Raw genomic sequence first — 922,746 nt, forward strand, 5'->3', positions numbered from 1 at the left:
TCCTTCGTGGTTCATGGCGCGGAACGGGGTTCCCGGCGGGGTCAGGAGGCGCGGCTCAGCCGGTACAGCACGTGCGGTCGCAGCGCGTGGCCGGGCGGCAGCGCGGGGTGCTCGAAGTCGTCGGCGGGGTCGTGCGTCATGCCGAGGCGGCGCATCACGCGGCCGGACGGTTCGTTGACCGCCGCCGTGAAGCTGATCAGGCCGGGCAGGTCGGCACCGGACGGATCGAACGCGAACCGGACCACCTCACGGGCGGCCTCGGTGGCGAAGCCCTGACCCCAGGCCTCGCGGGCGAGGCGCCAGCCGATCTCGACCTGCCCGACGAGCGCCGGATCGAAGGTCGGGCGGGACAGCCCGACGAAGCCGACGAAGGTCGCCGAGTCGCGACGTTCGACGGCCCACAGCCCGAAGCCGTCCGCCTCGATCGCGGCGTCGAGCCGGTCGACCATGGCGTCGCTCTCGGCGCGCGTACGGGTCGCGGGGAAGTACCGCATCACCTCGGGGTCGGCGTTGAGGGCCGCGAACGGCTCGCGGTCGGACTCGCGCCAGCGACGCAGCAGCAGGCGGTCGGTGGTGAGCACCCCGCGACGCTAGCAGCGGGGCCGGACCCGCATCGAGAGCGCCGCCGCGACGAAGAACCCCGTTTCGAACGATGAACCCGGAAGAAACGGGGTGCATCGTTCGAAACGGGGTTCGAGGGGGAGGCGCGGTGCGGCGCGGCGCCTCAGCCGCGGTCGCGCGGGCGACGCAGCCGCAGGGCGACCCCGAGCGCCACGATGAGGAACGCCGCGACGGCGATGCCGATCCACTCGCCCGAGCCGGTCCACGCGAGCCCGGCCGGCGACGCCACGACGGTGCCGCCCGAGCCGGAACCCGAGCCCGAGCCGCTGCCCGGCCCGCCACCACCCGGCGTGCCGGGCGTCCCGCCACCCGGCGTCCCCGGGTCACCCGGCACCGTCGCGGCGAGCACGGTCAGCGTGGCACGGGCGATCTGCCCGGGCCCCTCGAGTTCGACGACGTGCGTCCCGGGCTCGAGGTCGGCCGGCACGACGAACCGCAGCACGCCGACCCCGGCCGCCGTGGCCGTGGTCCCGCCGATCGACTGCGGCTCGGAGAACACGGTGCCCGCGAGGTCCTCGCCGGCGCCGAAGCCGGTCGCCGTGATCGACACCGTGTCGCCCGGGCGGGCGGTGGAGGGGTCGAGCGTGCCGGGCACGACGTCCTTGGTCGGCTCGGCGACGCCCAGGTCGATGCCGAGCGCCGAGGCGAACCGCGCGAGCGCCACGTCGGGCAGCCCGCGCTGCAGCGCGTTCTCGGCGTCGGCCGTCAGGGCCGCCGATCCGTCGGCCGCCGTGCCGTCGACCATCGCCTGCTGGGCGAGGTCGCGGGCGACCGACACGAGGTCGTCCGCCGTGGCCATCGTGCCGAGGTCGGTGCCGGCGAACGGGGTGACCGCGGCGAGCAGGAGGCGCAGCGCGGCGGCAGCGTCCGTCGCCGCACCGTCGCCGTCCCACACGTCGGCGTCGAGCACGGCCTGCACCGCGGTACGGGACGCACCCTCGGGCAGGGAGGCGACCAGCGCCTCCAGCCGCTCGCGGGCACCGTCGGTGCGCAGACCCCAGCCGTACGGGTAGAGCGGCTCGTAGTCGGCGTCGCCGACGTTGATCGGCACCTGGTCGGCGCGGGCCGCCCAGGTCACGGGCAGCCGCCCGGTGAAGGGCCGGTCGCCGAACAGCACGTCGGCGACGCCGGCGCCCTCGGAGCCGGGCAGCGACGAGGCGACGACCGCGTCGGCCACGCTCACGACGTCGCCGAGCAGCTGCGGGCGGCCCGAGACCACGAGCACCACGCACGACGCGGTGGCGGCGCAGACCTCGTCGACGATCGCCTGGTCGGACGCCGTCAGCGACAGGCTCGAGCCGTTGTTGGGCACGTCGCCCTGGCCCTCGGCGTACGGACGTTCGCCGACCACGACGACACCGGTCTGGCCGGCCCCGATCGGGGCCGAGGCGTCGGGGCTCAGCGTGACCGACGCACCGGGCGCCACCTCGCGGATGCCCTCCGCGATGCTCGTGCCGGTCGTCGTGTCGCCCGATCCGCCCTGCCAGCTGATCGTCCAGCCACCCATCTGGCGGCCGAGGTCGTCCGCGCTCGAGCCGGCGACGTACAGGTCGGCGTCCGCGGCCAACGGCAGCGCGCCTCCGGCGTTCTTCAGCAGCACCTGCGACTCGCCTGCGGCCTGACGGGCCACGGCGCGGTTCTCGGCCGAACCGACGCCGTCGACGTTGGTCCGGTCGGCGAAGGGCTGCTCGAACAGGTTCAGGTCGAACTTCTGCGTGAGGATGCGCCGTACGGCGTCGTCGACCCGCGACTCGGAGACGTCGCCCGAGCGGACGGCGGCCACGATCGCGTCGATGAACGCCCCGTAGTTGTAGGGCGCCATCGCCATGTCGAGACCGGCGTTCACCGAGCGCACGGCCTTGTCGGCGTAGTCGCCGCCGGGCAGCTTGTCGATGCCCTCCCAGTCGCTGATGAGGAAGCCCTGGAAGCCCAGGTCGCCCTTCAGCAGGTCGTTGTTCAGCGCGGCGTTCTCGTGCATGCGCACGGGCCCGTCGCCCAGGTCGACCGCCGAGTACGACGGCATGATCGTGCCCACGCCCGCCTCGAGGGCCGGCAGGTAGGGGTCGACGTGCAGTCGGGTGAAGTCCTCGAGCGAGTCGGCGCTCGTGACGCCCTGGTCGATCGGGTACGCACCCGTGCCTGCCACGGACTCGTCGTAGCTCGTGCCGCCGTCGCCGGCCCAGTGCTTGGCCGTGGCGAGCACCTCGTCGGCGCCGCCGATGTCGGTCGGGTCGTCGCCCTGCAGGCCGATCACCGACGGGGCCGCGAACGTGCGCACCAGGTCGGGGTCCTCGCCGAAGGACTCGTAGCTGCGACCCCATCGCTCGTCGCGCGAGACGCAGAGGCAGGGGGCGAAGGTCCACGGCACACCGGTCGCCCGCACCTCGGTCGCGGTGACCTCGGCGATGCGCTCGACCAGGGCCGGGTCACGGGTCGCGCCGAGGCCCGTGTTGTGCGGGAAGATCGTCGCGCCCACCACGTTGCTGTGGCCGTGCACGGCGTCCACGCCGTAGACCATCGGGATCTGCAACCGCGTCGAGAGTGCCTCGCGCTGGTACGCGTCGACCATGTCGGCCCACGCCACCGCGGTGTTGCCCTCGGGCACCGAGCCGCCACCGCTCAGCAGCGAGCCGAGCGCGCGTCCGCTGACGTCCTGCGGCGACGACAGGCCGAGCCGCTCGGCCTGTGCCATCTGCCCCACCTTCTCGTCGAGCGTCATGCGGCCGAGCAGGTCGGCCACACGGTCGGCCGTCGGTAGCGCCGGGTCGAGGTACGGCAGGTCGTGCGCGCCGATCACGACGCGCGGACCGTCGCCGACCTTCGCCGTGGTCGACGCCAGCGAGACCGCGAACTCCTTCGACTCGGCGGCCCCCGAGGAGGCGCGGGTCGACACGGTCACGGACTGCGCCGTCCCCGAGGCGGTCCCCGCCGCGAAGGTCACCGTGCCGGACGCCGCCTCGTAGTCGGTGCCTTCGACGGCCGTGCCGTCCGCGGTCGACCAGTCGACCGACACGTCCGACGCCAGGGGCTCGTCACCGGCCGTCGTCACCGTCAGCGGGATCTCGACCGAGCCGCCCGCGTCGACCAGGTAGACGTCCTGCGACGGGTCCACCGTGACGGACGCGGCGCTCGCCGGGGTGCCGTAGAGCTGCGTGTCGTCGATCGCGAACCCGACCGGGGCGGGCGTGCCCGGGGTGAAGGTGAACGAGTAGCCGAACGCGCTCGTCAGGTCGAGCGTGCCGTTCGTCGTCGCCGCGTCGCCCGGCTGGTAGCCCGACGGGGTGAACGCCGAGAAGGGCAGTTCGACGAGCTTCCAGCGGCTGGTGCTGCTGCCCCAGTTGTCCTTGAACGTGGTGGCCCAGAGTTCGCTGGTCTCGGCCGTGTCGCCGCCGGCCGGGTCACCGTCCTTGATCTCGACCTTGATGTCGGCCCCCGCCGTCGGCGAGGCCGGGTTGTTCGCCTGCGAGGCGTACCACCAGAAGCGCAGGCCCTGGTAGCTCGACCAGTCCTGGCTGTCGGCCAGGTTGTGGCTGAGCCCGCCGTAGCCGCCCGCGGGGATCGACGAGGTGCCGCTCAGCACGTGGTTGTCGGCGCGGCCGTCGCGCTCCTGCACGGTGACGTCGCGGCTGATCGTGGGCTCGAGCGGGGCAGGGGAGCCCCAGGTGAAGAAACCGACCGGGTCGGCGGTCGTGCCGAGCGGGACGTCGCCCTCGAAGTCCTCGATCATCGTCGCGCGCTCGAACAGGGCGACGTCGTCGAACTGCCAGGTGCCGGCGCCGAGGGGGGTCAGGGTGACGGCGAAGCCGGTCGATGCCGACGGGTCGAAGCGCAGGTCGCTCGACGGCTGGTCCTTCTGCCGCAGGTCGGCGAACAGCACGCTGACCTGCTTCCAGTCGGCGCTGTCGTCGACGACGGTCTGCTCGAAGAGGGCGCCGTCGCCGTTCTTCAGCTCGTAGCGCAGGGACAGGCCCGAGGCGGTGCCCTTGAACCAGAACGAGAAGCCGTCGTGGTCGCTCCAGTCGGTGGCGGGGACGTCGTGTGAGAACCCGAACCAGCTCTCGGCGGTGGTCGGGCCGGCGACGGTGGCACGCAGGGCCCGGACGCCCGTCGCTCCCTCGCGCTGCGCCTCCACGGTGTCGAGCGCCGGGGTGACGGCGGGGCTCTGGCCCCAGCCGAAGTAGCCGGTCGGCACGCCGCCCTCGAAGTCGTCGAGCACGGTCGTCGCGCCGACGTTCGGCAGGGCGCCCGTCGGGGTGAGCGTCACGGTGAGGGTGGCGCGCGTGCCGACGACGGTCGGGTCGCTCGGCTCGGACGCGGTCAGTTCGATGGTCCTGCGCGGGCTGAGGGCGCCCGTCGAGGTCGTGACGAGGGCGACGGAGGCGCTGGTCTCGCCGGGCGCGAAGGTCACGGTCTCGTCGAGGGCCGCGTAGTCGGTGCCCGCCGTGGCCGTGCCGCCGGTCGAGCGCACACGGACGGTGACCGGCTCGTCGCTCGGACCGGTGAGGCTGAGTCCCGCGGTCAGGGTCTGGCCGGCCGCGACGGTCGCGGTCGACCGGTCGAAGGTGACCGAGCGGGTCTGCGCCTCGCCGAAGACCTGCAGGCCGAAGGCCGAGTAGCCGTAGAAGTGGGGGCGGGCCGGGTCCCAGGTCGCCGCCGAGCGCTGCAGCATGCTGACCCGGACGTAGCGGGCGTCGGTCGGGGTCGACAGGGTGACGTCGTCGCGCCCGCCGTCGCTCGTGACGGTCTGCGCGGTGGTCCAGCTCGCGGGCAGGGTCGGGTCGCCCGACGTGACGTCGACCGTGTAGTCGGTCGCGTACGAGGCCTCCCAGTCGAGGCCGATCGCGTCGACGCGCGCGGTGCCGCCGAGGTCGACGATCACCGACGCGGTGAACTCGACGTCCTCGTCGGGGCCGTTGCCGCTGGCCCAGCGGGTCGCCGGGTCGCCGTCGATCAGGGCGTCGGCGGGGAACGTGCCGTCGCCGTCGGCCTGGCTCGCCGAGGCGGTGACCGTGCCGAAACGGGCGAGGTCGACCGGGGCGGCCTGCGCGGCGATCGTGGGCAGGCCGCTGAGCAGCAGGGCCGCGGCGGCGGTGGCGGCGGCGAGCGCGAGGCCGCGGCGCGGACGGCGCGCGGGCCGAACGGGCCGCGATCGGGGCGTCGAGGAAGGGCGGGCAGGGGCAGCGGACACGATTACTCCCTTGTAATCACGGCTGTCTCACGACAGAGCTGGAGCCACCCCCGAACGAGGGCGGCTCACGTCTGGCTCATCGTAGGGTCACAGGCGGCTCAGGGCAATGGGTGCTGTAGGGCCCCGTGCGGCCGACCGATCCACAGCGCACCGCGTTCCGTGCACGGCTCCTCGTCTAGACCGGGTGCGGTGCACGAAACGCGGTGCGGTGACCGGCGCGGCCCGGCCCGGCCCGGGGCGGCCGGGCTGGGCGGGGCGGTGGGGCGGCGCGCGGCGTCAGGCCGACGCGGCGCCGGGGGTCCGGCCGCTCGCGGCCCGGGCCCGTGCGGTGTCGCTCCGCGGACCGACCGGCACCGACCGGGTCGCCTTGGCCAGCCCCGACGGCGCCATGCCCACGTACAGGCTCTCGGCCCGCTCGACCACGAAGGTCTCGTGCCAGATGCCGACGGCTCCCGGGGCCTTGCGCGCCCGGCGGTTGAACGCCGTCCAGGCCGGTCGGTGGGCCTGCTGGGGCGAACTCGCGTACGCGTAGAGCTTCTCGAGCGAGGTCCAGTACTGCACGAGCACGGGGCCGCCGTGGCCGATCGTCAGGCGCGTGTTGGCGAGTCCGCTCTCGGGGTCGCGCATCAGCTCGGTCAACATCGGGGTCATCGCGCCGAACACGGGCAGCCACAGGTCGGGTCGCCACCAGCGGTTGATCGTCATGCCGATCAGGAAGACGACGAGCTCGCCGTCGTGCTCGTGCGTGGTGCGGCCCGGGTTGACTCGCGGCATGATGTCTCCTTAGATGGATAGTGGCGCTCTCCAATATTGGAGAGTCACGCTATCCAATGTCAAGGGGTAATCCGTGCGCATCTCCCAGCTCGCCGAGACGACCGGGGTGCCCGTCGCCACGATCAAGTACTACCTGCGCGAGGGGCTGCTGCCCGAGGGCGAGCGCACCAGCGCGACGCAGGCGCGCTACGGCGACGAGCACGTGCGTCGGCTGCGGCTCGTGCGGGCCCTGCTCGGTGCGGGCGGGCTGAGCGTCGCCGGGGTCCGAGCCGTCCTCGGGCAACTCGACGGTGAGCACGAGAGCGTCGCCGAGGTCCTCGGCGTCGCACAGACCGCGGTCACCGCGACGGCCCCCGAGGGCGTCGACCTCGGGCGTGCCGAGGCGCTCGTGGCCGGCTGGGGGTGGACGATCGACCCGGGGTCGGTCGACGTGCTCGCCGCGCTCGAGGCCGCGGTCGACGGGCTCGACGCCGCGGGGTTCGAGCTGCCCGACGGAGCCCTCGACGGCTACGCGCGGTCGATGGCCGAGGTCGCCGAGGCCGAGATCGCGGGCATCCCGGTCGACTCCGTGGACGCCGCGGTGCAGTACGTCGTGCTCGGCACCGTGCTCGTCGAGCCGCTGCTGCTGGCCCTGCGTCGCCTGGCCCAGCAGGACGCCTCCTGGCGCCGCTTCGGGGGCTGACACCGCGCCTCCTGCCGGTCGCCTGCGCTCGGCGAGCTCAGGAGGCGCGGGTGCGGTCGCGCAGACCGACGAACGACACCAGCGCGCTCACCCCGAGCAGCACGGCGACCACGATGACGACGCGGTGGAACCCGCCCACCGTGAGCGCGCCTCCGGCGATCACGCCCAGGAACGCGACCGCGACGAGCCCGGCCACCCGTGAGATCGCGTTGTTGACCGCGGAGGCGATGCCCGACTGCGCCGCCGGGATCTGCGAGAGCACCGTCGAGGTGAGCGGAGCCACGGTCACCGAGAGGCCGAAGCCGAACAGGACCACTCCGGGCACGACCTGCCACCAGACGTCGATCGGATCGCGCACGAGCAGCATCCAGAGGAACCCGCTCGCGGTGATCAGGGGCCCGACGGTCATGAACAGACGCGGGCCGTGGGTGGCGGCGAGCGTGCCGAACAGGGTCGAGAACAGCAGCGACACGATCGTCGTCGGCAGGGTGACGAGCCCGGCCAGGGTCGCCGTCAGACCCGCCAGCTCTTGCACCACCAGCGGGATGGTCAGGGTGCCGAGGCTGAGGGCCGCGTAGATGCCGACCGTGGCCAGGTTGCCGACCGTGAAGGTGCGGGTGCGGAACAGCGTGAGGGGCATCATCGGGGCGGGCGTGCGGCGCTCCCACCAGACGAAGGCGGCGAGCGCGGCGAGGCCGACCACGAGCGGCAGGACGACGAACCACGCGCCGAACCCGACCCGCTGCCCCTCGATCAGCGCGAAGACCGGCCCGGCGAGGCCGACCGCGGCCAGCACGGCGCCCACGGCGTCGACCCGCGGGGGAGCGCCGTCGCTCCCCCGGTGGGCGTCGCCGGGCAGGCGGGTCATCAACACGAGGGTGAGGACGACCGGCACGACCACGACGGCGAACACCCAGCGCCAGCCGAGCGTGTCGACCAGTGCGCCGCCGGTCAGCGGGCCGATCAGGAACGCGACGCCGGTCCAGGCCGTCCAGCTGCCGATGGCCTTGCCCTGCGCCGGTCCGCTGAAGGTCGAGGTGATCAGGGCGAGGCTGCTCGGCACGAGGAGGGCCGCGGTGACGCCCTGCAGGGCCCGGGCGGCGACCAGCAGGCCCGGGTCGGGCGCGAGGGCGGCGAGCACGCTGGTCACGGCGAACCCGATCAGCCCCGCGCGCAGCACCCGCACGCGGCCGAACGTGTCGCTGAGCGAGCCCGCCACGAGCATGAGCGACCCGAGCGTCAGCAGGTACGCGTCGACCACCCACTGCTGCAGGGCGAGACCGGCACCTCCGTCGCCGGTCGCCGCGGCGTCGCCGGACGTGCCGCCGCCGAGCTCGCGGGCGATCGCGGGCAGGGCCACCGTGACGATCGACCCGTCGAGGAACGCCACGAACGAGGCCAGCACGGCGACGACGAGCACGATCCGCCGCCCGCGCAGGGTCGCGGCATCGCTCGGGGCCGGGGGAGGTGTGCTCATGCTGCACTCAACACCCGACGGGAGCAGACCGATACCCCGCTGTCCCCACGTCCAGCCACGAGATGAACACGCCGCCACGCAATCGGGTGGCGGCGTGTTTACTTCGTGGCGGTGTGGCGGCATGGCGGCAGGAGGCGCGGGCCGGGTCTCGCAGGCCGCCCGCCGCCCGACGGCGCGCCCTCACCCCTCGCGGACGACGTCGTCCGGCGACTTGTCGGGCCGCCACCCCCGCCAGCTCGGCTGCCGCAGTCGCCCGGTCGAGGTCCACTCGGCGATCGACACCTCGCCCACTCGCGAGGGAGTGACCCAGTGCGCGTCCCGTGCGTCGACCGCCGGGACGCCCACCAGCGGGCTGGTCTTCCGCTCGGCCGCCCGCAGCGACGGCAGCAGCTCGTCGAGCTCGCGGTCGGTGAACCCCGTGCCGACCCGGCCGACGTACTGCAGCCCTTCGTCGCCCGGCACGCCCATCAGCAGCGAGCCAACGCCGTCCGCCCGCCGTCCGGCACCGGGGCGCCAGCCGGCGATCACGACCTCCTGCGTCTGGTGGTGCTTCATCTTGATCCAGGCCCGGGAGCGGCGGCCGGCGCTGTAGGTCGCGTCACGTCGCTTGGCGACCACGCCCTCGAGCCGGAGGCGCTTCGAGGTCGCGACCGCCGCCTCCAGGTCGCCGTCGAACGCCGGGGGCACGTCGACGGCCCCGCCGCTCTCGACGATCCGTTCGAGCACGTCGCGCCGGTCGTCGTACCCGTCCTTCACGAGCGAGCGCCCCTCGGCCCGCATGACGTCGAACAACAGCAGCTTCACCGGCGCGCCCTTGGCGGCCCGGGCCACGTCGCGGGGCCGTGTCAGCCCCATGCGCGTCTGGAGCAGCCCGAAGTCGGGGCGCCCCTTCTCGTCGACGGCGACGATCTCGCCGTCGAGCACCGCGCCTCCGTCGCCGTCGACCCGCTCGGCCAGCACCTGCAGCTCGGGGTAGGCCGGGGTCAGGTCGTTGCCGTTGCGGCTGGTCAGCGTGACGGCGCCGTCGTGGACGACCGCCACGGCACGGATGCCGTCCCACTTCATCTCGAACGCCCACCCGCCCTCGGACACGTCGTGCGCGTCGCCGGTCGTCGCCAGCATCGGCGCGACCGGGTCGGGTGCGGGGAACTCCTGCTTCCTGTCGCGAGCCGAGGAGGCGCGGCCCGACTTCTCGGGGGAGCCGCCGGTCGCGGACGACGTGCGTGAGGAGTTGCCGACCCGCGACCTCGCACCGTGGCCGCCCGCGCCGTTCCCGCCCGCGCCGTGCGCGCCGTCGTCGGCGTCGTCCTTCATGCGGTGGATGAGCCAGTTCGACTCGGCCCGCCCGCCGCCGTGCCCGGTGTGGATCAGAGCGACGCGTCGGGTGCCGCGCTGCTCGCCGTGCAGCACGACGATGACCTCCTTCCCGTCGCGCCACTTCTCGAGGTCGTACTCGCCCGAGTCCCAGATCGTGACCTCGCCGGCCCCGTACTCGCCCTTGGCGATGGTGCCCTCGAACGTGCCGTACTCGAGCGGGTGGTCCTCGGTCTGCACGGCGAGGTGGTTCGTGTCGGGGTCATCGGGCTCGCCCTTCGGCAGCGCCCAGCTCACGAGCACGCCGTCGTGCTCGAGCCGGAAGTCCCAGTGCAGCGAGCTGGCGTGGTGCTCCTGGATGACGAAGCTCGTGCCGTCGGTCGAGGCGGGCGCGTCGGCGGGCACGGGCTCGGCGGTCTTCGTCGCGTCGCGTTTGGAGCGGTAGACCTCGAGGCGGTCGCGCGTCTTCTCGGCGGGGTCGTGGTCGGTGGACTCGGTGTTGCGGAAGTCCTCGCCCAGTTCGCCCGACGGCACCGGCACGTGCGCCGAGACGTCGGCCAGGGGGTCGCCCCGCCGCTTCAGCCGCGAGAGCACGTCGGTGTACTCGAGCTGCACCAGCGTCTTCGAGGCGAGCTCACGCCAGGTGCGCGGCATGGCCACGGTCGGTCGGGAGCGGCCGCGCAGCGAGTACGGCGCGACGGTCGTCTTGTTCCCGTTGTTCTGCGACCAGTCGAGCAGCACCTTGCCCCGACGGTCGGCCTTGCCCATGGTGCTCAGGACGAGGTCGGGGTGGTCGGCCTCCATCGCGCGGGCCAGCTCGTGGGCCACCTCGCCGACCTGGGCGCTGGTCTGCTTCCCGTCGAGCCGGGCGTAGAGGTGCACGCCCTTGCTGCCGCTCGTGACGGGCATCAGCTCGAGGCCCATGCCCTCGACGATCGGCTTCAGCAGCTGCGCCACCGCGACGCACTCGGCGAGGCCGACGCCCTCGCCCGGGTCGAGGTCGAGCACCAGCCGGTCGGGGTTGCGCTGCGCCCCCTTCGGGCCGAACCGCCACTGCGGCACGTGCACCTCGAGCGCGGCGACCTGCGCCAGCCAGGTGAGCGTCGCCACGTCGTTGACCATCGGGTAGACGTTCGCGTGGTCCTTGTGCTCGATGCTGTGCCGGGCGACCCAGTCGGGTGCGGAGTCGGGCAGATTCTTCTCGAAGAACACCTCGCCGTCGACGCCGTTCACCCAGCGCTTGCGGGTCGCCGGGCGGCCCTCGACGTGCGGCAGCATCCACTCGGCGACGGCGGCGTAGTAGCCCAGCACGTCGGCCTTGGTCGTGCCCGCGTCGGGGTAGAGCACCTTGTCGAGGTTCGTCAGCTGCAGCCGGTGCCCGCCGACCTCGACGGTCTCGCCGCGTCCCTTGCCCGCCATCGCGCGCCTCCTCGTGTCGTCTGCTTCTCGTTCTACCCGGCTGCGGCGGGTCCGTGTCGTCGCCGGTGGGTCGGCGCCGGCCCGCCGCCACCGACGGGAACCCGCCGCATCGACCGCGGCCCGCCGCCCCGCGCGAGCGGGACGACGGGCCGTGGTGTCGTCGGGACGACGGAGCCGAGGAGGCGCGGGTCAGACCGCGGGCATCGCTCCGGCGATCGTGATGGTCGCGCCCGAGGTGTAGCTCGACTCGGGGCTCACCAGGTGTACGTAGGCGGCGGCGAGCTCGGCGGGCTGACCGGGACGGCCGAACGGCGCCTGGCCGCCGAACTCCGACACCGTCTCGGCGTCGTCGGAGCCGGGCTGCAGGGGAGTCCAGACCGGGCCGGGCGAGACCTGGTTGACGCGGATGCCCTTGGGGGCGAGCTGCTGCGCGAGGCCCGAGGTGAAGACGCCGATCGCACCCTTGGTCAGGGCGTAGTCGATCTTGTCGGGGCTGGGCTGCGTGCCCTGCACCGAACCGGTCGTCACGATCGACGAGCCGGGCTCGAGGTGGGGGATCGCGGCCTGGGTCAGCCAGAACAGCGAGTAGACGTTGGTCTTGATGGTCGAGTCGATGTCCTCGGTGGTGAGCGTGAGGATGTCGTCGTTGCTCTTCATGCGACCGGCCACCATGACGAGGGTGTCGAGCCCGCCGAGCTCGTCGACCGCCTTCTGCACGAGGTCCTTGCAGTACTGCTCGTCCGAGATGTCACCGGGAACGAGGACGGCCTTGCGCCCCTCGCCCTCGAGCAGGTCGCGCACCTCTTCGGCGTCCTTCTGCTCGCTCGGCAGGTAGCTGAGCACGAGGTCGGCGCCCTCACGGCTGAGCGCGATCGCGGCGGCGCGACCGATGCCCGAGTCGCCGCCGGTGACGATGCCGCGGAAGCCGGTGAGGCGCTCCTTGCCGACGTAGCTGGTCTCGCCGTGGTCGGGCTTCGGGTCCATCTTCCAGGCCTCGCCCGGCAACGACTGCTCCTGCTTCGGGAACGGCGGTGCGGGGTAGAGGTCGACCGGGTTCTTCTTGTCGTATTGGCTCATGAGCCCACGCTGCCCGCGCCGCGCCTCCTGCGGTCGGGGCGTGTACCCCATGGGCGGTCATTCGGAGCGCACGCGGAGAAAGATGAGCGTCATGCGATCGATCTGGAAGGGCGCGATCACGTTCGGGCTCGTCAACGTGCCCGTCAAGCTGTACAGCGCCACCGAGGACCACGACGTGTCCCTGCACCAGGTGCACGACGCGGACGGCGGGCGCATCCGGTACCAGCGGAAGTGCGAGATCTGCGGCAAGGTCGTCGACTACGAGCACATCGACAAGGCGTACGACGACGGCGACCGCACCGTGGTGATCACCGGTGACGATCTCAAGTCGTTGCCCGAGGAACGCTCGCGCGAGATCGACGTGCTCGAGTTCGTGCCGAGCGACCAGGTCGACCCGATCATGCTCGACCGCAGCTACTTCCTTGAGCCGGACGGCACCTCGCCCAAGGCCTACGTCCTGCTGCGCCGCACCCTGGAGGAGACCGACCGCACCGCGATCGTGCACTTCTCGCTGCGGCAGAAGACGCGGCTCGCCGCCCTGCGCGTGAGGGGCGACGTGCTCATGCTGCAGACCCTGCTCTGGGACGACGAGGTGCGCGAGGCGCGGTTCCCGGCGCTCGAGAAGCAGACGCGCATCAGCGACAAGGAGCTCGACATGTCGTCGTCGCTCGTCGACTCGCTGAGCGACGATTTCGAGCCCGCCGACTTCAGCGACGACTACCAGGAAGAGCTGCGCCAGCTGATCGACGCCAAGCTCGAAGAGGGCGAGTCGCTCGACACCGACGCCACCTTCGGCGAGAAGCCCGACGACGACGGCGAGGGCGGCGAGGTCATCGACCTGATGGAGGCGCTACGCCGGTCGGTGGAGACGAACCGGTCGGGCGGACATCGCAAGCCGACCAAGAAGGCGGCAGCATTGACGTCGGCATCGTCGACCTCGTCGGCGGCCGCGACGAAACCGGCCGCGACAAAACCGGCCGCGAAGAAGCCGGCCGCGAAGAAGCCGGCCGCGAAGAAGCCTGCCGCGAAGAAGCCGACCGCAGAAAAGCCTGCTGCGAAGAAGCCTGCCACGAGGAAACCGGCTGCGAAGAAGAAGGCCAGCTGACCCACCACCGAGGGGCCTTGCATCGCCGAGACCCCAGGAACCCATCGAGACCCTACGGCGCGCGCTGGGGTCTCGGCGGGTTCTTGGGGTGTGAACCGCGTGCTCGCACCGGTCAGGCGCCGAACTGCCAGCCGGTCACGTCGGGGTGGTCCTCGCCGTGTTCGTAGGCGTACGCCCGGGCGGCCTCGCGTCGTGACTCGAAGTCCGCGATCAACTCGGGGTGCTCGTCGGCCAGGCCCGGCACACGGTGCAGCACGTCGAGCACGAGCCGGTACCGGTCGATGTCGTTCAGCATCGCCATGTCGAACGGCGTCGTGGTGGTGCCCTTCTCCTGGAAGCCGCGCACGTGGAGGTTCTCGTGGTTCGTGCGCCGGTAGGTGAGCCGGTGCACGAGCGACGGGTAGCCGTGGAAGTCGAACACGACCGGTTTCGACGTCGTGAAGAGAGTGTCGAAGTCGTCGTTCGTGAGGCCGTGCGAGTGCTCCTCCGCGTCTTTGCAGTCGCATGAGGTCGACCACGTTGACCACGCGGGTGCTCAGCGAGGGCAGCACCTGGCGCAGCAGGTCGGCGGCCGCCACGGTCTCGAGGGTCGGCACGTCGCCGGCACAGGCCAGCACCACGTCGGGGTCGACGCCGTCGACGGGGGTGCCCTCGGTACCGGCCCACTCCCAGATGCCGACTCCACGCCGGACGTGCTCCTCGGCCTCGGGCAGCGACAGCCAGGCCGGTGACTCCTGCTTGCCGGCGACGATCACGTTGACCGTGTCGGTCGTGCGGAACGCGTGGTCGGCCACGGCGAGCAGCGTGTTGGCGTCGGGGGCGAGGTAGATGCGCACGAGGTGCGCCTGCTTGTTGACGACGACGTCGAGGAAGCCCGGGTCCTGGTGGGAGAACCCGTTGTGGTCCTGCCGCCAGACGTGCGACGACAGCAGGTACGTGAAGGACGAGATGGGCGCGCGCCAGTCGATCTCGTCGGCGCTCTCGAGCCACTTGGCGTGCTGGTTGAACATCGAGTCGACGATGTGCACGAAGGCCTCGTAGGTGTTGAGCAGCCCGTGGCGCCCGGTCAGCAGGTAGCCCTCCATGAGGCCCTGCAGGAGGTGCTCGCTCAGCACCTCCATCACGCGGCCGCTGCGGGCCACGTGCTCGTCCTCGGGCCAGATGTCGGCGGCCCACACCCGCTCGGTGACGTCGAACACCGGATCGAGTCGGTTCGAGACGGTCTCGTCGGGGCCGAAGAGACGGAAGGTCGTCGGGTTGTCGCGGACGATCTCGGCGAGCCACCGACCGAGCACCCGGGTGGCCTCGGCCTGCGTGCGCCGGTCGTCCGAGGTCTCGACCGCGTGCGTGCGGTAGTCGGTGAGGGTGAGGTCGCGACGCACGAGACCGCCGTTGGACGCCGGGATGGCGCTCATGCGCTTCGCGCCCCGAGGCCGGAGCCCGTCGAGCCAGGCCACCGGTCGACCCGTCTCGTCGAAGAGCTCGTCCGCACCGTAGGACCGCATCCACTCGTCGAGCTGTGCCCGGTGTCCGCCGTCCTCGCGGACCCCGCCGAGCGGTACCTGGTGTGCGCGCCAGGTGCCCTCGATGCGCTCGCCGTCGACGACCTTCGGGCCGGTCCAGCCCTTCGGGGTGCGCAGCACGATCATGGGCCACCGCGGGCGTTCGGTGCCGTCGCCGTCGCGGGCCTCGCGCTGCAGCTCGTCGATGCGGGCGAAGGCGTGGTCGAGGGCGGCGGCCATGCGCTCGTGCACCCCTATCGGGTCCTCGCCGTCGAAACCGCCCGCGACGACGAGGGGCTCGTACCCGTAGCCCCGCATCAGCTCGAGGAGCTCGCCCTCGGGGATGCGCGAGAGCACCGTCGGGTTCGCGATCTTGTAGCCGTTGAGGTTGAGGATCGGCAGCACGGCCCCGTCGAGCCGGGCGTCGAGCAGCTTGTTCGCGTGCCAGCTCGTCGCCAACGGGCCGGTCTCGGCCTCGCCGTCGCCGATGACGCAGACGGCCACGAGGTCGGGGTCGTCGAGCACCGCGCCGTAGGCGTGGCTCAGCGAATACCCGAGCTCGCCGCCCTCGTTGATCGACCCCGGGGTCTCGGGGGCCGCGTGCGACGGGATGCCCCCCGGGAACGAGAACTGCTTGAAGAGCCTCTGCAACCCCGCGGCGTCCTGCGACACCTCGGGGAACAACTCGCTGTAGGTGCCCTCGAGGTACGTGTTGGCGACCATGGCAGGCCCGCCGTGGCCCGGGCCGCAGACGTACAAGAGGTCGCGGTCGTCGCGGCGGATCACGCGGTTGAGGTGCGCGTAGACGAAGCTCAGCGCCGGCGACGTGCCCCAGTGGCCGAGGAGGCGCGGCTTGATGTCGTCGCGCGCGATCGGCCGGGTGAGCAGCGCGTTCTCCATCAGGTAGATCTGCCCGACGGTCAGGTAGTTGGCGGCCCGCCACCACGCGTCGACGAGAGCGAGGTCGTCGGGGGTCGCCGACGGCATCGGCGTCGAGTCGTCGTTCGTCACTGGCCCTCCATGTCGTCGGTGGTGCCCTCACGGCTCATCTCGTCGATGGTGATCGCGGCGTTGACGAGGGCGAGGTGGCTGAGGCCCTGGGGCACGTTGCCGAGGAACTGCCCGTCGTCGGCGCTGATCATCTCGGTCAGCAGGCCGACGTCGTTCGGCTGCTGCACGAGCTGGTCCATCAGCTCGACCGCTTCGCCTTGCCGGCCGACGCAGGCGAGGGCGCTGGCGAGCCAGAAGGCACAGGCCACGAACGTGCCTTCCTCTTGGTCGACCTCGCTGTAGCGGAACACGAGGGGACCGGCGGAGAGCTCACGCTGCATCGCGTCGATCGTGCGGGACATGCGCTCGCCGCGGTCGAAACCGCTGGGGGCGTGCAGCAGCACCGAGGCGTCGAGCTTCTCGCTGCCCGGGTACATGACGTACGAGCCGATCTTCTCGTTCCAGCCGTGCTCGGCGACCCAGTCCTTGATCTGCTCGCGGTTCTTCCGCCAGAAGACGACGTCCTCGGGGTCGGGATGCATCTGGCCGACCTCGGTGAGGTGCAGGGCGGCGTCGATGGCCTGCCAGCAGCCCATCTTGCTGCTGACGTAGTGCTGCTCGTCGGGGAGCTCCCACATGCCCGAGTCCTTCTCCTGCCAGCGGCGGCAGGCGTCGTCGGCGAAGCCGGCGAGCAGGTCGCCGGTGGACTCGTCGAGGATGTTGCCGTCGGCCGCGTACTGGCTCATGATCGCCAGGATGTCGGCGTAGGTGCCGAGTTGCAGCTGCTCGCCCGCCGGGTTGCCCTTGTAGACGGGGCCGATGCCGCGCCAGCCCTCGGAGCCGGTCTCGTGGGTGCCGTCGGGCACCGAGCCGTCGAGGTTGAGGAAGATGTGCATCGTGCGGCCGTTGGCCTTGAGCGCCGAGAGCAACCACGAGACCGCCGCCTGGGTCTCTTCGCGCAGACCGAAGCGGACCAGCGCGTTGACCGTGTACGCCAGGTCGCGCACCCACGCGAAGCGGTAGTCCCAGTTCTTGTCGCCGGTGAAGTTCTCGGGCAGGGCCGCCGTGGCGGCGGCCGCGATCGCACCGGTGGGGCTGAAGATCAGCAGCTTGAGCGCCAGGGCGCTGCGCTGCACGGCGCCCGACCACGGGCCGTCCCAGTTGAACTCGTTCGACCAGGTCTGCCAGTTGCGCACCGTGCGGTCGATGCCCTGGTCGACCACGTGCGGGTCGGGCAGGTGCAGGGGTTCGTCCTCGACGCCGCAGAGGCAGATCAACGAGCGCGACCCCTCGTGGGTGGTGAACTCGCCCCAGAACCGGTGAGGGCCGCCGTGGGCCTCGCCGTCGCCAGGCTCGACCGAGTCGAGGCGGCCGTGCTCGAAGCCGACCAGGGCCAAGTTGATGTCGGCGGCCCGCAGGACCGGCCCGTGCAACGTGTCGACGCGGCGGATCGGGTGCGTGCCGAACGTGTTGCCCGGGATCACCGCCCAGCGCATGTCGACCGACCCCGAGACGCCCTCGATGCGACGGGCGAGTTCGGCCCAGGGCAGGCGCCCCGCGATGCCGGTGACCAGCGCGTCGGTGATCTGGACGACACCCGTGGAGGTGCGGAAGCGGGTCACGAGGACGTTCGTGTTCTCGACGTACTCGCGCTGCACCTCGAAGTCGTCGTCGACGGGGCGCAACTCGATGCGCCCGCCCTTGCCGGCGTCGACGATGCCGGAGAACACCGGGTCGCTGTTCATGTCGGGCATCGGCAGCCAGTCGATCTGGCCGTCGCGGGCGATGAGGGCGACGGTCCGACCGTCGCCGATCGCCCCGTAGGAGCGCAGCGGCACGTAGCCGTCGTCGCGGGGATCGGGGCGGTGCCATTCGCCGGCGGCGGCCGTCGTCGCGCCGAAGTGCTCGGCCTGGGTGTCGTCGGTGGTCTCGAGGGTGTCCGTCACCCCTCCTACGGTGGCCCGGCGCGCCTCCTCGTGCCCGTCCCTCGCAGTGTTCTGTGTGCAAGACACGGCCTCCGTACCCCTGGGGGCGAGAAACGGAGCCGGTGGACATGTCGGGCGGGTAGACCGGTCGGATGCCCCTTCCGACCGGTACCACGTCCGAACCCCGCCTGTTCTTCGACGCGAGGGCCACGCTCGGTGAGAGCCCCGTCTGGGACGTCGACGCCCACGAGCTGGTCTGGACCGACATCACGAACGGCCTCCTGCACCGCACCTCGGCCGACGGCACGCGCGACACGACGGTCGTCGTCGACCCGCCCCTGCCGAGCTTCCAGCGTCGTCGCGGCGGCGGCCTGATCGCCGCACTCGACGACACGGTCATCGTCATGCGCGACGACGGGACCGAGCAGCGGACCATCGCGTCGGTCGACCACGCCGACGAGCGCCTCCGCCTGAACGAGGGCAAGTGCGACCCGTTCGGCGCCTTCGTCGTCGGTGCGACCGACCCCGAGGGCAGCCCCGTGGCCGGCCTCTACCGCGTCGCTCCGGACGGCACGCTCACCCAGCTGCGCGACGACTTCGCCACGACCAACGGCTTCGAGTGGAACGACGACGGCAGCGAGATCTACCTCACCGACACCGGCGACGACACGATCTACCGGGCGTCCTGGGATGCCGACGGCACCCTGGGCGAGCTCGTCCCGTTCTCGTCGCAGGGTGCCCACGACGGCCTGGCCCGCGACGAGCGCGGCGAGTTCTGGGGTGCCATCTACGGCGAGGGCAAGGTGGTGCACCTCGACGCCGACGGCGATCTCGTCGACGAGATCACCTTCCCGGTGCCGAACCTCACCGGCATCGGCTTCGGCGGCGACGACCTGCGCACGCTGTTCGTCCTGTCGGCCCGCGAGGGGCTGAGCGACGACCAACTCGACGCGTTCCCGCTGAGCGGCGGCATCTTCGCCCTCGAACTCGACCGGGCGGCCCGCCCGCCGTTCCTGTTCGGCTGACTCAGGAGTCCACGCGAGCCCACGCGCCCACACGCACCCGCACGGGCTCTCCGACGCGACGACGCCCGCCCAATTACGTGATCGGGCGGGCGTCGTCGCGTCCTGGTCGGCAGCGCGTCAGATGCGCCCCACCAGCTCGTCCCGCGGCACGACCCCGGCGGCGATGACGGACCGGGCGGCGTCGCGGGCCTCCTCGACGTTCCAGAGCAGCACCCCCTCGACCGCGCCGTCGTCGCCGATGTAGTACGCCACTGCCGTGCCGTCGCCCTTGTCGTCGACGACGGTCTCGAGCGACGAGTCGAGCGTGCCGACGGCCTCGTACGAGATGTCGAAGACCTTCGAGTAGTAGTACGGCGTGTGGTCGTAGACCTCGTCGGCGCCGGTCATGTTGCGACCGACGACGGGGCCCTGCGACTTGGCGTTGTCGACGTGCTCGACGCGGCGGCGCCCGAGGATCGCGTCCGGGTACGAGGCCACGTCACCGGCGGCGAACACGTTCGGGTCGCTCGTCCGCAGGTGCTCGTCGACCACGATGCCGTCGTCGACGGTCAGGCCCGCGTCGGCCGCGAGCTGGTCGTCGACCGAGATGCCGAGCCCGACGACGACCGCGTCGGCGTCGAGGGTCGAGCCGTCGTCGAGCCGCAGGTGGACGCCGGCGTCGTCGGCCGTGCCGCTCTCGACGCGCCGTCCGCGGGCCAGCTCGACCCGCGCCTCCTCGAAGGCCCCCTCGAACGTCGAGGCGATCGACGCGGGGAACACCGAGCCGCCGAGCACGTCGTCGGGGAAGACCAACGTCACGCGGGTGTCGTTCTGCACGAGGGCCGCGGCGAGCTCGGTGCCGATGTAGCTGCCACCCACGACGACGACGTGGCGGCCGCCACCCGAGAGCGAGCGCAGTCGGCGGTAGTCCTCGGCGGTCCGGAAGTAGACGACGCGGTCGTCGTCCGGCAGGTCGAGTGCGGTGGGGCTGCCGCCCGTGGCGAGCAGCAGGGCGCCGTAGCCGACGACGTCGCCGGCGCTGGTGGTCACGGTGCGGGCGTCGCGGTCGATCGACTCGACGAGCGTGCGCAGTCGGATCTCGGCACCCGAGTCGGCGACGGTGCCGAGGTCGTTGTCGGCCTCGGTGTAGTCGGGGTCGGTCCAGAGCTTCTTGGACAGCGCCGGACGCGTGTAGGGCGCGTCGACGTCGGCGCTGACGATCAGCACCGACGCGTCGGGCGTGGCCTCGTGGATGGCCTTCGCGGCGGCGTCGGCGGTCATGCCGCCGCCCACGATGACGTGGTCGAACGATTCGGTCATGGGGTCGTCCTCTCGACGAGAGAGGGCACCGCCCGGGAGGCGCGGGTCGCGCGCGTCCGGACGGTGCCCTCGTGAGGTGGTCGGGTCAGTTGGCGACGGCGCCGACGCGGTCGAGGCCCTCGGCCGCGGCGTCCTCGTCACGCCGACGGGTGTCGTCCTGGCGGGCGTCCTTCTCGGGGTGGCGGTTCTCGGCACCGGTCATCCAGGCGAGCTGCTCGAGGCGCTCGAGGATGCTGTGCAGCACGTCGGCCGTCGTGGGGTCCTCGTCGTCGACGTCGTCGTGGACCGTGCGCATCGTGCCGGTGACGGCGTACATGCGGTCGACGATCAGGTCGACCACCGCGGTGGTCTCGACGGGGCCGGCGGGGAACTCGGGCAGGCTCGTGCCGCGGGTGACGGTCGAGGTGCGGCCGTCGGGGATCAGGTAGACGGCGCGCATGCGCTCGGCCACCTCGTCGCTGAACTCGCGGGCGGCGTCGACGATCTCGTCGAGCTGCAGGTGGAGGTCGCGGAAGTTCGAGCCGAGCAGGTTCCAGTGCGCCTGCTTGCCCTGGACGTGCAGTTCGATGAGGTCGACGAGGACCTTCTGCATGTTGTCGCGGAGTTGGTCGGATCCCTGGAACATGATGTCTCCCGTTCGTCGTGGGTTCGTGCGGAGTCGTCGCACCGGTGGGTGCGTGGTGGACGGTAGACCGCGGCCCTCGGCGTCGACTCAGTCTTCGGGGGACAGGTGAGCAGGACGGCCCGACCGGAGCAGCGGACCATGCCCCGGGGACGCGCCGACGGGGCGCTGCCGGCCGTGATCGACTCGTGATCCACGGCCCTGGAGACCGGACCGTACCGGATGGTATGTTCGCCTGCATCGGCACCGAAGCCGACGCCCGGCCGTGGGTACCCGATCCTCGGCCCATGCTCTGAGGGGGGCTGACATGGCACGAGCGGTACCCGGACGCGCCGACCGTCCTGGATTCGACGCGATCGAGATCACCCGGCTGCGACGTGAGATCGAGAGTGCCTGGGGCGCGTTCGACGACATCGAGCAGATGGACTTCGCCCACCGGGTGAGGGTCGTCCACGGTCTCGCCGACGCCCTGCCCGACGCGGCGAGCGCGGCGGCCCGAGCCGGGCTCGGCGGTCTCGCTCTCGCCCTGCTCGACGACGCGGTGTCCTTCCCGCCCCCGTGGGCCTCGATCTGCGGCCGCTGGGACCTCACGCTCGAGATGGCCCGGGCCGCGGTCGAGTCGATCGCCTGGCCCGAGGGCGAGCCCTGGGGCGAGCTGCCGCTGGTGGGCACGGCCGCCTGACGTCGCCTAGCGTGGCGGCATGAGCTCCACACCGTCGCGCGGCCACGGACGCCGTCGCGTCGGCCTCCGGCGGTTCCTCCGCACGGTCGTGCTCGACTACCGGTACGTGTGGTGGGTGCATCTCGTGCCGCGGTCCGGTCGGATGGTGCCGAGGCGCTACCGCGACGGCGATCGCGAGCCGGTGCTGCTGCTGCCGGGCGTCTACGAGACCTGGCGGTTCCTCCGCCCGGTGGCCGACCGGCTGAACGACCTGGGCCACCCGATCGTCGTCGTGCCGGGGCTGGGGCACAACCGTCGTCCGATCGCGGCGACCGCCGAGGTCGCTCAGCGCATCCTCGACGCCCACGACCTGCGGGACGTCGTGGTGCTGGCGCACAGCAAGGGCGGACTGGTGGGCAAGACGATGATGGTCTCGACCGACACCGATCGACGCATCGCCCGTATGGTGACGGTGAACAGTCCGTTCTCGGGGTCACGCTGGGCGACGGTGCTGCCCGTCAGGGCGCTGCGGCCCTTCTCACCCCGTGATGCCGACCTGCTGCGGCTCGCCGAGCAGCGTGAGGCGAACCGCACCATCACCTCGATGGCGTCCCGGTTCGACGCCCACGTGACCGAGGGCAGCGTGCTGCCGGGGGCGGTCAACCTCGAGTTCCCGGTCGACGGGCACTTCCGCCCGCTGGGCCACGCGCGGTGCGTCGCGATGATCGTGCGCGAGGTCGAGGCCGGGCCTGGCACGGGGCCGACGGCCGAGGCGTCCTAGCCCTCGACCCAGCCCAGGGCCCGCATCGTCTCATGGGGCCGTTCGACGTGGGCGAAGTGCCCGCAGTCGGCGAGCAGGGTCGTCCGGGCGTGCCGCACGACCTCGCCCAGGCGGTCGAGGTCGGACGACCGGGCGAAGACGTCGTCGGCGCCGCTCACGGCGGCCACGTCGCAGTCGATCGCGTGCCATCGGGAGGCGTCGTACCCCTGCCCCGACCGCGAGGCCGCGAGGAACCCCCGGGGCCGCAGCTCGGCGACGAACGCCTGCAGGACCGAGCGTGGGACGCGGTCGACGTGGCGGAACACGGGTGACGACAGCGCACGCAGCAGCCCGATCCGGGCCGCACCGCGCAGGAGGGACGCGGAGGCGCGGGGCAGCACCCCGAACACCGCGCGCAGCAGCGTGAAGGCCGGCAGCCGCACGAGACCGCGCACCGGGTGCGTGACGGCGTCGATCGCCGAGAAGGACGTGGCCGACACGACCGAGACGCTGAGCACGAGGTCGGGTCGGACGGCGGCCAGGTGCAGGGCGACGAAGGCGCCCATCGAGTGGCCCACGAGGTCGAACTCGGTGACCCCCAGCGCCTCGGCGACCTCGACCACCACGGCGGCGGCCGACTCGACGTCGAGGCCCGGGTCGGGCTCGGGCGAGTCGCCCCAGCCGGGCAGGTCGATCAGCACCGGACGGGAGACGACCGCGTCCACCTCGCGGGCGGCCTGAAGCAGAGGGGTCCAGGTCGTCCACGAGCCGGCCGCGCCGTGCAGCATGACGGTCGCCCGGCGCCGTGCGGACCGGTCGGTCGGCGAGGCCGCGTGGTGCACGACCGTGCGGCCGTGCGCCGTGTCGATCGTCTGGCGGGCGAGCCCGAGGGCCAGGGGATCGGTGACCAGGTCGAACGGGGCGTACGCGTCGACGGTCGGACGGACCACCCCTGTCGCCCGGCCCCGTCGCATCGTCGGATGCTACCCGATGATCTCTTCCCGCACGCGTCTCAGATCCTCGAGCAGCGACCCGACCAGCACCCAGTTGTCCGGATCGGGTCGCAGCACGCTCACCGGCGAGGTGAGGGCCGGGCCGTCGTCGTGCCCGAGACCCGTCCCGTGTCCGCCGGCGGTGTCGGGGACGCGGGAGGCGCGCCCGGGAGGCAGCGCCTCCTCGGTGGTCCGCGCCAACAGGCGCACGTCGTGCGCGGCACGTCGCAGGTCTTCGGCGATGCTCTGCACCACGGGGTCGTCGGCCAACCCCGGGTCGTAGTTGTCGTGGACCGACCGCACCATGCCCACGACGCGGTTGACGAGCACGGTCAGCCGCCGGAGCAGCGCCGCGTCGGCCTCGAGCACGCTGCGGTTGCGGCTCGCGCGGGGGTTGAGCTGCAGGCTCTCCTCGCCCGCGGTGACGGCGTCGACCGCCCGGGCCTGGGCCACCCGCAGCTCGCGGGCCTTCGTCAGGCCCGCGGCGAGCCGTGACCCGTCGACCGGCTCGTCGAGCACGGCGGCGGTCTCGTCGAGCACGGACGCGATGTCGCGCGCCAGCCGGCCCACGGCGAGGTGTGCCGGCGCGAGCGCGACGGGAGGCACGATCAACGCGTTGATCGCCAGGGCGATGGCCGCGCCGATGATCGTCTCGAGCACCCGGTCGAGCGCGTAGTCGGGGGTCTGGGCGCCGATCGCCAGCACGAGCATCGCCGAGATCGGCACCTGGTTCGCCGAGCTCGGCGTCAGCCGGAACGCCCACGCCACGAGCAGGCTCACCACGACGATCGCCAGCACGATCCAGGTCGCGTCACCGAACAGCTGGCCGGCCGCGAACGCGATGAGCACGCCGGCGATGACGCCCACGCTGCGCTCGAGCCCCCGGACGAACGACTGGTTGACGCTCGGCAGCACCACGAGCAGGGCCGCGATCGCCGCGAAGATCGGCAGCGGCTGCTGCAACAGGGCCACCGAGGCGAACCAGGCCGCCATCACCGCGACGCTGGTCTTCACCACCTGCAACAGGGGAGTGCGCTTCGTCTGGCGGATGCGCGAGACGATCTTCACGACCCCAGGGTAGACGGAGGCGCGGCCCGCGTCGCGAGGCCGCGTCAGGTCACGAATCGGTCACCCCGCCCGCGCCTCCCCGCCGATCGGGTCGGGTGCTGGTTGACTGCCTCCCCGTGTGGCCCAACTCCGCCGAGGTGCTCCCCGCCGCGTTCGCGAACTCGGGGCTGACCGTCGTCGCCTTCCGACCCCACTCGGTCGAGCCCTCGGGCGCCGGGTTCCTCTACGGCTACGAGGTCGACACGGTCGACCCCGCCGGCGCGACCTCGACCGTGCTCACCTTCATCGACACCGACACCCGGGCCGCCGACGCGTCCTCGGTGCTCACCCGCGACCCGACCACCGGTCAGCCGCTCGCCGTCTGGGCCTACCCGGCCGACCCCATGCTGCCGGCGCTCGCCGGGGCCACCTACCCCGACCGGGTGGCCGACGCGCTCGCGGCCCTCGGCGTCGTCGTCACCGAACCCCGGCTGAGCGTCGCGGCGTACCGCCCCGGCAAGCGGGCCGTGATCCGTCTCGACGCCGCCGAGACGACCGTCTTCCTCAAGGTGGTCCGGCCCGACCGGGTGGGGCCGATCGTCGCCCTGCACGAGGCGTTCCGGGCGCAGGGGCTGCCGGTGCCCGCCGTGCTCGCGTCGCGACCGGACGGCCTGCTCGTCCTCGAGCGCGTCCCCGGGGTGCCGGCCGGGCAGCGCGTCGTCGAGCTCGCCGACGACCCCCGGTTCGTCGAGCAGATGGTCGACCTCGGCACGCGCATCGCCCGGGTCGAGGTGACCGCCCGGGCGCAGTCCGACGCCCTCGACCACGGGGCCTGGCACCGCTCGACGCTGCGAGCCGGGCTGCCCGACCGGGCGAGCGAGATCGACGGCCTCTATGACGAGATCGACCGGCGCCGCGCCTCCTCCGCCTCGGACGCCCTGGCCGTGATCCACGGCGACCTGCACCTCGAGCAGCTGTTCGTGCACCCGTCCGAGCCGTGGCGGGTCACCGGTCTGCTCGACGTCGACACCGCGGGGCTCGGGCACCCGGCCCGCGACGCCGCGGCCCTCGTCGCCCACCTGGTCGTGACCGGGCAGTGGCACCGGGGCAACGGCGACGAGGCCGAGGCCCGGGCCTGCGAGGGCCTCGCCGACGACGTGACGCGCACCTGGGTCGACCGCATGCCCGGCCTCGCCGACCGGCTCGCGCCCGGCGTCGCGTCGCAGCTGCTCGCCCACGCCGGCGGCCAGGCCACGCTCGGCACCGACACCGGCCGCCGCAAGGCCGTCCAGCTGATCGGTGCCGCCGCCGGCACCCTCGCCCGCCCCGCCTGACCCCCGGTCTCTCCGTCGGGCACACACGGACGGGCCGACGGGCCTACCGTGGCGCGCAGCACCCACCCGCGCACCTGGAGGCCCCATGCCGTCACCCTGGCTCGACGCCGCGCACGACGTCACGACCGACAGGATCGACCCCGAGACCGTCTACGACGACGTGATCGTCGGCGGCGGCCTGACCGGCCTGGTCACCGCCCTGCTGTTCGCACGGCGCGGCCATCGCGTCGCCGTCCTGGAGGCGCGCTCGGTGGGCAGCGTCGCGAGCGGCAGCGGCTCGGCGTCGATGTCGCTGCTGCAGGGCAAGCAGCTCCAGCGAATTCGCACGAACACCTACCAGCGCGTCGTCGACGCCTACGTCGCGGGCAACCGGGCGGGCTTCGACTGGATGGTCGACTACCTGGACGAGGCCGGCGTCGAGGTCGAGCGCCGGGACGCGTTCAGCTACGCGACGACCCGCGGCGGCATCGCCACGGTGGACGACGAGTACCTCGTCGCGCGGAAGGCCGGTCTGCCCGTCGTCAAGGAGTTCGGCCTCGACCTGCCCTTCGGCACCACGGGCGGACTCCGGCTGCCCGACCAGGCCCAGTTCGACCCGATGCAGGCGATCGCCGCGCTCGTGGCGGACGTCCGGGCCCTCGGCGGCGTCGTCGTCGAGGGGGTGCGCGTGACCGGCGTCGACGCGTCCAGTCCGACGGTGACCCACAGCGACGGCCCCGACGTCCGCGGCCACCGGGTCCACGTCACGACCGGCAGCCCCGTGCTCGACCGCGGCCTCTACTTCGCGAAACTCCGTAGCGAGCGCTCCTACGGACTCGCCTTCGAGGGTGCCGACGACCTGCCCGACGGCATGTACCAGGCGGTCGACGGGCCGACGCGGTCGTTCTCCGCGGTGGGCGACCGCCTCGTGACCGGGGGCAACCGGCACCCGGTGGGCCGCGCCTCCTCGACGAGCGCACTGGTCGACGACCTCGCCGACTGGACGACGCACCACTGGCCCGGTGCCCGGCTGACCCACTCGTGGAGCGGCCAGGACTACGGCACGCCGCACCACGTGCCGTTCGTCGGCTGGCTGCCGCGCGGTCGCGGGCGGATCTACCTCGCGACCGGGTACGAGCACTGGGGGCTGACGAATGCGGTCCAGGCGGCGATGACCCTCGTCTCTGACGTGCTCGGCGATCCGCAGCCGTGGATGACCACGCTGCACAAGCGGGTCACCACGCCGATCGCGATTGCCTCCGGAATCGGCATCAACGCGGCCGACGCCTGGTGGGCGGCCAAGGGCTGGGCCGGGGCGATGACACGCCGTCTGGTCGCCGTCGCCCCCGCCGAGGGACAGGGCGAGGTCGGACGCTCGGGCGGCTTCGCCCCGGTCGCGCGCTCGACCGTGGACGGCGAGGTGTGCACCGTGTCGGCGATCTGCCCGCACCTCGTCGGCATCGTCACCTGGAACGACTCGGAACGGTCGTGGGACTGTCCGCTGCACGGTTCGCGGTTCGCCGCCGACGGCAGCGTGCTCGAGGGGCCCGCGACCCGCGGCCTGCGTCGCCGCGGCTGACGGGGCCACTGCGACCGACCCGACCCGACGGGCCCGCGGCGCCCGGCCCACGCGACACGAGGAGGCGCTGGTGGCGTACGGGTGCGTCGTACGCGTAAACTGTCCCCAGCTTCACCGCCCGGGTGTTCTCCGGTCCGCGCCTCCTCCGGTGCGAGTCGACACCTCGGCGTGACGGGGCTTCGGGGCACGCGCCGTCGTCGGACTGCCCGCCACGAAGGTCGCCCGTCGCGAAGCCGGTACAGCTGTCCACCGCGCGGCACCCCGCCCCGCACGCATCCGGCGCGACCGTCACGGTCGCCGTCCGTCCGGGTCGCCGAGCCTCTCGGTGCCCCGCGCAGCACCCACCGCCGACATGGCGGCACAGCACCGTCGACGCCCCGCGTCGACCACGAGGAGGAGCCTTGGCTCGACCAGGCCAGCGTCAATCGGGTGGAACCCGCACCGCCCAGCGTCCGAACCGTCGCCGCGAGGTCGACAACGACGGGCTGATCCCCGTCCTCGCCCGCGCGGTGCGCGAGGTCGAGGCCGCCGCGCAACGCGGTCAGGTCAAGCCCTCGAGCCGCACCAAGTTCCAGGTCATCGCCCTGCTCATGCGCGAGGAACGCGCCCGGGTCAAGGTCGACAAGGCCATCAGCGAGTCCGAGCGCGCCGAGCAGATGAAGCGACTCGACGGCGTCGCCCAGATCCTCGCCAAGACCGCCGCCCGCGACACGTCGCTGATCACCCTGCTGGGTGATGCGGCGACGGTCAGCGAGGCGGCCAAGACCCTCAAGCGCGACATGCAGATGTCGGCCGGGCTCGAACTCGAGCCCGAGCAGCAGATCATCGTCACCGAGGCCGCGCCGGTGGCGCCGACCTCCGAGCGACAGGTCGTCCCGCAGTCGGTCATCTCGCGACAGCTGGCGAACCCGTTCCTGCCGCCCGACTTCGCCCTCGCCGAGGTCGCCCGCGAGGCACACCCGCGTCGCCTCGCGAACTGGGAGCTCTTCGGCCCCCTGTTCAAGTCCTTCGAGTACGGCGCCGGCGGCGGCTCGGCCTGCATGCCGCTGCCCGAACCCACGACGGTCGACGCTCCCGCGGGTGCGACCCTGATGCACCACCAGGCTCAGCTCGTCGAGTCCGCCCGCCAGGGCCACCGCACCTACCTGCTCGCCGACGAGCCGGGCCTCGGCAAGACCGCCCAGGCCCTGCTGGCCGCCCAGGCGGCCGCCGCGTACCCGCTGCTCGTCGTCGTGCCGAACGTCGTCAAGACGAACTGGGCCCGCGAGGTCCAGCTGTGGACGCCGACGCGCACGGCGACCGTCATCCACGGCGACGGCGAGAAGCTCGACGCCTTCGCCGACGTGGTCATCGTGAACTACGAGGTGCTCGACCGTCACGTCGGCTGGCTCGGCGATCTCGGCTTCAAGGGCATGATCGTCGACGAGGCCCACTTCATCAAGAACAAAGAATCGCAGCGGTCGCGCCACGTGCTGCAGCTCGCCCAGCGCATCCGGTCGCGCACGGCGCACCCCCTGCTCATGGCGCTGACCGGCACCCCGCTGATCAACGACATCGAGGACTTCCGCGCCATCTGGGAGTTCCTGGGCTGGATCGGCGACAAGAAGCCCGCCGCCGAGTTGATGGAGCGCCTCGAAGAGGTGGGTCTGACCCCTGCCGATCCCGGGTTCTTCTCGTCGGCACGCGAGATCGTGATAGATCTCGGCATCGTCCGCCGCAAGAAGGTCGACGTCGCGTCCGACATCCCCGCCCGTCGCATCGCCGACCTGCCGGTCGAACTCGACGACGAGGTGGGCCGTTCCATCCGCGACGCCGAGCGCGAGCTGGCCCGCCGCATGGTGCAGAAGTACCGCACCGCGCTCACCACCCGCACGTCGGGCGTCCGCGTCGAGGGCATCGACCACGACCTCGTCCGCCAGGTCGCCAAGTGGGAGCTCGAGGACGCCAGCGCGTCGAGCACCGGCGAGAACGTCTTCAGCATGGTGCGCCGCATCGGTCAGGCCAAGGCGGGCCTCGCCGCCGACTACACGGCCCAGCTCGCCCGCAACGTCGGCAAGGTGGTGTTCTTCGCCAAGCACATCGACGTCATGGACGTCGCCGAGGCCACCTTCGCCAAACGCGGCATCAAGTACTCGTCGATCCGCGGCGACCAGACCCCGGCCGTCCGTCAGCGTCAGATCGATGCCTTCGTGAACGACCCCGAGGTCGAGGTCGTCGTCTGTTCGCTGACCGCGGCCGGCGTCGGGCTCAACCTGCAGGTCGCCTCGAACGTCGTGCTGGCCGAGTTGTCGTGGACGGACGCCGAGCAGACGCAGGCCATCGACCGCGTGCACCGCATCGGCCAGGCCGAGCCGGTCACGGCCTGGCGCGTCATCGCGGCGCAGACGATCGACACGAAGATCGCCGAACTGATCGACAGCAAGGCCGGCCTCGCCGCCCGCGCTCTCGACGGCGACGACTCCGAGGTCGTCGACTCCGTCGACGTGCAGCTCTCGGCCCTGGTCGCCCTGCTCACGGACGCCCTCGAGGCCTGACCCGGCTCCACCCCGCCGCCTCGCAACGCACCGCGTTTCGTGCACGGCACCGCGACTAGTCACGGTGCCGTGCACGATTCGCGGTGTGGACGCGGGGGACGCCCGCTCGTTCGAGCCGCGTGACGATCCGCTGTGGACGTGCGAGATCGCGCCAGATGGTGCGTGTCACCCGGTTCACGTAGGGCAGGCCCCTCAGCCGGTCTTCACGGACCTTCGCGAGGACTACGATCTCCTCCGCCGTCAGCCCGTGCCGCATCTCGCGGTCGAGGTACTTCACGAATCCGTCGAACTCGTCGTACACGCCGTACGCCTCCCACCCGAAGTCGGTGAAGCCGATGAGCCCCTCGTCGTCGACGTGCCGTTCCTGCAGGCGGGGTGCCGGGAATCCGAGACCGTCGAGGGCGACCCGGTAGACCGACTCGCCGGCGGAACCGGCCAGGGGGCTGGCGAAGTCGGCGACCCAGGAGGCGCGGGTCGATCCCCGGACACGGTCCCGTCCCAGCAGGCACGCCTGGTACTCGGCCAGCGTGCACAACCGGCGTCGCAGGCGATGGTCGAGGACGGCCACGGCCTGGCTGCGTGTCCCGGTCAGAGCGACGTCCACGGCGGTCCGGGCCGGCGTGGTCACGACGAGACCCCGATGACGGGTGATCTCATCCGACGGCAGCCGTGCCGCATGCCTCGTCACGTGTGCACCCGTGTGGGTCCGCACGCGCTCCGGGTCGGTCGTCGAGACGCGGGCCAGCGGCGGGCCGAGGACCGGCATGCCCCACACCGCGGCCGCCGAGGTGTGAGACACGACGACCTCGTCACGCATCCGGCCGACCGCGGCCACCGTTCGGAGGGCGTGGCGCTCCTCGCGACGCAGGCCGCGCCAGGCCGCCGCCTCGACGTAGCGTCCCGGCGCGACACGCACGAGTTCGCCACGTGCGTGGGCACGGCGTTCCGCCGGATCGTCGAACCGTGATCGGATGAGGAAGGACTGGAGGTCTCGTTCGTCGGTGGTCACGCATCGATCGTCTCGGGCGCCGACGGGCTCCGACGTCGGATCTCGCCGCCCTGTGGACGGATTCGGGGGACGACCGAGCGGGGGACGAGAGGCCCTTCTCAGTCGAGGCGAGTTCGGTGGTCGCAGACCACCCGACCACCGAAGGAGCACTCCATGCCCGAACTGTCCGGCTACGCCCACGTCGCCATCACCGTCTCCGACCTCGACGCGAGCCTCGCCTTCTACGAGAAGCTGCTCGGTGCGGGCCCGGTCGGCCGCATCGAGCTCGACGGCCTCGATCGCCGCATCTTCTCCGTCGGCAACGGCCAGATCCTCGGGGTGACGGCCTACACCGACGGTTCGTCCGCGGCCTCCGACCCGACCGTCCCCGGTCTCGACCACATCGGTCTCGCCGTGACCGACCGCGCCGGCGTCGTCGCCTGGCAGGAGCACGCCACGTCGGTCGGCATCGAGTCCGACCTGCAGGACGTCGACTTCGGCCACGCCCTGATGATCAAGGACCCCGACGGCAACCAGATCGAGTTCTTCGCTCCGCCGGCACAGAGCTGACACGGGCCGCCTGCCGGGATCGCACCGCGTTTCGTGCACCGCACCGCGACTAGATCGGGTGTGCTGCACGAAACGCGGTGCAGTGGATGGCGGGTGCGGCGAGCGGCGTCGCGCGTGCGTGTGCGGCGTGCGACCTCAGCGGGCGCGGGCCGCAGCGAGCAGGTCGCGTTCGTCGTCGGGATCGAGCCCCGCGCCGTGGGGGCCGCCCGCGCCGGGACGCGAGAGTTCCCACGCGAGGACGTCGCGCAGCGTCTCGTCGACGGGGCGCGGCACGAAGCCCGCGGCCCGACCCGCGCCTCCTGACCGGGCACCGAAACCCGCATGCGTGGCGACGGGCACCCAGAGGGGCATCGACCGGGGCCCTGCCCACGGCCCGACCTCGTGCGTCTCGAGCCAGGACTCGCCGACGGGGACGACCTCACCCGTGTGACCGGCGACCCGGCGGGCCAACGCGAGGTGGTCGGCCAGCGACTGCCGCTCGCCCACCGCGTCGACCGTCCCCGAGAGCCCGCGCTCGGCGGCCAGGACGATCCAGTTCGCCAGATCGCGCACGTCGACGGGCTGCACGTCGAGACCGGGGACGTCCGGCACGAGCACCGGATCGGGCTCGATCGACGCGGCAGCTCGGGCGAAGCGGAGCGGCCACCACCCCGTGCGACCCGTGTGGTCGCCCGGTCCGCCGATCAGCCCTGCCCGGACGATCAGCGACCGATCGGCACCGAAGGCGTCGACGACGGCTCGTTCGGCGGCGACCTTGGACCCGCCGTAGTCCGACTCGTCGGCGTCGACGAGGGCTGCCGACTCGTCGGCCCCGGTGGTCGCGGTGTCTACGTAGACGCTGACGCTCGACACGAAGACGAAGGAGGCGCTGGCAGGCTCGAGCACCGCCACGGCGTCCCGGACGTGCGCTGCGTCGCGACCCAGGTCGACGACCGCGTCCCAGCGTCGCCCGCCCTCGATCACGGGGTCGTACGCCCCGGACGTACCCCGGTCGGCCCGGACGAACGCCGCGCCCTCGGGTACGACGCCCGACGAGCCGCGCGCGAGACACGTGACGTCGTGACCACGCCCGACGGCCGCCTCGACGATCGTCCGGCCGAGCCAGGCGGTGCCGCCCAGCACCAGGACGCGAAGCGGACGCGCCGGGGCCGAGCCCGCGCCGGTCGGACCCATGGTCGCTACGTCAGAGACCGAGCTTGGCCTGCACGTCGGCGAGCGACGGGTTCGTGGCCGTCGAGCCGTCGGGGTAGACGATCGTCGGCACGGTCTGGTTGCCGCCGTTGGCCTTCTCGACGATCTCGGCCGTGCCCGGCACCTCTTCGATGTTGACCTCGGTGAAGGCGATGCCCTGCTTGCCGAGCTGCTGCTTGAGTCGGGCGCAGTAGCCGCACCACGAGGTGCTGAACATGGTGATGCTGCCGGACTCGGGGACGTACGTGCTCGCGATGTCGCTCATCGCCCCAGGCTAAGCCCGGTCGGCGGTGAGCGCCGGGGGAGTTGGCTGGGAGGCGTACCAGCACGCACCACGAAGGGAACACCATGGCAGACACGGTCGCCGACCAGATCATCGCCCAGCTCGTCACCGCCGGGGTCCGGCGCATCTACGGCATCGTCGGCGACAGCCTGAACCCGATCGTCGACGCCGTGCGTCGCACCGGTGGGTCGGCGAAGGGCGGGATCGACTGGATCCACGTCCGCAACGAGGAGGCCGCGGCGTTCATGGCCTCTGGCGACGCGCAGATGAGCGGCGAGCTCGCCGTCTGCGCCGGGTCGTGCGGGCCGGGCAACCTGCACCTGATCAACGGCCTGTACGACGCCAACCGCAGCCGTGCCAAGGTCCTGGCCATCGCGAGCCACATCCCGAGCACGATGATCGGCTCGGACTACTTCCAGGAGACCCATCCCGACCGCCTCTTCGTCGAGTGCTCGGGCTACAGCGAGATGATCTCGACGGCAGAGCAGTCGCCGATGGTCGTCGCCAGCGCGATCCGGCACACCCTGGCGGGCGAGGGCGTCAGCGTCATCACGCTGCCCGGCGACATCGCCGAGCTCGACGCGGGCGGCAAGGTGCCCGCGTACGTCAGCGTCCGCCCGCCCGAGCTCGTCCCCGACCGGCACGACGTGCAGGCCCTGGCCGACGCCATCAACCAGGCCGACACCGTCGCGTTCTTCGTCGGCGAGGGCGGCCGCGGGTCGCACGACGAGATCATCGCGCTGGCCGACCTCGTGGCCGCCCCGATCGGGCACAGCCTGCGCGGCAAGGACGTCATCCAGTACGACAACCCGTTCGACGTCGGCATGACCGGGCTGCTCGGCTACGGCGCCGCCCACGCCGGCATCCACGACGCCGACCTGCTCGTGCTGCTCGGGACCGACTTCCCGTATCCGCAGTTCCTGCCCGACGCCTCGAAGGTGACCATCGCCCAGGTCGACGTCGACGCCGCCGTCATCGGCCGTCGCGCCGACGTGCAGGTTCCCGTGCACGGTGCGATCGCCCCGACCCTCCGGGCGCTCATGCCGCTGGTGACCCGCAAGAAGAACCGGAAGTTCCTCGACAAGACGCTCAAGAAGCACGACAAGTTGATGACCGGTGCGGTCGGGGCCTACACGAAGAACGTCGAGAAGATGCGGCCCATCCACCCCGAGTACGCGGCCTCGCTGCTCGACGAGGTCGCCGCCGACAACGCGATCTTCACCGCCGACACGGGCATGGGCAACGTCTGGGCCGCCCGCTACGTCACACCGACCCCGCGCCGCCGGATCTTCGGTTCGTACCTGCACGGCTCGATGGCCAACGCCCTGCCGCACGCGCTCGGTGCGCAGATGGCCTACCCCGACCGCCAGGTCGTCTCGATCTCGGGCGACGGTGGGCTGTCGATGCTGATGGGCGAGCTCGTGACGGCGCAGATGTACCAGCTGCCGGTCAAGATCGTGGTCTTCAACAACTCGACGCTCGGCCTCGTGAAGCTCGAGATGCTCGTCGACGGGTTCCCCGACTTCGGCGTCGACGTGCCCTACACGGACTACGCCGCCGTGGCGCGGGCGATCGGCATCCACGCCGTCCACGTCGACGACCCTCGCGACCTGCGGGCCGCTTACGAGGCCGCCTTCGAGCACGACGGTCCGGCGCTCGTCGACATCGCGACCGACCCCAAGGCGCTGTCGCTGCCGCCGACGATCACGGGCGCCCAGGTGAAGGGCTTCTCGCTTGCCATGTCGAAGATCGTCATGAACGGCGGGGCCGGCGAGGCGGTGGCCATGGCGCGGTCGAACCTGCGCAACGTGCCCCGTCCCTGAGGCCGTCGCCGCGCCTCCTGCACTCTCGCTCTCGAGCGGTCAGGAGGCGCGGTGCGTCACCCGCAGGACGCCTAGCGGTCCTGCCCGCCCGGCTCAGCCGGCGGCGGGGGCGCTGCGTGCGGCAAGGCGTCCGACGGCCGCGAGCGGGATGTCGATCCAGTCGGGCCGGTTGCGGCTCTCGTAGATCGCCTCGTACACGGCCTTGTCGATCTCGAACGCGTCGAGCAGGGCGCGGGCGGCCCGGACGTCGACTCCGGACGAGGCGACGTATCCGTCGACGAACGCGCGACGGGCGTCGTGCGCCCAGGCCCTGGCGTCCACCGGCACGTCCTCTTGCGCGAGCGAGCCGGCGACGTAGTCGAAGGACCGCAGCATGCCGGCGATGTCACGGATCGGCAGGTCCGGCCGCGAGCGCTCGGGCATCGGCCGCAGGGGCTCGCCCTCGAAGTCGATCAGCATCCAGCCGCGCTCGGGCGAGAGCAGGGCCTGGCCGAGGTGCAGGTCGCCGTGGATGCGCTGCAGGTCGGGCCAGTGCAGGTGCTCGGCCGCGTCGTAGACGGCTCCGATCGCGTCGGCGTGCTCGGCGATCTGCGGCACCTCGCGCGCCGCGGTGGTGATGCGGCGACGCATGCTCGTCAGGGCTCCGGCGATCTCGTCGTCGCCGGCGGGCACGGTGCCGAGGTCGGTGGCGAGGGTCGCGTGCACCTCGGCGACGGCCACGCCGAGCGCGTGGGCCTCGGCGGTGAAGTCGGTGCCGTCGGCCGCGGCGGTCAGGGCGACGCGCCAGGCGTCCTCGAGGCCGGGCAGGAACTCCTGGGAGAAGGCGAGGTGGCCGGTGGCGGTGCCGCCCTCGCGTCCGACGTCGGGCCAGGTCGCCCGCAGGGAGCCGAACGACGAGGGGACGTGCGTCGATCCGCCCCGGGTCAGGGCGGCCTGGGTGGTGACGTCGGGGTTGTCGCCGTGGTGCAGCACGCGGAAGACCTTCGCGATGACCTGGTCGACGGGGCCGCCCTCGACGTCGTAGACGATCGACGTGTTCGACTGCTCACCCGAGAGGACGCGCGAGCGGCGCACCTGCCCGGGGTCGACGATGCGCGTGCCGTCGACCGTGACGTCCGCACCGACCACGTGCGCCTCGGCGGACATCGAGCGCAGCAGCTCACGGGTGTAGGCCGGGTCGTGCGGCCCGTCGTAGAGGTAGCGTCCGTCGGCGGAGCCGATGAATGCCGCGTCGCCGCCGGGCAGGGGAGTCGCGCGGCTGACGAGGGGCACCTGGTACAGGACGGGGACGTCGGCCGCCTCGTCGATGATCAGCAGCGTCATGGCGAGGGCGTCGTCCACCTCGGCCTCGAACGAGCCGATCACGCGCAGGGCAGGCGTCCGTCCCTTCGTCGCGTACCAGCGCTGTCGCGCCATCCATCCGGCAAGGCTCGGGGCCACATCGCTCATGCGACGACCCTACGCCGGGGCACCCTGTCGGGTCCGGGAGGCGGCCGGCCAGGCGCCTCGACTAGAACGGAGGGCATGAGCACCGCATCCCCGCGCCGCACGGAACAGACCGAGATCGAGCGCAAGTACGACGTCCACGAGAGCGCCGGGGTGCCCGACCTGGCCGGGGTGGGGGGAGGCACCGACGCCGATGCGCTGGTCGTCGACGGCGTCGGGCACGACGACCCCGTCGAGCTCGCCGCGACCTACTGGGACACCGTCGACCACACGCTGCTCGGGGCCCGGACGACCCTCAGGAGGCGCGAGGGCGGTGGCGACGCCGGCTGGCACCTCAAGCTGCCGCCCTCGGCCGGCACGTCCGGGCGCCGCGAGGTGCACTGGCCGCTCGGCGACCCCGACGAGCCCGTGCCGGACGCCCTGCGGCGGCTCGTCGAGGCGCGGCTTCGGGGTCGGCCCGTGCACCCCGTGCTGCGACTCGAGACGACGCGCACCGTGACCCGCCTGCTCGACGGCTCGGGCCGCGAGTTGGGCGAACTCGCCGACGACGTCGTAAGGGCGTCGAACCCCGACACGGGCCTGCTGCGCACCTGGCGCGAGTGGGAGGTCGAGCTGGCCCCGGGGGTCGACGGCGCCGAGGGCGAGCGGCTGCTCGACGCCGTCGCCGAACGGCTCGAGTCGGCCGGGGCGTCGGTGTCGTCGTCGAAGTCGAAGCTCGCCCGCGGGCTGGGCTCCGAGCCGGCCGTGTCGGGGGCGGACTCCGGCGACGGCACGAGCGGGGCGGATGTCTCGACGGCCCCGGCTGCCCCGGCCCCGAAGAAGAAGTCGGCCGCGGCCTTCGTCACGTCCGCCGCGGCGGGCCTGCGCGACGAGTTGCTCGCTGTCGACGTCGCCGTGCGCGACGACGAGCCGGACGCGGTCCACCGGCTCCGGACGACGACGCGGCGGCTGCGCGTCCTCCTGACGGTGTGGGACGGCGTCCTCGACCCCGGGCTGGCCGCGACCGTCGTGGCGGGTGCGGCCCACGTCGGTCACGTGACGGGGGCCGCGCGCGACGTCGAGGTGGCCCGGGGCCGGGTGGCGACCCGCGCCTCCTCGGCTCCGGCGGGGTTCGTGGCCGCCCAGGCCACGGGCCGGCTCGACGCCCGGCTCGGCGAACGACTCGTCGAGGCCGTCGGTGACGTGCGACGCCTGCTCGACTCGGGCGCCTGGTTCGACCTGCTGGACGCGGTGGACGCGCTCGTGACGGCTCCGGCGACGGGGGACCACGCGGCGGAGCCGGCGGCCGAGCTCTCAGCCGCGCGGCTGCGGGCCGAGCGGAAGCGGGCGAAGCGGGCCGTCCGGGCGGGGCTCACGGCCCTGGAGGCGTCGGACGGCGAGAGCGGAGCGGAGGCGGCCCCGGCCCTGCACGCGGGGCGGAAGGCCGCCCGGCGGCTGCGGTACGCCCTCGAGGCCGATCGGCCCCGCAGCGGGTCGGGTCGCGGCCGTGCCCGCCGGGCCGAGGCCGTGCAGGACGCCCTCGGCGAGCACCGGGACGCCCTGGCCGCGGTGCGGACGGTGCGCGAGGTCGCGGCGTTCGCCCACCGGTCCGGCGAGGACGCCTTCGGCTACGGCGTGCTGGCGACCCTCGAGGTGCGGCAGGCCGAGGACGCCCTCCGCGGCTTCCGCCGCGCTGCCCGACGACTCTGACCACGGAGGCCGGAGGCCGGAGGGTGTGCCGATGCCGACCGCGCCGGAGGCCGAACGCGGGCGTGTTCGTGGCGGACGGTCGAGCGCGCCCGCCCGCATCCGTCGGACTCGCCCGTCCTCGGTCGGGCCCGCCGACGCCGGTCGGGTCAGGACGGTCAGGTCAGGCCGGTCGGGTCGCGCTTCCCTCGGGCGGCGGGCCTGACCTGACCGTGCGTCCCTCGGGCGGCGGGCCGAACCCGACCGTGCGTCCCTCCGACGGCGGGCCGAACCCGACATCGGCCGCCCGACACGCCGCACCCAAGGAGACATGAGCGGCGTGTCGTCGCCCGATGGTCGCGATGTGCACGGCACGGCACAGCACAGCACAGGACAGGCAGGCGGGGCCGGGTAGGGCGAAGCAGAAACGGGGTCAGCGGGCGCGGCGCGCGAGCAGGGCCTCGAGTCTGCGGACGGTGGCGTCGTTGCGGGCCGTGACCGAGGTCGGCAGTCCGCGCCACCAGGCGGCGGGCACCCGCGAGGCGAGGACGCCCGCCGGCAGCCACTGGTAGACGGCGTCGGGCGAGACGACGATCTCTTCGTCGCCCAGGTCGACGTCAGGAGGCGCGACCCCGTCGAGCGCGCCCGGCACCTCGGCGAACGCCACCGACAACAGCTTCGGCTCGCGCCCCTCGCGCCCCTCGTGCCCGTCGTCGCGGAGCGGGTTCGCCACGGCCAGCCGGCCGAACCGTTCGGCGTCGAGCAACACGAGGTCGGCGTCGACACCGGTGGCCCGGGCGATCGCCGCCCGCAGCCCCGTCGCGTCGTCGGCACCGAGCACCGACGACGCGCCGAAGACCAGGTTGCCGCTGTTGAGCAGCGTCTCGGGGTGCTCGAAGCCGAGGTCGGCGGCCACGCGGCGCAGGTCGGCCATGGCCACCCGTTTCGCGGTGCCGACGTTGACGCCCCGCAGCAGGGCGACGTGGTCCACGACGGTCAGGCTCGCCCGAGAACGTCGAGGATCCACGCGATCTCGAACGCCCGTTCGCGCCACGACTCGTACCGGCCGCTGACGCCGCCGTGCCCGGCCGACATCTCGGTCTTCAGCAGCACCGGTGCGTCGACCTCGCGCAGCCGCGCCACCCACTTCGCGGGTTCGACGTAGAGCACCCGGGTGTCGTTGATCGAGGTCACGGCGAGGATGCGCGGGTACGTGACGTCGTCCCGGACGTTCTCGTACGGGCTGTAGCCGCGCATGTACTCGTAGACCTCGGGGTCGTGCAGCGGGTCGCCCCACTCGTCCCACTCGATCACGGTGAGCGGCAGGTCGGGGTCGAGGATACTCGTCAGCGCGTCGACGAACGGGACGGCCGCGACGATGCCGGCGAACCGGTCGGGCGCGATGTTCGCCACCGCGCCCATCAGCAGGCCGCCGGCGCTGCCGCCCTCGGCCACCATCAGCTCGGGGGTCGTTCGTCCCTCGGCGATCAGGTGGTCGGCGACGGCGACGAAGTCGGTGAAGGTGTTCTTCTTGGTCAGGGTCTTGCCGTCCTCGTACCACGAGCGTCCCAGCTCGCCGCCGCCGCGGACGTGTGCCACGGCGAACACGACGCCGCGGTCGAGCAACGACAGGCGAGCGACGCTGAAGCCCGGGTCGATGCTGTGCTCGTACGAGCCGTAGCCGTAGAGGTGCACCGGCGAGGGGCCCTCGGCGGGGACGGCGTCACGGCGCCAGACGAGCGACACGGGCACGCGGGTGCCGTCGGCCGCCGTGGCCCACTCGCGGGCCTGATCGTAGTCGGCCGGGTCGTAGCCGCCGAGGACGTTCTGGCGCTTGAGCAGGTGACGCTCGCCCGTGCGGACGTCGAGGTCGTAGACCGTCGACGGGGTGACGAACGAGGTGTAGCCGAAGCGGACGGTCGGCTGGTGGAACTCGGGGTTGCCGCCCGCGCCGGCGGCGAACAGCGGCTCGTCAAAGCCGACCTCGGCGACCTCGCCGTAGCCGTCGGGGCCGAGCGGCACGACGGCGAAGCGCGGCAGCGCGTCGCGCCGGTACTCGACCACGAGGTGCCCGGCGAACGCGTCGACCGACTCGAGCCGGACGGAGGCGCGGTGCTCGACGATCACGCGGCGGTCGGTCGTCGAGGTGGGGTCGTCGGCCGGCACGTCGACCAGCTCGAAGTTCTCGGCGCCGTCGTTGTGGACGATCAGCAGGCGGTCGCTGCCCGCGACGATCGCGTGCTCGACGTCGTACTCGACGCCCTCGCGACGCGGCCACACGACCCGGAACTCGCCGGTCGGATCGGCCGCGTCGAGCAACCAGGTCTCGCTGGTGATCTTCGAGCCGACGTCGACGACGAGGTACTGGCGGCTGCGGGTGAGGCCCACCCCGATCCAGTAGCGGTCGTCGGTCTCGGTGAACACCGTGACGTCGTCGCCGGGCTGCCCGACCTCGTGCCGCCAGATGGTGTCGGGACGCCAGGACTCGTCGACGGTGGGGTAGAAGACGAAGCGGCCGGTGGCGTCGAAGAGGGCGCCGGCGGCCGTGCCGGTGACCACGTCGTCGAGGTCGTGACCGGTCGCCAGGTCGCGGATGCGCAGCGTGTAGCGCTCGTCGCCCTCGACGTCGACCGCGTAGGCGAGCAACGATCCGTCGGGCGAGACGTCGAAGCTGCCGATCGAGAAGAAGTCGTGCCCGTCGGCCTCGACGTTGCCGTCGAGCAGTACCTGCTCGCCCTCGGCGGCCTCGCCCGCCTCGATCGACGGGGGCGTCCAGTCGTCGGGCCCGGCGATCGGCGCGCGGCAGTGGATGCCGTACTGCTGCCCCTCGGCCGTGCGCGAGTAGTACCACCACGAGCCCTCACGGACGGGGACGCCCAGGTCGGTCTCTTGCACCCGGCCCTTGATCTCGTCGAAGACCGTCTGCCGCAGGTCGGCGAGGTGGGCCGTCTCGGCCTCGGTGTGCGCGTTCTCGGCCTCGAGGTGCGCGACGACCTCGGGGTCGTCCTTCGCGCGGAGCCACTCGTAGTCGTCGACGAAGTCGTGACCGTGGTGCGAGCGGGTGACGGGCTTCTGGGGGGCGCGGGGAGCAGGAACGGAGGCCATCACCCGAGCCTAACGGCGGCTCAGATCGAGCGGTCGCTCGCCGTGATGCCGCCGAAGGCCGGCACCTCGGGGTACTCGTCCGAGGCGACGTGGACGTCGGCCGGGTCGGGGGCCTCGCCTTCGCGTGCCTCGTCGATCGCCTGCTCGGGGGTGCCGGCCTTCTCGGCCGCCGACTCGGAATGCGTTCCGGGGACGGTGTACGTCGCGTCGACGTCGTGCCCGGCGGGGTCGGGCGCGGCCGACGCGCCGTCGCGGGGTGCCGTGGTGTCGGGAGTCGTGGTCTCGTCGCGGTCGCTCATCTCGGGGACGGTACCCGCGCCTCCTCGGCGACGACCGGCCGGGCCGTAGTCCGGCCCCGCCGTGGGTCGGTCCCGCCGTGGGTCGCCGTCCGACGCGGCGGGTCAGTCGTCGACCGGCAAGGCCGTGGTCGGCGCGGTCAACCCCTGGACGGTGGGGCCGAGGTGCGCCTCGCCGGGTTCGAGGTCGGAGATCGAGCGGCGGTCGGACCTGAGCCGTCGGACCGAGGCGTTGAGCCGGGCGTGCAGCTGCATGAGGTGCAGCCGGTAGCGCTCGGGGGCGTCGTCGCTGTCGTCGAGGAAGGTGTTGCAGGCGAGCGTCATCTCGTTGAGCACGGGCAGGGCCGACGAGCGGGGGCGGAGCGCTCGCCGAGCCCGCCGGATCTCGCCCCGGAGGGCCGAGATCGAATGACGCGCCTGCTCGTAGACGGGGTCGAGGGCGCGGGGGTTGGGGCTGAGCCTCGGCGCCACCCGGCGCAGCACGCGCCGGAAGTGGATCTCGGTGATCAGCTCGTTGAGGGCGGAGGCCTCGCGCCGCCGCGACTCGATCAGTCGCACGAGCAGGTTCGACGCGAACGCCGCCCCGGCGCCCACGAACGCACCCACGGTCACCGTCACGACGTCCCACCAGCTCATGCGCACACGCTACGGCGCACCACCGACAGACGGGCCGGGGGATCGACGGTCAGCGAGAGGCGTCGTCGAGCCGACCCATGAGCGACCAGACGGCGCGCGACAACTCGGGGTGCCAGAGGGCGATGGTGCGCAGGTAGCCGAGTTCGTCGGCGAGGCCGAGCCCCGTCGCGGTCGGTACGCCGTCGGTGCCGAGGGCGTCGGCCCGCAGCGAGATGACGACCTGTTCGTCGACGGTGGGCAGACCGGGGATGACGTCCCAGGGGTCCTCGCCGTTGCGGCAGCGCAGCTCGATGAGGGCGGAGAGCTCGTCGTGGGCCTCGGCTCGCAGCACCTCGAGGCTGCGACCGGCACCGCGGAACTCCGGCCCGGGGCGTCGCCTCCCGCTCGATCGTGCTTCGGACATGCCGACGAGCCTACGCGCGAGCCGCCGAGCCGTTCCCGGGGACGCGCCCCGCGCCTCCTGCCGTCGGTCCTCCGGGCGGGACGGCAGCCGATAGCCTGCCGTCATGCCGGTCTACCGCGTCTGCGTCGCCTACCTGTTGCGTGAACACGAGGGCCGCACGCAGGTGCTGCTGGGTCGCAAGAAGCGCGGACTCGGCACGGGGCGCTGGGTCGGCCTCGGCGGCAAGCTCGAGCCGGGCGAGGGGGTCGAGGAGGCGGTGGTCCGCGAGATCGCGGAGGAGAGCGGCGTCGAGGTGGTCGCGTCCGACCTCGACCGGCGGGGTGACCTGCTCTACCTCTTCCCGCACCGCGAGAGCTGGAGCCAGCGGTCGACGGTCTTCGTCGTCACCACGTGGCGCGGCGAACCGGCCGAGAGCGACGAGCTGGTGCCGCGGTGGTTCGACCTCGACGACCTGCCCCTGGACGAGATGTGGGACGACGCGTCGCACTGGCTGCCCGGCGTGCTCGCCGGGGGACAGGTCGCCCGGACGTTCGTGTTCGCGGCCGACCTCGCGACGGTGGCCTCCGACGCCCCTCTTCCTGCCGGACACGCCGGTCCCTGAGGCGTTCCGGCCGGGACGCGTGGCCCTCGCAGAGGGGGGCGCGGCGGCGGCGCGCCCCGCTTAGGGTCGGACCCGAGACGGATCTCGGGGGACACCCCCGCCGTCGGACGGATCTCACGGGGAGCGACATGACCAGCTACGACGGCCTCACCACCACCACGATGCGGCCCCTGGCCGGCACCGCCGGGGCGGCCCGTCACCTGACGCTGCCGCTGTGGCTGCCCGCGGTCGCCTGGGCCCTCGGCCTCGTCGCCGTCGTGGTCGGAGCGGCGTTCGGCGGCATCCTGCTGGCGCTCTCGAGCCTCGGCGTGGTCGCCCTCGTCGCGGGCATGGCCGCAACGGCCGCGCGGTGGCACCGCATCGAACGCTTCGCGGCGATCGAGCTGGCCGAGAGGCGTGCGTCGGCCGCCGAGGCCCGACTCGTCTGAGATCGGCACGTCACCGGCGCGGGGTCAGCGCCCGCGTCGAGTCCTGGTGCGGGACAGGCCCGCCCGCACGAAGAAGTCGACGACGCCCGTGAGCACGGCACCGACGACCGCGATCCAGGCGTAGCCGACGAAGCGCGCCGCGACGTCGGGACCACCCTGTGGTGCCAGCGTGACCGAGAGCACGTAGAGGGTTCCGGCCGCGACGAGCAGCAGGACGACGAGGGCGACGAGCAGACGGTGCAGGGTGTTCGTGGTCACGAGCGTCGAGGGTACCGCCTCAGCGCGCCGCGCCGCCGTCATGCCCGGGGTGCGCCGACCCGGCCCGGTCGCTCGGCACGACCCGCACGGGTCGCGTCGAGAGTTCGTCGTTCTCGAGCCCCCCGGGTGCGCCGAGGAACATGTCGCCCCGCTCGCCGGCATCGCCGAGATCGCCGCGTTCGTCCTCCGGGATCGTGTTGATCGTGCCCGTGTCCGTCGCCACGAGGCCGTGGCGGGCGAGCACCTCGTCGCGCTCGGCGATGAGGAACTCGCGGTTCGCGTTCTGGGCGTCGGCGAACATCGTGGTGCGCCCCGACACGATGCGGGCGATGCGGCGGTTCTCCCACCAGCGCTTGCCGACGATCATCAGCACGATGCCGAGTGCGGCGTAGCAGAGCATCATCGTCACGCCGCGGCCGTAGCCGGGGCCCACGCCGTAGAGCACGCGCTTGAGCATCTCGGTGATGCCGCTGCCGACCACGACGGCGTTGAGCCACGCGAACGGTTGGGGCATGAACCACGCGGGGTAGGCGGCGCCGGACGACGGCATGGACAGGAAGACGAAGACGATCATGGCGGGCAGGGCGACGAACCGTCCGACGAAGTAGCTGATGCCGTTGACCGCGAGGCCGATCGCGATGATCCAGGCCCAGGCGATGAAGAAGAGCGGCACGAAGTGCCCGTCGACGGCCCCGATCACCGGCCCCGCGAGCACGTTCGTCACGAGCGAGATCACGCCGCCCCCGACGCCGATCACCGTCATCCGGGTGCGGTGGCGCAGCGGGGCGCCCATCAGCCCGATGAACATCGCGACCATGTAGCCGCCGATGCACCACGAGAGCATCAGGTACATCGACACGGTGCCGTACTCGTCGTTCGCGGGCAGGGGGGCCAGGTCGGTGACGGTGGGCGTGACCCCCTGGGCCTCGAGCACGGGGGTGATCGTCGCCGGGATGAGGGCGGCGACCTGGTACTGGTGGGCGCTCGCGGTGTAGATCGTGGTGTCGGCCGGGTCGTAGGCCACGGCGACGTGACCGGCGAGCACGGCCTGCTCGGCCTCGTCGACGGAACCGTAGGCCCGGACGTCGATCACGCCGGGGCGGGCCTCGTCGAGCCCCGTCTGGAGGTCGGCGGCGGCCGACGACGATCCGACGACGGCCACGGGGACGTCGTGCGGATGGGGCGCGTGGAAGGCTGCGATGTAGCAGAGGCAGAAGCCGACGATGAAGAACAGCGGCAGCCAGAGCTGCAGGCCGATCAGCTGCAACGACGGGTGGAGGGTCGAGTACCAGCGGCGGTAACGACCGGGCTCGGGCTTCGCCGGGCCGCCCTCGGCGTCCGTGGTCGTCTGGTTCGTCGTGGTCGCCACGGTGCCGCGCCCTCCTGGTCTCTGTCGTCTTCTCGTCTCGCCGCCGGTGCCGCTCACGATACGCCGCGCGGGAGTCACGACCTCGTGCTCGTGAAGGCCGAGGTGTCCATGGCGAGCTCCTCGGCGTCGAGTCCGAGCAGCACCCGCCTCATGACCTCTTCGTCGAGGGCGCCGGCGTCCCGCTCGCGCAGCACCACCTCGCGTCGTTTGGCGAGCAGCTCGCGCCGGATGGAGCCGAGCGCCTGGGGCGCCGCACGACGGCGGGCGCGCTGGGCGGCGGTCGCCCCCGAGACGTCCCGTTCGTCGGCGTCGTCGAGGGCCGTGCGTTGCAGCGCCTCGTTCTGCCGCAGCAGTCGGGTCGTCGAGAGCTGCACGGCGCGCTCCGTGAGCTCGGGCCCCCACCGCTTCTCCCACTCGGCACGACGCTCGGCGACGTAGGCCATGGTCTCGTCGGTGCTGGTCGCGAACACCGCCAGCTCGGCGGCGAGGTCGCGGTCGCGTTGCGTGTCGTCGCGGACGCCGAGCGCCCGGATGACGACCGGCAGCGTGAGCCCCTGCAGCAGCAGGGTGCCGACCGTGACGATGAACGCGATGAGGAACATCGTGTCGCGCGCCGGCACGGGGATGGTCGACTCGGTGACCGCCGGGATCGACACGGCCGCGGCGAGGGTGACCACACCTCTCATGCCGGTCCACGAGATGACGCTCAGCTGTCGCCAGTCCATGCGGGGTTGCGGGTGGTAACGCACCGTCCGCAGCGCCGGAGCTCGCCGCAGCCGGCGGAGCGCGGGCACCCGGCGGAGCTTCCGCAGCACCGTCGAGAGGAAGAGGTACCGGCCGGCGCGGGCTGCGTAGTAGGTGCCGAACACGAAGACCGGTCGCACGAGGACGACCACGGCCAGGACGGCGAGCGCGACGCCGACGCTCTGTCCGAGGCCACGCTCGCTCTCACTGACGTCGATCACGACGGCCCGCAGCTGGAGGCCGATCAGCGCGAAGACGAAGCCCTCGAGCACGACGTCGGCGGCCGACCAGAACGGGCGCTCCTGCAGACGGGTCGCGTAGCCCGTGCGGGGTGAGTTGAAGCCCACGTAGAGCCCCGCGGCCACGACCGCGAGCACGCCCGAGCCGCTCAGCTCCTCGGCGGCGATGTAGGCGACGAACGGCAACAGCAGGCCGATGACGTTCTCGACCACGGGGTCGTCGATGCGCATCCGCACCCGGTGGGCGACGAAGCCGAGCGCGAGGCCCACCGCCACGCCCACGCCGATGGCGAGGCCGAAGATGCCGAGGTCGTCCCACAGCGTGAGGCTCGCACCGCCCACGATCGCCAGGAACACCTTCACCAGGGTGAGCGACGCGGCGTCGTTGATCAGGCTCTCGCCCGACAGCACGGTCATCACCTTGCGGGGCAGCCCGAGCTTGCGACCGATGGCGGCCGCCGACACGGCGTCGGGAGGCGCGACCACGGCCCCGACGAGGAGTGCGGCGGGCAGGGTCATGTCGGGGATCATCACGTAGGCGACGCCCCCGACGGCGAACGCCGTCACGATCACGGCGCCCACGCCCAGTCGGGCGATCTGCACCCGGCTCTCGCGGAAGTTCAGCAGGCTGACGTCGAGCGCGGCCGAGTAGAGCAGCGGCGGCAGGACCACGGTCAGGATGACCTCGGAGTCGATCTCGATGTCGGGCACGCCGGGGATCAGCGACACGAGCAGAGCGATGCCCACGGTGAGGAGCGGTGCGGGCAGACCCCGCCAGCGGGCGAAGGCGGTCACGACGAGCGACCCGGTCAAGATGATCAGCAGCTCGCCGAGTTCCATGTGAGCCGGGCTCCGTCCAGTCGTCGAGGGCAGCCATGCGATGTGCACCGACTGCAAAGTCCGATCCATCCTCCCAGGCACCCCCTAGGAGAACGTCGGGTGAACGGCCCCGGTCGGCCGTCCGACGGCCCGTAACATCGCTGCGTGACCGCACAGCCCCGGGCGACCGTCCCGGCCCCCGACCTCGTCCGCACCACCCGCTCGGGCGAGGTCCGCGGCGTGCGGGAGCGCGGCGTTCTCGCCTGGCGCGGCATCCCCTTCGCGGCACCACCCGTGGGGCGCCTCCGGTTCCGGGCCCCCGAGCCGCCCGCGGCGTGGACGGGCGTCCGCGACGCCGGCCGGTTCGGCCCCGCCGCCCCACAGGACCGCGTGCAGTTCGTCGGCGTCGACGCCACCACGCCCCTCAGCGAGGACTGCCTGACGGTCAACGTGATCACGCCGGACGGCACCGCGCCGGGTGACGCGCTGCCCGTGCTCGTGTTCGTCCACGGAGGCGCGTACAGCGTCGGGTCGTCGCGCGAGTTCCCGAGACAGGGCGAGACGCTCGTCCGCGAGGGCGGCATCGTCTACGTCAGCCTCAACTACCGGCTGGGCGCCTTCGGCTACCTCGACTTCAGCCACTGGGCGACCCCGGAGCGCCCGTTCGACAGCAACCTCGGGCTGCGCGACCAGGTCGCCGCCCTCGAATGGGTCCGCGACAACGTCGCCGCGTTCGGCGGCGACCCCGACCGCGTGACCGTGTCGGGCGAGAGCTCGGGTGGCAACGCCGTGACGACCCTCATGACGGTGCCGCGCGCTCGCGGACTCTTCCGCGGGGTCGTCGCGCAGAGCGCACCGCCGAACGCGATCTACCCGCCGGACGTGACGCAGCGCTGGGCGGGGGAGTTCCTCGAGCTGCTGGCGCACGACCTGGACGACGACGACCTCGAGGCCACGAGCGTCGACGACGCGGCGACGATGCTCGCCGAGGCGCCGACGACCGCGATCGTCCGGGCGGCCAGTCGACTGCAGCTGCGCATCCCCGACGAGGACCCCGGCACGATCTGCTTCAGCCCGGTCATCGACGGCGACTTCCTGCCCGAACGCCCGCTCGACGCCTTCAAGGCGGGACGCGCCCACCCGGTGCCGTTGATCATCGGCACGAACGACCGCGAGGGGTCGGTGTTCACCGGGCGCCGAGACATCCTCGCCACGACCAAGCCGCGCATCCGGGCCATCTTCGCCGCGACCGAGAAGAAGGCGCGGAAGGCGATCAAGAAGCACTACCCGGGGCTTCCCGCCCGCCCTGCCGCCCTCGACTTCGGCGGCGACTACGCGTTCTGGTTCCCGAGCGTCAAGGTCGCCGAGCGGCACGCGCTGCACCAGCCGGTCCGGTTCTACCGGTTCGACGCGACGACCCGCATCCTGCGCACGGCCGGGGTCGACGCGTTCCACGGTCTCGAGCTCTGGGCGATCTACGACCGCATGGGCTCCGCGTTCGGGTGGGCGATGAGCCTTCTGGGCGGCCGCCGGGCCTTCCTGCGCACGGCCGCGCGGACGCGCTCGCGTTGGCTCGAGTTCGTCCGCACGGGGGCGGTCGCCGACTGGCCGACCTACGACCCGCACCGGAGGCGCACCCTCATCATCGACGCCCGCGACCGTGTCGAGCACGACCCGCGGGGCGAACGGCGACGGGCCTGGCAGGACTTCGTGCCGCACGTCTGAGGCGTGCCCACGGCCGTGCGACAGCCTGCGTCACCCACCGTTCACCGGGATGTACCCCGCAGGTCACCGCCGAGTTGACCCGCGTCCACCCAGCTGTGACACTCAGGCCGGTGGACATCACACTCATCGTCGTCCTGGTCATCGCACTGGCACTCTTCTTCGACTTCACGAACGGGTTCCACGACACGGCCAACGCCATGGCGACCCCGATCGCGACCGGAGCGATGAAGCCCAAGGTCGCCGTCACGGTGGCCGCGATCCTCAACCTGGTCGGGGCCTTCCTCAGCACCGAGGTCGCCAAGACCGTCTCGGGCGGCATCATCCGCGAAGGCGACGGCGGGGTGCAGATCACCCCCGAGATGATCTTCGCCGGCCTCATCGGCGCCGTCGTCTGGAACATGTTCACGTGGCTGCGCGGATTGCCGTCGAGCTCGTCGCACGCCCTGTTCGGCGGGTTGATCGGTGCGGCGATCGTCGGTGCCGGCATGGGGTCGGTGGACTTCGGCGTCGTGCTGTCGAAGGTCGTGCTGCCCGCCCTGCTCGCCCCGTTGATCGCCGGCGTCGTCGGGTACACCGCCACGCGCCTCGCCTACACGATCACCCGACGCCGTGACGACAAGAGCGAGCGGGGCGGCTTCCGCTACGGCCAGATCTTCACGTCGTCGTTGGTCGCCCTGGCGCACGGAACGAACGACGCGCAGAAGACCATGGGCGTCATCACGCTCACGCTCATCGCCGGCGGGCTGCTCACGCCCGACTCCGGCCCGCCCTTCTGGGTCGTCGTGGTCTGCGCCTTCGCCATCGCGCTGGGCACGTACACGGGCGGCTGGCGCATCATCCAGACCATGGGCGGCGGCCTCACCGAGGTCAAGCCCACGCAGGGCTTCTCGGCCGAGGCGTCGACGACCGCGACCGTTCTGGCCTCGAGCCACCTGGGCTTCGCGCTGTCGACGACGCAGGTCGCGAGCGGGTCGATCATCGGAGCCGGCCTCGGACGCCGCGGCTCGAAGATCCAGTGGGGCACGGCCGGCAAGATCGTCATCGCCTGGTTCATCACGCTCCCCGCCTCGGCGGCCGTCGGTGCCGTCGCGGCCCTCATCGCCACCCTCGGCGTCACGGGACTCGTGATCGACGCGGCCGTCGGCGCCGTCGTCATCGCCGGCATCTTCGTCCTCTCCCGCCGTCGGCCGCACGACCAGGGCTCGGCCATCGAGGTCGACGTCGCAGCCACCTCGGTGCTCTCGCGTCGCCGGGCCCGGCGGGCCGTCCGCAAGGGCCGCGTCGACACCCCGGCGTCCGGCGTCGAGGCCCCCTTCGTCCGCATGGACGACCCACCCGAGCCCGTCGCCGCCCCGCGCAGCACGGTGCCGACCGACGACGAGGTGCGCTGATGATCGACTGGTCCGCCTTCGTCGTGGTGGCGCTCGTCGCGCTCTTCTCCGCCGCCGCGCTCGTGTCGCTCTACTCGTTCGGCCTGCGCCTCCTGACGGTCGAGGGCCGGACCCCCGTGCGCACCGCCGCCGGCTACGCCTGCTTCGTGGTCTGCGCCCTCGGCGTGCTGTACGGCATCTACCTGATCGTCCCGGGCTTCCACCGCTGACCCGGCACCCCTCGGGTCGCCTCGTCCCCAGGGGCGGGATCGTCCCGGGCGGCCGAGCCGCGCCTCCCCGGGAGGGACCCGTCCGCCGTCCCGCCGGTAGGGTCGACGGAAGCGTCCGGTCGACGACGACCGGGCCCCGACTGACGACGGAGGCTCACCACACGTGACGACCGAGACAGCAGCACCGACCCGCACCGAGACCGATTCGCTGGGCAGCCGAGAGGTCCCCGCCGACGTCTACTGGGGCATCCACACCGCCCGGGCGCTCGAGAACTTCCCGATCTCGCAGCGGCCGATCTCGGTCTACCCCGACCTCGTCACGGCCCTCGCGCTGGTGAAGCAGGCGGCGGCCCGCGCCAACGTCGAGATCGGCGTGCTCGACCCGGTCAAGGCCGAGGCCATCGAACGCGCCTGCGAAGAGATCCGCGGGGGCGCCCTGCACGACCAGTTCGCCGTGGGGGTCATCCAGGGCGGCGCCGGCACGTCGACGAACATGAACAGCAACGAGGTCATCGCCAACCGCGCCCTCGAGCTGCTCGGCCACGCCAAGGGCGACTACCGCCACCTCCACCCGATCGACGACGTCAACCGCAGCCAGAGCACCAACGACACCTATCCCACCTCGATCAAGATCGCGATGGTGCTCACCCTGCGCCGCCTCCTCGTCGAACTCGACCTGCTCGCCGACTCGTTCGCCGCCAAGGGCGCCGAGTTCCACGACGTGCTCAAGGTCGGCCGCACCCAGCTGCAGGACGCCGTGCCGATGACCCTCGGCCAGGAGTTCACGGGCTTCGCGCACACCCTGGCCGAAGACGTCCAGCGACTGCGCGACGTGGTGCCGCTGCTCGGCGAGATCAACCTCGGTGCCACGGCCATCGGCACGGGAATCACGGCCGACCCGCTCTACGCCGACGCCGTCCGCCGCCACCTCAGCACGCTCTCGGGCATGGACCTCGTCACGGCCCCCGACCTCATCGAGGCGACGAGCGACACGGGCGTCTTCATGACGTTGAGCGGCGCCCTGAAACGCAGCGCGATCAAGCTGTCCAAGATCTGCAACGACCTGCGACTGCTGTCGTCGGGCCCGCAGGCGGGCATCAGCGAGATCACGCTGCCGCCGCGCCAGGCCGGGTCGTCGATCATGCCGGGCAAGGTGAACCCGGTGATCCCCGAGGTGGTCAACCAGGTCGCGTTCTCGGTGGCCGGGGCCGACGTGACGGTCACGATGGCCGCCGAGGCCGGGCAGCTGCAGCTCAACGCGTTCGAGCCCGTCATCACCCACTCGGTCATGCAGAGCCTGCAGTGGATGACCTACGCCTGCCAGACGTTGCGGATCAACTGCGTCGACGGCATCGAGGCGAACCGCGCCCGCCTGACCCAGCAGGTCGAGACGAACGTCGGCAGCGTCACGGCGCTCACGCCCTACATCGGTTACACGGCGGCCGCGGCGATCGCGCACACCGCGCTGACGACGAACGCGGCGATCGCGCCGCTCGTCGTCGCGGCCGGCCTGATGACCGACGAGCAGGTGCGTAAGGTGCTGTCGCCCGCCCGCCTCTCGGGACTCGCGCCGATCACCAGCGCGATCACCGTCATCGACGTCGAGGACCCCGCCGCGGCGGTGGCCCGGGCCGCCAACACGACGGGCGCGCGCAACCCGGGCGACGAGACCGCCGGCTGACGCGACCACGGGCAGGAGGCGCGGCGCCGGTCGACCGGCACCGCGCCTCCTGAGGGTCCGCGCCTCTAAGGCGTCGACGGGGCGTGGGTGCTCGGGTCGACCTGGTCGGCTCGCTGCGCGGCCTGGGGCCGCTCGTCGGCCGGCCGGTCTCGGTCGCCCCGCAGGTGGACGCGCCGCAGTTCGTCCGGCTCGAGCACGCCGCCGTTCTCGCGCAGGGCTCGCTCGCGGATCGCCCGGCCCACCCGGACGTCCCAGGCGAGGTTCCGCGCCAGGATGTGGTTGCGCGCGGTGTCACGGAGCGGCAGGGGGATGACCTCCTCGGCCTGCACCCCCCGACGCAGCTGGCGCATGCGCAGGATCTCGCTGTCGAGCTCGCCGCCGATCACGAGCACGAAGTTGCTGATGTACGCGTAGAGCAACACGACCACGACACCGCCCACCCAGCCGTAGAAGCGGTCGTAGTTCGACACCGTCGCGACGTAGACCGCGAAGCCCACCGTCGCGATCGCCCAGCCGCCGAGGGCGACCATGGCTCCGTACGACACCCAGCGCAGGCGCGGTGGTCGCACGTTGGGCGTGAAGAAATAGAGCATCGCGACCGAGAGGACGGCCAGGACCACGAGCACGGGCCACTTGACGACGTTGTAGAGGTCGGTCCACGGTCGGCCGATGCCGAAGCGGGCGGCGACCGCGTCGCTCAGCGTGGGCGTCACGAGCAGGATGACCGCGATGACGGCGAATGACACCATCAGCACGAGCGTGACGATCATCATGTGGCCGCGGAACTTCCAGATGCGGCGCCCCTCCTCGACCTCGTAGGCGGTGTTCATCGCCCGACCGAACGCCGTCGTGTAGGCCGACAACGACCACAGGGTGAGCCAGAGGCCGATGCCGAACGCGACGCCGGGGTTCGACAGGCTGAGCATCTGCTCGAGCGGCCAGCGCAGGGTCTCGATCGCGTCGGGGCTCAGGACGTACCGGGCCACCGAGAGGATCTCGTCCACGGCGTCGCCGTCGTCGACGAACAGGGCGACCCCCGAGACGAGCGCGAGCGCGCCGGGCACCAGGGCGAGCATCGAGAAGAAGGTGAGCGACCCGGCGGCGTCGATGGTGCGGTGGCGCAGGAAATCGTGCCAGACCCGCATGATCACGTACCGGAACAGCGACGGGTCCTCGGGCAGGGAACGCGTCGGGGCCATCCTGCGAGATTACCGGGCGGTCCGGGACGTCGCGGCCCGTCACGCGGTCCGTCCCGCCCCCCGTCCCGCACCCCGCGCCGACCCCGGCGTCAGCCCGTAGGGTCGGGGGATGACCTGGTCCGATCCCCGCGGCGTCGGACACGACGCGTACGGACGCCCGCTGACGCCCTACGCCGATCCCTCCGCCGTCACCCCGGCGGCGGGCCCCACCTGGTCGGTCCAGGGTCCGGCGGCCAACCCCGAGCCGGTCTGGTACCCCGTGCAGCCGGTCTTCGTGCAGCCGACCCCGCACCGCCGGGTCGCGAGTGCCGTGGCGCTCGCCGTGGGGTTCACGGTGATCGGCACGTTCGCCCTGGCCGTCGGCCTGTACTTCCTGGTCTTCGTGCAGCCCGGGGTGCTGTTGGCCGGCAGCCTGCTCGCCTTCGTCCCGTTGACGATCGTGCTGCTCGGCATCTGGTTGGTCGACCGGTGGGAGCCCGAACCACGGGTGGCCCTGCTGTTCGCGTTCCTCTGGGGCGCGGCGGTCGCCGTGGGAACGGCGCTGATCGTCGACTACGCCCTCGAGACGGCTCGGGCCGTGCTCGGCGTCAGGTCCGGCGAGCTGGGGGACGTCCTCGGGGCGGTCGTCCAGGCGCCGCTCGTCGAGGAGGGGGCGAAGGGGCTCGGGGTGCTGCTCGTCCTGTGGATCTTCCGACGGCACTTCGACGGCCCGGTCGACGGGATCGTCTACGCGGCCACGGTGGCGGCGGGCTTCGCCTTCGTCGAGAACATTCAGTACTTCGCCCTGCAGGTCGGAGAAGACCTCGCGACGGGCAGCCAGGGTCTCGCCTACGTCTTCTTCGTGCGCGCCCTGATGTCGCCGTTCGCGCACGTGATGTACACGGCCTGCACCGGCTTCGCCCTCGGTCTCGCGGCACGTCGGACCGGCCCCTACGGCGCGATCGGCTGGTTCTTCGTCGGCCTCGTCCCCGCGGCGGGACTGCACGCGCTGTGGAACGGTGCCCTGTTCGTGGTCGGCGACGGCTTCTTCGTCTACTACCTGCTCGTGCAGGTGCCGATCTTCGTGGCCATGGTGCTGCTCGTGGTGTTCCTGCGCCGCAACGAGCGGAGGGTCACCCACGACCGGCTCGCCGAGTACGCCGCGGTGGGTTGGTTCAGCGCCGACGAGGTCGGCATGCTCTCGTCGAGCGCCGGTCGTCGCCGCGCGAGGTCGTGGGCCGCGTCCCGGGGTATCCGACCCGCCATGAAGGTCTTCATCTCGAACGCCACGCGCCTGGCCTTCACCCGCCAGCGACTGGTGAAGGGCCGCCGCGCGCTCGACGAGGCGGTGCAGCGCGACGAGGCCGAACTGCTCTCCGCCCTCACCGCGAGCCGTGTCGCCCTGCAGGCTCCGCCCACGGCCTTCGTCGGGTACCCGCAGCACCCGGGGTGGCCGCCGCAGGTGCCGCAGCATCCCGGGTCGCCGCAGTCCGGCCCCGGCTGGTGACGCGCGCCGCCGCGAAGCCTCCCACCTCGGGTGCGGTCGCCGCGACGACTGCCATCGCCGACTCGGGTCAGGGAGTCGGCGCCTCGGCGTCGTAGCGTCCGAAGGCAGGGGTCAGCCGGGCCACGAGCGCGACGAGCGCCACGACGAGCAGCCCGCCGAGCAGGGGCGGCCAGAAGACGGCGATGCCCGCGACGAGTCCGACGAACAGGTCGCCCACCCGGGGCCCGCCCGTGACGACCACGATGAAGATGCCCTGCAGGCGGCCCCGCATGGCGTCGGGCGCGGCCGACTGCAGGATGGTCGACCGGAAGATCGAGCTGACGTTGTCGCTCGCACCCGCTCCGGCCAGCGCGATCGCCGCCCCGCCGAGGGCGGCCAGGTTCGCCTGGTCGAGTCCCGCCGTGACGTCGCCGCCGTGGGCCGGTGTCACGAGCAACACGACGCCGAACGAGGCGATGCAGAGCCCGTAGGCGGTGATCGCCCATCGCACGGCCACGCCCTGACGGCGCACGTGGCCGAGGCGTCCCGAGAAGACGCTGCTCAGCAGTGCCCCCACCGCGAACGAGGCGGAGAGGACGCCGACCGTCACCGCGCCTCCTCCGATCACGAGCGTGCCGACCACCGGGTAGAGCACGCGGGGCATGCCGAAGGTCATCGCCACGATGTCCATGACGAAGGTCGTCCGGATGTTCGGCGACCGTTTCAGGAACGCCAGACCGAAGCGCAGCGACTCGAGCCCCGGGCGCTGGGTCTCGCCCTCGGGTCGGATCGGGGGCAGTGTGACGATCCCGAGGAACGCCGTCGAGAACAGCACGACGTCGACCGTGTACGTCAGCGGGAACCCCACGCCCGCGACCAGCACGCCGGCCAGCGCGGGCCCGACGGTCAGCATCAGGCCCATGCTGATGCCGCTCAGAGCGGAGGCGGCCGGCAACAGCTCGCGGGGCAGGAGGCGCGGCACGATCGAGGCGCGCGAGGTCGCGATCATCGTGCCCGCCACGGCGTTGACCGTGGTCAGCAGATAGAGCAGCCACACCTCGTGCAGTCCGAGGTAGGCGTGCAGCGCGATGGCCGCGGTCGAGAGCCAGGCGAAGACGGCGGCGACCAGCGCGACCTTCCGCCGGTCGAAGGCGTCGGCGAGCATGCCGCCGTAGAGACCGGCCAGGATCATCGGCACGAGCGAGACGACGCCGACCAGGGCGACCGCGAAGGTCGAGCGGGTGATCTCGAAGATCTCGAGGCCGACGGCGACGAGCGTGAGCTGCGTCCCGATGCCGCTGATGGCGCTGCCCGCGAACAGCCGGGCGAAGGCGGGGCTGGTGCGGAGCGGGGTGACGTCGACGAACAACGGGCGACGGGCCGGCGGCGCAGAGCGGGGCGACGGCGGTGACGGAGGCGGGGTGGCGGACAAGCTGCCATTCTTGCCGATCGTGCAGATTCCCGCAGGCCCGGGTGGCGCGGCCCGTGCGGCGCGACCCGCGCGACCGGCGCGACCCGGTCCGGGCCGGCTCTCGGCCGATTTGGCGGCGCGACACCACGGGAGTAGCGTCCATGTGTTCGCATCGATGACTTGTTCTCGGTGCGAACGTGGGTCGGCTTCTCGAGCCTCGCAGGGAGGACGCGAGCGGCCGACCCGCCCCTCGGCGGGGTGGTTGGATGGTCGGCATGACTCACGACCCCCAGACCAAGCCCGAGATCGACGCCCCCACCGGCCCCGCCCCCACCGAGCTGAAGATCACCGACGTCACCGTCGGCGACGGAGCCGAGGCGCAGTCCGGCTCGACCGTAAACGTCCACTACCTCGGCGTCGAGCACGACTCCGGCGAAGAGTTCGACTCGTCGTGGAGCCGCGGCGAGGCCATCAACTTCCCGCTGCAGGCCCTGGTCCGCGGCTGGCAGGAGGGCATCCCCGGCATGAAGGTCGGCGGACGCCGCGAGCTCGTCGTGCCGCCCCACCTGGCCTACGGCCCCGCCGGTGGCGGCCACCCGCTCTCGGGCAAGACGCTGATCTTCGTCATCGACCTGCTCGGCGTCAGCTGATGACGGTCGCCCCCTCGGTCGGCCTCAACGACGGGCGCACGCTGCCCCAGCTCGGCCTCGGCACCTACGGACTGAACGGCGACGAGGGCACGGCACAGGTCGTCACGGCGATCTCGTCGGGCTACCGTCTGCTCGACACGGCGCTGAACTACGGCAACGAGGCGGCCGTCGGGGCGGCGATCCGTCAGAGCGACGTGTCCCGCGACGACCTGGTCGTCACGACGAAGCTGCCCGGTCGGCACCACGGGTACGACGAGACCCTGGCGAGCTTCGACGAGAGCCGGGCGAACCTCGGCCTCGACTTCGTCGACCTGTACCTGATCCACTGGCCGCTGCCGCGGATCGACAAGTACGTCGAGACGTTCAAGGCCTTCGTCCGGCTGCAGGAGGACGGGCTCGTCGGCTCGATCGGCGTCTCGAACTTCACGGCCGAGCATCTGCAGCGCGTCGCCGACGAGACGGGCGTGGTGCCCGCGGTCAACCAGATCGAGCTGCACCCGTACTTCCCGCAGGCCGAGTTGCGCGCCGTGCACGAGAGCATGGGCATCGTCACCGAGAGCTGGAGCCCACTCGCGAAGCAGAGCGAAATCCTGAGCGAGGCACGCGTCACCGCGATCGCGGAGGCCCACGGCAAGACGCCCACCCAGGTCGTCCTCCGCTGGCACGTGCAGCTCGGCGCGGTCCCCGTGCCGAAGTCGGCCGACGCCGGTCGTCAGCGCGAGAACCTCGACGTCTTCGACTTCGAGCTCACGCCCGACGAGGTCGAGTCGATCAGCGGCCTCGAGCGCGGTCGGCTGTGGGACGGCGACCCGCTGACACACGAGGAGTTCTAGGCCCGGCTCCGACGCGACCACCCCAGGAGGCGCGCTCGTCCCCTCGAGGACGGGCGCGCCTCCTGCGTCCTCGGACCGATTCCGGGCTCGCCGTCGGTGGCCGGAAGCTAGACTGGCGTGCCGACTTTTCCCGAAGGGTACGAACACCTGTTGTCATCCGAGATCGACCGCGAACGCGCCTATGTGGGCACCCTCTACGAACGCCTCGACGAGCTGAAGGCCGACGCCCGCGTCCGCCTCGAGCGGACCCGCCGCGAGACCGTCGGCGGCAACCACCAGAGCCGCAGCGAGCGCGACGCCTACGCGCGGCTGTACGAAGACACCATCGTCCAGCTGGGCTCGGTCGACGAGCGGCTCGCGTTCGGTCGCCTCGAACTCGAGACGCCCGACCTGCTCGGTCAGACCGGCGACGTCGACCGTCCGGCCGAGCCCGGCGAGGGCGGACGCTACCGCTACATCGGCCGCATCGGCCTGCGTGACGAGGCCCACCACCCGATCCTGCTCGACTGGCGCGTGCCCGGGGCCAGCGCCTTCTACCAGGCGACCGCCGCGACGCCCATGGGGGCCCGCGCCCGTCGCCACCTGACCCTCGAGGGTCGCACCGTCACCCGTCTCGAGGACGAGGTGTTCGACCCCGACCTGCTCGACCGCGACGACGTGCAGTTGCAGGGCGAGGGGGCGCTCATGGCCGCGCTGACCGCGCAGCGCACCGGCCGCATGACCGACATCGTCGCCACGATCCAGGGCGAACAAGACCGCATCATCCGTTCGCAGCTCGACGGCGTGCTCGTCGTCCAGGGCGGCCCCGGCACGGGCAAGACGGCCGTGGCTCTGCACCGGGCCGCGTACCTGCTCTACTCGCACCGCGACCGGCTGAAGGGCTCGGGCGTGCTCGTCGTCGGGCCGTCGCGGTCGTTCCTGCGCTACATCGAACAGGTGCTGCCCTCGCTCGGCGAGAGCGGCGTCGTCCTGTCGAGTCTCGGCGGCCTGTACCCGGGCGTCGAGGCCCAGACCGACGACGCGCCCGACGTCGCCGCGCTCAAGGGGTCCGCCGAGATGGCCGAGCTGATGCGTCGCGCGGTCCGGTCGCGGCAGATCCGCCCGGCCGAGCCGACGACCATCGACATCAACGGCGAACGCCTCGTGGTGCGCCCCGAGCTCGTCGGCGAGGCCATGCGCAAGGCCCAAGAGCGCGGCAAACCCCACAACGTGGCCCGGGTCACCTTCAACAAGGCGGCCCTCTCGGCCCTGACGCGCCAGCTGGTCGACCAGATGCGCGAGCACGGCACGACGGTCGACGAGTCCGACGAGGCCGTCCTGCGAGAAGACATCCGGCAGTCCTACGACGTGCGCGTGCTGCTCAACACCGCCTGGCTGCCGCTCAGCGCCGAGAAGCTCGTCGAAGACCTGTACGCCCGGCCGAACTGGCTCGCCTCGATCACCCCGCGCTGGACGCCCGAGCAACGCGCCCTCCTGCGGCGCGAACGCGGGGCGGGCTTCACGGTCTCCGACGTGCCGCTGCTCGACGAGGCCGCCGAGTTGCTCGGCGAGTTCCAGTCCGGCGTCGACCCCGAGCGCCTGGCCCGCAAGGCCCAGCGCAAGCGCGACATCGAGAACGCCGAGCGCGCCATCGAGAACATGGGCGTCGAGGGCATGGTCAGCGCCGAGCAGATCGCCGGGGGCTTCGCCGAGCGCGCGGCGTCGATGACGACCGCCGAGCGGGCCGCGGGGGACCGCACCTGGGCCTTCGGCCACGTGGTGGTCGACGAGGCACAAGAACTGTCGCCCATGCAGTGGCGCCTGCTGTCACGGCGCTGCCCGCTGCGGTCGTTCACCGTCGTCGGCGACATCGCCCAGGCGTCGAGCCCGGCGTCGGCGACCTCGTGGGACCGCGCCCTCCAGGCCCTGCTCGGCCGTCGTCGAGGCGGCGGCGCACAGGGCACTTCGGCTCCGTGGCGGCTCGAAGAGCTCACCGTCAACTACCGGACGCCGGCGCAGATCGTGACCTACGCCGAGGACGTCGCGACGGCGACCGGGCTGCGGATCACCCCGAGCCGGTCGGTGCGGTCGAGCGAGTGGCCGGTGCGCGAGGTGACCGGCGCCTCCTCGAAGGACGACTTCGTGCGCGCCACCGTCGAGGCCGTCCGTGCCGACCGGGAGATCGACTCCGAGGGCACGCTCGCGGTGATCGCCCCCGAGCAGGCCGTCCAGGCGCTGGTCGAGGTGCTGTCGGCCGAGTTCGACGGCCTCGTGGCTGCCGGCACGGCGTCGTTGACCAAGCCGATCTCGGTGCTGAGCCCGACGACGTCGAAGGGGCTCGAGTTCGACTCGGTCGTCGTGGTCGACCCCGAGCGGGTGCGACAGTCCAGCCGACGCGGCAACGCCAGCCTCTACGTGGCGATGACCCGGCCCACGCAACGCCTCACGGTCGTCTCGTAGGCCGGGTCGCGGGGTCGGGTCGGCCGGGTCGGCCCGACGCCGGCTCGCCCGACGCCGGCTCGCCCCGCGCCGGCTCTTCCCCGCAGCGGCTCGCCCCGAGCCGGCATCAGACCCCGGCCACCCCGAACTCGAGGTCGAGGGCCGCCAGCTCGCGGTCGAACCGCGCCCGCAGCGCCTCCTTCTCGGCGCCGGGCAGCCAGCTGGCGTCGACGCCGGCGTAGGCCATCGAGCGCACCTGGTCGGCGGTGGCCCCGATCTGCTCGTGCACGATGCGGTACTCGGCGGCGAGGCTCGTCGGGAACATCCCCGGGTCGTCGGACGCGGGCACGACGTTCAGGCCCGCGTCGAGCATGGCCTCGATGGAGGCGCGGCGCCAGGGACGCCACGACCGTCGCGAGGTCGTCGACACGACGGTGAACGCCACCTGCTCGTCGCGCACGCGCGCGACGACCTCGTCGTCCTCGAGCACGTAGTACCCGTGGTCGATGCGGTCGCAGCCGAGCTGGTCGAGGCAGGTGATCGTGTTGACCGCCGTGGGGGAGTGCTCGGACGAGTGGGCTGTGCGGCCGAGCCCGGCCTCGCCGGCCAGGCGGTAGGCGTCCACGAACCGCTCGGGCGGGCCCGAGGTCTCGAGGTTGTCGAGGCCGATGCCCGCGACGTACTCGTGAGGGTGCTCGACGACCTGCTGCACGAGGGCGAGCGCGTGCTCGCCCGACTTGCTGCGGTCGATGCCCTGGATCATCCGGCCGGTCATGCCGAAGTCGCGCTCCGCCATCCGGATGCCCTCGGCGTACGCCTCGACGGACCCGGCGTAGCCGAGCGACTCGAGGTGCGGCGGCACGGCGTCGAAGAACAGCTCGAGGTGACGGGTCCCGCTGGTGCGGTGCGCCTCCTCGAAGGCCTCGTAGACGATCCGCGTGAGGTCGTCCGCGTCGCGCAGCACCTCGACGACCCAGTTCGACGCCTGGAACAGCGAGTACGACACCTCGGGCTCGTCGGTGCTGCGCCCCTGCGGCACGGGGATGCGCGTGTCGCGGTAGAGCGCCGGGTCGGGCGGCAGCGAGTTGATGTCGGCGAAGATCCGCTCGGGCTCGTCGGGCAGCTCGAGCCCCTCGCGGCGGGCGAGCTCGGCGAAGGTGCTCGCCCGGACGGTGCCGATCAGGTGGCAGTGCAGGTCGACCTTGGGCATGCGGTCCAGGTAGGCCGGGGGCAGGGTGGTGCTCATCAGCGCGAGGTCACCTCACGGGCGAAGCGGTCGACCCAGTCCGAGCGGGTGGGGACGAGTTCGGTCGGGTCGAGGGTCGAGTAGCCCGCGGCGACCGGGTCGGCGGCGATGTCACCCACGACGGCCTCGATCGTGTCGGGCACCGTGGCGCCCGGGTTGACGGGCAGGTCGCCGACGATCTCGGCGGACGAGGTCTGCGCCTCGACCGAGAGCAGGTAGTCGACGAACTGGTTCGCGCCGTCGACGTTCTCGGCACCGGTCGGGATCATCGCGCGGTTGGTGGCCATGTAACGGCCCATGGCCGGCGCCGTCCAGGCGATCGGCTCGCCGGACTCGACGAGGTCGGTCGCGAATCCGCTCAGCGAGTCGGCGGCGACGATCTCGCCCTGCGTCAGCAGGTTGGTCACCTCGGTGGACGAGCTGTAGAACTGCAGCACGCCGGGGGCCCACTCGCCGAGCTGGTCGAGGGCCGCGTCGATGTCGTAGGGGCCGTCGCCGTACTCGTCGGCGACGCCCGAGACCATCAGCTGGCCGGCCGTCACCGAGATGTCCGGCAGGGCGACCTTGCCCGAGACGCCCTTCTCGCCGTAGAGGCTCCACTGCGCGGCCTCGTCGGCGGTCAGTTCGTCGGTGGAGTACATCGTGCCGTTGAGCTGGTAGCTGTAGGCCGGGCCGAGGTAGGAGTCCTCTTTGGCGAAGTCGGCGATCTCGTCGAGCGACGGCACGGCCGAGGCGTCCACCTGCTGGAAGAGGTCGTCCTCCTGGCCGAGGGCCGCGTAGTAGTCCGAGATCAGCATGACGTCGACGTCGGGCTGCCCGCCCGCGACCTGCAGCTGCGACAGGCGGTCCGAGTTCGAGCCGGTGTCGACGACGACCTCGATGCCGGTCTTCTCGGTGAATGGGTCGATGACGGCTTCCTGGAACTCCTCGACGCCGAACGGGAACGTGCTCACGGTGATCGTGTCGGCGTCGGGCTCGCCGCCGCCGTCGGCCGAGCAGCCGGCGAGCACGAGGGTCGTCGCGGCGACGCCGGCGACGATCGCCAGGCGGGTGCGGAGGGTGGGGGTCATGGTCGTGTCCTTTCGGGGCGGTCTCGGCGAGACCGGGCGGTGTGGAACGCGGGTGGGTGGGTCCGGTGGAGGCGGGTCACGAGGAGGCGCGCGCGGCTCCGCGCACCGGGCGGATCAGTCGGCGAGGGCCACGAGCCGCGAGGCCGGCGCCGTGACGGTCACCCGGTCGCCGATCGCGACCGTCTCGGAGCCCGTGCTGCGGACGTCCGACAGCAGTCGCACCTCCGCCCCCGCGGCGTCGACGGCGTTCACGGTGACGAGCAGGTCGACCCCGCGGTACGCGACGTCGCTGACGACCCCGGCGAGGTGCAGGCCGTCGTGCGCCGCGCCTCCTGCGGAGGTCTCGGGCGTGACCCCGAGGTGCTCGGGGCGGATCGCGAGCAGGGTGCCGTCGGTTGCCGTGACGAAGTTCTCGTAGCCGAGGAAGTCGGCGACGAAGCGGTTCGCCGGGTTCGGGAACACGTGCTGCGGCGAACCCTGCTGCATGATCCGCCCGGCGCGCATGAGCACCATGTCGTCGCTCATCTCGAGTGCTTCGTCCTGGTCGTGCGTGACGAGCACGACGGTGAGGCCCGTCTCTCCCTGGATGCGGCGGATCTCGGCGCGCATCTGTACGCGCAGGCGAGCATCGAGGTTCGACAGCGGCTCGTCGAGCAGCAGCAGCTTCGGGCGGATGGCGATGGCGCGGGCCAGGGCGACGCGTTGTTGTTGGCCGCCCGAGAGCTTCTTCGGCTTGCTGCCGGCGAGGTGGGCCAGACCGACCAGGTCGAGGGTCTCCATCACGCGACGGCGGCGCTCGGCGGTGTCGACGCCGCGCAGCTTCAGGCCGTAGCCGACGTTGTCGGCGACGCTGAGGTGCGGGAAGAGCGCGTACGACTGGAACACCATGCCCAGGTCGCGCTTCTCGGGCGGCGTGCGCGTGCTGTCGACGCCGGCGATGCGGATCGTGCCCGACGTCGGGGCGGCGTAGCCGGCGAGCATGCGCAGGCTCGTCGTCTTGCCGCAGCCGCTCGGGCCGAGCAGCGTGGTGAGCTTGCCCTCGGCGATGGACAGGTCGATCGAGTCGACGGCGGTGAAGTCCCCGAAGACCTGGCTGACGGCGACGAATTCTGCTGCGGTGCTCATCTGTTGATGCCTCCGAAGATCTTGGCGAAGCCGACGGTGCGTTCGGCGATGACGGCGATGACGACGGTCCCCGCGAGGATGAGCGTGGCCATCGCCGCGACCATGGGGTCGTAGCTCTGCTGCACGTAGTCGAGCATCGTGACGGGCAGGGTGCGGAAGTCGCGGCTCTGCAGCAGCAGCGACAAGGGGACGTTGTTGAACGAGGTGACGAAGCTGAGCAGCGCCGCCGAGAAGATGCCGGGGCGCAACAGGGGCAGGGTCACCGTGAAGAAGGCCCGGAGGGGCGAGGCGCCGAGCCCGCGGGCGGCCTCCTCGAGGGCGGGGTCGGCCAGGGCCAGGGAGGCGCCGGTCACCCGGACCGCGTAGGGCAGCATCAAGACGGTGTGCCCGATCAACAGCACGGGGAAGTTGTCGAGCCGGAACCCGATGACGAGCTGCTGGTAGAGCGCGAGCCCCACCACGAGCTCGGGGACGATCAGCGGCGACAGGAACAGCGCCTCGACGAGCCCTTTGCCCGGCAACCTGCCTCGATGGATCGCCAGCGTCGCGGGGATGCCGACGAGCAGGGCGAGCACCGTGGCGATCAGGGCGAGCTGGAGGCTCGAGACGAGGGCCTGGGTGAACGGGTCGTAGCCGAGCGCGGCCTCGAACCAGCGCAGCGAGAACCCCTGGGGCGGGAAGCGCAGGGTGCGTTCGCTCGTGAACGCGGTGGCGACGACGAACAGGATCGGGACGATCATCACGACGTAGCCGGCGACGGCGAGCGTGCCGGCGATCGGGCGGCGGGTGGTCACGAGGTGGCTCCCTTCCGGGCGACGAGGGACGACAGACCCGACACGACGAAGACCAGCACGGTCATGATCAGGGCGGTGGCCGAGGCCCCGGCCCAGTCGATCGTCACGCTCGAGTACGAGAAGAGCTGCGTGGCGAGCATGCGCTGGCCCGAGCCGCCGAGGAGGTACGGGGTCGTGTAGGCGGTGACCGAGCCGGCGAAGACGAGGGTCGCGGCGACGACGACGCCGGGCAGCGAGAGGGGGACGACGATGCTCCAGAAGGTGCGGGTGCGGCTCGCGCCGAGCCCGCGGGCGGCGTCGTCGAGGCCCGGGTCGACCTGGGCCACCGCCGAGTAGCACGAGATGATCGCGAGCGGCAGGAACAACTGCGTCAGGCCCAGCACGATCGCCAGCTCGGTGTAGAGCAGCTGCGGGGCCTCGTCGACCAGGCCGAGCGTCGTGAGCAGTTGACCGATGGCGCCGTTCTTGCCGAGCACCACGAGCCACCCGAAGGTGCGGACGACGTTGCTGAGCAGCAGCGGGAAGATCGCCAGGGCGAGCAGGACGCCCGACCAGCGCGAGGTCGAGCGGGCGAGCAGGTAGGCGATGGGGAAGCCGAGGGCCACGCAGATCACGGTCACGACGAGGCCGAGCCCGACGGTGCGTCCGATGATGCGCAGGTCGAAGGGATCGGTGAGCATCTGGCCGAGGCGGCCGACGATCTCGCCGGCGGTCACGCCGGGCGGGGCGAAGAGCATCGCGAGCGACGGCACCGCGAAACCGATCAGCAGGAAGGCGAGGCCCGGCAGCAGCAACAGCAGCGCGGGTTTGCGGGACGTCACGGGTTTCCTCCGATGGGTTCTGCCTCAGGGGGGATGTCGGCTCCACGTCGGGTGAAACCGGTTACATCGACCCTAAGGGCGTGGATCGCTCGCGCCGGTCCTGCCGTGTAAACAGCTTGTTACAAGCGTCAGGACGTCGTGCGGGACCGGTTTCAACGAGGCTCTAGGGTGGGGGCATGACTGGGGCAGGGCGGCTCGCGACGCTGGCGGACGTGGCGACGCTCGCGGGTGTCTCGAAGGCGACCGCCTCGCGGGTTCTGAGCCGCCCCGAGTTGGTGTCGCCCGACACGGCCGGTCGTGTGCTCGCCGCCGCCGCGAAGCTCGGCTTCGTGCCCAACCGTGCGGCTCGCCAGTTGGCCCGTGGGCGGACGGGCGTCGTCGCCCTCGTCGTGCCGACCCTCGACAACGCGTTCTTCACGCCGATCATCGCCGGGGCCCAGGCCGCGGCGGGCGAGGCCGACCTGCAGCTGACGGTCGCGGTCCACCCGTTGGCCGAGGCGGGCGAGCTGGCCGCGTTCGAGCGGCTGTCACACCAGGTCGACGGGTTCATCGTCGTGGCCCCGCGGGGGGCCGACGACGTCGTGCGGGCCGCGACGGGCCACAAGCCGACCGTGCTCGTCGACCGCGAGGTGGCCGGGGTGTCGTCGGTCGTGGCCGACACGGCGACCGCGTTCGGTTCGCTCGTGTCGCGCTTCGTCGCCGAGGGGCACGAGCGCGTCGCCTACCTCGGCGGGCCCGACGGCTCGTGGCAGAACGTCCAGCGCACGGCCGCGGTGGTCGAGGCCGCCGCCGGCCGGGCCGAGCTCACGGTGCTGGGGCCCTACCCGTCCACCTTCGAGGCCGGGGTCCGGGCGAGCGACGACGTCCTCGCCTCCGGGGCGACGGCCGTCGTTCCCTACGCCACGGCGATCGGGCTCGGCCTGATGTTCGTCCTCCGGGCCGACGAGCACCGCGAACGTTCCGTCACGGTCAGCTCGGAACGCATGGTCGTCGACGCCCTCGGGCTGGTGGGGGTCCCGGCGATCGACGTCGACGGCGAGCACCTGGGGCGGGTCGCGGCCGGTCGACTGCTCGAGCTGTGGGCACCGGGCGGGCCGTCCGAGCCGACGACCACGCGCCTCCCCGTCCCGGTCCGCTGGCCCTGACCTCGTCGGCGGGCTCCGACGACCTGCGCTGAGCGTCCGGCGCGGCTCAGCGGTAGTCGGCGGGCCAGGCGAAGGCCGGAGGCGCGGTGACCGTCTCGCCGATCGGCGCGAGCACGAGGTCGATGCGCTCGAAGTCCCGCAGCGGGATGCCGGCCGGATCGGCCGTGTAGGGGCTGCCCCCGACGAAGGTGTGCAGCTCGAGTCCGTCGTTGTGCCCGAGCGACCCCACGCCCTGTCCGTCGAGTGCGACGTCCCACTCGCTGAAGAGCTGCCCCAGGACGAACGTCTCGCGCGTGGGCGACTCGACGTGCACGATGCCGCTCGTGTCGTGCGTGTGGATCTCGGCGGCGAACTTCGCGTCGGAGTCGTGCCCGATGTCACCGGGCACGGTGACTGCCTGCCCGTCGACGGTGATCGAGAGGTGCGTGTGCACGTGCATGGCGAGGTCCTGGCCCCAGACGTTCTCGAGGCCGGCGGCGGCCGCCCGGGTCTCGAGCTGGTCGGTCGCCGGGCGACCCCAAGGAGGCGCGGTGGCGGCCCCGCGGACGTTCAGCGGGTTGCCGCTCTGCACCACGGCCACACCGACCCCGCCCGCCACGAGGACGACGAGGGCGAGCAGCCCGGCCAGCACCTCGCCCGAGAGTCGTCGGCGATGTCGGCGAGGTCGGCGAGGTCGGCGCGCCCGGTCGCTCATCGCGTCGGACCGGCCTTCGCCTCGGCCTCGGAGGTGCTGCGGACACGGTCCACGAGCTCGCGCCACGGCCCGGTGACCTGCTGCTCGGGCAGCTTGGCCTTGCGGGTCGGGCGGGTCTCGGCCGTGATGACCCACACGAACCGATCGGGTTGCACCGCCTGGGCGGACGCCGGGGCCTGCGACCAGGGGACCTGGTCGATGAGGACGAGCCACGACTCGGTGTCGGGCTCGGAGTCGACGTCGACCGACCAGCTGCGGGTGAGGCCGGCGAAACCACCGGAGCGCGACACGGTGACCTTCATGGGCGCGATGCTACCCCCGCGGCGTCCGGGGCAGCAGGGTCTCGCGACGAGCGTCCTCAGGCCGCCGGGGTGACCCCGACGCCCTCCCACCCGGCCGTGGTCGCCCGGGTCTCGTCGGAGTCCGCTCCGTACCGTGCCGTGGCGGCCTCGACCGTCGCCGCGGCGAATTGGGCGAAGGTGGCCTCGGTCGACAGGGTGCCGCCGGTGAGCGTGTCGTACCAGACCTGACCGGCGCGCAGCCAGGCCTCGCCGCCGAGGGCTTCGGCGACCAGGAAGAAGGCGCGGTTGGGGATGCCCGAGTTGAGGTGCACCCCGCCGTTGTCGTCGGTGGTCTCGACGTAGTCGTCCAGGTGGCCGGGTTGCGGGTCCTTGCCGAGGACGTCGTCATCGTAGGCGGTGCCCGGAGCCTTCATCGACCGCAGCGCCCGACCCTGCACCTCGGGGGTGAAGAGTCCTTCGCCGATGAGCCAGGTCGCCTCGTCGGCGGTCTGGCCGAACAGGTGCTGCTCGACGAGCGCCCCGAACACGTCGCTGACCGACTCGTTGAGCGCACCCGACTGCCCCTGGTAGGTGAGGTTCGCGGTGTACTGGGTCACGCCGTGGGTGAGTTCGTGCCCGATGACGCTGACCGATGCCGTGAAGCGCTCGAACACCTCGCCGTCGCCGTCGCCGAACACCATGCGCTCGCCGTTCCAGAAGGCGTTGTCGTAGTCCTGGCCGTAGTGGACGGTCGCGTCGAGGGGCAGCCCGGCGCCGTCGATCGACGACCGCCCGTACACCTCGCGGAACAGGGCGTAGGTGGCGCCGAGCGCGTCGTACGCCTCGGTGGCGGCGACGTCGTCGGTGGCGGGTTCGCCCTCGCCGCGCACGCGCAGGCCCGGCAACTCTTCGGTGCCCTGCGCGTCGAAGATCGTGCGCTCGAGCACGGCCTCGCCGCCGAGTGCCCCCTGCACCACCGGGGGAGTCGCGTTGCGGTCGACGGCCTCCATCGCGAGCAGGCCGTTGCGCGCGGCCTGCGGTGCCCGGTGCAGGCGGGGCGAGTCGGCCTCGGCGAGGTGGGCGAGCAGGTACGGGGGGACGATGAACCGCGACATGCGTGCACTCTTGCACGGGCCTCCGACATCGGACCGGCCGTTGACACGATCGTGACGTACCGGTCGGTCGCGCGTCGCCGGTCTGACGACCGGTGCCGCGAGGGCAGGGGACGCCCTCCGTCCGGCTACCGTTGACGGCATGACCGTCACCGATGCCTCCTCGTTCGTCGACAGCAAGATCGCCGTCGTCCCCGACTTCCCCAAGCCCGGCATCCTCTTCCGCGACGTCACCCCGCTCTTCTCCGACGCCGACGCCTTCGCCACGGTGACCACGGCGCTCTCCGAGCCGTTCGACGGCGGGTTCGTCGCGGTCGCCGGCATCGAGGCGCGGGGCTTCGCGCTCGCCGGGGCCATCGCGATCGAGCAGGGCGTCGGGGTGCTCACCGTGCGCAAGGCGGGCAAGCTGCCCGGCGAGGTGCTCAGCGAGAGCTACGCCCTCGAGTACGGCGAGGCCACGCTCGAACTGCGCCCGAACCAGATCCCCGCCGGGTCGAGCGTCCTGATCGTCGACGACGTGCTCGCGACCGGCGGCACGGTCGAGGCGACCGTCACCCTGCTCGAACGGGCGGGCTACGTCGTGGCCGGCGTCGCCGTGCTGCTCGAGCTCGACGGTCTCGGCGGCCGGGCCCGCCTCGAGGGGCACGTCCCCGTGCACGCCCTCTCGTCCGCGCCCGCCTGACGCCTTGCGCCTGACGCCCGGCGCCTCGCACCCGACGACTCGCACCTGACGCCTCGCGCCGGGTGCCGGGTGCCGACCGGCCTCAGGCGAACGAGCGCGCGGCCTCGAGCGCCCCGGGGAAGAGCAGCCCCGCCCCGCCGAGCAGGCAGGCGAGGGCGACGAGCACGAACACCCCGACCCACACGACGCCCGGCACCCGGGTCAACCCGGCGAGCTGGTCGGCGTCCGACGCGGTCGACCGCGAGCGACGTCGGCTGCGCTGCAACTCGAGCGACGCCCGCAGCGCCCCGAAGCCCAGCACCGACGTCACGACCAGCCCGAACACGGCCTGCCAGGTCGGTGAGGCGAAGAACGTCACGACGACGACGAGGGCGGCGCCCAGCAGCACCACCCAGAGCCCGAACCAGTTGCGGATCTGCACGAGCATCAGCGCGAGCAGCACCAGCAACGCCCAGAGCAGTCCGGCCGCGTAGCCCGCCGACAGCAGCCAGGCGGCGCCCAGGGCGGCGATCGCAGGGGCGGTGTAGCCGGCGAGGAGCGTGATGATCATGCCCGGCCCGGTCCGCGGCCCCTTCGACACGGTCAGGCCCGAGGTGTCCGAGTGCAGCCGGATGCCCGTCAGTCGCCGCCCGGTCAGCACCGCGGCGAGCCCGTGTCCGCCCTCGTGCACGACGGTGACGGCGTGCCGGACGGTGTGCCAGGTGCCCGGCAGAAGCACCAGCAGCAGGCCGGCGGCGACGCTGCCGAGCAGCCACGAGCCGGGCAGCGGGGCGGCGAGCTGGCTGATCCGGGCCCAGAGATCGGTGAGTGCGTCCACGCGACGAGCCTAGGAGGCGCGGTGCGCGCGGTCGGACACCGCGCCTCCTCGGCCCTGCCGCGGTCGCCCCCGGGGCGGGTCGTCCTCCAGGCTGATCTTCGCCCGTTCCCGGCCTTCTCCCACGGGGCGGTGCCGCACCATGGGGGGATGCGTCGCGCCGTCCTGCTCCTGCTCACCCTCGTCTACCTGGCCGGGGTGGCCTGGATGACCCTGCGCCCGAGCGTCTACGACGCGAACACGAGTGCGCTGCTCTGGCGGGCGCTCGACGTGTTCGCCCGGCACGACGAGACGTCGTGGATCACCTTCGCCCGGGTCGAGGCCGCCGCGAACGTGGCGATGTTCGTGCCGATGGGCATGTTCCCGGCGCTGCTGGTGCCCAAGCGGTTCTGGTGGGTCGGCATCGTGGTGGGCTTCGCCGCGACGGTGGGCATCGAGACCGTCCAGGCGACGTACCTGTCGGCGACCCGCTTCTCCGACCCGCAGGACCTCGTGATGAACACCCTCGGGGCGGCGATCGGTGCGGCGTTCGTCGGACTCGTGTTGCCCCGTCGGCGTCGGGGTCGGAGCCGACCGCGACAGAGAGCGGCGTCACCCGTCTGGTAAGCTCCTCAGGTTGCCGTCTGAACGGCCGCGGAGAAAGAGAGCTCGCACATCCGGTGACGAGCACCGCGCAACGAACTGAAAGGGGATCCATCAATGGCACTCGCACCTGACGTCAAGACCCGGATCATCGAAGAATACGCGACCCACCCCGGCGACACCGGATCCCCCGAGGTCCAGGTCGCCGTGATGACGCAGCGCATCCTCGACCTCACCGAGCACCTCAAAGAGCACAAGCACGACCACCACTCGCGTCGTGGTCTGCTGCTGCTCGTCGGCCAGCGCCGTCGCCTCCTGGGCTACCTGTCCAAGGTCGACATCGAGCGCTACCGTACGCTCATCGGTCGTCTCGGCCTGCGCCGCTAGTCTTCGCGCTCCGAACGTCTCGACGACGGCCCTCTCGGCACGCAGCTCCGGCTGCAGCCCGAGGGGGCCGTTCTCTCGTCCCCGGGCAGGACGGACGTTGCGCCCGGCGGCCGGGTCCGACTCCTCAGTACCAGTTGTTCGCGACCGAGTGCGCCCACGCGGCGCACATCGTGCCGTAACTGCTCTGGATGTACGAGACGCCCCAATTGACCTGGGTTCGGTAGTTCGTCTGCCAGTCCAGCCCGAACGAGGCCATCTTGTTGCCCGGCAGCGACTGGGGGATGCCGTAGGCCCCGCTGGACGGGTTGGACGCGTTTGTGCGCCAGCCGGACTCCTTGTTCCACAGCTGCACGAGGCAGGTGTACTCGGCTCCGCTGCCGACCTTCGTGGCGGCGTAGGCCTTCGCACCGGCCGGATCGTTGACGGCACCGACCGGGGGAGCCGTGCCGCCGCCGCCCAAACCTCCGCCGCCCGTGCCGGGTGCCGTGCCTCCGGACGATGCGCCGCCTCCTGACGATGCGCCGCCGCCTCCCGACGAGCCCGACGGCGCCTTCGCTCCCGAGGCGGCCTGGGTCTTCGCCGCCGCCTGTTGAGCTGCGAACGCCTGCTGCGCCGCGACCCCGGTCCGGTACTGCTGTTCGAGCTCGGCAGTCGAGTCCTTGAGCGCGGCGAGCTGGGCGTAGAGGTCGGCGGACCGCTGGGTGGCGTCGGCGACCTCGGTGTCCGCGGTCGCCTGCGCCGCGCTGGCCTGGTCGGCCGTGGCCTGCGCGTCACGGGCGAGGGCGTCGCGGCGATCGGCCGCGGTCGTCGCCTGCTGGCTCAGCGAGGACACCGTGTTGCTCGCCGTGGTCGCATCGGCCAGCACCGTCTGCCACCTGTCGCCGAGCTGCGTCAGCGAGCCCAGCTGGTAGAGGGCGGCCCCGGGGTCGGGCGACGTGAAGAGGTCGGTGCCCATGGTCTGCGTGCCGCCGGTGCGGAACAGGCTGCCGGCCAGCTGGCCGGCCTCCTGCTTCGCGGTGTCGGCGGTGGCCCGCGCACGCTCGGCGTCCGCGGCGAGCTCGTCCGCCCGTTGCGCGGCGGCCGCGAGGTCGGCCTGCGCCGTCGCGTTCGCCTGGTCGGCGAGGACGGCCTCGTCGCTGCGGTCGGACGCGGCCTTCTCGAGGCTGTCCAGCGACGCGTCGATCAGGTCGACCTGCGCCTGGGTCGCCGCGGCGTTCCCCTTCGCGGCCTCGACCTGGGCCCAGGTCGGGTACCCCGCGGCGGACGCGGCGGACGGTGCCACGAGCGTCGTCAGGACGAGAGCCAAGGAGGCGCCGGTCGCCACCGCGAGACGGCTCGCGCGACGATCCCGGCCGGACCTGTCGTGAGCACGCATGGAGACGACCCTAACGCCGTCCCCCCGGCACCGCGCCTCCCCGTCCGGGCGACACCCGCCGTCCGCACCCCAGCCGGAAGGGTGCGAGTGCTACCATCGCCCTCGGAGCAGGCCGGTACGGCTGCTGGTCACCGGTGGTGACAGGCGGAATGCCCCGACCGACGCCGAGCGTCCCGGTCGGGTGCGGGGTCCGACCGTTTCTACTGTTGGCCAGACGTGCCACCGCCTCCGTCGCGTTGTTGCACGTGCATGTCGCCATGCCGTCCACGCCGCCCGCTCCCGGTACACATCGATGCCCACACGGGGCCTCGATGCAAAACAAAGAGGAGTAGCCCCCACATGGAGGGTCCAGAGATCAAGTTCGGCGAAGCCGTCCTCGACAACGGCAAGTTCGGCAAGCGCACCATCCGATTCGAGACCGGTCGTCTCGCCCAGCAGGCTCAGGGAGCCGTCGCTGCCTACCTCGACGAAGACACCATGCTTCTGTCGGCCACGAGCGCCAGCAAGAAGCCGAAGGACAACTTCGACTTCTTCCCGCTCACCATCGACGTCGAAGAGCGTTCGTACGCCGCGGGCAAGATCCCCGGCTCGTTCTTCCGTCGCGAGGGTCGCCCCTCGACCGAGGCCATCCTGGTCTGCCGCCTCATCGACCGGCCGCTGCGTCCCTCGTTCGTCGAGGGTCTGCGCAACGAGGTCCAGGTCGTCATCACGGTCCTGAGCATCGCTCCCGACGAGTTCTACGACGCTCTCGCGATCAACGCGGCCAGCGCCTCCACCCAGATCTCTGGTCTGCCGTTCTCCGGGCCGATCGCCGGTGTGCGTCTCGCCCTGATCGGTGACCAGTGGGTCGCCTTCCCCAAGGCCAGCCAGCTCGCCGACGCCGTCTTCGACCTGACCGTCGCGGGCCGTGTCGTCACCGACGCCGCCGGCAACGAGGACGTCGCGATCATGATGGTCGAGGCCGAGGCCACCGAGCACGCCTGGGGTCTCATCCAGGGCGGCGCCACGAAGCCCGACGAGGCCATCGTGGCCCAGGGTCTCGAGGCCGCCAAGCCCTTCCTCAAGCAGCTCGTCGACGCCCAGGCCACGATGGCCGCCCAGGCCGCGAAAGAGATCGCCGACTACCCGGTCTTCCTCCCCTACACCGACGAGGTGCTCGAGGCCGTCACGGCCGCGGCCGGCACCGAGCTCGCCGAGGTCTACAAGATCGCCGGCAAGATCGAGCGCCAGGACGCCGACGACGCCCTCAAGTCGCGCGTCAAGGACGCCGTCGCCGCCAAGGTCGACGCGGGCGAGCTGCCCGACACGGCCCTCGGCCAGGTCGGTGCCGCCTATAAGTCGGCCACGAAGAAGGTCGTCCGCGACCGCATCCTCACCGAGCAGATCCGCATGGACGGCCGCGGCCTCGCCGACATCCGTCCGCTCGACGCCGAGGTCCAGGTCATCCCGCGCGTCCACGGCTCCGCCATCTTCCAGCGCGGCGAGACCCAGATCATGGGCGTCACCACGCTGAACATGCTCAAGATGGAGCAGCAGATCGACTCGCTGAGCCCGGTCACCAAGAAGCGCTACCTGCACCACTACAACTTCCCGCCCTACTCGACCGGTGAGACCGGCCGCGTGGGTTCGCCGAAGCGTCGCGAGATCGGGCACGGCTTCCTCGCCGAGCGCGCCCTCGTCCCGGTGCTGCCCAGCCGCGAAGAGTTCCCCTACGCCATCCGTCAGGTGTCCGAGGCCCTCGGCTCCAACGGCTCGACGTCGATGGGCTCGGTCTGCGCGTCGACCCTGTCGCTGCTCAACGCCGGTGTGCCCCTCAAGGCTCCGGTCGCCGGCATCGCCATGGGCCTCGTCTCCGACACGGTCGACGGTCAGACCCGCTACGCGGCCCTGACCGACATCCTCGGAGCCGAAGACGCCCTGGGCGACATGGACTTCAAGGTGGCCGGCACGAGCGAGTTCGTCACGGCGATCCAGCTCGACACCAAGCTCGACGGTCTGCCGACCGCCGTGCTCGATGCCGCCCTCAAGCAGGCGAAAGAGGCTCGTACCGCGATCCTCGGCGTGCTCAACTCGGCGATCGACGCCCCCGACGAGATGGCCCCGACCGCGCCCCGCGTGATCTCGGTCCAGATCCCGCAGGACAAGATCGGCGAGCTGATCGGCCCCAAGGGCAAGACGATCAACGCCATCCAGGACGAGACCGGCGCCGACATCAGCATCGAAGAAGACGGAACCGTCTACATCGGTGCCGTCGACGGTCCGTCGGCCGAGGCCGCCCGTGCCCAGGTCAACGCGATCGCCAACCCGACCAACCCCGAGATCGGCGAGCAGTTCCTCGGGACGGTCGTCAAGATCGCGTCGTTCGGTGCGTTCGTCTCGCTCCTCCCCGGCAAGGACGGCCTGCTGCACATCAGCGAGGTCCGCAAGCTCGCCGGCGGCAAGCGTGTCGAGAACGTCGAGGACGTCCTCGGCGTCGGCCAGAAGATCCTCGTCGAGATCACCAAGATCGACGACCGCGGCAAGCTCTCGCTCGCCCCGGTCGTGGCCGACGAGGCCGACACCGACTCGAGCGGAGCGACCGAGCAGTCGACCGACGAGTCCGTCGACGCGTAGTCAGCACGCCACGAAGGGCCCGTTCCGACCTCGGTCGGGGCGGGCCCTTCGCCGTCGGTGCAGCGCTCCCGGCTGTGGTCCGACCAGGAGGCGCGTCCCCCGGACCGGGGCGGCGACACGGCGTAACGATTGGGTGCGGCGGCGGCGGAAACGGGGCGTGTGGTCGTATTCTTGATGGCGGAGGGCGAACCATACCCCATGCGATCGCACAGAGTCGCATCGGGGGTTCGCGACGAGAAGGGGACGGCGTGACCGAGACGACGGCCGAGCTCGCCCGTTCAGCCACGTCCGACTTCGCTGCCGCTGCTGCCGTCGCGGCTGCCGCGGCTCGGGCCTCGGCCGCCCAGCCCACCGTTCCGGTCGATCTCGGCATCATCCAGCCGCGCCGGCGTCTCGGTCTCTCCGACCTCAAGGTCTTCCCCTTGGCCCTCGGTGGCAACGTCTTCGGCTGGACGGCCGACCAGGCCGAGACGACCTCCGTGCTCGACGCCTACTTCGACCTCGGCGGCAACTTCGTCGACACGGCCGACTCCTACGCAGGCGGTCGCAGCGAGATCATGATCGGGTCGTGGATGCGCTCCCGCCGATCCCGTGACGACATGGTCGTCTCCACCAAGGTGGGCAAGAGCGCCGACAACCCCGGGTTGACCCCGCGGGCGGTCGAGCGAGCCGTCGACGCCTCCCTCGAGCGGCTCGGCACCGATCGCATCGACCTGCTCTACCTGCACGTGGACGACACCGAGGTGGCCTTCGAGCGCACGCTGCTGGCCGTCGACCACCTCATCCGGGTGGGCAAGGTCCGATGGTTCGGTGGTTCCCACCACTCGGGCAACCGCCTCTACGAGGCCCGCATCGCGGCGGGGATGCTCGGCATCGCCCCGATGGTGGCCCTGCAGAACCAGTACAACCTCCTCGACCGGACCGAGTACGAGAAGGGCCTGGCTCACGTCGCTGCGCAGCAGCGTCTCGCCGTGATGCCGCGCTTCGCCCTCGCGAGCGGTTTCCTCACCGGCAAGTACCGTTCCCGTTCCGACGTGGCGCACAGTCCTCGTCGACGCGTGCTCGCGAAATACCTCTCCAAGAGAGGGCTCAAGGTCGTCCACGAGCTCGATCGCATCGCGTCCGTCCACGAGGTCTCGAGTGCGGCCATCGCGCTCGCCTGGCTGCTGGCCAAGCCGAACGTCGTGGCACCGGTCGCGAGTGCGACGAACGCCAAGCAGGTCTACGAGCTCGCACAGGCCGCTCGGGTCCAGCTCACGCGCAACCAGGTGCTCGACCTCGACCGCGCTTCCGCCTGACCGTCAGGTGACGCGGTCGACCGGGGCCCGGGGTCCTGCGGGTGCCCGCCGACACCGACCGCGGCCACGCAGGCGCCCGATGTGGTCGGCCGGTGGCCTAAGGGGTGAAAAGGCGCTCCGCCGTGCGGCGCAGCGCTGCTGCCGCCGCGATGGCGTCGCCGGCGTAGGCGCCCACCTGGGCGCCGTCGAGGGCGAGGACCAGATCGTCGGCAGCATCGCCCGGCAGGGGGTGGCCCGCCGCCTTGAAGAGGGAGACCATCTCGCCCGTCAGCCACTCGCGGTGCTCGGCGATGGCGAGGCGCACGGGGTGGGTCGGGTCGCTGAACTCCGAGGCCGCGTTGGCGAAGGCCGAGCCGCGGAACGACACGGCCTGGAGCCGGGCGACGACCGCGTCGAGGTAGGCCTCGAGGGTCGCGCGGCCCCCGTCATGGGCCTCGACCAGGGCCGACAACTCGGCTGCCTCGAGGTCGTGGCGACCGGCGAGGTACTCGAGCACGAGCGTGTCCTTCGCGCCGAAGTGCTTGTAGAACGTGGCCTTGGTCACCGAGGACTCGGCGATGAGACGGTCGACGCCCACGACGCGGACGCCCTCGTCGTAGAAGAGGCGGTCGGCGGTCGTGAGGACGCGGGCCCGAGCGCCGGGGACGGGGGAGTCGGCGCGAGGGCGACCAGGGAGACGCTGGACGGCCGGTTGGGGGGAATCGACCGTCACAGCGTGGCTCCTTGGGACGTCTCGGCTTGAAGCCGCGTGGGGGACGCGCGCTCCGGACCTTCTGACGACGTCCGACCAGCCGCCGGCGGCGACCATCAGGGGGGATGTGGTCGTCGTCGGTGGATCGACTATAACACCGATGAGGACAAACAGAGTCGTCTGTTTGTCCCCAGGATCGTCCCCCAATTCGGGTGCCAGCCGTTCCGAGCCGCTCACGGACGACTGCAGGGGAGGTCGCCTAGGCTCGACATGATGAACGGCCCTGTCTCCTTCCCACTCGACGAGGTCGAGATCTCCTTCCGCGCCACGGGCGACGCGCTCGTGAGGCGCACCGTGCTGCCCTCCGGGGTCCGCGTGCTCAGCGAGCGCATGCCCGGGGCTCGCAGTACGACCATCGGCCTGTGGGTGGCGGTCGGTTCCCGCGACGAGTCCGACGCCGAACGGGGGTCGACGCACTTCCTCGAGCACCTCCTCTTCAAAGGCACGCCGACTCGGTCGGCCCTCGACATCGCGGTGTCGTTCGAGTCGGTGGGCGGCGAGCACAACGCTGCGACCGCCAAGGAGTACACCTGCTACTACGCCCGGGTGCGCGACGTCGACCTCGACGACGCCATCGACGTGCTGAGCGACATGGTGACCTCGTCGACCCTCGATCCGGGCGAGTTCGAGACCGAGCGCGGGGTGATCCTCGAAGAACTCGCGATGGCGGACGACGATCCCGCCGACATGGCCGGTGAACGGCTCTTCGAGTCGGTCTTCGGCGACCATCCGCTCGGGCGTCCGATCGGAGGGTCACCCGAGAGCATCCGTGCCGCGGCACGTGACGACGTCGACCGGCACTACCGCGAGAACTACCGTCCCCAGGACCTCGTGGTGTCGATCGCCGGTGCCGTCGACCACGACCGCGCCCTCGACCGGTTGACGGCTGCGCTCGACCGGGCCGGGTGGCCCACCGACGCGGCGTCGCCCGTGCCCCGTCGCGACGACGCGCCCGTCGGACTCGTCGCCGGCGAACCGCTTCAGGTGATCCGGCGTCCCCTCGAGCAGGCCACCGTCCTGCTGGGCCTGCCGGGCATCTCCGTCGGGGACGACCGCCGTCCCACGTTGGCCGTGTTGAACTCGGTGCTGGGCGGGGGCATGTCGTCCCGTCTGTTCCAAGAGATCCGTGAGCGCCGTGGCCTCGCCTACTCGGTCTACTCGTTCGCCCCGAGCTACTCGGACGCCGGTCTGTTCGGGCTCTACGCCGGGTGCACCCCCGCCAACGCGGGCGACGTGGCCCGCCTCATGCTCGACGAACTCGCCGGACTCGCGACCGACGGCATCACCGACGACGAGCGTCGTCGGGCCCTCGGCCAGTTGGGAGGGGCTGCAGCCCTCGCCCTCGAGGACAGCGACACCCGCATGAACCGCCTCGGTCGAGCCGAGATCTCGACGGGCGAGTTCGTCGATCTCGACACCTCCCTCGCTCGCGTCGAGGCCGTGACCTCCGACGACGTCCGGTCGTTGGCGGCCCGGCTCCTCTCCGGGCCCCTGTCGACCGTCGTGGTCGGCGAGGTCGACGAGACGTCCTTCCCTGTCCCGACGACGACGTCGGGATCGACCCCTCGATGAACCAGGAGACGACGGTGTCCCACTACCTCTACCTCGTCCGGCACGGCGAACAGCAAGATGCCGAGCACGGCCTGCCCGACGGTCCCCTCAGTGAACGGGGCAAGCGCCAGGTGCGCCTGCTCGCCGAACGCCTCGGCGGCGTCCCCTTCGACGCGGCGTGGCACTCGCCGCTCGAGCGCGCCGAAGAGACGGCCGCCATCATGACCGAGCGCATGCCGGCACTCGAGTCGCAGCCGTCGACCCTCCTCTTCGACTGCGTGCCGTCCGGCCCGACGCCCGACATGCCGTCGTCCTACAAGCCCTTCTTCGGCGGGGTCACGGACGAGCAGATCGAGGCCGGGCAGGCCCAGATGGCCGACGCCGTCGCCGAGTGGCTCACCCCTGCCCGAGAGGATCGCCACGACCTGCTCATCACGCACAACTTCGTGATCGGCTGGTTCGTCCGCGAGGTGTTCGGGGCACCCGACTGGCGATGGATGGGCGTCAACCAGGCCAATGCGGGGTTGACGATCATCCGGGTGCGATCGGCCAAGCCGCCCGAACTCGTGACGCACAACGACCTGGGTCACCTGCCGGTCGAGCTGCGCACCGGCCTGCCGGTCGAACAGCCTTTCTGACCCCGTCGTCCGCCGGGGCCACCCACCGTCAGGCGCCGTCCGGGGTCTCTGCCCGGACGGTCTTGCCGTACCAGGTCGTCGCGTTCGGGTTCGCGTTGTAGGGCTCGATCGTCACGTAGCCCGCGCTGCGGTACAGCCCGCCGGCAGCCGCCAGGCTGTCGTTGGTGTCGAGCACGATCTCGTGGGCACCGAACGCGGAGGCCCGACGCTCGAGCTCGTCGAGCAGTGCCCGCCCGAGGCCCTGCCCCCGACCCGTGGGACGCACGTAGAGGTGCTTGACCTCGTACCGCACGGCCCCCGACGCCGAGGGCGCGATGAGTCGGATGCCTCCGCACGCGGAGGGCTCGGCGGTCCGGCCGGGGTCCGAGCCCGCCGGTTCGCCGTCGACGACGACGAACACGCCGCCCGGGGGCACGAAGGCCGTGGCGTCGGGCAGGCTCGTCGTGTAGCTGCCCTGTGCCGAGGGGAAGGTGTTCTCGCGCTCGGTGAAGTATTCCGTCAGGAGGGCGGCGGCATCGGGGGAGGAGACGCTCGTCTCGCGGAACCGGGGCATGTCCTCCATGCTAGGTCGAGGCACGGCCCCCGTCCGTCCGGGTGCCCCCGGTAGGTTGGACGGCATGACTTCGCGCATCGCCGTGGTGGGAGCCACCGGCACCCTCGGCTCGTTCATCGTCGACCTCGTCAAGCGCACCCCGGGCCTCGAACTCCACGCCGGTCTCTCGTCCCGCGACGATCTGGACGACGTCCTCGGGGCCGACCTCGTCATCGACGTCACGCACCCGGCCGTCAGCCCGGGCATCGTCGAACACGTCGTCCGCGCGGGCATCCCGGTGCTCGTCGGCACCTCGGGCTACAACGCCGAACGGCTGGCCCGACTCACGACGGTCGTCGCCGACGCGGGTGGTCCCGGCGTCCTGGTCGTGCCGAACTTCTCGATCGGTTCGGTCCTCGCGACACGGTTCGCGACCCTCGCGGCGCGCTTCTACGAGTCCGTCGAGATCGTCGAGGCCCATCACCAGGGCAAGGTCGACTCGCCCTCGGGCACGGCCGTCCGCACGGCCGAACTCATCGCCGCGGCCCGTCGCGACCTCGGCCCCGTGTCGGCGCCGCACGCCGACCAGCGGGCCAGGGGGCAGCAGGTGGCGAGCGTGCCGGTGCACAGCATGCGTCTGCGCGGCGTCGTGGCGAAGCAGGAGGTCGTCTTCGGTGGAGAGGGCGAGACCCTCACGCTCACGCACGACACGCTCTCGCAGCGTGCCTACGAGCAGGGGCTCCGCGTCGCCATCGAGGCCGCCCCCGGCGTCACCGGAGTCGTGGTGGGCCTCGACGCCGTCCTGCCCCTCGAGTCGTGAAGGGGCGTACCGCAGCGCTCCTCATGGCGCTGCTCCTGCTGCTCTACGTCGTTCTGGTCGGTCAACGGGCCGTGCTGTTCCTGTCGACCGGCGAGCCGGTGGCGATCGCGCTCGGTGTCGCCCTGCTCGTCCTTCCCCTCCTGGGGCTCTTCGCCCTCGTGGTCGAACTGCGCTTCGGTCTCCGCACGCAGCAGATCGTCCGACAACTCGCGGACGAGGGCGCGCTGCCGGTCGACGACCTGCCGCGCCGCACCTCTGGTCGATACGAGCGACAGGCGGCGGACGCCGCGTTCCCGGCCTACAAGGCGGCCGTCGAGGCGGCCCCCGACGACTGGCGCTCGTGGTTCCGGCTCGGCCTGGCCTACGACGCCTGCGGCGACCGCCGCCGGGCCAGACAAGCCTTGCGCTGGGCCATCAAGCTCCGGCGCGAGACGGCCGGCTGATCTCGCCGGTTCGGGTCGGTCGAGTGGTCAGAGCGCGTCGACGAACGCCGTCAGTGCGTCCTCGACCGTGCGGTGCTCGAACACGAAACCGTCGCGCTCGAGCGCCTCGGGCACGACCTGCTGGCTGGGCAGCAGCATCTCGCGCCCGGCCTCCTGCATGGCGGTCGAGATGACGACCTCGGGCACGCCCAGCAGGTAGGGGCGGTGCAGGTCGGCCGCCAGGGTCCGCGTGATCAGGTCACTCGTCGCCGGCGTGGGTCCGACCAGGTTCACGGGCCCTGACACGGACGACGTGAGCAGGTGCACGATCGCGGCGGCCTCGTCGTGCAGGCTGATCCAGGGCCAGAACTGGTCGCCGGTGCCCAGTCGCGAGCCGAGGCCCAGCTTGGTGAGCGGCAGCAGGGGCTTGAGCGCGCCTCCTCCGGGTCCGATCACGATGCCGGTCCGCAGCGTCACGACGCGTGTGGCCTCGGGGGCCTTCTCGGCGGCGGCCTCCCAGGCGACGACGACGTCGCTGAGGAACCCCTCACCCCGGCCGCTCGACTCGGTCAGTCGTTCGCCCGGACGGTCGCCGTAGACGCCGACGGCCGAGCCGCTGAGGAACGTCGCGGGGGGTGTCGAGGCCGCAGCCATTCCGTCCACCAGCGTCGACGTCGCGGCCAGGCGCGACTCGAGGATGTCGCGCTTGTACCCGGCAGTCCAGGGCAGACGACCCAAGGAGGCGCCGGCCAGGTTCACGACGGCGTCCGCGCGGGCGATCAGGTCGTGGTCGACGATGCCGGCACTCGGCACCCAGGTGTACTCGTCCTCGGCTCGGGGTTCGTGACGCACCAACGAGAGCGGACGGTGGCCTGCCTCGCGCAGCTGGCGGGTGAGTTCGGTGCCGATCATGCCGCTGGCGCCGGAGATCAGGACGGTGAGTGCGTCGGTCATGGGGCCACCGTAATCCGGCCCGCTGGGGGAGCGTCCGCCGGTGCCCGAGGTGCTTCCCGTCGGGAGGGTCCTGCGAGGTAGAGTCGACGCCGTGCCCGAGACCGAAGCCACCCCCGCCGTGCCCTCCGCCAAGACTCCCGAGTTCCGCTCCGACGTCACCGTCGAGCTGGTCCGCTCGAGCGCCCACGACTCCGACGTGCTGTTCGCGGCCCGGGTCTCCACCATGGGCGAGCTGACCCTCGACGGCGCTCAGGCCTCCGCCGACGGCGCCCAGGCGACCAAGGGCGCCGGCCTCATCAACTACCTGATGCGCGACCGCCACGGCTCGCCGTTCGAGCACAACTCGATGACCTTCTACGTGCAGGCGCCGATCTTCGTCTTCCGCGAGTTCATGCGTCACCGCATGGCGAGCTACAACGAAGAGAGCGGTCGTTACCGCGAGCTCAACCCCGTCTTCTACGTGCCCGCCCCGACCCGCAACCTGCAGCAGGTCGGCAAGCCCGGCGCCTACGACTTCCTGCCCGGCACGCCCGAGCAGTCCGCCCTGGTCGACGAGGCCACCCGCGCCGCGTCGGTCCAGGCGTTCGAGGCGTACCAGCGCATGCTCGACGCCGGCATCGCCCGCGAGGTCGCGCGCATCGTGCTGCCGTTGAACATCTACTCGTCGATGTACGTGACCGTGAACGCCCGGTCCCTGATGAACTTCCTCAGCCTGCGGACCAAGCGCGAGGGCACCCACTTCCCGTCCTTCCCGCAGCGTGAGATCGAGATGTGCGCCGAGAAGATGGAAGACCTCTGGGCCGAGCTCATGCCCCTCACCTACGCGGCGTTCGGGGCGAACGGGCGCGTCGCTCCCTGACGGCCGTCCTCGCCGACGCGACCCGCGCCTCCTGACCGGGGGTGTCGGACGCGGCGCGGGGGAGGTCGGGCCCGATGCGAGCCAGTACGCTGGAGGGCGTGTCGAACATCAGCAACCCCTTCGGTCAGGTCCTCGTCGCCCTCGTGACGCCGTTCACCGCTGACGGCGAGGTCGACTGGCCGGCCGTCGAGAAACACATCGACGACTGCATCACCGCCGGGGCCGACGGCATCGTCGTCACCGGCACCACGGGCGAGACCAGCACCCTGACCGACCCCGAGAAGCTCCGTCTCGTCGAGGTGGGCAAGTCGGTGGCCGCCGGTCGGGCCAAGATCATCACGGGTGGCGGTTCGAACGAGACCGCGCACGCCATCCAGCTCTACAAGGCCAGCGAGAAGGCCGGCGCCGACGGCGTCATGATCGTCACGCCGTACTACAACAAGCCCACGCAGGCCGGTGTCCTGACGCACTTCCGCATGATCGCCGACGCGACCGACCTGCCGGTCATCCTGTACGACATCCCCGGCCGCACCGGCATCCCCATCAAGTACGAGACCCTGCTCCGGGCCGCCAAGCACCCCAACATCGTCGCGGTGAAGGACGCCAAGGGCGACTTCGCCGAGGTCAGCCGGGTCCTGAACCAGACCGACCTGCTCTACTTCTCGGGCGACGACGCGAACGTGCTGCCGCACCTCGCCATCGGCGCCTCGGGCCTCATCGGCGTCACCGCGAACATCGCGGCAGCCCCGTACCGCACCATCGTCGACGCCGTGAACGCCGGCGACCTGCACACGGCGACCGAGGCGCACCAGATGCTCGAGCCCCTCGTCCGCGCCGTCATGACCCACGTGCCGGGCACCGTCGCGGCGAAGTACATCCTGCACGGCCTCGGTCGCATCTCGAGCCCCCGGGTGCGTCTGCCCCTGGTCGGCCCGGAAGACAGCGAGGCCGCCCTGATCGAGGACGAGCTGTCGCACGTCGGGTCGATCCCCGGCCTCGACCTCAGCCGCTTCCGGCCCGACCGCAACGCGGCCGCCGGCGGTGCGCTGCCCAAGGTGCACGGCACCACACGCTGACCTCCTGATCCCCGCCGACGACGACGTCGGCCGCAGACCTCCCGCACACCGGGGCACGAGCCCCACACCTACCGAAGGAACAGATGCCCACGACAATCCACGCTCCCCGAGAACTCGCCCAGGGCACGCTCCGCGTGATCCCCGTCGGCGGCCTCGGCGAGATCGGCCGCAACATGACGGTCTACGAGATCGACGGCAAGCTGCTGATCGTCGACTGCGGCGTGCTCTTCCCCGAAGAGCACCAGCCCGGAGTCGACCTGATCCTGCCCGACTTCTCGCCCATCCGCGATCGCCTCGACGACATCCTGGCCGTCGTGCTCACGCACGGGCACGAGGACCACATCGGTGCCGTGCCCTACCTGTTGCGCCTCCGCAAGGACATCCCGCTGATCGGCTCGCAGCTGACGCTCGCGCTGATCGAGGCGAAGCTCAAAGAGCACCGCATCACGCCCTACACCCTCGCCGTCAAAGAGGGCGGGCGTGAGTCGCTCGGGCCGTACGACCTCGAGTTCATCGCGGTCAACCACTCGATCCCGGACGCCCTCGCGGTCGCCATCCGCACCTCGGCGGGGACCGTGCTGCACACCGGCGACTTCAAGATGGACCAGCTGCCGCTCGACGACCGCATCACCGACCTGCGGGCGTTCGCCCGCCTCGGTGAAGAGGGCGTCGACCTGTTCCTGCCCGACTCGACGAACGCCGACGTGCCCGGGTTCACCGCGCTCGAGCGGGACATCGGGCCCGTGCTCGACGACGTGATCCGCCGTGCTCCCCGCCGCGTGGTCGTCGCGAGCTTCTCGAGCCACGTGCACCGCGTCCAGCAGGTGCTCGACGCGGCCCACGCCAACGGTCGCCGCGTCGCCTTCATGGGACGCTCGATGGTGCGCAACATGGGCATCGCCGCCGACCTGGGGTACCTCAAGGTGCCGGACGGCGTCCTGATCGACGCCAAGAAGGCGAAAGACCTGCCCGACGACCGCATCGTCTACATGAGCACCGGGTCGCAGGGCGAGCCCATGGCCGTCCTCGCCCGCATGGCGAACCTCGAGCACCAGATCGAGATCGGCGCGGACGACACGATCATCCTCGCGTCGAGCCTGATCCCCGGCAACGAGAACGCGGTCTACCGGGTCATCGACGGCCTCACGAAACTCGGGGCCAAGGTCGTCCACAAGGGCAACGCCAAGGTGCACGTCTCGGGGCACGCCTCGGCCGGCGAGCTGCTGTACTGCTACAACATCCTGCGGCCGAAGAACGTCATGCCGGTCCATGGCGAGCACCGCCACCTCTACGCCAACGCGGCGCTGGCGGTCCGGACCGGTGTGCCGCAGAAGAACACCATCCTCGGCGAAGACGGCATCGTCGTCGACCTGCGCGACGGCGTCGCCAAGGTCGTCGGCCAGCTCGACATCGGCTACGTCTACGTCGACGGCTCGACCGTCGGTGAGATCACCGACGCCGATCTGAAGGACCGTCGCATCCTGAGCGAAGAGGGCTTCATCTCGGTCTTCATCGCCATGGACGCGTCGACGGGCCGTGTCGTGGTCGGGCCCGAGATCCAGTCGCGCGGCTTCGCCGAAGACGAGCGGGTGTTCGACGACGTCAAGCCGAAGATCATCGCGGCCCTCACCGAGGCCGCCGAGAACGGCACGCGCGACACGCACGCCTTCAGCCAGGTCGTGCGTCGCACGGTCGGCCGGTGGGTGAACACGCAGCACCGTCGTCGTCCGATGATCGTGCCGGTGGTCATCAGCGCCTGAGCCACGCGTTCACGACGACGGCCCGCGGGGGAGACCCCGCGGGCCGTCGTAGTCCCCGGGACGGTCGACCGCCCCCGGTCCTCGAAGAAGAGATCTCAGGCTCCTGGTCATCCTCAGGGGTGAGGCGGCAAGGTCTCGGGCCTCGCTACGGTGACGTCTGACACGTCAGCACATCGACCGGGGGTAGCCGTGCGCATCGCCAAAGTCTGGGTCTTACCGATCCTGCGCATCCTGATCTTCGTCGCCATCGCGGCGGCACTCGTCAAGCTCGCGTTCTTCGCGGCCCCGGCCGCCGGTGACGACACCGTGGCCGTCCCCACCGGCGAGCTCGTCGAACCGCAGATCGCGGTGGCCGTCGGCACCATCACCAACGACGTGGTGGTCGACGGGACCGTGGTCGCCGACCCGGCGGCCCCTGTGCCCGCGACGCTCGCGGGCACGGTCACCGGCGTCGACGTCGTGAAGGGGCAGGCGGTCGCCGCGGGCGACCGGCTCGCCACGCTCCGGTCCGAGACGCCGCAAGAGCCCCTCGTGGCCGCCGACGGCACCGTGACCGAGCGCAAGCCGATCGTCAAGACGGCCGTCATCACGGCTCCGGTGGCCGGGACGATCACGTCGGTCGCCGTGATCAAGGACCAGACGGTCGTCGTGGGTGACGCGGTCGCGCAGGTCGCGCCTCCCACGTTCCACGTGACGGGGTCCCTCGCCGCGGACCAGCTGTACCGTCTCGTCAGTCGGCCGGCCGAGGGGTCCGTCGCCATCACCGGGGGGCCAGCGCCGTTCCCGTGTACGGCGCTCACCGTCGGGGGGAGCACCTCGTCGTCCACCGGGTCGGACGACGGCGGTGACGCCTCCACGTCGACTGGGGACTCGTCGGGCCAGAGCGTCTCCTGCGTCGTCCCGGGCGACGTCACCGTCTTCGGCGGGCTCGCCGCCGAGCTGACCATCCCGGCCGGCGTCGCCACCGACGTCCTCACCGTGCCCCTCACGGCCGTCGAGGGCGCGGCCGGGAAGGGCGTCGTCTCGGTCGTCGGGGCGGACGGCTCCGCCGAGAAGCGCGACGTCACGCTCGGCATCAACGACGGCACGATCGTCGAGGTCACCGGTGGCCTGGCCGAGGGCGACCTGGTGCTCGAGTTCGTCCCGGGCGCCGCTGCCGCGCCGCAGGACGACTGCGTCGATCCCGCCACGGGCGCGGACCTCTGCAGCTGATGGCCCTCATCAGGCTCGAGGCGGTCACCAAGACGGTGCCCCTCGCCGACGACCGGACCCTGGACATCCTCACGGGCGTCGACCTCGAGGTGGACGCGGGCGAGCACGTCAGCATCGTGGGGCGCTCGGGGTCGGGCAAGTCGACGTTGCTCAACATCCTCGGGCTCATCGACGAGCCCACGACGGGGACGCACTGGTTCGACGACGTCGACGTGCGCTCGATCCGGCGCGGTCGGCGCGATCGGCTGAGAGGCGCCCAGGTCGGGTTCATCTTCCAGCAGTTCAACCTGCTGCAGGGGCGCACGGCGCTCGAGAACGTCATGACCCCGCTGCTCTACTCGTCGGGTGCCGAGTTCTGGCGTCGCCGGTCCATCGCGGGCGAGATGCTCGAGCGCGTCGGCCTCGGCCACCGGGCCGACTCGATGCCCCACCGCCTGTCGGGCGGCGAACAGCAGCGCGTGGCGATCGCCCGATCGCTCGTCCGCCGGCCGCGCGTCATCCTCGCCGACGAACCCACCGGTGCGCTCGACGTCGAGACCGGCGCAGGCGTGATGACGCTGCTCGACGGCATCGCGACCGAGAACGAGGCCGCCCTGGTGACGATCACCCACGACCTCGCGGTCGCCGCCCGGGCCTCGAGGCACTACCAGCTCGACACCGGCGTCCTCTCGGCGTCGGTCGACGGGGCCCTCGGGACGCCGAGACCGATGTCGTCACCTGCCGCGTCGACGTCGCCCCTCCGGGACGAGGTCGACGCGTGAAGCGCGCGGTTGCCGACGTGGTGGGGGCCTTCGCCGAGGCCTGGGCCGAACTCCGCGTCAACAAGCTGCGCGTGCTGCTCAGCCTGATCGGGGTGGCCGTCGCCGTCGCGGCCCTGACCGGCGTGGTCGCCCTCGGTGGGCTCGCCGAGCAGTCGTCGCGCGAGAGCGCCGAGCGGTTCGGGGGGCGCCCCGCGAACTACTACGTCAACGCGTATTCGAACGGCACCACCTCACCGAGCACCGAGGCGATCGAGGACGCGTTCGCCACGACGACGGCACGCTACGGGATCGAGCAGACCAGTCGCGTCGTCTACGGCAACCGCGCCGTCCAGTTGCCGGACGGGGTCACGGAGGTGGCGGCCGTCACCGTCGACGTCCCCTACGGCGAGATGCACCGGGTCGTCATGACCGACGGTTCGTGGTTCACCGACGCCGACGCGTCCCGTCTCGCGCCGCCCGTCATCGTCAACGAGGTGCTCTGGCGGCAGCTGGGCTCCCCGCCGTTGTCGTCCCATCCGACCTTGCTCGTCCGGGGGGCCGACTCCGTCACGCTCGTCGTCACCGGCGTCTCGGCCTCGTCCGAGTACGACGGCCCGCAGATGTACCTGCTGCCGATACCCGACTACGACCTCGCCCTGGCGAGCTACGGCGTCGAGACCCCCAGTACGAGATGTGGCTGCCACCCGAGACCAGCGACGCGCTGAGCGCCCAGGTGGCGTCCGACCTGGGGGCCACCCTCGGCGACGACGTGCAGGTCGACGTCTCGCGGCAGGACTACGCCGCGGGCGGCGACGCCGACCCGTTCGGTCCGATCAAGTCGATCATCACGGGGGTCGGCGTGCTGGTGTTGCTGCTCGGCGGTCTCGGCCTCGTCAACATCGCGCTCGTGACCGTCCGGCAGCGCATCCGCGAGATCGGCGTGCGTCGGTCCTTCGGCGCCACGGCTCCCCGGGTCTTCTTCTCGGTCATGCTCGAGAGCGTCGTCGGCACGGTCGTGGCTGGCGTCGTGGGCGTGATGCTGGCCGTCCTCGTCGTCGAGAACCCGACGGTGCAGGGCTTCATCGCCCAGGGCGCAGTCAGCGACCTCCCCCCGTTCCCCGTCGAGGCGGCCCTGATCGGTCTGGCGTCGGCCACGGCGATCGGGGCGGTGGCCGGTCTGCTCCCGGCTCTCGTGGCGATCCGTGTGAAGGTCATCGACGCCATCCGCTACTGACACACACCGGAGCACCTCCGGCCGCTGTCGGTGCTGAGAGGTACCTTTGAGCCCATGGCCACGCCCACCAAGTCGACTGCGCGCGCGCGTTCGTCGTCGCGAGCGTCGCAGACCTCCGGCGCCACGAAGGCGACCAAGAAGCTGCCCGCACCCCACCAGCCCGACCCGGTCCGCGAGGGCCCCGGGCCGCTCGTGGCGGCGTGGATGGGGCTCGCGCACCTGACCGGCGGCGCGTTCCGGCTCCTCGGCAAGGAGTCCTTGGCGAAAGACGAGCGACGAGACGGCGTGCCGTTCCTGCTCGTCCTGCTCGCGATCGCCGGGGCGGTCGTCGAGTGGCTGAACCCGACCAGCCCCGTCGCGATCGGATTCGACGCGTACACGTTCGGCGGGCTCGTGGGACGCGTCGCCTACGCCCTGCCGGTCATCATGATCCTCTTCGCGGGTTGGCTCTTCCGGCACCCGGCGTCCGTGCACGACAACACCCGCATCGGCATCGGGCTCGGCCTCTCGATCGTCTCGATCAGCGCGCTGTGTCACATCTTCGGCGGGCAACCCGAAGCCGCGGCAGGGCTCCGCGCCCTCGCCACGGGTGGAGGCGTGCTGGGCTGGGTCGTCGCGTCGTGGCTCGTCGCTCTCGCCACCGAATGGGTCGCGGTTCCTCTGGTCGTCATCCTGCTGGCGTTCTCGCTGCTCATCATCACCAAGACCCCGCCGAACCGCATCCACCGTCGTCTCGGCGAGCTGTACTCCTACCTCTTCGGTGAGACGACCTCGGGGGCGGCCGGGGCCGACGGTGATGCCGACCTCGTCGACCTGGCCGAGTCCGAGTCGCTGCCCTGGTGGCGGCGCAACAAGGACCAGCGCGAGGACGACCCGGCGTACGACACCCCGCTCGTGAAAGCGGAAGAGACCTCTGCCACCGAGACGCTCGGGCGGCGTCGTCGCAAGAAGCCGGCGTTCGAACCGAGCCCCGACGAGGCGGGCGGTGCGGCGGCGGCCGGTACCGCCGGGGCCGCCGCCCCACCGACGGCTCCGACCGACGTCTTCTCGGCCGACCTCCTCGGTGACCTCGATCGAGCCGAGGACGCCGTCCGCGCCCAGGGGTTCGACGTCCCGCCCGTCCAGGCGACCGCGTCGACGACGGTCCTCCCGGTGGTGCCGACCGAACCCGTCGGCGAGAGCGACGCCGCCGCCGATTTCCTCGCGGTCGATCCCGACGAGGCAGCCCCGCCCTCGCTCGACGAGGTGGACGACGGTGCCGAGAGCGCCCCCTACCGTCTCCCCGCCGCCTCGAGCCTGTCGGTCGGTGAGCCCGCCAAGGCGCGCAGCGAGGCCAACGACGCGATCGTGGCCGCCATCAGCCAGGTGCTCGACCAGTTCAACGTCGACGCCAAGGTAACCGGCCTCAAGCGCGGTCCGACCGTCACGCGCTACGAGATCGAACTCGGCCCCGGCGTCAAGGTCGAGCGGGTCACCGCCCTGACCAAGAACCTGGCCTACGCGGTGGCCTCCAACGAGGTCCGCATCCTGTCGCCCATCCCCGGCAAGAGCGCCATCGGCGTCGAGATCCCCAACACCGACAAAGAGATCGTCGCGCTCGGCGACGTCCTGCGGTCCTCAGCGGCGAGCAAGAGCGTCCACCCGCTGACCATCGGCGTCGGCAAAGACGTCGAGGGCGGCTACGTCGTGGCCAACCTGGCCAAGATGCCCCACCTCCTCGTCGCCGGAGCCACCGGTTCGGGCAAGTCGAGCTTCATCAACTCGATGATCACGTCGCTGCTGATGCGGGCCAAGCCGACCGACGTGCGCATGGTGTTGATCGACCCGAAGCGGGTCGAACTCTCGATCTACGCCGGCGTACCGCATCTGATCACGCCCATCATCACGAACCCCAAGAAGGCCGCCGAGGCCCTGCAGTGGGTGGTCAAAGAGATGGACATGAGGTACGACGACCTGGCCAGCTTCGGCTTCCGCCACATCGACGACTTCAACCGTGCCGTCGTCGGCGGAGAGATAGTCCTCCCGGCCGGCAGTCAACGCAAGCTCAAGCCCTATCCCTACCTCCTCGTGGTGGTCGACGAGTTGGCCGACCTCATGATGGTCGCTCCGCGCGACGTCGAGGACAGCATCGTCCGCATCACCCAGCTCGCGCGCGCCTCGGGAATCCACCTGGTCCTCGCGACACAACGTCCTTCGGTCGACGTCGTGACCGGTCTCATCAAGGCCAACGTCCCCTCGCGTTTCGCCTTCGCCGTCTCGAGCGTCACCGACTCGCGGGTCATCCTCGACCAGCCCGGAGCCGACAAGCTCATCGGTCAGGGCGACGGGCTGTTCCTGCCCATGGGTGCCTCCAAGGCCATGCGCGTGCAGGGCGCCTGGGTGCAAGAGAACGAGATCGCCCAGGTCGTCGCCCACGTCACCCGCCAAGCTCGTCCCGACTACCGCCCCGACGTCGCCGCGGTGGTCGAGAAGCGCGAGATCGACGGCGACATCGGTGACGACCTCGAGCTGCTCCTCGCGGCCGCCGAACTCGTCGTCAGCACGCAGTTCGGTTCGACCTCGATGCTCCAGCGCAAGCTCCGGGTCGGCTTCGCCAAGGCCGGCCGTCTCATGGACCTCATGGAATCGCGGGACATCGTCGGGCCGTCCGAAGGGTCGAAGGCTCGCGACGTGCTCGTCACGACCGAGCAGCTTCCTGGTGTGCTGGCGAAGCTGCGCGGCGGAGACACGGTCTCCGAGACCGGCGCCGGTCGCGCCTCCTCGGGTTCCGCCTCCGCGACGCGGGCCGACGCCGGTGACTACGACGGCGACCCCGTCGAGGCCATGACCCGTGGGTACGCGGAAGACGACGACGCCGGAAGCGAAGACGCCTGGCACCTGACGGGCAGGGAGTAGACCATGAGCCACGACGACGGCTCCCGCCCGACCTCCCCGCGCTCGGCCTTCTCGTTCCGCGGACGCGTGGCGTCGAAAGGGCCCGGGCCGGCCAGCACCGGCAACATCGCCAACGTCATCACGGTCGTCCGCATCCTCATGGCCCCGTTGTTCATCGCGTGGTTGCTGATCGACGACGGGGCGGACGGTTCGCTCCGTGTCTGGGCCGCTGCGTTGTTCGTCGTGGCGATCCTGACCGACAGCCTCGACGGCATGCTGGCCCGTGGCCTCGACCTCGTGACCGACTTCGGCAAGATCGTCGATCCGATCGCCGACAAGGTGCTGATCGGCGGAGCGCTCGTCTCGCTCACCATCCTCGGCGAGCTGCCGTGGTGGGTCACCGCACTCATCCTCGTCCGTGAGATCGGCATCACCGTCTACCGCTTCGCCGTCCTGCGTGATCGGGTGATCCCGGCGTCCCGCGGCGGCAAGATCAAGACGGTGCTGCAAGCGGTCGCGGTGACCCTGGCGCTCTTCCCCCTCTGGAACGTCGTCGGCGAGGGGATGCACTGGGTCAACGGCGTGCTCATGACAGCGGCCACGGTCGCCACCCTCGTCTCCGGGGCCGACTACATGCGCGTGGCGCTCAAGCACGGCAAGGCGGGCGCGTGACGCTGGCCGCCGACCTCGTCGCCGCGCTGACGCGCAGGCGTCTGACGGTCGCCGTCGCCGAGTCCCTCACCGGCGGTGCCCTGGTCTCCGAACTCGTGTCCGTGCCCGGTGCCTCGGCCGTCGTCCGTGGTGGGGTGGTCGCCTACCAGACCGAGCTCAAGCACACGTTGCTCGGGGTCGACGCTGAACTGCTGGCGCGACACGGGCCCGTGCATCCCGACGTCGCCGCCTCCATGGCCACCGGGATCCGTGACCGACTGGCGATCGACGGGCACCCGGCCGACATCGGCCTCGCGACCACCGGCGTCGCCGGCCCCGATCCCCAGGGCGGGCACGAACTCGGTACGGTCTTCGTCGGTCTGGCCGTGCCCGGCGACGTCCGCGTCTTCTCGCTCTCGCTCACGGGCGACCGACAGGCCATCCGAAACGCCACGGTCTCCGAATCCCTGGCAGTACTCGACCGATGGCTGGTCGAGACGAGGGAATAGCGGGCGTTTCGGTCTCGTTACATCTCCAGAGTTCACAACAGGTGCACAGTCCCCGATGGCTACAGTCGTGGTCAGTCGGTCCGAGCACCACCCGTCGTCCCCCATCTGAAACCATCCCGTCAGATGGGTCGTCCCCGAAGGAGGGTCCCCATGGTCCTGGTACGTCAAGAAATCGGCGACGTCCTTCGCGACTTCCGTCTGCAGAAGGGCCGCACGCTCCGCCAGGTCGCGAGCAAGGCCAGCGTCGCCCTCGGTTACCTCAGCGAGGTCGAGCGGGGTCAGAAAGAGGCGAGCTCAGAGATCCTCGCCTCCGTGGCCGACGCCCTCGAGACCCCCATCTCGGTGATCATGCGCGAGGTCGGCGACCGCATGGCGGTCATCGAGGGGCTCAACCCGATCCCCGACACCCTGCCGGACGACCTCGTCGCCGAGTTCGATTCCGACCTCGCGGTCCGCTGACCGCCCGACGTCTCTCCGAACGCCCCCGGCTCACGCCGGGGGCGTTCGTCGTCGGGGGTACGCTCGTCTGATGCGCAAGAGCGAGTTCGCCCGAGCCGTCGAGGACGAGTTCGGAGACGCCTACGGACGAGTGATCACCCGGGATCTCGTCATCCAGTCGCTCGGTGACCGGACCGCCGATGAGGCGATCGCCCAGGGAGAATCGCCCCGCGACGTGTGGCTCGCGCTCTGCGAGGCCGAGGGCGTCCCGGTGTCCCGTCGGTACGGTGTCGGGTTGCCCGAACCGACCAGCTGAGGTGCTGCTCTCTCGGGCGTGTGTTCGACACGCCGGGAGTGATGGGTCGAACACGTGTTCGGACGGATGGTAGCGTCCTCCACAAGGACGTCGACGAACGAGTTCTGCACGTCGGGCCGTCACCGCCACCGCGATGTCGGGGGTGGCCCGTAGCGTTTCTCGCATCGACGTCCCGCGTCACCGGCACATGCCGGCGACACCAGCCTTGTCGTAGCGACGACGACCCTGCACCACCGGTCGACGTCGACGCGACAGCCTACAGGCGCACGGACGACCACCACGAAGGAGAACGACATGCCCTCAGCCGAAAACCGCGAGAAGGCCCTCGAGACGGCTCTCGCCCAGATCGACCGACAGTTCGGCAAGGGCGCCGTCATGCGCCTCGGCAGCGACGAGCGTGCTCCCGTGGCGGTGATCCCGACCGGCTCGATCGCCCTCGACGTCGCTCTCGGCATCGGTGGCATCCCCCGCGGCCGCATCGTCGAGATCTACGGTCCCGAGTCGTCGGGTAAGACGACCCTGACCCTGCACGCCATCGCCAACGCCCAGCGCAACGGCGGCATCGCGGCCTTCATCGACGCCGAGCACGCTCTCGACCCCGAGTACGCCAAGAAGCTCGGCGTCGACATCGACGCCCTGCTGGTGTCGCAGCCCGACACCGGCGAGCAGGCGCTCGAGATCGCCGACATGCTCGTCCGCTCGGGGTCGATCGACCTCGTCGTCATCGACTCGGTCGCCGCCCTCGTTCCGCGTGCCGAGATCGAGGGCGAGATGGGTGACTCGCACGTCGGCCTGCAGGCTCGACTCATGTCTCAGGCGCTGCGCAAGTTGACCGGTGGGCTCAGCCAGACCGGCACCACCATGATCTTCATCAACCAGCTGCGCGAGAAGATCGGTGTCTTCTTCGGCAGCCCCGAGACGACGGCAGGTGGCAAGGCGCTCAAGTTCTATGCGTCCGTCCGCCTCGACATCCGGCGCATCGAGACGCTGAAAGACGGTACCGACGCGGTCGGCAACCGCACCCGCGTCAAGGTCGTCAAGAACAAGATGGCGCCGCCCTTCAAGCAGGCCGAGTTCGACATCCTCTACGGCGTGGGCATCTCGCGCGAGGGCAGCCTGATCGACTTCGGTGTCGAGCACGGCATCGTCCGCAAGTCGGGTGCCTGGTACACCTACGACGGCGACCAACTCGGCCAGGGCAAAGAGAACTCGCGCAACTTCCTCATCAAGAACGCCGCCATCGCGCAAGAGATCGAGCAGAAGATCCTCGCCAAGCTCGGAGTCGGTGGTGCCAAGCCCGTCGAGGCACCCGTCGAATCGATCGAGGCGAAGATCGCCGCTCGAAAGGGCGCATGACCTCGCGCGACGACGACGCCCCGGTGTCGGGTCCGTCTGATGACGGTGTCGACACCGGGCGGCTCGCCCCCGTCACGCCTCTCTTCGGCGCGATGAGCGGTTCCTCGGTTCCCGAGGCGACGACCGATGGCCAGGCTTCCCATCAGACGAACGATGCCGAGGCCGTCCTGACGGCCATCAGTTCTCATTGGGCTGGCGGTGCGACATCCACGGCCTCAGAGGGCGACCATCCGTCCGCCCGAGGTTCTCGCGCGGGGGCAGCCGGCCGGCCCAAGGCGACCGGATTCGACGACCAACCCGACGACGGGCCCGAAGACCTCGAAGCGCAGCAGCGACGCGCCGAGAACGTCAGCCTGCACGCCCTCTCGCGCCGGGGAGTGTCGTCTCACGAGATGGAGAAGCTGCTCCTCTCCCGTGACCTCGACGAATCGGTCGTGGCCGACGAGATCGCCCGTCTCGAGCGGGTCGGTCTCCTCGACGACACCGAACTGGCCGCCACCCTGATCAGGTCCAAGCAAGAGCGCAAGGGTCTCGGCCGGGGCGCTGTCACGTCGGAACTCCGCGCCCGGGGCATCGACCCGTCCATCATCGACGAGGCCCTGTCCGACACGGACGACGACGAAGAGCAAGAGCGTGCCGACGAGTGGGCCCGCAAACGCGCAGGGTCGTTGCGCGGCCTCGACCGCGAGACGGCCGAACGTCGTCTCAACGGTTACCTGATGCGCCGGGGGTATCGCTCCGAGGTCGTCCGACGTGCGATCGAGAAGGCCCTGCCCCGTGGTGGCAGCGGCCGCGGCGGCGTCCGCTTCGAGTGACCGTCCCGGGGGTGGCGGCGATCTACACTGAGTCACCATGACGACGGTCGCCACCACCCCCATCCCCTCGCCCGTCGACGGCCCGGCCCGTACGTACGAGGTCCGCACCTTCGGGTGCCAGATGAACGTCCACGACTCCGAGCGTCTCAGCGGCTCGCTCGAGGCGGCCGGTTACGTACCGGCGGACGGAGCCGAGGCCGACATCGTCGTCATCAACACCTGTGCGGTGCGCGAGAACGCCGACAAGAAGCTCTACGGGACGCTGGGGACGCTCGCCGGTCAGAAGAAGAAGCACGAGGGCATGCAGATCGCCGTCGGCGGGTGTCTCGCCCAGAAAGACAAGGACGTCATCCTCGACAAGGCGCCGTGGGTCGACGTGGTCTTCGGTACGCACAACATGGGCGCCCTGCCCACGCTCCTCGAGCGCGCGCGTCACAACGACGAGGCCCAGCTCGAGATCCTCGAGGCACTCGACGTGTTCCCCTCGACGCTGCCGACCAAGCGCGACTCCACCCACAGCGGCTGGGTCTCGATCTCGGTCGGCTGCAACAACACCTGCACCTTCTGCATCGTGCCGTCGCTCCGCGGCAAGGAGAAAGACCGCCGCCCCGGTGACGTCCTGGCCGAGGTGCAGGCGCTCGTCGACGACGGTGCCGTCGAGGTGACGCTGCTCGGGCAGAACGTCAACTCGTACGGCGTCGAGTTCGGTGATCGGCTCGCCTTCGGCAAGCTGCTGCGTGCCGTCGGTGCGATCCCCGGGCTCGAGCGGGTGCGCTTCACCAGCCCGCATCCGGCGTCCTTCACCGACGACGTGATCGCCGCGATGGCCGAGACGCCCGCTGTCATGCCTCAGTTGCACATGCCCCTGCAGTCGGGTTCCGACCGGGTGTTGAGAGCCATGCGGCGCAGCTACCGCAGCGAGAAGTTCCTCGGCATCATCGACCGTGTGCGCGTGGCCATGCCCGAGGCCGCGATCAGCACCGACATCATCGTCGGTTTCCCGGGCGAGACCGAGGAGGACTTCGCCGAGACCCTCCGGGTCGTCGAGCGGTCCCGGTTCGCGTCGGCGTTCACCTTCCAGTACTCCGTGCGCCCCGGGACTCCGGCGGGCGAGATGGCCGACCAGATCCCGAAGGCCGTCGTGCAAGAACGGTTCGAGCGGCTGACCGCCCTGCAGGACCGCATCTCGGCCGAAGAGAACCGTCGTCAGGTCGGTCGGACCGTCGACGTCCTCGTGGCCACCGACGAGGGGCGAAAAGACGCCTCCACCCACCGTCTGTCGGGGCGTGCGGAGGACAGTCGCCTCGTCCACTTCGAAGTGCCGTCGGGACGCACCGTTCCGCGCCCCGGCGACGTGGTCAGCGTGCGGGTCACCGACGCTGCACCGTTCTACCTGTTGGCCGATGCGGTCGACGGGCCCGGGGCCCTCTACGAGGTCCGTCGCACCCGCGCGGGCGATGCCTGGGACGCCGCGCAGGCCGCCTCGTGCGGGGTGCCGTCCGCCGGTGACGCGACCCGCGCCTCCTCGGCTCGGCCGGTGAGGGTGAGCCTCGGGCTGCCCACGCTGCGGGTGGCGACCACACCGATCTACAGCACGACCGACGACCTCCGCTGACGTGCTGGTCGCGATCGTCGGGGCGACCGGCACGGGCAAGTCGGCGTTCTCGCTCGACCTCGCCGAGGCGCTGGCCGCCCGGGGCGAGGCCGTCGAGATCGTCAACGCGGACGCCATGCAGCTCTACCGCGGCATGGATGTCGGCACGGCGAAACTGCCCGCCGCCGAACGACGAGGCATCCCACACCATCTCCTCGACGTCCTCGACGTCACCGACGAGGCGAGCGTCGAGTGGTACCAGCGCGAGGCTCGGGCCCTGATCGACGGCATCGTGGCCCGCGGGGCGGTGGCGGTCCTCGTCGGCGGGTCCGGCCTCTACGTCTCGAGCGTGTTGTTCGACTTCCGTTTCCCCGGAACCGACCCCGTGATCCGGCGTCGATACGAGGCGATCGCCGACGAGCGGGGGCCCGGGGCCCTGTACGACCTGTTGAGCGAGCGTGATCCGGCGTCGGCCGCCTCGATCGGTCGTTCCAACGCTCGGCGTCTCGTCCGGGCGCTCGAGGTCGGCGACCTCACCGGGCGCCCTCTCTCGGGAACCCTGCCCGAGAAGTCGTCGCCGTGGCGCCCGTCGAGCGTCTTCGGTGTCGCGGAAGAACGCCCCGTGCTCGTCGAACGTCTCGACCGACGCGTCGACCAGATGTGGCGAGACGGTCTCGTCGACGAGGTGCGGGGTCTGCTTCCTCTCGGGCTCGAGCGGGGGGTCACGGCGGGCCGGGCGATCGGCTACGCGCAGGCGGTCGCCCAGATCCGGGGGGAACTCGCCGAGACCGAGGCGATCGAGGCCACGGCGGCCCTCACCCGTCGCTACGCCCGCCGTCAGGCGAGCTGGTTCCGGCGATACAACGACGTCGAGTGGTCTCGCTCGGGCGACGCCCAGGCCGTCGACCAGGCCGTGGCTAGACTCCTCGGGTGACCACCACGCTGCAGTTCACCAAGGGGCAGGGCACCGGCAACGACTTCGTCCTGTTCACCGATCCCGACGCCGGCACCGACCTGACGCCCGCCATGATCCGGGCCCTGGCCGATCGGCGCTTCGGGGTGGGCGGCGACGGCGTCATCCGTGCGGTCCGTACGGCAGCGTTGTCCACCGAGGCGGCCCTGCTCGAGGCCGAGCCCCGCGCCGAGTGGTTCATGGACTACCACAACGCCGACGGCAGTCCGGCCGAGATGTGTGGCAACGGCATCCGCGTCTTCGCGCGTTACCTCCTCGAGCGGGGGTTGGTCCAGCTGGGCGAGGACGACGTGCTCGTCGTCGGCACGCGGGCCGGCGCTCGCGAGGTGCGTCGCGACGGCACGGGCTTCCGCGTCGACCTGGGGCCCTGGCGACTCGGCGACGACGACCCGGTCGTCCGGGCGCGCGCACTGCACGCCGCCCGTCCGGGCCTGCCGATCTCGGTCGGCAACCCCCACGTGGTGGTGGCCCTCGCCGGCGACGACGAACTGGACGGCCTCGACCTGACCTACGTGCCGATCATCGACCCGGCGCCGGCCGGCGGGGCCAACGTCGAGTTCGTGGTTCCCGCCGATCCGCTCGTGGTCGACGGGCTCGGGCGCATCCGCATGCGGGTCCACGAGCGCGGCAGCGGCGAGACGCTCTCGTGCGGCACCGGTGCGGCAGCGGCGGCCCTGGCCACGCGGTACTGGGCTGGGGCCTCGGCGCCCGAGGGCTGGTTGGTCGACGTTCCCGGAGGGGTCGTGGGCGTCTCGATCAGCCACCACGACGACGGCGAGCACGTCTCGCTCAGCGGGCCGGCCGAACTCGTCTTCACCGGCGCGCTCGACCTCTGAGGCCGGCGTGCTCGACCTCTGAGGTCGACCGGCGACCGGGGCTACGGCGAGGCCTGCACAGGGCGTCGGGTCAGTCGGCGTCGGTGAGGCGCTCGGCGCGCAAGATCCGGTACCCCTTGCTGGTGGAGGCGCGGGTCACGTCGACGACGTCGGCCATGGTCTCGTTCATCCAGCGCTGCAGGGAGTCGGCCCCCAGGTTCTTCTGCACGACCAGCCAGGCATCCGATCCCACGTCGAGTCGGGGGAGCCACCGTTCGAGCAGGGAGTGCAGCTCGGCCTTTCCGACCCGGATCGGCGGATTCGACCAGATCGTCGCGAAGCGCAGGTCGGCGGGAACATCGTCGGGGGTCACGGCGTTGACGTTCTCGAGGCCGATCGAGCGTGCGTTCGCGCGCACGAGGTCGAGCACTCTCTCGTTCACGTCGACGGCCCAGACCGTCGCGTCGGGTGACGACAACGCGAGGCTCAGTGTGATGGGGCCCCATCCGCACCCGACGTCCAGCAGATGGCCCGCCCTCGGCGGCGTCGGCGCGCCCGCCAGCAGCACCGACGTGCCCGGGTCGACGCGACCCGGGCTGAACACTCCCGCGGCCGTGGTCAACGTCAACTCACGGCCCGCGAGGACGACGTCGATCGTCCTGGGCTTGGCCGCGCTGCCGGGCTGGGGTGAGAAGTAGTGGTCGCTGGCCATGCTCGCCAACCTACCGAACATCAGCAGGGGGTTCGTTCCCTGCTCTCCGCACACCGAAAGGGTTAGTATCACCCCGATGACAGACCACACCACGACACCGCTTGACTCCGAGCGGAACGACCAGCCCGACGACGTCGTCGCGCGCGTCCTCGATCGTGCGGCCCAGAGGGCCTCCGGTTACACCGTCTTCTCGCCGGCCCAGGCCATCCAGACCCGATCGCTCCACGACGACGGCGGCTCCGACGGCGACCAGTCGGAGCGCGACGACCGCCAGGCCCTCCGCCGCGTGGCGGGCCTCTCGACCGAACTGCAGGACGTCACCGAGGTCGAGTACCGCCAACTGCGCCTCGAGAACGTCGTCCTCATCGGCGTGTACTCGCAGGGTTCGATGTCCGACGCCGAGAACTCCCTGCGTGAGCTCGCCGCCCTCGCCGAGACGGCGGGTGCCGTCGTCCTCGACGGGCTGCTGCAGAGACGACCGAATCCCGACCCGAGCACCTACCTGGGCAAGGGCAAAGCCGAAGAGCTCCGGGGGACGGTCGCCGCCCTCGGTGCCGACACCGTCATCGCCGACACCGAACTGGCCCCCAGCCAGCGGCGCGCCCTCGAAGACGTCGTCAAGGTGAAGGTCATCGACCGCACCGCCGTGATCCTCGACATCTTCAGCCAGCACGCCAAGAGCCGCGAGGGCAAGGCGCAGGTCGAACTCGCCCAGCTCGAGTACCTCCTGCCGCGCCTCCGCGGTTGGGGCGAGTCGATGTCGCGCCAGGCCGGTGGGCAAGTCGGAGGCGCGGGTGCCGGAATGGGCAGCCGCGGGCCTGGTGAAACCAAGATCGAGCTCGACCGGCGCCGCATCCACACCCGCATGGCCCGGCTCCGCAAACAGATCAAAGAGATGAAGCCGGCCCGCGACGCCAAGCGGGCCAACCGCGACCGCAACGAGGTGCCCACGGTCGCCATCGCGGGCTACACCAACGCGGGCAAATCCAGCCTGCTCAACCGGCTCACCAGCGCGGGCGTCCTGGTCGAGAACGCGTTGTTCGCCACCCTCGACGCGACGGTCCGCAAGAGCGTGACGGCGGACGGTCGTCCCTTCACGTACGCGGACACGGTCGGATTCGTGCGCAACTTGCCTCACCAGCTGGTCGAGGCGTTCCGGTCGACGCTCGAAGAGGTCGAGGCATCCGACGTCATCGTGCACGTCGTCGACGGGTCGCACCCCGACCCTGCCGCTCAGCTCGCGACCGTCCGGGACGTCATCGCCGAGGTCGACGGTCGCGACATCGCCGAGATCGTCGTCTTCAACAAGAGCGACCTCGTCGACGACGACCAGCGTCTCGTCCTGCTCGGTCTCGAACCGACGGCGGTCTTCGTCTCGGCTCGGACGGGTGAGGGCATCGACGACCTGCTCGCCCGCATCGCGGCCGTGCTGCCCGAACCCGAGATCGAGCTCGACCTGCTGGTGCCGTACGACCGCGGCGACGTGGTCTCGCACCTGCACGACTCCGGACGCATCGTCAGCACCGACTACGAAGAAGAAGGCACCCGGGTCCACGCCCGGGTCTACCCGAGTGACGTCGCCGGGCTCACGCCCTATGTCGCACCCGTGGGCGTCGGTCGCTGACGCCGAGCCCCGGGTCGTCACACGACGAAGCGCCGACCACCTCGAGGTGGTCGGCGCTTCGTCGTGTGCCGGGTGGCGCGTAAGTGGGTGGTGCGTTCGTCAGACCGACCGCAGGACGGCGACGACCTTGCCGACGATCTGTGCGTGGTCGCCGACGATGGGCTCGAACGCGCTGTTCCGGGGAAGCAGCCAGGTGTGGCCGTCTCGCTGGCGGAACACCTTGACGGTCGCCTCGTCGTCGAGCATGGCCGCGACGATGTCACCGTTCTCGGCGTCCTGCTGCTGCCGCACGACGACCCAGTCCCCGTCGCAGATCGCCGCGTCGATCATCGAGTCTCCGACCACCCGCAGCATGAACAGTTCACCCTTGCCGACGAGTTGTCGTGGCAGCGGCATCACGTCCTCGATCTGCTGCTCGGCCGTGATGGGGATGCCGGCCGCGATCCGTCCCACCATGGGGACGTGAGCCGTGTCGCCGTCGTCACTCGTCGTGAAGACGGTCGACGGGGGAGCCGTCGGCGCCGTGGCATCCACGAGGACCTCGAGGGCTCGGGGTCGGTTCGGGTCACGGCGGATCTTGCCGGCGAGTTCGAGCTGGTTGAGCTGGTGCGTGACGCTCGACAGGGACTTGAGGCCGACGGCGTCGCCGATCTCGCGCATGCTCGGGGGATACCCGCGGTGACCGATGCTCTCGGTGATCGCGGCGAGGATCGACGCTTGCTTCGCCGTCAACTCCTTGCGGGGGAGGACGCCGGGATCGAGCTGACGGGGGGCGTCGGGGGCCGCCTGCGGGGTGCGCTTCGGGTCGCTCATGGGTCTCCTGCCGTCGATGTCGGTGGTCCCTGTTTGACTCCTACCACCGATCGAAACCGTATCCGATCAGGCGGTGTCGACAAAACACATGTTCGAGTGTGTCGCGTTCTTCCTCTCTGATCCGGATCGATTTCGACCTGGATTACCCATCGCAGGGGTTGAAAGCGTCAGCAATCGAATGTATGTTCGGAACACGTCTTCGTGTCCGGCATTCCCGGCCGAGTGCCGGGCACGAACTCGTCCCCTGTCTTCCAAGGTGAAAGGACCACCTCATGAGCGTCACCTCAGCATCAGCAGTTGCGTCCCCCGTCGACTCGACCCGAGTCGTGCGCACGCGCCTGCGCATCACCCGGCGGGGTCGTGCGGTCGTCGCCGCGCTCGTGGCGGTCCCGCTCGTCGTCGTGGCAGGCGCGCTCGTCCTCAACGGAGGCGGCGCCGTCGCGTCCGACACGACGGGTCGCACCGAGTTCCAGCACGTGACCGTCGACGGTGGCGAGACGCTCTGGCAGGTCGCGTCAGAGATCGACCCCGATGCCGATCCGCGCGACGTCATCGCCGACCTCGTCTCGCTCAACAACCTTCCGAGCGCCGAGGTCTCCGCCGGTCAGAGCCTCGCCGTCCCCGCTCAGTACGCTCGCTGAAGCACCGTCGCCGGCGAGGTGGGCGGTCCGGCCCGTCGGCGTTGCGTCTGCGCGACGGCGAACGACCCGACACACCGTCGGCCCGCCCGTACGATGGTGGGGTGTCCTTCAGTCTCGACGACCTACCCATCCGTGACGATCTCCGGGGACTGACGCCGTACGGCGCTCCCCAGAAGAAGGTCCCGGTCGCTCTCAACGTCAACGAGAACACGCATCCCATTCCCGAAGACGTCGCTCGCGACATCGTCGAATCGGTGGCCCGGGCGGTCCTCGACGTCAACCGGTATCCCGATCGCGAGTTCACGACGCTGCGTGATTCGCTGGCGGCTTACCTCGGGCACGGTCTCACCCGAGACAACATCTGGGCGGCGAACGGCTCCAACGAGGTCATCCAGCAGCTCCTCCAGGCCTTCGGCGGCCCGGGCCGCTCCGTCCTGGGGTTCCCTCCCACCTACTCGATGCACTCGATCATCGCCACGGGCACCGGCAGTCGATGGGTCGAGGGTCGCCGTGACGAGGGGTTCCGCATCTCACCCGAGACCGCGGTCTCCGAGATCGAACGCTCCCGTCCCGACATCGTCTTCTTCTGCGGACCGAACAACCCCACGGGCACCCCCCTCGATCTCGCCACGATCCAGGCTGCCTACGACGCCACGGACGGCATCGTCTTCGTCGACGAGGCCTACGCCGAGTTCATGCCGGCCGATCAGCCGACGGCACTGACCCTGCTGGCAGGTCGCGAACGGCTGGTCGTGTCCCGCACGATGAGCAAGGCGTTCGCGTTCGCCGGTGCCCGGGTCGGCTACCTGGCCGCGCACCCGGCCGTGGCCGACGCGCTGCGTCTCGTGCGCCTCCCGTACCACCTCTCGTCCCTGACGCAGGCGGCGGCCGTCGCGGCGCTCTCGCACGCGAGCGAGATGCTCGCCATGGTCGACGACATCAAGGCCCAGCGTGACCGCATCGTGCACGAGTTGACCGAACTCGGGTACGAGCCGTGGCCCACCTGGTCGAACTTCGTCCTCTTCGGAGGGGTCGACGACCCGACCGACGTCTTCGAGCGCCTGCTCGAGCGGGGTGTCATCGTCCGCAACCTCGGCATTCCGAACCACCTGAGGGTCAGTGCGGGCACCGAGGCCGAGACCACCGCGTTCCTTAAGGCGCTCCGCGACATTAGGCTCTCTTCGTGACCGACGTGACCGAGACGACCAGTGCCGCCCGTACCGCCTCCCTCTCGCGTGCCACGAGCGAGTCGAGCATCACGCTCGCCCTCGACCTCGACGGTTCGGGCCGATCGACGATCGACTCGTCGGTCCCGTTCTTCGACCACCTCCTGACGGCGCTCTCGAAGCACTCGTTGATCGACCTCGACGTCGCGGCGACGGGCGACACACACATCGACGTGCACCACACGGTCGAAGACATCGGCATCACGTTCGGCACCGCGCTGAAGCAGGCGCTCGGCGACAAGTCCGGCATCTCGCGCTACGGTGACGCGCTCGTCCCGCTCGACGAGGCCCTCGTGCAGGCTGTCGTCGACGTGTCGGGGCGTCCGTACCTCGTGCACACGGGTGAGCCCGAGGGGTTCGAGTACCACCTCATCGGCGGGCACTTCACCGGCTCGATGGTCCGTCACGTCTTCGAGGCGATCACCTTCCACGCCGGCATCACCGTGCACGTCCGCGTGCTGGGCGGGCGCGATCCGCACCACATCGCCGAGGCCGAGTTCAAGGCGTTCGCCCGGGCGCTCCGTCAGGCCGTCCAGCCCGACCCGCGCGTCAGCGGCATCCCGTCGACGAAGGGTGCCCTGTGACCGGCGCCCGTCCTTCAGTCGTCGTCCTCGACTACGGCAGCGGCAACGTCCACTCCGCGGTCAAGGCACTCGAGCTCGCGGGCGCCGACGTCGAGTTGACTGCCGACCGTGCCCGGGTGCAGGCGGCCGACGGCCTCTTCGTCCCCGGTGTCGGGGCGTTCTCGGCCGTCATGAGTCAGCTCGAGTCCGTGCGCGGTGGCGAGTTGATCGACCGGCGGCTGGCCGGCGGGCGTCCGGTCATGGGCATCTGCGTGGGCATGCAGGTCTTCTTCGAGGGCGGCGTCGAACGCGGCAACAGCACGGGTGGCCTCGGGGCGTGGCCCGGTGTGGTCGACGAGCTGCAGGCCGACGTGCTGCCCCACATGGGCTGGAACACCGTCGACGTGCCCGAGGGCAGCGTGCTGTTCGACGGAGTCGCCGACGAGCGGTTCTACTTCGTCCACTCGTACGCCGCGCAAGAGTGGTCGCTCGACGTGATCCGTCCCTTCACCGAGCCGCACGTGACCTGGGCCGACCACGGCGGCCGCTTCGTCGCCGCCGTCGAGAACGGCCCGCTCTGGGCGACGCAGTTCCACCCCGAGAAGTCGGGGCAGCCGGGCATCCGGTTGCTCTCGAACTGGCTCGGCACCCTCTGACCCCGACGCGACCGACCCGATCGCGCCTCCTGACCCTGCGGTGCCCCGGCGCCGTGAGAGAGACGACATGAGCGAGTTCTGCACCACCCCCGCCCTGACCCTGTTCCCCGCCGTCGACGTGGCGGGTGGTCAGGCCGTGCGCCTGACCCAGGGTGAGGCCGGCAGCGAGACGAACTACGGCGACCCGGTCTCGGCAGCCGACGACTGGGCCAGCCAGGGCGCCGAATGGCTGCACCTGGTCGACCTCGACGCCGCCTTCGGGCGCGGTGACAACCGTGCCGTGATCAAGAAGGTCATCAAGCAGGTCAAGGGCGTCAACGTCGAGCTCAGCGGTGGCATCCGCGACGACAAGTCCCTCGAGGACGCGCTGAGCACCGGCGTGAAGCGCATCAACCTGGGCACGGCGGCCCTCGAGAACCCCGAGTGGGCAGCCCACGTCATCGCCGAGTACGGCGAGGCGGTGGCCGTCGGGCTCGACGTCCGTGGCACGACGCTGGCGGCGCGCGGCTGGACCGAAGAGGGCGGCGACCTCTGGACGGTCCTCGCGCGGCTGGAAGAGGCCGGTTGTGCGCGGTACGTCGTCACCGACGTGACGAAGGACGGCACGCTCCAGGGGCCCAACGTCGACCTGCTGCGGCAGGTGATGGAACACACCGAGCGTCCGGTGATCGCGTCGGGCGGCATCTCGAGCCTCGACGACCTCGCGGCCCTCCGCGAGCTCGTGCCCCAGGGGCTCGAGGGCGCCATCGTCGGCAAGGCGCTCTACTCGGGGGCGTTCACGCTCGCCGCTGCCCTCGACGTCGCGTCGAACTGATGACGACCGCGCCGGACGGACCGGGGCACGCCCCCGACTATCCCGGCCACGGCGCCGACAGCGCCGGGCGACCCTGGGTGGGGCGCACCTTCGACCACCACGACACGGCGCACGCGGGCGACGACGGGTCCGCGGACCCGAGGCTGCTCGACGCCCTCCTGGGGTTCCGCGAGGGGCGGCTCGGCGAGAGCGAGGTCGTCGACGCCCTGCGTGCGGCTCGTCTGCTCGTGCCCCTGGTCGCGGTGGCAGGTGACGAGGGTCTCGACGACCACGGTCGCCGCGTCGACAAGACGCAAGAGCTCTCCATCGTCACGGTCTCGGGTCCTGACGGCCGCGACGTGTTGCCGGCCTTCACCTCGGTCGAGACCCTGACGCGCTGGCGTCCTGCGGCCCGACCGGTGCCGGTGGAGGCCCGGCGCGTGGCTCTCGCGGCCGCCTCGGAGTCGACCGACCGCATCGTGATCGACCCCGGATCGATCACCGAGTTCGGTCTGCGTCGTCCGGCCGTCTGGGCGGTCGCTCAAGACCTGCCGTGGATGCCGAGTCACCACGACGAGGACGTCCTGCGTGCGTTCCTCGACGCGTCACGCGACGAGGAGGCGCTGGTCAGCCTGGTCGTCGCGCCCGGTTATCGAGACGCCCGGCTCGGTGCCCCCGAGATCGTCGTCCAGCTGGGCGTGACGTCCGGCCTCGACCGGGACGCCCTGCAGTCGCTGCTGCAGCGACTGCAGGCGGCCTGGGCGGCCGACCCGGTGATCGTCGACCGGGTCGACAGCATGTCGGTCAAGGTCGTCCCGGGCTGACGAGATCGCCGCTCGAGAAGCCGCGGAGTGCCCGAGGTGCCGGTCGTCGTGGACGCGCTGCGCGGTTGACCGGACCCGTGGCACGCGACGTGTCGGTCAGTTGACGGGTCCGGTGTACTTCTCGCCGGGGCCCTGACCGATGGCATCGGGGATGGCCGACGCCTCACGGAAGGCTAGTTGCAGCGATCGCAGGCCGTCGCGCAGCGCACGGGCGTGCTGGTCGCCGATCTCGGGTGCGCTGGCCGTCACGAGCCCGGCGAGCGAGGTGATGAGCTTGCGGGCCTCGTCGAGGTCGGTCTGCCGCTGCGGGTCGTCGGCCAGGCCGACCTTCACCGCGGCCGCGCTCATCAGGTGGACGCAGACCGTGTTGATCACCTCGACCGCGTTGACGTCGGCGATGTCGCGTGCGGCGTCGTCACCGAACCGCAGGTCGTCCTCGAACCGCGCCGTCGCGGGGGAGGCTTCGGGCGACGTGGCCTGTGCCGGATCGCCGAAGCGGGCGTCGGGAATGGGTGCGTCGTCGGGGGAGTGGCTCACGAACTGATCCTCTGCTAAACTCGTCCAGGCTCGGAGCGTCTGCTCCGTGCGAAAGTGGAGATTCTCCCACCCGCGCTTGACCGTTAGACAAGGTTACCGGGTTGTTGGCACCCCGTTCGATCAGCATCACCGTTCCGCCTCGCTCCTCGTCAGAGGGGCGCTGCAGACGGCGATCGAGCAGCCAGGGTGCAGTGTGATGCGTTCCCAGATGACGCCCGCACGAAACTCCTCTTTCTCTGGCGAGGCCGTCCGGTCCCGTCAGATGCAGAAGAAACGACAGAGGAGTTCCGCATCAGCGATCCCCGTACGAACGACCGTATCCGCGTCCCCGAGGTCCGCCTCGTCGGGCCCGCAGGTGAGCAGATCGGCGTCGTTCCCATCGCCATGGCCCTGCGTCTCGCCGCAGAGGCCGAGCTCGACCTGGTCGAGGTGGCCCCCAACTCGAAGCCTCCCGTGGCCAAGATCATGGATCACGGAAAGTTCAAGTACGAGGCTGCGCAGAAGGCGAAAGAAGCCCGTCGCAACCAGGCGAACACGATCCTCAAAGAGGTCCGTTTCCGCCTGAAGATCGACAAGCACGACTACGAGACGAAGCGCAAGCGCGCCGAGGGCTTCCTCCAGGGCGGCGACAAGGTCAAGGCCATGATCCTGTTCCGTGGCCGCGAGCAGTCGCGCCCCGACCAGGGTGTCCGCCTCCTCCAGCGTTTCGCCGAAGACGTCTCCGAGTGGGGCAGCGTCGAGTCGACGCCCACCATCGACGGCCGCAACATGGTCATGGTCATCGGCCCGCACAAGAACAAGTCCGAGGCCAAGGCCGAGGCAGAAGCTCGCAAGGCGGCCAACAAGCCGCCGAAGCACCCGACGTCCGACGAGGTCCCGGCCGATGCACCGGCCGACCGACCGACAGAAGAAAGTAAGTAAGACATGCCCAAGCAGAAGACCCACTCCGGCGCCAAGAAGCGCTTCAAGGTCACCGGTTCCGGCAAGATCATGAAGCAGCAGGCCGGCATGCGCCACAACCTCGAGGTGAAGAGCGCCAAGCGCAAGGCTCGCCTGAACCAGGACCAGGTGCTCGCGCCCGCTGACGCCAAGGTCGCCAAGAAGCTTCTCGGTCACTGACCGCTGACACGAACGTAGAGGAACAAGAAAATGGCAAGAGTCAAGAGAGCGGTCAACGCCGCCAAGAAGCGTCGCGTCATCCTCGAGCGTGCCGAGGGTTACCGCGGTCAGCGTTCGCGCCTGTACCGCAAGGCCAAAGAGCAGGTCACGCACTCGCTCGTCTACTCGTACCGTGACCGTCGTGCACGCAAGGGCGAGTTCCGCCGCCTGTGGATCCAGCGCATCAACGCCGCGTCGCGTGCGAACGGCCTGACTTACAACCGCCTCATCCAGGGTCTGTCCCTGGCCGGCGTCGAGGTCGACCGCCGCATCCTGGCCGAGCTGGCCGTCAACGAGCCCGCCACGTTCGCGTCGCTCGTCGCCACCGCCAAGGCCGCGCTGCCCGCCGACACCTCGGCCCCCAAGGTCGCCGCGTAGTCGCACCCGCACCACCCTCGAGGCCCGACGGCCCGACACCTGCACCGGTGTCGCCGTCGGGTCTCGTGCGTCTGCGGCAGGCGTCCGTCCTCGTGCGGCATCATGGACGGGTGCCCCACGACTCCCTGCTCGACAATCCCCGTTCACCCCGAGTCCGGGCGGTGGCCAAGCTCTCGAAGCGCGACGCCCGCACCGAGACCCGCACGTTCCTGCTCGAGGGGCCGCAGTCGGTCGGTGAGGCCCTGGCCTTCCGGCCCGAGCTGATCGTCGAGCTCTTCGGCACCCCGACCGCGCTCGAGCGCTACCCCGAGGTGGCGGCCGCCGCCGACGCCGAGGGCATCGACGTCCAGTTCGTCACCGAACCGGTGCTCGAGGCCATGGCCGACACGGTCACGCCGCAGGGCATCGTCGCCGTCTGCCGGCAGTTCCCCACGTCGGTGAAGGACGTCTTCGCTGCCGAGCCGAAGCTCATCGTGATCCTCGAAGAGGTCCGCGACCCCGGCAACGCGGGCACCATCATCCGGGCCGCGGACGCCGCGGGCGCCGACGCGGTCATCATGACCGGCCGCAGCGTCGACCTCTACAACCCCAAGGTCGTGCGGTCCACGACGGGCTCGCTGTTCCACGTGCCGGTGGCCGTGGGCGTCGAGCTGCCGGCGATCGTCGACCGGTGCCGTGAGGTCGGCCTGCAGGTGCTCGCCGCCGACGTCAAGGGAGACGACCTGCTCGCCGCCCGCACCGAGGGCGTGCTCGCCGAACCGACCGCCTGGCTCTTCGGCAACGAGGCCCGGGGGCTCACCGACATGGACCTCGCGCGTGCCGACCGTGCCCTGGTGGTGCCCATCTACGGTCACGCCGAATCGATGAACCTGGCGACGGCGGCCTCGGTGTGCCTCTACGAAAGCGCCTTCGCCCACCGCAGCTAGCGCCTCCTCGTCCACCAGGAGGCGCGGGTCGGCTCCCACGGGCACGTCGCTTCCGAACACGTCGTTTCGTTTTCATTAAGAATCCACTGTGAATTTGACCCCGACCTGGGGGTCTGTTTGTGTGGGCGCATGGAACCCCTCGTCGTGGTCGATCACGTCAACAAGCACTTCGGTGACCTGCACGTCCTGAAGGACATCACCACGACGGTGGGCAAGGGCGAGGTGGTCGTCGTGATCGGCCCGAGCGGTTCGGGCAAGTCGACCCTCTGCCGGGCCATCAACCGTCTCGAGACCATCGACGACGGCGTCATCACGATCGACGGAACGCGTCTGCCCGAAGAGGGTGCGGCGCTCGCCCGTCTGCGTGCCGACGTCGGCATGGTGTTCCAGAGCTTCAACCTGTTCTCGCACAAGACGATCCTCGAGAACGTCATGCTGGGCCAGCTCAAGGTGCGCAAGCGCACCAAGGCCGAGGCGCGCGAGCGGGCGATGCAGCTGCTCGAGCGCGTCGGCGTCGCGAACCAGGCCGACAAGATGCCGTCCCAGCTCTCGGGCGGCCAGCAGCAGCGCGTCGCGATCGCCCGGGCTCTGGCGATGGACCCCAAGGTGATGCTCCTCGACGAGCCCACCAGCGCGCTCGACCCCGAGATGATCACCGAGGTCCTCGACGTCATGGTGCAGCTCGCGAAGGACGGCATGACCATGATCGTCGTCACCCACGAGATGGGGTTCGCCCGCAAGGCCGCCGATCGTGTCGTCTTCATGGCCGACGGTCAGATCGTCGAAGAGGCGACGCCCGAGCAGTTCTTCACCGACCCGCAGTCGACCCGCGCCCAGGACTTCCTCGCCAAGATCCTCACGCACTGAGCAGGCGCGGCCGAGTCCGCGCCCGCCGCCCGGCACCCGAACCGCCGGCCCACGACACCCGATCGCCGCCCGGCGTCCGGGTCACCCAGCAAGGAGATCAGAATGCGACTCAGCAAGGGATTCGTCGCCGTAGCCGCAGCAGCCGCCGTGGTCCTCGGCCTCACGGCCTGCACCGACTCGTCGGCCCCGGCCGTCGACGTCGAGACGCCGGCCGACTTCGCCGAAGGCAGCACCATGGCCCGCCTCGCCGACGCCGGTGAGATCACCATCGGCACCAAGTTCGACCAGCCGCTGTTCGGGCTGGCCAACCCCGACGGCGTGCCCGAGGGCTTCGACGCCGAGATCGGCAAGCTCGTCGCCGCCAAGCTCGGCATCGAGGCCGACAAGATCACGTGGGTCGAGACCGTCTCGGCCAACCGCGAGCCGTTCATCCAGAACGGCCAGGTCGACCTCGTCATCGCGACCTACACGATCAACGACGATCGCAAGAAGGTCGTCTCGTTCGCCGGCCCGTACTACACGGCTGGTCAAGACCTGCTCGTGCTCGACGGCAACCCCGAGGGAATCGAGTCCGCCGACGACCTGGCCGGCAAGAAGGTCTGCACCGTCAGCGGCTCGACCAGCGAGAAGAACGTGGCCGAGTACACGACCGACATCCTCGCCACCGACACGTACTCGAACTGCCTCGAGCCCCTCCGCACCGGTGCGGTCTCGGCCGTGACGACCGACAACGTGATCCTGGCCGGCCTCGCCGACCAGAACGAGGGCGAGTTCGAGGTCGTCGGCGAGCCCTTCACCGAAGAGCCCTACGGCATCGGTCTGGCCCTCGACGACACCGACTTCCGCATGTTCGTCAACGACACGTTGCAGGACGCCGAGGACGACGGCACCTGGGACGAGCTGTGGGAGAAGACCGCGGGCAAGGTGCTCGACACCCCGACGCCGCCCACGATCGACCGCTACTGACACCACGCGGGCACCCGGGGCGACCAGCCCCGGGTGCCCGCGTCCTGCCCCGACCGAAGGACCCCGTTGAACCCCTTGGACGTCATCCCCGGCTTCGACGCCGTGACCGACAACTGGCCCCGCTTCTGGGGCGGCTTCGTCACGACGCTGCAGTTGCTCGTTCTCTCGGGCCTCGGAGCCCTCGTGATCGGCTTCTTCGTGGCCGCGCTGCGCATCTCGCCCGTGGCCTCCTTCCGGACCTTCGCGACGGTCTACACCGAGGCCCTGCGGAACATCCCCCTCACGCTCGTGCTCTTCTTCTGCGCCTTCGTCCTGCCGTACCTCGGAGTCGACTTCGGCACGTACTTCCCGTTGGCCGTCATCGGGCTGACGGCCTACACCTCGCCGTTCGTGGCCGAGGCCATCCGTTCGGGCATCAACGGCGTCCCGGTCGGGCAGGCCGAGGCCGCGCGTAGCATCGGCCTCGGGTTCGGCCAGACGCTCGGCCACGTGATCCTGCCGCAGGCCATGCGCATGGTCGTGCCGCCGCTGATCAACGTCTTCATCGCCCTCACCAAGAACACCTCGGTGGCGGGCGGGTTCTTCGTCGCCGAGCTGTTCGCCGCCGGACGATACATCGCCAACGACCGCGGTGACGCCGTCATCACGACGCTGCTCGCCGTGGCGTTCTTCTACCTGGTCGTCACCATCACGCTCGGCCGTCTCGCGGCCGTGGTCGAGAAGAAGGTCGCAGTCCTCCGATGAGCACCTCCGTCCTCTACGACGCCCCGGGGCCGAAGGCCCGTCGCACGTCGCGGATCATCTCGGTGGTCGGCGTCGTGCTCGTCCTGGCTCTGATCGCCTACCTCGTGTACCTCCTCGGCCGCCCCCGCATCAGCGCGAACGGTGCCGAGAGCCCCGGCGTGCTCGACGCATCGCGGTGGGACATCCTCGGTGACCTCGCGCTCTGGCGGGCGATCGGCCGAGGCTGGCTGGCCACCGTCCAGGCCGCGGCCGTCGCGTCCGTCCTCGCGGTGGTCATCGGCGTCCTGTTCTCGTTCCTGCGGACGGCACGATCCGCCTGGGTGCGGGTTCCCACGACGGTGGTGCTCGAGTTCTTCCGCGGAATGCCCGTCCTGCTGATGATGCTGTTCATCCTGCTGGTCTTCTCGACCGGGGCCTTCTGGGCCGTGGTCGCAGCACTGGCGGTCTACAACGGGGCGCTCATCGGCGAAGCGCTGCGCGCGGGCATCGCCTCGCTGCCGAGGGGACAGCGTGAGGCCGGCCTCGCGATCGGGCTCACCCCCGTCCGCACGCGGTTCGCCATCGAGTTCCCGCAGGCCTTCCGCCAGATGCTGCCGATCATCCTGGCGCAGCTCGTCGTCCTGCTGAAGGACACGTCGCTCGGTTACATCGTCGGCTACGTCGAACTGACCCGAAGCGGTCTCACCCGCTTGGGCACGTACTACGGCAGCACCTACACGTTCACCCTCTTCGCCGTCGTGCTCGTCGTCTACCTCGCGACGAACCTCCTGCTCTCGTGGGTCGTCCGCATCGTCGACCGTCGTACCGGTCGTCGCGCGGTCGTCGCCAAGCGCCGTGGCACGCCGAAGGACCCGGGCATGTTCGCCCGCGGTGGCCGCTACGAGTCCGACCACGTGTCGGGCCGCGCGACCTGACCCGGCCCGTCCGCTCGTCCCCAGCCCGCGCCTCCTCGTCGACCTCGACCAGGAGGCGCGGGTCGCCTCCCAACGATCGCTAAGCTTGGTTCTCGTGTCAGACTCCGCCCCCCTCTCCGAAGACGCCGTCGCGTCGGCGGTCGACGCCGCTCTCGCGGCGATCGCCACGGCTGCCACCGTCGCCGAGCTCAAGACCGCCCGTGCGCAGCACGTCGGCGAGGCGTCGGTGCTGGCCCGGCTGAACGCCGGTCTGCGCGACCTGCCGAACGACCAGAAGGCCGCGGCGGGCAAGCTCGTCGGCCAGGCCCGCGGGCGCGTCGGCCAAGCCGTCGCCACGCGCGAGGCCGAGCTGGCCGTGATCGAAGAGACCGCCCGGCTCGAGGCCGAGACGGTCGACGTCACGGCCCTGCCGTCCCGTCGTCGCCCCGGGGCCCGTCACCCCCTGACGCTGCTGCAAGAGCGGATGGCCGACCTGTTCGTCGGCATGGGGTGGGAGGTCAACGAGGGCCCCGAGCTCGAGCACGAGTGGTTCAACTTCGACGCCCTGAACTTCGACGCCGACCACCCGGCGCGCGCCATGCAAGACACGTTCTTCGTCGACCCCGTCGACCGTCACCTGGTTCTTCGCACGCACACGTCGCCGGTGCAGATCCGCACCCTGCTGTCCAGAGAGCTTCCCGTCTACAACGTCGCCGTCGGCCGCGTGTTCCGTACCGACGAGCTCGACGCGACGCACACGCCCGTCTTCACGCAGCTCGAGGGCATCGCCGTCGACGAAGGCTTGACGATGGCCCACCTGCGCGGCACGCTCGAGCACCTCGCGCGCTCGATGTTCGGCGCCGAGGCGCAGATCCGCCTGCGCCCCAACTACTTCCCCTTCACCGAGCCCAGTGCCGAGATGGACGTCTGGCAGCCGAACGCCAAGGGCGGCGCGCGGTGGGTCGAATGGGGCGGCTGCGGCATGGTCAACCCCAACGTGTTGCGCGCGGCGGGCATCGATCCCGAGCGCTACCAGGGCTTCGCCTTCGGCATGGGCATCGAGCGGACCCTGCAGTTCCGCAACGACCTCAACGACATGCGCGACATGGTCGAGGGCGACGTCAGGTTCAGCGAGCAGTTCGGGATGGTGGTCTGATGCGGGTTCCGCTGAGTTGGCTCGGCGAGTTCGTCGAGCTGCCGGGCGACGTGTCGCTCGAGAGCGTCCACGCCGCCCTCGTGTCGGTCGGCTTCGAAGAAGAAGACGTGCACGTCGGCGACGTGACCGGGCCCCTCGTGGTCGGTCAGGTCCTCGAGTTCACACCCGAGCCGCAGAAGAACGGCAAGACGATCAACTGGTGCCAGGTCGCCGTGGGTCCGAACGCGGCCACCGACCCGGACGACGTCCGCGGCATCGTCTGCGGCGCCCACAACTTCGTCGTCGGCGACAAGGTCGTCGTGTCCTTGCCCGGTGCCGTGCTGCCCGGGCCCTTCCCGATCGCCGCCCGCAAGACCTACGGGCACGTCTCCGACGGCATGATCGCCTCGACCCGCGAGCTGGGCCTCGGCGACGAGCACGACGGCATCCTCGTCCTCTCGTCGCTGGGTCTCGACCCCGAGGTCGGCACCGACGCGATCGCGCTGTTGGGCCTCGACGAGGCGGCGGTCGAGATTAACGTCACGCCCGACCGGGGCTACGCCTTCAGCATCCGGGGGGTGGCCCGCGAGTACTCGCACGCCACGGGGGCATCCTTCCGCGACCCCGCGTCGCTCGTCTCGCCGAACCCGTCCTCGGGCTTCTCGGTCGTCGTGGACGACCAGGCGCCCGTGCGCGACCGCGTCGGCGTCCAGACCTTCACCACCAAGGTGGTCCGCGGCATCGACGCGACCCGTCCCACCCCTCCGTGGCTCGCGTCGCGCTTGCGGCTGGCGGGGGTCCGCAGCATCTCGCTCCCGGTCGACGTCACCAACTACGTCATGTTCGAGCTCGGTCAACCGATCCACGGCTACGACCTCGACAAGGTCAGCGGCGGTCTCTCGGTCCGCCGGGCCGCACCGGGCGAGCGCCTCGAGACCCTCGACGGCCAGGTCCGCGACCTGCACGCCGAAGACCTCGTGATCGCCGACGAGTCGGGTGCCGTGGGCCTGGCCGGCGTCATGGGCGGCGCCTCGACCGAGATCGGTGCGACCACGACCGACGTCCTCGTCGAGGCCGCGACCTTCGACCCCACGTCGATCGCGCGGACCGCCCGCCGTCACAAGCTGCCGAGCGAGGCGTCCAAGCGATTCGAGCGCGGTGTCGACCCGCAGGTGGCCGAGGCGGCCGCCCAGCGCGTGGTCGACCTGCTCGTCGAGCTCGCCGGTGGCACGGCCGACACGCTCGGGTCACGGTGGGACGCGTCCACCCCTCCCGACACGATCACCCTGCCGGCCGACCGCGCTGCGCGCCTCATGGGCGTCGACTACACCGACGACGAGGTCTCCGGTGCTCTCTCGGCCATCGGGGCGAGCGTCGAGCGGTCCGGTCACGACTGGCTCGTGACCCCGCCGACCTGGCGCAGTGATCTGGTCGACTCCGCATCGCTCGTCGAGGAGGTCGCCCGCATCACGGGTTACGACCGCATTCCCTCGGTGCTGCCCGTCGCCCCGGCCGGTCGTGGACTGTCTCGTGAGCAGCAGCTGCGCCGGCAGGTGTCGAACGGCCTCGCCGCGGCCGGCTCGACCGAGGTCGCCGCGTACCCGTTCGTCTCGTCGGCCCAGAACCTCGCCTTCGGATCGGCCGACGGCACGTCGTCGCCGGTCGTCCGGCTCGCGAACCCCCTCGACTCGGCAGCGCCCGAACTCCGTCGGTCGCTGGTGCCGGGGCTGCTCGAGGTCGCCCGCCGCAACCTCGGTCGGGGTCTCGTCGATCTCTCGGTGTTCGAGGTGGGCACCGTCTTCCTGCCTTCCGACGGCGTCACCTACGGCAGCGACGACGTCCCGTTCGGGGCCGCCCGCCCCGACGATGCGACGTTGCGCTCCCTCGCCGAGGCCTTGCCGCCCCAGCCACGGCACCTCGGTCTCCTCACGGTCGGCACGGTCGTCGACCGCGCCCCGGGGCAATCCGCCGTCCCCGCGTCCCTCGCCGACGTGCTCGACGCCGTGCGCGTCGCTGCGTCGGCCGTTGCTGCCGAAGTCACCTTCCGGCAGGCCCGTCACGTCTCGCTGCACCCCGGCCGCACGGCCGAGGTGCTCGTCGGTGACGAGGTCGTGGGCATCGCGGGTGAACTGCTGCCGAGCGTGGCAGCCGAGCTCGACCTGCCCCGGGTGGTCGCCGTGGCCGAGGTCGACCTCGACCGTCTGATCGCCCTCGCCGTCGTCGAACCGGCCACCTCGGCCCTGTCGTCCTACCCCGCGGCCACGCAAGACCTGTCCCTCGTGGTGGGCGTCGACGTCCCCGCGGGCGACGTGCTCGCCACCGTGCGCGAGGGCGCGGGCCCCCTGCTCGAGACCGTCCGGCTGGTCGACGACTACCGTGGCGCCGGACTGCCCGACGCCTCGAAGTCGCTCACCTTCGCCCTTCGCTTCCGGGCCGACGACCGCACCCTCACCGCGGCCGAGGCCTCCGAGGCCAAGTCCGGCTCCGTCCGCCTGGCCGGCGAGCGATTCGGGGCGGCGCTCCGCGACTGACACTCGCCCGGCGCCGCCGCCCCTGATCCCAGGCCGATTTCGAACATTAGGGTGGACGCATGCCTTTCTCCGTTGCCGTGGCCGGCGCGAGTGGTTACGCCGGTGGTGAGCTCCTGCGCTTGCTGGCCGAGCATCCCGACTTCGAGGTGCAGACCGTCACCGCGTTCCATAACGCCGGTCAGCGACTCCTCTCGGTGCAGCCGCACCTGCGCTCCTTGGCGCACCTGACCCTGGTCGAGACGACGCCCGAGGCCCTCGCGGGCCACGACGTCGTGTTCCTCGCCCTGCCCCACGGCAAGTCGGGGGCGATCACCGCCCAGCTGCCCGACGACACTCTCGTCGTCGACTGCGGTGCCGACCACCGACTGACCGACGAGTCCGCCTGGCAGGCGTTCTACGGTGGCGAGTTCTACGGAGCGTGGTCGTACGGCCTGCCCGAGCTCGTCCTCGGCGACACCCCGGGCCGCCAGCGCGACGTCCTGGTGGGGGCCAAGCGCATCGCGGTTCCGGGCTGCAACGTCACCGCGGTCACCCTGGGCCTGGCACCCGGCGTGCAGGCGGGCGTCGTCGAGACCGCCGACATCGTGACCGTCTTGGCCGTGGGACCGTCCGGGGCGGGCAAAGCGCTGAAGACGCACCTGCTGGCGAGCGAGCTCATGGGGTCGGCGTCGGCCTACGGCGTGGGCGGCAGCCACCGACACATCCCCGAGATCCAGCAGAACCTGCGCGTGGCCGGTGCGACCGAGGTGAACGTCTCGTTCACCCCGGTGCTCGTCCCGATGGCGCGCGGCATCCTCGCCACGACGACCGCTCGTCTCGCGCCGGGCGTCACCGCCCACGACGTGCGATCGGCCTGGCAGCAGGCCTATGCGAACGAGCCCTTCGTGCACCTCCTGCCCGACGGTGAGTTCCCCCGCACGGCCGACACGATCGGGGCCAACACCGCTCTGATCGGGCTCGCCGTCGACGAGGCCGCGGATCGCGTCGTCGTGGTCACGGCCCTCGACAACCTCGTGAAGGGCACGGCCGGTGCCGCCGTCCAGTCCGCCAACATCGCTCTCGGCCTGCCCGAGACCACCGGCCTCGGCCAGAACGGAGTCGCCCCGTGAGCGTCACCGCAGCAGCCGGTTTCGAGGCCTCCGGCGTCGTCGCCGGCCTCAAGAGCTCGGGTGCGCCCGACGTCGCCCTGGTCGTCAACCGGGGTCGCAGCACGGCCGCGGCGGCCGTCTTCACCAGCAACCGGGCCAAGGCCAACCCCGTCCTCTGGTCGCAGCAGGTGATCGCCGACGGTCGCGTGGACGCCGTCGTCCTCAATTCCGGAGGCGCGAACTGCTTCACGGGAGCGTTCGGCTTCCAGACGACCCACTCCACGGCCGAGACCGTGGCCGCCGCCCTCGAGCTGTCTGCGACGGACGTCGTCGTCTGCTCGACGGGCCTCATCGGAGTCGGCGACCAGATCTTCCGTGACAAGGTGCTGAGCGGTTCCACCGCGGCGGCCGGCGCCCTGTCGGCCGACGGCGGCCTCGACGCCGCCACGGCCATCATGACGACCGACACCACGCCCAAGCAGGCCGTCGTCTCGGGCGACGGATGGGTCGTCGGCGGAATGGCCAAGGGTGCGGGCATGCTGGCCCCAGGCCTCGCCACGATGCTCGTCGTGCTCACGACGGACGCCGACGTCGACGCGTCGGGTCTCGACTCCGCGCTCCGCGAGGCGACCCGGGTCACCTTCGACCGTCTCGACTCGGACGGCTGCATGTCGACGAACGACACCGTCGTGTTGCTGGCCAGCGCCGAGTCCGGTGTCGCGCCTCCTGCCGATGTCTTCTCGGCGGCGGTCACGGCGCTCTGCGCCGACCTCGCCGAGCAGCTGCAGGCCGATGCCGAGGGCGCCTCGCACGACATCCGCATCGAGATCGTGGGGGCGGCGTCCGATGACGACGCCGTCGAGGTGGGTCGTTCGATCGCACGAAACAACCTGTTCAAGGCGGCCGTCTTCGGCAACGATCCCAACTGGGGTCGCGTGCTCGCGGCCATCGGCACCACGTCGGCCGAGTTCGACCCGTACGACGTCGACGTGACCATCAACGGCATCCGCGTCTGCCACGCCGGGGCACCCGATCGGCCGAGCGACGAGGTCGATCTGACCCCGCGAGCGGTTCACGTGCTCGTCGACCTGAAGACGGGCCCGGCCGAGGCGACCATCCTGACGAACGACCTCACGCACGACTACGTGCACGAGAACAGCGCGTACTCCAGCTGATGGGCGTCCACACGAGCACCGGCGCCACCGCGGCCGACGAACAAGAGCTGGCCGCGGTCAAGGCCTCGACGCTGATCGAGTCGCTGCCCTGGCTGAAACGCTTCTCGGGCAAGGTCGTCGTCGTCAAGTTCGGCGGCAACGCCATGGTCGACGACGCCCTCAAGCAGGCGTTCGCCGAGGACATGGTCTACCTGCGCTACGCCGGGTTGCACCCGGTGGTCGTCCACGGCGGGGGGCCTCAGATCTCGGCCGCCCTCGACGCGGCCGGCATCGAGAGCGAGTTCCGGGGCGGCTACCGCTACACGTCGACCGAGGCGATCTCGGTCGTGCGCGACGTCCTGGCCGGCGAGGTCAACCGCGAGATCGTCGAGCTGATCAACGAGCACGGCGACCTGGCCCGCGGTGTCTCGGGCGAGGGGTCGACCTTGTTCGAGGGGCGCAAGCGCGGTGTGGTGGTCGACGGCGAGACCTTCGACCTGGGCCACGTGGGTGACGTGACCCGCGTCGACCCGTCGTCGGTGCTGGCCGAGATCGAGGCGGGGCGCATCCCCGTGGTGTCGTCCATCGCGACGAACACCACCGACCCCGAGCACGCCCTCAACGTCAACGCCGACGCCGCCGCGGGTGCGCTGGCGATCGCCCTCGGGGCGGCCAAGCTCGTCGTCCTGACCGACGTGGCGGGGCTCTACGCCGACTGGCCGAACCGCGACTCGCTCGTCGAGGCCATCACGGTCTCGGCCCTCACCGACATGCTCCCGACCCTCGAGTCGGGCATGATCCCCAAGATGCGCGCCTGCCTCGACTCGGTCGTGGGCGGCGTGGGCGGGGCGACCATCATCGACGGTCGCATCCCGCACTCGATCCTCCTCGAGGTGTTCACCCAGCGCGGGTCGGGCACCGAGGTGGTCCCCGACGACCGGGCGGCGTCGACCGGCGCCCCCGTCGTCACCTCGTTCGGCACCCCCGCCGGCGAGATCGTCACCACCGGGGGCACCGCCCCGGGTGGCCCTGCCGCGAGCGGCACCGACACGAAAGGACAGTCGTGACCATGATCCAGACCCAAGGCGGTACCTGGCAGCGCCGATTCGGCGACTCGATGATGCGCTCGCTGTCCACTCCGAAGGTGATGCTCGACCGCGGCGAGGGCTGCCAGGTCTGGGACGTCGACGGCAAGCGCTACCTCGACTTCCTGGCGGGCATCGCCGTGAACGCCCTCGGGCACGCCCACCCGGTGCTCGTCGAGGCGCTCACCGAGCAGGCGAGCAAGCTGATCCACGTCTCCAACTACTTCGCGACGGCCCCGCAGGTCGAGCTCGCCGAACGGCTGACCCGCATCAGCGGCGCCGGCGAGCGTGGGCGCGTCTACTTCGGCAACAGCGGAGCCGAGGCCAACGAGGCCGCGGTCAAACTGGCTCGACTCAACCGGGGTGACGGCTCACGTACCCGCATCCTCGCCCTGCAGAACTCGTTCCACGGGCGAACCATGGGCTCGCTCGCGCTGACCGGCAAGCCGGCGTTGCGTGAGCCGTTCGAGCCGATGATGCCCGGGGTCGAGCACATCGACACGACCGTCGAAGCCCTCGAGGCGGCCCTCGACGGTACGGTGGCCGCCCTGTTCGTCGAGCCGATCAAGGGTGAGGCCGGCGTCGTCGACCTGCCCGACGGCTACCTCGAGCGCGCCCGCGAGCTCACCACGAAGCACGGGGCACTGCTGATCCTCGACGAGATCCAGACCGGCATCGGTCGGACCGGCTCGTGGTTCGCCTTCCAGCAGCACGACATCGTCCCCGACGCCATCACCGTCGCCAAGGGCATCGCCGGGGGAGTCCCCATCGGTGCGCTCATCACCTTCGGCGACACGTCCGACCTGTTCGAGGCCGGGCAGCACGGCAGCACCTTCGGCGGCAACCCGCTCGCCACCGCGGCGGCCAACGCCGTGCTCGGCGAGATCGAGGCCAGCCAGCTCGTGCTCAACGCGATCGTCCGCGGTGACCAGCTGCGTGCGGCGATCGCATCCATCGGTTCGCCCCTCGTCCGCGAGGTCCGGGGCAACGGCCTCCTCATCGGCTTGGGGCTGGCGCAGCCCGTCGCGGCCCAGGTCGCCGCCGATGCCCTCGAAGCCGGCCTCATCGTCAACGCGCCGAACGACTCGAGCATCCGCCTCGCGCCTCCTCTGATCGTCGGCGACGACGAGATCGCCGAGTTCACCCAGATCATGACCACCGTCCTGAAAGGCCTCGAATGACCCGCCACTTCCTCCGGGACGACGACCTGACCACGGCCGAACAGCTCGAGGTGCTCGACCTCGCCGACGAGCTCAAGCGCGACCGCTGGTCGCAGCGGCCGCTGGCCGGTCCGCAGACCGTCGCCGTCATCTTCGACAAGTCCTCGACGCGTACCCGGGTGTCGTTCGCGGTCGGCATCGCCGACCTCGGCGGCAGCCCGTTGATCATCGCCACGGCGAACAGCCAGCTGGGCGGCAAAGAGACCCCGTCCGACACGGCGCGCGTCCTCGAGCGCATGGTGTCCGCCATCGTCTGGCGCACCTACGCGCAGTCCGGCCTCGAAGAGATGGCGGCGGGCACGACCGTGCCCGTCGTCAACGCGCTGAGCGACGACTTCCACCCGTGCCAGCTGCTCGCCGACCTGCAGACCATCCGCGAGAAGAAGGGCACGCTCGCCGGGCTCTCGGTGGCGTTCGTCGGTGACGGACGCTGCAACATGGGCCAGTCGTACCTGCTGGCCTGCGCGACCGCGGGAATGCACGTCCGCATCGGCGCCCCCGAGGGCTTCCTGCCCGACCCGACCGTCGTCACCGATGCCGAGGCGATCGCCGCCCGGACGGGCGGCTCCGTCCTGGTCACCACCGACGCGACCGAGGCCGTCGCCGGAGTCGACGTCGTCGTGACCGACACCTGGGTCTCGATGGGCAAGGAAGACGAGAAAGACGAACGAGTCGCCGTCTTCGGATCGTTCAAGGTCGACCAGGCGTTGATGGCCCAGGCCGATGACGACGCGATCTTCCTGCACTGCCTCCCCGCCGACCGCGGGTACGAGGTCACGGCCGACGTCATCGACGGCCCGACGAGCGTCATCTGGGACGAGGCCGAGAACCGGCTGCACGCTCAGAAGGCGCTGCTCACCTGGCTGCTGGCCCGCTGAGCACCCCCACCACCTCACACACGTAGACACACCCACACCACACAAGGAGAACCATGGCGGAACGCGTCGTCCTCGCATACTCAGGAGGCCTCGACACCTCGGTCGGCATCGGCTGGTTGGCCGATGCCACCGGTAAAGAGGTGGTCGCCCTCGCCGTCGACGTCGGACAGGGCGGCGAGGACATGGAAGACATCCGGCAGCGCGCCCTCGACTGCGGAGCGGTCGAGTCGGTCGTCGTGGACGCCAAAGAGGAATTCGGCACCGACTACCTGATGCCGGCCCTTAAGGCCAACGCGCTGTACCAGAAGACCTACCCGTTGGTCTCCGCCCTCAGCCGCCCGTTGATCGCCCGCCACCTGGCGTCGGTCGCGAAAGAGCTGGGCGCGAACAGCGTCGCCCACGGCTGCACCGGCAAGGGCAACGACCAGGTCCGCTTCGAGGCGGCCGTCGCGGCGCTCGCTCCCGACCTGACGAGCATCGCCCCGGTCCGCGACCTGGCCCTCACCCGGGACAAGGCGATCGTGTACGCGGAAGAGCACAACCTGCCCATCCGCCAGAGCGCCAAGAACCCCTACTCGATCGACAAGAACGTCTGGGGCCGCGCGGTCGAGACCGGATTTCTCGAGGACCCCTGGAACGCCCCGATCGAGGACCTGTACGAGTACACGCAAGACCCGGCGATCGTCAAGGACGCCGACGAGGTCGTCATCACGTTCGAGGCCGGCGTCCCGACCGCGATCGACGGCGTGGCGTTCACCCCGCTGGGCATCGTCGAGCGCATGAACGAGCTCGCCGGCAAGCACGGCGTCGGGCGCATCGACGTCGTCGAGGACCGCCTCGTCGGCATCAAGAGCCGCGAGGTCTACGAGGCACCCGGCGCGATGGCCCTCATCGCCGCGCACGAGGCGCTCGAGGCCCTGACCATCGAGCGCGACCTCGGTCGATACAAGCGCGGGGTCGAGGCCGAATGGTCGAACCTGGTCTACGACGGCCTGTGGTTCTCTGGTCTCAAGCGCTCGCTCGACGTCTTCATCGACGACACGCAGAAGTACGTGTCGGGCGAGATCCGTCTCAAGCTGCAGGGCGGACGCGCGGTCGTCACCGGGCAGAAGAGCGACGCGAGCCTCTACGACTTCGACCTCGCGACCTACGACACGGGCGACACCTTCGATCAGTCCCTGTCGAAGGGCTTCATCGAGATCTGGTCGCTGCCCAGCAAGATCTCGGCTCGTCGCGACCTGGCCCACGGGGCGTGACCGACGCCACCGGGTCGGGCGACGGGCCCGGCAAGAACGAGCGCGCCGGCGAGGCGGGTGCCCTCTGGGGCGGCCGCTTCGCCTCCGGGCCGTCCGCCGAGCTCGCGGCGCTGAGCAAGTCCACGCAGTTCGACTGGCAGCTGGCCTCGTACGACATCGCCGGGTCCCGGGCGCATGCCCGTGCCCTGGCGTCGGCGGGTTACCTCGACGCGTCAGAGCTCGAGGCCATGCTGTCGGCTCTCGACCGGCTCGAGTCGGACGTGCTCGACGGGACGTTCACCGCGGCCGAGTCCGACGAGGACGTCCACTCCGCGCTCGAGCGAGGGCTCATCGGCATCGCCGGTGTCGAGCTCGGCGGCAAGCTCCGGGCGGGGCGCAGCCGGAACGACCAGATCGCGACGCTCGTGCGCTTGTACCTACGCGACCACGCCCGCGTCATCGGTCGGCAGGTCGTCGACCTGGTCGACGCCATCGCGGGTCAGGCGACGACTCACCCGACGGCTGTCATGCCCGGCCGCACGCACCTCCAGCACGCCCAGCCGGTCCTGCTGGCGCACCACCTGCTGGCGCACGCCTGGCCCCTGGTCCGCGACCTCGAGCGCCTGCGCGACTGGTCGCGTCGGGCCGGGGCCTCGCCCTACGGGGCGGGCGCCCTCGCCGGCAGCTCGCTGGGGCTCGACCCGCTTCTCGTGGCGACCGATCTCGGGTTCGACCGCACGACCGAGAACTCGATCGACGCGACGGCCAGTCGCGACGTGGTGTCCGAGTTCGCGTTCGTCACGGCGTCGATCGGCATCGACCTCTCCCGGCTCGCCGAAGAGATCATCCTCTGGAACACTCGCGAGTTCGGCTTCGTCCGACTGCACGACGCGTTCTCGACCGGGTCGAGCATCATGCCGCAGAAGAAGAACCCCGACATCGCCGAGCTCGCGCGCGGCAAGTCGGGCCGACTCATCGGCAACCTGACCGGTCTGCTCGCGACGCTCAAGGGGTTGCCGCTGGCGTACAACCGAGATCTGCAAGAAGACAAAGAACCGGTGTTCGACTCGGTCGGCCAGCTCGAAGTCCTGCTCCCGGCGTTCACGGGCATGGTCGCGACCCTCGACTTCGACGAGCAGCGCATGGCCGAGCTCGCCCCGCAGGGCTTCTCGCTCGCGACCGACGTCGCCGAGTGGCTCGTCCGTCAGGGGGTCACGTTCCGTGACGCGCACGAGATCAGCGGCGAACTGGTCCGGTTCTGCGAGCAGCACGACCTCGAGCTGCACGAGCCATCCGACGAGCAGTACCGGTCGATCTCGGTACACCTCACGCCCGAGATCCGTCCGGTCCTGACGGTCGAGGGCTCCATCGCGAGCCGTCGCGGTGCCGGCGGCACGGCTCCCGAGCGGGTCGCCGAGCAGCTCGCGCAGCTCACCGAGCAGATGCGACACCTCGTCCAGGCCCTCGCACCGGCGGCGGCGTGAGTCGTCGACGACCGGGGTCTCGAGACGATCGGCCGGTCCGTGCCTGGGTCGTGCCGGTCGTCGTCGCGATCGCCGTGGCGGTGCTCGTCGCCGTCGCGGTGATCGCGGTCGCCAGCGGCCAGCGCTTCTTCTGACCGCGATGATCGCTGTGGACACGGGGGAGCGGTGACGACCACACCGGTCGACGACGTCCTGGCGACGTTGCTGGCCGAGCCGGCGCTGGTCGTCGCGCCGCGCCTCCTCGGTTCGATCTTCTGGTCGGGTGGTGTGGGGGTGCGCCTGACCGAGGTCGAGGCGTACCACGGTCAGGGGCAGGACCCCGGCTCGCATGCACACCGGGGCCCGTCGGCCCGCAACGGCAGCATGTTCGAGGGCGGCGGGACGCTCTACGTATACCTGTCGTACGGCATCCACCGCTGCGTCAACGTCGTGTGCGGTCCCGAGGGCTACGCGTCCGGTGTCCTGTTGCGCTCGGGTGAGGTGGTGGCCGGCGTCGACGAGGCACGAGCCCGCCGGTCGACGTCGCGGACCCCGGACGACCTGGCTCGCGGTCCCGGCCGACTCGGTTCCGCGCTCGGCATCGAGCTCGACGACGACGGCTCGCACCTCGTCGCCGACACCCCGGGTCAGGAGGCGCGGTTCCGGTTGCGCCTCCCGTCCGCACCGGTCGGCCCGGTCGCCGCCGGCCCGCGTGTCGGTGTGTCGGGTCACGCCGGTGGCGACGCCTTCCCGTGGCGGTTCTCGCTCGAGGGCGATCCGACGGTCTCGCCGTACCGTGCAGCCGTCTCACGAAGGCGCGGTGGGGCGTGACGGAGCAGACGGTGGCCGCTGGTAGCGTTTCGAGGGTGACCAGTGAAACGACCGCAGACGTCCTGGCCGCCCAGAGCAACGACCCCTCGTTCGACGACGTGTGGGACGAGATGCAGTGGCGCGGCCTGGTGCACGTCTCGACCGACGCCGACGACCTGAAGACCCTGCTCGCCGGCCCGCCGATCACCTACTACTGCGGCTTCGACCCGACGGCCCCCAGCCTGCACCTCGGCAATCTCGTGCAGTTGCTCACCATGCGTCGCCTCCAGCTCGCCGGTCACCGGCCCCTGGGTCTCGTGGGTGGGTCGACCGGCCTCATCGGTGATCCGCGTCCGACCGCCGAGCGGGTGCTCAAGACTCCCGAGCAGACGGCCGAGTGGGTCGACCGCATCCGCGTGCACGTCGAGAAGTTTCTCTCGCCCGACGGTGACAACGGTCTCCGTGTGGTGAACAACCTCGACTGGACGTCACCGCTCAGCGCCATCGAGTTCCTGCGCGACATCGGCAAGAACTTCCGCGTCAACACGATGCTCAAGAAAGACGCCGTGGCCGCGCGTCTGAACTCCGACGCCGGCATCAGCTACACCGAGTTCAGCTACCAGATCCTCCAAGGCCTCGACTTCCGTGAGCTCTACCGCAGCTACGACTGCGTCCTGCAGACCGGCGGCAGCGACCAGTGGGGCAACCTCACCAGCGGCACCGAGCTGATCCGCCGCACCGAGGGCGTCTCGGTGCACGCGATCGGCACGCCGCTGATCACCAACACCGACGGCACCAAGTTCGGCAAGAGCGAGGGCAACGCGGTCTGGCTCGACGCCGAGCTCACCAGTCCGTACGCGATGTACCAGTTCTGGCTCAACACCGACGACGCCGACGTCGTCCCGCGGCTCAAGGTGTTCACGTTCCTCTCGCGTGCCGAGATCGAACGGCTCGAGAAGGCCGTCGCCGACGAACCCTTCCGACGGGAGGCGCAGCGGGCGTTGGCCTGGCACGTCACGTCCCTGGTCCACGGCACCTCGGCGACCCAGTCGGCCATCGATGCCGCCGCAGCCCTTTTCGGCCAGGGCGATCTCGCCGTCCTCGATCAGCAGACGCTCGCCAGTGCGATCGCCGAGTTGCCGGCGGCAACGGCCGACGCGTCGACCACCATCGCCCAGGCTTTGGTCGACACCGGACTCGTCGCCTCGTTGGGGGCGGCTCGCCGGGCCACGGCCGAGGGTGGGGTCTACGTGAACAACGCCCGGGTCGAGAACGGTGAAGCCCTCGTTGCGGACTCTCGACTGGACGGGGGAGTCGTCGTACTCCGGCGGGGCAAGAAGACGCTGGCCGGCGTGACCGTGAAGGTCTGACACACGTCGACATGCTGCATCCGAGAAGCCCGCTTCCTCCCCGAGGAAGCGGGCTTCTGTCGTCCCGGGCCGCGCTCGGCGCTTCGATCCCCATGTTTCCCGGCCTGTCCACGGCGACACGCCCGGGATGCAGGGAGTTTGGGGGTGGGGGCGGGGGTCTGTGTAAAGTAATCCGAGTCAGCCCAAAGGTGCGGCGGAGCGGCTAGGACAGCGATCAGAGATGGTCCCGATCCGGAGCTTGCCGGCCTCAAGTGGTGACATCCTCCCCGAGATCGAGTCGTTTGCGGCTTGAGATTCGTGTGGTAGGGTTTCAAATCCATCCTCTGGTTCAGGCCAGGTGCTGGTCTTCACGTGGTGGGGATCGGAAATCGAGTCGTTTTGGCTTGGTCCAACGGGGTGGTACGGTTCCACAGCAGCTTCGAGCGATGGTCTTATGGGCCGGGACTCGGGTGCGTTTGGTCCTTGAGAACTCAACAGCGTGCACATTGTCAAATGCCAAATTATACCCTGGCATTGCTTGTGGTCTCATCTTTTGGTGGGTTTGTGAGTGGTGTTTAGGTTTCTTTGAGATTGATGGACAACAACAATCGTCAGATTGTTTTGTTCTTTAGTCAGCATCAAATTCAGCAGTCATGGCCTATTCCGGTTGTGCTGTTTTTTCTTTTACGGAGAGTTTGATCCTGGCTCAGGACGAACGCTGGCGGCGTGCTTAACACATGCAAGTCGAACGATGAACTGGAGCTTGCTCCAGGGATTAGTGGCGAACGGGTGAGTAACACGTGAGTAACCTGCCCTTGACTCTGGGATAAGCGCTAGAAATGGCGTCTAATACCGGATACGAGCTTCAGCCGCATGGCTAGGAGTTGGAAAGAATTTTGGTCAAGGATGGACTCGCGGCCTATCAGCTAGTTGGTGAGGTAATGGCTCACCAAGGCGACGACGGGTAGCCGGCCTGAGAGGGTGACCGGCCACACTGGGACTGAGACACGGCCCAGACTCCTACGGGAGGCAGCAGTGGGGAATATTGCACAATGGGCGAAAGCCTGATGCAGCAACGCCGCGTGAGGGATGACGGCCTTCGGGTTGTAAACCTCTTTTAGTAGGGAAGAAGCGAAAGTGACGGTACCTGCAGAAAAAGCACCGGCTAACTACGTGCCAGCAGCCGCGGTAATACGTAGGGTGCAAGCGTTGTCCGGAATTATTGGGCGTAAAGAGCTCGTAGGCGGTTTGTCGCGTCTGCTGTGAAATCTGGGGGCTCAACCCCCAGCCTGCAGTGGGTACGGGCAGACTAGAGTGCGGTAGGGGAGATTGGAATTCCTGGTGTAGCGGTGGAATGCGCAGATATCAGGAGGAACACCGATGGCGAAGGCAGATCTCTGGGCCGTAACTGACGCTGAGGAGCGAAAGCATGGGGAGCGAACAGGATTAGATACCCTGGTAGTCCATGCCGTAAACGTTGGGAACTAGATGTGGGGGCCATTCCACGGTCTCCGTGTCGCAGCTAACGCATTAAGTTCCCCGCCTGGGGAGTACGGCCGCAAGGCTAAAACTCAAAGGAATTGACGGGGGCCCGCACAAGCGGCGGAGCATGCGGATTAATTCGATGCAACGCGAAGAACCTTACCAAGGCTTGACATATACCGGAAACGTCCAGAGATGGTCGCCCCGCAAGGTCGGTATACAGGTGGTGCATGGTTGTCGTCAGCTCGTGTCGTGAGATGTTGGGTTAAGTCCCGCAACGAGCGCAACCCTCGTTCTATGTTGCCAGCACGTTATGGTGGGAACTCATAGGAGACTGCCGGGGTCAACTCGGAGGAAGGTGGGGATGACGTCAAATCATCATGCCCCTTATGTCTTGGGCTTCACGCATGCTACAATGGCCGGTACAAAGGGCTGCGATACCGTAAGGTGGAGCGAATCCCAAAAAGCCGGTCTCAGTTCGGATTGAGGTCTGCAACTCGACCTCATGAAGTCGGAGTCGCTAGTAATCGCAGATCAGCAACGCTGCGGTGAATACGTTCCCGGGCCTTGTACACACCGCCCGTCAAGTCATGAAAGTCGGTAACACCCGAAGCCAGTGGCCTAACCCTTGTGGATGGAGCTGTCGAAGGTGGGATCGGTGATTAGGACTAAGTCGTAACAAGGTAGCCGTACCGGAAGGTGCGGCTGGATCACCTCCTTTCTAAGGAGCATGTACTCGCCCCGCGGTATACACGGGGGTCAACGAGTCAAGTCGGTTTCGAAGCGAATGTCTTCGGCCGGCGCTCATGGGTGGAACATTGACAATGGCTCTTCATGAAGAGCATCAGCGCTAGTACGGCATCTTCGGGTGTTTGGAAGGTGAGGGTGTTCGGGGTGAGGGGTGTGCACGCTGTTGGGTCCTGAGGGACCAAGCTTCCGCACTTTGTGTGGTTGTTTTTCCTCTGGGCCATGAGGTTCTGCATCACTTGCAGGGTGTTCATGGTGCCGCCCGTATTTTGAGAACTACACAGTGGACGCGAGCATCTTAGTCGCAAGCAGGGCCGGCCTTCGGGTTGGTTGTTGTTTGTGATACTAAGTGCAATTTCTTAGACCAATCCGCCCTTTGGGGTGTGGTTGGCGAATGAGATAACACTGAGCTGTCAGTCTTTGGCTGGCAGCAACTTTGTGGTCAAGTTTCTAAGAGCAAACGGTGGATGCCTTGGCATCTGGAGCCGAAGAAGGACGTAGAAATCTGCGATAAGCCTCGGGGAGCTGATAATCGAGCCCTGATCCGAGGATTTCCGAATGGGGAAACCCCGCCAGGCGTTATGTCTGGTGACTCCCGCCTGAATATATAGGGCGGGTAGAGGGAACGTGGGGAAGTGAAACATCTCAGTACCCACAGGAAGAGAAAACAACAGTGATTCCGTCAGTAGTGGCGAGCGAAATCGGAAGAGGCTAAACCGGTCATGTGTGATAGACGGCGGTCGTTGCATGGTCGGGGTTGTGGGACCCGTTGTCCTGTTCTGCCGGACAGGGACAGTTACAGCGCAGTATAGGCGAACAGCTTTGAATGGCTGGTCATAGAGGGTGCGAACCCCGTAGCCGAAATGCTGGCGCTGGCTGAATGGGGATCCCAAGTAGCTCGGGGCCCGAGAAATCCCGTGTGAATCTGTCAGGACCACCTGATAAGCCTAAATACTCCCAGATGACCGATAGCGGACAAGTACCGTGAGGGAAAGGTGAAAAGTACCCCGGGAGGGGAGTGAAATAGTACCTGAAACCGTTTGCTTACAAACCGTTGGAGCCTCCTTGTAGGGGTGACAGCGTGCCTTTTGAAGAATGAGCCTGCGAGTTAGCGATATGTGGCGAGGTTAACCCGTGTGGGGTAGCCGTAGCGAAAGCGAGTCTTAATAGGGCGATCCAGTCGCATGTCCTAGACCCGAAGCGAAGTGATCTATCCATGGCCAGGTTGAAGCGACGGTAAGACGTCGTGGAGGACCGAACCCACTTAGGTTGAAAACTGAGGGGATGAGCTGTGGATAGGGGTGAAAGGCCAATCAAACTTCGTGATAGCTGGTTCTCTCCGAAATGCATTTAGGTGCAGCGTTGCGTGTTTCTTGCCGGAGGTAGAGCTACTGGATGGCCGATGGGGCCCAAAAGCTTACTGACGTCAGCCAAACTCCGAATGCCGGTAAGTGAGAGCGCAGCAGTGAGACGGTGGGGGATAAGCTTCATCGTCGAGAGGGAAACAACCCAGACTACCAACTAAGGTCCCTAAGCGTGTGCTAAGTGGGAAAGGATGTGGAGTTGCATAGACAACCAGGAGGTTGGCTTAGAAGCAGCCACCCTTGAAAGAGTGCGTAATAGCTCACTGGTCAAGTGATTCCGCGCCGACAATGTAACGGGGCTCAAGCACACCACCGAAGTTGTAGATTTCGTATTATAGACAAGCCTTCGTGGTTCAGTCGTACGGAGTGGTAGGAGAGCGTCGTGTGGCCAGTGAAGCGGCGGTGTAAACCAGCCGTGGAGGCCACACGAGTGAGAATGCAGGCATGAGTAGCGAAAGACGGGTGAGAAACCCGTCCTCCGAAAGACCAAGGGTTCCAGGGCCAGGTTAATCCGCCCTGGGTAAGTCGGGACCTAAGGCGAGGCCGACAGGCGTAGTCGATGGACAACGGGTTGATATTCCCGTACCGGCGAAGAACCGCCCAAGCTAATCCAGTGGTGCTAAGAGTCCTAACCCGGCTGAGTGGATCCCTTCGGGGTGATGCCGGCCGGTCTAACGCTCGACCCCATGCTGGTGCGGTTAACGTATTAACAGGTGTGACGCAGGAAGGTAGCTGAGCCAGGCGATGGTATCCGTAAGGTGAACCTGGTGTAAGGATGTAGGGCTGACGATAGGCAAATCCGTCGTCAATGCGCCTGAGATCCGATGCGTACCCCGATTGGGGGAAATCAGTGATCCTATGCTGCCGAGAAAAGCATCGACGTGAGGTTCAAGCCGCCCGTACCCCAAACCGACTCAGGTGGTCAGGTAGAGAATACCAAGGAGATCGAGAGAATCGTGGTTAAGGAACTCGGCAAAATGCCCCCGTAACTTCGGGAGAAGGGGGGCCGGAACCGTGATGGGATTTACTCCCGGAGCGGGAAAGGCCGCAGAGACCAGTGGGAAGCGACTGTTTACTAAAAACACAGGTCCGTGCCAAGTCGCAAGACGATGTATACGGACTGACGCCTGCCCGGTGCTGGAAGGTTAAGAGGAACGGTTAGCGCAAGCGAAGCTGAGAATTTAAGCCCCAGTAAACGGCGGTGGTAACTATAACCATCCTAAGGTAGCGAAATTCCTTGTCGGGTAAGTTCCGACCTGCACGAATGGCGTAACGACTTCCCAGCTGTCTCAACCGCGAACTCGGCGAAATTGCACTACGAGTAAAGATGCTCGTTACGCGCAGCAGGACGGAAAGACCCCGTGACCTTTACTACAGCTTGGTATTGGTGTTCGGAGTGGCTTGTGTAGGATAGGTGGGAGACTGTGAAGCTTGGACGCTAGTTCAGGTGGAGTCATTGTTGAAATACCACTCTGGTCACTTTGGATATCTAACTACGAACCGTGATCCGGTTCTGGGACAGTGCCTGGTGGGTAGTTTAACTGGGGCGGTTGCCTCCCAAAAAGTAACGGAGGCGCCCAAAGGTTCCCTCAACCTGGTTGGCAATCAGGTGTCGAGTGTAAGTGCACAAGGGAGCTTGACTGTGAGACTGACAAGTCGAGCAGGGACGAAAGTCGGGACTAGTGATCCGGCAGTGGCTTGTGGAAGCGCTGTCGCTCAACGGATAAAAGGTACCTCGGGGATAACAGGCTGATCTTGCCCAAGAGTCCATATCGACGGCATGGTTTGGCACCTCGATGTCGGCTCGTCGCATCCTGGGGCTGGAGTAGGTCCCAAGGGTTGGGCTGTTCGCCCATTAAAGCGGTACGCGAGCTGGGTTTAGAACGTCGTGAGACAGTTCGGTCCCTATCCGCTGCGCGCGTAGGAAATTTGAGAAGATCTATCCCTAGTACGAGAGGACCGGGATGGACGAACCTCTGGTGTGTCAGTTGTCCTGCCAAGGGCACCGCTGATTAGCTACGTTCGGAACGGATAACCGCTGAAAGCATCTAAGCGGGAAGCCGGCTTCGAGATGAGATTTCCATACCCTTAGGGGTGAGAGGCTCCCAGCTAGACTACTGGGTTGATAGGCCGGATGTGGAAGTGGGGACTAACGACCCATGGAGCTGACCGGTACTAATAAGCCGATAACTTGACAACACTCCCTCCCTGTAGAGGTGGGGGAAAGCTGCTTGCGTCCACTATGTGGTTCCCGAAATACGGTCGGGAACAACTCAACAGAACACTCATCCGTCCTCCGGGGCGGGTGCATGGTCTAAAAACAGACTTCACCACCAGTAATGGTGTGTGGTAAATGTTTCGGCGGCCATAGCGAGAGGGAAACGCCCGGTCACATTCCGAACCCGGAAGCTAAGACTCTCAGCGCCGATGGTACTGCAAGGGGGACCTTGTGGGAGAGTAGGACACCGCCGGACTCCTTTTAGAAACACCAGAAAAGCCGCCCCAGTTGGGGCGGCTTTTCTGCGTTACGGGACGAACGTCGAGTACTCGCACCGCGCCTCCTGCGCCTGCGGTCACTTTGGTAGAGTCGTCCTTTCACAACTCGACAGCTGGCAGAGAACGACAGAGGAGCACTTCGGTGACTGATCGCGATGACGACGACCGTAAGGACGGCCCGCGCCGCCCCTCCTCGGGCTCTGGCAGCGGGGGCCCTCACCGCGGTGGTGGCAGTGGCCGGCCGTCTTCCGGCGATCGAGGGCGTCCTTCAGGGGATCGTCCCACCGGTGGTCGCCCTCAGCAGGGCGGCCGTTCGGCCGAGGGCCGTCCTTCCGGTGGACGACCGACCGGAGGGCGCCCGTCGAACGATCGTCCTCAGCGTGGGAATCACCCCTCGTCGGGTGATCGTCCTCAGCGGGGGGACCGTCCCTCGTACGGCGATCGCCCTCAGCGTGGGGATCGCCCCTCGTCGGGTGACCGTCCTCAGCGGCGAGACCGGCCCTCTTACGGTGATCGTCCGCAGCGTGGGGACCGTCCGTCTTACGGTGATCGTCCTCAGCGCGGTAGTCGCCCGGGCGGCGATGATCGTCGCGGAGCGGGGCCTCGTGCCGGCTCGACCGGACGTGGTGATCGCCGAGAGGCCTGGAAGCCGCGTGAGACCCCGGAAGACCGCGATCCGTTCGGCATCAAGTCGGTCCGACCGGCTCAAGAGGTCGCGCACGTGCCCGACGACGTCGAGCCCCGTGACCTCGACAAGGTGGCGCGCGGTGAACTCAAGACGCTCAGCAAGGAGAATGCGGACTGGGTCGCCAAGCACCTGGTCATGGCCGGTCGGCTGATCGACGAGGACCCGGAAGAAGCCCACAAGCACGCCCTGTCGGCAGGTCGCCGGGCCGGCCGCATCTCGGTCGTCCGCGAGACGATCGCCATCACCGCCTACCAGGTGGGGGACTACGCACTGACGTTGCGGGAGCTCCGCACCTACCGTCGCATCTCGGGCCGCGACGACCAGTTGCCCCTGATGGTCGACAGTGAACGCGGTCTCGGTCGCCCTGAGCGGGCGCTCGAGCTCGGGCGGTCCGTCGACGTGTCGACCCTCGACGCGCAGGTGCGCGTCTCGCTGGCCATCGCGATGTCGGGTGCGCGACTGGACCTCGGCCAACCCCAGGCGGCCCTGGGTGAGCTCGAGATCCCCCAGCTGGACCGCACGAAGGCCTTCAGCTACAGCCCCGCCCTCTTCGCGGCTTACGGCACGGTCCTCGAAGATCTCGGCCGTCCCGACGAAGGGGAGAAGTGGCTCGAACTCGCCGACCGCGCCGAGGACGCTCTCGCGGCCCTCGAAAATGGTGGCGCCGACGGTGAGACCGTCGAGATCGTCGAGGAGGACGTCGACTTCGTGGACGACCTGCCCGTCACGCTCGACGAGTCCGACGAGTCCGATGAGTCCGACGAGTCCGATGAAGCCGACGTGGACGGTGACGAGAACGTGCCCGAGGAGGGCCCGGACGGCGACGCCGTCGGCGTGGTCGACCCCGAGACCGAGCCGCATGACGACTCCGACGAGAAGCACGACGAGGAGCACGGACAGCGCGATGAGACTGCCGATCCCGAGACGACTCCGTCGCTCGCGGACGACGTCGACGGCCACCGTGGCTGACGCGGCGACGCCGCTCGACGGTGTCGACACCGTCCTCGCCGATCTGGACGGGGTGGTGTACCGGGGGCGACACGCCATCGACCACGCGGTCGACAGCTTGACAGACGTGGCTCGCACCCGTCGCGTCGGGTACATCACGAACAACGCGTCCCGGACGGCCGAGACGGTGGCCGGTCAGCTGGCCGGCTACGGGCTCGAGGTGCGTGCCGACGACGTGGTGACGTCCCCGCAGGCCGCGGTGCGCCTCCTCGGTGATGCCGTGCCCCGCGGCTCGACGGTCCTGGTGGTCGGCGGAGAGGGCTTGACGTCGGTGCTCGAGGCAGAAGGGTTCGTCGTGACCCGTTCAGCCGACGACGCCCCCGCCGCGGTCGTCCAGGGATTCAGCCCCGATGTCGGGTGGGCGCAGCTGGCCGAGGCATCCTTCGCCCTGCACACGGGCATCCCGTGGATCGCGACGAACACGGACTGGACGATCCCGCAGGAGCGTGGCGTCGCACCGGGCAACGGCACGCTCGTGTCCGCGGTGCACACGGCCGTGGGGCGCCTGCCCGTGACCGCAGGCAAGCCCGAGACCCCGATCTTCACCGCTGCCGTCGAGCGGTTCGGGGCGACGAAGGCCGCGTTCATCGGCGACCGGCTCGACACCGACATCGTGGGTGCGAACGCGGCGGGGCTCGTCTCCATCCTCGTGCTGACCGGCATCGACGGTGCGAAGCAGGTGCTCGCCGCGGACGCCAAGTCGCGGCCGGACTTCATCGTCGGCGACCTCCGCGAGCTGGACCAGCCGTACCCCGAGACCGTCGAGCACGACGAAGAGGACGTGCACGTCGTCACCGTCCGCGGTGCGAGCGTCGCCGTCCGTGGTCACGTCGTGCGCGTGTTGGCCGAGGGGGACGACCCCGTGGACCTGCTGCGCGCCGGGGCCATCGCCGTGTGGGGGACCGGCAAGGCGATCTACGGGCTCGACGTCGATCCCAAGCTGCACGCCGACAGCTGAACGCGCCCGCCCCGACCGTCAGGGGCGGCGGCTAGTCTGGACGGCACCATGAGCGACCATCCCGACGCCACCGTCCGCGGCGACAACGACCTCGACGTCGTCGATGCCGCAGATCGTCAGGAGGCGCGGGTCGCGTCCGCCACCCGCCTGGCCGACATCGAGTCCCTGCCCCTGGCTTCCCGGGCCCAGGCCTTCGGCGAGGTCCACGACGAACTCCGCGCGGTGCTCGAGGGCACGACGGGCGACACCGGTCAGGGCGGTCGATGACGGCCTCCGAGGCGCCGGGGGAGCGACTCGACTCCGTGCTCGCCCGGCGCGGCCTCGCCCGGTCGCGGACGCATGCCGCCCGGTTGCTGTCGGACGGGCTGGTGACCGTCAACGGCGTCGGGGTCGTGAAAGCCTCCGCCCGGGTGGCCGAGTCGGACGACGTCGCCGTCGCCGGGCTCGATCACTACGTCAGTCGTGCGGCACACAAGCTGCTGGGCGCCCTCGACGCGTTCGGTGTCGACCCGACGGGCCGCACGGCCCTCGATGTCGGCGCGTCCACGGGCGGGTTCACACAGGTCCTTCTCGAGCGCGGTGCCGACCACGTCGTCGCCCTCGACGTCGGCCACGGTCAGCTGGCCAACCCGGTGCGCTTCGACCCGCGGGTCACGATCGTCGAGGGCGAGAACGCGAGGTACCTGACGGCCGAGCGGTTCGCGGCGTTGACGACCCGCGCCTCCTCGGTGTCGCTCGTCGTGGCCGACGTGTCCTTCATCTCCCTGACGATGGTGCTGCCCGCGCTCGTGGCGAGCGTGGGTGTGGACAACGACTTCGTCCTGCTCATCAAGCCGCAGTTCGAGGTCGGCCGGCAGGGGGTCCGTGAGGGCCTCGTGCTGGACCCCGTGTTGCGGAACGAGGCCGTCACGACCGTGTTGTGGGCCGCCCACGACCTGGGGCTCGGCACGGCCGGGCTCATCTCGTCCCCGATCGTCGGTGGCTCGGGCAACCGCGAGTACTGTGTGCACTTCTCGGCCTGGGCCGGGACGAATCCGACAGAATGGCTCAGCACGGCCGACAGCTTGACGAGAGGGTGAACGACATCTCTTCGACACGACACATCCTGGTCGTCTCGCACACGGGGCGCCCCGACTCGATCGACGCCGCCCTCGAGGTCTGCGGGCTGCTGGGCGACGCCGGCGTGGTTCCCGTGCTGCCCCGTGACGAGTGGGACGACATCCGTCGGGCCCAGCCCGCGGCCGCCATCGACGACGTCGAGATCCTGTTCGACGGCGTGGCCTGCGACGACCTCGAATGCGTCATCGTCCTCGGCGGCGACGGCACGATCTTGCGTGCCGCCGAGTTGATCCGCGGCACCCGGGCGCCCATCGTCGGCGTCAACCTCGGGCACGTCGGGTTCCTGGCCGAGAGCGAGCGCGACGAGATGGCCGACACCGTCGCTCGCGTGCTCGCCGCCGACTACGAGGTCGAGGAGCGTTTCGCGCTTGACGTCAAGGTCACCAACCGTGACGAGGTCGTCTACGAGACCTGGGCCATGAACGAGGCGACGGTCGAGAAGGCCTCGCGCGAACGCATGCTCGAGGTCGTCATCGAGGTCGACGGTCGCCCCCTGTCGTCGTTCGGCTGCGACGGCGTGGTCATGTCGACGCCGACGGGCTCGACGGCCTACTCGTTCTCGGCCGGCGGTCCCGTGGTGTGGCCTGCCGTGCAGGCGCTCCTGCTCGTACCGCTCAGTGCCCACGCCCTCTTCGCCCGCCCACTCGTCGTCGGGCCCGACTCGGTGCTCGCCGTCGAGGTGCTGAGCCGCACCGACGCCCGCGGCATCCTGTGGTGTGACGGTCGTCGCGAGCACGACCTGCCCCCGGGGGCCCGGGTCGAGTGCAGCCGCTCCGACCAGCCCGTGCGACTCGCCCGCCTGCGGACGGGCCCGTTCACCGACCGTCTCGTGGCCAAGTTCCAGCTGCCGGTCACCGGCTGGCGCGGTCCGGCCCCCGTCGAGGACGTCCCTGCCGGGGACGCGCCCGTCGCCGCGGCGCCCGTCGTGTCGGGCACCTCGTCGTCACCGACCGCAGCGCCCGAGGGCGACCGATGATCGAAGAGATCTCGATCCGCGACCTCGGTGTGATCGGTCGTGCCACGCTGCCTCTCGGTCCCGGCTTCACGGCCGTCACGGGCGAGACCGGTGCGGGCAAGACCATGGTCGTGTCGGCTCTCGGCCTGCTGCTCGGCCAGCGTGCCGAGAGCGGGGTCGTCCGATCGGGCAGCCCCCAGGCCGTGGTGGACGGCCGCTGGCTGGTCCCGGCCGAGGGGGCCATCGTCGAGCGGGTCCGTGACGCGGGCGGCGACGTCGACGACGGCGAACTCTTCCTCAGTCGTGTCGTCTCGGCCGAGGGGCGCAGCCGCGCGGTCGTCGGCGGGCGAACGGCTCCCATCGGCGTGCTCGGTGACCTCGCCGACCATCTCGTGGTGGTGCACGGCCAGTCCGAGCAGATCCGCCTCAAGTCCGCCGCGGCCCAGCGTGCGGCCGTCGACGCGCACGGCGGGGCCGCTCTGGCCCAGGCCGCCGCACACTACCGCGGGGCCTACGACGCCTGGCTGGCCGCCCGCGCCGAGCTCGACGAGATCACCCGGGACCGCGACGCCCGGCGCGCCGAGGCCGAGAGCCTCCGCGCCGCGATCGACGAGATCGAGGGGCTCGCCCCCGTGGCCGGCGAACTCGACGAACTCGATGCCACGGCCGAACGACTGAGCAACGCCGAAGACCTGCGGCTGGCGGCCGGGCTCGCCCACGAGGTGCTCTCGACCGACGCGGTCGACGGCACCCGCGACGTCGTCTCCCTCGTCGAGGAGGCCCGGCGTCAGATCGAACGCGTCGCGCCTCACGATCCGGCACTCGAGCCGATCGCCGACCTGCTGGCCGAGGTCAGCGTCCAGGTCGGTGAATCCGCCTCACGTCTGTCGAGCTACCTCGGCACCCTCGACGCCGACGTCGCCGTCGAGCTCGAGTTGGTGCAAACGCGTCGCGCCGACCTGGCCGGGCTCGTCCGCAAGTACGGCCCCACACTCGACGACGTCATCCGGCTGCTCGACGACGGCAGCCGACGCCTGGTCGAACTCGACGGCGACGACGACCGACTCGCGCACCTCGACGACGACGTGGCCGAGCTGCGGGCCGAGGCCGAGCGGCGGGCCGGCGTCCTGGGCGAGCTGCGGCGCGAAGCCGGGGCCGACCTCTCGACGCGTGTCAGCGCCGAGTTGAGCGCCCTGGCCATGACCGGTGCCGAGATCGTCGTCGAGGTCTCACCACGCGACGAGCTCGGGACGAGCGGCGGGGACGTCGTGTCCCTGCTGTTGAGGCCGCACCCCGGCAGCGAACCCCGGCCGCTCGGCAAGGGCGCATCCGGCGGCGAGCTGTCGCGCGTGATGCTCGCGCTCGAGGTCGTCATGGCCGGGTCGAGCGATGTGCCCACGTTCGTGTTCGACGAGGTCGACGCGGGCGTCGGCGGGTCGGCCGCGATCGAGATCGGTCGACGGCTGGCAGCGCTCTCCGAACGGGCGCAGGTCATCGTGGTGACGCACCTGGCCCAGGTCGCCGCGTTCGCCACGAACCACCTCCGCGTCGTGAAGGACGCCTCGGGCGAGGTGACCGCCAGCAGCGTGCACCAGCTCGACGGCGACGAACGGGTCGCCGAGATGGCCCGTCTCCTCTCGGGATTGCCCGACAGCTCCAGTGGGCTCGAACACGCGCGCGAGCTGCTCGAGCTCGCCTCGTCGGCCCGACGACCGGCGACGGCCGACACACGTTCGTAACAGGCGTGGTCTGTCGGAACGGCTCGGTGTGACATAGGATGGAATCCCGTGGTGAACGTTGAGAACTCGGGTCCAGATGCCAGCACGACGAAGCACATCTTCGTCACCGGAGGCGTCGTCTCCTCCCTCGGAAAAGGCCTGACGGCCGCCAGCCTGGGCAATCTGCTCACGGCCCGCGGGCTGCGGGTGGTCATGCAGAAGCTCGATCCGTACCTGAACGTCGATCCGGGCACGATGAACCCGTTCCAGCACGGCGAGGTCTTCGTCACTGACGACGGTGCCGAGACCGACCTCGACATCGGGCACTACGAGCGATTCCTCGACATCGATCTCGGTCAGTCGGCGAACGTCACGACCGGCCAGATCTACTCGACCGTCATCGCGAAAGAGCGACGCGGCGAGTACCTCGGTGACACCGTGCAGGTCATCCCGCACATCACCGACGAGATCAAGCGGCGCATGCGCCAGCAGGCCGACGACGACCCGAAGCCCGACGTGATCATTACCGAGGTCGGCGGCACGGTCGGCGACATCGAGAGCCAGCCGTTCATCGAGGCCGCCCGTCAGGTGCGCCACGAGCTCGGTCGCAAGAACGTGTTCTTCGTGCACGTCTCGCTCGTGCCTTACATGGGTGCGTCCGGCGAACAGAAGACCAAGCCGACGCAGCACAGCGTCGCCGCCCTGCGGTCGATCGGCATCCAGCCGGACGCTCTCGTGCTGCGCAGCGACCGCCCCGTCAGCGAGAGCAACAAGAAGAAGATCGCCCTGATGTGCGACGTCGACGAAGACGCGGTCGTCAACGCGAAGGACGTCGCGAGCATCTACGACATCCCGGCCATGCTGAACGACCAGGGGCTCGACGCGTACATCATCGACCACCTGGGTCTCGGCGAGAAGGCCGGCGACGTCGACTGGTCGGGCTGGCAGCCCGTGCTGACCGCGGTGCACGAGCCGAAGCACGAGGTCACGATCGGCCTGGTCGGCAAGTACATCGACCTGCCCGACGCCTACCTGTCGGTCACCGAGGCGCTCAAGGCGGGCGGGTTCGCGCACCAGACCAAGGTGTCGCTGACCTGGATTCCCTCCGACGACTGCGAGACCCCCGAGGGTGCCGCGAAGGCGCTCCGTGGCGTCGACGGCATCTGCGTGCCCGGCGGCTTCGGCATCCGCGGCATCGAGGGCAAGCTCGGCGCGCTCCGCTACGCCCGCGAGAACGGTCTGCCGGCGCTCGGCCTCTGCCTGGGCCTGCAGTGCATGGTCATCGAGTACGCACGCAACGAGGCAGGCCTGACCGGCGCCTCCTCGTCCGAGTTCGATCCCGACACCGAGTACGCGGTCGTCGCGACCATGGCCGAGCAGGTCGACATCATCGCCGACGGCGACCTGGGCGGCACCATGCGCCTCGGCCTCTACCCGGCCGCCCTCACGCCGGGCTCGCTCGCCGCCGACCTGTACGGTTCCGAGCTGGTGTCCGAGCGTCACCGCCACCGCTACGAGGTCTCGAACCAGTACCGCCAGCAGATCGCCGACGCGGGCCTCCGCTTCTCGGGCACCTCGCCCGACGGCACGCTCGTCGAGTACGTCGAGCTCGACCGCGACGTCCACCCGTTCTACATCGGCACGCAGGCACACCCCGAGCTGCGGTCGCGCCCCAACGACGCCCACCCGTTGTTCGCCGGGCTCGTCGCCGCATCCCTCGAGCGCCACGACGCGAGCAAGCTGTTCGCCGACGAGGCCGACGCCGCGCAGGTCGTCGCGTGACCGACGCGTTCGCTGCGGGCACCGGCCCGCTCGCCGACGAGCCGGCCTCGCCGACGGTCACGAAGACCGAGGTCGTCTTCGAAGGCGCCGTCTGGAACGTCAAGCGCGACACCGTCGACTACAACGGCTCCCCGATGGTGCGCGAGTACGTCGCGCACACCGGGGCCGTCGCCGTCCTGGCCGTCGACGAGGAGCAGCGCGTGCTCGTCATCAAGCAGTACCGGCACCCGATCCGCACCCGCGACTGGGAGCTGCCCGCGGGCCTGCTCGACGCCGAGGGCGAGAGCAAGCTCGACGCCGCCAAGCGCGAGCTCGCCGAAGAGGCCGACCTGCAGGCGACGACCTGGGACGAACTCGTCTCGTTCCACACCACGCCCGGCGGCAACGACGAGATGGTCACGGTCTACCGTGCCACCGGCGTCAGCGCCACGGAGGGGGCGTTCGAGCGCAGCGACGAAGAGGCCGACATCGAGAAGCGCTGGGTCTCGCTCGACGAGATCGTCGACGGCGTGCTCGCCGGACGCCTGCACAACTCGATCCTCAGCATCGCGGCGCTCGCCGCGGTCGCGTCCCGCTGAGCTGCGCGTCGCCCCGTCGGCGCAGGGGCTCCGGCCGTAGCCTGGCCTGGTGACGATCGAGGAGGCGCTGGACCGGTACCTGAGACACGTCTCGGTCGAGCGCGGCCTCAGCCCGAACACGGCCGCGGCGTACCGCCGCGACCTCGTCCTCTGGCGGGCTCACCTGGCGGAGGCCGGTCGTCTCACCCTCGACGAGGTCGAGCCCGGCGACGTCGCGACGTTCCCGGCGGCGCTGGCGACCCGCGCCGAGAAGCCGCTGGGCGCCTCCTCGGTGGCCCGGGTGCTGTCGTCGGTGCGGGGCTTCCACCGCTTCGCCCTCGAGGAGGGGCTGGTCGCGGTGGACGTGGCCGCCACCACCCGGCCTCCCAAGCTGCCGAGCCGCCTCCCGAAGGCCATTTCGGTCGGCCAGGTCGAGGCGCTGCTCGCCGCCACCGACGGCGACGAGCCGACCCGACTGCGCGACAAGGCCCTGCTCGAGCTGCTCTACGCGACGGGTGCGCGGGTGAGCGAGGCGGTGTCGCTCAACGTCGACGACGTGGTCGAGGGGGACGTCGTGCGCCTGTTCGGCAAGGGGAACAAGCAGCGCATCGTGCCGCTCGGCAGCTACGCGCGACGGGCGCTGGACGCGTACCTCGTGCGTGCCCGACCGGTGTTCTCGCCGCGGGGAGAACCGACGCCCGCGTTGTTCCTCGGCACGCGCGGAGCCAGGGTGTCGCGGCAGAACGCGTGGCTCATCATCCAGGCGGCGGCCGAGCGGGCCCAGCTCGACCTCGAGGTGTCGCCGCACACGCTGCGGCACTCCTTCGCGACGCACCTGCTCGAGGGAGGGGCCGACGTCCGAGTCGTCCAAGAGCTGCTGGGGCACTCGTCCGTGGCGACGACGCAGATCTACACGCTGGTGACGGCGGACGCGCTGCGGGACGTCTACTCGACGGCGCACCCGCGGGCACGATGGGCGTCGTGACCGGTCGCCGACCCGGGCGACGACAAGGCGCCGACCGGGCCCGGACCCAGCGCCGATCCAGCGCTGACGGAACACTGACCCCGCGCTGACCAGGCAAAACCCTCAAGCAAGGCATGAGGCTTCCTGGTGACGGGCCGGGCGCGGCAGCCCGTGGGCGTCGGGGGTCGCCGGTACTCTCGTACCCGTGAGCACCAAGCCGACCTCGAGCACCCCCGCCCTCTTCGAGAGCGCTCCGGCGACCGTCCCCGCGAACGGCCCCACCGGGCGCCCGCGTACCGAGTTCCCGACTCCTGCGCCTCTGTCGAGCCACGGCCCGGCCCGCATCATCACCCTCTGCAACCAGAAGGGCGGCGTGGGCAAGACCACCACGACGATCAACCTCGGCGCCGCGTTCGCCGAGTACGGCCGTCGTGTGTTGGCCATCGACTTCGACCCGCAGGGCGCTCTGACCGCCGGCCTCGGCGTGCAGTCGCATGACCAGGCCACGATCTACGACCTCATGATCGGTGCCGTGAAGGACGCCCACGACGTCATCGTGCCCACGCGTGTCGAGAACCTCGACGTCATGCCGGCCAACATCGACCTCTCCGCCGCCGAGGTCCACCTCGTCAACGAGGTCGCTCGCGAGCAGATCCTCGCGCGCATCCTGCGCCAGGTCAGCGACGAGTACGACGTCGTCCTGATCGACTGCCAGCCCTCGCTCGGCCTGCTGACCGTCAACGCCCTCACCGCGGCGCACGGCGTGCTGATCCCGCTCGAGTGCGAGTTCTTCGCGCTCCGCGGCGTCGCCTTGCTCGTCGAGACCATCGAGAAGGTGCGCGACCGGCTGAACCCCGCGATCACCCTCGACGGCATCCTCCCGACCATGTTCGACTCGCGCACGCTGCACAGCCGCGAGGTGCTCGAGCGCGTCGTCGAGGCGTTCGACGACCAGGTGCTCGAGACCGTCATTGGTCGCACCGTCAAGTTCCCCGACGCGTCGGTCGCCGGCACACCGATCACCAAGTTCGCCCCCGAGCACCCGGCGGCGCAGGCCTACCGCCAGCTGGCCCGAGAGCTGATCGCGCGTGGTGCCGCGGCCTGAGTCGGCGACCGCCGAGGTCGGCCCCGACGAGACCGCCCTCGCGGGTCCCGAGGTCTCGCCCGGCTTCGAGGTGCGGCTCGAGAACTTCAGCGGCCCGTTCGACCTGCTGCTCTCGTTGATCACCAAGCGCGAGATGGACATCACCGAGGTCGCACTCAGTGCCGTGACCGACGAGTTCCTGTCGTTCCTCCGCCGCATCGACACCGACGAGAACCTCGACCAGGCCAGCGAGTTCATCGTCGTCGCAGCCACGCTGCTCGACCTCAAGGTGGCGGGGTTGCTGCCGCAGGGCGAGCTCGTCGACGCCGAGGACGTCGCACTGCTCGAGGCACGCGACCTGCTCTTCGCTCGGCTGCTGCAGTACCGGGCCTTCAAACAGGCCGCCGAGTGGTTCGCGCAGCACGGCGCCGCCGAGGCCGAGCGACACGCCCGCTCCGTGCGACTCGAGCAGAAGTACCGCGTCACGACCCCCGAGCTCGTCTGGACGCTCTCGCCCGACGACTTCGCCGCCCTCGCCACCCTGGCGCTGACGCCACGCGAGATCCCCACGGTCGGCCTCGACCACCTGCACGCCCCCCTGGTCAGCATCCGTGAGCAGGCGGCCATCGTCGTGTCGTTGCTGCGTCGCGGGGCGGTCCTCACCTTCCGCGAACTCGTCGCCGGCATCGATGAGAAGGGTGTCGTCGTCGCCCGGTTCCTGGCCCTGCTCGAGCTGTACCGTCACGCGTCCATCTCGTTCGAGCAGGTCGAGCCGCTCGGCGAGCTCAGTGTCCGCTGGGTGGCCGAGACCTGGACCGAAGAGAACCTGGCCGCGCTGGGGGCCGACTATGAAGGCTGACGTGACACGCGCCTCCTCGTCCCTCGAGACGCCCGAGGTCGAGGCGGCCGCCGGCCCCGCGAACGACACCACCGAGGCCGTCGCTCGCCAGCTCGAGGCGCTGCTGATGGTCGCCGACGAGCCGCAGACGCTCGTCGACCTGGCGACCGCCGTCGGCGCGCCGGTCGCCGCGGTGCAGCAGGCGATCACGGCGCTCGTGGCCGATTTCGACGGGGTCGGCGGCACCGTCCGGCGTGGTTTCGAGCTGCGTGAGGTCGGCGGCGGCTGGCGATTCTACGTGCGTGACGAGCACGATCCGGTCGTGCGCGATTTCGTGCTGACGCAGAACCCGACGAAACTGTCCTCAGCGGCTCTCGAGACGCTGGCGGTCATCGCCTACAAGCAACCCATCACCCGCAGCAGCATCGCCCAGATCCGGGCGGTCAACGTCGACTCGGTCGTCCGTACGCTGCTGGGTCGCGGCCTGATCACGGAGTCGTCCACCGACCCCGAGACAGGCGCCATCAACTACGAAACGACAGGCCTCCTCTTGACCCATCTCGGCATCAACTCGCTCGATGAGCTCCCGCTCATCTCGCCCCTCCTCTCGGACGGCCAAGGGGGGTTCGACGATGTCGCGTAGTCAGTCCTCCTCCGACGAGTCCGAGCTGGCCTCGGGCGAACGCCTGCAGAAGGTCATGGCGGCCGCGGGCGTGGCCTCGCGCCGCGTCAGCGAAGACATGATCGCCGCCGGTCGCGTGACGGTGAACGGCAAGGTCGTCACCGAGCCCGGCCGCCGCATCGACCCGGCGAAGGACAAGATCGTCGTCGACGGCAGCGCCGTGCAGCTCGACGCCACGCGTCGCTACGTCATGCTCAACAAGCCGGTCGGCATCGTCAGCACCCTGAGCGACGAGAACGGTCGCCCCGACCTGCGCCAGTTCACCGAGCAGTACGAAGAGCGCCTCTTCAACGTCGGCCGCCTCGACGTCGAGACGAGCGGCCTGCTCGTCCTGACCAACGATGGCGAGCTCGCGCACGTGCTCGCGCACCCGTCGTTCGGCGTGACCAAGACCTACATCGCGAAGGTCAAGGGCGTCGTCACGCCCTCGGTGCTCAACGAGCTCATGACCGGTGTCGAGCTCGACGACGGCCCGATCGCGGCCGACAAGGCGACGCTCGTCGCCGGTGGCGCGGGTCTCTCTCGCTCGTCCGACTCGTCGCTGATCGAGATCACGCTGCACTCGGGGCGCAACCGCATCGTCCGTCGCATGCTCGAGGCCGTCGGCCACCCGGTCATCGACCTCGTCCGCCGCTCGTTCGGCCCGCTCCACCTCGGCACGCTCAAGGTCGGCCACATGCGGTCGCTGACCAAGGTCGAGCTCGGGGCGATCCTCACGATCTCGCGCGACGCCACGGCGGACTCGACGGTCGACGCCGCCCCGATCACCGAGAGCCCCGACGCCCCCGTCGACGAGGCCGACGTCGTCGAGCTGGCCCTCGCCGACGACGAGGTCGAGAAGGACTACTACGACGAGGACGACGAAGAGTACGACCCCGCCACCGACGCCCGTGCCGAGCGCCGTCGGGCGGCGGCCCGCGACCAGGCCGAGTCGACCTCGCGCCGTGCGCAGGTCCGCCGAGAGCAGGAGGCGCGGCGCGGGCAACGCGACGAGCGACCGACCCGAGCTGGCTACCAGGGCAACCGGAACGACGGACGTTCCGGTGACGAGCGCCCCGTTCGTGGGTACCAGGGCAACAACGACGACGGACGAGGGCGCGAGGGGCGCCCGGCTCGCACCGGTTACCACGGGAGCGACGACCGTCCGGCTCGTGGTGGCTACCAGGGCCGGGACGGCCGTGGTGAGTCGCGCGGTGGCTACCAGGGTCGCAACGACGACGGTCGCGGTGAGTCGCGCGGTGGGTACCAGGGTCGCAACGACGACGGCCGGGGCCGCGATGAGCGCCCGGCCCGTGGTGGCTACCAGGGTCGGGACGGCCGCGGTGGGTCACGTCCCGGCTACCAGGGCCGCAACGACGACGGCCGCGGACGCGACGATCGCGGCGGCTTCGTGTCGCGCGACGACCGTGGTTCGCGTGGCGGGTTCGTCTCGCGCGACGACCGTGCTCCGCGGGGTGGCGGCGACCGTCCGCTGACCCCGGGTGAAGAGCGCGCGGCGGGCTACCCGAACCGCGACGCCAACCGTGACCCGCGCACCGGACGCCCCTCCGGCATCCGTGCCGGCGGCAAGGCGACCAACCGAGGCTGGGTCGACCGCGGCGCGGCCGAGCGCGGCGAAGACGAACGAGGCGGTCGTGACGACCGCCGTACCGACGGCGGCTACCAGGGCGGGCGCGACTCGCGCGACGACCGTGGGAGCTCGCGTGGCGGGTACCAGGGCCGGGACGACCGTGGCGGTCGTGACGACCGTGGTGGTTCGCGTGGCGGCTACCAGGGCCGGGACGAGCGCGGCGGTCGTGACGACCGTGGCTCGGCGCGTGGCGGCTACCAGGGCCGTGAGCAGCGTGACGACCGTGGAGAGCGTGGTGACTCTCGCGGCGGCTACCAAGGTCGCGACGACCGAGGTGGCTCGCGCAGCGGCGGGTACCAGGGTCGCGACGATCGTGCAGGACGCGACGGATCGCGGAGCGGCGGCTACCAGGGCCGTGAGCAACGCGACGACCGTGGCGGTTCGCGCGGCGGTCCCGCGCGCGGCCCGCGAGACGACCGCGGCGGCCGTGACGAGCGTGGCGGCCGTGACGAGCGCGGCGGCGATCGTCCGTACCGTGGCCGACCCGACGCCGGGGGACGTGGTCCTCGAGGGGGCGGCCGGTCATGACCGACGCGCACCGCGCCTCCTCGGCTGACGATGCCGCCACGCTCGACGCGCCGATCGACGACGCGCAGACGGCTGGCGCGCTGACCGCTGACGCGCTGACGTCCGGCAGCCGGCGGCTGGCAGGCCAGGTGCGCATCGTCGGTTCGGGTCTGCTCGGTGCCAGCATCGGTCTGCGACTGCGTCAGCACGGGGTCGACGTCATCCTCGACGACGTGTCGCCGGCCGCGCGCAGCCTCGCCGTCGACTACGGCGCCGGGCGGGCACCCGCTGACGGCGACGACCCCGTGCTCGTCGTCGTCGCCGTGCCGCCCGACGTCACCAGCGACATCGTCGCCCGCGAACTCGACGCCTGGCCCGAGGCGCTCGTGACCGACGTCGCGTCGGTCAAGGTCGCCCCGCTCGCCGAACTGCGGGCGCGCGGCGCCGACGTCTCGCGCTACATCGGCTCGCACCCCATGGCCGGGCGCGAACGCGGGGGAGCCGTCTCGGCTCGCGCCGACCTCTTCGTCGGTCGGCCCTGGGTCATCGCCGGGCACGACGACATCACGTACCGACGCGCCGCCGCCGTCGAGGACCTGGCGCTCGACCTGGGCGCGACCCCGGTCGAGATGACGCCGGAAGAGCACGACGCCGGCGTCGCCCTCGTGAGCCACGCACCGCAGGTCGTCGCCTCGCTGATGGCGACCCGGTTGCGCGACGCGCCCGACGCCTCGCTCGGTCTCGCGGGCCAGGGCGTCCGGGACGTCACGCGCATCGCGAGCAGCGACCCGGTGCTCTGGACGCAGATCCTCGGGGCGAACGCCTCACGAGTGGCCGACGTGCTGCGCGACCTTCGCGCCGACCTCGACCGGGTCGTCGGCGCCCTCGAGGCCCCGGACGCTCCCGGCAGCCGGCGCACCGTGGCCGAGAGCATCGGCGCGGGCAACGGCGGCGTCGCCCGTCTGCCCGGCAAGCACGGACAACGGACCCAGTTCAGCTCGGTGATCGTCATGGTCGACGACACCCCCGGGCAGCTGGCCCGCCTGCTCACCGAGATCGGTGAGATCGGCGTCAACCTGGAAGACCTGCGGCTCGAGCACTCGCCGGGTGCGCAGGTAGGACTCGCGGAGGTATCGATCGTGCCCGAACAAGAAGACCGACTCGTGACCGAGCTCGAAGCCCGGGGCTGGACCGTCGCGGGGGCGTTCGCATGAGCGGCGACCCCCGGGCCACCGGCCCCGTCGGCTCGGCCGACGTCGACCCCGAGCGTTCGCCGGGGGAGCACGGCGTCGGCGGTCCCGCCGGCGAGGCCCACGTCGAAGAGCTGCGCGCCGAGACCGCCGAGGCCGTGCACCGCCACGTCGTGGTGGCCGTCGACGGACCGGCCGGAAGCGGCAAGTCCAGCGTCAGCCGCGCCTCCGCTGCTTCCCTCGGCTTCGACTACCAAGACACGGGGGCGGCCTACCGGGCTTTCGCCCTGCACGCCCTCGACAGCGGCGTCGACCTCGACGACGCCGAGGCCGTCATCGCGGTCTTGCCGACGTTCCACTACGCGATCGGGATCGACCCGGCCCGCGCCTCCTCGGTGACGATCGGTGGTCGCGACGTGACGGACGAGATCCGTACGCCGCGCGTGACGACCGCCGTCAGCCACGTGGCCAAGGTGCCCGAGGTCCGCCGGTTCATGGTCGACCTCTTCCGCCGCATCATCGCGTCGACCGACAAGCCGGGCATCGTCACCGAGGGGCGCGACATCACGACCGTCGTCGCACCGGATGCCCAGGTCAGAATCCTGTTGACCGCCAGCGAAGCCGCTAGAATGGCCAGGCGTTCGGCCGAGGTGACCGGGCAGAGTGCCGAAGAGACAGCTCGGCAGCTCTCGACCCGCGACCGGCTCGACAGCAAGGTCGTCGACTTCATGACCGCCGCACCCGGCGTCTCCACCGTCGACTCCACCCAACTCGACTTCGACCAGACCGTGCAGGCCGTGGTCGAGCTCGTGCGAGCGAGCACCCCCATTTCTTAAGGAAGTCCCCATGGCAGACGACGACAAGTACCCCGAGCTCGACGAGCAGATGGTCGACCGCATCCAGACGATGCCCGACGAGGACGCCGACCAGCGCGCCCGGGCCCTGCGTGCCGGCCTGACCGACTACGACCTCGACGAGGGCGACATCGACGTCCTCGAGGGCGCCGAGTGGGACCCTGACGCACTGACCTACGCCCCGGCGCTGCCGGTGCTGGCCATCGTCGGCCGACCGAACGTCGGCAAGAGCGCCATGGTCAACCGCATCCTCGGGAGGCGCGAGGCCGTCGTCGAGGACAAGCCCGGTGTCACGCGCGACCGCGTCTCGTACAAGGCCGAGTGGGGCGGACGCCGCTTCACCCTCGTCGACACCGGCGGGTGGGAGCCCGACGCGATCGGCATCGACCGCTCGGTCGCCATGCAGGCCGAGATCGCGGTCGACCTGGCCGACGCCGTGCTGTTCGTCGTGGACGTCAACGTCGGGGCGACCGCCACCGACGAAGCCGTCGTGCGCATGCTGCGGGCCTCGCACAAGCCCGTCATCCTCGTCGCCAACAAGAGCGACGACGCCCGCAAAGACCTCGAGGCCGCGTCGCTGTGGTCGCTGGGGCTCGGCGAGCCGTTCCCCGCGTCGGCCCTGCACGGCCGCAACGTCGCCGACCTGCTCGACCTCTGCATGACCAAGCTGCCCGCGGTGTCGACCGTGGCCAAGCAAGAGATCGGCGGCCCGCGTCGCGTCGCGATCCTCGGTCGACCGAACGTCGGCAAGAGCTCGCTCCTCAACAGGGCTGCGGGCGAAGAGCGCGTCGTCGTCAACGAGCTGGCCGGCACGACCCGCGACCCCGTCGACGAGCAGGTCGAGATCGCCGGTCGTGTGTGGACCTTCGTCGACACCGCCGGAATCCGCAAGCGCGTCCACCTGCAGCAGGGCGCCGACTTCTACGCGTCGCTCCGCACCTCGGCAGCGCTCGAGAAGGCCGAGGTCGCCGTCGTCGTGATCGACGTCACCGAGCAGATCTCGACGCAAGACCTGCGCATCATCGACCTGGTGCTCGAGTCGGGCCGTGCGCTCGTGCTCGCGTTCAACAAGTGGGACCTCTTGGACGACGACCGTCGCCGCTACCTCGAGCGTGAGATCGAGCAGGACCTCGACCATGTGTCGTGGGCCCCGCGCGTCAACATCTCGGCCCGCACGGGTCGTCACCTCGAGAAGCTCGTCCCCGCCCTCGAGCTCGCCCTCGAGTCGTGGGACACCCGCATCCCGACCGGCAAGTTCAACGCCCTGCTCGCCGAGCTCGTCGCCGAGCACCCGCACCCGCTGCGGTCCGGCAAGCAGCCGCGCATCCTGTTCGGCACCCAGGCCGCGAACCGCCCGCCGACCTTCGTGCTCTTCACGACCGGGTTCCTGGACCCGCAGTACCGCCGGTTCATCACGCGGCGACTGCGCGAGATCTTCGGTTTCGAGGGCACGCCGATCACGGTGAACATGCGCGTGCGCGAGAAGCGCAAGCGCCCGTAGTCCCTCTCTCGTGCCTGTCCCGTCGACGGATCGGCACCGCCCGCAGGCTCGCCTGTGGACTGAACGCCCGGTTGTGGATCGTTTCCACACCGGGCGTTCTGCATTGCTAGGGTGGCTCCCATTGGCCGCGATATTTGAATGTCGCATGATGGAGGGCGAGGGTGCATGGCAGACCTGGTGGTGGACGAGAAGACGTTGACGTCCGTTGCGTGGCGGGTGTCGACGGCGGCCGTCGACGCCGAGGTGTCGGCGACGCTGACACTCAGGACGGCGGCCGACGTCGGCTCACCGACCGTGGCGGGGGTCCTCGACGAGGCGACGGGGCAGTTGGTGAGACGGGCGGGGTTGGCCGTCGAGGCCATCCAGGCGGTGGGTGACTTCACGACGACGTTCGTGCGCGAGTTCGAGCAGGTCGAGTCCCGGCTCGCTGCCGGCCTGCCGGCGGACGACCTGGCAGGGGCGGGGTCGAAGTGAGCACCGACGACGACCCGGGCGTGGGCTCGGTGGAGGGCATCAGGCAACTCGCCAAGACGAGGCGAACCGAGGTCGACGACCTCGAGGTGGCTGCCTACCGGTTGGCCGAGGCAGCGAGTTGGGGTGCCGAGTGCTGGCGGGGTCGGTCGGGCGAGCAGTTCGTCGCGTCGATGACCGACGTGTCCACCGAGGTGAGTGCTGTGGCTCGGGGCCTCGAACACCATGCGGCGGCGCTCGAGGCGTATGCGGTCGACGTGTCGTTGATCCAGGGGTCTCAGCAGACCCTGGAGGCGCGGCGTGCGATGGCCGAGCAGAACATCCTCTCGACGGGGGTCGCTCTGAAGACGATCATGCGCGAGGCGCAGGACGCGGCGCGGGACGACCTGATCGGCATCGTCGTGGAGTCCGAGTACCGCTCGGGTGAACGGTCGACCTTGCAGCGTCGCATCGACGACGAGCAACGAGAACTCGAGGTCGTGGCGGGTTTGTGGGCCGACCTGGTCGAAGAGCGGGCTGCGGCTGATCGCCGGTGCATCGCTGCGCTGCAGAGCCCCGAGGCGATGGGGGCGTTGCCGCAGGTGACCGGGGAGGCCCTGGCCGCGGGGGCGTCCGAGGAATTGCTGGCGTTGCTGGCAGGGCTCTCGGCCGCCGAGCTGACGATGCTGCTCGAGCAGCACCCCGAACTCGTCGACAAGGCGTTCCTGGCCGATCCCGAGCGGGTGCGGGCCTGGTGGGACGAGCTCGGGCAGCAGGGTGCACGGAACGCCGACGACTTGACGGCGGTGCAGGTGGCGCTGGTGCGAGGGGCGCCGGCGATCATCGGAGCGCTCGACGGTCTGCCGCCGTCGGTGCGGGTCGCGGCGAACGTGTTCAACGCGAAGCGTCGGATGGCCGAGATCGACGAGATGGTGGGGCCGATCAAGCGGCGGGGGCTGGAAGGCGACGATGAGCTGCTGGCCGCGCTGGCGCGCGAGCGCGCGTACCTCGGGCGAGCGGTGGCGGAACCGCCGACGGTTCAGCTGTACCTCTTCGATCCGTCGAAGAGTCGCATCATCGAGATGATCGGGGACTGGAACGAATCGACCAGGACGGTGCTGACCTACGTGCCGGGGACGCTGACGAAAATGGATTCGTTCTACCGCGAGCCCGGAACGGTGCAGCAGATGGCATGGTGGCTGCACGACAGCGACGCAAGCAAGACCACCGTCGCGTTCGTCTTCAAGGACGGATTCTTTCCTGGAGGGGCGGAGGGCGGGAAGAACCCCGCCGAGTTCGTCGGCGCCTTCGCCGAGGCGAACGACCCCGAGTTCGCTCGTAAGGCGAGCAAGACCCTGTATGACTTCCAACGAGGATTGGCGGTCGACCCGGTCTCGCTCAAGCCCGGCCATCGAGAGATCGCCATCGGCCACAGCTGGGGGCTCGCGAACATCACCTCGGCCGAGGTGCGGGGTGCCACCTACGACAAGGTGATCTCGCTCGCCGGTGCGGGCATGCCGCCCGAGTGGCAGGCGCGTCCCGGGACGACTTACACCGACTACAGCTACTGGGACTTCCTTCAGGCGGCCCAGCGCACGGGTGGTGTCTGGGAAGGTCGTAACCCGAACCGGTCGGATGAGTTCGATTCCAAGGGGTACTACCTGGGCCCCGAAGACCTCAAGCTCGGTGACTCTGGATGGACGATCGTCCCGCCGTCGAGGATCGACGACAACCATGCTCTCGTCGCCGAGACGGGGGCAGACAATGATCAGGTCCTGACTGACCTGTGGGAGGAACTGTACGGCCATGACCAGTAGGCGGTCGTCACCTGTAATAGCGCTGTCCGCAACGATCGCACTGGGTCTCGCAGGATGTTCTGCTCATGTCTCATCTTCACGAGAGGGAAGTCTCATGTCCGAAGGGGCGACCGCCGTCGACCTGCCAGCACTTCGCGAGGGCATTCGTGCATCGCAGCGGGCGCTGGCGCAGTTCGTGCCCGAAAATCACGTGCTGAGCGTGGACGAGTCTCCGAATGGCGTTTTGATGTCATGCCCTGGTCAAACACATCGATGGACTGGCGTAACCACGGTCGAGTATTCGGCCGGCTTCGACATCGATTCCCTGTACGCAACTATGGAGGAAGGCCTGGCCGAGTCGTCGGAGTTCTCGACGAAACGGGAAGAGAGTCGATGGGGCGGTGATCGGCTCGTCGTGGAGGATGCTGCCGGAACGCGCTACACGATTCGCCACGTGCCCCAAGCGTCAAAGGTTCAGATCGCCGCGAGTTCATGGTGCTTCACGGTTCAGCCCGGGCAGACGAACGGTGGTCAGTTCTGAGGGTGGGGTAGTGCGTCATTGGCGTTCTGCAGGCTCTCGTATCTCCTGATGTAGGCGCAGCCGACCGGTGGTGTCTGGGGCGGGCGGAACCCGAACCGGTCGGGAAAGCTCGAAAGGCGTGGTTGCTTTGTGAGTCCCCTTGACGTGGAACTGGAAGAAACCAGGCCAGCTACAGCCCGGTCTGGAAGCTAGACGACAACCATGCGGTCCTCGCGCATTGAGGCAATGACAATGCGGTCGCGACAGCTGCCCTGAAAGAAGAAATTCACCTCAATGATTCGAAATGATGTGGGGCGCATCTCGGTACGGTGTGCAGCCTTGTTCGTAGTGGTGTCCTGCCTCGTCGTGGGTTGCGCAAGGGAAACCCCGGAAGGGCTCGAGCAGATGAAATACATAGACGAGGAGACCGACCGAGTGGATCTTCCGGCCCTGAAACGCGACATCATGGTGACTCAACGAGAACTGGCATCCATGGGGGATGCGGAGAGCATCGTGGGCATTCTGGAGCCAGCCGAAGGGGTCCTGATGTCGTGTTCCGGGGGGCGACACCAATGGACGGGGTCGACGACGATCGAGTACGCCGAAGCCCCAGAACAAGAGGCGTACTTCTCCCTGGTGGAATCGCAACTGGCTGACTCCGCGGACTTCCGTACCGAACGGGTGTTCACGCCTGACGGCAGAGACGAATGGCTCGTTGTGTGGAGCAGAGATGGAACCCGATATTCCATCACGGTCTACACGGGGCGCTCGAAGGTGCAGGTGTCGTCGAGTTCGTGGTGCTTCACGGTTCAGCCCGGGCAGACAGAGGGTGGTGAGTTCTGAGGGTGGGATAGGGCACCATTGGTGTTCGTGAGACGAGCGGACGGGGTGCGAGGGTGACGGGCGCTGGGCTGTGGCACCGCGCCTCCTCGGGGGTGGGGTTGTCGGCCGCGGCCGACCGGGTGTGGCAGCGGCTGCAGCTCGACCGGCTCGCCGGCGGGCGGCACTCGGGATACGTGATCCACGAAGACATGCGGCAGCACCCGCGGACCGTCCGCAGCTTCGTCGGCATCCGGTGGTTGCTGTTCGGCGAGACCGTCGTCGGACTGACCGCCATCTTCATCGCCGCCGTCCTCACCAGCCGCGGAGAACACGTGCCGTGGGCGGTGTGGTTCCGGTCCACCGTCGTCCTCTTCATCACCGCCTCGCTCTACGTCTTCGCCTGGCGGGCACAGCTCGGCTACTACTGGGCCTACTCACGCCTCCGCCTGTTCAGTCGCATCTTTCCAATCGTGACGCTGATCGTCGCTACCATCCCCGGGCTCTACCCCGGATGGATGGTCGTCGAGCAGATCGTCTTCTCGCTGCTGATGATCGGCATCGGCGACCTGCTCACCAGTGACCACATGCGCGCGGCGTTCCCGCGGCCGGCCAAGCCCGGCGTCGCCGACAGCGCGAGCTGAGAGCCCGCTCGCCCCGCATCACGCCACGAGGTAAACAACCCGCCATGCGATTCCGTGGCGGGTTGTTTATTTCGTGGCGGCCAGGCGGGCACGCGGGCAGGCGGGCAGGCGGGAAGGGAGGAAGGCGGGAAGGCGGGGAGGGAGGAAGGCGGGAAGGCGGGGAGGCGGGTACGCGGGCAGCCTGGCAACCGAGCTGGCGGGCGCGCAGGCGGGAAAGGCGGGTACGCGGGCGGCCTGGCAGCCGAGCTGGCGGGCGGGCGGGCAGGCGGGCAGTCGAGCAGCCGAGCTGGCGGGCAGGCGGGCAGTCGAGCTGGCGGGCGCGCTGGCGGGCTTGCTGGCGGGGCAGGCAGGCGGGCCAGCGGGGCGGCCGCAGGCCCGAGGAGGCCCGGTCTAGTCGCCCGCGCTCGGCGCCATCTCGACGTCGGCGGGCTCGACCACGTGCCCGTCGCCCGTGACGAACGCGACCCGCACGGGTTCGCCCGACCGGGCGACGCTGAACCGGCGTGCGGCGCCGTCGGGGTGCGGATCGTGCTCGTCGCCCCAGACGGCGAGGGCGGCCAGCACGGGAGCGAGGTCGCGGCCTGCGTCGGTGAGCAGGTACTCGACGCGCTCTCGGGCCCCGTCTTCTCGGTAGGTCGATCGCTCGAGCACGCCCGCAGCGACCAGCGAGTCGAGCCGCGCGGTCAGCACGTCGGGCGACAGGCCGAGCCGCGCCCGGAACTGCGAGAACCGCGTGTGCCCGAGCAGCGCCTCGCGCACGATGAGCAGTGCCCAACGCTCGCCGAGCAGGTCCAAGCTGCGCGCGATGCCGCAGCGCGGGTCGAGGGGTCCACGAGATGCCATGCCGACACCCTACCTCGATAGGCTTTTCGTATCCAGGGTGCTAGCGTCGCCGTCATGCCTCGTGATCTCGCTGCGTCCGTTCGTCCCACCGGGCCGGACCGGCTCGCGTTCTGGACCTGCGCCTCCGTCCTCGCCCTTGCCCTGTGGACGAGCGCCGCCGCGACGCCGGTCTACCCGCTCTACGCGACGGACTGGCAGCTGACGCCCTTCGTCACGACCGCGATCTTCGCCGTCTACCCGCTCGTCCTCGTCGTCGTGCTGCTCGTCTTCGGCAGCCTGAGCGACACGATCGGTCGGCGGGCGAGCATCCTGCTCGGCGTGAGCGCGTCGATCGTCGGCGTGCTGCTGTTCGCCCTCGCGTCCGACGTCGGCTGGGTGCTGGTCGGCCGCGCGTTCATGGGCCTCGGCGTCGGCCTGTCGCTCAGCCCCGCCACGGCCGCCATGATCGACATCGCCGGGCCCGTCAACTCGGCCCGCACCGGAGCCATCAGCACCGCCTCCACCGCCGTCGGCCTCGTCTTCGCGACGCTGCTCGGGGGAGCGCTCGTCCAGTACGCGCCCGAACCGCTGCACCTCACGTACTGGGTGCTGCTCGTCGTCGAGGTGGGCGTGCTCGTCCTCGTCTGGCGTCTGCCGCGGGACCGGGACGAGCAGGCCGGGCGCTGGAGGCCACGGTGGCCGAGCGTGCCACGCGCGCTCCTCGGGGCCGTGGGGGCCGCGGCCGTCTGTGTCAGCGCCTCCTACGCTCTCGGTGCGGTCGTGCTCTCGCTCGGAGCCGAGATCGGCGTGACCTTGATCGGCAGCGACAACGCGTTCGTCACCGGTGCGGTGATCGCCCTGTCGATGGTGGTCATCGCCGTGGTGGCGCTGGCGTCGCGACGGGTGCCGGTGGTGGTCGCCGTCGTCGTGGCGGCGGTGGCGACGGCGCTCAGCTTCACGGCGCTGGTGCTGGCCGCGGCACAGCAGTCGTTGGGATTGTTCCTGGCGTTCTGCGTGCTGTCGGGGGTCGGCTACAGCCTGTTCTTCGCGTCGGGGCTGGGGATCGTGTCGCGGTTCGCTCCGGAGCATCACCGGGCCGGGACGCTGTCGGCGGTCTACCTCGTCGCCTACCTGGTGCAGGGGGCGACCGCGCTGTGGCTCGGCGCGCAGGCGACCCGCGGAGGGCTCGAGAGCGCCGTCGACGTCGGCGCCCCGGCCATCGTCGGGCTGGCGCTCGCGGCGATGGTGGCCGTCGTGGTCGTGATGCGCGGGCGGGAGCGGCGCGGGCGGGTCGCGGCCTAGGGGCGGCCTGCGGCCGTCGGCACAGCCTGCGGCGGTCGGCAAGTCTGCTCGGGCAGGTCGCGGCGGAGGGCGGCCGGGAGAGCGCAGGAGGCGCGGGTTGGGCGGGAGGCGCGGCGTGCGGACGGTGCGTGCGCCGGAGGCGCGGGTCGGGCGGGAGGCGCGGCGTGCAGACGGTGCGAACGCAGGAGGCGCGGGTCGGGCGGGAGGCGCGGGGTGCGGACGACAGGGGGTCGGCTTGCATCCCGCCACGAGGTAAACACTCCGCCACGCGATCTCGTGGCGGCGTGTGTACCTCGTGGCGGGGTGGGGCAGACCACGACGCCAGGAAGTGGTCACCGCGCCAGGACTAGTCCTGGCGCTGTGACCACTTCCTGGCGTCGTACGCGGGCGGCGCGGCTGCCGGCCCGCCGCCTACCGCCAGCGCCGCAGCGCGACGCGCTGCACCACGTTCAGCACGGTGTCGCTCAGCGTCCCGAGCAGCGCCAGCAGCACGATGGCGAGGAAGATCCGGTCGACGCGTCCGTTCGACTGCGACTCGGTCAGCAGGAAGCCGAGGCCCATCGACGACGCGATCAGCTCGGCCGCGACCAGGAACAGCCACGCCTGCGCCAGCGCCAGCCGCAGTCCCGACACGAGCGACGGCAGCACGGCCGGCAGCTGCACCCGGGTGAAGAGCGAGACCCGCCGCAGGCCGTAGGCGCGTCCGGCCTCGACGAGCTGCGGGTCGACGTGCCGCAGCGACCCCGCGACCGTGGTGAACACCGGGAACGCCGCACCGATCGCGATCAACGTCACCTTCGAGTCCTCGCCGATGCCGAGGTACAGGATCAGCAGTGGCACCCAGGCCAGCGACGGCACCGCGCGCACTGCCGCGATCGACGGTGCGAGCAGCGCCTCGCCCACCCGCGACAACCCAACGACGGCGCCGACGACCAGCCCGATCACCGATCCGACCACGAACCCGATCAGCACCCTCTGCAGCGAGATGGCGACGTAGAGGCCGAGCTGACCCGTGGCGGCGAGGTCGACTCCTGCCCGCACCACGTCCGCGGGGGACGGCAGACGGTACGAGGGCACTCCGCCGACGGTGGTGGCGAGCACCCAGGCGGCCAGCACGGCGGCCGGCACGAGCACCCCGAGCAGTGCCAGGCGGCGGGGAGGGGGCGCGCCCGGAGTGGCCGGACGTCGCGGGGCGGGCGACCCGGACGAGGAGGCGCGGCGTCCGTTCTCGGCGACCCGCGCCTCCTGCGGTCCGGACGGGGAGGCGCGGTGCGCGTCGGAACCGACCCGCGCCTCCTCGAGGGGGGTGCCGGTCACGGCGTGGCTGACGTCGCCGCGCCAGGCTCCGTCGACGACGGTGCCGGAGCCGAGCGTCGCCTCAGAGCGGACGACCTGGCGGGCGTCCGCCTCGCGGCCGCTGAGGTTGTCACTCACGAGGTGGACGCGGCCTTGGCGTACGAGTCGTCGAAGAGCGAGTCGAGGGCGGAGTCGACGTCGTCCTGCGAGGGGACGTCGCCCGACTCGACCAGGATCGGGCCGACGGTCGAGAGCACGGCCTGCTGGTCGGCTCCGGGGGCGGGGTCGATGTCGAGGTGGGTGCGGTCGATCACCGTGGTGGCGACGGCGGGGTCGATCGCGGCGGCCTTGGCCAGGATCGCGGCGGTCTCGTCCGGGTTCTCGAGTGCCCAGGCGCGGGCCTTCTCGTACGAGTCGACGACGACCTGCGCGACGTCGGGTGACGCCTCGAGGAACGACTCGGTGGCGTTGAGGAACCCGTAGCTGAGGAAGTCCACGTTGCGGTAGAGCAGCTTGGTGCCCGACTCGGCCTCGCTGGCGGCCATGATCGGGTCGAGTCCGGACCAGGCGTCGACGCTGCCGTTCTCGAGGGCGGCGCGTCCGTCGGCGTGCTGCAGGTTCTGGATCGTCACGTCCGACGCGCTGAGCCCGGCCTGGTCGAGCGCCTGCAGCAGGAAGAAGTACGGGTCGGTGCCGCTGGTCGCGGCGATCGTCTTGCCGCGGAGGCCCTCGACGTCGGTGATGGTCGAGTCGCCCGGGACGACGAGCGCCGACCACTCGGGCTGCGAGTACACGTCGATCGTCTTGATGGGGGAGCCGTTCGAGCGGGCGAGCAGCGCGGCCGAGCCGGCGGTCGAGCCGACGTCGACCGCTCCGGCGCGCAGCAGCTCGTTGGCCTTGTTCGAGCCGGCCGACTGGGTCCAGTTGACGGTGACGTCGTCGCCGAGGGCGTCCTCGAGGTAGCCCTGGTCCTTCACGACGAGGCTGAGCGGGTTGTAGGTCGCGAAGTCGATGTCGAGGGTGTCGGTCGACCACTCGCCGTCGCTCGCGCCACCGGCGGCCTGGGCGGCGCCGGTGTCGGCGTCCTCGCCCGCGACGCAGCCGGTGAGGAGGAGGGCGCTCGCCGCAGCGAGGGCGAGACCGCCGGCCCAGGAGGCGCGGGTGCGGGTGGTGGGGAGGGTGCGGAAGGTCATCGGTTCGTCTCCGTGCTGTCGGGGGCGGTGCGGTGGTCTGTGGGTGCGGGTGCGGTCGTGGTGCCGGTGTGGCCGGTGCGTGTTGCCGCGGGTGACGGGTCGGGGGTGTTGGTCGCGGCGCTCGCGGTCAGCATGCTGGTGATCGAGTTGCCGGCGTGGACGCGGTGGACGCCGAGGTCGGCGAGCAGCTGGAGGCGCAGCTCGGCCAGGGCGGGGTCGTCGCGGTCGCGGGGTCGGACGCCGGGCACGGTGACGATGCGCTGGATGCTGGGAGCACCTCCTGCGGTGTCGGCGTGCGCCGCGCCTCCTGCGATGGGGTCGGCCGCGCCTGGGGCGCCGGCGGGTTTCTGCTGCGAGAGGTCGGCGAGGACGACGATGCGGTCGGCGAGGTAGAGGGCTTCGTCGACGTCGTGGGTGACGAGCAGGACGGTGGTGGGTTCGGCGCGGTGGATGTCGAGCAGCAGGTCATGCATGCGGAGGCGGGTGAGGGCGTCGAGGGCTCCGAACGGTTCGTCGAGCAGCAGCACCTTGGGGGCGCGGGCGAGGGCGCGGGCGAGGGAGGTGCGTTGGGCCATGCCTCCGGACACCTGGCGGGGGCGGAGGCCGGCCGAGCTGCCGAGTCCGACGAGGTCGAGCAGTTCGGTGATGCGGGCCCGGCCTGCGGCCTTGTCTGGTTTGCCGCCTCGCTCGCCCTTCGGCAGGCCGAGTTCGACGTTCTGGCGGAGGGTGCGCCAGGGCAGGAGGCGCGGCTCCTGGAACGCGATGGCGCAGCGTTGGTCGGTGGGCCGGGTGGGGGAGTCGTCGATGTCGACGGTGCCGGCGTCGGGTTGGTCGAGGCCGCCCACCTGGCGCAGCAGCGTCGACTTGCCGCAGCCCGAGGGGCCGACGATGGCGATGATCTCGCCGGCCGTCACGTCCAGGTCGAGGGCGCTGAGGACGGGGCGCTCGCCGAAGCGCCTCCCGACGCCGCGCAGACGGATCGGCAGGGCCGAGGAGGCGCGGGTCGTCGAGGTGGGCATGTCACGACGCTAGGTGGGCGGGGTGCCTGCCGTCCCGTGCGCTGTAACGGGGCGAAACACTCCGTTCGGTCTAGGACCAGCTGGAGAAGGCCGCGACGGCGGCATCCGTTCGGTAGAACTTCCGGAGGGCTGAGGCCGAGGGTGCGGCAGGTAGGTGGAACAGATCGTCGCGGGTGACCTGCAAATCGGCCTTCGTGATGCCGGGGGCGTAGGTGATGCGGCTGCCGTCCGGCTCCAGGCGCAGGAGGAACGCGTCGAAGGCGACGTGGTGGTTGAGGCAGAGCGGCAAGCCGTTGACCGCTTCGTCGGCGCCGCCGATGCTCTTGGGGATGAGGTGCGCGCCCTGGATGAGTCGTGGGACGGCGATGTCGCACAGGGCGCAGGTCGAGCCGTAGCGGTTCAGGACGTCGATCTTGAAGCGGCGCTGTTGGGTGCGCTGCTGGACTAGGCGGAGCGTTTGTTCGGGGAGACCGCCGAACAAGTCGACCTGTTCCTCCGAAGCGGGGAGCTCGTCGTCAGATGGGAGGGGGAGGACGGACTCGACGAAGGAGAGGTAGAAGACGGCGGCATCGTCGTCGTAGGTGTCGACGTAGCCGAGTCGGACGTCCTTGAGGGTCGAGCGCAGGGCGTTGGGGGTCACGACGAAGAGGGGCAGGCCGAGGCTCTGGGCGCGCTTGACCGACTCGATCTCGTTCCGGTCGAACGAGGCATGCCGCTGTGTCGACGGGTAGTGGTAGTCGAGGTGCTCGTCGGTGAGGTCGTCGGCGTACGAGGTGCCAGTGTGCTGCAGGGTGAGGGCGACGCGGCCGGGGGAGCCGTGGGTCCAGTCGCCGGTGCCGTCGAAGAAGATTCCGGCCTGGCCTTTGTAGAGGCCGAGGTCGCGAATGGCGGACGGGGTGAGGCCGTCGGCGTTGCCGGCTTTGGCGAGCTCACTCCAGAGCGTGAGGCGTCGCTCATACTCGCCGCGCGTCCAGTCCGAGATCCCCACGAAAGAGATCATGACTCATGTATGCGGAATCCTGGGCAATCGTCACGTACCCAGTGCGAGGGGCCGGCTGCGTGTGGACTTTGGAGGCCGCTGGATCGGCTATGCTTGTCGGGTTGCCTCGGTCGGGGCAACACCAAGAAGGCAGTTGCTCAGCAACGGTTTTCTCGGGCTGTGGCGCAGCTTGGTAGCGCACTTGACTGGGGGTCAAGGGGTCGCAGGTTCAAATCCTGTCAGCCCGACCAAAAAAGCCCTGTTCAGACTCCGATTCTGGCAGGGCTTTACTCATGCCCATCGCAGATAACCCCACCAAAACCCCTCATCAAGCCATACTCGGTGCATGAAGACAAGGGGGCTTGCGCTGTGGTTAGTCGTTGTGTCGATCGGGCTCATCGTCGTGTCCGGTTGGTGGCTGTTCGCGCCGAACGACTATCGCATTGTCAGCGTGGAAGCTAATCCGTGGGAGGCTCTGAGCGGTGTCGGCACCGTTAGCGCCACCGCCGTTGCTGTTTGGCTAGCTGCCCGTTCCTTGCGGCAGGAACGCGGAGGCGTTGCTCGGCTCGTGTCTGCGTGGGTCACGGTCGTGTTCCAAGTGAACGAGGATCGGCGAACATACAGGCGCGTGACCACCCTGTACGTGGGCAACGAGAGCGACGAACCCGTGTTCGAGGCCTTGGTCAACGTCGTTCTCGGTTCAGAGCGTATTTCGATTGGAAACTTGAGCGCTCCCAGTCCAATAGCCGTCTTACCCGCGCGTTCCGTTAGGGAATTTGATGTCTCTAGTGCCATGGCTGCTCACTCAGACGTTGATGATCCACGGGCGGAGTTGTCCTTCACTGCGCCCAACGGCACCAAGTGGCTGCGGACAGCGGACGGCAAGCTTCGCGATACTTCCCGCCAGAAGACGCAGTGGAAGCCCATGCCCGCAGCTAATGCGCTTCAGGTGGGCCGAAACGATTCGACTAACCCTCTCATCGTGGCCATTGCCTTCCTCAACGCCGTTTGGCAAGCAGCAGACTCAGTTGGGCAAGAACGCCCCGACCTACACGATGGCGAGCCCGTGCAGGACCCTGGTGCCGTTGCATCTACCGTGGTGTCGAGTTTCGCCCCGGGATGGGTGGGGGCCGACTGGGCACAAATAGGTAGGCAATTGCACTCGCTCGCGCCCACCAACTATGTCGACTACCGGGCCGAGCACGTCGCTTATGTCAAGTTGGTGGGAGACCAGTCCCTTCAGGGTTTCAGCGTCCAAGGGCCTGACCCTATCTGGATAAGGGACGTCTCATATGTGACCCTGGTCCTGGAATCGCCTGGCGGATGGCGAGTATTCGGAGTCGGAACTCGGGTAGAGCCAGAGACCATCCTTTTCCCGGAGGGCATGCTCGATTCGTCGGTCATATCCAGAGGCGGCTTCACCAGCTGAGGACACGTTGTCCCGTCTGAGGTTGCCACTTGCGTACGACCTAGCGTGCCTCCTGGCGAACTAGGCAGTGAGACCAGTGCGCACGTCCGTGTCCTTCCCCGGGCCGTACAAGGGCTAGCCGACCCCAGACACGAATGCAGAGAACATGGCGCGCTGCGCTGAGTAGTCCTTCTTCCGGAGGTGCGCGTAGACCTTGTCAGTGATCGAGACGGAGGCGTGCCCCATGAGCCGGCTGAGCTGGAACATGTCGAAAGCACCCGACTCCAGCACGAGCGTGGCGGACGTGTGACGCAGCTCGTGCAGCTTCAGGTCGGGCATACCTATCGCTCGTGCAGCGGGCTTAAACGAGTACCGTTAAAAGCCTTTGGGGCCGAATGGCCTGTCGCACATGAGCACGGGGTGGCCCTTGACCTTGCCTTGCATCAGTCCGGCGTCACTCGCGAACGCCGGCGAGCGCACGAGTGCGATCAGCACGGATGGCAACGAGAACGAGATAGTCCTCTTCGCGCTCATGGAGAATGAACAAGTCGTCGACATCTTCGGCGAGGACGTTGTGTTCGAATTTCGCGTACTGCTGTGCAGGCCCATTGGCCCCAACCTTCGCACCGAAGTCGCACACGGACTGATCAGCGATGCGATGTTCCCCTCAAGCGTCAGCCTCCACCTCTGGTGGCTCACACTCAAGCTTGTATCCATGCCCTACTGGAACGCGCTGCATGATCCAGAGGGAGCTGAAGCGCGCGAGCCGGCCGCGCCGGAAAGGGACTCGGACTAGACCCACCGTGCAAGCGGGCGGATCTTTTCCGCTCGTGACGCGTTGATGCGTCGAATGGCTGGTGCTGTTGGGCTCTCACGGTAATCTTTGGCCAGCAAGGCGGAAGCTGGCGTCGATGGCTGCTTCCATCAGTGGGACGCATAGCGCTTCGCCGAATGATGTGGTCAGATCGGTGATGAGTTTTCGCACTGCGAGCGGTGTGGCCCAACCGACCGGCCAAGTACGCGCGTGACGCTAAGTACGCCCACTATGCGCCCCACACCCGGCGGGCTCTCTCGGCTGCAGCCTCCAGTGTTGGGCTAGAGGCTCTGCCGAAGAGTAACGCCGTCGGAAGTGTCTAGACGGTCGTGTACCGATCGCGCCTAGTCGCCAAAAGACGCTCGACGCGGCATATCACCTGGACGGCACGTTCGCAGACAACTTCGTACGGGCAGCGGCGAGTCAAACTAACCCCCTTTACCACGTTCCAAGACCCAAGCGCTGGGCGGCCTGGATTGTCGGATGTGGACCGGCCAGAACGACGTGGGCGCCAAGTACGGGCGAGGGCGCGACGTCCGCTACTGGCTGACCTCTCGCCGATCCGAGCCCGAGACCGCCGGGCGCTGGGTAGGCGGGGTAGGGCGAGCTCGTATCGGCCTTGGCCTTTCCGCCGCGGTTGCCTGCCAGTTACGGGAGCGTAGACACTGGTCGGGTGACCGACTTCGAGAAGAGCCGCATCGTGGCGCACGGACCGTCGACTCGACCTGTTCAGATCGACGGCGGGGGCGTGGTCGGCTTTGGGCCCGAGGCGCTGCACGACGTCGTTCGTCAGGCACGCGAAAACTTCATCGCGATGAACGTCGAGCACCTCAACATGCTGCCGCCCATTGGACGGTGGTCCGACGGCGAAGTCAAAACTATGGACGACGGCGAGCAGCAGGTCATGTTGTTCGGTGAGACGCTCGACCAGTTCACCGCGAGCGCGGACTTCGACGACCCGTTCCAGTCCGGGGATCTCGGCGGTGAGGCTCCGGCGCGGCTCGAGGTCAAGCTTCAAGTGGAGTCGCGCAACTTCGACCCCGCGGTTTGGGCCGAGGCGCAGGCTGAGTGCCCCCTTCCAATCGAGCCGGTGCATAAATGGTCGTCGCTGCCGCCCATCGAATGGCTTATCTCCGTTCCTGTTGCGTGGGGCGCTGCGAAGTTCTTGGGCAGCTTCCTCGAACGGATGGGGGAAGCGATCGCCGATGGTCTCCTTGACTGGCTCAAGTCGACGTCACGCAAGGCGCACGAGCCCGGACGGGATCGATACGTGACGCTCAGCTTTGACCTGCCCGACCGACGCGCCGTTTACGGGTTCATTCCGTTCGCCGCTGACGATGAGGAGCTCGCTGCGGCGCGCAATGCGCTCGACTCGGCAGGCACCCTCGCCGAAGTTGCTGGCCGAATGAATGACGGCGTCGCCACGGATGCGCACCTCGTTGCGTACCTGTTCGACGGTACCGAGTGGCGGCTCGCATGGTTTGTCACTGACGCTGGCGCGTTCCGAACGAAGTACTTCACTGAGAACTTGCCTGACCCGGAAAAGTTTCTTGGCCGTCCGCTCGTGTGAAGCCTCGCGGCACCCGGCACGAAAGAGTGACAGGTCCACGCATATGGCGAGTACCTCAAGTAAAGGGAGCTCGGCCTTGCGTTAGAAGGTCCGCCTGCTGTAGATCACCCGCCTGATTGACCTCGGCGTCCCGCTCGCCTAGATCGAATCCATGGGTTCGTCCGTCGACGACACCACCGGCGCCCTCCGCACGATCGACACCGAGCTCGTCGCCACCATCGAGCACCTGCAACGCATCTACGCCGAGTTAGGGGCGATTCTCGAGAGCCGGACCAGCGCCTCCTTGCCTGCCGGGTTCGCCGAAACGGGACCCGACCTCAGCGAAGCCGACCAGTCGCTGCTGCTGATCAAGTCGAAGGTGTTTGACGAAGGGGCGATAGAGGATCTGAAGCAGATGCTCATCGACTTGCCGCGCACCGACACCGATACCAAGCTGGACGAGCTCACCGACGACGCCGACCGCGAGACGCGCCGACGGTTGGGGGAGCAGTACGCTCCCGTGCCGGCGGCGGTGACTCAGCGGTACGAGTGGCTGGGTGCCCCGGGGGAGCGGGCTCCACGGGGTGCGGCGTTCGCGCAGCAGACCGTGACCGAGGCGGTCGCCGAGCTCTACAACGGCGCTCAGCGCGAGGTGCTCTACCGGGCGTCGCTCATCGGGGCCGGGAAGCTCGACGAGCTCGCGGCACTCGAGGCGGCGCTCGATGCCGCCGAGACGCCTGGCGGTGCCGAGGCGATCGGTGCGGAGGCGACCGGTGTCGGGGACGCGGGTGGCGGCTCCGGGCCGAGCCGCGCCTCCTCGGGTTCCGACTCTGACGGAGGCCTGGGATGAGCGAGACGACCTTCGCGCCCACACTGGCCGAGGACCTGCTGCTCGTGCTGTTCGACCCTCGATCGGGATCGATCCACAGCGAGGGGTCACCGCTGTTCCACGTCTTGGCGGGGGCGGTGCTGACCGAGCTGGCGCTGTCCGGTGCGGTCGACATCGACCGGAAGGCCACGCTGCGTGGGAGACAGGTGCGGGTGACGTCCTCCGCGGCGCCGACCGACGAGCTGCTGCTCGGCACCTGGCAGCGGGTCGAGCGCAAGCCGACGGACGCGTACTCGCTCGTGCTCGAGATCGGTCCGGCGCTGCGGGCTCCGACCCTCGACCGGCTGGTGGCGCGCGGTGCGCTGCTCCGCGAGAAGACGACAAAGTTCGGCTTCATCTCCGGCACTCGGCTGCGCCTGGCCGAGGAGGCAGGAGGCGCGGGTCGGCGGGGCGAACTTGTCGCGTCGCTGAGGAGCGTCCTTGCGGAGGGTGCCGAGCCGTCGGTCCGCACGGCCGCCCTCGCGGCGCTGGTGTCGGCGAGTGGGGCGCTGCCGGCGATGAACCGGGAGATCCCGTGGTCGGGCGACGTTTTCACCCGCGGGCGCGAGCTACAGCAGGGCAAGTGGGGTGCGCGGATCGCGGGAGACGCCATCGCGGTGGCGGCTGCGGCGATGCTCTCGACGGCGTTGTTCGTGACGGTCGGCCTGCCTGGGCTTCGGGACGACTGAGGCCGCTCTCCTCGCGGTGGCGACGGACCGCGTCGTTGCTTCCTCTTCACCATGCCGGTGATCGGCGTGCCCTCTCACCTCAGGGACACCTCTCGAAGGAGATCATCGTCTCCGTCGCACTCACCCTCTCGTTTCCGTCGCGCTTGTCGGCTGCGGCGTCGGCTTCTGCGACCGATGCCTGTGCAGCGCCGAAGACAGCTATGGCTTCTGTTCTCGCTGTTAGCCTCCGTGTTATGACTTCCACCGCGCCCGCAGGCTGGTTTCCAGATCCGTTTGCGCGGTTTGAACACCGATATTGGGACGGATTCCAGTGGACCCAGCATGTCGGTGCCTCGGGCAAACAATCGATAGATCCGCCAGTCGTCGCGTCACCGCCCGAAGTCCCAATGATTGCGAAGGGTGACGAGGGGGATGATCGATCCGTTTTGAGCGTTCCAGCCGACCTCAAGGTCCAGCGTCAGGTGCATAAGCTGGGTTTAGAGGGGCGAGCAGGCTCAGGCGGTGGCACTCTCCTGACCGAGCGGCTGCTGGTTGTGAACCAAAAGGCCAAGCTCTTCGAGAGAAGAGCTGAATACGGGGTCTACGACCAATACGGCCACAAGGTCGGTGGTGTGCGCGAATTCGGAACGAGCATGTCGCGAATGGTCGTCGGCCGCGAGAACGGCACCAAGAGGCTTCAAATAGTCGATGCGAATGGCCAGCCCGTGTTTACCCTCACGCGCCCGGCGACAATGCTCAAATCGAAAGTCGTTGTCATGGGGGAAGACGGCTCGCATGTCGGACAGATCGTGCAGGAAAACTTGGGGATGATGGCGTCTGTCCTCGGCGGCAAGTTCAACATCCGTTTCCGGATGGAGTCCGAGGGTGTGACCCTCGGCACTATCAACGCTGAGAGCTGGCAGGCATGGGATTTCAGCATTCAAGACAACCACGGCTCCGAATTGGGCCGCATCACCAAGACTTGGGCTGGTTTCACGAAACAGAACTGGACCAAGGCTGACAACTATGTTCTTGAACTCCATCGATCGCTTGAGGGGCCGTTGCTAGCACTTGTAGTGTGCGCCGCGCTCGCGGTTGACACTGTCCTCCACCAGGACAGCCATCGACGCTGAGTTCATCCTTGCGGGGTCGTTCTAGCCGGAGCCGCCGCAATCTCAGCTAGTGGACGACAGTCAGTCGAAGAAGTCGGCGTCGATCTCAACGGCTGTATACGTCTTCTTGACTTGCACGCCCACGCGGTACTTGATCATTAAGGCTACGAGTCGCTGCCCATCTATCAGAATCACCCGTGATTGGACGTTGTCGGCGTAGGTGATGGCCAGTGGCGTGAAGGCACTGGTTGTCAGGAAGATTCCTCGAGTTGCGCCGAAACCTTGCAAGGCGCCTACGAAGGCTTGAATGGTTTCGCGCCCGATGTTGCTGCCCTCTTTGTACCGCTTGGCCTGCACGTAGATACGGTCAAGACCAAGGGCATCTTGATCGATGACACCGTCGATGCCCCCGTCGCCCGACCCGCCGATTCGAGTACCGCGCTGCTCCGCGCCTCCGTAACCCATTGCAAGCAGCAGATCGACTACGGCCTGCTCGAAGAAGTCTGGGTGGCTTTCTCGAAGCCGCGACAGCAGTTCGATGCCAACCTCATCCTCTATGCGGCTGATGCCATCGGCGATCTGCTCGACCGGGTCGAGGATGTCTACGGCGTCTTGCACGTCCAACTGGAGCTCAGGAGTCGAATCGCTGCTTCGGCGTTCTGGCCAGAACGGGGCAAAGACCGCCTTGCCCAGAGCGTAATCAAATCCACCGGGGTACTTCGCCAGACCCTTATGGCCCTCGTCCGAGATCGCGTAATGGGCTCGCGAAGGACGCGTTATCCAACCGGCCTTCGTCAAATGGCTTATGGCCCAGCCAATGCGTTGCTCATATCGAAAACCACCTGAGTTGAGAGTTTCCGCGCGGGCCGGTCCTGACAATTGCAAGTCGTCGGCAGCGCCGTCAACTAGGTCCTTGCGATGAAGAGTTTGACCGGACTCGAGAACATGCAGGACAGGGACCACGAATGCCGGCCAGATCGGGACGATGGACACGGAATCGTGGTCTGTAGATGTCACGTGGACACTCTGCCTTATCTAGGGCGATCCCCTAGAAGAACTGGTCGATTGTTCTAGAATGGCAAGATTCCGAGCGTTCACGTACATCCGCGGGCAGCTGGTGAGCTGGGGCTTCGCGCGGTGACGACCCGCGCCTCCTTGCCTTGGCCCCTGCGGACGCAACTGCTTCAGCCTCTCAGGGGCGTGCCCGGTACGTGGTCGCGACGGCGCCGGAGGCGAGGGCGTGGCGGGCGGTCGGGGTGAGGTCGAGGGGGCGGGGGAGGCCGGCGAGCAGGTAGGGGCCGTGGCCGGCGACCCAGGGGTGGACGGTGAACTCGTACTCGTCGACCAGGCCCCAGCCGACGACGTCGGTGGCGAAGGCGGAGCCTCCGAGGCGGAGCGGACCGCCGGGTCGGCTCTTCAGCTCGCGCACCGCCTCACGCACGTCACCGGCGAGCAGCTCGGCGTTCCAGTCGACACTCTCGAGCGTCGTCGACGCCACGTACTTCGGGATCTCGTGGATGGTCCGCGCGAAGGGCTGCATCCAGTCGGGGAACGCATCGGAGGCGGGCGGGCGCCAGGACTGCTCCATCAGCTCGTAGGTGACCCGACCCAGCAGCAGACCGTCGGCCCGGGCGAGAGCCTCCGTGGCGAGCTGGTGGACCTCGGCATCCGGCCGGCCCTCTCGGTGGTCTATGCAGCCGTCGAGCGTGACGTTGATGGAGTACGTGAGCGTCCTCATGCCGGGGAGGCTAGCCCCGCGACGCAGGCGCCGCCAGGGGGCCCCCAACCGGGGTACCGAGAAGCAGTCGACCCTGCGGATCATGCAGAATTGAGGCATCCACGCCTATCATCAGGGGCATGGGGGTTCAATTCGACGACGCTGCCGCGTCCGCGCTGATCAGGGTCGCGCGGGCCGCAGACGACGCATTCACAGGGCAGGGGACGACTCGGCGCAGCGCCGCCGAGACGGCCATGGACGGCTTCAGCGGGGGCTACGCCGACCTCTTCCGCGTCGCGTGCGCGACCGAGTCCGAGGAGCGCGGCCGGCTCGCCCACGCCATGGACGACCTCGCGCAGCAGGTCGAGAATGCGAGACGACAGGCCACCGCCGAGAACGCCCGCCGCGACGAACTGGCCTCGTGGCAGGCGCGCGACACCGAGCGCGACGACCGGAACCGCGCCTCCTTCTTGGGGGATCTCGTGGGCGACGTCGAGGAGTTCTTCGACCCCCGACCCACCACGCCTGCCGTCTCGCCCACGCCGATCTCGGTCGCGTTCTCGAGCACCCAGCGCACCCGCACGAGCAGCGGCAACGGGTCCGGCACCAGCAGTGCCACGACCGAGAACCTGCGGACGTTCGTCGTCCAGGCGAAGGCGTGCAACGTCGTCCTGCGTCAGCAGCTCGGCCTCGTGTCCGGCGCCTGGGCACGCTTCGTCGGCGGCAGCTCGTGGGTTCCGCTCGGCACGGTGTCGTTCGTCGACGGCGGGTCACGATTGGCCGACGAGAACGACGAAGACGTCGCCTGGGTCGAGCACATCGCCACCGCCTTCGAGCAGGCCGGCAGCGGCACGCTCACCAACCGCTCGCTCGACCTCGCCGTCGCCGCCTTCCTCGAGGCCCAGGGCAACGACCCGGTCGACCTGCTCTCGCACATGGACCCCGAGGTCGCGGCCGCGTGGCTCGCCGCGAACCCGAGCGTCCTCGAGGGGCTCGTGACGTCTCCGCCCGCATGGGGCACGCCGTCCACGATCCTGCAGGCGATCGTCGCCGCCGAGCGCGCCATCGGGGCCGACCCCGTCCACTACGCCTCGGTGTTGCAGCAGCTCTACGTGACGCGCGCCGCCGAGAAGACCGGCATCGACCTGGCGACCTGGGACACCTCGCGCGGTGCCCCGGCCTTGATGGGCCAGGTGGCCGGATCGTACGAGTACTACGCCTCGCTGTACCTCGACAACCCCGACTTCACCTGGGCCGGCATGGCCAACCTCGTGGGGCCGGACTTCGCCGCCGGGTTCCTCGACCTGCACTCGTTCCGCGACCACATCGCGGCGATCGCCCCGCTCCTGCCGCCGTCGATGCGGCCGCTCACCGATCAGGTGGCCCAGATGGGTGACGACGAGCTGGCCTTCTACGAGAAGACGTTCCTCGACATGCAGAAGAACATCTTCTACGACGCCTCGACGATGCACGAGGCGTACCTCGCCGACGGGATGGCGGGGATCACCGAGCTGCAGGCTGCCGGGCTGCTCAAGGGGCCGAACCAGAGCGAGCAGCAGGCCGCCGTCTCGTCGCAGACCACCTTGGAGGCCTGGCAGGACATCGACACCGGCATCCGCACCGGCCGCACCGACCTCATCGACTCGGGCAACGAGGCGCTGCTCTATCGTGAACAGCACGACACGATTCAGCGCAGCTACGACAGGATGCGCGACCGCGAACCGACCGGGGAGGCACTGACGACCATGCTCGGAATCGTCGGCGACGCGTCCATCCCCGGTACCAAGACGCTCGGCCAGTACGAGGGCGGCTTCTCTGTTCCCCTCGACTACGTGCCGACCCTCCCGGGGGTCCAAGGCCAGATCGAGACCTTCAACATCCCGACCACGAACATCTCGGAGTTCGAGGTGCGCTGGGACTACATCGAGAACGACACCCTGCCCGCCTGGCAGGAGCTCGCACACGGCGACCCCGAGCGGGCCCGCGAGCTCGTGGGCGGCTCCGTTCCCGACCGCATCGACGACCGACGCCTCGACCACCGCCTCGGCGGCCTGCTCGACGACCTGCACGATACGGAGTTCGTATGGCAGTGAGCCGCACCCGCCGCCTGGCCGTGACCCTGGTGGTCGCGACCACGGTCGGCCTGCTCGCCGGCTGCACACCCGCAGCCGAGCCGAACCCCAGCACCTCCAGCCGACCCGACGGAAGCGAGCCCGCCGTGACCCACAACGGTCCGCAGCCCACAGCCATGTCCACCGAGGACGGCGTCGAGGTCTGGGACCTCACCGTGCCGCCCAGCGCCGAGGCCTTCGGCATCGACACGAGCGACGGCTCGTCGTCGCGGGTCCGGCCCGGCGCGTACAGCTCGTCTGGCGGCGGGGGACGCCCGGTGCGGTTCCTCCTGCCGGGGGGCAAGACGGTCGACGTGCGCGCCAACGAGGTGATCTTCCAGCTCAACGACTCGCCCGAGGGGGTCACCGATCCCACGTCCGGCGAGGTGCTGGTGCCCGCGGGTCGCAAGTTCTCGCTGCGCGTCGACGCGCCCGCCGCCGAAGGGGCCGAAGCCGGCGTGGCCGCCTACCAGGAGGCGCTGGCTGCGGTGGGACTGCCTGCCGACACCGTGGACGAGCTGCGACAGAAGATCGACGGCGGTCCGACCGGCCGGCCCGGTGATGCCCCGCAGTCGATGGGCGTCAGTGCGGACCTGCCCCGTCAGCAGGGAGTCGGGTTCGGGGTGAGCACGACGTTCCAGCCGGACTCGGACGACCTGGTGTTCTTGCTCGAGTACGACGCGGACTGGGACGTCGTCCCGATCCCGTGACGTGACCTCCGGTCGCTTCGATTTCGTCGTCTTCACGATCTCAGGACCATTCCGACTGCTCGACGACCTGCACGACACGGAGCTCGCATGGCATCGACCCGCGGCCGCCGCCTGGCCGCCACTCTCGTGGTCGCGACCATGGTCGGACTGCTCGCCGGGTGCACGCCCGCGGCCGAGCCTGCCCCTGGCACATCGAGTCGATCCGACGGACGCGAGCTGAGCGTGAGCCACTATGGTCCGCAGCCCACAGCCATGACGACCGAGGACGGGGTCGAGGTCTGGGACCTCACCGTGCCGCCGAGCGCCGAGGCGTTCGGCATCGACACGAGCGACGGTTCGACGTCGGGGGTGCAGGTGGGTGCGTACAGCTCGTCGGGCGGTGGGGGGCGCCCGGTGCGCTTCGTGTTGCCCGGGGGCACGTCCGTCGACGTCCGGGCGAACGAGGTCACCTTCCAGCTCAACGACTCGCCGGAGGGTGTCGACGATCCGACGACCGGCGAGGTGCTCGTGCCCGCCGGGCGATCGTTCGGCTTGCGGGTCGACGCGCCCGCCGTGGAGGGAGCCGACGCCGGCGTGGCCGGCTACCAGGAGGCGCTCGACGGGCTCGGACTGCCCTCGGACACCGTCGGCGAACTCGAACAGAAGATCGCGGCCGGTCCGACCGCCCGGCCGGGCGACGCCCCTGAGCGGATCACCGTCAGCGCCTCCCTCCCACGCGAGCAGGGGATGCAGTTCGGAGTCGGGACGCGCTTCCGGCCGGACCAGGACATCACGGTGTTCTTGCTCGAGTACTACGCGAACTGGGACGTCGTCCCGAGCCCGTGATCCGTTGCCCGTCACCCGGCGAGCCTCGCGAGTCGCCCATGCGGCCGGGGGTCGAGTGGTCGCGAATCGTCGTTCGGGTAGTGGTTGAGGACGATTCGCGACCACTCGATCACAGGTGGTCGACAGGGCGAAGGCGACCCGCGCCTCCTAGGGGGTCGTCGGGCGGAGGCCCGCGAGGGGGCGCGACCAGGCGACCTCGCGGGCGAGCTGGCCTGTGGTGCGGAACAGCTGCACCTGGTGCGTGTCGGGGAGGGCCGCGGCGAGGGCGTCGCGGTCGGCGGGGGTGAAGCCGAGCTTCTGCCAGAAGGGTCCGGAGCGGCGGGAGAAGAGCCAGGCGTGGCGGGCTCCGTGCGCGGCGGAGTCGGCGAGGGCGTGGCGGGCGAGACGGGAGCCCGCGCCTCGCGTGCGGGCGGTCGGGGCGACGGCGACGCTGCGGATGAGTGCGTGCTCGCCGTCGGCGCTGAGCTCGTAGCCGGTGCTGCCGACGACCGTGCCGGTGGCGTCGCGGTCGCCCCAGAGCCGGAGGCGCGGCGTGGGGGAGTCGAGACCGGCGAGGGTGAGGTCGGCGGCGGCGAGGAAGGCGCGGAGGTCGGCTCGGGCGTCGGCATCGGTCGGGTCGATGGGGACGAGGGGCATGGGGTCATTCTTCCGGGGGCTTGGTGGGCTCGTGGGGCTCGAGTGGGCAGAAATTGTCCTTCGGGGGCGGCGGAAGGACACTTTCTGCCCACTCGATGACGCCCGGGCCGGCCACGGCGCATCAGAACGGGCCGCTCGGGGGAGTCGCGCGAGCGGACGCCGACCTAGCATCGAGGGATGCTGTTCGTCGTCCCGCTCATCGTGTTCGCCGCGTGCGCCGTCGTCTTCGGGACGACGCTCGCCGCCGCCCGAGGCCGGCTCGGCGTGAACCACCTCGCCGGCATCCGGTTCCGGCACGTCATGGCGTCGCCCGAGGCGTGGCAGGCCGGGCATCGTGCGGCACTCGTGCCGGTCACGGTCGGGTGCGCGCTCGCCGTGGGATCGATCGTCGTGCCGCTCGTCGTCGGCCCGTCGGAGGAGGCGATCGCGTTCTGGGCAGCGGGGAGCATGATCGTGCTGTTGTTCGGGACGCTCGTCGGGGCATGGCGGGCGGATCAGGCGGCCACGGACGTGCTCGCCTCGTCGTAGGGCCTTCGCGCTGTCGCATCGGTCTACCCCTGGACGGGGGCTGTCCTTCCGCGGGGATCGACCAGATGCTGTGGATGCCTCACGAACGGATCGTCAGGTGTCGGGGGGAACGACGATGACGTTGTGGTGGAACAGGCTCACGAACACGGGCCGGGTGTTGATCGCGTGTGGCTTCATGGCCTTCTTGCTGGTCGTCGGAGGTGCGGCGAACGCGGCCGCCATCGGTGCCTTCTCCGGGGCAGGCGAGGCCGCCGGCCCGGACGGTGCGGCGCAGCCCTTCGTCGCCGTCGACGCCACGACGAGCCCGACCCCCACTCCGACTCCCACCCCGGTCGTCAGTGTCACCCGCGTCGACGAGAGCGAGAGCGTCCCGTTCGAGTCGGTCTCGGTCGACGACCCGAACCGCGACGTCGGCACCAGCGCCGTGACGACCACCGGACAGGCAGGCACGAAGGTCCACACCTACGAGGTGACGACCACCGACGGAGTCGAGACCGCCCGCACCCTCGTCAGCGAGACCGTCACGGTCCCCCCGGTGTCGCAGGTCACGAGCGTCGGAACCCGCGTGCCCTACGTCGCCCCGGCACCCGTCGCTGCACCGGCGCCGGCTCCGGCTGCGGGTGGGTGCGACTCGAACTACTCCGGGGCGTGCGTCCCCGTCGCCTCGGACGTCGACTGCGCCGGAGGCAGCGGCAACGGCCCCGCGTACGTCCAGGGGCCGGTCACCGTCGTCGGCTCGGACGTCTACGACCTCGACCGTGACGGCGACGGGATCGCCTGCGACCGGTAGGCGCTCGCCGAAAGTGCCTCCGGACGAGGGTCGAGTGGTCAGAAAGTGTCCTTCGCCCGCGGCGGAAGGACGTTTTCTGACCACTCGATCGCGCCTGCCTAGCCGGGGGCCATCTGGCCTCCCAACGGGGGCTCGTCTGCACGTCACGTGTCGCCCTACCGTGTGGGCAGGGGGAATCATGTCGCCCGTTCGGTAATCCGGTACGTACCGGATCACCGTCCGAACGACGACACCAACCGCACGGCCATCGCGGTTACGGCCGCGACGCCCGCCGCGACGAGCGCGAAGGCCGACCACACGGCGAGGTCGGCCTGTTGCAGTCGCAGACCCGCGAGCAGGGCGACGAGAGCGCCCGCGGCGACCGCCGTCCAGAACACGAGGGCCCGGGTGCCCCACTGGCGGAGGTCCGTCCGGGTACCTCGGGGCGCCCAGCGCACGACGGCCAGAACGGCCGCGGTGAGCAGGGCCGGGACGAGCGCGACGAGGTTGATCATGGACGACCCGATCAGGAGGCGCGGCTCCGGCGCCTCGGGACGGCCCACCGCACCAGCACGACCAGTGCGAGCACGAGGGCCGTCGCCAGGGCGGCGAGTCCGAAGGTCCCGAGCACGGCGGCCGTGGTTCGACGGATGGTCAGCCAGTCGACGGGTGGCTCCGTCGAGTACCGGACGCTGCCCGTCGGGCCGAACGGCGTCCAGACGAGCAGCACGGCCACGCCGTAGGCCACGGCACCGACGATCGCGGCGACGACGGCCAGGCGGCCGAGGCGGGGAGTGGGCGGGGTGGCCATGCGCACAGACTAGGGCGCGGCACGGAGCCGGACGGAGTCCTGCTTCGAGGGTCACCCCGGTCACCCCGGTCACCTCGGTGACCTCGGTCACGCCGGTCGTCCGGCCCGGTCGAGGACACCGAGTGGGCAGAAGATGCTGCTCGGGGGCTCGGGACGAGCACCTTCTGCCCACTCGCGCGAGCACCGGGGTGACGGGCGCGGGCGAACCGACCCGCGCCTCCTTCTCAGACGTCGATGCCGAAGAGGCGGGCCGCGTTGCCGCCGGCGAAGGCGTCACGGTCGGCGTCCGTCGCGAACTCGGCGAGGAAGGCCTGCACCTCGTCGCCCGTCGGGTGCTGGAAGGGGTAGTCGGTCGAGAAGAGCAACCGGTCGATCGTCGTCACCTCGAGCGCGTGCCGCAGCAGTGCCGGCTCGAACATGCCCGACGCCGTGATGTGCACGTTCTGCCGCACGTACTCGCTCACCGTGCGATCGAGGCCCGCCAGCCCCGACAGCCCGTCGGCACGGCTGAGCCAGAACAGCAGCAGCTCTCCCCAGTGCCCCAGCACTATCTGCAGCTCGGGGTGCCGGTCGAACGCCCCGCTCGCGATCAACCGCAACGCCGCCGTCGCCGCCTCGAGGTGCCAGCCCCACGCGAACGTCGACAGGGCCAGCCCCGTCAGGTCGCCGAGGCCTCCGTACTGGGCCGCGCGCACCTCCCGCGTCGGGATCTGCGGGTGGATGAAGAGCGGCCTGCCGAGCCGAGCCGCCGTCGCCAACAGGTCGTCGTACCGAGCATCGTCGAGGGGCACGTCACCGGTCCGGCCGTAGACCATCGCCCCCACGAAACCGGCCGCGGACGCCCTCTCGAACTCTCCCGACACCGCCTGCGGGTCGGCCATCGGCAGGGTCGCCAACGCCCGGAGGCGCGTGGGATGCCGCGCCACGGCCTCCACCGCGAGGTCGTTCAGGTCTCGAGCGAGCCGACGCGCGTCGGCCGGCGGCAACGGCCCGGTCGCCGGGGGAGCCACCGACAACACCTGCACGTCGATGCCCTGCTCGTCCATCGCGGCGATCCGCCCGTCTCCGACGTCCTCGAGCCGGGCCAGGTGGTCACCCCGCTCGTTGAACGCGAGGCTGTCGTCCCGCAGCTCGGGTGGCAGCGACTCCAGCGCGGCCTTCAGCTCGGGGGTGGTCCAGTGCTCTTCGATGCCGATCAGGGGCATGGGTGGCTCCGTTCGCGAGGACGGTTCGGTGGGTTGGCCGTCGCGAGCGCCAGTCAACGCCCGGGCGGGCCGGGGTGCCCCGGCGGGCCGATCGAGTGGTCACAAAACGTCCTTCGTCGGGCGGGGAAGGACGTTTTCAGACCACTCGACCGAGACGAGCGCGCGAACCCGAGGAGGTGCGGGTCGCGTCGGCGAGGCGTCCTCGTGTAACGAGTGGGTGAAGACTGCAGCCCGTGCAGGGTGCGGCACGAGCACGCCCGCATCGGCGGCGGGGCGCGGAAAACCGGGGATGCGGGGAGTCGCCGCCCCGCGCCTCCGGGGCTCCGGCGAACTGGCCGCCGCCGCGCAACTCCCTTATCGTTCACCCGAACGATAAACGGAAGGCCATCCCCGCATGACACCGATCGTCCCCGAACACCGACACGCGCTCAGCCCGGCGCGAGGCGCCGACCGCAGCGCAGGCCCGAGCCGCCCGGACCGCAGAACCGATCGCGGCACCGGCCCGAGCCGCCGCACCGTCCTCGCCGGCGCCGCAGGACTCGCCGGCCTCGGTCTGCTGACCCTCGCCGGCTGCACCCCCGCCCGCAGCACCCCGACCATCCCCGAGGCCGCCGCCACCGGCACCCCGCGCCGCGGCGGACGCCTGCGCATCGCGCGCCCGGCTGCCTCCGCCGCCGAGACCCTCGACTCCGCCAGCTCGCTCTCGGCCTACGAGTACCTCGGCGCCCTCTACAACCGGCTCGTCAAGCTCGACGACGCTGGTGTCACCGTGCCCGACCTCGCCGACGACTGGTCCGCGAACGCCGACGGCACGAGCTGGACCTTCCGCCTCCGCGAAGGCGTCCGCTTCCACGACGGCCGCCGCTTCACCGCCGCCGACGCCATCTACTCGATCGAGCACATCCTCGACCCCGACACCGCCTCACCCCAGGGCGAGGTGCTCGCCGCGATGATCGGCCCCGGCGGCATGACCGCCGTCGACCCGCTCACCCTGCGCTTCGACCTGCTGACGCCGAACGCCGAGTTCCCCTCGCTGCTGACCGCGTACCAGTGCTACATCGTGCCCGAGGGCAGCGCCGACCCGAGCCAGGGCGGCGGCATCGGCCGCACGGGCATCGGCACCGGCCCGTTCCGCCTGTCGAGCTTCGAGCCCGCGGGCACCGGCAGCGTCGAGGCCTTCGAGGACCACTTCGCCGGCCGCCCGGTGCTCGACGGCATCGACTTCTTCTCGATCCAGGACACCACCGCCCGCGTCAACGCGCTGCTCGCCGGCCAGATCGACCTGATCAGCCAGACCAACCTCGACTTCGCCACCGCCCAGGTCGTCAGCGCCTCGGCCGGCGCCACCGTCGCCCGCGCGCCCGACGCCCAGTGGTACACGATCCCGATGCTCGCCACGAGCGCCGAGTTCCGCGACCCGCTCGTACGCCAGGCGATGAAGCTCGCCTACGAGCCCCAGGCCATCGTCGCCACCGCGCTGCAGGGCACCGGCTCACCCGGCTGGGACAACCCCGTCCCTCCCTCGCAGGCCGTCTGGCTCGACGACCAACGCGCCTACGACCCCGACCAGGCCCGGGCCCTGCTCAAGCAGGCCGGCCGCGAGGGGCTGAAGACCGAGATCTACACGTCCAGCTACGAGTCGGTCTTCACCCCGATGGCGGTCGCCTACCGCGACGCCGTGCGCAACGCCGGCATCGACCTGACCGTCCGCAACGCCTCGTCCGACTCGTACTACACGCAGATCTGGATGCAGAAGCCCCTCATGGTCAGCTACTGGTTCACCGGACGCCCGATCGACCAGCTGCTCAACCAGATCTTCCGCACCGGCTCGTCGTACAACGAGAGCGCCTGGTCGAACCCGACCTTCGACGGGCTGCTCGACGACGCCCGCGCCGAGATGGACGACACCCGCCGCATGACGCTCTACCAGGACGCCCAGCGCATCGTCGTCGAGGACTCCGCCGACATGACCCCCATGTTCGGCGACCGCCTCGTCGGCCTGTCGCGCGACGTCCTTAACTACCGCGAGTTCGGCTTCGAGTTCGACTACCTGCAGATCGGACTCCGCGCATGAGCCCCACACCGACCGGCGGCGGCACGAACGGCCGCGGCACGAACGACCCCGCCGTCACCCGACCCACCCCGCCGAGCGCCACCTCCGCCGAGGCCCGCGGACGGGCGGCCACGCGAGCCCTCGAAAAGGAACTCTCCGACGGCGACCCGACCCGCGCCTCCTCGTCCGGCGGCCCGCACACCACGTCCCCGGTCGCCGCGACCCTGATCGTCGTCGCCCGCCGCGTCGGCACCGCCCTGCTCACGGTGCTGCTCGCCTCGTTCTTCGTCTTCTTCGCGGTGCAGGCGCTGCCCGGCGACGTGGCCCAGCAGCTGCTCGGCCAGGACGCCACCCCCGACGCCGTCGCCGCCCTCCGCGAGACGCTCGGCCTCGACCAGAACGTCTGGGTGCGCTACGGCCAGTGGCTGGCCGGTGCCGCGCACGGCGACTTCGGCGTCTCGCTGGTCAGCGGCCTGCCGGTCGGCCCCGACCTGCTGATCGCCTTCCGCAACAGCATGCTGATCGCGCTGCCCGCCATGATCGTCGGCGTCACCCTGTCGCTGACCCTCGGCGTCATCGCCGGCGTCCGCCGCGGCCGCCCGAGCGACCACGCGATCTCGCTGATCAGTCTCGTCGTCATGAGCGTGCCCGAGTTCATGGTCGCCACGGTGCTCGTGCTGCTGTTCGCCATCGCCCTGCCGATCTTCCCGGCCGTCGTGCTGCGCGGTCAGGACGCCACGATCGCCGAACTGCTGCCGAGCATCTGGCTGCCCGTCATCGTGCTGACCCTCGCCATGGCCGCGTACATCGTGCGGACGGCGCGCTCGTCGACGATCGACGTCATGGCGAGCGAGTTCGTCACGACGGCCGAGCTCAAGGGCCTGTCGACGCGCCAGGTCGTCTGGCGTCACGCCGTCCCAAGCGCCCTGCTGCCGACGCTCAACGTCGTCGCGCTCAACGTCGCGTGGCTGCTCGGCGGCGTCGTCGTGGTCGAGAACGTCTTTAACTACCCGGGCATGGGCAAGCTCATGCTCGAGTCCGTCTTCAACCGCGACCTGCCGACGATCCAGGCGATCGCGGTGGTCAGCGCCCTCGTCTACGTGGTGTGCAACCTCGCCGCCGACCTCATCGCGCTCGCCCTCGACCCGAGGCTGCGCACCCGACGGAAGGCCCGCTCATGAGCCCCTCACGCGACAGGACCCCACCCGGCGACAGCGGCCACGGCGGCACCGGGCACGGCACCGCCGAGGAGGCGCGGGTCGCCACGACCCCGGACGCCGCCACCCCGGGCGCGCAGGTCGGCGGCCCCGCATCGGCCGGCCCGCAGGCCGCGGGCGGCTGGCCGAGGCGACTGCGCACCAGCGCGACGTCTCTGACCAGCAGCCTCAGCGCCTCCTCGGCCCTGAGCATCGGGCTCGCCCTGATCGCGCTGCACGTCCTGTTGGCGCTGCTCGCCCCCGTGCTGACCGGCCACGACCCGGTCGCCACCGATTCGGGCGCCGCCCTGACCGGCACGAGCTGGGCGCACTGGCTCGGCACCGACCAGTACGGCCGCGACATCCTGTCGCGCACCCTCAACGGTGGCCGGTACGCGCTCGTCGTCACCTTCCTCGCGACGACGATCGCGGTCGGCATCGGCACGGTGCTCGGCTGCGTCACCGCCTACGCCGACAACTGGTTCGACGAGGTCGTCATGCGCATCGTCGACGCCCTGCTGAGCGTGCCGTCGATCCTGGCGCTGCTCGTCGTCGTCACGGTGTTCGACTCGGGCCTCTGGGTGATCGTGCTCGCCGTCACCGTGATCTACGCGCCGGCCGTGACCCGCGTCGTCCGCGGTGCCGCCCGCACCGTGATCACGCAGGACTACGTGACCGCCGCCCGCGCCCGCGGCGAAAAGCCGTTGAGCATCGTGTTCCGCGAGATCGTGCCCAACGTCACCGACGTGGTGCTCGTCGAGTACGCGATGCGCGCCTCCTGGATCGTCCTGTTGATCTCGACCCTGTCGTTCCTCGGATTCGGGGCCAACCCGCCGACGCCCGACTGGGGACTCATGGTGCAGGAGAACCGCACCGCCCTCACCGTCGTCCCCTGGGGCACGCTCGCCCCCGTCGTCGCCCTCGCCACGCTCGTCATCGGGCTCAACCTCAGCGCGGACGGACTCAGCAAGTCGCTGGGCGTCGACCGCGCGCAGAAAGGGGCGGTCTCGTGACCGAGTCCCTCAGCAGCAGCAGCAGCGCCACCTCCACCACCACCGCAGGAGGCGCGGGTCGCGTCCTCGACGCCGCCACCGACCCCGTCGTCCGGGTCGACGACCTCTCCATCTCGTACGCCGCCGGTCGCCGCGAGGTGCCGGTCGTGCGGGGCGTGAGCTTCGAGGTCGGCGCCGGACGCGCGCTCGGCCTCGTCGGCGAGAGCGGCAGCGGCAAGTCGACCGTCGCCCGGACCCTGCTCGCGCACCTGCGGCGGGGCTCACGGGTCGTGTCGGGCAGCGTGAGCGTCGCCGGGGACGACGTGTTCACCCTCGACGAGCGGGCGCGCCGGGCCCTGCGCGGCGGCACGGCGGCCCTCGTCGCCCAGAACGCCGGCCAGGCGCTCACCCCGTCGATGCGCGTCGGACGCCAGCTGCGCGAGGCGCTCGAGAGCCACGGCCTGCCCGGCGGCGACGACCGCGTGCTCGAACTCGTGCGACACGTGCGCCTGCCCGACCCCGAGACGATCGTGCGGCGCTACCCGCACCAGCTCTCGGGCGGACAGCAGCAGCGCGTCGCGATCGCCATGGCCATCGCGGCCCGACCGAAGCTGCTCGTGCTCGACGAGCCGACCACCGCCCTTGACGTCGTGACGCAGTCGGCCGTGCTCGAGCTGATCCGCGACCTGGCGGTCGAGCTCGGCATGGCGATCGTGCTGGTCAGCCACGACCTCGGCGTCGTGTCGACCATGGCCGACGAGATCGCCGTCATGCACGAGGGACGGATCGTCGAGCACGCGCCGACCGCCTCACTCTTCGCGGACCCGCAGCACGAGTACACCCGCGAGCTGCTCGCGAGCATCCCGCGCGTGCACGCCGCCGCCACCGCACCGCGTTCCGTGCACGGCACCGCGATTAGTCAGGGTGCGCTGCACGAAACGCGGCGCGACGAGGACGACGCACCCGCTGCACCCGCAGGAGGCGCGGCGCAGGACCCGGGGATCGCACCCGGCACCGCGCCCGGCGACGGGGTCACGGCCGCCACCGCACCGCGTTCCGTGCACGGCACCGCGACTAGTCCGGGTGTGCAGCACGAAACGCGGCGCGACGAGCGGGACGCACCCGCCGCACCCGCAGGAGGCGCGGCGCAGGACCCGGGGACCGCACCCGCCCCGGGGCCGGTCGTCACGGCGAGCGACCTCGTCGTCCGGTACGGGCGCGGCCTGCCCGCCGCGGTCGACGGTGTCTCGTTCACCGTCGGCCGCCGCGAGACCCTCGCCGTGGTGGGGGAGTCCGGCAGCGGCAAGTCGACGCTCGCCACGGCCCTCGCCGGGCTGATCCCCACCGAGTCGGGTCGGTTCGACTTCCACGGCGCCGACGGGGTCGAGAGCGACCTCACCCGACCCGTCGCTGGGCGCACGGCGACGCTGCGCCGGTCGATCCAGCTGATCTTCCAGAACGCCGACACCTCGCTCAACCCCCGCCGCACCGTCGGCGCCGCGATCGCCCGACCGCTGAAGCTCTTCACCGGCCGGTCGAGTCCCGAGCGTGTCGCCGAACTGCTCGTCGAGGTCGGCCTGCCGCCCGAGTTCGCCTCGCGCCTGCCCGCCCAGCTCTCGGGCGGCCAACGCCAGCGCGTCGGCATCGCCCGGGCGCTCGCCGCCGGGCCCGAGCTGATCATCGCCGACGAGATCACGACCGCGCTCGACGTCCGCGTGCAGGCCGGCGTGCTCGACCTGCTCGCCGGACTGCGTGACGAGAAGGGGCTCAGCTGCCTCTTCATCAGCCACGACCTCGCGGTCGTCCGCGGCGTCGCCGACCGGGTCGCCGTGATGACCGGCGGCCGCATCGTCGAGGTCGGCCCGACCGAGCGCGTCTTCCAGGGGCTGAACCACCCGTACACGCGGACCCTGCTCGACGCCACGCTCGACCCGGGCACGACCGAGCTGCCCGACGTCGGCGATGCGCGCCCGCGCTGGCGGGACGCCGACGGCTGGGACGACCACGGCGACGGACACCACGTGAAGCGCTGGGAGGCGATGTGAGCACGAGCGGTACGACCGACACGGCACGCGGGGGAGACGAGCGGGGGGACGGCGAGCGCGACCCGCGCCTCCTCGGTGACCCGCGCCTCCTGCAGGAGCCGGCCTGGGCCGGGGCGGGCCGCACCCTGGGTGCCCCGCGGCCCGATCTCGCCGAGACCCGGCCGCCGGCGTCCGACCGTCCCCGGGGCAGCGGGCCGCTCGAGGTCGAGGTGCGCGACGAGTGGGTGCCGCTGCCCGACGGGACGCGGCTGCACGCCCGGATCTGGGCACCCCTGGTCGACGAGCCCGTGCCGGTGCTGCTCGAGTACCTGCCCTACCGGCTCGACGACTGGACGGCCCCGCGCGACAGCGAGCGCCACCCCTGGTACGCCGCACACGGCTACGCGTCGGTGCGGGTCGACATCCGCGGCACGGGGTCGAGCGACGGCCTGTTCGACGACGAGTACTCCGAGCAGGAGCTCGACGACGGCATCGCGCTGATCGAGTGGCTCGCTGCGCAACCCTGGTCGACCGGCGCGGTCGGCGCGTTCGGCATCTCGTGGGGCGGCTTCAACGCGCTGCAGCTGGCCGGGAGGGCTCCGGCCGCGCTCAAGGCGATCGTCACCGTCTGCTCGACCGAGGACCGGTACGACAACGACGTGCACTACATGGGCGGTGCCGTGCTCGGCATCGACATGGCGTCGTGGGGCGGCACGATGTTCGCCTTCAACTCGCGGCCACCGCGGCCCGAGGTCGTGGGCGCCGACTGGGTGGCCCGCTGGCGCGAACGCCTCGAGCACAACCGTCCGATGACGACGACATGGCTCTCGCACCAGGAGCGCGACGACTACTGGCGGCACGGCAGCGTCTGCGAGGACTACTCGTCGATCACGGCCGCCGTCCTCGCCGTGGGCGGCTGGGCCGACCCGTACCGCGACGCCGTGCTGCGACTGGTCGAGAACGTCGACGCGCCGGTCAAGGGCATCATCGGGCCGTGGTCGCACCAGTACCCCGACCGCGGCTTCGCCCCCGGCCCGGGCATCGGCTTCTTGCAGGAAACCCTGCGCTGGTGGGACCGCTGGCTGCTCGACTGCCCCAACGGCGCCGACGCCGAGCCCGCGCTGCGCGCCTGGATCAACGACTCCGAGCCGCCGGCGACCTACTACGCCGAAAGGACCGGACGGTGGGTCGCGGCGTCGTCGTGGCCGTCGGCCTCGACGGAGAACCGGGTCGTGCCTCTGGACTCACTGCGCGGCGGGGCGGACGGCCCCGTCGTCGTGCGCTCGCCGCAGAGCACCGGGCTCGATGCCGGGCGGTTCTTCCCGTTCGGCAACGCGACCGACCTGCCGCCCGACCAGCGCGCCGAGGACGGCCGCTCGGTCTGCTTCGACCTGCCGGTCGACTCCACGCTCGACGTGCTGGGCAGCGTCGTGGCGGACCTCGCCGTGACGAGCGACGTGCCCGACGGCACGGTGATCGTGCGCCTGTGCGACGTCGCCCCCGACGGCTCGTCGACGCTCGTGACCCGGGGCGTGCTCAACCTCAACAAACGGAACGGACGCGACCGCGCCGATGACCCGATGGAGGCGCGGGTCGAGCAGGTCGTGCGCGTCGCCCTGGTCTCGACCGGGCACTCCTTCCCGACCGGCCACCGCCTCCGGATCGCCCTGTCGAGCGCCTACTGGCCGTGGGTCTGGCCGCACCCCGTCGAGGCGACCCTCACGGTCGACCCGGCGCGCAGCAGCGTGACGCTGCCGGTGTGGACGCGCGGGCCCGGCGACGGGACGGCGGAACGTCCGGTCGACGACGGCGTCGCGTTCGAGGCACCCGAGCGGGCCGAGCCCCTGGCGATCCGCGCCCTGCCGCCCGCCTCGGACCTGCCGCAGCGCAGCGTGTCGCACGACGTCGGCACCGGCGAGTGGGTGCTCGACGTCGACCCCGGCTACGGCGGCGGGCGGGAGTACCCCGACGGGCTGGTCTTCACCGAGGACAGCCGCGAGACCTACCGCATCGTCGACGGCGACCCCCTGTCGGCGTCGGCCGAGTCGCGCTGGGCGATCGGGCTCGAGAAGCCGACCTGGAAGGCGTGGCTCGAGACCACGTCCCGCGTGACGGCGTCGGCCGAGGCGTTCCGGGTCGAGAACACCGTGCGCGCCTGGGCCCGGGACGGCGGACCCGAGGCCGAGACGGTGCTCGTCGCCGACCGGACCTTCGACGAGCTCGTGCCGCGGACGTCCGCATGAGCGGCGTGAGCAGCGCGGGCACGAGCGGCGCGACCGGCGCGGGCGTGCGGCAGAAGCCGGTCGTCCGGCGGGCGTCCATCGTCGAGGCGGCCCGCGAGGTGATCGTCCGCGAGGGCATGGGCGCGACCCGTCTGCGCGACATCGCCGCCGCGGCCGGGGTCTCGGTCGGCACCGTGACGTACCACTTCGACGGTGTCGCCGAGATCCTCAACGAGGTCGTCGTCCTCGAGACGGCGCGGTTCTACTCGTCGATCATCGAGGCGGTGGACACCGAGTCCGACCCGGTCGTCGGGGTGCGGATGCTCGTCGAGCCCCTGTTCGCCGACACCGACGCGACCGACGAGCACTGGCGGCTCTGGTCGGACTACTGGACCGCCGTGGCACGCAAGCCCGCGGTCGCCGCCGAGTACGTCGAGCGCATCCGCGTCTGGGAGGCCTGCCTCACCCGCACCCTGCGCCGCGGGGTCGAGCAGGGACGCTTCGCGACGGAGGACCCGTCGGCGCTCGCCCTCAAGCTCGCGGCCTACAGCGACGGCCTCGCGACCCAGCTCGCCCAGAAGGCCCCCGGCCTCACGCCCTCCCTCGCGCTCGACTGGATGTGGACGCTGCTGGAGCACGAGACCGGGGCGTCCTTCCGGGGCTGACCCGCGCCTCCTCGTCGTCACTCGTAGCGAAGCGACTCCACCGGGTCGGCCTTGGCGGCGCGGGCGGCGGGCAGTGTGCCGGCCAGGAACGCGATCACCATCACCACGACGATGATCAGGACGATCGACACGGGGTCGAACGCGATCAGCGTCAGCCCGGGCAGGTTCGACAGCAGCGACCCGGCCAGTGCCGCGCTGGCCAGGCTGCCCGCGATCATCGCGATGCCCACGCCGATCGCGCTGCCGAGGAACCCGATGAACGCGGCCTCGAGGCTGAACAGGCCGAACACCTTGCCGCTGCCCATGCCCATGGCCTTCATCAGGCCGATCTCGCGGGTGCGCTCCTGCACGCTCATCAGCAGCGTGTTGACGATGCCGAAGCTCGCCGCGAGCAGGGCGATGATGGCGAAGGCGTTCAGCACCAGCACGATGCCGTCGATCACCGTCGTGAAGGTGCCCAGCTGGTCGGCGACGGTGGTGCCGGTGTAGCCGGCGGCCGTCAGACGATCCTTGAGGTCGGTGACCTGCTGGTCGGACGCGTCCGCGGCGAACCGCACCGTGGCCTGCGCGTAGCGGTCGACCTGGTCGGCGGGCAGCCCGACGTTCTGCGCGTCGAACAGGGCCGTGCCGAGAGCGGCGTTCGGGGTGACCGACGCGCCGGCGGGCGACGCGATGCTCTCCTCCGCGACACCGACGACGGTCGCGGTGACCGTGTGCTGCGTGCGCGTGGCGTCGGTCACGGCCAGCGTGACCGGCTGACCGACGGCCGCTGCGTCGTCGCGGTACCCCAGCGGCCCGACGTAGGACGTGGGGATCGCCACCTGCAGGTCGGCGTCGTCGTCGTCGGGCTGGGCACCCGCGGTCAGGGTGAGCTGCTGCCCGGGGACGAGCGCGCTCGCCGACACGACGTACTTCGTGCCGCTCTCGCCCTCGACGTAGTCGGTCGAGAGCGACTGGGTCGGCTGCACGTCCAGCACGCCGTCGACGCCCTCGAGGGTCGTCACGTCGTCCGGGGTCAGGGCGACGACGGTCGACCCGGGGGCGCCGAACCCACCGGCGGCGACGGTGTCGGGGTCGTACTCGGTCGGGCCCGAGCCGCCCACGCTCAGACCCTGCGCGTCGTCGGAGGCCTTCGTGACCGTCATGGTGTCGGACGAGCCGACGGCCGAGACCGTGTCGTCGATGTAGGCGTTGATGCCGGTGCCCAGCCCGCTCGTCAGCGTCAGCGTGAACGCGCCGACGAAGATCGCCAGGATGGTCAGGATCGTCCGCGTCTTCGACCGGAACGTGTTCGAGACGGCGGTCGACAGCAGGTCGGTCGTCTTCATGCGGCCACCTCGGCCTCGTCGTCGACGATCAGCCCGTCGCGGATCACGATGCGCCGGTCGCAGCGCGCCGCGAGCTCCTCGTCGTGGGTCACCACGATCAGCGTGATGCCGTTCTCGCGGTTCAACGAGAACAGGATGTCCTCGACGACCGCCCCGGTCGCCGTGTCGAGGTTGCCCGTGGGCTCGTCGGCGAAGATGATGCGCGGATCGTTCACCAACGCCCGCGCGATCACCGTGCGCTGCTTCTGACCACCCGACAGGTTCAGGGCCTTGTTCTTCGCCTTGTCGGCGAGCTCGAGCTGCTCGAGGGCCGCCAGCCCCCGGCGACGGCGCTCGCCGCGGGGCACTCCCGCGATCTTCATCGGCAGCACGACGTTCTCGAGCACCGACGCGCTCGACGTCAGGAAGAACTGCTGGAACACGAAGCCGAACGTCTTGTTGCGCGTCCGGTTCAGGCGTCCGCCCTTGAGCGTGCTCGTGTCGATGCCCTCGAGCTCGACGGTGCCGGTCGTCGGGGCGTCGAGCAGGGCGAGCACGTGCATGAGGGTCGACTTGCCCGAGCCGCTCTTGCCGACGATCGCCACGCTCTCGCCCTCGGCGATGTCGAAGCTCACCCCCTTCAGGGCCTCGAACCGGTTCGGGCCGCGCCCGTACGAACGGTGGACGTCTCGGACCGAGATGATCGGCGCCATGGTGCTCCTGTCGCTGACGGCCCGGTGTCTCCGGGGCCGAGACCCACACTCGCGGGCCGCTCCGCCCGGGGCGTCCCCCCACCGCGGACACCTGCCCGAGCGCCCGTACCGCGACCGCGGTACGCGACGTCGGGCCACAGGGGGACTCGGTCGCCGGCGTTCCAGGGCACGATGGGGTCATGACGACGACGGACGGCAGGAGGCGCGAGCCGGCCTATCCGCGACCTCGCGTCCCCTGGTGGCTGGGCGACACGCTCGCCGCGCTGCTCGTCGTCGGTGCGGCCTTCGCCCCCTTCCCCGTCGCGGAGTTCCGGCCGACCGGGGGACCGGCCGTCGCCGTCGTCCTCGCCCCCGTCGTCCTGCTCCCGTTCCGGCGTCGCAGTCCGATCCCGGTGCTCGCCGCGATCGTCGTGCTCTTCGGTGTCGGCACGCTGCTCGGCACGCTCGCACCCGGCGTCGTGCTCGCCACCGGCATCGCCGTGTTCGCCGTCGCCGCACGCACACCGCGGCGCCGCACGATCGTCGTGACGGTCGGCACCGCCCTGGCCGTCCTGTTGCTCGGCTTGCCGGCGGTGGGCGGACGCGTCTTCGACCTGCCCGTGGTCCAGTTCACCCTGCTCATCGCCTTCGCGGCCGCCGCGGGTGACGCCAGCCGCTCGCGGCGCGAGTACATCGAGGCCGTCACCGAGCGAGCCGAACGGGCCGAGCGCACCCGTGAGGCCGAGGCCTCGCGCCGGGTGGCCGAGGAGCGGCTGCGCATCGCCCGCGACCTGCACGACGCCGTCGCCCACCAGATCTCGGTGATCAGCCTCAACGCCGGGGTCGCGTCGTCGGCGATCGAGACGCGACCCGAGAAGGCGGTGACGGCCCTCGCGACCATCCGCCGCGCCTCCCGGACCGTCCTCGGCGAGATCGGCGACCTGCTCGAGGTGCTGCGCGCCGGTGACTCGGACCGCGCCCCGTCACCCCAGCCGGGTCTTGCGCGACTGGATGAACTCGTGGCCGGTTTCGCCGACGCCGGGCTCGTCGTGGGCACCCGGGTCGAGGGGCCGCTCGCCTCGGTGACGGGCGCGGCCGACCTCGTCGCGTACCGGGTCGTGCAGGAGGGGCTGACGAACGCCAGCAAGCACGGTGCCGAGCACCGCGCGCACGTGCTCGTCGCGGTGGACGAGCACGAGGTGTCGATCGTCGTGACGAACCCCGTGCCGGTGGTGCGGGCCGAGCCCGACCCGGACGACGTGCGGGGTGGGCACGGACTGCTCGGGCTGCGCGAACGCGTCGCGTCGGTGCGCGGGGTGGTCGAGACCGGGCCCACGCCGGGCGGCTTCCGGTTGGCGGCCGTGCTGCCGGTGACCCGTGCATCGGACGTCGACGGGGGAGTCTCGTGACCACCGTGCTCGTCGTCGACGACCAGCCGCTCATCCGTCAGGCCGTGACCGACATCCTCGACGGTGAGGACGGGGTCGAGGTCGTGGGTGACGCCGTGAACGGCCGCGAGGCGGTGATGCGGGCCTCGGCGCTGAAGCCGGACGTGGTCGTCATGGACATCCGCATGCCCGAGCTCGACGGGATCGGCGCGACGGCCGAGATCTGCGCCGACCCGCTGCTCGCCGAGACGAAGGTGCTGATCCTCACGACGTTCGAGGAGGACGAGTACCTCGTCGCCGCCCTGCGCGCCGGGGCGAGCGGGTTCATCGGCAAGGGTGCGGAGCCCGACGAGATCGTCCGGGCGGTGCGGGCCGTGCACGCGGGGGAGTCGCTGCTGTCACCCGTCGCGACGCGCAGCCTGATCGAGAAGTACGTGCTGCCCGGTGGCGGCCGCGACGGTGTCGGCGCGGGTGGCGGCGGCGGGTCGGTTTCGGCCTCGGGGGAGTCCTCGTCGGGGGCTGCGCCGTCGCAGGCCGTGCCGCCCGAACTCGCGCACCTGACCGACCGCGAGCGCGAGGTGCTGCTGCTCGTCGCGCGGGGGCGCGCGAACGCCGAGATCGCCACCGACCTGGTCATCTCGCCGCACACCGCGAAGACCCACGTCAACCGCATCATGACCAAGCTCGACGCCCACGACCGGGCGCAACTGGTGATCCTCGCCTACGAGACGGGCTTCCTCGCGCCGGGGTCCTGACCGGGGGCGCACAGCACGCGGCGGAGGTGCTCGGCGGCCTCGTGCCCGACGCGGGCCATGGCCTCGCGGGTCTGGCCTCCGACGTGCGGGGTGAGCACGACGTCGGATCGGCCGCGCAGGGGGTGGTCGGCGGGCAGCGGCTCGACCGTGGTGACGTCGAGACCGGCCCCCGCGAGGTGACCGGCGTCGAGTGAGGCGACCAGCGCCTCCTCGTCCACGACGCCGCCGCGCGAGGTGTTGACGACCACTGCGCCGGGGCGCAACAGGGCGAGCTCGCGCGCGCCGATCAGGCCGACGGTGGTGGGCGTCAGGGGCACGTGGACGCTCAGCGCGTCCGACGCCGCGAGCAGGGCGTCGAGGTCGGCGGGCTCGGCTCCGGCCGCCCGGACGGCGTCGTCCGAGAGGTGCGGGTCGTGGGCGACGACGCGCATGCCGAGGCCGTCACGGGCCGCATCGGCCACGAGCCGCGCGATCCGCCCGAAACCGAGCAGCCCGAGCGTCGCGCCGTGCAGTTCGCGCCCCACGAAGGAGGCGCGGGTCGGCACGGTCCCGGAGCCGTCGGCACCCGGGTCCCCGACCAGCGCACCGCCGCCCGACCACGCCGCGCCGAGTCCGCGCCTGGTCACCATCAGCAACGTCACGGCGAGCTCGGCGACCGACCGGCTGTTCGCGGCCGGGGTCGTGGTGACGGTGATGCCGAGCTCGGCCGCGGTGTCGACGTCGACCGTGTCGAGGCCGACGCCGTGCCGCGCGACGATGCGGAGCCGCGGTGCCTCGCGCATCATCGCGCCGTCGACCCGGGCCGTGCGCAGCAGCACGCCCTCCACTTCGGCCGCGACGTCGGACCAGCCCGCGGCGTCGTCTCCCCAGCCGAGCCGCACGTCGGCCCAGGCGCGCAAGGACGCGACCACGTCGTCGTCGATCGGCCGCGGCACCCAGACGACGGGCGTGCGGCCCGTCGGGTCCTTCGAGCCACCCGAGCCCCCTGAGCCCGCCGAGCCCGGCGACCCCGCGTCAGTCACGCGGCACCAGCTTCCGGTTCGCCGCTCGACGGTCGCCTTCTCCGCGCAGCAGTTCGTGCGTCGCCGCCACGACCTCGTCGACCCGGGCAGCCGGAACGATCGCCACCCCGTCGTCGTCCCCGAGCACCCAGTCGCCCGGCGACACCGCCACGCCGCCGACCGCGATCGTCTCGCCGGTGCGGAACGGCCCGGTCTTCCACGGCCCCGCCGGCGTCACGGACCGCGCGAACACCGGCACGCCGACGCGCTCGAGCTCGACCACGTCGCGGGCCGCGGCGTCGAGCACGATGCCGCCGACGCCGAGTGCCTTGGCCTTCTCGGCCACCAGCTCGCCGATCAGGGCGCGGGTCTCGTCACCGCCACCGTTCACCACGAGGATCTCGCCCCGACGGATGCGCTCGAACGCGGCGTGCAGGCCGGCGTTGTCGCCCGGCCGGGTCCACACGGTGAACGCCGGGCCCGACAGGGCGGCACCACGCCAGAGCGGGCGGACGCCGTCCGCGACGCCGAAGCGCTCCATGGCGTCCGAGACCGTGGCGACGGGGAGTTCACCGGCGGCGGGCAGCACCGGTCGGAGGGGCCGCGAGGCCGGGGAGGTCGAGGTCGTGCTCATGGTGCTCCTGTCGTTTGGGGGTGCGGGGTCTCTCGGTCGGTGTCGATGGCGGTGGCGGTGGTGCGGGTCCGGGTGCGGTGGGTCAGTCGAGGGCGGGCGGCAGCCCGGTGCGGGCGAGGTCCGAGGAGGCGCGGCGCAGCTCGTCCACGAACCGCGGGACCGCGTCGTCGGTGAAGCGACTTGTCGGCCCGCCCAGGGCGAGGGCGACGGGTCGGCCCGGCGGGCGTCCCGGGACGAGGACGGCGACGCCCGAGTTGCCCGGCTCCCGCGTGCCGTGCGACACCGACCAGCCCTCGTGGCGGGCCCGCTCGACCCGGGCCCGCACGGCGTCACGATCGGCGGGCAGCACCGGCACCGGTGAGAACGGCGTGGTCGGGCTCGAGCCGCGCGTGCCCGGTTCCGCCGTGGCGTCGACGTCGTCGAGGGTGGCGTCGAGCGCCTCGGCGGGCTCACCGCTCAGCAGCACGGCGCCCGCGGCGCCGATCCACAGCGGCAGTTCGTCGCCCACCTGGACGACGTGACGGAGGCTGTGCGGGCTGGGCGACTGCGCCACGACGACTCGGGCCACGCCGCTGCGGACGTAGAGGCTGACGGTCTCGCCCGTCACCGCGGCGAGCGCGGCCATGCGGTCGGCGGTGGCGGCGGGCACGGCCCAGGCGCGGGCGGCGAAGGCTCCCCAGTGGATCATCCGCGTGCCCACGCCGACCCGCCCGTCGGGCCCGTGCTGCAACATGCCCTCGGCGACGAGGGTGTCCACCAGACGGAGGACGGTCGTGCGGGGCAGGCCGGAGGCGCGCACGAGTTCGGAGAGGGTCTGCGTGCTGCGCTCGGGCGTGAACGCCTGCAGGACGGCCAGGGCCCGGCTGACGGCGCGGACGCCGCTCGCGTCGCCGCGGCCCGCGACCGCAGGGGTCGGTGTCGTGGGGGGCGGTGTCGCCTCAGCTGGTGTCATCGTCTCGACCTCTCGCCGGGGAAGCGCGGGGCCCGGGCGGGGCCGCCCTTGCGGGGACTTCCACGGCGAAGCTACCATCAGGCGGACACAGACATCCACCAGGTGGACACCCTTCGGGGTGGGATCGCCGGTGCGAACCGCTGCAACCATCACAAGGGAGTGATCGTGTGGGCAATCTGATCGACAGGAACAGGCGCAAGGTCGTCACGGGGGCCGTCGGCATCGTCGCGACCGCGGTGCTCGTCGGCTTCGCGGCCGTCGACGCCGGCGACGGCACGGCGGGCGCCGACCCCCGGGCCAAGTTGACGATGATGGCGCCCGCGGCGCCCGGCGGCGGGTGGGACCTCGCGGCCCGTGAGGCGCAACAGGCCCTCCGCGCGGCGTCGATCGTCAACAACGTGCAGGTGGTCAACGTGCCCGGCGCCGGCGGCACCATCGGCCTGAGCCAGTTCGTCGGCCTGGGCGCCGATCCCACGAACCTGATGATGACCGGCACGGTCATGGAGGGGGCGATCACGGTCAACGGGTCGGACGTCGACCTCTCGGACACGACGCCCATCGCCAAGCTGGCCGAGGACTACGAGGTCTTCATCGTCCCCGCTGACTCGCCCTACGAGACGATCGACGACTTCGTCGCGGCGTGGAGCGAGGCCCCGCAGAGCCACCCGATCGGCGGCGGCGGGCTCGGCGGGACCGACCACCTGCTCGCCGGCCTGTTCGCCCGCGAGGTCGGCGTCGACCCCGGTGAGATCAACTACGTCTCGTACGCGGGTGGTGGCGAGGTGCTGACCGCCCTGCTCTCGGGCACGGTCGAGATCGGCGTCAGCGGCTACAACGAGTTCAGCGACCAGATCGAGGCCGGCAACCTGCGGGCCCTCGCGCTCTCGGCCGAGGAACCCGTCGACGGCATCGACGCCCCGACCTTCATCGAGCAGGGCATCGACGTGCACCTGCCGAACTGGCGCGGTCTCGTGGCCCCGAAGGACATCACCGACGCCGAGCGCGACGAACTCGTCGCGATCATCGACGAGATGGTCGCCTCCGACGAGTGGCAGGACACCCTGAAGCGCAACTCCTGGGCCCCGGCGGTGGTCACCGGAGAGGACTTCGCCGATTTCATCGCCGAGGACCAGGCCCGCGTGAACACGATCATCGAGGAGCTGGGCCTGTGAGCGGCGTCATCCGGACCGTCTCGGTCACCCGTCGGGCCGTGGTCGTCGCGGACGGGTTCTGGCGCCGACGCACGGGCCTGATCGTGCCGGCGCTCATGCTGGTCATCGGGCTGGCTCTCGTGGTCGGCACGGTGACGATGCGCGTGCCCGACACCGCCACCTCGCCCGGGCCCCAGGTCTTCCCGGCGATCGTGGCGGCCCTCGTGCTGATCGTGGCCGTGCTGCTCGCGATCGACGTGCTGCGCAAGCCCGAGGCCGCCACGGTCGAGATCGCCCAGCCCGCCGCCCCCGGCGACGTGGACGACCTCGACCTCGACGGCGAACCCGTCGAGCGCCGCCCGACCAGCAACCACCGGGCCCTGCTCGGTGCCCTCGGCACGGTCGTGGTGTTCATCGCCGCCCTCACGCCGCTCGGCTGGCTGCTGGCCGGTGCCGTCCTGTTCTGGGGCATCGCCCGCGCGCTCGGCAGCCAGCGGCCCGTCTTCGACATCTTCCTGGCACTCGCGATCTCGTCGATCGTGCAGCTCGCCTTCTCGGCCGGACTCGGCCTCAACCTGCCTCCCGGCATCCTCGAGGGGATCTTCTGATGGAATCGCTCGCCAACCTCGGGGACGGGTTCCTCACCGTCCTGACCCCGATCAACATGCTCTGGGTGCTGATCGGAGCCGTGCTCGGCACGGCCGTCGGCGTCCTGCCCGGCCTCGGCTCGGCCATGGCCGTCGCCCTGCTGCTGCCCGTGACCTTCTCGCTCGACCCGATCGGCGCGTTCATCATGTTCGCCGGCGTGCTCTTCGGCGGTCTGTTCGGTGACTCGATCTCGGGCATCCTGATGAACACCCCGGGCAATAGCACGGCCATCGCCGGCACGATCGAGGGCCACAAGATGGCCACGAGCGGGCGGGCCGCCCAGGCCCTCGCGACCTCGGCGATCGGTGCCTTCATCGGCGGCATCATCGCGTCGGTGCTGGTCGTGTTCTTCGCTCCACTGCTGGCGGAGCTCGCGACGCTGTTCGGCCCGGCCGAGTACCTCGCCCTGGCGGTGTTCGCCTTCGTGGCGATCTCGGCGGTCGTCACCGAGTCGGTGTTGCGCGGCCTCGCCGCCCTCGGCATCGGCCTGGCGATCTCGGTCGTCGGCATCGACGGCATCTCGGGCGCCTCGCGATTCACGGCCGGCGTGCCCGAGCTGTTCGACGGCATCGACATCGTCGTGATCACCGTCGGCCTGCTGGCGCTCGGCGAGGTCTTCAGCGTCGCGGCGAAGCGCGGCACCCCCGACGAGACGGCACTCGTGCCCTCGCGTGGTCGACTCTGGCTGTCCCGTCGTGAGTTCCGCCTGGCGGCGCCGGCCTGGCTGCGCGGCACGGCGATCGGCATCCCGTTCGGCATCATCCCGGTGGGCGGCGCCGAGGTGCCGACCTTCCTCGCCTACGGCACCGAGCGCCGACTCGACGCCCGCCGCAAGGACTCGATGTTCGGCCGCGGTGCCATCCAGGGCGTCGCCGGCCCCGAGGCCGCCGGCAACGCCACGGCCGGCACGGCGATGGGCGCGCTGCTCGCGCTCGGACTGCCGACCTCCGCCACGGCGGCGATCCTGCTCGCCGCGTTCCGCCAGTACGGCCTGCAGCCCGGGCCCCTGCTGTTCGAGCGCGCCCCCGACCTCGTCTGGGCACTGCTCGCCAGCTTCTTCGTCGGCATGGTGGTGCTGCTGATCCTCAACCTGCCGTTCGCGCCGCTCTGGGCCAAACTGCTCAAGGTGCCGCGCCACTACCTGTACGCGGGCATCTCGGTCTTCGCGATGCTCGGCGTCTACGCGACGAGCGCGAAGATCCTCGATCTCGTGCTCGTCACGGTGATCGGGCTGATCGGGTTCCTCATGCGCCGCTACGGCCTGCCGGTCGCGCCGATGCTCATCGCGATCATCCTCGGCCCCCTCGCCGAGACCGAGTTCCGGCGCGCGATGGCCGTCAGCGAGAGCGACCCCGCCATCCTCGTGTCGAGCCCGATCTCGGTGACCCTCTACGTCGTGCTCCTGCTCGCCGTCGCCGGCGCCGCCTTCCAGAAGATCCGCAGCCGGAGGACCGTCGCCCAGGCGATCGCCGACCGCCAGAGAGAGACCGTGTGACCCAGCCCCCCGACCCCACCCCGGCCCACGACCCCGCTCGGCCCCCCGAGCCGGCCGGGGACCACGACCGACCCCGACCCCGACCGCTCGACGGCGTCCGCGTCCTCGACATGACCAACGTCCTCGCGGGGCCCTACGCGGCGTACCAACTCGCCCTGCTCGGGGCCGACGTGATCAAGGTCGAGACGCCGCACGGGGGCGACCTCGCCCGCCAACTGGGGGCGTCCGCCGAACTGAACCAGCGCCTCCTCGGCATCTCGTTCCTGGCGCAGAACGCCCAGAAGCGGTCGCTGACGGTCGACCTGAAGAAGCCGGGCGGGGCCAAGGTGCTGCGGCGGGCGGTGGCCGAGGCCGACGTCCTGCTCGAGAACTTCCGGCCCGGGGTGCTCGAGCGGCTCGGCTTCGGCTGGGACGTGCTGCGGGGGATCAACCCACGACTCGTCTACGCGGCGATCTCGGGGTTCGGGCAGACCGGCCCGCTGCGCGGCAAGCCCGCGTACGACCAGATCATCCAGGGCAGCTCGGGCATGATGAGCGTCACCGGCACGCCCGAGACGGCCCCGCTGCGGGCCGGCTACCCGATCGCCGACACGCTCGGCGGGCTGGCGGCGGCGTTCGCGATCTCGTCGGCGCTGCTCGGTCGCGAGCGGACCGGGGTGGGCTCGGTCATCGACGTGTCCATGCTCGAGACCGCGGCGACCGCCATGGGCTGGGTCGTCTCGAACCACCTCGTCGCCGGCACCGAGCCGCGGCCGCTCGGCAACGACAACGGCACGGCGGCTCCTTCGGGCACGTTCGCGACCGGGGACGGAGCCCTCAACATCGCGGCCAACAAGCAGGAGCAGTTCGAGTCGCTCTGCACCCTGATCGGGCGTGCCGACCTCGCCGTCGACGCCCGGTTCGCCGGCCGCGAGGACCGCAAGACCCACCGCGCCGCGCTCACCCACGAGATCGAGGCGGCGCTGGCCACCCGCGGCGCCGCCGAGTGGGAGGCGCTGCTGAGCGACGCCGGCGTACCCGCCGCGGCGGTGCTGACCGTGGCCGAGATGCTCGACAGTCCGCAGGTGCGCGACCGCGAACTCGTTCATGAGCTGCCCTTCCCGGGCGGGGCGCAAGGCGACGACCCGTTGCGGGTGATGGGCCACGGCATCCGCGTCGACGGCGTGCCCGGGGCGCCGACCCTGCCGCCACCTCTGCTCGGGCAGCACACCGACGAGATCCTCGCCGAGCTCGGCTTCGACGCCGACGAGATCCACGACCTCAGGGAAGGAGGCGCGGTGTGAGCGCCGACGAGAGAGCCGACCTCGAGGCCCGCCTCGCCGCAGCGCAGGCCGAGACCGCCCGGCTCGAGGCGCGGATCGCCTCGACCACCGCTTGGTGGTCGACCGGCATCACCAAGATCGAGCCCGGCGTCATCGAGCTGCGCGGCTACCCCGTGCAGCAGCTGATCGGCAACCTCGGCTTCGTCGAGACCGTCTGGCTGATGACGCGCGGCGAACGGCCCGATCCGGCGCAGGCCGCGCTGCTCGAGGCCGCGCTCGTCGCGAGCGTCGACCACGGCCCGCAGGCCCCGTCGATCGCCAGCGCGCGCATGGCAGTCACCTGCGGCGTCGGCCTCAACTCGGCCGTCGCGAACGGCGTCAACGTGCTGGGCGACACCCACGGAGGCGCGGGTCAGCAGTGCGTCCAGCTGCTGAACCGTCTGGTCGCCTCGCACCGCGACACCGGTGCGCCGCTCGACGAGCTGGCCGCCGCCGAGGTCGCGGCCCACAAGACCCGGGGCGAGTTCGTGCCCGGGTTCGGGCACCGCTTCCACCCGCGCGACCCGCGCCGCGACCCGCTGCTGGCCCTCGTCGAGCGGGCGCGCGACGAGGGCGTGGTCGAGGGGCGTCACCTCGACGCGGCCCTCGCCGTCGAGGGCGTGCTCGCGTCGCGCGACGTGCCGATGAACATCGACGGGGTGTCGGCCGTGGTCTACGGCGAACTCGGCATCGAACCCGAACTGGCGCGCGGGCTGTTCGTGCTCTCGCGGTCGGTGGGCATCCTCGCCCACGCCTGGGAGGAGCGCGGCTCGGGCCAGCGCATCAAGGGTCCGCTGCCCAAGGGCTTCCTGGCCGACTACACGGGCCCCGCCACCCGCGACCTCTGAGTCCCGGCCGCGGGTGCCTCCGTCTCACCCCGCCCACCCCGCACGCCGAGTGGGCTGGGGATGTTCTTCGTCCGTGTACGGAGGGCATCTTCTGCCCACTCGAGCGGAGGGAGGACGGGGCGGGCAGGGAGGCGCGGGTCAGGCGAGCGCGGCGGGGTCGAGGCCGTGCTGCTCGACCTGGATCGCCTGGCGGATCGTCAGCGGGTAGATGCGCGACAGCTCGGGGTTCGACGGGTCGCTCGAGATGTACGCCACGCTCTCGACGTGCTGTTCGAACGCGTTGACCTTGTCGCGCGGTGCGCCCACCACGAGCTGGAAGCCCAGCGAGGTCAGCGCCGCCAGGGCCCGGCCGGTGTACTCGGCATCCGCCTTGACGAAGCCCTCGTCGAGCACGATCGGAGCGTAGGTCGGCACCCGGTCGGTGCCGTCGCCCAACCGGAACCGCAGCGCGGCCCCGAGCACGAACGCGATGAGCTCCTGCCCCTCGCCGCCCGACTTGCCGGCGACGCCCTCGTGCACGATCTGCGTGCCGTCGGCGCGGGTCTCGATCGCCCGGAACTGGTAGTGCTCGCGGGCGTCCAGCACCCGGCGGCGCCAGGCGTCGCCGACCTTCGACTTCTCCTCGAGGTGGGCGAGGTCGCGGCGGAGCCTCAGGAACCGGCGCTCGACCTCGGACGCATCCCGCGCCTCCGGGGTCTGCGCCTGTGAGGACCGTCCGTCCGAGGACCGTGCCTCGGACGTGGCATCGGCCCCGCCGGTGTGCTCTCGCAGGGTGCGCTTGAACTCGAGCAGGTCGCCGTTCGACACCGGCCGCGGCTCGATGTCGAGCGTCGAACCCTGACGGAACTCGATCGACCGCAACGCCTGCGAGATCGGGCGGACGCCACGACGGATGACGTGGCCGTCCTCCTCGATCTGGACGAGCAGCGCCCGCAGGCTGTCGCCCACGTCGCTGCCGGCTCTCTCGAGCCACCGCTGCTTCGCGTGCGGCAGGTCGTCCTCGACGAGCTGCCGGTGGATCGCCCGGACCGCCGGCAGGCTCTCGATCGTGGCATCGATGCCCGCGGTGCGGTCGAGCTCGAGGTAGCGCTCGAAGACGACGACGAGCGTCGACTCGGCGTTCGCCCGGTCGCGGTCGTGCGCGTCGACCTGGGCCCGCAGCTGCGACGCGGCGTCCCGGTGGAGCCGGGCGACGTCGGTCGCCTCACGCGGTGCGGCGAACGGCAGCGGGGCGAGCAGCGCCCGCTCGTCGTCGCTCAGGGGCTCGGCGTCGGCGGCGTCCGCGAACTCGTCCTCGATGTCGACGAGCGTCGCGTGCTTCTCGTCGAGCTGCGCGAGGACCTGGTCGATCTCGGCCAGGCGGCGGGTCGCGGCGGAGCGGTCGTCGTCGTGCTGCGTGGCCTCGGCCTGCAACGTCGCGAGCTCGGGACGCTCGACGGCGATGCGGTCGAGCTGCGCGCGCAGGTCGTCGAGCCTCGCCTGCGCGGGGGCGGTGTCGAGCTCGTCCCAGGTGAACTCCTTCGCCCGGGCGACGGCGTCGGCGACACGGCGGCGGTCGGCCGCCTCGGCCTCGATCGCGTCGTACTCGCCGCGGACCCGGGCCAGCACGGCCTCGAGGTCGACGATCTCGTCGCCGAGCTCGGCGATGCGCGCCGCGTTGTCGAGGCCGATCCACGAGCGGGTCGACCGGTCGTCCTTGATCACACGGTCGCGCGACCCGGTGCGGAGGCCCCGTCGGGTGACGGCACCGCGGGTGCCGGCCAGCCGCGGGTCGTCGAGGTCGTCGGGCCCCTCGACGCAGAGCACGCTGCGGTCGGCGACGAGTTCGTCGTGCAGCCAGCCGCGGAACGGGCTGGCCGGGTCGAGTCGCACCATCGCGGGCACGGTGTGGTCGACGGGCGAGAGCGTCGGCTCGGCCCCGGCGGTCGCCGGCACGAGCGTGACGCGTCCGCGCACGTCGTTCTCGTCCACCCAGCGGCGCACGGCGTCGAAGTGCGCACGGTCGACGAGGAGGTGCGTGGCGAGATCGCCGAGCACGCGCTCGATCGCGACGGCCCACCCGGTGTGCTCGGGCGCGACCTCGAACAGCTCGCCGGCGTAGGGCAGGCTCGACACCGGCACGCCCGCCCCCTCGGCGATGCGGCGACGTCGCTCGATCGCGTCGTCGGGTACGTTGCTGCGGCGCTGCTCGAACGAGCGCTTCTGCTTCTCGAGGGCGGCGAGGGCCCGCTTCGTCTCGCCGATGCGGGCGGCGAGGTCGCTGCGGGCGTCGGCGGTCGCGGCCCGGGCCGCGGCGTCGTCGGCCGCGAGGCGGTCGGCGCGCTGCCCGAGGGCGACGAGCTGCTCGTCGTTCCGGGGGAGGGACTCGCCGCTCCCGTCCAGGGCGGCGGCGAGGCGGCCGCGGGTGCGCTCGACGGCGGCGAGCTCGGCCTCGGCGGCGGCCACGTGCTCGCGGAGCGACTGCGTGGGATCGCCCCCGAGCTCGCTGATCCGCGCGAGGGCCTGTTCACGGGATCGGAACGCGAGCTGCTCGTCCGCCTGGGCGCGCCTCCGGCGTTCGCCCTGCTCGCGCTTCTCGGTCGTGACGCGGTCGACCTCGCCACTGACCCAGCTGCCGACGCGTTCGGCCAGCCAGACGCGCAGGCGGCTGGGCCCGTCGGCGTCCGCGAGCAGGCGGCGCTTGGCCGATCCGTCGCGGCCGGCGAGCTCGTAGCGGTCGGCGAGCGTCGGCACGCCCTCGAGCACGTCGAGCTTCTTGCGGGTCGTCTCGAACACGTCGTAGAGCGCGGACGCCTCGCGGTAGGTGGCGAGCGTGGTCTCCCACCGGCTGAGCGCCTGCGGCTGGACGAGCACGAACTGCTTGAAGAGGTCGTCGATCGAGAACACGCCCTTGGACGCCTGTGCCCGCCGCAGCAGGGTCAGGGCCTTGAGCTGCGACTCGTCGCTGCCGCCGATGCCGAGCTGACCGCAGAGCTGCACCCGCAGTTCGGGCTGCGACGAGGTCGCGAGGTCGTGGGCGGGGTCGAGCAGCCGGGCGAGCGAGCCGCGGGTCAGCGGGTTCTGGCTCGTGCCCTCGCGGGTCACCTCGGAGAGGCGGCTGAGGTCGAACCGGCCCTGCACGAGCAGGTAGACGCTCGCCTGAGTGACGTCGTCCTGGCTCGCGGTGTCCTCGCCGATCCAGGCGACGCGGACGGCCGTGACGGTCTGGCCGAGCTCGGTCGACCAGGTGATCGCGGCACCGCTCGGGAACGCCTGGCCGAGCGGTCGCAGGAACCGCGTCGTCGTCCGGTCGGAGGCGGCGTCGCGCACCTCGTCGGTCTTGCCGCGGGCGTAGCTGTAGACCGTGCGCTCGGACCGCTGGCGGCTGTCGTCGCGGGCGGCCCGGTTGAACTCTTGCGGGTTGGGCATGATGACCGCGGCCATCGCGTCGAGCACGGTCGACTTGCCGCGGCCGGTGGGGCCGAGGATGGCGATGCCGCCGCGTCCCACGGGCATGCGGTGCAGGCCGGCGTAGCTGCCCCAGTTGAGCAGCTGCACCTGCTCGATGCGGTACTGGCCCGAGTGGAACATGCCGAGGTCGGGGGAGGTGTCGGCGATGCTCATGCCTGGGGTGCTTCCGGGTCGGTGGCGGTGTCGGCGTCGTGCGGGGGCTCGAGGTCGAGGTCGAGCGGGACGGCGGTCGGGTCGGGTTCGGTCTCGGGGGCGTCCTCGGCCCGGGCGTCGGGGCCGTCGTCGTCCTCGTCGGGGTCGGGTTCGACCTCGGGTTCGACGGCGATGTCGTCGGCATCGTCCGCCGCGTCGGCCTCGGCGCGCGCGTCGCCCGGTGCGTCGACCTCGACCTCGCCCTCGCCCTCGCCGGTCACGTCGCCCTCGACCCCCGCCGCCTCGAGGTACACCCGCTCGAGGTGTGCCAGCCGGTCGGCGGTCATCAGCGGCACGATCGCGGGCGAGACGACGAACAGCTCGGGATCGTCGGGCTCGGCCGTGAGCAGGTCGCGGGCGACGAGCGCGGCGATCGCGGCGTCGACCCGGCGACGGGCCCGCACCTCGTCGGAGCCCGAGTCGTCGTGGTACCGCCCGAGGAACTCGGCGACGGAGTCCTTGGAGATGACGACGGCCTCGTCGAGGCCGTCGGTGAAGGCGTGCTCGCGGCGGGCGAAGACCATCAGCAGCGAGGCGTCCCGCGACAGGGGCTTCTCGCGGCGCAGCAGCACGGGCACGTCGTCCTCGCCGCTCTGCCGCTTGAAGGCGACCTCGTGGTCGTGGTCGACGACGAGCACGAGGAACATCTCCTCGAGCCGCGCCCGGATCTCGGGTTCGTGGGCGAGCAGGCCGGCCCAGGCCTCCTGCTGCCGGGCGCGGGACACGAACCGGTGGGTCAGCAGCGTGACCAGGGCCTTGCGTCCGGCCAGCGGCAGCGCGTCGGTGCCGCCACCCGCCGCGACGGCGTCGTCGTCACCGTCGTCGAAGGCGTCGCGGGAGGCGCGCGTCGACTCGTCGACGGAGGGTGCGGTCGCCTCGGCGAAGGAGGCGCGGGTCGCCTCGTCGACGCCGGTCTCGTCCGAGGGGGCTTCGGGGCTCATGCGAGGTCCTTCGTGCTGGTCGTGCTGGTCGTGAGGTCGGGTGCGGCGGACTCGGCGTCGGGCGGGCCCGCGGCATCGCGCCGGAAGACGAGGCGGGGCAGCGTGACCTGCCGGCCCGCGCCTCCCGGGTTCGTGCCTTCTGGGCCCGCGTCCGACGACGCGCCGGGACCGGTGGGATCGCCGGCGAGCTCGACGGTCTCGGTGTCGTCGCCGACGACGCCGCGTTCGAGCGCCAGGTCGAGCATGCTGAGGACGAGCCCGAGACGGCGGAACTCGGGCTCGGTGGCGCGGTACACGTCGACGCTCGTGACCTCGTCGCGGTCGGCGAGCAGCCGGTCGATCGTCGCGGAGACGGCCGCCGTGCTCGTCCCCGAGGTGAGGCGGAGGGCGGCCCGGTCGGCCTCGGGCAGGGTCGCGTCGCCGATCGTCACCTGCACGTCGACCGTCGGCCGCGCGCGATCGGTGTGCAGCTGCACCTGGCTGACGTCGCGGACGTCGAGCGCCCCGAGGCCCAGCCCGTCGCCGTGCTCGGCCGGCAGCACGGCGTGGCCCGGCCGGCGCTCGGCCCAGACGCCACCCGCGTGCAGCGCCCGGTCGGCGAGGGTGAGCAGACGCTGCTGCTGGTCGGAGCCCGACCTGCTGAGGAAGCGCCGCAGCGAGGACGTCCAGCGACCGTAGGTCTCTTGCACGCTCTGCTCTTCGGCGAGCAGCGACGAGATGAGCGACTCGAGCTGCGTGCGCTGCCGCTCGGTGAGCTGTTCGGCGGCGTCGGGTTGAGCGAGGACCTTCTCGATGTCGGCCCGCATCACGTCGATGCCGCGCGACGACAACATCTGGGCGAAGCCGCGGTAGGCGCGTCCCTCGGGGGTCTGCTCGAGCAGGTCGTTGTCGCGCAGGTACTGGTCGACGAGCGCGCCCTTGCCGACGTGTTCGGACGACGCCCGGCGCGCGACCTCGCGGTGTCGCTGCTCGACCATGGCGCCGAGCTGCCGGAAGTCCTCGGGCAGCGACGCGGTGAGGCGGACCACCTCGCGGACCTGTCGGCGCAGCACGTCGGGAGCGGTGGGTTCGGTGCCGTGCCGCTCGATCTCGGCCTTGCGGCGCTCGAGCTCGGCGATCTGCTCGTCGAGGCGCGCGAGCTGCGACTCGCGGCTGGGGTCGGCGAGGCCCGCGAGCTGCCCGACGGCGTGGGCGATGCTGCCGAGGCGGGCCTCGCTGACGGCGTTGTCGCGCTCGACGAGGTCGCGCACGAGACGCAGCGCCTTGAGCGCGTGCGGCGACAGGCGGTACTCGGCGCGGGCGTCCGGTCCGGAGGCGCGGGTGCGGACGAGCCAGCGGCTCTCGACCCAGCTGCGGCAGTACTCGGCCGGGGTGGTCTTCTGCTCGGTGGGGGCCGGGATGGCGACGGGCGTCGGGGACGCGGGCCGCGCCTCCTCGGGGTCCCGCTCGGTCGTCGCCGGCTCGGTGGCGGCCTGCTCGGGTGACCCCGGCTCGGACGCCGCCTGCTCGGACGCGGCCTGCTCGGCGGCGTTCTGCTCGAGGGCGTCGGCGACCTGCCGGTGGAACCAGTCGGCCGACACCGGACCCTCGGCGTGCTCGAGGTGGCGGGAGAAGAGCGGCAGCATCCACCGGGCGTTGTAGCCGCGGAGCAGGGCCCAGGTGGGGTCGTCTTCGTACGCCGCGCGCACGTCGTCGCGGCTCAGGGCGTCGTCGTGCCCCGGCGGGTGGTTCACCAAGCAAGACCTCCGGCAATCGTCGGACGACGATACCAACTGGCGACGCTCCGCTCGGCGACGGTGTCGCTCGTCGTCCGCAGAGGCCAGGATGTCGGGATGGGGATCAGGTCGAGGCGAGGCGTCGTGGCGACCGTCGTCGTGGCCGTCCTCGTGCTCGGCGCCGGGTGCGCGAGCTCTCAGGACCTGCTCGACCGGTTCGAGTCCCGCATGGAAGGTGTCGACGGCGTCGTCGAGATCGAGACGGCCGGGACCGACTCTCCCCTCGGCGTCGCTGAGGCCCAGGCCACGGTCGTGGTCGAGGACGACCTCTCCGACGACGACCTCGAAGCCGTCGCGGAGCGCATCAGGCCGTTCGTGGTCCGCAACGTGGGCGACTCCTCCGGCTGGCAGTTCGTGGACGTCCGGCGAGGCACCGTCTCGTTCGAGGTGCTCGCCGACGAGGGCGACACGGCGGCACAGCTCGACCTCGCCCGTCGCGTCGCGAACGACCCGGTCTTCGCCGAGATGTCCCTCACCACGCACGCGTTCGGCGAGGGCCGGGCGATCGGAACCGACTCGCCTCGGCAGGGGTTCGGGATCACGGTGGTGCCCTCGGACTCGTCGGACGTCGTCTCGGCCTGGAAGCGGGCCCGCTCCCTGCGGCACGCCGCGGCTCAGCTGACCGACGTCGACGTGACGGCCTGGAGCCCGGACTCCCGCCGGTTCGTCACCGAGAACGTCAGCGGGTTCCCCGCGGTCCTCGACGACCCCGCGACGTCCGACGTCGTCCTCGACGCCGCCGACCAGGGGCGTCTGCTCGATGCCGTCGGGGCCACCGACCTCGGGCCCGGGCGGGTCGACGTCCTGCCGGAAGGCATCAGGGTCGATCTCGACACACCGACCGTCACGGGGTACCACTCGCCGGACGAGGTGGCGGAGGCGTCCCCTCGAGCCGCCCGGATCGCCGGCGCCCTCGTCGCGATGTCGGAGGTGCCCGGCACGTCGATCGGCTTCGTCGACTCACCGGACGAACGGCGGGAGCTCGACGGCGACCTGTCCGCCGCCGAGTCGTTGGTGGACGTCGTGGCGCCCGGCACGGTCACCTACTCGGCGATCAGCGCCCGGTCGGTCGAGGTACGGACGTCGGGACTCGACGGCGTCGTGCCCGCGATGCAGGCCATCGGGGGTTCCGCGGCCGTGTCCGGGATGGACGAGATCCGCGTCTCGCCCGGTGGAGCCGACCGCAGGGGTCTCGCGTTCTCGGGCCGCCCCGAGGCGCTCGCCCTGCTCACCGCCGTCGCGGGCGCGATCGTGGCCTCTCCCCGGATCGAGGGCCTGGCCGTGACAGCCACGGCGGGTCGAGTCGGCATCGAGCTCGGTGACACCGTCACCGACGCAGCTCTCGCGGACGTCGTCACGGCTGTGAGGACGGCACCGGCCGGGACCGTCGTGTCGTTCCGACGAGACGTCCGAGCGGCGGCCGACCTCGCCACCGAGACGGTCGGGCAGGGGGCGACGAGCGACTGCTCGGCGCTCGACGCCGATGACGCGGCATCGTGCGAGATCGTCCGGTCCGCATGGGGTGCGTGATGGCCGGTGCGGTGCCCGGAACCCTCGCCGTGAGACGCGGCCCCGCGGCGGCCGTCCTGGCCCTGGCGGTCTCGCTGGCCGTGACGGGGTGCGCGGCCGGGGCGAGGGCGCCGGGCAAGACGGCCTGGACGTGGACGACGCCAAGACGGAGACGATGGCGATCGAGAGGTCGGTCGTGGACTCCTTCCCGGCGGCCGAGGTGGTGTCGGTCGATCAGGCACCCACTGGCGTGCTGCTGAGCTGTTCGGATGACACGTACCAGTGGACGGGCCGGGTCACGGTGCAGATGGACGGTGCCTCGGAGAGGGCTGCCGTCCTCGACGTCATCGCGGGCGCCTTCGACGACCGGGAGGGGTACGACTCCGCGATCGACGAGCAGACCGGTGACCCTCGCCTCCTCGTGACGGGCCCAGGCGGTGCGGCCTACGTGGGTCGCTTCGACGAGGCCTCCCACCTCGTGACCCTCGCCTCGGCCTCTCGGCGCTTCGCGCTGCACGAGGGCGAGAACTCGTACGACACGTACTGATCGTCATGCTCGTAGGGGTACGAGCCACGAGCCACGTTCCTGGGATCGACGTCACCACCACCGTCGCGAGACACGGCGTCACCATCCGTCACGAAACGTCACGTCGTTCGTGTGGCGCAAGCCCCGGGCCGAGGATGACGGGACGCGGGGTCGCCGCTCGCCGGCGCCCCGCACCGATCCGTCGTCGAGGGCAGGGGAGTCGTTGTGACCAGCAGGAACACCCGTCCGACCGCGGCCTCTCGCCGGACGCCGAGCGGCCTCTCGTTGACGCTGCTGCACACCGCGGGCGCGTCGTGAGCGGCGTCGGCGACACGGCCCTCGACCCGGGGGGCTCGAGCGAGGTCGGTTCGACCCCGACCGTCGAGGTGCGCGGCACCGTCGTCGTCCTGCTCGGGGCCGGCGAGCGAGCGGACGACTTCGCGAGGCTCACCGACCGTCTCGTCTTCGACGGGTACCGGGTCGAGCTGTTCGACGACGTCTCCACCGACGTCCGCGCCGTGCGGGCGGGTGTCGAGCGGCTCGTGCGCGACCGGGCACTGCCGAGACCCGTCGTGCTGCTCGGCTCCGACGTCGGGGCGACCCTCGCGGCATCCGTCGCGGCCGACTCGGTCGCGGCCGTGGACGCGGTCGTGCTGACCGGCGTGCTCACCCCGGCCTCGCGACGAGGCCTCGGGTCCGACCGGCGCGACGACCGGACCCGGAGGGCCCTGCCGACGGGGTTGTCCCTGCCGGCCGCACGGTCGGTGGTGCAGCCCACCCTGGTCTTCCACGGCGACGGGGACCGGGTCACCGAGGTCGCGGACGCCGTCGCCTGGGCGGCCCAGCTGCCGCGGGGTTCGGTCCGCCTCGTCGGCCAGGGCGGGCACGATGTCTTACGGGGCCCCGGCCACCGCACGGTGACGGCCTCGATCGTGCTGTTCCTCGAACGGCAGCGCAGTGACGACCCCGTGCTCGTCGACGCGTTCGCGGCGCGCACGCCCCGGCCGACGTGACGCGACGTGTTCGCGGCGCGCACGCCCCCGTCGACGTGACGCGTCGTGTCCGCGTGTGTCGGCCGGGCTGGCACCCCGGGCCCGAACGGTGCACGATCGAACGATGACCTCGCCGATCGACCACGCCGACCCGACACCCGTCGTGCACGTGCTGCACGACAACGACGAGTGGCTGCCGCCGCTCGTCGCCGCGCTCGACGCCGCGGGGGTGCCCCACCGCGAGCACCTGCTCGACGGAACGTCCTTCGACCTCGCCGCCGCGCCTCCTGAAGGGGTGTTCTGGTCGCGGTTGAGCGGCTCGGCCCACACGCGCGGTCGGGGAACCGCCAAGGAGGTCGCCCGCGCGACCCTGCGCTGGGCGGAACGGCACGGACGCCGGACGATCAACGGCAGCGATGTCGTCGAACTCGAGGTGAGCAAGGTCGCGCAGTACCTGGCGCTGGCATCGGCCGGGTTCGACGTGCCCGCGACGACCGCCGTGTTCGGCACCGCCGACCTCAAGGCGCGGGCCCGCGAGCAGACGTTGCCGTTCATCACGAAGCACAACCAGGGCGGCAAGGGCCTCGGGGTGCGCCGCTTCGACGACCTCGACTCCTTCGACGCGTACGTCGACGGGCCCGACTTCGAGGTGCCGGTCGACGGGATCACCCTGCTGCAGGAGTTCCTGCAGGCCGAGGAGCCCTTCAACACGCGCGTCGAGTTCGTCGGCGGGCGGTTCGTCTACGCCGTGCGGGTCGACACCTCGGCCGGCAGCTTCGAGTTGTGCCCCGCCGACGCGTGCGTCGTGCCCGACGGCGCCGACCCGGCCACGTTCGCCCCGTTCGCCGTGCGGCCGTCGGTCACCGCCGAGCACCCGCTCGTCCGGCGGCTCGAGGCCTTCGTCGCCGAGCACGGCATCGAGGTCGCCGGCATCGAGTTCATCGAGACCGTCGACGGTCGCTTGGTGCCGTACGACGTCAACACGAACACCAACTACAACCCCGACGTCGAGCGGTCGTCGTCGGTGTCGGCCGCGGCGACGCTCGCTGCCTGGCTGGGCGAGGTGCTGGCGGCGGAGTACGCCGCGACACCCGCCTGACGCCGTTCACGGCGACGCCCGCCTAGCCGTTCACGCGGACATCTGCCTGGCGTCGTTCACGGCGACACCGCCGAGTGGACACGGCACCCCGTCGTGCCGCGGTGCCTCGTCCTCTCGGCGGTGTCACCGGCCGGGGGCGTCAGGGGCCGGCGATCAGGACGACCAGGGCCCAGGCGGCGGGCAGCAGGGCCACGGCCATGATCACGTCGGCCACGAGGAGCGCGGTCACGCGGGCCTCGCGTCCGGCAGGGGTCGGCGACCCGTCCGGTGTCGCCGTTTCACGGGCGGGCGTCGACGGGCGAAGCGCGCGCAGGCAGACCACGGCGCCGATCACACCGGCCACAGGCACGATCGCGACGGGGACCCAGCGGACGGCGTCGTCGGCGCCCCACGGGACGGCTACGGCGACCACGGTCGAGATCAGCCCCACGGCCAGGGTGACGACGGCCGTGCGGGTGGCCCGGTCAGCCCGGTCGACCGCGCGCTCAGAACGGATTGCACACCCCCGTGCTGAAGACGAGCTTGATCGCCGCGGCGACGGCACGCTCGTTCGACTTCATCTGCCCGGAGAACCGATCGATCTCGGCCTTGAGCTGAGCGTCGCAGGCACAACTGAAGTAGCCACGGTCGCCGTAGCACTTGTCGTGCCGCTCGCAGAGGCGGTCGAGTGTGTCGACCGCCGTCCCGCCGCCGTGGCCGGGTCCGCACCAGTTGCCCCACACCGGGAAACCTGCCGCGACCCGCGCACCGTCGGAGGGCTGGCTGGCCGAACGGATACTCACCATGTCGTTGAAGGCTTCTCCGGCGAGGAGCGTCTCAGGAGAGGCCCCGGCCTGGGTCGCCGCGTCGACGTCGAAGGTCGAGGTGCCGGTCGCGTCGGTGACGATGAACGGCTCGGTGGCCTGCACGACGGTGTCCACAGCGTTGGGTGCGACGGTCTCCGCCGCCGACGCCGAGGTCGCCCCGCCGATCAGTGGGGCGAGCAACCCGATCGATGCGGCGATGACCACGGCGGTGCCCGCCAGTCGTCGCATCGGGGAACGGACAGGAGACCTCGTCGTCGATGTCATGATTCGACCGTACAGACCTGTCCGATCATCTACCACCCTTATGGGGGGTTCTCCTCCTCTCGGGGGAGGCAGGGGCGAGCCCCTCCCGAAGCGCTGCGTCAGCGGCGTTCAGGAGGCGCGGGTGGTGCCGGCGAGGTCGCGAACGCCACGGCCGCGAGGCCGGTCAGCACGACCGCACCGATCGTCACGGGTGCGAGCGGCCCGGCGAACGCCCCGGCGAGCCCGACGGGTGTGCCGAGGCCGACGACGAGCTGGCCGATCACCAGGAGCACGAGGCCGAAGCCGGAGCCGAGCAGGCTCACCCGGGCCAGGTCGTGCAGTCGTCGGGCGTCGTCGGCCAGACGACGGGTTCCCGTCGGCTCGGACGAGAGTCGGCGTCGCATCCGCACGAAGAGCACCGACGCGACGACCGACAGCAGCAGTGGGATCGCACTGCCGATCGTGAGGGCGGTCTGCACGACGCCGAACAGGGCGTCGGTGCCACCGGGGGAGGGTGGGGTGCTCATCGGACTCCGTTCGAGCGGGGTGGTGGGTTCACGGGCGACGTCGTCCCCGAGGGGTGCTTCCGACGGGCCGGGGGACCACGACGTCGCCCGTGCGCGACCGTCACGGGCCGACTCGCCGCCGAGCCGACCGGACATGACGACGCCGACCAGGCGGGAGGCGAGGTCGGCGTCGTGGGCCGTGCGGCCGGGTGTCTAGTAGCGAGGCTTGCGGGCGGGCCGCTCGCCACCCTGCGACCGGTCGGGGCGGTCGTCGCGGCGGGGCGCGCCTCCTCGGCGGTCGGGCTTGATCTCGATGAGCTTGCCGCTGATGCGGGTGTCGCTCAGGCGGTCGAGCATGTCGGTCGAGACGTCCGAGGCGAGTTCGACGACCGAGAAGTCGGGACGGATCTGGATCGCCCCGAAGTCGTCGCGGCTCAGGCCGCCCTCGTTCGCCAAGGCGCCCACGATCTGACGCGGCTCGACACGGTGACGACGACCGACCTCGATGCGGTACGCCGTCATCGGCTTCGACGTGCGCGGTCCGCGCTCGCGGCGCTCGCCCCGGTCGTCGTCGCGGCCGCCGCGCGGGGCACGGTCGTCGCGCTCGCGCAGCGGACGCTCGTCGCGCTGCGGTCGCTCGTCCTTCGGGTCGAGCAGCAGGGGCGTCTCGCCCTGGGCGACCACGGCGAGAGCGGCGGCGACGTCGGCCTCGGGCACGTCGTGGTGCTCGACGTAGTGGCTGATGATGTCGCGGAACGCCGAGATGCGGCTGTCCTGCGACAGGGCCTCGGTGATCGCGTCGTCGAAGCGGGTGAGCCGGGTGCTGTTGACGTCCTCGACGGTCGGCAGCTGCATCTGCGTGAGCGGCTGGCGGGTGGCCTTCTCGATCGCACCCAGCAGACGACGCTCGCGCGGCGTGACGAAGCTGATCGCGGCACCGCTGCGGCCGGCACGGCCGGTGCGACCGATGCGGTGCACGTACGACTCGGTGTCGATCGGAATGTCGTAGTTGACGACGTGGCTGATGCGGTCGACGTCGAGACCACGGGCTGCGACGTCGGTCGCCACGAGGATGTCGAGCTTGCCGCTCTTCAGCTGGTTGACCGTGCGCTCGCGCTGGGCCTGGGCGACGTCACCGCTGATGGCCGCGGCCGAGTAGCCGCGGGCGCGCAGCTTCTCGGCGAGGGTCTCGGTCTCGCTCTTGGTGCGGACGAAGATGATCATGCCCTCGAAGTTCTCGACCTCGAGGATGCGGGTCAGGGCGTCGACCTTCTGCGGGTACGACACCATCAGGTAGCGCTGGGTCGTGTTCACCGAGGTGGTGGTCTTCGCCTTGACCGTGATCTCTTCGGCGTCGTTCAGGTACTGCTTCGAGATGCGACGGATCTGCGGCGGCATCGTGGCCGAGAACAGCGCCACCTGCTTGTCGTCGGGGGTGTCGGCGAGGATCGTCTCGACGTCCTCGGCGAAGCCCATCTTGAGCATCTCGTCGGCCTCGTCGAGCACGAGGTACTTGAGCTCGCTGAGGTCGAGGGTGCCCTTGGCGAGGTGGTCCATGATGCGACCGGGCGTGCCGACGACGACGTGGACGCCGCGGCGCAGGGCGCTCAACTGCACGCCGTAGGCCTGTCCGCCGTAGACGGGCAGGACGTGGACGCCACGCATGCCGGAGGCGAACTGCTCGAACGCCTCGCAGACCTGCAACGCGAGCTCGCGCGTCGGCGACAGCACGAGCGCCTGCGGCTTCTTGGCCGAGACGTCGAGGCGCGACAGGATGGGCAGGGCGAAGGCCGCGGTCTTGCCGGTGCCGGTCTGCGCGAGGCCGACGACGTCGCGGCCGTCGAGCAGGGTGGGGATCGTGGCGGCCTGGATGGCCGAAGGGGTCTCGTAGCCGATCTCACGGATGGCCTTCAGGACCTGGTCGCTCAAGCCCAGATCGGCGAACGTCGGCGTCGTGTCGGCTTGCTCTGTGGCGTCGCTCGGGGCTTGCTCGGTGGTGTCACTCATGGTGCAACGGTAGCTTGTCCGGGGCCTCCGCCGTTGCTCTCGCCCGCGAGGCGGGTCGAGTCACGCCGGTGCGGGGGGCAGCAGCGCCACGGCGAGCGTGGCCACGACGATCACCGTGGCCAGTGCCGAGGTCGTCACGGCGACCCGGCGCAGGGCCCGTGATCGGCCCGGCCGTCGCCCGACGGTGGCCGACAGCAGGGCCGTCACGGCGAAGGCAGCCGAGGTCAGGCCGACCACCGGCGCCGATGCTCGTCGGCCCCGAGCGAGGTCGAGCGGGAACTCGGCGGCTCCCTCGTGCAGTTCGGCCCAGCCCCACGCGACGTACCCGGCGGTGGCGACGGCCGACAGAGCGAGTGCGAGGGCCGGCCGGTGGGGGATCGGCTCGCGATGGACGTAGACCGTCGGGGGAGCTCGCCGAGGGTGACGCCGCGGCTGCAGGATCGGGTCGTCGGGTTCGAGCGTGTCGTCGAGGGGGAGCCGCCCCTGGCGGCGGAGCACGATCACCTCGTCGACCGGTCGCGGGCGCCTCGAGTACGGAATCTGCTTCCTCGCAGGGGACGACACGGTCGTTAGCCTACCGGTCGTCTGCCCAACGGGCGGACCTCGACGTCGGTGGCCCGAAGTAGTCTTCTCGACGACCGATCCCGCCCCGCGACACCCCGAAGGACGACGTGCAACCGACGTACCGCACCGCCAGCGGTCGGCTCTTCCAGGCCGATTGCCTCGAGGTCCTCGCCGAGCTCGACGACGAGTCGGTCGACCTCGTGTTCGCCGATCCGCCGTTCAACCTGGGCAAGGTCTACGGGGCGGGCATCGACGACTCGCTCGACGAGGACGCCTACCTGGCCTGGTGCCGCCGGTGGATCGCCGAGTGCGTCCGGGTGCTGCGGCCGGGCGGGTCCTTCTACCTCTTCAACCTCCCCCGCTGGAACATCGAGCTGGGCCACGTCCTCAACGGCGAGGGCATGACCTTCCGTCACTGGGTCGCCGTCGACATCAAGTACGGTCTGCCGATCCCCAACAAGCTCTACCCGTCGCACTACTCGCTGCTCTACTACAGCAAGGGCAAGCCGTCCCGCTTCGTCCGACCCCGCCTCCCGATCCAGGTCTGCCGTCACTGCGGCCGAGACATCAAGGACTACGGCGGCCACCGCAGCAAGCTGCACCCCGACGGCATCAACCTGACCGACGTCTGGCTCGACATCCCCCCGGTGCGACACCGGGCGACGAAGACCCGAGGGGCGAACGAGCTCAGCGAGAAGCTCCTCGAGCGCGTGCTGACCATCAGCTCCGAACCCGGCGACCTGGTCCTCGACCCCTTCGGCGGGTCGGGCACCACCTACGCCGTGGCCGAGAAGATGCACCGTCACTGGGTCGGTGCCGAGATCGGCGACGTCGGCCCGATCATCCGCCGCCTCGAGGGCGAGGACGCCCAGGTCGAGCTGCCGGGGCGCGGAGACACCGGGCGCGGGCTGGCGGCCGGGGCAGAGCGCTAGTCGCTCGAGGTCGCGGGGTCCACCGCGGGTGGGACGGATCGGACCGGTGTCGAGAGGGCGACCCCGGGCAGACGCGGTGAGGTGGGGTCCGCGAGGCGCGGCCGCTCCGGGGCGGGCGCCGGTTCCGAGGCGCTCTCGGAGGCGGACGGAGCCACCGGGATCGGCGCGGTCCTGATCGCGGGTGCAGGCGATGCGGGCGGCGCGACCGGCGGCGTCGGCGCGGCCGACGTCTCCGCGGCGACCGTCGGCACGATGACGCTGATCGGCGTCGTGTCCGTGTGCACCGACTGCACCCGCACGCGCTTGGCCCGGCGCAGCCACCGTCGGGCGCCCGGGGTCGCGAGCAGGCTGCCGAGGACGAGTCCGGCACCGATCGCCAGCGTCGTGAGCATCGAGAACACGAAGTCGACCTCGGCGCCGTCGTTGCCCGCCATGAAGTTCAGCAGCGACGAGGCCACGGCGAGCGACGGCAGCAACGACCCGCAGAACGCCGGCACGGCGATGACCGTCGCCGCCGTCCGCAGACGTGCCGCGGCCACGGTCGAGAGCGCACCCAACAAGGTCGCCGCGACGAACGTCGCTCCCATCAGCGGCAACCCGAGGTGCCGCAGGGTGAAGAGCGAGAGGTTGCCGACCAGGGCGACGCCGATCGTGATCGGGATCATGCGGGCGGTCGACCCCTGGGCGATCGAGTTGGCCGACGCCGCGGCGAAGCTCGAGATGAGCGAGAGCCACAGCGGCAGCGCCTGCAGGGTGATGTTCGTCGGATCGACCTCGATGTCCGCGAACCGGGCGGTCACGGCGAGGCCGGCCGGGATGCCGCAGACCACCCCCGCGACGATCAGCCCGATCACCAGGGCGCGGCCGACGGCCATCGACCGAAAGCCCGAGATCGCGTCCTGCGCCCAGGTGACGATCGTGGGGTGCGGCAGGACGAGGACGACCACGGCCGCGACCATCGCCGCGGCGCCTCCCGGGGTGAGCAGCCCCGCCCAGATGCCGAGCGTGCCGAGTGCGGCCGTGGACGCGGCCTGCAGGCCGATCACGAAGAACTGGGGGATGCCGCGGGCGGTCAGCCCGCGACCCGACGCCATGATGCCGATCATCACCACGAAGGCACCGACGGCGGCCTGCCACGTGCCGCCGGCCTGCAGGGTCACGGACACGCCGAGCAGGCCCATCGCCAGATCGGTCAGCCACGACGGCCAGCGGGGCGGGGACTTCAGCACCTCGACGAGGCCGGCCACCGCCTCGGTCATGTCGCGGTCGTCGTGCAGCAGGTCGTCGACGATCTGGTAGACCCGCGACAGCCGGTGCAGGTTCGACCCCTCGGCGTAGATGACCCGGGTCTTGACCAGCGGGTTCTCGCCGGCCGGGGCGTACTGGATGGTGATCGCCGTGCCCGTGATGTCGAGCTCGAGCGGGGCCAGGTTCCACTTGGTGCTGACGGCCACGATCGCGACCTCGGTGCTGCGGACGTCGGCCCCGGACGACAGCATGACGTCGCCCAGGTCGAGGCAGAAGTCCACGATCTGACGCGGCGAGTAGAGGTCGCCCCCGATGCCGTGCTCGGGCGTCGTGCCCTCGTAGATGGTGCCGCGCAGCCGGGCCCGGACGTCGCGCAGCTCGAGCTGGTTGACCAGTCGTGACTGGGCCGGACCCCGCGGCTTGCCCTTCGGCGCCTTGGGCACCCGCGGCGGGCGGGGCCTCACCGGGGTGGGCCGCTCGGGCCGCCTGGCGTCTGACACGCTGACCTCTTCCTCGCTCACGACCGGCCGGGCCGGGGCACCGCCGAGGCGGTCCCGCGGACCCGTCCGTCGAGTCTAGGAGGCGCGGCGCCGGTCGTCCGGGCCCGTCACGTCGCGCAGGCCGGCGGCCCTAGGACGCGTGGTCGGAGTCGTCGTCGTCGCCGCGGTCGGCGCGCGGCTCACCCGCGTCACCTCGCTCGCGCCCGGCGTCGGCCATGTCGTCGTCAACGCCGACGAACGGCGACTGCGTCTGGGCCACGATGGCCTGGGAGGTCGAGCCGAGGATGACGCCGGGGTCGACGCCCTTCTCGTGGGCGAGGGCGGCCGTCAGGCCGGCCGCGAGGCTGCCGCCGGCGACGCCGAGGGTCGCGACGACGTCCTCCTGCCGAGGGGTGAACGGCTGGTCGGACAGTTCGGCGACGACCTCGCGCAGGTTCTCGTCGCTGGCCTCCACGGCCTCGGGGTCGCCCTGCGTGATGGCCGCGGCCTGCGACACGACGGCGAGCGCGAGTGCGGCCGCCTCTTCTTCGGGCGTCCGGTCCGTGGGCTCGTTCGTGTCCTGATCCATGGGCCGACCGTACGCTCGGCGCGCCCGGCGGCCTGTCAGGTGGCGGGGCCCGGGGTACGGGTCGATCAGCCGACACGGGAATGCGAGGAGGCGCGCGCGGCTTGGACCACGGATGAGCACCACCGAGACACCCCAGACCGACAGCACCCCGACCGCCGCCGGTGAAAGCGTCCCCGGCACCGCCCTCGTCGTCGGCGCCAGCGGCATCACCGGCACCGCCCTCGTCGAGCAGTTGACGCGCGAGGGGTGGGACGTCCTCGCCCTCTCGCGCCGCGCCTCCTCGTCCGCGGGGGTGACGGGCATCGCCGCCGACCTGACGAGCGCCGAGAGCCTGCGCACTGCGCTGGCCGACGCGAAGCCGACGCACGTGTTCTTCGCCGCGTGGCAGAAGCGCGACACCGAGGCCGAGAACATCGCCGTCAACGGCGCCATGGTCCGCGACCTGCTGGCCGCGCTCGACCACGCCCCGGTGCGCCACGTGTCGCTGGTCACCGGGCTGAAGCACTACCTCGGCCCGTTCGAGGCCTACGGCACGGGGAACATGCCCGACACGCCGTTCCACGAGGACGAGGAGCGCCTGCCCTACCCGAACTTCTACTATGCGCAGGAGGACGAGCTCTTCGCCGCCGCCGAGCGCCAGGGCTTCACGTGGTCGGTGCACCGCTCGCACACCGTCATCGGGTTCGCCGTCGGCAACGCCATGAACATGGGGCTGACCATCGCCGTGCAGGCGGCGCTGAGCAAGCGCCTCGGCCGCCCGTTCGTCTTCCCCGGCAGCGAGACGCAGTGGAACTCGCTCGTCGACGTCACCGACGCGGGAGTCCTCGCCGAGCAGATGATCTGGGCCGCGACCGACCCGGCCGGTGCCGACGAGCCGTTCAACGTCGTCAACGGCGACGTCTTCCGCTGGCGCTGGCTGTGGCCGCGCCTCGCCGGCCACCTCGGCATCGACCCCGCGCTCGTCGAGGGCTTCGAGGGAGAGCCGCGGCCGCTCGAGCAGCAGATGGTCGGCCTCGAGCAGGAGTGGCGCGACCTCGTCGCCGAGCACGACCTCGCCGAGCCCGAGCTGTCGCGCGTCGCCTCGTGGTGGCACACCGACGGTGACCTCGGTCGCGACATCGAGGTCGTCACCGACATGGGCAAGGCCCGCGACGCCGGCTTCACCCGGTACCGCCGCACCGAGCAGGCGTTCGTCGACCTGTTCGAGCGGTACCGCGCCGCCCGCCTCATCCCGTAGGCGCGATCGGCCGAGGAGGCGCGGGTCGGCGGCAGGGCGGGTGCGGGGGCCGCACGGGGGATGCACAGAGGATGGCCAGGGCCGCGCGTCCCGGGCGTCGGTACGGTCGGCGAAAGCGACCCATCCGAGACGGAGCCGACATGACCCGCCCGACCCGCGCCTCCTGCGCCGCCCACCCGTCCACCGCCTGCGCCACGCCGGCGACGGCGATCGGCCCTACCCGATGAGGGTCACCGACACGAGCGACCTGTGGTGGAAGACCGCCGTCTTCTACAACCTCGACGTCGAGACCTACCTCGACTGGAACGACGACGGGGTGGGCGACCTCGAAGGTCTCGCGCACCGCCTCGACCACCTCGCCGAGCTCGGCGTGACCTGCCTCTGGCTGGCGCCCTTCTACCCGTCGCCGCAGCAGGACAACGGGTACGACATCTCGGACTACTACGGCGTCGATCCGCGCTACGGCCACCTCGGCGACTTCGTCGAGGTCGTCCGCACCGCCAAGGACCGCGGCATGCGCGTGATCGTCGACCTCGTCGTGAACCACACGAGCGACCAGCACCCGTGGTTCCAGGCGGCTCGCAACGACCCCGGCAGTCGCTTCCACGACTACTACCAGTGGCGCGACGACGTACCGGACGACCAGCCCGAGAACATGTTCCCCGACGTCGAGGACGGCGTCTGGTCGTACGACGAGACGGCCGGCCGGTACTACCGGCACTCGTTCTACTCGCACCAGCCCGACCTCGCGACCGACCGCCAGGAGGTGCGCGACGAGATCGCCAAGGTGATCGGCTTCTGGCTGCAGCTCGGCGTCGACGGGTTCCGCGTCGACGCCGTGCCGCACCTGATCGACACCGAGGAGGGCGCCGAGCACGAGTTCCTGCGCGCTCTGCGCGGGTACGTGTCGCGGCGCAGCGGCACCGGGATGATGCTCGGCGAGGTGAACCTGCCCTACGACGAGATGGTCGCGTTCTTCGGGGAGGACGACGGCGACGAGCTCACGATGCAGTTCGACTTCGTCGCGAACCAGGCCCTGTACCTGGCGCTCGCCCGACAGGACGCGGCGCCTCTCGCGACCGCGCTCGCGTCACGACCGGTGTTGGCACGCGGCAACCAGTGGGGCAACTTCGTCCGCAACCACGACGAGCTGACCCTCGACCAGCTGAGCGAGTCCGAGCGCGGCGAGGTGTTCGAGGCGTTCGCCCCGCTCGAGTCACAGCGCATCCACGGCCGGGGGATCGTCCGTCGCCTGCCACCGATGCTCGACGGTGACCCTCGTCGCGTCCGCATGGTCTACAGCCTCATGTTCTCGACGCCCGGGGCGCCCGTGCTGTTCTACGGAGAAGAGATCGGCTTGGGCGAGAACCCGGCCGTGCCGGGTCGCGGTGCCGTCCGCACGCCCATGCAGTGGACCGACGAAGCCGGCGGCGGCTTCTCACGAGCAGACGCCGACGACCTGGTCGCGCCCGTCGGGGCCGAGGGGTGGGCGCCCGAGCACGTCAACGTCTCGCGTCAGCGCCATGAGCCCGACTCGATGCTGCGCTTCGTCCAGAACCTGGTCCGGCACTACCGGGCGTCGCCCGAGATCGGCTGGGGCACCCTCACGATGCTCGGCACGGGTCACCACTGTGTGCTGGGCCACGCCGTCGTGGGCAGCACGGGCACGCTCGTCGCCGTGCACAACTTCGCGTCCGACGGCCGCTCGGTCGACCTCGACCTCGGCGTGCTCGGTCTCGACGGCTCGGTGCGCGTCGTGGACCTGCTCGCCGACCTCGCCACGCCCGAGGCGCCGACCACCGACGGCCACCTGCGGATCGAGCTCGAGGGCTACGGGTTCCGGTGGCTACGCGTGCTGCGGCCGGGCGAGAAGCGGCTCGTCTAGCGGACGGGCCCCAGCCCCGAGGAGGCGCGGTGCCGGTGTCGAGACCGGCGCCGCGCCTCCTGCGTCCTCGACCCGCGCCTCAGGCCCTCTACGCCCGCGGGTCGGCGCGCTCGGCGTCGACGATCGCGTCGCTCGGCACCGGCCGGCCGCGGCGCGAGACGAATGTCACGAGCCAGAGGACGACGCCGATCGCGAGCAGGCCGCCGGCGATCGTGTACTGCTCGGCGCCGCGACCGGAGGACACCGGCAGCACGAGCCAGAGGCACGCCACGACGCCGATGATCGGCAGCACCGTGCCCGCCCGGAAGTGCTTGTGCGTCACCGTGTCGCGCCGCAACACGAGGACGACGACGTTGACCAGGGCGAACACCGACAGCAGCAGCAGGGACGTCGTGCCGCCGAGCACGGCCACGATCGGGGATTCGGGCGACAGCGAGACGTAGCCGATCAGCACCAGGCTGAGCGCCGTCGTGAACACGATCGACGCCCACGGGGTCTGCCGTGTGGCGTGCACCTTGCCCAGGAAGCCCGGCAGGACGCCCTGCTTGCTCATGCCGTAGAGCAGTCGGCTGGCCATCATCATGTTGATCAGCGCGCTGTTCGCGACGGCGAACATCGAGATGAACGGCAGCAGCCCGCCGATCGGGAAGTCCGGGGCAGCGGTGTTCACCACCGTGACCAGCGGTGTCTCGTTGTCGGCCAGTTCGCCGATCGGCACGATCGCCACGGCGCAGATCGAGACGAGCACGTAGATCACCGCGGTGATGCCCAGACCGGTCAGCATGACCTTCGGGAAGATGCGGCTCGGGTCTTTCGTCTCCTCCGCCATGTTGACCGAGTCCTCGAAGCCGACCATGGCGAAGAACGCGAGCGACGTCGCCGTGCTGACGCTCAGGAGCAACGACTTGTCACCGGGCGTCTCGAACAGCACGACCTGGCCCCAGTCGGCGTTGCCGCCGGCGATGAACCAGAACCCGATCAGGATCACCATGACGAGGCCCGACAGCTCGATCAGGGTGAGCACGACGTTCGCCTTGACGCTCTCGCTCACGCCGCGGAAGTTCACCGCCATCACGAGCAGCATGAACGCCATCGCGATCAGCATCACGGCCGAGTTCGACAGTTCGACGCCGATGCCCGCCGCCAGGTTGGCCGCGAACGCCCGTGACGCCGTCGACGCGCTCGTGATGCCCGAACACATCACCACGAAGCAGACGATGAACGTCACGAAGTGGATGCCGAACGCCTTGTGCACGTAGAGGGCCGCACCGGCGGTCTGCGGGTACTTCGTCACGAGCTCGAGATACGAGAACGCCGTCACCAGCGCCACGGCGAACGCGATCAGGAACGGCAACCAGGCCGCACCGCCGACCTCGGCCGCGACCTGCCCGGTCAGGGCGTAGACGCCCGTGCCCAGGATGTCGCCGACGATGAAGAGCAACAGCAGCTTCGGGCCGATGGCCCGCTTCAGCTCGGTGGGACTCTCACCCGTGTCGGTCGTGGGCGGCTGGGCCTGGTTCGTGGGCGGCCGGTTCGCGGGCTGCTGGTTCGTCGTCGACATGCTGACCTCCGGGGCGCATCGGTGTGTCTCGGGCGTTCCGGTCATCCTGCTCCCGTCGTCGCGGCGACGGAAGAGGAGGCCGCACATCGTCACGGCCCCGAAACGTGCGAGGGCGTCCGCCCCACGGCGAGGAGGCGCGGGCCGGCACACGGGGACGCAGGCGGTTCCCGAGCCACGCGTCGTACCCTGAGCCCATGTCGGTCCGCCTGTCCCCACCCCAGTCGGCGACGCCCGGCCCCGCCCCGACGCCCGGGGCCCCCGACCCGATGACCCCCCGCACCGCCGGCCTGTGGGCCGCCCTCGCCGGCATCGTGTCGATGGCCGCGTTCCTCGCCGCCGCCGAGGTCGTCGCCCTCGTCACCGGACCCACCGGCAGCCCGCTCTTCGCCGTCGGCTCCGCCGTCATCGACCTCGCCCCGGCCGGCGTGAAGGACACCATGGTGTCGCTGTTCGACACCGGCGACAAGGTCGCCCTCTTCGTGCTGATGGGCGTGCTGCTCGTCGTCATCACCGGCGCGGCCGGCTACGGCGAGTACCGCCGCCAGCCGATCGGCAAGATCGCCTTCGTGGCGGGCGGGGCGCTCGCCGTGATCGCGGTCCTGACCCGCGCGGACGCCGGCCAGGTGGACGCCATCCCGAGCCTCGTCGGCACCTTCGCGGCCGTGCTGCTCGTCGACAAGCTCGCCTCGCGCCTGCGTCGGTGGGTCCGTTCGACGTCGCCCGGGTGGGCCGAGCAGACGCAGCCCGTCCCGCCGCTGCGCGGGCCCGGGCTCGAGCGCCGGTCGTTCCTGACCTACACGGTGGTGGCCGGCGTGGCCGCGGTCGTCGTCGGCACGGGGGCGCGCGTGGTGAACGCGGGCCGCGCGAACGCGGCGGCGCTGCAGCGTGCCCTGACGCTGCCGCGCGCGAGCGTGACCGAGGCCGCGGTGCCGGCCGGCGCCTCCTTGGACGTCGAGGGCATCACGCCCTACGTCACGCCCAACGCCGACTTCTACCGCATCGACACGGCCCTCCAGGTGCCGTCGATCGACCCGGCCGACTGGAGCCTGCGCATCCACGGCCTGGTCGACCGCGAGGTGTCGATCTCGTTCGACGAGCTGCTCGCCCTGCCGCTCGAGGAGCACATGGCGACCCTCAGCTGCGTCTCGAACGACGTCGGTGGAGACCTCATCGGCAACGCGCTCTGGCTCGGCTACCCGATCCGCTCGCTGCTCGAGCGGGCGGGCCCGAACGGCGGCGCCGACATGGTGCTGTCGCGCAGCGTCGACGGCTTCTCGGCCGGCACCCCGCTCGACGTGCTGCAGGACGAGGGCACCGACGCGCTGCTCGCGGTCGGCATGAACGGCCAGCCGCTGCCGCTCGAACACGGCTTCCCGGTGCGGATGGTCGTGCCCGGCCTGTTCGGCTACGTGTCGGCGACCAAGTGGGTTGTCGAGATGGAGGTCACGCGCTTCGCGGACGCCGAGGGCTACTGGACGCCGCGCGGCTGGGACGCCCTCGGGCCGGTCAAGCTCGAATCGCGCATCGACGTGCCCCGAGACGGGGGATCGGTGGACGCGGGGACGGTCTCCATCGCGGGCGTGGCCTGGCAGCCGCACACCGGGGTCGAGGCGGTCCAGGTGCGGATCGACGGCGGCTCGTGGCTCGACGCGACGCTGGCCGACTCGGTGTCGGCCGACACCTGGCGCCAGTGGGTCTACCGGTGGGACGCCGGGGCGGCCGGGTCGGGGTCGCACACCATCGACGTGCGGGCGCAGGGCGCGGACGGCACGTGGCAGCCCGAGGCGTACGTGCAGCCGGCTCCGAACGGTGCCGAGGGGTGGCACCGCGTGACCGTCGACGTCGCCTGACCCGGCGGACGAGGAGGCGCGGGTGCCAGGGTGGGAGGTCGCGGCCCCTCCGCCGCGCGGCCCGCTCCCGGCGCCGCCGCCCGATCGAAGGAACCACCATGCCCACCATCGTCCACCTCGAACTCCACGTCGACCCCGCCCGGCTCGACCTCGCCCACGAGATCGCCCGCGAGACCCTCGTCGCCACGCGTGCCTGGCCCGGCTGCGAGGGGCTCGAGGTGCTGATCGACGACGCCGACCCGTCCGTCATGATCGTCGTCGAGACCTGGGCGTCGTCGGCCGACCACGACGCCTACGTCGCCTGGCGGGCCACGCCCGAGGGTGCCAACCGTCTGCCCGAGGTGCTGCTCGCCCCGCCGACCACCCGCACCTTCGCCGAGACGGTGTCGCTGGCTTGAGGTCCCGCCGGGCCGGCCCGGCCCGGCCCAGCGCGGGTCAGGCGTCGAGCAGGCCGCGGATGTCGTCGGCGGTGAGTGCCGCGCTGAACACGGCGTCGTCGTCCATGACGGCGTCGAAGAGCTGCGACTTCTGCGCCTGGAGGGCCAGCACCTTCTCTTCGATGGTGTCGTTGGCGATCATCCGGTAGACCATGACGTTGTCCGTCTGGCCGATGCGGTGCGTGCGGTCGACGGCCTGGGCCTCGGTCGCCGGGTTCCACCACGGGTCGAGGATGAAGACGTAGTCGGCCTCGGTGAGGTTGAGCCCGAACCCGCCGGCCTTGAGGCTGATCAGGAACGCCGGGGCGTCGCCCGTCTTGAACCGGTCGATCACCTCGCCCCGACGCCGGGTCGACCCGTCGAGGTACTCGAAGGCGACCCCGCGTCGTTCGAGTCGCGCGGCGACCTTGTGCAGGAAGGTCGTGAACTGGCTGAAGATCAGGGCACGGTGCCCCTCGGCGACGACGTCCTCGAGTTCGTCGAGCAGCTGGTCGAGCTTCGCGGAGGGGATGTCGTCGTAGGCCTCGTCGACGAGCGACGCGTCGAGGGACAGCAGTCGCAGAAGGGTGAGCGACCGGAAGACGATGAACCGGTTGCGGTCGAGGTCGTCCATCAGGCCGAGCAGCTTCTGCCGTTCACGCTGCAGGAAGGCGTCGTAGAGGTCGCGGTGCGCGGGGTCGAGGTCGACGCGCAGCACCTGCTCTTGTTTGGCCGGCAGGTCGGAGGCGACCTGCTCTTTCGTGCGGCGCATCATCAACGGTCGGATGCGCTTGCGCAGCTTCTGCAGCAGGTCGGGTGCCTCACCCGTCGCGATCGGCTTGACGTAGTCGTCGGCGAACCGGACGCTGCTGCCGAGCAGACCGGGCGCCACGACGTGCAGCAGCGACCACAGGTCGGTGAGGCTGTTCTCGAGCGGCGTGCCGGTGATCGCGAGCTTGAACGGCACGTCGAGGTCGACCGCGCAACGGTGCGCCTGCGAGGCGCGGTTCTTGACGAACTGCGCCTCGTCGAGGATCAACCCCGCCCAGCCCTCAGCCTGGTACGCGGCGAAGTCGAGGCGGAACAGTGCGTACGAGGTCACGACGACGTCGGCGCCCTGCGCGAGGTCGTGCACCGACCCCCGCCCGCCCTTCGCCTGGGTGGCGGTCACGGCCCGGACGGTCAGCCCCGGGGTGAAACGTGCGGCCTCGGCCACCCAGTTGGATACCACCGAGGTCGGAGCGACGACGAGGAAGGGTGCGGACGGGTTGCTCGGACCGTCCGACACGGCGGCGTCTGGGGACGCGGCGGCGTCGCCGGCCCGGGCTCGTTCGGTCTCGCGCACGTGTGCGACGAGCGCGAGTGTCTGCAGCGTCTTGCCGAGCCCCATGTCGTCGGCCAGGACGCCACCGAGTCCCTGGTCGTGGAGGAAGGCGAGCCAGGCGAACCCCTCGTGCTGGTACGGGCGCAGGGTCGCGTCCACCGCGGCCGGCACGGGGATCGCCGTGGCGGCCTCGAGGCCGCCGGCGTCGGCGAGGGCCAGGAGCCCACCGACCGCCTGCTGCCACTCGGCGGCGGGGAAGGTCTCGTCGGCGAGTTCGTCGAGTTCGGACCAGAGACTCGCCTGGTAGCGGTTGATGCGCGGGGCGACCTGCCACTCGTCGAGCGCCGACGCCTCGTCGATCAGTCTCTTCAGCTCGTCGAAGGCGGGGTGGTCGAGGGAGAGGTAGGAGTGGTCGACGAGCAGCAGCTTCTTCCGCCCCTTCGCGAGGGCGGTGATGAGCGGTGTGAAGGGGACGGTCCGTCCCTCGACGGTCACCAGCACGCCGAGGTCGAACCAGTCGCGCTTGTCGGTCGGCATGGTCGTGATGGTCAGACGTGGCTCGTCGGTCAGCTCGCGGTAATCGGGTCGCGTGCCGACGAGGTCGACCTGCAGGTCGGTTCGCGCCTCGAGGGCGGGCAGCGTGCCGGTCGCGAACTCGGCTGCGGTCACCCCCTTCAGCACCTGATCGCGGGGGACGACGTCGAGCTCGCCCAGGTCGGGGACGGGGGAATGCGCCGTCAGCGGCCGCAGCGTGCCGTCGATCGTCCACCCCCACGTCAGGCGGATCGCCTGTCCCTTCTCGAAGGCGACCGTGAGCGTCAGCACGGGCGGCACGATCGTCGGGAACTCGATCGAGGCGTCCGAGCTGACGACGTCGACGCGCCGGCGAAGGGTCGGGTAGTAGTCGCGCAGGAACTCGTCGGAGTCGGCGGCCGGCACGACCACCTCGGGCGTGACGGTCAACAGCCGGCGTTGCTCGTCGTCGAGCGGAGCCGCGGTCGGCGCGAGGGTGAAGGTCAGCGCGGGTTCGTGGGCGACGCACCACACCCCGTGGTCGGCGATCACACCGGTCGACTCGGCACGACGAGCCACGCCGTCGACGGTGACCCCGGCGGTCAGCAGCATCGAGCCGTCGTCGCCGCGCACCGCGTCGACGGTGACCCGGGCCTCGTCACCGACGAGGACGTCGGTCGAGCGCTTGCCCGTCACGAGCGAGATGCCGAGGCGCTCGGCCTCGGCCAGCAGCGGCCAGAGCAGGGGGCTGCCGAAGTCGTCGACGAACAGCCAGTCGGCGTCGCCCGGCGTGTAGGTCGAGACGGCCGACCGGTGCAGGGCCGCGAACTGGCCGAACCAGGCGTGGTGCTCGGGCTCGATGGCGAGCCGGTTGAGCTGGTAGGGCAACGACGACCAGGTGAGGTTGCCCCGCACCCAGTTGCCCGTGCCGCTCAGGGTGACCGGCCGCACGCCGAGTCGCTGCACCGTCGGTCCGCCCTGACGCCGGGCGGAGGGCGCGACCGCGCGCCCTCGGGTCGAGTGGGCCCGGTCGCGCAGTTCGAACAGCAGACCCATGCGCGTCGTCCGGGCCGAGGAGGCGCGGGTCGGCTGCCCGATCGCCCCCACCGTCGACCGCCAGTCGGCCACGCCCGTGCCGGGTCGTGCAGCGCCCAGCGCGGTCACGCCCCCGGTCGTCAAGTCGTCGACGGTGGGTGTCGGAGCACTGCGATCGGCCACGGCCCGGGAGTTGCTCTGCAGCAGCGTCGCCGCGACGTGCTTGCAGTCGCCGCCGATCGGGCAGGTGCACCGGCTGCGGACCGGTCGGCTGTACTCGCCGCGGGTCGCCCGCAGGTCGACGACGACCTGGTACGGCGTCGACTCGGCGCCCTGGACGGTGCCCTCGAGGCGCTCGTCGGCCGGGTGCCATTCCGTGGTGAGCACGGCCGCGTCGCGGACGTACTCTTTGGCCCGGTTGAAGGCACGGGGCCCGACGAGCCGGATGACGTCGACGGCGTCGACCAGCGGCACGGCCGTCGAGTGGACTTCGTCGTCGTCGGCGTCACGAGTCGCGGTGCCGTCGCCGGCGACGAAGCCGCCGTGCACGTCGAACTCGTCGCCCAGGTCCATGTCGCCCATGATGTCAGCCGCCGCCGACACCTCGGGCTCCGTCCACAGGTGCCGGGAACGTCCACACGGGCCCATGGCCCGGCCCGTCGTCCCGTCCCCAGGGCCACGGTGCTCCACACCCCGGTCGGGTGGCTAGGTGTGCGGGCGGAGCGGTGCCACACTTGACCCGTGCGGTTCACGCCGCACCCCCGACGGCGCAGCAGGCGGTCCGCACCATCCCCGCTCACCCCTGTCGTGCCACCCCCGCATCGTTCCCGCCTCACCGGCATCGGGCCGTCGTCGCCCCGGTGTCGCTCACCCTGCCCCCACGCTCGAAGGGATCGGCACCCCGTGTCCTCCGCCACGCCCCGCGACGCCTCGCGACTCGCCCACCTCGACGCCCTGCTGTTCGACCTCGACGGCGTCCTGACGCCGACCGCCGAGGTCCACATGCGCGCGTGGTCTCGCCTCTTCGGCGAGTACTTCGCGGCGCACGACCTCGCGCCCTACACCGAGGCCGACTACTTCGAGCACGTCGACGGCCGCCCGCGGTACGACGGCGTACGTGCCATGCTCGCCGCCCGCGACGTGGTCCTGCCCGAGGGCTCGCCCGACGACGGCCCCGACACCGAGACCGTCTGCGGACTCGGCAACCGCAAGAACGCGGCCTTCGCCGCCGAGCTCGCCGAGAACGGCGTGACGCCGTACCCGGGGTCGGTGGCCTTCCTCGACCGGGCCATCGCCGAGGGAGTCCGCGTCGCCGTGGTCTCCAGCTCGCGCAACGCCGTGCCGGTGCTCGAGGCCGCGGGTCTCCGCGACCGGTTCGACGTGATCGTCGACGGTGTCGTGGCGGCGGCCGAGGGCATCACCGGCAAGCCGGCACCCGACACGTACCTCGAGGGCGCCCGCCGCCTCGGTCTCACCGCCGACGACTGCGTGGTCGTCGAAGACGCGCAGTCCGGTGTCGAAGCCGGTCGTCGTGGTGCCTTCGGCCTCGTCCTCGGGGTCGACCGCGGCACGGGCGCGCAGACCCTGCTCGACTTCGGCGCGGACCTCGTGGTCGACGACCTCGGAACGTTGGTCGAGGCGCTCGACCGAACCCGCGCCTCCTCGGCTCCGAACCCCGACCAGGCGACACCGGGCACCCCCTCGACCAGCACCAGCACCACCGGCACCACGGAGGCACAGTCGTGAACCACATCACGTCCGACCCGCTCGACCGCTCGCGGTTCCCCGTCGACGAATGGGCCTTCGTCGAGGACGAGTACATCCAGGGCGACGAGGGCCTCACCGAGACCGTGTTCGCGGTCGGCAACGGCTATCTCGGCATGCGCGGCAACCCCGACGAGGGTCGCGGCGGCCACTCGTTCGGCACCTTCGTCAACGGGTTCCACGAGACGTGGCCCATCCGGCACGCCGAAGAGGCCTTCGGGTTCGCCCGGGTCGGCCAGACGATCGTCAACGTGCCCGACGCGAAGGTGATCCGCCTCTACGTCGACGACGAGCCCTTCGTGCTGTTCGAGGCCGACATCCTGCGCCACACCCGGCGACTCGACTTCCGCGACGGCGTGCTCGTCCGCGAGATCGACTGGCGCACCCCCTCGGGCAAGCGCGTCCTCGTGACGAGTCGTCGCCTGGTCAGCTTCGAGGACCGCCACCTCGTCGTCATCGAGTACGAGGTCACGATGCTCGACTCGTCGGCGTCGCTGCTCATCTCGAGCCAGATCCTGAACCGCCAAGACCTGGGCGACCAGTACCACGCCGGCATGCGTGCCGCGGCCGAGGCCTTCGACCCGCGCAAGGCCGAGTCGTTCGAGGACCGCGTGCTGCAGCCCGTGCTCAAGCGCGACGGCGGCACGCGGGCCGTCCTCGGTTACCGCACGACGAACTCGGGCATGACGATCGCGGTCGGCGCCGACCACCGCATCGAGACCGACGCCGAGTGGGACCAGTCGTCGCAGATCGACGACGACATCGCCAAGCACGTCTACCGGGTCAAGGCCCAGGCCGGGCAGAAGGTCCGCCTGGTCAAGACGATCAGCTACCACACGAGCCGCGGCGTACCCCCGCGCGAGCTGGCCGACCGCTGCGACCGCACGCTCGACCGGGCCGGCGAGACGCCCACGTCCGAGATCTTCGCCCACCAGCGCTCCTGGCTCGACGACTTCTGGCAGCGCAGCGACGTGCAGGTGGCCGGTCAGCCCGAGATCCAGCAGGCCGTCCGGTGGAACCTCTTCCAGCTCGCCCAGGCCACCGCCCGCACCGACGGTCAGGGCGTCGCCGCCAAGGGCGTGACGGGGTCGGGCTACGGCGGCCACTACTTCTGGGACACCGAGATCTACGTCCTGCCGTTCCTGACGTACACGTCGCCGAACGTCGCCCGCAACGCCCTGCGCTTCCGCCTCGGCATGCTCGACGCCGCCCGCGACCGGGCCGTCGAGTTGAACCAGCGAGGCGCGCTGTTCCCGTGGCGCACCATCAACGGGCTCGAGTCGAGCGCCTACTACGCGGCCGGCACGGCGCAGTACCACATCGACGCCGACATCAGCCATGCGCTCAGCCAGTACGTCCAGGCGACGGGTGACGAGGACTTCCTGCAGAGGGGCGCCGTCGACATCCTCGTCGAGACCGCCCGCCTCTGGGCCGACCTCGGCTTCTGGCGCTCGAACGGCGACCAGCGGTTCCACATCGACGGCGTCACCGGGCCCGACGAGTACACGACCGTCGTCGACGACAACCTCTACACGAACGTCATGGCGCGGGCGAACCTTCGAGCGGCCGTCCGGGCGGTCACCCGCTTGAAGGACGACTCGCCGGTCGCGTTCGACCGCATGGTGGCCCGACTCGGCCTCGAGGAGCACGAGATCACCGGCTGGCAGCTCGCGGCCGAGGCGATGCACATCCCGTACGACGACCACCGGGGCATCCACCCGCAGGACGCCCAGTTCCTCGACAAAGAGCTCTGGGACCTCGAGGCCACCCCGGCGAACAAGCGTCCGCTGCTGTTGCACTACCACCCGCTGGTCATCTACCGCTTCCAGGTGCTGAAGCAGGCCGACGTCGTGCTCGCGCTGTACCTGCAGGGCGACGAGTTCACGCCCGAGCAGAAGCTGCGCAACTTCGAGTACTACGACGCGCTGACGACGGGCGACTCCACCCTGTCCGGCGTCGTGCAGTCGATCATCGCGGCCGAGGTGGGCCACCACCAGCTGTCGCAGCAGTACTTCCTGTCGTCGCTGTACGTCGACCTGGCCGACCTGCACAAGAACACGTCCGACGGCGTGCACGTCGCGTCGACCGGTGGCATCTGGAGCGCTCTCGTCAACGGCTACGGCGGCATGCGGGACTGGCTGGGTTCGATCACCTTCGACCCGCGCCTGCCGGCCGACTGGGACGAGCTCTCGTTCCGCGTCGCCGTCAAGGGCAGCCGCCTTCGGGTGGACCTCGCCCAGCACGAGATCGTCTTCACGATCGAGACGGGTGACACGGTGACGGTGTCCGTCCGCAGTGAAGAGGTCCAGGTGACCCCCGACGCCCCGGTGCGGGTCGCCCTCGACGGTCAGGGTCCGCGCATCACGACGCGCGTCCCCACGACGAGCGACCTGCGCGGCCTGATGCGGGCCGACGGCTCGGTCATCACGGCGTCGATCCCGACGATCAGCGTCGACCGCTACGACGAGGACGAAGCCGCGTCCTGACCGACGCGACGCCCGTCGCGCAAACGACCCGCGCCTCCCCGGCCCCGAGGGCTGAGGAGGCGCGGGTCGTCTGCGCGAGCGGGTCGCGTCAGTGCACGGGGACCGGCGCGTCGACGGCCGGCGAGGCCGAGGCGTCGATGTCGTCCGACTGTTGGACACGGCGACGGAACAGCAGGGCCGCGACCACCGCGCCGACGGCGAAGAACCCGGCTCCCCACCAGTACGCCGTGGCGTAGCCGGTGACGGCGGCCTCGGCCGCGACGGCTCCGGTCGCGGGCAGGTGGTCGGCGACGTAGTTCGCCGCGGCGGTCGCCGCCAGCGTGTTGAGTAGTGCCGTGCCGATCGACCCGCCGACCTGCTGGCTCGTGTTGACCATGGCCGAGGCGACGCCCGCGTGGCCGCGGTCGACGCCGAGCGTGGCGGTCTGGATCGACGCGGGCATGATCGAGCCCATGCCGAAACCGAGCACCATCAGGGCCGGCAGCACGTCGGCGGCGTACACGCTCTCGAGGTCGAGCCGGGTGAGCAGCAGCATGCCGATCACGCCGAGGGTCATGCCGAACGGCACCATGATCTTGGGCCCGAAGCGAGGCACGAAGAGGTTCGTCGACAGCTGGGCCGCGAGCACGAGCATCGCGATCATCGGCAGGAAGGCCAGGCCGGTCTTCGTCGGCGTGTAGCCGAGCGAGGTCTGCAGGTAGTACGTCACGAACAGGAAGATGCCGAACATGCCGGCGCCCGCGATCGTCACGGACGCGTAGGCGGCCCCACGGTTGCGGTCGAGCACGATGGACAGGGGTAGCAGGGGGTGCTCGGCGCGGCGCTGCCACGCGACGAACGAGGTCAGCAGCACGACGGCCGCCGCCAGGAAGCCCCAGGTCAGGGGCGAGTCCCAGCCCTGGGTCTCGGCGTTCGAGAAGCCGTAGACCAGCGAGAAGAGCGCACCCGAGACGAGCAGCGTGCCGGGCACGTCGAGCTTCGGGCGCGGGCCGGTGCGGGTGACGTGCGACACGAAGATCGCGGCCCCGACGATCGCGACGGCCGCGATGACGACGTTGATGTAGAGGTTCCAGCGCCACGACGCGTACTGGGTCAGGAACCCGCCGAGCAGCAGGCCGATGGCTCCGCCGGCACCGGCGATGGCGCCGAAGACGCCGAACGCCCGGGCGCGTTCCTTCGGGATGGTGAAGGTCGTGGTCAGCACGGCCAGGGCGGTCGGGGCGAGCAGCGCGCCGAACGCACCCTGCAGTGCGCGGGCGAAGACGAGCAACCCGAAGGAGCCGGCCGCTCCGCCGAGGGCCGAGGCCAGGGCGAAGCCGATGAGGCCGATGATGAACGTGCGCTTGCGGCCGATCAGGTCGCTGACGCGGCCGCCGACGAGCAGCAGGCTGCCGAAGGCGAGTGAGTAGGCGGTGATGATCCACTGCCGGTCGCCGTCCGAGAAGCCGAGGTCGGTCTGGGCGGCGGGCAGGGCGATGTTCACGACCGTCGAGTCGAGCACGACCATCAGCTGGGCGAGGGCGACGGTGGTGAGGGTCCACCAGCGGCGTGACGACGGCGGGGTGGGGGAGGACGAGGAGGCGCGGATCGCGCCGTCAGGGGAGGTGGAGGCCTGAGACATGAGCGCGAGCATATACGAGTCTCGCCAGTTTCGGATACAGGCAGTTTCGTAAACATCCGATGTAGAGTCACCCCCATGACCGACAGGGAAGGCGCGGCGACGACGCCCGCCGAGAGCGACCCCGCGACCCCCTCGCGACCGGGTCGCAAGCGCGACCACAGTCGCGACCCCGAGATCCTCCGCTGCACCATCGACGTGCTCGCCGAGACCGGCTTCGAGGGCATGACCATCGAGATGGTCGCCGCTCGTGCCAAGGCCGGCAAGGCCACGCTCTACCGCCGCTGGGCGTCCAAGGGCGAGCTCGTCGTCGACGCGGTGGCCTGCCTCAAGCAGGGCGCCGTCGACCTCGACGGCCTGCCCGACACGGGCACGCTGCGCGGTGACCTCGTGGCCATGATCAAGCCGCACAGCATCGACGACGCCGAGAAGAAGATGCGCGTCATGGCGGGCGTCGTCACGATGCTCTCGACGACGCCCGAGCTGGCCGAGGCCGTCGACGCCGCGATCGTCCAGCCCCGCGCCGAGGCCAACCGGCTGCTGCTGCGACGGGCCCTCGAGCGAGGCGAGATCGCGGCCGACACCGACATCGAAGCGCTCGCCCTCGTCACCCCGTCGATGGTGTCGTACCGCGTGCTCGTCCTGCGGAAGCCCGTCGACCGCGACTACCTCGTCGGGCTCATCGACGGTGTGTTGCTGCCCGCCGCGGGGGTGCGCCAGACCGCTCGGGTCTGACTTCGCGGCCGACCGGGCCCGCGCCTCCTCGGTCCTCCCCTCGGGTTCCGTTCATGTGAAATCCTCATGAAGAGGCGGGCAGAACCGGGTCACGCCCGTACTGTGCAGGCATGAGCGCAGAGCTGACGCTGGGGGCAGAAGAAGAGCTGCACCTGATCGACCTCGAGACGAAGCGTCTGTCGGCCCGTGCACCGCACCTCCTGACGCGGCTGCCCGCCGACCGCTACGGGGCGGAGTTGCAGCGCACCACGATCGAGACCAACGTGCCCGTCGTGACCACGCTCGACGACCTGCGGCGCGAGATCCTGACCCTCCGTCGCGACCTGGTCGAGGTGACCACCGTCGAGGGGCTCGCCATCGGCGCCGTGGGCACGGCCCCGCGCAGCGAGTTCGCCGACTTCGAACTGACGACGACCGGACGCTACGGACGCATGCACGAGCAGTACCGCCTGCTCGTCGACGAGCAGCTGATCTGCGGCCTGCAGATCCACGTGGGGGTGGCCGACCGCGATCTCGCCGTGCAGATCGCCGGGCGGATCGCCCCCGTGCTGCCGGCCCTGCTCGCCCTGAGCGCCAGCTCGCCCTACTGGAACGGACAGGACACCGGCTACGCAAGCATCCGCTCGCTCATCTGGCAGCGGTGGCCGAGCGCCGGGGCGACCGGGCCGATGGCCGACGCCGCCGAGTACGACCGGCTGCTCGCCGACCTGATCGGATCGGGCGTCATCGCCGACAGCGGCATGGCCTACTTCGACGTCCGTCCGTCTAGTCACGCGCCCACCCTGGAGCTGCGCATCTGTGACGCCTGCCCGCTGGTCGACGACGCGGTGCTGATCGCCGGTCTCTACCGCGCCGCGGTGCGTCGGGCCGAGACGGACGTCGAGGCCGGTCGCCCCGCCGAGCACCGGGCGGCCCCGCTGCACCGCGCCGCGATGTGGCAGGCGGCGCGCAGCGGGCTCGGTGGTGAGCTGCTCGACCTCGAGCAGCACCCGTCTCGGCTGCCCGCAGCCGAGGCCGTCCGGCAGCTCGTGACACGGTTGCGCCCGCAGCTCGAGGAGTTCGGCGACTGGCAGACCGTGAGCGATCTCGCCGAGGCCACGCTCGCCCGCGGCAACTCGGCCGACCGGCAGCGCGCCGCCTTCGCCGAGCGGGGACGGCTCGACGACGTGGTCGACCTGGTCGTCCGCGAGACGCACGGCCCCGCCGCCGGGCTCGACGCCCCGGCGCCGACCCTCGTCGGGTACCGGTTCCGCGCCGGCGACGAGGCGATCGGTCCGGGGCTGCACCCACGCCCGGCCTACCGTGACGTCGCCGGGTTCTTCCAGGAGCTCGGTGCGACCGAGGCGCACGCCCGAGCCGTCGCACGCGACGCCTGGTGCGAGCGGGCCGGTCTCGGATTCGGCGTGGGCGGCGACCACCGCGCGTTCCACTGCGACCTCGTGCCCCGCATCGTCACGCGGCACGAGTGGAGCCGGCTCGAGGCCGGTCTGACGCAGCGGGCCCGGGCGATCGAGGCGTTCCTCCGCGACGCCTACGGTGAGCGTCGGGTCGTGGCGGACGGCGTGCTGTCGCACGAGCAGGTCGTCGGGGCGGCGGGCTGGCGGGACGAGGCCGCCCGGCTGCCCGCGGACGCCGTGCGGGCCGCGGTGCAGGGATTCGACCTGGTGCGCGACGAGCTGGGTGGTTGGCGGGTGCTCGAGGACAACGTCCGGGCGCCGAGCGGGGCCGCGTTCTCGATCGCGGTGCGACGCCTGCTCGACGAGGTGGTGCCGGACGCTCCGCGGCCGGCGGGACTGCTCGACCCGACGAGCGTGTTCGCGGTGCTGCGGGCGACGCTGCTGGCGCACGCCGCGCCTCCTCGGGGTGGCGGCGATCCGGTCGGCGCGGTCCTCAGCGAGGGCCCCACGAGCCCGGCCTGGTACGAGCACCGCACCCTCGCCGAGGGCGCGGGGCTGCTGCTGCTGCAGGCCGACGACGTCGAGGTGCAGGAGGCGCGGGTCGTCGACCGCAGGACCGGCACCGTCGTCGATGCCCTCTACCTGCGCCTCGACCGCGAGCTCGTCGACGTGCACGCGCCGCACGACCCGTTGCTCGGCGAGCACCTCATGGACGTGGCGGCGGCGGGCGGTGTCGTGCTGGCCAACGCCCCCGGCAACGGGCTCGCCGACGACAAGGCGATGTACTGCGCCGTGCCCGACCTCATCTGGTACTACCTGGGGGAGCGTCCGCTGCTCGAGTCGGTCCCGACCTACCGGACCGGCGACCCGGCCGAGCGGATCGCGGTGCTCGACCGGGTGGGCGAGCTCGTCACGAAGCCGGTCGACGGCGAGGGTGGTCGGGGCGTCCTGATCGGGCCCTCGGCGAGCGCGGCGGTCGTGGCCGAGCGTCGGGCCGACATCGCCCGTGATCCGTCCGGCTGGGTCGCCCAGGAGGTCGTGAGGCTGTCGTCGCACCCGACCCTGACCTCGACAGGGCTGCAGCCTCGGCACGTCGACCTGCGCTGTTTCGTCTACCTCACCGGCACCGGGGCGGGCGAGAGCGTGCTGGCCGACCTGGGGCTCACCCGCGTGGCGCCCGAGGGCAGCATGATCGTCAACTCGTCACAGGGCGGGGGCGCGAAGGACACCTGGATCGTCGGCGGCTGAGTCGCCGGGGAGACGTCGGAAGACGTCGGAAGACGTCAAAAGGCGTCGGGAGGCGCGGTGTCGGCCCGTGCCCCGGCACCGGTCAGAAGGGTCCGGCGGCCTTCGCGATCGCGTCGAACAGGGCGGTGGTGTCGTCGTCGCGGCGCTTGACCGACGTGCCGATCGTGCCGCCGGGGGAGTGGACCTCGGCCGAGACCCGGGTGCCCTTCTCGGACGCGGTGAAGTCGAGGCGGACGGTATCCGCGCCACCCGCCGAGGCCGACCGGCGCAGCAGCGTGGCCCCCGTCTCGTCGGAGTCGCCCAGCGAGAACGTCGGACTCGCCTGCAGGGCCCGACGCACGAGACCGGGCAGCATCGCCACCGGCAGCTTGAGGTCGAGCGTCGCCCGGGTCACCTCGGGGTCGCCTCGGACGATCTGGGGTCCACGCGTGTCGGCCATGGTCGGAGCGTAATGCCGACGGGCGGCTCCGTCGATCACCCTGGGCGGTGGGCCATGAGGATCTCTCGGTCGACTTCGCCGTTCCCCTACGCTGGGCCCATGAGTGAACAGACCCCTCTGCCTGACTCGGGCCGAGTCCCCCTGCCCCCGCCGCCGTCAGACGACGAGATGCGGGCGACGAGTGAACGGATCGACGAGCTGACCCGGGTGTCCGAACTGCGGGGCATCGACGACACCGATGCCCAGGCCGACCTCTGGGACGCGCTCTTCGCCCTCGACCGCTGGTGGTTCATCGCGCGTGGTGAACTGCCCGACGTGCAGCCCCTGGTGGTCGACGTCGACGGACGTCTGATGGTCCTGGCCTTCACCTCGCCCGAGCGGGCGCGACAGCACGGCCTCGCGCGAGGACTGTCGGAGGATGAGGCGGGCCGGCTCCTCGCGCTGCCGTCGAGCGGCTTCGTCGACGATGCCGTCGCGCGTGAGCGCGCCGGCGTGTTCGGCGTGCTCTTCGACGTCGAGGGGAAGGGGCCCTACGCACCCCTGGGCGCACTCGACGCGATGCGAAGGTTCGGCCTGGATCGGCAGGCGCGGCGCTCGGCGGACGCCTCGGCATCGCCGCCGCCGGCGGCAGCCACGCCAGCGGCGACGGCATCGCCGGCAGCGCCGCCCGCCCCGATCCCGATCCCGGCCCCGTCGCCGGTCGGCCCGGACCGCTTCGCCCCGCCGACGGACGCACCGGTGCTCGTGGTCGCCCACGACGGTCGGCGGCTCCGGCGTCAGCTCGTCGGTACCGGGATCGGCGTCCTCCTCGCCCTCGCCCTGTTGGCCGCCCTCGTGACGTGGGCGATCACCAGCACGGCGCTCCTCTGGATCGTGGTCGCCCTCTGGCTCCTGCCGACGCTGTTGCCGATCGCGACGTTCTCCGAGTACGTCGGGGCCGCGCGTCGGCGGGGACGGCCGTCCCTGTCGGTCCACGCGTCCGCCGTCGTCATCGACGGCAGCGTCGTCGTGCCGTGGGACTCGGTCACCCGGGTGAGCTGGGTCGACGGGCCGGCCGGCAACCTCGCCGGTGCGGCCGGTCGGCCGATGAAACGTCTCTCGATCATCGCCCGCCTGTTCGCGATCGGTGACGGGAAACGGCTCGTCAACTTCCACCTGCGCGACCACGACGAGGTGCGCCGTCACGCCGGCAGCGAGGGGACGACCCGCCTGGTCGATCCGACCCGCGCGACGCCGTCGCTGCCGGCGGACGCCGCGCACGCCTACGTCGTCCTCACCGACGCCCTCGGGTCGACCGACTTCGCCGCCATGACCGTGGTGCTGCACCGCCTGGTCGAGGCCCGTGGGCTCGGCTGGTCCCGCGCGGCCGAGTAGGCCGCAGACCCTCGGGGAGTGCGGGTGGGGTCGCGTCGGGCACCGCCTGCGCTCCCGGACCACACCCGGCCGGCCGCCCTACGCTGGGGCGATGCCGAGCTCCGACCCGTCCGACCCCCGCCGCCCGTCGAGCCCTCGCGGCTCGTCCGGCACCGCCACGCTCACCTGGGGCGTCGTGCTGCTCGCGATCGCCGTGGTCGGGTCGCCGATCGGTGCGTCGGTGCTGCTCGTCGGACTCGTGGCGCCCGGCCGGCAGTCGTCCGTGGACGTCGTGGTCGCCCTGGCCGTGGTCGCCGTCCTCGTCGCCGGCGGCGTCGTGCTCGTGCGGATCGGGGTGGGTCAGCGCCGTCGAGCCCGACTCGCGAAGGTCGTCGACCGGGCCGCCCCGCCGGCGGGACCGATGCCGTCGACGCGCCCCGCGCCTCCTCGGGTCGCTCCCGGCAGCGCGGCACCGGTCGTCATGCCGCCTCCTGCGGTCGACGCGACGCCGGTGCGGACCACGGCCGTCGTGGTCGACGACCCGGTCGCCCTCTGGCGCTCGGCGTTCCGGCTCGAGGCCTGGTGGTTCGTCGACCGCGGCCCGGCCGGGGCCTCGAAGCCCTTCGCCGTCGTCGACGAGGGCACCCCGACCCTGCTCGCCTTCACCTCGCCCGAACGCGCCCGGGACGCCGCCCTCGCCCGCGGCCTCGACGCGTCGGCCGCCGACCGGCTGGTCTGGCGTGCGCCCGCCGACTTCGTGACGGACGTCGGCACCTACACGCGTGCCGGGTTGAGGCGGCTCGCGCTCGACCCCGACCAGCACGGGGCGTCCGGCACCCTCGCGGCACTGCCCGAGATCGCGCGGCTCGTCCGGCGCTGAGCTCCGGGCGCCCGCCGAGCATCACCGGGCATCCGGCCCAGTCAGTTCCAGCGGTAGCCGTGCTCGGGTCGGCCGGGGCTGCCGTACCGGGGTTCGCGGGTCGCCGCCCCCGTGTCGGCGAGGTGCTCGAGGTACCGGCGTGCGGTCACCCGCGACACCCCGGCGACGTCGGCCACCTCTCCCGCCGACGGTGACCCGCCTCGACGCAGCACCGCCACGACCTGCTCGAGCGTGCCCGGCGCGAGGCCCTTGGCGAGCGTCGGCGCGGGCGCCCGTCGCAGGGTGGCGAACCCCGAGTCGACGTCCGACTGGGTCACCTGCCCCTGCCCGGCGGCGAGCGACTCGCGGAACGACCGGTAGGCCCCGAGCCGGTCGGCGAAGGTCGCGAAGGTGAACGGCTTGATCAGGTACTGGACGATGCCGAGCGACACCGCCGTCCGCACGACGGCGGCGTCGCGCACGGCCGTGATCGCGATGACGTCCACGGTCGAGCCCGCCGCGCGCAGGGCCCGGCAGAGCTGCAGGCCGTGCGTGTCGGGCAGGTTCATGTCGAGCAGCACGAGGTCGAGGCCTGCTCCGTCGGGCCCGCCGGCCGTGCGGACCGCGTCGAGGGTTTCGCGTCCGTCGCGGGCGCGGCCCACCACCTCGAAACCGTCCAGCCGCTCGAGGTAGGCGACGTGCGCCTCCGCGGTCAGGGGCTCGTCCTCGACGACGAGCACGCGCACCCGGTCGCCGGACGAGGAGGCGCGGGTCACGACCGCACCCCGCCCCGACGTCGGGCGGTGGCGTCGGCGTCGTCCGGCCGTCGGTCGGGCAGCAGCACCGAGAAGGTGGTCCCGTCGGATCCCGTGGCGACGTCGAGCCGACCCCCGACCCGACCCACGGCCTGACGCACGAGCGCGAGGCCGATGCCGCGCCCGCCCGGCGCCGCCGGCTTCGTGCTGAACCCGCGGCGGAAGGCGAGCTCGACGTCGTCCAGCCCCGGACCGTCGTCCTCGACGTCGAGCTGGACGCCGCCCTCGATCCGGGCGACGGTCACCTCGACCCGCGGCGGCCGGGCCGGTCGGCCGGCGGGGTCGAGAGCGTCGGCGGCGAGCGTCGGCGCCACCGCGTCGAAGGCGTTGTCCATCAGGTTGCCCAGGATCGTGACGAGGTCCCCGGGCTCGACGTCGATCGTCCCGAGGTCGGGCTCGACGTCGACACGCAGCTCGATCGACCGTTCGCGGGCCTGCGCCGCCTTGCCGAGCAGCAGGGCGGCGAGCGTCGGCTCGTCGATCGAGGCCACGACCCGGTCGGCGAGCCGCTGGCCGAGGTCGAGCTCGTCGGCCGCGAACCGGAGGGCCTCGTCACCGCGCCCGAGCTCGATCAACGAGACGATGGTGTGCAACCGGTTCGAGAACTCGTGGGTCTGCGACCGCAGCGCGTCCGAGAGGGTGCGCATGGTCTCGACCTCGCCCGTGAGGTGGGTGAGCTCGGTGTGGTCGCGCAGGGTCGTCACCGTCCCGAGCGTGCGGCGGGAGCGCGGGCGGGCCGCGCCGGTCACCGACGCCGCGCCTCCTGCCGGTACCGCGCCTGCCCGACCGGTCGCGGGCGTCGGGCGGGGCGGGCCGTCGGTGGGCTCGGTGAGCTCCTGGTTGACCACGAGCACGCGGTCGTCGGTCACGTGCACCTCGTCGGAGGCGCGGCGTCCGGAGGCGAGCAGCTCGCGCAGCGAGGCGGGCAGTCGCAGCTCGGACAGCGGCACGGGCGCCGCGATGCCTCCCGGGGGCAGGTCGAGCAGTTCGGCCGCCTGGTCGTTGTAGAGCGTCAGCCGGCCACGGTCGTCGACGAGCACGAGCCCCTCACGCACCGAGTGCAGCACCCCTTCGTAGTAGGAGAACATCCGCGCGAGTTCTTCGGGGCCGCGACCCCAGGTCACCCGCCGCAGGTAGCGGCTGAGCAGCCACGAGACGACGCCACCGAGCAGCACGGTCGCCCCGGCGGCGGCGAACACGAGCGGCAGCCGCTCGCCGACCGACTGCGTGATGGTGTCGACCGTGACCCCGGCCGAGACGAGGGCGACGACCTCGCCGTCGCTCTCGATCGGCACCACCGCGCGCACCGAGGGGCCGAGGGTGCCGGCGTACGTCTCGGTGAACGAGTCCCCGCGCAGGGCCGGCGCGATCGTGCCGACGAACGGTCGGCCGATCTCGTCGGGGTCGGGGTGCGTCAGACGGGTGCGATCGGGTCGCATGATCGTGACGAAGTCGGTCGACGTGTCGCTCATCAGGGCCACGGCGTAGGGCTGCAGGCGGGCGCTCGGGTCGGACGTCCCGAGGGCGTCGACGACGTACGGGTTGTCGGCGATCGAGGTGGCGAGGGCCAGGCAGGCCCGCGCGGCCGAGCGGTCGGCGTCGTCGCGGGCCGAACGGACCGTCCACGCCGTCGCGAGCACGGTCACGGCGACGACGAAGACCACGAGCAGGGCGAAGAGCCGGGTGGCGATGCTCCACCGGGTGGGATCGACGGTCATCTCGGGCGGGCTCCTCGCTGCGCTGCGGCCGGGCTCCATCATGACGCACGACCGGCGCGACCAGTATGACCACAACGTCGACGCCCACCCGGCGACCGACCAGAGTCACGGCAACGAACCCCGCACGACCGTCGACGACGACGCCGCCGGTCACGAGCTCGAGGAAGACCCCCATGGCAAAGACGCACAAGGGCCCGCAGACCCCCACCCCCGGCGGAACGACGACGGCGGGCGGCGTCCGCGCCCGACGTCGGATCGACCGCTCGCACTGGCTCTACATCGCGGTGATCGTGGCCGTCGCGGCCGGCATCGTCGTCGGCCTCACAGCCCCCGAGGTCGCGGTGCAGCTCAAGCCGATCGGCACCGCCTTCGTGTCGCTGATCTCGATGATGATCGCGCCGGTGATCTTCTGCACCATCGTGCTCGGCGTCGGCTCGATCGCCAAGGCGGCGACCGTCGGCAAGGTCGGCGGGCTCGCGCTCGGCTACTTCATCGCGATGTCGACCTTCGCCCTGGCGATCGGCCTCGTGGTCGGCAACCTGATCCACCCGGGCGAGGGCCTGATGATCGGCTCGACCGGATACGAGGCGCCCGCCACCGAGGAGGCCGGTGGCACGGCAGGGTTCCTGCTCGGCATCATCCCCGAGACGCTCGTGTCGTCGCTCACCAGCGGCTCCATCCTGCAGACGCTGTTCGTGGCGTTGCTCGTCGGCTTCGCCTTGCAGCGCATGGGCGATCGCGGCACGACGATCCTCGAGGGCGTCCGCAACCTTCAGGTGCTGGTGTTCCGCATCCTCGCGATGATCATGTGGGTCGCCCCGATCGGTGCCTTCGGCGCCATCGCCGCGGTCGTCGGCGAAACGGGGGTCGCCGCCATCGTGGCGCTCGGCACCCTGATGGTCGCGTTCTACATCACCTGCATCCTGTTCGTCGCCGTCGTGCTCGGGACGATCCTCAAGCTCGCCACGGGCGTCAACATCTTCCGGGTGATGAAGTACCTCGGACGCGAGTACCTGCTGATCGTCTCGACGTCGTCGAGCGAGGTCGCTCTGCCCCGCCTCATCGCCAAGATGGAGCACCTCGGCGTCTCGAAGCCGGTCGTCGGCATCACCGTGCCCACCGGCTACTCGTTCAACCTCGACGGCACCGCGATCTACCTGACCATGGCGTCGCTGTTCATCGCCAACGCCATGGGCACGCCGCTCAACGTCGGCGAACAGGTCTCGCTGCTGCTCTTCATGATGATCGCGTCGAAGGGTGCCGCCGGCGTCACCGGCGCCGGCATCGCCACCTTGGCCGGCGGTCTGCAGGCACACCGCCCCGACCTGGTCGACGGCGTCGGTGTGATCGTCGGCATCGACCGGTTCATGTCCGAGGCGCGCGCCCTGACCAACTTCACCGGCAACGCCGTCGCGACGATCCTCGTCGGCACCTGGACCAAGCAGATCGACAAGGACCGTGTCGAGACCGTGCTGTCGGGTCGCGCGCCCTTCGACGAGGCGACCATGAACGCGGACGGGCACGGCGCCTCCTCGGCCTCGGCCTCGGACTCGGCCTCGGACTCGGCCGACCCGGCCGACCCGGCCGACCGGGCCGGCGCGCGCCTGCTCGACGGCCGCACGGGTGGGCTGGGCTCGCTCGAGGGCACCTCGCCCGACCGCATCTCGACCGGTTCGCTGCACGCCATGGTCGGCACCGACGGTCGCCGGGCCGACGAGCACCTCGCCGACGCCCCCGCGGGTGACGCGCGCCCCGACGACGAGCCCCGCCGGCGGTAGTCCGCCGGCCCGAGACCCCAGGAAGTCACCGAGACCCCCGTGCGCGCGCGGGGGTCTCGGTGACTTCCTGGGGTCTCGCCGTGCCTGGGCGATGCAGCGTGCAACATCCGTGTCGGAGGCGTACCGTCGCACCCGATGTGCGGTCACGCCCCGCGGTCAGAGCCGACCGACCGGGCCCCGCAGGACGGAGCCACCATGCTCGCCGGACGCCTCGACGTCACCACCCGCCACTTCTCGGTCACCGAGGTCCCCACCCCCGACGCCGGCCCGGGGCAGGTGCGCATCGCCGTCGCCGCCGCCGGCGTGTGCCTCAGCGACGTGCACCTGATCCAGGGTTCGCTCACGCCGTTGAACCTGCCCGGCGACACCGTCACCCTCGGCCACGAGGTCGCGGGCACCGTCGACCAGGTGGGCGAGGGTGTCACGCACGTCGCCGTCGGCGACCGCGTGCTGCTGCAGGCCGGAGAAGAGCGCGACGGGCAGGTCTTCACCCGCGGCGTCGACTACGACGGCGGCTGGGCCGAGTTCGCTGTGGCCCGCGCCGACACGGTCGTGCCGATCCCCGACTCCCTGCCGTTCGAGCAGGCCTGCTTCATCCCCGACGCCGTGTCGACACCGTGGGCGGCGCTCACCACGACGGCCGACACTCGGCCCGGCACGGCGGTCGGCGTCTGGGGCATCGGCGGCCTCGGCGCCCACGCCGTGCAGCTGCTCGCCCTGCTCGGGGCCGCGCCGATCATCGCCGTCGACCCCCTGCCCGGTGCGCGGGACCGGGCCCTCGACTTCGGCGCCGACCTCGCGCTCGACCCCGCCGACCCGGACTTCGCGACGGCGCTCGGCCGCGCGACCGGTGGCCGGGGCCTCGCCCGGGCCTTCGACTTCGCCGGCGTGCCCGCCGTGCGGGAGCAGGCCATCGCCTGTCTCGGGTACCGCGGACGCCTGACGCTGGTCGGTCTGTCGGACAAACCGATCACGATCACCGACGGCACGAAGTTCAGCTTCCTGCAGCAGCAGGTCCTCGGCCACTACGGCTCCGAGCCCGCCGACGTCACCACGCTCGTCGCCCTGGCGGCCCGGGGGAGGCTCGACTTCTCGAAGTCGGTCAGCGCGACCGTGCCGCTGATCGAGGCCGAGCGGGCGGTCCAGATGCTCGAGCGCAAGGAAGGCGACCCGATCCGGATCGTGCTGGTCCCGTGAGCGACGCGACCCGCGCCTCCTCGGCTCCGAACGACGGCGACGATCGCCCCGCCGAGCACGTCGACCTGCTCGTCGTCGGGGCCGGTCTCTCCGGAGTCGGGGTGGCGGCGCAGTTGCACCGGGACTTCCCCGGACGCAGTCTGGCCGTCGTCGAGGCGCGCGACGCGGTCGGGGGCACCTGGGACTTGTTCCGGTACCCGGGCGTGCGTTCGGACAGCGACATGTTCACCCTCGGCTACGGGTTCCGCCCCTGGCGGGACGCTCGCGCGATCGCGCCGGGCGCCGCGATCCGGGATTACGTCCGCGACACGGCCGACGAGACGGGCATCGCCGAGCTGATCCGGTTCGGGCACCGGGTCGTCGCCGCCGACTGGTCGTCGGCCGACGCCCGATGGACCCTGACGATCGAGGTCGGGAGCACGGCCGGGCCGGGCGGGTCGCCCGCCGCCGCCGACGCGTTGAGCGAAGGAGGCGCGGGTGCCGCCCCGGCGTCCCGTCGCGTCACGATCACGTGCTCGTTCTTGTTCGTGTGCTCCGGCTACTACCGCTACGACGAGGGCTGGTCGCCCGCGTTCCCGGGGCAGGAGTCGTTCGCCGGTCGCGTCGTGCACCCCCAGCACTGGCCCGAGGACCTCGACGTCGCCGGGAAGCGCGTCGTCGTCATCGGATCGGGAGCGACGGCGGTGACGCTGGTGCCCGCCCTCGCCGAGAGTGCCGAGCAGGTGGCGATGCTGCAGCGGTCGCCGACCTACGTGCTCTCGCTTCCCTCGCGTCGGAAGGAGCCCCGGGCCTGGCGTCGGCTGCTGCCGCAGGGCGTCGACGACCGGCTGATCCGGTGGCGCAGCATCGGCATGGCTCTGCTCAGCTTCCAGACGAGTCGACGGTCGCCCGAGAAGATGAAGGCGTTCCTTCGGGCCCAGGTGGCCCGGCGCCTGCCGGACGACTTCGACGTCGACCGGCACTTCCAGCCGAGCTACGACCCGTGGGACCAGCGCCTCTGCATCACCCCGGACGGGGCCCTGTTCCGGGCGCTGCGCTCGGGGTCGGCGTCGATCGTGACCGACGACATCGACTCGTTCACGCCCGGCGGCGTCCGGGTCGCGGGTCGCGACGGCCAGCGGGCTCACGAGGTGCCCGCGGACGTCGTCGTCACGGCCACCGGGCTCAACCTGCTGTTGTTCGGCGGCATGCGGTTGTCCGTCGACGGGGTCGAGGTCGATCCGGCGACGCGGCTGACCTACAAGGGATTCATGCTGTCGGGGGTGCCGAACCTCGCGTTCGCGATCGGCTACACGAACGCGTCGTGGACGTTGAAGATCGACCTCGTCGTGCACTACGTCGCCCGTCTGCTCCGTCACGCCGATCGCCACGGGTTCCGATCCGTCGTGCCGATCGCGCCGGAGCGGCCGGGGCCGACGAGCCCGCTGATCGACCTGACGAGCGGGTACGTGTCACGAGGGGTGCACCTGATGCCCCGACAAGGGTCGCGGTCACCCTGGCGGATGCACCAGAACTACCCGCGCGACGTCTGGCTGATGCGACACAGCACCCTGACCCGTGACGGCATGCAGTTCGGCCGGTGATGCTCGTCGACGGCTGAGCGGCCCGCGGCGTCGCCCCGGCGTCGTGCCCGGTGTCGTGCCCGTCGTCGCCTGCGGCCCGGGGGCCTCGGACGAGGACGGCGGACTCAGCCGACCACCGCGAGGGCGAAGGGCAGGACGGCGGGGGCACCGGCGCGGCGCAGCTCCCGCCCGGCCACCGTGAGCGTCCAGCGGCTGTCGACCAGGTCGTCGACGAGCAGCACCGGCCCGGTCACCTCGGCGAGGGCCGTGCCCAGTTCGGGGCCGATCTCGAACGACTGCCAGACGTCGGCCAATCGGTAGACGCTGTTGCCGCCCTGGCCTCGACCGGCCGAGGGGCGGGCGCTGCCGAGCGTGCCGAGCAGCGGCAGCCGCCCAACGGTGCTGATCGCCTCGGCGAGCGAACCGACGAGCTGCGGCCGTGACGTCGACGGCATCGCCACGACGCCCACGGGCCGTTCGGCCCACGGCCACTCCTTCAGGACACGGACGACCCCGTCGAGCAGGTGCTTCGACAGCGGAGCGTCGGGGGCGTTCGCCGCGAAGACCTCGCGCAGCGTGTTGCCCCAGCCGAGGTCGGTCAGTCGGGCGAGCGCACGACCCGGCTCGACCCGTTCGCCGTCGGGGATCTTGCCCTTGACGGCCACCCCGGCCCGGTCGGCCCCCGTGGGCCACTGAGCCCGGGGGTCGATCTCGACGCCGACCCGGTCGAGCGTGCTCGCGGCCGAGGTGGCCGCCTCGCCGGCGATGTCGGTCGGGTACCAGGTGCCCGCGCAGACGTCGCACCGCCCGCAGGGTTCGGCGGCCGGGTCGTCGAGGTCGACCTGCAGCATCTGCATGCGGCAGGTCTCGCCGCGTTCGAACGCGAGCATGGACTCTTGCTCGGCCACCCGGGCGGCGGCGATGCGGTCGTAGCGTTCAGCGTCGTAGACCCAGGGCTCGCCCGTGCTGACCCAGCCGCCCTGCACCCGGCGGACGGCGCCGTCGACGTCGAGCACCTTGAGCATGAGTTCGAGCGGTGTGCGTTTGACGTCGACCCGCGCCTCGAGGGCGGGCGTCGAGAGTGGCGTCTCGCTCAGCTCGGCCAGCACGGCCGCCGCCCGTGCCTCGGACGGCATCGAGGCCGTGGCGAAGTACTGCCAGATCTCGGCGTCCTCGGTGCCGGGCAGCAGCAGGACGTCGGCGTTGTCGGTCGCGCGACCCGCACGCCCGATCTGCTGGTAGTACGCGACCGGCGACGACGGCGCGCCGAGGTGGATCACGAAGCCGAGGTCGGGCTTGTCGAAGCCCATGCCGAGGGCGCTCGTCGCGACCAGGGCCTTGAGGTCGTTGCCCTTGAGGCGCTGTTCGAGCTGTTCGCGTTCTTCGGGGTCGGTACGTCCCGAGTACGACCGCACGTCGTGCCCGGCCTCGCGCAGCAGGCGGGCGGTGTCGTCGGCTGCCGAGATGGTGAGCGTGTAGATGATGCCGCTGCCGGGCAGGTCGGCGAGGTGGCTGAGCAGCCAGCCGAGGCGGTCGCGCGACGTCGGCAGCTGCAGGACCCCGAGACGCAGGGAGGCGCGCGCCAGTGATCCGCGGATGGTCAGGACCTCGTCGCCCGGCCCCACGGCGAGTTGCTCGGCGACGTCGGCCACGACGCGGGCGTTGGCCGTGGCGGTCGTGGCGAGGACGGGCACGCCCGCGGGCAGGGTGCGGATGAGGTCGGCGAGGCGACGGTAGTCGGGTCGGAAGTCGTGGCCCCAGTCCGAGATGCAGTGCGCCTCGTCGACGACGAGCATGCCGAGCCGGGCGATGAGGACGGGCAGCTGCTCGTCGCGGAACCGCGGGTTGTTGAGTCGCTCGGGGGAGACGAGCAGAACGTCGATCTCGTCGTCGACGAGCTGCTGCTGGACGTCGGACCACTCGTGGGCGTTCGCCGAGTTGACCGCGACGGCCCGCACCCCGGCCCGGGCGGCGGCGGCCACCTGGTCGCGCATCAGGGCGAGCAGGGGCGACACGAGCAGGGTCGGGCCGGTGCCGCGTCGGCGCAGCAGCAGGGTGGCGATGAAGTACACCGCGGACTTGCCCCACCCGGTGCGCTGCACGACGAGGGCCCGACGGCGATCGGCGACGAGGGCCCGGATGGCCTCGAGCTGCCCGTCGTGGAAGACGGCGTCGTCGCGCCCCGTGAGCGCGCGCAACAGTTCGAGGGCCTCGGCGTCGATGTCGGTCGCGGTGCTCGTCGGTGTCATGGGCCCATGGTCGCAGAGCCCACCGTCACCCGCTTGACGGACGGAGGGCGCGACCACCCGTCACCGGGTGGTCGCGCCCTGGGGACGAGACGAGGAGGGCGGGTCAGCCCGCCGAGGAGTCCGAGCCCGGCTCGGCCGGGGGAGTCGCACGCTTGCCCAGCTCGACCGCGACGAACGAGGCGACGACTCCGGCGACGAGGGCGAAGACCGTTCCGCCGGCGCCCCACGACTTCTTGCCGAAGAGCTGGTCGACCGACGGGCCGCCGGGGCCGGAGGCCAGGGCTGCGGCGGCGGCGATCAGGACGGCGTTGTACTCGTAGCCGCCCTCGGTCACCCAGGGGCCCTTGGCGAGGTGCACCTTGCGGACGGCGGTGACCATCGTGCCGACGATGCCGGCGGCGGCGAGCGGTGTCGCCGCACCGAGGGCGAGGGCGGCGCCACCGGCGGTCTCGGTGACGGCGACGAGACGGGCGTTGCGCGCTGCGGGGTGCATTCCCGTGCCGGCCATCATCTGCTCGGTGCCGGCGAGGCCCGGCCCGTCGAAGGCGCCGGTCAGCTTCTGGAGTCCGTGGCCGACGAAGAAACCGCCGACGGTCAGGCGGAGGAGGGTGGATGCGAGGCTCATGCACCGTTCCTACCCGGTGTGGGCCCTCACCGTCCGCGGTGGGGGTGTCCGGTCCGCCCGCTCGTGTCAGGATCGGTAGATGCGCGCCGTTCAGTACGACCAGTTCGGGTCGGTTCCGACCATCGTCGACCTCCCGGCACCCGTGCCGCCGGCTCACGGCGTCGTGGTCCGCGTCGCGGCCACGGGGGTGTGCCGGAGCGACTGGCATGCCTGGAAGGGCCACGACGACTCGGTGCGCCTTCCGCACGTGCCGGGTCACGAGTTCGCGGGCGTGGTGACGGCCGTCGGCGTGGACGTCGCCCGGGTCGTCGTGGGGACCCGCGTGACGGCCCCCTTCGTCTTCGCGTGCGGCACGTGCGACCAATGCCGTGCCGGTGCCACCCAGGTGTGTTCCCGTCAGCAGCAGCCCGGCTTCACGCTTCCCGGGTCGTACGCCGAGTCCCTGGTCGTCCCGCACGCCGACGTGAACGTCATCGCCCTGCCGGACGAGGTCGGATTCGTCGAGGCGGCGGCGCTCGGCTGCCGATTCGGCACGGCGTACCACGCGCTGCACGCCCGGGCGCGGGTCGAGGCGGGGGAACGGGTGGCCGTCTTCGGCTGCGGTGGAGTGGGTCTCTCCGCGGTCGCCGTGGCGGTCGCCGCCGGCGCGCGGGTGGTGGCGTCGGACATCTCGCCCGCCGCCCTCGAGCGGGCCGCCGCCCTCGGTGCAGAGGTCGTCCCGATGGACGATCTCGCCGTCGACCGGGTGCGAGCCCTCACCGGCGGAGGGGCAGACGTGGCGCTCGACGCGTTCGGCAGCCGGGTGACGTCGGCGGCGTCCGTGGCGTCCCTCCGGCCGAGGGGGCGGCACGTCCAGGTGGGCCTGCTGCTCGACGACGAGGCCGCCCCGGTGATCCCGATGGGGCGGGTGATCGCGGACGAGCTCGAACTGCTCGGAAGCCACGGCATCTCGGTCGGCGAGTACGCCGCGATGATCGACGACGTCGTCGCGGGTCGACTGCGGCCGCAGGAGTCCATCGGCCGGACGATCGCCTTCGACGACCTGCCCGACGCCTTGGCCGCCATGGATCGACCGGCGGTCACGGCCGGCATGACGGTGGCGGTGTTCTGACCGGACCTACCTCAGCCGCCGCAGGTCGGTGATGCTCAGCCAGATCAGGCAGAGCATGCCGATCGGCGTGACGTACGAGCCCGCCTGTCCGGGGAGAATGGCCCCATGACTGCTCTCCAGGGAATCGACGTCGCGGCCGAACTCCGACAGGTGACCGAGCATTGGACGCCTCGGGTCGTCGGGCAGGTCAACGACCAGTACGTGAAGGTCGCGAAACTGCTCGGCGAACTCGTCTGGCACGCCCACGACGCCGAGGACGAGATGTTCCTCGTCGTCTCGGGCACCCTGCGCATCCAGCTTCCCGACGACCACGAGGTGGTGCTCACCCCGGGCCAGTTCTACGTCGTCCCGCGGGGCGTGCAGCACAACCCCGTCGCCGACGAGGAGGTCGAGATCGTCCTCGTCGAGACCACCACGACGGCCCACACCGGTGACGTCGTCGTCGACCGCACCGTGCCCGTCGACCGCCAGGTCGGCGACTTCCGCTGAGCCGACGACGCCCGCCCCGGCGCTCGCCGACTCGGGCGCTCGCCCGACCGATCGTCCCCCGGTGGGCCCCGGCTCAGCGGATGTCGCGCACGAACGCGGTGATGTCGGCCGCGAGCAGCTCGGGTTCTTCGTGTGGTGCGAAATGCCCACCCCGCGGCATCTCCGTGTAGCGGACGACGTCATGGGTCCGTTGTGCCCAGCGACGCGGGGGATGCACCAGATCGTGGGGGAACACGGCGAGTGCGGTCGGGACGGTCACCCGGGTCACCGGAGTCGTGTGTCCGGCGGCGTGCTCCCAGTAGGGGCGGAGGGCGGTGGACGCCGAGCCGGTGAACCAGTACAGCGAGGCGAGCTCGAGGAGGTAGTCGTCGCTGAACCGCGTCGAGACGTCGCCGCCGCAGTCGCTCCACGCCCGGTGCTTCTCCAGCAGCCACGAGAGCAGGCCGACGGGTGAGTCCGACAGGGCGGGTGCGAGGGTGAGCGGGCGGGTCCGTTGCTGGTGCTCGTAGGCACCCTCGGTCGCCGACCACGAAGCGACCTCGTCGAGGTAGGCGCGTTCCTCGGGCGTGAGACCGGCGGGGTCGTACTCCGGGGGAGAGCCGACGGCGAGCAGGTGGATGCCGGCCACCGCCTCGGGGTGGCTCTGAGCGAGACGTGACGTGATGCCTGCCCCGAGGTCGCCTCCGTGGGCGACGTACCGCGAGAACCCCAGCTCGTCGCTCATCAGTCGGTGCCACAGCTCGTGCGTCTGGTCGCCGACGGTCGGCCGTGGCGGTGAGAACGGGAACCCGGGCAGCGCGGGGACGACGACCGTCATCGCGTCGTCGGGATCGCCTCCGTGCTCGGACGGTCGCGATAGTCGCCGAGCGAGGTCGACCAGCTCCAGTGCCGTGCTCGGCCAGCCGTTGGTCAGCACCACGGGTAGCCGCTTCGAGTCCTCACCGTCGAATCGCAGGTACGACAGCGGGGTGCCGTCCAGGTCGACCGAGCCCCAGGGCAGCGAGGCCATCCGGCGCTCGCGGGCTCGCCAGTCGAAGCCGGTGACCCAGTGCCGCGCGAGCCGGCGCAGTTCGTGCTCGTCGGTGCCCGCCTCCCAGGCGTCCACGGGCCAGCCGGTCGCCCACCGGGTCGACCGGACACGGTCGAGGAGGTCGGTCAGGTCGGCATCCGACACGGTGAGGTGCATGCCGCCCATCTTCCCGCGATCAGGCCGTCGCCCCCGAGGAGGCGCGGGGCGCGTTCCCGAGGACGGCGCGAGCCACCGTGTCGACGGCGTCGAGGACGAGGGCGTCCCGGGCGGCGGCGTCGTCCCGCTCGGATTCGTGCAGGAAGACCGTCGTGCCGCGCCGGGCGCCGACGTAGTCGACGATCCCGCTGGGCACTCGTCGGCAGGTTCCGGCCGGACAGGGCAGGTCGCGGTGGGGCGGGGCGGGGCAGGCTAGCCGCCGCGCGTCCACGCCGCGACGAGCGAGACGGCGTGGGCGTACGCGGCCAGCCGGGGCCGGTTCAAGAAGGCGTGGCGGGTGCCCGGCAGGACGTGGTGCCGCACGTCGACCCCCGCGTCGGCGAGCTCGACGGCGAAGAGGTCGCCCGAAGCGCGCATGTTGTCGCGCTCGGCGTTCACCACGAGGGTCCGGGGAAAGCCCGAGAGGCCGTGACCGCCGGGGAAGGCGAGACGGTCGGCCAGGGCGCTCCGTGAGCCGGCGTAGTTCAGGTTCATCGCGTCGAGGGCCCACCTCGCGTGGCTGAGGCCACGGTGACCACGGGACCGGTGGTGCGCCTCCGCCACCCGGGGGTGTGCGGCGTGGAAGAAGCCGTAGGCGAAGACGGCGCCGATCGGAGGGCGACCGTCGTCGATCGTTCGGAGGGTGGCCGCCGCGGCCAGACACGCCCCCGCACTCGCGCCTCCCACGATCACTCCCTCGCTCGACCGGTCGCCCACCTCGCCGTACGCCGAGAGCACGTCCTCCAGCGCCAGCGGGTATCGCCCGCGGGACGGCATCAGCTGCCGCGCGGCGGGACCGAGCCCCGGGGGAGGCGCGAGACGGTAGTCCACCGTCGCGACCCTCACCCCGCGTGCGGCGAGCGACCGCGCGACGTCGTGCGCCTCCGGCTGGTCGAGCCCTCCGCGGAAGAACCCGCCCCCGTGAAGCCAGAGCAGCGTCGGACCGGGCGAGCCCGTCGACCCCGGCCACGGCTCGTACCAGCGGACGGGCACGACGGACCCGACGGGGACGGTGCCGCTCACGCCGGGTCGACCGCGTCGCCGGGCAGGATGAGCAGGTCGAGATGGTCCTGCAGCTGCCGCACCACGTCGATCCGCCCCGGGTCGAGCAACCACTGCAGCTGGATGCCGTCCCACAGGGCCACGAGCCCGGACGCCGCACGGTCGGGGTCGACCCCGGGGCGCAACCGGCCCCGCGCCTCCAGTGCTCGCAGGGCGTCGCCGTACTCGGCACGCAGACGCTCGAAGCGCTCGCGGACGTAGTCGCTGCCGGGGTTGCCGGTCGTGACCGCCTCGCCCGCCAACACCGCGTACGACGCGATCAGCCCGGGCACCGTCTCGTTGTGCCGAGCCTGCCCGAGGACGGTCTCGACCAGACCCCCACGGTCCGGAGGCGCGGCCGAGCGGTCCGAGACCGCGTCGCGTCGCTCGAGCACGGCGAGCAGCAGGGCGCTCTTCGACGGGAAGTAGTGCAGCAGGCTCGTCTGGCTCATGCCGACCACCTCGGCCACGTCACGGAGAGAGCCGCCGACGTAACCCTTCGTCGAGAACACCTCGAAGGCCGCGTCGACGATCGACGCCCGCCGCTCGGCCGACTTCGCGTACGGGCCGCGACGCGCGGGACGAGCGGAGCCGGACGGGCCCGATCCTCCGGCCCCCGAGGCGCTCGCGGGAGGGCCGATGGTCGTCATGATCGGCCACTCTACGACCTCTCAGACACCCCGCAGGTGAAAATCGAACGACCACTCGAATTTGTGTTAGCGTCGCTCACGCCACGGCCCCACGACGAAGTGAGATGAACATGAGCCCGATTTCCCGACGGCAGTTGCTCGGCCTGGGGGTGACCGCCGGCGCCACTGCCATGCTCGCCGGCTGCGCCACACCCGGGACGACCTCCGTGAACTCCCTGCCGACCATCCCCGCGGCCGACGGCCCCGTCAAGCTGCAGTACTGGGCCTGGCTCAAGGGCCTCGACCAGGTCACCGCCCTCTACAACAAGAGCCAGTCTCGCGTGCAGGTCGAGACCGTCTTCATCCCCGGTGGCAACGCGGGCGGCTACCAGAAGCTGTACTCGGCGCTCGCCGCGGGGGCCGGGCCCGACATCGCCCAGGTCGAGCTGCGGTCGCTGCCCGAGTTCCTGCTCGCCAACGGCGTCGTCGACCTCAAGCGCTACGGCGCCGAGCAGTACGCGGACCTCTACGACCCCACGCTCTGGAACCAGGTCAGCTACACCGACGGCATCTACGCGATCCCGCAGGACAGCGGCCCGATGGGCATGTTCTACCAGCCCGCCGTCTTCGACACGGTCGGCGCCGCCGTCCCCACCACGTGGGACGAATGGGCCGCGGTCGGCACCGAACTGAAGGGGGCCGGCGTGCTGATGGACTCGTTCCCCCTCGCCGACGCCTCGCTCTTCGCCGCGTACGCCACCCAGGCCGGTGCCTCGTGGCTGCGCGCCGAGGACGACGGCTGGGTCATCGACATGACCGACGAGGCGACCCTCACCGTCGCCCGCTTCTTCGACAAGGCGATCGACGACGGCATCGTCACGACCGCCTACGGCGCCTACACGCCGGCCTGGTTCTCGGCCGCCAGCGCGGGCACCATCGCGTCGGTCGCGACCGGCTCGTGGGGCGACGCCCTGATCGAGGGCGTCAGCGGCGCCGAGGGCAAGTGGAAGTGCGCCCCGCTGCCGACCTGGCAGACGGGCTACGCCTCGAGCTTCCTCGGTGGCTCCACCGCGGCGATCCTGGCGAACAGCAAGCACCCGCAGGAGGCGCTCGACTTCGCGGTCTGGATGACCACGACGCCCGAGGGCATCAACGCCCTGATCGAGTTCTGCGGCATCGGCTGGTCGCCGGCGCGCGACGTCGTCGGCTCGCTTCGTGAGCAGCCCAGCCCGTTCTTCAGCGGTCAGAACTACAACCAGGAGGTCTTCGTGCCCGCCACGAAGGAGTCGTCGCAGAACCAGGACTGGAGCTGGTGGCCCATCACCCAGCAGTCCTTCAACATCTTGAGCGACGGCTTCCGCGGCAAGGCGTCGGGCGGCACGCTCGTCGACGCCGTGGCGCAGGCCGAGAAGGACATCATGGCCGTCTTCCAGAACAAGGGCCTCACCATCCGGAAGGCGAACGCATGAGCGCCGCGACCGACACGCGGCCCGAGGCCGTGACCGACTCGACCCGCGCCTCCTCGGGTCCTCGCCGCAGCAGCTCGAAGGGCGCCGTCAAGCGGGCGCCCTGGGTGCTGCTCGCGCCGTTCCTGGCGCTGTTCGCGCTGACCTTCGTGATCCCGATCGTCATCGCCGTCTTCTCGAGCTTCACCAAGGTCACCCGCAGCGGCCTGTTCGGAGAGGGCGGTGTGACCAGCGGGTTCGCCGGCTTCGACAACTACGCGCAGGTGCTCGGCGACCCCAACTTCGTCGCCTCCATCGGCCGCATGTTCCTGTTCGGCATCGTCCAGGTGCCGGTCATGCTGATCCTCTGCACCGTGCTCGCGCTGCTGCTCGAGTCGGCGTCGGCGAAGTGGCCGGGCGTGTTCCGGGCCGCGTACTTCCTGCCGTACGGCGTGCCCGGCGTCATCGCGACCATCCTCTGGTCGTTCCTCTACGTGCCCGGTCTCAGCCCGATCATCGACATCGGCGAGGTCTTCGGCGTCACCCCCGACTTCCTCGGCGCGAACACCGTGCTCTGGTCGATCGCGAACATCGTGACCTGGAGCTACACGGGCTACAACATGCTGATCATCATCGCCCAGCTGAAGTCGATCCCGGTCGAGCTGTACGAGGCCGCCAAGGTCGACGGCGCCTCCTCGCTGCGCGTCGCGTTCAGCATCCAGCTGCCGCTGATCCGCCCGGCCCTGCTGCTCACCGCGGTCTTCTCGATCATCGGCACCCTGCAGCTGTTCGCCGAGGCCCAGGTGCTGCAACGCGTCTCGCCGGCGATCGACAGCCAGTACACGCCGAACCTCAGCGCGTACACCACGGCCTTCGCCTACAACGACTACAACGTCGCGGCCGCCCAGTCGGTCCTGATCGCCCTCGTCGCGTTCGCGCTGTCGATCACGTTCCTCAGCATCACGAACAGGAAGCAGAAATGAGCCTCTCGACGAAGGGTGCCGAGCACGCCACCGAGACCGAGTCCATCGTGACGGCGCAGGGTCGCGGCCGCGGTGCCGACGTGCCCGCCCGCCGACGTGCCCGCAGCGCGGGCCCCGACCGCACGGCCGGTCGCTCGAAGGCGTCCACCATCATCGTCACGGCGATCCTGGTCGTCGTCGCGCTGTACTTCCTCGTGCCGGTCTACTGGGTCGTCGTCGCGGCGACCAAGACCACGCCCGACCTGTTCGGCACGTTCGGCTTCTGGTTCGCGCCGACGTTCTCGCTCTGGGACAACCTCGGCCAGGTGCTGACCTACGGCGACGGCATCTTCGTGCGCTGGGTGCTCAACTCGGTGCTCTACGCCGGCGTCGGTGCCCTGATCGCGACGTACTTCGCCGCGGCCGGCGGCTACGCCCTCGCCAAGTACGAGTTCCGCGGACGCAACGTCGTCTTCGGCACCATCCTCGGCGGCGTGCTCGTGCCCGGCACCGCCACGGCCCTGCCCCTCTTCCTGCTGTTCAGTCAGATGGGTATCGCCAACACCTACTGGAGCGTGCTGCTGCCGTCGCTCGTGTCGCCGTTCGGCCTGTTCCTCTGCCGCATCTACGCGCAGGCCACGGTCGACACGTCGCTGATGGAGGCCGCCCGCCTCGACGGCGCCAGCGAGCTGCGCATCTTCCACACCCTGGGACTGCGCATCCTCACCCCGGCGCTCGTCACGGTGTTCCTGTTTCAGCTCGTGGGCATCTGGAACAACTACTTCCTGCCCCTGGTCATGCTGAGCGACGTCGACAAGTTCCCCGTCACGCTCGGCCTCAACAACTGGCTCAGCCAGACCGACCGCCTGCCCGAGTTCTACCAGCTGACGACCGGCGGCGTGCTGCTGTCGATCATCCCGCTGGTCATCGCCATGGTCGTCCTCCAGCGCTTCTGGCGCGGCGGCCTCACCGAAGGAAGCGTCAAGTGACCCCCAGCACCACCACCACTCCCGCCGTCACCCCCGACTACCTCACCGACACCGGCCCCGGGCAGGGCGCGCGCACCCCGGCGCGCTCCTGGCTGCACACCGACGCCCCGACCCTCTCGCTCGACGGCACCTGGTCGTTCCGCCTGCTGCCCGGTGCCCCCGGCACGCTCGGCGGCCGCGGCGTCCTGCCCGAGGGCGAGCCCGTCGACGGCGTCGGCGCGGTCGACCTCGACGACTCGTCCTGGGGCGAGATCGAGGTGCCGTCGCACTGGGTGCTCGGCGGTGACGGCTTGCGCGGTGCCCCGATCTACACCAACGTGCAGTTCCCGTTCCCGACCGAGCCGCCCTTCGTGCCCGACGCGAACCCGACGGGCGACCACCGCCGCAGCTTCGAGCTGCCGTCGACCTTCGACGGAGCCGAGCGCGTGCTGCTGCGCTTCGACGGCGTCGAGTCGCGCTACGTGGTGTGGCTGAACGGCGTCGAGATCGGCATGGGCGTCGGCAGCCGCCTCGCGCAGGAGTTCGACGTCACCGACGCCCTGCACCCGGGCGAGAACGTGATCGCGGTGCGCGTGCACCAGTGGTCGGCGTCGAGCTACGTCGAAGACCAAGACCAGTGGTGGCTGCCCGGCATCTTCCGCAGCGTCACGCTGCAGGCACGCCCGGTCGGCGGCCTCGACGACGTCTGGCTGCAGACGCCGTTCCACGGCACGGCCGGCCAGGGCCGAGGAGGCGCGGCGATCGTCCCCGAGATCACCGCCGGCGAGGCCGCGTACCCGGTCACGCTCTCGGTGCCGGAACTCGGCGTCGAGGTCACCTGGGCGACCGCCGCCGACGTCGCCCCGGTCCCGCTGGACGCGGTCGAGCCGTGGAGCGCCGAGACCCCGCGCCTCTACGACGCGACCGTCTCGAGCGCGGACGGCGCCGAGACGATCTCGCTGCGCCTCGGCTTCCGCACCGTCCGCATCGTCGGCGACCAGTTCGAGGTCAACGGCCGTCGCGTCGTCTTCCACGGCGTCAACCGCCACGAGACCCACCCCGACCGCGGCCGCGTCTTCGACGAGGAGTGGTCGCGCCGCGACCTCGCCCAGATGAAGCGGTTCAACGTGAACGCGATCCGCACCTCGCACTACCCGCCGCACCCGCGCCTCCTCGACCTCGCTGACGAGCTGGGCTTCTGGGTCGTCCTCGAGTGCGACCTCGAGACCCACGCCTTCGAACGCCAGGAGTGGATCGGCAACCCCAGCGACGACCCGGCCTGGCACGACGCCTACGTCGACCGCATGGTCCGTACCGTCGAGCGCGACAAGAACCACCCGAGCATCGTCATGTGGTCGCTCGGCAACGAGGCGGGCACGGGCCACAACCTCGCGGCGATGTCGGCCTGGACGCACGCCCGCGACGGCGGTCGTCCCGTCCACTACGAGGGCGACTACACGGGCGCCTACACCGACGTCTACTCGCGCATGTACTCGTGGATCGACGAGACGCGCGCCATCGGCTCGGGTGATGAGTCCGTCACGCTGCTGGGCTGCACGCCGGCCGAGGCCGCGCGTCAGCGTTCGAAGCCCTTCGTGCTCTGCGAGTACGTCCACGCCATGGGCAACGGTCCCGGGGCGATCGACGAGTACGAGGACCTGGTGGACGCCTACCCGCGCCTGCACGGCGGTTTCGTCTGGGAGTGGCGCGACCACGGCCTGCGCACGCACACGGCCGACGGCGTCGAGTACTTCGGCTACGGCGGCGACTTCGGCGAGGTCGTCCACGACGGCAACTTCGTCATGGACGGCATGGTGCTGAGCGACGACACCCCGTCGCCCGGCCTGTACGAGTGGGCCCAGGTCGTCGCCCCGATCCGCCTGCGCTTCGAGTCGCCCACGGTCGACGGCGCGCCGGTGCTCGTCGTGTCGAACCTGCGGCACTCGGCCGACGCCTCCGACGTCGTCTTCCGCTGGGTCGCCTCCCACGACGGCGAGGAGGCGCGCTCGGGCACCCTCGACGTGGTCGGCCTCGAGGGCGGCGCGCTGGCCGCCCATGAGACGGTGTTCGTCTCGCTGCCCGAGGTGCCCGTGTCGGGCACCGGCGAGACCTGGCTCACGGTGACGGCCGAGCTGGCCGACGCCACCGTGTGGGCGGACGCCGGTCACGTGCTCTCGACCCAGCAGCTCGACCTCACGCCGGCACCGGTGCCGGTCGCGACACCCCGCCCCGCGGTCGTGGGTGACAGACGCGACCGCGCGGCCCGCGCCTCCTCGGGGCGCGTCGAGCTCGGCCCGGCGGTGTTCGACGACGGGCGACTGGTCTCGCTGGCCGGACGTCCGGTCGACGGGGCCCGCCTCGAGCTGTGGCGCGCACCGACCGACAACGACCGCGGCGAGTGGATGACGCCGAAGGACCGCGACCGCGACGTGATGCGCAACCGCCACCGCGTCGACCTGTACGAGGTCGGCGTGCTGCCGAGTTCGCAGGACACCTGGTTGCTGGCCGGGCTCGACCGCCTGACCGCACGCGTCGAGTCGGTGAGCGTCGCCCCGGGCTCGGTCCGGGTGCGCACCCGCTACGCCGCCGCCGACACGCGCAACGCGGTGACGACCGACGAGCAGTGGCAGCTCGTCGGCGACGACCTCTGGTTGTCGGTCGACATCGTGCCGACGGGGTGGTGGGACATGGTCTGGCCCCGCGTCGGCGTGCGATTCGACCTGCCGGGTGACGTGGACCAAGCCTCGTGGTTCGGCACCGGGCCGCGCGAGTCGTACCCGGACAGCCGCCACTCGGCGTTCGTCGGGCGCTACGAGTCGGGCGTCGACGAGCTGTCGGCCGGGTACGCACGCCCGCAGGAGACGGGGCACCGCAGCGACCTGCGCACCCTCGACCTCGGGCCGGCCGGCCAGCCGTGGCTGCGGGTCGAGGCCGTGCCGAGCGCCACGGGCGAACGCCCCGGCTTCACGCTGAGCCGTCACACGGCCCAGCAGATCGGCGTCGCCGAGCACCCGCACGAGCTGCCCGCGAGCGAGCGCACCTACCTGTACCTCGACGCCGGCCAGCACGGCGTCGGGTCGCGGGCGTGCGGGCCGGACGTGGCCTCGCGGCACGTGCTGCGCCCGGGTGCGCACCAGCTGCGACTGAAGTTCAGCGCGCTGTAGCCGACTGCCGCCGCGAGAACGGGCGGGTCCGTGTCGGACGGGCGTCTCAGGACGCCCGGTCCGGCCCGACCCGCCCGTTCGGCGTGCCGCCCGTTCGGCGTGCCGCCGGGGCGGCGACGTGCTCAGCCGGCGCGGCGGGTGGCGCGGACGATCACGTCGGCCACGTGCCAGACGTCCCCGTCCGGGCCGGTCATGTCGCGTGGTCGCACCTCGGCCACCTCGACCTGCCACGAGTCGGGGGAGAGCCTGCCGACCACCTCGTCGACGGTGAACAGCATGCCAGGATCGCCGTGCCTGCCGGCCCCGAGCGGCAGGGCGTCGGCGTCGTGCCCGACGATCAGCAGGGTGCCGCCCGGTGCCACGCCGTCGGCCAGCGCGGGGAACAGGCGCTCACGGTCGGCGAGCGGCAGGTGCATGAAGTGCGCCGTGACGAGATCGAAGGAGGCGCGGGTCGGGCTCCACACCGTCAGATCCGCCTGCTGCCAGGTGGCGTGCGCGGGGTCGACGTCCTCCCGCTCGCGGGCGAGGGCGGCCGCCTTGTCGAGGGCGTTCTGCGAGATGTCGACGCCGGTGACCTGCCAGCCCCGCGCGGCGAGCCAGAGGGCGTCGCCGCCCTCTCCGCTGCCGACGTCGAGCGCACGACCGGGGGTCAGGGGAGTGGCCTCGGCCACGAGGGCGGCGTTGGGGCGGCCGCTCCAGGCACGGCCGGGCTGCCCGTAGCGGTCCTCCCAGTAGTCGCGGTCGTAGACGGGGCGGCGGTGACCGTCGTGCTGGTGCTGGTGCTGGTGCTGGTGCTCAGGCTGCTGCTGCTGCTGCTGCTCCGACTCGCTCATGCGTCGATCCTCTCTCCGGCGCGGAGGGCGGCGACGGACGCCGCGACCTCCGCCGTGACCAGGTCCATGTTGATCGCGGCGCCGGCTATCGTGCCCGCCGCGGCCGCCGCGACGACCTGCGCCATCGGCTCGGTGACGTTGCCCGCCACCCACACCCCGGGGACGGCCGACCGGCCGGTGAGCGGCTCGACGGTCGCGAGGTGTGTGCCGACGCCGGCGGGGTGCTCCGTCGCCTCGAGTCCGAGGTCGGCCACGAAGTCCGCTCGGGAGCGCACCCGGGCCATGACGGCCAGCGCACCGACGGCGACCGTGCGACCGTCGACGAGCGTCACACCGGTCAGGGCGTCGGCCTCGACCCGCAACCGCGCGACCGGGCCGTCGACCACCGTGACCCCGCGGGCCCGCAGCTGCTCGGCCTGCTCGTCGTCGGGCGTGAACGACTCGTTCGTGAAGAGCACGATGTCGCGGCTCCACTGCCCGAAGAGCAGGGCCTGGTGCATCGCGAACGGGCTCGTGGCCAGCACGCCGATCACGCGGTCCTGCACCTCCCAGCCGTGGCAGTACGGGCAGTGCACGGCGTCGCGGCCCCAGCGTTCGGCGAGGCCGTCGACGGCGGGCAGCTCGTCGACGAGCCCCGAGGTGACGAGGAGGCGCCGGGCACGCACCTCGGACGCGTCGCCACCCGGGCTCGTGACGGTCACGACGAAGGGTGCGTCGGAGTCGTCGTCGCGGCGGACGCCGGTCACGGTGCCCGACACGATCGCGCCTCCGTACGCTTCGACCTCTGCTCGGCCGAGGCGGGTGAGTTCGCGCGGGGCGACCCCGTCGCGGGTGAGGAACGCGTGGACGCCCTCGGCGGGTGCGTTGCGGGGCCGGTCGTCGTCGACGACGAGCACGTCGCGACGGGCGCGGGCCAGCGAGAGCGCGCCGCTGAGCCCGGCGGCGCCTCCGCCGATCACGACGACGTCGTGGACGGTGTGGACCGGGTGGGTGTTCTGGTTCATGGTGTGACCTCCTGACCCGATCCTGCGACCTCGAACGTCAGTCTGGCAATCTCCGTTGCCGAAGTGGCAAGATGGCGGGCATGAGCCAGCCCACGAACACCCCCGGTGCCGACGCTGGGAGCACCGACGACGTCCTCGCCGCGGTCGGCCCGCGCCTCCGCGCCCTGCGCGTGCGGCGAGGCGTGACCCTCGCCGAGCTGGGGGAGCGCACCGGCATCTCGGTCAGCACCCTGTCCCGGCTCGAGTCGGGGCTCCGACGGCCGACCCTCGAGCAGTTGCTGCCGCTCGCCCGCGAGCACGGGGTGCCGCTCGACGACCTCGTCGGGGCCCCCGAGACCGGCGACCCGCGGGTGCACCTCAAGCCGCGCCAGCAGCACGGCATGACGGTCGTGCCGCTCTCGCGCGGCGGCGGCGCGATCCAGGCCTTCAAGATGGTCATCCCGGCCGACTCGCCCCGCACCGAGCCCGTGCTCCGCACCCACGAGGGCTACGACTGGCTCTACGTGTTGCGCGGACGCATCCGGCTCGTGCTGGGCGACCTCGACCTCGTGCTGCCGGCCGGCGAGGCGGCCGAGTTCGACACGCGCACGCCGCACTGGTTCGGCCGTGCCGACGAACACGCGGTCGAGGTGCTCAGCCTCTTCGGTCGCCAGGGGGAGCGGCTGCACCTGCGCACCGCGCCCGGCTCGCCCGGGTGAGGCGTCCCGGGGTGTCGGTGGCGCCTCCTAGGCTCGGGGCGGGCGTCCAGGCCGCGTCCCGACAGAAGGAGTCCGCGTGTACCTCGACGACGACCGGGTGGTCACCAGCCCGTCCGACCTGACGACCTGGGCCGCGTGCGAGTGGTCGTTCCTGCGACGGCTCGACGCGAAGCTCGGCCGGGTCGAGGCCGTCGCCGACGCCTCCGACGACATGCTCGACCGCACGGCCCGCCTCGGCGACGCCCACGAGCTGCGGTACCTCGAAGCGCTGCGGGCGACCCGTGACGTGGTCGAGTTCGAGCGGCCGGCGCCCTCGGGCTACGCGGCGGCCGCCGAGGAGGCGCGGCTCGCCATGGCCTCCGGGGTCGACGTGCTCTTCCAGGCGACGTTCTTCGACGGATCGTTCATCGGCTTCAGCGACTTCGTGGTGCGCACCGAGGCGGGCACGTACGAGGTCTACGACACCAAGCTCGCCCGCCACGCCAAGATCCCGGCCCTGCTGCAGGTGGCGGCCTACACCGACCAGATCCGTGCTCTCGGGCTGCCGTCGGCCGACACGGTGCGCCTGGTGCTCGGCGACGGCAGCGAGAGCGTGCACGACGTCGCCGACGTCCTGCCGGTCTACCGCGTCCAGCGCGACAGGCTGCGGGCCGCCCTCGCCGAGCGGCTCTCCGCCGACGGGCCGCTCGCCTGGGGCGACCCGACCGTCACCGCCTGCGGGCGCTGCACGGCCTGCCAGGCTCAGGTCGACGAGCACCGCGACCTCGTGCTCGTCGCCGGGCTGCGCGGCGAACAACGTCAGCGGCTGCACCTGGCCGGGGTCGCCACGATCGACGACCTCGCCGACTCGAGCGGGCCCGTCGCCGGCATCGGGGCGACGGCCCTCGCCCGGCTGCGGGGGCAGGCCCGGGTGCAGCTCGCCACCGAGCGCGATCACACCGATGCCCCCGCGGTCGAGGTCGTCGACGCCGACGCCCTGCGGACGATCCCGCGGCCCGACGCCGGCGACGTGTTCTTCGACTTCGAGGGCGACCCGCTCTACACCGAGGGCGACGGGCGGGCCTGGGGCCTCGACTACCTCTTCGGGCTGATCGAGGCCGACGGTACCTTCCGCGCCTTCTGGGCGCACGACTTCGCGGGCGAGCGACAGGCGCTGATCGACTTCCTCGACTACCTGGCCGAGCGACGCCGACGCTTCCCCGACCTGCACGTGTACCACTACGCCTCGTACGAGCGCAGCCACTTGCTCTCGCTCGCGGCCCGGCACGGCGTCGGCGAGGACGCGGTCGACGACCTGCTGCGCGACGGCGTGCTCGTCGACCTGTACCCGGTCGTGCGGCAGGCGCTGCTGGTCGGGTCGCACAGCTACTCGCTCAAGAAGCTCGAGCCGCTCTACATGGGCGACGACCTGCGGCAGAGCGACGTCAAGACGGCCACCGCCAGCATCACGATGTACGTCGACGCGATCGCCGAGCGCACCACGGGCGACCCCGAGCGCGGCGACCGCATGCTCGAGGAGGTCCGCGACTACAACGAGTACGACTGCCGGTCGACCCTCCGGCTTCGCGACTGGTTGCTCGAGCTCGCCGACCGGCACGGCACCCGGGCCGACGACCCCGACGGCCCGACCGCGCCCGACCCGCTCGAACTCGCCCGCGTGCCGCGCGAGCCGAACCCGGTCGCCCTGGGCCTCGCGGCGTACGTGGCCGACGTCGACCCGCTCGAGCGCACCGCCGACCAGACCGCCATCGCCCTCGCGGCCTCGGCCATCGACTACCACCGCCGCGAGGCCAAGACGTTCTGGCAAGAGCATTTCGACCGGCTGCGCAACCCGGTCGACGACTGGGCCGACACCCGCGACGTGTTCGTCGTCGAGACGGCCTCGGTCGAGCGCGAGTGGCAGAAGCTGCCCCGGGCCCGCAAGCTCAGCCGCGAGGTGCGGCTGCGCGGTCGCCTCGCGCCGGGCAGCCGCCTCGCCGAAGGAGGCGCGCCCTACGCGGTCTACGACGCCCCCGTCCCGTCGGGGGTCGTCTCGCTCGGCCCGGGGCTGCGTGGCGCCGTCGGGTCGACCGTGGTCGAGGCCGGCCCGAACGGCGACCGGCACGAGGTCGTCCTGCTCGAACGCGTCTCGGGCGACGACGACCGGCACGACGCGTTCCCGGTCGCGCTCACGCCCGCCGCGCCTCCCCGGGCCACCCCGCAGCCCGAGGCGATCGCCGAATGGGGCGGGCACGTGCTCGACGCCCTGCCCGAGATGCTCCCCGATCCGGCGTTCGACCTGCTGCGGCGTCAGCCCCCGCGTCTGCGGTCGGGCGGCGGGCCCGCAGCCGTGGTCGGGCACGACACCGTCTCGGCCGTCGTCGAGACCCTGCTCGGCCTCGACCGGTCGTACCTGGCCGTCCAGGGCCCTCCCGGCACGGGCAAGACCTACGTCGGCTCACGGGTCATCGCCCGGCTGGTGCGGGAGCACGGCTGGCGGGTCGGCGTCGTGGGGCAGTCGCACGCCGTCGTCGAGAACGTGTTGCGTGCGGCGATCACGGCCGGGGTCGACCCCGAGCGGGTGGGCAAGGTTCCGAAGTCGGGCACCACCGCAGAACAGGCCGACGAGCAGCCCTGGCGCGCCCTGAAGTCCGGCGGCGAGGCCGCGTTCCTCGCCGAGGCCGACGGTGGGGCGGGCGGTGCCGGGGTCGACGGCGGCGGGCAGGCCGTGGGGGCCGTGTTCGGGGCGACCGCCTGGGGGTTCGCCAACGCCGACAAGGTGGCCCGCGCCTCCCTCGACCTGCTGGTCGTCGACGAGGCCGGGCAGTTCTCCCTCGCCTCGACCGTGGCGGCCTCGGTCTCGGCGACGCGGTTGCTGTTGCTCGGCGACCCGCAGCAGCTGCCGCAGGTCAGCCAGGGCAGCCATCCCGAGCCCGTCGACGAGTCGGCCCTCGGCTGGCTGGCCGACGGCCACGACGTGCTGCCGGCCGAATACGGCTACTTCCTGGCCACCACCTGGCGGATGCATCCGGCGCTGTGCGCCCCGGTCAGCGAGCTGTCCTACGGCGGGGCACTGACCGCCCACGCGTCCGATCGCCGGCTCGACGGCGTGGCGCCCGGCCTGCACGTCGAGCCCGTGACGCACGTCGGCAACACGACCTCGTCGGTCGAGGAAGCCCGTGCGGTCGTCGAGATCGTGCGCTCCGTCGTCGGTCTCGACTGGTCGGACGCCGACGGCACCCGACCGCTGACCGCGGCCGACGTCATCGTCGTCGCGCCGTACAACGCCCACGGGGCCGTGCTGCGCGAGCACCTCGACGCGGCCGGGTTCGACGAGACGCCCGTCGGCACGGTCGACCTCTTCCAGGGGCAAGAGGCGGTCGTGGCCGTGGTGTCGCTGGCGGCGTCGAGTGCGGCCGACATCCCGCGCGGGCTCGACTTCCTGTTGATGCCGAACCGGTTGAACGTCGCCCTCTCGCGGGCGAAGTGGGCGGCGTTCCTGGTGCACTCCCCGCTGCTCGCGACGGGGTTGCCCACCTCGATCGCGGGGCTCGGCCTGCTCAGCGGCTTCCTCCGTCTGACCGGCCAGGGTCAGCCGACCGACGGGGTCTGACAGGAGCCGCCCGAGCGCACCTCAGCGCACCTCAGCTCAGCTCAGCTCAGCTCAGCGCGAGGGCCGCAGCGTCAGCACCTCGGCGCCGTCCTCGGTGATGGCGATCGTGTGCTCGCTGTGAGCCGTGCGGCAGCCCGTCGCGCTGCGCAGCGTCCAGCCGTCCGCGTCCGTGACGAGCTCGTCGGTGTCGGTCATCACCCACGGCTCGAGCGCGAGCAACAGCCCGGGCCGCAGCCGGTAGCCCCGCCCCGGGCGCCCGGTGTTCGAGACGTGGGGGTCCTGGTGCATGGTCGACCCGATGCCGTGGCCGCCGAACTCGACGTTGATCGGGTACCCCGCGTCCGACAGCACCGAGCCGATCGCGTGCGACAGGTCGCCGATGCGTGCCCCGGGCCCGGCCGCCGCGATGCCGGCCTCGAGTGCTCGCTCGGTCGTCTCGATCAGGCGCACGCTCTCGGCGGGACGCGAGTCGCCCACGACGAAGCTCACCGCCGAGTCGGCCGCCACGCCGTCGAGCACGACGGCGAGGTCGAGCGTCAGCAGATCGCCGTCGACGAGGCGCCGGTCGTGCGGCAGCCCGTGCAGCACGGCGTCGTTCACGGCCGTGCAGACGTAGTGGCCGAACGGACCCCGGCCGAACGACGGCGCGTAGTCGACGTAGCACGAGACCGCACCGGCCTCGTCGATCATCGTCTTCGTCCACGAGTCGACGTCGAGCAGGTTCGTGCCCACCGTCACGCGGTCGCGCAGCGTCTGCAAGATGGTGCCGACGAGCGCGCCCGTCGCCCGGGCCCGCTCGATCTCGGAGGGGTTCAAGATCTCGATCATGGGTGTCCTGCCGTTCTCGTGCCGAAGATCATCCCGGTAAAGGTATCCCACCGGGCGTCCCGGCGCACTACGCTCAGGGCATGGTCCGTCTGCCGCTCACCCCCGCCGAGATCGAGCGCGGTCGCCGCCTCGGGGTGCTGCTGAGGCGGGCCCGTGGTCCGCGGTCGATGCTGCAGGTCGCCCTCGACGCCGGCCTGTCGCCCGAGACCCTGCGCAAGATCGAGACCGGTCGCGTGGCGACCCCGGCCTTCTCGACCATCGCCGCGATCGCCGCCGTCGTCGGATTGTCGCTCGACGACGTCTGGGCCGAGATCACGCGCGACGGAGCCGGAAGGGCGACCGACGCACCGTCCGTCGTCGACGCGGCCCGCGCCTCCTGACCCCTTCGAGATGACACGACGTGCCGTTCGCGTCCTGAGGTGAACGGCACGTCCGGACGACTCGCGGGCCCGAGGAGGCGCGGTGTCAGCCCTGCGGACGCGCCAGCGACCCGAGATCGAGCCGGGTCGACACCTCGTGCCAGACGGCGTCGGCGAGCTCGTCGGTCGCACGGTCGGCGTCGACCGTGACGACGACCTCGGCGGCGGCGGCGATCGCCTCGGCGTAGCGCTCGCGCGCGGCCCGCAGGCGTTCGTCGACCTCGAACCGGTCCGTCGTCGTGCGTCCGCTGGCGAGGCGCTCGAGGGCGACCTCGGGCGAGACGTCGAGGTAGATCGTCAGGTCGGGCAGCATCAGGTCGGTGCTGATCGAGTTCGAGGAGGCGATCCAGTCGCTGCCCACGTCGGACGCCTGGTAGGCCTGCGACGACAGGTGGTACCGGTCGCAGAGGACGGTCGTGCCGCGCTCGACGATGCCGAGCATGCCGTCGTGGGCGTTGGTGATGTGGTCGAGGCGGTCGGCGACGAAGAGCGACGCGATGACGCGGTCGTCGAGGTCGACGCGGCGGTTGAAGCCGTTGCGGATCAGCGTGCCGACGGGGCCGTTCGTCGGCTCGGCCGTCTGGTGCACGGGCACCCCGGCGTTCTGGAGGCGGGCCGCGAGCAGGCGTGCCTGCGTCGATTTGCCCGACCCGTCGATGCCCTCGAACACGATGAACGCCCCGCGGGCTGCCTGATCCGTCACCCGACGAGCCTACCGAGCGCGGGGCCCGTCGAGGCGACGGCCGTGTTGCACGACGAGGTCGTGCCGCGGCGCCGTGCGTCCGTCCCGACGGGCGACGCCCGAGGAGGCGCGGTGAGGTCCCCGATCCCGCCCTCGACGTCTCCGGTCAGCACACGGTGGTGAACAGTGCAGGGTGCGCGGTCACCGGTGATCGGTGCGGGGCTGAGTGGTGACGACGTGAGTCGTGACGCTGCCCTCCGCGCCTGCAGAGACCGGGATGACCGCCGGTCGCGGTTCGTGCTCGCCCCGGTGACGTCTACCGACTCACCGCGCAGGTCAGTTCTGCAGCTCGGCCTCCCAGTTGGTCTTCTGGATCTCGACGTCGAGTTCGCGGAGGTCCTTCGCGACCGCGTCGGCACGGTCGCGCAGCTCGGCGACCGGCAGGGCCGAGAACATCCGCAGCTCGCTGCGCAGCTGGCGGTAACCGCCCGAGGCGCCACGGGCCGCGTCCGACGCGGTCACGAGCAGCGCGTGCGTGGCGCGCAGGGTCTCGCGTCGGGCCAGCGCCGCGGTCATCGTGCTGCCGTCGGCGAGGGTCGTGCGAGCGTTGGTGAGGTTGATGCGCACGACGAGCGACTCGAGGACGGCGAGGGTGTCGACCGCCTGGCGCAACAGCTCGGCGGCGTCCTCGGTGGGCTCTTCACCCTCCTGGTAGCGGGCGTTCGCGGTGACGCGGTCACGCAACTGGTCGATCCGGCGCTGGGCGTCGGACCGTTGCAGGAGGGCTTCGGCGAGCTTCATGCTGAGAAATCCTACGCAGGTCGGGTGAGTCGCGCGTCGTTCGTGTCACCGGCGCCCGTCAGCCGGTCGGTCAGCGGTCGGTGCCCGAGGGGCCCGTCCCGCGGATAGTCCCTGCGGCTCAGGCCCCTGACAAAGAGACGGGCAGGGGAGGCTGGTCGTGAGCAGGAACATGCTCGTGTGAAAGGCCACAGCAGCTGCGCCGGTCAGCCAGAGCGCCGGAACAAGTTCCCGATCCACCCGGGGTCTGGGGATGCCTCATGAACGATTAATCAACGCTCGGTAGGGGTGATCCTCTCCGTGGCGTCTGACCGTTTCGTTCTGTCCCGGGAGGAGACGAGTCGACGGAGGCTGACGGCGGCGGCCACCCTTTCGAGGGTTTGCGCCTAGGGTGAGGACTCCCCGGCCCAGACCTCGTTCGGGATGGCACTCGGCGTCCGCCTCGTGCTGAGTCCCCACTGTCTGGTTGCCGAAAGGTCGTGGTCCCATGGCTCCTCCGCACGGACTCCGTTTCACCGACGGTCCACGGACCGACCTCGACGAGGCGCTCTCGACGCTCGTCGTGAGTGCTCAGAAGGTGTCGGCGACCCAGGGCCGCCTCCGCGCGCTGCTGCGCGCGAATCGCCTGGTCGTCGAGCAGCTCGACCTTCCGACCGTGTTGTCCTCCCTCGTGGCCGCAGCGGTCGACCTCGTGGGTGCTCGGTACGGGGCGCTCGGAGTCGTCTCACCGGATGGCGGGCTCGAACAGTTCGTCCACACCGGCATGCCTGACGAGATCGTCGATCGCATCGGTCGATTGCCCCAGGGACACGGGCTCCTCCGGTCCGTGCTGGACGAGGGCACGCCCGTCCGCACCGGGAACGCCGGCGCCGATCCACGATCCGGGGGAGTCCCGCCCGGTCACCCCGACATCGAATCGTTCCTCGGGGTTCCGATCCGGGTGCGTGGTGAGCTCTACGGGAGCCTCTACTTCGCCGAGAAGGACGAGGGCGAGTTCACGACCGAGGACGAAGAACTGCTCACGTCCCTCGCCGCGACGGCCGGTGTGGCCATCGACAACGCGCGGCTCTTCGACGAGACCACGCGTCGCCAGGCGTGGACCGCCGCGTCCGCGGAGGTCGCGACGGCCCTGCTCTCGGACGACGAACGGTCGCCGCTCCACCTTCTCGCCGAACGCGTCGTCACGCTCGCCGACGCCGACCTCGTCTGCATCGTCCTCCCGGCCACCACGACCACGGTCATCGTCGACACGGCCCGGGGACGCTTGGCGGACGACCTCCAAGGCCTCGTCCTCCCTTCCGAAGGCACGCTGTCCGGTCGCGCCTTGCAGTTGCACGAGACCCTCGACGTCTCGAACGTCCAGAGCGTCGCCGAGGTCGCAGGGTCGCCTCTGGTCCTGGGGCCCACGGTCGTCGTGCCGCTCGAGACCGGAGACGCGACCCACGGTGCCCTGACGGTCTCAAGGGCAGCCGGTAGCGCGAGGTTCTCACGGGCGGACATCGAGATGATCACCGATTTCTCGAGGCAGGCCACCCTCGCGATCGACGTCGCGGAGGTTCGACACGACCGGACGCGCCTCGAACGCACCGAGGATCGAGGTCGCATCGCCCGCGACCTCCATGATCACGTCATCCAACGTCTTTACGCTGCCGGCCTGGACATGCAGGCGTCGGTGCGTTCCGGTGTGGACACGGGCACCCGCGAACGGCTCGATCGGCACATCGACATGCTCGACGCCGCGATCGTGGAGATCCGCACGGCGATCTTCTCCCTCGCCCCGCCCCGGAGGGCCGGCCGCTCGTCGCTCCGCCATCGGGTCATCGACCTGCTGGCGGAGCTCAGCCCGGTGTTCGACGTCACGCCGCGACTGGCGTTCGCCGGGCCCCTGGATCTCATGGTGCTCGACGAGGTCGTCGACGACGTGCTCGCCGTCGTCCGCGAAGGACTGAGCAACGTAGCTCGCCACGCCCACGCCACACGCGTGAGCGTCACGGTCGGTGTCGCCGACGATCGTGTCGAGGTCCGGATCACCGACGACGGAATCGGGCTGCCCGACGACCACGACGACAGCGGGCTCGCGAACCTCGCGGTCCGCGCCGCCCGATGGCAAGGAACCATGGTCGCCGAGAGGCGCCCTGAAGGAGGCACCGTGCTCACCTGGACCGCCACGACCACGATCGCCGCGCCTCCTCGGGACGCGTCGTGACGAGCGTGTTCCTGGTCGACGACCACGAGGTCGTCCGTGGGGGCGTCGCCCACCTGATCGATTCTCACGACGACCTCGACGTCGTCGGCGAAGCCGGGACGGCAGCTCAGGCGCTCGTGCGGATCGCGGCCACGCTGCCCGACGTCGCCGTGCTCGACGTCCGTCTCCCCGACAGCAGCGGCATCGACCTCTGCCGAGACATCCGTTCGGCCCACCCGGGCATTCAGTGCCTGATGCTGACGGCCTTCGACGACGATCAGGCGAGCGTCGCGGCTGTCCTCGCGGGGGCGGCGGGGTACGTGTTGAAGGACATCCGTGGCGACCGCCTGATCGATTCCATCCGCACGGTCGCCCGGGGTGGGAGCCTGGTCGATCCGCAGATGTCCCGCCGCGTCGTCGCGTCCATCACCGACGGTCCCCGCGCGCCCGATGTCGCCCTGACCAAGCGTGAGCACGACGTCCTCGAGCTGATCGCCGAGGGCATGACCAACCGGCAGATCGGTGAAGTCCTCGGGCTGGCGGAGAAGACCGTCAAAAACTACGTGTCGGGACTGCTGAGGTCCTTGGGTATGGAGCGGAGGACGCAGGCCGCCGTGTACGGCGCGTCGCTGCGCAAGCCCTGAAGCTGAGTTCCGGGCCCGGGCTGCGTGTCACCGGGCGTCCGGTGCCTTCACGACGACAGTGGGTCCCGCGACGTCCAGGACGATGGCGTGGCTGACCGAACCCAGGAGGAACCGGGCGATCCGCCGGCGGCCGTGGTTCCCGACGACCAGAAGGCGCCGCGAACGCGATGCCTGCTGGAGCACCCTGCTCGCCTCGCCCTGGACTACCCGTTCGGTGATGATCAGATCGGGATGCGTCTGGGCGACGGTGGCGACGGCCTCGTGCAGCAGTGCCTGATGTCGTGACCGCAGCAAAGCCGTTTCGGGGTCGGCTTCACGCAGGGCGGTCGAGCCCGTCCTCGGTGCCCGTGCGACGGCCATGAAGCCGAGCTGACTCGGGGGGAGGACGTCGAGCCATGCGTTCACCGCCTCGAGTGGCTCGCCCCACCTTGTCGCTTCCTCCGCGGCGAAGGCGAGTGCTGCCAGGGACGAGTCGGTCCCGTCGACCCCGACGACGATCCCTCGGCCCGTCACCGGGGTGTCCGTGGAGTGAGCCGGGACGATGGCTACGGGGCCCGTCGCCGTGGAGACGAGTCGCTCCCGAAGAGACGGCCCTCGGCCCTCGTTCGTGCCAGCGCCCAGGGCGAGCACGCCTGTCGGCGATGACAGCGCCCGCAGGACCTCTGCCGGGTCGCCGTAGACCACCTCCACGGTGAGTTCCAGACCTGGTCGCGTGCTGAGGAGCCGGTCGGCTTCTGCCTGCGCTGCGGGCCGCGCGACGGCGATCCGCGCTTCGACGTCGTCGTCGCTGTCCTGCTCGTCGGTCTCGACCACGTGAACGAGGAACATGCCACCGGCGGACGTGGTTGCTCGGTCGGCGGCCCAGTCTGCTGCTGCAGACGCGGCCGGCCCGCCGTCGGTCCCAGCGATCGTCATCTCGTGCACGGGTCGTCCTCCTGTCGGCGGCGCGCGACGCCGGCTTCCTGCCGGTGTGTTCACGCGTCGTGTCGAGTCTCGTGCGGACCGCACGTGATCGGCAGTGTCCAACGTCCTGTCCCGGAGTCAGGACGTTCGGCACTTCACGTGGCAGGGGCGGCACCTGAACCTGGGGCCATGACGTCGACACTGCTCGCCCCGCTCCGATTACCTGCCCAAGGGATCGCTGTGGCAACGCGCCTTGAACACGTCCTCCGTGCCGGGGCGCTCCTGCGCCAAGGCAGCGTCGTCGTTCTCGACGACAGTGTCGTTGTCACCGGACGTAAGGCCCTTGGCGTCGTGCTCCTCGCTTGTGGAGCGGGCTGCTCCGAGCAACTGATCTCAGAACATGTGGCTGCAGCGATCGCCATGGGCAACCGCGTGGTGCTCACCTTCGTGGAGGCGCCGACGGGCGACATCGCAGCGCTCGTCGCCGTGCTGCAGCGGTGCATCTCGCGGGCTTGGTTCCAGGTGGTGGCGTCCCCTGGCGAGGCATGGCACATCCGGCCGGAAGACGCCTTGAGCGTCGCCGTCCTCACCCCGTCCTCCCTCACTGTGGACGATCACCGACTCCAGCACGTGCTCGATCCGGACATGGAACCCGACTTGCACGCCATGTTCCGCCGCTTCAGTGCGTCGACTGCGGTGACTGTGCCGGTCACGGTCACGCGCTGGCGCCCGTGATCCGACAGGAGCGGTCGAGCATCCACGATAATGGGCCTCGACCCGGACGGCTAGTAGCTGGTCCGGAAGCGCCGGCCCTGCACTGTTCGCGGGGTGACCTCGAAGTAGTTCCACTTGGTCGGCGCCGTCATCGTAGGGAGGTCCAGCACCCCTGACTCGCGCATCCTCGCCTCGTCGTCCAGGCGGCGGACGGTGCCGCGGAGGACGACGCTGAACCTCTTGCCGGCGTCCGTGCCGTCGATCTCCACGGCGACTTCCGGTCGACGGGTGAGGCTGACGATCTTCTTGCCCGGTGCACTCCGGAAGAAGAGGGCACGGCTCTGCACGAGGTAGTTGACGGGGAAGATGTCGGGCCCGAGGTCGTCGGTCACCGCGAGTCTCCCGACGGTGGCGGCCTCGAGGAGCCGCCAGCACTCGTCGGCGCCGAGCTTCTCGGGGACGGTCACGGTGTCGACGTCGGAATTGCGCTGGAGATAGGGATTCGTGGTCATCGTGTGAGTCTGGGAGGGAACCGTCCCGCCCGACAGGGCCGATGGTCCTGCTGAGAACGTCAGGACCTCCGCCTCTCCTGTTCAGCGCCTCCGTGGACGACAGTTGGTCGTGACAGCGATGCCGCCTCCTCCGGCCGTCCTGGCCGCCCAGATGCGGCCGCGCAGGAAGCCGAAGCACATGAGCAACTCAACAGGCAGCAAACTGACCGTCGTCGGGGCGGGGAGGGTCGGTGCGAGCATCGCCTACGCCGCCCTGCTCCGCGGGTCGGCACGGCACGTGTCGCTCTACGACGTCGACCGTGACCGTGTCGACGCCGAGGTGCTCGATCTCGCGCACGGGACAACCTTCACCGGCCCGACCGACATCGCCGGAGGTGCGGACATCCGGACCGCAGAAGGATCGGACGTCGTCGTGATCACGGCCGGCGCCGCGCAGCGGCCTGGCCAGTCGCGCACCGATCTCGCCGGCGTGAACACCGAGATCGTCGAGGAGCTCATGCCGGACCTCCTCGACGTCGCACCCGACGCGGTCTTCGTGCTCGTCACGAACCCCTGTGACGTGTTGACGGTCATCGCATCGGAGATCTCGGCTCTCCCCGCATCGCGTGTGTTCGCGTCCGGGACCGTGCTCGACACGTCCCGCCTTCGCCGAGAGCTGGCACGCCGTGCAGGCGTGTCCGTGAGCAGCGTCCACGCACACGTCGTCGGCGATCACGGTGACAGCGCGTTCGTGCTGTGGGACGACGTCCGGATCGGGACGGTCCCCGTCCTCGAGTGGGAGATGCCCGATCACACGCACATGAGCGTCGACGACCTCGATGACATCGCGGCCTCGGTGCGCGGTGCGGCCGACCGCGTCATCCGGGGAAAGGGGGCGACGGATCACGCCATCGGCATCTCGAGTGCCCGGATCGTCGAGGCCGTGCTGCTCGACGAACGAGTCGTCCTGCCCGTCAGCACAGTCCTGAGCGACTTCCACGGCATCGACGGCGTGGCCCTGTCCGTGCCTTCGGTCGTGGGCACCGACGGGGCCGTGCCCCTCCGAGACACGCCCTTCTCCACGGCAGAGCTGGCGAAGCTGACCGCCTCGGCGGCCGCCCTCTCGGACGTCCTTCGAACCGTGCGCCCTTCGCTCGTCGGGGGCTGATCCTCGACGAGTCGTCCCGATCAAAAGCGACGAGGAGAGGCCCTGCGCACCCGAACGGTGCAGGGCCTCTCTCGCGCGCCGCGCTCAGAGCAGGGAGCGGAAGCGCCTCCCGGTGACGGACACTGCGTCGATGCTCATGAGCTGGTCTTTCGTCCCCGGGGCGGCAGAGCGAAGATCCAGCTCGCTGGCCACCTCGAGATCAGCTGACGTCACGAGACGCCGGAGGGGTCCCTTGACGACGACGCTCCACGTCCAACCGTCGTCGACCCCGTCGATCTCGAACCCGACCCACGGAGAGGCGCCGACCAGCGCGGTCTTGGTCCCGACGGAGGTGCGGAGGAAGATCGTCTGGCCGTCGGCGGTGTAGTTGATCGGGAAGATCTCGATGCTCGGCCCGCGCCCCATGGCGAGGCGTCCGAAGTGTCCCCGCCGCAGCTGCCGCCAGCAGTCGTCCCGCGTCATCTCGTTGACCAGGTCCTCACGTCCGTACACGGCCGTCAGCTCCTCGAGGGCTCTGCCCCGACGGGCAGGGATCGTTCGAGGGCTGCCAGGAGGAGGGCGACGTCGAAAGGTTTCGTCGCGGTGTCGGCATCCGCCGACGTGATGAGGATGTCCATGACCTCAGCTTCCGTCCTGCGGGGCGGCCGGGGCAGAGGACAACGTCCCGCGGGGGCCCTCCCAGGCCCAGTCCGCCACCTCGGGCAGGTCCTCTCCGTGCTCGCGCGTGTACGTCCTGGCCCGCAGGCGGGCGTCCTGCATGCGCTGACGGAACGGCCCGTTGTGGGCTGAGAGCCCGGGGACGCGGTCGATGACGTCCATGACGAGGCGGTACCGGTCGAGGTCGTTGAGCATGACCATGTCGAACGGCGTGGTGGTGGTGCCCTCTTCGATGAACCCGCGTACGTGTAGCTGGTCGTGCCCCGCCCGCCGGTACGTCAGGCGGTGGATGAGCCACGGGTAGCCGTGGTACGCGAAGACCACCGGCACGTCGGCGGGGAACAACGCGTCGTACTCGGCGTCGGAGAGACCGTGCGGGTGCTCCCCTTCGCTCTGCAGCCGCATCAGGTCCACGACGTTGACGACCCGCACCCGCAGCCACGGCAACTCTCGCCGGAGGATCGACGCCGCCGCGAGCACTTCCAGCGTCGGCACGTCACCGGCGCAGCCGAGCACGACATGCGGCTCGAGCCCAGGCTCTTCGGTGCCGGCCCATTCCAGGATGCCGAGCCCGCGCGTGCAGTGGGCCACCGCCTCCTGCATGGTCAGCCAGTTCGGGGCGAGCTGCTTGCCCGCGACGACGACGTTGACGTAGTCGACGCTCCGCAGGCAGTGGTCCCAGGTCGACAGCAGGGTGTTCGCATCGAAAGGCAGGTAGACGCGCACGACGTCGGCCTTCTTGTTGATCACGTGGTCGATGAAGCCGGGGTCCTGGTGGGAGGTGCCGTTGTGGTCCTGGCGCCAGACATGCGAACTCAGCAGGTAGTTAAGCGACGAGATCGGCTGCCGCCACGGGATCTGCCTCGAGGTCTTTAACCACTTGGCGTGCTGGTTGAACATCGAGTCGACGACGTGGATGAACGCCTCGTACGAGTTCATCAGCCCGTGCCGCCCGGTCAGCAAGTAGCCCTCGAGCCAGCCCTCGCAGAGATGCTCGCTGAGGACCTCGACGACGCGGCCGGTGCGGGCGAGGTCGTTGTCGATCAGGTCGATGGCCTCGTAGCCGGAGTCCCACTGCTTGTCGGTCACCTCGAAGACGGCCTGCAGCCGGTTCGAGGCGGTCTCGTCCGGGCCGAAGATCCGGAAGTTCGTGGGGTTCGCGACGATCACGTCGCGCAACCACGCGCCGAGCACGGCGGTGGCCTCACTGAGGGTCGCACCGGGCGAGGGCACGTCGACCGCGTAGTCGCGGAAATCGGGGAGGCGCAACTCACGACGAAGGAGCCCGCCGTTTGCGACGGGGTTGGCACTCATGCGCGCGTCCCCGACGGGAGCAAGGCCACTGACGAGCGGCACCGGGGCGCCGGTGGCGTCGAAGAGTTCCTCGGGACGGTAGGACCGCAGCCAACCGTCGAGGACGGCGAGGTGCTCGGGGGTGTCCCGAGCGTCCTTCAACGGCACCTGGTGAGAGCGCCAGTTGCCCTCGGCCGGGTGCCCGTCGATGATCGCGGGGCAGGTCCACCCCTTGGGAGTGCGGAGAATGATCATGGGCCACGCGGGACGGCTGTCGACGGCGGTGCCGACGAGGTCGTCGCGAGCGGCCTCGTTCTCGCGGGCCGCCTCCTTGATCACGGCGATCTCGTCGAGCACCCGGTCGAGCGTCTCGGCGAAACGGACATGGACCGCCAGAGGGTCCTCACCGTCGAAGCCGCCGGAGACCAGGTGGGGCGTGTACCCGTAGCCGCGCATCAGCTCGAGCAGCTGGGCCTCGGGCATCCGCGACAAGACGGTCGGGTTCGCGATCTTGAAACCGTTCAGATGCAGGATCGGCAGCACGACACCGTCGCGGACGGGGTCGACGAACGAGTTGCCGTGCCAGCTCGTGGCCAGTGGGCCGGTCTCGGCCTCGCCGTCGCCGACGACGGTCGCGACGAGCAGGTCGGGGTTGTCGAACACGGCGCCGTAGGCGTGCGCGAGGGAGTAGCCGAGCTCGCCGCCCTCGTGGATCGACCCGGGAGTCTCGGGGGCGACGTGGCTCGGGATGCCGCCGGGGAACGAGAACTGCCGGAACAGCTTGCGCAGCCCGTCCTCGGCCTGGTCGATGCCCTCGTAGACCTCGCTGTAGGTGCCGTCGAGGTAGGTGTTCGCGACCATCCCTGGCCCACCGTGGCCGGGACCGGCGACGTAGATCGCGTCGAGGCCGCGCTGCTGGATGACGCGGTTGAGGTGGGCGTAGACGAAGTTCAGCCCCGGGGTGGTGCCCCAGTGGCCGAGGAGGCGCGGTTTGACGTGGTCGCGCGTCAGCGGTTCCCGAAGGAGCGGGTTGTCGAGCAGGTAGATCTGCCCGACCGAGAGGTAGTTCGCGGCCCGCCACCAGGCGTCGAGCTGCGCGAGGCCCTCGGGTGTCAGCGGCGCCATCGGCATCCGGGGCCACGGCGTCGACGCGTGCTCGTGGGGGAGGAGGGCGGTGGGCTCGGTGTGCGAGGGCGTCATGGTCATGTCCTCAGGGTCGCCGTTCGGCGGGCGGCAGCCCAGGGGCGAACGTCCCGTGAGGACCATCGGCCCTGGTCGCCACCTCGACGAGGCGGAATCCTGCCAGGAGGAGGTGCGCAGATGATGCACGACTGGTACGGATGGAACGGCGGCATGAGCACGATGGCAGGCGGCACACAGTGGTGGCAATGGCTGTTGGTGATCGGGGCGATGATCGTGTTGCTGGTCGTCGTGACCGGAGTGGTGCTGCTGGTGATGACGCTCCGGGACTTAGGTGTGGGGCGTCGGCGCGTGACGCATGATCCGACCCGGGCGCCGGCGGCGCTCCACGGTGACGAGTTGGTCCTCGCCGAACGTCTTGCGCGAGGAGAGATCGACGAGGTCGAGTTCTTGAACCGTCGTCACGATCTCGTCCCTGGACCGACCCCGCGGTGAGTCCCTGACCGACCCCGTGACGAAGGAGGTGTCCCGGACGCGAAGTCCGAGACACCTCCTTGCGGTGGTGTAGTCAGTCGGTGGGGATCGGATACCAGCTCGAGACGGTGATCCGGTTGATGACGCGTGTGACGTGGGGCAGGGACCAGGCCGTCGTGGCGGCCTGATCACGCTCGGCCCAGGACGACACGCGTCCGGTGAGCGTGACGTCGGTGCCCGTGACGGCGACGTGGACGTCTTCGGCGTCGAGGGCGCCGTGGCGAGCCATTCCTTCGCGGATGCGCACCTCCGGCACGTTCGGTGGCGGTGGCACGGTGACGTCGACGGTGTTGATGACGAACTTGACGCCGTCGACGGCTGCGACCGCCTCGCGCAGGTCGATAAGTTGTCGAGCTTCGCCGACGTGGCCGGTCAGCGTGACGGTGGTGCCTCTGAGGCCGGCCGAGACCGCGCCACCTCGGGCGGTGATCTTCTGGATGGCTTCGGAGACGCGCCGCGCCGTGTCCGTCTCGGTGATCGTGGAGACGTAGGACGCGGGGTGGACCACGAGATCGTCCACCACGGCGAGCACCCCGTTCGTTCGACGAGCGGTGTCGGTGACGACCGCTCGAGAGACGTAGTCACCCAACTGGCCTGACACGGTCACGGTGCCGTGACTGACCGCGACGCCGATGCGTTCTTCGTGGATGCCGTCCGTCCTGCGCAGTCGATCATCGACGGCTCCGCGGATGGCCTGGTCTCGTTTGGTCGTGGACTCGTCGTTCGTCATGTCACGACGTCCGGGGGTCTTGGCCGGGGCCGTAACCGACGGAGTCGCGCAACCGTCGCTCGGCCGCGGCGGCAGGGTCGTCCGAACCGCCGTCGTCGAGGTGGCTCTCCCGGTCGGAGGCGAGTTCAACGAGGATCTTGATGCCGTGCTCGTCGGGCCAGGCCTGCAGCAGGACGGTCCTGCCTTCCAGGACGTGTTCCTCCGGGACGGAGTCCCGGAACGCGACCTGCGTGGCGAGGTATTCCAGGGCGTGCGCCACGGCGCGTCCCCAGTCACCCGGGTGGGTGCCGGTGGAACGGGTCACGGCACGGGTCCGGTTGGTGAGCTCCTCCTCGTGGATGCGGGCGGTGGGCGACGAGTGCGTCATCAGGCGGACGCGCCGGTCAGTTCGTCGCTGGCGCGGCTGCCGTCACCGAGGGCTTCGGCGCCGGCGCTGATCGGGTCCTCGTGGTCGACGAAGGGTGTGTGCATGACCAATACGGGGCACTGGCCGTGTTCGGCGCAGGCCGAGCTGACGCTTCCGAGGAGGAGGCCGACGAAGCCGCCGTGCCCGCGACTGCCGACGACGAGCATCTGCGCCGTGCGGCTGGCCTCGATGAGCACGTGCGCGGCGCCGCCTTGACGCATGCTGCTGCTGACCCAGTCGGGTGTGTGCGTTCCGAACCGGTCCTGGAGGGCAGCGTCGGTGATGATCTGCATGTCCTCTTCGGGAGTCCACCCCAGGGTCGGGTAACCGCCGTAAATGGTCGGGTACTGCCACGCGGAGATGACGTGGAGGGGGACGTCCAGGGCCCGAGCCATCACGATGGCCCGGTCGAGGGCTGCGCCTGCTGCGGGAGAGCCGTCGTAGCCGACCAGGACAGGGCGCGTGTCGGCTTCGATGGTGGAGGTGGGTGAGGTCATGGGGAACGGCTCTCTCGTGAGAAGGGGAATGAAGATGAACGGAGTCAGGTCGTCGGGGGGACGAGCAGACGTGTGCGGGCGCGATGCTCGACGATGTTGGGCAGGAAGTCATGGAGGGGGACCCCGCGACCGACTATCGAGTCGTAGCTGTCGATGACGACCTGTTCGACCCGGCTAGCGGGCAGGAGCGGGAAGCGCCGGAGGAGCCCGGTGATGACGGTCGAGACGATCGCGTCGCGGCCTTCGGTCGGCCTGGTGGACGTCAGGACGGTCATGCGCGGTGGATCGGCACGATGAGGACGGGGCAGGTGGCCCGGTGCACGCAGCTGGTGCTGACCGAGCCGAGCAGTGCCGAGCGGACGGCGCCCATGCCCCGGCTGCCCATGACGAGCATCCGGGCACCCGTGGCAAGGCGGGGGAGCGCTTCTTCGGCGACGTCGCGCACTTCACGGAATTGGGGTCGCAGATCGGGGTGACGGGCCGCTGCGGTCGCGGTGTCCTCGATCAAGGCCTTCTGGACGGCCGTGGCCAGCTCCGGGAACGAGGAGGCGTAGCCGAACTTGAAGCCAGCGGGATTGGGGGCATCGAAGATGCTCCACGTGCGCACGACGGCGATGGGTACGCCGAGGCCGTGGGCGAGGTCGAGCGCGACATCGAGAGCCGCGTCGGCACCGGCGGAGCCGTCGTGGCCGACGACGATGCTTCCGGGTTCGATTCCGAGCAGCCGCGGATCACCCTGCGGGTACGTCTCGACGTGTCGGGACGGGCCCGGCGTGGTCGGCTCCGCCGTGGTAAACGGTGTCGGGATCGCGGTGCTGGTGGTCATGGGGTGTCCTTCGATCGCGAGGCGTGTTCGCCCGGGCTGGTCGGGGTCGGTTGACCCTCGTCACCGAGCATCGCTGCCTTGCGTCGTGGCCAGTAGGGGACAACGTCCCGAGCGGTACCGTGCGGACGATCACGCCTTGACGACGGTGAGGAGGATGGCGGAGTCCTCGACGATGTCGACGGAGTGCAGGCCCTCGGGGATGGTGAGGAGGTCTCCCCCCGAGCCGTTCCAGGACACCCCGCCGGCGTGCAGCAGGACGCGGCCGGTGATCACTTGGAGGGTCGCCTCCCCGGGGTTGAGGTGTTCGCTGAGCTCTTCCCCCGCACGGAGGGCCATGAGCGTCTGACGAAGATGGTGCTCGTGCCCGCCGACGATCGTGCGGGCGCTTCGTCCGCTCGAGGCGTCTCGGGCGTGGGCCAGTTCGTGGCGGGCGAGAGCGGTCAACGATGTCTTTTGCATGATGTTCTCCGTGATCGAGGGGAAGGTGTGTGGGTCATGTGGTGACCAGGCCGAGGAGTTGCCCGATTGCCCAGGTCACGGCCATGGCGCTGGCACCGCCGATGACGAGTCGGAGGGCCGCGGTCGTCCTCTTCGCGTGGCCGAGGGCCGCGCTGGTGGTGCCCGTGACGACCAGGGCGAGCACCACCACGACGACGGTGGCGGGCACGAGCACGGCGACCGGGGAGAACAGGATCGCGGCGAGGGGGAACAGCGCTCCGGCGGTGAACGCGGTCGCGGACGCCACGGCGGCATGCCACGGGTTCGTCAGCGCGTCGGGATCGATGTGGAGTTCGGCGTCGACGTGGGCGGCGTAGGCGTCGTGCGTCGTCAGCTCCTCGGCGACCGCCCGGGCGGTACCCGGGGACAGGCCCTTGGCGCGGTAGATGGCGGTCAGTTCGGCACACTCCCGCTGGGGATCTCGGGCGAGGTCGCTCCGTTGCTCGGCGAGAAGGGCTCGTTCGGTGTCTCGTTGGGCGCTGACGGAGACGTACTCGCCGAGGGCCATGGACACTGCCCCCGCGACGAGCCCTGCGACGCCGGCGATCACGATCGGACCCCGACTCGCACCGACGGCGGCGACTCCGACGACGAGGCCGGCGGTGGAGATGATGCCGTCGTTCGCACCGAGGACTCCGGCACGGAGCCAGTTCATCCGTTGCGAGGACCGTCCGCGGGGCTCCTTCCTGCGGGTGTCGATCTGCGTCACGCGGAGGTCCGTGCCGTCGTCGTCGTGCGCTTCCGGTCTCGTACTCGTTCGGTGGCCTTGCCCGCCTCGGTGAGGAGGAAGATCGCTACGGCGATCGCTGCGGTGTAAGCCCATTCCCGCGTGCCGAGCGGGGCGGAGTGGAACCACGGGTGCATGAACGGCGCGTAGACGAACACGAGCTGTAGCGCCACGAGGAGCCCTGCCGAGATCCAGACCGCACGGTTGCCGCGCAGCACCGCCGCCCTGAGGCTGGATGCGCGGAGGAAACGGCAGCTGAACAGGAACGCCAGTTGGCCGAGCGTGAGCATGGTCACGGCCGTGGTCCGGGCCTCGGCGTCCGTGGCCCCGGCACCGAGCTCGAAGAAGAACACGCCGATGGTCGACATGGTGATGAGGGCGGTGACCCAGACGATGCGGCCGACGAAGCCGCGGTCGAGGATGCCCCGGCCCGGTCTGGTCGGCGGACGGCTCATGATGCCGGGTTCGGCGGGTTCGGTGGCGAGTGCGAGGGAGAGGGTAACCGCGGTGATGAGGTTGACCCAGAGGATCTGGGTGGGCTGCAACGGCAGGGTGAAGCCGACGACGACCGCGAGGAGCATGACGAGGGCTTGTGCCGAGGTCGTGGGTAACAGGAACAGGATCGATTTCTGCAGGTTGTCGCGGATGCGTCGGCCTTCGCCGATCGCGTGGCCGATGGTGGCGAAGTCGTCGTCGGCCAGGACGATGTCGGCTGATTCTTTGGTCGTCTCGGTGCCCTTGATGCCCATGGCGACACCGATGTCGGCGCGGCGGAGGGCCGGGGCGTCGTTGACCCCGTCGCCGGTCATGGCCACGGTCTGACCGCGCGACTGGAGGGCGGCGACGATGCGCAGCTTGTGCTCGGGACTGGTGCGCGCGTAGACGTCGACCGAGGCGGCGCGGCCGGCGAGCTCGTCGTCGCTCATCGCTTCGATCTCGGTTCCGGTGAGCACGCTCGAGCCGGCGTCGGCGATGTGCATCTCGGTCGCGATGGCGAGGGCCGTGCCGGGGTGGTCGCCGGTGATCATCTTCACCCGGACGCCGGCTGCGTGCATGGCGTCGATGGCGTGAACGGCCTCGGGTCGGGGCGGGTCGACGATGCCCGCGGCTCCGAGGAACACCATCCCTGTGGCGTAGTCCTCGGCCTGGAGCCCGGACGCGTGGAGGGTCGCGGATGACCGGGCGGCAGCGAGCACCCTAAGGCCTCGTGCTCCGAGCTCCTCGATCGTCGCAGCCCAGGCCGCCCGATCGATGGACCGCAGACGGCCGTCTTCGTCGAGTTCGTGGGTGCAGGCATCGAGGACGACCGCGGGTGCGCCCTTGAGGTAGATGGTCGAGACGCCTTCCTCGTCCTGTTCGCGGACCGCCATGGACTTCGTCGTCGCGTCGAAGGGCACCACGGCGAGACGGGTGTGCCCGTGGGCGTCGAAGGACGCCTTCGCGGCGAGGGTCTTGAGCGCTCCTTCGGTGGGGTCACCGACGACCTGCCACCCGCCTTCGGCGTCGACGAGGTGCGCGTCGTTGCAGAACGCGAACGCCTGGACGACCGCGTGGAGGCTCGTCGCCGAGGACGAGGCGGAGGAGGCGCGGGCGGTGATGGTCCCGGTCGGTGCGTACCCCACGCCCGCGACGTCGAAGGTCCCGCCGGGTGTCACGACCGTGCGAACCGTCATCTCGTTGCGGGTCAGGGTGCCGGTCTTGTCGGTGCAGATCGTGGTCACGGAGCCCAGGGTCTCGACGGCGGTGAGCTTCCGGACGATGGCGTGGCGCGAGGACATCTGCCGGACGCCGAGGGCGAGGGTGATGGTGACGAGTGCGGGCAGCCCTTCGGGGATCGCCGCGACGGCGAACCCGATGGTGGCGGGCACGAGCTCCGCGAGACCGCGGCCGTGGACGAGGTACCCGACGGCCAGCATTCCCGCGGCGACGGCGACGATGAGCAGCGAGATGCGCTTGCTGAAGGTCGCGAGTTGTCGGGTCAGGGGAGTCGCGGTGCTCTCGGCGCCGGTGACGAGTGCGTGGATGCGGCCGATCTCGGTCTGCGAACCGGTGGCCGTCACGACCGCCGTCCCCGCGCCTCCGGTGATGTGGGTTCCGGAGAAGAGCATGTCGTCGCGGTCGCCGATCCCGCTCGCCTCGTCGACGGCGTCGAGGGCCTTGTCGGACGGCGACGACTCACCCGTGAGGGCTGACTCGTCGGCGCGGAGGGTGTGCGCCCCGAGCAGCCTGGCGTCGGCGGGCACCTTGTCGCCGGGTTCGACGCGGATGACGTCTCCGGTGACGAGGTCGGCGGCTTCGACGGTGACCCATCGGCCGTCCCGACGGGCGGTGGCGCTGAGGGAGAGCATCGCCCGGATACCATCGAGAGCTTTCCGGCTTCGTCCTTCTTGCACCAGTCCGACGCCGGCGTTGATGACCGTGACGGAGAGGATCACGACCGCGTCGATCCAGTCGCCGACGACGAAGGTGACGATCGCGGAGGCGAGCAGCACGTAGATGAGGACGTCGTGGAATTGCTTCACGAAGGTGAGGAACGCCGAGGGCCTCCGCTCCGCGGGAAGCCCGTTCGGGCCCTGCTCGATCAGACGGGCTGCCGCGCCGGCGACGCTCAGTCCCTCCTCGGTGACGCTGTTCGCTTCGAGCACGGCCGCGACCGACGCTGCATGCGGCGCTACTTGAGGGGCGTCGAGGACTGCGGTGTCGGACCGGTGGGCGAGGCCCGCCATCAGACGAGCCACGGAAGGCGCTTGACGGCGGGCAGCTGCTTCCAGCGCACGCCGGCGCCCCAGGTGTCACCGGCCGAGAGGACGGCGAGGGCGACAAGGACGAGGGTGTAGATGATGTGATAGTCGACCAGGGGATTCGTCGACGCGGCGTTGGCGCCGAAAGGCCACTCGGCGAGGTACATGGCCACCATCAGGACACTGCCGACGACCGCGCTGACGCGCAGGCCGATGCCCAGCATGACAGCGGCGCCAACGCCCAGCATGGCGAGCTGGAAGAGGATGTCGCTCGCCGGGCTGGCGACCGCGGTGAAGAAGCCCTTCAGCGGGCCGACGACGCCGTCTCCGAGCAGGAAGCCCTGACTCGGGGTGCCTCCGGCGACCCAGGCCCGCGCCGCCGGCGTGGAGAACCCGAGGCCGAAGGTCTTGTCCAGGAACGCCCACAGGAAGATGAACCCGGTGGCCAGACGGAGGACGGCGAGCGTGCGGCGACCGTGTGCCCTGGTCACGCCGGTCTCGACGACCGGAACGGCGGGATGGTTGGCGAAGAACGGCGCCGACCGAGGGGCCAGACGGTCAGAGGTGGCTCGGATGGTCATGGGGGTGCCCTTCGTCATCGTGGTCCAGACGGCCACGGCCACAAGGCTCGCCGTCACACGCGAGCCCCGGCAGAGGCCAACGTCCCACCGGGCGAGGCATGACCGGACGAGACTCGGTGAGCCGACGGTTCATCGTGGATCGACGCGCGACACGGGCCCGTCACGATGCCCCTGCGCGAGGCGCTACCGAAACGGTGACCAGTGACCGGCATCGACTGTTACGACTACGAACGGTTCCGCCAATCGCTCCTCAACCGTGCCCACCGGCAGCGACTCGGGATCGACCTCTCGTAGGAGGAAGCGCTCGACGTCCTCAGCGATGACGCCGCCACAAGGCAGGAGTACGCCGCGTGGCGAGAGAGGATGGGACTGGCACCCGTCGAACCGCCACCATCTTCTTCGCGATCGCGCGTATTGTTGCGACGCATCTTCCGATTGCCTAAATAGCTCCAGTCGAGGCATGTTCTTGTGCGGCTCTTGACGTGTCCGATAGCCACACGCTTGATGCGACCTAATGCGGGCTGGTCTGTCGGGACGACCGGATCACGGTGAGTGCAGGCGAGCGGGTGGTGCCTCCAGGCGTCCGGAGAAGGATCGTCTGCCGGTCTCCCTCGAGCGGATCAGGAGCCAGCTGCTGCTCCATGGTTCGACGGACGTGCGGTTCGTCGGTCAGGGATCAGCCTCATGGTGGCGTCGGGCTCATTCGGCCATCGCAACCGGCCACGAGGGCGACGGCTGACCCGGGAGGAACGACCTCCTGGACGATGCGCCGATGGGGGCTTCGCTGATCAGTCGCCCGAGGGCAGAGCCGTACGTTCTCGGGCCGCCGGGTGCGTCGTCCCAGCCCCGCGGCGCATCATGGGCTCATGCCCGCCTTCCGTCGCCCGTCCCGCCCCGCCCACCCCGTCCGCGTCGAGCCCGGCCCCGGGCAGGAGTCGGTCTGGGACTACCCCCGCCCGCCGCGCGTCGAGCCCCGGAACGAGCGCGTCGTCGTCCGTCTCGGCGGCGTCGTGGTGGCCGACACCACGGCCGCGATCCGCGTGCTCGAGACGAGCCACCCGCCCGTGTACTACCTGCCCCGCTCCGACTTCGCGCCGGGTGCCCTGTCCAGGGCCGAAGGTCGCAGCCTCTGCGAGTTCAAGGGCCAGGCCGGCTACGTGGACGTCACCGGTGGGGGAGTCGTGGCCCGCCGCTCCGGCTGGTTCTACGCCGAGCCCTGGCCCGGCTACGAGTCCCTCGTCGACCACGTCGCGATCTACCCGGGCGCGATGGACTCGTGCGAGATCGACGGCGAGGTGGTCCAGGCGCAGGAGGGGGACTTCTACGGCGGCTGGATCACCGCGAACCTGGTCGGTCCGTTCAAGGGCGCGCCCGGCACGATGGGCTGGTGAGGACGGGACCCTCGACAGGAGGAGACTGGTCGGATGTCGAAACGTCCCCGCCCCCGTCCCACGTCCCTCGCCCGCACCCTGGGGCGCATCGCCCTCGGCGGTGCCCTGGTCTTCGCCGGCACGAGCCACCTCACGTTCGCCCGCGAGCCGTTCCAGGCCCAGGTGCCCGAGTGGCTGCCGCTCGACGACGACTTCGTCGTGCTCGCCTCCGGCGTCGTCGAGATCGGGATCGGCGCGGCCCTGGTCGTCGCCCCGAAGCACCGTGTGACGGTCGGCTGGATCGCGGCCGCCTTCTTCACCGCGATCTTCCCCGGCAACATCTCGCAGCTCGTCACGCACACCGACGCGTTCGGTCTCGACACCGACGGCAAGCGCGCCTTCCGCCTGATCTTCCAGCCGCTGCTCGTCCTGCTGTCGCTCTGGTCGACGGGTGCCTGGCGCGACCGTCGCAGCATCGGCCGCCGCGCGAAGTAGGCACGACCGGTCCCCGACCCGACGGGCCTCCGACCCGAGGAGGCGCGGCTCAGCTCGACAGCTCCGCCACGACCACCTCGGCGTCGGGGAACCACCTCGTGTAGTGGTCGGGGTCGGCGTTGACCTGCACGGCGTGCGCCGCCTGGGTCGGCGTCAGGTCCTTCCAACCCGGGATCGCCACGAGCTTCGTGAAGAAGCTGGTCGCCGCCGTGTACGGGTCCATCCGCTGTTCGTAGGTGCCCCACTGGCCGTTGTCGCGCTGCTGGAAGAGCCCTCGGCTGTCGGGCCCGACGGCGTCGCCGTAGTCGATGTTCCGCAGGCTCGACTCACCCATCGCGGTCATCACGCCGATCGCCTGGGTGTGTTCGCCGATGCCCTGCGCCCGGGCCGCCAGCATGATGTAGGCGGCGTTCACGAGACGGTCCTGGCAGTAGCCGGCGACGGGCCCGGCCGGCACCTCGATGTCGCCGACCATCACCGGGTCGACCTCGGGGCAGACCGGGGCCGGCGTCGACGTGATCGCCGTGACGCTCTCGTCGCGGGGTGCGGTGAGGGCCGAGACGACCATGGCGATCGCGACGACGAAAGCGACGAGCCCGACGCCGAAGACGACGGAGACGGCGATCAGCACGCGGCGCACGGTGGGCCTCCTGGGGTCGGGTGGTGTGGCGATCAGGGAGTGGCGACCGGCACGGAAGTCGTCCTCGACGATAGGCGATCCGCTCGGGAGTTCCTTCCCCACCGCCTGGGTGATCGGTGGGCCTCCCTCCGAATGCCCTGGCAATCCGCCGCCGAGATGCCGGTAACGTTGCCCGCCGTCGACCCGACCACTCGGGCCGCGGCAGCCGGGCCCCGCCCCTCCGCAGCTCGATCGCCGAGGCGCCCGTCCGAGTGACCGGCGCCCGAGATCCAGAGGAACGTCGTTCATGGGAACCCCACCCACCCCTGCCCGCGAGACCCGTCCCGACCGCCCGACCCGCGCCTCCGGACGGCGGAGTCCGAGGCGTCTGCGCGTCGACGACGTCACGGTCGTCGACCCGGCGATGATGAAGCGCGCCATCGGGGGCACCGTCGTCGGCAACACCATGGAGTGGTACGACGTCGGCGTGTACGGCTACCTCGCCGTCACGATGGGCCGGGTCTTCCTGCCCGAGGCCGACCCGTCGCTGCAGATCCTGTTCAGCCTCGGCGTCTTCGCCTCGACCTACGTCGCTCGTCCGCTCGGCGGGGTCGTCTTCGGGCGCCTCGGCGACCGGGTCGGCCGCCAGAAGGTGCTGGCGACGACACTCATCCTGATGGCGGGCGCCACCTTCCTGATCGGCGTCCTGCCCGACTTCGCCGCGATCGGCGCCCTCGCCCCGATCGCCCTCGTCGTGCTCAAGCTGCTGCAGGGCTTCTCGACCGGCGGCGAGTACGCCGGGGCGACGACCTTCGTCAGCGAGTACGCCCCCGACAAGCGACGTGGCTTCTTCGCGAGCATCCTCGACCTCGGCAGCTACCTGGGCTTCGCGCTCGGCGCCGCCGTCGTGTCGGTGCTCCAGCTGCTGACCACCGAACAGCAGATGCTCGACTGGGCCTGGCGGCTCCCGTTCCTGCTGGCCGGCGCGCTCGGGGTCGTCGCGATCTACTTCCGACTGAAGATCGAGGAGTCACCCGCGTTCCAGGCGACCCAGGACGCACAAGAGAGCAAGGTCGGCGAGATCGCCGACGCCCAGGGCCGTCCGCGCAACACCCTCGCGCTGATCCGGCAGCACTGGCGGCCCATCGTCATCGCGATCGGCCTCGTCGCCGCGTCCAACACCGTCGGCTACGCGCTGACCAGCTACATGCCGACCTACCTGACCGACTCGCTCGGCTACGACCCGCTGCACGGCACGCTGCTGACGATCCCGGTGCTCGTGCTGCTCGCCCTGCTGCTGCCGGTGGCCGGACGGCTCAGCGACCGCATCGGTCGTCGTCCCGTCATGTGGCTCGGCGCCGCGTCGGTGCTGCTGCTCGCCCTGCCGGCGTTCCTGCTGATCGGACTCGGCAGCATCGCCACGACCCTCGCCGGTCTGTCGCTGCTGGCCGTCAGCGTGGCGCTCTGGGTGTCGAGCCAGGCGTCGTCGCTGCCCGCACTGTTCCCGACCGCCAGCCGCTACGGCGCGATGGGCGTGTCGTACAACGTCGCGATCGCCGTGTTCGGAGGGACGACGCCGCTGATCATCCAGGCGCTGCTGCAGGCGACGGGCAACGAGCTCGTGCCGGCGTTCTTCCTCATGGCGACCTCGCTGGTCGGAGCGGTGGCGGTCTGGTTCATGAAGGAATCGTCGCAGCGGCCCCTGCCGGGGTCGATGCCGAGCGTGGCCACCGAGGCCGAGGCGCACGAGTTGGTCGAGTCGCAGGACGCCAACCCGAACATCGACCTCGAGGACCTGCCCTTCCTCGACGCCGAGCCCGCCGCGCCCGAGCCCGCGCCGGCCGCGCGGGAGACGGCCCGCTAGAGCAGCTCGGCGCGGTCGGCGAGGTACGCGGCGAGGTCGCGGACCTCGCCGGTCGCGGTGCCCCACCGCACGAGCGCACGCCCGTCGCGGACCAGGAGGCGCTGCTCGCCCGCCTGCAACGCCCCCGTCGACAGGTCCACCGGCTCGTACCCGTAGTTGACGACCTCGCCCTCGGCGAAGTGGCCTCGCACGGCGGCTCGCCGCTCGGCCTTGCGCTGCTCGACCTGGGCGGAGAGGTGCTGCGAGCGGGTCGGCGTCACGGCACGCGTGATGCGACCGGTCTCGAAGACGCGGCCGTCGGTGCCGAGCAGCAGCACGCCGAGGCGCCAGGCACGCCCGGAGGGCTCGAGCGATTCGGCCGTCTTCACCACGACGATGCGCCGGGCGGGCTTGTACCGGGCGAGGGCCTCGGTGCGCGCGTCGCGCGCCGCCAGGTCGGAGGCCTCCCGTTCGACGAGTGCGCGGAGCGACGCGGCCGCCTGGTCGTCGGACGGGCTCTCGGGGGCCGGCACCGCGCCTCCTGCGGTCGGATCGATCACGGGATCGTCGGCGAGGGAGTCAGGCGTCGTAGCCGTGGTCGAGGAAGTCCTCGATCACGTCGACGACGAACGCGTGGTCGTCGGCCTGCGGCAGGCCCGAGACGCCGGCCGACCCGACGACGCCGACGCCGACCACCCGGACGGGGAACAACCCGCCGTGCGCGGCGTAGAGGCCGGTGTCGAGGCGCGACTTCTCGTCGAAGCTGCCGCCCTGCACCCGGAACGACTCGCCCACCCGGTACGAGCTCTGCCCGTAGCGCTCGACGACGCGGGCCTTGCGGTCGAGCCACTCGTCGTTGTCGAGGCTGCTGCCGGGCAGGGCCGCGTGGAACGCCCGCTGTCGACCGTGCCGGACGGTGACGCCGACGGCGAGGTCGCGGCGCCGGGCCTCGGCCAGCAGGTGGGCGCCCAGGTCGAGGGCGACGTCGAGGGTGAACCGCCGGAAGACGAGACGTTCTTCTTGCTCGATGAGGGTCTGCAGCAAGGTGTCGTCGGTCATCGGTGGCCTCCTGTGGTGGTCGGGCGGTCTGCGCGGGGATGTGCCGGCGCCTGGGCGCGGCACGGTCAGAGCCTAGGCCCGGCCCCCGTCAGTGGGCTGGTGGGCGGAGTGACGTCAGGCCGAGGCAGCGACGCAGGGCGAGCCCTGCCGGGCCAGCAACCCGCAGTAGACGCCGACGAGGTCGTCCGCCGAGCGCGACCACGGGTGGTCGAGCGCGTGGGACCGGGAGGCGCGCGAGAGCCGGTCGCGCAGCCCCGCGTCCGCGAGCACCTGCGTCAGGGCCCGGGCCCAGGTCTGCGGATCACGGAGCGTGAGCACGATGCCCGTCACGCCGTCGACCACCGACTCGCGGAGCCCGCCCGACGCCGCCGCGATCACGGGGACGCCGCTGGCCGCGGCCTCGAGGGCGATCAGTCCGTAGGTCTCAGAGTGCGAGGGCACGAGCACGAGCGACGCGTCGCGCAGCAGGGCGGCGAGGCCCGGCCGCGAGCGCGGGCCGAGGAAGTGCACGGTGAGGTCGAGTTCGTCGCTCAACGCGCTCAGCTCGGACTCGTAGCCGGCGAACTCGGTCGAGGCGCCCCCGGCGATGACGAGCTCGGGGCGGACCTCGGCGGGGACGGCCGCCACGGCGCGGATGGCGAGGTCGGGGGCCTTGAGTGGTTCGAGTCGACCGGCCACGACGACGTAGGGGCGGGTCGGAGCGGGGTGGTCGTCCGCCGCGGGGTGGAACAGCTCGGCGTCGACGCCCGGCAGGACGACGTGGACCCGGTCGGCCCGGCCGCCGAGCCGGGACGTGACGGTCTCGGCCTCCGCGTGGCTGATGGCGACGACGGCGTCCGACTCGCGGGCGAGCATCTCTTCGCCGGCGAGGCGGCCCGGGGACTCGGCGCGTTCGCCGTGCGAGAGGGGGGTCGAGTCGTGGGCGGCGATCGAGTGGAAGCTCTGCAGGTGGGGCACGCCGAGGGCGCGCGCCACGGGCAGGGCGGCCATGCCCGAGAACCAGTGGTGCGAGTGGACGACGTCCCACGGCCCGAGCTCGGCGAGCCGGTCGCGGAACTCGTCGACGAAGAGCTCGTTGCGACCCTTGGTGACGGGCTCGGCCGGGCCGGCGTCGAGGAACCGGAGGGTCACGCCCGGAGAGAGAGCCAGGCTCGCGGGCTCGTCGGGCGAGGAGCGACGGGTCAGGATCTCGACCTCGTGCCCCGCGGCCCCGAGCGCCTCGGCCTGGTTGCGCACGACGACGTTCATGCCGCCGACGTCACCCGACCCGGGCTCGGCACCGGGGGACGTGTGCAGCGACACGAGGGCGATGCGGAGCGTGGGGGAGGCGGTGGTCACTTCCCGAGGGTACCGGCCCGCCGTCCCCGCGGTCTGCCCGTCGGAGGTCAGGCGACGCCGCCCGACCAGAAGGCGCGGACGTCGTCGAGGACGGCCTCGGCCTGCCGACGACCGGCTTCGGCGGCCGGGCGCCGGGTGCGCGTGGCGAGCACGTCGGTGCCGAACGCCTGCAGGGATTCGGCGTCGGCCTCGACGACCAGCACGTCCCGACCGGCGGCGCGTCGGGCGGCGACGACCTGCGGCAGGGTCGGGCCGAGCGGCGAGACGTCGAGTTCGGGGCCGCACGACAGCACCAGCACCCGGTCGTAGTCGTCGGCCAGGTCGGCGTTGGTGCCCGAGCGGACCCCGCCGTCCATGGTCGGGTGGCCGTCGACCTCGACGGTGGGCCAGACCACGGGCACCGAGCAGCTCGCGGCCACGGCGCGGTACAGGTCGACGCCCGAGTCGGCGTCCAGCGGGCGGAACGTGCCGTCGGTGGCGTCCACGGTGCAGACGGTCAGGGCCCCGTCGGGCCAGGCCGCGCCTCCGAAGCGTTCGCGCATCGTCGTGACGAGCTCGGGTTCGTCCGCGACCACGGGCGTCTCGCGCGCCAACGCGCCGATCCGGGCCCGCGCCTCCTGCTGACTAGTCGCCCCGGCCAGGGCCTGGCCGAGCGTCTGCTGGAACACGTCGGGGTCGATGGAGCCCGACGGCAGTTCCGTGACGGCCTCGAACTGCTCGCGCAACCCCTCGTCGACGCGGCCGAGCCGCACCATCGTGCCGACGACCGACCCGGCCGAGGTGCCGACGACGAGGTCGGCGTCGTCCACGGGCACGCCGGCCTCGAGCAGTCGTGACAACACGCCCAGCTCCCACGCGATGCCGGTGATGCCACCGCCGCCCAGGACGAGGGCGGTGCGGGTGGGGGTCGTGGTCGTGCTCATGTCTCTCCTCGGTCGTGGTGGCGGTCCGGGCAGGAGGCGCGGTGCGTCCCTCGGGGCCGCGCTCGACAATAGGCCGGTCGCCTCGCGACGTCCTCGGGCAGGTGTCAGGCGGCGCGCAACTCGTCGGCGCGCCCGAGGGCCCGCACGTGCCACTCGGTCTGGGCGAGCGCCGAGCCCAGCCGGTAGCCGTGCAGCGAGGCGATGCCCCCGCTCCAGGACATGCGCTCGGCGACCTGCCAGACCGTCGGCCGGTCGAGCGCGTCCAGGGCGGCGGCGGCGTCCCGGCTGCGGTCGGCGCGGTGGGCGATGAGGGCCTCGGCTCGCTGCCGGAGTCCCGTGAACCGGAACTCGTGACCCGGGCACACCTCGAGGGCGTCCGGGCCGTCGACGTCGAGGGCGACCATGCGGTCGAGCGAAGACAGGTAGTCCGTCAGCGGGTTCGTGCCGGTGCGTCCGCCGAGACCGATCCCGGGGTTGATGCGCGGCAGAACGTGGTCGCCCGTGAAGACGAGTCGCTGCTCGGGCTCGACGAAGCAGAGGTGGCCCGCGGTGTGACCCGGGGTGTGCACGGCACGCAGCAGCCGTCCCGCGATCGGCAGCACGTCGCCGTCGCCGAGCAGCAGGTCGGCGGTGACCGTCGACAGGTGGCGACCCGACCCCCAGGAGGCGACCAGCGCCTCCTGGTCGTCGCCGGGAGCACCCCAGCGGGCGATGTCGGCGTCGGCGGCCACGGCGTCGGACGTTCGCTCGCCCAGTGCGCGCTGCTCGGCGGCGTGCAGGGCGATCCGGGCGCCGGAGGCCCGGCGCAGGGCCTCGGCGCCGCCCAGGTGGTCGGCGTGCAGGTGGGTCACGGCGATCAGGTCGACGTCGGCGAGGGAGTGGTCGACCTCGGCGAGGGCGGTCTCGAGCCGGTCGAGGTTGGCGGCGACTCCCCACCCGGGGTCGATGACGGTCAGGGCGCCGTCCGAGCCCTCGACGACGTAGCCCAGAGAGTGGTCGTCGATGCCGTCGCCGAACTCGAACGCGACCGACCAGACGCCGTGCCGGACCTCCTCGACGGGTGGCAGGACACCCCGACGGACGGCGTCGGCCTGCACCGGGCTGAGCGGGACGGGAGGTACAGGAGGCGCGGGTCGGCGGGCGGCGTCGGTCACCCCGCGAGCCTAACCAGCGCCGCCCACCACCCGCGCCGCGCCCCTCGACGCGGCGTCCTTCGACGCCGCGCCCCTCGACTACTCGGCGGAGACCTCGATCAGCACCTTGCCGACCACGTCGCCCTCGACGGCCTCGTGCGCCGCCGCGGTCTCGGCGAGCGGGAAGGTGTGCAGCGGCAGGCCGGCGGCCTCGCCGACCGGCAGGACGCCGTCGCGCAGGGCCGCGGTGACGTCCTCGACGGCCGCCTGCAGCGCCTCCTCGCCCACGGTGTAGAGCAGGACGAACTGGAACCGGGTGTTGGTGATCATGTTCGCCCGGATGGGGATGGTCGTCGTGTCGCCGCCGTTGTCGGCGTAGATGGCCACGGAGGCGCGGTGCGCGACGACCTCGGCCAGCAGGTCCGCGTTCTGCGAGATCGCGACCTCGACGACGACGTCGACGCCGTCGGGGGCGATCTCGCGGATACGGGTGGCGGCATCGTCCGTGCGGTAGTTGACGACGTGGTGCGCGCCGGCGGCCGTGGCGAGGGCGGCCTTCTCGTCGGTGCTGATCGTCGTGACGACGGTGGCCCCGGCCCAGCGCGCGAGCTGGATGGCGGCGTGGCCGACCGCACCCGCGCCTCCGGCGACGAGGACGACGGCGCCGTCGAGGCTGCCGGGGGTCAGGCGGCTTGGGCCGTCCTCCCACACGGTGAGCGCGCGGTGGGCGGTCATGGCGGGGACGCCCAGGCTCGCACCGACGTCGAGGCCGACGCCGTCGGGCAGCGGGACGACGCGCGAGGCGGGCAGGACGGTGAACTCCTGCGCGGTGCCGGTGGGGCGCTGATGGGCCGAGAGGTAGGTCCAGACGCGGTCGCCGACCGACAGGCCGGTGACGCCCTCGCCGACGGCGTCGACGACGCCCGAGCCGTCCTGGTTCGGCGTGACCTCGGGGAACGGCAGCGACTCACCGGGGCCGCCGCCAGCGCGGGACTTCCAGTCGGTGGGGTTGACGCCCGAGAACACGACGCGCACCCGCACCTCGCCGGCGGCGGGTTCGGGCAGGTCGCGGTCGACGAGCTGCAGCACGGTGGGGGCGGGTCCGGTCTCGGAGTACACGATCGACTTCATGCCCGGAGCCAACCAGACCCGGCCTCGCCGTGTTCCCGCCCAGGACGACACCGAGTGGACACGGCACCGCTGCACGTCACGGTGTCGTGTCCACCCGGGGGTGTCGTGTGGTGTGCGGGATCAGGCCCCGGCGCCGTGGAACAGGGCGAGCGCCAGCAGATCGTCCTCGAACCCGCCGCCCTCGTGCCCGTTGTACGGCCAGACCGTGATGTCGGCCGCCCCGGCGTACGCGTGGAACGCCCCGAACACGGTCGACGGCGGGCAGGTCGGGTCCATCAACGCGGTCGTGAACAGAGCCGGGGCCGCCGCCCGCTTGGCGAAGTTGACGCCGTCGAAGTAGGCGAGCACGTCGTGCACCGAGGAGGCGCGGTGTCGGTGGACCGCCAGGTACCGTCCGACCTCTTTGTACGGGTCGGCGTCGGTGATGACGGTCGCCCGCCGGAAGTCGCAGAGGAACGGCACGTACGCCGCGACGGCGGCGAGGTCGGGGACGAGTCCGGCGACGGCGAGGGCGATACCGCCGCCCTGGCTGCCGCCGACGACGGACACCCGGGAGGCATCGACGACGTCGAGCTCGCGCGCGGCCTCGACGGCCCGGACGGCGTCGGCGAACACCCGCCGGTAGTAGTACGTCTCACGCGAGTCGATGCCCCGCGTCATGACGCCGGGGTGGGCCGGGCCCGAACCGTCGGGGTCGGGGGTGGCGCCGAGACTCCACCCCGAGCCCTGACCCCGGGTGTCCATCTGCAGGTGGGCGAACCCGGCGGACGACCAGAACAGGTTCTCGACGGCGGCACCGCGCCCGCCGCCGTAGCCGACGAACTGGACGACCGCCGGCAGCGGACCCTCCGCTGCGGCGGGCACGCGCAGCCACGCCCGCACGGGCTGACCCGCCCACCCGGCGAAGGTCACGTCGTACACGTCGATCGTCGTCAGCCCCGCGTCGACCCGTTCGACCCGCAGGTCGAGCGGGTGCGCCCGCGTCTCGGCGAGCGTCCTCGCCCAGAACTCGTCGAAGTCGTCGGGGTCGGTCTGCGTGCTGCGGTACTCCCGCAGGGCGGGCTCGGGCAGGTCGGTGAACATGCCCCTTGTCTACCGCAGCCCGTGGCGGCAGCCGAGGAGGCGCGGCTCAGCTCACGCGCGCCAGGTTCGGCTCCCAGCCGAACGCCGGGGCGACGTGGTCGGCCACCGTCTGCAGCAGGCGGGCGTTGTAGGCCACCCCGAGCTGGTTCGGCACGGTCAGCAGGATCGTGTCGGCGTCCCGCACCGCGGCGTCGGCCGCCAACTGATCGGCGATGACGTCGGGCTCGCCCACGTAGCTCTTGCCGAACCGCGACTGGACGCCGTCCAGCAGCCCGACCTGGTCCTGCGAGTCGGCCTGGGCGCGGACGCCGAAGTAGCGACGGTCCTCGTCGGTGGTGATCGGGATCACGCTGCGGCTGACCGACACCCGCGGCTCACGCGCGTGACCGGCGGCGCGGTAGGCCTCGCGGTACAGCGCGATCTGCTCGGCCTGGAGTTCGTCGAACGGCACCCCGGTGTCCTCGGTCAACAGGGTGCTGCTCATCAGGTTCATGCCCTGCTCACCGGTCCAGACGGCCGTCGAGCGGCTGCCCGACCCCCACCAGATGCGCTCGCCGAGGCCGGGGGAGTGCGGCTCGACCGAGAGGCCGTGCGACCAGCCGGTCATCTTCGGGTCGGACTCGGCGACGTCGGCGCCGTCGATCGCCGCACGGAACAGCTCGGTGTGCCGGCGGGCGAGGTCGGCGTCGCTCTCACCGTCGAGGGGGACATGGCCGAACGCCTCCCAGCCCCGCAGGGAGGGCTCGGGTGATCCACGGCTGACGCCGAGCTGCAGGCGACCCGCGCTGATCAGGTCGGCGGCCGCGGCCTGCTCGGCCATCGAGAGCGGGTTCTCGTAGCGCATGTCGATGACTCCGGTGCCGAGTTCGATGCGGCTCGTGCGCGCCGCCATCGCCGCGAGCAGCGGGAACGGGTTGGCGGCCTGGCGCACGAAGTGGTGCACGCGCACGGCGGCCACGTCGATGCCGATCTCCTCCGCGGCCTCGGCCAGCTCGATCGACTGGACCAGCGCCTCCCGGGCGGTCGGCGTCGCCGAGCCGCGCACGTCCTGGTAGTGGCCGAACGACAGGAACCCGATGCGCTTCTTCATGACCGGGCGAACCCCGGACACGGTCGGGCCATTCCGCCCGGGGCCCGTGCTGGGTAGCGTTGGGGCCGTGGAGAACCGCTTTCGCATCGACGGTGACGAGCTCGGCATCGACCTGCGCGCCTCCTCGGTCACGCTCGGAGACGACGGCGTCGTGGACGCCCGCATCGTCGCGGGACGGGTGCCCGAGGTGGCGGACTGGTCCGACGAGCCGCCGTCGCTGGTGTTCCGTGACGTCCCCGTGAAGTTCGACGGTGCCACCTTCGGCGCCACGGTCGACGACGAGCTGCTCGACGAGCACGAGATCGTCTTCCGGCTCGGCGAGAACCTCGACGTGCACGGGGTGCTGAGTCTCGGCGCCGGCGATCGGCTGCGCTTCGTGGGCACGACCCACGTCTCGGGCGAACCGAAGGCGTGGCGCCTGGACGTCTCGATCGGCTTCGGCGGGTCGGCCCGACGCACCGCGATCTGACGCGGGTCGCGGTCGACACCAGGAGGCGCGGGTCGAGCTCCTGGGGACGGCCCCCGTCGGCGAGCGAGGTGCGGGGTGCGCGCCCGACCTGACGACGTGGTGAGGGTCGGACGGTCGCGCACCCGCGCGGTCTCCTGATGCTTCGGGTTCACCAGGCGATCACGATGGTAGCGCTTGGATACTCACCGGTATGCGCTTTCTCCGGCGACGTCGCGGGTGACTTCTGAGGATCACCCGCACCCGTTAGGGTCGCACCATGGCCACCAGCGCCGGGGCTCCGGTTCCCCGCATCCCACGAGCCGAGGTCAAGCAACGGTTGCTCGACGCGGCGGCCGATCTGTTCTCGCGACGCGGGGTCCACGCGACCACCCTCGACGACGTCGCGCGGGCCGCCGGGTTCAGCAAGGGCGCGGTCTACTCGAACTTCTCCTCGAAGGACGATCTCGTCCGCAGCCTCATGCGGCGCGAGACCGACGGTGCGCTCGGCGCCCTGCAGGGCATGTTCTTCCCGGGCACCTCGCTCGACCAGTTGCCCGAGAAGATCGGCACGGCGTTCGCGCCCTACGGCCCCGGACAGGTCGAGGACTTCGCGCTCATGAGCGAGTTCCGGGCCCACGCCCTGTCCCACCCCGAGGTCATGGCCGACTTCGTCCGCCAGCGCCGCGAGGTGCTCGACGCCCTGCACGGCCTCGTCGAGGAGGTCTTCCAGGGGCAGGCCGTCCAGGTGACCGGGCTCGAGCCGCGGACGTTGGCCCGCGTGCTCATCTGCATCACCCTCGGCGTCGCCTTCGACTGGCCGGCCACGGGCGAGCAGGCGGCCGGCGAACTCATGGGTGACGTCGTCGCGGCCCTCACCCGCGGCGCGCGGCCCTGACGCCAGCCCCGCCTAGCGCTGCTCGATCGTGACGACCGGAACGTGCCAGCGGGTGCGCACCTGCAGGGTCAACTGCCCCCGGCGGGCGAGCACCAGTGCCGTGACGGCAGCGGCGACGGCGGGCACGCCGCCCGAGGCGATCATGCCGACGTGCGTGCCGAAGGTCTCGACGATCACGCCCATGAGCGGTCCGCCGATCGCCTGCCCGCCGAGCAGCACGAGGATGTACAGCGACATGACGCGCCCCCGGATCGCGATGTTGCTCGACATCTGCACCAGCTGGTTCGCGGCCGTCAGGAACAGCAGCGACGCGAGCCCGACCCCGACGAGCACGACGGCGAACGGCACGAGCGACGGCATCGACCCGGCGACGGCCTGCAGCACGCCCGTGACGAGCACGCCCAGCACGATGGTGCGCAGCCGGATCGTCGCACGCCGCGTCGACAGCAGGGCGCCGGTCAGGGCCCCGACGGCGATCATCGAGTTGAAGAGGCCGTAGCCGCCCGGGCCGACGTCGTAGACGTCCGCCGCGAACGACGCCAGCAGCACGGGCATCGTGAGGCCGAACACGGCGTAGACGCCCACGAGCACTACGGGCACGACGATCGTCGGCTTCGAGCGCGCGTAGGCGAGGCCTTGCCGCAGCTGCCCGCGGCCTCGCGCGGACGAGGTGACGCGCGTCATCTGCGCCGTCCGCAGCATGGTCAGCATCACGACGACCACGAGGCAGGCGACGCCGTTGACCACGAACGCCCAGCCCGCGCCGACCGCCAGCAGCAGCACGCCGGCGATCGCGGGGCCGACCATGCCGCCGAGCTGGAACACGCTCGAGTTGACGCTGATCGCGTTGCGGAGGTGGGTGTGGCCGACGAGCTCGGTGACGATGACCTGGCGGGCCGGGTTGTCGACGACGGTCACCAGGCCCGTGGCGCAGGCGATGGCGAAGACGTGCCAGGCCTCGACCACGCCCTCGAGGGTCAGGGCGGCGAGCCCCAGGCTGAGCACGGCGAAGACGCTCTGGGTGACGAGCATGAGGGCGCGCTTCGAGAAGCGGTCGACGACGACTCCGCCGAGCAGTCCGAAGAAGAGCATCGGGGCGAACTGCATCGCCACCGTGATGCCGACGGCCGTGGCGCTGCCGGTCAGCTCGAGCACGAGCCAGTCCTGGGCGATGCGCTGCATCCACCCGGCGGTCATGGCCACGACGTTGCCGGCCGTCCAGAGGCGGAAGTTCGGCACGCTCAGGGCGATGAAGGTGTGCCGCCACGGCGGGCGGGCGGTGCTGATCGGAAGAGGGGCGGTCGGGGGGAAGTCGGTGCGGGGCGGGGCGGACATCACGTTCCTGCGCTGGTGGTTCGGTTCACGGTCTGCACCAACGGTAGGGCCGGCCTGGTCATTCGGACCCCGGTGGGGGATGATCAATCACATTGGCTTCGTGAATGACGAGGTCTCGAGTCGGAATGACGAAGGAGGCGCGGTGTACGACCCCACGCTGCTCGCGACGTTCCTCGTCGTGGCCGAGACCCGCAGCTTCACCCGAGCCGCGCAGCGCCTCGGCATCAGCCAGCCGACGGTCAGCCAGCAGGTCGGCCGGCTCGAGAAGGCCGCCGGTCGTACGCTCGTCGCCCGCGACACCCGGGACGTGCGCCTGACCGACAACGGCGACGCCATGGCCGGCTTCGCGCGCACCATCCTCGCCGCGCACGCCGCCGCCGAGAGCTACTTCAGCGGCTCGGCCATGCGGGGCCGCCTGCGCTTCGGTGCGGCCGACGACCTCGCCATCACCCAGCTGCCCCGCATCCTGCGCCACTTCCGCCAGCTCTACCCCCAGATCAACCTCGAGCTCACGGTCAACCAGTCCGCGCCCCTGCGCCGCCGACTGGCCGCCGGCCACCTCGATCTGATCTTCGTCAAGCAGACGGCGGGCGAGTCCGACGAGGGCACCCGCGTCGCCGGTGACGCCATGGTCTGGATCGGCCAGGAGAAGCTCGTCGTGGAGCCCGGCCAGCCCGTGCCGCTCATCGCCTACCAGGCGCCCAGCCTCAGTCGACAGATGGCCATCGACGCCCTCGAGCGCGCCGGCCGCACCTGGCGGATCACCTGCAACACGCGCGACGTCAACGGCGTCCTCGCCGCCGTGCGCGCCGGCATGGGGGTCGCCGTGTTCCCGTTCTCGCTCATCCCCACCGACCTCGTCAAGGTCAGCGACCGGTTCTCGCTGCCCACCCTCGGCGACGTCGACTACGTGCTCGTCGCCAACCCGGGGGCCGCCCGCGAGCCCGTGGACGCCCTCATGTCGGCGATCACCAGCCGGGGCGTCAGCCGCGCCGTCTGAACCGGGCGGTGCGGTCGCACCGACCGGCCGCCCCGGCGCGCCGCCCACGCCCCACCCCGGGAGGCGCGCGCAAGATGGTCGCATGAGTCACCGCCCCACACGTCACCAGAAATCCGCCGCCCGTCGGGACGCCCGCGTCCTCGCCGCGATCCTGGGCGGTTCCGGCCTCCTGCACCTCGCCAAGCCCGCGGTCTACGACGCAGTCGTCCCGATGAGCGTCCCGGGCCCGGCCCGGTTCTGGACGATCGGCTCCGGTCTCGCCGAGGTCGGCATCGCCGCCGCCCTCCTCGTCCCGAGGACCCGTCCGGTCGGCGGGCTCGCCGCCGCCGCGCTCTTCGTGGCCGTCTTCCCGGCCAACGTTTCGATGGCGCTGCGCGCCGTCAAGAGCGAGCGGGCCACGACGGGGCGCACGGCCGTCACCCTCGTGCGGCTGCCGTTGCAGGTGCCCCTCGTGACGCGCGCTCTCGGCGTGCACCGCGCCTCCTAGGCGCTGCGGTCACCGGGGTCGTGTCGACCCCGGTCCGGCCTCGTCTGGCACGATCGGGTCATGTCCCCCCGAGTTGACGCCGAGGCCACGGCCGTCCGCGTGCGCCGGTCGCGCCTCCGGTTCGTCGTCATGGCCGTCGTCGGTGTCGCCGGCGCCGCCGGCACGTGGCCGTGGGTGCTGCCCTCGGTCGCCCTCGCGATCGGCTGGGCCGCGGCCTGCGTCGTCTACCTCGCCTGGGTCTGGCTCGCGGTCGGTCGTCTCGACGCCGACGACACCCGCCGCTGGGCCACGCGCGAGGACCCGTCGCGACCGGCAGGCGACCTGTTGCTCGTCATCGCCAGCGTGGCGAGCCTGCTCGCGGTCGGGGTCGTGCTCGTGCGCGCGACGAGCATGGGCGGTGCCGTCGAGGACCTGCTCGCCGGGCTCGCGGTCGTCAGCATCGGCCTGTCGTGGTTCCTCGTGCACACCCTCTTCACGCTGCGGTACGCCGTGCTGTACTACAGCGGCGACGAGGTGGGAGGCATCTCGTTCAACCAGCCGGAGCCGCCGCGGTACGCCGACTTCGCGTACGTGGCCTTCGGCCTCGGCATGACGTTCCAGATCGCCGACACCGACATCGGGTCGAGCGTCATCCGTGCCGTCGTCCTCCGGCACATGCTGCTGTCGTACCTCTTCGGATCGGTGATCCTGGCCTCGACGGTCAACCTGATCGCCGGACTCGGGGGCTGAGCGGGCCGACAGACCGCGGGTCGACAGACCACTCGTCGACCGGACCGGTTGCATCGTGCACCCCCGGCACGGCCTATCCTGTTCTCTTCCCCCTCGACATCCGATCTCACCGGAGACGCATCGCCATGGCCACGAACGCCCCCGCCACCACGCCGCCGAGACCCGGAGTCGGGGGCACCCTCGACCGGTTCTTCGAGATCACCCACCGTGGCTCGACCTGGGCCCGCGAGATCCGCGGCGGCGTCGTCACCTTCGTCACGATGGCCTACATCGTCATCTTGAACCCGCTGATCCTCGGCGGCTTCAGCGCCGACCAGGCGGCCAAGGACGTGGCCGGCAACTGGCTTCAGAACGGTCAGGTGGGCGCGGTCACCGCCCTCACCGCCGGGGTCATGACGATCCTCTTCGGCACCGTCGCGCGCCTGCCGTTCGCGTTCGCCGCCGGGCTCGGCATCAACTCGTTCCTGGCCGTCAACGTCGTGCAGGACGTCACCTGGCCCGAGGCCATGGGACTCGTGGTGATCAACGGGCTCGTCATCACGATCCTCGCCGTGACCGGCCTGCGCAGCATGATCTTCACCGCCGTGCCGGCCGCCCTCAAGACGGCGATCACAGTCGGCATCGGCCTGTTCATCGCCTTCATCGGCCTGGTCGACTCCGGCTTCGTCCGCACCAGCGGGACGTCGTCGCCGCCCGTACAGCTCGGCGACGCCGGCTCGGTGGCGACCCTGCCGACGATCACCTTCGTCATCGGCCTGCTGGTCATCGGCGTGCTGATGGCCCGCAAGGTGCGCGGGGCGATCTTCATCGGCATCGTCGCCACCACTGTCATCGCCATCGCCCTGCAGGCGATCTTCCAGGTGCCGCCGTCGAACGGCCAGAACCTCGACGACTGGAACCTCAACGCCCCGGTGTTGCCCACGCAGATCGTGGCCCTGCCCGACCTCTCGCTGGTCGGCCAGTTCAGCTTCGGCGCCTTCGCCCGCATCGGCGTGCTGTCGGCCGTCATGCTGGTCTTCACCCTCGTCTTCACCAACTTCTTCGACGCCATGGGCACGATGACCGGCCTCGCCAAGGCCGGCGACGTCGCGGACGCGAACGGCACCTTCCCGCGCCTTCGCTCGGCCCTGATCGTCGAGGGCGTCGGCGCGGTCGCCGGTGGCGCGACGAGCTCGTCGTCGAACACCGTGTTCGTCGAGTCGGCCTCGGGCATCGGCGAGGGCGCCCGGACGGGCTTCGCCTCGGTCGTGACCGGCGCACTCTTCCTGCTCGCGATGTTCTTCACGCCGTTGACCCAGGTCGTGCCGCTCGAGGTCGCGGCGTCGGCGCTCGTGATCGTCGGGGCGCTGATGGTGTCGCAGATCAGCCAGATCGACTGGACCGACTTCTCGGTCGCGCTGCCGGTGTTCCTGACGATCATCACCATGCCGCTGACGTACTCGATCGCGAACGGCATCGGCGTCGGCTTCGTCAGCTGGGTCGTCGTCCGGGCGTTCGCCGGCAAGGCTCGTTCGATCAGCCCGCTGCTGTGGATCGTCGCGGCCGGGTTCCTGGTCTACTTCGTGCGTGGTCCGATCGAGGCGCTGCTGGGCTGACCCGGCCGACCCGTCTCTCCGAGATTCCACGACATGCCGCTCACCCTCGAAGGTGAGCGGCATGTCGTGACTTCTCGACCTCGACGCCCGGCGCGGCTACCCTGAGCGCCAGGCGGCGACGGTGCCGCCGGCCACCCCGAGGAGGCGCGTCATGCCCCGCATCACCCCCACGTTCTGGTTCGGTCGTGACATCGAGACCGCCGCGGACTTCTACATCGCCCTGTTCCCGTCGTCGCGCGTCACCGACGTGTCGCGCTACCCCGAGGACTTCCCCGACGCGTCGATGGCGGGCCAGGCGCTCGTCGTGGACCTCGAGCTCGACGGCCAGCCGTACCGCCTGCTGAACGGCGGCGACGGCGGTCCGAGGCCCACCGAGGCCACGTCGTTCTCGATCTCGGTCGAGACACAGGACGAGCTCGACCACTACTGGGACGCCTTCGCCGCGGACGGCGGGCAGGAGGGGCGGTGCGGCTGGGTGACGGACCGTTGGGGCTTCTCCTGGCAGGTCGTCCCGTCGGTGATGGACCGCTACCTCGGCGGACCCGACCCCGAGGGCGCCGCCCGGGCCATGGCCGCGATGATGGGCATGAACCGGCTGGTCATCGCCGAGCTGGCGGCTGCTTACGAGGGGTGACCGACGCGCTCGCCCGCGCCGCGCCTCCTCGTCCCGTCACCAGTCGTGGACGGTACCGTCCGCCAGCCGGTTGTACGGCAGGTAGGCCTGCGCGTACGGGTACGCCGCGGCGGCCCGCTCGTTCAGTTCGACGCCGATCCCGGGCTGCTCGCCCGGGTGCAGCATGCCGTCCTCGAAGGTGAAGCTCTGCTCGAAGACCTCGTCCGTCTTCGCGCCGTGCTTCATGTACTCCTGGATGCCGAAGTTGTGGATCGCGAGCCCGAGGTGCATCGCGGCCGCCATGCCCACGGGAGAGATGTCGGTCGGTCCGTGCATGCCCGACTTGATCTGGTACTGCGAGGCGTACTCGAGCACCTTCTTGAGGTGCGTGATGCCGCCCGTGTGCGTGACGGCGCTGCGCACGTAGTCGATCAGCTGCTCGCGGATGATCTGCTGGTAGTCCCAGACGGTGTTGAAGATCTCGCCGATGGCCAGGGGGGTCGTCGTGTGCTGTCGGACGAGCCGCAGCGCCTCGGGGTTCTCGGCCGGCGTGACGTCCTCGAGCCAGAACAGGTCGTAGGGCTCGAGGCTCTTGCCGAGCCGCGCCGCCTGGATCGGGGTCATGCGATGGTGGCCGTCGTGCAGCAGCGGGATCTCGGGGCCGAACTCGGCCCGCACCGCCTCGAACACGGTGGGCACGTGCCGCAGGTAGGAGCGGGTGTCCCAGTCCTCTTCGTTCGGAAGGGCTCCGCGCTGGGCGGGTTCGTGGTCGTAGCGCACGCCGCTGTTGGCGTCGAAGGTGGCGTTCGAGGCGATCCCGTAGATGGACTTCAGGCCGGGCACGCCGGTCTGGACGCGGATCGCCTTGTAGCCCTGCTCCTGGTGGTCGCGGACGCTGTCGAACAGTTCCTCGAGGTCCTTCCCCGAGGCGTGGCCGTAGGTCAGCAACCCGGTGCGAGAGGCCCCGCCGAGCAGTTGGTAGAGGGGCAGGCCGGCGACCTTGGCCTTGATGTCCCACAGGGCGACGTCGACGGCGGCGATGGCGGCCATCGTGACCGGCCCGCGCCGCCAGTAGGCGCTGCGGTAGAGGAACTGCCAGGTGTCCTCGATGCGGGCCGGATCGCGCCCGATCAGCAGGGGCACGACGTGCTCGGTCAGGTAGGCGACGACGGCGAGTTCGCGCCCGTTGAGGGTCGCGTCGCCGAGGCCGGTGACGCCGTCGGACGTGGTGATCTTCAGCGTCACGAAGTTGCGGTCGGGGCTGGTGACGATCACGTCGGCTCTGTCGATGATCATGCGGTGTCCTCTGGAGCTCGCGTCCAGGCGACGTCGATGTCACCCGGGCTGGTCCCTCCACTCTGGCGCATGCGTGAGCGGGAGGCGAGCCCGGGAGGGGCGGGTCAGCGCATCTCGAGCGGCACCTTGGTCGTCGGCGCGGGGAACGCCCGCTCGAGCTGCACGAACGCCTGGTCGTCGAGGTCGACCGCCAGAGCCGCCGCGTTCTCGAGGGTGTGCTCGACCGTGCCCGCCTTGACGGCGACCATCAGGTCGGGCACGAGGCGCAGCACCCAGGCCAGGGCGAGCTGGGCCGACGACACGCCGAGGTCGGTGGCGACTTCCTCGAGCACGGGGTGGCCGAGCAGCTCTCCACCGTCGACGGGGGAGTACGAGGTGAGTGGCACGCCGTGCTCCCGTGCCCAGGGCAGCAGGTCGAACTCGGGTCCGCGACGGGCGAGGTTGTACAGCACCTGGTTCGTCTGGACGTTCTCGCCACCGGGCACCGCGAGCAGCTCCTGCAGGTCGTCGACGTCGAAGTTGCTGACGCCCCAGCCGCCGATCGCGCCCTCGGCGACCAGCGCCTCCAGGGCGTCGACGGTCTCGGCGAGGGGGTGGCGTCCGCGCCAGTGCAGCAGGTAGAGGTCCAGGCGGTCGGTGCCCAGGCGCCGGAGGCTGGCGTGGCAGGCGTCGACGGTGCCCTGCCGCGAGGCGTTGCTCGGCAGGACCTTGCCGACCAGGAACACCTCGTCGCGTCGGCCCCCGATCGCCTCGCCGACCAGCGACTCGGACCTCCCGCCGCCGTACATCTCGGCGGTGTCGACCATGGACAGGCCGGCGTCGAGGCCGGCCCGCAGGGCGGCGACCTCGTCGGTACGGCGGCGCGGGTCGTCCCCGATGTTCCAGGTGCCCTGGCCGAGGGCCGGGACGACGCGACCGTCGGGCAGCGAGACGGCGGGGTTGGTCGGCGTGGCGGGGGTGGTCATGCCGGGGGATGGTAGTCGTCGGGCGTCGAGGTCGGTCCGACGGCCGGCGTCGCGGGCGGCGCCCCGGCCGTCGTCGCGGTCGGCCCGGCGGTCACCTCGCGGGCGAGCAGGGTGGCCGCGGCGACGGCCGCCGGCATGACGAGCACCGCCCCGAGCGGGACGAAGAACAGGAGGTAGGTCGCGGTGCCCAGCCCCAGGGTGCGCGCCCGGTTGACGGCGAGCCCGCGGCGGCGCTCGGCGAGCGAGCGGCCCCGGGCGTCGAAGGCGTAGCCGGTGAGCTCGACCGCGAGGAACCATCCGCCGACCAGCGCACCGAGGACGGGCACGACGGTCTGGCCGACGACCGGCACGAATCCTCCGACGAACAGCAGGACGCCCACCCCGGCCGTGGCCAGCAGCAGTCGGAACGAGTCGCCGGCACTCCGGGCGAGCCCGCGCCAGAAGCCGCGATCGACGTCGGCCGGCGGGTCGCCCTCTCGCTCTTCGACGCGGCGCCAGATGCGCTCGTAGAAGGGATCGCCGACGAGCAGCGTGACGGCGGTGAAGGCGACGACCGCGAGCAGCACGGCCAGGGCCGCCACGGCGAGACCTCCGCCGAGGCGCACGAGGGTGCGTTGCCACTCGGGCCAGTCGTCGGCGAACGGCGTCAGGGCGCGGGCGATGTCGTCGGCGGCGAGACCGACGACGACGAGGCCGGCGGCGAAGACCGCGCCCACGACGAGGGCGGGCACCGCACCCAGCAGCATCAGCCGCGGGGACGTCGCCCACAGCCGCAGCCCCCGGCCGAGCAGCCCCACCCCGCCGAAGAACTCCCCGATCACCGCCACCGGGCGAGCGTATCCGGTGCAGGAGGCGCGGGTGCGGTCGGACGCGACGTCGCGTCCGTCCGTCCCCGCCCCGTCGGCTCCTCCCCAGTCCGACGAGAAGCGGCCTCCTCCACAGGCCGCGTGTGCGCAGGTCCTCACCGCGGCGCGGTCCGCCAGCCTCGGACCATGACGACGATCGACACCTACCCACCCGTACTCGCCCCCGACCCCACCGACGAACAGCTCGAGGACTTCGTCGACGAGTTCTGCCTCGAGCCGTGCGACGAACGCGCCTTGCTCTGGATCTACCTGGGGCCCGACGGCATGCCCGTCGCGCCACCCATCGCCCTCGCCGGCTCGCCGGTCGAGCCCACCCGCGACGGGGTCGAGACCTTGGCTCTGCGCATCGTCGAGGTGGCGGCCTGGGTCGATGCCACGTCCGTCCTGCTGGTGTGGCAGAGCGACGACGAGTCGCTGTCGGCCTCGTGTGACGACCAGCGGTGGGCTGTGGCGATCCTGGCGGTGATCGAACCCGGCGACCTCACGGTCCATCCGCCGATGCGTCGCACCCCGTCCGACGTCCGTCCCCTCCTCCCGGTGGGCTGAGGCATGCGTGTCCGCGGAGGCTCCCGACCGTTCGATCCCGATCCCGACCTCCTCCGGCTCCCCGTCCTCGGGCCGGACGCCGACGACCGGGCGTTGCTCGACCACGCGACCGAGCTGTGCGCCGAGGGTTGCGATCGCGAGGTCGTCCACTTCGCCTTCCTCGACGGGGCCGGTCGGCAGGTCGCCCCCGCCGGTCGTCTGCACAACGTGCCACGACTGCCGCGGCGGCGTGACGTCGACGAACTGGTCGACCTGTTCCGGCATCAGGGACTCCGGGCGAGAGCGCGGCAGGTGGTGTGCGTCTGGCAGACGGTCGACGACGACGAGGTCGACCGGGTCGCGGTCGAGGCCTGGGCCTCCGGTCTGACCCGGTCGCTGGGAGCCGGGCCTCTCCGGTTGCGGGCGTTCTGGCATCGCACGCCGTCGGGGTTCACCGTGCCCGGACCGTTCGGCGACCGGGCGGGCGGGGCGGCCGGTGACTAGCGTCGACGGGGTGCCGCATCGCCGCGGCACCACCGAGAAAGGTCGTCCATGAAGTTCAGGTACCTCGGCAACAGCGGGCTCAAGGTCAGCGAGCTCACCTACGGCAACTGGCTCACCCACGGGTCCCAGGTCGAGAACGACACGGCGACGCGCTGCGTCCGCGCGGCCCTCGACGTCGGCATCAGCTCGTTCGACACGGCCGACGTCTACGCCAACACCCAGGCCGAGACGGTCCTCGGCGAGGCCCTGAAGGGTGAGCGTCGGGAGTCGCTCGAGATCTTCACCAAGGTCTACGGTCCCACCGGACCGAAGGGGCACAACGACACCGGCCTCAGCCGGAAGCACATCACCGAGTCGATCGACGGGTCGCTCACGCGCCTGCAGACCGACTACGTCGACCTGTACCAGGCACACCGGTACGACGTCGAGACGCCCCTCGACGAGACGATGGAGACCTTCGCCGACCTCGTCCGTCAGGGCAAGGTGCTCTACATCGGCGTCTCGGAGTGGAACGCCGAGCAGCTCCGTGAGGCGCACGCCCTGGCTCGCGAGCTGAAGATCCAGCTGGTCTCGAACCAGCCCGAGTACTCGCTGCTCTGGCGGGTCATCGAGGACGAGGTCGTCCCGGCCTCGGCCGAGCTCGGCATCTCGCAGATCGTCTGGTCGCCCGTCGCCCAAGGCGTCCTGACCGGAAAGTACAAGGTCGGGGCCGAGTTGCCGCCGGGTAGCCGGGCGACCGACCAGAAGGGCGGCGCGGGCATGATCGACCGCTGGCTGCGCGACGACGTCCTCGACGCCGTCGCCCAGCTCGAGCCGATCGCTGCCGACCTGGGCCTCACGCAGGCCCAGCTGTCGCTGGCCTGGGTGCTGTCGAACGAGAACGTCGCCTCGGCGATCATCGGGGCCTCGCGTCCCGAGCAGGTCGAGTCGAACGCGAAAGCCTCGGGAGTCACTCTCGAGGCCGACGTCCTCTCTCGCATCGAGTCGATCTTCGACGGCCTCGCCGAGACGGACCCGCGCAAGACGCAGATGCCGAGCGGCCGCGAGGCCTGATCGCCCGGTCGACACGACACGACGACGCCCCGCCACGAGATCGTGGCGGGGCGTCGTCGTGTCGACGTCGAGCGTGTCGGATCAGGCCGCCGGGACCTCGAAGGTGGCCGAGATCACGGCGCGGGCCAGCGTGTGGAAGTGCAGGTTGAAGCCGAGGTACGCGGGGCTGGCGGTCTCGTCGACCCCGATCTTCTCGACGTCGAGGGCATGCACCGCGACGAAGTAGGTGTGCGGTCCGTGACCCTCGGGCGGTGCGGCGCCGACGTAACGGGCGAGCCCGCCGTCGTTCTTCAACTGGATCGTACCCTCGGGCAGACCCGAGCCCTGGTCGTCACCTGCACCGGAGGGCAGCGACGTCGTGCCGGCAGGAAGGTCGGCCACGGCCCAGTGCCAGAAGCCCGACCCCGTCGGAGCGTAGGGGTCGTAGACGGTGACGGCGAAGCTCTTGGTGCCGTCGGGTGCGCCGGACCAGCTCAGCTGGGGGCTGGCGTCGTCTCCGCCGGGGCCCATGATGCCGCTCACCTGGGCGCGCTGCAGCTCGCCCCCGTCGGTGAGGTCCGTGCTCGTGAGCTCGAACTCGGGCACGATGCCGATGATGTCGTACGGGCGGGTCAGGTTGGCGTCGGCCATGGGGTCTCCTGTTCGTTCGGGGTGGTCGTGACGGTGCGCCCGCCCCGAGGGGCGGGCGCACCGGTGTCCGGTCAGGCGGCGTCGAGCCGCTGGATCTCGTCGGCCGAGAGCTTGATCGACGTCGCCGTGGCCGAGTTCATGATCGTCTGCGGGCGGGTCGACCCCGGGATCGGGACGACGAGCTCGGACTTGGCGAGTTCCCAGGCGAGCGTCAGCACCTGGGGGGTGACCCGTCGGGCGTTGGCGATCTCGGCGAACACGGCGTGCTTCGCCCCGAGCTCACCCGCGTTCGTGATCCCGCCGAGGGGGCTCCACGGGAGGAACGCGATGCCCATCTCGTCGCACAGCACGAGCTCCGCCTCGCTCGACCGGAACGCGGGCGAGTACTGGTTCTGGACGGAGACGAGGCGCTCGTCGAGCACCTCGTTCGCCTCGCGGATCTGGTCGGGGGTGGCGTTCGAGATGCCCGCCATGCGGATGACGCCCTCGTCGAGCAGCTCCGCCAGGGCACCGATCGAGTCGGCATAGGGCACCGCCGGGTCCGGGCGGTGGAACTGGTACAGCCCGATCGTCTCGACGCCGAGCCGCTTCGCGGAGGCCTTGGCGGCCTCCTTCAGGTAGGCCGGGTCACCGTTCTGGGCCCAGGCTCCCGCCTCGGGGCGGAGGTGCCCACCCTTCGTGGCGACGAGCACCTGATCGGTGTCCGCGTGGTAGCTCTTCAGCGCCTTGGCGATGAGCAGTTCGTTGTGCCCGACCTCGTCCTTGCCGGCCTGGTGGTAGGCGTCGGCCGTGTCGATCAAGGTGATTCCCTGTTCGAGCGCGGCGTGGATCGTCGCGATTCCCTGCTTCTCGTCGGGTCGGCCCTCGATCGACAAGGGCATGCCGCCCAAGCCGATGGCACTGACCGTCACGTCTCCGATTGTCCTGGTCTTCATGTCGTCCTCCGGTTCACCACGCGTAGTCCTCGGGCGACGTCTCGTGCCCGGGGAAGATCTCGTCCAGCCGCGCCAGCGCGGCCTCGTCCAGCTTCACGTCGACGGCCGCGACAGCCGACTCCAGTTGTGCCATGGTCCGGGGGCCGGTGATCGGCCCGGTGACGCCCGGCTGGTGGAGCAGCCACGCGAGAGCGACCTCGCCCGGGGCGTGCCCGAGCTCCCGCGCGAAGGCCTCGTAGGCCTCCAGCTGGTCGCGGTGCTCGGCCACGTAGTCGGCGCTCCGTCCCTCGAGTCGACGCGACCCCTCTTCGGTCTTCTCGATGACGCCACCCAGCAGGCCGCCGTTCAGCGGCGACCACGGGATCATGCCGAGGCCGTAGTGCCGGGCGGCAGGAAGGGTCTCGCGCTCGACGTCCCGCACGATCAGGTTGTAGATCGACTGCTCGCTCACGAGGCCGGTGAAGTGTCGAGCCTTCGCGGCCTCCTGGGCCTGGGCGATGTGCCAGCCGGCGAAGTTGCTGCTTCCGACGTAGAGCACCTTGCCCTGCTGGACGGCGACCTCCATCGCCTGCCAGATCTCGTCCCACGGGGTCTCACGGTCCACGTGGTGGAACTGGTAGAGGTCGATGTGGTCCGTCTGCAGTCGTTTCAGGCTCGCGTCGAGCGCACGTCGGATGTTGAGCGCACTGAGCTTCCCGTCGTTCGGCCAGTCGCCCATGTCGCCGTACAGCTTGGTGGCGAGGACGGTCTTCTCCCGTCGTCCACCTCCCCGGGCGAACCACCGACCGATGATCTTCTCGGTGATGCCTTCGCCCTTCTCCCAGCCGTAGACGTTCGCCGTGTCGAAGAAGTTGACGCCGAGCTCGTGCGCCCGATCCATGATCGCGTGGGAGTCGTCCTCCGTGGTCTGCGGCCCGAAGTTCATCGTGCCGAGCACGGCCCGTGAGACGGACAACCCTGTGCGTCCGAGGTGTGTGTAATCCATGTTCCCTGGTTACCCCCTCGTGGGGCGTGGTGCTCACAGGAACGCCCCCTAACGTCGCCGTCATGGACGAGCAGCCCGAGACCCCGGACGGCGTGCCCCCGGTCGAGCACCGCGGGGCCGGCCCGCACCGCGGCAGACGGCGCCGTGCCCTGCGGGACGGTCACGCGAAGATGCGACTCCGCCTCGACGGGCATCCGCGGCTCCGGTTGCTCTACAAGATCGGCGTCGGGGTGCTCGGGGCCTTGATCGTCGTCGTGGGCCTGGTCCTCGTCCCGCTGCCCGGGCCCGGTTGGCTCATCGTCTTCGTCGGCGTCGCCGTGCTCGGCACCGAGTTCCCGGCCGCCCACCGCATCACCCAATGGGTGCGTCGCCTCGCGCGGCGCGCTCGTCTCCGGTGGCGTGCGTGGCGGGTCGCCCGGTCGGTGCGCCGATCGTCGACCGTGGACCCCTCGGCCGCCCCGTCGCGGTGAACCACAGGGCCGACCACGTCCCGGCCGCTGTCGATCGGACGTCCAGCGGACGTTCGGTAATGTCGCCGTCGTGACGCCCAGTCCCGCCTCCGCCACGCCGTACGAGGTGCTCGGCGTGCCGTCGACGGCGTCGACCGACGACCTGCGCCGCGCCTACCGACGGCTGGCCCGCCAGACCCACCCCGACCTCGGGGGCACCGCGCAGGCCTTCCGTGACCTGCAGCACGCCTGGCAACAGGTGGGCACGCCCGAGGCCCGTGCCGCCTACGACCGGGGGTCGGGCTCACGAAGCACCGCTCCCACGGGCAGTGCGCGGTCCGCGGGGTCGAGTGCCCCCGGCTGGTCACCGCCGCCGCGCGAGCCGGCTCGGACCGATTCCAAGCCCAAGGCCCGGGTCCACGGTCACCCCGGGGGTGCGAACCGTGAGCGGTACCTCGGCCTCATGCGCGAGTGGGTCGGTCGGGGCGTCCCGCTCGACGACCCGTACGACGAGCGTCTCGTCCGCAGCGCGCCTCCCGAGATCCGTCACGTGCTGGCCGACGCGATGGCCGAAGAAGCCACCGTCGCGGCCGTCACCGAACTCGGCATCGGCTTCACCATCTGGAGCGACGTCGACGCGGGCGCCGAGGGCAAGCTCGACCACGTCGTGCTCGGACCGTCGGGCCTGTTCGCCGTCCAGTCCTCCGACTGGGGCAGCGAGGTGCAGGTGTCCCGGGGCGAGCTCGTCGGTCGGGGCATCCCCTCCGACGAAGAGCCCGTCCGCGACCTCACGCGTCAGGCCCGGGCCGTCAGACGAGAGACCCGTGTGTCGTTCACGGCCCAACTGATCGTCGTGCCCGACGACGACTTCGCTCCCGCCCTCGAGAAGGTCGGGCGCCGGGCGGGCGGCACCTGGGTCGTGCGCCGGTCGCTGCTGCCGCAGGTCCTCCGACACGGGCCCGAGCTGGGCGACCGCACGAGCATCTCGGACGTCTTCGAGGTGCGCGCGAGGCTGCAGCAGGCCATCCGGTTCGTCTGACGGGGGCTGACGCCCGGGGCCCGACAGGGGTCACTCGGGGCGTGACGCCGGCGTCCGTCGGTCGTGTCGTGTCCGAGAGGGGCCACCCGTCGTCCGAACCAGCTCGACCCGACACGGGCCCCGAGGAGGCGCGGTGCCAGAACCGGGGGAGGGCTGGCCCGACATCGGGTTCCGGGCCAGCCCCACGCATTCCTTCGGAGCGACCGCCTCGTCGGTTTGGTCGCCTGCCACCGGGCCGAGCGGTCGACGTGACGTCCTGCGCGCGACGCGGGCACCGCCTCCTCGTCCCTGTGGCAAGCTCGACCGTGTGAACACGCAGGAGCCCGCGGACGGCTGGGTCGAGGCCCCCGACGGACGTCGGTTCTGGGGCCGCGCCGGGGCCGCGGGTCTGCTCGTCGTCGACCCGGACGACCGGGTGCTGCTGCAGCACCGAGCCGACTGGAGCCATTTCGGCGGCACGTGGGGGCTTCCCGGCGGAGCCCGCCATCACGGTGAGAGCGCGGTCGAGGGCGCCCTTCGCGAGAGCGGTGAAGAGGCCGCCGTGCCGCGTGACGCGTTGCGACTGCTGTTCGCCGCCGAGCTCGACCTCGGCTTCTGGTCGTACACGACCGTCGTCGCCCGCGCCGAGCGTTCCTTCGAACCCGTGGTCTCGGACGCCGAGAGCATCGCGCTGGGCTGGGTGCCGGCCGACGAGGTGTCCGGTCTCCCGCTGCACCCCGGGTTCGCCGCCTCGTGGCCGAGGCTCCGACCCGAGCTCGGGAGCGAGGTGCACGTCGTCGTCGACGTCGCGAACGTCCTCGGCTCCCGACCCGACGGCTGGTGGCGCGACCGCGTCGGTGCCACGAACCGGTTCCTCGACGCCCTTTCACGCGGCGCCCGGGACGGAGTGGCCGAGTCGCTCGTCTCACCCGGCGGACGAGGGGATGACACGCAAGTGGTGGCGGGTCGGGCGGACCGGAGCGCCTCCCCGACGGACGCCGCGGCGTTCGCGGCCGGCTCCGCCGCCGAGCCGCCCGGCGCGCCCACCTGGCGGTGGCCGGAGACGACCGCCGTCGTCGAAGGCGAGGCGCGGGCCGTCGGCGACACGTTCCCCGGTCTGACCGTCGATCGTGCTGAGGCCGACGGCGACTCGGCGATCGTGGCCCGTGTGCGCGGCCTGCGCGACGTGTCCGGCGTGGCGCCTCGTGTCGTCGTCGTGACCGCCGACCGGGGCCTCACCGACCGGGTCGCCGCCCTCGGAGCGGCCGTCGTGCGTCCGGGCGCCTTCCGCCACGCCGTCGGCCTCGACTGACACGGACGGACGGGCCCGCGCCACCGACCGGTGACGCGGGCCCGTCTGCCCTCGATCTCGCGTCAGGCGGCGGGGCCGTCGCCCAACGTGACGGTGGCGGTGTGGGACGTGCCGGCCGTGTCGGTCCAGGTCACCGAGACCTGGTCACCCGAGTCGTGCGCCTGGATCGCGGCCGTGAGTGCGGACGAGTCCGCCACGGTCGTCCCGTCGATCGCGGTGATCACGTCGCCGGCGACGAGGCCGGCCGACGCTGCCGCGCTGCCCTCGACGGTGCCGGCGATCGTGACGCCGCCCGCGGTGCCGGTCGCCGTGCTCGAGATCTGCGCGCCGAGGAAGGCGGGCAGGCCGATCTGCACCGTGGAGCTGCCCGTGCCCGACTGGATCTGCTTGGCGATCGCCAGCGCGTGGTCGATCGGGATGGCGTACCCGGTGATCGTCGAGGAGCCCTGCGAGGCCGCCGTCACGATGCCGACGACGTCACCGTCGCTGTCGCGCAGCGGGCCGCCGGAATCGCCCGAGACCACGTCCGCGTCGACCTCGATGAGACCCGACAGCGACTCGGTGCCCGAGCCGGACTCGCTCTGGACCGTGATCGACTGGTCCGTGGCGAGGACCGTGCCCTGGGCGGTGACCAGGTCGCCCGTGCCCTCGGCATTGCCCGTCGAGTGGACGACGTCGCCCTGGGCGACGTCGCCGGACGAGTCGAAGCTCACCGGGGTGAGGCCGGTCGCGTCCTGCAGCTTCAGCACGGCCACGTCGTTCGTGGCGTCCGTGCCCACGACGTCGGCCGTGTAGGTCTTGCCCGTCGACTCGACGGTCACCTGGATGCTGGTGGCGCCCTGGACGACGTGGTTGTTCGTCAGGATGAGCCCGCCCGAGGTCAGGATCATGCCCGTGCCCGCGGACTTGTACGAGGCGTCGTAGTTCAGGGTCGACACGATGGTGACGACGCCGGCCTTCTCCTCGTCGGTCGCCGCCGTGGCACTGGTCTGGGTCGAGGTGCCCTGCTGCGACGACCCGCCCTGCGATGATCCGCCCTGCGGGGTCGAGCCGCCGAACGGAGACGTCGAGCCGCTCGAGCCGCTGCCCGGCTGTGTGAGCTGGGGCAGCAGCTCGAGGGCCTGGCGTTCGCTGGCGGCCTGTGCCGCTGCAGTTCCGGCCGAGCGACCGGCGGCGTAGGCACCGCCGCCCGCCGCACCCGCGACGATGACGACGGCAGCCGCCGCACCGGTGAGGGCGAGCCACTTTTTCGACCGGCGGGGCCTGGGGGCGCCGCCGAAGGCCGGGGGTACCGTGCCGTGTGCGCCGTCGCCGCCGGTCGTCGCGGAGGTGCCCGACGTCGCGTCGTACGACTGGTGCGAATCGTCGTGGGCCATCCAGGTCGGGGCCGCCGACACGTAGCGTGCGTCGGACGCGCCGGTGACGTGGGGGAGGGTGCGTGCCTCGGCGGGCTGTCCGGTGGCCTGCTCGACGTTCTCCCCGGCCTGCTGCTCGGTCGACGCGGAGGGCGTCACGGGCGTGGCGTCGTTCGGGGTGCCGGTCGTGGTGTCGCCGTCTCGGTCGTTCATGGTGTGCCTCCTGTGGCGGTGGTGGTGACGATGGGTCCATGGAACGGTGCGTCCCCAAGAGATCCCTATGACCAGACCCTGAGGCGGTGGGGAGTCCCATGAGGAGGCGCGGTGAACGAAGCCGAGATCGTCTCGCCACGGCCGGCACCCGCCATCCGAGCGGGCGGTCCCCGAAATCGGTTCCCGACGAGGGTCGGAGTTCCGATACGCTGGGACGCCAAAGGAGGTCCACGATGGCACAGCCCGCCAACCCGGCACCCGGCGAGCAGGACCGCGCTCCCGGCGCCCCTCGCGAGGTCGACACGACCCTCAGCTTCAACGAAGAGTTCCAGGCGCAACTGGCCGCCCTCGAGGGAGGCGTGTCCACCGACGAGCGTGACGCCGTCGCCGCCCTGCCTTCGGGTTCTGCACTGCTCGTGGTCCGCCGCGGCCCCAACATCGGCGCACGATTCCTCCTCGACTCCGACGTCACGATCGCCGGGCGTCACCCCGAGGCCGGCATCTTCCTCGACGACGTCACGGTCAGCCGCAAGCACGCCGAGTTCCGCCGCGAGGGCATCAGCTTCAGCGTGCGCGATCTCGGGTCGTTGAACGGCACCTACTTCGACGGCGTCCGCATCGACGAGGCCCGGCTCTCCGACGGGGCCGAGGTCCAGGTCGGCAAGTTCCGCCTCACGTTCTACGCATCGCGGGTCGACCTCGCGAACCTGGCAATCAAGTAGTCGTGCCCCGCACCGCCGCCGCCCGGTCGTCGCAGACCGGGCCGTCCGACCTGTTGACGATCGGGCAGGTCCTCTCTCGGCTCAAGCCCGAGTTCCCCGACCTGTCGAACAGCAAGCTGCGCTTCCTCGAAGAGCGCGAGCTGGTCACGCCGGTGCGCACCCCGTCCGGCTACCGCAAGTTCTCGCCGGCAGACGTCGAGCGCCTCCGCTTCATCCTCGGGCTCCAGCGTGACCACTACCTGCCGCTCAAGGTCATCCGTCAGCACCTCGCCGACCTCGACGCCGGTCGTCCGGCGTCGCTCCCGTCCGGGGCGGCGCCCGTCTCGATCCTGACGCACGGTCGTCGGCTCGGTCGCGACGAGTTGCTGCGCGAGACGGGGGCGTCGCCCACCCTGCTCGACGAGGCCGTCTCGGCGTCGCTCCTGCCGTCGGCGGGTCGATACGGTGACGAGTCGGTCTCGGTGCTGTCGGCCCTGGTCGAGCTGGGCAGGTCGGGCATCGAACCTCGTCACCTGCGGACGGTCCGTGCCTCGGTCGACCGCGAACTCGGCCTCATCGAGACGGCCCTCGCTCCGCTCGCGCGCAAGCACGACGCGGCGTCCCGGGCGCGGGTCGCCGAGCTCTCCCGCGAGCTCGCGGCGCAGGTCGACGTCGTCCGGTCGGGCCTCGTCCGATCGGCTCTCGGGCGTCTCGACGCCTAGACGTCCACGCTCCGGGCGAATATCCTCGACACGCCGACCCGTCGGAGCGAATGTCGCCCAGGCAGCTCCCCGTTGTGGGTACCGTGAGTCCTGTACAACCATCAACCCGATGTTGAACGTTGAGCTCCGGAAGAAGAACGTGGAAGGCAACAGCATGAGTGAGTCAGGTTCCCCCGAGGAATCCCGCTACGAGCTGGGTCTGCTCTTCACCGACGGCCTGCCCGAACACGACGCCGACAGCGGCTACCGCGGCACTGTCGCGGCCAAGGCCGCCGGCATCAGCTACCGCCAGCTCGACTACTGGGCGCGCACCGAACTGGTCGAGCCGACCATCCGCGGCGCAGCCGGCTCGGGCTCGCAACGCCTCTACGGTTTCCGCGACATCCTCGTCCTCAAGCTCGTCAAGCGCCTCCTCGACACGGGCATCTCGCTCCAGCAGATCCGCACGGCCGTCAACCAGCTCCGCGAAGCCGGGGTGAACGACCTCGCCCAGACGACCCTGATGAGCGACGGGGCCAGCGTCTACCTGTGCACGTCGGACGACGAGGTCATCGACCTCGTCAGCCGCGGTCAGGGCGTCTTCGGCATCGCCGTGGGCAAGGTCCTCCGCGAGGTCGAGTCGAGTCTCGTCGAGATCGACAGCACACCCGCCGCCGATCCGACCGACGAGCTCGCGGCCCGACGCGGCACACGCGCCAGCTGATCAGCCCTCGACCGCGACACGCGGTCGTGGACGACGAAGGCCCCGCACGAGCTCGTGCGGGGCCTTCGTCGTCGCGCCTGGGGCGGTCGCCGGTTCAGCGGGCAGCAGGCTCGGCGTAGTCGCCGATCTTGGCCGTCCGCATGATGCGCTCGAGCAGCTGGTCGAAGTTGCGGGCCATCTCTTGAGCGCTCTCGCCGGGCCAGGCGTGCAGAGGCTTGGCCGCGCCCTGGGCCTGCTGCAGCGACGTGCGCTCGGGCAGCTGGGGCGACAGGACGAGGGGGCCGAACATGTCGCGCAGCTCCTTGATGCGGAACTGGTGCTCGAGCGACTGCACGCGAGCACGGTTGACGATGATGCCGAGGGGCTGGAGGCGCGGTGACAGACCCCGACGGATCTCCTCGATGGCCCGGAGGGCTCGGTCGGCGGCGGCCACGCTGAACAGACCCGGTTCGGTGACGACCGTCACGCGGTCGGAGGCGGCCCACGCCGTGCGGGTGAGGGCGTTGAGGGACGGAGCGCAGTCGATCAGGACGAGGTCGTAGTCGGCCTCGACGTTGGCCAAGGCCTCTTCGAGCTTCCAGATGTCACGGATCGACGGGTGCGGACCGTCGAAGTTGATGGCCGAAGGGCTTCCGATCATGACGTCGACCTTGCCCTGGCGGCCCTTCGTCCAGCCGCTGGGCGCGATCGCCGCCCGGACCGTCTTCTCTTTCGGCGAAGCGAGGACGTCCGCGACGTTGAGGTGGCCGGAGACCGTGATGTCGAGGCCGGTCGAGACGTCGGACTGGGGATCGAGGTCGACGACGAGGGTCCTGAGACCTTTGGCGAAGGCGGCCGACGTGAGTCCGAGCGTCACCGTCGTCTTGCCGACGCCCCCTTTGAGAGAGCTGACGCTGAGTACATGCACGACACAGACGATACCTTCACTACTGTTGAATCACCCAACAGCCACGTCGATGCGGCGTGCGTCCGCTTCCACGAAGTGACCGCGCCGGCCCGCCCGTCGTCGTCACGGTGTCGCGACGCGTCGCCCGCACCACACCCAGACCCACCCCAGGAGGCGCGCCGTGAGCGTGAGACCCATCCGCCTGTTCGGCGATCCCGTCCTTCGATCGACGTCGGACCCCGTGACCATCGGTGACCCGCGCCTCGCGTCCCTGGTCGAGGACCTCCTCGACACCGTTCGCGAGCCGGGGCGGGCCGGGGTCGCGGCCGCCCAGATCGGGGTGTCGCTCCGGGCCTTCAGCTACAACGTCGACGGGCAGGTCGGTTACGTCCTGAACCCCGTCGTCGTCGAGGTCTCGGGCGAGAAGACCCTGGTCGACGAGGGCTGTCTCTCGGTGCCCGGGTTCTGGTTCCCGACCCCGCGCTACGAGTACGCCCGGGTCGAGGGGGTCGACCTCGACGGCCGGAAGGTCGTGCTCGAGGGCACCGGGCTCATGGCCCAGGCCCTCCAACACGAGACGGACCACCTCGACGGCACGCTCTACGTGCTCACCCTCGAGCCCGAGACCAAGCGCGAGGCCATGCGCGAGATCCGTGCCGCCGACTGGTGGCGCGCCTGATCACCGTCCCCGTGCGGTGATCGTCCGAACCGACTCGGTGTCGGGGTGGGCGGTGTAGATGTCGGCGATCTGCTGGGCGAAGTCGTCCACCACGACGGCACGCTTGACACTCATCTTGGGGGTGAGGTGACCTCCGGCCTCGGTGAACTCGACCGGCAGTATCTCGAACTTGCGGATCGACTCGGCCCGCGAGACCGCCGCGTTCGCGGCGTCGACGGCCCGTTGGATCTCAGCGCGGACCTTCGGGTGCCGGGCCGCCTCGGCCAGGGGCATGTCGGCCGCCTCGCCGGCGTTGTTCAGCCACACGGGCAGCATCTCGGTGTCGAGGGTGACGAGGGCGGCGACGAACGGGCGCTGGTCGCCCACCACGACGACCTGGCCGACCAGGGGGTTCGCCCTGATGGGGTCCTCGAGAGCCGCGGGGGAGACGTTCTTGCCTCCGGCGGTGACGATGATCTCTTTCTTCCGGCCGGTGATGGTGAGATAGCCGTCGGCGTCGAGCGACCCGAGGTCTCCGGTGCGGAACCATCCGTCGTCCAGGACGGCAGCCGTGGCCTCGTCGTCCTTCCAGTACCCCGCGAAGACGTTGACGCCCTTGACGAGCACTTCTCCGTCGTCGGCGATCTTGATGCCGACCCCGGGCAACGCCGGCCCGACCGTCCCGATCTTGAACTTCGAGACGAGGTTGACGGCCGCCGGAGCCGTGGTCTCGGTCAGCCCGTAGCCCTCGAGGATGCGGATGTCGAGACTGCGGAAGAAGTGGCCGAGGCGCGTGCCGAGTGGAGCCGAGCCCGAGACGGCGTAGCGGATGTTGCCGCCCATGGCCTTCTTGAGCTTGCCGTACACGAGTCGGTCGAACAGTGCGAAGCGGAGCTTGAGGCCCAGGGGCACGGTGCCTTCGTCGAGTGCCTTGCTGTGGGCGATGGCGACGGCGACGGCCTGCCGGAAGATGCCGCCCTTGCCCCCGGCCTCGGCCTTCTGCTCGGCCGAGTTGTAGACCTTCTCGAAGACGCGGGGGACCGCGAGCAGGAAGCTCGGCTTGAACGAGGCCAGCGACGGCAGCAACTGCTTCGTGTCGGCCTGGTGGCCGACCTTCACCCCGGCGTGGACGGACATCACCGCGATGAAGCGCGCGAAGACGTGCGCGGTCGTCACGAACAAGAGGGTGGACGAGCCGGGGGCCACGACGTCGCTCATCGCGACGGCGGCGTTGCGGCTCGTCTCGACGAAGTTGGCGTGGGTCAGCACGCATCCCTTGGGGCGGCCCGTGGTGCCCGAGGTGTAGATGATCGTGGCGACGTCGTCGGCGACGGCCGCGCTGCGGCGGGCCTCGAGTTCGTCGTCGGACACGTCGACACCCGATGCGGCGAGCTTGTCGAGGTCACCCAGGTCGACCTGCCAGACGCGCGTCACGGCGGGCAGCTCGGGGTGCACCTCGTCGAACCGCGAGAAGTGGTCCGCGGTCTCGACGATGACGGCCACGGCCTCCGAGTCGCTGAGGTTCCAGTGGACCTGTGCTGGCGACGACGTCTCGTAGACGGGGACGAGCAGGGCACCGGCGAACCAGGTCGCGAAGTCGATGAGGGTCCACTCGTAGCGCGTGCGGCACATGAGGCCGATCTTGTCGCCTGGTCCGACGCCTGCTGCGATGAGTCCCTTCGCGAGTGCGCGCACCTGCTCGAGGAACCGGGCTGCCGTGACGTCGCGCCACCCGCCCGTTCCGTCCGGGACGGCGAAGAGGGGCTCGTCAGGCGTGGCCTCGGCCCGCGCGAGCAGGAGGTCGGTCGCGTTGGCCGACGGGTCGGCGGGGACGGCGGATGGGACGATGTGTTCGTTCACGGCAGCTCCTTCGGTACCGAACGATGGTCCGACAACCCTAACGCGACCTCGCCGGGGACGGTGCTGAAGGTGATCGGTCGTCGAGGATAGACTCGATCCTCGTGCAGGCAATCGGAATCGACATCGGCGGGACGAAGATCGCGGGCGGGGTGGTCACCGAGTTCGGCGAGATCGTCGACGAAGAGCGAGTCGCGACGCCCGCGGGCGACGCGGGGGCGATCGTCGACGCGGTCGTCGACATGATCACCTCGTTGCAGGCACGTCACCCCGAGGTCGTGGCCGCGGGAGTGGCCGCTCCCGGCTTCATCGACGCCGCCCAGTCGACCGTCTACTACACACCCAACATCGCGTGGCGGAACGAACCCCTGCGGGCGCGGCTGTCCGAACGGCTCGATCTGCACATCACGATCGACAACGACGCGAACGCCGCCGGCTGGGCCGAGTTCCGGTTCGGGGCCGGCCGTCTCGCCAGCGACATGACCATGCTCACCATCGGCACGGGGGTGGGCGGTGCCATCGTGGCGCAGGACCGCCTCCTGCGCGGGGGCTTCGGCACGGGCGGCGAGCTCGGTCACATGCGGATCGTGCCCGACGGCCTTCCCTGCGGCTGCGGCGCCCGCGGCTGCATCGAGCAGTACGGCTCGGGCCGCGCCCTGCTGCGGATCGCGGGTGAGGTCGCCGACGAGGGGGGCGTCGGCCGCGGCCTCGCCGATCTGCGCGCCGAGAGCGGCGAGCTCTCGGGCCACGACGTCAGCCTGTTGCTCCAGTCCGGCGACGCCGGCGCCGTCGAGGCCCTGCGCCGCCTCGGCACCTGGCTCGGTCAGGCCGCTGCGTCGCTGAGCGCGATCCTCGACCCGCAGGTCTTCGTCTTCGGCGGTGGCGTGGCGCAGTCCGGCGAGCTGCTGCTGGCGCCCGTGCGCGCGGCGTACCTCCAGCACCTTCCTGCTCGCGGCTACCACCCCGAGCCCGAGTTCGTGATCGCCGAGCTCGTGAACGACGCGGGGGTCGTGGGGGCCGCCGACCTCGCCCGCCTCCACGCCGGCGACCGCTAGACTCCCGACGCCCCGACGAGAGGAGCATCGATGCTCTACTGGTTCCTGAAGACGATGGTCGCGAGTCCGCTCGTCCTGTCGATCTTCCGACCCTGGGTCAGTGGTCGCGAGCACGTCCCGGCCTCGGGTGCCGTCATCTTCGCGAGCAACCACCTCTCGTTCGTCGACTCGATCTTCTTGCCGCTCGCCCTCGATCGGCGCATCTCCTTCCTCGCCAAGAGCGACTACTTCACCGGCAAGGGCATCAAGGGCTGGGCCATCCGGCTGTTCTTCACGGCCACGGGGCAGCTCTCCATCGACCGGTCCGGGGGCAAGGCCTCCGAGGCGTCGCTGGCCACGGGCCTATCGGTCCTGCGCCGCGGAGAGCAACTCGGCATCTACCCCGAGGGCACCCGGAGCCCCGACGGCAAGCTGTACCGCGGCCGGACGGGGGTGGCGCGCATGATCCTCGAGGGTCACGTGCCCGTGATCCCCGTGGCCATGATCGGAACCGAGAAGGTCATGAAGACCGGGACCAAGATCCCTCGTCTGCACCGCGTCGGGATCGTCTTCGGCGAACCGCTCGACTTCAGCCGCTTCGAGGGCATGGAAGGCGACCGGTTCATCCTGCGGTCCATCACGGACGAGATCATGTACGAGCTCAACGCCCTCAGCGGCCAGCAGTACAGCGACGTCTACGCGACCAGCGTGAAAGAGAAGCGCTCGACCCTTTCACGGTAGGCTCGCCTGTCGAGGTCGTTCGGCCTCGAGACCGTCAACTGGCAAGGAAGACCGTGGCCCAGCTCACCGAACCGTTCGTCGTCACCGATCCCGACGTGATCGACGGTCTCGACCATTGGCGCACGCTCCCCATCAAGCAGCAGCCCACGTGGCACGACGGTGCAGCCGTCGAGGCCGCCTCGGCCGAGCTGTCCACGCTGCCGCCACTCGTCTTCGCGGGCGAGGTCGACACCCTTCGCACGCGGTTGGCCTCGGCGGCCCGGGGCGAGGCGTTCCTGTTGCAGGGCGGTGACTGCGCCGAGACCTTCGCAGGAGCGACGGCCGACCAGATCCGTGACCGCGTCAAGACCATCCTGCAGATGGCGGTGGTCCTCACGTACGGCGCGTCCGTCCCCGTCATCAAGATGGGCCGCATGGCCGGCCAGTTCGCCAAGCCGCGCTCCAGCGACACCGAGACCCGTGACGGCGTCACGCTGCCGGCCTACCGCGGTGACATCGTGAACGGCTACGACTTCACCCCCGAGTCACGGCGCGCGGATGCGTCTCGGCTGGTGAAGGGGTACCACACCTCGGCCTCGACGATCAATCTGATCCGGGCCTTCACACAGGGCGGCTTCGCCGACCTCCGTCAGGTGCACAGCTGGAACAAGGGCTTCGCCAGCAACCCGGCCAACGCCCAGTACGAACACCTCGCTCGCGAGATCGACAAGGCGATCCGCTTCATGGAGGCGGCCGGGGCGGACTTCGACGAGCTCAAGCGCGTCGAGTTCTACACCAGCCACGAGGGCCTGCTCATGGACTACGAGCGCCCCCTGACCCGGATCGACTCGCGAACGGGCACTCCGTACGTGCTCTCGTCCCACTTCGTGTGGATCGGTGAGCGGACGCGTGACCTCGACGGCGCCCACGTCGACTTCCTCTCGCGGGTGCGCAACCCGATCGGTGTGAAGCTGGGCCCGACGACGACGGCCGACGACATGCTGCGCCTCATCGACAAGCTCGACCCCGAGCGTGAGCCCGGTCGTCTGACCTTCATCACGCGCATGGGCGCGGGCACGATCCGCGATGCCTTGCCTCCCCTCCTCGAGGCCATCAAGAAGGCGGATGCGACGCCCCTGTGGGTCAGTGATCCGATGCACGGCAACGGTCTGACGACGCCCACGGGCTACAAGACCCGCCGGTTCGAAGAGATCATGGACGAGGTGAAGGGGTTCTTCGAGGCACATCGAGCGGCCGGGACGCACCCCGGCGGAATCCACATCGAGTTGACCGGTGACGACGTCACCGAGTGCCTGGGGGGTTCCGAGCACATCGACGAAGCGACGCTCGCCACTCGCTACGAGTCCCTCTGCGACCCGCGTCTCAACCACATGCAGTCGCTCGAGCTGGCCTTCCTGGTGTCCGAAGAGCTCGCTGCGGACTGAGTCTCGTCGGCACGACGACGGCCCCGGGACCATCGGTCCCGGGGCCGTCGTCGTGTGGGCGCCGCCGACGTCAGGCGGCGTCGCGTGTCATTCCACGCGGTACGAGAGGGTGATGGTGGCACCCTTCGTGGCGGTCAGGCCGGCCTCGGGGTCGGTCGCGGTGACCGGCAGGCTGGCCTCCCAGTCGTAGAACGCGCAGGTGAAGGCCGTGCAGCGGGGGTAGCTCACCCGGAAGCCGAGCCCCTGCAACTGCGACGTGGCCGCGTCGATGGTCTTGCCTCGGACGTCCGGGATCGTGATGGGCGGCGGGCCCTTCGACACGACGAGGTTGACCGTGTCGCCCTGGCGGAGTGCCCCTTCGGCCTGCTGCTCGTAACGGATGACCTCCCCGGAGGCGACTCCGTCGCTGAACTCCGTCCCGCTCTCGACGCCCGTCAACTGGACCCCGGCGAGGGCGCTCTGGGCATCCGCCACGGAGAGGCCGGCCACGTCCGGAACGGGTCCGAGCGAGACGGTGAGCGTCACGGGCTGCTGCTCGCCGTACTGGGCGGCCCCGGCGAGATCGACCGGGGTGCCGGCGTCGTCCACGCCGCTGATCGCGAGGACGGTGCCGGCGGCCGACGCGTCGAACTGGCTCGACGTGGGCTGCAGCGTGAAGTCCGAGAGTGCGTCCGTGGCTGCCTTCTCGGTCTCGCCGACGACCGTGGGCACCGGCAGCTGCCGGGGTCCCTGGGAGACCACGAGGGTGATCGTGGAACCCTTCTGCACCCGGGTCGTGGCGTCGGGGTCCGTGCGCGTGACCTGGCCCGTGGGCACCACCGGGGAGAAGTCCGACCGGGGGTCGGGCGCGACCACGAACCCGGCCGACGTGAGGGCTGCCGTCGCCGCGGCAGGGTCACGTCCCGTCACGTCGGGGACGGACGCCTGGGCGCCGGGCCCCGAACCGAACCACCAGCCCACCCCTCCCGCCAGCAAGGCCACCACGACGACGAGAGCCATGAGCACCCGACCCCGTCGCCGACGCCGGTCGGCGACGGCGGCGAGCGTCGTGGCGGCGTCGTCGGGTTCCGCCTGGACCGGTCCGGTCCGGTGCCGAGCCTTCGGCAGGATCTGCGTCTCGCCCGTGCCTCCGGACGGCAGGACGGAGGTCGCGCCTGCGGCCGGGAGCACCATCGTCCTGTTGGCGGGCGGTCCCGACGGATCGGCGAGCACCCGTTGCACGTCGAGCAGCTGGTCGAGCAGGGCTCGGGCGTCACGCGGGCGCTGCTCGGGGTCTCGTGCGGTGGCCCAGAGGACGAGTTCGTCCAGCTCGACGGGTACGCGGGGGTTCGCCGAGCTGGGGGTGGGGACCGTGTCGTTGGCGTGCTGGTACGCGATCTGCATGGGCTGGTCGCCCTTGTAGGGCTGCTCACCCGTGAGCATCTCGTACATCATGATGCCGAGCGCGTAGATGTCGCTGCGGGTGTCGGCGATGCCCCGGGTCACGAGTTCGGGGGAGAGATAGGCGATCGTCCCCAACAGGGCGGCGCCCGTGGCCGTGTTGGCCGTCGCGGCCCGCGCCAGGCCGAAGTCGCCGATCTTGATGCGTCCGTCGTCGGCGAGGAGGACGTTCTCGGGCTTGAGGTCGCGGTGCACGATGCCGGCCCGGTGGGCGGCGGCGAGACCGGCGAGGACCGCCTCGAGGATGTCCATCGCCTGCTCGGGCGTCAGCACCTTGTGGTCCTGCAGGAGTTCTCGCAACGTGATGCCGGGCAGGTACTCCATGACGAGGTACGCCGAGTCGTCGTCCTGGCCCTGGTCGAAGACGTTGACGACATTCGGGTGCGCCAAGCGGGCGGCCGAGCGCGCCTCCTGGATGAAGCGCTCCTTGAACGACGCGTCGTCGGCGAGGTGGCCGTGCATGATCTTGATGGCCACGCGACGCTCGAGTCGCAGGTCGGTGGCCAGGTAGACCGTGGCCATGCCGCCCCGGGCGATGCGTGAACGGACCTCGTACCGGCCCTCGATGAGACGGCCGATCATCGGGTCAGTCTGGTTCACGCTCACCCTCGTGATTTTACGGACCGAGGGCCGTGCCGGTGCCTCAACTCACCGCACGGCGGCAAACCGCCCGACGCGCAGGCCGTCCACGGTTCAGCGGAGGGTCGCGAGCCAGGTGGTGGCGGGAGCCTCCCACTTGGCGTAGGCGTCGGGGAACGCAGAGTACTGCACGGCCTGCGCCGCCTTCGTCAGGGACATGGACTGCCACCCCTTGACGTCGAGGAGGCCTCGGGTCTTGCCCGTGTTCGGGTTGCTCGCACCGCCGAAGAAGAGCTTGGTCGCGTGCACCGGGTCGCGCAGCTGGGTGGGCGTGCCCCAACCCGTGCTCGGGCGCTGCTGGAACAGGCCGAGGGAATCCCGGTCGCCGTGGTCCAGGTTGCGGAGGCTGCTCTCTTGCGCGGCCGCCGCGAGGGCGATGACGATCGCCCGGTCTCCGACCCCGAGCTGGCGTCCCACCGAGATGATGGTCCGGGCGTTGCCGGCCTGCTCGGCCGTCAGCGTCGCGCTGACGCCCAGCGGTGCGGCCGAGGTCGACGCGACCACGGTCGTGGCGGTCGGCGCCGCGGCACCGGGCAGCGTGAGGGTCTTGCCGGCGTAGATGGTGCTGGTGAACGAGAGCCCGTTCGCGGCGAGCAGGGCTTTGACGCTCGTGCCCGACTTCGAGGCGATGGAGGCGATGGTGTCACCCCGCTGGATGACGTAGCTGCCCACGGCGGGCCCTGCGGCAGGGGCCGGCGTCGTGGGGGTGGACGCGGACGAACCCGTGGGGACGGTCAGGGTCTGGCCCGGGTAGATGATGCTCGACAGTCCCAGCCCGTTCGCCTGGATGAGCGCGCTCGTCGTGACCCCGTGGGCTCGCGCGATGGAACTCAGCGTGTCCCCGCGGACGATGACGTACCGACCGCCCGTCGCCTTCACCGGTGCGGGCGCGGACGACGGTGTGGCCGCGGCGCTCGTGGCGGCGCTCAGGCTCAGTGTCTGGCCCGGGAAGATGGTGGACTTCCAGCTGAGTCCGTTGAGGGCGAGCACGGAGGCGGTGCTCAGGCCGAACGAGCCGGCGATGCTCGCGACGGTGTCGCCGGACTTGACGGTGTAGGTGGCCGGGGCGGCACCGAAGACGCGGGCCGAGCTCGCCGCGGTCTCGACGGTGGTCGCGGTCTTCTGCTCGGGCGCCGACAGCCGAGGGGGCAGCACGGGACGCGGAGACGTGTCGGGCTTCTTCGTCGGGCTCTGGTCGAGGGCGAACACGGGACCGGTGACGCCCATGCTGAGGGCCATGGACCCCGCCAGGACGATGGGGACCGTGTTGAGCATGGACCGAGCCATGCGCGAGAGCGGTTTGCGCTCGTCGGCCCCGTCGAGAGGGCCGAACGCACCGGTCGACCGGGTGTCCTGGGTCGTCGCGGACTCGGAGTCGGGGCGGGCGGGACTGACGTCGTTCATGGGCTGATCCTCGGTTCGGGGGCGGGGACACGGTCGCTGGGTGATCGGTGAGCCGCGGTGCCACGTCGTCCCAAGTTGGCACACGTGGATATCCAAGTCAATCAGTGGGACGCATGTTGCGCATGTGACTCGCGCCGGGGGAGGAGGCCGAGGAGGCGCGGCGAGGGTCGCGAACCCGTGGCAAGGTTGTCGCGTGACCGATCTCTCTCAACGCCCCTGGTTCGCCGACACCGAATGGCTCACCGTGCCCGACCTCGTCGAGCGGCTCGGCCTCGGGGTGAGTCGCGTGCGTCGCCTGCTCGAGGAGCACGTCCTCGTCGGGACCCGCGTGGACGGCGTCACGAAGGTGCCGGCCGTCTTCCTCGACGGCTCCGAGCCGAGGCACGACCTCCGAGGCACCCTGACGGTCCTCTCGGACAACGGATTCGACGACGACGAGGCCATCGACTGGATGCTGTCCCACGACGAGGCGCTCGGCACGAGTCCCGTCGCGGCCCTCCAGGCCGGTCGCAAGGCCGAGGTCCGGCGCATCGCGCAGAGCCTGCTCTAGCCTCCACCTCGCATCGCCCCCGGCGGGCCGTCAGGCGACGGCCGGCGAGCCGTGGGCGGGTTCAGGAGGCGCGGCGCGTGACGGTCTCGGCGAGTCGCGTCAGCTGCGTCCGTGCCGACGGCGCGAGTCCGGACCTCTCGAGTGCGTGGACGGCGCGCTCGACCTGATCGGTGATCGTCTGCTCGACGGCGTCGACGGCACCGCTGTCGCGGAGCGTCGCCTGCAGCATGCTGATCTGGTCGTCGTCGAGTTCGGGGTCGCCGAGGAGTTCGTCGAGCAGTCGGACGGCACCCGGGGGCAGGGCCCGACGTGCGGTCGCCACGAGGACCGTGCGCTTGCCCTCTCGGAGGTCGTCGCCTGCGGGCTTGCCCGTGACCGACGGGTCACCGAACACGCCGAGGAGGTCGTCGCGCAGCTGGTAGGCGATGCCGAGGGGCAGTCCGAAGTGCCGCAGGGACTCGAGGGCGGACGGGTCGGCGCCGGCCATCGCCGCGCCCACGGTCAGGGGGGCCTCGACGCTGTACTTCGCCGACTTGTAGACGATGACGCGCTGGGCACGCGGCAACAGCTGCAGCTCGTCGACCGTCCGCCAGGCGTTCTCCTCGAGGATGTCGAGGTACTGGCCCACCGTGACCTCGGTCCGCATGCGGTTGAGCTCGAGGCGAGCCGAGCGGGCGGCCTCGCGGGACGGGAGGGAGTCGAGGGCCTCGCTCAGCAGTTCGTCGCTCCATGCCAGCAGCAGGTCGCCCATGAGGAGGGCGCCCGACCGGCCGAACGCCTCGGGAGACCCGAGCCAGGACCCCTCGCGGTGCAGGGCCTCGAAGCGCCGGTGCGCCGCGGGCAGCCCCCGGCGCGTGTCGGAGTTGTCCATGATGTCGTCGTGCACGAGCGCCGCCGCGTGGAAGAACTCGAGCCCTGCCGAGGCGGTCATGACCGCGTCGATCTCGCGTTCGTCGCGGGACTCTCCGAGCGGGTCGAAGCCCGTGTCGAGCCCGGCGACCGACTGCCAGCCCCAGTAGCAGAAGAGAGCACGGAACCGCTTCCCGCCGCGGAGCAGATCGCTCGAATAGAGGGAGAAGGGATCGAGGTCGGGAGCGATGCCCGTCAGGGCCGGTCGCTGGCGCTCGAGGAACCGGTCGATTCGCTCTTGAACGACGTCCACTAACCGCGTACTCTCAGCCACGCTGCCTAGCCTAGCGATAGCTGTCGGGCATACACTCGCAGCTACTCATCGCGTCGATCCCGAGGCTCCCGCCTCGCGCTTGAGAGCCCGTGCTCGAAGGGAACACCAAGATGCCACTTTCCGAACAGGAGCAGCGGCTCCTCGAAGAGATGGAGCGGAGTCTCTACAACAACGACTCCGACTTCGTGGCGACGGTCGGCAACCGCGGTGGCCGACCCAACTACACGCTCGTCGTGGTCGGGGTCCTCGGTGCGCTCGTCGGCATCGCCGTGATCGTCGCGGGCGTCATCTTCCGCCAACCCTTGATCGGTGTGGCGGGCTTCGTGGTCATGCTGGCCGGTGTCCTGTTCGCCATCGCGCCGCCCAAGCGCAAGGGGGCGGCAGCGGCCTCCGTGCCGTCCGCTCCCCGTTCCTCCACCTCGCGTCCGGCGCATCCCGCCAAGGGTGGTCTGATGGACCGTCTCAACGACCGGTGGGATCGCCGTCAAGACGGTGACGGGCGCGACGCCTAGCCTCCACGAGCACCACGACCTCAGGGGTCGGCCTTCGGGCCGGCCCCTTTTTCGTGCGCCGGACCGGCCGGTGGGACGTCTGCGACACGCAGGACGCGCCTCCTCGTGTCGTCCTCCCTCCACCGTCCTCCACCCCCGTGACCCCCGAACTGGAGCGGATCGCAGGCGAGACACGCGTGGTCGCACCCGTCTTTTCGTTGCTGGGTGGTGGGTTGTGGAGTAAAGTGGAGGCACGTGCCACAGAGGGGTGCGGGGCGAGGGGAGGCGGGCGCATGTTCCTCGGCACCTATTCGCCCAGGCTCGACGAGAAAGGGCGCATCATCCTCCCCGCGAAATTCCGTGACGAACTGGCCTCCGGCCTCGTCATGACCCGTGGGCAAGAGCGGTGCGTCTACGTCTTCAGCCAGCGCGAGTTCGAAGACATGCACTCGCGCATCCGCCAGGCGCCGGTCACGAGCAAACAGGCCCGTGACTACATGCGTCTCTTCCTCTCCGGGGCCAGCGACGAGATCCCCGACAAGCAGCACCGGGTGACCATCCCGGCGACACTGCGCGAGTACGCCGGCCTCGGTCGAGACCTCACCGTGATCGGCGCGGGCAACCGTGCCGAGATCTGGGCCACCGACGCGTGGAACACCTACTACGAGGCCCAGGAGGCCGAGTTCGCCAACACCACCGAGGAGGTGATCCCCGGGCTCTTCTAGCCCGTGGGCCCCGACCCTCAGCCGTCAGCCCTGGCGCACCTTCCCCGGTGCCAGGTCCCGACGGATGGGGATCAGGGCCGACGAGCACAGCCCGTGTCGTCATGGCCGATCAGATCCACACCCCCGTCCTCCTCGAGCGCACCCTCGAGCTCCTCGCCCCAGCCGTCTCGCGTCCCGGCGCCGTCGTCGTCGACTGCACCCTCGGCATGGGGGGTCACAGCGAAGCGATGCTGCAGGCCTTCCCCGAGCTCACCGTCGTCGGGCTCGACCGTGACACCGAGGCCCTCGCCCTGGCCGGCGAGCGGCTCGCGCCCTTCGGCGAGCGTGCCCGCCTCGTGCACACGACGTACGACGGCATCGCCGAGGCACTCGACGACCTCGACCTCGACACGGTCGACGGGGTGCTCTTCGACCTCGGCGTCTCGTCGCTGCAACTCGACCGGGTCGAGCGCGGTTTCTCGTACTCGAAGGACGCCCCGCTCGACATGCGCATGGACCCCACCTCTCCCGTCACGGCGGAGCGCGTCCTCGCCGAGTACCCCGAGAGCGAACTGCGACGCATCTTCTACCAGTACGGCGAAGAGAAGCTGGCTCCGCGCTACGCCCGACGGATCGTCGAGCACCGGGCCGACTCGCCGCTCACCCGCAGCGGTGAGCTCGTCGACCTCCTGATCGCGGCGACGCCCATGGCGTTGCAACGTGCCGGTCACCCTGCCAAGCGCGTGTTCCAGGCGCTGCGCATCGAGGTCAACGGCGAGCTGGCCTCGCTCGAAGCGGCCATCCCGGTGGCCCTCGACCGTCTCGCCGTCGAGGGGCGGATCGTCGTGCTGGCCTACCAGTCCCTCGAGGACCGTTTCGTCAAGCGCGAGTTGGCCGCCCGCACGACGTCGACGGCACCGCAGGGTCTTCCGGTCGAGCTGCCCGAGCACCGTCCCGACTTCCGCCTGCTCGTCCGCGGGGCCGAACTGGCCTCCGACGCCGAGCGCGACCTCAACCCCCGAGCCAAGCCCGTGAGACTGCGCGCCGCCGAACGAATCCGGAGAACAGCATGAGCAGCAACCTGGCCATCGCGACCCCGTCGACCCGTCCGCAGCCGTCGTCCACCCCGGTGGCGCGTCCGGTCGAGATCGTCACGAGTCGTGCACAGCGACGGGCCCGACCGAAGATCGCCTACGCACTCATCGCGACGGCGGCGCTGTTCGTCCTCCTGCTGGCCCAATTGGCCATCAGCATCGCCCTCAGCGACGGCGCGTACAAGATCTCCGACCTGCAGGCCGCCAAGACCGAGCTCGTCCGCGACCAGCAGAAGTACAGCGAGCAACGCGACGTCCTGTCCTCGCCGCAGAACCTCGCCGCCAACGCGGACGAACTCGGCATGGTCCGCAACTCGAATCCCGTCTACCTCGATCTCGCCACGGGCGCGGTCCACGGTTCACCCGCCCCCGCGGCGGGTGCCGACGAGGCGACGTCCGGCAACCTGATCCCGAACACCCTCCTCGAGGGCGTTCCGCTCACGACCAAGGCGCCCGCGACCGCCGCTGACGACGCCGATGCCGGCACCGACCCCGCCGCCACATCCGTCGGTGCTCCGACGACGGCGGGTGCCGCGGCCGTTCCGACCGAAGCAGGCGCGGCGGACGGGGGATCGGCCGACGAGTCGGTAGCGTCGGGCGCGAACGAGCTGGCGGCTCCTCAGACCCGCTAGCGACGTGCCGTCACCGGTACATCGATCGACGACAGCGGGTCGGGCAGGCGCCCGGCCGCGGTGAGGAACCTCTCGTGAAAGCAGCTCCCCGAAGCCGCCGCCTCCGCGTGACGCTGGCGATGGCGCTGATCATCGCGCTCGTCGGCGTGTTCGTGGTGCGCTTGGCCGACATCCAGCTCGTGCAGGCGGCCGAGCTCAACGAGCAGTCCCAGAACAAGCGCGAGATCGTGCAGACGACCTACGGCGATCGTGGCGACATCACGGACGTGGACGGGACCGTGCTCGCCGGCAGCGTCACCCGGTACAACATCACGGCCGCTCCGGCGTTCGCCACGACGGCCAAGGTGAAGGGCGACGACGGCAAGACCACCGAGCTGACCGTCGACCAGGTCGTCGAGCGCATCGCGAAGATCACGGGGGGCGACGCCGCCACCATGACGAAGGCGCTGACCACCGACCCCGAGGCGAACTTCGCGTACCTGGTCAAGGGCGTCGACGTCGACGCCTTCCGCGAGGTCCGCGAGATGAACGTGTCGTGGGTGTACTTCCAGCGCCAGGCCGCACGCACCTATCCCAACGGCGCGGTGGCGGGCAACCTCACGGGCTTCATCGGCACCGACGGGCCGCAGGCCGGACTCGAGCTGAGCCAGAACGCGTGCCTGGCGGGCACCGACGGCTCCGAGACCTACGAGCGCGGAGCCGACGGCGTCCAGTTGCCCGGCAGCACCGTCACGACCAAGAAGGCCGTCGCCGGTGGCACGCTCCGTCTCACCGTCGACAGCGACCTCCAGTACATGACCCAGCAGGCGCTGGGCGAACAGGCCGAGGCCATCGGAGCCGAGTCGGCCACGGCCGTCGTCATGAAGGCGAGCGACGCCTCGCTTCTCGCGGTCGCCGACTACCCGGCCGTCGACCCCAACGACGTCAACGGCACTGCCGTCGACGACCTCGGCAGCAAGGCCTTCACCTACTCGTACGAGCCGGGGTCGACCTTCAAGGCGATGACCGCCGCCATGCTGCTCGACTCGGGCAAGGCCGATCCCGCGACGCGGGCGACGGTGCCGTACTCGCGCACGTTCCCCTGGGGTGGCGAGATCCACGACGCGACCTTCCACCCGACCGAGAACCTCACGCTCACGGGCATCCTGCGCGACTCGTCCAACGTCGGCATCTCGCTGCTCGGCCAGTCGCTGTCGGCCCAGCAACGTCACGACTACATGGTCAAGTTCGGTCTGAACGACCCCACCGGCGTGGCCTTCCTCGGCGAGCCCACGACGGGCATCCGGCCGGCCTCGCAGTGGGACCAGCAGACGAGCATCAACACGATGTTCGGGCAGGGTGTCTCGACGACCGCCATCCACATCGCGAGCATCTACCAGACGCTGGCCAACCACGGGACCCGGTTGCCGGTCAACCTCGTCGCCGGGTGCACGGCTCCCGACGGCACGGTCACCGAGACCCCCTCGGCCGAGGGCACGAGCGTCGTCTCCCCGTGGGCCGCCGACACGACCGTCAACATGCTCGAGAAGGTCGTCAGCGACGGCGACCTCAAGGACGTCCTGACGATCCCCGGGTACCGTGTCGCCGCCAAGACCGGCACCGCCGAGGTCGCGCGCTCGGACGGAACCGGCTACGGTTCTGACCGCATCGTCTCGGTGGCGGGCATCGCTCCGGCCGAGAACCCGCAATACGTCGTCGTCGTGACCTTCACCAAGCCCAGTACCATCAAGACGTCGGCCGCTGCGGCGCCGACCTTCAACAAGATCATGTCCCAGGTCCTCGAGATGTATCGGGTCCCTCCGTCGACGGAGCCGGCACCCAGCCTGCCCGAGACCTGGTGAGAGAAGAGGATTCTTTGAGCGCCCGGATCCCCCCGGTCCTTCGACCGGAACATCCGTCGGCGAGGTCACTCGCCCAACTGGTCAGCGAGTTCGGACTCGAGCACGAGGGTTCCCTCGACGGCATCGAGATCACCGGCATCACGCTGAGCACGGCGGACCTCCACCCCGGCGACCTGTACGTGGGCGTGCCCGGCGCGCACCGGCACGGAGCCGAGTTCGCCGACCAGGCACGGGACGGCGGTGCCGTGGCCCTGCTGACCGACGCCGCGGGTGCCGAGCTGGCCCGGTCCAGCGGTCTGCCCGTCGTCCTCGTCGACTCGCCCCGGGCGGCCCTCGGCGAGCTCTCGGCCTGGATCTATCGCACCGACAGCGACGACGCGCCCCTGCTCCTCGCGGTCACCGGCACCAACGGGAAGACCAGCACGTCGTACCTGCTCGAGGGCGTCCTGCGGCAGCTGGGCCTCGTCACCGGCCTCAGCAGCACGGCCGAGCGTCACATCGGCGACCTCACCGTCGTCAGCCGCCTCACGACCCCCGAGGCCAGCGAGATGCACGCCCTGCTGGCCCGCATGCGCGAGAGCGAGGTGCGTGCGGTCGCCGTCGAGGTCAGTGCGCAGGCACTCAGCCGCAACCGCGTCGACGGTCTCGTCTTCGACGTCGCCGCCTTCACCAACCTCAGCCACGACCACCTCGACGACTACGCCGACATGGAGGAGTACTTCCAGGCCAAGCTGCCGCTCTTCCAGCCCGACCGTGCCCGTCGTGCCGTGGTGTCGCTCGACTCGCCGTACGGGCAGCGCGTGGTGGACAACGCTCGCATCCCCCTGACGACGATCACGATCCTCCCCGACGTCGAGGCCGACTGGACGGTCCAGATCCTCGACGAGCAGGCCGCGTACACGGAGTTCCGCCTGTCGGGCCCTGAGCAGCGCTCGCTCGTGACGCGCGTCCCGCTGATCGGGTGGCACATGGTCGCGAACGCGGCCCTGGCGATCGTCATGCTGGTCGAGGCGGGCTTCGAGCTCGAGGCCATCGGTCAGGCCCTCGACGCCGACGGCGGCATCGTGGCCTACCTGCCCGGGCGCACCGAGCGCGTCTCGGGCGACACCGGCCCGAGCGTCTACGTCGACTTCGGCCACAGCCCGGACGCGTTCCTGACCACGCTCGCCGCGGTCCGCACCTTCACGCCCGGCAAGGTCATCATGCTGTTCGGTGCGGACGGCGACCGCGACACGACGAAGCGCGGTGAGATGGCCCGGGTGGCCGCCGCCGGTTCCGACATCCTCGTCGTGACCGACCACCACCCCCGCTTCGAGGACCCGGCCTCGATCCGCAAGACCCTCGTCGACGCCGCCCGCGAGGCCTACCCCGAGCACGAGATCCACGAGGTCAGCCCGCCCGAGGCCGCCATCCGTGCGGCCGTGGCCCTGGCCGGCGCGGGGGACTCGATCCTCTGGGCCGGCCCCGGCCACCAGGACTACCGCGACATCCGTGGCGAGCGCACCCCGTACTCCGCTCGCGACGAGGCCCGAGCGGCCCTGCGCGAAGCCGGGTGGTCCGAGTGATCGCGCTCACGCCCCTCCAGATCGCCGAGATCACCGGCGGACGCCTGGTCCACCCCGAGGAGGCGCGGGTCGCGACCCCGGTCGACGGCACGGTCGAGACCGACTCGCGTCTGGTCACCCCGGGGTCCGTCTTCTTCGCCCTGCGTGGTGAGGTCACCGACGGCCACCTCTTCGTCGAGGCCGCCACCGCGAACGGCGCGGCCCTCGTGGTCGCCGAGCGCGAGGTCGAGACGACCGCACCGCTCGTCGTCGTCGACGACGGAGTCGTCGCGCTGTCGCGCCTCGCCGCTGCCGTCGTCGAGCACGTCCGGGGTCTCGGCCGGCTGAAGGTCGTCGGCGTCACGGGCTCCAACGGCAAGACGAGCACCAAGAACATGCTGCGTGCCGTCCTCGGCGACGTCGCGGCCACCGTCGCCCCTCAGGGGTCGTTCAACAACCACGTCGGTGCTCCGATCTCGATGCTGCGCATCGACGAGGCCACCGAGTACCTGGTCGTCGAGATGGGTGCGAGCGGGCCGGGCGAGATCGCCCGTCTCGTCGACATCGCCCGTCCCGACACCGGGGTGGTGCTGAAGGTCGGGCTCGCCCACGCGGGCGGCTTCGGCGGCATCGAGGGCACCCGTGCGGCCAAGGCCGAGATGGTGACCGACCTGCCCGCCACGGGAACGGCCGTCCTCAACGCCGACGACGACCGCGTCGCCGGCATGGCGTCCGTGACCGCCGCCCGGGTCGTGACCTTCGGGCAGAGCCCGTCGGCCGACTACCGGGCATCCGACATCGACGTCTCGGCCGCCGGCACCTCCTTCACCTTCGAGTACGGCGACACGAGTCGCCGGGTGTCGCTGCGCATCCTCGGCGAGCACCACGTGATGAACGCCCTGGCGGCCCTGAGCGTCGTCGGAGAATGGGGCGTCGACCTCGACCGGGCCGTCGAGGTCCTCGAGGGCGTGACGCGGGCCGAGCGTTGGCGCATGGAGGTCCTCGACGCACCCGGCGGCGTCACCGTCGTGAACGACGCCTACAACGCGAGCCCCGACTCGGTCGCCGCGGCCCTGAAGACGCTCGCCCAGATCACCGGTCCCGACCACCGCTCGGTGGCCGTCCTCGGCGAGATGGCCGAGCTCGGCGAGTACGCGCGTGACGAGCACGACCGCGTCGGCCGACTGGTCGTCCGGTTGAACGTCCGCCAACTCGTGGTCGTCGGCCACGAGGCGCGGCACATCCACATGGCGGCGGGCCTCGAAGGCTCGTGGGACGGAGAAAGCGTGCTGGTCGACACGATCGACGAGGCCTACGACCTCCTGCAGGGCACCCTGCGAGCCGGGGACGTCGTCCTCGTGAAGTCGTCCAAGTCGGCCGGCCTGCGCCTCCTGGGCGACCGTCTGGCCGGGGTGACCGCATGATCGCGCTGTTGATCGGCGGCGGGTTCTCCCTCGCCTTCACGCTTCTGATGACGCCGGCGTTCATCAAGCTCTTCCATCGCCTCGGCTGGGGTCAGTTCATCCGCGACGACGGTCCGCAGTCGCACCACACGAAGCGCGGCACGGCGACCATGGGCGGCATCGTCCTGATCATCGGCACGGTGCTCGGCTACTTCATCGGTCACCTGGTCGGCCGGGACGAGCTCACGCTCAGCGGGATGCTCGTTCTCTTCATGATGGTCGGCCTCGGCGTGGTCGGGTTCCTCGACGACTTCCTCAAGGTGCGCAACCAGCGCAGCCTCGGGCTCGGCGGCTGGGCGAAGATCGCCGGGCAGGTGGTCGTGGGGGCGGTGTTCGCCGTCCTGGCGCTCTCGTTCACGAACGAGCGCGGGCTCGCGCCCGCGTCGACGATGATCTCCGGCCTCCGGGACATCCCGTGGCTCGACTTCATGTTCTTCGGGACGATCGTCGGCGGCGGGTTGTTCCTGATCTGGGTCGTCCTGATCACCGTGAGCACCTCGAACGGCGTCAACGTCGCCGACGGCCTGGACGGCCTCGCCACGGGTGCGTCGATCCTCGCGATCGCGTCGTACATCTTCATCGGCTTCTGGCAGAACAACCAGCTCTGCACCAGCGTGCGTCTCGACGAGGCCACTCGTGCCGCCTGCTACCAGGTGGCCGACCCGCTCGACCTCGCCGTCGTCGCCGCCTGCATCTGCGGTGGGCTCATCGGCTTCCTCTGGTGGAACACCTCACCCGCCCAGATCTTCCTGGGCGACACGGGGTCGCTCGGCCTCGGCGGGGCGCTGGCCGCCCTGGCGATCCTCAGCCGCACCGAACTGCTGCTCGTCCTGATCGGTGGTCTCTTCATCGTCGTCACGGGATCGGTGATCCTGCAACGCGCGTACTTCAAGATCACGAAGGGCAAGCGCATCTTCCTGATGAGCCCGCTGCACCACCACTTCGAGCTCAAGGGCTGGGCCGAGGTGACCGTCGTCGTCCGCTTCTGGATCATCGCCGGGCTCTTCGTCGCCGCCGGCGTCGGCACCTTCTACCTCGAATGGATCCTCCGCACCTCATGAGCGACGGCAGCACCGCCCCCCTGGTCGAGCGACTGGCCGGGCTCGACAGCTGGCACGCCGACTGGTCGGGCCTGCGCGTGGCCGTCCTCGGACTCGGCACGACCGGCTTCTCGGTGGCCGACACCCTGGCCGAGCTGGGCGCCGACGTCCTGGTCGTGGCACCCGCGGTCGAGCCCGACAAGGCCGAACTGCTGCAGCTGATCGGGGCGCGTCTCGACGAGGTCGAGTCCCTCGAGGCGCCCTCGTCCACGCTCACGGCCTTCGACGCGCAGCTCGTGGTCGCCAGTCCGGGCTTCGCCCCGCATCACCCTCTGGTCCGGTGGGCCGTCGAGTCGGGCCTGGCCGTCTGGGGCGACGTCGAACTCGCCTGGCGCGTCCGCGACAAGGTCGAGCGCGTGGCCGACTGGGTGCTCGTCACGGGGACCAACGGGAAGACCACGACGACGCAGCTGGCGGCGGCGATGGCCGCCGCGGACGGCCGCCGCGTGGCGCCCTGCGGCAACATCGGCGTCCCCGTCCTCGACGCGGTGCGCGACCCCGACGGCTTCGACCTGTTCGTCGTCGAGCTCTCCAGCCATCAACTGCACTACCTGCCCACCGCGGGCCCCGGTGCCCTCCGGCCCCGCGCCTCCGTCTGTCTCAACCTCGAGGCGGACCACCTCGAGTGGCACGGCGGGGCGGACGCCTACCGCGCCGCCAAGGCGAAGGTGTACGAGAACACGGTCGTGGCCTGCGTCTACAACAAGGCCGACGAGGCCACCCTCCGCATGGTCGAGGACGCCGACGTCGAAGAGGGCTGCCGTGCCGTGGGCTTCGGGCTCGACGCCCCGGGCCCGAGCGAGGTCGGCATCGTGACGGGCGACGGCGTCGCCGTGCTGGCCGACCGGGCGTTCCTCGCCGAGCGTCGGACCCAGGCGCTCGAACTGACCACCCGGGAGGCGCTCCAGGGCGTCGGCCTCGGTGCCGACCACCTCGTCGAGGACGTGCTCGCCGCCGCCGCGCTCGTGCGTGCGGTGGGCGTCGCCCCGGTCTCGATCCGGGACGCCCTCGCCGGTTTCGCGGTGGACCACCACCGCACCGAGGTCGTCGCCGAGTCCGGCGGAGTGACGTGGGTGGACGACTCGAAGGCGACCAACCCCCACGCCGCGCGCGCCTCCTTGACGGCCTTCCCGTCGGTCGTATGGATCGTCGGCGGCCTCTTCAAGGGCGTCGACGTCGAGCCGCTCGTCCTCGAGTCGACGGGCGCCGTCCGGGCGGCCGTGTTCGTGGGGGTCGACCGTGAGCCCCTCCGGCAGGCCTTCTCCCGACACGCGCCCGGCATCCCCGTCTTCGAGGTCGACGCCACCGACACTGAGCAGGTGATGCCGACGGCCGTGCGCCTCGCCGCGAGCGTGGCCCGACCCGGAGACACCGTGCTCCTGGCCCCGGCGGCGGCGTCCATGGACCAGTTCACCGACTACACGGCCCGCGGGCGATCCTTCGCCCAGGCCGTACACGAACACTTGAGGGGTGACGTCGATGGCCAACCCGCCGTCCAGCCTCCCGCGCCGTCGGCCGACTGAGTCCGGTCGCACGAGCCGCGGGCCCGTCCAGCCGACCGAGGACGCGTCGAGCGGCCCGGGGTCGTCGAAGCGCACCGCCGGTGCCGTCGTCCGTGTCAAGAAGCTCTTCGCCGCCGAGACCGGCTCGTACTTCGTGATCCTCGGCACGACGCTGTTCATGGTCGTGCTCGGGCTCGTCATGGTGCTCTCGTCCTCGTCGGTCGAGCAGTACATCTCGTCACGACACACGTCGTTCTTCGGCGCGTTCATCCGACAGGGCACGTACGCGGCCGTGGGCATCCCGCTCATGCTCATCGTGTCGCGGCTGCCCGTGTCGTTCCTCAAGCGCTGGGCGTGGCACGTCCTGGGCGCGACGATCGTCCTGCAACTCCTCGTGTTCTCGCCCCTCGGCTACGAGATCGGCGGCAACCGCAACTGGATCGACCTGGGTTCCTTCACGGCGCAGCCATCCGAGGCCGTCAAGCTCGCGCTGGCGATCTGGCTCGGCATGATCCTCTCGGTCAAACGCGACCTGCTCGACGACTGGAAGCACCTGGCGATCCCGCTCGTGCCCGTGGCCGGCGTCGCGATCGGCCTCGTCGTGCTCGGCGGCGACCTCGGGACGACCATGATCATGCTCCTGCTCGTCTTCGCGGCCGTCTGGTTCGCCGGTGTCCGGTTGCGCTACCTGCTCGCTCCGCTCGCGTTCCTGGCGATCGTCGTGCCCCTGATCGCCCAGGGTTCTAGCTCGCGCAACTCACGCATCGCCGCCTGGCTGTCGGGCTGCACCGACTCGAGCCAGTACCAGGCCGAGTGCTGGCAGACCCTGCACGGCACCTGGGCCCTGGCCTCGGGGGGACTCTTCGGCGTCGGCCTCGGCAACTCGAAGTCGAAGTGGTCCTGGCTGCCCGAGGCCGACAACGACTTCATCTTCGCCATCGTCGGTGAAGAGCTCGGGCTGATCGGTGCGATGGTCGTGTTGGCGCTGTTCATCGTCCTCGCCGTGGGTTTCGTCAAGATCATCCGCCGCACGAACGACCCCTTCGTCCGCGTGACGACCGGCGCCATCACGGCGTGGATCATCGGCCAGGCGCTCGTCAACATCGCGGTCGTGCTGGGGCTGCTGCCCGTGCTGGGCGTCCCCCTGCCGCTCATCTCGGCGGGTGGGTCGGCGTTGATCGTCACGCTCGTGGCCATCGGCGTGGTTCTCTCGTTCGCCCGGGTGCCCGAAGAGGCCGACGCGCCGCAGGGGCTCCCGCGACAGCGGGTAGGGTCTCTGCGGTGACGACGTATCTTCTCGCCGGCGGTGGCACCGCCGGGCACGTGAACCCCCTCCTCGCCGTGGCGGATCGGCTCCGACGACGCGAGCCCGACGCGACCGTCCTCGTGCTCGGCACGGCCGAGGGGCTCGAGGCCCGGCTCGTCCCGCAACGAGGGTACGAGCTGCTGACCGTGCCCCGGCTGCCCTTCCCCCGCAGGCCCTCCGCGGCGGCCCTGCGCTTCCCGGGTCGACTCGCGGGCGCGATCGGCGGCATCCGGTCCTTGCTCGCACAGCACGACGTCGACGTCGTCGTGGGTTTCGGTGGCTACGCAGCCGCCCCCGCCTACGTCGCCGCATGGCGGTCGAAGGTGCCCGTGGTCGTCCACGAAGCCAACGCGAAGCCCGGCATGGCGAACGTCCTCGGCTCGTTCCTCTCGTCCCACGTCGGCGTCGTCTTCCGCTCCACCCGCCTCCGGGGCGGACGGCAGGTCGGCATGCCGTTGCGTGACGAGATCGAGTCCCTCGACCGTCGAGCCCACCGCGACGAGTCCGCCGCGACGTTCGACCTCGACCCCTCGCGGCCGACGCTGCTCGTCACGGGCGGCTCGACCGGTGCCCGACGCCTCAACGAGACCATGTCGAAGGCAGCCGTCAGCGTGCTCGGCGCCGGCTGGCAGATCCTGCACATCACGGGTGAGAAATCCGACCTCACCTCGACCGATCTCGACGGCCACCACCTGGTCCGGTACTGCGACCGCATGGACCTCGCGCTCTCGGCGGCCGACTTCGTCGTCTCCCGGGCCGGGTCGGCCACGGTCAGCGAGCTCACCGCGCTCGGCCTGCCCTCGGTGCTCGTGCCCTACCCGGTGGGCAACGGCGAGCAGCGCCACAACGCCACCGACGTCGTCGGTGCCGGGGGAGCACTGCTCGTCGCCGACGCCGACTTCACGCCCGCGTGGGTCGAGCGCACGCTCGTCCCGCTGCTGCTCGACCGGGCCGTCGTGGCCGACATGGCGGTCCGTGCCGCCTCGGTCGGGGTGCGCGACGGCACCGACCGCACGGTCGACCTCGTCCTCGACGCCGTGGGCCGCGCCTCCTCGTCCTCCCAGAACTCCGACCTCAGCGAGACATCATGATCAAGCCCGACCTCGACCAATCGATCCCCGCCGAACTCGGCGCCGTCCACTTCGTCGGCATCGGCGGCTCCGGCATGAGCGGCATCGCTCGAGTGTTCCTGGCCGCCGGCCACCGGGTCACGGGGTCGGACGCCCGCGACAGCGCAGCCGTCGAGTCGCTCCGGTCGCTGGGCGCCGAGATCGCGATCGGCCACGACGCCGCCAACGTGGGCGACGCCGACACGCTCGTGGTGACCGGGGCGCTCTGGCAGGACAACCCCGAGTACCAACTCGCGCTGGCGAAGGGCCTGCCGGTCCTGCACCGCTCGCAGGCACTCGCCTGGCTCATCGGGCAGCAGCGGCTCGTCTCGGTGGCGGGTGCGCACGGGAAGACCACGTCCACCGGCATGATCGTCACCGCCCTGCTCGCCGCGGGGCACGACCCCAGCTTCGTGAACGGCGGGGTCATCCAGTCGCTGGGCGTCAGCGCGCGCGGCGGCGACGACGACCTGTTCGTCGTCGAGGCCGACGAGTCCGACGGGTCGTTCCTGCTCTACGACACCTCGGTCGCCCTGATCACCAACGTCGACGCCGACCACCTCGACCACTACGGTTCGCACGAGGCGTTCGACGACGCCTTCGTCCGGTTCGCGTCGGCCGCGCGCGAGTTCGTCGTGGTCTCGAGCGACGACGCCGGTGCCGTCCGTGTCGCCGGGCGTCTCGACCACCCGCGCGTCGTGACCTTCGGCGAGGCCGCCGACGCCGACGTGCGGCTGAGCGACATCGCCTCGACCGGTCCGGTCTCGTTCACGCTGCACGCCGAGGGTCGTTCGTGGCCCGTGCAGTTGCGAGTGCCCGGGCGGCACAACGCCGTCAACGCCGCCGGTGCCTTCGCCGTCCTCGTCGGTCTGGGGGTCGACCCCGAGGCCGCCATCGCGGGTCTCGAGACGTTCGGGGGAACCGAACGACGGTTCGAACTGCACGGTGTCGTCCGAGGCGTCAGCGTGTACGACGACTACGCCCATCACCCCACCGAGGTCGCCGCCGCCCTGCAGGCCGCGCGCTCCGTGGTGGGCGACGGGCGCCTCATCGCCGTGCACCAACCCCATCTCTACAGCCGGACGCGCATGATGGCCGGCGAGTTCGCCGAGACCTACGAGCGCCTCGCGGACCACACCATCGTGCTCGACGTGTACGGTGCGCGCGAGGACCCCGAGCCCGGCGTCACCGGCGCGCTCGTGTCCGAACGCTTCGCCGACCCCGACCGCGTCGACTTCGTGTCCGACTGGCAGGCCGCGGCCGACCGCACCGCCGAGGTCGCGCGCGACGGGGACTTCGTCATCACGCTCGGTTGCGGCGACGTCTACCGCATCGTGCCGCAACTGCTCGGCTCGCTCGACGCGGCTCACGAGCCCGTCGTCGCCGTCGTGGAGGACTCCGCGGAGTGACTCGTCACAGCAGGTCCGTGGCGTCGGGGGCCCTCCGATGAAGCGGCCCGACGGATTCGACGAGCCGGAACCCGCCGCGACCCCTCCCGCGGCTCCGACCCGTCGCCGGCGAGGCCGGGACGCGGACGCCACGGGACCCGTCCCCGTCGTGGGTGATCCGCGTCCTCCACGCGGGGCGACGGGTGGCTCGACGGCGCGGGGTGACGGGGGCACAGGCCCGTCGTCGTCCCCGTCCACGCTGAGGGACCGTCTCGGGACCGTCGCCGGAGCCCCCGCGGCCTGGCTTGACCGCCTGGCGAAGCCCGGGTCGACGGATGCGACCGACCCGCGCGCGTCGGGTGCCCCCGGCGGTTCCGAGCCGCCACGCATCGTGGCACCCGACGGCACGGCCGCCGAGGCCAAGGCGCGAGCCGCCGCGGCCCGCAAGCAGGCACGTCGGGCGTCCAGCGAACGGAGGCGCGTCGAACGTGTCGAGGTCCGTCGCTTCACGCGGCGCAGCCGACACCGTCGAGCGACCCTGGTGTCGCTCGGGGCCGTCGTCCTCCTCCTCGTCGCGTCCGTCGCGGTCGCCGTGTTCTCCCCGCTCCTGTCGTTGCAGACCATCCGCGTCGAAGGGACCGAGCGCGTCGACGCCTCGGCCGTCCAGGCGGCACTCGACGGACAGCTCGGGACGCCGCTCGCGATGATCGACTTCGACGAGGTCACCCGCGAGCTCGCGGCCTTCCCCCTGATCGCCAGCTACGTGACCGAGACCGCTCCGCCGCACACGCTCGTCGTCCGCATCCAGGAGCGCCAGCCCGTCGCCACGGTCGCCGCGGGGGAGGGCTTCGAACTCGTCGACCCGGCCGGCGTCGTCGTCCAGGAACTCGAGGCCCGGCAAGAGGGGGTACCCCTCGTCGACGTCGGGGGAGCGGCCCTGGACGGCCCCGCGTACCGCTCGGTCGCCGAGGTGCTGTTGGCGCTGCCGGTCACCCTGCGGTCCACCGTCGACACCGTGACGGCATCGACGGCCGACGACGTGACCTTGCAGCTCACCTCCGGTGAACGGGTCGTATGGGGCAGCGCCGACGAGTCGGCGAAGAAAGCACAGGTGCTTGCGGGGCTGATCGCGGACCAGGCCCGGCGCGACCCGGGCGCGAGCGTCGAGTACGACGTGTCCGCCCCCGACAACGGGATCATCAGGACGAGATGAGAGGGTGTGTTCGCGACACGCTGGACACCCTGGCGACGGCGCCTGCAGCGCACCCATACCTTGTGACTGCAGAACTTGCATACCATGTACAACTTTAACCTTCAACTGCAGAGTTAAGGTTCAAGCGGAGGCCCGGACGTGACAACGAACCATAACTACCTAGCCGTGATCAAGGTCGTCGGTGTCGGCGGCGGTGGCGTCAACGCCGTCAACCGCATGATCGAACTCGGGCTCCGCGGGGTGGAGTTCATCGCCATCAACACCGACGCCCAGGCGCTGCTGTTGAGCGATGCCGACGTCAAACTCGACGTCGGTCGCGAGCTCACCCGGGGCCTCGGCGCCGGTGCCGACCCCGAGGTCGGACGCCGTGCGGCCGAGGACCACGCCGAAGAGATCGAAGAAGCCCTCGCGGGTGCCGACATGGTCTTCGTCACGGCCGGCGAAGGCGGTGGCACCGGCACGGGCGGCGCCCCGGTGGTCGCCCGCATCGCCAAGTCGATCGGCGCCCTGACCATCGGTGTCGTCACGAAGCCCTTCGGCTTCGAGGGCAAGCGCCGTCAGGCCCAGGCCGAGGCCGGGGTCGCGGCCCTGAAGGACGAGGTCGACACCCTCATCGTCGTCCCGAACGACCGTCTGCTCGAGATCAGCGAACGCGGCATCAGCATGGTCGAGGCCTTCGGGACGGCCGACCAGGTCCTCCTCGCCGGTGTCCAGGGCATCACCGACCTGATCACCACGCCCGGTCTGATCAACCTCGACTTCGCCGACGTCAAGTCCGTCATGCAGGGCGCGGGATCGGCCCTCATGGGCATCGGTTCGTCGCGGGGTGCCGACCGCGCCATCAAGGCTGCCGAACTGGCCGTGGCGTCCCCGTTGCTCGAGGCGAGCATCGACGGTGCGCACGGCGTGTTGCTGTCCATCCAGGGCGGTTCGAACCTGGGAATCTTCGAGATCAACGACGCAGCTCGCCTGGTCCAAGAGGCCGTCCACGCCGAGGCCAACATCATCTTCGGTGCCGTGATCGACGACACCCTCGGTGACGAGGTGCGCGTGACGGTCATCGCGGCCGGCTTCGACGGTGGCGAGCCCTCGACCAAGGTGAAGGACCGCCGGTCGAGCTTCGTCGACTCCGAGGGCCCCACGGCGACCTCGGTCGCCGGTGTCTCGGCCATCGCCGACAGCGGTTCGACGCACGAGCCCGCCGCCTGGAAGCGGCCCGAAGAGCCCGCGACCCAGGCCGTCGACCCGGCCTTCGACGACGGTGACGACGACCTCGACGTCCCGGACTTCCTCAAGTAACGACGAGTGACCGATCCGACGAGTGTCGACGGCGACCTGGGCGAGCGTCTCGCCCGGGTCGCCGCGGCCGTCGACGTCGCCTGCGCGTCCGCGGGGCGGTCTCGGGACGAGCTCACCACGATCGTCGTCACGAAGTTCCACCCGCCCGGCCTGATCCGTGCGCTCTACTCCCTGGGCGTCCGCGACGTCGGTGAGAACCGTCATCAGGAGGCCCAGGCGAAGGCCGCCGAGTTGGGCGACCTCGAGGGACTCCGGTGGCATTTCGTCGGTCAGTTGCAGTCGAAGAAGGCGCGGCAGGCCCGGCGCTACGCACACGCCGTGCACTCGCTCGACCGTGACTCCGTGGTCGACGCACTGTCCGACGAGTCCGGTTCCGTCGTCGACGGATTCGTCCAGGTCAACCTGACCGACGACCCCGGCCGCGGGGGAGTCGCCGAACGCGACGTCGAGCGCCTGGCCGAGAGTGTGCTCTCGACCCCGGGGCTGCGGCTGCGGGGCGTCATGGCCGTCGCGCCCTTGGACGAGGGGGCGCGACCCGCCTTCGCGCGCCTCCGAGCGGTCTCCGAACGGGTGCGGTCCCTCGAGGCCACGGCGGACGCGATCTCGGCCGGCATGTCCCCCGACTTCGCCGAGGCCGTCGCCGAGGGCGCGACACACCTACGGATCGGCACGGCAATCACGGGTTCTCGCCCCGATGCTCGTTAATGTCGGTCCTGACGATCCACTGACTCGGAGGAACACCATGGCCAACCCGCTGCGCAAGACGATGGTCTACCTGGGCCTCGCCGACGAAGAGCTCGAGTACGACGAGCAGCCCCACGAGCGAGCGCAGCCCCAGCAGTCGTCGCGACCGCAGGCGGCCGCTCAGGCTCCGGCTCCCGTCGCCCCGGTCCATTCGGCACCCACTGCCGCCCCCGCGCCCACCCGCGCCCCCGTGACGCCCCTGCGTCGCTCCTCGCCCCCGAAGAACACGGTGCCCCACGACATGAACGAGATCCTGACGGTCCACCCCCGCGAGTACAAGGACGCCCAGGCGATCGCCGAGAGCTTCCGTGACGGCATCCCGGTGATCATCAACCTGTCGCAGATGACCGAGGCTGACGCCCGTCGTCTGGTCGACTTCGCGAGCGGACTCTCGCAGGGCCTGTACGGCAAGATCGAGCGCGTGACCAACAAGGTCTTCCTTCTGTCACCGGCGCACATCGCGGTGAGCGGCGAGCAGGCTGAGGTAGAATCCGACATCGAAGCGTCGTTCTTCGCCCAGTCGTGACGAGTCCGTCGTCGCGGCTTCTCCGCGTCGACGTGACGACCTGCCCGCCCGCGAGTCCCCTCGCGCCGACTCGTGTGAGCTGATGACCCCCCGATGATCACTTACCTGATCGCCACGATCGCGTACTACGTGCTGCTGATCTTCTTCCTGCTCATGTGGGCGCGCTTCGTGCTCGACCTGGCTCAGTCGTTCAGTCGCGGCTGGCGGCCCCGAGGGCCGGTTCTCGTGCTGGCCGAGGTGGCCTACACCGTGACCGACCCGCCCATCCGTCGCGTGCGCAAGATCCTGCCGCCCGTGCGGCTCGGTTCGGTGGCACTCGACTTCGGCTGGAGCATCATCATGCTGGCCGTGATCATCCTGATGAGCGTCGCCTCCGGGCTCCGCACCTTCGGCTGACCACGTCGTCGGCGAGTGACAGGGTAGGCTCACTGCAGCGCCCGAACGGCACGACCCCGGCCCGACCGGGTCCCGTTCCTCTACGGTGTAGAAGAACGACACAGACCACGATCACACGATCCAACAGATGCACGAGGTGACGGCAATGGCTTTGACGCCGGAAGACGTAGTCAACAAGCGGTTCCAGCCGACGAAGTTCCGCGAGGGATACGACCAGGACGAGGTCGACGACTTCCTCGACGAGGTCGTCGCCGAGCTGCGACGTCTCAACCAGGAGAACGACGAGCTGCGTCAGCGCCTCTCGTCGGGCGAGTCGGCCCCCGTGACGCAGGCCGCCCCCGTGTCGGCCCCGGTGGCCAGCGCGCCGGCTCCTGCGTCGGCACCGGCTCCCGCCTCGGCTCCCGAGGCCGTCGAGCCCGAACCGGTCGTCGAGCCCGAGCCCGTCGTCGCGGCCCCCGCCGCGGTGGCGTCCGCTCCCGCCTACTCGGCCCCGGCCGTGTCCGAGGCCGACGAGACCAGCAGCACCAACAGCCTGCTGCAGCTTGCACGCCGTCTGCACGAAGAGCACGTCCGCGAGGGTGTAGAGAAGCGCGACGCGCTCATCGCCGAAGGCCACGCCACCGCCGCACGACTCGTGTCCGAGGGCGAGGCGCGTCAGCGCGAGGTCGTCGCCGAGGCCGAGACGAAGTCGCGTGACATCGTCGGTGCCGCCGAGACCCAGCAGCGCGAGATCCTCGACCGCCTCAACACCGAGCGCTCGAGCGTCGAACGTCGCATCGACGACCTGCGGTCGTTCGAGCGTGACTACCGCTCCAAGCTCAAGAGCTACATCGAAGGCCAGCTCCACGAGCTCGACGGCGACGGCACGGGTGAGGCCGCCCGGTCGACTCCGGCCAGCGCCCAGGGCTTCGGCTCGAACTAAGGTCTTGTCGAGCGACAAGCCCACCACGAAGGCCAGCGTCCGCGTTCTCGCGACGCTGGCCTTCGTCGCGGTCGTGGCCTACGGCCTCGACCAGGGCACCAAACTGCTGGTCACCCGCACTCTCGTCGAAGGCGGGTCCGTCGACGTCGTCGGCGAGTTCTTCCAACTGCACTTCGTCAAGAACCCCGGTGCCGCCTTCTCGTTCGCGAGCGGCTCGACGTGGATCTTCTCGATCGCCGCCGCCGGTGTCGCCGTCGCGATCCTGATCGTGGCCCGGCGCATCCGATCGCTGGCCTGGTCGATCATGCTGGGCATGCTGCTCGGCGGTACCCTCGGCAACCTCACCGACCGCCTGCTCCGTGAGCCCTCCTTCGGGCAGGGGCACGTCATCGACTTCATCTACTTCCCCTCCCTCCTGCCGGCCATCTTCAACGTGGCGGACGTCTTCATCGTCTCGAGCATGGGGTTGCTCCTCCTGCTCACCTTGCTGGGCATCGGGCTCGACGGCACGCGCACACCGAGCACGAAGAAGGCTCGGGGTTCGGTGGAGGACGGGCTCGACGGCGGTTCTCCGGTGGCCGACTCGGCGCCGGACGGCCGGCCGACGACTCGTGACGGTGAGCCGAGCGCTCCTGCCGACGCCGCGCCTCCTGCCGACCGCCGGAGCACCACGTGAGCGAGACGCGTGCCCTCCCGGTGCCCGACGGGCTCGCCGGCGAGCGGGTCGACGCCGCCCTGGCGAAGCTGCTCGGCTTCAGCCGTACCTTCGCGGCCGAGGTCGCGGCCTCGGGTGGGGTGACGGTGGACGGTCGCACCGTCGGCAAGTCGGACCGGCTCGAGGCCGGTGCGTGGCTCGACGTCACGTGGTCACCACGCGAGGCCCCCGCCGTGGTCGCGGTCGACGTACCGGGCATGGCGGTCGTGCACGACGACGACGAGATCGTCGTCGTCGACAAGCCCGTCGGCGTCGCTGCTCACCCCTCGGTGGGGTGGACGGGCCCGACCGTGCTCGGCGGGCTCGCCGCCGCGGGCTTCACCGTGTCGACCTCTGGTGCGTCCGAACGGGCCGGGATCGTCCACCGCCTCGACGTCGGCACCAGCGGACTCATGGTCGTGGCCAAGACCGAGCGGGCCTACACGCTGCTCAAGCAGGCGTTCCGTGAACGGACCGTCGAGAAGATCTACAACGCGGTCGTCCAGGGACACCCCGACCCGTTGACCGGGACGATCGACGCGCCCATCGGACGCCACCCGTCGTCCGACTGGAAATTCGCGGTGGTCGTCGACGGCAAGCCGTCGGTCACCCACTACGAGACGGTCGAGGCGTTCCCGTCGGCCTCGTTGCTCGAGGTCCACCTCGAGACGGGGCGGACCCACCAGATCCGGGTCCACATGGCGGCCCAGCGACACCCTTGCGTCGGTGACGCGACCTACGGGGCCGACCCGACGCTCTCGACGACGCTCGGTCTCACCCGACAGTGGCTCCATGCCGTACAGCTCGGTTTCCGTCACCCCGGGACGGGTGAGCCGGTGGTGTACCGGTCGACCTACCCCACCGACCTGCAGCACGCTCTCGATGTCCTCCGTCGGAGTTAGGCTGTTCCCCTAGTCGCCAGATCCACCACCAGACGAGGAGCCCTGTGGCCTCGAGCAAAGACTCATTCGTCCATCTGCACGTGCACAGCGAGTACTCGATGCTCGACGGTGCGGCCCGGGTCAAGCCCTTGGTCACCGAGGCCGCGGCGCAGGGAATGCCCGCGGTTGCGGTCACCGACCACGGAAACGTGTTCGGCGCCTACGACTTCTGGAAGACCGCGACCGAGGCGGGCGTCAAGCCCATCATCGGCACCGAGGCGTACATCACGCCGGGCACGCACCGGGGCGACAAGACGCGCGTGCGATGGGGCGACGGCGGACGCGACGACGTGTCGGGTTCCGGTGCGTACACGCACATGACCCTGCTGTCCGAGAACACCACGGGCATGCACAACCTGTTCCGCCTCTCGTCCCGGGCCTCGCTCGAGGGCTACTACTTCAAGCCCCGCATGGACCGCGAACTGCTGTCGCAGTACTCCGAGGGTCTCATCGCCACGACCGGTTGCCCGAGCGGCGAGGTGCAGACCCGCCTGCGGCTCGGCCAGTACGACGAGGCGCTCAAGGCGGCCTCCGACTTCCGCGACATCTTCGGCCGAGAGAACTACTTCGCCGAGATCATGGACCACGGACTCGGCATCGAGCGCCAGATCATGGGCGACCTGCTGCGCCTGGCGAAAGATCTCGACCTGCCGCTCGTCGCGACGAACGACCTCCACTACACGCACGAGCACGATGCCACGAGTCACGCGGCACTCCTCTGCGTCCAGTCCGGCTCGACGCTGAACGACCCGAACCGGTTCAAGTTCGACGCCGACGAGTTCTACCTCAAGTCCGCCCAGCAGATGCGACACCTCTTCCGCGACCACCCCGAGGCCTGTGACAACACGCTGCTCATCGCCGAGCGGTGCGACGTGCAGTTCAACACCTCGGCCAACTACATGCCGCGCTACCCGGTGCCCGAGGGCGAGACCGAAGAGACCTGGTTCATCAAAGAGGTCGAGAAGGGTCTCGTGTACCGCTACCCGGCGGGCATCCCCGACGACGTGCGCAAGCAGGCCGAGTACGAGATCGGCGTCATCACCGGCATGGGATTCCCCGGTTACTTCCTCGTGGTCGCGGACTTCATCAACTGGTCGAAGGAGAACGGCATCCGGGTCGGGCCGGGCCGTGGCTCGGGGGCAGGCTCGATGGCCGCCTACGCCATGCGGATCACCGATCTCGATCCGCTGCGCCACGGTCTCATCTTCGAGCGGTTCCTCAACCCCGACCGCGTCTCCATGCCCGACTTCGACGTCGACTTCGACGATCGTCGTCGCGGCGAGGTGATCCAGTACGTCACCGAGAAGTACGGCGACGAACGTGTCGCCCAGATCGTCACGTACGGCACCATCAAGGCGAAGCAGGCCCTGAAGGACAGCTCTCGAGTGCTCGGGTTCCCTTTCGGCATGGGTGAGAAGCTCACCAAGGCCATGCCCCCCGCCGTGATGGGCAAGGACATCCCCCTCACCGGCATCTTCGACAAGCAGCACGAGCGCTACAAAGAGGCCGGCGACATCCGCACCGTGGTCGAGTCCGATCCCGAGGCCAAGACCGTCTTCGACACGGCGCTCGGCCTCGAGGGGCTGAAGCGCCAGTGGGGTGTGCACGCCGCCGGGGTCATCATGTCGAGCGATCCGCTCATCGACATCATCCCGATCATGAAGCGCGAGCAAGACGGTCAGATCGTCACTCAGTTTGACTACCCGGCCTGCGAGTCGCTGGGCCTCATCAAGATGGACTTCCTGGGGTTGCGCAACCTCACGATCATCAACGACGCCCTCGACAACATCAAGACGAACCGTGGCTTCGACCTCGTGCTCGAAGACCTCGAGCTCGACGACCGGGGAGCCTACGAACTGCTGGGGCGCGGCGACACGCTCGGGGTGTTCCAACTCGACGGCGGGCCCATGCGTGGGCTCCTCCGCCTGATGAAGCCCGACAACTTCGAGGACATCTCGGCAGTCATCGCGCTCTACCGGCCGGGCCCCATGGGCGCCAACTCGCACACGAACTACGCCTTGCGCAAGAACGGCGCGCAAGACATCACCCCGATCCACCCCGAGCTCGAAGAGCCGCTGCAAGAGATCCTCTCGACCAGCTACGGCCTGATCATCTACCAAGAGCAGGTCATGGCCATCGCCCAGAAGGTCGCCGGCTTCTCGCTGGGTCAGGCCGACATCCTCCGACGTGCCATGGGCAAGAAGAAGAAGTCCGAGCTCGACAAGCAGTACGCCGGGTTCGAGCAGGGCATGTTCGACAACGGGTTCTCGCCCGATGCCGTCAAGATGCTCTGGGACATCCTGCTGCCGTTCTCCGACTACGCCTTCAACAAGGCGCACTCGGCCGCGTACGGCGTCGTCTCGTACTGGACGGCCTACCTCAAGGCCCACTACCCGGCCGAGTACATGGCCGCCCTGCTCACGAGCACGGGGGACTCCCGAGACAAGCTGGGCCTCTACCTCAACGAGTGCCGCCGGATGGGCATCAAGGTGCTGCCGCCCGACGTCAACGAAAGCATCGGGTTCTTCGCGGCCGTCGGCGACGACATCCGCTTCGGCATGGGGGCCGTGCGCAACGTCGGCTTCAACGTGGTCGACCACGTCATCGCCGCGCGCAAGAAAGAGGGTGCGTTCACCTCCTTCCACGACTTCCTGCGCAAGGTACCGCTGCCCGTGGCGAACAAGCGCACCGTCGAGTCGCTCGTCAAGGCAGGAGCATTCGACTCGCTGGGGTCGACGCGGCGTGCCCTCGTCGAGATCCACGAATCCGCCGTCGAGGCCGCGGTCAGCGAGAAGCGCGCCGAGGCGAACGGCCAGGTCGGCTTCGACTTCGACTCGCTGTGGGACGAGCCCCAGGACGTCCAGCACGTGCCCGAACGTCCCGAGTGGTCGAAACGCGACAAGCTGGCGTTCGAGCGAGACATGCTGGGCCTGTACGTCTCCGACCACCCGCTCGCCGGTCTCGAGCTGCCCCTGGCGAAGCACGCCCAGACGACGGTCACCGACATCCTGGCGAGCGACCCCGCGACGATCGACGGCGAGACGGTCACGATCGCCGGGCTCATCACCAGCGTGCAGCACCGCGTCGCGCGCAACTCGGGCAACCCCTACGGCATCATCACCGTCGAGGACTTCGGAGGCGAGATCTCGGCCATGTTCCTCGGCAAGACCTACCAAGAGTTCGGGCCGTCGCTCGTCGGCGACTCGATCATCGTGCTCAAGGGCCGGGTCAGCGTCCGCGACGACGGCATGAACATGCACGCCGCGAGCATGTTCATGCCCGACCTGGGCGTCGGCGTGAACCACGGGCCGTTGCTCCTGCAGATGCCCGAACACCGGGCCACGCACGACACGGTCACCGAACTGGCGGCGGTGCTCGGTCGTCACGCCGGCGGCACCGAGGTCCGTCTCCGACTCGTCAAGGGCGAGGCCGCCCGCGTGTTCGAGATCCCCATGCCGGTCGACGTCACGGCCGACCTGTTCGGCGAACTCAAGAGCCTGCTGGGTCCCGGCTGCCTCGTGTGAGGTGGTCGGCACCCGGCTGCCGTCGTGAGGTGTGCCCGGTGTCAGTCGTCGAGGTGTACAGGCCTCAGGTACCGTCGGTCGTGGTACAGCAGGGCGTCGTCGTCCTCGCCGACGCCGCCCGTCCCGATGCGCACGACCACGACGGCGTTCCCGTGGACGGGCAACCGCTCGACGACGGTCCCGGTCATCCAGGCGGTCACACCCGTCAGCAGCGGCACTCCGTTCGGCCCGTCGGTCCAGTGGTCCCCGGCGAAGCGCTCGGCGGCGGGACCCGCCATGCGTCGGGCGAGGTCCCGGTTGCGCAGGCCGAGCAGGTGCACGATGACCTGGTCCGTCTCCGTGAGGGCGGGCCACGAACTCGCCGTCCTGGCCATGTTGAAGGTCGCGAGCGGCGGCACGGCGGCCAGCGACGCCAGTGACGTGGCCGTGAACCCGACCGGGGCGCCGTCGCCGTCTCGCGCCGTCACGATCGCGACGCCGGCGGCGTGGCGTCGGAAGGCGTCCTTGAACACCTCGAGGGAGTCGTCGGGCCGCGAGGTCGTCGCGTTGTCGTCCGTCATGCTCCCGACCCTACTGACTAGGCTGGACGGGCCATGATCCAGACCACAGATCTGCGCGGTCTCGCGCCGACCCACGCCCAGCTGCTCGACCTCGTCCCGCGGTCCCACGCCGACGTCGGCGCCGCGACGGACGCCGCCCGGCGTCTCGTCGACGACGTCCGTGAGCGGGGTGCCGCCGCCCTGCGCGACCAGGCGGCACGCTTTGACGGCGTCCGTCCCGACACGCTGCGCGTCGCGACGCAGACCATCGACGACGCCGTGGCGGCCCTCGACCCCTTGGTCAAGGAGGCGCTGGTCGAGTCGATCGCGAGGGTCACGCAGGCCAGCCGCGCCCAGGTCCCGGCGCCGACCACGACCCGCCCCGCCCCGGGAGCCGTCATCGAGCAGCGGTGGCAACCCGTCACGCGCGCCGGGGTCTACGTCCCAGGCGGCAAGGCCGTGTATCCCTCCAGCGTGGTGATGAACGTCGTCCCCGCACAGGTGGCGGGAGTGTCGTCGATCGCCCTCGTGTCGCCCGCGCAGAGCGAGCACGGCGGGGGAGTCCACCCGGTCATCCTGGGTGCCGCCGGCCTGCTGGGAATCGACGAGGTGTACGCCATCGGTGGTGCCGGAGCGATCGGTGCGCTCGCCTACGGCGTGCCCGAGCTCGAACTCGAGCCGGTCCAGGTCATCACGGGTCCCGGCAACAACTTCGTCGCCGCGGCGAAGCAGCTCGTGCGCGGTCGAGTCGGCATCGACTCGGTGGCCGGCGCGACCGAGATCCTCGTCATCGCCGACGACTCGGCGGACGCCACGCTGGTCGCCGTCGACCTCATCAGCCAGGCCGAGCACGACGAGGAGGCCTCGGCCGTCCTCGTGACGGACTCAGCCGCCTTCGGAGAGGCCGTCGTCGCCGAGCTGACCCGGCTCGTGCCCCGCACCCTGAGCGCCGCCCGAGTCCGGACCGCCCTCTCCGGTCGCCAATCGGCGGTGGTCCTGGTCGACGACCTGCGGCAGGCCGCCGCCTTCAGCAACGCCTACGGGCCCGAGCACCTCGAGGTGCAGACCCGCGACGACGACGCGGTCCTGGCCGACATCACCGACGCCGGAGCGATCTTCGTGGGGCCCGACACGCCCGTCAGCCTGGGCGACTACCTCGCCGGTTCGAACCACGTCCTGCCCACCAGCGGGCAATCGCGCTTCTCGTCCGGGCTCGGCGCGTTCACGTTCCTCCGGCCCCAGCAGATCGTCCGATACGACGCCGAGGCCCTCGGAGTCGTGGCCGAACGGCTCGTGGCGCTGTCGAACGCCGAACTGCTGCCCGCCCACGGCGAGGCCGTCGCGGCCCGGCTGTCGCGCCCCTGAACCGGGTACCGTCCCCGCGGTAGGGCTCTCGGGTGGCCCGGGCGTCCGACGTCGTCCCGGTCGTCCGATAATCTGGCCGCACCATGTTCTGCCCCTTCTGCCGCCACCCCGACTCCCGAGTCGTCGACTCCCGCACCAGTGACGACGGCACGTCGATCCGTCGTCGCCGGCAGTGCCCGAACTGCGGTCGTCGGTTCAGCACGACCGAGACCGCGAGCCTCAACGTGGTGAAGCGCAACGGCGTCCTCGAACCGTTCAGCCGCGACAAGATCATCTCGGGCGTTCGCAAGGCCTGCCAGGGTCGTCCGGTGACCGACGGCGACCTCGCCGTCCTGGCGCAGAAGGTCGAGGAGGCCGTCCGGGCGAGCGGTGCGTCGCAGATCGAGGCGAACGACATCGGACTCGCCATCCTGCCTCCGCTCCGCGATCTCGACGAGGTGGCGTACCTGCGTTTCGCCAGCGTGTACCAGGCCTTCGACTCGCTCGAGGACTTCGAGGCCTCGATCGGTCAACTGCGCGAAGAGCACGCGTCCCGTCCGCCGTCCACCCGGTCGGTCGACGAGTGAGGACCCCGTACCGCGTCCTCTTCGACGTCGTCTTCGCCAAGATGGACCCCGAGGACGCCCACCATCTCGCGTTCCGGGTCATCAAGGCAATCCCCAAGCTGGGCCTGGCCGGCGTCGTCGGACGCCTGACGGCCCCGGCACCGTCCCTCGCAGTCGAGGCGCTCGGACTCCGCTTCGGCTCACCTTTCGGCGTCGCGGCAGGCTTCGACAAGGACGCCAAGGGCATCGCCGGTCTCGGCGCGCTCGGGTTCGGGCACGTCGAGGTGGGCACGGTGACGGCTCGGCCGCAGCCCGGCAACGAGCGTCCTCGGCTCTTCCGCCTCGTGCCCGACCTCGCCGTCGTGAACCGCATGGGGTTCAACAACTCCGGTGCCCACGCGGCGGCCCTCGAACTCAGCCGGGCACGATCAGCTCCGTCACGGCCCGTCATCGGCGTGAACATCGGCAAGAGTCGCGTCGTGGACGTCGACGACGCGATCGACGACTACCTCGCCAGCACGCGCCTCCTTGCTCCCTTGGCCGACTACCTCGCCGTCAACGTCAGTTCGCCCAACACCCCGGGACTCCGCGGGCTCCAAGAGCTCGACAGGCTCGCTCCGCTCCTCGAGGCCGTCCGCGACGCCGCGGGGCACACCCCGGTGCTGGTCAAGATCGCACCCGACCTCGACGACGACGGGGTTCGCCGCATCGGTGCCCTCGTCACCGAGCTCGGCCTGGCAGGCGTGATCGCGACCAACACGACGGTGTCGAGAGAGGGCCTGGTCACCGAGGGGGCCGTCGTCGAGGCCGCGGGAGCCGGTGGCCTGTCGGGTGCGCCGCTCGCCACACGATCCCTCGAGGTCTTGAGGCTCGTCCGGGAGTCCGTCCCGAGCGAGACGTGCGTCATCTCCGTCGGGGGCGTCTCGAGCGCCGAGGACGTCGACGAACGACTGCGCGCCGGGGCCACGCTGGTGCAGGGCTACACGGCCTTCCTCTACCGGGGGCCGCTCTGGGCGTGCCAGGTCAACCGAGGGCTCGTCGCCCTGCGTCGGCGACGGCCCACCGCCTGACGAGACCTCGGTCCATGCAGCCGCCGACGCGAAACGGCGTCACCCCCGGGGGGGTGACGCCGTTCGTCGGCCGGGGCGATGTGCCGCCTAGGCGGTCGGGTACTCGCCGCGCTTGACCTGCGGCTTGGGGAGGCGCATGGGCTTGAGCTGCATCGCTCGCATGGCGGCGTACCACCGGTTGCCCTTGCGGACGTTCTCGGCCCCGTACTTGACGGCGAGCTTGCGGTTGACGCTGCGGCCGACGATCAGGCAGTCGACGACGGCGAGGGCGAAGAATCCCCAGAGCACGAGCAACGTGATCGACTGGATGGCCGCCGACTGCACGAGCGTCATGGCGATGACGACGACCATGATGGGGATCATGGCCTCGCCCACGCTGAAGCGGGCGTCGACGTGGTCGCGGATGAATCGACGCTGCGGACCCTTGTCACGGTCGGGCAGGAAGCGTTCCTCGCCGTTGGCCAGGCCGACGCGGGCACGGTCACGCTGCTCGGCGAGACGGGCACGCTGCGCCTTCTGGGCTTCTTTGCCCGAAGCGACGAGGGGCCTCTGGTTGGCGGCTTCGCGTTCGCGTCGCGTGGGCGTCGGGCGACCCTTGCCGACCGCGGTCGACTCGGGCTCGGCGACGGTGGTCGTCTCGGTCGTCTTGCTGTCTGGCTTGGCCACGGGAGATCCTCAGGGTTGTCCGAGTTCCTAAGATTACCTGCATGAGCGACTCGCAGCATCCCGTCCGACCCACCGATCCCCGTACTGTCAGCGAACTCGCGGAGGCCGTGCACGCGGGCCTGCCCGCGACGATCGCCGACCTCGGCGCCCTCGTGCGCATCCCTTCCGTCTCGTGGGACGCCTTCGACCCCGAGCACGTGCGACACAGCGCCGACGCGGTCGCCGCCCTCGTCGAGGGCACGGGTCTCTTCGAGCAGGTGACCGTGAGCAGGGCCCCCATCGGTGGCAGCGGAACCCTCGGTCAGCCCGCCGTGCTCGCGCGCCGTCCGGCTCGGGACGGCAAGCCGACCATCCTCCTGTACGCGCACCACGACGTGCAGCCGCAGGGAGACGACGCCGACTGGGACACCCCTCCCTTCGAGCCGACGGTCAAGGGCGACCGGCTGTACGGGCGCGGAGCGTCCGACGACAAGGCCGGCGTGATGACGCACGTGGCGGCCCTCCGTGCGGTGAACGAGGTGCTCGGAGACGACCTCGGCGTCGGCGTCTCGTTGTTCATCGAGGGCGAGGAGGAGTTCGGTTCCCGCTCCTTCGCCGACTTCCTCGTGCAGCACGAGGACGAGCTCCGTGCCGACGTCATCGTCGTGGCGGACTCCGACAACTGGAGCACGACGGTGCCCGCCATCACCGTCGGCCTGCGTGGCAACGTGACCTTCCGCCTGACCGTCCGCACCCTGGCCCACGCGTCCCACTCCGGCATGCTCGGCGGGGCGGTCCCCGACGCCATGCTGGCCATGGTGAAGCTGCTCGCGACCCTGCACGACGACGACGGCAGCGTGGCCGTGGCCGGGCTGACGAGTCGCGAGGCCGAGCACCCGGAGCAGAGCGAGCAGCAGCTGCGGGACGAGAGCGGTCTGCTCGAGGGCGTGACCCCCATCGGACGCGGTCCCGTCCTGAGCCGGGTGTGGTCGCAGCCGTCCATCACCGTGACCGGCATCGACGCCCCCTCGGTGGCCAACGCGTCCAACACGCTGAGCCCCGAGGTGTCTGTCCGCATCAGCGCCCGCATCGCTCCCGGGCAGACCGCGGAGGACGCCTACGCCGCCCTGGAGGCGCACTTGCGTGAGCACGCACCGTTCGGCGCCCACGTGGAGATCGACGACGTCGACCAGGGCGATCCCTTCCTGGTGGACACGACCGGCACGGCCATCGCCGACGCCACCGTCGCGATGACCGAGGGCTGGGGCGAGGCGCCGGTCCAGACGGGCATCGGCGGGTCGATCCCGTTCATCGCCGACCTCGTCCGGACCTTCCCCGAGGCCCAGATCCTCGTGACCGGCGTCGAGGACCCCGACACTCGAGCGCACAGCCCGAACGAATCGCAGCACCTGGGTGTGCTGCACCGGGCGATCCTCAGCGAGGCGATCCTGCTGGCGCGCCTCGACGCGAGGGGCTGACCGGCGCGACCCGCGCCTCCTCGGCACCGGCGATGACCGGGGAGGCGCGGGTCCGGACGACAGGGGGAGGCGCGGGTCCGGAACAAAACCGGCCCCCGGCTGCTTACACTGGTCGACGACGAGTGCCCCGCACTCGACCCGGCCCGAAGGAGGCACCATGACCGACATCGCAACCGCTCCCGTCGACGCGAAGGCGCACGGCGTGACGATCACGTCCACCGCCGCGGACAAGGTGAAGAGCCTGCTCACGCAAGAGGGTCGGGACGACCTCCGCCTCCGTGTGGCCGTGCAGCCCGGTGGCTGCTCGGGGCTCATCTACCAGCTGTACTTCGACGAGCGCATGCTCGACGGCGACGCGACGGTCGACTTCGACGGCGTCGAGGTCATCGTCGACAAGATGAGCGTTCCCTACCTCGACGGCGCAGCCATCGACTTCGAGGACACCATCCAGAAGCAGGGGTTCACCATCGACAACCCCAACGCGCAGGGCAGCTGCGCCTGCGGCGACAGCTTCCACTGATCGTCGAGGGGCGGCGTCGCGCCGCGCGTCGAGAGGGGATCATCCGCGAGGGTGGTCCCCTCTCGCGTGTCCCGGTGTCTTCTCGCTCGACGTCGAGAGGCTTCCGGCGCGTGCCGTGCGCTGGGGGGTCGAACCTGCGAGTAAGCTAGGCAGGTCCCCGTCAACACTGGGAACACCCTCCACTGTCGTGTCATCCGAGAGGTAACAGTGCGTTCTAACCGCCGTCTTCGTTGGGCTGCCGCCCCCATGGCAGTCGTCCTGGCTCTCGTGCTAGCGGGGTGCACCACCGACCAGCTGCAGGGGTGGCTGCCCACCACCGCGGGCACGACCAACCACGTGGACCGCGTCATCGGCCTCTGGGTCACCTCGTGGATCGTGTTGCTGATCGTCGGCGTCATCGTGTGGGGCCTGATCATCTGGGTGTGCGTGGCCTACCGCCGACGCAAGGGCCAGACGGGCCTGCCCGTCCAGCTGCGCTACAACATGCCGATCGAGATCTTCTACACGGTCGTGCCCCTGATCCTCGTCCTGGGCTTCTTCGCCTTCACCGCACGCGACCAGGCCGCCATCGAGGCGCCGACCGCGAGCCCCGACGTGAAGATCGACGTCTACGCCAAGCGCTGGGCCTGGGACTTCAACTACATCGACCAGCAGAACGAAGACGAGAGCGTCTACTACCAGGGCATCCAGGCACAAGAACTGGGTGACGGCACGATCGACGAGAGCCAGCTCCCCGAGCTCTACCTTCCCGTCGGCAAGACCGTGCAGATCGACCTCAAGTCGCGCGACGTGGCCCACTCCTTCTGGATCATCGACTTCCTCTACAAGAAGGACACGATCCCCGGCAAGACCAACTCGATGTACTTCACGCCCGAGAAAGAGGGCACGTTCAGCGGAAAGTGCGCTGAGCTGTGCGGCGAGTACCACTCGCTGATGCTCTTCAACGTCAAGGTCGTCTCGCAGTCCGAGTACGACCGGTACCTGCAGACGCTCGACGCCGAGGGCAACACCGGCCTGCTGGGCGACCAGTACAACACCAACACCAACCAGCCCGGCACCGAGGCACCTGCCAACGCCGCCGGCACCGAAGACTCCGAGAAGTAAGGCACGGTTCGATGAGCTCAGCCACCGCCACCCGTCCCACCACCGGTGGGACCTCGTCCGGCCAGAACTTCGGAGCCTCGAAGGTCGGCCGCAAGGGCAACGTCGTCGTCAACTGGATCACGTCGACCGACCACAAGACCATCGGGTACATGTACCTGATCACGTCGTTCCTCTTCTTCTGCCTCGGCGGGGTCATGGCGCTGATCATCCGCGCACAACTCTTCGCGCCCGGCCTCGAGATCGTCGCCACCAAAGAGCAGTACAACCAGCTCTTCACGATGCACGGCACGATCATGCTGCTCATGTTCGCCACCCCCCTGTTCTCGGGCTTCGCGAACGTCCTCATGCCGCTCCAGATCGGTGCGCCGGACGTAGCCTTCCCGCGTCTGAACGGCTTCGCCTTCTGGCTGTACTCCTTCGGCTCGATCATCGCCGTCGCCGGCTTCCTCACCCCCCAGGGGGCAGCGTCCTTCGGTTGGTTTGCCTATGCGCCCCTGAGCGACACGACGTTCTCTCCAGGACTGGGTGGAAACCTGTGGGTGTTCGGTCTCGGCCTCACCGGGTTCAGCACGATCCTCGGTTCGGTGAACTTCATCACCACGATCGTCTCGATGCGCGCCCCGGGCATGACCATGTGGCGCATGCCGATCTTCACCTGGAACACCCTGATCACCTCGATCCTCGTGATCATGGCCTTCCCGGTTCTGGCCGCGGCTCTGTTCGGGCTCGGCTTCGACCGCGTCTTCGACGCTCAGGTCTTCAACCCTGCCAACGGTGGCGCCATCCTCTGGCAGCACCTGTTCTGGTTCTTCGGCCACCCCGAGGTGTACATCATCGCCTTGCCGTTCTTCGGCATCGTGTCCGAGGTGTTCCCGGTCTTCAGCCGCAAGCCGATCTTCGGGTACAAGACGCTCGTCTACGCCACGATCTCGATCGCGGCCCTGTCCGTCACGGTGTGGGCTCACCACATGTACGTCACCGGCTCCGTCCTGCTGCCGTTCTTCTCTCTGATGACCATGCTCATCGCGGTCCCCACCGGTGTGAAGATCTTCAACTGGATCGGCACCATGTGGCGTGGTTCGGTCACCTTCGAGACGCCCATGCTCTGGGCCATCGGCTTCCTCATCACCTTCACCTTCGGTGGACTCACCGGCGTCATCCTGGCGTCGCCCCCGCTCGACTTCCACGTGTCCGACACGTACTTCGTCGTGGCGCACTTCCACTACGTCGTCTTCGGCACGGTCGTCTTCGCCATGTTCTCGGGCTTCTACTTCTGGTGGCCGAAGTGGACGGGCAAGATGCTCAACGAGCGCCTCGGCAAGATCCACTTCTGGATGCTGTTCGTCGGTTTCCACACGACGTTCCTCGTGCAGCACTGGCTCGGCGTCATGGGCATGCCCCGTCGCTACGCCACGTACCAGCCCGAGGACCACTTCACGTGGATGAACCAGCTCTCGACCATCGGCGCCATGTTGCTGGGTGTCTCGATCCTGCCGTTCCTCTACAACGTGTACATCACGGCTCGTCGCGCGCCCAAGGTCGAGGTCAACGACCCGTGGGGCTACTCACGTTCGCTCGAGTGGGCGACGTCCTGCCCGCCGCCGCGGCACAACTTCACGTCGATCCCGCGCATCCGTTCCGAGTCGCCGGCATTCGACCTGAACCACCCCGAGGCCGGACTGCCCGTCGGCATCGGCCCGGTGAAGGACGCACCTGACGCCCCCACGTACGACGCGTCCAGCGAGAAAGTGAAGTAGCCCCGATGAAGACCAACGCGACGCTGTTCTGGATCCTCGCGATCTTCTTCTTCCTCATGTGCGCGGTCTACGTGCTCTGGAGCCTGCTCGACACCGGCCAGGTCGAATGGGCGGGCACGCTGGGCATCGGTCTGGCCGGCATGCTCGGCGCCTTCTTGGCGTTCTACATGGGCCGCTCGCACGCCACCCAGGGGGGCGAGCTGCCCGAGGACCGTCTGGACGCCAACATCGACGACGGTGACCCCGAGATGGGCTTCTTCAGCCCGTGGTCGTGGTGGCCCATCATCCTCGCTGCTGGTTGCAGTCTCATCTTCCTGGCGTTGGCCGTCGGCATGTGGATCATCTACATCGGTGCCGCTCTGACGGCCGTGGCCCTCGTCGGCTGGGTCTACGAGTACTACCGCGGCAACTTCGCACACTAGTTCGCCTGCTCGTTCGAGCGGGAAGGGCGTCGGTCTTCGGACCGGCGCCCTTCGTCGTCTCACGTCTGGCGCGAGGATCACGACTGCAGCCTCGACGGAGCGCCATCGGACGTCGGTCATCAACCTGACGATCTCATGACGTCAGCCCCGCGACTGACGGTGGACCCACAAGACCAGTTGGGGAGTGTGGGTCTCGACGGCCCTGGCGACGACAGCAGCACGCGCTGCTGCAGGGGCCCCTGATCCCGACGCTCTGGCCGGCAGTGGGCGTGCAGCCAGCCCGTACCGTGGGCGGCAAGCCAGGCCCTACCGTACGTGGCAGGCCAGGCCGCACCGCGCGGGGCAGGCCAGGCCGCACCGCGCGGGGCAGGCCAGGCCGCACCGCGCGGGGCAGGCCAGGCCGCACCGTGGGGGTGGCAAACAAGGCCCTACCGTGGGGGAGAGACCTCTCCGGTGAAGCTGAGGGCAGGTTTTCCGGTGTCTGGTGCATGTGCAGCTCCTCGCCGTCATGGTTCCTAGCGACTACTCGGCCCCGGATGCGTGCTACGCCACTAGGGGCCGGCCTGAGGGCCATCTAGAGTCCGCGAGGTTGGCCGGTCTCGGCGAGGCCGACGGAGGCCGCGCGCGTACCGTCCTCCGGTAGTGGGTCACGCCCACGGAGCAGCCATGACGCTCTGCACCTGATCCGCCCAGGGAATCGCCTTCGGCGCGACCATGAAGCGTCTCACCGGTGCGAGAGGACCCGCGGGACCATGCTCTGTGAGGCGAGGACCAAAGACCCCCGCCAGATGAGGGCAGGCGGAGTGGCGCCCGGGAGGTCGAGCCCGTGTCTGCTCACTGACCGGGAGGAACCGGCAGCCACCGGGCCGAGTCACGTCCTGTCGAAGACGAGCGCCGGCACGGAGGCCGTGAGCGGGGGAGGGACTTGTCGCGATCCTCGACTGCGTACGCGCCAGCTGAGGGTCGGGCGGCAGGGAAGAGGATGGGAGCCCGTCGAGCGGGCAAGGCCGACCTGGTGGGCGCGTCGTCGTGGCGAGACGGAGAGACCCTGGTCGGCCCCGGGCAGCCCACCACCTCGAGCGAACGTCGTGGACGCGGCCGAGAGATGCTGAGTCGGGCGGGCTCTCTACGAGGGGCGGGGGCTGGTCACGTCCGCTCGTGGCCGTCTCCCGGGGGTGCGTGCGGGCGCTGGTGTGGCTTTGCCGGGAGGGCAACTCGGGGCTCCCTGTGAGTACGGCCGGGGGCATGCCGGTCTCCCCAGGGAATGCCGAAGGCCCGGCTGCACAGAGCGTGCAACCGGGCCTGGGGTATCGGAAGGTCAGTGGCCTTCGTCGTGGTGCGATGCCTCGATCTCGGAACGCTTCACCGGAGCGATGCGGTCCTCGAAGAAGAACGACGATGCCGACGCACGCGCCCGCTGCAGGGCCGTGATCTTCCCGTTGGCGTTCGGACGGACCATGAGGGGCTCGTACTCGTTGAAGTCGAGCAGACGCCAGCGCTCGTACTCGTCGAGCTGCTCGTGCACCTCGATGTACTCGCCACCCGGCAGACGGACGATGCGTCCCGACTCGTAACCGTGCAGAGCGATCTCGCGGTCCTTCTTCTGGAGGGCGAGGCAGACACGCTTCGTGACCCAGAAGGCGATGAACGGGCCGAGGATCAACGCTGCCTGGCAGGCGTGGATCACGTAGTTCAACGACAGGTGGAAGTGGGTCGCCATGATGTCCGAGCTCGCCGCCGCCCAGAGGCTGGCGTAGAACACGATGCCGGCCGCACCGATGGCGGTGCGTGTGGGGGCATTGCGAGGTCGGTCGAGGATGTGGTGCTCGCGCTTGTCGCCGGTCACCCAGGCCTCGAAGAACGGGTAGAGCAGGACCACGACGATGAAGAGACCGAGCACCGTGATCGGAACCAGGATGTTCATCGAGACCGTGTAGCCGAAGGCGACGAACTCCCAACCCGGGGGCACGAGGCGCAGGGCCCCGTCTGCGAAGCCGATGTACCAGTCAGGCTGTGTACCTGCCGACACGGGGGAGGGGTCGTAGGGCCCGTAGTTCCAGATGGGGTTGATCGTGAACAGCGAGGCGATCAGGACGATGACGCCGAAGACGATGAAGAAGAATCCACCGGCCTTCGCAGCGAACACGGGCATGACCGGAACGCCCACGACGTTCTGGTTGGTCTTGCCGGGACCGGCGAACTGCGTGTGCTTGTTGATGATCAGCAGCAGCAGGTGCACGCCCAGCAGGGCGATCAGCAATGCGGGCAGCAGCATGATGTGGAGCGAGTAGAAGCGGCCGACCATGTCGGTTCCCGGGAACTCACCGCCGAATACGAGGTACGAGATCCAGACGCCGATCACGGGGATGCCCTTGATCATCCCGTCGATGATGCGCGCACCGTTGCCCGAGAGCAGGTCGTCGGGAAGCGAGTATCCGGTGAAGCCCTCGGCCATGGCGAGGATCCACAGCGTGAAGCCCACGACCCAGTTGATCTCGCGGGGCTTGCGGAACGCGCCGGTGAAGTAGACGCGCAGCATGTGCAGCATGATCGCCGCGACGAACAGCAGGGCCGCCCAGTGGTGGATCTGCCGGAAGAGCAGACCACCGCGGATGTCGAACGAGATGTCGAGCGTCGACGCCATGGCGGCCGACATGTTGAGGCCCTTAAGCGGAACGTACGAACCGTTGTAGTTGACCTCGGCCATCGACGGCTGGAAGAAGAACGTCAGGAACGTGCCCGAGAGCAGGATGACGACGAACGAGTACAGCGCGACCTCGCCCAACATGAACGACCAGTGGTCGGGGAAGATCTTGCGACCCACCTCTTTGACCAGGCCGGACATGCTCGTGCGCTCGTCGATGTAGTTCGCCGTAGCGCCGAGGAATTTGTTGGTCTTCGTCGGGGCGAAGGCCGGAGCCTTGCCGATGTTGTCCGACGTGGCCGGTTCGGCACCCTGTGCCGGGGTGGTGGTGATCACTTTTCGCGCTCCCAGAAGCTCGGGCCCACAGGTTCGTGGAAGTCGCTCTGCGCGACGAGGTACCCGTCGGCGTCGACCGTGATGGGCAGCTGCGGCAGGGGGCGCTTGGCGGGCCCGAAGATCACTTCGCAGTTGTTCGTCACGTCGAACGTGGACTGGTGGCAGGGGCAGAGCAGGTGGTGTGTCTGCTGTTCGTAGAGGGCCACGGGGCACCCGACGTGCGTGCAGATCTTGGAGTAGGCGACGATTCCGTCGTACTGCCAGTCTTCGCGTCCCTCGGCCGGATTGAGATCTTCCGGCTTGAGGCGCATGAGAAGGACGGCCGCTTTGGCTTTCTCTTCGAGCAGGTGTTCTGATTCGTTGAGGTTCTCGGGGATGACGTGGAACACCGACCCGAGGGTGACGTCCGACGCCTTGATGCGGGTGCCGGAGGGGTCGGCGGCGAGGTGCATGCCTTCTTCCCACAGCGTGTGGCGCAGGACGGCATTGGGATCTTCGGCCGGCGCGAGGTCGCGGAACAGCACGACGGCCGGCAGGGGAGTCGCGACGAGTGCACCGATCAGGCTGTTGCGGATGAGCGAACGGCGACCGAAGCCACTCTCGTGGTTGCCCAACGCGAAGACCTCGACGGCCTTCTCACGCGTCGGCTCGGAGCCGCGCGTGTCGTGGCGCATCTCGGTGATCTCTCGAGCCGGCATGAGGGTCTTGGACCAGTGGACCGCACCGATTCCGACCGACAGCAGCCCGAGGGCGATCCCGAGACCGAGGAACAGGTTGTTCAGTCGGACCGAACCCGAGTCGCCCGACGTGATCGGGAACGCGACGTAGGCGCCGATGGCGGCGATGCTGCCGACGATCGACAGGAAGAAGAACAGGCTGACCTGGCGTTCGGCACGCTTCTCGACCTTGGGGTCGATGTCGGTGACGCGATCGCGGTGCGGCGGCTCACCTGGGTTCTGGAACACGTCGGACGTAACGACCGCCGTGCCGGCCGAGACCTGTCGAGGCTCGCGCTTCTCGACAGCCGAGCCCGCCGTGGGGGCCTCGTCGTCGTGCTCTGCCATTGATTCTGCCTTTCGTGAAGTACGGAGAGAACGCGGGTCAGTTCGACCGGGCGGTCAGCCAGATGGTGATCGCGACGATCGCACCGAGCCCGAAGATCCAGATGAATAGACCTTCGGCGACGGGGCCGAGGCTCCCGAGCTCGAATCCACCCGGCGACGGGTTGTTCTCGACGTACTTGAGGTACGTGATGATGTCGGCCTTGTCTTGTGGCGACAGGTTGAGGTCGTTGAAGACCGGCATGTTCTGCGGGCCCGTCTGCATGGCCTCGTAGATGTGGTGGGCGGTCACCCCGTCGAGTGCGGGGGCGAACTTGCCCTGGGTGAGTGCCCCACCCGCTCCGGCCACGTTGTGGCACATGGCGCAGTTGATGCGGAACAGCTCGGCACCGTTGGTCGTGTCGCCGTCGGCCTGGAGCAGCGACTCGTCGGGGATCGCGGGCCCGGGGGCGAGCGACGCGACGTAGGCGGCCATGGCGGCGACCTGCTCGTCGGAGAACTGCGTCGGCTTCTGTTCGGCCTGCGGGCCGTTGACGGCCATGGGCATGCGTCCCGTGCCGACCTGGAAGTCGACCGAGGCGGCCCCGACGCCGATCAGGCTCGGACCGCTGTCGGTGCCGGCCGCGCTCAGGCCGTGGCAGGTCGCGCAGTTCGAGGCGAAGAGCTTCTGGCCCTCGTCGATGCTCTGCTGCGAGGTCGCGGTCGCGCTGCTCTCGTCCGCCGAGGCGGTCGAGGAGAAGAGTGCGTAGGCACCGCCCGTGGTGAGCAGACCGACCAGCAACAGGGAGGCGGTGGCGACGGGGCCGCGACGGCCGGCCTTCTTGGTGCGTCGGGAGGACGAGGTTCTCGTGAACATGCTGTGCAGACGATCCAATGCCTATTTGAGGAGGTAGATGACGATGAAGAGGCCGATCCAGACCACGTCGACGAAGTGCCAGTAGTACGACACCACGATGGCCGTCGTCGCCTCTTTGTGCCCGAAGTTCTTGACCGCGTACGCGCGACCGATGGTGAGCAGGAAGGCGATCAGACCACCGATGACGTGGGCCCCGTGGAAGCCGGTCGTCATGTAGAAGGCCGAGCCGTAGGCGCTCGAGCTGAGGGTGACGTGCTCGGAGATGAGGGTCGCGTACTCGAAGACCTGACCGCAGACGAAGACCGCGCCCATGGCGTAGGTGAGGAAGAACCACTCGACCATGCCCCAGCGGCTGACCTGGAACAGGCGGCCCGTGCGATGCGGCTGCATGCGCTCGGCGGCGAACACTCCGAACTGGCAGGCGACCGAGGACAGCACCAGGGTGATGGTGTTGGTCAGCGCGAACGGCACGTTGTGCAGGGCCGTCTGATCGGCCCACAGGCCGGGAGACGTCGAGCGGAGCGTGAAGTAGATCGCGAAGAGGCCGGCGAAGAACATGACCTCGCTGCCGAGCCACACGATGGTGCCCACGGCAACCGTGCTGGGTCGATTGACGACAGGGCCGCCAGAAGGTCTCGAGAGAGAGGTACTTGTCACGAGGTCCATTATGCCTGGTAAGTCGCCTTGGGTTTGCGCTCGAAACCCCGGGTCGGGAATTTCCCTTGACGCCGAGACATCGGAGTGCCATATGATCCGCCGGTAGCCTGGGCCCATGACCTCCGAGCTCACCTGGCCCTCGATCATCGACGCGCTCCTCACCGGGCGCGACCTCTCGATCAGCGAGGCCACGTGGTCCATGGAGCAGGTCATGACGGGCGACGTGACCCCTGCCCAGCTCGGGGCCTTCCTGGTCGCCCTCCGTGCCAAGGGCGAGACGGTGGACGAGATCGTCGGCTTCCGCGATGCCGTCCTCGCCCATGCCGTGCCCCTCCCGGTCGACAGCATGGCGGTCGACATCGTCGGAACGGGTGGTGACCGCTTCGGGACGGTGAACGTCTCGACCATGGCCTCGGTCGTCGTGGCGGCGACCGGTGTGCCGGTCATCAAGCACGGCAACCGGGCGGCGAGTTCGTCGTCCGGCTCGTCGGACGTGCTGTCGGCCCTCGGCATCGACCTGACCATCGGGGCCGACCGCGTGGCGGAGGTCTTGCGCGAGGCGGGGTTGACCTTCGCCTTCGCCGCCGCCTTCCATCCGGGCTTCGGCAACGCCGCCGCCGTACGTCGCGAGATCGGCGTCCCGACGGTCTTCAATTTCCTGGGGCCCCTGGTGAACCCGGCACGACCCGAGGCGAGCGCGGTCGGCGTCGCGTCGCTCGACAAGGTGCCGCTGATCGTGGGCGTGTTCCAGACGCGCGGCGCGACCGCCCTCGTGTTCCGCGGCGACGACGGCCTCGACGAACTGACCACGACGGGTCACAGCCACATCTGGGAGGTCACCGGGGGGTCGGTGACCGAGCACGACCTCGATCCCCTCGAGTTGGGCATCCCCCGCGCGCGCATCTCCGATCTCGTCGGGGGGGACGCGGCGCACAACGCGGGCATCGCCCGTGAGGTCCTCGCGGGGGAGCGCGGTCCGGTCCGCGACATCGTGCTGCTCAACGCCGCGGCCGGACTGGTGTCCTACGGGCTGGCGGCCGATCCGGGCCAGCGCGAACGGCCCCTCCTCGCTCGTTTCCGGGAGCAGCTGGACGTCGCGGCCCGGGCCGTCGACTCGGGCGCGGCGATCGCGAAACTGGACCAGTGGGTGGCGGCGACCCGCGCCTCCTGAGGTGCACCGCGCCTCCTCGTCCTGAGGGGGCGGACGACGAAGGGCCCGTCCGGTCGGACGGGCCCTTCGCGCGGGGGATCAGTTGACGTCGTCGTCGACCCAGTCGAAGGTCTTCGTGACGGCCTTCTTCCAGAGACGCAGCGTGCGGTCGCGCTCGTCGGCGTCGATGTTCGGGGTCCAGCGCTTGTCCTCCTGCCAGTTGGCACGGAGGTCGTCGAGGGTCTCCCAGAAGCCGACCGCGAGACCGGCCGCGTAGGCCGCGCCGAGGGCGGTGGTCTCGGCGACCACCGGGCGGACGACCGGGACGTCGAGGATGTCGGCCTGGAACTGCATGAGCGCGTCGTTGGCGGTCATGCCGCCGTCGACCTTGAGCTCGGTCAGGTCGACGCCCGAGTCGGCGTTGACCGCGTCGAGCACCTCACGGGTCTGGAACGCGGTCGCCTCGAGGGCGGCACGGGCGATGTGACCCTTGTTGACGTAACGGGTGAGGCCCACGAGGGCGCCTCGCGCGTCCGAGCGCCAGTAGGGCGCGAACAGACCCGAGAACGCGGGCACGAAGTAGACCCCGCCGTTGTCCTCGACGGTCTTGGCCAGCTCTTCGACCTCGGGGGCCGAGCCGATCATGCCCAGGTTGTCGCGCAGCCACTGGATCAGCGAGCCCGTGACGGCGATCGACCCCTCGAGGGCGTAGTGCGGTGCGGCGTCGCCGAGCTTGTAGCCGAGCGTCGTGAGCAGCCCGTTCTTCGAGTGGACGATCTCTTCGCCCGTGTTGAAGATCAGGAAGTTGCCGGTGCCGTACGTGTTCTTCGACTCGCCCTGGTCGAAGGCGGCCTGACCGAACGTGGCGGCCTGCTGGTCGCCGAGGATGCCGGCGATGGGCACCTCGCGCAGCAGGCTCGAGGCCTCGACCGTGCCGTAGACCTCGGACGAGCTCTTGATCTCGGGGAGCATCGACCTCGGCACGTCGAACGCCTCGAGGATGTCGTCGCGCCACTCGAGCGTCTCGAGGTCCATGAAGAGGGTGCGCGAGGCGTTCGTGACGTCGGTGACGTGGACGCCCCCGTCGGTACCACCGGTGAGGTTCCAGAGGACCCAGGTGTCGGTCGTGCCGAACAGCAGGTCGCCGGCCTCGGCCTTCTCGCGTGCGCCCTCGACGTTCTCGAGGATCCAGACGACCTTCGTGCCCGAGAAGTAGGTCGCGAGCGGCAGGCCGACGATGGGCTTGAAGCGCTCGACGCCTCCGTCGGCGGCCAGGCGGTCGACGATGGGTTGCGTGCGGGTGTCCTGCCAGACGATGGCGTTGTAGACGGCCTTGCCGGTGGTCTTGTCCCAGACCACGGCGGTCTCGCGCTGGTTGGTGATGCCGACGGCCTTAATGTTGTGGCGCGTGATGTCGGCGCGGGAGAGGGCCTGACCGATGACCTCGCGGGTGTTCTCCCAGATCTCGGCGGGGTCGTGCTCGACCCAGCCGGCGCGGGGGAAGATCTGCTCGTGCTCTTTCTGGCCGGTGGCCACGATCGAACCCGAGTGGTCGAAGATGATGGCGCGGGTGCTGGTGGTTCCCTGGTCGATGGCCAGGACGTAGTCGGTGTCGCTCACGGGTGGAACTCCTTCGTCGTTGATGGATGCGGCTCGCACGGAGGCTCGGGTCGGTCCATTCGAGCGGACGGGCCCGAGCCTCTGCTGGGAGCAGGTGGATCGATCGGCGTCGGGCGGCCCGGGGGAGCCGGCCTCGACCGATCAGTGGGTCGCCGGGTCAGGCGGCGAGGGGGAGGAGCGGGAAGGACAGCAGCGCCGCGAGGGCGCCACCGACGAGGGGGCCGACGACCGGCACCCAGGCGTAGGACCAGTCGCTGCCGCCCTTGCCCTTGATGGGCAGGAACGCGTGGGCGATACGGGGTCCGAGGTCACGGGCGGGGTTGATGGCGTAGCCGGTGGGGCCACCGAGCGAGGCGCCGATGCCGACCACGAGCAGTGCGACGGCGAGGCCGCCGAGCGGACCGAGGTTGGCGGCGTTCGGGGAGGCGCCGTTGGTGATGGCGATGATCGTGAAGACCAGCACGAAGGTGCCGATGATCTCGGTCACGAGGTTCCAGCCGTAGTTGCGGATCGCAGGGCCGGTCGAGAACACGCCCAGCTTCGTGGCGGGGTCGGGCTCGTCGTCGAAGTGCTGCTTGTAGGCCAGCCAGACGACGACCGCACCGATGATGGCACCGACCATCTGCGCCGCGACGTAGACCAGGAACGCGGCGAACGTGATGTTGCCGAGGATCAGCTGCGCGATGCTGACGGCCGGGTTCAGGTGCGCCCCGGACGAGTACGAGGCCAGGATTCCGACGAAGACCGCGAGGCCCCAGCCGAAGTTGACCATGAGCGTGCCGCCGTTGAAGCCCTTCGTCTTCGTCAGGGCGACGTTGGCGACGACTCCGCCACCGAGGGTGAGCAGCAATGCGGTGCCCACCGTTTCTGAAAGAAAAATCAATCCCAGGTTCACGTCGACCTTCCTTGTCGTACGGCGGGGCGACAGTGCACCCGCGGTGAGCGTGTGTCAACACCTTAGTGCTGTGATCACATGCGACGAGAAGGAAAGATCAGGTGTTTGCACATATGTGCATCAGGGGGTCCTGGGAGTAGGTTGAGCGGCAGCCTGGTGCACCCGAGCACCGTCTCTCGCGCCGAGAAAGGGACTTCGATGAAGAAGCTCATCAACGATCCGTCCGACGTCGTCGACGAAGCCGTCGCCGGCTTCGGCGCGGCGCACGCCGACCTCGTGGTCGTCTCACACGATCCGACGTTCGTCCGCCGTTCGGCGGCTCCCGTGCCGGGGAAGGTCGCACTCGTCAGCGGCGGCGGCAGCGGTCACGAGCCCCTGCACGCGGGGTTCGTCGGCTTCGGCATGCTGTCGGCCGCGGTGCCGGGCCCCGTCTTCACGTCGCCCACGCCCGATCCGATCGTCGCCGCGACGCAGGCCGTGGACGCCGGCGCAGGCGTCCTGTACATCGTCAAGAACTACACGGGCGACGTGCTCAACTTCGAGACGGCGGCCGACCTCGCCGAGGCCGAGGGCATCACGGTCCGGACGGTGCTCGTGGACGACGACGTGGCGGTCAAGGACTCGCTGTACACCGCCGGACGCCGAGGCGTCGCCGGAACGGTCGTGGTCGAGAAGACCGCAGGGGCCGCCGCCGAGCGGGGCGACTCGCTCGACGCCGTCGCCGAGGTGGCCCGACGCACGAACGCGGCGACCCGGTCGATGGGCGTCGCGCTCTCCGCGGGCACGGTCCCGCATGCCGGTGAGCCGAGCTTCACGCTGGCCGACGACGAGGTCGAGATCGGCATCGGCATCCATGGTGAACCGGGCCGTGAGCGCATCCCCCTCGAGCCGGTCGACGCCATCGTCGATCGCCTGCTCGACGCCGTCACCGACGATCTGGGGCTCGCATCCGGCGAGCGGGTGCTGCTCTTCGTGAACGGCATGGGAGGCACGCCTCTCGTCGAGCTGTACATCGCCTACCGCCGGGCTGCCGAGGCGCTCGAGGCACGAGGCGTCGAGGTGTACCGCAGCCTGGTCGGCTCGTACGTCACGTCGCTCGAGATGCAGGGCATGTCGATCACGCTGACCCGTCTGGACGACGAGCTGACCGAGCTCTGGGACGCCCCGGTCGAGACCGTGGCGTTGCGCCGAGGCCGATAGACGTCTGCCCGGACCTCGGGCACGGACCCCGGACCCCGGAGCCCCGACCGCGGGCGCGCAGCACCGCATCATCGCTTCACGAGAGGAACGACCACAGCATGACACTCGACGCCACCTGGACCCGGGCCTGGATCGACCGGACGGCCGACGTCGTCGCTGCCGAACACACGGCACTCAGCGAGCTCGACCGGCAGATCGGCGACGGCGACCACGGTGAGAACCTGTCGCGGGGCTTCACCGCCGTCCGGGCCAAGCTCGCCGACCTCCCCGCCGATGCGACGCCCGGGGCCGCGCTCAAGCTCGTGGCCACGACCCTCATCTCGACGGTGGGCGGCGCGTCGGGCCCCCTGCTCGGCACCGCGTACCTCAAAGGGTCGGCCGCTCTGGGCGACGCCACCGAGCTGGACGCGGAGGCGCTGGTCGCGTTCCTCACGGCGGCCCGTGACGGCGTCGTGCTGAGAGGCAAGGCGGAGGTCGGCGACAAGACCATGATCGACGCGTGGACCCCGGCCGTCGACGCGGCTGCCGCGGCCGCCGCGGACGGAGCGTCGCCCGCAGCCGTCCTCCGCGCCGCAGCCGACGCCGCGGCGACCGGTGCCGAGTCGACCGAACCCCTCGTCGCCCGTAAGGGTCGAGCCAGCTACCTCGGCGACCGTGCCGTGGGTCACCGCGACCCCGGCGCGCAGTCGTCGTCCCTCATCATCGCCGCGGCGGCCGACGCCGCCGACGGCTCGAGCAAGGAGTCCTGAAAATGCCCACCATCGGAATCGTCGTCGTCTCGCACAGTGCCAAGATCGCCGAGGGCGTGGTCGACCTGGCCCGCCAGATGGCCCCCACGACCACCCTCGTGGCTGCCGGAGGGACCGACGACGGGTCCATCGGCACCAGCTTCGACAAGATCTCCGCAGCCCTCGCCGAGGCATCGCGAGGCGGCGGAGCCGTGGTGCTCTGCGACCTCGGCTCAGCCATCCTGACGAGCGAGACGGCCGTCGACTTCCTCGACGACGCCGACAAGCAGCGCGTGGTCATCGCCGACGCCCCTCTGGTCGAGGGCACGGTGGCCGCGGCCGTCTCCGCCGAGACCGGGGGAGACCTCGAGGCCGTCGCGGCGGCGGCCCGGACGGCCACCGGCGTCGCCGACGCCCATGCCGACGAGCGCGACCTCCGTGGTGGCGACGCCGTCGAGCGATCGGCCGTGCTCGTCAACGCGTCGGGGCTGCACGCCCGCCCGGCCGCCGACCTCGTCACGCACGCGTCGCGGTTCCAGGCCGACGTCACGGTGAACGGCGTCGACGCCAAGAGCCTGTTGCGCATCATGGGGTTGAACGTGGGCGTCGGTTCGACGGTGGCCGTGATGGCGACCGGCCCGGACGCCGCGGCCGCCGTGGACGACCTCATCACGCTGATCGAGAGCGGCTTCGGCGAGAAGGCGAGCTGATCGGTCGCCGGCACCGCGCCTCCTGACCTCGGGGTCGTCGGCTGACCCTCGGGGCCGTGGGCGCGCCGGGGTCAGCGCTGTCGCGACCACTTCGTCAGCAGCATGTCGCCCGACAGCAGGACGTGGTCGAGGGTGAGGCCGCGCAGCGCCATGGCCTCACGGGCCGCGACGATGCGCGGCCCGGCTCCGCCCTCGAGGTTCGGCGAGACGGTGAGGCACAGTTCGTCGACGACGTCGGCGGCGACCAGGTCGCCGAGCAACGCCGGCCCGCCCTCGGTGTGGATCTGCGCCAGTCCCCGCTCGACCAGGGCCCGGACGAGGAGGCGCGGGTCGACCCGGTCACGACCGCACGACACGACGTCGGCGACCTCGTCGAGGCGGGCCCGAGCCGTGCGAGGTGCCTCGTCGTGGGTGAGCACCAGTGGCCGGACGGGCGCATCGGCGAACACGTCGCTCGTCGGGTCGAGCCCGAGCCGCCCGGAGACGACGGCGAAGACGGGATGATCGGGCAGGCCGGCCTCGCGCCGCCAGGCGACGGCCTCGTCGCCGAGCCGCATCGGGCCGTAGCCCTCGTCGCGGACCGTGCCCGCACCGACCACGACGACGTCGCAGAGCTGACGCAACAGGTCGAAGACGAGCAGGTCGGCGGGGCCGCCCAGGTCGCGGGTCCGCCCGGCGGCCGTCGCCGAGCCGTCGACGCTCGCCACGAAGTTCGCCCGCACGCGAGGGGTCGTCCGGTCGTGGGGCCGGTGGAGATCGACGAGATCGTCGATGGTCAGCGTGCCACCGCCCACCGGGGGAGCAGGATGCAACTGCGAGATGGCGGCCGTTGTCACGAGACGTCCTCGGCGACGTTGTGGCGCTCGACGACGGGGTCGCGCCAGCCGAGGATCGCCTCGACCATGCGGACGGCGTCGACGCTGGACCGAACGTCGTGCATCCGGACGATGCGCGCGCCCTGCAGCACGCTCATCGTGGCCGCCGCGAGCGAGCCGGCCAGGCGGTCGGGTTTGTCGCGACCGAGCGACTCGCCGACGAAGTCCTTGTTGGACACCGCGGCGAGCGTCGGGTGGCCCAGGGCTGCCACCTCGGACAGGCGGCGGGTCAGCTCCAGCGAGTGCCGGGTCGTCTTGTTCAGGTCGTGGCCCGGGTCGACGACGATGCGGTCGTCGGGCACGCCGTGGGCGCGGGCCACGTCGACCCGCCGCGCGAGGAACTCGACGACCTCGGCGACGACGTCGTCGTAGTGCGGCCGGGGATGCGGCCGTCGCGGTGCGGCCAGGCTGTGGGTGACGACCAGCGTGGCGCCGCTGTCGGCGACGACGTCGGCCAACCGCGGGTCGTGGAGCCCCGTCGTGTCGTTGACGACGTGGGCCCCGGCGGCGATGACGCGTTCGGCGACCTCGGGGCGGAAGGTGTCGACCGAGATCACGACGTCCGACCGACTCGCGAGCGCCTCCACCACGGGCAGGACCCGGTCGAGTTCGTCGGAGGCGGACAATTCGGGCCCGGGCGCGAAGGGGACGCCCCCGATGTCGACCCAGTCGGCGCCCGCCGCGGCCGCGTCCACGGCGGCCTGCACGGCGCGGTCGAGGGCGAAGGTCGCACCCCGGTCGAAGAACGAGTCGGGCGTGCGGTTCACGATGGCCATCACGGCGACCTGGCGGGAGAAGTCGAAGGTCCGCGACCCGATGCGCCGTCTGGGGACGAGCAGAGGGGGGAGGGCGAGCCCGGGGGAGTCGACCTCGCGGTGCTGCGCCGCGGCCTCAGGCACGGGGCGCGCCGATCAGGGCGACCGCCTCGGCCCGCGCCGACGGCTCGGACAGGACGCCCCGACTCGCGAGCGTCACCGTCGTGCTGCCGGTCTGACGGGGGCCCCGGGTCGTGACGCACCCGTGTGAGGCGTCGAGTACCACGAGGACGCCGTCCGGGCGGGCGCCCGCCTGCACGGCTTCGGCGATCTCCTCGCCGAGGCGCTCCTGGAGCTGCGGGCGCGAGGCCACGGCGTCGACCACCCGGGGGAGCGCGCCCAACCCGACGATCGTCTCGCCCGGCACGTAGGCCACGTGCGCGACGCCGACGAAGGGCAGCAGGTGGTGCTCGCACACCGACCGGAACGAGATGTCTCGCACGATCACGACCTCGCCGAGTTGGTGGGCCTCGGCCGGGACCGTGGCCTGGCGGACGAGATCGGACGCGTCGACGGACAGACCGGAGAAGAACTCGGCGTAGGCGTCGGCCACGCGTCGAGGGGTGGACTCGAGCCCCGGACGGTCGACGTCCTCACCGATCGCGGCGAGCAGTTCGAGCACGGCGGCCTCGATGCGGGGCCGGTCGATGGGCGGGGGAGTCATCGGACCATCTTCTCAGGCGACGGGATCGACCGCGGAGCCGTTCCCGTCCGCGCCTGGTGTCGTCGATTCGCGGGGGAGTGCCTCGTGGTGCCGTCGTCCGTGGCTGCGCCGCGCCTCCTTCATCTCGGCCTCGAAGAGATGCTTCTTGCCACCCGCGATAGAATCACGTATGTTCTGCTCGTGGTCGCGGAACGCGGCGTAGTACCCGTCGTCGTAGTCCTCGACGATCTGGTAGGTCCAGCGGCCCTCGACGACGTTGCGACCGACGAGGTCCCGATCGAGCAGGTCCGCGACCTCGACGTGGCCGGCTCGACGGAGCGACTCGACGGCGTCGCCGAGTGCCAGGTCGGCCTTGCCGGTCAGTCGGTGGAACCCGTACAGGAATCCTCGGGCCTGTTCGACGATCTCGAGCGCGGCCGAGAGTTCGCCGAGCGCCGCGACGGTGTCGTCGTCGAGTCCGTCGGGTCGGCGGTGCGCATCATCGGGCGGTGTGTGGGTCGCATCGGTCGTCATGCGACCAGGCAACTCCGAGGAGGCGCGGCGTGCGTCAGCGGAGAGGGCTTCCGTCGCACGATTTCACATTACTTGACATAATGTGCATTATCAGTCACCAACCGTGACAGCCGGAAGGGGTGCACGGGCGTCCTCTGACCCTCAGGCGCCGGACGATCCGTCCAGCACCTCGCGCAGGAGCTCGGCCAGGTCGCGGGGCTCGACCGGCTCGTCGATGGTCGTCAGCTCGTCGAGGCTGAACCAGCGCGACTCGAGGATGTCGGTGCGCTCGTCGTCGGTCCAGTCGTCGTCGACGACCTCGAAGTGCGGCAGGCGCACAACGAAGAACTCCGCGTGACCGTGCGTGTGGTCGGCGTCGTCCCAGGCCACCTCGAAGTCGTCCACGCGCACGACGTCGCCGACCTCGGTGATCACCTGGCCGGTCTCTTCGTGCAGCTCGCGGACGGCCGCCTCGACATGGGTCTCGCCCGGGTCGACCCCGCCACCCGGGGTGATCCAGCGTGCTGACCGACTGGTGTCGGGCGCCACCGTCTTCATGAGCAGCACTCGGTCGTCCCCATCGAGGACGAGGAGGCGCGAGGTCGGTCGGACGATGCGCTCGGTCACGAGGTGCCCCGTCTCAGACGATCGGCGCGAAGTCGCTGGTGTCGCCCACCAGCCGGGTGTGGTCGGCCGGGACGGGCTCGACGGCGGCCGACGCGACCTCGGCGGCGAACTCGGCGACGTTGTACAGCTTGCCCGCGCTCTCTTTCCGCGACGAGATGGCGCCGGGGTTCGACCGCTCGAGAAGGGTCGCCGTGATGGTGCCCTCGATCATGTCGCCCGAGACGACGACGAACTCGACGCCCGCGGTCTCGAGCTGCGGCAGCATCTCGCGCAGGGCGTCCTCGCCGGCGCGCTTGCTGAGGGCGACGGGAAGGTACTCGGGCATGGTCTCGGTCGTGCGGATGAAGTGCGCCTGGTGGCTCGTGACGAAGACGACGCGCGAGCCCGGGGCGAGGAGCGGCAGGGCCGCGGTCAGCAACGCGACCTGGGCATCGCGGTTCAGCTTGAGCGCGTAGTCCTCGGCCATGCCCGTCTCCATGCCGCCCGAGGCGTTCATGACGAGGACGTCGAGGCCGCCCCAGGCGTCGCGCACGGTCTCGAACATCGTCGCCAGGCTGGCCTCGTCGGTCAGGTCGGCCCCGATGGCGATCGCCTCGCCCCCGGCCTCCTCGATCTTCGCGACGAGCTGCAGGGCGCGCTTCTCCTTGTTGCGGTAGTTGACGACGACCTTGGCGCCGGCCTCGGCGAAGTAGCGCACGGTGTCGGCGCCGATCCCCCGGGACGACCCGGTGACCAGGACTCGGGCTCCGGCGAGGGACTCTGCGGCGAGGGGGTTGGACAAGGCGTGCTCCAGACTGTGCGGGGGGTCGATCGGTCCGTGGACCGGACTCGACCCTACCAATCCCCCTCGTCACCGTCGGTGGTGGGTGGTAGTTTCCATAACAGGGGAACGAAAGAAGGTCGACATGGACGTCCTGAACGATTACGCATGGGTCGCGTGGATCGCGCTCATCCTCGTGTTCGTCATCGTCGAGGTGACGACGCTCGAGTTCACCTTCCTCATGCTGGCCATCGGCAGCGTCGGCGGTCTGCTCGCCGGACTCTTCGGCGCCCCGTGGTGGCTGCAGGCGATCATCGCGGGCGTCCTCGCGGTCCTCTTGCTGTTCACCGTGCGGCCGCCGCTGCTACGGGCGCTCCGCCGCGGGGGCGATCCGACCCCCAGCAACGTCGAGGCGCTGCTCGGGTTGCGCGGCACGGTCGTCGTGCCCATCGGCTCCGACCCGGGCCAGGTGAAGCTGTCGAACGGCGAGACCTGGACGGCACGGGTGCTGTCCTCCCCCGCGACGTCGGTCGGCGCCGACCTCGCACTCGACACCGGGTCCCCGGTCGTCGTGACCGCCATCGAGGGGTCGACGGCCTTCGTCGCCCCCGCAGAGAGGTCCTGAAGCCATGGACACCATCAGTGCCGGCACCGTCGTCACCATCGTGGTCGTCGCGATCGTCGTCGTGCTCGTCCTCGTCATCCTGTTCCGCTCGGTCCGCATCATCCCGCAGGCGAGTGCCGGCGTGGTCGAACGACTGGGGCGCTACCACAAGACCCTCTCCCCCGGCCTCAACCTGCTCGTGCCGTTCATCGACCGGGTGCGGCCCCTCATCGACATGCGCGAGCAGGTCGTCTCGTTCCCCCCGCAGCCCGTCATCACCGAGGACAACCTGGTCGTCTCGATCGACACGGTCGTGTACTTCCAGGTGACCGACGCGCGCGCGGCCACCTACGAGATCGCCAACTACCTCGGGGCCGTCGAACAGCTCACGACCACCACGCTGCGCAACGTGGTCGGTGGGCTCAACCTCGAGCAGGCCCTCACCAGCCGGGACAACATCAACGGCCAACTGCGCATCGTGCTCGACGAGGCGACCGGCAAGTGGGGCATCCGGGTCGGACGCGTCGAACTGAAGGCCATCGACCCGCCCCTGTCGATCCAGGACTCCATGGAGCAGCAGATGCGTGCCGAGCGCAGTCGTCGCGCGGCCATCCTCACCGCCGAGGGCACGAAGCAGTCGCAGATCCTCGAGGCCGAGGGGTCGCGTCAGTCGTCGATCCTCAAGGCCGAGGGTGATGCGAAGGCCCAGGTGCTGAGGGCCCAGGGTGAGGCCGAGGCCATCGCGACGGTCTTCAACGCCATCCACGCCGGCGACCCCGACCCGAAGCTGCTCGCGTACCAGTACCTCCAGACCCTGCCGAAGATCGCGGACGGCTCGGCCAACACCATGTGGATCATCCCCAGCGAGCTGACCGAGGCCCTCAAGGGCATCGGGCAGGGCTTCTTCGCGCCTCGCGACCCGAACGCTCCCGGGTGGACCCCGGCCGAGGGTCCCAAGGTCTCCGAGATGGACGTCACGCCCGACCTGGCCTCGACCGTCGACCTCGAGGCCGAACCCGACCTCGGCTTCCCGACGGTGACCACGCCCGGTGGGACGGGCACCGCCACGGGGTCCGGAGGCGCGGGTGCCGCGGGTCCCGCCGGCCCGGCTCCCGAGACGGGTGCCCCGGGCTCCGGCCCGACCGCTCCCCCGGCGACCTCGTAGTGCCGTCCGCTCCCCCGGTCTCGGCCGGCTGGTTCGCGCCGGCCGGCCCACGGGTGCTGGCGCACCGGGGCCTCGCCGTCGATGCTCCCGAGAACACCATGCTGGCGTTCGCCCTGGCCGTGTCGGCCGGGGCGACCTACGTCGAGACCGACGTGCACGCCACGCGCGACGGCATCGCGGTCATCAGCCACGATCCCGACCTGAAGCGGGTCGCGGGGCGCGAGCAGCGCCTCCTCGACCTCGACCTCGCGGACGTCAAGGCGATCCGTCTCGACGGTGAGCACGAGATCCCGACCCTCGACGAGGCGCTCGACGCCTTCCCCGAGACCCGGTTCAACGTCGACCTCAAGTCCGACGAGGCCGTCGCGCCGGCCGTCCGGGCGATCGCCCGGGTCCGGGCGACGGACCGCGTCCTGGTGACCTCGTTCGACCACCGCAGGCGTCTGCGGGCGGTCCGGGCCCTGCCGGGAGTCGCGACGTCGGCCTCGTCCCGGGGCATCGTCGCGGCGATGGCCGCGGGCCTCGTCCCCCTCCCCGGGCTCAGGCGGACGCTGGTGCGGCGCGCCCTCGTCGGGTGCCGGGCGCTCCAGGTCCCCGAGCGCAAGGGTCCGGTCCGCATCGTCACGGCCGCACGCGTCGCCGAATGGGCGGATCTGGGCGTCGAGACGCATGTCTGGACCGTCAACGAGCCCGTCGACATGGTTCGGCTGCTCACCCTGGGCGTCCACGGGATCGTCACCGACCGTGCCGACCTGGCCCTCGACGAGGTACGTCGGCGCGCTCCGTGACCGCCGTCCCGGTCTGCCGGGGCACTGTGAAGGGACTGTGAAATCGCACGGCTCGGAACGGCGGAGGTCCAGAACGGGTTACAACGGGTGATTGCAACGCGAGAGGAGACCACACAATGGCAGATCGCAGTTTGCGCGGAATGAGGCTCGGCAGCCAGAGCCTGCAGAGCGAAGAGGGCGTGGAGTTCTCGCCCCGCAAGAAGGCCGTCTACCAGACGACCGACGGTCAGACGTTCGACATGGTGTTCGCTGCGGACGCCGAGATCCCGGACATCTGGCAGTCCCCCAAGAGTGGCCAGGAGGGTCGTCTGCTGTCGGCCGACGGCAAGCCCGTCGAGATCGACGCCGGTGACGTGAAGGTCCCCCGTAGTCACTGGGACATGTTGCTCGAGCGCCGCAGCCGTGACGAGCTCGAGGAGCTCCTCCAAGAACGACTCGACTTCCTGCGGGCCCGCAAGGGTCAGCACAAGATCGGCGCCTGACGGCCCAGCCTGAACCACGAAGACGAGAAGGCCCGACCACCTCACGGTGGTCGGGCCTTCTCTCGCGCCGGGCGTCGCGAGACGTCAGTCGACGACGCGCCACCGCGGCAGGATCGGATCGGGTGCCTCGTCGAGCCGGCGTCGACGAGCCGATCGGCGGGTACCGATGAACGAACGCGACAGCAACAGCATCGCGAGACCGAAGAACGACACGAGCAGCTCGATCGCACGACTCGCCGCGACGGCGGGCGTCGTCCCGGTGCCGAGGTCGACCACCGCCACCATGGTGCCGGGCTCGTAGTCGGGGATGCTCGCGGTCGTCCTGCCCGAAGCGTCGATGGCCCGCGTCGAGGCGACGGTCGAGACGTTGACGAGGGGTCGGGCCGTCTCGATGGCTCGCAGGCGGGCGATCGCGAGCTGCTGCTCGTTCTCGTCCGTCTGGCCGGGACGGGTGCCGAAGTCGGCGTTGTTCGTCTGGCCGATGATGACCTGGGCGCCCTCGTCCATCATGTTCGTGATGAGCTGGTCGTCGACGATGTCGAAGCAGATCGAGATGCCGGCCCGGAAGTCGCCCAGGTCGAAGACCTCGTCACGCGTGCCCGGGGTGTAGTCCCGGCCGATCAGGTCGATGAGATCGGGGGCGAAGGGTCGCCAGAAGTCACGGTCGGGGACGTACTCGCCGAACGGGACCGGGTGCTTCTTGTCGTACTGGTCTCGCACGCCTCCGTCGGACCAGAGGAGGGACGAGTTGTAGACGGTCTCGCCGTCGTCGCTCTCGGTGATGACACCCGAGACGAGGGGTGCGTCGTAGCCTCGGGAGATCGCGTCGAAGACGTACCGGCCGGTGGCGTCGCGTGTGGGATCGCGGTCGCTGCCGCCCTCGGGCCAGACGATCATGTCGAGGGAGCGCTGGTCTTCCGGCAACTGCGCGAGCTGGGCCTGCAGGTCGCTCATCGCGAGCACCTGGGCGTTGGTCAGGTCGCCGTACTGCCGGTCGGCGAAGTAGCCGGCGTCACCGTCACCCTGGACGGCGGCGATGGTGGCCGTGCCGGAGGAGTGCGTCGGCCAGGCGGGCACCGCGAGGGCGGCGACGACGACCGTGGCACCCGCCAGCACACGGGTCGAACCCCGGACGGTCGTCTGGAGGGCGAGCTGGATCAGTGCGGCGACGATCGCCACCATGAGGAACGACAGGCCAGAGATGCCCAGCCAGGCGACGAGGCCGGCGAACGGGCTCTCGGATTGACTCAGCGCCACCCGGCCCCAGGCGAACCCGCCGTAGGGCCAGGTTCCGGCGACGAACTCCCGGAGCGTCCAGAGCCCCCCGACGACCACCGGCAGGAGGACCGTACGACCCAGGGTGCCGGGCCAGACGCGCGGGACCCAGCGGTACGCCAGGGTGATGAGCATCGCCCCCGCGGCGAAGAAGAGAGCCTCGAGCGTCGACAGGGCGGCCCAGGGCACGACGCCGAGGAAGAGCGTCGCCCACGAGATGTGGATCAGGTAGAAGGACAGGCCCGCCACGAGGCCGACCAGGAAGGAACCGCCGAGCGACCGGCCTCGGAGTGCCAACAGCACGAATCCGATGCCGACGAACGTCAGTGGCCAGACGTCACCGTCGGGGAAGCCGCCGTCGAGAACGGCACCGGCGCCGAGCGCGACGATCAGGGCCAGCCAGAGGGGCAGTCGGACGTCGGTCGCTCGGGAAGACACCCCGCGATTCTAGGTGGCGGCGTCTGGGAGGCCGGTCGTCGTCGGTCGTCGCTCGGCCTCGGTGGGAAGAGGACTCAGGGGCCGACCGCGGTGTAGGCCACGATGCCGCGACGGACGGCGTCGAGCGCCTGTCGCGCCGTCGGGCCGACCGGCAGGTCGCCCACGACCGACAGCTGGTCGAGCAGGTCGATCGTCTGTTTCGTCCAGCGCACGAAGTCGCCGGCTGCGAGGTCGGCGTCGTCGAGCACCGAGTCGAGTGCAGCACCTCGGGCCCAACGGTGCATCGCCAGGGCGAGACCCGGAGCCGGGGGCTGGCTGCCGGGCAGGCGGTGTTCGTGCTCGAGGTCGTCGAGCTCGGCCCAGAGCAACTGGGTGGCGTCGAGGGCGGCACGGAACTCGCCCCGGGGCAGGAACCGCTCGGAGAGCTGGCCCTCGTCCCGCCGGGGCTCGTACACGAGCGTGGCGGCCATCGCGGCCATCGACGGCACGTCGAGCATGTTCCACAGGCCGAGGCGGAGGCTCTCGGCCACGAGCAGGTCGCGATCGCCGTAGATGCGGCGCAACGTGCGACCGGTCGGGGCGACGGTGACCTCGGCGTCCCGGGGGACGCGGCCCGCGCCTCCGGCGTTCGCGCCCGTCGGGAGGAGGTAGCCGCGGTCGAGCAGCACGTCGGTGACGCGGTCGAAGACCTTGGCCACGGCGCCGGTCCGGCTGCGGATCTGCGCCGACAGTTGGTCGGTCTGCTTCTTGAGCTTGAACCAGCGCTCGGACCAGCGGGCGTGCTGCTCGCGATCGGGGCAGGCGTGGCAGGGATGCTGCCGGACCTGCCGTCGGAGTTCGACGATGCGTCGCTGACGTTTGTCGCGTTCGGCCCGCGACTGGGAGTCGGCGCGAGCAGCCCCCTGCTTCTCGAGGTCGCCCACCTCGCGACGCAACATCGTGTACTCGCCGAAGTCGCCCAGATGGCAGGCCATCGACGCGGCGTAGCCGTCGAGCGACTGCTGCTGCGACCGCACCTTGCGCGCCAGGTCGACGACCGAGCGGTCGGCCTGGAACTGGGCGAACGAGGTCTCGAGCACCTCGCGGGTGCGCGATCGACCGAACTGCTCGATGAGGTTCACGGCCATGTTGTACGTGGGCCGGAAGCTGCTGTTCATCGGGTAGGTGCGCCGCGAGGCCAGGGAGGCGACGGCCTGCGGATCGAGGCCCTGCTGCCACTGGATGAGCGAGTGGCCCTCGACGTCGATGCCGCGACGACCGGCGCGACCGGTCAGCTGGGTGTACTCACCGGGGGTGATGGGCACCCGGGCCTCGCCGTTGAACTTCTCGAGCTTCTCGAGCACGACGGTGCGGGCCGGCATGTTGATGCCCAGTGCGAGCGTCTCGGTCGCGAACACGACCTTGACGAGCTTCTTCTGGAACAGCTCTTCGACCACCTCTTTGAACGCCGGCAACAGGCCGGCGTGGTGGGCGGCCACGCCCCGTTCGAGCCCGTCGAGCCAGCGCCAGTAGCCGAGCACGGCCAGGTCCTCGTCGCGCAGGGTGCGGCAGCGGGCCTCGACGATCTCGCGGATCTCTCGACGCTGGTCGGCGGTGGTCAGGCGGATGCCCGACCTCAGCACCTGGGACACGGCCTGGTCGCAGCCCACGCGACTGAAGACGAAGAAGATGGCGGGAAGCAGGTTCTGGTCGTCGAGCATCTCGACGATCTTCCAGCGGTCGAGGCGTCCGGGGCCGCCCTGCGTGGGCGGGACGACGTGGCCCCGGGGGCCCGTCCGTCCGCTGGAATGGGAGTCCCGGCGTCCGCCGCTGCGACCGCCACGCCGCCCGAGCGACGTGGCCCGGAGGAGTTCGGGGTTCACCCGGTTCGTCGCTGCCTGCCCCGAGGAGTCGAACAGGTCGAGGAACTTGCCCCCGACGAGGACGTGCTGGTCGAGGGGCACGGGGCGGTCCTCGGAGACGATGACCTCGGTGCTGCCGCGGACCGTCTGCAACCAGTCACCGAACTCTTCGGCGTTGGACACCGTCGCGCTGAGCGAGATGAGCCTGACGTCGAGGGGCAGGTGGATGATGACCTCTTCCCACACCGCGCCCCGGAACCGGTCGGCGAGGAAGTGGACTTCGTCGAGGACGACGTAGCGCAGGTCGGTCAACATCTCGGACCCTGCGTAGATCATGTTGCGGAGGACCTCGGTCGTCATCACGACGATGCGCGCCCTCGAGTTGACGTTCGTGTCGCCGGTCAGCAGCCCGACCTCGGACGCGCCGTACTCGGCCACGAGCTCTTGGAACTTCTGGTTGCTCAGAGCCTTCATCGGGGCGGTGTAGAAGACCTTGGCCCGAGGGTCCTGCATGGCGAGGTGGATGGCGTATTCGGCCACCAGCGTCTTGCCGGCGCCGGTGGGAGCGGCGACGAGGACGCTGTCGCCTTCTTCGAGGGCGACGCAGGCGGCGATCTGGAACGGGTCGAGGGTGAAGCCCAGGCGGGACCGGAAGGCCTGGAGCTTGGGGGTCTTCACGCGTGTCTTCGCCGCGGCGAAGCGCTCCGCCGGGCTGAGGTCGGGGCTCATCGGGTCACCCCGCCGCCAGCTCGGCGTCGAGGGCCGCGGCGCGCTTGGCGGCCCGACGATCGTGCAGCCAGGCCACTCCGGCTGCGAGGAAGAAGAGGATGATCATCGGGATCGCCAGCAGGAACATCGAGAAGATGTCGGCGGACGGCGTCGCGATGGCGGTGAACAGGACGATGACGAGGATGGCCACGCGCCATCCCTTGACGATCGCGGCGGCCGAGACGACGCCCACGAAGTTCAGCAGCACGAGGAACACCGGCATGACGAAGGCGATGCCCACGGCGAGGACCAGCTTGAGGACGAAGTCGTAGTAGACCTTCGACTCGATGATCGTGGCGTCCTGGGTGTCGACGAAGCCGGTCATGACCTCGACGATGTGGGGAAGGACGTACCAGCCCGCAAGGCAGCCGCCCAGGAAGAGAGGGATGGCGGTGCCGATGAAGCCGACCGCGTAGAGCTTCTCTTTGCGCACGAGGGCCGGGACGATGAAGGCCCAGACCTGGTAGAGCCACACGGGGCTCGAGATGACGACCCCGACGGTGACCGCGATCTGCAGCTTGAGGTCGAACGCGCCGGTGATGTTCGAATAGTTGAGGGTGGTCTCACCCGTCCGCGCCGCGGCGATGGCCTCGACCGGTGACCTCAGGGCGTCGAGGACGAAGGGCGCGAGGAACCAGCCGGCGACAGCGGCCAGGATGAGGGCCAGGGCAGAGATGAAGAGGCGCTTGCGCAACTCGAGCAGGTGCTGGCCGAGCGACATCTTGCCGTCGCGGCCACGGCTGCGGCCGGTGCCCCTCCCCCGGGTGCTGTCGCCACGAGTCGTCGTCGTGGCCACGCGTCAGGACTTCGGCGGGACGTCGCGATTCGGCGACGGGTAGCCGTCGTCGGAGCGGCGAGCGGTCGACCCGTCGGTGTACCGGGCGGTCGAGTCGTCGGAGCGACGGACCGGACGGTCGTCGAAGTCGTCGTCGACTGCCGACTCTTTCTTGTCGCTGTTGACCTCGTTCTTGAAGATGCGCATCGACTGCGCGATGCTCTTCGCGAGGGCGGGGAGCTTCGGCGCACCGAAGAGGAGCAGGACGATCGCCAGGATGATGATCAGGTGCCAGCCTGAGAGTGCGTTTCCGAACATGATGGGGTCTCCTTGCGGGGCAGGGTGACGATCAGTCTATCGTGCGGGGTCGCCCGCGACGGGCGCGGCGCAGACGATCCACAGCGCGGGTGGGGCCGGAGAGCCTAGGAGGCGCGGGGCGGGTCGGCGTCGTAACGCTCGATCGCCCGACGGGCCCAGTCCGCCACGGCCGTGCGTGCCGACTCGGGCGCGACGACCTCGGGGCGACCCGGCAGCCCCGCCACCAGACGACAGAGCGTGCCGAGGCGGTTGACGCGCAGTCGGAGCCGTACGCGGTCGTCCTCGAGGGGCTCGGGTTCGTCGGGGCCGTAGTCCGCGAGGAGCGGCGCCGCGGCCGCGTCGAGGTCGAGCACCACGACGAGGTCGTCCGGAGACCCCTCGAAGAGCGTCTCGGGCAGGGCGACGTCGTCGGCCCGATGAGCGATGGGCGTCGAGGTGAGGGCCGGTGCGGCGATCCGGTCGAGCCGGAACGTGCGGGGGGCCTCGCGCAGGTGGTCCCAGGCCCTGAGGTACCAATCGGCGTCGACCGATTCGACCCGCAACGGGTCGACTCGGCGGCGTTCGGCGACGCCGCGGGTGCCGCGGTAGTCGAACTCGAGTTGTACACCGGCCTCGACCGCCCGTCCGACGAGACCCAGGACCTCGTTCGTCTCGGACTGGTCGACGGCCACCTGGCTCGGTTCGCTGGAGGCCCCTCGGGAGAGCTTGCTCATCAGGGTGGCGATGGCCGCGCGATCGGCGTTCTCGGGCAGCGACGACAGGTACTGCAGCCCGGCGATGAGTGCGGCGGCCTCGCGAGCCGAGAACCGCGGCGAGTCGTCGATGGCGACGAGGTTGGTCAGCACGATGACGTCGTTCTGCTCGAAGTCGTCCCAGGCGATGTCGAAGAGGTCGCCGTGCTGGTACTGGGTGGTCTCGCCGGGGATGCCCGAGACGGCGATGAGCTCGACCGCACGACGGATCTCGGCCACGCTCACGCCGAAGTGGGCGGCGGCCTCGGCCACGCTGACGCGCTCGTGGTCCATGAGCCAGGGGACGAGCGACAGCAGGAAGGCGAGTTTGTCGGCCGCGTGGAGGGCACCTCGGGCTTCAGCCACGGGCCCTCCCCTCGACGGGGTCGGCGGTGTGCGCGGCGAGCACTGTCGCGAGACGGGCCCGGACCAGGGTGCGCAGGCTCTCGGGCTCGACGACCGTGACCTCGGGGCCGAAGGAGGCCAGCTCGTCGGCGAGAAGGTGTTCGTCGGTCCAGTGGACGGTGAGCGTGTCGAGATCGACGCGCGTGGTGCCGCGACGTTTGCCGAGTCGGGTCTCGGCGTCGGACATCGGCTCGACGCGGAGGGTCGCGGTGCGGTCGCGCCAGACCTGCTCGAGGTCGGCCAGCGCACGCTCGGCCGTGGCGTCGTCGGGGCGCGTGTACGGGGAGGACGTTAGCTGGACGGGACCGACCACCCTCGACAGCAGGAACGTCTTGAGCGCTCCGGTGCCGACCTCGACCGCCGACACCAGCCAGCGACCGTGGTGCTGCACCAGTGCCGCCGGGGCGACCTCGCGTCGACGGGCGGACTCGTCGCCGGGTTTGAGGTAGTCGAACCGCACGACGACGCCTCGGTCGAGCGCCGTGCGGAGGGGCTCGAACGCCGCGTCCCGGGATCGGAGTCGAGGAGCGTACTCGAGCTCGGGCACGCTGGCGGAGCCCCCCAGCGACCGCAGCTTGAGGAGGGCCCGTCGGGACTCGTGCGAGAGGGACCCCTCGCGCCAGACCATCGCGGCCAAGGTGAGGAGAGCGGTCTCTTCGGAGGAGAACGAGATGTCCTCGGGCAGTTCGTACGCCCCGCGCGGGATGCGGTAGCGCAAGGCCTGGTTGTTGCCCGCCGCCGAGGGGTCGTCGATCGTCTCGAGGGGGACGCCGAGTTCACGGATGTCGTCCTTGTCCCGCTCGAACTGCCGCTCGAGAGCGGCGTTGTCGCCGGCACGTGAGTACTTCTGGCGGTAGCCCTGGACGGTCGACAGGATCTCGGTCTTGCTCAGCCCGGAATCCGTCGCGAGCAGGGCCAGCACGAGGCTGAACAGGCGCTCTTCGACGGGGACGCGGGGGGTGCGGGCAGCGGGCACGGCGACCGACTCAGCAGGGCAGCGTCATCGGATCGCCCCGAGCACGTCGAAGACGTAGACGTAGGCGGAGCCGCCACTCTCGGCGGACGCGGGGAGCACGACCATGACCTGCGAGCCGACCTGCTGCCCCACGAGGGCCGAGCGGATGTCGTCGGGGATCTGCTCGTCGCCGAGGTCGACCGGCGTCGCCGATCCGCCGTTCGTCCAGGTCGAACCGGCGACCGTGGACGGCTGGCTCCAGGTGACGGCGGTGAACTGCACCACGGCCGTGTCGTCGGCGGTCAGCGTCGTGCCGTGGCCCTTGCGGACGAGGTGCACGACCTCGTCGGCCGGTGCGTCGCCCGCGGGGATCGTGATGCCGGGTGCGCCGTCGGGCGCGGTGACGACGGCCGGGAGGCCGTTCGCGCCGAGCTGGAGGGCCCCGTCGGCCTTCGCGAGGAACGCCCGCTTGACGTCGACCACGGCGACGTAGGCGGCGTCGGGGTCGTCGTTCGGGGTCGCGGCGGCACCGTTGATCGATGCGGAGAGGTCGCTCGCCTTGACGGCGACCGCCACGCGCGAGCCCACCGTGGAGCACTCGAGCGCGTCGACGAGCGGGGCGAGGGTCTGGCCGCCGACGGTCAACGGGACGTTCGTCGACCCGTCGTAGCCGCTGTCCTCGAGTTCTTGCCCCGTGGAGCCGTCGAAGAGGGTGTAGTCGATGACGACCGGGGTGCCGTCGACGAGTCGCTGGCCGTCGCCCTCGATGAGCGTCGAGACCTCGGTCTTCTTCGTCACGATCGGGGTCGGCACGTCGACGTCGGGCTTCGTGCCGAAGTCACCGGTCGCCGTGACGACCGAGGCGGCGTCGCCCGTGGGGGGGCAGCCGGTCGAGCCGGGTCCGGCCGTGGTCGAGCAGGCCGTCATCGAGGCGAGCAGGCCGACCGTCACGACGAGGGCGGGGATCTTGCGCACGGGGACTCATTTCGTGGAGGCGACCGGGGGTCGAGTGGGGCGACCGGTCGGGTCGTTCGGATGCGGGGACAGCTTAGCGGGGGCGATCGGGGCGCCCCGTGACGCTCAGGCCGGTGTGGAACCGGTCGACGGCCCGTCGGTGGTGCCGACGTCGACGGCTCCGGTCGCCGCGATGGCGGCGTCGGCGGCCGTCCGGGCCTGGCGGGCGGTCTTGCGCAGCTTCTTGTCGCTGGCCGACCGCTCGCCGAGGGCCCCGGGGGTCCAGGCCTCGACGTCGGCGTCGCTGTAGTCGGACTTGGAGGGGCGGCGCTTGAGCTGCGGGAGCACCGCGCCGGGGGCCAGCCGGCGGGCGGTGATCAGGAAGCCGGTGTGCCCGATCATCCGGTGGTCGGGGCGGACGGCGAGGCCTTCGACGTGCCAGCCGCGGACCAGGGTCTCGGACGCGTCGGGTTCGGTGAAGGACCCCGAGGCACGCAGGGCCTCGGCCGTCCGCGAGAGCTGGGTGGCCGTGGCGACGTAGCAGATCACCAAGCCGCCCGGCTTGAGCGCGTCGGCCGTGACGTCGACGTTCTCCCACGGCGCGAGCATGTCGAGCACGACCCGGTCGACCGTCCCGTCGGGCATCGCCGCCGGGAGCTCGTCGGCCAGGTCGCCGACCGTGACCGACCAGTTCTCGGGCTCGGCGCCGAAGAAGCTCGCGACGTTGCCCTCGGCCACGTCGGCGAACTCCTGACGGCGCTCGAAGGACGCCAGGCGCCCCTCGGGACCGACGGCGCGCAGCAGCCAGAGCGACAGCGCACCCGAACCCACGCCCGCCTCGACGACGGTCGCGCCGGGGAAGATGTCGGCGAACGCCACGATCTGTGCGGCGTCCTTCGGGTAGACGATGGCGGCGCCCCGGGGCATGGACATCACGAAGTCGCTCAGCAGCGGACGGAGCGCGAGGTACTCGTCGCCGGTCGTGCTCGGGACGACCGACCCGTCGGGCAGGCCGACGACGTCGTCGTGCGCGATCATGCCGCGGTGCGTGTGGAACACGGCGCCCGGGGTCAGCACGATGGTGTTCATCTTGCCCTTGGGGCCCGTGAGCTGGACCTTGTCGCCTTCGACGAAGGGGCCGGACTGGCGGCGGAACGCGGTCATGCGGGGTGCTGCTTTCGATCGGGTCGCACCCTGAGGGGCGCAGGAGGCGCGGCGTGCGCACCGGGGTCAGGAGTCGGAGGTCGCCTGGTCGCGGACGGCGCGCCCGGCACGGTGCAGCTCGCGGAGGTCGCCGACCGTGGTGCCGACGAGGGTGTCGCGGCGGATGTACGGGCCGTCGTCGGCGAGCGGCGCGTGGTGCTCGACGCCGATCGCGACGGTGCCGGCGGCCACGGCCGAGGCCAGGCCGGGAGTGCTGTCCTCGATGGCGATGCAGTCGGCGGGGTCGACGCCCAGCAGTGCGGCGCCCCGGAGGTAGGCCTCGGGGTGCGGCTTGGCGTGCTCGACGTCGTCGCCGGCGACGATCGCGTCGAAGGCCTCGAACTCGATGGCGTCGACCATGAACTGGGCCATGCGGCGGATCGACATGGTGACGAGGGCCGTCGGGACTCCTTCGCGGCGGAGCTCGGCGAGGAGCTCTTTCGCGCCGGGACGCCAGGGGATCTCGACCGCGGCACGCTCGAGGACGGCGGTGGTCAGGCGGTCGATGATCTCGTCCTCGGACAGGTCGACGCCGTGGGACTGCAGGACGCGGGCGGACTGCCACAGGCCGCTGCCGATCATGGCGTCGCCGTCCCCGCGGCTCCAGGTGCCGCCGAACGACTCGACCAGTTCGACCTGGCAGAGGAACCAGTACGGCTCGGTGTCGACGAGGGTTCCGTCCATGTCCCACAGGACGGCGGCAGGCAGGGTTTCGGTCACGGCGGTCGAGTCTACCGGGCGTGACCGGCGTGGCCTCCCGGCCCGCGCCTCCTGGTGGCGGTCACGGTCTATCGTGGAGGGTCAAGCGCCGGACGCCCTTCCGGCACGGTGAGGACTCAGGTTGACGAACACGTCGGATTTCGCTGCGGGACGCCTGCTGGTGGTGGCCTTCGAGGGCTGGAACGACGCCGGTGAGGCCGCCAGCGGCGTCGCGCGCAACCTGGTCGAGACGCTCTCGCTCGAACCGGTGGCCGAGCTCGACGGCGAACGGTACATCGACTACCAGTTCAACCGTCCGCAGGTGGGGCTCGACGACGACGGGGTGCGGACCCTCGTGTGGCCCCGCATCCAGCTGCACGCGGCCGCCGACGCCGCGACGGTCCTCCCCCGCGACCCCGCGTCGCCCGCCACCGAGGTTCTCGTGCTGCTGGGGGCCGAACCGTCGCGCAGCTGGCGGGGCTTCGCCGCCGAGATCGTCGACCTGATCGACGTGCACGACGTCACGGGCGTGGTGTTCCTCGGGGCCATGCTCGCCGACGTCCCCCACACGCGGCCCATCTCGGTCTTCGTCAGCAGCGAGAACGAAGCCGTCCGCGACGAGTACACCCTCGAGCGCAGCACCTACGAGGGGCCGGTGGGCATCTTGTCGGTCCTCGCCGACGCCGTCGAGGCCGCCGGCGTGCCGACCCTCTCGATCTGGGCCTCGGTGCCGCACTACGTCCACAACGCCCCGTCGCCGAAGGCGACGCTCGCGCTCATCGAGAAGCTCGACGAACTCTCGGGCGTGACGATCCCCCGAGGCGAGCTCGCCGCCGAGTCGACGGCCTGGGAGTCCGGCATCGACGCCCTCGCGGCCGACGACGACGACATGGCCGGCTACATCGAACAGCTCGAGCAGGCTCGCGACACGGTGGACAGCCCCGAGGCGAGCGGGGAGGCCATCGCGCAGGAGTTCGAACGGTACCTGCGGCGGCGCGACGGCAAGGGCGGGGACGGCCGACCGGACGACCCGCGGTATCCCCCGGTCCCCTGAGTCACCGTGCCGTGACCCCGTCGGACCGGATTCGACGGCCCGGCTCGACGACCTCGCTCAGGTGGCGGGTTCGCCCGGGACGGCGACGCCGTTCTCGTAGGCGAACACCACGGCCGCAGTCCGGTCACGGAGGCCGAGCTTGCCGAGCACGTTGGAGACGTGGGTCTTGACCGTCGCCTCGCCGAGGAACAGCCGACGGGCGATCTCGGCGTTCGAGGCCCCGGAGGCCAGCCGGTCGAGGACCTCGCGTTCGCGTTCGGTGAGGGTCGCCAGGGCCGGACTGGGCACGACGACCCGCGCCGTCGCCGGGTCGCCCACGGCGCGTTCGACGACGGCACGGGTGAGTTGGGGCGAGAGCAGTGCGTCGCCGCGGTGCACGACGGCGATCGCCTCGATGAGGTCCTCGGGCGTGGCCGTCTTGAGCAGGAAGCCGCTCGCCCCCGCCTGAAGTGCCCGGAAGACGTAGTCGTCCCGGCCGAAGGTCGTGAGGACCAGGACCGCCGGGCCGCCCTCGGGAGACTGCGCGAGGATGCGACACGTGGCCTCGAGCCCGTCGAGGACGGGCATCTCGATGTCCATCACGACGACGTCGGGGCGGAGCCGCCGGACGAGGTCGACGGCCTCGAGCCCGTCGCAGGCCTCGCCCACGACGCGGACGTCGGGCGCGGTGTCGAGGATGATGCGGAAACCCGTGCGGACGAGGTCCTGGTCGTCGACGAGCAGGACGGTGACGGGATCGGTCGTGTCGGTCATGATCTTCCGGAGGGGTCGGTGGCGACGTGGTCGCGGGGGCGGGCGTCGGCGCACGCGCTCACGGGCAGGACGGCGTGCACCCGGTAGCCCCCGCGCGGTCGGGGGCCGAGCTGCAGCTCGCCCCCGTGCAGGTCGACCCGTTCGCGCATGCCCCGTTGGCCCAGTCCGGCGCCGGACGCGGCCGCGCCCTGCGGTGGGCCTGCCCCGGGGTAGGGCGTGGGGCCGGGACGGCCGTCGTCGACGACCTCGACCTCGACGGTGCGGTCGCCGTAGCGGAGCTGCACCTCGGCGAGCGAGGCGTTGCCGTGCTTGAGGGTGTTGGTGAGCGCCTCTTGGGTGATGCGGTAGAGCGTGACCCCGATGCTCTCGGGGACGTCGTGCGCGTCGCCGTGGACCGAGAACCGGACCTCGAGACCGAGTGCGCGCGTGTCGGCCATGAGTTCGGGAAGGGCGCCGAGGCCCGCGGGGGCGGACCCGGCCTCGCCGTCGCGCGACCGCAGCACGGACAGCAGGCGGTCGAGCTCGTCGATGGTCGTGCGCGCCGTGCCCTCGACGGCCGAGAGGGCACCCCGTGCGATCTCGGGCCGGTCGAGGGTCCGCCGGGCCGCCCCCGCCTGGATGCCGATGACGGCGACGTGGTGGGCGACCACGTCGTGCAACTCGCGGGCGAGGCGCGTGCGCTCCTCGTTGATGGCCCGGTCGGCGACGAGTTCGTGTGCGGCTCGCAGCTCGACCCCCGTGCGTTCGAGCGCGTGCAGCCTGGTGGCCGACACGCGGGCCGCTCGGCCGAAGGCGATGGCCGTGACGAGGACGATGCCGTTCGACACGAGCGTGTAGGCGATCGTGGCGAGGGTCACGGGGTCGGGGGCCTCGGCGTCGGACACGTAGACCGAGCGCAGCCACACCCCGAGCCAGACGAACATGACCGCGGTCACGACGACGCTCACGACGAGCGCTCGGGCGCGCCGGGCCGCCCAGGCGTTCGCGGTGAAGATGGCCACGAACTCGACGATGGACGGCGTCAGGGTGTCGGGATAGCCCCGCAGCTGGGCGGCCAGGAACACGGCCGACACGACGACGAGGACGGCCACGGGCCGCTGCCGACGGAAGGCGAGCGGCGCGCAGAGGCCCACGAGCCACATCACGCTCTCGACGATCGACGGAGAAGTCGCCCCGTCGGTGTCCGCGACGATGACGGCACTGAGCCAGAGCGTGGCGAGGCCGAGCACGGCGGTGAGCGCCGCGATCCAGAGGTCGACGCGCGTGTCGCGTCGGGTCAGTGGGCGGCGGGCGTCGCTCGACGTCGCGGCCGAGGCCGGAGCGGTGATCGACGGTTCCACGCCGACCATCGTAGGGCAGACGTCCGTGCTGATTGAGGAACACTCATGCATACGCATGGAGAACGGGGCAGACGACCTGTTTTCCCGAGTCGTCCCGCGCGGCCGGGCGAGTACGTGCTCCCGGACGCGCTCAGGCGCGCAGGTCGATGCCCAGCAGCGCCTGGACGGCGTCGACGTCGACCTCGGACGGGGCCGCTGCCCGGCTCACGACGGCGTCGACGGCGTCCAGTGCCGACGGCGTGTCGAGGTCGCCCGCGAGGGAGGAACGCAGGGCGACGACCAAGGGGGTGGGGGCCGTGACCGGCACCGCGCCTCCTTCGCTCGTGGCCGCCCAGGCGAGCCAGCGGCCGAGGCGCTGCTCGGCGGCGACGAGGTCGGCGTCGAACCACTCCCGGTCGGAGCGGTAGTGGTGCGCCAGGAGGGCGAGCCGGACGGCGCGCGGGTCGTGGCCCGCGGCGACGAGTTCGCTGACCTTCACGAGGTTGCCGAGCGACTTGCTCATCTTCTCGCCCTGGTACGCGACCATGCCGGTGTGCGTGTGGTGCACGGCATAGGGGCGGCCGGTGAGGGCCGTGCCGTGCGCCGTGCTCATCTCGTGGTGCGGGAACACCAGGTCGCTGCCGCCGCCGTTGACCGTGATCGGCACGTCGAGGTGCTGTTGGGCGATGACCGTGCACTCGATGTGCCAGCCCGGGCGGCCCGCCCCCAGCGTGGTGGGCCAGGACGGCTCGTCGTCACGGGCCGCGCGCCAGAGCAGCGGATCGAGCGGGTCGCGCTTCCCGGGGCGGTCGGGGTCCCCACCGCGCTCGGCGAAGAACCGGGCCATCGTTTCGGCGTCGTACCGGCTCTCGAGGCCCAGGTGCCAGTCGGTGTCGCGCTCGGCGGCCCGGACGTCGAAGTACAGGTCGTCGCCCGCACCGGAGGCGTCGGTCGGCACGGGGTACGCGAGACCACGATCGAGGAGGCGCGCCACGGCGTCGGCGACGTCGGTCACCACCTCGGTCACCGCGACGTAGTGCGTCGGCGGCACCACCGCCAGGTGCTGCATGTCGCTGCGGAACAGGTCCGTCTGGCCGTCGGCGAGCTCGCGCCAGTCGACGCCGGTGGCCGTCGCCCGCTCGAGCAGCGGGTCGTCGACGTCGGTCGTGTTCTGCGCGTAGACCACCTCGACCCCGGCGTCGCGCCAGACGCGCAGCAGCGTGTCGAATGCCAGGTACGTCGACGCGTGACCCAGGTGGGTGGCGTCGTAGGGCGTGATGCCGCAGACGTACAGGCCGGCCCGCGAACCGTCGACCTCGGTCGGGTGCACCGTGCCGGTCGACGTGTCGTGGAGTGCCGGGAGGTCGCCGAGGCCGGGGAGGCGCGGGACGACGGGTTCGGCCCAGGACCTCATGCAGCCACCACGCCCGTCCCGAGCAGGACGAGCAGGACGACGCCGAGCACGATGCGGTAGGCCACGAACGGGGCGAAGCTGCGGCGCGAGATGTAGTTCATGAAGAACGCGATGACGACGAAGCCGACGACGAAGGCGACGACCGTGGCGGCCAGGGTCTCACCCAGCGAGTAGGGCCCGGGGTCGCTGAAGCTCTGGACGAGTTCGTAGAGCCCGCTGCCGAAGACGGCGGGCACGGCCAGCAGGAACGAGAACCGTGCGGCGGCCGGCCGCGTGTAGCCGAGGGCGAGTGCCGTGGTCGTGGTGGCACCCGACCGCGACACGCCGGGGAAGAGCGCCAACACCTGGGCGACGCCGACGGCGATGCCGTGGCCGTAGCGCATGTCCTCGAAGCGCTCGGTCTTCTTGCCGAGACGGTCGGCCAGGCCGAGCAGCACGCCGAACACGATCAACACGATCGCCACGATCCAGAGGGAGCGGAAGACCGTGCGGATGTACTCCTGCGCGACGTAGCCCGCGAGCACGATCGGCACGGTGCCGATGATCACGAGCCAGCCCATGCGGACGTCGGGGTCGGTCCGCGGGATCTTGCCGGTCACACCGGCGAACCAACGCGAGACGATGCGGGTGATGTCGCGCCGGAAGTAGATGACGACCGCGAGCTCGGTGCCGAGCTGCGTGATGGCGGTGAAGGTGGCGCCCGGGTCGAACTCGGCCGCCGCTCCGGGATCGCTGAAGAACAGGCCGACGAGCCGCAGGTGGGCACTGGACGAGACGGGGAGGAACTCCGTGAGGCCCTGGACGAGGCCGAGCAGGAGTGCCTGGAGGAGATGCTCCACGCGGGTGACCCTTCTGGTGCGGGGGTTGCTAGTACGTCGACAACAAGTCCCGCAGGACGCGACTGCCAAAGGATAGTGCGTCGAGCGGCACCCGTTCGTCGACGCCGTGGAACATGGCCGGGAAGTCCATGCCCTCGTCGAGCCGGAGCGGGGCGAAGCCGTACCCGGCGATGCCGAGCAGGCTGAGGGCCTTGTTGTCGGTGCCGCCCGAGAGCAGGTACGGCAGGACGGGTGCCCCCGGGTCGTGGCGGTCGAGGGTGGCGGTGATCGCGTCGACCAGAGGGCCCGAGAACGGCGTCTCGAGTCCGATGTCGGTGTGCATCGTCTCGATCTCGACGTCGTCGCCGATGAGCGCCCGGACCTCGGCGAGCACGGACTGTTCTTGCCCCGGCATGCACCGGATGTCGACCAGGGCCTCGGCCGTGTCGGGCACGACGTTGTGCTTGTAGCCCGCAGTCAGCATCGTGGGGTTCGTCGTCGTCCGCAGCGACCCGCGGATGAAGCCCTTGGCCGTGCCGGTGCGCAGGACCAGCTCGTCGGGTGCGACCTCGTGCACGTCGACGTCGAGGATGCGGGCGACCTCGCCCAGGAGCGCGGTGGTCGTGTCCGTCAGCACGATCGGCCACTGTTGGCGGCCGAGCACGGCGACGGCCTCGGCCAGGCGCGTCACGGCGTTCGCCTCGATCATCTGGGAGCCGTGGCCGGCGGTTCCCCGGGCCGTGAGCTTGACCCAGATCAGGGCCTTCTCGCCCGTCTGCAGCAGGTACGAGCGGCGACCGTCGATGAAGGTCGAGTAGCCGCCGACCTCGCTGATCGCCTCGGTGGCGCCGTCGAACAACCCGGGGTGCTCCGTCACCAGGAAGTGCGAGCCGAGGACTCCCCCGGCCTCCTCGTCGGCGAGGAACCCCAGCACGAGGTCGCGGGCCGGTCGTTCGCCCGCCCGCAGGATGTCGCCGACGGCCGTCAGCATCATGGCGTCCATGTTCTTCATGTCCACGGCGCCACGGCCCCAGAGCATGCCGTCGCGGACCACGCCGCCGAACGGGTCGACGGACCAGTTCGCCGGGTCGGCCGGCACGACGTCGAGGTGTCCGTGCACCACCAGGCCGGGCTTCGCCGGCTCGGCACCCTCGACCCGGGCGATCACGCTGACCCGGCCGGGTTCGGACTCGAACAGCTGCGGTTCGAGGCCGAGGTCGCGGAGGGCCGCCTCGACGTACTCGGCCGCGTCGGCTTCTCCGTTCGACCGCCCGCCGCCGTAGTTCGACGTGTCGAACCGGATGAGGTCGCGGGCGATGCGGGCCGTCTCGTCGAGCTCGGACTCGGTGGGGCCGGTGCTCGTGGGGGTCGTCGTCATGCGCTCCACGCTACCTGCCGTGCCCCTCTCGCCGACGGACGGGCCCGTGGTCACGAGGGCCCTCCGAGCCGTGCTAATCTTTCGTGTCGGCTTCGGTCGGCACCATCCAGTCCGGGTGGCGGAAATGGCAGACGCGCTAGCTTGAGGTGCTAGTGCCCGTATAGGGCGTGGGGGTTCAAGTCCCCCCTCGGACACTCGAAACATATTCTCTCGAGAGGCGTTTCACCAGATCTGTGTTGAGACAGATGCTTGTTCGCAAGCGACGGAAGGCCCGAACACCTCAGGTGTCCGGGCCTTCCTTGGTTCCCGGGTCGGGTTCCCGGGTCGCCCGCCCTCCCCCGGCACGTGCGTAGGGTCGTGACATGTCGCTCTCGATGGCCGCCACGCGTGCCCTGCTGCGCTTCCGCCCCCGCTCGACCGAGACCGAGGACTCCCTCGTGCGCTCCGTCGCCCGTCAGGGCTCCGGGGCCCCGGCCACGCGGGCAGTGCGGCGGGTCGCGACCGTCGAGGAGGCGCGGGTCGGCGAGGTCCGCGTCGTCACCCTCCGGCCGCGTCGGGCCCCGAGCGGCGTGCACGTCGTCTACCTGCACGGCGGTGCCTACGTGCACCCCGTCCTGACCACGCACTGGAACCTCCTCGCCCGACTCGTCCGCGCCTCCGGGGCCGTCGTGACGGTGCCGCTCTACGGGCTCGCCCCGGCTCACGACGTGGACGAGGTGCTGCCGCTGTTGGACGCCGTCCTCGAGGACGTGCGCCGCGCCTCCCCGTCCCGGGTCGTCGTGGCCGGCGACTCGGCGGGCGGGGCGCTCGCCCTCGTCGCGGCGATGCGGGAACGCGACGCCGGTCGGCCCGTGCCCGACGCCCTCGTGCTCTTCTCGCCGTGGGTGGACGCCCTGCTCGACTCCGCCGAGGTGGAGGAGGTCGCACGGATCGACCCCATGCTGGGGCGCGACGGCCTCGTCGCAGCAGGTCGATGGTGGGCCGGCGACCGCGACCCGGCCTCGCCCGAGGTCAGCCCGGTGCGGGGCGATCTCTCGGGTCTGCCTCCCGTGTCCGCCTACGCCGGCGACCGCGACCTGCTCACGCCCGACGTGAAGCGGCTGGTCCGCGGCGTGACCGCTGCGGGTGGACGCGCCGAGCTGCGGCTCTACCGCGGAGCGTTCCACGTCTTCGTCGGTGCGCCCTGGACGCCGGAGGCGCGGCGGGCCCTCCGACACGCCGCCTCGGTCGTCCGTGGCGACGCGTCCATCGCGGGTCGGGCCGCGCCGCCCCGCGCGTAGGGTCGCAGTCGGCGCGGCCGCCGGTGCCCCGCCCCACGACGAGAGGGAGCACACATGGAGTACGCACGACTGGGCACGAGCGGCCTGACCGTCTCGGCGGTGACCCTCGGCTGCATGAGCTACGGCGTGCCCGACCGCGGCACGCACGAGTGGAGCCTGCCCGAGGACGAGAGCCGCCCGTTCATCGCCCGGGCGCTCGAGCTCGGCATCACGACCTTCGACACCGCCGACGTCTACTCGGACGGAACCAGCGAGGAGATCGTCGGCCGGGCGCTGCGCGACTTCGCCACCCGCGAAGAGGTCGTGCTGGCGACCAAGGTGCACGGGCGCATGCGCCCCGGGCCCAACGGCGCCGGGCTCAGCCGGGGCCACATGATGAGCGCGATCGACGACAGCCTGCGCCGGCTCGGCACCGACTACGTCGACCTCTACCAGGTCCACCGCTTCGACCCCGAGGTGCCGGTCGAGGAGACGATGGAGGCGCTGCACGACGTCGTCAAGGCCGGCAAGGCCCGCTACATCGGCGCCTCGAGCATGTGGGCCTGGCAGTTCGCCTCGATGCAGCACGCGGCCGACCTCGGCGGCTGGACGCGCTTCGTCTCGATGCAGGACCAGTACAGCCTGATCCAGCGCGAGGAAGAACGTGAGATGCACCCCTACTGCCTCGACCAGGGTGTCGGCGTGCTTCCCTGGTCGCCCCTGGCCCGCGGGAAGCTGACCCGCGACTGGGACGCCACCACGGCCCGGACCGAGACCGACCGCTTCGGTCAGACGCTCTACAAGCAGCGCGAGGACGGCGACCGTGCGGTCGCCCGGGCCGTCGCCGACGTCGCCGAGGCGCGGGGCGTCTCGCGCGCACAGGTGGCCCTGGCCTGGGTCCGGCAGCAGGACGCGGTCACCTCGCCCATCGTCGGAGCCACGAAGATGCAGCACCTCGACGACGCCGTGGCCTCGGTCGACCTGTGGCTCACCGACGAGGAGCTGGACGCGCTCGAGTCGCCCTACGTGACGCGCGAGAACGAAGGGTTCTGACGCGACCGCTCCGCCCGGTCGATCGTGGTCGCGTCGGTCTAGGGTGAGCGGCACGGGTGGCGAGGACGCCGGCCGACCTCGACGAAGGGCAGCACCCATGGGCAGCGACGCCAACCACCACGAGCACGACCGGTCGAGCACGGGCGGACCCACCTCCGGTGAGGACGGCTCGTACGTCGACGATGATCTCGAGGACGGTGCCCGCACCCGCGGTCCGCACGACGGCGAGGCCGACGGCACCTACACCGAGGAAGCCGGCACGAGCGAGGGCGACGGCTCGTACGTCGACGCCCAGGTGCCGGACGAGCCCGCCGCGGACGGCGGACCCCACGACGGCGAGCCCGACGGGTCGTTCACGCAGAGCGACGTCGACGGCGGCCGCTGACCCCACCGCCCACCGGCGCCCCGGCCCGGCCCCCTGCGGGTGCCGGGCCGTTCGGCGCGTGGCGTCCCGTCGACCGGCCCCGGGGGTACGGTCGTCTGAGGGAGGAACACATACATGACCAAGCGAATCGTAATTCTCGGCGGCGGTTCCGCCGGGCTCACCACTGCACTCGAGCTGCAGAAGCGACACCCACCCCAGGCGGCGAGCATCACCCTCGTCGACCAGGCCCCGTACTTCACCTACCAGCCGTTCTTGCCCGAGGTCGCCGGTGGCCACATCGCTGCGCGCGACGTCACCGTGCCGCTGCGCAAGACGCTCAAGCGCACGAAGGTCGTCGAGGCGTCCGTCACCGGGCTCGACAGCGAGGCCAAGAAGGTCACCGTCACCAGTGCGGACGGCGAGTCGAGCGACATCGCCTACGACCAGCTGGTCGTCGCCCTCGGTGCGGTCACCCGCACCTTCCCGACCCCGGGACTCGCCGAGAACGGCGTCGGCTTCAAGAGCGTCGAAGAGGCGCAGTACGTGCGTGACCGCATCCTCGGCAACATCGCCGAGGCGGCCAGCGTCAAGGACCCCGCCGTCCGTCGCAAGCTCCTGACCGTCGTCTTCGTCGGTGGCGGCTACACCGGCGTCGAGGCCCTCGCCGAGCTGTCCGACGCCGCGAACTCGGCAGTCGACACGTTCCCCAACCTGTCGCGCGACGAACTGCGCTTCGTGCTGGTCGAGGCCCTCGACCGCGTCGCCCCCGAGGTCGGCCCCGAGCTCTCGAAGTGGACCCTCGGCCAGCTGCGCGGCCGCGGCATCGACATCCGACTCAAGACGACGATGCCCTCGTGCATCGACGGCGACGTCGTGCTGAGCGACGGCGAGACCATCCCCGCGGGCACGATCGTCTGGACGGCCGGTGTCAAGCCGAACCCGGTCCTGGGCGACATGGGCCTGCCCCTCGGTCCGAAGGGGCACGTCAACGTCAGCGCGACGCTGCAGGTGCAGACCGAGGACGGCCAGAAGCTCGACGGCGTCTGGGCCCTCGGCGACGGCGCGCAGGTCCCCGACCTCCTGGCCGAGAAGCAGCCCGCGTACTACCCGCCGAACGCGCAGAACGCCGTGCGCCAGGCGGTCACCGTGGCCGACAACGTCATCGCCACCCTCTCGGGCGAGCCCGTCAAGGAGTACCGCCACGAGTCCCTCGGCACCGTGGCGAGCTACGGCATCGGCAAGGGCGCGGCCAGCATGTTCGGCCTGCAGCTCAAGAACGTGCCGGCCTGGATGGCCCACCGCGGCTACCACCTGTACGCGATGCCGACGCTCAACCGCAAGTTCCGCATCCTCTCCGGCTGGGTGACGAACTTCGTCGGCGGCCGCGACACGACTCCGCTGGTCGGCCTCGGCGACCCGCGCGCGGGCTTCCTCAAGGTGACCCCGAAGGTCGACGCGAATAAGTAGACGCGACCGACATCGAAGGAGGCGCGTCCCGGGTGACCGGGGCGCGCCTCCTTCGTCGTCGGTGCGGTCGGTTGCCCCGGGTCCGGCTCAGGCGGTGGTGAGGCGCCGTACGGCCTCGCGCACGATCTCGCGCTGCAGGGCGGGGTCGAGGACCACACCGGGGTGTGCCTCGCCGAGACCGGGAAGGTTCTGCCAGGCGCGGGCGAGCGACATGACGAGGGCGAAGATGTCGTCGCTGCTCCAGGACACCGTCACGGCCGGGTCGTCACGGAGGCGGTCGAGTTGAGACAGGGCCGCGTCCTGGACGGCGCGCAGGGTGGGGACGGAGGCCTCCCAGTCGTGCTCGCCCTCGAGTCGGGCCCAGGCGATCAGTCGGCTGTGGTCGGGGTGGGCCTGCATATGGTCGAAGACGGCGAGGGCGAACTCCTCGATGCTCACGGACGGGCGCGACGCCGCGTCGCCCATCGTCTCGAAGGTGCCGTTGAGGACGGTCGTGAAGAGCGAACGCTTGTCGCCGAAGTTCGCGTACAGGCGCTCCTTGCTGCAGCCGGCCTCGGCCGCGATGCGGTCCACGCGCGCCCCGGCCAGCCCGTGTCGCGAGAACTCGGCGGTCGCCGCCTCGAGGATGGCTCGACGGGTCTCGGCGGCATCGGTTCGCATCGGATCACCGTAGCCGACTTACGAACCAACCAACTAGTAGGTAGGGTGATTCGTCGTCCCCTCAGAGAAACAGGTACCGCAGTGACCACCGTCGCCCCCGCTCCCACCAAGACGCGCTCGTCGCGCCGCTGGTGGGTGCTCGTCATCGTCGCCCTCGCGCAACTCGTCGTCGTCCTCGACGGCACCATCGTCAACATCGCCCTGCCCGACGCCCAGGCCGACCTCGGCCTCAGCGACGAGAACCGCCAGTGGGTCGTCACGGCCTACGCGCTCGCGTTCGGCGCCCTGCTGCTGCTCGGCGGCCGCATCGCCGACTTCTGGGGGCGCAAGCGCACCTTCATCGTCGGCATGGTCGGCTTCGGGGCCGCCTCGGCGTTCGGCGGCCTCGTGCAGACCGGGGGCGAGCTCATCCTCGCCCGCGGCCTCCAGGGCGTCTTCGCCGCCCTGCTCGCCCCCGCGGCCCTCGCGGTGCTCACCACGACCTTCGCGTCCGGCCGTGACCGGAACACCGCCTTCGCGGTCTTCGGTGCCATCTCGGGCGCGGGTGCCGCCGTCGGACTCGTGCTCGGCGGAGTGCTGACCGAGTTCGTCAGCTGGCGCTGGTGCCTGCTCGTCAACGTGCCCATCGTGCTCGTCGCCATCGTCGCCGCCGCCTTCGTGGTGAGCGAGAGCCGGGCCGAGGGACGCAACCGTCTCGACGTCGTCGGGACGATCGTCGTCGCCGCCGGCCTCGCGAGCCTCGTCTACGGCTTCACCCGGGCCGAGGACGGCTGGGGGTCGGCCGTCGTCATCGGTTTCATCGCCCTGGGGGCCGGCCTGCTCGCCCTGTTCGTCGTCGTCGAGCGACGGAGCGACCACCCGCTTCTGCCGATGCGCGTGCTCGCCGACCGCGTCCGGGGCGGGGCCTTCCTGGTGCAGTTGATCGTCGGGAGCGTCATGATCGGCGCCCTGCTCTACCTGACCTTCCACCTGCAGATCGTGCTCGGCTTCGGTCCGCTCGAGGCGGGGCTCGCCAGCCTGCCGATGACGCTCGTCATCATGGTCTGCGCTCCCCTGCTGACCAAGCTGCTGCCGGTCGTGGGCCCTCGCCCGATGATGATCGTCGGTCCGCTGGTCGCCGGGGCGGGGCTGCTCTGGCTCGCCACGCAGATCACGGCCGACGGCTCGTACGCCGTGCAGGTGCTGCCGGCCCTGCTCGTCATGGGCGTCGGCCTCGCCGGGGTCTTCGTGCCGATGCAGAACCTGGCGCTCAGCCGGGTCGCGCCGCACGACGCCGGTGCCGCCAGCGCGACCTCGAACGCCATGATGCAGATCGGCGGATCGATCGGTCTCGCCGTGTTCACGAACCTCTACGCCGGGGCCGTCGCGTCCTCGACGTCGACGGTGGGCGGGCCGCTCGGTGCGCTGGTCGACGGCTACTCGGTGGCGTTCCTGGCCGCCGCGATCGCCATGCTGCTCGCGGCGCCGATCTCGTTCTTCCTCATCCGAGGCCGCAAGGAGGACCTGCTGCCCACCGAGGCGCCCGTGCACCTCGGCTGATCAGGCGGGCGTCGGGGCGGCGGCGGTGGTCCGGGGCAGACGGACCGCCGCCCCGGCCGCCACCGCCAGCAGGACGGCCGCCACGCCGAAGGCCGCCGGGTACGAGACCGTGTCGACCAGCAGCCCGGCGACGAGCGGCCCGGCGATCGCCCCGACGTCGGAGCACATCGAGAAGATCGCGACCGGACGACCGCCCCGGGCGCCCGCGGCGTCGCCCACCAGCGCCGCCGGCGCGGTGCCCATGAACGCCGTCGCCACGCCGTAGACGCAGAGCAGGGCGCCGAGGGTCCAGACGTCCGGGGCGAGCGACACCGCGAACAGGGTCACGGCGGCCACCGCGAACGCACCGATCACGGCCGATCGACGGCCGACCGTGTCGACGAAGCGCGCGGCCGGTGCCAGCGCGATGGTCTGGGCCACCGCCGACGCGGCGAAGAGCAGGCCCGTCCACGCCGTCGGTCCGCGCAGGACCTCGACCACGAGGACGGGGACGAGTGCGCTGCGCACTCCCAGCGACGACCAGCCCTGCGCGAAGTTGGCCACGCACGCGGTCCGGAACCGCACGTCGCGCAGCACGACCCCGAGGGGCACCGGAGGCGCGGTGACGGTCGTCGAGGAGTGCTGCGGTGCCCGGCGCAACAGCACGACGCCCACCAGGCCGGCCACGGCGAGCGTGCCCGCGTAGAAGAAGAACGGTGCCGTCAACGAGATGGTGGCGAGCAGTCCGCCGAGCGCCGGACCCGCCATGCCGCCGACGAGGAACCCGCCCTGGTAGAAGCCGACGGCCCGGGCTCGGAGCGACGGGTCGGTCGCACCGAGCAACAACGTCATCGCCGCGATGCTGAACATGGCCGAGCCGATGCCGCCCGCACCCCGGAGCAGCAGCAGCTGCGGGTAGGTCTGGGCGAGCCCGGCGAGCCCGCTCGACAGCGCCACGATGCCGATGCCCACCGAGAGCACGACCCGCTCGCCCATCAGGTCGATGAGTCGACCCACGAACGGGCTCGCCACGAGGCGCATGAGGGCGAAGGCCGAGAGGACGGCGCCCACCAGGGCGTGATCGACGCCGAAGCTGCGGGCGTAGACCGGCAGGACGGGGACGACCACGCCGAAGCCGACCATGACGAAGAAGGCGATCACGCCGAGGACGTAGACGTCGCGGGTGAGACGGGGGCGGTCGACGTCGGCGACGCGGGGGCGGAACGGGAGCACCGACACAGGCTACGGGGCGTGGAGTGTGACGTCGTGTGTCAGGGCGGACGACAGCACGAGCCCGGGTCGTGAGGATGGCCTCATGACTCGACGAATCCGGTTCAACGCCTTCGACATGAACTGCGTGGGGCACCAGTCCCCCGGTCTCTGGCGGCACCCCGACGACCGCTCGGCCGACTACACGAAGCTGAGCTACTGGACCTCCCTCGCGCGCCTCCTCGAGAAGGGCGTCTTCGACGGCCTCTTCATCGCCGACGTGCTGGGCACCTACGACGTCTACGGCGGCAACCACGACGCGGCCCTGCGCAACGGCACCCAGACCCCGGTCGGCGACCCGGTGCTGCTCGTCTCGGCCATGGCCGCCGCGACCGAGCACCTCGGCTTCGGCATCACGGCCGGCACCGCCTACGAGCACCCCTACCCGTTCGCACGGCGCATGTCCACGCTCGACCACCTGACCGAGGGGCGGGTCGGCTGGAACGTCGTCACCGGCTACCTGCCGAGCGCCGCCCGCAACATGGGTGCCGACGACCAGCTCGACCACGACACCCGCTACGACCAGGCGGACGAGTACCTCGAGGTCCTCTACAAGTTGTGGGAGGGGTCGTGGGAGGACGACGCCGTGGTGCGCGATCGCGAATCGGGCGTCTTCACGGACCCGACGAAGGTCCACGAGATCGGCCACGACGGCACCTACTACAAGGTTCCCGGCATCCACATCGCCGAGCCCAGCCCCCAACGCACGCCCGTGATCTACCAGGCCGGTGCCTCGCTGCGGGGCATCCGCTTCGCCGCCGGCAACGCCGAGTCGATCTTCGTGGCCGCCCCGACCAAGGAACGCTTGGCCGCGACCGTCGGGAAGATCCGGGACGCCCTCGAGGCCGCGGGTCGGGACCGCTACTCCGCGCGCATCTACACGTTGCTGACGATCATCACCGACGCCACCCCCGAGGCGGCCCGGGCCAAGCACGACGAGTACCGGCGCTACGCCTCCCACGAAGGGGCCCTGACGCTGATGTCGGGCTGGATGGGCGTCGACCTGTCGACCTACTCGCTCGACGACCCCGTGGGTGACGTCGAGAGCAACGCCATCCAGTCGGCACTCGCGAACTTCCAGGCGCAGGAGGGCGACACGGGCAAGGAGTGGACGATCCGCGACATCGCCGAGGCGGCGGGGATCGGCGGTCTCGGGCCCCGCATCGTCGGGTCCGGCGAGGAGATCGCGGACCAGTTGCAGGAATGGGTCGACGAGACCGACGTCGACGGGTTCAACCTCGCCTACGCGATCACGCCCGGCACGTTCGAGGACGTCGTCGAACACGTGATCCCCGTTCTCCAGGCCCGGGGTGTCTACCCCACCGAGTACGAGCCGGGCACCCTGCGGCAGAAGCTGTTCGGCCGCGGCGACCGGTTGCCGGACGAGCACCACGGAGCGCGGTACAAGGTCACCTCCGGGGTGTCGGCCCCCTGAGGGAGGCCTCCCGGGCGGAATCCGAGGATCGTTACAACGGCGTGTCGGCTGAGGCCGACACGCCGTCGTCACCTGGTCTTTCCTCTACTCGATTCGATAACGGGAGGGAAGTCTCGAGCCCCATGGGGGGTGGTCGGCGACATGACGCGGCGCGGTGGCCGCGGTTAGTGTGGACGCCGGTCGCCTCCAGAGGAGCGGCCGTTCGGACTGACGGTCGTTGCCGGTGATGGGGAGATGGTCTGCGTGGCGTGGGATTTCGTGGTGGACCGGTGGAGCCAGATCTGGTTCGCCTCGTGGCAGCACTTCTCCCTCGTGGTGCAGTGCCTCGTCCTGGCCGTGCTCATCTCGGTCGGCCTCGCCGCCCTCGTCCACCGCAGCCCGAGACTCTACGCGCTGGCGAACGGCGTCTCCGCCGTCGGGCTGACCCTCCCCTCGTTCGCGCTCGTCGGCCTCCTGATCCCCTTCGCGGGCTTCGGCGTCGCGCCGTCCGTCATCGTCGTGACGTTCTTCGCCGCCCTGCCGATCCTGCGCAACGCCGTCGTCGGACTCCACGAGGTCGACGGCTCCGTCGTCGAGTCCGCACGGGGCATCGGCATGGGCCGGCTCCGTACCCTCGCGACCGTGCAGATGCCCCTCGCGTGGCCGATCATCCTCACGGGCATCCGCGTGAGTGCGCAGATGGTCATGGGCATCGCCGCGGTGGCGGCCTACGCGCTGGGGCCCGGCCTCGGCGGCTTCATCTTCTCGGGCCTGTCCCGACTCGGCGGGGCGAACGCGCTCGCCTCCGTGGTCACGGGCGTGGTGGGCGTCGTCCTGCTCGCCCTCGTCCTCGACCTCCTCCTCGTCGGCCTCGGCCGCCTGACCGTCTCGAGAGGCATCCGTGTCCAGAACTGACCCCACCCGCACCTCCTCGTCCCCCTCGGACGAGGTCTCGGGCCGCAGCATCACCCTCGACCAGGTCACGAAGCGGTACCCCGGCCAGGCGAAGCCGGCCGTGGACGGCATCACGCTCGAGATCCCCGCCGGGAAGATCGTCATGCTCGTCGGGCCCTCGGGCTGCGGCAAGACCACGACGTTGAAGATGATCAACCGGCTGATCGAGCCCTCCGAGGGGCGCATCGTCCTGGGCGACGACGACGTCACCTCGATCGACGGCGACGAGCTGCGCCGTCGCATCGGCTACGTGATCCAGGCCGGTGGACTGTTCCCGCACATGAGCGTCGCGGCGAACATCGCGATCGTGCCGAAGATGCTCGGCTGGTCGAAGGAGCGCATCGCGGCCCGCGTCGACGAGCTGCTCGAACTCGTGTCGCTCGATCCGGCCACGTACCGCGACCGGTACCCGCGCGAGCTCTCCGGCGGTCAGCAGCAGCGCGTCGGCGTCGCCCGGGCACTGGCCGCGGATCCGCCCGTGCTGCTGATGGACGAGCCCTTCGGCGCCGTGGACCCGATCACCCGTCAGCGCCTGCAGGACGAGCTGATCAACATCCAGCACGAGCTGCAGAAGACCATCGTCATCGTCACCCACGACTTCGACGAGGCCGTGAAGCTCGGCGACTGGATCGTCATCTTCTCCGAGGGCGCGCGGATCGTGCAGTACGACACCCCCGAGCGCATCCTCGCGGAGCCGGCGAACGAGTTCGTCGAAAACTTCATCGGGTCGGGGGCCGGCCTCAAGCAGCTGACGTTGACGCGCGTCCGCGACGTCGACCTCGCCGAGGCGGTCGTCGCCCGCTCGGGCGAGTCCGCCGCCGACGTCCTCGCCCGGGTCGAGGCGGCCGGCCACGGCCACGCGGTCGTCGTCGACGATCGGGAGCGACCGGTCTCGTGGCCCTCGCGCCGGCAGCTCGGCCGTCTCGGCGTGCTGGGCTCGACACCCGACGCCGACCTGCCCGTCATCGGCAGCGGCGCCACGCTGAACGACGCGCTCGACACCATGCTGGTCTCGAGTGCGGGTGCCGCGCTCGTCACGGGCCGGCGCGACGCCTTCATCGGCGTCATCACGGTCGAGGTCGTGATGGAGGCCATCACCCGGGCACGCGCGTCGGCCGCCGAGGCCCAGCACGACGCGCCGGTGGGCACCAACACGGGCTCGTTCGACGTGGTGCCGGGGGCCCCCGCGGACGACGAGGACGCGGCGTGACCGCCGCGGTCGCCCCGGCCTCGGTCGACGGGCGCTCGTCCGGTCGGGGTACGCCCCGCCCGGCGTGGCTCGGACTGCTCGTGCAACCCGTGGCCGTGCTCGCCGTGTTCGCGGCGTTCGTCGTCTGGCTGACCACGGCCGACCTGACGACGGCCGAACGCACCACCCTCAACCCCTCCGACCTGCTGGCCTACACGGGCGAGCACCTCGCCCTGACGTTCGTGTCGGCGGCGATCGTGCTCGTACTCGCCATCCCCCTCGGGGTGCTGCTCACCCGGCGCCCGTTCGTCCGCATCAGCGGCCCCGTGCTGGTCGTCGCGAACTTCGGGCAGGCCGCACCGGCCATCGGTCTGATCGTGCTGCTCGCGTTCTGGCTCGGCTTCACCTTCTGGGCGGCCGTCGTCGCGCTCGTGCTGTACGCGGTGCTGCCGGTGCTGCGCAACACCATGATCGGCCTGCAGAGCGTCGACGCCCGCCTCGTCGAAGCCGGTCGAGGCATGGGCATGAGCGCGTCGTCGGTCCTGCTCAAGGTCGAGCTTCCGCTGGCCGTCCCGGTGATGCTCTCGGGCATCCGCACGGCCCTCGTGCTGCTCGTCGGGTCGGCTGCCCTCGCCACGTTCATCGGTGCCGGCGGGCTGGGCCTGTTGATCACCACCGGGGTGAACCTCTTCCTGCCGCGGGTCCTGGTCTCCGGGGCACTGCTCATCGCCCTCCTCGCCCTCATGATCGACTGGCTGGGTCGCGTCGTCGAGTACGTCGCCCGTCCGAAGGGACTCCGCGCATGACCACCTCCCGCCTCCCCCGCCGGCTGCGCCGCGCCTCCTCGTCCCTCGCCGTCGTCGCCGCGGCGACGTTCGCGCTGACCGGGTGCGGCCTGCAGCCGGCCACGGCGTTCGTGCCCGCGGTGGCGCCCGGCTCGATCCGCGTCATCGAGGGGCTGCCCGACGACGCGGCCATCACCGTGACGGCGAAGAACTTCACCGAGCAGCTCATCCTCGGCAAGATCGCGGTGCTCGCCGCCCAGGCAGCGGGCTTCGAGGTGACCGACATGACGAACGTGCCGGGGTCGGTGGCGGTACGACAGCTGATGCTCGACGGCACGGCCGACATGACTTACGAGTACACCGGGACCGCCTGGCTGACCTACCTCGCCGAGGCCGAGGGCATCCCCGACCAGCAGGAGCAGTACGAGGCCGTCCGCGACGCGGACGCCGACAACGGACTGACCTGGCTCGAGCCGGCGCCGCTCAACAACACCTACGCCATGGCCGTCCGGGCGGAGGCCGTGCCCGAGCTGGGCGACATCACGTCGCTCTCGCAGATCGCCGACCTGCCCGTCGACCAGCGCACCTTCTGCGTCGAGGCCGAGTTCAACTCGCGGGCCGACGGCTTCGCCCCCATGCTCGCCGCCTACGGGCTCGAACTCGGGGCCGCGGACGGCGTGCCGACGAGCAACGTCAGCATCCTCGACACGGGCACGGTGTACACCGCGACCGACCGGGGCAGCTGCAACTTCGGCGAGGTGTTCACGACCGACGGTCGGATCGACTCTCTCGACCTCGACGTGCTCGAGGACGACCGCGGGTTCTTCCCCGCCTACAACGCGGCACCGGTGCTCTCGACGGCCACGCTCGAGGAGTACCCGCAGCTGGCCGAGGTGTACGACGAGATCTCGCCCGCCCTCACCGACACCGAGATGCGCCGCCTCAACCTGGCGGTCGACGTCGAGGGCGAGGAGCCGGCCGACGTGGCCTTCGACTGGATGGTCGAGCAGGGATTCGTCACCCGTCCGTGACACGCGGACGAGGGTGATTGTGACGGGTGATGCGCCCCTCGACCGATCGGTCGGGGGGCGTTCTCCGTCTGTACCCCATCGGTGTCCGCCAGGAGGGGGACGGGGCGAGATGAACGACACCTGTCGGGATGGTGAACGCCGTCCACGTGAGCGTGTCGGGCATCCATCCGTGAGCGATTACCGGCATCTGACCAGGCATTTCACCGAGACCGCGGTGGTCTCCACGTCCTGCCCGCGGAGGGACACGCCGCGCCGGCGCGTTTCACGGCTCCTTGTCACCCCCGCACGGGTGACACGACGGGGGTCGAGAGTCACCCGTTCGGGTGTCGGCAACAGGGGGGACACGACCGCCCCCGAACGGGGGGTCTTGATAGGCTCTTGTGTCGGGTGCCCCCCGAACTAGAGTCACAGCATCCTCCTGGTCGACCCGAAATCACCAGGAACCGAGAAACCCGACCCTCTCACCGGGAGCATCTGCTCCCGCATCACCGCACCGACCCGAATCGTGCGTCGAGCAGACCCGCTGCCCGACGCGCCCGTCGCCGCCCCGCCGGACGTCCCGCACCCTCGTGACGCCCGTGCTCCGGCGCGACGCCTGGGCGGTCGATCGAACCCGAACCTCGATCGACCGCCCGCCACCGCCCCGTCGCCACCACCGACGTGGGCGTGCCGTCCCCTACCCGAACCCGAGACCCGATGTCCAGCACGCAGAGCGAACTCCGCTCAGTCCTGGTCGGACCGTCGTCACCCCGACGGATCGACCCCCCGTTCGACCTGCCCGAGTCGGAGGCGCCCCTCGCCTCCCCGGCCGCGACCCACGACGCCGAGTCCGGCGCGGCCTGGGCCCGCCGCTACCGGCGCCGTCTCCGCCTCGTCGACACCGTCGTCCTGACCCTGAGCATCGTCGGTGCCGTCGCGGTCGATGCCGCGCGCGCCATCGCCGCCGGTCGGGGCTCGGACGCGGCCACCCTCGTCGAGTCGGTCGGCTCGCCCGGGTTGCCCGTCGTCGTGGGACTGGTCTGGACCCTGTGCCTGACGCTGCACCGCACCCGTGACCTCGCGGTCGTGGGCAGCGGCGTCGTCGAGTACAAGCGCCTGCTCACGGCCAGCGTCTGGGCCTTCGCCGTCGTGGCGATCGGGTTCGCCTCGGTCGGGCACATCGGCGGCGAGGGGTACTTCCTGGTGGCGCTGCCCGTCGGCGGGGCCGGCCTGGTCGTCGGCCGGTGGACGATGCGGCGCTGGCTCGAGCGCCAGCGTGCGAAGGGCCACTACCTCTCGAGGGCGGTCATCGTGGGATCGCGCGACGACATCGCCGACGTCGTCCGTCGCATCGACAAGACGAGCGGTGCTGTGTACGACGTCGTCGGGGCCGCCGTCCCGGACGCCGACCCGCAAGGCATCGTCGTCGGAAGCCGTGTCGTCCCGGTGGTGGCCGACCTCGACGGCGTCCCCCGTGCGGTCTGGCGTCTCGGCGCCGAGAGCGTCATCGTCGCCGGCGAACCCGGCCGTGGCCGTGAGTACCTCCGCGACCTCGGATGGTCGCTCGAAGGACGCGCGACGGAGCTCGTCATCGCCTCGCGACTGACGAACGTCGCCGGGCCGCGCATCCACTACCGTCCGGTCGAGGGTCTTCCCCTGATGCACGTCGAGCTGCCTCAGTTCGACGGCCCGAGGCACGCCCTCAAACGTCTGTCCGACCTGGTGCTGGCGTCCGCCGCCCTCGTCGTCCTCGCGCCGGTGTTCGCGGTGGTCGCCCTCGCGGTGCGGCTCGACGGTCCCGGCCCGGTGCTGTTCCGTCAGCGACGGGTCGGCCGGGACGGGCGCACCTTCGAGATGCTGAAGTTCCGTTCGATGGTCGTCGACGCCGAGAGCCGCCTGGCCGACCTGACGCAGGCCGACGAGGGCGCCGGCCTCCTCTTCAAGATGAAGTCCGACCCCCGGGTCACCCGCGTCGGCGGTGTCCTCCGCCGCTGGTCGCTCGACGAGCTGCCCCAGCTGTTGAACATCGTCCGGGGCGACATGAGCGTCGTCGGGCCCCGGCCGCCCCTCCCGCGCGAGGTCGAGGGATACGAGGACCACGTCCACCGACGTCTCTACATCAAGCCCGGTCTCACCGGCATGTGGCAGGTGAACGGGCGCAGCGACCTCAGCTGGGAGGAGAGCGTCCGCCTCGACCTCTACTACGTCGAGAACTGGTCGCTGACGGTCGACTTCGTCATCATGTGGCGGACCGTGCGCGTGCTCTTCGAACACCGGGGAGCGTATTGAGCCCCTCCAGCAGCATCCGAGACCACCACGGGCCGTTCACGGGCCCGGACCACGCTCACGACGACAGGGGAGAAAGCATGTCCGTCGACATCAGGCACTACCGGGACCGCGAGTCCGCACCGGCGGCGACCGCCGCACCGGCCACGCGGGAGGACGCCCGCCCGGGCGTCGACCTGCCCGAGCTCCCCCGCCGCCGGAGGGGATCGCGTCGCAGCCGCGTGCTGCTCGTGCACTCGTCCGACGAGATGTACGGCTCGGATCGGATCGTCCTCGAGGTGGTCGGCGAGCTCGCCGCCCGCGACGACCTCGACGTCACGGTCTGGCTGCCCTCCGACGTCGCGGTCGGGCCCCTGGGCCCGAGGCTGCGCGAGCTCGGGGCGCGCGTCGAGCGGACGCCCCTGCCGATCCTTCGCCGGACCCGGCTCGGGCCGCTCGGACTCGTCCGTCTGGCCCGCGACGCGGCTCGCACGGCGCTCCGCTTGTCGGGACGCCACTTCGACCTCGTCTACTGCGCGACGAGCGCCTGTCTCGTCGTGGCTCCCGTCGCCCGGGCCATGGGTGTCCGCCGCGTCGTGGGACACCTGCAGGAGCCCTGGAGCGACGGTGACCGACGTGGCCTCCGTCCCCTGGCCCGCGCCTGCACCTCGCTGGTCGCCGTGTCGCGTTCGGTGCTCGACTCGTCCGGCCTCTCGGAGGACTCGCGCGCCGTCGTGGTCCACAACGGCGTCTCGGACCGGTCGATCGACGCGATCGAGCGCACCGAGGGTCGTGTGCCCCAGTACGTGGTGGCGAGCCGATGGAACGGTCACAAGGGCCACGCGACGCTTCTCACCGCCTGGAACGCGGCGGGTTGCCCCGGCCAGCTCGTCGTCCTGGGCGGTCCCCCGGCCGTCGGCTCCTCCGTGGACGTGCCCGCTCTGGTCGCCGCGATCGTCTCGCGGCCCGAGACGGTCACCGTCGTGGGAGAGGTCGACGACGCGTCGCCCTACCTGCGCGACGCCGACGCGGTCATCCTGCCGACCGACACCCTCGAGGGGTTCGGACTCGTGACGCTCGAGGCGTTCAGCCAGGGGCGTCCCGTCATCGCCAGCCGCTCCGGCGGTCCCGAGGAGGTCGTCGACGAGGGCCGCACGGGCTGGCTCTTCGACCGTCGCGACGTCGACGGCCTGACGTCGATCCTCGCGTCGATGGACGTCGTCACCCTGGCCGTCGCCGGGCGCCACGCTCGCGAGGCCTACCTGCAGCGATTCACGCCGGAACGCATGCGCCGCCGCATCGGTGCCGTCGTCACGCGCGAACTGCACACGGCCGACGTCGATTCGCTGGCGGTGGCCTCGTGAGCGACACCACCGCGACCGCGACCGCCGAGGCGACCGCGACCGCCGAGGCGGCCTCGGCCCGACCGGCCGTGCCCCGTGCCGTGCGACCCGCCCTCGCCGCCCTCGCGTCGGCCCAGAAGCCGTCGACGGGTGCGCCCGCGTACTCCCGCTTCGTCAACCGCCGCCTCGGTCGCTGGGCAGCCGCGGTGGCCTACACGCTGGGTGCGACGCCGAACCAGGTCACCGCACTGAGTGCCGCGTGCACCTTCGCGGGCATCGCCGTCCTCGCCCTCGCGCCGTCCGGCATCGGCACGGCCCTGGCCGTCGTCCTGCTCCTCGTCGTGGGATACGCGCTCGACTCGGCGGACGGGCAGGTCGCCCGCCTCCGCGGTGGCGGCAGCCCCGCGGGTGAATGGCTCGACCACGTCATCGACGCGACCAAGATCGCGGTGCTGCACCTGGCCGTCTTCGCGTCGTGGCTGCGTGAACCGGACGGTCGCGAGGCCCTGCTGGCCGCGCCGCTCGTCTACCAGGTCGTGGCGACGGTGGCCTTCTTCGCCATCGTCCTGACCGACCAGCTCCGCCGCGCGGAGGCGGTCCGGACGGGCGTCGCCGCGCCCGTGGGACGACGTACGGGACTGCTCTACTCCCTGGCCGTCGTCCCGACGGACTACGGCCTGATGTGCCTCGCGTTCGTCCTGTTGGCCTGGCCGCCCGCGTTCACCGTGGTCTACCTCGCCCTCCTCGTCGCCAACGCCGGCTACCTCGTCCTCGCCTTGCCGAAGTGGTTCCGCGAACTGAAGTCCGTGACGCCCCCGTCGATCGGGTCGAGGCCGTGAGTCGCGAGGGCGCCCCGGCCCGACGTGCCCTCGTCGGCGGCCTCGGTCGGGCCGTGTCACGCCATGCCGCACTCGTCGGCGTGGCGGCCCTGCTCGGGGTGGCCGCCGGCGTCGGCGCGTCGCAGCTCGCCCCGGTGGGATGGCGCGCCGAGGCGACCCTCCTCGTCCGCGTCGAGTCGCCGGAATCGGGCCTGGCGGCCCGCGGGCAGTTCGCGCAGCAGCGTGTGTCGTCCTACGCCGAGCTGGGTACGAGCCCCGAGGTCCTCGGGCCGGTCGCGGCCGACCTCGGCGTCCCCGTCGACGAACTCGCCGAACGGGTCTCGGTGGTCAACCCGGGCGGCACCGCCGTCCTCCGAGTGCAGACGACGGCCGGCACGGCCGACGGAGCGGCCTCGCTGGCCGACGACGTCGCCGAGAGCCTTTCGGCTGTCGTGGACCGCGTCGAGTCGCAGGCCGGGTCGGGCGGTCAGACCGTCGCACTCGACCTGACCTCCCCCGCGGCCGTGCCGACGACGCCCGACGAACCCGGCCTCGCGCTCACGGTCCTCTCGGGACTCCTGGCCGGCCTGGCCGTCGGTCTCGCCGGCGCGCTCGTCCTGTCCCGTGCCCGACCGACGGTCGACACGGTCGACGACGTCCGCCGGATCACGGGGCTCCCGGTCGTGGGACAGCTCCCCGGGGCTCTCCGACACGGCGACGATCCGGTCACCGGGGTCTCCTCCGCCCGGACCCGCACGGCCCTGCGCGAGGTCGTCCAGAACACGCGGGCACTGCGCGGCGGCGCGCTGCCCGCCACGCTCCTGCTGGCACGCACGGATTCGGTCCGCGAGGCGGTCGGCGTCGACGGCGGCCTCGCGCGCGCCGTCGTCGAACTCGGTGCCACCTGCGCCCTGGTCCAGTCCGACTTCGACACCCGGACCCTCTCGCGCCCGTCGACGGTGCCCGTCGGCGCCGTGCCCGAGGAGGTCGAGGCCGATCGGCACGGGTACGACCGCGTGCCGGTGCCCGACGGGGTCGTGGCGTCGTCCCGCCACCTGGTCCGCTCCGGGACCCACGCGTTCTTTGCCGCCCTCCGGGAGGACTACGACGTCTCCGTCGTCCAGGCCTCGAGCGACTCCCACCCGCTCGCGTTGCGCAGCGTGACCGACGAGGTCGACGGCGTGCTGCTCGTCGTCCGCTCCGGGGTCACGACCGTGGAGTCCCTCCGGAGCCTGAGCGCCGAGCTGCTCAGCCTGGACGTCCGGCCCGTGGGCGTCGTGCTGACCGGCGTGCCCCCGTGGCGCCGGGTCCTGGTGCGTGCCACCTGGCTCGACGACGACGTCCGTCACCCCGTCGAGGAACCCGCTCCCTCGTTCAGCATCGCCGACCTGGTCGACCACGCCGGCGGGTCCCGTCCGCTCCAGGACCTCCCCCGCCTCCGACGTCGGCCCGGTGCCCTGTCGTGACCACACCCGAGCACCACCTTGACGAGAGGACCACACCCGTGGACGTCATCCCCACCCCCGCCACCGGCCTCGCCCTCGACCCCGTCGAGGTCGGGAACGGACGAGGAGGCGCGGGCCGGGTCGGCTACGCGGCCGGCGCCTTCGACCTGTTCCACATCGGCCACCTGAACCTGCTGCGGCACGCGTCCGCGCAGTGCGACCACCTCATCGCCGGGGTCGTGTCCGACGAGATGCTGCAGGTGACGAAGGGGATCTCGCCCGTCGTCCCCCTCGCCGAACGACTCGAGATCGTGCGTCACATCGACGTCGTGGACGGCGTCCACGCCGAGACCGTGCCCGACAAGATGGACGTCTGGCGTGAGCTGCGCTTCGACGTGTTCTTCAAGGGCGACGACTGGCGGGGCACCGAGAAGGGCCTCCGACTCGAACGTGAGTTCGGCGCGGTCGGGGTCGAGGTCGTGTACTTCCCGTACACGATGAGCACGTCCAGCACGGTCCTCCGCCGGGCGCTCCGGGCCCTCTCCGGTGCACCGGGCCACGGCGCCGAACCGGTCACCGTCGGCGACTCCGTCCGGCTCCAGGGCTGACCGGTCCTCCCCAGCCGGGCATCGACCGTCGTCGACGGGTGCGGCTGGGGAGAACCCCCCGAGCGTGGTGGCGGCCCGAGATGCTCGACCCATGACACTCACCTCGGTCCTCGCCACCACCCTCGACCGCCCTCCCGCCGACGCGATCGGGTCCCGCGACGCGTCCGACCCGGCAGGGGTCGCCGATCCGCACGCGCCCGTCCGCGACGTCCGCGACCTCGTCCGGCACGTCGAGGCCATCGTCCCCGTGGCGGTGCGTCGTCAGCTCTGGACGCTGTTCTTCGACGACGACGACGTCCCCCTGCCCCTCATGGTGCCGCTCGAGGGCATCCCCGAGGTGCCCGACACCTCCGCCCTGGACCACTACGGTGATGCCCTGTCAGCCGTCGCCACGGAGTTCGGCGCCGCGACCGTGGCGTTCGTCCTCGAGAGGGTCGGGGCCGCGACGTCCCGTCCCTCGGACCGTCAATGGGCCGAAGGGCTCCAGGCACTCGGCCGAGGACGACTGTTCGAGGTCCGACCGGTGTTGCTGTGCGGCGACGACGGCGTGTCGGTGCTGGACCCGACCAGCGGGACCGAGGCCCGGGGCGGCGTCCCTCAGGCGTCCTCGAGCCCCGTCCGCCTGGTCGACATCGTCCGCCTGCCCTGACCCTGCTCGCGGTCGACGAGTCGCCACCAGGCGGTCTCGGCGAGTTCAGGGGACGTGTAGACGCCCAGCCGGGCCGGCTCGGCGTCGGTCGGACTCCACCGGCTCAGCCGGTACCCGCCGCCGAAGCGCTCGACGACCGCCTCGGGTGCCGCCTCGGGGTCGGCGCGCACGGTCCACCGATCGGGGACGTTCTCGTCGAGCATCGGTCGATCGTACCCGGGTCAGGCGCGCTGGCCCAGACGACCGCGGAGCACGTCGATGCGTTTCTGAATCTGCTCGGTGCTGGCCTGGGCGACCGACGGGCCCCCGCTGATGCGCCTGAGGTCGGCGTGGATCAGCCCGTGCGGCTCGTTCGAGTGACGCGACCAGATCGACACCAGCCGGCTGAGCTCCTGCCGCTGCTCTTTGATGGTCTGGTAGAGCGGCCGGGCCTCGTCGACCGGAGTCGTCGTGGGCAACCCCGTCTTCGGAGCCCGTCGGGCCTGGGTGGCCTGGCGCTGTCGCAGCAGGTCGCGCACCTGATCGGGCTCGAGCAGACCGGGGATGCCGATGAAGTCGAGTTCTTCGAGGCTGCCGATCTCGCCTCCGGTACCGAACTCACCTCCGTCGTAGAGCACCCGGTCGAACGAGGCCTGCGAGTCGAGGGCCTCGAACGGCTGCTGCTCGAGCAGGCTCGACGCTTTCTCGTCACGGTTGGCTGCGGCCATCATGTCTTCTTCGGGCGCGAACAACCCGTCGTCGGCGTCGGTGGGCCGGTCGAGCGCGTGGTCGCGTTGCAGCTCGAGCTGGTTGGCCAGGGCCATCAGGCTGGGCACGCTCGGCAGGAAGATCGACGCGGTCTCACCCCGCCGCCGGGCACGGACGAAACGACCGACGACCTGGGCGAAGAAGAGCGGCGTCGAGGCCGAGGTGGCGTACACGCCGACGGCGAGGCGGGGGACGTCGACGCCCTCGGACACCATGCGGACGGCGACCATCCAGCGGCTGTCACCGTCGGAGAAGGCCTGGATGCGGTCGGAGGCGGCCTTCTCGTCGCTCAGGACGACGGTCGGGCGCTCGCCCGTGATCTTCTGCAGCACGGCCGCGTACTGCCGAGCCGCGGTGTGGTCGGTGGCGATGACGAGACCGCCGGCGTCGGGAACGCCCCGGCGCACCTCGGTGAGACGCTTGTCGGCCGCCGAGAGGACGGCCGGTATCCAGTCGCCCTGGGGCGACAGTGCCGTGCGCCAGGCCTGAGCCGTGATGTCCTTCGTCACGGCCTCGCCGAGGGACGCGCTCATCTCGTCGCCCATCCGGGTGCGCCAGCGCATCTGCCCGGCATACGCCATGAAGAGGACGGGGCGCACGACGCCGTCGGCGAGGGCGCGACCGTAGCCGTAGGAGTAGTCGGCCCTCGAGGTGCGGATGCCGTGCTCGTCGGGGGCGTACTGCACGAACGGGATCGGCGCCGTGTCGGACCGGAACGGGGTGCCCGTCAACGAGAGGCGGCGGGTCGCGCCGGTGTAGGCCTCGCGGATGCCGTCGCCCCAGCTCAGCGCGTCACCGCCGTGGTGCACCTCGTCGAGGATCACCAGGGTGCGACCGGCAGTCGTGATGGCCTTGTGCACTTCGGGTTTCATGCCGACCTGGGCGTAGGTGACGGCGATGCCGTGGTAGTGCCGCCCGAAGGTGCCGTCGGCGTTCTTGAACATGGGGTCGAGGCGGAGGTTGACCCGGTCGGCGGCGTCCGCCCACTGGCGTTTGAGGTGCTCGGTGGGGGCGACGACGACGACGCGGTCGACCTCGCCTCGGGACAGGAGCTCGGTGGCGAGGCGGAGTGCGAAGGTCGTCTTGCCGGCACCCGGAGTGGCCGCCGCGAGGAAGTCCCTCGGCATCGTCGAGAAGTAGAGCTCGAGGGCGTCGGCCTGCCAGGCGCGCAACTTGCTGGCAGTGCCCCAGGCGGCCCGCTCGGGGAACGCGGGCGAGAGGTGTTCAGCAGCCGAGTTGCCTGCCGAGACGCCGACGTCGAGCGGGTCGGACGACGTGCCGTCGAGGTGCTGCTCACCCCCGGCGGGGTCGGATGCGTTGGCGGTGCTCACTCGAACCGAGTTTACCCTCGACCGGCGTCGTCCACGGACGCGGCGCCCGCGTCCCGACCGGACGCGCCGGGCCGACGTCGCGAGGCGCCGAGCAGCGAGGCTGGCGTCAGCATGGCCGACCCGAACTTGGCCCGGAGGGCGTCCATGGTCGATTCCGCCTCGCGCCAGTCGGCGTCGTCGTCCCACAGGCCGAGCGAGTCGCCGCCCGTCCCCTCGCTGAGCTGTTCGACGCGCACGCCGACGAGCCGGATGCGTTCGTGCTGCTTGCCCGTGGCCTCGTACAACGAGACGACCTCGTCGTAGATGCGGCGACCGAGGTCGGTCGGATCGGCGAGCGTGCGTGATCGCGTGATGGTCACGAAGTCGGTCGTCCTCAGCTTGAGCACGACCGTGCGACCACTGACACCGGCGGCCCGCAGGCGCGTGCCGACCTTGTCGCTCAGGCGGAGGAGTTCGCGCCGGACGACGACCGGGTCGACGACGTCGGTGCCGAAGGTGTTCTCGTTGCCGACGCTCTTCTCGGCCGTCTCGGTGTGGACGCTGCGCGGGTCGCGGCCCCACGCCAGGTCGTGCAGCTTCGCCCCGGCAGCCGGCCCGACCGCATGGACGAGCATGTCGAGGGGGGCGGCGGCGACGTCACCGACCGTTCGCAGGCCGCGGTCGAGCAGCACCTGCTCGGTCTTGCCGCCCACGCCCCAGAGGGCGCTGATCGGCCGAGGATGCAGGAAGGCCAGGGTGTGGCGGTGCGGCACGAGCAGGAGCCCGTCGGGCTTGGCGACGCTCGAGGCGAGCTTGGCGACGAACTTGGTGGACGCGGCACCGATGCTGCAGTGCAGGCCGGTCTCGGCGTGCACCCGTCGACGCAGCGCCGTCGCGATCTCGAACGGGGAGCCCATGAGGCGGATCGATCCGCTGACGTCGAGGAACGCCTCGTCGATGCCGAGGCGCTCGACCAGCGGCGTGACGTCGTCGAACATCGACATGACGCGCGAGGACCAGTGCTGGTACTTCTCGAAGTGCGGTTCGAGGACGATCGCCTGCGGGCAGCGACGCAACGCGATCGCCATGGGCATCGCCGAGTTGACCCCGTACTTGCGTGCCTCGTAGGTGGCGGCCGTGACGACCGATCGGTCGGAGCGGTGCCCGATGACCACGGGTCGGCCCCGCAACTCGGGGTGGTCGAGCAGTTCGACGGAGGCGAAGAAGGCGTCCATGTCGACGTGGAAGATCGGCGCGGTCGCATCGTCGGTCGGCACCGTGGTGACGAGCCGCCCGCTGCCGTCTTGTTTGCTCACCGGAGCATCCTCACACGCGCCACCGACATCGGCGTCGCCCGGGACTCGGCGCCCTGGGTCGCCCTGGAGAACGACCCCGTCAGGACCCCGGTCCGAGCAGCGCGGCGGCGATCATGGCGTGCGCCGAGTCGGTGCTCGACGGGTGGAAGCGACCGGCGAGGACGTCGCGCTGCAGGCGTCCGAGTTCGGAGGACGACCGGTACGACGAGCCCCCGGCGACGGTGACCGCCTGCTCGACCACCGCGCGGGCCGTCTCGGTGGCGCGCGTCTTGAGCCCGACCACGAGCCTCGGCCAGTCGGCTCCGTGGTCGACGAGCGCGTCGACGTCCCGGGCGACCTGGTCCACCTGGGGTTCGAGCCCGTCGATCGCCAGTCCCGCGTCGGCGACGCGCCACCGGACGACCGGGTCGAGTGCCCGGGCCGCTCCCCCGGCGCGCCGCGAGGTCGTCCCGAGTGCGGACTCGACGGCGAGCTCGAGGGCCCGGCGGGCGATGCCCCGGTACACGGCGGCGACGGTCGTCTCGAACACGGCGAAGACGGCGAAGAGGAACGGGTCGGCGCTCGGGCCCACGGGCAGTCGACGGACAATGCGCGTGGCGGGCACCTCGACCCCGGTGAGTCGGGTCGTGTGGCTCTGTGTCGCGCGCATGCCGATCGTGTCCCAGTCCTCGAGCGAGGCGTGGCCCGGCTGGTCGCGGTGCACGAACCCGTGGACGAGGGTCGGCGAGTCCGGGTCGGAGTCGTCCCGTCCGAAGACGCCGAGGCGCGTCCAGACCGGCGAGAGCGAGGTGGAGACCTTCGTGCCGGTGAACCGGTAGCCGCCGTCGCCCGTGGGGTCGGCCGAGGTCGTCGAGTCGGACAGGACGAGGTCGTTGCCGGGCTCGCTCACCCCGAAGGCGAAGACCTCGTCGTGCGCGGCGTCCTCGAGGACGAGGTCGAGCGAGTCGTCGCCCCGGGCCTGCAGCACGGCCGCGCACCCGGTCCAGACCAGGTGCATGTTGACCGCCAGCGCGGTCGCCGGGGCCGCGGTCGCGAGGCGCGACTGCAGGGACGCGACCTGCTCGAGTCCGAGACCCGCGCCTCCTCGGTCGGTCGGGACGAAGGCCCGCAGGTAGCCGCGCTCGCGCAGCTCGGCCAGGTCGTCGTGGGGGAACGTGTTCTCGTGGTCGTGGCGCGCTGCCCTCCCCCGGAAGCGTTCGAGCAGCCCGTCGGGCAGCAGCTCGTCGGGCGACCAGGAGGCGCGGGTCGGGTCGGACGCGGAGGCGGGCTTCGGTGCGGGCACGCGTCGAGAGTAGTTTGGTCGCATGAGTCAGCAACACCCGTGGTCCCGTTACGTCGCCCTCGGCGACTCGTTCACCGAGGGGATCGGCGACCCCGAGGAGCGCTCCCCCGGGGGCCACCGGGGGTGGGCCGACCGCGTCGCCGAGGTGCTCGGCTCCTCGACCGAGGACTTCGCCTACGCGAACCTCGCCGTCCGGGGACGGCTTCTGAAGCAGATCGACGACGAGCAGTCCGAGGCCGCTCTCGCCCTGCGACCCGACCTCATCTCGGTCTCGGCCGGGGGCAACGACATCATCCGCCCCGGCACCGACCCGGACGAGGTCGCCGCGCGCTTCGAGGGGCTGGTCGAACGGCTGCGGTCCGACGGCGCCACGGTCGTGGTCTTCACCGGGCCCGACATCGGCCTCACCCCCGTCCTCGGTCGCCTCCGCGGCAAGGTGGCGATCTACAACGAGCACGTCCACGCCATCGCGCTGCGGCACGACGCCGTGGTGGCGGACATGTGGGCGTTGCGGCAGCTCGTCGACCCACGGATGTGGGCACCCGACCGGCTGCACTTCAGCCCTCTCGGCCACCACACGATCGCACGGATGGTCCTGCAGGCCCTCGCGGTCGAGAACGACCTCGCCCCTTACTCGCCCGAGCCGCTCGAGCGTCGACCGTGGCGCAGCGCCCGGGCCGACGACATGGGCTGGGCCCGCGAGTACCTCGTGCCCTGGGTCGTGCGCCGCATCCGGCACCAGTCGTCGGGCGACTTCGTCCAGGCCAAACGGCCGGACGCCGTCACGATGGTCTACCGCGACGACGTCTGATCGGTCGGCGTCCGAGCGGTCGCAGTCCGAGCGGTCGCGTCAGAGCACCTCGTCGGGGTGCGTCAGCCGCCACCACGCCCCGGGCTCCCCGATGGTCGAGTCGAGCTCGAGGGGCACGACGTGCCGTTCTCCGTCGACGGTGAAGGTGACGTCACCGACGCGGGTGCCGGCCGGGGCCGCCCCCACGTCGTCGGTCTCGACCGAGGCCTCGACGGTCTCGTCGCCCCAGACGAGCACGCTGGCGTCCTCCGCGGCGACCGCGCGGGCGGCGTCGCCCCAGGGCAGGTCGTAGTCGGCGAAGGCGTCGCCGCGGGTGGTCAGCGTGACGGTCCGGAAGCGGTCGGCGACGCTGGCGAGCAGTGCCTGGACGTCACGGTCCAGCTGGTCGTGGTCCACTCCACCGAGCATGGCGCCCACGACCGTGACCTGCTGCCCCCCGATCGTGTAGTCGGCCGCGAACAACAGGCAGGCCCCGGCCTCGTCGAGGGTGCCCGTCTTGATGCCGACGACGCCGTCCAGCCCGAGCAGTTCGTTGCTGTTGCTGATCTCGCCGATGCCGGGCACGGTCGTCGTCGTCGTGCCGACCGTGCGGGCGACGTCGGGGTCGGCCAGGGCAAGTCGGCCGAGTTCGATCAGGTCGGTCGAGGTGCTCGTGTTCTGCGGTGACAGCCCGGTCGGCTCGACGAGCGTGGTCGAGGTGAGGCCGTGGTCGGCGAGCCAGGCCGCCGCGGCGTCGACGAACGCCTGGTCGCTGCCGAACGCCCATCGGGCCAGCACCTCGGCGTAGTTGTTCGCCGACTCGATCAGCATCACCTCGAGGACCTGGCGTTCGGTGAGGGCCTGACCGGCCGCCATCGGCGCCACCTTGCCGTTCTGCGCCCGGTACGCGTCGACCAGGGCCGCCTCGGCCGGGCCGAAGGTCAGGGTCGGGCCGTCGCCGCCGTCGAGCGGCTTCTCGTCGAGGACGACGAGGGCCGTGACCACCTTGCTGATGCTCGCGATGGGGCGGGGCCGTTCGTCGCCGCTCGTCGTCAGGCTGTCGTCCCAGCCGATCGCCTCGACCGCCGTCGCGCCGTACGCGGGGAAGGTCAGGTCGGGGCTCGCCTCGGCCGGTGCGGTGTAGGCGGCGACGTCCGCCGCGGCGGGCGCCAGCGGGCTGAGCAGCGCGAGGGGGACGTACCCGCCGACGGCGACGACCAGGGCGAGCAGCGCGATCACGCCCACGCGCCTCCGGACGACACCCGGGCGACGTCGCCCGTCGACGCCGGTCACGCGACCGCCTCCGACCCGCCCGTCGGCACGCGGAGTGCCCAGAGGGCCACGGCCGAGGCGGCGGCCACGTTGAGGCTATCGACGCCGTGCAGCATCGGGATGGTGACGACGGTGTCGGCGGCCTGCAGGGCGGCACGGCTGAGCCCGTCACCCTCGGTGCCGAGCAGCAGGGCGACGCGGTCCGGAGGCGCGGCCGCGTAGGCGTCGAGGGTCACCGCCTCGTCGCTCAGCGCCAGGGCGGCCACCTCGAACCCCGCTTCGCGCAGCAGCGCGGCTCCGGCCGGCCACTCGGGGAGGCGCGTCCACGGCACCTGCAGGACGGTGCCCATGCTGACGCGGACGCTGCGACGGTACAGCGGGTCGGCGCAGCGCGGGGTTATCAGCACGGCGTCCGCCCCCAGGCCCGCGACGGCCCGGAAGATGGCACCCACGTTCGTGTGGTCGACGATGTCCTCGAGCACGACGACTCGCCGGGCGCCGTCGAGCACCGACTCGACCGAGGGCAGCTCGGGACGGTGCATGGCGGCGAGGGCCCCACGGTGCAGGTGGTAGCCGGTGAGGGTCTCGAGCAGGGCCGCGTCGCCGACGAAGATCTCGCCCTCGTGGTCGGCCACGAGGGGCTCGATGTCGGGCAGCCAGCGGTCGGTCATCAGCACCGACCGGGGCACGTGGCCCGCCCGCAGCGCCCGCTCGATGACCTTGGTGGACTCGGCGATGTAGAGCCCGCCCTCGGGCTCGGACACGCGCCGCAGGGCGACGTCGGTGAGCCGGTTGTAGTCGGCGAGGGCCTCGTGGTCGAGGTCGGTGATGCGGGTGACGTGCAAGGTGCTCCACGGGGGACGGCCCCGGCGGACGGGCGACCGCAGGAATCGATTCGGAGGGGGACGCGTTTAGGCTAGCGTCACCGCACCCGAAGGAGTCCCACCCGTGTCGAACGCCCCCGCGGTCCCCACCGACGAGCAGGCCCTCGAGGCCGCGGTCGAGGCCCTCCGCGGGCGCCGGGTGGCCGTGCTCACCGGTGCCGGGGTCAGCACCGACTCGGGCATCCCCGACTACCGGGGCGCGGGTGCTCCCCCGCGCAACCCCATGACCTTCCAGCAGTTCCTCTCGAGCGAGGGCTACCGCAAGCGGTACTGGGCCGGCAGCCACCTCGGCTGGAAGTCCTTCCGTGCGGCCGGGCCCAACGAGGGGCACCGGGCGCTGGCCCGGCTCGAGGCCGCCGGCGTGACGAACGGGGTGATCACCCAGAACGTCGACAACCTGCACGTCCGCGCCGGGTCGCGCCGGGTGGTCGACCTGCACGGCACCGTCGACCGCGTGGTCTGCCTCACCTGCGGCCAGGCGTTCGCCCGCGACATGGTCGCGGCGCGCCTCGCGGCCGAGAACCCGTGGATCGACGAGCCCGACCAGGTGCGACTCGCCCCGGACGGCGACGTCGAGGTGCACGACATCGACGCGTTCGTCGTGCCGACCTGCACGGTCTGCGGTGGCCTGCTCAAGCCCGACGTCGTGTTCTTCGGCGAGTTCGTGCCCACCGAGCGATTCGCCGAGGCACGGTCGATGGTCGTCGGTGCCGAGGCGCTCCTCGTCGCCGGCTCGTCGCTGGTCGTCAACAGCGGCATCCGCCTGCTCGACCAGGCCACGCGCCGCAAACTGCCCGTGGTCGTCCTGAACCGGGGCGTCACCAAGGGTGACTCGCGGGCCACGGTTAAGCTGGACGCCGGCACGTCGGAGACCCTGGCGGCCCTGGCCGAGCACCTGGTCGCGTGACCTCCGGGGCCGTGCCCACCGGAGGAACGATGACGCTCTTGTACCTGGTCCGCCACGGCGAGACCGACTGGAACCGCGCCCGACGCATCCAGGGCTCCACCGACATCCCCCTGAACGACCTCGGTCGGTCGCAGGCCCGAGAGGCGGGCGACCTGCTCGCGCGTCGTCGGTTCGACGCCGTCGTCGCCAGCCCTCTCTCGCGGGCGGCCGAGACCGGGTCGATCATCGCCGAGCGCCTGGGGCTGACCGCGCCCGAGCTCGTCCCCGAGGTCGCCGAGCGCCGCTACGGCGACGCCGAGGGCCTGACCGGCGAGCAGGTCGAGGCACGGTTCCCCACGGGCACCCCGGTGCCCGGTCGCGAGAGCCGCGGGGCCCTCGTCGCGCGGGTGCTGCCCGCCCTCGCCGCGATCGCCGTCCGTTACGGCGACGGCGCGTCCGTGGTCGTCGCGACGCACGGCGCGGTGATCCGGGCGGTGGTGAACCACGTCTCCCCCGACACCGACGCGCACCTCGGCGTGCCCATCCGCAACGGGTCGATCCACTCGTTCGAGTTCGCGGGCGACGCCCTGACGCTGCGGGAGTTCGACGACCCGATCGAGGTCGAGTCCGAACGGCCCGGCACCTATGCCTTCGAGTACCAGAACGCCCTCGAGCGCGACGCGGCCGACCCGGCCTGAGCCCCCTGCCCGAGCTGCTGGCCGGTCAGCGTCCCGAGCGCCGACGCCGGTGGCTGCCCGTCGCGGCGACGTCGGCCAGCAGACGCAGCAGCACGTCGGCCGAGTCACGCCAATCGAACCGGGCGGCCTGGTCGACCGACGCGGCCGAGCGCGCCTCCCACTCCCCCTCGAGCCGGCGAACGGCGGCAGCGATCGACGCGGGCGACGACGGGTCGAAGTAGAGCGCCGCGTCGCCGCCGATCTCGCGGAAGATCGGGATGTCGCTGACCACCGCAGGCGTGCCGAGCGCCATGCCCTCGACGAGTGGGATGCCGAACCCCTCGGCGCGCGAGGCCGTCACGACGGCGGTCGCACCGAGCAGGGTCTCGCGGTACTCGTCGTCGCTCGCGCCGTCGTGGAAGACCAGCGCCCCGGCGGGCGCCAGGGCCGTCAAGGAGGCGCGCTCGGCCTCGGACACCCGGCTCATCAGGTGCAGTCGGTACCCGTCGAGCAACGGCAGTGCCCTGGCCAGCGCGGTCACGTTCTTGTACGGCATGAACGACCCCATGTAGACGAGGTCGCGCCGTGCGGGTGCGCTGCGCGGCTCCACCGCGCCGACCGGATCGGCCGCGTTGTACACCACCGTCACGGGACGCCGCGTCAGCCGGTGGCGTCGCATCTCGTCACGTGTCGTGCGGCTCACCGTGACGACCGCGTCGGCCCGGTTCAGCAGCACCCTCTGCGGCCACCAGGCCAGGTGGTACAGCCGCCACAGCAGCTTGATGGGCAGGGCGAATTCGGGCGGTGGCGTGCGGTTCGTGTAGTAGATCAGGTCGTGCAGGGTCAGCACGAGCGGGTACCGGCGCCCGGCCGAGCCCATGGTCTGCATGGGCGACCAGACGACGTCGGGGCGCAGTCGGTTCACCTGCCGGGCCACGAGGGGTTCGAGGACGCTCGTGGGCGCGCTGACGAGCAGGTGCGGCTGGTCGGGCAGCTTGTCGAGCTGGCGTGGGTCGCTGACGAGCATCGTCACCTCGTGGCGCTCGGCCAGGGCCGACACGACGCCGGCGCTGAACCGGCTGATGCCGTCGTGGCGTCCGACGCGGACGTACCGGCAGTCGACGACGACCCTCATCGGACGAACGCCTCGATCGCGGCGGCGGCCTGGCGCGGCTTCTCGTAGTGGATCAGGTGGCCGACCCCCTCGATGACGTCGAGCGTCGCGTCGGGGAAGAGCGCCTGCAGCCGGTGCTGCGCCGGCAGGGCCGTGATGTCGTCGCGGTCGGCGGCGATCAGCAGGGTGGGCACGGTGACGCGGGCGGCGTACGTGCTCACGTCGCTCGAGACCGAGGCGCGGAACGCGTCGAGCACCACGCGACGGTCCGAGAACCGCGAGAAGAAGCTGTCGTGCTGGTCGTGGATCCACCGGCGCAGGGCCCGGTCGTGCGTCTTGACCATCGCGAGGCTCGTGATCCGCGTGACGGCGGCGTTCTGAAGCACCTGCTGCCCGGCGCGCTCGGGCAGGGCGGCGCCGGCCCAGTAGTAGAAGACGGCCAGGCGGGTCACCACGCCGCGCGGGCCCTGCAGGGCGGGGGCTGCGATCGGGTTGACCAGGATCAACCGGGAGGCGCGGAGTCCGTCGGCCACCGCGGCCGACGTGACGATCGAGCCGAACGAGTGTCCCAGCACCACGACGTCGTCACCGAGCGAGAGGGTCGCCACGAACGCGGTCAGCCAGCGTGCGTACGCCGCGACGCTGTGCTCTCCGTCCAACGGGGTCGACTCGCCGAAGCCCGGCAGGTCGGGCATGACCACCCGCACGTGGTCGAGGTGCGCCACGACGGGTTCGAGACCGTGGTGGTCGCCCCGGAAGCCGTGCACCGCGACGACGGTGACCCGCGCCTCCTGCCCCTCGGGCGGTTCGTACGTCCAGTAGCGGGTGAGGCTGCCGGCGACCTCGACGGCGTCGTCGCGCACCGGTCGGGCGTCGAGGCGGGCACGGTACGGCGACTTCACGCGCGGGGGTCGGACGATCACGGGCCCGAGTCTACGAGCGACGCGCTGGGCGGAGTGCGCGCCCCGGGGCGCGCGCCCGTAGGGTGGGCGGGTGAGCTTCACTGCCCCGATCCAGCAGCCCGGACTGACCCTCGACCCCAACTGGCACCGCCGGGCGGTGTTCTACGAGGTGATGGTGCGGTCGTTCGTCGACAGCAACGGCGACGGGGCGGGCGACCTGCAAGGTCTGCTCACCCGCCTGGACTACCTGCAGTGGCTCGGCGTCGACGCCCTCTGGCTGCCGCCGTTCTTCCAGTCGCCCCTGCGCGACGGCGGCTACGACATCCAGGACTACAAGGCGATCCTGCCCGAGTTCGGCACGCTCGACGAGTTCCGTGACCTCGTGACCAAGTCGCACGAGCGCAACATGCGCATCGTCATCGACATGGTGCTGAACCACACGAGCGACCAGCACGAGTGGTTCCAGCAGAGTCGCGAAGACCCCGAGGGTCCCTACGGCGACTTCTACGTCTGGCGCGACACCGACGACGAGTACTCGAACATCCGCGTCATCTTCGTCGACACCGAAGAGTCCAACTGGACGTTCGACCCGGTGCGCCGTCAGTTCTTCTTCCACCGCTTCTTCTCGCACCAGCCCGACCTCAACTTCGAGAACCCCGCCGTCCAGGAGGCCGTGTTCGACGTTGTCCGGCACTGGCTGTCGATGGGCGTCGACGGCCTCCGGCTCGACGCGATCCCCTACCTGTTCGAGACCGAAGAGGGAAACGGCGAGGGCGAGCCGGCCACGCACGACCTGATCAAGCGCCTGCGCGCGATGGTCGACGAAGAGTTCCCCGGACGCGTGCTGATCGCCGAGGCCAACCAGTGGCCGGCCGAGACGGCGGCGTTCTTCGGCACCGAGGACGAGCCCGAGTGCCACATGGCCTTCGACTTCCCGGTCATGCCCCGCATCTTCTACTCGCTCCGCGCCCAGAGCGCCGACGAGCTCAAGCGCATCCTCTCCGAGACCACCGAGGTGCCGCCGGGGGCCGCGTGGGCCGTCTTCCTCCGCAACCACGACGAGCTCACCCTCGAGATGGTCAGCGAGGAGTACCGGCAGGCGATGTACGGCTGGTACGCCTACGACCCGCGCATGCGGTCCAACATCGGCATCCGCCGCCGTCTGGCCCCGCTGCTCGACAACTCGCGCGCCGAACTAGAACTCGTGCACGCGCTGCTGTTCTCGCTGCCCGGCAGTCCGTTCCTCTACTACGGCGACGAGATCGGCATGGGCGACAACATCTGGCTGCCGGACCGCGACTCGTCCCGCACGCCCATGCAGTGGACGCCCGACCGCAACGCCGGCTTCTCGACCGCCGACCCGGGCAAGCTCTTCCTGCCGGTCGTCCAGTCGCTCGTCTACAACTACAACCTGGTGAACGTCGAGAGTCAGCTGGCCCAGTCACGGTCGCTGCTGCACTGGGTGCGCAACGTCATCCACGTGCGCAAGGCCCACCCGACGTTCGGCCTCGGCACCCTCGAGGTGCTCGAGACCAACCAGGAGTCCGTCCTGTCGTTCGTCCGATCGTACGAGGGGGCCGGCACGCAGTTCGGCGACTCGGCCGAGGACATCCTCTGCGTGTTCTCGTTCGGTCACAACCCGACCTCGGTCGACATCGTGGCCCCGCAGTTCGCCGGGCGCACGTTGTTCGACCTGTTCGGTGGCGCGCAGTTCCCCTCGTTCGACGACGAGGGGAAGGTCGCGCTGACCCTCGGGACGCAGGCGTTCTTCTGGCTGCACGTCGGCGACGTGCCTGCTGCGGCGGCATCAGCTGTCGGTGGCGCCTCCTAAACTCGCAGGGTGACTGACACCGAGACGACCGGCACCGCTCCCGACCTCGCGGCCGTGGGCGAGCCGCCGGCCGCCTGGTGGCAGGCCCTCGGCGTCTTCGACCTCGAGACCACCGGCATCGACGTCGAGACGGCCCGCATCGTGACCGCCCACGTCGGCCTGATCGACGCCACCGGGGCCACCGTCGCGCACGGCGAGTGGCTGGCGGACCCGGGCGTCGAGATCCCCGAGCAGGCCAGTGCCGTGCACGGCATCTCCACCGAGCGGGCCCGCGCCGAGGGGCGTCCGGCCGCCGAGGTCGTGGCCGAGATCGTCGCGGCCATCCGGGCCGTCTTCGCCCGCGGCGTGCCGTTGGTCGTCTACAACGCGCCGTACGACCTCACCCTGCTCGACCGCGAGGCCCGTCGTCACGGCGTCGAGCCGTTGGGCGAGGTCGGCGAGATCGGTTGCGTCGTCGACCCCCTCGTCATCGACAAGGCCGTCGACACCTACCGCAAGGGCAAGCGCACCCTCGAGGCCGCCGCCGCGGTCTACGGTGTGTCGCTCGACGACGCGCACGATGCCGGGGCCGACGCGATCGCCGCAGGTCGCGTGGCCCAGGCCATGGCGAAGCGGTACCCCGACCGGCTCGACGTGCCCGTCACCGAGCTGCACGACCTCCAGGTCGGCTGGTGCTCGACCCAGGCCGAGAGCTTCCAGCAGTACATGCGCCGTGCGAAAGACCCCACCTTCACGGCGCACGGCGACTGGCCGCACCGCCCGCTGCCGTTCGCCTGAGCGGGGTCGTGCCCCGCGCCTCCTCGGGCCTTCCGGGCCGTCCGTGCCCTTCAGGTGGCCTGACGTCGCGTCCCTACCTGAGGTGTGTCGCCCGGGGACGCGAAAGAGGCGGCCCACCGAAGTGGACCGCCTCTGACAGGGCAGTTGGCCGAGGCCTACTTGCCGAAGTTCTTGTAGCGCGAGTTGAACTTCTCGACGCGACCGGCCGAGTCGAGGATGCGCTGCTTGCCCGTGTAGAACGGGTGCGACTCGGACGAGATCTCGACGTCGATGACCGGGTAGGTCTCACCGTCGAGCTCGATGGTCTTGTCGCTCGTCGTGGTGGAGCGCGTGAGGAACGTGGCGCCCGACGCGAGGTCCCGGAAGACGATCTGCTTGTACTCGGGGTGGATGTCGGTCTTCATGATTGTCCTAGGTCTAGCGAACGAGTGATGATGGTGAGTTCAGGAGGCACGCGCAGCGACGCTGCGGACCAGCTGTCAACGATACCAGACCGACGGCCCGGATCGTAGGAGGCGCGGGTCAGCCGGCTGCGCGGGCCGAGTACCGGCCCCCGTCGGACTCGACGCGCAGCTCGACGCCGAAGGTGGCGCCGAGGGTCTCGGCCGTGATGACCTCGTCGAGCGGACCGGCCGCGACGACGGAGCCGTGGTCGAGCAGCAGGGCGTGCGTGAAGCCCCGGGGGATCTCTTCGACGTGGTGGGTCACCATGACGATGGCCGGAGCGCCCTCGGACGAGGCGTAGCCCGACAGCATCTGCAGCAGCTCTTCGCGGGCGCCCAGGTCGAGGCTCGCGGCCGGCTCGTCGAGCAGAAGCAGTTCGGGGTCGGTCATGACCGAGCGGGCGATCTGGACGCGCTTCTGCTCGCCGTCGCTCAGTTCGCCGAACGTGCGGTCCGAGAGGTGGTCGAGCTTCCACTCGTCGAGCACGCGGTGCGCCCGACGGACGTCGACGCCCTCGTACTCTTCGTTCCAGCGTCCGGTGACCGAGTAGGCGGCCGTCAGGACGACGTCGACCACCTTCTCTTTGGCGGGGATGCGACGGGCGATGGCCGTCGAGGCGAAGCCGATGCGCGGCCGCAGGTCGAACAGGTCCACCGAGCCGAGGTCGGAGCCGAGGATGCTGGCCTCGCCCGAGGAGGGGTGACTCTGCGCGGCGGCCACCTGGAGCAGGCTGGTCTTGCCGGCACCGTTGGGCCCGAGCACGACCCAGCGCTCGTCGGAGTCGACCGTCCAGGTCAGCTTGTCGACGACGGCGGTGCCGCCTCGGACGATCGAGACATCGGTCAGCTGCAGGACGGTAGGCATGCTGCTCAGCCTAGTTGAGCAGGCCCTCGTAGATCCCCAGGGTCTGCTCGGCGATCCGTGACCACGAGAACTCTTCTTCGGCCCGCATGCGGCCGGCCCGGCCCATGAGGCGCGCGAGGGCCGGGTCGGAGACGACCTCGGTGAGGGTGGCAGCCAGGTCGGCGACGAAGCGGTCGGGGTCGACCGGGGTTCCGGTGCCGTCCTGCACCTGCTCGAGGGGCACGATGCGACCGGTCAGGCCGTCCGCGACGACCTCGGGGATGCCGCCCGTGTCGGACCCCACGACGGGCACGCCGCAGGCCATCGCCTCGAGGTTGACGATGCCCAGGGGCTCGTAGACCGACGGGCAGACGAAGGTCGTGGCCTGACTCAGCACCGCGCTCAGCTGGTGCCGTGGCAGCACGGTGTCGATCCAGACGACCCCGGTGCGCTCCTCTTGCAGCTCGCGGACCAGGCCCGTGACCTCGGCCATGATCTCGGGGGTGTCGGGCGCACCGGCGCACAGCACGAGTTGGACATCGGCGGGCAGCAGCTTCGCCGCGCGCAGCAGGTACGGGAGACCCTTCTGGCGGGTGATGCGACCGACGAAGACCACCGACGGTCGGTCGGGGTCGATGCCCAGGCCCCGGACCAGCTCGGCGTCGTCGACGCGCTGCCACCCCTCCAGGTCGATGCCGTTGTACACGACCTGGACCTTCGACTCGTCGATCGACGGGTAGGAGCGCAGGATGTCGCGGCGCATGCCGTCGCTGACGGCGATCACGCGATCGGCGGTCTCGTAGGCCTGGCGCTCGATCCAGCTCGAGACGCGGTAGCCGCCTCCGAGCTGTTCGGCCTTCCAGGGGCGGAGCGGCTCGAGGCTGTGGGCCGTCAGGACGTGCGGGACGCCGTGCAGCATCTGGGCCAGCTGGCCGGCCGCGTTCGCGTACCAGGTGTGGCTGTGGACGACGTCGGCTCCGGCGACGTCCTGGGCCATGGTGACGTCCACGCCGAGGGTGCGCAGGGTCGCGTTCGCCTGATCGAGCTGGGGCAGGTCGGGGTACCCGGTCGTGTCGGGTTCGGGGTCGACCTCGCCGAACGCCCGCACCTGCACCTCGACGCCCTGACGCAGGGCCTTAACGAGTTCGACGACGTGGACGCCCGCGCCCCCGTAGACGTTGGGCGGGTATTCCTTGGTGATGACATCGACTCGCACGTGGTTCACCGTAGTCGTGCGACCGCGAATCGTGCCATTCTGGCCCCATGGCATCAAAGAAGATCTTCGGCATCGTCCTGGCTGGTGGCGAGGGCAAGCGCCTGATGCCGCTGACCGCAGACCGCGCGAAACCCGCTGTCCCGTTCGGTGGCAACTACCGTCTCATCGACTTCGCCCTGTCGAACCTGATCAACTCGGGTCTGCGGCAGATCGTCGTGTTGACCCAGTACAAGTCGCACAGCCTCGACCGCCACGTCTCGCAGACCTGGAGCATCGAGGGCCTGCTCGGCGCGTACGTCGCCTCGGTCCCGGCCCAGCAGCGGCTCGGCAAGCGCTGGTTCGCCGGCAGCGCCGACGCCATCTTGCAGAGCCTCAACCTGCTGCGTGACGAGAAACCCGACATCGTCGTCGTGGTGGGTGCCGACCACGTCTACCGCATGGACTTCTCCCAAATGATCGAGGCGCACATCGCCTCGGGCGCCGGGGTCACCGTGGCCGCGATCCGTCAGCCCATCTCCCTCGCCGACCAGTTCGGCGTCATCGAGGTCGATTCCGACGACCCGACCCGCATCGGCCGGTTCCTCGAGAAGCCGACGGACGCCACGGGCCTACCGGACTCCCCCGACGAGATCCTGGCGTCCATGGGCAACTACGTCTTCGACGCGGACGTCCTGATCGACGCCGTGCTGCGCGACGGCGAGAAGCCCGACTCGAACCACGACATGGGCGGCGACATCGTCCCCGACTTCGTCTCCCGTGGTGACGCGGCCGTCTACGACCTCAACCGCAACGAGGTGCCCGGGTCGACCGAGCGCGACCGGTACTACTGGCGCGACGTCGGCACCATCGACTCGTTCTACGACGCGCACCGTGACCTGATCTCGGCGTTGCCGATCTTCAACCTCTACAACACCGACTGGCCGATCTTCAGCCAGCAGCTCAACTCGCCGCCCGCGAAGTTCGTCCGCGACGGCCACGGCAACCTCGGCACGACGATCGACTCGATCGTGTCGCTGGGCTCGCTGCTGTCGGGTGCGCACGTGGAACGCAGTGTCCTGGGCCCCTGGTGCACCCTCGACAGCGGGTCGCGGGTCGTCGACTCGGTGGTCTTCGAGCGGGCGCACGTCGGCCCGAACGCCGTCGTCAACCGGGCGATCCTCGACAAGGACGTCGTCATCGCGGCCGGGGCCTCCGTCGGAGTCGATCCCGAGGCCGACCGGGCCCGCGGCTTCACCGTCACGCCATCCGGAATCACGGTGGTCGGCAAGGGAGTCCGGGTCGACCAGTAGTCGTACCAGGTCACACGAGCGACGCGGTGCGTCGGCGGCCCTAGGCTGTCGACGTGCCGCGTTTCCTCATCGTCCTCGACGTCGACTCCACCCTGATCGAGGACGAGGTGATCGAGCTGCTGGCCGACGCCGCCGGTTCGCGAGAACGCGTCGAGGACGTCACGTCCCGGGCGATGGCGGGTGAGCTCGACTTCGCCACGAGCCTCGCCGAGCGCGTCGCGACCCTCGAGGGGTTGCCCGAGTCCGTCTTCGCCGAGGTGCGTTCGCGCCTCACGCCGACCCGCGGCGTCCGTGAACTCCTCGACGGCGTCCACGCCGCAGGTGGCCTCGTCGGCGTCGTGTCGGGCGGGTTCCACGAGACCCTCGACCCGCTGGCCGACGACCTGGGCCTGGACTTCCGCCGGGCCAACCGCCTCGAGGTGCGGGACGGCCGGCTGACCGGACGGGTCTCCGGCCCCGTGATCGACGCGCACGCCAAGGCCGCCGCCCTGCGGCGATGGGCCGAGGAGGCGCGGGTCGGCCTCGCGCAGACCGTCGCCGTCGGCGACGGGGCCAACGATCTCGAGATGATGGCGGTCGCGGGACTCTCTGTCGCGTTCAACGCCAAGCCGCGGGTCCGCGAGCGAGCCGACGTGGTCGTCGGGACGAACGACCTCTCCCAGCTGCTGCCCCTGCTCGGACTGCGCGGCTGACCCGCGGCAGGAGGCGGGCATCCCTCGAGGGGACGACCGGCGCCTCCTGCGTGGTCGGACCTAGTGGCCCATGCCGAGGCCGCCGTCGACCGGGATCACGGCCCCCGAGATGTAGGCGGCGTCGTCACCGGCGAGCCACGTGATCGTCTTGGCGACCTCTGCCGTGGTGCCGTACCGGCCGGCGGGGATGCTCTTCTTGTACTCGGCCTGCTGCGCCTCGGGCAGGACGGCGGTCATGTCGGTCTCGACGAAGCCCGGTGCCACCACGTTGGCGGTGATGCCGCGGGCCCCGAGCTCGCGGGTCAGCGAACGGGCGAAGCCGACCAGGCCCGCCTTCGAGGCGGCGTAGTTGGCCTGACCCGGGCCGCCGTAGAGGCCGACGACGCTCGACACGAGGACGATTCGTCCGAAGCGGGCCTTGAGCATGCCCTTGGAGGCCCGCTTGACGACGCGGAAGGCGCCGCCGAGGTTGGTGTCGACGACCGAGGTGAAGTCGTCCTCGGTCATGCGCATGAGCAGACCGTCCTTCGTGATGCCGGCGTTGGCGACGACGACCTCGACCGGCCCGAGCTCGGCCTCGACGGTGCTGAAGGCCGCGTCGATCGACGCGGCGTCGGTGACGTCGGCGACGACGGTGAGCGTGCCCTCGGGGCCCTGCCCACTGCGGGCCGTGACGGCGACGCGGTGACCCTGGGCGACGAACTCCTCGGCGATGGCGAAGCCGATGCCTCGGTTGCCGCCGGTGACGAGGACGGTGCGGGGCGTGGTCATGGGTTGTCTCCTCGTGAGCGATCTCGACGGTGGCCGCGAGGTCGCGGCGCGGATCGGCGAACCTGTGATCGGCAGGCCGCCGACCAGCCTACTGTCGGACCCGGGTCTTAGGATCGAAGCGCTCCCCCGGGCGTCTCGTCCCCGAGATCCGTCCGGCACCCGTCCGTGGTGCGTCCGCCCTCTTCCCGACATCGAGGTGTGCCCCGTGAAGGCCTCGAACACGATCACGTCCCTCCCGCCCTCCCCCACCGACGACCGGCACTCCCGCATGGTCAAGTACCTGGTGGCGATGGGCATCAGGTTGGTCTGCATCGCCCTCTGCTTCGTCTTCCCCCTCGGCTGGTGGACCCTGCTGCCCGTCATCGGCGCCGTCGTCATCCCCTACATCGCCGTCGTCTTCGCGAACGTGGGCCACGAGGCGGGCGACGCGGTCGAGAGTCCCGGCGGCATCGAGCTCTACCGCGAGCCGCAGGCGCCGTTCAGGCCGACCGTGGTCGACGGCGACGCAGGTCCTGCCGGCCCCGCCGCCTCGGCCGACGACGCGCCCGGCGAGGCGGATCACGATCGGCGCAGCGCCTGATGCTCGGCCTCGATCCCGTCGGCGTGCAGTGCTCTCGCGCCTCGTGTCGAGCCGAGGCACGGCATAATGTCCACTGGCGCAACCCCAAGATCCACGGCATCGACCGGGTCAAGGTGTGGTCGGCATGCGACGAGCACGTCGACTTCCTGCGCGATTTCCTCGAGGCACGTGACTTCCCGGTCGTCGTGACGGGGGTGTCAGAGGTCGTCGAACAGGTCGGAACGGAGGCGCGGTGACGAACATCCGCTTCGCCCTCTCGCGCAGATGGCTGGGCTACCTCGCCGTCGCCGTCGTCTTCGCGATCATCTGCGTGTTCCTCGCCCACTGGCAGTGGTCGCGGCACGACGAGAAGCTCGCGGTCGTGCACCAACTCGAGCAGACCTACGACGCCGACCCGATCCCCTTGCAGCAGGCGTTGCCCGAGCTGTCCTCCTACGACGCCGCTCAAGAGTGGCAGCCGGTCGAGATGACCGGGCGCTACCTCACCGACGACGAGTTGCTCGTGCGCAACCGCCCGCTCAACGGGCAGCCCGGCTTCGAGGTCCTCGTGCCGTTCCGCACCACGCAGGGCGAGATCTTCGTCGTCGACCGTGGCTGGGTGCCGACCGGCAACGCCCAGGACTCCCCAGACGTCGTGCCCGCGCCTCCTTCGGGCGACGTCACGGTAGTCGCACGCCTGAAACCGGGTGAACCGGCGCTGGGCGACCGGACGGGCGTTCCCGGGACGAACCAGATCGCGACCATCCAACTCAGCGAGGTCGAGTCCCGCGTCGGGCAGCCCGTCTACTCGAGTGCCTACGGTCTCGTCGTCAGCGAGAGCCCCGCGCCGGCCACGGCACCCGTCCCGTCCTCGAAGCCCGAGATCGACACCGGCCTGAACCTGTCGTACTTCGTCCAGTGGTTGATGTTCGCGGTCGGAGCCTTCGGATTCCTGTTCTACGTCTTCCGACAGGAGTACCGCAACCAGAACGCCGACGACGACGAACTCGTCGAGCGTGAGGCCGAACGGCAGCGTCGTCGCGACGCCCGGCCCCGCCACGACAACGACGTCGAGGACGAGATCCTCGACGGCGCGCGCCGCTGACCACAGCGCGGGCCGCGGCGGCGAACCTGGTCACGCCGGGGTGATCACGCCAGGTTGATGAGGTCGGAGTAGTCCGGGGTCCAGTGGTCCTCGGTGCCCTCGGGCATGATCAGCACACGCTCGGGGTTCAAGGCCTCGACGGCACCCTCGTCGTGGCTCACCAGGACGACGGCGCCCTCGTAGTTGCTCAGGGCGTCGAGGATCTCTAGGCGGCTCGCGGGGTCGAGGTTGTTGGTGGGCTCGTCGAGCAGCAGGACGTTCGCCCCCGAGACGACGATCATCGCCAGAGCCAGTCGTGTCTTCTCGCCGCCGGACAGCACCCCGGCCGGCTTGGCCGAGTCGTCGCCCGTGAAGAGGAACGAGCCCAACACCCGCCGCGCCTCCATCTCGGTGATGTTCGGCGAGGACGACACCATGTTCTCGAGCACGCTGCGCTTGACGTCGATGGTCTCGTGCTCTTGGGCGTAGTAGCCGACCCGCAGCCCGTGACCCGGCTCGAGCTGCCCCGTGTCGGGAGCGTCGACCCCGGCGAGGATGCGCAACAGGGTCGTCTTGCCGGCACCGTTCAGACCCAGGATGACGACCTTCGAGCCACGGTCGATGGCGAGGTCGACGGCGGTGAAGATCTCGAGGGAACCGTAGCTCTTCGACAGGTTCGAGGCCATGAGGGGCGTCTTGCCGCACGCCACCGGCGTCGGGAAGCGCAGCTTGGCCACGCGGTCGACCGCGCGGACCTCGTCGAGGCCCGAGAGGAGCTTCTCGGCTCGTGCCACCATCTGGTGGGCCGCAGCGGCCTTCGACGCCTTCGCACCGAACCGGGCCGCCTGCTTCTGCAGCGCAGAGGCCTGCTTCTCGGCGTTCGAGCGCTCTTTCTTGCGGCGCTCCTCGTCGGCGGCACGCTGCCGCTGGTAGTTGCGCCACCCCATGTTGTAGACGTCGATGGCCTGGCGGTTGGCGTCGAGGTAGAAGACGCGGTTGACGACCTCCTCGACGAGCTCGATGTCGTGGCTGATGACGATGACGCCGCCCTGGTAGGTCTTCAGGTACTCGCGGAGCCAGACGACGGAGTCGGCGTCGAGGTGGTTCGTGGGCTCGTCGAGGATCATCGTGTCGGCGGCCGAGAACAGGATGCGGGCCAGCTCGATGCGTCGGCGCTGACCACCCGACAACGTCGACAGGGGCTGGTCGAGGATGCGGTCCGGCAGGCTGAGGTTGCTCGCGATGGACGCGGCCTCGGCCTCGGCCGCGTACCCGCCGAGGGCGTTGAACTGGTCGTCGAGATCGCCGTAGCGCTTCATGGCGCGGGCGGCGACGTCGGGATCGGGGTCGCCCATGGCGAGGGTGGCTTCCTGGATGCCGAGCAGCAGCTGGCCGAGACCCCGGGCGTCGAGGATGCGCGTCCGGGCGAGGTCTTCGGGGTTGCCGCTGCGAGGGTCCTGCGGGAGGTAGCCGATCTCACCGGAGCGCTCGATCTTGCCGCCCGTCGGGAGGGTCTCGCCGGCCAGCGTCTTGGTCATGGTCGTCTTGCCGGCGCCGTTGCGGCCGACGAGGCCGATCTTGTCGCCCCGGTCGACCCGGAACGAGACGTCGGCCATGAGGAGGCGCGCGCCGACGCGGATCTCGAGATCGTGCACGGAGAGCACAGCAGATGTCCAATCGATTGGTGAGGAGTCCACAACGGGGCCCGGAAGGGGGCCGCCCATAGGATGGGGACGTCGTGTGGAGAGGGTCGCAGCACTGCGCTGCCGACCAGCCGCTCGGCCGATCAACCTACCCATTCTAGGAGTCCCCATGACGAACACTGCCGCATCGACCTCACGGCCGGTCCTCGCCGACCGTCTGGTGGCCCGGGGCGCCGCCACCGACGTGGCCCTCGTCCTCGGTGGGGTCGCCGTCGTCTCGGCCCTCGCGCAGGTGCAGGTGCCGCTCTGGCCGGTGCCCGTCACGGGACAGACGCTCGGTGTGATGCTCGTCGGCGCCTCCCTCGGCGCCCGTCGCGGCGCGCTCTCCTTGGCCACCTACCTGGTGCTGGGCGTCGCCGGACTGCCGATCTTCGCCGAGTTCTCGGGCGGCCCCCTCAGCGTCCTCAAGCCGAGCTTCGGCTTCGTGATCGGATTCGTCGTGGCGGCGGCCGTCATCGGCTGGCTGTCCGAGCGGGACTGGGACAAGAAGTGGTGGCGCTCGGCGGCCGCCTTCTTCCTGGCGAGCCTCATCCCCTTCGCCGTGGGTCTTCCCTATCTGGCGGTCGTGCTCGGTTCGTTGGGTCTGCCGAACGATCTGCCGAGCGTCCTCGCGGCCGGCCTGTACCCCTTCATCGTCGGCGGCATCGCCAAGTGGCTGATCGCGGCGGCGGCCCTGCCCCTCGCCTGGCGTGCGCTGAAGCGCATCGGTGACTAGCGCCTCCTGCTCCCCGGCGTGGTCGTCGAGGACGCACGACTAAGCCCCGCCCCTCTCGGAGGGGCGGGGCTTCGTCGTCGTGCCGACGGATCGGGGTTCAGATGGAGAACCCGATCGCGCGCATCATGTCGCGACCGTCGTCCGTGATGCGATCGGGACCCCACGGCGGCATCCACACCCAGTTGATGCGGAAGGCGTCGACGACACCGTCGAGGGCGTTGGCGGTGTCTCCCTCGATGACGTCCGTCAACGGGCAACCCGCGCTCGTCAGCGTCATGCTGATGATGAGAGCGTTCTCGTGCTCTTCGTCCATCGCGAGGTCGTAGATGAGCCCCAGATCGACGATGTTGACGCCCAGCTCGGGGTCGACGACCTCTTTCAGTGCCTCGATGGTCTGATCGAACTTCTCGGGACTGAGTGCGACGGCCACGGTCAGACTGCCTGGGTCGCAGCGGCCTCGGCGGCGGCAGCCGTCACGTACCGGTCGTAGCCCTCGTTCTCGAGGCGGTCGGCCAGCTCGGGTCCACCCTCGTCGGCGACGTGGCCGTCGACGAACACGTGGACGAAGTCGGGCTTGATGTAGCGCAGGATGCGCGTGTAGTGCGTGATGAGCAACAGACCGAGCCCGGTGTTGGCCTTGGCACGGTTGACGCCCTCGGAGACGATCTTCAGCGCGTCGACGTCGAGACCGGAGTCGGTCTCGTCGAGGACGGCGAACTTCGGCTTGAGGAGCTCGAGCTGCATGATCTCGTGTCGCTTCTTCTCGCCACCCGAGAAGCCTTCGTTGACGTTGCGCTCGGCGAAGGCCGAGTCCATCTTGAGGGCGTTCATCGACTCGCGGAGGTCCTTGATCCAGCCGCGGATGGCCGGAGCCTCGCCGTCGAGGGCGGTCTTGGCCGTGCGGAGGAAGTTCGAGACCGTGACGCCGGGGATCTCGACGGGGTACTGCATGGCGAGGAAGAGCCCCGCCTTGGCGCGCTCGTCGACGCTCATCTCGAGCACCTCGCGACCGTCGAGCAGGATGGAGCCCCCGTCGACGTTGTAGCGGGGGTGGCCGGCGATCGTGTAGGCGAGGGTCGACTTGCCCGAGCCGTTGGGGCCCATGACGGCGTGGATCTCGCCCTCGTTGATGGTGAGGTCGACGCCCTTGAGGATGGGCTTGGGGCCGGCGTCGGTGTCGATGCTGACCTTGAGGTCGCGGATCTCGAGAGTGGACATGCGTTCTGTTCCTTTACTGTGCGGCGCCGGTGGAGGTCGAGGTGGTGTCGACGTACACCTCGCCGTCGATGACGGAGACCGAGAAGACCGGTACGGGTTCGTAGGCGGGCAGCGTGAGCGGCTTGCCGGTGGTGAGCTCGAACTTCGAGCCGTGGGCCCAGCACTCGAGGGTGTCGTCCTCGACGAACCCCTCGGAGAGCGAGATGTCGCCGTGGGTGCAGGTGTCGCCGATCGCGTGGATCGTGCCGGCACTGTCTTTCACGACGGCGATCGCGACACCGTCGACGACGACGCGGTGCGCCTGGGAGGGGCTGACGTCGTCGACGCCGCAGACCTTCGTCGCCATCAGGCGACCGTCTCGGTCGACGTCGCCTCGCCCGCGGCCAGTTCGACCTCGATGGCGTCCACGAGCCGATCCTGCAGGTCGGCGTCGCCGATCTTCTGGATGACCTCGACGAGGAAGCCGAGCACCACCAGGCGGCGTGCCTCGTGCTCGGAGATGCCGCGCGACTGCAGGTAGAAGAGGTGCTCGTCGTCGAAGCGACCGGTCGCGCTGGCGTGACCCGCGCCCTCGATGTCCCCGGTCTCGATCTCGAGGTTCGGGATCGAGTCGGCGCGCGTGCCCTCGCTCAGCACCAGGTTGCGGTTCTGCTCGTAGCTGTCGGTTCCGGGAGCCGTCCGTCCGATGAGAACGTCACCGATCCACACGGTCCGGGCACCGGCACCCTGGAGGGCACCCTTGTAGTTGACGCGGCTCCGCGTCTTGGGGGCGTCGTGGTTGACGTAGACCTGCTGCTCGAGGTGCTGGCCGGCGTCGGCGAAGTAGACGCCGTAGAGTTCGGCGTCGGCACCCTGCTCGGCCAGGTGGGCCGACGGGTTGACCCGGACGACCGATCCGCCGAGGCTGACGACGAAGTGCTTGAGCTGGGCGTCGCGACCGATGCGGGCGTGGTGGCTCGCGAGGTGCACCGCGTCGTCGTCCCACTCCTGCAGGGTGACGACGGTGAGGTGCGCACCCTCGTCGACGACGATCTCGACGTTCTCCACCAGCTGCGCCGACCCGGTGTTGCGGAGGACGACCATGGCCTGGCTGTTCGCCTCGGCGTGGATCAGGGTGTGACCGGCCCGTGGCTCGCGATCGAGACCCGAGCGTCCGATGGTGATCGCCGACGGCTCGTCGCCCGTGAGCGTCACGGCCAGGACCTTCTCGGCACTCGACCACGCATTCGCCGCGGCCTTGTCCTCGGGCGTTCCGGCCGTGCCGACCCGAGAGTCGCTGCGGTCGATCCATTCGACGGTGGCACCGGGCGTCTCTCGAGCCAAGTAGGCATAGGGCGAGCCGTCGAGGTCACCGTCGATCAACGGACGGAGGCGCGACACCGGGCTGAGCTTCCAGTCCACCTCGCGACCGGTCACGTCGGGGAACGCCGCGGGGTCGACCGAGGTGAACCGCTCGGAACGCGTCTGCACGGGCACGAGGCCCCAGCCGCCGTCGCTGTGGGCACCGGCGCCGTGCTGGACGCCCGGCGTGGTGGTGGACTCTGGTGTGGTGGTGGGTGCTGCGGCGGACATCTAGCCGACTGATCCTTCCATGCTCATCTCGATGAGCTTATTGAGTTCGAGCGCGTACTCCATCGGGAGTTCGCGGGCGATGGGCTCGATGAAGCCACGGACGATCATGGCCATCGCTTCGTCTTCGGCCATGCCGCGCGACATGAGGTAGAAGAGCTGCTCTTCGCTGACCCGCGACACGGTCGCCTCGTGACCCAGTTGGACGTCGTCGACCCGGATGTCGATGGCGGGGTAGGTGTCGGAACGAGAGATCGTGTCGACCAGCAGGGCGTCACAACGGACCGTGTTGGCCGCGTGGTGGGCCGCTTCGTCGACACGCACCTCGCCACGGTAACCCGCGCGACCGCCGCCTCGGGCGATCGACTTCGAGACGATCGAGGACGTCGTGTAGGGCGCCATGTGGATCATCTTCGCGCCGGCGTCCTGGTGCTGACCGGGGCCCGCGAAGGCGACGGACAGGGTCTCGCCCTTGGCGTGCTCGCCGACCAGGTAGATCGACGGGTACTTCATCGTCACCTTCGAGCCGATGTTGCCGTCGATCCACTCCATGGTCGCGCCCTCGTGGGCGATCGCTCGCTTGGTGACCAGGTTGTACACGTTGTTGGACCAGTTCTGGATCGTCGTGTAGCGAACGCGGGCGTTCTTCTTCACGATGATCTCGACCACGGCCGAGTGCAGGGAGTCGGACTTGTAGATCGGAGCCGTGCAGCCCTCGATGTAGTGGACGTAGCTGCCCTCGTCGGCGATGATCAGCGTCCGCTCGAACTGACCCATGTTCTCGGTATTGATGCGGAAGTACGCCTGCAGCGGGATCTCGACGTGGACGCCCTTGGGGACGTACACGAACGAGCCGCCCGACCAGACGGCCGTGTTCAACGCGGCGAACTTGTTGTCGCCGGCCGGGATGACGGTGCCGAAGTACTCCTGGAAGAGCTCGGGGTGCTCGCGCAGCGCCGTGTCGGTGTCCATGAAGATGACACCCTGCTGCTCGAGGTCCTCGCGGATCTGGTGGTAGACCACCTCGGACTCGTACTGGGCGGCGACGCCCGCCACGAGGCGGTTGCGCTCGGCCTCGGGGATGCCGAGCTTCTCGTAGGTGTTCTTGATGTCGTCCGGCAGCTCGTCCCAGGTGGTCGCCTGCTTCTCGGTCGAGCGCACGAAGTACTTGATGTTGTCGAAGTCGATGCCCGACAGGTCGGCGCCCCACGTCGGCATGGGCTTGCGCTCGAACAACGTCAGGCCCTTGAGCCGGTTCTTGAGCATCCACTCGGGTTCGCTCTTCAGGTTCGAGATGTCGGTGACGACCTCGGGTGACACCCCTCGGCGCGCCGAGGCGCCCGCGGTGTCGGAGTCGGACCAGCCGAACTCGTACTGCCCCAGGCTCGCGAGCTCGGGTCGATCGATCAACACGTCTGACATGACTACCTCTTTCTCTGCCGGACCGAACACGGGTCGGCCGAACGGCATTCCCCGGGTTGTGGAGCGGCCCGGTTGCTCGCCCTGCGAGTCGAACACACCGGCTGTCGCCGCCTCGCCGGTCGACGCTCGACGTGATCGAGTCGTCAGGTGGCGTTGCTTAGACTGGTGGTGAAGGCCGTGCACCGCTTCTGCGGATCTCACGGTCTTCGGATGTCTCCGTCGACACCCTGCCGGGTCGTGTTCCTGAACCCGTTGATTCTACAGGGCCGACCGCCGAAAGTGACGAAAGGCAGCAAGTCGTGAGCAACGCACAGGTGGGCGCCACCGGAGTCCTGACCCGAGCCTGGTCGTGGCTCCCCACGACCGTCGACCGCCGGGTCCGTTTCATCGCCTGGGCGTCGTTCGTCTGTCAGGTGCTGCTGATCGGCACGGGAGGCGCGGTGCGGCTCACGGGATCGGGCCTCGGCTGCCCCACCTGGCCCCGCTGCACGGCCGACTCGTTCGTCAGCACGCCCGAGATGGGCGTCCACGGCGTCATCGAGTTCGGCAACCGTCTGCTCACCTTCGTGCTCACCCTGGTGGTCATCCTGGCGTTCCTCTTCGTGCTGCGGATGCGCACGGTCCGTCGCGACTTCTTCTGGCTCACCCTCGTCCAGGGTCTGAGCATCCCCTTCCAGGCCGTGCTCGGGGGCATCACCGTCCTCACGGGCTTGAACCCCTACATCGTCGGCGCCCACTTCGTCGTCTCGATCGTCCTCGTCGCGCTGACCACCACGTTGCTCTGGCGGGTGTACCGCGGGCCCCGGGGGCACCACGCGGCGACGCCGCGGGGCTACGCGCGGCTCGTGCACGTGGCGGCGGCCGTCGTCGGCGTCACGGTGGTCGTCGGCGTCCTCACGACCGGCTCCGGCCCGCACGCCGGTGACGCGGCCACGCCCCGCAACGGTCTCGACCCGGCGATCATGGACCACGTCCACAGCTGGCCGGCCTACGCCACCCTCGCCCTCACCCTGGCCGTCGTCGTCTGGACGATCCGGGCAGGCCTCCCCCGACGATTCCCCCTCGCCCTGCTCGGTGTCGAGCTCGTGCAGATCGCGGTCGGCATCACTCAGGCGCGCACCGGACTTCCGCCGCTGTTGGTCGGCAGTCACATGGTGCTCGCCGCGCTGCTCGTGGCCGCGACGACCGCCGTCGTGCTCTCCCTGCGCAACGACCAGGCACCGGACGAGGTCGAGCCGATCGTCGAGGCGGCCGCCGTCCGCGCCTGATGGACGCGACCGTGGGGTCTACTCGCGACGCATGACGGTGTCGACGTCGTCCTGGTCGACGACGACGAATCCCGTGCGCTCGTAGAGCGACACGGCACGACTGCCGGTGAGCACGTCGAGGGTGATCGACCCCGTGGTGACCGAGCCGATCGCCTCGGTCAGCAGGGCGGTCCCGATGCCCCGGCCTCGCGCCTCCTCGGCCAGGTAGAAGTGACGGAGCCAGGTCGTGTCGCCGTCCGGGTGCAGCGCGAGGCAGCCGAGGAGGCGCTGGTCGCCCTCGACGACCCGCGTCTCGTCGGCGACGAACTCGCGCACGAAGCGAGAACGGTGGCGGGGCGGGTTCCAGATGCCGAGACGCTCGAACTCGGGCCTCAGGACGACGAGCTTCAGATCGGTCAGTGGTCCGACGTCGTCCGGGCGCGCCGCACGGACCGTCCAGTCGAACGGGCTCACCGGGCTAGAACGGGAGCAGGGGGTCGACGCCGACGGCGACGAACAGCAGCGTGAGATACGTGATGGAGCTGTGGAAGACGCGCATCGGCCGGACCTCGGCGACCTGCTGGATGGCCCGGCTGTAGAGCCGGTGGGACTCCCAGACGAACCAGGCGCCGCTGGCCAGGGCCACGACCGTGTAGAGCGTGCCCATGCCGGCGACGGGGACGAGGATCAGCGAACAGACCACGGTGGCCCATGCGTAGAGGATGACCTGCAGGCCGACGATGGACCGGCCGCGCACCACGGCGAGCATCGGGACGTCGGCCGCGGCGTAGTCGTCGCGGTACTTCATCGACAACGGCCAGTAGTGCGGCGGCGTCCAGAGGAAGATCACCATGAAGAGGATGACGGCCGACCACGAGAGGTCGTTCGTGACGGCGGCCCAGCCGATGAGCACGGGCATGCACCCGGCGATGCCGCCCCACACGATGTTCTGCGGCGTGCGGCGTTTGAGCCAGAGCGTGTAGACGACGACGTAGAAGAGGATGGCCCCGAGCGAGAGCGCCGCCGAGAGCAGGTTCACCGTGAGGGCGAGCCAGACGATCGACGCGACGCCGACCACGTACGAGAAGACCAGCGCCTCGCGGTCGCTCACGTCACCCGTGACGAGCGGTCGCCCCTGGGTGCGCTTCATGATGCGGTCGATGTCTCGATCGATGTAGCAGTTGAAGGCCGAGGCCGAGCCGGCGCTCAGGGCGCCGCCGATCAGCGTCGCCGCGACGAGCCACAGGTTGGGGATGCCGCCCTGGGCCAGGAACATCGTCGGCGCCGTGGTGACGAGCAGGAGCTCCATCACGCGGGGCTTCGTGAGGGCGACGTACGCCCGAGCCTTACGACGGAAGCCCCGGGGTGACGTGTCGGGGCGGATGTCAACGGCTGCGGTCATGAGTCCTCTAACGAGACGAACGGTTTGCCCAAGGAGTCTAGGCGATGAACGTCGACGCTGACGGCGAACCCCCGGCCGGATGCGGACGGGCGGAGGGGGTTCGTCCCTATACTTGCAGGTGCTTGCCAGTCGCACGCCCTCTCGGTCCCGAGTCACCGGACGAACCGTCCCGATCCCCGCCCCCAGCGTGTGTGCGACCCAGCCGACGACGTCTCGGCAGGCGCACGTCAGCGCGGGAGCGAATCGACCCCGCGCAGTTCGCATCAAGAAGGGTCAACTTCCAGTGGCAGATCTGCAATGGGAATCCATTGACAACAAAGCAGTAGACACGGTCCGCGTCCTCGCGGCCGACGCGGTCGAGAAGGTCGGCAACGGCCACCCGGGCACCGCGATGAGCCTGGCGCCCGCCGCCTACCTGCTCTTCCAGAAGGTCATGCGTCGTGACCCGAGCGACAGCACCTGGATCGGTCGCGACCGGTTCATCCTGTCCGTCGGCCACAGCTCGCTGACGCAGTACATCCAGTTCTACCTGGGTGGCTACGGTCTCGAGCTCGACGACCTCGAGGCCCTGCGCACCTGGGGCTCCAAGACCCCCGGCCACCCCGAGTACGGCCACACCGACGGCATCGAGATCACGACCGGTCCGTTGGGCCAGGGCTTCGCCAGCTCGGTGGGCTTCGCCTACGCCGCCCGCTTCGAGCGTGGCCTGTTCGACCCCGACGCCGCGCCCGGCACGAGCCCGTTCGACCACTTCGTCTACGTCATCGCCGGTGACGGCGACATGCAAGAGGGCGTCACGAGCGAGGCCGCGTCGCTGGCCGGCCACCAGAAGCTCGGCAACCTCGTCGCCATCTACGACTCGAACCAGATCTCGATCGAGGACGACACCAACATCGCCTTCACCGAGGACGTCCACAAGCGCTTCGAGTCCTACGACTGGGACGTCCAGGTCGTCGACTGGAAGAAGACCGGTGAATACGTCGAGGACGTCGCCGAACTGCACGACGCCATCGAGAAGGCCAAGGCCGTCACCGACAAGCCCTCGCTGATCATCCTCAAGACGATCATCGGCTGGCCCTCGCCCAAGAAGCAGAACTCCGGCAAGATCCACGGCTCGGCACTGGGTGCCGACGAGGTCGCCGGTCTGAAGTCGGTCCTCGGCTTCGACCCCGAGAAGTCGTTCGACGTCGACCCCGCCGTCCTCGAGCACACCCGCAAGGCCGTCGAGCGCGGCCAGGCCCAGCACGCCGAGTGGGACGAGAAGCTCGCCGCCTGGGCGTCGGCCAACCCCGACAAGAAGGTCATGCTCGACCGCATCCTCGCGAACGAGCTGCCCGAGGGCATCGAAGAGGCTCTCCCCGTCTTCGAGGCCGGCAAGGACGTCTCGACCCGCGCCGCATCGGGCAAGGTCATCAACGCCCTCGCCGGTGTCGTCCCCGAGCTCTGGGGCGGCTCGGCCGACCTGGCCGAGTCGAACCTCACGACGATCACGGGCTCGAAGTCGTTCGTGCCGACCGAGTGGTCGACCGACGAGTGGAGCGGTGACCCCTACGGTCGCGTGCTGCACTTCGGCATCCGCGAGCACGCCATGGGCGCCATCCTCAACGGCATCACGCTGCACGGCAACACGCGCCCGTTCGGTGGCACCTTCCTCATCTTCAGCGACTACATGCGCCCCGCGGTCCGTCTCGCGGCACTGATGAAGTCGCCCGCGATCTACGTCTGGACCCACGACTCCGTGGCCCTCGGCGAGGACGGGCCGACCCACCAGCCGATCGAGCAGCTCGCGTCGCTGCGGGCGATCCCCGACCTCGACGTCGTGCGTCCTGCCGACGCCAACGAGACGGCCTGGGCCTGGGCCACGATCCTGGAGCGCCACCACGGCCCCGCCGGCATCGCGCTCAGCCGTCAGAACCTGCCCGTCTTCGAGCGCGGTACCGGTGACGCCGAGGGCGACACCTTCGCGTCGGCGAAGAACGTCGCGAAGGGCGCCTACGTCCTGGCCGAGGCGCCGGGCGGCACGCCCGACGTGATCTTCGTCGCGACCGGCTCCGAGGTGCAGATCGCCGTCGAGGCCCGTGAGGTCCTGCGCGGCGAGGGCATCAACGCCCGCGTCGTCTCGGCTCCGAGCATCGAATGGTTCGACGAGCAGAGCGACGAGTACAAAGAAGCCGTCCTCCCGGCCGCCGTCAAGGCCCGCGTCTCGATCGAGGCCGGCGTGGCCATGCCGTGGCGCGGCATCGTCGGCGACGCCGGTCGCAGCGTGTCGATCGAGCACTTCGGTGCCTCGGCCGACTACAAGACGCTGTTCAAGCAGTTCGGCATGACGACCGAAGCCGCCGTCGCCGCCGCCAAGGACTCGATCGCCGCTCTCTGAGCGTCGACAAAGGAAGAAGAAGAACATGACTGATTCGAACACCGCACAGCTCTCCGCCGCCGGCGTGAGCATCTGGCTCGACGACCTGTCGCGCGAGCGCATCAACGCGGGCGGCCTGCAGAAGCTGATCGCCGAGCGCAACGTCGTCGGCGTCACCACCAACCCCACGATCTTCGCCTCGGCTCTGGCCAAGGGCGAGGCCTACGACGACCAGGTCGCCCTGCTCGCCAAGACCGGTGTCAGCGTCACCGACGCCGTCTTCGAGATCACGACCGACGACGTCACCCGTGCCTGCGACATCTTCCGCGAGGTCTACGACACGACCGACGGCTTCGACGGCCGTGTCTCGATCGAGGTCGAGCCGGGTCTGGCGCACGACGCTCAGGGCACCATCGACCAGGCGGTCAAGCTGGCCGCCAAGGTCGGTCGCCCCAACGCCCTCATCAAGATCCCGGCGACCGTCGAGGGTCTCGAGGCCATCACCGCCGTCATCGCCCAGGGCATCAGCGTCAACGTGACGTTGATCTTCAGCCTCGAGCGCTACCGTGCCGTCATCAACGCGTACCTCACGGGTCTCGAGCAGGCCAAGGCCGCCGGCATCGACATCACCGAGATCCACTCGGTCGCCTCGTTCTTCGTGTCGCGTGTCGACACCGAGATCGACAAGCGACTCGACGCCGTCGGAACGGACGAGGCCAAGGCCCTCAAGGGCAAGGCCGGCGTGGCCAACGCCCAGCTCGCCTACGAGGTCTACCAGCAGGCCTTCGACACCGAGCGGGCCAAGGGCCTCCTCGCTGCCGGTGCCAACAAGCAGCGCCCCCTCTGGGCCTCGACCGGAGTCAAGGACCCCGCCGTCCTCGACACCACCTACGTGGTCGAGCTCGTCGCCCAGGACGTCGTCAACACGATGCCCGAGAAGACGCTCGAGGCGACCTTCGACCACGGTGAGATCCGTGGCGACACGATCAGCGCCTCCTACGCCTCCGCCAACGAGACCATGGACGCGATCGCCGCGCAGGGCGTCTCGTACGACGACGTGACCGAGACCCTCGAGAAAGAGGGCGTCGAGAAGTTCATCGTGTCGTGGAACGAACTGCTCGACACGGTCACGGCGGCCCTCGAGGCAGCCAAGCCCGCCGGGGAGTCCAAGTGACCATCACCATCGCTGCCAGCGGAGACGCGGCACAGGCGGTCGAGACGGTCGTCCCGCAGCTCGTGAGCGACCTCGTCGCCTCGGGCATCACGGCTCAGAACCCCACCCTGTGGGGCCCCGACGCCGAGGACGAATCGGCCAAGCGTCTCGGCTGGACCGAGGCCGTCGTGGTCTCGACTCCGCTCCTCGACGAGATCGACTCGTTGCGCGACGAGCTCGCCGCCAAGGGAGTCGACCACGTCGTGCTCGCGGGCATGGGCGGTTCGTCGCTCGCGCCCGAGGTCATCACCCGCACCTACGGTGTCGAGCTCACCGTGCTCGACGCGACGGAGCCCGGTCAGGTCCTCACGGCCCTCGCCGACCGTCTCGAGCGCACCGTGCTCGTCGTGTCGTCGAAGTCTGGTTCGACCGTCGAGACGGCCAGCCAGCGCAAGACGTTCGAGAAGGCGTTCACCGACGCCGGCATCGACCCCGTCGAGCGCATCGTCGTGGTCACCGACCCGGGTTCGCCCCTCGACGGGCAGGCTCGTGAGGCCGGCTACCGCGTCTTCAACGCCGACCCCAACATCGGCGGGCGCTACTCGGCCCTCTCGGCGTTCGGCCTCGTGCCGTCCGGCCTGGCCGGTGCCGACATCCGCGAGCTGCTCGCCGAGGCCGACGCCGTCACGGTCGAGTTGGCGCAGGACCGTGCCGACAACCCCGGCCTCGTGCTGGGCGCCGTGCTGGCGGGTACCTCCCCGCTGCGTGACAAGATCGCGATCGTCGCCGACGGCACCCACATCGTCGGATTCCCGGACTGGGCCGAACAGCTCATCGCCGAGTCGACCGGCAAGCAAGGTCGCGGCCTGCTCCCCGTGGTGATCGGCACCTCCGCCCCCGAGATCACGGCGGGTCTGCACGACGTGCAGGTCGTCCGTCTCGTGGCGAACGCCGACGAGACCCGAGAGGTCGCTCCCGGCGAGGTCGAGATCTCTGGTTCGCTCGGTGGCCAGATCATGGTCTGGGAATACGCCGTCGCGGTGGCCGGGCGTCTGCTCGACATCAACCCGTTCGACCAGCCCGACGTCGAGTCGGCGAAGATCGCGACGCGTGCGCTGCTCGACGACCGTCCCGAGCCCACTCCCCCGGCCTTCACGGCCGAGGGCGTCGAGGTCCGCGAGGTCGGAGGCGTCGAACTGGGAGACACGCTCGAGTCGGCGGTGGCTGCGCTGCTCTCGCACCTGAGCGACGACGGCTACCTCTCGATCCAGGCGTACGTGGACCGCGTGGCGAACCCGCAGCTCGAAGAGATCCGCGACCTGCTCGCGGCGCGCACGCAGCGTCCCGTCACCTTCGGGTGGGGGCCGCGCTTCCTGCACTCGACGGGTCAGTACCACAAGGGTGGCCCCGCCAACGGTGTCTTCTTGCAGATCACGCAGGTGCCCGAGACCGACCTCGAGATCCCGGACAGCCCGTTCACGTTCGGGCAGCTCGTGCAGGCACAGGCCGCCGGTGACGCGAAGGTCCTGGCCGAGCACGGTCGTCCCGTGCTCACGCTGACGGTGACCGACGTGGCCGCCGCGCTGCCGGTCATCACCGCCGCACTCCGCTGAGCCGAAAGGGCCGGCGTCCTCACGGGCGCCGGCCCTTTCGTCTTACCCCCGGGTGGTCTCCGCAGGCATCGCCCGTCCTCGACCGGACCACCCCTCGAACCACAGAACGGAACTTCATGTCACCGGTGCCGATCACGCCGGAGTCCAACCCTCTGAGGTTGCCCTCCGATCGACGTCTCAACCGCATCGCCGGCCCGAGCGGCCTGATCATCTTCGGTGTGACGGGTGACCTCTCCCGCAAGAAGCTCATGCCCGCCGTGTACGACCTAGCCAACCGAGGCCTGCTCCCGCCCGGTTTCGCGCTCGTCGGTTTCGCCCGTCGTGAGTTCGAGGGCCAGGACTTCGAGCAGGTCGTCTACCAGGCCGTCAAGGACCACGCTCGAACGCCGTTCGACGAAGACGTCTGGCGTCAGCTCAAGGAGGGCTTCCGTTTCGTCCAGGGGGTCTTCGACGACGCCGACGCGTTCGCTCGGCTCAAGGACACCATCGAGGAGCTCGATCGCGAACGCGGCACGATGGGGAACCACGCGTTCTACCTCTCGATCCCGCCCAAGGCCTTCCCCATGGTCACCGAGCAGCTCCGCAACTCCGGGCTCGCCGAGGAGAAGGACGGTGCGTGGCGTCGCGTCGTCATCGAGAAGCCATTCGGCAGCGACCTCAAGACGGCGCGCGAGCTCAACGCCGTCGTCGAGACGGTGTTCGAGCCCGACAGCGTGTTCCGCATCGACCACTACCTCGGCAAAGAGACGGTGCAGAACCTCCTCACGCTGCGGTTCGCCAACCAGATGTACGAACCCCTCTGGAACTCCAACTACGTCGACCACGTCCAGATCACCATGGCCGAGGACATCGGCGTCGGCGGTCGGGCCGGCTACTACGACGGCATCGGTGCCGCCCGTGACGTCATCCAGAACCACCTCCTCCAACTGCTCGCCCTGACGGCGATGGAAGAGCCGGTCACGTTCGCCGCCCGCGACCTCCGGGCCGAGAAGGAGAAGATCCTGTCGGCCGTCCGCCTGCCCGCCGACCTCGCCACGGGCACCGCGCGGGGCCAGTACGCCGGGGGGTGGCAGGGCGGAGAGAAGGTCCTCGGCTTCCTCGACGAAGAGGGCATGGACCCCGAGAGCACGACGGAGACCTTCGCCGCCATCAAGCTCGAGATCGCCACCCGACGCTGGGCGGGCGTGCCCTTCTACCTCCGTGCCGGCAAGCGTCTCGGACGTCGCGTGACCGAGATCGCCGTCGTCTTCAAGCAGGTGCCCGAGAACATCTTCGGCACCCAGACCTCCCTGGGGCAGAACGCCCTCGTGATCCGGGTCCAGCCCGACGAGGGAGTGACTCTCCGGTTCGGGTCCAAGGTGCCCGGCATCGGCACACAGGTCCGGGACGTCACCATGGACTTCGGCTACGGGCACGCCTTCACCGAGGCGAGCCCGGAGGCCTACGAGCGCCTCATCCTGGACGTGCTCCTGGGCGACCCGCCCCTGTTCCCCCGGCACGAGGAGGTCGAACTCTCCTGGAAGATCCTCGACCCCATCGAGGAGTTCTGGGCCACCCAGGGCCAGCCCGAACAGTACCGACCCGGCACGTGGGGCCCCGCCTCGGCCGATGAACTCATGGCCCGTGACGGCCGTACCTGGAGGCGTCCGTGATCGTCGACCTGCCCGACAGCACCATCAGCCGCGTCCAGAAGACGCTGGTCAAGATCAGGGAAGAAGGAGGCGCGGTCGCGTTGGGCCGTGTCCTCACCTTGATCATCTCCACCCGTCTCGGTGACGAGGAAGAAGCCATCGAGGCTGCCAACGACGCCTCCCGTGAGCACCCCATGAGGGTCATCGTCGTGTCCACGTCGATCGGCGTCGACGCCGGCGAGGGACGGCTCGACGCGCAGATCCGCGTGGGGGGCGACGCCGGTGCCAGCGAGGTCATCCTGCTCCGCGCCTACGGTGAGACGGCGAGCGACGAGGAGGGGCTCGTGACCGGGCTCCTGCTGCCCGACGCACCCGTCGTGGCGTGGTGGCCCAAGACCGCTCCTGTCGTCGTCTCCGAGTCTCCCCTGGGGCGCATCGCACAACGGCGCATCACCGACGCCGCGAGCCAGTCCAACCCGCGCCAGTCGATCATCGACCTCGCGCGTAGCTACGCTCCCGGTGACACCGACTTCGCCTGGACCCGGCTCACCCTGTGGCGGGCACAGCTCGCCGCGGTGCTCGACCAGCCGCCGTACGAGTCGGTCACCGAGGTCGGTGTCGCAGGGGCACCCGACTCCCCCTCGACTCTGCTGCTGGCCGCGTGGCTGCGTCTGCAGCTCCAGGTGCCGGTCGACGGTGAGCTGACGACCCGGGCGACCGGCTCGAGCGGTATCCACGGGGTGCAACTCGTCCGCGCCTCCGGGTCCATCGTCCTCGAACGATCCCTCGGCGACGTCGCGACGCTGACCCAACCAGGCCAGCCCACGCACGATCTCGCGCTGCCACGCCGCTCGCTGCGCGACTGCCTGGCCGAGGAACTCCGTAGACTCGACCCCGACGACCTGTTCGGGAACGTCGTGAGACACGGGGTCGGCCAACTGAGCGAACCCGTCCAGAGCAACTAGAGCAGATAGAGAACCGTGACGAACGAACGCCGGGTGCTGGTCCACCCCGACAAAGAATCGCTGGGCGCGTCCGTGGCCGCCCGCTTCATCACCAAGATCATCGACGTGCTCGAAGAGCAGAACTACGCGTCGGTCGTCGTGAGCGGCGGCTCGGTGAGCACGCTCGTGCTGGCGGCCATCAACGCGTCACCGGCGCGCGACAGCGTCGACTGGTCCAAGGTCTCGATCTGGTGGGCCGACGAACGCTGGGTCCCCGCCGGCGACGCCGACCGCAACGACACACAGGCCGGCATCGATCTGCTCGACCACATCGGTCTGCTGCCCGAGAACGTCCACCGTTTCGGTGCTGTCGGTGACCATGCCGACGTCGAGGCAGCGGCCGTCGCCTACCGCGACGAGCTCCGCCAGCATGCCCAGGCGGACGACGAGGCCCCGCGCTTCGACATCACGCTTCTCGGTGTCGGTCCCGACGGTCACGTGGCCTCGTTGTTCCCCGACAAGGCGCAGATCCGTCAGCTCGAGCCGACCGTGCTCACGATCGACGACTCCCCCAAGCCGCCGCCGGTGCGCCTGACGCTGAGCCTGCCGGTGATCAACAACTCGCAGCGCGTCTGGATGATCCTCGCCGGAGCCGAGAAGGCCTCGTCGCTGGGGCTCGCCCTCGCGGGTGCCGGGGCGGACCAGGTACCGGTGGCCGGCGTCAAGGGGCGCAAGCGCACCGTCTTCTTCGTGGACCGGGACGCCGCGGCCGAGGTCCCCGAGAACCTGATCGCCTCCACGTACTGAGTCCCGGTCCGGGCCGACCGTCCACGGTACGACGAAGGGCCCCGCAGCTGATCGCTGCGGGGCCCTTCGTCATCGTCGGCGTCGAGACACCAGGAGGTGCGCTCGGCCTGGTCAGGCCTTCCCGCGTCGGACGCGCAACTGCTGCAGTGCCTCTTCGAGGAGTTGCTCGGCCTCTTCTTCGGTCCGTCGCTCTTTCACGTACGCGAGGTGAGTCTTGTAGGGCTCGAGCTTGGCGACCGTCGGCGGGTTCGCCTTGTCGCGACCTGCCGGCAGCCCGCTCGAGGGTGAATCGACGGTCTCGGGGATCTCTTCGTCGGGAACGTTGGCCGCGAAGTGACGTACGACCTCGTTGCCGAGGGCATCCCAGTACGAGATGGTGATCCGCTCGGCGTGGAAGCCACGGTCCTGTTCACCCATGGGACCCGCACCGACGCGCGAGCCGCGGATTGCACTACCGCCCGAGGCCATCAGCTGACCGCCGCGAACTTGGTGATGAGGCCCAGGACCACGATGCAGGTGATCCAGACGAGACCCAGGAAAACCGTGATGCGGTTGAGGTTGCGCTCGGCGACGCCGGACGCCCCGAGGTTGCTCGTGACACCACCGCCGAACATGTCGGACAGACCGCCGCCGCGACCGCGGTGGAGCAGGATGAGGAGGGTCAGCAGGAGGCTCGTGATGCCGAGCAACACCTGCAGGATGACCTGGAGAATTTCCACGTAGGACCTTTCGATGCGGTGAGACCGCTGACCAGTATAACCGCGAGAGGCCGTCATCCCGGCAGCACGAGCCGGAAGGGCACCGACGGGCGGCGCCCCGATCCGCTCAGACGCCGACGTGCGCCTGGAAGCGGACGATGCTGGCGAACTCGGACACGTCGAGGCTCGCCCCACCGACGAGGGCGCCGTCGACGTTCGGCTCACGCATGAAGGACGCGATGTTGGTGGACTTGACCGATCCGCCGTAGAGGACACGGGTCGCGGCGGCGGCATCCGAGCCGACGATGTCGACCAGGGCCACCCGCAGCGCGGCGCAGACCTGCTCGGCCTGCTCGGCCGTGGCGGCCTGCCCGGACCCGATCGCCCAGACGGGCTCGTAGGCCACGACGATCTCGGCGGACGCGGGCACCTGGGCGAGCGCGGCACGGAGCTGGGCCACCGGCACCGCGCTCGGTCCGTGCTGCTCGAGGTCGTCGGCCGTCTCGCCGACGCAGATCACGGGGACGAGGCCCGACCGATGAGCCGCAGCGACCTTCGTCGCCACGACATCGTCGTCCTCGGCGTGGAGCGTCCGGCGCTCCGAGTGCCCGACCAGGACGTAGCGGACGTCGAGCTTGGCGAGGAACGGCCCCGAGACCTCTCCCGTGTAGGCACCGGAATCGTGGGCGGAGAGGTCCTGGGCTCCGAGCGCCAGCTCGAGCTTGTCGGCGTCGAGCAGGGTCTGCACGCTGCGGATGTCGGTGAACGGCGGGAACACCGCGGTCTCGACCGATTCGAAGTCGTGTTTGGCGTCCTTGAGGGACCAGGCGAGCTTCTGGACGAACGCGATCGCCTGCAGGTGATCGAGGTTCATCTTCCAGTTGCCGGCAATGAGGGGGGTGCGTGTGGTCACCATCCGAGGACCTCCAGTCCGGGGAGTCGTTTGCCCTCGAGGAACTCGAGGCTGGCTCCACCACCGGTGGAGATGTGGCCGAACTGGTCGTCCGTGAAGCCCAGGGCACGGACGGCCGCGGCCGAGTCGCCACCGCCGACGACACCGAGACCCGAGACATGGGTGAGAGCCTCGGCGACCGCCTTGGTGCCGTGTGCGAATGCCGGGAACTCGAAGACTCCCATGGGTCCGTTCCAGAAGACCGTGGACGACGTCTGGACGGTCTCGGCGAAGCGGGCCGCCGTCTCGGGACCGATGTCCAACCCGAGGGCGTCCGCACCGAGAGGAGACGACTCGATGCCGTCCGAGGCGACCACGGTGTGGTCGGCATCGGCGCTGAAGGTCGAGGCCGCCACCACGTCGACGGGGAGGACGAGGTTGACGCCCCGACGCGCGGCTTCGTCGACGTAGCCGCGGACCCGGTCGAGCTGGTCCTTCTCGAGCAGGCTCTTGCCGACGGGTAGTCCCTGCGCGGCGAGGAACGTGAAGAGCATCCCCCCACCGATGAGCAGGTTGTCGACCCGCGGGAGCAGGTGCTCGATGACGCCGAGCTTGTCGGACACCTTCGAGCCGCCGAGGACCACGGTGTAGGGCCGCGTGGGGTTCTCGGTCAGCTTGTCGAGGACCTCGAGCTCGCGGGAGATCAGAGTGCCGGCTGCGCTCGGGAGGAGCGCGGGGAGCTCGTACACGCTCGCCTGCTTGCGGTGCACGACGCCGAAGCCGTCGGAGACGAACACGTCGCCGAGTTCGGCCAGGCGACGGGCGAACTCCTGACGCTCCGACTCGTCCTTCGACGTCTCGGCAGCGTTGTAGCGGAGGTTCTCGAGCACGACGATCTGACCGTCGGTCAGTCCGGCCACCGCTTCGGTGGTCTCGTCGCCGACGGTGCTCGCCGCGAAGCCGACGCTCTTGCCGAGGAGTTCGCTGAGTCGCTGGGCGACCGGTCGCAGGCTGTACTCGGCCTTGGCCTCGCCGTCGGGGCGACCGAGGTGCGAGATGACGACGACCCTCGCCCCCTGGTTGATCAGCAGGTCGAGGGTCTCGAGGGAGGCACGGATGCGTCCGTCGTCGGTGATCTCACCGTCCTTCAGCGGGACGTTGAGGTCGCATCGGACGATGACGCGCTTGCCCGACAAGGGACCGAGGGAATCGAGGGTTCGCAGGCTCATGGGTTCGTTTCGGGGTTGGAGGACGATGCCCCGGCCCGCTGGGGCCGGGGCATCGAGGTCGGACTAGAGGCGGTCGGCCACGTACTTCGTCAGGTCGACGAGGCGGTTCGAGTAGCCCCACTCGTTGTCGTACCACGAGGTGATCTTGACCAGGTTGCCGATGACCTTGGTGAGCCCCGAGTCGTAGATCGACGAGTGCGGGTCGGTCGTGATGTCGGTGGACACCAGCGGGTCTTCGGAGTAGGCGAGGATGCCCTTGAGCTCGCCCTCGGCTGCGGCCTTGTAGGCAGCGTTGATCTGCTCGACCGTCACCGGGGTGCTGGTCTCGAGGGTCACGTCGGTGATCGAGCCGGTGGGGACGGGGACGCGCAGGGCGTAGCCGTCGAGCTTGCCGGCGAGCTCGGGGATCACGAGGCCGATGGCCTTGGCGGCACCGGTCGACGTCGGGACGATGTTGAGCGCGGCGGCGCGGGCACGACGGGGGTCCTTGTGGGGGCCGTCCTGCAGGTTCTGGTCGGCCGTGTACGCGTGGACCGTCGTCATGAGACCGCGCTCGACGCCGAAGTTGTCGAGGAACACCTTCATCAGGGGCGCGAGGCTGTTCGTCGTGCACGACGCGTTCGAGATGATGTGGTGGTTGGCGGGGTCGTAGATGCCCTCGTTCACGCCCAACACGATGGTGGCGTCGTCACCGGTGGCGGGAGCCGAGATGAGGACCTTCTTCGCGCCGGCCGTGATGTGCTTGCGTGCGTCTTCGGCCTTCGTGAAGAAACCGGTCGACTCGACGACGATGTCGACGCCCAGCTCGCCCCAGGGCAGGTTGGCGGGGTCGCGCTCGGCGAGCACCTTGATCGGCTTGCCGTCGACGACGATCGAGTCGCCGTCGAGCTCGACGGTGGCGTCGAGACGACCCGTGATCGAGTCGAACTTGAGGAGGTGCGCGAGGGCGGCGTTGTCGGTCAGGTCGTTGACGGCGACGATCTCGATGTCGGTTCCCTTGGCGAGCGCCGCGCGGAAGTAGTTACGGCCGATGCGACCGAAGCCGTTGATGCCGATCTTGACGGTCAATGAAACTCCTGATGATCAGGCGTCGTGGGGACGCGTGGAGGGTGTGGGCGACCAGGCCCGTGGCGACGCCCGAATTCTCGATGACCTCGGGTCGGACACCGTTTACGACAGTAGCAGCAGCCCTCCGGAATTCGCCGTCCCGTGACGTCACGGGCTCCCCTCCGCCGGCCCTCAGTCGAGGTCGAGGTCGTTCGGGAGATTGGCGTCCGTACCCGGGAGGCCCAGGTCGCTGGCTTTCTTGTCGGCCATGGCGAGCAGTCGGCGGATGCGTCCCGCCACGGCGTCCTTGGTCATCGGGGGGTCGGCGTGGTGGCCGAGTTCGTCCAAGCTGGCGTCACGATGCGCCAGTCGCAGTTCGCCCGCGTACTTGAGGTGATCGGGGATGTCGTCGCCGAGGAGTTCCATCGCCCGGTCGACCCGGGCGCAGGCGGCGACGGCGGCCTGGGCCGAACGTCGCAGGTTGGCGTCGTCGAAGTTGACGAGACGGTTGGCGGTCGCGCGCACCTCCCGGCGCTGGCGCATCTCTTCCCAGTCGGTCACGCTCTTCTCGGCACCCATCACCTTGAGCATGGTGCCGATCGCCTCACCGTCGCGGATGATCACGCGGTGCACGCCCCGGACCTCGCGGGCCTTCGCCGCGATGCCCAGTCGTCCGGCGGCCCCGACGAGCGCCATGGCGGTCTCGTTGCCGGGGCACACGACCTCGAGCGAGGCGGATCGACCGGGGTCGGTCAAAGAGCCCTGGGCGAGGAAGGCGCCGCGCCAGATCGCGGCGAGATCGTCACGCGAGCCGGTCGTGAGTCGGTTCGGCAGGCCACGCACGGGTCGCCGGCGGGCGTCCATGAGCCCGGTCTGACGCGCCAGCGTCTCTCCGGCCTCGTGGACCCGCACGAGGAACCCCGGGGTGCGTCGTGAACCGGAGGGAGCCGTCATGGCGACGTCGCTCCGGGCTCCGTACAGCTCGGCCAGGTCTTTGCGGACCCGGCGGGCGATGAGGGCCGAGTCGAGTTCCGCCTCGACCGCGATCCGCCCGGAGATGAGGTGGAGCCCCCCGGCAAAACGAAGGACGGTGGCGAGCTCGGCAGCCCGGATCGTCGTCCTGCTCACCTCGACGCGGGCGAGTTCTTCTTTGACGTCGGCAGTCTGGGCCACTCCGGTTGTTCCTTTTCGTCAGGTCGACTTGTCGTCGGTACACGGGCGTGCTGAAGGACCTCGGTGGGTCATTCTCGGCCGAGGTCGCGGTGTTTCACGCTGACGGCCACGCCGGGGAGTCCACGCAGACGCGCCGCCAGTTCACCCACGAGGGTGACCGATCGATGTTTGCCCCCGGTGCAGCCAATGGCGATCGTAGCGTGTCTCTTGTTCTCACGCTGATAGCCCGACAACACGGGGACGAGCGAGGCGGCGAAGGCGTCGACGAACTCTCGTGCCCCGTCCTGTTGCATGACGTACGTCGTGACCGGCTCGTCGAGCCCCGACTGCTGCCGGAGCGCGGGCACCCAGAACGGGTTGGGGAGGAACCGCGCGTCGCCCACCATGTCGGCGTCGGTGGGCAGGCCGTACTTGAACCCGAAGCTGAGGACGGTCACCTGCACCCCGGCGCGGTCGGACTCGGCGAACTTCTCGGAGATCGTCGTGGCCAACTGGTGGATGTTGAGTTCCGAGGTGTCGATGATCACGTCGCTGGTCTCGCGGAGCTCCTCCATGCGCGCTCGCTCGGCGAGGATGCCGTCCAGCAAGGTGCCGTCACCCTGCAGCGGGTGCGGCCGCCGGACCTGCTCGAAACGGCGGACCAACGCCGCGTCGGTCGCGTCGAGGAAGAGGACCCGCACCTTGCTGGGCATGCTCGCCCGGAGGGTGCGGACGGCCTCCTGTGCCTCGCTGAAGAGGCGCCCCCCGCGGACGTCGACCACGGCGGCGATCTTGGGGAGCGAGTCCCCCGCGCGCTCGGCCAGGTCGAGCAACGGTCGCAGCATCTGCGCGGGCAGGTTGTCTACCACGTACCAGTCGAGGTCTTCGAGGGCGTTGCCGACCGTCGACCGCCCGGCACCGGACATGCCCGTCACGATCAGGACCTCTTGTTGTTCGCTGACGTCGCTCATGTCGGTGGTGTCCTCCGGGTCGGCGGGCGGTGCATCGAGTCTAGGCGGGGCTCGTGGGGGGCACGGCGTCGTCGGCCGTCACGTCCTCGGCTCCGCGGAGCCGTTCGACGACGGCCGCGGCGAGGGTCGGTCCGATGCCGCGGATCGCCGAGATGTCGGCGACGTCTGCGTCTTTCAGCCGTTTGACCGAGCCGAAGTGCTTCAGGAGCACGGCCACCCGGGAGGGGCCCAACCCCGGGATCTCGGCCAGTTGCGTCGAGATGTCGCGTTTGCGCCGTTGCCGCTGGTGTGTGATCGCGAACCGATGCGCCTCGTCCCGGATGCGCTGGATCAGGAACAGTGCGTCGCTGTTGCGCGGCAGGATGACCGGGAAGTCGTCGTCGGGCAACCAGATCTCTTCGAGCCGCTTGGCGATGCCGCACAGTGCGATGTCGGTGACGCCCGCGTCGTCGAGGGCTCGTCGGGCCGCCGCCACCTGGGGTTGTCCGCCGTCGACGATGAGGAGGTTGGGACGGTACGCGAACCGTTTGCGTTGCTCACCCACCTCCTCGACGGGCGCGAGTTCGTCGTCGAGGCGCGAGAGACGGCGGCTGAGGGTCTGGTAGATCGACTCGGTGTCGTCGGTCGACTGAGGGATGTTGAAGCGCCGGTACTGGTCCTTCCGCGGTAGACCGTCCTCGAACACCACCATCGAAGCGACGATGTTCGTGCCCGAGAGGTGGGAGACGTCGTAGCACTCCATGCGCAAGGGCGCGTCGCTCATGCCGAGGGCCTCCTGGATGTCGGCCAGGGCGGTCGACCGGGTGGCGAAGTCGGCGCTGCGACGGGTCTTGTAGAGCATGAGCGACTGCTGCGCGTTGAGGGTCGCCGTCTGCATCAGGTTGGCCTTCTCCCCGCGCTGAGCCGTGTGTATCTGCACCCGCCCGCGCCCGCGGAGGGAGCTCAGCACGCTTTCGAGGGCGTCGTTGTCGTCCGGCGTCTCGGTCACGACGATCTCGCGAGGAAGCTCGGCACCGGCGGTGTAGATGCCCTGCAGGACCTGCTCGACGAGGTCGCCGGTCGAGATGTCGATCTCTTTGTCGACGACCCATCCGCGGGAACCACGGATGCGACCGCCCCTCACCGTGAAGAGCTGGACGGCGGCCGCCAGCTCGTCCTCGGCGAGGGCGTAGAGGTCGAGGTCGACGTTGTCGCGGAGGACGACCGCCGACTTGTCGAGCACGGCCTCGAGGGCCTGCACCTGGTCCCTGTAGGCCGCCGCGTCCTCGAAGCGCTGCTCGACGGCGGCCGTCTTCATGGACCGCTGCAGGTCGGCGATCACCTTCTTGTCGTAGCTGCCCATGAACTTGACGAACTCGTCGACTATGGCCCGGTGCTCGTCGATCGACACCTTGTGTGAGCAGGGCCCTCCGCAACGACCGATCTGCCCCGGGAAGCAGGGCTTGCCCGTCTGCATCGCCTTCTTGTAGCTGCTGTCGGAACAGGTCCGGATCGGGAAGACCTTGATCATCAGGTCGATGGTGTCGTGGACCGCCCAGATCTTCGGGTAGGGCCCGAAGTACTTCGCCCCTCTGATGCGCGGGTTGCGCGTGACCATGACCCGAGGTGCCTCGTCGGCCAGGGTGACGGCCATGAAGGGATAGGTCTTGTCGTCGCGGAACTTGACGTTGAACGGCGGGTCGAATTCTTTGATCCACGTGTACTCGAGCTGCAGGGCCTCGATGTCGCTGCCCACGACGGTCCACTCGACCGATCGAGCGGTGAGGACCATCCGACGGGTGCGTTCGTGGAGGGAGGGCAGTGGTGCGAAGTAGTTGCTCAGCCGGGCCCGCAGGTTCTTGGCCTTGCCGACGTACAGAACCCTGCCCCGCTCGTCACGCCAGCGGTAGACGCCGGGGTCGGTCGGTATCTCGCCCGCTTTCGGACGCCAGGAGACGGTGTTGCTCATCGTGCTTCGACGGCCTCCCGACGTCGCGTCGGCGTGGCCTTCTTCTTCTGGACGCGCGGCACGGTGTGACCCGACTCGAGGATCTCCTTGAGGAAGACGCCCGTGTGGCTCTCGGGCACGGTGGCGAGGTGTTCGGGCGTGCCGGTGGCGATGACGGTACCGCCACCCGCGCCTCCTTCGGGGCCCATGTCGATCAGCCAGTCGGCGGACTTGATGACGTCGAGGTTGTGCTCGATCGTGATGACGGTGTTGCCCTTCTCGACGAGACCGTTCAGAACGAGCAGGAGCTTGCGCACGTCCTCGAAGTGCAGACCCGTGGTCGGCTCGTCGAGCACGTAGACGCTGCGCCCGTTGGAGCGCTTCTGCAGCTCGGTCGCGAGCTTCACGCGCTGAGCCTCGCCACCGCTCAACGTGGTGGCGCTCTGACCGAGTCGCACGTAGCCCAGGCCGACGTCGACCAGCGTCGACATGAACCGCGAGATCGCCGAGATGGGGGCGAAGAACTCGGCCGCCTCGCTGATCGGCATCTCGAGGACCTCGGAGATGTTCTTTCCCTTGTAGCGCACCGCCAGGGTGTCGCGGTTGTAGCGCGCACCACCGCACACCTCGCAGGCGACGTAGACGTCGGGCAGGAAGTTCATCTCGATCTTGATGGTGCCGTCACCCGCGCAGTTCTCGCAGCGGCCGCCCTTGACGTTGAAGCTGAAGCGTCCCGGCAGGTAGCCGCGGGCCTTCGCATCGGTCGTCTCGGCGAAGAGGGTGCGGATTCGGTCGAAGACGCCCGTGTAGGTCGCGGGGTTCGAGCGCGGGGTGCGACCGATCGGTGCCTGGTCCACGTGGACGACCTTGTCGAGGGCGTCGAGCCCCGTGACACGCGTGTGCTTGCCGGGGATCTGACGGGCTCCGTTGAGCTGGTTCGCCAGGACCTTGTACAGGATGTCGTTCACGAGCGAGGACTTGCCCGAACCGCTGACACCCGTCACGGCGACGAAGGTGCCCAGAGGGAAATCGACGGTGACGTCGCGCAGGTTGTTGGCCTTGGCGCCCACGACCGAGATCATGCGCTTCTTGTCGACGGGACGACGGCTGGTGGGCGTCTCGATCGAGCGCCGCCCGGCGAGGTAGTCACCCGTGTACGAGTCGGTGTTCGCGACGAGGTCCTCGTAGCTGCCCGAGTGCACGACCGTGCCGCCGTTGACGCCGGCACCCGGACCGATGTCGACCACCCAGTCGGCCGTCTTGATGGTGTCCTCGTCGTGCTCGACGACGATCAGCGTGTTGCCGAGGTTCTTGAGCTTGACCAGCGTGTCGATCAGTCGGCGGTTGTCCCGCTGGTGCAGGCCGATGCTCGGTTCGTCGAGGACGTAGAGCACCCCGGTCAGGCCCGAGCCGATCTGGGTCGCGAGGCGGATGCGCTGGGCCTCGCCACCCGAGAGGGACCCGGCGGCGCGGGCCAGCGAGAGGTACGTGAGACCCACCTCGAGCAGGAACTCGAGCCGGACCCGGATCTCACGAAGGACCTGGGCGGCGATGCGCGCCTCGCGGGTCGTGAGGGTGAGGCTGTTCATGAATTCGAAGGCGTCGGCGAGGCTGAGTTCGGACACGGTCGCGATGTCGTTCCCGTCGACCAGGACGGCGAGGACCTCGGGCTTGAGCCGCTTGCCCTTGCAGACGACGCACGGGATCTCACGGAGGTAGGACGCGTAACGCTGGCGCTGCGTGTCGGTCTCGGCCTCGGCGTACTTGCGCTCGATGTAGGGCATCACACCCTCGAAACCCGTCGAGTACGTCATTTCTCGCCCGAAGCGGTTACGCCATTTGACCGTGACCTCGAAGTCGTTGCCCTGCAGGACGGCCTGCTGGACCTTCTCGGACAGGTCGTGCCACGGCGTCTTGAGGCTGAAGCCGAGATCGCCGGCCAGGCCCTCGAGGAGCTTCTGGAAGTAGTTGTAGAGGCCCTTGCCCGATTGGGTCCACGGGAGGATGACGCCGTCGGCGAGGCTCAACTCGGGATCGCCCAGGAGCAGGTCGGAGTCGACCGACATCTTGGTGCCGAGACCCGAGCACTCGGGGCAGGCGCCGAAGGGTGCGTTGAACGAGAACGTGCGGGGTTCGATCTCGGTGAGCTGGACCGGGTGGTTGTTCGGGCACGAGAGCTTCTCGGAGAACGTTCGGTACTTGCCGGCCGCGCCCTCGTCGGTGTCGACGAAGTCGATGGTGACCAGGCCGTCGGTCAGGCGGAGGGCGGTCTCGAGCGAGTCGGTCAGACGGGTCAGCGCCTGATCGGAGGCGACGAGGCGGTCGACAACGACCGCGATGTCGTGCTTGATCTGCTTCTTCAGCTTGGGCGGCGAACTGAGCTGGATCTGCTCACCGTCGACGATGGCCCGGGAGTACCCCGTGGACGCGAGCTCGGCGAACAGGTCGACGAACTCGCCTTTCTTCTGCGAGACCACAGGGCTCAGAACCTGGTAGCGGGTGCCCGTCTCGAGGGTCATGAGCTGGTCGGCGATCTGCTGCACGCTCTGCTTGCTGATCTTCTCGCCGCAGACGGCGCAGTGCGGCACGCCGATCCGTGCCCAGAGGAGGCGCATGTAGTCGTAGATCTCGGTGATCGTGCCGACCGTGGATCGCGGGTTGCGGTTCGTGGACTTCTGATCGATGGAGACGGCCGGGCTGAGGCCCTCGATGAAGTCGACGTCGGGCCGGTCGACCTGACCCAGGAACTGCCGCGCGTAGGCGGACAGCGACTCGACGTACCGTCTCTGCCCTTCGGCGAAGATCGTGTCGAAGGCGAGGGACGACTTGCCGGAGCCGGACAACCCGGTGAAGACGACCAACGAGTCACGCGGGATCTCGAGGTCGACGTTGTTCAGGTTGTGCACACGGGCACCCCGGACGCTCAGCGTGGAGGAACCTTCTACAGGTGAGATGGACACTCTTACCATTCTGTCGATGTGGACGACGCTCGTCGTCGTGGCGGGCAGGCCCGCGGGAGATGCAGCCGGCGGCGCAGGGTCAGGGGGCCGGGGACGAGATGACCGGTTGGACGCCCGTCAGGCCGGCCGACACCTGCCAGAGACGGGCTGCGACCGACTCGTCGCGGGTATGACGTTTGGCGGGCACGTGAGCCGGGGCGCCGGTCAGCTGGAACCATCCGGCCGGACCCCAGTATTCCCCGCCGACGACGTCTTCGCCCACGAGGGCGTGGACGAGGGGCTCTGCTCCGACCTCTTTGCCCTGGGAGAACGTGTGCATCATCGAGGTGAGGACGGCGGGAGGACGGTGGGGTTCGACGACGGGCGGGCGTGGATCGCTGAGGGACTCCCATGAGAACCCGGGGTGGGCGACGACGCTCGAGATCGACGATCCGGCCGCCCGGAGTCGACGATCGAGGTCGAACCCGAAGGTCATGACCGCGAGCTTGGATCGCGCGTAGGCGACGGCCCCCGAATAGCTCGAGACCATCATGGGATCGTCGAGGTCGAGTCGCACCCACCGGTGGCTGATGCTGCCGAGGTGCACGACTCGCGCCCTCCCGGCCGACTCGAGTGCCGGAAGGAGGTGCGAGACCAGCGCGAAGTGGCCGAGGTGGTTGGTGCCGAACTGGAGCTCGAAGCCGTCGGTCGTCGTCTGACGCCGACGGGAACCGACGACGCCTGCGTTGGCCAGCAAGCCGTCGACCGGCCCACCGGCGGCGATGGCGGACGCACCCGAGCGGACCGACGCGAGATCGGCGAGGTCGAGGGCGACGGTGTCGACGTCCGCCCCGGGCACGCGGCTGCGCAGGAGATCGGCGGCCCGGACGGCTCGCTCTGCGTCGCGGGACGCGAGGACGACCTGATGACCGGCCGTGACGAGCCGCTCGGCGGAGTAATAGCCGAGACCCGCGGTCGCACCCGTGACGACGACACGGCGACGTTCACCGGGCATGGCCGGCCGCCTCCATCTGGCGCAGGTCTTTCTTCAGGTCGGCGACCTCGTCGCGGAGCCGACCGGCCAACTCGAACTTGAGCTCGGCCGAGGCCTGCAGCATCTGCTCGTTGAGGTCGGCGATGATGGCTTCGAGACCGTTCGCCGCGCTGGCCGCCTTGCCCTCGCGGCGGAGGTTCGGCGTGGGGGCGCGCTTGCCGCCCTGGCGATCCGCGAGGAGGCGAGCGGTGTCGGCGCCCTCTCGGGCCAGGACCTCGGTGATGTCGGCGATCTTCTTCCGCAACGGCTGGGGATCGATGCCGCGCTCGAGGTTGTAGGCGACCTGCTTCTCGCGACGACGATCGGTCTCTTCGAGTGCTTGTTTCATCGAATCGGTCATCACGTCGGCGTACATGTGCACCTGACCCGACACGTTGCGGGCCGCACGACCGATGGTCTGGATGAGGGACGTCGACGAGCGGAGGAAGCCTTCTTTGTCGGCGTCGAGGATGGCGACGAGCGACACTTCGGGGAGGTCGAGGCCCTCACGGAGCAGGTTGATGCCGACGAGCACGTCGTAGACCCCCTGGCGCAGTTCGGTCAGCAGCTCGACCCGTCGGAGCGTGTCGACGTCGGAGTGCAGGTACCGCACCCGCACGCCGGCCTCGGTGAGGAAGTCGGTGAGTTCTTCGGCCATCTTCTTGGTCAAGGTGGTGACCAGGACACGTTCGTCGATCTCGACCCGAGTGCGGATCTCTTCGAGCAGGTCGTCGATCTGACCCGCGGACGGCTTGACCACGATCTCGGGATCGATGAGCCCGGTGGGTCGGATGATCTGCTCGACCACACTGTCGGTGATCCCCAGCTCGTACTTGCCGGGTGTCGCCGAGAGGTAGACCTTCTGGCCGACCCGGTCGAGGAACTCCTCGAACTTGAGCGGCCTGTTGTCGAGGGCACTCGGCAGCCGGAAGCCGTGGTCGACGAGGGTGCGCTTGCGTGAGGCGTCGCCCTCGTACATGGCACCGATCTGGGGCACGGTGACGTGCGACTCGTCGATCACCACGAGCAGGTCGTCGGGGAAGTAGTCGAGCAGGCAGTGGGGCGCCTCGCCGGGCGATCGACCGTCGATGTGCGCCGAGTAGTTCTCGATGCCGTTGCAGAAACCGATCTGTTCCATCATCTCGAGATCGAAGGTCGTGCGCATGCGCAGACGTTGGGACTCGAGGAGCTTGCCCTGCTTGTCGAGCTCGTCGAGACGGGTGGCGAGTTCGTCCTTGATGGTCCCGATCGCCCGGTGCATGACGTCGGTACCCGCGACGTAGTGGGACCCCGGGAAGACCGACACCGCGTCCATCGTCTTGACGACGTCGCCCGTGAGCGGGTGGAGGGCGTACAGGGCCTCGACCTCGTCGCCGAACATCTCGATGCGGATGGCCAGTTCTTCGTACATGGGGATGATCTCGATGGTGTCGCCCCGCACCCGGAAGTTGCCACGGGAGAAGTCGATGTCGTTGCGCTGGTACTGCATCGAGACGAAGCGACGGATGAGAGTCTCGCGATCGATCCGCATGCCGACCTGGAGGGCGATCATGGCTTCCATGTAGCCCTCGGGAGTGCCGAGACCGTAGATGCAGGACACCGTCGAGACGACGATGACGTCGCGCCGGCTCAGCAGGGAGTTCGTCGTCGAGTGTCGCAGGCGCTCGACCTCGGCGTTGACCGAGCTGTCCTTCTCGATGAAGGTGTCGGTCTGCGGGACGTAGGCCTCGGGCTGGTAGTAGTCGTAGTACGACACGAAGTACTCGACGGCGTTGTTCGGGAAGAGCGACCGGAACTCGTTCGCCAACTGGGCCGCGAGCGTCTTGTTGTGGGCCAGGACGAGCGTGGGTCGCTGCACCTGTTCGACGAGCCAGGCCGTGGTCGCCGACTTGCCCGTTCCGGTGGCACCCAGCAGGACGACGTCGGTCTCACCCGCGTTGATGCGCCCCGCCAGCTCGGCGATGGCAGCCGGCTGGTCGCCGCTGGGTTCGAACTCACTGATGACTTCGAACGGGCGGACGCTGCGGGTCGGTTCCATGGATTCCAGTTTACGAGGGACCACCGACACTCGCGTCCGGGGAGGCTGCCTGCTTCGCCGCTGACAGCGAACGCAGCCGGTCGTAGAGGTCGTCGGCCTGCTCCAGCGTGTGCTCGAGCGACCCGGACGAGTCGACGACGACGTCCGCGACGGCGAGCCGCGTCCGGTCGTCCGCCTGCGCGTCCACGCGGCGCCGCGCCTCCTCGTCGCTCATCCCCCGCAGCTCGACGAGCCTCCGCAGGCGCACCTCACGCGGTGCGTGCACGACGACGACCACGTCGAAGCCGGCGGTCCCCCGCGACTCGACGAGGAGCGGCACGTCGTAGACCACGACGCGTTCCGGGTCGTCGGCGACGGCGTCGGCCATGCGCCGGGCCGAGAGAGCGTGCACGGCCGGGTGCGTGATCCCTTCGAGATCACGGCGAGCGTCAGGATCGGCGAAGACGACGGCCCCGAGGGCGGCCCGGTCGAGGGAGCCGTCGGGCTGCAGCACGTCGGACCCGAAGCGGGAGACCACGTCCGCGAGTCCCGCCGATCCGGGTTCGACCACCTCTCGAGCGAGGGCGTCGGCGTCGACGTGCGCCGCCCCCCGTTCGGCGAGTCGACGGGCCACGACCGATTTGCCGGCGGCGATGCCACCGGTCAATCCACAGACGAACACGACGTCGAGACTACGCCGGGAACGCCGGAAGGCGGCTCCCCCGAGGGGGAACCGCCTTCTGGTCGAGACCGGAGGGACTCAGTTGTTGTTCGACAGCTTCTCGCGCAGAGCGGCGAGCGACTCGTCGTCGGCGAGGGTGCCGGCGCCCGAGGCGGACTCGGCCGAGAACGACGAACCCGTGGGAGCGTCGAACGTCGTCTCTTCGACGAGCGAGGCAGCGACCTGCTTCTTGTGGGCTTCCCAGCGCGCCTGGGCGGCAGCGTAGTCCTGCTCCCACTTCTCGCGCTGCGAGTCGAAGCCCTCGCGCCATTCGTTCGTCTCGGGGTCGAAGCCCTCGGGGTACTTGTAGTTGCCCTGGTCGTCGTACTCGGTGAGCATGCCGTAGAGCGCCGGGTCGAACTCGGTGCCCTCGGGGTCGACGCCCTCGTTGGCCTGCTTGAGGCTCAGCGAGATGCGACGGCGGTCGAGGTCGATGTCGATGACCTTGACGAACACCTCGTCGCCGACGGCGACGACCTGCTCGGCCAGCTCGACGTGCTTCGCCGACAGCTCGGAGATGTGCACGAGACCCTCGATGCCGTCGGCCACGCGGACGAACGCACCGAAGGGGACGAGCTTGGTGACCTTGCCCGGAGCGACCTGACCGATCGCGTGCGTGCGGGCGAACACCTGCCACGGGTCTTCCTGGGTGGCCTTGAGTGAGAGCGACACGCGCTCACGGTCGAGGTCGACCTCGAGGATCTCGACGGTGACCTCCTGGCCCACCTCGACGACCTCGCTGGCGTGCTCGATGTGCTTCCAGCTGAGCTCGGAGACGTGCACCAGACCGTCGACGCCGCCCAGGTCGACGAACGCACCGAAGTTGACGATCGACGAGACGACGCCCTTGCGGACCTGGCCCTTGTGGAGGTTGTTGAGGAAGGTGGTGCGGCTCTCGGACTGCGTCTGCTCGAGCAGGGCACGGCGCGACAGGACCACGTTGTTGCGGTTCTTGTCGAGCTCGAGGATCTTGGCCTCGATCTCTTGGCCCAGGTAGGGCGTGAGGTCGCGGACGCGGCGCAGCTCGATGAGCGAGGCGGGGAGGAAGCCACGGAGGCCGATGTCGACGATGAGGCCACCCTTGACGACCTCGATGACCGTACCGGTGACGACGCCGTCGGCGTCCTTGATCTTCTCCACGTCGCCCCAGGCACGCTCGTACTGAGCGCGCTTCTTGGACAGGATCAGACGGCCTTCTTTGTCTTCCTTCTGGAGGACGAGGGCTTCGACCGTGTCGCCGACCTCGACGACCTCGGTGGGGTCGACGTCGTGCTTGATCGAGAGTTCGCGCGAGGGGATGACACCCTCGGTCTTGTAGCCGACGTCGAGGAGGACCTCGTCGCGGTCGATCTTCACGACGGTGCCTTCGATGAGGTCGCCGTCGTTGAAGAACTTCAGGGTCTTCTCGACCGCGGCCAGGAAGTCATCAGCGGATCCGATGTCGTTGATGGCGACCTGCTTGGGTGCCTTGGTCGTTACGGTTGTCATGTAGTTAGTGCTCCAGTACGGGCATGAATCGGGCCGTGTTCGCCCCTCGAACGGTGTTCGGGAGGATGTGTCGAACGCGGCGTGCGGAAAGATCGACGCAGATAGCGCGCGATCATCTTAGCGCGGTGCCGTCGGTGCGGGCAACGGCGTGTCGGCAGCCGGAACGGCTCAGTGCAACAGGGCTCGCCGGAGCGTGTCGAGCCCGACTCCGCCCAGCCGAAGGGCGTCGCGGTGGAAGGACTTGACGTCGAACGCGTCGCCGTCCCGCCGGGCACGTTCGGCGCGGAGGTCCTCCCAGATGCGTTGACCGACCTTGTACGACGGCGCCTGTCCCGGCCAGCCGAGGTACCTGTCGACCTCGAAGCGCACGAACTCGGTGTCCATGTTGACGTTCTCCGACATGAAAGCGAAGGCGTTCGTCGCGTCCCAGGACCCGCCGCCGGGGAACGGCTTGCCGAGGTGGACGCCGATGTCGAGGACGACGCGCGCCGCGCGCATGCGCTGACCGTCGAGCATGCCCAACCGGTCGCCAGGGTCGCCGAGCCAGCCGAGCTCGTCCATCAGTCGCTCCGCGTAGAGGGCCCACCCCTCGGCGTGCCCCGAGGTCCCCGCCAGCTGTCGGCGCCAGGTGTTCAGCGTGGCCCGGTTGTGGACGGCCTGGCCGAGTTGCAGGTGGTGGCCGGGGACGCCCTCGTGGAAGACCGTCGTCGTCTCACGCCAGGTGCCGAAGCGGGTGACGCCCTCGGGCACCGACCACCACATGCGACCGGGTCGCGAGAAGTCGTCACTGGGGCTCGTGTAGTAGATGCCGCCGTCCTTCGTCGGCGCGATGCGGCACTCCAGCCGGCGGACGGGCTCGGGGATGTCGAACTGGTCGCGCCCCAACTCGGCGACGGCCCGGTCGCTCAGCTCCTGCATCCAGGCGCGGAGGGCGTCGGTGCCCACGAGCTGGCGTGCGGGGTCGGCATCGAGCAGCTCGATGGCCCGGGAGACCGACGCTCCGGGGTCGATCTGACGTGCGACGGCCTCTTGTTCGGTCGTCATCCGGGCGAGCTCGTCGATCCCCCATTCGTAGGTCTCGTCGAGGTCGACCGTCGCTCCGAGGAACCGTCGCGAGTGCAGGGCGTAGGCGTCGCGTCCGACGGCGTCCACGGTGGTGGCGGCGGGGAGCAGCTCGTCGAGCAGGAAGCGTCGCAGGTCGACGTAGGCCTCCGCGGCGGACGAGGCGCCCGACGTGAGGTCCCGAGCCAGCGCCGCGCCGGGTTCGCTGCCGTCGCCGAGCCGGGCTCCGCCGACGAACTCGGTGAAGAAGCCGTCGGCGGCACCGATGCGGGCGCACTGCTCGGCCACCTTCTCGACCTGGCGGCGGGCGGGGGTCACTCCCCCGGCGATGCCGGCACGCAACGTCTCGACGTACTGGTCGACGGCGGTCCGAACCCGACCCAGGCGGGACGCGACGTCGACCCAGTCCCCCTCGGAGTCGGTCGGCATCAGGTCGAACACCTCGCGGATGCCCTGTGCCGGCGACGCGATGACGTTCAGGTCGCGCAGTTCGAGTCGCTGCTCGGCGTACTCGAGGTCGAGCTGGAGCTCGCTCGTCAGGTCGTCCCGGGTGACGCGGTCGACATCGTCCACGGGGGCGGTGCTCCGCAGTTCGGCGAGAGCGGCCCGGACGGCCTCGATGCGGCGTGCGTGACCCTCGGGCGAGTAATCGCCGTACTCGCCGGTGCGGCCCTCACGGCCGATCCAGGTCGCGGTGGTCGGGTCGAGTTCGCACAGAGTGTCCACCCAGCGTTCGGCGACCCCGTCGACGGGGGTCGGTGTGCGCGGGGTCGGCGTCGTCGCGGGATCGGTCATGGCGACGAGCCTAGTGACGCAGGAGGCGCGGTGCCGGAGGGCCCGCACCGCGCCTCCTCGGGTGCCACGACGAACGGGGCGCCCACCGACTCTCGTCGGTGGGCGCCCCGTCCTGGTGCCGCTGTCTACTCTTTGTCGAGATCGGTCGCGAGGAGCGCGACGAGCTCGTCGAGGGCGGCCTCGGCGTTATCGCCCTCGGTCGCGACGACGACCTCTTCACCGTGGCCGATGCCCAGCGAGAGCACGCCGAGGATGCTGGCGGCGTTGACGCTCTTGCCGGCCGCGGAGGTCAGCGTGACCTTGGCGCCGGTCTTGCCGGCGGCCTGGCTGAACAACGAGGCGGGACGGGCGTGCAGCCCGACGCTCGAGGCGATGGTGACGGAACGTTCTGGCATGTCTTCTCCTCAGAAGGGGGGTGGGGGTCAGTCGTCGTCGTCGGTCGACGCGAGCAGCTCGTAGACCTCGGCGGTCGTGGTCGACCCGCGCAGGGCGGCGGCCTTGTCGGGGTCCATCAGGATGCTGGCGAGCTGGCTGAGGATCGCGATGTGGCCGTTGCCCTTGGCGGCGATTCCGACCGTGACCGAGACCTCGTTGCCGTCCCAGTCGACCGGGGTCGGGAACCGCAGGACGACGAGGGCGTCCTCTTTGACCGAGTCCTTGCCGGCGAGGGTGCCGTGCGGGATCGCCACACCCTCGCCGACGTAGGTGGACACCGAGTTCTCACGCTCGAACATCGCCTCGACGTACGTCTCGTCGATCGCGCCCGCGTCGATGAGGGCCTGACCCGTCTTGCGGATGGCCTCGTCGCGCGAGGCGGCGACCTCGTCGAGTCGGATGGACGACTCGGCGAGGAGCGCCGAGAGCTCGGGTGCCTGCTGGTCGGTCATCGTCAGACCTCGACCGTCGAGCCGTCCTGGATCGCCTTGACGACCTTGGCGACGTTGGGGTCTCCCATGAACAGCTGGAACGGCACGACGGGCACGTTCGGCACGACGCCGCGGGCACGCTCGGCCAGGTTGTTCTGGGTGACGACGACGTCGGCGTCCGACGGGATCGACGCGACGGGCGAGTGCTCGACGGTGACACCGCTCTTCTTCAGCTGCTTCTTGAGCGTGGACGCCAGCATGACGCTGCTGCCCATGCCCGCGTCGCACGCGACGATGAGTTTCTTGATGCTGGAACCGTCGAGGGTTGCCATGACCTTCTCCTTGTGTGGTGGTGGTGCTGACTGGTGGTGCGGGCGGGCTAGGCGGTGGGTGCCGCGGTGCCCTTGCTGGTGGCCTTGTTGGCCGCGGTGGCGGCCTGGGCGTCGGCGAGAGCCTGCTCCTGCGCGGCGGCGTCCTCGGCACGGGCCTCGCGGTTCTCCTTGCGGCCGAAGCCCATCAGGAGGGACGAGACGACGAACGAGACGGCCGCCGAGAGCAGGATACCCAGGTAGATCGGGAGAAGGTCCCCGCGGGCGGCGACGAGCGTGTAGGCGATGATGCTGCCGGGCGACGCGGGACCGACGAGGCCGACGTTGAAGAGCGCGAAGGTCGCGATGCCGGTCGCACCACCGAGGACGGCGGCGACGAGCAGGATCGGCTTCATGAGCACGTACGGGAAGTAGATCTCGTGGATGCCGCCGAAGAAGTGGACGATGATCGCGGCCGGGGCCGACGGGCGGATGGCGCGCGGACCGAAGAAGAGGTACGCGAGGAGGATGCCGAGGCCCGGGCCGGGGTTCGACTCGAGCATGAAGAGGATCGACTTGCCGGCCTCTTGCACCTGCGTGCCACCGAGCGGCGTCAGGATGCCCTGGTTGATGGCGTTGTTGAGGAACAGCACCTTGGCGGGCTCGATGATGATCGACGCGAGGGGCAGCAGGCCGCGGTCGACGAGGAACCCGACGGCGCCGCCGAAGACGTTCGTGATCGCTGTGGTGACCGGGGCCAGGCCGAAGAAGGCCAGGACGCCCATGGCGCCACCGATGATGCCGAGCGAGAAGTTGTTGACGAGCATCTCGAAGCCGGACTTGATGCGGCCGTCGACGAGCTTGTCGAACTGCTTCAGGACCCAGGCGGCGAGCGGGCCGACGATCATCGCGCCGAGGAACTGAGGCACGTCGGTCGCGACGATGACGCCCATGACGGCGACGGCACCGATGACGGCACCGCGCTGACCGTGGACCATGCGACCACCCGTGTAGGCGATCAGGATCGGCAGGAGGTACTTGATGATCGGGCCGACGAGACCGGGCCACGGCGTGCCGTCGGACATCTCGCCGAAGCCGCCGAGCTGGGGAACCGGCGTCCAACCGGTCTGGATGAAGAGGGCCGTGATGAGGCCCCAGGCGATGAAGGCGCCGATGTTCGGCATGATCATGCCGGCCAGGAAGCCGCCGAAGCGCTGGACGCGCGCTCGGGCTCCCGTACCGGTGACGGTGGGGGTGAATTCGGACATGGTGAGGACTTCTCCTTGTTGCTCTCAGCGACGAGAGGGGTGTGAGGTGGTGGAGGTGGTGTGAGGTGCTGTGGTGCGTCGGGGTGGTACGAGGGTGGCCGGTCGGACTCGCGTCATGCGATCACGACCCGGGGGCCGGCCTGCTCGACGTCGTCGGCCAGCTCGGCGTCCACGCCGGAGTCGGTGATGACGGTGTCGACGTCGGTGAGTGGCGCGACCTTGGCGAAGTCCTCGCGACCGAACTTGGTGTGGTCGGCGAGGACGACGGTGCGTCGTGACGCGGCGATGAGTGCGCGCTTGACCCGCGCCTCCGCCAGATCGGGGGTGCTGATGCCGCGCTCGACCGACACGCCGTTCGTGCCGATGAACGCGACGTCGGCGAAGACGTCCGCGATCTGGGCCCGCGTCCAATCCCCCACCGCCGAGTACGTGCGGGTGCGGATGAGCCCACCGAGCAGGTGCAGCGTGACGTTCGGTCGGCTGATCAGGATGGTGGCGACGGCGAGGGAATGCGTGACCACGGTCAGCTCGCGGTCGAGGGGCAGCAGTTCGGCGAGACGGATGGTCGAGGTGCCGGCGTCGACGATGATCGAGCCGCCGTCGGGCAGTTCGTCGAGGGCTGCCCGAGCGATGCGCTCCTTCTCGGAGGCGGCGGTTCCCTCGCGGTCGACCACGGGGGGCTCGATGCCGAGCCGCTCCATGGCGATGGCGCCCCCGTGCACGCGGCGCAGCACGCCCCGGCGCTCGAGAGCCGTCAAGTCACGGCGCACGGTCTCGGGCGCGACGGAGAGCTCTCGTGCGAGACCGGCGACCTCGACCCGGCCCCGGGACAGGGCGGTGTCGAGGATCTGCTGGTGACGCTCCGGTGCGTACATGGGAGACCTCGTCGTCGGACTGCACGGTCGCCTCGAGGGCTGACCGGTGGTGCGGAAGTGCGGAAAGAGTTCAACTGCTGTTGATCTGCGCTTATATAAGTCCGTTTGTGTGGCCCGGTCAAGTCTGTGCCGCGTGTCGTGTCCGTTTGTGCCCGAGTCGAGGGCGTTTCGCTGCCCGATGGGCAGTCGATTGCCCGAGGAGCGGGCATCGGGTGCCCGAGCGGGGCCGCCCGGGCCGGGGATCGGGGACGAGGGGACGCGAAGGACGAGGAAGGGAGGGCTTCGAACCGAAGGGCGACCCGCCCCGACGGCGACGCTCCGCCGCCGAGCGCGGGCCCTGGATGGGGCGCCTGTGCGGGGATGCGGAGTCGCCGGCTCAGTGGGCGGCTGCGTCCCAGCTCTCGCCGAGGCCGACGCTGACGTCGAGCGGCACGCGCAGGTCTGCAGCGCCGCTCATGCGACGGCGGACGATCTCGCGCACGTCGTCGACCTCGCCCGGTGCGACCTCGACGATGAGTTCGTCGTGCACTTGGAGCAGCACGCGCGAGCTCATCTCTCGCTCGTCGAGTTCGGATCGGACACCGAGCATCGCGATCTTCATGATGTCGGCCGCCGATCCCTGGATCGGCGCGTTCAACGCGGCTCGCTCGGCGTTCTCGCGCAGGACGCGGTTCGGGGACTTGAGGTCGGCGAAGGGGCGGCGACGTCCGTAGATGGTCTCGGTGTAACCGTCTTCGCGTGCCTGCTCGACGACGTTGCGCAGGTACTCGCGTACGGCACCGAACCGGGCGAAGTAGTCGGTCATGAGCTGACGTGCCTCGGCCGTCTCGATGCGCAACTGCTTCGACAGGCCGAAGGCGCTGAGCCCGTAGGCGAGGCCGTAGGACATGGCCTTGACCTTCGTGCGCATGGCAGGCGTGACGTCGGCGGGTTCCACCCCGAAGATGCGGGCGCCGACGAACCGGTGCAGGTCTTCGCCTTCGTTGAATGCCTGGATCAGCCCCTCGTCACCCGAGAGGTGCGCCATGATGCGCATCTCGATCTGCGAGTAGTCGGCCGTGAGGAGCGTCTCGTAGTCGGGGCCGTGCACGAAGGCCGCGCGGATCTCGCGACCGACGGCGGCCTTGACGGGGATGTTCTGGAGGTTGGGGTCGACGGACGAGATGCGCCCGGTCGTCGTGCCCGTCTGGTCGTAGGTCGTGTGGATGCGGGCGTCCTCGGCGATCGACTTCTCGAGGGTCTCGATGATCTGGCGCAGCTTCGTCGCGTCGCGGTGCTTCAACAGCAGGTCGAGGAAGGGATGCGGGTGCTTTTCTTGCAGATCGGCCAGGGAGGCGGCGTCGGTCGAGTAGCCCGTCTTGGTCGCCCGGGTCTTGGGCATCTCGAGCTGCTCGAACAGCACCTCTTGGAGCTGCTTGGGCGAGCCGAGGTTGACCTCTCGTCCGATCTCGCCGAAGGCGGCCGACTCCAACTCGCCGGCCTGTTCGCCCAACCGCAGCGAGAGCGCCTTGAGCGTTTCGCGGTCGGCGGCGACGCCGGTGAGCTCCATGTCGCCGAGCACCGGGACGAGCGGCAGCTCGATCTCGGTGAGCACCCGTCGAGAGCCTTCGTCGAGGGCTGCCACCAGCGACGCGGACAGTCGGAGGACGTACCAGGCCTCGGAGGCCACGTTGACGTCGTCGTCGTCGGACACGAGTTGGTTGGGGTCGCCGACGGGCAGGGTCTCGCCCAGCTGTTCGTAGACGAGGTCGGAGAGCGTGAAGGAGGTGCGGCCCGGGCGCAGCAGCCAGGCGGCGACCCGGGGGTCGCCGACGATGCCCGTCAGAGTGAGGCCGGCGCGGGACAGCGCCTTGTAGGCCCGCTTGGCGTCGTGGACCACCTTGGGCGTGGCGTCGTCGAGCCAGGCCTCGAGGGCCACGTAGTCACCGCGTCCCGCAGCCCAGGGCACGTACGCCGACTCGTCGAGGGACGAGATGCCGAGCCCGACGATGCCGTCCGCGCCGTACTCGACCGTCAGGCCGACGGGCTTCTCGGGATCGGACGCGTGTTTCTTCAGCCAGAAGGCGAGTTCTTCGTCGATGAGGGTCCGGACGACGGGGAGGCCCTCGGGCGCCGCCGTCACGGCCGCCTCGCCCGAGTTCGCGGCAGACGAGTCGGTCGATTCCGACAGGGCAAGGACGCGGTCGAGCAGCGTGCGGAACTGCAGCTTGTCGAACAGCTCACGGACGGCGGCCTCGTCGATGCCCCGGCGTTCGAGGTCGCCGGGCCCCACCGGGAGCTCGACGTCGGTGACGAGCCGGTTCAGTCGGCGGTTGCGGACGGCGTTCTCTTTCTGCTCGCGCAGCTTCTGCCCGACGACGCCCTTGATCTCGTCCGCTCGCGCGATGATCTCGTCGAGACCGCCGTAGAGGTTGATCCACTTGACGGCGGTCTTCTCCCCCACCTTGTCGATGCCGATGAGGTTGTCGCTCGTCTCGCCGACCAGCGCGGCGACCTCGGGGTACTGGTGGGGCTCGATGCCGTAACGCTCGAAGACCTTGTCGCGGTCGTACCGTGTGAGCTCGCTGACACCTCGGGCCGAGGGGTAGAGGAGGGTGACGTCGTCGTTGACCATCTGGATGGCGTCGCGGTCGCCGGAGACCACCAGGACCCGGTAGCCGTCGTCGCGACCGCGGGTGGCGAGGGTCGCGAGGATGTCGTCGGCCTCGAAGTCCTCTTTCGTGATGGTCGTGATGCCCATGGCGTGCAGCGCCTCTTGCAGGAGCGGGATCTGACCGACGAACTCGGGAGGGGTCTCGGACCGGGTGCCCTTGTACTCGGGGTACTCACGGGTGCGGAAGGAGAATCGGGAGATGTCGAACGCGACGGCCAGATGTGTCGGCTTCTCGGCCTTGAGCAGGCTGAGCAGCATCGAGATGAAGCCGTGGATGGCGTTGGTGTGCTGGCCCTCGCGGTTCACGAAACTGTCGACCGGCAGGGCGTAGAAGGCCCGGAAAGCGAGGGAATGGCCGTCGATGACCAGGAGGGTAGGCTTCGTGTCGTCCGTCACCACGTCAGCCTAGCGGGCACCCCCGACACCGTCGCCGGGCGCCTCGGACCCATCACCCGGAGAACCATGAGCAGTCCGACCGCCGTCCCGAACGACGCCGAGAGGACCGTCTCGTCCGACGCGTCCCTGAGCGACGCCGCCGTCGAGCTGTTCCGCCGTCGGGGTGTCGGCGCGCTGGCCGAGAAGATGGGCATCGTCATCGACGAGATGAGCGCCGAGCGGGCCGTGGGCCGGATGCCCGTGGAGGGAAACACGCAGCCGGTCGGCATCCTGCACGGTGGCGCGCACGTCGTCCTGGCCGAGACCCTCGGATCGGTCGCGGCGAACGTGCACGCCGGAGCCGGCCGGGTGGCCATGGGCATCGAACTCAACGCCAGTCACAGTCGGTCGGCCGCGACCGGCTGGGTGACGGGCACCTGCACGGCCCTGCACCTCGGCTCCACCCTGACCACGCACCAGGTCGTCATGACCGACGACCGCGGCCGCCTCCTGTCGACGGTCCGCATCACGAACTTCCTCACGGACGCCCGAGACTAGGTCGCCGACGAGAGAAGGCCCGCCCCCATCGTCGGGGCGGGCCTTCTCTCGTCGCGGCGACTACTTCTTGGCGCTGAGCTGCTCGATGATCGCCTGGGCCACGTCGTGCATCGTCAGACGGCGGTCCATGGACGCCTTCTGGATCCACCGGAAGGCCTCGGGCTCGGTGAGCCCCATCTTCTCGTTCAGCAGGCCCTTCGCCCGGTCGACGAGCTTGCGGGTCTCGAACCGCTCGACCAGGTCGGCGACCTCGGCCTCGAGCGTGATGATCTGTGCATACCGCGAGAGGGCGATCTCGATCGCCGGCAGCAGGTCGTTGGGCGTGAAGGGCTTCACGACGTAGGCGAGGGCGCCGGCCTCGCTCGCCCGCTCGACGAGTTCTTTCTGGCTGAACGCGGTCAACAGGACGACCGGCGCGATGTGCGCCTTCGAGAGCCGCTCGGCGGCGGAGATGCCGTCCAGCTGGGGCATCTTGACGTCCATGATGACGAGGTCGGGGCGCAGCTCGGTCGCGAGGGCGACGGCGGTCTCGCCGTCTCCGGCCTCGCCCACCACCTCGAAACCGTTGTCGCGGAGGATCTCGACGATGTCGAGGCGGATGAGGGACTCATCTTCGGCCACGACGACGCGACGGGGTGCTGCTGGGGTTGCTTCCTGGTCACTCACGACGTGAAGCCTACGGTATTGTCGACCTGGTTGTTGTGCGCCGGATTGGCGGAATGGCAGACGCGGAGCACTCAAAATGCTCTGTCCGTGAGGGCGTGTGGGTTCGAGTCCCACATCCGGCACCAGCCCCGGCGCGAACGAGCACCAGCCCTGTCGCGAGCATGCCGACGAGATGTGGATCTCCTTGTCTCGTCCGGCCGTCGAGGCGACACGCCGACACGAGTTCTGCTCAGAGGGTGTGCCCATGGGCCTCCGTGCACTACGCTGATGGAACTGGTTGTTGTGTTACGCATTTGTATCTCGCGACGTGCCGAAGGCCTCCTCTCACCGAGAGGGGTTCCGACGGTGGCGTCGTTCTCAGAGGGAGCGGACAAAAAGGCACCGCGACGAGCGATCTCGAAATCGGGATCGACAACTCTGATTGAAGGAAATAGAAAAATGGCAACAGGCACCGTTAAGTGGTTCAACTCCGAAAAGGGCTTCGGCTTCATCACCCCCGACGACGGAACCACTGACGTCTTCGCGCACTTCTCCGCGATCGCCGGCGACGGCTACCGCAACCTGGAAGAGAACCAGAAGGTCGAGTTCGACACGGCTCAGGGCAACAAGGGCCTCCAGGCCGAGAACATCCGCGTCATCTGACTCGGTGGCGTCCTCGTGACGCCGTCAGTCGGCGGGCTCGCCCGCCACTGAACCGAAAGCCCCGATCCGCTCACGCGGGTCGGGGCTTTCTCCGTCCCCGGCTCGAGTGCGGGGGTGCGCGACGTCAGGGCAGGGGAAAGCCGAGGAGGCGCGCCACCGGTTCGTAGTCCCGGCTCGCCGTCCGGTAGGCGGACTCCCACTCGGCGATCCGTGCTCCGGCCTCGCGGGGGTCGGTGAACCGGTCGTCGTCACCGCCACCGGCGACGAGGGCTTCGCGGGCGTCGCGGTACCGGCTGGTCAGGGTCGACCAGAGGACCAGTTCGTCCCCGGTGGAGTCCTCGGGAGCCGCGCGGGCCACGTCCCAGGGGACTTCGACGGCCGGCAGGCGTCGATCCGACGGATTCGGGGCCGCGACCGCTGCTGGCTGGTCGCCCGCTCCGTCGTGGAAGATCGTCCTGGTGCCGATGGCGAGCACGGCCCCGACCACGGCGCCCAGGACGAAGACGAGCGCCAGGGCCCAGATGCCGTCGACCCGCCAGACGGTCGCGGCCACTCCCCCGAGGAACGAGCCGCCGACGAGGGCACCGAGGGCCGCCCACCGGCCCGGCCCCGCGCCTCCTCGGCTGGTCTCCTGGATCTCGGCTCCGAAGCTGCGTCGTGTCTCGGCCACGCCGTGACCGCTCCACGACGGCACGACGTACAAGCGGGCCTCGACTTCGAAGCACGAGGGGTGTCGGGCGTCCACGGACATGCGGTGAGCGTACGCCCCGCCGACACGACGAAGCCGGGACGATCCGGTGGGATCGCCCCGGCTTCGCCAGGAATGTCGCGGTGTGTCAGGGCTGCGACGCGTACGCCGGGGCGGCCTCGCCGTGGGCGTCGCCCACACGGTGCACCCGGAGGTCGTTCGTCGAACCCGCGATCCCGGGAGGGGACCCGGCGATCACGATGACCTTGTCGCCCGACTCGGCGAGATCGTTGCCGAGGAGGATGTCGTCGACCTGCGCGAACATCGCGTCGGTGTGCGTGACGGTCTCGACCAGGTAGGACTGCACGCCCCAGCTGATCGCCATGCGGCGACGGATGGCCTCGTTGGGCGTGAAGGCCAGGATGGGGATCGAGTGGCGCAGACGCGACATGCGACGGACCGAGTCACCCGACTCGGTGAAGACGCAGAGGAACTTCGCCTGGACGAATTCGGCGACATCGGCCGCGGCCAGAGTGATGGCACCGCCCTGGGTGCGAGGACGGGTACCCAGCGGGGGGATGCGCTCGAGACCGTGCTCTTCGGTGGAGGCGACGATGCGCGCCATGGTCTGCACCGTGATGACGGGGTACTCGCCGACGCTCGTCTCGCCCGAGAGCATGACCGCGTCGGTGCCGTCGAGGACGGCGTTGGCGACGTCGGAGGTCTCGGCGCGCGTGGGGATCGGACTCGAGATCATCGACTCGAGCATCTGCGTGGCGACGATGACCGGCTTGGCCATACGACGAGACAGCTCGACCGCGTGCTTCTGCACGATGGGCACGGCCTCGAGGGGCAGCTCGACGCCGAGGTCGCCGCGGGCGACCATGATGCCGTCGAACGCGTCGATGATCGCCTCGAGGTTGTCGACGGCCTGGGGCTTCTCGATCTTCGCGTAGACGGGGACCTTGCGGCCCTCTTCGGCCATGATCTCGTGCACGCGCACGACGTCGTCCGCGTCCCGCACGAACGAGAGGGCGATCAGGTCGGCACCCAGCTGGAGGCCCCAGCGCAGGTCGGCCTCGTCTTTGTCGGAGAGGGCGGGGACGTTGACCGCCACGCCCGGGAGGTTGATGCCCTTGTTGTTCGAGACGGTGCCGGCGACGACGACCTCGGTCGTCACGACGGTCCCGTCGGTCTCGAGGACGCGGAGCTTGACGCGGCCGTCGTCGATCAGGAGCGGGTCGCCCGCCTCGACGTCGTCGGGAAGGCCCTTGAACGTCGTGCCGCAGATCTCTTTGGAGCCCAGGATCTCGTCGGTGGTGATCTTGAAGACGTCGCCGACCTCGAGGTCGTGCGGGCCGTCGGCGAACTTGCCGAGACGGATCTTGGGGCCCTGCAGGTCGACGAGGACCGCGACGGCGCGGCCCGAATCGGCGGACGCCTGGCGGACGTTCGCGTAGACGCCCTCGTGGACGTCGTAGCTGCCGTGACTGAGGTTCATGCGGGCGACGTCGACGCCGGCGTCGATGATCGCCCGGATGTCGTCGTAGCTCGACGTCGCCGGCCCGAGGGTGGCGACGATCTTTGCGCGTCTCATGTGTTCCGTTCGTGTGGGGGGAAAGGGGGTGGGACGACTACAGCCCGACTCCCACCCTATTCCCGTCGGAAGGCCGGATCAGACCGAGATGGACCGATCGGTGGGCTTCACCGGGAAGGGCAGCACGGTCTCGCCCTCGAGGTAGGCGTCGACGGCCGAGGCCGTGGCCCGACCCTCGGCGATCGCCCAGACGATGAGCGACTGCCCGCGACCGGCGTCACCGGTCACGAAGACGCCGGGCTCGCCGGTCTCGTACGTGGCGCCGCGCTCGAGGGATCCGCGACCGTCGAAGGTGAGCCGCAGCTGCTCTTCGATGGTGTCGCGCTCGGGCCCGGTGAAGCCGAGCGCGAGGAGGACGAGGTCGGCGGGGACCTCGCGCTCGGTGCCGGCCTTGGGAACCCGCCGGCCGTCGACGTACTCGGTCTCGGCGACGCGGATGGCCCGCACCTCTCCGACCTCGTTCGTCAGGAACTCGACCGTCGAGGCCAGGAAGACCCGCTCGCCGCCCTCTTCGTGGGCACTGGACACCTCGAACAGCGTGGGGAACATCGGCCACGGCTGGGCCTCGGGGCGTTCTTCGGGTGGCTGCTGACCGATCGCGAGGTTGGTCACCGAGAGGGCACCCTGACGGTGTGCGGTGCCGATGCAGTCCGCACCGGTGTCGCCGCCGCCCAGGACGACGACGTGCTTGCCCTCGGCCGTGATCTGGTCGGCCACCGTGTCGCCCGCACCGGACTTGTTCTGCTGCACGAGGTAGTCCATGGCGAAGTGGATGCCGGACAGGTCGCGTCCCGGAATGGGCAGGTCGCGGGGAACCGTGGCCCCCGTCGCGACGACGACGGCGTCGTATCGGGCCCGGAGGTCGTCCCAGGCGATGTCGCGGCCGATCTCGACCCGGGCGCGGAAGCGCGTGCCCTCGGCCTGCATCTGGGCGATGCGCTGCTCGAGTTGCTTCTTCTCCATCTTGAAGTCGGGGATGCCGTAGCGCAGGAGACCGCCGATGCGGTCCTCGCGCTCGTACACGGCGACCGTGTGGCCCGCGCGGGTGAGCTGCTGGGCGGCGGCGAGTCCGGCGGGGCCCGAACCGACCACCGCGACCGTCTTGCCGGTCAGGCGCTCGGGCGGGTGCGGGGTGACCCAGCCGTTGGCGAAGGCCTGGTCGATGATCGAGACCTCGACCTGCTTGATCGTCACCGGGGGCTGGTTGATGCCCAGCACGCAGGAGGACTCGCACGGCGCGGGGCAGAGACGACCCGTGAACTCGGGGAAGTTGTTGGTCGCGTGCAGACGCTCGATGGCCTGACGGCCCTCGCCGCGCCACATGAGATCGTTCCACTCGGGGATCAGGTTGCCCAGCGGGCAGCCCTGGTGGCAGAACGGAACACCACAGTCCATGCAGCGGCCCGCCTGACGACGGAGTTCACCGCTCTCTTGTTGCTCGTAGACCTCTTTCCAGTCCATGAGCCGGACCGACACGGGTCGGCGCTTGGGCAGCTCGCGGGACTGCGTCTTCAGGAAGCCTTTGGGGTCAGCCACCGGTCACCTCCAGGATTCTCTTCCATGTCTCGTCGCCATCGGGGTCGAGACCCTCGTCGACGGCCGTCTGCCGGGTGGCGAGGACGGCGGCGTAGTCGCGGGGCAGCACCTTGACGAACTCGGCCACCGTGGCGTCGAGGTCGTCGAGCATGCGCCGAGCCACGGGTGATCCGGTCTCGGCCAGGTGCCGTCGCAGCAGATCGGTGAGGATCTCGACGTCGGCGCTGCCGAGCGGGTGGAGTTCGAGTTCACCCGAGGTGAGCGCCTCGGCGTTGACCCGTTCGGGCTTGAGCCGGTGCACGTAGGCCGTGCCTCCCGACATGCCCGCACCCAGGTTGCGGCCCGTGTTGCCCAGGATGACGGCGAGGCCGCCCGTCATGTACTCGAGCGCGTGGTCTCCCACGCCCTCGGCGACCGCGCTGGCCCCGGAGTTGCGGACCAGGAAGCGCTCCCCCACGATGCCGCGCAGGAACATGCTGCCCTGGGTGGCACCGTAGCCGATGACGTTGCCGGCGATGACGTTCTCCTCGGCGGCGAACGCGCTGCCGCGGGGCGGGCGCACGACGACGTTGCCGCCGGAGAGGCCCTTGCCCACGTAGTCGTTGCTGTCGCCCTCGAGTCGCAGCGTGATGCCGGAGGGCAGGAAGGCGCCGAGCGACTGACCGGCCGAACCGCTGAGGTTGATCTCGATGCTGCCGTCGGGAAGCCCGTGCTCGCCGTGTCGCAGGGTGACCTCGTGCCCGAGCATGGTGCCGACCGCGCGCTCGGTGTTGCGGATGGGCAGGGTGATCTCGACGTGTCCGCCGTTCTCGAGCACGTCGGCGCTGCGCTCGATCAACTGGACGTCGAAGTGCTCGTCGAGGCCGTGGTCCTGCGTGGTGTGGTTGCGGCGGGGCTCGTCATCGGCGAAGGTCGGCCCGACCAGCACCGGGGCGAGGTCGAGACCCGAGGCCTTCCAGTGGTCGACGGCGCGGTCGACGTCGAGGACGTCCGTCCGGCCGACGGCCTCGTCGAGGCTGCGGAACCCCAGGGCGGCCAGGTACTCGCGCACCTCCTGAGCGAGGAACTCGAAGAAGTTGACGACGAACTCGGGCTTGCCCGAGAAACGGGCACGGAGCTCGGGGTTCTGCGTCGCCACGCCCACCGGGCAGGTGTCGAGATGGCAGACCCGCATCATGATGCAGCCCTCGACGATCAGCGGCGCCGTCGCGAAGCCGAACTCCTCGCCACCGAGCAGGGCCGCGATGAGGACGTCGCGACCGGTCTTCATCTGACCGTCGACCTGCACGACGACACGGTCGCGCATCCCGTTGAGCATCAGGGTCTGCTGGGTCTCGGCCAGGCCGATCTCCCAGGGCGTGCCCGCGTGCTTCAGCGAGTTCAGAGGACTGGCGCCGGTGCCCCCGTCGTGACCGGACACGAGCACGACGTCGGCCAGTGCCTTCGTGACCCCCGCCGCGACCGCGCCGATTCCCGACTGGCTCACGAGCTTGACGTGGACGCGGGCCTTGGGGTTGGCACGTTTGACGTCGAAGATGAGCTGCTTCAGGTCTTCGATCGAGTAGATGTCGTGGTGCGGCGGCGGCGAGATGAGGCCGACGCCCGCCGTGGCGTGTCGGGTGCGAGCGACCCACGGGTAGACCTTGGTCGGCGGCAGCTGACCGCCCTCGCCGGGCTTGGCGCCCTGCGCCATCTTAAGCTGGATGTCGGTGGCGTGCGTCAGGTACATGCTCGTGACGCCGAACCGGCCGGAGGCCACCTGCTTGACGGCGCTCCGGCGCTCGGGATCGAGCAGCCGGTCGACGTCCTCACCGCCTTCGCCGGTGTTGGACTTCCCACCGAGACGGTTCATCGCGATCGCGAGCGTCTCGTGTGCCTCTTGCGAGATCGAGCCATAGCTCATCGCCCCCGTCGAGAACCGCTTGACGATCGCCTCGATGGGCTCGACCTCGTCGAGCGGTACGGGCGGCCGCACGCCGTGCTTGAGCCGGAACAGCCCGCGCAGCGTCATCAGCTGCTCGGCCTGGTCATCGACCAGCTTGGTGTACTCACGGAAGATGTCGTAGCGGCGCGTGCGCGTGGCGTGCTGCAGCCGGAACACGGTGTCGGGGTTGAAGAGGTGACGTGGACCTTCGCGGCGCCACTGGTACTCGCCGCCCGTGGCCAGCCGCTCGTGGGCGATGACGGAGCCGTCGCTGGGGTAGGCGCTCGTGTGACGCTGCTTGTTCTCGGCCGCGATGACGTCGATCCCGACGCCGCCGAGCATCGACGAGGTTCCGGTGAAGTAGGTGTCGACGAACTCCTGGCTGAGGCCCACGGCCTCGAACGCCTGCGCCGCGGCGTAGCTCGACACCGTCGAGATGCCCATCTTCGACATGATCTTGAGCACGCCCTTGCCGAGCGCCTTGATCAGGTTGTGCACGGCGTCCTCGGGGCTCAACCCGGTGATCATGCCCGCGCGCACGAGGTTCTCGCAGGTCTCCATCGCGAGGTACGGGTTGACGGCGGACGCACCGTAGCCGATCAGGGTGGCCACGTGGTGCACCTCGCGCACGTCTCCGGCCTCGACGATCAGGCCGACCTTCATGCGGTTCTCGGTGCGGATCAGGTGGTGGTGCACCGCGGCGATCATGAGCAGCGACGGCACGGGCGCGAAGTCGGCGTTCGAGTCGCGGTCGGAGAGCACGATGAACTCGGCGCCGGCCTCGATGGCGTCGTCCACCTCGTTGCACATGGCGGCGATCCGCTTCTCGAGCGCCCGCGGACCCTTGTCCGCCCGGTAGAGCCCACGGATGGTCGACGTCTTGCGGGACCCGGGGCTCGGGTCGATGTGCTGGATCTTCGCGAGCTCGTCGTTGTCGATGACCGGGAAGTCCAGGATCACCTGACGGGCGTGCTCGGGGGTCGCGGCGAGCAGGTTCCGCTCGGGTCCGAGGCCCAGCTTGAGCGACGTGACCACCGACTCGCGGATCGAGTCGAGCGGCGGGTTCGTCACCTGGGCGAACTGCTGCGTGAAGTAGTCGAACAGGAGGCGCGGGCGCTCCGACAGGACGGCGATCGGCGTGTCGCTCCCCATGGCCCCGAGGGGCTCGGCACCGGTCTTCGCCATCGGGGTCAGCAGGATGCGGACCTCCTCTTCGGTGTAACCGAAGGTGCGTTGACGCCGGGTGACCGACGCGGGGGTGTGCACGATGTGCTCGCGCTCGGGCAGCTCGGAGAGGTGGATGCGCCCCTCGGCGAGCCACTCGCCGTACGGCGCGGCCGTGGCGAGGTCACGCTTGATCTCGTCGTCCTCGATGATGCGCCCGGCCTCGGTGTCGACCAGGAACATCTTGCCGGGACGGAGCCGGCCTTTGCGGACCACCTTGGCGGGATCGACGTCGATGACGCCGATCTCGCTCGCGAGGACCACGAGGCCGTCGTCGGTGACGAGATAGCGGCCCGGTCGCAAGCCGTTCCGGTCGAGGGTGGCACCGACGTGCGTGCCGTCGGTGAACGTGATGGCCGCCGGACCGTCCCACGCCTCCATGAGCATGGAGTGGTACTCGTAGAAGTCGCGCAGGGTGGGGTCGATGTCGACCTGGTTCTCCCAGGCCTCGGGCACCATCATCATGACCGCGTGCGGCAGCGACCGGCCGGTGAGGCTGAGCAGCTCGACGACCTCGTCGAACGACGCCGAGTCACTCGCTCCCGGGCTGACGATCGGGAGGATGGGCTTGAGGTCGCCGATCAGCTCGTTCTCGAGCTGGGACTGACGGGCGCGCATCCAGTTGCGGTTGCCCCGTACCGTGTTGATCTCGCCGTTGTGCGCGATCATGCGGAACGGTTGCGCCAGCGGCCACGACGGGAACGTGTTCGTCGAGTAGCGCGAGTGCACGATGGCGAGCTTCGACGCGAAGCGCTCGTCGCTCAGGTCGGGGTAGAACGGCTCCAGCTGCAGCGTGGTGACCATGCCCTTGTAGACCATGGTCCGGCTGCCCAGCGAGGTGAAGTAGGCCGAGAGCTTGCGCTCGGCACGCTTGCGCAGCCGGAACGCCTGACGGTCCAGCGCGACTCCGGCGAGCGGGACGCCGTCGGCGTCGTGGTGCCTGCTGGCGACGAAGAGCTGCTCGAAGGCGGGCATGGCGTTGCGCGCGAGAGTGCCCAGCTCTTCGGGTCGCACGGGGACCTCGCGCCAGCCGAGCACGTCGAGGTGCTCGAGGTCGGCGATGCGCTCGATGCCCGTCTTCAGCTCGGAGCGCTCCTGGTCGTCGAGGGGCAGGTAGGCGATGCCCACCGCGTACTGGCCTGCCGGCGGCAGGTCGAAGTCGACCTCGTGACGGAGGAACTCGTCGGGCACCTGGCAGAGGATGCCCGCACCGTCGCCGGTGCCGGCGTCGGAGCCGACGGCACCTCGGTGCTCGAGGTTCCGGAGGGCTCGGAGGGCGGTGTCGACGATGTCGTGGCCAGGGGTTCCGCGGAGGGTCGCGACCATGGCGAGGCCGCAGGCGTCCTTCTCGTTGCGCGGGTCGTAGAGGCCGCTGGCCTCGGGGACCGTGCTGAACTGCTGGTGGGCTGGCGTGAGAGCCATGGAATCCGTCCTCACGAAGAGATCCGACAGGGGGCGGGACGACGTCGGCCCGAGGTGCCTCGCGGGACCGCGGTCTGTGGGCGGCCCCGATTCGGCGGGAGAGGTCGGCTCGTGGCGACCGTGTGCGTGCACGCCGGCGGGAGGGGCCGACTGCGCTCGATCTTACGAGGCGCGGGTGCGTGCACAGAACCGTGTCGCGGGCGGATCGTTCGCACCGGGATGGGGTGGAGAGGATCGGGCGCCACGACGGTGGGGCGCCGGGCCCGCGGTCGTCGTGGAGTGGACGACCTAGGGACGCGGTGAGCGATCGGTGTTGTCGTCCGATGCGCCGACGGTGACCAACTCGGGTTCGTCGTTCTCCGTGTACGTGTCGTCGGAGTCTACAGCAGACGCCCGCTCGCTCGGTGCGCGACCGGGCACGTAGGGGCCGGGGACGGTGCCGGTGTGCCGACGTGCGGCGACGACGAAGAGGACGATGCCGAGGACGACGGCGAAGAAGCTCATCCAGACGTTCGTCCGGATGCCGAAGAAGAGCAGGCTGGGATCGGTGCGGATCGACTCGAACCAGGCCCGGCCGATGCCGTACCAGACCAGGTAGAAGGCGAGCGACCGGCCCCACTGCATCGGGGCCTTCTTCTCGAGGAGCAGCAGGAGCGCGACCCCGGCGAGCATCCAAACGATCTCGTACAGGAACGTGGGGTGGAAGAGCGTGCCCTCGGGCAGGCCGGTCGGGTAGGCGGCGTTCGTCGACTCGATCTCGAGGCCCCAGGGCAGGTCGGTCGGCATGCCGAAGAGCTCGTGGTTGAACCAGTTGCCGAGGCGTCCGAAGGCCTGCGCGACGAGCAGTCCGGGGGCGAGGGCGTCGGCGAACACCGTGAACCGCAGACCGGTGAAGCGGCAGCCGAGCCAGACGCCCACGGCACCCAACAGGAGAGCTCCGTAGATGGCGAGGCCGCCCTCCCACACGAACAGGACGTGGATGTACTGGTCGGGCGACGAGAAGTAGTCCGCCGGGTGGGTGATGACGTGGAAGAGGCGTCCCCCCGCGATGCCGAAGACCACGGCCCAGATGGCCACGTCGATGACGATGCCCTTCTCGGCCCCCTGCCGGTTGAGGCGGTGGTTCGTGATGATGACCGCCGCGACGATGCCGACGAGGATGCAGATGGCGTAGGCGTGGATGCGCAGCGAACCGGGCAGCGAAGCCCCGAAGGTCGAGTTCAGCCAGGCGGTGACGTCGAAGTACTGCCAGGCGGCCGACGGGCTCGGGATGCTCAGGGGAACGAACACGGGCGTGGTGCCTTTCGGAGGGGTGCGGAGCGTCGGTCACCCGACGGGTGACGACTCTAGCGCGAGGGCGTCGGACCCGAGAGGGTCAGGAGGCGGACGGGGCCGCGCCGGACGAGAGGTCGGCGGAGACCTCGGCGAGGCGTTCGACCCCGCCGTCGGCGAGTGCCCGGACGAAGGCCGAACCGATGATGGCGCCGTCGGCGTACTCGAGTACTTCGCGGACCTGCTGGGCGGTGGAGATGCCGAGACCCACGCAGGCGTTCTCGACGCCCACCTCGCGGAGTCGGGCGACGAGGGTGCTGGCCGCTGCGTCGACGTCGGTGCGGGCACCGGTGATGCCCATCGTCGAGACGGTGTAGACGAAGCCGCGACTGCTCGCGACGGCCTGGCGGAGGCGCGATTCGCTGGACGACGGAGCGGCCAGGAACACCCGGTCGAGGTCCGCGGCCAGGGCGGCGGCCATCCACGCGTCGGCCTCGTCGGGGATCAGGTCGGGGGTGATGAGCCCCGCGCCGCCCGCAGCTGCGAGATCGTCGGCGAAACGCTGGACGCCGTACTGCTCGACCGGGTTCCAGTAGGTCATCGGGATGACGGGGGCGTCGACGCGCGAGGTGATCTCGCGGATCGCCGTGAAGACGTCGCGCACGCGGAACCCTTCGGCGAGGGATCGCTGCGTCGCGGCCTGGATCACCGGCCCGTCCATCACCGGGTCGGAGTACGGGATGCCCAGCTCGATGACGTCGATGCCGTTCTCGGCCATCGCCACCGCGGCCTCGATGCTCGTGTCGAGGTCGGGGAACCCGACGGGCAGGTAACCGACGACGGCACCGCTCCCGGCGTCGCGCCGAGCCCGGATGGCGTCGCCGACCTTGCTCGTTCCGTCGTGGATCGCGGCGGTCACAGCTGCTGCGCCTTCTCGTCGAGGACGCCGAAGTACCGGCTCGCGGTCGAGACGTCCTTGTCGCCACGCCCGCTGAGAGAGACCAGGATCGTCCAGTCGGGGTGCTCGAGGCCGAGCTTGATCGTGCCCGCCAGGGCGTGTGCCGACTCGATGGCCGGCATGATGCCCTCGGTCTGCGAGAGCAGACGGAAAGCCTGCATGGCCTCGTCGTCGGTGATCGGCTGGTACTCGGCTCGACCCGACTCGGACAGCCAGGCGTGCTCCGGGCCGACGCTCGGGTAGTCGAGACCTGCGGAGATGGAGTGGCTCTCGAGGGTCTGACCGTCCTCGTCCTGCATGAGGTAGGACTTGGTGCCCTGGAGGTTGCCGATGCGGCCCAGCGTGATCGAGGCCGCGTGACGGCCCGTCTCGACGCCGTCGCCGCCGGCCTCGAAGCCGAAGAGCCGGACAGAGGGATCGTCGAGGAATGCGTGGAAGATGCCCATCGCGTTCGAGCCGCCGCCGACGCAGGCCGTGACGGCGTCGGGCAGCGCACCGGTCAGGTCGAGGACCTGCTGGCGGGCCTCTTCGCCGATGATCTTGTGGAAGTCGCGCACCATGGCGGGGAAGGGGTGCGGGCCGGCAACCGTGCCCAGCACGTAGTGCGTGGTGTCGACGCTGGAGACCCAGTCGCGCATGGCGTCGTTGATGGCGTCCTTGAGGGTGCGAGAACCGGTCGTGACCGAGACGACCTCGGCCCCGAGCAGGCGCATCCGTGCGACGTTGAGAGCCTGGCGCTCGGTGTCGACCTGCCCCATGTAGACGACGCACTCCATGCCGAAGAGCGCGGCCGCGGTGGCCGTGGCGACGCCGTGCTGACCCGCCCCGGTCTCGGCGATCAGACGGGTCTTGCCGAGTTTGCGGGCGAGCAGGGCCTGCCCGAGCACGTTGTTGATCTTGTGCGACCCCGTGTGGTTGAGGTCTTCACGTTTCAGGATGATGCGGGCGCCGCCCGCGTGCTGAGCGAATCGCGGCACCTCGGTGATGATCGACGGCCGACCCGTGTAGGTGGCGTGCAGAGCCGTCAGCTCGGCGGCGAACTCGGGGTCGACGGCGGCGGCCTTGTAGGCCGCGTCGAGCTCGTCGAGAGCGGCCACGAGGGACTCGGGCACGAAGCGCCCACCGAACGAGCCGAAGTACGGTCCCGTCTCGTCGCGTAATGCCATGGTCAGACCTCCAGGAAGCGGGTGATGGCGTCGGCGGGGTCGCCGTGGGTCACGAGGGCTTCGCCCACGAGCACGACGTCGGCACCCGAGCGACGGTAGTGGGCGACGTCGTCGGGAGACGAGACGGCCGACTCGGCGACGCGGGTGACGCCCGCCGGGATCGAGTCGGACAGGCGACCGAAGAGGTCACGGTCGAGTTCGAAGGTCGTCAGATCGCGAGCGTTGACGCCGAGGACGGTGGCGCCGGCATCGAGGCCTCGCGACACCTCGTCGGCCGAGTGCGCCTCGATCAGTGCCGTCATGCCCAGCTGCCGCACGAGGTCGTGCAACTCGACGAGACGGGGCTGCTCGAGCCCGGCCACGATCAGCAGGACGAGGTCGGCACCGGCCGCCCTCGCCTCGAAGACCTGGTAAGCGTCGGCGATGAAGTCCTTGCGGAGGACGGGGACGTCGACGGCGGCACGGACCGCTTCGAGATCGGCGAGGGAGCCTTTGAACTTGCGGCCCTCGGTGAGGACGCTGATCGCGCTCGCTCCCCCGGCCGCGTACGACAGGGCCAACGACGCCGGATCGGCGATGGTCGAGAGGTGGCCTCGGGACGGGCTCGCCCGCTTGACCTCGGCGATGACCTTGACGCGCTCGGCCGGGGCGAGTGCGGCGCGGGCGTCGAGGGCGGGCTCGCGCGAGAGGGCCGCCGCCTCGATGGCGGCGAACGAAAGGGACTCACGGCGTGCTGCGGCGTCGGCCACGGCACCCGCGTACAGGTCGTCGAGCACCTAGTTGTGGGCCTTCGGCACGTAGCGGTGGCCGCCGACGCCGTAACCGGCCTTCTTGAGCACGAGACCCACGACGAGTCCGACGACGACCAGGCCGGCGGAAGCCCAGACGATCCACGGGACGTCGAGGAAGAACGCCAGGGTGCCGATGGCGAAGCCGACCAGCATGATGACGACGGCGGTCCAGGCCGCGGGCGAGTTGCCGTGCCCGAGGTCGTCGGCCGTCTCGGTGTCGCGGCCCTTCGAGCCGGAGTCGACCTTCGCCGGGGCGTTCTTCAGGGGCGCGTCGCCACCGGAGGGGGTGCTCGTCGTGTTCGTGCTCACAGTGCTCCTTGGATCAGGTCGGTACGGGGGCCGAGTCTACCGGGTACGGCCCGGCTCGGTGGGGCTCGACCCGCCCTCGTCGGGGCGCGAGGGGGCGTGGGTCGGGTCGTCGCCGCCGGAGAGCGCGTCCCAGGCGGCCGCGGGATCGGCCGCGGGATCCGCGGCGACGAGTCGCGTCGCGGAGTACTTCCGGGTGGCCTGGGGCCAGGCGCCCGCGAGGAGCACGGTGGCGACGCCGAGGAGCGCGGCCAGCACGCCGGCCACCAGCCCGAGCCAGGGCCAGGCCGTCGGCTCGACCGACGAGACGATGCCCCGGATCGAGTCGGTGCCGTCGACGCCCGTGGCGGTCGTCACGGCGCTGCCCGAGGCGCGCACGGGGTCGGCCAGGGCCGTCGCCGTCGTGACGACGACGCTGACTCCCAGCGCCACCTGCAGCACCCCCAGGACGACGCGGAACACCCGACCGGCGATGGTGAGCGCACCGAAGAGTGCCAGGCTGGCCAGCGAGAGGGCGGACAGCGGCGCACCGGCGACGTCGCCGGCGACGGCGAGGGGCAGGTCTCCACCCTGGGGTGACGCGACGACGACGTGGAACCAGTCCTGCGTCCAGGACAGCAGGGCGAGCCCCGCGAGCAGGATGCCCGCCAGGATCGTCGTGAGCTTGAGGCGACGAGCGGGCATCAGTGGAGCCGTGTCATGGCGTTGGCGACCGCGACGGCACGCAAGGGGGCCGCGGCCTTGTTGCGCGCCTCCTGGTTCTCGGCGACCGGGTCGCTGTCGGCGACGAGTCCGGCGCCGGCCTGGACGCGGGCCACGCCGTCCTGCAGGAGGACGGTGCGGATCGCGATCGCGACGTCGGCCGAGCCGGCGAAGTCGAAGTAACCGACGACTCCCCCGTAGACGCCGCGCTGGGCCGGCTCGAGCTCGTCGATGATCTCGAGGGCCCGGGGTTTAGGGGCACCCGACAGCGTCCCGGCCGGGAAGGTGGCCCGGAACGCGTCGATGGCGTCCTTGCCGGGGGCCAGGTCGCCCTCGACGCTGGACACGAGGTGCATGATGTGGCTGAACCGTTCGACCTGCATGAACTCGGTGACCTCGACGGTGCCGGGCGTGCACACCTTGAGCAGGTCGTTGCGGGCCAGGTCGACCAGCATGAGGTGCTCGGCGCGTTCTTTCTCGTCCGAGGCGAGCTCGTCGGCGTAGCGCTGGTCCTCGTCGGGCGACGCGCCCCGGGGCTTCGATCCGGCGATGGGATGCGTGTAGGCCCGCCGTCCGTCGACCTTGACCAGCGCCTCGGGCGACGAGCCGACGATGGTGTACGGACGGCCCCGCACGTCGTCGAGCGTCACCAGGTACATGTACGGGCTCGGGTTGAGCGTCCGCAGCACCCGGTAGACGTCGAGCGGTTGGGCCGTGACCTCGTGGTCGAAGCGCTGGGAGATGACGACCTGGAAGACGTCGCCGTCGTGGATGAACTGCTTCGACCGCTGGATGGCGTGCGCGTACTCGTCGTCGGTCGAGCGTCGGGTGGGCGTGGCCTCGATCGTCAGGTCGACGTCGGACAGAAAGGCCTCGCTCGGGGCCGCGAGGCGGGACTGTAGGTCGTCGAGTCGCGACTGCGCGTCGGCCCACAGGACGTCGGGCTCGTCGGTGCCGTCGTTTAACGCGGTCGCGACGAGCAGGACGGCCCCCGTGCGGTGGTCGAGTGCCACGAGCTCGGAGACGAAGCTGAGCGCCTGCGAGGGCACCGTGAACTCGGCCGGCGGCACGTCGGGCAGGTGCTCGAGCTCGCGCACGGCCTCCCAGCCGATGAAACCGACCAGGCCGCCGGTGAGAGGCGGCATTCCGTCGATGCGCGGGGTGGCCCACCGGTGGTGCAGGGCGGAGAGCACCTCGAGCGGGCGGCCCGTGGCGTCGCCCAGGGCCCGCTCGCGGTCGATGCCGTAGTCGATCCAACGGGCTTCGCCGCCGTCCGTGGTGAGCACCCCGAAGGACGAGACGCCCACGAAGGACCACCGGGACCAGATGCCGCCCTGGGCCGCCGACTCGAGCAGGAAGCTGCCCGGCCGGCCGTCCGCCAGCTTGCGGTACACCCCGACCGGGGTCTCGCCGTCGGCGAAGAGGTCGCGCACGACCGGCACGACCCGATGGCCGGCCAGCCGCGCGTCGAACTGGGCCCGGGTGGTCGAGGTGCGGATCGGGGCGTCAGCCACGGAGGCCTCCGGTGGGGTCGGTGTCGCCGGACGGCCGGGACGAGGAGGCGGTGGCCGGCTCGAGCGGGTCGACCTCGAAACAGGAGTGGGAACCCGTGTGGCAGGCCGCGCCGATCTGCTCGACGGTGACGAGCAGCACGTCGTCGTCGCAGTCGAGGGCGGCGGCGCGGACGAACTGCGCGTGACCGGACGTGTCGCCCTTCCGCCAGTACTCCTGACGAGACCGGGACCAGAAGGTGACACGCCCCTCGGTGAGCGTGCGGCGGAGCGCCTCGGCGTCCATCCAGCCCATCATGAGCACGTCCTTCGTGCCCTCTTGCTGAATGATGGCGGGCAGCAGGCCCGACGCGTCGAACCGGGCACGGGCGACGACGGGCTCGACCGTCTCACGCGTCAGCTGGTCGGTCATGGTGAGCTCCTCGGTGCGGTGCGGTGCGGTGCGGGGTCGCGTGGTCGGGTGCGGTCTCTGCGGAGTGACGGCCCGCCTCAGCGGACGATCGCCCCGGACCGAGCCAGCTCGTCCTTGACCTGGCCGACGGTGAGTTCGCCGTTGTGGAAGACCGACGCGGCGAGCACGGCATCGGCACCCGCCTCGATGGCGGGGGCGAAGTGCTCGAGTCGACCCGCGCCTCCGGACGCGACGACCGGCACCCGGCTCAGCTCGCGCATGGCGCGGACGAGTTCGAGGTCGAAGCCCTGCTTGGTGCCGTCGGCGTCGATCGAGTTGACGAGCAGTTCGCCCGCTCCGCGTTCGATGGCCTCACGGGCCCAGGCGAGCGCGTCGAGGGTCGTCTCGGTGCGGCCACCGTGGGTCGTGACGACGAAGCCCGACGGGGTGCCGGTGGACCGCTTGACGTCGAGCGAGAGGACGACCGCCTGTGCCCCGAAGCGGTCGGCGATCTCGCCGATGAGGTCGGGCCGGGCGATGGCGGCGCTGTTCACGCCGATCTTGTCGGCCCCGGCCGCCTGCAGCCGCGCGACGTCGTCGGTGGTGCGAACGCCGCCACCGACCGTCAACGGGATGAAGACCTGCTCGGCCGTCGCCCGGACGACGTCGTAGGTGGTCGACCGTTCGTCGACCGTGGCCGTGACGTCGAGGAAGGTGATCTCGTCGGCGCCCTGCTCGTAATAGGTACGGGCCAGCTCGACCGGGTCGCCCGCGTCTCGCAGGTCGAGGAAGTTGACGCCCTTGACCACGCGTCCTGCGGCCACGTCGAGGCACGGGATGACCCGGACGGCGAGGGACGCGTCCGCAGCGGCTGCGCCGGTGGCGACCGAGTCGTCGGCGGCCACGGCTACAGCCTCGCGGCGTGGATCGGGCTGACCAGGATGGCCCGGGCACCGAGGTCGTAGAGCGCGTCCATGACCTGGTTCGTGTCGGACCGCGGGACCATCACGCGCACGGCGGCCCAGTCGCGATCGTGCAGCGGGGAGACGGTCGGCGACTCCATGCCGCCGGCGACGGCGGTCGCGGCGTCGAGCTTGGCGACCGGGACGTCGTAGTCCATCAGGACGTACTGCCGGGCCACGAGCACGCCTTGCAGGCGTCGGTGGAGGACCGCCAGGCCGTCGACCTCGGCATCGGACGAGATGAGGACGGCGGTCGACTCGAGGATGACCGGCCCGAAGATCTCGAGCCCCGCCGCACGCAGGGTGGCACCGGTCGAGACGACGTCGGCGACGGCGTCGGCGACGCCCAGCTGCACCGCGCTCTCGACGGCGCCGTCGAGCGGCACGAGGGTCGCCGTGACGCCGTGGCTCTCGAGGAAGGAGCCGACGAGGCCGGCGTAGCTGGTCGCGACCCGGGTGCCCTGCAGTTGGCGCAGATCGGCGAAACGGCCGGGAGGACCCGCGAAGCGGAAGGTCGAGCCACCGAAGTCGAGGGGTGCGACCTCGTGGGCCGGCGAGTGCGAGTCGAGCAGCAGGTCGCGGCCCGTGATGCCCACGTCGAGCGCGCCCGACCCCACGTAGGTCGCGATGTCGCGCGGACGGAGGTAGAAGAACTCGACGCCGTTGCGCGGGTCTTCGACGTGCAGGGTCTTGGGGTCTCGGCGACCGGTGTAGCCGGCCTCGGCGAGCATGGCGGAGGCGGTCTCGCTGAGCGATCCCTTGTTGGGCACTGCGACGCGGAGCATGGGGTTCTCTGTCTGCTGGGGTGCCGCGCGAGCGGCGTGACGAACGGGGGTGACGGAGGCCGACTCAGAGATGCCGGTAGACGTCGGCCGGGGTGATGCCCTTGGCGATCATCATGACCTGCAGGTGGTAGAGCAGCTGGGAGATCTCTTCGGCGGTCGCGACGTCGCCCTCGTACTCGGCGGCCATCCAGACCTCGGCGGCCTCTTCGACGATCTTCTTGCCGATCTGGTGCACGCCGGCGTCGAGTTCGGCCACGGTGCCCGACCCCTCGGGCCGGTCGCGGGCCTTGTCGCTGAGCTCGAGGTACAGGTCGTCGAAGGATTTCACGACGTCAAGGCTACCGTCGCGGCGGCCGCCCGGAGTGCAGCGATGTTGTCGACGGGCGACCCGCCGTAGACGGCGGACCCCGCGACCACCGTGTCGGCACCGTTCTCGACGGCGGTGACGATCGTCTCGGTCGTGATGCCGCCGTCGACCTCGAGCCAGACGTCGAGCCCGGAGGCGCGCACGGCGTCGCGGGCGCGGGCCAGCTTGGTCATCGTCTCGGGCATGAAGGACTGGCCACCGAAGCCCGGCTCGACGGTCATGACGAGGATCATGTCGTACGCGTCGAGGGTCTGGAGGTAGGGCTCGAGGTCGGTGCCCGGCTTGACCGCGACGGAGGCGCGGGCCCCGTTGCTGCGGATGGCGCGTGCCGTCGACACGGGGTCGACCGCGGCCTCGGCGGAGAAGGTCACCGAGAAGGCGCCCGTCTCGGCGTAGCGAGGCGCCCAGCGGTCGGCGTCGTCGATCATGAGGTGCAGGTCGAGCGGCACCGGGCTGACCTCGCCGAGACGCTGCACGACGGGCAGACCGAGGGTCAGGTTGGGCACGAAGTGGCCGTCCATGACGTCGACGTGCACGAGGTCGGCGGTCGAGATGCGCTGCAGGTCGCGCTCGAGGTTGGCGAAGTCGGCCGAGAGGATGCTGGGGCTGATGCGGATCGACACGGGACGAGCCTACCGTCCGGCGCGTTTCTCGATCAGGGCGACGAACATGGCGTCGGTGCCGTGACGGTGAGGCCAGAGCTGGACGAACGGTGCCGACGCCAGGTCGACGGACCGGCCGGCGATGCGCTCGACGCCCGCCGTCGCGTCGAGCAGCACGAGGTCGTCGTCGCGGCCCCGGAGCCCCGCCTCGACGACGCCGCGGGTCTCGGCCGTGTGCGGCGAGCAGGTCACGTACGCGAGGACTCCCCCGGGCGCGAGCGCGTCCAGTGCGCTGGCGAACAGGCGCGTCTGCAGGGCCGTGAGCTGTCCGACGTCGGCCGGCTGCTTGCGCCACCGGGCCTCGGGCCGCCGCCGCAGGGCCCCGAGGCCGGTGCAGGGCGCGTCGAGCAGGATGCGGTCGAAGCCTCCGGGCTGTTCCGCCCCGAAGCGGGTGGCATCACCCTCGAGCACCTCGACGTCGCCGGGGACGGCCTCGAGGGCCTGTCGGACGAGACCCGCCCGGGCCGGGACGAGCTCGTTGGCGACGAGGTGGGCGCCTGCCCGGGCCGCCTCGGCGCCCAGCAGGGCGGCCTTGCCGCCGGGGCCCGCGCACATGTCGAGCCAGCGTTCTCCGGGCTCGGCGGGCCGGTGGCGGCTGAGCAGCAGTGCCGCGAGCTGTGAACCTTCGTCCTGCACGCGGGCGCGCCCCTCGCGGACGGCCGTCTGTTGGGCCGGGTCTCCCCCGCCGCTCGTCGCGGCGAGCGGCGAGAGGCGCCCGCTCGGGGCACCGAGCTCGGAGACCTCGGCGAGCCCGGGCAGCGCGACGAGGCTGACCTTCGGGGCGTCGTTGTCGGCCGACAGCAGGTCGACGAGTTCGCCCTCGCGGCCCTCGGCGGCCAGTGAGCGACGGAACGCCCGCACCACCCAGGCGGGGTGCGACCACTCCGCCGCCAGACGGTCGTCGTCACCGGTCGTGCCGGCCAGGACGCGATCGCGCCACTCGTCGGGCGTCGACCGGGAGATGGTGCGGAGCACCCCGTTCACGAAGCCCGTGCCCGACCGGCTGCCCACCTGACGCGCGAGCTCGACGCTCTCGTCGACGGCTGCATGGACCGCCACCCGCGTCGAGAGCAGCTGGTGCGTGCCGAGCCTGAGGACGTCGAGGAGCGCCGGGTCGATCGCGTCGGTGCCTCGGCGGGCGGCCAGCGCGATCACGCGGTCGTAGTAGCCCCGGAGGCGCAGGGTGCCGTAGGTGAGTTCGGTCGCGAGCCCCGCGTCCTGTGCTCCGAGACGGGCCCGGACGATGCGTTGCGGCAGCAGGAGGTTCGCGTAGGCGTCGTCCTGCTCGACGGCCCGGAGGACGTCGAGGGCGACCTGGCGGGCGGGCTGGACTCGGCTCATGAGGCGCTCTCCGTGTCGGTGGAGGTGTCGGTGTCGGCCCGGGCGGCCGCGGTGGGCGGGGTCACGCGGCGCTCGACCCCGCCGGGCAGCCCTCGCCACCAGTCGGCCGCCGACATCTCTTTCTTGCCCGCCGGTTGCACCCGGACGAGCTCGACGGGCGAGGAGGCGGTGCCCATCAGCACACGGCGGCCCCGGGACTCGAGGCGACCGGCCTCGAGAGGTGGCTCGTCGACCGACGTCACCCGCGCCTCCGTGATCTTGAGGACCGTGCCGTCGAGGTCGACGCGCGCACCGGGCTCGGGCGTCACGCCGCGGAAACGGTCGATCAGCTCGGCCGCCGGACGCGAGACGTCGAGGACGCCGTCGGCAAGGGTCAGCTTGGGGGCGAGCGTGACCTCGCCGGTCTGGGCCGTCGACACGGCCGTGCCGTCGGCGAGGCGGGCGACGACGTCGACCAGCAGGTCGGACCCTGACTGCGCGAGTTCGGCGAGGAGCACCCCCGCGGTCTCGGTGCCGTCGAGACGGCGTTCGAGGGTGCCGTAGACGTCGCCCGCGTCTAGCTCGGGGACGAGCTGGAACACCGCCGCGCCCGTGACGACGTCGCCCGCCATGAGCGACCGCTGGACGGGGGCCGCACCGCGCCAGGCGGGCAGCAGGGAGAAGTGCAGGTTGACCCAGCCGAGGCGGGGCGCACCGAGCAGGGGCTCACGCAGCAGGGCGCCGTAAGCCACGACGATTCCGAGGTCGGGATCGAGCGCCGAGAGCTCGGCCGTGACCTCGGGTGTGATGTGTCGGGCCTTCACGACGCGGAGACCGAGGCGGTCGGCCTCGACGGCGACGGGCGTCGGGGTCAGGACGCGTCGGCGTCCCTGGGGGGTGTCGTCGCGGGTCAGCACGGCGACGACCTCGTGAGGGCCGTCGGCGAGGGCGGTGAGCGAGGGCACGGCAGCGGCGGGGCTGCCGGCGAAGACGAGGCGCATGGGGTTCCTGGCGGGTCAGTCGGCGAACGGCTCGACGTCGTCGAACCGCACTCTGAGTGTAGGGACGGCGCGTGCGCGCTTCTGACCGAGCGCCTTGCGTCGGTCCGTCGCCGCACGGATGACCTGGGAGCGGAGGGCCTGGGCCACGTCGTGGCCCCGCCAGTAGTCGAAGCGGACGATCGCGCGGACCCCGGCGGACTCGACGTCCACCGGGCCGAGGGTCTCGGAACGGACCTCGTCGGGCAGGTCGTCGAGCGCACGCGCGACGGTGTCGACCGTGCCGGTCACGGTGGCCACGCGGACGGCCGGCGGGAAGCGCAGGACGCGGCGATCGGCGAGCTCGGCGGAGACGAACCGGGCGAGCTCCCAGGTGGCGAGGGCGGAGGCGATGGCGCCGCCCACCCCGACCAGCACGACCGGGGCCCGTCGTGCGGCCAGGGCCGTGGCGTTGGCCCACCAGCGGAGGCAGTCCTCGGCGACGCGGAGGCTCTCGCGCGCGAGCATGCGTTCGCCGTCGAGCAGCAGGACGGCCCGGTAGCCACCCGGGGCGACCGGCTCGGCCCCGCGGGTCGCGACGACGATGGCCGGGTCGGCGTCGACGTGGGTCAGGGCCCGGGTGCCGTCCGACACGATGATGCGGACCCCGGGGAACGCCTTGCCGAGCTCGTCGGCCGTCCGCGAGGCACCGGTGCCGACGGCCCTCATGCGCGTGCCTTCACAGGTGCGGCAGTGCCACGAGACGGCCAGGGCGCCGCACCAGGCGCAGGCCGGGGTCGCCCCGCGCTCGCGCTGCTGGAGCGGGCCGTTGCAGCGCAGGCAGCGCGCCGTGTCACCGCAGTCGACGCAGGCCAGACGAGGCGAGTAACCCGGCGAGGCGACCTGGATCAGCACCGGTCCGTGCTCGACCGCGGCCCGGGCCTCGGCGTAGGCCGAGGAGGGGATGCGGGCCTGCGCCGCGAAGCCGTCCGTGGCCGCCTGACGCACGGTCGGCACGACCCGGGGCTGGTAGCGCGGGTCCGGGCGCACCTCGGCCAGGAAGCCGATCTCGACGAGGCGCTGGACGTCGGTGCTGCGGGAGTGGCCGAGGAACACCAGGGCGGTGTCTTGCTGGGCCTGTCGGAGCAGAGCGGTGTCACGGGCGTGCACGTAGGGGGCGAGCGGCTCGCCGAAGGACGGGTCGCCGTCGTCGAACACCACGACGACCCCGAGCCTGGCCGAGGGCGCGAGCAGGACGGAGCGGTTGCCGACCACGACCACGGGCTCGTCGCCCCGGGCACGGAGCAGCGCACGGTACCGGTCGGCGTTGGACTGCCGGGAGTCGAGCCGCACGACGCGGTCGGGCGGGAGGACGGCCGTGAGGGCCTGGAGGACGTGCTCTTCGTCACGGTAGTCGGGGACGGCGACCACGGCGTTCTCGCCTGCGGCGACGGCGACCGCGGCGAGCTGGGCGGCCGTCAGCGCCCAGTGACCCACCCAGGCTCCGTCGGGCAACTCGACCAGCAAGGGCACGGCGTCGACCGCTGCGCGACCACGGGCAGCGACGAGCCCGGCGAGGTCGGCCGACCGGTAACCCACGACGACCGGGACGGGATCGTGGTCCCCGACGGGCGGCGCGGCGTCCGCGGGTGGGGGCGTGGCGTCCGCGGGTGGCCGCGTGGGGTCGGCGGGTTCCGGTGACGGCGAGGACGGGTTCTCGGCGGCGGCCAGGTACGCCTTCTCGACCCGGACCTGACGCGGAGGGACCGCGAGCCTCACGACGTCGCTGGCCGATCCGCCGGCCCGGTCGGCCACGGCACGCGCCAGGCGCCACACCTCGGGTGCCAGGACCGACACGGCCGACACGACGTCCTCGATCTCGGAGAGGTCACCGCCGTGCTCGGACGACGACGCGACCTCGACGACGAATCCGTCGGCGATGCGTCCGGCCGAGCGGAGGGGGACCTTGACGCGGATGCCCGGGGCGATCTGGTCGCGCAGCCGCTCGGGCACGGCGTAGTCGAACAACCGGTCGAGCTGCGGCAGGGGCGATTCGACCATCACCCGGACGACGCGCGGGCCGCCCTCGACGAGCGCATCGGCGACCCCCGCCACGATCAAAGCCCGGCGGCGGCCCGGAGGGCGTCGACGCGGTCGAGCGCCTCCCAGGTGAAGTCGGGCAGGTCGCGACCGAAGTGGCCGTAGGTCGACGTCGCCGAGTAGATCGGCCGGAGCAGGTCGAGGTCGCGGATGATCGCCGCCGGGCGGAGGTCAAACACCGTCTCGATGGCGGCCGTGATCACGTCGTCGCCGACGTGCCCCGTGCCGAAGGTCTCGACGTAGAGGCCGACGGGTGCGGCCCGCCCGATCGCGTAGGCCACCTGGAGTTCGAGCCGGTCGGCGAGGCCCGCGGCGACGGCGTTCTTGGCCACCCAGCGCATGGCGTAAGCGGCGGAGCGATCGACCTTCGAGGGGTCCTTGCCCGAGAATGCACCACCGCCGTGACGGCTCGCGCCGCCGTAGGTGTCGACGATGATCTTGCGACCGGTGAGGCCGGCGTCCCCTTGTGGGCCCCCGATCTCGAACCTGCCGGTCGGGTTGATGATGAACCGCGTGTCGGCGGACGAGAGCCCGGCCTCGTCGAGGACGGGGCGGATGACGTGCTCGATGACGTCGGACTCGAGCTGTTCGCTCGAGACCGCGGGTGAGTGCTGGGTCGACAGGACGACCGTGTCGACCGTCTTGGGCACGACCCCGTCGTAACCGACCGTCACCTGGGTCTTGCCGTCGGGCCGGAGGTAGTCGAGGGTGCCCGACTTGCGCACGGCCGCGAGACGCTCGGCCAGCCGGTGGGCGAGCCAGACCGGAAGCGGCATGAACTGGGGCGTCTCGTTGGTGGCGTAGCCGAACATGATGCCTTGGTCGCCCGCACCCTGACGGTTGAGCAGATCGTCGTCGCCGCCACGCGCCTCCAGGGCGGTGTCGACGCCCTGGGCGATGTCGGGAGACTGCGACCCGATCGAGACCTCGACGCCGCAGGTGCGCCCGTCGAAGCTCACGGCGGACGAGTCGTAGCCGATGCCCACGATGAGGTCGCGCACGATCGTCGGGATGTCGACGTAGCCCTTGGTGGTGACCTCGCCGGCGACGTGCACGAGCCCCGTGGTGACCATCGTCTCGACCGCGACCCTGCTGGCGGGGTCGACCGCGAGCAGCGCGTCGAGGATGCCGTCCGAGATCTGGTCGCAGATCTTGTCGGGGTGGCCCTCGGTGACCGACTCGGACGTGAACAGTCGCAGGGAGGTCGATGCGGTCGTGGCGGGGTCGGTCGTCGTGTCGGTCAGGCTCACGGTGTTCCTCTGGGTGTCGATCGGGGTGCGGACGCGATGAGGCCCCGCGGGATGGACTCCCGGGGGCCTCGTCAGATGATAGGACCGACCACCGTCAGAGAGGCTGGTCGTGTCGCCGCGCTACTCGGCGGGAGCCGCGAGCGGCTTCACCTCGAGCTTGTCCTCGTTGATCTCGTGCATGGCGACCGACAGGGGCTTGTCGTCGATCGAGCTGTCGACGAGGGGGCCGACGTTGTCGAAGAGGCTGCCCTCGTGCAGGTCGGCGTAGTAGTCGTTGATCTGACGGGCGCGCTTGGAGGCGAAGATGACGAGTGCGTACTTCGACTCGACCTTCGACAGCAGCTCGTCGATGGGGGGATCGATGATGCCCTGGTTCTTGTCGGCCATTGGTTGCTCCTCGTGTCGATGGGGGTCGGTGCCGACACCGCTCGGGACGAGCGTGGGCACCAAGATCGGGGCGCGGGTCACGCGCGGGTGCGGCCCGGTTCGGGCGCAGTCATCAATTCTACGACCTCACGGGCCGCTTCGGCCACGTCGTGGTTCACGACACGCGCGTCGAACTCGTCCTGGGCGGCCAGCTCGACCTTCGCCGTCTCGAGTCGACGCTGCTGTTCGGCGGCGTCCTCGGTGCCTCGACCGATGAGTCGACGAACCAGTTCGTCCCAGGTCGGGGGCAGCAGAAAGACGAGCACGGCCTCGGGCATCGCGGCCCGGACGAGTCGGGCGCCCTGCAGGTCGATCTCGAGCAGCACGCTGCGCCCCTCGTTCAACGCCGCGTCCAGTGGGGGGCGAGGCGTGCCGTAGCGGTAGGAGTTGTGGACCGTGGCGTACTCGAGCAGTTCGCGGTCACGGATCATGCGGTCGAACTCGGCGTCGTCCACGAAGTAGTAGTGGACCCCGTCGACCTCGCCGGGTCGCGGGGCACGGGTCGTCGCGGACACGCTGAGGTGCACGTCGGGATAGTTCTCGCGGATGTACGTCGAGACGGTGCCCTTGCCCACGGCCGTGGGACCGGCCAGGACGACCAACCGGGACCGGAGGCGCCCCTTGGCCTCGCGGACGGCGAGCCAGTCGCCGAGGATGCGGCGTTGCCTGACCCCGAGCCCGCCGACCCGTTTCGACTCGGCGATGCCGAGTTCGGTCATGATGCGGGCGACGCGGGTCGGGCCGATCCCCGGGATGCTCGTGAGCAGCTCACGGACCCTGAGCGACCCCTCGGGGCTCGTGGGTTCGCCGGCCCAGGCGGCCTCGGCGACGTCGAGGGCGCTCCGGGTCCGCGAGGCGACGGCGTTCTTCACGGCGGCGCGACCACGTCGTGCGGCCACGGCGGCGCGGGCCGCCGCGGCACGGTCGACGGGGGGCGGGGTCAGACGAGGCACGAACGCACCTCGTCGGCATCACGACGGACCGCGTCGGCGAACCCCGCCGGACCCGCCGAGAGGAGGGCACGGGAGGCGGAGACCAGCACGGCGCCGGCGGCAGGGCCGAAGAGTCGGGGGAGGTCGGCATAGGACGCGCCCTGGTGGCCGAACCCCGGGGCGAGCACCGGCGTCGTCGTCAGCCGGGCGGCGTCGATGCCGTAGTCGTCGAGGTCGACGGTCGCGCCGAGCACGAGGCCGACGCTGCCGAACGGGGCGTCGCCCGCCGTCTGGTTGTCATGGAGCACGTCGTCGACGATACCGCTCGCGACGGTCCCCTCCCCGCCGTGGGCGTCGGTCCGCACGGCCGTCTGGGTCGCCAACGCCTCGACGTTGGACGTCGCGGCCAACACGAACACGCCTGAGCCGACGGCCCGTGCCCGCGTCACGAGCCCGGTCATGGACTCGAAGCCGAGATAGGGCGAGACGGTCAGCGCGTCGACCCGCAACGGCGACGACTCGTCGAACCAGGCGTCACCGTAGCCGTCCATCGTCGAGCCGATGTCGCCCCGCTTGGCGTCACCGATCTGCAGCAGGCCCCGCTCGCGTCCGGCCTCGAGGACGTCCTCGAGGGCTGCGAACCCCGCAGAGCCCCAGCGCTCGAAGAACGCGACCTGCGGCTTGACGATCGAGGCCGAGCCGACCAGGCCGTCGACGACGCGCAGGCCGAACTCGCGCACTCCCGAGGCGTCGGCAGAGAGACCCCACTGGTCCAGGAGATAGGGGTGGGGGTCGATGCCGACGCAGAGCGGACCGGTCGCGGCGAACGCCGCCGCGAGCCGGTCGCCGAACGACGAGCTCACCGTCGGGCCGCCCGGGCGAGACCGTAGTCCTGCAGGCTCGTGACCTCGAGGTCGCTCTGCACGGCCTCGATCGAGGCGACTGCCGCTCCGAGCTGCGCGATGGTCGTGAAGAGGGCCTTGTCGGCCGCCACGGTCGCCGCGCGGATCTCGTAGCCGTCGGCTCGGGCGCTCGACCCGCTCGGGGTGTTGATCACGATGTCGACCTCGTCGGCGTTGATCAGGTCGACGACCGAGTGGCCCCCGTCGCTGAACTTGTCGACGGTGTCCGCGTGGATGCCGTTGCGCACGAGGACGGTGGCCGTCCCCTCGGTCGCCAGGATGCGGAACCCGAGTTGCTGGAGGCGCAGCACCGGCAAGACGATCGCCCGCTTGTCGCGGTCGGCGACGCTCACGAAGACGGTGCCCGACGTCGGCAGTCCACCGTAGGCGGCCGTCTGGCTCTTCGCGAACGCCCGGGGGAAGTCGCGGTCGATGCCCATGACCTCACCGGTCGAGCGCATCTCGGGGCTGAGGACGCTGTCGACGACCTGCCCCTCTTTCGTGCGGAACCGCTTGAAGGGCAGCACGGCCTCCTTCACCGAGATCGGCGAGTCGAGCGGGACGTCCGAGCCGTCCTGCTCGGGAAGCAGGCCGCCCTCCACCAGGTCTCGCACGCTGTGCCCGACCATGATCAGCGAAGCCGCCTTGGCCAGCGGGATGCCCAACGCCTTCGAGACGAAGGGCACCGTCCGGCTCGCCCGCGGGTTGGCCTCGATGACGTAGAGCACTCCGGCCGCGATCGCGAACTGCACGTTCAGCAGACCGGACACGCCGATGCCCTTCGCGATGGCGAGGGTCGCGTCGCGGACGCGGTCGATCTCGCCCTTCCCGAGGGTGACGGGCGGCAGGGTGCAGCTGGAGTCGCCGGAGTGGATGCCGGCCTCCTCGATGTGCTCCATGATACCGCCGACGTAGAGCTCGGTGCCGTCGTAGAGCGCGTCGACGTCGATCTCGACGGCGTCGTCCAGGAAGCGGTCGACCAGCAAGGGCGCCTCGGGGCCGATGATGGCCTGGTCCGCGACCCGCTCGAAGTAGTCGGCGAGCGAAGGACTGTCGTAGACGATCTCCATGCCGCGGCCGCCGAGGACGTACGACGGCCGCACCAGCACCGGGTAACCGATCTCCTCGGCGACGGCGACCGCGCTGTCGTAGTCGGTCGCCGTGCCGTTGCGCGGTGCGAGCAGACCGGCGGCGTCGAGGATGCCCTGGAAGAGGCCTCGTTCTTCGGCCGAGTCGATCGCGTCGGGTGTCGTGCCGAGGATGGGCACGCCGGCCGCTTCGAGCCCCTTGGACAGGCCGAGCGCCGTCTGGCCGCCGAGTTGCACGACGACGCCGACGAGTTCACCGCTGGCGCTCTCGGCGTGGACGACCTCGAGGACGTCCTCGAGGGTGAGCGGCTCGAAGTACAACCGATCGCTCGTGTCGTAGTCGGTCGAGACCGTCTCGGGGTTGCAGTTGATCATGATCGTCTCGAAGCCGGCGTCGCTCAGGGCGAAGCTCGCGTGGACGCACGAGTAGTCGAACTCGACGCCCTGCCCGATGCGGTTCGGTCCCGAGCCGAGGATGATCACCTTGCGGCGGTCGCTGGCCACGACCTCGGTCTCGGTGTCGTAGCTCGAGTAGTGGTACGGCGTCAGAGCGGGGAACTCCCCCGCGCAGGTGTCGACGGTCTTGAAGACGGGGCGCACGTCGAGGGCGTGGCGGTGATCGCGCACCTGCTGCTCGGAGAGGCCGCGCAACTGGCCGATCTGGTCGTCGCTGAAGCCGTGGTCCTTGGCCAGCACGAGGGTGTCGGCGTCGAGCTCGGCGGCCGAGGCGACCTGCTCGGCGACCTCGTTGATCAACACGATCTGGTCGATGAACCAGGGGTCGATCTTCGTGGCGTCGAAGACCTGCTCGGCGGTGGCACCGGCCCGCAGGGCCTGCTGCACGGTGACGATGCGGCCGTCGGTGGGCGTCGACGACAACGCGAGCAGCGCCTCCTGGTCTCCGGGCTCACCCTGCCAGTGGAAGCTCGACCCGCGCTTCTCGAGCGACCGGAGCGACTTCTGCAGCGCCTGCGTGAAGTTGCGGCCGAGGGCCATCGCCTCGCCCACGCTTTTCATCGTCGTGGTCAACGTCGTGTCGGCCGCCGGGAACTTCTCGAACGCGAACCGGGGCACCTTGACGACGACGTAGTCGAGCGTCGGTTCGAAGGAGGCGGGGGTCACCTTCGTGATGTCGTTCGGGATCTCGTCGAGACGGTACCCGAGGGCCAGCTTCGCCGCGATCTTCGCGATCGGGAAGCCGGTCGCCTTGGACGCGAGGGCGCTGGAGCGCGACACGCGGGGGTTCATCTCGATGACGATGACACGGCCGTCCGCGGGGTCCACCGCGAACTGGATGTTGCAGCCGCCCGTGTCGACACCGACGCGACGGATGATGTCGATGCTGATGTCGCGCAGGTTCTGGTACTCGCGGTCGGTCAGGGTGAGCGCCGGTGCGACGGTGATCGAGTCGCCGGTGTGGACGCCGACCGGGTCGACGTTCTCGATCGAGCAGACCACGACCGTGTTGTCGGCCGTGTCGCGCATCATCTCGAGCTCGTACTCTTTCCAGCCGAGGATGCTCTCTTCGAGCAGGACCTCGGTGGTGGGGCTCTGGTGCAGGCCGTCGGTGACCATGCGGACGAGTTCGTCGCGGGTGTAGGCGAAGCCCGACCCGAGCCCGCCCATGGTGAACGAGGGACGGATGACCAGGGGGTACCCGAGGTCCTCGGCGTACTCGACGGCCTGGTCGACGGTCGTGGCGATGTGCGACTTGGCGACGTCGGCACCGGACTCGAGCACGAGCTTCTTGAAGAGCTGGCGGTCCTCGCCCTTCTGGATGGCCTCGACCTTCGCGCCGATCAGCTCGACGCCGTGCTTGGCGAGGATGCCCTCCTCGTCGAGCTTGATCGCCGCGTTCAGGGCCGTCTGCCCGCCGAGGGTCGGCAGGATCGCGTCGGGGCGCTCCTTCACGATGATCGCCTCGAGCACCTCGGAGGTGATGGGCTCGATGTACGTCGCGTCGGCGAAGTCGGGGTCGGTCATGATCGTGGCCGGGTTCGGGTTCACGAGGATGACCCGGACGCCTTCTTCGCGCAGTACGCGGCAGGCCTGGGTGCCCGAGTAGTCGAACTCGGCCGCCTGGCCGATGACGATCGGCCCGGAGCCGATCACGAGGACGGAGTTGATGTCGTCACGCTTGGGCATCAGTTGCTGCTTTCGATGTCGGAGCCGAAGTCGACGGCCTGGCCGTTCTTGCGGGCGACGACCGCCTCACGGAAGCGGTCGAAGAGGTGGTTGCTGTCGTGGGGGCCCGCGGCGGCCTCGGGGTGGTATTGCACCGAGAACGCGGGGATGTCGAGGGCACGGAGGCCCTCGACGACCTGGTCGTTCAGGCTGTAGTGGCTCACCTCCACCCGGCCGAAGCCGGCCGGCGAGTCGAGGACGCCGTCGATCGGCGCGTCGACCGCGAACCCGTGGTTCTGGCTGGTGATCTCGACCTTGTTCGTCGTCTTGTCGAGCACGGGCTGGTTGATGCCGCGGTGACCGAAGGGCAGCTTGTACGTGCCGAAGCCCAGGGCCCGGCCGAACAGCTGGTTGCCGAAGCAGATGCCGAAGTACGGCAGACCGTCGCGCAGGGCGCCCTGGAGCAGCTCGACCTGCGAGTCGCTCGCCGCCGGATCACCGGGGCCGTTCGAGTAGAAGAGGGCGTCGGGGGCGAGGGCGCGGAGCTCGTCGAGGGTCGTGGACTGCGGCAGCACGTGGACCTCGAAGCCGCGCTGCGCGAGGTAGCGCAGCGTCGAGGTCTTCACGCCCAGGTCGAGGACGGCAACGGATCCGATGCGGTCGCCCTCGGCCTGCAGCACGTACGGCTCGACCGTCGACACCTGACTCGAGAGGTTGAGGCCGCGCATGTCGGCCCCGGCGGTGACGAGGGCGAGCTGCTCATCGGGGTCGAGCCCGGCGTCGGGCCCGCTGAAGACCCCGCCCTTCATCGAACCCACCTCGCGCAGACGGCGGGTCACGGCGCGGGTGTCGATGCCGCGGATGCCGACGATGCCGTCGGCGACGAGCTGGTCGTCGAGGCTGCCCTGTGCGCGGTGGTTCGAGACCACGCGGCTCGCGTCCCGGACGACGTATCCGGCGACCCAGATGCGGCGCGACTCGGGGTCGGTGTCGTTCACGCCCGTGTTGCCGATGTGCGGGGCGGTCATGACGACGATCTGCCCGGCGTACGAGGGGTCGGTGAGGGTCTCCTGGTAGCCGGTCATGCCGGTCGCGAAGACGACCTCGCCGAGGGTGCGTCCGACGGCGCCGTAGGCGCGACCCGTGTACCGGGTGCCGTCGGCGAGGACCAGCACGGCCCTGTCGGTGGTGGAGGCGTCAGTCAATGGTCTTCTCCTTGGTGGTGCCGGCCCCGGGGGCCGTGGGGACGAGGGTGCGGATCGCCGCGACGACGGGGGTCGGGTCGTCGGTGAAGCGCAGGTAGGTGTCGAGGTCGACGTCGCCGAGGCGCCAGCCGACGAGCACGAGGCCGTCGCGCTCGACGACGCGGTCGATGGTCCAGGTCGCGCGGTCGACGCCCCGCATCGAGGAGGCGCGGATCAGCACGGCGGGTTCGCCCGCGATCTCGAGGCGCACGCCCTCGGCGTGGACGGACACGATCGCCCGACCGCGGAAGCCGAGGCCGTGGACGACGACGCGGTCGAGCGGGTCGCCGCCTCGTGACGTCGCGACGTAGAGGGCGTCGACCGCCACGACGGGGTCCGACAGGTCGTCGGGCGCCCGGTCGGGCGCGGGGATGTCGGACTGACGGCGCCCGCGTGCACGCCAGGACCGGGCCATCAGGCCGATCAGCAGCCCGACGCCGACGAGGATCAGGGCAGCGATGATCCACTGGCTCATCGGGCGGACGTCCCGTCGGTGGCGGCGAGGGCGGCGGCGCTGTCGACGAGTCGGGCCGCGTGGGCGACGACCTCGCTGTCGACGACGTGGCCGTCGACCACGGTCGCGTAGCCCTGGTGGAAGGTCGCCCGCACCTGACCGGGCAGGACGCGTCCGAGGTAGGGCGAGTTGCGGCTCTTGCCCGCGAGGTGCTCGGTCGAGAACGTGCGGGTCACCTCTCGATCGTAGAGCGTGAGCTCGGCGGGCTCGCCCACGGCGAGGGGGCGCCCGTGCCCGGCCACCTGGCCGATGGCGGCCGGGGTGAGCGACATCACCCGGGCCACGTCGGCCCAGCCCACCAGACCCGTGTCGACCATGGTGTGGTGCACGACCGAGAGGGCGGATTCGAGACCGACCATGCCGTTGGCGGCGGCATCCCATTCGCAGCACTTCGCCTCTGAGGTGTGCGGGGCGTGGTCGGTGGCCACGATGTCGATCGTGCCGTCGGCCAGCGCGCCACGCAGCGCGTCGACGTCTTCCGAGCGTCGCAGCGGTGGATTGACCTTGTAGCGCGAGTCGTAGCCCGACACGAGGTCCTCGGTCAGCAGCAGGTGGTGCGGGGTGACCTCGGCCGTGACCTCGATGCCGCGCGACTTGGCCCAGCGGATGACCTCGACGCTGCCCGCGGTCGAGACGTGGCAGACGTGCAGTCGGGCGCCGACGTGGTCGGCGAGGAGCACGTCGCGGGCGATGATCGCCTCTTCGGCGACCGCGGGCCAACCGCCCAGGCCGAGCTCGGCCGACAGTGCGCCCTCGTTCATCTGGGCGCCCTCGGTGAGCCGGGGCTCCTGGGCGTGTTGGGCGAGGACTCCCCCGAAGCCCTTGATGTACTCGAGGGCCCGACGCATCAGCAGCGGGTCGGCCACGCAGGACCCGTCGTCGGAGAAGACCCGGACGGTGGCACGGGAGCGGGCCATGGCTCCGATCTCGGAGAGGTGGGTGCCCTTCAACCCCTGGCTGACGGCACCGATCGGGCGGACGGTCACGAAGCCGGCGCGCTCCCCCAGGGCCTGCACCTGTTCGACGACTCCCGCGGTGTCGGCCACGGGCGACGAGTTCGCCATGGCGTTGACGGCGGTGTACCCGCCGGCGGCCGCGGCGCGCGAGCCGGTCAGCACGGTCTCGCTGCCCTCGCCCCCGGGCTCGCGCAGGTGGGTGTGCAGGTCGACGAGGCCGGGCAGAAGGAGCAGGCCGTCGGCGTCGGTGACCGTCGCGCCGGCGGCGGTCAGACCGGTGCCGAGCTCGACGACGACGCCGTCGCGGACGACGACGTCCGTCCGGCTGCCGTCGACGGTCTCGGCGCCCCGGATGAGGTGGGTGGTGGTCACGATGCGTCCTCTCGGTCGCCGGCGAGGGTGAGGTAGAGCACGGCCATGCGGACGGCCACGCCGTTGGTGACCTGCTCGCGGACGGTCGAGCGCGGCGAGTCGGCGGCCTCGTCGCTGATCTCGAGACCGCGGTTCATCGGGCCGGGGTGCATGACGAGCGTCGACTCGGGCAGCGACCGGAACCGCATCGCGCCGAGACCCCAGGACCGGGCGTACTCGCGCGGGTTCGGGAAGAACGCGTCGTTCATGCGCTCCTGTTGGATGCGCAGCATCATGACGACGTCCGGTCGGACCTCGGCCAGGGCCTCGTCGAGGTCGTATCGGACGTCGACGCCGAAGCGGCTGACGTCCACCGGGATCAACGTGGGAGGCGCGACCACCGTCACGTGGGCACCGAGCGTCCGCAGCAGCCACGCGTTGGACCGGGCGACCCGGGAGTGCAGGATGTCGCCGACGATCATCACCTCGACGCCGTCGAGGTCGCGCTCTCGGCTCGCCGCCCCGTGGACGCGACGACGGATCGTGAAGGCGTCGAGCAACGCCTGCGTGGGGTGCTCGTGGGTGCCGTCACCCGCGTTGACGATGCCGGCGTCGACCCAGCCGCTGTCGGCGAGCACGCGTGGAGCACCGCTCGACGGATGGCGGATCACGATGCCGTCCGCCCCCATGGCGGCGAGGGTCTGGGCCGTGTCCTTCAGGGACTCGCCCTTCGAGACGCTCGATCCCTTCGCCGCGAAGTTGATGACGTCCGCACTGAGACGCTTGGCGGCGGCCTCGAACGAGATGCGCGTGCGGGTGCTGTCCTCGTAGAACAGGTTGACGACCGTGATGCCGCGGAGCGTCGGAAGCTTGCGCACCTCGCGGGTGGCGACGTCGGCCATGTCCTCCGCGACGTCGAGGACGCGGATCGCCTCGTCACGCGAGAGATCGGCGGTGCTGAGCAGGTGCCTCACCGGTTCGCCCCCGGGGTGGTGACGGGCGCGGGGTCGGGACCCGCGCCTCCTGCGGTCGTGCCGTCGTCGATGGCGACGAGTTCGTCGTCGTCGACGCCGTGCAGTCGCACGAAGATGCGCTCGACGGTCGAGGTGGGCAGGTTCTTGCCCACGAAGTCCGCGCGGATCGGGAGCTCGCGATGCCCCCGATCGACGAGGACGGCGAGGCGGACCGCCCGGGGCCGACCGATCGAGCTCAGCGCGTCCAGCGCGGCACGGATGGTCCGACCCGAGTAGAGGACGTCGTCGACGAGGACGACGGTCTTGCCGTCGATGCCGCCGGAGGGCACCGAGGTGGGGCGGGGCGACCGGGTGGGCTGCCGCCGGAGATCGTCGCGATACATCGTCACGTCGACCGACCCGACGGGCACGGTGCTGCCCGAGATGGACGAGAGGCTCGCGGCGAGGCGGTCGGCGAGCACGACGCCGCGCGTCGGGATGCCCAGGACGACCAGGTCGTCGGCGCCCTTGTTGGACTCGAGGATCTCGTGCGAGATGCGCGTGAGGGCACGCGCGATGTCAGCCTGACTCAGCACGGTACGGGTGCTCAATCGGACCTCCTTCCCCGCCTCTCGGGACGGAATTTAAAGGATGTCGGTGTGGGTGGCTCAACCCTATCGGTTCGTCACATGACCGAGGAGTCGACCGGTGACGATCGGTCGGTGGTGATCAGCCCTCGACCGTCAGTCGGCGGTCGCGATGCGGCCGAGCAGTCCGTTGACGAACGAGGCCGAGTCGTCGGTGCTGAGCGTCTGGGCGAGTTCGACGGCCTCGCTGATGGCCACGGCGTCGGGGATCTCGTCGTTGTGGCGGAGCTCCCAGATGCCGATGCGGATGATTCCGCGGTCGAGGGTGGGCATGCGCGCGAGGGTCCAACCCTGCGAATACGTCTCGATCAGTTCGTCGATCTCGTCCCGATGGTCGATGACACCCTGGACGATGTCGCGGGCGTAACCCCAGCTGGACCCACGCTCGGGCTGGTCGAGGGCCCGTTGGGTCTCGGCGACCAGAGCGTCCGTCATGCTGATCTGACGGATGTCGGCGACGTACAGGACGTCGAGGGCGCGTTTGCGCGCCTTGGTGCGTGCGCTCACCGACTAGTCGTTGACGCGGCCGAGGTAGCCGCCGTCGCGCGTGTCGACCTTGACCTTGGTGCCGGTCTCGAGGAACAACGGCACCTGGATCTCGTAGCCGGTCTCGACGGTGGCGGGCTTCGTGCCGCCGGTCGACCGGTCGCCCTGGAGGCCGGGCTCGGTGTAGGTGACCTCGAGGATGACCGAGGCGGGCAGCTCGATGTACAGCGGGTCGCCGTCGTGCAGGGCCATCTGCACGTTCTGGTTCTCGAGCATGAAGTTCTTCGCGTCGCCGACGATTGTGGCGGGCACGTTGATCTGGTCGTAGTCGCTCGTGTCCATGAACACGTAGCCGTCGGCCTCGGCGTAGAGGTACGTGTACTCGCGACGGTCGACGTTGGCGAAGTCGATCTTGGTGCCGGCGTTGAACGTCTTGTCGACGACCTTGCCCGACATCACGTTCTTCATCTTCGTGCGGACGAACGCTCCACCCTTGCCCGGCTTGACGTGCTGGAACTCGATGACGTTCCAGAGTTGACCGTCGAGGTTGAGGACGGCACCGTTCTTGATGTCGTTGGTAGTCGCCATGCGCGAATGATCCGTTCGGGGTGGTGGGAGGTCGGCCGGAATCGGCCATCGTCGAGTGTAGCGGACGCCCTGACGGGTCGGAGGGCTACGAACCGATCTCTTGGTAGGCCGCGAACAGCAGGCTCTGGTCGGGCCCCTGCAGCACGGTCGGCCGGCCGATCTCGTCGAGGACTATGAAGCGCAACAGGCCCGCGCGGGCCTTCTTGTCACGCTGCATCGTCGCCAGCAGGGTGTTCCATCGGCCCAGGGGGTACGAGACCGGCAGGGTCAGCGACTCGAGGATGCGCCGGTGACGGTCGACCGCCTCGTCGGACAAGCGTCCGGTCAGACGCGCCAGCTCGGCGGCGAAGACCATGCCCACCGAGACCGCGGCCCCGTGGCGCCACTGGTAGCGCTCGGCGTGCTCGACGGCGTGGCCGAGGGTGTGGCCGTAGTTCAGGATCTCACGGAGACCCTGCTCGGTGAGGTCTTCGCCGACGACGCGGGCCTTGAGCCCGATCGCCAGCTCGACGACCCGTCGGAACTCGGGCGTCGTCGGGTCGGTCGCCTGGTCGACGTCGGCCTCGACGATGTCGAGGATCTCGGGTTCGGCGATGAACCCGACCTTGACGACCTCGGCGAAGCCGGCCAGGATCTCGTTTTTCGACAACGTGTCGAGGTGGTCGAGGTCGGCCAGCACCGCCACCGGCGGGTGGAAGACGCCGACGAGGTTCTTGCCCTCGGCGGTGTTGACGCCGGTCTTGCCGCCGACGCTCGCGTCGACGAGTCCGAGCACGCTGGTCGGCATCTGGACGAGCGGGACGCCCCGGAGCCAGGTGCCCGCGACGAAGCCGGCCAGGTCGGTGATGGCGCCGCCGCCGAGACCGATGACGGCGTCGGTGCGGGTGAAGTCGGCCTGGCCCAGCACCTGCCAGCAGAAGGCGGCGACCTCGACGCGCTTGGCGTCCTCGGCGTCGGGCACCTCGGCGATGAGTGCCTCGTACCCGGCCGCCACCAGGGAGTCGCGCACCTCGCCCGCCTTGCGGCCCAGCGTGGGCGCGTGGACGATGAGCACCTTCTTCGTCTGCGGGTGCAGGACGCCCGGCAGGTGGCCGGTGAGTCCCCGACCGATCAGCACGTCGTAGGGGGCGTCTCCCCCGACGTGGATGGTCGTGGTGTCGGTCTCGTCGGTCATGCGGTGCCTCTCTCGGAGTCGAGCCAGGTCTCGATGTCGTCGACGACGGTCGAGACGGGCCGGTGGGACGTGTCGAACACGACGGACGCCAGTGCCCGGTAGACGGGATCGCGCTCGGCGGCGATGGCGCGCCAGGCGTCGACGCCCCCTCGCTGCAGCAGTGGCCGGGCGCTGCCGGCCAACCGCGATTCGACGGCCTCGGCCGTCACGGTGAGCAGGACGACGGGCAACCCTGACAAGGAGGCGCGGGTGCGGTCGTCGAGGACGGCTCCCCCGCCCAGCGACACCACCCCGTCACCGGCCAGGGCCTCGACCACGGCTTCGTGTTCGAGGGCCCGGAAGTGTGCCTCGCCGTGACGTTCGAACAGCTCTGCGATGGGCCCGTGCCGTCGGACGACGAGGCGGTCGCTGTCGACGAACGAGACGTCGAGGCGGCGCGAGAGCTTCTTGCCGATGCTCGTCTTGCCCGCCCCCATGGGGCCGATCAGGACGACCGGACGCGTGGTCGTCACTCGGCGGCGGACGCCGGCTGAGTCCGCAGGTTCTCGGGGATGGCGTCGAGGTAGCCCCGCAGGTTGCGAGCCGTCTCGCCCAGCGAGTCGCCGCCGAACTTCTCGAGGATCGAGTTCGCCAGGACGAGGGCGACCATCGACTCGGCGACGACGCCGGCGGCCGGGACCGCACAGACGTCGGAGCGCTGGTGGTGCGCCTTGCTCTCTTCGCCGCTGGTGACGTCGACCGTGGCCAGTGCGCGCGGAACCGTCGCGATCGGTTTCATGCCGGCACGCACGCGGAGGACGGTGCCCGTGCTCATTCCCCCCTCGGTCCCCCCGGCGCGATCGGTGTCGCGCGAGATGACCCCGCCCGTGCGGTGGAGTTCGTCGTGGGCGACCGAACCGCGCCTGCGGGTGGTCTCGAAGCCGTCCCCGACCTCGACGCCCTTGATCGCCTGGATGCCCATCAACGCGGCGGCCAGCTGCGAGTCGAGACGCCGGTCCCATTGGACGTGCGAGCCGAGTCCCGGCGGCACGCCGTAGGCGAGCACCTCGACGACGCCACCCAGGGTGTCGCCGTCTTTCTTGGCGGCCTCGACCTCGTCGACCATGAGGGCGCTGGTCGCCTGGTCGAAGCAGCGCAGCGGATCGTCGTCGAGACGGTCGACGTCCGACGGGACGGGCACCGGGCTGCCGTCGGGCACGCGCACGGGACCGATGGACAGGGTGTGGCTGACGAGCTCGATGCCGAGCTCGGCGAGGAAGGACCGAGCGACGGCACCGAGGGCGACGCGGGCCGCCGTCTCACGAGCGCTCGCACGCTCGAGGATCGGCCGGGCCTCGTCGAAGTCGTACTTCTGCATGCCCACGAGGTCGGCATGACCGGGACGGGGTCGCGTGAGGGGCGCGCTTCGCCCCCGCGAGGCATCGCTCACCTCGACGGGCTCGGGGCTCATCACCTCGACCCACTTCGGCCACTCGGTGTTGCCGATGCGCAGGGCGACGGGGCTGCCCATCGTCAGGCCGTGGCGGACGCCGCCCGAGATGTTCAGCTCGTCCTGCTCGAACTTCATGCGAGAGCCGCGACCGTAGCCCAGCTTGCGGCGGGCGAGGTCGGCACGGATCGCGTCGAGCGACACCGGCACGCCGGCCGGCAGCCCCTCGAGGACGGCGACGAGCTCGGGCCCGTGAGATTCTCCAGCGGTCAACCAACGAAGCATGGTGTCGATCTTCCCACAGAGAGAGGGGCCGACCGACCGTGTGACGGTCGGTCGGCCCCTCAGGACGGGCGTCAGGGCCCGACGGTCGACCGTCGGCCGGTCACTGGTACTCGGGGTGCTCGCGCATCCAGGCCTGCCATTGCTTCACCGCGGCCTGGTGCTCGGCGTACGTGGTCGAGAAGGCCGTCTCGCCCGTGTCGAGGTTGACCGTGACGAAGAAGAGCCAGGTGCCGTCGGCCGGTTTCAGGGCGGCGTTCAGGGCGAGGTCGCCCGGGTTCGAGATCGGCCCGACCGGCAGTCCCTCGTGGACGTAGGTGTTGTAGGCGTTGTTCGCGTCGCCGCGCTCTTCGTCGGTCGTCGTGACCCGGTGGGTGTTCCCCGTGCCGTAGGCGACCGTGGCGTCCGACTGCAGGAGCATCCCCTGGTCGAGGCGGTTCTGGAAGACCCGCGCGACCTTGGGATAGTCGTCGGCGAGACCGGCTTCTTTCTGGATGAGCGACGCGAAGACGATCGTCTTCTGGTAGTCGGCGGGCTGCGCACCGGCGGACTGGAGGTGCTGGGTCATGGTCGTCACCATGTCTTGGAGGTAGTCGTGGGCCGTCTTGCCCGGGTCGAGCTCGTAGGTCGCCGGGAAGAGCCAACCCTCGAGGCTCGTGGCCTCGGCGGGCAGTCCGAACGTCGTGTAGTCCGCGGCGGCGGCCTGGACGTCGGCGATCGGGATCGACGTCGCGGACGCGAGGAGCTCGTAGACGTCCGCCGCCACGGTTCCCTCGGGGATGACGACCTTGTTGGTGATGCGGTTGGCACTGTCCTGGAGCGCGTCGAGGGCCGACTGGGCGCTCATCTGCTGCTGCAGGGTGTAGGTGCCCGGCTGGAAGGTCATCGACGGGTCGGCCAGCAGGAGCGAGTAGGCCGACTCGTAGCTCTGCGTGACGCCGGCGTCCGCCAGGTTCTGCGCGATGTCGGAGCCGACCTGGCCCGAGACGATGGCGAAGTCGACGGGCGTGCCGTTGCCGCTGCCGGCGTAGTCGGCCGGTTCGTCGTCACCCGTGATCTTGGCGATCAGGGGTTGGACCTGCCCCCAGGCGGCGGCGACGCCGGCGGTGCCCCCGGCCAGGACGAGCACGAGGATCGAGGCGAGGACGATCGGGCCCTTCTTGGACCGTCGTTCGCGCGGTTCCCGCGTCGCGCGTGCACGATCGCCGTCGGAGGACGGAACGACGACGGGCTCGGCCCGTCGTTCGCGCTCACGCTGTTCGCGGCGGGACAGGGCGGGGGCTTCGACGTGCGTGCTGCGCCGGAGCGGCGCGCCGTCGCCGTCACCGTGCCGGCCGTCGACCGTCTCGCCTCGGCGGCGTCCGGAGCTGTCGGCAGGGCGGTCGTTCTGGGGTTGGGACGCGAAGATGTCGTCCCAATCGGGTTCGTCGGCCACGAATCACTGTCTTTCGTCGGTGGCGGGTACGGCAACGTCGCCGCCCGTCTCTCGGGTCACGTCGACCGTCCGCCCGGGCGGCTGACCGCTCGAGCGCTCGAGGTCGAGCGCGTGCTGGACGATGATAACAGCGGCCACTTGGTCGATCACGGACCGTTGTCTCTTGCCCTTCCGGCCCGAGGCCCGGAGTGCACCCTGGGCACTCACCGTCGAGAGTCGCTCGTCGACGAGACGGACGGGAACCGTGACGGCCTGCGCGATCGCCGCGGCGAAGTCACGTGCGTCCTGCGTCGACGCCGTGTCTCGACCCGAGAGGGCGATGGGCAGGCCGACAATCACCTCGAGCGCATCGAGTTCGGCAACCAGGTCGCGGACGGCACCGATGTCGGCCACACCGTCGGCGGAACGCGCGAGCGTCTCGACCGGGGTGGCGAGCAGACCGTCGGGATCGGTGCGAGCGACTCCGACCCGAGCCTTGCCCACGTCGATGCCGATGCGGACGCCGCGGCGCACGGCCGTCCTCAGGCCCCGAGTTCGGCGACGATGCCGGCCAGCGCGGTGGGGATCGCCGAGACGTCGGATCCGCCGCCCTGCGCGAGGTCGTCCTTGCCGCCGCCACCGCCACCGAGAGCCGAGGCGGCACCCTTGGCGAGACGGCCGGCCTTGACTCCGGCCTTGCGCGCGCCGTCGGTGGTGGCCACGATCACGGCTGGCTTGCCCGCGACGTCTGCTGCCAGGGCGACGACCGCCGCGCTGGAGGCGCCGAGGCGTTCGCGCACCGACAGGGCGAGCGACCGCAGGTCGTCGGTCGAACCGAGCGACCCGACCGATTCGGCGACGACGGTGAGGTCGCCGATCGAGGTCGCCGTCTCGGCCAACGCCGGGACGCGCGTGGCGAGGCGGGCGGACTCGAACTCGGCGATCTTCTTCTCGGCCGTGCGGAGACTCGTGACGAGATCGCCGACGCGGGCGGCCAGCTGATCGCGCGGGGTCTTCAGCGACGAGGTCAGTTGGGACACGAGGGCACGCTCGGCGGCGAACTCACGGAACGCGTCCATGCCGACGAGCGACTCGACGCGGCGGTTGGTCGACCCCACCGAGGTCTCGCTGACGAGGTTGATGAGACCGACCTGCGAGCTGGTGGAGACGTGCGTGCCCGCGCAGAGCTCGCGCGACCACGGTCCACCGATGTCGACCATGCGGACGGTCTCGCCGTACTTCTCGCCGAACAGTGCCATGGCACCCAGGGCGCGGGCGTCGTCGAGGGGCATCTCGCGGGTGACGACCTGCAGGTCGTCGCGGATCGCGTTGTTGGCGATCTCCTCGATCTCGGACCGTGTCTGCGGGCTCAGCGCCTGGTTCCAGTTGAAGTCGAGACGCATGTAGCCGGCCTTGTTGTAGGACCCGGCCTGGTGCGCCTCGGGGCCGAGCACCTCTCGGAGGGCGGCGTGGATCAGGTGCGTCGCGGAGTGCGCCTGCGTCGCGCCCCGGCGGTAGGCGGGGTCGACCACGCTGGTCGCCGCGTCGCCGACCCCCACCTCGCCGGAGGTGACCTGGACGCGGTGGCTGATGAGACCCTTGACCGGCTTCTGCACGTCGAGGACCTCGAGGTCGAAGCCCACGCCGACGATGCGGCCCGAGTCGGCCTCCTGGCCGCCGGACTCGGCGTACAGCGAGGTCTCGGCGAGGATGACCTCGGCGATGTCGCCCGTCACGGCCCGGTCGACGTCGGCCCCGTCGACGATCAGGCCGAGCACACGGGTCTCGGTGTCGAGCTCGTCGTATCCCGTGAAGACCGTCTCGCCCTGGGCGCGGAAGGCGCTGTAGACGCTCAGGTCGGCCAGGGCCACCTTCCGCGACTTGGCGTCGGCCTTCGCGCGGGCGCGCTGCTCCGACATCAGCCGGTCGAACGCCTCGCGGTCGACCGTCAGACCGCTCTCTTCCGCGATCTCGAGGGTGAGGTCGATGGGGAACCCGAAGGTGTCGTGCAGCAGGAACGCCGTGTCGCCCTGCAGCTGCGGCGTCGTGCCCGCCGAGGCGCGCTGCTTCGTGTCGTCGACGGCGATGTCGAGGATGTTCGTGCCGGCGGCCAGGGTGCGCAGGAAGGTCTCCTCCTCGGCGTAGGCCAGGCGCGAGATGCGGTCGTAGTCGGTCTCGACCTCGGGGTAGGCCGCCTTCATCGCGTCGCGGGACTCCGGGAAGAGCGCGGGGAACGTGGGGCCGTCGACGCCGAGCAGTCGCATCGAGCGGACCGTGCGGCGCAGGAGGCGGCGGAGGATGTAGCCGCGGCCCTCGTTGGACGGGCGCACCCCGTCGGACATCAGCATGAGCGAGCTGCGGACGTGGTCGGCGATGACGCGCATGCGGACGTCGTCGTCGTGGACCGCGCCGTAGCGCCGCCCCGACAGCTCGGCGGCCTTGTCGAGGACCGGGCGCACCTGGTCGATCTCGTACATGTTGTCGACGCCCTGCTTGAGGAAGGCGACGCGTTCGAGACCCATGCCGGTGTCGATGTTCTTGTTCGGCAGTTCGCGCACGATGTCGAAGTCGACCTTCGAGCGGACGTTCTCGATCTGGTACTGCATGAACACGAGGTTCCAGATCTCGACGTAGCGGTCGTCGTCGGTCGCCGGACCCCCGTCGGCGCCGTAGGCGGGACCACGGTCGAAGAAGATCTCGGAGCACGGCCCCGCGGGCCCGGGCTGACCGGTGTGCCAGTAGTTGGAGTCCTTGCCGAGGCGCTGGATGCGCTCGTCGGGCAGGCCGGCGACCTTCTTCCAGAGAGCGATGGCCTCGTCGTCCTCTTCGTAGACCGTCACCCACAGGTCGTCGGGCGAGAACGCGAGGCCGCCGTCGGCCTCGCTCGAGGTCAAGAGCTCCCAGGCGTAGCCGATCGCCTCTTCTTTGAAGTAGTCGCCGAAGGAGAAGTTGCCGTTCATCTGGAAGAACGTGCCGTGTCGGGGCGTCTTGCCGACCTCTTCGATGTCGTTGGTGCGGATGCACTTCTGGACGCTCGTGGCGCGGGGGTACGGCGTCGGGACGAGCCCGGTGAGGTACGGGATGAACGGGACCATGCCCGCGACCGTGAAGAGGAGGCTCGGGTCGTCGCTGACCAGGGACGCGGACGGGACGACGGTGTGGCCCCGATCGCCGAAGTAGTCGAGCCAACGGCGGCGGATTTCGGCGGTCTGCATGGTTCTCCCGAGGGTGGGTTGGTCGTGTGTCAGGACGAGGAGGCGCGGCCGGGCGCTCAGGACTCGTCGCGGTCGGTGCGCAGTTCGGCCTCGCGGGCCTTATAGCCGTCGACCACGGCGGCGCGGAACGACTTCACGTTGCCGTCGAGGCCGCCGAAGAACTGCTGACCCCGAGGTGTCTTGTTGAACTGGTGGGCGACGGCGAAACCGCCGACGACACCGACGGCGAGCAGGAACAGGCTCTTCACGGGGACTCCTCTTGGGGCTGGTGTCGCGACGTGCGAGCGCGACGACACGTCAGCTTACCCGGCCCCGGGAACGCGAAAGGAGCGGGCCACGACCGTGGCCCGCTCCTGACGGGGTGACGAGTTCTAGCGCGCGGCGTAGTACTCGACGACGAGCTGGACCTCGCAGGTCACCGGGACCTCGACGCGCTTCGGGCGGCGCACGAGGCGGGCCTGCAGCTTGTCGATCTCGACCTCGAGGTATCCGGGCACCTTGGGCAGCAGGTCGACGTGACCGCCGGCCGCGGCGACCTGGAAGGGCTCGGTCTTCTCGCTGCGCTCTTTCACGTGGATCATCTGACCCGGCTTGACGCGGAACGAGGGACGGTCGACGAGCTTGCCGTCGACGAGGATGTGACGGTGCACGACCATCTGACGGGCCTGGGCCGTCGTGCGGGCGAAGCCGGCACGCAGGACGAGGGCGTCGAGACGGGTCTCGAGGAGCTCGACCAGGTTCTCACCGGTCAGGCCCGAGGCCTTGCGTGCCTCGTTGAAGACGATCTTGAGCTGGGCCTCGCGGATGCCGTACTGGGCGCGCAGGCGCTGCTTCTCGCGCAGGCGGACGGCGTAGTCGCTGTCGGTCTTGCGCTTGGTGCGACCGTGCTCACCGGGAGCGTAAGGGCGCTTCTCGAGGTAACGAGCGGCCTTCGGGGTCAGCGCGATGCCGAGGGCACGCGAGAGACGGGTCTTGCTGCGGGTACGTGACTTGGTGGACACTTGTTCCTTTTTCTTGTCGGTGGTTCGTCATGGACCGCCCCAGCGCGCGAGCGCCGAGCGGCGTAACAAGAGGGGTGAGTGCCGCGGTGGCGACCGGCTACAGGTCGTCGCACCTTGATCGGGTCGTCGTCAGCAGCCGCGCGTCGACGCCCGAGAACAGGCAACCCCCCGAGCATACAGGAGCCCGGGCACGGATGCGAGCAGCGGGTCGATCGTGTCGTCAGTGCCCCCGCGTGATGCGGCGCAGCTTCTCGAGGCGCGCCGCCACGTCGCGCTCGTTGCCGTTGGCGGTGGGGTCGTAGTACTCGTGGCCGACGAGTTCGTCGGGGAGGTACTGCTGCTCGACCACCCCGAACTCGGAGTCGTGGGCGTAACGGTAGCCCTTCCCGTGCCCGAGGCGTCTGGCCCCGGGGTAATGGGCGTCGCGCAGGTGCTTGGGCACTCGGCCCGCCTTGCCGGCCCGGACGTCGGCGATGGCGGCGTCGAGCGCGGAGTAGGACCGGTTCGACTTGGGCGCGGTCGCCAGGTAGACGACGGCCTCGGCCATGGGTATCCGGCCCTCGGGCATGCCGATCATCTGCACGGCGGTCGCGGCCGAGACCGCCACGGTCAGCGCGTTCGGGTCCGCCATGCCGATGTCCTCGCCGGCCGACACGATGATCCGTCGGCAGATGAAGCGCGGGTCCTCGCCCGCCTCGATCATCCGGGCGAGGTAGTGGAGCGCCGCGTCGACGTCGGACCCCCGGATCGACTTGATGAAGGCGCTGATGACGTCGTAGTGCTCGTCCCCGTTGCGGTCGTACCGCAGCAGGGCGCGGTCGACCGACTGGGCGACGATCTCCGACGTGATCGCCGGGCGGTCGTCGTCGGGATCGGTCTCGTCGTACTCGGCGTCGGGGTCGAAGTCGGCGTCGGCCGCGTCGTCGGGCGTGGCGGTCGGCACCGCGTCGGCCTCGAGCTTCGTGGCCCACGCCGACTGGGCGGACGCCTCGAGCGCCGTGAGCGCACGTCGTGCATCGCCCGAGGCCAGCCGGACGATCGTGGCCAGGGCCTCGTCGTCGAGCCGGACGGCTCCGTCGAGACCGCGGGGGTCGACGACCGCTCGTTGCACCAGCTGGGCCAGGTCGTCGTCGCTGAGCTGTTCGAGCGTCAGCAGCAGCGAGCGGGACAACAACGGCGTGATGACGGAGAACGAGGGGTTCTCGGTCGTGGCGGCGATGAGGATGACCCAGCCGTTCTCGACGCCCGGCAAGAGAGCGTCCTGCTGCGCCTTGGTGAAGCGATGGATCTCGTCGAGGAAGAGCACCGTCGTCGTGCCGTAGAGGTCGCGGTTCGACAGCGCCTTCTCCATCACCTGTCGGACGTCCTTGACGCCGGCGGTCACGGCGGACAGCTCGATGAACTGTCGCCCTGAGCTGCGTGCGATGGCTTGCGCGAGGGTCGTCTTGCCCGTGCCCGGCGGGCCCCAGAGGATGACGGAGACCGCACCTTGGTCGGCACCCGTGTCGGACGCCAGGGTGACCAGAGGCGAGCCGGGCCGCAGCAGGTGCCGTTGGCCGGCGACCTCGTCGAGGGTGGTGGGACGCATGCGGACCGCGAGAGGGGTCGAGCTCTGCGGGAGCGGGCTCATGGTGACCCATGCTAGACCGGCCCTCCGATACAGTGCAGGCTGGACATCACCGAGCTGGAGGACCCGTGGCACCGAGCAAGAACCCGGACCGTGAGAACCGAGACCGGCTCCGCAGGTACACCGCTCGTCAGCAGGTGCACGCCACGCAGGTCGCCCGGCGTCGTCGGGACAACGTCCTCGCCGTGACCGCCGTCGTGGTCGTGGTCGGACTCGCGGCCGTGTCGCAGGTCTTCTGGTCGACGAGTGGGCCCGGTGCCCCCATGGCGACTCCTTCGGACGTGCCCAGCCCCTCCTCGACCCCCGCCGCAGGCGAGAACGTCGGCGACGTTCCCAACGAGTCGATCGCCGAGGGCCGCACCTGGACCGGAGGGCTGACGCTGAACGACGGCGTCGACCTCGGGATCGAACTGGACGGGGCGAAGGCCCCCCAGGCGGCGAGCGTCGTCATCGACCTCATCCAGAAGGGCTTCTACACGGGCACGACCTGCCACCGCATGAGCGATGCCGCGACGGCGAAGTTCGTCCAGTGCGGCTCTGCCAACGGCGACGGGACGGGCGACGCCGGCTTCACGTTCGGCCCGCTCGAGAACGTCCCCACGGACGGCGTGTACCCGACCGGGACGATCGCCATGGCTCGCAGCACCGACCCGTACTCGCAGTCGACGCAGTTCTTCATTACCTACGGAGACACGACCCTCGACGGCTCGACGGGCGGCTACACCGTGGTCGGACAGGTCACGAGCGGACTCGACCAGCTCGAGGCCCAGATCACGGACGCGGGCCTCACACCCGGGTCGAGCGAAACCGACGGTGCCCCCGTCGTGGCGACCACGATCACGGGCGCCACGATCGAGTAGTCCGCCGCGGCCCGCCGTGCAATAGGCTGGGCACCCATCGCGGTGGCCTGTCCTGGTTCCGCGACGAGCACTTTCAGCAAGGGATAAAAGTGGCTACTGACGATCAGGCACCCTGGGGCCGCGTCGACGACGACGGCACGGTCTACGTCCGCGAGGGCGACGGCGAACGCGCGGTGGGGCAGTACCCGGACGCGACGCCTGACGAGGCTCTCGCGTACTACGAGCGCAAGTTCGTCGAGCTCGCCGGGCAGGTGACGTTGCTCGAGCAGCGGATCAAGCGCGGCGCATCGGCGGGCGACGTCGTCAAGACCGTCACCCACCTGCGTGAGCAACTCGTCGAACCGAGCGCGGTCGGTGACCTCGAGGCCCTCCGTGCTCGTGTCTCGGCACTCGACTCGACGGTCGACGAGCTCACGCAGCAGCAGAGCGCCGAGGCGCAGAAGGCTCTGACCGAAGCCGTCGCCTATCGCACCGCCCTCGTCGTCGAGGCCGAGACCCTCGCCGCCCAGGACCCCGCCCGCGTGCAGTGGAAGCAGGTCACGGCCAGCATCGACGACATCTTCGCCCGCTGGCAGAAGCACCAGCAGGACGGTCCCCGCATCCCGAAGGGCGAGGGCAACGACCTCTGGAAGCGCTTCCGTGCCGCGCGCACGACGATCGACCAGCACCGCAAGGCCTTCTACGCCGACCTCGACGCCACGCACCGTGACGCCCGTCAGCGCAAACAGGCCCTCGTCGAGTCCGCCGAGGCCCTCGCGCCGAAGGGCGTCGACGGCATCCCCGCCTACCGGGGGCTGCTCGACGACTGGAAGCGTGCCGGACGCGCCGGCAAGAAGTACGACGACGCCCTGTGGGCGAAGTTCAAGCGGGCAGGCGACGTGCTCTACGCGGCCAAGTCCGAGGTCGTCGCTCAGGACGCTGCCGAGTACGAAGGCAACCTCGAGCTGAAGCTCGAGTTGCTCACCGAGGCCGAGAAGATCTTGACGGTCACGGATCGGGTCCCGGCCCGAGAGGCGCTCACCTCGATCCAGCTGCGGTGGGACGAGATCGGTCGCGTTCCGCGTGAGCAGGTCCGGTTCGTCGAGGACCGCCTCCGCAAGGTCGAATCCCACGTGCGCCAGCTCGACGAGCAGTTCTGGGAGAAGAACAACCCCGAGCGTCAGGCACGGTCCCAGGGGCTCGCGAGCCAGCTGCACGATGCCATCGGCAAGCTCGAGGACGAGCTCGCGACGGCCGAGGCGAGCGGTGACGCTCGTCGGGTCAAAGAGGCTCGTGAGGCCCTCGACGCCCGGAAGGTCTGGCTCGACGCCATCGGTTGACCGCCACGGGCCGGTCGCCCACCGACGTCATGAACCGTCCGATTCTCCACAGGGAGGGTCGGGCGGTTCGTCGTCGTGAGCGGGGTCGGCCAGGGTGGGCACATGCCTGCGCGACTCCCCCTGGTCCTGACGGACGACGACCTGCCCGAAACCGAACTCCGTGCGGCTGCGCTCGACGGCCAGGTCTACGCCGTCGGTGATTCGTGGCGAAGCATCGCCGAGATCGACGACCACGTCGGACGAGCCATCGCGGTGGGGCTCGCCCTCGGGGCCGGAGTCGTCGCTGCCGAGCGGACGGCCGCCTGGGTCTGGGGAGCTCGAGGGCCGGCGCCACTCCCCCACTCCGGGCTCGTGGTGTCGCCGGCGCGAGTGAAACATCGAGGCCGGGGTTCGGTGATCCGACAGGTGGTCATCGACGACGACGAGATCGTCACAGTCCACGGTGTGGCCGTCACGACACCGGCCCGGACCGTGGTCGACCTCGCTCGCCGCGAGGACTGGACGCCAGAGGACGAGACGGCCGCACGCGACGTGTCGACTGGGCAGGGCGTCGTGTCCGCCGATGCGGTCGCCGTCCTCGATCGACGAGGACGACTCCCCCACCGAGCGCGGACGGTCGACCGCCTCGGTGTCGTCTGTGCGGCCGATGCTCACCTCCAGATGGGTGACGAGTCACCTCGAGACGACGCACATCCGCCCCGTCGGACGGCGACGATCGTGACTCAGCCGGCGCTGACCCTGTAGACGTCGTACACGGCGTCGATGCGTCGGACCGCGTTCAGGACGCGGTCGAGGTGCGTGGTGTCGCCCATCTCGAACACGAACCGACTGAGAGCGAGACGTTCGGTGGAGGTGGACACCGTCGCGGAGAGGATGTTCACGTGGTGCTCCGAGAGCACGCGGGTCACATCCGACAGCAGTCCGCTGCGATCGAGGGCTTCGATCTGGATCTGCACCATGAACACGCTCTTCGACGACGGGGCCCACTCGACCTCGATCATCCGTTCGGGCTCTTTCAGCAGACCCTGGACGTTGTGACAGTTGGCCTGGTGGACGCTGACGCCCTGACCCCGGGTCACGAATCCGACGATCTGGTCGCCGGGCACCGGCGTACAGCATTTGGCGAGCTTCACCAAGATGTCAGGCGCCCCGCGGACCAGGACGCCCGAGTCGCTGTTGCGCAGCGGCCGCGCCCGACCCTGGCTGGGGAACTCGAACTCGCCCTCGTCGACCTCGGTCTGCGTGTGGACCGCCGCCAGGATCTTCTCGATGACGGACTGGGTGGAGATGTGGCCCTCGCCGACGGCGGCGTAGAGGCTCGACACATCGTCGTACCGCATCGTGGCGGCGACTTCGGCGATGCTGTCCTGCGTCATCAGCTTCTGCAGCGGCAGGTTCTGCTTCCGCATGGCCCGGGCGATGGCGTCCTTGCCCTGTTCCATGGCCTCGTCGCGGCGTTCTTTCGTGAACCACTGGCGGATCTTGTTCCGGGCGCGGGGGCTCTTGACGAAGGCGAGCCAGTCCTGACTCGGCCCCGAGTCGGGGTTCTTGGAGGTGAAGACCTCGACGACGTCACCGCTCGACAGGACGCTCTCGAGCGGCACGAGTCGCCCGTTGACCTTGGCGCCCATCGTGCGGTGGCCGACCTCCGTGTGCACCGCGTAGGCGAAGTCGACCGGGGTGGCACCCGACGGAAGGCCGATCACCTTGCCCTGGGGCGTGAAGACGTAGACCTCTTTGGCGCCGATCTCGAACCGGAGGCTGTCGAGGAACTCGCTGGGATCGGCGGTCTCGGCCTGCCAGTCCGAGATGTGGGCGAGCCAGGCCATGTCGGTCTCGGTCTTGGCCCCGCCCTGGTCGTCCCGCCCGCCGTTCATGCGCTGCTTGTACTTCCAGTGGGCGGCCACACCGAACTCGGCCCGCTGGTGCATCTCGTGGGTCCGGATCTGGATCTCGACGGGTCGCCCCTTGGGGCCGATCACGGTCGTGTGCAACGACTGGTACAGGTTGAACTTCGGCGTCGCGATGTAGTCCTTGAAACGGCCCGGGATGGGGTTCCACCGGGCATGGATCGACCCCAACACGGCATAGCAGTCCCGGAGCGAGTTGACGAGGATGCGGATGCCGACGAGGTCGTAGATCTCGTCGAACTCGCGGCCCCGGACGATCATCTTCTGGTAGATCGAGTAGTACTGCTTCGGTCGACCCATGACGTCGCCGCGGATCTTCGTCGACTTGAGGTCGGACTTGACGGCATTGATGACGTTCTGGACGAACTGCTCGCGCTGCGGCGTGCGCTGCTTGACCAGGTTGTCGATCTCGACGTAGAGCTTGGGGTGGAGCACGGCGAACGAGAGGTCCTCGAGCTCCCACTTGATGGTCTGGATGCCGAGTCGGTGGGCCAGGGGGGCGTAGATCTCGAGGGTCTCGGTGGCCTTGCGGGTGGCCGACGCCGACTCGACGAAGCCCCAGGTGCGCGCGTTGTGGAGCCTGTCGGCCAACTTGATGACGAGCACCCGGATGTCTTTCGACATGGCGACGACCATCTTGCGGACGGTCTCGGCCTGTGCGCTGTCGCCGTATTTGAGTTTGTCGAGTTTGGTGACCCCGTCGACCAGCATCGCGATCTCGTCACCGAAATCGCGCTGCAGCATGGCCAGCGTGTAGTCGGTGTCCTCGACGGTGTCGTGGAGGAGCGCGGCGGCGATGGTCTTGGAACCGATGCCCAGATCGGCGAGGATCTGTGCCACCGCGACCGGGTGGGTGATGTAGGGCTCGCCGCTCTTGCGGAGTTGACCCGTGTGGGCCTTCTCGGCGACGGAGTACGCCCGCTCGATGAGGACGATGTCGGCCTTGGGGTGGTGCATGCGCACCGTCTTGATCAACCGGTCGACGGCACCCGCCGGTTGGCTCCGAGAGAAGAGACGGGGCAGGAGCGTCCGCAACGAGGCCGTGTTCTGACCACCGGGCACCTCGGACGGTGCGGAGTTGTTCCGTGTGGTGATCTCGGTCACGGCAGCACCTCGTTCTCTCGGGTCGGAGTGACGCCACCGGCCGTCATGGTCGGACGTGGACTCCGTGGGGTCAAGGGTACCCGTCGGCCGTCAGTCGGCCGACGACACGGGGTGATCGTCCCCGGCCACGACCACGCCGCCGGCGTCGCGCCAGGCGAGCATCCCACCGACGACGTTCCGGGCGTCCACACCGACGCCGCGGAGGGCATCCGTTGCGCGGGCCGAGCGCATGCCGGAGTGGCAGACGACGAGGACGGGGCGGTCGGTGGGGACCTCGTCCACACGATCGTTCAGCTCCGAGAGCGGAATCAAGGTCGCACCGGGCGCGTGCGCGTCATCCCACTCGTGTCGCTCTCGGACGTCGAGCAGGTAGGTGCCCTCGGCCAAGGCGTCGATGGCAGCGTCGGCCCCGATCTCGGGTCGGCGGTCGTCGCCGATCATGCGCCCACCGTCTCGTCGACGGTGAGCGGCTCGGTCTTCTGTGCCTCGAGCTTCCGGGCGTCTCGCTTGGCGATGTCGGGCTCGCGGAGGCGAAGCGTGGCGTACAGAGGCGAGGCGATGAAGATCGTCGAATAGGTGCCGACCAGGATGCCGATGAACAAGGCCAGCGAGATGTCGCGAAGCGTGCCGGCACCGAGGACGAACGCTCCGATGAACAGGATGGCCGCGACGGGGAGGAGCGCCACCACGGACGTGTTGATGGACCGGACGAGCGTCTGGTTGATCGCCAGGTTCACGGACTGCCCGAACGTGCGACGTGAACCCTCGCCGTCTTCGGTCGTGTTCTCTCTGATCTTGTCGAAAACCACCACGGTGTCGTAGAGCGAGTAGCCGAGGATCGTCAGGAAGCCGATGACCGCCGCCGGGGTGACCTCGAAGCCGACGATGCCGTAGATGCCCGCGGTCAGGACGAGGTCGTGCAGCAGGGCGGCCATGGCCGCCAGCGACATCTTCCAGGTGCGGAAGTAGAGCGTCATGCCGATCGCGGCGAGGATCAGGAAGATCACGAGCCCCTTGATGGCCTGGCTCGTGATGTCTGCACCCCACGACGCACCGATGAACGACGAGGTGACCCGGTCGTCGGGGACGTCGTACGCCGTGGCCAGGGCTGCCGCCACGTCGTTCGTCTGGGCGGCCTCGAGCTGCGAGGTCTGCACGCGGATCGTGTCGGTGCCCACCTGGGTGACCCGGGGGTTCGACCCCGGTACGACCTCGTCGACGGTCGCCGAGGCGACGTCCTGGTCCAGCTCGGCCGGCTGTGCGATCTGGAACTCCGAACCGCCCGTGAACTCGATGCCGAAGTGGAAGCCCCCGCGGAGGAACGGGACGGTGACCGAGATGAGGATGACGAGGGCCGCGATCCAGTACCAGCGGCGTCGGTGGCCGACGATGTCGTACGACCGGGCACCGGTGTAGAGGTCGTTGCCGAACTTCGAGAAACTGGCCATCAGGAGTCCTTCTTCCCTTCACCGGCGGTCGACGTGTCGACGCGCTCGGTGTTCTTCTCGGCGGCTTTGCGCTCGGCGATGGTCTGACGCTTGACGGCTTCGCGGCCGCCCGCTCCCTTGCGGCCGACGACGGCCGGGGTGCGGAACTGCGCCCGCCCACGGTAGACGGCGCCGAGGGCACGGGGGTTGAGCCCGCTGAACGAGTGCCCCTCGCCGAAGAACCGCGTCCGGGCGATCAGTTGGAGCATGGGGTGCGTGAACAGCGAGACCACGATGAGGTCGATCACCGTGGTGATGCCCAGGGTGAGCGCGAACCCCTTGACGTTGCCGACGGCGAGGATGAAGAGCGTGATGGCCGCCAGGAAGTTGACCGTGTCGGAGGCGACGATGGTGCGGATGGCGCGCTTCCAGCCCGATTCGACGGCGCTCTCGAGGATGCGGCCGTCGCGCAGCTCGTCCCGGATGCGTTCGAAGTAGACGATGAAGGAGTCGGCCGTGATGCCGATGGCCACGATCAGACCCGTCACCCCTGCGAGCGAGAGGCGGTAACCCTCGCGCCAGGACAGGATGGCGATCACGAGGTAGGTGAGGACAGCGGCGATGACGAGCGACAGCACCGTCACGAACGCGAGGGCCCGGTACTGGATGAGCGAGTAGATGACGACCAGGATCAGACCGATGAGACCGGCGATGAGACCGCTGACCAGCTGGGTCTGCCCCAGGGTCGCGGTGATCGTCTCGTTGCTCTGCACCGAGAAGCTCAACGGCAGGGCGCCGAACTTCAGCTGGTCGGCGAGGGTCTTCGAGGAGTCCTGCGTGAACTGGCCCGTGATCTGGGCCTTGCCGTCGGTGATGGCGGCGTTGGCGGAGGGAGCCGTGATGACCTGGTTGTCGAGGGTCACGGCGAACTGGTTCTGCGGCGCCTGCAACGAGACGAGGCGCGAGGTGACCTCGGAGAACCGGTCGGTGCCCTGACCGTCGAACTCGAGGTTGACGGCCCAGGTGTTGGTCGAGTTGCCCTGCGAGTCGGCGGCGAGGCCGTTCGTGGCATCGCTGATGTCGGAGCCCTGCACCTCGACCGGACCGAGGATGTACTTGGCCGTGCCGTCGGTGGAGCAGGTCACGAGCGGCTCGTCGTCACGGGCCGTGGCCAGGTCGTTCTCGGCTGCGCAGTCGTAGTTCTGGTAGAGGTCGGCGAGCTGAGGGGTGATCCAGGACAGGTCGGACGCGTTCGTCGGGGACGCCGTCGGCGTGCTCTCGAGGTCGGGGTTGGGAGTGTACGGTGTGGCGCTCGGGCTGGCCGTGGCGTTGTCGCCCTCTCCGCCGACCGCGGCGTTCGACACGGCCTCGGTGTAGAGCACGGGACGGAAGGTCAGCTTGGCCGACGCCTCGATGCGCTCGAGGGTCGCGTTGTCGGGCCGCCCCGGGATGGAGACGACGATGTTCTGCGTGCCCTGCTTGGTGATCTCGGATTCCGAGACGCCGGCCGAGTCGATGCGCTGCCGGATGATCGTGACGGCCTGGTCGAGCTGCTGGGACGACACCGTCTCACCGCTCTGGAGCTGGGCCGCGAGGGTGATCTGCGTCCCGCCCTGCAGGTCGAGGGCGAGTTCGGGCACCCAGCTGGCTCCGTTCCACCAGCCGTCACGACCGGAGTCGTTGAGGAACGTGGCCGTGCCGTTCAGGGCCGTGAGGCCGGCGATGATGACCAACAACCAGGTCAGGGATCGTATTGCTTTCTTCACCGGCGTCGAGCGTGCCACGGAGGAACTCTGCTTTCTCATGGGAGCGCGCGCCCACCCGGAGCGCGCGCCGTGGATCGGACCCGACCGCGCCAGGCGGTCGGGACGGTCGTCAGGTCAGGCCTTGTTGTCGGTGTCCTTGGTAACGGTCGAGTCGACCGGCGCGGACGTGGCGCGCTCACCGAACTCGGGCGCGTCGCCGATGACGCGGTCGTGCTCGGTGCTGCCGTCGGACAGCGAGTCGGCGTCGTCGGCGACGGGCTCGTCGATGACCGGTTCGACGACGCGGCCCAGGGTCTGACGGTGGACCTTGAGGACCGTGCCGGGCGAGACCTCGACCTCGGCCACGTTGTTCTCGTCGTCGATGGAGACGACGGTGCCGTACACGCCGAACGACAGCATGACCTCGACGCCGGGGACGAGCTTGTTCTGCAGTTCGGCCTGCTGACGGTCGCGCTTCTTCTTGTTGCGGAACATGAAGAACACGAGGACCACCAGGAGGAGGACCATGATGAGGGTTGCGGGATCCATGCGGAACTCCCTTTCGCTGTTGGGGGTGTGGGCCGAGCGGGACTCGCTTCAGCGAGCGACGGCCTCGGACCTGCAGGAATTATAGGTCATCGCCGAAGAGCGCCCCTGAGGCGTGCGTCAGGCCGAAGTGCCGCCAGGCCTCGGGAGTCGCGATGCGGCCCCGGGGCGTGCGGGTGAGCAGGCCGACGCGGACCAGGAACGGCTCGACGACGGACTCGATCGTGTCGGCCTCTTCGCCCACCGACACCGCGAGCGTGTTGAGGCCGACGGGTCCGCCGCCGAAGCGCGTCAGCACCGTCTGGACGACCTCTCGGTCGAGGCGGTCGAGCCCCAGCGAATCGACGTCGTAGAGGTCGAGCGCTTCGCGCACGGTCGTCAGGTCGGCGTCCCGTCCGTGGACGAGCGCGTAGTCGCGCACACGCCGGAGCAGGCGGTTCGCGATGCGAGGCGTGCCGCGGCAGCGTCCGGCGATCTCGGCCAGGGCGGCACCGTCGATGACGATGCCGAGCAGCGAGGCGGCCCGACGGAGGACCTCGGTCAGTTCGGCCTCGTCGTAGAACTCGAGGTGCGCCGTGAATCCGAAACGGTCGCGCAGGGGGTTCGGCAGCAGTCCGCTGCGGGTGGTCGCGCCGACGAGCGTGAAGGGCGACAGCTCGAGCGGGATGCTGGTCGCGCCCGCCCCCTTGCCCACCATGATGTCGATGCGGTAGTCCTCCATCGCGAGGTACAGCATCTCTTCGGCCGGCCTCGCCATGCGGTGGATCTCGTCGATGAAGAGCACCTCGCCCGGCACGAGTGCGGAGAGGACGGCGGCGAGGTCGCCCGCGTGCTGGATCGCCGGACCCGACGACATGCGCAACGGTCGTGCCCCTTCGTGGGCCACGATCATGGCCAGGGTCGTCTTGCCGAGCCCTGGCGGCCCCGCGAGGAGGATGTGGTCGGGGGTGCGGCCCTGCATCGTCGCAGCCTTGAGCAGCAGCTCGAGCTGGCCCCGCACCTTGGTCTGGCCGACGAACTCGCCGAGCGAGGTGGGCCGCAGTGCCCCCTCGAAGGCCAGCTCGGCCTCGGATTCGAGCGTGGGACGAGTCAGGTCGTCGTCGGTCACGCGCGGGCCCCGGCGGACTTCTGCGGTCCCAGGTGACCGAGCGACGCACGCAGCAGCTGCGGCACGGCGACCGCGACGGCATCACCCCGGTCGGCCACGACGGCGTCGATGGCGGCCTGGGCTTCGCGCTCGGACCAACCGAGCCCGACCAACGCGACGAGCACGTCGGCGGCGGTCGTCGACGCGGCCGTGACGGTCGGTGCACTCGGTGCCACGTCGAGCTTGCCGGCCAACGACAGGACGATCAGCTTGGCCGTCTTGGGGCCGATGCCGGAGACGCGGCGGAAGGCGGCATCGTCGTCGTCGGCCACGGCGGTGGCGACCTGGTGGGGCGTGAGCGTCGACAGGACGCCCTGGGCCGACTTCGGTCCGACGCCGGTGACGCTGCGCAGCAGGTCGAAGACCTCGAGTTCTTCACGGTCGGCGAACCCGAAGAGCGAGAGGTCGTCTTCGCGGACGATCAACGCCGTGTGCATGAGCGCTTGCTCGCCGACGCGGACCGTCAACGCGAGTTGTGGCGTGACCGACACCCGGAGGCCCACGCCACCGACCTCGACCACGACCGACGTGCCGGACGCGGACAAGACGGTACCGCGGACACTCGAGATCATGCCCCCAGCCTAGGAGTGCGCACCGACTTCTCGGCGTCGCGCCACGCTCGCTGGGCCGGCGTCAGCGACCCCGAGGAGGCGCGGGCCGCGACGGGCGCGCCCCGCCAGGCATGGCAGATGGCAAGGGCCAGGGCGTCTGCGGCGTCCGCCGGTCGGGGCGCCTCGGCGAGCCCGAGCAACCGGGCGACCATCGTGCCGACCTGCTTCTTGTCGGCCGACCCGTACCCGGTCACGGCCGCCTTGACCTCGGAGGGTGTGTGCAGCGTGACGGGGATGTCGCGCTCGGCCGCGGCACGAAGGGCGAGACCGCTGACCTGCGCGACGCCCATGACGCTGCGGACGTTCTGCTGGGCGAAGACCCGCTCGATGGCCATGGCGTCAGGTCGGTGCTCGTCGATGAGTGCGTCGAGACCACGACCGAGGGCGAGGAGGCGCAGTTCGAGGGCGAGGTCGGGGGCCGTGCGGATGACCTGGACGTCGACGAGGGTCGCGCGTCGTTGGGCGTCGACCTCGACGACCCCGACCCCGCACCGGGTGAGCCCGGGGTCGATGCCGAGCACCCGGAGCGTCACCGAGGCGACCTATTCTTCGTCGTCGAGCGCGGCCTGCACGTCGGCGGGGACGTCGTGGTTCGCGTAGACGTTCTGCACGTCGTCGTCGTCGTCGAGGGCGTCGATGAGCCGGAACACCTTGCGGGCCGTCTCGAGGTCGACCTCGATCTTGAGCCCGGGAACGAACTCGATGTCGGCCGAGTCGTAGTCGATGCCGGCGTCCTGCAGGGCCGAGCGGGCCGGGACCAGGTCGGACGCCTCGGTCACGATCTCGAAGCCCTCACCGCGGTCGGTGACCTCTTCGGCCCCGGCGTCGAGGACGGCCGTGAGGACGTCGTCCTCGGTGAGGTCGTCGGTCTTCATGACGGCGATGACGCCCTTGCGGCTGAAGTTGTAGGCCACACTGCCGGGGTCGGCCATGGTGCCGCCGTTGCGGGACATCACCGTGCGGACGTTGGCGGCCGCGCGGTTCTTGTTGTCGGTGAGGCACTCGATCAACAGAGCCACGCCGTTCGGACCGTAGCCCTCGTACATGATGGTCTGGTAGTCGACGCTCTCGCCGCTGAGACCCGCGCCGCGCTTGATGGCGCGGTCGATGTTGTCGTTGGGGACCGAGGTCTTCTTGGCCTTCTGGACGGCGTCGACCAGCGTGGGGTTGCCGGACATGTCGGCACCGCCCTGCTTGGCCGCGACCTCGATGTTCTTGATGAGCTTGGCGAACGACTTGGCACGGCGGCTGTCGATGACGGCCTTCTTGTGCTTGGTCGTTGCCCACTTGGAATGCCCGGACACGGTGCTCCTTCAGATGCTGACGTGGATCGCGACGAGTCTACCGCGACGCCCGCGCACGGGCCTTGTCGAGGAACCGCGCGTGGAACCGGAGGTCGTCGGTGACCTCGGGGTGGAACGAGGTGCCCATCAAGGGGCCCTGCTCGACGGCGACGACCCGGCCGTCGTCGAGGACGCCGATGGCCGTCGCGGCCGGCCCGACCTGGTCGACCACCGGGGCTCGGATGAACACGGCGTGCACCGGCGGACCGTCGAGCACGGGGACGTCGACGTCGGTCTCGAACGAGTCGGTCTGCGAGCCGAAGGCGTTGCGCCGCACCGAGACGTCCAGGCCCCCGAGGCTCCGCTGCCCCGGGATGCCGTCGACGATGCGGTCGGCGAGCATGATGAGGCCGGCACAGGTGCCGTAGACGGGCAACCCCGACCCGATGGCACGCCGGAGCGGCTCGTCGAGGTCGAACATGCGCGACAGCTTGTCCATCACGCTGGATTCGCCACCCGGGATCACCAGGCCGTCGATCTCGTCGAGCTCGGACGCGCGGCGGACGGGTACGGCCTCGGCCCCGAGCGAGGTGAGGACGCCCAGGTGCTCACGGAAGTCACCCTGCAGGGCCAGGACGCCGACCCGAGGCGTTCGTGCGGTGGTCATCACCGACGATCGACCCCTGCGGTCACCAGCCGCGCTCGGCGAGGCGGTGGGGTGCGGGCAGGTCGGGGACGTTGATGCCGACCATCGCCTCGCCGAGACCGCGCGAGGCATCGGCCACGACCTGGGGGTCGTCGAAGAAGGTGGTGGCCTTGACGATCGCCTTGGCACGGTCGGCTGGGTTGCCCGACTTGAAGATGCCCGAACCGACGAAGACACCGTCGGCGCCGAGCTGCATCATGAGCGCCGCGTCTGCCGGCGTCGCGACGCCACCGGCGGTGAAGAGGACGACGGGCAGCTTGCCGGTCTCGGCGATCTCTTTCACGAGCTCGAACGGAGCCTGCAGCTCTTTGGCGGCGACGTAGAGCTCGTCGGCCTTGAGGCCCCGCAGCTGGGCGATCTCTTTTGAGATCGTGCGGATGTGCTTGGTCGCCTCGGACACGTCACCCGTGCCGGCTTCGCCCTTGGAACGGATCATGGCCGCACCTTCGGTGATGCGGCGCAGCGCCTCGCCCAGGTTGGTGGCCCCGCAGACGAAGGGGACGGTGAAGTTCCACTTGTCGATGTGGTTGACGTAGTCGGCCGGGCTGAGGACCTCGGACTCGTCGATGTAGTCGACGCCGAGCGTCTGCAGGATCTGCGCCTCGACGAAGTGGCCGATGCGGGCCTTGGCCATGACGGGGATCGACACGGCGGCGACGATCTCGTCGATCATGTCGGGGTCGCTCATGCGGGCGACCCCGCCCTGCGACCGGATGTCGGCGGGGACGCGCTCGAGGGCCATGACGGCGACCGCTCCGGCGTCTTCGGCGATCTTCGCCTGCTCCACGTTGACGACGTCCATGATGACGCCGCCCTTGAGCATCTCGGCGAGACCGCGCTTGACGCGGCTCGAACCGGTGGTGGAGGACTGGCTGGAGGCAGGGGTCGTGTCGCTCATGATGGCCCCTATCTTAGGCCCGATCAGCGGTCGGGTGACGCCGCCGGGACAGGACCGGCGCCTCCGGTCGGCCAGGCCTCGGCGACCGCGACGCGGACGTCGCCCAGCAACTGCGTGACGGCCTTCGTCTGCGCGATGATCGGGAAGAAGTTCGAGTCGCCGCCGTAGCGTGGCACCACGTGCTGGTGCAGGTGGGCGGCGATGCCGGCTCCGCCGACCTGCCCCTGGTTCATGCCGATGTTGAAACCCTGCGCGTGCGACACCAGGGTGAGGACCCGCATGGCTGTCTGGGTCAGCGACGCGATCTCGGCCACCTCGTCGGTGGTCGCGAGGTCGTAGGTCGAGACGTGCCGGTACGGGCAGACCAACAGGTGGCCGGGGTTGTAGGGGTAGAGGTTGAGCAGCACGTAGGCGTGTTCGCCCCTCGCCACGATGAGGGCCTCGTCGTCGGACCTCGACGGCGCACTGCAGAACGGGCAGGAGTCGTCGTGGGCGTCCTGGCCCGCCTCGACGTAGACGGCGCGGTGGGGCGTCCAGAGTCGCTGGAAGGCGTCGGGGACCGCGGCGAAGTCGGAGGAGGACTCGGCCGTGGTCCCGTCGGCGCCCACGTTCAGACCTGGGCCTTGGTCTCGATGGCCGCGACGATCTTCGCGATCGCCTCGTCGAGCGGCACGCCGTTCTCCTGCGAGCCGTCGCGGTAGCGGAAGCTGACGGCACCGGCCGCACGGTCGTCCTCGCCGGCGATCAGCTGGAACGGCACCTTGGCCTTGGTGTGCGTGCGGATCTTCTTCGGCATGCGGTCGTCGCTGTGGTCGACCTGGGCCCGAACACCGACCTCGCGCAGGCGCGCCACGACCCCGTCGAGGTAGTCGCCGTACTCGTCGGCGACGGGGATCGCCACGACCTGGACGGGTGCCAGCCAGACCGGGAACGCACCCGCGTAGTGCTCGGTGAGCACGCCGAAGAAACGCTCGATTGAGCCGAACAGCGCACGGTGGATCATCACCGGTCGCTGACGCGACCCGTCGGCCGCCGTGTACTCGAGGTCGAAGCGCTCGGGCAGGTTGAAGTCGAGCTGGACCGTCGACATCTGCCAGGTGCGCCCGATCGCGTCGCGCGCCTGGACCGAGATCTTCGGCCCGTAGAACGCCGCCCCGGCCGGGTCGGGCACGAGTTCGAGGCCGGTCTCTTCCGCGACCTGTCGCAGGGTCGCCGTCGCCTCGTCCCAGGTGGCGTCGTCGCCCACGTACTTCTCGGGGTCCTTCGTGGAGAGCTCGAGGTAGAAGTCGTCAAGGCCGTAGTCGCGCAGCAGGCTGAGGACGAAGTCGAGCGTGCCCTTGAGCTCGGCCGCCATGTCGTCACGGGTGGTGAAGATGTGCGCGTCGTCCTGGGTCATGCCCCGCACGCGGGTCAGGCCGTGGATGACGCCCGACTTCTCGTTGCGGTACACCGTCCCGAACTCGAACAGACGCTGCGGCAGGTCGCGGTACGACTTGGCCGACGAGCGGTACGCCAGGATGTGCATGGGGCAGTTCATCGGCTTGAGGTAGTAGTCCGCGCCCTGACGCGTGATCTCACCCTCGTCGTTGCGGGCCTCGTCGAGGTGCATCGCCGGGAACATGCCGTCCTTGTACCAGCCCAGGTGGCCCGAGGTTTCGAACAGGGCCGCCTTGGTGATGTGCGGCGTGTAGACGAACTCGTAGCCGGCCTTCTCGTGGCGCTCGCGCGAGTAGTCCTCCATCTGGCGACGGATGATGCCGCCCTTGGGGTGGAAGATCGCGAGCCCCGAGCCGATCTCGTCGGGGAACGAGAAGAGGTCGAGCTCGGCACCGAGCTTGCGGTGGTCGCGCTTGGCGGCCTCTTCGAGCCGGGCCTGGTAGGCGCGCAGGTCGTCCTTGGTGGGCCACGCCGTGCCGTAGATCCGCTGCAGCTGGGGGTTCTTCTCGGACCCGCGCCAGTAGGCGGCCGCCACGCGCATCAGCTTCGTGGCGTTGCCGAGGAGGCGCGTGCTGGGTACGTGGGGACCGCGGCAGAGGTCGAACCACACGACTTCGCCGGTCTTCGGGTCGAGGTTGTCGTAGACCGTTAGCTCAGCCCCGCCGACCTCGACCGACTCGCCGTCGGCGCCGAGGTCGTCGGCCGACCCGCCCTTGAGTCCGATCAGCTCGAGCTTGAACGGTTCGTGGGCGAGCAGGTCGCGGGCCTCGTCTTCGGTCACGACGCGCCGACGGAAGCGCTGGCCCTGACGGATGATGCGCTCCATGCCCTTCTCGATGGCCTTGAGGTCGTCGGGGGTGAAGGGCTCCGCGACGTCGAAGTCGTAGTAGAAGCCGTCGGTGACGGGCGGCCCGATGCCGAGTTTCGCCTCCGGGTTGATCTGCTGCACGGCCTGGGCCATGACGTGCGCCGCCGAGTGCCGCAGGATCGCCAGGCCGTCGGGTGAGTCGATCGTGACCGGCTCGGCGACGTCGCCGGCCTGCAGCTCGGTCGCCAGGTCGCGCAGCTCGCCGGCCACGCGGACGGCCACGACCGCCTTGTCGGTGAACAGGTCGAAGCCGGTCGTCGTCTCGGTGGCCTCGACGGCCGAGAGGCCGGACGGGGCTGAGGAGGCGGTCGGGTCGAGGTCGGTCTGGTCGGACACGGCGGTGGTTCCTATCGTCGAGGGGCGGGGACCACTTTAGCCGTCGACCGACCATCGTCCGGCCGGGACCGCCCCGACGGACGACGCGGCCGCGGACGGTTCAGACGGTGCGCAGCTCGGTCGAACAGGCCTCGGCCGCGACCCAGGCGAGCATGCCGCACTTGACCCTCATGACGAACTTCGAGACCCCGTGGAACACGACGGCGTCGCCGAGCACCTCGTCGTCGGGCTCGCCGGCACCACGGGACCGCATCATCTCGCGGAACTCCCCCACGAGGGCGTCGAGCTCGGACAGCGTCCGGCCCGGTGCCAGCTGGGCCAAGACCGAGGCCGAGGCCATCGAGATGCTGCAGCCCGCGCCCTGCCAGCGCAGGTCGGCGATTCGGTCGGTGCCGGGCTCGAGGGCGACGCGGACGGTGATCTCGTCACCGCAGGTCGGGTTGCGTTCGTGGTGCTGCGCGTCGGCCCCGGGCAGCTCGCCGTCGCCGTGGCGCGCCTTGGCGTGATCGAGGATGACCTGCTGGTACAGGCCGTCGAGGGCGGCGCTCACCGCGCCTCCTCGGTTTTCTCGTCGGGAACCGCCGGGCCCGCGACGCCGAAGTAGTCGCGGACCTCGGCGACCCCGGCGACCAGCCGGTCGACCTCGTCGCTCGACGAGTACAGGTAGGTGCTGGCCCGCGTCGTGGCCGTCACCCCGAGGCGCCGGTGCAGCGGTTGGGCGCAGTGGTGGCCGACGCGCACGGCGATTCCCCGGGCGTCGAGGAACTGGCCGACGTCGTGGGCGTGCACCCCGTCGACGACGAAGCTGGCGAGTCCCGATCGCGGCACCCCCGCGGGCGGGCCCACGACCGTGACGCCATCGATCGCCTCGAGACCGCGGACGAGCAGGTCGGCCAGGGCCTCTTCGTGCTCGCGCACGCGGTCCATGCCGACGGCGTCGAGATAGCGGACGGCCTCGGCGAGGGCCACGGCCTGCGACACGGGCTGCGTGCCGGCCTCGAAGCGCTGCGGGGCGGGGAGGTACTCGGCGCCCTCCATCGTGACCGTCGTGATCATCGAGCCGCCGGTGCGGAAGGGCGGCAGGGCGTTCAGCAGCTCGGCCTTCCCGTAGAGCACGCCGATGCCCGTGGGCCCCAACATCTTGTGGCCCGAGAACGCGGCGAAGTCGACGTCGAGGCCGTGCAGGTCGACGGGGCGGTGCGGCGCCGACTGGCAGGCGTCGAGGACGACGAGGGCGCCGACGGCGTGCGCCGACGCCACGAGCTCGGCGACGGGTGCGACGAAGCCGGTGACGTTCGAGACGTGGGCGAAGGCGAGGAGGCGCGTGCGGGGTCCGATCACGGACGCCGCGTCGGCGGTGGTCCAGGTGCCGTCGTCGCGGACGGGCACGAAACGCAGCGTGGCGCCCGTCGTCGCGGCGAGTTCCTGCCACGGGACGAGGTTCGCGTGGTGCTCGGCCTCAGTGACGACGATCTCGTCACCGGGCGCGAGGGCGAAGCGTCGCGCGGCCTCGCCACCCCGGCCGTGCGTGGCGTTCGCGAGGCCGTACGCCACGAGGTTGAGCGCGTCGGTCGCGTTCGAGGTCCACACGATCTCGTCGACGTCGGCACCGACGAAGCGGGCGACCGTCTCGCGCGCCTCTTCGTAGGCTTCGGTCGACGAGGCGGCGAGCGTGTGTGCGCCCCGGTGCACGGCCGAGTTGGTCGTCTCGAGGAAGCGGCGCTCGGCGTCGAGCACGGCGGCCGGTCGCTGTGCGGTCGCCCCCGAGTCGAGGTAGGCGAGCGGCTCGCCGTTGACGTCCTGCTGCAGCAAGGGGAAGTCCGCGCGCAGACGGCGGGCGTCGTCGTCGGACAGCCCCGGACGGGCGGTGGATGGTGCGGAGGAGGTGGTGGTCACGGTGTCCCTTCTCGTCGATCGTAGCGAGGCGCCCCGAGGGGCCCGGCGTCGGCCGACACAGGACGCAACGGTCGCCGAGCGCCCGGTGTTCCCGACCCCGCGGCTGTGACGCCCCGTGTCGCGCACGTCGCGCACGGCGGGGTCGGGGGCCAGAGTGGTGGCGACGAACGGAGCACCCCCATGACGACCACCCCCGACCGCATCGAGACCACCCACGCGGGAAGCCTGCCGCGCACACCCGAGCTGATCGCCGCGAACGACGCGCGCGCCCTCGGCGAGGACGGCTTCACCCTCGAGCGCACCCCCGAGTTCGACGCCCTGTTGACCGATGCCGTCGTCGATCTCGTCCGGCGCCAGAACGATCTCGGCATCACGATCGTCGGCGACGGCGAGTACGGCAAGGCGATGACGAGCGCCGTCGACTACGGCGCCTGGTGGTCGTACTCGTTCCAACGCGTGAGCGGTCTCTCGTTGACGGGGTCGGACATCTTCAGCCAGCCGGCGGTGCGGTCCTCCCCCGGCGACGTGCGACTGACGTCGTTCCCCGACCGCCGCGACTGGCAGACCTTCCACGACGCCTACACCGACCCGACCTCGGGCATCGGCACGGGCTCGGGCGCCACGCCGTTCCCGAGCACGACGGGCCCGTTGGCGTACGTCGGACAGTCCGCCATCGCCTCGGACATCGCCAACCTCAAGGCCGGCCTCGAGGCGAGCGGTTCGCCCTCGGGGTTCATCACCTCGCTGTCACCGGGCAGCGGAGCCCGCATCGCGAACGACTTCTACGCCACCGAGGAAGAGCACATCTGGGCCTGGGCCGAGGTGCTGCGCGAGGAGTACGCGGCCATCGTCGAGGCCGGCCTGACCGTGCAGATCGACGACCCCTCGATCGCCGAGAACTGGGACCAGATCAACCCCGAGCCGAGCATCGAGGACTACCGCGCCTTCACGCGCATCCGGGTCGAGGCCCTCAACCACGCCCTGCGGGGCCTGCCGGCCGAGCAGGTGCGGTTCCACCTCTGTTGGGGTTCGTGGCACGGCCCGCACACGACCGACGTCGAGTTCCGTCACATCGTCGACCTCATGCTCGAGATCGACGCCGGCTCGTACTCGTTCGAGGCGGCCAACGTCCGTCACGACCACGAGTGGAAGCTCTGGCGCGACGTCGAGCTGCCCGCGGGCAAGAAGATCGTGCCGGGCGTCGTCAGCCACGCCACGAACGTGGTCGAGCACCCCGAGCTCGTGGCCGACCGTATCGAGCGGTTCGCGTCGCTGGTCGGGCCCGAGAACGTCGTCGCCTCGACCGACTGCGGCCTGGGCGGTCGCATCCACCCGCAGATCGCCGTGGCCAAGCTGGCCTCGCTCGGCGAAGGCGCGCGCATCGCGTCGCACCGCCTGTTCGGCTGAGCGTCCGCCGGAGAGACGACCCGCGCCTCCTGGTCCGGTGGACGAGGAGGCGCGGGTCGTCTCGCGAGCGGACGCCCCGTCAGTCGTCGAGCGGCTTCAGCACCCGCCGCAGGAACTGCTGCGTGCGGGGCTCGCGCGGGCGGGACAGCACGTCGGCGGGACGGCCCCGCTCGACGACGACGCCAGCGTCCATGAAGATCAGCTCGTCGGCCACCCGGCGGGCGAACTCGAGCTCGTGGGTGACGACGATCATCGTCCAGCCCTCGTCGGCGAGTTCTTTGACGACCGTGAGGACGTCGCCGACCAGTTCGGGGTCGAGGGCCGAGGTCGGCTCGTCGAAGAGCAGCAGTTCGGGCCGCAGCGCGAGCGCGCGCACGATGCCGACGCGCTGCTGCTGGCCGCCCGAGAGCTCGGACGGGTAGGCGTCGGCCTTCTCGGCGAGGCCCACCCGCGCGAGGAGCGTCTCGGCCTCGGCCCGCGCCTCCTTCGGATCGCGTCCCTGGACGCGCACCGGGCCCTCGACGACGTTCTGCAGCACCGTGAGGTGCGGGAACAGGTTGAAGTGCTGGAACACCATCGACGACCGGTCGCGCAGGGCGAGCAGGTCGCGCTTGCCGACCTTGGCCCCGAAGTTGATCGACCGACCGTCGGAGAGCGTGACGATTCCCCCGTCGGGCACCTCGAGGCTGTTGAGCGACCGCAGCACGGTCGTCTTGCCCGACCCCGAGGGGCCGATGATCGCGACGACGCGTCCACGCCGCACCTCGAGGTCGATACCGCGCAGCACCTCGTTCGCGCCGAACGCCTTGTGCAGGCCGCGGACGGTCAGCACGGGGGCACCGGTCGCCCCGGAGGGCCGTGGCGGGGTGACGTCAGCGGGCAACGTGGCGGTCCAATCTCTTCTCGAGGGCGTCCTGCCCGAACGACAGGATCAGGCAGATCACCCAGTAGACCAGGGCGGCCTCGAGGTAGATGAGCAGGAACTGGTTCGAGACGGTCGCGATCTGCTGCGCCTGACGGAAGAGCTCGACGACGAGGATGACGCTCGCCAACGAGGTGTCCTTGACCAGGCTGATGAACGTGTTCGACAGAGGTGGCACCGAGACCCGGGCCGCCTGCGGCAGGATGATCCGCCGGAGGGCGAGCCCCCGCGACATGCCGATCGTATGGGCGGCCTCCCATTGACCCTTGGGCACCGAGAGGATCGCGGCCCGGATGACCTCGGCGGCGTACCCGCCGACGTTCAACGAGAACGCGATGATCGCGCTCGGCCAGGGATCGAGCCGGACGCCGATCGACGGCAGGCCGTAGAAGACGACGAAGAGCTGCACGAGCAGGGGCGTGCCCCGGATGATCGAGATGTACACCCGGGCGATGCCCGCGAGCACCGTCTTGCCCGACAGCCGCATGAGGGCGATGACGACGGCGATGACCAGCCCGATCGCCATCGATGCGAAGGCGAGCGGGATCGACGCCACGAGCGCCCCCGACACGATCGGCCAGAGCGACCGCCAAAAGAGGTCGAGGGAGGACTGCACGCCTACTCGCTGACGTCCTGGCCGAAGTACTTCTCGCTGATGGTCGCCAGCGTGCCGTCGGCCTTCAGCTCGGCGAGGGCGTCGTCGATCGCCGTCACGAGGTCGTCGCTGCCCTTGGTGGTGACCAGGGCCGAACGCGACACGTCGTCGGTGGTCGCCGCGATCTTGATGCCGGCGGCCTGGTCCGGGTTGGTCTTGACGTAGTCGAGGAAGGTCAGCTCGTCGTTGACCGTCGCGTCGATGCGGCCCTGCTCGAGGAGTGCGACCGACTGGGCCCAGCCCTCGACGACCTGCACGTCGGCGCCCGCGTCCTTGGCGGTCGTGTAGAAGTTGCTCGACTGTGACTGGGCCGTCGTCTTGCCCTTCAGGTCGGCGAGCGAGGTGATGTCGGTGTTGTCGGCGGGCGTGATCACGACACCGCGGCTGACCGTGTAGGGCGTCGAGAAGTCGTACGTCGCCTCGCGCTCGTCGGTGATCGAGATCTGGTTGGCGACGAGGTCGAAGCGGCCGGCGGTGAGCCCGGCGAGCAGGGCGTCGAACTGCGTCTCTTCGAAGGTCGGGGTGACGCCGAGCTTCTCGGCGACGGCCGTGGCGACGTCGACGTCGTAGCCGGTCAGCGCGCCGGCCCCGCCCTCGTGGTACGTGAAGGGCTGGTAGGTGCCCTCGGTGCCGATGACGATCTCGCCGGCCGCCTGGATGTCGGACAGGCTCTTCGCCGCGCTCGTGTCGGCGGTCGCGCTGCCGGTGGACTGGACGACCCCGTCGGTGGAGGCGGGCGCGCAGGCGGCCAGGGCGACGGCGGCGGCGGCGATGACGCCGACGGAGGCGAGGCGGCGGACGGTGCGGACGGCGGTGATCTTCACGAGGGTTCCTTTGCTGCGGCTCGGGGGTCGGACGAGCCTCCCGACACTAACGCTGCGGGGGCGGGCGTGATTCCCGATGACTTCGCGTGACGTGACGCCTCCGGCGCCGGCCGATGCGACGCAGGCGTCATCGTCGCGCGATCGCCTCCGCCACCGAGGGCGCGCCGTCGAGGCGCACGTGCCGGTGGGCCACGTCGTCGGCCGAGACGGCGACGGTGCTGAGCGACAACGAGTGGAAGAGGTGCCCGTCCACGAGGTCGGCCCGTACGAGCGCGTCGTCGTCGTCCGCCGGCAGGGCGCTGCTCTCGCGCAGCAGGTCGAGCCACGGCGTCCAGCTGCCCTCGCCCTCGGTCGCCGGCGGCAGCGGACCGGTCGGAGGCGCGACGTCGCGGAACCGAGGGAGCCAGCGGTCGACCCGGGGCACGGACCGGTCGTCGGGGGCGGCGTGCGTCAACAGGTGCACCCCGGGGGCGAGACGGGCCGTCTCGGTGACGGCGCCGTCCCACACGGAGTGCACCGCGCCTCCTGCGTCCGCGGTGAGCAGGTTGAAGGTGCGGGTCGTCTGCGGCCCGTCGGGCAGGACGCCGTCGGCGGCCGCCCTCAGGGGCAGGGCACCGCGGGTGGTCCACCCGCCGGGCGGCGGTGCGGGCGTCTCGTGACGGTTCAGCACGACGCTCGCGCGACTCGGCCCCCGGGCGGTCGCCAACCACGCGCCGCCCGCCTCACGGTCGTGCACCCCGGACACCCGCTCGCCGAGGTCGGGCCACCAGGGACCCGGCTCGTCCCAGGGGCGGTCGGGCGACTCGTCACGGAGTCCCAGGAAGACGACGGGCCAGGGCGCGCCCGGTCGGACGGCGACGACGACGGTGCACATGGGGTCCTCACGGTGGGGGCTCGTCGGGTCGGGGCCGACGCTCGGCCGCGGGATGCGGCATCGTGGGGGGCAACGCTACCGACCCGGCACCGGGTCGGCCGACCGACGCATCGATCGACGAGGCCCACCGTGACGCACGACCACCCCCGCTCCTCCCCCGCCGACGCCTCGCGTCGCCTGTCCGTCGTCGTCGGCGTCTCGGGTGGCATCGCGGCGTACAAGGCCGTCGGGGTCGTCCGCGGCCTCGTGCTGCGCGGGCACGACGTCCACGTCGTCCCGACCGAGGCCGCCCTGCGCTTCGTCGGGACGCCGACCTGGGAGGCCACGAGCCGCAACCCCGTGCACACGTCCGTCTTCGACGACGTCGCCGAGGTGCGGCACGTGGCCCTGGGACAACGGGCCGACCTGATCGTCGTGGCGCCCGCGACCGCGCACACCCTGGCGAAGGTCGCGCACGGGCTGTCCGACGACCTGCTCGGCACGACGATCCTCGCGAGCACCGCACCGCTCGTCGTCGCACCCGCCATGCACAGCGAGATGTGGCTGAATCCGGCCACGATCGCGAACGTCGACCTGCTGAGGTCGCGCGGGGTGACCGTCGTCGGGCCCGACGACGGGCCGCTGACCGGCGGCGACGTGGGGCCCGGCCGGCTCAGCGAGCCCGACGAGATCGTCGCCGCGGCACTCGCCCGCGTGACCGGCCCGGCCGGCGTCGCTGCCTCCCCCGCCGCCGTCCCCGGTGCTCGGGACCAGGACGCGAAGGCTCAGGAGGCGCGGGCCGGCGACCTGGACGGCTTGCGGCTGGTCGTCTCGGCCGGTGGCACCCGCGAGCCCCTCGATCCGGTGCGGTTCGTCGGCAACCGGTCGAGCGGCACCCAGGGAGCGGCGCTCGCCCTCGGGGCGGCCCGACGCGGGGCCCGCGTCACCGTCGTCGCCGCCGCGCTCGACGGAGCCGTGCGGCAGACGATCGAGACCGACGCCGCGGTCGACGTCGTCGAGGTCGGCACCGCGCTCGAGCTCGAGGCCGCGATGGCCGAGCACGCCCCCGCAGCGGACGTCGTCATCATGGCGGCCGCGGTCGCCGACTACCGGCCCCTCGCGGTGGCGGACGGCAAGATCCGCAAGGACGACTCGGGCGACGAGCTGACCGTCCGCCTCGTGCGGACCCCGGACGTCCTGGCGGGCCTCGTCGTCCGTCGTCCCGCGGGTCAGGTGGTCGTCGGCTTCGCGGCCGAGACGGCGGCCGACCGCGACGAACTGCTGTCGCTCGGGCGCGCCAAGCAGCGACGGAAGGGGGCGGACCTCCTCGTGCTCAACTCCGTGGGGTGGACGACCGGTTTCGGCAGCGACGACACGGCTGTCGTCGTGATCGACGCCGACGGTGACGTGGTGTCCGAGGCCGAGGGATCGAAGGCCACCGTGGCGGAGACCGTGCTCGACGCGGTCGCCTCACGTCTCGCGGAGAGGCGCGGGTCGGGTGGTGGCACCGCTCCGGCGCTCCCCGAGGCCTCGACGGGAGCCGGCGCATGAGCCCCCGTGAGCAGGCCGACCCCCGCCTCGGCACGACCGTCGGTGGTCGCTACCGTCTCGACGCGATCGTCGGGCGGGGTGGCATGGGGGCCGTCTACCGGGCGAACGACCTCGAGCTCGGCCGGGACGTCGCCGTCAAGCTCTTCTCGTCGGACGGGCACGACGTCCACGACCTTAGCCGGCAGGTCAGCGAGGTGCGCCTCCTCGCCTCACTGAACCACCCCGGGCTCGTGACGCTCTACGACGCCCGCGTCGAGGGCGACGGCCACGACGACGACGCCTACCTCGTGATGGAGTACGTCGACGGTCCGACCCTGCAGACCGTGCTCGCCGACGGGCCGCTGTCACACGTCGAGGCCGCGGCGCTGCTCGGCGACGTCGCGGACGGCCTGGCGGCGGTCCACCGCGCCGGCGTCGTCCACCGGGACGTCAAGCCCGCGAACATCCTGCTCGCGGCTCCGCACCACGAGGGCGACCCCCGCAGGGCCAAGCTCGCCGACTTCGGCATCGCGTACCTGATCGACTCGACGCGGGTGACGGCCACGGGCACCCTGATGGGCACCGCCGCCTTCGTCAGCCCGGAGCAGGCCGAGGGGCGACCGCCGGCCCCCGCGTCCGACGTCTATTCACTCGGACTGGTCCTGGTCGAGGCTCTGACCGGAAAGCGCGTCTTCACGGGTTCGGTCGTCGAGTCGGTCATGGCTCGTCTCACTCGCGACCCCGAGATCCCGGCCTCGATCGGTTCGGGGTGGGCGGAGCTGCTGACGCGCATGACCTCGCGCGCACCGGAGGACCGTCCCGCCGCCGCCGAGGTGACAAGGGTGGCCCGCACGTTGGCCGTCGAAGGCGCCGGGTCGACCGATGCCGTCACCCGCGTCATGGCCGCTCCCGACGTGCCGACGGCCGCCCTGCCCGGCGGCGACACGCCCACTCGCGTCCTGCCCCGGGACGACGCTCGCACGCAGGTGCTCGGAGCGGGGGCGGCGACCGGGGCGGACGCCGCGGACCTCGTCGCCGACGTCGAGTCCGACGACGGGACTCGGAAGCGCCGGCGCCGGCCCCTCGTGCTGGCGGCGATCGTCGTCGCCGCGTTGCTGGCGGCAGGCATCGGCTGGGCCGCCACGCGCGATGACGACGTGGTCGGCCCGACCGAGAGCACGAGTCCGAGTGTCGAGACGGACCCGTCGACGACGCCCTCCGAGTCGTCGGACGACGAGTCGCCGTCGCCGTCGGAGGACTCGACCGACGAGTCGCCGGCAGATCCGACGCCTTCGGACGAGGTCAGCCCGACCCAGGAGGCGCCGGTCGAGCCGACGACGCAGCCGACGGTCGACCCCGTGACGCCCCCGACGGTCGACGTTCCCGGTGTCGACGTCCCGGGTGGGAACACCGGGCCGGGCAACAGCGGGAACGGCAACGGGAACAGCGGGCCCGGCAACAACGGGAACGGCAACGGCCGCGGCAACGGAATCGGTCTCGGGACGGGGACCGGCACCCCCTAGAGAGAAGCCTCGAGACGTCACGACATGCCGCCCACCTCGAGAGGTGAGCGGCATGTCGTGACGTCTCGGTACGGGATGCCGACCGCTCGTGAGCGCGGGAGCCCCGACATGACGAAAGCCCCGGCCGAGGCCGGGGCTTTCTGTGTGTGAGCGATACTGGGATCGAACCAGCGACCTCTTCCGTGTCAGGGAAGCGCGCTACCGCTGCGCCAATCGCTCATGTCTCAACGATGCGAGAGTGAACCCTCGAACCGCACTATTCAATTGCAACATCGATTCTAGACCTAGGTCTGGATCGAATGGAGGTGGAGACGGGATTTGAACCCGCGTGAACGGCTTTGCAGGCCGGTGCCTCGCCTCTCGGCCACTCCACCATACGAGTAGCCCCCCAGAGGGAGGCCACCAGTCGGTGGACCACCCTCTGGTGAGCATTACACTCGAGCGGATGACGAGATTCGAACTCGCGACCCTCACCTTGGCAAGGTGATGCGCTACCGCTGCGCCACATCCGCATTTCGCTTTGCATTTCTGCGTGCAAAAGAACAATACCCACACCCCGGGGCAGAAACCAAATCGAGGGAAGTTCGTGTCTTGACCGGGCGTGGGGCAGTTCACGACGGGGGCCTCGACGACGGACCGAATGGCGTTCGAGCCCCGCGATGCACTAGCATCGTCGAGTCCCACACGGGCGATTGGCGCAGTTGGTAGCGCGCTTCCTTCACACGGAAGAGGTCATCGGTTCGAGCCCGGTATCGCCCACGACCATCACCGAAAGGCCCTGCATCCGCAGGGCCTTTCGTCGTTCCCGGACCGAGATCCCCGGCCCGGCGCCTCCGTCGAGGCATCGACGTCGCCCGCTCTCGAGACGTGGCATCCTCACCCCATGACCGCCTCCCCCGCCTCCCGTGCGCCCACGACCCACCCGACGACCGTCCCAGACGCCGACTGGTGGCGCCAGGCCGTCGTCTACCAGGTGTATCCGCGCAGCTTCGCCGATGCGAACGGCGACGGGATCGGCGACCTGCCCGGCGTGACCTCGCGGGTGCCGTACCTGCAGCGGCTCGGGGTCGACGCCGTCTGGCTGAGCCCGTTCTATCCGTCCCCGCTCGCCGACGGCGGCTACGACGTCGCCGACTACCGTGACGTCGCCCCCCGCCTGGGCACCCTCGACGACTTCGACGAGATGGTCGCCGCCCTCCACGCGGCCGGGCTGAAGGTCGTCGTCGACATCGTCCCCAACCACACCTCGAGCGACCACGAGTGGTTCCGCGAGGCCGTCGCGTCCGAACCCGGCAGCGCCGCCCGGGCCCGTTACGTGTTCCGGGACGGCCTCGGCGACGGCGGTGCCACTCCTCCGTCCACCTGGGTGTCGAACTTCGGCGGAGGCGCATGGACCCGTCTGACGCGCCCCGACGGCACACCCGAGCAGTGGTACCTGCACCTCTTCGCCCCCGAGCAGCCCGACCTCGACTGGAGCAACCCCGAAGTCCGCGCCGACTTCGAGGGGACGCTGCGGTTCTGGTCGGACCGTGGCGTCGACGGCTTCCGGGTCGACGTCGCCCACGGGCTCGCGAAAGATCTCACCCACCCCCTCCGCGACGCCGCCGAGCGCCAGGACCTGCCGGTCGACGGCAGCGACCCGCTCTACGACCGCGACGAGGTGCACGTGATCTTCGAGGGCTGGCGCCGTGTCCTCGACGAGTACGACCCGCCCCGCAGTGCGGTGGCCGAGGCCTGGGTGCAGCCGGAGCGCGTCCCGCTCTACGCCCGCCCCACCGAGCTCGGGCAGGCCTTCAGCTTCGCCCTCACCCGAGCCGACTTCGACGCCGACCAGTACCGCGCGATCATCGCGTCGACCCTCGAGCAGGCGGCGGTGAGCGGGGCGACGAGCACCTGGGTTCTCTCGAACCACGACGTCGTCCGTCACGCCACGCGCTACGGCCTGCCGAAGGGCCAGGACCTCGACGCCTTCGTGCTGAGCGACGGACGACGCCCGACCCTGAACCCCGACGCGGGTCTGCGTCGGGCTCGTGCGGCGACGTTGTTGATGCTCGCCCTGCCGGGCTCGGCCTACGTCTACCAAGGCGAGGAGCTCGGCCTCTTCGAGGTGGCCGACCTGCGCCCCGACCAGTTGCAGGACCCGGTCTGGACGCGCACGGGCCACCGGCGCAAGGGCCGTGACGGCAGCCGGGTGCCGCTGCCCTGGGACACGAGCGAGCCCGCCCTGGGGTTCGGCGACCACGCCCCGCACCTGCCGCAGCCCGAGTGGTTCGAGGACCTCGCCGTCTCGGTGCAGGACGACGAGGACGAATCCACGCTGTCGATCTATCGGCGGGCCCTGGCGCTCCGTCGCGAGCTGCAGCAGGGAGAGGCCCTGCGGTGGGTGAGCGACGCGCAGGACGACGTCGTGCACTTCTCGCGCCACGACGGTTGGCACTCGCTGACGAACTTCGGCGGCGGCCCGGTGGATCTGCCCACCGGCGCCCGTGTGCTCGCGTCCAGCGAGCCGCTGCAGGACACGCTCACCGGCGTCACCGAGGTGCCGGGCGAGACCACGGTCTGGTTCTCCCTGGTCTGAAAGACGGGCCCGGTGGCGCGACGGGACCACCTGCAGGAGGCGCGGTGCGAGGGGTCCCTCACCGCGCCTCCTGCGTTCGGCCGCGGTCCGCAGGGCCGGCACGCGGAACGGCCCCGGTCAGAGGACCGGGGCCGTTCGTCGTGCGGAGTGGGCTCAGGAACGCGAGTTCTCGAGCACGTAGCCCTCTTCGCCGTGGATGGCGAGGTCGATGCCAGCGACCTCGTCCTCGTTCTTGACCCGGAAGCCGATGGTCTTCTCGATGGCGAAACCGATGACGTAGGCGAGGACGAACGAGTAGACGAGCACCACGACGGCGGCAAGCGCTTGGATGCCGAGCTGTGCCGGGCCGTGGCCGAAGAACAGTCCGTAGTCGGTCGAGAAGAAGCCGATGTACAGCGTGCCGATGAGACCACCGATGAGGTGGATGCCGACCACGTCGAGCGAGTCGTCGAAGCCGAGCTTGAACTTGAGATCGATGGCGATCGCGCAGACGGCACCCGTCAGGAGCCCCAGGACCATGGCCCACAGGGGGCTGAGGGTGGCGCACGCCGGCGTGATGGCGACCAGACCGGCGACGGCGCCCGATGCGGCCCCGACGGACGTGGCCTTGCCGTCCTTGATCTTCTCCACGACGAGCCAGCCGAGGATGGCAGCAGCCGGGGCGGCGATGGTGTTCATGAAGGCGACGGCTGCGATGCCGTCGGCCGCGAGCTCGGAACCGGCGTTGAAGCCGAACCAGCCGAACCAGAGCAGACCGGCACCCAGCAGCACGAAGGGAGGGTTGTGCGGCTTGTCCGCGCCCTTGGCGAAACCGACGCGCTTGCCCAACACGAGGGCGAGGGCGAGACCGGCCGCACCGGCGTTGATGTGCACCGCGGTACCGCCCGCGAAGTCGATGACGCCCATGCTCGCGATCCAGCCACCGTCGACGACGGATCCGTCGTCGCCCAGCGTGAAGTTGAAGACCCAGCTGGCGACGGGGAAGTAGACGACCGTGGCCCAGACTCCGGCGAAGACCATCCAGGCCCCGAACTTGGCGCGGTCGGCGATGGCGCCCGAGACGAGTGCCACGGTGATGATGGCGAAGGTCGCCTGGAACGCTGCGAAAGCGATGGTCGGGTACGCGCCACTGCCGCCCGCGATCGCGTCCGTGTACAGCTGCTGCAGGCCGAGGGTCTTCCAGTCGAACCCGATGACACCGTCGATGCCGATGAAGCTGTCCGTACCCGCAGGGCCCTGGGGTCCGTTCGAGAATGCGATCGAGTATCCGAAGAGCACCCAGAGCACACCGATGAGGCCCATGGCCCCGAAACTCAGCATCATCATGCTGATGACGCTCTTGGCCTTGACGAGTCCTCCGTAGAAGAAGGCCAGGCCGGGGGTCATGAGCAGCACGAGTGCTGCGCAGATGAGCATGAAGGCGGTGTTGCCTTGGTCGAGTTCCATGTACGGGTCACCTCTCGAGTTCCTGAGCCGGGGAGGCACCGACGTCGAGGTCGACCGCGTGGGTTCACGGGCTGTGGTGACGAACGCTCTCGTCCGGTGCGGCCACCAGTGTCGCGGGGTGAGGTTTCCAGCCGTGTGCGGGATTGTTTCCCCGATGTAACACGATTCGGGCGCAGGTAAACAACGTGTTTCGGCTCACCCCGTACCGGGTGGGGATGTCGTCAGAGCGAGGTGAGCGCCACGAGGCGTGACACGGCCCGCAGGTACTTCTTGCGGTAGCCGCCGGCCAGCATCTCGTCCGAGAAGACCTGGTCGAGGGGCGTGCCCGAGGCGACGACCCGGATCTGCGTGTCGTAGAGGCGGTCGACGAAGGCCACGAGGCGCAACGCGTCGACCTGGCTGGTCAGGACGTGGACGTCACGGAGCCCGACCGCGTCGAGGTCGTCGACGAGCTTGACGTACTTGCTGGGGTGCACCGTCGCGAGGTGAGCGACGACGCCGTCGAAGTCGTCGAGGGAGACGGTCCCGCCGAGGGACGCCGCCGCCGCGTCGACGTCGTCGACCACGTGTGCCCGGGCCTCGACCTCGCGACGCCGGTAGTCGTTCCCGTCGATGCGCAGGGTGAGGAACTTGTCGCTCAACCCCTGGATCTCGCGGAGGAAGTCGGCGGCGGCGAACCGGCCCTCGCCGAGGGCGTTGGGCGGGGTGTTCGAGGTGGCGGCGATGCGGGTGCCGTCGTCGGCCAGGTCGCCGAGCAGCCGGGTCATCATCATCGTGTCGCCCGGGTCGTCGAGCTCGAACTCGTCGATGCAGACCAGCGCGGCCCCCTTGAGCTGCGACGCGGCGCCGGCGTAGCCGACGGCACCGACCAGCGCCGTGTACTCGATGAAGGTGCCGAAGTAGCGCCGGCCGGACGTGCGGTTCCAGAGGGCGGCGAGCAGGTGGGTCTTGCCCACGCCGAACCCGCCGTCGAGGTAGAGGCCGGGACGCACGGCCGGGGCGGCCGGCTTCTTGCGGAACAGACCCCTCCGCGGGGCGTCGGCACCCGCGCCTCCGAACGCCGTCACGGCGGCGACCGCCTCGGCCTGCGAGGCGAAGTCCGGGTCGGGTCGGTAGTTCTCGAGCGAGGCCTCGGCGAACTGACGAGGAGGCACGAGTTGCGTCACGATCTCGGCCCCCGTGATCGTCGGGGTGCGGTCGGTCAAGGACACGAGGGTGCTGACGGATTCGGGGGGCATGGGCGCGGCCTCGCAACGGTGTGGGCGGGGATCTGTGTCAGAGTCGTACGGTTCCCGGGCGACGGTCACGCGGCATGCGTAACCTCGACGGGGCCGACCAGAGGCGATCCTACGCCGCCGGGCGCCACCCGTCGCCCGACGTCGGCTCCATCCCGACACCCGCACAAGGAGACACCATGGCCGTCGAGCACGACACGTCCGCCCACTTCGGCGAGTACGCCCACCCCGAGCGTCTCGTCAGCACCGAGTGGTTGCAGCAGCACCTCGGCACTCCCGGGCTCGTCGTCGTCGAGTCCGACGAGGACGTCCTGTTGTACGAGACCGGCCACATCGCCGGCGCCGTCAAGATCGACTGGCACCTCGACCTCAACGACCCGGTGCAGCGCGACTACGTCGACGGCGCGGGCTTCGCCGCGTTGATGGCCCGCAGCGGCATCTCGCGCGACAGTACCGTCGTCATCTACGGCGACAAGAACAACTGGTGGGCCGCCTACGCGCTCTGGGTGTTCTCGCTGTTCGGGCACGAGGACGTCCGCCTGCTCGACGGCGGGCGGGCGAAATGGGAGGCCGAGGGCCGCGACTACACGACCGACGCCCCCACGGTCCAAGCCACCGACTACCCCGTCGTCGAGCGAGACGACAGCGTCATCCGCGCCTACAAGGACGACGTGCTGGCCCATCTCGGCAAGCCCCTGATCGACGTGCGCTCGCCCGAGGAGTTCTCGGGTCAGCGCACCACGGCTCCGGCCTACCCCGACGAGGGGGCCCTCCGCGCCGGTCACATCCCCAGCGCGCAGAACGTGCCGTGGGGCAAGGCCGCGGCCGACGACGGCACCTTCCGGTCGCTCTCCGAGCTCGACGCCATCTACCGCGACGGCGCGGGCCTCTCCGACGGCGACCAGGTCGTCGCCTACTGCCGCATCGGCGAGCGGTCGAGCCACACCTGGTTCGTGCTCAAGCACCTCATGGGCTTCGAGGACGTGCGCAACTACGACGGCTCCTGGACCGAGTGGGGCAGCGCCGTCCGCGTGCCGATCGTGCAGGGCACCGAGCCCGGCGAGGTGCCGGCCCGGTGACCGACGCCGCCCTGCCCGAGCCGCTCGTCGAGATCCGCGAGGAGTTCCTCGCCCTCGACGTGCGGAACCGTCTGCAGCTGCTGCTCGAGTTCTCGAACGAGCTGCCCGAACTGCCGGCCCGGTACGCCGATCACCCCGACCTGCTCGAGCGGGTGGTCGAGTGCCAGTCCCCCGTGTTCCTGTTCGTCGAGGTGACCGACGGTCGGGTGCACCTGCACGCGACGGCACCTCGCGAAGCACCCACGACCCGTGGCTTCGCGTCGATCCTCGCCCAGGGGCTCGTCGGGCTCACCGTCGCCCAGGTCCTCGACGACGTCCCCGACGACTACCCGCAGACGATCGGTCTGACCGAGGCGGTGAGCCCGTTGCGGATCCGTGGCATGACCGCCCTGCTCGGTCGCGCCAAGCGCCAGATCCGCGATCGGACCGCCGGCGCGTGACGCTCCGGGTGCTGCACGCCCTCGAGCGTCCGGGCGACGTCGGGCTGGAGCTCGACATCGACGAGGACTCGACCCCTGCCCGGATCCGCGAGCTGTACGCCCCATCCCGCGAGACCTGGCTGCGACTCAACCTGATCGCCGCGGTCAGTGGTGACGCCGCGGGCTCCGACGGCACCTCCGAGACGCTGAGCAACGCCACCGACCGCACGATCCTGGCGGCCATCCGCTCGCTCGCCGACGGCGTCCTCGTCGGTGCGGCCAGCGTGCGGGCCGAGGGCTACCGGGTGCCGAAGTCCTCACGACTCGTCGTCGTCACGTCGTCGGGCGACCTCTCGGGCCATCGCATGGACCCGTCAGAGGCCGGTCGGGTCGTCGTCGTGTGTCCCGGATCCGCTCGAGACCGGGTCCGTGAGACCCTCGGCGACGAGATCTGGGCGGTCGCCACCGTGCTGACCGCGCCCGACGACGACGGACGGTTGGAGCCCGCCGCGATCCTTCGTTGCCTGCGCGAGCAGCGCCTCCGTTCGCTCGTCTGCGAGGGCGGCCCCTCGCTCGCCGGTCAGTTCCTGCGGGACGGCCTCGTCGACGAGCTGTGCTTGTCGACCTCGCCCGTCGTGATCGGCAGCGGCCTGCCCGTCTTCGGTCGCGAACGCTTCGACCCCGCGTCGCTCGTGCTCGGCCAGCTGCTGGTCGACGAGCAGAGCACGCTCTACGCGCGATGGTCGGTCGACGGCGGCCCCGCGAGTCGGTGACGACCGAGCCACCCACTGATCGCCCCCTCGAAACGCTCGGGGTCGAGGTTCCAGAGCTTCGTGTGCCGCGCGACCTCGAACACCTCGAAGGTCACGAGGTCGGGCCGTGCCTCGGCCAACGCGTGTGACGCGGTGGACGGCACGAAACCGTCGTCGTCGCTGTGCAGCAACAACACCGGCAGGTCGAGCTCGCCGGACCGCGAGACGAGGTCGAGCCGGTCGAAGTCGATCGGCTCGGCGCTGCCGGCCAACCGACAGAGCAGGGGCGAGCCCAGGAGGCGCAGCACCAGACCCTGGACGACCCGCGGCACCCGCATGGCCGCCCCCTGGTAGGCGAGGGTCGTCCTCCAGTCGACGACCGGCGACTCGAGGACGAGGCCCGAGACGACGCCGCGCAGGGAGGAGCGCGTGGCGGCCTGCAGCACGAGAGCTCCGCCCATGGACCATCCCATCAACACGACGGACGTCGCCCCGTGGTCGAGGGCGAACCGGATCGCCGCCTCGACGTCGCGCCACTCGGAGTCGCCCAGGGCGTAGCGGCCGTCCGGCGATCGGGGTGCCTCGCCGTCGTTGCGGTACGACACGAGGAGCGAGGTCAGGCCCTCTCGGTGGAAGACCGGAGCCGCCCGGATCGTCTCGGCGCGGGTCACCCCGCGACCGTGCACCCCGATCATCCACGGGCCGTCGAGGCCGGCCTCGGCGGGGACGAGCCATGCGGGGGCCGGACCGACCTCCGTGGCGATCGCGACCTCTTCCGCCGCGAGGCCCGCGTCACGGGGTGCCGGGAACAGCCAGCCGCCGATGCGGCCCCGGTGAGTCCGCTCGAGACCGGGCCCTTCGACGCCCTCGACGCGACGCTCGACGGACCGGCCGTCGTCGCGGACGACGTCACCGACGCGGGCGTGGCCTCGGCCCCGGGCGTACCAGAAGCTGTAGCGACCGGGGAGGCGCGTGTCCGGCGTCGAACGGAGGGTGATCGTCCCGGCGACGGCGTCGTGGGCTTCGATCCGCACGTCGTCTCGCCGCCTGCGGGCCGGCGTGACGATCTTCCGGGCGATGGCGATGATGCCCGACGCGAGGGCCGCGGTGGACACCAGCACGGTGCCCCCGACCGTGATCGAGACGACGGCGAGCGGGCCGATGCCCCGTCGGCCGGTGGATGCGGGGCGGTTCACGGGCGACTCCTCGGGCGGCGTGAGGTGGGCTCGAGGGTGACCTGTGGATCTGCTGAGCCGGGCGCGGCGTGCCGCGGGGGTCGCCCTCGGGATCGACCCTAGTCTTCCAGGGTGTCCGAGATCCCCCCGACGCCGACCCGGCCGCCCGCCTTCGCCGCGGCCGTCGAGTCCGTCCACCGTGCCGCCGCGCGGGACGCCCTCGCCGTGACCGAGATCCCCGCCCCGAACGGCCTCGCCCCCCACGCGCTGGCCCTCGCAGGGGACGTCATCGGCGCGTCCGGCCGCCCCGACCCCGATCTCGGCACGGGCCGCTTCGTGCTGCTCTACGACGACGACGAACCCGAAGCCTGGGGCGGACCGTTCCGGGTCGTGAGTTTCGCGCAGGCGCCCCTCGAGACCGAGATCGCGCTCGACCCGTTCGTGGCCGACGTGGCATGGTCCTGGCTCGTCGACAGCCTCGACGCCCGCGGGGCCTCGTACGACCAGGCATCGGGCACCGCCACCAAGATCCTCTCGACCGGCTACGGTGAGCTGGCCAGCCACGGCGACGGGGCCCAGCTCGAACTCCGGGCGTCCTGGAGCCCCACCACCACCGACCTGGCCCCGCACATCGAGGCCTGGAGCGAGTTGATCTGCACGCTCGCCGGCCTGCCCCCGACCGTCGAGGGCGTCACGCTCCTCGCCTCGCGGCGTGTGGGACGAGACTGAACCACCGGAACAGAACAGCGCCCCCGGAGAGAACAGCGGAGACATGACCACAGCGACACCAGACGAGTCAGCACCCGACGAGTCGGCACTCGGCGGCTCGACGCCCGGCGGTTCAGCGTCCGGCGGCTCCGCCCCGCGAGACACTCGCCCCCGGGTTACCGTCCGACCGGTCGTCGAGACCGCCGACTCGCTGCACGGCGAGGTCACGGTCATCGACGACCGCCCGGGCTACCTGGCCGCCGTCGAGGCGATCCGCGCCGGGACCGGGCCGATCTCGATCGACGCCGAGCGCGCCTCCGGCTATCGCTACTCGCAGCGGGCGTACCTCATCCAGGTGTTCCGACGCGGCTCGGGGGTGTTCCTGCTCGATCCGCCCGCCATCGGCTCGTTCGCCGAACTGCAAGAGGTGATCGGCGACGAGGAGTGGGTGCTGCACGCCGCCAGCCAGGACCTGGCGTGCCTGCGCGAGGTCGGCCTCGACCCGAGCCGCATCTTCGACACCGAACTGGGTGCGCGTCTCGCCGGCCTGCCGAAGGTCGGGCTCGGTGCCGTCGTCGAGCAGCTGCTGGGCGTCCACCTCGCGAAGGAGCACAGCGCCGCCGACTGGTCGACGAGACCGTTGCCGCAGAGCTGGCTCGTCTACGCGGCGCTCGACGTCGAGCTGCTCGTCGACCTGCGCGACGCCATGGAGGCGGTGCTCGCGGACGCGGGCAAGCTCGAGATCGCGCGTCAGGAGTTCGAGGCGACCCTGCGTCGCGAGGCCAAGCCGGCGAAGGTCGATCCGTGGCGTCGACTGACGGGACTGCACAGCGTGCGTGGATCCCGCTCGCTCGCCGTCGCCCGTGAGCTCTGGCAGGCGCGCGACGACTACGCCCGCGAGATCGACACGGCCCCGGGTCGTCTCGTCCCGGACTCCTCACTCGTGGCCGCCACCAAGGCGATGCCCACCGACAAACGATCGCTCGCCGGCATCAAGGAGTTCGTCGGCCGCGCCAGTCGCAGTGAGCTCGACCGCTGGTTCGCGGCGATCGAACGCGGCCGCGAGACGACGGACCTGCCCTCGCACCGGGGGCCGGCGAGCGACACCCTCCCCCCGCCGCGATCGTGGGCGGACAAGAACCCGCTGGCCGACGCGCGCTACAAGGCGGTCCGCCCCAAGGTCACCGAGATCGCCGAGGGGCTCGACCTGCCGGTGGAGAACCTGCTCACCCCCGAGACCCTGCGGCGGCTCGCCTGGGACCCGCCCATCCCCTTCGACGCACCGACCATCGCGGCCGCGTTGGTGGAGCTGGGTGCCCGGGCCTGGCAGGTCGAGGCCGTCGCCGAGGTGGTCGCCGAGGCCTTTGTCGACGCCCACCAAGAGCCCGAGGCGACGGGCGACGGCGCTTCGTAGGATTGCTCGAACGATTCTCGGCCCCTCGGTGTCGTCCCTAAGATCGGGACCAGATCCTGACACTGGAGGCAATGTGGCCGAGAGCAACGATGTCGTGTTCGTCGACGGGGTACGCACCCCGTTCGGGCGGGCCGGCGACAAAGGCATGTACTGGCAGACCCGCGCCGACGACCTGGTCGTGAAGGCGATGAAGGGTCTGCTCGAACGCAATCCGTCCCTCCCGCCCGAACGCATCGACGACGTCGCCATCGCGGCGACGACGCAGCAGGGCGACCAGGGCCTCACCCTGGGGCGCACGACGGCACTGCTCGCGGGGCTCCCCCAGTCCGTGCCCGGGTACGCCATCGACCGCATGTGCGCCGGCGCCATGACCAGTGTGACGAGCGTCGCCGGCGGCATCGCCTTCGGCGCCTACGACGTCGCCCTCGCCGGCGGGGTCGAGCACATGGGTCGGCACCCGATGGGGTTCGCCGCCGACCCGAACCCGCGGTTCACCGCCGAGAAGCTCGTCAGCGGCGAGGCCCTGAACATGGGCAACACCGCGGAGCGCATCCACGACCGGTTCCCCCAGCTGACCAAGGAGCGATCCGACCGCTACGCCCTGCGATCGCAACAGAAACTCGCGGCCGCCTACGACGCAGGCCAGATCCAGCCCGACCTCGTCCCGGTGGCGATCAAGACGGATCAGGGCTGGGGGTTGGCCACGCGCGACGAGGCCCCCCGTCCCGAGACCACCATGGAGGGGCTGGCCGGGCTTCGTACACCCTTCCGGCCGCACGGCCGCGTCACCGCCGGCAACTCGTCCGGTCTCAACGACGGGGCGACGGTCAGCCTGATGGCGTCCGGTGCCGCGGCCAAAGAGCTCGGACTCACCCCCAAGATGCGCCTGGTCAGCTTCGCCTTCGCCGGCGTCGAGCCCGAGATCATGGGCATCGGCCCCGTTCCGTCCACCGAGAAGGCGCTCCGGAAGGCCGGGCTCTCGATCGACGACATCGGCCTCTTCGAGCTGAACGAGGCGTTCGCGGTGCAGGTCCTCTCGCTGCTCGACCACTTCGGCATCGACGACGACGATCCGCGCGTGAACCCCTGGGGTGGCGCCATCGCCGTGGGCCATCCCCTCGCGTCCTCGGGCGTCCGGCTCATGATCCAGCTCGCCCGCCAGTTCGAGCAGCACCCCGAGGTGCGCTACGGCCTCACGGCCATGTGCATCGGCCTCGGCCAGGGCGGCAGCGTCATCTGGGAGAACCCCCACTACTCGCGGAAGGCGGCGCGCGCATGAGCTCGGCGACCGAACAACTGACCGAGCTGTCGGCCGACGAGGTCGTCACGCACTCCTACGTCCGCGACGTCCCGTTGCCCTCCGGCGGCGTCCTCGCCCTCATCACCCTCGACAACGGTCGCGACCACACCCGGCCGAGCACGCTGGGGCCGGCGACGCTGCACGAATTCGGCGCGGCCCTCGACGCCGTCCGCACCCGCGCCTTCTCGGGTGAGATCGTGGCGATCGCCGTCACCGGCAAGCCCTACTTCCTGGCGGCGGGCGCCGACCTCAGCAAGGTCAGCGCCATCCCCAGCCGCGACGTCGCCCGCGAACTCGCCCGGCTCGGCCACGCGGTCCTCGGCAAGCTGCACGACGCCGCGGTGCCCACCTTCGTCTTCGTGAACGGCCTCGCCCTCGGGGGCGGCGTCGAGATCGGCCTGCACGCCGACTACCGGACCGTCGACTCGTCGGCGGCGGCCATCGCCCTGCCCGAGGTCTTCCTCGGCATCATCCCCGGCTGGGGAGGCGCCTGGTTGCTGCCGAACCTGATCGGCATCGAGAACGCGCTCAAGGTCGTCATCGAGAACCCCCTGAAGAACAACCGCACGCTGAAGCCCGCCCAGGCGCTCGAACTCGGCATCGTCGACGTGATGTTCGGCCCCGCGTCCTTCCTCGAGGACAGCATCCGGTGGGCCGACGGGGTGCTGACCGGCCGCGTCACCGTCAAGCGACCGAATGTCCCGGGCAAGCTCGAGCGTGCGGTCAAGTGGGATGTCGCGATCTCGGTCGCGCGCAAGTCGCTCGAGTCGAAGATCGGCACCGTCGCGAAGTCGCCCTATGCCGCACTCGACCTTCTCAAGGCCGCGAAGAACACCGACCGGGCGACCGGCTTCGCGGCGGAGGACGAAGCACTGGCCGACCTCGTGGCGGGCGACCAGTTCCACGCGAGCATGTACGCCTTCGACCTCGTCCAGAAACGCGCCAAGAAGCCCGCAGGAGCCCCCTCCCCCGACCTCGCCCGGAAGATCGGCAAGGTGGGCGTCGTCGGTGCCGGCCTCATGGCGAGCCAGTTCGCCTTGCTCTTCGTGCGGCGCCTGCGCGTCCCGGTCGTCATCACCGACCTCGACCAGGCCCGAGTCGACACGGCGCTCGCCCGCATCAGAGGCGAGATCGACGAGTTGCAGGGCAAGGGGCGCATCTCGCGCGACGAGTCCAACCGCCTGAAGGCGCTGATCACGGGCACGACCGACCTCGCCGACTTCGCCGACGCCGACTGGGTGATCGAAGCCGTCTTCGAAGAGCTGTCCGTCAAGCAAGAAGTGTTCGCGAACGTCGAAGCCGTCGTCTCGGACACCGCGGTGTTGGCGACCAACACCTCGTCGCTGAGCGTCGAGCAGATCGGGGCGCGCCTCGCGCATCCCGAGCGCCTGGTCGGATTCCACTTCTTCAATCCGGTCGCGGTGATGCCCCTCGTCGAGGTCGTCAAGACCCCGGCGACCGACGACGAGACGCTCAGCACGGCGATGGTGACGGCGAAGGCTCTTCGGAAGAACGCCGTCATCACGGCCGACACGCCTGGTTTCGTGGTCAACCGCATCCTGGCCAAGTTGCTGGGCGAGGCCATGCACGCCGTCGAGACGGGGACGCCGTTCGAGGTGGTCGATCGAGCGACCGCCCCGTTCGGCCTGCCGATGACGCCGTTCGAGCTGCTCGAGCTGGTGGGGCTGACCGTCGGGGCACACGTGCTCGACACCCACCACGCCGCGTTCCCCGACCGGTTCTTCGCCAGCGAAGGACTGCACCGCCTGGCCGAGCACGGCACCATCTTCGAGCGGGACTCGAAGGGCCGTCGCAAGGGGTTCGACAAGAAGGCCGTCGCCCTCGCCGCCGGGCCGGGCACGGCACTCACCGACGACGAGCTGCGCATCCGCATCGAGGACGGCCTCGCCGACGAGGTCGGTCGCATGCTCGACGACCACGTGGTGGCCGCCGCCGAGGACATCGATCTCTGTCTGATCCTCGGAGCCGGGTACCCGTTCCAGATGGGCGGGGTCACGCCGTACCTCGATCGTGTGGGGGCCTCACGGCGCGTGCGCGGTCGCGACTTCCATGAGCCGGCCATCCGCGGCGTCGAGTAGCCCACCGACGTCGAACGCCCCGTCTCGGACGAGACGGGGCGTTCGACGTCACTCGGTGTGGTGTGCCACCGCACCGGGACTCAGTCGTGTCGGGTGTCCTCGTGCCTCGTCGCGGCGGCGGTCTCGCCCAAGGGTCTCGCGACGGGGATGCGACTGCCGAGCACCTGGGCCACGACGTCCCGAGCGATGTGCTGCGGGGTGAGGCCGGCCTCCTCGAGGATCTCTCCCCGGGACCCGTGTTCGAGGAACTCGTCGGGCAGGCCCAGCTCGGTGACGGCCGTGTCGACGCCTGCGCCACGGAGGTCCTGCCGCACCCGGGTGCCGATTCCGCCCACTCGGACTCCGTCCTCGATCGTGATGACGAGTCGGTGCGTCGCCGCGAGTTCGATGATGCTGCCCGGCACGGGAACGACCCATCGCGGGTCGACGACCGTGGCGCCGATGCCCTGGGCCTCCAGCCGTTCGGCGACCTCGAGCCCGATCCCGGCCATCGGGCCGACGCAGACGATGAGGACGTCGTCGTGCCCCGCGCGACGCAGCACCTCGACACCGTCCTCGAGACGTTCGACGGCTTCGTGCTCGACGCCGACGGCTCCCTTGGAGAACCGGATGACGGTGGGAGCGTCGTCGACCGCGACGGCCTCCCGGAGTTCTTCGCGGAGGCGTGTCGCGTCGCGGGGTGCAGCCAACCGGATGTGCGGCACGATCTGCAGCAGCGCGAGGTCCCACATGCCGTGGTGGCTCGGACCGTCCGGTCCGGTGACGCCGGCCCGGTCGAGGACGAACGTGACGCCCGCCCGGTGGAGGGCGACATCCATCAACACCTGGTCGAAGGCGCGGTTCACGAAGGTCGCGTAGAGGGCGACGACGGGGTGGAGGCCGCCGAACGCCAGACCCGCAGCGCTCGTCACCGCGTGCTGTTCGGCGATGCCGACGTCGAAGACGCGCTTCGGGAACCGCTCGGCGAGTTTGTGCAGGCCCACGGGACGCAGCATCGCCGCCGTGATGCCGACGACCTTCGCGTCGTGCTCGGCGATGTCGACGATCTCGTCGGCGAAGACCGACGTCCACGACGGCGAGGTCGCCGTCTCGAGGGGCTCTCCCGTCTCGGGGTCGATCTGCCCGACCGCGTGGAACTGGTCGGCCACGTCGGCGCGAGCGGGATCGAACCCACGGCCCTTCTCGGTGATCGCGTGCACGATCACGGGGGCGCCGTAGTTCTTCGCCTGGAGGAGGGCTTCTTCCATCGCCACCTGGTCGTGGCCGTCGACCGGCCCGATGTACTTGATGTCGAGGTTCGAGTAGAGCGCCTCGTTGTTGGTGAACCGGCTCAGGAAACCGTGAAGTCCACCTCGGACACCGCGGTAGACGGCGCGACCAGGGTGTCCGAGTCGGTCGAAGACGGCCCGGCTGCCGACGTGGAGCTCGCGGTAGGCCTGGCGGGTGCGGACGGTGTTCAGGAAACGGGCCATGCCCCCGATGGTCGGGGCGTACGACCGGCCGTTGTCGTTGACGACGATGGTGAGGCGGCGGTCGTTGTCGTCGCTGATGTTGTTCAGGGCCTCCCAGGTCATGCCCCCGGTCAGCGCACCGTCGCCCACGACGGCCACGACGTGCCGGTCGTCGCGGCCGGTGAGCTGGAACGCGCGTGAGATGCCGTCAGCCCACGACAGCGAGCTCGAGGCGTGTGAACTCTCGACGATGTCGTGCTCGGACTCGGACCGCTGCGGGTAACCGGCGAGACCGCCCCGGAGGCGGAGCCCGGAGAAGTCCTGCCGCCCGGTGAGGAGTTTGTGGACGTACGACTGGTGGCCGGTGTCGAAGACGAAGGCGTCGTGCGGCGAGTGGAAGACCCGGTGCATGGCCAACGTCAACTCGACGACGCCCAGGTTCGGGCCCAGATGGCCCCCGGTCTTCGACACCTCGGTCACGAGGAACCGCCGGATGTCGGCAGCCAGTTCGACCATCTGTTCGTTCGTCAGGCGGTCGAGGTCACGAGGCCCCGTGATCGTCTGCAACAGGCTCATGCTGGCCTTCCCTCTCGGCCCACTCGGGCATCCCGCCAGTCTAGGCACGCGATCGGCGAGAACGCCGTACGACCCCCGGACGATGCGGGTGATCGTCCGGGGGTCTGGTCGGTGCGGGTTCTGTCGATCAGACGAGGCTGCGCAGGACGTACTGCAGGATTCCACCGTTGCGGTAGTAGTCGGCCTCGCCGGGGGTGTCGATGCGCACGACGGCGTCGAACTCGATCGGCTGCTTGCCCTCGGGCGAGTGAGCGGTCGGAGTGGCGGTCACGTGGACCGTCTTCGGCGTCGTGCCCTCGTTCAGCTGCTCGATCCCGGCGATGTCGATCTGCTCGGTGCCGTCGAGTCCGAGCGACTCCCAGCTCTCACCCTGCGGGAACTGCAAGGGGACCACGCCCATGCCGATCAGGTTGGACCGGTGGATGCGCTCGAAGCTCTCGGTGATGACCGCCTTGACCCCGAGGAGGCTCGTGCCCTTCGCGGCCCAGTCACGCGACGATCCCGAGCCGTACTCCTTGCCACCGAGGATGACCAAGGGTGTCCCCTGCTCTTGGTAGCGAGCACTGGCGTCGTAAATGAACGACTGCGGGCCCTCGGCCTGCGTGAAGTCGCGGGTGTAACCGCCTTCGACACCGTCCAGCAGCTGGTTCTTGAGGCGGATGTTCGCGAAGGTGCCCCGGATCATGACCTCGTGGTTGCCGCGACGGGACCCGTACGAGTTGAAGTCCTTGCGGTCGACGCCGTGTTCGTCGAGGTAGTGGCCGGCCGGGCTGTCGACCTTGATCGACCCGGCGGGGCTGATGTGGTCGGTCGTGACCGAGTCGCCCAGCTTGGCCAGGACGCGGGCGCCCCGGATGTCGGTGACCGGGGTGGTCTCGATCGTCATGCCCTCGAAGTACGGGGGCTTGCGGACGTAGGTCGACTCGGAGTCCCATTCGAAGGTGGCACCGGTGGGAGTTGGCAGGGAGCGCCAGCGCTCGTCACCGTCGAACACCCCCGCGTACTCGTGGGTGAACATGCCGGTGTCGATGGAGGAGTCGATCGTCTGCTGCACCTCGGCGGCGTCGGGCCAGATGTCCCGCAGGTAGACGTCGGTACCGTCGTCGGCCGTGCCGAGGGCGTCGTTCTCGAAGTCGAAGTTCATCGACCCGGCCAGCGCGTACGCGATGACGAGCGGCGGGCTCGCCAGGTAGTTCATCTTGACGTCGGGGTTGATGCGACCCTCGAAGTTGCGGTTGCCGGACAGGACGGCCGTCACGGCCAGGTCGTTGTCCTGCACCGCGGTCGAGATCTCGTCGAGGAGGGGGCCCGAGTTGCCGATGCAGGTCGTGCAGCCGTAGCCGACCGTGTAGAAGCCGAGGTCTTCGAGGTAGGCGGTGAGTCCGGCCTTCTCGTAGTAGTCGGTGACGACCTTCGAACCGGGCGCGAGGGTCGTCTTGACCCACGGCTTGGCCTTGAGCCCCTTCTGGCTGGCGTTGCGGGCGAGCAAGCCCGCGGCGAGCATGACGGAGGGGTTCGACGTGTTGGTGCACGACGTGATGGCTGCGATGGCGACCGCGCCGTGGTCGAGGGTGAACCTCGAGCCGTCACCGAGGGCGACCGAGGTCGGCTTGGACACCTTGGCCGGGGCGTGCGACGTGTGCGAGATCGAGTGCGGCTGGGCCTCGTCGTCGTCCTCGGCGGTGAAGCCGATCGGGTCGGAGGCCGGGAACGTGCCCTCGACCGCGGCGTCGACGTGCGAGTGGTCCGTGCCGGCGTAGTTCTCGAGGTCGACCTCGAACTGCGACTTGGCCTCGGTGAGCTCGATGCGATCCTGCGGGCGCTTCGGCCCGGCGATGGACGGGACTACCGTCGCGAGGTCGAGTTCGAGGTACTCGCTGAAGACGGGCTCGGTCGACGGGTCGTGCCACAGACCCTGCAGTTTGGCGTACTGCTCGACGAGGTCGATCTGCTCGTCCGAGCGTCCGGTCAGACGCAGGTAGTCGAGCGTCACGTCATCGATCGGGAAGATCGCGGCGGTCGAACCGAACTCGGGGCTCATGTTGCCGATGGTGGCGCGGTTGGCCAGGGGGACCTCGGCCACGCCTTCGCCGTAGAACTCGACGAACTTGCCGACGACGCCGTGGCGACGTAGCTGCTGAGTGATGGTGAGCACCACGTCGGTGGCCGTCACACCGGTGGGGATCGAGCCGGAGAGCTTGAAGCCCACGACCTTGGGGATCAGCATCGACACGGGCTGACCGAGCATGGCGGCCTCGGCCTCGATGCCGCCGACGCCCCACCCGAGCACGCCCAGGCCGTTGACCATCGTCGTGTGCGAATCGGTGCCGACGAGGGTGTCGGGGTAGGCCTGCAGCACGCCGCCGACCTCACGGCTGTAGGTGACGCGCGCGAGGTACTCGATGTTGACCTGGTGGACGATGCCCGTGCCCGGCGGCACGACCTTGAAGTCGTCGAAGGCCGTCTGGCCCCATCGGAGGAACTGGTATCGCTCGCCGTTGCGTTCGTACTCGATCTCGACGTTGCGCTCGAGGGCGTCCTCGCTGCCGAAGAGGTCGGCGATGACCGAGTGGTCGATGACGAGTTCGGCAGGTGCCAGCGGGTTGATCTTGGTGGGGTCTCCACCCAGCTCGGCGACGGCCTCGCGCATGGTGGCGAGGTCGACGATGCACGGCACGCCGGTGAAGTCCTGCATGACCACGCGCGCCGGCGTGAACTGGATCTCGGTGTCGGGGTCGGCGGTGGGCTGCCACGAGCCGAGTGCCCGGATCTGGTCACCCGTGACGTTCGCACCGTCTTCGGTGCGGAGGAGGTTCTCGAGGAGGACCTTGAGGCTGAACGGAAGCTTCGAAGAACCCTCGACCGCGTCGATGCGGTAGACCTCGTAGTCGGTGGACCCGACCGTGAGGGTGTTCTTCGAGCCGAAACTGTTGATTGCAGACACGTGCCGTCTCCCTTGCTGACTACGCCCTCATCTTGGCCGGTGCGCGCGACGCCCACCAGCGAGGTCAGCCTAAGTCCGCGGGGTGTCCCCGGGGCCGATCCCAGCGATTTGTCTCGATGTCGAGACAAAACATAGCACCAGGAGGCGCGGGTCAGGCCGAGGGGCCCCGCGCGTCGTCCGCCGCCTCGCGTCCCCGATAGACCGTCCGGACGAGCAGCCAGGTCACCCAGAGCAGCCCGGCGTACAGGGGAACGCCCATGACGAGTTTGAGCGTGCCGAGCAGGGCCACGTCACCGGCCAGCCAGAGGGGCACCTGGACGGCGAGGCGGGCGGCGAAGAGCCCGGCCCACAACCACGTGGCCAGGACGAGGACGCGCCGCTTCGCCCGATCGGCCCGCCAGCCGGTGCCGTCGTTCGTGAGGAGTCCCACCACGATGCCGATGAGGGGCCAACGCACGGCGATGCTGACCAGCATGGCGGCGAGCGAGGCGGCGTTGATGAGCAGCCCGGGGACGAAGTTGTTCTCGGCCCGGCCGGAGAGCAGCGCGATCCCCGCGGAGAGGGCGATGCCGAAGACGCCTGCGAGTGCCTGGGCGACCGGACCGCGCTGGACGGCCCGAGCGACGACGAACGCCACGGCCAGGACCAGCGGGATGAGGACCGACGGGACGACGTCTCGGGTGATCGTGTAGACAACCACGAAACCGAGGCCGGGGACGATGGACTCGACGAGCCCGCGCACCCCACCGATCGCCGTCAGGAGCGCTGCCGCCGTGGGCACCTCGCCGGGTGCGACCTGGCCGATGCCGGCTCGCCGCGCGGCGGCCTGCAACTGAGCCGCGAGCGACACCCGAGGGTCGTCGAGCGGCGACGGATCAGCCGGGTCGGGCCGTTCGTCGGACGCGGACACGTCGGGTCAGACGACCGAGGGCGTGGTGCCCGGGGCGTCGGTCGGGCCGGCCTTCGGCATGGCCAGAGGGATCAGCTCGCGCGGAGGCATGGGGGTCGTACCGCGGACCACGACGATGCTGCGGAAGAGTTCTTCGATCTTCTCGGCAGCCTCGCCCTCGTGGGCCGCGTCGCCCGCGATGACGCCGCGAAGGAACCATCGAGGACCGTCGACGCCGATGAAACGCGCTCGCCTGGTCGTGCCGGGGTCGCCACCCATGACCGGGATCTCGGCGCGGACCTCGGGACCGAACGGCCCTTCGACCTCGGCCGTCGTGCCGCCCTGCTTCTCGATCTGCTCGCTGATCTGCCCCCGGATCTCGTTCCAGAGGCCCGTCGTGCGCGGCGCGGCGAACGGCTGCACCTGCAGCGTCGACTTGGCGAAGTCGAGGCCGACGGCGACGACCCGCTTGCTTCCCTCTTCGACCTCGAGTCGGAGGTGAAGCCCCTCTCGGGGCAGGATCTTGACGCCACCGAGGTCGACGTAAGGACGGACGGGGTTGGCCTCGGTCTCGTCCAGAGGGCCGACGTCGGCACGGTCCTCGGGTGCCGACTTCGAGTCGTCGAACACCTCGACCTCGGTGTCGTCGAGGGACTCGATGTCGATCTCGACGTCGTCGACGTCCGTCGACTCAACGTCGATCTCGACGGCGGCCAGTTCTTGCTCGCGGCGTTTGGACTTCCTCACGCGGTGCCTCCTGGGTTGTGTGCGTATCCGGTGGAGCCGTGCCCGTCGGCCCCTCGTACGCTCTCGGGGAGCGTCGCGACGGGGACGAAGGTCGCGCGGACGACCGGCATGATGACGAGTTGGGCGATCTTGTCGCCGACGGCGACGTGGTGCTCGGCCTCGAGGTCCGTGTTCAGCAGCGAGACCTTGATCTCGCCGCGGTAGCCGGCGTCGACGGTGCCCGGAGCGTTAACAACGGTGATGCCGTGCTTGGCGGCCAGTCCGCTGCGGGGCATGACGAACGCGGCGAAACCCTCGGGCAGCGCGATGGAGACACCCGTGCCGACGAGGGCGCGATGCCCGGGCCGCAACACGAGGTCGTGCGTCGAGAGCAGGTCGGCGCCGGCGTCGCCCGGGTGGGAGTACACGGGCATCGAGGTCGCCTCGGCGGCGATGAGGACGTCGAGGGTCTGGGGCACGTGTCGAGGCTAGTGCAGAAGTCTGGTCGAATGGACGTCATGAACCCCTACCGTGAGCGCCTGCTCCCGCCGCTCTCCGTCTTCATCGCCTGCGCGTTGCTCGTCCCTGCCACCCTGCTGGTCTTCCTGCCGATCAACTCGACCGTCGGCGTGGTGATGGCCGTCGTGTTCTACGCGGCCGCCATCGTCCTGCTCGTCCTGACCTCGCCCGTGCTGACGATCGACGACGAGGGCTTCACCGCGGGTCGTGCCCGTCTGTACGCCCACGAGATCGGCGAGGCCGAGGGGTTCACCGGCGCCGACGCGACACGAGAAAGAGGGCCCCGGCTCGACGCGCGAGCCTGGACCCTCTTCAGAGGCTGGGTGCGACCGGTCGTCAAGATCTCGTTGACGGACCTCGACGACCCGGCACCCTATTGGTTGGTGTCGACCCGTCGTCCTGACGAGGTCGTCCGGCGGTTGGAGGCGCTCAGGCGGCGCACTCCCGGCAGATAGCGCCCAGCTTGGTCTCGTGGTCGAGCTGCGAGCGGTGCTTCACCAGGAAGCACTCGACACAGGTGAACTCGTCGACCTGCGGGGGGAGGACGACAACGTCGAGGTCGAGGTCCGAGAGGTCCTGTCCGGCGAGCTCGAACGAGCCCGGGTTGTCGGCGTCGTCGTCGACGACGCCGGTCATCTTGTCGGGGACCCTCTCTTTGAGCCCCTCGATCGACTCCGAGCCGTCGTCGTCGTTCTTGCGAGGTGCGTCGTAGTCGGTGGCCATGCCCATCCAGTTCTTCGGTCGTTCGTGTGCCCGATTCGGCGGGTGCAGTTTGCATCACTCGTTGTCGAATAGCAAACCCGTTCCCACGGCCTTTCAGCCGCCTCGGAAGAACTGACGGCACGCCCGTCGTATTCCCGCGAGAACGGGTGCCGACGTGCGACTCTTGGCACCGGATCACGACGGTGAAAGGCGTGGAAAATGCAGGATCTCAGGGTCATCGGCGTCCAGAGCGGAGCTCTGCTCGTCTCCACCGACGCCGGTGGCGAGTACCGCCTTCCCGTCACCCACACCCTCCACTCCCAGCTCCGGGCGGCCAGCCCGGGTGACGCGCCGGTCGAGAGGAAGGCACCGCCGCGCGAGATCCAGGCTCTGGTCCGGGCGGGCAAGACACCGCAGCAGGTCGCCGACCTGACCGGTGCCGACCTCGACTACGTGCACCGGTTCGAAGGACCGGTCCTGGCCGAGCGTGCCTTCGTCCTCGAGAGCGCTCGGGCCGTCACGGTGTCCGTCGCCGACGACGCGGCCTCCGGCGTGCAGGCGACGACCTTCGGAGCCGTCATCGACGAGCGTCTCGACGGTGCCGAGACCTCGCAGCGCGAGTGGAGCGCCTACAAGGACGCCGAGCACGGCTGGGTGGTCCACCTGGCCTTCGTCACGCACGAGGTCGAGCGTGACGCGACGTGGCGCTTCGACCCGAAGAAGTCGGTCCTGGCCCCTCTCGGCGGCGACGCCCACCGGCTCTCCCAGCACGGCGAGGAGGCCGGTCCGCTCGTGCCGCGTCTGCGGGCCGTGTCCCGCGAGCCACGCCACGACGACGCCTCGGGTCGTTTCGATAGCGGCGCCTTCCTGGTGGACGAGGTCGACGAGGTCGAGCTCCCGGCCGAGGCCGCGACCGACCGGTTGCGTCCCGGGGTCCGGGGCACCGCCTCCTTCGCTGCCGCCAACCGAGCGCCGGACGACGCGAGCGGGCACGACCAGACCGCCGACCTGCTCGAGGCCCTCCGGCGTCGTCGCGGAGAACGCGAGGCCGCCCGGTTCTCGGACGACGACGGGCGCTCGGACCACCCGGTCACCGGGACGATCCGCGTGATCGACGTCCCCCTGGACGACTTCGACCTGCCCGAGGGGGCCACCAAGCCCACGCCCGTGCTGCCCGACCGGTCGACCCGAGGCGATGCCTCCGCGGACGACGCACCGGTCCAGCCCACGGGCATCCGGGGCAGCCGGGGACGGGCAGGCCGTCGCGAGATGCCCAGCGCGGCTCAGTCAACGAAGAAGGCCCGGGGGCGCACCTCCATGCCGAGCTGGGACGAGATCGTGTTCGGAGCACGCTCGGACGACGACCCCGCCTGACCCCTCTGCCCGGGTCGGCGACCCGTCACCGCCGGTAGGCGCCGAACGTCCGCAGGGGAACCAAGGTCTCGTCGTCGGACCACGACCCGTGGTGACCCATCATCGTGCCGGGCTGACCGCCGCGATCTCGCCCGTCGTAGTAGGCGACGCCCCGCCGGGCGGCGACGATCAGGTCGCCGATGCGCGGGAGCACCTCGGGGTGCACGTCACCGAACCAACCGCCCTCGACCGCCTCGGCCCGGGTCAGCACCCAGGCCCGATCCCCTTCGGCCGACCGCCAGGCGTCGAGCAACGCATTCCGTCGGGACTCGTCCGCATCGGGCTCGAGGTGCAGCTGCAGGCAGCGGGGCTCCCCCGCCACGTGCCTCACCCCGTCGACCAGGGCCGGCGTCCCCCCGAACACGATGCGTCGCCGTTCGGCGACGTCGACGATCCCGTGGTCGGCCGTCACGATCACCCCGACGTCGGGTGCGACCGTGGACTCGAGCCTCCGCACCTCGGCGTCGACGCCCTCGAGGGCGTCGATCCACTCGTCGGACTCCCATCCGGCACGGTGGGCGATCATGTCGAGTTCGGGGACGTAGAGGTACACCAAGGAGGCGCGGGTCGAGTCGACGAGCCTCGCCGCGGTCGCGAAGCGGTCGGCCACGCTCTCCGCCACGTCGTAGGTGGCGCCCCGGAGGATGGCCTCGGTCAGCCCCGACGATCGGTAGCGCTTGGGGCCCACGGCGTGGGACTCCACGTCGGGGGCCGTCTCGAACAGGGTGGGACGGCGTTGCCACTCGTCGGGTCGCATGCGGTCGTCCCACCCCGAGAGCTGCTTGACCACACGATCGTTTTCGGGGTCGAGGGCGGAGTAGCCGACGAGGCCGTGCTCGCCGGGGAGCGCCCCGGTCGTCAGCGTCGTGAGCGCCGCCGCGGTGGTCGTGGGCCACCCGGACCACAGGCTGCCCTTCACGCCCGACAACGTCCGGGCGTGGCCTCGGCGGGCTCCGAGGGCGACCTGGCCGAGGCCGTCCACCAGGACGACGACGGCGGCCCGCGCGGCGGGCAGTCGGAGCGCGTTCACCTCACCCCGGAGGGACGCGAGACACGAGGGCACCACGTCGGCCAGGCTCACGGCCCCCCGGGGGCGCGCCGGTACGATGGAGGACACCGGCCCCAGTCTGGCACAGCGACGATCGGGTGCCCCGTCCACCCCGATCCGTGAGAAGTGCATGACCACCACCGAGAACACGAGCAGCCCCGACCACGGCGAACGCATCGAGGACATCGACGTCTCGCTCGAGATGCAGGGGTCGTTCCTCGAGTACGCGTACTCAGTCATCTACTCGCGGGCGCTCCCCGACGCCCGGGACGGCCTCAAGCCGGTTCAACGCCGCATCCTCTACCAGATGTCCGAGATGGGCCTGCGGCCCGACCGCGGCCATGTGAAGAGCGCGCGCGTCGTCGGCGAGGTCATGGGCAAGCTCCACCCGCACGGCGACACCGCGATCTACGACGCCATGGTGCGTCAGGCGCAGCCCTTCACCATGCGCGTACCGCTCATCGACGGGCACGGCAACTTCGGCTCGCTGGATGACGGGCCCGCCGCACCGCGGTACACCGAGGCCCGTCTCGCCGAGGCGTCGCTGGCCATGACGCAGGGACTCGGCGAGGACGTCGTCGACTTCGTCCCCAACTACGACAACCAGCTGATGCAGCCCGAGGTGCTTCCCGCGGCCTTCCCGAACCTGTTGGTGAACGGTGCGAGCGGCATCGCGGTGGGCATGGCCACGAACATGGCGCCCCACAACCTCGTCGAGGTCGTCGGCGCCGCGAGACACCTCATCGACCACCCCGACGCGAGCCTCGACGACCTCATGGCGTTCGTGCCCGGGCCCGACCTGCCCACCGGCGGCACGATCGCCGGGCTCGCCGGGGTCCGCGACGCCTACGCGACGGGTCGGGGCAGTTTCAAGACCCGGGCGCGGGTCGGCGTCGAGAGCATCACCGCGCGGAAGAACGGACTCGTGGTCACCGAGCTGCCGTACCTGGTGGGGCCCGAGAAGGTGATCGAGAAGATCAAGGACGGGGTGCAGGCGAAGAAGCTGACCGGCATCACGGACGTCACCGACCTCACCGACCACAAGCACGGTCTCCGTCTCGTGATCGGGATCAAGACGGGTTTCAGCCCCGAAGCCGTCCTCGAACAGCTCTACCGGTACACGCCGCTCGAGGACGGCTTCAGCATCAACAACGTCGCCCTGGTCGACGGGCAGCCGCGCACGCTCGGGCTGAAAGAGATGCTCGAGGTCTACGTCGCCCACCGCCTGTCGGTCGTCACGCGTCGCAGCCGCTACCGGCTGGCCAAGAAAGAGGACCGCCTCCACCTCGTCGAGGGCCTGCTCGTCGCCATCGTCGACATCGACGAGGTCATCCAGGTGATCAGGACGAGCGACGACACGGCCGCCGCCCGCGCTCGGCTGCGGGAGGTGTTCGACCTCAGCGAGATCCAGGCCGAGTACATCCTCGACCTGCAGTTGCGCCGGCTGACCAGGTTCAGTCGCATCGAACTCGAGGCCGAACGTGACGAGCTGCTCGCGGCCATCGCCGACCTCAAGGACCTGCTGGCCGACCCGGCCCGCCTCCGCGCTCTCGTCTCGAGCGAGCTCGGCGAGATCGCGGAACAGTTCGGCACCCCGCGGCGGACCCTCCTCACCGAGGCCAAGCCGAGCGTCGCCACGACGGGTCGCGGCAGCAGGTCCGCCCCCGTCCTCGAGATCGCCGACACCCCGACCCGGGTGTTCCTCTCGACGACGGGCCGCGTCCTGCGCGTGGACCACCTCGACCCCGACTCCGCGGCCCCCACTCCCCCGGCCCGGCGTACGAAGCACGATGCCGTCCTGTCGTCGATCGACACGACCACGCGGACCGAGATCGGAGCCGTGACGAACCTCGGGCGTCTCGTCCGGCTCACCCCCGTCGACCTCCCGTCGGTGCCACCCACGTCGGTCCAGCTCGGTGCGGGCGTGCCCATCAGGGACTACATCGGCCTGGTCGACAAGAAAGAACGTGTGCTCGGGCTCGTCTCGCTCACCGCCGATCGGAGCATCGCGCTGGGTACGGCCCGGGGTGTCGTCAAACGAGTCGCGACCGGCCAGTACCCCGCCCGACCCGACTTCCCGGTCATCAGCCTGAAGAAGGGCGATCAGGTCGTCGGCGTCGCCCAGGGGGTCGACGAGGACGAACTCGTGTTCGTCACCTCCGCCACGCAGTTGCTCCGGTTCACGGCCTCTGCGGTCCGACCGCAAGGGCCCGCCGGCGGCGGGGTGGCCGGCATCAACCTCCCGGACGACGCGAGCGTGATCTTCTTCGGCGCCGTGCCCGCGGGTCACGAGGCCGTCGTCGCGACGGTGTCGTCGAGCAGCTCGACGATCGCCGGCACCGACCCCGGACGTGCGAAGCTCAGCGCCTTCGACGAGTACCCGGGCAAGGGGCGCGCCACGGGCGGCGTCCGGTCCCACTCGCTGCTCAAGGGCGAAGACGCCCTGTCGCTGGCCTGGGTCGGACCGGCCCCCGCGCAGGCGGTCGGCCCGGACGGCTCCGTCCGGAGCCTGCCGACCGAGCTCTCACGCCGAGACGGGTCAGGCACGCCCCTCGACGCACCCGTCGGGTCCGTCGGGGCCTCGGTGGCCCACATCACCGACTCGGCCACAGGCCTCGAGGCCGGTGCCGAACCCGGGGAGTGACCCTTCGGACGACTCACCGAGACGGCGCCGCTCCTCGGAGTCGAGAGGCGGCGCCGTCCTCGTCGGCCACGAGTCGGTCGGGACTCAGACGTCGATGCGGTCGCGGCTGAGACCGGCTCCGTCGATGATGAACTCCTTGCGAGGGGCGACGTCATTGCCCATCAACAATTCGAAGACCCGCGCGGCGTTCTCGGCGTCGTCGACCCTGACGCGCCGCAGCATGCGGTTCTGACGTTCCATCGTCGTGGTCCGGAGTTGTTCGGCATCCATCTCGCCGAGACCCTTGTACCGCTGGATGGGGTCCTGGAACTTCTTGTTGGTGCGCTTGAGCCCCGCGAGGACGCCGTGCAGCTCCTTCTCTGAGTACGTGTAGATCGTCTCGTTGGGCTTGCTGCCGGGGTGCATCACGACCACCCGGTGCAGCGGGGGAACAGCCGCGAAGACGCGACCGGCCTCGATCATCGGTCGCATGTACCGGAAGAACAGCGTGAGCAGCAGCGTCCGGATGTGGGCACCGTCCACGTCGGCGTCGCTCATGATGATCACCTTGCCGTAGCGGGCCGCCTCGAGATCGAAGGACCGCCCCGACCCGGCCCCCAGGACCTGGATGATGGAGGCGCACTCGAGGTTGGACAGCATGTCGCTGACCGAGGCCTTCTGGACGTTCAGGATCTTGCCGCGGATCGGCAGGAGCGCCTGGAACTCGCTGTTGCGGGCGACCTTGGCCGTGCCCAACGCGGAGTCGCCTTCGACGATGAACAGCTCGCTGTTCGCCACGTCGTTCGACCGGCAGTCGACGAGCTTGGCCGGCAGGGTCGAGTTCTCCAAGGCGTTCTTGCGACGCTGGGTCTCTTTGTGCGCCCGGGCGGCGATTCGGGTCTTCATCTCGGCGACGACCTTGTCGAGCACGAGGGCGGTCTGGGCCTTGTCCTCTCGCCGGGTCGACGTGAAAAGCGAGCCCAGCTCGGTGGCCACGACGTTCGCCACGATCGCCCGCACGGCCGGCGTGCCCAGGATCTCTTTGGTCTGGCCCTCGAACTGCGGCTCGGGGAGGCGCACGGTGAGCACGGCCGTCAGGCCGGCCAGGACGTCGTCCTTCTCGATCTTGTCGTTGCCCACCTTGAGGCGACGGGCGTTGGCCTCGACCTGCTGCCGGACGAACTTCAGCAGCCCGGTCTCGAAGCCGGTCTGGTGCGATCCGCCCTTCGGCGTGGCGATGATGTTCACGTAGCTGCGGAAGACGGTCTCGTATCCCCCGCCCCAGCGCAGTGCGATGTCGACGTCGCACTGGCGCTCGAGTTCGGTCGCGATCATGGCACCGCCGTCCGTGAGCACGGGAACCGTCTCGGTGTAGGTGCCCGACCCGGTCAGGCGCCACGTGTCGGTCACCGCCGTGTCTGGCGCGAGGAACTCGACGTACTCGCTGATGCCCCCGTCGAAGCGGAAGGTGCTCTCGAGGGGGAAGCCGCCGTCGGTGAGCGAGCCCGCACGCTCGTCGCGCAGCGTGAGCGTGAGCCCCGGGATGAGGAAGGCCGTCTGTCGCGCCCTGGCCGAGAGCTCGTCGGTCTGGAACGAAGCCCCCCGGGTGAAGATCTGCCGATCGGCCCAGTAGCGCACCCGGGTGCCGGTGACACCGCGCTTGGTCTTGCCGACCTCGCGGAGCACGCTGCCCGAGACGAACGGGGTGAACGGTGAATCGGGGGTGGGCTCGCCCTCGTCGTCGAACGTGCCGGGTTCGCCACGTCGGAACGACATGGCGTACGTCTTGCCACCCCGGTCGACCTCGACGTCGAGCCTCTCGGACAGCGCGTTGACGACGGAGGCCCCGACGCCGTGGAGGCCACCGGACGACGTGTACGAGCCGCCGCCGAACTTGCCGCCGGCATGGAGTTTCGTGAACACGACCTCGACGCCACTGAGCCCGGTCTTGGGTTCGATGTCGACGGGCACGCCGCGGCCGCTGTCGCGGACCTCGACGCTGTCGTCCGAGTGCAGCACGACGTCGATCGTGTCGCCGTGCCCCCCGAGCGCCTCGTCGACCGAGTTGTCGATGATCTCCCAGAGGCAGTGCATGAGGCCGCGAGAGTCAGTCGACCCGATGTACATGCCTGGACGTTTGCGCACGGCCTCGAGGCCTTCGAGCACCGAGAGGTGCCGGGCCGAGTAGTCGGAGGCTGGTGCGGACGAGGTGGGGGGCATGGTTCTCCTGAAGGGCCCGCCGCCATCTCTCGACGACGGGAATGCGGGGAGGCGGTGGCCGCGTTACAGCCTATCGAGGGCCGCCGACACGGCGGTCCCGACACTCGACGGACCGGTCTCCGCTACGCGATGAGCGAAATCCGGGGCCGATGTCACGCGATACGGACGTCGGCGTGTTTTGATGAGTGTCTCACCCACCGCACCACCGTCAGGAGGAGCATCACATGACTCAGATGGCCACCGACCAGACCGCCGTCGACGAGCTCGGCTCCCGCTACCAGTTGAGCGCTGCGGACCGCTGCGACAGCTGCGGAGCCCAGGCCTACATCCGCGCGACCATGGCCACCGGCGAACTTCTCTTCTGCGCCCACCACGGCGCGAAGTTCAAAGAGAAACTGCAGCCCACCGCCATCGAATGGCTCGACGAGAGCTCGAAGCTCCTCGCGCACTGAGACACGGCGCCGCCCCGGACCACAGCCCGGGTCGGCAGCACGACGAAGGCCCCGCATCCGATCGATGCGGGGCCTTCGTCGTGTCGCGGTGCGGACGTCGTCACATGGCCTTGAACGAGCGTTCGAGGTTGTCGGCGATCACCTTCTGCGACGCGGCGGCGTACTCGTCGAGCTTGGCGTGCCCGGCGCCCGCCGAGTACGAGATCATGCGGCGGCTCAACGCGACTCGCAGGACCCGATCGGTCAGGGCGGGGTTGAGAGGCAGGACCGGTCCCTTGAGCTGGGTGCCGAACGACACGCCCCGGCGCACCCCCTCGCGGCCGTCGCCGTTCCCACCGCCGTGGACCACGGAACCGAACGGCTCGGCGTCCGTCCCGAGTTCGAGGTGGGCGGCATGGTCCTCGAATCCGAAGAGGGTGATCTCGTCGCCCTGGTAGTCGGTCGTCACCTGCAGATAGTTCGTCCGACGAGGAGCCCCGCGGCGGACCACCGCGTCGAAGAAACCGACTCCCTCGACTGACTCGCCGTCGACGCCCTCGACTCCGCGGCTCAGGAGCTCGAGACCGCCTCCCACTGCCACCACCGGGACACCGGAGGCGGCGAACGACTCGAGTGCCGGCGCGAGGCGACGAGCGTCGGCGGCGACGGCTCGGACCCCGGACAAGGGACCGTGCCCCACCACGACCACGTCGGCCACGGTCGGAACGTCGTCACCCACCCGGTACTCGAGGACGGTGCTGTCGACCCCGGCTCGGCGCGCGCGCACCGCGAGAGTCGTCACGTTGCCCCGATCACCGCTCACACCGAGCTCTTCCGGGTAGAGGTGGACGATTCGGAGGACGTCGTCGCTCACGCGGTCTTCTCCAGGTCGGGGTGGCCGAGGATGCGGCGGGCCAGCATCATCTGCTCGTAGTTCGTCACGAAGTGCTTCGTGTTGTCGCTCGGGGACGGGAGTGCCCGCATCAGGCGGATGGCCTTCGAGATGTCCTCTTCGATCACGTGGACGGGGATGCCCTCGTGCTCGAGTCGCAAGGCCAACTGCCAGGCCTTCGCCCCCGCGAGGACGTCGACGTGGTCGAGGTGCGAGAAGTCGATGTCGTAGATCCACGAGATGTCGGGCGTGCCCTCGTCGATCGCCAACATGACCTGCTCCACGCCCTGCGGGAGCGCGTCGAGGTTCATCTGGAGGCTCGCCGCGTTCTTGAACATGATGAACTCGGCCTCGTCGGCGCCGAGGGACATGCGCTCACCGCGACCGTAGGCCGGTTTCATGCTCTCGAAAGCCCGCTGGACGGCGGTCGGGTCGACCGGGTGCCCCAGGACGATCGAAGCCGTCTGGAGGGCCGCGGCGGCGTCCACGGCGTAGTGCAGACCACGCGCCGGCAGCCGGACGTCGATCGGGGTGCCGGAGACGGTGATGGTGGCGCCCGTGCCCGTGATCGCCGTCACCTCGGTCTCGGCGGTCAACGAGGTGTCGGCCTCACGGCTGAAGTCGTTGGCGTTCTGGAGGCCGTTGGGTGACGCGGAGACGACCTCGGGTGAGGCACCGAAGCGGGTCACCGTCTGGCGACCGACGGCCTGGTACGGGCCCAGGTGCTGGTCGTCGCGGTTCGTCACGACCGCGGCGGTGGCCGCGGCAGCCGTGTCAGTCATCATCGTGCCGACCCGCTCGGTCTCGAAGAACCGGTACAGCTGGTCGACCTGCACGTTGAGCATGAGCACCGTCGAGGGGTGCAGGGACTTCGTCAACTCGACGGCGAACGCCTCGTCGACCTCGATCACGCCGATGTCGTCGCGGACGCGACCGAACGGCGTCACCTCGCGGAGGAAGGCCGACGCGATGCCCTGAGGCAGGTTGGCACCCGTCGGGTTCGTGAACACCTTGAGCCCGTGGGCCCGGAGCGTCTCGGTCAGCATCATCGTCGTCGTCGACTTGCCGTTCGATCCGAGCACGAACACGACGCCGCGCTCGAACTGCGACGAGACGTGCGTGAGGAAATCGGGCGCGAGCTTCAGGACGGTCTGCCCCGGGTAGGCGGACCCGCCGCCCCGCAACCGGGCGACCGCCCGGACGAGTCGGCCGGCCAGCACGGGGACCAGGTAACGCACGGGCCTACTCGAGGTAGTCGCGGAGCGACTGCGAACGCGACGGGTGGCGGAGCTTCGCCATCGTCTTGGACTCGATCTGGCGGATGCGCTCGCGCGTCACGCCGAACGTGTCACCGATCTGGTCGAGGGTCTTCGGCATGCCGTCGCCCAGGCCGAAGCGCATGCGGATGACGCCGGCTTCACGCTCGGACAGGCTGTCGAGCAGCGACTCGAGCTGCTTCTGCAGCATCGTGAATCCGACGGCGTCGGCGGGCACCACGGCCTCGGTGTCCTCGATGAGGTCACCGAACTCGCTGTCTCCGTCTTCACCCAGAGGCGTGTGGAGCGAGATGGGCTCGCGACCGTACTTCTGAACCTCGACGACCTTCTCGGGCGTCATGTCCAGTTCACGGGAGAGCTCTTCGGGCGTGGGTTCGCGTCCCAGGTCTTGCAGCATCTGGCGCTGGACGCGGGCGAGCTTGTTGATGACCTCGACCATGTGCACCGGGATGCGGATCGTGCGGGCCTGGTCGGCCATGGCACGCGTGATGGCCTGACGGATCCACCAAGTGGCGTACGTGGAGAACTTGAAGCCCTTGGTGTAGTCGAACTTCTCGACGGCACGGATCAGACCCAGGTTGCCCTCTTGGATCAGGTCGAGGAACTGCATGCCACGGCCGGTGTAGCGCTTGGCGAGGCTGACCACGAGTCGGAGGTTGGCACCGAGCAGGTGGCTCTTGGCCCGTTGACCGTCGCGGGACACCCAGCGCAGCTCGCGCTCGAGCTCGCGGCTCAGGCCGGTGCTGTTGGCGAGCTTGTCGTCCGCGAACAGGCCCGCCTCGATGCGCATGGCGAGCTCGACCTCTTCGGCCGCGTTCAGCAGGGCGACCTTGCCGATCTGCTTCAGGTAGTCCTTGACGGGGTCGGCCGTCGCGCCGGTGATGGTCGTCGAGTAGACGGGCATCTCGTCGTCGTCGTCCTGCGAGATGACGAGCGCACCGGTCGGGAGGATCTCGGGGGCGGGCTTCGCGCCTTCGCCGTCGGCGTCGACCGGGTCGACGGCGGCCTCGGCGTCGACCTCGTCGTCGGCGGATTCGGCCGCGGCGGCCTTCTTGGCGGCTGCGGTCTTGGCCGGAGCCTTGGTCGCCGCCTTCTTGGCGGGAGCCCGCTTGGCCGGAGCCTTCTTGGCGGCGGGAGCCGTGGTCTCGGCCTCGACGGCCGTGTCGTCGGTCACGGCCTCGTCGGGGGCCGCGGTCGCTTTGCTGCGTGTAGCCATGCGAACACCTTTCAGTTCTCGGTACGTTCCGGACCGGACGCGATCGTCGCGTTCACGTGCGCCGGTGGGGACGTCGACCGGCACTGGGCGTCGGCCGAATTCGGGCAGTACTAGGACCCATGTCAAGTCCCCGATCGAAAGCGCGCCGACTGTGCCGACTCGTGAACTCGATCGATGGACATGAACGGGTCCGTATCCCATTATTGCACGTCCGACCGGTGTCGGACGACACAGGGGACGTCAGGCTTCCGGCCCCCGTCGGGGCCGGCGGCGCGCGGCCTGCCATCTCCTGTTCAGGGCAACCCAGAGGGGCGCCACCTCTATTCCTTCCTCGAGGCGCAGGCCCCGACGGGTGCGTCGGCGCTCGACGAGCAGGGCCACCACGCCGCCGCCGACCACCACGTACTGCACGAGCAGCGCGATGCGGAACGACTCGAAGGCGAAGAGGTCGCTCGGCTGTCCCGAGGCGATGCGGGCCGCGTCGAGTCGGTCGAGGACGACGCCGATGAGGAACATCATGACGAAGCTCGCCAGGAAGCCACCGACGTTGACCACGCCGTTGGCCACTCCGAGGCTACGGAGCGGGTTGAACGTCCGCGCGAAGTCGAATCCGATCAGTGAGCCCGGCCCGCCCACCCCGAGCACGACGACCAGCACGTACGCGAGCCAGTGAGGTGGCGTCCCGGGCCACGCCAGCAACGCCGTCCAGACGACGGCGAGCACCGTGACGATCCCGAGGACGAGGTTGGAACGTCGCATCGGGTACCGGGCGACCAGCACCCCGAGGACCGGCCCCGCGACGACGCCCGACAGCACGAGCAGCGAGAGCATGCCGGAGGCCTCCCCGGTCGAGAAGCCGAGACCGCCCACCAGCAGCGGAACGCCCCACAAGAGGCTGAAGACCGTGCCCGAGGACTGCGTCACGAAGTGCGACCAGAACCCCAGCCGGGTCCCCGGGCGGCGGACGCTCTGTCCCAGGTGTCGGCCCGCGTCGGTCCAGCTGACGACCGCCTCGGAGCGGACGCGTCCGGTCGGCGACTCCTTCACGACCAGGAGCACGACCACGGCGGCGACGACCGAGAGGGATGCCGCGCTGAGGAAGGCCGGGCCCCACCCCGCCCCGTGCAGGACGATCGACAGGGGCACGGCCGACAGGACCTGGCCGAGCTGTCCGACGTTGCCGGTCCACTGGGACACCTGCGGCAGGATCGGGCCACGGAACCACGAGGGCAACAGGCGGATCACCGAGATGAAGGTCATCGCGTCGCCGGCGCCGACGAGCACGCGCCCCACGACGGCCACGCCGATGGTCGGCGGCGAGAGCGCCACGACGAGCTGGCCCGCGGCCAGCAGGACGGCACCGGCGACGATGAGCCTCTTGGGTCCCACCCGGTCGAGCAGGACGCCGACCGGGATCTGCAGCCCCGCGTAGACGACGAGCTGCACGACGGCCAGGGTCGACAGGGTCGAGGCCGAGACGCCGAAGAGGTGCTGCGCCTCGACGCCCGAGACGCCGAGCGACGACCGCTGCAGGACGGCGACGACGTAGGCGAAGACGGCGGCTCCCCAGACGAGCCAGGCACGTGCGGAGTTCACCCCGCGACCCTAGCCGACCGCGGGCTGGCCGCCGGCCCGCGCCTCCTGCGCCACCCGGTCGGAACGGACCCGGGAGGCGCGGTGCCGGTCAGGAGCGGTCGTCGCCCTCGCCGTCCACCCGCCGGGTGGCGAGGAACTTCTCCAGTTCGGCGGCCAGGGCGTCGGCCGAGGGAACCTGGCCGTCCTGGTCGGTCAGCGGAGAGGGCAGCGGGTTGCCCTGCATGTAGGTGTCGTGACGTTCCTCGAGCGTGGCGACCAACCGGGACAGCTCGTGGTTGCCGGCGACCTGCTCGTCGACCTTGACCATGAAGTCGCGACCCTCTTCGCGGAGGCGATCGGTCGGGAAGATCAGCCCCGTGGCGGCGCTGATGCTCGACAGCGCCGCCACGGCCGCGTCGGGGAACTCGGTGTCGGCCAGGTAGTGCGGCACGAGCAGGACGAAGCCCGCCGTGGGGTGACCCGTCTCGCCGAGGCGGTGCTCGACGAGGTGCAACGCGTTGGCGGGCGCCTGGGTGACGGGTTTCCACACGGACATCGCCTCGACCAGGTCGGAGCGGTTGCCGCTGACCGTGACCCCGATCGGACGGGTGTGGGGCACGGGCATCGGGATGGAGTGCACCCAGGTCGTGGTCGAGACGCGGTAGCGCTCGACGAGTTGCACGACGGCCGCGGTGAAGCGCTGCCACTGGAAGTCGGGTTCGAACCCGGCCAGGAGGAGGAACCGTTGACCGAGGTCGTCGTGGACGAGGTACAGCGAGAGGGTCGAGGGCTCGATCTCGGAGATGTGGTCCTGGTCGAAGGTGAAGGTCGGGCGACGGGCCCGGTAGTCGAGGAGCTCGTCGGCGTCGAAGGTCGCCACGAGGGTGTGGTCGAGGGTGTCGAGGACGTACTCCGCCAGCTGGCTCACCGCCGAGCCCGCGTCGGCGAACCCGGTCAGGCCGGCGACGAGCGGCAGGCCTTCGGGTACGTCGTCGGCGTCGGGGGTGATGTCGTAGAGAGCTGCGGGGTCGTGCATGGTCTCCATGCTAGGCACCGGGCGTCGACGGGAGGGGCGCACGACCACGTGCCGAGAGCGAACACCACGGTCGATACGATGGGCCGATGACCGTCGCCACGCTCTCCGTCCTGCCGTCCGATCCGATCGCCGCCGAGGCCGACGTCCTCGTCGTCGGCGTCGTGAAGGGGGCCGACGGCCCCGAGCCGACCCTCGAGGTCCCGGGGCTCGCGGAGTCGTTCGCCGCCCTGGGGGTGACCGGCGCCCGGGACGAACTCGTCAAGGTCCCCGCGACCGGCGTCACCGCCTCGATCGTTGCCCTGGTCGGCCTGGGCGACTCCGTCACGGCCGAGAGCCTCCGCTACGCCGCGGGCTCGGCCGTCCGTCAGCTCACCGCCGTCGACCGGGTCGTCCTGGCTCTGCCCGTGGGCGACGCCGCCGACGCGCTGGCCGCCCTCGAGGGCGCCGCGATCGCCTCGTACGAGTTCGACGCGTTCCGCCACGCCTCGGCGTCCGACACCCGTCGACACGCCCGCGACATCGTCCTGGCGACGTCGGCCGACGTGCAGGACTCCGTCCTCGAGCGTGCGACCGTGGTGGCCGAGGCCGTACACACCGTCCGCGACCTGGCCACGACTCCCCCTCAGCAGATGTACCCCCAGGCACTCGCCGACTTCGCCGTGGCGCATGCCGCGGACGACGCCCTCTCCGTCACCGTCCTCGACGAGGACGGTCTCCGCGACGGCGGGTACGGAGGCATCCTCGGCGTCGGCCAGGGGTCGAGCCGCGGACCCCGGCTGGTCAAGGTCGAGTACTCCCCCGCCGGAGCCGCGAAGCACCTGGCCCTGGTCGGCAAGGGCATCACGTACGACACGGGCGGGCTGTCCCTCAAGCCCGCCGCCAGCATGCTCGGCATGAAGGACGACATGACGGGGGCCGCGACGGTCCTCGCCGTGACGGTGGCCGTGGCGAAGCTCCGGCTGCCCGTGCGACTCACCGCGTGGCTCTGCATCGCCGAGAACATGCCGAGCGGCACGGCGATCCGACCCGACGACGTCCTCACCATCAAGGGCGGCACCACCGTCGAGGTGACGAACACCGACGCCGAGGGCCGACTGGTCATGGCGGACGGCCTGGTCGCGGCGAGCGACGAGCAACCCGACGCCATCGTCGACGTGGCCACCCTCACGGGCGCCCAGGTCGTCGCCCTGGGCATGCGCTACGTCGGCGTCATGGGCAACGACGACCTCGCGTCCGAGATCGTGTCGCTCGCCGACACGACGGGCGAGACGTTCTGGCGCATGCCGCTGGCCGCCGAGCTGCGCGCGCGCCTGAACTCCGACGTGGCCGACCTCGTGAACGCGACCCCGGGCAACACGGCGGCCGGCATGCTGCTGGCCGGCGTGTTCCTGAACGAGTTCGTCGGATCGCGCGAGGGCACGTCCACGCCGATCCCCTGGGCGCACCTCGACATCGCGGGGCCGTCAAACAACAAGGGCGGCGGTTACGGCTACACGGCCAAGGGCTCGACGGGCGTGACCGTCCGGACCCTGATCGAGCTGGCCGACAAGTTTTCCGCTGCGTAGTAAGGTCGTGGGAGCGGGAGAAACCCGCTGAGATCGGTCCCCCGAGGGCATCCGCCGACGTGCGTCACGACGACGCCGCCGAACGGTGCGATCGGTACGGGGACGGGCGTCGTCGCCACCGCGACGGCCCCGCCTCGGCGTCGGGGCACCGCGGACGCACGAGGGAGTTGCTGGGTGTCGGAACAGAATTTTGACCTGGTGGTGCTCGGTGGCGGGAGCGGCGGATACGCCGCAGCGCTGCGAGCGAGCGAGTTGGGCCTGAGCGTCGCACTCGTCGAGAAGGACAAGGTCGGGGGCACCTGCCTCCACCGAGGCTGCATCCCCACCAAGGCGTTGCTCCACTCGGCCGAGGTGGCCGACGTGTCTCGCGAGTCCGCCAAGTACGGCGTCAACACCGACTTCCACGGCATCGACATCGCAGCCGTCACCTCGTACCGCGAGGGCATCGTCGCCAGCAAGTACAAGGGTCTCCAAGGGCTCGTCAAGGCTCGTGGCATCACGACCGTCGAGGGCGAGGGCAAGCTGACCTCGCCGTCGACCGTCCAGGTCGGCGAGACCACGCTCAAGGCCAAGAACGTCGTGCTCGCCACCGGCTCGTACTCGCGCAGCCTCCCCGGTCTCGAGATCGGCGGCAAGGTCATCACGAGCGAGCACGCCCTCGCGCTCGACCACGTGCCGAACAAGGTCGTCATCCTCGGCGGCGGTGTCATCGGCGTCGAGTTCGCCAGCGTCTGGAAGAGCTTCGGCGTCGACGTGACCATCGTCGAGGCTCTGCCCCACCTCGTCCCCAACGAGGAGGAGTCGATCTCGAAGCAGTTCGAGCGCGCCTTCCGCAAGCGCGGCATCGCCTTCTCACTGGGCGTTCGGTTCCAGGGCGTCGAGCAGAACGACGACGGCGTCGTCGTCACCCTCGAGGACGGCAAGACGTTCGAGGCGGACCTCATGCTCGTCGCCGTCGGCCGTGGCCCCTCGACCGCGGGTCTCGGCTACGAAGAGGTCGGCATCACGATGGACCGCGGTTTCGTCCTGACGAACGAACGCCTCGCGACCAACGTCCCCGGCGTCTACGCCCTCGGCGACATCGTGCCCGGCCTGCAGCTCGCCCACCGCAGCTTCCAGCACGGCATCTTCGTCGCCGAAGAGATCGCGGGCCTCAAGCCGCAGGTGATCTCCGACGTGAACATCCCCAAGGTGACCTACTCCGACCCCGAGGTCGCATCGGTCGGCCTGACCGAGGTCAAGGCCGCCGACCAGTACGGCGCCGACAAGGTCACCAGCTACGACTACAACCTCGCGGGCAACGGCAAGAGCCACATCATCGGCACGAGCGGCTCGGTCAAGGTCGTCCGCGTGGTCGACGGCCCCGTCGTCGGCGTGCACATGATCGGCGCCCGCGTCGGAGAACTGATCGGTGAGGCACAGCTCGCCGTCAACTGGGAGGCCTACCCGGAAGACGTCGCCCCCCTGATCCACGCGCACCCCACCCAGAACGAAGCCCTCGGAGAAGCCATGCTGGCCCTCGCGGGCAAGCCGCTCCACGCGATGTAGATCCCGCGCACCATCGCTCCTGCGAAGCAGGGGCCCGCATCACCACCACAGCAATCACAGACACACAAATGTCGTCAAAGGAGCCCCACAGATGAGCGAATCCGTCAACCTCCCGGCACTCGGTGAGAGTGTCACCGAGGGTACGGTCACCCGCTGGTTGAAGAACGTCGGTGACCGCGTCGAGGTCGACGAGCCGCTGCTCGAGGTCTCGACCGACAAGGTCGACACCGAGATCCCTTCGCCCGTCGCCGGTGTGATCGAAGAGATCCTCGTCGCCGAGGACGAAACCGTCGAGGTCGGCACCGCCCTGGTCCGCATCGGAGACGGCAGTGCCGCCGAGGCACCCGCGGACGAGCCCGAAGCCGCCGCAGAGCCCGAGCAGGCTCCCGCGGCACCCGCCGAAGCAGAGGCCGAAGAGGCCGAGGTCGCCTCGTCCGCCGCACCCGCCCCGGGCGAGGACTCCGCGGCCAGCGCGCCCGAGCCCGCTCCCGCCGTCGATCCGGCTCCTGCGGCACAGCAGGAAGCTGTCAGCCAGCAGCCTGCCGCCTCGCAGCCCGAGGCCACCCAGCCCAGCAGCGAGCAGCCGGCCCCGTCGGCACCGACCCCGTCACCCGCCACGGGTTCATCCGAGACGTCGGCACCCGCCACCCCGGCCCCGAGCAGCGGTGCGCCCGTCGGCTACGTCACCCCGCTCGTCCGCAAGCTGGCGAACGAGAAGGGCGTCGACATCTCGACCCTGACGGGCAGCGGTGTCGGGGGTCGCATCCGCAAGGAGGACGTCCTCGCCGCCGCCGAGGCTGCCGAGACCGCCGCGTCCTCGACCACGTCGGCACCGGCCTCCACCGGTCCCGCACCGATCGAGGTCTCGCCGCTGCGCGGCACGACCGTCCCGATGTCGCGCCTCCGCAAGGTCGTCGCCGAGCGCGCGGTCCAGTCGATGCAGGCCATGGCTCAGCTGACCAGCGTGGTCGAGGTCGACGTCACGAAGGTCGCGGCGTTCCGAGACGCGAACAAGGGTGCTTTCCTCGAGAAGACCGGCAACAAGCTGTCCTTCCTGCCCTTCTTCACCCTGGCGGCCGCCGAGGCACTCAAGGCGCACCCTAAGCTGAACGCCACCGTCGACGGCGACTCGATCGTCTACCCCGACCACGAGCACGTGGCCATGGCGGTCGACACCGAGCGCGGCCTGCTGACGCCCGTCATCAAGAACGCCTCCGACCTCGACCTCGCGGGCATCGCCGGTCAGATCGCCGACCTTGCACAGCGCACGCGGGACAACAAGCTGAAGCCCGACGAGCTGGCCGGTGGCACGTTCACCGTCACGAACACGGGTTCGCGAGGTGCCCTGTTCGACACCCCGGTGGTCTTCCTGCCGCAGGTGGCCATCCTCGGCACCGGCATCGTCGTCAAGCGCCCGGTGGTCATCAAGGCCGACGGATCGGAGTCCATCGCGATCCGGTCCATGGTCTACCTGGCCCTGTCGTACGACCACCGCATCGTGGACGGTGCCGACGCTGCGCGCTTCCTGGTCGCCGTCAAGGAGCGTCTCGAGGGCGGGGACTTCTCGTCCAAGCTCGGCATCTGACGCCCGTCGGGTGAGGCCGGACCTCACCGATCGACGAACACGTCTCGAAGCCGCCAACCGGCCTCGGTCCTCATCACGAGGACCGAGGCCGGTTCGCCGTGGGGGCCCGTCGCCTCGAGCACGACCGTCCCGCCTGCTCGTGACGCCCCGCCGGTCAACTCGAGTGCGACCGTCGCCCCGCCGGCCAGCGAGGGGTCGTCGAGCACGGCCGCGTCGCGGAGCGCGATCGGTGAGCCCGGTTGGTCGACGGCGTCGAGACAGCTGGGTGTCACGTCGCGCAGGCACTCCAGACGCGCCGCCAGGAGCACCTCGGCGGCTGCGCCGGCATCGTCACCGACCACGAGCGCCTCCACCTCGTCGAGAGATCCGGTTCCACCCGACCGAGAAGGTGCTGTCGTGACGGTCCCCGGGGAGTCGCCTGCAGGATCTCCCGGCGTGGAGGACTCAGCACCGGCCGAGACCGTACTCACCCTGTCGTCGGAGCCGTCGTGGCGTGCCGACGAAGCCGTCCCGAGGACGACCGCTGCACCGGCGACGACGACGGCGCCCGCCGCGAGCAGTCGGTAGCGCCGTCGAACGGCCCCGAGGGCGGTGAACACCTGTCGCGGTCGCAGGTCCCGCACACCGGCGATCACCCGGTCGAGCGCCTCCGATTCGGGCAGGAGCGCGAGCCAGCCCCGCATGACCGGCTCGTCCTCGAGGGCCGACACGTGGGGGTCTCCCCCGAGACCGTCGTCGACGCCCTCGACCACGTCGTCGACGCTCGAGAGCGGAACGGCCTCGCCGAGGTCGAAGACCGACTCGACGAGGGACTCGAAGCTCGTCGCGTCCAGGGTCGGCGTCGAGTCCCGCGACGCCGGTCGAGCCGCGCGCTCGACGACGGCCCGGGCGAACTGCGCCGCCACGGGCAACGAGGCGCGCTCGGCGTCCGGCCCGGCGGCCGCTTGCCGAACGCCGACCAGCACAGGGGCCCCGCGGGCGTCGATCTCGACGTCGTCGACGTCGAGAGCACCGATGGCCGTCCCCCGACGGGCCAGGTGCTGGACCGCATCCAGCACGGGCACGACGAGGGTGATGGCCTCCCCCGGCTCGGGACGCCCCCTGGCGGCGAGCCACGAGGCGAGCGGGTCGCCGCCGAGGTCCTCGAAGACGAGCACGAGCTCGCCCGACGCACTCGTCAGCACGTCGACCAGGGGCGCGACGTGCGGGTGGTCCGCGCGCGCGAAGGCGACCGCCTCGGCGACGGGAGAGCGTCCTGCCGAGCCCGACCCGCGCCTCCTGAGCACGACGCGCGACCCGCCGGGTGCTTCGGCGAGGATGCGCTCCACCCCGCCGTCGAGGCGCCGGGAGAGCACGCGGTAAGGGCCGATCGACTCGCTCGTCATGAGGCGATGGTGTCGTCCCGAGGCCGACGCCGTCGTCCCGCCGGAGACCTCTGTCGACCGTCGTCGGATCCGAGGCCCTGGGGAGGACTCGTCGGGACCGCTTACCCCGTATCCTGGTCCACATGGCTCGTCGCACGTCCCCCGAGAACACGTCCCCGAAACCGCCGAAGGAACCCGGCCGTCTCAAGCAGATGTGGCAGGTCTTCCAGATGACCCGCCGCGTCGACAAGACGGCGCTGCCGATGATGCTGCTGGCGTTCTTCGTGCCCGTGCTGCTCGGTGTGGTCGCGGCGTTGCTGCTCACGGGCGGCAACGTGCTCGCCCTCGTGCTGTACATCGTCGTCGGCGTCATGCTCGGGTTCCTGCTGCTGCTGATCGTGCTGGGCCGGAAGGCCGAGCGCGCGGCGTACTCGCAGATCGAGGGGCAGCCCGGTGCCGTGGGTGCCGTCATGAAGAGCGGCCTGCGTCGTGCGTGGCGCGCGGCCGAGATGCCCGTGGCCGTCCAAGGCCGCAGCCAGGCCGCGGTGTACCGCGCGGTCGGCAAGCCGGGTGTCGTGCTCGTCGCCGAGGGCGGCGCCGGTCAGACGCGCCGACTCGTCGACGAAGAGCGTCGCAAGGTCACCCGCATCCTGCCGAACGTGCCGGTCCACGTCCTCAACGTCGGCCCCGACGCCGACTCCGTGCCCCTGCACAAGCTCGCAGGACGCATGAACAAGCTGAAGTCCTCGATCAACCGCAACGAGGTGCTCGCCGTCAGCAACCGCCTCCAGTCCCTCGGTCAGAACGGCCTGCCCATCCCCAAGGGCGTCGACCCCTTCAAGGTGCGGTCGGGTCGTCCGCGCTGACACCGGCGACTTCCGCCTCGACGTGACGTGACGACGGCGCCCCTCCGACCAGGAGGGGCGCCGTCGTGCGTCGGTCGGGTCGGCGGGGCGCCTCAGACGCGGACGAGGAGCGTGCCGGCGACACGGTCGTGCAGGCCCCGCTGGTCGAGGTCCCAGACCACGGCCGGGATGACGAGCACGAGCAGCATCGAGCGCAGGAGGGGCCGTCCGACGCCGATGCGGCCTCCGGCCATCGGCACGAGACGCATGCCGGTGGCGAGGTGCCCCAGCGAGCCGCCGAACAGCACGAGGAAGAGCATCTGCATCAGCAGGAACACCCCGGTGATGGCGAGGCCCTCGCCACCGAAGAAGAGCGCGGCCACCGCGTAGGCGATCGCCCAGTCGACGGCGAGCCCGGCGACGCGCCGCCCGAGTCGGGCCACGGAGCGCGGCCCCTTCTCGGGCAGCCCGAGCCGCTCGCCGGGCCAGCGCTGTGCCCCGTCGTCGGGGCCACCCACGGAGGCGGGGCGGGAAGGAGGCGCGGTGCGATCGGGCATGCCCCGAGCCTACCGAGGGGCCGAGCCGTAACATGCCGGAAACATGAGGGACACCGCAGCGAAACGGCTCCTCCGTAGCCTCGTCGGAGGCTGCGTCCCGCATCCGATCCGTTCCAAGCCCATTGGAGAGACATCTAGATGTTCACTGATTCTTCCGAGGTGCTGAAGTTCATCAAGGACACCGACGTCAAGTTCCTTGACATCCGCTTCACCGATCTTCCCGGTGTCCAGCAGCACTTCAACATCCCCGCCTCCACGGTCGACGAGGAGTTCTTCTCCGTCGGACAGCTCTTCGACGGGTCCTCCATCCGGGGCTTCGCCTCCATCCACGAGTCGGACATGCAGCTCATCCCCGACGTCACGACCGGGTACGTCGACCCGTTCCGCGTCGAGCGCACGCTCGTCCTCGTCTTCGACATCTTCAACCCGCGCAACGGCGAGCTCTACAGCCGTGACCCGCGTCAGGTCGCCAAGAAGGCCGAGAAGTACCTCGCCTCGACCGGCATCGCCGACACCGCGTTCTTCGCCCCCGAGGCCGAGTTCTACATCTTCGACGACGTCCGCTACGAGGTGAAGCAGAACGCCAGCTTCTACAGCGTCGACTCCGAAGAGGGCGCCTGGAACACCGGCCGCGTCGAAGAGGGCGGCAACCTCGCCAACAAGACGGCCTACAAGGGTGGCTACTTCCCGGTCAGCCCGGTCGACAAGACGGCCGACCTGCGGGACGACATCAGCCTCAAGCTGATCGACTCGGGCCTCGAGCTCGAGCGCGCGCACCACGAGGTGGGCACCGGCGGCCAGCAGGAGATCAACTACAAGTTCGACACGATGGTCCACGCCGCGGACGACATCCTCAAGTTCAAGTACATCGTCAAGAACACGGCCGAGCAGTGGGGCAAGGTCGCGACCTTCATGCCCAAGCCGCTCTTCGGCGACAACGGCTCGGGCATGCACACCCACCAGTCGCTCTGGAACGACGGCAAGCCGCTGTTCTACGACGAGAACGGCTACGGCGGGCTCTCCGACCTGGCCCGCTGGTACATCGGTGGCCTGCTCAAGCACGCCCCCGCGGTGCTCGCCTTCACGAACCCGTCGATCAACTCGTACCACCGCCTGATCCCGGGCTTCGAGGCCCCCGTCAACCTCGTGTACTCGGCCGGCAACCGTTCGGCGGCCATCCGCATCCCGATCACGGGCACGAACCCGAAGGCCAAGCGGATCGAGTTCCGCGTCCCCGACGCCGCCTCGAACCCGTACCTGGCGTTCGCCGCGCAGCTGATGGCCGGCCTCGACGGCATCCAGAACCGGATCGAGCCGCACGAGCCCGTCGACAAGGACCTCTACGAACTGCCCCCGGAAGAAGCGAAGAACATCCCGCAGGTGCCGGCGTCGCTCGAGGGTGCGCTCGATGCGCTCGAGGCCGACCACGAGTTCCTGACCAAGGGCAACGTCTTCACCGAGGACCTCATCGAGACCTGGATCGCGTACAAGCGCGAGAAGGAGATCCTGCCCATGGCGCAGCGTCCTCACCCCTTCGAGTTCGAGCTGTACTTCGGCGTCTGATCCGATCGCACCACGAGAGGCCCGCATCCCCCAGGGGGGTGCGGGCCTCTCGCGTCGCCGGCGCAGGGGGCCTCGATGAGGCGACCCGCGCCTCCTCGGAGCCGTCGACGACCAGGAGGCGCGGGTGGCAGACGCAGGACGGGCCGCCTCCCGGGGGAAGCGGCCCGTCAGCCCGTGCCCGACGATCCGGTCAGGCGGGTACGGCGGTCGGCGTCAGCACGCGGCGCTGGGCCGGGGTGCGACGGCCGCCCAACGGACGGACCTCCCACCCGGCGGCCGACCAGACCTCGGCGTCGAGCACGTTGCGTGCGTCGATCACCACGGGGTTGGCGGCGAGCTCGGCGAGCCCGGCCGCATCCGCCCCGACGAACTCGGGCCATTCGGTGAGCAGCAGCACGGCGTCGGCGTCCGTCACGGCCTCGGCGGCCGAGTCGGCGAACGACAGGGTCGGGAAGCTGCGCTGGGCCGTCTGCGTGGCCTCGGGGTCGACCACGAGCACCTGGGCGCCGCGCAGGTGCAGCGCCGCCGCGACGTTCAGGGCAGGCGAGTCGCGGACGTCGTCGGTGTGCGGCTTGAACGCCGCCCCGAGCACCGCGATGCGCCGGTTGAGCACCGAGCCGCCACAGGCGTCGATCGCCTGGTCGATGACCCGCTGGCGCTGGGCCATGTTGATCTCGTCGACCTGTTGCATGAGCCCGACGACGCGGTGCGCGGACAGCTCGTTGGCCCGGAACATCAGGGCGCGGATGTCCTTCGGCAGGCAGCCGCCGCCGAAACCGAGGCCGGCGTTGAGGAACTTGCGTCCGATGCGGTCGTCGAAACCGAGGGCGTCGGCGAGGGTCGACACGTTGGCACCGGCCGCCTCGCACAACTCGCTGATCGCGTTGATGAACGAGATCTTCGTCGCCAGGAACGCATTGGCGCTGACCTTGACCAGCTCGGCGGTCGGCAGGTCGCAGGAGATGACCGGCGTGCCCGTGGCGATGGGCATCGCGTAGACCTCGCGCATCAGGGCCTCGGTGCGGACGTCGGTCCCGCCGAAGACGATGCGATCGGGGCGCAGGGTGTCCTCGACGGCGTGACCCTCGCGGAGGAACTCGGGGTTCCAGACGAGGTCGGCCGAGACGCCGGCGGGCACGACGCCGGCCACGATCTCGCGCAGGTGCGCCGCCGTTCCGACCGGCACGGTCGACTTGCCCACGATGAGGCCGTCGTGGCTCAGGGCGGCGGCGACGTTGCGGGTCGCCTCCTCGACGTACGAGAGGTTCGCGGCGTGGCTCCCCCGGCGCTGCGGCGTGCCGACGCAGACGAAGTGCACGTCCGACAGGGCGACGGCCTCGGCGAGGTCGGTCGTGAAGGTGAGCCGGCCCGAGCCGACGTGCTTCAGGATGAGCTCGGGCAGGCCTGGCTCGAAGAACGGGACGCGCCCCTCGGCCAGAGCGGCGACCTTGGCGGGGTCGGTGTCGACCCCGATCACGTCGAAGCCCATCTCGGCCATGGCCGCGGCGTGCGTGGCACCGAGGTAACCGGTGCCGATGACGCTGATGCGGGGCTTCACGGAGGGGGTGTCGGCTGCCGTCTCGACGACGGCGGACTCGGGGGTGGTGGCGTCTTTCTTCATGATGCGCTCCTGGGGATGAGGGAGAGGCGGGAGACGAGGAAGGGAGTGGGTGTCGTCACGGCGACGGCTGGAGGTCGTAACCGACGTCGCGTCGGGTGATCCCCGCCGTGAAGGCGGCGAGGCTGTCGGACCGCGACGTGAGGCGCCAGTCGTTGGTCGACCGCACTCCGTCGACGACCGTGGTGGCCACGAGGTCGAAGTACGAGAAGCCGATGATGTCGGCGTTCGCCGGATCGGCCAGCGCGGTGAAGAGCGAGTTGAACCACTGCGCCTTCTCGCTCGTGGCCGTGGGATCCGACGAGCCACCCGTCTCGCTCGCACCGATCTCGGCGAGCAGGATGTTCTTGCCCGGTGCGATGGCCCGCAGCTGCTTCAGCGTGGCTCCGAAGGTGCTGTCGAACGTCGGCTGCGACTTGTCGTCGTACGGCGGCCGGTAGTAGCCCGACATGCCCACGATGTCGACGTAGTCGGCGCCCGGGTAGAGGCTCGCGAGGAAGGCCTGCGTCGTGTGGTCGCTGCCGCCGGTCTTGCCCGTGGCCAGACGATCGATGCGCGTGGGCGCCCAGATCCAGGCGACCAGGTCGTTCGCCCCCTGCCGCTCGAACAGGTCGTGGACGTGCTGCCAGGCCTTCACGTAGTCCCCGGGCCCGTTGCCGTTGACGGCGCCCTTGTTGTTGCCGTAGTCGGTGCTCCAGGGGTACCAGGTGCCGTTCATCTCGTGGTCGAACCGCAGTGCCAGCGGCATGCCGTTCGCGACGATGTCGTCGGCGTAGGTCGTCAGGTACGAGTCGAAACTGCCGTCGATGATCTTCGTCAGGCTGTAGTCGGGCTGTTCGGGTTCGTTGTTGCCGGCTTTGATCGGCTGAGACTCCCACGTCAGCACGGGCAGCTTGCCCCGCGACCAGGACGACCGGACGGCGTCGGCGCGGAACTCCTGGTCGAAGCCCTGGAAGTAGCCGACCATGTTGGCCTCGGAACCGACCGCCGCCTCCTGCGCGTCGTAGGTCGCCCAGTTGAACGGCGCCTGATCCGTGAAGAGCCCGAAGTAGCGCGACTCGGGATCGACGATCGAGGCGAGGGAGGGCGTCTCGATCGTGACGGGGCCCGTGGTGCCCCCACCGGTCGAACCGTTCGAGCCGGCGCCTCCCGACCCGGAGCCACCGGACGCACCGTTCCCCCCGCCTCGTCCACCGGCCGCGGTGCCTGCCGCGCCCGAGCCCGACCCCTGGCCCGCGTCCGCGGCGGACTGCGCCTGGGCCAGGGCCGACTCGGCGGAGGCGAGCTTCGCCTGCGCCGCGGTCAGCTGCCCTTCGGACGTCCAGGCCTGCTGCTGCACGTCGACCAGGGCCGCCTTGCTCTCGGCGAGCTGCTTCTTGGCGGAGACCAGCTGGTCGAGCAGCGCGGATCGATCGGCCTTGAGCGACGAGACGTTGATCGACGGGTCGACGCCCGTGACCTCGGTCACGGCGCTGCGGACGATGTTGTCCGACGGTGAGACCCAGATGAGCCACGAGATCATGGCGAGCAGCACCACCACGGCGGTGGCGCCGAGCGCGGTGCGCCGGGCGTTGCCGTGAGAGGTCGCCCACCAGGCTCCCGACTGCATGTGGACGGGCGTGACGAAGTCCTGCGTCGAGTCAGACAATGAAGAAGACCTCCAGGGCGATGATGGCGGCGCCGATCAGGTACGGGAATCCGGCTTTGGGGTTGAGGCGGCGACGAGGAGGCGCGGTGGCGGTGGTCACGGCGGCCACCGGTGCCGGAGCGGTCGCCCCCTCGGCCTCGGCGGCCAGGGCCGCCTTGCGGCTCTTGACGAGGACCGCTCCTTGTTCGTCGGTCTCGTCGGTCGCCGAGCCGAAGTCGAAGAGCGTGTCGACCCCGGGGTCGACGCCGTCGCGGAACTGCCGTTCGAGGGCGTCGATGGGGGCCTCCTCGGCCACCTCGTCGAGCGCGCCCTGCATCTCGTCGTTCGCCGCGCCTCCTGCGTACGCCCCGGCCCGGGTGCCCCAGCCGCTGGCGTGGCCCATGCGGAAGAACCCGATGACCCGGATGGGCATGAGGAAGAACGTCGACACGATGATGAACACGGGGAGGCGGAAGAAGTCCGAGGGCTTCTCGGCCAGGTGGCGCATCTGACGGATCGACATGCTGAGGACCGACGAGACCACCATGAGGACGACGATGCTGATGAGGCCCGTCTGCACGCCGTACTCCTCGAGGATGCCGCGGTACAGGTTCACGCCCTGACCGGTGATCCCTCGGTAGATCCAGCCCCCGATGACGCCCATCAGCATGAAGGGCAGCACGATGTCCATCGCGAAGAAGAACGCGAGCAGCGGGGCGTGCCCGACCATCCAGGGCATCATGCGGAGGGTGTTGTACTGGCTGCCGCGCGCCCATCGCAGCTGCTGCTTGTAGAGCTTCTTCAGCTGCAACGGGGCGTCCGTGTAGACCAGGCTGGTGTGCTGGTAGACGGTGCGGTAGCCCTCTTTGAGCGTGAGGTTCGTCAGGGTGCGGTCGTCGCTGACCTCGAGGAACACGCCCATGAACTTCTCCGTCATGAACTTGTCCATGACCCGCACGAGGATCTCGCGGCGGAAGGCGATCGTTCTGCCCGGCAGGCAGCCGATCTGCCCCAACACGCTCTGCGCCGGCATCGAGTAGAGGGCGCGTGAGTTCTCGAGCCAGTCGGCCCAGCGGGTGATCCAGCTGCGCTCGGGCTCGAGGATGCGCTGGCGGGTGGTGACTCCCCCGACGTTCTCCTGGGCGAACGGGCGGAGCAGTTCGGAGAGGGTGCCCGGCGTCCAGACCGTGTCGGAGTCGACGAGGACGGTGATGTCGCCGCGGCTCAGCTCGGTGCCGATCATGACGGCGTTGCGCTTTCCGGGGATCGGCGTGTGCACCCAGCGCACGAGCGGCCCGAACTCCTCACAGACGGCCGCGAGCTCGGGGTTGGGCTTTCCGTTGATGACGACGATGATCTCGCCGGGGCCCTGTTCGACCATGCGGCCGATGACGTCCCGGAAGAGGTCGAGCGGTTCGTCTACGACGGGGACGACGACGCTGGTGGTCCCGCGGAACTCCCCCGTGAAGGGTCGGTAGCGGCGGGAGAGCAGGACCTTGATGATCCAGAGCACCCAGATGAGGGCGCTGTAGGCGGCGAAGAGGTAGATCTCGGGGTATCCGCCCGCCATGGATCGGATCTGCAGGATGAAGGTCAACACGATGGCCACCTGAGGTGTGAGAAGGGATCGACTTCCGCAACGCTGGGGAATTGGTCTATCGGGTTAGGGGAATTCTCAGTCACTCACGGGCCACTCACAAGCACCCCCCGACCGCGGGTGGCCGGATCGCCGGGTCGGGGTACGTCGAGTCCGGCAAGGTGCTGTCGACAGAAGTGCTGACACGAACGCGACGCGGCGACTGCCGAACCATTCGGTTCGGCACGGATGACAGTCGTTCACGAGGCTGTGATCGTCGATCGAGAGAAAGTCCTGATCAGAGGCTCGGATCGGGCACATCGCATTCGCATTGCCCAATGGGCAACGATTCTCCACAGGGCTCTCGACCCTGCCCCACCCCCACACGTGGGTCATCTGCCCGAAACGTGATGGACATGTGGAGAGGGGTACAGACGCGCGAAACGGGGTACACAAAAAGAGGCCGACATCGACCCACGAGGATCGCGAGGTCACGCTGCGCCCCGGGCGTGTCGCACGGCCCGGGGGTGGTCAGCCGAGTGGTTCGGGTGCCTCGTCGACGCCGTAGAACTCACGCTCGAACACGGCGCGCGACCGGCGGGTGGCGGCGAGGTAGTCCTCTTCGAGGGTGGTGGCGGAGCCCGGCGGGTACTCCATCAGGCGAGCGACACCCTCGAGTTGACGACGATCCCGCGGCAGCACGTCCTGCGTCCGGGAGGTCCAGAGGGTGACCGCCGAACGCGCCCTCGACGCCATGATCCAGGCGTCGTGCAGCCGCCGGGCGTCGTCGTCGGCGACCAGGCCCGCGTCCACGGCCGCGGCGAGGGCGTCGAGCGTCGACGGCGTCCGGAGGCCGGGCACGTCGACCCCGTGCTGGAGTTGGAGCAGTTGGACGAACCACTCGACGTCGCTGAGCGACCCGCGTCCGAGTTTCAGATGGCGCGAGGGCTCGGCCCCCTTCGGCAGGCGCTCGGACTCGACCCGGGCCTTGATGCGCTTGACCTCGCGGACCTGCTGCTCGGTCAGCTCGGCGGGGTACCGGACCGAGTCGGCGACGACCATGAAGTCGTCGAGGAGGGCCTGGTCGCCGGCCACGGGTCGCGCGCGCAGCAACGACTGGGCCTCCCAGGTGAGCGACCAGCGCGCGTAGTAGGCACGGTACGAGGACAACGAGCGCACCACCGGCCCGTTCTTCCCCTCGGGACGCAGGCCGGTGTCGAGGTCGAACGGCACGAGGGCGTCCGAGGTGAGGCGGCTCATCTCGGCGGCCACGGTGAGGGCGCGACGGTGCGCCGTCTCGTCGCTCTCGGGAGCCCGGTAGACGTAGAGCACGTCGGCGTCCGAGCCGAATCCGAGCTCTTCTCCCCCGTACCGCCCCATGGCGATCACGGCGAACTCGAGGTCGCCGGCGTTCCGGCGGGCCAGGGCCAACGCCCCGGTCACCGACGCCGTCGTCACCGCGGTGAGGCCCCGGGCGAGGGTGTCGATGTCGAGGATGCCCAGGATGCCGCCGACGGCGAGTCGCAGGATCTCGCGGCGCCGCGCCTGGCGTAGGACGGTGGCCGCCGCATCGGGCGAGCGATGTCGCGCGAGGGTGGCGGCCGTCTCGTCGAGGAGGCTCGAGAGGGGGCGGGCCCGGAGCTCGGCGTCGTTCTCGAGCCAGGCCGCGGCCTCGGGGATGCGCTCGAGGAGGTCGGCCGCGAAGGTCGACGACGACAGGACGGTCGTCAGGCGGTGGGCGGCCCCCGACGAGTCGCGCAGCATGCGGAGGAACCAGTACGACTCGCCCAGGCCGTCGCTCAGGCGCCGGAAGGCGAGCAGGCCAAGGTCGGGGTCGGTGCCGTCGGCGAACCACTGCAGCATCGCGGGCAGCAGGTGACGTTGGATGCTCGCCCGGCGCGAGACACCGGCCGTCAGGGCCGCGATGTGACCCAGCGCGCCCTTCGGATCGGCGAAGCCGATGGCCGCGAGCCGTGCCGTCGCCTGGTCCGAACTGAGGGCGAGGTCCTCTTCGGGACGGGCCGCGACGGCCGAGAGGAGCGGGCGGTAGAACAGGCGCACGTGCAACGTGCGGACCCGACGCTTGACCCCCTGCCACAGGTCGACGAGCTGGGCCGCACCCGGCGCGAGGCCGGTGCCGCGGGCGAGGACCCGGAGTGCGTTCTCGTCGGTCGGCATGAGGTGCGTGCGCCGCAGTCGCGTCAGCTGGATGCGGTGCTCGAGCAACCGCAGCACGCGGTAGTCGCGGTCGAACTCGGCGGCCTCGGCACGTCCGACGTACCCCCGCGCGGCCAGGGCGCCGAGCGCGTCGAGCGTGGAGCGCTGGTGCACCCGTTCGTCGGCCTGCCCGTGCACCAGCTGCAGCAGCTGGATGGTGAACTCGATGTCGCGCAGCCCGCCGGGACCCAGCTTGAGCTGCCGGTCGACCTCGCCGGCGGGGATCAGGGCCGTGACCCGTTCGCGCATGGCCTGGACCGACTCGACGAAGTTCTCGCGCGAGGCGGCCGACCAGACGAACGGGGCGACGGCGGCGACGTAGCGCTCGCCGAGGTCGACGTCGCCCGCCAGGGGCCGCGCCTTCAGCAGGGCCTGGAACTCCCACCCCTTCGCCCAGCGCTCGTAGTAGGCGACGTGCGACTCGAGCGTCCGGACCAGGGCGCCGTCCTTGCCCTCGGGGCGGAGGTTCGCGTCGACCTCCCAGAGGTCGGGTTCGACGGCGAGGTCGGAGATCGCCCGGGCGGCGTGCATGGCGAGACGGCTGCCGATCTCGACGGCTCGCCCGTTCTCGAGCCCGTCGACCCCTTCGGCGACGTAGACCACGTCGACGTCGCTGAGGTAGTTCAGTTCGCGGGCACCGGCCTTGCCCATGCCGATGACGGCCAGACGGGTGCGGTCGACGTCCGCGGCCGGGAACGGGACCTCGCGTCGGGCCACGTCGACGGCGGCGTCCAAGGCGGCGCCCGCGAGGTCGGCGAGGGCGACGGCCACCCGGGGCAGGACCTCGACGGGGTCGTCGGCCTCGAGGTCGTACGACGCCAGCTGCAGCAGGTGGCGTCGGTACCGGACCCGCAACGCGACGCGGGCCTCGTCGCCGGTCAGCCCGATCGCCGCCCGGCGGACGTCGTCTCGGTACGTCGCCGCCGACGGCGGTTCGTCCAGGGGCTCGAGCAGCACGGTCGCCTCGGCGGGGCGACGCGCGACGAAGTCGGCGAGCCCCTCGGACGCGCCGAGGACCCTCAGGAGGCGCGGGCCGGCCTCGCCGTCGAGCAACTCGACCACGCCGGCACGATCACGCTCGACCGACCGCTCGAGGTGCACGAGGGCCGCGTCCGGGTCGGCCACCGTGGCGAACCACGGGAGGAGGTCGCGCACCTGGGGCACCTCGGCGACGAGGCGGTCGAGCCGGTCGCGCCCCGCCCCGAGGTCGGAGAACCCGAGCCGCGCCAGCTCGGAGAGACCGGTCGCGGATCGGGGCATGAGGGCGGGGCGGCCGGTCGGCTAGAGGATCTCGAGGTTCGAGCGCAGCTCGAACGGCGTGACCTGTGCCCGGTACTCTTTCCACTCTTGTCGCTTGTTGAGCAGCACGTAGTTAAACACCTGCTCGCCCAGGGTCTCGGCGACGAGTTCGCTGTTCTCCATGATCGACAGGGCGTGGTCGAGGCTGGCGGGCAGTTGACGGTAACCCAGGGCGCGACGCTCGGCGTCGCTCAGGCCCCAGACGTTGTCCTCTGCCTCGGCCGGCAGTTCGTAGCCCTCTTCGATGCCCTTGAGGCCCGCCGCCAACATCAGCGAGAAGGCCAGGTACGGGTTCGCGGCGGAGTCGATGGCGCGGTACTCGACGCGGCTCGAGTTGCCCTTGTTGGGCTTGTAGAGCGGGACGCGCACGAGCGCCGAGCGGTTGTTGTGACCCCAGGTCACGAAGCTCGGTGCCTCGTCGCCGCCCCAGAGGCGCTTGTAGCTGTTGACGAACTGGTTCGTCACGGCCGTGATCTCGGGGGCGTGCTTGAGCAGGCCGGCGATGAACTGACGGCCGATGGTCGAGAGCTGGTACTCGGCCCCCGCCTCGTAGAAGGCGTTGGAGTCGCCCTCGAAGAGCGACATGTGCGTGTGCATGCCGGAGCCGGGGTGCTGGCTGAACGGCTTGGGCATGAACGAGGCGAAGACACCCTGCTCGATGGCGACCTCTTTGATGACCGTGCGGAAGGTCATGATGTTGTCGGCCGTCGTCAACGCGTCGGCGTAGCGCAGGTCGATCTCGTTCTGACCGGGCCCCGCCTCGTGGTGGCTGAACTCGACCGAGATGCCCAGGTCTTCGAGCATGCGGACCGAGCGGCGACGGAAGTCGTGGGCGGTGCCGCCGGGGACGTTGTCGAAGTAGCCGGCCGAGTCGACCGGCTGGGGGCCGTCGGCGCCGAGCTGGGCGCTCTTCAGCAGGTAGAACTCGACCTCGGGGTGCGTGTAGAAGGTGAAGCCGCGCTCGCCGGCCCGGGCCAGGGTGCGCTTCAGCACGTTGCGCGGATCGGCCACGGCGGGCTGGCCGTCGGGAGTCGTGATGTCGCAGAACATGCGGGCGGTCGGATCGATCTCGCCCCGCCAGGGCAGGATCTGGAAGGTCGTCGGGTCGGGCTGGGCGAGAACGTCGGCCTCGTACGACCGGGTCAGGCCCTCGATGGCCGAGCCGTCGAAGCCGATGCCCTCGGCGAACGCCCCCTCGACCTCGGCCGGGGCGATGGCGACGGACTTGAGGGTGCCGATCACGTCGGTGAACCAGAGGCGGATGAACTTGATGCCGCGCTCTTCGATCGTGCGGAGGACGAAGTCCCTCTGTTTGTCCATGCCACGGCCTTTCTGCTCCGCCACTACGGTAGTGGACATGCCCCGACTCCGCTTGGCGCTCGCGCAGACCAACCCCGTCGTCGGCGACCTCGCCGGCAACTCCGCCCAGATCGTCGAGGCGGCCCGTCGGGCCCGCGCCGCCGGTGCCGACCTGCTCGCCGCGGGCGAGATGAGCGTCACGGGCTATCCGATCGAAGACCTCGCCAGCCGGCCGAGTTTCCTGCAGGCCAGTCGGCACGCCGTCGAGGTCCTGGCCGAGACCCTCGAGGCCGAGGGCCTGGGCGACCTGCCGGTCGTGGTCGGTCACGCCGACGGCCCGTTCGAGCCCCGACTGCTGGGCACGAGCAACGCCCCCACGGCCATCGCCAAGAACTGCGCGAGCGTCCTGCAGGGCGGGCGTGTCGTGACGACCACCGCCAAGTACCACCTGCCGAACTACTCGGTCTTCGACGAGTACCGCGTGTTCATCCCCGGTGACGAGCTGCTCGTCGTCCGGGTGGGCGGCGTCGACGTCGCCCTCGTGATCTGTGAGGACCTCTGGCGCGACGGCGGCCCGGTCCAGCGCGTGCTGCACGCCGACGCGGGTCTGCTCCTCGTCATCAACGCGAGCCCGTTCGTCCGCGACAAGGACGAGGTGCGCCTCCCGCTCGTCACCCGCCGGGCCGTCGAGAACGACACCCTGGTGGCCTACGTGAACATCGTCGGCGGTCAGGACGACCTGGTCTTCGACGGCGACAGCGTGGTGGTCGACGGCGACGGGACGATCCTGGCCAGGGCCCCGCAGTTCGACGAGCACCTGCTGGTCGTCGACCTCGACCCCGAACCGGCCACGGACACCGAGCTGCCCGAGGGCATCCGCCGAGTCGAACTCGAGGCGGCGACCGAGACGACCGAGGACGGTGCCGGTGGCTCCGGGGCCGACGCGGGCCGCGCCTCCTCGCCCACGATCGAACGCGACGTCGCCGAACTGCCCGACGATCGGCAGCAGCTCTGGAACGCCCTGGTGCTCGGCACCCGCGACTACGTGCGGAAGAACGGGTTCCGCAGCGTGATCCTCGGGCTCTCGGGCGGCATCGACTCGGCCGTGTGCGCGGCGATCGCCGCCGACGCCATCGGGGCCGACGCCGTGTACGGCGTCTCGATGCCGAGCCGGTGGTCGAGCGAGCACAGCCGCAGCGACGCCGACGACGTCGCCGAGCGGATCGGCGTGCGGTACTCGACCGAGCCGATCGCCGACCTCGTCGCGCCGTTCGAGGACCAGTTGCACCTCACGGGCCTCGCCGCCGAGAACGTGCAGGCCCGCGCCCGGGCGCTCGTGCTGATGGGTTTGTCGAACCTGCACGGCCACCTCGTGCTGACCACCGGCAATAAGACCGAGCTGGCCGTGGGCTACTCGACGATCTACGGCGACTCGGTCGGCGGGTTCGCACCGATCAAGGACGTCCCGAAGACGATGGTCTGGGAGCTCGCCCGGTGGCGCAACGCCTACGCGGAGTCGATCGGCGAGACCGCGCCCATCCCCGAGAACTCGATCACGAAACCGCCGTCGGCCGAGCTGCGTCCGGACCAGAAGGACGAGGACTCACTGCCGCCGTACGAGGTGCTCGACGGCATCCTCGAGGGGTACATCACGAACGCGCTCGGGGCGGCCGACGTCGTCGCGCTCGGCTACGACGCCGACACGGTGGCCGAGATCACGAAGCTGGTCGACCGGTCCGAGTGGAAGCGCCGCCAGGGGGCCATCGGCCCGAAGATCTCGGGCATGGCCTTCGGTCGCGACCGCCGCCTGCCGATCACCTACCGGCCGACGACCGTCTGACGCCCGGGCGTCCCGTCGACGATCAGCCGACGGGACGCCCGATCCGGTCAGTCGTTCGCGGCCTCTTCGGCGTCGAGGGCGGCGTTGCGGGCCTTGATCGTCTCGATCGCCCGCGCCGCCTCGTCGCGCGTGGCGTAGGGCCCGGCCCGGTCGACGGCCGGCGAGACCTTGCCCTCTTCGACCTCGTGCGTCTTCGTGTTGAACCAGAACTCGGCCATGGTGTCGTCCTCTCGGTGCGGCTGTGGAGAACGCGAGCCCGTCGCGCTCCCCCTAAGCTTGATCGTATGCCCCGGGACTCCCACGGATTCTTGACCCCGGGCCGGATCTCAGCGCAGCGTCCGGTCCCCCCGTCGATCACCCGACCCGAGTACGTCGGCAAGGCCGCCCCCGCCGAGTACACCGACGGCGACGTCTACGACGCCGCGACCGTCGAGCTCATCCGCGAGAGCGGTCGCATCGCCTCGCAGGCCATCGACGCGGTCGAGGCCGCCCTCCGCCCCGGCGTGACCACCGACGAACTCGACCGCGTCGCCCACGAGTTCGTCGTCGCGCACGACGCCTACCCCTCGACCCTGGGGTACCGCGGTTACCCCAAGTCGGTCTGCACCTCGGTGAACGAGGTCATCTGCCACGGCATCCCCGACGACACCGTCCTCGTCGACGGCGACCTGATCAACATCGACATCACCGCCTACAAGAACGGCGTGCACGGCGACCTCAACCGCACCTTCGTCGTCGGCGACGCCGCACCCGAGACCGTCGAGCTGGTCGACCGCACCCGCGAGGCACTGCGTCGCGGCATCAAAGCCGTCGCCCCGGGCCGTCAGGTCAACGTGATCGGTCGGGCCATCGAGTCCTACGCCAAGCGCTTCGGCCTCGGCGTCGTGCGCGACTACACCGGCCACGGCGTCGGGCGCGCCTTCCACTCGGGCCTGATCATCCCCCACTACGACGCCCCGCAGTACGACGACGTCATCGAGGTCGGCATGGTGTTCACCATCGAGCCCATGCTGACCCTCGGCGGCATCGACGCCGACGTCTGGGACGACGACTGGACCGTCACCACCCGCGACAAGAGCCTCACGGCCCAGTTCGAGCACACCCTGGTCGTCACCGAACGCGGTGCCGACATCCTCACGCTCTCCTGAGAAAGGACCACCCATGGCACGCACCGCAGTGGGAATCGACATCGGCGGCACAGGCATCAAGGGGGCGATCGTCGACCTCGACAGTGGCGAGCTCCTCTCGGACCGCATCAAGAAGAGCACCCCCGAGGGCGGCGAGCCGGACGCCATCGTCGCGGTCGTCCAGCAGATCGTCGACGAACTCGGCCTCGACGACGCCTCGGTGCCGGTCGGCGTCTGCTTCCCGGCCGCCATCATGGACGGCAAGACCCTCTCGGCCGCCAACGTGTCGAAGAAGTGGATCGGCTTCGAGGCCGAGAAGCTCTTCGAGACCACGCTCGGCCGGGGCATCCACTTCGTGAACGACGCCGACGCCGCCGGCTACGCCGAGACGCGTTTCGGCGCCGCGAAGGACGTCAAGGGCCTCGTCATCATGACGACGCTCGGCACGGGCATCGGCACCGCCCTGATCAACGACGGCGTGCTCATCGTCAACGCCGAGCTCGGGCACCTCGAGATCGGTGGCAAGGACTACGAGACCAAGGCCTCGTTCGCGGCGAAGGAGCGCGACGACCTCAGCTGGAAGCACTGGGCGAAGCGCCTGCAGAAGTACTATTCGCACCTCGAGGCCCTGCTCTACCCGCGCCTGATCATCGTCGGGGGCGGCGTCTCGAAGCACCACGACGAGTTCCTGCCGCTGCTCGACCTGCGGGCCGAGATCGTCCCCGCCAAGCTCCGCAACAACGCCGGCATCATGGGTGCCGCCGCCCTGGCCGCCGAATCGAATCCGGCCTTCTGAGGCGACGCACGACCGACGCGACGAGACCCCGGGTCAGGAGGCGCGCCTCCTGACCCGGGGTCTTCTCGCGTGAGGCGAATGGGCCGACTGGTACGCCGGGTTCTGTCCCGGTGCCGAAGCACCATGGACGGCCATCTCTCTCGGAACTACGTTGCCGCAGCTCTCTAGCGGTCTACCCGGGGACTCGGCGAGCAGCCTCGACGTCCCCTCTTTGACCTTGCTCCGGGCGAGGTTTACATAGCCGGCCGGTCACCCGAGCCGCTGGTGGTCTCTTACACCGCCGTTTCACCCTTACCCCGTGTCGCACCCGAGGGTGCGACCCGTGGCGGTCTGCTCTCTGTTGCACTTTCTCGCGGGTTGCCCCGGGTGGGTGTTACCCACCGCCCTGCTCTGTGGAGCCCGGACGTTCCTCGGCGGCGGGTTCGCACCCGCCGACGCGACCGTCTTGTCGACCCATTCGCGACACCGAGCCTAGCGGTGCGGCGCCCGCCCGTGGTGCCGTGGGGCCAGCGGGGCACCGGTAGGGGTCAGATGCCCGACTCGTAGGTGCGGACGAGGACGGCGTTGCTGTCGGGGCAGAGCACGACGTCGTCCTCGGCCGCGGCGCGCACGGCCGCCAGGTCGCTGCCGGTGAGGGCCACGCCACTGGCACTCGACACGCCGCCGCGCAACAGGGACGCACCCACGCCGTAGCGGTCACGCTGACGTTCGTAGAGGGCCAGCAGGTCGGCGGGCACCGTCGCCGCGATCGTCTCGCGGTTGGCGACGACCTCGGCCCGGTCGGCCTCGAGCTCGGCGAGCTTGGCGTCGCGCCCGGTCTCGGCGTCGACGCGGCGGGTGTCGAGCTGGTCGAGCTCGCCCTGCGTCACCGCGGCGACGGCGCCCAGGCTCTCGACGCGCTCCATCACCTCGAGCTCGAGGTCTTCCAGGTCGGAGCGACGCTTGGCGAGTGCGGCGAGCTCGCCCTCGAGGGCGGCGACGTCCTTCGTCGACGACGACGACGCGATGCGCTGTTCGTCCCGGGCGACGCGCGCCTCGACGACGGCGACGTCGGACTCGATGCGCTTGAGCTCGCTCTGCGCGTCTTCCCACGCACCCTGCTCGGTCGCGAGGCGGCTGCGCAGGCGCGAGCCGTCGCCCTCGAGCGACGCGAGGACGGCGATCTCGGGCAGGTTGGCGCCCTTGTGCGCGATCTGTCGCAACGCGGTGTCGAGTTGCTGCAGGTCGAGCAGCAGGGCCTGGTGCTCGTAGCTGGCTTTCATCAGGGGCATGGGGACTCTTCTCGGGGTCGGGGGGAGGCGGGGACGGGGCGACGAGGAGGCGCGGGTCGCGAGGTCTCGCGGGTCACGACGCGCCGTCGTCGCCGGGGACGGCTCGGGGTGCTCACTGCACGACGGCGAAGTCCCACGGGTCGGTGCGCAGGTCGCTGAGGGTGACCTCGACGTCGTGCAACTCGCGGCGGAGCTGTTCGGCCGCCGTGTCGAGCCAGAGCCACTCGGCCGCCCAGTGCGACACGTCGACGAGGGCGGGGCCGCGGCCGAGCCTCATGAGCTCGCGGGCGTCGGAGGCGGGGTGGTGGCGCAGGTCGCTCGTGACGTACACGTCGGCGGCGAGCACCGCCGGGTCGGCCAGCAGTGAGTCGCCGGCACCGGCGCAGAGGGCGACCGTCTCGACGACGCGGTCGGAGTCACCGGCCACGCGGATGCCCGACGCGGTCGGGGGCAAGACGTCACCGAGCTGGCGGGCGAGGGCGACGAGGGTCATCGCGTGCGGCAGACGGCCGACGATGCCGAGGCCCGTGCCCTCGGTCGTGCCCGGGGTGATCGGTCGCTGCTCGACGAGACCGAGCTGGTGGGCGAGCACGCGCGATGTGCCGGTCTCGACGACGTCGGCGTTGGTGTGGGCGGCGACGAGGCCGCACCCGGCCCGGACGAGCCGCGCGACGACGGCGCCCTTGGTGGTGTCTTCGGCGACGGTCGAGACGCCGTGGAACAACAGGGGGTGGTGGACGAGCAGCAGGTCGGCGCCCATGCCGACGGCCTCGTCGACGGTGTCGAGCACGGCGTCGACGGCCAGGTGCACGTGCGTCACGGGCTGGTCGGGATCACCGACGACCAGGCCGGGTGAGTCCCACGACGAGGCGCCCGCGAGAGGCCAGAGACGTTCGATGACGGAGTTGACCGATGCGAGGGTGGACACCTCGACAGCCTAGTCGCGAGCCGTCGAGCGGAACCCCGTGATCATCACCGCGACGATGAACGCCACGACCGCGGCGCCGAGCAGGGCGACGACGACCGAGACGGACGTGGACAAACCGGTCAGGCCCACGGCGCGCACGAGGAAGCCCTGCCACGCGAACGAGCCCAGGTCGCTCAGCAGCAGCCCGAAGCCCAGGACGGTGCCGACGACGACACCGGCCACGACGCCGATCGGACCGCGGCGGGCGACGCGCGTCGCGTCGTCGGGGCGGGTCGAGACCGACGCGAGCGCGGTCAGGCCGACGAGGCCGGTCGCGACGGGGACGCCGACGGTCGCGAGGACGGCCGAGGCGACGGCGAGGGCCGGGACGAAGGCCAGCACGACGGCCGCGACGACGACCAGGGCGGCCGTGGCGGCGACCACGAGCGCGAGGGGACGGCGCAGGAGGGGCGGGACGGGGGCGGAGGCGACCGCCTGCGTGGCGGAGGCCGACGTGGTCGGCGCGACCAGCGCCTCCTGGTCGGCTGCTGCCTGCTCGTCGACTGCTGCCTGCTCGTCGGCTGGCTCGGCCACTTCGGCCGCGGCGCCCGTCTCGCCCGCTTCGCGGACGAGGGGCCGGGGGCCGGTCGACGGGACGACGACGGGGGACGAGGCCGGGGCGGAGGCCGTGGGGCGGTCGTCGTCCGAGCCGGGGGCGAGCGGGGCGTCCGGCGCGTGCCCGGCCTCGACGACGGGACGGGCCTCGCGGATCGCGCCGGGGGGCACGACGGGGACGACCCCGGTGAAGCGGAGGCGCGTGGCCTCGAGTGCGCGGGCCGCCTCGTCCGTGCCGACACGGGTGATCTCGTCCTCCCACGAGGCGAAGCGTGCGGCCTCGACCTGGCGCAGGGCGAGCTGGGCCTGGACGACGGCCATCAGGTCGATCGTCGCGGTGTCCTCGAGGCGCTTCTCGACCAGGCGGGCGAGGACCTCGTCGTCGAGCGTCATCCGCTCGGGAGGCTGGGGCAGGTCGTCGGGCACCGACACGGCGAGCACCGGCAGCGTGATCGCCGAGGTGTCGACCGAGTGGCGGGCCACGCTCGCCGGGCGGGCCTCGAAGGCGTCGGTGGGCACGACGTCGTCGAGGACGACGTCGGCACGGTGCGAGGGGATCGAGACGGGGCGGGGTGCTCGGGGCGTCGCGGGCTCGGGGGTGACGTCCGCCTGGTCGAGGGAGGCCACGGGGGCGAGGGTCTGGTTCACGGGGTGGTGCTCCTGCTGGTCCGGGCGAGCGGAGGGCTCGGGGACGGTGTCGTCGAGGGGTGCGACGAACGTCACACGGCGCCGGTGGAACGTGACGTCGTCGTCGAGGGGTGCGATGCCCCCGACGCTCGCGGTCTGCACGTTGTCGGCCATGCTCGGATGGTAGGTGACGAACGACCTCGCGGCGGGCGGACTCGCCGGTCCGACCGGCACATTCCCCGTTGCGAGCCGATCTGCCGATCGCCCGGTGCCCGTGACGATCGGGGCGTCAGGAGGCGCGGGTCAGGTGGGCGAGCACCTCGCGCGCGACCCCGCGCGAACCCAGGCCGAGGTGACCGGACCGAGGGTGCACGGCGAGCGTCGCGTCCGGCAGGCCCGCCACGGTGCGTGCCACGAGGTCGAGCGGGTAGAAGCCGTCGGCGCCCCCGGCCACGACGAGCGTCGGCGCGGTGACCTCGCCGAGGCGGTCGCCCACGTCGAACGAGTCCTCGGCGTCGAGCGTCACGACCAGGTCGTCGTGCCGGTCGCCGACGACGACGTGGTGCGCCACGCGTCCGAGGCGCCGCAGGGCGTTCGAGGCGGGGACGCCGGTGGTCGTCTGACCGAGCATGGCGGCCGAGGCACCTGGCGCGTCGCCGGCCCGGAGGCGCTCGGTGGTGCGCCGCTGGGCCTCGCGCCCGCCGTCGCCCAGCCGGTGGGCGGCCGACACGAGGACCAGTCTCCGCACCAGCTCGGGGTGGTCGACGGCCAGCTGCAAGGCGATGCTGCCGCCCGTCGAGGTGCCGACCACGTCGATCGGTTCGTCACCGATCTCGGCTACGGCCCGGGCCACGTCGTCGGCGAGGTCGCTCATCGTGGTGCCCTCGGGCAGCCCACGGCGACGGCCGAGCGTCCACAGGTCGACCTCTCGGACGAGTGTCGCCGTCTCGAGCCGCAGCAGGGTGCGATCCCAGGTCGTGGGGTGGTGGCGGCCCGGCCCGACCCCGGGCAACAGGATCGTGGCTCCGCCGCTCCCCCGGCGTACGAAGGGCTGGCCCGCCACGGTGCCGCGGATCGTCGCGGCCCGGCGGGTCACGGTCGACCCAGCCGGCGGAACCGTGCCGGGGCCTCGCCGCCCTCGACGAGGTCGACGAGGATCGACCCCACGAGCGGCGTGAACTTGAAGCCGTGTCCGGAGAAGCCCGCCCCCACCACGACGGGACCGACCCGGTCGAGCACGAAGTCCTCGTCGTCGGTCGTCGTGTACGTGCAGCTGATCGGGTCCGCCGTCTCGGCGTCGACGCCGGGCAGCCACTCCCGTGCGTAGCGCCGCAACTGCTCGAGCTGCTCGGGGTCGGGCTCGAAGGACCGGCGGTCGGGGTGCACGACGGGGCCGGCTCCGTGCCAGCCCGCCTTGACGCCCTCGCCCGGCGTGAGCATGCCGTAGACGACGCTCGGCCACCACGACTCGGCGGGACGGTCGGGATCGGGACGGTGGTTGAAGCTCGGCCACACGGCCTCGGGGTCGGTCACGGCGAAGTGCGCGGGTTGCTCCTGCGTCACGGTGAGCCGAGGGAGGCGGACGAGGCCGCCGACGACGTCCTCGGTCCACGCGCCCGCCGTCACCACCACGCGCCGGGCGACGATCTCGTCGTCGGCCGTGACGACCCGGACGCGCTCGGGCCCCTCGACGTGTAGGCCCGTGACCGGCGTCGACCAGCGCAGTCGCGCCCCGTGGGCCGTCGCCGCCCGGGCGAGGGCCACCAGGGCCTCGGCGGCGCGGATGCGTCCGCTGCCGGGCACGTGCAGCACCTCGGTCTCGAAGCGGATGCCCCTCCACCGCTCCCCCGCGTCCTCGGCGGCGACCAGTTCGCTGGGGACGCCCGCATCGACGTGCAGGGCCCTCATGCGGCGGAGCATCGCCGGGCGGCCGTGGTTGACGACCCCGACGAGGTCGAGGAGCGGGGTGCCGGTCTCGTCGGCCAGCGCGTCCCACCGCACCCGCGCCTCCTGCACGAGCGCGACGTAGTCGGCGTCGTCGTAGGCGACGTTGAGGTTGCGGGTCGCGCCGTGCGAGGCACCCCGGTGGTGCCCCTGCTCGAACCGCTCGACGAGCACGACCTCGTGACCGCGCGACGCGGCCTGCCAGGCCGTCGCGAGGCCCATGGCTCCTCCGCCGACGACGACCAGGTCGACGTCGGCGCGGGGCGGACTCGGGTGACCGGACGACATCCCCCGAGCATAGGAGGCGCGGTGCGGCCCGGCCCTGCCGGCTCGCGCCCCGAGGCACGCCCGCCTCCCTGGCCCGCCGACGGGGGGCTGCTGCCGTCGCGCCGGGTGCCGGTAACATCCCTCGACGGCCGCCGCGGGATGCGGTGCGCGCAGCAGCAGGGGGACCTCGTGGACCGACCAGACGACCAGACGACGACCGCGGGACCCTCGGGGGCGACCCCCGTGTCCGTCGTGGCCGAGGGACTCGTGCAGCGGTTCGGGCCGCTCGAGATGCGCGTCCTGCCCAGCGACTACCCGACCGGCGCCGTCGACGTCCCGGGAGCCGGCCACCCCGAGATGCTGCGCGTCCGGCTGGGCGCGACCGAGTTCCTCGACCTGGGGCACGACGGATCGCACTGGTTCGCGGTGCCACTGCGCATCGACGCGTCGGGGCCCACGCCCCTCGACCAGCGGCGACGTGACCCCCTCGGCGTCGGCGTCGGTGAGGCGACGTCCGCGGTGCTCGACGCGGCCTCGGCCACGGTGCGGCGCTGGGCCGCCCTGGTCCCGCCCGAGTCGCGCCTGGGCACGGCCTGGCCCTCGCCGCAGGCGTTCACACCCGGTGCCGTGGCGGCCGTCCCGGCTCCTAAGCGGTCGCGAGGCGTGCTGTTCGGCGTGCTGGGCGCGGTCGGCGTCATCGCCTTCGGCGGGGTGTCCTTCGCCCTCTACCAGGCCAACGGCGGCGAGGGTGGCATCGTCGAGACCGGGTCCGAGCTCGTGACCGAGCTGACCACCGGGGACTGCTTCGACATGACGAACGGCGTCGACGACGACATGCAGACCTTCGTCGACGTGACCGCCTGCGGCGAGGTGCACCACTTCGAGGTCTTCGCCGAGCCGAACCTCGACGACGCCGCGTTCCCCGGTGACGACGAGGTCACGCGGCTCGGCGACGACGCCTGCTACGAGGCCTTCGACGACTACGTCGGGTCGACCTGGGAGGACTCGGCCCTCGACTACGGCTATTTCACGCCGACCGAGGACACCTGGGCCACCGGCGACCGCGAGGTGACCTGCTACCTCGCGACGGCCCCCGAGGGCGAGTCGGCGAGCCTGGCGGGCAGCGGCCGCTGACCGGCCCCGGCGCCGTGGAGACGCCGGGGCGAACGGGGGCGGCCTCGCAGGGCCTCGACCTGCGATGATCGGCGGATGACCTGGCGCAAGCTCCTCAAGGCGTTCCCGACCGTGATCCTGGTGGTCGACATCCTCATCAGGATCGTGTCGGTGGCGGTCGTGCCGCGCAACCGGCGTCCGAGCTCGGCCATGGCCTGGCTGATGGCGATCTTCGTCGCGCCGATCCCGGGCAGCGTCCTCTACGGCCTGCTCGGCAGCACGAAGCTGCCGAAGGATCGGCGGGACAAACAGCGCGAGATCAACTCGCTCATCCTCGAGAACACGCAGGGCCTCGACAACCGCGTGCCGACCGACACCCAGCCGCCGTGGTTCGGCACGGTCGTCCAGCTGAACCGCACGCTCGGCGCCATGCCCTTGATCCCCGGCAACACGGCCCGACTGCTGCCGGACTACGCCGGGTCGATCGCGGCCATGACCGAGGCGGTCGACGCGGCCGAGCGGTACGTCCACGTCGAGTTCTACATCCTCACGCGCGACGAGTCGACCTTCCTCTTCTTCGACGCCCTCAAGCGGGCCCACGACCGCGGGGTCAAGGTCCGCGTGCTCTACGACCACTGGGCGACGATCCGCAACCCGCAGGGCCGCGTGACGCGCACCTGGCTCCGGGACGCCGGCATCCGCTTCGAGGAGATGCTGCCGTTCCACCCCACGAAGGGCATGTGGCGGCGACCCGACCTGCGCAACCACCGGAAGATCGTGGTCGTCGACGGCGACGTCGCCTTCACCGGGTCGCAGAACATGACCGACCCCAGCTACAACAAGCGGGGCAACATCCGGCGGGGCCTGCAATGGAAGGACCTCATGGTGCGCGTCGACGGGCCCGCCGCGGTGGGCCTGAACGCCCTCTTCATCACCGACTGGTACAGCGAGACCGACGAGCTGCCCACCGACGCCGAGGCCGAGCCGCTCGTCGAACGCCGCTCGGGCGACGACGCCTACGAGTGCCAGGTCGTGCCGAGCGGGCCCGGGTTCGACGGTGAGAACAACCTGCGGCTCTTCAACGCCCTGGTCTACGGCGCACAAGAACGGCTGATCATCGCGAGCCCCTACTTCGTGCCCGACGAATCGATGCTCTACGCCATCACCACGGCCGCCGAGCGCGGCGTCGACGTGCAGTTGTTCGCCTGCGAGGTCGCCGACCAGTTCCTCGTCTACCACGCCCAGCGGTCGTACTACGAGACGCTGCTGCGGGCCGGCGTGCGCATCTTCCTCTACGAGAAGCCGATCGTGCTGCACTCGAAGCACTTCACGGTCGACGACGACGTGGCGGTCATCGGGTCGAGCAACATGGACATGCGATCGTTCAGCCTGAACTTCGAGGTGTCGCTCATGGTGCGGGGAGCCGGTTTCGTCGACCAGGTCCGCGAGATCGAGGCGGACTACCGCGAGAAGTCGCACGAGATCACGCTCGCGGGCTGGCTCACGCGGCCCGCTCCCCTGCAGGTGCTCGACAACGTCGCGCGTCTCACGGCGGCGGTGCAGTAGGTCGCCCCCTCCCGGCGGCCCTGCCCGGGGGTGGTCCGCCGGTGGACGGGGGGCGCGGCGACGGGCAGAGTGTCGGCATGGACCAGAAGGAACACCTCAGCCGGTACCTGACCCGTTCGCGCGACGACCTGGTGCGCAAGCTCGTCGGGCTGTCGGAGTACGACGTCCGTCGCCCGCTGGTGCCGAGCGGCACCAACCTGCTCGGGCTGGTCAAGCACGTCGCCACCGTGCAGCTCGGCTACCTCGGCGACGTCTTCGGTCGACCGAGCGGCATCGAGACGCCGTGGCTGACCGACGAGAGCGAGCCCGAAGCCGACCTGTGGGCGACACCCGACGAGAGCCGCGCCTTCGTCGTGGATCTCCTGCAGCGGTCGAACGCCCACGCCGACGAGACGGTCCGGGCGTTGTCGCTGGACGCCCCGGGCGACGTCCCCTGGTGGGGACCCGACCGCCGTGCCGTCACGCTGCACCAGATCCTCGTGCACCTGACCGTCGAGACCGCGCGGCACGCGGGCCACGCCGACGTCGTCCGCGAGCTGATCGACGGAGGCCTCGGCAACGGTCCCGCCGACCCGAACGTGCCCGACCGCGACGCCGACGGATGGCGTCGACACCACGACCGCGTCGAAGCGGCCGCCCGCGCCGCCACGGGCTGACCGTCAGGCGACGGATGTCGTCGACCCCCCACGTCTCGGCAAGCTCGCAGGAGGTGCCCCTCGCGAGGTCCGGGTCGGGAGCGTAGCGTCGCCGGGGTGATGCCTCCCTCCGCGAGAACCGTCGGCGAACTCAGGCGCTCGGGCCACGTCCCGAAGCCCCTCCGCACCGAGATCCGAGACAACCTGCTCGACGCGCTGAGAGAGGGTCGCGACCCCTGGCCGGGACTCCACGGCTTCGGGTCGACGGTCATCCCCCAGCTCGAACGGGCGTTGATCGCGGGCCACGACATCGTCCTGCTGGGTGAACGCGGTCAGGGCAAGACCCGCCTGCTGCGGACGCTCGCGGGTCTGCTCGACGAGTGGTCCCCGGTCATCGAGGGGTCCGAACTCGGCGAGCACCCGTTCGAGCCGATCACGACCGAGAGCCGTCGTCGAGCCGCCGACCTCGGCGACGACCTGCCGGTGGTCTGGCGGGGACGCGACGAGCGCTACGTCGAGAAGCTCGCGACGCCCGACACGAGCGTCGCCGACCTGATCGGCGACGTCGACCCGATGCGCGTGGCCGAGGGACGCAGCCTGGGCGACCCCGAGACGATCCACTTCGGGCTGATCCCCCGCGGCCACCGCGGCATCGTCGCGGTCAACGAGTTGCCGGACCTCGCCGAACGCATCCAGGTGGCGATGCTCAACGTGATGGAGGAGCGCGACATCCAGATCCGCGGGTACGTCCTGCGGCTGCCCCTCGACGTGCTCGTCGTGGCCAGCGCCAACCCCGAGGACTACACCAACCGTGGTCGGATCATCACGCCCCTGAAGGACCGCTTCGGCGCCGAGATCCGGACGCACTACCCGACCGAGCTGGCCGACGAGGTCGCGGTCGTCCGCCAGGAGGCCGACCTCGTCGCCGAGGTGCCCGACCACCTCGTCGAGATCCTGGCCCGATTCACCCGGGCCCTGCGCCAGTCCCCCTCGGTCGACCAGCGCAGCGGCGTCAGCGCGCGCTTCGCGATCGCCGGGGCCGAGACCATCGCGGCCGCGGCGCTGCACCGCGCGACCCGACAGGGTGAGGACGAGGCCGTCGCTCGCCCGATCGACCTCGAGACGGCCGTCGACGTGCTCGGCGGCAAGATCGAGTTCGAGTCGGGCGAGGAGGACCGGGCCGAGGAGGTCCTCGAACACCTGCTGAGGACGGCGACCGCTGAGACCGTCCGTGCCCACTTCCGCGGGCTCGACTTCGACGCCCTCGTCGACGCCCTCGAGTCGGGTGTCATGGTGACGACTGGTGAGCAGGTGACCGCCCGGGACTTCCTGGCCGGATTGCCCTCGCTCGGCGAGGACGACCTCTACGATCGCGTCGCCGAACGGCTCGGCGCGACGTCCGACGGCGGGCGCGCCGGGGCCATCGAGCTGGCGCTCGAGGGCCTCTTCCTGGCCCGGCGCGTGAGCAAGGAGAGCGGCGACGGTGAAGCGGCCTACGGGTTCTGAGGTGCGACGTGGCTAGGGCGAACCGGCGGTTGCACCGGGCCGCGCGCTACCAGAGGTACGCCGACGGTCCCGACCCGCTCGCGCCTCCTGCCGACCTGTCCGAGGCGCTCGACGCCGTCGGGCGCGACGTCATGGCCGGCACGAGCGCCGAGGCGGCGCTCCGCGAGTTCCTCCGCCGTGGGGGCCGCGACCAGACCGGCCTCGACGACCTCGCCCGACAGGTCGCCGAACGTCGGCGGGCCCTCACCCGGGACCACCACCTGGACGGCACGCTCCAGGAGGTCCGCGGACTGCTCGACCGGGCCCTGCGAGCCGAACGCGCCCAGCTCGCCCGCGACGTCGACCTGGACGACGGCGACCGAGCCCTGGCCCAGCTCCAGCTCGACAGCCTGCCCCCGTCCCCGGCCGGCGCCGTCGCCGAGCTGTCGGACTACCGCTGGCAGAGCGGCGAAGCCGGTCAGGCGTACGAGCAGATCAAGGACCTCCTCGGCCGCGAGATGCTCGACCAGCGGTTCGCGGGGATGAAGGGTGCCCTCGAGAACGCGACCGACGCCGATCGCGCGGCCGTCGCCGAGATGCTGCGCGACCTCAACGCCTTGCTCGACGCCCACGCCCGCGGCGAGGACACCCCTGAGCAGTTCGACGACTTCATGGCGAAGCACGGCGACTCGTTCCCCGAGCAGCCGTCCGACGTCGACGAGCTGATCGACGCCCTCGCCGCCCGGGCCGCGGCCGCCCAGCGGCTGCGCAACTCGATGTCGGCCGAGCAGCGTGCCGAGTTGGACGCGCTGGCGCAGCAGGCCTTCGGCTCGCCCGAGCTGATGCAGTCGCTCGAGCAGCTGGACGGCACGCTGCGATCGCTCCGGCCGGGCCAGGACTGGAGCGGAGCGGAAGGTCTCGACGGCGAGCAAGGCCTCGGGCTCGGTGACGGCACGGGGGTCTTCCAGGACCTCGCCGACCTCGACGCGCTCGCCGAACAACTGGCCCAGCAGTCGCGCGGGTCGTCGCTCGACGACGTCGACCTCGACGCCCTGCGCCGCCAGCTGGGCGAGCAGGCCGCCGTCGACGCCGCGGCCCTGCGGCGGCTCGAGAAGGCCCTCCGCGATTCCGGTGCCCTCCGCCGTCGCGCCGACGGCACGCTGGCCCTGACGCCCCGGGCCATGAGACAGCTCGGCAAGACACTGCTGCGCGACGTCGCCGCGAAGATGTCGGGACGAGCGGGGAGGCGCGAGTTGCGGTCCGCGGGAGCCCTCGGCGATCGCTCCGGCGCGAGTCGCGAATGGGCCTTCGGCGACACCGAGCCGTGGGACGTGACCCGGACGATCACGAACGCAGTCACGCGGACCGCCGCCGCGGGCGGCCGGACCGACGGCGGGGTGCGGATCGAGATCGGCGACGTCGAGGTGCACGAGACGGACGCCCGGACGCAGGCCTGCGTCGCCCTGCTCGTCGACACGTCGTTTTCGATGGCGATGGAGGACCGCTGGGTGCCGATGAAGCGCACGGCCCTCGCCCTGCACACCCTGATCACGTCGCGCTTCCGCGGAGACGACCTGCAGCTGATCGGGTTCGGCCGGCACGCCGAGGTCATGCCCATCGAGCAGCTCGTCGCCCTCGACGCCAAGTGGGACAAGGGCACGAACCTGCACCACGCGCTGCTGCTCGCCAATCGGCACTTCCGCAAGTACCCCACGGCACAGCCCGTCCTGCTGATCGTGACCGACGGCGAGCCGACCTCGCACCTCGAACCCGGCGGTGAGGTCTTCTTCGACTACCCGCCGCACCCCGTGACGATCCTGCGGGCGGTGGAGCAGCTCGACGTGGCTCGCCGGCTCGGCGCGCACACGACGTTCTTCCGGCTCGGCGACGACCCGGGGCTCGCCCGCTTCGTCGAGGGGATGGCGCGGCGCGTCGACGGCACGGTGACCGCCCCCGACCTGGACGACCTCGGGGCGGCCGTCGTCGGGTCGTACGTCAGAACACGGGCCACGGAACCGCCGGCATAGGGCCGTGCGGCTCGGGGAAGACGGGCGACGCGAGGAGGCGCGCGCAGCGATCGTCAAGCGCCTCGAGTTCGTCGGGGGTGAGGAGCGGAGCCAGGGTCGAGCCCAGTGAGCCCGAGAGGGCGGATCGGACGCGGCCGACCCCGTCGGCCTCGTCCGCGGTCAGCGGGTCGCCGATCCACCCCCACAGCACCGTGCGCAGCTTGTGCTCGGCGTGGAAGGTGAGGCCGTGGTCGACGCCGTGCCGCCGCCCGTCGGGCAGCGCGAGCACGTGGGCGCCCTTGCGGTCGGCGTTGTTGACCACGACGTCGAAGACGGCCATGCGGCGGAGCGCCTCGCTGTCCTCGTGGATCAGGGCCACCGGCCCGTCGTCGCCGTCACCCTCGAGCACGAGCCGCCATCCGTCGTCGGGCAGGTCGTCGACCGGCACGAGGTCGACGGCGTCCTGCTCCGGGTCGACGTCCTGCCAGAGCTGGACCATGCCCTCGCCGAGCGGACCGTCGCGCAGCCAGGTGCGCGGCACGACGTCCCAGCCCAGGGCCTCGGAGACGAGGTAGGCCGCGACCTCGCGGTCGGCGAGCCGTCCGTCCGGGAAGTCCCAGAGCGGCCGTTCGCCGGCCACGGGCTTGTAGATGACCGACACGTCGCCGAGGCGGGCCAGGAAGGACGCGTTCGAGGCCGTGCGGATGCGCCCGGTGAGCTCGAGTTCGACGTCGTCCGAGGGAAGGCCGTCGGTCACCTCGGTCACCTCGGTCGGCTCGTCCTCCGCCGACGCCGACGGCATCAGACCTCGCCGGGGAGGACGCAGACGTGACCCTCGGGGTCGATCGGCTGGCCACAGAAGGGGCAGAGGGGCCGACCGGCCCCGACGATCTCGAGGGTGCGCGCCGCGAACGCCCGCGCCGTGCCGACGGGGATGCGCACGACCATGACCTCGTCGGGCTCGAGCTCGGTGACGTCGGCCTCGGCGTCGTCGCCGACCTCGACCAGCGGGAACGCCTCGATGACGACCTGGGCGGTGAACGGGTCCCAGCCGAGGCTGAGGGCCCCGGCCCGGAACTCGGGTTCGACGGGTTCGTCGAGCGGCTCGTTGTCGACGAGCTCGACCGGGATGCCGGTGGGCACGCTGACCGGGTTGCCGTCGGCGGCCATCACCTGGTCGAGGATCTCGTCGATCTTCTCGGCGAGGGCGGCCGACTGCATCTTCTCGAGGCCGACGCTCGTGACGCGTGCCCCGTCACGGGCCTGGAGGTAGAACGCACGGGAACCGGGACGACCGACGGTCCCGACGACGACTCGGTCCGGCCAGTCGAAGGTGTGGACGATGGAGGGCATGCCGCGAGTCTACGAGCGCCCCGTCGTCGACGCTCAGGTCGCTGGAGCCTCGTCGACGGCCGCCTCGCCGTTCGCCGGACCCGCGCCTCCCCCGACGGCGGCGTCGGCGGCGGGAGCCGCCTGCCGCAGCCACGAGAGGTCGCCCGAGTCGGTGTTCGTCGCGACGACGTCGGGTCGGCTCGGCCCGTAGCGCACGATGGACACCGAAGCCGGGCCGACGGTGATGCGCTGGAAGAGGTCGAGGTGCATGCCGTAGGCGTCGGCGAGGATCGACTTGATGATGTCGCCGTGGCTGACGGCGACCCACACGGCGCCCGGACCGTGTTCGGCCTCGAACGCGGCGTCGTGACGACGAACCGCCGCGACCGCCCGGGCCTGCATGGTCTGCAGGGACTCGCCGCCGGGGAACACCGCGGCCGACGGCTGGTTCTGCACGACCGACCAGAGCGACTCGCCCGCCAGCTCCTTGAGCGGCCGACCCTGCCAGTCGCCGTAGTCGCACTCGGTGATGCCGCGGTCGATCGGTGTCACCGGCGTGCCGGACTGGCGGTCGAGGATCGCCCTCGCCGTCTGACGGCAGCGCTCGAGGGGGCTCGACACGACGCCGACGAGCGGCACGACGGCGAGCCGCTCGGCCGTGCGCCGCGCTTGCTCGCGTCCGACGTCGTCGAGCCGGACGCCCGCCGTCCGTCCGGCGAGCACGCCACTGGCGTTGGCGGTGGTGCGTCCGTGTCGGACGAGGACGAGTGTGGCCATGCCCCGAGCCTAGACACCGGAACCCGACCGGCGACGCCGGGAACCGGCCCACCCGCGTCGGGAACCGACCCGACGAGGAGGCGCGGTGCCGGTCGCCCCGGCACCGCGCCTCCTGCGGTCTCCCGTCCTGCGGTCGGCGTGACTACGCCGAGGCGGCGGAGAGGGCCTCGACGAGCGGGGTCGTCGGGCGGCCGATCAGACCGGAGAGGTGGCCGCTCGTGTCGGCGAGCAGCCCGTCGCGGATGTTGCCGTCGAGCGCGACGACGAAGCCGACCGTGCCCTCGTCCAGGCCGAAGCCGCGCAGGCGCTCGGCGTGCTGCTCGGGCGTGAGCGACTCGTAGCGGACGGGTCGGCCCGTGACGACCGAGAGCGCCTCGGCGAACTCGTCGAAGTCCCAGGCGTGGTCGCCGGACAGCTCGAAGGTGCGACCGGCGGTCGACTCGTCGAGGGCCGCGACCGCGGCGGCCTCGGCGTAGTCCCGACGGCTGGCGCTGGCGAGACGGCCGTCACCCACGCTCGCGGCGACCACGCCGGAGTCGCGGGCGGTGGCGATCTCGCCGACGTAGTTCTCTGTGTACCAGCCGTTCCGCAGCAGCGTGGCGGGGACGCCGGAGGCGGCGAGGTGCTCCTCGGTCGCCTTGTGCTCGGGCGCGAGGATCAGGGGCGAGGTCGAGGCCGCGAGGACGCTCGTGTAGACGATGCGGGCGGCACCGGCGGCCTTCGCGGCGTCTATCACGGCGGCGTGCTGCGGGACCCGCTGGCCCACCGCGTCGCTCGAAATCAGGACGACGACGTCGCCCGCGTCGATGACCGCGGCGATCGTGTCGGGTCGGGTGTAGTCGAGCTCGGCGGTGCGGACGCCGCGCTCGGCGAGGTCGGCCAGCTTCGAGACGTCGCGCGACGTGGCGACGACGCTCTCGGGGGCTGCGCCGCGGGCGAGGAGGGCCTCGACGACGAGGCGGCCGAGTTGACCGGAGGCGGCGGTGACGATCGTGGACATGGTGTTCCTTTCGGTTGCGTGCCGGGGACAACGACGACGATCCACCGGGACTTCCCATGTGCAGGTACGCACCTTTTCGTAAGCTACTGACGTGGACGTCGGAATCGTGAACCCTGCCCGCCCTGCCCCCTCCGGCCGTTTCCCGGCGGAGTGCCCGAGCCGCGTGGTGCTGACCCACGTGACGAGTCGGTGGGGCGTGCTGATCCTGCTGGCGCTCGAACGCGGGCCGATGCGGTGGGGCCAGTTGAGACGGGAGATCGAGGGCGTCAGCGAGAAGATGCTCGCCTCGACCTTGAAGACCCTCGAGGCCGACGGCATCGTCCATCGGGCCGCCCAGGCGACGATCCCGCCGCGGGTCGACTACTCGCTGACAGAGCGCGGCACCGACCTCGCCGCGCGCCTCGTGCCCCTGATGGACTGGATCCTCGACAACGCCGACGAGATCGTCGCGGGCCGATGACCGGTCGCTGCCCCACCTGCGCCCCGCGCGGGCCGCTCCCTCAGGCCTGCCCGGTGGACCAGAAGTAGGTCAACGGGGCGTCGTTGACGAGACGGTCGCCGATCACCCGCTGCTGCAGCACGACCGGGTTGTGCGACGAGAGCGTCCTCGCGTTCCGCCAGTGCCGGTCGAGTGCCCGGTCGCGGTCGGTGGCACTGGCTCCGCCGACCTCGAACAGGGTGCTCGTCGCCCGGAGGGCCACCTCGACCACCGTCACCTGCGCCCGGATGGTGACGAGCTCGGACGCCTCGATCAGTTCGAAGGCGTCCGGGTCACCGGTCACCACGGCGTCGTGTGCGCGGTCGATCGCCTCGGCCGCGCTCAGCACCAGGGACTCGGCCGCGAGGGCGTCCGCCGAGACCCGCCCCACGACCGACTGGACCAACGGGTCGGCGGCGGCCGTCGCCGCGACGCCCTGGCTGTAGGCGCGGGTGCGGGTGCGCACGAACTCGACGGCATCACGTTCCGCCGCCGACGCGACGCCGGCCAGCGAGGCCAGCAAGACGGTCTGCAGGAAGGCCGGCAGGGGCGTCCGCCGCTCGTCGCGCTCGGGCCGGATCTGGGACGGCTCGACCCGCACGCCGTCGAACCGGGTCGTCCCACTCCCGGTGAGCCGCTGGCCGAACCCGTTCCAGTCGTCGCGGACGTCGACCCCGTCGTCGTCGACCCGCACGGTGACCCCGACGACCCGGCCGGTCGGCGTCGTCGCGGTCACGGTCGTCCAGTCGGCGAAGAGCGTGCCCGTGCTGTAGTGCTTCTCGCCGTGGAGCCGCCAGCCGTCACCGTCCGGCACGAGGTGCGTCACGAGCGATCCCACGCGGGCGGCACTGCGCTCGTGGCTCGCGTTGCCGAACACCTCGCCCGCCGCGACCTGCTCGAGCCAGAGGCCGCGCCGCACGAGGTCGTCCGAGGTGTCGAGCAACAGCTCCTCGACGAAGGCGAAGTGCGCCCGCAGCAGCTGCGGCAGGTTCGAGTCGGCCCGCGCCAGCCGCACGAGCAGGGCGAACAGGTCGGAGGGCCGGGCGCCGGAGCCGCCGAGCCCGACCGGCACGGTGACGGCCGTGAAGCCGGACTCCGCCAGCTGCCGCACCTGTTCGAACGGCAGCTCGCGCTTCAGCTCGCGGTCGACGGCGCCCTCGGCGATGCGCTCGAACACGGGCTCGAACCGGGCGAGCAGGTCCTCGCGGGTCGGCGTGGCCGTCGGTGCGATGGTGGTCGTGTCGGTCATCGGGGGTCTCCGGTGGGATCGGTGGTGGTCGTGGTGGTGTGGGTGGTGGTGGCGGCGGACAGGCCACCCCCGGGGACGGCGGCGAGCAGACGGCGCGTGTATTCGGCGACGGGACGCTCGAGCACCTGCTCGACCCGCCCCTCCTCGACGACCCGTCCGTCCTTCAGGACGAGCACCCGGTCGCTCACGTGCCGGATGACGCCGAGGTCGTGCGAGATGAACAGGGCCGACGTGCCGTAGCGGGCGCGGATGTCGGCCAACAGGTCGAGCACCTGCGCCTGCACCGAGACGTCGAGGGCGCTGACGGCCTCGTCGAGGACGAGCACGTCCGGGTCGGTGGCCAGCGCGCGGGCGATGGCCACCCGCTGGCGCTGGCCGCCCGAGAGGGTCGACGGGTGTCGGCCGGCCAGGCCGGGGTCGAGCCCGACCCCCACGAGCAGGTCGTCGACGCGGGTACGGGCGTCCGTCGTCGCGGCACCCTGACCGCCCCGCGCGCTCGCCGCGGCGCGGATGGCTCCCGTGACGAGCTGGCCGACCGACCGACGGGGGTCAAACGAGCTCAGGGGGTCCTGCGAGACCGTCGCGATGCGCGGCCGGTCGGGTCGACGCTCCCGCTCGCGCAAGGCCGACCAGGGCCGGCCCTCGAACAGCACCTCACCCTCGTCCGGGGCCGTCAGGGCCAGGGCGATCGCGGCGGTGGTCGACTTGCCCGAGCCCGACTCGCCGACGATGCCGAGGGTCTCGCCCGCGTGCAGGGTGAACGAGACGTCGTCGACGACCGTGCGGGTGACGCGGTCCGGCCCGCGGTAGCGCTTGCTGACGTGACGCACCTCGAGCACGGGGGTGCCCGGCGCGGGGACGGGCCGGTCCACGGGACGCGCGGCGAGGGTCGCCGGAGCCACCGACGAGAGGCGGCTGCCCCGGGCGTGCGCGGTGGGGATCGCTGCCAGCAGACGCTTCGTGTAGGGGTGGCTCGGCGCCCCAAGCACCTGGTCGATCGGCCCCTGCTCGACCACGATGCCGTGCTGCATGACCACGACCTCGTCGGCGAGTCGTTCGACCACACCGAGGTCGTGGCTGATCAGGACGAGCCCCGCGCCGCCGGTGCGCAACTCGTCGAGGAGGGCGAGGATCTGCGCCTGGACGGTCGTGTCGAGCGCGGTGGTCGGCTCGTCGGCTATCAGGACCGCGGGCTCGAGGGCCACGGCCGCGGCGATCAGCGCGCGCTGCCGGAGGCCTCCGGACAGTTGCGAGGGCAGCTGGCGGGCCCGGAGGCGCGGTTCGGGGACGCCGACCCGCTCGAGCAGCTCGATCACCCGGGCCTCGCGGGCCCGTCGATCGCCGTACCGATGGACGCGGAGGGGCTCCGCGATCTCGGCCCCGACGCGGCGCAGCGGGTCGAGCGAGACGAGGGCGTCCTGCAGGACGTAGCCGATCTCACGCCCACGCAGGCGCTGCCAGTCGCGATCGCCGAGGTCGGTGAGGTCGCGACCCGCGAGCCGGAGGGTCGAGGCGGTCGTCGCGGCGGTGTGGCCGTTGAGCCCGAGCAGCGCCTTGGCGGTGACGCTCTTCCCCGAACCGGACTCCCCCACGATGGCCGTGCAGCGCCCGGCCTCCACGGTGAACGAGACGTCGCGGACGACCGGGTGGCCGCCGAAAGCGACCGACAGGCCCCGCACGTCGACGAGCGGGCCGGCCGTGTCGAGTCGCACGGCCTCGGGGTCGAGGACGGGCTCGGGGCTCATCGCGCGCCTCCCGGGCTGGTGAGGGTCTGGATGCTGCGGCCGACGGCCGTCAGCGACAACGCGAGCAACACGATGACGACGCCTGGGAAGAAGTCGAGCCACCAGGCCTGCTGCAGGTAGTTGCGACCGGCGTTGAGCATCGCGCCCCACTCCGGGGCGGGGGGCTGGACGCCCATGCCGAGGAAGCCCAGCGCTGACGCCCAGACGATCGCCTGGCCGATGCCCAGGGTGACCAACACGGTCAGGGGCCGGAACGCGTTGGGCAGCAGGGTGTGGACGAGCACGTGGACCGGTCCGTGGCCCAGGGCGCGTTCCGCCTGGACGTACGACGAGTCCCGCACGGCGAGCACCTGGCCCCGGACCATCCGGGCGTAGCCGGGGATCGTGGCGACGCCGACGGCGAGGATCTGCGTCCCGGCCGAGTTGCCGGCGATCGCGACGAGGATGAGGGCGAGCAGGATGCCGGGGAACGCGTAGAGCACCTCGATCACGCGGGTGACGACCGCGTCGACGGCCCGACCGCCGAGTCCCCCGAGCAGGCCCAGCAGCGTGGCGCCGGCCAGCCCGAGGGCGGTCGCCCCCACACCGATCAGCACCGACTGCCCGGCCCCGTGCACGACGCGCGAGTAGACGTCGCGCCCGGACTGGTCCGTGCCGAAAACGTGCTCGGCGCTCGGTGCCGCGAAGCTCTTCGCGAGGTCGATCGCGAGGGGGTCGGCCGGTGCGAGCAGACTCGGCCAGACCGCCGCGAGGAGCACGGCCGCGATGAAGGCCGCGGCGACCCAGGTCGAGACCCGGCGGAGGGGGTGGGAGGCGCGGCGCACGCGACGCGGGCCGGGCGCGGTGGCTACCGGGTCGGCGTCGTGCGGACCGGCCTCGTGCGGAACGGCCTCGTGCGGTCCGGTCGGCCGGTCGGGCGCGGCGAGGACGGGGGGCGCCGCGGTGGTGGTGGACGTGGTGCTCATGCAGGTGCTCCGATCGTGGTGCGCAGCCGGGGATCGACGGCGACGTACGCGACGTCGGTGAGGACGTTCGCGACGACGTAGACGAGGGCCACGACGAAGGTGATGCCGATGACGAGAGGGAGGTCCTGCGCGTTCACCGCGGTGACCAGCACCTGGCCGACTCCCTGGCGGGCGAAGACGACCTCGACGACGACCGCGCCCGAGATCAAGGAACCGAGGCCCCAGCCCGAGAGGGTGATGCCCGGCAGGGCGGCGTGACGAAGGAGGTGTCGTGCCCGGACGGCGGCCTCGGACAGGCCACGAGCCCGTGCCGAGAGAGCGAACGGCTGGTCCTGGGCGTCCTCGAACTCGTCGCGCGTGACCTGCCCGAGGAAGCCGGCCAGCGGGATGGCGAGGGTCAGGGCCGGCAGGACGAGACCGGGCAGTCCCGTGCCGATCACCGGGAACCAGCCGAGGCGCACGGCGAAGACGAGCAACAGGACGAGGCCGAGCCAGAACTGCGGCAGACCGGCCGCGACCGTCTCGACGACCGAGCCGATCCGCCCCAGGAGGCCGCGCCTCCCGGCGGTGAGCAGCGTGGACGTGATCGACAGCAGCCAGGCGAGACCGAGCGCGGTGGCCGTGAGGGCCAGGGTCGAGCCGAGCTGGCCGCCGATCACGCTGACGACCGACTGCTTGAGCGTGTAGGACTCGCCGAAGTCGAGCCGGACGAGGCCGAGCAGGAACGACCCGTACTGCGCGAGCAGGGGACGGTCGAACCCGTACTGGGCCGTCACGGCGGCGACGGCCTCGGGTGTCGGGTGGGCGGCCGCGCCCCCGAGGATCGCGACGGCCGGGTCGCCGGGCACGGCGTGCTCGAGGAAGAACACGATGGTGCCGACGGCCAGCAGCAGGACGACCGACTCGGCGACGCGGCGAGCGATGCGGAGGACCCAGGGGTTCATCGGTCGCCGCCGTCCACGAAGTAGGCGTCCGACAGCACCGGCTCGCCCTCGGAGGGCTCGATCCACACGTCCTTCACCCGGTTCGAGATGCCCAGCCGGGTCTGGATCGGGTAGAGCGGCAGGCTCCAGGCCTTCGAGGTGAGGATGCGCTGGGCCTCGGAGTAGAGCGCCGCCTGTTCGGTCGAATCGGTGGTGGCCGTGCCCGCGATCAGGACGCGGTCGAGCTCGTCGTCGGAGGCGAAGGCCGAGTTCTGGCCGTTGCCGACGTCGAGGGTCGCCTTCGAGTACTTGATGTACATCACGTGCGGCGTGGGGCTGTTCCAGTAGTTGCCGATGAGGTCGTACGCGTCGGGGTCGCCCCAGACGGCGTTCATGCTGGCGGAGTCCAGCGCCTCGAGGTCGACCTCGATGCCCACCTCCTTCTCCATCGCCTGGATGTTCTGCAGGATCGTCAGGTCGGCGGGCGGCGTCTCGGCACCGTCGGCGTTGTAGGGCAGGCGCACGGTCAGGGTCTCTCCGTCCTTGGTGCGGTGTCCGTCGGTGTCGCGGCCGGTCCACCCGGCGTCGTCGAGCAGGCGGTTCGCCTCGTCGGGGTCGTACGGGAACGGCTCGTGGTAGGCCTCGTCGTAGTGCGGCGTGCCGGACGAGACGGCGTCGCCCTCGTACGGGAACACGCCGGCGTAGGCGCTCTCGACGGCGGCGCGGGCGTTCGAGGCGTGGACGAAGGCCTTCCGCACGCGGATGTCGTCGAACACCGGGCTGGTCGTGTTGAGGTCGAGACTGAACGGCGAGCCCGAGTGGACGAACTCCTGCAGGCCGATCGCCGGGTCGGCCTCGGCGAGCTGCTGGCTCTCGGGCGGCACGTTGAAGATGACGTCGGCCTCGCCCGAGCCGAGCGCGCCGTACCGGGTGGTGTTGTCCTTGAGGAACCGCCAGGTGATGCCGTCGAGGTAGGCGGGGCCCTGGTGCTTCGCGTCGGCGGGGGCCGAGTCGTAGTCGTCGTTGCGCACCAGCTGCACGTCGCGGCCGTGGTTCCACGCGACGACCTCGAACGGTCCGGTGCCGACCGGCGACTCGCAGTTCTCCTCGAGGCCGCGCGCCATCGCCGTGGGCGACTCGATGCCGAAGAACGCCTGCGACAGGGCGGCGAGCAGCGGCGAGTACGGGCGGGACAGGTCGATGCGGACGACGTGCTCGGACAAGGCGGTCGCGCTCTCGAAGTACCCGGTCAGGTACAGCAGGTCGGTCGACGACTGCGTGGCCGGGTCGAGGATCTGGGTGAAGTTGTCGACGACGGCCTGCGCGTCGAGCGGCGTGCCGTCGTGGAACTCGACGCCCTCCTTCAGGGTGAAGTCGTACTGCGTGCCGTCGTCCGAGATCGTCCACGAGGTGGCGAGCCAGGGCACGACGCTGCCGTCCTCCTGCAGCGAGACGAGGGAGTCGAGGTACTGCCGGGCGACGTAGGTCTGGGGCATGTCCCCCGAGTTGTGCGGGTCGAGGCAGGTGGGCTCGCGGTCGGTGGCGTAGACCAGGGTGCCGCCGCGGACCGGGCCGCGGTCGACGACCTCGGCGGAGGCGGCACCCGAGCAGCCGGCGAGCAGCGCGACGAGCGCGGCGGCGGTCGTGGCGACCACGGGGAGGCGTCGGGAAGGAGGTCGGAGCATGGGCGAACCTTTCGTCGAGGCCCGAACCTACGGACGTGTCGACCCCCCGACCAGTCGCGTGACGCCACGCGACACCCGTCGTCTCAAACCGTCACACGCGGCCCCGGGACTTGCGCCGGCGTCTTGAGCCCACCGGCCCGCAGACGTACGGTGGAGAGGTCGACGACGACTAGGGGGCTCCATGGACGACGAGACGACACAGGACCGAGGCCGGCTGAGGCTGCACCGGCCGACGTTCCGGGGATCGGCGGTCGGGTGGGGCATCTCGGCCGTGGTGTGGCTGTCCTGCTTCGTGGGCTCGGGTATCGGCATGATGCGCGAGGGATCTCCCGGTGTGCTCGGCGTCCTCTTCCTCGTCGCCCTCGGGCTGGCGAGCGCGGTGTGCGTGACGGGCACGGTGTCGACCATCCGGCATCCCCGTCCGGCGCCCCCGGCCCGGGACGCTCCCTAGCCTCCGCCGTCGTCGACGGCTTCCGCCCATCCGCACCTGGTTGAGTTCGCCCAGACGACCGACGCGACGAAGGGACAGGCAGCACATGGGCATCTCGGAGAAGGACTACGACGTGGCCGTCATCGGCGCCGGTCCGGCGGGCACCGCGGCAGCCCTGCGGGCGGCCGAGCTCGGGGCTCGTGTCGTCGTCGTCGAGGCGGGGCGCGTCGGTGGCACCTGCGTGAACACCGGGTGCGTGCCCACGCGGGTGCTGGCCAAGACGGCCCGGCTCATCCGCGAGACCCGACATGCGGACGTCTACGGCGTCGACGTCGCTCCCCCGACGATCGACTGGGCGTCGACCGTCGCGCGCGTCCGGGAGCGCGTCGACAAGGTGCGGTCGATCAAGCGGGAGGCCGAGCGGTTCGAAGCCGCGGGCGTCGAACTGGTCCACGAGGGTCGGGCCCGGTTCGTGGACGACTCGACCCTCGTCCTCGACAGCGGCCGCACCCTCTCGGCGGAGTCGATCCTCGTCTGCGTCGGCGGACATTCGCGCCGACTGCCCATCCCGGGGAGCGAACTCGCAACGGTGCCCGAGCACGTCCTCGACCTGCCGACCCTCCCCCGTCGGGTGGCCGTGATCGGCGCGGGCAACACGGGCGCGCAGCTCGTCACCGTCTTCGATGCGTTCGGCAGCGCGGTCACGCTCCTCGACGTCGCCCCGCGGGTGCTGATGGCGTCGGATGCGTCGATCTCGGAGGCGGTCTCCGCCGCGTTCGTCGAGCAGGGCATCGACGTGCGCACCGGGATCGACGGCGTCGAGGGCCTCGCCCGGTCCGACGACGGGTCGATAGTCCTGACCTGGCGGCAGGACGACGCCTCATCCTCTGCCGAGTTCGACGTCGTGATCATGGCCACGGGGTGGCCGGCGGACGTGGAGGACCTCGGTCTCGAGAAGGCCGGCATCGAGGTGGAACGCTCGACGATCCCCGTCGACCGGTACTTCCGGACCGTCGTGCCGCACGTGTTCGCCGTGGGCGACGTGAACGGCCGCGACATGCTCGTCCAGGCCGCCCAGTTCGAGGGCGAGGCCGCCGCCGAGAACGCCGTCCTCGGCGCCAACCGCCGCACGCCGCACCACCTCCTTCCGGCCGGTGGGTTCACCGACCCGGACTACGCCGGCGTCGGCCTCACCGAAGAACAGGCCCGTGAGGCGGATGAGTCGTGCGTGGTCGTCACGATCCCGTACTCGACCGTGGACCGGGCCGTGATCGACGACCGCGAGACCGGGTTCCTCAAGCTGATCGCCGACCGTCGGCGCGAACTCGTGCTCGGCGCCCACGCCGTCGGCGAGAACGCCGTCGAGGTGGTCCAGGCGGTCACCACCGCCATGGCCGGCGGTGTCGACGTCGCCACCCTGGCCGAGGTGCGCTTCGCCTACCCCACCTACAGCGCCGTGATCGGCATGGCGGCCCGGGCCGTGCTGGCGTCTCGCACCGCGCGCTAGGAGCCGGCGGGCACCGTGGCACGATGGACGTGCCGCCCCGACAGAAAGCCACGATGCGCCTCCTCCTCATCCGCCACGGCGAGACCGCCGACAACGTCGCCCGCACCATCGGCTCGCGACCCCCGGGCCCGCCGCTCTCTCCGCTCGGCCGCGAACAGGCCGCCGACCTCGCGAGGGCCCTGGTGCACGAACCGCTCGTCGCCGTGCACTCGTCGCGCCTGCGCCGGGCCGGTGAGACCGCCGCGATCGTCGCCGTAGGCCTCGGTCTCCCTCACCACGAGGTCGACGGTGCCCACGAGATCGACGCCGGCGACCTGGAGGGGCTGCCCTACGCCGAGGCCCTGCCCCGGTACGCCGGCACCATGCAGCAGTGGTGGACCGATCCGGAGGCGCGCATCCCCGGAGGCGAGAGCGGCACCGAGTTCACGGCCCGGTTTCACGCGGCGGTCGATCGGGTCGTCGCGTCGACACCGGCGGACTCGACCGCGGTGCTCGTCTCGCACGAAGCGGCCATCTGCGTCTGGGCGGCCGACACCGCCCGCAACCTCGACGCCGAGTTCAGCCGCACCCACGGGCTGCGCAACACCGGTTCGGTCGTCCTAGAGGGCTCGACGGAGGGCGGCTGGATCGCCGTGTCGTGGGACGGCGAACCCTTGGCGCACTGAGCCGAGCGTCCGTCGACAGGCCGCAGCGCGCCTCCTAGGGGCCGCCGAGCCAGTGGTCGATGCGGTGGTGGTCCGGGCGGAAGCCGTTCTGGACGCCCCACAGCACGGCCTGCGTCCGGCTCGTGGCGCCGATCCGCCGGTAGACCGACCGGATGTAGGACTTGACGGTGTTCGGGCTGAGATAGGTCAGCGCCGCGACCTCGGCGTTGCTCTTGCCCTGGGTGATCAGGGCCAAGATCTCGGACTCACGATCGGTGATGCCCTCGCGGCGGCCGGGCCAATCGAGGCCCGGCGCGCTCGGCGCGCGCCCCCGCACGTCGCTGACGACCTGCTCGCCACGATGGACCGCCTCGAGTGCCTCGACGAGCTCGCGGGCCGCGAGGGTCTTCGACAGGTACCCGTGCACGCCTTGCGCGAGCGCCGCCTCGACGAGCTCGGGGTGGAAGTTCCAGGTGTAGACGACCACCTTGCCGGCCGCGGGGTTGGCGACCAGCTCGGCGAGCTCGTGGTGGTCGGACTCGGGCTGGGCGAACGAGTCGTAGAGGACGACGTCGACCCGGTCGGACAACGACGTCGTGGCGTCGATCTCGGCGACGACCACCCGGTCGCGGTAGCGGTCGAACATGTGGGCGAGGCCGGCGAGGACGACGTCGTAGTCGTCGACGAGGGCGACGGTGATCGACCGGGTCGGGGCGAGGGGCATGAGGACACCATCCCACCCCGAGGGGTGTGCCGCCACACCTCCAGGGGTGGTCTGCTGAGTCATGCGACGCCACGGCACCGACGGTGCCGGTCGCTCATCTCTCCCGGAAGGAGAACACCATGATCGGTCTCATCATCAGCTTGCTCGTCGTCGGCCTCATCGCAGGGTTCATCGCCCGCGCGGTCGTCCCGGGCCGCCAGAGCCTCTCCATCGCCATGACGATCCTGCTCGGCATCATCGGCTCGTTCGTCGGCGGGTTCCTCGGCTTCCTGCTGTTCCAGCACGACCCGACGGACGGCTTCTTCCAGCCCGCCGGTATCATCGGCTCGATCATCGGCGCGATCGTCGTCCTGGTCGTCTGGGTCGCCGTCTCGGGTCGCCGCAGCGCCGCTCGCCGCTGATCGCTGGTCGCCGCCGGGGTGGCTGTCCCACAGCCGCCCCGGGTCGCGCCGACGCAGGAGCACGCGCCCGGCCCCGTCGGGCCGCCGCGTTCGGTGCCGCCCCGGGCTCAGATCGCGAGCGAGCGGCGCAGCGTGCGGACGATCTGCGCGCGGGCGGCACGACCCGATCGGATGGGCAGCAGCGGGTACGCGTGCACGTCGCCCTCGCCTTCGTGCCACTCGAGCTCGACGCCGGCCGCCGCGGCACGCTCGCGCAGGAGGTGCGCGTCGGGGTTCAGGACGTCCCGCGTCCCCGTGAACACCGTCACCGGTCCGAGCCCTGCGAAGTCGCCGAACAGGGGGCTGACGACGGGGTCGCGCAGGTCGAGCTCGCCCCGCCAGTGCTCGGCCAGCACGCGTCCGCCGGGTGTCCCGAGCCACGGGTCGGACGGCTGCACCTCGGGGATGCGGGGGTTGCCCCAGGTCAGGTCGAGCGCGGGGGCGATCAGCACCGTACGGGCGACGACGACGCCCGCGTCCCGCAGCGACAGGGCGGCCGACAGCACGATCTGACCGCCGGCCGAGTCCCCGGCGAGAGCGACCGGGCCGTCTGCCGAGGCGACCAGGTCGAGGATGCCGACCCGCGCCTCCTCGGCCGTCCCGTACGGGACCAGGGGGTAGATCGGCAGGACGACCGTCGTGCGGGCCTCGGCGGCGAGCTGCGCGACGAGGTGCCAGTGCTGCGACACGATCTCGCCCACCCAGCCGCCGCCGTGGGCGTAGACGACGGTGCCGCGCGAGGCGCCGTCGCGCCGCCTGATCGTGTAGACGGGCCAGCCGCCGCGCTGCTCGACGTCGACCCGGACGTCGTCACGGAGGACGGCAGGCGGGCCGTAGGGTGCCGGCCGGAGGGACGCCCGTCGGATGCGCCGACGCGCCCCGGCCTCGGTGACGAAGGTGCGGTTCGCCCCGGTCGCCCGGAGGAACATCGGGACCGCCGCCCGGGGCAGGACGAGCCTGGCGGCGAGGGGCACCCGGACGGTGTCGTGGGAGGTGCGGGAGGGCTTCCGAGGGAGGCGCGTGGTCACGGCCGCGACGATACCCCGGCGGCTGCCCGACGGAGCGCCCATCGGCGCGCCTGAGGCGTCACGTCTCGACGAAGCACGTTGTGACCATGAGGACGATGGGCCCCGGGTAGACGGTCGGGTAGTCCCGCAGCCAGTCGGCCTCGGCCCGGAACCGCCCGGGCTCCTCGCCCTCGGTCACGGCCCTGACCCCGCGGGACTCCCACAGCTCGACGACGGCAGCGACGTCGCCCGTCGCCGTCGGCGCCGCCTCGGCTCCCGGTGCCGGCTGGGTCCCGTCCGGGCCGGTGGTGCTCCGCCAGTCGTAGCTGTAGGTCCATTCCACACCGCTGCTGAGGTTGTCCAGGTGGCAGCTGTCACGTCGGACGCCGCCGGCCCGCTCGCCCGAGACCGACTTCAGATCGGGGTCGGCCCCGAGCGCACGCACGGTCTCGTCACCCAGCTCGGCAAGCTCCGCCTGGACGTCGCGCTCCTCTGTCCTCCGTTCGAGCTCCGTGGGTGGCTGTGCCTTCTGCAGGGCGAGCTCGACGGTCTTCCTCGTCTGGTAGGTCAGGACCATGCCGTGGGTCGGCACCGCGATCGCCAGAATCGCGAGGGAGGCGATCAGCACCACGCGAGAACGGGTGCGGTCCCGCCGCCGCGCCCGCACCTCCCTCACCGCGACGACGACGGGGAATCCGACGCCGACCGCGGCCCCGACCAGGAAGCCGATCAGGACGCCCGTCCGGTCCAGGTTCGGGCCCCCGGTCGGGAACGACTCCCGCAGCTGGACCGCGATGTCGATGATTCCGCCGGCGGGCAGCGCGACGATCATCAGCGCGACGAGGACCGCGGCGCGGGCCCGCGGGGTGAAACCGGGCGACGGACGAGGCGTCCGTGGGCCGACAGGGGCGTCGCCGTAGTCGCCGGCTCGGTGCGGGGGGAGGTCGTCCTCGGGGACGACGCCGTGCGCCTCGTCTCTGTGGTCGGTCATGCCTCGACGCTACTCATGTGGCTACCGACAGGTCTGCCCCCACGATCGGCACTCCGGTCGCCGTCGGATCGGAAGGGCCGCGATGTCCGGGTGGCCGTCTGGCAGCTGCACCTGGTCCCGACGGTCGAGAGGTCCCGACTCTCGGCTCGCCACCGCCTACGCGCATCGACCCGATCACGGTGGAGCCGGCCGGCTCCAGAAGTCGCCGCGCACCTGGAACCCGTTCCCCGAGTCCTCCCTGTAAACGGTGATGCCGCGGGGGTCGAGGAAGGTGCCCGGAATGCGGTCCCCGAGCTGTGCGTCGAGCTCGGCCCTCAGCTGCTCCTGCGTCACGCCGTCGGCTGGTTCGACGTCGAAGACGGTCCAGCAGCCACCTGAACCGCATTCCTTGCCCGTCGACGCGACCACGGCGGTCGCCGGAAAGCCCATCTGCGCCTCGGTCGGCACATCGCCCTCGGTCGCCCCCAGCGCCTGCAGTGCGTAACGTGCGAGGAGCAGCACGACGGCGATCGCCAGCAGCACAGCGGCGCCGAGCCCGACCCCGATGGCGACCCACCGCCTGGTCGTCACCTTCGTCGAATGCCCCGTCACATCGACAGAGTGTCAGGCCCGGGGCCAGCCCGTCATCAGCCTGCAGGACGAGGAGCTCGCAGCCCGTCCCGCTTTACGCTGTCATCGTTGGTGCTGGTGCTGGTGCCCTCCACCCCTGCGGAACCTGCAGGACTGCCGCTGGGCTACCCGACACGGGGCGGGGACCTCTGATACGCCAGAGAACCCGGCGGTGGCCACATGAATCGTGATGGAGATCTTCGACGGTGGGCCCTACCGGGCTCGAACCGATGACATCCACGGTGTAAACGTGGCGCTCTACCAACTGAGCTAAAGGCCCTCGCGCCGGGACGAGCCGGGCGAGCGAGTACAGGTTAGCGGGTGAGCGAGCCGACCCGCGCCTCCTGGGCCGTCGCCCGGGGCCTCAGGCCGTGACGGGGACGAGCAGGTCGAGCGCGGCGCGGTAGTCGGCGAGCGAACGCTCCTGGCCGGGCTCGGTGCCGAAGTGCTCGCGGATGACGCCGTCGACGTCGATCAGGAAGGTCGTGCGGGTCGCGAAGCCCTTGTTCTCGAGGAAGACGCCGTACTCCTTCGAGACCTCGCCGTGCGGCCAGAAGTCCGCCAGCAGGGTGAAGTCGTAGCCCTTCTCCTCGGCGAAAGCACGAAGCGTCGCCTTCGAGTCGACGGAGACGACCATCAGTTCGACGCGGTGGTCCTGGAACATGGCGAGGTTGTCGCGCAGCGTGCAGAGCTCTTTGGTGCAGGTGCTGCTGAACGCCAAGGGGAAGAACACCAGGGCCACGGGCTTGACGCCCCGGAAGTCGCTCAACCGCACTCGCTCGCCGAACTGGTTCGGCAGGTCGAAGTCGGGAGCCTGGATGGCGTTCTCCAGAGCCATGGGTGCGTTCCTTTCGCGTCGACCCGGGCGGTCGGCGACTGACACGATCGCCGATCCTACGCCTCACGCGTCGGATTTCAAGCGGGGGCACGGCCGGGCGTTCCCAGCGCGCGCCGAGCCTGTGTCGGTCGGGGCAACTAGAGTGGTCGCGTCAGGCGGAGTACGTCTCGGAACCCGGGCACGACGGGCCTGACATCTGTTTGTCCACTCCACGCGGTGGCCCTCCAAGAGACGGCTGCTCCACACAGATGATTGAGGTCAAGGGTGACGGTTAACGATCAGGACCCGTACACGGTCGACAAGGCCGATCGCGATCCCGAAGAGACCGCCGAGTGGCGCGAGTCGCTCGACGCTCTCGTGAAGGCGCAGGGTCACGAACGTGCCCGCGAGATCATGAAGAGCCTGCTCACCCGGTCGAGCGAGCTGCACCTGGGCGTGCCGATGGTCCCCAAGACGGACTACGTCAACACCATCGCCCCCGAAGACGAGCCCGAGTTCCCCGGTGACGAAGAGCTCGAGCGCCGCTACCGCAAGTGGGTCCGCTGGAACGCGGCGATCACCGTGCACCGCGCTCAGCGCCCCGGCATCTCCGTCGGCGGACACATCTCGACCTACGCTTCGTCGGCCGCTCTGTACGAAGTCGGCAACAACCACTTCTTCCGCGGTCAGGACCACTCCGGCGGCGGCGACCAGGTGTTCTTCCAGGGCCACGCCTCCCCCGGCATGTACGCCCGCGCCTACCTCGAGGGCCGTCTCGGCACCGACCAGCTCGACGGCTTCCGCCAAGAGAAGTCGCACGCCTCCGGCGGACTCAGCTCGTACCCGCACCCGCGCCTCATGCCCGAGTTCTGGCAGTTCCCGACCGTGTCGATGGGCCTCGGGCCGATCAACGCGATCTACCAGGCACAGGTCGCCAAGTACCTCACCAACCGCGGCATCAAGGACGCCAGCGACCAGCAGGTCTGGGCATTCCTCGGCGACGGCGAGATGGACGAGGTCGAGAGCCGCGGTCAGCTGCAGGTGGCGGCCAACGAGGGCCTCGACAACCTCAACTTCATCATCAACTGCAATCTGCAGCGCCTCGATGGCCCGGTGCGCGGCAACGGCAAGATCATCCAAGAGCTCGAGTCGTTCTTCCGCGGCGCGGGCTGGAACGTCATCAAGGTCGTCTGGGGTCGCGAGTGGGACTCTCTGCTCGCGAACGATTCGAGCGGCGCGCTGCTCAACCTCATGAACACCACGCCCGACGGCGACTTCCAGACCTACAAGGCCGAGAGCGGCGGATACGTCCGCGACAACTTCTTCGGCCGCGACCCCCGCGCGCTCGAGCTCGTCGCGGACTACTCCGACGACGACATCTGGAACCTCAAGCGCGGCGGCCACGACTACCGCAAGGTCTACGCCGCGTTCAAGGCCGCGACCGAACACAAGGGCCAGCCGACGGTCATCCTCGCCAAGACGGTCAAGGGCTACGGCCTCGGCAAATCGTTCGAGGGCCGCAACGCGACCCACCAGATGAAGAAGCTCACGCTCGACAACCTCAAGCAGTTCCGCGACGAGCTCCGCATCCCGATCAGCGACGCCCAGCTCGACGAGAACCCGTACCTGCCGCCGTACTACCACCCCGGTCAGGACGACGACGCGATCCAGTACATGCAAGAGCGCCGTCGCGCGCTCGGTGGCTACGTGCCCGAGCGCCGCAGCAAGTACACGCAGATCGCCGTCCCCGAGGCGAAGACGTACGACGTCGTCAAGAAGGGCTCGGGCAAGCAGGAGGTCGCCACCACGATGGCGTTCGCCCGCCTGCTGAAAGACCTCTTGCGCTCGCCCGACTTCGGCCACCGCATCGTGCCGATCATCCCGGATGAAGCCCGCACCTTCGGCATGGACGCCTACTTCCCGACGTCCAAGATCTACAACCCGAACGGCCAGCACTACACGTCGGTCGACCGTGAACTGCTGCTCGCCTACAAAGAGAGCCCGCAGGGCCAGATCATCCACGTCGGCATCAACGAGGCCGGCGCGTTCGCGGCCTTCACCGCCGTCGGCACCTCCTACTCCACGCAGGGCGAACCGCTCATCCCGGTCTACGTCTTCTACTCGATGTTCGGGTTCCAGCGCACCGGCGACGCCATGTGGGCAGCCGGCGACCAGATGGCCCGCGGGTTCATCATCGGCGCCACCGCCGGTCGCACGACGCTGACCGGCGAAGGCCTGCAGCACGCCGACGGCCACTCGCCGCTGCTCGCGTCGACGAACCCCGCGGTCGTCTCGTTCGACCCCGCCTTCGGGTACGAGCTCGGCCACATCGTCAAGTCGGGCATGGACCGCATGTACGGCACCGACGAGCACGGCAACGCGTCGCACTCCGACCCGAACGTCATGTACTACATCACCGTCTACAACGAGCCGATGTCCCAGCCCGTCGAGCCCGAAGGTCTCGACGTCGATGGTGTGGTGCGCGGCATCTACAAGCTCAAGGACGCCGAGAACCTGGGCCCCCGCGCCCAGCTGCTCGCGTCCGGCGTCGGTGTGCCGTGGGCCCTCGAGGCCCAGCAGCTGCTGGCCGACGACTGGAACGTCGCGGCCGACGTCTGGAGCGTCACCAGCTGGACCGAACTGCGCCGCGACGGCCTGGCCGCCGAAGAGCACAACTTCCTGCACCCGAACGACGAGCCCAAGACGCCCTACGTGACCGAGAAGTTGCAGGGTTCCGAGGGTCCGTTCATCGCCACCAGCGACTTCATGGCAGCCGTGCCTGACCAGATCCGCGAGTACGTGCCCGGCGACTACCTCACGCTCGGCGCCGACGGCTTCGGCTTCAGCGACACCCGCGCGGCCGCTCGCCGGTTCTTCAAGATCGACGGCCCGTCGGTCGTCGTCCGCACCCTGCAGGCCCTGGCCCGTCGTGGCGAGGTCGACCCGGGCGTCGTCCAGCAGGCGATCGACCGGTACCAGCTGCACGACGTCACCGCCGGCACCAGCGGCACCGCCGGCGGGGAGGCCTGACGACCCCGTGAGCGCCGAGCGGGTGCCCACATCGCCCCTGCAGCCGTCCGCGGCCACGAAAGAGCGAACGCTCGCGTGGCTGCGGACGGTGTCGGGCGAGTTGTCCACCGCGACTATTAAGCGCCTCGAAGAGACGCTGCCGTGGTACGGGGACATGCCCCCCGGGCGCCGTTCGGCGGTCGGGCTCGTCGCCCAGGCCGGCATCACCTCCTTCATCAGCTGGTTCGCCGACCCCCGGTCCACCCCGTGGATCGCGGCGGACGTGTTCGGCTCGGCCCCGCGCGAGCTGCTGCGCTCGGTCAGCCTGACCCAGACCCTGCAGCTCATCCGCATCACCGTCGAGGTCGTCGAAGAACGCGTCAAGGACGGGGACGACTCGCTCCGCGAGGCGATCCTGCTCTACTCGCGCGAGATCGCGTTCGCCTCCGCCGACGTCTACGCCCGGGCCGCCGAGGCCCGCGGCCTCTGGGACGCTCGGCTCGAAGCCCTGGTCGTCGACTCGATCCTCAGCGGCGAGTACGACGACGAGCTGCCCAGCCGCATCGCCGCGCTCGGCTGGCACGGTCACGGCGAGGTCGCCGTGCTCGTCGGCACGGCTCCCCGCATGCTCGACGTCGACATGTTGCGACGCACGGCCCGGCACCGAGAGGCCGATGTACTCATCGGCGTGCAGGGCAGCCGACTGGTGCTCGTCATCGGGCGTGCCGACCCGCTCGACGAGAGCAGCGCCTCCTCGACGCACCCCAGCTTCACCGAGATCGCCCGAGCCCTCGAACCCGGTTTCGGCGACGGGCACCTCGTGCTCGGACACGAGGTGCCGAGCCTCGTCGACGCCTCGAAGAGCGCCAAGGCCGCCCTCGCCGGCTTCGCCGTCGCCCGGGCCTGGCGCAACGCGCCCCGCCCCGTCCTCGCCGACGACCTGTTGCCCGAGCGCGCCCTCGCCGGAGACCCGGTGGCACGGTCGACGCTGGTCAACCGCATCTACAAGCCGCTCAAGACGCACTCCACCGAGCTGCTGACCACCCTGTGGTGCTACCTCGACAACGGACGCTCGCTGGAGGCCACGGCACGCGAACTCTTCGTGCACCCGAACACCGTGCGCTACCGCCTCAAGCGCGTCACCGACGTGATCGGGTGGGACGCCACCGGAGCCCGCGAGGCCCTCATCCTGCAGTCCGCGCTCGTGCTCGGATCGATCGCCGACCCCGACGGGTCCGGCGTCCGACGCAAATGACCGTCGGGCCGCCCGAGGGCCAGGCTGTGCGCTTCGACAACGTTCATGCGCATCTTTGGTCGAGTTGCTACACCGCAGACCCGCGACTCATTGGCATGATGGACCAGTGATCGTTGTCGTAGCGCCCGGTCAGGGCTCCCAAACTCCTGGTTTCCTCGACCCCTGGCTGGCCGACCCCGACCAGCGCGACCTGCTGACGTCACTCTCCGACGCGGCCGGCGTCGATCTCGTCGCCCACGGCACCACGTCCGACGCCGACACGATCCGTGACACGGCCGTCGCACAGCCCCTCATCGTCGCGGCGGGCATCCTGACCGCCCGTGCTCTCTTCCGCCACGTGGACCGCTCTGCGGTCGCCGGTGTCGCGGGCCACTCGGTCGGCGAGTTCACCGCCGCGGCCGTCGGCGGCGTGCTGACCGACGTGGACGCCGTCACGCTCGTCGCGGAGCGTGGCCGGGCCATGGCCGACGCCGCCGCCCTCGTCGAGACCGGCATGAGCGCCGTGCTCGGCGGCGACGAAGCCGACCTGCTCGCCCGCCTGGACGCTCTGGGCCTCTTCCCCGCCAACTACAACGGTGGCGGCCAGATCGTCGTCGCCGGCGAGACCGCAGCCCTCGCCGAGCTGGCGGCCGACCCGCCGGCCAAGAGCCGCGTCGTGCCCCTGCAGGTCGCCGGCGCCTTCCACACGCGCTACATGCAACCGGCCGTCGAGCGCCTCAGGTCGGCTGCGTCCACCGTCACGGCCGCCGACCCCGCGCTGACGCTCTGGACCAACCACGACGGCAGCACCGTCGACTCGGGGGCCCGCTTCGTCGAGCTGCTCGTCGGTCAGGTCTCGTCGCCCGTCCGGTGGGACGCGACCATGCGGTCGTTCGCCGATGCCGGTGTGACGGGCATCGTCGAACTCGCCCCGGCCGGAGCCCTCACCGGCCTCGCCAAGCGCGCGCTGAGGGGTGTCCCCTCGGTCGCCGTCAAGACACCCGACGACCTGCAGGCCGCCGTCGACCTCATCGAGGGAGCAGCATGACCACCCCCCAGCTCAACCAGACCACCGGTGCGCAGTTCACCCGCATCTACGCGCTCGGCGCCGCCCGCGGTGAAAACGTCGTGCCGAACGCCGACATCATCGAACCGATCAACTCGAGCGACGAGTGGATCCAGCAGCGCACCGGCGTGATCACCCGTCGCCGTGCGGGCAAGGACGTCAAGGTCGTCGACCTCGCCGAGGCGGCCGCCACCGAGGCCATCGCCAAGTCGGGCATCCGTCCCGACCAGATCGGCGCCGTCCTCGTGTCGACCATCGGCGCGGGCGTCGTCACGCCGTCGGTCGCGTCGCTGCTCGCCGAGCGCGTCGGCGCGAACCCCGCCGCCGCCTACGACATCTCAGCCGCCTGTGCCGGATTCACCTACGGCATCGCGCAGGCCGACTCGTTCGTCAAGTCGGGCCTCGCCGAGTACGTCCTCGTCGTCGGCGCCGAGAAACTCAGCGACGTCATCGACCCGACCGACCGCACGATCTCGTTCCTCCTCGCCGACGGGGCGGGCGCCGCGATCGTCGGCCCGTCCGACAGCGCGGGCATCGGCCCGACGGTATGGGGCTCGGACGGCTCCAAGTGGGACGCCATCGGCATGACCAACACCATGACCGAGTACCGCGAGGGCGCGGGCGAGATCCCCTGGCCCACCCTGCGCCAAGAGGGTCAGACGGTCTTCCGCTGGGCCGTCTGGGAGATGGCGAAGGTCGCGAAAGAGGCGCTCGACCGCGCGGGCGTCACCGCCGACCAGCTCTCGGCCTTCGTGCCGCACCAGGCCAACATGCGCATCATCGACGAATTCGCCAAGCAGCTCGGCCTGCCCGAGTCCGTCGTGATCGGTCGTGACATCGCGACCACCGGCAACACCTCGGCCGCGAGCATCCCGCTCGCGACCCACCGACTGCTCGACGAGCACCCCGAACTCAGCGGCGGTCTCGCGCTGCAGATCGGTTTCGGTGCCGGACTCGTGTTCGGCGCCCAGGTGGTCGTGCTGCCCTAGCGCGCCGCTGCCCGCCCGACCGCGGGGCGCTGTATAGGCTTTACCCCGGTCACAACGACACCCCCTCAAGGAGACAACACCATGGCACTGTCCACCGAAGAAGTCCTCGCCGGCCTCGCCGAGCTCGTCAACGACGAGACCGGGATCGCCACCGACACCGTCGAGATGGACAAGTCGTTCACCGACGACCTCGACATCGACTCGATCTCCATGATGACCATCGTCGTCAACGCCGAAGAGAAGTTCGACGTCAAGATCCCCGACGAAGAGGTCAAGAACCTCAAGACCGTCGGCGACGCCGTCACGTACATCCACAAGGCGCAGAACTAAGACGTCGGCTGCCCGGTCGCCCCTCGGGCGACCGGGCCCCGCCGCTGTGCCCTCGACGCCGTCGACCCCACGCCACCAGCCTCGGCTGCAGCCCGGGTCACGGCGTCGTTCCACATCGGCACAGCCCACCGACCGGCCCTCCCAGAAGGAACGTCAATGACCAAGAAGATCGTCGTCACCGGACTCGGCGCCACGAGCCCGCTCGGTGGCACCGCCACCGAGAGCTGGCAGAACCTGCTCGCCGGCCAGTCGGGCATCACCACGCTCGAGCAGGACTGGGTCGCCAAGTACGAGCTGCCCGTCACCTTCGCCGGCCAGGCACGCACCCCCTCCGCCGACGTGCTCGACCGTCGAGAGATCAAGCGCCTCGACCCGTCGAGCCAGTTCGCGCTCACCGCCGCCCGCGAGGCCTGGGCCGACGCCGGCTCGCCCGAGGTCGTCCCCGAGCGCTTCATCGTCGACTGGGCCACCGGCATCGGGGGCGTCTGGACGCTGCTCGACGGGTGGGACACCCTTCGCGAGAAGGGCCCGCGACGCGTCCTGCCCATGACCGTCCCCATGCTCATGCCGAACGGCCCCGCCGCCGCGATCTCGATGAGCCTGGGCGCACGCGCCGGAGCCCGCACGGTCGTCTCGGCCTGCGCCTCCAGCACCGAGTCGATCGCCATGGCCTACGAGCACCTGCAGTCCGGCCTGGCCGACATCGCCGTCGCCGGCGGTTCCGAGGCCGCCATCCACCCGATGCCCCTGGCCTCGTTCGCCGCCATGCAGGCCCTCTCGAAGCGCAACGACGACCCCGCCACGGCTTCGCGTCCCTACGACGTCACGCGCGACGGCTTCGTCCTCGCCGAAGGCGGCGCCGCGCTCGTGCTCGAGACGGAAGAGCACGCCCTGGCCCGCGGGGCCCGCATCTACGCCGAACTCATCGGCGGAGCGGTCACGAGCGACTCGTACCACATCACCGCTCCCGACCCCGAGGGCACCGGTGCGGCCCGGGCCGTCATCGCCACGCTCGAGAACGCCGGGGTGGACCGCGACCAGGTCGTCCACGTCAACGCCCACGCGACGAGCACCCCGGTCGGCGACATCGCCGAGTACCACGCCATCAAGCGCGTGTTCGGTGACCACACCTCGAAGCTGATCGTCTCGGCGACCAAGGCGGCCACGGGTCACCTGCTCGGCGGTGCGGGCGGCATCGAGGCGCTGTTCACGGTCAAGGCGCTGCACGAGCGCGTCGCACCGCAGACGATCAACGTCACGCAGATGGACGACGAGATCGACATGGACGTCGTCGTCGGCGAGCCCCGCCCTCTGCCCGAGGGCGAGATCGTCGCGATCAGCAACTCGTTCGGCTTCGGCGGCCACAACGCCGTCGTCGGGTTCCGTTCGGTCTGACCGAGGCGAGCAGCGCAGGAGGCGCGGGTGGCGTGATCACGCCACCCGCGCCTCCTGCGTCGTCACCTGGTGCGCCCGGGCCGCACGTCACCGGGCCGCAGCGGGTCAGCCGACCTTGTGCAGCCAGACGACGGGGTTGCCCTCGCCGCTGTAGCGGAACGGTTCGAGTTCGTCGTCCCAGGCCTGGCCGAGGGCGAGACGCAGCTCGCGGTGCAGCTCGAGGGCGTTCGACCCCGCGATGTCCATGGCGTAGCGGATGCGGTCTTCCGGGATGACCGTGTTGCCGGCGGTGTCGGTCTGCGCGAAGAAGACGCCGAGGTCGGGCGAGTGCATCCACCGACCACCGTCGTGGGTCTCACCCGGGTCTTCGGTCACCTCGTAGCGCAGGTGCTCCCAACCGCGCAGCGCGGAGGCGATGCGGGCGCCGGAGCCCTCGTCGCCCTGCCACGAGAACTCGGTGCGCTGGGCACCGGGCAGCACGGGCTGGTCGACCCAGGCGAAGTTCACGCCGTGCCCGAGGGCACGACCGACGGCCCACTCGACGTGTGGGCACAGTGCACGAGGGGACGAGTGCACGTAGAGCACTCCCCGAGCGGTTGCAGCAGCCACGATTCCTCCATCTGGTTCAGGTGCGACTTCCCCATCGACCTGTCAGACGTGATTCGTGTGCGTTCTTCGATTGTGCGAGCCGAGGCCCGGTGGTACACGGACCGGAGCCCGTTCTGTGAATTATGACCGACCCGCCTGAGAAATTACAACTGTGTAACACCTGCGAATGAAGACGCCGTCTCGGACGTGCCGCGCGGTCACTTCGCCTGGGAGTAGTCGTCCACGACGGCGACCGTCACCGGGAAGGTGACCGGGGCGTCGCCGAACAGCAGTCGGCCGGCCTCGACCGCGCTCTCGGCGACCAGCGTGGCGACCTCGTCGGCCGCGGCGGCGGGGGCGTGCACGACCACCTCGTCGTGCAGGAAGAACACGAAGTGGGGTGCCGGGACGCCGGTCCCCCACCGCACGTGGAGACGTCGGCGCAGCGCGCCCATCCAACAGAGAGCCCACTCGGCGGCGGTGCCCTGGACGACGAAGTTGCGGGTGAACCGCCCCCACGAGCGCGCGTCGCGATCGGCCGGCCGGACGCCCATCTCGGGCGGCAGGGCGCCCGCCTCGGCACCACCGGCGGCATCCGGATCGTCGGAAGGCCGGGGTGAGCTGCGTCCGAGCAGCGTGTCGACGACTCCCCCGGCCTCGCCCGTGCGGGCCGCCGTCTCGACGAATGCCATGGCGTCGGGGAACCGTCGGGCCAGGCGCGGCACGAGCCGGCCGCTCTCGCCCTGGGTCGCGCCGTACATCGCGCCGAGCATGGCGACCTTGGCCTCGGCGCGGGTCGCGACGGCTCCGCTGGCGACGATTCCCTCGTAGAGGTCGCCGGACCCCGCCCGCGCCATCGAGCGGTCGCCGGACAACCCGGTCAGGATACGCGGCTCGAGTTGCGAGGCGTCGGCGACCACGAGCTTCCAGCCCGGGTCGGCCACGACGGCGCCTCGGACCGCCCTGGGGAGCTGCAGCGCGCCTCCTCCGCTCGTGGCCCAGCGACCGGTCACGACGCCGCCCGGCACGTAGTCGGGGCGGAAGCGCCCGCCGTGCACCCAGGCGTCGAGCCAGGCCCAGCCGTTGGCCACGAGCAGCCGCTGCATCTTCTTGTAGCGCAGCAGCGGCTCGATCGCGGGGTGCTCGTGCCGTTGGAGCTCCCACTGGCGCGTCGACTGCACCAGGACACCGGCACGGTTCAGGGCGCGGATCAACTCGGCCGGTGAGTCGGGGTTGAGGTCGGGGGCATCGAGGGCCTGTCGCACCTCGTCGAGGGCAGCACGCATGCGAGCCGGGCGCTCACCCGGGGAGGGCCTCGGCCCGAGCGCGGCGGTCAGGAGCTCGTCGTGCACCCGGGGCGACCACGGGATGCCTCGGTGTCGCATCTCGACCGCGATCAACGCGCCGGTGGACTCGGCGGCGACGAGAAGTTCGAGCCGACCGCGGGTCGGCGACGCCTCGATCGCATCTCGCTGGGCCAGGAACTCGCCCGCCGGGTCGGGCAGAGAATCGGGCACGACCTCGAAGAGGCCGTCGGACTCGCCGGGCACCGCCTGGGCGACGTCCCACGGGCCGGGGGCCGCGCCTCCGGCCGGGAAGCCGGGGGCTGCCGTCGACCGCCGCAGGATCGCGTGCACGAGGCGGAGGTCGACGCAGCGGGCCACCGTGACCCCGGCGTCGAGGAGGCGCGGGTACCACCTCGGGGTGTCGTCCCAGACCCAGCGGGGCGAGGCCTCGCCCTCGAGCCCGGCGACGCGCGTCGGCAGGTCGGACGCGGCGATCGTCTCGACGCCCACCACCTCGAGACGGCCCGACGCACCACGCTCGTACCGCGTCAGCTCGACGTCGCCGTCGGGCAGGCGACGCAGCAGGAAGAACACCGCCTGATCATCCCACCCCGCGCCGACACCGTCGGCCCGTTCCTAGTGCAGCGGGTGCCCGGCGGAGTCGAGGACGTTCTTCTCGCCCGCCTCGACGGCCGTCGCAAACCGGTTCTGGGCCGGCGGGATCGGGCAGTTGAAGGCGTACGAGAAGGCGCAGGGCGGCAGGACGGCCCGGTTGAAGTCGAGCGTGATGGTGCCGTCGCCGTTCGGGGTCGGGAACAGGAACCGCCCGACCGAATAGGTGCTGTCACCGTTGGTGGCGTCGCCGAAGACGAGCTGCAACCGGTCGCCGTCACCCGACGGGAAGGCGGCGAGCTCGTGGTCGACCCCGTCGCGCGTGAACCGGATGAGACCGGGCAGCGGCTTGGGGCGACTGAGGTCGAGGTCCTTCTGGTGGCGGATGTCGATCTGGGCATCCGCCGCGGTCGGCACGAAGTCGGCGGTGACGACCCAGTCCGGGTCGAACGGGAAGGCGTCGATCGAGCCGAACCCCGTGACCGCGTCCGACGCCGAGTCCCAGACGCGCAGGGCGTAGCCGGTGTGGTCGTCGTTCGCGATCACCGTGCCGGTCGTGGTCTCCGAGAACCGGAGGCTGCTCGGGGCCGGGGAGTCATCACCCGCCACGATCACGGTGCCGTCGACCAGGTCGCCGTCGACGTGGATGCCGTCCGCGGCGGTGGCCGTCAGCGCCAGCCCCGACACGCCCTGCGGCGTCGGCGCCCAGCGGCCCGGCACGCCCCAGACGGTCTGCTCCAGGTCGACCCACTGCGTACCGGTCAGCGCGAGCGGGCCCTGCGGCGACAGGACGCGGGTGCGGCGCAAGGTGTGGAAGCGATCGAGCTCGGCCTGTGCCGCCGCGTCCTCGGGCGTGCGGGTGGCGCCGGCGGTGATGGCGGTGCTGTCGGTGCTGTCGGTCATCGGTCCTCCTGGGGTCTGACGATGGGCAACGCCGAGGAGGCGCCGTTCATGCCCCGAGGGGCGGGACGTGGTCGAGACCGGCACCGCGCCTCCTCGTCCGACGTCTCAGGGCTGCGGGTCGTCGCCGCCCACGGCGAGGCGTCGCAGCTGTTCGTCGAAGGGGACGACCGCGGCGAACGGATCGTCGAGAGCGCCTTCGTGTCGGGCGACGAGCTCGGCGAACTCGCCCGCGGCACGCGTCACGCGCTCGGGCAGCGTGGTCGAGGTGCCGTCGCCCTCTCCCCAATCCTCGGACGCCGCGAACACCGAGGTGGGCACGACGACGGCCTGGAGGTAGGCGAACAGGGGTCGCACCGCGTACTCGAGGGCGAGCGAGTGGCGGGCCGTGCCACCGGTCGCCCCGATCAGCACGGGCGTACCCGTGAGGGCCTTGTGGTCCATCACGTCGACGAACGACTTGAACAGGCCGCTGTACGAGGACGAGAAGACGGGCGTGACCGCGATCACGCCGTCGGCGCTCGTCACCTTCTCGAGCGCCTCGGCGAGGGCAGGAGGCGCGAAGCCGGTGAGCATCGCGTCCGTCACCTCGTGCGCGAGGTCACGCAACTCGACGACCTCGACCTCGACGAACGAGCCGCGGCCGACGAGGTCACGCGTGGTGGCCTCGACCAGGCGGTCGGCCAACAGACGCGTGGACGAGGGCTGGCTCAGCCCCGCGGACAGGGCGACGATCTTCTTGGTGCTCATGGCGCGCCTCCTGCGTGTCTCAGCGGGCGGACGACGCGGTGAGCGCGTCGTGCGCGGTGGGTGCGGTCGTGGACTGCGACGCGCGGGTCGCGGCCTCGACGAGCGAGGCGTGCGTCGGGGCGTCCGGCACATGGGCCGGACGGTTCGCGGCGAACTCGCGACGCAGGACCGGAACGACCTCGCTGCCGAGGATGTCGAGCTGTTCGAGGACGGTCTTCAGGGGCAGACCGGCGTGATCCATCAGGAAAAGCTGACGCTGGTAGTCGCCGACGTAGTCGCGGAAGCCGAGCGTGCGGTCGATGACCTCCTGCGGGCTGCCGACGGTGAGCGGCGTCTGGCTCGTGAAGTCCTCCATCGACGGGCCGTGGCCGTAGACCGGGGCGTTGTCGAAGTAGGGGCGGAAGGTGCGCTTGGCGTCCTGCGAGTTCTTCGCCAGGAAGACCTGACCGCCCAAACCGACGATCGCCTGGTCGGCACGCCCGTGTCCGTGGTGCTCGAAGCGGCTGCGGTAGAGCTCGACCATCTGCTTCGTGTGCGAGGCGGGCCAGAAGATGTGGTTGGCGAAGAAGCCGTCGCCGTAGTACGCGGCCTGCTCGGCGATCTCGGGGCTGCGGATCGAGCCGTGCCAGACGAAGGGCGCGACGCCGTCGAGCGGACGCGGGGTCGCCGTGAACCCCTGGAGCGGGGTGCGGAAGTGGCCCTTCCAGTCGACGACGTCCTCACGCCAGAGACGGTGCAGCAGGGCGTAGTTCTCGATCGCCAGGTTGATGCCCTGACGGATGTCCTTGCCGAACCAGGGGTAGACCGGGCCCGTGTTGCCGCGACCGAGCGTGAGGTCGACACGACCGCCGGCCAGGTGCTGCAGCAGCGCGAAGTCCTCGGCGATCTTGACCGGGTCGTTCGTGGTGATGAGGGTCGTGGCCGTGCTGAGCACGATGCGCTCGGTCTGCGCGGCGATGTAGGCGAGGAGGGTCGTCGGGCTCGAGTTCACGAAGGGCGGGTTGTGGTGCTCGCCCGCGGCGTAGACGTCGAGGCCGACCTCCTCCGCCTTCTTCGCGATGGTGACCATCGCCTTCAGACGCTCGCCCTCGGTCGGGGTGACGCCGGTGGTGGGGTCGGTCGTGATGTCGCCGACGCTGAAGATTCCGAACTGCATTGCTCCACCTTAGAACATCTGCATGCGTTTGCATGCACTTCCGTGAACCGGAGGGTGGGGCGTGGCATTCCCGGGTGCGCCACCGCCGTCGGAACGTGCCGCTGCCGACGCCGGCCCCGGCCCCGGCCTCAACCCCGGCCCCGGCCCGGACCTGCGTGTGCGGCGCTCGCCGTGTCGGCAACTCCGGACTGGTGCTGCACCGCCGAAGCCCAGTCCCGGAAACACGGGACCCACGGCGACCGGTGCTGCAGGAGGCAGAAGTTACCGGCCCGTGTCGGCAACTCCGGACGGGTGCTGAACCGCCGATGCCCAGGCTCGGAAACGCGGGACCCACGCCGGCCGGTGCTTCACGAGCCAGGAGTTACCCGCCCGTGTCGGCAACTCCGGACGGGTGCTGCACCGCCAACACCCTGGCCCGCAAACTCGGGCCCTGCGCCGGCCGGTGCACCAGGAGGCAGGAGTTACCGGCCCGTGTCGGCAACTCCGGACTCGCGCTGCACCGACAACACCCTGGCCCGGAAACTCGGGCCCTGCGCCGGCCGGTGTACCAGGAGGCAGGAGTTACCGGCCCGTGTCGGCAACTCCGGACTCGCGCTGCACCGACAAAGCCCAGGCCCGGAAACACGGGACCCACGGCGACCGGTGCCGCAGGAGACAGGAGTTGCCGACCACCCGACGGGGTCCGAAGCGGGAGGGGCCGGAGGGCTGGGGTGCGCGGGAGGGAAGGTCGTGCGGGAAGGACGGGTGAGGCTGGCGGGGGACGAGAGGCCGTGCGAGCCGGGCGGCCGTGCGGAGCGGAGGGCGGTCCGGCGGTGCGGGAGGCCGACGGCGCAGGGGTGCGGCGGGGGCGGCGGTCAGGCAAGGGGGGCGAGGCGCAGCCAGCGCTCGGCGACCTGCGCCTGGGAGATGGGTCCGTCGCCGTCGCGGTCGATCTGGGGCGAGTCGAACTCGACCCACCAGGTGCGGGCCGATCCGCCGATCGCCGACACACCTTGCCACGCGCTGCCGCCGGCCCGGACCACGATGCCGGTCGGGCCGTACGGGAACGGCGTCGCCGGGTCTTCGTCCGAGTCGAGCACGTACACCTGCGCCCCCACCCCCATGCGCGCCGGACCGGATCGACCGTCGTCGTCGGAGGAATCGCCGCCCCAGGCGTCGGGTTCGGGTTCCGGCCGTCGGGGCCGCTTGGTGAACATGGACGACATCGTGCCACGCACGACGGGCACCACGCGACGACGCGGCCGCGCTCACAGCAGGCCCCTAGGCCGCATCAGCCCGCGAGCGGCAGAGCGCGACCGAACGCGACGAGTAGGGCGGACGGGACTTGAACCCGTGACCGATCGATTATGAGTCGACTGCTCTAACCGGCTGAGCTACCGCCCCTCGCGACGGCCCATCGGTGCGAACCGGGGTCGGCCGGGGCGGTGCCGCGGTCGACCGTCAGTGCGCGCGGTCGGACGCCGCGTCGGTGGAGGGGACCACCGGCTGACCACGATACAGGCTCTCGAAGACGCTTAGCGTGCGCTCGATGTCGTGCCCCTCGATCATCTTCAGGCTGGCCCGGCGCATGGCGAGGTACTCGTCGTCGGGTGCGGTCAGCACCGTCGTGAGCTTGTCGGCGAGGTCGCGGCTGTCACCCGGACGGAAGAGGTAGCCGTTCTCGCCCTCGTCGACCAGGTGCGGCAGGGCCATCGCGTCGGCCACCACGATCGGCAGGCCCGAGGCCATGGCCTCGAGGCTGGCGATGCTCTGCAGCTCGGCGATCGACGGCATCGCGAACACCGTCGACTCGGTGAGCGTGTGGCGCAACTCGTCGTCGGACAGGTACCCGACGAAGGTCACGACGTCGGCCAGACCCAGGTCACGGCTGGTCGCCTGCAGCTGCTTGAAGAGGTCGCCGCCACCGACGATCGTGAGCGTCGCACCGAGGGCCGGGTCGAGCAACGTCATGGCCTTGAGCAGCACGTCGATCTGCTTCTCGGCCGTGACCCGGCCGACGAACACGATGCGGTTCTCTTCGGGACGGGTGTCGAGGGCGGTGTAGTGGCCGGCCTCGATGCCGCACGAGACGGCGAGCACACCGGTGACCGCGACCGACTTCTCGAGGAACGTCGCGGCCTTCTGCGTGGGCGTCGTGATCGCCGCGGCCTTGCGGAACGTCTTGCTCGCGTCGTTCCACGCCATCTGGGTCGCCTTCGCCCGGAGGCCCTTGGGCAGGCCGGTGTGCTCGAGCAGGTTCTCGGGCATGAAGTGGTTCGTCGCGACGATGCGCACGCCCCGGCGCTCGGCGACCTGGGCCACGCCCCGGCCCATCACGATGTGCGACTGGATGTGCACGACGTCGGGGTGGATCTCGTCGAAGATCTTCTCGGCGTGCTCCTGCACCCGCCACGGGGTCGCGAAGCGCAACCAGTCGTGCAGCGGCCAGCGGGTCGAGTACAGCCGGTGGACGGTCAACGTGACGCCGCCGTGCTGCTCGAGGAAGGTGCCGTGGTGGCGGCTGGCCGCCGGCACCATGAGGTGCACGTCGTGGCCGCGCTGGGCCAGGCCCACGGCGAGCCGCTCGGTGAAGTTGGCAGCGCCGTTGACGTCGGGCGGGAACGTGTCGCCCGCGATCAGGACGGTCAGCCGGTCGGACGGCCCCGAGGAGGCGCGGGTCGCGTCGGCGTCCGACGTCGCGTCGTCGGGTCGGCCGGGTTCCGAGGGCGTCGGGGCAGGTGTCACGGGTCGTGGCGTCCTTCTCGTGCTCGGTGAGGTGTGCGTCGCGTCAGGCATCCGAACGGTCGGGAGACCGACGGACGAGACGACCCCACGGTAGCTCAGGCTCGGGTCTGGGGATGGTATTTGGCGAGTTGGAACACGCCGTAGACCGCGATCGCGGCTGCGATGACGAAGAAGACCCCGGCGATAGCGGGGGCGTTCTGCGCCTCGCCCAGCACGACGATGCCGATGCCGACCGCGATGAGCGGGTCGACGACGGTGAGGCCGGCGATGACGAGGTCGGGCGGCCCGGACGAGTAGGCGTTCTGCACGAAGTACCCGCCGAGCAGGCCCGCGGCGAGCAGGAAGACGATGCAGACGATCGTCAACCAGTCGAAGTTGCCGGCGAAGACGCGGTTGAGGACGACCTTCGCGAGGGTGGCGACGAAGCCGTAGAGCACCCCCGCCGCGATGATGTAGAACAGCGCGCTGCGGCGGCGACGCAGCAGGGCGAAGGCGACGCCCAGCACGGCTCCGACGACGGCGAGGATGACGAGCACGGTGACGAGTTGCCGGGTCGTGATCTCGGGTTCGATGGCCGTGAAGGCCGCCACGGTGACGAAGAGCCCGACCCCGCCGACGCAGAAGAGGATCGCCCGTTTGGCGCGACGGTCGAGCCGTCGCCCGGTGGACCGGGAGTTGAGGACCGCCGTGATCACGAGCGCCACCGCACCGAGCGGCTGCACGACGAGCAACGGGGCGATTCGCAGGCTGGTCAGCTGGAACAGGATCGCGAGGCCGAGCATCAGCGTGCCCAGCACCCACGAGGGGCGGCCGACCAGGGCGAGCACCTGGCGCACGTTCATGCCGCTCTTGGCCGCACCGATCCGCCGCTCGACCTTGGCGACGCCCTGGTGTTGCAGCTGCGCGCCGATCGAGAGGAACACGGCGCCGATCAGGGCGATGGGGATTCCGAGCGCCTGGTAGGGGGTCAGGGATACCTGCTGGGTGAGCTCCCCGATGTCCGTCGTCACGGCGTCCACGCTAGCGCCGTGGCGCTGGATAGTCTGGACGAATGGCCGTTCGACCCATTTCCATCACGGGTGACCCCGTGCTCCACTCCCCCGCCTCCGAGGTGACCGCCGTCGACGACGAGCTGCGCGCGCTCGTCGCCGACATGTTCGAGACGATGGACGCCGCCCCGGGCGTCGGCCTCGCGGGCCCTCAGGTGGGCGTCGGCAAGCGCCTGTTCGTCTACTCGTGGACCGACGACGACGGCGAGCTGTGGCGGGGCGTCGCGATCAACCCGACGCTCTGGCAGAGCCCGCTCTCGATCGAGCCGCTCGACGACGACTCCGAGTCCGAGGGCTGCCTGTCGGTGCCGGGCGAGAGGTTCCCGCTGCGCCGCGCCGACGGCGTCGTGCTGCGGGCCACCGACCTCGACGGCGACGAGGTCGAGATCGAGGCCTGGGGCTGGCTCGCCCGCATCTTCCAGCACGAGTACGACCACCTCGACGGCATCCTCTACGCGGACCGGCTCGAGCACCCGTTCCACAAGGCAGCTGCCAAGGCCGTCCGCAAGAAGGGCTGGGGCCAGCCGGGCAGCACCTGGCTGCCGGGAGTCGACCACCTCGAGGACTGACCTCGGACCGAGCCGACCCGAGACGAAGGAGGCGCGTCCTGCGAACCGCAGGACGCGCCTCCTTCGCGTTCGGCCCTGGGACGGAACAGGCGCGAGAAAAGAAAGCCTGCGACGGACCGGGCAAGAGAAAAGGCCCAGAGGGTGGAGCCTCTGGGCCTTCGCTCCCCGAGTTGGACTCGAACCAACAACCTGCCGGTTAACAGCCGGCTGCTCTGCCAATTGAGCTATCGAGGAATGGCAACCGCCCCGGACTTTCGTCCGTGACAGCGGAGACAACTCTAGCAAAGATCTGAGGCCCCGACGGACCACGGTGGCGATGCGGCGCGTCGGACGCCTGCGACCCCGACGTCAGTACCCGTCGTGCGGGTCGACGACCCCGACGAACTCGCCGTCGCCGAGGAACGCCCGGACGTTGTGCCGGATGCGTTCGGCCAGCAACGGGGCCGTCATCTCGGGGGTGTCCGCCTGGTGCGGCGTGACGATGACGCGCGGCTCGCCGAAGAGCGGGTGACCGTCGGGGAGCGGCTCGGGCGTCGTGACGTCGACCCCGGCTCCCCAGAGGCGCTCGGCGCGGACCGCGTCGACCAGGGCGTCCGTGTCGACCAGGCTGCCCCGCGCGACGTTCACGAGCACGGCCGTCTCAGGCAGCAGGGCGAGCCGACGGGCGTCGAGGAGGCCCGACGTGCCGGGCGTGGCCGCAGCGGCGAGGACGAGGACGTCGGCGGTGGGCAGCACCTCGTCCAGGCGTTCGACGGGGAGCGTGCGGTCGGCCCCGGGCACGGGCTCGATCGACCGGCGCACGATCGTCACCCGGACGTCGAACGGGGCCAGGAGGCGCATCAGCTCGATCGCGATGCCGCCGGCGCCGACGACGACGACGTGCCGACCGTAGAGCGAGCGGCCCTGCTGTTCGGTGGCCCAGGACGTCGCGCGCACACGCTGGGGCACGACCCTCAGCAACGACAGCACCAGCATGAGGGCGTGTTCGGCCACGGGCTCGGCGAACGCCCCCTTGGCGCTGGTCCAGAGCGGCAGCGGGCGATCGGAGCGCGCGGCGATGACCTCGGCGAAGGCGTCGACCCCGGCGTAGGGCAGCTGCACCCACTCGACGCCCGGGTTCTCGTCCAGGGCCCGCGCGAGGCCGTCGGGGTCGCGGTACGAGAGCCAGACCAGGCCACGGGTGTCCGGGCCGAGCGGGACGACCTCCGCTCCCCCGGCGCGCACGGCGTCGACGAAGACCTGGGTCGGGCGGGGGGCCACCGAGACGGCGCCCGGGGTCGGGCGACGCCCCGGCGCGAGGACGGGGCCCGGGGTGACGACCGCACGGTGGCCGCGCGCGCCTCCTGGGCTCGTCTCGCGGGCGGCGTCAGCCGGGGCGGGGGCGGTGTCCGCCGTGGCGGGGGCGCCGTCCGCCAGGGCGGGGCCGGAGGCCGGCTCGGTGGTCACGGTGCCTGGTCGCCGCGGCGCTCGGCGTCGGCATCGAGGGGACGCCCGGACTCGCGTTCTTCGGGGCGGATGATGTCGATCGGCGTGGTCTGCGAGAGCACCTTGACGTACGGGTCGATGCCGGTCCGGAGCACGTCGTCGATGTCGCCCAGCCCGACCAGACGACCGCCCCGCATGACGGCGACGCGGTCGGTGATCGCCCGCGCCTCGGCCACCGACGACGTCACGACGAGCGCCGAGAACTGGCGCCCCTCGTGCAGGTTCTTGATCACGTCGAGGACGGCCTGCCGGACGAGCACGTCGACGCCGCGAGCGGGCTCGTCGGCGATCAGCAGGGGCGGCTCGAGGACGAGGCTGCGAGCCAGGGCGACGCGCTGACGCTGACCCGAGCTGAGCTCCCAGGTCTGCTTGAGCATGGTGCCGAGCGGCAGGTGCACGCCGTCGACGAGCGTGGCGACGATGCGCCCGGCCTCGGTGCGGTCGAACTTCCGGTCGCGCTGGTAGATCGGCTCGGCGATGGCCTCGCCGACGGTCAGGTCGGGGCTCAGCCGTTCGCCGTCGTCCTGCGCCAGGTAGCCGACCATGGCCGAGAGCCGGTCGCGTCGTCGGCCCGAGAGCTTGCCGACGTCCTGGCCGAAGACGCGCGCGGTGCCGCCGACCAGACGGGGTCGACCCTCGTCGACGCGTCCCGTCCCGGTCAGCCCGGCCAAGGCCATCGCGAGCGTCGACTTGCCCGAGCCGCTCTCGCCGAGCACCGCGACGATCTCGCCCGGCGCGACCCGCAGGGTGACCCCGTCGACGGCCCGCACGGCCGGGTGGCCCGCCCGCGCGGGGTAGAGCAGCGACAGGTCGTCGGTGACGACCGGCTGGTCGAGGTCGAGCTCGCGACCCGGCACCGTCAGGCCGCCCCGTCGGTGGCGGTGCCGAGGGCGGCGTCGTCCGCCGCCCGGCGGTCCAGGGCGGCCAACCGCTCACGACGAGACGCCTGCTCGATCGGATCGGGCACCGGCAACGACGCCAGCAGGCGCTGCGTGTAGGGGTGCTCGGGTGCGCCGAGGACCTGGTCGTTCGGACCGCTCTCGATCAGGTCGCCGTGGAACAGCACGCCGATCCGGTCGGCCAGCATGTTGACGACGGCGAGGTCGTGGCTGATGAACAGCGCGGCGAAGCCCAGTTGTGCCTGCAGCTCGGTGAAGAGCTCGAGCACGCGGGCCTGCACCGACACGTCGAGGGCGCTGGTGGGCTCGTCCGCGATCAGCAACGTCGGGTCGAGGGCGAGCGACCGGGCGAGGCTCGCCCGCTGGCGCTGCCCGCCACTCAGCTCGTGGGGATAACGGTCGGCGAACGACTTCGGCAGCTGGACCGCCTCGAGCAGTTCGTCGACGCGAGGGCGGGCGGCCCGCGCGTCCTTCGCGCGGCCGTGCACGATGAGCGGCTCGGCCACGCACTCGGCGATCGTCAGCAGGGGGTTGAAGCTCGACGCGGGGTCCTGGAAGACGAAGCCGATGTCGGCGCGCTTCGGCTTGAAGTCACGCTCGTGCACCCCGTTCATCTCGATGCCGAGCACCTCGAGCGACCCGCCGGTGACCTTCGTCAGCCCGGCGATGGCCCGCCCGATCGTGGTCTTGCCCGATCCGCTCTCGCCGACCAGGCCGAGCACCTCGCCGCGGGCGATCGTGAAGTCGACGCCCTTGACGGCCCGGAAGCCGCCGCGGCCGAGGCGGCCCGGGTACTCGATCTCGAGTCCGCGGGCGCGGACGACGACCTCGCTGTCGGCGGGCTGCTCCTGTTGCGTGTGACCGCGGGACTCGAGCTTCGGCACCGAGCCGAGGAGGCGCTTGGTGTAGTCGTCCTGCGGGTTCGCGAACAGCTCGACGGCCGGGGCCTGCTCGACGACCTTGCCGAGGTACATGACCGCGACCCGGTCGGCGAGGTCGGCGACGACGCCCATGTTGTGCGTGATCAGGACGATGGCCGTGCCGAACTCGTCGCGGCAGCGGCGCAGCAGGTCGAGGATCTCGGCCTGCACGGTCACGTCGAGGGCCGTGGTGGGCTCGTCCGCGACGATCACCGACGGGTCGAGCACGAGCGCCATCGCGATGACCACGCGCTGCTTCTGCCCGCCCGAGAACTGGTGCGGGTAGTAGTCCACGCGGGTCTCGGGGTCGGGGATGCCCACGCGACGCAGGATGTCGATCGCCTTGACCCGCGCCTCCTTGCGTCCGACCTTGCCGTGGGCCCGCAGGCCCTCGGCGATCTGCCAGCCCACCGTGTAGACGGGGTTGAGCGCGGTCGACGGCTCCTGGAAGACCATGGCGACGTCGGTGCCGCGCAGCTCGCGGACCTTCTTCGGGCCGACCTCGAGGACGTTCTGCCCCGAGAGCAGCACCGCGCCGGTGGCGACCGCCGTCTCGGGCAACAGGCCCAGGATCGTCTTGGCGGTCACGGTCTTGCCGCTGCCGGACTCGCCGACGATCGCCAGCACCTCGCCGGCGCGGACGTCGAGCGTCACGCCCTGCACGGCGGCGACGTCGCCACCGTCGGTCGCGAAGGTCACCTCGAGGTCGGTGATGCCGACGGCGACGGGGCGCTCGTCGCGCGGAGCCGCCGGTCGGCCGGTCGTGGTCGTGTCGGCGGTCATGCGGTCACCTCGTCGTTCGTCGTGGTCGGGGCCTGCTCGGCACCACGGGTGGCCTTCGTCTTGCGCTTCGCGCGACGGCGGGTCCGGAGGCGCGGGTCGGCCAGGTCGTTCAGGCTCTCGCCCATCAGCGTGATGCCGAGCACCATCAGCACGATCGCCGCACCGGGGAACACGCCGGTCCACCAGATGCCGCTGGCCGTGTCGGACAGGGCGCGGTTCAGGTCGTAGCCCCACTCGGCGGCCGCGGTCGGGCCGATGCCGAAGCCCAGGAAGCCGAGGGCCGCCAGGGTCAGGATGGCCTCGGACGCGTTGAGCGTGAGGATCAGGGGCAGGCTGCGCGTGGCGTTGCGCAGGACGTGCTTGAACATGATGCGGCCCGTGCTGCTGCCGTTCACCTTGGCGGACTCGACGAACGCCTCGGCCTTGAGCCTCGTGGCCTCGGCGCGGACGACCCGGAAGTACTGCGGGACGTAGACCACGGTGATCGAGATGCCCGCCGAGACGATGCCGCCCCAGAGGCTCGACTGGCCGCCGCTGATGACGATCGAGACGACGATGGCGAGCAGCAGCGACGGGAACGCGTAGACCGCGTCGGCGATGACGACGAGCACCCGGTCGAGCCACCCGCCGAGGTAGCCCGAGATCAGGCCCAGCGTCACGCCGATCGTGATCGACAGCACCACGGCCACGATGACCACGGCCACGGCGGTGCGGGTGCCCCACATGACACGGCTGAACACGTCGTAGCCGCCGACCGTGGTGCCCCACAGGTGCTCGGCCGAGGGCGGCGCCTGGCGCGGGAAGGCCTCGGTGGCACCGCGCAGCTGGCCGAAGCCGTAGGGGGCGATAAGCGGGGCGAAGATCGCCAGCAGCACGAACACGGCGACGATGACGACGCCGGTCAGCAGCATGCCGCGCTGCAGTCCCACCGAGCGGCGGATCTGGGCGACGACGGGGAGGCGTTTGTAGAGGGGTTCGCGGCGGTCGGCCGCGACGGCTGCATCGGTCATGGTCAGTACCTCACGCGGGGGTCGATCAGGGCGGCGATCACGTCGACCACGAAGTTGGTCACGGCGACGATGACGGCGAGCACGGCCACGATGCCCTGCACGGCGATGAAGTCGCGGGCCGACAGGTACTGCTGCAGCTGGAAGCCGAGCCCGCGCCAGCCGAAGGTCGTCTCGGTCAGCACCGAGCCGCCGAGCAGCATCGCGATCTGGAGGCCCATGACGGTGATGATCGGGATGAGGGCGGGCTTGAGCGCATGCGCCCGGACGAGCCGGAACTCGCTGACGCCCCGCGACCGGGCCGCGTCGACGTACTCGGACCCGAGCGTGCCGATGACGTTGGTGCGCACGAGGCGCAGGAAGATGCCGGCGGTCAGGACGCCGAGCGCGAGGGCGGGCAGCACGGCGTGCGAGAGGACGTCGACGATGATCGTCGAGTTGCCGGTGCGCAGGGCGTCCACGATGTAGATGCCCGTGGGGTTGTCGATGCGACCCAGCGCGATTGCGACGCGCGTGCTGGCACGACCGCCGAGGGGCAGCCAGCCGAGCCAGACCGAGAAGGTCAGCTTGAGCAGCAGGCCGGCGAAGAAGACCGGGGTCGCGTAGGCCAGGATCGCCAGCACGCGCAGGATGGCGTCGGGCCAGCGGTCGCGGACGTAGGCGGCGAGCATGCCGAGGGGGATGCCCAGCACGAGCGCGACGATCAACGCGTAGAAGACGAGCTCGATGGTGGCGCTGCCGTACTGGAGCAGGATGCCGCTGATCTCGCGGTTGTCGGTCGCGGTGGTGCCGAAGTCGCCCCGGACGATCTGGCCGAGGTACTCGAGGTACTGGACGATCACCGGGCGGTCGTAGCCGGCGGCGGCGAGACGCTCCTGCAGCTGCGCCTCGGTGAGACGGCCGCCGACGGAGGCCGTGATCGGGTTGCCGACCACGCGCATCAGGAAGAACACGAGCGTGACGAGGATGAACACGGTGGGCACGATCAGGATCGCGCGGATCACGATGTAGCGTCCGAGGCCGCCGCCCCCGGAACTTCGGGACTTCCCGGGGCTGGAGGTGGGCGGCGCCGTGAGGGAGCCGTCGGTGATCAGGGTCACGTCGTTGGGCCTTTCGATGGTGTGGTGCCGGTCGCAGACCGGAGGGGGCGCCCCGCGGTGTCGCGGGTCGCCCCCTCGGCGTACGGCCGTGGTGCGGAGTCCCCCGGCCCCCGAGACCGACCGGCGGACCGGCGGGGCTCAGGAGACGGGGAGGCGCGTCAGCGGCTCAGCGCACCGTAACGGAACTTGAACGACGCGTCGAGCGTGTCGTCCACGCCCTTCACGTCGGACTGCGAGACGACGACCTGCGTGCCCTGCAACAGCGGCAGCGTCGGCAGGTCGGCCGCGACGGCGTCCTGGATCTGGCCGATGGTCGCCTCACGGGCCGAGGCGTCCTGCTCGCCGATCTCCTGCGTCAGCAGACCCTGGACGGTCGGGCTGTCGTAGTGGTTGCCGACGAAGTTGTCCGCGCTGAAGAACGGCGTCAGGTAGTTGTCGGCGTCCGAGAAGTCCGGGAACCAACCCAGCTGGTACACGGGGTAGGCGTCCTCGCGGCGCTCGGTGCTGTAGGTGTCCCAGAGGGTCGACTGCAGGTTCACGGTGAACAGGCCGCTCGCCTCGAGCTGCGACTTGATCAGTGCGTACTCTTCGTCGCTCGACGCACCGTAGTGGTCGGGGCTGTACTGCAGGTCGATCGACACCGGGGTGCTGACGCCGGCGGCCGACAGGGCCGCGGCGGCCTTGTCGACGTCGGGGCCGCCCCGGCCGTCGCCGTAGAGGCTCTCGAGGGGCTTGGTCGCGCCGGTCAGGCCGTCGGGGACGACCGAGTAGAGCGGCGTGTAGGTGTCGTTGTAGACGTCCTTGGCGAGGGCGGCACGGTCGACCGTGTCGGCCACCGACTGACGCACGGCCAGGGCCTTGGCCGGGTCGGCGTCGGGCTGCGTGGCGCCGTAGGGCATGGTGTTGAAGTTGAACACCAGGTAGCGGATCTCGCCGCCGGGGCCGTTGTGCACGGTGAGTGCGTCGTCCTTGGCCAGGTCGGCCAGGTCGGTCGGGCTCAGGCTGCGGTTCGCGACGTCGACGTCGCCGTTCTGGACGGCGAGCTTCAGGTCGGTCTCTTCGGTGTAGTACGTCGCCGTGACCGAGTCGGTCTTCGGAGCACCGAGCACGCCGTCGTAGGCGTCGTTCGCCGCGTAGGCGATCGTCTCGTTCTGCGAGTAGTCGGTGATCGTGTACTGGCCCGAGAAGGCGTTGCCCTTGACGATGTCGTCGGCGTCGGTCAGCCCGGTGGCCGAGAAGACGTCCTCGTCGACGATGGGCCCGGCGGGGCTCGAGAGCACCTGGGGCCAGGTCTGGTCGGCCGACTTGAGCGTGAAGACGACGGTCGTGTCGTCCGGGGCGTCGGTGCTCGCCAGGTTGCCGAGCAACGACGACGGGCCGTTGGGGTCGGCGATGGCCAGCTGGCGGTCGAAGCTGAACTTGACGTCGCTCGAGGTGAGCGCGTTGCCGTTCGCGAAGGTCAGTCCGTCCTTCAGCTTGACCGTGTACTCGGTCGGGCTGGTGAAGTCGGCGGACTCGGCCAGGTCGGGCTCGACGTCGGGGCTGCCGTACGGGGCGTTCGTCAGGAAGCCGAACACCTGGTTCTGCACGGCGAACGAGCCGTTGTCGTACGAACCGGCCGGGTCGAGCGACGTGATGACGTCGGTCGTGCCGATGCTGAGACCGTCGAGGGCGTCGGTCGCGTCACCACCGGAGGCGCAGCCCGAGAGGACGAGTGCGGTGGCAGCGGCGCCACCGACGACGGCGAGAGCGCGTCGGGCGAGCGTGGAGTCGGATGTCATATCCGGTTACCTCTTTCTCTGTGTGCAAGGAGCCCCGGGCCGTGCTGTGGACGCGGCCGTTTCAGGGAACGTCCATTGGTAACACACACGTGAGCCTGAGACGGACTCATCGCGCAACTGTTTACAGGCCCGCAACGAACCCTTGCCAGCTGGTCCGGTCGGGCCCGCTGGTGGGCGCACGCGATGTATGCGCGTTCAGAAACCGAGACCGGAGACACGGCCGACGGCGTCACTCTTGACGGATGGACCGGCGCTCGGCCTCCACCGCGGCGATGCGCACCTGGATCTCGCGCCAGCGTTCGGGCTCGGACTTCACGTCGGTGCGGAAGGACTGCCCGAGCAGTTCGGACTTCTCACGGATCAGGTCGCGTTCGACGATCGAGACGACGATGCCGCGACAGTAGGTCGTGATCTCGCGCCCCTCACGCTCGGGGATGGGGGCGACGGCGAGCTCTTTGGCGAGGGCGTCGAACGGCGACGGGGTCTGGCCGAGGACGACGTCGAGCCAGTCGGCCGAGTCGAAGCGGTCGAGGCTCGCCCCGATCGCGTCGCGGACGACCGCCAGGGCGCTGTTCTCGATGCGTGCCCGGGCCGCCCGCTGCATGAGCTCGAAGCCGACCGTCGCCGGGTGCTGCAGCATCGCCATGAGCGCGTCGCGCTCGGTCCGGGTGGTCAGGTCGCCCGGCAGCGTCAGCAGGCTCGGGCCGGCCGGTTCGTCGGGCACCGGCGGCAGGCTCGTGATCGACTGCCGGCCGTCGGTGACGCTCTTGGGCTGCGACCGCTCGAGCGCGTTCTGGGCCGAGGAGGCGCGACCTGCGTCGTCGACGGACCGCGCCACGTCGGCCGGGTCGAGCCCCAGCCAACCCGCCAGCGACCGCACGTAGCCCTGCGTCATCGACCGGTCACGGATGCCGGCCACCACCGGGGAGGCCGCCCGGAGCGCCGACACGCGACCCTCGACCGTCTCGAGGTCGTGCCCGTCGATGAGCCGACGGATCATGAACTCGAACATCGGACGTTTGGTCGAGATCAGCCGACGCACGGCGTCGTCGCCACGGTTCAGCCTGAGGTCGCACGGGTCGAGCCCGTCGGGAGCGACGGCGACGAAGGTCTGTGCGGCGAACCGCTGCTCTTCGGCGAACGCGCGGGACGCCGCCTTCTGGCCCGCCTCGTCGGGGTCGAAGGTGAACACCACCTCGCCGCCGGTCGACGTGTCGGCCCCGCTGACGTCACCGAGCATCGGACGCAGCAGCTTGATGTGGTCGACGCCGAACGACGTCCCGCACGTCGCCACGGCCGTCGTCACCCCGGCCAGGTGGCACGCCATGACATCGGTGTAGCCCTCGACGATGACGACCTGCTTGCCCTTCGAGATGTCACGACGGGCCAGGTCGAGCCCGTAGAGCACCTGGGACTTGTGGTAGATCGGCGTCTCGGGGGTGTTGAGGTACTTCGGGCCCTTGTCGTCCTCGAGCAGTCGACGGGCGCCGAACCCGATGGTCGACCCCGTGACGTCGCGGATCGGCCACACGAGCCGCCCCCGGAAGCGGTCGTAGGGGCTGCGGTCGCCCTGGCTCAGCAGCCCCGCGGTGACGAGTTCTTCGTCGCGGTAGCCGAGCCCCTTGAGGTGAGACCGCAGGGCGTCGAACGATTTCGGAGCGAAGCCGACGCCGAACCTCTCGGCCGCGGCCGGGTCGAAACCCCGTTCGCCGAGGAAGCGCCGGGCGGGCTCGGCGTCGGCGGCCGTCAGGTGGTCCACGAAGAACTCGCGGGCGGCCTCGTTCGCAGAGATCAGTCGCGCCCGGTTGCCGTGGTCGCTGGCCTGACCGCCGTCTTCGTAGTGCAGCTCGAAGCCGATGCGCGCCGCCATGCGCTCGACCGCCTCTTGGAAGGTCGTGTGGTCGGTCTTCATCACGAAGCTGAAGACATCGCCGTCCTCACCGCAGCCGAAGCAGTGGTATCGACCCACCTGGGGCCGCACGTGGAAGCTCGGGCTGCGCTCGTCGTGGAACGGGCAGAGGCCCTTGAGCGACCCCACGCCGGCACCCTTGAGCGTGACGTGGTCGCCGACGATGTCGGCGATGTTGGTGCGCGACCGGACCTCGTCGATGTCGTTGCGTTTGATCAGGCCGGGCACGTGTCGATTCTAGATCGCGCCACCGACCGCACCGACCCGGTGGGCCGACCGCGGGAGGACGAGGAGGCGCGGTGGGGCTGGGGAGGACCCGCGCCTCCTCGGGGGGGGTCGCCCCTAGCGGCCGGCGGTCAGCCGGTCATGCCAGGCCATGGCGCTCTGGTCGGTCAGCGAGGCGACCTGGTCGACCACGACCCGACGCCTCGCGGCGTCGTCGTCGGCCGAGGCCCAGTCGGCCGCGAAGCCCCGGTCGAGTTCGGAAGGGCCCGCCTGCCAGAGGGCGTCGGCGAGGCCGGTGAGCACCTCGCGCTGCCGCAGGTAGATCGGCTGCCGGTCGTCACTCGTCATGACGAAGGCCGCGACGATGCCCTTGAGCACGGCGATCTCGCCGATCACGTCGGGGGCGACCACGACCGAAGCCCCGAAGCGCATCAGGGCGTCACCGGGATACGAGTCGCGGGTCGCCTGCGTGGCCGAGCCGGCGAACCGGCCGATCAGCTGGCTCGTGAGGTTCTTGAGGCGGGCCTGCGCGAACCGGCTGCCGTCGTACGACTCGAGCCAGAACGGCAGTGCCTGCAACCGGTCGAAGGCCTCGGTCAGCTCGTCGCGGCTGAGCTCGCCGCCGACCCACGCGTGCATGGCCGTGACGAGCGAGTCGTGGTCGACCCGGGCCCCCAGGGCCGCGACGTCGACGTACCCGTTGACGACGGCGTCCTCGAAGTCGTGGACGGAGTACGCGATGTCGTCGCTGAGGTCCATCACCTGGGCCTCGACGCACCGTCGCCGTCGCGGGGCGCCCCGGCGCAGCCACTCGAAGGCGGCCGTGTCGTCGTCGTAGAAGCCGAACTTCATCCGACCGCCCGGGTCCGGGATGCCCTGGGCTGCCGGCCACGGGTACTTGCAACTGGCGTCGAGGCTCGCGCGGGTCAGGTTCAGCCCGAAACTCCGCCCGGTCGCGTCGATCACCTTCGGTTCGATGCGGGTCAGCAGCCGGAGGGTCTGCGCGTTGCCCTCGAAGCCGCCGATGTCGGACGACCACTCGTTCAGGGCCCGCTCGCCGTTGTGCCCGAACGGCGGGTGGCCGAGGTCGTGCGCGAGGCAGGCCGTGTCGACGACGTCGGGGTCGAGGCCCAGGCTCGTCGCGAGCTCACGACCGACCTGCGCGACCTCGAGCGAGTGCGTCAGCCGGTTGCGGGCGAAGTCGAGGCCGGCGGTCGGACTCAGCACCTGCGTCTTCGCCGCCAGGCGACGCAGCGCACTCGAGTGCAACAGACGGGCCCGATCGCGGGCGAAGTCGCTGCGCCGGTTGGAGTGCTGCTCGGGCAACCAACGCTCGGAGTCGGCGGGGTCGTACCCGGGGGCAGCACTCGGCAGGGCTTCGGTGGACACCGGGGCCTCTCGGTCGGGACGGGAAGGGATGTCGCGGACGGGCGTGCCTAGCCGCCGCTGTGGTGCAGTTCGGCGGCGGCGAGCTCGGCCTTGAAGGCCTCGTCGAGGTCTCGGCTCTCGAGCCACCGGTCGGGCAGGGCAGGACGCTTGGGGCTGCCGGCACGACCCCGCGGCCCCTCGGCCGCCTCGCCCGGGTACTGCTCGTCGGGGTCCATCGTGGCGAGCAGGTCGTCGATCTGCTGCAACGAGTCGGCCAGCGCGAGAGCCGCCCGGACCTCACCGCCCACGGGGTAGCCCTTGAAGTACCAGGCGACGTGCTTGCGCATGTCTCGGCAGGCCCGCCCCTCGTCGCCCGACCAGAACTCGACCATGAGCTCGGCGTGACGGCGGAAGGCGCGGCCCACCTCGCCGAGGGTCGGCTCGGCCTTGAGGTCTTCACCGCGGAAAGCCGCGGCGAGGTCACCGAACAACCACGGGCGGCCGAGGCAGCCCCGGCCGACGACCACGCCGTCGCAGCCGGTCTCGTCGACCATGCGCAGCGCGTCGGCCGCCGACCAGATGTCGCCGTTGCCGAGGACCGGCACGTCGGTGATCGTCTGCTTCAGGGTCGCGATGGCCGACCAGTCGGCGGTGCCCGAGTAGAAGTCGGCCGCCGTGCGCGCGTGCAAGGCGATGCTCGCCACGCCTGCGCCCTGCGCGGCACGACCGGCTTCGAGGTAGGTGAGGTGGTCGTCGTCGATGCCCTTGCGCATTTTGACGGTCACCGGGATGTCACCGGCGGCCTTGACCGCACCCTCGACGATCTCGCGGAAGAGGCCGATCTTCCAGGGGAGGGCCGAACCGCCGCCCTTGCGGGTGACCTTGGGGACCGGGCAGCCGAAGTTGAGGTCGATGTGGTCGGCGCGGTCCTCGGCGACGAGCAGGGTGACCGCCTCGGCCACCGTGTTGGGCTCGACGCCGTAGAGCTGGATGCTGCGGGGGGTCTCTGACTCGTGGTGCTGGATGAGGCGCATCGACTCGGGCGTGCGCTCGACCAGCGCCCGGCTCGTGATCATCTCGCTGACGTAGAGGCCGGCACCGTACTCGCGGCAGAGGCGACGGTAGGCCGTGTTGGTGATGCCGGCCATGGGGGCGAGCACGACCGGCGAGGCCACGTCGATCGGACCGATCGAGAGGCCGCGCGAGGGCAGGGTGGTGGTGGACATCGTTACGATTCTCCCATGAGCGACGGCGGGCTGACGAGTGGTGTGGACGACGCGGACGTCGGGGTCGACCCGGGGCGGGTCGACGGCACGGGGCGGGTGCGCACGGACGCGGCGGCACACGGTCTCGCGGTCGAGATCGTGGCGCGTCCGGCGGCCGACTCGCTCGAGGCCGCTGCGGCGTCGCTCGGACTGCAGCCCTCCGACATCGTGAAGAGCCTGGTGGTCAAGCGGCACGACGGCTCGTTCTTGTTCGCGCTCGTCCCGGGCGACCGGCAGATCTCGTGGGCGAAGCTCCGAGCGGTCGTCGGCGTCAACAAGCTGTCGATGCCGAGCGCGGACGTCGCCCTCGAAGCCACCGGGTACGAGCGGGGCACGATCACTCCCCTGGGCAGCTCGACCGCGTGGCCGGTCGTCGCGGACTCCCGCATCGTGGGGAGGCGCGTCGCCCTGGGTGCCGGAGCCCACGGCTTCAGCGCCTTCGTCGAGGCCGACGACCTGATCGCCGGGTACGACGCGACCGTGGCCGACATCAGCGACTGACGCCGCGCCTCCCGGGCTCGTCGTCCGAGGTCCGGTCGGAGGACGCACGGGCGGTGCTCGGCGGGACGACGAGGCAGGAGTCGCCCTCGCAGGCGGCGGCGTCCGGTGCGCCGAGCATGGTGAAGGGCACGGAGGGCGTCCCGACCTCGACGGGTTCGGTCATCGGGCCACCTCGGAGGCGACCTGCTCGAGGGCCTGCACTAAGGTCTCGGGAGCCTGTGCGCCCGAGATGCCGTACTTGCCGTCGAGGACGAAGAACGGGACTCCGGTGATGCCGAAGGCCTGCGCCTGGGCCTGGTCGGCCCGCACGTCGTCGAGGTGACGTCCGGTCTCGAGGGCCTCGCGCGCCTCCTGCTCGTCGAGGCCGACCTCGCCGGCCAGCGCGACGAGATCGTCCACGCGGCCCACGTGACGGCCCTCCTCGAAGTAGGCGTGGAGGAGGCGCTCCTTCATCTCGGTCTGACGACCGTTCGCCTTCGCGAAGTGCAGCAGCTCGTGCGCCTTGACCGTGTTGGTGTGCTGCAGGTGCTCGAAGTCGTAAGCGAGGCCGACCTCGGACGCGATGCCGGCGACGGTGTCGAGCATGCCGCGGACCTGGTCGGCGGGCATGCCCTTGTGCTTCGAGAGGAAGTCGACCTCGTCGCCCTCGAAGTCGACCGGGGTGTCGGGAGAGAGCTCGAACGAGTGGTACTCGACCTCGACGGGGCCGTCGAAGCGTCGCACGGCCTCCTCGAACTTGCGCTTGCCGATGAAGCACCACGGGCAGGCGATGTCGGACCAGATGTCGACCTTGACGGTCGCGGACGGGATGGCGGAGTCTGCGGTCACGGCAGGCCCAACTCGCGCCCGGGCCTTCTCATTCCCCGCGCCCTCCCCGATCCCCACCGCCTCGTCGCACTGCGCCCTCACCGGCCTCACCCTGTCGGCAACTCCTGCCCCCCTGCGTCGGCCCGGCGAGGCGAGCCGCCAGTTCCTGCGGCCCCGCGGCCCGAGCACAGACGGCAGGCAGGAGTTGCAGACACGTGACGGAACGACGTGGGGCCGACGCACGATGAGGGACGGGCCCTCGTCGTGCAGTGGATGCACGAGGAGGGCCCGTCGGGGGCGTCGATCCGTACGCCTACGCGCCGAGCAGCTGCTCGGCCAGGTAAGCCCGGAGCCCGGCCAGCGGGATGCGCTGCTGGGCCATGGTGTCGCGCTCGCGCACGGTCACGGCGTCGTCCTCGAGCGAGTCGAAGTCGACGGTGACGCAGAACGGCGTGCCGATCTCGTCCTGGCGGCGGTAGCGGCGGCCGATGGCCCCCGCGTCGTCGAAGTCGATGTTCCAGTACTTGCGGAGGTCCGCGGCGAGCCCCCGGGCCATGGGCGACAGCTGCTCGTTGCGACTGAGCGGCAGGACGGCGACCTTGATCGGGGCCAGGCGCCGGTCGAGCTTCAGGACGGTGCGCTTGTCGACGCCGCCCTTGGCGTTGGGTGCCTCGTCTTCGGTGTACGCGTCGACGAGGAACGCCATGAGCGACCGGGTCAGGCCGGCCGCGGGCTCGATGACGTAAGGCGTCCAGCGCTCGTTCTTGGCCTGGTCGAAGTAGGTCAGGTCCTTGCCCGAGGCGGCGGCGTGGGTCTTGAGGTCGTAGTCGGTGCGGTTCGCGATGCCTTCGAGTTCGCCGAACTCGCCGCCGGCGAAGCGGAAGCGGTACTCGATGTCGACGGTGCGCTTCGAGTAGTGCGAGAGCTTCTCGGCGGCGTGCTCGTAGAGGCGCAGGTTCTCGGGATCGATGCCCAGGTCGACGTACCACTGGAACCGCTGGTCGATCCAGTACTGGTGCCACTCTTCGTCGGTGCCGGGCTCGACGAAGAACTCCATCTCCATCTGCTCGAACTCGCGCGTGCGGAAGATGAAGTTGCCGGGCGTGATCTCGTTGCGGAAGCTCTTGCCGATCTGGCCGATGCCGAACGGGGGCTTGATGCGCGACGACTGAAGGATGTTGTCGAAGTTGGTGAAAATGCCCTGCGCGGTCTCGGGTCGCAGGTAGGCCATGCCCTGCTCGTTGTCGACCGGGCCGAGGAAGGTCTTGAGCAGGCCCGAGAAGTTCTGCGGTTCGGTCCACGAGCCGGGCTGCCCCGTGTCGGGGTCGCGGACGTCGGCCAGGCCGTTCTCGGGCGGGTGGCCGTGCTTGGCCTCGTACGCCTCGAGCAGGTGGTCGGCGCGGTAGCGCTTGTGGGTGTGCAGCGACTCGACCAGCGGGTCGCTGAAGACCTCGACGTGGCCCGAGGCCTCCCACACCTGACGCGGCAGGATGACCGCCGAGTCGAGGCCGACGACGTCGTCGCGGCCCTGCACCATGGTCTGCCACCACTGGCGCTTGATGTTCTCCTTCAGGGCGACGCCGAGGGGCCCGTAGTCCCAGGCCGAGCGCGAACCGCCGTAGATCTCTCCCGACTGGAAGACGAAGCCGCGGCGCTTGGCCAAGGCGATGACGGAATCGAGACGGTTGGGTGCTGCCACGTGTGATGCTCCGATGAGTTGAGGCCCGAGCTGGGTGCCCGGTCGGTCGAGGTACCCGGCAACTCTAGCGGCGGTGCGTCACCGGCCGAGCGCGGCGGCGACGGCCTCGACGTCGCTCTCGTCGTTCCAGAGGTGGAACGCCACGCGGACGCGACCGGCGCGCCCCGACACCACGAGACCGGCGTCGCCGAGGAGGCGCTGGTCGCGTCCGTCGGGATCGGCCCAGGTCACGATCGCGCGGCCCTGCGCCTCGATCCCGAGCCGCGAGCAGAGGGCGTCGCCCGTCCCGGCGGCGTGCGCCCAGGTCTCGTCGGCGTCGAGCCCGGCGAACGTTCGGAGCGCGGGCAGCGCCCCGGCCCAGGCCTGCCAGGCGGGCGAGACGTCGAAGGCGCGGGCGTCCGCGGCGAGCCGCATCTCGGGGCCGTAGCACGAGCCCCACACGTCGTCGCCGGCGTACCAGCCGGCCTGCGCCGGCACCATGACGCGCTGCAGCCGCTCCCCCAGGGTGAGGAACGCCACGCCGCGCGGGCAGCACAACCACTTGTAGGCGTGCGTGACGCTGGCGTCGTACCGCGAGGCGTCGACGGGTCGCACGCCGGCGGCCTGGGTCAGGTCGCACAGCGTCAGTGCCCCGTGACGGGCCGCCGCGGCGACGATGGCCGCGTCGTCGGCGACCTCGCCCGTGGCGGACTGGACCGCCGACCAGGCCACGAGGTGCGTGTCGGGCCCGACGGAGCCGGCCACCTCGTCGAGCGGGACGCTCCGCACCCGGACGCCCCGCGCCTCCTGCACCACGAAGGGGTAGACGATCGAGCTGAAGTCGCCCGTGGGCACGAGCACCTCGGCACCGTCCGGGACCGAGGCCGCGATCACCGCGACCATCGCCGATGTCTGGGACGCGATGGCGACGCGGCCGACGTCGACCCGGGCCAGCCGGGCGAAGGCCGCGCGCGCCTCCTCGACGACGGCGCCGTAGGCGACGGGACCGGCCCGACCGGACGACCACCGGTCGAGGTCGGCTCGCACGGCCTCGACCGTCGACCGCATCGGCAGGCCCATGGTGCAGGCCGCGAGGTACCCCGGGGCAGGGGTGAAGAGGTCGGGACGGGGCTCGGTCATGCCCTCAGGCTCCTCCCGTCGAGATCGCAGGACAACCGCCAGTGTCTGAGGTCATCCATCACCCCGGCTTATGATTCGAGCATGACCGACGATCTCGACCTCGCGTCACTGCGTGTCGTCCGTGCCGTTGCGGACACCGGCACGATCACGGCGGCCGCCGCCCAGCTCGGCTACAGCCAACCCGCCGTCAGCCAGCAACTCCGGCGGGCCGAACGCCAGGTCGGTCAGCCGCTCGTGCTGCGTGCGGGACGCGGCGTCGCCCTGACCGAGGCCGGGCAGAGGCTCGCGGCCCACGCCGTCCATGTGCAGGCGGCCCTCGACGCCGCCCGGCAGGACCTCGACGCCCTGGGCGGCGTCGCCACGGGCCGCGTCACGCTGGCCGGTTTCCCCAGCGCATCGTCCACGATCGTCCCCGACGTGCTGTCACGCCTGCGCGACCGGCACCCCGGCCTGACGGTCGACTACGTCGAGGCGGAACCCCCGGAGGCGCTGGCACGACTGCGGGACGGCTCGGCGGACGTCGCGGTCACCTTCCGCCACGGCGCCGACTCCGGGGGCGAACGCGACCTCGACGGGTTGCTGCACCGCGCCTCCTTCGTCGATCGCACGGTGCTGGTCCTGCCGACGGCGCACCCGTTCGCCCGCGGCGACGACTTCGCCGGCCTGGCGGACGAGAGGTGGATCGGCGGCTGCCCACGCTGCCGAGGCCACCTGCTCGCGACCTGTGCCGCGTCCGGGTTCGAGCCCGAGATCGTGCTCGAGACGGACAACGCCCTGGCCGTGCTCGGTCTCGTCGCGGCGGGGCTCGGCGTCGCGCTGCTGCCGGGGCTGTCGTTGGTGTCGGCCGCCGTCCCTGCCGGGGTGCGCGTGGTCGGCCTGGACGAGGGCCTCGCCCGGGTGGTGCACGTCGTCCACGGGCGCGGCGGCGACCGCGTACCGAGCGTGCGTGCGGTCCTGGACGCCTTCGAGCAGGTGGACGGCGACGCGCTGGGCCTCGTGCCGGTCGGTCGGGGCGAGCCGTCGGTGGCGCCGGGTTAGGCTGGCCCGACGAACCAGGAGAGGTGCAGGTCGTGCGCAGAAGACTGACCGTCGGCATCGCCGTCTCGGTGCTGGCCCTCGTCGGGCTGACCGGCTGTTTCCCGAGCCTCGACGACCTCACGCCCGTCGGTGCGGACGGGTCGGCGCCGACCTCGGGCCCGGGCGCCAGCGGTGCGCCACAACCCCAGGTGACCGGCGCCCCCGGCACCGGAGGCGGCGGGGGGTCGCAACCCGACGCCCTCGCCCCCGGCGGCACGCTGCTCGGCCAGGTCAACTACAAGGACCTCACCATCTACGTCTACGGCGTCGGCGAGCTGACGACCACGGCCCCCTCGATCTACGCCCGCCCCGACGGCACCGACCCCTACCCGGCCGGCACCGACGTCGAGGTCACGGCCTACGTCCTGACGAACAACTCGCAGCGGCGGCTCGACCTGACCGACCTGAGCGCCGACTACTCGTCGTACGGCAACGACCTCGCCACGCAGGACGTCTTCGCCGGGCAGGACCTGTTGACCCAGATGGGTTACGAGACCTCGCTCGAGTCGAAGTTCCCGGCCGACAGCGCGAACTGGTACCTGCTGCCCGGCGAGTCGACCGTCTTCGCCAACGCCTGGTTCCACCGGGCGAGCGACGGCCCGTTGACCCTGCAGTTCCTGTGGCCGGCCGAGCGGATCTTCCTGGGCGCGAACATCCAGTTCTGACGGGCGTCCGATTAGGCCGGGGTCGGGGCGTCCACCGCTCCCCCGAACCGTCGGGTGCGCGAGGCGTACGTCTCGACGGCCTCCCACAGGTCGGTGCGGGTGAAGTCGGGCCACAGCCGATCGAGGAACACCATCTCGGCGTAGGCGGACTGCCAGAGCATGAAGTTGCTCGTGCGCTGCTCGCCCGAACTGCGCACGAACAGGTCGACGTCGGGCAGCTCGGGAGCGTACAACCGCTTCTGGATCAGCTTCTCACCGACGGCCGAGGGCTTGAGTCGCCCGGCCGCGACGTCGTCGGCGATCGACCGCACCGCGTCGGCGATCTCGGTCCGCCCGCCGTAGTTGACGCACATCGTCAGCGTCAGGACGTCGTTGCCCTTCGTCAGCTCTTCGGCGAACTGAAGCTCTTTGATGACCGACCCCCACAGCCGCGGTTTGCGGCCGGCCCAGCGGACCCGCACCCCCCAGGCGTTCAGCTGGTCGCGTCGGCGGTGCAGCACGTCACGGTTGAAGCCCATCAGGAATCGCACTTCGTCGGGCGAGCGCTTCCAGTTCTCGGTCGAGAACGCGTAGACGCTCAGGTGCTTCACACCGATCTGGATCGCCCCGGCGACCACGTCGAGCAGCGACATCTCACCCGCCTTGTGCCCTTCGACGCGGGTGAGCCCACGCCCGTTGGCCCAGCGCCCGTTTCCGTCCATGACGATCGCGACGTGCTCGGGCACGGCGCCCCTCGGCATCGCCGGCGGGTGGACGCCTGTCCAGTCGAGCGGGCGGAAGTCGGCGGCGTCGCGGTGGGTCTTCTTCACGGTCTCTCTCTTCCGGGCACCCGGTCGACGTGCTGCAGCGATCGCAGTCCCCGTTCGAGGTGCCACTGCGTGTAGGCGGCGACGACGCCGCTCGCCTGGTTGCGGGTCGCGTCGGGCGCGTCCTCGGCGTGGCCCCAGTCCCCCGTGAGCAGCGCGCCCAACAGGGCCAGCGCCTCCTGCGTCAACCGCGGAGCGCCGGGAGGCGCGTGCGAGTCGGCCACCACGCCACCCAGCTGCACGACGAAGGCCGAGTGCGGCCCGGGTGCACCGGTGACGGCGCAGTCGCCGAAGCTCGGCGACCAGCCCGCGATGCTGAGCGCACGCAGGAGGTACGAATCGAGCGTGAGCTGGGGGGCGTGCTCGTGGCGCGCGAGCGAGCGGAGGGCCCCGACGAGCAGGAGGTACTGCTGCAGACCCGCCTCGGCCTCGGTCAGCTTGTCGGCCGTCTCGACCATCACGCTGCCGGCCGTGTAGCTCTCGTAGTCGGCCGCGATCACGGCACCGTACGAGCCGAGCGACTCGGCCTGCTGCACGATGTCGAGCGAACGGCCCTCGTAGAGCTGCAGGTCGGCGACCATCATCGGCTCGAGGCGCGCGCCGAACTTCGAGGCCGTCCGTCGGACGCCCTTGGCCACGGCTCGGATCTTGCCGTGGTTGCGACTGAGCATCGTGAGGATGCGGTCGGCCTCACCCAGCTTGTGGGTGCGCAACACGACGCATTCATCACGGTAGACGGGCACCGACCAAGCATCGCACGCGTGGTACAAACGTCAGGTGCACGCCACAGCCTTCGCCGTACCCCTGTGGGTGGACCTCCTCGCCGTCGGCATAGGCAGCCTGCAGGGGGCGATGTTCGCCTCCGAGTACAAGGACCGCCGTCTCGACCTGCTCGGCATCGCCATCATCGGCATCGCCACGGGACTCGGCGGCGGCGTGCTGCGCGACGTCCTGCTCGGCGAGGTGCCCCGGGCCATGACGAGCAACTGGTACCTGCTCGTCGCCGTCGCGGCCGCGATCGTCGGCATGGCTCTGCAACGGGTCTTCACCCGCCTGGCCGGGGTCATCACCGTGCTCGACGCGCTGACGATCGGCCTGCTCGGCGCGATCGGGTCGACCAAGGCGCTCTCGCTCGGACTGCCCGAGATCCCCGCCGTGTTCGTCGGGGTCATCGCCGCCGTCGGCGGCTCGGTGCTCCGCGACCTGCTGATGAACCTCACCATCGCGATGATGCACGTGGGGTCGCTCTACGCCGTGGCGGCGGCCGGGGGCACCGTCGTGCTGGTCGTGGCCGTGTCGCTCGGGGCACCCGTGGCCGTCTCCGCCATCGCGGGCACGTCGATCACGCTGGTCATCCGCATGCTGGCGGTCCGGTTCGGCTGGACCCTGCCCGAGCAGCGCGCCCTCAGCCGGCTCCCCCGCTGGCGTCGGCCCCGCTGACGTCGGGCGCAGGCGCTCGGCGTGCGGCGCGCGGCGTCGGTGCCCACGGCCCCCGCTGGTCCCGTGAATCCTCGCCGCACGCTACGCCCTCCACCGCACCCGTCGGCAACTCCTGCCCCCTGCACCATCGGACCCCGACACGCCGCTCACCCGCACCCGCGCGCGACACCAGGCAGGAGTTACCGACACCCGTCGGCAACTCCTGCCCCCTGCACCAGCGGACCCCGACACGCCGCACACCCGCACCCGCGCGCAACCGCAGGCAGGAGTTACCGACACCTCGGGCGGCACGACGACGCCCCCGGCGCCGAGGGCACCGGGGGCGGGTCGAGACCGGCGGGTCGGGGCAGGCCGACTAGACCGAGGCGAGCTCGCGCACGTCGGTCGTCGTGCGGATGGCGCGGTTCACCGCCGAGACGATGGCCTTGAGCGAGGCCGTCGAGATGTCGGCGTCGATGCCGACGCCCCAGAGCCGGGTGCCGTCGACGTCGAGCTCGACGTAGGCAGCGGCCTGCGCGTCGCCCGACGCGCTGAGGGTGTGCTCGACGTAGTCGTACAGCTTGACCTGGACGCCCTGCTCGGCGAGCACGGCGATGAACGCCGCGATGGGCCCGGTGCCTCGGGCCGAGGTCGACTCGACGGTCTCGCCGACCCGCAGGTCGACGTCGAGCACGGTCTCGCCCGACATGTCGCTCGAGGTGCTCGTCCGGGTCAGCTCGAAGCGACCCCACTTGTCGTCGGCGTCGTCGGCGGGCAGGTACTCGTCCTGGAAGATCGACCAGATGTGGGCGCTCGTCATCTCGCCACCCTCTTCGTCGGTGCGTGACTGGACGACGCCGCTGAACTCGATCTGCAGCTTGCGCGGCAGGTCGATCGCGTGGTCGGCCTTGAGCAGATACGCCACGCCGCCCTTGCCCGACTGCGAGTTGACGCGGATGACCGCCTCGTAGCTGCGTCCCAGGTCTTTGGGGTCGACCGGCAGGTACGGCACCGCCCACTCGAGTGCGTCGACGTCGACCCCACGCGACGCCGCGGTGGCGGCCATGGCCTCGAAGCCCTTCTTGATGGCGTCCTGGTGCGAGCCCGAGAACGCCGTGTAGACGAGGTCGCCGGCCCACGGGCTGCGCTCGTGCACGGGCAGCTGGTTGCAGTGCTCGGCGGTGCGCTTGACCATGTCGAGGTCGCTGAAGTCGATCTGCGGGTCGATGCCCTGGGTGAACAGGTTGATGCCCAGCGCGACGAGGTCGACGTTGCCGGTCCGCTCGCCGTTGCCGAAGAGGCAGCCCTCGATGCGGTCGGCACCGGCCAGGTAGCCCAGCTCGGCGGCGGCGATGCCCGTACCCCGGTCGTTGTGCGGGTGCAGCGACAGGATGACGCTGTCGCGACGGGCCAGGTGACGGTGCATCCACTCGATCGAGTCGGCGTAGACGTTGGGGGTCGCCATCTCGACGGTCGCCGGCAGATTGACGATCACGGGACGCGTGGGCGTCGCGTCGAAGGCCTCGATCACCTGGTTGCAGATGTCGAGCGCGAAGTCGAGCTCGGTGCCGGTGTAGCTCTCGGGCGAGTACTCGTAGAAGACGGCCGTCTCGGGGATGGTCTTCTCGGCCTCGAGGCACAGCCGGACGCCTTCGAGCGCGATGTCGACGATACCCTGCCGGTCGGTGCGGAACACGACGTCGCGCTGCAGCACGCTCGTCGAGTTGTACAGGTGGACGATGGCCTGCTTGGCGCCGGCGATCGACTCGTAGGTGCGCGCGATCAGGTGCTCGCGCGCCTGGGTCAGCACCTGGATCGTCACGTCGTCCGGGATGGCGCCCTCGTCGATGAGGCTGCGCACGAAGTCGAAGTCGGTCTGCGAGGCGCTCGGGAAGCCGACCTCGATCTCTTTGTAGCCCATGCCGACCAGCAGGTCGAACATGATGCGCTTGCGCTCGGGGCTCATCGGGTCGATCAGCGCCTGGTTGCCGTCGCGCAGGTCGACGGCGCACCAGCGCGGTGCCTCGGTGATGCGCTTCGAGGGCCAGGTGCGGTCGGGCAGGTCGACCGCGATCTGCTCGTGGAAGGGCCGGTACTTGTGGATCGGCATGGCCGACGGCTGCTGTGCGTTCTTCATGTCCTGTGGTCTCTCTCGCCCTCGAGGGGCTGCTCTTCGCGGGGGTGTCGGCCGACGACGAACTCCGCGACGAGGGGGGCCTGGTTCAGGACTCGCCGCGGCAGCTAAGGAGGAGCAGGCCGGTGAACACGTGTCGAGGCTAGCACCGACCGAGGAGGCGCGGGTCGTCGCGGACCGGCACCGCGCCTCCTCGGCTCCCCCGCCCGATCAGACCACCGTGCGGACGAGCCGCACGACGGCTCCGACCGAGAGGTCGGGCAGGTAGGCGCGGCCGAGGGCCGTGCCGATGGCCGGCAGCTGCACGGGATCGGGGAACGCCATGACGAGCGGCACGAACTCGGGCTGGAACTTCTTCTTGAAGGTCAGCAGGGTCCGGAATCCGTAGGCGGGCTCGAGCACGCGCCCGAGGAAGGTCAGCACGCGCTCGGTCTGCGTCGCCGGGCCGTCCGACGGCGCACTGGTCGCGAGGGGTGCCGCCGAGAGGCTGAGGAACTCGACGCCCTGTTCTTTCATGGCCAGGGCCGACGAGGCGATGACGAACTCCATCACGCCGTTCATGCTGTCCGGTCGACGGCGCATGAAGTCGAGCGTCCAGCCGACGACCTCGCCGTCGCGCCAGGAGGGCAACCAGCTCGTCACGGCCTGGACCGAGTCGTCCTCGTCCAGGGCGAGCATCAGCGCCACGTCGGGGTCGCGCAACTCGTCCACGCCGCCGAGGGTGAAGCCCATCTCGGGCAGGTTCTTCTCGGCGACCCACTGCTCGCTGATCTCGCCGATCTGGCGGGCGACCGCGGGACGGAGGTCGGCGTAGCGGGTCCACTCGGCGCGGACCCCGTTCTTCGTGGCGCGGTTGATGCTCGACCGGACGTCCTGCCACTTCTTGCCCGTCATGGCGAAGGTGGCCGGGTGGAGCACGGTCTCTTCGCCGACGGGCAGCGTCGCCCAGCCCATCTCGGCGTAGAGGGGCGAGAGCTCGCCCCGCACGCTGTAGAAGACCGGGGTGAGGCCCTGGTCGTCGCACCAGCGGGCGAACTCGCGGGTCACCTCGGGGAGCCGGTCGGCCGGGCACAGCGGCTCACCCGTGGTGATGGCGATGTCCGTGACGACGCGGTAGGCGACCGCAGCGCGACCGTCGGCCGTGAACCAGTATCGGTTGCCCTCCCACAGCGCCATGTGCGACAGCGTGCCCGGCGTCCCCCGGTGGACGATCTCGCGCACCTGGGCACGCGCCGCGTCGGGGCGGACGTCACCCGGCCGTGTCGCACCCACCACGAGCCCGACCAGCACGACGAGCCACCAGAGCGGCCCCACCCACTCGAACGCGGCCCGGACGACCCCGCCGTCGGGCACCGGCCCGATGCGGGTGAGCCCGACGAACCCGACCGGCACGAAGCGTTCGGGCACGTCGAGCAGCAGCGTCCACGGTTCGATCGCCGGGACGAAGGAGGCGCGTCCCAGCCACGCGAGGACGGCGAACGTCACGGCCAGCACGAGACCCGACAGCACGACGACGAGGGCGAACCGCGGCCGTCGCGTCCCCTCGGCCCCGACTCCGAAGTGACGGCGGAGGAAGAACAGCCCGACGGCGACCGCGGCCGGAACGGCGACCGCCACCACGGCGAGCACCACCCTCTCGACCACGTGACGGGGCTGGTCGACGACCGGGTCGGTCGTGACGGGCAGCACCACGTAGTAGAGGCCGGCGAAGACGGCGAGGAGTCCGTTGACCGCGACGGCCACGTCGAGGGCGAGGCGACGACCCCGCCGCAGGTACCAGGCGCACACGAGCAGGACGGCCAGCGGCAGCAGGCTGAGCAGGACGGTCGGCACGCCGTCGATGCCCGCGAGGGCCGCGGCCCGCGCGCAGGCCCCGATCGGAGGCGCGTGCCGGTCGGGTGCGCCCTGTCCCGCGGCCGCGCAGGCGGCCGAGAGCGACCGCCCCGGCAGGACGTCACGGAACAGCATGCCGAGGGGCGAGAGCGCCCCGATGGGGCTGCGGGTGAGCAGGGTCAGGACGGGACCGACCGCCGTCACCGCGACGATGGTCGACGCGAGGCGGCGCACCTCGTGGTGCGAGCTGCGCAGCCATCCGCGCTCGGCGGGAGGGCCAGCCGACACCGCCCCGAACCCGAGCCCGACGAGGGCGCCGAGGAGCGCGTAGAGACCCGAGGGATGCCCGTCGTACAGCACGAAGGCGAACACGAACGAGAAGCCGACCAGCCGGATGCGGCGGCGCCAGAGCGGCCCGAAGAACGCGCTGGCGGTCATGATCGTGCCGAGGGCGGGCGTGAGCGGGTGGAGGGTGGACTCGGCGGCCACCTCGAGGGCCCAGGTCTCGCCGACCGCCTGCCCCAGGGCCTGCACCGCGACGCCGACGCCGGTCGCCACGACGGCCGTCACGAGGTAGGCCGCGACCGTGCGGCGCCAGCCCATGCGGCGCTCGGCGGCGCCCACGAGCACGAGGACGCCGACCACGGCCAGGACGAGTTGGGCGGGACCGCCGGCGAAGAACACCGAGCCGAAGACGAGCAGCCACGAGGTGCGGTCCTCGAACGGGTCGAGACCCGCGCCGACGAGGTCCCGGAGTCGCTCGCTCGGAGCGTGCGTCAGGCTGCCCGAGGCGAGGGCCAGCACGACGAGCAGCAGCGCGAGCGCGAGACTCACGGGACGGACGCGGACGAACGCCACCACACGGGTGCCGATGCCTTCGGCGACCTGTCGCGCCCGCCCCGGCTCGTGGGGGTCGGGCGGAGTCGGTGCGTCCGGGCCGGCCACGGTCACGTCGGCGCTCACGGGGTCTGCACCGCCGCGCTCAGGCCGAGGCGAGGGTAGAACTGCCCGATGCCGTGGGCGAAGCCGTTGGTCGCGGTCGTCCAGTCGTGTCCGCTGCCGGGTGACACGTACCGCGTCACCGACATGCCCGCCTTCGCCGCCGCCGCCGAGTTCGCCGTCATGAACCGACCGTACCGAGCGTCGGTGGAACCGACGGCGAAGAACGCCGCGGTGTCCGCGTAGGGCGCGTGCTCCGCCATGATCGCCTGGGGTTGGGCGGCCTCGTACGCGGCTCGGTTCCCGGCGAAGCCCTGGGTGATCGTGGTCTTCTCATCGCCGATCGACGGGCCGAGCTCACCCGACACGTCGATGAAGGTCGAGAACAGGTCGGGTCGCGCCGCGGCGAACTGGATCGAGCAGGTGCCCCCCTGCGAGAACCCGCCGATCGTCCACGCCCTCGGGCCGGCGGCCACGTGGAAGTGGCTCGTCATGTAGTCGACCACGTCGGTGGTGATGTACGTGGCGCTGTTGCCCAGGGCGCCGTCCACGCACATCGGGTTGTGCGCGTCGGCACTCAGCTGGTCGGGCACGACGACGATCGGCGCGAGACCGTGGTTCTTCGCCGCGAAGGCGTCGAGCGTCTCGACGAGGTGGCCGGCCGTGACCACCGAGCTCGGTTCGGCCGGTTGCCCCGACATCATGATCATCACCGGGAGGGCGGGGGCGTTCGCCACAAGGGCCGCGGGAGGCAGGTAGACGACGGCGTCGCGTGCCGGGAAGTGCGAGACCGTCCCGGGGATGGACACGCTGCCGTACCGGCCCGTGGCCGGCAGGTCGGCGGGCGCCCTCCAGGTCGACCAGAGGGTCGGGTCGAACTCCGTCGAGCCAGGGGCCGCGGACGGAGGCGCGGTGGCGGTCGCCGGGAGAGCCGGCACCTCGTCCTGGCCGAGCGCCTGCGGCAGGTTCTGGTACACGCTGCCGTCGCGGTTCAGCGCCAGGCCCCCGGCCAGGGCGAACATCAGGACCGCCAGCACGGCCACGACCTTCCGCCACCAGCGGGTGCGGAACAGGTTGACGACGACGACCCCGAGGCCGGCGACCACCGCGGTGACCCAGAGGCGGTCCACCCAGGTCGGCGACAGGCCCAGCACGTCGCGCACGTCGCCGAGCCACCACGTGAGGACGGCGCCCAGGGCGGCTCCGGCGAGGACCGCGAGGACGATCCACCGCCACCACGTCCGGCGGGTCCGCGGACGGACGAGGAGTCCGATCGCGACCAGGGCGGCGACGACGTCGACCACCCACAGCACCGTCGACGACAGCAACGGGACCGACAGCAACCAGTTCATGCGAGGGCTTCTTTCAGCGGAGTGTCGGGGTGGTGACCACCCAGGTGACACTCTGCCGCCACGAAGCCGGTCGACACGATCCGTGCCGCTCGATCACAGCAGTCTCATCAGGTGCGGTCAGCGTCCACACGGCACTCGCAGGTCGATCGCACGACGCACCGTCGACGACCGACCGTGTCCCGTCGCCGGCCCGGGCCTACTCGGCGAGCCCGTGTTCGTAGGCGTAGACCACGAGCTGCACCCGGTCGCGCAGGGACAGCTTCGACAGCACACGACTGATGTGGGTCTTGACGGTCGCCTCGCTGAGGAACTCCCGCGACGCGATCTCGGAGTTGCTGAGGCCCCGCGCCGCGAGGTCGAAGATGTCGCGCTCTCGGGTGGTGAGGGTGCCGAACGACTCGGGGACGGCCCGGGCGCGGGAGGCGCGTCCGTCGAAGTGCTCGAAGAGCTCACGGGTGGCGGACGCCGCGATCACGGCGTTGCCCGCGTGCACGGTGCGGATGGCGGCGAGGAGGAACTCGGGGTCGGCGTCCTTGAGGACGAAACCGCTCGCGCCTCCTCGGATGGCCCGGGTGGCGGCCTCGTCGAGGTCGAACGTCGTCAGCACGATGATGCGCGGCGGACGACGGGAGGCCGCCTCGGCCTGAGCCAGGACGGCGGTGGTGGCGGCGATGCCGTCCATGACGGGCATGCGGATGTCCATCAGGACGACGTCGGGCGTGGTGCGCGCGACCATGGCCACGCCCTCGTCGCCGTTGCTGGCCTCGCCCACGAACTCGAGGTCGGGCTGCGAGCCGACCAGCATCTTGATGCCCGCACGGAACAGGGCCTGGTCATCGACCAGCGCGACGCGGATGGGAGCCGTCGAGCGGCCGGGCATGTCGATCATCGGATGCGTACCTCTTGGGTCAGTGCCAGGGTCGGCACGATGGCGTGGACGACGAAGCGTCCGTCGGCGTTCTGGGTGGTGAGCGAGCCGCCCGCCAGGGTGGCACGCTCCCGCATGCCGTCGAGCCCGTGGCCGCCCCGCCGCTCGTCGCCGGTCGTGTCGACCGGACGTGTCGGCGGCCGCACGACGTTCGAGATCACCAGGTGCAGCGCCTCGTAGCGCCAGTCGAAGTGGAGGCCGACGGGCTGGTCGACGGCACCGTGCCGGAGGACGTTGGTCAGGCTCTCCTGCACGATGCGGAACACGGCGAGCTGCCGATTGGTCCCGAGCACCTGGGGTTCGCCCGTCACGCGCAGGTCGATCGTGAGGCCCGAGCCGCGCATCTGGTCGAGCAGACGGTCGAGATCACCGAGGGCGGGCTGCGGCGCCTCGCCCTGGCTGTGCCGCAGCTGACCGAGGAGCACGCGGACGTCGCCGAGGGCCTCCCGAGCCGTCGTGGCGATGGTGGTGAGCGCCCCGTCGACCGAGCTCGGGTCGACCCGGGCGGCGTAACGGGCCCCGTCGGCCTGGGCGATCACGACGGCCAGCGAGTGGGCGACGACGTCGTGCATGTCCCGGGCGATCCGGTTGCGTTCTTGCTCGACGGCGATGTCACGCTCGGCTCGGGCGGCCTCGCGTTCGGCCCGGGCGGCATCGTTCTCGGCACGGGCGGTCTCGCGCTCGGCGATGAGCCGCGCCTCACGGCTGAGCCGCTCGGACCATCTCGCTCGGGCCAGCAGTCCCCCGGCCCAGGGAAGGCCGAGGAGGGCGAGGAACCCGAGGAGGCTGATCCCCAGCTGCAGGAGGATGCGGACGACGTCGGTCACCGCGTAGATGTCGTAGTCGACGCCGAACAGGCTCTGCTGCACGAACGAGAGGTAGAACGTGCCCAGGAAGGCACCCACGCCGACGGAGATCAAGCCCGACCACTTGACCCGGTCGGTGCCGTACGCGGCCGTGGAGTACAGGACCGCGCAGATCGCGAGGTTCGTGACACCGGGCGTGCTGCCCGTGATCATCTGGGACGCGGCGACCAGCCAGGCGAGGGTCAGGGCGAGCCCGGGCGACAGTCGACGCAGGGCGAACGTGACCGTCATGCCCAGCACGACGAACGGAGTCGTCGTGACGCCGTCGCTCAACACCAGGCCGACCACGCCGAGCAGGAACGCCGCCGACAGGTCGACGGCGACCTGATAGGGCGCGAGGCGTCGGAAGATCACCCGACCACCGTACGACCTACGGCGGCCCGTCCGGGCCGGCCGGCGGACGCGAACGACCTCGGGACCATCACGATCATCCGCAGGGACGAGAGCGACCCGCCCGAGAGGGACGAGGCCGGACGACCGGGAGAACGGGTCAGAACCCCAGCCGTCCGAGCTGCTTCGGATCGCGCTGCCAGTCCTTGGCGACCTTCACTCGGATCGACAAGAACACCTGCTTGCCGACGAGCGGCTCGATCTGCGCCCGGGCCCGCTCGCCGACCTCGCGCAGGCGCTGACCGCCCTTGCCGATGACGATGGCCTTCTGGCTGTCCCGCTCGACGAAGAGGTTGGCGTAGATCTCGAGGAGGTCCTTGTCGTCACGCTCGACCATGTCGTCGATCGTCACGGCGAGCGAGTGCGGCAGCTCGTCCTGCACTCCCTCGAGCGCGGCCTCGCGGACGTACTCGGCCACCCGGTCGGTCAGGCCCTCTTCGGTGACCGCGTCGGACGGGTAGAGCGGCTGGGACACCGGCATGAGCTTGATGAGCTCGGCGGTGAGTACGTCGAGCTGCACGTCGCTGACGGCCGACAACGGGATGATGGCCTCCCAGTCGCGCAGTCGGCTGACCGCGAGCAGCTGCTCGGCGACCGCGGGCCGTGACGTCGCGTCGGTCTTGGTGACGATCGCGACCTTCTTGGCCCTCGGGTACTGGTCGAGCTGTTCGTTGATGAACCGGTCGCCCGGGCCCAGCTTCTCGTCGGCCGGAACGCAGAACCCGATCACGTCGACGTCGCCGAGCGTGGTCTGGACGATGTCGTTGAGCCGCTCGCCGAGCAGCGTGCGCGGACGGTGCATGCCCGGGGTGTCGACCAGGACCAGCTGACCGGACGCCTGGTGCACGATGCCCCGGATGGCCCGGCGGGTCGTCTGCGGCTTCGACGAGGTGATGGCCACCTTCTGGCCCACGAGGGCGTTGGTCAGCGTCGACTTGCCGACGTTGGGCCGCCCGACGAACGAGACGAACCCGGCTCGGTAGGTCGACCCCCGAGGAGGCGCGGCCGAGGGGGTGAGGTCGTCTCCGGTGGTCGACATGGGGGCCTTTCGTGAACGTGGTGGAACGGGTGGGAGGTGGAGGGTCGCGACGACCCGGCGTTCAGTCGTCGCGAGCGGCGTCGGCGAACGCGGCCTGGGCGTCCGCGAGGTCGGCATCACGCTCGACCAGCACGGTCTGCAGATCGTGCCGACGCCCCTCGGTGCGATCGGCCGTGAGGACGAGGCCCGACACGCGGACGACCGACCCCTGCTCGGGCAGTCGCCCCAGGACCTTGGTGAGCAACCCGCCCACCGAGTCCACGTCGTCGTCGTCGAGCTCGAGGCCGAAGAGGTCGCCGAGCTCGTCGACGGGGAGACGGGCACTCACCCGGAAGACACCCGCGGAGACCTCGCGCTGCGGGGCGACCTCACGGTCGTACTCGTCGCTGATGTCGCCGACGAGTTCTTCGATGAGGTCCTCGAGCGTGACGAGGCCGGCGATGCCGCCGTACTCGTCGACGACCATCGCGAGGTGGTTCTTGTCGACCTGCATCTGGCGCAGCGCGTCGTCGGCCTTCTTGGACTCGGGCACGAAGACCGCCGGGCGGGCGAGGGTCGTGACGGGAGCCGAGTCGTCACCGCTGTGCTCGTGCAACCGTCGGGCGAGGTCGCGCAGGTAGACGATGCCGAGGACGTCGTCGGAATCGCGGCCGACGACGGGTACCCGGGACACGCCCCGGCCGAGGAAGAGGCTCATCGCCGATCCGACCGAGGCGGTGGCGTCGAGGGTGACCATGTCGGTGCGGGGCACCATGACCTCGCGGACCACGGTGTCGCTGAACTCGAAGATCGAGTGGATGAGCTCGCGGTCGTCCTCTTCGAGGACGTCGAGCTCGGTCGCCTCGTCGACCATGCTGAGCAACTGCTCTTCGGACGAGAACGACGCACTGCGCGGACGGCCGGGGGTCACCCGGTTGCCGACGGCCACCAGGGCGTCGGCCAGGGGCCCGAGGACGACCCGGACGAACCGCACGAGCCCCGAGGTGAGCCGCACGAGACCACGGGCGTGGGCGCGACCGACGCTGCGCGGGCTGGAGCCGACGAGGACGAAGGACACGACCGTCATGATGAGCGCCGAGAGCAGCAGGGCCAGCCACCAGGGCTCGACCGAGAACGCGAACGACAACGACACGAGGACGGCCGCCGACGTCTCGGCCAGGATGCGCACGAAGTTGACGGCGTTGACGTGCGCCCCCACGTCGGCCGCGATGGCGGTCAGCGCCGTCGCGTGACGCGGATCGTCGTCGGCCTCGTCGAGGAGGTCCTGGCGGCTGAGCACGCCGAGGGCCGAGTCGGCCGCGGCCAACAGGCCGCCGAAGACCACCAGGAAGACCGCCACGACGACGAAGACCGTGACCATCACGGCGTCACCGACTCGTGTCGGCCGCGGCGAAGGCCGCGAGGATCTCGCGCTGAAGACCGAACATCTCGCGCTCGTCGTCGGGCTCGGCGTGGTCGAACCCGAGGAGGTGCAGGATGCCGTGGCAGGTGAGCAGCAACATCTCGTCGAGAGGGGTGTGCCCCGCCGTGGCGGCCTGGGCGACGGCCACCTGCGGACACACGACGATGTCGCCGAGCAGGCCGGCCGGCGTCGGCTCGTCCTCGGTGCCCGGACGCAGTTCGTCCATCGGGAAGCTCAGCACGTCGGTCGGCCCGGGTTCGTCCATCCACTGGACGTGGAGTTGCTCCATTGCGGCCTCGTCGACGAACACGATCGCGAGCTCGGCCTCGGGGTGCACGTGCATCTGGTCGAGCGCGAAGGTGGCCAGACGTTGGATCGTGGCCTCGTCCACCTCGACGGCGGATTCGTTGGCGACCTCGATGCTCACCGGGTTCCTCTCTTCGGCAGGCGGTCGCGGGTGTCGGCTCGGCGCTCGGCGCGGTTGCCCGACTCGACCTGGTCGTGGGCCGCCTCGTGACGGCGGTGCTGCTGGGCCTGACGCTCGGCGTCGTAGGTCGTGTACGCGTCGACGATGCGGCCGACGAGCGTGTGTCGCACGACGTCGTCGCTGGTGAGACGGGCGAAGTGGATGTCGTCGATGCCGTCGAGCACCGTCGTGACGAGCTGCAGGCCGCTGGCCCCGGTGGGCAGGTCGACCTGGGTGACGTCGCCCGTCACGACCATGCGCGAGCCGAAGCCGAGACGGGTGAGGAACATCTTCATCTGCTCGGGCGTCGTGTTCTGCGCCTCGTCGAGGACGACGAAGGCGTCGTTGAGGGTGCGACCGCGCATGTAGGCGAGAGGGGCCACCTCGACGGTGCCGGCCGCGAGCAGCTTGGGCACGATCTCGGGGTCCATCATCTCGTTGAGCGCATCGTAGAGCGGGCGGAGGTACGGGTCGATCTTGTCGGTGAGCGTGCCCGGCAGGAACCCCAACCGCTCGCCGGCCTCGACCGCGGGACGCGTCAGGATGATCCGCTGGACCTCGCGGCGCTGCAGCGCCTGGACGGCCTTGGCCATGGCCAGGTAGGTCTTGCCCGTACCGGCCGGGCCGATGCCGAACGTGATGGTGTGCTGGTCGATCGCGTCGACGTACTCTTTCTGACCCGGTGTCTTCGCCCGGACGCCCTTGCCGCGGCTGGTGACGATGGGCTGACCGAAGACCTCGGACGGGCTGCCCTGCCCCGAGTCGAGCAGACGGGCCGACGTCGCGACCTCGGCCGGGCCGAGGTCGTGGCCGCCCCGGACCATCGAGACGAGCTCGTCGACGAGCCCCTCGGCCCGGCCGACGGCGGACGAGGGCCCCTCGAGGGTGACCTCGTTGCCGCGCACGAGCACGCGGACCTCGGGGTACTGCTTCTCGACCGCGCGGAGCAGGCGGTCTTGCGGGCCCAGCAGCTGGACCATGGCGACGCCGTCGACGGTGACGTCGACGCGCCGGACGTCGTCGCCCGTCGTCGGTGTCGAGGGGCCGGTGGCGTTCGTGTCGCTAGTGGGCAAGGGTGCCTTCCTCCAGGGGTCCGCCGAGCACATGGGCGTGCACGTGGAACACGGTCTGCCCGGCGGATGCGCCGGTGTTGAAGATCAAACGGAACTCGGACCCGGAGTGTTCCCCGAACGCTGCCGGGTCGGCCGCGAGCCGGGAGGCGGTCGCCACCAGCTCGGCGAGCAGCGCCGGGTCGCCCGCGGCGAGTTCGACGACGTCGCGGTACGCCTGGGTCTTGGGCACCACGAGCAGGTGGACGGGTGCCTGGGGCGCGATGTCGCGGAAGGCGATGACCGTGTCGCTCTCGAACACGATGTCGGCGGGGATCTCGCGCGCGACGATGCGGCTGAAGACGGTGGGCTCGTCGGAGGTCTCGGACATGCTGCCCATCGTAGCGACGACCGCCGACACGGCCCACGGGGGCGTCGAGGTCACCAGCGGCCGAGACGCGCGCTCAGGACGGAGAGCGCGGCGGGGCCGGCCGTGGAGGTGCGCAGGACGGCGTCCCCGAGGCGCACGGCGCGGGCACCCGCCTCGGCGAGCTGCTGCAGTTCGGCGGGCGACACCCCGCCCTCGGGACCGACGACCACGACGACACGGTCGGGCACCGCGCCTCCTGCGGTCAGGTCGACCGCCGTGAGCGCCTGCTCGGCCGACGGCTCGAGCACGAGCACGAGATCGCGGGAGGCGCGCTCGGCCAGCTGCCGCGTCGTCGCGAGCCCGGACACCTCGGGTGCCCAGGGACGGATGGACTGCTTGGTCGCCTCGCGCACGATCGTCGACCAGCGGGTGAGCCCCTTGGCGACCTTGGGGCCCTCCCACCGGGAGATGCTGCGGGCCGCGGCCCACGGCACGATCTCGTCGACGCCGAGCTCGGTCGCGGCCTGCACCGCGAGCTCGTCGCGGTCGCCCTTGGCGAGGGCCTGGGCGAGGACCAGCCGCGTCGTCGGCAGCTCGTGCCGCACCACCCGCGTCGCGAGCAGCACCAAGCGCTCGGGAGCCGCCTCGGTCACCTCGCCCTGGACGACCAAGCCCCGACCGTTGCCGAGGGTGAGCGCCTCGCCCACCCGCACGCGGCTGACCGTGACCGCGTGCCGCGCCTCGGAACCGGTCAGCTCGACGCTCGAACCGACCTCGGCGGCGACCAGGTCGTCGACCAGGTAGAAGTGCGCCACGATCAGAAGTTCAGGAAGCGGTCGCGCAACTTGCCGAACAGGCCTTGCTGGAAGTGCGACAGCTCGGGAGCCGGGGAGCGCCTGCCGGAGGCGAACTTCTCGATCAGCTCGCGCTCTTTGTGGCTCAGCTTGGTCGGGGTGACCACCTGGACGCCGATCTTGAGGTCGCCGCGACCCGTTCCGCGCAGACGCGTGATCCCGCGGTCCTTCACGGTGATGATGTCGGCGCTCTGGGTGCCGGGCCTGATCTCGACCTCGATCTCGCCGTCGAGCCCGGTGAGCGTCGTCGACGTGCCGAGGATGGCGTCGGCCATCTGCACCTCGAGCGTCGCCAGCAGGTCGTCGCCGTTGCGGCTGTAGGTGTCGTGGTGGCGCACCTTGACCTCGAGATAGAGGTCGCCGTTCGGGCCGCCGGCCTGGCCGACCTCGCCCTGACCGGGCAGCTGGAGCCTGAGGCCCGTGTCGACGCCCGCGGGGATGTCGATCGGGATCGAGCGACGGGCCCGCACGCGGCCCTGCCCCTGACAGGTCGGGCAGGGGTTCGGGATGACGGTGCCGTAGCCCCGGCAGGTGCCGCACGGGCTCGACGTCATGACGTTGCCGAGCAGGGAGCGCACGGTGCGCTGGATCTGTCCGGAACCACCGCAGATGTCGCAGGTCTGCGGCGAGGTGCCGGGCGCGCAGCACGAGCCGCTGCACGTGTCGCAGAGGACGGCCGTGTCGACTTCGATGTCGCGCTGGGTGCCGAAGACGATGTCCTCGAGGTCGACCTCGAGGCGCAGCAGGGCGTCCTGCCCGCGCTCGCGTCGGGACCGCGGGCCCTGGCGCTGACCCTGGCCGCCGCCGCCGAAGAACGCGTCGAAGATGTCGCCGAAGCCGGCGGCCCCGCCTCCCCCGCCGCCGAAACCGGGCTGCGGGCCGAGGTCGTAGCGTTCACGCTGCTGCGGGTCGCTGAGCACGTCGTAGGCGTGCGTGACGTCCTTGAAGCGTTCGGACGCGTCGGGGCTGGGGTTGACGTCGGGGTGCAGCTCGCGGGCGAGCTTGCGGTACGCCTTCTTGATCTCTTCCGGGGTCGCCTGACGGTCGACTCCGAGGACGTCGTAATGATCTGCCACTGGTTCTCGTCTGCCTCTGGTGTGGTGTGGTGGTCTTCCCGGCGGGGCCGGGCCCGGCGGACCGGGACGGGGATGGGGGTCGTGGGACGGCCGGGGCCGTCGGGGTCGGCTACCGCTCGGCGAGCAGCGACGACAGGTAGCGGGCGACGGCACGCACGGCCGCCATGTTGGTCGAGTAGTCCATGCGCATGGGCCCGAGGACGCCGAGCCTCGCGATCTCGCTGCCCTGCGTCGAGTACCCGCTAGCCAGGACCGACGCCTGCGACAACCCGAACGAGGCGTTCTCGCGCCCGATGCTCGCGGCCACGTCGACGGCGTCGAGTTGCATCTCGCCGAACAACCGCAGCAGGGCGACCTGCTCTTCGATCGCCTCGAGCACCGGGAAGAGGTCGCCGCTGAAGTCGTCGCCCGTGCGCACCAGGTTCGCCGCGCCGGCCATGACCAGGCGGTCCTGGCGTCCGGCGGCGATCTGCTCGGTGAGGCTCGCGACGACGACGCCGACGATCGCCGCGAGGTCGGGGCGGAAGCGCGTCGGCAGGTCGGTGAGGGCCGTGGAGGCCTCGCCCAGGGGCCGTCCGCCGACCGCGGCGTTGATGGCGGCCCGCAACTCGGACAGGAAGGACTCGTCGACGGCGGTGCGGATGTCGACGACCCGCTGTTCGACCTGGCCGCTGTCGGTGATGAGCACCGTCATGACGCGGTCGTCGCCCAGGCTAACCAGCTCGACGTGACGCACGCGGGCCCGGGAGAAGGTGGGGTACTGCACCAGCGCCACCTGGTTGGTGAGCTGCGACAGCAGTCGGACCGTCCGCCCCAGCACCTCGTCGAGGTCGGTGGAGTCGCCGAGGAAGGTCTCGATGGCCTGACGCTGGGCGGCGCTGAGCGGTCGCAGGTCGGCGAGCTGGTTGACGAAGAGCCGGTAGCCCTTGTCGGTCGGCACGCGACCCGACGAGGTGTGCGGGGCCGCGATGAGCTCTTCTTCTTCGAGCAGCGCCATGTCGTTGCGGATCGTCGCCGCCGAGACGCCGAACTGGTGTCGCTCGACGATGGACTTCGACCCCACCGGCTCGCGGGACGCGACGTAGTCGTGCACGATGACGCGCAGCACTTCGAGACCGCGTTCGGAGACCATGTCGCACCTCTCTTCGCTCGACGCCCCCCGGGTCGTCCGCACGCCGGGCGACCGGGCCTGGCACTCGACGTGCCGGACTGCCAATCGTACGACACCTCCGTCGCGAGGCCTACTCGCGCCGCGCCCGGCTGCCCTAGGGTGGCGGGGACATCCGCAGGACACTCACGAACAGGTGCAGCCATGACCGAGACCCCTCCCGCCCAGCCGAACGGCCCGCAGAACGGTCGACCCGGCCAGAACGGGCAGCCCGGCCAGCCCTACGGCCAGGGCCAGCAGCCCGGTCAGCCCTACGGTCAGGGCCAGCAGCCCGGCGCCGGCTACGGCCAGCAGCCCGGCTACCAGCCGCAGCCCGTGCAGGCGATGCGCCCCGAGGACGAGAAGCTCTGGGCCACGCTCATCCACCTCGGCGGCATCATCTTCGCGTTCGTCCCGGCTCTCGTCGGCTACCTCGTGTTGAAGGACCGCGGCCCGTTCATCCGGGAGCACACCAAGACGGCGCTGAACTTCCAGATCACCATGGCCATCGTCTACGTGATCTCGGCGATCCTGTCGGTCATCGTCATCGGAGGCGTGCTGGCACTCGTCGCCGGCATCCTCGTCATCATCTTCTCGATCATCGCCGCCGTCGCGGCCAACAAGGGCCAGTGGTACAAGTACCCGCTGACCATCGAGTTCATCAAGTAGACGGTCGACCGGCCCGGACGGGCACGACGCGAGGCGCGACTCCCCCGGGAGCCGCGCCTCCTGCGTTCCCGGCCCGCGCCTCCTCGGTCCGCCGTGCGCGAAGCGCAGGACGAGGGCGCGCGGTCAGTCGGGCAGCAGGCGTCGCACGACGGCGTCGGCCATCAGGCGACCCTCGCGGGTGAGCACCACGCGACCCTGCAGGGCCGGGCGCCCCTCGACCCAGCCGTCGGCGATGAGGCCGGCGACCGCCTGGCGCCCGTCGTCGTCGAGCTCGGTGGTGGGCAGCCCCTCGCGGATGCGTACCCCGAGCAGGACGCGCTCGACCCGACGGGTCTCGTCGTCGAGGGTCTCGCGCCCGGCGGCCGGTGACTCACCCGCGGCCATGCGCTGCTGGTAGGCGGCCGGGTGCTTGACGTTCCACCAGCGGACGCCGCCGACGTGGCTGTGGGCGCCCGGGCCGACACCCCACCAGTCGTGGCCCTGCCAGTAGGCCAGGTTGTGGCGGGAGCGGTGTTCGACACCCCGGGACCAGTTGCTGACCTCGTACCAGTCGTACCCCGCCGCGGCGAGCCGGTCGTCCGCGATCTCGTACATGTCGGCCGCCGTGTCGTCGTCGGGCATCGGGACCTCGCCGCGCTTGATCTGGCGGGCGAGCTTCGTGCCGTCCTCGACGATCAGCGAGTAGGCCGAGAGGTGGTCGGGCTGCTGCTCGAGGGCGACGTCGAGCGATCGCCGCCAGTCGTCGAGGGTCTCGCCGGGCGTGCCGTAGATGAGGTCGAGGCTGACGTCGAGCCCGGCGTCGCGCGCCCATCGGACGACGAACGGGATGCGCTCGGGATCGTGCGTGCGCTCGAGGGTGGCGAGCACGCTCGGCACGGCCGACTGCATGCCGAAGCTGACGCGCGTGAACCCGGCGTCGGCGAGCTGCTGCAGGTACGCGGCGTCGACCGAGTCGGGGTTCGCCTCGGTCGTCACCTCGGCGCCCGGCTCGAGACCCCAGGTGTCGACCATGGCGTGCAACATCGACGTGAGGTCGCCCGAGGGCAGCATCGTCGGGGTGCCCCCGCCGAAGAACACCGAGGAGGCGCGGCGCGGCGGCAGCCCCGCCTCGCGCAGCACCCGTCCCCCGAGCTCGATCTCGGCGACGGCCTGCCCGGCGTAGTCGTCCCGGCGTGCGCCCCGCAGTTCGTCGCCCGTGTACGTGTTGAAGTCGCAGTACCCGCAGCGCACGCGGCAGAACGGGACGTGCAGGTAGACCCCGAAGTTGCGGTCGTGCGCGCCGACCGCGACGGTCTCGGGCAGACGACCGTCGACGGGGGCGGGATCGCCGAGGGGAAGGGCTCCGGGCACCGTCAGGCGCCGGTTCCCGAGGCGTCGCCGCGCGGGCCGGTCGGGGGCCGGTCGTCACCGCGAGGATCGCCGACCCCGGCCTCGGTGTCCTCGACGACGACGACCTCGTCGGTCTGCTCGCCCTTGTCGTTGAGGCTCAGGGCCCGCAGGTATCGCTTCGTGTACTGCGCCTGCGTGCGCCGCAGGAAGGGGGCCACGAGGCGCCACTTCGCGCTCGACGGCTTCGAGAACGACCGGATGGACAGCCAGACCGAACCGTCGTCGGTCTGGTCGACGATCCAGGACTCTTCGCCGCTCTCGGGGTGGCCGTCGAGGGTTCCGTACGCGAAGCCCTTGCGCTTCGGTTCGTCGATGACGTAGACGACGCGGACCGGCGCCTCGACCGTGCGCCCGTAGGCCTCGATGCTGAGCGTGGCCGTCGTGCCCGCCGTGAGGAAGGGCGTGCCGTCGGGCGAGTACCGCGACTCGTCGCGCGCGGTCGCCCATTCGGCCGCGTCGACCGGTTGCCCGTGCTCGTCGAACTGGACGGGCGTGTACTCGCTCTCGTCGGCCGGCGGCACGCTGTCGACCCGGACGCGGATGCCGCTGCGCTCTTGGATCTGCCAGGTCATCGTGGCGATCCAGGCCGCGGCGAAGCGGGCGTCGCCGTGGCCGACGCGGGCCCGGTACTCGGCCGGCTTGAAGCCCTTCGGCGGGTACTGCATGAGGTCGGGGGCCTGCGTCGCCCCGACCTCGCCGTAGGTCGTGCGGGTCTCGGTGTGGGTGGCTCGACGCATGCGCCCTACTTCTTGTCTTTCTTCTCGACGTCGCCGCTGAGGGCGGCGATGAAGGCCTCTTGGGGCACGTCGACCCGACCGATGGTCTTCATGCGCTTCTTGCCCTCTTTCTGCTTCTCGAGCAGCTTGCGCTTGCGCGAGATGTCGCCGCCGTAGCACTTGGCCAGGACGTCCTTGCGCATGGCGCGGATGCTCTCGCGGGCGATGATCCGGGCACCGATGGCGGCCTGGATGGGCACCTCGAACTGCTGCCTCGGGATGAGCTCGCGCAGCCGGCCCGTCATGAGGACCCCGTAGGCGTAGGCCTTGTCGCGGTGCACGATCGCGCTGAACGCGTCGACCTGTTCGCCCTGCAGCAGGATGTCGACCTTGACCAGGTCGGCCTCTTGGTCGCCGATGGGTTCGTAGTCGAGGCTGGCGTAGCCCGCGGTCTTCGACTTGAGGCTGTCGAAGAAGTCGAACACGATCTCGCCGAGGGGCATCGCGTAGCGAATCTCGACCCTGTCCTCGCCGAGGTACTCCATGCCGAGCAGGGTGCCGCGGCGCTGCTGGCAGAGCTCCATGATCACGCCGACGTAGTCCTTGGGCGCGAGGATGCCCGCCTTGACCATGGGCTCGCTGACGCTGGCGATCTTGCCGCCCGGGAACTCGCTGGGGTTGGTGACCGTGACGGTCTTCTTGTCTTCGGTGGTGACCTCGTAGATGACGCTCGGCGCCGTCGTGATGAGGTCGAGGCCGAACTCACGTTCGAGGCGCTCAGTGACGATCTCGAGGTGCAGCAGGCCGAGGAACCCGCAGCGGAAGCCGAACCCCAGGGCCACCGAGGTCTCGGGCTCGTACACCAGCGCGGCGTCCGACAGCTTGAGCTTGTCGAGCGCCTCGCGCAGGAGGGGGTAGTCGCTGCCGTCGATCGGGTACAGCCCCGAGAAGACCATGGGCAGCGGCTCGGTGTAGCCGCTGAGGGCCTCGGTCGCGGGCTTGGCCGACGTCGTGACGGTGTCGCCCACCTTCGAGAGGCGGACGTCCTTCACGCCCGTGATGAGGTAGCCGACCTCGCCGACCGACAGCCCCTGGCTGGGAACGGGCTCGGGCGACGAGACGCCGATCTCGAGGATGTCGTGCGTCGACTTCGTCGACATCATCTGCACCTTCTCGCGCGGGTGCAGGGTGCCGTCGATCATGCGGATGTAGGTGACGACGCCGCGGTAGCTGTCGTAGACCGAGTCGAAGATCATCGCGCGGGGCGGTGCGTCCTTGACGCCGACGGGCGAGGGGATGCGGTCGACCACGCGGTCGAGGAGCTCTTCGACGCCCATGCCGGTCTTGCCGCTGACGCGGAGCACGTCGGCGGGGTCGCCGCCGATCAGGCCCGCGAGCTCGGCGGCGTACTTGTCGGGGTCGGCCGCCGGGAGGTCGATCTTGTTGAGCACTGGGATGATCTCGAGGTCGTTCTCGAGGGCCAGGTAGAGGTTTGCCAGAGTCTGCGCCTCGATGCCCTGGGCCGCGTCGACCAGCAGGATCGCGCCTTCGCAGGCGGCCAACGAGCGGGAGACCTCGTAGCTGAAGTCGACGTGGCCTGGGGTGTCGATCATGTTGAGCGCGAACGTCTCGCCGTTGCGCTCCCACGGCATGCGCACGGCCTGGCTCTTGATCGTGATGCCGCGCTCGCGCTCGATGTCCATGCGGTCGAGGTACTGGGCACGCATCGCGCGCGACTCGACCACGCCGGTGATGCCGAGCATGCGGTCGGCCAGGGTTGACTTGCCGTGGTCGATGTGCGCGATGATGCAGAAGTTGCGGAGGGACTCGGGCTCGGTCGACGCCGGCTCGAGTGCGCGGGTTGCTTGGGGACTCACACGATCCTCTGGGGGTGGTGGGCGGGGGTACCGCACGATTCTCCCACGCCCGGGCGACGGATCGGGCGTCGGGCCGTGCGGGGCCCGCCCGTCGGCAACTCCTGCCCGGTGCCGCGGACGGCACCGCGCCTCCCCGATCCGCCGCTCGGGCTGCGACGGCAGGCAGGAGTTGCCGACGCGGGAGGGGCGGGCCGGGCTGCGGAGTCGGCGGGGGCGGCGCGGACCGGTCGGCGCGGCCGCGGGTCAGGCGGCGGTGCCGGGGAGGAGTGCGATGACGCCCGCGCCGCCGACGACGGCCAGGCCGATGAACAGGGCGATCAGCGTGCCCACGAGCATGACGGCGGACGAGATGATGCCGACGAGCGCCATGGTGCGACCCTCGGGCTCACGACGGCGGGACAGGATGCCGAGGACGAGGCCGGCGATCGGGACGACGAAGGTGAAGCCGAAGCCGATCGAGGCGAGGCCGAGGACGAGGCTCCAGACGGCGAGGGGTGAGCGGACGCCGGTGGTGGAGGCGGAGACGGTGGTGTGTACGGGTTGGTTCGTCATGTTCCGAGCCTAGGAAACCCCCTACCGCGACCCCAGGGGGCTGACCCCCGGATCTCAGCGGGGGTCGCCCGGCGCGGGCAGTTTGCCGAGACCGCGGGTGATCACCTCGGGCGACGACGCGAGGCACACGCGGATCCAGCCCTCGCCGCTGCGGCCGAACGCACTGCCCGGTGCGACGGCGACGCGCTCCGACAGCAGGAACCGCTCGGCCCACCCGGCGACGTCGCCCTGCGAGGCGTGGCTCACGTCGATCCAGAGGTAGAAGGCGCCGGTGGGCTCGAGGTACCGGATGCCCCGCTCGGCGAGCAGCGTCGTCGCGAGGTCGAGGTTGGCCCGGTAGTGCTCGCGGGCATCGGCCACGGGCTGGTGGTCCCCCACGACGGCGGCGAGGGCGGCGTGCTGGTCGGGTTCGGCGACGCAGCTGATGGCGGCTTCCTGGACGGTACGCATCGTCTCGGCGAGGCCCTTCGGCGTCACGAGGTAGCCGACCCGCACGCCCGTCATGGCGTAGGTCTTGCTCATCGAGAAGACGCTGAACACCCGGTCGTCGGTGTCGAGCGAGGCGAGGCTGACGTGCTTCGGCCCGTAGGTGAAGTACTCGTAGACCTCGTCGCTGATCACCCAGAGGTCGTGTCTGCGGGCGAAGTCCAGCAGGCGCCGCAGCGTCTCTTCGGGGTAGACGACGCCGAGCGGGTTCGACGGGCTGTTGACGATCAGGGCGCGAGTGCGGTCCCCGACGAGGTTCTCTAGCTCGTCGAGGTCGGGGTGGAAGTCGAGGTCGGGCGCCAGCGTGTAGGGCACGGGCACGGCGTCGAGCATGTGGGCGTTCATCGTGAAGGTCGTGTAGCCGGGGTCCGGCACGAGGACCTCGTCACCCGCCGCGAGCAGCAGTCCCATCGTCTGGTGCAGGGCCTGCGTCCCGCCGACGGTGACCCAGACCTGCTCGAGGTCCACGTGCACGTCGTTCTCGCGGGCGAGTTTGGCCACGAGCGCCTCGCGCAGGGCGGGGATGCCACCGTTCGGCGTGTAGTCGGTGCGGTCGTCGGCCCAGGCGCGGCGCGCGGCGTCGGCGATGTGGCGGGCGACGGGCACGTCGGGCTCGCCCACCACGAGCATGTCGACACCGTCCAGCTGCGCCGCCAGCTCGAACACCCGACGAATTCCGGACGCGGGCACGGTGGTCATGTGGGGCGCGAGCTGGGGCATGATGGCACGGTACTACGCGCGACACGGCACGCCGTCGGGCCGACGCTCGTTGAGAGTCGGGCCTGCTGCTGGTAACGTTGCCTGTTGGCTTGCGCGTTACGTCTGCAGTGGCGGAACGCGATCGCAGCCGAGAGCCGCTCCGGTGGCCATCACCGGCGGCAGCACCGGGTCCACCGATTCACGTCGGTCGGACGCTCGGCTGGCGCACACCCGTCCGAGACACAGAATCCAGAAAGTAGTTCACGTGGCAAACATCAAGTCGCAGATCAAGCGCATCGGCACCAACAAGAAGGCCCAGGACCGCAACCGCGCCGTCAAGAGCGAGCTCAAGACCGCCGTCCGCGCCACCCGCGAGGCCATCGCCGCCGGCGACAAGGACAAGGCCACCTCGGCTCTGCTCCTCGCGTCGAAGAAGCTCGACAAGGCCGCCAGCAAGGGTGTCATCCACCAGAACCAGGCCGCGAACCGCAAGTCGTCCATCGCGAAGCAGGTCGGCGCCCTCTAGGCTCCCCTCCCCCGAGCCCCCGGGCTCGACGACGAAGGCCCCGTCTCGATCGAGACGGGGCCTTCGTCGTACCCGGACGTCGGCGGGATCGACGCCCGGACGGTCAGGAGGCGCGGTTCACGACAGCAGGGCACCGCGCGTCGAGATCATGGTCACCATCCGCTCGAGTGCGTACACCGGATCGCGTTCGGCGCCCTTGACGGCCGCGTCGGTCTCGGCGAGCAGCTCGATGCACCGACCCAGCCCGTCCTCGGACCAGCCACGGAGGTCGCGTTGCGCCCGCTCGACCTGCCACGGGGCGAGCCCGAAGCGTGAGGCGAGTTGACCCGAGCCGCCGTACGAACCCTGCAGCTTGGCCATCGTGCGGATCTTCATCGCGAACGCCGCCACCACGGGCACGGGGTCGGCCCCGGTCGACAACGCGTGGCGGAGCAGCACGAGGGCCTCGCCCTGCTGGCCGGCGATGGCCGCGTCGGCCACCTTGAAGGCGTTCGTCTCGACCCGGCCCGAGTAGTACTTCTCGACGGTGGCCTCGGTGATCTCGGCCGCGGCGTCGCTGATCAGCTGCTGGCAGGCGCTGGCGAGCTCGGCCAAGTCGTCGTTGAAGGCCGTGACCAGGGCCCGCAGGGCCCCCTGCGAGATGCGTCGTCGCTCGGCGGCGAACTCGGCGGCCGCGAACGCGAGCTTCTCGGTGTCTTTCTTGAGCTCGGCGCAGACGACCTCGAGGCCGCCGCCGGTGCCGCCCCGGACGGCGTCCAGCAGCTTCTTGCCGCGGACCCCGCCCCCGTGGCGCAACACCAGCGTCGTGTCGTCGGCCGGCGTCTCGAGGTAGCGCAGCGTCTCGGTGAGGAACGCGTCGGTGCACTTCTCGACGTTCGAGACGCGGATGAGACGCGGCTCGGCGAAGAGCGACGGACTCGCCAGGGTCACGAGTTCGCCGGGTTGGTAGTGGTCGGCCTCGAGGTCGTGCACCTCGAGGCTGGGGTCTTCGGCGGCGAGCTGGTCGCGCAGCTGGCGCGAGGCACGATCGGCGAGGAACTGCTCGGGCCCGCTCACCAGCACGACGGCCGCGGGTCGGATTCTGTCCCACCCCACCTGGTCGATCGTGACCGAGGCCTTCTTCGCCGTCTTGCCACTCGCTCGCGCTGCCATGCTGCCTCTCGGACGTCGTCCCACGGACGCGGGGCCCGCCGCGCCACCTCCGATGCTAGAGGACGCCACCGACGTGCCCGACGTGTCGTCACGGTCCCGGGGCCCCGCGTGCTCCCGCCAGATCCGCAGGGCGACGTCGCCGTCCCCACGGTCGACGGGCGTGACCGCGGCCTGACCGGCCTCGTCGCTGCGGACCACGACTCCCCCGCCGTGCCGGACCAGGTCGAGCGCGACGTCGGTCGGGTGCCCGTACGAGTTGTCGGCCCCGACGCCGATCAGTCCGACGCGGGCCGCCACCCGCTCGTACAGCTCGGCGTGCTGGTCCGCCGACCCGTGGTGCGAGACCTTCACGACGTCGACCCTCCCGAGCCCCTCCTCACCGTCGGGCGACGAGGCCAGGCGGCGTTGCGCCGTCTCGCCGAGATCGCCCAGGGCCAGCAGCGAGAGGCATCCGACCCGGCAGGCCGCGCCGGGGTCGACGCGCAGCACGAGGCTCGCGTCGTTGCCGGCGGGGATGTCGGCCGGCGGCCAGAGCAGCCGCCACGTGTGCTGGCCGAGACGCCCCTGGGCGCCGACCCGCGCCTCCTGGACCTCGCCACCACCGTCGCGCAGCGCCGTCACGACCTCGGCGTCGTCCGAGCGCCCCACGGGCCCGACGAGAGCCGTGCCGACCCGACCGACCACGGAGTCGATCGCCCCGACGTGGTCGCGGTCGAAGTGGGTGAGCACGAGCAGGTCGACGTGCGGGACGCCGAACGTCGAGAGGCATCGGTCGAGGGCGGCCTCGTCGTCGCCCACGTCGATCAGGGCGACGGCCGGTCCGCTGCGCACGAGCACGGCGTCGCCCTGTCCCACGTCGCACTGGGCCACGACCCAGTCGTCGGGCACGGAGGCGCGGGTCACCACGGTGCGCCCGCCCACCACACCGACGGTCGCCACCAGGACGCCCACCAGCAGCGTCGCCGCCACGGCTCGCGTGCGCCCCCGGGCCCGGGCCACCACGGCGACGACGACGAGGGCCGTGAGGCCGACCAGAGAGGCGACGCCGAGTGCCGAGGCGTCCCACCCGAGTCGCGTGCCCGGCCAGCTCGCCGCCGACCGGGCGACGGCCGCCACCCAGGACGACGGCAGCCACGAGGCCCAGGCGACGGCCGTGGCCACCCCGGGCACCCAGGGCGCGAGCACGCAGACGACGAGCCCGCCCACGGTCGCCACCGGAGCCGCCGGGCCGGCGAGCACGTTCGCGACGACGCCGTGCAGGGCGATGCTCGGTTCGAGGGCGAGCAGCACGGGCTGGCAGGCGAGCTGCGCGGCCGTGGGCACGGCGAGGGCCGCCGCCACCGGCTCGGGCACGAGGCGCGCCAGCAGGGCGGTCAGCGGCCCGCCGAGCACGACCAGCCCCGACGTCGCGAGGACCGACAGGACGAAGGCGAGGTCGCGGGCCAACCACGGGTCGGTGAACAGCAGCCCGGCGACCGCCAGCGCGACGACGGGCACGCCGGCGATCGGTCGGTTGACGGCGAGGTGCACGAGGACGAGCACCGCCATGACGGTGGCCCGGACGATGCTCGGCTCGGGCGTGACGAGCACGACGAACGCGACGAGCACGACGACGGCCGCCCCGAGCCGCAACAACCGCGGGACCTTCAGCAACGACCCGACGAGCACCACGAGTGCGACGAGCACCGCGCAGTTCGACCCCGACACGGCCGTCAGGTGGCTGAGCGACGCCTGCCTCATGTCGTCGTCGAGATCGTCGGGCACACCCGACGTGTCGCCGATGGCGAGCCCGGGCAGCAGGGCCCCGCCGTCGCCCGGCAGACCCGCGGCCACGGCGCGGAAGGCCGACCGGAGCCCGTTCGACCAGGCCGACGTCCGTCCGGGCCCCGCGTGGACGGCGAGCGGCTCGACCGCACGCCCCTCGAAGGCGACCGACTCGCCGTACCGCACCGGGGCCAGGACGAGCCGGGCGGAGACCCGCGCGCCGATCTCGACCGAGCCGCCACCGTCGACTCGAGCCCCGAACACCCGCACCGGCACTCGGTCGCCGAGCCCCACGGTCCCCGCGCCGACGTCGAGGCGGTCGACCGACATGGTCAGGACGTCGGCCCGCCCCTCGATCCGGTCGAGCACTCGCCCCTCGACGGTGACCGCGTGCCCGACCGACGTCGTGAGCCCCGACGGGTGTCGGCGGTCGTCTCGCACCGCCGCCTGGCCGGTGAGTCCGGCGCACGCCCCGGCACTCAAGGCGACCACCAGCAGGACCTGCCCGGCGGCCAGGACGCCCACCCGCGCCACGACCACGAGTCCTACCGCGACGACGCAGACGACGAGGGCGACCGCGGCCACGACGGGCAGCAGCCCGGGCCGGGTCGAGCCGACCGCGAGCCCCACCCACGCCACGGCCACGGGCACCCCGAGCCGCAGGTCGAGCACGCGACCGGGCGTCACACCCGCACCCGGTCGCGCAACTTCTCGAGCGTCTTCGGACCGATGCCGGGCACCCCGAGCAAGTCGTCGACACTGCGGAAGCGCCCGTTCTCGTCGCGCCACGACAGGATGGCCGCCGCGGTGGCCGGCCCCACCCCGGGCAACGTCTGCAACGCGGCGTCGTCCGCGAGGTTGAGGTCGACCGCCCCGGCACCCGATGCCGCCCCACCCCCGGTCACCGGTCCGTCCGCCGCCGCGTCCCCACCGGCCGCCATCCCGTCGTCCACGCTCTCGCCCACGGCCGGCACCCGGAGCTGCTCGCCGTCGACGAGCACCCGCGCGAGGTTGACGGCCGCCTGGTCGGCCTCGGCCGTGAACCCGCCGGCCGCGGCGACCACGTCGACCACGCGGGCGCCGTGCGGCAGCTCGTACAGGCCGGGCGCCGCCACCCGGCCGTGCACGTGCACGAAGACGACCGGAGCACCCCCGGGAGGCGCGGTGCCGGCCCCTGTGCCGGCCTCGGCCCCGGTGCTCGTCTCGACGGTCACGAGTTCGTCCGCCGCGCCTCCTCGGGTGGCGAACGCCGACACGGCGACACTCACCGCCAGCACGACGAAGAGCAGGACGACGACCGCCCCGAGCCCCACGCGCCATCTCGGGCCACCCGGTTCGGACGGGTCGACGGCGGTGCGGAAGCTGACGGTCATGACCCGTCACGGTACGAGCGCGCGTCCGCCCGCACGGACGACGACGGCCGCCCTGGGGAACCAGGACGGGCGTCGACGGGGTGGGGACGAGACGCGTCCCGGGCGGCTACTTCACCGCGATGTTCACCAGGCGCGGCGCCCGCACGATGACGTTGACGATCTGCTTGTCACCGATCGCGCGCTGCACGGCCGCGGACTCGCGTGCGAGCGCCTCGAGCTCGTCGGAGCCGATCTTGGGCGACACCTCGAGCCGGTCGCGCACCTTGCCGTTGACCTGGACGACCGCGGTGACGCTCGTCTCGACGAGCAGCGTCGGGTCGGCCTTGCGCCAGCCGTACGTGGCGAGGGCGCCGCCGTCGTAGCCGAGCTTCTCCCACATCTCGGAGGCGGTGTAGGGAGCGAACAGCGACAGCCCCAGCGCGACGGTCTCGGTCGCCTCGCGCACGGCCGGGTCGGACGCGCCGGGACCCGAGTCGATCGCCTTGCGGACGGCGTTGGTGAGCTCCATCAGGCGCGCGACGACGACGTTGTACTTGAACGCCTCGCTAAGCCCCGGGGCCTCGGCGAGGAACCGGTGCGTCACGCGGCGCAGGGCCTGGTCGCCGTCGGCCCACACGACGTCGCGCGAGCTGTCGACGTCGCTCGCGAGACGGAACGCCCGAGCCAGGAACTTGGCCGAGCCGGCGGGCGAGACGTCGGCCCAGTCGATGTCGTCCTCGGGCGGGCCGGCGAAGGCCATCGTCAGGCGGATGGCGTCGACGCCGTGCTTGTCGATCTCGTCGGAGAGGCTGACGACGTTGCCCTTGCTCTTGCTCATCTTCGCGCCGTCCTGCAACACCATGCCCTGGTTCAGCAGCGCGCTGAAGGGCTCGGTGAAGTCGACGTGGCCGAGGTCGAAGAGCACCTTGGTGATGAAGCGCGCGTAGAGCAGGTGCAGGATGGCGTGCTCGACGCCTCCGACGTACTGGTCGACCGGGGCCCACTTGCTGGCCTGGGCCGGGTCGAAGGCCCGGTCGGAGTCGGTCGGGTCGAGGAACCGCAGGAAGTACCAGGAGCTGTCGACGAACGTGTCCATCGTGTCGGCGTCGCGGCGCGCCGGTGACCCGTCACGCGGGTCGGGTACGTTCACCCAGTCCTCGGCGGCACCGAGCGGCGAGCTGCCCTTGGGCTTGAGGTCGAGCCCCTCGGTCGACGGCAGCCGGACCGGCAGCTCGTCGTAGGGCACCGGCACCTCGACGCCGTCGGCGCCGTGCACGATCGGGATGGGCGTGCCCCAGAATCGCTGACGTGAGATCAGCCAGTCGCGCAGGCGGTACGTCTTGGCCGCCTTGCCGTCGCCGGAGGCCTCGAGCAGCTCGACGACGCGCTTGATCGCGTTCGACTTGCTGAGGCCGGTCAGGGCGCCCGAGTTCATCAGTCGACCGTCACCGGTGAGGGCCACGCCGGTCTCGCGGGGGTTCAGGTCGGGCAGGTCGTCGGGCAGGATCGCCTGGCCGTCCTCGTCGAGCTCGAGCTTGGGGATCACGCCCGTGACGGGCGCGTTCGTGTCGACCACGACGCGCACCGGCAGGTCGTACTTGCGGGCGAAGTCGAGGTCGCGCTGGTCGTGCGCGGGTACGGCCATGACCGCGCCGTGGCCGTAGTCGGCCAGCACGTAGTCGGCGGCCCAGACCGGCATCGGGTCACCGGTGAGCGGGTTGACCGCGACCCGGCCGAGCGGCACGCCGGTCTTGGGGCGCTCGCTCGACTGGCGCTCGATCTCGGTCGCCTTCTGCACCTCGACGAGGTACTCGGCGAAGGTCGCCTTGACGTCGTCCGTCGCGTCGGCCACGAGCTCGGCCGCGAGGTCGGAGTCGGGGGCGACGACCATGAAGGTCGCGCCGTACAGGGTGTCGGGACGCGTGGTGAAGACCGTGACCTTCTCGTCACGGCCCTCGATCGTGAAGTGCACGTCGGCACCGATCGAGCGGCCGATCCAGTTGCGCTGCATGTTGAGCACCTTGGTCGGCCAGCGGCCCTCGAGCTGGTTGAGGTCGTTGAGCAGGCGGTCGGCGTAGTCGGTGATCTTGAAGTACCACTGCGTCAGCTTCTTCTTGACCACGACGGCACCCGACCGGTCGCTCGTGCCGTCGGGCAGCACCTGCTCGTTGGCGAGCACGGTCTGGTCGACCGGGTCCCAGTTGACCCAGCTGTCTTTTCGGTAGGCCAGACCCTTCTTGTACATCTCGAGGAACAGCCACTGGTTCCACTTGTAGTACTCGGGGTCGCTCGTGTGCAGCACCCGGCTCCAGTCGAAGGAGGGGGCGTAGAGCTTCATGCTCTGCTTCTGCTGCGCGATGTTGGCATAGGTCCACTCGCGGGGGTCGACGCCGCGCTTGATGGCCGCGTTCTCGGCGGGCAGGCCGAAGCTGTCCCAGCCGATCGGGTGCAGCACGTTGAAGCCCTGCTGGCGCCAGTACCGCGTCACCATGTCGCCGAGCGCGTACTGCTCGGCGTGACCCATGTGCAGGTCGCCCGAGGGGTACGGGAACATGTCGAGGATGTACTTGCGGGGCCGCTTGTCGTCGGGGTCGACGACGAACGGCTGCTCGGCGTCCCACCGGGCCTGCCACTTCTCTTGCAGGCGGGCGACGTCGTACTCGCGTTCGGGCACGCCGTCGTGGGGCGGGGTGGCCGAGGAGGCGTCGGTCGCGGTCGTGTCGTGCTCGTGTGCCACGGGGCTCTCATTCACTGCTGGCAGTCGGTGCGGTGGGTGCGGATCGCCCGCGCGAGGGCACGGCGACGTGCGCTGGGCTCAGCGATCCTCGCCAAGGCTACCGAACGGCGCGCCCCGTCACGACATGCGCACCGGGGCCCCGTCGGCGGCACCGACGCCGAGCACGGCGAGCAGGGCCGACGCCTTGAGCTCGACCTCGTCGCGTTCGTCGACCGGCACCGACGAGATGGTGATGCCGCCGCCCACGCCGACGCGCGCACCCGCCGATCGCGCGGGCCGTCCCGCACTCGCCGCCCGGGCACCGTGCACCACGATCGAGCGGATGGTCATCGCGAGGCTCGCCGAGCCGTCCCGTCCGAGCCAGCCCGTCGCGCCCGAGTAGACCCCCCGGGGTGCCCCCTCGAGGTCGGCGAGCAGTTCGACGGCTCGACGTTTCGGCGCGCCGGTCATCGACCCGGCCGGGAAGGCCGCTTCGACGACGTGGGCCGCGGTGCACCCCGCCCCGAGTCGGGCCCGGACCGTGCTGACGAGCTGATGGACGTGCTCGAACGAGTGGACGGCGAGCAGCTCGGACACCTCGACCGTGCCGAGGCGGGCCACCCGGGCGAGGTCGTTGCGGACCAGGTCGACGATCATGACGTTCTCGGCGCGCTCCTTCTCGCTCTCGACGAGCTCGCGCGCGAGCACCGTGTCGTCGGCGCCCGACCCGCGGCGTCGTGTGCCCTTGATCGGCGACGACGACACCCGGCCGTCGGTCGTCACCTCGACGAACGACTCGGGCGACGCCCCGACGACGGCCACGTCGCCGATGCGCAGGAACGAGGCGTGCGGAGCCGGCGAGGACCGACGGAGGCGCGCGAAGGCCTCGAGCGCGTCCACAGGACCGTCGACGTCGACCGCCGTCGTCAGGCAGAGCTGGTAGGCCTCGCCGGCCTCGATGGCCCGCCGGCAGCCCTCGATCAGGTCGAGGTACTCGTCGGGACGGTGCCGCCAGCGGACGGAGGGCGGGGCGGAGCCCACCGAGGAGGCGCGGGTCGCCCCGGGCACCGGGGGCTCCGGCGGCACGTCGGCCCAGGTCTCGGCCACCGAGAGGGGCCACGGGTCGCCGGCCCGCGCGACGGCCTCGACCGAGCGTGCGGCGTGGTCGAAGACCAGGGCGCGGTCGACGTCGAGCAGGGCGAGGTCGGCGGGGTCTCCGTCGGCGGCGACGGTCGAGGCGGTGGCCGCCGGGCGGTGCCCCTCGGTGGCGTCACGGTCCAGCAGTCGGCAGCCGAAGCCGTAGCCGAGCCAGCCGGCCCAGCCGAGCGGGTGGCTGTCGGGCTCGACGTCGGCCAGGTCGTCGCGCACCTCGTGCCAGAGCCGGTCGGCGCCACCGTCGCGGACGTCGCCCGTCCGGGCCGGGCCCCACCCGACGACGGACCGGCCCCGGGTGGCGTCCACCCCGGCGTCGCGCCAGACGACGTCGCCGGTCGCGGCCAGGTGCCGGACGACGGCCTCGGGGTCGCGCCACGGCAGGGAGGATCGGACGACCGCGGGGCGCATACCCTTGATCCTATGAGTGGAGCCCCGACCCGATGAGTGCCGAGCGGCCGGGAGGCGACGTGCTGCACGTCTGGCAGGGCGACGAGCTGACGACGCGCGGGGACGGGGCGACGGGCGAGGCCGACCCGCGCCTCCTGGTGGCCGACTCGTGGCTGGTCGACGAGGGCTCGGCGCTCGCGCTCGACGTGCACCGCGACCGGTTCGCCGGCTCGGTCGCCGAGGTGGCCGGGGGGCCCGACGCGGACGAGGTCTCGGCGTTCTGGACGGCGGCCGTGGGGGTCCTGCCCCGGACGGGCGCCTGGTTCCCGCGCGCCGAGCTCGTCGCCGGCGACGGAACCGACGACGGAACCGACGACGACGGACGGGCACGGCTGCGGCTGCGCCTCCGGCCCGCTCCCCCGCGCCGCCGATCGGTCGTCCTCGCGACGGCCGATCGTGACCCCCGCACGCAGCCCACGGTCAAGGGCCCCGACCTCGCGGCCCTCGGATCGCTCGTCGCCGACGCCCGGTCCCGAGGGGCCGACGAGGCCGTGCTGCTCTCGCCCGAGGGGCACGTCGTCGAGGGCGCCTGGAGCTCGATCGTCTGGTGGCGCGGCGACGCCCTCTGCCTGCCGGCGGACGACCTGCCCCGCCTCCCGGGTGTGACGGTCCGCAGCCTGACGACGCTGGCCGCCGTCCTCGGCGTCGACGTGCTGCACGACCACACGCGGCCGGACGAGCTCGACGGGTTCGAGGTGTGGAGCCTCAGCGCACTGCACGGCATCCGCATCGTCACCGGCTGGGTGGACGGCCCGGCCCCGGCCGAGGAACCCGGGCGCCTCGCGCTCTGGCGCGGCCGACTCGACCGCCTGCGACGACCGATCGGCGTCTGACCGCAGCCCGACGACGGCGGCCCGACGCCCGCGGCGACGTCGAGCGGCGACGTCGAGCCGTCACGCGTCGTCGTCGAGGGAGACACCGGACTCGAGGTCGGACCCGACCTCGACCTCGCTCAGCCTGCCCGCCTCGATGCGCACGCGACGCGTCACCAGCTCGGCCGGCACCTCGACGTGCGAGATCACGACGACCGTCGAGCCGTCGTCGCGGGCCGTCGTGAGGACGTCGCGCACGAGCCGGCGCGCGGTCTCGGGGTCGAGTCCGGCGGTGGGCTCGTCGAGCACGAGCACCGGGAACCCCCGCAGGAGGGCACGGGCCAGCGAGATGCGCTGGGCCTGGCCGCCCGAGACGAGGACGCCCCGCTCGCCCACCGGCGCGTCGAGCCCGCCGCGCTCGGCCGCCCAGCGCCCCAGCCCGACGCGGTCCAGCACCGCGAGGAGGTCGTCGTCGGTGGCCGTGTCGCGGGCGAAGAGCAGGTTCTGCCGCAGGGACTCGTCGAAGAGGTAGGGCATCTGCTCGATGAGGCCGACCGTGGCCCGGACGGCGGCCGGGGCGAGGGTGGCGGTGTCGACTCCCCCGACCTCGTAGCGACCCGTGTGCTCGACGAACCGGGCCAGCACCGAGGCCAGGGTGGTCTTGCCGGCGCCGCTCGGGCCCTCGACCACGAGGCGGTCACCCACGGCCACGTCGAGGTCGACGCCGCGGAGCGCGGGGCCCGCCGCCCCCGGCCACGTCGCCGAGACGCCGCGCAGACGCAGGGCGGGCGCGGGGGCCGACACGGCGGAGCCGTCCGACCGGGCGAGCTCGAGCGTGCCGGCGTCCGACCCTCCGACGGCCTCGTCGTCGACGACACCGGCCGGCACCTCGACCGGCACCGCCGACTCGACGCGGTCGCCGCTCGCCCGGACGCGACGCCAGGCCAGCACGGCCGTCGGGACGGCTCCCACGACCTCGAAGACGGCGAGGGGCACGAGGGCGACCAACGCGAAGGCCGGGCCGGTCAGCCCGCCCGAGGCGACGTCGGGCGCGACGACGGGGATCGTCGCGAGCACGGCGGCGCCCGACAGCGCCGAGAGCACGGCGGCGACGACGCCCCCGGTCAGGGCCCGACGCGAGGAGGCGTGGCGCAGGTCGTCGTCGAGCCCCGCGACCCGGCCGAGCTGGCGGTCCACCGCCTCGAACGCGACCAGCACGTCGAGGTTCTGCACGAGGTCGACGACGGCGGCCGAGAGCGCCCCCCGCCGGTCGGCGAGGGTGCGCTCGCTGCGGCGGGCGAGCCGGTCGGCCGCGACGCAGCCGACGACGAACGCGACGACGAGTGCGCCCGCCAGGACGACGGCCGCCGCCGGGGACACGAGGGCGACGCCGACGACCGCCACGACGGAGGTCAGACCCGACACCACGAGCGGCTGCACGACCCGGAGGGGCAGGTCCTGCAGCGCGTCGACGTCGCCGACGACGCGCGCCAGCAGGTCGCCGCGATCCGTGCGGCCCAGACCCGCCGGGGCCACGCGGATCAGTCGCCGGTAGAGCTCGGTGCGGACCACCGCCAGTTGGCGGAAGGCCGCGTCGTGGCTCGACAACCGTTCGAGGTAGCGGAAGACCGCCCGGGTCAGGGCGAAGGCGCGGACGCCGACGACGGCGAGCGAGAGGTAGAGGATCGGCGGCTGCTCGGCGGCCCGCGTGATCAGGTACGCCGACGCGGCGAGCAACGCCACCGCCGACAGGGCGCTGAGCGATCCGAAGGCGATGCCGGGGGCGGCCCGGCGCGCACCGGGCTGGGCGGTGCGGAGCAGCGAGCGGGTCACGAGAGACCTCCGATCGGGACGACGACGTCGGCGGCGTCGCTCACGGCGCGGCGGTGCGTCACGACGACCACGGCGACGCCCGAGGCCGCGATGCGACGGAGGCCCTCGACGACCCGGGCCTCGGTGACGCGGTCGAGCGCCGACGAGGGCTCGTCGACCAGCAGGAGGCGCGCCCCGACCCGGTCGAGTCGGTACAGCGCCCGGGCCACCGACACCCGCTGCGCCTGGCCGCCGGACACCCCCTGGCCGCCGGCCCCGAGCACGAGCGCCGGGTCGAGGCCGGCCGCGCCGGCCAGGTCGAGGGCGCGCACGACGGCCTCGGTGTCGGGCTCACCCGCGTCGCCCAGGGCGACGTTCTCGGCGACCGTGCCCGACGACAGCATCGGCGACTGGCCCGACCAGGCGATCTCGTGGCGGACGGGGGCACGGCCCGACGAGCGCCAGACCACCCGGCCCTCGCACGGTTCCAGCCCCAGCACCGCGTCGAGCAGGGTGGACTTCCCGGCACCGCTCGGGCCGACGACTGCGGTGACGCGACCCGTCTCGGCGACGAACGAGGTCTCGGCCAGCCGCACCGCGCCTCCTCGGCTCACCGAGACCCGGTCGACGACGAGCGCGTCGGCCTCGACGCGGGGCTCGGCCCGGTCGACGACGAGCGCGTCGGCCTCGACGCGGGGCTCGGCCCGATCGGCGACGGTCGTCGACCCGGTCGGCCCGGTCGACCCGGTCGCCCGGGGTGCGACGTCGCCCGGCTCGTCGTCCAGCAGCTCGAAGACGTCCTCCGCCGCCGCGACCCCGTCGGCCGCGGCATGGTAGTTGGCACCGACCTGGCGGAGGGGCAGATAGGCCTCGGGGGTGAGCAGCAGCACGAACAGCCCGGCGGTCAGCCCCATCGAGCCCTCGACGAGCCGGATGCCGATCGACACGGCGACGAGCGCGACCGACAACGACGCCGCGAGCTCGAGCACGAAGCCGCTGAGGAACGACACGCGCAGCACCTTGACCGTCTCGACCCGGTAGTCGTCGGTGAGGCGGCCGATCCGCTCGACCTGGCGCCGCTCACGACCGAACGCCTTGAGGGTCGACGCCCCGCCCACGGCGTCGGCGAACGACGAGGCGAGGTGCGTCAGACGGTCCCACTGCCGGTTCTGGGCGGTACGGGTCGTCCACCCGATCAACACCATGAAGACGGGGATCAAGGGCAACGTCAGCACGACGATCAGGGCCGACAACCAGTCGTGCAGCGCCATGACGACGATCAGCAGCGGCGTCGCGAGGGCCGTGAGCACCAGCTGCGGCAGGTAGCGCGCGAAGTACTCGTCGAGGGCGTCGAGCCCCGGGCCGACCAGGGTCGCGACGCGCGCCGAGGAGTGCCGGTCGACCCAGGCGCGCCCCCGGTCGGCGACTGCCCGGACGACCCGGGCCCGCAGCTGGCTCTTGACCTGCGCCGCGGCCCGCGCGGCCGTCACCTCGAGCGCCCACGCCACGAGCGACCGCGCCGCCACCGAGACGCCGAGTCCCAGCAGAGCGGTCGAGAGCCCGGAGGTGCTCCCCTCGACGACCTGGACCACGGCCGTCGTCGTGAACCAGGCCACGGCGACGATCGCGACCGTCTGCGCGAGGCCGAGCACGGCGCCGAGCCCGAGGAACACCCGAGCGGCGGAGGCGTAGCGCAGGAGGCGCGGGTCGAGCGGCTTCACGGACGCCGGCTCAGTGCGCGGCCGGGATCGCCGCACGGGTGATCCGTTTGCGGAAGATCCAGTAGGTGAAGCCCTGGTAGCCGAGGATGAGCGGGACGAAGACGAGGGCGACCCAGCTCATGATCGTCAGGGTGTAGGTCGAGCTCGACGCGTTGGCGATCGTGAGGCTGTTCGCCGGATCGTTGCTCGCCGGCATCACCCCGGGGAAGAGCGCCGCGAACAGGCTCGACACCGCCAGGGCGATCGTGACGGCCATGAGACCGAAGGACCGCCCCTCCCGCCCGCGCAGGTTCGCCACGAACGACGCGATCAACGTGACGGCGGCCACGGCCGAGAGGACGACCGACACGAGGGTCCCGTGCATCAGCGACGTCAGGGCCAGGAAGGCCGCGGCGACGACGATCGTGACGACCCCGGCTCGGGTGGCGAGACGCCGGGCCCGACCGCGGATCTCGCCCTCGGTCTTGAGCGTGACGAACACCACGCCGTGCGTGAAGAAGAGCAGCAGGGTCGTGAGGCCGCCCAGCAGGGCGTAGGGGTTGAGCAGGTCGAGCAACGTCCCGGTGTAGTCGTGCCCCTCGTCGAGCGGCACGCCCTGCACGACGTTGGCGAAGACGAGGCCCCAGACGAACGCCGGCACGGCCGAGCCGACGACGATCATGAGGTCGAAACGGCGCTTCCACGAGGACTCGGGGCGCTGGTGGCGGTACTCGAACGAGACGCCCCGCGCGATCAGGGCCAGCAGGATGAGCAGCATCAGGAGGTAGAAGCCGCTGAACAGCGTGGCGTACCACTCGGGGAAGGCGGCGAACAGGAACGCGCCGGCGACGATGACCCAGGTCTCGTTGAGGTCCCAGACCGGCCCGATCGTGTTGATCAGCACTCGCCGGTCGGTGTCGTCGCGCCCGAGGAAGGGCAGCGACATGCCGACCCCGAAGTCGAAGCCGTCGAGCACGAAGTAGCCGACGAAGAAGAAGCCGAGGATGACGAACCACAGGGTGGGGAGGTCCATGGTCAGAGCCTTTCTCGCGTCGGTTCAGTGGGGGTCGTGGGCATCAGTAGACCGTCGCCTCGTGGCGGATCTCGCCCGACACGGGGTCGGGCTCGGGGGCGTCGGCCGGCCCCTGCTGGGCGGCCTTGACGATGAGCTTGAACTCGACGACCGCGAGCGTGCCGTAGATCAGGGTGAAGGCGACGAGCGAGATGAGCACCGTCAGGCCGGTGACCCCGGGCGAGACGCCGTCCTCGGTCTTGAGCAGCCCGAAGACGAGCCAGGGCTGCCGACCCATCTCGGTGAAGACCCAGCCGACGATCATCGCGAGGAGGGGCATCGGGTAGCTGAAGACCGCGGCCCGCCACACCCACTTGTTCTGCGGCAGGCGCCCCTTGCGGGTGATCCAGAGGCCGACAAGCGAGACGAGGACGCTGACCATGCCGAGGCCCATCATCCAGCGGAAGGACCAGTAGGTGACCCAGATGATCGGGGTGTAGTCGCCCGGACCGTAGAGCTGCACGTACTGCTCCTGGAGGTCGTTGATCCCCTCGACCGTGCCGTCGAACGTGTGCGTCGACAGGAACGACAGCAGGTACGGCACGCGGATGCTGAAGAGCTCGTGCACCCCGTCGGGCGTGCCCAGGGTGAAGATCGAGAACGAAGCGTCGGCGCCGGTGCTGGTCTTGTACAGCGCTTCTGCGGCCGCCATCTTCATGGGCTGGGTCTCGACCATCGCGAGGCCGAGCTGGTCGCCCGTGATGAAGGTGAGCGCGCCGGCGGCGACCATCGTCCAGAGGCCGAAGCGCAGGGCCGGACGCATCGTCTCGAGGTGCTGGTTGCGAGACAGGTGCCAGGCGGCGACCGCGACGATGACCGCGGCCGAGACCATGAAGCAGGCGAAGATCGTGTGCGGGAACGCGGCGAGGGCCACCTTGTTGGTCAGCACCTCCCAGATGCTGGTGAGCTCGGCCCGACCCTTCTCCTCGTTGATGTCGTAGCCGACCGGGTTCTGCATGAAGGCGTTCGCGGCGATGATGAAGTACGCCGAGAGGATGCTGCCGACGGTGGCGCCCCAGATGCTCAGCAGGTGCAGTTTCGGCGGCACCTTGTCCCAGCCGAAGATCCAGATGCCGATGAAGGTCGCCTCGAGGAAGAACGCGAGCAGGCCTTCGAGGGCGAGCGGGGCGCCGAACACGTCGCCGACGAAGCGCGAGTAGTCGGACCAGTTCATGCCGAACTGGAACTCCTGCACGATGCCGGTCACGACGCCCATGGCGAAGTTGATCAGGAAGATCTTGCCGAAGAACTGGGTCAGCTGCAGGTAGTGGATGCGGCCGGTGCGCACCCACGCCGTCTGGAAGACCGCCACCGTGAACGCCATGCCGATCGTGAGGGGCACGAACAGGAAGTGGTAGATCGTGGTGAGCCCGAACTGCCAGCGGGACAACAGCAGCGGGTCGAGCAGCTCGTTCATCGGGATGCGCCTTCTCCCTCGGGTGGTGGTGGTGGTGGTCGTGCGTCGCACCGTCGGGACGTGACGAGCTTAGATCCGTAGATGCACAACACCTGTCGTTTAGAGCATCCGGGCGCCGTGCACTCGCTGTGAATAGGCTCGGCCGGGTGAACGACGTGCTGACGACCCTGCTCGACCTGGTGCAGTCCGTCGACCCCGTGCTGAGGACGGTGCTGGCCGGCATCGCGATGGTGCTCGAGACCTCGGTGCTCCTCGGCCTGATCGTGCCGGGCGACACGGTGGCGATCGTGTCGGCGACGGCCGTGGCGTCACCGTTCGAGTTCGGGGCGCTCGTGGTCGCCCTCGTCCTGGGCGCCCTGGTGGGCGAGAGCGTCGGGTTCGCCCTCGGCCGCTTCTTCGGACCGAAGATCCGGGCGAGCGCGCTCGGCCGACGCCTCGGCGAGGCGAACTGGGTCCGGGCCGAGAACTACCTCGCCCGACGCGGCGGCATCGCCGTCTTCGTGTCGAGGTTCCTGCCGGTGCTGCACTCGCTGATCCCGCTGACCGTGGGCACGAGCCCGATGCGCTACCGGACATTCCTCACCTGGACGGCCCCCGCGTGCGTCCTCTGGGCGCTCGCCTACGCCTCCGTCGGCGCCGCGGCCGCGGGCAGCTACCGTGAGCTCGCGGACGGCCTGCACCAGGCCGGCTACGTCTTCGTCGGCATCATCGCCGTGTTCGTCCTGCTCGTCGTCGTCGTGAAGAAGGTCCTGCACCGCCGGGAGGAGCGCCACATGGCGCACCCCGCCGGGGACGCGGGCGACGACGCGTCCTGACCCGCGCCTCCTCGTGCTCGCCCTCGGGGCGGGGCCCAGGACGACGAAGAGCCCCGTTCCGCGGACGGAACGGGGCTCTTCGACGAGGGTGCCTAGCTGTCGAGCAGGCCCTTCTCGGTCAGGTAGTCCTTGGCGATGGTGGCCGAGGACTCCTTGTCGGTCTGGCTCTTCGAGTTGAGCTCTTGCAGGTCGGAGGCGCTCAGGACCGCGTCGACGCTGTCGATGACGTCCTGCGCGTCCGAGTCGACCTTGTCGGACACGATCGGGACCACGTTCTGCGGCAGGATCATGTTCTCGGGGTCCTCGAGGGTGACGAGGTCGTTCTCGGCGATCAACGGGCTGGCCGTGTAGATGTCGGCGAGCTGGACGCTGCCGTCGGTGAGGGCCTTGACCGTCAACGGGCCACCGCCGTCGTCGATCGGGGTCGAGGTGACGTCGACGCCGTAGATGCTCTTCAGGCCGGGAGGGCCGTAGGGGCGCTCGGCGTTCTCGGGCGGAGCACCCAGAGTCAGCGTGCCCGAGTAGTTCTTGAGGTCGGCCAGGCTCGTGATGTCGTTGTCCTCGGAGAACTCCTTCGTCACGTTGTAGCTGTCCTGGTCGGACGCCGCGGCGGCCTTCAACGCGGTCAGACCGTCGGGCAGGGCGGCGGCGAGGGCCGTCTCGACCTCTTCGGGCGACTTCGCCGTCTCTTCTTTGTCGTAGTACTGCAGCAGATTGCCGGTGTACTCGGGGAAGACGTCGATCTTGCCCGACTCGAGCTCGGGCAGGTAGACCTCGCGCTGACCGATCTGGTACTGACGGTCGACCTTGTAGCCCTTGGCCTCGAGCGCCTGGGCGTAGAGCTCGGCGATGATCTCGTTCGAGTAGTACTGCTGCGAGCCGATGACGAGCGTGTCGCCGTCGCCCGACGCGGACGAGTCGCCGGAGCTCAGCGGGTCGCTCGACGCGCACCCTGCCAGGGCCACCATGGCCCCGATCGCGACTGCGCCGAGAACGGTGAGCCGGCCCTTCTTGTTCGCTGTGATCACTGTGTGCCTTTCGTGAGGGGTGTTGCCGTGACCGCCCCGGGCCGGACGGCCTTGGAACGGGTGTCGGAGGGGCGTCCGGCCGTGACCCCGGCGGGGACGACCAGGCGCTGGACGATCGAGAAGAGGATCTCGAGGACGACCGCGAGGGCGATGACGAGGATGGAGCCCGCCAGCATCTTCGGGTAGTCGTTCGCCCGCAGGCCCGTGATGATGTAGCTGCCGAGACCACCTGCGCCGACGAAGGTCGCGAGGGTCGCCGTCGCGACTACCTGGAGGACGGCCGACCGGATGCCGCCGATCAGGAGGGGCAGCCCCAGGGGCACCTCGACCTTCGCCATGATCTGCCACTCGGTCATGCCGACAGCCCGCGCCGCGTCGACGGTCTTGCGGTCGACGGCCTCGAACCCCGAGTAGGCACCGGCGAGCACGGACGGGATCGCCAGGATGACGAACGAGATGATCGGCGCGGTGAGGCCGATGCCGACGGACAGGGCGATCAGGGTGATGACGCCGAAGGAGGGCAGGGCTCGCGCGCCACCCGAGATCGAGACCGCGATCGACCGACCACGGCCGGTGTGTCCGATGAGGTAACCGACGGGGATCGCGATCACCGAGGCGATCACCACCGAGAGAGCGCTGTACCAGAGGTGTTGGCCCAGTCTCGTGGGGATGCCGTCGGCACCGGTCCAGTGGACCGGGTCAGCGAGCCAGGCGAACGCCTCGACGAAGAAGTTCACGGCAGCACGACCTTCTGGCGGGTCCGCGAGGGAGGAGCCACCGGCTTGAGCCGGGCGTCCTTGCGGCTCCAGGGCATGAGGACGCGCCCGAGGAGCACGAGCAGGAAGTCCAGCACGAGGGCCATGACGATGGTCAGCACAATCCCCGCCACGATCTCGGCGGTGATGTCGCGCTGGAAACCGTCGATGAAGAGGAGCCCGAGACCGTTCACGCCGAGCACGCCGCCGACGGTGGCCAGGCTCACCGTGCTCACCACCACGACCCGCAAGCCGGCGAGCATGACCGGACCCGCAAGGGGGAACTCGACCCGCCAGAACCGTTGCCAGGACGAGTAGCCCACGGCCGTCGCCGACTGCGTGACATCCGCCTCGACGGCGGCGAGGGCGTCGGCCACCGATCGCACCATGAGTGCGATGCCGTAGAGGGTGAGCCCGATGACGATGTTGACGGGACTGCGCAACGAGGTGCCAAAGACCACCGGCAGGGCGATGAGGAGAGGCAGCGACGGGATCGCGTAGAAGAGACCGGCGACCGTGAGGATGCCCCGCGACACCCGGTACCGGTTCGCGAACCAGCCGATCGGCAGCGAGATGACGAACGCCAGGATGACCGGCGGCACGCTCAGGCCCAGGTGCACGATCGTCTTGTCGAGGATGTAGTCGCTGTTGGACCAGATCCAGTTCACGACGTCCGCCCACCTCGGACCGGTTCGGTCAGCACACCGGCGGTGCGTCCGTCGCCGTCGACCACCACCTGACCGGTCGGGGTCTGTTCGACGTGCAACGCTCGCTTGCCCCGGTTGGCACCGATGAACTCGGCGACGAAGTCGGTCGCCGGAGCCGAGAGGATCTCGGCGGGAGTGCCCTGCTGGGCGATCTGGCCGCCCTTCTCGAGGATGACGACCTGGTCGCCCAGGTAGAAGGCCTCGTCGATGTCGTGCGTGACGAAGACGACGGTCTTGTCGAGTTCGCGCTGCAACCGGATGAGCTCTTGCTGCAGGTCGGACCGGACGAGCGGGTCGACGGCACCGAAGGGCTCGTCCATCAGCAGGATGTTCGGGTCGACGGCGAGGCCGCGGGCGACGCCCACGCGCTGTTGCTGCCCACCGGACAGTTGGCTCGGGTAGCGCTGGGCCAGGTCGCGGTCGAGCCCGACCGTGTCCATCAGCTCGAGGGCACGGTCGCGGGCGACCTTCTTGGACGTGCCCTTGAGCACCGGGACGGTGGCGATGTTGTCGACGACCTTGCGGTGCGGCAACAGGCCCGAGTTCTGCATGACGTAGCCGATGCTGCGGCGCAGTCGCACCGGCTCGAGATCGCCGATGGACTCGCCGTCGATCTCGATGACGCCGGACGTCGGGTCGACCATGCGGTTGATCATCCGCAGGATCGTCGTCTTGCCGCACCCACTGGACCCGACGAAGACCGTGGTCTTGCGCGACGGGATCACGAGGCTGAAGTCGTCGACCGCCAGGGTGCCGTCGGGGTACTGCTTCGTCACGGAACGGAACTCGATCATGGGTGGCTCATTCCTCGTGGGCAGCACGAATCGACACTTGCCAGGGCGTTCACCCAACCACAGATCTCGACGATGTGTCATCGACGCCGCCGGGGCCCCTGACGCCGGCCGTCACACGGCCCGCGAGGTCAGTGCGCGCCGACGAGGGGCTCGAGGTAGCCCGTCAGCACCGTGCGGCACTGGCCGACGAAGCGGTCGTCACCCTCGGCGTCGTCGATGAAGGCTCGCGCCAGCAAGGCGTTCGCGATCTCGACCGCCACCTGGAGGCCGAGCTCGAGTTCGTCGGTGCGCGGGACCGCGCAGTGCTCGACGAAGACCGCGAGCAACTGCTCGGCCAACGGGCTCGCGTACTGGCGCGTCTCGGGCGTGCGCACGTCGGGCGCGTCGGCGAAGCGAATGGCGCGGAAGCCGGGCTCGCTGCGGTACATCTCGGCCTTGGCGTCGACGAAGAGGTCGACGGCACGACGCCAGTCGGTGACGGCGTCGTCGGACACGGCCTCGCCGACCCGGACGGTCAGGCGCTGGACGGACCGCAGGGCGAGGGCGTCGACGACCGCGATGCGGTCGGGGAAGTAGCGGTAGACCGTGCCGATCGAGGCACCTGCCCGCTCGGCGACCATGGCCGTGGTCAGACGCTCGTAGCCGATCTCGTCGATGATGGCCGCGGCCGCGTCGAGCAGCCCGGTGAGGCGCGCGGAACTGCGAGCCTGGACGGGCTCGTTCCTGAGCAGCGGTGAACCCCCGGGCAGTGCGTCATTGACGTCGGTGACGAGCAACGTTTCTCCGTTTCGTGGCGATGCCTCGACGGGGTCGGGCACGGTGCGATGACGTCGGAAGGGGACCGAGGTGTCGGTCACCGGATGTCGGCGGCTGCCACCAGAATGGAGCGCATGTGCGGACGATTCGTGATGGCACGCGCCTCGAGCGACCTGGTGGCCCTGTTCGACGTCGATGTATCAGGAGACACTCTCCCAGAGCCTTCCTGGAATATCGCTCCGACTCGGCCGGTGAGTCTCCTGGTCGACGCGGCACCTCGAGGTGCCGACGCCGGGGGCCCGCCCGTCCGACGACTCGCGGCGGCCCGCTGGGGTCTCGTGCCCGGTGGCTCGGCGGGCCCCGACTCCGGTCCCCCGCTCTTCAACGCACGATCCGAGTCGGCCGCCGAGAAGCCGTCGTTCCGCGACGCCGTGGTCTCGCGCCGTGGCCTGGTCCCGGCGACGGGCTGGTACGAGTGGCAGACCCTGCCCGACGGCTCGAAACGCCCCGTCCTCGTGCGGCTGCCCGACGACGAGGTGGTCCTGTTCGGTGCGCTCTACGAGTGGTGGCGCGACCCGTCGGCCGAGGTCGGCGCCCCGTCTCGGTGGCTGCTGTCGACGACCGTGCTGACCCGCGCCTCCTCGGGTCCGGTGTCCGAGGTGCACGACCGCATGCCGGTGCTCGTCGGCACCGACGTCATGGACGACTGGCTCGACCCCGAGACCGAGGGCGACGACGACCTTGTGCAGGGCATCGCGGGCCTCAGCGACGAGATCGCCGAGCGCCTGCTGCACCACGAGATCGGCCCCGAGGTCGGTTCGTCGTCGGTCGACCACCCCGGTCTGCTCGCTCCCGTCGACTGACCCGCCCGTTCGACGACCCGTCGTGCGAGACTGAGCGGATGCCCGACACCCGCAAGGCACCGCCCGCCGCCGTCGAGCCCTTCCTCCACCGAGCGGCCCGCATCGAGAACTCGGTCCACCGCTTCCGCGAGAAGCGGGCCCGGCGTCGCGGACTCCTCCCCACGGTCGTGCCGTACACCGGCTACGGCGCCCCGGGATGGGCTCGGGTGCTGTCGCGCGTCCTGCTCACCCGGACGGGCACGCTGTCGGGCGTCGACCGCCTCAACGTCCGGGGGTGGCGCAGCTTCACGAGCGTGCCCGTCGAGAAGGCCCTGGTCGAGATCTCGCTCGGCGGTCGCGTCCAACGCGTCCAGGCCGACCGCGGCGGCGTGCTCGACGCTCGCATCGCCGTCGACCTCGAACCCGGCTGGCACGTCGCGACCCTGACCACCGAAGGGTCCGTGCCGGTCGAGGCGCCGATCTTCGTCATCGATCCGGAGGCGCGGTTCGGCATCGTCTCGGACATCGACGACACCGTGATGGTCACCTCGTTGCCCCGGCCGCTGCTCGCCGCCTGGAACACCTTCGTCCTCAACGAGCACGCCCGGCGCCCCGTGCCCGGCATGGCCGTGCTGTACGAACGCCTGAACGCGGCGAACCCCGGGTGCCCCGTCATCTACCTGTCGACGGGAGCCTGGAACGTGGCGCCGACGCTGTCCCGCTTCCTGTCCCGCAACCTGTACCCGAGCGGCGCGCTGCTGTTGACCGACTGGGGCCCCACCCACGACCGGATCTTCCGCAGCGGACGTCAACACAAACAGGAGTCCCTGCGCCGCCTGGCCGACGAGTTCCCCGAGCTCAAGTGGCTGCTCGTCGGCGACGACGGGCAGCACGACGAAGAGCTGTACGGGACGTTCTTGCACGACCACCCCGAGAACGTCGCCGCCGTGGCCATCCGCCAGCTGTCACCCAGCGAGGCCGTGCTGGCCGGTGGCCGGTCGCGGTCGGAGCACGCCGAGGGCAGCGACGTGGTCTGGGTGTCGGCACCCGACGGCGCCGGCCTGTGGGAGCAACTCCTCGACAACGGCGTGATCGACCGACCTTGACCGGTCGTGACGTTCTCGGAATAGTGGGATAGTCCCGTCTTCTGGGTGATATTTGCTGTTATCGTGGTTCATCCCGTGATTGGAGCATCGTGTTCGACGACGATCAGGCACCATCCGCGAGCGCACCCTCGCTCGTCTCGACCGACGAGCGTGAACGTCAGGTCGGCGAACAGGTCCGTCGCCTGAGGCTCGACCAGGGGCTCGACCAGGTCGAGCTCGCTCGACGTGCCGACCTGTCACCCAGCACGGTGCAGTCCCTCGAGGCCGGGCGGGGCAGCACCCTGCGCTCGCTCGTCCGCGTCCTGCGGGCCCTGGGTGCCGACGACGCCCTCGGGAACATCGCCCCGGCGAGCGCCGTCAGCCCGCTCGACGTGCTGCGGTCGTCGGGCGACGAGCCGCGACGTCGGGTGTACCGCCCGCGGGGCGCACGATCGTCGGGCGACGGCTCGTGAGCTGGGTCCCGGTCCGGGCGGTCGAGGTGACGGCGTGGGGCCTGCGGGTGGGGGCCGTGGCACTCGACCCGGGCCTCGGGGCGTACGTCTTCGAGTACTACCCGGACTGGGTGGCTCGGGGCATCGAGCTGGCGCCGCTGACGATGCCGGTCCGTACCCGACGACACGTCTTCCCGCAGCTGCCCGAGGCGACGTTCCACCGGCTTCCTGCCGTGCTGGCGGACGCGATGCCGGACGACTTCGGCAACGCGGTGATCGACGCCTGGTTGGTGCGGCAGGGGGTGTCGCGGCAGCAGGTGAGCCCGCTGGACCGGTTGGCGTACATGGCGGACCGGGCCATGGGGGCGTTGGAGTTCCGACCCTCGAGGGGGCCGCGTCAGCGGACGACGAGCGCGCTCGAGTTGAGCGCGCTCGTCGAGGGGGCGCGCAGCGTGCTGGACGCCAGCTTCAGCGACGACCACGAGACCGAGTCGGCGATCCGGTCCTTGATCCAGGTGGGGACGTCGGCGGGTGGGGCGCGGGCGAAGGCGGTGGTCGCGTGGAACCGTGGGACGGGCGAGATCCGGTCGGGTCAGTTGGCGGCTCCGGACGGGTTCGAGCACTGGTTGATCAAGTTGGACGGGTTGGGCCCGGACTCCGAGTTGGGGTCGGGCGGCCTCGCCGGTCGGGTCGAGTACGCGTACTCGCTGATGGCGGGGGCGGCGGGGATCGACATGGCCGAGTGCCGGTTGCTCGACGAGAACGGGCGCTCGCACTTCATGACGCGTCGGTTCGACCGTCGGGTCGAGGGCAAGGCGCACGTCCTGACGCTGTGCGGGGCGGCCCATCTCGACTTCCGGCAGCGACAGGCGCACGACTACGGGCAGCTGTTCGACGTGGTCCGTCGCCTGGGGCTGGGCGACGAGGCGATGGCGCAGGCGTTCCGCCGGATGGTCTTCAACGTGCTGGCGGCCAACAACGACGACCACACGAAGAACTCGTCGTTCCTGCTGGCGGGGCCCGGGGCGTCGTGGGGGCTATCGCCCGCGTACGACGTGACGTTCGCGCACAACCCGACCGGGCGGTGGACGTACCAGCACCTCATGGGGGTGGACGGCGTGTACCGCGACGTCTCGCGGGCCGACGTGATGCGCCTGGCCGACCGCTTCCTGGTGCGGGACGCGTCGGGCATCGTCGACGAGGTGCGTGACGCGGTGCGGCGGTGGCGGTCCTTCGCCGACGTGGCCGGCCTGCCCCGCGAGGCGGTCGCCCACGTCGAGGAGGCGCTGCCCGGCTGGTGAGACCGCGTGCGACCCCGGCGCCTCGGCTCCCCGCCCACAGAGGGGGTGGCCGATGTCGGTGGGGATTCGTAGACTCCGTTCGAACACACATTCGAACGAGAGGTCGGCAGATGAGGGTGGACGAGAAGGTCCCGGTCGAGACGACCGCCGACGGGGCGCCCCTGCGCTTCGAGTGGCGGGGGGTCGTGTACGGCGTCGTCAGCTCGCCCGAGCTCTGGGTCACGCGCACCGACTGGTGGCGGTCGGCGACCCGGGCACCGCGCGGGGCGAGCGCACACCTGCTCGAGATGACGGTCTGGCGGGTCGACGCGGTGCCGCTCACCGACGGCGCCCACCGGGTCGACGGCACCTTCGACCTGGCGCTCGACGGCCGAGGCGACTCGTGGTTGCTGCTCGGGGTGTTCGACGACCGGGTCGAGCAACAGCTCTTCGCCTGACCCCCGGCGGCGGACACCGGGGCGGCGACACCGAGGCCGTGCCACCGAGGCCGTGCCACCGAGGCTGTGCCATCCGGGGCTGTGCCATCCGGGAATGGCCCTCGTGCCACACTCGTTGCAGCACCAGGCGCCCTGCGCCTCGGGGACGCCGTGGTCCCGCACCACCCGCCTCCCCGACCGAAGAGAGCCTCCCGATGAATCCGTTGCTGTGGTTGTTCGACGCCCAGTTGCACATCGGCGACCAGACGATCCTCTGGCGCGAGGTGGTGGGCAACGTCTTCGGTCTGCTTAGCGCCCTCGGCGGCATGCGACGCAAGGTCTGGGCCTGGCCGATCGGCATCGTGGGCAACGCGCTGCTGTTCACCGTCTTCCTCGGCGCGGTGTTCGACACCCCGAACCCGGTGAACCTGCTCGGGCAGGCCGCACGCCAGGTGATGTTCATCGTCGTGTCGATCTACGGCTGGTACCGATGGAAGCACGCCGGCGACACCGGCGGCGTGGCCGTCGAGCCCCGCTGGGCGGGGTGGAAGAACCGGGTGCTGATCGTCGTCGGCCTGGTCGGCGGCACCGCCCTGCTGACTCCCGTCTTCCGCCTGCTGGGGTCGTACGAGCCCGTCTGGGCCGACGCCTGGATCTTCACGGGGTCGCTCCTCGCCACCTACGGCATGGCCAAGGGCTGGGTCGAGTTCTGGTTGATCTGGGTCGCGGTCGACCTCGTCGGCACTCCCCTGCTGTTCAGCGCCGGCTACTACGCGTCGGCGTTCATGTACGTCTTCTACGGCGCCTTCACCCTCGCGGGGTTCGCCGTCTGGGCTCGCACCCGGCGACAGAAGCCCAAGGTCGAGACGCTCTGGCCCGACCCGACGCTGCAACGCTGACCGCTGACCCCTGGGCCCTGGGCCCTGCGACGCCGACCCCGACCGGGGGCGCGCTGGTTTGATGAGCGCATGCCCCTGCCCATCGAGAACTACGCACTGATCGGCGACCTGCACACCGGATGCCTCGTGGGCTCCGACGGCAGCATCGACTGGCTCTGCCTCCCCCGCTTCGACTCCGCCTCGACCTTCGGCGCCCTGCTCGGCGACCACGACGCCGGCCGGTGGCTCGTGGCCCCCGCCGACGCCGACGCCACCTCGACCCGCCGCTACGTGGACGACACCTTCGTGCTCGTCACCCGCTGGACGACGCCCACCGGCGTGGTCGAGGTCACCGACCTCATGCCCTACGGCGATCGGCGGGCCGACGTCGTCCGCCGGGTGACCGGCGTCTCGGGCACCGTCTCGATGCACGTCGACCTCGCGATCCGCTTCGGCTACGGCACGGCCGTCCCCTGGGTGCGGCAGGTCCCCGAGGGCGACGGCACCGCACTCGTCGCCACGGCCGGGCCCGACGCCGTCGTCGTCCGGGGCCCCCGGCTCACGGCCACCGACCACACGCACGAGGCCACGTTCGACGTCCCCGCCGGCGAGACGGTCGACCTCAGCCTCACCTGGTACCCGTCGCACCGCGAACCGCCGACCGCCGTGGACGTGTCCGCGCGCATCGACGAGACCGTCACCTGGTGGCAGGACTGGTCGTCACGGTGCTCGGCACCCGAGGTCTACACCCGCGAGGTGCACCGATCGCTGCTGATCCTGCGGGCCCTGACCAACGAGGACACCGGAGGCATCGTCGCCGCCGCGACCACGAGCCTGCCCGAGCAGTTCGGCGGCTCGCGCAACTGGGACTACCGCTACGTGTGGCTGCGCGACGCGTCGATGACGCTGCAGGCGCTCATCCTGCACGGCTACGCGGAGGAGGCCGACCGGTGGCGCGGCTGGCTGCTGCGCGCCATCGCCGGAGACCCCGCGGACGTGCAGATCATGTACGGCCTGGCCGGCGAACGGTACCTGCACGAGAGCGAACTCGAGCAGCTCACCGGCTACGACGGCGCCTCGCCGGTGCGCATCGGGAACGCCGCGTACAAGCAGTACCAGGGCGACATCTTCGGCGAGGTGATGGTCGCCCTGCACGAGGCCCGTCTGCTCGGCGTCGAGGAGAGCGAGTACTCGTGGCCCCTGCAGCGTGCCCTCATGCAGTACGTCGAGGACAACTGGACCCGGCCCGACAACGGCATCTGGGAGATCCGGGGCGAGCTGCAGCACTTCACGCACTCGCGAGTGATGATCTGGGCCGCCCTCGACCGTGCGATCCAAGGGGTCGAGCAGTTCGACCTCGACGGCCCGCTCGACCGCTGGCGCAGTCTGCGCGACGAGGTGCGCGCCGAGATCGAGACCCACGGCTGGAACGCCGACCGCGCCTCCTTCACCCAGCACTACGGCACGACCGAGGTCGACGCGTCCCTGCTGCAGCTGTCGCAGGTCGGCTTCGTCGCCGCCGACGACCCCCGCATGCTCGGCACCGTCGCCGCCATCGAGCACGACCTGCTGCAGGACGGCCTGCTCATGCGCTACCGCACCGAGAGCGGCGTCGACGGCCTCGACGGAGCCGAGAACCCCTTCCTGACCTGCTCGTTCTGGCTGGCCGAGCAGTACGCCGCCTCGGGACGCGTCGACGACGCCGTCACCCTGATGGACCGCCTGGTCGGCTACTGCAACGACGTCGGCATGCTCTCGGAGGAGATCGAGGTCGCCACGGGACGACACGTCGGCAACACCCCGCAGGCGCTCTCGCACCTGGCCCTGGTGCGCGCCGCGGACGCGATCTCGCGCGCGAAGGCCGCGACGACGACGGCGTAGGTGCCCGACACGACGACGGCCGCCCTGCTCTGACGAGCGGGGCGGCCGTGGACGGTGAGGCGGAGGATCAGGCGGGCCAGTCCTTCGGGCCGGTCGAACCGGCGGCGTAGGTGTCGAGGGGCACCTGGTCGGCCTTCCAGGCCTCGATGACCGGAGCGACGATCGCCCAGCAGCGCTCGGCCACGTCGCCACGGATCGAGAGCGTCGGGTCGTCGTGGAAGATGCCGCTCAGCACCTCGCCGTAGGGCGTGAGCTCGGGCTTGCCCAGGGTGACCGACATCGTCGACTTCTCGAGGTCGAAGGGGTTGCCCGAGCCGTTGGTCGTGACGCCGAGCTCCATCGTCTCGGGGCTGATCTCGATGCGCAGCGTGTCGGGCGTCGACGAGCCGTTGAGGCCCTCGGGGAGCGCCGGGACCGGCTTGAAGGTGATGAGCACCTCTTTGCGGATCTTGGTCATGCCCTTGCCCGAGCGCAGGATGAACGGCACGCCGGCCCAGCGGCGGGTCTTGACCTCGAACTCGACCTCGGCGAGGGTCTCGGTCTGACGGTCGTTGTCGACACCGTCCTCGTCGGCGTACGCGGGGACGTCCTTGCCGTCGATGGTGCCGGCCGCGTACTGGGCACGACGGCTCGAGGCGACCGGGTCGGCGTCCTTGACCCACGTGGCCCGCAGGACGCGCGCGATCTCGCTGCGCAGCTCGACCGAGTCGATGCTCGACGGGGCGTCCATCGCGATGACGGCGAGCACCTGCAGCAGGTGGCTCTGGATCATGTCGATCAGCGCGCCGGCCTTGTCGTAGTACTGGGCGCGACCCTCGAGGCCGAGGACCTCGTCGTAGAAGATCTCGACCTTCTCGATGTTCTCGCTGTTCCAGACCGGCTCGAACAGGCGGTTGGCGAAGCGCAGGCCGATCATGTTGAGGACCGTGGCGCGACCGAGGAAGTGGTCGGTGCGGTGGATGCGCTCTTCGGGGACGATCTTGAGCAGCTCGGCGTTCAGCTCGCGAGCGCTCTCTTCGTCCGAGCCGAACGGCTTCTCGAGCGCGAGACGCAGGCCGTCGGGCAGGTCGATCTCGGCGAGCGCCTGGATCACCTTGGTGCTGATCGCGGGCGGCAGGGCGAAGTACATCACCGGGGTGCCCTCGCTGGCCTCGAACAGGGCCTTCAGGTGCTCGACCGTGGTCGGGTCGCCCTGGATGTACCGGCTCGACGCCAGCGTCTTCTTGGCGAGGTCGCTGCCGGCGTCGCCGTTGAAGGCGGTCTTGACGACGTCGTCCCATTCTTCGGGGCTGCGCTCGCTGCGGCCGGTGCCGATGAGCTGGACGTCGACGCCGCGGTCGCTCTTGAGCAGGCTCGCGAGGCCGGGGAGCAGCAGACGCTCGGTGAGGTCTCCGCTGGCTCCGAGGATGATGAGGGTGGTGGTGTCTGTCACAGTGCAGCTTTCGTGGGAGGGCGGCGATCGTGTCGTCGCTGGTCGATCAGGCGGCGGGGGTTCTCGGGGCCACGGGTGTCAACGCACAGGGGGGACGGGCATTCCCGTCGACCGCCCCGGCCGCGGAGGGCACGGGTCGCGTCTCGGCGCCGGTGCCCGGTCAACCGTACTGCTCCCCGGGGGTGAGCGCCGTATCGGGGTCAGCGGGCAGGGTCGGCGTCGCCGTCCTGCACGGTGTCGTGCGGGGCGGTGTCGCGGGGCGCGCTGTCGTCGTCGACCGGCCCCGTGCTGTCGGTGCCGCCCACCCGGCCGCCGGTGTCGTCGTCGTCCGCCGCGCGCGCCTCCTCGGCGGCGTCGTCCTCGGGGCGGGGTGCCGTGGTGTCGTCGGGGTCGAGCGCGGCGATGATGCGCCCGAGCGAGACGGCGATGGAGACGCCGCCGCTCGTGTCGGTGGTCGGACGGTCGCGATGGCGGTCGACGGCGTCCCAGAGGTCGGCGACGCGGCGCCGGGCGTCGGTGAACGCGTCGATGTCCTCGGCCCCGTGGCGCCGGATCACGGTGGCGACGCCGTGCACGGCATGGGCGACGTCGGGCGCGAGGTCGTCGGGCATGCCGATCTGGCGGCCGATCCGACGGCCGAGGATGCCCGAGACCTCGGCGACGTCCTGCAGGTGGAACGAGACGCGCTCGTACGTGGCGAGGTCGGCGTACTCCTGCCCGAGGTCGCGGCGGCGGAGCATCCACCGCGGGTTCATGTGCCGGGACTCGTCCGCGTACGCGACGGTCTCGCGCACGCGGCGGAGGGTGCTCGGCAGGACGCCCACGCGTCGCTCCCACTCGTCGTCCTCGAGGGGCCAGGGCGTCTCGAAGACGCCGGCGATCTCGTCGGCCCGGTCGGCGAGGGAGTCCTTCACCCGGGTGAGGCGGGCCTCGGCGCGCGAGGCGTAGAGCGGCGGCACGAGCACCAGGTTGACCACGACGCCGATGACGACGCCGACCCCGATCTGGACGATGTAGCCCAGCGAGTACGCCTCGGCGTTCGCGCCGCCGAGCAGCAGGACGAAGAGCCCGGCCGTCAGCACCCAGTCGCGTCCGGCACCGAGCCAGCGGATGCCCGCCACGAGCACGCCGACCCCGACGACGAGTGCCACGGCGAGCACCCCGGGCTGTCCGTCCTGCAGCGCGAAGACCGCCGTGGCGAGGCCGATGCCGACGACCAGGCCGAGGAGCACCTGGAGCCCCTGGCGGAGCGAGCTCTTGATCGTCGGGTACATCGCGATCACGGCGCCGAGCGGCGCGTAGTAGGGGTAGTCGGCCGCGACGCCGGGCACCCGCGGCGCGATCCAGTAGGCGAGGGCCGCGGCGAGCGCCGTCTTCACGGCGAGCAGGAGGCGCGGCTGGGCCAGCAGGACGCGTGTCCAGTGGGTCGCGGTGCGGGCGTCACGACGCAGGGCGGCCCGGCGATCGGGCGGAGTGGGGCGTCGATCGGGCATGCCCCGATGATGACAGGCCACGCGACGCCGCGGGTGGGCCCGGCGGTGGGACGGCACGATCGGAGCGACGTACACTGGTCGAACACCTGTTCGAACGACCCGGCCGGGGGTTCAGCAGCCCGAGGTACCGACCATGAGCTTCACCCACCTGCGCGTCGCGTCGGCGTTCAGCGCCCACCACGGCACGGCGCACCCGAAGGCGCTCGTCGACGCCGCCGTCGCGGCGGGTGCCGACGCGGCGGCGATCACCGACCGTGACGGGCTGTATGGGGCGATCCGGCACGTCGGGGCCTGTCGGACGGCGGGCGTCGACCCGATCGTCGGGGTCGAGCTGGGCTGCCGGGACGACCGCGAGGGGGTCGTGGGCGGTGGTGCGGACGGCGGGGGTCCCGACGGAGGCGGCGGTGCGGCCGGCGGGGTCGACCGCATCGTGGTGCTGGCGCACGGGGCGCGGGGCGGCGGGCCGGCGAAGGCGGGGTGGGCGGCGCTGTGTCGGCTGATCAGCGCGTCGCACGGTCGGGCCACCCGTCGCGCCAGCGGAAGTGCCAACAGCGTGGCGACCATCGCCCGGTCCCGGGTGCGGGGCTTCGTCCAGGGCGAGACCGAGCCGGCGGCGACCGTGCTGCTGGGGCCCGACTCCGACGTGGGTCGGCTGGTCCAGGCGGGTCGACACAGCGAAGCCGCGGCGTCCCTCGCCGACTGGGCGGCGACGCTGCCGGGCGGGGTGGTGGTCGAGGTGGTCTGCCATCTGACCGAGCCGGGCGAGAGCCGTAGCATCCGGCACGCGGCACGCATGCTCGAGCTCGCGGACCACGTCGGGGTGCCCGCCGTGCTCACGAACGCCGTGCGGTACCTCGACCCCGACGAGGCCGTCACGGCCGACGTGCTCGACTCGGCCGGCCACCTGGCCGCCCTCGGCTCGTTCCGGCCGCAGCCGAACGCCCAGGCGTACCTCAAGGGCCCCGCCGACATGCGCCGGCTGGCCCGTCTGGTGAGCGACGCCTCGTCGTTGCCCCGCAGCGCCGGCGACGAGATGCTCGCCGCGACCGAGCGCCTGGCCGATCGGTGCCGCCTCGACCCCGTCGCCGACCTCGGCTGGGGCCGCCCGAAGGTGCCCGAGCTCAGCGCGATCGGCGTCGACGGTGACCCCGACCAGGCGCTGTTCCGGCAGGCCCAGGCCGGTGTCACCGAACGCTTCGGCGACGCCGACCGGGCCCTGCGCGACAAGGTCGAAGACCGCATGCGCTACGAACTCGGCATCATCACCGGGTTCGGCTTCGCCGGGTACTTCCTCACCGTGGCCGACGTCTCGGCGCTGATGCGCGACCTGCGGGTGCGCAACGCGGCGCGGGGTTCCGGTGCCGGCAGCCTCGTCACCTACCTGCTGCGCATCTCGAACGTCGACCCGATCGAGCACGACCTGCTGTTCGAACGGTTCCTCGGCAACAAGCGCGAGACCCTGCCCGACATCGACATCGACGTCGAGGCGGCCCGGCGGCACGAGGTCTACCGGGCGATCTTCGACCGGTACGGCAGCAACCGGGTCACGCTCATGTCGATGCAGTCGACGTACCGCGGGCGCGGTGCAGTGCGCGACGCCGGTCTCGCACTGGGGCTCGACGACGAGCAGATCGACCTCGTGGCCAAGAACGTCTGGCGGTCGAACGCCCGTGACCTGCGCACCGCGATGGCCGAGAAACCCGAACTGCGCGAGATCGCCGAGCTGGCCCGCAGCAACGACCAGATCGACCTGCTCGTCGACCTCAGCGAACGGCTCGACCGTCTGCCCCGGCACATCTCTATGCACCCGTGCGGGGTGATCCTCGGCGACTCCGACCTGCTCAGCACGACCCCCGTCCAACCGAGCGGCATCGGCCTGCCGATGAGCCAGTTCGACAAGTACGACATGAACGACGCCGGCCTGCTCAAGCTCGACGTCCTCGGCGTCCGCATGCAGAGCTCGCTCGCCTACGCCCTCGACGAGATCGAACGCGTGAACGGCCCGCGTGCCGCCCTGGCCGGCGCCCTGCCGGTCGACGTGCCCTACGTGAACCGTCAGGGCCGCATCGAGCTCGACGAGATCCCCCACGACGACGAACCCACCTTCGAGGCGATCCGCACCACGCACACGCTCGGCATGTTCCAGATCGAGAGCCCCGGGCAGCGCGAGCTGATCGGCAAGATGCAGCCCGACCGCTACGAAGACCTGATCGCCGACATCTCGCTGTTCCGCCCCGGCCCGATGAAGGGCAACATGATCGCGCCGTTCCTCGACACCAAGCACGGGTTCCAGCAGCCCGACTACCTGCACCCGAGCTTCGCGTCGTTCCTCGACGACAGCTACGGGGTGGTCATCTACCACGAGCACGTGCTGCGCATCCTCGAGGCGACGATGCAGGTGTCGCTCGCCGAGGCCGACGAGATCCGGCGACACATGGGCAAGGGCGACGACGACGCGCTCGAAGCCACCTTCCGCGAGCGCACCCGGGGCAACCTCGACCCCGCGACCGGGAGGCGACGCTTCGACGACGCCGCGGTCGACCGCATCTGGGCCGCGCTCAAGGGGTTCGGGTCGTTCGGCTTCTGCAAGGCCCACGGGGCCGCGTTCGCCCTGCCGACCTACCAGAGCGCCTGGCTGAAGACCCACTACCCGGCCGAGTTCCTGGCCGGCATCCTCACCCACGATCCCGGCATGTACCCGAAACGGCTGCTGCTGACCGAGGCGCGACGCATGGGCGTCCCCGTGCTGCCGCTCGACGTCAACGCCTCGACCGACGTCTACCGGGTCGAGCGCCTGCGACCGCCGGCGACCCCGATCGCGCCGACCCGGGTGGGCGACCTCGGACTGCGGCTGTCGCTGGCCGACGTGCACGGCATCAGCGACGCCGAGCTGGCCCGGGTGGTCGTGAACCGTCCCTACGACTCCATCACCGACTTCTGGCAGCGGGCGACGCCGTCCCGGTCGCTGTTCGAACGCCTGGCGCAGGTCGGAGCACTCGACTCGGTCGCCGGGCCGGGCCGCACCCGCGGCGACGTCCTGGCCCGGGTGCGGGCGCTCACCGGCCGGTCGTCGCGCCCCAAGGCCACCGACGTCGAGAACCAGCTCGACTTCTCGATCGACGACTCCGACACGGTGCCGACCGGCACGCCCGACGTCGACGCCCGACAGCGGGTCGCCGACGAGCTCGACATCCTGTCGATGGAGGTCAGCGAGCACGTGATCGAGAGCTACCGGCCCATGCTCGACGACCTGGGCGTGGTGCGCGCCGCCGACCTGCGCGACCACTGGAACGGCACGACCGTGCTCGTGGCGGGCATCCGCATCGCGACCCAGACCCCGCCGATGCGCAGCGGCAAGCGCGTGGTCTTCATCAGCCTCGACGACGGGAGCGGCTGCTCCGACTCAACCTTCTTCGAAGAGGCGCAGGCCCGCGCCGGCTCCCTGCTGTTCGGCACCCAGCTGATGGTGATCCAGGGGCGCACGCGTCGCACCGGCGAGCGGGGCATCTCGCTCGAGGCCGAGAACGCGTGGGACCTCAAGGCGATGTGGCGCGACTGGAACGCGACCCGCGCCTCCTCGTCCCTGGCCGTCGGCAACTCCTGACCCCTGTCGCCACCCCGGCCACCGGGGCCGCCGATCGCCCGCACGTGTCGCAGCGGCCAGGAATAGTCGACGCCCCGTGCGTAGGGTGGCGCCATGAGCGATCAGCAGGCCAAGGGAAGCTACGTCGAGCCGGGCCAGGAGTACACCCGCGACACCAACTACATCGAGGACCGCATCACGCGCGACGCCGTCGACGGTTGGCCGGTCGAGTCCGGCCGCTACCGCCTCGTGGCCGCCCGGGCGTGCCCGTGGGCGAACCGCAGCGTGATCTCGCGACGTCTGCTCGGGCTCGAGGACGCGATCTCGCTCGGCCTGCCCGGCCCCACGCACGACGCCCGCAGCTGGACCTTCGACCTCGACCCCGACGGTCGCGACCCCGTCCTGGGCATCGAGCGCCTTCAAGAGGCCTTCTTCGCCCGCACCCCCGACTACCCGCGCGGCATCACCGTTCCGGCGATCGTCGACGTGCCGAGCGGCAAGGTCGTCACGAACGACTTCCCGCAGATCACGCTCGACTTCGCGACCGAGTGGACCGCCTTCCACCGTGAGGGCGCCCCCGACCTCTACCCCGAGGCCCTGCGCGGCGAGATCGACGAGGTGAACGCCGTGGTCTTCCGCGACGTCAACAACGGCGTCTACCGAGCCGGTTTCGCCGGGTCGCAGAAGAGCTACGAGCGGGCCTACCGCACCCTGTTCGAGCGGCTCGACTGGTTGTCCGAGCGGCTCGCCGGGCAGCGATACCTGGTCGGTGACACCATCACCGAGGCCGACATCCGGCTGTTCACGACGCTCGCCCGGTTCGACGCGGTCTACCACGGGCACTTCAAGTGCAACCGGAACAAGCTGGCCGAGATGCCGGTGCTCTGGGCCTACGCCCGTGACCTGTTCCAGACCCCCGGGTTCGGCGACACGATCGACTTCGACCAGATCAAGGCGCACTACTACGTCGTGCACTCCGACATCAACCCGACGGGCATCGTCCCGGTCGGGCCGGACGCCTCGGGCTGGCTCACCGAGCACGGGCGCGAGCAGCTCGGCGGCCGTCCGTTCGGCGACGGGACTCCCCCGGCACCGCCTCGTGCGGGCGAAGAGGTGCCGCCGCTCGTCGCGGCCTGAGGCGCCGCCGCATGATCGATCCCTCCGACCGGTTGCGCGTCACGCGCGACGAGGCGCAGGCGCTGGCCGCGCGACTGCTCGGAGACATGGAGGCGGTGGCCGCGGCCCGCGAGGGAGCCAACGTCGACGACGAGCACGACCCCGAGGGATCGACGATCGCCTACGAGCGGTCGCAGCTCGACGCCGTCCGACGGTCGGCCCTCGAACGTGCCGCCGATGCCGAGGCGGCCCTGGCCCGGCTCGCCGACGGCACCTTCGGGCGCTGCGAGCGCTGCGCGGCCCGGATCGGCGAGGCCCGGCTCGAGGCGCGACCCACCGCCCGGCTCTGCATCGACTGCGCGAGCTGACCCGCGCCTCCTGCCGTCGACGCGTTTTCTGCCGTGACCCGCGCCTCCTGCCGTCGCCGGGGCGTCAGCCCCAGATCCGCGCGATCTGCTCGTCGAGGAAGGTCTCGAACCAGGCGTCACGATCGGTGACCACGTTGGTGAGGTGACCGAAGAGCTCGAAGCTGAGGTGCCCGTAGAGGGAGGTCCAGGCGGTGATGCCCGCGGCCAGCACACCGGGGGCGACCGATGCCCCCAGGCCCTGGGCGAGCTGCGCGAACTCGTCGGCCAGGCCGGACCGCACCGGCATCGCCCGCAGCGAGGCTCCGCTCGCCGCCGCGTCGTCGACCGCCCCGAGCAACAGCAGACCCACCGCGATCGCCGGTTCGACGGTGTCGACCGGGGCCGCGTACCCCGGGACGGGCGACCCGTAGAGCAGTGCGTAGCGGTGCGGGTCGGCGATCGCCCAGCGGCGGGTCGCGCGGGCCGTGGCGCGGAACCGCTCCTGGTGGTCGGCGCGGTCGACCGCCTGCTCGGCCCGTCGGGCGGCGTCGGCGAGGTCGACGTAGGCGTCGGTGATCAGGCGGGTCAGCAGGGCGTCGCGGCTCGGGAAATACCGGTAGATCGCCGACGAGGCCATGCCCAGGTCGCGCGCGACGGCCCGCACCGAGAGGGCGGCCGCGCCCACCTCGGCCAGCTGCCGGTGGGCCGAGGCGAGGGCGCGTTCGACGATCTCGGTCCGTGCCCGCTCGCGGACGCCGCCGGTGGGCCGGGCACGATCGTCGTCCCCTGCGTTCGTGGTCATGGCCCGATCCTGTCGTCCGAGAGCACGGCACGCAAACGAGAGCACCGCTCTTGCACATTGGACCACCCGGCTCTAGGGTCAGATCCGAGAGCACCGCTCTCGTCGGCCATCCCCAGGAGGACCCATGCCCACCCATCTCGTCGTCGGAGCCGGAGCCATCGGCGCCCTCCTCGTCCGCCGTCTCGCCGAGCGGGGTGACACCGTGCGCGTCGCCACCCGCCGCGGCACCGTGATCGCCGGTGCCACCGCGTTCACGCTCGACGCGAAGGACGCCGCAGCCCTGACGAGCGCGGCCGACGGCGCCGACACGATCGTCGTCTGCTCGAACCCGCCCTATCCCGCCTGGGGCACGGAGTGGCCGGCCCTCACCACGGCCCTGATCGAGACGGCCGCCACCACGGGGGCGGGCATCGTGCTGATGGGGAATCTCTACGGCCACGGGCCGGTGTCCGAGCCGATGACCGAGCACACGCCCCTCGCCTCCGTTGAGAAGAAGGGCAGGGTGCGCGCCGACATCTGGACGCGCCTCCTGGCCGCGGCCGACCGGGGCGTCCGGGCCGTCGAGGTGCGCGCGAGCGACTACTTCGGGCCGGGCGCCGGGCGCAACGCCCACCTCGGCTGCGACTTCTTCGGGCCGCTCGTCGCGGGCCGCACCGCCCACGCGGTCGGCGACGTGACCCAGCCGCACGCCTGGGCGTACCTGCCCGACGTCGTCTCGACCCTCGTGGCGGCGATCGACCACGACGAGTGGGGTCGCGCCTGGCTCACACCGCACGCCACCCACGCCTCCCGGGTCGAGATCGCCGAGGAGGCGCGGCGCCGGTACGGCCTGACCGGTCGCGTCCGACCGTGGAACCCGCTGCTGTGGGCCGGCCTGACCCGCACGGTGCCGTTCCTCCGCGAGGTGAGGGCGATGCAGTACCAGTTCGACTCGCCCTTCGTCGTGGACTCGTCCGAGAGCGAACGCCTGCTCGGCATCGGACCGACCCCGTGGCCCGAGGCGCTGGACGCGACGATCGCGGCCACCCGCGACGCCGCTCGTCGACCGTGAGGTCACAGCAGACCCCCACGCGGCGGCCTTCCCCGGGGCCGCGTGCCGTCGTACGCTGACAGCACCCCGGCGACGACGCCGCACGACGGCCGCCTCGCCCCGATCGACGACGATTGGTGCTCGATGCCCCTGACCGCGAGCCGTCCGCCCCGCGACGTCGGGCCGCAGCGCCGGGTGGTGCGCGACTCGTGGGACCGCGCCTCCCGACGCCGGCTCGATCCCGACGGCCTGCCCCGGCTCGAGCTGCCCGAGGACGACCTCGGCGACCGGCGCCGCGACCACCCGTTGGCCCCGGCCCTCCCCGTGGTGCGCCGTCTGCTGGTGGACGACGTCGCGGGCTCGGGACTGCTCGTGGCGATCGGCGACGAGCACGGGCGCCTGCTCTGGGTCGAGGGCGATCACACGGCCCGCCGCCGGGCCGAGGACATGCTGTTCGTCGCCGGCGCCGGATGGTCGGAGGCGCAGGTCGGCACCTCGGCCCCGGGTACGGCCCTCGTGCTCGACCGGGGCGTGCAGATCCGTGGCGACGAACACTGGAACCACCGCGTGCGGGCCTGGAGCTGCACGGCCGTGCCGGTCCACGACCCCGTCGACGGGCGCCTGATCGGCGTCGTCGACATCACGGGCGACGAGCGGGCGGCCGGCTCACTGACGCTGCCCCTGGTCACGGCGACGGTCGCGGCCGTGGAGGCGCATCTCGCGCTCCTGGGGTTCGCCGCGGTCGGTCGCGCCCCCACCCGCACCGCGCGGCACCCGGTCCACCCCGTGCCCGACTCCCCCGCCGGCCTGACGACCCTCGGTCGCGACGAGGCGGTCCTCACGGTCGGGGACGGCCGGATCGCGCTGGGTGCCCGTCACTCCGAGATCATGGCCCTGCTCGCCCACCGCCCCGCCGGCTACACGGCCCACGAATTGGCCGACGCGGTCTACGGCGACGTCGACGCCGTGTCCACCCTGCGGCCCGAGATGGTCCGCCTCCGCCACGTCGTCGAGGCTCTCGACCCGACGCTGGTCCCCCTGTCGCGCCCGTACCGACTGCCCCGCCCGGTGACCCTCGACCTCGACACGCTCGTCGGGCTCGTCGACCGCGGCGCCCACCGCGCGGCCGTGCGGGCCGACACGGGCCCGGCCCTTCCCTCGTCCACGGCTCCTGGCGTCGTCGCCCTCCGGGCCGAGGTCGCCGCGACCGTCCGGGACGCGCTCCTCACCGGCGGCTCGATCGACACCCTGCTGTCGTACTCCGAGTCGTCCACGGGCCGCGACGACGTCCGCGTCCTGCTCGAGCTGCTGCGTCGGCTGCCCCCGGGATCGCCCCGGCGGACGCACCTCGTCGCGCACCTCGAGGCCCTCGAGAACCGGAGCTGACGCGGCACCGCGACCCGCGCCTCCTCACGAGCACCCCCGCACCTCCCGACCCCCGCGGCCGCGCCGCCCGCGACCCACGCCGTGCAACCCGATGCAACCTCCCCCGACGTAGCCTGCCGCCACCGGCGGGCGACCCCCGCCGCCGACCCGACACCGTCGTCGAAAGGGACCGTCATGACCGTCACCACTCCTCCGAACACCTACGCCGCCCCGGGACAGCCCGACGCGAAGGTGGTCTTCGAGGCCCGCTACGACCACTTCATCGGCGGCGAGTACGTCGCCCCGGCGAGCGGGCAGTACTTCGAGAACCCGAGCCCCGTGAACGGCAAGGTCTTCACCGAGGTCGCCCGGGGCAACGCGGCCGACGTCGACCGGGCCGTCGAAGCCGCGTGGCGGGCCTTCGACTCGTGGAAGAAGACCACGATCGCCCAGCGCGCGCTGATCCTCAACAGGATCGCCGACGTCATGGAGGCGAACCTCGAGATGCTCGCCGTCGCCGAGACCTGGGACAACGGCAAGCCCATCCGCGAGGCCCTCGCCGCCGACGTACCGCTCGCGATCGACCACTTCCGCTACTTCGCCGGGGCCATCCGGGCGCAAGAGGGATCGACGGGTGAGATCGACAACGACACCGTCGCGTACCACTTCCACGAGCCGCTCGGCGTGGTCGGTCAGATCATCCCCTGGAACTTCCCGCTGCTGATGGCCGTATGGAAGCTCGCCCCCGCCCTCGCGGCCGGCAACTGCGTCGTCCTGAAGCCGGCCGAGCAGACCCCTGCGTCGATCCACGTCTTCATGGACCTGATCAAGGACCTCCTGCCCGCCGGCGTCCTCAACATCGTCAACGGCTTCGGCGTCGAGGCCGGCGCTCCCCTGGCGAGCCACCCGAACATCCGCAAGATCGCGTTCACGGGCGAGACCACGACCGGGCGCCTGATCATGCAGATGGCGAGCGAGAACCTGATCCCGGTCACGCTCGAGCTCGGCGGCAAGAGCCCGAACGTCTTCTTCGCCGACGTCGCCGACGAACGCGACGACTTCTACGACAAGGCGCTCGAGGGCTTCTCGTTCTTCAACCTCAACTCTGGCGAGGTGTGCACCTGCCCGAGCCGGGCGCTCGTGCAGCAGTCGATCTACGACCAGTTCACCGCCGACGGCGTCGAGCGTGTGAAGAAGGTGAAGCAGGGCAACCCGCTCTCGATGGACACGATGATCGGCGCCCAGGCGTCGAACGACCAGCTCGAGAAGATCCTCAGCTACATGGACATCGGCAAGCAGGAAGGCGCGAAGCTTCTGCTCGGCGGCGACCGTGCCGACCTCGGCGGCGACCTGACCGAGGGCTACTACGTCAACCCGACGATCTTCGAGGGCCGCAACTCGATGCGCATCTTCCAGGAGGAGATCTTCGGCCCCGTCCTGTCCCTGACGAGCTTCAGCGACTACGACGACGCCATCAAGATCGCCAACGACACCCTGTACGGCCTCGGCGCCGGGGTCTGGAGCCGCAACGGCGCGCAGCTCTACCGGGCCGGCCGCGACATCCAGGCCGGTCGCGTCTGGTCGAACACGTACCACCAGTACCCGGCCGGGGCGGCGTTCGGCGGCTACAAGCAGTCCGGCATCGGTCGCGAGAACCACAAGATGATGCTCGACCACTACCAGCAGACGAAGAACCTGCTGGTCAGCTACGCGGACGGTCCGATGGGCTTCTTCTGATGACGCCCGAGCAGACGGCCGCTAGGGCGCCAGCAGCGGCAGCAGCCGAGGAGGCGCGGGTCGGCGAGGTCACGCCGGCCCCCGCCTCCGGGGCGGTCGCCTCCACCCCCTCCCGGGTCGACGTCTCACCCGAGGCTGCGACCTTCCTCGTCGCCCTGACGGCCCAGCACGGCCCGCTGATGTTCCACCAGTCGGGAGGCTGCTGCGACGGCTCGTCGCCGATGTGCTACCCCGTCGGCTTCTTCCGGGTGGGGGCCGTCGACGTCCACCTCGGCGACCTGCACGTCGACGGGTTGGACCCGATCGAGGTCTACATGTCCCGCAGTCAGTTCGAGTACTGGAAGTACACGCACCTGACGATCGACGTCGTGCCCGGCCGCGGGGCCGGGTTCTCGGTGGAGAGTCCGGAGGGGAAGCGGTTCCTGATCCGGTCGCGCATGCTCGACGACGCCGAGCTGCGGGCGTTCGGACTCCACGAGGCGGTGGCCGTCGCCCCGGACCGATAGGGCGACGCCCACACCGGAGGGGTCAGTCGGTCGGCGGGTGGGGCAGGGCGTAGACGCCGTGCCCCACCCGTTCGACCACTCCCTGCCGGGCGAGAACGCTCAGCGTGGAAAGCACACTGCTGCGCCGGTAGTCCGGCAGGGCAGCGACGATCTCGGTCGTGCGCCGGGCGCCGTCCCGCAGCACCTCGGGCACGCGGTCGGCCAGCGAGTCGCCGACGGGGGCGGTCGCCGGGGCGACGTCCGTCGGGTCGCCGGCCCGCGCCTCCTGGTCGTACTCGGCACGGGCCTGGTCGAGACCCTCGGCCGAGACGCGGGTGGTCGCCCCGTCGGCGCCGGAGGCGTGCGCGTAGGGAGCGAGTGTGAGCGACCGGCCGACCCGGGCGTACACGGCCGACGCGCTCGTGCCCTGGTGCTCGGCGATCTCGGGGTACGACGCGCCGCCCAGCAGCAGCACCGCCTCGCCCTCGAGGCCTAGCCACTGGCCGAGGCTCGCGATCTCCCAGCCGGCGGCCGTCACGGCCGAGCCCCAGACCTCGATGTCGTCGGCGTGGTCGGTGGTGAGCGTCTTCAGGTCGTCGAGCAGGTCGAGCAGACGTTCGCGGGCGTCGTCGACGATCTCGGCCGTGAACTGCGGCGGGCGGCGAAGTTTGATCGGTCGTGACATTTGTGAAAGACTATCCAAGTTGTCCTCGTGGCACCACGACGTCGTCCGGCAGTCCGGGCGTCACATCCCCCACTTTTTTGGAGTTCCCATGGCTTTCGCAATCGTGCGCGCCGGTGGCCGTCAGGAGAAGGTCGAGGTCGGCACGATCCTGACCGTCGACCGGCTCAAGGCCGCGACCGCCGACACCGTCTCGTTCGTCCCCGTCCTGCACGTCGACGGCGACACCATCCTGTCGGGCGACGACCTGGCGAAGGTCACGGTCGAGGGCGAGGTCCTCAACGACCTGCGCGGACCCAAGATCGTCATCCAGAACTACAAGAACAAGACCGGTTACAAGCGTCGCATGGGCTTCCGTGCCGACCTGACCCGCGTCAAGATCACCTCGATCACCACCAACTAAGGGGCTGACAACACATGGCACACAAAAAGGGCGCATCGTCCACCCGCAACGGTCGTGACTCGAACGCACAGCGCCTCGGCGTGAAGCGCTTCGGCGGCCAGGTCGTCCTCGCCGGCGAGATCATCGTCCGCCAGCGCGGCACCCACTTCCACCCCGGCGTCAACGTCGGCCGCGGCGGCGACGACACCCTCTTCGCCCTCGCCCCCGGCTCGGTCGAGTTCGGCAACAAGGGCGGCCGCAAGGTCGTCAACATCGTCGCCTCCGCGACGGCCGTCGCCTAGGCGACACCACACGCAGCATCCGCCTCGGGGCGGTCGGGCCCAAGCCCGGCCGCCCCGAGGCTTTTCCGTGCCCCCGTACCCCTCGTTCAGGAGGCACGGCACCGAGGGGCGTAGACGGGACACATGAAGGCACTCACGTACCAGTCCGTCACCAACGTCTCCGTCGAAGACGTCCCCGACCCCACGATCATCGAACCCGGCGACGCGGTCATCAAGGTCACCTCGGCGGCGATCTGCGGAAGCGACCTGCACCTCTACGACGCGCTCGGCGCGTTCCTCGACAAGGGCGACGTGCTCGGCCACGAGACCATGGGCGTCGTCACCCAGGTCGGCCCCGACGTCAGCCGCATCAAGGTCGGCGACCGCGTCGTCGTGCCGTTCGTCATCGCCTGCGGGCACTGCTTCATGTGCGACCGCGGCCTCTTCTCGCAGTGCGAGACCACGCAGGTCACCGAATACGACTCGGGCGCGACCCTCTACGGCTTCAGCAAGCTCTACGGCCAGGTCCCCGGTGGGCAGGCCGAGCAGCTGCGCATCTCGCGTGCCGACTTCAACCTCGTCAAGGTCGGTGCCGACCTGCCCGACGAGCGCTACCTGTTCCTCAGCGACATCCTGCCCACCGCGTGGCAGGGCGTCGAGTACGCCCAGGTGCCTGAAGGTGGCACCCTCGTCGTGCTGGGCCTCGGCCCCGTCGGACAGTTCGCCTCGCGCATCGGCAAGTACCGCGGCTACCGCGTCATCGGCATCGACCCGGTGCCGGAGCGTCGTGCCATGGCCGAGCGCCACGGCATCGAGGTCCTCGACCTGACGAAGGACGTCGCCGACGTCGTCAAGAGCATGACCGACGACCGTGGCCCCGACTCCGTCGTGGACGCCGTCGGCATGGAGGCCCACGAGCACGCCGGCATCGGCCTCGTGCAGAAGTTCGCCGCCGCCCTGCCCGACACCATCGGCCAGGCCGTCATGCAGAAGGCCGGCATCGACAGCCTGGGTGCCATGCACCTCGCCTTCGAGATCGTCCGCCGCGGCGGCACCGTCTCGCTCAGCGGGGTCTACGGCGGCACCGCCGACCCCACGCCCTTCCTCACGCTGTTCGACAAGCAGATCACCATCAAGATGGGCCAGTGCAACGTCCAGAAGTGGATGGACACGCTGATGCCCCTCGTCGAGGACCCCACCGACCCGCTCGGCACCGAGGACCTCGTCACCCACCCGGTGCCGCTGTCCGAAGCCGCCGCCATGTACGACGTCTTCAAGAATAAGGAGGACGGCTGCATCAAGGTTGTCCTCAAGCCCTGACGTCTCGGACCGTTCGCTGCGCCGACGACGCGACCCCCGCCTCCTGGGGGTCGCGTCGTCCCGTGTGTCGGGCTAGCGTCGTCGCTCGGGAATGCGGTCCGTTCGTCGACCGTTCACCGAAACGCGCGCGCACGTTCACCCCACTCATGGCAAACGGGTGATGGACTGGTGACGAATCAACAACGAGGGTCTCACCCCGAGCCCGCGTCGGCGACATCGAATGAGAGAACCATGGATCTCCGGACGGCCGAACACCCCAGGCCGAACCACTTCATCCTGCACCTCAGCGACACGCACCTCGTCGGCGGTGACCGCGACCTCTACGGCGCGGTCGACAGCGAAGCCCGACTGCGTCAGATCATGGACGAGATCGAGGCGTCCGACGGGCGACCCGAGGCCATCGTCTTCACCGGCGACCTCGCCGACAAGGGCGAGCCCGACGCGTACCGCAAGCTCCGCGCCCTGATCGAGCCCGTGGCCGAGCGGCTCGGCGCCCAGGTGATCTGGGCCATGGGCAACCACGACGACCGCAGCGCGTTCCGGTCCGAGCTCTTCGGTCAGCTGCCCTCGCAGCGACCGGTCGATCTCGTCTACGACGTCAACGGCCTGCGCGTCATCACCCTCGATACGACCGTGCCGGGTCACCACTTCGGCCGACTGTCCGGCGACCAGCTCGACTGGCTGGCCGAAGAGCTCTCGACCGACGCCCCCGACGGCACCATCATCGCCATGCACCACCCGCCGGTGCCGAGCGTGCAAGACCTGACGGCGCTCGTCGAGCTGCGCGACCAGGCGGCACTGGCCGAGGTGATCGAGGGCAGCGACGTCCGCTCCATCATCGCCGGGCACCTGCACTACTCGACGAACGCCACCTTCGCGGGCGTGCCCGTCTCGGTCGCGTCGGCCACCTGCTACACACAAGACCTGAACGTGGCCGGCGGCGGCACCCGTGGCCGCGACGGCGCGCAGGCGTTCAACCTGGTGCACGTCTACGAGGGCACGGTCGTGCACTCGGTCGTGCCGATCGGCACCTACGAGACCGTGGGCGAGTACGTACCCGCGGACGTCGTGGCCGAACGGCTCGCCGTCGCCGGCGTGCGCATCGCCCCGGCCGCCCCTCGCCACCGGGCGACCGACACGGCCCCGGTGCCCGTCGTGGCCCGCGACCTCACGCTGACGGGGCCGATCGACACGCTCTGACGGCGCGGGTCCTCCCGCCACCGCCCTGATCCTGCCCTGCGGCGTCCGTCACCCCCGCCGCCTGGCCGCTGCGCAGGGTCCCCTGTCGACCAGGTCGCACCCGCCGCGGCAGGCCCCGCGCACCGTCGGCAATTCCTGCCTCCTGCTGCGTGCGGCCTCCTGTGCCCCCGTCCATGGCCCCTCGCGCGGCACGGAGCAGGAATTGCCGCCCCGCTCGGTGCAGTCGACCCCGCTCAACCCCGTGCAGCCACGGTGACGAGGACCGTCCGCCCCGGACACGGCCTGCTCGGGTCGACAATTCCTGCCTCGTGTCGATCGGGCGACGCAGACACGCCGCCCGACCGCGACCGTCCTGACGGGAGGCAGGAGTTGCCGACAAGGGACGAGAACACCGGGACGGCAGGCAGGACGTGCCGACCCGGGCGCCGACGACGGGTCGGGGCAGGTCGGGTCGGGTCGGGTCAGGTCGGGTCAGCCGCGGGCGGGCGTGCGCGCCTCGGCGGCCATCGCGGAACGCAGCCGCCGCAGGTACCCGTCGCGGAGCACATGACGGAGGCGCGGGGGCAGATGCGGGACGACGACGGCCGTGACGCGCATCACGCGGTCGTAGCGACGCTGGGCGCCGGTCGACCACGCCAGCCCGAAGTCGTCTCGGACGCTGCTCGGCAGGGACCCCGCGGTGACGAGCCTGGCGAGCGGCATCACCGCTCTCAGCCACCACGGCCCCGTCGTCGGGTGCAACAGCTCGTGCGCGACCCGACGGGTGACGTCGTCCACCTCGAGCTGCTCGACGGCGTCGTCCCAGTACCGCCGGAACGAGGCCACGTCGGCCGGCCACAGCTCTCGCGGCATCTGCAGCGACGTGCCCACGAGGGCGTAGTCCTGGTAGACGGTCTCTGAGTGGGCCGGGTCGATCGGCCCGTGCACCCGCTCGAAGAGCTGCATGGCCGAGTCGTAGAGGGTCGCCGCGACCCAGAGCTGCAGCCCGGGGTCGAACGCGTCGTACCGCACCGACGAGGACTCGCCGCCGTGTACCGGACGGTGCGCCCGACCGACGTCCCGGCGGACGTGGGCCACCTCGGACGGGGTGCCGAAGACGATGGCGTAGAGGTACGTCATGGTGCCGTGCAGTCGCGACAGGGGACGCTCGACGAAGTCGCTGTGCTCGGCGACGCCGTGCCCCACCCCTGGGTTCGCCAGTTGCAGCAGGATCGCCCTGCCCCCACCGGCCAACAGCACCGACTCCCCCGCCATGTCGGAGATGCGCCGCACGTCCGAGCCGTGAAGGGTCCAGGGCAGTCGCATGCGGTCAGCCTACGGCGGGCCGTCGATAGGGTGCTGACATGGCCACCCCCGACTTCGTCCTGTCCCTGCGCGAGAAGATCGGCACGGCGCCGCTGTGGCTCGCTGGCGCGACCGCGGTCGTCGTCCGCGGTGACGAGACGCTGCTGGTGCGCCGAGCCGACACCGGCGCCTGGACGCCAGTGACGGGCATCGTCGACCCGGGCGAGCACCCTGCCGACGCCGCCGTCCGCGAGACCCTCGAGGAAGCCGACCTGCAGGTCGTCCCCGAGCGGCTGGCGTCGATCGGGGTGACCGGCGAGGTCGTCTACCCGAACGGCGACCGCGCGCAGTACCTCGACCACACCTTCGTCATGCGCTACGTCTCGGGCGAGCCCTCCCCCGCGGACGGCGAGAACACCGAGGCCCGGTGGTTCCGGCTGGACGACCTGCCGACGATGGGTGCCGACATGCTCGGCCGTCTCGACGCAGCCCTCTCGGGCGAACAGGCGGCCCGCTTCGGCACCTCGACGGCCTGACGGACGGCACGGACCGCACGGACCGCACGGAGTCCACGGGCCACACCGACCACGGGCCGCACCGCCCTGGTCCGCGCCGACCCCGAGGGCCGAACGGGCTGCGCCTGCGGAAGGGACCTGTGTCAGTCCGAGCCTTCGAGCCCCCGGTTCGACGACGATCCGGTCGCCTCGCCCGACTGAGCCGCCTCGGCACCGAGTGCCCGTCGGTCTTGCTCGGCGTTCTCGAGGGCGACGCGCTGCATCTCGTCCTTCTCCCACGGTGCGGGGAACGGGTAGTACCGCTCGAGGAAGTCCGTGACCGAGGCGGTCCGTTCTTCGTCGGTGACCTCGGGAAAGCTGCCGTCGTTGAGGCAGAAGAAGTCGAACGCCCGTTTCTTCAGCACCTCGGACAACGACGCCAGCCCCGACACCATCGTGGTGTCGATGTAGCTGACCTTGGCGTTCTCCTGCACGATCGCCCGGCCCGTCATCAGCGAGTAGTAGTGGTAGAGCGAGTTCGTGACCGAGATGTTCTCCTTCGCGCGGAAGGGGCTGCCGGCCGTGGCGGCGAACTCGTCGGCGAACTCGTGCTCCATCTCGAAGAGGACGCTGCGGCGCAGCGGTGCGGCGGTGTGCTCGAGGTGGCGGGTGAGGACGCGCCCGAAGCGCTGCTGCAGCAGACGTCGGTTGACCCGGGCGGCGTTCTCGAACCCACTGCGGTCGATGTTGTTGTGCCCGAGCCCGATGCGCGTGTCGGCCTCGATGAACTTCGTGACGGAGCCCGGCGAGAAGAACATGCTCGGCGCGACGGGACGCCCGAAGAACATGTCGTCGTTCGAGTACAGGAAGTGCTCGCTGAGCCCCTCGATGTGGTGCAGCTGCGACTCGACGGCCTGTGAGTTGTGCGTCGGCAGCATCGAGAGGTCGCTGAAGAACTCCTCGCTGCGGACGACGCGCACACGGGGGTGCTCGCCCAGCCACTCGGGCACGGGCGAGTCGGTCGCGATGTAGATGTTGCGGACCCACGGCGCGAACATGTAGACCGACCGCAGGGCGTACTTGAGCTCGTCGATCTGACGGAACCGGGCTGCCGAGTCGTCACCCTCGCCGACCACGTGGCGCTTGGCCTGCGCGGCGCGGGCACGCTGGTACTCGATCGAGTTGCCGTCGACCCAGGAGAAGACGATGTCGATGTCGAAGGTGATGTCGGTGGCGTGGTCGTCGAACATGTGCTCGAGGGTGGGCCACTCGATGCCGTACCGCTCGACCGTCCCTTCGACGGCCTCGGCACGGGGCAGTTCGGTGCGCATCAGCGCGTTCTCGGTCGGGGCGAGGATCTCGTCGTCGGTGATGATCCAGAACTCGACCTGCACGGCCGTGCCCGCACCGTAGCGGAGGCGGCCGATGGGCTCGACCCGGGGCCGGTAGACGCGGAAGACCCGCTCGGTCTCGAGCTCGAGCCCGCCCTCGACGACGAGGGACGCCTGACCCTTGCGGGGCTTGGCGTAGAAGGGCTCGGTGGCCGAGGCCGCGACCATGGCGGCGGTGAAGCGGTCACGGTGCACCGTGTCGACGGCGATCACGGGGCGGATGTCGTTGCCGCGCACGAGCAGGAAGGGCACCTGGGCGGCGTCGAGCACCCGACGGATGTAGAGGAGGTCCTCGATCATCGACTGCTGGGGCGTGAGGTGACCGTTCAGGAGCGTGAACTGCCCCTTGCGGACCACGACGTCCTCTCGGTCGAGACCACCGGCTCGGTGACGAGGGGTCAGCAGAGGGCTCTCGGACGTGCCGACCATCTCTGACGTACCGGGGATCTCCGTGGCCATGCAGACTCAACCTTCCGTGCGGGCCTCGGGCGGGCGGGCGCACCCTCGGCATTTTACGGGGTCGGCGGCACCCCGGAGTGTCCACTGCCCCTGACGCTCAGCGGCGACCCCGGACCGAGGCGGACTTCGTGGTCGTCGCGGCCTCGGTCGGCACCTTCACGAGCACACCGACCGCGATCATGAGCGCGGCGGCCACGAACTGCAACCCCTGCCAGAGCTCGGCCGGGAGGGGCACCACGAACACCGGGTTCCAGAGGACGGCCACGGCGGCGAGCAACGGCAACGCCCACCAGAGCCGCCCCCGGTAGGCGAACACGAGGATGATGAGGGCGAAGATCGACACGACGTACCGGAACACGGTGAAGACGTCGGAGGCGAGCAACGCGGTCCCGGCGAGCAACGCGATGGCCGCGATCAAGCCGGGCGCCAGGGCCGGACGCGTGAACGCGGGGGCGGTGGGGGTGGGCACCGCCTACTCGATGTCGTAGGCGACGTCGAGCACGCTGATCGGGCGGCTCATCGGCGGCTCGTCGCGCAGGCGCTCGAGGGCGGGCTGCAGCTCGCCCAACCAGGCCTGGTAGCCGGCGTCGGTGAGGTGGACGTGGTCGGCCGCGAACTCGGGTCGCAGGGCGTCACCCGACTCGTCGGCCAGTGCGGGCCAGAGGTCGAGCCACTGCGCCCGGACAGTTGACGAGAACTGGCGGAGGTGCCGGTTGGCGTCCTTGAGGCGAGGCGCGAACTCAGGCCCCCGCGGCGCGATCGACTGCAAGAGCAGACGCGTTCCCGGCAGTTCGCGGCGCATGGCCACCATGAGGTTCTCGATGCCGCGCACCACCTGTTCGACCGAGCGTCGCGCGGTGAAGTCGTTGGTGCCGATCATCAGCACCACCGAGTCGGGGTTCGCGGCCACGACGTCATGGAGCCGTTCGGTCAGGCCGGCGATCGTGTCGCCCCCGACACCCAGGTTGACGACCTGCTCGTCGGGCAGCCAGGCCGCCCAGTCGCCGTTCTCGGTCAAGCTGTCGCCGACGAAGGCGACGGTCTCTCGTTGTGTCATCACGACCTCCTGGTGGTCTGCTGAAGTGCCCCCATCGTGCCATCACCCGCTGGGAGCCGCGAACCGGCGCGCTCGTGCCCGCCGCCCGCACCTCACTGACGGAAGCGTCGCGGCCTCTTCGACCACACGCGGTCGAGCGCGTGGCGGACGCGCGGCAGCAGCACGACGAACGACGACACGACGACGAGCACCCCGAACAGCACCCCGAGCCACAACGGCACCGGCGACATGGCCTCGTCGCCCGTCGGGTACAGCGGCGCCGGCGTCGACATCAGGACGAGGAGGCGCGGGTCGGTCACGCGACGGCCGTCGCGTCGGTCGTCGCCCCGCCCCCGGCACCAGCGGATCGGTCGTCGGTCACCCGACCGGCCGCCTCCCGCTCGGCCGCCTCCCGCTCGGCCGTCGCAGTGATGCGCCGCAGCATGCCCGAGAAGATGACGCCGTGGAACGGCAGGATCGCGAACCAGTAGAGCCGCCCGCCGAGGCCCTGCGGGAAGAACACGGCGCGTTGGCGGTAGTGCGAGCCGCCCTCGGGACGCGGCTCGACCGTGAGTTCCAGCCACGCGCCTCCCGGGACCTTCATCTCGGCCCGCAACCGCAACAGGTGACCGCGTTCGAGCTTCTCGACCCGCCACCAGTCGAGGGCGTCGCCGACGCGCAGGCTCGTCGCGCTGCGGCGGCCGCGCCGGAGGCCCACTCCCCCGACCATGCGGTCCATCCAGCCGCGGGCCGACCAGGCCAGCGGGAACGAGTACCAGCCGTTCTCGCCGCCGATGCTCTCGAGCACCTTCCAGAGCTCGGCGGGCGGTGCGCTCGTGTCGGTCTGCCGGTCATCGGTGTAGACGGTGTGCCCGGACCAGTCGGGGTCGCTCGGCAGCAGGTCGCTCGGCGCCCCCGCGACCGACGAGTCCTGCCAGCTGGTCTCGACGTCGCCGTCCTGCTCGCGCTGCAGGGCCAGGCGCACGGCACGGCGGTAGGGCAACAGTCCTTCGGCGGGCGGGGGCACGACGGCGTCGATGTCGTGCTCGCGCACGACGCAGTCGTACTGCAGGGACGCGATGATCGGGACGGCGAGGGCGCGGGGCACGGGCGTGACGAGGTTGACCCACTGCGAGGCGAGCCACGGCGTGAAGACGGGCAGCGACGCGATCGGACGTTGCTTGAGGCCGGCCTCGAGGGCGTAGCCGTTCATCATCTGCCCGTAGCGGAGCACGTCGGGGCCGCCGATGTCGAAGGTGCGGTTGACGTCGTCGGGCACGTCGGCCGCGCCGAGCAGGTAGTGCAGCACGTCGCGGACGGCGATCGGCTGGATGAAGTTGCGCACCCACTTCGGCGCCGGCATGTAGGGCAGCACGTCCGTCAGGTGACGGACCATCTCGAACGAGGCGCTGCCCGAGCCGATGACGACGCCGGCCTGCAGGGCGACGGTCGGGACGCCACTCGCGAGCAGCACGTCGCCGACGTCCTTGCGCGACTGCAGGTGCTTCGACAGGTCGCCCTCGGGGTGGAGTCCGCCGAGGTAGACGATGCGGCGGACGCCCGCGTCGCGCGCGGCGTCGGCGACGGTGTGCGCCGCGTCGGCCTCGGCGCGCTCGAAGTCGCCTCTGCCACCCATCGCGTGGGCGAGGTAGTAGACGACGTCGACGCCCTCCATGGCGGGACGCACCGTCTCGGGGTCGGTCAGGTCGCCCTGGACGACCTCGACGTCGCCCGACCAGGGCACGTCTCGCAGCTTCTCGGGTGAGCGCACGAGCACCCGCACGTCCGCCCCGGCAGCCACGAGCCGCGGCGTCAACCGCCCGCCGATGTACCCGGTCGCCCCGGTCACCAGCACCCGGCGGGAGGCCACGGCGTGGTCGGTGTCGCTGGTGACGTGGGTGCTCGACGGCACGCCGTCGGGAGTGTTCGCAGACATGGGCCCAAGCTACGCTGGACCCCATCATGACTACCCAGCAGCTCCCCACCGTCTCCGCCGTCGCCGGCATGATCGACCACGCGATCCTCAAGCCCGAACTCACCCGCGCCGAGGTAGACGCCGCCCTCGACGACGCCGCCGCGAACCACGTCTTCAGCGTCTGCGTGCGCCCCTCCGACATCGCGCACGCCGTCGAGCGCCTCGACGGCACCGGCGTGCTCGTCGGCACCGTCATCGGCTTTCCCCACGGCACGACCTCGACGGCCGCGAAGGCCGCCGAATCGCGTCAGGCGATCGCCGACGGCGCCGCCGAACTCGACATGGTCGTCAACATCGGCTGGCTGCGCAGCGGCATGACCGACGAGGTCGAGGCCGACGTGCGCGGCGTGGTCGAGGCGGCCGGCGACACGATCGTCAAGGTCATCCTCGAGACGGCCTACCTCGACGACGACCAGATCGTCGCGGGCTCGAAGGCCGCCGAGCGCGCCGGGGCCGCCTTCGTCAAGACGTCCACCGGTTTCGCGGGCGGCGGTGCGACGCTCCCCCACCTGCGCCTCATGCGCGAGGCCGTCTCCGACTCCGTCCAGGTGAAGGCCTCGGGCGGCGTGCGCGGCCTCGACACGGTGCTCGAGATGCTCGACCTCGGAGTCACGCGCTTCGGCACGAGCGCCAGTGGCACGATCCTCGCCGACCTGGCGCACCGCCTCGAGACGGGCCGCGCCTCGGGCGCGGGCGACGACGCGACGTCGTACTGACCTGACGAGCCGAGGAGGCGCGGGGCGCGTCGACGACGTGACCCGCGCCTCCTCGAGGGGCTCGCGATCGACGGGCCGCCGCACGCCGGCCGGTCACCGCCGAGCAGACCCGCGGGGCCTCAGGCGGTCGGCAGCCCCAGGATCTCGCGCGTGCGGACGACGTCGGCCCGGATGTGCGCGATCAGGGCCTCGAGCCCGTCGAAGCGCACGTTGCCCCGCACCCAGTCGACGAAGTGGACGGTGACCTCGAGCCCGTAGAGGTCGAGTGAGACGTCGAGCAGGTGCGCCTCGACCTGCTTGGCCGGCACCCCCTCGAAGGTCGGGTTGTTGCCGACCGAGACCGCCGCCGGGTAGAGCGTGTCGCCGACCATCACGCGGGCGGCGTAGACGCCGTCGGCGGGGACGAAACCTTCGCTGTCGCGGGCCAGGTTGGCCGTCGGGAAGCCCAGCTCACGGCCGCGCTGTTCTCCGTGCACGACGATGCCGCGCACCGACGGCTCGCGACCGAGCAGGACGCCGGCCTCGCGGACGTCGCCGGCGTCCATCAGTTCACGGATCCAGGTCGAGGACGCCCGACGGCCACCGCTCGGTCGCACGTCGTCGATCGAGACGACCCGGAACCCGCGGGAGGCACCGAGTTCGCGCAGGGTGTCCACGGTACCGCTGCCCCGCACGCCGAAGCGGAAGTCGTCGCCCACGAACACGACCCGGGCGTGCAGGGCCCCGACCAGGATGCGGTCGACGAACTCGTCGGGCGTCAGCGCCCGCAACTCGGCGTCGAAGGTGAGCATGAGGGTGGCGGCGACACCGGCCTCGTCGAGCAGCTCGCGCTTCTGCCGGTTGCTCACGAGGGCCGTGGGCACGTCGTCGGGTCGCAGGACCGCCAACGGGTGCCGGTCGAAGGTGACCACGGTGGACACGAGACCCTCGTCGCGCGCCACCCCCTCGAGCATGTCGATCACGGCGCGGTGCCCGACGTGGACCCCGTCGAACTTGCCGATGGTCACGGCGCTCGGCCCGAAGTCGGGCGGCACGTCGCCGACCAGGTCGTAGAACTGCACGCGCGCTACCTCGTCGTGCCCGGGTCGCGAGGAGACCCGCCGGCCCCCGCGCCCTCGCCACCGGTGCCACCCGCGGCCCGGGTCGCGCGCCCCTGCCGCCGCAGCCACAGGATGCCGAGCACGGGCAGGACGAGCGGCACGAAGCCGTAGCCGCGCCCGAAGAACGACCACACGGTGTCGTGCGGGAAGAGTTCGGGGTCGAGCACGGTCACGAGGCCGATGATCAGGACGCCGACGAGCTCGAAGCTGATGGTCGCCCAGGCCACGGCGTACCAACCCTGGCCACGTCCGATCAGGGCCACGGTGGCGACGATGTAGACGACGGCCGACAACGCGCTCAGGGTGTAGGCCAGCGGCGCCTCGGAGAACTGGGTCGTGATCTGGAAGACCGACCGACCGGTGGCGGCCAGGGCGAGGAGGGCGTACACGGCGATGAGGACCCGGCCGAGGCCGACCGCGCGCGTTGACTTCTGAGTGACCATCCCGTCAAGGATAGGACTCCGACGGGCCCGCCGCCGACCGGGTGTGTCAGAGGCCCTGGACGGTCCAGATCTGGAACATGCGGTAGACCATCACGGCGATCGCGAACGACGAGGTGGCCAGGACGAGGTTGCTCCACCGGGTGCGGTCGACGAGCGCCCAGACGGTCGCGAGCGGCGGCAGCAGGATGGCCGAGACCAGGTAGATGTAGAACTCGACGAGGTTGCCCGTCGGCGCGTTGCCGACGAACGGCGCCACGATCGCGACGACGAGCTGCACGAGCAGAAGCAGCAGCACGACGGCCCCCGTGCCGACGGTGATGTCGTCGGGCTGACGCTTCGCGAAACAGGCGACCACGCACACGATGCCCGCCACCACGGCCACCACGACCTGGACCCAGGTGAACCATTCGATCATGCCTGCACCTCGTCGGTCGGGAAGTTCACGATGGGCTTCGCGGCACCCGCGCGCACCGAGACCAGGCCAGCGAGCCTGCCCGTGGGCGTGACGGCGGCGACCGGCCCGGGGGTGTCGTCGAGTTCGACGGCCACGCGCTTGCCGTGCCCGAGGTCGACGGCCTCGGCCGCGGTCATGGACCACTCCGGGAAGAGCGTCCGGGCGACGTCGACGGGAGGCAGCAGCGCGGGGGCGACGTCGATGCCCTCGAGGACGGAGGCGCGGGTCACGTCGAACGGCCCGACCCGCGTCCGACGCAGCGCGGTCAGGTGTCCCCCGACGCCGAGGTCGGCTCCGAGGTCACGGGCGAGTGCCCGGACGTAGGTGCCGGACGAGCACGAGACCCGCACGTCGAGGTCGCGCACGGGCACCCCGTCGACGACGGCGTCGCGTCTGTCGAGCACGGTGAACTCGGCGATCGTCACGTCGCGGGCCTTCAGCTCGACCTCGACCCCGGAACGAGCGAGGTCGTAGGCGCGCCGGCCGTCGACCTTGATCGCGCTCACCGTGGTGGGCACCTGGCTGATCGGACCGGTCAGCCGGACGATGCCGGCGTCGATCGCGTCGTCGGTGACGTCGACCGCCGAGGTCGTCGAGACGACCTCGCCGTCGCTGTCGTCGCTGGTCGTGGACACGCCGAGACGGATGGTCGCGTCGTAGCCCTTGTCGAGGCCGACCAGGAAGGTCAGGAGGCGCGTCGACGAGTTCAGGCCGAGCACCAGCAGCCCGGTGGCCAGCGGGTCGAGCGTGCCGGCGTGGCCGACCTTGCGCGTGCCCGCGGCCTTGCGCACGCGCGAGACGACGTCGTGGCTGGTGATGCCCTGCGGCTTGTCGACGAGGAGGAGGCCGCTGTTCACCCGACGACGTTAGCGCAGCGGGAGCACGAGGAGGCCGGGGACGCGCTCAGCACGCGTCGTCGAAGCGTCGACGGGGGTGCTCGCGGTCGGAGTTGTCGACGACGGCCGAGGCCCTGGCCCGGGCGTCGAGTCGCGAGTCGTCGGCCGTGACCCAGACCCGGTAGTGCCACAGCCCCGCGAGGCCGGGGCGGGCGAGGTCGGTGCCGTCGACCAGCAGGACCGCGTCGGCCGGACCCGTGACCCAGGCGGACTCGACGGCACGGTCGGCGTCGGCGTCCCAGGCCCGGTCGACCCAGCCCGTGCTGCCGCCGAGCCGGAACGGCTCGACGAGCACACGCCGGAACAGGCTCTCGTCCAGGACGGGAGCGGAGTCGAGCGGAGCCCCGACGGGACGCTTCTCGAAGCCGTCGAGCGAGGCGCGGAACGCCGCGTGCCCCTGCTCGCGGAAGGCCTCGAGGAGGTCGTCGGCGAGATCGGCCGCACCCGCGCCTCCGTCGCTGTCGATCGCGACGAGCACGCGGCCGCGCCCGTAGTTGTGGACGATCTCGGTGGCGAGTTCGCGCAGCGTGTCTTTCTTGGCAGGGGCCCATCGGGTGGTCATGCCGACACCGTACGCCCGACGACCGACACGACGCCGGGGACGTCGTCGACGCGCCGTAGGCTCCTACGGTGAGCATCTCCCCCGCCGTGAACGCCTGGTTCCGCGAGAACGGTCGCGACCTCCCGTGGCGGCGTCCCGGCTTCACGGCCTGGGGCACGCTGGTCAGCGAGATCATGCTGCAGCAGACCCCCGTGGCCCGCGTCGTCCCGCGCCTCGAGCAGTGGCTCGACCGCTGGCCCACGCCGGCCGACCTGGCGGCCTCGCCGTCCTCCGAGGCCGTGCGGGCCTGGGAACGCCTCGGCTACCCGCGTCGGGCCCTCGCCCTCCACGCCGCCGCCGTGGCCATCACCGAGAGACACGACGGGGTCGTACCCGAGGACGTCCCGTCGCTCCTGGCGCTGCCCGGCATCGGCGACTACACCTCCCGTGCCGTCGCGGTCTTCGCCTACGGTCACCGTCACCCGGTAGTCGACACGAACGTCCGCCGCGTCCTGGCCCGTGCCGTCGAGGGGATGGCCGAGCCGTGGGCGCCCAAGGCCTCGCGCGACCTGCCCCTGATGGAGTCACAGTTGCCCGACGACCTCGAGGAGGCGCGGGTCACGAACGCGGGCGTCATGGAGTTGGGTGCACTGGTCTGCACGGCACGGTCGCCGAAGTGCGACGTCTGCCCGCTGGTCGAGCAGTGCGCGTGGGTGCTGGCGGGTCGTCCTGCGCACACCGGGCCGCGCCTCCGGACCCAGGCCCGTTTCGAGGGGTCGGACCGCCAGGTGCGGGGCATGATCATGGCCGAGTTGCGGGCCGTCGACGTGCCCGTCACCCCGGCCGAGATCGAGACGATCTGGCCGGACGACGCGCAACGCGCGAGAGCCCTCGCCGGATTGCTCCGTGACGGTCTGGCCACGGGGTCGCCCGACGAGGGCTATCGCCTGCCCGACTGAGACGGGCGGGCGTCCTGACGGACGCTCCGGTCAGCGGGTGGAGTCGTCGGGCTCGGTCGAGCCGCCCGCGGCCGGGGCCTCGAGTTCGTCGTCCATCGCCAGGTCGTCGTCGAGGTCGTCCTCGGCGTCGTCGAGGTCGTCGTCCGCGTCGAGGTCGCGCGGCTTGACGTACGGGTCGGCGTCGCCGGCGTACTCGGCCGACGAGGCCATGGTCTGGCTCTCGTGGTCGCGCTGACGGGCCTCTTGCAGCAGGCGGTCGATCGAGGCCGCGTTCTCGGGCAGGGCGTCGAGGATGAACTCGAGGCTCGGCGTGAGCCGCGCGGTGATGTTCTTGCCCACCTCGCTGCGCAGCATGCCGGTCGCCGACTTGAGGGCGGCACCCGTGTCACGTCGCTCGTCGTCGGTGCCGTAGACCGTGTAGAAGACCGAGGCGTGCTGCAGGTCGCCGGTCACCTTGACGTCGGTGATCGTGACGAAGCCGAGGCGGGGGTCCTTGATGCCGCGTTCGAGACGCCGCGCGATGATCTCGTGGATGCGGTCGGCCATCTTGCGGGCGCGTTGCGCGTCAACCATTGTTCACTCCTGTTCGTGCTGCTCGCCGCCGTGGCGAGAGGGGTGAGGCCCCGCCCCGACCGTAGTCGGAGCGGGGCCTCGTGTACTGCGATGACGCCGGGTCAGACCCGGGGCTTCTCGACCATCTCGATGGTCTCGATCTCGTCGCCGATCTGGATGTCGTTGAACTTGCCGAGACCGATGCCGGCCTCGAAGTCCGTCCGCACCTCGGTGACGTCGTCCTTGAAACGACGCAGCGAGTCGATCGCCAGGTTGTCGCCGACGACGACGCCCTCGCGGATGACACGGGCACGAGCGTTGCGGGTGATCGTTCCGGATCGCACGATGACACCGGCGATGTTGCCGACCTTCGACGAGCGGAAGATCTCGCGGATCTCGGCGACACCGGACTGCTTCTCCTCGAACTCGGGCTTGAGCATGCCCTTGAGCGAGTTCTCGATGTCCTCGAGCGCCGCGTAGATGACCGAGTAGAACCGCACGTCGACACCCTCGCGAGCAGCACGCTCACGAGCCTTCGTGTCGGGACGCACGTTGAACCCGATGATGACCGCGTTGTCGACCGTCGCCAGGTTGACGTCGCTCTCGGTGACCGCACCCACACCGCGGTGGATGATGCGCAGCTGCACGCTGTCGTCCACCTCGATCTTGAGCAGGGACTCTTCGAGCGCCTCGACGGCACCGGACACGTCACCCTTGATGATGATGTTGAGAGCCTCGACCTTGCCCTCTTCGAGAGCACGGGTGAAGTCCTCGAGCGAGATGCGCTTGCGGGCCTTGGCCAGCGACGCGTTGCGCTCGACGGCTTCACGCTTCTCGGCGATCTGACGAGCCGTGCGGTCCTCCTCGGTGACGAGGAAGGTGTCGCCGGCTCGGGGAACGCTCGACAGCCCCTGGACCAGCACGGGCCGGCTCGGGTAGGCCTCGTCGACCGAGTCGCCGTTCTCGTCGACCATGGCGCGGACGCGGCCGTAGGCCGTGCCGGCGACGATGGCGTCACCGACGCGCAGCGTTCCCGACTGGATCAGCACCGTCGCGACGGCACCGCGGCCCTTGTCGAGGCGGGCCTCGATGGCGACACCGCGGGCGTCCTTGTCGGGGTTGGCACGCAGGTCGAGACCGGCGTCGGCCGTGAGCAGGACGGCCTCGAGGAGGGCGTCGATGTTCTTGTTGTCACGGGCCGACACGTCGACGAACATGACGTCTCCGCCGTACTCCTCGGCGACGAGGCCGTACTCGGTGAGCTGCTGACGCACCTTCGCCGGGTTGGCACCCTCTTTGTCGATCTTGTTGACCGCGACCACGATCGGCACGCCGGCCGCCTGGGCGTGGTTCAACGCCTCGACCGTCTGCGGCATGATGCCGTCGTCGGCCGCGACCACGAGGATCGCGATGTCGGTCACCTGGGCACCACGGGCACGCATGGCGGTGAACGCCTCGTGACCAGGGGTGTCGATGAAGGTGATGGCGCGCTCGACGCCCTCGTGCGGAGCCCACACCTGGTAGGCACCGATGTGCTGCGTGATGCCACCGGCCTCGCCGGCGACCACGTTGGCGTTGCGGATCGCGTCGAGGAGTCGCGTCTTGCCGTGGTCGACGTGACCCATGACGGTGACGACGGGAGGACGGATCTGCAGGACGGACTCGTCCTCGTCCTCGAGCTCTTGCTCGAGGTCGATGTCGAAGCCCTCGAGCAGTTCTTTGTCTTCGTCCTCGGGCGAGACGACCTGGATGTTGTAGCCGAGCTCTTCGCCGAGGACCTGGAAGGTCGCCTCGTCGAGCGACTCGGTCGCCGTCGCCATCTCACCGAGGTGGAAGAGGACGGTCACCAGGTTGCCGGGGCTCGCGTCGATCTTGTCGGCGAAGTCGCTGATCGAGGCACCGCGACGGAGGCGGACGATGGTGCTGCCGTCGCCACGGGGGACGCTGACGCCACCCAGCGACGGAGCCGAGCGCATCTCGAACTCGGCCCTCTTCGTCCGCTTCGACTTGCGCGCCTTGCTCTTGCCGCCACCGCGACCGAACGCACCGGCCGTGCCGCCACCGGGGCCACGGCCGCGACCGCCGCCACCGGAGGGACGGGGACCGCTGAAGCCGGGGCGGAAGCCGCCGGCCGCGCCAGGAGCACCGGCACCGGGACGCTGGAAGCCACCACCGGCACCACCGGGACGACCTGCGCCGCCACCGGCGGGACGCTGACCGAAGCCGTTGGGACGGGGACCGGCACCCACACCGGGTCGCGGGGCACCCGGACGGGGAGCACCGGGACGCGGGGCCATTGGGCGGGGGCCTGCGGCGCCACCGGGACGCGGCATGCTGTTGGCCGCACCGGAGCCACCGGGACGGGGCGCGCTGGGGCGACCCATGCCCTGGTTGCTGGCGAAGGGGTTGTTGCCGGGACGCGGAGCACCGGGGCGGGGGCCGCCGGGCTTGGGACCGGCGGCACCGGGCTTGGCGGCGTCGTCGGCCGGAGCCGCCGCGTCGTCCTTGGCGGCTGCCGCTGCCGCGGCGCGCTGCGCCTCGGCCTGGGCCTGTCGCTCGGCGACCGTCAGCGGGGCGACGGGTGCGGGTGCCGCGTCGACGTCGGGCTCGGCCGCCACGGGGGCGGGCGTCGGCTCGGCGACGGGGGGCTTGGGAGCTGCCGGACGGGGACCGCCGGGCTTGGGTGCCGAGCTCGCGGGCTTCGCGGCGGCACCGGCCGAGGGGGCCTTGGCAGCGGGGGTCGCGGGCTTCGCAGCGCCGGCGAAGGCCTGGCGCAGCTTGCGGGCGACGGGAGGCTCGACGCTGGACGACGGTCCCTTGACGAACTCGCCCATCTCTTTGAGCTTCTCTAGTGCGGTCTTGCTGTCGATCCCCAGCTCGCTGGCGATCTCGTGTACGCGTGGTTTAGCCACAGTTCTCCTGTCTCGGGCCCTTCCCGAGACGGGAAGAGCCTTCAGTTCTGGACGGGTCTCATTTCGAGCCGCTCATTAGTGGTTGCTCATTAGTTGTCCATGTGCCGTTCAGCCTGTTCTGTCGTGGCGATGGGTCGTGAAGTGGTGATCCGCGTGAGGTAGGCGCGGAGCTCATCGACGTCGGGTTCGGAGTCGAGGCGGAGTGCACGGCGGAAAGCCCTGCGCTTCACTGCCGACTCGAACGCGTCGATCGACGGCGTCAACCACGCACCCCGCCCGGGAAGGGTCGCGGTCGGATCGACCACGAGACGTCCGTTTCGGGCGACGACCCGCACGAGTGCGGATCGCGGAGCGCGCGCTCGAGTACCGATGCACGTTCTGACGGGTTCCACCTTACCCCCTCGGGTCGTCGGACGGGAGACGCCGAAGGCGAACGGCGTGGTGCGCCGGTTGCCCTCGGCGTGTCGGAGAGATCAGTCGTCTTCGAGGATGCTGTCCGGCTGGATGTCGATCCGCGCGCCCGTGAGCTTGGCGGCGAGGCGGGCGTTCTGCCCCTCTTTGCCGATCGCGAGCGACAGCTGGTAGTCGGGCACGAGGGCCCGAACGGCCTTGGTGGACGCGTCGATCACAAAGGCCGACGAGACCTTGGCCGGCGACAGCGCACTCGCGACGAAGGTGGGCAGGTCGCTCGAGTAGTCGACGATGTCGATCTTCTCGTCGTTCAGCTCGGTGGTGACCGCACGCACGCGCTGCCCCATCTCGCCGATGCAGGCCCCCTTGGCGTTGACGCCGGGCTCGGTCGCGCGGACGGCCATCTTGGTGCGGTGACCGGCTTCGCGGGCCAGCGAGACGATCTCGACGACACCGCTGGCGATCTCGGGCACCTCGAGGGCGAAGAGCTTGCGCACGAGCGACGGGTGGGTGCGCGAGACCGTGATCTGCGGCCCCTTCGTGCCCTTGCTGACGCCCGTGACGTACACGCGGATGCGCGAGCCGTGAGTGTACTTCTCACCCGGCACCTGCTCTTCGGGCGGCAGGATCGCCTCGACCGTGCCGAGGTCGACATGGATCATGCGGGGGTTGGGCCCCTGCTGGATCACGCCCGCGACGATGTCGCCCTCACGGCCCTTGAACTGACCGAGCACCTTGTCGTCGCCGATGTCGCGCAGGCGCTGGTTGATGACCTGCTTGGCCGCGAAGGCGGCGATGCGGCCGAAGTCGCTGGGGCTGTCGACGGACTCGCCGACGACCTCGCCCTCGTCGTCGCGTTCGATGGCGAAGACCGAGACGTGCCCGGTCTTGCGGTCGAGTTCGACGCGAGCAGCCGGGATGCGGCTCTCGGGCTGGTTCGTGTGCTTGAGGTAGGCCGTCAGGATGGCCTGCTCGATGATGCGCACGAGTTCGTCGAAGGGGATTTCACGCTCGCGCTCCATGAGACGCAGCACGCTCAGGTCGATGTCCACTGAGGGCCTCCACTATTCAGATCTGCAGGCTGCACGCACGATGGCGCGCACAGCATGGCTCTACGGTACCCGAGAGCGGGGTGCCCGGCGGACCGTTCGCCGGGGTCGGCACCGCGCCTCCTCGGGGTCGTCCCGACCGGGACGAGGAGGCGCGGTGCCGGCGCTCAGGACGCCCGCGGAGCCGTGAGGGTCGCGACGGCCTCGGCCACGGGGACCGGGGTGCGCTCGCCCGTGCGGCGGTCCCAGAGTTCGACGACGCCCTCGCCGGCCGAGCGGCCGACGACGACGATCTGCGGCACGCCGAGCAGTTCGGCGTCGCCGAACTTGACCCCGGGAGAGACCTTGGGACGGTCGTCGTAGAGGACGTCGAGGCGGTGGGCCTCGAGGTCGGCGGTGAGCTTCTCGGCGACCTCGTAGACCACGGGGTCCTTGCCAGTGGCCACGACGTGCACGTCGAAGGGGGAGACGTTCGTGGGCCAGATCAGGCCCTTGGCGTCGTTGTTCGCCTCGGCGATCACCGCAAGGATGCGGGTGACGCCGATGCCGTACGACCCCATCGTGACCGTGACCTGCTTGCCGTTCTCGTCGAGCACCTTGAGGCCGAGCGCCTCGGCGTACTTGCGACCGAGCTGGAAGACGTGGCCGATCTCCATGCCGCGGGCGGTCTCGATCGGGCCGGAGCCGTCGGGGGCGGGGTCGCCCTCGCGGACCTGTGCGGCCTCGATGGTGCCGTCCGCGGTGAAGTCGCGACCCATGACCAGGTCCGCGACGTGCACGCCCTTCTCGTTCGCCCCGGTGACCCAGGCCGAGCCCTCGACCACGCGAGGGTCGACGAAGTACCTGATGCCCGAATCGGACTCGCCGCCGAGCACCTGGGGGCCGAGGTAGCCGCGGACCAGGACGGGGTTCTTCACGAAGTCGGCGTCGCCGGCGGCCTCGACCTCGGCCGGCACGAAGGCGACCTCGAGCCGCTTCATGTCGACCTCGCGGTCGCCGGGCAGGCCGACGACGACGAGCTCACGGCGTCCGTCGAGGTGGCTGAGCGCGACGACGACGTTCTTCAGCGTGTCGGCGGCCGTCCAGGGGCCGGAGTCCCGGGCCTCGTCGGCGTTGAGCTGGGCCACGAGCGAGTCGATGGTCGGCGTGTCGGCGGGTGCCAGACGACGGGCGGGGGCCAGGCCCTCGAGCGGGACCGTGTCGGGCACGATCGTCGTGAAGGCCTCGACGTTCGCGGTGTAGCCGCCGGCCGAGCGGACGAAGGTGTCCTCGCCGATGACGGTCGGGTGCAGGAACTCCTCGCTGCGCGAGCCACCCATGGCCCCGGCGTCCGCCTTGACGATGACGTACTCGAGGCCGAGACGGGTGAAGATGCGCTCGTAGGCGTCGCGCTGCTTCTGGTAGCTCTCGTCGAGCCCGGCGTCGGACGCGTCGAACGAGTAGGCGTCCTTCATCGTGAACTCGCGGCCACGCAGCAGGCCGGCCCGGGGCCGTGCCTCGTCGCGGTACTTGTCCTGGATCTGGAACAGCGTCAGGGGAAGGTCTTTGTAGGACGAGTAGAGGTCTTTCACCAGCAGGGTGAAGGCCTCTTCGTGCGTGGGGGCCAGCAGGTAGTCGGCGTCCTTGCGGTCTTTGAGCCGGAACATGCCGTCGCCGTACTCGGTCCAGCGGCCGGTGGCCTCGTAGGGCTCACGGGGCAGCAACGCGGGGAAGTGCACCTCTTGGGCACCGGCGGCCTGCATCTCGTCGCGGATGATCGCCTCGATCTTCGCCTTGACGCGCAGGCCGAGAGGCAGCCAGGCGAAGACGCCCGGCGCCTGACGCCGGATGTACCCGGCCCGGACGAGCAGCCGGTGGCTGGTCACCTCGGCGTCGGAAGGGTCTTCTCGGAGGGTGCGGACGAAGAGCTGGGAGAGACGAGTGGACACCCGTCCAGCTTAGGGGCGTGCCCGGGTCACCACGGCTTGCCGTCGTAGTCGCCCGGGTTCTGCTCGTAGTAGCGGTCGCGGTCGGTGTCTTGTTGTTGCTGCTGCTGACTCTGCTCGCCCTGCTGCTGCAGTTGGTCGAGGGGGTCGTCGGACTCGGCCTGCCCCTCGCCCTCGCCGGGCTCGTCTCCCCCGGCACCGGGATCGCTGCCGTCGTCGCCCCCGGGCTGCTGCTCGTCGCCCTCGCCCCCCTGGGCCTGCTGCCCCTTCTCGTCGAGGCGCTGCTGGGCGTCGTCGAGCGGCTGGGAGGTGTCGGGCCGCTGGGGGTCCTCCGGCGGCTGGAAACAGCCCTCGGGCGCCTCGTCGACGGTCTTCTGCCCGAGTTCGTACAGCGCCTCGGCGTCGGCGTAGCGCAGTTCGAGCAGGGCCGCGTCGCCCTGCGCCTCGATCGTGAGCACCAGGTTGACCCGGATGACGCACGAGATCGTCGCGTCGTCGGGAGCGAGGTCGAGCGCCGTGACGAACTCTTGCCGAGCCACGTCGAGCACGCCGATCTGGGCGTAGGCGGTGCCCCGGTCGAAGTGGTGCACCCACGGCTCGACCACGTTGGCGACGCCGAGCGGCTCGGAGAGGGAGGCGCTGCGTTCGAACCGCTGGTCGCCGTACGACCACTGCGTCAGGGCGGCGAACGTGGGCAGGCTGAGCAGCTTGAGCGCGACGAGCAGGACCACGAGGACGACCGGTGCCGACCAGAGCAGCAACCGACGCCGGAGGCGCTTGCGGTACTGCTCGACGGTGGGCCCGGCCTCGGCCTCGTGGGCGCGGCGGATCTCGTCGACGGGCGGCGGGACGAGGGTGTCGGTCACGGGCGTGCTCCCCCGTCGGGTCGGGCGGCGTCGAGAGCCGACGTCGCAGCACGACCACGCCCCCGGCCCGGCCCACTCTCGTCGCGCTGGGGCCGTGTCGGGCGGACCTCGCCCAGGGCCCTGGCCACGAGGGCGACGTCCATCAAGAGCAGCACGAACGCGGGGATGGCGGCGATCCAGTAGAGGTCGATCAGGCTGTCGGCCCGCCCCTCGTCCGAGGCGACGGCCCCGTCACGGGCGTCCGCGACGGCGGCGTCCACGGACGTGTCGGCCGTGCGGTGCACGTACGGCACGCCGAGCTGATCGGCGATGCGCCGGAGGGCGTCCTCGTCGATCGTCGAGACGGCGTCGGGATCGCCGGGCTGCGTGCGGTCCTGGATGTACTCCTTGGTCGAGTACTCGTCGCCGTAGCCGTCGAAGACGCGCATCTTGCCCCCCTGCTCGGTGCCGTAGCCGAAGACGGCACCGCCGTCGACGTCACCGGCCGAGGCCGCGAAGCTCTCGGGCTCGGTGCTGCTGGTCTGCTCGCCATCGCCGAGGTAGTAGACGACGTTGGCTCGTTCGGGGGCGCTCTGCCGCGCCTCGGTCAACCGCTCGGCCAGCAGGTCGTTCGCCTCGCTGACGGAACTGCCGCTCGAGTAGTAGGTGACCTCTTGGTTCATGGCGTCCGCCGCGGCGACCACGGCGGAGGCGTCGTCGGTCAGCGGCGTCCGCAGGACGGCCGTGCTGTCGAAGGACAGCAACGAGAACCGTGCGCCCGCCAGCTGCGAGGTGACCTCGGCGATGTCGGACCGCACCCCGTCGAGACGACGCTGGCCGTCGCCCCAGTCCTCCGCCGCGATGCTCGAGGTCGTGTCGACCACGAAGAAGACGTTGAGCTGGGCGACCGACGCCTGGGCCGACCCGCCGGGGAGGCTCGGTCGCACCGCGACGACGAGGAGCAGGGCGACGATCACCAGTCGTCGCACCCAGGTGAGCAGGGCCCGTCGTCGGCCCCGCTCGGCCACGACGCGCCAGCCGGTGAACCCGAGCAGGGCGACGGCGGCCACGCCGAGGAGCCACCAGGGCAGCACGGGCTGGAAGACCAGCGCGCGGGCGATCACAGCCGCACCCGCCAGAGCATCACGAGCCCGCCCATCGCGACGAGCAAGGCGGCGATCGCCAGAGCCTGCGGGTGATCGGTCACCACGAGCCGTCGGGCCCCCGTGAACAGCCCCGCCTCGCGCGCGTCGATCTCGTCGACGATCTGCGGCACGGTCGTCGAATCGTCGAGGGCGTAGTAGCCGCCGTCGGTCGACTCGGCCGCGGTGCGCAGTTCGGCCGCGACCTGGTCGGCCACGGCGTCCGTGGCATGGTCGGCGGGGTTCACCGCGTACACGCGGACGTCGCGCTCGGTCGCCAGGTCGGCTGCCTCGGTGAGCGTGAGCAGGGCCTTGCCGTTGACGTAGTTGTCGGTGGCGAGCACGACCGACTTGGGTCGCGTGCTGTCGTCGTCGCCGAACCCGAGGACGCACGAGGCCAGCCCGTCACCGATCAACGAGGCACCGTCACCGAGGTCGGTGCCCGTCCAGTAGCGGGTGCCGTTCTCGCCCATGGTGTCGAACGAGTCGCGGTACTGCTCGAGTTGCGTGCGGACGAAGTCGTAGTCGTCGGTGAGCGGGAACGCCTGCACGGCCGAGCTGTCGAAGAGGTACAGCCCGACGCGTTCGCCGTCGAGCCCCTGCGAGAGGGTCGAGAACGTGTCGACGATCTGGGAGTCGACCTCGGTCATCGACCCCGACACGTCGAGGCAGAGCATGATGTCGCGCTTGTACGACTGCGGTTCGACGACGTCGGTGCTCGAGACGCGGGCCGCGAGCAGGACGCTGATGCCGGTCAGCGCCACCATGGCGACGAGCACGACCGCGAGGGCGGCACGGTAGCGCCGGACGACGCGCTGGTAGGCGGGTAGCGCGGTCAGCCGCTCGCCGTGCGCGACCGGGACGCCGAGACGACGGAGGCGCGCTCTGTCTCGGCGCCTCCACCGCACGTAGAGCCACGCCGCCACCGCCACGACCGCCAGTGCGACCAGCGGCAACCACCAGAAGATCAGCCCCATGACGACACCAGGTCTCTCGCGGTGGCGACGGCACGCGCGGTGTCGCCGGGCTCTTCGAGTCGGAAGGCCGGCGGATAGTACTGCTCGACCGCCCCGGCGAGTCGGGGCAGGTTCGACTCGCGGAGATCGGCGAGGGTCATCACGTGCGTGTCGACGCCGTTCGTCTCGTGCGCGAAGAACCGCAACAGCAGGCTGAGCCGGGAGTGCACCCCACGGTCGTTGAGCCGCCCCGAGGTCGCGGCCGTCTCGACCTCGTCGATCAGGGCGAGGTACTTCGCCTTGGTGTCGGCGAGGGCAGCCGGTCGGGACGCCGCCTGGGCCGCTCGCTGGGCCGGGGGAAGTCGCCGTGCCGCGAAACGGAACACGAAGACGTACCAGGCGACCACGAGGGCCAGCCCGACCAGGCCGAGTACGAGCCAGAGCACCCAGAGCGGGTACTGGTAGGGCCCGAAGAAGTCGTCAGCGCCCGACACGACGGTGCTTCTCGATCAGGGCGAACAGACCCGGCACGACCTCGGCCTGGCTGCCGAGTCGCTGGCTGCTGATGCCGAGGGCCAGGAGTTCGCGCTCGGTGTCGCCCGTGCGGCGGAGGGACGACTCGTCGAACTCGCGCCGGAGCTGCGCGTTCTCGCGGAGGTAGGCCGGCAGCCCGGACATCTCTCGAACGTCGAAGACCTCACCGGCGTGCCCGGCGCGGGTCATCAGGTCGGCGTCGCCGATCGTCAGCCAGACGACCTCGTGCTGGGCGCGCAGACGGCGGAGCAAGCGGGTGATGCGCTCGTCGATCGCGACGTCGTCGGTGACCACCAGCAGCATCGAGCGGCGTCGGATGCCGCGGGCGACCCACTCGAGCACCGAGGCGAGGTCGCTGGTCGGGGCGTCGAGGTCGACCCGTCGGTCGACCTGCCGTAGGAGGGTCTCGAGGTGGGCCTCGGTCGCGCCGGCCGGGTGCGCGCGAGTACCGGACGAGTCGCCCGCCACCAGGGACACGACGTCGCCGTGCTTCGCGGCGATGTAGGCGAGGGCGCCCGCCGCCATCAGCGCGATGTCTTTCTTGGACTCGCCGCTCGTGGAAGTCGCCGCCATGTTGCGACCGGTGTCCATCACCAGGACGAGGTTCTGCCGCCGGCTGGCGATGTACCGCTTGACCAGGGGCTCGCCGTGACGGGCCGTGGCCTTCCAGTCGATGTCTTTGACCTCGTCGCCCGGGACGTAGGCCCTGAGGTCGTCGAAGTCGTGGCTGCGCCCGTGGTGCACCGAGGCGTAGCCGCCCTCGAGCAGGTCGATGGTGCGTCGGTGGGCGAAGAGCCCCATCTTCGTCCGCACGCGCAGCAGCAGGCTGGCCACCGGCGTCAGGGGGTCTGGACGGCGCCGAACACGGCGTCGATGATCGTCTCGGGCGCGACCTCGTCGGCGGTGGCCTCGTAGTTGAGGATCATGCGGTGTCGCAGGACGGAGTGCCGCAGGTGCTTGACGTCCTCGGGGATGACGTAGTCGCGACCGTGGAGCAGGGCGAGGGCACGGGCCGCCTGCATGAAGGCGATGCTCGCCCGCGGGCTGGCCCCGAACTCGACGTAGTCGGCGAGGGTGGCCGGGATGTACTGCTGGGGGTGCCGCGTGACGTAGATGAGCTGAACGATGTAGTTGACGATCGACGCGTCGACGTAGACGCGCTTGGCCAGGTCTTGCAGGTAGACGACGTCGGCCAGGCCGACGCCGGTCGAGGGGACGGCGGCCTCGTCGTAGACGCCGCTCTCGATGCGCCGGATGATCTCGGCCTCTTCGGCCGGAGTCGGATAATCGAGGATCTCTTTCAACAGGAAGCGGTCGAGCTGCGCCTCGGGCAGCTGGTAGGTGCCCTCTTGCTCGATCGGGTTCTGCGTGGCCAGGACGAGGAAGGGCGACGGCAGCCGGTAGACCGTGCCACCGATGGTGGTCTGCCGCTCTTGCATCGCCTCGAGCATGGCGCTCTGGGTCTTGGCGCTCGACCGGTTGATCTCGTCGAGCAGGACGAAGTTCGAGTGGACCGGCCCGAGCTGGGTGACGAACGTCGACTTCTGGGCGTCGTAGATCTGCGTACCCGTGATGTCGCTCGGCAGCAGGTCGGGCGTGCACTGGATGCGCCGGAAGCTGGCGTCGATCGACTGCGCGATGGTCTGCGCGGCGGTCGTCTTGGCCAGCCCCGGGACGCTCTCGAGCAGGACGTGCCCACCGGTGATCAGGGCGACGAGCAGGGTGTCACGGAGGGCCGTCTGACCCACGACCTTGCGGCCGAACGCCTGCGACACCGCCCCGACGATCTGCCGGGCCCGCTCGAGTTCGGCGGGCGTCACGGGGGCCGAGGCCGGCGGCGGGGTCTGGCTGGCGGTGGCGGTGTCGGTCACGCGCCCCACTGTAAACCAGTCCCCCGACAGCGTCGGTGCCCACGGCCTGGGTGCCTCATCGCCGCAGTGCGCGCCTCGCCAGCCAGTTGCCGAGGAACTGGACGAGCTGCACCAGGACGATGATCAGCAGCACCGCGGCCCAGGTCACGACCGGGTCGAACTGCCGATAGCCGTAGAGCAGGGCGAAGTTGCCGAGCCCGCCGCCGCCGATGTAGCCGGCCACCGCCGACATGTCGACCAGCGCGACGAAGATGAACGTGTACCCGAGGACGAGCGGTCCGAGCGCCTCGGGCAGCAGCACCGTGCCGATGATGCGGGCCGGGCCGGCCCCCGCGGCTCGTGCGGCCTCGATGACCCCCGGCTGCACGGTGAGCAGGTTCTGCTCCACGATGCGCGAGATGGCGAACGACGCGGCGAGCGACAGGGTGAAGATGATGGCCGGGTTGCCGCTGCCCGAACCGATGACGAACCTCGCCAACGGCTGGGCCGCGGCCAGGAAGATGATGAACGGGATCGGTCGGAACACGTTCACGACCACGTTCAGCACACCGTAGACGACGCGGTTCGCGAACAGCGCCCCGCCCCGCGTCAGGTAGAGCGCCAGGCCGAGCACGAGCCCGCCGATGCCGCCGAAGAGCAGCGTCAGGGCGACGATGTAGACGGTCTCGACGGCCGCCTGCCACAGCATCGGCTGCAGTTCGATCAGGGAGTCCATGTCAGCGTCCTTCCGTGGGTGCGACCGAGATCGTCGGCGAGGTGGGCAGTTCGGTCGCGTTGTCGCCCAGCTCGGCGACGGCCGCCCGGACGGCCGCGTCGTCACCGGTCACGGCGAGGGTCAGGGTGCCGAAGGTGCGCCCCTGGATGTCGTTCACGCCACCGAAGACGATCTCGAACAAGAGGCCGTGACGGGCGAGCAGGGCGAAGACGTCGCGCTGGTCGACGCCGCCCTCGGCGATGCGGACCGACACCAGGGTGCCGTCGTGCCGGGCCCGTAACGCCTCGAGCTCGTCGCCGTGCGGCGTGCCCGCGATGACGGTCGAGACGAACCGTTTGGTCGACGCCTGCTGCGGGTCGGAGAACACCTCGAAGGTGGGGCCGGTCTCGACGACGCGTCCGGAGTCCATCACGGCCACCCGGTCGGCGATCGACTTGATGACGTCCATCTCGTGGGTGATCACGACGATGGTGATGCCGAGCTCGGCGTTGACGCGCTTGAGCAGCGCGAGCACCTCGCTCGTCGTCTCGGGGTCGAGCGCGCTCGTCGCCTCGTCGGCCAGCAGGATGCGGGGGTTCGTCGCGAGCGCCCGGGCGATGCCGACGCGCTGCTTCTGACCACCAGAGAGCTGGTCCGGCCGGGCGTGGGCCTTGTCGCCGAGGCCGACGAAGTGGAGCAGGTCGCTGATGCGCCGCTGGTGCTCGGCCTTCGGCACCCCCGCTGCCTTGAGCGGGAACTCGACGTTGCCCCAGACCGTCTTCGACGAGAAGAGGTTGAACTGCTGGAAGATCATGCCGATGCCGGCCCGGACCCCGCGCAGTTCGCGCTCACGCAGGCCGGTGATCTCGCGACCGTCGACGCGGATGCTCCCGCTCGTCGTGGGCTCGAGGGCGTTGACGAGGCGTACCAGGGTGCTCTTCCCCGCGCCCGAGTAACCGATGATGCCGAAGATCTCGCCCTCGGCGATCTCGAGGCTGACGCCGTCGACCGCGGTCAGCGGTGCGGCGCCCTTCTCGCGGGGCGGGTACGTCTTGACGACGTCGGTCAGGGTGATGGCGGGCACGCGTTCTCCTCGGCACGGGCGGAGGCCCGGACCGCGAGCGGGTGTCTGCGCGCGGTCCGGGCCGGGGGTGGCGACCTGGTGGGGTCAGCCGTTCTGTTCGACGAGCTTCTCGGTCTCGGTCAGCGATTTCTCGAGGTCGCTCGCGGGGATCTTCGTGATGATCGCCGTGCCACCCGAGTTGTCGACGACGCCGTCGGTGACGGTCTTGGTGTCCTGGTAGATCTGGACGAGCTTCCGGTAGGTCGCGTTGTCCTTGTCCTCCGCACGGGCGGCGAAGACGTTGGCGTAGGGCACCGACGAGGGGTCCTCGGGGTCGTCCTGGGCGATGACGTCGTCGGTCGACAGGCCGGCCTTGGTCGCGAAGTCATTGTTGATGATCGCGCCGGCGTAGTCGGGCAGCGAGGTGGCGGCGAGGTCGGCGCTCACCGTGGCGACCTTGACCTTCGACTTCGACTCGTCGACGTCGTTGACGCCCGAGAAGATCGTGCCGCCGTCCTTCAGCGAGACCAGGCCGTTCGACTGCAGCACGAGCAGGGCGCGGGCCAGGTTGCTCGAGTCGTCGGGGATCGCGATGGTGTCGCCTTGCTGGAAGTCGCTCAGCTCGGTGTACTTCGACGAGTACAGCGGCAGCGGGTAGATCGCCGTCGAACCGATCGGCACGATGTCGTTGCCCGAGGCCACGTCGTACTGCGCGAGGTAGACGATGTGCTGGAACTGGTTCAGGTCGATCTCGCCGTCGGCGAGGGCCGGGTTCGGCTGCTCGTAGTCCGAGTAGTCCACGAGGTCGACCGTGATGCCCTCGTCGGCCGCGGCCTGGACGAAGTCGGCCCAGTACGGGTCGCTCGCGCCGACGACGCCGATGCGGACGGTCTCGTCGTCGCCACCGCCACGGGTGACTCCGATCGCGATGCCGACGGCGGCGAGCACGACGACGACCGCGACGATGATGGCGATCAGTCGACCGGGGCCCTTCTTGGGGGCGTCGATCAGGGGGGCGCTGCTGGTCATGGGTTCCTCTCGGGGCGCTGCGGGAGCACCGCTCGGGGGTGGGCCGAGGCTGTCGCGGTGCGTGCTCCATGCTGGCGGACGCCCCAGGGCGCGTCACATCGGGGCGTCACACGACGACACACGGCCAAGGCGACCCCGGGCACGGACGCGACCACACGCAGGAGGCGCGGTGCGAGAACCCTCGCACCGCGCCTCCTGAAGGGGGTCGCGTCGCCCCCGGGGCGTGCCGGGTCAGACGGTGACGACCTCGGGCGAGCCCAGCTCACCGGGGGGCATCTCGGCGGCGAGGCGGTTCGCCTCGTCGATGAGCGTCTGGACGATCTCGGACTCGGGGACGGTCTTGATGACCTCGCCCTTGACGAAGATCTGCCCCTTGCCGTTGCCGGACGCGACGCCGAGGTCGGCCTCGCGGGCCTCGCCCGGGCCGTTGACGACACAGCCCATGACGGCGACGCGCAGGGGCACGGTCATGCCCTCGAGCCCGTCGGTGACGTCGTTGGCGAGCTTGTAGACGTCGACCTGGGCACGACCGCAGCTGGGGCAGCTGACGATCTCGAGCTTGCGCTCGCGCAGGTTGAGCGACTGCAGGATCTGCAGGCCGACCTTGACCTCTTGGGCGGGCGGGGCACTGAGGCTGACGCGGATGGTGTCGCCGATGCCCTCGCTCAGCAGGATGCCGAACGCCGTGGCCGACTTGATCGTGCCCTGGAACTCGGGACCGGCCTCGGTGACGCCGAGGTGCAGGGGCCAGTCACCGCGCTCGGCGAGCTGGCGGTAGGCCTTGACCATGACGATCGGGTCGTTGTGCTTGACCGAGATCTTGAAGTCGTGGAAGTCGTGCTCTTCGAACAGCGAGGCCTCCCACACGGCGGACTCGACGAGCGCCTCGGGCGTGGCCTTGCCGTACTTCTGCAGGATGCTGGGCTCGAGCGAACCGGCATTGACGCCGATGCGGATCGAGACGCCCGCGGCCTTCGCCGCGGCGGCGATCTTGCCGACCTGGTCGTCGAACTTGCGGATGTTGCCGGGGTTGACCCGGACTGCCGCACAGCCGGCGTCGATCGCCTGGTAGACGTAGTTGGGCTGGAAGTGGATGTCGGCGATGACCGGGATCTGGCTCTTCTTCGCGATGATCGGAAGGGCCTCGGCGTCGTCACGGCTCGGCACGGCGACGCGCACGATGTCGCAGCCGCTGGCCGTGAGCTCGGCGATCTGCTGCAGGGTGGCGTTGATGTTGGGGGTCGGAGTCGTGGTCATCGACTGCACGCTGACGGGGGCGTCGCCGCCCACGAGCACCTTGCCGACCTTGATCTGCCGCGTCTTGCGGCGCGGGGCGAGGACTTCGGGGACCTTCGGCATTCCGAGATTGACTGCTGGCACGGTGTCATCGTAAACCTCGGCGCTGGACGCCGCGTGACGGGCGGGTGACCGGCCCGTCACGCGAGGCCCGCGACCGGTCGTCAGCCGAAGATGTCGATCGGGTTCACGATGTCGGCGTAGGTCAGCAGGACAGTCATGCCACCGAGCAGGATCACGATGGCGAAGGTCACGGGGATGGCCTTGGCCGTGTCGACCGGGCCCGGATCGGGACGGCGGAACAGCTTCGCGAAGCCGCGGCGGATCGCCTCGATGAGGGCGCCGGCGACGTGGCCGCCGTCGAGGGGCATGAGCGGCACGAGGTTGAACACGAACAGCGCGACGTTGAGGCTCGCGAGCAGACCGACGAGGGTGCTGATGCGGTCGACCACCGGGATGGTGTCGAGGCTCGCGATCTCGCCCGCCATGCGCCCGACGCCGACGACGCTGACCGGGCCGTTCGGGTCGCGCTCGGCACCGCCGAAGGCGGCCTGGGCCACCCCGACGAGGCGCTGCGGCAGGGTGACGATGACGCCGACCACGTGCGCGATGTTGTCGCCGACGGCCGGCAGCACGGCCGTCACGGGCTCGCGCACCTTCTCGTAGGCGAAGCCGATGCCGACGAAGCCGACCTCCTGCGTCTGCGAACTGCTGTCCGGGTTCGTCGCGACGGCACCGCTCGACGTGGTCACGTAGCGCTCGGACAACGCCGGTGTCACCTGGAGCGTGCGCTCGGTGCCGTCGCGGTCGACCACGACGTCGAGGGTGTCGTCGGGAGAACGCTGCAGGATGCTCGTGATCTGGTCGCCGTCGGTGACGGTCGTGCCGTCGATCGACACGATGCGGTCACCGTTCAGCATGCCCGCGGCGTAGGCCGGGGCCTCGGGGGCGTCGGACGGGCAGCTCGTCTCGGTCGACCCGGCGGGCAGGACGCAGGTGCTGACGCTGCCGACGGTCGTGCTCGCCTGCTGGACGCCGAAGCCGCAGAGCAGCACGGCGAACAACACGATCGCGATGAGCAGGTTCATGAACGGCCCGCCGAGCATGATGATGACGCGCTTGTACACGGGCAGGCGGTAGAAGGTGCGCGACTCGTCGCCCTCGTCGACGGTCTCGGCACTGGCGGTCCGGGCGTCCTGCACGAGGGTGTTGAAGAAGCCGGTGCTCGACTGGCGCGCGCCTCCCCCGGTCTTGCCCGGAGGGAACATGCCCGACATCGAGATGTAGCCGCCGAGGGGCAACGCCTTGACGCCGTACTCGGTCTCGCCCTTCTTGCGTGAGAAGACGGTCGGCCCGAAGCCGATCATGTACTGGCCGACCTTCACGCCGAACTTCTTCGCCGGCACGAGGTGGCCCACCTCGTGCAGGGCGATCGACACGGCCAACCCGACGACCATGACCAGGACGCCGAGCACGAAGAGGAGGATCGTCTGCACCGGGCAAGGGTAGCCGCCCGTGGCCGGACGTCCACCGCGCCGACGCCATGACGACGCTGGGAGCCCCGAACTGGGGCGGCGGCCTCAGCGGGCCAGCAATGCGTCCGCCTCGGCACGGGCCCAGCGTTCGGCGTCGAGCACGCCCTCGAGGCTGCTCTCGCCCGCGGTGTGCCGGTCGACGACGGCCTCGACCACGTCGAGGATGTCGAGGTACCCGACGCGTCCCGCGTGGAACGCCAGGACGGCCTGCTCGTTGGCCGCGTTGAAGACGGCCGGGTAGGTGCCCCCGGCCCGCCCGACCTGCTTGGCGAGCCGTACGGCCGGGAAGGCCTGCTCGTCGAGGGGCTCGAACGTCCAGGTGGAGGCGCGGGTCCAGTCGAGGGGGACGCCCACCCCCTCGACGCGGTCCGGCCAGGCGAGCCCGAGCGAGATCGGCAGGCGCATGTCGGGGGGCGAGGCCTGCGCGATGGTCGAGCCGTCGACGAACTCGACCATGGAGTGGACGATCGACTGCGGGTGCACCGTGACGTCGATGTGGTCGTAGTCGACGTCGAACAGCAGGTGCGCCTCGATCACCTCGAGTCCCTTGTTGACCAGGGTCGACGAGTTCGTCGTGACGACCAGGCCCATGTCCCAGGTGGGGTGTGCGAGGGCCTCGCGTGGGGTGACGTCGGCCAGCGAGTCCCGCGTGCGACCGCGGAACGGCCCGCCCGACGCCGTCAGGACGAGCCGACGCACCTCGCGGTCGTTGCCCGAGCGCAGCGCCTGCGCGATCGCCGAGTGCTCGGAGTCGACCGGCACGATCTGACCGGGGGCGGCCCGCTGCGTCACGAGGTCGCCACCGACGATCAGGCTCTCTTTGTTCGCCAGGGCGAGCGACGCACCCGAGTCCAGGGCGGCGAGGGTCGGTGCGAGGCCGACCGAGCCCGTGATGCCGTTCAGGACGACGTCGGCCCGGACGTCGCGGACGAGCTGCACCGATTCGTCGGTGCCGAGGGCCGTGTGCTCGACGCCGAACTCGGCCGCCTGAGCGGCCATGCCCTGGCGGTCCGAGCCGGCGGAGAGGCCGACCACCTCGAAGAGATCGGGGTGGGCCCGGACGACGTCGAGGGCCTGGACCCCGATCGAACCGGTGGAGCCGAGGATCGTGATGCGACGCATGGGGTCAGCCTAGGGCGAGCGCCGGCGGGGCCGCCCACCGCCGCTCAGCACCCCAAGGCTGGGCGACCCCCGGCTGGGCGACCCGTGGCTAGGCGACGGCGAGGATGTCGATCACGAAGACGAGCGTGTCGGTGCCTCCGATGCCGGCCGAGGGCTGGCCGGCCTCGCCGTAGCCCTCGGCGGGCGGGATGATCACCACGACCTGCGAGCCGACCGTCTGACCGATCATCGCCTTGGCGAATCCGGGCACGACCTGGTCGGTCGAGAACGGGGTCGGCGTGCCCTTGCCCCAGCTCTGGTCGAAGACCTCGCCGGTGGTCCAGTTGACGCCCTGGTACTGGACGGTGACGTTCGCGGGGTCGGGGACGACGGGGCCGTCGCCCTTCTTGAGGACCTCGATCTGCAGATCGGACGGAGGGTCGGTGCGAGGCGGGATGGTCACGGTCGGCTGACCGTCGTCGGCGAGCTCGACCGCCGGGAAGCCGTCCTCGGGAGGCTGGGACTCGCCCGTCGCCTTGGTCGGCACGATGGAGACGACGTCGGCGACGATGACCACGGGCGTGGGCGTGGCGGCCTGCTCCCCCGCGGTCGCGGTCGTCATGTCGGCCGCCGAGGCGACGGTCACCGTGCGACTGCCCGAGGGCACGCAGGCGATCGCGTCGACGATGCCCGGCACGTAGTAGTCGGTGCTCACCGTGAGCTGCGTGGGCTGCTGGCCCTCGTCGAAACCGGCCGAGGTGACCTCGGCCCCGGTGGTCGCGTCGTAGACCGCGATGCGGACGTTGGCCACAGCACCCGGCCCGGCGACCTCGCCGTTGCCCTCGACCAGGGTCGTGCGTTGGGTCGACGTGACCTCGAGCGGGGTGTCGAAGCTGACCTCGGGCGCGGCCTCGACCTCGCCCGTGACGTCGACGCCGTCGGACAGGGACCCCGACGCCGGCGCCTTGCAGTCGCCGGAGGCGCCGCTCGCCGTGGGAGACGGCTGGTCGGAACCCCCCGTGCAACCGCTCAGCACGAGGGCGACGAGCGGAACGGCTGCCAGGGCGACGATCCGTCCTCGACGGACACGGGTGGACGGACGAGGAGGCGCGGTGCGGGTCATCGAGGAGTCGTCTCGGAGGTCGACGGCGACGGCCGACTAGGAGACGGCGAGGATGTCGATGACGAAGACGAGCGTGTCGGTGCCCGAGATGCCCGCCTGCGGGGCGCCGGCCTCGCCGTAGCCGTCGGCCGGCGGGATGACGACGACCGTCTGCGACCCGACGGTCTGCCCGACCATGCCGTCCGCGAAGCCGGTGATGACCTGGTCGGTCGAGAAGGTGGCCGGCGCACCGCGCGACCAGCTCTCGTCGAAGATCTCGCCGGTGTTCCAGATGACGCCCTGGTACTGGACGGTGACGGTGTCGCCGGCCTGCACCGTGGCGCCGTCGCCCTTGATCAGGGTCTCGACGCCGAGCTCGGTCGGCGCGTCCGCCTCGGGGACGGTCACCGTCGGACGGCCGTCGGCGTCGAGTTCGACGGTCGGGAAGCCGGCCTGCGGGGCCTGGGGCTCGCCCGAGGCCCGCAGCGGGACGTCGGACGTCGACGACGCCGAGCTGGTCGGCGTCGCGGTGTCGGACGACCCGCCGGCGTCGCCGGCGCAGGCCGCCAACGACAGGAGGAGGGCGGGGACGGCCAGGAGGGCGAGGGAGCGGCGCATGGGGATCTCTCGGTCGGAGTGACGGGGCTCGCGCCGTGGGACTCGGCGCGGCGGAGGTGCCGTGCCATTGTGCCTCACGCCCGGTCGGCTTCTCTGGATGCCGCCACCACGGTCGGCTCGTGGCCGACGGGGAAGGCGACCGACGCCGCGATGAAGCACTTGCGGCTCGCGTCGGCGTGCAGCTCGAGGGCGCGCTCGACCATGTCGTCGTCGGCGACGGTCACCCGGGGTCGCAGGGTCACCGACGTGAAGCGACCGCCGCCGTCCTGCGTCTGCGTCATGCGCCCCACGGCGGCGTCCTCGTAGGCGACCACGACCACGCCCGCGGTGGCGGCGACGTGCAGGTAGCTGAGGAGGTGGCACTGCGCCAGTGCGGCGAGCAGCAGCTCCTCGGGGTTCCACCGGTCGGCGTCACCGTGGAAGGTTCGATCGGCCGACGCCAGGATGTCGTGCTGCTTACCGGTGGCGACGATCGTGTTGTCCCGGCCGTACGAACGGTACGAGGTGGTGCCTTCGCCCCGATGGCCCGTCCAGTGGACGTCGACGGCGTAGTCGTGGTCGAGCATGCTGCCTCCCTCTCGGGCCCCTCGTCGGTGCGACGTGGTCGCGTGGCGGGCCTCGGTACACTCCCCATCATGACCGACCCCCGCCCCGCCGTTCCCTCTCGTCACCCCCTCACCGCCTCGGGCAGCGTCGAGCTGGCCGTGCTCGAACGCTCGGGCTGGGACGAGAGCCGTCACCTCGGTGCGGGTGTCGTCGTGGATGCCGACGGGCACGAACTGCGTCGCGTCGGAGACGCCGACGCGACGATCTACCCCCGCTCGTGCCTCAAACCGCTGCAAGCACTGACGGTGCTGCGGTCGGGAGTCTCGCTCGACGGCCCGCAGGCCGTCCTGGCGACGGCGAGCCACGCCGGCACGCGGGCCCACCTCGACGTGGTCGAGGCACTGCTCGGCCGTTCGGGCAGCACCGAGGACGACCTGCTCTGCCCCCCGGACTGGCCCGGCGACCGGGCCAGCGCCCGCGAGGCGTCCGCGAAGCGCCGCCTCGCCATGAACTGCTCGGGCAAGCACGCCTCGTTCCTGCTCGCCTGCGCCGAGAACGGCTGGGACCCGTCGAGCTACGTCGCCACCGACCACCCCCTGCAGGCCGCCGTCCGCGAGACGGTCGCCGAGTTCACCGGCGAGACCGTCGACCACGCCGGTGTCGACGGCTGCGGCGCCCCGGTGATCGCGACCACCGTGGTCGGCCTGGCCCGGGCGATCGCCCGCATCACCGGATCGGTCCGCCCGACCGGCGCGGGACGCGACGACCACGCGGCGCACCTCGTCGAGGCCGTCCTCGGCGACGCCTGGGCGATCGACGGCCCCGGGCGTGCCAACACGGTGACGATCGACGAGCTGGGCGTGCTGGCCAAGCTGGGCGCCGAGGGCGTCATGGTGATGGGCACGACCGACGGCGTCGCCGTGGCCGTGAAGGTGCTCGACGGGAACGTGAGGGCCGGCACCCTGGTCGCGCTGCGCCTCCTGGTCGACGAAGGGGCCGTCGACGCGGCCGCCGCCGATCGCGTGATCGAGCGCACGCTCGAGAAGGTCACCGGCGGTGACGGTCTCGTGGGTCGCATCCGTCTCGGCAGCGGGCTCGCCCTCTAGACGCATCGCACGGCGTCGTCGAGCACCGACACGAACGCGACCCGCAGGCTCTGCCGACACGGCCGACCGTCCTTGAGGGTGACCGTGGCCTCGCCGCCCGGACCGATCACGACGACCGTGTCGACCGGGGGCGGCTCGGCCTCGGACAGGACTCCCCCCGAGGGCACCGCACCGACGAGCACGCAGTCGACGGCCTCGGCCGCCTGGGTCGCCGACGCCCCCGCCGCCCGCAGCTGACGGCGGAGGCCCGACGCCACGGCCTCGGCCACGACGGGCGGTCCGACGACCCGGACGGTCGACGAGAGGGGCACGCAGAGCGGCGCCTCGTCGAGGGTGGCCGCCTCGGCCCGGAGGCGTGCCAGTCGGGCGACAGCCGGGTCACCCGGCTCGAGGTCGTCCTCGGGACGCCCCTCGAGCACGAGCCCGCTGGAGGCGCGACCCACCCCGAGCACCAGCACCCGCGTCGGACGACGTGCGGCGTCGAACGCGCCTAGCCGATCGGCCGTGGGGTACCAGTCGGCCAGTTCACGGGACCGTGCCGCCCGGAGGCGCGTGACGACCTCGTCGACCGCGTCGAGGGACCGCAGGAATCGCGATCGTTCGCGACGGGCCGTGAGGGTCGCTCCGACGACACGGTCGACGGCCCAGCCGACGAGGACCGCGAGAGCCGTCGCGACGGAGGACACGAGGACGGCAGGCGGGCCGCTCCAGGGGACGAGAGCACCGCACCCCGAGACGACGGCGCCCGTCGTGATCGCCGCGACCGGCGCGGCCGTCGGACGGGGTTCGACCGGTGCCGACGGCAGCCGCACGCGGGATGCGACGGCCGGGGACGTCACGGGGGCCGACGACCTCACCGGGGTCGACGAAGACGCGGGAGTGGAGGAGTTCATGCCTCCAGTGGAGCGAACTGGCGGCCGTGATCGGCGCCGGGTGGGCGGGCCCGGGGAGGACCCGCCGACCCTGCCGCATGTGGAGGATTCGTCGGTCAGACGACGACGAAGAACTGCTCGCCGATCTCGACCCGGGTGCCGCGTGTCACCCGGACTCGGACGCCCGGATCGGCCCTGCGCGGAGGGAGGTCACGAGGGCGGACGACCGTGCCGTTGCCGGACCACCGATCGCTGACCCACAGGGCTCCACCCTCTTGACCGAATTCGAGATGCGTCTTCGACACGGACTTCCCGGGATCGACGATGCGGACGAGCTGGTCGAACCGCTCCCCCGGCTGGGGCGTCGGTGCCCGGCCGACGAGACCCGTGCCGTCGACGGTGATGCTCTCGCCCGTGCTGAACTGCAGGACGTACTCGGTCCCCAGGCCGCCACGGCGGACGATGCGGGTCTCGTCGACGTCGTCGTCCACCGGCAGGTCGACGGGGGGACGACGAGGACGCCAGGGCGGGGCCGACGACGAGGTCGGGGCCGGCGGGACGTCGGCGACGGTCGGCCTCGGGGTCACGGCCGGTCGCTCGGCCCGGAAGCCCGGGACGTGGTCGATCGGCTCGGGGGCCGGGCGTGGTACCGCCTGCTGCTGGTCGTCGGCATCACCCTGTGCGGGGACGTCGCCGCGGGAGCCCGGGTCGCCCTGGCCGGTGCCGGCGTCGCCGGTGCCGGCGTCGTCGGTGCCCGATCGGACGGCCTCGCCGTCCTCGGTGGCGGGACCACGGCGGAGGACGGACTCGTCGTCCGGTCGCCATTCGGGTGGGAGCGGGACGACGGGGCCCGTGAACGACAGGGCGACCGATTGCACGACCGCACCGCATTCACCGCAGAAGATGTCGTCCTCGCCGACGGCTGCGCCACAGTGCGTGCACCGTTCGGTGACGCGGCCGGAGCCCGGTGGGACGAGGGGCGCGGGCTCGACGAGTGGGACGGGCGCGGGACGACCGGACTCGACGGGAGCGGGACGGGGCCCGCCAGGGATCGGCGGACGGAAGTCCCGGCCGAGCGCGGCCACCGGGGCGGTGTCGCCGTCCCGGGGCACGTCGGTCGTCGGACGCACGAGAGGCGGGGGCCCCACGGGAGCCGCCGCCGGGTCGTCGGGTGTGACCTCGGGGGTGGGAGCGGATGCGGGGGCGGACTCACCGGACGACGCGGCGACCTCGAGGCCGCCGGCCTCTTGACCGTCGTCGACATCTGCCGGACGTGCGCCGTCGTCGGTGTCGGACGACTCGACCTCGGCGTTCTCGACCTCGTCGTCCGGGCGGATGTCGGTCGCCTCGGAGGACGGGTGCTCAGCGGCGGACGCCGCGTCGGGAGACGGATCGTCCGAACCGACGGGCGTCAGGGACGCGGTCCAGAGCGGGGCCGATGTGGGGCGTGGCCCGTTGCCGGGGTGCTTGGCGGGCGACCTCAGCGGAGTGGGCGGTTCGACCGCATCAGGAGCCACCGTGCCGAGGGCGTCGACCTGGCTGTCGCGGAGCGCGGGACCGTTGGGGCCGGGGGCCATCGGGGACTCTGCCTGCGCCTCCTCGGACGGTGCTTGAGGGTCGTCCTCGGCTCCGCGCTCGACCGGTCGGTCGTCGATCGGCCAGGCCGGGGGTGCGGGAACCGACGTGGGCGCCACGGGCCGGGCGTGGTGGGCACCGGGCAGGTCGACCTCGGCCGCGCCGGTGTCGGTCCGACGGTCACGCACCCACCACGGTGGCTCCGCACCGTCGCGGCGGGGGTGCGACGCCGCCCGCGTAGGAGCCTCGGGCAGGTCGGGGGCGCTGGTGGCGTCGACGTGCTCGGCGGCGGCATCGGCCCGACGGCGGGCGGCCGCGAGGTCTGCGCTGGAGACCGCCCGACCGCACTCGCCGCAGAACATCGCGCCGACGGGCAGGGGGCTGGCACAGGTGGGGCAGTACATCAGTCGTTCCTCTGTCGCTCGGGAGGGGTGCGCCCATGGTAACCACGCAAAGATCGGAGCGAGACCGCCGCGGCGAACCGCTGCCGCCTCGTGAGCCCCACCCCGAGGGCCCGACGCATCTCGGCGACGGCCGTCCACACGCGGTCGGCGTCGGATTCGGCGGGCGGGTTCGGCGAGAACACCGCACGGTCCGCCACGCGTGCCAGCACCGCGGGACGCGAACCACCGACCACGGCGGCGACCTCGCTCCGCGTCGCGGCCGGCGGGGTGCGGATGCCGTGGTCGACCACGGCGTCCTGGAACTCGTGCCAGCCGCCGCTGATGCGGGCGGAAGGACTGGTCGCCGTCCGGCGGCGGCGTCTCCTCCGTGCCTTGAGGGCGACGATCGTCACGAACGGGGCCGCGAGCAGGCCGGCGACGAGTGCGCTCCAACCGGCGATCCGGACGATCGCCAGGACGACGGCCAACCAGGCCGGAGGGTTCTCGGGATCGTCCTGCTCGGATTGCGGCGGGGTCTGGTCGTCCCGCACCTGAGGGTCCTGGGGCGGAGGCTGGACGACGGACTCGGGACGCGAGATCTGCGTGGGGTCCTGCACCTGGTCCTCGGGGATCGGCCGCTCGGCCGGGTTCGGGTCGAGGGCCACCCAGCCGTACTGGGCGGTGTCGACCTCGATCCAGGCCGTCACGTCCGACCCGGTGACCTCGACGCTGCCACCGTCGGCCTCGGGCGCGAATCCCATGACGACCCTCGCGGGGAACCCCAGCTGGTCGGCCATCAGCGCGGCCGCCGTCGCGTACTGCTCGGCGTCGCCGATCATGACGGGGTCGGTGAAGAGCTGGGCGATGCGGTCCGCCCCGTGCCCCGATCGACTGACGGGCTCGTCGGCGCTGACCCCGTGGCTCACGTAGCCGTTCTCGCGCAGCGCGCTCAGCGCCGCCTGCAGGCGCGCCCCCGACCCCTGGACCCCGGCGACGTCCTCCTCGAGCGAGGAGGAGAGCTCGTCGGGCACGTCCCGCGGTGTCGGCACGGTGGCCGTCCCCGGCGTGAGCGCGTCGAGCTCGGCGTCGCCGGGCTGGCGCGGCTCGACCGCGTCCAGCCGGTACGAGTCGCCCGGCCCGAGTCCGCCGAGGACGGCCGCCGTGCCCGTCAGGTCGTTGTAGAAGAACGCGTCCCGTCGTGCATCCGCCGTCGCTCCGTCGAACGAGACGGACTCGAGTCGGCCGACGGTGGGCAGCCAGAGGTCGTCGTAGGCACCGACGGTGACGTCCACCGTGGCCGCATCTCCGTCGACCTCGGATTGGTCGACGTCAGACGGCACGCGCGTGAAGAACCCGGAGGCGCTGTCGACCTCGCCGCTGCCGACGCTGTAGACGACACCGTCGTAGGTGTCGAGCGTGGCGATGCGCAGTCGCTGGCCGTCGCGGAGGCCCGAGACCGTGAGGAGCGTCTGGTCGACGGTCGGCTCCTGTTCGTAGGCCCGGAAGCCGCTGAGCGGACTGACGTGGTCGCGGGGGTCGAACGGTTGCTCGACGACCGTGCGGGCCACCGTCCGCGAGGTGGCGGGCGGAACCGCCGTGACGGCGAGCGTGCCGGCCGCACCGGCGACGGCCAGCGTGGCGAGCGAGCCGACGACGGCCCGGACGGCCACCGGGCGGTGGCCGGTGGAGGTCGTGGCGTCACGGGCGGTGAGGGCGTCGAGCGCGACGCGGCGCCGACGGAGGCGCCACCAGACCACCCAGGCGACCACCGTCACGAGCACGGCGACTCCGGTGGCGCGGGGCCACCAGGCTTCTCCCGGACCGAGCACGATCGCCGTGATCCAGACGGTGACCGGGACGACGACGGCGAGTTCTCCGCGTCGCCCGCGGAGCGCGACGGACAGACCGACGACCGTGCCGACGAGGACGAGCACGAAGACCGGCACCAGCAAGGCCTCGTAGCTGCCCACCGGCAGGGCGATGGTGACGAGCTGTTTCCAGCCGAGAGCCGTCGCCGAGAGCAACGTCAGGAGGCCCCTGCCCGTGGGCAGCACGCCGACGAGAGCCTGCGACGGCACGGCCAACGGCACACCGAGCACGAGGTAGGCCACGACCGTGGCGACGAACACCCACACGCTCGACAGTCGGAGGACGGCCGACCCGAGCGCGATTACCACGCCGACCGCGAAGGCGACGACGACGAGCACCACGAAGGCAGCACTCTCGTACACCGGCCAGAAGGTCGCGGCCGCGGTGCCGAGCGAGGCGGCGAAGAGCGCGACGACGGAGGTGACGAACGGCGCCCGCAGTCGCGACGGCCGGGTGCGTGACCGGGCGCGGGGAGCAGGCGTCACCGGCCCTCCGGGCGTCCGGACCTCGTCGACGGCGGTCATGCGCTCGCCGTCCGGGCGAGCGACTTCTGCAGGTCCTCGAGGAAGCCGATGGTCAGCACGGTGAGATCGGCGATGCGCCTCATGCCGGGGACCGTCTCGGGGTCGCAAACGATCGCGACCGCTTCGACCCCGACGGGGAACTGCATGGCGGCGGCGCGCATCTCGGTGACGGTCGTCGTGGACCCGACGACGAGGAAGGCCACAGAGATCCCCACGACCTGGTCGCCGGCGACCCGTGAGACGTCGGTGATGGCCAGGGCGGACTCGGCCGTGGTGACGACCGCGAGCTCGTCGAGCAGCCGGTTGCGCGTCAGCGTGCTCAGCGAGCGGATCTCGAGGTTCTTGCGTTTGGCGAACTCGGGGGTGGTCGCTCCGACGACGACGCTGACCTCCCGCGCGTCCCTGATCGCCCGGGCACCGAGCGAGCCCGCGACGCTGACGGCGAGCTCGAACTCGTCCTCGTTCGCGAAGTCGCCGGCCGCCAGGCTCAGGGCGATGACGAGGTGGCTGCGCCGACTCTCCTCGAACTGCCGCACCATGTAGGTACCCGTCTTGGCAGTCGACTTCCAGTGGATGTTCCGTCGTTCATCGCCGGGCTGGTATTCACGGAGGGCGTGGAACGAGATGTCGCTGGGCGAGAGGTCACGCGTCGGGTTTCCCTCGAGGTCGCGGATGAGGCCCGTGCTCGTGCTCGGGATGCCGATGGTGCGGGGGTGGACGAACACCTCGGTGACGCCGGTCCACTCGATCTCGCGTCGAGCGAGGCCGACGGGGTCGCCACGGACGGTGCTGACCGGGCCGACGGCGACGACACCCCGGCGCGTGGTGGGCAGGTCGAACGACTCGGTGACCTCGTCACCCGACCGCAGGCTCGGCAGGTCGATCTCGGCGAGCCCCGGGCCGACGGGTACCTCGACGGACACGCCGAGGATGCGACGGCCGCTGGCGTTCCGCACCCGCACGGTGCCGGCGGCCTCTGCGCCCACGGCCACCCGTTCGTGCGGGATCTCGAGGGTGATGCGGACGGAGTTGCGTCCGATGAGCGCCAGCCCCGCGACGAGCAGCAGGACGATCGCGGCGAAGCCGACCACCACGAATTCGGTCCAGCCGAGCAGGTAGCCGACGAGCAGCGCCACCGGTGCGCCGACGAGCATCGACCACCCGAAGGGCGTGACCACCGAGGAGGCGCTGGTGAAGGCCCCGCGGACGGCGCGGCGGGTCCCGCGGGTCGTCCTGACGAGCAGGACGAGCAGGTCCGCGCCGATGCCGGTGCGATCGCCGACTATCCGGGTGCGGGCGTTCGTCAGCCCTTGCGTTCCCGTCGAGAACGCGGAATCGAAGCGCTGGTCGACGCCACGGGTGCCGCCCCGCGGTCGGGTGCGACCGGCACGGGAACCGTCCGCGGTCGACCCCGGCACGGGCCGGGCGGCCCGGTCGGTGCCTCGGGGACGCTCGCTCACACGGCTACCCGTTCGGCGGGTGGCGCCGTCTCGATGAGCAGCTGGCTGACGACGCTGGACGGTGTGACGCCGTCGAACTCCGCTTCGGGGTCGAGCACGAGACGGTGGGCGAGCACGGGCTCGGCGAGCGATTTGACGTCGTCCGGGATCACGTAGTGGCGGCCGAGGGACGCCGCATACGTCTTGGCCGAGCGGACGAGGGCCAACGCACCGCGCACGCTCACGCCGAGACGGACCTCTTGGGCGGTGCGCGTCCCGTCGACGAGTCGGGCGACGTAGTCGCTGATGGTGGGCTCGACGTGCACCGTGCGGGCGAGCTGGGCCATCTCGGTGATGACCCCCGCCTGGACGATCGGGTTGAGGCTGCCCTCGTGGACCCGTGTGGCCGAGCCCTCGAGGATGCGCACGGTCGCCGCGTGGTCGGGGTAGCCGATCGAGGTCTTCATGATGAACCGGTCGAGCTGGGCTTCGGGAAGACGGTAGGTGCCGGCCTGCTCGACCGGGTTCTGCGTGGCGATCACCATGAACGGCGAACCCACGGGATGGCTGATGCCGTCCACCGTCACGCGGCTCTCTTCCATGACCTCGAGCAGGGCGGACTGCGTCTTGGGGCTGGCCCGGTTGATCTCGTCGGCGAGCACGATGTTGGAGAAGATCGGCCCGCGGTGGAATTCGAACTCACCGGCCTTCTGGTCGTAGATGCTGACGCCGGTGATGTCGCCGGGCAGGAGGTCGGGCGTGAACTGGACCCGGTTGCTCGTGCCCTGCACGCTCTGAGCGATCGCACGGGCGAGCGAGGTCTTGCCGGTGCCCGGGAAGTCCTCGAGCAGCAGGTGCCCCTCGCTCAGCAGAGCCGTGAACGACAGCCGCACGACGAAGGTCTTGCCCAGCAGCACCTGGTCGACGTTGGCCACCAGGCGCCCGAAGATGTCGGAGAACCAGGTCGCCTGCTCGGGGGTCATGCTCATCGTGTCGTGTCTTTCTCGAAGGAGGGAGTCGCGGCGTCAGCCACAGTTTGCCGTGACCCAGCCCGCGGCAGTCTGCGGATCGCCGCTCGCCGGGACGACCGTCGCCCTGATCCGGGCCTGCTGAGCGCCCTCAGGAACGGCCGTCGGATCGTCGGACGAAGCGTTCCGCCAGCTGGTGATGCCGAGGATCGGCACGTTGTACTGGATCTCGAACGTGGTGGAGGTGCTGCCGCCGCTGTTTCGAGGATCGTTGGTGTTCAGCCTTCCCGCCGGCTGGCACGAGGTGATCTCCCCGACGGTCTGGAGCGGGGTGACACCGGCGCTCGCATCCGAGTTCTGGTTGGAACAACTCGTCGCCCGGCACGCACGGATGACCACCGACGCGTTGCGACCGTAGACGGACGAGTCGGCGAGTGACGTCACGTAACCGTCCGCCGAGGGGGTCACCCAGTCCTTGTCCCCGAACTTCGCCTGGAAGAAGACGCCGTCGGCGTCACCCTCGACGGAGAGATCCGTCACCCGCACGTCGAACCGGTCCTGTCCGCTGTTCGCGACGCTGACCGTTCCTCGTGCCTTCCCCGGCAGGCTGGAGACGGACGTCGCCGAGGCGGAGCAGAAGACGGTGTTGTCCGCGTAGACAAAGTACGTGTAGCGCTTGCCGTTCTCGGCCGTCTTGTCGTCCGAGGGGCTGGACGCGTTCGAAGAGAGTCGCGTCCGAGACGGGGAACAGTCCGTACCCGCGACGTTGCCTTCGCTTCGCCAGAGGGAGTAGCTGACAGGTGAGGACCCGGCCGGCGACGCATCCGACCACGAGACCCTGATCGAACCGTCGGCCTGCACCACGGCACTCGGGGCCGTCTGACCGGGAGGACCGAAGGCGGAGGCCTGCGCGGCGTCGCTCCGCGCCCAGTCGGTGTCGCTGGTGACCTGGGCGGCGTTCCGGGCGAAGACCCTGAAGGTGTACGGCTGCCCCGGGACGAGCCCGCCGACGACCGTCGACGTCGACGTCGTGTCACGTCGTGCAGGTGCGTTCTGGCCGGTGCCCTCCACCGTGTAGCCCACGACGGCGGTGCCGGGGCTCGGCTTGGGAACGGCGTTCCAGGAGATCTGGAGCTCACCGGCGGTGCTGGTCGGCACGACCCTCACCCCGGTCGGCGCCGCGGGCACGTAGTCGGCGCTGTACGGGTCGCTCGAAGCGCTGGCCGCCGACTCGCCGATGCCGTTGACCGCGGTGACGGAGAACCGGAAGGTCTGCTCTGGGTCGAGGTCGGTCAGGGTGCACACGGTGGCCAGTCCGCAGTCCTTGGCGTACGAACCGCCGGCCGAGCCGGTGCCGGTCAGACGGTAGCCGGTCAGCGGCGAGTTGTTGGCCGCGGGAGCCGTGTAGCTGAGGGTGAGCTGTCCCCCCTTGAACGTGCCCGATCGCACCGGTGCGTTGGGGGCGTTCGGAACGTCCTGCACGCTGATCGTGACGGTGCCCCACACGTAGCGGTCGGGGTCGTTCGTGACGTCGGCCACCTGGTACTGGAGGTTCGTGTCGCCCGGGGCGGTGGAGGCCGCGATCGAGACGGCGAGACTGCGGTTGTCACCGCTCGGCGTGATGGAGACACCTGCCGGGACGGACGACCCGTTCAGTCCCCGGATCGCCACCACCCGGAGCGCCTGGCCGGGGAAGGGGTTCGTCGCCTGGTCGTTCTGCAGCACGTCGACCGTGGTCGATGCCCCGCGCTTGACGACGGCACGGTCGGCCGCCGGTTGGGCGAGCGGTCGGGTCGATCCCACCACCGACAGGGTGACGGCACCGCTCCGGCCAGGATTGAGTGCGTCGCTCACGGCGACGGGCAGCGACCTGCTCGTCCCCTTGGCGGTGCCCGCGTCTGCCGACACCGTGAGTTTCGACCCCGAAAGGTCGTAGCCGAAGCCCGCCACGCCGCTCTGCTCGACCGAGTAGCTGAGCTCGTCGACGTCGTCCGGATAGGGATACGTGGTGAGCCTGGCGAGGTCGAGCGTGCGGGACTGGCCCGGTTCGAGGTCGATCGACGTGCCGTTGAAGACGGGCGGTTGGTTCTCTCGCGACGTCACCGTGATGGGCAGCACGAGCGACGCGGTCCGTCCGTCCGGGTCGTCGGCCGAGCGGCCGTCGGTCACCTGGAACGAGATCGAGGCCGTGCCCGAGAACAGGTCGGCCGAGGTGAAGCGAAGGGTCGTGTCGTCGACGACGAGATCGTCACCGTTCGAGTTCGTCGCCCGGACGGTTCCGGGGTCGGTCAGTCGGACGCCGTTGGTACCGGCGGAGATGACGTAGCGGTCGAGGTCGATCGTGACGGCCTTCTCGCTCTCGACCGTGATCGGGCGGACGGTCCGGTCGATCTGTGGGAGGGCGTCGTCGAAACCGGGCACGACGATGAAGGCGTAGGCGCGGATGCCGGGGTCGTCCTTCCTCGAGACGGAGAACGGGATGATCTGGCTCGAGTCGGTGATGCGGACGGTCACGCGCGAGTTCGGCGTCACCTCGGCGGTCGAGCCGAAGCCCGGCGCCAGTCCGAGGTCGAGCTGGGACGTGCTGCCGTCCGAGAAGAACACGTTCGTCAGCGGGTTGACCGTCACGGTCTGCCGACCGGCGATGTCGCTGAGACCGAGCACCGTGTCGTCGGCGAGGGGGTAGTTCAGGGGCGCGTCCGGATCGACCGTCACGGTGACGAAGGTCGAGCTCTGGCCACCGCGCTCGTTCGATACGGTGTAGACGAGGCCGTACGTGCCCGGTGTCTCGGGGGGCGTCACCGACACCATCGTCCCCGACACGACCTTGGCGACGATGCCGTCGCCGTTCGCCTCGACCGCGTCGACCGACAACGCGCCCCCGTCGGGGTCCGAGTCGTTGTCGAGCACCCGGACCGTGATGGAACCCCCCGGTCGCATCGTCACCGCGTCCGCGACCGCGATCGGGTTGCGCGACCCGTCGGCGCGGGTCGAGATGCCCACGCGGACCGTGCCGGTGGCCCGGGCACCCAACCCGTCGACGACCGTGTACGTGAAGCTGTCGGTGCCCGCCGAGCTGGTGTTCGCCTGGTACTCGACGTAGTCGGTGCCGACGGTCGACACACTGCCTTTCTCGGGGTTCGTCCCCACGCCGAGCAGCTGGACCGAGTCGCCGTCGGGATCGATCCCGTCGAGGGGGACGCCCACGCGGACCGTCTCGCCGGCGACGACGCGCGCCGTCACCGACTGGGGCGCGGGCGCCGCGTTGCTGCCGGCGTCGACCTCACGGACCGCGATGGCGACCTGGGCGGACGCCCGCTGCCCGTCCGGGCCCTCGACGGTGTAGGTCGCCGTGACGTTGCCCGGGGTGGACGGGGCCAGGTACCGCAGACGGTTGCCCGACGCGAATAGCAACCCGCTGCCTGCCGGGACGTCGCTCTCGAGCCGTGGCACCAGCGTCAGCTCGTCGCCGTCGGGCTGTTCGTCGTTCGCGAGGACGTCGATGTCGATCGAGTCCCCCACCCGGACGGTCACCTGGTCGTCGGTCGCGATCGGGGGCTGGGTGATCGCCCGGCGCGGGATCTCGACCACCGTCACCGTACCGGTGGCCGAGGCGAGGCCGTTGCTGACGCTGTAGCCGAAGGTGACCGGCCCGTCGTCGAGCGGAGCCGCGAGCGTGATGCGGGCGTAGCGCTGGTCGAGTGTCTCGACCCTGATGCCGGACGAGGCGGGTACGACGTCGGTCGCCGTGAGCATGAGGACGTTGTTGGCCGGGTCGCGATCGGTCGCCACGACGTCGAGGGTCTGCGTGCCCAGCGTCTCGACGAAGATCGTCTTGGGCGTCGTGATCGGGGGTGTGCCCGCGTCCGGAGGGGACTGGACGTCCACCCGGACCGTGCCGGTCGCCGTCTGGTCGCCGTCCGTCACCGTGTACTCGAGGAGGTGGGTCCCCGGTGCGTCGCTGAGGAACCGGAACGTGCCCTGTTCGTAGTTCGGCGTCACGGTGACGCCGTCCTTCGCCGGGACGCTGTTCAGCTTGATCGTGCCCGTACCGCCCCGTGCGTAGGTCAGCGGTCGCACGGTCAGCTGCTGGCCCGCGTAGGCCTGTTGTGAGAACGGCAGGGCCTCGAGCGGCACCTGACCCGCCCCCATCACGCCGATCGAGAGCGCCCCCCGCCCCTCGTCACGGCCGTCCGAGACCGTCAACGGGACGTCCACGGTCGTCTCGCCCGCGCCGGCGTCCTGGTAGACGACGTCCCCGGACGGCTTGTACGACACCCCGGCCGCCCCACCCGCCGAGGTCAGGTAGAAGGCGTCGCCGTCGGGGTCGATCCAGTCGCCCAGGACCGAGGTGGTGACGCGCCCCGACGACGACACCGACGCGGTCGTCCTGCGCGCCTGCTGGGGCGGCGAGTTCTCGGACGGCTGTCGAACGGTGACGGCGACCGTCGCACTCGCCTGGCCGCCCCGGCCGTCGGAGATCGTGTAGTCGAACGTGAACGTGCCCGAAGCCGAGTCGGCGAGGGTGAGCAGCACCTGCTGCCGATCGTTGACGAGGTCGAGTCGGCCGACGGAGTCGTCGAGAGCGGACACGTCGTCAATGACGAGCGGGTCGCCGTTCGGGTCGTAGTCGTTGAGCAGGACGGGCACGGTGCTCGCCCGACCCGGTCGTGCACCGAACGCGTCGTCCACGGCGACCGGAGGTTTCTGGTCGAGATCGAGCTCGGGCGGTTGCTCGTCGTCGTTCTCCTGCTGCTCCTCCTGGTCGCGGTCCTCCTGGAAGAGGTCGGACCAGTTGTCGATCAGCTGGCCGGAACGCTGGACGGCCCACGACCGCCCCGTCGCCGGATCGTTCAGCACGACCCGGCGTGCGTTGACGTCGAAGACGAGGTCCGCGCCTCCGGCGACCTGGTCGAGGTCGAGGACTCCCCCGCGGGCCGATGCGCAGTCGCTCCACGCCGAACCGCCCGCCCAGGCGGCGAAACGGCAGTCGCCGACGACCACGGGTCGTGCGGGCTTGCCCTCGCGTCCGCCGACGACCTCGGCGACCCGGGACGAGTCGATCGACACGGACAGGAGGCCGGTGGACGTGGCGACCAGCACCTCGTCACCCGTGTCGGACCCGGCCTGCAGGGCGAGCCCACCCGAGGCCCGGTCGGACAGGTCGACCTGCCGTCCGTCGACGACCAGGGCCCCCGTGACGGTGTCGAGCACGGCCCAGTGGCCGCCCACGGAGGCCACCTGGTACCCGGCGGTCGACGAGGCCGGCACGTCGTGCGTCTCGGTGACGTCGGGCGACACCGTGCCGTCGAAGAGCGAGACCTGACCGGTGTCGGTCGAGTAGGCGGCCACGGTGCCGTCGGCCGTGACGCTGGTGACCAGCCCCTTGCCGAGGCTGAGGTCGGGATCGACCTCGTTGCTGAAGGAGGACAGGTCGGAGAGCGGTTGGCTCCACACCTCGCCCGTGCCCTGCGAGACGACGAGCGCCCGGTCGCCCGCGATCGACACGTCGGGTGACTCCGGGGGCAGCGGGACGCTCTCGGCGACCTCTGCCGTCGCGGTGTCGACGAGGCCGACCGTCGCGTTGCTGCGGTCGACAAGGAGGACGTCCTGCCCGCGCTGCACGACTGAGAGATCGGCACCGGTGCTGCGCACGGCCGAGTTCAGCTGCAGGACGTCGGTGTTGGCCCGGCCGATCGCGGACCGTTCTCCGTTGGCCACCCAGACCGTGCCGTCGGACAGGTCCACTCGCTGGGCCTCGTAGCCGTCGCTGGCCACGGCGATCGTCGTCACGAGCGTGGCCACCACGACCACTCCGACGCCGGTGACCACGGCGGATCGGCGACGGGCAGCCCAGCCGAGCAGCCGTCCCATCAGCCCTGACCCGCCGTCGCGCAGTTCTCGTTGCTCGCCGGGCCGGTCGACCCACCGCGGCTCACGGTGACGGTGATGCAGACCTCGTCACCCGGGTCGGCGGGGGTGGCGACGAACCGGTCGGCGGACTGCTGGCTCGTCTGCCCACCGGTCGAGATGACGTAGGTGTCACCTGCCCGGAGTCCCGGGTCGCTCCAGGTGAAGACCACCGAGGACCCGTCGCTCGACGACGCGACGTCGGCCACACGGGGGATGTCGGTGGACGTCGAGCGGACGAGCACGAGCGTCGCCGCGGCCGCCAGGCCGATGCCCACGACGGACACCGCCACGAGGGCCCAGGTCATGACGAGGACGGACCGACGTCGCGCCGGGCGCGTTCCCGTGCTGCGAGGAACCGCGCGGCTCTGTTGCAGCGAACCGCCGTGCTGCGCCTGGACCTGGGCCTCGGTCGCCCGACGTCGGCGACGACGCCGGGAGGCCTGCACGGGGGTCACTCCTCGGAGGCGCGTCTTGTCCTCGAGGTCTGCCACGGTCGCGAGGGCCCAGTCGTCGACGGCCACCTCGATGGGCGTCTGCACGACGCCGATCTCGCTCTCGACCTGCTGCAGCTCGCGCACGAACTCGAGGACGCTGGCCTGGCGGTTCTCGGGGCGACGCGACATGGACCTCGCGAGCAGTCTCTCGAGCGTGGGCGGGACGTCCGTCCGACCGGTGGGCACGAGCTTGGCCTTGTCGATGCGGCCGATCAGGTCGGAGGCGCCGTTCTTGTCACCGCCGAGGACCTCGAACGGGCTCCGACCCGCGAGCAACGAGTACACCGTCGCGCCGAGCGACCACACCTCGGACTCGATCGTGCCGTTCGTCTCGTCGAGCAACACCTCGGGCGCCGACCACGGGATCGACATGCCGACGACCTCTTGCGGCTCGCTCTCGCTGAGTGACGCGGCGATGCCGAAGTCGGACAGCACGGGATGGCCGTAGGCCGTCATGAGGATGTTCGACGGTTTGAGGTCGCGGTGGAGCACGCCCTGCCGGTGGGCCGTCTCGACCGCGCTGCCGATCTTGACGCCGATGCGGAGGACGTCCGCGACGGGGATGCGGTCGCGCCGGTACCGTTCGCTCAGCGACGACGAGCAGAGTTCCATCACCAGGTAGGGGCGGCCGTCGGCCGAGACGCTGGCCTGGAACACCGTGAGGATCGACGGGTGGGCGCTGAGCTGGGCCATGAGGTTGGCCTCGGCCTGGAACATCTGCCGGACCTGGTCGTTCACGACCTCGCTGAGCATGACCTTCACCGCGACCTGCCGGCGTGGCATGTTCTGTTCGTAGAGGAACACGTCGGCGAAGCCGCCCGAGCCCAGCACGCGCACGTGCGAGAAGCCCGGCAGCACGGGGGGCGCCGAAGGCAGTCGTCGAGCCACGTCGCCTCCTCTGGGGGATCGATGCCGGGTCGGCTGGATGGAGCCGGTCGGCGTCGGTCCGACCGCAGCCATTCTACGCGGGGGCCCCTGACGCCCGAGAGGCCCGCGGGCCCCCCTGTGGACAGGCCGCGTCCCCCCACTTCGGGGGCCGGGCCGTCCGCGGGTGCGTGTCGCGCCTAGTCGGCGTCCGGTGTCTCGACGCCCCGGACGTCCACGACGAGGGCCGTCACGTTGTCGCGCCCGCCCGCCTCGACGGCGGCCTCGACGAGGGCCGTCGCCGCCGGCTCGGCACCCTCGACACCGCCCAGCACCTCGGCGATCCGGTCCGCGGAAAGTTCTTTGGTGAGGCCGTCCGAGCAGACGAGGAGGCGCAGGCCGGGTCGGGCGGGGACCCGCCAGTAGTCCGGTCGCGGGTCGACGTCGAACCCCACCGCGCGGGTGATGACGTTGCTGTCGGGGTGCTTCTCGGCGTCGTCCGCGTGCAGGAGCCCGGCGTCGACCATCTCTTGGACGACGGAGTGGTCGACGGTGACCTGGCGCAGACGGCCGTCCCCGAACATGTACACGCGCGAGTCACCCACGTTGAAGACCGTGAAGTCGACCTCGGCACCGTCTGCTTCGCGGGAGAGGAACGCCCCGGTGGCCGTCGTACCGACCCCGAGCTCGGTGTCGGCCGCCGCGACGGCGATGTCCTCGGTCGCGACGCGCAGGGCCGTCTCGACGTCGTCCGTCGTGGCGAACGGCCGGGACGCGATCTCGCTCATGCGTCGCACGACCGCGTCGCTGGCGACGTCGCCGGCGCTGTGCCCGCCCATGCCGTCCGCCACCACGAAGAGCGGGGCCTCGGCGAGGTAGCTGTCCTCGTTGTGGGCACGGCGACGACCGACGTCGGTCACCCCTGCCCAGTCGAAGGTGAGCCCCGGGCCGTCGGGGCCGAGGGCGTGGGCGGTCGTGGGGCGGCCGAGCTCTGTCACAGGAGGGGTTCTTTCGTCGGGATGATGCGCTGGGGAGGCAGGATCTCGAGAAGGTTCCCGTCACCTACGTCCACTATCGTGCCTGCACGCGCGACGAGCGACTCGCCTTGCCGGAGAACGACCGGAACGCGTCCCGGCTCGGTCACCCGGGTCCCGTTCGTCGAACGCAGGTCGGTGACCACGACGATGCCTCCTTGCTGGCGCACGTCGACGTGGGCGCCCGAGACCTCGTGGCGGGGGGACGGGACGGTCACCAGCCGTGGGACCGGCCCCGACCCGACGCGCGGCCCGGCGGGCCGGCGCCCCACCACGACGGGCGCGTCGAGCAGCAGGTCCTGTCCGGCGACCCTCACCCCGTGGAGGCGCGGTGCGGGACGGACGGACGTCTCCGGCTCCCGGTCCGTCGCCGGGGTCCCCTGCGGGGCCACCCGGAGGACCGTGTCCTCTGCGTCCACGGCGCCCGAGGGGCGGGCGCGACGGCCGACGACCGTGTCGTCGATCCCGTGGCGTTCGTGCCACGGGTCTGGTGACTGTGCGGCGGTCATCTCGTTCCTCTCACCGGGGCCGTGGCGCGCATGGGCGACCACGACCTCCACGCTAGCGCGCGGCGTGACGCACACCCCGTCGGCGTGGCGCCGCACGACGTCTCCTCCCCATGCTCCGCGGAATGCCATCGATGCACATCGGCGCCGAGCACCCTCATGGGGCCCGGACCCCGGCCCTAGCGTGACGCCATGACCGACCTCGTCCTCGTGCCCCCGCTGCCGCCCGGCCGAGCCGGCGACGACGAACCGCCGGGTCTGGTCCGGCTCGACTCCCCCGTCGGACGCATCGAGATCGTCAGCCGGCACTTCGCCGTCGAGGGCCTGGCGATCGAGCGCGACGGCGTGCTGCCCCACGACGATCAACCCGAACGGCCCGACAGTCTGCTCGACGCCGCCCGACGACAGGTCGACGGCTACTTCGAGGGGGTGCGCACCCGCTTCGACCTGCCGTTCCGCCTGGTCGGTTCGAGCTTCCAGCGCTCGGTCTGGTCCGCTCTGCTCGAGGTCGAGTGGGGACGGGCCACGACCTACGGGCGGCTCGGCGGGACCTTCGGCAACCCTCGGGCCGGACGAGCCGTCGGCGGAGCCGTCGCGGCGAACCCGCTTCCCTTGCTCGTTCCCTGCCACCGCGTGCTCGGTCGGACGGGCGGCGTCACCGGCTACACCGTCGGTGCAGGGGTCGAGACGAAGAAGTGGCTGCTCCGGCACGAGGGCATCGCGTTCCGAGACGGTCCAGTGCCCCTCGACTGAGCCGGAGACGGCGACAGGTCGTTCGGCCGACGATCAGACCGAGGCCTCGAGGACCGATTCGGCCACGAGGACGGTCTCGTCCCCTGGCTCGAGCACGAAGCCCCGACCGCGGGCCCAGAGCGTCAGGTCGTCGATGTCGGACAAGTCGGGACGATCCGACAGGAGCGCCCGGACGAACAACCCCTTGCTCTTCTTGTTGAAGTGGTTCAGGGCCCGACGTCGGTCGCCCGCGTCCGAGACGACCCTGACGTACGTGGAACGGGGACCTGCCGGCCCGAGGCCGACGTATCCCTCCGATCGCAGGTCGACGACGAGTTCGTCCACGCCGGCCAGCACCTCGGACACAGGCCCGCGCCAGAGCTTCTTCAACGACGTCCGAGGCACCTTGGAGTCGTGCGACAGCCGGTAGGCCGGGATCGCGTCGCCGGCCCGCAGCAACCCGAACAGGGCCGAGTGCACCACCACGTGTCGGTGGGCCCAGCTCCATGCGTCGTCACCGAGCATTGCCACGCCGAGGGGATCGAAGAGCACACCCGTGTAGCGCGCCAGGGCAGGCATCGTGGGCGACACCGTCACCCGCTGGTTGCGCTCGACCTCGTGAGCCTGGGTGGGGCCGAGCTTGAGGGCGACGGCGGCCGCCGAGGCATCCGCGGACATCTCGTCGAGCAGAGCCAAGGAGGCGCGGCGAGGGTCCTCGAGTTCACCGAACGACAGTGCCGCCACGTCGAGCCGTGAACCGACGCTGCCCCCGTCGAGTTTGGTCTCGGACGGGGGCAGCAGGAACAGCATGGAACTCGGTGGTGCAGGCGACTGTGATCAGTTGAGCTGCGCGTTGCGCGCGACGACCGTCACGGTGTCGTTCTCGACGGAGAGGAAGCCGTCGTCGGCGGTCGCCTCGACGGTGGTGCCGTCGGACAACCGGACCCTGACCTGGCCTGAGGCCAGGATGGCGAGGATCGGCTCGTGACCGGGAAGGATTCCGATCTCACCCTCGGCGGTGCGAGCGACGATCGACGACGCCTCGCCCGACCACACCTCGTGGTCGGCCGAGACGACGCTGACAGTGAGAGCAGCCACGATCAGCCGTTCTCCTTCTGGATCTGAGCCCACTTCTCTTCGACGTCCGAGATGGAACCGACGTTGAAGAAGGCCTGCGTGGCGACGTGGTCGAACTCGCCGTCGGCGATCGCGGTGAAGGACTCGATGGTGTCCTTCAGCGGGACGGTCGAACCCTCGACACCGGTGAACTTCTTCGCCATGTAGGTGTTCTGCGAGAGGAACTGCTGGATGCGACGGGCACGCGACACCGTGATCTTGTCCTCTTCGGACAGCTCGTCGACACCGAGGATGGCGATGATCTCTTGCAACTCTTTGTTCTTCTGCAGGATGGCCTTGACCCGGATGGCCGTGTCGTAGTGCGCCTGGCCCAGGTAACGGGGGTCGAGGATGCGGCTGGTCGAGGTCAGCGGGTCGATCGCGGGGTAGAGACCCTGCGACGCGATCTCGCGCGACAGCTCGGTGGTCGCGTCGAGGTGCGCGAAGGTCGTCGCGGGGGCCGGGTCGGTGTAGTCGTCGGCCGGCACGTAGATCGCCTGCAGCGAGGTGATCGAGTGACCACGCGTGGAGGTGATGCGCTCCTGGAGGACACCCATCTCGTCGGCGAGGTTGGGCTGGTAGCCCACGGCCGAGGGCATGCGACCGAGAAGGGTCGACACCTCGGAACCGGCCTGCGTGAAGCGGAAGATGTTGTCGATGAAGAGCAGCACGTCCTGCTTCTGCACGTCACGGAAGTACTCGGCCATGGTGAGGGCCGAGAGCGCGACGCGGAGACGGGTTCCCGGCGGCTCGTCCATCTGGCCGAAGACCAAGGCGGTCTTGTCGAACACGCCCGCCTCGTCCATCTCGGCGATGAGGTCGTTGCCCTCGCGGGTACGCTCGCCGACGCCGGCGAACACCGACACACCACCGTGGTCCTGGGCGACACGCTGGATCATCTCTTGGATGAGGACGGTCTTGCCGACGCCCGCACCACCGAAGAGGCCGATCTTGCCACCCTGCACGTAAGGCGTCAGGAGGTCGATGGACTTGATGCCCGTCTCGAACAGCTGAGTCTTCGACTCGAGCTGGTCGAACTTCGGGGGCTTGCGGTGGATCGGCCAACGCTCCGTGATCTCGACGGTCTCGTCACCCTCGAGGTTGAGGATCTCGCCCGTGACGCTGAAGACCTTGCCCTTGGTGACGTCACCGACGGGCACGGAGATGGGGGCGCCGGTGTCGATGACCTCTTGCCCGCGGACGATGCCGTCGGTGGGCTTGAGGGCGATGGCACGGACGAGGTCGTCACCGAGGTGCTGGGCGACCTCGAGCGTGATCTGCGTGGTCGTGTCACCGATGGTGATCTTGGTGGTCAGCGCGTTGTAGACGCCGGGGATGGCATCGTGCGGGAACTCGATGTCGACGACGGGGCCCGTGACCCGGGCGATGCGCCCGACGCCGGGAGCCGACTCGGTCGCGACCGGTGCGGTTGCGGTGTCAGTCATGGCTTCTCTCTCTTCGGATGATGATGCTGTGGTGCAGAGCTCTACTTGGCCGACCCGAGGGCGTCTGCGCCGCCCACGATCTCGGAGATCTGCTGCGTGATCTCGGCCTGGCGCGCGTTGTTGGCCAGGCGGGTGAAGTCGCGGATGAGGGTGTCGGCGTTGTCACTGGCTGCCTTCATGGCCTTCTGACGGGCGGCGTGCTCGGAAGCGGCCGACTGCAGCATGGCGTTGAAGATGCGGCTCTCGATGTAGACCGGCAACAAGGCGTCGAGGACCTCGGTCGGATCGGGCTCGAAGTCGTACAGCGGCAGGACCTCGTCCTCGCCGGGCTCTTCGATGCCCTCGACGACCTCGAGGGGAAGCAGACGGACGACCTCGGGGACCTGGCTGACCATGTTCACGAAGCGGTTGTAGACGATGTGGATCTCGTCCACGCCGCCCTCGGCCGCCTCGGTGAGGAACTTGGACACGACCGCGTCGCCGATCTCTTTCGCCGTGGCGAACTCGGGCTGGTCGGTGTTGCCGGTCCACACCTGCTCGGCATCACGACGTCGGAAGGCGAAGTACCCCTGGGCCTTGCGACCCACGAGGTAGTAGACGACCTCTTTGCCCTGGCTCCGCAGCAGTTGTGCGAGCTGCTCGCTCTCTTTCAACGTGTTCGAGCTGAACGCGCCGTTGAGACCGCGATCGGACGTGAACACGACGATCGCGGCACGTTCGACCGTCTCGGGCTCGGTGGTCAGCACGTGGTCGACGTCCGAGAACGTCGCCACGGCCGACACCGCACGCGTGATCGCCCGCGAGTACGGCCCGGAGGCTTTCATCCGGGCTTGCGCCTTCTGGATGCGCGAGGCCGAGATGAGCTCCATCGCGCGAGTGACCTTCTTGGTCGTCTGCGCAGAGCGGATCCTCTGCCGGTAGACCCGGAGTTGGGCTCCCATTACTCTCCTGTTGTCTCGTCAGTCGTGAACGTCGAACGGGCGCGTCAGCGCTTCGTCTTGACGATCTTCTCCTGGTTGACGTCGTCGGCGTCGGTGGCCTTGAACTCTTCGCGCCCCACCGAAGCGAGGGGCTTGCCCTCACCGGTCTGGAACTCCTGCTTGAACGAGTCGATGCCGCTCTCGAGAGCTGCGACGATCTCGTCCGTCAGGACGTTCTTCTCGCGGAGATCGGACAACACGGACGTGTTGCGACCCATGTAGTCGAGCAGTTCCCGCTCGAAGCGCAGGATGTCGGGCACGGGGACCTCGTCGAGCTTGCCGTTGGTACCGGCCCAGATCGAGACGACCTGGTCTTCAACCGGGTACGGCGAGTACTGCGGCTGCTTGAGGAGCTCGGTCAGGCGAGCACCACGTGCGAGCTGACGGCGGCTCGCCGCGTCGAGGTCGGACGCGAACATCGCGAAGGCCTCGAGCGAACGGTACTGGGCGAGCTCGAGCTTCAGGGTGCCCGAGACCTTCTTGATCGACTTGACCTGGGCGTCACCACCGACGCGCGACACCGAGATGCCGACGTCGACCGCGGGACGCTGGTTGGCGTTGAAGAGGTCCGACTGCAGGAAGATCTGACCGTCGGTGATCGAGATGACGTTGGTCGGGATGTACGCCGACACGTCGTTGGCCTTGGTCTCGATGATGGGCAGACCCGTCATGGAACCGGCGCCCAGCTCGTCGGACAGCTTCGCGCAACGCTCGAGCAGACGCGAATGCAGGTAGAAGACGTCACCCGGGTAGGCCTCGCGTCCCGGCGGACGGCGCAGGAGGAGCGAGACGGCACGGTAGGCCTCGGCCTGCTTCGACAGGTCGTCGAAGATGATGAGGACGTGCTTGCCGCTGTACATCCAGTGCTGGCCGATGGCCGAACCGGTGTACGGGGCGAGGTACTTGAAGCCGGCGGGGTCCGAGGCGGGAGCGGCGACGATCGTCGTGTACTCCATTGCTCCGGCCTCTTCGAGGGCGCCCTTGACCGAGGCGATCGTCGAGCCCTTCTGGCCGATGGCGACGTAGATGCAGCGGACCTGCTTGTTCTCGTCGCCGGACTCCCAGTTGGCCTTCTGGTTGATGATCGTGTCGATCGCGATGGCCGTCTTGCCGGTCTGGCGGTCGCCGATGATGAGCTGACGCTGGCCACGTCCGACGGGGATCATGGCGTCGATCGCCTTGATGCCTGTCTGCATGGGCTCGTGGACCGACTTGCGCTGCATGACGCCGGGAGCCTGGAGCTCGAGGGCGCGGCGACCTTCGGTGGCGATGTCGCCGAGACCGTCGATGGGAGCACCCAGCGGGTCGACGACGCGACCCAGGTAGCCGTCGCCGACGGGGACGGACAGGACCTCACCCGTGCGGGTGACCTCCATGCCTTCTTCGATGCCGGAGAACTCGCCGAGCACGATGGCGCCGATCTCGTCCTCGTCGAGGTTCTGGGCCAGGCCCTGCGTGCCGTCCGCGAAGCGGATGAGCTCGTTGGCCATGACGCCGGGGAGCCCCTCGACGTGGGCGATGCCGTCAGCTGCGTCCGTGACGTGGCCGACCTCGGTGGTCGATGCCTTCGAAGGGTCGTACGACGAGACGAAGTCCTTCAGCGCGTCGCGAATCTCATCCGGGCTGATCTTGATGTCTGCCATTGTGATTCCTATTCGTAGCGAGGCTTCGGGAGGCCTCGAGTCTGTGTGTGAGAGCGTGACTAGCCGGCGAGCTGCAGGCGGAGCAGGCTGAGCTTGGTCGCGACGGTGCCGTCGATGACCTCGTCGCCCACCTGGACCCGGAGACCGCCGACGACGGCGGAATCGATGACCTGGTTGATGCGCAGGCTACGCCCGAACTGCTTGGCCAAACCGTGCTGCAGTCGTGTGACGTGGGCCTGGTCGAGGCGGACGGCACTCGTGACGGTGGCGACGAGCTGGTCGGACTGGTCGGCGACGACGTCGGCCGCATGACGCAACAACTCGCCGATGCGACGACCGCGAGGCTGGCGCACCAGGTGCATGGCGATGGTGATCGTCTGAGGGCTGGCCTTGCCTCCGAGGAGACGCTGGACCAGGGCCGCCTTCGCGTCCGGGTCGCCCAGCTTGGAGCCGATTGCCAGTTCGAGCTGCGCGTCCGTGCGAACGGCGGCGTCGAAGGCGAACAACTCGTTCTCGATGCTGCTGTCGGCCGGGGTGGTCGACGCGATCGCCCGGAAGGCGACCTCTTCGATGCCGGCGAGCAGATCGTCGGACGACGACCAGCGGCTGCCGACGACCGACACGAGCACCGCACGCGTCGACTCGGAGAACGACCCGAAGAGCCGGTCGAGCAGCTGCTTCTTGGTCGCCACGTCGACGGCGGGGTCGGCGAGGTACGACTGCAGCTGAACGGAGCCGCCGACGACCCGGCCGGCGTCGAGCAGTTGCTCACCCGTCGTCAGGTCGACCGACCCGCCGAGGTCGGAGAGGACCGACCGCGCCGAACCGAGTGCTTCTCGGGACATGGAACCCATCGTCAGTTGCCCGCCTTAGCGTTCTCGTCCGCCTCGAGGTCGGCGAGGAAGCGGTCGACCACGGCCGAGGCCTTGGCGTCGTCGCTGAGCGACTCACCGATGACGCCCGACGCGAGGTCGATCGCCAACGAGCCGACTTCGGACCGGAGCGAGGCCACGGCGGCCTGACGCTCGGCCTCGATCTGCGCGTGGGCGGAGGCGGTGATGCGGTCGGCATCGGCCTGCGCCTGCTGCTTGAGCTCGGCGATGATCTCGTTGCCCTCGGCGCGCGCAGCCTCACGGATGCGGGCGGCCTCGGCACGAGCGTCGGCCAGCTGCTTCTTGTATTCGTCGAGGGCCTTGGCAGCCTCGGCCTGTGCGGCCTCGGCGTGCTTGATGCCGCCTTCGATGCGCTCGGCACGCTCGTCGAGGATCCTGCGGAACTTGGGGATCGCGAAGAGCCCGAAGAACGCGGCGATGACCACGAAGACGACCAAGGACCAGAGGATGTCGTAACCAGCGGGGAAGAAGATGGCGGCGCCTTCGGGCGCACCACCCTCGGCCGCGAGGATCGTCTCGATCATCGGTGTGTCGTCCTAACTGATCAGGAGAAGATGAAGCCGGCGGCGAGGCCGATGAAGCCCAGCAGCTCGGTGAACGCGATGCCGAGGAACATCGTGACCTGCAGGCGGCCGGCCAGCTCGGGCTGGCGAGCCATGGCCTCGACGGTCTTGCCCGCGACGATGCCGATACCGATGCCGGGGCCGATCGCAGCGAGGCCGTAGCCGACGGTCGCGATGTTGCCGTTGATCTCAGCGAGGATCGTGGTGGTGTCCACTTGTGTTTCCTTCCGGTTGGGCGATGCACGTCGGATGACGTGCGTCGTCTGTATTTAGTGTTCTTTCGCCGCGGCCTGTTGGATGTAGACCGAGGCGAGGAGCGTGAAGACGTAGGCCTGCAGCACGGCGACGGCCATCTCGACGATGGTCATCACGAAGCCACCGATGAGGGTGAGAGCGCCGAAGGCCATGAAGCCCCCGCTCATGCTGAAGAAGAAGAAGTGCGTCGCCGCGAAGCAGAGCACCAGCAGGAGGTGGCCGACCATCATGTTCAAGAGGAGTCGGAGGGCCAGCGAGATCGGCCGCACGATGAAGATGTTGATGAACTCGATGGGCGTCAGCAGGATGTACATGACCCACGGCACACCGGGCGGGAAGAGGGCGTTGCGCAGGAACGTCGCACCGCCGGCCTCACGGAAGCCCGCGTAGATGAACATGATGTAAGCCACGACCGCCAGGAGCAGCGGCATGGCGATCACCGAGGTGCCCGCGATGTTGAGACCCGGGATGATGCCCGTGATGTTCATGGCGAAGATGCCGAAGAACATCGCCGCCAGCAACGGCAGGTATTTGCGTCCGAGCTTCTCGCCGAGGATCTCCTCGACGATCTGGATGCGGACGAAGTCGAGGCCCAGCTCTGCGATGCTCTGCCCGCGGGACGGGATGAGCCGTCCCTTGCGCAGGGCCAGCCAGAACAGCAGCAACATGACGGCGATCGCGAAGAGGCGGACCAGCATGATGCGGTTCAGCTCGAAGGGGGTGCCCTCGAAGAAGATGGCGGGAGGGAAGAACTCGTCAAGAGTCGGGGCGTGGAATCCCCCGTCCCCGTGGCCGGCTTCGGCAGCGGAGAGCAGGTTCACAGCGTTCGCTATCAGCGCTATCTCCTGTGTCGGGGCGAGCACCCTGAAGTGTCGCGACGATTGGTGGGGTTTGTCATCCGTGCACGCTGGAGACGCGGCCGGGGAACGCTGCCAACCCTATCAAGGTAATGGTTGCTTGCACGAATCGGTCGAGGTATTTTCACCGTGTGCAGGCATGGCCGTCAGTCCTGGGGAGCAGGGGGCAGCGTGGCGTCGCTGACGTACGCCAGGCGCCCCCGGACGACCACGAGGGCGTCGACCGCGAGCGTGCCGATGATCGAGACGACGAGGGCCAGGAAGAGCACCACGTCGTTCACGAACGGCTGGTCACGCAGCACGACGAGCAACACGATGAAGATGACCAGCTTGAGCAACCAGGCCCCCATCACGATGCCGAAGAACGCTCCGAGCGTGAACCGGATCGCCACCAGCATGCTCGCGGCCGTGATCGCCGCGAAGAGGATCGCGAGCCCCACCCCGACGAGGGCGCTCCACAGGCCGTCGGTGCCGGCGAAGACGTAGCCGAGCCCCCCTCCGACCACGGCGATGACGAGGGCGAGCAGGCCCGTGTACTTCAGGATCTGGGTAAAGATCGAGCTGGCGTTCATGGGTGGTCCTTCGGGTTCGTCAGTTCGGGCACCACGGCCTTGGCCGCGGTGTCGGTGTCGTGCGGATCGAGGACGTCCGCGGCGGCGTCGAGCGGGTCGAACCGGTCGGACTCCGTCGTCGCGAGTTCATCCGTGCGGGTCGTCTGGACGGCGATCTCCACCTTCTTGCGGCGGCTGAGCGGCGACAGCGTGGCAGCGGTGCAGGCGACCAACCCGACGCCGAGGAACACGGCCACCAGATAGGTCGGCTTGACGAAGAGGAACATGAGGCCCCCCACGGCCGCCACGATCGTCCAGGCGTAGAAGATCAGGACGGCTTGGAAGTGGGAGTGCCCCATGTCGAGCAGACGGTGGTGGAGGTGCTTGCGATCGGCGGTGAACGGGGACTTGCCGGCGCTCAGTCGCCGGAGGACGGCCAGGCCGAAGTCGAGCAACGGCACGACGAGGATCGCGAAGGGCAGGATGATCGGGATGAAGGCCGGCAGGAGGGCCGTCCGGGAGATCCCGGCCGGATCGATCTGCCCGGTGACCGAGATCGCGCTCGTCGCCATGACGAGGCCGGTGAGCAGCGCACCCGCGTCGCCCATGAAGAGCTTGGCCGGGTGCCAGTTCAACGGCAGGAAGCCGAGGCAGGCTCCGATCAGCACGGCCGAGAGCAGGGCCGCGAGGTTGAAGTACTCGGTCTGGCCGATCGTGATCGAGATGACGAAGCTGTAGACGAAGAAGACACCGTTGGCGATGATGGCGACCCCGGCCACGAGGCCGTCGAGACCGTCGATGAAGTTGACGGCGTTCATCACGAGGACGATCGTCAGGACCGTGAGCACGAGGGACATGTACGGCGAGCCGATGGCCAGGCTGCCCCCGATGGGCAGCGAGACGAGCTGGACGCCCTGCCAGGCGAGGACGCCGGCGGCGATGATCTGACCCGCCAGCTTGGTCATCCAGTCGAGGTCGTACAGGTCGTCGACGACTCCGATGACGACGATGATCGTGGCGGCGCCGATGATGGCCAACGGAGGCCCCGCGTCGGCGAAGACGAGTCGGAAGTAGTCGACTCCCGAGATCAGCGGGAAGACGAACCACGCCGCGAGCAACGCGACGACGATGCCGGCCCACATCGCGATGCCCCCGAGTCGTGGCGTCGGCGTCTGGTGGACGTCACGCTCACGGATCTTGGGATAGAGGCGGTACTTGAGGCCCACCCGCCACACGACGACGGACAGCACGAAGCTGACCGCGGCCGAGATCGCCAGCGCGAGGAGGTAGTACCTCACGCGAGCGCGTCGACCCCGACGACGCGGATGATGTCGGCGTCGGACAGGACACCGTGCCGCACGATGCGCAGCACCCCGTCGGCACCCCCCGTGGCGTCGACGATCGTCGACCCCGTGTTGGCGCCGGCCCGGTGTTCGTACGACGTGCCCGCGGGGCCGTCGTCGAGGTAGACCGACACCGAGTCGCCGAGCATGCGACGCGCGTCGCCCGCCGACTCGGCAGCCGGCCGGCCGGTGAGGTTGGCGCTCGACACCGCGAGCGGGCCGGTCTCTTCGAGCAGCTCGAGGGCGATGCGGTGGCTCGGCACGCGCAGGGCGACGGTGCCGCGCGTCTCGCCGAGGTCCCAGCTGAGCGACGCCTGCGCACGGAAGATGACCGTGAGCGGGCCGGGCCAGAACTCGTCGAGCAGCGGGCGGACGACCTCGGGCACCCGGTCGGTGAGCGCCGCGAGGGTCTCTTGCCCCTTGATCAACACGGGAGGCGGCGACTGACGGCCACGGCCCTTGGCATCGAGCAGGCGTTGGACGGCGGTCGGGTCGAACGCGTCGGCTGCGACGCCGTAGACCGTGTCGGTCGGCAGGACGACGAGCTCGCCTCGACCGATGGCACCGCGCGCCATGCGCATGCCGGCGAGCAGTTCGGAGTCGACGGAGCAGTCGTGAAAAGTGGCCATGACCTGACGATGATAGTGCGACGGACCGGGAGAAGCCGGTCAGCGCACCGCGGTCGTGGCCCGGTCGCGACCGGTGAGGTCGGGATGCGTGGCCGGGGAGCGCCATCCGTCGGCCGTCAGGAGGTCGCGGATCGCGCCTCCTTGGAGCTCGCCGTGCTCGATGACGAGCGCTCCCCCGGGGCGCAGCAGCCGTCGGGCGGTGAGGGACAACGCCCGGACGAGGTCGAGGCCGTCCTCGCCGCCGTACAGGGCGAGCGAGGGATCGTGCAGGCGCACCTCGGGGTCGCGCGGGACCATGCCGACGGGCACGTACGGCGGGTTCGACACCACGACCGAGACCGTGCCGTCGAGTTCGGGAAGGGCGTCGGCGAGGTCGCCCTCGACGAGGCGCACGTTGTCGACGCCCACCGCGGCGATGTTGCGACGGGTCCACACGGCCGCCTCGGGAGACAGCTCGACGGCGGTGACCGTCGCCGTCGGCACCTCGGAGGCCATCGCCAACGCGAGGGCTCCGCTGCCGGTTCCGAGATCGACGGCGACGGGCGACGCGTCCGGCACGGCGCGGAGGGCGTCGATCGCCAGTTGCGCGACGCCTTCGGTCTCGGGCCGCGGGACGAAGACGCCGGGCCCCACGTGCAGCTCGAGGTGTCGGAAGGACGCCCGCCCCGTGATGTGCTGCAGGGGCTCGCGGGAGGCGCGGCGCGTGATCACGGCGACCAGCGCCTCCTGCTCGTCCGTCGTCAACGACGCCGCGGTGACGGCCTTCGCCCGGACGACTCCCCTGGCCAGGCCCGTGACGTGCGCGAGCAGGAGTTCGGCGTCGACGTCGGGCGACGGCACCCCGGCGTCGGCGAGGACGGCCGACGCGACCCGGAGGGCCGCGTCGACCGTCGTCACGCCGTCGAAGGCCGTGGCGATCGCGTCGGTCACGACGCGGTGTCGCCGATCTCTGCCAGACGTGCCTCTTCGTCGGCCTGGATGCACGACTCGACCACGGGGTCGAGCGCACCGTCCATGACCGCGTCGAGGTTGTACGCCTTGTAGCCGGTGCGGTGGTCGGCGATGCGGTTCTCGGGGAAGTTGTAGGTGCGGATGCGCTCCGACCGGTCCATTCCCCGGATCTGGCTCTTGCGGGCGTCCGACGCGATGGCCGCCTGCTCTTCTTGCTGACGGGCCAGGATGCGGGCACGCAGGACGCGCATGCCGGCCTCGCGGTTCTGCAGCTGGCTCTTCTCGTTCTGCATCGCGACCACGATGCCCGTGGGCAGGTGGGTGATGCGGACGGCGGAGTCGGTCGTGTTGACCGACTGGCCGCCGGGGCCGCTCGACCGGTAGACGTCGATCTTGAGGTCGTTCTGGTTGATGTCGACCTCTTCGGGCTCGTCCACCTCGGGGAACACGAGCACGCCCGTGGTCGAGGTGTGGATCCGCCCCTGCGACTCGGTCGCCGGCACCCGCTGCACGCGGTGCACGCCGCCCTCGTACTTGAGGTGCGCCCAGACGCCCTGCGAGGGGTCGGACGCGTTCGACTTGAGCGCGACCTGCACGTTCTTGTAGCCGCCGAGGTCGGAGTCGTCGCTCGCGATCATCTCGGACTTCCAGCCCTTCGACTCGGCGTAGTGCAGGTACATGCGCAGCAGGTCGGCCGCGAACAGGGCGCTCTCGGCCCCGCCCTCGCCGCCCTTGATCTCCATGATCACGTCGCGCCCGTCGTCCGGGTCGCGCGGGATCAGGAGGCGCCGCAAGCGTTCCTGGGACTCGTCGAGCGCCTGCTCGAGGCCGGGCACCTCGTCGGCGAACGCCTCGTCCTCTTTCGCGAGTTCGCGCGCGGCCTCGAGGTCTTCAGCCGCCTGCTGCCACGCCGAGTGGGCAGCCACGATGCGGCTGAGCTCGGCGTAGCGGCGGTTGATCTTCTTGGCGCGAGCGGCGTCGGCGTGGACGGCGGGATCGCTGAGCTGCGTCTGCAGGTCGTCGTGCTCGGCCAGCAGCACGGCCACCGACTCGAACACGCTCAGTGCTCCTTGTGGCCGGAGTCGTGTCCGTTCGAGGCGGGGACCGACTTCTGGACCTGGACGAGGAACTCGACGTTCGACTGCGTCTCGCGCAGGTTGCGCAGGACGATCTCGAGGGCCTGCTGCTGGTCGAGTCCGGCCAGGGCCCGGCGCAGGCGCCACGTGATCTTGACCTCGTCGGGGCTGAGCAGCATCTCTTCACGACGCGTGCCCGAGGCGTTCACGTCGACGGCGGGGAAGATGCGCTTGTCGGCCAGGTGGCGCGACAGGCGGAGCTCCATGTTGCCGGTGCCCTTGAACTCCTCGAAGATGACCTCGTCCATCTTCGAACCGGTCTCGACGAGGGCGGTCGCGAGGATGGTCAACGAGCCACCGTTCTCGATGTTGCGCGCCGCGCCGAAGAAGCGCTTCGGCGGGTACAGGGCCGACGAGTCAACGCCACCCGAGAGGATGCGGCCCGACGCGGGTGCGGCCAGGTTGTACGCACGGCCGAGACGCGTGATCGAGTCGAGCAGCACGACGACGTCGTGGCCCAGCTCGACGAGGCGTTTGGCGCGCTCGATGGCCAGCTCGGCGACCGTGGTGTGGTCTTCGGCGGGGCGGTCGAAGGTCGAGGCGATGACCTCGCCCTTGACCGTGCGCTGCATGTCGGTGACCTCTTCGGGGCGCTCGTCGACGAGCACGACCATGAGGTGCACCTCGGGGTTGTTGATCGCGATGGCGTTGGCGATCGACTGCAGCACGAGGGTCTTGCCCGCCTTCGGCGGCGAGACGATGAGACCGCGCTGCCCCTTGCCGATCGGCGACACGAGGTCGATGATGCGGGTCGAGAGCTTCTGGGGCTCGGTCTCGAGACGGAGGCGCTCCTGGGGGTAGAGCGGGGTCAGCTTGCTGAACTCGACGCGCTTGGCCGCCTCGTCGACGGGCTGGCCGTTGATCGAGTCGATCCGGACGATCGCGTTGTACTTCTGGCGCCCCTGGCCCTGGTCGCCCTCGCGGGGCTGACGGATGGCACCGACGACCGCGTCGCCCTTGCGCAGGTGGTACTTCTTGACCTGGCCCAGCGAGACGTAGACGTCGCTCGCACCGGGCAGGTAGCCCGTGGTGCGCACGAAGGCGTAGTTCTCGAGGACGTCGAGGATGCCCGCGACGGGGATGAGGACGTCGTCCTCGCCGATCTCGGGCTCGACGTCGTCGTTCTGACCACCACGCCCACGCTTGCGGTCACGCTGACGGCCACGGCCCTGTCGGCCGCCCTCGTCGTTCTGACCGCCGGACTGGGGACCGTTGCCGGACTGCTCACCGCGGGCGGCGTCGTTCTTCTCGCCGGCCTCGCGCTGGGCCTGCTGGTCGGCGCGCTGCTGCTCGCTGCGCTGCTGACCGTTCTGCTGCTGGTCGCCGCGCTGCTGGCCGTTCTGCGGGGCGTCGACCTTCTGGGCGCCGTTCTGCTGGCCACCGTTCTGGTCGGCCTGGGCCTGCTGCTGACCGCCCTTGCCACGGTTGCGGTTGCGGCTCCGACGGCCACCACCCTGCTGGCCACCGTTCTGCTGGTCGCCGTTCTGCTGCTCGGACTGGGCCGGGTCGGACGCCTGCTGGTCGGTCTGGCCCTGCGGGTCGGAGCCGACCTCGTCGGTGGACGCGGTCGGAGCCGTCTCGGTGGACGCCGACTCGTCGGCGGCCGGGGTCTCGACGGACGCACCGGGCTGCGCCGCGTCGGCGGCGACGGACGCGTCGGAGGCGCGGCGCGAGCCACGACGGCGGGACGGGCGCTCGGAGGCGGCGACCGGCTCGGTCGGAGCCTGTTCGGTCGGGGACTGCTCGGCGGCGGGGGCCTCGACGGTGGCGGCTTCGGTGGCGGGAACCTCGACGAGAGGAGTGACACCGGTCTCGCCGGCGTTGACGTGCTCGCCGGCGGCACGGGACTCGGGAGCCCCGGCCGCGGACGTGGCCCGACGCGAGCCGCGGCGGGCGCGGGTCGGTGCCTCGGCGGGCTCGGTGGCGGCCTCGACCACGGGAGCCTCGGCGCCCTCGGCGACAGCGGTCTCGACCGAGGCCGGGACGCCGGCGTCGACGACCCCGTCGAGCGTCGGCTGGGGGGCGACCTCGACGGCGGCCCCCTCGCCCTGCTTCGCCGCGATGGCGGCGACGAGGTCGCCCTTGCGCAGCTTCGAGATGCCGCTGATGCCCAGCGACGAGGCGAGGGCCTGCAGCTGGGGCAGGCGCATGGCGGTGAGTTCGGGCGTGGACGGCGCAGCGGCGCCGTTCTGGACGTCAGTCACGAGTGATGGGTTCCTTTCGCTCCCCCGCGTTGATCGGCGGGGCAGAGCTGGTCACACCTCGTGGCCTCGGACCTGCACTGAGCGGGTTCGCCCCGAGGGGGCGACCCTGTGCCGGCTCTGCCCTGAACGAGCAGCTGCCCGGGATGGGCAGGAGGCCTGGGAGGTGCGGTGCCCGCCGACCAGATCGGCAGACGAACACTGCTAGATGTGCACTACGGGATGTGCGACCCGGGGACTCGAAGACTTGTGACCCCACGCGGTAGCCCCCACGAAGAACGGCGGAGGCGAAGCTAGATGCCCAGGAAATCTGAGTTTTCTACCGGGTGCGGCACCACTGTAGCACCTTTGAGATCGACGGCCAGCATCAACGGACGCCACTCCGACACGGCGTGTTCCCGCACCAACTCGGCGGCGAACAGCCGCTGCGCCGGGTCGCTGCCGAGCACCAGGAGCGAGGGGCCGGCACCCGAGACGACGGCCGCGAGCCCGGCGTCGCGGAGCATGCGGATGAGGGCGTCGGTCTCGGGCATGGCGCTGGCGCGGTAGCTCTGGTGCAGGCGATCCTCGGTGGCCGCGAGCAGCAACTCGGGACTCTGCACGAGGGCCGCCACCAGCAGCGCCGACCTCGACACGTTGAACGTGGCGTCCTCGTGCGGCACGGAGGCGGGCTGCAGGCTGCGGGCCAGCTTGGTCGAGAGGGTCGACTCGGGCACGAACACCACGGGCGAGACCCCGCGGTGCACGAGCAGGCGCTTGTGCGACGGGCCGTGCGAGTTCATCCAGGCGATCGTGAGGCCGCCGAACAGCGCCGGAGCCACGTTGTCGGGGTGCCCCTCCATCTCGGTCGCCAGGGCCAGCAACGCCGCCGAGTCGAGCTCGACCGTGCCCTCGAGGAGCCCCTTGGCGGCCATGATGCCCGAGACGATCGCGGCCGCGGACGACCCGAGTCCCCGGCCGTGCGGGATGGCGTTGCGAGCCCGGAGGCGCAGCCCGGGCAGGGGGACGTCTACCGAGGCGAAGGCCGCGGCGACGGCCTGCACGACGAGGTTCGACCCGTCGGTGGGCACCTGACCGGCCCCGACGCCGGCGACCTCGACCGAGACGCCGGACTCATCGGTCGCCGTGACCACGAGTTCGTCGTAGAGCGAGAGCGCGAGTCCCAGCGTGTCGAAGCCGGGGCCGAGGTTTGCCGAGGTCGCGGGGACCTTGACGAGCACCGAGCGCCCGACGACCCCGGAGGTCATGCAGAGGCCGGTGCGAGACCGAGCACCTCGGCCACCCGGGCCGTGTCGCTCGCGACCACGGTCGGCTGCACGTCGCTGCCATCGGCGCGTCGCAGGGCCCACTGAGGGTCCTTCAGGCCGTGGCCGGTGACGGTGAGCACGACCGTGGCACCGGCGGGGATCACCCCGGCGTCCGCACGCTCGAGCAGACCCGCCACGCTGATGGCCGACGCGGGCTCGACGAACACGCCGACCTCGGCCGAGAGGATCTTCTGCGCGGCGAGGATGGCCTCGTCGGTGATGGCGCCGAACCAGCCGTCGGTCAGGTCGCGCGCCTCGAGGGCGAGCTGCCACGAGGCGGGGTTGCCGATGCGGATCGCGCTGGCGATGGTCTCGGGGGCCTTGACGACCTCGCCCGCGACGATCGGCGCCGAGCCGGCGGCCTGGAAGCCGAACATGCGCGGCAGCTTGGTGGCGCGCCCGATCTCGAGGTCCTCGCGGTAGCCGCGCGTGTAGGCGGTGTAGTTGCCGGCGTTGCCGACCGGGATGAAGTGGAAGTCGGGGGCGTCGCCGAGCACGTCGACGACCTCGAAGGCTCCGGTCTTCTGGCCTTCGATGCGGTCGTTGTTGACCGAGTTGACGAGGTGCACCGGGTAGTTCGCGGCGAGGTCGCGCGCGATGTCGAGGCAGTCGTCGAAGTTGCCCTGGATCTGCAACAGCTGGCCGTCGTGCGCGACGGCCTGGCTGAGCTTGCCCATGGCGATCTTGCCCTCGGGCACGAGCACGGCGGCGGTGATGCCGGCGTGGGCGGCGTAGGCGGCTGCCGAGGCCGACGTGTTGCCGGTGGAGGCGCAGATGACGGCCTTGGCGCCGTGCTCGACGGCCTTCGAGATGGCCATCGTCATGCCGCGGTCCTTGAAGGAACCGGTCGGGTTCATGCCCTCGTACTTGACGTAGACCTTGGCACCCGTGCGGTTCGACAGCGCCGGAGCCGGGATGAGCGGCGTTCCGCCCTCGCCCAGCGTGACGATCGGGGTGGCGTCGGTGACGTCGAGACGGTCGGCGTATTCGCGCAGGACACCCTGCCACTGGTGGGCCATCAGGCTCCTTCGACTCTCAGCACGCTCGTGACGGAGTTCACGACCGTGGCGTTCTTCAGGGCGGTCACCGTCGCGGCGAGGTCGGACTCGCGCGCCCGGTGGGTGCCGATGATCAGCGTAGCGGTGGCCACGGCGTCACCCTCGACCGTGACGCCCGGCGTCGCACCCGACGTCTGCTCGACGCTGTGGACGCTCACGCCGTGGTCGCTGAGCACCCCGGCGACCTCGGCGAGCACACCCGGCTGGTCCGCCACGTCGAGCGTGATCTGGTACCGGGTCGACACACGGCCGATCGGCAGGACGGGCAGGTTCGCATGGGTGGACTCGGCGACGCCCGGGCCGCCGATGACGTGCCGTCGAGCGGCCGAGACGAGGTCGCCCAGCACGGCGGACGCCGTCTCGACTCCGCCGGCGCCGGCGCCGTAGAACATGAGGTCGCCGGCCGACTCCGCCTCGACGAAGACGGCGTTCTTGGCCCCGTGCACGGCCGCGAGCGGGTGGCTCGACGGCACGAGCGCCGGGTAGACGCGGGCGCTGACGCCCTCGACTCCGTCGTCGTCGACCAGGCGTTCGCAGATGGCGAGGATCTTCACGACGTACCCGGCCTTGCGCGCGGCGACCACCTGGTCGTGCGTGACGGAGGTGATGCCCTCGCGGTGCACGGCGGCGAGGGGGACGGCCGTGTGGAAGGCGAGGCTGGCCAGGATGGCGGCCTTCTGTGCCGCGTCGTAACCCTCGATGTCGGCCGTGGGGTCGGCCTCGGCGTACCCCAGGGCCGTGGCCGTCGCCAGGGCGTCCTCGAGGCTCGAGCCGTCGGTGTCCATGCGGTCGAGGATGAAGTTGGTCGTGCCGTTGACGATGCCCATGATGCGCTGGACGCGGTCGCCGGCGAGGCTGTCGCGCAACGGGCGGATGATCGGGATGGCCCCGGCCACGGCGGCCTCGTAGTAGACCTGTGCGCCGACCTGCTCGGCGGCGTCGAAGAGCTCGGTGCCGTGGCTCGCCAACAGGGCCTTGTTGCCCGTGATGACGTCGGCCCCCGAGTTGAGCGCCTGCAGCACGTAGCTGCGGGCCGGCTCGAGTCCGCCGATCAGCTCGACGACGATGTCGGCACCCACGATGAGCGACTCGACGTCGGTCGTGAACAGTTCGCGCGGCAGGTCGACGTCGCGGGGGGCGTCGACGTCGCGCACGCCGATGCCGACGAGCTCGAGCCCGGCCCCCGCGCGCCCGGCGAAGTCGTCGCCCTGCTCGAGCAGCAACCGCGCCACCTGCGACCCCACCGAGCCGGCGCCCAGCAGGGCGACCCTCACGTTGCGGTATTCGATCATGTCAGTCCGTTCTCGGGTGCTTCGTCGTCGGGGTGCGGTGCTCGCACGAGGTCAGGAGGCGCGGGTCGATCAGTCGAGGCCGGCGTCTCGGGCCAGGAGGTCGGCTTCGCTCTCGCCCCGCACGATCACGCGGGCCCGGCCGTCACGGACGGCCACGACGGGGGGACGCCCGACGTGGTTGTAGTTGCTCGCGAGGCTGTGGCAGTAGGCGCCCGTGGCGGGCACGGCGAGCAGGTCGCCCGGGGCGACGTCGCCGGGCAGGTAGTCCGCGAGCACGACGAGGTCGCCGCTCTCGCAGTGCTTGCCGGCCACGCGCACGAGTGCGGGCGGAGCCGAGGAGGTGCGGTTCGCGATGCGCACGGAGTAGTCCGCCGCGTAGAGGGCCGTCCGCGCGTTGTCGCTCATGCCCCCGTCGACGCTGACGTACCGTCGCACCGCGGTGCCCTCGTCGGAGGAGACCGTGACGTCCTTGATGGTGCCGACCTCGTAGAGCGTGGTGCCGGCGGGGCCGACGACGACGCGCCCGGGCTCGACCGCGAGGAGCGGCACGTCGATTCCGAGGCGGAGGCACTCGGCCTGCACGATGTCGACCAAGGCGACGGCGAGGTCGTCGAGCGGGCGGGCGTCGTCGGCGCTCGTGTAGGCGATGCCGAAGCCGCCGCCGAGGTTGAGCTCGGGGACCGGGCCGGACGCGAGCAGGTCTGCGTGCACGGCGAGCAGGCGACGGGCGGCCTCGGCGAAGCCGTCCGAACCGAAGATCTGTGAACCGATGTGCGAGTGCAGTCCCACGAACTCGAGTGAGGGCTGCCGTCGGATCGAGCCGACGATCTCGGCGGTCTCGGAGAGCGGGACGCCGAACTTCTGGTCTTCACGGGCGGTGGCGAGGTACTCGTGGGTGGAGGCGTGCACGCCCGAGTTGACCCGCAGGCGCACGCGCTGGACGCGCCCGTGACGCTCGGCCGCCGCGGCGACCCGGCCGACCTCGGCGGCGTTGTCGAGGACGACGGTGCCGATGCCGGCCTCGACCGTGCGGTCGATCTCGGCGAGCGACTTGTTGTTGCCGTGGAACCCCATGCGGGCCGGGTCGACGCCCGCGGCCCGGGCGACGGCGAACTCGCCTCCGGTGCAGATGTCGACGGCCATGCCCGCCTCGGCCACCCAGCGGGCGACCTCGGCCGAGAGGAACGCCTTGGCGGCGTAGTAGACCGTCGCCGTCGTGCCGATCCGGGCTGCCTCGCGCTCGAACGAGCGGACGGCCTCGACGGCCCGGGTGCGGGCGTCGTCCTCGTCGAGGATGTACAGCGGGGTGCCGAACGAGGCCACGAGGTCGGAGACCCTGACGCCGCCGAGGACGAGTTCGCCGTCGGGCGACCTCTGGGCCGAGGCCGACCAGACCGCCGGGTCGAGGGCGTCGGCGTCGGTCGGCTCGACGAGCCAGGCAGGGGCCAGGGGGTTCGGGGACACGCGGACCTCGGGGGTTCGAAGGACGGGGAACGACATCAGAGCCTACCCACCGCCGGCGACCGTGACGGCCACGGTCGGGACGTCCTCGACGGCGCGGGCGAGGTCAGGAGCAGGAGCCCTTGGTGCCGATGCCGCTCGACGAGATCGGCAGGCCCGGTGAGGTCACGTCGAGGGTCGCCGCCGACGACGTAACCGCGACGCCGGTCAGGGTGGTGCCCTGGGGCAGGTACTGCGCGGCGCAGACGTCGAAGGCGTAGCCACCGATGAAGGGCGCGAGGTCGAGCGACACCGACGTGTCCCGGAGCGAGGCCGTCGTCGGCGTGAGCGAGATGACCCGGCCCTCGCTCGTGATCGAGGGCGTGGCGACGACGTCCACGGGGACGACCGTGTTCACGAGCGGGATCGTGAAGTCGCGGGCGTAGGTGACCTGTCCGTCGCCGAACGAGATGGCCCCTCCGCTTTCCTGCACGGCCGCGAGACCGTTGACGGTCGCCGAGTCGGCGGTCACCGTTCCGGTGATCGCGCCGGTCGAGCCGCTGAGGTCGGTCGGGACGTCTCGCACGTCGAAGTCGAATGAGAGCCCGCCCGACGACCCCGCCGACGAGATAGTGGCCTGGTCGATGCTGCCCTGCACGAGCTGCCAGAGCATCGAGAAGCCGCCGATCTGCACGTCGACGGGGCCGGCGGCGTCACCGAGCTGCTGCGAGATCTGCTTCTCGGCCTGGTCCTCGGCGACGGTCCGGACCACGAGGTCGGCGACCACGGCGAGGATGCCGAGGACCACCACGAGACCGACCAGCACGAAGAGGAAGATGCCGAAGCCTCGGCCCCGACGGCGGGCGACGGGCTTGGCCTCGAAGAAGTCGGAGTCGATGTCGCTCATCGGGCCATCTTGTCAGCCGGGCGGCGAGGATCGCTCACGCCGCGCCTCCTGCGGTCGAGACCGAGGAGGCGCGGCGCGGGAGGTCACATGCGGTCGGGTGCCGAGACGCCCAGCAGGCGGAGCCCGTTGCGGATGACCTGGCCCGCCGCGTCGTTGAGCCACAGGCGGGTGCGGTGCAGGTCGGTGACCTCGTCGTCGCCGAGCGGCGTGACGCGGCAGTTGTCGTACCAGCGGTGGTAGGTGCCGGCGAGCTCTTCGACGTAGCGCGCGACACGGTGCGGCTCGCGGAGTTCGGCGGCCTGCACGACGACGCGCGGCAGCTCGGACAGGGCGCCGAGCAGGGCGCTCTCGGTCTCGTGCGTGAGCAGCGACGCGTCGAACGCGTCACGCGTGACCCCGGCGGCCTCGGCGTTGCGCGCCACCGCGCGGGTGCGGGCGTGGGCGTACTGGACGTAGAAGACCGGGTTGTCGTTGCTGCGCTTGGTGAGCAGGTCGAGGTCGATGTCGATCGAGCTGTTCACCGGGCTGCGGACCAACGAGTACCGACCGGCGTCGACCCCGACGGCGTCGACGAGGTCTTCCATCGTGACGACGGTGCCCGCTCGCTTGGACATGCGCATCGGTTCGCCGTCGCGCAGCAGGTTGACCATCTGGCCGATGAGGATCTCGAGGTTGACGCCGGGCTCGTCGCCGAACGCGGCGCACATCGCCATCATGCGACCGACGTAGCCGTGGTGGTCGGCGCCGAGCATGATCAGGTTGCGCTCGAAGCCGCGCTCGCGCTTGTCGAGGTAGTAGGCCAGGTCGCCGGCGATGTAGGCGGCCTCGCCGTCGCTCTTGACGATGACGCGGTCGCGGTCGTCGCCGAACTCGGTGGTGCGCAGCCAGGTCGCACCCTCGGACTCGTAGACGTGGCCGAGTTCGCGAAGGCGGGCGACGGCGCGCTCGACGGCCTTCGACTCGTGCAGCGAGTTCTCGTGGAAGTAGACGTCGAAGTCGACGCCGAAGTCGTGCAGCGAGGACTTGATGTCGGCGAACATGAAGTCGACGCCGACCGAGCGGAAGAGCTCTTGCGCCTCGTCACGGGGCAGGTCGCGCACGTCGCCGTCGAAGGTCGCCTCGACACGCGCGGCGATCTCGGCGATGTACTGCCCGCCGTAGCCGTCGTCCGGGGTGGGCTCGCCGAGCGAGCTCGCCAGCAGGCTGCGCGCGAAGCGGTCGATCTGCCCGCCGTGGTCGTTGAAGTAGTACTCGCGGGTGACGAGCGCACCCTGGGCCTGGAACACGCGGGCCAGGCTGTCGCCCACCGCGGCCCAGCGCACGCCGCCGAGGTGGATCGGGCCGGTGGGGTTGGCCGAGACGAACTCGAGGTCGATCGTGACGCCGCGGTAGTAGTCGCCGCGACCGTACGCCTCACCCTGCTCGACGATGGACCGCGCGAGCAGACCCGCGGCGGCGGCGTCGAGGCGGATGTTGATGAACCCGGGGCCCGCGACGTCGACGTCGGCGACCCCGTCGACCTCGGCCAGCTCGGCGGCGATCTCGGTGGCGAGCTCGCGCGGGTTCGTGCCGACGCGCTTGGCGAACTTCATCGCCACGTTGGAGGCCCAGTCACCGTGCTCGCGGTTCTTCGGCCGCTCGAGCGCCACGTCGCCGTCGGTCACCGCCACGTCGACGGTGCCTCGGCGCTCGAGGACGCCCTGGACGACGGCGAGCAGGGACGTGGAGAGTTCGGCGGGAGTCACGAGGGTCGATCTTACCGGCAGCCACGGGGCCGACGACGAGCCCGCCGTCGGTGATGATGGGGGGATGAGCCCTGCCCCGACCCGCTCCCCCGTCGTCCTGCGCACCCTCGTCGTGACGGGCGCCCTCGCCCTGTCCCTCACCGCCTGCACGGCCCCGTCGCAGGCCGCACCGAGCGCCACGCCGACGTCGGGCGCGCAGGCCTCCGCCACCCCCGGCGCGACGCCGACCGCGACGCCGACGCCCGACCTCGTGAGCACGCCGTTCACGATCGACTGCGACGACCTGCTCGACACCGGGTCGCTCACGTCCTGGTACCCGGGCTTGGCGACCGTGCCGGACGACCGCGCGAGCGGCGACGAGAGCCGCGACGGCGAGGCCCTGCAGCAGGTGGCCGACGCGGACGGCACGACGTGCACGTGGCAGGACTCCAGCGGCGCCACCGTCACGGTCGGCGTCGCGCACTTCGACCCGGACAGCCTCGACGAACTGGCCAACGAGCTCGTCGCCACCAGCAACTCGGTGCCGACCTTCGGCGTCGAGGGCTACTTCGACACCCCCGGCGAGATCGGGACGGCCGAGGCGTTCTCGTCCCCGGCCTTCGTCGTGGCCCGCTCGACGACGTTCCTCGAACCCGGCGACGCCGAGCCGGTCGTGTCGGCCGTGCTCTCCGCACTGGAGCAGGTCGGCTGAGACCTGGGGCGGGAGTCCCGAGGGCGGGAGGCGCGCTCGGGTGAGGGGCGCGGCCTAGGCGACCAGCGCCTCCTCGTTCGTTCGCGAGGCGGCGGTCGCGGCGAGGCGCCCCGCCTCGACAGAAGCTGCCAAGGACGCCAACAACGCCTCGAGCTGACCGACCGGGGCTCCTTTGTCTTCGGGGTGCCACTGCACGCCGACGACCGGGGCCGAGTCGTGCTCGACGGCCTCGACGGTGCCGTCGGAGGCGCGGCCGACGACGCGGAGACCCTGGCCCAGGCGGCCGACGGCCTGGTGGTGCGCACTCTGGACGACCGGCTCGGCGCCGAGGGCGCGGGCGAGGCGACTGTCGGGCTCGAGACCGACGGCGTGCGGGTGCATGAGCTGATCGACCGGGGCGTCGGGGGTGCGGTGCACCCCGTCGTGGTCGTCCAGGTGCTGCACGAGGTCCCCGCCGAGGGCGACGTTGATCACCTGGTGGCCGCGGCAGACGCCCAGCAGCGGGGTGTGGCGGGCGATCGCGCGGCGCACGACGGCGAGCTGGGCCTCGTCGGCCACGGGGTCGTGGCGACCCTCCCCCGGGTAGCCGGTCGCGCCTCCGTAGAGACGGGGTGAGAGGTCCTCGCCGCCGAGGACGACGATCGCGTCGGCGTCGGCGGTCACGCGCAGCAGCTCGTCGGTGCCGAGGTCGCCCGCGGCGAAACGCGTCGCCTGCCAGCCCGCGGCCTCGGCGGTCGCCCTCACCCGGGAGTTCATGTCGTCGACGTAGGCGTGGTACTCGGGAGCGTGCGGCCGGTGCCTCGTGACCTCGACCACGGCGAGACGCATCGAGGCGACGGCGGGGTCGCTCGGGCGGTTCGACGGGGCGCGGTACGAAGTCATGCCCCCATGCTGCCGTCGGGGCCGACGGCCTGCCAGGTGCGTGTCGCCGCGTTACGTCCGCGCCGCGGCCGCGCAGTCGGTACCAGCCGTGACGGTCAGGGCCACAAGGAGGCGCGGGTCCAGCCGTCGCCGTCGCGGTCGTACCGCAGCCGCACCTGGTCGCGGCCCGTGGTGGCCTGCCAGAACTCGATCGACGTGGGGTCCACCCGCCAGGCGGTCCAGTCGTCGGGCACGAGGGTGTCGTCGGACTCGATGGCCGCCTTGGCCTCGGCCAGACGACGACGCGTCTCGGCCTCGTCGGTGATCGGACTGCTCTGCGGCTGCGTCATCGCGACGGCACGGGAGTCGGGGTGGCGAGCGGTGAAGTCCTTCTCGCTGACCTCGCGCGGGCCGGGCGTCGCCCGACCGAGCACACGGACCTGGCGGCCCTGCTCACGCCAGTAGAGGGTGAGGGCCACCCGGGGGTTCTCGGCGATCTGGCGACCCTTCGGGCTGATCGACGAGGTGGCGAACCAGAGAGCGCCGTCATCGACGTCCTTGAGCAACAGGGTTCGGGCCGTCACGTCGCCGTCGGACGACGAGGTCGAGATGACCATGGCGTGCGGCTGGGCGACGTCCTGGTCGACGGCCTCGACGAGCCACGCGACGAACTGGTCGACCGCGTCGTCGGCCACGTCGTCGACGTCGAAGGTGGGCAGCTCGGGGTGGAAGACCTTGGCCGAGCGGAGGCGCTCGCGCAGGGTCGGGCCGTCGGGGTCGGTGCGGTCGGAGCGGATGCCGTTCTCGGCTCGGTCGGTGCTGGTGTCGTCGGTCACTCCCCCACGATGCACCCCCACACCGTCGGGTCGTCCCAGACGCGGCCGATTCGCTGCTAACCTGGACGACGTTCCCGGGCCCCCATAGCTCAGGGGATAGAGCACTGCCCTCCGGAGGCAGGGGCGGCAGTTCGAATCTGCCTGGGGGCACCACATCTTCGCTCTCGCGACAGCGTCCCTCTCGGGTCAGTTCTCCCCTCGCGACCGTCTCGGAACCGAGGCCATGCCGATGCCGGGCCCGGTCAGTCGGGCTGCTGGCGGCGCGCGCGGTCGGCGTCGTCGCGCTCGAGCTCGCGGCGGAGGACGCGCTCGGGGACGGCGACGTGCTCGGCGGCCTGTCGCATGCTGGCACCCTCGGCACGCAGCTGGCGGGCCGCGTCGAGGCGGCGTCTCGAGACCGGGGGCTTCGGGGTCTGCGCCACCCGCGCCTCCTGCCGTTTGCGGGTCTCGGCGCGGTGCAGCTCGCCGCCGACCTGCTCGTCGAAGCGGGCCAGGGCGGCGGTGACGCGGAAGAAGAAGCGGCCGTAGGCGTTGAGCTCGTCGATCTGCTCGTCGATCGAGCGGAAGGCGACGCCGAGCGCGTCGAGGGTCGCCATCACGCCGACCAGCTCGGCGACCGAGCGGCCGATGCGGTCGACGTTCGTCACGACGAAGACGTCGCCCTCGCGCAGGCTGCCGATGGCCTTGGCGAACTCGGGGCGGGACTGCCTGGTGCCGGTGGAGTGGTCGACGAAGACCTGCTCGCAACCGCCGACCCGGAGGCGCTCCGTCTGCCGGTCGGACGACGGGTCGTCTCGCGAGATGCGGGCGTACCCGACGACGGTCACGGGGGGCCTTCCGACGAGAGTGGGCGGACAGAGAGGTGAGGCCTCGCCGACGGCGAGGCCTCGAGGACGGTCGCCCGAAGGCACCCGTCAGTGGATCGTCGTGCTCAACTGTAGGTGAGCGCGATCACCGCGACGTCGAGCGTTCGGTACGAACCCTCGCGCCGGACGGCGGTGCGGACGCGGCCCCGCAAGACCTCGAACAGCCCGTCGGTCTCGTGCACGAACCCGATCACTCCGGCGGTCGGCGTCGACACGCGGTGGTACCCGTCGCCCAGCGGGACGACCTCGGCCCGGGACGTGCGCTCCAAGACAGCACCCATGATGTCTCCTCAAATCGTTCTCCGGCCCGTCTGGTGGGCCGTGATCGCAGCGTACCCCGCACATGGGGTACACGACCTTGCGGAGTTGTCAGGCTCGTCGTCTCGTTCGCTCCGCGGACAGCGGCGGACCCGGCGCCGCCCGATCAGGCCGCCGGGGCCTCGGGGAGGGCCCCGCGACGTCGCCGACGACCGGCCGCGATCGTCACCCCGACGCTCGCCGCGGTCACGCAGGCCAAGGCCACCACCTCGCGCACCCCGAGCGCCTCACCCAGCACGACGAGCCCGGCCAGGGCGGCCACCGCCGGCCCCAGGCTGGACAGCACCCCGAACACCCGGGTCGGCAGTCGCCGCAGCGCCACCGACTCGAGGGCGTACGGGATCGCCGAGGTCAGCGCCGCCACCACCAGGAAGACCAGCAGGAGGCGCGGGTCGGCCCGGACGGCCACCGTCGCGTCGTGTGCTCCGAACGGGACGACCACGAGGGCGGCGACGAGCATGGCGGTCGCGAGGGTACCCATGGGGTCGCGACCCCGACCCAGGGACGCGTTGGCCAGGATGTAGCAGGCCCAGAACGCCCCGGCACCGAGGGCGAGCAGCACACCGGCGATCGGGATCGCCCCGGTCGAGTCGGAGCCGAGCAGCACGACCCCGGCGAGGGCGAGCAGGGCCCAGGCCGCGTCCCACCACCGCCTCGTCTGCACGAGCGCCACGACGAGCGGACCCAGGAACTCGAGGGTGACCGCGACCCCGAGGGGTACGACGTCGATCGCGAGGTAGATGAGCGAGTTCATCCCGGCCAGGGCGAGACCCAGCACGATCACGCCGAGCCACGTGCGGCGGGGCCACCGCCAGGGGCGCGGGCGGAAGACCAGCACCAGCAGGGTCGCGCCGAACGCGAGGCGCAGTGCGGCGGCGCCCAGGGGCCCCAGGGCCTCGAAGTGCGTCTTGGCCAGGGCCGCCCCGAACTGCACCGAGACGATCGCCGCGACGGCGAGCAGGGGCGACGGCACACGGCCGAGGGGGCTGGGGTTCACGGGGCTCCGGGTTCGTCACGGGGTGCGCGGCGGCACAGTACGATCGTGGCATGAGTGACGCCTTCTCCGTCATCTCGCCGGTGGTGGAGCTCTTCGGCTGGTTCGGGTTCATCGTCGGCACGCCCTTCCTCGTGGCCGGCTGGGTGCTCCGACGCCGTGCGACCCGCCTCGAGAGCACCGTCGGTGTGGTCATCCCGCCGCCCGACTGGGCCCGGGCCGCGACCGCCCGATGGATGGACGTCGACGGGCAGCTGCACGAGACGCAGTTCGGTGACGTCCCGGTGACGACGCCGCTCGAGACCGAGCTCACCGTGCACTACGACCCGGACCGCCCGCACCGTGCCCGCGTCCACCCCCCGCACGACGACGGACGGGCGCCCCGCACCGTGGGGGTCGTGCTCTACGCGGTCGGCGCGGTCTGCGCCGTCGCGTCGGTCGGTCTGCTCTTCGTCTCCTGACCCGTCCCGTGACCGGGTCGTCGTCGCCCGATCCGTGCGCACCGCGACGCGGGCAGTCTGACGGGGGCCGTCGATAGACTCCCCCGCAACGAGCGAGGGGAGCGTCGTGAGCACGAGATCGACGACCGGCCGACGACCGACGAGCCGAGCGGTCACCGCCGTGTCCACGGCGATGCTGACCTTGATCGGTGCGATCGCCCTCGGCGTGGTCCCCGCCCAGGCGGTGGAGCCGGTCGACCTCTCGGGCGCCTACGTGGTCGACCAGGCCGACGTTCTGTCGAGTGCGGACGAGACCGAGGTCGCCGACGCCCTCGACCAGCTCTCGACCGACACCGGCGTCAACCTCTTCGTCGTCTACGTCGACTCGTTCTCCTCCCCCGCCGACCGTACGGCCTGGGGTGAGGCCACGGCGTCCCTGAACCAGCTCGGCACGAACGACGTCCTGCTCTCGGTGGCGGTCGACGACCAGCTCTACGACCTCTCGGCCGACACGTCCGTGATCTCGGAATCCGACCGACAGGTGCTCCAGACCGACGTCGTCGTGCCCGAGCTGCGTGACGGCGACTGGGCCGGCGCCGCCGTCGCCCTGGCCGACGGCATCCGCAGTGACGAGGCCGGCCCCGACCTCAGCTGGGTGCTCTGGGCGTTGCTCGTGCTGGTCCTCGTCGCGGCGGCCGTCGTCGTGGTGTTCGTGGTCCGCCGGGCACGACGTCGACGCCGCGAGCTCGATGCGCAGAAGGCCGATCAGGACGAACTCGACAAGCGCGCGGCACGCGTGCTCGTCGCCCTCGACGACGAGTTGACCGCGGGCGCGCACGAGGTCGGCTTCGCCGCCGCACAGTTCGGCGATGACGCGGCCCGGCCCTTCGCCGAGGCACTCGACGCGGCCCGGGTGCACGCCCGCGAGGCGTTCGCCCTGCAGCAGAAGCTGGACGACTCCGTCCCCGACTCTCCCGAGCAACGCCGCGAGTGGACCACCCGCATCATCGAGTTGTGCGAGGCGGCCGACGCGTCGCTCGCCGAGCAGTCCGCCGCGTTCGACGAGCTGCGAGAGGCCGAGAGTCGGGCTCCGCGCGACGTGGCGGCCCTCCCCGGCGAGATCGAGACCCGACGGGCCCGGCTCGTGAAGGCCCGCACCGTCATCGGCGAGCTGACCACGATCTACTCGGCGCGCGCGGTCGCGTCGATCGACCAGAACGACGACCAGGCCGATCGCCTGCTCGAGTTCGCCGACGAGCGGACCCGCACGGCGGCGACCGCGGTGGCGTCGTCCTCCACCTCGGAGGCCGTCATCGCCGTCCGTGAGGCCCGGCAGGCCCTGGCGCAGGTCGACCAGTTGCTGAGCGCGGTCGACGGGGCCGCCGAGTCGCTTCGGACGGCGGGCAGCACCATCTCGGCGATGACCCTCGACCTGCGGCGGGACATCGCGACGGCCGAGGGCCTGCCCGACGGCTCGGCCCCGCAGGGCGTCGACGTCGCCGGCTCCGTCTCGGCCGCACGGGCCTCCGTCGCGCTGGCCGAGACGACGACCGACGACCCGCTCGCCGTCGTCGCCTCGCTCGGTGCCGCGAACGACCGCATCGACCAGGTGCTCGCCGCCGTGCGCGAAGACACCGAGAAACAGCGCCGGGCCCAGGCGGCCCTCGACCAGGCGCTGATGACTGCACGCAGCCAGATCAGCGCCACCCGCGACTTCATCGAGACGCGTCGCGGCGGCATCGGCCCACAGCCGCGCACCCGGTTGTCCGAGGCCGAACGCCACCTGGCCACCGCGGTGTCGCTCGCGACGTCCGACCGCGACGCCGCCTTGTTCGAGGCCCACCAGGCCGTCCAGCTGTCGCAGGCTGCAGCGGCCGGCGCCGAGGCCGAGGTCTCGTCCTACCAGCAGGCGACCCCGTTCGGAGGCGGCATGGGCACCCGCGGGTCGGCCGGGGCCGACCTCGGCGGCATCGTCACCGGCATGTTGCTCGGTGGACTCTTCAGCGGCGGTGGCGGCGGCTTCGGTGGTGGAGGCGGCGGCTTCGGCGGGGGCGGCGGAGGCGGCTTCGGCGGCGGGGGTGGCGGAGGCGGCCGCAGCTCCGGCGGCGGCCGGTTCTAGGCCCGCCCGTCACGTTCCCCGCCGCACCCCGCCCACCCGCACCAGCAGCACCACGAGTACGACGATCACCACTCCACGGCACCACCTCTCGAAAGGACGCACCATGGCAAAGCAGTCGATCTTCGGACGCATCGCGCAACTGACCCGCGCGAACATCAACAGCCTGCTCGACCAGGCCGAGGACCCCAGCAAGATGCTGGACCAGATGGTCCGCGACTACACCAACAGCATCGCCGAGGCGGAAGAGGCGGTCGCCACCACCATCGGCAACCTGCGCCTGCTCGAGCAGGACCACGCCGAGGACGTCGCCGCCGCCGCGGACTGGGAGCGCAAGGCACTCGCCGCGAGCAACAAGGCCGACGAACTGCGCTCGTCGGGCAACACGGTCGACGCCGACAAGTTCGACGCCCTCGCCCGCGTGGCCCTCGGCAAGCAGCTGCAGAGCGAGAAAGAGGCGAAGACCGCAGAACCGCAGATCGCCTCCCAGACCGACGTCGTCGACAAGCTCAAGACCGGGCTCACCGGCATGCGGTCCAAGCTCGACCAGCTCGCCGCCAAACGCGACGAGCTCAACGCCCGATCCAAGACCGTCGAGGCGCAGACCAAGGTCGCCGACGCCGTCCAGAGCATCGACATCCTCGACCCGACGAGCGAGATCAGCCGCTTCGAGGACAAGGTCCGCCGCGAGGAGGCGAAGATGCTCGGTCGTCAAGAGCTCGCCGCCTCGAGCCTCGACGCGCAGTTCGAGAGCCTGGACGACCTCGGCGAGCAGACCGAGGTCGACGCCCGCCTCGCCGCCCTCAAGCTCGGCGCGCTCGACAAGTGAGCCAGCCGCTGCCCCGCACGCCGGCACCGGTGGACGTCCCGCCGGTGCCGGCGCGCCGGGCGGCACCCCGCCTGATGGGCGTCGACGTCGCCCGCGGCCTCGCCGTGATCGGCATGTTCGCCGCCCACATGTGGCCCCGGCTGCTGCTCGACGAGCGCGTCTTCGACGGGCGGTCGGCGATCCTCTTCGCCACCCTCGCCGGGGTCTCGCTCGGTCTCGTGTCCGGAGGCGCCCGGCCGACGCCCCGCGGCGGTCGAGGGCGGGTCGTCGGCGGCATCGCCATCCGGGCCGGCCTGCTGATCGTGCTGGGCCTCGCACTGCAGGCCTGGAACCCCTACCTCCTGGTGATCCTGCCGTACTACGGCGTCATGTTCGTCCTGGCGCTGGGGCTGCTCTTCGCCCCCCGGGCCGTGCTGCTGGCGGCCGCCGCGCTGCTCGCCGTCGTGGCCCCGTGGCTGGCATCGTCCGTCCCCGTCGACGCCTACGGCGACACCGCCCTGTCCGGCGCCGCCGGCCTCGCGACCCAGGCCCTCCTGGTCGGCGCCTACCCGGCGCTGGTCTGGACGCCCTTCCTGCTCGTCGGACTCGCCGCGGCACGCTCCGACCTGACCCGCACCCGCACCCAGGTCACGCTGCTCGTCGTCGGGACGTCGGCTGCGATCGTGGGGTACTCGGCGCGCTTCCTGCCCGGCGCCTCCTCGGTCCCCTGGCTCGACCCGGCCGACCACGAAGGCATGCCGGCCGAGATCGTGGGCTCGGGCGGCGTCGCCGCCGCCGTGCTCGGGCTGCTCTTGCTCGCCACCACCGCGCGGCGTCCCGTGACGCCCCACGGCCGGGGACGAGGAGGCGCGGCCGCGGTCGTCCGCACCGTCCTGCGACCCCTCGCGGCCACGGGCGCGCAACCGCTCACCGTCTACACGGCACACGTGCTGATCACCGCGCCGCTGTTCACCGTGTACCGGCTGTCCGACCCGACCGCCGCCTACGGCCTGCCCCTGGGCCACCTGGTCGGCGCCGTCGTCCTCACGCTCGTCTACGCCACGCTCTGGCAGCGGTTCGTCGGGCGTGGGCCCCTCGAGCGCGCGGTCGGAGCACTGAGTCGCCCCTGGGCCTGGAGCACGGGCACCCGCTCGTGACAGACTGACGCCCGTGAGGTTCGTCGTGGTTCCACAGTGGCAGGGTTCTCCGTCGTCGCGGGCGATGAGGCTCGCCGAGGGCGCCTACGCGATCCTCGGGGATCTGCCGTCGACGGCCACCACCGTGGTCGAGGTCCCGGTGGGTGCGGGCGACTCGCTCGGCACCCGGGTGCACCGGCTCTCGTCGGTGCTCACCATCGCCGAGTCGGTCGGACGCGAGCTGCGGACCGACGACTCCCCCGCGATCGTGGTGGGCGGTGACTGCGGCGTCGAGTTCGCGGCCGTCCGTCACGCCGTCACCCCCCGCACCGCCGTCGTCTGGTTCGACGCCCACCCCGACCTCCACAGCCCTCGCAGCAGCGAGAGCGGGGCGTTCAGCGGCATGGTGCTGCGGGCCCTGATCGGCGACGCCACCGAAGACCTCCCGACCGTCGGCCCCGGCCCGACGCCCGAACCACTCGACCCCGCCCGCGTGGTGCTCGCGGGGGCGCGCAGCTACGACGACGCCGAAGACCGCTACATCGAGAGCCGCCACGTCCGCACGGTGTCGTCCCTCGACTTCGACCCCACCGAGGTGGTCGCCGCCGTCGAGGCCTCGGGGGCCACCGAGGTCTACCTGCACGTCGACCTCGACGTGCTCGACCCGGGAGTGATCGAGGGCCTGCTCGACCCTCAGCCGTTCGGTCTCGAGCTGAGCGTCCTGATCGAGACGATCACGGCCCTGAAGGAGCGCTTCACGCTCGTCGGTGCAGGCCTCTGCTCGTTCGCGCCGGTCGACGCCGTGGCGGCCTCCGACGACATGGGCGCGATCCTGCGCATCCTCGGGGCCCTGTCGCGATGAGCGCCGACCCGACGAGCGACGACCGGGCCGACCTCGTCGCCTCGGGCGACGACCGTCCGCGCGTGACGGTCGAGCGCGACGGCCACGTGCTCCTGATCGGACTCGACCGGCCCGAGAAGCGCAACGCGGCCGACCTGCGGATGCTGAGCGAGCTGGCCCTGGCCTACGGCGAACTCGACCGGGACCCCGACCTGCGCGTCGGGCTGCTCTTCGCCCACGGTGACCACTTCACCGCCGGCCTCGACCTCGGCGACGTCGTGCCCGCGGTGACCGCCGAGGGCCTCGACGTCGTCCCCGAGGGGGGCCTCGATCCGTGGCAGGTGCACGGTCGCCAGGTGAGCAAGCCCGTGGTCATGGCCGTGCAGGGCACCTGCCTGACGCTGGGCGTCGAACTGGCCCTGGCGAGCGACGTCGTGGTGGCGAGTCGCGACGCCCGCTTCGGTCAGATCGAGGTGACCCGGGCGATCCTCCCGTTCGGCGGCGCCACCATCCGCCTCCCCCGCCGGGTCGGCTGGGGCGACGCCATGAAGTACCTGCTGACCGGCGACCTCCTCGACGCCGAGGAGGCGCGGCGCATCGGACTCGTGCAAGACCTGGTCGACGTCGGGTCGGCCTTCGACCACGCCGTCGACCTCGCCCGGCGGATCGCGGCGCAGGCTCCCCTGGCCGTGCAGGCGACGCTGGCGAACGCCCGCCTCGCGGTGCGTGAGGGCGATGCCGAGGCCGAGGCCCGGCTGCAGCCCGAGCTCGTGCGGCTGCTCGCCTCGGACGACGCCCGGATCGGGTTCGAGGCCTTCGTCTCGCGGACCGCCGCCGAGTTCACGGGACGCTGACGGCGCCTCCTCGGTCGTGGCGCACGAAAGAGCCCGCCCACCCCGGAGGGTGGACGGGCCCGAGAACGAGGCGGATCGGCCTACTTGAAGACGTCCTTGACGTCTTCGCCGACCTTCTTTGCGGAGGCACCGGCCTGGTCTTTCTGACCTTCGGCCTTCAGCTCGTCGTCGCCCTTGCGGTCGCCGAGAGCTTCTTTCGCCTTGCCGGCGATGTCCTGAGCGGCGTTCTTGATCTTGTCGTCGAGTCCCATGTGTGCCTCCTCGTAGGTTGACGCGCTCCACCACAAGGATCACGGTGGTGCGCTGATGTCAGGGACGTTACCCGCGCCTCCCGGATCTCGCTCGCGCCGTTCAGGAAACACGCAGGAGGGTTTCACGAAACGGCCATGTCCCCCGGGCGAACCGGCCTGGGAACACGGAACGCCGGGAGACTAGCGTCGGGGCCATGACGACTTATGACCTCATCGTGATCGGAGCCGGCGCTGTCGGCGAGAACGTGGCCGACTACGCCACCCGCAACGGCCTGAAAGTGGGCCTCGTCGAGGCCGAGCTCGTCGGTGGCGAGTGCTCGTACTGGGCCTGCATGCCCTCGAAGGCGCTCCTGCGATCCAGTGCCGTCGTCCGCGCCGCCAAGTCGCTCGACGGGGCCAAGCAGGCCGTGACCGGTGACGTCGACGTCGCCGCCGTGCTGCGTCGCCGTGACTCGTTCACCAGCAACTGGGACGACTCGGGCCAGGCCGACTGGGTCGAGGGTGCCGGCATCGACCTCATCCGCGGGCACGCCACCATCACCGGCGTCAAAGAGGTCACGGTGAACGGCGAGGTGCACCGGGCGAAGTACGCCGTCGCCGCGGTGACCGGGTCGTCGGCGCTGCTGCCCGACATCCCTGGCCTCGCCGAGGCGAAGCCCTGGACCAGCCGCGAGGCCACCAGCGTGAAGTCGATGCCGCAGAGCGTCGTCATCGTGGGCGGCGGCGTCGTCGCGGCCGAGATGGCCACGGCGTACCAGCAGCTCGGCTCGACCGTCACCCTGATCGCGCGCAGCGGTCTGCTCGGCGGGCAAGAGCCCTTCGCCGGCGAACTCGTCGCCGACTCGCTGCGCGGACTCGGCGTCGACGTGCGCCTCGGCGTCTCGCCCTCCACCGTGCTGCGGACCGAGCACGACACGGTCGAGGTCACCCTCGACGACGACTCCACGGTGATCGCCGACGAGATCATCGTCGCGACCGGCCGCGTGCCCCGCACCTCCGACCTCGGCCTCGAGAACGTCGGGCTGACCCCCGGCGAGTGGCTCGACGTCGACGACACCATGCTCGTCAAGGGCACCGACTGGCTCTACGGCGTGGGCGACGTCAACCACCGTGCGCTGCTGACCCACCAGGGCAAGTACCAGGCGCGTGCCGCCGGCGAGGTCATCGCCGCCCGCGCGTTCGGCAAGCCGGTGCAGGCCGAGCCGTGGGGCGCCCACGTCGCCACGGCCGACGACGCGGCCGTGCCGCAGGTCACCTTCACCGACCCCGAGGTCGCGAGCGTCGGCCTCACCGCCGACGCCGCCGGCAAGCGCGGCATCGACGTCAAGGTCGTGGACTACGACCTCGCCGCGGTCGCGGGTTCGGCGATCCACTCGGACGAGTACAAGGGTCAGGCGCGCCTGGTCGTCGACGAGTCCCGCAAGGTGATCGTCGGCGCGACCTTCGTCGGCCCGGACGTCAGCGACCTGCTGCACGCCGCCACGATCGCGGTCGTCGGCGAGGTGCCGATCGACCGGCTCTGGCACGCCGTGCCCTCGTACCCGACGGTCAGCGAGGTCTGGCTGCGCCTGCTGGACACGTACGGACGTCCGTGAAGAATCCGCTCGTCGACTCCCCGATCTCGAGACTCGGCTGCGCCTGGGCGACGGCCGTCGGTCTCGCGATCGGGGTGCCGCTCAGCGTCGGGCGCGTCCGCGTGGTCGGCGACCTTATCGTGTGCCGCGGGCTGCCCCGCTGGGCGTTCAAGCGCGGCGGCACCTGCGTCGGTCGGGTCTACCTCACCCGCAACAACGACGGCCCGCGCGTCCTCGAACACGAGGCCGTGCACGTCCGTCAGTGGCAGAAGTACGGCATGCTGATGCCCGTACTGTACTTCTTGGCCGGCAGCGATCCGCTGTCGAACAGATTCGAGATCGAGGCCGGCCTCGAGAAGGGCGGATATCGATGACCCGCACCGTGATCATCACCGGGGCGAGCAGCGGCATCGGCCGCGAAGCCGCCCGCGAACTCGCGAAGGGCGGCGCCGAGATCGGCGTCGTCGGGCGCAACCCCGAGCGCACGCAGGCCGTCGCCGACGAGGTGGGCGGAACGGCCTTCCTGGTCGACTACGACCGACTCGACGACGTCCGGTCGTTGGCCGACCGGTTGCTCGACCGCTACCCACGGATCGACGCCCTCGCGAACAACGCCGGCGGTCTCGTCAGCGAACGGGGCGTCACGGCCGACGGCTTCGAGCGCACCCTGCAGTCGAACCACCTGGCGCCGTTCCTGCTCACCCGACTGCTGCTGCCCCGTCTCGTCGAGAGCGGGGGCCGCGTGGTCTCGACAGCCAGCACGGCCAACCTGCTGGGCCACGTGCGGCTCGACGACCTCAACTGGTCGAAACGTCGCTGGGGCGGTGGGTGGCGCCAGTACGGCACGACAAAGATCGAGACCGTCCTCTTCATCCGCGAGCTGGCGAAGCGCACCGGGCTCGAGGCGTTCTCGTTCCACCCGGGCATCGTGGTCACCGGGTTCGGTTCGGACTCGCGCTCCATGCGGGTCGCGAACGTGCTGACCAACGGCAACTACGGCATCTCGGCCTCGGCCGGTGCCGTGCCGCTGGTCCAGCTCGCCGGGCCCACGACGATCGCGGTCGAGAGCGGCACCTACTTCGACCAGCTGAAGCCCCACGGCCGCCTGCACCGTCAGGCGACCGACCCGCTGCTCGCCGAGGCCCTCTGGGAGCGCACCTCCGAACTCGTCGGCCTGCCCGCCGAGGTCTAGGCGCGACCCGAGGACGAAACGCAGGAGGCGCGGCCCACGTGGTCGCGCCTCCTGCGTTCTCGGGGGCCTCGCGTCAGGACTCGGACTTGCCGACCCGCCAGTAGCCCATGAAGGCGACCTGGCGCCGGTCGATGCCGACCTCGCTGACGAGGAAGCGACGGAGCGTCTTGATCGCCCCCGCCTCGCCCGCGAACCAGGCGTAGAGGTCGGAGCTGACGGCGGCACCGCGCGGGTCGTCGCCCTGCGGGACGTCCCAGAGGAGGTCGTGGTCGACGTCGACCTCGCTCACCTCGACGCCGTGGTGCCAGGCGGTGACGTAGCGGGCCGTCCAGCGACGGACGGCGATGACCAGGGCCTCACCGTGACCGGACGTGGCATCACGCCTCGGCAGCCAGTGGACGTCGACCCCGGGAGGCGCGACGAGGTCGAGCTCGTCGGCCGCGGTCGGGATCTCGATGAAGACGCACCCCCGGGCGTCCGCCGGCAACGCCTCGACGATGGAGCAGATCGCCGGGGCCGCCGTCTCGTCGCCGGCCAGCAGCACGGTGCGCGCGTCGCCTGGTGACCACTCGACCCCGCTGCCCGTGACGCCGCTCGTCGCGTCGGGACCGATCAGCATGAGGTCGTCGCCGACCCGGGCGCGACCGGCCCAGGCCGAGGCGGGGCCGGTGTCGCCGTGGCAGACGAAGTCGACGTCGACCTCGCGCAGCGCGGGGCGGGCGGCTCGCGCGGTGTAGGTGCGGAAGGCGTTCTGCTGCTCGGGAGGCAGGGCGCGCCACGAGGCGTACCAGTCGTCGGTCGGGAACGTGTCGTAGCCCGTGGCCTCGAGGGGCAGCACGACCTTGATGCGCTGGTCGAGGCCGTCGACGCCGAAGTCGCCCAGGTCGTCACCGGTGAAGGTGATGCGCACGAACGAGGGGGCGAGGCGACGGACGGCCGCCACCCGGACGCGGTAGGGACGGTGGGCCGGCTTCGCCGGGCGCTCGACGGTGGCGGTGGACGTGATCGTCATCGAGGGGTGCCGCTCAGGCGTCGGCGGGGGTGCCGACGTGGAAGAGCTCGTGCAGGTCGTGCCGCAGGTCGTAGGCGAACGAGGGCGGGCCACCGATCCAGACGACGTGGTCACCCGTCGCGACGGTCTCGGGTTCGACGTACATCTCGCCGAGCCAGGCCCGGACCGCCCGCTCGAGGGCCTGACCGGGGGCACACGCCGTGCTGGTGCCGGGGACGCCCGAGCGGCGGTCACGGGCCAGCCAGGTGACCGTGACGCGACCCGGCGACGTGATCGGCACGACGTCGTCGGCGCTCTCGACCTCGACGAACACCTGACCCCGGGCGCAGATCGGCAGGACCGAGAGCATCTCTCGCAGGACGGGGATCGACGTCGCGTCTGCGGCGAACAGGACGCGCAGGGCGTCGTGCGGCAGGGGCGGGTTCTGGTCTACGAGGAGCATGTCCCCTTCAATATAGGTAAGGCTTGCCTCATCCGCCACACGGGTCTCTCGATTGACAGCGACCTCGCTGCCGTGATGGTAAGTTCTGTCGGGTTCGGGAGTCCATCAGCGACGCCCGGCGCAAGGGGCCGTGCCGTGTCCGACAGCAACACGGTGTCGGATCGCGTGGACCGGTTCAGCAGCGACCGGGACTCCCCCGCCGAACGACCGAGGGGCTCTCCCGCGTCCCCGGTCCCTCGTCGCCGTGGACGATCCGCCACGGCCATCCCCGGAAGGCCCCACCAGGTGCGCACCCTCCCCCTCTCCGCCTCCGTCGCCGCGCTGTTGCTCGTCGTGACGGGCTGCTCGTCCGCCTCGTCCCCCGACGGGTCGGGCACCCCCGACCCCGACGCGACCGTCACGGTCGGTCTCGTGCTCGAGCCGAGTGACCTCGACATCCGCACCACGGCGGGCATCGCACTCGACCAGGTGTTGATCGACAACGTCTACCAGGGCCTCGTCGGCCGCACGCAGGACAACGAGATCCGCGACGTGCTGGCCGCGAGCCACACGGTCAGCGACGACGGCCTCACCTACACGTTCACGCTGCACGACGGCGTGACCTTCCACGACGGTGCCGCGATGACGGCCGACGACGTCGTCTGGTCGCTGTCGCAGGTCAAGGACGACGCCTCGCTCGCGAACCACGCCGACCTCGCCGCCGTGTCGACCATCACGGCGCCCGCCGCCGACACCGTCGTGCTCACGCTCTCGCGACCCGACTCGTCTCTGCTGTTCGATCTGACCGGTCGCGCCGGTCTCGTGCTGCAGCAGTCGGCGACGAACGACCTGTCGACCACGGCGAACGGCACCGGCCCCTTCGAACTGACGAGCTGGCGACAGGGCGACAACCTGCAGCTCGGGCGCTTCGACAGCTACTGGGGCACCCCGGCCAAGGTCGCGGGAGTCACCTTCCGTTACGTGACCGACCCGTCCGCGGCGATCAACGCCTCGATCTCGGGCGACGTCGACGTGCAGACGGCGGTCGACGCGACCCTGTCGAGCCAGCTCGACGGCGTGGACGGCATCACGCTCGAGAAGGGCAAGACGACCGACAAGTACACCCTCGCGTTCAACAACGCCGTCGCACCGTTCACCGACGCGAAGGTCCGCAAGGCCCTGCGGCTGGCGATCGACAACGACGCACTGATCGCCGCCGTCGGAGGGTCGGCCGTCGACCAGGGCGGCCCGATCCCCGAGCTCGACCCCGGCTACGCGGACCTCACGAGCGTCGACGCCTACGACCCCGACGAGGCGAAGAGCCTGCTCGCCGAGGCCGGCCACGACGGCGACCTGTCGCTGAGCCTCGAGTACCCCAACGTCTACCCGAGCGCGATCGGTGACGTGCTGACGACGCAGCTCAAGGCCGTCGGCGTCACGTTGACGGTGCAGCAGGTCGACTTCAGCACCTGGCTCGACGACGTCTACGTGAACAAGGACTTCGAGCTCAGCATGGTGAACCACGCCGAGACCCACGACTTCTCGAACTGGGCGAACCCGGACTACTACTGGGGCTACGACAGTGCGCCCGTGCAGCAGCTCTACACCGAGTCGATCGCGGCGACCGACCCGCAGGTCGCCGATCAGAAGTTGGCCGAAGCGGCGAAGATCGTCTCGGACGACGCCCCCGCCGAGTGGCTCTACACGGCCACCACGCTGACGGCGATCCACGACGGCGTCACCGGTTTCCCGACGAGCTCGACCACGACCCGCCTCGACCTGGCTGACCTGGCCACGGCGGAGTGACCCGCTTCGTCGTCGGCCGCCTGCTCCTCTTCGTCGGGGGGCTGGCCGTCGCGAGCGTGCTGATCTTCGCGACGCTGCGGTTGCTGCCGGGCGACGTCGCCCAGGCGATCGCCGGGACGACCGGCTCTCCCGAGCAGGTGGCCGCCCTGCGCCAGCAGCTGGGCCTCGACCGGCCCGTCGTGGTGCAGTACCTCGACTGGGTCGGCGGGCTGGTGCGACTCGACCTGGGCGAGTCGCTCGTCACCGGTACGCCGGTGATCGACGAGGTGCTCGACAAGCTGGCCGTCACCCTCCCGCTCGCGACGCTCTCCCTGGTCTTCGGGTTGCTCATCGGAATCCCGCTCGGCGTGACGAGCGCACTCCGCCGCGGCCGCGCCTCCGGGGTCGTCCTCGGCACGGGGGCCCAGCTGCTGGCGGCCGTCCCGGTCGTCTGGGCCGGCATGCTGCTGATCGGCGTCTTCGCCGTCACCCTGCGCCTGCTGCCGACACAGGGGTTCCCGGCCGACGGGTGGAGCGACCCCGGGCGGGCGCTGCGCTCGCTCGTGCTGCCCGCCCTGACCATCGCCATCGTCGAGGGGGCCGTGCTGCTGCGCTTCACGCGCTCGGCGGCGCTCGGGGCCCTCGACCAGGACTACGTGCGGACGGCCGCCGCCAACGGCATGACCCGGTCGCGTGCCCTCGTGAAGCACGGACTGCCGAACGTCATGCTCAGCGTGGTGTCGATCCTCGGCCTGCAGGTGGCCGGCCTGATCGTGTCGGCCGTCGTCATCGAGCAGTTGTTCACGCTGCCGGGACTCGGCCGCATGCTCGTGACCGACGTCGGTCGTCGCGACCTGACGAAGGTGCAGGGTGAACTGATGACGCTGACCACGCTCGTGCTGTTCATCGGCCTCGTGGTCGACGTCGTGCACCGGCGGCTCGACCCGCGCCTCCGCGAGGGCGACCGATGAGGCGCGGTGCGTTCGTCCGCGAGCTGCTGCGTCGACCGCAGGGCGCGTTCGGCGTCGGCTGGCTCACCCTGATCGTCCTGTCCGCCCTGGTCAGCCGGTTCTGGACCCCGCTCGACCCGTTCGACACCGACCCGTACTCGGCCTGGCTGACACCCTCGTTCGGGCACCCCTTCGGCACCGACTCGGTCGGCCGGGACATCTTCAGCTACGTCTTCGCCGCGACCGGCACGACGGTCGTGGTCGCCGTCGCCTCGGGCGTCGTCGCCACCGTGGTCGGGGTCGGCCTGGCCGCCCTCGGCTCGTTGACGGCCCGCTGGGTGCGGGAGTCGGTCGCCGTGCTGATCGACGTGCTCGTGGCGTTCCCGACGCTCCTGATCGCCATGGCCCTCGCCGCGGCGTTCGGCGGGTCGCTCACCGTCGTGGTCGTCGCCGTGGGCATCGGCTACGGGGTGACGATCGCCCGGGTCAGCCGGTCCGAGATCCGCCAGGTCGCACGCACCGACTACGTGCTGGCCGCACGGGCGAACGGGCTCGGCACGGCGGCCGTGCTGCGGCGCCACGTGCTGCCGAACATCGCGCCCGTCTTCGTCGTCCAGCTCTCGCTGTCGATGGCGACGAGTGTGCTCGCCGAAGCGGGACTGTCGTTCCTCGGTTACGGCGCCCCCGCCGACACCGCCTCGTGGGGGCGCCTGCTCAGCGACCTGCAGAAGTTCATCGGCGTGCATCCCGGCTCGGTGCTCTGGCCCGGACTGGCGATCACGCTGACCGTCCTGGCGCTCAACCTGCTGGGCGACGCCGTGCGCGACGCCTCCGACCCGCGACTGCGGTCCCGCCGGGCGGGACGCGGCGCCCCGGTCGATCCGTCGACGCCGGCCCCACCCGCCGCTCCCCCGCGCACCACCGCCGCGGGCGCCCCGAACACCCCGGGGGTTGTCTCGTGAGCCTCGAGATCGACGACCTGACCGTGACCATCGGCGACCGCCGCGTCGTCGACGGACTCTCGCTCGACGTGCCCGACGGTGCGCGGGTCGGGCTGATCGGCGAGTCCGGCTCGGGCAAGTCGATGACGACGCTGGCCGTCCTCGGCCTGCTGCCCGACGGCGCCCGCGCCACGGGCAGCATCCGGCTGGACGGGCGCGAACTGCTCGGGGCGTCCGAACGCGAGCTGGCCGGCCTCCGCGGCCGCGTCGTCGGCACGGTCTTCCAGGACCCCCGAACGGCCCTCGACCCCGTCGTCACCGTCGGGCGGCAGATCGCCGAGCCCCTCCGCCTGCACGGCCGCGTCGGTCGTCGCGACGCCCGCGCCCGGGCGGTGGCCGCCGCCGCCGAGGTCGGCCTGCCCGACCCCGAGACCGTCGTCGATCTCTACCCGCACCAGCTCTCGGGCGGTCAGCGGCAGCGCGTCGGCATCGCCATGGCCCTGATCAATCGGCCGGGACTCGTGCTCGCCGACGAGCCGACCACGGCCCTCGACGTCACGACGCAGGCCGAGGTGCTCGCACTCTTCCAGCGCCTCGTCGACGAGCAACGGACATCGCTGCTCTTCGTCACGCACGACCTCGCGGTGCTCTCGCGCATCACCGACCACGCGGCGGTGCTGTCGTACGGGCGCGTCGTCGAGCGCGGCCCCGTCGAGCAGCTGCTGCACCGCCCCGAGCACGAGATCACCCGCGGACTCGTCGAGGCCACGAGGGCGACGACCTGGAGGGCCTCGTGAGCGACCCGACGACCGCACCCGCGCCTCCTCTGCTCGTCGCCCGGGGCCTCACCCGCACCTTCACGCTGCCGCGCCGGTCGCCCTTCCGGCCGGGGCCGGTGCGCCACGCGCTGGTCGACGCCGATCTCGAGGTCGCGGGGGGCGAGAGCGTCGCCCTGATCGGCGAGTCGGGCTCGGGAAAGTCCACGCTCGTGCGCCTGCTACTCGCCCTCGACCGGGCGACCTCGGGCACCGTGACGTTCGACGGCCGGACGGTCGCCCCCGACCGCGCCTCACGCCTGCGCTGGCTGAGGCGGCAGACCGGGATCGTCCTTCAAGACCCCTACAGCTCGCTCGATCCCCGCATGCGCGTGGGCGACACCGTGGCCGAGCCACTGCGCGCCCTGGGCGTCGAAGGCGAGCACGACCGCCTGGTGGCCGAGATGCTCGAGCGCGTGGGTCTCGCGGCACGCGACGCCGAGGCCTGGCCGCACGAGTTCAGCGGGGGCCAACGGCAGCGCATCGCCCTGGCCCGGGCCCTTGTGCACCGGCCGCGGCTGCTGATCGGCGACGAGCCCATGAGCGCGCTCGACGTCACCGTGAGGGCGCAGATCCTCGACCTGCTGCGTGAGCTGCGCGACGAGCGAGGGCTGTCCCTGCTGCTCGTCTCGCACGACATCGGACTCGTGCAACACCTCGCCGACCGGGTCGCCGTGCTGCGCGACGGCCGCATCGTCGAGCAGGGCGTCACCGACGACGTGCTGCACCGGCCCCGGCACGACTACACGCGCGCGCTCGTGGACTCGGTGCCGACGCTCGACTGAGTCCCGGCTCGTCACCGGGTGGCAGGCCGGCTCGTCAGCGGGTCGCAGCCCGGCTCACCACATCGGCGGGTGACGACGCTGCCACCGCAGTCGCCGCTCGAGCTGGGCGCCGATCGCGAGCAGGACGTCCTCGCGTCCCGGTCGCCCGATCAGTTGCACGCCCGCGGGCACGCCGTCGACCTCACCCACCGGGAGGCTGACGGCGGGTAGCCCGGCCACGTTGACGAACGACGTGAACGGCGAGTACAGGCACTGCTGCTCGAAGTTGCGTTCGGCGTCCTCGGCGTCGTACCAGCCGATCGGGCGCGGCAGCATCGCGAGCGTCGGCGTCAGGACGGCGTCGAAGGCCGAGAACCGCTCGATCACGTCGCGCTCGAACGCCGCGAGCCCGACGAGCGCCGCCGACAGCTCGCGTGCCGTCACGCGTCGACCCTGTTCGACCAGCCACCGGGTGATCGGCTCGAGCAGTGCCAGCTCGGCCTCGCTCTCGGCCGGGATGCCCGCCGCGCCCGCCTGCCAGATCGTGCGGAAGAGCGCCGGGTAGTCCGACGGCGGCAGGCTGGTCTCGTCGACCCCGTGCCCCATCGTCGCGAGCAGGTCGGCGGTCTCGCCGAGGACGCCCAGGAGGCGCGGGTCGACCCGGACATCGAACGCGTCGTCCCAGGGGCTGGTCGTCATGACCGCGACCTGGAAGCGTCCCTCGCCCCGCACGGCCGTGCCGAGGTAGGCCCCGTCGGGTGACGGCGGGGCCCAGAGCGCCTGGTGGTGGCGCGGGTCGCGTCCGTCCGGCGACACCATCGCGTCGAGCAGCAGGGCGGCGTCGGCCACCGACCGGGCCAGCGCCCCGCCGACCGGCAGGCCCGCGAGGCTGGTCAGGCCCGACTGGGCCGGCACCCGGCCCCGCGAGGGTTTGAGGCCGACGAGACCCGTGGCGGCCGCCGGGATGCGGATGCTGCCGCCGCCGTCCGACCCGGGCGCGAACGGCAGGAGCCCGGCGGCGACGGCGGCCGCGGCCCCGCCACTCGACCCGCCGGCGCCCGTCCCCGGCGACCACGGGTTGCGCGTGGGCGGACCGACGAGCGTCTCGGTGTACGCGGTCAGTCCGTACTCGGGCGTGGCCGTCTTGCCCACGCTGATCGCGCCGGCCTCGTCGAGCACCTCGGTGATCTCGGACGACTTCTCGGGCACCCGTCCCCGGCTCAGCCGTGATCCCGACCAGGTCGGCACGCCCGCACGGTCGCTGAGGTCCTTGTCGGCCAGCGGCAGCCCCCACAGCGGTGCGACCGAGGGGCCGGCGGCGGCCAGGGCGTCGGCCCGCGCGCGGGCGGCGTCCTCGGTGACCGTGACGAACGCGCCGATGTCGCCGTCGAGACGGGCGATGCGCTCGAGGTAGTGGGTGGTCAGCTCTCGGGGCGAGACCTCGCCGCGGCGCAGCCAGTCCCACTGCTCGTGGGCGCTCAGGTGATGGAGTTCGAACACCCGTCGAGCCTAGGCCGCGGCCCCTGCCACGGGCGGCCCTTTCTGGTACATTTGTCCCATTCGTGCTCCCCCGGTCGCAGGTCGCCGCCGGGACCGTCGCACGTCTCGACAGGACACCGTCATGGGTTACCTCTTCCTCGCGCTCGCCATCGTCGGCGAGGTCTTCGCCACGAGCTTCCTCAAGGTCACCAGCGGCCCCGACGCCAAGTGGTGGCAGTACGCCGCAGTGGTGGTCGGCTACGTCTTCGCCTTCGCGATGCTCTCGCAGTCGCTGACCAAGGGCGTTCCGCTCGGCATCGCCTACGCGATCTGGGCCGGCGTCGGCGTCGTGCTCGTCGCCCTCATTAGCTGGATCTTCTTCAAAGAGCCTCTGACCCTCGTCCAACTCGGCGGCATCGTCCTCGTCATCGGCGGCGTCACCATGCTCGAGCTCGGCGGCCGCCACGAGGCCGCGGCCTGACCCCGGTGACCGACGCGACGTCGGACGACGGCCGGACCCCCGGCTCGGCTTTGGGCCCCGGCGGCCAGGCCCTCACCCCCAAGGGCGAGACCAGGAGGCGCGCGCTGCTCGACGGCGTCCTGGCCGTCCTCGAGACGGGCGGCCCCTCCGCCGTGACGCACCGGGCGGTCGCCCGCGCGGCCGGCGTCCCGGTCTCGGCGGCCACGTACTACTTCGCCGGACGCGACGACCTGCTGCGCGCGGCGCTGCGCCACGCGACCACCGACTGGGTGCGGTCGTTCGACCGACTCGAGCGCGCCTCCTTGGGTGACCTGGCCGAGACACTCGTCCGGTACGCGATCACCGAGCGCGGTTCCGCCCGGGCGCAGTACGAGCTGCTCTTCACCGCCATGCGGGACGAGTCGCTGCGCGACGACGCCGACCTCTGGTACTCGTCGCTCGAGCACGTGCTGCGGCGGGCGGGCGTGCCGACCGAGCGGGTCGACGTCGTGGCCCTCGCGGTCGACGGGCTGATCGTCCGCATGCTCTGGCGCGGCGAGCCGTCCACCGTGGACGCGACCGAACGCGTGCTGCGCGAGATCGTCGGGCCGGTGCCCTGAGGCTCAGCCGCGGCGGCGCTTCTTGAGCGACTTCTGCATCGTGATCGTGCCGAGCCAGCGGCCGAACTTGAAGCCGACCCGGCCCATGCGACCGACCTCGGTGAAGCCGAGCCGCTCGTGCAGGCCGATCGACGCCTCGGCGTTCTTGTCCGCGATGACGGCGATCATCTCGCGGATGCCCGCATCCCGACAGGCCTCGACGAGCGCCTCGAGCAGGGCGCGGCCGAGGCCCTTGCCCGTCGACGCGGCCCGCAGGTAGATCGAGCTCTCGACGGTGTAGCGGTAGGCCGCCTTGCCACCCCACGGGGTCGCGACCGCGTAGCCGAGGGCCTCGCCGGACGGGTTCACCGCGACGAGGAAGGGCATGCCGAGCTTCGTGACGAAGGCGTACTTGCGTCGCCACTCGGCGAGGGTCATGGCGTCCTCGTCGAAGGTGACCGACGAGTTCGCCACGTAGTGGTTGTAGATCTCTCGCACGTAGGGCAGGTCGGCGGGCGTCGCGGGGCGGATCGCGAACGAGAACCCGGGCTCGACCGGGGCCGGGGGCCGAAGGGCTCGGGGAAGGCGCCGTCGGGGCTGGTATTCCTCTTCGAGCACGGGCCCACTCTGCCACGCCGGGCGCCGGCCCGGTGCGGTCGCCGACCGGGACGGGGTCAGGCGGGCGGCAGCGTCCAGTCGACGGGTTCGCCGCCCTGGGCGACGAGCAGCTCGTTCGCCCGGCTGAACGGTCGCGAGCCGAAGAACCCGCGCGACGCCGACAGGGGGCTCGGGTGGGGCGACTCGATCGAGGGGACGTCACCGAGCATCGGCTTAAGCGCCGACGCGTCGCGGCCCCACAGGATGGCCACGAGCGGCCCGCCCCGTGCGGCCAGCACCTCGATGGCTCGTTGGGTGACCGGTTCCCAGCCCTTGCCACGGTGCGACGCCGTCTCGCCCGGACGCACCGTGAGCACCCGGTTGAGCAGCAGCACGCCGTGGCGCGACCACGAGGTCAGGTCGCCGTGCTCGACGACGGGCACGCCGAGGTCGTCGTGCAGCTCGCGGTAGATGTTCGCCAGGCTGCGCGGGACCGGGCGGACGTGCGGGTCGACGGCGAACGACAACCCGATCGGGTGGCCGGGCGTCGGGTAGGGGTCCTGACCGACGATCAGGACGCGCACCTCGTCGAGCGGCTGACGGAAGGCACGCAGCACGTCCTCGCCGGCCGGCAGGTAGCCTCGCCCCGCGCGCACCTCGGCCCGCAGGTACTCGCCCATGTCGGCGATGCGGTCGGCCACGGGCTCGAGCGCGGTCGCCCACGACGGGTCGATCTGCTCCGAGAGCGGTCGACGGTGGTCGTGCATCTCGACGGGGGCGTCGTCGCGGCCCGGCCCGGACCCGGTCGCGTCGGTCACTCGACCCCGAGCGTGCCGACCGAGACGCCGACGATCTCGCCGTCGTCGTCGAGCTGCGGTTCGACCCGCCAGACGCTGCCGGTGCCGAGCACCGCGAGGGCGCCCTCGCCGACGACCAGGGCGGTGTTCTCGTCGATGGCGACGCCGCCGCGGACGAGTCCGGCCTCGGTGGCGGCGATGAGTCGGGTCAGGGTGCCCCACTGAGCGGCGTGCACGTCGATGGCGAGGTCGACGAGGCCGAGTCCGTCGGCGAGGGTGACCTCGTCCAGGTCTTCGGCGGCGTCCTCGGGGCAGACCGGGACGTCGCCGATCAGCCAGCCGCCGAGCAGGGCGCGGTCGGCGGCGATCATGGCACCGGCCGAGAAGCCGAGGTAGGGCAGTCCGTCGGCGACGAGCAGGCGCACCTGGTCGATCAGCGGCGCGACGGCCTCGAGGTAGGCGGGGGTGAGCCCGCCCGCGACGAGCAAGCCGTCGACGTCGCTGAGCACTCGGGTGTCGAACTCGTCACCCGCGGCGACGATCGTGGTGAGGGCCTCGCAGCGGCCTGCCGCGGCGAGCATGGCCGGGTAACCGTCGCGGAACTCGGCGGACGGCGAGTCGTCGGCGACGACGATGAGAACGGCGATGCGCGGCACGCTCCGACCGACGGCGGCGCCTCGGACGGCGGCCTCGGCCACGAAGAGGTCGTACAGCTCGGTGTCGTCGGGCGACCAGCCGCCGCCCACGAGGTGGATGCTCACGCGCCGGCCCCCGCTCCGACCTCGCGCGTCACGGGCGGCAGCGCGCTCCACGGGAAGGTGATCCACTGGTCGGTCCGCTTCCAGACGAAGTCCGGCTCGAGCACGGTGCGGGGCTTGCTGTACAGGCAGACCGTGCGCACCTCGGCGGCGACCTCGGCGAGCAGGTCGCGCACGAGCACGAGGGTGCGCCCCGAGTCGGACACGTCGTCGACGACGAGCACCTTCTTGCCCTCGAGCGACGGGGCGTCGAGGGTCGGCGGCAGCAGGACGGGCTCGGGCAGTCGCTCGTCGACGCCGGTGTAGAACTCGACGTTGATCGACCCGCACATCTTGGTGTCGAGCGCGTAGGCCACGGCCCCGGCGAGCACGAGCCCCCCGCGGGCGACGGCGACGATCACGTCGGGCGTGAACCCCGCCTGGACGACGTCCGAGGCCAGGTGGCGAGCGGCCTCACCGAACTCGAGCCAGCCCAGCACCTCTCTCTCGGGAGCCTCGACCTCGGGTCGTGCGGGGGCGGCCTGGCTGTCGTCGGGTGGGGTGACCATGCCGACAACCGTAACGCGCGCAGGCCCCCACGCGTCACGCGGGGACCCAGGCACCCCCGGGAGGCGCGAAGACGGTGTCGACGCCGTCGGACCAGAGCAGCGAGTCGGGCTCACGGTCGGTGACGCCCGGCAGGCCGCCGTCGGCCACCAGCTCGTCGTCGAGGTCGACCAGCTCGGCCCGGCGCAGCGACCAAGTGTCGTGCCGGTTCGGCCAGTACCGCGTGCGTCCGCCCCGGGCGACGTGCATGCCCCAGCGGGCAGTGAGGAACTCGGCGAGCGGATCGCCCTCGACCACCTCGTCGGTGGGCCGGACGGACAGGCGTGACGACGGATTCGCCCCCGGCCCGAGCCTGGTGCTGCGGTACGTCACGACCCCGTCGGCCCGGGACTCCTGCATCGACGCCCATCGGTACGGCAGACCGAGCCCGACGTTCGCGGCGAGCACCGACACGAGGCGCTGGGCCTCGAGGGTGCGGAACACCACGCCGCGACGGCCCAGGGCGTCGACCGAGTACAGCCGCACGTTCGTCTCGAGGAAGTCCCCGGCCCAGGGCACGGCGGGCAGCGGCCCGAAGGCGCTGCCGGTCAGCTTGAACGGGATCAGCCCGACCCAGGTCGATCCGTCGAACACGTCGGGCCGCGTGCCGGGCGGCAGCAGCGGTGCGACGCGGTCGGGCTCGACCCGCCAGTGCGCGAAGGCCAGGCCGCCCCAGTGCTGTCGGATGAACGGCGGGCGGAGCAGAGGAGGCGCGGTGCGGGTCACCGGCGCGGGCTCGGCCCCCGGCATGGTCTGGTCCATAGGGGCCACGGTACGGACGGCCCCCTGAACGCCCCACAGCTGGGCACGGGTGTCGCCGCCGGACCCTCGGTCGGGGCTCGTCACAGGTGTCGGACGAGTTCCGGGATGCGTCCCCGGAACGGGAAGAAGCCCCTCGAGGCGGACGGCCAGGCCTCGCCGTCCCAGCGCCGTCGGACGGTGACGAGGTCGATCCCCTCGACCGACAGGGCGGCGCGGACGGTCTCGAGGCGTTCCTGGACCGGGCCGACCGGCGCGTACGGCGTCAGCACCGTGTCGAGGCCCTCGGACCGTGCCCACTCGACGACGGTGGCGGGCAGCGCGTCGGACAGCGTCCGGGCGGACCGACCGCCGGCGTCCGGCGTGCGCGTCGCCGCGTCGTCCACGGCGCCCCTCGTGAAGGCCACGACGGCGGCCGAGGCCCCTCGGGGGGACCGTGACCCGGGGTCGGCGACGACGGCGGTCGCCGACAACCGTGCCACGAGACCGGGGCGTTCGGCGAGCAGGCTCTCGGGCTCGAGGTCCTCCTCGTGGAGCAGGAGTCCGACCCGGGTGCCCGGGGAACCGACGACGTCGGCCGGTTCGACGGGCGTCCGCGGGGCCAACGGCTCCTCGTCGAGAGCCCGGGCCGTGGTGGCGAGGCCGACGGGCGAGAACCGGCCGTCGGTGAAGCGCGAGATGTTCGAGGCCGTTGCCAGGTAGGTCTTGCCGGCGGTCTGCAGGCCGGCGACCCACCGCCACGACAGGGTGTTCGAAGCCGCGTCCCCGTCCAGCAGGTGCCGGTAGAAGAAGTCGGCGCCCAGCTGCCACGGCAGGCCGAGCGTGAAGATCCAGATGCTGGCGAACCACATGCGCGTGTGGTTGTGGAGGTACCCGGTCTCGACGAGCTCACGCACCCAGGCGTCCATCGCGTCGATCCCGGTGCGGCCGGCGACCGCCTCCTCGTACCCCGCGGGGACGCCTGCGTCGACGGCGCGGTCGACGTCCCGGCGGTACCGCCGCCACACCTCGGGGTTCTGCTCGAGCCAGCCCTTCCAGTAGGTGCGCCAGAACACCTCCTGCACGAACTTCTCGGCGGCACCGAGCGTGTGCCGCTCGAGGACCGCGCCGACGACCTCGCGTTCCGTCACGAGGCGGTGGCGCAGGTACGGCGACAGCCCCGAGACGGTGCGCCGCGAGACCCCCAGGTCATGATTGCGGTCACGGGCGTAGGCGGAACCGGCGCGGGGCAGGAACTCGTCGAGGGCCTCGAGGCCGGCGACTCTGGTCGGGATGAGCACGCCTCCATCTTGCGACCCTGGGGGCCGTGGGGACCGGCGTCGTCCCCCCGGGAGGCGTGCGGTGGACGCCGGAACCGACGACGCGCCGGGAGGGCGGCGGCGGGCCGGAGGGAGGCGCCGGGCCGGTCAGTGACGGACGGTCGCCGAACGCAGCGGCTCGAGGTCCTCGAGCGGCACGCCGATGCGCGCCCCCCGCAGCCGGCCGACCAGTCGCCCGGCGACGAGCGCGATCGATGCCACGGCGAGCATCGCGGCACCTCGGCGACGGGCGCCGAGCAGACGAAGGGCGGCCGCGGCCGTCCGGCCCGGCGTGATGCCGCGCTCGGTCTCGGTGTCGACGTCCCGACCGGACGACCGACGCAGGGCCGTCTGTGCGACGCCGCGGTCGAAGGCCGAGGCGGCCACGGACCGCCGACGCGTCTCGTGTGGGACGACGGTGCGCGAGACACGGGCCGACGAGGTCGAGACGATTCGCGCCTCCGGCTCGTCGGCCGCCAGGCGCAGGCACAGCTCGACGAACTCGGCGCCACGGGGCACGGCGTCACGGGCGTCGACCCCGCTGGCCAGGCCGCCGACCTGCAGCAGGTCCCAGCGGCGGAACCCCACGGTCGCCCCCGCCACGTCGTCGAGCCCCACGAGGCCGTCGGGACGCGAGCGGGGCGTGCAGTCGACGGCCCAGAGCAGGTCGTCGGGCAGGGCGGACTCGGCCGCACCGGGCCAGGTCGCCTCGGTCCGGCCGACGACGGCGATCACGTCGACCTGGTCGAACGGCGCGGAGAGCGCCCGGGCCCAGCCGGCGTGGGCGACGCAGTCCGCGTCGAGGAACGCGACGACGTCGCCGCGCGCCGACTCGATGCCGGTGTCGCGACTGCCGGCGAGCCCCGGTGTGCGGGTGTTGTCGACCACGACGAGGTCGTCGTAGCGGTGGCGCAGGTGGTCGCGCAGTCGCGGCGCACGGTCGACGACGACGAGGACGTCGTGCACGTCCCCGTCCCGCAGGACGGAGTCGAGTGCGGCCGTCAGACCGTCGAACGGGGTCGATTCGTCGGCGCAGACGACGACGCTGACGCGGGGGGCGGGGCGGTTCACGCGACACCTCCCCGGGGGGAGCGGCGGGTGGCCGGGCGGACGGCGGGCAGGGGCGTTCGGGCGCTGAGGGTCACGGGGGTTCCTCTGGGGTCGTCGACGGTCGCCGGTCACGCCGTCGAGCGGCGCGTTCGGGTGGCGACCCTCGTCGGAGGGTGCGTTCGGGTGACGTCGTCGAGTGGGTGGTTCGACGTCGTCGGCCGGTGATCGATTCGGGCGACCACGGCAGAGGCTCGCCCCGGATTCGGGTTCGGGGCGTCCTGACCTCGACAACGCTACGGGGCGCCTCCTGGGAACACGAGGAACGAGGGGGTCCCCCGTTCGAGGGGGCCTCGTCCGGGTGACGTCCGGGTGGGGCCCGGCCCACGCCGGCTCCCCCCGGGTGAGGCCCGCAGTCCTGTGCGGTTCGGCGGCCCCGGGGGCCCGGGACGGTAGGAGGCGCGGGCACCGTCGGCGGCGTCCGCCCGGTCGTCCGCCGGGTCGCCCCGCGTCGGAACCACCCGCTCGTGACCCCTGCGACGCGTCGTCCGTCCGCCCGTCGCCCGGGCCACCCACCCGGTCGGCAGCCCCCTGCACGCCGGTAGGGTCGGGGCCTCACCCGTCACACCACGAGAGGACGTCGACCCGTGCCCCACGGCCCCGGAACGCGCCGCCGCGCCGAACGCACGGCGCTCGAGCGTGCCGTCGACGAGGGCCTGCTGATCGTCCGCTCCGCCCTGGTCGTCGCGGTGACCAACCAGATCATCCGCCGTGCTCTGCAGGAGCACCTGCCGTTCGACGAAGCCGTCGCCACCCGGGTCACCCGCGACGAGATCGACCGCCTGACCGCCGAGCAGGCCGCGGCGGCCGTCCGGGTGCGCCGGCTGCGCCGGATGACCGGCCGGTCGTACGGGCAGTCCCGACACCAGTTCGACTACCGCCCCGAGGACGTCGACGCGCTCAAGCTGCGCGAGGCGGCGTCGAAGGGCGTGGCCCGGGCGCTGGCCGCGCGCCGGGACGACGACGATTTCGTGGCCGAGATCGTGGCGGACGCCCGATCGCGTGCCTGGGACGACGTCGGCCAGACGGTCGTGGATCGGCTCGGCTGGGCCGCGCGCCCGGACGACGACTACGACGACGGACGCCACGAGCGGCTGCGCGACCTCGTCGAGGGCGACCTCGCGGCGCTGCGCGAGGCCCGGGCCGCGGGCCCCGCCGGGCCGGTCAGTCCTTCTTGACCCTCAGCTCACCCTTGGCGACCTTGTAGGTCGCCGCCTGCGCCACAGGCTTGATCGTCACCAGGTCGAGGTTGACGTGGGCCGGCAGCTCGACCGAGTGGACGATCGCCTCGGCCACGTCGTCGGCCGTCAGCGGCGCCTCGACGTCGCGGTAGACGGCGTCGGCACGATCCCGGTCGCCGCCGAAGCGCACGAGCGAGAACTCCTCGGTGTGCACCATGCCCGGCGCGATCTCGATCACCCGGATCGGCTCCCCCGCCAGTTCGAGCCTCAGCACGGCCACGAGGGCGTGCTCGGCGAACTTCGAGGCGTTGTAGCCGCCGCCGTTCTCGTACGCGACGTGACCGGCGATCGAGGTGACCGTGACGATGTCGGCGCCCCGCGCCTCCTCGGCTCCGTGACGCAGCGACGGCAGCAGGGCGGTGACCGCACGCTTGGTGCCGAGCACGTTGACGTCGAACATGCGCTGCCAGTCGTCGATCGAGCCGTTCTCGACGCTGTCTAGGCCGAAAGCGCCGCCGGCGTTGTTCACCAACGCGTGCAGCGGGCCAGTCGCCTCGACGTGGGTGCGCAAGGCGGCCACGTCGTCGTCGCGGGTGAGGTCGGCCCGGAACCAGCTCGCGCCCGTCTCGTCGGCGAGCGCGCGGAGGCGCTCCTCGCGTCGGGCGACCGCCAGGACGTCCCAGCCGCGCGAGCGGAACAGCCGCACCGTCGCCGCTCCGATGCCCGAGCTGGCTCCCGTCACCACGACCCGCTTCGTCACGTGTGCCTCCTGTTGCCTCGTTCGTCGTCGTCGCCCGCTGCGGACGCACCCGGCCCACGCTAGCGGCCCCGTTACGTCGCGTGTCCGGCATCGTGGACGGTCGGGGGCACGGTCCGTACCGTGGCTGTCACCGCAGACCCCGCCGACCACCCCGGCCCACGCACCCCGACCGCAGGAGCAGACCATGACCGACGCCCAGCCCGCCTGGAAGTTCGAGACGCAGCAGATCCACGCCGGAGCCCAGCCCGACCCGACGACCCATGCCCGAGCGACGCCGATCTACAAGACGACGTCGTACGTCTTCCGGGACGCGCAGCACGCGCAGGACCTCTTCGCCCTGGCCGAGAACGGCAACATCTACTCACGCATCATGAACCCCACCCACGACGTTGTGGAGAAGCGCATAGCCGCGCTCGAGGGCGGCACGGGTGCGCTGCTGGTGGCGTCGGGTCAGGCCGCGTCGACCTTCGCCGTGCTGAACATCGCCGAGGCGGGCGACCACATCGTGTCGTCGTCGTCGATCTACGGCGGCACCTACAACCTCTTCAAGTACACGCTCGCGAAGCTCGGCATCGAGACGACGTTCGTCGAGAACCAGGACGACGCCGACGAGTGGCGTCGTGCGGTGCGCCCGAACACGAAGCTGTTCTTCGCCGAGACCATCGGCAACCCGAAGATCAACATCCTCGACCTCGAGAAGGTGTCGGACGTCGCGCACGCCGAGGGCGTGCCGCTGATCGTCGACAACACGATCGCGACGCCGTACCTGATCCGGCCCCTCGAGCACGGCGCCGACATCGTCGTGCACTCGGCGACGAAGTTCCTCGGTGGCCACGGCACGGTCATCGGTGGCTTCATCGTCGACGGCGGCACGTTCCCGTGGTCGGCGAACGCGGAGCGCTTCCCCGGCCTGACGCAGCCCGACCCGTCGTACCACGGGGCCGTCTACACGCAGGCCGTCGGTGACGCGCTCGCGTACGTGATCAAGGCTCGGGTGCAGCTGCTGCGCGACCTGGGGGCCTCCAACAGCCCCGACACGGCGTTCTCGCTGATCCAGGGCATCGAGACGCTCAGCCTGCGCATCGAGCGGCACGTCCGGAACGCCCAGGAGATCGCCGAGTGGCTCGACTCGCGTGACGACGTGGCCGCGGTGTACTACGCGGGTCTGCCCACCAGCCCGTGGTACGCGGCGGCCAACAAGTACGCCCCCAAGGGCGTCGGCGCCGTGCTGTCGTTCGAGCTGAAGGGCGGGGTGGACGCCGGACGCGCCCTCGTCGACGGGCTCGAGTTGTTCAGCCACCTCGCGAACATCGGCGACGTGCGGAGCCTCGTCATCCACCCCGCGTCGACGACCCACTCGCAGCTCACCCCCGAGCAGCAGTTGACGACCGGCGTCACCCCGGGGCTCGTCCGCCTCTCGGTCGGTCTCGAGAACGTCGACGACCTGAAGGCCGACCTCGACGCCGGCTTCGCGGCGGCGCGCGCCGTCACCCGGGAGGTGCTGCGCAGCAGCTAGGGCGGGCCGTGGTCCCTGGGGTCGGCGCGTCGGTCAGGCCGCCACCCCGAGCTCGCGCACGACCGGACGACGACGCGCCGCCAGCACCGGGGCGATCGAGAGCACCACGACCAGCACGAACCCGACGAGGAGCACCCAGGGCAGCGGACGCAGCGAGTCGAGCGCCTGCTGCCCGGGGAGGGGCACGATCGTCGCGGGCAGGGCGAGAGCCATGGCGAGGAGTCCCGCCGTCACGGTGACCACCACCGCCTCGATCGCCGCGGCCAGGGTCACCGCCCGCCAGGTCATGCCCGCGACCACCAGCACGGCACTCTCGCGACGTCGCTCCGGTGTCGCCATGAAGATCGTCGTGCCGGCGGTCAGCAGGACGACCGCGACCGGCACGCCGAACAGAGCCAGCCCCTGGACGAACATGCGGAGGTCGCTCCAGACGCCGATGGCACCGGTGAAGGCGCCGAGCGCCGCGGCGATCGCGAGCAGGGCCACGGCCGCCTGGCTGCGGGCGACCGCGTGCAGGGCGTTGCGTCGGGCCACGAACCAGGTCGTGCCGACGCCCGCCGGCAGGACAGCCGTCCAGAGGCGCATAACGGGCCCGGTCAGCCAGGGTGCGACGGCGGCGAAAAGCGCGATGAACGCGATCGGGAACAGCGACGTCACGCCGCGATCGCCGAGGAGGTAGCCGACGTACGTCCCGACGGCGAGCACCGCCGCGAGCGCGGTGGCCACGAATCGGCCGACGCCCGGTCGCACGGTCTCGTCGAGCGGGGCGCGGACGGCGACCAGGGCGGGCGTCCGGCCGGCGCGGCGGGCCGCGACGGCCGCGCTGACGACGGCCACGCCCACGTGGACGAGGGCGGCCACGGCGACGGGGCCGGGACTGAGGGCGATCGAGACCAGCGGGGCGTCAGGATCGGCCCGTACCGGTCGCGAGAGGCCGTTCAGCAGGAGGTCGAGCACGGGCAGCACCGCGATCGAGGCGACGAGGAAGGCGAGGACCGAGACCGTCGCGACCTGCGCGAGGACCACCGCGGCGATCGAGCGCGGGGTGAGACCGGCGAACTGCCAGAGGGCGTGCCGGGTCCGCTGCAGACGCACCGCGTAGCCGACCAGGAGGGCGACACCGGCGACGACGACGAGGCCGTTCATCGCCGAGTAGATCTTCGCGTGGTTCATCAGGGCGGCAGCTTGCTGGGGGTCGTCCATGGCCCGAGCCGTCGAGACGTCCCCCGCGCAGACGAGCGCGACGACACCCGACAGGAAGAGCACCACGAACACACCGAGCCAGGTGCGCCAGCCGGCGACGAGGTCGGCGACGACGAGCCGCGCGATCACCGCGAGCCCCCTCGGGCCCCCGCGACCGCGGCCAGGACGTCGTCCGGGCCGGGCGCGACGAGTTCGGCGTGGACGACCCCGTCCCTGAGCACCAGCACCCGGTCACCCCGGGCGGCGGCCTCGAGGTCGTGCGTCACCATGACCACCGACGTCGTGCCCGAGGCACAGTCACGCAGCAGGTCGAGGACGCGGACACCCGACTCGGTGTCGAGGGCCCCGGTCGGTTCGTCGGCGAACACCACGTCCGGTCGCGTCGCCAGCGACCGCGCCACGGCGACCCGTTGCTGTTGCCCGCCCGAGAGCTCGCCGGGTCGGCGGTCGGCCGCGTCGGCCAACCCGACCGCGCCGAGGGCCTCGCGCACGGCCCGCCGGTCGGCCTTGCCGGTCGCGAGGCGCAGCGGCAACGCGACGTTCTCGGCCGCCGTGAGCGCCCCCACCAGGTTGTACGACTGGAACACGAAGCCGATCGTCGATCGTCGGAACCGGGCGGCGGCCTCGGGACGCAGCGTCGCCAGGTCGGTCCCGGCGACGACGACGGAGCCGCCGTCGACCGCGTCGAGCCCCGAGGCGCACTGCAGCAACGTCGACTTGCCCGACCCGCTCGGCCCGACCACGACGACCATCTCACCCGACGCGACGTTCAGCGAGACGCCGTCGAGGACGGTGCGTCGTTCCCCTCCCCGGGGACCGGGGTAGGTCTTCACGACGTCCTGGGCGGACACGACTGCTTGCATGGGTTCCTCCGACTCGATGAATTGTCACAGTATGTCACATTCCCAATGACAATGCCTGCAAGCATAGAGGCGACAGCCCCGAGGAGGCGCGGTGCGCGTAACAAACGCACCGCGCCTCCTCGGCTCGTCCAGGATGGACGTCACATGGACTGGCAGAGCACACCCGAGGACACCGTCCCGTCGAGCGTCATCAGCGAGCGCACGCGACTGGCGATGCTCGGCCGCCCGCCGGTCACGGGCGCCTGGCGCGACGGCGACGATCCCGGAGGCCGGTCGTTCGAGGCACTCGACGACCTCGTGCTCGAGAGCGGCGCCACGCTTCCCCGACCGCGGCTCGCCTACGAGACCTGGGGCGAGCTCGACGCCGACCGTGGCAACGCCGTGCTCGTCTCGCACGCCCTGACGGGCGACAGCCACGTCGTCGGCGCGGCCGGCCCCGGCCACCCCACGGCGGGCTGGTGGAACGGCGTCGTCGGCCCGGGGCTCGCGATCGACACCGACCGCTGGTTCGTCGTCGCACCGAACGTGCTCGGGGGCTGCCAGGGCAGCACCGGCCCCTCGTCGTTCGCGCCGGACGCCGTCGAGTGGGGGTCGAGGTTCCCCCACCTGACGATCCGCGACCAGGTCGCCGCCCAGGCGGCGCTGGCCGACCGCCTCGGCATCGAGCGATGGGCCGCGGTCGTCGGCGGGTCGATGGGCGGCATGCACGCCCTCGAATGGGCGATCACGCATCCTTCGCGCGTCGCCCGGCTCGCCGTGCTGGCCGCGCCGCCGGTCGTGAGCGCCGACCAGATCGCCTTGAACACGGTGCAGTACGAGGCGATCCGGATGGACGCCGCCTTCGACGGCGGGGACTACTACGACTCCGTCGACGGCCCCTACCGCGGCCTCGCCCTCGCCCGGCGGATGGCCCTGCTCAACTACCGCTCGCCCGACGAACTGAACGCCCGGTTCGGTCGCAGCTGGCAGAGCGAGATCTCGCCGCTGGGCGGTCCGGGGCGGTTCCAGGTCGAGAGCTACCTCGACTTCCACGGCAACAAGTTCACCCGGCGCTTCGACGCGGGCAGCTACGTGACCCTGCTGGGTGCGATGAACTCGCACGACGTCGGACGCGACCGGGGTGGCGTGGCGGCGGCCCTGAACCGCATCACGGCCCGGACGCTCGTGCTCGGCGTCGACAGCGACCGGCTCTTCCCCGTGTCCGACCAGCGGGTGATCGCACGACACCTGCGGCACGGGCTGGACGGCGACGACGTGGCCGTGGTCGAGAGCCCCTACGGGCACGACGGATTCCTCATCGAGGGCGACGCGGTGGGCGCCCAGTTGCGCCGCCTGCTCGACTGACCCCAGTTCGGTGGACACCGCGGGGTACAGTTCGGCGTCGCGACCGGATCGTTACCTCGCCGATCGGCGATTCGGGCCCTGCACGACCCCCTGAGAGGGGGCTGGGTGTGAAAACATGAGGAGTCACCAGCCACCCGGCATCCGTGACGCCACCGTCGGAAGCCACTCACGAATCATGGACATCTTCGCCCAAGAGCGCGATCGTCTGCTCAGCAGCACGACCAGCACCCTGGGGCTCGCCTGCGCGGCGGTCTCCATCGTGGCCCTGGCGATCCCCGGCGTGACCGACCCCCTGCACCTCGCAGCCATCGCCCCGCTCGTCGCGCTGCTCGTCGTGTCGCTGCTCTTCGTCACCGGGCCCCGTGCCCGCGTCTGGGTCCCCGTCGGGCTGGCCTCGGGCATCGCCGCGACCGTGGTGGCCCTGTTGCCCGCCGGCGGGCCGGACGACGGCCCGCTCGCGACCGCGATCATCCCCCTGGCCGGCGGTGCGACCGCCGCCTTCAGCCTGATGCTCTCGTCGAGCCGACCGCGACTGACCACGGCGATCGTGGCCTTCGTCGTCGAGCTCACCCTGGTGGCCCTGGCCACCGGTTCGCTCTTCACCTTCCCGGTCGCGGCCGTGTTGCTCGGCTGGGTCTCCTGCTTCGTGACGGGCCTCTGGCTCGGGCGCGCCGTGCCCCTGGCGGCCCGCCGCATCTACAGCATCGGCAACGCCCACCGGGCCGAACGCCAGGCCAGCGAGACCGAGGCGCAACGACGACAGGGCGCCCGCCTGCTGCACGACACGGTGCTGGCCACGTTGACCCTGCTCGCCCACTCGGGCTTCGGTGTCACGCCCCAGGCCCTGCAGGACCAGGCCGCCGAGGACGCCCGCCTTCTGCGCCACCTGCGTCTCGGCGGCACCCCCCAGCCACAGGCCTCGGGCGACTACAGCCTCGAGACGGTCGAGGAGTCCCCCCTCGGCCAGACCCTCGAGTCGGTCAAGCAGCGCTTCGGCCGCATGGGCCTCGAGGTGAGCTGGCACGGCACCGGCCAGGTGCTGCTGCCCACGCACGTGCTCGACGCCTTCCTGCTGGCCCTCGCCGAATGCCTCGAGAACGTGCGACGTCACGCCGGGGTGACCGAGGCGCACGTCACGATCATCCACGACGACTCGATGGTGCGCGCCATGGTCACCGACGCCGGTGTCGGCTTCGACCTCGCCGGCATCAGCGAAGAACGCCTGGGCTTCAAGGAGTCCGTCGTCGGTCGGCTGCACGAGGTCGGCGGCAGCGCGCGCCTCTTCTCGTCCCCCGGGTCGGGGACCACCGTCGTCCTGGAGGCCCCGCGATGAGCATCGACGAGAACACCCTCGGAGTCGTCCGGGGCCGCCGGGCGGCCCGGGGCCTGCCGATCAGTTCGACCGGCGCGCGGTCGCTGCGCCAGGCGCGAGCGGCCGGAGCGACCCTCGGGACCGGCTACCTCGGCGTCGGCGCGGCCGTGGTCGCGGCACTCCAGGCCGTGTACGGCCTCGCGTTCTTCCTCAGCCATCTGTCGTCCTATCCCGACGTCGCCCCCGTCCTGATCTCGTGGCTGCTGTACGTGGCGACCTTCATCGGCACGGCCGTGCTCGTCACCGTGCGAGGCGAGAGGCTCACCACGGGGGTGTTCGCGGTGATCGGGGTCGTCCTCGCCGTCGTCGTCGCGCTCGACTTCGTCGCGATCTGGCCCCTGCACGACGTCGGCGCCTACGCCACCTCGAGCGTGGCCGTCGGCTTCGGCCTGCTGCCGATCGTCACGCTGAGGCCCGTGCGCGAGGTCGTCATCGCCACCGCCCTGCTGTTCGTGGCGCTCGTCGTCATGGTGGCGCTCTCGACCCGCGTCACCAGCGACTCGGGCCCGCAGCAGATCACCGTCGTGGCCCTGGCCGTCCTGCCGAGCGCCATCGCCACCTTCGCGGTGCACCGGTTCCGCCGCATGGTGCAGGTCGAGCTCGACCGGGTGCTCGTGCAGAGCAACGTGTCGCAACCCCGCTTCGCGGTGGGCATGCTCGCGAGCGACGAACTGGCGCGGCTCGACCTCGCGGCCGAGAAGCTGCTCGACGGCGTCGCGAACGGCGACGTACCCCTGCCGCTCTCGCCCAAGGTCGCCTCGCAGGCCGCGTCGCTCGCCACCGAGCTCCGTCTGCACCTGATCGAGGGCCGGCGCGAGACCTGGCTGCACCACGCGGTCACCGAGTCCGAGTACCTCGGCCGGTCGGTCACGCTGGTCGACCCGTCGTCGCTGGCCGGCCTGCTCGCCCCGGCGCAGCGCGACGGCCTGCTGCAGGGCGTCTGGCTGTTGCTCGGCGACTCGAAGAGCCGCGCACCGGGCACGACCATCCAGCTGGCCCTCGGCCCCGTGACCGCCGCGTCCCAGTCGTTCGCCGGTCGCAGCGTCTGCGTCCCCGTGGTGATCTCGACGACGGGCATCCGGCGCAACCGCGTCACCCCGGCCACCTGGAACGCCCTCGAGCGCGCCGGGGAGTACGTCGTGTCGTCCCACGAATCGAGCGTCAAGATCTCGGTCAGCTGCATCGTGGACAACCCCGCCGAGGCCTGAGCCGCCGAGCGCCCGCGTGGCCCGGCCCGATCACCACCCCCGCCCGTAGCATGAACCCCACACCGTCCTGAAAGAAGGTCCCGACGTGTCAGACCACGACGACCGCATCCGCCTCGCCCTCGTAGACGACCACAAGATGCTCCTGGGCGCCCTCAGCGAGTGGATCCGTGGTGCCGCGAGCGACATCTCGATGGTCGCCGCGGTCGCGTCCTGGCCCGAGCTGCTCACCCACCCCGAGTTCCCGGTCGACGTCGTGCTGCTCGACCTCGACCTCAAGGACAACATCCCGATCTCGTTGAAGATCAACACGCTCAAGACGACGGGCGTCAAGACCGTCCTGATGAGCACCTACTCCGAGCCCAACGTGGTGCGTGAGGCCCTCGCCGCCGGCGCCCTGGGCTACCTCGTCAAGAGCGAGGACGCCGAGATGATCGTCGAGGCGATCCGCTCGGCCGCCAAGGGCGAGTCGTACATCTCCGCCGAGCTCGACCTGGCCCTCAACGCCGCCGAGGTCGGCGGCGTGCCGAAGCTCAGCGCACAAGAACGCCGCGTGATGGCGCTCTACGGCGGCGGCGAGCCGGTCAAGGCCGTCGCCTACCAGCTCGGCATCAGCGAAGAGACCGCGAAGAGCTACCTCAAGCGCATCCGCGAGAAGTACCGGGTGGCCGGCTACGACGTGGGCACGAAGGTCGCCCTGCGGAAGCGCGCCATCCAGGACGGCATCCTGCTGCAGACCGACACGCCGGCCCAGACCAGCTTCTGACGCCCGGCGTCACCCCAGAGCACGGCCCGGCCCCCTCGCGGGCCGGGCCGTTCGTCGTCTGCGCCACCCGCGCCTCCTCGGCCGTGGTTCCCGTGCCGCTCGCGACGGAGCGCGCTTCGACACGCCGAGCGGGCCGAACCCGAGCGCGCCGACAGCCCCGTGTCGTGAGCAGACGAGGAGGCGCGGGCCGGCGGCCCGAGGACGCCTACGCCGAGACCGACTCGCGTTCGGCGGCCGTGGCCCGGGCCGCACCGCGTCGGTCGTCGACCCGCTGCATGCCGAAGCTGATCATGGTGAGGACGACTCCGGCGAGGGCGAGCACGACGCCGACCCAGCCGGGTGCCGAGAAACCGAGGCCGGCCGCGATGACCGCGCCACCGAGGTAGGCGCCGAAGCTGTTGCCGAGGTTCATGGCGGAGTGGTTCAGGGCGGCGCCGATGACCTGGCTCTCGCCTGCGACCTCCATCAGGCGGGACTGCACCGACGGGCCGACGCTCGACCCGACGAGGCCGACGAAGAACGTGCTGACGAAGATGCCGACGATCGAGCTCGAGGTGAGCGCGTAGGCCGAGAGGGCGGCGATCAGGCCGACGAAGCCGAGGTACATGGCGAGCTTGAGCGAGCGGTCGGCGAGCCAGCCGCCGAGCAGGTTGCCGATGGTCATGCCGACGCCGACCGTGACGAGCACCCAGGGCACGATGCCCTCGGAGACGCCCGCCCCCTCGGTGACGGCGTTGGCGATGTAGCTGTAGACGGCGAAGAACCCGCCGAAGCCGATGGCCCCGATGCCCATCACGAGCCACACCTGGGGCTGCTTGAACGCGCGCAACTCGCGCTTCATCGAGGCGGAGGCGTCACCGTCCTGGTGCGGCACGGCGAAGGCGACGGCGACGAAGGTCAGCGCGAAGATGAGGGCGACCGCGAGGTAGGCCACCCGCCAGCCGGACTGCTGGCCGAGCCAGGTGATCGAGGGCACGCCGATGACGTTCGCGATCGTCAGGCCGCTGAGCACGAGCGCGACGCCCTTGCCTCGGTTGCCGGGGCCCATGATCGACGCGGCGACGATGGACGCGATGCCGAAGTAGGCGCCGTGCGGCAGGCCCGCGGCGAAGCGGGCGGCGAGCACCCAGCCGAACGACGGCAGCAGGGCCGAGGCGATCGTGCCGACCGTGAAGGCCGCCAGCAGGGCGAGCAGCAGCTTCTTCTTCGGGAAGTGCGACGACATCGCGGCGATGGTCGGGGCCCCGACGACGACGCCGAGGGCGTAGGCGCTGATCAACCAGCCGGCCTGGGCGATGCCGGCGTCCGCCGACCGGGAGTACAGGTCGGGCAGCAGATCGCCGGCCATGTTCGGCAGCAGGCCCATGGCGACGAACTCGGTGGAACCGATGCCGAAGCCTCCCAGGGCGAGGGCGATCAGGGCGGCCGTACGACGACGGCGGGAGAGGTGGGTCACGAGCGAGGGCCTTCGAGTTCGAGGGGTGTCAGCGAGGGAGCCTGCCACGGCTCGCCGTCGAGCTGGGAGGGGCGCGGGCCCGAGGGCGCCGTCGTCACCCGGGCGGGTGCTCGACGCCGGGTCGTATCGATTCGACCGCGCGATGCAGGGACCAGTCTACGACCCGGGAGGTCGAACTCAAGGGCCGATCGGCGTCAGGCGTCGCCGAGCGCCGCTTCGAGCCGTTCGACCTTGCCGGTCAGCTCGCCGGTGCGGCCCGGTCGGATGTCGGCCTTGAGCACGAGCGAGACGCGCGAGCCGAAGGCACCGACGGCCTCGGTGGCGGCCTTGACGACGGCCATCACCTCGTCCCACTCCCCCTCGATCTCGGTGAACATCGACGAGGTGTGGTTCGGCAGGCCGGACGCCCGCACGACCGCGACGGCGGCCGCCACGGCCGAGTGGACCGAATCGGGTTCGGAGCCGGAGGACGGCCCGCCCTCGGGGGCGGCACCACTAGGTGAGACGGAGAACGCGACGATCATGCGTCCATCCTCGCGTGTGCGGGGCGGACGCGCCAGAGCGTGACGACCGCCCACGCCAGCAGCCCGAGCTCGAGCACGGCCCGCACGGTGACCACGGCGACCAGGTCGGTTCGCGCGGCGAGCAGGGCGTCGTACTCGAGCGGGTAGACCACCTGCGTCAGCCCCGCCACGACCACGGCCAGCACCGCCGGCACGACGAACCGCGGCCCGCCCGAGCGCGCGAGCACGAGCCCGACGACGACGGGCACCGCCAGCCACGCCACGAACTGCGGCGAACCGACCTTGTTGGTCACGATGAGGGCGACGACGACGGCCAGCGACAACGGACCCAGGAGGCGCGTGGCCGTCACCCCGCGGCGCACCGCCCGCAGACCCAGCAGCACGACGCCCAGCACGACCGCGGCCATCACGAGGCTCATCGCCTTCGCGGCGAACCCGACCCCGTCGCCGGCGATCTGGTAGGTGAGGATCTCACGGTCGTAGTAGACGAACGTGCCGGGGACCCCCGCGGCGGCACGCCAGAGCCAGAGCACCGCCGCGGGCGACTCGACCTGCAGCCCGCGACCGGCCTGCTGGCCGACGAAACCGACCACGTTCCAGCCGCTGCCGAGCACGAGCGAGATCGAGACCACGACCGCGCTGGTCACCGCGGCGGCCACGAGGACCTCGACGCGACGGCGCACGGCGAGGACGGCGACCACCACGAGGGCGGCGGGCCAGACCTTGACCCACGCCGCGATCGTGAGCAGGGCGGACGCCAGCGAGGGCCGGGTCGAGACGAGCAGCAGGCCCACCAGCGCGACCGCGACCGTGACGGCGTCGATGCGGCCGAGGGCGATCGGCCCGAGGGCGACGAGGAAGGCGAGCCACCACCACGCGGCGACCACGGACCCGGCGCGGCGCCGGGCCACGAGCACGACGAAGGCTCCGGCGTTCAACAGCGACACGAGCACGAGCCACACCGCCCCGTAACCCGAATCGCCACCGAGCCGGGCGACCAGCATCGGCACCGCGGCGAGCAACGGGTAGACCCACGGTCGGTCGACGCCCACCCAGTCGCCGCCCCCGATGCCCTGCTGCATCCAGGTGCGGTAGACGACGTCGACGTCGCCCAGGGTGCGGTTGCCGCCGACGAGGTTGAGCCGGACGAGCCAGGCGTGCACGAGCACGAAGGCGATGCCGAGCACCACGGGTGACGCCGCGAGCGACCTCGCACGCTCGACGAACGCGGTGCGACCGTCGGCCCCGGACCGGGTGCCCGACGATCGCGCGTCACGGACGGCCGGCGCACCGGGGTCGGCCGACGCGGAGGGCACAGGGGTCGGCATGCCCACAGGCTAGCCGTCGGTCCCGACACCGGGCGTCATGCGTCGGCCGACGTCGGCGGTCGCCGCTACGATCCCACTCATGCGCAGACCCGCCTCCCTCCGACTCGTCGCGACCGCCGCCGCCCTCGTGCTGGCCGGGTCGCTCGCCGCCTGCTCGTCCGACGGGGGCTCGGGTGCCGACGCCGCGGGCGTCGGTGCCGTCACCGAGGGCAAGCTCACCGTCGCCACGGGCGAACCGGCCTACGGCCCGTGGATCGAGGACGACGACCCGACGTCGGGCAAGGGCTACGAGGCCGCCGTCGCCTACGCGGTCGCCGAGAAGCTCGGCTACGACGACTCCGACGTCGTCTGGGTGCGCACCACGTTCGACGAGGCCATCGCGCCGGGGCCGAAGACCTTCGACCTCAACCTGCAGCAGTTCTCGATCACCGACCAGCGCAAGAAGGCCGTCGACTTCTCCCCCGCCTACTACGAGACGCGCCAGGCGGTCGTCACCCTGCCCGGCACCGCCGCGGCCGACGCCACCTCGATCGCCGACCTGAAGGGCCTCGCGATCGGCGCCCAGAGCGGCACGACGAGCTTCACCGCCGCCGAGAACGCCATCGACCCCGAGGGCGGTGTGCAGGCCTACAACTCGAACGACGACGCGAAGGCAGCGCTCGAGGCCGGCCAGGTCGACGCCATCGTCCTCGACGTCCCGACCGCCACCTACTTCGTCGAGGGCGGTGTCGTGCTCGGCCAGTTGCCCGCGACCGACGGGGCGAGCGACCAGCTCGGCATCGTCCTGCCGCTCGGCAGCTCCCTGACCGCCGACGTCACGAAGGCGGTCGACGACCTCCGGGCCGACGGCACGCTCGCCGAGCTGCAGCAGCAGTGGCTCGCCGACTACGACGTGAAAGAGCTGTCGTAGCGCCTCGCACGGTCGCGGCCGACCCGGTGGCGGTCAGCGACCTCGAACTCGACCGGCGCGCGTTCCGTCGACGACAGTCGACCCGCTCCGTCGTGATCGCCGCCGTCAGCACGGTCGCCTTCGCCGTCCTCGCCTGGTGGGCGGTCACCAGCACGCCCGGTTGGTCCCGCGTCCAGTTCAGCTTCCTCGACGGGGCCACCTTCGCCTCGGCCTGGCCCCGCGTCGTCGAGGGGCTCTGGCTGAACGTGCGGGTCCTGCTGGTCGCCGCCGTCGGCGTGGCCGTCGTCAGCACCGTCCTGTCCGCGCTGCGCACCCTGCGGGGGCCGGTGTTCTTCCCCGTCCGGGCGCTGGTGCGGGGCTACACCGACCTGTTCCGCGGCATGCCGCTGATCATCGTGCTGTACCTCGTCGGCTTCGGCGTGCCGGGCCTCGGCCTCGGCATCCCGCGCCTGCCCGCCGAGTTCTGGGGCACGATCGCGTTGATCCTCACCTACTCGGCCTACGTGTCCGAGGTCATCCGTGCCGGCATCGATGCCGTCCACCCGTCACAGCGCCTCGCTGCCCGGTCGCTCGGCCTCAGCCACGCGAAAACCCTGCGCCTCGTCGTGTTCCCGCAGGCGCTGCGGAAGGTGACGCCAGCCCTCATGAACGACTTCGTCTCGATGCAGAAAGACGTCGGTCTCATCTCGGTGCTCGGGGCCGTCGACGCCGTCCGCGCCGCGCAGATCGAGACGGCGACCGCGGCGAACTTCACGCCCTACGTGCTCGCCGGATTGCTCTTCGTGCTGCTGGCCCTGCCCACCATCTGGCTGACCGACTGGCTGTCGGCGCGCCTCCGTCGTCGCGAACAGGCGGGCAGCGTCGTATGAGCAACCCCATCCCCGATCCCGTCGCAGGAGGCGCGGTGCCCGTCACCCCCGCCGCCCACGGCCCCGAGACGGTGCTGCGCCTCGAGGGCGTGCGCAAGTCGTTCGGCGACACGGTCGTGCTCGACGGCATCGACCTCGACGTCTCACGAGACGAGGTCGTGGCGCTGATCGGGGCCAGCGGCTCGGGCAAGTCGACCCTGCTGCGCACCGTGAACCTGCTCGAACAGGTCGACGACGGCCGCATCGTGCTCGGCGACGACGACATCACCGACCCCCGGGTGCGCGTCGACGCCGTCCGTGCCCGGATCGGCGTCGTCTTCCAACACTTCAACCTGTTCCCGCACCTGACCGTGCTCGACAACGTCGCGCTCGCCAGCCGCCACGTGTTGCGCCAGCCGAAGGCCGCCGCGAACGAGCGCGCCCTCGAGGTCCTCACGCGCGTGGGCCTCGGCGACAAGGCCGGCGCCTACCCCGACCGCCTCTCGGGCGGGCAGCAGCAACGGGTCGCCATCGCCCGAGCCCTGGCCCCGCGCCCCGCCGTGCTGCTGCTCGACGAGATCACGAGCGCACTCGACCCCGAGCTGGTGGGCGAGGTGCTCGACCTCGTGCGCACGCTCAAAGAGGTCGGCACGACGATCCTCATGGCGACGCACGAGATGGCCTTCGCCCGCGACGTCGCCGACCGGGTCGTGTTCCTCGACCGGGGCCGCATCGCCGAGCAGGGCACACCCGCGCAGCTCTTCACGGCGCCGCGCGAGGCCCGCACCCGCGAGTTCCTCACCCGCTTCACCGCTCCCTGACCCCCACCGTCTTCACCAGCGCCTCCCAGGTCGTTGCAAAGGAGACACGTCACCATCGGATCAGCCCCGTGGACTCGCCGCGCGTCACGCCGACCCCTCCGAAGGACGAAACCCATGAAGAAGAAGACCAAGATCGGGCTCGGCATCGCCGCAGCCGTCGTCGTCGTCCTGGGGGCCACCGCGGCCTTCGCCGGGCCGGCCTTCTACCGTGACGTGATCGTCGGTGAACCCGACGCCGCGCCCACCGCCTCGCTCACCCCCGGCTCGAGCACGCTCGACCCCAGCCAGCTCACGGGCGACTGGAGCATCGGCGACGGCAGCACGGCCGGCTACCGCGTCGACGAGGTGCTGAACGGCACCGACGTCACCGTCGTCGGCAAGACCGACAAGGTCTCCGGCACCATCACCGTCGACGGCACGACCATCTCGGCCGCGACCATCGACGTCGACGTCGCCTCGATCGCGACCGACAGCAGCAATCGCGACGACTACTTCCGGGGCACCGCCATGCAGGTGAACCAGTACCCCACGGCCACCTTCACGCTGACCCAGCCGATCGAGGCGGCCGTCCCCTCCGACGGCGAGGTGGCCAAGGTCGAGGCGACCGGCGAGCTGACCATGCACGGCGTCACGAAGACCGTCACCGTGCCCCTGCAGGCGGCGCTCTCGGGCGACGGCGTGCAGGTGAGCGGGTCGATCCCCGTGACCTTCTCGGACTACGGCGTCGACGCGCCGAGCCTCGGCTTCGTCAAGGTCGAGGACCAGGGCACGGTCGAGTTCCTCGTGGCGGCGACCCCCGCCTCCTGACCCCCCGGACGCTCGCGCCGGGCCCTCGCCCGTCGAGCGCGGCACGTCCGGACTCAGCCCCGGCGCAGCAGCTCGGCGATCGTGGCGGGCAGGGCGTCGACCAGGCCGAGCACGGTGAACGGTCCCCCGGCACTTGCTCGGGACGCCGCGAGGCCGTGGACGACCGCAGCCGTCGCGGCCAACCGGGCCAGCGCCTCCTCGTCCGCGGCGATCTCGTCCGCGTGCGTCGCGACCAAGGCGCCCAGGACTCCCCCGAGGGCGTCGCCCGCGCCGGCGGTCGCGAGCCACGTCGGAGCGCTGGCCGCGACGAGGCGCGTGCCGCCGGGCGACGCGACGTACGTGCGGTGCCCCTTGACGAGCACCGTGCAGCCCCACTCCCCCGCCGCACGTTCGGCGGCGCCCGCCGGATCGGCGGCGACGTCGCCGACCTCACGACCCGAGGCCTTCGCCAGCTCGCGGAAGTGCGGCGTCAGCACGACCGGCCCGGTCGCCTGCTCACGCAGCGACAGCGCACCGGCGTCGAGGACGAGCGGCACCCCCGAGGAGGCGCCGGTCGCGAACCCGTCGCGCGTCTCGTCGTCGAGGTGGTCCGGGTCGACACCCGAGCCGAGCAACCACGCCTGCACGCGACCCGGGCTCGTGACGGCCTCGGGCCGACGGTGCAGCACGAAGTCGGACGCGCGGGCGGGGCCGAGGTAGCGCAGCATGCCGACGCCGGTGTGCAGCGCGGCCTCGACGCCGAGCACGGCGGCGCCCGGGTACGAGCTCGAGCCGGTCACGACGCCGAGCACGCCACGGCTGTACTTGTCGTCGTCGACCGCGGGGACGGCGATCCGGTCGGCGGCGTCGGAGGGGGTCCAGTCGGTGAAGCGGGTGTCGGAGGTCACGCCCCGACGGTAGTCGGCCCCGACCCCGACGGGTCCGCCGATACGGTGGGTCGATGAGCATCTCACTCCCCGGCCGCACCGTCGTCTTCGACTACGGCGAGGTGATCTCGCGGTTCCCCGACGACGCCTCGCGCCGCCGCATCGAAGAGCTCGCGGGCGTCGACCCGGGCGTGCTCTGGCCCAGCTACGGCCGTCACCGCCACGCACTCGACCGAGGCACGCTGAGTTCCGGCGCGTACTGGCGCGCGATCGAGGCCGACACCGGCGCCGACTGGTCCCGCACCCGCGTGCACGAGCTCTGGGCCGCCGACTTCCCGTCGTGGTTCAGCCCCGAGCCCGGCACGCTCGACGTCATCGCCGACCTGGCCGACGGCGGCACGCGCCTGGCCCTCCTCTCGAACGCCGGTCTCGACTTCGCGTCGCCGTTCCGGCACTCACCCCTCGGCGAGCTGTTCGAGCGCGTCTTCGTCAGCGCCGAACTCGACGACCTCAAGCCGTCGGCCACGATCTTCGAGCACGTCCTGGCCGAACTCGGAACAACGGCCGCCGACACGGTGTTCATCGACAACAGGTCCGACAACGTCGAGGCCGCCCAGGCGCTCGGCATCACCGGGCACCTCTACACCGGACCCGAGCCGCTCCGACACTTCGTCCACGAGCTCGCGGCCCTCCCCTTCGAAAGGCGATGACCCCCCTCGTGACCCAGACGGACGCAGTCCCCACGACCACCCCCGACGCCACCGCGACGCCCACCGGCGCGACCGTCGGCCTCTTCGACCCGATCACCCTGCGCGGCCAGGCCTTCCGCAACCGCCTGTGGGTCGCCCCCATGTGCCAGTACTCGGCCGAGCTCGAGGACGGCGTCCCCACCGACTGGCACCTCGTGCACCTGGGCTCTCTCGCCCGAGGAGGCGCGGGTGCGGTCATCGCCGAGGCCACGTCGGTCACGCCCGAGGGCCGCATCTCTCCGCAAGACCTCGGCCTCTGGAACGACGCGCAGGTCGAGGCGTTCCGCCCGATCACGGCCTTCATCCGCTCGCAGGGCTCCGTGCCCGGCGTGCAGCTCGCACACGCGGGCCGCAAGGCCTCGACCTTCCGCCCGTGGAGCGAGACCCAGGGCACCGTCCCCGCCGAACAGGGCGGCTGGACCACCGTCGCCCCGTCGGCGGTCGCCTTCGAGGGCTACGACGAGCCCGTCGCCCTGACCACCGAGGCGGTGGGCGACCTCGTCGAGGCGTTCCGCGTCGCCGCGCGACGTTCGGTCGACGCCGGCTTCGAGCTGATCGAGCTGCACGCCGCCCACGGCTACCTGCTGCACCAGTTCCTGTCGCCGCTGAGCAACGAGCGCGACGACCGGTACGGCGGGTCGCTCGAGAACCGGGCGCGCTTCCTGCTCGAGGTCGTCGCGGCCGTCCGTGCCGAGGTCGGCGACGAGTACCCGTTGCTCGTCCGCTTCTCGGCGACCGACTGGGCCGACGGCGGCTGGAACGAGGACGACACCGCCACCGTCGCCGCCTGGGCGCACGACGCCGGCGCCGACCTGTTCGACATCTCGACCGGCGGCCTCGTCGCGGGCGTGAGCATCCCGGTCGGCCTCGGCTACCAGGTGCGCTTCGCCGAGCACGTCCGTCGCCAGGGCCGCGTCGAGACCGGGGCCGTCGGCCTCATCGTCGGCGCCGAGCAGGCGAACGAGGTCGTGGCCAGCGGTCGGGCCGACGTCGTGCTCATGGCGCGCGAGTTCCTACGCGACCCGCACTTCCCGCTGCGCGCCGCGGCAGAGCTCGGGGTCGAGCTCGACTACACGCCGTCGCAGTACGAGCGCGCACCCTTCCGCGTGCGCTGAGCCGCCCGGGGCCGCAGCGGTCCCGCACGACGCGACCCGCGCCTCCTCACCCTCTCGGGGTCAGGAGGCGCGGGTCGCGTCGTCTGCGCAGCGTCGCTCAGCGACGCCGGGTTGCGTCCTGCACCTCGCCGATCAGCTCTTCGAGGATGTCCTCGAGGAAGAGCACGCCGCGCGTGGCGCCGGTCTCGTCGAAGGACCGCGCGACGTGGACGCCGCTGCGGCGCATGGTCGCCAGGGCGTCCTCGAGCTCGGTGCCTTGGAAGATCGAGATCAGCTGGCGGATGCGCTTCGGCGGAACCGGGTCGGCGAACTCGTCCTCGTCGAGGTCGATGACGTCCTTGAGGTGCAGGTACCCCGTGGGGTCGCCGCCGTCGTCGACCAGCACGTACCGCGAGAAGCCGCGCTGGGCGACGGCGCGCTCGACGTCGTGCGGCGTGGCGTCCTCGGGCAGGGTGACGAGCTCGTCCATCGGGACGGCCGTCTGCGCGACGGTCTTCTCGGTGAACTCGAACGCCGCGCGCACCGTGCCGGTGGCGTCGGTGATCATGCCCTCGCGCTGCGACTGGGCCACGATCGTCGCGACCTCGTCGACCGTGTAGGCGCTGGTCGCCTCGTCCTTCGGCTCGACCTTGAAGGCCCGCAGCACGGCGTTCGCCGAGTGGTTGAGGGCCAGCACGACCACGTGCAGCACGCGGGCGATGGCGACGAGCGGCGGGGCCAGCAGCAGGGCGGCACGGTCCGGCAGCGAGAACGAGATGTTCTTCGGCACCATCTCGCCGAACACCACGTGCAGGAACGACACGAGCACGAGCGTGATGACGAAGCCCACGACGCTGACCAACTCGGGGCTGAGTCCGGTCCAACCGAGCGGCCCCTCGAGCAGGTGGTGGATCGACGGTTCGGACACGTTGAGGATCAGCAACGAGCAGATCGTGATGCCGAGCTGCGTCGTCGCGAGCATCATCGTCGCGTGCTCCATGGCCCAGAGCGTGGTCTTGGCGGCGCGGCTGCCGGCTTCGGCCTTGGGTTCGATCTGCGACCGGCGGGCCGAGATGACGGCGAACTCGGCCGCCACGAAGAAGGCGTTGCCGGCCAGCAGCACCACGAGCCAGACGATGCCCCACCAGTCGCTGCTCATCGGGTCACCTCTTTCGTGCGGACCGCGCGACGGTCGTCCTCGACGCCCGTGCGCGCCTTCTCGGGACGCTCCTTCTCGGGCAGCACCTTCGGGTCGCGTCGACCGGTCCGGTCGCGGTCGTCGCGTCCGCGGCCGTCGCGTCGGCCCGGCTCGGTCGCCGTGACCTCGGGCACGTCGTCGGGCGTGGGCGTGAAGCGGATGCGGTCGATGCGTCGGCCGTCGAGCCGTTCGACCCGGAACGCGCCGTCGTCGGTCTCGACCACGTCGCCGACCTTGGGCAGGCGGCCGAGTTCGCTCATGAGCCAACCGCCGACGGTCTCGTAGGGGCCGTCCTCGGGCACCTTGACCGAGGCGCGCTCGAGCAGTTCGTCGGGCCGCAGCAGACCGGGGAAGGTCAGCCAGTTGCGCGAGCGGACGACGTCGACCCGGCTGCGGTCGTGCTCGTCGCTGACCTCGCCGACCAGCTCTTCGATCAGGTCCTCGAGGGTGACGACCCCGGCGGTCCCGCCGTACTCGTCGACGACGACGGCCATCTGGTAGCCGCGACCGCGCACCTCGCTCAGCAGGTTGTCGAGGGTCATCGTCTCGGGCACGCGGACCGCGTCGGTCAGCAGCGCGGAGACGGGCACGTCGGCCCGCTTCTCACGCGGCACCGAGACGGCCTGCTTGACGTGGACGAGGCCCACGACGTCGTCGATGCCGTCGTCGGTCACCGGGAACCGCGAGTAGCCGGTGCGTCGAGCCAACTCGAGGACGGTCTCGGCCGAGTCGCCGCGCGCGACGGTCGACAGACGGGGCCGCGGGGTCATGACGTCGGAGGCGGTGTGGTCGCTGAAGACGAGCGTGCGGGCGAGCAGGGTCGCCGTGTCGCGGTCAAGGCTGCCCTCGGTCGCCGAGCGGCGCACGAGCGACGAGAGCTCTTCGGCCGTGCGGGCACCCGACAGCTCTTCTTTCGGTTCGATGCCCATGGCGCGGAGCACGGCGTTGGCCGTGTTGTTGAGCAGGGCCACCGCCGGCTTGAACACCGTGGTGAACAGCACCTGGAACGGGATGACCAGCTTCGCCGTCTTGAGCGGCAGCGCCAGCGCGAAGTTCTTGGGGACGAGCTCGCCGATGATCATCGACAGCAGGGTGGCGACGACGATCGAGACGATCGGGGCGCCGACCGCGACGACCCCCTCGGGCACGCCGACCGCGGTGAGCGGCGGCGAGATGAGCCGCGAGATCGCGGGCTCCATCGTGTAGCCGGTCAGCAGGGTCGTCAGCGTGATGCCGAGCTGGGCGCTCGACAGGTGGGTCGACGTGATGCGCAGAGCGCCGATGGTCGGGGCGAGCCCCTTCTCACCCCGGGACTGACGAGCCTCGAGGTCGGACCGGTCGAGGTTGACCAGCGAGAACTCGCTGGCCACGAAGAGGCCGGTGCCGACGGTGAGCAGCAGGCCGAACGCGAGCAGTATCCACTCGTTCACCGGGCGGAGTCACCCCACTCGGCGGAAGGAGCGCCCGTGGTCAGGAGGCGCGGCGTGCGATGGTGCGAGGGTGCGGTCGTCTGAGACGGAGGGTCATCCATAGACGGGCGATCTTACGGCACCTACGCGATTCCCGTCGCGCGACCTCGCCCCCGTCTCACCAGCTGACGGGGAGCGCCTTGCCCTCTTCGTAACCGGCCGCGGACTGGACGCCGACGAGCGCGCGCTCGGCGAACTCGGGGACGGAGGTCGCCCCGGCGTAGGTGAACGAGCTGCGGACGCCCGAGGTGATCATGTCGAGGAGGTCCTCGACACCGGGACGCAGCGGGTCGAGGTAGATCTTCGACGACGAGATGCCTTCGGCGAAGAGCGTCTTGCGGGCCAGCTCGTACGGGTCGAGGCGCTCGAAGCGACCGCGCACGGCCTTGGTCGAGGCCATGCCCCAGCTCTCTTTGTAGAGGCCGCGTTCGTCGCTCGCCAGCTCGCCGGGAGCCTCGATGGTGCCGGCGAACCAGGAGCCGATCATCACCGACGACGCGCCCGCCGCGAGGGCGAGCGCCACGTCGCGCGGGTAACGCACGCCGCCGTCGGCCCAGACGTGCGCCCCGAGGGCACGAGCGGTGGCCGCCGTCTCGAGCACGGCGGAGAACTGGGGACGACCGACGGCGGTCATCATGCGGGTGGTGCACATGGCGCCGGGCCCAACGCCCACCTTGACGATGGACGCGCCGGCCGCGACGAGGTGCCGGACGGCCTCTTCGGTGACGACGTTGCCCGCGACGATCGGCAGGCCCAGGTCGAGGGCGGACACCGCCTGGACGGCCCGGATCATGCCGTCCTGGTCGCCGTGCGCGGTGTCGATCACGAGCACGTCGACGCCCGCCGCGGCGAGGGCCTTCGCCTTGCCTGCGACGTCGCCGTTGATGCCGATCGCCGCGGCGACGCGCAGCCGACCGTCGGCGTCGACGGCGGGCTGGTAGATCGTCGACCGCAGCGCGCTCTTGCGGCTCACCGTGCCGACGACCTGACCGTGCCGCAGCACGGGAGCGAAGTGGATGTCGGCCGCCACCATGCGGTCGAACGCGTCGCGTGGGCTGTCGACGTCGTCGGCGTCGAGCGAGGTCAAGGCCCCGTGCAGCAGGTCGCCGAGCACCGCGTCCCGCGGGGCCGTGGCCAGGCGGGAGGTGGCGATGCAGCCGAGGTACGCCCCCGTGCCGTCGTGCAGCACGATGCCGTGGCCTTCGACGGCCGGGACGACCGAGAGCGCCTGCTCGACGGTCTGGCCCGCGTCGAGCGAGTAGGGCGTGTCGTAGTCGACGGGCTGGGCCTTGACCCAGCGGATGGCGGCGTCGAGGTCTTGCAGGTGCATGTCCTGGGGCAGCACACCGAGGCCGCCGCGACGGGCCAGGGTCGCCGCCAGGCGTGGGCCCGTGACCGAGTTCATGTTGGCCGACACGATCGGGATCGTGGCCCCCGTGCCGTCGCCCGGGGCGAGGGACACGTCGAGCCTGCTGGTGATCGACGACCGGCTCGGGACGAGGAACACGTCGGAGTAGGTCAGATCGTGCGTGGGGGTCGTCTCGTAGAACCGCATGGGTCCACGGTAATCCCTGTGAGTCGTCCCGCCGAGGACCAGCCGTTTGCGCTTAAGCTGGCAGAGGTGGGCGTCGCAGCCCACGCACTGATCAACAATCAACGGAGAGTGGGCGATCGGCTGTGTCAAGCCACGTGACCGGTACAACTGACGACGGCGCTGCAGCCGAGTTCGGGGCCAACGAGTGGCTCGTCGACGAGCTCTACGAGCAGTGGGTGGTCGACAAGAACTCGGTCGACGAGTCGTGGTGGCCGATCCTCGAGGCCTACACGCCGCCCGAGGGCGGGTCCGCACCCACGTCGCCCGCCGCACCGTCCGTCGAGACCGCAGCCGCGCCTCCTGCGTCGTCCGCTGCCGCGCCGGCAGCCGATGCCCCGGCACCCGCGGCCGCTGCAGCCGCCGGCCAGAAGGCCGCCGCGCGCACGACCTCGGTCGAGCCGGCGGCGAAGCCGATCCCGGCCCAGGTGCCCGACAAGGCCAAGGCGAAGCCCGCGACGCCCGGCGAGCAGCCCACGCCCGAGGCCGAGAACGTCGTCTCGCCGCTGCGCGGCATGGCCAAGTCGCTCGCCACGAACATGGACGCCAGCCTCACCGTGCCCACCGCGACGAGCGTCCGCACGATCCCGGCGAAGCTGATGATCGACAACCGCATCGTCATCAACAACCACCTCAAGCGCGCCCGCGGCGGCAAGGTGTCGTTCACCCACCTCATCGGCTGGGCACTCGTCCAGGCGCTGAAAGAGTTCCCCAGCCAGAACGTCTACTACGACGAGGTCGACGGCAAGCCGTCGGTCGTCACGCCGGCGCACGTCAACCTCGGCCTCGCCATCGACATCCCGAAGCCCGACGGAACCCGCGCCCTGCTCGTGCCCGGCATCAAGAAGGCCGAAGAGATGCACTTCGGCGAGTTCCTCACCGCCTACGAGGACATCGTCAAGCGGGCCCGCGACAACAAGCTCGCGGCGGCCGACTTCCAGGGCAACACGATCTCGCTGACCAACCCCGGCGGCATCGGCACCGTGCACAGCGTGCCCCGCCTGATGAAGGGCGCGGGGGCCATCATCGGCGCCGGCGCACTCGACTACCCGGCCGAGTTCCAGGGCTCGGCCTCGAAGACGCTCGTCGAGCTGGGCATCGGCAAGACCATCACGCTGACCAGCACCTACGACCACCGGGTCATCCAGGGGGCGGGCTCGGGCGAGTTCCTCAAGAAGGTGCACGAGCTGCTGATCGGGCAGCGCGGCTTCTACGAGGACATCTTCGCGGCGCTGCGCATCCCGTACGAGCCGATCCACTGGAACGCCGACATCAACGTCAACCTGGCCGAGCGCGTCAGCAAGACGGCCCGCGTGCAAGAGCTGATCAACAGCTACCGCGTGCGCGGCCACCTGATGGCCGACATCGACCCGCTCGAGTACCGCCAGCGCACGCACCCCGACCTGGCGATCGAGAGCCACGGGCTCACCTTCTGGGACCTCGACCGCGAGTTCGTCACCGGCGGCCTGGGCGGGCGCACCCATGCCCTGCTGCGCGACATCCTCGGCATCCTGCGCGACTCGTACTGCCGCACCATCGGCGTCGAGTACATGCACATCCAGGACCCCGCACAGCGCAAGTGGATCCAGGACCACCTCGAGGTGCCGTACACCAAGCCCTCGCACGACGAGCAGATGCGCATCCTCGCGAAGCTCAACGAGGCCGAGGCATTCGAGACCTTCCTGCAGACGAAGTACGTCGGCCAGAAGCGCTTCAGCCTCGAGGGCGGCGAGTCCACCATCTCGCTGCTCGACACGGTCATGCAGCACGCCGCCCGCGAGGGCCTCGACGAGGTCGCGATCGGCATGGCCCACCGCGGCCGCCTCAACGTGCTGACGAACATCGCCGGCAAGACCTACGGCCAGATCTTCCGCGAGTTCGAGGGCACGCAAGACCCCAAGACCGTCCAGGGCTCGGGCGACGTCAAGTACCACCTCGGCACCGAGGGCGAGTTCACGAGTGCCGTCGGCGAGACGATCCCCGTGTACCTGGCCGCGAACCCGTCGCACCTCGAGGCCGGCGACGGCGTGCTCGAGGGCATCGTGCGCGCCAAGCAAGACCGCGGGACGCCCGGTGCCTTCAGCACGCTGCCGATCCTGATCCACGGCGACGCGGCCATGGCCGGTCAGGGCGTCGTGGTCGAGACGCTGCAGATGTCGCAGCTGCGCGGCTACCGCGTGGGCGGCACCATCCACATCGTGATCAACAACCAGGTGGGCTTCACGACGCCGCCGTCCGAGTCGCGCACGTCGGTGTACTCGACCGACGTCGCCAAGACGATCCAGGCGCCGATCTTCCACGTGAACGGCGACGACCCCGAGGCCGTGGCCCGCGTCGCCGAGCTGGCATTCTCGTACCGTCAGCAGTTCAAGCGCGACATCGTCATCGACCTCGTCTGCTACCGCCGTCGAGGCCACAACGAGGGTGACGACCCCTCGATGACGCAGCCGCTGATGTACAACCTCATCGAGCAGAAGCGCTCGGTGCGCACGTTGTATACCGAGGCCCTCGTCGGCCGCGGCGACATCACGCAGGACGAGTACGACGGCGCCCACCGTGACTTCCAGGAGCGCCTCGAGCGCGCCTTCGCCGAGACGCACGCCGCGCAGACCGGGTCGATCCCGGTCGTCACGAGCGACGACGGCGACGTCGCCGACCTCGAGCGGCCCGTGGCCCAGCAGGACGACGCCCGGGGCGAGCCCGAGACCACGGGCGTGTCGCTCGAGCTCGTGCACGACATCGGTGACGCGCACGACAACCCGCCGGCCGGGTTCTCGGTGCACCCCAAGCTGCAGCAGCTGCTGAAGAAGCGCGTCGACATGAGCCGCAACGGCGGCATCGACTGGGCCTTCGGCGAGTTGCTGGCCTTCGGGTCGCTGTTGACCGAAGGCACGCCCGTGCGCCTCGCCGGGCAGGACAGCCGTCGCGGCACCTTCGTGCAGCGGCACTCCGTGCTGCACGACCGCGAGAACGGCCAGGAGTGGCTGCCGCTGCAGAACATCGCCGACAACCAGGCGAAGCTCTGGATCTACGACTCGCTGCTCAGCGAGTACGCGGCGATGGCCTTCGAGTACGGCTACTCGGTCGAACGGGCCGACGCGCTCGTGCTGTGGGAAGCCCAGTTCGGCGACTTCAGCAACGGCGCCCAGACCGTCATCGACGAGTTCATCTCGTCGGCCGAGCAGAAGTGGGGTCAGCGCTCGAGCGTCGTGCTGCTGCTGCCGCACGGCTACGAGGGCCAGGGCCCCGACCACTCGTCCGCCCGCATGGAGCGCTTCCTGCAGCTCTGCGCCGAGGACAACATGACGATCGCACGGCCGTCGACGCCCGCGTCGTACTTCCACCTGCTGCGTCGTCAGGCCTATGCACGCCCGCGTCGTCCGCTCGTGGTCTTCACCCCGAAGGCCATGCTGCGGCTGCGCGGAGCGACCAGCGGGGTCGACGCGTTCACCTCGGGTCGCTTCGAGCCGGTGCTCGACTGCACGCGGGTGTCCGAGCCCGAGTCGACGAAGCGCGTCGTGCTGCACAGCGGAAAGATCCACTACGACCTCTCGACCGAGCTCGACAAGCGGGGCGTCCAGAACGACGTCGCGCTGGTCCGCCTCGAGCAGCTCTACCCGCTGCCGCTCGACGAGATCCGCCGCGTGCTCGACCGCTACCCGTCCGCCGAGCTGGTCTGGGCGCAAGAAGAGCCCGAGAACCAGGGTGCCTGGCCGTTCGTCGTGCTCGAGCTGCAGAAGCACCTCGACCGACAGATCCGCGTCGCCTCGCGTCCCGCGTCGGCCTCGCCGGCCGCCGGGTCGAACAAGGCGAGCGCGCTGCAGCAAGCGGCCCTGATCGCCGAGGCGCTCGACCTCTAGACGCCAGCCCTACCGCACGACCGTGGCCGCGCCTCTTGCAGGAGGCGCGGCCACGGTCGTCTGCGCTGCTCTCCCCGCCCGCCCAGCCCCGGCCCCGCCCGGTCCTGCACTGCCTGCCCTGCCCCGCCCAGTCCTGCATTGCCTGCCCTGCCCCGCCCTGCCCGGCCCGGCCCGGCCCCGCCTCGCCCTGCCCTGCCCTGCCCTGCCCTGCCCTGCCCTGCCCGGCCCCGCCCTGCCCTGTCCTGCCCTGCCTGCCCTGCCTGCCCAGCCCTGCCCTGCCCTGCCCAGCCCAGCCCTGCCCTGCCCAGCCCTGCCCTGCCCTGCCCAGCCCTGCCCCGCCCTGCCCCGCCTCGCCGTGTCCTGCCCCGCCCTGCCCTGCATCCGCCACCGGCCCGCAGTCGGCAACTCAGGAGTCCTGTCACCGCGCCCCGCGCCAACCGCCCGATCCGCAACCGTTCTCCTGAGTTGCCCGCACGCGACCGACCACACCCGCATCCACGTAGGCTCCCGCGCCGACACTGCGAGCCGAACTCGGTCCCGGACACGGGCCCGGCCCCGCTGTCGGCAACTCAGGGCTCCTGCACGCGCTGCACCGCTCAGACGCCTGCGCGACGACACCAGCCAGGAATTGCCGACACACGACCCGCGACATCGACGATTGCGGAGGGGCTCGGTGATGCAGGAGAAAAGGCTCCTGATCGGACGACCCCGCTGTCGGCAACTCAGGGCTCCTGCTTGCGCAGCACCGCTCAGACGCTTTCGCGACGACACCAGCCAGGAATTGCCGACACGCGGCCCGCGAGACACGCCCCGCGACCGGTGACCTGTGGCGGCAGCGTCAAGGGCAGCGGGAGCGTCAGGGGCGCTGGCTCGGGAGCATGTGCGCCTTCGGGCAAGTTCACACGCGAAGCGCACCGGGAGTCCTGAGTTGCCGACCGCGGGCGGCAGGTTCAGCCGACGGTGAGGCCGCTGTCGCGGCGGCAATAAGACGCGGCGTTCAGATGAGCTTCGAGTAGCGGACGCCGGCCTCGTGGTAGCCACGTTTGCGGTAGAAGCGGTTGGCCGAGTCGGTCGCGGCAGCCGAGACCGCGTTCAGCACGCGCGCCTGGTGCCCCCGGGCCCACGACTCGAAGTGGCCGAGCAGGTACGACCCCACGCCGTCGCGGCGCGCCTCGGCCGACACCACGAGGAGCAGCAGCTCTGCCGTCGGGGCATCGTCGTTGTACGCCCACACGACATGGCCACCGGCGACCGCCGTGATGCGACCGTCGTCACCTCGCACGACCCAGGTCTCGTGTCCCGCGTCGGCCGTCAGCCGCGCGAGTCGTGCCGAGAGGACGTCCGCGTCGAGCGCGTAGCCGAGCAGGCCGATCAACGACACGAGGTCGTCGAGGTCGCTGGTGGTCGGGATGCCGAGGGGCTGCACCGTTGCGGTCATGGCTCGACGCTAGCGCAGGCGCTCGGCGTGTGACGACCGGAGATCCGCGCTCGACGCTAGCGCAGGCGCTCGGCGTGTGACGACCGGAGGTCCGGGCCCGGAACTAGCGGTGAGCGGACTGCAGTTCGCGCAACCGTGCCAGGACGGTCGCCCGCAGGTCTTCGGGTGCCGTCTCTCGGCAGGCGCGCTGGACGGCCTCGGTCAGCACGACGCCGACCTTGTGCTCGCCCGAGCAGTCGCCGCAGTTCGCCATGTGCTCGCGGATGTCGGCCGCGTCCTCGCGGCACAACTCGTTGTGCAGGTAGTCCTCGAGTTCGGCCTTGGCCTTGGTGCAACCACAGTCGGTCATTTCTTTGCGCCCTTCGACGAGCCGACGGGGACGGCGATGCCACGATCGCGTGCGTAGTCGGCGAGGAGTTCACGGAGCAGGCGACGGCCGCGGTGCAGGCGGCTCATCACGGTGCCCACGGGGGTCTTCATGATGTCGGCGATCTCTTGGTACGAGAAGCCTTCGACGTCCGCGAAGTACACGGCCATGCGGAAGTCCTCGGGGACCTTCTGCAGGGCGTCCTTCACGGCACTGTCGGGGAGGTGGTCGATCGCCTCGGCCTCGGCCGAGCGGGTCGAGCCGGAGGCGCGGGTCGCCGACTCGGCGCCGCCCATCTGCCAGTCTTCCAACTCGTCGATCGTGCCCTGGTAGGGGTCGCGCTGCTTCTTGCGGTACGTGTTGATGAACGTGTTGGTCTGGATGCGGTAGAGCCAGGCCTTCAGGTTGGTGCCCTGCTGGAACTGCGCGAACGCCGCGTACGCCTTGACGAACGTCTCTTGGACGAGGTCGCTGGCGTCGGCCGGGTTGCGCGTCATGCGCATGCCCGCGGCGTAGAGCTGGTCCATGAACGGCAGCGCCTGCTCTTCGAAGAGGGCGCGCTTCTCGGCGTCGGCGTCGACGGCCTCGAGGGCGGCGTCGACGTCGGCCTCGGTCGGTTCGACGGCGGCATCGGTCGGTGTGGGCTCGTGGCCCTCGGGGGTGCTCATCAGGGCCGATTCTAGTTCGGCGACGGTGATTTCCCTCGGTGCGAGTGCGACAGGCACAGGTCCTCCAGGTTCTTGCTGCATTACTGTGGTGAACCGATGCAGGTGTACAGGTATTCCGGGCCCGAGTTCTCTCCCTACGGCGACGGAAAGGTTCCCGAGGTCGACGAGGGGCGCTGGGTGGCGCCCACCGCCTCCGGCCCGTTGCGCGCCTCCTCGTCCCTGCCCGGGTCGAAGTCGCTGACGAACCGCGAGCTGGTGCTCTCGGCGCTGGCGTCGTCGCCCTCGACGTTGCGCCTGCCGCTGCACTCCCGCGACACGGCGCTGATGATCGAGGCGCTCAAGGCGCTGGGCACGACGGTCACCGAGTTCCCCAACGACTCCCCCTTCGGGCCCGACCTGGTCGTCACGCCCGGCGAGCTGCAGGGCGGGGCGACGATCGACTGCGGTCTGGCCGGCACGGTCATGCGGTTCCTGCCCCCGGTCGCGGCGCTCGCCCTCGGCCCGGTCACGTTCGACGGTGACGCCAGCGCGCGCAAGCGACCCATGCGCACGACGATCGACGCCCTGCGCTCCCTCGGCGTCGAGGTGAACGACGACGGCCGAGGCGCCCTGCCCTTCAGCCTCTACGGCACCGGCGAGGTCGAGGGCGGCGACATCGAGATCGACGCGTCGGCCTCGAGCCAGTTCGTCTCGGGCCTGTTGCTGTCGGCCGCCCGCTTCGAGCGCGGCCTCACCCTGACCCACACCGGCGAACGCCTGCCGAGCCTGCCGCACATCGAGATGACCATCGACGCGCTCGCGCAGCGCGGGGTCGAGGTCGAGTCGCCCGCCGTCGGCACCTGGATCGTGCCGCCGACGCCGATCGAGGGGCGCGAGGTCGTCATCGAACCCGACCTGTCGAACGCGGCTCCCTTCCTCGTGGCGGCCCTGGTCGCGGGCGGCACCGTGTCCATCGCGCACTGGCCGGCCGACACGACCCAGGTCGGGGCCGACCTGATCGACCTGCTGCCGCTCTGGGGGGCCACCGTCACGCTCGACGGCGACACCCTCACCGTCGACGGCGGCGTGGGCCTCGTCGGCGGCGGCTCGCTGCCCGGCGTCGACGTCGACCTGTCCCGCGGCGGCGAGCTCGCCCCCGCACTGGTCGCCCTCGCCGCCCTCGCCTCGGGCCCGAGCACGATCACCGGCATCGGCCACCTGCGCGGTCACGAGACCGACCGCCTCGCAGCCCTCGCGGCCGAGATCAACGCCCTCGGAGGCGCGGTGACCGAACTCGAGGACGGCCTGCGCATCGAGCCGTCCCCGCTGCACGCGGGCCAGTGGCGCACCTACGAGGACCACCGCATGGCGACGGCCGCGGCGATCATCGGCCTCGCGGTCGAGGGGGTCGAGCTCGACGACGTCCGCGTCGTCGCGAAGACGCTGCCGCAGTTCGTCGAGCTGTGGGACGAGATGCTCGGCCGGACCGTCCGCCAGAGCCCTGCCGACATCGACCTGCTCGGGTTCCTCTAGGCGCCGGGCCGACGACGATGAGCGAGGCACGGCGCAGGACGGACGAGGCACGGTCGACGATGAGCGAGGCACGATGAGCTGGTGGAGCGACGGCGACGACGCCGACGACGAGCGCGAGTACGGCGAGTACGACGAGAGCTCGGTGCGGGTGCGCCCGAACCCCAAGGGCAACAAGCCGCGCACCAAGCAGCGACCGGCCTACGCGAACGCCGAAGAGGGGGTCGTCTGGACGGTCGACCGCGGCCGCTACGGCGTGCTGATGGACGCCGGCACCCCCGACGAACGCGAAATCACGACGGCCCGGGCGCGCGAGCTCGGCAAGAAGAGCGTCGTGACCGGCGACCGCGTCGGCGTCGTCGGCGACACGAGCGGCTCCGAGGGGTCGCTCGCGCGCATCGTCAAGGTCCAGGAGCGCACGACCCTGCTGCGGCGCAGTGCCGACGACAGCGATGCCGTCGAGCGCGTCATCGTCGCCAACGCCGACCAGATGCTCATCGTCGTGGCGGCCGCCGACCCCGAGCCCCGGCCCCGCCTGGTCGACCGCTACATGGTCGCGGCGTTCGACGCCGGGGTCGAGCCGATCCTCTGCATCACCAAGACCGACCTCGCCGACCCGGCGCCGTTCGCGGCGCACTTCTCGTGCTTCGACCTGCGCATCGTGACGACGACGTCGACCTCGTTCGACGAGGTCGCGCCCGGTGGGCAGGTCTCCCCCGCACTCGACGAGTTGCGCGGCGTCCTCGACGGCCACGTGACGGTCACGGTGGGCCACTCGGGCGTCGGCAAGTCCACCCTCGTCAACGCCCTGACCGGGTCGCGGCGCGAGGTGGGCGTGGTCAACGCCGTCACCGGACGTGGGCGGCACACGTCGTCGTCGACGGTGTCGTTCAAGGTGCCGACCGGCGGCTGGATCGTCGACACCCCCGGTGTGCGGTCGTTCGGGCTGGGTCACGTCGACCCCGAGAACATCCTCAAGTCGTTCGCGGCGCACGCGATTCCGGCCGAGGGCGAGCCGGTCGACGGCATCCCGCTGGCCGAGGCCCACGACTGGGAGATCGTCGACCGCATCGAAGCCGGCGAGCTCGGCGACGTCGGCCGTGAACGGCTCGAGTCGCTGCAGTCGCTGCTGGCGTCCAAGGGCGGCGTGAGCGCGCGCGACCTCGCGGCGGCCGCCGACGACGCCCGCAGCGACGAGCTCGGCTAGGGCACGGCTGCGTCGCACCGCCGCCGGCCGATCCGCGCCGGGGCCGGCCGTGCGACATCGCACCGCGTTTCGTGCAGCACACCGGGACTAGTCGCGGTGCCGTGCACGAAACGCGGTGCAGTGAGGTGCGGTGCCGAGCGGGGAGCGGACGCGGGACTGGTCGGGGGTGCGGTGGGTGCAGGAGGCGCGGGTCGGGCCGGCGGGCGGGGCGCGGACGAGCAGGGCGGGCTCGGTACGCTGACGGGGTGACCGATGCTGCCGAGCCGACCCGCGCCTCCTCGTCCGGACCCGACCGATCGGACGGCCCCGCGAACGGCCTCGCCGACGACTCCGCGGGCGCTGGGGACGCTGTGGGCGCTGCGGGCGCCACGGGCGGGGCCGTCGGCCCCTGGGCGGACGACCTGGCGCTCGCGCTCGAGCTGGCCGACCTGGCCGACGCGATCAGCACCGAACGGTACCGGTCGGCCGACCTGCACGTGTCGCTCAAGCCCGACCGTTCGCACGTGACCGACGCCGATCAGGCCGTCGAGCGGGCGATCCGCGAGCGGGTCGCCGCCGCCCGCCCCGACGACACCTTCTACGGCGAGGAGTACGGCCACGACGCCCCCTCGCACCGCCAGTGGGTGGTCGACCCGATCGACGGCACGGCGAACTTCCTGCGCGGGGTGCCGGTCTGGGCGGCGCTCGTCTCGCTCGTCGTGGACGGGGTGCCCGTGGTGGGCGTGGTCAGTGCTCCGGCCCTCGGGCGGCGCTGGTGGGCGACGCAGGGCGGCGGGGCGTTCTCGACCGAGCACGAGGGGCCGCTGCGGGTGTCGGGGGTGCGCGACCTGGCCGACGCGTCGCTGAGCTTCAACGGGCTCGAGTACTGGATCGACGCCGGACGCCTGCCCCAGCTGCTCGAGCTGACGGGCCGGGTCTGGCGGACGCGGGCGTACGGCGACTTCTGGTCGTACATGCTCGTCGCCGAGGGCGCGCTCGACATCGCGGGCGAGTTCGACCTGCAGCCCTACGACATGGCGGCCGTGGCCGTCGTCGTCGAGGAGGCCGGCGGACGCTTCTCCAGCGCCGACGGACAGCCGGGCCCCTGGCACGGCAGCGCGATGGCGACGAACGGACTGCTGCACGAGAGCGTCCTCGAGGTCGTGGCCGCGCCTCCTGCCTGAGTCGCGCCGTTTCGCTCGGGGACGCATCGGTCTCTTTCCGTGATCCGGTACGTACCGGATCGACGCCCGCGGTGGAACACCCCCGCTCCGGCTGATCCGGTACGTACCGGATCGAACCCGTCGGGGGGCCTCTCCGCCTCGGGCTGATGCGATACGTACCGGATCAGCGGATGACCGGACATCGCCCCGACGACGCAGCGGCAAGGCGAGCGAACGGGCGCGCGTGCGTGCGACCCGATTCCCCGGCCCCAACCCCGGGCCGCGGTTCATCCCTGCGACGGAGGTCGACTCAGCCCTGCGCTTATGTTCACGCAACGTCCCGGCCGCTTGACTGGTCGCACGACGTCACCGGCTCCAGCAGGGGCACCGAGCATCTCGGTCAGGGACGTCAGGGGCTCCGCCGCCCGTCTCCCTGTGACGGGCGGCCGGGCCCCGTCAACCGCCTCACCAGCCGACCGAAAGGCCCTCCATGTTCGTCACGCCCGCCATCTCCGTCTCCGCGACCACCAGCACCGCCGCTGGCTCGGTCGACCCCGCATCGATCGCCCTGCCGAACACCCGCCAGATCGACGTCACGAGCTACGTCGTCGAGGCCTTCGCCCGCCTCTGACCTGCGGGGCCACGCCACCCCCGGGGCGCATCTCATCGAGGAGGCGCGGCCCACCCCGGAGGCGCGGGTCACCGAGGAGGCGCTGGTCACCGGCCGACGACGGTCACCGACTACGCAGCAGCAGCCTCAGCCCCGTCGCGCACGCGCCCCTTCTTTCGGGCCCGCAGGTCCATCAGCCCGAGCACGAGCGCCACGGACACCAGCGCGATCGTGACGAAGAACCCGTTGCGGTAGGCCTCGTGGTAGATGTCGAGGTCGGCGCCCTCCGCTCCCCCGGCTCCGGCGATGACCGAGTAGAACGTCGAGACCGCGGCCGCCGTGCCGATGGCCGTGCCGGCGCGCTGACCGACCTGCCCCATCGAGCCGGCGACGCCGCCCATCTCGACGGGCACCTCGGCCAGCGTGAGCGTCTGGTTCGGCGAGATGACGAAACCACCGCCCGTGCCGGCGATGAGCATGCCGATGCCCATGGCGTACGGCGTGATGTCGCGCGGGGTGAGCACGGCCGCGAGCAGCAGGGCGACGAAGCCCACCGCGACCAGGATCAGTCCGAGCACGACCAGGCTGCGGCCGAAGCGGTCGACGAGGCGTCCGCCGTAGAACGCGGCGACGGCGCTGGTCAGCGCGAACGGGATGGTGACCATGCCGGCGTAGACGGGCTCGAGGCCGAGCCCCTGCTGCAGGTACAACGTCGTCAGCAGGAAGGTCGCGGGCAGCGCACAGAAGTAGACCGTCGCGATCAGGGTGCCGTTGCGGTACGAAGCGAGGGAGAACAGGCTGAAGTGCACGACCGGTGACTTGCCGCGGGCCTTGTAGCGCTGCTCCCACCAGACGAAGGCGGCGCCGAAGCCGACGAAGCCGATCAAGAAGAGCCAGCGCAGCGGGTCGTCGCCCTGGCCGGTGGTCAGCACGAACGGCAGCATGAGGGTGAAGATCGTCAGGCCGAGCAGCACGATGCCGAACAGGTCGAGCTCGTTGTGGCCGTTCGAGGCCGTGCGGGTCTTCGGCAGCAGCTTGAGGGCGAAGAAGATGGCGATCAGGCCGAGCGGGATGTTCATCCAGAACAGCAGGCGCCAGCCGTCCTCCGGGCCGCCGATCGCGATGAGCAGGCCACCGAGGGTCGGGCCGAACGCCGTGCTGACGCCGATGATGGCGCCGAAGAAGCCGAACGCGCGGCCGCGTTCCTTGCCCTGGAACAGCTGCTGGATGAGCCCGAGCACCTGCGGCATCTGGATGCCGGCGGCGACGCCCTGCAGGATGCGCGCGGCGACGAGCAGCTCGATGGTCGGGGCGAGGGCGCAGAGCAGGCTGGCGACGGTGAACGAGGTCAGTCCGATGACGAACATCATGCGGCGTGACTTGAGGTCGCCGAGACGGCCGGACGGCACGAGCGAGAGGCCGAAGGCCAGGGCGTAACCGGCGACGATCAGCTGCAGGGCGGTGGGTCCGGCACCGAGCGAGGCCTCGATGCTGGGCAGGCCGACGTTGACCTTCGACAGGTCGAGGATCGTCAGGGCGGCGACGCCGACGCACACCGCGAACGCGCGCCACTTCTGGCGTTCTTCGTCGGAGCGGGCGGCGCGGCCGTGGCCGGAGGCAGGGCGGGCGGCGTCGGCGCCTCCCGAGGCAGGGGTGTCGGATGTCTTCGTCATGGGATCGTTCCGTCATACACCTTGCACAGCATGCAACGACGCGAGTGGCTGCGGAACGCGGGTGGCCCGGTGGGCCGACCCGCGCCTCCTGGGCTCTGTCGGTCGAAGGGACTGAGAGCCGAGGAGGCGCGGGTGGCGCCGACCGCTAGGCCGCCTTGATCAGGTCGTTCGGGTTGAGGACGTACTTCGTGGCGGCTCCCTTGTCGAACTCGGCGTAGCCGCGCGGGGCGTCCGCGAGGCTGATGGCCTGGGCGTGGACGTTCTTCGCGATGCTCGTGCGGTCGTGGAGGATGGCCATCATCAGCTGTCGGTTGTACTTCATCACCGGGCACTGGCCCGTGGTGAACGACAGCGACTTGGCCCAACCGGTGCCGAGGCTGAGCGACAGCGAGCCCTTCTGGGCGGCCTCATCGACTCCACCCGGGTCGCCGGTCACGTAGAGCCCCGGGATGCCGAGCGCGCCGCCTGCCGCGGTGATGTCCATCAGCGAGTTGAGCACGGTGGCGGGCGCCTCGTCGCTCGATCCGCCGCCGTGCCCCTTGGCTTCGAAGCCGACCGCGTCGATGCCGCAGTCGACGAGGGGCTCCCCCAGGATCTGGTCGATCTGGTCGGCCGGGTCGCCCTTGGTCAGGTCGACGGTCTCGCAGCCGAAGCTGCGGGCCTGGGCGAGGCGGTCGGCGTTCATGTCGCCGACGATGACGACGCTGGCGCCGAGCAGCAGGGCTCCGGTGGCGGCGGCGAGGCCGACGGGTCCGGCTCCGGCGACGTAGACGGTCGAGCCGACCTCGACGCCCGCGGTGACAGCGCCGTGGAAGCCGGTCGGGAAGATGTCGGAGAGCATCGCCAGGTCGAGGATCTTCTCCATGGCCTGGTCGGCGTCGGGGAACTTCAGGAGGTTCCAGTCGGCGTAGGGCACGAGCACGTATTCGGCCTGGCCGCCGACCCAGCCGCCCATGTCGACGTAGCCGTAGGCGCTGCCGGGGCGGTCGGGGTTGACGTTGAGGCAGATGCCGGTCTTGCGCTCCTTGCAGTTGCGGCAGCGGCCGCAGGCGATGTTGAACGGCACCGAGACGATGTCGCCGACCTTGATGAACTCGACGTCGGGGCCGACCTCGACGACCTCGCCGGTGATCTCGTGGCCGAGCACGAGGTTCGTCGGGGCGGTGGTGCGGCCGCGGACCATGTGCTGGTCGGAGCCGCAGATGTTGGTGGCGACCGTGCGCAGGATCGCGCCGTGGTTGACCTTGCGCCCGACATTGGCCGGGTTGACGCCGGGGCCGTCCTTCAACTCGAAGGTCGGGTAGTCGACGTCGATGACCTCGACCTGGCCGGGGCCCTTGTAGGCGACCGCGTGATTCGTTGCCATGGTGATCCTCCTTGATCACGTGCGAGCACGGGACGTGCCCGATCCCTCGCAGGCTATTGCCCGGGTCCGGCGGTGCGACCGAATCACAGCGAGCGTTCAGGCGGACGATTCGCGACAGGTGTCGTACGGGCCCCCCTTCGGGGGTCACTTCACCGGATCGGACAACATATGTACCCCATCCGGGCGCCCTATGTGTGAGTATTGGTCACGGCGCAGAGCCGCGGGGAGCCATCAGGGTGCCGGGAGGCATGGTCCACGCGACGACTGCCCGGGTGCCTTCCACGGTGCTCGTACCCGATCAGGACAGGACCTCAGCCACGTGGAACTCCGTGACTACATCCGCATTCTCCGCAAGGGCTGGATCTTCATCGCCGCCCTGACGCTCGTCGGCCTCGCCGCCGGAGCGCTCAGCTCGATCCTGGCGACGCCGACCTACGTGTCGTCGACCCGGCTCTTCGTGTCCGTGCAGGCGCAGGACTCGTCGACCACGGTCGACGCCGTGCAGGGCAGCAGCGCAGCCCAGCAGAAGGTTCGGTCGTACGTCGACGTCGTCACCAGCGACGCCGTGCTCGACCCGGTGATCGACCAGCTCGGCCTCGACACCACGGCCGCCGGCCTCGCCTCGAAGATCACGGCGGACTCACCCCTGAACACCGTGTTGATCAACATCACGGTGACCGACACCGACGCCCAGCGCGCCGCCGACATCGCCAACGCGGTGGGCACCTCCTTGACCGACGTCGTCGTCAACGAGCTCGAGACACCGACCGGTGGAGGCGCGAGCCTGGTCAAGATCGCCACGATCGTCCCCGGGTCGGTCGCCTCGGCACCCGCGACCCCCCGCACCGCCCTGAACCTCGGCCTCGGCCTGCTGATCGGGTTGGCCCTCGGTGTGGGCGCTGCGGTGCTGCGCAGCACCCTCGACACCCGCATCCACGGCTCGCACGACGTCGAACTCGTGACCGACGCCCCCATCGTGGGCGGCATCAGCTTCGACCCCGGGGCGAAGAAGCACCCGTTGATCGTGCACGTCGACCCGCGCAACCCGCGGTCCGAGTCGTTCCGCACCCTTCGGACCAACCTGCAGTTCGTCAACGTCGAGTCGCAGAGCCGCTGCTTCGTCGTCACCTCGTCGCTGCCCGGCGAGGGCAAGACGACCACGACGGCCAACCTCGCGGTGGCCCTCGCCGAGACCGGGGCCACGGTGGCCGTGGTCGACGGCGACCTGCGCCTGCCCCGCCTGGCCGACACGTTGGGCCTCGAGGGCGTCGTCGGGCTGACCGACGTGTTGATCGGTCGCGCGGACCTGCAGGACGTCCTGCAGCCCTGGGGCCGCGGCACGATGTACGTGCTGCCGGCCGGTCGCGTTCCCCCGAACCCGAGCGAGCTGCTCGGCTCGAAGGCCATGTCGGCGCTGATCGAGTCGCTGACGACGTCGTTCGACTACGTGCTCATCGACGCGCCTCCCCTGCTGCCGGTGACCGACGCGGCCATCCTCAGCAAGCTGACCGGGGGGGCCATCGTCGTCTCGGCGGCGGGCCGCACGACGCGCAACGAGCTGCAGTCGGCCCTGCGCAACCTCGAGCACATCGGCAGCAAGGTGCACGGCATCGTGCTGACCATGCTGCCCACGAAGGGGCCCGACGCCTACGGCTACGGCAACTACGGCGCGTACTACGGCATGGAGCAGGACACCCCCGAGGCAGGCGTCGGCGACCTGCCGGCCGCCCCGAAGACGAGTTCACGCTCGGCGAAGTAGGCGCGAGATGTCGTTCGTGATCCCCCAGCCCACGTCGTCCACCTTCTCGCTGCTCACCGTCTGCACCGGCAACATCTGCCGGTCGCCCCTGGCCGAGCTCTACCTGCGCCGCGGTCTCTCGCCCCTCGACGACGTCACGGTGTCGAGCGCGGGCACCATGGCCGTCGACGACGACGTGATGCCCGAGCAGGCCCGGGCCCTGGCCCGGTCCTTCGACCTCGAGCCCGACGAGCACCGGGCGCGCTTCCTCTTCGAACGCGACGTGCGGGGCGCCGACCTCGTCATCGCCCTGGCCCGCGAGCACCGTCGCGCCGTGGTCTCGATGCACCCCCGGGCCAGCCGCTACACGTTCACCCTGCGCGAGGCCGCCCGTCTCGCCCGCGACGTGACCGACGTGCAACTGGCCGACGCCCTGCCGACGGGCGCCTCGTCCGTTGCCGACCGACTGCGGGCCACCGTCGCCCTCCTCGCCTCGCGCCGGGGCTCGGTCGAGGCTCCGAACGATCCGCTGGACGACGACGTGGTCGACCCGTACCGCCGGTCGGACGAGACGTTCGCCGAGTCGGGTCGCCAGCTGGTGCCCGCTGCCGACGTGCTCGTCGACCTGCTGACCCGCGCCACCACCCTCGCCGGGGGTGACCGCTGATGCCGGACGCACGTCGCAAGCGGGGCTCGCGAGCCCGGACCCGCCGCCGACTCGCCCTGATCGGCATCGGCGCCTTCGTCCTCGTCGACCTCGGACTCGTCGCGCTCGCGCTGACCCGCGAACCGTCTGGTCTGGCTGCCGACGCCGAGCCCGCCGTCACGTCGACGCCCCTGCCCGTCGAGACCACGGCCGTGCCGGAGCCCACCGAGACGCCGACGCCCGTGACCGAGGCCGAGGCCGTCACCCCGACGCGACTGCTGTCGGCGGTCGACGACGTCACCGCGTGGCGGGCCGAGTCCGGCACGTGCACGCCCGGGACGGCGGGGCCGTCCCCCACGCTCGAACTGACGACGTCGGCCGGGGCGACCTGGTCGCCGCTGTCGGTGTCCACGAGCGGTGACCCGGCTGCCGTCGACCGGGTGCAGGCCACGGACGCGGCCTCGGCCTTCGTCGTCGGCCCGGCCGGCACGACCTGCGCCACGGCGTTCGCGCAGACCTTCTCGGGCGGGGCCGAGTTCCGGGACTACCCCGAGCGACTGGCCGCCTCGTGGTTCGTCGCGCGGTCCGCCCCGGGCACCGTGCACTCCCCCGCGGGTGACCGTCCGGCTCCGTGCGCGGCGGTCGTCGACCTCGCGGTCGTCAGCGACACCGAAGCCGGCGTGCTGTGCAGCGACCGCCGGTTCTTCCGCACGCTCGACGGTGCCGGCACCTGGGACGCGGGCACCGCCGTCGACGGAGCCGTCGCGATCACGGCCGACGCCGGCGAGTACCTCGTCGCCGCGCTCGGAGCGGCCTCCTGCGAAGGGACGGCCCTCGAAGCGCCGTCCGCCACGCCGGGCACCGTCGCGACCCGCGTGGGCTGCGCTCCCGTGTCGTCCGAGACGCCGGGTTCGGTCGCCCTCTCCGGTGGCGGCGGCTCGGTCTGGTTGTGGGCCGGAGACGACGTGCTCGTGTCGTCCGACGGCGGGGTGACCTGGTGATCGACCGATTCATGGCCTCACCGGCCCGGCGCACCGGCCTGCAGGTCGTGCTCGACGCCCTGGTCTGGGTCGTCGCAATCGTCTTCGCCGTGTCGCTGCGCTACGACTTTTCGTACGAGGCGGTCGCGTGGAGCGCGGTCTTCGGCGTGGCCGCCGTGACCGTCGTGCTCGGCGCAGCCCTGGGTTACGCGACCGGTCTCTACCGACGCCGGTTCGTGCCGGGCAGCTTCGCCGAGGTGCGCACCATCATGCGGGTCGTGGTCGTGACCGGGATCGCCGTGGGCATCCCGGTGCTTGTGGTCGGCACGGAGATCATGCTGGCACGCAGCACGATGTTGATCGCCCTGCCGGTCGCCTTCGTCTTCATGGGAGCCCTGCGGTACGTTGCGAGGCTCTACGTCGAAGGTCGCCGTCGGCCGGGCGAGGGAGCCCAGCCGACGCTCATCTTCGGCGCGGGTCGTCTCGCGAACCACCTCATCCGCCGCATGCTGACGGACCCCGACTCGCCGTACCTCCCCGTGGGCCTGATCGAAGACGACCCTTCGCGGGCGGGGTTGCGCATCGAGGGGGTCCGCGTCCTGGGCACGCGTCACGACCTCGTCGCCGCGGCGGAGCGGAGTGGGGCGAAGGCGATCATCGTCGGCATCGCCAAGGCCGATGCCCCGCTGTTGCAGGACGTCACCGACCGGGCGGCCGAGGCCGGCCTGCGCGTCATGGTGCTGCCGTTGCTCGACGAGATCCTCGAGGGCAAGTCGCGTCTCGGTGACGTGCGCGACATCGCGATCGAGGACATCATCGGTCGCCACCCGGTCGACACGCAGGTGGAGTCGATCGCGGGCTACCTGGCCGGCAAGCGCGTGCTCGTGACGGGTGCGGGCGGCTCGATCGGCAGCGAGCTGTGCCGCCAGATCGCCAAGTTCTCGCCGGCCGAGCTGATCATGCTCGACCGTGACGAGACGGGCCTGCAGCAGTCGCAGCTGTCGATCTCGGGCAACGGCCTGCTCGACACCAAAGAGGTCGTGCTGGCCGACATCAGGGACCCGGAGGCGCTGCGAGCGATCTTCGCGGACCGTCGACCCGAGGTGGTCTTCCATGCGGCGGCGCTGAAGCACCTGCCGATGCTCGAGCAGTACCCCGACGAGGCCTGGAAGACCAACGTGCTCGGCACGCAGAACGTGCTCGACGCGAGCAAGGCGGTCGGGGTGACGACGTTCGTCAACATCTCGACCGACAAGGCCGCGAACCCGACGAGCGTGCTCGGGCACTCGAAGCGGCTCGCCGAGCGGTTGACGGCGTGGGCCGCCGACGAGACCGGTGCGCGCTATCTCTCGGTGCGGTTCGGCAACGTGTTGGGCAGCCGGGGCTCGATGCTGCCGGTGTTCACGTCGCTGATCGAGGCCGGTGGCCCGCTGACCATCACGCACCCCGACGTGACGCGGTTCTTCATGACCATCCCCGAGGCGTGCCACCTCGTCGTGCAGGCCGGCGGCATCGGTGCGCCCAGCGAGGTGCTCATCCTCGACATGGGCGAGCCCGTGCGCATCCTCGACATCGCCGAGCGCATGATCGCCATGTCGGGCCGTGACATCGGCATCGTCTACACCGGCCTGCGCGACGGCGAGAAGATGCACGAAGAGCTCGTCGGCCTCGGCGAGAGCGACAACCGCCCCGTGCACCCGAAGATCTCGCACACCACCGTGCCCGCCCTGCACCCGTCGCAGCTCGACGGCGTGCACGCCGACGTGGGCCCGTGGACCGCGGAGCTCACCCTCGACCCGAAACAGGAAGTCCCCGAGTGACCGAACGGATCTACATGAGCTCGCCCGACGTGGGCGAGCTGGAGGAGCAGTTTGTCCTCACCGCCATCCGTGGCGGCTGGATCGCGCCGCTAGGGCCTGACGTCGACGGCTTCGAGCGTGACGTCGCGGGGCGCGTGGGCGTCGACCACGGTGTCGCACTCAGCTCGGGCACGGCTGCTCTGCACGTCGCCCTCGTCGCCTGGGGTGTCGGGCCGGGCGACGTGGTGCCGACGTCCACGATGACCTTCGCGGCGACGGCGAACGCCATCGCCTACACGGGCGCGACGCCCTACTTCGTCGACTGCGACCCGGAGACCGGCAACATGGACCCCGGCCTCCTCGGTGAGGTCCTCGCCGAACTGCGGGCCGAGGGCGCTCGTGTCCCCGTCGTCGTGCCCGTCGACCTGCTGGGCAAGGCCGTGGACTACACGAGCATCCTCGAGCTCGCGAACGAGCACGGATCACGCGTCCTGTCCGACGCGGCAGAGTCGCTCGGCGCGACCCACGCCGGCCGTGCCGCGGGGTCGTTCGGTGACGCGTCGGTGGTGTCGTTCAACGGCAACAAGATCATGACGACCTCCGGCGGGGGCATGTTGCTCACCGACGACGGGGACCTCGCGACACGAGTGCGCTACCTGTCGACCCAGGCTCGGCAGCCTGTCACCCACTACGAGCACACCGAGATCGGGTACAACTACCGTCTCAGCAACCTGCTCGCGGCACTGGGCCGAGCCCAGCTCTCCCGGCTGGACGACATGATCGCTCGCCGACGTGCCGTTCGCGACCGCTACCGCGCGTTCTTCGCCGACGTCGACGGCATCGAGCTGTTCGGCGCCACCGGTGACGAGGGTGACAACTGCTGGTTGACATCGATCCTCGTCGACGAGACCACGACCGGTTACAGCACGACCGAGATATCGCGGGTCCTCGCCGAAGATCAGATCGAATCACGGCCACTGTGGAAGCCCATGCACCTCCAACCCGTCTTCGAGGGCGCCCGACAGCGGACCACGGGCGCGTCCGAGAACTTGTTCCGGAGGGGGCTCACCCTTCCGAGTGGTTCGGCGCTCACCGAGGCCGAGATGGATCGAGTCATCGCTGCGCTCTCGATCGTCACAGGAGAGGCCAGCGGGCGTGCCTGAGTTCGCGTCCTTCGAAGTCCTCGACCGGCGTGAACCCGACCAACTCGCGGCTTGGATGAGAGTCTGGACCGCGAGTGACGACGCGGACCCGTTCGCCCACCCCACGCACGTCGATCTCTTCACCGGCGAGGGCGATGCGGCATACTGCGCCGTGCTCACCTGGGACGGCGGTTCGATCCTGCTGCCCTTCGTCCTCCGTACCATAGACGGCACCAGGCATCACGACGTGACGTCGGCCTATGGCTACGGCGGCCCGTTCTCGAGTGGTGACGTCACGCTGGACCGCTGGCACGAACTCTGGGCCGGATTCGCAGCCTGGTGCACCGGTCAGGGCGTCGTGTCCGAGTTCCTCCGGTTCAGCACGTCCCCGGACCCGCACGACGTCGCCTACCCCGGGCAGTTGCACCATCGGTCGACCGTGATCGTCCGCTCGCTCGACCTCGAGCCCGAGGCCCTCTGGATGGACGTCGAGCACAAGGTGCGGAAGAGCGTCAACAAGGCCCGTCGATCGGGAGTCACGATCAGCGTCGACACCGAGGGAGGACGCCTCGAGGAGTTCCTCGCCATCTACGAGGGCACGATGGAGCGTCGCGGTGCGCACGAGCGCTACCTCTTCGGACGACGCTTCTTCGAACGCATCCGCGACGAGATGCGCGGTTCGTTCGCGTTCTTCCATGCCGACGTCGACGGCGTCATGGTCTCGACCGAACTCGTGCTGGCGGGCCGACGCACGTTGTACTCGTACCTCGGGGGCACGGACGACTCCGCATTCGCCCTCCGTCCGAACGACCTGTTGAAGCACGGTGTCATGACGTGGGGCGCTGAGACCGACAGAACCGCCTTCGTGCTCGGGGGCGGCGCCTCCCCCGGTGACGGCATCGAACGCTACAAGCTGTCGTTCGCTCCCGCGGGTGCTCGCCCGTTCTCCACTGGCGAGAGCATCGTCGACGCCGGGACGTACGCCGCGCTTTCCGGCGACGTCGACTCCGACGAGCCGTATTTCCCCGCCTACCGGAGGCCACGGCCGTGAAGATCCTCATCATCTCCCAGTGGTACGACCCCGAGCCGACCTTCAAGGGCCAGCTCTTCGCGGAGGAACTCGTTCGGCGTGGTCATGACGTCCAGGTGCTGACGGGATTCCCGAACTACCCGACCGGCACGCTCTACCCCGGCTGGACGATGCGCGTCTACCAGCGTGAGGTCGTGCGTGGCGTGCGCATCCTGCGGGTGCCGCTCTTCCCGAGCCACGACTCGTCGGCCCGCAACCGCGTGCTGAACTACGCGTCGTTCGCGCTCAGCGCCGCCGTGGGTGCGTTGTTCCTGCCCCGGCCCGACGTGGCCTACGTCTACCACCCACCGGCCACCGCGGCACTGCCTGCTCTCGTGCTCGCCCTCGTGAAGGACGTCCCCTTCGTCTACGACGTGCAGGACCTCTGGCCCGACTCCCTCGAGGCGACCGGCATGGTGTCCGACCATCGCGTGCTCCGAGCAGTCGCCTGGGGCATGCGCCGCCTGTACGCCGCGGCGACACGCGTCGTCGTCCTCTCCCCCGGCATGCGCACCCTGCTCGGCAGGCGTGGCACCCCCCAGGGCAAGACCGACGTGATCTACAACTGGGCGTACGAGAGCGACCTCGGAACCCGCCGGGACTCGACCGGCGTGGCTGTCGCGACCCGACCGGCGGAACTGCCCCATGCCTTCACGGTGACGTTCGCCGGCAACCTCGGCAGCGCGCAGGGGCTGGACGTCGTGCTCGACGCCGCCGAGATCCTCCGCGACGACCCCGGCGTCGCCTTCGTCATCGTCGGCACGGGCCTGGAGGAGGCGCGGCTGAAGCAGTCCGCCGTCGATCGCGGCCTCGAGGGCGTCATCTTCCTCCCCCGTCGACCGGTCACCGAGATCGGACCGATCCTCGACGCCTCCGACGCCCTCCTCGTGCACCTCGTCGACGAGCCGCTCTTCCAGGTGACCATCCCGTCCAAGACCCAGGCCTATCTCTTGACGGGGCGTCCGGTGCTGATGGGCGTCGCGGGTGACGCCTCCGAGCTCGTCGAGAAGGCGGGCGCGGGCCTGACGTTCCCGCCCGGCGACGCAGGAGCCTTGGCCGACCGCGTGCGTCGGCTTCGCACGATGTCCCCGGAGGCGAGGGCGGAGTTCGGCACCCGGGGCCGCCTCTTCTACGACGAGACGTTGTCGCTCCGCTCGGGCGCTGCGGCGTTCGAGCGCACCTTCGAGCGTGCCCGTCCCTTGCGCCCCTGGCGCCTCGCCGTGAAGCGTGGGGCCGACGCAGCCGGCAGCGCCGCGGCCCTGGCCGTACTCGCGCTTCCCATCGCCGGTCTGGCCGTCGCAGCCTCCCGGGCGCTGGGTACACCCGTGCTGTTCCGGCAGGAGCGCCCCGGGCGCCACGGTGAACCCTTCGAGATGGTCAAGTTCCGGACGATGAACGACGCACGGGGCCCGGACGGCGACCTGTTGCCCGACGGCGAGCGCCTCACCCGGTTCGGCAGCTTCCTGCGCTCGACGAGCCTCGACGAGCTGCCCAGCCTCGTCAACGTATTGCGCGGTGACATGTCGTTCGTCGGGCCTCGCCCGCTGCTGATGCGTTACACGCGCTGGTTCACCGCCGCAGAGAGACATCGACTCGACGTCCGTCCCGGAGTCACCGGCCTGGCGCAGGTCAGCGGCCGCAACACGACCCCGTGGGACGACCGCCTCGCCCTCGACGTGGACTACGTCCGTGGGCTGTCCCTGCGACGCGACCTGCGCCTCCTCGTCGCCACGCTGGCCCGGGTGACGCGGCGTTCCGGCGTGGTCGTCGACGCTGAATCGATCATGCAGAACTTGGACGACGAACGCCGCGATCGTGAGGCTCGCTCGTGAGTGTCGAGGTCCGACCTGCCGTGCTCGCCGACGTTCCCCTGCTCGCCGACCTGACCGCACGGTCGTTCGATGAGTCGCTGCACCCCTACCTCACGGTCGCGCAGGCGGGGGCGGCTCGATTCCTGGCGTTGGTCGTCACGCATCCGCACCTCCACCCCGGGCGCGAGTTGCTCGTCGCCGTCTCCGAGGAGGCGGTGGTCGGCTACGCAGACCTCCGCACCTCCCCCAAGGGCGACGCGTTCCTCAGCTACCTCTGCGTCGTCGAAGAGGCCCGCGGGCGCGGCGTCGCGACGGCCTTGCTCGACGCCTTCCGGGCCGAGCGTTCTCCCATGAGCCTGGCCCTCGACGTCTTCACCTCGAACGGGCCCGCGAATGCTCTATACGACCGGCTGGGTTTCGGCCGCGGGCCGTTGAGCACCTGGGTCACCCGTCCTCTGCCCGCCGCAGCGAGCGTCCCGGCACCCGTCGAGGCATTCGCCACCCAGCACGCGACCCAGGAGGCCTACGGCTTCTCGCAGTTCCGGACGGGCGACCTGCCGGTCGCGGGTGGGATGCGGGCTCCGTCGGGCTTCGGGCGGATCGGCGAGACCGTGCTCAAGTGCCTGACTCTCGCGGATTTCGACGACGACGACGTCCTCGCCGCTCTCCGGGCGTCGTTCCCCACCACGACGGAGGCGTTCGTCATCGTCGCCGACGACAGTCGCCCGGCATCTCCCCACAGCGTCGTCGTCACAAGCGAACGACGCACCCTCGACACCCGGCAGGACGCCACACGAACCAGGAGGCACGGCCGTGCAGCGTGACATCACCAAGAAGGCCCTCGAACGCAGCACCTACGAGCGGCCGGCGTTCTTCTACTCGTCGGCCCGCGAGGGCATGCTCGACCTGCTGAGGAACGTCCTGCAACCGGGCCGTGCCGTGGCCCTCCCGGCCTTCATCGGCTGGTCGCCGAACGAAGGCAGCGGCGTCTTCGACCCCGTCGAGGAGTCCGGTGTCGGGCGCCGCTTCTACGACCTGAACAGCGATCTCACGGTCGACCTCGCCTCGCTCGGGCAGACCTTGGCCGCGGGCGATGTGGGCGTGCTCGTGGTCATCCACTACTTCGGCCGCACCGACCCCGCCTGGCAGGAGGTCCGCCGCCTCGCCTCAGAGCACGACGTGTTCCTCGTCGAGGATCTGGCGCACGGCTGGTTCTCCGCCCTCGGCCGCGGGGCCTCCGGCACCTATGGCGAGGCGCAGCTCTACTCGCTGCACAAGATGTTACCGCTGGCGGACGGCGGCATGGTGACCTACCGCTCGCCCGGGCTCGTGAGCGGCCAGGCCTCCACCGAGCACGCCCTTCCGGGCCGCATGCTCAGCTATGACACCGAGGCCATCTCGGCACATCGCCGCCTCGTCTTCGAGCGCACCGGTACCGCTCTGGCCGAGCTCGCCCGGGACGACGACCGCTTCGCGTTGATGTGGCCGGACATGGGTGACGACGTCCCGCAGACCCTGCCGGTGCGCATCACCGGTGCCGATCGGGACCACGTCTACCGCTACATGAACGAGCACGGCGTCGGCATGGTCAGCCTGTACCACACGCTGATCCCCCAACTCCCGGCGGGCTTCGACGAGGTCCGGTCGATCTCGCGTCAGATCATCAATTTCCCTGTCCACCAGGACGTCGACCCCGACCGTGTCGACGGGATCGTCGCCCTGTTCCGGGAGGCGCTGGACGCCGCCACGACCGCCTCCTCCCCTTCGTCCGACGCCACCGCAGAGAGGCACGCATGAGCATCACCGACACGAACGACTACGAGGGTCGCACCGTCCTGATCACGGGAGGCACCGGTTCGTTCGGACGGACGGTCGCACATAAGCTGCTGTCCTCGGGTGTCGCGCAGGTCCGCATCCTCAGCCGTGACGAGGCCAAGCAGGACCAGATGAGGCACGACCTGGGAGACGGACGCGCGCGGTTCTACGTCGGCGACGTGCGCGACTACCTCAGCGTCGAACGCGCTGCGCGAGACGTCGACTACGTCTTCCACGCGGCGGCCCTCAAGCAGGTACCCTCGTGCGAGTTCTTCCCGATCGAGGCCGTCAAGACGAACGTCCTCGGCAGCGAGAACGTGGTTCGCGCGAGCGAGGAGGCGGGTGTGTCATCCCTCGTCTGTCTCAGCACCGACAAAGCCGTCTACCCGGTCAACGCCATGGGCATGAGCAAGGCGATGATGGAGAAGGTGGCGCAGTCCCACGGGCTGAACAATCCGAACGCCGTCACCACCGTGTCCTGCGTGCGCTACGGCAACGTCATGTATTCGAGGGGATCAGTCATCCCGCTCTTCATCTCGCAGCTCAAGGCCGGCAAGGATCTCACCGTGACCGATCCCGCCATGACCCGGTTCATGATGTCGCTGCCGTCGTCGGTCGACCTCGTCGAGCATGCCTTCCGCAACGCCCGGCAGGGCGACCTGTTCATCCGGAAGGCCGCGGCCTGCACGATGGGCGACCTCGCCCAGGCGGTGATCAACGTGTTCCGCAGTGAGCGACGGGTGACCGTGATCGGCACCCGCCACGCCGAGAAGGTGTCCGAGGCACTGGCGAACCGCGAGGAGCTCTCTCGGGCCGAGGACATGGGCGATTACTTCCGCATCTCCGCCGACAAACGTGACCTCAACTACAGCGCCTTCTTCGAGGAGGGCGATCCGCAGCAGGTCGAGTTCACCGACTACGACTCCCACACCGTCGACCGGATGACCGTGGACGAGGTCGAGCAGATGCTCCTGTCGCTGCCCGAGGTGCGTTCCGAGCTCGCGCTGGCCGGCATCGAAGCGCCGGAACGGTCCGCATGAAGATCGCGATGACCGGGGCGGGCGGGTTCGTCGGCTGGCATACCCGGGCTTACCTCCACTCGATCGGCGAACACGACGTGCACGCGTTCGCGGTCGGTTCGGCCTTCGACACCAGCGCGGCCGACGTGGCTGTGTCGGGGTCGGACCGGCTGCTGCTGATCGCCGGCGTGAACCGTGGCAGCGACGACGAAGTCCGGGACGGGAACCTGCTCTTCGCCGAGCAGGCCGCAGTGGCCCTCCGAGCCGCCGCGGCCCCACCCCGCCTCGTCGTGTTCGCGAGCTCGACCCAGGTCGGCAACGGCTCGGTGTACGGGCAGGCGAAGCACGAGGCGTCCGAGGTCGTACGGGTTGCTTCCGAGGCCGTCGGAGCGCGCTTCGTCGACCTGCGTCTGCCCAACCTCTTCGGTGAGCACGGGCGCCCCTTCTACAACTCGGTCACGGCGACGTTCTGCCACTTGCTGAGTCGGGGTGAAACGCCGTCGGTCGAGATCGACAACACGCTGAGCCTGCTGCACGTTCAGCACGCGGTAGAGGCTCTGGTGGAGGGCAGCCCGAGCAGCGTCCTCGAGCCGCACGTCACGGTGTCGTCCGTCTCGTCGCTGCTCTCGACCCTCTCGACCTTCGCCGAGGTCTACGAGCGGGGCGACGTACCCGCCTTGAGGAGCGACTTCGAGCGGGACCTGTTCAACACCTTCCGGTCGTTCGCCTTCGAGGTCTCGACACGCCTCGACCTGCAACAGAACGCCGACGATCGAGGCAGCTTCACCGAGGTGATCAGGTCGCACGGTGGATCGGGCCAGACGTCGTTCTCGACGACGGTGCCGGGCGTCACGCGAGGTCAGCACTACCATCGGCGCAAGATGGAGCGCTTCACGGTGCTGGCCGGCTCGGCCGACATCCGCCTCCGCCGCCTGTTCTCTGACGACGTCGTGACGGTCTCGGTCGACGGTGATCGACCGTGTTCCGTCGACATGCCGACCTTCTGGGCACACTCGATCACCAACACCGGCGACGACGTGCTCTACACGATGTTCTGGTCGAACGAGATCTTCGACCCCGCAGCCCCCGACACCATCCCGGAGACCGTATGACCACCCCCGCCCCTCGTCTCAAGGTCGTGACCGTCGTCGGGACGCGCCCCGAGATCATCCGCCTCTCGGCCGTGATCAAACGCTTGGACGAACACGTCGACCACGTGCTGGTGCACACCGGCCAGAACTACGACTACGAGCTCAACGAGGTGTTCTTCGAAGACCTCGGGCTGCGTCGTCCCGATCACTTCCTCGAAGCCGACACGTCCTCGCTCGGAGCCGTGCTGGGCAGCATCCTCGTGTCGATCGAGAAGGTGCTCGTCGACGAGCGACCCGATGCCTTCCTGGTGCTCGGTGACACGAACAGCAGCATCTCTGCGGTCATCGCCAAGCGCTTGAAGATCCCGGTCTTCCACATGGAGGCCGGCAACCGTTCATTCGACGAGAACGTGCCCGAAGAGACCAACCGGCGGTTGGTCGACCACGTGGCCGACTACAACCTCGTCTACACCGAGCACGCCCGCCGCAACTTGCTGGCCGAGGGACTGCACCCGTCGCGCATCCGCCTCACCGGTTCTCCGATGAAGGAGGTGCTGGCCCAGAACGCGGACGGTGTCGCCGCGAGCACCGTCCTCGCGGACGAGGACCTGGAGTCGGGCGGCTACTTCTTGGTCAGCCTGCACCGCGAGGAGAACGTCGACCACGCCGGCCGTCTCGAGTCGATCCTGCGCGGCTTGAACGACGTCGGACACCAGTACGACCTGCCGGTGCTGGTGTCCACGCATCCGCGGACGCGCATCCGGCTGGAGGCGCTCGACCGCTCGTTCGATCGACTGCGGTTCCACAAGCCATTCGGGTTCCACGACTACCTGGCCCTGCAGAAATCAGCTCGTCTCGTCCTGTCGGACAGCGGCACGATCGCCGAAGAGTCATCGCTGCTGGGCTTCCCGGCCGTCACCCTTCGCGATGCCATCGAGCGCCCCGAGGCCGAGGACACCGGTGGAATCGTTCTCGCCGGTACGGGGGCGGATTCGATCGGGCGCGCGGTGTCTTACGTACTTTCGGAAGCAGCGGGGCATGCAATGCGGAAAGCTCCTGAGGATTACCGCATCGACGATGTCGCTCACCGAGTCCTGGCAATCATCTTGTCTCAGACACCAACCCATGCGCAGCGATCTGGTCTTCACGTCCGATGATTAGAGCAGCCGTAGAATTTCTCAGACAGATAGTCCGCGCACAGCGGCGCCTTTTTCTTCACGTCTCTTACCGCGGACATGCGAGTTGGGGTCGGGGGTTTGTCGTGGGACCGAGGCCACATGTAGCACCGGGTACATCCTTCGCCGCGGGATCGCGCGTTCACATCGGAAGCGACTTCGTGAATCATTGCAACACGGTCATCGGGAATGACGTGATGATCTCCTCAGAAGTGGCCTTCATCGGTAACGACCACCCATTCGACGACTCCATGCTCACCCTCGTCGACTTTGCACCGAACGGGCCGAGCCGGGTGACCCTCATGGGTGACAATTTGATCGGTTTTCGAGCCATCATCCGTGGGCCAGTCACGATCGGCAAGGGAGCGATTGTCGGCGCAGGCTCTCTGGTCACTTCGGACATACCCGAGAATGCGATCGCCTACGGGTCTCCTGCTCGGGTCCGATCGATGAGAAGGCCTTCGACAGATGAATGAGGCGTCCAAGGTCAGGGTCCTCGTGGCCTATCCCTTCATGCATCACTACCGCTATGGAGTCTTCTCGGCTCTCGACACCGATGAACGTCTCGACGTGACCTTCGCGTCGGCAACTAAGGGCAGGAACGGCGTCGCGAGCATTCCGCCCGAACGCTTCAAGAGACATGTTGCGACGAGAACGACGTATTTCCGCCGGTTTTCTTACCAGACCAAAATCCTGGGTCTCGCGCTCAGTTCGCGTTTTGACACGTTGGTCTTTCTCGGCGATGTATGGAGCTTTTCCACGTGGCTGGGAGCTCTAGCCGGTCGATTCACGCGTAAGGACGTACTTTTCTGGACCATCGGTTGGCACCGCCCAGAGAAGGGCATCCTCAAGCGCCTCCGGCTCCTCTTCTACGGCATGGCCGGTGAATTGCTCTTGTACGGCAACGTCGGCAAGAAGATCGGGGCGGCGATGGGATACACCCCAGGTCGAATGACCGTCATCTACAACAGCCACGTCAGTTCGCACCAGGAGACGGCGACGTCTGACGGGTCCGTCGAGGGGCAGTTGCGCGATGCGTCGTGCGCAGTGGGCGCCGTCGTCAGGCTCAACCCGACGAAAAGAATCGACCTCCTCATCCAAGCCGTGGGTCTACTCAAGGAACGAGGTCGAGATGTCCAAGTGATCTTGGCCGGGGAGGGGCCGGAACTCCAGAGGCTTCAGCAATTGGCAGAGGCCACAGGTGTCCGAGTCGTGTTCCTCGGTGCCGTCTATGCGGAGTCAGATCTCAGAATTGTCTACTCGCACCTGCGGGCCACGGTCATTCCCGCCGCCGCTGGCCTAAGTGTCATTCAGAGCCTGAGCCACGGCGTGCCGGTCATCACAGATGACGACGACTACGGCCAGATGCCGGAAGCTGAGGCGATCCAACCTGGAGTCACCGGTTCGCGGTATCCAAAGGGGGACGTCGCCGCGCTTGCTGCAGCCATCGAACGTTGGTTGCCGTCGCGAGACGATTCAGCACTGGCCGAAGCCGCGAGGCTAGAGGTCATTACGCGCTGGTCCGCGTCCTCACAAGCGCGTGCCATCAGTGCCCGCATCTTGGCCCGTCGGAGATCACGGTGAGGGCATCTGCGGTGGCGAAGAGGCCGGCTCGCGTCCTGGACGGGCTCCTGGTTGTCGCATTTTCGCTCGTCGGCATAGGCAACCTGGTGCTGTCGCTCTCCATACGCGAGGCTCTCCGGGTCGATTACTTCACGCTTGCCCTAGGACTCACCGTCGGCGTCATTCTTCTGCGGCTCGCTACCGTCGGGCAGCGACTCGCAGCTTGGTGGCAAGGCTTACTGTTCTTCACCCTGTGTCTTCCGGGCTTCCTGTCCCAGGACATGACCCCCTACGGTGTGACCAAGTTGCAAGCCCTCTGCGTCATGCTTCTCATCATCGTCGCGGCTTCCGCTGTGGACGACCTGGCCTGGCTCGTTTCCACACTGAGTGTCGTACTCCTCACCGTGTGCTCGCTCTTCTCGATTGGCACGCTCCTCCTGGGGGCACCCGACGAAGCCGGGCGCCTCACCTTCCTCGGGCTCAATCCCATCGGAGTAGGTCGAGCGGCCGGGCTGGCGACAATCCTGGCCCTGATCTATATCTTCGCGTCGCCTCGGAAACGCGTTCGATCCCTGGTCCCTCTTCTCGCAGCTGCTTCGATAGGTGTCGTCGTCGTCGTCGCGACCGGCAGCCGCGGCCCCTTGGTCGCAATAGGCGCGGCTTTCGCGGCGCTCCTGCTCTTAATGGCTGTCAACAGGCGGATGAGCTTCAGAGCACTCGCCGTCGTGGCAACCGTCGCAATCCTGGGTTCCAGCTTTGCGGGGTTCATCGGCGGGTCTGGTCTAAGCCGCATTCTGAGCGCGTCCGACTCTGGGCGAAGCCTCCTGTACGAAGAATCGCTGGCATTAGCGTTGGCCAATCCTCTCGGCATCGGATGGGGCCGTTTGGGTCAGTACATCGTGGACTTCGGCGTGACCGACACCCAGGGTCTCTATCCTCACAATGTCTTCCTCGAGGTCTTCGTCGAGGGCGGCATCTTCGCCCTTCTCGCGGTGGCTCTCCTCGTGCTCGTCAGCCTCAAGCGCGCGTGGGGTGCTGCCGCCGGGCACGCCGTTCTCACACCAGTTCTGGTGATCTTGATCTATGCGCTCGTCAGCGCCCAGTTCAGCAGCGACATCGTCGGTAACCGCTTGCTATGGCTCTCGATTGCCCTGGCTCTGTCCTGCAGAAGATTCATCGGCAAGTCAGAGTCGGCCGCGAGCAGAAGAGCACGCCGTCGGCCGGCAAGACGCGGCCGAGTAATCACCCGGGGCCCCGTCGCAGGCAGTCCGGTAACGGGAGGCGGCGCCGGCTCGTCTGCGGCGCTGACACGCATGCCGGGTCCGGGCGGCCGCAACAGTGGGGACATCTTCCTGTGACGGATCAGGAGATGTGGTCTTGAGGCGTCAGTTCGCCTGGGTGGCCGGGGGCAGGATCGCTGCGTCGCTGCTCCAGGCTCTTCTCTTGCTCCTGGTAGCCAGACAGGCCGGACCGGACCAATTTGCGATCTTCTCGGCGGTGTTCGGAATCGGTGTCGTCGTTCAAAACGTGTTCGATCTAGGTCTCGGCACCTTCGTCATCCGTGAGAGGGCCGCAGCCAGGGACAATGGACGTCTGACTCGCGCACTTTACATAAGTCAACGAGCCACGTTGGCCATGGCCGTCTGCTCGACGCTGCTGCTGTCATTCTTGGCATGGCAGGTGGACGCGAGTTTCCTCGTCTTCGTGCCCCTGGCTATTGGTATGGCAGCAGAACGAAACGCTGATGTCAGACTCGGTATCGCTCTTTCGGACGGGCAAGCGTGGGCGCATACCTTGAACCTGGTCTTGCGGCGTGCCGGGGCCCTGCTCATCTACATTCCTCTCGGGTTCGTTGCATTCCTGACCCCCGCGCTCGCGTTCGGGATAGCCATGGGGCTGACGGGAATTTGTGCGGCTTTCGCCTCGCACGCATACATCCGAAAAAGCGTCGACCTCAGCGGACCGCTCGCAACCACCGAGGCGACGCTGCGAGCCGCGTTCCCGTTCTTCGTCAATTCCTTGTCATCTCAACTTCGAAACTTCGACGTCGCTATCGTCGCGGCCGTAGGAGGCGTCACCGCCGGCGGCTTTTACGCGGCTGCGGCACGCCTGACCGGCCCGCTCCGGTTGCTCCCACAATCGCTAGCCGTAATCATGCTTCCGGCTGCCAGCCAGCCTGACGCGACCCTTGCCACGAGAAAATCAGCCCTCCGGACGATCGGCCTGTCCGTGACTCTTATGTCCCTTCCGTACATCGCCATCGCTTTCGCCACCCCATTCGCTTTGGTCGCTGTGTTGGGGGCCGAGTACGAAGGAGCTATCACGGCCGTACAGATCGTCCTCGGTGGAATGGTCTTCGGATCTGCGGCGTCAATGCTGACTTCGGTCTTGCAGGGTTGGGGAGATCAACATGCCGTTGGCATCATCTCGACTGTCTCGACGGCGGTGTGTCTCGTCCTGGTAGGGGTCGGAGGATTGTCCTTCGGAGCAACCGGCGCGGCGATCGGGCTGGCCGTGTCATTCGCCGTCCAGGCAGGCCTACTCGCACTGCGCCTGCCGCGGTGGTTCGGCGTGCCTGAGGCACGTCCCTCGACACCATCCGTTTGATGGCCCTGGTGGCTCGGTCGTCATTGACGTGATCTCGACTGTTCCCTTACGCAACGGGATCAAGGTTGTCTCAGTGACCTGAGCTGCTCCACCACCTTATTGAGCGGCTGGAAAGGTCTCCAGCGTGTCGCCAGCCAATCCAACCTTGACCGCGTCAAGACCCACCTGATCGATGTTGACGATGGATTGCCCCCCGATAGAACCGGTGCCGGCCGTGGGGATTGTGAAGAAGTGCATCTTCGAGCCGTCTATTGCGCGAAGACTGAAGCCGAGGGAGGCGATGGTTCCGACGTCGAACTCCTTGTCGACAGTCAAGTAGGGCGACATAGCCGTGACGAAACTAGAGATCTTGCCCGGATCGGTGAGTGTCGATCGACTCAGAATTGTGTTCGCCAGGCCCTTCACGAACGCCTGCTGGTTCTTCACTCGTGTGAAGTCGGCGTCAGCAAAGGCGTAACGCTCACGCACAAATGCCAGAGCTGCGTCCCCCTCAAGTTTGTTGAGACCCGCAGGATATGAGAACCCAGTTTTCGTCGAGAACGCCTGCGGCGAGAACACGTCGACCCCGCCCAGCGCAGTCGTCATGCCCTTGAAGCCCTCGAAGTCGATGATGGCGACGTGGTCGATGCGGACGCCGAGCAGCTGCTCGACGGTCTGGACGGTCAGGGGCGAGCCGCCGTAGGCGAAGGCCGCGTTGATCTTGTTCGAGCCGTGGCCGGGGATCGGCACGTAGAGGTCGCGCATGATCGACATCACGTAGACGTTCTCGCGGTCCGCGTCGACGTGCACCAGCATCATCGAGTCGGTCCGCTGGTCCGACGACGAGGCGTCGTCGATCGTCGTCGCGTCGGCTCGGGAGTCCGAACCCATCAGCAGGATGTTCATCGCCCCGTCGGGTGCCGGCGCCGGACGCGTGGACTCCTCGGGGAAGGCCTGCTCGATCTTCGTCGCGTTGTCGTTGAACGAGTTCGCCAGTCGCGACGCGTAGACACCGCCGACGACCCCGACGACCACCAGCACCCCGACCAGCACCGAGGCCAGCGTGATCAGTGCGATGACCGGCTTCGACCGGCGCCGCTTGCGCTTCTTCTGCGGGGTCGGCTCGTCACCGTCGCCCTCGTCGGGCGTCAGAGTGAAGATGTCGCTCATGCGGCTTGCTCCCCTGGCACTTGGTCACGAATCTCGGCCAAAGCTCACCCGACTATAACAAGGAGTCGAAAACTCCTCGGCTCCCGCCCCGAACGGGGGCCACCCTCACCCGACCAGCTCGTTCGCCGTGCGCAGCACCCGCCCCGAGACGAGCTCCTCCCCCACGCCGGCCACGTCGGACGACACCGTGAACACGGCCGTCTCGCCGGGCAGCAGGGTCACGATCATCTCGTCCACCGTCGCCGCGGGATCGACCTTGTCGACGAGCAGCGCCAGGTCGCGCACGAGCGAACCCGCCGTCACCTCGACCCGGTAGCCCGCGCCCGACCCCTCGGCCAGCATCGTCACCGACGTCGACAGCGACGCCGCGGCGAGCGCCGAGTCCCGCGGCTCGACCGGGAACCACAGTCCGCGCGCGACCCCGGGCGTCGAGGCCACGAGCAGCTCCGACTCGGGCGCCCCGAACTCCGCCACCGTCGAGGGCACCGGCACGGTCACCGTGTCGCGAGCCGCCACCGTGAGCGACACCTGCTCCGAGGCGAGGACGCGACCGTCGTACGCGACGCGCCGCAGCGTGAGCGGGCCGACCAGCGCCTCCTCGGTGTCGTTGACCACCACGGCCGCGAGTCCGCCGTCCCGCGGCTGGATCGTCACCAGCCGGTCCGCGAACGCGTGCCGCATCGCGTAGAGCAACGGCTTGCGTTGCCCGTCGCCGTCGACCGCGGCCCACGACGTCACCGGCCAGCAGTCGTTGATCTGCCACACCACGGCCCCCATGCACCGCGGAGCGTGCGACCGGAAGTGCTCGAGCGCCACCTGCACCGCGTTCGCCTGGTTCAGCTGCATCGCCCAGTGCCACGCCTCGATCTCGTCGGGCAGCCGGTAGTGCGCCAGCAGCCCGTCGGTCAGCTTGTCGTTGCCCTGCATCGCCTTCTGGTGCACGATCATGCCGGGCGACTCGGGGGTCAGCGGCTCGTCGTGGATCGCCCGCGTCATCGCCGACCAGGTCGGCGGCCCCTGCCAGCCGAACTCGGCCACGAACCGCGGCACGACGTCACGGTAGGTCGGGTAGCCCTTGCGGTTCCACTGCTCCCACAGGTGCACCGACCCGTGGTCGGGGTCGCTCTGCGCCACGTCCAGGCTGCCCGACCAGGGGCTGCCCGCCGCGTAGGGACGCCCCGGGTCGAGCTCGCCCACCAACGCCGGCAGCAGGTCGAGGTAGTAGCCCAGCCCCCAGGTCGCCCCGTCGAGCCGACGCTCCCAGCCCCACTCGTCGTGACCCCAGATATTCTCGTTGTTGCCCGTCCAGAGCACCAGGCTCGGGTGCGTCATCAGCCGCGTCACGTTGTCGCGCACCTCGGCCTCGACCTCGCCGCGCAGCGGGTCCTCCTCCGCGTAGGCCGCACAGGCGAACAGGAAGTCCTGCCAGGTGAGCATGCCCCGCTCGTCGCACAGCTCGTAGAAGTCGTCCGACTCGAAGATGCCGCCACCCCACACCCGCAGCAGGTTCACGTTGCCGAACTCGGCCTGCTCGATGCGCTCCCGGTAGCGGTCATGCCCGATGCGGTGCGGGAACGCGTCGTCGGGAATCCAGTTCGCCCCCTTGATCCACAGCGGCTCGCCGTTCACCACGACCCTGAAGCTCGTGCCGACCTCGTCGGGGTCGACCTGCACCTCGACCGTGCGAAAACCGATCCGCGACGACCACTCGTCGAGCACCGCTCCGGCCGAGCCCCCGCCGGTCGGCGCCTCGGCGCCCGACGCCTCGTCGCCCGGCGCGTCGACACCCGAGGAGGCGCGGGTCGCGTCGACCCCGTCGCCGTCACCCCCCGAGGAGGCGCGGCTCGCGTCCCCGCCCGCTCCCCCGGTCACCGAGACCCTCACGTCGTAGAGCGGCTGCCCGCCGTGACCCCTCGGCCACCACAGCTCGGGGTCGTCGACGACCACCTGCAGGACCGCGGAGTCCGCGCCCGGCTCGACCCGCGCCTCCTGCGTGACGTCGCCGACGGTCGCCCGGACCGTCACCGGCCCGGCAGTGCCCCCGACGCCGGGCTCGGAGCCGGCGCCTAAGCCGGCCTCGCCCGAGGCGACGGCGCGCTCGAGGTCGACGTGCACGTCGACGACGCCCCGCGCCCCGTCGACCGTCACGACCGGACGCACGGCCGCCAGCCGCACCGACGACCACGACTCGAGCGTCACGGGCTTCCAGATGCCCGAGGTCGCCGTGTCGAGGCCCCAGTCCCAGCCGAAGCTGCACGCCATCTTGCGGATCGCGTTGTAGGGGTGGTGGTTCACGTGCGGCCGGTAGCCGAGCGCCAGGCTCTGCGCGTCGGCGTAGGCCACCGGCGAGCCGAAACGTACCTCGAGGTCGTTCGACCCCTCGCGCAGCCGGCCGTCGACCGCGACCCGGTAGGTGCGGTGCTGGTTGCGCGTCTCGGCCACCACCTCGCCGTTGAGCAGCACGGTGGCCACCGTGTCGAGGCCCGCGAAGACCAGCTCGTGGCGGTCGTGCCCGTCGGGCTGCCAGTCGAAGGTCGACGTGTACGACCAGTCGGCCTGCCCGATCCACGCGAGCAGGTGCTCGTTCGCGTCCAGGTACGGGTCGACGATCAGTCCGGCCGCCAGCAGGTCGGTGTGCACAGTGCCCGGGACGGTCGCGGGCACGTCGACGGCCGCGATCTCGGGAGGCACGGGGCCGGCGGTGCTGCGCAGGCTCCACCCGGTGTGGAGGGTGCGTGCTGTGCGCTGCGTCGCGCTGTCCGTGGTGCCGGTGGCCGTGGTGCCGGTGGCCGTGGTGGTGGAGGTCTCGGTGGTGCTCATGTCGCTCCCAGCGATCGAGGGTGTGGCGTGGAGTCGGACTCACCCGGCGATGAACCCAGTTTCGAACGAAACACCCGGAAGCAACGGGGTGCAGCGCTCGAAACCGGGTTCATGGCTGGATGGGTGGGGCCGGGATGTGGAGGTGCGGCGCGATCCGGGTGAGGAGGCGGACGGCAGGAGGCGCGGTGCCGGTCAGGTGCGGGCGGCGCGCCGTTCGGCGATGCGCTTCTCGGGGTCGGGCGCGGCCTCGGCGAGCTGCTGCGTGTACGGGTGCTGCGGGTTCAGGATGACGTCGTCGGGCGTCCCCCGCTCGACCACCTGTCCCTTGTACATCACGAGGATCTCGTCCGAGAAGTGTCGGGCCGTCGCCAGGTCGTGCGTGATGTAGAGCACGCCCAGGTCCTCCTGTCGCTGCAGCTCGGCCAGCAGGTTGAGCACCCCGAGCCGGATCGACACGTCGAGCATCGACACGGGCTCGTCCGCGATCAGGATGCGCGGCTCGGGCGCCAGGGCCCGCGCGATCGCCACGCGCTGCCGCTGCCCGCCCGACAGCTCGTGCGGTCGACGCGCGGCGACGTCGGCGGCCGGGCCGAGCTGAACCCGCCCGAGCAGCTCGCGCACCTTCTCGTCGACCGTCGAGCGGGTCGCCTTGCCGTGCAGCAGCAGCGGCCGCGCCAGGTGGTGCCCGATCGAGTGGAACGGATTGAGCGACGCGAACGGGTCCTGGAACACCATCTGCACGTCGCTGCGGTAGCGCCGCAGCGCCTCGCCGTGTCGGGGAGCGACCGCGCCGTCGAGCACGATCGACCCGCTCGTCGGACGTTCGAGCTGCAGCAACATCTTGGCGATCGTCGACTTGCCGCTGCCGCTCTCCCCGACCAGGGCGACCGTCTTGCCAGCCTCGAGCGTGAAGCTGACGTCGTTCACCGCGCGGAGGCGACCTTTCTCACCCCGTCCCCCGCGCACCCGGTAGTCCTTGACGACGTTGCGGAACTCGAGCGTGCTCACGCCGCGCCTCCTGTACTCGTGGCGACGGACGTCGCCTGCTCGCGCCCCGAGGAGGCGCGGGTCGCGTCGCCCCCGGCCGTCTCGTCGACCCCGCTGCGGATGAACGCCCCGCGGTCGCCGGTCAGGCTCGGGAACGACCCGAGCAGCTTCTTCGTGTAGTCGTGCTGCGGGTTCGTGTAGAGCTCGGTGGACTCGCCGATCTCGACGATCTCGCCCGCGCGCATCACGGCGATGCGGTCGCTGATCTCGAGCAGCAGCGGCAGGTCGTGCGTGATGAAGATGACCGCGAAGCCGAGCTCGTCGCGCAACCGCTTGATCTCGCGCAGGATCTCGCGCTGCACGACGACGTCGAGGGCGGTCGTCGGCTCGTCCATGATCATCATCTGCGGGCCGAGGGCGAGCGCCATCGCGATCATCACGCGCTGGCGCATGCCGCCGGACAGCTCGTGCGGATACGACTTCAACCGGCTGCGATCGACCCCGACGGTCTCGAGCAGCTTGCCCGCCCGCTCGACGCGGTCGCCCTTCTTCCAGTACGGCCGGTGCGTCTTGAAGACGTCCTCGAGCTGTGCCTGGATCGTCGTGACCGGGTTGAGCGCGTTCATCGCCCCCTGGAACACCATCGACAGCTTGTCCCAGCGGAACGCCCGCAGCGCCTTGTCGTCGAGCTCGGGCAGCAGGATGTCGGACCCCTCGGCGTCGTGGAAGACCACCCGCCCGCCCGTGATGACGGCCGGCGACTTGAGCAGCCGGTTGATGCCGTAGGCGAGCGTCGTCTTGCCGCAGCCCGACTCCCCCGCCAGGCCGAGGATCTCGCCACGGGCCAGCTCGAAGCTGACGTTCTTGACGGCGTGCACGGGGTGCTCGACGGCGTAGTCGACGCTGAAGTCCTCGACGGTCAGGACGGTGCTCATGCGGTGGCCCCCTCGGTGGTGCCGGCGGCGGCCTCGGCCCGCGCCAGTCGCTTGCGGTCGGCCCGGCTGACGCCGGCCCGGGTCTGGTCGCGCAGCTTCGGGTTGATGATCTCGTCGATGGCGAAGTTCATCAGCGACAGCGCGCAACCGAGCAGGGCGATCATCAGCCCCGGCGGCACGAACCACCACCAGGCGCCGAGTCGCAGCGCGAGGCCGTTCTGGGCGAAGTACAGCATCGAGCCCCAGGTGAACTGCCCCGAGACGCCGAGCCCCAGGAACGACAGGCCCGCCTCGGCGAGGATCGCGAAGATCACCGCGAACAGGAACTGGCTCGCGAGCACCGGCAGCACGTTGGGCAGGATCTCGACGGCGACGATGCGCCAGGTCTTCTCGCCCGACACCCGCGACGCCGCGACGTAGTCACGCGACCGCAGGCTCAGGGTGATGGCGCGCAGCACCCGGGCGCTGGCCGCCCAGCTCGTGATGACGATCACGAAGGCGATCACCACGAGCCCCTTCTGCGGCACGTAGCTCGACACGATGATCGCGAGCGGCAGGCCGGGGATCACCAGCACGACGTTCGAGAACAGCGAGAACGCCTCGTCGACGAACCCGCCGACGTAGGTGCCGATCACGCCGAAGACGATGGCGAGCGCCATCGCGACGACGCCGACCAGCACCCCGATCAGCAGCGAGCCGCGGGTGGCGTAGGCGAGCTGGGCGAAGACGTCCTGCCCGGTCTGCGTGGTACCGAGCAGGTGGTCGCCGCTCGGCCCGCTGAGGCCGACGTCGCTGATCGCCTGCGGATTCTGCACGACGAACGGGAAGATCAGGCCGAACAGGGCGATGGCGGCGATCATGCCCGCCCCCACCCAGAGCTTCGGCGTCACGTGCGGGAAGACCCGCTTCAGGCCCTTCCGGCCGGTGCCCGCGCCGCTGTCGCCGGTGGGCGAGTTCGGGTCGGCGAGCTGGCCGAGGTCGATCGTGGACATGCTCGTCGTCCTAACGCTTGGCGCGCGTGCGCGGGTCGATGAAGCCGTACATCAGGTCGACGATGAAGTTCGTCCCCAGCACGGCGAGGGTGATGACCAGGAAGATGCCCTGCATCAGCGCGTAGTCGTTGTTCTGCGTCGCCGTGAACAGCGCGTTGCCGATGCCCGGGTACGAGAACACCTGCTCGGTGACGATCGACCCCGAGACGACGAACCCCAGCGAGATCGCGAAGCCGGCGAACTGCGGCAGCACGGCGTTGCGGGCCGCGTACGACTGGCGGATGCGCATCGGCGACAGGCCCTTGGCCTCGGCGGTGACGATGTAGTCCTCGCTGAGGGTCGACACCATCATGTTGCGCATGCCGAGCAGCCAGCCGCCGACCGACGAGATGATGATCGTCAGCGCCGGCAGCGTGCCGTAGAGCACCGCGCTCTGGACGAACGTCCAGTTGAGGCCCGGCGTCGCCTCGTACACGTTGTAGCCGCCCGACAGCGGGAACACCCGCAGGATGCTGCCGAACACGTACAACAGGATGAGCGCGAGCCAGAAGTACGGCACCGCCTGGAACATCGTCGTCACCGGGATGAAGTTGTCGAGCACCGAGCCGCGCTTCCACCCGGCGAGGGTGCCGAGGCCCACCCCGAAGACGAACGACAAGACGGTCGCGATGCCGATCAGCGCGATCGTCCACGGGATGGCCTGGCCGATGATGGTCGACACCCCGGCCGGGAAGTACGACACCGAGATGCCGAGGTCCCCCCGGGCCAGGTTGCCGAGGTACTGCACGTACTGCGAGAACAGCGGTTCGTCCGAGTCGGAACCCAGAAGGAGGCGCAGGCTGGTCACGGTCGCCTCGCTGACCGGGCCCTTCTGCTGCATCTTGGCCAGCAGGATGTCCACCGGGTCACCGGGCAGCAACCGCGGGATGAAGAAGTTCAGCGTCAGCGCCGCGAACAACGCGACCGCGTAGAAGCCGACCTTCTGGGCGACGTACCTCACCCGCGCCTCCTGACCTTCCGGGTTCCGACCACGATCACTTGAGCTTCAGGTTCAGGACGGTCTGGGCGTTGTCCCAGGTCTTCCACGTCGCCGGGAAGTTCTCGGTGTCGTCGTCGCCGGTCGGCCAGCCGGTGACCTTCGAGCTGTTGAACTCGGTCAGCGTCGACTGCAGCAGCACGGGGATGTACGGCATGTCCTTCACGATCTCCTTCTGGATCGTGAAGTACTGCTCGGTCTTGGCGGCGACGTCGTCGGTCTGCTCGGCCGCGACGATCGCGGCGTCGACGGTCGGGTTCGAGTAACGGGCGAAGTTGTTGATCGCCTGCTCACCCACCGGCGAGGTCGTCGTCGAGTCGAAGTTGCCGTTGTAGAGGTAGTACGGGTCGGTCGAGGGGCCCTGGCCGAGCGAGTCCATCGTCAGCTGGAACTGCCCGTTGTTGCGGGCGGCCACCCACTCGTTGTACGACTTGGCGCTCTGCGTGATCTCGATGCCGACCGCGCGCAGCTGCTCGGCCATGGCGTCGATCGCCGCGATGTAGTCCGAGTAGCCCGTGACGACCTGGATCTCGAGCTGCAGCTTCTGCCCGTCCTTGGCGTAGATGCCGTCGGAGCCCTTCGCGTAGCCGGCGGACTGCAGCAGCGCGTCGGCCCCCTCGGTGTCGGCCGTCATCGGCGTCTCCTTCTCGACGTCGGGGCTGATGTAGTCGTCGTCACGACCGAGGGTCATGAACGTGGGCGAGATCTGCTTGTTCGTGCCCGAGAAGGCGAGGTCGTTCAGCTGGTCGCGGTTCATCGCCTTGTAGATCGCCTGACGCACGGCCGGGTCGGTCTGCGGGCCGGTGCAGCCGAGGTCGGCGTTCGAGCAGGTCATCAGCGTGATCTGCTGCAGCGGGGTCGCGACGTAGCTGACGTCGGGGTTGCTGCCGAGCACCTTGTCGGCCTCGGGGATGAAGATGCTCGACCAGTCGAGGTCGCCGCCGACGATCGCGTCGGTCGCCGAGGTGTTGTTCGCCAGGGCGATGTAGCGGATGCTCTTGACCTCGGGCTTGCCCGACTGCCAGTAGTTCGGGTTCGCCTTGTAGACGTAGCTCTGCGGGGTGAAGGTGTCGAGCATGTACGGGCCGGTGCCGATCGGCTTCTCGACCGGGTCGGTCGCGATGTCGGAGAGCTCGGAGAAGACGTGCTCGGGCACGATCGCGGCCTGGCCGAGGATGTCCGGGCCCTTGACGAACGACGTGTCGGCGAAGGTGAAGACCACCGTGTCGTCGTCCGTGGCCTCGACGGTGCCCTCGAAGCCGACGCGGTTCAGCTCGGGCTTGTCGAGCATCGTCTGGAACGTGTACGCGACGTCGTCGGCCGTGAAGTCCTCGCCGTCGCTCCACTGCACGCCGGTGCGCAGGTCGACCGTCAGCTCGGTGCCGTCGTCGTTCCACTCGTACTTCTCACCCAGCATCGGCTTGGGGTCGGCACCGGTGAGCACGTTGTAGTAGAAGAGCTGCTCGTAGAGCAGGCCCTGCGAGGTGCTGTCTGCCGTGGCCGAGAACGGGTTGAAGTTGGCCGTCAGGTCACCCGCCGGGCCCGTGTTGGCGGTGATGCCGCCTTCGTCGCCGCCGCTCGAGGCGGTGCAGCCGGTGAGCGCGAGGCCCGCGGCGGTCGCGAGCGCGATCGCGCCGAACCCGGCCCGTCGGCGGTTGGTCATGGAGAGAGGCATCGTCGACCCTTCGTCTGGCCAGGCGTCGTCGCCTGGTCCCGGGGTCTTTCTTAGACGACTTACGTAAGCGAGTCAAGAAAGTCGTGAGGCTGTGTCGGGATCGTGACCCGCGCCTCCTGATGCGCCGCGCCACGCCGCACCGCCCCGCCCCGCCCCGCGCCGTACCGCACCGCGTTTCGTGCACGGCACCCCGACTAGACGCGGTGCGCTGCACGAAACCCGGTGCGAAGGCACGCGGGCCCGTCCGGGCCGCGGGCGAACGCGGTGCGCCGCACAGCGCCGGCCGGGCCGGCCGGGCCGGCCCGGCACAGCACCACACCGCGTTTCGTGCACAACACCCCGACTAGACGCGGTGCGCTGCACGAAACCCGGTGCGAACGCATGCGGGCCCGCCCATGCCGCGGGCGAACGCAGCGCGGCGCACCGCGCCGCACCGGCCCGCACCGCACCGTGTTTCGTGCACGGCACCCCGACTAGACGCGGTGCCCTGCACGAAACCCGGTGCGAACGCATGCGGGCCCGCCCGGGCCGCCGACCCGAGGAGGCGCGGGCCGGGGCCGGGCACCGCCGCGGGGTCAGCGCGAGATGGCGCGTTGCACGACGAGGGCGGCCGCACCGATCGCGGCCGCGTCGCGCGGGTCGGTCGAGACCTCGACCCGGGTCGTGTGGACGCCCCGCGAGAACGCCCTCCTGGCCAGGGCCTCGACGGCCGCGCGGGCGTAGATCGAACCGGCGACCGCGACCCCGGGGCCGCTCAGGACGACGCGGTCGAGGTCGAGCAGGTTGGCGAGCGTGACGACACCCGCGGCCAACTGCTCGGCAGCACGCGTCACCAGCACGTCGGCCGCGACGTGACCGGCGATCGCCGCGCGCGCGAGCAGGTCGAAGTCTCGCGCGACCCCGCCCGGCGCCCAGGTCAGGCCGAGGTCGTCGAACGCGGCGGCGTCGCGGTGCGCCCGGGCGACGACGGCCCCCGGCGACGCGGCGAGCTCGAGGCAGCCGCGGTTGCCGCAGTAGCAGGGCTCACCGTCGAGGTCGATCGAGACGTGGCCGAGCTCGCCCGCGCCCGAACTCGCGCCGCGGTGCAGGGCTCCGTCGAGCACGATGCCCGAACCAACCCCCGTGCCGAGGTACACGCAGGCGAAAGTCTCGGAGCGCGGTACCTGGCGGCTCCAGAACTCGCCGAGTGCTGCGGCCGCCGCGTCGTTGTCGACGATCACGGGCAGGCCGAGGCGCAGGGCCAGCGCGGCGTGCAGGCCGGCGTGGAGAGCGCTTTCGGTGGAGCGAGGGCCCGTGCGGACGCCGTGCGCGAGGGTCGCCCGCGGACCGACGACGGCCAGCCCGGCCACCGCCCCGCTCGCGAGGCCGAGGCTGCCGACGACGTCGTGGAAGCCGTCCACGATGCGGACCGCGGCGGCCGTGACGTCGTCGGACGTGGCGGGGCCGGCGTCGACCTGCAGGCGGCCGACGACTCCCCCGCGCATGTCGGTGACGACGTAGGTGAGCGAGTCCGCGCCGATCTGCACGCCCATGCCGTAGACGGCCCGCGGGTTGATCTCGACCATGGTGCGGGGCTTGCCGCCGGTCGACGCCGCCCGACCGGTCTCGCGGACGAGTCCTTCGTCGAGCAGCCGCCGGACGATCGTCGAGATCGACGCCTGCGTCAACCCGCTGGCCTGGGCGAGCTCGACACGGCTGATCGGGCCCGAGGACCGCACGAGGTCGACGACGAGTTCGCGGCTGGTCTGCGGCGGGGTCGGATCGGGGTCGCGGGTCACCACGGGCGTCGCTCCGACCTGTCGGGGGCTGTAGGTTCGGGCGCATGACCGACTCGATCGTCGACACCCGGGTGGCCCCTGCCGGGCCGGGCGACCGCCGTCGCGTCGGTCTCGCCCTCGTCCGCCCCGGCGAGATCTTGGGGGCGGAGCCGTTCTACCACGAACTGATCGCCGGCATCGAACGCGTGCTGCGACCCCGGGGCCACACCCTGTTGCTGCAGGCCCTCGCCGACCGCGACGCCGAGCTGGCGGCCTACCGGCGGTGGGCGGATTCGGGCGACTTCGGTGCGGTGGTGCTGGTCGATCTCACGGACGACGACCCGCGCCCCGCCCTGCTGCGCGAGCTCGGCCTGCCCGCGGTCGTGCTCGGCGACCCCGCGCTCTCGGGTGACCTGCCCGCCGTCTGGACCGGCGACGGCGTCGCCATGCGCGACACGGTCGCCGCGCTCGTCGCGGACGGGCACCGCCGACTGGCGCACGTGTCGGGCCCGGCGGCGCTGCTGCACACGCAGGTGAGGCAGGAGGCGCTGGTCGCCGCGAGTCGCGCCTCCTCGTCCGTCGTCGAGACGATCGAGGGCGACTACTCGTGGGACGCCGGCGCGGCCGCCCTCTCGCGTCTGCTCTCGGGGCCGACGCCGCCGACGGCCGTCGTCTTCGACAACGACCAGATGGCGCTCGGCGGCCTCGCCGCGGCGCAGCGCCTCGGGGTGGGGGTGCCGACGCAGCTGACGCTCGTCGCCTGGGACGACTCGTCGCAGTGCCAGTTGTCGACACCGTCGCTGTCGGCGGTCAGCCACGACGTGCAGCGCATCGGCGAGGTGGCGGCCGGCATGCTGCTCGCCGTGCTGGCGGGCGAGGACGTGGCGTCGGTCGAGGCGCCGCCCGCGTCGCTCGTGCGGCGGGGGTCGTCGGGGCCTGCACCCGCCTGACCGCCCCCGAACGGGTCGATAGCAGGTTCCCCGCCGATTGGCCCCCGCGAACGGGTGGAGCGCGGGTGTCTTCCGAATCACCCGACGTTTTCTGGACCGAACAGTGTGATTCTCTCAGGTTGTCTATAGCTTCGAGGTGTGCCGCCCTCCGGGCCGGCACTGCGTGTCTCACCCGGCACTGGGCCGTGGGCGGACAAGCGATGACGCTTGCACCACCGATCAAGAAAGCACTCACCACGTGATCACCAAGTTCTCTTGGCGCCGTGCGGTGGCCGTCCCGGCCGTCCTCACGCTCGCCCTCGGAGGGGCTCTCCTCTCGACCACCGCCGCACAGGCGGCCCCCGCCTCGCTGGTCATCTCGACCCCGGAGGCCGGCACCACCACGACGTCGCGGACCGTCGTCGTGTCCGGCACGGTCGCCGCAGGCGCCACCGTCGACGTCTTCAAGGGCACCGACGACTCGGGCACCCGCGCGGACCGCATCAACACGGGCAACTCGACGACCTGGTCGACGACGCTCACGTACGCCGACACCGATGCCGTCAACCAGAGCGTCTACGTCACCGGCCTCTACGGCGGCAGCGGCTTCAGCGACCCGCAGGCCCGTGCCTTCGTCCTGCCCGCCGTCGCCCCGGCCGAGGTCTTCTCGGTCACGGCACCCGTGGGTGGTCAGCAGCTCGCCTCGCGCACCGTCACCTTCTCGGGCACCGGCATCTCGGGGTCGACCGTCAACGTGCTCGGCACGGACGGCAACCGCCTCCCCGGTACCGGCGCCGTCGCCGTCGTCGGCGGCCAGTGGTCGCTCGCCTACACCTACCCCGAGACCGTCGACCGCAACCAGAGCGTTCGCGTGACCCAGGTCACCGGCGGCGCCGGCACCGGCGACGCCCCCGTCGCGTTCGTCCTGCCGCAGGGCCAGACGCTCGACGTCGTCACCCCCGCCGCAGGCTCGACGACCGCCTCGCGTACCGTCACGTTCTCGGGCACCGGCACCTCCGGGTCGACCGTCAACGTGCTCGGCACGGACGGCAACCGCCTCCCCGGTACCGGCGCCGTCGCCGTCGTCGACGGCCAGTGGTCGCTCGCCTACACCTACCCCGACACCGCCACCGTGGCCCAGACCGTCCGCGTGACCCAGGTCACGGGCGGCGCCGGTTCGGGTGACATCACCCGTACCTTCGCCTTGCCCGCCGTCGGCGCCGTTCCCCCGACCGACGTCGTCCTCGACGCGCCCGCCATCACCTCGCCCACCCAGGGCCAGGTCGTCGTCGGTGACCAGGTCACCTTCGAGGGAACCGGCACCCCCGGCTCGAACATCCTGCTCGCCGTCATCCCGACGGACCAGCTCGACGAGCTCGAGGCCGCCGAGAACGGCCGGGCCGCCGCCGCTGCGGAGCCCGCCGACCCCGCCGACCCGATCGTCGTCGACGCCGCCGGCAACTGGACCGTCACCCTCGCCCTGACGCCGGACGACTACACGGCCGCCGCCGTGTCGTTCCTGCTCGACGCAGACGGCCTGCCGGTGCTCGACGCCGCCGGTGACCCGATCGTCTCGGCGCCCTCGGCCGACGTGGCCTTCAGCCTCGTCGCCGCCGTGACGCCCGCAGCCCTGCCCGCCACCCCGATCGCCACCGGCACCACGGGCCTGGCGTACACGGGTAGCGAGGGCACCGAGGCCGCCATCGGCATCGGCGCCGCCGTCCTGCTGCTCGGCTCGACGCTGATGGTCCTCGCTCGTCGCCGCGCGAAGCTCGCGACCACCGACGTGGCCGGCGAGTAACCACCCGCACCACGAGGACGGCCCCCGGCACTGCTTCGGCAGTGCCGGGGGCCGTCCCGCGTCCGGCCGCACCCGCAGTCGCGGTCGCACCACCGATGTGGTGTCGAACCATCCATGTGCGTGGTTCGACACCACATCGGTGGTGCGACATGAACGCCACGGTGTCAGCGCGCGAGGAGCGGGCGCGAGCGCGAGCGCGGGCGCAGGCGCGGGCGCAGAACGTACAGCCGCGGACGCACGAACGCCCCCGCCTGATCAGGCGGGGGCGTTCGTGTTCGAGAGGGTGTGA

Annotated in this window: 826 protein-coding genes, 11 tRNA genes, 3 rRNA genes, 1 other RNA gene and 4 pseudogenes; 385 read left to right on the forward strand and 460 right to left on the reverse strand. The window is 70.7% G+C overall.

What is annotated here, in order from left to right; translation table 11 throughout:
• Positions 1 to 41 precede the first annotated feature (41 nt).
• From SJY14_RS07305 to SJY14_RS07315, 3 genes are all read right to left on the reverse strand, one after another.
• Positions 42 to 581 (reverse strand): GNAT family N-acetyltransferase, encoded by a 540-nt coding sequence (locus tag SJY14_RS07305; protein ID WP_071256605.1) that lies wholly within the window; start codon positions 579 to 581, stop codon positions 42 to 44.
• Between the two features lie 143 nt (positions 582 to 724).
• Complete coding sequence (locus SJY14_RS07310) at positions 725 to 5,809, reverse strand: glycoside hydrolase family 3 N-terminal domain-containing protein (protein ID WP_396600171.1); 5,085 nt, start codon at positions 5,807 to 5,809, stop codon at positions 725 to 727.
• A gap of 276 nt (positions 5,810 to 6,085) precedes the next feature.
• On the reverse strand, positions 6,086 to 6,583 hold the full coding sequence (locus SJY14_RS07315; RefSeq protein ID WP_396600172.1) for a DUF4188 domain-containing protein: 498 nt from the start codon (positions 6,581 to 6,583) through the stop codon (positions 6,086 to 6,088).
• Between the two features lie 73 nt (positions 6,584 to 6,656).
• Here SJY14_RS07315 and SJY14_RS07320 point away from each other — a divergent pair, with 73 nt between their 5' ends.
• The gene (locus SJY14_RS07320) at positions 6,657 to 7,265 is read left to right on the forward strand and encodes a MerR family transcriptional regulator (protein ID WP_071256602.1); all 609 of its coding nucleotides are present in this window, start codon (positions 6,657 to 6,659) and stop codon (positions 7,263 to 7,265) included.
• A 37-nt stretch (positions 7,266 to 7,302) separates the two neighbouring features.
• Here the strand turns inward: SJY14_RS07320 and SJY14_RS07325 are convergent, their stop codons facing one another.
• The 3 genes from SJY14_RS07325 to SJY14_RS07335 all read right to left on the reverse strand — a co-directional run bounded on the left by SJY14_RS07325 (position 7,303) and on the right by SJY14_RS07335 (position 12,552).
• Positions 7,303 to 8,742, reverse strand: coding sequence for an MFS transporter (locus SJY14_RS07325; RefSeq protein ID WP_396600173.1), 1,440 nt, complete (start codon positions 8,740 to 8,742; stop codon positions 7,303 to 7,305).
• A gap of 180 nt (positions 8,743 to 8,922) precedes the next feature.
• Positions 8,923 to 11,475: an ATP-dependent DNA ligase gene (locus SJY14_RS07330; RefSeq protein ID WP_396600174.1), complete on the reverse strand. Its 2,553-nt coding sequence runs from the start codon at positions 11,473 to 11,475 to the stop codon at positions 8,923 to 8,925.
• Positions 11,476 to 11,664: 189 nt separating this feature from the next.
• The gene (locus SJY14_RS07335) at positions 11,665 to 12,552 is read right to left on the reverse strand and encodes an SDR family oxidoreductase (RefSeq protein WP_055973592.1); all 888 of its coding nucleotides are present in this window, start codon (positions 12,550 to 12,552) and stop codon (positions 11,665 to 11,667) included.
• Between the two features lie 91 nt (positions 12,553 to 12,643).
• On the opposite strand from SJY14_RS07335, the gene SJY14_RS07340 reads away from it, so the two are divergent.
• Positions 12,644 to 13,657: a Ku protein gene (locus SJY14_RS07340; RefSeq protein WP_396600175.1), complete on the forward strand. Its 1,014-nt coding sequence runs from the start codon at positions 12,644 to 12,646 to the stop codon at positions 13,655 to 13,657.
• A gap of 112 nt (positions 13,658 to 13,769) precedes the next feature.
• On the opposite strand, the pseudogene SJY14_RS07345 reads toward SJY14_RS07340, so the two are convergent.
• Positions 13,770 to 16,146 (reverse strand): annotated as a pseudogene (locus SJY14_RS07345) (phosphoketolase).
• A 20-nt stretch (positions 16,147 to 16,166) separates the two neighbouring features.
• On the reverse strand, positions 16,167 to 17,987 hold the full coding sequence (locus SJY14_RS07350; RefSeq protein WP_396600260.1) for a glycoside hydrolase family 15 protein: 1,821 nt from the start codon (positions 17,985 to 17,987) through the stop codon (positions 16,167 to 16,169).
• Positions 17,988 to 18,226: 239 nt separating this feature from the next.
• Here SJY14_RS07350 and SJY14_RS07355 point away from each other — a divergent pair, with 239 nt between their 5' ends.
• Complete coding sequence (locus tag SJY14_RS07355) at positions 18,227 to 19,099, forward strand: SMP-30/gluconolactonase/LRE family protein (protein ID WP_396600176.1); 873 nt, start codon at positions 18,227 to 18,229, stop codon at positions 19,097 to 19,099.
• A gap of 117 nt (positions 19,100 to 19,216) precedes the next feature.
• Here the strand turns inward: SJY14_RS07355 and SJY14_RS07360 are convergent, their stop codons facing one another.
• Together SJY14_RS07360 and SJY14_RS07365 are read right to left on the reverse strand one after the other, a co-directional pair.
• Entirely contained in the window at positions 19,217 to 20,398 is a 1,182-nt protein-coding gene (locus SJY14_RS07360; protein ID WP_396600177.1) for an NAD(P)/FAD-dependent oxidoreductase, read from the reverse strand.
• Between the two features lie 85 nt (positions 20,399 to 20,483).
• Positions 20,484 to 21,023: a Dps family protein gene (locus SJY14_RS07365; protein WP_071257201.1), complete on the reverse strand. Its 540-nt coding sequence runs from the start codon at positions 21,021 to 21,023 to the stop codon at positions 20,484 to 20,486.
• A 304-nt stretch (positions 21,024 to 21,327) separates the two neighbouring features.
• Here SJY14_RS07365 and SJY14_RS07370 point away from each other — a divergent pair, with 304 nt between their 5' ends.
• Positions 21,328 to 21,702, forward strand: a complete 375-nt coding sequence (locus tag SJY14_RS07370) for a hypothetical protein (RefSeq protein ID WP_071257202.1) — start codon at positions 21,328 to 21,330, stop codon at positions 21,700 to 21,702.
• A gap of 19 nt (positions 21,703 to 21,721) precedes the next feature.
• Positions 21,722 to 22,462, forward strand: coding sequence for an esterase/lipase family protein (locus tag SJY14_RS07375; protein WP_396600178.1), 741 nt, complete (start codon positions 21,722 to 21,724; stop codon positions 22,460 to 22,462).
• On the opposite strand, the gene SJY14_RS07380 is transcribed toward SJY14_RS07375, so the two are convergent.
• The gene (locus SJY14_RS07380; RefSeq protein WP_396600179.1) at positions 22,459 to 23,415 is read right to left on the reverse strand and encodes an alpha/beta fold hydrolase; all 957 of its coding nucleotides are present in this window, start codon (positions 23,413 to 23,415) and stop codon (positions 22,459 to 22,461) included. The two genes, SJY14_RS07375 and SJY14_RS07380, sit on opposite strands and share 4 nt — an antisense overlap.
• 9 nt (positions 23,416 to 23,424) lie before the next feature.
• Positions 23,425 to 24,501, reverse strand: a complete 1,077-nt coding sequence (locus SJY14_RS07385) for an aromatic acid exporter family protein (RefSeq protein WP_396600180.1) — start codon at positions 24,499 to 24,501, stop codon at positions 23,425 to 23,427.
• A 116-nt stretch (positions 24,502 to 24,617) separates the two neighbouring features.
• On the opposite strand from SJY14_RS07385, the gene SJY14_RS07390 reads away from it, so the two are divergent.
• From SJY14_RS07390 to SJY14_RS07400, 3 genes are all read left to right on the forward strand, one after another.
• A complete protein-coding gene (locus SJY14_RS07390; RefSeq protein WP_396600181.1) occupies positions 24,618 to 25,814 on the forward strand; it encodes a phosphotransferase family protein in 1,197 nt (398 codons plus the stop codon).
• An 85-nt stretch (positions 25,815 to 25,899) separates the two neighbouring features.
• Positions 25,900 to 27,372 carry an FAD-dependent oxidoreductase gene (locus tag SJY14_RS07395; protein WP_396600182.1) on the forward strand — a complete coding sequence of 491 codons (1,473 nt, stop codon included), beginning with the start codon at positions 25,900 to 25,902 and terminating at the stop codon, positions 27,370 to 27,372.
• A 401-nt stretch (positions 27,373 to 27,773) separates the two neighbouring features.
• A complete protein-coding gene (locus SJY14_RS07400; RefSeq protein WP_071257210.1) occupies positions 27,774 to 29,906 on the forward strand; it encodes a DEAD/DEAH box helicase in 2,133 nt (710 codons plus the stop codon).
• A 55-nt stretch (positions 29,907 to 29,961) separates the two neighbouring features.
• Here the strand turns inward: SJY14_RS07400 and SJY14_RS07405 are convergent, their stop codons facing one another.
• Positions 29,962 to 30,915 carry a hypothetical protein gene (locus SJY14_RS07405; protein ID WP_071257211.1) on the reverse strand — a complete coding sequence of 318 codons (954 nt, stop codon included), beginning with the start codon at positions 30,913 to 30,915 and terminating at the stop codon, positions 29,962 to 29,964.
• A gap of 153 nt (positions 30,916 to 31,068) precedes the next feature.
• On the opposite strand from SJY14_RS07405, the gene SJY14_RS07410 reads away from it, so the two are divergent.
• Positions 31,069 to 31,464, forward strand: coding sequence for a VOC family protein (locus tag SJY14_RS07410; RefSeq protein WP_071257212.1), 396 nt, complete (start codon positions 31,069 to 31,071; stop codon positions 31,462 to 31,464).
• A 135-nt stretch (positions 31,465 to 31,599) separates the two neighbouring features.
• Here the strand turns inward: SJY14_RS07410 and SJY14_RS07415 are convergent, their stop codons facing one another.
• Positions 31,600 to 32,637, reverse strand: coding sequence for an NAD-dependent epimerase/dehydratase family protein (locus SJY14_RS07415; protein ID WP_071257213.1), 1,038 nt, complete (start codon positions 32,635 to 32,637; stop codon positions 31,600 to 31,602).
• Between the two features lie 10 nt (positions 32,638 to 32,647).
• Positions 32,648 to 32,920, reverse strand: a complete 273-nt coding sequence (locus SJY14_RS07420; protein ID WP_071257214.1) for a mycoredoxin — start codon at positions 32,918 to 32,920, stop codon at positions 32,648 to 32,650.
• 83 nt (positions 32,921 to 33,003) lie between these two features.
• Here SJY14_RS07420 and SJY14_RS07425 point away from each other — a divergent pair, with 83 nt between their 5' ends.
• Positions 33,004 to 34,761, forward strand: a complete 1,758-nt coding sequence (locus SJY14_RS07425) for a pyruvate dehydrogenase (RefSeq protein WP_071257215.1) — start codon at positions 33,004 to 33,006, stop codon at positions 34,759 to 34,761.
• Between the two features lie 93 nt (positions 34,762 to 34,854).
• On the opposite strand, the gene SJY14_RS07430 is transcribed toward SJY14_RS07425, so the two are convergent.
• Positions 34,855 to 36,210, reverse strand: a complete 1,356-nt coding sequence (locus tag SJY14_RS07430; protein ID WP_071257217.1) for a hypothetical protein — start codon at positions 36,208 to 36,210, stop codon at positions 34,855 to 34,857.
• Between the two features lie 75 nt (positions 36,211 to 36,285).
• Here SJY14_RS07430 and SJY14_RS07435 point away from each other — a divergent pair, with 75 nt between their 5' ends.
• Positions 36,286 to 37,896: a CHAD domain-containing protein gene (locus SJY14_RS07435; RefSeq protein WP_396600183.1), complete on the forward strand. Its 1,611-nt coding sequence runs from the start codon at positions 36,286 to 36,288 to the stop codon at positions 37,894 to 37,896.
• A gap of 409 nt (positions 37,897 to 38,305) precedes the next feature.
• Here SJY14_RS07435 and SJY14_RS07440 read toward each other — a convergent pair whose 3' ends face one another.
• From SJY14_RS07440 to SJY14_RS07460, 5 genes are all read right to left on the reverse strand, one after another.
• A complete protein-coding gene (locus SJY14_RS07440) occupies positions 38,306 to 38,863 on the reverse strand; it encodes a DUF1697 domain-containing protein (RefSeq protein ID WP_177174835.1) in 558 nt (185 codons plus the stop codon).
• Between the two features lie 5 nt (positions 38,864 to 38,868).
• Entirely contained in the window at positions 38,869 to 40,977 is a 2,109-nt protein-coding gene (locus tag SJY14_RS07445; RefSeq protein WP_396600184.1) for a S9 family peptidase, read from the reverse strand.
• A gap of 20 nt (positions 40,978 to 40,997) precedes the next feature.
• Entirely contained in the window at positions 40,998 to 41,276 is a 279-nt protein-coding gene (locus tag SJY14_RS07450; protein ID WP_055973541.1) for a hypothetical protein, read from the reverse strand.
• Between the two features lie 102 nt (positions 41,277 to 41,378).
• Positions 41,379 to 41,909 carry a hypothetical protein gene (locus SJY14_RS07455; protein ID WP_143048733.1) on the reverse strand — a complete coding sequence of 177 codons (531 nt, stop codon included), beginning with the start codon at positions 41,907 to 41,909 and terminating at the stop codon, positions 41,379 to 41,381.
• A 49-nt stretch (positions 41,910 to 41,958) separates the two neighbouring features.
• Entirely contained in the window at positions 41,959 to 42,312 is a 354-nt protein-coding gene (locus SJY14_RS07460; RefSeq protein WP_043596433.1) for a hypothetical protein, read from the reverse strand.
• Between the two features lie 103 nt (positions 42,313 to 42,415).
• Between SJY14_RS07460 and SJY14_RS07465 the strand changes: the two genes are divergently transcribed.
• Both SJY14_RS07465 and SJY14_RS07470 read left to right on the forward strand, forming a co-directional pair.
• Positions 42,416 to 42,913, forward strand: a complete 498-nt coding sequence (locus SJY14_RS07465; protein ID WP_071257224.1) for an 8-oxo-dGTP diphosphatase — start codon at positions 42,416 to 42,418, stop codon at positions 42,911 to 42,913.
• Positions 42,914 to 43,041: 128 nt separating this feature from the next.
• Positions 43,042 to 43,341 carry a hypothetical protein gene (locus tag SJY14_RS07470; RefSeq protein ID WP_071257226.1) on the forward strand — a complete coding sequence of 100 codons (300 nt, stop codon included), beginning with the start codon at positions 43,042 to 43,044 and terminating at the stop codon, positions 43,339 to 43,341.
• Positions 43,342 to 43,365: 24 nt separating this feature from the next.
• Here SJY14_RS07470 and SJY14_RS07475 read toward each other — a convergent pair whose 3' ends face one another.
• From SJY14_RS07475 to SJY14_RS07485, 3 genes are all read right to left on the reverse strand, one after another.
• A complete protein-coding gene (locus tag SJY14_RS07475; protein ID WP_054144953.1) occupies positions 43,366 to 43,599 on the reverse strand; it encodes a hypothetical protein in 234 nt (77 codons plus the stop codon).
• 19 nt (positions 43,600 to 43,618) lie between these two features.
• Positions 43,619 to 44,968 (reverse strand): ABC transporter permease, encoded by a 1,350-nt coding sequence (locus SJY14_RS07480; protein ID WP_071257231.1) that lies wholly within the window; start codon positions 44,966 to 44,968, stop codon positions 43,619 to 43,621.
• Positions 44,969 to 45,042: 74 nt separating this feature from the next.
• Positions 45,043 to 46,791 (reverse strand): sodium:proton antiporter, encoded by a 1,749-nt coding sequence (locus SJY14_RS07485; protein WP_054144951.1) that lies wholly within the window; start codon positions 46,789 to 46,791, stop codon positions 45,043 to 45,045.
• A gap of 144 nt (positions 46,792 to 46,935) precedes the next feature.
• Here SJY14_RS07485 and SJY14_RS07490 point away from each other — a divergent pair, with 144 nt between their 5' ends.
• From SJY14_RS07490 to SJY14_RS07505, 4 genes are all read left to right on the forward strand, one after another.
• Positions 46,936 to 48,495 carry a carboxylesterase/lipase family protein gene (locus SJY14_RS07490; RefSeq protein ID WP_071257234.1) on the forward strand — a complete coding sequence of 520 codons (1,560 nt, stop codon included), beginning with the start codon at positions 46,936 to 46,938 and terminating at the stop codon, positions 48,493 to 48,495.
• Between the two features lie 110 nt (positions 48,496 to 48,605).
• Positions 48,606 to 49,886, forward strand: coding sequence for an anion permease (locus SJY14_RS07495; RefSeq protein ID WP_396600185.1), 1,281 nt, complete (start codon positions 48,606 to 48,608; stop codon positions 49,884 to 49,886).
• The gene (locus SJY14_RS07500) at positions 49,886 to 50,095 is read left to right on the forward strand and encodes a hypothetical protein (protein ID WP_043596441.1); all 210 of its coding nucleotides are present in this window, start codon (positions 49,886 to 49,888) and stop codon (positions 50,093 to 50,095) included. Before SJY14_RS07495 ends, SJY14_RS07500 begins: the two co-directional genes overlap by 1 nt.
• 163 nt (positions 50,096 to 50,258) lie before the next feature.
• Positions 50,259 to 51,776, forward strand: coding sequence for an aspartate ammonia-lyase (locus SJY14_RS07505; RefSeq protein WP_071257237.1), 1,518 nt, complete (start codon positions 50,259 to 50,261; stop codon positions 51,774 to 51,776).
• A gap of 65 nt (positions 51,777 to 51,841) precedes the next feature.
• Here SJY14_RS07505 and SJY14_RS07510 read toward each other — a convergent pair whose 3' ends face one another.
• The gene (locus SJY14_RS07510) at positions 51,842 to 52,975 is read right to left on the reverse strand and encodes a YihY/virulence factor BrkB family protein (protein ID WP_071257240.1); all 1,134 of its coding nucleotides are present in this window, start codon (positions 52,973 to 52,975) and stop codon (positions 51,842 to 51,844) included.
• Between the two features lie 109 nt (positions 52,976 to 53,084).
• On the opposite strand from SJY14_RS07510, the gene SJY14_RS07515 reads away from it, so the two are divergent.
• Positions 53,085 to 54,461, forward strand: a complete 1,377-nt coding sequence (locus SJY14_RS07515) for a PrsW family intramembrane metalloprotease (protein WP_071257243.1) — start codon at positions 53,085 to 53,087, stop codon at positions 54,459 to 54,461.
• A 67-nt stretch (positions 54,462 to 54,528) separates the two neighbouring features.
• On the opposite strand, the gene SJY14_RS07520 is transcribed toward SJY14_RS07515, so the two are convergent.
• On the reverse strand, positions 54,529 to 55,872 hold the full coding sequence (locus tag SJY14_RS07520; RefSeq protein WP_255364317.1) for an MFS transporter: 1,344 nt from the start codon (positions 55,870 to 55,872) through the stop codon (positions 54,529 to 54,531).
• A 254-nt stretch (positions 55,873 to 56,126) separates the two neighbouring features.
• On the opposite strand from SJY14_RS07520, the gene SJY14_RS07525 reads away from it, so the two are divergent.
• The 3 genes from SJY14_RS07525 to SJY14_RS07535 all read left to right on the forward strand — a co-directional run bounded on the left by SJY14_RS07525 (position 56,127) and on the right by SJY14_RS07535 (position 59,773).
• A complete protein-coding gene (locus SJY14_RS07525) occupies positions 56,127 to 56,501 on the forward strand; it encodes an FKBP-type peptidyl-prolyl cis-trans isomerase (protein ID WP_054144963.1) in 375 nt (124 codons plus the stop codon).
• Positions 56,501 to 57,334, forward strand: coding sequence for an aldo/keto reductase (locus SJY14_RS07530; protein ID WP_396600186.1), 834 nt, complete (start codon positions 56,501 to 56,503; stop codon positions 57,332 to 57,334). The genes SJY14_RS07525 and SJY14_RS07530 overlap by 1 nt, the downstream gene beginning before the upstream one ends.
• 147 nt (positions 57,335 to 57,481) lie before the next feature.
• Positions 57,482 to 59,773, forward strand: coding sequence for a UvrD-helicase domain-containing protein (locus SJY14_RS07535; protein WP_071257368.1), 2,292 nt, complete (start codon positions 57,482 to 57,484; stop codon positions 59,771 to 59,773).
• A 106-nt stretch (positions 59,774 to 59,879) separates the two neighbouring features.
• Here the strand turns inward: SJY14_RS07535 and SJY14_RS07540 are convergent, their stop codons facing one another.
• The 5 genes from SJY14_RS07540 to SJY14_RS07560 all read right to left on the reverse strand — a co-directional run bounded on the left by SJY14_RS07540 (position 59,880) and on the right by SJY14_RS07560 (position 64,808).
• Positions 59,880 to 60,998 carry an adenosine deaminase gene (locus SJY14_RS07540; protein WP_396600187.1) on the reverse strand — a complete coding sequence of 373 codons (1,119 nt, stop codon included), beginning with the start codon at positions 60,996 to 60,998 and terminating at the stop codon, positions 59,880 to 59,882.
• Complete coding sequence (locus SJY14_RS07545; RefSeq protein ID WP_396600188.1) at positions 60,998 to 62,068, reverse strand: extracellular solute-binding protein; 1,071 nt, start codon at positions 62,066 to 62,068, stop codon at positions 60,998 to 61,000. Before SJY14_RS07545 ends, SJY14_RS07540 begins: the two co-directional genes overlap by 1 nt.
• A gap of 114 nt (positions 62,069 to 62,182) precedes the next feature.
• Positions 62,183 to 63,193: an ABC transporter ATP-binding protein gene (locus SJY14_RS07550; protein WP_396600189.1), complete on the reverse strand. Its 1,011-nt coding sequence runs from the start codon at positions 63,191 to 63,193 to the stop codon at positions 62,183 to 62,185.
• Positions 63,190 to 63,987, reverse strand: coding sequence for an ABC transporter permease (locus tag SJY14_RS07555; RefSeq protein WP_396600190.1), 798 nt, complete (start codon positions 63,985 to 63,987; stop codon positions 63,190 to 63,192). The genes SJY14_RS07550 and SJY14_RS07555 overlap by 4 nt, the downstream gene beginning before the upstream one ends.
• Positions 63,984 to 64,808 carry an ABC transporter permease gene (locus tag SJY14_RS07560; protein WP_071257252.1) on the reverse strand — a complete coding sequence of 275 codons (825 nt, stop codon included), beginning with the start codon at positions 64,806 to 64,808 and terminating at the stop codon, positions 63,984 to 63,986. The genes SJY14_RS07555 and SJY14_RS07560 overlap by 4 nt, the downstream gene beginning before the upstream one ends.
• 176 nt (positions 64,809 to 64,984) lie before the next feature.
• Here SJY14_RS07560 and SJY14_RS07565 point away from each other — a divergent pair, with 176 nt between their 5' ends.
• Positions 64,985 to 65,953, forward strand: a complete 969-nt coding sequence (locus SJY14_RS07565; RefSeq protein WP_396600191.1) for a LacI family DNA-binding transcriptional regulator — start codon at positions 64,985 to 64,987, stop codon at positions 65,951 to 65,953.
• 46 nt (positions 65,954 to 65,999) lie between these two features.
• Here the strand turns inward: SJY14_RS07565 and SJY14_RS07570 are convergent, their stop codons facing one another.
• Genes SJY14_RS07570 through SJY14_RS07580 form a run of 3 tightly spaced genes read right to left on the reverse strand, consistent with a single transcriptional unit; the run spans position 66,000 to position 68,043 of the window.
• The gene (locus SJY14_RS07570; RefSeq protein ID WP_396600192.1) at positions 66,000 to 66,647 is read right to left on the reverse strand and encodes a hypothetical protein; all 648 of its coding nucleotides are present in this window, start codon (positions 66,645 to 66,647) and stop codon (positions 66,000 to 66,002) included.
• Positions 66,644 to 66,949 (reverse strand): protealysin inhibitor emfourin, encoded by a 306-nt coding sequence (locus tag SJY14_RS07575; RefSeq protein WP_396600193.1) that lies wholly within the window; start codon positions 66,947 to 66,949, stop codon positions 66,644 to 66,646. The genes SJY14_RS07570 and SJY14_RS07575 overlap by 4 nt, the downstream gene beginning before the upstream one ends.
• A gap of 56 nt (positions 66,950 to 67,005) precedes the next feature.
• Positions 67,006 to 68,043, reverse strand: a complete 1,038-nt coding sequence (locus SJY14_RS07580) for a M4 family metallopeptidase (protein ID WP_396600194.1) — start codon at positions 68,041 to 68,043, stop codon at positions 67,006 to 67,008.
• Positions 68,044 to 68,182: 139 nt separating this feature from the next.
• Between SJY14_RS07580 and SJY14_RS07585 the strand changes: the two genes are divergently transcribed.
• A complete protein-coding gene (locus tag SJY14_RS07585; protein WP_054147222.1) occupies positions 68,183 to 68,722 on the forward strand; it encodes an adenine phosphoribosyltransferase in 540 nt (179 codons plus the stop codon).
• 82 nt (positions 68,723 to 68,804) lie between these two features.
• Here SJY14_RS07585 and SJY14_RS07590 read toward each other — a convergent pair whose 3' ends face one another.
• Positions 68,805 to 69,539: a M50 family metallopeptidase gene (locus tag SJY14_RS07590; RefSeq protein ID WP_396600195.1), complete on the reverse strand. Its 735-nt coding sequence runs from the start codon at positions 69,537 to 69,539 to the stop codon at positions 68,805 to 68,807.
• A gap of 147 nt (positions 69,540 to 69,686) precedes the next feature.
• Between SJY14_RS07590 and SJY14_RS07595 the strand changes: the two genes are divergently transcribed.
• Positions 69,687 to 70,142 carry a VanZ family protein gene (locus SJY14_RS07595; protein WP_071257263.1) on the forward strand — a complete coding sequence of 152 codons (456 nt, stop codon included), beginning with the start codon at positions 69,687 to 69,689 and terminating at the stop codon, positions 70,140 to 70,142.
• A gap of 93 nt (positions 70,143 to 70,235) precedes the next feature.
• On the forward strand, positions 70,236 to 70,505 hold the full coding sequence (rpsO, locus tag SJY14_RS07600) for a 30S ribosomal protein S15 (protein ID WP_043596660.1): 270 nt from the start codon (positions 70,236 to 70,238) through the stop codon (positions 70,503 to 70,505).
• Positions 70,506 to 70,629: 124 nt separating this feature from the next.
• Here rpsO and SJY14_RS07605 read toward each other — a convergent pair whose 3' ends face one another.
• Complete coding sequence (locus tag SJY14_RS07605; protein WP_396600196.1) at positions 70,630 to 71,880, reverse strand: hypothetical protein; 1,251 nt, start codon at positions 71,878 to 71,880, stop codon at positions 70,630 to 70,632.
• A 339-nt stretch (positions 71,881 to 72,219) separates the two neighbouring features.
• Between SJY14_RS07605 and SJY14_RS07610 the strand changes: the two genes are divergently transcribed.
• Positions 72,220 to 74,493 carry a polyribonucleotide nucleotidyltransferase gene (locus SJY14_RS07610; protein ID WP_055973488.1) on the forward strand — a complete coding sequence of 758 codons (2,274 nt, stop codon included), beginning with the start codon at positions 72,220 to 72,222 and terminating at the stop codon, positions 74,491 to 74,493.
• Between the two features lie 248 nt (positions 74,494 to 74,741).
• Positions 74,742 to 75,791 (forward strand): aldo/keto reductase, encoded by a 1,050-nt coding sequence (locus SJY14_RS07615; RefSeq protein WP_396600197.1) that lies wholly within the window; start codon positions 74,742 to 74,744, stop codon positions 75,789 to 75,791.
• Positions 75,792 to 75,888: 97 nt separating this feature from the next.
• On the opposite strand, the gene SJY14_RS07620 is transcribed toward SJY14_RS07615, so the two are convergent.
• A complete protein-coding gene (locus SJY14_RS07620; RefSeq protein WP_071257268.1) occupies positions 75,889 to 76,503 on the reverse strand; it encodes a TetR/AcrR family transcriptional regulator in 615 nt (204 codons plus the stop codon).
• A 252-nt stretch (positions 76,504 to 76,755) separates the two neighbouring features.
• Here SJY14_RS07620 and SJY14_RS07625 point away from each other — a divergent pair, with 252 nt between their 5' ends.
• The gene (locus tag SJY14_RS07625) at positions 76,756 to 78,114 is read left to right on the forward strand and encodes a M16 family metallopeptidase (protein WP_396600198.1); all 1,359 of its coding nucleotides are present in this window, start codon (positions 76,756 to 76,758) and stop codon (positions 78,112 to 78,114) included.
• A gap of 14 nt (positions 78,115 to 78,128) precedes the next feature.
• Positions 78,129 to 78,731: a histidine phosphatase family protein gene (locus tag SJY14_RS07630; protein ID WP_071257375.1), complete on the forward strand. Its 603-nt coding sequence runs from the start codon at positions 78,129 to 78,131 to the stop codon at positions 78,729 to 78,731.
• Between the two features lie 28 nt (positions 78,732 to 78,759).
• On the opposite strand, the gene SJY14_RS07635 is transcribed toward SJY14_RS07630, so the two are convergent.
• On the reverse strand, positions 78,760 to 79,284 hold the full coding sequence (locus SJY14_RS07635; protein WP_396600199.1) for a GNAT family N-acetyltransferase: 525 nt from the start codon (positions 79,282 to 79,284) through the stop codon (positions 78,760 to 78,762).
• Positions 79,285 to 79,348: 64 nt separating this feature from the next.
• Between SJY14_RS07635 and dapB the strand changes: the two genes are divergently transcribed.
• Together dapB and SJY14_RS07645 are read left to right on the forward strand one after the other, a co-directional pair.
• Positions 79,349 to 80,083 (forward strand): 4-hydroxy-tetrahydrodipicolinate reductase, encoded by a 735-nt coding sequence (dapB, locus tag SJY14_RS07640; protein WP_396600200.1) that lies wholly within the window; start codon positions 79,349 to 79,351, stop codon positions 80,081 to 80,083.
• Positions 80,080 to 80,526: a tetratricopeptide repeat protein gene (locus tag SJY14_RS07645; RefSeq protein ID WP_396600201.1), complete on the forward strand. Its 447-nt coding sequence runs from the start codon at positions 80,080 to 80,082 to the stop codon at positions 80,524 to 80,526. Before dapB ends, SJY14_RS07645 begins: the two co-directional genes overlap by 4 nt.
• Positions 80,527 to 80,553: 27 nt before the next feature.
• On the opposite strand, the gene SJY14_RS07650 is transcribed toward SJY14_RS07645, so the two are convergent.
• Positions 80,554 to 81,459: a TIGR01777 family oxidoreductase gene (locus SJY14_RS07650; protein ID WP_396600202.1), complete on the reverse strand. Its 906-nt coding sequence runs from the start codon at positions 81,457 to 81,459 to the stop codon at positions 80,554 to 80,556.
• Positions 81,460 to 81,550: 91 nt separating this feature from the next.
• On the opposite strand from SJY14_RS07650, the gene thyX reads away from it, so the two are divergent.
• The 17 genes from thyX to dapF all read left to right on the forward strand — a co-directional run bounded on the left by thyX (position 81,551) and on the right by dapF (position 98,702).
• A complete protein-coding gene (gene thyX / locus SJY14_RS07655; RefSeq protein WP_231567172.1) occupies positions 81,551 to 82,318 on the forward strand; it encodes an FAD-dependent thymidylate synthase in 768 nt (255 codons plus the stop codon).
• 74 nt (positions 82,319 to 82,392) lie between these two features.
• Complete coding sequence (gene dapA, locus SJY14_RS07660) at positions 82,393 to 83,394, forward strand: 4-hydroxy-tetrahydrodipicolinate synthase (RefSeq protein WP_369825330.1); 1,002 nt, start codon at positions 82,393 to 82,395, stop codon at positions 83,392 to 83,394.
• An 83-nt stretch (positions 83,395 to 83,477) separates the two neighbouring features.
• On the forward strand, positions 83,478 to 85,154 hold the full coding sequence (locus tag SJY14_RS07665) for a ribonuclease J (protein WP_396600203.1): 1,677 nt from the start codon (positions 83,478 to 83,480) through the stop codon (positions 85,152 to 85,154).
• Positions 85,155 to 85,343: 189 nt separating this feature from the next.
• Positions 85,344 to 86,366 (forward strand): efflux RND transporter periplasmic adaptor subunit, encoded by a 1,023-nt coding sequence (locus tag SJY14_RS07670; RefSeq protein WP_396600204.1) that lies wholly within the window; start codon positions 85,344 to 85,346, stop codon positions 86,364 to 86,366.
• A complete protein-coding gene (locus SJY14_RS07675; RefSeq protein ID WP_396600205.1) occupies positions 86,366 to 87,127 on the forward strand; it encodes an ABC transporter ATP-binding protein in 762 nt (253 codons plus the stop codon). The genes SJY14_RS07670 and SJY14_RS07675 overlap by 1 nt, the downstream gene beginning before the upstream one ends.
• Positions 87,124 to 87,831: an ABC transporter permease gene (locus SJY14_RS07680; protein ID WP_396600206.1), complete on the forward strand. Its 708-nt coding sequence runs from the start codon at positions 87,124 to 87,126 to the stop codon at positions 87,829 to 87,831. The genes SJY14_RS07675 and SJY14_RS07680 overlap by 4 nt, the downstream gene beginning before the upstream one ends.
• Positions 87,798 to 88,340, forward strand: a complete 543-nt coding sequence (locus SJY14_RS07685; RefSeq protein WP_396600207.1) for an ABC transporter permease — start codon at positions 87,798 to 87,800, stop codon at positions 88,338 to 88,340. The genes SJY14_RS07680 and SJY14_RS07685 overlap by 34 nt, the downstream gene beginning before the upstream one ends.
• A 54-nt stretch (positions 88,341 to 88,394) precedes the next feature.
• Positions 88,395 to 91,235: a DNA translocase FtsK gene (locus SJY14_RS07690; RefSeq protein WP_396600208.1), complete on the forward strand. Its 2,841-nt coding sequence runs from the start codon at positions 88,395 to 88,397 to the stop codon at positions 91,233 to 91,235.
• 3 nt (positions 91,236 to 91,238) lie between these two features.
• Positions 91,239 to 91,886 carry a CDP-diacylglycerol--glycerol-3-phosphate 3-phosphatidyltransferase gene (pgsA, locus tag SJY14_RS07695; RefSeq protein WP_071257295.1) on the forward strand — a complete coding sequence of 216 codons (648 nt, stop codon included), beginning with the start codon at positions 91,239 to 91,241 and terminating at the stop codon, positions 91,884 to 91,886.
• The gene (locus SJY14_RS07700; protein WP_396600209.1) at positions 91,883 to 92,374 is read left to right on the forward strand and encodes a CinA family protein; all 492 of its coding nucleotides are present in this window, start codon (positions 91,883 to 91,885) and stop codon (positions 92,372 to 92,374) included. The genes pgsA and SJY14_RS07700 overlap by 4 nt, the downstream gene beginning before the upstream one ends.
• Before the next feature lie 150 nt (positions 92,375 to 92,524).
• Positions 92,525 to 92,833, forward strand: a complete 309-nt coding sequence (locus tag SJY14_RS07705) for a helix-turn-helix domain-containing protein (RefSeq protein WP_043596680.1) — start codon at positions 92,525 to 92,527, stop codon at positions 92,831 to 92,833.
• A 70-nt stretch (positions 92,834 to 92,903) separates the two neighbouring features.
• Positions 92,904 to 93,128 (forward strand): DUF3046 domain-containing protein, encoded by a 225-nt coding sequence (locus SJY14_RS07710; protein WP_396600210.1) that lies wholly within the window; start codon positions 92,904 to 92,906, stop codon positions 93,126 to 93,128.
• Positions 93,129 to 93,422: 294 nt separating this feature from the next.
• Positions 93,423 to 94,484, forward strand: coding sequence for a recombinase RecA (gene recA / locus SJY14_RS07715; RefSeq protein WP_043596683.1), 1,062 nt, complete (start codon positions 93,423 to 93,425; stop codon positions 94,482 to 94,484).
• On the forward strand, positions 94,481 to 95,299 hold the full coding sequence (locus SJY14_RS07720) for a regulatory protein RecX (protein ID WP_071257304.1): 819 nt from the start codon (positions 94,481 to 94,483) through the stop codon (positions 95,297 to 95,299). Before recA ends, SJY14_RS07720 begins: the two co-directional genes overlap by 4 nt.
• Positions 95,300 to 95,336: 37 nt before the next feature.
• On the forward strand, positions 95,337 to 96,914 hold the full coding sequence (gene miaB / locus SJY14_RS07725) for a tRNA (N6-isopentenyl adenosine(37)-C2)-methylthiotransferase MiaB (protein WP_396600211.1): 1,578 nt from the start codon (positions 95,337 to 95,339) through the stop codon (positions 96,912 to 96,914).
• A 1-nt stretch (position 96,915) separates the two neighbouring features.
• Positions 96,916 to 97,827: a tRNA (adenosine(37)-N6)-dimethylallyltransferase MiaA gene (gene miaA, locus SJY14_RS07730; RefSeq protein WP_071257310.1), complete on the forward strand. Its 912-nt coding sequence runs from the start codon at positions 96,916 to 96,918 to the stop codon at positions 97,825 to 97,827.
• Positions 97,824 to 98,702 (forward strand): diaminopimelate epimerase, encoded by an 879-nt coding sequence (gene dapF / locus SJY14_RS07735; protein ID WP_071257313.1) that lies wholly within the window; start codon positions 97,824 to 97,826, stop codon positions 98,700 to 98,702. Before miaA ends, dapF begins: the two co-directional genes overlap by 4 nt.
• Before the next feature lie 70 nt (positions 98,703 to 98,772).
• Here dapF and SJY14_RS07740 read toward each other — a convergent pair whose 3' ends face one another.
• On the reverse strand, positions 98,773 to 99,393 hold the full coding sequence (locus SJY14_RS07740; RefSeq protein ID WP_071257316.1) for a class I SAM-dependent methyltransferase: 621 nt from the start codon (positions 99,391 to 99,393) through the stop codon (positions 98,773 to 98,775).
• Positions 99,394 to 99,469: 76 nt separating this feature from the next.
• Here SJY14_RS07740 and hflX point away from each other — a divergent pair, with 76 nt between their 5' ends.
• Positions 99,470 to 101,017, forward strand: a complete 1,548-nt coding sequence (hflX, locus tag SJY14_RS07745; protein WP_396600212.1) for a GTPase HflX — start codon at positions 99,470 to 99,472, stop codon at positions 101,015 to 101,017.
• A gap of 99 nt (positions 101,018 to 101,116) precedes the next feature.
• Here hflX and lexA read toward each other — a convergent pair whose 3' ends face one another.
• Complete coding sequence (gene lexA / locus SJY14_RS07750) at positions 101,117 to 101,830, reverse strand: transcriptional repressor LexA (RefSeq protein WP_071257323.1); 714 nt, start codon at positions 101,828 to 101,830, stop codon at positions 101,117 to 101,119.
• Between the two features lie 272 nt (positions 101,831 to 102,102).
• Between lexA and SJY14_RS07755 the strand changes: the two genes are divergently transcribed.
• The 6 genes from SJY14_RS07755 to SJY14_RS07780 all read left to right on the forward strand — a co-directional run bounded on the left by SJY14_RS07755 (position 102,103) and on the right by SJY14_RS07780 (position 106,533).
• Positions 102,103 to 102,471 (forward strand): LysM peptidoglycan-binding domain-containing protein, encoded by a 369-nt coding sequence (locus SJY14_RS07755; RefSeq protein ID WP_055973419.1) that lies wholly within the window; start codon positions 102,103 to 102,105, stop codon positions 102,469 to 102,471.
• A 101-nt stretch (positions 102,472 to 102,572) separates the two neighbouring features.
• Positions 102,573 to 103,658, forward strand: a complete 1,086-nt coding sequence (locus SJY14_RS07760; protein ID WP_396600213.1) for a histidinol-phosphate transaminase — start codon at positions 102,573 to 102,575, stop codon at positions 103,656 to 103,658.
• A 5-nt stretch (positions 103,659 to 103,663) separates the two neighbouring features.
• On the forward strand, positions 103,664 to 104,281 hold the full coding sequence (gene hisB / locus SJY14_RS07765) for an imidazoleglycerol-phosphate dehydratase HisB (protein ID WP_055977124.1): 618 nt from the start codon (positions 103,664 to 103,666) through the stop codon (positions 104,279 to 104,281).
• Positions 104,278 to 104,916 (forward strand): imidazole glycerol phosphate synthase subunit HisH, encoded by a 639-nt coding sequence (gene hisH / locus SJY14_RS07770; RefSeq protein ID WP_396600214.1) that lies wholly within the window; start codon positions 104,278 to 104,280, stop codon positions 104,914 to 104,916. Before hisB ends, hisH begins: the two co-directional genes overlap by 4 nt.
• 67 nt (positions 104,917 to 104,983) lie before the next feature.
• Positions 104,984 to 105,730 (forward strand): bifunctional 1-(5-phosphoribosyl)-5-((5-phosphoribosylamino)methylideneamino)imidazole-4-carboxamide isomerase/phosphoribosylanthranilate isomerase PriA, encoded by a 747-nt coding sequence (gene priA, locus SJY14_RS07775; protein ID WP_396600215.1) that lies wholly within the window; start codon positions 104,984 to 104,986, stop codon positions 105,728 to 105,730.
• Entirely contained in the window at positions 105,730 to 106,533 is an 804-nt protein-coding gene (locus SJY14_RS07780; RefSeq protein WP_396600216.1) for an SseB family protein, read from the forward strand. The genes priA and SJY14_RS07780 overlap by 1 nt, the downstream gene beginning before the upstream one ends.
• Before the next feature lie 96 nt (positions 106,534 to 106,629).
• Here SJY14_RS07780 and SJY14_RS07785 read toward each other — a convergent pair whose 3' ends face one another.
• Complete coding sequence (locus tag SJY14_RS07785; protein WP_054147271.1) at positions 106,630 to 106,962, reverse strand: DUF1844 domain-containing protein; 333 nt, start codon at positions 106,960 to 106,962, stop codon at positions 106,630 to 106,632.
• A gap of 399 nt (positions 106,963 to 107,361) precedes the next feature.
• On the opposite strand from SJY14_RS07785, the gene infC reads away from it, so the two are divergent.
• The 44 genes and pseudogenes from infC to SJY14_RS08005 all read left to right on the forward strand — a co-directional run bounded on the left by infC (position 107,362) and on the right by SJY14_RS08005 (position 155,303).
• Entirely contained in the window at positions 107,362 to 107,991 is a 630-nt protein-coding gene (infC, locus tag SJY14_RS07790; protein WP_082383600.1) for a translation initiation factor IF-3, read from the forward strand.
• A gap of 3 nt (positions 107,992 to 107,994) precedes the next feature.
• Positions 107,995 to 108,189, forward strand: coding sequence for a 50S ribosomal protein L35 (gene rpmI, locus SJY14_RS07795; protein WP_043596704.1), 195 nt, complete (start codon positions 107,995 to 107,997; stop codon positions 108,187 to 108,189).
• Between the two features lie 30 nt (positions 108,190 to 108,219).
• Positions 108,220 to 108,606, forward strand: a complete 387-nt coding sequence (rplT, locus tag SJY14_RS07800; RefSeq protein ID WP_043596706.1) for a 50S ribosomal protein L20 — start codon at positions 108,220 to 108,222, stop codon at positions 108,604 to 108,606.
• 125 nt (positions 108,607 to 108,731) lie between these two features.
• Positions 108,732 to 109,532 (forward strand): RNA methyltransferase, encoded by an 801-nt coding sequence (locus SJY14_RS07805; protein ID WP_071257385.1) that lies wholly within the window; start codon positions 108,732 to 108,734, stop codon positions 109,530 to 109,532.
• Positions 109,533 to 109,661: 129 nt separating this feature from the next.
• Positions 109,662 to 110,399: an amino acid ABC transporter ATP-binding protein gene (locus SJY14_RS07810; RefSeq protein ID WP_071257335.1), complete on the forward strand. Its 738-nt coding sequence runs from the start codon at positions 109,662 to 109,664 to the stop codon at positions 110,397 to 110,399.
• Positions 110,400 to 110,501: 102 nt separating this feature from the next.
• Positions 110,502 to 111,365, forward strand: a complete 864-nt coding sequence (locus tag SJY14_RS07815) for a glutamate ABC transporter substrate-binding protein (protein WP_071257337.1) — start codon at positions 110,502 to 110,504, stop codon at positions 111,363 to 111,365.
• Between the two features lie 75 nt (positions 111,366 to 111,440).
• The gene (locus SJY14_RS07820; protein WP_071257339.1) at positions 111,441 to 112,109 is read left to right on the forward strand and encodes an amino acid ABC transporter permease; all 669 of its coding nucleotides are present in this window, start codon (positions 111,441 to 111,443) and stop codon (positions 112,107 to 112,109) included.
• Positions 112,106 to 113,023, forward strand: coding sequence for an amino acid ABC transporter permease (locus SJY14_RS07825; protein ID WP_396600217.1), 918 nt, complete (start codon positions 112,106 to 112,108; stop codon positions 113,021 to 113,023). Before SJY14_RS07820 ends, SJY14_RS07825 begins: the two co-directional genes overlap by 4 nt.
• Positions 113,024 to 113,117: 94 nt before the next feature.
• Complete coding sequence (pheS, locus tag SJY14_RS07830; protein WP_396600218.1) at positions 113,118 to 114,158, forward strand: phenylalanine--tRNA ligase subunit alpha; 1,041 nt, start codon at positions 113,118 to 113,120, stop codon at positions 114,156 to 114,158.
• Complete coding sequence (pheT, locus tag SJY14_RS07835; RefSeq protein ID WP_396600219.1) at positions 114,158 to 116,668, forward strand: phenylalanine--tRNA ligase subunit beta; 2,511 nt, start codon at positions 114,158 to 114,160, stop codon at positions 116,666 to 116,668. Before pheS ends, pheT begins: the two co-directional genes overlap by 1 nt.
• A 59-nt stretch (positions 116,669 to 116,727) precedes the next feature.
• Positions 116,728 to 117,777 (forward strand): N-acetyl-gamma-glutamyl-phosphate reductase, encoded by a 1,050-nt coding sequence (gene argC / locus SJY14_RS07840; RefSeq protein ID WP_396600220.1) that lies wholly within the window; start codon positions 116,728 to 116,730, stop codon positions 117,775 to 117,777.
• The gene (argJ, locus tag SJY14_RS07845) at positions 117,774 to 118,931 is read left to right on the forward strand and encodes a bifunctional glutamate N-acetyltransferase/amino-acid acetyltransferase ArgJ (RefSeq protein WP_396600221.1); all 1,158 of its coding nucleotides are present in this window, start codon (positions 117,774 to 117,776) and stop codon (positions 118,929 to 118,931) included. Before argC ends, argJ begins: the two co-directional genes overlap by 4 nt.
• Positions 118,931 to 119,977 (forward strand): acetylglutamate kinase, encoded by a 1,047-nt coding sequence (argB, locus tag SJY14_RS07850; RefSeq protein ID WP_083396520.1) that lies wholly within the window; start codon positions 118,931 to 118,933, stop codon positions 119,975 to 119,977. The genes argJ and argB overlap by 1 nt, the downstream gene beginning before the upstream one ends.
• 2 nt (positions 119,978 to 119,979) lie before the next feature.
• The gene (locus SJY14_RS07855; protein WP_396600222.1) at positions 119,980 to 121,176 is read left to right on the forward strand and encodes an acetylornithine transaminase; all 1,197 of its coding nucleotides are present in this window, start codon (positions 119,980 to 119,982) and stop codon (positions 121,174 to 121,176) included.
• Positions 121,173 to 122,093 (forward strand): ornithine carbamoyltransferase, encoded by a 921-nt coding sequence (gene argF, locus SJY14_RS07860; RefSeq protein ID WP_054147262.1) that lies wholly within the window; start codon positions 121,173 to 121,175, stop codon positions 122,091 to 122,093. The genes SJY14_RS07855 and argF overlap by 4 nt, the downstream gene beginning before the upstream one ends.
• Before the next feature lie 53 nt (positions 122,094 to 122,146).
• Complete coding sequence (locus SJY14_RS07865) at positions 122,147 to 123,349, forward strand: argininosuccinate synthase (protein ID WP_054147263.1); 1,203 nt, start codon at positions 122,147 to 122,149, stop codon at positions 123,347 to 123,349.
• Positions 123,346 to 124,812 carry an argininosuccinate lyase gene (gene argH, locus SJY14_RS07870; RefSeq protein ID WP_396600223.1) on the forward strand — a complete coding sequence of 489 codons (1,467 nt, stop codon included), beginning with the start codon at positions 123,346 to 123,348 and terminating at the stop codon, positions 124,810 to 124,812. Before SJY14_RS07865 ends, argH begins: the two co-directional genes overlap by 4 nt.
• A complete protein-coding gene (locus SJY14_RS07875; RefSeq protein ID WP_161805559.1) occupies positions 124,809 to 124,946 on the forward strand; it encodes a hypothetical protein in 138 nt (45 codons plus the stop codon). Before argH ends, SJY14_RS07875 begins: the two co-directional genes overlap by 4 nt.
• A gap of 31 nt (positions 124,947 to 124,977) precedes the next feature.
• Complete coding sequence (locus SJY14_RS07880) at positions 124,978 to 125,622, forward strand: DNA-3-methyladenine glycosylase (RefSeq protein ID WP_396600224.1); 645 nt, start codon at positions 124,978 to 124,980, stop codon at positions 125,620 to 125,622.
• Positions 125,623 to 125,732: 110 nt separating this feature from the next.
• The gene (tyrS, locus tag SJY14_RS07885; RefSeq protein ID WP_396600261.1) at positions 125,733 to 126,971 is read left to right on the forward strand and encodes a tyrosine--tRNA ligase; all 1,239 of its coding nucleotides are present in this window, start codon (positions 125,733 to 125,735) and stop codon (positions 126,969 to 126,971) included.
• 662 nt (positions 126,972 to 127,633) lie between these two features.
• Positions 127,634 to 129,153 (forward strand): 16S ribosomal RNA (locus SJY14_RS07890).
• 466 nt (positions 129,154 to 129,619) lie between these two features.
• A 23S ribosomal RNA gene (locus SJY14_RS07895) occupies positions 129,620 to 132,742 on the forward strand.
• A 158-nt stretch (positions 132,743 to 132,900) separates the two neighbouring features.
• Positions 132,901 to 133,017: ribosomal RNA gene (gene rrf / locus SJY14_RS07900) — 5S ribosomal RNA — on the forward strand.
• The 16S, 23S and 5S rRNA genes sit together here, the layout of an rRNA operon.
• A 743-nt stretch (positions 133,018 to 133,760) precedes the next feature.
• Positions 133,761 to 134,696 carry a hypothetical protein gene (locus SJY14_RS07905; RefSeq protein ID WP_396600225.1) on the forward strand — a complete coding sequence of 312 codons (936 nt, stop codon included), beginning with the start codon at positions 133,761 to 133,763 and terminating at the stop codon, positions 134,694 to 134,696.
• Positions 134,632 to 135,693 carry an HAD-IIA family hydrolase gene (locus SJY14_RS07910; RefSeq protein WP_396600226.1) on the forward strand — a complete coding sequence of 354 codons (1,062 nt, stop codon included), beginning with the start codon at positions 134,632 to 134,634 and terminating at the stop codon, positions 135,691 to 135,693. The genes SJY14_RS07905 and SJY14_RS07910 overlap by 65 nt, the downstream gene beginning before the upstream one ends.
• Positions 135,694 to 135,741: 48 nt before the next feature.
• On the forward strand, positions 135,742 to 135,960 hold the full coding sequence (locus SJY14_RS07915) for a hypothetical protein (protein WP_396600227.1): 219 nt from the start codon (positions 135,742 to 135,744) through the stop codon (positions 135,958 to 135,960).
• Positions 135,957 to 136,772 (forward strand): TlyA family RNA methyltransferase, encoded by an 816-nt coding sequence (locus SJY14_RS07920; RefSeq protein ID WP_396600228.1) that lies wholly within the window; start codon positions 135,957 to 135,959, stop codon positions 136,770 to 136,772. The genes SJY14_RS07915 and SJY14_RS07920 overlap by 4 nt, the downstream gene beginning before the upstream one ends.
• A 5-nt stretch (positions 136,773 to 136,777) precedes the next feature.
• A complete protein-coding gene (locus SJY14_RS07925; RefSeq protein ID WP_396600262.1) occupies positions 136,778 to 137,788 on the forward strand; it encodes an NAD kinase in 1,011 nt (336 codons plus the stop codon).
• Positions 137,785 to 139,506, forward strand: a complete 1,722-nt coding sequence (recN, locus tag SJY14_RS07930) for a DNA repair protein RecN (RefSeq protein ID WP_396600229.1) — start codon at positions 137,785 to 137,787, stop codon at positions 139,504 to 139,506. Before SJY14_RS07925 ends, recN begins: the two co-directional genes overlap by 4 nt.
• Before the next feature lie 51 nt (positions 139,507 to 139,557).
• Positions 139,558 to 141,267, forward strand: a complete 1,710-nt coding sequence (locus tag SJY14_RS07935; RefSeq protein ID WP_396600263.1) for a CTP synthase — start codon at positions 139,558 to 139,560, stop codon at positions 141,265 to 141,267.
• On the forward strand, positions 141,264 to 141,845 hold the full coding sequence (locus SJY14_RS07940) for an NUDIX domain-containing protein (RefSeq protein ID WP_396600230.1): 582 nt from the start codon (positions 141,264 to 141,266) through the stop codon (positions 141,843 to 141,845). Before SJY14_RS07935 ends, SJY14_RS07940 begins: the two co-directional genes overlap by 4 nt.
• Positions 141,846 to 141,894: 49 nt before the next feature.
• Positions 141,895 to 142,809, forward strand: coding sequence for a site-specific tyrosine recombinase XerD (gene xerD / locus SJY14_RS07945; protein ID WP_396600231.1), 915 nt, complete (start codon positions 141,895 to 141,897; stop codon positions 142,807 to 142,809).
• 184 nt (positions 142,810 to 142,993) lie between these two features.
• Positions 142,994 to 143,893 carry a ParA family protein gene (locus SJY14_RS07950; RefSeq protein WP_043595856.1) on the forward strand — a complete coding sequence of 300 codons (900 nt, stop codon included), beginning with the start codon at positions 142,994 to 142,996 and terminating at the stop codon, positions 143,891 to 143,893.
• Entirely contained in the window at positions 143,877 to 144,731 is an 855-nt protein-coding gene (locus tag SJY14_RS07955) for a segregation and condensation protein A (RefSeq protein WP_396600232.1), read from the forward strand. Before SJY14_RS07950 ends, SJY14_RS07955 begins: the two co-directional genes overlap by 17 nt.
• Complete coding sequence (gene scpB / locus SJY14_RS07960) at positions 144,721 to 145,353, forward strand: SMC-Scp complex subunit ScpB (protein ID WP_071255964.1); 633 nt, start codon at positions 144,721 to 144,723, stop codon at positions 145,351 to 145,353. Before SJY14_RS07955 ends, scpB begins: the two co-directional genes overlap by 11 nt.
• Positions 145,343 to 146,137 (forward strand): annotated as a pseudogene (locus tag SJY14_RS07965) (pseudouridine synthase); the annotation flags it as partial. The gene scpB and the pseudogene SJY14_RS07965, both read left to right, overlap by 11 nt.
• Before the next feature lie 1,409 nt (positions 146,138 to 147,546).
• A complete protein-coding gene (locus SJY14_RS07970) occupies positions 147,547 to 148,743 on the forward strand; it encodes a prephenate dehydrogenase (protein WP_396600233.1) in 1,197 nt (398 codons plus the stop codon).
• Positions 148,740 to 149,555, forward strand: coding sequence for a (d)CMP kinase (gene cmk / locus SJY14_RS07975; protein ID WP_177174799.1), 816 nt, complete (start codon positions 148,740 to 148,742; stop codon positions 149,553 to 149,555). The genes SJY14_RS07970 and cmk overlap by 4 nt, the downstream gene beginning before the upstream one ends.
• Before the next feature lie 70 nt (positions 149,556 to 149,625).
• On the forward strand, positions 149,626 to 151,074 hold the full coding sequence (gene der, locus SJY14_RS07980) for a ribosome biogenesis GTPase Der (RefSeq protein WP_369814173.1): 1,449 nt from the start codon (positions 149,626 to 149,628) through the stop codon (positions 151,072 to 151,074).
• A 165-nt stretch (positions 151,075 to 151,239) separates the two neighbouring features.
• On the forward strand, positions 151,240 to 151,548 hold the full coding sequence (locus SJY14_RS07985) for a hypothetical protein (protein ID WP_071255965.1): 309 nt from the start codon (positions 151,240 to 151,242) through the stop codon (positions 151,546 to 151,548).
• Complete coding sequence (locus SJY14_RS07990) at positions 151,545 to 153,341, forward strand: hypothetical protein (RefSeq protein ID WP_071255967.1); 1,797 nt, start codon at positions 151,545 to 151,547, stop codon at positions 153,339 to 153,341. Before SJY14_RS07985 ends, SJY14_RS07990 begins: the two co-directional genes overlap by 4 nt.
• A gap of 94 nt (positions 153,342 to 153,435) precedes the next feature.
• Positions 153,436 to 153,861 carry a hypothetical protein gene (locus tag SJY14_RS07995; protein WP_143048644.1) on the forward strand — a complete coding sequence of 142 codons (426 nt, stop codon included), beginning with the start codon at positions 153,436 to 153,438 and terminating at the stop codon, positions 153,859 to 153,861.
• Positions 153,862 to 154,179: 318 nt separating this feature from the next.
• Positions 154,180 to 154,683, forward strand: a complete 504-nt coding sequence (locus SJY14_RS08000) for a hypothetical protein (RefSeq protein WP_143048645.1) — start codon at positions 154,180 to 154,182, stop codon at positions 154,681 to 154,683.
• A 53-nt stretch (positions 154,684 to 154,736) separates the two neighbouring features.
• Complete coding sequence (locus tag SJY14_RS08005; protein ID WP_255364232.1) at positions 154,737 to 155,303, forward strand: hypothetical protein; 567 nt, start codon at positions 154,737 to 154,739, stop codon at positions 155,301 to 155,303.
• Positions 155,304 to 155,693: 390 nt separating this feature from the next.
• Here the strand turns inward: SJY14_RS08005 and SJY14_RS08010 are convergent, their stop codons facing one another.
• Positions 155,694 to 156,146, reverse strand: a complete 453-nt coding sequence (locus tag SJY14_RS08010; protein WP_071255972.1) for a helix-turn-helix domain-containing protein — start codon at positions 156,144 to 156,146, stop codon at positions 155,694 to 155,696.
• Between the two features lie 54 nt (positions 156,147 to 156,200).
• Between SJY14_RS08010 and SJY14_RS08015 the strand changes: the two genes are divergently transcribed.
• Positions 156,201 to 157,427 carry an MFS transporter gene (locus SJY14_RS08015; protein ID WP_396600234.1) on the forward strand — a complete coding sequence of 409 codons (1,227 nt, stop codon included), beginning with the start codon at positions 156,201 to 156,203 and terminating at the stop codon, positions 157,425 to 157,427.
• A gap of 411 nt (positions 157,428 to 157,838) precedes the next feature.
• On the opposite strand, the gene SJY14_RS08020 is transcribed toward SJY14_RS08015, so the two are convergent.
• The 4 genes from SJY14_RS08020 to SJY14_RS08035 all read right to left on the reverse strand — a co-directional run bounded on the left by SJY14_RS08020 (position 157,839) and on the right by SJY14_RS08035 (position 161,935).
• Entirely contained in the window at positions 157,839 to 158,744 is a 906-nt protein-coding gene (locus SJY14_RS08020; protein WP_396600264.1) for an ABC transporter permease, read from the reverse strand.
• A 113-nt stretch (positions 158,745 to 158,857) separates the two neighbouring features.
• Positions 158,858 to 159,916, reverse strand: coding sequence for an aliphatic sulfonate ABC transporter substrate-binding protein (locus tag SJY14_RS08025; protein ID WP_396598631.1), 1,059 nt, complete (start codon positions 159,914 to 159,916; stop codon positions 158,858 to 158,860).
• A complete protein-coding gene (locus tag SJY14_RS08030; RefSeq protein ID WP_396598632.1) occupies positions 159,913 to 160,935 on the reverse strand; it encodes an ABC transporter ATP-binding protein in 1,023 nt (340 codons plus the stop codon). Before SJY14_RS08030 ends, SJY14_RS08025 begins: the two co-directional genes overlap by 4 nt.
• A gap of 70 nt (positions 160,936 to 161,005) precedes the next feature.
• On the reverse strand, positions 161,006 to 161,935 hold the full coding sequence (locus tag SJY14_RS08035) for an HNH endonuclease (protein ID WP_396598633.1): 930 nt from the start codon (positions 161,933 to 161,935) through the stop codon (positions 161,006 to 161,008).
• A 153-nt stretch (positions 161,936 to 162,088) separates the two neighbouring features.
• On the opposite strand from SJY14_RS08035, the gene SJY14_RS08040 reads away from it, so the two are divergent.
• Both SJY14_RS08040 and SJY14_RS08045 read left to right on the forward strand, forming a co-directional pair.
• A tRNA-Pro gene (locus SJY14_RS08040) sits at positions 162,089 to 162,165 on the forward strand.
• Between the two features lie 95 nt (positions 162,166 to 162,260).
• Positions 162,261 to 163,343: a hypothetical protein gene (locus tag SJY14_RS08045; protein ID WP_396598634.1), complete on the forward strand. Its 1,083-nt coding sequence runs from the start codon at positions 162,261 to 162,263 to the stop codon at positions 163,341 to 163,343.
• A 114-nt stretch (positions 163,344 to 163,457) separates the two neighbouring features.
• Here the strand turns inward: SJY14_RS08045 and SJY14_RS08050 are convergent.
• Positions 163,458 to 163,676, reverse strand: a pseudogene (locus SJY14_RS08050) (tyrosine-type recombinase/integrase); the annotation flags it as partial.
• 55 nt (positions 163,677 to 163,731) lie between these two features.
• Here SJY14_RS08050 and SJY14_RS08055 point away from each other — a divergent pair.
• The 5 genes from SJY14_RS08055 (at position 163,732) to SJY14_RS08075 (ending at position 168,354) form a co-directional block, all read left to right on the forward strand.
• Entirely contained in the window at positions 163,732 to 164,118 is a 387-nt protein-coding gene (locus SJY14_RS08055) for a DUF4209 domain-containing protein (protein WP_396598635.1), read from the forward strand.
• A gap of 691 nt (positions 164,119 to 164,809) precedes the next feature.
• The gene (locus tag SJY14_RS08060) at positions 164,810 to 165,706 is read left to right on the forward strand and encodes a hypothetical protein (RefSeq protein ID WP_396598636.1); all 897 of its coding nucleotides are present in this window, start codon (positions 164,810 to 164,812) and stop codon (positions 165,704 to 165,706) included.
• 151 nt (positions 165,707 to 165,857) lie between these two features.
• Positions 165,858 to 166,535, forward strand: a complete 678-nt coding sequence (locus tag SJY14_RS08065; protein ID WP_396598637.1) for a hypothetical protein — start codon at positions 165,858 to 165,860, stop codon at positions 166,533 to 166,535.
• Positions 166,532 to 167,242, forward strand: a complete 711-nt coding sequence (locus SJY14_RS08070) for a GPP34 family phosphoprotein (RefSeq protein ID WP_396598638.1) — start codon at positions 166,532 to 166,534, stop codon at positions 167,240 to 167,242. Before SJY14_RS08065 ends, SJY14_RS08070 begins: the two co-directional genes overlap by 4 nt.
• A gap of 233 nt (positions 167,243 to 167,475) precedes the next feature.
• On the forward strand, positions 167,476 to 168,354 hold the full coding sequence (locus tag SJY14_RS08075) for a phospholipid scramblase-related protein (RefSeq protein WP_396598639.1): 879 nt from the start codon (positions 167,476 to 167,478) through the stop codon (positions 168,352 to 168,354).
• A 60-nt stretch (positions 168,355 to 168,414) separates the two neighbouring features.
• On the opposite strand, the gene SJY14_RS08080 is transcribed toward SJY14_RS08075, so the two are convergent.
• Positions 168,415 to 169,326, reverse strand: coding sequence for a restriction endonuclease (locus SJY14_RS08080; protein WP_396598640.1), 912 nt, complete (start codon positions 169,324 to 169,326; stop codon positions 168,415 to 168,417).
• A gap of 199 nt (positions 169,327 to 169,525) precedes the next feature.
• Complete coding sequence (locus SJY14_RS08085; RefSeq protein ID WP_396598641.1) at positions 169,526 to 170,071, reverse strand: dihydrofolate reductase family protein; 546 nt, start codon at positions 170,069 to 170,071, stop codon at positions 169,526 to 169,528.
• A 119-nt stretch (positions 170,072 to 170,190) separates the two neighbouring features.
• On the opposite strand from SJY14_RS08085, the gene SJY14_RS08090 reads away from it, so the two are divergent.
• The 3 genes from SJY14_RS08090 (at position 170,191) to SJY14_RS08100 (ending at position 173,696) form a co-directional block, all read left to right on the forward strand.
• Complete coding sequence (locus SJY14_RS08090; RefSeq protein WP_396598642.1) at positions 170,191 to 172,143, forward strand: hypothetical protein; 1,953 nt, start codon at positions 170,191 to 170,193, stop codon at positions 172,141 to 172,143.
• Positions 172,134 to 172,871, forward strand: coding sequence for a hypothetical protein (locus SJY14_RS08095; protein ID WP_396598643.1), 738 nt, complete (start codon positions 172,134 to 172,136; stop codon positions 172,869 to 172,871). The genes SJY14_RS08090 and SJY14_RS08095 overlap by 10 nt, the downstream gene beginning before the upstream one ends.
• Positions 172,872 to 172,958: 87 nt before the next feature.
• Positions 172,959 to 173,696, forward strand: a complete 738-nt coding sequence (locus tag SJY14_RS08100; RefSeq protein ID WP_396598644.1) for a hypothetical protein — start codon at positions 172,959 to 172,961, stop codon at positions 173,694 to 173,696.
• Between the two features lie 147 nt (positions 173,697 to 173,843).
• On the opposite strand, the gene SJY14_RS08105 is transcribed toward SJY14_RS08100, so the two are convergent.
• A complete protein-coding gene (locus tag SJY14_RS08105) occupies positions 173,844 to 174,332 on the reverse strand; it encodes a GNAT family N-acetyltransferase (RefSeq protein WP_396598645.1) in 489 nt (162 codons plus the stop codon).
• A gap of 177 nt (positions 174,333 to 174,509) precedes the next feature.
• On the opposite strand from SJY14_RS08105, the gene SJY14_RS08110 reads away from it, so the two are divergent.
• Together SJY14_RS08110 and SJY14_RS08115 are read left to right on the forward strand one after the other, a co-directional pair.
• A complete protein-coding gene (locus tag SJY14_RS08110; RefSeq protein WP_071255376.1) occupies positions 174,510 to 174,860 on the forward strand; it encodes an SdpI family protein in 351 nt (116 codons plus the stop codon).
• Between the two features lie 175 nt (positions 174,861 to 175,035).
• Positions 175,036 to 175,650 (forward strand): G5 domain-containing protein, encoded by a 615-nt coding sequence (locus SJY14_RS08115; protein WP_083396231.1) that lies wholly within the window; start codon positions 175,036 to 175,038, stop codon positions 175,648 to 175,650.
• Positions 175,651 to 175,862: 212 nt separating this feature from the next.
• On the opposite strand, the gene SJY14_RS08120 is transcribed toward SJY14_RS08115, so the two are convergent.
• From SJY14_RS08120 to SJY14_RS08130, 3 genes are all read right to left on the reverse strand, one after another.
• Positions 175,863 to 176,144, reverse strand: a complete 282-nt coding sequence (locus SJY14_RS08120; RefSeq protein ID WP_143048594.1) for a hypothetical protein — start codon at positions 176,142 to 176,144, stop codon at positions 175,863 to 175,865.
• Positions 176,145 to 176,155: 11 nt separating this feature from the next.
• Positions 176,156 to 176,440 carry a hypothetical protein gene (locus tag SJY14_RS08125; protein ID WP_071255379.1) on the reverse strand — a complete coding sequence of 95 codons (285 nt, stop codon included), beginning with the start codon at positions 176,438 to 176,440 and terminating at the stop codon, positions 176,156 to 176,158.
• Positions 176,441 to 176,664: 224 nt separating this feature from the next.
• Positions 176,665 to 177,645, reverse strand: coding sequence for an amidohydrolase family protein (locus tag SJY14_RS08130; RefSeq protein ID WP_396598646.1), 981 nt, complete (start codon positions 177,643 to 177,645; stop codon positions 176,665 to 176,667).
• 394 nt (positions 177,646 to 178,039) lie between these two features.
• Between SJY14_RS08130 and SJY14_RS08135 the strand changes: the two genes are divergently transcribed.
• From SJY14_RS08135 to SJY14_RS08160, 6 genes are all read left to right on the forward strand, one after another.
• Positions 178,040 to 179,719, forward strand: coding sequence for an ABC transporter substrate-binding protein (locus tag SJY14_RS08135; RefSeq protein WP_396598647.1), 1,680 nt, complete (start codon positions 178,040 to 178,042; stop codon positions 179,717 to 179,719).
• Entirely contained in the window at positions 179,716 to 180,879 is a 1,164-nt protein-coding gene (locus tag SJY14_RS08140) for an ABC transporter permease (protein WP_396598648.1), read from the forward strand. Before SJY14_RS08135 ends, SJY14_RS08140 begins: the two co-directional genes overlap by 4 nt.
• A complete protein-coding gene (locus tag SJY14_RS08145; RefSeq protein WP_396598649.1) occupies positions 180,876 to 181,907 on the forward strand; it encodes an ABC transporter permease in 1,032 nt (343 codons plus the stop codon). The genes SJY14_RS08140 and SJY14_RS08145 overlap by 4 nt, the downstream gene beginning before the upstream one ends.
• Positions 181,904 to 183,931, forward strand: a complete 2,028-nt coding sequence (locus tag SJY14_RS08150; RefSeq protein ID WP_396598650.1) for a dipeptide ABC transporter ATP-binding protein — start codon at positions 181,904 to 181,906, stop codon at positions 183,929 to 183,931. Before SJY14_RS08145 ends, SJY14_RS08150 begins: the two co-directional genes overlap by 4 nt.
• Before the next feature lie 209 nt (positions 183,932 to 184,140).
• Complete coding sequence (locus tag SJY14_RS08155; protein WP_396600265.1) at positions 184,141 to 186,153, forward strand: CocE/NonD family hydrolase; 2,013 nt, start codon at positions 184,141 to 184,143, stop codon at positions 186,151 to 186,153.
• Positions 186,150 to 186,797 carry a TetR/AcrR family transcriptional regulator gene (locus SJY14_RS08160; RefSeq protein ID WP_396598651.1) on the forward strand — a complete coding sequence of 216 codons (648 nt, stop codon included), beginning with the start codon at positions 186,150 to 186,152 and terminating at the stop codon, positions 186,795 to 186,797. Before SJY14_RS08155 ends, SJY14_RS08160 begins: the two co-directional genes overlap by 4 nt.
• 17 nt (positions 186,798 to 186,814) lie before the next feature.
• Here the strand turns inward: SJY14_RS08160 and SJY14_RS08165 are convergent, their stop codons facing one another.
• Entirely contained in the window at positions 186,815 to 188,125 is a 1,311-nt protein-coding gene (locus SJY14_RS08165; RefSeq protein WP_396598652.1) for an ABC transporter permease, read from the reverse strand.
• Complete coding sequence (locus tag SJY14_RS08170; RefSeq protein ID WP_396598653.1) at positions 188,122 to 188,817, reverse strand: ABC transporter ATP-binding protein; 696 nt, start codon at positions 188,815 to 188,817, stop codon at positions 188,122 to 188,124. The genes SJY14_RS08165 and SJY14_RS08170 overlap by 4 nt, the downstream gene beginning before the upstream one ends.
• 179 nt (positions 188,818 to 188,996) lie before the next feature.
• Between SJY14_RS08170 and SJY14_RS08175 the strand changes: the two genes are divergently transcribed.
• Complete coding sequence (locus SJY14_RS08175; RefSeq protein ID WP_396598654.1) at positions 188,997 to 190,205, forward strand: sensor histidine kinase; 1,209 nt, start codon at positions 188,997 to 188,999, stop codon at positions 190,203 to 190,205.
• Positions 190,202 to 190,939 carry a response regulator gene (locus tag SJY14_RS08180; RefSeq protein WP_396598655.1) on the forward strand — a complete coding sequence of 246 codons (738 nt, stop codon included), beginning with the start codon at positions 190,202 to 190,204 and terminating at the stop codon, positions 190,937 to 190,939. The genes SJY14_RS08175 and SJY14_RS08180 overlap by 4 nt, the downstream gene beginning before the upstream one ends.
• Here the strand turns inward: SJY14_RS08180 and SJY14_RS08185 are convergent.
• The 3 genes from SJY14_RS08185 to SJY14_RS08195 all read right to left on the reverse strand — a co-directional run bounded on the left by SJY14_RS08185 (position 190,906) and on the right by SJY14_RS08195 (position 193,526).
• Positions 190,906 to 191,961: a hydroxyacid dehydrogenase gene (locus SJY14_RS08185; RefSeq protein WP_396598656.1), complete on the reverse strand. Its 1,056-nt coding sequence runs from the start codon at positions 191,959 to 191,961 to the stop codon at positions 190,906 to 190,908. The genes SJY14_RS08180 and SJY14_RS08185 overlap by 34 nt on opposite strands.
• Positions 191,954 to 192,574, reverse strand: coding sequence for an RraA family protein (locus SJY14_RS08190; protein WP_071255389.1), 621 nt, complete (start codon positions 192,572 to 192,574; stop codon positions 191,954 to 191,956). The genes SJY14_RS08185 and SJY14_RS08190 overlap by 8 nt, the downstream gene beginning before the upstream one ends.
• Before the next feature lie 82 nt (positions 192,575 to 192,656).
• Positions 192,657 to 193,526, reverse strand: coding sequence for an IclR family transcriptional regulator (locus SJY14_RS08195; RefSeq protein WP_396598657.1), 870 nt, complete (start codon positions 193,524 to 193,526; stop codon positions 192,657 to 192,659).
• Positions 193,527 to 193,693: 167 nt separating this feature from the next.
• Between SJY14_RS08195 and SJY14_RS08200 the strand changes: the two genes are divergently transcribed.
• The 5 genes from SJY14_RS08200 to SJY14_RS08220 are packed head-to-tail and all read left to right on the forward strand — an operon-like array spanning position 193,694 to position 198,969.
• On the forward strand, positions 193,694 to 194,698 hold the full coding sequence (locus SJY14_RS08200) for a tripartite tricarboxylate transporter substrate binding protein (RefSeq protein WP_255364195.1): 1,005 nt from the start codon (positions 193,694 to 193,696) through the stop codon (positions 194,696 to 194,698).
• Positions 194,695 to 195,285, forward strand: coding sequence for a tripartite tricarboxylate transporter TctB family protein (locus SJY14_RS08205; protein ID WP_218141832.1), 591 nt, complete (start codon positions 194,695 to 194,697; stop codon positions 195,283 to 195,285). Before SJY14_RS08200 ends, SJY14_RS08205 begins: the two co-directional genes overlap by 4 nt.
• Positions 195,285 to 196,820 carry a tripartite tricarboxylate transporter permease gene (locus SJY14_RS08210; protein WP_396598658.1) on the forward strand — a complete coding sequence of 512 codons (1,536 nt, stop codon included), beginning with the start codon at positions 195,285 to 195,287 and terminating at the stop codon, positions 196,818 to 196,820. The genes SJY14_RS08205 and SJY14_RS08210 overlap by 1 nt, the downstream gene beginning before the upstream one ends.
• Positions 196,817 to 198,103, forward strand: coding sequence for a CaiB/BaiF CoA transferase family protein (locus SJY14_RS08215; protein WP_396598659.1), 1,287 nt, complete (start codon positions 196,817 to 196,819; stop codon positions 198,101 to 198,103). Before SJY14_RS08210 ends, SJY14_RS08215 begins: the two co-directional genes overlap by 4 nt.
• On the forward strand, positions 198,100 to 198,969 hold the full coding sequence (locus SJY14_RS08220; RefSeq protein ID WP_396598660.1) for a citryl-CoA lyase: 870 nt from the start codon (positions 198,100 to 198,102) through the stop codon (positions 198,967 to 198,969). Before SJY14_RS08215 ends, SJY14_RS08220 begins: the two co-directional genes overlap by 4 nt.
• A gap of 138 nt (positions 198,970 to 199,107) precedes the next feature.
• Here the strand turns inward: SJY14_RS08220 and SJY14_RS08225 are convergent, their stop codons facing one another.
• The 3 genes from SJY14_RS08225 to SJY14_RS08235 are packed head-to-tail and all read right to left on the reverse strand — an operon-like array spanning position 199,108 to position 205,285.
• On the reverse strand, positions 199,108 to 202,572 hold the full coding sequence (locus tag SJY14_RS08225) for an ATP-binding protein (protein WP_396598661.1): 3,465 nt from the start codon (positions 202,570 to 202,572) through the stop codon (positions 199,108 to 199,110).
• The gene (locus SJY14_RS08230; protein ID WP_396598662.1) at positions 202,569 to 203,552 is read right to left on the reverse strand and encodes a DUF4194 domain-containing protein; all 984 of its coding nucleotides are present in this window, start codon (positions 203,550 to 203,552) and stop codon (positions 202,569 to 202,571) included. The genes SJY14_RS08225 and SJY14_RS08230 overlap by 4 nt, the downstream gene beginning before the upstream one ends.
• Entirely contained in the window at positions 203,549 to 205,285 is a 1,737-nt protein-coding gene (locus SJY14_RS08235; RefSeq protein ID WP_396598663.1) for a DUF3375 family protein, read from the reverse strand. The genes SJY14_RS08230 and SJY14_RS08235 overlap by 4 nt, the downstream gene beginning before the upstream one ends.
• A 126-nt stretch (positions 205,286 to 205,411) precedes the next feature.
• Between SJY14_RS08235 and SJY14_RS08240 the strand changes: the two genes are divergently transcribed.
• From SJY14_RS08240 to SJY14_RS08255, 4 genes are all read left to right on the forward strand, one after another.
• Positions 205,412 to 206,857 (forward strand): hypothetical protein, encoded by a 1,446-nt coding sequence (locus SJY14_RS08240; protein ID WP_071255397.1) that lies wholly within the window; start codon positions 205,412 to 205,414, stop codon positions 206,855 to 206,857.
• A 175-nt stretch (positions 206,858 to 207,032) separates the two neighbouring features.
• Positions 207,033 to 207,383 carry a hypothetical protein gene (locus tag SJY14_RS08245; protein WP_396598664.1) on the forward strand — a complete coding sequence of 117 codons (351 nt, stop codon included), beginning with the start codon at positions 207,033 to 207,035 and terminating at the stop codon, positions 207,381 to 207,383.
• A 293-nt stretch (positions 207,384 to 207,676) separates the two neighbouring features.
• Positions 207,677 to 208,375, forward strand: a complete 699-nt coding sequence (locus SJY14_RS08250; RefSeq protein ID WP_071255399.1) for an alpha/beta hydrolase — start codon at positions 207,677 to 207,679, stop codon at positions 208,373 to 208,375.
• A 103-nt stretch (positions 208,376 to 208,478) separates the two neighbouring features.
• Positions 208,479 to 209,453: a RimK family alpha-L-glutamate ligase gene (locus SJY14_RS08255; protein WP_071255507.1), complete on the forward strand. Its 975-nt coding sequence runs from the start codon at positions 208,479 to 208,481 to the stop codon at positions 209,451 to 209,453.
• 139 nt (positions 209,454 to 209,592) lie between these two features.
• Here SJY14_RS08255 and SJY14_RS08260 read toward each other — a convergent pair whose 3' ends face one another.
• The 5 genes from SJY14_RS08260 to SJY14_RS08280 form a co-directional block, all read right to left on the reverse strand.
• The gene (locus tag SJY14_RS08260; RefSeq protein ID WP_071255401.1) at positions 209,593 to 209,883 is read right to left on the reverse strand and encodes a hypothetical protein; all 291 of its coding nucleotides are present in this window, start codon (positions 209,881 to 209,883) and stop codon (positions 209,593 to 209,595) included.
• Positions 209,884 to 209,938: 55 nt separating this feature from the next.
• Complete coding sequence (locus SJY14_RS08265; RefSeq protein WP_396598665.1) at positions 209,939 to 210,523, reverse strand: hypothetical protein; 585 nt, start codon at positions 210,521 to 210,523, stop codon at positions 209,939 to 209,941.
• Between the two features lie 98 nt (positions 210,524 to 210,621).
• Positions 210,622 to 211,029 carry a hypothetical protein gene (locus tag SJY14_RS08270; RefSeq protein ID WP_396598666.1) on the reverse strand — a complete coding sequence of 136 codons (408 nt, stop codon included), beginning with the start codon at positions 211,027 to 211,029 and terminating at the stop codon, positions 210,622 to 210,624.
• A gap of 192 nt (positions 211,030 to 211,221) precedes the next feature.
• Entirely contained in the window at positions 211,222 to 213,015 is a 1,794-nt protein-coding gene (locus tag SJY14_RS08275) for a DEAD/DEAH box helicase (RefSeq protein ID WP_043594821.1), read from the reverse strand.
• Positions 213,016 to 213,075: 60 nt separating this feature from the next.
• Entirely contained in the window at positions 213,076 to 213,579 is a 504-nt protein-coding gene (locus SJY14_RS08280) for a hypothetical protein (protein WP_143048600.1), read from the reverse strand.
• A gap of 107 nt (positions 213,580 to 213,686) precedes the next feature.
• On the opposite strand from SJY14_RS08280, the gene SJY14_RS08285 reads away from it, so the two are divergent.
• The gene (locus SJY14_RS08285) at positions 213,687 to 214,511 is read left to right on the forward strand and encodes a site-specific DNA-methyltransferase (protein ID WP_071255405.1); all 825 of its coding nucleotides are present in this window, start codon (positions 213,687 to 213,689) and stop codon (positions 214,509 to 214,511) included.
• Here SJY14_RS08285 and SJY14_RS08290 read toward each other — a convergent pair.
• Both SJY14_RS08290 and SJY14_RS08295 read right to left on the reverse strand, forming a co-directional pair.
• Positions 214,508 to 216,259, reverse strand: coding sequence for a threonine/serine exporter ThrE family protein (locus SJY14_RS08290; RefSeq protein ID WP_255364197.1), 1,752 nt, complete (start codon positions 216,257 to 216,259; stop codon positions 214,508 to 214,510). The two genes, SJY14_RS08285 and SJY14_RS08290, sit on opposite strands and share 4 nt — an antisense overlap.
• Before the next feature lie 130 nt (positions 216,260 to 216,389).
• A complete protein-coding gene (locus SJY14_RS08295; RefSeq protein ID WP_396598667.1) occupies positions 216,390 to 216,827 on the reverse strand; it encodes a hypothetical protein in 438 nt (145 codons plus the stop codon).
• Between the two features lie 112 nt (positions 216,828 to 216,939).
• Here SJY14_RS08295 and SJY14_RS08300 point away from each other — a divergent pair, with 112 nt between their 5' ends.
• Entirely contained in the window at positions 216,940 to 218,064 is a 1,125-nt protein-coding gene (locus SJY14_RS08300) for an SDR family oxidoreductase (protein WP_071255409.1), read from the forward strand.
• 223 nt (positions 218,065 to 218,287) lie between these two features.
• On the forward strand, positions 218,288 to 219,949 hold the full coding sequence (locus SJY14_RS08305) for an alpha-amylase family protein (protein ID WP_396598668.1): 1,662 nt from the start codon (positions 218,288 to 218,290) through the stop codon (positions 219,947 to 219,949).
• Positions 219,950 to 220,037: 88 nt separating this feature from the next.
• Here the strand turns inward: SJY14_RS08305 and SJY14_RS08310 are convergent, their stop codons facing one another.
• A complete protein-coding gene (locus tag SJY14_RS08310; RefSeq protein ID WP_396598669.1) occupies positions 220,038 to 221,510 on the reverse strand; it encodes an APC family permease in 1,473 nt (490 codons plus the stop codon).
• Positions 221,511 to 221,704: 194 nt separating this feature from the next.
• Between SJY14_RS08310 and SJY14_RS08315 the strand changes: the two genes are divergently transcribed.
• Both SJY14_RS08315 and SJY14_RS08320 read left to right on the forward strand, forming a co-directional pair.
• Entirely contained in the window at positions 221,705 to 223,360 is a 1,656-nt protein-coding gene (locus SJY14_RS08315) for a molybdopterin-dependent oxidoreductase (protein ID WP_396598670.1), read from the forward strand.
• A 98-nt stretch (positions 223,361 to 223,458) separates the two neighbouring features.
• Positions 223,459 to 223,758: a putative quinol monooxygenase gene (locus SJY14_RS08320; RefSeq protein WP_071255413.1), complete on the forward strand. Its 300-nt coding sequence runs from the start codon at positions 223,459 to 223,461 to the stop codon at positions 223,756 to 223,758.
• Positions 223,759 to 223,795: 37 nt separating this feature from the next.
• On the opposite strand, the gene SJY14_RS08325 is transcribed toward SJY14_RS08320, so the two are convergent.
• Complete coding sequence (locus tag SJY14_RS08325; protein ID WP_396598671.1) at positions 223,796 to 227,230, reverse strand: SNF2-related protein; 3,435 nt, start codon at positions 227,228 to 227,230, stop codon at positions 223,796 to 223,798.
• A gap of 321 nt (positions 227,231 to 227,551) precedes the next feature.
• On the opposite strand from SJY14_RS08325, the gene SJY14_RS08330 reads away from it, so the two are divergent.
• Together SJY14_RS08330 and SJY14_RS08335 are read left to right on the forward strand one after the other, a co-directional pair.
• Entirely contained in the window at positions 227,552 to 228,394 is an 843-nt protein-coding gene (locus SJY14_RS08330; protein WP_071255414.1) for an HAD family phosphatase, read from the forward strand.
• On the forward strand, positions 228,391 to 230,898 hold the full coding sequence (locus tag SJY14_RS08335) for a glycoside hydrolase family 65 protein (protein WP_396598672.1): 2,508 nt from the start codon (positions 228,391 to 228,393) through the stop codon (positions 230,896 to 230,898). The genes SJY14_RS08330 and SJY14_RS08335 overlap by 4 nt, the downstream gene beginning before the upstream one ends.
• Positions 230,899 to 230,986: 88 nt before the next feature.
• On the opposite strand, the gene SJY14_RS08340 is transcribed toward SJY14_RS08335, so the two are convergent.
• Positions 230,987 to 232,519 (reverse strand): MFS transporter, encoded by a 1,533-nt coding sequence (locus tag SJY14_RS08340; protein ID WP_071255513.1) that lies wholly within the window; start codon positions 232,517 to 232,519, stop codon positions 230,987 to 230,989.
• A 75-nt stretch (positions 232,520 to 232,594) separates the two neighbouring features.
• On the opposite strand from SJY14_RS08340, the gene SJY14_RS08345 reads away from it, so the two are divergent.
• Both SJY14_RS08345 and SJY14_RS08350 read left to right on the forward strand, forming a co-directional pair.
• On the forward strand, positions 232,595 to 233,251 hold the full coding sequence (locus SJY14_RS08345) for a TetR/AcrR family transcriptional regulator (RefSeq protein WP_071255416.1): 657 nt from the start codon (positions 232,595 to 232,597) through the stop codon (positions 233,249 to 233,251).
• Positions 233,252 to 233,361: 110 nt separating this feature from the next.
• Positions 233,362 to 235,896, forward strand: a complete 2,535-nt coding sequence (locus tag SJY14_RS08350) for a glutamate--cysteine ligase (protein WP_396598673.1) — start codon at positions 233,362 to 233,364, stop codon at positions 235,894 to 235,896.
• An 82-nt stretch (positions 235,897 to 235,978) separates the two neighbouring features.
• On the opposite strand, the gene SJY14_RS08355 is transcribed toward SJY14_RS08350, so the two are convergent.
• The gene (locus SJY14_RS08355) at positions 235,979 to 236,335 is read right to left on the reverse strand and encodes a hypothetical protein (protein WP_396598674.1); all 357 of its coding nucleotides are present in this window, start codon (positions 236,333 to 236,335) and stop codon (positions 235,979 to 235,981) included.
• A gap of 99 nt (positions 236,336 to 236,434) precedes the next feature.
• Here SJY14_RS08355 and SJY14_RS08360 point away from each other — a divergent pair, with 99 nt between their 5' ends.
• The gene (locus SJY14_RS08360; RefSeq protein WP_396598675.1) at positions 236,435 to 237,709 is read left to right on the forward strand and encodes a hypothetical protein; all 1,275 of its coding nucleotides are present in this window, start codon (positions 236,435 to 236,437) and stop codon (positions 237,707 to 237,709) included.
• Positions 237,710 to 237,800: 91 nt separating this feature from the next.
• Entirely contained in the window at positions 237,801 to 238,568 is a 768-nt protein-coding gene (locus SJY14_RS08365; protein WP_396598676.1) for a hypothetical protein, read from the forward strand.
• 41 nt (positions 238,569 to 238,609) lie between these two features.
• Here the strand turns inward: SJY14_RS08365 and SJY14_RS08370 are convergent, their stop codons facing one another.
• Entirely contained in the window at positions 238,610 to 239,323 is a 714-nt protein-coding gene (locus tag SJY14_RS08370) for a response regulator (RefSeq protein ID WP_396598677.1), read from the reverse strand.
• Complete coding sequence (locus tag SJY14_RS08375) at positions 239,320 to 241,080, reverse strand: ATP-binding protein (protein WP_396598678.1); 1,761 nt, start codon at positions 241,078 to 241,080, stop codon at positions 239,320 to 239,322. The genes SJY14_RS08370 and SJY14_RS08375 overlap by 4 nt, the downstream gene beginning before the upstream one ends.
• Before the next feature lie 173 nt (positions 241,081 to 241,253).
• On the opposite strand from SJY14_RS08375, the gene SJY14_RS08380 reads away from it, so the two are divergent.
• The 3 genes from SJY14_RS08380 to SJY14_RS08390 all read left to right on the forward strand — a co-directional run bounded on the left by SJY14_RS08380 (position 241,254) and on the right by SJY14_RS08390 (position 245,638).
• The gene (locus SJY14_RS08380; RefSeq protein ID WP_396598679.1) at positions 241,254 to 242,858 is read left to right on the forward strand and encodes a cation:dicarboxylate symporter family transporter; all 1,605 of its coding nucleotides are present in this window, start codon (positions 241,254 to 241,256) and stop codon (positions 242,856 to 242,858) included.
• Between the two features lie 195 nt (positions 242,859 to 243,053).
• A complete protein-coding gene (locus SJY14_RS08385; protein WP_396598680.1) occupies positions 243,054 to 244,055 on the forward strand; it encodes a zinc-binding dehydrogenase in 1,002 nt (333 codons plus the stop codon).
• Positions 244,052 to 245,638 carry a flavin-containing monooxygenase gene (locus tag SJY14_RS08390; protein WP_396598681.1) on the forward strand — a complete coding sequence of 529 codons (1,587 nt, stop codon included), beginning with the start codon at positions 244,052 to 244,054 and terminating at the stop codon, positions 245,636 to 245,638. Before SJY14_RS08385 ends, SJY14_RS08390 begins: the two co-directional genes overlap by 4 nt.
• A 104-nt stretch (positions 245,639 to 245,742) precedes the next feature.
• Here the strand turns inward: SJY14_RS08390 and SJY14_RS08395 are convergent, their stop codons facing one another.
• Both SJY14_RS08395 and SJY14_RS08400 read right to left on the reverse strand, forming a co-directional pair.
• The gene (locus SJY14_RS08395; RefSeq protein WP_396598682.1) at positions 245,743 to 247,866 is read right to left on the reverse strand and encodes a RecQ family ATP-dependent DNA helicase; all 2,124 of its coding nucleotides are present in this window, start codon (positions 247,864 to 247,866) and stop codon (positions 245,743 to 245,745) included.
• Between the two features lie 103 nt (positions 247,867 to 247,969).
• Positions 247,970 to 248,491, reverse strand: a complete 522-nt coding sequence (locus tag SJY14_RS08400; RefSeq protein WP_043594835.1) for a DoxX family protein — start codon at positions 248,489 to 248,491, stop codon at positions 247,970 to 247,972.
• A 79-nt stretch (positions 248,492 to 248,570) separates the two neighbouring features.
• Between SJY14_RS08400 and SJY14_RS08405 the strand changes: the two genes are divergently transcribed.
• Both SJY14_RS08405 and SJY14_RS08410 read left to right on the forward strand, forming a co-directional pair.
• A complete protein-coding gene (locus tag SJY14_RS08405; RefSeq protein ID WP_396598683.1) occupies positions 248,571 to 249,602 on the forward strand; it encodes an alcohol dehydrogenase catalytic domain-containing protein in 1,032 nt (343 codons plus the stop codon).
• A 105-nt stretch (positions 249,603 to 249,707) separates the two neighbouring features.
• On the forward strand, positions 249,708 to 250,091 hold the full coding sequence (locus tag SJY14_RS08410) for a cupin domain-containing protein (RefSeq protein WP_396598684.1): 384 nt from the start codon (positions 249,708 to 249,710) through the stop codon (positions 250,089 to 250,091).
• 73 nt (positions 250,092 to 250,164) lie between these two features.
• On the opposite strand, the gene SJY14_RS08415 is transcribed toward SJY14_RS08410, so the two are convergent.
• The 4 genes from SJY14_RS08415 to SJY14_RS08430 are packed head-to-tail and all read right to left on the reverse strand — an operon-like array spanning position 250,165 to position 253,007.
• Positions 250,165 to 251,277, reverse strand: coding sequence for an epoxide hydrolase family protein (locus tag SJY14_RS08415; RefSeq protein ID WP_396598685.1), 1,113 nt, complete (start codon positions 251,275 to 251,277; stop codon positions 250,165 to 250,167).
• Positions 251,278 to 251,296: 19 nt separating this feature from the next.
• Positions 251,297 to 251,473 carry a hypothetical protein gene (locus SJY14_RS08420; RefSeq protein ID WP_396598686.1) on the reverse strand — a complete coding sequence of 59 codons (177 nt, stop codon included), beginning with the start codon at positions 251,471 to 251,473 and terminating at the stop codon, positions 251,297 to 251,299.
• A 56-nt stretch (positions 251,474 to 251,529) separates the two neighbouring features.
• On the reverse strand, positions 251,530 to 252,339 hold the full coding sequence (locus SJY14_RS08425) for an alpha/beta hydrolase (RefSeq protein WP_396598687.1): 810 nt from the start codon (positions 252,337 to 252,339) through the stop codon (positions 251,530 to 251,532).
• The gene (locus SJY14_RS08430; RefSeq protein WP_396598688.1) at positions 252,336 to 253,007 is read right to left on the reverse strand and encodes a TetR family transcriptional regulator; all 672 of its coding nucleotides are present in this window, start codon (positions 253,005 to 253,007) and stop codon (positions 252,336 to 252,338) included. The genes SJY14_RS08425 and SJY14_RS08430 overlap by 4 nt, the downstream gene beginning before the upstream one ends.
• Before the next feature lie 110 nt (positions 253,008 to 253,117).
• On the opposite strand from SJY14_RS08430, the gene SJY14_RS08435 reads away from it, so the two are divergent.
• From SJY14_RS08435 to SJY14_RS08450, 4 genes are read left to right on the forward strand one after another with little or no spacing between them, the layout of a single operon-like run.
• Positions 253,118 to 254,455 carry an ABC transporter substrate-binding protein gene (locus SJY14_RS08435; RefSeq protein WP_071255521.1) on the forward strand — a complete coding sequence of 446 codons (1,338 nt, stop codon included), beginning with the start codon at positions 253,118 to 253,120 and terminating at the stop codon, positions 254,453 to 254,455.
• Positions 254,452 to 255,414, forward strand: coding sequence for a carbohydrate ABC transporter permease (locus SJY14_RS08440; protein ID WP_054146539.1), 963 nt, complete (start codon positions 254,452 to 254,454; stop codon positions 255,412 to 255,414). Before SJY14_RS08435 ends, SJY14_RS08440 begins: the two co-directional genes overlap by 4 nt.
• Positions 255,411 to 256,382 (forward strand): carbohydrate ABC transporter permease, encoded by a 972-nt coding sequence (locus SJY14_RS08445; RefSeq protein ID WP_396598689.1) that lies wholly within the window; start codon positions 255,411 to 255,413, stop codon positions 256,380 to 256,382. Before SJY14_RS08440 ends, SJY14_RS08445 begins: the two co-directional genes overlap by 4 nt.
• A complete protein-coding gene (locus SJY14_RS08450) occupies positions 256,379 to 259,525 on the forward strand; it encodes a glycoside hydrolase family 2 TIM barrel-domain containing protein (protein ID WP_396598690.1) in 3,147 nt (1,048 codons plus the stop codon). Before SJY14_RS08445 ends, SJY14_RS08450 begins: the two co-directional genes overlap by 4 nt.
• A 122-nt stretch (positions 259,526 to 259,647) precedes the next feature.
• On the opposite strand, the gene SJY14_RS08455 is transcribed toward SJY14_RS08450, so the two are convergent.
• Together SJY14_RS08455 and SJY14_RS08460 are read right to left on the reverse strand one after the other, a co-directional pair.
• Entirely contained in the window at positions 259,648 to 260,358 is a 711-nt protein-coding gene (locus SJY14_RS08455) for a bifunctional 2-polyprenyl-6-hydroxyphenol methylase/3-demethylubiquinol 3-O-methyltransferase UbiG (RefSeq protein ID WP_071255440.1), read from the reverse strand.
• Entirely contained in the window at positions 260,355 to 261,362 is a 1,008-nt protein-coding gene (locus SJY14_RS08460; protein ID WP_396598691.1) for an NAD(P)/FAD-dependent oxidoreductase, read from the reverse strand. The genes SJY14_RS08455 and SJY14_RS08460 overlap by 4 nt, the downstream gene beginning before the upstream one ends.
• 80 nt (positions 261,363 to 261,442) lie before the next feature.
• On the opposite strand from SJY14_RS08460, the gene SJY14_RS08465 reads away from it, so the two are divergent.
• On the forward strand, positions 261,443 to 262,060 hold the full coding sequence (locus SJY14_RS08465; RefSeq protein WP_071255523.1) for a helix-turn-helix domain-containing protein: 618 nt from the start codon (positions 261,443 to 261,445) through the stop codon (positions 262,058 to 262,060).
• A 76-nt stretch (positions 262,061 to 262,136) separates the two neighbouring features.
• Complete coding sequence (locus tag SJY14_RS08470; RefSeq protein WP_071255443.1) at positions 262,137 to 265,652, forward strand: TM0106 family RecB-like putative nuclease; 3,516 nt, start codon at positions 262,137 to 262,139, stop codon at positions 265,650 to 265,652.
• Between the two features lie 51 nt (positions 265,653 to 265,703).
• Here SJY14_RS08470 and map (SJY14_RS08475) read toward each other — a convergent pair whose 3' ends face one another.
• Entirely contained in the window at positions 265,704 to 266,480 is a 777-nt protein-coding gene (gene map / locus SJY14_RS08475) for a type I methionyl aminopeptidase (protein ID WP_071255445.1), read from the reverse strand.
• A gap of 80 nt (positions 266,481 to 266,560) precedes the next feature.
• Between map (SJY14_RS08475) and SJY14_RS08480 the strand changes: the two genes are divergently transcribed.
• Positions 266,561 to 266,860 carry a helix-turn-helix transcriptional regulator gene (locus tag SJY14_RS08480; RefSeq protein WP_071255447.1) on the forward strand — a complete coding sequence of 100 codons (300 nt, stop codon included), beginning with the start codon at positions 266,561 to 266,563 and terminating at the stop codon, positions 266,858 to 266,860.
• An 85-nt stretch (positions 266,861 to 266,945) separates the two neighbouring features.
• On the opposite strand, the gene tmk is transcribed toward SJY14_RS08480, so the two are convergent.
• Positions 266,946 to 267,602: a dTMP kinase gene (tmk, locus tag SJY14_RS08485; protein WP_071255448.1), complete on the reverse strand. Its 657-nt coding sequence runs from the start codon at positions 267,600 to 267,602 to the stop codon at positions 266,946 to 266,948.
• Between the two features lie 315 nt (positions 267,603 to 267,917).
• Positions 267,918 to 268,382: a DIP1984 family protein gene (locus tag SJY14_RS08490; RefSeq protein WP_071255450.1), complete on the reverse strand. Its 465-nt coding sequence runs from the start codon at positions 268,380 to 268,382 to the stop codon at positions 267,918 to 267,920.
• Positions 268,383 to 268,866: 484 nt separating this feature from the next.
• Between SJY14_RS08490 and SJY14_RS08495 the strand changes: the two genes are divergently transcribed.
• Complete coding sequence (locus SJY14_RS08495; protein ID WP_071255452.1) at positions 268,867 to 270,585, forward strand: GAF domain-containing protein; 1,719 nt, start codon at positions 268,867 to 268,869, stop codon at positions 270,583 to 270,585.
• Positions 270,582 to 271,208, forward strand: a complete 627-nt coding sequence (locus tag SJY14_RS08500; RefSeq protein WP_083396243.1) for a response regulator transcription factor — start codon at positions 270,582 to 270,584, stop codon at positions 271,206 to 271,208. The genes SJY14_RS08495 and SJY14_RS08500 overlap by 4 nt, the downstream gene beginning before the upstream one ends.
• Positions 271,209 to 271,235: 27 nt before the next feature.
• On the opposite strand, the gene SJY14_RS08505 is transcribed toward SJY14_RS08500, so the two are convergent.
• Positions 271,236 to 272,123, reverse strand: coding sequence for a universal stress protein (locus SJY14_RS08505; protein WP_255364204.1), 888 nt, complete (start codon positions 272,121 to 272,123; stop codon positions 271,236 to 271,238).
• 177 nt (positions 272,124 to 272,300) lie between these two features.
• Between SJY14_RS08505 and SJY14_RS08510 the strand changes: the two genes are divergently transcribed.
• A complete protein-coding gene (locus SJY14_RS08510) occupies positions 272,301 to 272,846 on the forward strand; it encodes a hypothetical protein (RefSeq protein WP_143048604.1) in 546 nt (181 codons plus the stop codon).
• Between the two features lie 50 nt (positions 272,847 to 272,896).
• Here the strand turns inward: SJY14_RS08510 and SJY14_RS08515 are convergent, their stop codons facing one another.
• The gene (locus tag SJY14_RS08515) at positions 272,897 to 273,337 is read right to left on the reverse strand and encodes a pyridoxamine 5'-phosphate oxidase family protein (RefSeq protein WP_083396244.1); all 441 of its coding nucleotides are present in this window, start codon (positions 273,335 to 273,337) and stop codon (positions 272,897 to 272,899) included.
• Between the two features lie 178 nt (positions 273,338 to 273,515).
• Between SJY14_RS08515 and SJY14_RS08520 the strand changes: the two genes are divergently transcribed.
• Positions 273,516 to 274,484: an L-lactate dehydrogenase gene (locus SJY14_RS08520; protein WP_071255525.1), complete on the forward strand. Its 969-nt coding sequence runs from the start codon at positions 273,516 to 273,518 to the stop codon at positions 274,482 to 274,484.
• Between the two features lie 84 nt (positions 274,485 to 274,568).
• Here the strand turns inward: SJY14_RS08520 and SJY14_RS08525 are convergent, their stop codons facing one another.
• Positions 274,569 to 274,976 (reverse strand): pyridoxamine 5'-phosphate oxidase family protein, encoded by a 408-nt coding sequence (locus SJY14_RS08525; protein ID WP_083396245.1) that lies wholly within the window; start codon positions 274,974 to 274,976, stop codon positions 274,569 to 274,571.
• A gap of 129 nt (positions 274,977 to 275,105) precedes the next feature.
• Positions 275,106 to 277,640, reverse strand: coding sequence for a phosphoketolase (locus tag SJY14_RS08530; protein WP_083396259.1), 2,535 nt, complete (start codon positions 277,638 to 277,640; stop codon positions 275,106 to 275,108).
• Positions 277,641 to 277,754: 114 nt separating this feature from the next.
• Here SJY14_RS08530 and SJY14_RS08535 point away from each other — a divergent pair, with 114 nt between their 5' ends.
• The gene (locus SJY14_RS08535) at positions 277,755 to 278,069 is read left to right on the forward strand and encodes an SHOCT domain-containing protein (protein WP_083396246.1); all 315 of its coding nucleotides are present in this window, start codon (positions 277,755 to 277,757) and stop codon (positions 278,067 to 278,069) included.
• Positions 278,070 to 278,142: 73 nt separating this feature from the next.
• On the opposite strand, the gene SJY14_RS08540 is transcribed toward SJY14_RS08535, so the two are convergent.
• The 9 genes from SJY14_RS08540 to SJY14_RS08580 all read right to left on the reverse strand — a co-directional run bounded on the left by SJY14_RS08540 (position 278,143) and on the right by SJY14_RS08580 (position 285,150).
• Complete coding sequence (locus SJY14_RS08540) at positions 278,143 to 278,838, reverse strand: BON domain-containing protein (RefSeq protein WP_083396247.1); 696 nt, start codon at positions 278,836 to 278,838, stop codon at positions 278,143 to 278,145.
• Position 278,839: 1 nt separating this feature from the next.
• On the reverse strand, positions 278,840 to 279,205 hold the full coding sequence (locus tag SJY14_RS08545; RefSeq protein ID WP_071255457.1) for a hypothetical protein: 366 nt from the start codon (positions 279,203 to 279,205) through the stop codon (positions 278,840 to 278,842).
• A complete protein-coding gene (locus tag SJY14_RS08550) occupies positions 279,205 to 279,741 on the reverse strand; it encodes a universal stress protein (protein WP_071255458.1) in 537 nt (178 codons plus the stop codon). The genes SJY14_RS08545 and SJY14_RS08550 overlap by 1 nt, the downstream gene beginning before the upstream one ends.
• 44 nt (positions 279,742 to 279,785) lie before the next feature.
• Entirely contained in the window at positions 279,786 to 280,016 is a 231-nt protein-coding gene (locus SJY14_RS08555; protein WP_071255459.1) for a three-helix bundle dimerization domain-containing protein, read from the reverse strand.
• Positions 280,013 to 280,567 (reverse strand): universal stress protein, encoded by a 555-nt coding sequence (locus SJY14_RS08560; RefSeq protein ID WP_083396248.1) that lies wholly within the window; start codon positions 280,565 to 280,567, stop codon positions 280,013 to 280,015. The genes SJY14_RS08555 and SJY14_RS08560 overlap by 4 nt, the downstream gene beginning before the upstream one ends.
• Positions 280,568 to 280,696: 129 nt before the next feature.
• A complete protein-coding gene (locus SJY14_RS08565; protein WP_071255461.1) occupies positions 280,697 to 281,026 on the reverse strand; it encodes a cupin domain-containing protein in 330 nt (109 codons plus the stop codon).
• Positions 281,027 to 281,060: 34 nt separating this feature from the next.
• Positions 281,061 to 281,720 (reverse strand): VIT family protein, encoded by a 660-nt coding sequence (locus tag SJY14_RS08570; protein WP_255364201.1) that lies wholly within the window; start codon positions 281,718 to 281,720, stop codon positions 281,061 to 281,063.
• 50 nt (positions 281,721 to 281,770) lie between these two features.
• Entirely contained in the window at positions 281,771 to 284,518 is a 2,748-nt protein-coding gene (locus SJY14_RS08575; RefSeq protein WP_071255464.1) for an HAD-IC family P-type ATPase, read from the reverse strand.
• Positions 284,518 to 285,150, reverse strand: a complete 633-nt coding sequence (locus SJY14_RS08580; RefSeq protein WP_396598692.1) for a DoxX family protein — start codon at positions 285,148 to 285,150, stop codon at positions 284,518 to 284,520. The genes SJY14_RS08575 and SJY14_RS08580 overlap by 1 nt, the downstream gene beginning before the upstream one ends.
• Before the next feature lie 830 nt (positions 285,151 to 285,980).
• On the opposite strand from SJY14_RS08580, the gene SJY14_RS08585 reads away from it, so the two are divergent.
• Both SJY14_RS08585 and SJY14_RS08590 read left to right on the forward strand, forming a co-directional pair.
• Entirely contained in the window at positions 285,981 to 286,505 is a 525-nt protein-coding gene (locus tag SJY14_RS08585) for a DUF427 domain-containing protein (RefSeq protein ID WP_071255465.1), read from the forward strand.
• Positions 286,506 to 286,538: 33 nt separating this feature from the next.
• Positions 286,539 to 286,979: a hypothetical protein gene (locus tag SJY14_RS08590; protein WP_071255466.1), complete on the forward strand. Its 441-nt coding sequence runs from the start codon at positions 286,539 to 286,541 to the stop codon at positions 286,977 to 286,979.
• Between the two features lie 49 nt (positions 286,980 to 287,028).
• Here the strand turns inward: SJY14_RS08590 and SJY14_RS08595 are convergent, their stop codons facing one another.
• Positions 287,029 to 287,619, reverse strand: coding sequence for a hypothetical protein (locus SJY14_RS08595; RefSeq protein WP_071255467.1), 591 nt, complete (start codon positions 287,617 to 287,619; stop codon positions 287,029 to 287,031).
• Between the two features lie 286 nt (positions 287,620 to 287,905).
• Here SJY14_RS08595 and SJY14_RS08600 point away from each other — a divergent pair, with 286 nt between their 5' ends.
• A complete protein-coding gene (locus SJY14_RS08600) occupies positions 287,906 to 289,462 on the forward strand; it encodes an MFS transporter (protein WP_396598693.1) in 1,557 nt (518 codons plus the stop codon).
• Here the strand turns inward: SJY14_RS08600 and SJY14_RS08605 are convergent.
• From SJY14_RS08605 to SJY14_RS08640, 8 genes are all read right to left on the reverse strand, one after another.
• Entirely contained in the window at positions 289,459 to 290,001 is a 543-nt protein-coding gene (locus tag SJY14_RS08605) for a hypothetical protein (RefSeq protein WP_396598694.1), read from the reverse strand. The two genes, SJY14_RS08600 and SJY14_RS08605, sit on opposite strands and share 4 nt — an antisense overlap.
• A 19-nt stretch (positions 290,002 to 290,020) precedes the next feature.
• Entirely contained in the window at positions 290,021 to 290,500 is a 480-nt protein-coding gene (locus SJY14_RS08610; RefSeq protein WP_396598695.1) for a heme-degrading domain-containing protein, read from the reverse strand.
• A 114-nt stretch (positions 290,501 to 290,614) separates the two neighbouring features.
• Positions 290,615 to 291,838, reverse strand: coding sequence for a glycosyltransferase (locus SJY14_RS08615; protein ID WP_396598696.1), 1,224 nt, complete (start codon positions 291,836 to 291,838; stop codon positions 290,615 to 290,617).
• Between the two features lie 47 nt (positions 291,839 to 291,885).
• Positions 291,886 to 292,761, reverse strand: a complete 876-nt coding sequence (locus SJY14_RS08620; protein ID WP_396598697.1) for a patatin-like phospholipase family protein — start codon at positions 292,759 to 292,761, stop codon at positions 291,886 to 291,888.
• A 104-nt stretch (positions 292,762 to 292,865) separates the two neighbouring features.
• Complete coding sequence (locus tag SJY14_RS08625) at positions 292,866 to 293,915, reverse strand: MBL fold metallo-hydrolase (RefSeq protein ID WP_396598698.1); 1,050 nt, start codon at positions 293,913 to 293,915, stop codon at positions 292,866 to 292,868.
• 78 nt (positions 293,916 to 293,993) lie between these two features.
• Entirely contained in the window at positions 293,994 to 295,025 is a 1,032-nt protein-coding gene (locus tag SJY14_RS08630; RefSeq protein WP_396598699.1) for an NADPH:quinone reductase, read from the reverse strand.
• Between the two features lie 120 nt (positions 295,026 to 295,145).
• Positions 295,146 to 296,108 carry an acetylxylan esterase gene (locus SJY14_RS08635; RefSeq protein WP_396598700.1) on the reverse strand — a complete coding sequence of 321 codons (963 nt, stop codon included), beginning with the start codon at positions 296,106 to 296,108 and terminating at the stop codon, positions 295,146 to 295,148.
• Between the two features lie 46 nt (positions 296,109 to 296,154).
• Positions 296,155 to 297,198: an LLM class flavin-dependent oxidoreductase gene (locus SJY14_RS08640; protein WP_396598701.1), complete on the reverse strand. Its 1,044-nt coding sequence runs from the start codon at positions 297,196 to 297,198 to the stop codon at positions 296,155 to 296,157.
• Positions 297,199 to 297,265: 67 nt separating this feature from the next.
• Here SJY14_RS08640 and SJY14_RS08645 point away from each other — a divergent pair, with 67 nt between their 5' ends.
• Entirely contained in the window at positions 297,266 to 297,667 is a 402-nt protein-coding gene (locus SJY14_RS08645; RefSeq protein WP_055973119.1) for a hypothetical protein, read from the forward strand.
• Between the two features lie 256 nt (positions 297,668 to 297,923).
• The gene (locus SJY14_RS08650) at positions 297,924 to 298,541 is read left to right on the forward strand and encodes a TetR/AcrR family transcriptional regulator (RefSeq protein ID WP_396598702.1); all 618 of its coding nucleotides are present in this window, start codon (positions 297,924 to 297,926) and stop codon (positions 298,539 to 298,541) included.
• A 12-nt stretch (positions 298,542 to 298,553) separates the two neighbouring features.
• On the opposite strand, the gene SJY14_RS08655 is transcribed toward SJY14_RS08650, so the two are convergent.
• Positions 298,554 to 299,876, reverse strand: a complete 1,323-nt coding sequence (locus tag SJY14_RS08655) for an MFS transporter (RefSeq protein ID WP_396598703.1) — start codon at positions 299,874 to 299,876, stop codon at positions 298,554 to 298,556.
• Positions 299,877 to 300,018: 142 nt separating this feature from the next.
• Here SJY14_RS08655 and SJY14_RS08660 point away from each other — a divergent pair, with 142 nt between their 5' ends.
• The 5 genes from SJY14_RS08660 to SJY14_RS08680 all read left to right on the forward strand — a co-directional run bounded on the left by SJY14_RS08660 (position 300,019) and on the right by SJY14_RS08680 (position 304,321).
• On the forward strand, positions 300,019 to 300,876 hold the full coding sequence (locus tag SJY14_RS08660) for a LysR substrate-binding domain-containing protein (RefSeq protein ID WP_043594893.1): 858 nt from the start codon (positions 300,019 to 300,021) through the stop codon (positions 300,874 to 300,876).
• 82 nt (positions 300,877 to 300,958) lie between these two features.
• Positions 300,959 to 301,363: a hypothetical protein gene (locus SJY14_RS08665; RefSeq protein ID WP_396598704.1), complete on the forward strand. Its 405-nt coding sequence runs from the start codon at positions 300,959 to 300,961 to the stop codon at positions 301,361 to 301,363.
• Positions 301,364 to 301,423: 60 nt separating this feature from the next.
• Positions 301,424 to 302,092, forward strand: coding sequence for a DUF1345 domain-containing protein (locus SJY14_RS08670; protein ID WP_396598705.1), 669 nt, complete (start codon positions 301,424 to 301,426; stop codon positions 302,090 to 302,092).
• A gap of 125 nt (positions 302,093 to 302,217) precedes the next feature.
• The gene (locus SJY14_RS08675) at positions 302,218 to 303,687 is read left to right on the forward strand and encodes an NCS2 family permease (RefSeq protein WP_177174782.1); all 1,470 of its coding nucleotides are present in this window, start codon (positions 302,218 to 302,220) and stop codon (positions 303,685 to 303,687) included.
• Between the two features lie 151 nt (positions 303,688 to 303,838).
• The gene (locus SJY14_RS08680; RefSeq protein WP_396598706.1) at positions 303,839 to 304,321 is read left to right on the forward strand and encodes a VOC family protein; all 483 of its coding nucleotides are present in this window, start codon (positions 303,839 to 303,841) and stop codon (positions 304,319 to 304,321) included.
• Between the two features lie 36 nt (positions 304,322 to 304,357).
• On the opposite strand, the gene manD is transcribed toward SJY14_RS08680, so the two are convergent.
• The 3 genes from manD to SJY14_RS08695 all read right to left on the reverse strand — a co-directional run bounded on the left by manD (position 304,358) and on the right by SJY14_RS08695 (position 307,388).
• Positions 304,358 to 305,596: a D-mannonate dehydratase ManD gene (gene manD, locus SJY14_RS08685; RefSeq protein WP_396598707.1), complete on the reverse strand. Its 1,239-nt coding sequence runs from the start codon at positions 305,594 to 305,596 to the stop codon at positions 304,358 to 304,360.
• A gap of 104 nt (positions 305,597 to 305,700) precedes the next feature.
• A complete protein-coding gene (locus SJY14_RS08690; protein WP_396598708.1) occupies positions 305,701 to 306,561 on the reverse strand; it encodes an aldo/keto reductase in 861 nt (286 codons plus the stop codon).
• Positions 306,558 to 307,388 (reverse strand): EI24 domain-containing protein, encoded by an 831-nt coding sequence (locus SJY14_RS08695; RefSeq protein ID WP_396598709.1) that lies wholly within the window; start codon positions 307,386 to 307,388, stop codon positions 306,558 to 306,560. Before SJY14_RS08695 ends, SJY14_RS08690 begins: the two co-directional genes overlap by 4 nt.
• A gap of 165 nt (positions 307,389 to 307,553) precedes the next feature.
• Between SJY14_RS08695 and SJY14_RS08700 the strand changes: the two genes are divergently transcribed.
• From SJY14_RS08700 to SJY14_RS08710, 3 genes are read left to right on the forward strand one after another with little or no spacing between them, the layout of a single operon-like run.
• A complete protein-coding gene (locus SJY14_RS08700) occupies positions 307,554 to 307,973 on the forward strand; it encodes a hypothetical protein (protein ID WP_071255489.1) in 420 nt (139 codons plus the stop codon).
• Positions 307,974 to 307,976: 3 nt separating this feature from the next.
• Positions 307,977 to 308,456, forward strand: coding sequence for a hypothetical protein (locus SJY14_RS08705; protein ID WP_071255491.1), 480 nt, complete (start codon positions 307,977 to 307,979; stop codon positions 308,454 to 308,456).
• 48 nt (positions 308,457 to 308,504) lie between these two features.
• A complete protein-coding gene (locus SJY14_RS08710) occupies positions 308,505 to 309,509 on the forward strand; it encodes an aldo/keto reductase family protein (RefSeq protein ID WP_071255492.1) in 1,005 nt (334 codons plus the stop codon).
• 81 nt (positions 309,510 to 309,590) lie between these two features.
• Here the strand turns inward: SJY14_RS08710 and SJY14_RS08715 are convergent, their stop codons facing one another.
• The 3 genes from SJY14_RS08715 to SJY14_RS08725 all read right to left on the reverse strand — a co-directional run bounded on the left by SJY14_RS08715 (position 309,591) and on the right by SJY14_RS08725 (position 312,059).
• Positions 309,591 to 310,139: a YbhB/YbcL family Raf kinase inhibitor-like protein gene (locus SJY14_RS08715; RefSeq protein ID WP_396598710.1), complete on the reverse strand. Its 549-nt coding sequence runs from the start codon at positions 310,137 to 310,139 to the stop codon at positions 309,591 to 309,593.
• 71 nt (positions 310,140 to 310,210) lie between these two features.
• The gene (locus SJY14_RS08720) at positions 310,211 to 311,074 is read right to left on the reverse strand and encodes an aldo/keto reductase (protein WP_071253196.1); all 864 of its coding nucleotides are present in this window, start codon (positions 311,072 to 311,074) and stop codon (positions 310,211 to 310,213) included.
• Positions 311,075 to 311,087: 13 nt separating this feature from the next.
• Positions 311,088 to 312,059: an aldo/keto reductase gene (locus tag SJY14_RS08725; protein ID WP_396598711.1), complete on the reverse strand. Its 972-nt coding sequence runs from the start codon at positions 312,057 to 312,059 to the stop codon at positions 311,088 to 311,090.
• A 62-nt stretch (positions 312,060 to 312,121) separates the two neighbouring features.
• Between SJY14_RS08725 and SJY14_RS08730 the strand changes: the two genes are divergently transcribed.
• The 3 genes from SJY14_RS08730 to SJY14_RS08740 all read left to right on the forward strand — a co-directional run bounded on the left by SJY14_RS08730 (position 312,122) and on the right by SJY14_RS08740 (position 314,838).
• On the forward strand, positions 312,122 to 312,529 hold the full coding sequence (locus SJY14_RS08730; RefSeq protein WP_083396021.1) for a TIGR02611 family protein: 408 nt from the start codon (positions 312,122 to 312,124) through the stop codon (positions 312,527 to 312,529).
• A 70-nt stretch (positions 312,530 to 312,599) separates the two neighbouring features.
• A complete protein-coding gene (locus tag SJY14_RS08735; protein WP_396598712.1) occupies positions 312,600 to 313,547 on the forward strand; it encodes a DnaJ domain-containing protein in 948 nt (315 codons plus the stop codon).
• A gap of 307 nt (positions 313,548 to 313,854) precedes the next feature.
• The gene (locus SJY14_RS08740; RefSeq protein ID WP_396598713.1) at positions 313,855 to 314,838 is read left to right on the forward strand and encodes an NUDIX hydrolase; all 984 of its coding nucleotides are present in this window, start codon (positions 313,855 to 313,857) and stop codon (positions 314,836 to 314,838) included.
• 62 nt (positions 314,839 to 314,900) lie between these two features.
• On the opposite strand, the gene SJY14_RS08745 is transcribed toward SJY14_RS08740, so the two are convergent.
• Entirely contained in the window at positions 314,901 to 316,406 is a 1,506-nt protein-coding gene (locus SJY14_RS08745) for a S1C family serine protease (RefSeq protein WP_396598714.1), read from the reverse strand.
• A gap of 233 nt (positions 316,407 to 316,639) precedes the next feature.
• On the opposite strand from SJY14_RS08745, the gene SJY14_RS08750 reads away from it, so the two are divergent.
• The 3 genes from SJY14_RS08750 to SJY14_RS08760 all read left to right on the forward strand — a co-directional run bounded on the left by SJY14_RS08750 (position 316,640) and on the right by SJY14_RS08760 (position 318,532).
• Positions 316,640 to 317,128, forward strand: coding sequence for an FHA domain-containing protein (locus tag SJY14_RS08750; protein WP_071253202.1), 489 nt, complete (start codon positions 316,640 to 316,642; stop codon positions 317,126 to 317,128).
• A gap of 2 nt (positions 317,129 to 317,130) precedes the next feature.
• Positions 317,131 to 317,829 (forward strand): MerR family transcriptional regulator, encoded by a 699-nt coding sequence (locus tag SJY14_RS08755; protein ID WP_055973068.1) that lies wholly within the window; start codon positions 317,131 to 317,133, stop codon positions 317,827 to 317,829.
• A gap of 154 nt (positions 317,830 to 317,983) precedes the next feature.
• A complete protein-coding gene (locus tag SJY14_RS08760) occupies positions 317,984 to 318,532 on the forward strand; it encodes a MerR family transcriptional regulator (RefSeq protein WP_396598715.1) in 549 nt (182 codons plus the stop codon).
• Between the two features lie 94 nt (positions 318,533 to 318,626).
• Here the strand turns inward: SJY14_RS08760 and SJY14_RS08765 are convergent, their stop codons facing one another.
• Positions 318,627 to 319,439, reverse strand: a complete 813-nt coding sequence (locus SJY14_RS08765; protein WP_054146774.1) for a ParA family protein — start codon at positions 319,437 to 319,439, stop codon at positions 318,627 to 318,629.
• A gap of 160 nt (positions 319,440 to 319,599) precedes the next feature.
• Between SJY14_RS08765 and def (SJY14_RS08770) the strand changes: the two genes are divergently transcribed.
• Positions 319,600 to 320,097 carry a peptide deformylase gene (gene def / locus SJY14_RS08770; RefSeq protein ID WP_396598716.1) on the forward strand — a complete coding sequence of 166 codons (498 nt, stop codon included), beginning with the start codon at positions 319,600 to 319,602 and terminating at the stop codon, positions 320,095 to 320,097.
• Here def (SJY14_RS08770) and SJY14_RS08775 read toward each other — a convergent pair whose 3' ends face one another.
• Positions 320,098 to 321,936 (reverse strand): AMP-dependent synthetase/ligase, encoded by a 1,839-nt coding sequence (locus SJY14_RS08775; protein ID WP_396598717.1) that lies wholly within the window; start codon positions 321,934 to 321,936, stop codon positions 320,098 to 320,100.
• A 101-nt stretch (positions 321,937 to 322,037) separates the two neighbouring features.
• On the opposite strand from SJY14_RS08775, the gene SJY14_RS08780 reads away from it, so the two are divergent.
• From SJY14_RS08780 to SJY14_RS08790, 3 genes are all read left to right on the forward strand, one after another.
• Entirely contained in the window at positions 322,038 to 322,988 is a 951-nt protein-coding gene (locus tag SJY14_RS08780) for an ROK family glucokinase (protein ID WP_396598718.1), read from the forward strand.
• 30 nt (positions 322,989 to 323,018) lie between these two features.
• Complete coding sequence (locus SJY14_RS08785) at positions 323,019 to 323,708, forward strand: 1-acyl-sn-glycerol-3-phosphate acyltransferase (RefSeq protein ID WP_071253212.1); 690 nt, start codon at positions 323,019 to 323,021, stop codon at positions 323,706 to 323,708.
• 95 nt (positions 323,709 to 323,803) lie between these two features.
• Positions 323,804 to 325,132: a class II 3-deoxy-7-phosphoheptulonate synthase gene (locus SJY14_RS08790; protein ID WP_055977030.1), complete on the forward strand. Its 1,329-nt coding sequence runs from the start codon at positions 323,804 to 323,806 to the stop codon at positions 325,130 to 325,132.
• Between the two features lie 87 nt (positions 325,133 to 325,219).
• Here SJY14_RS08790 and pknB read toward each other — a convergent pair whose 3' ends face one another.
• Together pknB and SJY14_RS08800 are read right to left on the reverse strand one after the other, a co-directional pair.
• Positions 325,220 to 327,178 (reverse strand): Stk1 family PASTA domain-containing Ser/Thr kinase, encoded by a 1,959-nt coding sequence (gene pknB / locus SJY14_RS08795; protein WP_396598719.1) that lies wholly within the window; start codon positions 327,176 to 327,178, stop codon positions 325,220 to 325,222.
• 87 nt (positions 327,179 to 327,265) lie between these two features.
• Positions 327,266 to 328,615: a LysM peptidoglycan-binding domain-containing protein gene (locus tag SJY14_RS08800; RefSeq protein ID WP_255364085.1), complete on the reverse strand. Its 1,350-nt coding sequence runs from the start codon at positions 328,613 to 328,615 to the stop codon at positions 327,266 to 327,268.
• A 193-nt stretch (positions 328,616 to 328,808) separates the two neighbouring features.
• Here SJY14_RS08800 and SJY14_RS08805 point away from each other — a divergent pair, with 193 nt between their 5' ends.
• Positions 328,809 to 329,165 (forward strand): Rv2175c family DNA-binding protein, encoded by a 357-nt coding sequence (locus SJY14_RS08805; protein WP_055973046.1) that lies wholly within the window; start codon positions 328,809 to 328,811, stop codon positions 329,163 to 329,165.
• Between the two features lie 61 nt (positions 329,166 to 329,226).
• Here SJY14_RS08805 and SJY14_RS08810 read toward each other — a convergent pair whose 3' ends face one another.
• Positions 329,227 to 330,348: a polyprenyl synthetase family protein gene (locus tag SJY14_RS08810; RefSeq protein WP_071253216.1), complete on the reverse strand. Its 1,122-nt coding sequence runs from the start codon at positions 330,346 to 330,348 to the stop codon at positions 329,227 to 329,229.
• A gap of 110 nt (positions 330,349 to 330,458) precedes the next feature.
• On the opposite strand from SJY14_RS08810, the gene SJY14_RS08815 reads away from it, so the two are divergent.
• From SJY14_RS08815 to dnaE, 21 genes are all read left to right on the forward strand, one after another.
• A complete protein-coding gene (locus SJY14_RS08815) occupies positions 330,459 to 330,860 on the forward strand; it encodes a DUF3040 domain-containing protein (protein WP_071254542.1) in 402 nt (133 codons plus the stop codon).
• Positions 330,861 to 331,132: 272 nt separating this feature from the next.
• Positions 331,133 to 331,564: a division/cell wall cluster transcriptional repressor MraZ gene (mraZ, locus tag SJY14_RS08820; RefSeq protein ID WP_396598720.1), complete on the forward strand. Its 432-nt coding sequence runs from the start codon at positions 331,133 to 331,135 to the stop codon at positions 331,562 to 331,564.
• Positions 331,565 to 331,665: 101 nt separating this feature from the next.
• Entirely contained in the window at positions 331,666 to 332,616 is a 951-nt protein-coding gene (gene rsmH / locus SJY14_RS08825; protein ID WP_396598721.1) for a 16S rRNA (cytosine(1402)-N(4))-methyltransferase RsmH, read from the forward strand.
• Positions 332,613 to 333,269, forward strand: a complete 657-nt coding sequence (locus tag SJY14_RS08830) for a hypothetical protein (RefSeq protein ID WP_396598722.1) — start codon at positions 332,613 to 332,615, stop codon at positions 333,267 to 333,269. Before rsmH ends, SJY14_RS08830 begins: the two co-directional genes overlap by 4 nt.
• A 74-nt stretch (positions 333,270 to 333,343) precedes the next feature.
• On the forward strand, positions 333,344 to 335,110 hold the full coding sequence (locus SJY14_RS08835; protein ID WP_255364086.1) for a penicillin-binding protein 2: 1,767 nt from the start codon (positions 333,344 to 333,346) through the stop codon (positions 335,108 to 335,110).
• A gap of 14 nt (positions 335,111 to 335,124) precedes the next feature.
• Positions 335,125 to 336,675, forward strand: coding sequence for a Mur ligase family protein (locus tag SJY14_RS08840; protein WP_071253221.1), 1,551 nt, complete (start codon positions 335,125 to 335,127; stop codon positions 336,673 to 336,675).
• Positions 336,672 to 338,078, forward strand: coding sequence for a UDP-N-acetylmuramoyl-tripeptide--D-alanyl-D-alanine ligase (murF, locus tag SJY14_RS08845; RefSeq protein ID WP_071253223.1), 1,407 nt, complete (start codon positions 336,672 to 336,674; stop codon positions 338,076 to 338,078). The genes SJY14_RS08840 and murF overlap by 4 nt, the downstream gene beginning before the upstream one ends.
• Positions 338,075 to 339,178 carry a phospho-N-acetylmuramoyl-pentapeptide-transferase gene (gene mraY / locus SJY14_RS08850; protein WP_071253225.1) on the forward strand — a complete coding sequence of 368 codons (1,104 nt, stop codon included), beginning with the start codon at positions 338,075 to 338,077 and terminating at the stop codon, positions 339,176 to 339,178. The genes murF and mraY overlap by 4 nt, the downstream gene beginning before the upstream one ends.
• Positions 339,175 to 340,740: a UDP-N-acetylmuramoyl-L-alanine--D-glutamate ligase gene (gene murD / locus SJY14_RS08855; RefSeq protein ID WP_071254546.1), complete on the forward strand. Its 1,566-nt coding sequence runs from the start codon at positions 339,175 to 339,177 to the stop codon at positions 340,738 to 340,740. Before mraY ends, murD begins: the two co-directional genes overlap by 4 nt.
• On the forward strand, positions 340,697 to 342,004 hold the full coding sequence (gene ftsW / locus SJY14_RS08860; RefSeq protein WP_071253231.1) for a putative lipid II flippase FtsW: 1,308 nt from the start codon (positions 340,697 to 340,699) through the stop codon (positions 342,002 to 342,004). Before murD ends, ftsW begins: the two co-directional genes overlap by 44 nt.
• Positions 342,001 to 343,116: a glycosyltransferase gene (locus SJY14_RS08865; RefSeq protein WP_071253233.1), complete on the forward strand. Its 1,116-nt coding sequence runs from the start codon at positions 342,001 to 342,003 to the stop codon at positions 343,114 to 343,116. The genes ftsW and SJY14_RS08865 overlap by 4 nt, the downstream gene beginning before the upstream one ends.
• Positions 343,113 to 344,543, forward strand: a complete 1,431-nt coding sequence (gene murC, locus SJY14_RS08870; RefSeq protein WP_396598723.1) for a UDP-N-acetylmuramate--L-alanine ligase — start codon at positions 343,113 to 343,115, stop codon at positions 344,541 to 344,543. The genes SJY14_RS08865 and murC overlap by 4 nt, the downstream gene beginning before the upstream one ends.
• 370 nt (positions 344,544 to 344,913) lie before the next feature.
• A complete protein-coding gene (locus SJY14_RS08875; protein WP_071254548.1) occupies positions 344,914 to 345,735 on the forward strand; it encodes an FtsQ-type POTRA domain-containing protein in 822 nt (273 codons plus the stop codon).
• A gap of 138 nt (positions 345,736 to 345,873) precedes the next feature.
• Positions 345,874 to 347,034, forward strand: coding sequence for a cell division protein FtsZ (gene ftsZ / locus SJY14_RS08880; RefSeq protein WP_396598724.1), 1,161 nt, complete (start codon positions 345,874 to 345,876; stop codon positions 347,032 to 347,034).
• A 6-nt stretch (positions 347,035 to 347,040) separates the two neighbouring features.
• Positions 347,041 to 347,739, forward strand: coding sequence for a YggS family pyridoxal phosphate-dependent enzyme (locus tag SJY14_RS08885; protein WP_396598725.1), 699 nt, complete (start codon positions 347,041 to 347,043; stop codon positions 347,737 to 347,739).
• Positions 347,740 to 347,776: 37 nt separating this feature from the next.
• Positions 347,777 to 348,304 (forward strand): cell division protein SepF, encoded by a 528-nt coding sequence (locus SJY14_RS08890; protein ID WP_054146793.1) that lies wholly within the window; start codon positions 347,777 to 347,779, stop codon positions 348,302 to 348,304.
• 93 nt (positions 348,305 to 348,397) lie between these two features.
• Entirely contained in the window at positions 348,398 to 348,700 is a 303-nt protein-coding gene (locus SJY14_RS08895) for a YggT family protein (protein ID WP_071253237.1), read from the forward strand.
• Positions 348,701 to 348,845: 145 nt separating this feature from the next.
• Positions 348,846 to 349,622 carry a DivIVA domain-containing protein gene (locus SJY14_RS08900; protein ID WP_396598726.1) on the forward strand — a complete coding sequence of 259 codons (777 nt, stop codon included), beginning with the start codon at positions 348,846 to 348,848 and terminating at the stop codon, positions 349,620 to 349,622.
• Positions 349,623 to 349,626: 4 nt separating this feature from the next.
• Positions 349,627 to 350,298 (forward strand): signal peptidase II, encoded by a 672-nt coding sequence (lspA, locus tag SJY14_RS08905; RefSeq protein WP_396598727.1) that lies wholly within the window; start codon positions 349,627 to 349,629, stop codon positions 350,296 to 350,298.
• Complete coding sequence (locus tag SJY14_RS08910) at positions 350,295 to 351,218, forward strand: RluA family pseudouridine synthase (protein WP_071253241.1); 924 nt, start codon at positions 350,295 to 350,297, stop codon at positions 351,216 to 351,218. The genes lspA and SJY14_RS08910 overlap by 4 nt, the downstream gene beginning before the upstream one ends.
• 98 nt (positions 351,219 to 351,316) lie before the next feature.
• On the forward strand, positions 351,317 to 354,781 hold the full coding sequence (gene dnaE, locus SJY14_RS08915; protein WP_071254552.1) for a DNA polymerase III subunit alpha: 3,465 nt from the start codon (positions 351,317 to 351,319) through the stop codon (positions 354,779 to 354,781).
• A gap of 41 nt (positions 354,782 to 354,822) precedes the next feature.
• Here dnaE and SJY14_RS08920 read toward each other — a convergent pair whose 3' ends face one another.
• Positions 354,823 to 355,341: a flavin reductase family protein gene (locus SJY14_RS08920; protein ID WP_396598728.1), complete on the reverse strand. Its 519-nt coding sequence runs from the start codon at positions 355,339 to 355,341 to the stop codon at positions 354,823 to 354,825.
• 33 nt (positions 355,342 to 355,374) lie between these two features.
• On the opposite strand from SJY14_RS08920, the gene hisD reads away from it, so the two are divergent.
• The 3 genes from hisD to SJY14_RS08935 all read left to right on the forward strand — a co-directional run bounded on the left by hisD (position 355,375) and on the right by SJY14_RS08935 (position 358,300).
• Entirely contained in the window at positions 355,375 to 356,685 is a 1,311-nt protein-coding gene (gene hisD, locus SJY14_RS08925; RefSeq protein WP_396598729.1) for a histidinol dehydrogenase, read from the forward strand.
• Between the two features lie 83 nt (positions 356,686 to 356,768).
• Positions 356,769 to 357,251 (forward strand): transcriptional regulator NrdR, encoded by a 483-nt coding sequence (nrdR, locus tag SJY14_RS08930; RefSeq protein ID WP_071253248.1) that lies wholly within the window; start codon positions 356,769 to 356,771, stop codon positions 357,249 to 357,251.
• Complete coding sequence (locus tag SJY14_RS08935; RefSeq protein WP_396598730.1) at positions 357,248 to 358,300, forward strand: quinone-dependent dihydroorotate dehydrogenase; 1,053 nt, start codon at positions 357,248 to 357,250, stop codon at positions 358,298 to 358,300. Before nrdR ends, SJY14_RS08935 begins: the two co-directional genes overlap by 4 nt.
• Before the next feature lie 87 nt (positions 358,301 to 358,387).
• On the opposite strand, the gene SJY14_RS08940 is transcribed toward SJY14_RS08935, so the two are convergent.
• Positions 358,388 to 358,966, reverse strand: coding sequence for a DUF3043 domain-containing protein (locus SJY14_RS08940; protein WP_396598731.1), 579 nt, complete (start codon positions 358,964 to 358,966; stop codon positions 358,388 to 358,390).
• A gap of 41 nt (positions 358,967 to 359,007) precedes the next feature.
• Here SJY14_RS08940 and SJY14_RS08945 point away from each other — a divergent pair, with 41 nt between their 5' ends.
• The 5 genes from SJY14_RS08945 to SJY14_RS08965 all read left to right on the forward strand — a co-directional run bounded on the left by SJY14_RS08945 (position 359,008) and on the right by SJY14_RS08965 (position 364,226).
• Entirely contained in the window at positions 359,008 to 360,423 is a 1,416-nt protein-coding gene (locus tag SJY14_RS08945; RefSeq protein ID WP_396598732.1) for a dipeptidase, read from the forward strand.
• A gap of 157 nt (positions 360,424 to 360,580) precedes the next feature.
• On the forward strand, positions 360,581 to 360,943 hold the full coding sequence (gene erpA / locus SJY14_RS08950; RefSeq protein WP_043594936.1) for an iron-sulfur cluster insertion protein ErpA: 363 nt from the start codon (positions 360,581 to 360,583) through the stop codon (positions 360,941 to 360,943).
• Positions 360,944 to 361,189: 246 nt separating this feature from the next.
• Positions 361,190 to 362,047 (forward strand): cytochrome c oxidase subunit II, encoded by an 858-nt coding sequence (gene coxB, locus SJY14_RS08955; protein WP_173207425.1) that lies wholly within the window; start codon positions 361,190 to 361,192, stop codon positions 362,045 to 362,047.
• Positions 362,048 to 362,058: 11 nt separating this feature from the next.
• On the forward strand, positions 362,059 to 363,804 hold the full coding sequence (gene ctaD, locus SJY14_RS08960; RefSeq protein ID WP_082059957.1) for a cytochrome c oxidase subunit I: 1,746 nt from the start codon (positions 362,059 to 362,061) through the stop codon (positions 363,802 to 363,804).
• A 5-nt stretch (positions 363,805 to 363,809) separates the two neighbouring features.
• Positions 363,810 to 364,226 (forward strand): cytochrome c oxidase subunit 4, encoded by a 417-nt coding sequence (locus SJY14_RS08965; protein ID WP_054146161.1) that lies wholly within the window; start codon positions 363,810 to 363,812, stop codon positions 364,224 to 364,226.
• 1,318 nt (positions 364,227 to 365,544) lie between these two features.
• On the opposite strand, the gene SJY14_RS08970 is transcribed toward SJY14_RS08965, so the two are convergent.
• Genes SJY14_RS08970 through SJY14_RS08985 form a run of 4 tightly spaced genes read right to left on the reverse strand, consistent with a single transcriptional unit; the run spans position 365,545 to position 369,789 of the window.
• A complete protein-coding gene (locus SJY14_RS08970) occupies positions 365,545 to 367,155 on the reverse strand; it encodes a cytochrome bc complex cytochrome b subunit (protein WP_055977003.1) in 1,611 nt (536 codons plus the stop codon).
• Positions 367,156 to 367,202: 47 nt separating this feature from the next.
• Complete coding sequence (locus SJY14_RS08975) at positions 367,203 to 368,270, reverse strand: ubiquinol-cytochrome c reductase iron-sulfur subunit (protein WP_043594939.1); 1,068 nt, start codon at positions 368,268 to 368,270, stop codon at positions 367,203 to 367,205.
• 37 nt (positions 368,271 to 368,307) lie between these two features.
• Positions 368,308 to 369,123, reverse strand: coding sequence for a c-type cytochrome (locus SJY14_RS08980; RefSeq protein ID WP_054146200.1), 816 nt, complete (start codon positions 369,121 to 369,123; stop codon positions 368,308 to 368,310).
• A 21-nt stretch (positions 369,124 to 369,144) separates the two neighbouring features.
• The gene (locus SJY14_RS08985) at positions 369,145 to 369,789 is read right to left on the reverse strand and encodes a heme-copper oxidase subunit III (RefSeq protein ID WP_082059958.1); all 645 of its coding nucleotides are present in this window, start codon (positions 369,787 to 369,789) and stop codon (positions 369,145 to 369,147) included.
• 106 nt (positions 369,790 to 369,895) lie between these two features.
• On the opposite strand from SJY14_RS08985, the gene trpD reads away from it, so the two are divergent.
• Positions 369,896 to 370,951 (forward strand): anthranilate phosphoribosyltransferase, encoded by a 1,056-nt coding sequence (gene trpD, locus SJY14_RS08990; protein WP_396598733.1) that lies wholly within the window; start codon positions 369,896 to 369,898, stop codon positions 370,949 to 370,951.
• 78 nt (positions 370,952 to 371,029) lie between these two features.
• On the opposite strand, the gene glpK is transcribed toward trpD, so the two are convergent.
• Together glpK and SJY14_RS09000 are read right to left on the reverse strand one after the other, a co-directional pair.
• Positions 371,030 to 372,550: a glycerol kinase GlpK gene (glpK, locus tag SJY14_RS08995; protein WP_043594942.1), complete on the reverse strand. Its 1,521-nt coding sequence runs from the start codon at positions 372,548 to 372,550 to the stop codon at positions 371,030 to 371,032.
• A 157-nt stretch (positions 372,551 to 372,707) separates the two neighbouring features.
• Positions 372,708 to 373,445, reverse strand: coding sequence for an MIP/aquaporin family protein (locus tag SJY14_RS09000; RefSeq protein WP_082383341.1), 738 nt, complete (start codon positions 373,443 to 373,445; stop codon positions 372,708 to 372,710).
• 198 nt (positions 373,446 to 373,643) lie between these two features.
• Between SJY14_RS09000 and dhaK the strand changes: the two genes are divergently transcribed.
• The 3 genes from dhaK (at position 373,644) to dhaM (ending at position 376,083) form a co-directional block, all read left to right on the forward strand.
• Positions 373,644 to 374,645: a dihydroxyacetone kinase subunit DhaK gene (gene dhaK / locus SJY14_RS09005; RefSeq protein WP_396598734.1), complete on the forward strand. Its 1,002-nt coding sequence runs from the start codon at positions 373,644 to 373,646 to the stop codon at positions 374,643 to 374,645.
• A 98-nt stretch (positions 374,646 to 374,743) separates the two neighbouring features.
• The gene (gene dhaL, locus SJY14_RS09010; RefSeq protein ID WP_396598735.1) at positions 374,744 to 375,394 is read left to right on the forward strand and encodes a dihydroxyacetone kinase subunit DhaL; all 651 of its coding nucleotides are present in this window, start codon (positions 374,744 to 374,746) and stop codon (positions 375,392 to 375,394) included.
• Between the two features lie 2 nt (positions 375,395 to 375,396).
• Entirely contained in the window at positions 375,397 to 376,083 is a 687-nt protein-coding gene (dhaM, locus tag SJY14_RS09015) for a dihydroxyacetone kinase phosphoryl donor subunit DhaM (protein WP_396598736.1), read from the forward strand.
• Positions 376,084 to 376,154: 71 nt separating this feature from the next.
• On the opposite strand, the gene SJY14_RS09020 is transcribed toward dhaM, so the two are convergent.
• The 6 genes from SJY14_RS09020 to SJY14_RS09045 form a co-directional block, all read right to left on the reverse strand.
• On the reverse strand, positions 376,155 to 376,919 hold the full coding sequence (locus tag SJY14_RS09020; protein WP_396598737.1) for a pyrimidine reductase family protein: 765 nt from the start codon (positions 376,917 to 376,919) through the stop codon (positions 376,155 to 376,157).
• The gene (gene folP, locus SJY14_RS09025; RefSeq protein WP_396598738.1) at positions 376,916 to 377,857 is read right to left on the reverse strand and encodes a dihydropteroate synthase; all 942 of its coding nucleotides are present in this window, start codon (positions 377,855 to 377,857) and stop codon (positions 376,916 to 376,918) included. Before folP ends, SJY14_RS09020 begins: the two co-directional genes overlap by 4 nt.
• Positions 377,850 to 378,437, reverse strand: a complete 588-nt coding sequence (gene folE / locus SJY14_RS09030) for a GTP cyclohydrolase I FolE (RefSeq protein ID WP_396598739.1) — start codon at positions 378,435 to 378,437, stop codon at positions 377,850 to 377,852. The genes folP and folE overlap by 8 nt, the downstream gene beginning before the upstream one ends.
• 12 nt (positions 378,438 to 378,449) lie before the next feature.
• A complete protein-coding gene (locus tag SJY14_RS09035; RefSeq protein WP_396598740.1) occupies positions 378,450 to 378,950 on the reverse strand; it encodes a hypothetical protein in 501 nt (166 codons plus the stop codon).
• Positions 378,951 to 379,091: 141 nt separating this feature from the next.
• Positions 379,092 to 379,556, reverse strand: coding sequence for an NUDIX hydrolase (locus SJY14_RS09040; protein ID WP_396598741.1), 465 nt, complete (start codon positions 379,554 to 379,556; stop codon positions 379,092 to 379,094).
• 13 nt (positions 379,557 to 379,569) lie between these two features.
• Entirely contained in the window at positions 379,570 to 380,337 is a 768-nt protein-coding gene (locus tag SJY14_RS09045) for an SDR family oxidoreductase (RefSeq protein WP_071253266.1), read from the reverse strand.
• A 124-nt stretch (positions 380,338 to 380,461) separates the two neighbouring features.
• On the opposite strand from SJY14_RS09045, the gene SJY14_RS09050 reads away from it, so the two are divergent.
• The 4 genes from SJY14_RS09050 to SJY14_RS09065 all read left to right on the forward strand — a co-directional run bounded on the left by SJY14_RS09050 (position 380,462) and on the right by SJY14_RS09065 (position 383,355).
• The gene (locus tag SJY14_RS09050; protein ID WP_071253268.1) at positions 380,462 to 380,941 is read left to right on the forward strand and encodes an NfeD family protein; all 480 of its coding nucleotides are present in this window, start codon (positions 380,462 to 380,464) and stop codon (positions 380,939 to 380,941) included.
• Between the two features lie 4 nt (positions 380,942 to 380,945).
• Positions 380,946 to 382,085 carry an SPFH domain-containing protein gene (locus SJY14_RS09055; RefSeq protein ID WP_083396024.1) on the forward strand — a complete coding sequence of 380 codons (1,140 nt, stop codon included), beginning with the start codon at positions 380,946 to 380,948 and terminating at the stop codon, positions 382,083 to 382,085.
• Entirely contained in the window at positions 382,085 to 382,873 is a 789-nt protein-coding gene (locus SJY14_RS09060; RefSeq protein WP_396598742.1) for a glycerophosphodiester phosphodiesterase family protein, read from the forward strand. Before SJY14_RS09055 ends, SJY14_RS09060 begins: the two co-directional genes overlap by 1 nt.
• Positions 382,874 to 382,989: 116 nt before the next feature.
• Entirely contained in the window at positions 382,990 to 383,355 is a 366-nt protein-coding gene (locus SJY14_RS09065) for an RNA polymerase-binding protein RbpA (protein WP_043594952.1), read from the forward strand.
• A gap of 84 nt (positions 383,356 to 383,439) precedes the next feature.
• Here SJY14_RS09065 and lnt read toward each other — a convergent pair whose 3' ends face one another.
• The 9 genes from lnt to SJY14_RS09110 all read right to left on the reverse strand — a co-directional run bounded on the left by lnt (position 383,440) and on the right by SJY14_RS09110 (position 393,738).
• Positions 383,440 to 385,068, reverse strand: coding sequence for an apolipoprotein N-acyltransferase (lnt, locus tag SJY14_RS09070; RefSeq protein ID WP_083396025.1), 1,629 nt, complete (start codon positions 385,066 to 385,068; stop codon positions 383,440 to 383,442).
• A 74-nt stretch (positions 385,069 to 385,142) separates the two neighbouring features.
• A complete protein-coding gene (locus tag SJY14_RS09075) occupies positions 385,143 to 387,638 on the reverse strand; it encodes a DEAD/DEAH box helicase (RefSeq protein ID WP_396598743.1) in 2,496 nt (831 codons plus the stop codon).
• Between the two features lie 4 nt (positions 387,639 to 387,642).
• A complete protein-coding gene (gene tatC / locus SJY14_RS09080) occupies positions 387,643 to 388,398 on the reverse strand; it encodes a twin-arginine translocase subunit TatC (protein ID WP_396600266.1) in 756 nt (251 codons plus the stop codon).
• A gap of 78 nt (positions 388,399 to 388,476) precedes the next feature.
• Positions 388,477 to 388,770 (reverse strand): twin-arginine translocase TatA/TatE family subunit, encoded by a 294-nt coding sequence (tatA, locus tag SJY14_RS09085; protein WP_071253274.1) that lies wholly within the window; start codon positions 388,768 to 388,770, stop codon positions 388,477 to 388,479.
• A 104-nt stretch (positions 388,771 to 388,874) separates the two neighbouring features.
• A complete protein-coding gene (locus tag SJY14_RS09090; RefSeq protein WP_396598744.1) occupies positions 388,875 to 389,867 on the reverse strand; it encodes a helix-turn-helix transcriptional regulator in 993 nt (330 codons plus the stop codon).
• A complete protein-coding gene (locus tag SJY14_RS09095) occupies positions 389,860 to 390,882 on the reverse strand; it encodes a helix-turn-helix transcriptional regulator (protein WP_396598745.1) in 1,023 nt (340 codons plus the stop codon). Before SJY14_RS09095 ends, SJY14_RS09090 begins: the two co-directional genes overlap by 8 nt.
• 24 nt (positions 390,883 to 390,906) lie before the next feature.
• Positions 390,907 to 391,836 carry a hypothetical protein gene (locus tag SJY14_RS09100; RefSeq protein ID WP_071253279.1) on the reverse strand — a complete coding sequence of 310 codons (930 nt, stop codon included), beginning with the start codon at positions 391,834 to 391,836 and terminating at the stop codon, positions 390,907 to 390,909.
• A 105-nt stretch (positions 391,837 to 391,941) separates the two neighbouring features.
• Entirely contained in the window at positions 391,942 to 392,979 is a 1,038-nt protein-coding gene (locus SJY14_RS09105) for a tRNA (adenine-N1)-methyltransferase (RefSeq protein WP_071253280.1), read from the reverse strand.
• 66 nt (positions 392,980 to 393,045) lie between these two features.
• Positions 393,046 to 393,738 (reverse strand): HAD family hydrolase, encoded by a 693-nt coding sequence (locus SJY14_RS09110; protein ID WP_396598746.1) that lies wholly within the window; start codon positions 393,736 to 393,738, stop codon positions 393,046 to 393,048.
• A gap of 121 nt (positions 393,739 to 393,859) precedes the next feature.
• On the opposite strand from SJY14_RS09110, the gene SJY14_RS09115 reads away from it, so the two are divergent.
• Positions 393,860 to 394,771, forward strand: a complete 912-nt coding sequence (locus SJY14_RS09115; protein WP_396598747.1) for a PAC2 family protein — start codon at positions 393,860 to 393,862, stop codon at positions 394,769 to 394,771.
• Positions 394,772 to 394,828: 57 nt separating this feature from the next.
• Here SJY14_RS09115 and SJY14_RS09120 read toward each other — a convergent pair whose 3' ends face one another.
• From SJY14_RS09120 to SJY14_RS09140, 5 genes are all read right to left on the reverse strand, one after another.
• Entirely contained in the window at positions 394,829 to 395,524 is a 696-nt protein-coding gene (locus SJY14_RS09120; protein ID WP_396598748.1) for a response regulator, read from the reverse strand.
• Positions 395,521 to 396,864, reverse strand: coding sequence for a sensor histidine kinase (locus tag SJY14_RS09125; protein WP_143048486.1), 1,344 nt, complete (start codon positions 396,862 to 396,864; stop codon positions 395,521 to 395,523). Before SJY14_RS09125 ends, SJY14_RS09120 begins: the two co-directional genes overlap by 4 nt.
• Before the next feature lie 130 nt (positions 396,865 to 396,994).
• Positions 396,995 to 398,257 carry a cysteine--1-D-myo-inosityl 2-amino-2-deoxy-alpha-D-glucopyranoside ligase gene (gene mshC, locus SJY14_RS09130; protein WP_396598749.1) on the reverse strand — a complete coding sequence of 421 codons (1,263 nt, stop codon included), beginning with the start codon at positions 398,255 to 398,257 and terminating at the stop codon, positions 396,995 to 396,997.
• The gene (locus SJY14_RS09135; RefSeq protein ID WP_396598750.1) at positions 398,254 to 399,096 is read right to left on the reverse strand and encodes an undecaprenyl-diphosphate phosphatase; all 843 of its coding nucleotides are present in this window, start codon (positions 399,094 to 399,096) and stop codon (positions 398,254 to 398,256) included. The genes mshC and SJY14_RS09135 overlap by 4 nt, the downstream gene beginning before the upstream one ends.
• Before the next feature lie 28 nt (positions 399,097 to 399,124).
• Complete coding sequence (locus SJY14_RS09140) at positions 399,125 to 400,453, reverse strand: M20/M25/M40 family metallo-hydrolase (protein ID WP_396598751.1); 1,329 nt, start codon at positions 400,451 to 400,453, stop codon at positions 399,125 to 399,127.
• A 109-nt stretch (positions 400,454 to 400,562) separates the two neighbouring features.
• Between SJY14_RS09140 and SJY14_RS09145 the strand changes: the two genes are divergently transcribed.
• The 5 genes from SJY14_RS09145 (at position 400,563) to SJY14_RS09165 (ending at position 404,596) form a co-directional block, all read left to right on the forward strand.
• Positions 400,563 to 400,647, forward strand: a tRNA-Leu gene (locus SJY14_RS09145).
• A 168-nt stretch (positions 400,648 to 400,815) separates the two neighbouring features.
• Positions 400,816 to 401,733 carry an alpha/beta hydrolase fold domain-containing protein gene (locus SJY14_RS09150; protein WP_396598752.1) on the forward strand — a complete coding sequence of 306 codons (918 nt, stop codon included), beginning with the start codon at positions 400,816 to 400,818 and terminating at the stop codon, positions 401,731 to 401,733.
• Positions 401,734 to 401,787: 54 nt separating this feature from the next.
• Positions 401,788 to 402,765, forward strand: coding sequence for an aldo/keto reductase (locus tag SJY14_RS09155; protein ID WP_396598753.1), 978 nt, complete (start codon positions 401,788 to 401,790; stop codon positions 402,763 to 402,765).
• Between the two features lie 97 nt (positions 402,766 to 402,862).
• Positions 402,863 to 403,150: a hypothetical protein gene (locus tag SJY14_RS09160; protein ID WP_071253301.1), complete on the forward strand. Its 288-nt coding sequence runs from the start codon at positions 402,863 to 402,865 to the stop codon at positions 403,148 to 403,150.
• A 114-nt stretch (positions 403,151 to 403,264) separates the two neighbouring features.
• A complete protein-coding gene (locus tag SJY14_RS09165) occupies positions 403,265 to 404,596 on the forward strand; it encodes an NAD(P)/FAD-dependent oxidoreductase (RefSeq protein WP_396598754.1) in 1,332 nt (443 codons plus the stop codon).
• A gap of 87 nt (positions 404,597 to 404,683) precedes the next feature.
• Here SJY14_RS09165 and SJY14_RS09170 read toward each other — a convergent pair whose 3' ends face one another.
• Positions 404,684 to 405,256 (reverse strand): TetR family transcriptional regulator, encoded by a 573-nt coding sequence (locus SJY14_RS09170; RefSeq protein WP_396598755.1) that lies wholly within the window; start codon positions 405,254 to 405,256, stop codon positions 404,684 to 404,686.
• Between the two features lie 81 nt (positions 405,257 to 405,337).
• On the opposite strand from SJY14_RS09170, the gene SJY14_RS09175 reads away from it, so the two are divergent.
• Positions 405,338 to 406,795, forward strand: coding sequence for an MFS transporter (locus SJY14_RS09175; RefSeq protein WP_396598756.1), 1,458 nt, complete (start codon positions 405,338 to 405,340; stop codon positions 406,793 to 406,795).
• Here SJY14_RS09175 and SJY14_RS09180 read toward each other — a convergent pair whose 3' ends face one another.
• Complete coding sequence (locus SJY14_RS09180; protein ID WP_396598757.1) at positions 406,796 to 408,007, reverse strand: MFS transporter; 1,212 nt, start codon at positions 408,005 to 408,007, stop codon at positions 406,796 to 406,798.
• An 82-nt stretch (positions 408,008 to 408,089) separates the two neighbouring features.
• On the opposite strand from SJY14_RS09180, the gene SJY14_RS09185 reads away from it, so the two are divergent.
• The 11 genes from SJY14_RS09185 to SJY14_RS09235 all read left to right on the forward strand — a co-directional run bounded on the left by SJY14_RS09185 (position 408,090) and on the right by SJY14_RS09235 (position 420,523).
• The gene (locus SJY14_RS09185; protein ID WP_396598758.1) at positions 408,090 to 409,478 is read left to right on the forward strand and encodes an LLM class flavin-dependent oxidoreductase; all 1,389 of its coding nucleotides are present in this window, start codon (positions 408,090 to 408,092) and stop codon (positions 409,476 to 409,478) included.
• Positions 409,479 to 409,721: 243 nt separating this feature from the next.
• The gene (locus tag SJY14_RS09190) at positions 409,722 to 410,372 is read left to right on the forward strand and encodes an ABC transporter permease (protein WP_396598759.1); all 651 of its coding nucleotides are present in this window, start codon (positions 409,722 to 409,724) and stop codon (positions 410,370 to 410,372) included.
• Positions 410,359 to 411,621, forward strand: coding sequence for an ATP-binding cassette domain-containing protein (locus SJY14_RS09195; RefSeq protein ID WP_396598760.1), 1,263 nt, complete (start codon positions 410,359 to 410,361; stop codon positions 411,619 to 411,621). Before SJY14_RS09190 ends, SJY14_RS09195 begins: the two co-directional genes overlap by 14 nt.
• Positions 411,618 to 412,406 (forward strand): ABC transporter permease, encoded by a 789-nt coding sequence (locus SJY14_RS09200; protein ID WP_396598761.1) that lies wholly within the window; start codon positions 411,618 to 411,620, stop codon positions 412,404 to 412,406. The genes SJY14_RS09195 and SJY14_RS09200 overlap by 4 nt, the downstream gene beginning before the upstream one ends.
• On the forward strand, positions 412,403 to 413,416 hold the full coding sequence (locus SJY14_RS09205; protein WP_396598762.1) for a glycine betaine ABC transporter substrate-binding protein: 1,014 nt from the start codon (positions 412,403 to 412,405) through the stop codon (positions 413,414 to 413,416). The genes SJY14_RS09200 and SJY14_RS09205 overlap by 4 nt, the downstream gene beginning before the upstream one ends.
• A 696-nt stretch (positions 413,417 to 414,112) precedes the next feature.
• On the forward strand, positions 414,113 to 415,684 hold the full coding sequence (locus SJY14_RS09210; protein WP_396598763.1) for a sugar transferase: 1,572 nt from the start codon (positions 414,113 to 414,115) through the stop codon (positions 415,682 to 415,684).
• Positions 415,685 to 415,761: 77 nt separating this feature from the next.
• Positions 415,762 to 417,024 (forward strand): glycosyltransferase family 4 protein, encoded by a 1,263-nt coding sequence (locus SJY14_RS09215; protein ID WP_396598764.1) that lies wholly within the window; start codon positions 415,762 to 415,764, stop codon positions 417,022 to 417,024.
• Positions 417,021 to 417,842, forward strand: coding sequence for a CDP-alcohol phosphatidyltransferase family protein (locus SJY14_RS09220; protein ID WP_255364095.1), 822 nt, complete (start codon positions 417,021 to 417,023; stop codon positions 417,840 to 417,842). The genes SJY14_RS09215 and SJY14_RS09220 overlap by 4 nt, the downstream gene beginning before the upstream one ends.
• On the forward strand, positions 417,839 to 419,287 hold the full coding sequence (locus SJY14_RS09225) for a hypothetical protein (RefSeq protein WP_071253317.1): 1,449 nt from the start codon (positions 417,839 to 417,841) through the stop codon (positions 419,285 to 419,287). The genes SJY14_RS09220 and SJY14_RS09225 overlap by 4 nt, the downstream gene beginning before the upstream one ends.
• Positions 419,288 to 419,325: 38 nt before the next feature.
• Positions 419,326 to 419,874 carry an adenylyltransferase/cytidyltransferase family protein gene (locus tag SJY14_RS09230; RefSeq protein WP_255364096.1) on the forward strand — a complete coding sequence of 183 codons (549 nt, stop codon included), beginning with the start codon at positions 419,326 to 419,328 and terminating at the stop codon, positions 419,872 to 419,874.
• 91 nt (positions 419,875 to 419,965) lie between these two features.
• Positions 419,966 to 420,523 carry a hypothetical protein gene (locus SJY14_RS09235; protein ID WP_396598765.1) on the forward strand — a complete coding sequence of 186 codons (558 nt, stop codon included), beginning with the start codon at positions 419,966 to 419,968 and terminating at the stop codon, positions 420,521 to 420,523.
• Here SJY14_RS09235 and SJY14_RS09240 read toward each other — a convergent pair.
• From SJY14_RS09240 to SJY14_RS09255, 4 genes are all read right to left on the reverse strand, one after another.
• Positions 420,472 to 420,726: a hypothetical protein gene (locus SJY14_RS09240; RefSeq protein WP_043594977.1), complete on the reverse strand. Its 255-nt coding sequence runs from the start codon at positions 420,724 to 420,726 to the stop codon at positions 420,472 to 420,474. The two genes, SJY14_RS09235 and SJY14_RS09240, sit on opposite strands and share 52 nt — an antisense overlap.
• Before the next feature lie 18 nt (positions 420,727 to 420,744).
• A complete protein-coding gene (locus tag SJY14_RS09245; protein ID WP_396598766.1) occupies positions 420,745 to 422,601 on the reverse strand; it encodes a DEAD/DEAH box helicase in 1,857 nt (618 codons plus the stop codon).
• A gap of 11 nt (positions 422,602 to 422,612) precedes the next feature.
• Positions 422,613 to 423,896: a DNA polymerase IV gene (gene dinB / locus SJY14_RS09250; RefSeq protein WP_071253322.1), complete on the reverse strand. Its 1,284-nt coding sequence runs from the start codon at positions 423,894 to 423,896 to the stop codon at positions 422,613 to 422,615.
• Between the two features lie 79 nt (positions 423,897 to 423,975).
• The gene (locus tag SJY14_RS09255) at positions 423,976 to 425,178 is read right to left on the reverse strand and encodes an acyl-CoA dehydrogenase family protein (RefSeq protein WP_396598767.1); all 1,203 of its coding nucleotides are present in this window, start codon (positions 425,176 to 425,178) and stop codon (positions 423,976 to 423,978) included.
• A gap of 22 nt (positions 425,179 to 425,200) precedes the next feature.
• Between SJY14_RS09255 and SJY14_RS09260 the strand changes: the two genes are divergently transcribed.
• Positions 425,201 to 425,989 (forward strand): SGNH/GDSL hydrolase family protein, encoded by a 789-nt coding sequence (locus SJY14_RS09260; RefSeq protein ID WP_071253326.1) that lies wholly within the window; start codon positions 425,201 to 425,203, stop codon positions 425,987 to 425,989.
• A gap of 39 nt (positions 425,990 to 426,028) precedes the next feature.
• Here the strand turns inward: SJY14_RS09260 and SJY14_RS09265 are convergent, their stop codons facing one another.
• Both SJY14_RS09265 and SJY14_RS09270 read right to left on the reverse strand, forming a co-directional pair.
• The gene (locus SJY14_RS09265) at positions 426,029 to 427,261 is read right to left on the reverse strand and encodes a D-alanyl-D-alanine carboxypeptidase family protein (protein WP_396598768.1); all 1,233 of its coding nucleotides are present in this window, start codon (positions 427,259 to 427,261) and stop codon (positions 426,029 to 426,031) included.
• The gene (locus SJY14_RS09270; protein ID WP_396598769.1) at positions 427,258 to 428,085 is read right to left on the reverse strand and encodes a TrmH family RNA methyltransferase; all 828 of its coding nucleotides are present in this window, start codon (positions 428,083 to 428,085) and stop codon (positions 427,258 to 427,260) included. The genes SJY14_RS09265 and SJY14_RS09270 overlap by 4 nt, the downstream gene beginning before the upstream one ends.
• A 103-nt stretch (positions 428,086 to 428,188) precedes the next feature.
• Between SJY14_RS09270 and SJY14_RS09275 the strand changes: the two genes are divergently transcribed.
• Together SJY14_RS09275 and SJY14_RS09280 are read left to right on the forward strand one after the other, a co-directional pair.
• On the forward strand, positions 428,189 to 429,031 hold the full coding sequence (locus SJY14_RS09275) for an NAD-dependent protein deacetylase (RefSeq protein ID WP_071253332.1): 843 nt from the start codon (positions 428,189 to 428,191) through the stop codon (positions 429,029 to 429,031).
• A 29-nt stretch (positions 429,032 to 429,060) separates the two neighbouring features.
• Positions 429,061 to 429,708 carry a histidine phosphatase family protein gene (locus tag SJY14_RS09280; RefSeq protein ID WP_396598770.1) on the forward strand — a complete coding sequence of 216 codons (648 nt, stop codon included), beginning with the start codon at positions 429,061 to 429,063 and terminating at the stop codon, positions 429,706 to 429,708.
• Positions 429,709 to 429,733: 25 nt separating this feature from the next.
• Here SJY14_RS09280 and SJY14_RS09285 read toward each other — a convergent pair whose 3' ends face one another.
• Both SJY14_RS09285 and SJY14_RS09290 read right to left on the reverse strand, forming a co-directional pair.
• A complete protein-coding gene (locus SJY14_RS09285) occupies positions 429,734 to 430,822 on the reverse strand; it encodes a glycosyltransferase family 4 protein (RefSeq protein WP_396598771.1) in 1,089 nt (362 codons plus the stop codon).
• Positions 430,819 to 431,724 (reverse strand): alpha/beta fold hydrolase, encoded by a 906-nt coding sequence (locus SJY14_RS09290; RefSeq protein WP_396598772.1) that lies wholly within the window; start codon positions 431,722 to 431,724, stop codon positions 430,819 to 430,821. Before SJY14_RS09290 ends, SJY14_RS09285 begins: the two co-directional genes overlap by 4 nt.
• Before the next feature lie 70 nt (positions 431,725 to 431,794).
• Here SJY14_RS09290 and treS point away from each other — a divergent pair, with 70 nt between their 5' ends.
• The gene (gene treS / locus SJY14_RS09295) at positions 431,795 to 433,534 is read left to right on the forward strand and encodes a maltose alpha-D-glucosyltransferase (protein ID WP_396598773.1); all 1,740 of its coding nucleotides are present in this window, start codon (positions 431,795 to 431,797) and stop codon (positions 433,532 to 433,534) included.
• Positions 433,535 to 433,588: 54 nt separating this feature from the next.
• Complete coding sequence (locus SJY14_RS09300) at positions 433,589 to 434,311, forward strand: 3'-5' exonuclease (RefSeq protein ID WP_052505248.1); 723 nt, start codon at positions 433,589 to 433,591, stop codon at positions 434,309 to 434,311.
• Between the two features lie 155 nt (positions 434,312 to 434,466).
• On the opposite strand, the gene SJY14_RS09305 is transcribed toward SJY14_RS09300, so the two are convergent.
• The 3 genes from SJY14_RS09305 to glgA all read right to left on the reverse strand — a co-directional run bounded on the left by SJY14_RS09305 (position 434,467) and on the right by glgA (position 436,814).
• On the reverse strand, positions 434,467 to 434,715 hold the full coding sequence (locus SJY14_RS09305) for a type B 50S ribosomal protein L31 (protein ID WP_043594989.1): 249 nt from the start codon (positions 434,713 to 434,715) through the stop codon (positions 434,467 to 434,469).
• Between the two features lie 118 nt (positions 434,716 to 434,833).
• Complete coding sequence (locus SJY14_RS09310) at positions 434,834 to 435,619, reverse strand: ABC transporter ATP-binding protein (protein ID WP_054146107.1); 786 nt, start codon at positions 435,617 to 435,619, stop codon at positions 434,834 to 434,836.
• 10 nt (positions 435,620 to 435,629) lie between these two features.
• Entirely contained in the window at positions 435,630 to 436,814 is a 1,185-nt protein-coding gene (gene glgA, locus SJY14_RS09315; protein WP_054146191.1) for a glycogen synthase, read from the reverse strand.
• A gap of 47 nt (positions 436,815 to 436,861) precedes the next feature.
• Here glgA and SJY14_RS09320 point away from each other — a divergent pair, with 47 nt between their 5' ends.
• Together SJY14_RS09320 and serB are read left to right on the forward strand one after the other, a co-directional pair.
• On the forward strand, positions 436,862 to 438,103 hold the full coding sequence (locus tag SJY14_RS09320) for a glucose-1-phosphate adenylyltransferase (RefSeq protein WP_054146106.1): 1,242 nt from the start codon (positions 436,862 to 436,864) through the stop codon (positions 438,101 to 438,103).
• Between the two features lie 53 nt (positions 438,104 to 438,156).
• On the forward strand, positions 438,157 to 438,795 hold the full coding sequence (serB, locus tag SJY14_RS09325; protein ID WP_071253341.1) for a phosphoserine phosphatase SerB: 639 nt from the start codon (positions 438,157 to 438,159) through the stop codon (positions 438,793 to 438,795).
• A 60-nt stretch (positions 438,796 to 438,855) separates the two neighbouring features.
• On the opposite strand, the gene fabG is transcribed toward serB, so the two are convergent.
• Positions 438,856 to 439,566, reverse strand: a complete 711-nt coding sequence (gene fabG / locus SJY14_RS09330; protein ID WP_056045191.1) for a 3-oxoacyl-ACP reductase FabG — start codon at positions 439,564 to 439,566, stop codon at positions 438,856 to 438,858.
• A gap of 205 nt (positions 439,567 to 439,771) precedes the next feature.
• Here fabG and SJY14_RS09335 point away from each other — a divergent pair, with 205 nt between their 5' ends.
• From SJY14_RS09335 to SJY14_RS09345, 3 genes are read left to right on the forward strand one after another with little or no spacing between them, the layout of a single operon-like run.
• Entirely contained in the window at positions 439,772 to 440,146 is a 375-nt protein-coding gene (locus SJY14_RS09335; protein WP_071253343.1) for a DUF3099 domain-containing protein, read from the forward strand.
• On the forward strand, positions 440,146 to 440,382 hold the full coding sequence (locus SJY14_RS09340; RefSeq protein WP_071253345.1) for a hypothetical protein: 237 nt from the start codon (positions 440,146 to 440,148) through the stop codon (positions 440,380 to 440,382). Before SJY14_RS09335 ends, SJY14_RS09340 begins: the two co-directional genes overlap by 1 nt.
• Entirely contained in the window at positions 440,379 to 441,230 is an 852-nt protein-coding gene (locus SJY14_RS09345) for an SURF1 family protein (protein WP_071253346.1), read from the forward strand. Before SJY14_RS09340 ends, SJY14_RS09345 begins: the two co-directional genes overlap by 4 nt.
• A gap of 44 nt (positions 441,231 to 441,274) precedes the next feature.
• On the opposite strand, the gene SJY14_RS09350 is transcribed toward SJY14_RS09345, so the two are convergent.
• Positions 441,275 to 442,873 carry an ABC-F family ATP-binding cassette domain-containing protein gene (locus SJY14_RS09350; RefSeq protein WP_043594996.1) on the reverse strand — a complete coding sequence of 533 codons (1,599 nt, stop codon included), beginning with the start codon at positions 442,871 to 442,873 and terminating at the stop codon, positions 441,275 to 441,277.
• 148 nt (positions 442,874 to 443,021) lie between these two features.
• Between SJY14_RS09350 and SJY14_RS09355 the strand changes: the two genes are divergently transcribed.
• Positions 443,022 to 443,627: a biotin transporter BioY gene (locus SJY14_RS09355; protein WP_056226504.1), complete on the forward strand. Its 606-nt coding sequence runs from the start codon at positions 443,022 to 443,024 to the stop codon at positions 443,625 to 443,627.
• Between the two features lie 97 nt (positions 443,628 to 443,724).
• Here the strand turns inward: SJY14_RS09355 and SJY14_RS09360 are convergent, their stop codons facing one another.
• Genes SJY14_RS09360 through sufB form a run of 5 tightly spaced genes read right to left on the reverse strand, consistent with a single transcriptional unit; the run spans position 443,725 to position 447,836 of the window.
• Entirely contained in the window at positions 443,725 to 444,057 is a 333-nt protein-coding gene (locus tag SJY14_RS09360; RefSeq protein ID WP_043594998.1) for a metal-sulfur cluster assembly factor, read from the reverse strand.
• Between the two features lie 2 nt (positions 444,058 to 444,059).
• On the reverse strand, positions 444,060 to 444,845 hold the full coding sequence (sufC, locus tag SJY14_RS09365) for a Fe-S cluster assembly ATPase SufC (protein WP_055972824.1): 786 nt from the start codon (positions 444,843 to 444,845) through the stop codon (positions 444,060 to 444,062).
• A 13-nt stretch (positions 444,846 to 444,858) separates the two neighbouring features.
• Positions 444,859 to 445,191 (reverse strand): non-heme iron oxygenase ferredoxin subunit, encoded by a 333-nt coding sequence (locus SJY14_RS09370; protein WP_082059966.1) that lies wholly within the window; start codon positions 445,189 to 445,191, stop codon positions 444,859 to 444,861.
• A complete protein-coding gene (gene sufD / locus SJY14_RS09375) occupies positions 445,191 to 446,417 on the reverse strand; it encodes a Fe-S cluster assembly protein SufD (protein WP_071253349.1) in 1,227 nt (408 codons plus the stop codon). Before sufD ends, SJY14_RS09370 begins: the two co-directional genes overlap by 1 nt.
• Entirely contained in the window at positions 446,418 to 447,836 is a 1,419-nt protein-coding gene (gene sufB / locus SJY14_RS09380; RefSeq protein WP_055972817.1) for a Fe-S cluster assembly protein SufB, read from the reverse strand.
• A 299-nt stretch (positions 447,837 to 448,135) separates the two neighbouring features.
• Here sufB and SJY14_RS09385 point away from each other — a divergent pair, with 299 nt between their 5' ends.
• The gene (locus SJY14_RS09385; protein ID WP_255364098.1) at positions 448,136 to 449,104 is read left to right on the forward strand and encodes a heme A synthase; all 969 of its coding nucleotides are present in this window, start codon (positions 448,136 to 448,138) and stop codon (positions 449,102 to 449,104) included.
• Between the two features lie 18 nt (positions 449,105 to 449,122).
• Here the strand turns inward: SJY14_RS09385 and SJY14_RS09390 are convergent, their stop codons facing one another.
• Positions 449,123 to 449,557 carry a GNAT family N-acetyltransferase gene (locus tag SJY14_RS09390; RefSeq protein ID WP_071253351.1) on the reverse strand — a complete coding sequence of 145 codons (435 nt, stop codon included), beginning with the start codon at positions 449,555 to 449,557 and terminating at the stop codon, positions 449,123 to 449,125.
• A 4-nt stretch (positions 449,558 to 449,561) separates the two neighbouring features.
• The gene (locus SJY14_RS09395; protein WP_055972812.1) at positions 449,562 to 450,485 is read right to left on the reverse strand and encodes a heme o synthase; all 924 of its coding nucleotides are present in this window, start codon (positions 450,483 to 450,485) and stop codon (positions 449,562 to 449,564) included.
• Between the two features lie 283 nt (positions 450,486 to 450,768).
• Between SJY14_RS09395 and tkt the strand changes: the two genes are divergently transcribed.
• The 6 genes from tkt to pgl all read left to right on the forward strand — a co-directional run bounded on the left by tkt (position 450,769) and on the right by pgl (position 458,989).
• A complete protein-coding gene (gene tkt / locus SJY14_RS09400) occupies positions 450,769 to 452,862 on the forward strand; it encodes a transketolase (RefSeq protein ID WP_054146095.1) in 2,094 nt (697 codons plus the stop codon).
• 25 nt (positions 452,863 to 452,887) lie between these two features.
• Complete coding sequence (gene tal, locus SJY14_RS09405; RefSeq protein WP_054146094.1) at positions 452,888 to 454,015, forward strand: transaldolase; 1,128 nt, start codon at positions 452,888 to 452,890, stop codon at positions 454,013 to 454,015.
• Positions 454,012 to 455,607, forward strand: a complete 1,596-nt coding sequence (locus tag SJY14_RS09410; RefSeq protein ID WP_071253353.1) for a glucose-6-phosphate isomerase — start codon at positions 454,012 to 454,014, stop codon at positions 455,605 to 455,607. The genes tal and SJY14_RS09410 overlap by 4 nt, the downstream gene beginning before the upstream one ends.
• 116 nt (positions 455,608 to 455,723) lie before the next feature.
• Positions 455,724 to 457,259: a glucose-6-phosphate dehydrogenase gene (gene zwf, locus SJY14_RS09415; RefSeq protein WP_054146092.1), complete on the forward strand. Its 1,536-nt coding sequence runs from the start codon at positions 455,724 to 455,726 to the stop codon at positions 457,257 to 457,259.
• On the forward strand, positions 457,256 to 458,203 hold the full coding sequence (locus SJY14_RS09420) for a glucose-6-phosphate dehydrogenase assembly protein OpcA (protein ID WP_071253355.1): 948 nt from the start codon (positions 457,256 to 457,258) through the stop codon (positions 458,201 to 458,203). The genes zwf and SJY14_RS09420 overlap by 4 nt, the downstream gene beginning before the upstream one ends.
• 15 nt (positions 458,204 to 458,218) lie before the next feature.
• On the forward strand, positions 458,219 to 458,989 hold the full coding sequence (gene pgl, locus SJY14_RS09425; protein ID WP_071253357.1) for a 6-phosphogluconolactonase: 771 nt from the start codon (positions 458,219 to 458,221) through the stop codon (positions 458,987 to 458,989).
• A 111-nt stretch (positions 458,990 to 459,100) separates the two neighbouring features.
• Here the strand turns inward: pgl and SJY14_RS09430 are convergent, their stop codons facing one another.
• The 20 genes from SJY14_RS09430 to polA all read right to left on the reverse strand — a co-directional run bounded on the left by SJY14_RS09430 (position 459,101) and on the right by polA (position 483,326).
• Positions 459,101 to 459,457, reverse strand: a complete 357-nt coding sequence (locus tag SJY14_RS09430) for an RNA polymerase-binding protein RbpA (RefSeq protein WP_043595011.1) — start codon at positions 459,455 to 459,457, stop codon at positions 459,101 to 459,103.
• Positions 459,457 to 459,708 carry a preprotein translocase subunit SecG gene (gene secG, locus SJY14_RS09435; protein WP_043595012.1) on the reverse strand — a complete coding sequence of 84 codons (252 nt, stop codon included), beginning with the start codon at positions 459,706 to 459,708 and terminating at the stop codon, positions 459,457 to 459,459. The genes SJY14_RS09430 and secG overlap by 1 nt, the downstream gene beginning before the upstream one ends.
• Positions 459,709 to 459,814: 106 nt before the next feature.
• Positions 459,815 to 460,603, reverse strand: a complete 789-nt coding sequence (gene tpiA, locus SJY14_RS09440; RefSeq protein ID WP_071253359.1) for a triose-phosphate isomerase — start codon at positions 460,601 to 460,603, stop codon at positions 459,815 to 459,817.
• Entirely contained in the window at positions 460,597 to 461,808 is a 1,212-nt protein-coding gene (locus tag SJY14_RS09445; RefSeq protein ID WP_071253361.1) for a phosphoglycerate kinase, read from the reverse strand. Before SJY14_RS09445 ends, tpiA begins: the two co-directional genes overlap by 7 nt.
• Before the next feature lie 63 nt (positions 461,809 to 461,871).
• Entirely contained in the window at positions 461,872 to 462,876 is a 1,005-nt protein-coding gene (gene gap / locus SJY14_RS09450) for a type I glyceraldehyde-3-phosphate dehydrogenase (RefSeq protein ID WP_043595015.1), read from the reverse strand.
• A 171-nt stretch (positions 462,877 to 463,047) separates the two neighbouring features.
• Positions 463,048 to 464,028: a DNA-binding protein WhiA gene (gene whiA, locus SJY14_RS09455; protein ID WP_055972792.1), complete on the reverse strand. Its 981-nt coding sequence runs from the start codon at positions 464,026 to 464,028 to the stop codon at positions 463,048 to 463,050.
• Between the two features lie 68 nt (positions 464,029 to 464,096).
• Positions 464,097 to 464,978: an RNase adapter RapZ gene (gene rapZ / locus SJY14_RS09460; protein ID WP_055972789.1), complete on the reverse strand. Its 882-nt coding sequence runs from the start codon at positions 464,976 to 464,978 to the stop codon at positions 464,097 to 464,099.
• Positions 464,979 to 465,018: 40 nt separating this feature from the next.
• Positions 465,019 to 466,926: an excinuclease ABC subunit UvrC gene (uvrC, locus tag SJY14_RS09465; protein ID WP_071253363.1), complete on the reverse strand. Its 1,908-nt coding sequence runs from the start codon at positions 466,924 to 466,926 to the stop codon at positions 465,019 to 465,021.
• Positions 466,923 to 469,874 carry an excinuclease ABC subunit UvrA gene (uvrA, locus tag SJY14_RS09470; RefSeq protein ID WP_143048488.1) on the reverse strand — a complete coding sequence of 984 codons (2,952 nt, stop codon included), beginning with the start codon at positions 469,872 to 469,874 and terminating at the stop codon, positions 466,923 to 466,925. The genes uvrC and uvrA overlap by 4 nt, the downstream gene beginning before the upstream one ends.
• Before the next feature lie 70 nt (positions 469,875 to 469,944).
• Positions 469,945 to 470,859 carry an SDR family NAD(P)-dependent oxidoreductase gene (locus SJY14_RS09475; protein WP_071253364.1) on the reverse strand — a complete coding sequence of 305 codons (915 nt, stop codon included), beginning with the start codon at positions 470,857 to 470,859 and terminating at the stop codon, positions 469,945 to 469,947.
• Positions 470,849 to 472,915 carry an excinuclease ABC subunit UvrB gene (gene uvrB, locus SJY14_RS09480; protein ID WP_043592809.1) on the reverse strand — a complete coding sequence of 689 codons (2,067 nt, stop codon included), beginning with the start codon at positions 472,913 to 472,915 and terminating at the stop codon, positions 470,849 to 470,851. The genes SJY14_RS09475 and uvrB overlap by 11 nt, the downstream gene beginning before the upstream one ends.
• A gap of 10 nt (positions 472,916 to 472,925) precedes the next feature.
• The gene (gene coaE, locus SJY14_RS09485; RefSeq protein WP_071253366.1) at positions 472,926 to 473,576 is read right to left on the reverse strand and encodes a dephospho-CoA kinase; all 651 of its coding nucleotides are present in this window, start codon (positions 473,574 to 473,576) and stop codon (positions 472,926 to 472,928) included.
• Between the two features lie 78 nt (positions 473,577 to 473,654).
• Positions 473,655 to 475,103 carry a 30S ribosomal protein S1 gene (rpsA, locus tag SJY14_RS09490; RefSeq protein ID WP_043592805.1) on the reverse strand — a complete coding sequence of 483 codons (1,449 nt, stop codon included), beginning with the start codon at positions 475,101 to 475,103 and terminating at the stop codon, positions 473,655 to 473,657.
• Between the two features lie 168 nt (positions 475,104 to 475,271).
• A complete protein-coding gene (locus SJY14_RS09495; protein WP_071253367.1) occupies positions 475,272 to 476,960 on the reverse strand; it encodes a DUF885 domain-containing protein in 1,689 nt (562 codons plus the stop codon).
• A gap of 125 nt (positions 476,961 to 477,085) precedes the next feature.
• Positions 477,086 to 477,355 (reverse strand): HPr family phosphocarrier protein, encoded by a 270-nt coding sequence (locus tag SJY14_RS09500; protein ID WP_043592801.1) that lies wholly within the window; start codon positions 477,353 to 477,355, stop codon positions 477,086 to 477,088.
• Positions 477,356 to 477,382: 27 nt separating this feature from the next.
• Complete coding sequence (locus tag SJY14_RS09505; RefSeq protein WP_071253369.1) at positions 477,383 to 477,847, reverse strand: PTS sugar transporter subunit IIA; 465 nt, start codon at positions 477,845 to 477,847, stop codon at positions 477,383 to 477,385.
• A 2-nt stretch (positions 477,848 to 477,849) separates the two neighbouring features.
• Positions 477,850 to 478,158 (reverse strand): PTS lactose transporter subunit IIB, encoded by a 309-nt coding sequence (locus SJY14_RS09510; RefSeq protein ID WP_054146078.1) that lies wholly within the window; start codon positions 478,156 to 478,158, stop codon positions 477,850 to 477,852.
• 47 nt (positions 478,159 to 478,205) lie between these two features.
• Complete coding sequence (locus tag SJY14_RS09515; protein ID WP_054146077.1) at positions 478,206 to 479,402, reverse strand: PTS mannitol transporter subunit IICB; 1,197 nt, start codon at positions 479,400 to 479,402, stop codon at positions 478,206 to 478,208.
• Between the two features lie 113 nt (positions 479,403 to 479,515).
• Positions 479,516 to 480,277, reverse strand: coding sequence for a DeoR/GlpR family DNA-binding transcription regulator (locus SJY14_RS09520; protein WP_054146076.1), 762 nt, complete (start codon positions 480,275 to 480,277; stop codon positions 479,516 to 479,518).
• A 376-nt stretch (positions 480,278 to 480,653) separates the two neighbouring features.
• A complete protein-coding gene (gene polA, locus SJY14_RS09525) occupies positions 480,654 to 483,326 on the reverse strand; it encodes a DNA polymerase I (RefSeq protein ID WP_071254582.1) in 2,673 nt (890 codons plus the stop codon).
• A 186-nt stretch (positions 483,327 to 483,512) separates the two neighbouring features.
• Here polA and SJY14_RS09530 point away from each other — a divergent pair, with 186 nt between their 5' ends.
• A complete protein-coding gene (locus SJY14_RS09530) occupies positions 483,513 to 483,863 on the forward strand; it encodes a PaaI family thioesterase (RefSeq protein WP_235472223.1) in 351 nt (116 codons plus the stop codon).
• A gap of 60 nt (positions 483,864 to 483,923) precedes the next feature.
• Here the strand turns inward: SJY14_RS09530 and SJY14_RS09535 are convergent, their stop codons facing one another.
• The gene (locus tag SJY14_RS09535; protein ID WP_043592796.1) at positions 483,924 to 484,529 is read right to left on the reverse strand and encodes an ANTAR domain-containing response regulator; all 606 of its coding nucleotides are present in this window, start codon (positions 484,527 to 484,529) and stop codon (positions 483,924 to 483,926) included.
• 39 nt (positions 484,530 to 484,568) lie between these two features.
• Between SJY14_RS09535 and SJY14_RS09540 the strand changes: the two genes are divergently transcribed.
• Both SJY14_RS09540 and SJY14_RS09545 read left to right on the forward strand, forming a co-directional pair.
• Positions 484,569 to 484,654: transfer RNA gene (locus tag SJY14_RS09540), tRNA-Leu, on the forward strand.
• Between the two features lie 313 nt (positions 484,655 to 484,967).
• On the forward strand, positions 484,968 to 485,171 hold the full coding sequence (locus SJY14_RS09545; RefSeq protein ID WP_043592793.1) for a cold-shock protein: 204 nt from the start codon (positions 484,968 to 484,970) through the stop codon (positions 485,169 to 485,171).
• Between the two features lie 124 nt (positions 485,172 to 485,295).
• Here SJY14_RS09545 and SJY14_RS09550 read toward each other — a convergent pair whose 3' ends face one another.
• From SJY14_RS09550 to SJY14_RS09745, 40 genes are all read right to left on the reverse strand, one after another.
• Positions 485,296 to 485,922 carry a hypothetical protein gene (locus SJY14_RS09550; RefSeq protein ID WP_071253371.1) on the reverse strand — a complete coding sequence of 209 codons (627 nt, stop codon included), beginning with the start codon at positions 485,920 to 485,922 and terminating at the stop codon, positions 485,296 to 485,298.
• A gap of 85 nt (positions 485,923 to 486,007) precedes the next feature.
• Entirely contained in the window at positions 486,008 to 487,456 is a 1,449-nt protein-coding gene (gene pyk / locus SJY14_RS09555; RefSeq protein ID WP_071253373.1) for a pyruvate kinase, read from the reverse strand.
• A gap of 78 nt (positions 487,457 to 487,534) precedes the next feature.
• On the reverse strand, positions 487,535 to 488,992 hold the full coding sequence (locus SJY14_RS09560) for a glutamate synthase subunit beta (RefSeq protein ID WP_071253375.1): 1,458 nt from the start codon (positions 488,990 to 488,992) through the stop codon (positions 487,535 to 487,537).
• Positions 488,985 to 493,562: a glutamate synthase large subunit gene (gltB, locus tag SJY14_RS09565; RefSeq protein WP_071253377.1), complete on the reverse strand. Its 4,578-nt coding sequence runs from the start codon at positions 493,560 to 493,562 to the stop codon at positions 488,985 to 488,987. The genes SJY14_RS09560 and gltB overlap by 8 nt, the downstream gene beginning before the upstream one ends.
• A gap of 288 nt (positions 493,563 to 493,850) precedes the next feature.
• A complete protein-coding gene (lgt, locus tag SJY14_RS09570) occupies positions 493,851 to 494,852 on the reverse strand; it encodes a prolipoprotein diacylglyceryl transferase (protein WP_071253379.1) in 1,002 nt (333 codons plus the stop codon).
• Positions 494,853 to 494,937: 85 nt separating this feature from the next.
• Positions 494,938 to 495,753 carry a tryptophan synthase subunit alpha gene (gene trpA, locus SJY14_RS09575; protein WP_083396034.1) on the reverse strand — a complete coding sequence of 272 codons (816 nt, stop codon included), beginning with the start codon at positions 495,751 to 495,753 and terminating at the stop codon, positions 494,938 to 494,940.
• On the reverse strand, positions 495,750 to 496,958 hold the full coding sequence (gene trpB / locus SJY14_RS09580) for a tryptophan synthase subunit beta (protein ID WP_056045283.1): 1,209 nt from the start codon (positions 496,956 to 496,958) through the stop codon (positions 495,750 to 495,752). Before trpB ends, trpA begins: the two co-directional genes overlap by 4 nt.
• Before the next feature lie 2 nt (positions 496,959 to 496,960).
• Positions 496,961 to 497,734, reverse strand: a complete 774-nt coding sequence (gene trpC / locus SJY14_RS09585; protein ID WP_071253380.1) for an indole-3-glycerol phosphate synthase TrpC — start codon at positions 497,732 to 497,734, stop codon at positions 496,961 to 496,963.
• On the reverse strand, positions 497,735 to 498,013 hold the full coding sequence (locus SJY14_RS09590) for a DUF6704 family protein (protein ID WP_043592886.1): 279 nt from the start codon (positions 498,011 to 498,013) through the stop codon (positions 497,735 to 497,737). It abuts the gene before it with no gap.
• Between the two features lie 81 nt (positions 498,014 to 498,094).
• Positions 498,095 to 498,739 (reverse strand): Trp biosynthesis-associated membrane protein, encoded by a 645-nt coding sequence (locus SJY14_RS09595; protein ID WP_396598774.1) that lies wholly within the window; start codon positions 498,737 to 498,739, stop codon positions 498,095 to 498,097.
• On the reverse strand, positions 498,739 to 500,271 hold the full coding sequence (locus SJY14_RS09600) for an anthranilate synthase component I (RefSeq protein ID WP_369825250.1): 1,533 nt from the start codon (positions 500,269 to 500,271) through the stop codon (positions 498,739 to 498,741). The genes SJY14_RS09595 and SJY14_RS09600 overlap by 1 nt, the downstream gene beginning before the upstream one ends.
• On the reverse strand, positions 500,264 to 500,680 hold the full coding sequence (gene hisI, locus SJY14_RS09605; protein ID WP_396598775.1) for a phosphoribosyl-AMP cyclohydrolase: 417 nt from the start codon (positions 500,678 to 500,680) through the stop codon (positions 500,264 to 500,266). The genes SJY14_RS09600 and hisI overlap by 8 nt, the downstream gene beginning before the upstream one ends.
• Before the next feature lie 77 nt (positions 500,681 to 500,757).
• Entirely contained in the window at positions 500,758 to 501,564 is an 807-nt protein-coding gene (gene hisF / locus SJY14_RS09610; RefSeq protein ID WP_071253385.1) for an imidazole glycerol phosphate synthase subunit HisF, read from the reverse strand.
• Between the two features lie 2 nt (positions 501,565 to 501,566).
• A complete protein-coding gene (gene hisG / locus SJY14_RS09615; RefSeq protein WP_054146064.1) occupies positions 501,567 to 502,406 on the reverse strand; it encodes an ATP phosphoribosyltransferase in 840 nt (279 codons plus the stop codon).
• A 64-nt stretch (positions 502,407 to 502,470) separates the two neighbouring features.
• On the reverse strand, positions 502,471 to 502,734 hold the full coding sequence (locus tag SJY14_RS09620) for a phosphoribosyl-ATP diphosphatase (RefSeq protein WP_043592769.1): 264 nt from the start codon (positions 502,732 to 502,734) through the stop codon (positions 502,471 to 502,473).
• Positions 502,731 to 503,396, reverse strand: coding sequence for a ribulose-phosphate 3-epimerase (gene rpe, locus SJY14_RS09625; protein WP_396598776.1), 666 nt, complete (start codon positions 503,394 to 503,396; stop codon positions 502,731 to 502,733). Before rpe ends, SJY14_RS09620 begins: the two co-directional genes overlap by 4 nt.
• A 9-nt stretch (positions 503,397 to 503,405) precedes the next feature.
• Positions 503,406 to 504,776, reverse strand: coding sequence for an RsmB/NOP family class I SAM-dependent RNA methyltransferase (locus SJY14_RS09630; protein WP_396598777.1), 1,371 nt, complete (start codon positions 504,774 to 504,776; stop codon positions 503,406 to 503,408).
• Positions 504,773 to 505,756 carry a methionyl-tRNA formyltransferase gene (fmt, locus tag SJY14_RS09635; RefSeq protein WP_071253391.1) on the reverse strand — a complete coding sequence of 328 codons (984 nt, stop codon included), beginning with the start codon at positions 505,754 to 505,756 and terminating at the stop codon, positions 504,773 to 504,775. Before fmt ends, SJY14_RS09630 begins: the two co-directional genes overlap by 4 nt.
• Positions 505,757 to 505,771: 15 nt before the next feature.
• Positions 505,772 to 507,847, reverse strand: a complete 2,076-nt coding sequence (locus SJY14_RS09640) for a primosomal protein N' (RefSeq protein ID WP_255364099.1) — start codon at positions 507,845 to 507,847, stop codon at positions 505,772 to 505,774.
• A 2-nt stretch (positions 507,848 to 507,849) separates the two neighbouring features.
• Entirely contained in the window at positions 507,850 to 509,076 is a 1,227-nt protein-coding gene (gene metK, locus SJY14_RS09645; RefSeq protein WP_043592879.1) for a methionine adenosyltransferase, read from the reverse strand.
• Positions 509,077 to 509,202: 126 nt separating this feature from the next.
• Positions 509,203 to 509,469 (reverse strand): DNA-directed RNA polymerase subunit omega, encoded by a 267-nt coding sequence (gene rpoZ / locus SJY14_RS09650; RefSeq protein WP_043592764.1) that lies wholly within the window; start codon positions 509,467 to 509,469, stop codon positions 509,203 to 509,205.
• 77 nt (positions 509,470 to 509,546) lie between these two features.
• Positions 509,547 to 510,461, reverse strand: a complete 915-nt coding sequence (gmk, locus tag SJY14_RS09655; RefSeq protein ID WP_055972721.1) for a guanylate kinase — start codon at positions 510,459 to 510,461, stop codon at positions 509,547 to 509,549.
• Entirely contained in the window at positions 510,449 to 511,303 is an 855-nt protein-coding gene (pyrF, locus tag SJY14_RS09660) for an orotidine-5'-phosphate decarboxylase (protein WP_396598778.1), read from the reverse strand. The genes gmk and pyrF overlap by 13 nt, the downstream gene beginning before the upstream one ends.
• A complete protein-coding gene (gene carB, locus SJY14_RS09665) occupies positions 511,300 to 514,575 on the reverse strand; it encodes a carbamoyl-phosphate synthase large subunit (protein WP_396598779.1) in 3,276 nt (1,091 codons plus the stop codon). Before carB ends, pyrF begins: the two co-directional genes overlap by 4 nt.
• On the reverse strand, positions 514,575 to 515,759 hold the full coding sequence (gene carA / locus SJY14_RS09670) for a glutamine-hydrolyzing carbamoyl-phosphate synthase small subunit (protein ID WP_071253397.1): 1,185 nt from the start codon (positions 515,757 to 515,759) through the stop codon (positions 514,575 to 514,577). The genes carB and carA overlap by 1 nt, the downstream gene beginning before the upstream one ends.
• Positions 515,752 to 516,273, reverse strand: coding sequence for a hypothetical protein (locus tag SJY14_RS09675; protein ID WP_071253399.1), 522 nt, complete (start codon positions 516,271 to 516,273; stop codon positions 515,752 to 515,754). The genes carA and SJY14_RS09675 overlap by 8 nt, the downstream gene beginning before the upstream one ends.
• Positions 516,270 to 517,640 carry a dihydroorotase gene (locus SJY14_RS09680; protein WP_396598780.1) on the reverse strand — a complete coding sequence of 457 codons (1,371 nt, stop codon included), beginning with the start codon at positions 517,638 to 517,640 and terminating at the stop codon, positions 516,270 to 516,272. Before SJY14_RS09680 ends, SJY14_RS09675 begins: the two co-directional genes overlap by 4 nt.
• Complete coding sequence (locus tag SJY14_RS09685) at positions 517,637 to 518,593, reverse strand: aspartate carbamoyltransferase catalytic subunit (protein WP_396598781.1); 957 nt, start codon at positions 518,591 to 518,593, stop codon at positions 517,637 to 517,639. Before SJY14_RS09685 ends, SJY14_RS09680 begins: the two co-directional genes overlap by 4 nt.
• The gene (gene pyrR / locus SJY14_RS09690) at positions 518,590 to 519,183 is read right to left on the reverse strand and encodes a bifunctional pyr operon transcriptional regulator/uracil phosphoribosyltransferase PyrR (protein ID WP_083396035.1); all 594 of its coding nucleotides are present in this window, start codon (positions 519,181 to 519,183) and stop codon (positions 518,590 to 518,592) included. Before pyrR ends, SJY14_RS09685 begins: the two co-directional genes overlap by 4 nt.
• Positions 519,184 to 519,315: 132 nt before the next feature.
• The gene (gene nusB, locus SJY14_RS09695; RefSeq protein WP_043592748.1) at positions 519,316 to 519,726 is read right to left on the reverse strand and encodes a transcription antitermination factor NusB; all 411 of its coding nucleotides are present in this window, start codon (positions 519,724 to 519,726) and stop codon (positions 519,316 to 519,318) included.
• A 3-nt stretch (positions 519,727 to 519,729) separates the two neighbouring features.
• Positions 519,730 to 520,293 (reverse strand): elongation factor P, encoded by a 564-nt coding sequence (gene efp, locus SJY14_RS09700; RefSeq protein ID WP_043592746.1) that lies wholly within the window; start codon positions 520,291 to 520,293, stop codon positions 519,730 to 519,732.
• 85 nt (positions 520,294 to 520,378) lie between these two features.
• Positions 520,379 to 521,467, reverse strand: a complete 1,089-nt coding sequence (gene aroB, locus SJY14_RS09705; RefSeq protein WP_071253405.1) for a 3-dehydroquinate synthase — start codon at positions 521,465 to 521,467, stop codon at positions 520,379 to 520,381.
• Complete coding sequence (locus SJY14_RS09710; RefSeq protein WP_369825252.1) at positions 521,464 to 521,979, reverse strand: shikimate kinase; 516 nt, start codon at positions 521,977 to 521,979, stop codon at positions 521,464 to 521,466. Before SJY14_RS09710 ends, aroB begins: the two co-directional genes overlap by 4 nt.
• Positions 521,976 to 523,181 carry a chorismate synthase gene (gene aroC / locus SJY14_RS09715; RefSeq protein ID WP_055972703.1) on the reverse strand — a complete coding sequence of 402 codons (1,206 nt, stop codon included), beginning with the start codon at positions 523,179 to 523,181 and terminating at the stop codon, positions 521,976 to 521,978. Before aroC ends, SJY14_RS09710 begins: the two co-directional genes overlap by 4 nt.
• 100 nt (positions 523,182 to 523,281) lie before the next feature.
• Entirely contained in the window at positions 523,282 to 524,613 is a 1,332-nt protein-coding gene (gene mltG, locus SJY14_RS09720; protein WP_071253407.1) for an endolytic transglycosylase MltG, read from the reverse strand.
• A gap of 3 nt (positions 524,614 to 524,616) precedes the next feature.
• The gene (gene ruvX / locus SJY14_RS09725) at positions 524,617 to 525,126 is read right to left on the reverse strand and encodes a Holliday junction resolvase RuvX (protein WP_071253409.1); all 510 of its coding nucleotides are present in this window, start codon (positions 525,124 to 525,126) and stop codon (positions 524,617 to 524,619) included.
• Between the two features lie 8 nt (positions 525,127 to 525,134).
• On the reverse strand, positions 525,135 to 527,807 hold the full coding sequence (gene alaS / locus SJY14_RS09730) for an alanine--tRNA ligase (RefSeq protein WP_071253410.1): 2,673 nt from the start codon (positions 527,805 to 527,807) through the stop codon (positions 525,135 to 525,137).
• Between the two features lie 56 nt (positions 527,808 to 527,863).
• Complete coding sequence (locus SJY14_RS09735; protein WP_054146050.1) at positions 527,864 to 528,055, reverse strand: hypothetical protein; 192 nt, start codon at positions 528,053 to 528,055, stop codon at positions 527,864 to 527,866.
• 123 nt (positions 528,056 to 528,178) lie between these two features.
• The gene (rpsD, locus tag SJY14_RS09740; protein WP_043592736.1) at positions 528,179 to 528,808 is read right to left on the reverse strand and encodes a 30S ribosomal protein S4; all 630 of its coding nucleotides are present in this window, start codon (positions 528,806 to 528,808) and stop codon (positions 528,179 to 528,181) included.
• 220 nt (positions 528,809 to 529,028) lie between these two features.
• On the reverse strand, positions 529,029 to 530,438 hold the full coding sequence (locus tag SJY14_RS09745) for a replication-associated recombination protein A (protein ID WP_396598782.1): 1,410 nt from the start codon (positions 530,436 to 530,438) through the stop codon (positions 529,029 to 529,031).
• 65 nt (positions 530,439 to 530,503) lie between these two features.
• Between SJY14_RS09745 and SJY14_RS09750 the strand changes: the two genes are divergently transcribed.
• The 3 genes from SJY14_RS09750 (at position 530,504) to SJY14_RS09760 (ending at position 533,358) form a co-directional block, all read left to right on the forward strand.
• Complete coding sequence (locus tag SJY14_RS09750; protein WP_071253413.1) at positions 530,504 to 531,295, forward strand: peptidylprolyl isomerase; 792 nt, start codon at positions 530,504 to 530,506, stop codon at positions 531,293 to 531,295.
• Positions 531,296 to 531,384: 89 nt separating this feature from the next.
• A complete protein-coding gene (locus tag SJY14_RS09755; RefSeq protein ID WP_071253416.1) occupies positions 531,385 to 532,614 on the forward strand; it encodes a DUF349 domain-containing protein in 1,230 nt (409 codons plus the stop codon).
• Between the two features lie 102 nt (positions 532,615 to 532,716).
• Positions 532,717 to 533,358: a type IV toxin-antitoxin system AbiEi family antitoxin gene (locus tag SJY14_RS09760; protein ID WP_071253417.1), complete on the forward strand. Its 642-nt coding sequence runs from the start codon at positions 532,717 to 532,719 to the stop codon at positions 533,356 to 533,358.
• Here the strand turns inward: SJY14_RS09760 and SJY14_RS09765 are convergent.
• The 15 genes from SJY14_RS09765 to SJY14_RS09835 form a co-directional block, all read right to left on the reverse strand.
• Positions 533,337 to 535,481, reverse strand: coding sequence for a bifunctional (p)ppGpp synthetase/guanosine-3',5'-bis(diphosphate) 3'-pyrophosphohydrolase (locus SJY14_RS09765; RefSeq protein ID WP_231567017.1), 2,145 nt, complete (start codon positions 535,479 to 535,481; stop codon positions 533,337 to 533,339). The genes SJY14_RS09760 and SJY14_RS09765 overlap by 22 nt on opposite strands.
• 237 nt (positions 535,482 to 535,718) lie before the next feature.
• Positions 535,719 to 536,069 (reverse strand): rhodanese-like domain-containing protein, encoded by a 351-nt coding sequence (locus SJY14_RS09770; RefSeq protein ID WP_071253418.1) that lies wholly within the window; start codon positions 536,067 to 536,069, stop codon positions 535,719 to 535,721.
• Positions 536,066 to 537,076, reverse strand: coding sequence for a protein translocase subunit SecF (secF, locus tag SJY14_RS09775; protein ID WP_071253419.1), 1,011 nt, complete (start codon positions 537,074 to 537,076; stop codon positions 536,066 to 536,068). The genes SJY14_RS09770 and secF overlap by 4 nt, the downstream gene beginning before the upstream one ends.
• Complete coding sequence (secD, locus tag SJY14_RS09780; RefSeq protein ID WP_071253420.1) at positions 537,076 to 538,839, reverse strand: protein translocase subunit SecD; 1,764 nt, start codon at positions 538,837 to 538,839, stop codon at positions 537,076 to 537,078. Before secD ends, secF begins: the two co-directional genes overlap by 1 nt.
• Positions 538,840 to 538,935: 96 nt before the next feature.
• Positions 538,936 to 539,349: a preprotein translocase subunit YajC gene (gene yajC / locus SJY14_RS09785; protein WP_071253422.1), complete on the reverse strand. Its 414-nt coding sequence runs from the start codon at positions 539,347 to 539,349 to the stop codon at positions 538,936 to 538,938.
• 79 nt (positions 539,350 to 539,428) lie between these two features.
• Positions 539,429 to 540,454: a Holliday junction branch migration DNA helicase RuvB gene (ruvB, locus tag SJY14_RS09790; protein ID WP_071253423.1), complete on the reverse strand. Its 1,026-nt coding sequence runs from the start codon at positions 540,452 to 540,454 to the stop codon at positions 539,429 to 539,431.
• On the reverse strand, positions 540,451 to 541,065 hold the full coding sequence (gene ruvA, locus SJY14_RS09795; protein WP_071253425.1) for a Holliday junction branch migration protein RuvA: 615 nt from the start codon (positions 541,063 to 541,065) through the stop codon (positions 540,451 to 540,453). The genes ruvB and ruvA overlap by 4 nt, the downstream gene beginning before the upstream one ends.
• Entirely contained in the window at positions 541,062 to 541,637 is a 576-nt protein-coding gene (gene ruvC / locus SJY14_RS09800) for a crossover junction endodeoxyribonuclease RuvC (protein WP_071253427.1), read from the reverse strand. Before ruvC ends, ruvA begins: the two co-directional genes overlap by 4 nt.
• Before the next feature lie 9 nt (positions 541,638 to 541,646).
• The gene (locus SJY14_RS09805) at positions 541,647 to 542,408 is read right to left on the reverse strand and encodes a YebC/PmpR family DNA-binding transcriptional regulator (protein WP_071253429.1); all 762 of its coding nucleotides are present in this window, start codon (positions 542,406 to 542,408) and stop codon (positions 541,647 to 541,649) included.
• A 37-nt stretch (positions 542,409 to 542,445) separates the two neighbouring features.
• Positions 542,446 to 543,054, reverse strand: a complete 609-nt coding sequence (pdxT, locus tag SJY14_RS09810; RefSeq protein ID WP_071253432.1) for a pyridoxal 5'-phosphate synthase glutaminase subunit PdxT — start codon at positions 543,052 to 543,054, stop codon at positions 542,446 to 542,448.
• A gap of 22 nt (positions 543,055 to 543,076) precedes the next feature.
• The gene (gene pdxS, locus SJY14_RS09815) at positions 543,077 to 543,991 is read right to left on the reverse strand and encodes a pyridoxal 5'-phosphate synthase lyase subunit PdxS (RefSeq protein ID WP_043592715.1); all 915 of its coding nucleotides are present in this window, start codon (positions 543,989 to 543,991) and stop codon (positions 543,077 to 543,079) included.
• Positions 543,992 to 544,014: 23 nt separating this feature from the next.
• A complete protein-coding gene (locus SJY14_RS09820; protein ID WP_255364100.1) occupies positions 544,015 to 544,599 on the reverse strand; it encodes an HIT domain-containing protein in 585 nt (194 codons plus the stop codon).
• 2 nt (positions 544,600 to 544,601) lie between these two features.
• On the reverse strand, positions 544,602 to 546,539 hold the full coding sequence (thrS, locus tag SJY14_RS09825) for a threonine--tRNA ligase (RefSeq protein ID WP_071254592.1): 1,938 nt from the start codon (positions 546,537 to 546,539) through the stop codon (positions 544,602 to 544,604).
• A gap of 193 nt (positions 546,540 to 546,732) precedes the next feature.
• The gene (gene sufU / locus SJY14_RS09830; protein WP_396598783.1) at positions 546,733 to 547,182 is read right to left on the reverse strand and encodes a Fe-S cluster assembly sulfur transfer protein SufU; all 450 of its coding nucleotides are present in this window, start codon (positions 547,180 to 547,182) and stop codon (positions 546,733 to 546,735) included.
• Positions 547,179 to 548,528: an aminotransferase class V-fold PLP-dependent enzyme gene (locus tag SJY14_RS09835; protein WP_369825254.1), complete on the reverse strand. Its 1,350-nt coding sequence runs from the start codon at positions 548,526 to 548,528 to the stop codon at positions 547,179 to 547,181. The genes sufU and SJY14_RS09835 overlap by 4 nt, the downstream gene beginning before the upstream one ends.
• 180 nt (positions 548,529 to 548,708) lie before the next feature.
• Here SJY14_RS09835 and SJY14_RS09840 point away from each other — a divergent pair, with 180 nt between their 5' ends.
• Entirely contained in the window at positions 548,709 to 549,935 is a 1,227-nt protein-coding gene (locus SJY14_RS09840; protein ID WP_071254595.1) for a cobalamin-independent methionine synthase II family protein, read from the forward strand.
• Between the two features lie 79 nt (positions 549,936 to 550,014).
• Here the strand turns inward: SJY14_RS09840 and SJY14_RS09845 are convergent, their stop codons facing one another.
• The 4 genes from SJY14_RS09845 to SJY14_RS09860 all read right to left on the reverse strand — a co-directional run bounded on the left by SJY14_RS09845 (position 550,015) and on the right by SJY14_RS09860 (position 553,210).
• Entirely contained in the window at positions 550,015 to 550,818 is an 804-nt protein-coding gene (locus SJY14_RS09845; RefSeq protein ID WP_071253437.1) for an amino acid ABC transporter ATP-binding protein, read from the reverse strand.
• Positions 550,808 to 551,473, reverse strand: coding sequence for an amino acid ABC transporter permease (locus SJY14_RS09850; protein ID WP_071253438.1), 666 nt, complete (start codon positions 551,471 to 551,473; stop codon positions 550,808 to 550,810). Before SJY14_RS09850 ends, SJY14_RS09845 begins: the two co-directional genes overlap by 11 nt.
• Before the next feature lie 2 nt (positions 551,474 to 551,475).
• Entirely contained in the window at positions 551,476 to 552,330 is an 855-nt protein-coding gene (locus tag SJY14_RS09855; RefSeq protein WP_071254597.1) for an amino acid ABC transporter substrate-binding protein, read from the reverse strand.
• A 133-nt stretch (positions 552,331 to 552,463) separates the two neighbouring features.
• Entirely contained in the window at positions 552,464 to 553,210 is a 747-nt protein-coding gene (locus tag SJY14_RS09860) for an NRDE family protein (RefSeq protein ID WP_071253439.1), read from the reverse strand.
• A gap of 177 nt (positions 553,211 to 553,387) precedes the next feature.
• On the opposite strand from SJY14_RS09860, the gene SJY14_RS09865 reads away from it, so the two are divergent.
• Together SJY14_RS09865 and SJY14_RS09870 are read left to right on the forward strand one after the other, a co-directional pair.
• Positions 553,388 to 554,740, forward strand: a complete 1,353-nt coding sequence (locus tag SJY14_RS09865) for a phosphopantothenate--cysteine ligase family flavoprotein (RefSeq protein ID WP_083396141.1) — start codon at positions 553,388 to 553,390, stop codon at positions 554,738 to 554,740.
• Entirely contained in the window at positions 554,737 to 556,242 is a 1,506-nt protein-coding gene (locus SJY14_RS09870) for a serine/threonine-protein kinase (protein WP_071253446.1), read from the forward strand. Before SJY14_RS09865 ends, SJY14_RS09870 begins: the two co-directional genes overlap by 4 nt.
• 147 nt (positions 556,243 to 556,389) lie before the next feature.
• On the opposite strand, the gene SJY14_RS09875 is transcribed toward SJY14_RS09870, so the two are convergent.
• The 3 genes from SJY14_RS09875 to SJY14_RS09885 form a co-directional block, all read right to left on the reverse strand.
• Positions 556,390 to 556,461: transfer RNA gene (locus SJY14_RS09875), tRNA-Val, on the reverse strand.
• Positions 556,462 to 556,542: 81 nt separating this feature from the next.
• A tRNA-Cys gene (locus SJY14_RS09880) sits at positions 556,543 to 556,616 on the reverse strand.
• A gap of 66 nt (positions 556,617 to 556,682) precedes the next feature.
• Positions 556,683 to 556,754: transfer RNA gene (locus SJY14_RS09885), tRNA-Gly, on the reverse strand.
• A gap of 174 nt (positions 556,755 to 556,928) precedes the next feature.
• Here SJY14_RS09885 and SJY14_RS09890 point away from each other — a divergent pair.
• Together SJY14_RS09890 and SJY14_RS09895 are read left to right on the forward strand one after the other, a co-directional pair.
• A tRNA-Val gene (locus tag SJY14_RS09890) sits at positions 556,929 to 557,001 on the forward strand.
• A 124-nt stretch (positions 557,002 to 557,125) separates the two neighbouring features.
• Positions 557,126 to 558,820, forward strand: a complete 1,695-nt coding sequence (locus SJY14_RS09895; protein ID WP_071253448.1) for a glycoside hydrolase family 13 protein — start codon at positions 557,126 to 557,128, stop codon at positions 558,818 to 558,820.
• 153 nt (positions 558,821 to 558,973) lie between these two features.
• On the opposite strand, the gene SJY14_RS09900 is transcribed toward SJY14_RS09895, so the two are convergent.
• Positions 558,974 to 560,266: an ammonium transporter gene (locus SJY14_RS09900; RefSeq protein WP_071253450.1), complete on the reverse strand. Its 1,293-nt coding sequence runs from the start codon at positions 560,264 to 560,266 to the stop codon at positions 558,974 to 558,976.
• A gap of 221 nt (positions 560,267 to 560,487) precedes the next feature.
• A complete protein-coding gene (gene zapE / locus SJY14_RS09905; RefSeq protein ID WP_071253452.1) occupies positions 560,488 to 561,504 on the reverse strand; it encodes a cell division protein ZapE in 1,017 nt (338 codons plus the stop codon).
• Between the two features lie 176 nt (positions 561,505 to 561,680).
• On the opposite strand from zapE, the gene SJY14_RS09910 reads away from it, so the two are divergent.
• The 3 genes from SJY14_RS09910 to SJY14_RS09920 are packed head-to-tail and all read left to right on the forward strand — an operon-like array spanning position 561,681 to position 563,772.
• A complete protein-coding gene (locus SJY14_RS09910; protein ID WP_396598784.1) occupies positions 561,681 to 562,580 on the forward strand; it encodes a sulfurtransferase in 900 nt (299 codons plus the stop codon).
• Positions 562,577 to 563,020, forward strand: a complete 444-nt coding sequence (locus tag SJY14_RS09915; protein WP_396598785.1) for a SufE family protein — start codon at positions 562,577 to 562,579, stop codon at positions 563,018 to 563,020. The genes SJY14_RS09910 and SJY14_RS09915 overlap by 4 nt, the downstream gene beginning before the upstream one ends.
• On the forward strand, positions 563,017 to 563,772 hold the full coding sequence (locus tag SJY14_RS09920) for a dihydrofolate reductase family protein (RefSeq protein WP_071253458.1): 756 nt from the start codon (positions 563,017 to 563,019) through the stop codon (positions 563,770 to 563,772). Before SJY14_RS09915 ends, SJY14_RS09920 begins: the two co-directional genes overlap by 4 nt.
• Here the strand turns inward: SJY14_RS09920 and SJY14_RS09925 are convergent.
• Positions 563,730 to 564,947: an alpha/beta hydrolase family protein gene (locus SJY14_RS09925; RefSeq protein WP_396598786.1), complete on the reverse strand. Its 1,218-nt coding sequence runs from the start codon at positions 564,945 to 564,947 to the stop codon at positions 563,730 to 563,732. The two genes, SJY14_RS09920 and SJY14_RS09925, sit on opposite strands and share 43 nt — an antisense overlap.
• Positions 564,948 to 565,058: 111 nt before the next feature.
• On the opposite strand from SJY14_RS09925, the gene SJY14_RS09930 reads away from it, so the two are divergent.
• The 4 genes from SJY14_RS09930 to SJY14_RS09945 all read left to right on the forward strand — a co-directional run bounded on the left by SJY14_RS09930 (position 565,059) and on the right by SJY14_RS09945 (position 570,447).
• Positions 565,059 to 565,655 (forward strand): DUF3000 domain-containing protein, encoded by a 597-nt coding sequence (locus tag SJY14_RS09930; RefSeq protein ID WP_071253460.1) that lies wholly within the window; start codon positions 565,059 to 565,061, stop codon positions 565,653 to 565,655.
• 43 nt (positions 565,656 to 565,698) lie between these two features.
• Complete coding sequence (locus SJY14_RS09935) at positions 565,699 to 567,048, forward strand: HRDC domain-containing protein (protein ID WP_396598787.1); 1,350 nt, start codon at positions 565,699 to 565,701, stop codon at positions 567,046 to 567,048.
• A 73-nt stretch (positions 567,049 to 567,121) separates the two neighbouring features.
• Positions 567,122 to 568,327 (forward strand): thiolase family protein, encoded by a 1,206-nt coding sequence (locus SJY14_RS09940; RefSeq protein ID WP_071253462.1) that lies wholly within the window; start codon positions 567,122 to 567,124, stop codon positions 568,325 to 568,327.
• Entirely contained in the window at positions 568,324 to 570,447 is a 2,124-nt protein-coding gene (locus tag SJY14_RS09945; protein WP_396598788.1) for a 3-hydroxyacyl-CoA dehydrogenase NAD-binding domain-containing protein, read from the forward strand. The genes SJY14_RS09940 and SJY14_RS09945 overlap by 4 nt, the downstream gene beginning before the upstream one ends.
• 80 nt (positions 570,448 to 570,527) lie before the next feature.
• Here SJY14_RS09945 and dxs read toward each other — a convergent pair whose 3' ends face one another.
• The 5 genes from dxs to dut form a co-directional block, all read right to left on the reverse strand.
• Entirely contained in the window at positions 570,528 to 572,474 is a 1,947-nt protein-coding gene (gene dxs / locus SJY14_RS09950; RefSeq protein ID WP_396598789.1) for a 1-deoxy-D-xylulose-5-phosphate synthase, read from the reverse strand.
• 127 nt (positions 572,475 to 572,601) lie between these two features.
• A complete protein-coding gene (gene acnA, locus SJY14_RS09955) occupies positions 572,602 to 575,418 on the reverse strand; it encodes an aconitate hydratase AcnA (protein ID WP_396598790.1) in 2,817 nt (938 codons plus the stop codon).
• A gap of 151 nt (positions 575,419 to 575,569) precedes the next feature.
• Complete coding sequence (locus SJY14_RS09960) at positions 575,570 to 576,328, reverse strand: DUF3159 domain-containing protein (protein WP_071253470.1); 759 nt, start codon at positions 576,326 to 576,328, stop codon at positions 575,570 to 575,572.
• 6 nt (positions 576,329 to 576,334) lie between these two features.
• The gene (locus SJY14_RS09965) at positions 576,335 to 576,973 is read right to left on the reverse strand and encodes a DUF3710 domain-containing protein (protein ID WP_043592861.1); all 639 of its coding nucleotides are present in this window, start codon (positions 576,971 to 576,973) and stop codon (positions 576,335 to 576,337) included.
• Between the two features lie 77 nt (positions 576,974 to 577,050).
• Positions 577,051 to 577,512 carry a dUTP diphosphatase gene (gene dut, locus SJY14_RS09970; RefSeq protein ID WP_177174731.1) on the reverse strand — a complete coding sequence of 154 codons (462 nt, stop codon included), beginning with the start codon at positions 577,510 to 577,512 and terminating at the stop codon, positions 577,051 to 577,053.
• Positions 577,513 to 577,542: 30 nt separating this feature from the next.
• Here dut and SJY14_RS09975 point away from each other — a divergent pair, with 30 nt between their 5' ends.
• Positions 577,543 to 578,007: a DUF3093 domain-containing protein gene (locus tag SJY14_RS09975; protein ID WP_396598791.1), complete on the forward strand. Its 465-nt coding sequence runs from the start codon at positions 577,543 to 577,545 to the stop codon at positions 578,005 to 578,007.
• Here SJY14_RS09975 and SJY14_RS09980 read toward each other — a convergent pair.
• The gene (locus tag SJY14_RS09980; RefSeq protein WP_043592858.1) at positions 577,982 to 578,275 is read right to left on the reverse strand and encodes a DUF4193 domain-containing protein; all 294 of its coding nucleotides are present in this window, start codon (positions 578,273 to 578,275) and stop codon (positions 577,982 to 577,984) included. The genes SJY14_RS09975 and SJY14_RS09980 overlap by 26 nt on opposite strands.
• Positions 578,276 to 578,473: 198 nt before the next feature.
• On the opposite strand from SJY14_RS09980, the gene sepH reads away from it, so the two are divergent.
• Positions 578,474 to 579,628, forward strand: a complete 1,155-nt coding sequence (gene sepH, locus SJY14_RS09985; protein ID WP_396598792.1) for a septation protein SepH — start codon at positions 578,474 to 578,476, stop codon at positions 579,626 to 579,628.
• Between the two features lie 25 nt (positions 579,629 to 579,653).
• Here the strand turns inward: sepH and SJY14_RS09990 are convergent, their stop codons facing one another.
• Complete coding sequence (locus SJY14_RS09990) at positions 579,654 to 580,784, reverse strand: alkaline phosphatase family protein (RefSeq protein ID WP_396598793.1); 1,131 nt, start codon at positions 580,782 to 580,784, stop codon at positions 579,654 to 579,656.
• Between the two features lie 61 nt (positions 580,785 to 580,845).
• Between SJY14_RS09990 and SJY14_RS09995 the strand changes: the two genes are divergently transcribed.
• On the forward strand, positions 580,846 to 583,359 hold the full coding sequence (locus SJY14_RS09995; protein ID WP_071253475.1) for a DNA topoisomerase (ATP-hydrolyzing) subunit A: 2,514 nt from the start codon (positions 580,846 to 580,848) through the stop codon (positions 583,357 to 583,359).
• Positions 583,360 to 583,443: 84 nt separating this feature from the next.
• Here SJY14_RS09995 and SJY14_RS10000 read toward each other — a convergent pair whose 3' ends face one another.
• On the reverse strand, positions 583,444 to 585,558 hold the full coding sequence (locus SJY14_RS10000; protein WP_396598794.1) for a type IIA DNA topoisomerase subunit B: 2,115 nt from the start codon (positions 585,556 to 585,558) through the stop codon (positions 583,444 to 583,446).
• A gap of 224 nt (positions 585,559 to 585,782) precedes the next feature.
• Between SJY14_RS10000 and SJY14_RS10005 the strand changes: the two genes are divergently transcribed.
• Positions 585,783 to 586,010, forward strand: coding sequence for a hypothetical protein (locus SJY14_RS10005; RefSeq protein ID WP_043592677.1), 228 nt, complete (start codon positions 585,783 to 585,785; stop codon positions 586,008 to 586,010).
• A gap of 100 nt (positions 586,011 to 586,110) precedes the next feature.
• On the opposite strand, the gene SJY14_RS10010 is transcribed toward SJY14_RS10005, so the two are convergent.
• The 5 genes from SJY14_RS10010 to SJY14_RS10030 form a co-directional block, all read right to left on the reverse strand.
• Positions 586,111 to 586,863 carry a hypothetical protein gene (locus SJY14_RS10010; protein ID WP_054146013.1) on the reverse strand — a complete coding sequence of 251 codons (753 nt, stop codon included), beginning with the start codon at positions 586,861 to 586,863 and terminating at the stop codon, positions 586,111 to 586,113.
• On the reverse strand, positions 586,860 to 588,119 hold the full coding sequence (locus SJY14_RS10015; protein ID WP_396598795.1) for a MurT ligase domain-containing protein: 1,260 nt from the start codon (positions 588,117 to 588,119) through the stop codon (positions 586,860 to 586,862). The genes SJY14_RS10010 and SJY14_RS10015 overlap by 4 nt, the downstream gene beginning before the upstream one ends.
• A gap of 4 nt (positions 588,120 to 588,123) precedes the next feature.
• Positions 588,124 to 589,374: an RNA polymerase sigma factor gene (locus tag SJY14_RS10020; RefSeq protein ID WP_396598796.1), complete on the reverse strand. Its 1,251-nt coding sequence runs from the start codon at positions 589,372 to 589,374 to the stop codon at positions 588,124 to 588,126.
• Between the two features lie 240 nt (positions 589,375 to 589,614).
• Positions 589,615 to 590,970: a nitrate/nitrite transporter gene (locus tag SJY14_RS10025; protein WP_396598797.1), complete on the reverse strand. Its 1,356-nt coding sequence runs from the start codon at positions 590,968 to 590,970 to the stop codon at positions 589,615 to 589,617.
• An 88-nt stretch (positions 590,971 to 591,058) separates the two neighbouring features.
• Positions 591,059 to 591,985 (reverse strand): proteasome assembly chaperone family protein, encoded by a 927-nt coding sequence (locus SJY14_RS10030; protein WP_043592852.1) that lies wholly within the window; start codon positions 591,983 to 591,985, stop codon positions 591,059 to 591,061.
• Positions 591,986 to 592,071: 86 nt separating this feature from the next.
• On the opposite strand from SJY14_RS10030, the gene SJY14_RS10035 reads away from it, so the two are divergent.
• The 3 genes from SJY14_RS10035 (at position 592,072) to sucB (ending at position 596,683) form a co-directional block, all read left to right on the forward strand.
• Complete coding sequence (locus tag SJY14_RS10035; protein WP_396598798.1) at positions 592,072 to 593,550, forward strand: leucyl aminopeptidase; 1,479 nt, start codon at positions 592,072 to 592,074, stop codon at positions 593,548 to 593,550.
• Positions 593,551 to 593,724: 174 nt separating this feature from the next.
• A complete protein-coding gene (lpdA, locus tag SJY14_RS10040; RefSeq protein WP_043592668.1) occupies positions 593,725 to 595,098 on the forward strand; it encodes a dihydrolipoyl dehydrogenase in 1,374 nt (457 codons plus the stop codon).
• Positions 595,099 to 595,189: 91 nt separating this feature from the next.
• The gene (gene sucB, locus SJY14_RS10045) at positions 595,190 to 596,683 is read left to right on the forward strand and encodes a 2-oxoglutarate dehydrogenase, E2 component, dihydrolipoamide succinyltransferase (RefSeq protein ID WP_396598799.1); all 1,494 of its coding nucleotides are present in this window, start codon (positions 595,190 to 595,192) and stop codon (positions 596,681 to 596,683) included.
• A 23-nt stretch (positions 596,684 to 596,706) separates the two neighbouring features.
• Here sucB and SJY14_RS10050 read toward each other — a convergent pair whose 3' ends face one another.
• Positions 596,707 to 598,068 carry a hypothetical protein gene (locus SJY14_RS10050; protein ID WP_396598800.1) on the reverse strand — a complete coding sequence of 454 codons (1,362 nt, stop codon included), beginning with the start codon at positions 598,066 to 598,068 and terminating at the stop codon, positions 596,707 to 596,709.
• A 122-nt stretch (positions 598,069 to 598,190) separates the two neighbouring features.
• Between SJY14_RS10050 and SJY14_RS10055 the strand changes: the two genes are divergently transcribed.
• On the forward strand, positions 598,191 to 598,913 hold the full coding sequence (locus SJY14_RS10055; RefSeq protein ID WP_071253490.1) for a DUF4191 domain-containing protein: 723 nt from the start codon (positions 598,191 to 598,193) through the stop codon (positions 598,911 to 598,913).
• A 92-nt stretch (positions 598,914 to 599,005) separates the two neighbouring features.
• Here SJY14_RS10055 and SJY14_RS10060 read toward each other — a convergent pair whose 3' ends face one another.
• Positions 599,006 to 599,449 carry an RDD family protein gene (locus SJY14_RS10060; RefSeq protein ID WP_396598801.1) on the reverse strand — a complete coding sequence of 148 codons (444 nt, stop codon included), beginning with the start codon at positions 599,447 to 599,449 and terminating at the stop codon, positions 599,006 to 599,008.
• Between the two features lie 138 nt (positions 599,450 to 599,587).
• On the opposite strand from SJY14_RS10060, the gene glnA reads away from it, so the two are divergent.
• Positions 599,588 to 601,012 carry a type I glutamate--ammonia ligase gene (glnA, locus tag SJY14_RS10065; protein ID WP_123517913.1) on the forward strand — a complete coding sequence of 475 codons (1,425 nt, stop codon included), beginning with the start codon at positions 599,588 to 599,590 and terminating at the stop codon, positions 601,010 to 601,012.
• A gap of 190 nt (positions 601,013 to 601,202) precedes the next feature.
• On the opposite strand, the gene SJY14_RS10070 is transcribed toward glnA, so the two are convergent.
• The 5 genes from SJY14_RS10070 to SJY14_RS10090 all read right to left on the reverse strand — a co-directional run bounded on the left by SJY14_RS10070 (position 601,203) and on the right by SJY14_RS10090 (position 610,669).
• A complete protein-coding gene (locus tag SJY14_RS10070; RefSeq protein ID WP_396598802.1) occupies positions 601,203 to 602,633 on the reverse strand; it encodes a UDP-glucose dehydrogenase family protein in 1,431 nt (476 codons plus the stop codon).
• Between the two features lie 55 nt (positions 602,634 to 602,688).
• Positions 602,689 to 604,278 carry a glycoside hydrolase family 26 protein gene (locus SJY14_RS10075; RefSeq protein ID WP_396598803.1) on the reverse strand — a complete coding sequence of 530 codons (1,590 nt, stop codon included), beginning with the start codon at positions 604,276 to 604,278 and terminating at the stop codon, positions 602,689 to 602,691.
• Entirely contained in the window at positions 604,271 to 605,857 is a 1,587-nt protein-coding gene (locus SJY14_RS10080; RefSeq protein WP_396598804.1) for a glycosyltransferase family 2 protein, read from the reverse strand. Before SJY14_RS10080 ends, SJY14_RS10075 begins: the two co-directional genes overlap by 8 nt.
• A 507-nt stretch (positions 605,858 to 606,364) precedes the next feature.
• Complete coding sequence (locus SJY14_RS10085; protein ID WP_396598805.1) at positions 606,365 to 609,310, reverse strand: bifunctional [glutamine synthetase] adenylyltransferase/[glutamine synthetase]-adenylyl-L-tyrosine phosphorylase; 2,946 nt, start codon at positions 609,308 to 609,310, stop codon at positions 606,365 to 606,367.
• A gap of 21 nt (positions 609,311 to 609,331) precedes the next feature.
• Complete coding sequence (locus SJY14_RS10090; protein ID WP_043592660.1) at positions 609,332 to 610,669, reverse strand: glutamine synthetase family protein; 1,338 nt, start codon at positions 610,667 to 610,669, stop codon at positions 609,332 to 609,334.
• Between the two features lie 37 nt (positions 610,670 to 610,706).
• Here SJY14_RS10090 and SJY14_RS10095 point away from each other — a divergent pair, with 37 nt between their 5' ends.
• Positions 610,707 to 612,488 carry an NAD+ synthase gene (locus SJY14_RS10095; RefSeq protein WP_396598806.1) on the forward strand — a complete coding sequence of 594 codons (1,782 nt, stop codon included), beginning with the start codon at positions 610,707 to 610,709 and terminating at the stop codon, positions 612,486 to 612,488.
• Positions 612,489 to 612,535: 47 nt separating this feature from the next.
• Here the strand turns inward: SJY14_RS10095 and SJY14_RS10100 are convergent, their stop codons facing one another.
• Positions 612,536 to 612,706, reverse strand: coding sequence for an SPOR domain-containing protein (locus tag SJY14_RS10100; RefSeq protein ID WP_123570143.1), 171 nt, complete (start codon positions 612,704 to 612,706; stop codon positions 612,536 to 612,538).
• Between the two features lie 66 nt (positions 612,707 to 612,772).
• Here SJY14_RS10100 and map (SJY14_RS10105) point away from each other — a divergent pair, with 66 nt between their 5' ends.
• Together map (SJY14_RS10105) and ppgK are read left to right on the forward strand one after the other, a co-directional pair.
• Positions 612,773 to 613,636 carry a type I methionyl aminopeptidase gene (gene map, locus SJY14_RS10105; RefSeq protein WP_396598807.1) on the forward strand — a complete coding sequence of 288 codons (864 nt, stop codon included), beginning with the start codon at positions 612,773 to 612,775 and terminating at the stop codon, positions 613,634 to 613,636.
• Between the two features lie 13 nt (positions 613,637 to 613,649).
• Complete coding sequence (gene ppgK, locus SJY14_RS10110) at positions 613,650 to 614,411, forward strand: polyphosphate--glucose phosphotransferase (protein ID WP_054146000.1); 762 nt, start codon at positions 613,650 to 613,652, stop codon at positions 614,409 to 614,411.
• Between the two features lie 75 nt (positions 614,412 to 614,486).
• Here the strand turns inward: ppgK and rnpB are convergent.
• The 6 genes from rnpB to SJY14_RS10140 form a co-directional block, all read right to left on the reverse strand.
• An RNA gene (gene rnpB, locus SJY14_RS10115) (RNase P RNA component class A) lies at positions 614,487 to 614,867 on the reverse strand.
• 71 nt (positions 614,868 to 614,938) lie between these two features.
• Positions 614,939 to 615,682 (reverse strand): zinc ribbon domain-containing protein, encoded by a 744-nt coding sequence (locus SJY14_RS10120; protein ID WP_177174732.1) that lies wholly within the window; start codon positions 615,680 to 615,682, stop codon positions 614,939 to 614,941.
• Between the two features lie 112 nt (positions 615,683 to 615,794).
• Positions 615,795 to 616,610: a Nif3-like dinuclear metal center hexameric protein gene (locus SJY14_RS10125; RefSeq protein ID WP_071253507.1), complete on the reverse strand. Its 816-nt coding sequence runs from the start codon at positions 616,608 to 616,610 to the stop codon at positions 615,795 to 615,797.
• Between the two features lie 9 nt (positions 616,611 to 616,619).
• A complete protein-coding gene (locus SJY14_RS10130; RefSeq protein ID WP_396598808.1) occupies positions 616,620 to 618,005 on the reverse strand; it encodes a hypothetical protein in 1,386 nt (461 codons plus the stop codon).
• A 115-nt stretch (positions 618,006 to 618,120) separates the two neighbouring features.
• Positions 618,121 to 618,927, reverse strand: a complete 807-nt coding sequence (locus tag SJY14_RS10135; RefSeq protein WP_396598809.1) for an alpha/beta fold hydrolase — start codon at positions 618,925 to 618,927, stop codon at positions 618,121 to 618,123.
• Positions 618,924 to 620,063: an FAD-dependent oxidoreductase gene (locus tag SJY14_RS10140; protein WP_396598810.1), complete on the reverse strand. Its 1,140-nt coding sequence runs from the start codon at positions 620,061 to 620,063 to the stop codon at positions 618,924 to 618,926. Before SJY14_RS10140 ends, SJY14_RS10135 begins: the two co-directional genes overlap by 4 nt.
• Before the next feature lie 168 nt (positions 620,064 to 620,231).
• On the opposite strand from SJY14_RS10140, the gene SJY14_RS10145 reads away from it, so the two are divergent.
• The 5 genes from SJY14_RS10145 to SJY14_RS10165 all read left to right on the forward strand — a co-directional run bounded on the left by SJY14_RS10145 (position 620,232) and on the right by SJY14_RS10165 (position 626,868).
• On the forward strand, positions 620,232 to 621,176 hold the full coding sequence (locus tag SJY14_RS10145) for a septum formation family protein (RefSeq protein WP_396598811.1): 945 nt from the start codon (positions 620,232 to 620,234) through the stop codon (positions 621,174 to 621,176).
• A gap of 75 nt (positions 621,177 to 621,251) precedes the next feature.
• A complete protein-coding gene (cls, locus tag SJY14_RS10150; RefSeq protein WP_396598812.1) occupies positions 621,252 to 622,721 on the forward strand; it encodes a cardiolipin synthase in 1,470 nt (489 codons plus the stop codon).
• 77 nt (positions 622,722 to 622,798) lie between these two features.
• The gene (locus SJY14_RS10155; RefSeq protein ID WP_396598813.1) at positions 622,799 to 623,377 is read left to right on the forward strand and encodes a DinB family protein; all 579 of its coding nucleotides are present in this window, start codon (positions 622,799 to 622,801) and stop codon (positions 623,375 to 623,377) included.
• Between the two features lie 99 nt (positions 623,378 to 623,476).
• Positions 623,477 to 624,862 (forward strand): magnesium chelatase, encoded by a 1,386-nt coding sequence (locus SJY14_RS10160; protein WP_071253519.1) that lies wholly within the window; start codon positions 623,477 to 623,479, stop codon positions 624,860 to 624,862.
• 8 nt (positions 624,863 to 624,870) lie between these two features.
• On the forward strand, positions 624,871 to 626,868 hold the full coding sequence (locus SJY14_RS10165; protein WP_396598814.1) for a VWA domain-containing protein: 1,998 nt from the start codon (positions 624,871 to 624,873) through the stop codon (positions 626,866 to 626,868).
• On the opposite strand, the gene SJY14_RS10170 is transcribed toward SJY14_RS10165, so the two are convergent.
• The 4 genes from SJY14_RS10170 to SJY14_RS10185 form a co-directional block, all read right to left on the reverse strand.
• Entirely contained in the window at positions 626,837 to 627,604 is a 768-nt protein-coding gene (locus SJY14_RS10170; protein ID WP_396598815.1) for an SCO1664 family protein, read from the reverse strand. The two genes, SJY14_RS10165 and SJY14_RS10170, sit on opposite strands and share 32 nt — an antisense overlap.
• Before the next feature lie 44 nt (positions 627,605 to 627,648).
• Entirely contained in the window at positions 627,649 to 628,200 is a 552-nt protein-coding gene (locus SJY14_RS10175; protein WP_396598816.1) for a DUF3090 domain-containing protein, read from the reverse strand.
• 33 nt (positions 628,201 to 628,233) lie between these two features.
• Positions 628,234 to 628,956 carry a histidine phosphatase family protein gene (locus SJY14_RS10180; protein ID WP_396598817.1) on the reverse strand — a complete coding sequence of 241 codons (723 nt, stop codon included), beginning with the start codon at positions 628,954 to 628,956 and terminating at the stop codon, positions 628,234 to 628,236.
• 142 nt (positions 628,957 to 629,098) lie between these two features.
• Positions 629,099 to 629,956 carry an NmrA family NAD(P)-binding protein gene (locus SJY14_RS10185; RefSeq protein ID WP_396598818.1) on the reverse strand — a complete coding sequence of 286 codons (858 nt, stop codon included), beginning with the start codon at positions 629,954 to 629,956 and terminating at the stop codon, positions 629,099 to 629,101.
• 91 nt (positions 629,957 to 630,047) lie between these two features.
• On the opposite strand from SJY14_RS10185, the gene SJY14_RS10190 reads away from it, so the two are divergent.
• A complete protein-coding gene (locus SJY14_RS10190; protein WP_083396040.1) occupies positions 630,048 to 630,416 on the forward strand; it encodes a helix-turn-helix domain-containing protein in 369 nt (122 codons plus the stop codon).
• A gap of 40 nt (positions 630,417 to 630,456) precedes the next feature.
• On the opposite strand, the gene SJY14_RS10195 is transcribed toward SJY14_RS10190, so the two are convergent.
• The 5 genes from SJY14_RS10195 to SJY14_RS10215 are packed head-to-tail and all read right to left on the reverse strand — an operon-like array spanning position 630,457 to position 637,001.
• Positions 630,457 to 631,683, reverse strand: a complete 1,227-nt coding sequence (locus SJY14_RS10195) for an acyl-CoA dehydrogenase family protein (RefSeq protein ID WP_396598819.1) — start codon at positions 631,681 to 631,683, stop codon at positions 630,457 to 630,459.
• On the reverse strand, positions 631,680 to 633,428 hold the full coding sequence (locus SJY14_RS10200) for a dipeptide ABC transporter ATP-binding protein (protein ID WP_396598820.1): 1,749 nt from the start codon (positions 633,426 to 633,428) through the stop codon (positions 631,680 to 631,682). Before SJY14_RS10200 ends, SJY14_RS10195 begins: the two co-directional genes overlap by 4 nt.
• Positions 633,425 to 634,393, reverse strand: coding sequence for an ABC transporter permease (locus tag SJY14_RS10205; protein ID WP_396598821.1), 969 nt, complete (start codon positions 634,391 to 634,393; stop codon positions 633,425 to 633,427). Before SJY14_RS10205 ends, SJY14_RS10200 begins: the two co-directional genes overlap by 4 nt.
• On the reverse strand, positions 634,390 to 635,337 hold the full coding sequence (locus SJY14_RS10210) for an ABC transporter permease (RefSeq protein ID WP_396598822.1): 948 nt from the start codon (positions 635,335 to 635,337) through the stop codon (positions 634,390 to 634,392). The genes SJY14_RS10205 and SJY14_RS10210 overlap by 4 nt, the downstream gene beginning before the upstream one ends.
• The gene (locus SJY14_RS10215; protein WP_396598823.1) at positions 635,334 to 637,001 is read right to left on the reverse strand and encodes an ABC transporter substrate-binding protein; all 1,668 of its coding nucleotides are present in this window, start codon (positions 636,999 to 637,001) and stop codon (positions 635,334 to 635,336) included. The genes SJY14_RS10210 and SJY14_RS10215 overlap by 4 nt, the downstream gene beginning before the upstream one ends.
• 181 nt (positions 637,002 to 637,182) lie before the next feature.
• Here SJY14_RS10215 and SJY14_RS10220 point away from each other — a divergent pair, with 181 nt between their 5' ends.
• From SJY14_RS10220 to SJY14_RS10230, 3 genes are all read left to right on the forward strand, one after another.
• A complete protein-coding gene (locus SJY14_RS10220; protein ID WP_396598824.1) occupies positions 637,183 to 637,452 on the forward strand; it encodes a hypothetical protein in 270 nt (89 codons plus the stop codon).
• A gap of 85 nt (positions 637,453 to 637,537) precedes the next feature.
• Positions 637,538 to 638,938 (forward strand): dihydrolipoyl dehydrogenase family protein, encoded by a 1,401-nt coding sequence (locus tag SJY14_RS10225; protein WP_396598825.1) that lies wholly within the window; start codon positions 637,538 to 637,540, stop codon positions 638,936 to 638,938.
• A gap of 53 nt (positions 638,939 to 638,991) precedes the next feature.
• Positions 638,992 to 639,603: a histidine phosphatase family protein gene (locus tag SJY14_RS10230; RefSeq protein ID WP_396598826.1), complete on the forward strand. Its 612-nt coding sequence runs from the start codon at positions 638,992 to 638,994 to the stop codon at positions 639,601 to 639,603.
• A 34-nt stretch (positions 639,604 to 639,637) separates the two neighbouring features.
• Here the strand turns inward: SJY14_RS10230 and SJY14_RS10235 are convergent, their stop codons facing one another.
• A complete protein-coding gene (locus tag SJY14_RS10235; RefSeq protein WP_396598827.1) occupies positions 639,638 to 640,306 on the reverse strand; it encodes a DNA-binding response regulator in 669 nt (222 codons plus the stop codon).
• A gap of 119 nt (positions 640,307 to 640,425) precedes the next feature.
• On the opposite strand from SJY14_RS10235, the gene SJY14_RS10240 reads away from it, so the two are divergent.
• Positions 640,426 to 640,707: a GlsB/YeaQ/YmgE family stress response membrane protein gene (locus SJY14_RS10240; RefSeq protein WP_396598828.1), complete on the forward strand. Its 282-nt coding sequence runs from the start codon at positions 640,426 to 640,428 to the stop codon at positions 640,705 to 640,707.
• A gap of 107 nt (positions 640,708 to 640,814) precedes the next feature.
• Here SJY14_RS10240 and SJY14_RS10245 read toward each other — a convergent pair whose 3' ends face one another.
• The 5 genes from SJY14_RS10245 to SJY14_RS10265 form a co-directional block, all read right to left on the reverse strand.
• Positions 640,815 to 641,774, reverse strand: coding sequence for an alpha/beta hydrolase fold domain-containing protein (locus tag SJY14_RS10245; protein ID WP_396598829.1), 960 nt, complete (start codon positions 641,772 to 641,774; stop codon positions 640,815 to 640,817).
• A 58-nt stretch (positions 641,775 to 641,832) separates the two neighbouring features.
• Positions 641,833 to 642,744: a hypothetical protein gene (locus SJY14_RS10250; protein WP_396598830.1), complete on the reverse strand. Its 912-nt coding sequence runs from the start codon at positions 642,742 to 642,744 to the stop codon at positions 641,833 to 641,835.
• 174 nt (positions 642,745 to 642,918) lie between these two features.
• Positions 642,919 to 643,266 carry a hypothetical protein gene (locus tag SJY14_RS10255; RefSeq protein ID WP_396598831.1) on the reverse strand — a complete coding sequence of 116 codons (348 nt, stop codon included), beginning with the start codon at positions 643,264 to 643,266 and terminating at the stop codon, positions 642,919 to 642,921.
• 294 nt (positions 643,267 to 643,560) lie between these two features.
• Positions 643,561 to 643,633: transfer RNA gene (locus SJY14_RS10260), tRNA-Val, on the reverse strand.
• 84 nt (positions 643,634 to 643,717) lie between these two features.
• Positions 643,718 to 644,191: a peroxiredoxin gene (locus SJY14_RS10265; RefSeq protein ID WP_056256730.1), complete on the reverse strand. Its 474-nt coding sequence runs from the start codon at positions 644,189 to 644,191 to the stop codon at positions 643,718 to 643,720.
• Between the two features lie 264 nt (positions 644,192 to 644,455).
• Here SJY14_RS10265 and aceE point away from each other — a divergent pair, with 264 nt between their 5' ends.
• From aceE to SJY14_RS10295, 6 genes are all read left to right on the forward strand, one after another.
• The gene (aceE, locus tag SJY14_RS10270; protein ID WP_396598832.1) at positions 644,456 to 647,200 is read left to right on the forward strand and encodes a pyruvate dehydrogenase (acetyl-transferring), homodimeric type; all 2,745 of its coding nucleotides are present in this window, start codon (positions 644,456 to 644,458) and stop codon (positions 647,198 to 647,200) included.
• A gap of 22 nt (positions 647,201 to 647,222) precedes the next feature.
• Positions 647,223 to 648,434, forward strand: a complete 1,212-nt coding sequence (locus tag SJY14_RS10275; RefSeq protein WP_396598833.1) for a PucR family transcriptional regulator — start codon at positions 647,223 to 647,225, stop codon at positions 648,432 to 648,434.
• A 106-nt stretch (positions 648,435 to 648,540) separates the two neighbouring features.
• Positions 648,541 to 649,461 (forward strand): ACP S-malonyltransferase, encoded by a 921-nt coding sequence (locus tag SJY14_RS10280; protein WP_396598834.1) that lies wholly within the window; start codon positions 648,541 to 648,543, stop codon positions 649,459 to 649,461.
• Entirely contained in the window at positions 649,458 to 650,468 is a 1,011-nt protein-coding gene (locus SJY14_RS10285) for a beta-ketoacyl-ACP synthase III (RefSeq protein WP_396598835.1), read from the forward strand. Before SJY14_RS10280 ends, SJY14_RS10285 begins: the two co-directional genes overlap by 4 nt.
• An 81-nt stretch (positions 650,469 to 650,549) precedes the next feature.
• A complete protein-coding gene (locus SJY14_RS10290; RefSeq protein ID WP_043592609.1) occupies positions 650,550 to 650,798 on the forward strand; it encodes an acyl carrier protein in 249 nt (82 codons plus the stop codon).
• A gap of 156 nt (positions 650,799 to 650,954) precedes the next feature.
• Complete coding sequence (locus SJY14_RS10295) at positions 650,955 to 652,193, forward strand: beta-ketoacyl synthase (RefSeq protein ID WP_055972470.1); 1,239 nt, start codon at positions 650,955 to 650,957, stop codon at positions 652,191 to 652,193.
• A gap of 105 nt (positions 652,194 to 652,298) precedes the next feature.
• Here the strand turns inward: SJY14_RS10295 and SJY14_RS10300 are convergent, their stop codons facing one another.
• The 9 genes from SJY14_RS10300 to SJY14_RS10340 form a co-directional block, all read right to left on the reverse strand.
• A complete protein-coding gene (locus tag SJY14_RS10300; protein ID WP_071253728.1) occupies positions 652,299 to 652,802 on the reverse strand; it encodes a DUF3145 domain-containing protein in 504 nt (167 codons plus the stop codon).
• 197 nt (positions 652,803 to 652,999) lie between these two features.
• Positions 653,000 to 654,661 carry a bifunctional 3'-5' exonuclease/DNA polymerase gene (locus SJY14_RS10305; protein WP_396598836.1) on the reverse strand — a complete coding sequence of 554 codons (1,662 nt, stop codon included), beginning with the start codon at positions 654,659 to 654,661 and terminating at the stop codon, positions 653,000 to 653,002.
• 42 nt (positions 654,662 to 654,703) lie between these two features.
• Positions 654,704 to 655,582, reverse strand: coding sequence for a DUF1684 domain-containing protein (locus tag SJY14_RS10310; RefSeq protein ID WP_396598837.1), 879 nt, complete (start codon positions 655,580 to 655,582; stop codon positions 654,704 to 654,706).
• Positions 655,583 to 655,687: 105 nt separating this feature from the next.
• A complete protein-coding gene (locus SJY14_RS10315; protein WP_071253733.1) occupies positions 655,688 to 656,329 on the reverse strand; it encodes an FMN reductase in 642 nt (213 codons plus the stop codon).
• Between the two features lie 19 nt (positions 656,330 to 656,348).
• Positions 656,349 to 657,485 (reverse strand): LLM class flavin-dependent oxidoreductase, encoded by a 1,137-nt coding sequence (locus SJY14_RS10320; RefSeq protein ID WP_396598838.1) that lies wholly within the window; start codon positions 657,483 to 657,485, stop codon positions 656,349 to 656,351.
• An 854-nt stretch (positions 657,486 to 658,339) separates the two neighbouring features.
• Positions 658,340 to 658,681: a hypothetical protein gene (locus SJY14_RS10325; RefSeq protein WP_396598839.1), complete on the reverse strand. Its 342-nt coding sequence runs from the start codon at positions 658,679 to 658,681 to the stop codon at positions 658,340 to 658,342.
• A gap of 113 nt (positions 658,682 to 658,794) precedes the next feature.
• A tRNA-Ile gene (locus tag SJY14_RS10330) sits at positions 658,795 to 658,868 on the reverse strand.
• Between the two features lie 57 nt (positions 658,869 to 658,925).
• Positions 658,926 to 660,209, reverse strand: a complete 1,284-nt coding sequence (locus SJY14_RS10335) for a glycosyltransferase (RefSeq protein ID WP_255364115.1) — start codon at positions 660,207 to 660,209, stop codon at positions 658,926 to 658,928.
• A gap of 95 nt (positions 660,210 to 660,304) precedes the next feature.
• A complete protein-coding gene (locus SJY14_RS10340; protein ID WP_054146248.1) occupies positions 660,305 to 661,219 on the reverse strand; it encodes a DMT family transporter in 915 nt (304 codons plus the stop codon).
• Positions 661,220 to 661,260: 41 nt separating this feature from the next.
• On the opposite strand from SJY14_RS10340, the gene def (SJY14_RS10345) reads away from it, so the two are divergent.
• A complete protein-coding gene (gene def, locus SJY14_RS10345; protein ID WP_396598840.1) occupies positions 661,261 to 661,827 on the forward strand; it encodes a peptide deformylase in 567 nt (188 codons plus the stop codon).
• A gap of 161 nt (positions 661,828 to 661,988) precedes the next feature.
• Here def (SJY14_RS10345) and SJY14_RS10350 read toward each other — a convergent pair.
• From SJY14_RS10350 to dusB, 10 genes are all read right to left on the reverse strand, one after another.
• Positions 661,989 to 662,061, reverse strand: a tRNA-Asn gene (locus SJY14_RS10350).
• Positions 662,062 to 662,175: 114 nt separating this feature from the next.
• On the reverse strand, positions 662,176 to 663,087 hold the full coding sequence (locus SJY14_RS10355) for an NAD(P)-dependent oxidoreductase (RefSeq protein WP_396600267.1): 912 nt from the start codon (positions 663,085 to 663,087) through the stop codon (positions 662,176 to 662,178).
• 182 nt (positions 663,088 to 663,269) lie between these two features.
• Positions 663,270 to 664,169, reverse strand: coding sequence for an ATP-binding cassette domain-containing protein (locus SJY14_RS10360; RefSeq protein ID WP_396598841.1), 900 nt, complete (start codon positions 664,167 to 664,169; stop codon positions 663,270 to 663,272).
• Between the two features lie 2 nt (positions 664,170 to 664,171).
• Entirely contained in the window at positions 664,172 to 665,914 is a 1,743-nt protein-coding gene (locus tag SJY14_RS10365; RefSeq protein ID WP_396598842.1) for a dipeptide ABC transporter ATP-binding protein, read from the reverse strand.
• Positions 665,911 to 666,924 (reverse strand): ABC transporter permease, encoded by a 1,014-nt coding sequence (locus SJY14_RS10370; RefSeq protein ID WP_071253744.1) that lies wholly within the window; start codon positions 666,922 to 666,924, stop codon positions 665,911 to 665,913. The genes SJY14_RS10365 and SJY14_RS10370 overlap by 4 nt, the downstream gene beginning before the upstream one ends.
• A 2-nt stretch (positions 666,925 to 666,926) precedes the next feature.
• Positions 666,927 to 668,021, reverse strand: coding sequence for an ABC transporter permease (locus SJY14_RS10375; RefSeq protein ID WP_055972446.1), 1,095 nt, complete (start codon positions 668,019 to 668,021; stop codon positions 666,927 to 666,929).
• Positions 668,022 to 668,179: 158 nt separating this feature from the next.
• Positions 668,180 to 669,802 carry an ABC transporter substrate-binding protein gene (locus SJY14_RS10380; RefSeq protein ID WP_396598843.1) on the reverse strand — a complete coding sequence of 541 codons (1,623 nt, stop codon included), beginning with the start codon at positions 669,800 to 669,802 and terminating at the stop codon, positions 668,180 to 668,182.
• Positions 669,803 to 670,031: 229 nt separating this feature from the next.
• Positions 670,032 to 671,939: a DNA primase gene (dnaG, locus tag SJY14_RS10385; protein ID WP_071253748.1), complete on the reverse strand. Its 1,908-nt coding sequence runs from the start codon at positions 671,937 to 671,939 to the stop codon at positions 670,032 to 670,034.
• Between the two features lie 114 nt (positions 671,940 to 672,053).
• Positions 672,054 to 673,325 carry a deoxyguanosinetriphosphate triphosphohydrolase gene (locus SJY14_RS10390; protein WP_255364116.1) on the reverse strand — a complete coding sequence of 424 codons (1,272 nt, stop codon included), beginning with the start codon at positions 673,323 to 673,325 and terminating at the stop codon, positions 672,054 to 672,056.
• 47 nt (positions 673,326 to 673,372) lie between these two features.
• Entirely contained in the window at positions 673,373 to 674,530 is a 1,158-nt protein-coding gene (gene dusB, locus SJY14_RS10395) for a tRNA dihydrouridine synthase DusB (protein WP_071253750.1), read from the reverse strand.
• Positions 674,531 to 674,545: 15 nt separating this feature from the next.
• On the opposite strand from dusB, the gene SJY14_RS10400 reads away from it, so the two are divergent.
• A complete protein-coding gene (locus SJY14_RS10400) occupies positions 674,546 to 675,070 on the forward strand; it encodes an aminoacyl-tRNA deacylase (RefSeq protein ID WP_396598844.1) in 525 nt (174 codons plus the stop codon).
• On the opposite strand, the gene SJY14_RS10405 is transcribed toward SJY14_RS10400, so the two are convergent.
• The 4 genes from SJY14_RS10405 to SJY14_RS10420 form a co-directional block, all read right to left on the reverse strand.
• Complete coding sequence (locus tag SJY14_RS10405; RefSeq protein ID WP_177174742.1) at positions 675,060 to 675,233, reverse strand: hypothetical protein; 174 nt, start codon at positions 675,231 to 675,233, stop codon at positions 675,060 to 675,062. The genes SJY14_RS10400 and SJY14_RS10405 overlap by 11 nt on opposite strands.
• Complete coding sequence (locus SJY14_RS10410; RefSeq protein WP_396598845.1) at positions 675,230 to 675,898, reverse strand: DsbA family protein; 669 nt, start codon at positions 675,896 to 675,898, stop codon at positions 675,230 to 675,232. Before SJY14_RS10410 ends, SJY14_RS10405 begins: the two co-directional genes overlap by 4 nt.
• 292 nt (positions 675,899 to 676,190) lie before the next feature.
• Positions 676,191 to 677,576, reverse strand: coding sequence for a glycine--tRNA ligase (locus SJY14_RS10415; RefSeq protein WP_054146233.1), 1,386 nt, complete (start codon positions 677,574 to 677,576; stop codon positions 676,191 to 676,193).
• A 78-nt stretch (positions 677,577 to 677,654) separates the two neighbouring features.
• Positions 677,655 to 678,695, reverse strand: a complete 1,041-nt coding sequence (locus SJY14_RS10420; RefSeq protein ID WP_396598846.1) for an aminotransferase class V-fold PLP-dependent enzyme — start codon at positions 678,693 to 678,695, stop codon at positions 677,655 to 677,657.
• Between the two features lie 81 nt (positions 678,696 to 678,776).
• Between SJY14_RS10420 and SJY14_RS10425 the strand changes: the two genes are divergently transcribed.
• Both SJY14_RS10425 and SJY14_RS10430 read left to right on the forward strand, forming a co-directional pair.
• Positions 678,777 to 679,733, forward strand: a complete 957-nt coding sequence (locus SJY14_RS10425) for a LysR family transcriptional regulator (protein ID WP_396598847.1) — start codon at positions 678,777 to 678,779, stop codon at positions 679,731 to 679,733.
• Positions 679,734 to 679,765: 32 nt separating this feature from the next.
• Complete coding sequence (locus tag SJY14_RS10430; RefSeq protein WP_396598848.1) at positions 679,766 to 680,437, forward strand: hypothetical protein; 672 nt, start codon at positions 679,766 to 679,768, stop codon at positions 680,435 to 680,437.
• Between the two features lie 11 nt (positions 680,438 to 680,448).
• On the opposite strand, the gene SJY14_RS10435 is transcribed toward SJY14_RS10430, so the two are convergent.
• Together SJY14_RS10435 and recO are read right to left on the reverse strand one after the other, a co-directional pair.
• On the reverse strand, positions 680,449 to 681,246 hold the full coding sequence (locus tag SJY14_RS10435) for an isoprenyl transferase (protein WP_396598849.1): 798 nt from the start codon (positions 681,244 to 681,246) through the stop codon (positions 680,449 to 680,451).
• The gene (gene recO / locus SJY14_RS10440; protein ID WP_194593967.1) at positions 681,243 to 681,986 is read right to left on the reverse strand and encodes a DNA repair protein RecO; all 744 of its coding nucleotides are present in this window, start codon (positions 681,984 to 681,986) and stop codon (positions 681,243 to 681,245) included. The genes SJY14_RS10435 and recO overlap by 4 nt, the downstream gene beginning before the upstream one ends.
• A gap of 34 nt (positions 681,987 to 682,020) precedes the next feature.
• Here recO and SJY14_RS10445 point away from each other — a divergent pair, with 34 nt between their 5' ends.
• The gene (locus tag SJY14_RS10445) at positions 682,021 to 682,683 is read left to right on the forward strand and encodes a trimeric intracellular cation channel family protein (RefSeq protein WP_071253766.1); all 663 of its coding nucleotides are present in this window, start codon (positions 682,021 to 682,023) and stop codon (positions 682,681 to 682,683) included.
• 355 nt (positions 682,684 to 683,038) lie between these two features.
• On the opposite strand, the gene leuA is transcribed toward SJY14_RS10445, so the two are convergent.
• The 13 genes from leuA to hrcA all read right to left on the reverse strand — a co-directional run bounded on the left by leuA (position 683,039) and on the right by hrcA (position 698,492).
• Positions 683,039 to 684,799, reverse strand: a complete 1,761-nt coding sequence (gene leuA, locus SJY14_RS10450; protein WP_396598850.1) for a 2-isopropylmalate synthase — start codon at positions 684,797 to 684,799, stop codon at positions 683,039 to 683,041.
• A 207-nt stretch (positions 684,800 to 685,006) separates the two neighbouring features.
• Positions 685,007 to 687,592 (reverse strand): phosphatidylglycerol lysyltransferase domain-containing protein, encoded by a 2,586-nt coding sequence (locus tag SJY14_RS10455; protein WP_396598851.1) that lies wholly within the window; start codon positions 687,590 to 687,592, stop codon positions 685,007 to 685,009.
• Positions 687,589 to 688,920 carry an alpha/beta hydrolase gene (locus SJY14_RS10460; protein ID WP_396598852.1) on the reverse strand — a complete coding sequence of 444 codons (1,332 nt, stop codon included), beginning with the start codon at positions 688,918 to 688,920 and terminating at the stop codon, positions 687,589 to 687,591. The genes SJY14_RS10455 and SJY14_RS10460 overlap by 4 nt, the downstream gene beginning before the upstream one ends.
• A 196-nt stretch (positions 688,921 to 689,116) precedes the next feature.
• Complete coding sequence (locus SJY14_RS10465) at positions 689,117 to 689,809, reverse strand: response regulator (RefSeq protein ID WP_369813612.1); 693 nt, start codon at positions 689,807 to 689,809, stop codon at positions 689,117 to 689,119.
• Entirely contained in the window at positions 689,806 to 691,068 is a 1,263-nt protein-coding gene (locus SJY14_RS10470; protein WP_396598853.1) for a sensor histidine kinase, read from the reverse strand. The genes SJY14_RS10465 and SJY14_RS10470 overlap by 4 nt, the downstream gene beginning before the upstream one ends.
• 136 nt (positions 691,069 to 691,204) lie before the next feature.
• Positions 691,205 to 692,143: a GTPase Era gene (gene era / locus SJY14_RS10475; RefSeq protein ID WP_071253772.1), complete on the reverse strand. Its 939-nt coding sequence runs from the start codon at positions 692,141 to 692,143 to the stop codon at positions 691,205 to 691,207.
• Positions 692,144 to 692,204: 61 nt separating this feature from the next.
• Entirely contained in the window at positions 692,205 to 693,503 is a 1,299-nt protein-coding gene (locus SJY14_RS10480) for a hemolysin family protein (protein WP_071253774.1), read from the reverse strand.
• 7 nt (positions 693,504 to 693,510) lie between these two features.
• Positions 693,511 to 693,972, reverse strand: coding sequence for an rRNA maturation RNase YbeY (gene ybeY / locus SJY14_RS10485; protein ID WP_071253776.1), 462 nt, complete (start codon positions 693,970 to 693,972; stop codon positions 693,511 to 693,513).
• Positions 693,969 to 695,084: a PhoH family protein gene (locus SJY14_RS10490; protein WP_396598854.1), complete on the reverse strand. Its 1,116-nt coding sequence runs from the start codon at positions 695,082 to 695,084 to the stop codon at positions 693,969 to 693,971. Before SJY14_RS10490 ends, ybeY begins: the two co-directional genes overlap by 4 nt.
• Positions 695,074 to 695,451, reverse strand: coding sequence for a histidine triad nucleotide-binding protein (locus tag SJY14_RS10495; protein ID WP_055976874.1), 378 nt, complete (start codon positions 695,449 to 695,451; stop codon positions 695,074 to 695,076). Before SJY14_RS10495 ends, SJY14_RS10490 begins: the two co-directional genes overlap by 11 nt.
• Before the next feature lie 50 nt (positions 695,452 to 695,501).
• Positions 695,502 to 696,245, reverse strand: a complete 744-nt coding sequence (locus SJY14_RS10500) for a 16S rRNA (uracil(1498)-N(3))-methyltransferase (protein ID WP_396598855.1) — start codon at positions 696,243 to 696,245, stop codon at positions 695,502 to 695,504.
• A 2-nt stretch (positions 696,246 to 696,247) separates the two neighbouring features.
• Positions 696,248 to 697,360, reverse strand: coding sequence for a molecular chaperone DnaJ (gene dnaJ, locus SJY14_RS10505; RefSeq protein WP_071253781.1), 1,113 nt, complete (start codon positions 697,358 to 697,360; stop codon positions 696,248 to 696,250).
• 109 nt (positions 697,361 to 697,469) lie between these two features.
• Positions 697,470 to 698,492, reverse strand: coding sequence for a heat-inducible transcriptional repressor HrcA (gene hrcA / locus SJY14_RS10510; RefSeq protein ID WP_071253782.1), 1,023 nt, complete (start codon positions 698,490 to 698,492; stop codon positions 697,470 to 697,472).
• Between the two features lie 180 nt (positions 698,493 to 698,672).
• Between hrcA and SJY14_RS10515 the strand changes: the two genes are divergently transcribed.
• Positions 698,673 to 699,176 carry a DUF4870 domain-containing protein gene (locus SJY14_RS10515; RefSeq protein WP_255364119.1) on the forward strand — a complete coding sequence of 168 codons (504 nt, stop codon included), beginning with the start codon at positions 698,673 to 698,675 and terminating at the stop codon, positions 699,174 to 699,176.
• Between the two features lie 123 nt (positions 699,177 to 699,299).
• Here SJY14_RS10515 and hemW read toward each other — a convergent pair whose 3' ends face one another.
• The 5 genes from hemW to SJY14_RS10540 form a co-directional block, all read right to left on the reverse strand.
• Positions 699,300 to 700,526: a radical SAM family heme chaperone HemW gene (gene hemW, locus SJY14_RS10520; protein ID WP_396598856.1), complete on the reverse strand. Its 1,227-nt coding sequence runs from the start codon at positions 700,524 to 700,526 to the stop codon at positions 699,300 to 699,302.
• Positions 700,527 to 700,528: 2 nt separating this feature from the next.
• Positions 700,529 to 701,302, reverse strand: a complete 774-nt coding sequence (locus SJY14_RS10525) for a DUF1990 family protein (protein WP_071253786.1) — start codon at positions 701,300 to 701,302, stop codon at positions 700,529 to 700,531.
• Between the two features lie 5 nt (positions 701,303 to 701,307).
• A complete protein-coding gene (lepA, locus tag SJY14_RS10530) occupies positions 701,308 to 703,158 on the reverse strand; it encodes a translation elongation factor 4 (RefSeq protein WP_396598857.1) in 1,851 nt (616 codons plus the stop codon).
• Between the two features lie 243 nt (positions 703,159 to 703,401).
• The gene (locus SJY14_RS10535) at positions 703,402 to 703,710 is read right to left on the reverse strand and encodes a DUF4190 domain-containing protein (protein WP_396598858.1); all 309 of its coding nucleotides are present in this window, start codon (positions 703,708 to 703,710) and stop codon (positions 703,402 to 703,404) included.
• Between the two features lie 54 nt (positions 703,711 to 703,764).
• Positions 703,765 to 704,916 carry a pyridoxal phosphate-dependent aminotransferase gene (locus SJY14_RS10540; protein ID WP_396598859.1) on the reverse strand — a complete coding sequence of 384 codons (1,152 nt, stop codon included), beginning with the start codon at positions 704,914 to 704,916 and terminating at the stop codon, positions 703,765 to 703,767.
• Between the two features lie 244 nt (positions 704,917 to 705,160).
• Here SJY14_RS10540 and rpsT point away from each other — a divergent pair, with 244 nt between their 5' ends.
• Positions 705,161 to 705,421 carry a 30S ribosomal protein S20 gene (gene rpsT, locus SJY14_RS10545; protein ID WP_043596189.1) on the forward strand — a complete coding sequence of 87 codons (261 nt, stop codon included), beginning with the start codon at positions 705,161 to 705,163 and terminating at the stop codon, positions 705,419 to 705,421.
• Positions 705,422 to 705,538: 117 nt separating this feature from the next.
• Here rpsT and holA read toward each other — a convergent pair whose 3' ends face one another.
• The 5 genes and pseudogenes from holA to SJY14_RS10570 form a co-directional block, all read right to left on the reverse strand.
• On the reverse strand, positions 705,539 to 706,573 hold the full coding sequence (gene holA, locus SJY14_RS10550) for a DNA polymerase III subunit delta (protein WP_396600268.1): 1,035 nt from the start codon (positions 706,571 to 706,573) through the stop codon (positions 705,539 to 705,541).
• Positions 706,574 to 707,239: 666 nt separating this feature from the next.
• A pseudogene (locus tag SJY14_RS10555) lies at positions 707,240 to 708,667 on the reverse strand (ComEC/Rec2 family competence protein); the annotation flags it as partial.
• 353 nt (positions 708,668 to 709,020) lie between these two features.
• Positions 709,021 to 709,710 carry a ComEA family DNA-binding protein gene (locus SJY14_RS10560; protein ID WP_396598860.1) on the reverse strand — a complete coding sequence of 230 codons (690 nt, stop codon included), beginning with the start codon at positions 709,708 to 709,710 and terminating at the stop codon, positions 709,021 to 709,023.
• A 106-nt stretch (positions 709,711 to 709,816) separates the two neighbouring features.
• Positions 709,817 to 712,363 (reverse strand): leucine--tRNA ligase, encoded by a 2,547-nt coding sequence (leuS, locus tag SJY14_RS10565; RefSeq protein ID WP_396600269.1) that lies wholly within the window; start codon positions 712,361 to 712,363, stop codon positions 709,817 to 709,819.
• Positions 712,364 to 712,543: 180 nt separating this feature from the next.
• Positions 712,544 to 713,968 carry a chorismate-binding protein gene (locus SJY14_RS10570; protein ID WP_396598861.1) on the reverse strand — a complete coding sequence of 475 codons (1,425 nt, stop codon included), beginning with the start codon at positions 713,966 to 713,968 and terminating at the stop codon, positions 712,544 to 712,546.
• A 32-nt stretch (positions 713,969 to 714,000) separates the two neighbouring features.
• Here SJY14_RS10570 and SJY14_RS10575 point away from each other — a divergent pair, with 32 nt between their 5' ends.
• Positions 714,001 to 714,840, forward strand: a complete 840-nt coding sequence (locus SJY14_RS10575; protein ID WP_396598862.1) for an aminotransferase class IV — start codon at positions 714,001 to 714,003, stop codon at positions 714,838 to 714,840.
• Positions 714,841 to 714,900: 60 nt separating this feature from the next.
• Here the strand turns inward: SJY14_RS10575 and cydC are convergent, their stop codons facing one another.
• From cydC to SJY14_RS10595, 4 genes are read right to left on the reverse strand one after another with little or no spacing between them, the layout of a single operon-like run.
• The gene (gene cydC, locus SJY14_RS10580; RefSeq protein WP_396598863.1) at positions 714,901 to 716,652 is read right to left on the reverse strand and encodes a thiol reductant ABC exporter subunit CydC; all 1,752 of its coding nucleotides are present in this window, start codon (positions 716,650 to 716,652) and stop codon (positions 714,901 to 714,903) included.
• Positions 716,649 to 718,352, reverse strand: coding sequence for a thiol reductant ABC exporter subunit CydD (cydD, locus tag SJY14_RS10585; protein WP_396598864.1), 1,704 nt, complete (start codon positions 718,350 to 718,352; stop codon positions 716,649 to 716,651). Before cydD ends, cydC begins: the two co-directional genes overlap by 4 nt.
• Before the next feature lie 10 nt (positions 718,353 to 718,362).
• Positions 718,363 to 719,364 (reverse strand): cytochrome d ubiquinol oxidase subunit II, encoded by a 1,002-nt coding sequence (gene cydB, locus SJY14_RS10590; protein ID WP_396598865.1) that lies wholly within the window; start codon positions 719,362 to 719,364, stop codon positions 718,363 to 718,365.
• A gap of 43 nt (positions 719,365 to 719,407) precedes the next feature.
• Positions 719,408 to 720,820 (reverse strand): cytochrome ubiquinol oxidase subunit I, encoded by a 1,413-nt coding sequence (locus SJY14_RS10595; RefSeq protein ID WP_071253804.1) that lies wholly within the window; start codon positions 720,818 to 720,820, stop codon positions 719,408 to 719,410.
• Between the two features lie 146 nt (positions 720,821 to 720,966).
• Between SJY14_RS10595 and SJY14_RS10600 the strand changes: the two genes are divergently transcribed.
• Positions 720,967 to 721,635 (forward strand): DedA family protein, encoded by a 669-nt coding sequence (locus SJY14_RS10600; protein ID WP_396598866.1) that lies wholly within the window; start codon positions 720,967 to 720,969, stop codon positions 721,633 to 721,635.
• 92 nt (positions 721,636 to 721,727) lie between these two features.
• Here SJY14_RS10600 and SJY14_RS10605 read toward each other — a convergent pair whose 3' ends face one another.
• From SJY14_RS10605 to SJY14_RS10625, 5 genes are all read right to left on the reverse strand, one after another.
• Complete coding sequence (locus SJY14_RS10605; RefSeq protein WP_396598867.1) at positions 721,728 to 722,663, reverse strand: ABC transporter substrate-binding protein; 936 nt, start codon at positions 722,661 to 722,663, stop codon at positions 721,728 to 721,730.
• Positions 722,660 to 723,400: an ABC transporter permease gene (locus SJY14_RS10610; protein ID WP_071253810.1), complete on the reverse strand. Its 741-nt coding sequence runs from the start codon at positions 723,398 to 723,400 to the stop codon at positions 722,660 to 722,662. Before SJY14_RS10610 ends, SJY14_RS10605 begins: the two co-directional genes overlap by 4 nt.
• Entirely contained in the window at positions 723,397 to 724,086 is a 690-nt protein-coding gene (locus SJY14_RS10615; RefSeq protein WP_396598868.1) for an ABC transporter permease, read from the reverse strand. The genes SJY14_RS10610 and SJY14_RS10615 overlap by 4 nt, the downstream gene beginning before the upstream one ends.
• Positions 724,083 to 724,919 (reverse strand): ABC transporter ATP-binding protein, encoded by an 837-nt coding sequence (locus SJY14_RS10620; RefSeq protein WP_396598869.1) that lies wholly within the window; start codon positions 724,917 to 724,919, stop codon positions 724,083 to 724,085. The genes SJY14_RS10615 and SJY14_RS10620 overlap by 4 nt, the downstream gene beginning before the upstream one ends.
• A 128-nt stretch (positions 724,920 to 725,047) precedes the next feature.
• Positions 725,048 to 725,695, reverse strand: coding sequence for a TetR/AcrR family transcriptional regulator (locus SJY14_RS10625; RefSeq protein ID WP_396598870.1), 648 nt, complete (start codon positions 725,693 to 725,695; stop codon positions 725,048 to 725,050).
• A 132-nt stretch (positions 725,696 to 725,827) separates the two neighbouring features.
• Here SJY14_RS10625 and SJY14_RS10630 point away from each other — a divergent pair, with 132 nt between their 5' ends.
• The 7 genes from SJY14_RS10630 (at position 725,828) to SJY14_RS10660 (ending at position 732,530) form a co-directional block, all read left to right on the forward strand.
• Positions 725,828 to 726,538 (forward strand): SOS response-associated peptidase, encoded by a 711-nt coding sequence (locus tag SJY14_RS10630; RefSeq protein ID WP_396600270.1) that lies wholly within the window; start codon positions 725,828 to 725,830, stop codon positions 726,536 to 726,538.
• 38 nt (positions 726,539 to 726,576) lie between these two features.
• Positions 726,577 to 727,623, forward strand: a complete 1,047-nt coding sequence (locus SJY14_RS10635; protein WP_071253818.1) for an App1 family protein — start codon at positions 726,577 to 726,579, stop codon at positions 727,621 to 727,623.
• A gap of 89 nt (positions 727,624 to 727,712) precedes the next feature.
• Positions 727,713 to 728,075, forward strand: a complete 363-nt coding sequence (locus SJY14_RS10640; RefSeq protein ID WP_071253820.1) for a helix-turn-helix domain-containing protein — start codon at positions 727,713 to 727,715, stop codon at positions 728,073 to 728,075.
• On the forward strand, positions 728,072 to 729,355 hold the full coding sequence (locus SJY14_RS10645; RefSeq protein WP_396598871.1) for a type II toxin-antitoxin system HipA family toxin: 1,284 nt from the start codon (positions 728,072 to 728,074) through the stop codon (positions 729,353 to 729,355). The genes SJY14_RS10640 and SJY14_RS10645 overlap by 4 nt, the downstream gene beginning before the upstream one ends.
• A 110-nt stretch (positions 729,356 to 729,465) precedes the next feature.
• Positions 729,466 to 729,792, forward strand: coding sequence for a DUF6504 family protein (locus SJY14_RS10650; RefSeq protein WP_055972315.1), 327 nt, complete (start codon positions 729,466 to 729,468; stop codon positions 729,790 to 729,792).
• Between the two features lie 194 nt (positions 729,793 to 729,986).
• Complete coding sequence (gene pnuC / locus SJY14_RS10655; RefSeq protein WP_396598872.1) at positions 729,987 to 730,670, forward strand: nicotinamide riboside transporter PnuC; 684 nt, start codon at positions 729,987 to 729,989, stop codon at positions 730,668 to 730,670.
• 69 nt (positions 730,671 to 730,739) lie between these two features.
• Positions 730,740 to 732,530 (forward strand): glycoside hydrolase family 15 protein, encoded by a 1,791-nt coding sequence (locus SJY14_RS10660; RefSeq protein WP_396598873.1) that lies wholly within the window; start codon positions 730,740 to 730,742, stop codon positions 732,528 to 732,530.
• 67 nt (positions 732,531 to 732,597) lie between these two features.
• Here the strand turns inward: SJY14_RS10660 and SJY14_RS10665 are convergent, their stop codons facing one another.
• A complete protein-coding gene (locus SJY14_RS10665) occupies positions 732,598 to 733,962 on the reverse strand; it encodes a glucose-6-phosphate dehydrogenase (protein WP_071253828.1) in 1,365 nt (454 codons plus the stop codon).
• Between the two features lie 200 nt (positions 733,963 to 734,162).
• On the reverse strand, positions 734,163 to 735,455 hold the full coding sequence (locus SJY14_RS10670; RefSeq protein WP_396598874.1) for an aromatic acid exporter family protein: 1,293 nt from the start codon (positions 735,453 to 735,455) through the stop codon (positions 734,163 to 734,165).
• Positions 735,456 to 735,588: 133 nt separating this feature from the next.
• On the opposite strand from SJY14_RS10670, the gene SJY14_RS10675 reads away from it, so the two are divergent.
• The 3 genes from SJY14_RS10675 (at position 735,589) to SJY14_RS10685 (ending at position 740,522) form a co-directional block, all read left to right on the forward strand.
• Positions 735,589 to 739,059, forward strand: coding sequence for a DNA polymerase III subunit alpha (locus tag SJY14_RS10675; protein WP_396598875.1), 3,471 nt, complete (start codon positions 735,589 to 735,591; stop codon positions 739,057 to 739,059).
• A gap of 93 nt (positions 739,060 to 739,152) precedes the next feature.
• Positions 739,153 to 740,175 (forward strand): glutathione S-transferase family protein, encoded by a 1,023-nt coding sequence (locus SJY14_RS10680; RefSeq protein ID WP_071253834.1) that lies wholly within the window; start codon positions 739,153 to 739,155, stop codon positions 740,173 to 740,175.
• Between the two features lie 11 nt (positions 740,176 to 740,186).
• Positions 740,187 to 740,522, forward strand: a complete 336-nt coding sequence (locus tag SJY14_RS10685) for a TraR/DksA family transcriptional regulator (RefSeq protein ID WP_396598876.1) — start codon at positions 740,187 to 740,189, stop codon at positions 740,520 to 740,522.
• A gap of 64 nt (positions 740,523 to 740,586) precedes the next feature.
• On the opposite strand, the gene SJY14_RS10690 is transcribed toward SJY14_RS10685, so the two are convergent.
• Positions 740,587 to 741,303, reverse strand: a complete 717-nt coding sequence (locus SJY14_RS10690) for a TetR/AcrR family transcriptional regulator (protein WP_396598877.1) — start codon at positions 741,301 to 741,303, stop codon at positions 740,587 to 740,589.
• A gap of 124 nt (positions 741,304 to 741,427) precedes the next feature.
• Here SJY14_RS10690 and SJY14_RS10695 point away from each other — a divergent pair, with 124 nt between their 5' ends.
• The 4 genes from SJY14_RS10695 to SJY14_RS10710 all read left to right on the forward strand — a co-directional run bounded on the left by SJY14_RS10695 (position 741,428) and on the right by SJY14_RS10710 (position 745,941).
• The gene (locus SJY14_RS10695) at positions 741,428 to 742,354 is read left to right on the forward strand and encodes an NAD-dependent epimerase/dehydratase family protein (protein WP_396598878.1); all 927 of its coding nucleotides are present in this window, start codon (positions 741,428 to 741,430) and stop codon (positions 742,352 to 742,354) included.
• A 123-nt stretch (positions 742,355 to 742,477) separates the two neighbouring features.
• A complete protein-coding gene (locus tag SJY14_RS10700; protein WP_396598879.1) occupies positions 742,478 to 743,719 on the forward strand; it encodes a GAF domain-containing protein in 1,242 nt (413 codons plus the stop codon).
• A 174-nt stretch (positions 743,720 to 743,893) separates the two neighbouring features.
• On the forward strand, positions 743,894 to 745,435 hold the full coding sequence (locus SJY14_RS10705) for an aldehyde dehydrogenase family protein (RefSeq protein ID WP_396598880.1): 1,542 nt from the start codon (positions 743,894 to 743,896) through the stop codon (positions 745,433 to 745,435).
• 155 nt (positions 745,436 to 745,590) lie between these two features.
• Complete coding sequence (locus tag SJY14_RS10710; RefSeq protein WP_396600271.1) at positions 745,591 to 745,941, forward strand: DUF779 domain-containing protein; 351 nt, start codon at positions 745,591 to 745,593, stop codon at positions 745,939 to 745,941.
• Positions 745,942 to 745,963: 22 nt separating this feature from the next.
• Here the strand turns inward: SJY14_RS10710 and SJY14_RS10715 are convergent, their stop codons facing one another.
• Positions 745,964 to 746,605, reverse strand: a complete 642-nt coding sequence (locus SJY14_RS10715) for a hypothetical protein (RefSeq protein ID WP_396598881.1) — start codon at positions 746,603 to 746,605, stop codon at positions 745,964 to 745,966.
• An 88-nt stretch (positions 746,606 to 746,693) separates the two neighbouring features.
• Here SJY14_RS10715 and rplU point away from each other — a divergent pair, with 88 nt between their 5' ends.
• The 4 genes from rplU to SJY14_RS10735 all read left to right on the forward strand — a co-directional run bounded on the left by rplU (position 746,694) and on the right by SJY14_RS10735 (position 749,785).
• Complete coding sequence (gene rplU / locus SJY14_RS10720; protein ID WP_054144935.1) at positions 746,694 to 747,005, forward strand: 50S ribosomal protein L21; 312 nt, start codon at positions 746,694 to 746,696, stop codon at positions 747,003 to 747,005.
• A gap of 14 nt (positions 747,006 to 747,019) precedes the next feature.
• Positions 747,020 to 747,286, forward strand: a complete 267-nt coding sequence (rpmA, locus tag SJY14_RS10725) for a 50S ribosomal protein L27 (RefSeq protein ID WP_043596143.1) — start codon at positions 747,020 to 747,022, stop codon at positions 747,284 to 747,286.
• 123 nt (positions 747,287 to 747,409) lie between these two features.
• The gene (locus tag SJY14_RS10730; protein ID WP_071253845.1) at positions 747,410 to 748,585 is read left to right on the forward strand and encodes an alcohol dehydrogenase catalytic domain-containing protein; all 1,176 of its coding nucleotides are present in this window, start codon (positions 747,410 to 747,412) and stop codon (positions 748,583 to 748,585) included.
• Between the two features lie 231 nt (positions 748,586 to 748,816).
• On the forward strand, positions 748,817 to 749,785 hold the full coding sequence (locus SJY14_RS10735; RefSeq protein ID WP_396598882.1) for a phosphodiesterase: 969 nt from the start codon (positions 748,817 to 748,819) through the stop codon (positions 749,783 to 749,785).
• A 471-nt stretch (positions 749,786 to 750,256) separates the two neighbouring features.
• Here SJY14_RS10735 and SJY14_RS10740 read toward each other — a convergent pair whose 3' ends face one another.
• Positions 750,257 to 751,090 (reverse strand): oxygenase MpaB family protein, encoded by an 834-nt coding sequence (locus SJY14_RS10740; RefSeq protein ID WP_396598883.1) that lies wholly within the window; start codon positions 751,088 to 751,090, stop codon positions 750,257 to 750,259.
• Between the two features lie 38 nt (positions 751,091 to 751,128).
• Between SJY14_RS10740 and SJY14_RS10745 the strand changes: the two genes are divergently transcribed.
• Complete coding sequence (locus SJY14_RS10745) at positions 751,129 to 751,605, forward strand: NUDIX hydrolase (RefSeq protein ID WP_396598884.1); 477 nt, start codon at positions 751,129 to 751,131, stop codon at positions 751,603 to 751,605.
• Between the two features lie 122 nt (positions 751,606 to 751,727).
• On the opposite strand, the gene SJY14_RS10750 is transcribed toward SJY14_RS10745, so the two are convergent.
• From SJY14_RS10750 to SJY14_RS10770, 5 genes are all read right to left on the reverse strand, one after another.
• Positions 751,728 to 753,383: a stealth family protein gene (locus tag SJY14_RS10750; protein WP_396600272.1), complete on the reverse strand. Its 1,656-nt coding sequence runs from the start codon at positions 753,381 to 753,383 to the stop codon at positions 751,728 to 751,730.
• 127 nt (positions 753,384 to 753,510) lie between these two features.
• On the reverse strand, positions 753,511 to 753,882 hold the full coding sequence (locus SJY14_RS10755) for a DUF6804 family protein (protein WP_071253851.1): 372 nt from the start codon (positions 753,880 to 753,882) through the stop codon (positions 753,511 to 753,513).
• A 3-nt stretch (positions 753,883 to 753,885) separates the two neighbouring features.
• Positions 753,886 to 754,470 (reverse strand): GDSL-type esterase/lipase family protein, encoded by a 585-nt coding sequence (locus SJY14_RS10760; protein ID WP_071253853.1) that lies wholly within the window; start codon positions 754,468 to 754,470, stop codon positions 753,886 to 753,888.
• Positions 754,471 to 754,562: 92 nt separating this feature from the next.
• The gene (locus tag SJY14_RS10765; RefSeq protein WP_071253855.1) at positions 754,563 to 754,769 is read right to left on the reverse strand and encodes a hypothetical protein; all 207 of its coding nucleotides are present in this window, start codon (positions 754,767 to 754,769) and stop codon (positions 754,563 to 754,565) included.
• Positions 754,766 to 756,385 (reverse strand): SDR family oxidoreductase, encoded by a 1,620-nt coding sequence (locus SJY14_RS10770; protein ID WP_396598885.1) that lies wholly within the window; start codon positions 756,383 to 756,385, stop codon positions 754,766 to 754,768. The genes SJY14_RS10765 and SJY14_RS10770 overlap by 4 nt, the downstream gene beginning before the upstream one ends.
• A 26-nt stretch (positions 756,386 to 756,411) precedes the next feature.
• Here SJY14_RS10770 and deoC point away from each other — a divergent pair, with 26 nt between their 5' ends.
• Entirely contained in the window at positions 756,412 to 757,140 is a 729-nt protein-coding gene (gene deoC, locus SJY14_RS10775) for a deoxyribose-phosphate aldolase (protein ID WP_396598886.1), read from the forward strand.
• A 119-nt stretch (positions 757,141 to 757,259) separates the two neighbouring features.
• Here the strand turns inward: deoC and SJY14_RS10780 are convergent, their stop codons facing one another.
• From SJY14_RS10780 to SJY14_RS10800, 5 genes are read right to left on the reverse strand one after another with little or no spacing between them, the layout of a single operon-like run.
• The gene (locus SJY14_RS10780) at positions 757,260 to 758,201 is read right to left on the reverse strand and encodes a bifunctional riboflavin kinase/FAD synthetase (RefSeq protein ID WP_071253861.1); all 942 of its coding nucleotides are present in this window, start codon (positions 758,199 to 758,201) and stop codon (positions 757,260 to 757,262) included.
• A gap of 5 nt (positions 758,202 to 758,206) precedes the next feature.
• The gene (locus tag SJY14_RS10785; protein ID WP_396598887.1) at positions 758,207 to 758,683 is read right to left on the reverse strand and encodes a hypothetical protein; all 477 of its coding nucleotides are present in this window, start codon (positions 758,681 to 758,683) and stop codon (positions 758,207 to 758,209) included.
• Between the two features lie 46 nt (positions 758,684 to 758,729).
• Positions 758,730 to 759,098, reverse strand: a complete 369-nt coding sequence (locus SJY14_RS10790) for a hypothetical protein (protein ID WP_043596125.1) — start codon at positions 759,096 to 759,098, stop codon at positions 758,730 to 758,732.
• Positions 759,095 to 759,994 (reverse strand): tRNA pseudouridine(55) synthase TruB, encoded by a 900-nt coding sequence (gene truB, locus SJY14_RS10795; protein ID WP_396598888.1) that lies wholly within the window; start codon positions 759,992 to 759,994, stop codon positions 759,095 to 759,097. Before truB ends, SJY14_RS10790 begins: the two co-directional genes overlap by 4 nt.
• A 46-nt stretch (positions 759,995 to 760,040) precedes the next feature.
• On the reverse strand, positions 760,041 to 760,595 hold the full coding sequence (locus SJY14_RS10800; protein WP_396598889.1) for a hypothetical protein: 555 nt from the start codon (positions 760,593 to 760,595) through the stop codon (positions 760,041 to 760,043).
• Between the two features lie 68 nt (positions 760,596 to 760,663).
• On the opposite strand from SJY14_RS10800, the gene SJY14_RS10805 reads away from it, so the two are divergent.
• Complete coding sequence (locus tag SJY14_RS10805; RefSeq protein ID WP_396598890.1) at positions 760,664 to 761,533, forward strand: A/G-specific adenine glycosylase; 870 nt, start codon at positions 760,664 to 760,666, stop codon at positions 761,531 to 761,533.
• 30 nt (positions 761,534 to 761,563) lie between these two features.
• Here SJY14_RS10805 and rbfA read toward each other — a convergent pair whose 3' ends face one another.
• The 20 genes from rbfA to SJY14_RS10905 all read right to left on the reverse strand — a co-directional run bounded on the left by rbfA (position 761,564) and on the right by SJY14_RS10905 (position 782,734).
• Positions 761,564 to 762,106 (reverse strand): 30S ribosome-binding factor RbfA, encoded by a 543-nt coding sequence (gene rbfA / locus SJY14_RS10810; RefSeq protein ID WP_396598891.1) that lies wholly within the window; start codon positions 762,104 to 762,106, stop codon positions 761,564 to 761,566.
• A 101-nt stretch (positions 762,107 to 762,207) separates the two neighbouring features.
• Complete coding sequence (gene infB, locus SJY14_RS10815; RefSeq protein ID WP_396598892.1) at positions 762,208 to 764,997, reverse strand: translation initiation factor IF-2; 2,790 nt, start codon at positions 764,995 to 764,997, stop codon at positions 762,208 to 762,210.
• A gap of 89 nt (positions 764,998 to 765,086) precedes the next feature.
• Positions 765,087 to 765,389 (reverse strand): YlxR family protein, encoded by a 303-nt coding sequence (locus tag SJY14_RS10820; protein ID WP_071253874.1) that lies wholly within the window; start codon positions 765,387 to 765,389, stop codon positions 765,087 to 765,089.
• Between the two features lie 81 nt (positions 765,390 to 765,470).
• Positions 765,471 to 766,460 carry a transcription termination factor NusA gene (gene nusA, locus SJY14_RS10825; protein WP_054145760.1) on the reverse strand — a complete coding sequence of 330 codons (990 nt, stop codon included), beginning with the start codon at positions 766,458 to 766,460 and terminating at the stop codon, positions 765,471 to 765,473.
• Between the two features lie 164 nt (positions 766,461 to 766,624).
• Positions 766,625 to 768,385, reverse strand: a complete 1,761-nt coding sequence (locus tag SJY14_RS10830) for a proline--tRNA ligase (RefSeq protein ID WP_396598893.1) — start codon at positions 768,383 to 768,385, stop codon at positions 766,625 to 766,627.
• A 26-nt stretch (positions 768,386 to 768,411) separates the two neighbouring features.
• Positions 768,412 to 769,248: a hypothetical protein gene (locus SJY14_RS10835; protein ID WP_396598894.1), complete on the reverse strand. Its 837-nt coding sequence runs from the start codon at positions 769,246 to 769,248 to the stop codon at positions 768,412 to 768,414.
• Positions 769,245 to 770,351 (reverse strand): VWA domain-containing protein, encoded by a 1,107-nt coding sequence (locus SJY14_RS10840; RefSeq protein WP_396598895.1) that lies wholly within the window; start codon positions 770,349 to 770,351, stop codon positions 769,245 to 769,247. The genes SJY14_RS10835 and SJY14_RS10840 overlap by 4 nt, the downstream gene beginning before the upstream one ends.
• Positions 770,348 to 771,346: a VWA domain-containing protein gene (locus tag SJY14_RS10845; protein WP_396598896.1), complete on the reverse strand. Its 999-nt coding sequence runs from the start codon at positions 771,344 to 771,346 to the stop codon at positions 770,348 to 770,350. The genes SJY14_RS10840 and SJY14_RS10845 overlap by 4 nt, the downstream gene beginning before the upstream one ends.
• Positions 771,337 to 771,819, reverse strand: a complete 483-nt coding sequence (locus SJY14_RS10850; protein ID WP_396598897.1) for a hypothetical protein — start codon at positions 771,817 to 771,819, stop codon at positions 771,337 to 771,339. Before SJY14_RS10850 ends, SJY14_RS10845 begins: the two co-directional genes overlap by 10 nt.
• Positions 771,806 to 772,693, reverse strand: coding sequence for a DUF58 domain-containing protein (locus tag SJY14_RS10855; RefSeq protein WP_396598898.1), 888 nt, complete (start codon positions 772,691 to 772,693; stop codon positions 771,806 to 771,808). Before SJY14_RS10855 ends, SJY14_RS10850 begins: the two co-directional genes overlap by 14 nt.
• A 5-nt stretch (positions 772,694 to 772,698) precedes the next feature.
• Positions 772,699 to 773,730 (reverse strand): AAA family ATPase, encoded by a 1,032-nt coding sequence (locus SJY14_RS10860; RefSeq protein WP_396598899.1) that lies wholly within the window; start codon positions 773,728 to 773,730, stop codon positions 772,699 to 772,701.
• Positions 773,731 to 773,785: 55 nt separating this feature from the next.
• On the reverse strand, positions 773,786 to 774,445 hold the full coding sequence (locus SJY14_RS10865) for a methionine ABC transporter permease (RefSeq protein WP_043596109.1): 660 nt from the start codon (positions 774,443 to 774,445) through the stop codon (positions 773,786 to 773,788).
• A gap of 1 nt (position 774,446) precedes the next feature.
• Positions 774,447 to 775,508, reverse strand: coding sequence for a methionine ABC transporter ATP-binding protein (locus SJY14_RS10870; protein ID WP_396598900.1), 1,062 nt, complete (start codon positions 775,506 to 775,508; stop codon positions 774,447 to 774,449).
• Between the two features lie 84 nt (positions 775,509 to 775,592).
• Entirely contained in the window at positions 775,593 to 776,516 is a 924-nt protein-coding gene (locus tag SJY14_RS10875; protein WP_071253886.1) for a MetQ/NlpA family ABC transporter substrate-binding protein, read from the reverse strand.
• A 231-nt stretch (positions 776,517 to 776,747) separates the two neighbouring features.
• Positions 776,748 to 777,896 carry a flavodoxin-dependent (E)-4-hydroxy-3-methylbut-2-enyl-diphosphate synthase gene (ispG, locus tag SJY14_RS10880; protein ID WP_171007237.1) on the reverse strand — a complete coding sequence of 383 codons (1,149 nt, stop codon included), beginning with the start codon at positions 777,894 to 777,896 and terminating at the stop codon, positions 776,748 to 776,750.
• Positions 777,897 to 777,976: 80 nt separating this feature from the next.
• Entirely contained in the window at positions 777,977 to 779,308 is a 1,332-nt protein-coding gene (locus SJY14_RS10885) for a M50 family metallopeptidase (RefSeq protein ID WP_396598901.1), read from the reverse strand.
• 84 nt (positions 779,309 to 779,392) lie between these two features.
• The gene (gene dxr, locus SJY14_RS10890; protein ID WP_396598902.1) at positions 779,393 to 780,469 is read right to left on the reverse strand and encodes a 1-deoxy-D-xylulose-5-phosphate reductoisomerase; all 1,077 of its coding nucleotides are present in this window, start codon (positions 780,467 to 780,469) and stop codon (positions 779,393 to 779,395) included.
• Between the two features lie 88 nt (positions 780,470 to 780,557).
• Positions 780,558 to 781,571: an FKBP-type peptidyl-prolyl cis-trans isomerase gene (locus SJY14_RS10895; RefSeq protein WP_396598903.1), complete on the reverse strand. Its 1,014-nt coding sequence runs from the start codon at positions 781,569 to 781,571 to the stop codon at positions 780,558 to 780,560.
• Between the two features lie 36 nt (positions 781,572 to 781,607).
• The gene (locus SJY14_RS10900) at positions 781,608 to 782,168 is read right to left on the reverse strand and encodes an FKBP-type peptidyl-prolyl cis-trans isomerase (RefSeq protein WP_055972195.1); all 561 of its coding nucleotides are present in this window, start codon (positions 782,166 to 782,168) and stop codon (positions 781,608 to 781,610) included.
• 74 nt (positions 782,169 to 782,242) lie between these two features.
• A complete protein-coding gene (locus SJY14_RS10905) occupies positions 782,243 to 782,734 on the reverse strand; it encodes an OsmC family protein (protein ID WP_396598904.1) in 492 nt (163 codons plus the stop codon).
• Between the two features lie 69 nt (positions 782,735 to 782,803).
• Between SJY14_RS10905 and SJY14_RS10910 the strand changes: the two genes are divergently transcribed.
• Complete coding sequence (locus tag SJY14_RS10910) at positions 782,804 to 783,820, forward strand: asparaginase (protein ID WP_396598905.1); 1,017 nt, start codon at positions 782,804 to 782,806, stop codon at positions 783,818 to 783,820.
• Here SJY14_RS10910 and SJY14_RS10915 read toward each other — a convergent pair.
• The 9 genes from SJY14_RS10915 to SJY14_RS10955 all read right to left on the reverse strand — a co-directional run bounded on the left by SJY14_RS10915 (position 783,817) and on the right by SJY14_RS10955 (position 800,264).
• Positions 783,817 to 784,713: a hypothetical protein gene (locus tag SJY14_RS10915; RefSeq protein ID WP_396598906.1), complete on the reverse strand. Its 897-nt coding sequence runs from the start codon at positions 784,711 to 784,713 to the stop codon at positions 783,817 to 783,819. The two genes, SJY14_RS10910 and SJY14_RS10915, sit on opposite strands and share 4 nt — an antisense overlap.
• A gap of 95 nt (positions 784,714 to 784,808) precedes the next feature.
• Positions 784,809 to 786,671, reverse strand: coding sequence for an FHA domain-containing protein (locus SJY14_RS10920; RefSeq protein WP_396598907.1), 1,863 nt, complete (start codon positions 786,669 to 786,671; stop codon positions 784,809 to 784,811).
• Positions 786,671 to 789,043 (reverse strand): transglutaminaseTgpA domain-containing protein, encoded by a 2,373-nt coding sequence (locus SJY14_RS10925; protein ID WP_396598908.1) that lies wholly within the window; start codon positions 789,041 to 789,043, stop codon positions 786,671 to 786,673. The genes SJY14_RS10920 and SJY14_RS10925 overlap by 1 nt, the downstream gene beginning before the upstream one ends.
• Positions 789,040 to 790,503 carry a DUF58 domain-containing protein gene (locus tag SJY14_RS10930; protein ID WP_255364121.1) on the reverse strand — a complete coding sequence of 488 codons (1,464 nt, stop codon included), beginning with the start codon at positions 790,501 to 790,503 and terminating at the stop codon, positions 789,040 to 789,042. Before SJY14_RS10930 ends, SJY14_RS10925 begins: the two co-directional genes overlap by 4 nt.
• Positions 790,500 to 791,471: a MoxR family ATPase gene (locus SJY14_RS10935; protein ID WP_055972180.1), complete on the reverse strand. Its 972-nt coding sequence runs from the start codon at positions 791,469 to 791,471 to the stop codon at positions 790,500 to 790,502. Before SJY14_RS10935 ends, SJY14_RS10930 begins: the two co-directional genes overlap by 4 nt.
• A gap of 36 nt (positions 791,472 to 791,507) precedes the next feature.
• Positions 791,508 to 797,324 carry an Ig-like domain-containing protein gene (locus tag SJY14_RS10940; protein ID WP_396598909.1) on the reverse strand — a complete coding sequence of 1,939 codons (5,817 nt, stop codon included), beginning with the start codon at positions 797,322 to 797,324 and terminating at the stop codon, positions 791,508 to 791,510.
• Positions 797,324 to 798,745 (reverse strand): serine/threonine-protein kinase, encoded by a 1,422-nt coding sequence (locus tag SJY14_RS10945; RefSeq protein ID WP_071253911.1) that lies wholly within the window; start codon positions 798,743 to 798,745, stop codon positions 797,324 to 797,326. The genes SJY14_RS10940 and SJY14_RS10945 overlap by 1 nt, the downstream gene beginning before the upstream one ends.
• Before the next feature lie 176 nt (positions 798,746 to 798,921).
• Positions 798,922 to 799,719, reverse strand: a complete 798-nt coding sequence (locus tag SJY14_RS10950; RefSeq protein ID WP_396598910.1) for a PP2C family protein-serine/threonine phosphatase — start codon at positions 799,717 to 799,719, stop codon at positions 798,922 to 798,924.
• Positions 799,716 to 800,264, reverse strand: a complete 549-nt coding sequence (locus SJY14_RS10955; protein ID WP_396598911.1) for an FHA domain-containing protein — start codon at positions 800,262 to 800,264, stop codon at positions 799,716 to 799,718. The genes SJY14_RS10950 and SJY14_RS10955 overlap by 4 nt, the downstream gene beginning before the upstream one ends.
• A gap of 189 nt (positions 800,265 to 800,453) precedes the next feature.
• Between SJY14_RS10955 and SJY14_RS10960 the strand changes: the two genes are divergently transcribed.
• Complete coding sequence (locus tag SJY14_RS10960) at positions 800,454 to 801,014, forward strand: methylated-DNA--[protein]-cysteine S-methyltransferase (protein WP_396598912.1); 561 nt, start codon at positions 800,454 to 800,456, stop codon at positions 801,012 to 801,014.
• A gap of 33 nt (positions 801,015 to 801,047) precedes the next feature.
• Here the strand turns inward: SJY14_RS10960 and SJY14_RS10965 are convergent, their stop codons facing one another.
• The 21 genes from SJY14_RS10965 to argS form a co-directional block, all read right to left on the reverse strand.
• The gene (locus tag SJY14_RS10965) at positions 801,048 to 801,803 is read right to left on the reverse strand and encodes a YaaA family protein (protein WP_396598913.1); all 756 of its coding nucleotides are present in this window, start codon (positions 801,801 to 801,803) and stop codon (positions 801,048 to 801,050) included.
• A gap of 27 nt (positions 801,804 to 801,830) precedes the next feature.
• Positions 801,831 to 802,091, reverse strand: a complete 261-nt coding sequence (locus tag SJY14_RS10970; protein WP_043594515.1) for a F0F1 ATP synthase subunit epsilon — start codon at positions 802,089 to 802,091, stop codon at positions 801,831 to 801,833.
• 2 nt (positions 802,092 to 802,093) lie between these two features.
• A complete protein-coding gene (atpD, locus tag SJY14_RS10975) occupies positions 802,094 to 803,554 on the reverse strand; it encodes a F0F1 ATP synthase subunit beta (protein ID WP_043594513.1) in 1,461 nt (486 codons plus the stop codon).
• Between the two features lie 41 nt (positions 803,555 to 803,595).
• Positions 803,596 to 804,495: a F0F1 ATP synthase subunit gamma gene (locus tag SJY14_RS10980; RefSeq protein WP_043594511.1), complete on the reverse strand. Its 900-nt coding sequence runs from the start codon at positions 804,493 to 804,495 to the stop codon at positions 803,596 to 803,598.
• Positions 804,496 to 804,539: 44 nt separating this feature from the next.
• Positions 804,540 to 806,177, reverse strand: coding sequence for a F0F1 ATP synthase subunit alpha (gene atpA / locus SJY14_RS10985; RefSeq protein WP_055972164.1), 1,638 nt, complete (start codon positions 806,175 to 806,177; stop codon positions 804,540 to 804,542).
• 59 nt (positions 806,178 to 806,236) lie between these two features.
• The gene (locus tag SJY14_RS10990; protein ID WP_396598914.1) at positions 806,237 to 807,031 is read right to left on the reverse strand and encodes a F0F1 ATP synthase subunit delta; all 795 of its coding nucleotides are present in this window, start codon (positions 807,029 to 807,031) and stop codon (positions 806,237 to 806,239) included.
• Between the two features lie 2 nt (positions 807,032 to 807,033).
• Complete coding sequence (locus SJY14_RS10995; RefSeq protein ID WP_054145784.1) at positions 807,034 to 807,594, reverse strand: F0F1 ATP synthase subunit B; 561 nt, start codon at positions 807,592 to 807,594, stop codon at positions 807,034 to 807,036.
• Between the two features lie 20 nt (positions 807,595 to 807,614).
• Positions 807,615 to 807,848, reverse strand: a complete 234-nt coding sequence (gene atpE / locus SJY14_RS11000) for an ATP synthase F0 subunit C (RefSeq protein ID WP_043594505.1) — start codon at positions 807,846 to 807,848, stop codon at positions 807,615 to 807,617.
• Between the two features lie 54 nt (positions 807,849 to 807,902).
• Complete coding sequence (atpB, locus tag SJY14_RS11005) at positions 807,903 to 808,709, reverse strand: F0F1 ATP synthase subunit A (protein WP_043594504.1); 807 nt, start codon at positions 808,707 to 808,709, stop codon at positions 807,903 to 807,905.
• Between the two features lie 182 nt (positions 808,710 to 808,891).
• Positions 808,892 to 809,317, reverse strand: a complete 426-nt coding sequence (locus SJY14_RS11010; protein ID WP_396598915.1) for a hypothetical protein — start codon at positions 809,315 to 809,317, stop codon at positions 808,892 to 808,894.
• A complete protein-coding gene (locus SJY14_RS11015) occupies positions 809,314 to 810,594 on the reverse strand; it encodes an MraY family glycosyltransferase (RefSeq protein ID WP_396598916.1) in 1,281 nt (426 codons plus the stop codon). Before SJY14_RS11015 ends, SJY14_RS11010 begins: the two co-directional genes overlap by 4 nt.
• The gene (locus SJY14_RS11020; RefSeq protein WP_396598917.1) at positions 810,591 to 811,268 is read right to left on the reverse strand and encodes an L-threonylcarbamoyladenylate synthase; all 678 of its coding nucleotides are present in this window, start codon (positions 811,266 to 811,268) and stop codon (positions 810,591 to 810,593) included. The genes SJY14_RS11015 and SJY14_RS11020 overlap by 4 nt, the downstream gene beginning before the upstream one ends.
• A 39-nt stretch (positions 811,269 to 811,307) precedes the next feature.
• The gene (prmC, locus tag SJY14_RS11025) at positions 811,308 to 812,198 is read right to left on the reverse strand and encodes a peptide chain release factor N(5)-glutamine methyltransferase (RefSeq protein ID WP_396598918.1); all 891 of its coding nucleotides are present in this window, start codon (positions 812,196 to 812,198) and stop codon (positions 811,308 to 811,310) included.
• On the reverse strand, positions 812,195 to 813,277 hold the full coding sequence (prfA, locus tag SJY14_RS11030) for a peptide chain release factor 1 (protein ID WP_071253933.1): 1,083 nt from the start codon (positions 813,275 to 813,277) through the stop codon (positions 812,195 to 812,197). The genes prmC and prfA overlap by 4 nt, the downstream gene beginning before the upstream one ends.
• Before the next feature lie 2 nt (positions 813,278 to 813,279).
• On the reverse strand, positions 813,280 to 815,559 hold the full coding sequence (rho, locus tag SJY14_RS11035; RefSeq protein ID WP_396598919.1) for a transcription termination factor Rho: 2,280 nt from the start codon (positions 815,557 to 815,559) through the stop codon (positions 813,280 to 813,282).
• A 290-nt stretch (positions 815,560 to 815,849) separates the two neighbouring features.
• Positions 815,850 to 816,803, reverse strand: a complete 954-nt coding sequence (thrB, locus tag SJY14_RS11040; RefSeq protein WP_396598920.1) for a homoserine kinase — start codon at positions 816,801 to 816,803, stop codon at positions 815,850 to 815,852.
• Positions 816,800 to 817,882, reverse strand: a complete 1,083-nt coding sequence (gene thrC / locus SJY14_RS11045) for a threonine synthase (protein ID WP_054145791.1) — start codon at positions 817,880 to 817,882, stop codon at positions 816,800 to 816,802. The genes thrB and thrC overlap by 4 nt, the downstream gene beginning before the upstream one ends.
• On the reverse strand, positions 817,882 to 819,213 hold the full coding sequence (locus SJY14_RS11050; RefSeq protein WP_071253939.1) for a homoserine dehydrogenase: 1,332 nt from the start codon (positions 819,211 to 819,213) through the stop codon (positions 817,882 to 817,884). Before SJY14_RS11050 ends, thrC begins: the two co-directional genes overlap by 1 nt.
• A gap of 69 nt (positions 819,214 to 819,282) precedes the next feature.
• Positions 819,283 to 820,713, reverse strand: a complete 1,431-nt coding sequence (gene lysA, locus SJY14_RS11055; protein ID WP_396598921.1) for a diaminopimelate decarboxylase — start codon at positions 820,711 to 820,713, stop codon at positions 819,283 to 819,285.
• A 67-nt stretch (positions 820,714 to 820,780) separates the two neighbouring features.
• On the reverse strand, positions 820,781 to 821,560 hold the full coding sequence (locus SJY14_RS11060; protein WP_071253943.1) for a DUF2993 domain-containing protein: 780 nt from the start codon (positions 821,558 to 821,560) through the stop codon (positions 820,781 to 820,783).
• Between the two features lie 83 nt (positions 821,561 to 821,643).
• Positions 821,644 to 823,305 (reverse strand): arginine--tRNA ligase, encoded by a 1,662-nt coding sequence (argS, locus tag SJY14_RS11065; RefSeq protein ID WP_071253948.1) that lies wholly within the window; start codon positions 823,303 to 823,305, stop codon positions 821,644 to 821,646.
• Between the two features lie 64 nt (positions 823,306 to 823,369).
• Here argS and SJY14_RS11070 point away from each other — a divergent pair, with 64 nt between their 5' ends.
• Entirely contained in the window at positions 823,370 to 823,996 is a 627-nt protein-coding gene (locus tag SJY14_RS11070) for a hypothetical protein (protein WP_396598922.1), read from the forward strand.
• Positions 823,997 to 824,050: 54 nt separating this feature from the next.
• Here SJY14_RS11070 and SJY14_RS11075 read toward each other — a convergent pair whose 3' ends face one another.
• A complete protein-coding gene (locus SJY14_RS11075) occupies positions 824,051 to 824,878 on the reverse strand; it encodes a gamma-glutamyl-gamma-aminobutyrate hydrolase family protein (protein ID WP_396598923.1) in 828 nt (275 codons plus the stop codon).
• A 95-nt stretch (positions 824,879 to 824,973) separates the two neighbouring features.
• On the reverse strand, positions 824,974 to 825,693 hold the full coding sequence (locus tag SJY14_RS11080) for a pyridoxal 5'-phosphate synthase (protein WP_396598924.1): 720 nt from the start codon (positions 825,691 to 825,693) through the stop codon (positions 824,974 to 824,976).
• A 78-nt stretch (positions 825,694 to 825,771) separates the two neighbouring features.
• On the opposite strand from SJY14_RS11080, the gene SJY14_RS11085 reads away from it, so the two are divergent.
• Positions 825,772 to 825,846: transfer RNA gene (locus tag SJY14_RS11085), tRNA-Arg, on the forward strand.
• 89 nt (positions 825,847 to 825,935) lie between these two features.
• Here the strand turns inward: SJY14_RS11085 and SJY14_RS11090 are convergent.
• The 3 genes from SJY14_RS11090 to SJY14_RS11100 form a co-directional block, all read right to left on the reverse strand.
• Complete coding sequence (locus tag SJY14_RS11090) at positions 825,936 to 826,520, reverse strand: recombinase family protein (protein WP_071253952.1); 585 nt, start codon at positions 826,518 to 826,520, stop codon at positions 825,936 to 825,938.
• A 104-nt stretch (positions 826,521 to 826,624) separates the two neighbouring features.
• Positions 826,625 to 826,840: a hypothetical protein gene (locus SJY14_RS11095; RefSeq protein WP_396598925.1), complete on the reverse strand. Its 216-nt coding sequence runs from the start codon at positions 826,838 to 826,840 to the stop codon at positions 826,625 to 826,627.
• A gap of 143 nt (positions 826,841 to 826,983) precedes the next feature.
• The gene (locus SJY14_RS11100) at positions 826,984 to 827,874 is read right to left on the reverse strand and encodes an EamA family transporter (protein ID WP_396598926.1); all 891 of its coding nucleotides are present in this window, start codon (positions 827,872 to 827,874) and stop codon (positions 826,984 to 826,986) included.
• A gap of 50 nt (positions 827,875 to 827,924) precedes the next feature.
• Here SJY14_RS11100 and SJY14_RS11105 point away from each other — a divergent pair, with 50 nt between their 5' ends.
• The 6 genes from SJY14_RS11105 (at position 827,925) to SJY14_RS11130 (ending at position 834,066) form a co-directional block, all read left to right on the forward strand.
• Positions 827,925 to 828,332, forward strand: a complete 408-nt coding sequence (locus SJY14_RS11105) for a hypothetical protein (protein WP_396598927.1) — start codon at positions 827,925 to 827,927, stop codon at positions 828,330 to 828,332.
• A gap of 106 nt (positions 828,333 to 828,438) precedes the next feature.
• Entirely contained in the window at positions 828,439 to 830,430 is a 1,992-nt protein-coding gene (locus tag SJY14_RS11110; RefSeq protein ID WP_396598928.1) for a TPM domain-containing protein, read from the forward strand.
• Between the two features lie 103 nt (positions 830,431 to 830,533).
• Positions 830,534 to 831,256, forward strand: a complete 723-nt coding sequence (locus SJY14_RS11115) for a PspA/IM30 family protein (protein ID WP_054147486.1) — start codon at positions 830,534 to 830,536, stop codon at positions 831,254 to 831,256.
• On the forward strand, positions 831,253 to 832,392 hold the full coding sequence (locus SJY14_RS11120; protein ID WP_396598929.1) for a DUF418 domain-containing protein: 1,140 nt from the start codon (positions 831,253 to 831,255) through the stop codon (positions 832,390 to 832,392). The genes SJY14_RS11115 and SJY14_RS11120 overlap by 4 nt, the downstream gene beginning before the upstream one ends.
• Before the next feature lie 13 nt (positions 832,393 to 832,405).
• Complete coding sequence (locus SJY14_RS11125; RefSeq protein WP_396598930.1) at positions 832,406 to 833,233, forward strand: arginase family protein; 828 nt, start codon at positions 832,406 to 832,408, stop codon at positions 833,231 to 833,233.
• On the forward strand, positions 833,230 to 834,066 hold the full coding sequence (locus SJY14_RS11130) for a crotonase/enoyl-CoA hydratase family protein (RefSeq protein WP_396598931.1): 837 nt from the start codon (positions 833,230 to 833,232) through the stop codon (positions 834,064 to 834,066). Before SJY14_RS11125 ends, SJY14_RS11130 begins: the two co-directional genes overlap by 4 nt.
• 80 nt (positions 834,067 to 834,146) lie before the next feature.
• On the opposite strand, the gene SJY14_RS11135 is transcribed toward SJY14_RS11130, so the two are convergent.
• On the reverse strand, positions 834,147 to 834,317 hold the full coding sequence (locus SJY14_RS11135) for a CsbD family protein (RefSeq protein ID WP_043595102.1): 171 nt from the start codon (positions 834,315 to 834,317) through the stop codon (positions 834,147 to 834,149).
• Positions 834,318 to 834,511: 194 nt separating this feature from the next.
• Between SJY14_RS11135 and SJY14_RS11140 the strand changes: the two genes are divergently transcribed.
• From SJY14_RS11140 to SJY14_RS11150, 3 genes are read left to right on the forward strand one after another with little or no spacing between them, the layout of a single operon-like run.
• Positions 834,512 to 835,912: a dihydrolipoyl dehydrogenase family protein gene (locus SJY14_RS11140; protein WP_396598932.1), complete on the forward strand. Its 1,401-nt coding sequence runs from the start codon at positions 834,512 to 834,514 to the stop codon at positions 835,910 to 835,912.
• Positions 835,909 to 836,265: a Fe-S oxidoreductase gene (locus SJY14_RS11145; RefSeq protein WP_396598933.1), complete on the forward strand. Its 357-nt coding sequence runs from the start codon at positions 835,909 to 835,911 to the stop codon at positions 836,263 to 836,265. Before SJY14_RS11140 ends, SJY14_RS11145 begins: the two co-directional genes overlap by 4 nt.
• Positions 836,262 to 837,083 (forward strand): SDR family NAD(P)-dependent oxidoreductase, encoded by an 822-nt coding sequence (locus SJY14_RS11150; RefSeq protein WP_055972108.1) that lies wholly within the window; start codon positions 836,262 to 836,264, stop codon positions 837,081 to 837,083. Before SJY14_RS11145 ends, SJY14_RS11150 begins: the two co-directional genes overlap by 4 nt.
• Before the next feature lie 73 nt (positions 837,084 to 837,156).
• On the opposite strand, the gene SJY14_RS11155 is transcribed toward SJY14_RS11150, so the two are convergent.
• Positions 837,157 to 838,095: a siderophore-interacting protein gene (locus tag SJY14_RS11155; protein ID WP_396598934.1), complete on the reverse strand. Its 939-nt coding sequence runs from the start codon at positions 838,093 to 838,095 to the stop codon at positions 837,157 to 837,159.
• A gap of 13 nt (positions 838,096 to 838,108) precedes the next feature.
• Positions 838,109 to 838,537, reverse strand: a complete 429-nt coding sequence (locus SJY14_RS11160) for an SIP domain-containing protein (protein ID WP_071253972.1) — start codon at positions 838,535 to 838,537, stop codon at positions 838,109 to 838,111.
• Between the two features lie 285 nt (positions 838,538 to 838,822).
• Here SJY14_RS11160 and SJY14_RS11165 point away from each other — a divergent pair, with 285 nt between their 5' ends.
• Genes SJY14_RS11165 through SJY14_RS11185 form a run of 5 tightly spaced genes read left to right on the forward strand, consistent with a single transcriptional unit; the run spans position 838,823 to position 843,792 of the window.
• On the forward strand, positions 838,823 to 840,322 hold the full coding sequence (locus SJY14_RS11165) for an ABC transporter substrate-binding protein (protein ID WP_396598935.1): 1,500 nt from the start codon (positions 838,823 to 838,825) through the stop codon (positions 840,320 to 840,322).
• Positions 840,319 to 841,272: an ABC transporter permease gene (locus tag SJY14_RS11170; protein ID WP_396598936.1), complete on the forward strand. Its 954-nt coding sequence runs from the start codon at positions 840,319 to 840,321 to the stop codon at positions 841,270 to 841,272. Before SJY14_RS11165 ends, SJY14_RS11170 begins: the two co-directional genes overlap by 4 nt.
• Positions 841,269 to 842,213: an ABC transporter permease gene (locus SJY14_RS11175; RefSeq protein ID WP_071253977.1), complete on the forward strand. Its 945-nt coding sequence runs from the start codon at positions 841,269 to 841,271 to the stop codon at positions 842,211 to 842,213. Before SJY14_RS11170 ends, SJY14_RS11175 begins: the two co-directional genes overlap by 4 nt.
• Positions 842,210 to 842,989, forward strand: coding sequence for an ABC transporter ATP-binding protein (locus SJY14_RS11180; RefSeq protein WP_071253979.1), 780 nt, complete (start codon positions 842,210 to 842,212; stop codon positions 842,987 to 842,989). The genes SJY14_RS11175 and SJY14_RS11180 overlap by 4 nt, the downstream gene beginning before the upstream one ends.
• Complete coding sequence (locus SJY14_RS11185; RefSeq protein WP_177174747.1) at positions 842,986 to 843,792, forward strand: ABC transporter ATP-binding protein; 807 nt, start codon at positions 842,986 to 842,988, stop codon at positions 843,790 to 843,792. Before SJY14_RS11180 ends, SJY14_RS11185 begins: the two co-directional genes overlap by 4 nt.
• Positions 843,793 to 843,846: 54 nt before the next feature.
• Here the strand turns inward: SJY14_RS11185 and SJY14_RS11190 are convergent, their stop codons facing one another.
• Positions 843,847 to 845,271, reverse strand: a complete 1,425-nt coding sequence (locus SJY14_RS11190) for an amidase (protein WP_071253980.1) — start codon at positions 845,269 to 845,271, stop codon at positions 843,847 to 843,849.
• A 121-nt stretch (positions 845,272 to 845,392) separates the two neighbouring features.
• Here SJY14_RS11190 and SJY14_RS11195 point away from each other — a divergent pair, with 121 nt between their 5' ends.
• Entirely contained in the window at positions 845,393 to 845,731 is a 339-nt protein-coding gene (locus SJY14_RS11195; RefSeq protein WP_043593751.1) for a multidrug efflux SMR transporter, read from the forward strand.
• Between the two features lie 5 nt (positions 845,732 to 845,736).
• Positions 845,737 to 846,330: a TetR/AcrR family transcriptional regulator gene (locus SJY14_RS11200; protein ID WP_071253982.1), complete on the forward strand. Its 594-nt coding sequence runs from the start codon at positions 845,737 to 845,739 to the stop codon at positions 846,328 to 846,330.
• Positions 846,331 to 846,333: 3 nt separating this feature from the next.
• On the opposite strand, the gene SJY14_RS11205 is transcribed toward SJY14_RS11200, so the two are convergent.
• The 7 genes from SJY14_RS11205 to SJY14_RS11235 form a co-directional block, all read right to left on the reverse strand.
• Positions 846,334 to 846,927: a GNAT family N-acetyltransferase gene (locus SJY14_RS11205; RefSeq protein WP_071253984.1), complete on the reverse strand. Its 594-nt coding sequence runs from the start codon at positions 846,925 to 846,927 to the stop codon at positions 846,334 to 846,336.
• A gap of 56 nt (positions 846,928 to 846,983) precedes the next feature.
• Positions 846,984 to 847,673 carry a uracil-DNA glycosylase gene (locus SJY14_RS11210; RefSeq protein WP_071254725.1) on the reverse strand — a complete coding sequence of 230 codons (690 nt, stop codon included), beginning with the start codon at positions 847,671 to 847,673 and terminating at the stop codon, positions 846,984 to 846,986.
• A 47-nt stretch (positions 847,674 to 847,720) separates the two neighbouring features.
• Entirely contained in the window at positions 847,721 to 848,464 is a 744-nt protein-coding gene (locus SJY14_RS11215) for a Type 1 glutamine amidotransferase-like domain-containing protein (RefSeq protein WP_255364125.1), read from the reverse strand.
• Complete coding sequence (locus SJY14_RS11220) at positions 848,461 to 849,009, reverse strand: phosphoribosyltransferase (protein ID WP_071253988.1); 549 nt, start codon at positions 849,007 to 849,009, stop codon at positions 848,461 to 848,463. Before SJY14_RS11220 ends, SJY14_RS11215 begins: the two co-directional genes overlap by 4 nt.
• Positions 849,010 to 849,043: 34 nt before the next feature.
• Positions 849,044 to 849,808: a YqjF family protein gene (locus SJY14_RS11225; RefSeq protein ID WP_255364126.1), complete on the reverse strand. Its 765-nt coding sequence runs from the start codon at positions 849,806 to 849,808 to the stop codon at positions 849,044 to 849,046.
• Between the two features lie 80 nt (positions 849,809 to 849,888).
• Positions 849,889 to 851,085, reverse strand: coding sequence for an FAD-binding domain-containing protein (locus SJY14_RS11230; RefSeq protein ID WP_071253990.1), 1,197 nt, complete (start codon positions 851,083 to 851,085; stop codon positions 849,889 to 849,891).
• A 126-nt stretch (positions 851,086 to 851,211) separates the two neighbouring features.
• Positions 851,212 to 852,174 carry a glycosyltransferase family 2 protein gene (locus SJY14_RS11235; protein ID WP_071253992.1) on the reverse strand — a complete coding sequence of 321 codons (963 nt, stop codon included), beginning with the start codon at positions 852,172 to 852,174 and terminating at the stop codon, positions 851,212 to 851,214.
• A gap of 623 nt (positions 852,175 to 852,797) precedes the next feature.
• Between SJY14_RS11235 and SJY14_RS11240 the strand changes: the two genes are divergently transcribed.
• Complete coding sequence (locus tag SJY14_RS11240) at positions 852,798 to 853,388, forward strand: hypothetical protein (protein ID WP_396598937.1); 591 nt, start codon at positions 852,798 to 852,800, stop codon at positions 853,386 to 853,388.
• On the opposite strand, the gene SJY14_RS11245 is transcribed toward SJY14_RS11240, so the two are convergent.
• Positions 853,375 to 854,151: an SDR family oxidoreductase gene (locus SJY14_RS11245; protein ID WP_396598938.1), complete on the reverse strand. Its 777-nt coding sequence runs from the start codon at positions 854,149 to 854,151 to the stop codon at positions 853,375 to 853,377. The two genes, SJY14_RS11240 and SJY14_RS11245, sit on opposite strands and share 14 nt — an antisense overlap.
• 184 nt (positions 854,152 to 854,335) lie before the next feature.
• Here SJY14_RS11245 and SJY14_RS11250 point away from each other — a divergent pair, with 184 nt between their 5' ends.
• Complete coding sequence (locus SJY14_RS11250) at positions 854,336 to 855,667, forward strand: bifunctional o-acetylhomoserine/o-acetylserine sulfhydrylase (protein WP_396598939.1); 1,332 nt, start codon at positions 854,336 to 854,338, stop codon at positions 855,665 to 855,667.
• Between the two features lie 33 nt (positions 855,668 to 855,700).
• On the opposite strand, the gene SJY14_RS11255 is transcribed toward SJY14_RS11250, so the two are convergent.
• Together SJY14_RS11255 and SJY14_RS11260 are read right to left on the reverse strand one after the other, a co-directional pair.
• Complete coding sequence (locus SJY14_RS11255; protein WP_396598940.1) at positions 855,701 to 856,999, reverse strand: FtsX-like permease family protein; 1,299 nt, start codon at positions 856,997 to 856,999, stop codon at positions 855,701 to 855,703.
• The gene (locus SJY14_RS11260) at positions 856,996 to 857,733 is read right to left on the reverse strand and encodes an ABC transporter ATP-binding protein (protein ID WP_396598941.1); all 738 of its coding nucleotides are present in this window, start codon (positions 857,731 to 857,733) and stop codon (positions 856,996 to 856,998) included. The genes SJY14_RS11255 and SJY14_RS11260 overlap by 4 nt, the downstream gene beginning before the upstream one ends.
• Before the next feature lie 144 nt (positions 857,734 to 857,877).
• Here SJY14_RS11260 and SJY14_RS11265 point away from each other — a divergent pair, with 144 nt between their 5' ends.
• The 4 genes from SJY14_RS11265 to SJY14_RS11280 all read left to right on the forward strand — a co-directional run bounded on the left by SJY14_RS11265 (position 857,878) and on the right by SJY14_RS11280 (position 862,420).
• Positions 857,878 to 859,077: a homoserine O-acetyltransferase gene (locus SJY14_RS11265; RefSeq protein WP_071254005.1), complete on the forward strand. Its 1,200-nt coding sequence runs from the start codon at positions 857,878 to 857,880 to the stop codon at positions 859,075 to 859,077.
• 175 nt (positions 859,078 to 859,252) lie between these two features.
• Complete coding sequence (locus tag SJY14_RS11270) at positions 859,253 to 860,410, forward strand: sensor histidine kinase (RefSeq protein ID WP_396598942.1); 1,158 nt, start codon at positions 859,253 to 859,255, stop codon at positions 860,408 to 860,410.
• Positions 860,407 to 861,657: a hypothetical protein gene (locus SJY14_RS11275; RefSeq protein ID WP_396598943.1), complete on the forward strand. Its 1,251-nt coding sequence runs from the start codon at positions 860,407 to 860,409 to the stop codon at positions 861,655 to 861,657. Before SJY14_RS11270 ends, SJY14_RS11275 begins: the two co-directional genes overlap by 4 nt.
• 85 nt (positions 861,658 to 861,742) lie before the next feature.
• Positions 861,743 to 862,420 carry a response regulator transcription factor gene (locus SJY14_RS11280; protein ID WP_043593728.1) on the forward strand — a complete coding sequence of 226 codons (678 nt, stop codon included), beginning with the start codon at positions 861,743 to 861,745 and terminating at the stop codon, positions 862,418 to 862,420.
• A 205-nt stretch (positions 862,421 to 862,625) separates the two neighbouring features.
• Here the strand turns inward: SJY14_RS11280 and SJY14_RS11285 are convergent, their stop codons facing one another.
• The 3 genes from SJY14_RS11285 to SJY14_RS11295 all read right to left on the reverse strand — a co-directional run bounded on the left by SJY14_RS11285 (position 862,626) and on the right by SJY14_RS11295 (position 865,728).
• Positions 862,626 to 863,876, reverse strand: a complete 1,251-nt coding sequence (locus SJY14_RS11285) for an MFS transporter (RefSeq protein ID WP_054147546.1) — start codon at positions 863,874 to 863,876, stop codon at positions 862,626 to 862,628.
• 194 nt (positions 863,877 to 864,070) lie between these two features.
• On the reverse strand, positions 864,071 to 864,400 hold the full coding sequence (locus SJY14_RS11290; RefSeq protein ID WP_055972053.1) for a thiamine-binding protein: 330 nt from the start codon (positions 864,398 to 864,400) through the stop codon (positions 864,071 to 864,073).
• Entirely contained in the window at positions 864,397 to 865,728 is a 1,332-nt protein-coding gene (locus tag SJY14_RS11295; protein WP_396598944.1) for a glycosyltransferase 87 family protein, read from the reverse strand. The genes SJY14_RS11290 and SJY14_RS11295 overlap by 4 nt, the downstream gene beginning before the upstream one ends.
• 79 nt (positions 865,729 to 865,807) lie before the next feature.
• Between SJY14_RS11295 and SJY14_RS11300 the strand changes: the two genes are divergently transcribed.
• From SJY14_RS11300 to SJY14_RS11315, 4 genes are all read left to right on the forward strand, one after another.
• Positions 865,808 to 866,638, forward strand: a complete 831-nt coding sequence (locus SJY14_RS11300; RefSeq protein WP_396598945.1) for a transporter substrate-binding domain-containing protein — start codon at positions 865,808 to 865,810, stop codon at positions 866,636 to 866,638.
• A gap of 26 nt (positions 866,639 to 866,664) precedes the next feature.
• Positions 866,665 to 867,507, forward strand: coding sequence for an amino acid ABC transporter permease (locus SJY14_RS11305; RefSeq protein WP_255364129.1), 843 nt, complete (start codon positions 866,665 to 866,667; stop codon positions 867,505 to 867,507).
• Entirely contained in the window at positions 867,504 to 868,307 is an 804-nt protein-coding gene (locus SJY14_RS11310) for an amino acid ABC transporter ATP-binding protein (protein WP_396598946.1), read from the forward strand. The genes SJY14_RS11305 and SJY14_RS11310 overlap by 4 nt, the downstream gene beginning before the upstream one ends.
• A gap of 114 nt (positions 868,308 to 868,421) precedes the next feature.
• On the forward strand, positions 868,422 to 869,114 hold the full coding sequence (locus SJY14_RS11315; RefSeq protein ID WP_396598947.1) for a YceI family protein: 693 nt from the start codon (positions 868,422 to 868,424) through the stop codon (positions 869,112 to 869,114).
• A gap of 53 nt (positions 869,115 to 869,167) precedes the next feature.
• Here SJY14_RS11315 and SJY14_RS11320 read toward each other — a convergent pair whose 3' ends face one another.
• Positions 869,168 to 870,001: an NAD(P)H-hydrate dehydratase gene (locus tag SJY14_RS11320; protein ID WP_396598948.1), complete on the reverse strand. Its 834-nt coding sequence runs from the start codon at positions 869,999 to 870,001 to the stop codon at positions 869,168 to 869,170.
• Between the two features lie 53 nt (positions 870,002 to 870,054).
• On the opposite strand from SJY14_RS11320, the gene SJY14_RS11325 reads away from it, so the two are divergent.
• The gene (locus SJY14_RS11325) at positions 870,055 to 870,690 is read left to right on the forward strand and encodes an HAD family hydrolase (RefSeq protein ID WP_396598949.1); all 636 of its coding nucleotides are present in this window, start codon (positions 870,055 to 870,057) and stop codon (positions 870,688 to 870,690) included.
• Positions 870,691 to 870,782: 92 nt separating this feature from the next.
• A complete protein-coding gene (locus SJY14_RS11330; protein WP_396600273.1) occupies positions 870,783 to 871,844 on the forward strand; it encodes an NADH:flavin oxidoreductase/NADH oxidase in 1,062 nt (353 codons plus the stop codon).
• Positions 871,845 to 871,941: 97 nt separating this feature from the next.
• Here the strand turns inward: SJY14_RS11330 and SJY14_RS11335 are convergent, their stop codons facing one another.
• The 3 genes from SJY14_RS11335 to SJY14_RS11345 all read right to left on the reverse strand — a co-directional run bounded on the left by SJY14_RS11335 (position 871,942) and on the right by SJY14_RS11345 (position 876,045).
• Positions 871,942 to 872,982: a hemolysin family protein gene (locus tag SJY14_RS11335; protein ID WP_043593716.1), complete on the reverse strand. Its 1,041-nt coding sequence runs from the start codon at positions 872,980 to 872,982 to the stop codon at positions 871,942 to 871,944.
• Complete coding sequence (locus tag SJY14_RS11340; RefSeq protein ID WP_083396092.1) at positions 872,979 to 874,451, reverse strand: hemolysin family protein; 1,473 nt, start codon at positions 874,449 to 874,451, stop codon at positions 872,979 to 872,981. Before SJY14_RS11340 ends, SJY14_RS11335 begins: the two co-directional genes overlap by 4 nt.
• Before the next feature lie 157 nt (positions 874,452 to 874,608).
• Positions 874,609 to 876,045 carry a GuaB1 family IMP dehydrogenase-related protein gene (locus SJY14_RS11345; RefSeq protein ID WP_055972035.1) on the reverse strand — a complete coding sequence of 479 codons (1,437 nt, stop codon included), beginning with the start codon at positions 876,043 to 876,045 and terminating at the stop codon, positions 874,609 to 874,611.
• A gap of 122 nt (positions 876,046 to 876,167) precedes the next feature.
• Between SJY14_RS11345 and SJY14_RS11350 the strand changes: the two genes are divergently transcribed.
• Positions 876,168 to 879,941 carry a multifunctional oxoglutarate decarboxylase/oxoglutarate dehydrogenase thiamine pyrophosphate-binding subunit/dihydrolipoyllysine-residue succinyltransferase subunit gene (locus SJY14_RS11350; RefSeq protein WP_396598950.1) on the forward strand — a complete coding sequence of 1,258 codons (3,774 nt, stop codon included), beginning with the start codon at positions 876,168 to 876,170 and terminating at the stop codon, positions 879,939 to 879,941.
• 997 nt (positions 879,942 to 880,938) lie between these two features.
• Here SJY14_RS11350 and SJY14_RS11355 read toward each other — a convergent pair.
• The 3 genes from SJY14_RS11355 to SJY14_RS11365 form a co-directional block, all read right to left on the reverse strand.
• Positions 880,939 to 881,379: a GNAT family N-acetyltransferase gene (locus tag SJY14_RS11355; RefSeq protein WP_071254099.1), complete on the reverse strand. Its 441-nt coding sequence runs from the start codon at positions 881,377 to 881,379 to the stop codon at positions 880,939 to 880,941.
• Between the two features lie 103 nt (positions 881,380 to 881,482).
• Positions 881,483 to 881,728 carry a zf-HC2 domain-containing protein gene (locus SJY14_RS11360; protein ID WP_043593711.1) on the reverse strand — a complete coding sequence of 82 codons (246 nt, stop codon included), beginning with the start codon at positions 881,726 to 881,728 and terminating at the stop codon, positions 881,483 to 881,485.
• The gene (locus tag SJY14_RS11365; RefSeq protein WP_071254101.1) at positions 881,725 to 882,414 is read right to left on the reverse strand and encodes a sigma-70 family RNA polymerase sigma factor; all 690 of its coding nucleotides are present in this window, start codon (positions 882,412 to 882,414) and stop codon (positions 881,725 to 881,727) included. The genes SJY14_RS11360 and SJY14_RS11365 overlap by 4 nt, the downstream gene beginning before the upstream one ends.
• 96 nt (positions 882,415 to 882,510) lie before the next feature.
• On the opposite strand from SJY14_RS11365, the gene aroA reads away from it, so the two are divergent.
• The 4 genes from aroA (at position 882,511) to SJY14_RS11385 (ending at position 886,903) form a co-directional block, all read left to right on the forward strand.
• Positions 882,511 to 883,926: a 3-phosphoshikimate 1-carboxyvinyltransferase gene (gene aroA / locus SJY14_RS11370; protein WP_396598951.1), complete on the forward strand. Its 1,416-nt coding sequence runs from the start codon at positions 882,511 to 882,513 to the stop codon at positions 883,924 to 883,926.
• A gap of 73 nt (positions 883,927 to 883,999) precedes the next feature.
• On the forward strand, positions 884,000 to 885,130 hold the full coding sequence (rsgA, locus tag SJY14_RS11375; protein ID WP_396598952.1) for a ribosome small subunit-dependent GTPase A: 1,131 nt from the start codon (positions 884,000 to 884,002) through the stop codon (positions 885,128 to 885,130).
• A gap of 350 nt (positions 885,131 to 885,480) precedes the next feature.
• Positions 885,481 to 886,293, forward strand: a complete 813-nt coding sequence (locus SJY14_RS11380; protein WP_396600274.1) for an inositol monophosphatase family protein — start codon at positions 885,481 to 885,483, stop codon at positions 886,291 to 886,293.
• Positions 886,294 to 886,762: 469 nt separating this feature from the next.
• Positions 886,763 to 886,903: a hypothetical protein gene (locus SJY14_RS11385; RefSeq protein ID WP_396598953.1), complete on the forward strand. Its 141-nt coding sequence runs from the start codon at positions 886,763 to 886,765 to the stop codon at positions 886,901 to 886,903.
• Between the two features lie 110 nt (positions 886,904 to 887,013).
• Here SJY14_RS11385 and SJY14_RS11390 read toward each other — a convergent pair whose 3' ends face one another.
• Positions 887,014 to 888,555 (reverse strand): MFS transporter, encoded by a 1,542-nt coding sequence (locus tag SJY14_RS11390; RefSeq protein ID WP_396598954.1) that lies wholly within the window; start codon positions 888,553 to 888,555, stop codon positions 887,014 to 887,016.
• 145 nt (positions 888,556 to 888,700) lie between these two features.
• On the reverse strand, positions 888,701 to 889,921 hold the full coding sequence (gene fdhA, locus SJY14_RS11395; protein WP_056257180.1) for a formaldehyde dehydrogenase, glutathione-independent: 1,221 nt from the start codon (positions 889,919 to 889,921) through the stop codon (positions 888,701 to 888,703).
• Positions 889,922 to 890,240: 319 nt separating this feature from the next.
• Between fdhA and SJY14_RS11400 the strand changes: the two genes are divergently transcribed.
• The 16 genes from SJY14_RS11400 to SJY14_RS11475 all read left to right on the forward strand — a co-directional run bounded on the left by SJY14_RS11400 (position 890,241) and on the right by SJY14_RS11475 (position 908,376).
• Positions 890,241 to 891,680 (forward strand): polysaccharide biosynthesis tyrosine autokinase, encoded by a 1,440-nt coding sequence (locus SJY14_RS11400; RefSeq protein WP_071254108.1) that lies wholly within the window; start codon positions 890,241 to 890,243, stop codon positions 891,678 to 891,680.
• 7 nt (positions 891,681 to 891,687) lie between these two features.
• Positions 891,688 to 892,326 (forward strand): hypothetical protein, encoded by a 639-nt coding sequence (locus tag SJY14_RS11405; RefSeq protein ID WP_071254111.1) that lies wholly within the window; start codon positions 891,688 to 891,690, stop codon positions 892,324 to 892,326.
• Entirely contained in the window at positions 892,326 to 893,306 is a 981-nt protein-coding gene (locus tag SJY14_RS11410; RefSeq protein WP_396598955.1) for a hypothetical protein, read from the forward strand. Before SJY14_RS11405 ends, SJY14_RS11410 begins: the two co-directional genes overlap by 1 nt.
• On the forward strand, positions 893,303 to 895,105 hold the full coding sequence (locus tag SJY14_RS11415; protein ID WP_396598956.1) for a polysaccharide biosynthesis protein: 1,803 nt from the start codon (positions 893,303 to 893,305) through the stop codon (positions 895,103 to 895,105). The genes SJY14_RS11410 and SJY14_RS11415 overlap by 4 nt, the downstream gene beginning before the upstream one ends.
• The gene (locus tag SJY14_RS11420; protein ID WP_396598957.1) at positions 895,102 to 896,247 is read left to right on the forward strand and encodes a DegT/DnrJ/EryC1/StrS family aminotransferase; all 1,146 of its coding nucleotides are present in this window, start codon (positions 895,102 to 895,104) and stop codon (positions 896,245 to 896,247) included. Before SJY14_RS11415 ends, SJY14_RS11420 begins: the two co-directional genes overlap by 4 nt.
• Positions 896,240 to 897,277 carry a GNAT family N-acetyltransferase gene (locus SJY14_RS11425; RefSeq protein WP_396598958.1) on the forward strand — a complete coding sequence of 346 codons (1,038 nt, stop codon included), beginning with the start codon at positions 896,240 to 896,242 and terminating at the stop codon, positions 897,275 to 897,277. The genes SJY14_RS11420 and SJY14_RS11425 overlap by 8 nt, the downstream gene beginning before the upstream one ends.
• The gene (locus SJY14_RS11430; protein WP_396598959.1) at positions 897,274 to 899,127 is read left to right on the forward strand and encodes a sugar transferase; all 1,854 of its coding nucleotides are present in this window, start codon (positions 897,274 to 897,276) and stop codon (positions 899,125 to 899,127) included. The genes SJY14_RS11425 and SJY14_RS11430 overlap by 4 nt, the downstream gene beginning before the upstream one ends.
• A complete protein-coding gene (locus SJY14_RS11435; protein ID WP_396598960.1) occupies positions 899,124 to 899,930 on the forward strand; it encodes a GNAT family N-acetyltransferase in 807 nt (268 codons plus the stop codon). Before SJY14_RS11430 ends, SJY14_RS11435 begins: the two co-directional genes overlap by 4 nt.
• Positions 899,920 to 900,903 carry a DegT/DnrJ/EryC1/StrS family aminotransferase gene (locus tag SJY14_RS11440; RefSeq protein ID WP_071254119.1) on the forward strand — a complete coding sequence of 328 codons (984 nt, stop codon included), beginning with the start codon at positions 899,920 to 899,922 and terminating at the stop codon, positions 900,901 to 900,903. The genes SJY14_RS11435 and SJY14_RS11440 overlap by 11 nt, the downstream gene beginning before the upstream one ends.
• On the forward strand, positions 900,900 to 901,961 hold the full coding sequence (locus SJY14_RS11445) for an SDR family NAD(P)-dependent oxidoreductase (protein ID WP_396598961.1): 1,062 nt from the start codon (positions 900,900 to 900,902) through the stop codon (positions 901,959 to 901,961). Before SJY14_RS11440 ends, SJY14_RS11445 begins: the two co-directional genes overlap by 4 nt.
• Positions 901,958 to 903,052 carry an NAD-dependent epimerase/dehydratase family protein gene (locus SJY14_RS11450; protein ID WP_396598962.1) on the forward strand — a complete coding sequence of 365 codons (1,095 nt, stop codon included), beginning with the start codon at positions 901,958 to 901,960 and terminating at the stop codon, positions 903,050 to 903,052. The genes SJY14_RS11445 and SJY14_RS11450 overlap by 4 nt, the downstream gene beginning before the upstream one ends.
• On the forward strand, positions 903,049 to 904,188 hold the full coding sequence (gene wecB / locus SJY14_RS11455; RefSeq protein WP_396600275.1) for a non-hydrolyzing UDP-N-acetylglucosamine 2-epimerase: 1,140 nt from the start codon (positions 903,049 to 903,051) through the stop codon (positions 904,186 to 904,188). The genes SJY14_RS11450 and wecB overlap by 4 nt, the downstream gene beginning before the upstream one ends.
• A gap of 215 nt (positions 904,189 to 904,403) precedes the next feature.
• Complete coding sequence (locus SJY14_RS11460; protein ID WP_396598963.1) at positions 904,404 to 904,682, forward strand: acyltransferase; 279 nt, start codon at positions 904,404 to 904,406, stop codon at positions 904,680 to 904,682.
• Positions 904,683 to 904,704: 22 nt separating this feature from the next.
• Entirely contained in the window at positions 904,705 to 905,790 is a 1,086-nt protein-coding gene (locus SJY14_RS11465; RefSeq protein ID WP_396598964.1) for a glycosyltransferase, read from the forward strand.
• 11 nt (positions 905,791 to 905,801) lie between these two features.
• The gene (locus tag SJY14_RS11470; protein ID WP_396598965.1) at positions 905,802 to 907,127 is read left to right on the forward strand and encodes an O-antigen ligase family protein; all 1,326 of its coding nucleotides are present in this window, start codon (positions 905,802 to 905,804) and stop codon (positions 907,125 to 907,127) included.
• A 13-nt stretch (positions 907,128 to 907,140) separates the two neighbouring features.
• Positions 907,141 to 908,376 carry a lipopolysaccharide biosynthesis protein gene (locus SJY14_RS11475; protein WP_396598966.1) on the forward strand — a complete coding sequence of 412 codons (1,236 nt, stop codon included), beginning with the start codon at positions 907,141 to 907,143 and terminating at the stop codon, positions 908,374 to 908,376.
• A 96-nt stretch (positions 908,377 to 908,472) separates the two neighbouring features.
• On the opposite strand, the gene SJY14_RS11480 is transcribed toward SJY14_RS11475, so the two are convergent.
• From SJY14_RS11480 to SJY14_RS11515, 8 genes are all read right to left on the reverse strand, one after another.
• Positions 908,473 to 909,525 carry an LCP family protein gene (locus SJY14_RS11480; RefSeq protein ID WP_396598967.1) on the reverse strand — a complete coding sequence of 351 codons (1,053 nt, stop codon included), beginning with the start codon at positions 909,523 to 909,525 and terminating at the stop codon, positions 908,473 to 908,475.
• Positions 909,526 to 909,630: 105 nt separating this feature from the next.
• Positions 909,631 to 912,345, reverse strand: coding sequence for a glycoside hydrolase family 2 protein (locus SJY14_RS11485; protein WP_396598968.1), 2,715 nt, complete (start codon positions 912,343 to 912,345; stop codon positions 909,631 to 909,633).
• 192 nt (positions 912,346 to 912,537) lie between these two features.
• On the reverse strand, positions 912,538 to 913,353 hold the full coding sequence (locus SJY14_RS11490) for an ABC transporter ATP-binding protein (protein WP_055971980.1): 816 nt from the start codon (positions 913,351 to 913,353) through the stop codon (positions 912,538 to 912,540).
• Positions 913,350 to 914,267, reverse strand: coding sequence for an ABC transporter ATP-binding protein (locus SJY14_RS11495; protein WP_396598969.1), 918 nt, complete (start codon positions 914,265 to 914,267; stop codon positions 913,350 to 913,352). Before SJY14_RS11495 ends, SJY14_RS11490 begins: the two co-directional genes overlap by 4 nt.
• Positions 914,264 to 915,259 (reverse strand): ABC transporter permease, encoded by a 996-nt coding sequence (locus SJY14_RS11500; protein ID WP_071254141.1) that lies wholly within the window; start codon positions 915,257 to 915,259, stop codon positions 914,264 to 914,266. The genes SJY14_RS11495 and SJY14_RS11500 overlap by 4 nt, the downstream gene beginning before the upstream one ends.
• 10 nt (positions 915,260 to 915,269) lie before the next feature.
• Entirely contained in the window at positions 915,270 to 916,259 is a 990-nt protein-coding gene (locus tag SJY14_RS11505) for an ABC transporter permease (RefSeq protein WP_396598970.1), read from the reverse strand.
• Positions 916,260 to 916,293: 34 nt separating this feature from the next.
• Positions 916,294 to 917,958, reverse strand: coding sequence for an ABC transporter substrate-binding protein (locus SJY14_RS11510; RefSeq protein ID WP_071254143.1), 1,665 nt, complete (start codon positions 917,956 to 917,958; stop codon positions 916,294 to 916,296).
• A 587-nt stretch (positions 917,959 to 918,545) separates the two neighbouring features.
• The gene (locus SJY14_RS11515; protein ID WP_396598971.1) at positions 918,546 to 919,751 is read right to left on the reverse strand and encodes an ROK family protein; all 1,206 of its coding nucleotides are present in this window, start codon (positions 919,749 to 919,751) and stop codon (positions 918,546 to 918,548) included.
• 41 nt (positions 919,752 to 919,792) lie between these two features.
• Between SJY14_RS11515 and SJY14_RS11520 the strand changes: the two genes are divergently transcribed.
• Together SJY14_RS11520 and SJY14_RS11525 are read left to right on the forward strand one after the other, a co-directional pair.
• Positions 919,793 to 920,677, forward strand: coding sequence for a LacI family DNA-binding transcriptional regulator (locus SJY14_RS11520; protein WP_396598972.1), 885 nt, complete (start codon positions 919,793 to 919,795; stop codon positions 920,675 to 920,677).
• 238 nt (positions 920,678 to 920,915) lie between these two features.
• Positions 920,916 to 922,457 carry a hypothetical protein gene (locus SJY14_RS11525; protein WP_396598973.1) on the forward strand — a complete coding sequence of 514 codons (1,542 nt, stop codon included), beginning with the start codon at positions 920,916 to 920,918 and terminating at the stop codon, positions 922,455 to 922,457.
• The last annotated feature ends 289 nt before the right edge of the window (positions 922,458 to 922,746 follow it).

The sequence above is a fragment of the Frigoribacterium sp. R86507 genome, from assembly GCF_044597695.1.
In the GTDB taxonomy this organism is placed as follows: Bacteria; Actinomycetota; Actinomycetes; order Actinomycetales; family Microbacteriaceae; genus Frigoribacterium.

Coding starts and splice junctions, on each gene's coding strand:
- SJY14_RS07315 (WP_396600172.1), bottom strand. CDS start 6,583: ATGCCGCGAGTCAACCCGGGCCGCACCACGCACGAGCACGACGGCGAG.
- SJY14_RS07325 (WP_396600173.1), bottom strand. CDS start 8,742: ATGAGCACACCTCCCCCGGCCCCGAGCGATGCCGCGACCCTGCGCGGG.
- SJY14_RS07330 (WP_396600174.1), bottom strand. CDS start 11,475: ATGGCGGGCAAGGGACGCGGCGAGACCGTCGAGGTCGGCGGGCACCGG.
- SJY14_RS07335 (WP_055973592.1), bottom strand. CDS start 12,552: ATGAGCCAATACGACAAGAAGAACCCGGTCGACCTCTACCCCGCACCG.
- SJY14_RS07340 (WP_396600175.1), top strand. CDS start 12,644: ATGCGATCGATCTGGAAGGGCGCGATCACGTTCGGGCTCGTCAACGTG.
- SJY14_RS07355 (WP_396600176.1), top strand. CDS start 18,227: ATGCCCCTTCCGACCGGTACCACGTCCGAACCCCGCCTGTTCTTCGAC.
- SJY14_RS07360 (WP_396600177.1), bottom strand. CDS start 20,398: ATGACCGAATCGTTCGACCACGTCATCGTGGGCGGCGGCATGACCGCC.
- SJY14_RS07365 (WP_071257201.1), bottom strand. CDS start 21,023: ATGTTCCAGGGATCCGACCAACTCCGCGACAACATGCAGAAGGTCCTC.
- SJY14_RS07370 (WP_071257202.1), top strand. CDS start 21,328: ATGGCACGAGCGGTACCCGGACGCGCCGACCGTCCTGGATTCGACGCG.
- SJY14_RS07375 (WP_396600178.1), top strand. CDS start 21,722: ATGAGCTCCACACCGTCGCGCGGCCACGGACGCCGTCGCGTCGGCCTC.
- SJY14_RS07380 (WP_396600179.1), bottom strand. CDS start 23,415: ATGCGACGGGGCCGGGCGACAGGGGTGGTCCGTCCGACCGTCGACGCG.
- SJY14_RS07395 (WP_396600182.1), top strand. CDS start 25,900: ATGCCGTCACCCTGGCTCGACGCCGCGCACGACGTCACGACCGACAGG.
- SJY14_RS07410 (WP_071257212.1), top strand. CDS start 31,069: ATGCCCGAACTGTCCGGCTACGCCCACGTCGCCATCACCGTCTCCGAC.
- SJY14_RS07415 (WP_071257213.1), bottom strand. CDS start 32,637: ATGGGTCCGACCGGCGCGGGCTCGGCCCCGGCGCGTCCGCTTCGCGTC.
- SJY14_RS07420 (WP_071257214.1), bottom strand. CDS start 32,920: ATGAGCGACATCGCGAGCACGTACGTCCCCGAGTCCGGCAGCATCACC.
- SJY14_RS07425 (WP_071257215.1), top strand. CDS start 33,004: ATGGCAGACACGGTCGCCGACCAGATCATCGCCCAGCTCGTCACCGCC.
- SJY14_RS07430 (WP_071257217.1), bottom strand. CDS start 36,210: ATGAGCGATGTGGCCCCGAGCCTTGCCGGATGGATGGCGCGACAGCGC.
- SJY14_RS07435 (WP_396600183.1), top strand. CDS start 36,286: ATGAGCACCGCATCCCCGCGCCGCACGGAACAGACCGAGATCGAGCGC.
- SJY14_RS07445 (WP_396600184.1), bottom strand. CDS start 40,977: ATGGCCTCCGTTCCTGCTCCCCGCGCCCCCCAGAAGCCCGTCACCCGC.
- SJY14_RS07450 (WP_055973541.1), bottom strand. CDS start 41,276: ATGAGCGACCGCGACGAGACCACGACTCCCGACACCACGGCACCCCGC.
- SJY14_RS07455 (WP_143048733.1), bottom strand. CDS start 41,909: ATGAGCTGGTGGGACGTCGTGACGGTGACCGTGGGTGCGTTCGTGGGC.
- SJY14_RS07460 (WP_043596433.1), bottom strand. CDS start 42,312: ATGTCCGAAGCACGATCGAGCGGGAGGCGACGCCCCGGGCCGGAGTTC.
- SJY14_RS07465 (WP_071257224.1), top strand. CDS start 42,416: ATGCCGGTCTACCGCGTCTGCGTCGCCTACCTGTTGCGTGAACACGAG.
- SJY14_RS07470 (WP_071257226.1), top strand. CDS start 43,042: ATGACCAGCTACGACGGCCTCACCACCACCACGATGCGGCCCCTGGCC.
- SJY14_RS07485 (WP_054144951.1), bottom strand. CDS start 46,791: ATGGAACTCGGCGAGCTGCTGATCATCTTGACCGGGTCGCTCGTCGTG.
- SJY14_RS07500 (WP_043596441.1), top strand. CDS start 49,886: ATGATCGACTGGTCCGCCTTCGTCGTGGTGGCGCTCGTCGCGCTCTTC.
- SJY14_RS07510 (WP_071257240.1), bottom strand. CDS start 52,975: ATGGCCCCGACGCGTTCCCTGCCCGAGGACCCGTCGCTGTTCCGGTAC.
- SJY14_RS07515 (WP_071257243.1), top strand. CDS start 53,085: ATGACCTGGTCCGATCCCCGCGGCGTCGGACACGACGCGTACGGACGC.
- SJY14_RS07525 (WP_054144963.1), top strand. CDS start 56,127: ATGACTCACGACCCCCAGACCAAGCCCGAGATCGACGCCCCCACCGGC.
- SJY14_RS07530 (WP_396600186.1), top strand. CDS start 56,501: ATGACGGTCGCCCCCTCGGTCGGCCTCAACGACGGGCGCACGCTGCCC.
- SJY14_RS07540 (WP_396600187.1), bottom strand. CDS start 60,998: ATGAGCACCACCCTGCCCCCGGCCTACCTGGACCGCATGCCCAAGGTC.
- SJY14_RS07545 (WP_396600188.1), bottom strand. CDS start 62,068: ATGACCCCCACCCTCCGCACCCGCCTGGCGATCGTCGCCGGCGTCGCC.
- SJY14_RS07550 (WP_396600189.1), bottom strand. CDS start 63,193: ATGAGCACCGCAGCAGAATTCGTCGCCGTCAGCCAGGTCTTCGGGGAC.
- SJY14_RS07565 (WP_396600191.1), top strand. CDS start 64,985: ATGACTGGGGCAGGGCGGCTCGCGACGCTGGCGGACGTGGCGACGCTC.
- SJY14_RS07570 (WP_396600192.1), bottom strand. CDS start 66,647: ATGAGCGACCGGGCGCGCCGACCTCGCCGACCTCGCCGACATCGCCGA.
- SJY14_RS07575 (WP_396600193.1), bottom strand. CDS start 66,949: ATGAAGGTCACCGTGTCGCGCTCCGGTGGTTTCGCCGGCCTCACCCGC.
- SJY14_RS07580 (WP_396600194.1), bottom strand. CDS start 68,043: ATGTCGCGGTTCATCGTCCCCCCGTACCTGCTCGCCCACCTCGCCGAG.
- SJY14_RS07585 (WP_054147222.1), top strand. CDS start 68,183: ATGACCGTCACCGATGCCTCCTCGTTCGTCGACAGCAAGATCGCCGTC.
- SJY14_RS07595 (WP_071257263.1), top strand. CDS start 69,687: ATGCGTCGCGCCGTCCTGCTCCTGCTCACCCTCGTCTACCTGGCCGGG.
- rpsO (WP_043596660.1), top strand. CDS start 70,236: ATGGCACTCGCACCTGACGTCAAGACCCGGATCATCGAAGAATACGCG.
- SJY14_RS07605 (WP_396600196.1), bottom strand. CDS start 71,880: ATGCGTGCTCACGACAGGTCCGGCCGGGATCGTCGCGCGAGCCGTCTC.
- SJY14_RS07610 (WP_055973488.1), top strand. CDS start 72,220: ATGGAGGGTCCAGAGATCAAGTTCGGCGAAGCCGTCCTCGACAACGGC.
- SJY14_RS07625 (WP_396600198.1), top strand. CDS start 76,756: ATGAACGGCCCTGTCTCCTTCCCACTCGACGAGGTCGAGATCTCCTTC.
- SJY14_RS07635 (WP_396600199.1), bottom strand. CDS start 79,284: ATGCCCCGGTTCCGCGAGACGAGCGTCTCCTCCCCCGATGCCGCCGCC.
- dapB (WP_396600200.1), top strand. CDS start 79,349: ATGACTTCGCGCATCGCCGTGGTGGGAGCCACCGGCACCCTCGGCTCG.
- SJY14_RS07650 (WP_396600202.1), bottom strand. CDS start 81,459: ATGACCGACGCACTCACCGTCCTGATCTCCGGCGCCAGCGGCATGATC.
- dapA (WP_369825330.1), top strand. CDS start 82,393: ATGCGAGCCAGTACGCTGGAGGGCGTGTCGAACATCAGCAACCCCTTC.
- SJY14_RS07665 (WP_396600203.1), top strand. CDS start 83,478: ATGCCCACGACAATCCACGCTCCCCGAGAACTCGCCCAGGGCACGCTC.
- SJY14_RS07675 (WP_396600205.1), top strand. CDS start 86,366: ATGGCCCTCATCAGGCTCGAGGCGGTCACCAAGACGGTGCCCCTCGCC.
- SJY14_RS07685 (WP_396600207.1), top strand. CDS start 87,798: ATGTGGCTGCCACCCGAGACCAGCGACGCGCTGAGCGCCCAGGTGGCG.
- SJY14_RS07690 (WP_396600208.1), top strand. CDS start 88,395: ATGGCCACGCCCACCAAGTCGACTGCGCGCGCGCGTTCGTCGTCGCGA.
- pgsA (WP_071257295.1), top strand. CDS start 91,239: ATGAGCCACGACGACGGCTCCCGCCCGACCTCCCCGCGCTCGGCCTTC.
- SJY14_RS07705 (WP_043596680.1), top strand. CDS start 92,525: ATGGTCCTGGTACGTCAAGAAATCGGCGACGTCCTTCGCGACTTCCGT.
- SJY14_RS07710 (WP_396600210.1), top strand. CDS start 92,904: ATGCGCAAGAGCGAGTTCGCCCGAGCCGTCGAGGACGAGTTCGGAGAC.
- recA (WP_043596683.1), top strand. CDS start 93,423: ATGCCCTCAGCCGAAAACCGCGAGAAGGCCCTCGAGACGGCTCTCGCC.
- SJY14_RS07720 (WP_071257304.1), top strand. CDS start 94,481: ATGACCTCGCGCGACGACGACGCCCCGGTGTCGGGTCCGTCTGATGAC.
- miaB (WP_396600211.1), top strand. CDS start 95,337: ATGACGACGGTCGCCACCACCCCCATCCCCTCGCCCGTCGACGGCCCG.
- SJY14_RS07740 (WP_071257316.1), bottom strand. CDS start 99,393: ATGGCCAGCGACCACTACTTCTCACCCCAGCCCGGCAGCGCGGCCAAG.
- hflX (WP_396600212.1), top strand. CDS start 99,470: ATGACAGACCACACCACGACACCGCTTGACTCCGAGCGGAACGACCAG.
- lexA (WP_071257323.1), bottom strand. CDS start 101,830: ATGAGCGACCCGAAGCGCACCCCGCAGGCGGCCCCCGACGCCCCCCGT.
- SJY14_RS07755 (WP_055973419.1), top strand. CDS start 102,103: ATGAGCGTCACCTCAGCATCAGCAGTTGCGTCCCCCGTCGACTCGACC.
- priA (WP_396600215.1), top strand. CDS start 104,984: ATGAGCGAGTTCTGCACCACCCCCGCCCTGACCCTGTTCCCCGCCGTC.
- SJY14_RS07780 (WP_396600216.1), top strand. CDS start 105,730: ATGACGACCGCGCCGGACGGACCGGGGCACGCCCCCGACTATCCCGGC.
- rpmI (WP_043596704.1), top strand. CDS start 107,995: ATGCCCAAGCAGAAGACCCACTCCGGCGCCAAGAAGCGCTTCAAGGTC.
- rplT (WP_043596706.1), top strand. CDS start 108,220: ATGGCAAGAGTCAAGAGAGCGGTCAACGCCGCCAAGAAGCGTCGCGTC.
- SJY14_RS07810 (WP_071257335.1), top strand. CDS start 109,662: ATGGAACCCCTCGTCGTGGTCGATCACGTCAACAAGCACTTCGGTGAC.
- SJY14_RS07815 (WP_071257337.1), top strand. CDS start 110,502: ATGCGACTCAGCAAGGGATTCGTCGCCGTAGCCGCAGCAGCCGCCGTG.
- SJY14_RS07825 (WP_396600217.1), top strand. CDS start 112,106: ATGAGCACCTCCGTCCTCTACGACGCCCCGGGGCCGAAGGCCCGTCGC.
- pheT (WP_396600219.1), top strand. CDS start 114,158: ATGCGGGTTCCGCTGAGTTGGCTCGGCGAGTTCGTCGAGCTGCCGGGC.
- argC (WP_396600220.1), top strand. CDS start 116,728: ATGCCTTTCTCCGTTGCCGTGGCCGGCGCGAGTGGTTACGCCGGTGGT.
- argB (WP_083396520.1), top strand. CDS start 118,931: ATGGGCGTCCACACGAGCACCGGCGCCACCGCGGCCGACGAACAAGAG.
- SJY14_RS07855 (WP_396600222.1), top strand. CDS start 119,980: ATGATCCAGACCCAAGGCGGTACCTGGCAGCGCCGATTCGGCGACTCG.
- argF (WP_054147262.1), top strand. CDS start 121,173: ATGACCCGCCACTTCCTCCGGGACGACGACCTGACCACGGCCGAACAG.
- SJY14_RS07865 (WP_054147263.1), top strand. CDS start 122,147: ATGGCGGAACGCGTCGTCCTCGCATACTCAGGAGGCCTCGACACCTCG.
- tyrS (WP_396600261.1), top strand. CDS start 125,733: ATGCAGTGGCGCGGCCTGGTGCACGTCTCGACCGACGCCGACGACCTG.
- SJY14_RS07910 (WP_396600226.1), top strand. CDS start 134,632: ATGAGACTGCCGATCCCGAGACGACTCCGTCGCTCGCGGACGACGTCG.
- SJY14_RS07915 (WP_396600227.1), top strand. CDS start 135,742: ATGAGCGACCATCCCGACGCCACCGTCCGCGGCGACAACGACCTCGAC.
- SJY14_RS07920 (WP_396600228.1), top strand. CDS start 135,957: ATGACGGCCTCCGAGGCGCCGGGGGAGCGACTCGACTCCGTGCTCGCC.
- recN (WP_396600229.1), top strand. CDS start 137,785: ATGATCGAAGAGATCTCGATCCGCGACCTCGGTGTGATCGGTCGTGCC.
- scpB (WP_071255964.1), top strand. CDS start 144,721: ATGAAGGCTGACGTGACACGCGCCTCCTCGTCCCTCGAGACGCCCGAG.
- SJY14_RS07970 (WP_396600233.1), top strand. CDS start 147,547: ATGACCGACGCGCACCGCGCCTCCTCGGCTGACGATGCCGCCACGCTC.
- cmk (WP_177174799.1), top strand. CDS start 148,740: ATGAGCGGCGACCCCCGGGCCACCGGCCCCGTCGGCTCGGCCGACGTC.
- der (WP_369814173.1), top strand. CDS start 149,626: ATGCCCGACGAGGACGCCGACCAGCGCGCCCGGGCCCTGCGTGCCGGC.
- SJY14_RS07985 (WP_071255965.1), top strand. CDS start 151,240: ATGGCAGACCTGGTGGTGGACGAGAAGACGTTGACGTCCGTTGCGTGG.
- SJY14_RS07995 (WP_143048644.1), top strand. CDS start 153,436: ATGTCCGAAGGGGCGACCGCCGTCGACCTGCCAGCACTTCGCGAGGGC.
- SJY14_RS08010 (WP_071255972.1), bottom strand. CDS start 156,146: ATGGCATCTCGTGGACCCCTCGACCCGCGCTGCGGCATCGCGCGCAGC.
- SJY14_RS08015 (WP_396600234.1), top strand. CDS start 156,201: ATGCCTCGTGATCTCGCTGCGTCCGTTCGTCCCACCGGGCCGGACCGG.
- SJY14_RS08025 (WP_396598631.1), bottom strand. CDS start 159,916: ATGACCTTCCGCACCCTCCCCACCACCCGCACCCGCGCCTCCTGGGCC.
- SJY14_RS08030 (WP_396598632.1), bottom strand. CDS start 160,935: ATGCCCACCTCGACGACCCGCGCCTCCTCGGCCCTGCCGATCCGTCTG.
- SJY14_RS08035 (WP_396598633.1), bottom strand. CDS start 161,935: ATGATCTCTTTCGTGGGGATCTCGGACTGGACGCGCGGCGAGTATGAG.
- SJY14_RS08045 (WP_396598634.1), top strand. CDS start 162,261: ATGAAGACAAGGGGGCTTGCGCTGTGGTTAGTCGTTGTGTCGATCGGG.
- SJY14_RS08055 (WP_396598635.1), top strand. CDS start 163,732: ATGAGCACGGGGTGGCCCTTGACCTTGCCTTGCATCAGTCCGGCGTCA.
- SJY14_RS08065 (WP_396598637.1), top strand. CDS start 165,858: ATGGGTTCGTCCGTCGACGACACCACCGGCGCCCTCCGCACGATCGAC.
- SJY14_RS08070 (WP_396598638.1), top strand. CDS start 166,532: ATGAGCGAGACGACCTTCGCGCCCACACTGGCCGAGGACCTGCTGCTC.
- SJY14_RS08075 (WP_396598639.1), top strand. CDS start 167,476: ATGACTTCCACCGCGCCCGCAGGCTGGTTTCCAGATCCGTTTGCGCGG.
- SJY14_RS08085 (WP_396598641.1), bottom strand. CDS start 170,071: ATGAGGACGCTCACGTACTCCATCAACGTCACGCTCGACGGCTGCATA.
- SJY14_RS08090 (WP_396598642.1), top strand. CDS start 170,191: ATGGGGGTTCAATTCGACGACGCTGCCGCGTCCGCGCTGATCAGGGTC.
- SJY14_RS08095 (WP_396598643.1), top strand. CDS start 172,134: ATGGCAGTGAGCCGCACCCGCCGCCTGGCCGTGACCCTGGTGGTCGCG.
- SJY14_RS08100 (WP_396598644.1), top strand. CDS start 172,959: ATGGCATCGACCCGCGGCCGCCGCCTGGCCGCCACTCTCGTGGTCGCG.
- SJY14_RS08105 (WP_396598645.1), bottom strand. CDS start 174,332: ATGCCCCTCGTCCCCATCGACCCGACCGATGCCGACGCCCGAGCCGAC.
- SJY14_RS08110 (WP_071255376.1), top strand. CDS start 174,510: ATGCTGTTCGTCGTCCCGCTCATCGTGTTCGCCGCGTGCGCCGTCGTC.
- SJY14_RS08115 (WP_083396231.1), top strand. CDS start 175,036: ATGGCCTTCTTGCTGGTCGTCGGAGGTGCGGCGAACGCGGCCGCCATC.
- SJY14_RS08120 (WP_143048594.1), bottom strand. CDS start 176,144: ATGATCAACCTCGTCGCGCTCGTCCCGGCCCTGCTCACCGCGGCCGTT.
- SJY14_RS08125 (WP_071255379.1), bottom strand. CDS start 176,440: ATGGCCACCCCGCCCACTCCCCGCCTCGGCCGCCTGGCCGTCGTCGCC.
- SJY14_RS08130 (WP_396598646.1), bottom strand. CDS start 177,645: ATGCCCCTGATCGGCATCGAAGAGCACTGGACCACCCCCGAGCTGAAG.
- SJY14_RS08135 (WP_396598647.1), top strand. CDS start 178,040: ATGACACCGATCGTCCCCGAACACCGACACGCGCTCAGCCCGGCGCGA.
- SJY14_RS08140 (WP_396598648.1), top strand. CDS start 179,716: ATGAGCCCCACACCGACCGGCGGCGGCACGAACGGCCGCGGCACGAAC.
- SJY14_RS08145 (WP_396598649.1), top strand. CDS start 180,876: ATGAGCCCCTCACGCGACAGGACCCCACCCGGCGACAGCGGCCACGGC.
- SJY14_RS08160 (WP_396598651.1), top strand. CDS start 186,150: ATGAGCGGCGTGAGCAGCGCGGGCACGAGCGGCGCGACCGGCGCGGGC.
- SJY14_RS08165 (WP_396598652.1), bottom strand. CDS start 188,125: ATGAAGACGACCGACCTGCTGTCGACCGCCGTCTCGAACACGTTCCGG.
- SJY14_RS08170 (WP_396598653.1), bottom strand. CDS start 188,817: ATGGCGCCGATCATCTCGGTCCGAGACGTCCACCGTTCGTACGGGCGC.
- SJY14_RS08175 (WP_396598654.1), top strand. CDS start 188,997: ATGACGACGACGGACGGCAGGAGGCGCGAGCCGGCCTATCCGCGACCT.
- SJY14_RS08190 (WP_071255389.1), bottom strand. CDS start 192,574: ATGAGCACGACCTCGACCTCCCCGGCCTCGCGGCCCCTCCGACCGGTG.
- SJY14_RS08195 (WP_396598657.1), bottom strand. CDS start 193,526: ATGACACCAGCTGAGGCGACACCGCCCCCCACGACACCGACCCCTGCG.
- SJY14_RS08210 (WP_396598658.1), top strand. CDS start 195,285: ATGGAATCGCTCGCCAACCTCGGGGACGGGTTCCTCACCGTCCTGACC.
- SJY14_RS08225 (WP_396598661.1), bottom strand. CDS start 202,572: ATGAGCATCGCCGACACCTCCCCCGACCTCGGCATGTTCCACTCGGGC.
- SJY14_RS08230 (WP_396598662.1), bottom strand. CDS start 203,552: ATGAGCCCCGAAGCCCCCTCGGACGAGACCGGCGTCGACGAGGCGACC.
- SJY14_RS08255 (WP_071255507.1), top strand. CDS start 208,479: ATGACCTCGCCGATCGACCACGCCGACCCGACACCCGTCGTGCACGTG.
- SJY14_RS08265 (WP_396598665.1), bottom strand. CDS start 210,523: ATGACATCGACGACGAGGTCTCCTGTCCGTTCCCCGATGCGACGACTG.
- SJY14_RS08270 (WP_396598666.1), bottom strand. CDS start 211,029: ATGAGCACCCCACCCTCCCCCGGTGGCACCGACGCCCTGTTCGGCGTC.
- SJY14_RS08275 (WP_043594821.1), bottom strand. CDS start 213,015: ATGAGTGACACCACCGAGCAAGCCCCGAGCGACGCCACAGAGCAAGCC.
- SJY14_RS08295 (WP_396598667.1), bottom strand. CDS start 216,827: ATGGATCAGGACACGAACGAGCCCACGGACCGGACGCCCGAAGAAGAG.
- SJY14_RS08300 (WP_071255409.1), top strand. CDS start 216,940: ATGAGCACCACCGAGACACCCCAGACCGACAGCACCCCGACCGCCGCC.
- SJY14_RS08305 (WP_396598668.1), top strand. CDS start 218,288: ATGAGGGTCACCGACACGAGCGACCTGTGGTGGAAGACCGCCGTCTTC.
- SJY14_RS08310 (WP_396598669.1), bottom strand. CDS start 221,510: ATGTCGACGACGAACCAGCAGCCCGCGAACCGGCCGCCCACGAACCAG.
- SJY14_RS08315 (WP_396598670.1), top strand. CDS start 221,705: ATGTCGGTCCGCCTGTCCCCACCCCAGTCGGCGACGCCCGGCCCCGCC.
- SJY14_RS08320 (WP_071255413.1), top strand. CDS start 223,459: ATGCCCACCATCGTCCACCTCGAACTCCACGTCGACCCCGCCCGGCTC.
- SJY14_RS08325 (WP_396598671.1), bottom strand. CDS start 227,230: ATGGGCGACATGGACCTGGGCGACGAGTTCGACGTGCACGGCGGCTTC.
- SJY14_RS08340 (WP_071255513.1), bottom strand. CDS start 232,519: ATGTCTCAGGCCTCCACCTCCCCTGACGGCGCGATCCGCGCCTCCTCG.
- SJY14_RS08345 (WP_071255416.1), top strand. CDS start 232,595: ATGACCGACAGGGAAGGCGCGGCGACGACGCCCGCCGAGAGCGACCCC.
- SJY14_RS08350 (WP_396598673.1), top strand. CDS start 233,362: ATGAGCGCAGAGCTGACGCTGGGGGCAGAAGAAGAGCTGCACCTGATC.
- SJY14_RS08355 (WP_396598674.1), bottom strand. CDS start 236,335: ATGGCCGACACGCGTGGACCCCAGATCGTCCGAGGCGACCCCGAGGTG.
- SJY14_RS08360 (WP_396598675.1), top strand. CDS start 236,435: ATGAGTGAACAGACCCCTCTGCCTGACTCGGGCCGAGTCCCCCTGCCC.
- SJY14_RS08365 (WP_396598676.1), top strand. CDS start 237,801: ATGCCGAGCTCCGACCCGTCCGACCCCCGCCGCCCGTCGAGCCCTCGC.
- SJY14_RS08375 (WP_396598678.1), bottom strand. CDS start 241,080: ATGACCGTCGATCCCACCCGGTGGAGCATCGCCACCCGGCTCTTCGCC.
- SJY14_RS08380 (WP_396598679.1), top strand. CDS start 241,254: ATGGCAAAGACGCACAAGGGCCCGCAGACCCCCACCCCCGGCGGAACG.
- SJY14_RS08385 (WP_396598680.1), top strand. CDS start 243,054: ATGCTCGCCGGACGCCTCGACGTCACCACCCGCCACTTCTCGGTCACC.
- SJY14_RS08395 (WP_396598682.1), bottom strand. CDS start 247,866: ATGACACCGACGAGCACCGCGACCGACATCGACGCCGAGGCCCTCGAA.
- SJY14_RS08400 (WP_043594835.1), bottom strand. CDS start 248,491: ATGAGCCTCGCATCCACCCTCCTCCGCCTGACCGTCGGCGGTTTCTTC.
- SJY14_RS08405 (WP_396598683.1), top strand. CDS start 248,571: ATGCGCGCCGTTCAGTACGACCAGTTCGGGTCGGTTCCGACCATCGTC.
- SJY14_RS08410 (WP_396598684.1), top strand. CDS start 249,708: ATGACTGCTCTCCAGGGAATCGACGTCGCGGCCGAACTCCGACAGGTG.
- SJY14_RS08415 (WP_396598685.1), bottom strand. CDS start 251,277: ATGCACCTCACCGTGTCGGATGCCGACCTGACCGACCTCCTCGACCGT.
- SJY14_RS08430 (WP_396598688.1), bottom strand. CDS start 253,007: ATGACGACCATCGGCCCTCCCGCGAGCGCCTCGGGGGCCGGAGGATCG.
- SJY14_RS08435 (WP_071255521.1), top strand. CDS start 253,118: ATGAGCCCGATTTCCCGACGGCAGTTGCTCGGCCTGGGGGTGACCGCC.
- SJY14_RS08440 (WP_054146539.1), top strand. CDS start 254,452: ATGAGCGCCGCGACCGACACGCGGCCCGAGGCCGTGACCGACTCGACC.
- SJY14_RS08445 (WP_396598689.1), top strand. CDS start 255,411: ATGAGCCTCTCGACGAAGGGTGCCGAGCACGCCACCGAGACCGAGTCC.
- SJY14_RS08455 (WP_071255440.1), bottom strand. CDS start 260,358: ATGAGCGAGTCGGAGCAGCAGCAGCAGCAGCAGCCTGAGCACCAGCAC.
- SJY14_RS08460 (WP_396598691.1), bottom strand. CDS start 261,362: ATGAACCAGAACACCCACCCGGTCCACACCGTCCACGACGTCGTCGTG.
- SJY14_RS08465 (WP_071255523.1), top strand. CDS start 261,443: ATGAGCCAGCCCACGAACACCCCCGGTGCCGACGCTGGGAGCACCGAC.
- map (WP_071255445.1), bottom strand. CDS start 266,480: ATGATCGAGATCTTGAACCCCTCCGAGATCGAGCGGGCCCGGGCGACG.
- SJY14_RS08480 (WP_071255447.1), top strand. CDS start 266,561: ATGGTCCGTCTGCCGCTCACCCCCGCCGAGATCGAGCGCGGTCGCCGC.
- SJY14_RS08490 (WP_071255450.1), bottom strand. CDS start 268,382: ATGAAGCTCGCCGAAGCCCTCCTGCAACGGTCCGACGCCCAGCGCCGG.
- SJY14_RS08495 (WP_071255452.1), top strand. CDS start 268,867: ATGGCTCCTCCGCACGGACTCCGTTTCACCGACGGTCCACGGACCGAC.
- SJY14_RS08505 (WP_255364204.1), bottom strand. CDS start 272,123: ATGACGATCGCTGGGACCGACGGCGGGCCGGCCGCGTCTGCAGCAGCA.
- SJY14_RS08510 (WP_143048604.1), top strand. CDS start 272,301: ATGACGTCGACACTGCTCGCCCCGCTCCGATTACCTGCCCAAGGGATC.
- SJY14_RS08515 (WP_083396244.1), bottom strand. CDS start 273,337: ATGACCACGAATCCCTATCTCCAGCGCAATTCCGACGTCGACACCGTG.
- SJY14_RS08520 (WP_071255525.1), top strand. CDS start 273,516: ATGAGCAACTCAACAGGCAGCAAACTGACCGTCGTCGGGGCGGGGAGG.
- SJY14_RS08530 (WP_083396259.1), bottom strand. CDS start 277,640: ATGACCATGACGCCCTCGCACACCGAGCCCACCGCCCTCCTCCCCCAC.
- SJY14_RS08535 (WP_083396246.1), top strand. CDS start 277,755: ATGATGCACGACTGGTACGGATGGAACGGCGGCATGAGCACGATGGCA.
- SJY14_RS08540 (WP_083396247.1), bottom strand. CDS start 278,838: ATGACGAACGACGAGTCCACGACCAAACGAGACCAGGCCATCCGCGGA.
- SJY14_RS08545 (WP_071255457.1), bottom strand. CDS start 279,205: ATGACGCACTCGTCGCCCACCGCCCGCATCCACGAGGAGGAGCTCACC.
- SJY14_RS08550 (WP_071255458.1), bottom strand. CDS start 279,741: ATGACCTCACCCACCTCCACCATCGAAGCCGACACGCGCCCTGTCCTG.
- SJY14_RS08555 (WP_071255459.1), bottom strand. CDS start 280,016: ATGACCGTCCTGACGTCCACCAGGCCGACCGAAGGCCGCGACGCGATC.
- SJY14_RS08560 (WP_083396248.1), bottom strand. CDS start 280,567: ATGACCACCAGCACCGCGATCCCGACACCGTTTACCACGGCGGAGCCG.
- SJY14_RS08565 (WP_071255461.1), bottom strand. CDS start 281,026: ATGCAAAAGACATCGTTGACCGCTCTCGCCCGCCACGAACTGGCCCAC.
- SJY14_RS08570 (WP_255364201.1), bottom strand. CDS start 281,720: ATGAACTGGCTCCGTGCCGGAGTCCTCGGTGCGAACGACGGCATCATC.
- SJY14_RS08575 (WP_071255464.1), bottom strand. CDS start 284,518: ATGGCGGGCCTCGCCCACCGGTCCGACACCGCAGTCCTCGACGCCCCT.
- SJY14_RS08585 (WP_071255465.1), top strand. CDS start 285,981: ATGCCCGCCTTCCGTCGCCCGTCCCGCCCCGCCCACCCCGTCCGCGTC.
- SJY14_RS08590 (WP_071255466.1), top strand. CDS start 286,539: ATGTCGAAACGTCCCCGCCCCCGTCCCACGTCCCTCGCCCGCACCCTG.
- SJY14_RS08600 (WP_396598693.1), top strand. CDS start 287,906: ATGGGAACCCCACCCACCCCTGCCCGCGAGACCCGTCCCGACCGCCCG.
- SJY14_RS08610 (WP_396598695.1), bottom strand. CDS start 290,500: ATGACCGACGACACCTTGCTGCAGACCCTCATCGAGCAAGAAGAACGT.
- SJY14_RS08620 (WP_396598697.1), bottom strand. CDS start 292,761: ATGAGCACGACCACGACCCCCACCCGCACCGCCCTCGTCCTGGGCGGC.
- SJY14_RS08630 (WP_396598699.1), bottom strand. CDS start 295,025: ATGAAGTCGATCGTGTACTCCGAGACCGGACCCGCCCCCACCGTGCTG.
- SJY14_RS08635 (WP_396598700.1), bottom strand. CDS start 296,108: ATGTTCACCGACCTGCCCGAGCCCGCCCTGCGGGAGTACCGCAGCACG.
- SJY14_RS08640 (WP_396598701.1), bottom strand. CDS start 297,198: ATGAAGAAGCGCATCGGGTTCCTGTCGTTCGGCCACTACCAGGACGTG.
- SJY14_RS08650 (WP_396598702.1), top strand. CDS start 297,924: ATGGCCACCAGCGCCGGGGCTCCGGTTCCCCGCATCCCACGAGCCGAG.
- SJY14_RS08655 (WP_396598703.1), bottom strand. CDS start 299,876: ATGTCCGCCCCGCCCCGCACCGACTTCCCCCCGACCGCCCCTCTTCCG.
- SJY14_RS08665 (WP_396598704.1), top strand. CDS start 300,959: ATGAGTCACCGCCCCACACGTCACCAGAAATCCGCCGCCCGTCGGGAC.
- SJY14_RS08670 (WP_396598705.1), top strand. CDS start 301,424: ATGTCCCCCCGAGTTGACGCCGAGGCCACGGCCGTCCGCGTGCGCCGG.
- SJY14_RS08675 (WP_177174782.1), top strand. CDS start 302,218: ATGGCCACGAACGCCCCCGCCACCACGCCGCCGAGACCCGGAGTCGGG.
- SJY14_RS08680 (WP_396598706.1), top strand. CDS start 303,839: ATGCCCCGCATCACCCCCACGTTCTGGTTCGGTCGTGACATCGAGACC.
- manD (WP_396598707.1), bottom strand. CDS start 305,596: ATGATCATCGACAGAGCCGACGTGATCGTCACCAGCCCCGACCGCAAC.
- SJY14_RS08690 (WP_396598708.1), bottom strand. CDS start 306,561: ATGACCACCCCCGCCACGCCGACCAACCCCGCCGTCTCGCTGCCCGAC.
- SJY14_RS08700 (WP_071255489.1), top strand. CDS start 307,554: ATGACGACGATCGACACCTACCCACCCGTACTCGCCCCCGACCCCACC.
- SJY14_RS08705 (WP_071255491.1), top strand. CDS start 307,977: ATGCGTGTCCGCGGAGGCTCCCGACCGTTCGATCCCGATCCCGACCTC.
- SJY14_RS08710 (WP_071255492.1), top strand. CDS start 308,505: ATGAAGTTCAGGTACCTCGGCAACAGCGGGCTCAAGGTCAGCGAGCTC.
- SJY14_RS08715 (WP_396598710.1), bottom strand. CDS start 310,139: ATGGCCGACGCCAACCTGACCCGCCCGTACGACATCATCGGCATCGTG.
- SJY14_RS08720 (WP_071253196.1), bottom strand. CDS start 311,074: ATGAAGACCAGGACAATCGGAGACGTGACGGTCAGTGCCATCGGCTTG.
- SJY14_RS08725 (WP_396598711.1), bottom strand. CDS start 312,059: ATGGATTACACACACCTCGGACGCACAGGGTTGTCCGTCTCACGGGCC.
- SJY14_RS08730 (WP_083396021.1), top strand. CDS start 312,122: ATGGACGAGCAGCCCGAGACCCCGGACGGCGTGCCCCCGGTCGAGCAC.
- SJY14_RS08745 (WP_396598714.1), bottom strand. CDS start 316,406: ATGAACGACCGAGACGGCGACACCACGACCGGCACCCCGAACGACGCC.
- SJY14_RS08750 (WP_071253202.1), top strand. CDS start 316,640: ATGGCACAGCCCGCCAACCCGGCACCCGGCGAGCAGGACCGCGCTCCC.
- SJY14_RS08760 (WP_396598715.1), top strand. CDS start 317,984: ATGAGTGAGTCAGGTTCCCCCGAGGAATCCCGCTACGAGCTGGGTCTG.
- SJY14_RS08785 (WP_071253212.1), top strand. CDS start 323,019: ATGCTCTACTGGTTCCTGAAGACGATGGTCGCGAGTCCGCTCGTCCTG.
- SJY14_RS08800 (WP_255364085.1), bottom strand. CDS start 328,615: ATGAACGACGTCAGTCCCGCCCGCCCCGACTCCGAGTCCGCGACGACC.
- SJY14_RS08815 (WP_071254542.1), top strand. CDS start 330,459: ATGCCACTTTCCGAACAGGAGCAGCGGCTCCTCGAAGAGATGGAGCGG.
- mraZ (WP_396598720.1), top strand. CDS start 331,133: ATGTTCCTCGGCACCTATTCGCCCAGGCTCGACGAGAAAGGGCGCATC.
- rsmH (WP_396598721.1), top strand. CDS start 331,666: ATGGCCGATCAGATCCACACCCCCGTCCTCCTCGAGCGCACCCTCGAG.
- SJY14_RS08830 (WP_396598722.1), top strand. CDS start 332,613: ATGAGCAGCAACCTGGCCATCGCGACCCCGTCGACCCGTCCGCAGCCG.
- mraY (WP_071253225.1), top strand. CDS start 338,075: ATGATCGCGCTGTTGATCGGCGGCGGGTTCTCCCTCGCCTTCACGCTT.
- murD (WP_071254546.1), top strand. CDS start 339,175: ATGAGCGACGGCAGCACCGCCCCCCTGGTCGAGCGACTGGCCGGGCTC.
- ftsW (WP_071253231.1), top strand. CDS start 340,697: ATGGCCAACCCGCCGTCCAGCCTCCCGCGCCGTCGGCCGACTGAGTCC.
- murC (WP_396598723.1), top strand. CDS start 343,113: ATGATCAAGCCCGACCTCGACCAATCGATCCCCGCCGAACTCGGCGCC.
- SJY14_RS08890 (WP_054146793.1), top strand. CDS start 347,777: ATGGCCAACCCGCTGCGCAAGACGATGGTCTACCTGGGCCTCGCCGAC.
- SJY14_RS08895 (WP_071253237.1), top strand. CDS start 348,398: ATGATCACTTACCTGATCGCCACGATCGCGTACTACGTGCTGCTGATC.
- SJY14_RS08900 (WP_396598726.1), top strand. CDS start 348,846: ATGGCTTTGACGCCGGAAGACGTAGTCAACAAGCGGTTCCAGCCGACG.
- dnaE (WP_071254552.1), top strand. CDS start 351,317: ATGCTCGACGGTGCGGCCCGGGTCAAGCCCTTGGTCACCGAGGCCGCG.
- SJY14_RS08920 (WP_396598728.1), bottom strand. CDS start 355,341: ATGACGGACGACAACGCGACGACCTCGCGGCCCGACGACTCCCTCGAG.
- hisD (WP_396598729.1), top strand. CDS start 355,375: ATGATCCAGACCACAGATCTGCGCGGTCTCGCGCCGACCCACGCCCAG.
- nrdR (WP_071253248.1), top strand. CDS start 356,769: ATGTTCTGCCCCTTCTGCCGCCACCCCGACTCCCGAGTCGTCGACTCC.
- SJY14_RS08945 (WP_396598732.1), top strand. CDS start 359,008: ATGAGCGACTCGCAGCATCCCGTCCGACCCACCGATCCCCGTACTGTC.
- erpA (WP_043594936.1), top strand. CDS start 360,581: ATGACCGACATCGCAACCGCTCCCGTCGACGCGAAGGCGCACGGCGTG.
- coxB (WP_173207425.1), top strand. CDS start 361,190: ATGGCAGTCGTCCTGGCTCTCGTGCTAGCGGGGTGCACCACCGACCAG.
- ctaD (WP_082059957.1), top strand. CDS start 362,059: ATGAGCTCAGCCACCGCCACCCGTCCCACCACCGGTGGGACCTCGTCC.
- SJY14_RS08965 (WP_054146161.1), top strand. CDS start 363,810: ATGAAGACCAACGCGACGCTGTTCTGGATCCTCGCGATCTTCTTCTTC.
- SJY14_RS08975 (WP_043594939.1), bottom strand. CDS start 368,270: ATGGCAGAGCACGACGACGAGGCCCCCACGGCGGGCTCGGCTGTCGAG.
- SJY14_RS08980 (WP_054146200.1), bottom strand. CDS start 369,123: ATGTTCACGAGAACCTCGTCCTCCCGACGCACCAAGAAGGCCGGCCGT.
- SJY14_RS08985 (WP_082059958.1), bottom strand. CDS start 369,789: ATGGACCTCGTGACAAGTACCTCTCTCTCGAGACCTTCTGGCGGCCCT.
- trpD (WP_396598733.1), top strand. CDS start 369,896: ATGACCTCCGAGCTCACCTGGCCCTCGATCATCGACGCGCTCCTCACC.
- dhaK (WP_396598734.1), top strand. CDS start 373,644: ATGAAGAAGCTCATCAACGATCCGTCCGACGTCGTCGACGAAGCCGTC.
- dhaL (WP_396598735.1), top strand. CDS start 374,744: ATGACACTCGACGCCACCTGGACCCGGGCCTGGATCGACCGGACGGCC.
- dhaM (WP_396598736.1), top strand. CDS start 375,397: ATGCCCACCATCGGAATCGTCGTCGTCTCGCACAGTGCCAAGATCGCC.
- folE (WP_396598739.1), bottom strand. CDS start 378,437: ATGACTCCCCCGCCCATCGACCGGCCCCGCATCGAGGCCGCCGTGCTC.
- SJY14_RS09035 (WP_396598740.1), bottom strand. CDS start 378,950: ATGACGACCGATGCGACCCACACACCGCCCGATGATGCGCACCGCCGA.
- SJY14_RS09050 (WP_071253268.1), top strand. CDS start 380,462: ATGGACGTCCTGAACGATTACGCATGGGTCGCGTGGATCGCGCTCATC.
- SJY14_RS09055 (WP_083396024.1), top strand. CDS start 380,946: ATGGACACCATCAGTGCCGGCACCGTCGTCACCATCGTGGTCGTCGCG.
- SJY14_RS09065 (WP_043594952.1), top strand. CDS start 382,990: ATGGCAGATCGCAGTTTGCGCGGAATGAGGCTCGGCAGCCAGAGCCTG.
- SJY14_RS09075 (WP_396598743.1), bottom strand. CDS start 387,638: ATGAGCCCCGACCTCAGCCCGGCGGAGCGCTTCGCCGCGGCGAAGACA.
- tatC (WP_396600266.1), bottom strand. CDS start 388,398: ATGTCGCTCGGCCAGCACCTGCTCGAGTTGCGCAAGCGCCTCTTCATC.
- tatA (WP_071253274.1), bottom strand. CDS start 388,770: ATGTTCGGAAACGCACTCTCAGGCTGGCACCTGATCATCATCCTGGCG.
- SJY14_RS09105 (WP_071253280.1), bottom strand. CDS start 392,979: ATGACCGCGTTCCGCCGCCAGTCCGGCCCCTTCGTCGAAGGCGACAAG.
- SJY14_RS09120 (WP_396598748.1), bottom strand. CDS start 395,524: ATGACCGACACGACCGATCCCGTCACCGTCCTGCTCGTCGACGACCAG.
- mshC (WP_396598749.1), bottom strand. CDS start 398,257: ATGAGGTCCTGGGCCGAACCCGTCGTCCCGCGCCTCCCCGGCCTCGGC.
- SJY14_RS09140 (WP_396598751.1), bottom strand. CDS start 400,453: ATGACGACGACCCCCACGAGCACCGGCCCCACCGAGTCCGAGCTCGAC.
- SJY14_RS09150 (WP_396598752.1), top strand. CDS start 400,816: ATGTCGCTCTCGATGGCCGCCACGCGTGCCCTGCTGCGCTTCCGCCCC.
- SJY14_RS09155 (WP_396598753.1), top strand. CDS start 401,788: ATGGAGTACGCACGACTGGGCACGAGCGGCCTGACCGTCTCGGCGGTG.
- SJY14_RS09160 (WP_071253301.1), top strand. CDS start 402,863: ATGGGCAGCGACGCCAACCACCACGAGCACGACCGGTCGAGCACGGGC.
- SJY14_RS09165 (WP_396598754.1), top strand. CDS start 403,265: ATGACCAAGCGAATCGTAATTCTCGGCGGCGGTTCCGCCGGGCTCACC.
- SJY14_RS09170 (WP_396598755.1), bottom strand. CDS start 405,256: ATGCGAACCGATGCCGCCGAGACCCGTCGAGCCATCCTCGAGGCGGCG.
- SJY14_RS09185 (WP_396598758.1), top strand. CDS start 408,090: ATGACTCGACGAATCCGGTTCAACGCCTTCGACATGAACTGCGTGGGG.
- SJY14_RS09205 (WP_396598762.1), top strand. CDS start 412,403: ATGACCACCTCCCGCCTCCCCCGCCGGCTGCGCCGCGCCTCCTCGTCC.
- SJY14_RS09210 (WP_396598763.1), top strand. CDS start 414,113: ATGTCCAGCACGCAGAGCGAACTCCGCTCAGTCCTGGTCGGACCGTCG.
- SJY14_RS09215 (WP_396598764.1), top strand. CDS start 415,762: ATGTCCGTCGACATCAGGCACTACCGGGACCGCGAGTCCGCACCGGCG.
- SJY14_RS09235 (WP_396598765.1), top strand. CDS start 419,966: ATGACACTCACCTCGGTCCTCGCCACCACCCTCGACCGCCCTCCCGCC.
- SJY14_RS09240 (WP_043594977.1), bottom strand. CDS start 420,726: ATGCTCGACGAGAACGTCCCCGATCGGTGGACCGTGCGCGCCGACCCC.
- SJY14_RS09260 (WP_071253326.1), top strand. CDS start 425,201: ATGAGTCAGCAACACCCGTGGTCCCGTTACGTCGCCCTCGGCGACTCG.
- SJY14_RS09280 (WP_396598770.1), top strand. CDS start 429,061: ATGACGCTCTTGTACCTGGTCCGCCACGGCGAGACCGACTGGAACCGC.
- SJY14_RS09285 (WP_396598771.1), bottom strand. CDS start 430,822: ATGAGGGTCGTCGTCGACTGCCGGTACGTCCGCGTCGGACGCCACGAC.
- SJY14_RS09305 (WP_043594989.1), bottom strand. CDS start 434,715: ATGAAGACCGACATCCACCCCGAGTACAAGCAGATCGTCTTCCGGGAC.
- SJY14_RS09310 (WP_054146107.1), bottom strand. CDS start 435,619: ATGCCTACCGTCCTGCAGCTGACCGATGTCTCGATCGTCCGAGGCGGC.
- SJY14_RS09320 (WP_054146106.1), top strand. CDS start 436,862: ATGGCATCAAAGAAGATCTTCGGCATCGTCCTGGCTGGTGGCGAGGGC.
- fabG (WP_056045191.1), bottom strand. CDS start 439,566: ATGACCACGCCCCGCACCGTCCTCGTCACCGGCGGCAACCGAGGCATC.
- SJY14_RS09340 (WP_071253345.1), top strand. CDS start 440,146: ATGCTCGGCCTCGATCCCGTCGGCGTGCAGTGCTCTCGCGCCTCGTGT.
- SJY14_RS09355 (WP_056226504.1), top strand. CDS start 443,022: ATGACGAACACTGCCGCATCGACCTCACGGCCGGTCCTCGCCGACCGT.
- sufC (WP_055972824.1), bottom strand. CDS start 444,845: ATGTCCACTCTCGAGATCCGCGACCTCAAGGTCAGCATCGACACCGAC.
- SJY14_RS09370 (WP_082059966.1), bottom strand. CDS start 445,191: ATGGCGACGAAGGTCTGCGGCGTCGACGACGTCAGCCCCTCCCAGGCG.
- sufD (WP_071253349.1), bottom strand. CDS start 446,417: ATGTCCGCCGCAGCACCCACCACCACACCAGAGTCCACCACCACGCCG.
- sufB (WP_055972817.1), bottom strand. CDS start 447,836: ATGTCAGACGTGTTGATCGATCGACCCGAGCTCGCGAGCCTGGGGCAG.
- SJY14_RS09395 (WP_055972812.1), bottom strand. CDS start 450,485: ATGACCGCAGCCGTTGACATCCGCCCCGACACGTCACCCCGGGGCTTC.
- tal (WP_054146094.1), top strand. CDS start 452,888: ATGACTGATTCGAACACCGCACAGCTCTCCGCCGCCGGCGTGAGCATC.
- zwf (WP_054146092.1), top strand. CDS start 455,724: ATGTCACCGGTGCCGATCACGCCGGAGTCCAACCCTCTGAGGTTGCCC.
- SJY14_RS09430 (WP_043595011.1), bottom strand. CDS start 459,457: ATGGCCTCGGGCGGTAGTGCAATCCGCGGCTCGCGCGTCGGTGCGGGT.
- tpiA (WP_071253359.1), bottom strand. CDS start 460,603: ATGGTGACCACACGCACCCCCCTCATTGCCGGCAACTGGAAGATGAAC.
- SJY14_RS09445 (WP_071253361.1), bottom strand. CDS start 461,808: ATGAGCCTGCGAACCCTCGATTCCCTCGGTCCCTTGTCGGGCAAGCGC.
- rapZ (WP_055972789.1), bottom strand. CDS start 464,978: ATGAGCGACGTCAGCGAACAACAAGAGGTCCTGATCGTGACGGGCATG.
- uvrC (WP_071253363.1), bottom strand. CDS start 466,926: ATGAGCAACACCGTCTCCTGGCGTCCGAAAGCGGGCGAGATACCGACC.
- uvrA (WP_143048488.1), bottom strand. CDS start 469,874: ATGGTAAGAGTGTCCATCTCACCTGTAGAAGGTTCCTCCACGCTGAGC.
- SJY14_RS09475 (WP_071253364.1), bottom strand. CDS start 470,859: ATGCCCGGTGAACGTCGCCGTGTCGTCGTCACGGGTGCGACCGCGGGT.
- uvrB (WP_043592809.1), bottom strand. CDS start 472,915: ATGGAACCGACCCGCAGCGTCCGCCCGTTCGAAGTCATCAGTGAGTTC.
- rpsA (WP_043592805.1), bottom strand. CDS start 475,103: ATGACAACCGTAACGACCAAGGCACCCAAGCAGGTCGCCATCAACGAC.
- SJY14_RS09495 (WP_071253367.1), bottom strand. CDS start 476,960: ATGACCGATCCCGCGACGACGCCGACCCCGCGCACACCGACCCCCGTC.
- SJY14_RS09500 (WP_043592801.1), bottom strand. CDS start 477,355: ATGCCAGAACGTTCCGTCACCATCGCCTCGAGCGTCGGGCTGCACGCC.
- SJY14_RS09505 (WP_071253369.1), bottom strand. CDS start 477,847: ATGACCGACCAGCAGGCACCCGAGCTCTCGGCGCTCCTCGCCGAGTCG.
- SJY14_RS09510 (WP_054146078.1), bottom strand. CDS start 478,158: ATGGCAACCCTCGACGGTTCCAGCATCAAGAAACTCATCGTCGCGTGC.
- SJY14_RS09515 (WP_054146077.1), bottom strand. CDS start 479,402: ATGTCCGAATTCACCCCCACCGTCACCGGTACGGGAGCCCGAGCGCGC.
- SJY14_RS09520 (WP_054146076.1), bottom strand. CDS start 480,277: ATGTACGCACCGGAGCGTCACCAGCAGATCCTCGACACCGCCCTGTCC.
- SJY14_RS09530 (WP_235472223.1), top strand. CDS start 483,513: ATGGGCATCGTCATCGACGAGATGAGCGCCGAGCGGGCCGTGGGCCGG.
- SJY14_RS09545 (WP_043592793.1), top strand. CDS start 484,968: ATGGCAACAGGCACCGTTAAGTGGTTCAACTCCGAAAAGGGCTTCGGC.
- SJY14_RS09550 (WP_071253371.1), bottom strand. CDS start 485,922: ATGTCCGTGGACGCCCGACACCCCTCGTGCTTCGAAGTCGAGGCCCGC.
- pyk (WP_071253373.1), bottom strand. CDS start 487,456: ATGAGACGCGCAAAGATCGTCGCCACCCTCGGGCCGGCGACGTCGAGC.
- gltB (WP_071253377.1), bottom strand. CDS start 493,562: ATGGCTCTCACGCCAGCCCACCAGCAGTTCAGCACGGTCCCCGAGGCC.
- trpB (WP_056045283.1), bottom strand. CDS start 496,958: ATGGCATTACGCGACGAGACGGGACCGTACTTCGGCTCGTTCGGTGGG.
- SJY14_RS09595 (WP_396598774.1), bottom strand. CDS start 498,739: ATGCCCGCTCGTCGCCTCAAGCTCACGACGATCCTGGCGGGCATCCTG.
- hisI (WP_396598775.1), bottom strand. CDS start 500,680: ATGACCGACCAGCTGACGCGTGAGACGGTCGAGCCCGTCGTCGCCCGT.
- hisG (WP_054146064.1), bottom strand. CDS start 502,406: ATGCTCCGCGTCGCAGTGCCCAACAAGGGATCGCTCAGCGAGACCGCC.
- SJY14_RS09630 (WP_396598777.1), bottom strand. CDS start 504,776: ATGAGCCGAGTCCAGCCCGCCCGCCAGGTCGCCCTCGACGTCCTCCGG.
- fmt (WP_071253391.1), bottom strand. CDS start 505,756: ATGCGCCTCGTCTTCGCCGGCAGCCCCGCCGCTGCCGTGCCCTCGCTC.
- rpoZ (WP_043592764.1), bottom strand. CDS start 509,469: ATGGCCGACAAGAACCAGGGCATCATCGATCCCCCCATCGACGAGCTG.
- carB (WP_396598779.1), bottom strand. CDS start 514,575: ATGCCCAAGCGTGACGACATCAACTCCGTCCTCGTGATCGGCTCCGGG.
- SJY14_RS09675 (WP_071253399.1), bottom strand. CDS start 516,273: ATGAGCCAGTGGATCATCGCTGCCCTGATCCTCGTCGGCGTCGGGCTG.
- efp (WP_043592746.1), bottom strand. CDS start 520,293: ATGGCGACTACCAACGACATCAAGAACGGTGCCGTCCTCAACCTCGAC.
- aroB (WP_071253405.1), bottom strand. CDS start 521,467: ATGACCGACGAGACCGACACCACGACCATCCACGTCGGGGGAGACGCC.
- aroC (WP_055972703.1), bottom strand. CDS start 523,181: ATGCTTCGTTGGTTGACCGCTGGAGAATCTCACGGGCCCGAGCTCGTC.
- alaS (WP_071253410.1), bottom strand. CDS start 527,807: ATGCAGACCGCCGAAATCCGCCGCCGTTGGCTCGACTACTTCGGCGAT.
- SJY14_RS09745 (WP_396598782.1), bottom strand. CDS start 530,438: ATGAGCCCGCTCCCGCAGAGCTCGACCCCTCTCGCGGTCCGCATGCGT.
- SJY14_RS09760 (WP_071253417.1), top strand. CDS start 532,717: ATGCCTGCGCGACTCCCCCTGGTCCTGACGGACGACGACCTGCCCGAA.
- SJY14_RS09765 (WP_231567017.1), bottom strand. CDS start 535,481: ATGCACCACCCCAAGGCCGACATCGTCCTCATCGAGCGGGCGTACTCC.
- SJY14_RS09770 (WP_071253418.1), bottom strand. CDS start 536,069: ATGATCGGCGACGACCGCCGACCCGAGATCGGGGCCGACGCTGCCATC.
- secF (WP_071253419.1), bottom strand. CDS start 537,076: ATGGCCAGTTTCTCGAAGTTCGGCAACGACCTCTACACCGGTGCCCGG.
- yajC (WP_071253422.1), bottom strand. CDS start 539,349: ATGGATCCCGCAACCCTCATCATGGTCCTCCTCCTGGTGGTCCTCGTG.
- ruvA (WP_071253425.1), bottom strand. CDS start 541,065: ATGATCTCGAGTGTCCGCGGTACCGTCTTGTCCGCGTCCGGCACGTCG.
- pdxT (WP_071253432.1), bottom strand. CDS start 543,054: ATGACCACCGCACGAACGCCTCGGGTCGGCGTCCTGGCCCTGCAGGGT.
- pdxS (WP_043592715.1), bottom strand. CDS start 543,991: ATGAGCGACACGACCCCTGCCTCCAGCCAGTCCTCCACCACCGGTTCG.
- SJY14_RS09840 (WP_071254595.1), top strand. CDS start 548,709: ATGACGACCACCCCCGACCGCATCGAGACCACCCACGCGGGAAGCCTG.
- SJY14_RS09860 (WP_071253439.1), bottom strand. CDS start 553,210: ATGTGCACCGTCGTCGTCGCCGTCCGACCGGGCGCGCCCTGGCCCGTC.
- SJY14_RS09870 (WP_071253446.1), top strand. CDS start 554,737: ATGAGCCCCCGTGAGCAGGCCGACCCCCGCCTCGGCACGACCGTCGGT.
- SJY14_RS09895 (WP_071253448.1), top strand. CDS start 557,126: ATGACCGCCTCCCCCGCCTCCCGTGCGCCCACGACCCACCCGACGACC.
- SJY14_RS09900 (WP_071253450.1), bottom strand. CDS start 560,266: ATGGAACTCGACCAAGGCAACACCGCCTTCATGCTCATCTGCGCAGCA.
- zapE (WP_071253452.1), bottom strand. CDS start 561,504: ATGCCCCCCGAATCCGTCAGCACCCTCGTGTCCTTGACCGACCGCACC.
- SJY14_RS09910 (WP_396598784.1), top strand. CDS start 561,681: ATGGCCGTCGAGCACGACACGTCCGCCCACTTCGGCGAGTACGCCCAC.
- SJY14_RS09935 (WP_396598787.1), top strand. CDS start 565,699: ATGACCACAGCGACACCAGACGAGTCAGCACCCGACGAGTCGGCACTC.
- SJY14_RS09945 (WP_396598788.1), top strand. CDS start 568,324: ATGAGCTCGGCGACCGAACAACTGACCGAGCTGTCGGCCGACGAGGTC.
- dxs (WP_396598789.1), bottom strand. CDS start 572,474: ATGAGCCTGTTGCAGACGATCACGGGGCCTCGTGACCTCGACCGCCTG.
- SJY14_RS09975 (WP_396598791.1), top strand. CDS start 577,543: ATGGACGTCATGAACCCCTACCGTGAGCGCCTGCTCCCGCCGCTCTCC.
- SJY14_RS09980 (WP_043592858.1), bottom strand. CDS start 578,275: ATGGCCACCGACTACGACGCACCTCGCAAGAACGACGACGACGGCTCG.
- sepH (WP_396598792.1), top strand. CDS start 578,474: ATGCAGGATCTCAGGGTCATCGGCGTCCAGAGCGGAGCTCTGCTCGTC.
- SJY14_RS09995 (WP_071253475.1), top strand. CDS start 580,846: ATGACCACCACCGAGAACACGAGCAGCCCCGACCACGGCGAACGCATC.
- SJY14_RS10000 (WP_396598794.1), bottom strand. CDS start 585,558: ATGCCCCCCACCTCGTCCGCACCAGCCTCCGACTACTCGGCCCGGCAC.
- SJY14_RS10005 (WP_043592677.1), top strand. CDS start 585,783: ATGACTCAGATGGCCACCGACCAGACCGCCGTCGACGAGCTCGGCTCC.
- SJY14_RS10020 (WP_396598796.1), bottom strand. CDS start 589,374: ATGGCTACACGCAGCAAAGCGACCGCGGCCCCCGACGAGGCCGTGACC.
- SJY14_RS10030 (WP_043592852.1), bottom strand. CDS start 591,985: ATGCACGACCCCGCAGCTCTCTACGACATCACCCCCGACGCCGACGAC.
- SJY14_RS10035 (WP_396598798.1), top strand. CDS start 592,072: ATGACCGTCGCCACGCTCTCCGTCCTGCCGTCCGATCCGATCGCCGCC.
- sucB (WP_396598799.1), top strand. CDS start 595,190: ATGAGCGAATCCGTCAACCTCCCGGCACTCGGTGAGAGTGTCACCGAG.
- SJY14_RS10050 (WP_396598800.1), bottom strand. CDS start 598,068: ATGACGAGCGAGTCGATCGGCCCTTACCGCGTGCTCTCCCGGCGCCTC.
- SJY14_RS10055 (WP_071253490.1), top strand. CDS start 598,191: ATGGCTCGTCGCACGTCCCCCGAGAACACGTCCCCGAAACCGCCGAAG.
- SJY14_RS10060 (WP_396598801.1), bottom strand. CDS start 599,449: ATGCCCGATCGCACCGCGCCTCCTTCCCGCCCCGCCTCCGTGGGTGGC.
- glnA (WP_123517913.1), top strand. CDS start 599,588: ATGTTCACTGATTCTTCCGAGGTGCTGAAGTTCATCAAGGACACCGAC.
- SJY14_RS10070 (WP_396598802.1), bottom strand. CDS start 602,633: ATGAAGAAAGACGCCACCACCCCCGAGTCCGCCGTCGTCGAGACGGCA.
- SJY14_RS10085 (WP_396598805.1), bottom strand. CDS start 609,310: ATGCCCCGATCCGCGACCGGTCTCTCCGAGCTGGCGCGGCTCGGGTTC.
- SJY14_RS10090 (WP_043592660.1), bottom strand. CDS start 610,669: ATGGACAAACAGAGGGACTTCGTCCTCCGCACGATCGAAGAGCGCGGC.
- SJY14_RS10095 (WP_396598806.1), top strand. CDS start 610,707: ATGCCCCGACTCCGCTTGGCGCTCGCGCAGACCAACCCCGTCGTCGGC.
- SJY14_RS10100 (WP_123570143.1), bottom strand. CDS start 612,706: ATGGCCGAGTTCTGGTTCAACACGAAGACGCACGAGGTCGAAGAGGGC.
- map (WP_396598807.1), top strand. CDS start 612,773: ATGCCCCGGGACTCCCACGGATTCTTGACCCCGGGCCGGATCTCAGCG.
- ppgK (WP_054146000.1), top strand. CDS start 613,650: ATGGCACGCACCGCAGTGGGAATCGACATCGGCGGCACAGGCATCAAG.
- SJY14_RS10120 (WP_177174732.1), bottom strand. CDS start 615,682: ATGCCCCTGATGAAAGCCAGCTACGAGCACCAGGCCCTGCTGCTCGAC.
- SJY14_RS10130 (WP_396598808.1), bottom strand. CDS start 618,005: ATGGCCGACAACGTGCAGACCGCGAGCGTCGGGGGCATCGCACCCCTC.
- SJY14_RS10140 (WP_396598810.1), bottom strand. CDS start 620,063: ATGTCGTCCGGTCACCCGAGTCCGCCCCGCGCCGACGTCGACCTGGTC.
- cls (WP_396598812.1), top strand. CDS start 621,252: ATGACCTGGCGCAAGCTCCTCAAGGCGTTCCCGACCGTGATCCTGGTG.
- SJY14_RS10155 (WP_396598813.1), top strand. CDS start 622,799: ATGGACCAGAAGGAACACCTCAGCCGGTACCTGACCCGTTCGCGCGAC.
- SJY14_RS10160 (WP_071253519.1), top strand. CDS start 623,477: ATGCCTCCCTCCGCGAGAACCGTCGGCGAACTCAGGCGCTCGGGCCAC.
- SJY14_RS10175 (WP_396598816.1), bottom strand. CDS start 628,200: ATGCCCTCCATCGTCCACACCTTCGACTGGCCGGACCGAGTCGTCGTC.
- SJY14_RS10180 (WP_396598817.1), bottom strand. CDS start 628,956: ATGGCCACACTCGTCCTCGTCCGACACGGACGCACCACCGCCAACGCC.
- SJY14_RS10185 (WP_396598818.1), bottom strand. CDS start 629,956: ATGTCCACGATCGTCACCGCCGCCTCCGGTCAACTCGGCCGCCTCGTC.
- SJY14_RS10195 (WP_396598819.1), bottom strand. CDS start 631,683: ATGACCGACACGACCACCATCGCACCGACGGCCACGCCGACCCGCGAG.
- SJY14_RS10200 (WP_396598820.1), bottom strand. CDS start 633,428: ATGAGCCCCGAGCCCGTCCTCGACCCCGAGGCCGTGCGACTCGACACG.
- SJY14_RS10205 (WP_396598821.1), bottom strand. CDS start 634,393: ATGAGCACCACGTCCACCACCACCGCGGCGCCCCCCGTCCTCGCCGCG.
- SJY14_RS10210 (WP_396598822.1), bottom strand. CDS start 635,337: ATGAACCCCTGGGTCCTCCGCATCGCTCGCCGCGTCGCCGAGTCGGTC.
- SJY14_RS10215 (WP_396598823.1), bottom strand. CDS start 637,001: ATGCTCCGACCTCCTTCCCGACGCCTCCCCGTGGTCGCCACGACCGCC.
- SJY14_RS10220 (WP_396598824.1), top strand. CDS start 637,183: ATGGACGACGAGACGACACAGGACCGAGGCCGGCTGAGGCTGCACCGG.
- SJY14_RS10225 (WP_396598825.1), top strand. CDS start 637,538: ATGGGCATCTCGGAGAAGGACTACGACGTGGCCGTCATCGGCGCCGGT.
- SJY14_RS10230 (WP_396598826.1), top strand. CDS start 638,992: ATGCGCCTCCTCCTCATCCGCCACGGCGAGACCGCCGACAACGTCGCC.
- SJY14_RS10235 (WP_396598827.1), bottom strand. CDS start 640,306: ATGCCCCTCGCCCCGACCCGGTCGATCACCGTCGCCCTCGTCGACGAC.
- SJY14_RS10240 (WP_396598828.1), top strand. CDS start 640,426: ATGATCGGTCTCATCATCAGCTTGCTCGTCGTCGGCCTCATCGCAGGG.
- SJY14_RS10250 (WP_396598830.1), bottom strand. CDS start 642,744: ATGACCGACCACAGAGACGAGGCGCACGGCGTCGTCCCCGAGGACGAC.
- SJY14_RS10265 (WP_056256730.1), bottom strand. CDS start 644,191: ATGGCTCTGGAGAACGCCATCCAGGCTCCCGACTTCGACCTGCCGAAC.
- SJY14_RS10285 (WP_396598835.1), top strand. CDS start 649,458: ATGACCACCCCCCAGCTCAACCAGACCACCGGTGCGCAGTTCACCCGC.
- SJY14_RS10290 (WP_043592609.1), top strand. CDS start 650,550: ATGGCACTGTCCACCGAAGAAGTCCTCGCCGGCCTCGCCGAGCTCGTC.
- SJY14_RS10295 (WP_055972470.1), top strand. CDS start 650,955: ATGACCAAGAAGATCGTCGTCACCGGACTCGGCGCCACGAGCCCGCTC.
- SJY14_RS10310 (WP_396598837.1), bottom strand. CDS start 655,582: ATGACCGACAGCACCGACAGCACCGCCATCACCGCCGGCGCCACCCGC.
- SJY14_RS10315 (WP_071253733.1), bottom strand. CDS start 656,329: ATGAGCACCAAGAAGATCGTCGCCCTGTCCGCGGGGCTGAGCCAGCCC.
- SJY14_RS10320 (WP_396598838.1), bottom strand. CDS start 657,485: ATGCAGTTCGGAATCTTCAGCGTCGGCGACATCACGACCGACCCCACC.
- SJY14_RS10325 (WP_396598839.1), bottom strand. CDS start 658,681: ATGTTCACCAAGCGGCCCCGACGGCCGGAACCCGAACCCGACGCCTGG.
- def (WP_396598840.1), top strand. CDS start 661,261: ATGGCCGTTCGACCCATTTCCATCACGGGTGACCCCGTGCTCCACTCC.
- SJY14_RS10365 (WP_396598842.1), bottom strand. CDS start 665,914: ATGACCGCCGACACGACCACGACCGGCCGACCGGCGGCTCCGCGCGAC.
- SJY14_RS10370 (WP_071253744.1), bottom strand. CDS start 666,924: ATGACCGATGCAGCCGTCGCGGCCGACCGCCGCGAACCCCTCTACAAA.
- SJY14_RS10380 (WP_396598843.1), bottom strand. CDS start 669,802: ATGACATCCGACTCCACGCTCGCCCGACGCGCTCTCGCCGTCGTCGGT.
- dusB (WP_071253750.1), bottom strand. CDS start 674,530: ATGTCCACCACCACCCTGCCCTCGCGCGGCCTCTCGATCGGTCCGATC.
- SJY14_RS10400 (WP_396598844.1), top strand. CDS start 674,546: ATGAGCGACGGCGGGCTGACGAGTGGTGTGGACGACGCGGACGTCGGG.
- SJY14_RS10405 (WP_177174742.1), bottom strand. CDS start 675,233: ATGACCGAACCCGTCGAGGTCGGGACGCCCTCCGTGCCCTTCACCATG.
- SJY14_RS10420 (WP_396598846.1), bottom strand. CDS start 678,695: ATGACCGAGCCCCGTCCCGACCTCTTCACCCCTGCCCCGGGGTACCTC.
- SJY14_RS10425 (WP_396598847.1), top strand. CDS start 678,777: ATGACCGACGATCTCGACCTCGCGTCACTGCGTGTCGTCCGTGCCGTT.
- leuA (WP_396598850.1), bottom strand. CDS start 684,799: ATGAAGAACGCACAGCAGCCGTCGGCCATGCCGATCCACAAGTACCGG.
- SJY14_RS10460 (WP_396598852.1), bottom strand. CDS start 688,920: ATGAACTGGTTGCTGTCGGTCCCGTTGCTGTCGTCGACGGTGCTGTGG.
- SJY14_RS10465 (WP_369813612.1), bottom strand. CDS start 689,809: ATGATCGACATGCCCGGCCGCTCGACGGCTCCCATCCGCGTCGCGCTG.
- era (WP_071253772.1), bottom strand. CDS start 692,143: ATGTCGACCACCGGAGACGACCTCACCCCCTCGGCCGCGCCTCCTCGG.
- SJY14_RS10480 (WP_071253774.1), bottom strand. CDS start 693,503: ATGGTCACGGTCTTCGTCGTCGTGGCGGTCTTCCTGGTGGTCTTCGGC.
- SJY14_RS10495 (WP_055976874.1), bottom strand. CDS start 695,451: ATGTCCGAGACCTCCGACGAGCCCACCGTCTTCAGCCGCATCGTCGCG.
- hrcA (WP_071253782.1), bottom strand. CDS start 698,492: ATGGTCTCCGAACGCGGTCTCGAAGTGCTGCGCGTCATCGTGCACGAC.
- SJY14_RS10515 (WP_255364119.1), top strand. CDS start 698,673: ATGACCGAGACCCCTCCCGCCCAGCCGAACGGCCCGCAGAACGGTCGA.
- SJY14_RS10525 (WP_071253786.1), bottom strand. CDS start 701,302: ATGCGTCGAGCCACCCACACCGAGACCCGCACGACCTACGGCGAGGTC.
- SJY14_RS10535 (WP_396598858.1), bottom strand. CDS start 703,710: ATGACGAACCAACCCGTACACACCACCGTCTCCGCCTCCACCACCGGC.
- SJY14_RS10540 (WP_396598859.1), bottom strand. CDS start 704,916: ATGCCCCAGCTCGCGCCCCACATGACCACCGTGCCCGCGTCCGGAATT.
- holA (WP_396600268.1), bottom strand. CDS start 706,573: ATGGCAGCGCGAGCGAGTGGCAAGACGGCGAAGAAGGCCTCGGTCACG.
- SJY14_RS10560 (WP_396598860.1), bottom strand. CDS start 709,710: ATGACCGTCAGCTTCCGCACCGCCGTCGACCCGTCCGAACCGGGTGGC.
- SJY14_RS10570 (WP_396598861.1), bottom strand. CDS start 713,968: ATGCGCCCCGCGGTCGTCCGATCCTCCCTGCCGTGGCGCGACCCCGAG.
- SJY14_RS10575 (WP_396598862.1), top strand. CDS start 714,001: ATGAGTGCCGAGCGGCCGGGAGGCGACGTGCTGCACGTCTGGCAGGGC.
- cydB (WP_396598865.1), bottom strand. CDS start 719,364: ATGGACCTCCCCACCCTGTGGTTCGTCATCCTCGGCTTCTTCTTCGTC.
- SJY14_RS10595 (WP_071253804.1), bottom strand. CDS start 720,820: ATGAACGAGCTGCTCGACCCGCTGCTGTTGTCCCGCTGGCAGTTCGGG.
- SJY14_RS10620 (WP_396598869.1), bottom strand. CDS start 724,919: ATGATCGAGTTCCGTTCCGTGACGAAGCAGTACCCCGACGGCACCCTG.
- SJY14_RS10630 (WP_396600270.1), top strand. CDS start 725,828: ATGGCACGCGCCTCGAGCGACCTGGTGGCCCTGTTCGACGTCGATGTA.
- SJY14_RS10635 (WP_071253818.1), top strand. CDS start 726,577: ATGCCCGACACCCGCAAGGCACCGCCCGCCGCCGTCGAGCCCTTCCTC.
- SJY14_RS10650 (WP_055972315.1), top strand. CDS start 729,466: ATGAGGGTGGACGAGAAGGTCCCGGTCGAGACGACCGCCGACGGGGCG.
- pnuC (WP_396598872.1), top strand. CDS start 729,987: ATGAATCCGTTGCTGTGGTTGTTCGACGCCCAGTTGCACATCGGCGAC.
- SJY14_RS10660 (WP_396598873.1), top strand. CDS start 730,740: ATGCCCCTGCCCATCGAGAACTACGCACTGATCGGCGACCTGCACACC.
- SJY14_RS10670 (WP_396598874.1), bottom strand. CDS start 735,455: ATGCCCGATCGACGCCCCACTCCGCCCGATCGCCGGGCCGCCCTGCGT.
- SJY14_RS10675 (WP_396598875.1), top strand. CDS start 735,589: ATGAGCTTCACCCACCTGCGCGTCGCGTCGGCGTTCAGCGCCCACCAC.
- SJY14_RS10680 (WP_071253834.1), top strand. CDS start 739,153: ATGAGCGATCAGCAGGCCAAGGGAAGCTACGTCGAGCCGGGCCAGGAG.
- SJY14_RS10685 (WP_396598876.1), top strand. CDS start 740,187: ATGATCGATCCCTCCGACCGGTTGCGCGTCACGCGCGACGAGGCGCAG.
- SJY14_RS10690 (WP_396598877.1), bottom strand. CDS start 741,303: ATGACCACGAACGCAGGGGACGACGATCGTGCCCGGCCCACCGGCGGC.
- SJY14_RS10695 (WP_396598878.1), top strand. CDS start 741,428: ATGCCCACCCATCTCGTCGTCGGAGCCGGAGCCATCGGCGCCCTCCTC.
- SJY14_RS10700 (WP_396598879.1), top strand. CDS start 742,478: ATGCCCCTGACCGCGAGCCGTCCGCCCCGCGACGTCGGGCCGCAGCGC.
- SJY14_RS10705 (WP_396598880.1), top strand. CDS start 743,894: ATGACCGTCACCACTCCTCCGAACACCTACGCCGCCCCGGGACAGCCC.
- SJY14_RS10715 (WP_396598881.1), bottom strand. CDS start 746,605: ATGTCACGACCGATCAAACTTCGCCGCCCGCCGCAGTTCACGGCCGAG.
- rplU (WP_054144935.1), top strand. CDS start 746,694: ATGGCTTTCGCAATCGTGCGCGCCGGTGGCCGTCAGGAGAAGGTCGAG.
- rpmA (WP_043596143.1), top strand. CDS start 747,020: ATGGCACACAAAAAGGGCGCATCGTCCACCCGCAACGGTCGTGACTCG.
- SJY14_RS10730 (WP_071253845.1), top strand. CDS start 747,410: ATGAAGGCACTCACGTACCAGTCCGTCACCAACGTCTCCGTCGAAGAC.
- SJY14_RS10735 (WP_396598882.1), top strand. CDS start 748,817: ATGGATCTCCGGACGGCCGAACACCCCAGGCCGAACCACTTCATCCTG.
- SJY14_RS10740 (WP_396598883.1), bottom strand. CDS start 751,090: ATGCGACTGCCCTGGACCCTTCACGGCTCGGACGTGCGGCGCATCTCC.
- SJY14_RS10745 (WP_396598884.1), top strand. CDS start 751,129: ATGGCCACCCCCGACTTCGTCCTGTCCCTGCGCGAGAAGATCGGCACG.
- SJY14_RS10750 (WP_396600272.1), bottom strand. CDS start 753,383: ATGGTCGGCACGTCCGAGAGCCCTCTGCTGACCCCTCGTCACCGAGCC.
- SJY14_RS10760 (WP_071253853.1), bottom strand. CDS start 754,470: ATGACACAACGAGAGACCGTCGCCTTCGTCGGCGACAGCTTGACCGAG.
- SJY14_RS10770 (WP_396598885.1), bottom strand. CDS start 756,385: ATGTCTGCGAACACTCCCGACGGCGTGCCGTCGAGCACCCACGTCACC.
- deoC (WP_396598886.1), top strand. CDS start 756,412: ATGACTACCCAGCAGCTCCCCACCGTCTCCGCCGTCGCCGGCATGATC.
- SJY14_RS10785 (WP_396598887.1), bottom strand. CDS start 758,683: ATGGTCACTCAGAAGTCAACGCGCGCGGTCGGCCTCGGCCGGGTCCTC.
- SJY14_RS10790 (WP_043596125.1), bottom strand. CDS start 759,098: ATGATCGAATGGTTCACCTGGGTCCAGGTCGTGGTGGCCGTGGTGGCG.
- SJY14_RS10800 (WP_396598889.1), bottom strand. CDS start 760,595: ATGACCACCCGATGGGCCCCTGCCAAGAAAGACACGCTGCGCGAACTC.
- rbfA (WP_396598891.1), bottom strand. CDS start 762,106: ATGGTTGACGCGCAACGCGCCCGCAAGATGGCCGACCGCATCCACGAG.
- SJY14_RS10845 (WP_396598896.1), bottom strand. CDS start 771,346: ATGGGGCTGATCTTCTGGTGGTTGCCGCTGGTCGCACTGGCGGTCGTG.
- SJY14_RS10865 (WP_043596109.1), bottom strand. CDS start 774,445: ATGGACTCCCTGATCGAACTGCAGCCGATGCTGTGGCAGGCGGCCGTC.
- SJY14_RS10875 (WP_071253886.1), bottom strand. CDS start 776,516: ATGACCAGCAGCGCCCCCCTGATCGACGCCCCCAAGAAGGGCCCCGGT.
- dxr (WP_396598902.1), bottom strand. CDS start 780,469: ATGCGTCGCATCACGATCCTCGGCTCCACCGGTTCGATCGGGGTCCAG.
- SJY14_RS10895 (WP_396598903.1), bottom strand. CDS start 781,571: ATGACCCGCACCGCGCCTCCTCGTCCGTCCACCCGTGTCCGTCGAGGA.
- SJY14_RS10900 (WP_055972195.1), bottom strand. CDS start 782,168: ATGCGCCGCTCCCTCGCCCTCCTGGCCGTCCCCGCCCTCCTCCTGTCG.
- SJY14_RS10905 (WP_396598904.1), bottom strand. CDS start 782,734: ATGCTCGACCACGACTACGCCGTCGACGTCCACTGGACGGGCCATCGG.
- SJY14_RS10910 (WP_396598905.1), top strand. CDS start 782,804: ATGACCGACCCCCGCCCCGCCGTTCCCTCTCGTCACCCCCTCACCGCC.
- SJY14_RS10915 (WP_396598906.1), bottom strand. CDS start 784,713: ATGAACTCCTCCACTCCCGCGTCTTCGTCGACCCCGGTGAGGTCGTCG.
- SJY14_RS10920 (WP_396598907.1), bottom strand. CDS start 786,671: ATGTACTGCCCCACCTGTGCCAGCCCCCTGCCCGTCGGCGCGATGTTC.
- SJY14_RS10925 (WP_396598908.1), bottom strand. CDS start 789,043: ATGACCGCCGTCGACGAGGTCCGGACGCCCGGAGGGCCGGTGACGCCT.
- SJY14_RS10935 (WP_055972180.1), bottom strand. CDS start 791,471: ATGAGCATGACCCCCGAGCAGGCGACCTGGTTCTCCGACATCTTCGGG.
- SJY14_RS10940 (WP_396598909.1), bottom strand. CDS start 797,324: ATGGGACGGCTGCTCGGCTGGGCTGCCCGTCGCCGATCCGCCGTGGTC.
- SJY14_RS10955 (WP_396598911.1), bottom strand. CDS start 800,264: ATGACCGCCGCACAGTCACCAGACCCGTGGCACGAACGCCACGGGATC.
- SJY14_RS10960 (WP_396598912.1), top strand. CDS start 800,454: ATGACCGACCTCGTCCTCGTGCCCCCGCTGCCGCCCGGCCGAGCCGGC.
- SJY14_RS10965 (WP_396598913.1), bottom strand. CDS start 801,803: ATGCTGTTCCTGCTGCCCCCGTCCGAGACCAAACTCGACGGGGGCAGC.
- atpD (WP_043594513.1), bottom strand. CDS start 803,554: ATGACTGACACCGCAACCGCACCGGTCGCGACCGAGTCGGCTCCCGGC.
- SJY14_RS10980 (WP_043594511.1), bottom strand. CDS start 804,495: ATGGGAGCCCAACTCCGGGTCTACCGGCAGAGGATCCGCTCTGCGCAG.
- atpA (WP_055972164.1), bottom strand. CDS start 806,177: ATGGCAGACATCAAGATCAGCCCGGATGAGATTCGCGACGCGCTGAAG.
- SJY14_RS10990 (WP_396598914.1), bottom strand. CDS start 807,031: ATGGGTTCCATGTCCCGAGAAGCACTCGGTTCGGCGCGGTCGGTCCTC.
- SJY14_RS10995 (WP_054145784.1), bottom strand. CDS start 807,594: ATGATCGAGACGATCCTCGCGGCCGAGGGTGGTGCGCCCGAAGGCGCC.
- SJY14_RS11010 (WP_396598915.1), bottom strand. CDS start 809,317: ATGAACGCCAGCTCGATCTTTACCCAGATCCTGAAGTACACGGGCCTG.
- SJY14_RS11020 (WP_396598917.1), bottom strand. CDS start 811,268: ATGGCCACTTTTCACGACTGCTCCGTCGACTCCGAACTGCTCGCCGGC.
- thrB (WP_396598920.1), bottom strand. CDS start 816,803: ATGACCTCCGGGGTCGTCGGGCGCTCGGTGCTCGTCAAGGTCCCCGCG.
- thrC (WP_054145791.1), bottom strand. CDS start 817,882: ATGGCCCACCAGTGGCAGGGTGTCCTGCGCGAATACGCCGACCGTCTC.
- SJY14_RS11050 (WP_071253939.1), bottom strand. CDS start 819,213: ATGATCGAATACCGCAACGTGAGGGTCGCCCTGCTGGGCGCCGGCTCG.
- lysA (WP_396598921.1), bottom strand. CDS start 820,713: ATGTCGTTCCCCGTCCTTCGAACCCCCGAGGTCCGCGTGTCCCCGAAC.
- SJY14_RS11060 (WP_071253943.1), bottom strand. CDS start 821,560: ATGAGCGACATCGACTCCGACTTCTTCGAGGCCAAGCCCGTCGCCCGC.
- SJY14_RS11070 (WP_396598922.1), top strand. CDS start 823,370: ATGAGCCCTGCCCCGACCCGCTCCCCCGTCGTCCTGCGCACCCTCGTC.
- SJY14_RS11075 (WP_396598923.1), bottom strand. CDS start 824,878: ATGACTTCGTACCGCGCCCCGTCGAACCGCCCGAGCGACCCCGCCGTC.
- SJY14_RS11095 (WP_396598925.1), bottom strand. CDS start 826,840: ATGGGTGCTGTCTTGGAGCGCACGTCCCGGGCCGAGGTCGTCCCGCTG.
- SJY14_RS11105 (WP_396598927.1), top strand. CDS start 827,925: ATGAGTGACGCCTTCTCCGTCATCTCGCCGGTGGTGGAGCTCTTCGGC.
- SJY14_RS11115 (WP_054147486.1), top strand. CDS start 830,534: ATGGCAAAGCAGTCGATCTTCGGACGCATCGCGCAACTGACCCGCGCG.
- SJY14_RS11130 (WP_396598931.1), top strand. CDS start 833,230: ATGAGCGCCGACCCGACGAGCGACGACCGGGCCGACCTCGTCGCCTCG.
- SJY14_RS11135 (WP_043595102.1), bottom strand. CDS start 834,317: ATGGGACTCGACGACAAGATCAAGAACGCCGCTCAGGACATCGCCGGC.
- SJY14_RS11140 (WP_396598932.1), top strand. CDS start 834,512: ATGACGACTTATGACCTCATCGTGATCGGAGCCGGCGCTGTCGGCGAG.
- SJY14_RS11150 (WP_055972108.1), top strand. CDS start 836,262: ATGACCCGCACCGTGATCATCACCGGGGCGAGCAGCGGCATCGGCCGC.
- SJY14_RS11155 (WP_396598934.1), bottom strand. CDS start 838,095: ATGACGATCACGTCCACCGCCACCGTCGAGCGCCCGGCGAAGCCGGCC.
- SJY14_RS11160 (WP_071253972.1), bottom strand. CDS start 838,537: ATGCTCCTCGTAGACCAGAACCCGCCCCTGCCGCACGACGCCCTGCGC.
- SJY14_RS11175 (WP_071253977.1), top strand. CDS start 841,269: ATGAGGCGCGGTGCGTTCGTCCGCGAGCTGCTGCGTCGACCGCAGGGC.
- SJY14_RS11195 (WP_043593751.1), top strand. CDS start 845,393: ATGGGTTACCTCTTCCTCGCGCTCGCCATCGTCGGCGAGGTCTTCGCC.
- SJY14_RS11210 (WP_071254725.1), bottom strand. CDS start 847,673: ATGCACGACCACCGTCGACCGCTCTCGGAGCAGATCGACCCGTCGTGG.
- SJY14_RS11220 (WP_071253988.1), bottom strand. CDS start 849,009: ATGGTCACCCCACCCGACGACAGCCAGGCCGCCCCCGCACGACCCGAG.
- SJY14_RS11225 (WP_255364126.1), bottom strand. CDS start 849,808: ATGGACCAGACCATGCCGGGGGCCGAGCCCGCGCCGGTGACCCGCACC.
- SJY14_RS11250 (WP_396598939.1), top strand. CDS start 854,336: ATGACCGACGCCCAGCCCGCCTGGAAGTTCGAGACGCAGCAGATCCAC.
- SJY14_RS11260 (WP_396598941.1), bottom strand. CDS start 857,733: ATGCAAGCAGTCGTGTCCGCCCAGGACGTCGTGAAGACCTACCCCGGT.
- SJY14_RS11265 (WP_071254005.1), top strand. CDS start 857,878: ATGGACTGGCAGAGCACACCCGAGGACACCGTCCCGTCGAGCGTCATC.
- SJY14_RS11270 (WP_396598942.1), top strand. CDS start 859,253: ATGGACATCTTCGCCCAAGAGCGCGATCGTCTGCTCAGCAGCACGACC.
- SJY14_RS11275 (WP_396598943.1), top strand. CDS start 860,407: ATGAGCATCGACGAGAACACCCTCGGAGTCGTCCGGGGCCGCCGGGCG.
- SJY14_RS11290 (WP_055972053.1), bottom strand. CDS start 864,400: ATGATCGTCGCGTTCTCCGTCTCACCTAGTGGTGCCGCCCCCGAGGGC.
- SJY14_RS11295 (WP_396598944.1), bottom strand. CDS start 865,728: ATGCCGACCCCTGTGCCCTCCGCGTCGGCCGACCCCGGTGCGCCGGCC.
- SJY14_RS11300 (WP_396598945.1), top strand. CDS start 865,808: ATGCGCAGACCCGCCTCCCTCCGACTCGTCGCGACCGCCGCCGCCCTC.
- SJY14_RS11310 (WP_396598946.1), top strand. CDS start 867,504: ATGAGCAACCCCATCCCCGATCCCGTCGCAGGAGGCGCGGTGCCCGTC.
- SJY14_RS11315 (WP_396598947.1), top strand. CDS start 868,422: ATGAAGAAGAAGACCAAGATCGGGCTCGGCATCGCCGCAGCCGTCGTC.
- SJY14_RS11325 (WP_396598949.1), top strand. CDS start 870,055: ATGAGCATCTCACTCCCCGGCCGCACCGTCGTCTTCGACTACGGCGAG.
- SJY14_RS11335 (WP_043593716.1), bottom strand. CDS start 872,982: ATGAGCAGCGACTGGTGGGGCATCGTCTGGCTCGTGGTGCTGCTGGCC.
- SJY14_RS11345 (WP_055972035.1), bottom strand. CDS start 876,045: ATGCGGTTCTACGAGACGACCCCCACGCACGATCTGACCTACTCCGAC.
- SJY14_RS11355 (WP_071254099.1), bottom strand. CDS start 881,379: ATGACCGCAACGGTGCAGCCCCTCGGCATCCCGACCACCAGCGACCTC.
- SJY14_RS11360 (WP_043593711.1), bottom strand. CDS start 881,728: ATGACCGACTGTGGTTGCACCAAGGCCAAGGCCGAACTCGAGGACTAC.
- SJY14_RS11365 (WP_071254101.1), bottom strand. CDS start 882,414: ATGAGCACCCCCGAGGGCCACGAGCCCACACCGACCGATGCCGCCGTC.
- aroA (WP_396598951.1), top strand. CDS start 882,511: ATGCAGGTGTACAGGTATTCCGGGCCCGAGTTCTCTCCCTACGGCGAC.
- rsgA (WP_396598952.1), top strand. CDS start 884,000: ATGAGCTGGTGGAGCGACGGCGACGACGCCGACGACGAGCGCGAGTAC.
- SJY14_RS11385 (WP_396598953.1), top strand. CDS start 886,763: ATGTTCGTCACGCCCGCCATCTCCGTCTCCGCGACCACCAGCACCGCC.
- SJY14_RS11390 (WP_396598954.1), bottom strand. CDS start 888,555: ATGACGAAGACATCCGACACCCCTGCCTCGGGAGGCGCCGACGCCGCC.
- fdhA (WP_056257180.1), bottom strand. CDS start 889,921: ATGGCAACGAATCACGCGGTCGCCTACAAGGGCCCCGGCCAGGTCGAG.
- SJY14_RS11405 (WP_071254111.1), top strand. CDS start 891,688: ATGTCGTTCGTGATCCCCCAGCCCACGTCGTCCACCTTCTCGCTGCTC.
- SJY14_RS11410 (WP_396598955.1), top strand. CDS start 892,326: ATGCCGGACGCACGTCGCAAGCGGGGCTCGCGAGCCCGGACCCGCCGC.
- SJY14_RS11445 (WP_396598961.1), top strand. CDS start 900,900: ATGAGCATCACCGACACGAACGACTACGAGGGTCGCACCGTCCTGATC.
- SJY14_RS11450 (WP_396598962.1), top strand. CDS start 901,958: ATGAAGATCGCGATGACCGGGGCGGGCGGGTTCGTCGGCTGGCATACC.
- wecB (WP_396600275.1), top strand. CDS start 903,049: ATGACCACCCCCGCCCCTCGTCTCAAGGTCGTGACCGTCGTCGGGACG.
- SJY14_RS11460 (WP_396598963.1), top strand. CDS start 904,404: ATGATCTCCTCAGAAGTGGCCTTCATCGGTAACGACCACCCATTCGAC.
- SJY14_RS11480 (WP_396598967.1), bottom strand. CDS start 909,525: ATGAGCGACATCTTCACTCTGACGCCCGACGAGGGCGACGGTGACGAG.
- SJY14_RS11485 (WP_396598968.1), bottom strand. CDS start 912,345: ATGAGCACCACCGAGACCTCCACCACCACGGCCACCGGCACCACGGCC.
- SJY14_RS11495 (WP_396598969.1), bottom strand. CDS start 914,267: ATGAGCACCGTCCTGACCGTCGAGGACTTCAGCGTCGACTACGCCGTC.
- SJY14_RS11500 (WP_071254141.1), bottom strand. CDS start 915,259: ATGTCCACGATCGACCTCGGCCAGCTCGCCGACCCGAACTCGCCCACC.
- SJY14_RS11510 (WP_071254143.1), bottom strand. CDS start 917,958: ATGACCAACCGCCGACGGGCCGGGTTCGGCGCGATCGCGCTCGCGACC.
- SJY14_RS11520 (WP_396598972.1), top strand. CDS start 919,793: ATGACCGACTCGATCGTCGACACCCGGGTGGCCCCTGCCGGGCCGGGC.